We start from the raw sequence: 922,746 nt of genomic DNA, 5'->3' as shown, positions 1-922,746 counted from the left end.
TAAAGGTAATGGCTTTGCTGACTCACCTGTTGTCGAAGTTTTAGTTGCTCGCGCAGGTGGCTAACCGCTAAAAATTAACACTCCCTCTCCTTTTAGCCAGTCAATTTGACTGGCTTTTTTCATTTTGGCCTAATCAAAATCCACTTCTAAATCTGTTAATACATATGCTTTTATCTCGCAGCCTCCAGCGAAGCATTGAGCATTTTGATTTATTCTAGCAACAAAGCAACTCAAGGCCTCATTCGTTGTATCCCTATGCAGATTGATGTTTTTAAAAAACTAGCACCTCTATGCTTTTGCTAATATTCTATGACTAAGACAAAGCCTGTCGCTGCTGCTGACAGGCTTTTTTTATCGCTTATTTTACCGCCACGCGCTTTGCTATTGATGCTGTTGTGCTATTGATACAAAAAAGCCTTTCACTAGCGGTTTTTATCTGACGCTAAGGGTGATTTAACGCAGCAACTGCGCTAGCCTCTTAACTAATCATATAGAGTGTGACAATCTAACGAAATTACAAAAAATACAATAATAAGGATCCTTATGCGTATTCAGTCTCCAACCTTACTCGCGTTAGCCATCAGTAGCTTTTTTAGTTATGCCGAAACAGAACCTGCTACCTGGCAGGTTAATGCTCCTATTGGTCAATTCAGCAGTGTTGATATTAAGGTACAACAAGGTAGCTGGATGAACGTTAACGTCAGCCCAGACGGTAAAACCGTGGTATTTGATTTACTGGGTGACATTTACACTATGCCGATTAGCGGTGGTAAAGCCACGCCGCTGACCAACGATATCGCTTGGAATATGCAGCCAGTATTTAGCCCCGATGGTAAATACATCGCTTTTACCTCAGATCGCGATGGTGGAGACAACATTTGGATCATGGGCAGCGATGGCTCAGCGCCTCGGGCCGTTACCAACGAAACCTTTCGCTTACTCAACAGCCCCGCTTGGAGCCCAGATAGCCAATTTATTGTGGCGCGTAAACATTTTACCGCCAGCCGTTCTTTAGGCGCGGGTGAAGTATGGCAATACCATATCAGTGGCGGTAGCGGTGTGATGTTAACCGAGCGACCTGATGATCAAAAAGATCTGGGTGAGCCCGCCTTCTCACCCGATGGCCGCTATATTTATTTTTCACAAGATGATACGCCAGGCAAAACCTTTCACTACAGCAAAGACTCAGAGTCAGGTATTTACACCATCAAACGTTTTGAACGTGAAACCGGTAAAATGGATGTCATTTTAACAGGCCCGGGCGGTGCAATTAGGCCAACTCCCTCACCTGATGGCAAATATTTGGCATACATTCGTCGTGTCGATTTTCAAAGCACGCTGTTTTTATATGATTTAACCAGTGGCGAACACATCAAACTCTATGATGGATTAGATCGCGACATGCAAGAAACCTGGGCCATACACGGTGTTTACCCTACCGTCAGCTGGACACCTGATAATAAACATCTGGTCTTTTGGGCGGGAGGCGAAATTAAACGCTTAGCGCTTAGCGATAAAAAAGTGAGCACTATTCCCTTTGAAGTGAATACCAGCAAACAAATTCAAACGGCAGTACGGGTTAAACAAAACTTAGACCAAGACGAATTTGATGTAAAAATGTTACGTTTTACTCAAATTTCGCCTGATGGTAAACAAGCGGTCTTTACCGCGCTTGGCCATCTCTACATCACCGATATTAGCGATCCTAAACCACGTCGTTTAACCCGACAAACGACCGATTTTGAGCTATATCCGCAATTTTCTCGCGACGGCCGCGAGCTGGTTTTTGTGAGCTGGAATGACCAAACGCAAGGTGCTGTTAATATTATCAACTTGCGCAACAACCGCGTGACCAAACTGACCAATGAGCCAGGCAAGTATATCGAACCGACGTTTAGCCCAGATGGCAAAACCGTGGTGTATCGTAAAATCGGTGCTGGCGGTATTTTGCCACTGCAATGGTCGCTACAAACCGGTTTATATAAAATCAGCAATCGCGGCGGCGATGCCACCCTGATCGCTCGTAATGGTCGCAGCCCCATGTTTGGCGCCAACAATGACAAAGTGTATGCGATGGATTATGGCAGTGCCCCTAGCTTAATCAGCATTGACCTGCAAAAACATACGCAACAAACACTGTACACCGCAAAATTTGGTACAGAATTTAAAATCTCGCCAGATGGCAAACATTTAGCCTTTGCCGACCGTTTTAAAGTGTTTGTTACGCCGTTTACTGAACGTGGCAGCGCTATCGCGATTGGCGCCAACGATAAGCAATTCCCAGTGAAACAATTGTCGGTACGCGCAGGTGAGTACATCAGCTGGAATGGCGACAGTGACAAACTGTATTGGACGTTAGGCCCTGAGTTATATCAAGCTAGCATCGATGGCCTATTCGCTCCAAATGCACAGCAACACAGCCCCACCGAGCAAGCCGTATCCTTAGGTTTTAAAATGCCCGTTGATATGCCTCGTGGGATCGTAGCGTTTGTTGGTGGCCAAGTGATTACCATGAACGGCGATCAAGTGTTACAAGACGCGGTAGTTTTAGTTGAAAATAACAAAATCCAAGCCGTAGGAAGCCGTGCGGATATCGCTATTCCCAAAGGCGCCAAAGTGTTCGACATTACCGGTAAAACGTTGATGCCCGGTATTTTTGATGCTCATGCTCACGGCAGCCAAGGTGTGCAGCAAATTACCCCGCAGCAAAACTGGGAAAACTATGCTGGCTTAACCTTTGGTGTAACCAGTATTCATGATCCGTCTAATGATACCCGTGAGATCTTCAGTGCCAGCGAGTTACAACGCAGCGGTCAAATTGTTGGCCCACGTATTTTCTCTACGGGTACGATTCTTTACGGTGCGGAAGGCGCAGGTTATACCTCGCATATCGATAGCCTAGAGGATGCGAAGTTTCACTTAACGCGCTTACAAAAAGTCGGCGCCTTTAGTGTGAAAAGTTACAACCAGCCACGCCGTAATCAGCGCCAGCAAGTGATCCAAGCCGCGCGTGAATTGAACATGATGGTAGTACCTGAAGGCGGTTCATTGATGCAGCACAATCTAACGATGATTGTCGATGGCCATACCACTATTGAACACGCTTTACCTGCAGCAAAAGTTTATGATGATATTAAACAATTGTGGCAAGCCAGTGGCACCGCTTATACACCAACATTAAACGTGGCTTATGGCGGTATCTGGGGCGAAAATTATTGGTACGATAAAACTGAGGTTTGGAAACACCCTCGGTTAAGTCAATATGTCCCGATGGACCGTTTAGCGCCGCGCAGTATGCGCCGGCCAACAGCACCAGAGCATCACTATAACCACTTTAATGTGGTAAAAACGGCAAATGAGCTGAAAGACGTCGGGGTGATTGCGAATATCGGTGCCCATGGGCAACGTGAAGGTTTGGGCGCACACTGGGAAATTTGGATGTTTGCGCAAGGCGGTATGACACCGTTAGAAGCCTTACGCACCGCCACGTTAAACCCTGCTAAAACCTTTGGTATGGATCATCAACTTGGCAGTATTGAACCAGGCAAATTGGCTGACTTAATCGTCATCGACGGTAATCCACTAGAAAATATCCGCGTGACCGATAAAGTGGTCTACACCATGGTCAATGGCCGGTTATTTGATGCCGCAAGCATGAATGAAATTGGTCTGCGTGAGCGCAAACGTCAGCCATTCTTCTTCGAACCACGTTAAGTTAGCTTTTAGCGGAGTGTGTGGATCACACTCCGCTAATCATATGCATGCTATTAATGTTCAACAATACCTTTAGCGTTATCGCTTGCAAGACACGTCTAATTGCCACGGTAACAGAAACTTAGCCTCACGCTATAGAAACTATGCTTAACGTCATTGAATAAAACCCTCTATTAACTTGATTCTTTTCTGCAAAAGACCACATTACTTGTCATTAAACCCCAGTTTAACGATTTACAGATAATTATTACTCCGTCGCCTTGTTACAACTTTTGACATTATAAGTCGATGCCATATACATCGGATTTCAATTCTAATATGGTTACAATGAGTTATATTCCAAATCATTCCAGCAGAGCCAACGCATAGTTAGTTTGGCTGATCACCATCAATAATGTGGTCAGTGGTATTTTTAGCTTATTAGATTAAGACTGTTGGCAAGAGGTTCGTGCACAGATTATAGATAAGGGGCAAGCACGCTTGCCCCAAAAAAGGTCAGCCGCGCTCAACGGCTGAATAGTAAAATCAGTTGATTGCGTAACTCGGCATCATCTAAGCCATCGAAAGGTAAAACCAAATCTTCTTTGTTATCTTTGTTAAGATCAACAACCTGTACCCGGCTGGCATCACGAGGTAAGGGCATCTGTACTTTATCGCTATTACGCTTAAACAACCCGCTGCCATCAGGTGCAAAAAAGCGTAATTCATTACCCCCCTCGCCTAGTAACAACGATTTACGACCATCGCCATTCACATCAATCAGTTTAAATAACGGCATGTCGAAGCGCAGATTACTGATGCTGACATCAATCTTGGCTTGTTGTCGAAAATCGGCTTTTGCCGCATAGCTTCGATTTTCAGATAACAAATAAAAATCGACATCTAAATTAGCACTGCCGCGCAGCAGCACTCGCACAATGGTGCCGACACCAATCTTGGTAGTCGGAATATAAAAGTCTTTTCGACCATCACCATTAAAATCGTCAATCACCACTTCGGTAGGCACTGAATCAATACTGATTTCGGTATCGGCGACGGTTGGATAAGTGACACCATCATCCGCAGCTCGCCCAAAGAAGATTTGAAAGCGACTGCTGCGCTCTAAGGCATCGGCTATTTGCTCCACATTTAGTACCAAATCGGGCAGCCCATCACCGTCTAAATCGGTGATATCTTCTAAGGTGGTGATATTTTGGCCCGAGTAGCTGCGACCCGCATCCGAGCGTTGGTCTGCTTGGCGCTCGGTTGATAGCAATACCGGCCAACCGGGATAATAAGGCTCTAGTGCGAAGCTGCCATCCGTTTGCTGCAAAAATACACTAAAACGGCCTTGCTGCACAAACACCAGATCTAATAAACCATCTTGATCCACATCTATCGCATAATGACTGCGGCCTGAGTAATCGGCTCGATTGTTGCCCCAGGTTTGTATTCTTGCGCTAACGGGTAACGCATAATGCACAAACTGCCCATCCGCTTGCTGGCGATAAAGGTGCATATGCTGAAAATCGGCAATTAAAAAGTCGCTGCGTCCCGACCCCAAATCAAGGGCAAAATTACGTTCGCGTAAACGCACTTCATCAATCACTCGAAACATTGAACTGCTGGCCAGCAAAGGTTGAAAGCGCCCAGCGGATAATGAACCGGCACTGGCTTGTTGGTAATGCACAATGCCGTCAGCGGTTAAAAAGACCAACTGCTCGGCCTCATAGCCAACTAATCGCGCTTTACTGAAAAACTGCGCGTTGGTTGGAATAGGCACGGCTAACGTTTGATATTGATCTAGTTCTACGAGGGTTAACCAACGCTCGAATTGACTAAAGCCAGACACCAGTAATTGATTTTGGCCTTGCAGCATCATGATACTGCCATTTGCTGGGTGGCTTAGGGCCACGTGTACCCGATCCATTTCAAACGCTGCACTAAAAGGGGCATAAATACCCGGGATAGCAAGTGTGATCCATATACCCAACGCGGTAATAAAGCGCATAATGTTCTTCCCTTAAATAATCTGCGTTAACTACGTGTCATAGAACCAAAAAGTTTAGCTGTGTACCTAGGTATCAGCGGTTGTGTCAGCATTTAAACGGCGCAACACTCTTCCGGGATTGCCTGCCACAACAACATCAGCAGGTACATCTTGAGTAACAACGCTGCCTGCAGCAATAACGCTTCTTGCTCCAATGCTCACGCCAGGACAAATAATCACGCCCCCACCGATCCATACATCATCGGCAATGTTAATGGGTAACGCTTGCTCGATACCGCTGCGCCGCTCATCAGCCCCTAAAGGATGATTCACTGTATAAATTTGCACTGCAGGACCGAAAAACACGTTGTTACCAATTGTCACCCAACCGACATCCAGCACCACGCAGTTAAAGTTAAAAAACACCTTATCGCCCAGTCGAATGTGCTGACCATAATCACAGAAAAAAAGGCGGTTCAATAAAGACATCTCGGCCCACTTCAGCAAATAAATCCTGTTGCAGCGTGCGTCGAATTTTCACTTGTTCAGGCGAGGTTTTGTTAAATTTATATAACAACTGTCGAGTGGCTAAACGCAATTCACGTAAAGTTTTATCTAATGGGTTATACCATTGAGCGTTAAGCATTTTCTCATATTCAGTCACAGCGGCCATCTCACTATTACAAAGGCCTAGACTAACAAAGTTATTGAAATTTACCCAGTAAAATTAACAAACCGTCAGGCTTTGCACCGCGCTAAAAAAAGCCCCGCACTACAGCGCATAGTGCGGGGCCTTATTCGTAAACCCAATGCTTAGCGGGCGTTGGTGCTTTCAAAAATCTTGTCGGCTGAAGCCGCGACAAAACCGGTGTAAAGCTTGCCATTGGGCAGTGTATAACGGCGAGCAAATTCATAGAAACAGCTTGGGATCTGCGCTTCACCATCGCTAAACTGTACCGGCACAATATCGGCTAACGTTGAGGATTGCTCTAAGTACACCTCTGGCGTACCTTTAATTTCACCACCAGACGTATTCAATAAAAAGCCCGCGCTTTTTAACGCTTCATTCACTTGTTCTAGGCTAGTGAACTTCTGTAAATCATTCACGTTAACCGTAAAATGATTTGCGCGATAACCCCAAGCGGCGGTCCATGCTGCGTATTCGCTCTCAGCTAATAAAGCAGCATAGGTAGCGCTGTCAATTTGCCAATGCGTACCCGAGTATAAAAAGTTATCCGCCGTTACAGCATCGTCAGGGATCTGTGCTACTAATGCGGTGATCGTCTCACGCAGCGAAGCAGAACACTTATCTAATAACAATTCAGAAATAAACACTTTCGGTAGGCTGGTATCTGCATGTTCAAAATGCTTGGCATAAAGCTTTTTAGCTTCAAAATGATATTCACCACACTCGGTATAGCCCAGCGCCAGAAAATGCGCTGCCAGCTTATCTAAATTGACTTTCGGTAAATTAAAGGTACGTAGCGCAATATGGTCATTAATCACATCATCATTTTGTGATGAACCCAACAACTGGTGCACTTGACGAGCTGATGGCGTTACCGTCAGGTAATTTTGCCATAAATTTTCAAATAAGCTTTTTACACAAGTATGCATTGCAACTCCCACTAATGGCTAGGCTGGCACAGCCGCATGTGTTTATATTAACAAACACCGCTACGCCGACATTAATCTAAATTAATAAAACGTGCAAAATCACCTTCGGCCAATTGCAAGGCTGCGGCTAACTCTGCGCTGATCTGTAACTGTTGTTGTTGTTCATCAAACTGGGCATTTTTACCAAAACTGGCTCTAAACTCACTCAGGGCAGTATTCGCCACAGCTAAAGTGCGCTCACCACGCACTTCTTTAATGGTCACCGGTACACGGCGACTTAACGCGACAGAACGAATATCTTGTAAGCGGGCTTCTACCGTTGGGCCGGCATCAAACAAATCAATGTACCCCCGATGCTTAAAGCCTTCTTTTTCCAGCATTTTTAGGGCTGGCTTAGTATTTTCATGCACCTGACCAATCACTTGCTGCGCCTCAGTAGGCAGTAAGCCCACATAAATAGGATGACGCGGCATCAACTCAGCAATAAAAGCCTTTTTGCCGACACCAATCAGTTTATCGGCCGTAGGAAAGTCGATGGTTAAAAACAAGTTTTGCAACCAATTCCAAAAAGGCGGTTTGCCCTCGGCATTGGTGGCACCACGCATTTCGGCAATCACGATGTCAGAAAAGCGCTGCGGATGCTCGGCCATAAATAAAAACCGCACCTTAGACAAAAAGCGCCCAGCATGATTACGCCGATAACTTTCACGTAAAAATAAAGTACAAATTTCTGATGCACCGGTATAGTCGTTACATAGCGTCAAGGTTTTTAATTGGTTTAATACATTCAACTCTGCGCTGTGATGGATCACGGTGTTTTGTTGAAAGTGATACAGCGGCGTATGCAAGCCAACGGCCGCTTCAATACCGGTGGTACCGACAATTTCACCTGTGCTGCAGTCTTCTAACACAAATAAATAGCCGTGATCGCCTGGTGCAGAAACATCCACATTAAAACTGTGCGAAGCATGGGCAATTTTGTGTTGTAAACGCTCATCATGCACCGGTAAAGAGGTAAAGCCAGGGCCGGATTCCACCGCAATTTGTTTTAAGGCGGCAAAATCAGCCGTCGTAATCGGTCGGATCAATAACATACACAAAGCCTCAGCGAATAAGCGAGAAAACAGTAACTCGTCGTAATGCCATTATATTCGCCATAGCTGACATTTTGCAGTATCATTTTTAACAGAATAAAAGAGTTATATTGCAATTTGCTAAGGACATAATACAAAGTGATAAGCAAAGAAGATGAAAAACTGCTCGCACTGTTGCAAAAAGATGCACGCGCGAGTATTTCTGATCTGGCACGAGCCTTATCCTTGTCTCGCGCCACGGTGCAAAATCGTTTGCAAAAATTGCAAGAAACTGGCGTGATCAAAGGTTATACCGTTGAAGTGGGCGAAAGCTGGTTAGCCAGTTTAGTGGCAGCACACGTTAGTATCAAAGTGAAACAAAAGTTGACGGCCCGCACCAATAATGAATTAAAGCAAATACCGCAAATAGCCGCTCTTTATGCCATTAGTGGCGAGTACGATTTAATTGCGATTGTGCAAGCTCAGAGTACTGAGCAACTGAGTCATTTACTTGATGATATTGGTAATTTAGAAGGGGTTGAACGCACCACCTCGTCGGTCATTTTAGAAACAAAATTTAAACGCCAAGCGTTTTAAGTCATATACATGAGAGAAACGGCCTTAAAATGAACAGCAGCAAGTTGCCTTAGCGTTGTTAACTTTACAGCATCCTAAACAAAAGCAAGTGCTATTGATTGCACTGCCCATGATTGCCTCCAACCTCACCATCCCATTACTGTCGTTGGTCGATACCGCCGTGGTAGGGCATTTAGCACAGGCGTGGTATTTAGGCGGTGTGGCGCTGGGGAGCAGTTTAATTAGCTTAGTGTTTTTGTTACTCGGCTTTTTACGTATGAGCACCACCGGTTTGACTGCACAAGCTTTAGGCCGCAATAACCAACAAGCTTTGCGCCAAAGTTTACTACAAGCGGGCTTAGTGGCTATCTGCTTAGCGTTAATTTTGTTAATCGTGCATCCATGGGTAATGCCAATCGTCTATAAGCTCAGCAGTGCGAGCACGGAAGTGTTAACACAGGCTGAGATCTATTTTCAGATCCGTATTTGGAGCGCCCCTGCCGCCCTGCTAAATATGGTGTTACTTGGATGGTTTTTGGGCCTGCAAAACGCCCGTTATCCCATGTGGCTACTCCTGCTGAATCAAACCATTAACATCTTACTTGATCTGTTATTTGTCTTAGGCTTTGACTGGAAAGTCAGTGGTGTCGCGGCGGCGTCGGTCTTGGCCGATTACAGTACGCTTGCCGTTGGGCTTTACTTGGTGCGCCGCTTATGGCGACAACAACAACTGGGGCCTGTTAAATGGCCACAGCTGTTCTCAGCCGACGGTTATAGCCGACTCTTTGCTTTAAACCGCGATATTTTTATTCGCAGCCTGTGCTTACAACTGGTGTTTGTATTTATCGCTTTTCGCGGTGCCAGTTTTGGCGATACTGTAGTCGCTGCAAATGCGGTGCTGATCACCTTTTTAATGCTGGTATCTTATGCCTTAGATGGCTTTGCCTATGCCGCAGAAGCTCTGACGGGTAAAGCGGTTGGTGCAAAAGATCAAAGCGAATTGCGGCTGCTGCTTAAGATCTTGGCGGGCTGGGGATGGTTATTAGGGGGGCTATTCAGCGCGCTGTTTTGGCTGGCAGGCTCGACAATTATTAGCAGCTTAACCTCTATTACCGCGGTGCAACAGCAAGCAAACCTGTATTTGCCTTGGTTAATTGGACTACCGCTGTTAGCCGTTTGGGGCTACTTGCTTGATGGCATTTATATTGGGGCAACACAAGCACGCGCGATGAGAAACAGTATGTTGCTTGCCTTTAGTGGCTTTGCGCTGTGCTACCTGCTGCTACAACATTTAAATAATCATGCGCTTTGGCTAGCCTTGTCGCTATTTATGTTATTACGCGGTTTAAGTTTAGCATGGCCGCTGTATCGCCAAGGTATCGTGGTGCTATTTCGTTAAAGCAAAAAACCGCTAAATTGTGCTATGCTGCGCCACTATTTTTTATTCAATGACGAGCAGCAGAGTTGTTTATGCGTGTGATCATCCGTTTATTTTTTCGCTTTATTCGTTTGGTATTAACCCCAGGGTGAGATTACGAGTGGTCATTTAATCACCACACTCATGCCAGCTTCCAACACCGCATCAAGATAAGCCTCATTCATCAATGCCTGACGCTGCTTTCTTCTGATACTCATTTTTCGCTTCTCAGCGCGTAACATATTCAAGCCGAAGTGTCGCATCGTGGCAAGATTGGCTGCTGCATTACCACGGTATATCTGGCACGCATCCTCACTTAAGCTCACATCCAGCACCCAGTGCAGCTGGTTTTCAATACACCAATGCTCGCGTACTGCCTGGGACAGCCTTTCTGCGGTAAGGTCGGCTGAGCTGATAAAATAACGTTGCTCTAACACCGCACGCTTGTGCTTTTCCACCCGGTAAGTCGTTGCCATGCCTAAGGTTGTCAGCGCTGGCCAGGCAGCTTTGAGTTTTTCCGGTAATTCGCTGGCCGGACAGACCTGGAATTCACGGTACTCTAGACGCCCACGGTTCTTTTCCAGTGACTGCGCTGCACTATCTTTATGCGCTTTACCCGCAAAGACTTGTTTTACTGCATCGTGCAGATGACCTTGGTTGCCTTTAACCGTCAACAGGTAATCAGCTTTTTTATCTACTATCTGCTGCGCTATCTCTTTCTGGCATCCCATTGCATCCAAACTGACCAGGCATCCTTTAAGCTCCAGCAAGTTAAGTAGCTGAGGTATCGCCGTAATTTCGTTGCTCTTCTCGTCCGTTTTAACCTGGCCCATTACCACACCATTGGCGCTGGCAAAGGCGCTAACCATATGAATAGAAGAGCAGCGGTCTTCCCGGTTGTAGGAGCCGCGAAGCGTTTTGCCGTCGATTGCGACCACCTGACCATCGGTAAGCTCTGTACAAGCCTGCATCCAACTGGCAAAGCAGCGCTGCAAGGCTTCGCTGTCCAGCAGTGACATCACCCGCGCGATGGTGTCGTGTACCGGCAAACCCAGTTTAAAAAAGCCATGTTCTTGCAGCCAGTCAAAGCGGTTTTCGCCGAAATCTTCAATATCTTCCCAGCCCTCACAGCCAGCAATGACTGCGCAAAGCGTTAAAAACACTACGTCAAACAAGGGGTAAACGACCTTAGCGGCTTGCCTTGGGTCTTCTAATTCTGAAAAGTGCTCTGCAAAAATATCGATGTTCATAAACTGGCTCCGCGTAAAAGCCAGTATCTGATCACAGCTGAAGATCGGGGTCAATCAGTTATGCTAAAGTGCGTACTAAATGTTCGTGATCTTGCCCTGGTATTAACCCCTGTTATGTTACTGGCTGAAAAACTCAGCACCCCAAGCCCGATGGCTCATAGCGCCGAGCAACAACAACAATTATCTCAAGCCTGCCAGCAATTGGCACTGTATCAATTTGCAGCCTGCCCTTTTTGCATTAAAGTGCGCAAAGAGATGGCCCGTTTAGGCTTAAACATCCAAAAACGTGACGCACAGCACCATGCCGAGTACCGGCAACAACTGCTTAGCGGTGGCGGAAAAGTGAAAGTACCTTGTTTGCAGATCAAAGATGACTTGGGTGAAACGCAGTGGCTGTATGAATCTGAGGCGATTATCTTACACTTACAAAGCCTAGTGACCGCCAGCCGTTCTTAATGATCATAGCGCATCGAATATGCGCTATTTTGAAATCCCCAATGTGATGCGCTGACGATGACCCTACTGGGCATTGCTAACACGACGGTTTTAACGGCTAATCAACTGTATGCACATAATTGCATTGCTGCTCAGCCTTAGTCAGGTTTTTAGAACCACTGACCGTAAAATCAAATTGGATTGAAGTTAACACCGGTTGTTTAGCACTGTTTTTAGCACTGGCGACCCATTGCCAATGCGATAACGCTTCTATTGCGTTTGCATCAAAAATGCCCTTAGGAAAAGATGTGATAATCGATACTGCTGTAGCTTTGCCGTCTTTATCAATACCCACAAGCATATCGACACAACCTGATAGCTGGTTAAACGCAGCATCAAGCGGATAACGTGGTTCTTGTTTTTTTTCGGCTATCCAATATTCGTCTAATAAATCTTTTTTATCTTCAGCCGTAAGATTAAGATAATTCAGCCCAGCCAGTGCCGCGGCGTGATCAGTACCTTGTAACGAATCATTGGCTTTACAACCGATTAAAAGCACACCTAACACGCTTATACACACGATTTTTTTCATCACTAATTCCCTCTAGTTTTTGATTTATGACACCATACTTCGGCTAAGATTGTTTCACCGTTATGCTTCATGCTTTATGCTGAAGGTTGCCTGCGTTTTACCGACGCAAAACAAAGCAATCTGAAAGTGGCTTGCTGCACACATAAACACAGAGTTGCCGGCCGAACTATCGCGGGGATCGAGCTTACTCTGAACTAATGTAAAAATTTATTAACAATAAATAACAGTTAAGGATTGCAAATGCAACAATATAATCCTTTAACAACTCGGTAGGTTTCAAAGCTCTGCTTTTTTGTTAAAACTAGACTAATCGTAATAGCCAACTGGCGCAGGTTTTTGCATTGATTAAATAAAAAAATATTGATAACCGCACTGCACAAATTGAAGAAAGATAAAATAATAATAACGTTTTGGTCATGTTAATATGTAAAGTGATAAATATACTCATTTCATTCAAACGAGACGGTTATGATTAATCAGTTACAGCAAAAATATCAACTGTCATTGCTGTTGTTACTTGGTGTGGTTGCTGTGCTGGGTGTTTTACCTTTCGCCGTAATACGTTACCTAGAAGGCAACTTGATAGCAGCGGTCATCGATATCACGCTGGTTTTGGGCATTATAATGTTAGTTGTTTATGCCTATTTAAGCCTGCATATCCGTGTGGTCAGCATTGTAATTGCCATCTTTATTAATACAGGTGTCGTCGTTATTGGCAGTGCTAATGGTATAGACAGTTTTTTATGGATCTACCCGGTTTTCGTCAGTACTTTTATTTTAGTTAAGCCAGTTGAAGCCTTTATCATTAATACACTAGCTGGTATTGCACTGGCGCTGCTCTCCGACATTTTTGTCATTGTGTCACTCGACTCTTATATTATTTCCATCTTAATGTTGTCTCTATGCTCCTTTGTTTATGCTAGCCATAGCGCTAAGCAGTTTAGCTGAGGTATCCCCAGAAATTCTCTAGTTAAAATAAAATGTTAGGCGATTAGGGAACATTCATGGTGGTTCCCGATCTGATCATTCGCCAAAACTCACAAAACGCGGATGGTCACCATGAATGTAAAAACTATGCTCGCTGATTTCCTTGCATTTGTCACCCCCAAAACGATGCATAAAACCCGATTTTCGGTGTTATTAGATGCTGTAACAGCTTTGACCAAAGACGCGCGGTGCACCGTCACAGCGATTGGTCGCGCTATGCCAGGCACTTCTGACAAAGTCAGCATTAAGCGCGCGGATAGATTGCTCAGCAATGCCAATCTACAACGGGAACTGCCTCTGATCTATGCGGCAATGACTCATTTGATTGTCAGTAGCAAAACGCAGCCGCTCATTTTGATTGACTGGAGCAACGCTGATACCGCGAAGCGCCATTTTATTTTGCGAGCCAGCATCGCTGTTGATGGCAGAGCACTCACGCTATTACAAAAAGTGGCGGCGGCAGAAGATTACACTTGCCCACATTTGCACTGGGCGTTTTTAAAGCAACTCAAGGCCATGTTACCTAGCGACTGTAAGCCTGTTATCGTCACCGATGCTGGCTTTAAAGTGCCTTGGCTTAAGCAGGTGCGCAAATTAGGCTGGCATTATGTCGCCAGAGTCAGAGGTAATGTGAAGCTTAAACTGGCAGAGCAAACAGAGTTTATGACCGTAAATGCGCTTTATAAAAAAGCTCGCGCCACCCCTAAACACTTAGGCGCAATCGTGCTGACTCAGACGCAACATTATGAAACCCGCGCGATTCTAGTTGGTAAAGGCTATAAGCTATTGAAGCGAGACAAAAATAAGTCTTACAAAGAACCTTGGTTATTGGTGTCATCTTTGCCTGATTGCCATGGCTACGCAGATAAAATCGCCAAGTGCTACAGTAGCCGGATGCAAATTGAAGAAAGCTTCCGAGACCAGAAAAGCTCACGTTATGGCTTAGGAAGCGACCTGCACGGCACTAAAATCAAATCACGTTTGGGTATATTGCTGTTACTGGCGGCACTGGCAAATTGGTTCCACTACCTGATGGGTGCGGCGGGTGAAAAGGCTGGCTTACATTTGCGATATCAGGCTAATACGGTAAAAAATCGGCGAGTGCTGGCACTGAACTTCCTCGGGATACTGCTTTGTAAGGAACCGAAACTGCCTATTCGCAGACACGATTATCAGCAAGGGCTAAAGCAGATCTTGCACTGGGTTGCACAGTGGGACTGGGCGCTAATCAAATTGGCAAAGAGCTAATAGTATGTATCTAAATTTTGTGGGGATCCCTCAGGCAGTTTAGTTTACTGGAAACCCTCAATACAGTCGATGCACTTACCGGCGCCTTTAATCGCCGAGCCATGAGCGTTGATATAAAAGCCGCCCTAGCAACCGCAGAGCGTAACGGTGGCAAACCTATGTTAGCTATTCTCGATCTGGACTATTTCAAAGCCATTAATGATAACTTTGGCCATGCGGTCGGCGATCAGGTGCTCAAAGATTTTGTGGCCATTACTACCTCGCAGATAAGGCAATATGATCGGCTGTATCGGTTCGGTGGTGAAGAATTTGTGCTTTTGGTCCCGCAAATCAATGAACATTATCACACCTTTATTCAACATCTGAGAACGGCGATTAAAAGCGCATTAAAAACACCTGATGGTAAAGAAATCACCGTGTCATTTGGCGTAGCACCTTGGTTGCCAGGCACCACAGAGGATAGCTGGTTAAAACGTGCCGATAAAGCGTTGTATTTAGCTAAAAACAGTGGGCGAGATCGTGCCATATTTAGTGATGAGTAAATACACTGCATTACATAATTTGTAAGTCGCTAATTATTCACCTTACATCTGGTGCAATTCGTAAAACTCCTAATGTGCAGTGATTTCAACCTATCTCGATACATGGGATAATTTTGTTAACAACTTAACTTGGTAACGTCAAACTTTGTAAAATATCCAGAGCCTACATAACAGGTTGTATTCATGACAAAGCCTAAATGGCCAGAAACCTTTAGCAAAAGCTGAGTTATGGGCGGCTCCATCTTTAACATTGCCTAACGGTTACTCCTAACGCGAGATGGCGCACTGCAGTTTTTTCGTATTGAATATGATGTCGTTTTACTGCATATTCAGTTCATTCTTGCAGATTAATTAGGCTGCCATGTCATTCTTAAAATTAAGCTATGTACTTATCATTGCGCTTGCCACGACATTTCCTTTAACCAGCTACGCTAAGCTTGATAAAAACGAACAACAAATCGTTATACAGGTTGCACATCATCTGCCCCAGGCATTACAAGAGATAGAACAAGCCGTCAATATCAATAGTGGCTCGCTGAATCTTGCGGGTGTTAAAAAGGTTGGACAGTTAGCCACTGCACAATTAACCGCTATTGGTTTTAAAGTAGAATGGCTGGATGGCAGCGCTTTTAACCGCGCGGGCCATGTGCTTGCAACACGCGAAAGCAACAATCCAAATGCCATTAAAATACTGATGATTGGCCATCTTGATACCGTATTCGCCGAAAACGATAATTTTAACACCTACACACAACTTAGTCCGACTTTAGCATCCGGTCCGGGTGTTGCCGACATGAAGGGCGGCAATACGATTATTATTACTGCCCTTAAAAGCCTGCACGAACTCAATTTGCTTAACAATGTTAGCATTAAGGTGTTACTCACCGGCGATGAGGAAAGCAGCGGCCAGCCATTGAATTTATCGAAGCAAGCCATAGTCGATGCGGCAATCTGGGCAGATGTAGCTTTGGGCTATGAGAATGCGGATAACAATATTGAAACCGCTATGGTCGCGCGGCGAGGCTATATCGACTGGACACTTACCGTGGAAGCACAAGCTGCTCATTCGTCACAAATATTTAGTGACACCGTGGGTTTTGGCGCTATTTATGAAGCCTCTCGCATTTTAAATAGCTTTAGAGAACAACTCGCTTCGCAGCCTAATTTAACCTTTAACCCAGGACTGATAGTTGGCGGCACTCATGCCGATTTCGACAATGCCCATTCTACCGCAACGGCGTTTGGAAAAAGTAATGTTATCGCCCAAAAAGTCTATGTTGCCGGTGATCTACGTGCGCTGTCTCCAACACAAGAAGAAGATGCCAAAAAAACAATGCAACGTATTGTTAGTCATAACTTAAATGGCAGCAAAGCGACGCTTGAATTTGCAGACGGCTACCCCGCCATGGCAATGACTGAAGGCAATCAAAAATTATTGGCCATGTATAGCAAAGCCAGTGAAGATTTAGGCTACAACAAAGTGTTGGCAGCCAACCCACGCAATGCCGGTGCTGCCGATATCTCATTTGCTGCAAACCATGTAGACATGGCACTTGATGGGCTAGGTTTAATGGGCGCGGGTGCTCACACTCAAAATGAAACGGCAGATCTAACGAGTTTAAGCAAAAACATCGAAAAATCAGCCTTGCTTATTTATCGATTAGGGCAGTTATAACCATTCCTAAATAGCCAAATTATCACTGCGGCTCACAGTGCAGATAAACCGCCTCACGAAGGGCTAGCGTCGACAACAACAGCGTCTGGTTAAGTTTCAGGGTCATGTGAAGAACGTGGCTCTGCCAAAAGTTCTTTATAATGCTTTACCGCAAAATAGGTAACAATTTGAGCATAAATAAGACCACCGGTGGCGCCACCTAGAGCAGTACCAAGCATTTTTAATTCATATATTTCCCCTATATCAGCGCCTAAAGATCCACTAAGACCACAGAAAATCAGCCCAAGCCACCCGAGCCAACTACGCAAACATCTCGAGGAAGCTTTTTGCCATAACCGTTTTTTTTCACTCGCTGATAAATGGGAAAGCTCCGGAATATGATTAAATGACCAGTATATTTTCATGCTGATGCCCCAGAAATCATAACTTGCGACTAATTACTAACTGTTGAACTCGCAATTTAATGTTACCCGTTAAAGCCAACAGATCGACTCGACTGTTGGTTTTTAGTTAACAATGTAAATAATATAGCTGAATACTATTTTTTTACCATCTCATTAATGAAACAACAAAAATAGACGGTCATTTAAACAATTACAGCTCTGAAAAGTGCTCAGACAAAAGCTATACCACCATCAGCATATAGCTTCTAACTATGCTATATAACAAAATGGCATTACTAACTCTCTTGTAGTAACCAATACGCATATTAAACTAACACATCTGATCATGAAGGAGTGAATGACAATGCGTAACCTATTATTGGCTGTGGTGCTTAGCAGTAGTTTATTAAGTCCGGCCTTAGTGGCTAAAGAGTTGCTCAATAGCAGCTACGATATCGCCCGCGAACTCTTTGCTGAAATTAACCCGTTGTTTGTAGCACACTGGCAAGCTGAAAGCGGTGAAACACTAACCATTAACCAATCGCATGGCGGTTCTTCACGCCAAGCGCAAGCCATTATTCAAGGGCTGCGGGCGGATGTCGTCACTTTTAACCAAAGTACCGACATCGATATTTTGTATCAGCGCGGTAAGTTACTGCCGCAGAATTGGCGTGAACGGCTGGCCAATAACAGCTCACCTTACTACTCCACCATGGCTTTTTTGGTTCGGAAGGGAAACCCAAAGCATATTCAAGATTGGGCCGACCTCACTAAAGACGATGTCGCCTTAGTCTTTCCTAACCCAAAAACCTCTGGCAATGCCCGTTACACTTATTTAGGGGCCTACGGTGCAGCCAAGTTGCGGCTTGCTGATGATCAAGCCGCGCGAAATTGGATGGTCGATTTTTTAAGCCGCGTGGTGGTGTTTTATACCGGCGGTCGCGGCGCCACAACCTCTTTTGTTGAGCGGCAATTAGGCGATGTGCTGATTACGTTTGAATCGGAAGTGAACAACATCATCAAGCAATACCCCGAGTTACAACTGGAACGCGTGGTACCGAAAACCAATATTTTAGCGGAGTTCCCGGTAGCGTGGATCGACAAAAATGTTGAGCGTAATGGCACCACTGCACAAGCAAAAGCTTACTTAAACTTTTTATATTCTGAGCCAGCCCAGCAGGTGTTAGCGAGCTACTTCTATCGAGTACATCACCCAAAAGTGCAAGCTAGCAGCCAAGCACAATTTCCAGCAACGGAATTGTTCACCGTTGAGCAACAATTTGGCAGCTGGGAGCAAGTGAATAAGCAGCACTTTGGCAGTAACGCAGAACTGGATAAAATTTTAGCTGAAGGACGCCGTAACTAATGGCTGCTTACCAAACCAAAAGAGTGTTACCGGGTTTTTCCATTAGCTTGGGCAGCAGTTTATTTTTTATCGGTTTGGTTATTTTATTGCCATTAACCGGCTTGGTGATGGAAGTAGCGCAACTGAGCCTAGCCGAATACTGGGCCATTATTAGCGATCCCCGCGTGGTGGCCACATACCAAGTCACACTGTCGGCTGCTTTAGTGGCCAGCATACTGAATTTGTTTTTTGGCCTGCTGATGGCTTGGATCTTAACGCGCTATCGCTTTCCTGGGCGGCTGTTACTTGATGGCTTAATGGACTTACCCTTCGCCTTACCCACGGCGGTAGCCGGCTTAACCTTGGCAGCATTGTTTGCTACTCAAGGTTGGTATGGCCAGTATTTTGCGCTATGGGATATCAAGGTGTCTTATACCTGGTTGGGTATTGTCATCGCCATGCTGTTTACCAGCGTGCCTTTTGTAGTACGCACCGTTCAGCCCGTTTTAGAAGAGTTTGGCCCTGAATACGAAGAAGCCTCGGCGACGCTGGGGGCAAGCCCATTACAAACTTTTACTCGGGTGATCTTACCGGAAATTAAACCCGCTTTATTAACCGGTACCGCCTTGTCGTTTACCCGCAGCTTAGGAGAATTTGGCGCGGTTATTTTTATTGCAGGTAATTTACCCTGGCAGACAGAAGTGACCTCTTTGATGATCTTTGTACGCTTACAAGAGTTTGATTATGCTGCTGCCGCAGCGATTGCGAGTGTGGTATTACTGAGCTCATTACTATTGTTATTTATTATTAATGGTATTCAGCAGCGCTATCAACACATTACTGGAGCATTAAAATGACGGCTCGGCTAAAACAGCCCTTAAAATGGTGGCTAATTGGTACCGGCATGACCTTAAGTGTGCTGCTGTTGTTGGTACCACTGATCTTTATCTTTATCGCCGCTTTTGCTGCCGGTGTTGGCGGTGTTTGGCAGAACTTGCAAGACGCGGATATGCTGCATGCCATCGGTCTAACCTTATTAGTGGCAGGTTTAACCGTGCCCATTAATGTGCTGTTTGGTACCTTAATTGCTTGGTGTGTCACTCGCTTTACCTTTCCTGGCCGCCGCTTATTGCTAACACTGATTGATATTCCGTTTGCGGTGTCTCCTGTGGTAGCCGGTTTATTGTATTTATTGCTTTATGGCAGTAACGGTCCTTTTGCCCAGTGGCTAGACGCCGCCGATATGCAGCTGATGTTTGCATGGCCAGGCTTAGTGATGGTCACCGTGTTTGTGTCTTGCCCTTTTGTGGTGAAAGAACTCGTGCCTTTAATGTCTACTCTGGGCACCGAACAGGAAGAAGCGGCAGTGTTACTCGGTGCCAGTGGCTGGCAAGTGTTTTGGCATATTACCTTTCCGAATATTCGTTGGGCACTGTTATATGGCGTGATCCTCACTAACGCGCGTGCGGTCGGTGAGTTTGGTGCGGTCTCCGTCGTTTCAGGTACGATACGCGGCCAAACCAATACCTTACCCTTGCATATCGAGTTATTGCAGCAAGATTACAATACGACAGGAGCCTTTATTGCCGCCGCTTTATTAACCTTGATGGCAATTGCCACGCTCATCGTCAAAGCCGTTTTACAATGGCGCCTGCAACGGGCTGTATAAGCGGTTCAGTTAAAATGGCAAAGCTAAATACGAAATTGTCGTTAATACCTTTAGGTTCAGGCTTTTTATCGGTATTTTTAAACATTGCTAAGCTGAAAAGACAGCCAGTAATGCTAAGATGGCAACACCTTAGTGGCAAAGACAGGTTAATGCCTTTGCAGGCGTAAATATCTACCCTCTATACTCTTTATTTAACAGCAGATATTTGCAAGGAGCGAAATGCTACTGTTACTGATTTTACTGCCCTTTGTCGGCGCACTTATCGCGGCCTTTATGCCTGCACATGCGCGAAACCGCGAAGCCTGGTTTGCCGCACTGATTGCACTGAGTGGTTTGCTGCTGACCTTTTCTCAATATCCGGTTATTTCCGAAGGACTGAGCTTACGCCAAGAGATCCGTTGGTTCACGGCTATCGATTTAAACTTGGTGTTTCGGCTTGATGGTTTAGCCTGGCTGTTTACTGCCTTGATCCAAGGGATCTGTTTACTCGTGGTGGTTTACGCTCGCTACTATATGTCACCTAAAGATCCGGTACCGCGGTTTTTCGCTTTTCTGTTGGCCTTTATGGGCGCGATGCAAGGTATCGTGTTATCTGGTAACTTAATACAGCTAGTGATGTTTTGGGAGTTAACCAGTCTTACCTCCTTTTTATTAATTGGTTATTGGCATCATCGACCCGACGCACGCCGTGGTGCTCGAATGGCTTTTACCGTTACCGCCTTTGGTGGCTTGTGTTTATTTATTGGCATGTTATTACTTGGCCATGTCGCAGGCAGCTACGACTTGGATCAAGTGCGCCAAGCCAGTACAACCATTCAAGCTCATCCTTGGTACTTAGCTATTGTGCTGTTAGTGGCAATAGGAGCCTTAAGTAAAAGCGCACAATTTCCATTTCACTTTTGGTTACCGCATGCCATGGCCGCCCCCACGCCGGTTTCGGCCTTTTTACATTCGGCTACTATGGTTAAAGCAGGCATCTTTTTATTGATGTTACTGTGGCCGGTGCTCGCGGGCACACCAGAATGGACATGGATCATCGGCACTGCTGGGGTGTGTACCATGTTGGTCGGCGCTTTTTTGGCGATTTTTCAACATGATTTAAAAGGCCTACTGGCCTACTCTACTATTAGTCATCTTGGCCTGATTGTGTGCTTACTAGGCATCGGTACGCCTTTAGCCATGGTCGCGGCTATCTTCCACACCTTAAATCATGCCATTTTTAAAGCCTCGTTATTTATGGCCGTGGGTATCATTGACCATGAAAGCGGCAGTCGAGATATGCGCGCGCTAAGTGGCTTACGCCAGGTGTTACCCTACACTGCCACGTTAGCGATTGTGGCCAGCGCAGCAATGGCGGGTGTACCGTTGTTAAATGGCTTTTTATCCAAAGAAATGTTCTTTGCCGAGGCGTTGTTAGTCGGCTCAAGCTCAAATTGGTGGATGTCGGCAGCAGCGGTGTTAATGGGGATTTTTGGCGTGGCTTATTCGCTACGCTTTATTCAGGTTTTTTTTGGCCCAGTGCAAACGGTTAAAGCCAACCCGCATGAACCGCCACGCTGGATGCGCTTTCCGGTCGAGTTTTTAGTGCTGTGCTGTTTTGTGGTGGGGATCTTACCTGAATTGAGTATCGGGCCGGTGCTGCACGGCGCCGCACAATCAGTGTTGGGTCAAGCCTTACCCGTCTACTCTTTAGCTATTTGGCATGGCGTTAACTTGCCGCTAGTCATGAGTGTATTGGCCTTTGTTGGCGGTATCACTTTTTATTTTTGGCTCAGCCGTTACTGCCAATTGCATCAGCGTGATCGGGTACCGTTATTGCATCGCTTAAATGGTAAAGCGGCTTACGAAACCACCATGCTGATCCTCGCTGCCAGCGCCGCACGCTTAGAGCGGCAGCTAAGTACCCGACGCTTACAACCGCAACTAATATGGATGATTTTAGCGGGGTTAGCGGCATCAATATGGCTGTTATCGGCTTGGCCAACACTCAGTGTCAGTTGGCCAAACGACACGCTCAGTTTGACTTTTGCATTGTTATGGTTAGTGGGTTGTAGCTGTGCCATTGCGGCGGCCTGGCAGGCAAAATTTCACCGTTTAGCTGCCCTTATTTTAGTGGGGGGTACCGGTATCGCCACCAGTGTCACGTTTTTGTGGTTATCGGCACCCGATTTAGCGTTAACTCAACTGATGGTAGAAACCGTCACCACGGTATTACTACTGCTCGGTTTACGCTGGCTGCCAGCACGTATTTCTTCCAAAAAACTGAATTTACAGGCATCGGCACGCGATCGGTTACGCCGCATTCGCGATTTAATCATTGCCATCAGTGCTGGTTCAGCTTTAGCTGTTATCAGTTATATTATTTTGCGCCAGCCAGATAACGCCACCTTAAGTCGTTTTTACTTAGAAAAAGCCATACCTGAAGGCGGCGGCAGCAACGTTGTCAATTTACTATTAGTGGATTATCGAAGTTTAGATACGCTGGGCGAGATTGCGGTATTAAGCATCGTGGCTTTAACCGTCTATGCCCTACTGCGACGTTTTCGCCCTGCTATTGAGAGCATTAAGATCCCACCGCAACAACGCAATCCTCTGGACCCGGCTTATTCACAACTGCCCAGTGAACAAGCAATCAGCGGTTACTTACAGATCCCAGGCGTCTATTTACGCTTACTGTTACCTATTATTTTGCTGGTGGTCGCCTACTTCTTTTTACGAGGCCACAACCTGCCCGGCGGCGGTTTTATTGCTGGGCTGATTTTCTCAGTAGGGTTAATTATTCAATATATGCTGTCTGGCACGGCCTGGGTTGAAGCCCGCTTCAAACTACAACCGCACCGCTGGCTCAGTTTTGGCTTAGTGCTAGCCGCACTAACCGGGGCTATGGCTTGGTATTTTGACCATCCGTTTTTAACCACGCATACCTTGCACCTCGATTTACCTCTGCTGGGCAAGCTGCATTTACCCAGTGCGATGTTTTTTGATCTGGGCATCTTTGCAGTAGTGGTTGGCACCACCATGCTGATCTTAATCGCTATCGCCCACCAAACTGTGCGCAGTCATCGTATCCCGGGTATCAAAACAGAGACAGACACCGCAGAGGAGCGCCGTTAATGGAACTGATTTTAGCAACTAGCATCGGCATTTTGTTCGCTTCAGGTATTTGGTTAATATTACGTCCACGGAGCTTTCAGGTGATTATTGGCCTGTTACTGTTGTCTTATGCAGTGAATTTATTTCTGTTTATTACCGGCAAAATTCAGGTCAATCGTCCCGCTTTTGCCAGCGACGCCGTCAGTTTTATCGAAGGGCTCTATGCCGATCCGTTGCCGCAAGCCTTGGTACTCACCGCCATTGTGATTGGCTTTGCGACCTCGGCGTTATATCTGGTGGTGTTATTAGGATCTCGTGGTTTAACCGGTACCGATCACGTCGATGGTAAAGAGCAGGAGCATGACGAATGAGTTTGCTTTTAGCCGAGATCATCGTATTACCGATCGTGTTGCCGTTATTCACCGGTGCCTTGCTGCTGCTCATAAACGAACGCCATCACAAGCTTAAGTTTTTTATTAATCAAACCAGTACCCTACTGCTATTTTTACTGGCCATTCTGCTGTTGGTTATCACCGATAGCGCCCCCGCCGAAGAAGGCTTACTGGTAGTATTGTCCGCTAACTGGGCTGCGCCCTTCGCTATTGTGCTAGTCGGTGATCGTTTGGCTACGCTATTTTTATTAGTCGGGGCATTACTGGCCAATGCCGCGTTAATATTTTCTTATAGTCGCTGGGCGCGTTTAGGTGTGCATTTTCATACTTTGTTCCAGTTTTTATTAATGGGTATTAATGGCGCCTTACTCACCGGCGATCTGTTTAACTTATTCGTGTTTTTTGAAGTGATGCTCGCCGCATCTTATGGGCTGTTATTACACGGCTACAACATCACCCGGATCCGCGCCGGTATGCAATATATCGTGGTGAATCTGCTGGCGGCGGTGTTTTTCTTACTGGGTATTGCTTTAGTCTATTCTGCAACTGGCACATTAAACTTTGCCGATTTAGCGGCGAAAATGCCGGTATTAGCAGACGAACCACGGCAATTACTGCACGCGGGTGCTGCTATGCTGGCGGTGGCTTTTTTAACAAAAAGTGCCATTTGGCCTCTTGGGTTTTGGTTGCCGACGACCTACTCGGCCGCATCCCCGCCAGTGGCCGCCATGTTGGTCTTTTTAACCAAAATGGGGATTTATGTTCTGCTGCGGCTATATTACCTTTTATTTGGTGCCAATAGCGGTGCCTCGGCCGGTTTTGCTGCTGATTTCCTACTTTATGCCGGCTTAATGACCATGGCTTTTGGCGCGCTGGGTTTACTCGCGTCACAGGAGTCCAGTCGCATAGCCAGTTACAGTGCGGTGATATCTTCAGGCTTATTGCTCACCTTATTAGGCTTAGCCGAGCCGAGTATGCTCAGTGCCATGCTGTTTTATTTGATCAGCTCTACCTTAGCAGTAACCGCTTTTGTGTTGTTAACTGAATTGATTGAACGGATCTACACGCCGGCCGATAGCGTGTTTGCATTGAGTATGGAGTTTTTTGCACCAGAGGAAGAAAAGCAGGAGTCCGCTGGCGTGGCGATCCCCGCGGCAATGGCCTTTTTAGGTATGAGTTTTGTAGCCTGCGCGCTTATTATTGCAGGCTTACCACCGCTATCGGGCTTTATCGCCAAGTTTAATATCTTGCATCATCTGTTGCAGCTACCCTTTAGCTTAAGCCATTGGCTGTTGCTTATTTTGCTCATGCTGGCAGGGTTAACCGCTATTATTGCCTTTATGCGCTTTGGCGTGCGCAGCTTTTGGACAGCACAAGCCACCACCAGCCCGCGCTTGAAATTAAATGAAGCAGGCCCCGTGCTACTGCTGTTAGCGCTTTGTATCAGCTTAGCTTTTTTTGCTGAGCCACTACATAACTTACTGGAGCGTATTACTGCTGACTTACAACATCCACAACGTTATATCGAGCAGGTCTTAAGCACTTTACCAACACGCAAGGAGGCACCATGAATAAACTGCTGCCTAGTCCATTGTTGTCGGTTAGCTTAATCGTGATATGGCTACTACTTAACCAATCATTGGCCCTTTCTCAACTGCTTTTAGGCGGCCTGCTCGCATGGGTTATTCCTATGTATTGTGCGCCGTTAGCCATTAAAGGTTCGCGAATTCGCAAGCCTTGGGTACTATTTCGTTTACTGGCATGGTCGGCTACTGAAATTGTCCGTTCTTGCATTAATGTCAGCCGCATTATTTTATTTCGACGTCAACATCAACTGAATTCGCAATTTATTCGTGTGCCATTGCATTTAAGGGATGTCACCGGGCTTGCCGTTTTATCGTGTATTATTAATTCAACCCCTGGCACGGTTTGGGTAGAAATTCTGCCAGATACACATGAGTTATCATTACATGTATTTGATTTACATGATGAAGCCTGGTGGATAGACACCATTAAACAGCGCTATGAACAACCTTTGATCGAGATTTTTGAAGGGGCAAGCCAATGAGCCTGTTACTGACAATGGCATTATATTTTAGCCAATTTTGTTTACTGCTTGCCATGCTCTGCTGTGGAATTCGTTTGATCCGTGGCCCCGCCGCTCAGGATCGGGTGTTAGCCTTAGACACTTTATGGATGGTGGCCATGCTATTTATTCTGGTGCTCGGTATCAGTTTTGGCAGCGTGTTGTATTTCGAAATCGCATTGTTAATTGCCTTAATTGGCTTTGTTTCTACCTTGGCCTTAGCGAAGTTTTTATTACGTGGAGAGGTGATCGAATGATTGAATTAGCCGAGTCAATCCCAGCGTGGATCGCAGTACCGGTGGCCTTGCTGTTAATTGCCGGTAGCCTGATCACCTTAATTGGTACCTTAGGCTTAGTGCGTCTACCCCATTTTTATCAGCGCATCCATGGCCCGGCGATCAGTATTACTTTTGGCACCACCTGTTTTGTGCTGGCGTCGATGCTGTATTTTAGCGGTTTAGGGCTGCGACCTGTGCTGCACGAATTGTTAATCAGTGCTTTTGTACTGCTAACGGCCCCGGTCAGTGCCATGTTGTTAATGCGCGCAGCGGTTTATCGAGATTTACGCAACACCCACAAACAAGCACAGCACGACAGCGCAAAATCTAGCCAACCCCCATCAGCTTAGCAGGCCTTGGTGATGGTAAGGTATTAAATACCTTCGCCTAAAAACACTTTACTATACCGAGGTCGGATCCAAGCTGGCGCTCCGGCAACTAAATTCAGCGTATTAAATTGCGCTTTGGGCAGTTCAATATGCACCAGCTGTGCAAGCTCTGTCGCTTGTACTTCTAAGCGCACTGTTGGCCCTACCACCGTAATTAAATCAATGGTAACCGGTATCGCATCAGTTTGCGGACAATTAAAAACGTCAATTTCATGCGGCCTGACATACGCTAAACCGGCCTGCTCAGCAGCACTGCTATGCTCTGGCGCGGGCATCGCGGCTTTACCGATATGGGTTTGACCTTGATTAACCCTGGCATGGAACAAATTGACATTACCCAAAAACTCATACACAAACGGATTGGCCGGATGATCATACACTTGCTCAGGCGTACCGTGCTGCTCAATTTGGCCTTGATTCATCACAACGATACGATCCGCAACCTCTAAGGCTTCTTCCTGATCGTGCGTAACAAACACGCTGGTTACATGGATCTCATCGTGTAAACGGCGCAGCCAACGGCGTAACTCCGCGCGCACCTTGGCATCGAGCGCACCAAAAGGTTCGTCTAATAATAACATTTTGGGTTCTACCGCGAGCGCTCGCGCTAACGCAATGCGTTGGCGTTGCCCACCGGATAATTGTGCTGGATAGCGGTCGGCAGTCCAGCCTAGTTGCACTAACTCGAGCAGGTTATGCACTTTTTTTGCAATGTCGGCTTTGCTTGGCCGCAATTTTTTCGGTTTCACCGTTAAACCATAAGCCACGTTTTCAAACACCGTCATATGTTTGAATAAGGCGTAATGCTGAAACACAAACCCAACACCGCGCTCAGACACATGTTGCTGACTTATATCTTGCTGATTAAAGCGAATAAGGCCGCTATCGGCCTGCTCTAAGCCCGCAATAATTCGTAATAAGGTGGTTTTACCCGAGCCAGACGGGCCCAGTAGCGCCGTGAGCTCACCGGTATTTAGTTGCAGATTAATCTGGTTTAACGCCTGAAATTGCCCAAAACGTTTACTGATATGTTCAATATGGATACTCATTGCAGCCTCTTCGCGGCCAGCTCTGCAGCTGGAAAACCCCTAGCAGGCGCAGTAGGTTAAGCTACGCCTAAAAGTGTATCTTACGGCGAAAACTCAATAACAATAAAGTTCGATTTTCTTCTTCGCTATTCCAAGTTGGAATAAGAGCACTCAGTTCTTGCCATCACTCTGCGCAACCATCAAGCGATGCGCCCTATGGCGCGCGCTGAAGCGTTACCGTTGCAGGTCTTGTCTGTTGCCATAGCGCCGGATAAGCTTGCAGATAACGAATAAACGCCTCGGCCGGTACTTTACAATCCGCGTTAGTTTGCTGACAAGGTAAGCCAGCCGCTTGTGCGTATTCCGGTACATAAGCCGTTTTACCACTGGCATCTTGCTCGGCGCGCACCCGTGTTACCGCAAACGCTTTTGGCTGACCGTTCAGCAAAATAATATCTCGCCGGTCGCTGCCGTTTTGTTGTACTTGTTGCAGCTTATGCCAACCATCATTGCCATTGGCTAAATAATCCGTTGTAGCAAGACGATACTGCCGCTCGGGCAGCAGTGCTTGCCATTGCCCTTGTTGTAATACCGAAACATCTGTAAGCACTAAACGGCCATCCGCTTGCTCTATTGCGGTATATCGTAAATGACTGCTATACGGAAACTTCCCCGCATGCGCACCGGCAGGTAAGGTAGCGCTGATGGTTTGCTGCAATAATGCCAGCACATCGGCTCCGCTCACGGTTAAAACGCTGAGCGCAGAAGCAAAGGGTAATACTTCTAAACGAATATGCCCTTCGAACACGGCGCCGGCGGTTAAATCACTGCGAATATTGCCCGCCCCCAGCAAAGTAAAATCAACCGGTTGCTCTAATTCTGCGCGAGCACGGCTATTTAACCAATATTGAATGCCATCGGTAATATGCGCCGCTAAAAGCGAACCATGTTGGTCACTGCCACCCGTACCCGGTAAACGCACATGGGAAAGGGTTTGCTCCAGTGCACTGATTTGCTTCCCATAGGCTTGTTGCACGGCCGGTAAATAAACCTCATCCAGCACTTGGCGTAAGTTAGCATCTTCTTCAGTAATGGCCGTGCGCGCTAACGCGGCAATAAAACCTAATTGCTTGGCCAGTGGCTCGCCCTGTAGCTGGCTATCGGCTTGGCGCAAAGCCGAGTGATATAATTGTTGGCTGGCCAGTAAGGTGTTTTGCCCATCGCAACGATTGATTTGGCCTTGCCGATCAAAGCTCACCGTTAAAGCACCGACGGCTTGCGCAAACTGTCCGGCTTGCACTACGCAGGTGATGGCCTTACCATCAACATTACGAATTTGCTCGGCATACGGCGCTTGCTGGCCCAGCGACCACTGCCGAAAATCGCCAAGTAAGGTATGCGAATGCCCGCCAACAATCACATCAATACCATTCACTTTAGCGGCCAAGGTGCGATCACGCTGATGCCCTAAATGGGTTAACGCTACGATATGTTTGACACCCTGTTGTTGTAAAAAATCTACCGTTTGTTGGGCAGACGCGACTTCATCGGCAAACACTAAGTCGCCGGTATCAGGCACCATGGCGCGCATATCCTCAAGCGCGAGGCCAAATACCGCCAGCACCGGTTCAGCAGGGTTAATCGGTAAAGAGGTCGGTTGCCATTGCTGATCCACTAAACGAAATAATTGAAACGGCTTTAAATTCTCGACCTTGGCTAAACGCGGCTCGGCGCGGCTATCGACATTAGCGGCTAACACCGGAAAATTAACTTGGCTGGCAAATTGCGCTAATTTCTCAAGGCCGATATCAAATTCATGATTTCCCAGCGCCATCGCATCCAGCTGCATGCGATTAAGAATGTCGATATTAATTTCATGCTCAAACAATTCAAAATATGCACTGCCTTTAAAGGCATCACCACCATGTAAAAACAAACTACTCAACCCCTCATTGGCAGCTTGCTGGCGTAACGTGCGCGCATGGCTGAGTACCCGAGGATGACCACCAATAAAGGTATAAAGCGGCTGCTCTGCCGCCCCAAATAACTTAGCGGGTGAGGCATCAAATTGTGAGTGGGTATCATTAATATGAATAATTTGCAGCTGCAAGCCCGTTGTTGCCGTTGCTGTTGTCAGCCGTTCAGTTTGAAGAGTACAACTGCCTAACAGCAGCGTTAAAGCCAGTAGTATGCCCGTTTGCTTTTGCATCAGTGGTTTCCGTATTTTTACACCTGAGTTAGCCGCTTACCTTGCCGATGGCCACTGCGGTTAATCTGCGCTTATTGCGTCAATAACTTTGCCAATTCAACTGCTTGCGATTTGATATGCCCCATATCACCTTGCTCAGCACCGTGGCGTTTTAATTCGCTTAAATGCGTTGGGATCAGATGAAAATGCAAATGCGGCACCGTTTGTCCCGCCGCAGTACCATTGAGTTGCATTAAGACGATGCCTTCCACTTTTAGCAGACTTTTTTGCGCAGCCATCACTTTTTGCACCGTCGCTAGCAGAGGAGCGGCATAATCTAAGGGAAGTTCAGCCAATGTTTCTGCCGGGTATTTGGGGATCACTAAAGCATGACCATCTGCCTGCGGCATAATATCCATAAAGGCTAAGCTGTGTTCATCCTCATAAATTTTAAAACAGGGTAATTCACCACGTAAAATTTTAGCGAAAACGTTGTTATCTTGATAGCTCATAAGATGCTCCTGGCTGGGGTTGTTAACGTTTACCGATTATGCCAGCATGAACGGCAACAAGGTAGCAGTGCACTGCGCTTTGTTATGGACTAGCCTGAAAAATCGCCGGTGCAGTGACGACATGTTGTTGCTAATACCCAGTGTGCAAGGCCCATTAACGGTGGGGGTTAACTAGAAACCGCTAGCACAGGAAGCCAGTGAGGGCGACGGCATAACACGATACCGTCACTGCTCATAAAACAAAGCTCGCTAAGCGCCAGTTAAGCCTAAATGACGGGCATGAAAGCGCAAATGCTGCTCGATAAAACTGGCGATAAAGTAGTAGCTGTGATCATAGCCTGCTTGCAAACGGATTTCAGCGGCAACGCCTGCTTGCTCTGCGGCTTTAACCAAGCTGTCAGTTTGCAACTGAGCCGGATAAAAGTTATCACTGAGTCCCTGATCAACTAAAATCGGCAGCTGACTGCCCTGCTTCGCCAGCAAATAAGCAGCGTCGTATTGCTGCCATTTTGTTTCATCGTCCCCGAGATAACCGCGCAGCGCTTTTTGGCCCCAAGTACAATTCATCGGGTGACAAATGGGTGAAAAAGCAGAAATACTGCGATACTCGGCATTGTTACGCAGGCCAATGACCAGAGCACCGTGCCCCCCCATCGAGTGACCACTGATTGCTTTAGCCGCGCTCAGTGGCAATTCTGCCTGCAGCAGTGCCGGTAATTCCTGCAAAATATAATCATACATCTGATAATGCGCAGCAAAAGGCGCTTCAGTGGCATTAACATAAAAGCCGGCCCCTAAGCCAAAGTCATAAGCCCCATCTGGATCATCAGCAACATCGGCGCCACGAGGGCTGGTATCGGGCATGATTAGCGCCAGTCCAAGCTCTGCAGCCACACGCTGCGCCCCGGCTTTGCTGGAAAAATTCTCATCGGTACAGGTTAAACCTGATAACCAATACAGTGCAGGTACCTTGTGTAGCTCTGCTTGCGGCGGTAAAAATACTGAAAATTGCATTTCGCAGTGCAGCACCGCAGATTGATGTTTAAATCGCAGTTGTTTGCCACCAAAACAGCGTTGTTCGCTTACAGCGATAAGTGCAGAAGAAGTTGTCATACGCGGCCTCTTAATATCGAAAAACGCAAGATGCCTATCGGCCTAACACGCCAAAGCAAAAGCGCTAAGGCGTGTTAGTGATAAGCTTTAGAAGTGGATTACGGTGCGGATCGACTTGCCTTCATGCATTAAATCAAAGGCTTTGTTGATGTCCTCTAACGGCATGGTATGCGTAATAAAAGTATCAAGTTCAAACTCACCGTTTAAATAACGCTCAACATAATCCGGTAATTCGCTGCGACCTTTTACGCCACCAAAGGCCGTACCGCGCCATACACGACCAGTAACCAACTGGAATGGCCGGGTTGAGATCTCTTGTCCAGCACCCGCCACACCAATAATCACCGATTCGCCCCAGCCTTTATGACAACATTCTAAAGCAGAGCGCATCACGTTGACGTTACCAATACATTCAAACGAGAAATCCACGCCACCATCGGTCATCTCAACAATCACCTCTTGGATCGGTTTGTCGAAATGCTTCGGGTTAATCACATCCGTCGCGCCCAATTGTTTGGCGATCGCAAATTTATCTTCGTTAATATCAATGGCAATAATGCGGCTGGCTTTAGCCATAACTGCACCAATGATCGCCGATAAGCCGATGCCGCCTAAACCAAACACTGCGACGGTATCGCCTTCTTTTACTTTGGCGGTATTCATTACTGCACCCATGCCGGTAGTGACACCACAGCCGAGTAAGCAGACTTTTTCCAACGGGGCTTCTTTATTAATTTTAGCCAGTGAAATTTCTGGTAATACCGTGTACTCAGAAAAGGTGGACGTGCCCATATAGTGATAAATTGGCTTACCGTCTTTTGAAAACCGAGTGGTGCCATCAGGCATCAAGCCTTTGCCTTGAGTGGCACGAATGGCTTGGCACAGGTTAGTTTTGCCCGACAAACAAAATTTACATTTACCACACTCTGGGGTGTACAGTGGGATCACATGATCGCCTACCGCCACTGAAGTGACGCCTTCACCGACGGCTTCGACAATACCCCCCCCCCTCGTGCCCTAAAATAGCCGGAAAAATGCCTTCAGGATCTTCACCAGACAAGGTAAAGGCATCGGTATGGCACACGCCGGTAGCCACGATACGTACTAACACTTCGCCTTTTTGTGGCGGCATTAAATCGACTTCTTCAATGGTTAACGGTTGACCTGGGCCCCAAGCGACGGCGGCACGTGTTTTAATCATGTTCATCTGTTGATCCTTTTAAAAAGTTACACAGGAAGATTTTACTATGAGGTTAAGTGTAACCTGATTTTGATTTTTTCCATATCAGGTTGAATAGCATTAAAATGCAAATCAGTTTTTCATTTTTGCAATAATGTAGCACTTTGTACTATGATCAAGGCGATTAACGCAAAAAGTGACAAGCGTTCTGGCGAGTAACAATAACAATGGCATTTTAATGAAACAATGGATCGGCATTAGTGAGTTTGTGGCCGTGGCTGAGCAACAGAGTTTTACTAAGGCCGCTAAACAGTTAGGCATTTCGGTCGCACAAGTCAGTCGTAACATTGCTGAATTAGAGGCGAGTCTTGCCATTAAACTGCTGTATCGCAGTACCCGCAGTGTCAGCCTGACTGAAGAGGGCTTATTGTATTTACAGCATTGTCGGCATTTGGTGGCCAGTTTAGATGAAGCAAACCGCACACTGGCCAACCTAAAAGCAACGCCTCGCGGCCAAATTAAACTGACCGCACCGGTTTTTTATGGTGAAACCCGAATTGCCCCACTGCTACATGATTTTATGCTGCGCTACCCCGACACTGAATTAGATTTGCAGCTTAGCAACAACAAACTGGATTTAGTTCAAGGCGGCTATGATCTGGCTATTCGACTTGGCACTTTAGAAAGCTCGAGTTTGATTGCCCGCAAGCTGGCCAGCCGCACACAATATGTGGTGGCATCTCCGGCCTATTTAGCTCAGCATGGCACACCCACTAGCCTAACAGCCTTAGCGCAGCATCAATGCCTCACCGGCACAGTAGCGAATTGGCGCTTTATGCAGCAAGGAAAAATCGTTCAGTTTAAGCCACAAGGCCGTATTGTTTGCAATAGTGGCGTGGCACTGCGCGATGCCGCCCTCAAAGGGCTGGGTTTAGTGCAATTACCTGACTACTATGTCAGTGACAATTTGCAGCAAGGCGAGTTGATGGCGGTTCTTAGTGAACTGCGGCAACCGGATGAGGGTATTTGGGCTATCTATCCACAAAATCGGCATTTATCCGCCAAAGTGCGGGTACTCGTGGACTATTTAGCATCAAAGCTGAGTTGAAACGCGCGCCTGTCGCCCTCATCGTTCTGTTATACACATTGTTTCACTGGCTTTTAACATCACAAGGATCTAGCTGCATGACGCCGTTAAAAATCGATTTAGTTTCTGATATTGCCTGCCCATGGTGCGCTATCGGCTATGCCCGCTTAGAGCAGGCATTATCACTGGCACCGGAATTAGCCGTTACCTTAGAGTGGCACGCCTTTGAATTAAATCCGGATAAGAACGCGCCACAGGAAGCGATATTACCGGCACTTAGCCGTAAATACGGTAAAAGTGAAGAAGAAATGCGCCAAGCGCAAGCCAATATGATGCAGATCGCCAGCGGCCTCGGCATCAATTTTAGCCAGTTACAGCAGCGCAAAACCTGTAATACCTTTGATGCGCATCGCTTGGTCAAATGGGCCGACACACAACAAAAAGCCACCGCCATGAAGCTGGCACTGTTTGATGCCTATTTTGGTGAAGCAGCCAATGTGGCTGATAGATCAGTGCTGGCAGAATGCGCGAAAAATGCCGGTTTAGATCAAACGCAAGCAGAACAGATCTTAGCCAGTAATGACTTTGCTGATATCGTATCTGCTGATATCGCTAAGTACCAACAAGCCGGTATTTCTTCAGTTCCGGCCTTTATCATTAATAACAAATACCTGATTTCTGGCGCACAAGAGCCACAGCAATTAGCCGCTTCACTGCGTCAAATTGCCAGCGAAAGCATAAAATAATCACTTTGCGCTCATTACCGCCAGACTATTTAGTCACTGTAGTATTGAGCCTATGCGCTGCGCTTGGTCATTTGCTGAAGAAAAAACCGCTATGCTATACGTTTTATTACATTTACCTTTTGTGTAAACAGCTTAAAACTGATTAAATTAGCGGTAATATTGTTATAAAGAGCTATTTATGCTGTTATCTCGCGTTAAGTCACCGTTATTCTTAGCTATCTTACTAACTCTGCTTTTAGCGCTCTGGTTAATTTTTGCAGATCATCGCCAAGCCTCCCAGCAAGCGCTAGAAGCCGCAGCGCCTGCCCCCGCTGCTGCTTTTACCGTGCAAACACAGTTGTCGAATGCCTCAGCCTACCCTGCAACGCAGCAGTTACAGGGGCAAATAATGGCTTGGCACAGTATTGACATAAAAGCCCAAGTTGCCGGACAGCTACTGCAATTAAACGTCGAGCAAGGCGATAAGGTCAAACAAGGGACAACGCTGCTGCAATTAAGTGATGAAGGACGCACAGCCCGCTTACAGCAAGCCAAAGCATTGTATCATTTACGACAAAGTGAACTGCAAAGCGCTCAACAATTAACCCGCCAACAATTTGTGAGTAAAACCGAATTAGCACGCTTACAAAGTGACTTAGCCAGTGCAGAAGCCAATTTAGCCGAGGCGGAATTAAATGTTGCCCACACGCAGCCTACGGCTCCCTTTAATGGTGTGCTGGCACGTCGTTACAGCGATCCGGGTAGCCGAGTGCAAATTGGCGATACACTGTTTCAATTAGTGGATATCAGTCAATTACGCGTAACAGCGCAAGTGCCACAACAACGCGTAGCAGAGTTATCGCTGGGTCAAACCGTAACAGTCAATTTAATGAACGGCCAACAGCTTAACGGCAGCCTCAGTTTTATTAGCCCCGTCGCTGATGCACAAAGCCGCAGTTATTATATTGAAGCTACCGTGGCGAATCCTCAGTTACAGCCTCTCGCTGGTGCCAGTGCGACCTTAGTGATTGCCTTGTCGGCGGTCGAAGCTCATCAGATCTCACCGGCGTTATTGCGGCTTGACCCACAAGGACGGCTTGGTCTTTACACGGTAGAAAACGATGTAGTGCAGTTTTACCCCATCAGTTTATTAAGCACCGACAACAATAGCGCTTGGGTCACAGGTCTGCCAGCGCAAGCGGAATTGATCACACAAGGCGCAGGCTTTGTTGCGGTCGGCCAAGCCGTGACAGTGCAGCGCGGAGTCAGCGAATGAGAGCGTTAATCGCCGCGGCGATTGACCGCAGTCGAGCCAGCATTATGTTGCTGCTGTTTATTTTTGCTGCAGGCCTAACCGCCTATATCGTCATCCCAAAAGAAGCCAACCCCGATGTTGCCATTCCGATGATGTATGTGTCGATGTCGCTCGATGGCATCAGCCCAGAAGACGGTGAGCGATTACTGGTGCGGCCGATGGAGCACGAATTACGCTCGTTAGAGGGCATTAAAAAAATGACCTCCACCGCCAGCGAAGGTCATGCCTCGGTAATGCTAGAGTTTGACGCAGGTTTTGATCCAGATAAAGCCTTGGCTGATGTTCGAGTTAAAGTAGATGCCGCTCGCGCGAAACTGCCAGCAGAAGCCAAAGAGCCCACGGTCAACGAAATCAATGTGGCGTTATTTCCGGTGCTGTCAGTTGGCTTATCGGGGCCCATCGCCGAAGAAGTTTTGGTGCGCATTGCCCGTGCATTAAAAGAACAAATTGAAGCCATTCCGGAAGTATTAGAAGTCGACATTGGCGGTGATCGAGAAGATTTACTGGAGATTGTCGTCGATCCACAAGTATTGCAAAGCTATGGCCTAGATTATCAACAGCTATTCTCGTTAGTCAGCAACAATAACCGCTTAGTCGCCGCCGGCAGTTTAGATACCGGTGCGGGGCGTATGGCATTAAAAGTGCCTGGGATCATTGAAGATCTTACCGATGTACTGGCGATGCCCATCAAAGTCAGTGGCGATACGGTCATCACCTTTGGCGATGTTGCGACCGTCAATCGTAGCTTTAAAGATCCACAAGGCTTTGCCCGGATCAATGGCCAGCCCGCCGTCGTACTCGAAGTAAAAAAACGCAGTGGTGCCAATATTATCTCCAGTATTGAGCAAACCAAGGCGTTATTAACCGAGGCCAGCAAACAATTTCCAGAAGGGCTGCAAATAGACTACATCATGGATCAATCTGTGCAGGTTGAAACCATGCTGTCGGATTTGCTTAACAACGTGCTGACCGCCGTGGTGTTAGTGTTAATTTTGATTATCGCTACCATGGGGCTGCGCAGTGCCTTATTGGTGGGCATCACTATCCCAGGCGCTTTTTTTGCGGGCATCATGCTGATCTGGGCATTGGGTTTTACCATGAATATTATCGTGTTGTTCGCGCTAATCTTAGTGGCAGGTATGTTAGTTGATGGCGCGATTGTCGTATCTGAATTAGCTGACCGTTTCAGTAAAGAAGGGCAAGATCGCAAGACTGCTTGGCTCAATGCCGCCGATAGAATGGCATGGCCTATCATCGCCTCTACCTGCACCACCCTTGCGGTGTTTGTGCCTTTATTATTTTGGCCAGGCATGGTCGGGCAATTTATGAAATACCTACCGGCGACCGTGATTGTCTGTTTACTTGCATCCATGGTGATGGCGCTCATTTTCTTACCGGTGATGGGTAGCCTTGGCCGTTATCGACCACCGGCACCCGATATTGCTGAACCGGCAAACCGTTTTAGCGCGGGCTATCGTCGTGCGTTAAGCGTAGTATTACATTGGCCCGGTCGCAGCTTGGCTTTTACGCTATCGGCGATTATTTTGGTGTATTTTGCTTATGCCAAATTTAACTATGGTACTGAATTTTTTCCGGCCGTAGAGCCAGAATCGGCGCAAGTCTGGGTACGGGCTCGCGGTGACATGTCCATTTTTGAAAAAGATGCTTTGCTGCAAAAAGTGGAGCAGCGTTTATTGCATTTACCTGAAGTGAAAGCCTTATATGCGCGCTCAATGGCCAGTGCGGGTGGCGAGCTAACGGCAGATGTTGTAGGCACCTTACAGTTTCAATTTATTGATTGGGATCAACGCCGCCCTGCGGCGGCCATATTACACGATATGCGGCAACTGACCGCCGATATCCCCGGCATTATGCTGGAGTTTCGCCAACAGCAAGAAGGCCCTGCTGCGGGTAAACCGGTGGAGTTATTAATTACATCACAAGATCCATCGCAAATTGATGCGGCAACCGCGTTGGTCATTGCTAACATGCAGCAACTCGGTGGTTTTGTCGATATTGAAGATGATCGTAATTTACCGGGTATCGAATGGCGAGTAGAAGTGAACCGCGCCGAGGCCGCCCGTTTTGGCGCAGATGTATTAACCGTCGGCAATGCCATTCAATTGGTCAGCAATGGTTTATTACTGGCTCGGTTTCGTCCGGAATACGCCAGTGATGAAGTCGATATTCGGGTACGCTTTCCTCATAACGAACGCTCGCTCAGCCAGTTATCACGATTAACCGTGGCAACCACCTCAGGTCAGGTGCCGCTGAGTAACTTTGTCAATGTGGTGCCCTCCCCCAAAACCAGTGTGATTAAACGCGTTGACAGTAACCGAGCCATCACCATCAAAAGCGATTTAGCAGAAGGTTATCAGTTAACAGAACGTTTAAATACACTGCGCTCTGCCGACATTACGCTTCCCGACGGGGTGATGATTCAAACCGCAGGTGAAGATGCTGATCAACAAGAAACCATGAGTTTTTTACTCGGCGCTTTTGTGATTGCTATCTTTATCATGCTGATGATTTTGCTGGCGCAATTTAATAGTTGGTATCAAAGTTTACTGATTTTATCCGCCATTGTTCTATCTACCGCAGGCGTTTTGCTGGGTTTGCTGATCAATGGCCAAAGTTTTGGTATTGTGATGGTGGGCATGGGAATTATTGGTTTGGCCGGTATCGTGGTAAACAACAATATTGTGTTAATTGATACCTACAACCAATTTCGCGCACAAGGCCATACTGCGGTCAGTGCGGCGTTAGAGACAGGCTGTTTACGTCTAAGGCCGGTGTTATTGACGTCAATTACTACGGTGCTGGGCTTAATGCCGATGGTGCTATCGGTGAATGTAAATTTACTGGAACCCAGTTTAGGTTTTGGTGCACCCTCTACCATGTGGTGGACTCAGCTATCGAGTGCCATCGCCGGAGGTTTAACCTTTGCCACGATATTAACGCTGTTTCTAACCCCTGCACTGCTGGTGTTGGGCGATAAATTTCGCCGCAACCCAGCAATAGCAACTACTGCAGAAGAATAGACTTAACGCTTAAGGTTGTTTCGCCGACTGTGTCGCTTTGTCAAACAAGCTGGCACTGTCGGTTAAAAACATTTCTGGATTTTTGGGCGTACTAATTAGCATAGGTTGTGACAATAATTCCGCTTGATACTGCGGCATTATTTGCGGCCCAGCCGCTTGCATGTAGGGCACTAACCAATAAGTACTCGCTAAGGCAATGGTTAACACTAGCTGCAAACTTTTACGTTGCATACCTGCCAGTTTAAAGCCATTCCAAAACAACACCACAAGCAGTACTGCAGGCAGGGTTAACTGCAACACCTCGACCAACATCGCCTGACTAAAGTTAAAACTTAACCAGCGGCTCAATTCTGACCAAAGCAACCAACTTGCGGTAATGAGCAGGATCAGTGTCACCTGCGGTCGAAAGTTTGATTCTTGCGAGCGCAGCCGCGCCCATAACGCTAACAGTGCAGGCCACAGCAGCAAAGCCAATAAAATAAACGGAATACTTAATAACTGTCGATGCCAATTCTCAGCCGCCTCACCGATGGCACCCAGCCACATTTCATAAGAAAAGTACGCAGAAACCAACAACAATAATAAGATCAGCAAGGGTACTGACGATAATAATCGTAAACTTTGCCAACCTTTAGCGAGTATGCGCGTTGGCGCGACACTGGCTGCAGCAAAAAACACCCGTAAACGTTGTTTACCTAAGATAAATTCTTGGCCAGAATGCGGGATCGTGGTTTGCTGAATACGCTGCCCTGAGCTACTTAAAGTACCATTTGCCGAGTCCAGATCGCGTAACTGCCAATGCCCCTGCTCATCGCAACTAAGTATGGCATGCTCAGCGCAACTGTGCGGATCCAGTAAGATAACATCGTTATCATAACTGCGACCAATCCGGATATCGTTTTGAGTAAATTTATGGATCCCAACACTTTTTCCCTGAGTATTTAACAGCTCAATAATTATTGCCATTTCACTGTCTCCATAAACTTACGGGTAAACGCATCGGCATTTTGTTGACTAACGCCCGCTAACGAAAAGTGACTCACAAAACCTTGTTGCTCAGCAGGCACGGTTCCAGCTAAAAACAACACATCAAATAACTCGGGGTAATCTTTGTAGGCACGCACACAATAGATGGTGCGAGCTGCAACTTGTTTGTCGCCGACAATGTCGCTTAAGCAGCTATATTCGCCAACATCACGCACCGAAGCGCGATTGTCTGGGCGCATTTGTTTTAGCTTGTTCGCGTAATGATGCACGAATTTTGTCATGGCTAACGCCGAACCATCAAACCACTCAAATTGCATTTGAATTTTGCCGGTGGTGAATTGATGACTAATAAACACCTCTTCCGACAAACCACAAAACGCGGCAGAAGCGCGAATTTCTTGCTCTACGCGAGGGGGATTAGTGCGAGCCCAACAAGTGATAAAAGGCGCGATACTCTCTGGCACTAAACCCCGGCCTAAAGCTTTCATTTGCCAGTTCGCGTTTAATAAGGGTTCGAGCATTTGCTGTTGGTTAGCCAATAACTGTTGGCCAATTTGTGTTTTTAAAAGCTCAACCGCAGGGACCTCGGCAGGCTTTGTATTCACCAGGGCTTTAACCTGCGCCATCGGCACCACAAAGCCTAATTGATTACCGCCCGTTGACACATTCACCCCAACCACTTGGCCAAGCTCATTAACACTAGGGCCACCACTCATACCCGGATTAATCGAGCCTGTGACATGTAAACGCGGATAAAAGCTTTGTTGTTTCATGCCGTTATAGGTACCCGGCACCACTACCATGCCTAAATCATGCGGATTACCTAAACTGAACACCGCCGCGCCCTGCTCCGGTAAGGCATCGGCTAACGCAAAAAAATGCCCTACTCTGGCTGGCGCTTTTAACAAGGCTAAATCATTTACCACATCTAGGGCTAAAATCTCTAATGGCTGTAAGCCATCATCCCCAAACTTTGCCATTAATTGATAGCTATCTGGGGTGGCAACGCGGCTTGCAACCACATGATAATTGGTGATCACCAACTCGGGCGCAATATAAAAACCGCTGCCAATTGAGGTTTTGTGCTGAGTTTGTTTTTCAACAACCTGCACCTGCAGTAAGGCATCTTGATATTGGCTAAAGACCTGTTGCGCATTGTCCGCTTGTACCTGAAGGGCTGCCAAGCCGAAACAACACGCCATGCTAATGAAAAAACGCCTATAAAACATCCTGATAACTCCCGACATAACAAGATTTGACCTTAGCACTCCCTGTTTTTTTTACAAGCTTAATCTGCCGGTCAGCACACTAAACACGGCTATTCTCTTTAGAGATTCGTGATCCGATAACCAATGACCGGAAGTACATCCTCGCCTGGACATTTCGATGGCGCAGCAAAAAAGGCGTCATTGCAGTGCCCACTGTTATCTTCTAAACAAAATTCAAAACGCACAGCGCTTTTCACCGGTGCATTGAGCAACCCTGCCGGTAAATGTTGCCATTGCCACTTAGCGATGGCTTTGCGAGCTTCACGGGCAAATCGATGTGATAACACCTGATGGATAAAACATAAACAGTCAGCAATTTAACGCAACACCGCAAAAAAATAAAGTTTACATTTCAGTTTCAATTCACCAAAAACAAAACCCCAGCAAGCTGGGGTTTTAAACCGACTTAAAATGCACGGTTTAGCGCATAGCCACCAGCATACTGCTTGGCTGCTCTAAATACTGTTTCCACAAATTAGTAAAGCGGGCAATGGTACCGCCATCAATAATGCGGTGATCGCCTGACCAGCTCACTTGCATAATTTGCCGAGCGACCACTTGGCCTTTGGCATCAAAGCGCGGTAAAGACTGTACCTTACCTAGGGCGACAATCGCCACTTCCGGTTTATTGATGATAGGTGTCGCTACTGTGCCACCAATGGCGCCAATATTACTGATGGTAATCGTGCCGCCTTTTAAATCAGCAGGACTCACTCGGCCTTCGCGAGCAGCATCCGTTAATTTAGTTAAGGCATTAGCAATTTCCACAATGGACTTTTGCTCACACCCTTTAATATTTGGCACTAACAAACCAACTTTAGAGTCAACCGCAATGCCAATATTGTGCGCACTAAAATAAGTTAACTCAGTGCAGTCGGCATTCGGCTGACTGTTCATTACCGGAAACTCATTGATCGCCAGCGATAAGGCTTTCATAAAGAACGGCATCATGGTCAGTTTCACGCCTTGCTTGGCATAGTGATCTTTTAACTGGCTGCGCAGGGCAATCAATTCCGTTAAATCGATTTCTTCGCAATAAGTAAAATGCGGAATAGTCGATACCGACTCGGTCATTTGCCGAGCCATGGCTGCTTTAATCCCCCGAATGGCTTCAACGCGATGAGTCGCTGATGCTGCAGCTGGCGCTGCAGCAGCTGTCGTGTTGCTCACGCTGCTGGCAGTTGCTTGCGTCGTGGGCTTCGCCTCACCGGCAGTAAAGGCACGGACATCGTCTTTAAACACTCGGCCTTTATCACCAGAGCCTGGTACCAAATGAATATCAATACCCAATTCACGTGCTAAACGCCGCACCGCAGGGCTAGCTAAGGCTTTACCTAGTGGCGCCTGACGACTTACCGCGGCATGGTTACTGGCTTTAGCCTGAGCAGTCACTTGGCTGCTGGTGGTGGCTGCTGGGGCTGCGGTAACCGCATTGTTGCTGTCAGATGGCGCATCCACTGCACGACTGATGGCAAATAACGGCGCATGCACCTTGGCAATTTCACCTTTGGCATAATACAGTTTACTGACAACACCCGAGTGTTTTGCTGGGATCTGTACTAAGGCTTTATCAGTCATCACATCACAAACCGGTTGATCTTCGCTGATGGTCTCACCTTCAGCAACTAACCATTCTACGATTTCACACTCGACAATACCCTCACCGATATCCGGTAAAATAAAGTCTTCACTGATCATGCCATTGGCTTGTGGCGCAGCAGCAGGCTGAGCTGGGGCCGCTACTTGGGTGGCCTTCGCGGGTTCAACATGGGCAGCGGTATTGCCATCGTCGGCAATCTCCATTGCAAATAATGGCGCATGTACCTTAGCAATCTCGCCTTTGGCATAATACAATTTACTGACCACACCGTTATAAACCGCAGGGATCTGCACTAAAGCTTTGTCGGTCATCACATCACAAACCGGTTGGTCTTCACTGATGGTATCGCCCTCAGCAACCAGCCATTCCACGATTTCACACTCAACAATACCTTCGCCAATATCTGGCAGAATAAAATCCTGTTTCATCCAAGGCTCCTTAGAAGTTAACCGAGCGTTTAATCGCTTCGAAGGTTTTCAGATGATCGGCGACATATTCTTTTTCTAGCGCCAGCGGATAAGGTGTATCCATACCGCACACCCGTTCGATGGGGCTTTCAAGGTGCAAGAAACAGCTGCCTTGAATGGTCGCGGCAATTTCACCAGCGAAACCACCGGTTAATGGCGCTTCATGGTTAATCACTAAACGGCCGGTTTTTTTCACGGATGCGGCAACGGTATCCGCATCCCATGGCAGAATGCTGCGCAAGTCAATCACTTCACAGGAGATACCTTCGGCAGCGGCCATCTCAACGGCTTTTTGAATAATTTCCATTTGCGCGCCCCAGCCCAGTACCGTGACATCCTTACCTTGTTGTAGGATATCAGCTTTACCGATAGGTAACTCATAATACTCTTCTGGTACTTCGCCAATGGAGGCACGATACAGTTTCTTCGGTTCAAAAAAGATCACCGGATCCGGGCAAGCAATCGAGGCTAAGAGTAAGCCTTTCGCTTGATAAGGGTCGCGAGGCACCACGATTTTTAAACCCGGGGTGTGCGCAAAATAGGCCTCTGGGCTTTGGCTGTGGTAATGTCCACCTGCAATGCCGCCACCATAAGGCGTACGGAACACCAAGCCACCGACATTAAATTCATTACCCGAGCGGTAGCGAAACTTGGCGGTTTCATTGACGATTTGGTCAAAGGCGGGAAAGATATAATCCGCAAATTGAATCTCAGCGACCGGCTTCATGCCCTGTGCCGCCATACCATTGGCAAAACCAGCGATACCTTGCTCAGTCAGTGGCGTGTTGAAACAACGAGCTTTACCATACTTTTCTTGCAATTTACTGGTTGCACGAAATACACCACCAAAGTGGCCAACATCTTCACCAAAACAGACCACGCCATCATCTTTAGCCATTGCCAAATCAAGGGCATTGTTAATGGCCTGCAACATGTTCATTTTTGCCATTAGTCTAATCTCCCCGCCGTGATCGGATACGCATCTGGATATTTCCGGATATGCTGTTTTAATTCGTCTAATTGTTGCTGTAATGCAGGAATAGGCTCGGCATAAACATCAGAAATTAAGTGTTCGATACCTGGCTTCGCCACTTTTTCAGCCACTTTAAGCGCATCTAAGATATCAATACGTAATTGCTCAGTTTGCGCTTTGTCGGCCGCTTCATCCAGCCAACCTTTCTGTAATAACCAGGCCTTGTAACGGGCGATAGGATCATTCTTACGCCATAAGGCTTCTTCTTCCTTAGAACGATAGCCACTTGGATCATCAGAAGAGGAATGGGCACCTAAACGGTATGCCATCGACTCAATTAATACCGGCTCGTTATGCTTTAACGCATATTCACGGGCCATTTGCGTGGCTTTAAACACCGCCAGAATGTCGGCCCCGTCAACACGAATCGACTTCATGCCATAACCTACCGCGCGACAGGCAATACCGTCACCGACAAACTGTTCATTCGCTGGCGTAGAAATGGCATAGCCATTGTTGCGACAGAAAAAAATCACCGGTGCTTTGTGCACCGCTGCCATATTTAAACCGGCATGGAAGTCGCCTTCAGAAGCCGCGCCTTCACCAAAATAACAAATTGTTACGGCTTCCAATCCACGCAATTTTTGCGCATAAGCATAACCACTGGCCTGTGGGATCTGGGTGCCTAAGGGTGACGAAATCGTCATATAGTTGATGGCATTGCTTCCATAATGCACCGGCATCTGCCGGCCTTTACCCAAGTCTTTCTCGTTGGAGAACAACTGGTTCATAAATTGTTCTAGCGTAAAGCCGCGATAGCGCAAAGCACCTTGTTCGCGGTATTGCGCCATAATCATGTCAAGATCCGTTAACGCTGCCGCACTGCCGATAGTGGTTGCCTCTTCGCCTAAGCATTGCATGTAAAAACTGATACGACCTTGGCGCTGTGCAGCCAACATCCTTTCATCTAACACTCGGATAAACACCATAGTGTCATACATTTTTAACGCGGTTGCCTTGTCTAACGTGGGTGCCTCTGCTTCTGCATAAAGGCTACCATCGTCTTTCAGGATCCTTAAGGTAGGGATTTTTAACGCGTCACTGGCAGTAAACTCTGCGCGATGCACCGTAGTAATGGTGGCGTTATTTGGATTGGTCATAAGGACTCTCTTGGTTGTAATGACTCGTTTTTCCGCTAGACTTTACCTTTACGTAAACTGCAATGCAACCGCGCGCTGGCATAAAAAAACCTGACAGCACACAGTACTGTCAGGTTATATTTACTGGCTAAAGCCGTTAAGACGTTAGATCAGGTTATGTTGAATGTCTGTGGGTACCACCATCAGCATAGCACGCTGCCCAATGGCCACTTTAGCGTTCGGGAAAATTAACGCCTCCCCCTCGCGCTCTACCCGATACTCTAAGTCACCATCGGTGGCCAATAAGCTACCTAACGGATAACTGGTGAAATTCTGGACATCGTCAGCAAAATGCAACTTGAAATCTTGAGTTTGCTTATTAATGGCGCGATACACTTCATAAAGATGAAAATCTTCTGCCGCAAAAGGTTTCGGCGCAAGTAAACGGTTAGTAATCAGTGCACGTAAGGCACTGTCTGCTTGGGCAAAACGTGACATATCATTTTGGCCAAACGGCTGCACTTTACCCAGCTCTATGGTAAAGGCATCCGCGCCATGGCTGTGCGACGCATAATAGCTAAAGGTACTGGCCGGCGTTTGCATCATCAGCACCGTGTGCACATCGCAAGCCGCCAGAAATTGTAACTGTTGTTTGCGCCAAGGCTTACCATGTAAAAAAGGATACACGGCGAACTTCTCAAAACGAGAGCCACGAATGGCGGTGTGTAAATCATATAAACAACGCGGCTCATTGGCCGGGGCGCCTTCATAAAATCGTGTAACATACTGCTCTAACGCTTGGGCGCGTTGCCGCTCGGCGTTGATTAAACCCGCCCCCTTACTATGATGCCCCGAAAATAACCGATTTAAATTCTCAGTCACTTCACGACGGCCTAAATTTATGGCGGCAGGATTAGCGAATAGCACTAATACCCGCTCAGTAGGTGTTAAATGCCCCTGTAAAATATCTTGCACGATAGCGGCACACAGTTCGATGGGAGCCGTTTCATTACCATGCACACCACAACTGAGAATAATATGTTGTCGAGCGGCTTGGGCAGGCTGAAAACAGATCACGCCAGTATCCCAGATCTCGACAGTAACGCCTGAGCCTAATTCAAACTGACAAGGGGCTAAACCATTAGGATTGGCTAAGGTAAAAGCTAAAAAATCGCCGCTATGACGAAACTGCTCCATCATCATTGCTGTTACTCCTGTCGATAAAATGTTAATTTTTAGTCGTGTTTTTTCTGATAGTAACCCGAGAAAGCCTGATCACCAAACGCCGCAGTTAGCACGAAGCTATTCAAGGTTGTAAGGGGCTGACATTATAAGCAGGATTGGCCAAATGCCGTTTATTAAACTCTAGGTAAGCAGCAGGATCTTGCCCTGCCCACAATTCCAGAACATTTAGAAAGGCGGGATCTTGTCTTATTTGTGGCATTACCGCGTTGATCTCGGCTAAGACCGCTTGGCCCCATGCCGTTTTAGCACAGCCAATGGCACCAGGCATGTGCGTTTGATCGTTCTCTTGCAGTGGGGTTAATGTTAACTCGCTATCAAACACTTTATGAAAGTAATTGGCAATAATGGGATAATCCATCGTGTAATCTAAGCGATCTGCCACAATCATCTGCAGGATCGCAATAGCACCGCCACTGCCAGTTCGCGCGAGAAACGGTGGGGTTTTATCTAACAAGGGCTGCAAAATACTATAGCGCCGCCCCGCCGGATAACCTAAGCGGTAGTGTTTATCAGCTAATAAGGCGGTAAAAGCTAATGGATTACCATAGCGCAATTGTATCTGTGCCGCTTTGGCTTTAGTGGTGATCAATTGATAGGGGTAATAGACATGGGTCGGTAAACTGAAATAGGCTCGCTCATCATGTCGGCCATGATAAATCATACAGGGGAAGCATAGTTCGGACTGTTGTTTTAATAAATTACTGATGCGCGCTTGGGGCATTAACCAAACTGAACGTTGTTTATCTGGCAAGGCGCGATGTACCGCATCCATTAATCCATCACACAAGCCTAAGCCTTGATAGGGTCCGTCAATAATATGAAAAGGCGGTGCATCATTAATGGCCCACTGCAAAGTGTTGGCCAATGACTCGTTAGCACTGGCCATTTTGCTAAAACAGAAACAGCATAATACCACGCAAAAAAAACGCATAAGCTTTCACACTACGCCATACCACTTAGCATTAGCATAAAAGAAAGCAAAACGAGTTTCGAGCATTAAATAAAAACGGCAGCGAAAACGCTGCCGTTTAATCTATTAAGAAACGTAATCAAACGTTTACTTTTAATTTTTAATAATGTCGCAAGACTTCAGTTTCCACACTCGTTCAACATAATCGTTGATAGAGCGATCTGAAGTAAACTTCCCGACGGATGCGGTATTGATAATCGCTTTCTCTGCCCAGAGCGCGGGATCACGATACCATGTATCGACTTTTTGCTGCGCCGCTAGGTAAGACTCAAAATCAGCCAATACTAAGTATGGGTCGTTGCCATCTAACAAGCTGCGTTTAATTGCCGCTAACTCACCGGGTTTGCCTGGCGTAAAGTAATCGGTCTCTAACCAATCCAGAATCGCTTTCAGCTCAGGGTTATTATGGTAATACTCGCTGCTATGATAGCCCTTCTGATGTAGCGCTTTAACTTCATCTACCGTTAAACCAAAGATCGCGATATTGTCTTCACCGACTTCTTCGGCAATTTCAATATTAGCCCCATCCAAGGTTCCCACTGTAATGGCACCATTTAACGCCAGTTTCATATTCCCAGTACCTGAAGCTTCTTTACCGGCCGTAGAGATTTGCTCAGAAATATCTGCTGCGGGGATCAGTTTTTCAGCCAAGGTGACGCGGTAGTTCGGCATGAACACCACTTTAATACGGTTTTTAACTCGCTTATCGTTGTTGATTTTTTCAGCGACTTTATTGATGGCATAAATAATGTCTTTAGCCAGCTTGTAACCGGGGGCGGCTTTAGCACCAAACAAGAACACCCGTGGCACCATATCGTAGTCTGGATTTTGCAAAATACGGCGATATAACGCCAAAATATGCAGTAAATTCAGATGTTGCCGTTTGTATTCATGTAAGCGTTTAATTTGCACATCAAACATCGCGGTAGGATCAACATCGATACGCGTTAGTTTCTTAATTACCACAGCTAAGTCCGCTTTATTTTGCTGTTTAATCGCCATAAAGTTTTCTTGGAACTGCGGATCTTTGGCATGCTCAACAAGTTTTTGTAATTGATTCAGCTCTCGTGGCCAATCTTTACCAACAATCGTATCCAACAACTTAGCCAAACGCGGGTTACATGACTTTAACCAACGTCGTGGCGTGACACCGTTAGTGATATTGGTAAATTTATCCGGCCATAATGCCACCATTTCTGGGAACAGATCGGATTGCACCAATTTAGAATGCACTTCAGCCACACCATTCACCTTAAATGAACCCACAACCGATAAATGCCCCATCCGAACCATTGGCTCATGGCCTTCTTCGATAATAGACAATTTACGTTTTTTGTCGTTATCGCCAGGCCACAATACGTCTACCTGCTCTAACAAGAAGCGGCGGTTGATTTCGTAAATAATTTCAATATGTCGAGGTAATACTTTTTCAAACAATCTTACTGGCCAACGCTCTAGCGCTTCTGGCAATAAGGTATGGTTAGTGTAGGCAAAAACCTGCTGACAAATCGCCCATGCATCATCCCATGCCATTTGCGCTCGATCGACTAAAATACGCATTAATTCAGGAATCGCTACCGCAGGGTGAGTATCGTTTAATTGAATGACCACTTGTTTACCAAAGTGGCTCCAATCATCACCGTGCCGACGTTTATAACGGCGAATAATGTCTTTTAGTGAACAAGAACAGAAGAAATATTGCTGAATTAAACGTAGCTCTTTACCGGCATCCGTTTCATCATTGGGGTATAACACTTTGGAAATATTTTCGGCTTCCACGTTTTCACGCGCAGCATCAATATATCCACCCGAGTTAAATACGTCCCAGTTGAAAAAGTCTGAGGCACGGCTTTCCCACAATCGTAACACGTTAACTGAGCTGCCATCGTAACCAACAATCGGAATATCCCAAGGCACACCTTTGATAATACGCCCCGGGTGCCAGACTTTTTGCATTTGGCCTTGTAAATCAAATACGGTTTCGACATAACCATAAACAGCAATTTCTTGTACTGATTCTGGGCGACAGATCTCCCAAGGGTTACCGTATTCGCGCCAGCTGTCTGGACGTTCAATTTGACGTCCATCTTGAAAACTTTGCTGGAATAAACCGTTTTCGTAATGAATACCATAGCCAATGGCCGGATAATTTAAGGTGGCTAACGATTCGATAAAGCACGCGGCTAAGCGCCCTAAACCACCGTTACCCAGTGCCATATCTTCTTCTTGATCTTCCAAATCGGCAATGTCTAAGCCCAATTCAGATAAGGCTTGTTTTGCTTGCTCGTATAACCCAAGGTTATGCAGGTTATTACTGAACATACGTCCCATCAGGTACTCTAAACTGAAATAGTGAAGTGCCCGAGTATCTTTTTCATAGTGGGTACGTTGCGTTGTTCTTAAACCGTCGTAGATTTGTTCGTTGACAGCAGCACAGGTCGCGCGCCACCAAGCCTGATGATTGGCTTTATTAAGATCGGTTCCTAAGGTGGAGTGTAAATGTTTAACAATGCGTTCTTTCAACTGCTCTGTGGCAGTTGCGGCAGACGAGGCCGCTTTAGATGTAGTGTTTTTTTTCATTGCCAATCCTAAAGTTTTACGCGTATCTCACGATTTCAATGCACATTTGTTGAAAAATTACCAAAACAATAGCCTATAAAGGTCGTTTTGGCAAAAAAAATAGTGCGTTTTGTAATTAAATTACACAATCATGATTTTTATCTAAAACGCAAAAAGCAGGCAAACGCGCGACATAAGCGTGTTTAACTGCCAAAAGGGTATAACACTACATTTTATTGAACACATCAGCCACAAAGGCTTTTGCATCAATTTCTAACTGCTCTAAGTGGGCCTGATCAACAAAACTCTCTAAGTAAATTTTATAGGCATTTTCGGTACCCGATGGCCGCGCAGCAAACCAGCCATTCTTTGTCACGACTTTTACGCCACCAATACTGGCATCGTTACCGGGTGCCTTCGTTAATACCGCTAAGATGGCATCACCCGCTAAATGGGTGGCACTGACACTGCTGGTATCCAGATTCTTCAATGCCGCTTTTTGCTTGGCATCCGCCGGCGCATCTAAACGACGATACAACGGCGAGCCCAGCTCACGTGTTAATGCTTGGTATTGCTGATAAGGGTCAACACCGGTTTTTGCCAGCATTTCAGCGGCTAATAAGCCTAGGATAAAACCGTCTTTATCGGTAGACCAAGCGGAACCATCATGGCGTAAGAAACTGGCACCGGCGCTCTCTTCGCCACCAAAAGCAATAGTGCCTTGGTGTAAACCTTCAACAAACCATTTAAAGCCAACCGGTACTTCTTTTAAAATACGGCCTTGTGCTGCAACGACTCGGTCAATTAGCGCACTAGATACCAAGGTTTTACCGATGGCCAGTTTGTCATCCCACTGCGGTCGATTCGCCAGTAAATAATTGATCGCCACCGCCAAGTAATGGTTTGGATTCATCAAGCCACCACTGCGTGTCACGATGCCATGACGGTCAAAATCTGGATCATTACCAATGGCCACATCAAACTGATCTTTGAGTTTAATTAAATTCGCCATGGCATAAGCAGAGGAACAATCCATACGGATCTTGCCGTCTTTATCTAACGACATAAAAGAGAATGATGGGTCAACTTTGTTGTTTACTACGGTAATATTTAAACCGTAACGTTCAGCAATACGGGGCCAATAGGCAATACCGGAACCCCCTAAAGGATCCACCCCGATCCGTATCCCGGCTTTGGCAATGGCGGCCATATCGATCACGTTTTCAAGGTCATCAACATAGTGCTGGATATAATCAATATGCTGGCAATAGCCTGATTGTATGGCCAAGGCGTAGGGCATCATCCGAACACCCTCTAATTCATTAGCCAGTAATTCATTAGCGCGTTGCTCAATCCAGTCTGTCGCATCAGTATCCGCTGGGCCACCGTGCGGTGGATTGTACTTAATACCGCCATCTTCAGGTGGATTGTGCGACGGTGTAATAACAATACCATCGGCAAGTTGGCCAGTAGCGCCTTTATTTTGCGTTAAAATGGCATGCGAAATAACCGGCGTAGGCGTATAGCCAAGGCCTTCTTGAATACAAACCTGAATGTTGTTAGCAATTAAAACCTCCAAGGCACTGGCAAAGGCGGCTTCAGATAACGCATGCGTATCTTTACCTAAAAACAACGGGCCCGTAATCCCCTGTGCTTTACGATAATCAGCGACTGCTTGGCAAATGGCTAAAACGTGCGGCTCGTTGAAAGAGCAGCTTAATGCGCTACCACGATGCCCAGAAGTCCCAAAGCTAACGCGGTGAGTGGCATGGCTATGAATATCGGGTTCTAGGACATAATAGGCCGTCATTAAGCGGCAAACATTCGGGATAAGTTCGTTAGGTACCGGCTGACCTGCCAGCGGATGTAATGACATAACCATTCCTTAATTATTATAATAAATCGCGAATACGTTCTGCGTCTTCAGCGCTATAACCCAGTTTGCTTGCCGTTTCTGTCAACATCATTTTCTTGCGAGTTGTGTTTGAGTTCGTAATCACCCAAAAATCCGTATTCGGAATTTGCTTAGGGTTTGTACTACTGCCACTTTCAGACAATTCAGCTGCTGATTTAGCAAAATACAGTCGATTGCGTCCTTTAATTTCCAACACATTGGGGAAGTCTTTTTTGTGTACTCGGGCTAACACCGACAACAAATACAGAAAACGGCCAACAATATTGTGCTCGGCTTGTAAATCAGCCGGTGTGACCAGATCAAAAATATTGCCTTGTTTCTCGGTACGCTTTGGCTGCTCGCTAACCGTTGCAACCGGAACCACTGGCGCTACAGATTTAGCTTTGTTGAGCTCTGACGAGCTGTCAAGGGATGCCGTGGAAGTTTTTAGCGGGGCACCAGGCAATAAACGACGCAGTATATCCGACGCACTTTCGCCAATCTGTAATGTCTGTGCCGCAATGTATTGATACAAATCGTCGTCAATTTCAATGGTTTTCATAGATTTAATCCGTTACCTCAAATTCAGCTCATTATATAAAGGCTTTGCCACTGACGCCAGTTCGCTGTTTTGTTAAAATAGCAGCAATTACGCAGATAGGATAATTATGATTTTACATTATCAATTAACAGGCCAAGGCCCCTTAGTGGTGTTAGTCCACGGTTTATTCGGTAGCTTAGAAAATTTAGGCGGTGTAGCGCGTGCGTTAAGCGAGCATTTTCAGGTACTCAACATTGATGTACGTAATCATGGCCGCTCCGCACACAGTGATGAAATGAACTATTCGCTGATGGCAGCCGATCTGTCTGAAACCTTAGAGGGTTTAGGGCTGCGACCTTTTGCAGTGTTAGGACACTCGATGGGCGGTAAATTGGCGATGGAATTTGCGCTGCGTTACCCTGAGCAACTCGACCGCTTAATTGTGGCGGATATTGCTCCGGTCAGTTACAGCGCTCGGCATAACTCGGTTTTTGCCGGCTTAAATCAGGTTGATCTTTTGCACATCGCCAATCGCGGTGAGGCAGACCAACAAATGGCGCAGCACATTGTTGAACCTGGTGTGCGGCAGTTTTTACTGAAGAGCTTAGAAAAAACAGACAACGTATTTCGTTGGCGCTTTAACTTAGCCGCCTTGCAGCAGCAGTATCCGCAGCTGATAAGCGCGCCACAAGCCGGGGGCCAATTCAATGGTAAAGTCTTGTTTATCAAGGGCGCCGAATCGGATTATATTTTGCCAGAACATCGCGAAACTATCTTAGGCTTATTTCCAAAGGCACAAGCGAAGATCATTCAAGGCACAGGGCATTGGTTACATGCCGAAAAACCCAGTGCATTTAATAAGCTGGTATCTGACTTTTTATTGACGTAACGCAGAAAACTTTTCACTAAATATGCTATGATGCGCGCACTTTTTTCAGAGGCGAACGATGTCAATGAGCATAGAACAGTTTGAAACCATTGGATTATGGTTAGGACTTGGCGGATTGTACTTCTTTATCGTACTAGCTATCCGAGACGTCTTGAAGAAAAGTGAAGCACCAAGAATCGGACATATCTTTGTTTGGCTAGTGCTGTTTTTATCACCTCTGGTGTTTATCGTGAAAAGTATTGTGCAGTATTTTTTCGAATAAGAGGGTTACAGATTAATGGCGAAAATAGCCACTGATCGCACAACTATTGATTTGTTTGCTTTGGATAAGCGTCCTGGTCGGCCCAAAACCAATTTGTTGCCACGGGAAGAACAACTGAAACAAAACAAACGTAATCAAATTAAACGCGATCGTGTTAAGGGCTTAAAGCGTATTGAGTGTAAAGTGCCAGAACAGCTTTGTGAAAAGCTTGATTTGGCCGCTGCACAAGCAAATATGACACGTAGTCACTTTATTGAACATCTTTTAGAACAGGCTTTGGCCGGGTAAGAAGGCTTAAAACATGGCAACAGTTGGCATTTTTTTTGGTAGCGATACAGGTAACACTGAACATATCGCCAAAATGATCCAGAAAGAACTGGGTAAACAGTTAATAGAAGTACGGGATATCGCTAAAAGCAGTAAAGAAGATATAGCGAATTTTGATTTACTGCTGCTGGGCATTCCTACTTGGTATTATGGCGAAGCACAATGTGACTGGGACGATTTCTTCCCAGAACTTGAAGGCATAGACTTTAATAATAAACTGGTTGGTATCTTTGGTTGTGGTGATCAGGAAGATTACGCGGAGTATTTCCTCGATGCGATGGGCACATTACGTGACATCATCGAACCTAAAGGCGCCATCATCGTTGGACACTGGCCAACCGCAGGCTACAACTTTGTGGCTTCAAAAGCCTTAGTAGATGATAACCACTTTATCGGTTTAGGGGTTGACGAAGATCGTCAACCTGAATTAACCGAAAAAAGGGTTAAGCAGTGGTGTAAGCAAGTTTATGATGAAATGAGTCTAGCTGAATTTGCCTCGCTGTAATTTCAGCAAGCGTTATGCGTTCCAAACAAAGGCTGCCATGGGCAGCCTTTGTGTTTTGATGCTTAGCCAGCGCGATATTGTGCTTTCTTTCGCACATACAAGGTACGATTGACCTCACACACAACTTGATGTTTAGCATCATGAATATGCACCAAAAACTGTGGAAAATATTTGTCACCCTGCGCTGTATGTTGCTTGATGTCGGCCACGGTGTCATCCGATAACCAAAACTCAGCCACCAACTTACTGTAACCGGGGCTAATAAAGTTGATATCTGCTTGTTTATCCCAAACGTGGTACTCTTTACCTAAGGCGCCCATTAACATCAAGGGATAAATGGGATCGGTCATCGCAAACATAGAACCGCCAAACTGACTGCGATTAATGTTCTTGGTCCAAGGCCGTGATTTTAGCTCCACTTTACAATAGCGATAATCATCACTTAATATCACCACTCTGATACCACAAAATAAAAACGGCGGCCAAAAATTAAGTAAATGCCGCAGCACCGATGGCTTAAATGCCCAACGCATAAGTTCCCCTGGTAAGACCTGTTTAGGGCATTCTACCGATTGCCGTTAACAGTACAAGAGTGGCTCTTAAAAAAGCAATCTACATAAAGCATTTGAATATAGCCCTGATCTCTTTATAATCCTTGGTAAGTTCACGTTAAAAAAGAGTACTTATGAACGATCACAATACCGAATTACGCAAAGCGGGTCTTAAAGTCACGCTGCCTCGAGTAAAAATCCTTGAGATCCTACAAGATCCAAAAAATCAGCATATCAGTGCTGAAGATGTGTATAAAATCCTGTTGGAGTTGGGTGAAGATATCGGTTTAGCCACAGTTTATCGAGTACTTAACCAATTTGATGATGCAGGCATTTTAACGCGCCACCATTTTGAAGGCGGCAAATCGGTGTTTGAGCTCACCGGTGCTAACCATCATGATCATTTAGTTTGTTTAAAATGCGGTAAGGTTGTCGAATTTGAAGATGATATTATCGAAAGACGCCAATTAGAAATTGCTAACAGCAATGGTATCAAACTCACCCATCACAGTTTGTATTTGTATGGTGAGTGCGAAGATACGGCAAAATGTAAGCTTTACGCGCAAAATCAGTAAATTGAAATCTTAAAAACCTTCCTTGTGAAGGTTTTTTATTCATATCGCTGCTCAACATCAGCAATAATTTTGAAGCTATTGTTAAATACGCTTGATATAATGTTGCTGTCTTAGCAAAAAGAGGTGTTAAAGCTAAATTTTATGAGTCTACTGATCGCGTTTGTGGTTTTGTCTATCAGCGTTTCCTTCATTTGCTCTATTCTTGAAGCCGCCCTACTCTCCATCACACCGAGCTATATTGCGCAGCAAAAATTGCTCAAGCCAAAGCTATACGAAAAACTAAAACAACTGAAAGAAAAAATTGACCAACCCTTAGCGGCTATTTTAACGCTCAATACCGTGGCGCATACCGTGGGTGCTACCGGTGTTGGTGCGCAAGTGACTATTGTATTTGGCGATGGCTATTTGGGTATCGCTTCTGCGGTAATGACATTATTGATCTTGATTCTTTCAGAGATCGTGCCGAAAACCATCGGTGCCCGTTATTGGCCAAGCCTGGTGCCAGTGTTGCCTCCCGTGTTAAACACGATGATTCTGCTGCTAAAACCTTTTATCTGGATGTCGGATCAGGTGATGAAATTATTTGGGGGCGGCCAGCATGAACTTGATTTAAGACAAGAAATTAAAGCTTTAACCATTTTGGGCCGCGAGTTAAATAAGCTGGATGAAAATGAGCAACGCGTGATCAGTAATATTTTGGATCTGCATGAAATCAAAGTACGAGATATTATGACGCCGCGCACCGTTTGTGATTATGCCAAACCGGATGAATTGTTAGCCGATTTAGTGAAACGCGCCAAAAAAGGCCAGTATTCCCGTTATCCTATTTTAGATCACGAAGAAGCCCCCATCGGCATCGTATTTCGTTATGACATGTTGGATTATCAAAGTGGACAAACGGCCTCAGACATCAAAAAACCGGTTAAAGTCATTTCGGATAAAATGAATGTTGAGCAATTAATGTCGCAGCTGATCCGCGAGCAGCAACATATGGCGCTGGTTTATGACGAGTACGGCAGCTGGATGGGTTTAGTGACCATGGAAGATGTGTTTGAAGCGATTATCGGCCAACCGATTATGGATGAAACCGATAACATTCCCAACCTGCGTCGTTTTGCGAAACGCCGTTGGGAGAACAAGCAAAAACAACTGGAAGAGATGAAATAGTAAATATTAGGGTGAAATCTAAGGTTTCACCCTAAAGCGTCTTAAAACGGCGGTGCGCTGTGATTAAAGGTCAGCATTAATCCGCACCATCTGCAGCGCATTGATATAGTTGCCATATTGAAAGGCATAATCTGTTAATTCCGCCTCAACTTCAAAACCAAAACGTTCATATAATGCAATCGCTGAGTCGTTATTGCTATACACCAGTAATTCAATACGCCGCAGGGCTAACCAGTTATCCGCTAAGTCTAAGGCGGCACGGAGCAGTGACGAGCCCACACCCTGCCCTTGATACGCTTCAGCGACTGCCATACCAATATCCGCTGCATGGCGTCGCCGTGGATTCTGCATCACCTGTAAACCTAATTGACCAATGACTTCACCTTCTAATTCCGCCACCAAATTATAAAAACCGGCTTGCGGTTCAAATAAACTTTGCCATTTTGACAACGGCTGAAACGGCAATTGTAGGGTGTTGGCATAGACTAAGGGCGTATCATAAATGGCTTTCACTGCCGCAATATCTGCCGGCTCTGCATGTCGAATAAGCGGTAACATGACTTTTCTCCCTGAAGACGAACCAGACCATATAAGATAAATAACAGCTGCAAATAGTAAAGTTGCGCCAAAAGAAAAGCCAGCAGATTATGCAAAAGACGGGGTTAAGCAGGTAAAGATTTTTGTCGCGGCCTAAAAAAACGGAGTGGCTTGGCCACTCCGTTTTTCATAACGAGCCGCTATTAACGCCAGCGGTTACAGTGCAGCGTCAAGCTCAGGAAGCACATTAAACAAATCGCCAACAATACCGTAATCCGCTACTTGGAAGATTGGCGCTTCAGCGTCTTTGTTAATTGCAACAATCACTTTAGAGTCTTTCATACCGGCTAAGTGTTGAATAGCACCAGAAATACCGACAGCAATATATAAATCAGGAGCCACAATTTTACCGGTTTGGCCCACTTGCATGTCATTTGGCACAAAGCCAGCATCCACTGCTGCGCGAGACGCACCAATCGCCGCATTCAACTTATCGGCAATACCGTTTAGCAGCGCAAAGTTTTCACCATTTTGCATACCACGGCCACCAGAAATAATCACTTTAGCGGCGGTGAGCTCAGGACGCTCTGATTTGGTTAACTCTTCTGCGACAAAACGAGATACACCGAGATCTTTAACCACCGACACCACTTCAATGGCTGCAGCATTGCCGGTTGCAGCAGCAGCAAAAGCGGAACTACGTACCGTTAATACTTTAATCTTGGCCGTAGATTGCACGGTAGCGATAGCATTACCGGCATAGATCGGTCTGACAAAAGTATCGGCACTTTCAATCGCAATCACATCGGAAAGCTGTGCCACGTCAAGTAAAGCCGCTACGCGTGGCAGCATATTTTTACCGGTAGTGGTCGCGGCCGCCAGAATATGGCTGTAACTCGGGCCAAGCTCAGCCACCAGTGCGGCAACATTTTCAGCCAGTTGATGGCCATAAGCGGCCGCATCTGCGTGCAACACTTTACTGACCCCCGCGATGGTCGCGGCTTCGTTAGCTGCGGCTTGGCAATCTGCCCCCGCCACTAACAGATGAATGTCTTGGCCAATTAAGGTTGCCGCTTGTACTGTTTTGAATGTATCCGCTTTTAACGCCGCGTTATTATGTTCTGCAATTACTAAAATCGTCATCAGATCACCTTCGCTTCATCTTTTAACTTGCTGACCAACTCAGCCACTGACTCGACAATGACCCCGGCTTTACGGCTTTGTGGTGCCGTGACTTTTAAGGTCTGTACTTCTGAGCTTAAGCCGACACCGAAACTGTCTGCGGCTTTAACATCTAAAGGTTTCTTTTTCGCTTTCATAATGTTCGGCAGCGAGGCGTAGCGCGGTTCATTTAAGCGTAGATCGGTTGATACCACCGCAGGTAAACTCAGTTCTACTGTTTGCAAGCCACCGTCAATTTCACGCGTCACTTGCACTTTATCATTGGCCACCACCACTTTTGAGGCAAAAGTACCCTGCCCCATACCGGTTAGCGCAGCTAACATCTGAGCGGTTTGGTTATTATCAGAATCGATCGCTTGTTTACCCAGAATCACTAACTGTGGTTGTTCTTCTGCCACCACTTTGGCTAATAATTTAGCCACTTGTAACGAATCAAGCGTAAGGTCAGTTTCGATATGAATAGCGCGGTCCGCACCTAAAGCTAAGGCTGTACGCAGCTGTTCTTGAACCGCTTTTGCACCAATAGACACCACGATCACTTCGCTAGCGCTACCGGCTTCTTTTAAGCGTACCGCTTCTTCAACAGCAATTTCGCAGAACGGGTTTAATGCCATTTTGACATTTGCTAAATCCACACCAGATTGATCCGGTTTAACCCGAACTTTCACGTTATAATCAATTACCCGTTTTACCGGTACTAATAGCTTCATAATGGCCTCATATTAATGCCAGCCTTTTGCAGGCTGCTTTACGTGAAGGTAAAGTTTAACTTGTCGAATGCCTGCCAATCTACTTCCTGTTGACGTTAACGTCAACCTGCAATATTCTGATAGCGGTATTAGATGCGACAATTATGTAAACTATAGCATCCAACGTCGGTTTACTGAGTGACTTAATGCGTTAATTTCATTAAGACTCTGGCGACCGCCACCCCCAACGCAGCAAGAGAGGTATTCAGTGGAAAGAGAAGCAATGGAGTACGACGTTGTCATCGTCGGTGCAGGTCCAGCTGGTTTATCAGCTGCTATCCGTTTGATGCAACGCGCGCAAGCCGCAGCTCAAGAACTGTCTGTTTGTGTGGTGGAAAAAGGCTCTGAAGTGGGCGCTCATATCTTATCGGGGGCCGTGTTTGAACCCAGAGCGTTAAATGAATTATTACCTGACTGGCAAACACTTGGCGCACCGCTGAAAACACCGGTAACCCATGATGATATCTACTGGTTTAATAACGCCGAGCAAGCCCGAAAAATACCAGGTATAGCGGCACCTAAAACCATGCATAACAGCGGCAATTTTATTATCTCTGCAGCCAATTTGTGTCGTTGGTTAGCCGAACAAGCTGAAGGCTTAGGTGTCGATATTTTCCCCGGTTTTGCCGCCAGCGAATTACTGATAAACGACGGTGCCGTTGCTGGCATAATCATTGGTGATATGGGTGTCGATCGCCAAGGTCAACCCAAAGACAGTTACACACCCGGCATGGAGTTAAAGGCAAAATATACGTTATTTGCTGAAGGTTGCCGCGGACATTTAGGTAAACAACTGATAAACCAATTTAAATTGGATTTAGACAGCGCGCCACAACATTATGCTATCGGCTTTAAAGAAATTTGGGATGTGCCTGCCGATCAACATCATCCAGGTTTAGTCGTGCATTCTGCTGGCTGGCCTTTAAATGATGCCAGCGGTGGCGGTTATTTATACCACAGCGAAGATCAGCAAGTTGTGGTCGGATTAATTGTCGATTTAAATTATCAAAACCCGTATCTGAACCCGTTTGAGGAGTTTCAACGCTATAAGCAACATCCGGTCATTCGTCAATATCTTAGTGGCGGCAAACGCGTGACTTACGGTGCCCGTGCTATTGCCAAAGGCGGCTTGCACAGCTTACCGAAAATGAGCTTCAAAGGTGGTTTACTGCTCGGTTGTAATGCCGGTACCTTAAACTTTGCCAAAATTAAAGGTAATCACACAGCCATGAAATCGGGTATGTTGGCTGCCGAAACCGTTGCGGATGCCTTATTTAAAGGTGATTTGGGTGGAGAAGATTTAACGGCTTACGCCAGTAATATTAAAAATAGCTGGCTCTATACAGAGCTTTACAGCGCGCGAAACTTTGGTGCTGCCATTCATAAATTTGGATCCTTTTTTGGTGGTGTTTATAACACGCTGGATCAAAACCTGTTTCAGGGTAAATTACCCTTTACACTACACGATACTACGCCGGATCACGCTTGTTTAAAACTGGCCAGCGAGTGTCAGCCAATCAGTTATCCGAAACCAGATAACCAGCTCAGTTTTGATCGCTTAAGTTCAGTGTATTTGTCCAATACCAACCACGAGGAAGAACAGCCTTGTCATCTACGTTTAAAAGATGCCAGCATTCCGATCACGGTTAATTTAGCCAAATATGCCGAACCGGCACAGCGTTATTGTCCGGCAGGAGTCTATGAAATTATCGAAGACGAACACGCTAATCCTAAATTGCAAATTAATTCGCAAAACTGCATTCACTGTAAAACCTGTGATATTAAAGATCCCAGTCAAAATATTACTTGGGTGACACCAGAAGGGGGCGGCGGGCCGAACTACCCAAATATGTAAGCATGTTTGAAGCTCTTAAAAAAACGCCGCGAGAAACGCGGCGTTTTGCTTGATGCAATTTAGGTTGTTAAGGCAGTCGTTCGCCGCGAGCCGCAATATATAATTGATACCAGTGCTCGCGATTTAATAAAATACGACTCGCTTCGGCACAAGCTCGAATGCGCTGTAAATTGGTGGTGCCGATCACCGGCTGTACCTGTGCCGGATGGCGCATCAACCAAGCGAGGATAATCGCTTCAGTACTGCATTGATATTCTGCTGCAAATTGTTGCAGTAGCTGACAGACCGCACTTTCTGCTTCCGTCTGCCCAGGATAACCGACACTAAAGCGTCCTTGTGCTAGGCTGCCCCAGCTTTGAATTTGGATCTTATGCAATTGGCAATATTCAATGGTGCCATAACCAAAGTGACGACCTGCCGCGGCGGGCATACCGACCATGACACTTTCTTCTAGCCAGTTATGTGCCGCTAAACTCATTTCTAACTGATTAGCACGTAGCGGCTGTGTCACGGCTTGCTGCAACAGTTGCAATTGTGCCCAGCCCATATTCGAGACACCAAAGTGTCTTACCTTACCTTGCTGTTGTAACTGGTTAAAAGCTTCAGCTACTTCTTCAGGTTGACATAAAGGATCCGGCCGATGTAGTAACAGCAGATCGAGATACTCAGTTTGTAAACGTTGTAACGATTCTTCAACAGCGCGCAAAATAGCGGTTTTAGAACAATCGTATAAACCCACTTGCCCCGTCTGCGGTAAGCGAATAGCGCATTTAGACTGAATATACAGTTGCTCCCGTTGCTGAGGATGGGCGTTTAAATAACGACCAAACACCGTTTCAGCTTTACCATGACTATAAATATCCGCATGGTCGAAGAAATTAATACCATTCTCCAGTGCGGTCTCTATTACGGCAAAGGCCTGCTGCTCGGCCGCGAGGCTTACCTCGGTTTCATTCCAACCACCGCCTAATCCCATACACCCCATAATGATGCGGCTGGCTTGCGGTAAAATGTCATGTATTGGTAATGTCATGCTGAATTCTCAATTAATTGAAGGCTTATGCTAAATCAAGCTGAACGCGCGGCGGTGAAAACCTTGTACAAACCAAGCCAGACACTTACACTAGCGCGCTAGATAACTTTTAATACTGTTTACTGACAACGCTATGACCGAAGAAGCTACCTTATACCGTTTAAATAAATTTATCAGTGATACCGGTTTTTGCTCGCGCCGTCAGGCCGATGCCCACATTGCTGCCGGTGATGTCACCGTAAATGGTCAACTGGCAGAAATGGGCCTGAAAGTATCTTATGCTGACACTGTTTTAATTAAGGGGCAACCCTTAAAGGAAAAACCCAAACGGGTTTATCTGGCTTATCATAAGCCGGTAGGCATTACCTGTACCACCGAGCGGCATATTGCCGGCAATATTATTGATGCGGTGAAGTACCCCGAGCGGATCTTCCCGATTGGCCGCTTAGACAAACCCTCTGAAGGTTTAATCTTTTTAACGAATGACGGTGACATCGTCAATAAAGTATTGCGTGCCGGCAATGCCCATGAGAAAGAGTACGTGGTCAGCGTGAATAAACCGATATCAGATTACTTTATTAAGAAAATGTCACAGGGAGTGCCTATTTTAGGCACGGTTACCCTTCCCTGTAAGGTGACCCAGATCTCACGTAATACGTTTAAGATCATTTTAACGCAGGGGCTCAATCGGCAAATTCGCCGTATGGCAGAGTTTTTAGGCTATGAAGTGGTTAAGCTAAAACGCATCCGCATTATGCATATTCGTTTAGCCGAGCTTAAACCCGGCAAATGGCGCTTACTCGATACGATCGAAATTAAAATGCTGGACCAACTGGTTCAAGATTCCAGCAAAGTGGCCGCTAGCGCCCAGCATGATCACGAAGAATAACCGAGCAGCAGCAACGGTCATCTTCTTGTATACCTAGCCCTGCTCTGCAGGGCGATTTAAAAACGTCAGTAACTCTGCTAACGGCATCGGCCGCGCATAATAATAACCTTGCGCCCGATCACAACCGAGTTGTTGACACAATTCACTCATTTCTGCGGTTTCGACGCCTTCAATTACCACGGTTTTACCAATTTGATTGCAGGTACTGACCAACATTTCAACAATTTTACGTTGCTTAAGATCGTGGGTAAGATCACGGGTAAAGGAGCGATCTAATTTCACAATATCTGCCGGCAATCGATAAAGATAAGACAAACTAGAATAGCCGGTACCAAAATCATCAATGGCTAGCTGACAGCCTAAGGCTTTAATCTGATTAGGCAGCGCCAGCGTATGGCCTTGCTCCTCTAATAAAGCACTTTCGGTCAACTCAATACAAATTCGCGCAGGGTCAATCTGATATTCTGCTAAAACTGCGTCTAAGAATTGTACAAAATCATAACGCCTAAGCTGCTGTGCTGACACATTAATCGCCACGCTAAGTTTGGCTAGACCCGGGTTTTCAACCAGATCACGCAGCACCATCTTCATGACTTGTTCGCCTATTTGAATGATTTGTCCGGTTTGTTCAGCAATCGGGATAAAAGAAACAGGCGAGATAAAGCTCCCCTGATGCTGCCAACGCACTAAACTTTCAATAGCAACGGTTTTACCTGTACTGAACTCCATCACCGGCTGGTAGTACACCTGTAACTGCTCTGCATCGAGGGCCGCTTGTAACTTGTTACGCATAGCCACAATATTGCGGTAGTTATCAGCCATGGTATCTTGATAAAAACGGTAAGTATTTCCCCCTGCCTGCTTGGCATTACTCATCGCCACATCTGCAAGCTGGGTTAATAATTGCGAGCTGCAATGGGCTTCTTGATTTTGCACAATACCAATACTGGCTGACAAATACACATCAAACCCGGTCACTGCGCTAGGTTGAGATAAAGCGCGTAACAACGCATTCGCTAACTGTTCAGTGGCCTCAACGGGAGATTCAGGTAAGTACACTAAAAACTCATCACCACTAAAACGCGCTAATAAAGCCTGTTCTCCACAAAGTAAACGGATACGCAGCGCCATTTCTGAGAGCAATTTATCGCCAACATCATGCCCAAAACTGTCGTTTATCGGTTTAAAACCGTCTAAATCAATAAATATAATCACTTCGGGTGCCGTCTTTTCACGGATCACCACCTGCTCGACTGCTTGATAAAAGGCATCGCGGCGCAATAAGCCGGTAATATCATCAAACTTAGCGAGGGTAGACAGTTTCACTTTTTCGTGGCGCAACAAACGCGTGCGATCAGCAGCTAAAATAAAGGTGCAGCAGAACAGTAGCGATACCCATAATATGATTTGATGTAATCGACTGCGTGCTTGCAACTCGGTGAGATCGGTAATAAAAACATAAAAAGGAATACTACCCCAATTAGCTTGATCGGGTTGAATTTGTTGATGATACGGATAACGGCGTTGTAAATCAGGTAAGGTCGCCCGCTTAAAGCCACTGGCATCAGCGGTAAACAGCAACTGGGGTAATACTTCCAGGTAAATTTGGATTTTTGCCGCGCCCACAGAGTTATCGACTAATAACGCTTGTTGTAAATTAATCAGCACCAGTAAAAATTCTGGCGAAGCGTCTGTATCAGGCAAAGCCAAGCGCAACATCATAATGGGTAAATCACTGTCTAACGAAGCACGATTGATGGCCATGGCTTCCTGATCCGAGCCAGAAAACAGCCACGACCGAGTACCCTCGCTACTAAACAAACCTTGTTCTTGAAACGAAGCGGCTTTACCCGTCATTAACACGGGTTGCTGTTGCTGATCAAAAATGACAGCACCATAGACCACATCGTAGGCAGCCGTAATAGCAGACAGATCTTCTGTGATAAATTGTAAACGTTCAGCAGGATTAACTCGCTGCCATCTTGTACGAGCACGCTGAAATAATTCTTCAGAAAACGCTAACTGGGCTTGTACTTGGCTGACCACCCGAGTCACTTTTTGCTCGGCTAAGTGTGTTTCATAGCGCACATCAAACACGCTTAGGGCAAACCAGATGCCATATCCGGCTTGAAACATTAACATAGCAGCAATAGCGCTATGGCTTAATGGCCGGGTGACCTGCAACTGAAAATGCTGTTTTAGCCAAAGCGAAATCCCGACCATAATCAGCATAATGGGTAATAAAGATGAGCTAAAGGGCGTGGTATTTTGCCAAGGCAGTTGCGGAAACCACAAGCTTAGCTGCGCGTAGCAGCCATACACAAGACAAATGAAAGCCATAATACGCCAAAGATAATGGCCAACACGCGTCGTATGCGAACAGACTAATATCGCCGCCGCTAACAATAGCAGCACCGACAACAAGGATAATGGCATACCACTTAAGTCTTGCAGCTGGCCTCGATGAGTAGCTAACCACAGATAACTGATAAAACTTAATATCAATAGGCTGCAGAATATTTGCAGTTTGCGGCGGTTGAAGAGTAAAGCGGTTAACCCCAAGCTGGCTAAAGCGGTGGCGAGAACTAAATTAAATGACAGTAAAGGCAGAATAAGCTTAGCTAAAAACAGGTGCTCGACCAGTCCTAATAACGCAATAATAGTGTAAAAGCCGGCAGTCAGCAGATAAAATACGGCAGCCGAAGCACGGCTTATACTATCGTTTACTTTCCAAATTTCTGGCACTCTTAACACCATTTAACTGCATAGGCTTATGAGTTTAGCCTATAAAACACGTGTAGCACATGTAACCACAGTGCCTGACAGGGTGCAACAAGGATATTTATGGATATGCTAAAGATTTAACCCGTTAACCCGCAAAAGCACTGCCATAATGATGCCTATAGCTTGGGCTTAACTTGGCTTCTGCGCCCTAACACCGTATAGTGGCGCGGTTAATTTCTTAGGTTCTTATTTATGCTGCAAAACAATCCGCTTTTGGCTCAATTAAAACAACAACTTAAAGAAACGTTACCTACAAAAGAAGGTATCGTTCGCGCAACAGCAAAAAGCTACGGCTTTTTAGAAATCAGCGACAAAGAAAGTGTTTTTATCGCGCCACCCCAAATGAAAAAGGTACTGCATGGTGATCGTATCCGCGCAGTGATCCGCACCGAAGGCGAAAAAAGCCAAGCTGAACCTGAAGCATTGTTAGAAAGTGCCATAAGCAGTTTTGTCGGCCAGATTAAACGTCAAAAAAACAAACTCAGTGTAGAGGCCGCCAACCCACTGTTACGAGACGCTTTTAAAGCGACAGTAGCTGAGGGCATCAATGCCGCTGAGTTACAAAATGGTGATTGGGTTATTGCTACGCTAAGCCAGCATGCGCTTAGCGCTGAGAGTTTTATTGTGACAATTACCGAGTTAGTGGCAAAAGCCGATGATCCAGAAGCGCCTTGGTGGGTTGTTTTAGCACGGCACGAATTACCGAAAAGAGCGCCAGATGCTCATCAGCAATGGCCATTACTGGATACTCAGCCTCGTACAGACTTTACTACGATACCGTTTTTGACAATTGATAACGCCTCAACTCAAGATATGGACGATGCGATCAGTGTTCGAGCCGAGGCTGATGGCTGGCAGTTACAAGTTGCTGTTGCCGATCCAGACGCTTACATAGCCGCCGGCTCTGCCTTAGATCAACAAGCACAGCAACGGGCTTTTACCACCTATTTGCCTGGGCGTAATATCCCCATGTTACCGCGCGAACTCGCAGATGATTTATGCTCGCTACAACAAGGGGTGAAGCGCCCAGCCATTGTCGCCACGATGCACATTACAACAGACGGTGCTTTGCAAAGCCCGGCTGAGTTTACGTTGGCCTGGATTTGCTCGCAGGCGCGACTTAATTATCAGCAGGTTTCCGACTTTTTAGAACAACAAGGTGATTGGCAACCCGATAATAGCGACATGGCCGAGCAATTACAGCAACTGCACTTATTAACGCAAGCCAGACAACAATGGCGTCAGCAACACGCCATTGTGTTTCAAGATAAACCGGATTACCGCTTTGAATTAGATGAGGCCGGTCAAGTGGTGCATATTCATGCCGAACATCGGCGCATCGCTAATCAAATGGTAGAAGAGGCGATGATCGCCGCTAACCAAGCCTGTGGTGATTTACTGGCCAATCGTTTGGGCTTTGGTTTATTTAACGTGCATCAAGGCTTTGACAGCAACAAACTCAGCGCACTGGCTGAATTACTGCAACAGCATGCCGCACCCGTTGCACACGAGGAACTGGCTGAGTTGAGCGGTTATTGCCAACTACGTCGCTGGTTAACGCAACAAGATACGCGCTATTTAGAAAGCCGTTTACGTCGTTTTCAAGCCTATGCTGGCATGAGTATTACGCCTGCACCGCATTTTGGTATGGGCTTAACGCAATATGCAACCTGGACTTCACCAATCCGTAAATATGGCGATCTGGTCAATCAACGTTTGTTAAAAGCCATTTTACAGCAACAGCCTGCGCCGGAGATCCCCGAACAGCTGACGCAACATCTGGCCGATCAACGCAAAGTACAGCGCAAAGCCGAACGGGATATCGCCGATTGGTTGTATCATCTGTATCTACAGCCGCAACTCGGTGCAGCTCAAGCATTTACCGCTGAGATATTTGATATTAACCGAGCGGGGATCCGTGTGCGTTTATTAGAAAACGGTGCGGCGGCCTTTATTCCTGCCAGCTTAATTGCTCAGGGTAGCGAAACGGTTAAATTAAATTGGGAAGAAGGCCGTTGCTATCTTGCCGAGCAAGCCTTGTACGAGTTAGGCCAGCAACTGCAGGTGCAGTTACATGAGCTGAATGAACCTGGTAATATTTTAGTCAAACCTTTGCAAAGCACAGAGTAAAGCACCCGCCCGCTGATTTGCGAACGGGCCCAAAGGCTCATTCAGATAAGTTATTACGCTCTTCTGCTTGAGCTTTTTGGGTTTCATCGCGGATCCATTCGCGCCAAATCGCCACCAACAATGCCATTAATACCGGGCCAATAAATAACCCCACTAAACCCATCGTTTTCACGCCACCAATTAAACCAAAAAATGTGGGTAAAAACGGCAGTTTAATTCGCCCTCCCACCAAGGTTGGCCGAATGGTTTTATCGACAATAAATAGCTCGATACTGCCCCATAAAAATAAGCCAATCCCTGCGGTGGTAGCACCGGTGCCAACGAGGTATAACGAAATTAAACTAAAGGCCAGCGGTGCGCCACCGGGCACCAGCGCCATAAAGCCCGTTAACACCCCAAAAGCGACCGGCGAAGGCACCCCAGCCACCCAGTAGGCAACGCCCAGTACCACGCCCTCACCCACGGCAATAATTGACATGCCCAGCACGGTTGAGGTTACGGTAGCCGGTACCACCCGCGAAAAACGCTGCCAACGCTGTGGCAAAATACGCTCGCCCACGGTATCTAATTGCAGCGCTAATTTATCGCCGTCTTTATACAAAAAAAACAGCGTAATCAACATAAACAACAGTGACAGTAAAAACCCTGCGGTATGCCAGCCCATGGTTAAAATGGTACGGGAAATACCACCAAGATGTTCTCCCGTGACCACACTGATAAATTGCCCCAACTGATTAGGCGCACTAAGGTGCGCCTGCCATAACTCTGCTAACCACTCGCCCGCTAAGGGCAAGGCAGCTAACCATGCCGGTACCGGCTCACCAAATTGGTTGGCATGCACCAGCCATTGCAGCCAGGTTTTGGCTTCTTGCAGCGCAAAAGAAAACACCAATGTTAAAGGCACCACTAACCCTAACACTATCATCGTTAGCGCCAGTGTTGCCGCTAAGGTCACGTTTTCAGCGCAGCGCTGTACCAATTTTTGATAAAGCGGCCAGCTGGCAAAGCAGATAATCAGTGCGGCTAATACTGGCACCAAAAAACCAATAAAGAAAAACACCCCTGAAGCTAAAATCAACAACAGCAAAACGCGACTGATCGCTTCATTACTAAAAATTTGTGCCATGCTTACCACCTTTGACTGCCCGCAAGGGGCTGACGACACCTAGAAATGCAGCCTTGATCCTAGCCACAATAATGGCGCTACTTTACTGCTTTACGGGTGAAATAGCACTGACAAGCAGCCGCTTGCGACTAAAGTTTTGCGACTTGTCGCGCGACGGTGCAACTTCCCCCCTCTTCACGTCCCAAAATAAGGGGCAACAGCTGTCCATTTGACGAAAACACACCTAGCCTCTAAAGTTAAACAGCAACACTATTGCAAGAGCGAGAATGAATGAAAACTCTCTACAGAACCTTAATGATTATCGGCTTACTGCTCGCTGCTTTGATCTGCTATGGCTATGGTTTTTCGAGTGGCACAGTAATTTTTGTGGTGCTAGGCATGGTATTAGAATTGGGGTTTTGGTTGGGCTTGTTCAGCAACAAGCTGCTACCCAAGTCTTAGCCTGCTGCGCGCTCGTTAATCCCTCACCCTACCGCTGTCAAAATAACAACTTGTTGCGGCTTTAATGACCAAAAGGCACCCACCTAAGCGGTGGATGCTTGTTCTTTACATTAAACAACTGGCATCGCTATCAGTAACCCAGTGTAATGTCAGCAGCGTTTAATGACCGCCACCTAAAGACTTAATAGCTTGGATCATCGACACCATGACCTTTTGCGCATCACCGTACACCATTTGCGTGTTATCGGCATAAAACAGTGCGTTTTCAACACCAGAATACCCTTTACCCTGACCACGCTTCACCACATACACCTGCTTAGCCATGTCGACGTTCAAAATAGGCATACCGTAAATCGGTGAGCTTTTGTTACTGCGCGCGGCAGGATTGACCGTATCGTTAGCGCCGATCACAATGGCGACATCCGCATCTTTAAACTCATTATTAATGTCTTCCATATCATAAATAATGTCATAAGGCACACCGGCTTCTGCCAGTAACACGTTCATGTGTCCGGGCATACGGCCCGCTACCGGATGAATGGCAAATTTCACTTCCACATCGGCGTCTTGCAGTAACTTCACTAATTCATACAATTTATGTTGTGCTTGTGCCACCGCTAAACCGTAGCCTGGGGCAATAATCACTTTAGTGGCATACCGCATATTGATACCGGCATCGCCTGCATCAATCGGTTTTTGGCTACCCGCCATTTCGCCTTGTTCTTCATCGCCCGCTGCCCCGAAGTTTGAAAATAGCACATTAGCCACAGAGCGATTCATCGCTTTAGCCATCAATAAGGTTAATAAAGAGCCAGCAGAGCCAACCACCATACCGGCAATCATCAACGCTGGGTTATTCAGCACATAGCCTTCAAAGCCAACCGCTAAGCCAGTAAAGGCGTTGTACAGTGAGATTACGACAGGCATGTCGGCACCGCCAATAGGCATGGTCATCATCACACCGTAAACCAGCGCTAAGGCAAAAAACACCGCAAACACCGGCATGCTGACCGCACCGCCCTGCCAAACGATATAAGCACCCATGGCTAACAACACCAGCAACAAACTGCCGTTGACCAGCTGTAGCGCGCTAAAACGCAAGGTGCCAATAATTCGTCCATCGAGTTTTGCCCAGGCAATTAATGAGCCGGACAACGACACCGCACCAATCACCCCACCCAGCACCGCTAGGCTCAGTGAAATACTGCCGTGCGTTTTATAGCCAATTAGCTCAATTGCAGCAATGGCTGCTGCTGCACCGCCGCCCATGCCATTATAAAGCGCCACCATTTGTGGCATTTCGGTCATGGCCACTTTTTTACCACTGCGCCAAGCCCAGCCTAAACCGATCGCCAGCGCGAGGAATGCCAAGGTTAAGTTGGTACTTAAATGCGGTTTTGCGGCTTCGTTCACGTCTAACGTGTAGAGAAAGCTCGCCAACACCGCTAACACCATACCGGCACCGGCTACCACAATGCCTGAGCGTGCCGTTAAGGGTGATGACATGCGCTTTAAACCATAGATAAACAAAAACGCCGCAACGAAATAACTGGCATCAATCAACAAAGCTGCATTCATGTGTTACTCCTTGACTTTAGGGCTTTTACTTGAGGGTTTAAACATCTGCAGCATACGCTCTGTGACGACATAACCGCCCGCAGCATTGCCGGCCCCCAATAACACGCCTAAAAAACCAATGATCTGCTCAGGTAATGAACTCGCATTAAGTAATGCCCAGAGCGCCCCCACTACCACGATGCCATGAATAAAATTCGAGCCAGACATTAACGGCGTATGCAAAATAGCCGGTACTCGGCCGATAATTTCAAAGCCGGTAAAGGCAGCCAGCATAAAAATGTATAAGGCGACAAAGCCCGTTAAAATAGTGGTGCTGTATTCCATAAAAAACTCCCAAAGCCTGTATTTATTGTTCTAGTGCGGTTTTAATCGCAGCGGGTTTGATCTCGCCCGCGTGCGTCAGTACCGTTTTGGCTAACACTTCATCTTCCCAGTTCAGGGCGATTTCACCGTCAACAATAAACAGTTGCAGTAAATTCAGTACGTTTTTGGCGTACAATTCAGAAGCATGCTCCGCCAACATCGAGGGGACATTTAAAGGGGCCGCGATAGTAATTTGACCTTGCAGTACGGTTTCACCCGGCACGCTGTATTCGCAATTACCGCCGCCTTCGGCTGCAAGGTCAATGATTACGGCGCCCAGTTTCATGCCATCAACCTGATCTTTACTGATCAATTTGGGCGAAGGTCGCCCTGGAATGGCTGCAGTGGTGATCACAATATCGGCTTGTTGAATATGTTTGGTAACGACCGCAGCAATCTTGTCTTTTTCTGCTGCAGTTAATTCTCGGGCATAACCGCCTTCACCGCGAGCATCAACACCGGTATCCACAAATTTAGCCCCTAAAGATTCGGCCTGCTCTTTGGTTTCAGGCCTAACGTCATAACCTTCGGTTATCGCACCTAAGCGTCTAGCGGTGGCCAACGCTTGCAAACCGGCAACCCCAAGCCCCATTACTAAACAGCGTGCCGGGCGAATAGAGCCAACCGCAGTGGTCATCATCGGTAAAATACGGGAAAGTTTGGTTGCGCCCATTAAGGCGGCATAATAACCGGCGAGTGCAGCTTGTGAAGATAAGGCATCCATAGCTTGGGCGCGGCTAATGCGCGGTACTTGTTCCATGGCGAAACAGGTGATCTGTTTATCACGTAATAAGCGGGTTAATGCCGCTTCTTTATGGGGATAAATAAAACTAATTAAGATCGTGCCGGGTTGCAGCAAAGTAATGAGCTCAGCGCTGGGCGCTTGCACCGCTAACACAATAGCGGCATCCGCGAGTAATGCTTGTTCACTCTGGGCAAAAGTCACAGCACTAAAGGCCGTGTCTGGCAGCTTACTGGCTAAACCCGCCCCGCTTAGCATACTGATACTGCAACCCAGTTTCGCGAGCTTATCCGCCACTACAGGCACCATCGCGACCCGTTTCTCATGCGGCCTGCGCTCAAACAACACGGCAACCTTTATCGGCATATCCTTTACTCCTAATGATAACTGTCTGAGGAGTATAGTCTTTACTTAGAAACTTACCGGTGTTTCAGCATCAAAAGTTTTTGAGGTTTAGGTTATCTTTTGTCGTAACGCTACTGATCCCAACAACCTCGTTTCCTAAAAACGCCAACAGGATACGACTGTATGTCGCGGTTATTCGCTGAAATCCTTGCCATGTCACTTAGCCCTTAGCCCTTAGCCCTTAGCCCTTAGCCCTTAGCATCAGATGTTCAGTTATATTTAATCAAATAACAGCTTAACAACCCTTTTGTTTATCCCTCATTCGACAAACCAACACGCAACAGCCGCGACAGTGGTTAATGTAGCGTTAAGAACGGGGTGTTATAAATAAAGTTCACACGTTGAAAGGTACATTCAAATGAAAACGTTAATGTTCGCCTTATCCATCTCTACCTTACTGTTAAGTCATTCGGCTATGGCCAAACCCGAGCACGAAAAAGGCTTACCACCGGGCTTGGAAAAAAATTAGAAAAAGGTCAACCTTTACCACCGAGTTTGCAAAAAAAACTATCGGCTGGTCAGTATTTACATGATGATTATTATCGTCGTAGTACGGTATTAAAAAGACCGAATGCTGATGGCATTATCACTATCCAAATTGAAGGCACCATCATTGAATTATTTGAACACAGCAGAGAAATAGTACGAATTTTAGAAGGTAAACGTTAAAACGCCTTAATATAAAAGGCGATATTTCGGATACAAAAAAACCGCTTAGATAAGCGGTTTTTTTTGAATTTGGAGCGAGTTACGAGATTCGAACTCGTGACCTCGACCTTGGCAAGGTCGCGCTCTACCAGCTGAGCTAAACTCGCAATGTATTGCTTTAATATTGCTGGTCAATATTAAATGGTGCCCGGGGCCGGACTTGAACCGGCACGAGGTTTCCCTCGAGGGATTTTAAATCCCTTGTGTCTACCGATTTCACCACCCGGGCAGACAACTTTCAAACGTATTAAAACAGCATGTTGTGGAGGCGGGTCCCGGAGTCGAACCGAGGTGGACGGATTTGCAATCCGCTGCATGGCCACTCTGCCAACCCGCCACTGTTGCTACCAACTCTAAAGAATTGGAGCGAGTTACGAGATTCGAACTCGTGACCTCGACCTTGGCAAGGTCGCGCTCTACCAGCTGAGCTAAACTCGCGTTGCTATGACCGTTTCGTGGCCATCTGCCTTAACACGTGACGCATTCTACTGTTTTAAATAAATCCGTCAATATTAAATTTTTAGTTTTACGTCTGTTTGCTTAAAAAGTAACTGACTTGCTGACAATTACAGCGACTTGGCTACACTGTTGACAAATCCGTCCAAGCTGAACGCAAATATTCATACATCGACCACACAGTTAGGATAGTTGCAATGTACAACATTAACATACCAACGGGTGTAAACCAGCTCAATAAGCTTAATGTTGGCTGCCAAATTAAAGCGATTAACGCTAACATTTGCGCAATAGTTTTGTATTTGCCTAAATTCGATACCGCAACATTCGCGCGTTTGCCTAGGCTTGCCATCCATTCACGTAACGCCGAAATAAAGATTTCACGACTAATAATAATAATAGTAGGAATGATCACCCAGAGGGTTTTAATGTCTACGGCAACTAATACCAAAGCGGTGGCCACCATCACCTTATCAGCGACCGGATCTAAAAAAGCACCGAACGGGGTAAATTGCTCCAGTTTTCTGGCTAAATAGCCGTCTAACGCATCGGTAATTGCCGCTAAGCAAAACACCAGAGCAGACCAAAAACGGGCATTTTCCAAACCAGAGTAGAAAAAATAGATAAATACTGGGATGAGCAGTAAACGAAACAGCGTTAACAGGTTGGGAATATTCCACATAACAGAGTTCTCAGGCACTTAATGCCTTAATGCTACTTGTTCTGACAGGCTTGGTAAATCTTTTCTGCTTGTTGTTTTGAAATTCCAGGCACAGAACACAGTTCAGTAACGGATGCTTTTAATACACCTTGTAAGCCACCTAAGTATTGTAACAAGGCTTGCCGGCGTTTTTCACCAATGCCTGAAATGTTTTCAAGCGGACTTTTTAATAAAGCTTTACCGCGTTTATTTCGATGACCGGTTATCGCAAAACGGTGCGCCTCATCACGGATCTGCTGGATCAAATGCAAGGCGGGGCTATCTTCCGGTAAGTTAATACTCCGCCCACTGTCCCACAAAATTAAGGTTTCTAAGCCCGCTTTACGACTGACGCCTTTAGCCACACCAATCAGTAAGGGCTTTTTCGCATGTGGCCAAGCGCTAAATTGTTCCAGTGCGATGTTCAGTTGCCCGATACCACCATCGATAAAAATAATATCAGGGATTTTACTGACTTCGCTTAGCTTGCTGTAGCGCTTATCTAACGCAAAGCGCATCGCGGCATAATCGTCCCCCCCGGTGATACCGGTGACATTGTAACGGCGGTATTCTTGCTTGTAAGGGCCTTCACCATCAAACACCACGCAAGATGCGATGGTGGCCTGCCCCATGGTATGACTAATATCAAAACATTCCATACGGCCAATATCATCTGGTAATTGTAATAATTGTTGTAATGCTTGATAGCGTACCCGCATTTTTTGCGTTAATGACTGCCTGCTGTCTAAGGCAATTTGCGCATTTTTCTGCGCTAAGCTCAAATACTGGGCTTTCTCGCCGCGTTTAGCGGCAGTTAACCGCACTTTGAACTCAGCAATATTACTTATCGCTTCAGCTAAACTATCCGCATTTTCAAGTGCCATCGGTAACACGATCTCTTTAGGGATCTGCTGATCGCTGTGACCATTGAGATAAAATTGTAGAATAAAAGCAGATAATACCTCGGCCGCGCTCATATCCAACGGCACTTTCGGATAATAGGATTTGCTACCGAGAATTTTCCGATCACGAATAAACAGCACATGCACTACCGCGGTTTGACCATGCAAGCTAAAGCCGATGGCATCAAGCTCTTCATGATCACCGCTCACATATTGCTGTTCTTGCACTTTGCGCAAGGCACTAATTTGATCGCGAAATGCAGCGGCAGCTTCAAATTGCCAGCTCTCACTGGCTGCAGCCATTTTCTGCACTAAATCATCAATAACTTGTTGGTTTTTACCGGCTAAAAATAGCGCAGCTAAACGCACTTGCTCTGCGTAATCTTCATCGCTAATTTTACCCACGCAGGGCGCACTGCACAGCTTTAATTGATATTGCAAACAGGGCCGAGTGCGAGCACGGTAGAAACCATCTTCGCATTGACGGATCGGGAAAATTTTCTGCAAACTTTTTAAACTTTGCCACACCGCACCAGCATTCGGGTAAGGCCCAAAATACTGGCCCACAACTTTTCGCGGGCCGCGATGCGAACTAATCCGCGGATGACGATGAGAAGTTAATAAGATATACGGATAAGACTTATCATCACGCAGTAAAATATTGTATTTGGGTAAGTACTGTTTGATCAGGTTGTTTTCTAAAATCAGTGCTTCGGTTTCACTGTGCGTCAGAGTGAATTCGATACTCGCAATTTGCCCAACCAAGGCACGGGTTTTTACACTGTCGACCGTGGTTCTAAAATAGCTACTTAGCCTTTTCTTCAGATCTTTTGCTTTACCCACATAAATAACAATGCCGCCCTGGTTAAACATGCGATACACGCCAGGTTGTTGCGGCACTGTGGCCAAAAACGCTTTTGAATCAAACATAATAGGACTTGTTAATGCGCAATCTTAGCGATATCTATCATGCCATGTCGAAACGCTAGATGAGTCAGTTCAACATCACCATTAATCGCCAGTTTTTCAAACATGCGATAACGATATGAATTTACCGTTTTTGCACTGACATTTAACTGATCAGCGATATCGGTCACCTTTTGACCACGGGTGATCATCATCATGATTTGTAATTCACGATCAGATAACCCTTCAAAAGGGTTAGGTTGCAAATTATTGACCTTAGCCAAGGCCATTTTTTGCGCCACTTCATCAGAGATATGTCGCACACCGGAATACACTTTTTTAATCGCCATTACCATTTCTTTGGGTGGCGTATTTTTTGAGATAAAACCGGCGGCACCTAATTGCATCACTTTAGTCGGTACCGGCTCTTCACAAGAAATAGATAAGGCCAATACTTTAACATCTGGGCAATAATGCAGAATGCGCTTGGTCGCGGTCATGCCACCCATACCGGGCATATTCATGTCCATCAACACGACATCAGGTTCGTTTTGACGACAAAACTGTAAGGCTTCTTCGCCGGAGCTGGCCTCGCCTATCACCTTGATACCGCGCTCATCCATTAGTATGCGACTTATACCAGTCCGAACAAGCTCGTGATCATCAACTAACAGCACGTTAATCAACTTGGCTTCTCCGTTATGCGGGTTATCACCTGTAGCTGGCGGATTTGTCCACAGCTAGGCGCTATATTAATTTTCCAGTTAACCGCTTAAGGGCTAACTACGGTGTCATCGCTTTGCGTCAAATTAACAATGACCAGCAAAGCAGCTGCTTAGTGTGCCAGAAAGCGTTGCATCTGCAAACCATTAAATGTTTCTAAAATCGGTGCAAATTAACAAGCGAAATCAAAGGCTTTTAGCACAAAAACTACTATATAGCGATTAAGTTTATTTAGCGAGTGTAGTTAAATGAAAAATAATGAGGTATTTAGCTAGACAGGTATAGGAAGTTGCGTGGCGGAGGGGGAGAGATTCGAACTCTCGGTAGGCTATTAACCTACGCCGGTTTTCAAGACCGGTGCATTAAACCGCTCTGCCACCCCTCCGCGTTACAGGACGGCATATTAAAAACTTGGCTGCACTTTGTAAAGCGTTAATTTTACTTCGCTAAACTAACTGCCGACAATTTCAGCAAATGGCGGGCAAACGTTACAAACCTAACGCTATATTGTCGTCGCAGCTTATTCAGGTTTGCAACAGCGTGATGTTGAACCTAACGTTAAACTGCAACGTAAAAAAGTAAAAAGCCACCCTAGGGTGGCTTTTTAGAATAATGGCGGAGGGAGAGAGATTCGAACTCTCGGTAGGCTATTAACCTACGCCGGTTTTCAAGACCGGTGCATTAAACCGCTCTGCCATCCCTCCAGCGCTGCGTATACTAATCACTTTGCTCTGGAAAATAAAGCAAAAAATTTAAAATAATTCTAACTGCCGTTTTTTCGTGCAGCCAGCTCTAGTTATAACGGAACTTTAACAGTATTATGCACTCAGTAACTTTACAAAACTCGGTAATAGGAGACATTTATGTCATACAGAGAAACCAGTAATATCAACACACTCAGTCATGGTGTTGAAATCAACAAGGTATTGCGCAACACCTACTTTTTGCTAGGTTTAACCTTAGCCTTTAGCGCGGTAACCGCCGTTACCGCCATGGCCATGAACATTTCGCCGATGGCTTCTTTAGTCTGCATGATCGCAGGCTTTATTATGCTATTTGTTGTTAACAAAAAAGCAGACTCTGCTAGCGGCATTTTCTGGGTATTTGGTTTTGCAGGCGCCATGGGCGCGTCACTTGGCCCAATGTTGTCAATGTATGCTGGCTTAGCCAATGGCCCAGCGTTAATTATGCAAGCCTTAGCCGGTACTGCGCTGATCTTCTTTAGTTTATCGGCTTATGTTTTAACCACACGTAAAGACTTCTCTTTTATGGGCGGTTTCTTAATGATTGGTTTAATCGTGGTGTTGGTTGCTGCTTTAGCAAATATATTTTTAGCTATCCCAGCGTTAAGCCTAACCATCAGTGCCGTGGTTATTTTGATTATGTCAGGTTTAATCTTGTTCGATACCAGCCGTATCATCAACGGTGGTGAAACAAATTATATCCGTGCAACCGTTTCGTTATACCTAAACGTGTTCAACATCTTTGTGCACCTGTTAAGCTTATTAGGCATTATGGGTGGTGACGACTAAGCTTTTGCTGCTCAGTCGTAATTTAGTTAAAATACCCCGCTAAGCGGGGTATTTTTTTAGCCGCGCCCTACTGTGCTGTGCCCAGTGCACTAATGCCGTTATTAAGAGAAACTACCGTGGCTCATTTTAGTTTATTGTTGACTCAAAACCCCTTTGCTTCTCAAAGCTTTGATAGTGCTTTGCAATTTGCCAAAGCGGCTTTAGCCGCAGGCTACAGCATTGAGCAGGTGTTTTTATATGAAGATGCCGTATTCGCAGCCGCAGCGACGATCGACTTACCCACAGATGAACGTAATTTGGCAGCGGAATTAGCCAAATTTTGTCAGCAGCAACAGCTGCCTTTGTTATATTGCATTACCGCGGCAGAGAAACGCGGTGTGCAAGCAGCGAATGATAGCCTTTTTCAAGCAGCTGGCTTGGCCGAGTTTGCTATGCGTTTGGCCAACAGTAAATTGGTGCAATTCTGATGCAACATATCCTGATACTGCAAACGCAGTCGCCGTTTAATCAAGCCCGCGCTCGTGAAGCGCTCGATTTAACCTTGGCTTTAGCCGCCGTGGATTATCAGCTCAGTGTCGTCTTTATGGCGGATGCCGTATTTCAATTAGTAAGCCCTGCTGAGTTAAAAGCACCTCCCATCAAGCCGGTATATAAAAGTTTTGGTTTATTTGGTTTATACGACATTGAACAGTGCTTCGTCTGCCAGCAAGCATTAACACAACGCGGTCTGACCGCTTTGCCGCTGCCTCCCGGATTTCAAACTATTACGCCGACAACCATAACCGCCCTGATACGCGCGGTCGATCAGGTAATAAGGTGCTAAGCCATGATACTGTTTAATCTTATTAACCCCGCAGCAGATTTAACCGAATTAGCTCAGCTCTGTATCCCAGCTGATACTGTACTTTTACGCCAAGATGCCGTTTACCTAGTATTACAGCCGTCATTACCTTTTACGTGTCGGGTGCTGGCTTTATCGAGTGATCTAGCATGGCGCAATCTGGCCAAGCCAGCACATATTCAGCTGATCAACACACAAGAATGGGTGCAATTAACGGCAGCCTCGAATAAAAGCATCTTATGGCGATAACGCCAAGTTTTATTAAGGATCGAACCTCAGTATGAGCATGACATTTTTGACAGTAGGCGATCAGCAGCTCGCATTAGACAAACACGGTTATTTAGCGCAGATGTCTGATTGGCAGCCGTCGGTAGCAGAGCGTTTTGCAGAATTAGAGCAGATAACCTTAACCGAGGCGCACTGGGAGGTGATCCGCTTTGTGCGAGAGTTTTATCAGGAATTTAATACCTCACCCGCAGTGCGGATGTTAGTCAAAGCCATGGCAGCCAAATTTGGCCCTGAGAAAGGCAGTAGTAAATATTTATTTATGTTGTTTCCTGAAGGCCCTGCTAAACAAGCCACTCGGCTAGCCGGTTTACCCAAACCAGCCAAGTGCTTATAACAAGTCGGTTTAACGCAGGTGCGTTTTACCCCCCATATAAGGCTGTAACACGGCAGGAATAGCCACTGAGCCGTCGGCTTGTTGATAGTTTTCTAATATCGCTACCAAGGTGCGACCTACCGCTAAACCTGAGCCATTTAAAGTATGCAGCAACTCGGGCTTTTTACCTTCGGCTGAACGGAAACGTGCTTGCATGCGACGAGCTTGGAAATCGCCCATGTTTGAGCAAGACGAAATTTCACGATAAGTATTTTGCGCCGGTAACCACACTTCTAAATCATAGGTTTTACAGGCACCAAAACCCATATCGCCAGTACAAAGCAGCATGACCCGATACGGTAAGCCGAGCAGTTGTAAGATTTTCTCGGCATGGCCCGTCAGCTCTTCTAATGCGGCCATTGATAGTTCAGGATGCACCAACTGCACCAATTCTACTTTATCAAATTGGTGTTGGCGGATCAGGCCTCGCGTATCACGACCATATGAGCCGGCTTCACTACGAAAACAAGGGGTATGCGCCGTATATTTAATCGGTAACTCGTTTACATCGACAATGCTGTCACGCGCCAAGTTGGTCACCGGTACTTCTGCTGTAGGGATCAACGCCATACCTTGACCTTCCTCGGTCGCCGGTTGAGTATGAAATAAATCGGCACTGAATTTGGGTAACTGGCCGGTGCCATATAAACTGTCGTGATTCACTAAATAAGGCACGTACAACTCGGTGTAGGCATGCTGTTCAGTATGCACATCTAACATAAATTGCGCTAAAGCACGATGCAGTTTGGCCATTTGCCCTTTCATCACCACAAAGCGCGAGCCTGAAAGTTTTACGGCACTTTCAAAATCTAAGCCTTCAGCATAGGCCTCACCTAAGGCCACATGATCTTTGACCGGAAAAGCAAATGTTGCCGGCTCACCGACACGTCGTACTTCAACATTGGCTTGCTCATCGGCGCCGATCGGTACGGATGCATCCGGTAAATTTGGCAAACTTAAGGCAATTTTGTCTAACTCGGCTAACACCGCATCCAAACGTAACTTGGCTGCATCTAATTGTGCGCCTAAACCATCCACTTCAGCTAATAGTGGCGTAATGTCTTCACCGCGGCCTTTAGCTTGACCAATGCCTTTTGATTTAGTGTTACGTAAGTTTTGCAGATCTTGCGTTTGCATCTGCAATTCGCGACGTTGCTCTTCCAAAGCGTTTAAGGTAGCAACATCTAGCGTTAAACCACGCGTTGCTAAACGTTCGGCAGTTTGCGCTAGCTCAGCGCGAAGAAATTTTGGATCTAACATAGTAATAACTTCTTGTGGCCAACCCGAGGGTGGCAATTAATCGAATAGGTCAGAATATTAACCAGCGTCGCGGCAAATTGAAATGCTTTTCCTTGATTTTCCTCAAGGCTGACGCTTGTTTTTACTGTTGGCGTCTAATTCACGTAAATAGCGTAGCTTTTCTGCCAATTGTTTTTCCATGCCACGATCAGAGGGGTGATAAAATTGTTGCCCCCAAAGCTCTTCAGGTAAATAGCGCTCGCCCGCCGCATAGGCACCGGGTTCGTTATGGGCATAGCGATACTCCGCTCCATGCCCCAATTGTTTTTGTAACTGAGTGGGCGCGTTACGCAGGTGTAGCGGCACGGGATAATCTCTTTGGTTAGCCACTACCTGCTTCATGTCATTGAAGGCTTGATAAACCGCATTACTTTTTGGTGCAAGCGCTAAATACACCGCGGCTTGTGCGATAGCCCGCTCTCCCTCGGCTGGCCCCACCCGCTGAAAGGTATCCCAAGCATCCTTAGCCAAGGTCAGCGCGCGAGGATCGGCATTACCAATATCTTCACTGGCAATGGCCAGCAAACGTCTGGCAACGTAAAGTGGATCGCCGCCACCGGCCAAAATACGGCAATACCAATACAAGGCGGCATCCGGATCGGAGCCGCGTACGGATTTATGAAAAGCAGAAATCAGGTCGTAAAATAATTCACCTTCACGATCAAAACCCGGTAATTGTTGCGGCACAACTTGCCGTACTTGCTCAACACTGATGGTGGCATTCTGCACCAGCTCAGCTAATTGCTCTAAAATGTTTAATAAACGCCGCGCATCGCCGGCACTTAATTGAATTAATAGCTGCTCAGCAGCAGGGCTTAAGCTGAGTTTAAGCGCAGCCAATCCCTCAGGGTAACTGTGCAAGGTACGTGTTAATACCGTCTTTAAATCTGCATCGGTTAACGGTTTTAACACGCACACCCGAGTGCGAGATAATACAGCGTTATTTAACGCAAAGGCGGGGTTTTCGGTGGTCGCACCGATGAAGATAATAGTGCCATCTTCGATAAAGGGTAAAAAAGCGTCTTGCTGGGCTTTGTTAAAACGATGTACTTCATCAACAAACAATAAGGTGCGCTGTTGATACTGCTGCTGGCGTAATTTCGCTTCGCTAATGGCGTCACGGATCTCTTTCACACCGGCAGTTACCGCAGAAAGTCGCTGCATGCTAGCCTTGGCATGACTGGCAATAATTTCAGCCAGGGTGGTTTTACCGGTGCCTGGCGGCCCCCACAAGATCAACGAAAAAACGCGTCCAGCAAGGATCGCTTGATAAAGCGGTGTACCCGGCGCCACGATATGCTGCTGCCCAACATAATGCGCTAATGTACGTGGCCGCATGCGCGCGGCCAACGGCATCAAGTTGTCATTAAAATCGAAAGGTAAGCTACTCATCAGGCAAGCAACTGTAGAAATTAACGCTGACGTTGATCATCAACATCTAAATTTTTGCTCACGGTAAAAGTAAACAGCTTATCGGCAATACTGCTATTAACCTTGATCTTACTAAACAAATAAACGCTTTGTTGTTGGTTGATATCAATAACTTGCATTTCAACTAACTGGTCATCTTTAAAGGTCAACATCAGTTGCTGCACCGGATTACCTGCATCGAGAGGATGTATAAAAAAGCTCTGTTGCTGCTGCGTGACTTGATACTGCTGCCATAACGCTTTATCCGTTGAGGTGAGCAGTGCAAAAGGCGTTTGCCCCACTTCACTGTTGGCATCATAAATACTGACTTGTTCAAGCAACTCGTTGTAAAACCACAAAGTTTTACCATCACTGACTAACAATGATTGCTCTGGCGTTTCACTTTCAAAACGAAAACGCGCATGTTGTTTTAACGCCAACTTGCCCTGACCTTCTTGCAACAATTGCTGCTGAATATCATAAACTCGCTGTTGATAATCTGCGGAAAAACTCTTAATTTTCGCCAGTTGCTGCATCAAGGGCTGACTGGCATCTTCGCTCGCCATGCGCTGTTGCCGTAATGCCTGCATATGTGGCGCAAAATCAGGTCGTGCCACGACTTCTACCGTTTGCGCTGATAACGTAGAGGTTAACCCTGCTGCGTTTAAACTGGTTAAGAGCAAAACGACCACTGCACTTTTTTTCATTAATACCCTCTATTATTTGGCGCAGGTACCACGACTTCGCGATTACCATTGTGTCCCGGCGCACTGACAACGCCACTACTTTCCATTTGTTCTACTAAACGTGCAGCACGGTTATAACCGATCCGAAACTTGCGCTGTACGCCAGAGACTGAAGCTCGACGCGATTCGATAACAAAGGCAACCGCCTGATCATATAAAGGATCCGATTCGCCGTCTTCCGTTTCGAGTGTTTCACCAGGCAATAAGTTCTCTTCAGTCGTTTCGCCACTTAAAATCTCAGCGATATATTGAGGTTTGCCGCGTTTTTTCCAATCTGCGACAACCGCATGAACTTCATGATCATCAACAAAAGCACCATGCACCCGTGTTGGCACACCGGAACCAGGCGGTAAATACAACATATCACCCTGTCCTAATAAGCTTTCGGCCCCTTGCTGATCCAGAATGGTACGCGAGTCAATTTTTGACGACACCTGAAAGGCTATTCGCGTAGGAATATTGGCTTTAATTAAGCCGGTGATCACATCCACAGAAGGACGCTGCGTTGCCAGGATTAAATGGATCCCCGCGGCCCGGGCTTTTTGCGCAATACGTGCAATCAGCTCTTCCACTTTTTTACCGACGATCATCATCATGTCGGCGAATTCATCGATTACCACAACAATAGCCGGTAACTTCTCTAATAATGGCGCTTCAGTGCGCATATCATCAGAGGGTTTCCATAGCGGATCTTTCAGTGGCTCGCCTTCGGCAGCCGCTTCTTTAACTTTAAGGTTGTAGCCTTTTAAGTTACGCACACCTAAGGCTGACATTAATTTATAGCGACGTTCCATTTCACCCACGCACCAACGCAAGCCATTGGCGGCGTCTTTCATGTCGGTAACCACTTCGGTTAATAAATGCGGAATACCTTCGTAAATCGACAGTTCCAACATTTTGGGATCAATCATCAAGAAGCGCACATCATCAGGGGTTGATTTGTATAACAAACTACAAATCATCACGTTAACCCCTACTGATTTACCCGAACCGGTTGTACCGGCCACCAATAAATGCGGCATTTTGGCTAAGTCGGCCACCACTGATTTACCGGCGATATCTTTGCCTAACACCATGGTTAAAGCTGATTTGGACTCGGTGAAAATCTCGTCGCCAATCACTTCAGATAAACGCACAATTTCCCGATGCTGGTTCGGTAACTCTAAACCGATAAAGCTTTTACCTGGGATAACTTCCACAACACGAACACTGATTGCGGATAATGAGCGTGCTAAATCTTTGGCTAAACCCGTAATTTTACTCACTTTAACCCCAGGGGCTAAGTCTAATTCAAAACGGGTGACGACTGGGCCAGGGTGAACACCGACCACTTGCGCTTCAACATTAAAATCTAATAGCTTGGCTTCAACTAAGCGCGACACACGCTCTAAATCGGCGGGGTCAATCGGATTAATCGCTTTATCGGGGCGATCCAATAAGGCTAAAGACGGTAACTCTTCCAGCGAGTGCGCGACTTCTTCACTGTCATCAACCGCGTCATCCTCGTCTGGCGGGAACTGCATCAACGGATCCAGTTCTTCCTCTTGCTGCATATATTTGAAGGTGCTGGTAACATGTTCTGCATCAAAGGGATCATCCACCGCACTAAAAGACAGTTGATCATCCGCCAAGGTGTCAACACTGTAATAAGCTTTGCTTTCAGTTCGTTCATTCAATGGCCGGATAGGCAGCGGCTCTTTGCGTTTAATGGCTGGCACATCATCATCACTAAAAGAGAAATGCGGATCGACAGTTTCTGGCGGCTCGCTAAAATCAATATCATCGTCAATCGGCTCAGGCATCCGAGTTATACGCGCGCGTTTGGCGATGGCTTTGGTAGGTGGTGCGAGCTCTTCTTCTCGTTCCAGTTCAGCTTTGCGCTCGGCATTAGCCGCTCGCCGCTCGGCCAAGAATTGAGGAAAATTCAGCACAAGATTAAACAGGGCAAAACATTGTGCGCCTAAATAATCCGCCACGGTTAGCCAAGAAATACCGGTTAATAAAGTCAAGCCGGTGGCAAAGGCGCACAGTAATAACAGGCTGGTGCCAATAAAATTAAAATACGGCAGCAAATTACCGCTGATCCGATCGCCTAACACGCCACCGGAAGAGAAATAATAAATATCATTGAAATTCATGCTGCTAATGGCTGTTGCCGCACACAGTGTCAACAACACACCAAATAAACGTAAGCCTAGAATTAAATAATCGAGTTGTAATAAGTCATGGTAGCGCTTAAACAACAGATAACCGGTTAACGCCACCACAAAAGGCAGCAAATAGGCTACCCAGCCAAAACTGACCAACAACACATCGGCTAACCAAGCGCCACTGCGCCCAGCATAATTATTAATTTGTTGATGATAGCCTGTTTGTGACCAGCTCGGATCGGCTGGGTCAAAAGACAACAGTGACAGCAACATAAAAAGTGCCAGGCCAGAAAAAACAATCAGCCCCACTTCTAATAATCGCTGTACTCCATTTAACGTGAAAAACACTTTGCTTTGCAAAAGAAAGGCCCCTAAATTCGTCATCACACTTGGCTACGCAACGCCGGTTTCATACCATGAATTGCCACTAGCGCTCAGTCACGACTGCCTGTCGCCACTGAAGCGACTAGGTTACCAGAGCTGGGGTAAAAGTGCATCTATGTCCGGCATAGCGTAACGGCTTTTCGCTGAATGATAGCTGTATAAAGCCAATAACTTAGCTTAAACCATCGGCACAAAACTACTTTGTTTCACCTCTTCCATCACCACATAGGTACGGCTTTCGCGCACACTGGGTAAACGGAGTAAGGTTTCCCCTAATAACTCGCGGTATGCCGCCATATTAGCAACACGGGTTTTCAGTAAAAAATCGAAGCTTCCCGATACCAAATGACACTCTTGGATCTCTGATAACTTTTGCACCGCTTTACTGAACTCATCAAAGTCTTCCGGCGAGGTTTTGCTTAGCGTTATTTCAACAAAAACTAATAATGCGGCTCCCACTTTGTGTGGGTCAACTTGTGCGGTATAGCCCAAGATATAACCTTCAGATTCTAGCTTTCGCACTCGCTCTAAACAGGGCGTAGGACTAAGCCCTACCCTTCTGGCCAATTCCACATTGGCTAAACGACCATCGAGTTGTAATTCGACTAATATTTTTCGATCAATCCTATCTAACTTCTTGATACTCTTACTTAAAGAATACATAGCAGCATAAAATCCCGACTTGTAACCATAAACAGCATATTGCACTATTTAGCAAACTTAAAACAAGCAGTAATTCTGGTTTTTTGCCGCTATACTTCCTAAAAATATTACTCAACTGAACCAAGGTGAAACATATGATTATCGGTGTACCTAAAGAAATCAAAAACCATGAATACCGTGTCGGCATGACGCCAGCAAGCGTTCGCGAACTGATTGGCCATGGCCACAGCGTGTTGGTTGAACAGCAAGCCGGTATGGGTATCGGTTTTACCGATGAAGATTATCAAGCTGCCGGTGCTTCTGTATTAGCGACTGCGGCTGACGTGTTTGCACAAGCAGACATGATTGTAAAAGTAAAAGAGCCACAAGCTGTTGAACGTGCTATGTTACGTGATGGCCAAATTCTGTTCACTTACCTGCACTTAGCGCCGGATCCAGAACAAACTGCTGATTTAATCAATTCAAAAGCGGTTTGTATCGCTTATGAAACTGTCACCGATAATAAAGGCGGTTTACCGTTATTAGCGCCTATGTCAGAAGTGGCTGGCCGCATGTCAATTCAAGCCGGTGCTCGTGCTTTAGAAAAATCTTGTGCTGGTCGCGGTATGTTATTAGGCGGTGTACCTGGTGTAGCACCCGCTAAAGTCGTGGTTGTCGGTGGCGGTATGGTGGGTACTAACGCGGCGCAAATGGCCTTAGGTTTAGGTGCAGATGTTACCGTACTGGATCGTAATGTAGATGTGTTACGCCGCATTAACGCTCAGTTCAACGGCGCAGTTAAAGCCATTTACTCAACGGCTGATGCCTTAGAGCAAGAAGTCTTAGCCGCTGATTTAGTGATTGGTGGTGTATTAGTACCAGGCGCAGCCGCGCCTAAGCTGATTACCCGTGACCATATCAAACGCATGAAGCCAGGCTCAGCTATTGTTGATGTGGCGATTGACCAAGGCGGTTGTGTGGAAACCTCAAAACCCACTACCCATGCCGATCCAACTTATATTATTGATGAAGTTGTGCATTACTGTGTTGCGAACATGCCAGGTGCGGTGCCACGTACCTCTACTTTCGCCTTGAACAATGCCACCCTGCCTTTCATTATTCGTTTGGCGAACAAAGGCTACAAAAAAGCCTTACAAGATGACAAGCATCTGTTAGCGGGTCTAAACGTGTACCGTGGCTTAGTGACTAACGAAAGTGTTGCTGACGCGTTAAAACTGGCTTACGTAGCGCCAGAAACTGCTATTGGTGCCTAATTAGCGTTACCTTTAATCTGAGCAAACAGCCGGTATTTTTTACCGGCTTTTTTATTTCTGCTTGTTTTAACGATTTATTATCCGATAAAGCTATACATTCCGCTCAGACCTGTTATAGTGCTTTCCGGCCTGTAGTACAGACCTATGTAACAACTTGTTTTTGAAAACTTCGCTACACAGCTTCGCTTGTAAGTCATGTCCTGAAGATTCACGCACGTTTGGCCACATAAGTAACAGTCAGGCTAAAAGCGCATTTCGCGTTAAATAACTTTTTAAAATTTTTAGGAGTCTCTCATGGCTAAAGTAACTGGTGTAGTAAAGTGGTTCAACGCAGATAAAGGTTTCGGTTTCATCACTCAAGACAACGGCGGCGCTGACGCTTTCGTTCACTTCCGTGCTATCCAAACTGAAGGTTACAAAACCTTAAACGAAGGCCAACGTGTTGCCTTCGAAATCGAACAAGGCCAAAAAGGCCCACAAGCTGCTAACGTAACTGTACTGTAATAGTACTTTTATAAAGCGCTTCTCGATTTGAGATAGTATAAAAGGTCAGCTTGCTGGCCTTTTTTGTTTCTGCCATTCCTGTTTCTACTTTACTCTTTTGTTTGCTGTTGTTTCCTCTGATATTTTATATTGCCCTGTTCTGCATTCTCGCATTCTGCTGGTAAATCGCATTCACGTTTTCGCCGTTGGCGAGAGACTTTCTTTTGCATCGCCAAAGAACGTATCCAAAGAAATTGCGCCCCACTGCCGCTCGAAAGCCCAGCTGCTCATGCGTTGTCCAAGGCGAAAACATCACTCGAGTTATGCTTCGTCGCTGCACTCAAACGCCCGTTTTCTTAAAACCTTGGCCAACGATGATCAGTCAGCTCGCGCTAAGGGGAATAAAAGCCAGAGCGGTATTCGCCTAGCTGAATAGCTTGTTAGTGCACAGGCTGTGTAAAAACTCAAAATTTCTGCTTTGCCACCAAGTTATTCCATAGCAGCAATAGAATTTCGCTCAACTTGGCTAACTAAAGTTTAATTTTGTTCTATGGGGATTTGGCTTTGACTAAATCGACATACCCAAGTGGTCTTTGTGACTGACAATGGCTTATACGCAATAATATTCACTATTCATAAAGCTCCTTTAGCTTAATTTTCAATCCCTCAACGCCCCAAATCGATATCATCCGTTTCAGGTTATATGCCAGTATGTGTAAGCTGATTTCAGTGCTTACATTGGTAAATCGTCGCATCAAGAAGTGAGTCGCACCCATCCACATTTTGATCGTTCCAAACGGGTGCTCCACGGTTTGCTTTCGTATCGTAGCTGATTGTGGTGCAGCATCTAACTTAGCCTGCATGTTTTCCATTTCAGATTCATGCACCCAACGACGGATCCGCCTAGCTGCACTTTTTGACGTGGTGCATTTGGCGCGCTGGCTGCAATCCCTACAAGCAATACAATTAAAGTACATTTGCAATTCTAAGCCATCTTCAACGGTGGTAAACCGATTCTGAAGCTCGTTACCCGCAGGACAAATGTAGATGTCTTTTTCCTGGTTATATTTAAACAGTGCGAGGTTATAAAGCCCTTTGCGGTCAGCTCCAGAGGTATCACCTTTTGGAACTAAGGCTACGGCTCCTAAGTCCTGAGCCGCTTTAATATCACTCCGGCTGTAATACCCTTTGTCGGCAAGAACAGTAATATCAGTCTTACCCACTGCCTCTTGCGCTAATTTGGTCACAGTCGTTAGCTGGCCACGGTCAGGGATATTGGTTACCTCGTGAGCAACAATCAGATGATGCTTTGCATCTACTGCTGTCTGTACGTTATAGCTAACTTGGCGGTTAACATTGTTTATTTTCATCAGCCGAGAATCAGGATCTGTTAATGACAGCTGTTTATCAGGATGTTGCTCTACGGCTTGCTGCACTTGCTTTAACTCTTCTAAACGCTTTTGAAGCCATGCCAACTTTGTTGCTGTTAATTCTGAGTTAGCTTCAAGCTCTGCCTTTTTATCGGCATCATCGAGCTTATCCAGATATAAGCTGATGCTTTGCTCAATTCTTTCGATGTGGCCTTTAACCTTGCTCGGAGTGTAGTTATTCGATTTGCTATTTACCGCTTTAAATTTACTACCGTCAATGGCAACAATCACATCAGTGAACATTTGCATTTGCTTGCATAGGTCAATGAAAGCACGGCAAGCATTCTTAATACCTTTACCGTTATTTTTTCTGAAATCAGCGATGGTTTTAAAGTCAGGGGTTAATCGCTCAAGCAGCCACATCAATTCAACATTTCGATGCGCTTCTTTTTCTAATCTGCGGGAAGACTGGATACGATTCAGATATCCATAAATATACAGTTTAAGCATGGTGGCCGGGTGATACCCAGGCCGCCCAGTCTGTTTTGGATTAATATTTTCGAAGCCGAGAGAAGCAAGTTGCAGACCATCAACAAAGATGTCGATTACTCGGACAGGGTTATTTTCAATAACAAAATCATCCAGTGCCTCAGGAAACAATGTTACTTGATGTCTGCCTGAGCCTTTTATATGGTGGGTCATATCAGCACACTTACTATTGCTTCGTATGCTATTAATTTTAGTAAACAAGCAGTTGGCTTGGGGCGTTTTATTAAGAATAATTGATCATAAAAACCTGCTACTTAGACCAAAAGGTGATCAGCAGTTTTCACACAGCCTGTGCCAATTGCAGACATTTCAACTTTAAGGTTTTAAAGTCCGCTTTTAGGTGTTAGCAGAACGCAAAGCACACTGGCGAGGAGCCGCGCAGCGGGTTCGCGTCCCAGCGACCAACGGGAGCGAGTGATGCGTATTATTAAGCGGTTGCACTAGCATAAAAAACCACTCCAAAGAAGCCGGACATTATTACAATCATTAATAATACATACCGTTTACGAGCCAAGTTTTTACGATTTAGCCATTGCATCAATGGAAAACACGCTACTAGCCAAGCTGAAAAGACTATAAGCGACCAAACTAACTCGTGACGAAATACCAAATGAGCGGCTCCAAAGGGCGGCCCCATGATAATCAACAAAATTAGACGGGCATCTAGAGCGCCCAACTCAGTGCGACTTTTCATAATAACGCTTAACGCAAAGCACTCGGGCGGAAAAATGCGTTAGCGTTTGACTTCCCAGTGGCCGCAGGCCACGAGTGATGCGCCTTGTTATACATCATCTTTTAACAACTTATGAAGCGCATCTATTCGCTTATTAATTCTTTTACTTTCAGCATGTAATTCTGAACTCATACCAAATATAAGAATTAAAAAAACATACGAAACAGGTTGCTGAGCAACTTCTGGATACATGAATAGAATAAAGGCCATTGCAATCACCATGCTTGCAAATCTAATGATACTGCCTTTCCAATTTGGGCGGAGTTTTTCAAACTCATCTAAAAGTGCTTGCTTCTTTTGCATGCTATTAAAAAGCGAATGAGCTTCAACTTTATCCTTGTCCATCAGATATTCCTATTGTGATTTATAACAGTTGTTATGCAGGCCTTTCAGTAACATCAGAAAGGTAGAATTAATTCATACCTATGAGTTTACCGAAAATCAATGACTTGAGAAGCCGATTAAGCACTTAATTCACTTTTAATTTACTAGCTTCGTGTTCAGATACCAAGACCCTTAACGTTTTCGCCGTTGTCAAAACAAAAGAAAGTTATTCGCCAACGGCGAAAAGGTGTGCACTACGAGTAAAGTATCCTGCCGCCATCACTAATCAGCGCTACTAGCTAACATATTTCTACACAACAGCAAACAACAGGCATAAAAAAAGCCCGCAAACAGCGGGCTTTCAAAATGGCGAAAAATTATTTCGCGATAGGTAAAGTTGGGTATTTAATACCCGCCATTTCATTCATTACGCGAGTAACCTGCACACTGTAACCAAACTCGTTGTCATACCACACGTATAACACGCAACGGTCGCCATCAACGATAGTGGCTTGTGAGTCAACCACACCTGCGTAGCGCGAGCCCACTAAGTCAGAAGAAACGATTTCGGTTGAACTGGTAAAATCGATTTGATCTTGCAACTCAGAGAACAGTGACGTGCGCTGCAAGAAATCGTTTAACTCATCTTTGTTGGTTTCGCGATTCAAGTTTAACGATAATATCGCCATTGACACGTTAGGCGTTGGCACACGAATCGCATTACCGGTTAACTTACCTTTTAATTCAGGCAAAGCTTTAGCCACCGCACTGGCGGCACCCGTTGAGGTTAATACCATATTTAACGGCGCAGCACGGCCACGGCGATCGGCTTTGTGGAAGTTATCAATCAAGTTTTGATCGTTGGTATAAGAGTGCACGGTTTCTACGTGACCATTGCGAATACCGTACTCATCTTGCAGTGCTTTTAATACTGGCGTAATGGCATTGGTGGTACAACTGGCTGCAGAAACAATTTTATGCTCTGGCGTGATCATATGCTGGTTAACACCATATACCACGTTCGGTACTTCACCTTTAGCCGGTGCGGTAATTAACACGCGAGCCGCACCTTTGCTTTGCAAGTGAATGGATAATTCTTTATCGTCTTTAAATATACCGGTGTTATCGACGATTAGCGCGTTATCAATACCGTATTGCGTGTAATCAACTTGCTCTGGCGAATTGGCATAAATCACTTTGATAAAAGTACCGTTAGCTTTAATGCCTTGGTTCTCTTCATCGACCGTAATGCTGCCATTGAAAGGGCCATGAATAGAATCGCGACGTAATAAGCTGGCGCGTTTTTCTAAGTCACCTTTTTTACCGCCACGTACCACTATCGCTTTTAAACGTAATTTACTGCTAGGGCCTGAGCGCTCTAACATTAAGCGGGCAACTAAGCGGCCAATTCGACCAAAACCATAGAGCACAACATCAACGGGTGTCACTTGATCTTCATGATCAAGAATATCCGCTAGTTCTTGAGCTAAATATTGCTCAAGCGTTAGGCCTGATGCATTGTCTTTATATAAATAGGCGTACGCCAATTTACCAATATCTACCCGACCGGGTGCCAAATTCATTTTACTGATGGCTTCTAATAACGGAAAACTCTCGCGAAGGCGTAATTTTTGACCTTCGAACCGCTCTACTGTTTTATGCGCTTTAATAATATCAATGGTGGTAGCGTTAACCAGAGGCCGCCCATAGATAACCACCTCAATGCCTTTATTACGATAAAGCCGACCAATGATAGGTAACATGTTTTCGGCGTATTCCTGGCGTTCCTGCCAGCTTTTTTGATACTGTTCTGCGTGTGATAGGGTCATTATTAGGCCTTTTACTTCAATAAAATGAATTAATCGGTGTGCCTAAGCCGCTTTTCTGTAGGATACAGCGGTTTTTATAAGGCGGCCTATTGTAATTGATTATGAAACCCTACCACAACACTTACAGCTTAAATATAGGCTTAAGTCTTATGGGTGAATGTTAATGAAGCTGAATTAACACAGTAGCGCTGCCCGGTTGGTGCAGGCCCGTCTTCAAACACATGGCCTAAGTGGGCATCGCAATTATTACAAACAATTTCAATGCGTTGCATACCATGACTGTGGTCTTCTTCATAACGCACCTTCCCCGCTAACGATTGATAAAAACTGGGCCAGCCGCAACCGGCATCAAACTTCGTGCTGGCATTAAATAATTCTGTACCGCAACAGACACAGTGATAAGTGCCTGCTGCGGTATGGTGTAATAATTCACCCGTAAATGGATATTCTGTGCCTTTTAAGCGCGTTACCCGAAATTGCTCTTCGGTTAAACGCTGCCGCCATTCTGCTTCTGATAATTTCATTTGATGCTCCTGTATTATCTTTTAACGCTAACATCAATATACGCTGCGCGCTGTGCTTGGCTCAATCAGTTTGTCTCTGGCCTAGCTAAAAGCGTAACGATTGCTAATGGCTTTGGCTTTGGCTTTGGCTTTAAAACAAGCTTATAGCAAAATGAATCAACAAAACTGGCTAGCTGTTAGCATCGTGTAAAGGGGCTTAGCCAACATTAATCCGCCGTAATAACAACACTTAACCATAGCACTTATCGATGCGCTAGCTAGCTATTTGTTGAGGTAAATCAATACTAACAGGTAGCCCATCGACTGACCTTAAGGTAAATTAGTCATCATACTTAATACACTGAACAAAGTGAGGGCTAACGTAAAGTTACAGGCGGTTATATCAGCCTGCAGTATGCCACTGGCGATTTGCCACCGAAGCTACAACTTGGCCATGATACTTCAGAAATTAGACAACAGAGCGCTGCAAATGACTATACTGCAGGTGTCGATTAGCTGTTTAATAGCCAGAGAAGAGCGTATTTCTTTGTTAACCAGTAAGCGTTGACCGATGAGACTGACACCTCGATCGCGTTAATTCTGCAATACCATTTCTAGGAGCTCATCATGACAGTTAACGAAACGAAAACCCCATTTTTGGCGCTGCTGATTGGCCCATTGTTGATGCTAATCACCTTAGTGTTACCCGCACCTTTTGGTATGAATGAACCTAGCTGGTTAGTCATAGGTTTAACCGTTTGGATGGCCAGTTGGTGGATCAGTGAAGCTGTTCCCATCCCTGCCACAGCTTTTTTACCTTTACTCGTGGCTCCCTTACTCGATTTAAATAGTTTAAGCGCCGTGGCACAGTCTTATGCCCATCCATTGATTTTTTTATTCTTGGGCGGATTTATAATCTCGATTGCCATGGAACGTTGGTCTTTGCATACCCGTATCGCCTTGCATACCATGCTGATTGTGGGCAGTAAACCAAGCCAGCAAATTGGCGGTATTATGTTAGTCACGGCGTTCTTATCAATGTGGATGTCGAACACGGCAACCGCGGTAATGATGTTACCCATTGCACTGTCTATTACTCGCATGTTAGAGCAAGATAAACAACCTAGCGAAAATGACTTTAGCAAGGCTATTTTATTAGCCGTGGCTTATGCTGCCTCGATCGGCGGTTTAGCAACCTTAATTGGTACACCTCCTAACGCTTTTATGGCCGCGTTTTTACAAGATACCTACGGCATTCGGATTGGTTTTGTTGAGTGGATGATTGTGGGATTACCGCTGTCCGTTGCCATGTTGTTCGGTTGTTGGTTATGGCTAACCAAATTTGCTTATAAACTCGACCAAGTTAAGATTGCCAACACCCGTAACTTATTCCACCAAAAGTTGATTGTGCAGGGTAAGATGCAGCGAGGTGAAAAAGCGGTACTGATTATTTTCGCCCTGACTGCCTTACTATGGATCACACGTCCGTTTTTAGTCAAACTCATCGGTTTACCGTTAGATGACACTATCATTGCGATGCTTGCAGCGGTATTAATCTTAGTATTGCCTTTGGACAGTAAAAACACCCGCATTTTAACTTGGGAAGAAACCAAGCAGTTGCCTTGGGGGATCCTAATGTTGTTTGGTGGCGGTTTAAGCCTCGCCGCGCTGATCAGTAAAAGTGGTTTAGCCAGTTATATCGCTGAGCAAGTGATGTTACTCGACAACATGCCGCTGTGGCTGATGGTGGTGCTCGTGACGACTGTTATCGTATTTTTGACCGAAGTCACCAGTAATACCGCGACAGCAGCAGGCTTTTTACCCTTGCTAGCGCCCATATCGTTAGCCATGTCAGGCTCGCCAATGACCTTGGTGATCCCGGCTGCCATTGCAGCCAGCTGTGCCTTTATGATGCCGGTAGCCACCCCGCCCAATGCCATTGTCTTTTCATCTGGTCATTTACGCATTGCGGACATGGTTAAAGCCGGTTTTGCTTTAAATCTCTTTGCCGTCTTGTTGGTGAGCTTAACCAGCTTATTTTTAGCGCGTTGGGTGTTTGCGTTTTAATCCGTTTTTACGCAACCTTATTTATCACCATAAAAAAACCCACTGCAGCGAACAAACTGCAGTGGGTTTTTCTTTGTTATGGGTGCTGAAAACCGCGATAAACTAGCTTAATTCAACTTTTAATTCAGCGATAACGGCTAAGGCTTTAGCACAGGCTTTATCAGTATCGTCAGCCAAAGCTAATGCCACCCCCATGCGCCGCTCGCCTTGTACTTCGGGCTTACCAAAAATACGCAGTTCCGTATCGGGCTGCATTAATGCCGCCGCACCAATATGATATTGAATATTTTGGCTGTGCCCAGGCACCAATAATACCGCCGAGGCAGCTGGGCCGTAGTGTTTAATGCTAGGAATAGGTAAACCCAAGATCGCACGAGCGTGCAGTGCAAATTCACTTAACTGCTGTGAAATCAAGGTCACCATACCGGTATCGTGTGGCCGCGGTGACACTTCGCTAAACCATACTTCATCGCCTTTAACAAAAAGCTCAACGCCAAATAAGCCTTTACCCCCCAAGGCTTGCACCACAGCGGTAGCATACTGTTGAGCTTTTTGCGCAGCAACAACCGACATCTGTTGCGGTTGCCAGCTTTCACGATAATCGCCTTGCTCTTGCCGGTGGCCAATCGGATCGCAGAACTGAATGCCTGAAATAGAATTTACCGTCAGTAAGGTAATTTCATAATCAAAATCAACAAACCCTTCGACAATGATACGGCCTTTACCGGCGCGGCCGCCTTCTTGCGCATGAACCCATGCTGCTTCAACATCGGCATCGCTGCGTAATACGCTTTGCCCTTTGCCAGAAGAAGACATAATCGGTTTGACCACACAGGGATAACCTATCGCAGCTACCGCAGCCAGATAACCGGCTTTATCGCTGGCAAATTGATACGCCGAGGTTGGTAATTGCAAGGTTTCCGCAGCTAAACGGCGGATCCCTTCGCGGTTCATGGTTAAATTAACCGCTTGAGCACTGGGAACCACATTAAAACCTGCGGCTTCCAGTTCCAGCAACACCGACGTCGCTATCGCCTCTAGCTCTGGCACAATTAACGCCGGTTTTTCCGTGATCACCAACTGTCGCAGTGCGGCATTGTCGAGCATCGAGATCACCACCGCTTTATCGGCAACTTGCATGGCAGGAGCATTAGGATAACGATCAACCGCTACCACTTCACAGCCATAACGCTTTAATTCTAAACACAATTCTTTACCTAATTCACCAGCGCCTAATAACAATACCTTAGTGCTGCTGCTTGTGCCGGGTGTTCCAATGACAACGCTCATTTTACTTTCACCATTGGCCGTTCAGGACGACTCCAATCAACATGATAGGTTTTACCCTTGGTTTTATCCGTGCGCTCAAAGGTATGAGCACCAAAGAAATCACGCTGGCCTTGCAATAAATTAGCCGGTAATACCGCAGTGCGATAAGCATCGTAGTAACTTAAAGCTGAACTTAACGCGGCCACGGGGATCCCCGCCAGCGATGCGTTGGCCACGGCTTTGCGCCAGTTTTGTTGATACACTGAAATTTGCTTTGAGAAAAACGGATCCAACAGCAGGTTTTCCAACTCGTCGTTTCGCTCGTAAGCTTCAGTGATCGATTGTAAAAACACCGCTCGAATAATACAGCCCGCACGCCAAATCTTAGCGATTTCGGCAAAATTTAACTGCCAACCATGCTCGGCCGCAGCCGTTTTCATAAGATGAAAGCCCTGTGCATACACGCAAATTTTGGCACAATACAAAGCATCATGCAGTGCTTGGATCATGTCGGCTTGCTGTTCTTCTGAAAATAAATTTTGAGCAGGACCGGCCAGTACCGTTGCAGCTTTCACCCGTTCAGCTTTTAAACCAGAAATCGCGCGGGCATATACCGCTTCAGCGATGGTGGGCGCGGGGCTACCTAATTGTAAACTGCTGACGGCAGTCCACAGGCCCGTGCCTTTTTGACCGGCTTTATCTAAAATAACATCAACCAGCGGTAAGCCGGTTTCGCTGTCTTTAGTGGCTAAGACTTGGGCACTGATATCCATTAAATAACTGTGCAGTGGGCCATCATTCCATTGCACGAAAATCTCACCAATGGCCGCTGCCGACATGCCTAACACATCTCGCATCACCTGATAGGCTTCGCAAATCAGCTGCATATCGGCATATTCGATACCGTTGTGCACCATTTTGACATAGTGGCCGGAACCACTGGGGCCAATGTAAGCGGCGCAAGGCTCACCTTCCGTTACCGGATTACCCGGCTCAAAGCGCTCGATAGGCTTACCGGTTTTTGGATCCACTTTGGCGGCAATCGCTTGCCACATCGGTTTAATGCGGGTCCACGCGTAAGGATCGCCACTAGGCATTAAAGAAGGGCCAAACCGGGCACCCACTTCACCACCTGACACGGCCGTGGAGAAAAAGATAAATTTACCTTCGTAGCTTTTTTCTCGCGCGACAGTATCCGTCCACAGACTGTTACCAGTATCGACTACGATGTCATCGGCTTGAATACCGGCATCGATCAATTTATGACACACATCGTCAACGGCTTTGCCCGCAGGCACGGATAACACTATTAGGTGAGGCGCAGATAAGCGTGATAACAATTCGGTGTAAGAGCTACACCCGACAACTCGGGGGCCTTTATCGCCTTGCTCTGCCGCATCTTGTGCTAGTACAGCCTCTAATTTCTGGTTATCAAGGTCAAAAGCCGCCACTCGATAGCCGTTATCTGCCAGGTTGAGAATAAGGTTTTTACCCATTACCCCTGCCCCAACAAAACCAATTTCACACAGAGTTGTGCTGTCTGTCATCTAACGATCCTTAACAACGTTGAAAGCGCGCAAACTGGCGCGGGTCGAAAAATGCCGCGCATTATAGGCTATATGCCAGCATAAACCTACTGCCAGACCGATAAGCTATAAGCGCTTTGCAACCACTTATCTTTACGCACCGCTGTAGTGGGCGTTAAACCGTCATTCACTGACGTGTCAAACAATAAGTTGCGCAAGGGCGCTGGAATGCTAACCGCTTGATTTTTATCCGATGCATTTAGGATGCATAACAAACGTTGACCGCTATTGTCATTAACAATATCCACCATGCAACTGTGCCGATCAGATTCATGCCAATTCGGTTCGCTCATATCGGTGCCATCCATTAAATACCAATGCACGTGGTGTTTATCACCATGTTTTTGGTAGTTATCGTCTAATAAGCTGATTTGCTGTAAACAACATAATGACTGGCGCATTTTCAGCATTTGTTGTACGAATTTCAGAAACTTAGTGGCGGGCCCATCTAACTGCCAATTTAACCAAGAAATCGGATTATCTTGGCAGTACGCATTGTTATTGCCATGCTGAGTATGACTTAGCTCGTCGCCGCCTAACCAATGGATCATCCCTTGGCTAAGTACTAAAGTGGCAACCAAATTACGTCGATGTTGATTACGGGCATAAATAATGGCTTCATCCGAGGTCACACCTTCCGCACCATGATTCTTACTCAGATTATGGCCGTGGCCATCACGGTTTTCTTCACCGTTTAGCCAATTGTGTTTGTCGTTGTAACTGACTAAATCTCTTAGCGTAAAGCCATCGTGATAGCTAATATAGTTCACACTGCAACTGGCGGGCTTATGATGTTTTTGAAAAATATCGCGCGAGCCTAATAAACGTGTAGCAAATTCGGGGAGCACCCCTTGATCGCCACGCCAAAACGCCCGAAAAGTATCACGACATTTATCATTAAGCTCAGACCAGTGCGCCGGAAATTGCCCCAAATGATAGCCAAAAGGCCCGACATCCCAAGGCTCCGCAATCAGCTTAGCTTTACTGATCACCGGATCTTGCGCAACGATTTGAAAGAAAGCCGCAAACGGATTGTAGCGTTTAAACTCCCGGCCCAGTGTCACGGCTAAATCAAAGCGAAAACCATCTACCTGCATCTCGGTTAACCAATAACGCAAGGCATCCATTATCATACGCTGCATCATCGGATGCGACACATTCAAGGTATTGCCACACCCCGTAAAATTACAATAATTTTGGTAATCAATCATTTCACCATGGCTATGAAACAGATAATACTGCCGATTCGCTAAACCACGAAAACTAAGCACTGGGCCATCTTCACCCGCTTCAGCCGTGTGATTAAACACCACATCTAAAATGACTTCTAAGCCATGTTGATGCAAGGTGCGCACCATGGTTTTGAACTCGGCTACTGCATCTTCATACTGATAACGCGGTTCCGGTGCAAAAAAATTCAGCGGGTTATAACCCCAATAATTGGTTAAACGTAACGCACTGAGCCGCGGCTCGGCCATAAAAGAAGCCACCGGCAATAATTGCACCGTGGTAATGCCGAGCGCTAACAGATGTTCAATAATCGCCGGATGACACAAGCCCAAATAGGTCCCGCGCAAATGCTCAGGCACATCGGGATGTTGCATGGTCATGCCTTTGACATGGGCTTCATAAATGACGGTTTTTTCCCGAGGGATCGCAGGTTTAAAACTATCTTGCCAGTCAAATGGAGCCTGTTCTAACACCCCTTTCGCTAAAGAATAATGACTGTGGCTAGCGTACTGACGTTCTTGCCACATTTGCGGCCGATTTAACTTACGACAGTACGGGTCAAGTAATAAACGCTCTTTATCAAAACGTAAACCTGCATCTGGAATATTGGGGCCAGCCGCTTTTAGCGCATATAAAGAGCCTTGTTCAATACCACTGACCGCCACATGCCAAATTTCACCAGTGCGGCCTTGAAAGGGGATCTCGGCAAGCAACTCTTCGGTATCGGGCAGAAACAAACACAAGGTCAGTTCACTGGCATCTGGAGCATACACAGCAAAATTCCACGTTTCTGCTTGCACTAGACTCGCCCCTAACGGACTCGGCTGGCCAGCAGACATTTTTAACAACCCAATGACGGCGGTCATGGTATTTCCTTAGATTTTTTGTCGAATGTATAACGTCGATAATGGCGGTAAATTTAACACGATACTACAAGCCTGACCGTGCATAGCCTGCTCAAGCGCTAGCAAAGGTGCTTGCTGCACCGGATAGTTACTGCCCCAGTAATGTTCGCTATCGGTATTTAAAATGATTTCGTATTCACCGGCCTGTGCCACACCTAAACAAAAATCATTGCGTGGGATCGGGGTAAAATTACTGACCACATAAACCCGCTCGCCTGCGGCATCTTGCCGAAACAAGCTTACGGTACTGTGTGCGGCATCCTGATGATCTAACCAACCAAAACCGGCAGTGTCATAATCTAATTGGTACAAGGGCGTATGACCGCGATAGGTATGGTTTAAATCACGAAAAAGTTGTTGCATACCACGATGCTTATCAAAGCTCAGTAAGTGCCAATCCAAGCTTTGTGAGTGCGACCATTCTCGCGCTTGCGCAAACTCAATGCCCATAAAATTCATTTTCTTACCCGGATGGGCAAACATAAAGGCTAAAAAGGCACGCATATTGGCCGCTTTTTGCCATTCATCACCCGGCATTTTTTCTAACAAACTGCCTTTACCATGCACGACTTCATCATGCGATAACGGTAAAATGAAGTTTTCGTTATAGGCATAAACCATTGAAAACGTCAGATCGCCATGATGATACTGCCGATAAGCCGGATCTTTACTGATATAGCGCAAGCTGTCATTCATCCAGCCCATATTCCACTTGAAGCCAAAGCCTAAGCCACCACTATCAGTGGGGCGTGATACTTGAGGAAACGAGGTTGACTCTTCCGCAATGGTCATCGCTAAAGGGAACTTGCTATACATTTCACGGTTAAGCCATTGAAACAAACTAATGGCTTCATAGTTATGATTACCCCCATCAATGTTTGGCACCCACTCTCCCGCATTTCGAGAATAATCCCAATACAACATCGAGGCCACGGCATCGACACGGATCCCATCAATGTGGAAGTGTTCGAGCCAATAAAGAGCACTGGCCACTAGAAACTGTCGCACATAGTCTTTACCAAAGTCATAAATGCAGGAATTCCAATCTGGGTGCCAGCCACGACGCGGATCTTCGTATTCGTATAAACAACTGCCATCAAACCGTGCTAAGCCATGGCCGTCTTCAGGGAAGTGCGCCGGAACCCAATCTAAAATCACGCCAATACCGGCCTGATGGCAAGCATCGACAAAGGCTTTAAAGTCATCTGGATGACCAAAGCGAGAAGTCGGCGCAAATAAGCCCAATGGCTGGTAGCCCCAAGAACCATCAAAGGGGTGTTCCATAATCGGCATCAGTTCGATGTGGGTATATCCCATCTCAAGTACATAAGGAATTAACTGTGCAGCAAGCGCTTGATAACTCAGCGGGGCATTGTCGCTGTCACGACGCCAAGAGCCTGGATGCACCTCATAGATGCTCATCGCACTTTGATAGACATTGCCAGCCTTTCGTGTTGTCCAGTTCTGATCTTGCCACTGATAAGCAGCATGATCATAAACTAAGGATGCATGTGACGGATATTGCTCAGCATAAAACGCCAGCGGATCGGCTTTATGCGGTAATAAATCGCCATGTTTGTTTTTAACTTCAAACTTATAACGAGTACCAGTGGCGATTTCAGGTATCACTAATACCCAATGCCCGCATTCGGTGCGCTCCATCGGATGACAACGGCCATCCCAATGGTTCATATCCCCAACCAAACTGACGGTGCTGGCATCCGGCGCGTATACGGCAAAGCGAGTCGCCGGAAGGCTTTTACCAGCAAAATCTAAAGTGATCAGCTGAGCGCCTAACTGGCGGTATAAATTTTCTGGCTGGGAATGCACAAAATGCACAGCATAGTAGGCTTGATCAGAAAACTGATAGGGATCAACTAAACGGTATTGGTGTTGTCCTTGCCTTACTTGAAAATAATAAGGCACGGCTTTACGTTTTCTGGGCTGCGCCAGTTCAAACACCCCCGGACAGCCTATCACTGCAGCTAATTGTCCTAAGCTTTTATCAGTCTTAGCGTCAAAAGCTTCAACTTCACTCGCATGAGGTAGATAGCAGCGTAACACTAAGCCTTTATTTTTATTGTCTGGTTGCATTAACTGCCAACCTAAAACACTAAAGGGCTGTCTGCAGCGCGCTTGCGCAAAAAACGTTAAGTTCATTACCTTGTCCTTATCTTATTATTGTTGCTTAATCCAGAGTCAACACAATTACTGGCCTTTACGGCGAAGTGCGAGTTGCTTTAATAAATCATTGATCGGTGCTTCGGTGGTCCATTGCTCCAGATCACGGCTTAATTTACGTCGCCAGTTTGGATATTCGTTACTGGTGCCAGGCACATTGACTGGTTGCGTCATTTCTAACCAGTCTTCGATTTGTAAACATAATAATTGTGAGCGACCGCTGGCTAAATGTTGCTGTAAGGCAAAATTGAGTACCCTGTCCATGGCTAGCTGATCAACACTACGGGGGTAATCAGCAGGTAGCAAGTTATGGCCATGCAAAGAATCTAAAATACGTTGTTTATTATGATGACGCTGATGATAAAGCTGCTCTAATTGCGCTTCATCTTGATATAACCCCAGTGCTTTGCCCAGTTTTAAATCTTCACAATGCCAAAAACCAATTAAGGTAGGCAAGTCATGCGTACTGAGTGTCGCCATTGCTTGTTGCGGGTAGTGTGCTGGCGAAATATAACCACCATCGGCAGCCGTTTCAAAAAAGAATACCCGATAAGAGTACATGCCAAATTGCTGCAATAACTCGCGAATACCGTCTGGCACCGTACCTAGGTCTTCACCAATAATTACCGCCTGTTGCCGCTGACTTTCTAAGGCTAAGATCCCGAGCAAATCCATAATAGGATAATACACATAAGCACCGCCACCGGCATTGGTTGCCGCCTTAGGTACCCACCACAAACGGAGCAACGCCATAACATGGTCAATCCGCAAAGCCCCCGCGTTTTGCATATTACTGCGAAATAAATCAATCATCGGCTGGTAAGCTTGCTGATATAACTGATAAGGCTTCATTGGTGGCAGCCCCCAGTTTTGTCCGGCCGGCCCTAATGGATCAGGCGGAGCACCTACACTGGCATCACGACAATATAACTCAGGGTTGCCCCAGATCTCAGTAGATGCCTCGCTTACGCCCACGGCGAGATCGCGATATAAACCTAGCAACATGCCACTGTCTTTAGCCAGTTGCTGCGCCTGCGCTAATTGCTCTGTGGCCAGGAATTGCAGGTAACAATAAAAATCGAGTTCCGCCGCGTGATCTTGGGCAAATTGTAGTACTGCGGCATCGTTAGGATCACGGTATTGCTCTGGCCAGTTTGGCCAACCCCAATATTGTGAGTCTTGCTGATACAGCCAAGCATGTAGCGCATCATACAAGGCTAGCTGCTGTAAGCTCTCACCGCCATCGGCTTTAAACTGTGCAAACGCAGCCAGTAGTTTTGACTGATTTTTGCTTTGTGTTTGCAGCCACTGATATAAGCTTTTTAATACAGGCAGTTTTAACATCATTACGGTGGGGTAATCCACCCAGTCTGCGGCACGCAACGCTTTTAATTTCGTCTGAAACGCGGTGTTATTAACTTGCTGTTGTGCAACAGCACATTGGGCGTAGCCCGGTACAGCGGTAACATCAAGATAAATAATATTTAACCAACGCCGCGAAGACGGACTATAAGGGCTGGCATTATCGGCAACAGCGGGATAAAGCGCATGAATAGGATTTAAACCAACAAAATCAGCACCATGCGCCCCAAGATAACGCACTAAATTATTCAGATCAGTAAAATCACCAATGCCCCAATTTCGCGCTGAACGCAGCGCATATAATTGGATTGCCGTGCCCCACTGTTTTTGTTCAGTAAAGGCAGGCGGTTGATAACAGCGCTCAGGCGCAATAATCAGTTTTTGGCTAACTGACAATTCTGTGCCGGCGCAGGTTAAGATCAACTGATGATAACCTAACGGCAATGCCCCATCGAAGACATGTAAATATTGCTGATATTCTTCATCTTGCAGCACGGTCACTTGCGTTAGCTCACCATTAACTGGCGTTAACGGATACTCCGTTACCTTGCCCTGCTCGGTGATCAGTTGCAAAACAAAATCTGTGTTAGCCAAGGCTAATGGCACTTGCACTTCAAGTTGCCATTGCTCCGCGACCGGCTGGACAGAAACAGGGGCAATTAACTGCTGCCAAAAATCGAGTTGTCGTTCAAGTAATTCTGTGCGGGTCGCGTCCTCATCTGCAACCGGGTAACCCATTGCGGCTAATAAGGCTAATTGATTGACTTCGCTGACTTCTGTCGGCTGGCCCCAGGCATCATTAAAATGTGTTTCGATACCATTAAAAGCGATAAGTTGTGCCCGTAAAGCTGCGTCCATTGGAATTCCTTGGCAAATTAGAACTAATATAAAGCATTCTAAGCGGCATAGATGCCGATGTCATGAGCTAATTTATGTCATAAAATTACAAAAAAGCCAACAAAACAGTTTTGCAGCTTGAAAAATGTGGCAAAAAATGTAATTTTACTACATATTATATTGATATTACTTTCTAAAACTTAGTCTAGCACTTAACAGCGGGGTTCTTATGTCAATTCGTGTTGCTATTAACGGTTTCGGCCGTATCGGTCGTAATGTACTACGCGCACTCTATGAGAGCAGCAAAAATTACGATATTAAAGTGGTTGCTATTAACGACTTAGGTGATGCGTCAATTAATGCACATTTATTAAAATATGATACTGCCCATGGCATTTTCGCAGCTGACGTTAAGCATGATGAGCGGGCTATCTATGTTAATAACGATGAGATCCGCACGTTAAGCGTTCGTAACCCTGCCGATTTACCTTGGGCTGAGCTGAAAGTAGATGTCGTACTAGAATGTACTGGCCTGTTTACCGATCGTAAAACGGCTGGCGCGCATTTAACCGCAGGTGCCAAGAAAGTGATTATTTCTGCACCTGGTAAAGATGTCGATGCAACGGTTGTCTATGGTGTTAACCATCAGATTTTAACGCCAGAGATGAACATTATTTCTAACGCATCTTGTACCACTAACTGTTTAGCGCCGATTGCTAAACCTTTATATGAGGCGCTGGGTATTGAGTCAGGTTTAATGACCACTATCCATGCTTATACTAACGATCAACGTTTAAGTGATGTGTATCACACTGACTTGCGCCGTGCTCGCGCAGCGGCCATGTCTATGATCCCAACCAAAACCGGTGCGGCAGCTGCTGTGGGTTTAGTGGTACCTGAATTAAAAGGCAAATTTGACGGTTTAGCGGTACGGGTACCGACGTTAAATGTGTCGTTGGTTGATTTAACCTTTATCGCCGGTCGTGAAACCGACGCGGAAGAAGTAAATAATATTATTCGCCAAGCTGCTGCGAGCAGCCCGATGAATCAGGTATTGCATGTTAACGATTTACCTTTGGTATCAATCGACTTTAACCACAACCCCATGTCATCTATCTTTGATGCCACTGAAACACGCGTATTGGGCCGTTTAGTCAAAGTGATGAGCTGGTATGATAATGAGTGGGGCTTTAGCAACCGTATGCTAGATAACACCGTTGAATTAATGAAGTTCTAAGCCTTACGCTTTTCAACAACAGCCAGCCTTTGCTGGCTGTTTGCGTTTAAGCCTATAATAACGTTTTAATAATCACAGCACCGTTGTTGGGGAATAGCATGTCAAGCGCAAGTGCACAATTGGGTTTTGCCCATCTTACCGATCTACCCTGTTATCGCTTACAGTTTCAGCAAGCCAGTTTAGTGGTGTCACTTTATGGTGGGCATTTACTGTCTTATCAACCGCAACCTGGGCAAGAAACGCTGTGGTTATCGCCACTTGCAAGCTGGCGTCAACAACAACCGCTACGCGGGGGGGTACCGATTTGCTGGCCTTGGTTTGGTCCAATTGAAGCCAAATTAAACCCAGAGCAACAAGCCGTACCCAATCATGGGTTAGTGCGCAATAGAATGTGGACCTATATCGACAGCCAAGCGCACAGCGACTTTAATAGCCTAACCTTAAGCATCAGTATCGATGATATGCCTGGACATCGGGCTAAAACACTCAGCTTAACGCTTTGCTTGCGACTTTATGCCGATAAGCTGAGTATCACACTCGAATGTGACGAACCCATGTTACAACAAGCTGCTTTACACAGCTATTTCCAAGTGCCCTCCCTGAACGCTTGCACTGTGCAGGGTTTGGGTCAGCGTTTTATGGATAAGGTTAGGCAACAACATTTTATTGAAGCGGAACCCGTCGTGTTTAATCAAGAAATTGATCGGGTGTATCTTGAGCCAGCAGCGCAATTAAGCATGCAAAGCGGTCACTATCAGCTCCTTATTGACCAACAAGGGCATGACAGCACCGTGCTGTGGAACCCGGCAGCAGAACGTAGCAAAGCGATGGCGGATTTGCCTGATCACGGTTATCAAGAATTTGTCTGCGTGGAAACGGCACAACTGCAAATCGACAAACCCAGCCCACTGCACTTATCACAGACCCTGCAAAGGGGAAAGGGGTTAACGCCAACTTGATGTGAACTGTAGCTGATGCAGTTCACGCTCACCATCTTGATAATCTAAAATCAATTGCAATTGCCATTGCATCTGAGGATCGCTACAAGCGCCCAAAAAAAACTCTGCTTGCCAAACCGTAAATTCTGCAGACTGTTCTAATGCCTGTTGACGCCACTGCAATGGAATACGCCCCATATACATCGAAATGCCTTGGATCTCGGCGTTAATAGCCCGTAAAGGCTTATTGCTATGTAAACGGAGCTGTAAAGGGGTTTCTACAGGGGCATGCTCCGGGGAGAGTGTGAGTTGCAGCATCGGTGTTTGCAGCAAGAGTTGCTCACTGCTATCCTTAGCGTTCGGTTGACATGCTGTTAACGCCAATAAAAATACTAAACAGATTACAGAGTTAATTGCAGTACGCATCAACAATTCATCGTCACTAGGTTGGGCTAAAACGCCATTCTAACCGTAATTGGATAAAAAAAACCAGCACCACTCCAAAGCGGTCAAAAATCAAACAGCGACTTTGTTCTACATCATAAAAACGGTTGTTTCAGCTATCTTTTAACCGTTAAAACTCGTATCATCCGAGTTAATTATAGTAGGTACGATTAGGCAGGAAGACTATTTTGCCGATAGTGCTTACCTATCACAAGAAGGGCCACCACAAGGTGGTATAATTAGTAACCAGCAAAACTGCAGCGGAACTCAACATGAGCCAGACCAAACCGTTAAATGTTGAATACAACTATAGCGTTGTCCGCCTCTTTGCCATCACTACCGTATTATGGGGTATTGTTGGCATGGTGGTGGGTGTATTACTTGCAGCCCAGTTATACTGGCCAGCGCTTAATTTCGACACCCCATGGCTGACCTACAGCCGTCTTCGTCCCTTACATACCAATGCGGTTATCTTCGCATTCGGAACCAGTGCTTTGTTCGCCACTTGTTATTACGTTGTGCAACGCACCTGTCAGGTACGTTTATTTGCCGAAAAGCTAGCGATGTTCACATTTTGGGGTTGGCAGGCTGTTATTGTTGCTGCAGCGATCACCTTACCCATGGGTTTAAGCCAGACCAAGGAATATGCTGAACTAGAATGGCCAATCGATATTTTAATTACCGTCGTTTGGGTATCGTTCGCTATTGTGTTCTTTGGTACTTTAGCCAAACGTAAAACGAGCCACATTTACGTAGCAAACTGGTTCTACGGTGGTTTTATTATCACAGTTGCAGCACTGCACATCGTTAACAGTATGGTTATTCCGCTGAATTTTGGTAAGTCTTACTCCATTTATGCCGGTGCAGTCGATGCCATGGTGCAATGGTGGTATGGACATAACGCAGTAGGTTTCTTATTAACCGCGGGTTTCTTAGGCATGATGTATTATTTCGTGCCTAAACAATCTGGCCGCCCTGTTTATTCTTACCGTTTGTCTATCGTGCACTTTTGGGCTCTAATTGCTTTGTACATTTGGGCCGGCCCGCACCACTTACACTACACTGCTCTGCCAGATTGGACTCAATCTTTAGGTATGGTGATGTCTGTTATCTTATTCGTACCAAGCTGGGGCGGTATGATCAACGGTATTATGACCCTGTCAGGCGCATGGCATAAACTGAAAACCGACCCTATCTTACGCTTCTTAATCGTGTCATTATCGTTTTATGGTATGTCGACTTTTGAAGGCCCCATGATGGCTATTAAATCAGTAAATGCATTATCGCATTACACTGATTGGACTATCGGTCACGTACATTCTGGTGCTTTAGGTTGGGTAGCGATGATCTCTATCGGCGCAATGTACCACTTGATTCCAGCAGTATTTAATAAAGCTGGCATGTATAGCGTGAAACTGATTAATACTCACTTCTGGTTACACACTATCGGTGTCGTACTTTACATCGTTGCCATGTGGATAAGCGGCATTATGCAAGGCATGATGTGGCGTGCAGTCAACACTGACGGCACCTTAACTTATAGCTTTGTACAAAGTTTAGAAGCTTCTATGCCGTTTTATCTGATGCGTTTTATTGGCGGTTTATTTGTGGTGACAGGTATGCTCATCATGGCTTACAACGTCTACAAAACAGTAAGTAAAAAACATCCAGCTGCTGTCCCAGCAGTTGCGGCGGCGTAAGGAGACTGGCCATGCAAAAGAATCATCATGAAAAAGTCGAGAAAAGCGTTGGCTTGTTAGGGGTGTTAACCATCGTGGCGATCAGCTTCGGCACCCTGGTACAAATTACGCCTTTGATGTTTATGGAAGAAACCACTCAGCCCATTGATGGCCTAAAACCTTACACTGCATTGCAGATGGAAGGGCGCGATATTTTTATTCGTGAAGGTTGCACCAACTGTCACAGCCAAATGGTGCGTCCTTTCCGAGCGGAAGTAGAACGTTATGGTCATTATTCCGTTGCCGGTGAAAGCGTTTGGGAGCACCCGTTTTTATGGGGTTCCAAGCGTACAGGTCCAGATTTAGCTCGTGTTGGTCAACGGTATAGCGACGATTGGCATTATGCTCACTTAATGGACCCTCGCTCAGTGGTGCCACAGTCTAATATGCCCGGTTACCCGTGGTTAGATGCTAACCTGCTCGATGGCAAATATACTGCGAAAAAACTAGAAATTTTCCGTAAGTTCGGTGTGCCATATACCGATGAAGATATCGCGGGTGCCGCTGAAGCAGTGCAAGGCAAAACTGAAATGGAAGCCCTGATTGCGTACCTGCAATCATTGGGCACAGCCTTAAAGTAATCGCCATGGAATTTGCAACAGTTCATAGCATTCTGACAGTGATTCTATTCGTCGGCTTTGTTGCCTTCGTTATTTGGGCTTACAGCAAAAAGCGTAAGTCTGATTTTGACGAAGCGGCTAACTTAGTTTTTGATGACGAATCAGAATCCAAAAAACAACATTCTAAACGGGAGTCGGAGCATGAGTAGCTTCTGGAGTCTTTGGATTTGGGTACTAACCATCCCAGTATTGGTGCTGTGTTTAGTCCTGATCATGTGGAACCTTAAAAATTATGTCGGTGTGCCTGAAGATCAGACCACTGATCACGAAGTAGACGGTCTAAAGGAATTTAACAATCCACTACCTAAATGGTGGACATACATGTTTTTAGCCACCTTGGTCTGGTCAGTCTATTATTTAGCGGCTTATCCGGGCTTAGGCAACTGGAAAGGCTTTCTGGGTTGGACGAGTTCAAACCAAGGCATCAAGTCTTTGGAAGAATCACGTCAAGCGGTGTTACAGGCACAAGAAGAAGGCCGCCATGTTCAGTTAGACTCCGAAGTGGCAAAAGCTGACGAAGTGTATGGCCCTGTGTTCCAGCAATTCGCTCAACGCGATGTTTTAGATTTGGCTTACGATCCAGAAGCCTTGAAAATCGGCCAACGCTTGTTCTTACAAAACTGCGCGGTTTGTCATGGTTCAGATGCACGTGGCCAACGAGGTTTCCCCAACTTAACTGACAACGATTGGTTGTATGGCGGTACAGCGGATAAGATCAAAGAAACCTTATTACATGGCCGTAAAGCTGCCATGCCCGGCTGGGAAGCCGCACTTGGCGACCAAGGCATCAAAGAAATGACAGCTTACGTACTGCAATTATCGGGGCGTGCTGTTAACGAAAAAGATGCTGAAGCGGGCAAAGCGAAATTTGGTATGTGCGCAGCCTGTCATGGTGTTGATGGCCGTGGTAGCGTTGCCCATAACTTACCTTTCGGTGCACCAAACCTAACGGATAACATTTGGTTGTATGGTGGCTCTTCTGCTGTTATCGAAGAGACACTACGTTTGGGTCGTTATGGTGTGATGCCAGCCTTTAAAACGACTTTAGGCGAAGACAAAGTGCATATCTTAACAGCTTATATCTATCGATTGTCTAATCCGGAAGACTTGCGATAAACCGCACAGCAATCCGAAGCACACTAGGCCCCGTAAAGGGGCTTAGTTTTATGAACGAGGTGAGTTATGCAAGAAGATACTAAACCCTGGTATAAATACTCTTGGACTTGGGTATTAATCGCCATACCCGTGGTTACCGCACTAAAAGCCGTACACACCGTTGTGGTCATGCAGCAGCACAAGCCTGAAATCGTCATTGACGACTATTATCAAGCCGGTAAAAGTATCAATATGCAACTGGCGAAATATCGCGAAGCCGCCCTGCGCAATATGGATGCACGTATTTTAGTCGCCGGTAACCGGGCGGTCATTCGATTTACTGAAAACCAAGTATTGGGTGAAACTATTCATCTTGATTTTTACCACCCTACCCTAGGCGCACATGATTTTGCGGTTGATGCCGAACGCAGTGGCGAGCTACTGTATGTGGCAACATTACCGATCACGCCAAACGGCCGCTGGCGTTTAACCGTATCAGACAAATCCGAAGAATGGCGACTGCGCGCCAACTTAACACTGCCGGCAGAACAAGAAATTAAACTGGGTTATTAAGAAGGATAATGGCTGTGGCAGCAGTGAGGTGTTTTCATTGCCATGAAACGGTACACACTGGCGATCGTTTTACTTTAAACGTTGACGGGCAAGAACATTATTTTTGCTGTGCTGGCTGCCAAGCCGTCGCTGATACTATCTTTAGTAATGGTCTTGCCGATTATTATCGTTTTCGAACGGCTGCAGCCACTAAGATCGATGCTCTACCTTTGGATCTCAGCGCCGAATTAAGCCAATTTGATAACGAGGCGGTGTTAGCCGATATTAGTCAGCAGCATAATGAGCTAACCGATATTGAATTGTCCATCAGTGGTATGAGCTGTGCAGCTTGTGCTTGGCTAATCGAAAAACAACTTCGCAAACTGCCTCAGCTCCACAGTGTGAGCATTAACGCTTCAACCCAGCGAGCGTTGCTGCGATTTGATAGTAAACAGCTGTCACTCAGCGCTATTTTACAACGTATCAACGATATTGGTTATCAAGCCAGCCCCTTTGTGGCCGATCAAGAAGAGCACAAATTCAAACTCGAGCTTAACCGTTATCTCAAGCGTCTTGCGGTATCCGGCATTTTAACTATGCAAGTGATGATGCTGGCTTTTGCGCTGTATTTTGGCGAATACACTGGCATTGAAACAGCCCATGAAGGCTATCTGCGTTGGATCAGTTTGCTTTTAACGATCCCTGTGGTGCTGTATGCCGCTAAACCTTTTGTAGTCAGTGCTTGGCGCAGTATTAAGGCACGACAAATGAATATGGACGTGCCGGTTACACTGGCCCTGTATTACACCTTTTTTGCATCTGCGTATGCCACCGCGATGCAAACCGGCGAAGTGTATTTTGAATCCGTTTGCATGTTTACCTTCTTGCTGCAATTAGGCAAATTCTTTGAATTCCGCGCCCGTGCGCAAGCCCGCGAAGCGACCAGTAATTTATTAAAAATCATGCCGGTTACGGCCACCCTTCACACCGAGCAAGGGCCACAGCCCACATCGGCTCGGCGCTTACAAACGGGCGATATCATCTTAGTTAAAGCCGGTGAAACCCTGCCCGCCGATGGCATAGTAAAAGACGGGCAAAGCTCAGTTGATGAGTCGATGTTAACCGGTGAATATCGCGCGATCAGTAAAACAATTGGCGATACAGTATTGGCCGGTAGCGTTAATCACGATGGTTTATTACAGGTTCAAGTAAGCCGAGTTTTAGCCCATTCGCGCTTGGGTCAAATCATTCAATTACAACAACTGACGCTGAGCCAAAAACCGAAACTAGTCGAAAAAACCGACCAATTAGCCAAGTATTTTGTCGAGCGTTTATTGGTGATCGCCCTGCTCACTTTCTTACTTTGGTATTTCTGGTGGGATCCTAGCCGCGCATTTTGGGTCACCCTATCTGTGTTAGTTGCCACCTGCCCTTGCGCCCTTAGCTTAGCGACCCCCACGGCGATAACCTGTGCCTTGGCCAGATTAAATCGACAAGGCGTGCTGATTAAAAATGCTCAAGTGCTTGAGGTTTTACCCAACATTAGCCATATCGTGGTAGATAAAACCGGCACCTTAACTGAAGGTAAATTTAGCTTACAACAGGTGCACAGGGTCAACCCTACCCTAGCTGAAACCGATTTACTTAACTTAGTGGCCAATTTAGAACAATATTCTGAGCATCCGATTGCCCGGGCCTTTGCACCGTATTTAACGCAGCCCCTAACATTAAACGACGTACAGGTAGCCATTGGCGCCGGTATTCGTGCTCGTTGGCAAGGCCAGCAACTCAAAGTGGGCAGCGCACAATTTTGTGGCGTACCAGCAGAGCCAGAATGGCAGGTGTATTTTACTCTCGATAACCAACTGCAAGCCAAGTTGCAACTCGTCGATAAATTACGCGAAGAAGCGACGGCGTTAATTCAGCAACTTCAGCAGCAAGGCTATAAACTGGGGATGTTAACCGGTGATCACTCGGTACAAGCAGAACAATTAACCGCAGCATTAAAACTCGACTTTATGCACAAAGGCTGCAGCCCTGAAGATAAAGTCACCGAGATCCAACAATTAATCGCAACAGGTGCCAAAGTGCTGATGCTGGGTGACGGTATTAACGATAGTCCGAGCTTTAACGCTGCGCATATTTCAGTTGCGGTGCAATCTGGCACCGATTTATCGAAAAACCAAGCAGATGTGGTATTTTTAAAAGCCGATTTACGCTTATTACAAAACCTTCTTCAAGGTGGCAAACAAACCGCCCGGGTGATCAAACAGAACCTTGGCTGGTCAGTGGGCTACAATCTGGTTATTATCCCCCTAGCCGTTGCGGGTTTTGTTTCCCCTTACATTGCCGTGATTGGCATGTCGTTTAGCTCGCTGTTAGTGGTATCCAATTCATTGAGGTTACTGAAAAAATGAGCATTATCTATGTACTGATCCCGATTGCCATCCTGTTTGTGGCTATTGGCATCGGTATCTTCTTTTGGGCGGTGCGCTCAAAGCAATTTGAAGATTTAGAAAAAGAAGGCTTAAGTATCTTGTTCGACGAAGATAAGCCCAAAGCGACACCACCGAACAAGCCTGATGAACATTGATTATGTCGCGGCGCTGCTGATTGGCTTTTTAGGTAGCAGCCATTGTTTAGTCATGTGCGGTGGTATTGTTGCCGCCTTACAATTTGCCATGCCTGCCCAAAGTGCTTGGCAAAAGTTTCGCTTACAAGTGTTGTTAAGCCTTGGCCGCTTGATTACTTATGCCTGCTTTGGTGGTTTGGTCGGTTATTTTGGTGCGACCGCCATGGGCATTACCGGAGCCACTTTTATTGGGTTGCGTTTATTGGCCGGCTTATTATTACTGGCAATGGCGCTGTATATTGCCCGGCTTTGGTTTGGTTTAACGCGCTTAGAGCGCGCAGGGCAAGGTTTGTGGCGCTTTATCCAACCTTATACGAAGCGCTTATTACCGCTTGATAGCAGTGTTAAAGCCCTAAGCTATGGCATGTTATGGGGCTTTTTGCCTTGTGGTTTGGTTTATTCAACCCTTAGTTGGAGTTTAGCCAGCGGCAGTGCCAGTAGCGGTGCACTGATCATGTTACTTTTTGGCGTCGGCACCTTACCTGCGTTACTGGTATTTGGCTCCGCGGCTAATAGCCTAGTCAAACTAAAAAACCAACTATGGTTTCGTTACAGTGCGGCATTACTGTTAGCGGTTTATGGTTTTTACACGATATGGCTTGCTTTGCATAGACTAGTTTTTTAAGCTGTTACCCTATTAAGGGTAAAAGGGTGTGTGTGATGCAACGTTCAGCTATAAATTGTCAGGATTGCGGTTTTAGTCAGCTGTGTTTACCGTTTTCGCTCAGTGAGCAAGAAATAAGCAAACTTGATGATATTATTCAGCGAAAGCGCCCTTTGCACAAAGGCGATATGTTGTTTGAAAGCGGTAACGAGCTTAAATCGCTATATGCCATCCGCACGGGCTCTTTTAAAACCTTCACGCTCACCTCACAAGGTGAGCAGCAAATCACCGGCTTTCATTTACCTGGCGATGTCATTGGTTTTGACGCCATCAATACTGAAAAACATGCCAGCTATGCTGAAGCCTTAGAAACCGGTATGATTTGTGAAATCCCCTATCAAAACCTTGAAAATCTGTTAAGTCAATTACCTAAACTGCGCCAGCAAATGATGCGTTTAATGAGCCAAGATATTCAATCTGATCAGCAAATGATGTTGCTGTTAAATCGTAAAACCGCAGAGCAAAAATTGGCAACTTTTTTAAATCATTTGGCTTCTCGTTATGGCAATCGTGGTTTTTCTGAAAAAGCTTTCCGGCTCAGTATGACCCGCAGCGACATTGGTAATTATTTGGGCTTGACCGTAGAAACCATCAGCCGCTTGCTGAGTAAAATGCACAAAGATGAAATCATTCAAGTTGATGGCAAGCTTATCACCATTTTGGATGCCCCCAGCTTAACCGCGCTTTCAGGCCAATGTTAACTCCCCTTAACTTGATATAGCACAAACATAAATCCCTATTAATCGCTTATCTTGGTCTACACTTAGATAAGCTTATTGACTTAAGAGGGAAGCTTTAATGTCTATTTATAATAATGTGTTAGTGGTTTTAGATCCGAGCGCTGATGAGCAAAAAGCGCTCGATAGAGCCATCGAACTTGCCCGCAAGCAAGGCTGTCAACTGACCGCTTTTCTTAGTGTTTATGAATTCTCTTACGAGATGACCACCATGTTATCGGGTGACGAACGCGAATCGATGAAACAGTCGGTGATTAAAGATCGCGAACTTTGGGTCAAAACCTTATTAGAACAACCCAGCGCCTTGGGTTTAAACATCAAATTGCACGTGGTTTGGCACAATCGCCCCTTTGAAGCCGTGGTGAAAACCGTCTTAGATAATGATTATGATCTGGTGATCAAAGGGACGCATGATCATGATGTTTTAAAATCGATGATTTTTACGCCGACCGATTGGCATATTTTGCGTAAATGTCCTTGCCCAGTATTGTTAGTTAAAGATCATGCCTGGCCTGCTAAAGGCAATATCATTGCTGCCGTTAATGCGGGTAGTGAGCAAGAACATCACCTGTCATTAAATCAACGGGTGATCCACAAAGCACAACAAATGTCGCAATTACTCGATGCTAAGGTGCATTTAGTCAATGCCTATCCCGGCACCCCGGTGAATATCGCGATTGAGATCCCCGAGTTTAATCCACAAGAATACAATGACACCCTACGCCGCCATCATAAAGATGCGATATTAAGTCTGGCCGAAAAACATCAAATCAGCAAAGATCAATGTCATGTGTTAGAAGGTATGCCCGAAGACGTGATCCCGAAACTGGCCAAAAAGCTGGATGCCGAAATGGTCATTATCGGCACTATTGGGCGTACGGGCTTATCCGCGGCGATCATTGGTAATACCGCTGAACATGTCATCGACCGCCTAGATTGCGATGTATTAGCCATGAAACCCGCTGACTTTATTTGTCCGCTTGAAAAAAGCTAATTATCAGACTTTGGTAAAGGCGCGAGGTTGGGTATAATGAGCGCCTTTTTTCTGGCGGGTAGTTACTGATGTCGCACGCAGCACAAGCAAAAGCTCAATACAATCTGAACAAATTACACAAAAGATTGCGCCGGGGTGTGGGTCAAGCCATTGCTGATTTCGGCATGATTGAAGAAGGTGATAAGATCATGGTCTGCCTTTCTGGTGGCAAAGACTCTTTCACCATGCTCGATATCCTGATGAATTTACAGCAATCCGCGCCGGTAAATTTTAGCCTTATTGCCGTTAACCTCGATCAAAAACAACCTGGCTTCCCTGCTGAGGTATTACCTCAGTATTTAAACCAGCTGGGTATTGAATATCTGATTGTTACTGAAGATACCTACTCGATAGTCAAAGATAAAATTCCAGAGGGTAAAACCACCTGTTCGCTGTGTTCACGTTTGCGCCGAGGCATTTTATATCGCACTGCAAAAGAGCTGGGCGCCACTAAAATTGCGTTAGGCCATCATCGTGATGATATGCTTGAAACCCTGTTTTTAAACATGTTTTATGGTGGCAAGATGAAGTCGATGCCGCCTAAGCTGGTCAGTGACAACGGTGAGCATATCGTGATCCGGCCTTTGGCTTATTGCAAAGAAAAAGACATTGAAAAATACGCTGCCGCTCGTGAGTTTCCGATCATCCCTTGTAACCTTTGTGGCTCACAAGACGGCCTGCAGCGCCAAGTGGTCAAAGAAATGCTGCAAGATTGGGATAAACGCTTTCCTGGGCGCATCGAGACCATGTTTCAAGCCATGCAAAACATCGTGCCATCACATTTAGCAGATAAATCGCTGTTTAATTTCGCAGGGCTGACGAAGGGTGACGCTTTAGCGACTGAGGGTGATTTAGCATTTGATAAAGCGACCATCCCCAGCATTCCGGTTGGCTTAGAAATAGATAGCGAGGATGAGCAGCCGCTGCTACAAGCGGTCGAGTTAAACTAACCCCTTGATTATCGCTGCGCTTTAACTTGGCATCATGCTGTTGGAGCGCAGCCTTTCAATTCGGCATTGCAGCGCAGGAAATAGCAATCAGCTTAATCTTCTAAAAAACGTCGATTGTAACGGATCATGGCGGTTATCTCTTCGATGTACTCTTCACCACGTTCAGAATAAGCATGCAACCCATGCGCCAATGCTTCTCCACGTAAGGGGCGATCCTCTTCACGCAACTTCCAGCGGATTTGGCGTAACGACTCATAGGTATGAAAAGTATTCAGATTATAAAAATAACTGCTAATCGCTGCGGCGGCATCTTCAAATCGGGCCACTTCGTGAAACTGATCTTCAGCACGATTTAATGGCACGAGGCCACAGCCCTCCCGAAAGCACCATTGCCCAAAAAAGTTATAGCCTTCCACGGCAAAACGACTGGTTCCCCAAGCCGACTCATTGGCTGCCTGCATTAAGACTAAACTCTCCGGAATAATATCCACGCGCAACAGTAATTCTTGCAGCGATGCCATATCCGTTTCAGTAATATCTAAGCGGAACTCATCATACAAACTATAAAGAAAGGCATATTCGTCGATATGTAAGCGAATATTCTTACGCTTTTTATCTTCAATTTCTAATAATTGCTCGCGCAATAACAGCAAGCGTTGATTTTCGCGACGCACGTGAGGGCGCAAATAATCAAAAAAAGCTTTTTTCTTTTTACGGACATCCGTAATGGCATTAAAGTCGGGTAACGGCCGAGCGGGAATTTCAGAGCGGGGATAAGCCAACCGCTGTAGCAGTTTTTTCTGATCAGCCTGCGATAATGCAGACAGCCGAGTTGGGATCTGCCATTGCTCGAAAGACTCGAGCGAATCGCTTTCTTTTAATGGTTCGAGTTGGCTAAAAGGGCTTAACGTGGCAATCAGCACCCCTAACCAAAACAATACCAGCAATAATTTTCGGAAAAACAGCATTAACCACCTTTGTCATGAAACAACAATTCAACACTATTAGAACGTATTATTATTATTTAACCTGCCATTCTACCGCCTTAGTCTGCTAGATTCGACCAAAAGTTGCCACGCTGGTTTTTTTTACGCATTTTATGCTGAAATCATTGCAAATTTAGTCTGTCTGATAAAAACTGGCTCAGTAAGATTTAGCTGTCTGGATGGATATAACGGGGTAAATGGCGAAGATATGAAACCAATTGAACGTTCAACTAAGTTAGATGGGGTATGTTATGACATCCGTGGGCCAGTTGCTAGAGAAGCCAAGCGCATGGAAGAAGAAGGTCATCGGATCCTAAAACTCAATATTGGTAACCCTGCCCCATTTGGTTTTGAAGCACCCGATGAAATTCTCAAGCACGTTATTCATAATTTGCCAACGGCACAGGGCTATTCTGATTCACAAGGTATCTATCCGGCGCGAGTGGCTGTCGCGCAATATTATCAACAACGGGGTATTCGTGGTGCCGATGCCGATGATGTTTATATCGGTAATGGCGTCTCTGAATTGATATTGATGGCCTTACAAGGTTTATTGAATACCGCCGATGAAGTGTTAGTGCCGATGCCCGATTATCCGCTATGGACTGCCGCAGTTAATTTAGCGGGGGGCAAAGCGGTACATTATTTATGTGATGAACAGCAAGACTGGTATCCTTCGCTTGAGGATATTAAAGCGAAGATCAGCAAAAAAACCCGTGCTATCGTGTTAATCAACCCGAATAACCCAACCGGTGCGGTGTACAGCCCTGAATTCTTACGTGAACTGCTTGAAATCGCCCGGCAACATAAGCTGGTGGTGATGAGTGATGAGATCTACGACAAAGTCTTATACGACGGTACAGAGCATGTCAGCACGGCAGCATTAGCAGATGATTTAGTAATGCTGACCTTTGGTGGCTTATCTAAAAATTACCGCATAGCCGGTTTTCGCATCGGTTGGTTGTTTATCTCTGGTGCAAAAAAGCTCGCCAAAAACTATATCGAGGGTTTAAATATCCTGGCCTCAATGCGTTTATGTGCCAATGTGCCTTGCCAGCATGCCGTGCAAACCGCACTGGGTGGCTATCAAAGCATTAATGAGCTTACCGTTCCTGGTGGCCGTTTATACGATCAAATGGATTTGGCGCACAAGTTGGTCAATGAGATTGATGGAGTAAGCTGCATGCGCCCAAAAGGCGCCATGTATCTCTTCCCCAAAATTGATTTAAAGAAATATCATATTAAAGATGACGAACTGTTTGTGTTAGATTTTTTACGGCAACACAAAGTGCTGTTAGTGCATGGTCGCGCCTTTAACTGGCCAGAGCCGGATCACTTTAGGATCGTTACACTGCCGCATAAAGATCAATTACGACAGGCAATTAGTAAGCTTGCACAATTTTTACCCAGCTATAGCCAAGAATAAAACATGACGCTTTAAGAACTTCATCGGTAAAAATGCCGTGTTTGACACATCACTGTTGTCAGCACGGCGTCAAGCAGGTATGCTCGGCCAGGTTGTAGCCATCTGGATAGCAAAATGTCTGCTGAATACTCTTTCCAATCTCTGTTTGAAGCTTTTACGACGCAACTTGCTGCAGTCGTATTTTACGCCTTTTCCTTTAATGGCGTGGATATTCCCTTGGTCATGATTTGGCTGATCAGCGGTGCCATCATTTTTACCCTATACCTCGGATTTATTAATATCCGTGGCTTTCGCTATGCGATTGGCCGCTTATTCGCTAAACCAGAAATTGATAGCGCCGGTGAAATCTCCCCTTATAAAGCCCTAACCACCGCCCTCTCTGGTACGGTGGGTACAGGTAATATTGCAGGTGTGGCGATTGCTATCAGCCTTGGCGGCCCGGGCGCGACGTTTTGGATGATCATGGCCGGTTTATTGGGTATGTCGACCAAGTTTGTGGAATGTACCTTGGCTGTGAAGTATCGTCAGCAAAACGCCGACGGCAGTATCTCGGGTGGCCCAATGTTCTACATTAAAGCCGCGCTAGATAAATATCATTTACCCCGCTTGGGCTCCGCTTTGGCCATCTTTTTTTCTATTGCTGTTATCTTTGGCTCGGCCGGCTTTGTGCATGTAAACCAAGGCTTTGTGCAAGTAGAAAGTGTAACGGGCTTTGATCAACCTTGGCTGTTTGGGGTGATTTACGCGGCGCTAATTGGCGCAGTGATTATTGGCGGTATCAAAAGTATTGCCAATGTCACCAGTAAACTGGTGCCTTTTATGTGTGCCATTTACTTGCTGGCTGCCTTTGTGGTGATTGCACAGCATTTACCTGCCGTGCCTAGCGCCTTGCTGTTAATCGTACATAGTGCCTTTGCGCCCGATGCGGCCTATGGTGGTTTTATTGGCGTGTTGATCCAAGGTTTTCGGCGCGCCGCTTACTCGAATGAAGCGGGCATCGGCTCGTCGCCTATCGCGCATGCGGCAGCCCGAACCAAAGATCCTATCTCGCAAGGCTTTGTCGGCTTGCTCGAGCCTTTTATTGATACAGTGGTGATTTGTACCATTACGGCTTTGGTGATTATTTTAACTGGGGCTTATCAATTACAAGGGCTGGATGGCGTACAAATTACCTCGGGTGCCTTTGCTACGGTATTTGATTGGTTTCCGATAGTCTTGATGGTGGCGTTGTTGCTGTTTGGTTTTTCAACCGTGCTTAGCTGGTCTTATTATGGCTTAACCGGCTGGCGTTACATTATGGGTACCGGCCCCAAAATGACCACCCTGTATAAGATTTTATTTTGTGGCATGGTATCGATGGGCGCCGTACCCAGCATTATGGCAGTGTTTGATTTTATCGATTCAATGATTTTCTTAATGGCGATCCCGAATATTCTGGCCCTGTATTTACTGTTGCCAGAGGTAAAAGCCGATTTAAATCGTTATTGGCAAAACCGCGTTAAGCACTAGATGGTGTTGAGGTAGGCTGAGCCTTGTAGCGCAACTGAGATTTGTACTGCAAATTAAGATTAAGAGCAACACCTTGCCTTTGGCGCTTCACGCGCGCAGACAAGGTGTTGCCTTAGCCGTATTAGCTAGGAAGGCTGAACTGAGGGTTAAGCCGCTTGCTCGGTTTTACTGCTTTTCTTTACGGCCGTTAACTCTGCTGTGTTTAGCTGCGACTTCTCGCTGACTTTAGGCTCTTTCTCTGCCGTTTTTGCTGGCGCTTTTTTGGCACCTAAGGCAATTAATACCGCGTCTTTTTGCTGCGCTAAATATAACGCCAAGGTTTCAGTTTGTTGTTCGTCAGCGATTAAAGCGCTGTCTTGAAGTAATAGTTGCAAAGCATCTGCCGTATCGAGCATTTTGTCATAGGCATCCGCCTCAGCTTTTGAGGTAAACGTCATTTTTTCTACTCCATTTCGCTCTACAACATATTTGGTGATTACCGCCATCGTTTTACCCTCTGCTAGAAAACTGTTTATTTATACAGTATAAATAAGACCCTGTCCAGCGCTCGCATCTCACTGTTATTTACATTACTATAAGTAATTGAACTATAGCGATTTCAGTGGAGGATTTATGGGTTCAGTCTGGTCAGAACGTCGGTCGGCGGCACCCGGTAGTCGCCCCTTAGACCATCGTACGCCATGGCAACGAGATCGGGCTCGTGTGTTACATTCAGCCGCCTTTCGTCGCTTGCAGTCTAAAACGCAAATTCTTGGTATTGGTCAAAATGACTTTTACCGCACACGGTTAACCCATTCTTTAGAAACCGCACAAATTGGCACCGGTTTACTCAATCAATTACGCCTAAACGCGGATGATACCGTACGCGCCTTCTTACCCGAAGACAACCTAATGGAAGCGCTGTGTTTAGCGCATGACTTAGGTCACCCCCCTTTTGGGCATGGTGGCGAAACGGCACTTAATTACAAAATGCTGGCCTACGGTGGCTTTGAAGGTAACGGCCAAACCTTACGTATTGTCAGTAAATTAGAACCTTATACCGAACATCACGGTATGGATTTAACACGCCGCACCTTACTGGGATTATTAAAATATCCGGTGCTACAACCGATGCTGACAGCACCAACCCAGCTCGATAACCCGTTAAGTTTAGCGCCGTGGAAACCCGCAAAGGCGGTATTTGCGGCTGACAGTGCTATTTTAGATTGGATCTTAGCGCCACTAAGCGCAACCGATCGCCAAGCATTTCAACAAACTCAAGTACTGGATGACTCACCGTGGCAAAAATCACGCTATAAATCCTTAGATGCGTCGATTATGGAACTGGCCGATGACATCGCTTACGGTGTGCATGATCTTGAAGATGCTATCGTGCTAGGTAATATTAGCTTTAGCCAATGGCAACAGTTTACTGCTGAGCCCTTTGCTGCACTGAGCCACGAGCAACAACAAGCATTGCAGGCCGTTGGCGTTAAGTTGTTTGCTAAGGCGCATCACTTGCGCAAAGATGCGATTGGCTCCTTGGTAAATCAGTTAATTACTTCGGTATCTTTATATGAAAGCCTACCACGCTGCGAAGAGCCGCTAATTCGTTTTAATGCCTGCCTAGCTGAAGCCGAGCAACACATCTTACAAACGCTGAAACAACTGGTCTATCGGTGTGTGATCCAACAACCGACCATTCAACAATCACGCTTTCGTAGTCAAAATATGTTACTGAAATTATTCGATGCTTTTGCCTCTGATCCCCAACGTTTGTTGCCGCTTAATACGCAGCAACGTTGGCTAGTTGCCGCAGATAAAACTGCCAAGCAGCGAGTAATTTGCGATTATATTTCAGGCATGACCGATGATTATGCCGAGCGAATGTATAGCAGCTTATTTGGTAGTTAAACTGAGGGTGTAAAAGTGCAAAAACCACTTCGGGTTCTCGCAGGCCAACGCGCCTTTACACAGATCCAACAACAGGGCTTACACGCTGATGATATCAGCGTGATGATTGGCGCCAGCGGTGGCCCTAAATGGTTTTGCCTGTATGGGCTTGATCAGTATCTACTTACACAATTTTTTAAAAACCGCAGCAAGCCATTGCACCTGCTGGGCAGTTCTGCCGGTGCTTGGCGCTTTACTTGTTATGCCCAGCAAGATGGTGCAGCTGCATCAAGCCGCTTTGCTAAAGCCTACTCCGAAATTCGTTTTCCCCCGCAGGCCGACATTAAACTGATCACGCAGATCTCACAAAATATTATTAAGCAGATCCTGCCGGATAACGACAGTATTCAACAGGTATTGCAGCACCCGGTTATGAAGTTAAATTTAATAGTTGACCGCGCTAAAGGCTTAAACCGCAGCAACCGCCCTTGGCTGAAAGGCACGGGGTTGATGCTCGCTGCAGGGGCGAATTTATTAAATCGACGATTGTTAAGGCATTTTTTTCAGCGTATTCATTTTCATGTCGCCGGAGAAGCGGCGCCTTTTTTCCACAGTGCTGATTTACCAACCGAACACGTATTACTGAATGAACACAATTTATCCGCCGCGGTGATCGCCAGTGGCGCTATTCCCATGGTATTAGAGCCCGTTTTGAATATTCAAGGTGCGGGCCAAGGACACTACTTTGATGGTGGTATCACCGATTATCATTTCAATCAGCAATTTAGCAGCGAAGGCTTGGTGCTCTATCCGCATTTCTACCCCGACTTAACGCCAGGCTGGTTTGATAAAGGTTTAAAATGGCGCAGAGCCAATCGTGCTTATCTTGATAATGTGGTGATTCTCTGTCCTAGTCCGGCTTGGATCAGCAGCTTACCTCACGGCAAAATTCCTGATCGTAAAGACTTTAAACTCAACGAGGCACAGCGCATCCATGCCTGGCAAACGGTGCTAAGTCGTTCACATGAACTCGCCGACGCCTTTGCCAGTGGCCACTATCAGTTAGAGCGGCTGTAACGTTCTTTTTAATTGACTTTTTGTTAGCCGAGGTTGTATTTTTGTCACCTTATCAGCAACAAAAAGGATGTTTCACAAATGGAGCGGCACAATGTTATCAACTAAATGGATAGTTTTAGGCGGCTGCTTGCTGCTTGGTAACCTGTTATCGGGTTGTACCGCGTTAGGGATGCTCGGTGATAGTCAGCTACGAAGCGATAACAGGCGCGTGGTGCAAGATCAACAAACAGGGCAAAGCAAAACCGTTGAGCCGCCTTTACTGTTAACTGAGCTGGGCATTGCGCTAGATAGTGCAGTGATTGAAGGCGTGAAAAAGCTCGGCAAAGACGAGCAGCCAAAAGAAATTTGCAAGCACAACGGTCACTTCAACGAATGCCGACCGCTCGGCAAGCAACGCTCAGATATTATCGACTGAGCCACGATAAGGTTCTAGCCCTTCGCACAAGGCCTGCATAGCATCGAGCATACGTGGGCCTGCTCGATACACCCAATCCGCATTTAAACTAACAAAAGCCTGATTTTTTACCGCAGGCAGGTTGGGATAGCGCTGCCAAAACGCCGCTGTTGCTGCCTGCTGTGGTTGAATAATTACCGTGGGTTGGCGGACTAATAACTGCTCTAACAACGGCTGCGGATAATCGCCTTTAGCATCAGCGAAAATGTTATCACTGGCACACTCACGTAATAGTTGCGCAGGCCAAGCCGAATTGGCGACCGTCGTTAACGGGGCTACCCCCATGGCATAAAACACCCTTGGCCGCGGTTTATGCGCATAGACTTTACGCAACGTGGTTAAGCGTTGCTGAAACGCTGCCGCTTGTTGCTGACCTAACTGTGCATGCCCGAGTAAAGCACCGAGCTGCTTTAACTCCAGTGCAATATCATCAAGCGTGACTGGATCAGAATAAGCCACCTGAATACCAAATTGCTGCAAGCGTTCAAGATCCTGCGCCGGATTACCACTGCGCCAGGCCAGCACTAGATCCGGTTTTAACGCTAAAATAGCCTCAATATTTAAGGCCGCAAAACTGTTCACCCGCGGCAATGCTAAGGCAGCTTCAGGATAATCACTGTAATCACTCACGGCAATTAATTGCTCGCCCGCCCCCACCGCATACACTAATTCCGTAATATGCGGCGCCAGACTGATCACCCGCTGCGGCGCGGCAGCAAGCGGCAAAGCGAGTAGTGTTAAAATAACCCCACTAAGCCAAAGCCGCGACATACGGTGTAATAATCGCATTTACCAATCCAAACCTTGTTGTGCTTTCACACCAGCGTCAAACGCATGTTTTACTGCTTGGATCTCGCTAACGGTATCGGCTAATTCCAAGATACGTCGATGGCAAGCGCGACCGGTTATCACCACATGTTGTTTAGCTGGGCGCTGCATCAGCGCTTTTTCAATGCGTTCTAGTGGTAAATAATGATAACTGAGCATGTAGGTAAGCTCGTCTAGTAACACCAAATCGAGCGTATCGTCGGCTAAAAAGCGCTCGGCATCTTGCCACACCCGCTCGGCCGCTTCGATATCTGCCGCTTTGTCTTGCGTATCCCAGGTAAAGCCCGTTGCCATCACTGAGAACTCAACACCATGTTGTTGCAGTAAATTACGTTCACCACAAGCCCAACTGCCTTTAATAAATTGCACCACTGCCGCATTTAGGCCATGGCCGACCGCACGAGCCACGGTGCCAAAACCGGCAGTTGATTTACCTTTGCCGTTGCCGGTTATGACTAACAACAAACCTTTTTCAATATTGGCTCGTGTTACGGCGGCATCAACGTACTCTTTTAAGCGTTGTTGCCGTGCCTGATGGCGTTGTTGTTTTAATTCATCTGCACTCATGCTATCCACCTTGTTGTAACTGTCGCCGTAAAATAATCAGAAAGAATACACTGCCAAGCACCGAGGTGATCACCCCTAATGGAATTTCTTGCATCGCTAACAGGCTACGCGCGGCATTATCTACCCACATCATAAAGATGGCCCCAAATAGCGCCGAGCCCAGTAATAATGGCACTGCCGTTACCCCCATAAAATAACGCACCATATGCGGCACCATTAAGCCCACAAAGGCGATACCACCACACTGCGCCACAATACAGGCAGTGACTAACGCGGTAAGCAGTAATAACACCAGCCGCAGACGCTGTGTATTCACGCCCAAGCTGCGGGCACTGTCGTCTGATAATAACAAGGCATCCAATTGCCGCCTGACCGCCAATGCCACCACCAGTAATAGCAGCACGGCGGGCGCAATTAATGCCACACTGTGCCAATCGGTTCGACTTAAGCTTCCCATCATCCAAAAAATAACCCGATTAGCGGCAAAAGGCTCAGCAAAATACAGAATAAAGCTGCTTATCGCGCTGAGCATAAATGACACCGCCACCCCAGCGAGTAAGGTCACTTCCATTTTTTGAAGCCTATTACCCATACAGGCAATAAACACCAACAGCACCGCAAGCAAAGCCCCTAAAAAGGCCGCCAACGCCATGCTGATCAGTTGATCGGGTAGCACAATACTGGCAATGGTCGCCCCTAACCCAGCACCAGCCATTAAACCAAATAAATAAGGATCAGCCAGTGGATTACGACTGACGTTTTGTAAAACGGCACCGGCCACAGCCAAGCCTGCCCCCACTAACATGGCGACCAATAAACGAGGTAAACGAATTTGCCAGATAATCGTCTGGGTCAGCGGCTCGCTCACTGCTTGGCCAGTTAAAGCGAGCAGCAATTCACGCCAACTGATCGCGACACTGCCAATGTGCAAACTCAATAGTAAACTCAGTACCAATAAACCGCTTAACAGCCATAGCAAGGCTCGCTGACGGGGTTTTAACTGTTTTAGCATGGGCTTGGCACTCCGACTTTCGCGTGCGCGAGCTCAGGTATAAAGGTCACTTGCAACCAGCCATAATCGGCTTGCGATGATACCACGCAAGGCAAACCAAAAACCTGCTGTAATAATGCTGGGCGCAAAACGTCGTGTGGCGTACCATAGGCCCGCACCTTACCGTTTCCCAATAACAATAGCTTGTGGCAATAACGCGCGGCTAAATTCAGATCGTGCAAACAACAAATAATGGTTTTATTCAGCCCCTGTAGCAGTTGCAATACCTGATGTTGGTATTTCACATCTAAATGATTGGTCGGCTCATCCAATAATAAAATAGTCGCTTGCTGCACCAAAGCGCGTGCAATATAAAGTCGCTGTAATTCGCCCCCCGATAAAGTATCGGCGCGTAGTTGCGCTTTATCAGCCAAACCCACTTGCTGCAATGCTAACCTTACCTGCTGCAGGTCTTGGGCACTGGTGCCCTCATACCAGCGCTTATGTGGTAACAAGCCCATCGCCGCAACTTGCTCACAAAACAGTCCCTGCGGTGCACTGCTGATTTGTGCCACGGTGGCAACTTGCCGTGCTAAAGCCTGTGCACTCTGCTGCTGCAACGGCTGGCCAGAAAGTAAAATTCGGCCACTATTCGGCGCATAACGGCCATTTAGTAGTTGTAATAAACTACTTTTACCCGCGCCATTTGGGCCGATAATACCGACGACTTCATTAGGGGAAATCGTCAACGTAATCTGGTCGAGCGCCAGCACAGAGCCTGAGCTACGCGAATTGGGATACGCTAAACAAAGCTGGTCTAGAGTATAAATGGCGGCTGTCAAAACGATATCCTGTAATTGCTCGCAGGCAGCATCCTACAGCCCGTTTGACACAGGTGGCAGGCCGCTACCGTGTTTTCCCGCACGGGGGCATTTTACACCAAGGCAGGTATCCTGACTGACTACGATAACCCATGTTTCGCCTTCCCGTTAAGTGGCCTTGAAACACAGCGTAGTTTACAGTTGCGGGTACAGTTCAGGGTTCGCACCTGATTCCCTATGTTAAGTTTTAAGCTCACCTTAGCGTTTAAGCGTTGCTTGTTATAAGATAGCAACGCTGGCTATTGTAGCAGTAAAAGGTTAAAGCAGATATCGGATTACTGCTTTGCTTTATTGCGCTCTACCGGTGAAATTTATTACGCATAGGGTTAACTTTTATCCTGCAATTTTAACGATAACTGCTAGGCTTAAGCTATTTATAAAATCTGAACGCTGCAAGCCTCAGGGCTAAACACCTGACATGGAGCAACCTATCACTATGACAAAAACACTCAACGTCTTGGCCATCTGCGGCAGTTTACGCGCTAAATCGACTAATCGGGGTATGTTGCTATGGGCACAAGCACACGCACCAAAAGGTATGAAAATCCACCTGGCCGACTTATTAGATGTGCCCTTTTATAACGCCGATTTAGCAGCGAAACCTGCTGCTGTCAGCCGGTTACTTAACGATTTCGCCCAAGCAGATGCATTAATTCTGGGCTGCCCAGAGTACAATTACTCACTGGCCCCCGCTTTAAAAAACGCGCTAGATTGGGCATCGCGTGAACCTGATAATTACCTATTACGTGGCAAGGCGGTGGCTATTATGGGAGCGGCAGGGGGCATGGGTAGCTCGCGCGCGCAATATCATTTACGTCAAGTCTGTGTATATCTCGATTTACACCCGTTAAATAAACCCGAAGTTTTTGCCAATGCGTTTAGCGGCGCTTTTGACAACGAAGGACATTTAATTGATAGTAAAATCCAAGAAAATATCAAACAGCAACTGCTCGCGTTGGCGGCATGGCAACAAAAACTGCAGCCGTAAACTGATAATACTTTGCAAGTTAGGGATATTTTTAGCGCTCTTGTAATGGAACGGGTAACACTATTCGCCTGACGTTGCTTTATTTACTCATAAATAGCTGAACCGCATCTCACAAGATGTGCAAACGCTAAGACTAAACGGATTGATCTGATGAAATGGCTGCTACTTTTTAGCGTAATGATCTGGAGTGTGTCGTACGCCGAAACGGCAGAGACATTGCCGTCAAAACTTCAATTTCGCGAAGCGCTAACCTCACCTGCAGCGCAATACAGCCAAGCTTTGTTGTCTGAAGCCTATCGGCGTTTAAATATTGATGCACACTTTATTGATATTCCGTTTGGCCGAAGTTTATTAGAGTCGAATAAAGGCAGCTTAGATGGTGAGCTAGCTAGGGTGCTGGATGTCACTAAGCATTACCCTAACCTCGTCGCAGTACCCTATGTGTTGTTTGATACCAAGGTTTATTTGTATATCAATCAGCAACGCTGTGCAAAATGTAGCCTAGACGACGTGCCAAGCTTGGCTTATGTCCGTGGCTCTTTGGTGCTGGAAGAAATGTTAAAAAAGCTGCCGCCTTCGCGCCAAGTGATTAGCTCTGGCAGTATCGAAAGTACCAAAAATTTATTTTTAACCGGCAAAGTCGATGCCGTGATTTTTGCGGCTTACCAGCTTAATGCACAAAGCGAATTCCCGATTAGCGAGCAATATATTTTTAGCTTACCTGATTACCATTTACTTCATCGCGACCACAGCGCCTTATTACAGCCCTTGGCAAATATGCTGTTTCAATTAGAGCGTGAAGGCTTCACCGAAAATTTGCGTCTACATTTTGGTATTGCCGCCCCAAGCCGACAATTACAAACGGGGCAGCAACCCTTTGCTTACTATTAACCGCTGCATGATTCCATAACAAAGCCCCACAGAGCGGTCATACCGATCAGTTTAGTGTTAAGCATAACGCGGTTTGCTTAGCCAACACGCCATAAGTCTTTCTTGAGGATTCTTTGCGGCCATCCATGGCCTGCAACAGTTGATTTAGCGAAAACAGTGTTATGCTTAACTCACGCGCATTAGCTTAACGGAGCTTATGTTTAACGTGTATATTTATCTAACCACTGAAACACTTCGTTGTACCAACGCACGCGGTTATCCGGGTTTAAGATCCAATGGTTTTCATCTGGAAAGATCACCAACCGTGAATCAATGCCTTTACGTTGTAAATTAGTAAAAGCCCCTAAGCCCTGAGCATAAGGCACACGGAAATCTTTTAAACCGTGGATCACCAACATCGGTGTTTGCCACTTTGCGGCATGCGCCGCTGGATTAAACTTTTGATAATCTGACTCAGCCTGCCAAGCTGGCCCGCCTAAATCAAACTCAGGAAACCACAGCTCTTCTGTGCTGCCATAAAAACTCGGCATATCATACAAACCGGCATGGTTCACTAGGCATTTAAAGCCCTCTGGCCAGTTACCGGCGATCCAGTTCATCATATAACCGCCGTAAGAAGCCCCCAGCGCACAAGCACGTTCGCCATCAATCCAAGGCTGAGCTTGCACAATATACTCAAAGCCTTTTTGCAAATCGATTAAGGGTTTGCCACCCCAATCACGGCTAATCGCATCAGTAAAGGCTTGACCATAACCGGTAGAGCCATGGAAATCGACCATGACCACCGCATAGCCTTTAGCCGCATACATTTGCGCATTCCAACGCTCGTTAAACATATTACCGAAGCTACCTTGTGGCCCACCGTGCACCAAAAAGGCCATCGGGTATTTTTTGCTTGGCTCAAAATTCCACGGCTTCACTAAATAGCCGTATACGGTGGCATCATTTGCGCCTTTAAAGCTAAATTGCTCGTAATCACCAAACTGCACCTGATCGCGCCAGTGGGCGTTAACATCGGTTAATTGTTGTAATTGCGAACCATCGGGCCCAGTTTGAAAAATCTCTGCTGGCATATTTAAGCGATGATTGGTAAACACAATTTTATCGCTGGCAACCTGTAAGTTACCGGCATAACCATCACCATACACTTTGACGACATCACCAAAGCTGGTGTTGATGGCATAAATGCTATATTGCCCCACATCTTGGGTAGTCACATAAATAGTACGATTATCTAAGCCAAACTGATAATCAGAAATCGAGCGGTCCCAGTTTGGCGCCACTTCTTTCTTCTCACCGGTCACCAGATCCAACAACATTAAACCAAAGCGATCGGCTTCAGCGCCGGGTTTTTTCATAGCCAAATAAGCCATAAAACGGCCATCGATGGAGAATTTTGGCTTTGCATCCCAAGCGGGGTTATTGGCGGTTAAATTAACTTTTTCACCACCGCTAATCGGTACCTGAAAAATATCGTAATTGGTATGCCAGGCTTGATCGACGGCAGGGATCTTGGCACTAAACACCAGTTGCTGATTATCAGGCGTGAAAGATACTTCACTGATCCCGGCAATATCGGTGTTCCAATCGGCCATCAGATTTTTCGCATCCGTTAATACCTTGTCACCAAGGGTAGCAACATGCAAATGCTCACGATACTGATCGCGCCAGTGATCCCAATGTCTAACCATAAGCTGGTCATAAGCCAAGGCACTGTCTTTTTTCTCGGCGTCTTTGGCTTGCGCATCCAAGGTGCATTGCAACGTTTGGCAGCCCGGTTTCACGGTCAACGCTAATGCCAGGGTTTTGCCATCAGCGGCCAATTTAAACGCATTTACGGGTACCGGCAGTTGCGTGACTTGCTGTGCTTCACCACCGTCTAACGACAACCGCCAAATTTGATTACTGCCACTACGATTGGCAATAAAGAAAATACTCTGGCCGTTAGGATGCCACTGCACTGCAGTTTCACGGCTACTGTGTGTAGTCAGGCGTTTCACACTGCGATTTTCACCCAGCGTCATTAAATACAAATCATGGCTGGTATCGGCGGGAGCAAAACCGCCATTGCTCTGGCTGTAAACCACCGCTTGACCATCTGGCGCTAACGCCACATTACCCACTTTATTAAATTGGTTTAGGTGCTCGACCGTCAGCGGCCCCTTTGCCATGGCCGTACTGCTTAAAATACAGGCAGCCAGTAACGTCAGTTTTTTCATCAGTTCCCTCGGTTAGCAAAAGGCCGCAGTCGTTGCTGCGGCCTGTTATTATTATTTCGAGCCTTTGCTTAACTTGGCATCTAACTCAGCGATGTTCGCTTTCCAAATCACCGGCCCTTGTTGGTGCACATTATTACCGTTGCTATCAACAGCAACCGTCACCGGCATATCTTCAACATCAAACTCGTAAATCGCTTCCATACCTAAGTCTGCGAATGCCACTACGCGGGCTTTTTTAATCGCTTTTGACACTAAGTATGCCGCGCCACCTACCGCCATTAAATAGGCTGCTTTGTGTTGCTTGATACTGGCTACGGTTTTATCACCGCGCTCAGATTTACCAATCATGCCCAGTAAACCGGTTTGCGATAACATCATATCGGTAAATTTATCCATTCGTGTTGCGGTAGTTGGACCGGCAGGCCCTACTACTTCATCACCTACCGCATCAACTGGGCCAACGTAATAAATAAATTTGTTTTTAAAATCAACGCCAGCGGGTAAGCCTTCGCCTTTATTCAGCATATCAGCAATACGCTTGTGCGCCGCATCACGCCCTGTGAGCATTTTACCGCTTAGTAATACTGTTTCACCGGCTTGCCAGCTTTGTACTTCCTCGGGTGTCACGGTATCAAGGTTGACCCGTCGCACTTTATCGCCCAGCTCCCACGTCACTTGTGGCCAGTCTTCCAATTTAGGCGGCTTGATATCAGCCGGGCCGCTACCATCTAAATGAAAATGTAAATGCCGAGTAGCCGCACAGTTCGGGATCATCACTACCGGTAAAGATGCGGCGTGGGTCGGTACCGATTTGATCTTAATATCAACAACCGTGGTCAAACCGCCTAACCCTTGAGCGCCGATACCTAATTTGTTCACTTTTTCGTACAGTTCAACCCGCAGTTTCTCTTCTGCGGTCTCTGCGCCTTTATCCAGTAAATCTTGAATATCCACGGGATCCATTAAGGATTCTTTGGCCAATACCGCCGCTTTTTCAGCCGTACCACCGATACCAATACCTAGCATGCCTGGTGGACACCAGCCGGCACCCATTTTGGGCAGGGTTTCAAGTACCCAATCCACAATAGAATCTGACGGATTTAACATCGCCATCTTGGTTTTATTTTCAGAGCCACCGCCTTTGGCCGCAATCATCACTTCAACGTGATGGCCTGGGACTAAATCAATGTGCACCACGGCTGGGGTATTATCTTTGGTATTTTTGCGCAGACCAGCAGGATCAGCAACAATAGAGGCTCGTAGCGGATTGTCTGGGTTAAGATAAGCACGACGGGTGCCTTCATCAACCATTTGCTGTACCGTCAAGTCGGTTTTATCCCACTTCACATCCATACCGATCTTCACAAAACAGGTGACGATGCCGGTATCTTGGCAAATAGGCCGGTGGCCTTCTGCCGACATGCGCGAGTTAATTAGAATTTGGGCGATGGCATCTTTAGCCGCTTGGTTTTGCTCTTTATGGTAAGCCACTTCCAGCGCTTTGATAAAATCCAGTGGGTGATAGTAAGAGATATACTGTAATGCATCTTCGATACTATCAATAAAATCTTGTTGGCGAATAACCGTCATGCTTACCCTTCCTCAGTCGCCAAACTTGGCGAGACATTTAACTATTGATGTAGGTACTGGTATGATAGCGTGCATCGAAAACAGCGGCTAGTCCCAATCATGCAGCAGTATCTAATCTACGACGCGAAAAAGGTTCCTGACCCGATATTTTCTCTGTTAAGCCTGTTCGAGGTATTTGCTGAGCAGCCTTGGTCAATGTTTCTTGACTCGGCAGATGCCAGCCATCCGAACAGTCGTTATCAGATTATGGTTGCCGAGCCCATTGCCACCCTGACCAGTCAGCACGGCCAGACCATTTTAACAGATGAGCACGGCGCCCATCATTACACAACCGATCCGTTTAAGGTATTAGACTGTGCGCTAAAACGGTATTTTCCTCAGGTCATTAGCAGTGAATTGCCCTTTCATGGCGGTGCTCTGGGCTATTTTGCTTATGATCTTGGCCGTTACCTGGAAAAACAACCTAGCCTGGCAGCCGCGGACATTCACCTTCCGGATATGGCACTTGGGCTTTACAGCTGGGCACTGATCTTTGATCAGCACAGCAAGCAATTGTGGTTTACTGACTACACGGGCGATGCCGAAGAAAATTGGTATAAGTTACAACAACGCTTACAAGCGGCACCTCAAACGTCAAGCCACTTTCAATTAACCTCAGCTTGGCAAGCCAATATGAGCCAACAGCAATATCAAAAAAAGTTTGCGCAAGTACAACAAGAGTTACTTAGCGGTAACTGCTATCAAATTAACTTAGCGCAGCGCTTTAGTGCAAAGTATCAAGGGGATGAATGGCAAGCCTATAAACTGTTACGTGAGAAAAATGCCGCACCTTTCTCGGCGTTTATTCGTATCCCTGAAGGTGCGGTGATCAGCATGTCACCTGAGCGTTTTATTAAACTTACCGATCGACAAATCGAAACCAAACCGATTAAAGGCACTCGACCGCGTGGGCTTTGCCCTGAGACCGATCAAGCTGAAGCCGAAGCGCTGACCCTATCTGAAAAAGATCGCGCTGAAAACGTGATGATTGTCGATTTACTGCGTAACGATTTGGGTAAAGTCAGTGAAGCCGGCTCAGTGAAAGTACCGGCATTGTTTGCTATCGAAAGCTTCCCAGCGGTACACCACTTAGTCAGCACTATTACCAGCACCTTAGCAGCGCCTTACAGCGCCTGTGACTTATTACGCGGTGCCTTTCCAGGAGGCTCGATCACCGGTGCACCGAAAATCAGTGCTATGCATATTATTGAGCAGTTAGAACCGCATCGGCGTAACGTGTATTGTGGTGCTATCGGCTATATCAGCAGTAACGGCAATATGGATACCAATATTGCCATTCGTACCTTGGTTTGCGAACAAGGACAACTGCATTGCTGGGCCGGCGGCGGTCTGGTGGCAGACTCTGATGCCGATAGCGAATATCAAGAAACCTTAGATAAAGTTGCCCGCATTTTACCGGTACTCTCGGCTACTCGCTCTGATCAGGACGATGATGTTAGCCGCGCAGTTTAAAAATCGCTTTTTGCTGCAGCCTGGTTTGCCGCCGCAAAGTGAGTTACTGCCTATCGAGCAAGCCACGCACGTTAAACAAAGTGCGGTGCTGGTGCCGATTATTGATTATGGCGACAGGCTCAGTGTGTTATTTACCCAGCGCTGCTGGCATTTAACCCATCACCCAGGACAAATTAGTTTCCCGGGCGGCAAACTGGAACACGCTGAAACGCCTGCGGCCGCTGCGCTACGTGAAACCGAAGAAGAAATTGGCGTTAAAGCCAACCGTATTCAGCTATTAGGGCAGTTGGGCTCACATCATACGCTGACCGGTTTTCAAATTAGTCCCTGGGTGGGCTTGTTGCCTGCCGGCACTCCGATCATTGCCGATCCGGCTGAAGTCAGCGCGGTGTTTGAAGTGCCACTGACTTTTTTTCTCGACCCACGGAACTGCCATGAACTGTGGCTGCCTTTGCGCGGGCAGGCTCGACAACTGCATTTTATGCCTTTTGAGAACAAATTGATTTGGGGTGCCACCGCAGCCATCATGGCGCAATTGCTGCAACACATCCGCTAACTGAGCTTTAGCGCTGCCAACCTGTAACGTTTTCAATACACCAGCGTGCTATTTGCTTCGGTAAACTCAGAGACGGCAGCTCTGCTCAACGGCTCGCAGCTTACAGTCTGTCGGTGCTTCAGCTACAATGGCCTTAACAACACCCCTGCATAAACCAAAATGGAAACGGCCGGGTGCAAGGATTTGCCCACACGCTAGCCCTGCCCTCTGTTCGTCAGCCAATGAGAATTCAGAAGTAGATTTATTATGATTATCAGTGCATTTGATATGTTTAGTATCGGTATCGGCCCCTCTAGCTCACACACGGTTGGCCCGATGCGCGCCGCTAAAAAGTTTACCGAAGACTTAGCACACAATGAGATGCTACCTCAGGTAGCCAGTGTAAAAGTAGAGCTTTATGGCTCACTTGGCCAAACCGGTATTGGCCATGGCACCGGCAAAGCCGTTATTTTAGGCTTATCGGGCTATCTGCCAGAAACCATTGATCCTGATGCCGTTGACGGTATTTTAAAACAAGTACACGACAGCCAGCGTTTACAATTGGCACAGCAACACTCGGTCAGTTTTGCCCGCGAAGGCGCCATTATGTTTCATCGGCGTAAAACGTTAAAAGAACACTCTAACGGCATGGAGCTGATTGCTTTTGATGCCGAGAAAAATGTCTTGCTGCGCGAAATCTACTTTTCGATTGGCGGTGGCTTTATTGTTAAAGCCAGCGATTTTGCCAAAGAAAAAGAAGCGGCCAGCCAATTTGCCGCCGATAACCCGCCTCCCTTTCCGTTTGAATCGGGTGCAGAGTTACTCGCGCTATGTAAAGAACACGGCTTTTGTATTGCCGGTTTAATGCAAGAAAACGAAAAAGTACTGCGCAGCACCCAGCAAATTGAAAGTGAGTTAAATAATATCTGGTTAACGATGCGCGCCTGTATCGAACGGGGTATTCGAACTGAAGGCATCTTACCCGGCGGCCTGAAAGTGCGGCGGCGCGCGCCAGGGCTCTATAAACGTTTAATCGCTGAAAAAAGCAATGATCCGTTGCAAGTGATGGACTGGGTTAACCTGTTTGCGTTAGCCGTTAACGAAGAGAACGCCGCCGGTGGCCGTGTCGTAACAGCGCCGACCAATGGTGCTGCCGGTATTATCCCCGCAGTGTTGATGTACTACGATAAATTTATTCAACCGGTAACTCCAGAAATCGCCTCGCGTTATCTCTTAACGGCAGCGGCTATAGGTATTTTATACAAGAAAAACGCCTCAATTTCTGGCGCTGAAGTGGGCTGTCAGGGCGAAGTTGGGGTTGCGTGCTCCATGGCCGCCGCCGCCTTAACGGAAATTCTTGGAGGCAGCCCCTCACATGTCGAGAACGCCGCCGAAATTGGTATGGAGCATAATCTAGGGTTAACTTGCGATCCGGTTGGGGGTTTAGTGCAAGTACCTTGCATTGAACGTAACGCGATGGGTGCTATTAAAGCCATTAACGCTTCACGCTTGGCGATCCGTGGTAGTGGCGATCACAAAGTCTCGTTAGATAAAGTAATTAAGACCATGTGGGATACGGGTAAAGATATGCAAACCAAGTACAAAGAAACGTCACGTGGTGGTTTAGCGGTTAATATTATTGAGTGTTAATCGCTTTATAATATCCCTGCTTGTTCAAGTGAAGTCAGTAAGGCCTATGCCTCACTGACTTTGCTAAGCAAGTTAAACATACTCAATCTTGCCTAACCCCTTAACCAAGTGCGCTTTAAAATCTTCAAGCTGTTCTAAAGCAAAGACAAAGCTCGGTAATTTGTTGCTATTAAAAGGTAACGAAAAATACACTTGCTGCTCCACCACATCTAGCGCCACTTTTTGTACTTTCTTTATTTCTATATTCGCCTCGCCAATCAGCATTTGCTCAGCATTAAAGCGCACATAATTCTTCGGATCGTTGATCAGCAATGGTTTTGGTGCTTTAAATAACGACGGTAGCCAAAAAGGATAACTCAGTAAAAGTAAACCATAGAGCGTTTCGAACAGCCAAAACTGGTCAGTTATATAGCGATACGCTAAGTAGAGGATGCTCAATAACAACCAGATTGCAAACATGATGCGCGGTTGTTGGTAAAAAGGCTTAGCCTGCACAGCCGATGGTATTGTACTTAACTTGGTCATTTAACTGCTAACGTCCTTGTTCATTTGAGCGTTCGTTAATAAAACGCGATAACTGCGGCCCATGCCATACACTAATAGGTTACCAGCCGGTTCTCGCGGCTTAATTCATGCCTCTTAAACCGTCTGGTGTTATTTAGCGCCTTGCAAACCTGTTTCATCCCAGTCTGCTGCAGTAGGCTCAACGATTTCCGCCGCTTGATAATCTTTTAATAACTGCTCGGCCCGTGGCATGTCTTCATCAGCCACAAATACATTTGCAAAGCCCATTGTGCCAATATCGCCAACAGCGCCTTGTAAATAATGCCCACCAACATGTGCAGGGATATCATGCGCTTGTAGCATACCGGCAACGATATGGGCTTCGATTATTTCATGAGCTCGAAAGACTATTTGCATACTTCATCCTTTTCTTTGAGCTTAGTTGAATAACCAGTTTGCCACCAGCACCGCACCAAAGCAATAAAACAGCATTGGCCACAGGGTATAGCGGATGATCTCACCTTCACGGCCATTTAAATTAACCACACTGGCCGCCGCCACCACGTTCACCACACAAATCATATTCCCGGCATTGGCGCCAAGCATTTGTAAGGCCAGCACCAACTGGCTATTCACGTCAGCTTCTACCGCCATGGCGTGCTGAAAACTGCCAAACATCAGATTAGAAAAGGTTGCAGAGCCTGCGATAAAGGAACCTAAGGCGCCAACAAAAGGCGCTAGCCATAACCAACTCTCTGCTAAACTGCCTGCGGCTAGCTGAGCTAAGGCCATCGGCATCGCCGGCAAACCCGCGTCATTCAAATCAGAGTGTAAAAAAATCCGCACCATGGGCACGGCAGCGGCCAAGGCAATCACGGAAGGAAGCAACATCTTGTAACTGTCTTTAAAGGCATGGCGCAACGTCTGGCGCGGTGCCGCCAACATAAAACAGGCTAAAATAGCAATGACCACAAAAATCGTGCCCGGTAAATACAAGGGCGCAACACTGACATTTAAGCTAGAACCGATAATACCCTGCCATTGCCAACTCACTTGTTGTAACCCGCTTTTAAAGGGTAAAGCCGGCACGCGGCTTAGCACCAGCAACAACGCGACCATCAGATAGGGTAACCAGGCACGCCAAAGACTTAAGGTGGGTGCAATGCTTGGCTCTGTTGATAGGGAAGAATTAGCTAACACGCTCGGCAGTAAAAAACGGTACTTGGCGGCAGTGCAAACCAAGGCTAAGCCCACTAAGGCACCTAATACAGAGGGAAACTCTGGACCAAACGCCCACGCCACCCAATAAGCTGGCACAGTAAAGGCTAAGCCGGAAAACAGGGCAAACGGCGCCATAACAAAACCGGCGCGCCAACTGGCAGGCGTACTGAAAAAACGGGTATACAGCACACACATAAACAGCGGTAGCCAAGAGGCCACCATCATATCAATACTAATTGCAATAAGGGCTATCTGCTGTAATTCGCTGGAGGAAGTGCCGGGTACACCTTGCGCAATCCCCACTAACACCGGCGTACCCACCGCGCCGAAAGAGACTGCACTGGAATCGGCAATCAGTGCCAACACCACGGCCGCTAGCGGTGGAAAACCCAAAGCGACGAGTAAGGGTGCAGCAATGGCAGCCGGGGTACCAAAACCGGCGGCACCTTCTAAAAAGCTGCCAAATAGCCAAGCAATGATGATCAGTTGTACGCGTTTATCCGACGAAATCTGACCAAAACCCTGTTTAATGACCTCTAAAGCACCACTTCGCTTCAACACATTGAGCAGTAAAATAGCGCCAAAGATAATCCAAATAATGGTCGCGGCAATCACTAAGCCTTCTAACACGGCAGCACTTAATTGCTGTAACGGCATCTGCCACACGCTATAAGCCAATAGCGCGCTAAGCAGTAAACTCAGCGGCATCGCCTGCTTTGCTGGCAGGCGACATAACACCAATAAGATAAATACACTGAGCAGCGGCATGGCCGCTGTCAGAATTTGCCACAGGGTCATGCCACGCTCCTTGGGCTTATTACTGGCTGGTCACTAAAGACGCCTGATGTTTTTCTTGCCGACTAGGCATGGCACAAATAACGAACACAAATAATCTACCTATGGTCGGAATAAAACTAACAAGCACCCACCACGGATTCCAGCCTATACTGCGTAAACGACGAACCGTGGCGGCGGTGATTGGCAAATACATAAACAACATATAGGTCAAAGCGACCATGCCTTTAGTACGTAAAATGGCATCAATGATTAAGAACACGACAATCACCACCAGATGCAGCATATAAAAATGCACATATGCTTTGCGTTCCGTTAAACCACGCCAATCGGCATAACGGCCAAACTCCTGCATAAAGTTACGGAACCACTTTGGTACATGCTTTTTAGCATCTTCCAGCATCACATATAGCGCCGGGATCAACACTAAGGTAATCACCGTAGCGAACAAAATACCAAAAGCCAACGACACCGCCATAGGCACCACAATTTTTGCTTGTAAGCTGCGCTCAAATACAATCGGCACTAAACCCACAAAGGTGGTTAATGACGTCAGCAAAATGGCGCGAAAACGTTGCGCACCGGCTTCCACCACCGCTTGCTTAATCGCGATACCTTCTGCCCGTGCCCGGTTCACAAAGTCAACCATGATCAAACTGTCGTTTACCACGACCCCAGCCAGCGCGACCAAACCAAATACGGACATGATACTTAAGCTTAACCCCAACAACATATGGCCGATTAACGCACCGACTAAACCAAAGGGGATCACGCTCATAATAATTAACGGTTGCGCATAAGACTTTAGCGGTACCGCCATCAAGGCATAAATACAGAACAAGGCAAAGGCACCGGCAATTAATAAATCACGAATGGCATCCACTTCATCCTGACTTGCGCCATCAAGCTCACCGGTAACACCTGGGTATTTTTGTTCCAGCTCTTTGATAAGGGTCTTACGCACTTCGGCGACCACTTTACCCGGTTCAATACGCGCTTTGTCAGCCGCCGCGGTTATGGTTACGGCTCGTTCACCATTAACCCGGTTAATGGCACTAAAGCTGGGCTGTAAGGTGTAACTGGCAATTTGTGAGAATGGCACTTCGCCGCCGTTAGCGGTGCGCACACGCATATTCTCTAAATCACCAATCGAACGACGCTCTTCTTGTGGGTAGCGCACCATCACTTTAATTTCTTCGCCATTGCGCTGAATACGCTGCGCTTCGGCACCATAAAAACCATAGCGCACCTGACGCGCTAAATCAGCTAAAGTGATGCCTAACACATCGGCCTCGGGCTTTAGCGCCAGCACAATTTCATCATTGCCGCCGAGCAGGTTATCTTCAATATCAAAGACCCCTTCATAAGTGGCTAAACGCTCTTTTAATTCTGCAGTGGCTAATTGCAAATTAGCCAAATTACTGCCGCGTAATTGCAGCGCAATGTCAGCCCCGCCACCAAAACCAGAGCTACTGAGTTTAAAGGTTTTTAAGCCTGGAATTTCTGGGATCTGTTCACGCCAGCGTCGACCAATCTCGTTGCTGTCCACTTCGCGGCCTTCGCTTTTATCCAGCTCTACCGTAAATTGTCCTGCGGTGTCGCTATTAAGGGAAACCAAGCGATGTTTCACCACTAAATCTTCGCCTTCTGCTAACAGCTCTTTATCTACCCGCATTAACGCTGCTTCAATTTCTTTCATGGCGAGCACCGTTGCTTCGTTTGAAGCGCCCTCTTCCATTTGCACCGTAGCGCGTAAGATATCATTCGGCACATCAGGAAAAAACACCCAACGCACAAAACCGGCCGAAATGACCCCAAACATTAAAATCAACAAGGCAAAAAATACCGCCATGGTTAAATAGCGAAATTCGATGCATTTCTCAATAAAAGGCCGGTATTTCTGTTGAATAAAGTGGTTTAAGTGGCGAGTAACCGCGCCACGGATTTTTTTCAGGGTATTGCTACCAAAACGACCTAAAGCATAAATACCGCCTTTATCGGGATCCCAAGGTTTGGTGTCCATATTGGCAATGTGCGCCGGTAAAATCAGCTTAGATTCCACAATCGAAAACAATAAACACAACACCACAACCCAAGCAATCGAGCCCCAAATAGCCGATTGTGCGCCGCCGACCAATAGCATCGGCACAAAGGCAGCCACGGTGGTTAACACCCCAAAGGTGGCGGGCATCGCCACTTTTTTTGCCCCAGCAATGACCGCTTCGGTTGACTTGCCACGTTTTTCAATTTCGGTATAGGCGCTTTCGCCGATAATAATGGCATCATCGACCACTATCCCCAGCACCAAGATAAAACCAAATAAGCTGATCATATTGATGGACACATCAAAAAAGGGCAGCGGTAACATGGCCAAGGCACCCAAGAAACAAATTGGAATACCCACCATCACCCAAAAAGCAATGCGGAACTCTAAGAACAGCGTGAGCGCCAGCAGCACCAATAACACGCCATACAGCAAGTTACTGGTCATTAAATCCAAGCGGCCTTGCAAGTAATAGCTAAAATCGCCCCAATAATCTAACGAGATACTCGGTGGCAGCTCATTGCGCTTGTTTTCAACATATTTTTTAACTGTTTCAGCAATTTGTAGAGTGTCGTCTTCACCTACCGCATCAATGCGCACCGTCACGCTGTTTTGGCCATTAAAGGTCGCTAAACTGGCGCGCTCAATAAAACCGTCGGTCACTGTCGCGATATCACTTAATGTTAAGCGAGTACCATCAGGGTATTTCACTAACACAATGTTGTCGAAATCGTTTTGATCGTAAGCCTGGCCCTTGGTGCGCAACAAAATATTGCCGCTTTCTGAACGGATCGAACCACCGGGTAAATCGACCGAACTGCCGCGAATAGCACTGACTACTTGATCAAAAGTTAAACCGTATTCACGCAAGCGTGATTCAGGGATCTCAACAGAGATTTCATAGTTTCGAGCAGACATGACATCAACCTTACTCACACCCGGCTGTTTTTTAATTTCATCGCGAATGGTTTTCGCCAGTTCTTTTAATGCTGCCTCTGAGGCTGCACCATATAACGATAAAAACATCACATTACTTTGAAAACGAATCCGATAGACTAATGGCCGCTCGGTTTGCTCTGGCAAAGTAGAAATAGAGTTCACCTGCGTTTTTATCTCTTCCATTACCTCGGTGATGTCATACCCCGAAGCAATTTCGGCCACAACCGTACCTAAACCTTCAACCGCCGTTGAGCGAATACGTTTTATACCGTTAACGCCCCGAATACTTTCTTCAATTTTATCTATAACGCCGGTTTCCACTTCTTGTGGCGCAGCACCTAAATAAGGCACCCGAATATTCACTTGCTCTAGCTGAATTTCTGGAAAACCTTGTTTTTTTATGGTTAATACTGCGGCTAATCCGGCCAGCAGTAAAATGATCATCAGTAAATTGGCAGCTACGCTGTTGCGAGCAAACCAAGCAATAATGCCCGTTTCTTTATTCATTGCCGGTTGCCTCAGTTGAGCTTGCTAGTTGCTCGGTTGTTACCGCAGGCGAATCATTATCTGATACATTCTTGGGCGTATCTCCCGCCACGCGCACCACAGTGCCGCCAATCGGATTGGTGACCGGTGATACCACTAAACGATCGTTCGGCATAAAGCCCGCATTGATATAGGCAAAATTAGCATCAGCGCGTGCTAGGTTAACTTGGCGAAATTGCAACGTGTTTTGATCATCGACAATTAACACCCGATTACTTACTTGCAGTAAATGCCGAGCCACTTTGACCACTTGTGTCGCGGCAATACCACTGATTTCAGCTTGCACAAAACGACCAAATTGTAGCGGCTGGCCGGCAGCATTTTGCCGCTGATAAGGATCGGCGACTTCTGCCACGGCATAGATGACGCGGCTGCGCTCATCTAACACGCCTTCGGTACGGACGATAGTGGCTTGCCATTGCTGCGGCTGACCTGCTACCACAGTGCTTAAGCTCACCGGAATAGACAAGCTTTGTTGCGTGTTGGCTGGCGGTAAAAAACCAAAATCGGTATCCGTTAGTGGTAAACGAATTTCGGCAATCTCAGTGCCGTAAATCATCCCTAACTGAGAGCCGCGAGTGATAAATTGCCCTAAGTTGGCGCTGCGGCTATTCACCATACCGGCATAAGGCGCTCGGATCTGCGTTCTGTCTAGATCACGCTGTGCCCGCTCTACTTCGGCTTCGGCTGCTTGCACGCTGGCTAAGGCACTGGCCAATTGCGGTTGGCGCAAACCTAACGCTGGGGCTTTGCCTTCGGTAAAAGAACGCCACTCGGTTTCAGCCACGCGGCCACGGGCTTTTTCTTCTTCTAGCTGTGCCTTGGCACCCGCCAGTGAGGCTTGCGCCGCCTTGACTGCAGTTTCGTAATCGGCCGGATCCACTTGAAATAATAAATCGCCTTTTTCAAAAAAACCGCCGACCACAAATTGCTCAGAAACCGCGACAATACGCCCGGTAACTTCAGAGATCAGGGTTGTTTCAAGCTTTGGCGTTACCGTACCTTGCGAAGCAATTTTATAAGTAATGTCTTCGGCAGGTAACTCAGCGGCATTGACTAATAAAGCTAAACGCTGCTCTGCCACCTTAGCTGGGGGTTTACGCAACTTTGACAAACCGTAAGCGGAGGCAATGGCAAGTACCAGTATGATGATCGGCAAACCGACCCGCATAAATTTTGAAGACATAAGATGATCCTGAGTTTAATAAAAATTTTCTATTTGCCATCATACGCAGAATTACGACAGATCGTTGCATTGCTCTGTTAATTTTTGTATCGATAAAAATACGCCGCCAACCCTTGTCCCCAATACCTTTTAAAACGCTGTTGCAAGCAAAGGCGCTAGTACAAAGGGCTTAGCGCTGTTCGCCAAACAGCGAGTGGCAGCTAGACCTTGGCAAGCCGTATTATTACGCCTGAATGCAAAAAACATTTTGTTACAAACTAATGATGCCCAAAAACCTGCCATGCTTAATTTTTAGGCATTGGCAAAATCGTTACATTGCGTTAGGGTTATGAGGTACCAAATATTATGTTTGGTATTAATTTGTTATAAGCCCTAAGCCGCAACAGGAGTGTGCAATGAGCATTAGTAAGCAGTATTTGAAAACCAAACCCGCTTGCAAAGTGACCTTTAAATTGGCAGCTGCCCGCTTGCCCGATGCATCACAGGTTGCTTTGTTAGGGGAGTTCAACGATTGGGATCCTGCAGCCCTTTTGATGAAGAAAAGTAAAGCCGGTGATTTCAGTGCCAGTATTACGTTACCCAAAGATAGCGAATATCAATTTCGTTATCTTATCGATGGTACCACTTGGTTAAATGACGATGATGCAGATGGCTTTGCACAAAGCGATATGTCGCATGATCAGAACTCAGTATTAAAAATTTAATTAACAAGGGGCATATCGCCCCTTTTTTTATAGCGTCAGGCGTTCAATTTAACTAATATATTAACCTTTATTGTTGCCTTTGCGCAGCGTTAGCACTTTTCTAAAACTAAACAGCCAACAGAGTATCCTGCGCCAAATGAGCATAAAATGGCTTTGTCACCCGTATCCAATCCTTGTTGATGCAAATGAAAAGCAATAATCGATCCTGCTGAAGCCGTATTGGCATAAGTATCTAACACTAACGGCGCTTCTTCAGGTAAAGGCTCGCGCCCTAAAATTTTCCGCGCAGCGAAAATATTCATATTGATATTGGCTTGATGTAACCACAGCCGTTTAAGCTCAGTTGGCGCAATGTGCTGCGCCGCAAGCTCATCTAAAATGACATCGGCGACAATCGGCAATAACTCTTTAAAGACTTTGCGCCCTTGTTGTTTGAAAAAAGGCGTACTGACATCATGCTGATCAAAGCAATGCTCGGTGTAGCCAATATCACAACGAATATTATTAGAAAATTCAGTTTTCAGGCGCATGCCTAAGATACGAAAAGCGTATGGGCTATTTGCGGTTTCTTCCGCTTCAATAATGGTTGCAGTACACACATCACCAAAAATAAAGTGGCTATCGCGATTACGATAATCGACTTGTGGCGAAGCAAACTCGGGGTTGACCACCAAAACGGTTTTCGCCGTGCCACCGCGAATGGCATTGGCAGCATTACTAATAGCAAAGGTGGCAGAAGAACAGGCAACGTTCATATCAAAAGCATAACCGCCCGCCCCTAGCTGCTGTTGCAGCTCTATCGATAAAGCCGGATAAGGGCGCTGCATGTTCGACGCCGCGCAAATAATTAAATCGATATCTGCCGGTGTTTTATTCGCTTGAACTAAGGCTTGATGCGCGGCAAACAACGCCATTTCAACCATTTCTGGCATGTGTTCTTCACCACGTTTTTGAAAAATAGGCCGCATCACGGCAGGATCTAAAATGCCGTCTTTATACAACACATGTCGCGATTTAATGCCAGAGGCTTTTTCAATAAACTCACAACTAGAATACGCCAGTGCCGCTAACTCGCCTGCGGCAATCGCTTCAGCATGTTCCGCATTATAATTATCGGCATACTGATTATAACTTTGTACCAATTCTTCATTACTAATAGTTAGTTCTGGCGTAAATAAGCCAGAGCCGCTGATCACTATGTTTTTCATCGCGCCACCTTGTGCAATTGTGAACCTTTGTCACTTTTGTGGCTCAGTATAACAAACTTGCTGGTCAGAGGTGATGCCAAGTTCAGTTATTGCAGAATATTTCAGCAGTTAACCTGCTGTTTACTGCCGCCATGCTGGCGATAAGGTACACTTAACTTAAGAAGTTCGGTTTTTTGCTGCTAACGACCTAACGTTGGCTAACCGACGACCTCACAGGAGAGTCATGTTCCGATTGATCATGTTTTTAATGGTGTTGTTGCTGCCAAACATTGCCACGGCGCAAACAAGCTTGCGCCTGACGGGTTTATCTGGCGAGCTGGAAGATAATGTAAAACTTTATCTCGACCGTTATACACCAGACGAGATCTCCACAGCACTGCGTTTTCAATCTCGCTTAGAAGATGACATTAGCACGGCTCTGCAAGCACTGGGCTATTACCACAGCACGGTCAGCATTGAACTTCAACACAGTGGTAAAAATAGTCGGCTGCTCATTCAGGTAGATGCCGGTGAGCCCACGCTTATCAACAAAGCCAATATTCTGATTAACGGCGAAGCGCAAAACGATAGTGATTTTCTGGCACTATTAAAACAAGCCCCCCAAGTTGGTCAAACTGTGCATCATGGCCGCTATGACAGTTTTAAAAAAGCGCTGACGAATTTAGCCCTACGCAAAGGCTATTTTGAGGCAAATTTTAGTCTTGCTCGTTTAGAAGTGGCGCCGGCGCTGAAACAAGCCTTTGTACAACTGACGTTTGACAGTGGCCCGCGTTACCGTTTTGGCCCGGTGAGGTTTCAAGGCAATCAAATTGAAGATGTCCGCTTACAAAGTTTAGTGCCGTTTAAAGAGGGCGATCCTTATCTGGCAACTCAACTGGGTGAATTAAACCAAGCGATTGCCAACACCAGTTGGTTTTCTTCTATTTTAGTCACCGGTAATACCGATAAGGTGACCGAACATATTTTACCGGTGGATGTTGAGCTTGCTCCGCGCAGACGCAACAGTATCGAGACCGGTATTGGTTTCTCAGATGATGTGGGCGCGCGCTTAAAGCTCAATTGGTTAAAACCTTGGTTAAATCAGCGTGGCCATAGCTTAGACAGCAAATTAGCGCTGTCGGGAGCGGAGCAAAGTATTCAGGCGGCCTATAAACTGCCATTAGAAAGCGTGGTCACCGATTTCTGGCAATTACAATACGGCCTGCGCAACCGTGATTATCAAGATACCTTGTCAAAAGAGTCTAATTTGGCATTAGAACGGCATTGGCTACTGAGCAACGATTGGTATCGTACGGCATCGCTACGCTGGTTGTATGAGGATTATACCCAAGCCGATCAACAAGACACCAGCAGCTTAATTATACCCGGTATGAGTTTCTCGCGCAGTCGGCAAACGGGTTCAGGCATGCCAACTCGCGCTGATCGCTTGTTATTAGGCGTGGAAGTATCAGATAGCAGTTGGGGCTCTGATGCTAGCTTTGTTAGGCTACGAGGTCGAGCGGGCTACATTACCACCTTTGCCAATAATCATCGTTTCGTCGGTCGGCTAGACGCTGGTGCCGTGCTGATGGAAGATATCGATAACTTACCGCCATCGATCCGTTTTTTCGCTGGTGGCGATAACAACTTACGTGGCTACGCCTATGAATCTGTTTCACCCCTTAACGATGAAGGCGAACTGATTGGCGGTCGTTACATGACAACAGCCTCACTAGAATATCAATATCGGGTAAAAGGGAACTGGTGGTTAGCCGGCTTTACCGATTATGGCAGTGCTTGGACAGATACCCCAGATTGGAAGCTCGGGGTCGGCTTTGGTGTACGCTGGGCCTCGCCTGTTGGCGCCGTCCGTATCGATTTAGCTTGGGGTTTAGATGCCGTTGACTCCCCTTTCCAACTCCATTTCTCTTTAGGACCTGAATTATGATTACTCGGTCAGAACAAAGGAGCAGCGTCTAATGCGCGTGCGCCGCTGGTTAAACCGTACACTGGTACTGCCCTTGTTAGCGGTATTACTGTTACTCAGCTTGCTGTTGTTTACGCAGCCAGGGCTACGTTTTAGCGTTTGGATAGCCGATAGCTTGGTCGATGAATTAAGCATCGGCAAAACTGAGGGCGCTTGGTTAAGTGGGGTGAGCTTAGCGGATATTCGCTTTAAAAATGCCATAGCAAATGTGCAGCTTGAAAGCCTAACCTTTCGCCTGCAAAAACGCTGCATAATACAGTTGCGTGTGTGTATCCCTGAATTAAAACTGCGTGGTAGTCGGATTGATCTCGCTAGCCTAGAAGAAACCAACCCAGACACGATGAGCGCAGCACCCGCCGAGGCCAGCGGTTCAGGGCGTATTTTACTCCCTATTCCTATTAACATTAACCGCCTCATATTAGAAGATGTGGCCCTAAATACCCCGACTCAACAACTTGCTTGGCAATCTTTTAGTACCACCTTGGTTGCTTGGGGCAGTCGAGTGCGTTTAAGCGAAACACGTTGGCATCAATTAAGCGTTGAGCTCGCGCCTGCAGCTACTGAAACCGCCGCATTACCCGGCTATCACGCGCCAGTATTACCCGAGTTTTCGCTGCCGCTATCGATCCTGATAGAAGATTTCCAACTGACAGAATTCAGCTTTAAGCAAGCAGCGTTGCATCAGCAACTGGCGAAGTTAACCTTGAGTGCCCAGTTAACGCCGCAACAAATCCGGCTACTGGATGTCAGCGCCGAGCATCCGCTTGCCTCTGTGCAATTTAGCGCCAATGTCGAGCTCAAACCTAACTACCCGCTACAAGCACAACTTGATGCAACGTTAAACCAAGGCGATTTTGCAGGACAGCGCTTGAAGTTAACACTTGGTGGCGATCTGGCGGATCTGTCGTTGTCATTGTTGGCTTCAGGGCCTATTACTGCAGAGTTACACAGCGAATTGGCGTTGTTAACCGATGATTTACCGTTACAACTTAGCCTGCAAAGCCCCCAGTTGAACTGGCCGTTAAGCGCACCGACTATGCAGTTGCACGACACCCAATTAAAAGTGACTGGCCGTTTAAGTGCTTTAAACCTGTCATTAACCAGCGCCATCACGGGTAGCAACCTGCCCGACAGTCAACTACTACTGCAAGGTCAATGGCAACATTGGCAACAACAACTTGATCTTGCCCAACTGCAATTGACGACCCTAGGCGGCATGATCAGTGCCGAAGGTTTACTCAACTTACAGCAGCAGATAGCCTGGCAATTAGCCTTAAACTTAAACGATATCCAGCCGGGTCAATATTGGCCTGATTTCCCCGGTCGCTTGCAAGGCTCGCTGCAAACCCAAGGCAGCTATAACACAGCAGGACAACTTGAGTTGCACGTACCACAAGTAAACTTGAGCGGCCCATTACGTGGTCAAGCACTGCAAATACAGGGCGAATTAGCGCTAACCGGCCAACCCGCCAACGCCGATTGGCAGCTAACAACGCCGAGCTTAACCTTAAGTCACGGCAGCAATACGCTGAGTGTCCAAGGTTCACTGGCGGAACAATGGCAATTGGATGGCGAAATCACACTGCCGCAATTAGCAATGAGTATCCCGGGTTTAAAAGGTGCAATAAACGGTGCTTTATCAGTACGCGGCCTGGCGAAACAGCCTGATATTTCAATCGCACTTAATGCCAGCAAGCTCAACTATGAAGATTTTCGACTGGCCGAAGCGAACCTAACCGCACAGGTGTCTTTGGCACAACCGATCCGCAGCCAATTGAAACTGAGCGCGACGAAGGGGCAATATCAACAACAACGTTTACAGCAATTATCGCTTGAGCTAAGCGGCACCGAGTTGGCACATCAATTAAAACTGGCGCTGACCGCGGATGAGTTCAGTACCGATATCAACTTATCAGGAGCCTTAACCGATCGCCAGCTTTGGCAAGCCGAGCTGCAACAAGTGGCCTTAACCAGCCCAGCAGGCGCTTGGCAATTAACTGCGCCGCTGCCTATTACCGTCGATATTATCAAGCAACAATTAAGCCTGGCCGCGCATTGTTGGCAGCAAGCCCCCACCACCTTATGTTTAACCGAAGCAACCACCTTAAACCGTGAAGCGATCAACCTCAGCTTAACGCTAGCAGATTATCAATTAGCACAATTAAACCCGCTACTGCCCTATCAATCGAGTTTAAAAGGCGGCATTTCACTGCAATTGGCCGCAAAATGGCAACAAGGCCAAGCCGCCAAGGCAACGCTACAATTAAACGGTGAACCGGGCAGTTTTACGCAACAACTGGATGTGCCGGTGACTTTAGATTGGTCGGCATTATCGCTTAATGCGTCACTCGAACAACATCAGCTACGCAGCCAACTTGAACTGCGTATTGGCAAGGAGGGTGTGTTACAGGCACAAACTTTGATCAGTGATTTAAACCAAGAACAAAAACCGTTACGCAGTGAAATTACGCTACAAAACCTGACATTAGATTTTTTACGGCCGTTACTGGATGAATACAGCGAGCTGGCGGGTACCTTATCCAGCCAATTAAGTATCAGCGGCGATTTAGCAGAGCCGCAAATTGCCGGTGAGCTGCGCCTTGCCGATCTGCGGGTTAAAGGTAAATTAGCGCCAACCGATATTGAGCAAGCCGATTTACAAGTAAAGTTTACCGGTGAACAAGCCAGCTTAAGCGGCATCGTCAACACCCCTGAAGGCCGGGTCACCTTAAGCGGTGATGCTAATTGGCAACAGCGTGAAGATTGGCGTTTAGCGGTGCAAGTCAAAGGGGATGAATTAAAACTGCAGATCCCACAAGCCTTACTGTTTGTAAAACCCGACCTGCAGATCACCGCCGCACCCGGGCGCAGTAAAATAACAGGTATAGTGCAGATCCCGCGTGCAACGATTATCGTTGATAGCTTGCCGCAAAATGCCGTGGGCTTATCCAACGATTTGGTGCTCTTAGATCGCCGCCTAAAACCCATCAGCGAAGAGCAAGCAGCGGCTTTTGCCATTGAAACAGACATTCGCGTGCAACTTGGGCAAGCGGTGAGTTTATCCGCATTTGGCTTAAAAACCCGTTTAAACGGTGACTTACGTGTGCAACAACAACAGTTTAACCCCACCGTGCGCGGTGAAGTGAACTTACAAGACGGTACCTTTCGTGCTTATGGCCAAGACTTATTAATCCGCCAAGGCAAAATGACGTTCAGTGGCCCCGCTGATCAGCCGTTTTTAAACGTCGAAGCCATTCGTAACCCAATTAATATGGAAGATGACGTGATCGCCGGTATTCGCGTCACAGGTCCGGCCGATCAACCGGTGATTAGTATTTTCTCCGAGCCCTCTAAACCGCAAGCCAATGCCCTTTCCTATTTAATTATGGGCCGAGATCTCGACAGTGAATCAGGCAATGCCGCCAACAGCGTTACCACCAGCTTAATTGGCATGAGCTTCGCGTCTAGCGGTAAGCTGGTTGGGGAAATTGGTGAGGCTTTTGGGGTCAGTGATCTCACTCTGGATACCGAAGGTGCCGGTGATAACTCACAGGTTACCGTCAGTGGTTATCTGACCCGAGATTTACAACTAAAATACGGTATTGGTATTTTTCAACCGATTGGCCAGTTTACACTGCGCTATCGCTTGATGCGCAGCCTGTTTTTAGAGGCAGTATCAGGCTTGGATAACGCTGTTGATGTGCTCTACAAATTTGAATTTGATTAAAGTAACTTGCTTATAAGTGAACCACTTTTTCGCCATTGACGAGTAACGTTCTTTTGTTTCGCCAAAAAGAACGTTACCTATAAACTTGACTTTACAGCCCCACGTTGCGGCGAAAACGTTAAGGGTTTAAAAGCCTGTTAGTTTCAGCGGGAGCAACTATAGGAATACCAACCAGTGGATCCGATTTCAATTGTTGAAGTGAGACAACTTTGTAATCTAAATAACTGTTTTCGCCGTTGGCGAGTAACTTTCTTTTGTCTCGCCAAAAGAAAGTCACCAAAGAAAATGCGACCCACGTTGCAGCGAAAGCCCGTTCAATTTTGCCCGCCCAAGGCGACGAGGTAACTCGCTCGGCGCTACCGCACCTTACTCAAACACCCCTCGTCTTAAAACCTTGGTCGTGCAAACTTGCACGGCTTGCAACGTAATGGGATTAACAGCACAGACACTTCGGATTGATGCGGGGCGAGTTAATAGCGAAGTAAACTTTGGCTGGAGACGTCTTTTTCAGGGATGAAAAAGAGGAGCGTACAAGGATGTATTTAAAGCGTGCTCCAGCCGAAGCTTTACGCAGCGTTTAACGTTTTCGCCGTTGGCGAGTAACGTTCTTTTGTCTCGCCAAAAGAACGTCACCAAAGAAAATGCGACCTACGTTGCAGCGAAAGCCCGCTCAATTTTGCCCGCCCAAGGCGACGAGGTAACTCGCTCGGCGCTACCGCACCTCACTCAAACATCCCTCGTCTTAAAACCTTGGTCGTGCAAACTTGCTCGGCTTGCAACGTAAAGGGATTAAAGGCAGTTTAGCCTTCGGAGTATTTCGATTTAAGATTATTTCGGCTTTGAGCGCACAACAAAAATTCCTGCTGCATCGAAATCACCATAAGATTTGATACTGCAAGTATTTGTGTATTATTGTGATGAGGTATTTATGAGGCTTCTTAGTAAGATCGTAAATTAAAAGTGAATTAAGCGCTTATCTGACTTCTCAAACCATTGATTTTCGGTAAACTCATAAGCATAAATTAATTTTACCTCTCGGGTGTTACTGAGAGGTCTACATAATAAATGTTAGCTGTATTGGGAGAGCGCATGACTAACCGACTATTCGTTTACGGTACTCTTGCTCCCGGCCGCCCCAATGAACACATCCTTGCAGACGTTCCGGGAACGTGGGAGCCCGCTACGGTTCGAGGCTCGCTGTTGCGAGAGGGCTGGGGCGCGGCCGTTGGCTATCCGGGTATTGTCCTGACAGAATACGGCGACGATATCGAAGGGTTCCTATTCACCTCGGATGATTTGGCTGCTCATTGGGCGCACCTAGACAAGTTCGAAGGGGATGATTATGTCCGGGTTCTGGTATCGGTGCAGCTTCAGGACGGCGCTACCATCGAGGCGCACATTTATGAACTGGCGAGATCAATGGCTGCTCCTTCGTGCGGCAGCTAACAAACAAATATTATCGCCAGCAAAAAAAGCTGGCTGCAACGTCAACCCGCTACGCGGCTTTCCGCGCTAAATTTGGACGTTAGCGTCTTCAGGAGCAAATTCAGATGTCATCGATACCTGAGAAAGATTGGAAAAGACTTAGCGGTCTTAAAGAAAGCTTGCTTAATTCTGCATGCGAAACAATATTTCGACGTATCGAGCAAATATCATCTACCCGCAAAGATCGGGAGCATGAGACTTACTTAGAGCTATGGAAATTAATTAACAAAGAAGATGAAGCTATTGCTGAGATGTTTAATGATCTCAAACGCAGTAATGCGGTGTTTAAAATAGCTGCTTTGAAACATCACGGTGTATTAACCGATAAGCAATTGGCTCAGTTTTCACAAGCAACACAAGAACAGGTTGCGCGTCTTTGCGAGTACAGACGCTAACAAGGAAATATTATCGCTAGCAAAAAAGCGCTGGCTGCGACGCTCACAAGTTCGCGCGCATGCGCGGGGCGTTATGTGCCAAGGAGGTTCCATGCCTGATGAATCTTATGAGGTTGAGTGTTGTGAACATGGAAAAGTACCTGCAACTTTTGTTTGTTGCCATATCCTAGAGAATGACTGCACCGAATGGTATTCCTATGAAATTCAAGCTGATGACCCTTTTCCAGATGCATGGTGTGAAAAGTGTCATATACATTTTGAAAAATTTGGGGAGTGGACAGAAGAAGCTGAAAATGCTGCAGGCGGATCTGATAGCATTCGAATTCTTTGCTTTATGTGTTATGTACACAAAATGTGCACTTTCAATGTACACGTTGTTGAGTAGGCACATAACAAAGCGTTATCGCCACTCTATCGTGGCTGTGACGGCTTAAGCTGCGCTCCAGCCGCCCCAAAGCTTTGTGTTATTCCAAAAGGAGTAGGTAAGTGGTCCAAATTATAATGGCGGTTTTGGGTTATTGTATTGGAATTAACCGTCTAGCCAAAGGCTTAGGTTATTTACCATTTAAGAAATCACTTGAAATGTCAGACGCCGAAGTCACGCGTAGAAAGCATTTATTTAGTATTTCTGGGCTGGCACTATTTGGTATAGGTGTTGTTTATACGTTAAGTTATTTTGGCGGGGATTAGCTATAACAAACAAATATTATAGCCAGCGAAAAGCGCTGGCTGCGACGTCAACCCGCTACGCGGCTTGTCGCCCCAGTGCAAAGCATTAGGCAATTTATGGATATATCCTACTTCAGAGAAAATCTCTCAACTATTGTTAAAAAAATGAATAAGCTTTTGTCCGAGGGAGAGGCACTATTTTCGAAGCAACGAATTGAATTAAATGTAGAAGAGTGTTTTTATACAGATAATCATTTTTCGGAAGCAGATCGCAAGGTATGTAAAGAGACTTTGTTAAAATACAAAGATCAACTTACATTGGAAAGGACGTTTTACGAGAATTTCCATCGAACTTACCTAAATGAAGTAGATGCGCATCTAAGTAGTTTGAGTGAAAAAAATAGAGCCCTATTTTGGGAAGAGTTATTTTCTAGTCTCCTAAGAAAACAAGAGATACGCCTTAAAATCAATTCATCAAAAGTTATTGCTATAGAAACAGTTGTTGATATTTTAGATCTGATTGGTGAACATTCTGCGTCATTTTCGATTGCCGAAGATGAAATTAGATTTACTTCTAATATTGTGCAGGCTAAGTATGAAAACTTAATAAAAATAGTTGACGAAAATTTAGAACTTCAATACCAGTTAGGACAGCTGCAAAGAAGCGTAAATGCCTAAAAAACTTCTGTAGTCGCTCACTGCGTTCGCTGGAACAAAAACAAGCTATTGAGCTATGCGAATATTGCTCTGGCTTTTTTCCCCTTAGAGCGAGCCGACTGATCATCGGTGGCCAAAGTTTTAAGAAAACGGGTGTTTGAGTGCAGCGACGGTAGCGCCGCGCGAGTTACGTTTTCGCCTTGGACAGCGCATGAGCAGCCGGGCTTTCGAGCGGAAGTGGGGGCGCATTTTCTTTGGATACTTTCTTTTGTCGACGCAAAAGAAAGTATCTCGCCAACGGCGAAAAGGTTAAATGCTCCGTAAAGCTTTGACTGGAGAACGCGGTAAATACATCCGTGTACGCTCCTCTTTTTCATCCCTGAAAACGTCTTAAGCCAACGTTTACTTCGCTATTAACTCATCAATAGAGTCTTGGTATCTGCCCCCGAAGCTTGGAGCTTGCTCCGGATTTTAGTCCCCTTAGAGCGAGCCGACTGATCATCGGTGGCCAAGGTTTTAAGAAAACGGGTGTTTGAGTGCAGCGACGAAGCATAGCGCGAGTTACGTTTTCGCCTTGGACAGCGCATGAGCAGTCGGGCTTTCGAGCGGAAGTGGGGTCGCATTTTCTTTGGATACTTTCTTTTGGCGACGCAAAAGAAAGTCTCTCGCCAACGGCGAAAACGTTAAGGGTCTTGGTATATAACACCGAAGCTATCACTTGTCATAGCCATCACGGCATTTTGTTTAACCTTGCAGCAATAAGTGCGTGTAACGCCCTAACGACGCATACGGCTCTTGTTGATTGTATTGTAACTCGAGTGCTTCAAGTTCGCTGTATTGAGTGATTTGTAGCTGACGATCACGTAAATAATCATGAAAACAGCGTACACCACTTTTACTTATGACGCTGAACCCCGCTTGCTGACACCACGCCAGCACATCCGCTTGCAGTAACGGCTGCTGTGGGCTTAAGCGTACCGGTTTTTTCACTCGCATATCGGCTTTTACGTAATCAAAATTGCCATACAAAATATTACTAAAGCGAAGCGCGTCTTTATTAAAAAACATCAGAGACAAAATGCCACCGGGTGCCAGCACTTGCCGTAATTGTTTAATTGCGCTGGCTGGATCAACCAACCACTCTAATACCGCATGACAAAGTACCAGCGGATACTGTCGCCCGGCAAGTTGACTGCTCAGGGTTTGTAATGGGCTATGGGTAAAGCTAAATTGTTGCAACAAGTTTACCGCTTCAGCCTGCGCCTTTGCAATCGCCAGCATGTCCGCAGAGATATCGGTTAAATGCACCTGATGCCCCAAGGCTGCTAGCCGCAAAGCGAGTTGCCCCTGACCACCGCCGACATCTAACACCGAACAAGGCTTAGCTAACAGCGGGAGCGCCAATAGGTCGCGCATTAACACCGCTTGGCGCAACTGCCCCTTGCTGGTGTTATAAATGTTTTGCTGGAAACGCTCAGCTAATTGATCAAAATTACGATCGGTTAATTTATCGCGCATTGCGCCTCTTTGTCGGCAGGTTAAGCCGGGTTAGCAATATCAACAAAATGTACGGTTAAACCCAGCTCAGAGGCTAAATGCTCACCTAAGGCTTTTACACCGTAACGCTCTGTGGCGTGATGGCCTGCGGCAATAAAGTGAATTCCCAGCTCGCGCGCACAGTGAATAGTTTGCTCTGAAACTTCACCACTAATAAATAGCTGTGCCCCGGCCGCTGCGGCTTGTTCGATATAGCCTTGGCCGCCGCCGCTACACCATGCTAATTTGGTTACTGCACCAATACCTACATCTTCGACCAACAGGTCACGCTGCAATTGTTCTGCTAACAACGCAGCGATCTCGGTGAGAGGCGTTGCTTTGGCTAACTTACCTTGTTGCAATACGCCAAGCGGCTCAACACCTAACACGGGTGTGGCCGTTTCAAGATGTAAAATTTGGGCTAATTGTGCATTATTACCTAAGGTTGGGTGCACATCTAACGGCAAATGATAGCCCAATAAATTGATGTCATGCGCTAACAAAAGCTGTAAACGGCGCTTTTTCATGCCAACCACCATGGGCGCTTCATTTTTCCAGAAGTAACCATGATGCACCAGGATGGCATCGGCATTTAAGGCCGCCGCTTGCTCTAATAGCGCCATGCTGGCAGTGACACCAGTGACCACGGTTTGGATCTGTGCTTTGCCTTCTACCTGCAAACCATTAGGGCAATAATCTTTAATGCGCCCACTGTCGAGTAACTGATCCAAATAGTCGACTAACTGTTGGCGTTCAATCATGGCATTTTCCTATTTTTCGCTTCTATCCACTGCCCCATATAACGGGTACTACGATAAGCATGCGATTGTAACATCTGGCCAGTAAAATTGCTGGCGCGCCGCTCTGCTCGCGTTAGAGCCGTTTCGACCAGCAGCGGTTGTAATCGCTGCCAAAAATACTGAGCTTGATCACTGTCAAAGCGCGTAGCTAAAATGTGAAAACCTTGCTGTTGCGCGCTTTGCCAAGCGGCAGCATCTTGATACATCTGACAGGCGGCAGCTGCCTGCTCGCTGCTAGTCTGGGCAATCTGACCGGCCCAGCCACTGTCGATGGTCATCCCTTCTGCACCAATAGGCGTCGTCACACTGGGTGTGCCACATTGCATGGCTTGCAATAACTTGCCTTTTAAACCGGCGCCAAAGCGCAGCGGCGCTAAACAGACTCGGGCTTGACGCATAACCTGCTCGGCATTATCTACCCAGCCTTTCACTAAAAAGCCTTCTCGAGCATTATGTAAGGCGGTGGCTTTGGGTGGCGGATAGGCTCCATAAATATGCAACTCTGCTTGGGGTAACTGCGCTCGGATCTGTGGCCATAACTGCTGCTTTAACCACAATACGGCATCCCAATTGGGCGAATGCCGGAAATTACCAATACTAATAAAGTGCTGCCGTTCAGCAAAGCCAGGCGCGCTAGCAACAGGCTCAGTTTGCCAAAATGGGCAATAGGCCATTAAGTTGGCTGGCAGCTGATAATGCTGTTGTAATAATTGCAGCTCATACTCAGAAATCACCAAGGTAAGATCACAACGATAAATCGCGGCCACTTCACGCATAGCAAGTTCATTGTTCAAGTCAGCTAGCTGCAACGGTCGCTGCTGCTTAACAGCTTCATGCCGGGCATGGCGCAGCGCATGCACGTCTTCCATATCAAGTAAACGTAAAGCCTCTGGGCAAGCCTCGGCTACGCGCCAGCCAAATTGTTCTTCTAACATAAAACGATCGAACAATACGGCAGCAGGTTGTAACTCAGCGATCCATTGATCAAAACTGCTGTCGTTCAGTGCAATGCTCTGCTCAGTAACACCAATACTTTCTAAAGCAAAGCGATGCGGGCTTTTTTCCGCCGCACTGGCAAAGATCACCTGCCAGCCCTGCTGTTGAAATAACTGCAGTAAACTGAGCATTCGGCTCCCCGCCGCCGACGAATTGGGTTCAGGCCAAACGTAACCAATAATCACTAACAGTGGCATGTTGGCTCCTATTCAAAAGGCCATATTCTACCTGCTAAGCCTGTAAATAGCATCTGTGTTGCCACCCCGTATTTCACTGACGTTGAGATAAAAAGACATTGATTAAAATCAGGTGATTGGCTAGTGTTCATCATTATCAGCAACATCAGATTGTCTGCATCACATTGCGATTAGGGAAAACGTCTTTATGTCACTGTTGCAAACAGTTAACGAAACGATACTGCTGTTTTTACCGCTAGCGGTTACGGCAATCATCGTCACTGCAATCTTGTGGATCGCGCACGTCTTTTTAATCCAACGCCATCAGAACGATGGCAATGAACGCCTTTTCCCACGGCAATTAGCCATGTTAACGCTAACGCTGATGGGTGTGATAGCCATTGCCCTGGCGTTACCGGTGAGTGATAGCTCCCGCAACCAAGTGATTGGATTAATTGGTTTAGTCATTTCGGGGGTATTTGCGTTTTCTTCTAGCACCCTGTTTTCGAATATTATGGCCGGCACTATGCTAAGGGTGACCAAACCTTTTCGGACGGGCGATTTTATTCAAGTCGGGGAGCTATTCGGTCGTGTGGTAGAACGCGGTTTACTGGATACCGAAATCCAAACCGAAAACCGTGAATTGGTGGCGATCCCCAATACTCTTCTGGTCAGTACTGCCGTTACTGTGACGCGCAGCTCGGGTTGTATTGTCTCAACAACCTTATCTTTGGGCTATGATGTGCATCATGCTCAAGTTGAAACGCTGCTGCTGCAAGCAGCGGAAAATAGCCAGTTAACCGATCCCTTTGTGCAAGTGCTTGAGCTGGGTAATTTCGCGATTACTTATAAAATCAGCGGTATGTTGGTTGATGTAAAAAGTTTACTCAGTGCTCGTTCAAATTTGCGCAAACAGGTTTTAGATGGCCTGCATGGTGAGGGTATCGAAATTATGTCACCCAGCTTTATGAATCAACGTAAAGTGCCGGATGATAGCAAGGTGATCCCTGTGGGGCGCCAACCTATTACACCGAGTCACACTGAAAATGTGGCAGAAAGCGTCGTGTTTGATAAAGCCGAAGAAGCAGAGCAACGCGAGAACGCCAAAGCAGGTTTGCAGGCACAAATTGCCGAGTGTGAACAAAGGTTAGGCGATGCCAAAGATGAGCAAAAAGAACTGCTTCAGCAGCAACTAAAAATGCTAAAAGACCAGCTAAAAATATTAAATGATACCCCGGTTGAACAAGCCGAATCGCCTGCTCAATAAGCTTAAATCACACTTAGCGGGGTACGGGTAGCACATACCAGTACACCGCCAAAAAGTGCAAAATACTACCGGCCATCACAAACAGATGCCAGATTAAATGATGCATGTACAAGCTTTTCCAAACGTAAAAAATGACACCAAACGAATAACTTAGGCCGCCGGCTAACAACAGCATTAAAGCCCCCGGCTCTAATTGCTGCAGCATCGGTTTTAACGCCAAAACCGCCACCCAACCTAAGCCAAGATAAAGCGCCAGCGACAATTTTTTGTATTTCATCGCAGTGAGCCATTCTAGCAACACGCCGCCAATGGCAATGGCCCAAACCAGCGCAAACAACGCCAAGCCCCAATGCCCCCGCAAACTGACTAAGGTTATAGGGCTGTAAGTACCCGCAATTAAAATAAAAATTGCGGCGTGATCTAGCTGTCTAAAGCGAAACTTTAATACCGGATCCACCACCGCATGATACAAACAAGAACTGCTATACAGCAGCACCAAAGCGCTGGCATAAAGTAGCGCGGCCACCCGCTGCCAAACATCCCCCTCTAGGGTATGTGAAAACAAGGCATAGCCACCGACACAAGCCAGCAAGGCACCAATACCATGGCTTAAACTGTGTAATTGATCTTCTAAACGGCTGTAATGACTCATAACATCTTAAAATAGGTGCGATAATGCAACTCATCTTACCAGCTTTATTGCTAATGCCTAACCACAGTCGACAATTTTAACTGTCTGTTCGTCTTTATTTACAGCAAAACACCCGCATATCCGCTTTACGGGGTTTCGCTTTGCTCGGCCTTTGCCGTAGAATCCGCCTACTTGTTTTGATGATTGATAATGGAGCGCTCTGATGTCAGAGATAAAACACAGCAAATTACTTATTCTTGGCTCAGGTCCTGCCGGTTACACGGCCGCCGTTTATGCCGCCCGTGCTAACTTACAACCGGTATTAATTACCGGCATGCAGCAAGGTGGTCAATTAACCACCACCACTGAAGTCGAAAACTGGCCGGGTGATGCGCATGGTTTAACAGGCCCAGCGTTAATGGAACGGATGCAGGCTCACGCAGAAGCTTTCAATACCGAGATCGTGTTTGACCATATTCATACCGTGCAATTACAACAGCGCCCCTTTATTTTAACGGGTGATAACGGCCAATACAGCTGCGATGCGCTGATAATCTGTACCGGCGCTTCTGCTAAATATCTAGGTTTAGAGTCAGAGCAAGCTTACAGCGGCCGTGGTGTTTCAGCGTGTGCTACCTGCGATGGTTTCTTCTATCGTAACCAAAAAGTAGCAGTGATCGGTGGCGGTAATACCGCAGTGGAAGAAGCGCTGTATTTAGCCAATATCGCTGCAGAAGTGCATTTAGTGCACCGCCGCGATACCTTCAAAGCAGAAAAAATCTTAATCGACCGTTTAATGGCCAAAGTGGCCAGCGGTAACATTATTCTGCATACGCACCGCACCTTAGAAGAAGTGCTAGGCGATGATATGGGCGTGAATGGTGTACGTTTAGCTTCAACCCAAGGTGAAGCGACTAAAGATATTGCCTTACAAGGCGTCTTTATTGCCATTGGTCATAAACCGAATACCGACATCTTCGCTGGCCAGCTAGAAATGAACGGCGGCTACCTGAAAGTACACAGTGGTACTGAAGGCAACGCGACACAAACCAGTATTGAAGGCGTTTTCGCTGCCGGTGATGTTGCCGACCATATTTATCGTCAAGCCATCACCTCAGCCGGTTCAGGCTGTATGGCTGCACTAGATGCTGAGCGCTACCTAGACGCCCTTGCCAAATAAGCCATCCCTGTTAACACCTTAAACGTCTCAGAGTGAGGTCCAACCACACTCTGAGACTGGTCAGACCGCACTCTGAGACAGGTTAGACCTCACTCTGAGACAGGTTGGCGTTGTAACGGGGTTTTTAGTGCTTTTTAACCGGACATTGCTATGCCGATTTATTTGCCTGAGCTAACTGTTAATTCACTTGTTTTCCCCCCGGTAAGTCAAGCGTTGACCGAGCCGGATGGTTTGTTGGCGATGGGCGGGGATTTATCGGTGGCACGGTTAACGTTGGCTTATCAGTCTGGTATTTTTCCTTGGTTTGCCGATGGCGATCCGCTGTTATGGTGGAGCCCGGGTACGCGTGCGGTATTTCCTCCTAACACGCTGCAATTAAATCGCACCTTGCGTAAACAATGGCAAAAATCCGAGCTGCAGATTACCCTTAATCATGACTTTGCTGCCGTGGTGAAACTTTGCGCGGCCCCGAGACCAAGCCAAGCACAAACATGGATCTTGCCTGATATTCAGCAAGCCTATATTGCGCTTCATCAACAGGGCTTAGCGCACAGTATTGAAATCTGGCAACAGCAGCAGTTAGTCGGAGGGTTGTACGGTGTACAATTAGGCCAGTTGTTTTGTGGAGAATCGATGTTCAACCGTATCGACAATGGCGCTAAATTCGCGCTCGTTGCGCTACAACAACATTTACAGCGTTATGCACCGGGCTGGATTGATTGTCAGCTACCCAACCCTTTTTTATTAAAACAAGGTGCCAGTACCATGCCAAGAGCCGATTACCTCGAATTGCTGCAACAACTCCGCACTCTGCCGGCACCGGCAAAACATTGGCAAGCGCAAACCTTAACGTTGCAGTATTAAGGTCCTGAATGGAAAATATTGCCTTACAATTTGGTTTAACGCAGCCGACAACCTGCAGTTATCTCCCTGAACAACAAGAACAATTAGCCGTATTGATTGGTCCTGAGCCAATTGAAGCCGATACCTATAGCCAACTCATCGCCTATAATTTCCGGCGCAGTGGGGATCAAATTTATCGACCGCACTGTGCAGACTGCAGTGCCTGTCAATCATTACGGATACTGGTGAGCGATTTTCAACCCAGTGCTGCACAGCGACGCATATTAAATAAAGCACAGCGCGAACGTTGGCATTATAAACTGAGTGACGCCCCCCAAATTGATAGCGCAGAATACACCGAGTTATTTGCCCTATTCAGCCGCTATATCGCTTTTAAACATGCTGACAGTGTGATGTTTCCGGCTACAGATGAACAATTACACTCGTTATTACATAGCTACTGGCAACCTATCCGCTTGTTAAAGCTGTATCAAGCTGATGTGTTAATGGCAGTCAGTATCATTGATGATCTTAGTGATAGTTTTTCCGCGGTTTATACTTTTTTCGCTGCTGAAGGAGCTCGGTTTTCACCGGGTAAGCTGGCGATTTTATATCTATTAGACTTCGCAGCGACCACCGATCGGCGTTTTGTTTATCTTGGCTATCAAATTGAAGGCTGCAAAAAAATGGCCTATAAGAGCGAATTTCGACCTCATCAGCGTTTTTTTAATGGTTACTGGCATTCATTTGCGTAAAAAAGCGCTTGCTGCTTTACTTATCGACGGCTTTTCGGCACAATCTGCGCTGTTTTTCGAAGGCACCCAATTTTTTATAGAGGCGAGTACGCTGAATGGCGAAAGAAGATGTAATTGAGATGCAAGGTACCATTTTGGATACCCTGCCAAATACGATGTTCAAAGTTGAACTAGAAAACGGTCACGTTGTGATCGCTCATATCTCTGGCAAAATGCGTAAGAACTATATCCGCATCTTAACTGGTGACAAAGTCACGGTTGAACTGACGCCGTACGACTTAACCAAAGGCCGGATCGTTTTCCGTCAGCGTTAAGCATTAGCCAAAAACGAACACGCTTTCGTTTATTGGATAAACCCGGCATTCGCCGGGTTTTTGCGTTAAATCATTTTTGATGACGAGTAATTAAACAAGCAGCCACTACCCGATTAGGCAGCAACTGCTTACTCATCAGGCATCTGCTAAAGCTTGGCTCGATTGATAATCAAACTGCAGCGCATCAGCAACTAAGCTAACTTTCACGTCGCCGCCACTGCTTAAACTACCAAATAAGATTTCGTTCGCTAACGGCTTTTTCAAATGCTCTTGAATTACCCGCGCCATCGGCCGTGCGCCCATTGCCGGATCATAGCCTTTGTCTGCTAACCATTGTCTTGCTTCGGCAGTTAACTCTAACGACACCTGTTTTTTATCTAACTGCACTTGCAGATCACAGATAAACTTATCAACGATTTGCAAAATAATGTCAGGATCTAAATGCTTAAACCAAATAATGCCATCTAAGCGGTTACGAAACTCAGGGCTAAAAGTCCGGTTAATTTCGGCTAACGCATCATGGCTATGATCTTGTTGCTTAAAGCCAATGGTTTTACGGATGGTTTCTTGTACACCCGCATTGGTGGTCATCACCAACACCACGTTTCTAAAATCAATCTTCCGGCCATTATTATCGGTTAGGGTGCCATGATCCATGACCTGCAGCAGAATGTTGTAGATATCGGAGTGGGCTTTCTCAATTTCATCTAACAACACCACCGAATAGGGATGCTTAGACACGGCATCGGTTAACATGCCGCCTTGTTCAAACCCGACATAGCCTGGCGGCGCGCCAATTAAGCGGCTCACCGCATGGCGTTCCATATATTCAGACATATCAAAGCGTAATAACTCTACGCCCATCACTTTTGCCAATTGCTTGGTCACTTCGGTTTTACCCACACCGGTTGGCCCCGCAAATAAGAAATTACCAATCGGCTTTTCTTCATTGCCCAAACCTGAGCGAGATAAACGAATGGCCGAGGTTAATACATCAATCGGTTCGTTCTGACCAAACACCACCATTTTTAGATTACGATCTAAATTGGCTAACACATCTTTATCTGAAGCCGATACCGACTTCTCAGGGATGCGCGCAATTTTGGCAATAACTTGTTCAATCTCTGCCACGTTAATCGTTTTACGGCGCTTAGAGGCCGGTAATAAGCGTTGTGACGCGCCGGCTTCATCTATGACATCGATGGCTTTGTCTGGTAAATGCCGTTCGTTAATGTATTTTGCCGATAACTCCGCTGCCGCACGCAACGCTTTTTGGGTATATTTAACGTTGTGATGTTTTTCATAACGCTCTTTTAAACCAATTAAAATACGCGTCGTGTCGTCAACACTCGGTTCTAACACATCAATTTTTTGGAAACGACGTACCAAGGCAGTATCTTTTTCAAAGATACTTTTAAATTCTTGATAGGTTGTTGAACCCATGCAGCGTAAACGCCCACTGGATAATAACGGTTTAATTAAATTCGAGGCATCCATAACGCCACCAGAGGCGGCACCAGCACCAATTACGGTATGAATTTCATCAATAAATAAGATGGCATTTTTTTCTTGTTCCACTTCTTTTAGTAGCGATTTTAAGCGTTTCTCAAAGTCGCCACGGTATTTGGTACCGGCCAGTAACGCGCCCATATCTAATGAGTAAATCGTTGCGTCAGCAATCACCTCAGGCACTTGTTGTTGCACAATACGCCACGCTAGGCCCTCGGCAATGGCGGTTTTGCCCACCCCGGCTTCACCAACCAGTAAAGGGTTATTCTTTTTACGCCGACATAAAATTTGTACCGCCCGCTCGACTTCGGCATCACGGCCAATTAACGGATCAATTTGACCATTTTTCGCTAATTGATTTAAGTTTGCCGTGAAGTTTTCTAAATAACGATGCTCATCAGTCGAGGATTCGCCCATATCTTCAGGGGGCGTATCGTCATGCTGCTCCAGCTTTTCGGTTTTAGCGATGCCGTGTGAAATGTAATTGACTACATCTAAGCGTGTGATATCGATTTTTTTCAGAAGATACACCGCCTGAGACTCTTGTTCTGAGAAAATCGCCACCAACACATTGGCGCCGGTGACTTCTGACTTACCTGAAGACTGCACGTGAAATACCGCGCGCTGTAAAACACGTTGAAAACCTAAAGTAGGTTGGGTATCCCGCTCGAGTTCGCCTTCGGGTAATACGGGTGTAGTGGAGTCAATAAAGCTGGCCAATTCGTGGCGCAATTTATCAATATTAGCCCCGCAGGATTTTAACGCTGCTCCTGCTGCAGGGTTATCGAGTAAGGACAACAGCAGATGTTCTACTGTCATGAATTCATGACGACGGTCACGCGCGAACCTGAAAGCCGCATTCAGTGTCAACTCAAGATCTTTATTTAACATGCACTACTCCTAATCCACCTGAGTTAGATAATTCTCCGACCACAGTCGGTGTTCCCATTGGATTATGCTCGCTCCATGGTGCATAACAGCGGATGCTGATGCTCCTTGGCATAATCACTGACCTGCTGTACGCGAGTTTCTGCTATTTCTGCCGTGTAGATGCCACAAACAGCTTTACCCTCATAATGAACTTTCAGCATAATTTCTGTTGCCTGCTCGTACTGCAGGTTAAAAAACCGTGACAGCACATCAATAACAAAATCCATAGGCGTGAAATCGTCATTGTGCAAAACCACCTTGTACATAGGGGGTGGCGCCAGTCGTTGCCGCGTTAATTCTGCAATGTCATCAAAGTGTACGTTTGGATTGTTATTACCGCTCATAAATAAACTATAGCCATGCGCGCGCCATCCAGCAAAGGCGCTTCAATTAAAATTGCGTAAAAGTATTTAGCATATTTCAGCAAATACCTTGACTGTCTGTACAAATTATCTACATTAGATAGTGGAGCAACCAAAAAGCTCCTCTAACATGAAGCTCAAGCATACAGAATATAGCTAAACTTAGAGAAGGATGTAAGTAGTATGGCTACCGGTAAAGTAAAATGGTTCAATAATGCAAAAGGATTTGGATTTATCCGGGAAGATGGGCGCGACGAAGATATCTTCGCGCATTATTCAACCATCACCATGGACGGCTACCGCACGCTAAAAGCGGGTCAGGATGTCGAGTTTGACTTGTCTGAAGGGCCTAAGGGCTTACATGCAGTTAATATCAAACTTCCTGGCGAAGAATAAGTAAGCGATCACGTTACGGTTATTTCGGTAAGTTCATTAGCCATAATGTTAGCTTGCCCCAATAACCGATGTGGCTTACTAAACTGCCCGAGTACAATCCACAACCTTGCTGAGCTGTTTCAGGTTCACAACGTTGGCTGTTCTCTCTACATTACAGTGACTACAGGCAGAAAAAAGGCGCTAACCCGAGGGTTGCGCCTTTTTGCTTAACCAAACAACTTGCCCAAATGCTTACAGGGCAGTTAAGGCAGCGTTTAGTGTTGAACTTGGACGCATGGCCGCTGCAGCCTTGCTTTGATCCGGACGGTAGTAACCACCGATATCCACTTCACGACCTTGCACACCGTTTAACTCGGCCAATATTTGCTGCTCGCCAGACTGCAGAGCGTCGGCTAGCTTAGCAAAACGGCTGGCTAAAGCAGCATCCGCAGTTTGTTGCGCCATCGCTTGTGCCCAGTACATGGCTAAATAGAAATGGCTACCACGGTTATCTAACTCACCCGCTTTACGGCGTGGTGATTTGTCGTTATCTAAAAACTGAGCGGTGGCTTTATCTAACGTATCCGCTAAGATCTGCGCAACCTTGTTATCAGCAACTTGGGCTAAATGTTCTAACGACGCCGCTAACGCTAAAAACTCACCCAATGAATCCCAACGTAAGTGGTTTTCTTGCACGAATTGCTCAACGTGCTTCGGTGCTGAACCGCCTGCACCCGTTTCAAATAAACCACCACCGTTCATCAATGGCACTATAGATAACATCTTGGCACTGGTACCCAGCTCAAGGATCGGAAATAAATCGGTTAAGTAATCGCGTAATACGTTACCGGTTACCGAAATCGTGTCTAAACCTTGTTTCATACGCGCTAAGGTATGACGGGTTGCCTCTACCGGCGACATGATTTGAATATCTAAACCATCAGTGTCGTGATCCGCTAAATAAGCATGCACTTTCTTGATCAATTCAGCATCGTGAGCACGTTGGTTGTCTAACCAGAAAATGGCTGGCGTGTTGCTTAAACGTGAGCGATTAACCGCTAATTTAACCCAATCACGGATCGGCTCATCTTTTACTTGGCACATACGCCAAATATCACCGGCCGCAACTTTATGGCTGAACACGGTTTCGCCTTTGCTGTTGGTTACCACAACAGTTCCTGCCGCGGCGATTTCAAACGTTTTATCGTGTGAACCGTATTCTTCGGCTTTTTGCGCCATTAAGCCAACGTTAGGCACTGAGCCCATGGTACGAGGATCAAAAGCACCGTTTTGCTTACAGAAGGCAATAGTCTCTTGATAAACACCGGCATAGCAACGATCAGGGATGACCGCTTTGGTATCTTTTAATTGACCATCTGGACCCCACATTTGACCTGAGCTACGGATCATCGCTGGCATAGATGCATCGATAATCACATCGCTTGGCACGTGCAGGTTGGTGATACCTTTATCAGAGTTTACCATCGCCATGGCGGGTTTATCCGCATACAGCGCGGCAATATCAGCTTTAATCGCGTCTTGTTCAGCTTGAGGTAACTGCGGTAACTTGGCGTATAAATCGCCGATACCGTTGTTAACATCTAAACCCAATTGAGTAAAGGTTGTGGCGTATTTTGCGAAAATTTCTTTGTAGAATACTTTAACCGCATGACCGAACAAGATTGGATCCGACACTTTCATCATGGTGGCTTTTAAGTGTAACGAGAACAACACGTCCTGCGCTTTGGCATCTTCAATCTCAGCGGCGTAAAACTCGCGTAAGGCGGCTACGCTCATCATGGTAGCATCAACTACTTCACCGGCTAATACTGGCACTTTTTCTTTAAGTACTTGTACGCTGCCATCGGCTTGCTGCAGGCTGATTTTTAACACATCCGCTGCCGCCATAGTGGTAGATAATTCAGAGCCATAAAAATCGCCGGCACTCATGTGGGCAACGTGTGATTTTGAGCTGCTGCTCCATGCACCCATGCTGTGCGGGTTTTTACGCGCATACTGCTTAACCGAAGCCGGCGCACGACGATCCGAGTTACCTTCACGTAAAACCGGGTTTACGGCTGAGCCTTTGATCTTGTCATAACGCGCTTTGACGTCACGTTCTTGCTCGGTTTTTGGCTCTTCTGTGTAATCAGGTAAAGCATAACCTTGCGCTTGTAATTCTTTTATCGCTGCTTTTAATTGCGGTAATGAAGCGCTAATATTCGGTAATTTAATAATGTTGGCGTCTGGCTGTTTAGCTAATTCACCCAACTCAGCTAAGTCGTCGTTGATCCGTTGCTCTGGTGTCAAAAACTCAGGGAAGCTGGCAATAATCCGACCTGACAATGAAATGTCGCGGGTTTCAACCACTACGCCGGCAGCGGCAGAGAACGCCTCGATAATTGGCAATAAAGACTGGGTCGCCAGTGCTGGCGCTTCGTCAGTTATGGTGTAAATAATTTTTGCACTTTCATTCGACATGTTAGTTCCTGTATTGTAATCGACGGATCGCATTGACAGGGCCATTGCCACCCGAGCGTGGAAATTGTTTTAAACGCAGCAAAAAACCGACTGATTATATCAGCATCAATCAGATTAAAACAGGCGCAGTATGACCGACCAGTAAATGTTCTAATTCACGCGTTAGGATGCTTACTGGTAACGGCGGCGGTTTGCCCCAGATTAACGTCGAGAATTTGTGTGAAAAAATCAACATCAGCAGCCCAATCCAAACATAAGGGCTTTTTCAAAAAAAACAATGGCGAGAGTGTTACAACACCGATCTTAGTGCTTTTTAATAAGCCTTTTGATGTGTTAAGCCAGTTTACCGACAACAGTACCCCACCGCGCGCCACGCTGGCAGACTTTATTGATATTCCAGATGTGTATGCGGCAGGTCGCTTAGATCGAGATAGTGAAGGCCTGTTATTACTGACCAACTGCGGTAAAACCCAGCAACGCATCAGCGATCCGAAATTTAAAGCCCCTAAAACCTATTGGGTACAAGTTGAAGGTGACATTAGCGAACAGGCACTGCAGCAATTGCGCCAAGGTGTGCAACTCAAAGATGGCCTCACCCTGCCCGCCCAAGCACAACGGATGGCCGAGCCCGAGCTGTGGCCTCGCACCCCAGCCGTGCGTTATCGCGCTAATATTCCAACCAGTTGGCTAAGTTTAACCATTAGCGAGGGCCGTAATAGGCAAGTTAGACGGATGACCGCTGCGGTCGGCTTTCCTACGCTGCGCTTAGTGCGCTGGCAAATTGGTGATTGGCAACTGGCCGATCTAGCACCGGGTATGAGCCGTACTATCCCGCTAACCCGTTAAACGGCTCTGTTAAGGGCTATTTGCTTTACAGGATGACACTGCATGAGTAGAAATCGATTACATTTGACCGTGGCTGCGGTTATTCAGTATCAAGGCCGTTTTTTATTTGTGGAAGAGCAAGACAAGCAACACGGTCATAAAGTACTGAATCAGCCAGCTGGACATATGGAAGAAGATGAAGATGTACTCAGTGCAGTATGTCGCGAAGTGACAGAAGAAACCGGTTTAATACTCACGCCTACTGCTTGGCTTGGCATCTCACAATTAGCGGCAAGTAACGGCCATACTTATGTGCGGATTAACTTTTTATTTGAACCCGACTCGCTACCGCAACACTACCAACCGCAAGATAACGATATACTCGCCTTGCATTGGCTAAGCGCCGACGAATTACGCCAGCACCCCGTTCCAGCACGCAGTCGACTGGTGCATGATGCCATCAATAGCTACTTACAAGGCACTCGGTTGGCACTTAATCTGATTGAGCCGCTGCGTTAGCATTTTGCCCGACTAAATTTGGTGGTATAATCCGCGCCTTTAATTTTCAGCTAAGTTAAGTGCGGTGTCATGTCAGATAACAGCAGTAAAAAAGTCATCGTCGGAATGTCTGGCGGCGTAGATTCCTCAGTATCAGCCTGGTTACTTATACAACAGGGTTATCAGGTTGAAGGCCTGTTTATGAAAAACTGGGAAGAAGACGATAATGACGAATACTGTGCTGCCGCCGAAGATATGGCCGACGCGCAAGCCGTGTGCGATAAGCTCGGCATTAAGCTGCACAAAGTCAATTTCGCCGCTGAATATTGGGATAACGTGTTTGAGTACTTTTTGGCTGAATACCAAGCCGGTCGCACGCCAAATCCCGATATCATGTGCAACAAAGAAATCAAATTTAAAGCCTTTCTTGAATTTGCCGCTGAAGCCTTGCAAGCCGATTATATTGCTACCGGTCATTATGTGCGCCGCCGCTTGCAAGACGGCCATTGGCAAATGCTGCGTGGTTTAGATCAAAATAAAGATCAAAGTTACTTTTTATACACACTCGCTGAACAGCATATTGCGCAAACGTTGTTTCCGGTAGGTGAGCTAGAAAAGCCGGCCGTGCGTGCTATTGCAGAACAACAAGGCTTGATCACCCACGACAAAAAAGATTCCACCGGTATTTGTTTTATTGGCGAACGCAAATTTAAAGATTTTCTACAACAATATTTACCGGCACAACCAGGCGATATTGTCAGTATTGATGATCAGAAAGTGATTGGGCAACATGATGGCTTGATGTATCACACCCTTGGCCAACGTAAAGGCTTGCGTATTGGCGGGCTACGTGATGGCAGCGACGAACCTTGGTATGTGGTGGGTAAAGATCTTCAGAAAAATCATTTATTAGTGGCACAAGGCCATGACCATCCGGCCCTGTTGTCTAGCGGCTTAATTGCCACGCAATTAGACTGGGTTGATCGCACGGGGCCGCAACAACCGCAGCGCTTAACGGTGAAAACTCGTTACCGTCAAACCGACATTGCTTGTTTGGTTACGCCGTTGTCTGAAGGTCGGTTAAAAGTCGAATTTGATCAGCCACAAAAGGCCGTTACTCCAGGTCAGTCTGCCGTATTTTATTTAAACGAAGTCTGTTTGGGCGGCGGCATTATTGATGAGGCGTTAAACTAAATGGAAGCATCGTTACAAACTCAATTGATTGCTTTAGCGGGCCTGTGTCAGGCGGTAAAATTGGTGCAAACGGTTGCTCGCAGCAGCGAATCGCAACAAGGTCAATTAGCCATTGCGCTTGGTAGTGTTGTGAATCTTAACCCGGCTGAGCCGCTCGATATTTATGGCGGCGAGATGCAAAACTTGCGGCAGGGTTTTGAACTCATTATCGAACAACTTGCTGATAAACCAAAGAAAGATGTCGAATTAACCCGCTATTTAGTTGGCGTATTAGCCCTAGAGCGCCGGCTGAATAAAAACGGCAAGAATATGCAAAAGCTCGGCAATCAGTTACAGCAGATGGACCGTCAGTTACAGCACTTTACCGTAACGGACGAAACCATTATCGCTAAGTTAGCAGACATCTACACCGAATGTATCAGCAGCTTGGGGGCCCGTATTCAAATTTACGGCCAACCCGACTTACTCAGTCAAAACAGTGTGCAGCATAAGGTACGAGCATTACTGCTAGCCGCTGTGCGAGCAGCCGTACTTTGGCGGCAAGCTGGCGGTAGCCGGCTACATTTTGTATTTAAGCGACGTAAATTATTGGCTGCGGCAGAAGCCGCATTAAACAGTATCTAACTAAGCACGATACCTCAGGAGATTTCATGGAACTTAATGCCCTTACCGCAATTTCGCCGGTGGATGGTCGCTACGGTAGCAAAGCGGCTGCCCTACGCCCAATTTTCAGCGAATTCGGTTTAATTAAATACCGGGTCACTGTCGAAGTGCGTTGGTTACAACAACTGGCGGCAGAGCCAAAAATTGCTGAAGTACCGGCGTTATCTGCCGAAGCCAATGCCATTTTAGATAAGATTGTCAGCGAATTTAGTTTAGCCGATGCCCAGCGTGTTAAAGATATTGAGCGCACAACGAACCATGACGTTAAAGCGGTAGAATATCTGTTAAAAGAAAAAGTTGTTAACAACAGCGAATTAGCGGCCATCAGTGAATTTATCCACTTTGCCTGTACGTCTGAAGACATCAACAACTTATCACACGCGTTAATGCTACACGATGCGCGCAGCCAAGTCTTATTACCTGAGTGTGATGCACTGCTTAGCGCACTGAAAACGCTAGCGGTTGATTTAAAAGCCGTTCCTATGATGGCCAGAACGCATGGTCAGCCAGCCTCGCCAACCACCATGGGTAAAGAGATGGCCAATGTTTACATGCGCTTAAAGCGTCAGCGTGAACAAATCGCAGCGATCAGCCTACTGGGTAAAATAAATGGCGCTGTCGGTAACTACAACGCACACTTATCGGCTTATCCGGATATCGATTGGCATCAATTTGCGGAGCGTTTTGTCAGCTCGCTGGGCATTACGTGGAACCCTTACACCACACAAATCGAACCACATGATTACATTGCCGAATTATTTGATGCCATTGCGCGGTTCAATACCATTTTGCTGGATTTTGATCGTGATGTCTGGGGTTACATTGCCTTGGGTCACTTCAAACAAAGAACGATTGCCGGTGAAATTGGTTCATCGACCATGCCGCATAAAGTGAACCCGATCGATTTTGAAAACTCAGAAGGTAACTTAGGTATTGCTAACGCGCTATTTAACCATCTTTCAGCCAAATTACCGGTGTCTCGTTGGCAGCGCGATCTGACTGACTCAACCGTATTACGTAACCTTGGCGTCGGTTTTGGTTATACCTTAATTGCTTATCAAGCCACGTTAAAAGGCATCAGTAAGTTAGAAGTGAACGAAGCCAATTTACGAGCCGAATTAGACGCTAACTGGGAATTACTGGCCGAGCCGGTGCAAACTGTTATGCGTAAATATGGCATCGAGAAACCTTACGAGAAGTTAAAAGAACTGACTCGCGGTAAGCGGATCAGCGCCAATGATCTCGCCTTGTTTATTGATGGCCTAGACTTACCGGCGCAGGCTAAAGCGGAAATGAAACAGCTTAGCCCAGCCGGTTATATTGGTGATGCGATACGGTTAGTTGAGTTATTAGACTAACCACTTAGTTGTCACTGAAGCTTGATGTGGCATTGACGAATAAAGGCGAGCAACTCGCCTTTATTCGTTTTAAGCTGGCAAGCTGCAAAGCGTTGAAACGTTAAGTTAGCGGCTTTACGTTTCAACGCTAACCGGCCAATTGTGCTAACCCTTTCGATCCTTTATTCGGTGCCCAAATATGTACACATTACACCTCGGACAGCTTAGCCTTGCAGACTTTATGCAGCAGTATTGGCAAAAAAAGCCGCTGCTGATCAAGCAAGGTTTTCAAGAATTTAAAGACCCTTTATCCGCCGATGAATTGGCGGGCTTGGCCTTAGATGAAGATGTCGAGTCACGTCTGGTGCAATGTCATGCGGGCAACTGGCAATTAGAAACCGGCCCCTTTGAAGATTTTAATCGCTACGGTGAACGTGATTGGACGGTGTTAGTTCAAGCCGTCGATCATTGGCATCCGCCTGCGGCGGCGTTATTAGAGCCGTTTCGTTTTATCCCGAATTGGCGGATAGATGATTTGATGGTCAGCTTTTCCACGCCAGGTGGTGGTGTTGGCCCGCATTTGGATCAATACGATGTTTTTATTATCCAAGGCGAAGGTAAACGCCATTGGCGCGTGGGTATGCCCGATGCTTCCCTGAAGCAACATTGCCCGCACCCACGCTTATTACAAGTTAGCCCTTTTACAGCCTGTATTGATGCCATTTTAGAGCCAGGTGATATTTTATATATTCCACCAGGTTGTCCGCACGATGGCATCTCTATTGATAACAGCTTGAATTACTCTGTGGGTTTTCGAGCGCCAGCACAAAAAGATTTACTTACCGGTTTAACCGATTATTTAATTGACCACGAGATTGTTGGTAAACGTTTCACCGATCCTGCTCGGCAATTAACTCCGCAAAACGGCGCGATCAGTGAACAAGATTTAGATCAGGTGCAGCAATTGTTACTACAACTGATTAGTGATCGACAATTACTCCCGCAATGGTTTGGCCAATACATTACTCAAGCTAAGCATGAATTAGATCAGCAAGAGCCTGATCCGCATTATCAAGCCGAAGAAATTGCGGAATACCTAGAAGAAGGCTCCGTACTGGCCAGTATCGGCGGTTTACGCTGCAGTTATTATCAGCAAAAACCTGACTGTGATATTTTGTTGTTTATTGATGGTGAGAAAATAGTGTTACCCTCAGAGGAATTACACACCGCGCAACTGCTGACACAGAGCCCCAACATTAGTCAGCAAGACTGTATGCATTTTATTGCCCGCGAAGAGCGTTTGCTGCTGCTCACCGATTTGATCAATCAAGGCTTGTGGTACTTTGTTGAGTAAGCTCTCTGCCCAGAAAAAAACCGCTTAACAGCGGTTTTTTTGTAAAGATTAAAATACAGATTTGAGTGGCGCTTGTGCTAGCTTTGCCACAATTGTTCGTCATCAAACAAGTCATATAAACCGTGCGCACGAGCAACCAATAAATTAGCAAAATCTTGCTGAGTTTTATCAGACACACCCGCTTGAATAATTTGCTCGGCCTTTAACTGCCAATGCAACGCAAAAGCACGGATCGCTTCACGTGCATTAGGTGCTGCACCGATGGCCATATGGTCTGTTGGTAAGTCGCCACTGATCACCCAAAAGGATTTTTTCTCGCGGGTATTCAGTTTCCAAATAGCCACATAAGGCGGTAAGTAACGGCTTTCACTCACGGCAACGTTATCGGGGATAATACCTTTAGTTGCAAGGTATTCGTTGGCTTTTTGAAACTGCGTTCGCACCCATTCTGTGCGCTCCGCATCACTGATTTCAGCATTATTCTGAGTTAACGACTCACTCATAAACGGCTTCCTATGTTGTAGTTGCCGCTACTTTAGGTGACTCGCTGCCGACAATCAAGTCTTGATAGCGCAGAATCAGCCCACCCCATCCAAAAAGTTCACCTATCAACGCCCTATCAGCTCCGACCACACTCAGACACCGGTCCGACCACACTGAGACTCATTTGACCACACGCTGAGACAATTTAGAGCTGAATGATGCTTTGCTGGCAATAGACAGATCAGACGTGTCTCTGAGTGCGGTCTGACCAGTCATTATTTCATGGGAAAGCTGGCATAAAGTAGGACTAAATGGTAAATTCCGCGCCACAAACATCGGCTACAGTTAACGTAAACGTAAACGGTAGCGCTTTATCCGCTTTTATTCCAATGGAGTTCATTGTGGCTGTATTTAATCATTCTGAATTTGATCAACACGAACAAGTGGTTTATTGCAGTGATCAGGAATCTGGCTTAAAAGCCATCATTGCTGTGCACAGTACCCGCTTAGGCCCGGCTGTCGGCGGTTGCCGCATGTGGGATTATGTCTCAGATGAAGATGCACTGGTCGATGTACTACGCTTATCTCGCGGTATGACTTACAAAAACGCTATGGCCGGTTTGCCATTAGGTGGTGGTAAGTCTGTGATTATCGGTAATGCTAAAACCATCAAGTCTGAAGCCTTGTTCCGTGCCTTTGGTCGAATGGTCCATCGCTTAAATGGCAGCTATTACAGTGCTGAAGATGTGAACATTACCACACACGATATTATGCAAGTGAACCAGGAAACGCCTTTCGTGGCCGGTTTAGAAGGTAAAAGCGGTAACCCTGCTCCCTTTACTGCGCTAGGCACCTACCAAGGTATTAAAGCCGCCGCGATGCATCAGTTTGGCTCGGCCGATCTGAATGGTAAAGTTGTCGCGGTGCAAGGTTTAGGTAGCGTGGGTTTTTACCTGTGTGAATATTTACACGCTGAAGGCGCGAAACTGATTGTTACTGATATCAATGAAGACGCCATCACTCGGGCGGTGAATCAATTTGGCGCAACAGCTGTAGGCTTAAATGACATCTATGCGGTTGATGCTGATATCTATGCCCCCTGTGCACTCGGTGCCACATTAAATGACGACACCTTGCCACAGTTAAAAGTAAAAATTATCGCAGGTTGTGCCAACAACCAATTAAAGCGCGCAGAGCATGGCCAGAAGTTACGTCAAATGGGTATTTTATATGCACCAGACTATGTGATTAACGCCGGTGGCATTATCAATGTCGCCTTTGAGATGCGGCCACAAGGCTATAGTAGCTCTGAGTCAACGGCAAAAGTGAAGCAAATCTACGACACCTTGCTGACTATTTTTGAACGTGCTGATGCAGAAAATTTACCCACCAGCACCGTAGCGGATTTGATGGCGCAAGAAATTATTGCTCGCGGTAAACGGTTATAACGCGTTTTAGTGCAGCAATGTATGAAGGAAATGATGGCTTAAGGCGACGCGGTTAATGAACCGCGGTTTGCTTTAAGCCATCAAGGCCATGGCTGGCAAACGCAGCACCTTACTCGAATCGACCGTGCAGCACTAACCTGCACTGCTGTACGGTAGACCGCAGCTAAAACTTAACTCTCTGTTTGGCGTGTTAACAAGCTTAAGCGCGTAATCTTGCACACTTAACTGCACAGTACCACGCTGATGTGCTCTTTGTGGCTCATTATTACAGACAACCCACACCATTCCAGCCTAGCCATTTAAAGACAAAACAACGCCGCAACAGCTCAAGCCCTACAAGATAAACTTAACGATTAAATCCCAAGCTATTAGTAAGATTGATAAAATAATCAATAGAAAAATACTCACATGTAGCCAAAACATCGATTGCGGCTTTGCCTTGCTCACTCGCTGTTTGATCACAACCTTAGCCTGATGCTTACGACCAGAGGAAACCACAACTCCAGCCGTTGCTGACGCTTTTTTCACTTGAGACATTTTCAACAGCAATCCTTCAGAAAATGTTAACGCCACTCATTAATTCGGATAAGAAGCAGCTAGTGCCTGTAATTCCGCCCCGGCAACACGAGTGATCCGCCAGTCATGCATAAGACTGGCACCTTGCGATTGATAAAAGTCGATAGCCGGTTGATTCCAATCCAGCACTGACCATTCAAATCGACCACACCCACGTTCTACGGCCAATTTTGCTAAATAGCTTAATAATAATTTACCTAAACCTTTACCCCGAAATTCAGGTAGTACAAATAAATCTTCCAGATACAGCCCAGGTTGCGCTAAAAATGTAGAGTAATTATGAAAAAACAAAGCAAAGCCCGCCGGCTGCCCTTGATACTCAGCAATCACCACTTCGGCTGCGGGCTTCTCGCCAAACAAGCTCTGTTGTAACTTTTCGGTGGTGGCGACCACGTGATCTGCCATTTTCTCATACTCAGCTAAGCCCTGAATAAAAGCTAAAATTAAGGCGCAATCAGCCTCGGTTGCTAAACGGATCGTGCTGTGATTATTCATAAAATACCTTTGGGATCATAAAATGTCAGGCTAGGCTCAAATTGAGATACTACTATAGCCTGCGTTATGGCGAAAAAAAACCGGAGTATACTCCGGTTTCTTCAACGCGTTAGCGATTATGCTGCATCTTTACTCGGTAAACTGAATTTTTCGAGTTCGCCGGGTTTAAAGCTATCCACACTGATGGCTTTAAACCGCAATTCATTCATTTTATGCAGTGACGCAGCTTCAGCTTCTGAAATAATCTTCGCCGCTAACGCTTGCTTAATGGTATCCACCATCGGTTGCTTACGCGCTAACTGACCAGACTTTTGCGCCTGAGCTATTTTCTTCAATAATGGCTGAGCTTCATACATCGCAACAAAAGCCGCTTCCATTAGCCCTGTGGCATCATCCGCGCCTTCACCGACATAACACAGATGCGTTAAGCGATCGCGCACCACATTGGGTTTAGACAGTGTTTCGCAAATTTGCTGCGCCACTTCATCGGTTGGCAGTTTGTAGCCGATACCAAATGGGAACACCAAAGTACGTAATGTGCGTGCCACAATACGATTAGGGAAGTTAGCAAAGAAACCATCAAAGGCTTTACCGATTTCATATAAAGCACGCGCCACACTGTAATGTACAAAAGGCAGATCCGCTTGTTGACGGCCGTTATCTTCATAAAACTTCAATACGGCCGAAGCAATATACAACTGGCTTAAAACATCGCCTAAACGCGCTGAAAGCATTTCTTTGCGTTTTAAATCACCGCCCAGCATCAACATAGATACATCAGCACTTAGCGCTAAGGCACGGCTCATGCGGCTTAATTGCTTGTAATAACGAGCCGTGTCACCCGACACCGGTGCAGTGTTAAAGGCACCGGCCGTTAAGCCCTGCCATAACGCTGAAAACGTATTGCCTACCGCAAAACCAACATGCGCCATTAATAGCTTATCAAACTGCGCTAAACCTTCATCGGCATTCGGGTTGGCTGCGGCTTCTAACTCCGCTAACACATAAGGGTGACAACGCGTGGCACCTTGACCAAAGATCATCAAGTTGCGCGTTAAAATGTTCGCCCCTTCAACGGTAATCGAAATAGGCACGCCCATATAACCGTGTGCTAAATAGTTCATCGGGCCGCACTGAATGGCTTTGCCGGCATGAATATCAAACGCATCGTTTAATAAAATACGTGACATCTCCGTCATGTGATATTTAGCAATGGCGGTGACGACGGCAGGGCTAAGTTTTTGATCAATCGCACCCGCGGTCATCACGCGCATGGCTTCTAATGTGTAAGTTAAGCCCCCGATACGCGCTAAGCCTTCTTGCACACCTTCAAATTTACCAATCGATAAACCAAACTGTTGACGCACATAACCATAAGCGCCCGTCATCCGAGCCGCTAAATGGCCCGTTGCGGTGGCCAGCGCCGGTAATGAAATACCGCGTCCTGCCGACAAACATTCCACCAGCATGCGCCAGCCGCGACCAGCATATTCTGGCCCACCAATAATCCAATCAATAGGGATAAATACGTCTTTACCGTAAGTGGTACCGTTCATAAAAGCCATATTCATTGGGAAATGACGATCACCTATTTGCACACCAGGATGGCTGGTCGGAATTAACGCACAAGTAATGCCTAATTCTTCTTTCTCACCCAGTAACTTATCAGGATCAGATAATTTGAACGCCAAGCCCAACACCGTTGCCACAGGTGCTAAGGTGATATAGCGCTTATCCCAGTTCAAACGAATACCCAGTACTTCGTTACCTTCAAATTCGCCTTTACACACTACGCCGGTATCAGGAATACCGCCCGCATCAGAGCCCGCCTCAGGGCCGGTTAAGGCAAAACACGGCACATCAGTACCATTGGCTAAGGGTGGCAACCAGCGGTTCTTTTGCTCTTCTGTACCGTAGTGCATTAACAATTCACCGGGGCCTAAAGAGTTAGGCACCATAATGGTCACGGCAGCCGTTAAGCTGCGCGTAGCAATACGCGACACGATGGTCGAGTTGGCGATGGCTGAAAACTCACGCCCACCATAGCTCTTAGGAATAATCATGGCGAAGAAACCTTCGCTTTTAATGTAATCCCACACGGCTTTAGGCAGGTCTCGCTCTTCTTGCACAATCTTGTAGTCATCCAGCATCTTCAGCAAGGTTTCAACTTGATTGTCCATAAAGGCTTGCTCATCGGCCGATAACTCGGCTTTAGGAATACTGTGCAGTTTTTGCCAGTCTGGTTTACCTTTGAACAGTTCACCATCCCACCACACGTCACCGGCTTCCATCGCTTCTCGTTCAGTATCTGAAAGAGGTGGTAAGATTTTTTTGAAAATACCAAACACAGGTTTGGTGATCAGACTGCGTCGAATGGAGGTGACACCGAATACCACCACCAGAATAACGATAATTAATAATAAAAAGACCATTTCAGCTTCCTTCCAGCATCAGGCTACGGTTTGTGTTACGCCTGTCGGCATAACATTCGTCAATACAGGCGCAGCAATGGCTGCCGCCAAATAAGGGATCAAGCGTGCTATCACGCCTTCGATATCAACCGACTCGTTAAAATCGGCTAAGGCAATTTCTGCCAACGCATCGTTGGATGCCATGGTAAAGACAATGGAACCCAGTGAAAAATGCAACCGCCAAAACAACACGCTCGCAGGCAAATGTGGGCAGCTTTGTTGCACAAGTAACACAAACTTATCTAGGGTTTGGCCATAATGATGATTGATAAACCAACGCAAGTGGCCTTGCACATCGGTATAACCGCGCCCTAACAGTTGCAAGAAAGTACGGGTGCCTTTGCGCTGCACATGGTTAAGCTCTAACAAGGGCTTAACGAAAACAGCGAGGATATCCGGTAAGCTATGCGGCTGAGTTTTCGCCAGTAATTGATCAAACTCATGATCTAAACGCGGCATCAACACTTGCAAATAACGCTGAAGCACCGCTTGGATCAGTTCTTTTTTCGAGCCAAAGTGATAATTAACCGAGGCCAGATTCACTTCCGCTTTGGTCGTGATCTGGCGTAGTGAAGTATCATTGAAGCCGGCTTCGGCAAACAGATTTTGCGCCGCATCCAAAATTTTTAGTTGTGTATTCACTTTCACACTCATTTTATTCAAACATGTTTTTTAAACACCTGTTTGAAATGTACGTTTGAATCACTGGTCTGTCAAGTGACATTCTGCAGTGAGTGCAAGTAATACCGTGATGTTGCGTTAGTCAGATAAAGGGTTTTAGGCAGGCGGTTAAGTTTGCCATTCGCTGTATAGCGGCGTTTCAGCGCGTTGATCTCGCCAAGTTATCGCTTTTTTAGGTAGGCAAAGTAACAGGCCGACTGAACCGCCGACCTGTTAGCGTGGTTTTTACTTCAGAGTACGCTCAAAAAAGCGCGTAATGCTTTTATGTAAATGCGTTTGAACCGGCTGACCAAACATCGAGTGTTTACTGCCTGGGTAGTCAATCATCTCAAACAACAGGCCTTTATCCTGTAAGTGTTTATACAGCTTAGTACTGTGGGTAAACAACACATTATCATCTGCCATACCATGATAAATCAGCAAATCGCCTTTTAGCCCATCGGCATAAGGGAAGACCGCGCTATCACGATAACCCTCGGCGTTTTGTTGTGGGTGCCCTAAGTAACGCTCAGTGTAATGGGTATCATACAAGGCCCAGTCGGTAACAGGCGCACCCGCAACGCCGGCGGTGAAGTAATCACCGGCTTTAAACAGGGTCATGATGGCCATATAACCGCCATAACTATGGCCATAAATCGCTATTTTCTGCGGGTTAACATGAGGCAAAGTTCGTAGGTACTTAACACCGGTGATTTGATCATCCACTTCGACCTCACCGAGTTTTTTATAGATCGGATCTTCAAAGGCTTTACCACGGTTGTACGAACCACGATTATCTAATTGAAATACCAGATAGCCTTGCTGCGCCAAATAATGCAGATACAAATTGCGCTGACTCCAACTGTTCGTCACACGCTGAGCATGAGGCCCGCCGTAGACACTGACGACCACAGGGTATTGTTTGCCTGGCTCGATATTTTTGGGTTCAAATAAACGGTAATGTAAGGTTTGACCATCTTCGGCCTGTAACGTGCCAAAACGCGGGGCATTCAGCTCGCTACGATAAGGGCTTAACGGATGATCTGCGTTCAAGGTGTTTTGCGCTAACCAGGTGAGTACCTGACCATCCATGGCACGCAGCGCTACTTTATCGGGCGTTGTGACATTTGAGAAGCTATCTATAAAACTGCTGCCATCTTTGGCCACAACCACGGCATGATCATAACCGGCTTCTGTGATGCGTTTAATATTGCCATCTTTTAAACTCACCTGATACAGATGACGTTCTAGCACGCTATCTTTGCGCCCGGTAAAGTACAGCAAACCTTGCTGCTCGTTGACGGCATCTAGCTGATCCACCACCCAGTCGCCCGCGGTGAGCTGACGCAGTAACTTGCCATTAAAATCATAGTGATATAAATGTTTATAACCACTGCGCTCAGAGGCCCAAATAAAGCCTTGGTTATTACTTAAAAAGTGTAAGTCATCATGCAGGTTCAACCACGTGTTGCTGGTTTCCGTTAACAGTACTTTTTGTTGATCCGTTTCAAGATCAACCAAGCGCAGTTCTAATTGCTGTTGGTTACGGCTTTGCCATTGATAACTTACATACCGTGCGTTTTTGCTCCACTCGACTCTTGGCAGATAAATATCAGCATTATCACCGTGCGGTAGCCAGGTCACACTACCATCGTTTAATGTTACAACACCTAATTGGATGGTCGCATTAGCGGTGCCGGTGTAAGGATAACGCTGCTTAAACAATTTAATTTCGTCAGCATAAATTTCGTTGCGCACCACCTCGGCAACGCCACTTTCATCGGTTCGGGTAAAAGCAATTTTACTGTCATCCGGAGCCCACCAATAACCTGTCATGCGGCCCATCTCTTCCTGTGCCACAAACTCGGCCATCCCGTTTTTAATATCACCACCGCCATCAAAGGTCAGTTGGGTTTCTTTACCGGTCGCTATCTCTTGCACAAACAAGTTTTGCTCGCGAATAAAAGCAACATAACGGCCAGTAGGTGAAATGGTGGCATCGGTTTCAAACTCTGGGGTATTTGTCAGCTTTTTTGCTTTATTGCTGGCGAGCTGGTAGTAATACAAATCACCATTTAAAGGGAATAATAAAGCGTCACTACTTTTAGACCAACTGTAACTGACAATACCCGAAGCAAATAAACGTAGTCGCTCGCGGCGGGCTTTTTCTTCATCAGACAGTGTTTCTGCACCACTAATTAAATGGTCGGCATTCACCAGCACACTGTGTTTGCCCTCTTTAATATGGTATTGCCACAAATCTAAACGGTTGGCATCTTCAACTTTGCCTTTAAGATAGGTAACACGGCTACCGTCAGGTGCCATGGTCAAAGAACGAGGCGTCGTGCCGCTTAACACTGGATCGGCGAACAGTCGCTCCAGTTCAAGTTGCTTTGCATCAGCCATAGCGGCACCTCCAAGTAATAAACTGAGTGTTATCAAAACACGTGGTAATTTCACTGGCATTTTTGTTCCTGTGTTTTTGCTGTAATTAAGCGTAACGTTTGTATAATGCTTCGATATAAACTGCAAGCAAAAGCAGATTGCGTTAGGCTTATCTGCGCTGAACAGAGGAAATCTTGATGAAACTGACCGAAGTAAAACACCCACTGGTGCAGCACAAAATTGGTTTATTGCGCGCAGCCGATATTAGCACTCGCCAATTTCGCCAATTAGCCGCAGAACTAGGTAGCCTCCTGACTTATGAAGCAACCAAAGATCTGCCCACTGAGCAACTGACGATAGAGAGCTGGAACGGTCCTTGCGACGTTCAACAAATTCAAGGTAAAAAAGTGACCGTAGTGCCTATTCTGCGCGCGGGCTTGGGTATGCTAGACGGCGTTTTAGATTTAATCCCCAGCGCTCGCATTAGCGTGGTCGGTATTTATCGTGATGAAGAAACTCTGAAACCGGTACCTTACTTTAAAAAACTCGCTGCCGATTTAGATCAACGCTTAGCGATTGTTGTTGATCCCATGTTAGCCACGGGCGGCTCGATGATTGCTACCATCGATTTACTAAAACAGCATGGCTGCCAACAAATCAAAGCTCTGGTGCTAGTTGCCGCTCCTGAGGGAATTAAAGCCTTAGCCGAGGCACATCCTGACATCGAGCTTTATACCGCCGCGGTAGACCAAGGTTTAAATGAGCAAGGTTATATCTTGCCAGGCTTGGGCGATGCCGGTGATAAATTATTTGGTACTAAATAAGCCGTTAGTGCCCATGCACAGTATTAAGTACTTAATGCGTATTTTTTTGAAGTGAAAATTCATGCAGTTGATCCCATGGTCTTATAACAGCGCACAGGGCCTAACCGTGCGCGGACAACACAGCGTGCCAAGTGGCAAGCCTGTATTACATTTTATGCACGGTAACGGCTTTAGCGGCCTAACCTACAGCCCCATGCTACGCCAACTGAGCCTACACTATGATTTGTTCTTGTCAGACGCCCAAGGCCATGGTGATAGTGATCATGGCGAGCAGTTTTTAGGCTGGAATAACATTGCGCAGATTGCCGCAGAAGCCTGGTTAACTCATCGCCCATTGTTTGGCACTGCGCCCGTTTACGGCTTAGGCCATAGTTTTGGTGGCGTATTAACCGCTCTTATCCACGCCGAGCATCCGCAGTTATTTCAAGGGGTGGTATTACTTGACCCGGTGTTATTTCCCCCCTCTATGCTATTACTGGCCAGAACCCTTGAAGGTGTGCGGCTGTTTAAAAAAATCCGTTAGCCAAAGCCGCGTTAAGACGTCGTCAACATTGGCCGGATCGCCCCACTGCATTGAGCTACTTTCAAAGTCGCAGCCTATTTCAAAGCTGGGATCCTGAGGCACTAAATGCCTATGTTGAACACGCCCTAGCCGAGCAAGACGATGGTGTACGTTTGAAGTGCTTACCCGAGCGCGAAGCCGATGTGTTTAGCTCCTACCCAAGAGGGCTTTGGCCAGCGCTTCGTAAAGCAAAGGCGCCGGTAAAAATCTTTTATGGGGAGCAAACCTTTCCATTTGTCGTCAAAGCCGTGGCTAAATGGCAGCAATTAAACAGCGGGGTGCAAAGCCGGCAAGTGCCTGGTGGCCATTGCTTTATGCAAGAACAACCGTTACAAAGCGCACTTTGGGTGCGCGAGGCATTACAAGGGTTTGCACCGATAAAATAGGCCTGTTTCCTAAGTGTGCATGCGTTATAATGGCCTAAATGTTTAGGCAGGGATTTCTAAGATGAAAAAGCTAGTTGTCGTCACCGCATTATTATTATCGGCCTGTAGTCAATTACCCGATATCGGCGCTGACAAACCCACCACCTTAAGTGCAGAGAAACAACCGGTATTAGCCGTACCCATCCCGGCACCGGTTACCGATGCCAGCGAAGTGGCTAATAACGATACTACCGAGTCGTTAGCAACCGATTTCGAGCATATTTTCATTGATACAGATATGACTTTTGAAGGCGTCTTGCCGTGTGCGGATTGCAGCGGCATCGCTTATCATATTAATCTGTATCGTGATGGGCGCTTTGAAGCGCGTCAAGAATATCTTGGCCGCGGCCAGGTGCAATTAATTAGCGGCTCTTGGTTGTTAGAAAAACGCACTTTGCATTTGATTAATCAGCAAAGCACGCTGCCGGTCTTTCATTTTCGCAGTAATCAGCACTTAGTGATGACGGATTTGGCCGGTAAGCCCATTTTGTCGTCTGAAGCGTATCAATTAAGCCGTTATGCCTCGCTGAAAAAACTCGACCAACGCCAACCGCTACTGGGTATGTATCAATTAAAAAACAATGTTGCGACCTTTATAACCTGTCAAAACGGTGACACCTTACCGGTGGCTAATACACAAAATCATTTACCCATGATGCGCCTGTATCAACAAGATACACGCTTAAATAATAAACCGGTTATTGCCACCTTAGTTGGGCGTAAAAGTGCGGACCAGCACGGTATTGATACGCTTTACATCGATAAATTTGAACAATTTTGGCCTAATGCCACCTGCCCCGACCAATTTGCTCAAAAACAGTTACAAGGTATTGTCTGGCGTGCGGAGAAAGTGGCTAACCGTTATATTCCACACCAGTTAAATGTTCGGCTTATTTTTGAGAAAGACCGTTTATACGGCTTTAGCGGCTGTAACAACTTTAACGCCAGCTATGAGCAACAAGCCAATACTCTGAGCGTGCAACCGCTTGCCAGCACACGAAAGTTCTGCGCTGAGGCCAGTAACATTGAGCAGCAATTTACCGAAAAACTGCAGCAAGTTGACCGCGCTGAAGTGAACGCCGATAAACTGCAATTATTTTATAATAACCAAGTTATTTTAGAATTGGTGCCTGCGGTTAACTAAACCATTTTTCGCTGCATTTAGTGTAAGAACTTTGTGCAGCCTGCTTTGCGCTCACACGTTGATTTGAGTTGTTTAGCTAAAAAATGCGAGTTTGCTTTTAGAGACCCTTTTTCTTGAAGTATTCCAATTTGATTACTCAATTTTAGGCCATTTCTTAAATTCACAAGGTATGACTTTTATAGCAAACAACATTAAATGAGCCCTTAAGAATTTAAGAAATGTGCTGAGCATGAAACCTAAATTGCAGACATAAAAAAACCACCCTAGGGTGGTTTTTTTATTCAAGCAGTGTTTAGACTAAAGCTTCTTTTGCTTTTGCTACGATAGCAGTAAAAGCGGCTTTGTCATAAACAGCGATGTCGGCCAGGATCTTACGGTCGATTTCAATTGAAGCCTTTTTCAGACCTGCAATTAAACGGCTGTAAGACATACCGTTCATCCGTGACGCTGCGTTGATACGCGCGATCCACAGTTGACGGAACTGACGCTTACGCTGACGACGGTCACGGTAAGCATATTGACCGGCTTTGATAACAGCCTGGAAAGCAACCCGGTAAACACGACTACGGGCACCGTAGTAACCTTTAGCCTGTTTTAATACCTTCTTGTGACGAGCATGTGCCGTCACACCACGTTTAACTCTTGGCATTTCTGACTCCTATTAAATTATGCGTACGGCATGCAACGGACTAAGCCGGCAATATCCACTTTTGCGACTAAGGTTTTTGGACCTAACTGACGCTTACGCTTAGAAGTCTTCTTCGTCAAGATGTGGCGAAGGTGAGATTGCTTACGTTTAAAGTTACCTGAAGCAGTCTTTTTAAAACGCTTCGCGGCACCTTTGTTGGTTTTCATCTTTGGCATAGTACTGAAACTCGCATTGTTAAATGACAACGAATAATAAGGCGTTAAAAAATTGCGGCAAGCCGCAGTTTAATAAACTTGAAGGCGCTTATTACTTCTTATTTGGGGCTAGCATCATGATCATCTGCCGACCTTCTACCCGGTTAGGGAAAGATTCACAGATGGCGATATCGCTAAGATCCTCTTTAATACGAGAAAGCATTTCGATACCGATTTCCTGATGCGCCATTTCACGACCACGATAACGTAGTGTTACTTTAGCTTTATCACCCTCTTCAATGAAGCGACGCAGGTTGCGTAGTTTTACCTGGTAATCGCCTTCATCAGTTCCAGGCCGGAATTTAATTTCCTTTATCTGGATCTGTTTTTGCTTTTTCTTTTGTTCTTTAAGAGCTTTGCTCTTTTCGAACAGGAACTTACCGTAGTCCATCAACTTACAAACTGGTGGTTCTGCTGTAGGACTGATCTCTACTAAATCAGCACTTGCTTCTTCAGCTAACCGAATTGCTTCTGTCGTGGTAACGACGCCCAGCTGTTCACCTTCCATACCAATTAATCGCACTTCTGGCAGATTAATTTCTTCGTTTATCCTGTTAGGACGGTTGGCCGGTAATGTTTTCTTTCCTACTTTAATAGTATGTTCCTCCGAAAATTTATAATTCACTTAAAGCTTATATCCGGTTTTTAATTTCAGTCAGCATTTTCTCGACAAAGCTGGCAACCGACATTTTGCCTAAATCATCAGCTTTACGTGTTCTGACTGCAATATCACCTGCTTCGACTTCTTTATCACCGACGACAACGAGGTACGGAATACGCTTAAGTGTGTGCTCGCGAATTTTAAAGCCTATCTTCTCATTTCTCAAGTCACTTCTTACTCTAATACCGTGAGATTTGAAAGTTTTTACTAATTCTTCGACATATTCGGCCTGATTATCGGTAATATTCATAATTACCACCTGCGTGGGTGCTAACCACGTCGGGAAAAAGCCGGCGTACTCTTCGATGAGAATACCAATAAACCGCTCTAACGAACCTAAGATCGCACGGTGAATCATCACCGGAACCAGTTTTTCGCCGCTTTCAGACACATAACTGGCTCCTAAACGACCCGGTAACGCGAAGTCGAGTTGCACTGTGCCACATTGCCATGCGCGATTTAAGCAATCGTGCAAGGTGAATTCAATTTTCGGACCATAAAAAGCACCTTCACCAGGTTGCAGTTCATAGGCAATATCATTGGCTTTTAATGCGTCCATCAAGCCTTGCTCGGCACGGTCCCAAATCTCATCAGAACCAATCCGTTGTGCCGGACGTGTCGATAGCTTCACCACGATGTCTTTAAAACCAAAGGTACTGTAAGTATCAAACACCATCTTGATACATTTAGTCACCTCTGCCTGCACTTGATCTTCAGTACAGAAGATATGCGCATCATCTTGGGTAAAGCCGCGCACGCGCATCAAGCCGTGTAGGCCACCTGAAGGCTCATTACGGTGGCAACAACCAAACTCGGCCATACGCAGCGGTAAATCACGGTAAGACTTTAACCCCTGGTTAAAGATTTGCACGTGGCCCGGGCAGTTCATCGGTTTGATGGCGTACTCACGATGCTCAGACTGGGTAGTGAACATATTATCGGCATACTTTTCCCAGTGTCCCGATTTTTCCCACAATACACGATCCATCATTAATGGACCTTTCACTTCATCGTAGTCGTACTGGCCAAGCTTCTCGCGTACAAACGTTTCTAGCTCACGGAAGATAGTCCAACCATCGTTGTGCCAGAACACCATACCCGGTGCTTCTTCTTGCCAGTGAAATAAGCCCAGTGCTTTACCAATTTTACGGTGGTCACGCTTCTCGGCTTCTTCTAACTGGGTTAAGTAGCCCGCTAATTGTTTCTTGTCTGCCCAAGCCGTACCGTAAACACGCTGCAGCATTTTATTTTTTGAGTCGCCGCGCCAATAGGCACCGGCCACTTTCATAATTTTAAAGTGTTGGCAAAAGCGCATGTTGGGCACGTGCGGGCCACGACACATATCAATATATTCTTCGTGATGATACAGCGCAGGGCTGCTATCACGCGGAATATTTTGCTCCAGAATTTCTTGCTTGTAGCTTTCGCCACGTGCGGCAAAGGTATCCCAAGCTTGTTGCCAGCTCACCTTGTTTTTTACCACATCATATTCGGTTTTGGCTAACTGCAGCATGCGCGCTTCTAGCGCCGCTAAATCATCACTGCTGATCGGCTGTTCTAAATCAACGTCGTAGTAAAAACCATTATCAATAACAGGGCCGATAGCCATTTTCACGTTTGGCCAAAGTTGTTTAATCGCGTGGCCTAATAAGTGTGCACAAGAGTGACGTAAAATCTCTAAGCCTTCTTGATCTTTGCTGGTGACGATACTTAAGCTGGCATCTTGTTCAATCAGTTCACAAGCATCAACAAGTTCACCATTAACTTTACCGGCAATGGTGGCTTTAGCTAAACCTGGGCCAATGTCTTTAGCAACATCAAGTACAGTAACGGCATGGTCAAAGGCGCGCTGACTACCGTCAGGCAGAGTAATAACTGGCATGATCAATCCTTTTACAGTGGTGGCCCAAACCAAGGGTCACTTGATTAACAACAAAACGCTATATTCTATGCACCTTGCGTGGCAGTTGACACCCACAACTTAGGGTGTTTGGTACACAGCGTGGTACACAATTTTGAATTTCACCTGCTTATCTATTTTGCTTCGGATTAAAACAGGGATGAGCATTGTACATTAAAAACGGCTATCAATCATTTGCTAAGGGATCTTAAATTTATTTTTTAACAGAAATAGGACTAGCACAATTGCGCTCAATAGAAGGGCAACATGCAACTTGTTGCTAATCGTTTAGCTATTTGCTCAATCGCTGCAATTGGATGAGGTATGTCAACGATATGAATTTATTTAAGGTAAGTTTTTATAACAGGACCTCAGATCCCTCAAACTGAGCTATGACCTCCCAAATGGTACTAGATTACTAGTGGCGATTCACCTGAGGGATCCCCACAAAATTAAGATACATACTATTAGCTCTTTGCCAATTTGATTACCGCCCAGTCCCACTGTGCAACCCAGAGCAAGATTTGTTTAAGTCCTTGCTGATAATTGTGCCTGCGTATAGGCATTTTAGGTTCCTTACAAAGCAGTATCCCGAGGAAGTTCAGTGCATGCACTCGCCGATTTTTTACCGTATTAGCCTGATATCGCAAATGTAAGCCAGCCTTTTCACCCGCCGAACCCATCAGGTAGTGGAACCAATTTGCCAGTGCCGCCAGTAACAGCAATATACCCAAACGTGATTTGATTTTAGTGCCGTGCAGGTCACTTCCTAAGCCATAACGTGAGCTTTTCTGGTCTCGGAAGCTTTCTTCAATTTGCATCCGGCTACTGTAGCACTTGGCGATTTTATCTGCGTAGCCATGGCACTCAGGCAAAGATGACACCAATAACCAAGGTTCTTTGTAAGACTTATTTTTGTCTCGCTTCAATAGCTTAAAGCCTTTACCAACTAGAATCGCGCGGGTTTCATAATGTTGCGTCTGAGTCAGCACGATTGCGCCTAAGTGTTTAGGGGTGGCGCGAGCTTTTTTATAAAGCGCATTTACGGTCATAAACTCTGTTTGCTCTGCCAGTTTAAGCTTCACATTACCTCTGACTCTGGCGACATAATGCCAGCCTAATTTGCGCACCTGCTTAAGCCAAGGTACTTTAAAGCCAGCATCGGTGACGATAACAGGCTTACAGTCGCTAGGTAACATGGCCTTGAGTTGCTTTAAAAACGCCCAGTGCAAATGTGGGCAAGTGTAATCTTCTGCCGCCGCCACTTTTTGTAATAGCGTGAGTGCTCTGCCATCAACAGCGATGCTGGCTCGCAAAATAAAATGGCGCTTCGCGGTATCAGCGTTGCTCCAGTCAATCAAAATGAGCGGCTGCGTTTTGCTACTGACAATCAAATGAGTCATTGCCGCATAGATCAGAGGCAGTTCCCGTTGTAGATTGGCATTGCTGAGCAATCTATCCGCGCGCTTAATGCTGACTTTGTCAGATGTGCCTGGCATAGCGCGACCAATCGCTGTGACAGTGCACCGCGCATCTTTGGTCAAAGCTGTTACAGCATCTAAAAACACCGAAAATCGGGTTTTATGCATCGTTTTGGGGGTGACAAATGTGAGGAAATCAGCGAGCATAGTTTTTACATTCATGGTGACCATCCGCGTTTTGTGAGTTTTGGCGAATGATCAGATCGGGAACCACCATGAATGTTCCCTAATCGCCTAACTTTTTATTTTAACTACAGAATTTCTGGGGATACCTCAGGCAAAATATAAGCCGAAAAGGTAATTGCGCGGAAATGCGGCTGTGAAGTAAAAAGCGGTGGCAGCAGTATCACTTGATGCTGGGTGTGACCAAACAACGACAGGATTTGCTTTCACCATTTAACCAAATACCCGGTAATTCTACTGACCGAGAAAGAATACTGGTTAAAAAGCTGTTATCGGGGCTGCACATTGGGCCGCTGGCATAAGGACCTGCGTAAACAAGTTGGCCATCATCAAATAATAACACTGCTGGCACAGCGGGTAATACAAAGTTAGCCGCGGCAAGCTCAGCAACCGAACGATAGCTTTGTTGCTGAGCAGTAATCTGATAACGCTCTGAAAAAACGTCAGCATGCTCTCGTGCCAGTCGACTACAACCACACTGGCTCTCCAAAACATGTACGACATGCCAACCTGTATTATTTACTAGCCCCAACTCGGTCAGCGACAAAACCGGCGGCTGCGTTGTCCATTGCTGGTTTGGATCAAACTCACCGTATTGGTTTAATCCAAACTTAAACAAAAAAACACTACTAACTATAACCCAGCAACCAAAAATGATTACCCCAATCCATAGTGTTTTCGTCATACCCAGATCGCTAAAACGAGTATTCATTAGACGACGAATTTTTGCGTTTCCTTGTTCAATAAATTAGACAGACTTGAAAGTTGGATTGCCGAATCAGAGACTGCATCACTCATTGAGGCTTGATCCTCGGCCATCAGCTTAAGTTGTTGCGTACTACCAGCAACTTCAGCACTTGCCAAATTCTGTTGATCAATCGCATGATTCATTGTGCTGGCGGATTCTGCAACAAATTGAGCTTGGGTAAGAATTGCTTGCAGAAGCTGGTCACTCTCAACTGCTTTTTGACGAGTAATATCAAGCTGAATAACACTTTGCTTCACTACCGCGACCGAATCCGTACTGTGAGTCACTAGACGCGCGATAATTTCTTGTATCTCACCAGTAGAAGCTTGAGTTCTTGAAGCCAGTGTTCTAACTTCATCAGCGACCACAGCAAAACCTCGGCCTTGCTCACCAGCTCGAGCAGCTTCAATAGCGGCATTTAACGCAAGTAAGTTAGTTTGCTCGGCAATCGACTGAATTACATCTAAAACCTTGCGAATATCCTGACTGGCTATCGCCATTTGGTTCACTTTGTCCCCCGTTTGCGCTAACTGGTTTGACAAATGCTCAACAGAGGTAATTGTTTCACTGACCGCATGTTTGCCACTTAGGGCAGCTTGTTCAGCTTCAGAAGCATAACTTGCCACCTGCTGAGCTAATTTTTGCAATTCAGCAATGTTTTGTGACATTTCTTCCGTAGCAGCAGCAATGCGTTCCACTTCCCTAAGTTTTTGCTGCATGCCTGTGGCCAGAGATTTGCCATCAGCGGATAACTGATCCGATTGTTGTTGTAAATTACCGGCTTCTTTATAAAGAATGGATATCGTTTGCTGTAACACATTTAATGCATTGTTGAATGCAGTAATCACTTTAGCATTTAACGACACCGCCCGCTGATTCAATACAACCCTTCTTTTATCATCAACCATCGCTTCGGTTGCATCAGACAATGCCTGACCGATTTGAGCCTCTCTCAATGACTGACGGCAAAGCAACACTAAGACGATCGTTTCCAAAACAACATAGGCAGCATGAATCATAACGATTGGCAGAGTGTTGTATTGCTCTGGTAATAAGTACACACCAAGATCTTGCTGCTGCATCCACATAAACAACAAGTGATGCACTGCAATAACGGCCGCGGCAACAATAATAACCCATTGATCTCTGAAGGCAAAAAGAATGGCCAAATAAACAAAGATGCCAAAATGTAGCTCTTCCATACCATAGGATTGATGAATTTGCAGAGCGGCAAAAAACATAAAGCTCACCCCGTAGCTAATACGAGATAAAAAATGATCGCCTAAAGTTTTATAAAGAAAATAAGGTACAAACAGTGAAGGTAGACCTACCACGAACACCCCAACCCAGCCCCCAAAAACAAAAGCTAAAACGACTGAGAAAATAAACTGGAAAATACTTACCATTCCAATAACTTTAAAAGCATGGGAACGGAATTGAAGATTTAAGTTTGGCATTTAGGCTCCAGCAATGCAGTTAAAAGAAAATATTATTTAGTATTTTAGCAGCTATTAATTAAAGTGAATTGTTTTACCACAAGGAAAAGCCAAAAAAACTCAACCATAATGAGTGAACTATCCCTAAAGGTAACACACCTATGTGGCAACAAATAGCAGCTCAAATTAGCTTGGAGTTGGATATCGATTTTCAGGTCGAGCGCAAGATTTCGCTTACCGGCGGCTCTATAAACCTTGCGTATAAAATTTCCGGTGGTGGCCATGATTTTTTTGTCAAATTGCACCATCGCGAACAACTAGAACAATTTGAAAACGAACAATTATCCTTAGTTTGCCTTGCGCAAACACATTGCGTGCGGGTACCTAGGGTTATTTGTGTTGGTCAAACCCTCGATAAAGCGTTCTTGGTGTTGGAATACCTACCACTGCAAACCGAGCAGCCTGCAAACTGGGCGGCATTAGCAAAGCAGCTGGCCAGATTGCATCAATTACACGAACAAGCCATGTTTGGTTTTGATTGGGACAATCAATTAGGGCTAACCACCCAACCTAATCAATGGCAAGGTAACTGGAGTAGCTTTTTTTCTGAACAACGCTTGGGTTGGCAATTACAATTGCTGTTAGAGCAAGGGTTTGGATTTGGCAATATTGATCATATTGTGGAGCAAGCTCGACAACGCTTAGTGCATCATAAACCCAAACCCAGTTTATTACACGGCGATCTCTGGCGTGGCAATATTGGTTTTACGGCTGAAAGCCCAGTGATTTTTGATCCGGCCAGTTATTTTGGTGATCGAGAAGCGGATATTGCTTGTAGTAGCCTTTACGGTACCTTTCCTGCCGAGTTTTATCATCATTATCAGCAATATTACCCTTTAACGGCTGATTTTGAGGAACGAAAAGCGCTGTATAATCTGTATCATATTTTAAACCACGCCAATTTGTTTCGTGGTAACTATTTGATCCAGGCACAAGAACAGATCAAACTACTTTTTCACTTAAAAGGCCAAGCATGACCGACTCGAATCACCCCGTAGCATTAGTCACCGGCAGCGCCCTGCGATTGGGCAAACAAATGATTATCAGCTTGCACCAACAAGGTTATCGAGTACTGATCCATTATCGCAGTTCTGCAGCGGCGGCCGAGCAACTCGCCGCGCAATTAAACCAATTACGCGCTAACAGTGCTGCCACGCTTTGTGCGAACTTAAGCGACGACGCGGCAATTGTCCCCCTCGCCCAGCAAGCTATTGCTTGTTTTGGCCGTTTAGATTTATTAGTCAACAACGCCTCAAGTTTTTATCCGACACCGTTGGTTAACGCCCAACTGGATGATTGGCAAGAGCTGTTTGGCTCTAACGTGAAAGCGCCCTACTTTTTAAGTAAAGCTTTAAGTACCGAACTGACAAAGCGCCAAGGCTGCATTATTAATATAGTGGATATTCACGCCGATAAACCCTTAGCTGAGCACAGCATTTATTGCATGGCCAAAGCGGCCTTACAAATGATGACCAAGGCCTTAGCTCGTGAGCTGGCGCCAGCTGTTCGGGTAAATGGTATCGCGCCAGGCGCCATTTTATGGCCAAGCCAGGCGCTTGATGATGCCGATAAAGACATGGTATTACAGCAAGTACCATTGGCACGCTTAGGTGAGGCCAGCGACATTGCCAATACTCTGCTATTTTTAGCACAGGCACCTTATATTACGGGGCAAATTGTTGCGGTAGACGGTGGCAGAAGTTTAGGTGGTGCCAATAAAGCGTAATATGCCGAGCCCTAAACCGCTCAGGCACAACGGGAGAAGGTAGTATGAAACCCATATTTCAAAGTGTGAATTGCCCTTTTTGTGGTTACCCCAGCGACATTTGCGTGGAAGCCTCAGCAGAGGATCAAGACTACATCGAGGATTGCAGCAATTGCTGCAATCCAATGCATATTCGAGTGCATACCGATGATCTGCAGCATCGTGTGCAGATCTTCGTCGATGCCGATGACGAACAGTATTACTGAGCTTGCTCAGTGTTGGCAAAGCGTGTTGCCATCACGCGCTCAACGGTGCGAATAATCGTCACGGTTTGTTGATCGAGTTCGATATTAATGCGATCGCCAATCACTTTATCGCCTAAGGTTGTTAGCGCCAATGTTTCCGGGATCAAATACAAGCCAAAGCCTTCGGCAGTGACTTCGCCCACGGTTAAACTGCAGCCTTCCACCGCGATAAACCCTTTTGGTTGGATGTAAGGCAGCATGGCCGGATCTACTTTCAGCAGCAGCTGACAGTTTTGCGCATCTTGGGTTTTTCCGACCAATTCGGCCGTTGCTTGAATGTGGCCCGAGACAATATGCCCGCCCAGCTCGTCGCCAAAACGCAGAGAGCGCTCTAAGTTGACTCGGCTACCGACTTTTAGCGTACCAAGATTGGTTTTATCTAACGTTTCAGCAATAACATCAAAGCAAACCCAACCAGCAGCACTGTCAAAGTCGGTGGCGGTAAGGCAAACACCATTAATCGCAATACTGGCGCCACGTTGCAATTGCGCCAGATGTGTGGGGGCAACGTTTAGGGTTAAGGTCCTCAGACCGGGTAAATCAGCAATTTGCTTGATGATGGCGGTGGTTTGCACTATTCCAGTAAACATAAAACCTCAGTTGTGTTAAATTGCGCGGCTGACAACACTGTAGCAAAATTAAGACGGCGCTCATGTTACCTTTTTCCCGCTTTGAAGCCAGAACCATTTTAAAATTATCCGGCCCGATCATTCTGGCACAAGTCACGCAAACCTTAATGATGTTTGTCGATACTGTGATGGCCGGTCGCTACGGTGCCGTTGATATGGCCGCCATTGCGGTTGCATCAGGCTTATGGCTGCCGATTGTGATGACCTTACAAGGTTTATTGCTGGCGTTAACGCCGATTATCGCCCAGTTTTTTGGCAGCAAACAAACCAGCTTAGTCAGTCACTATACGTTACAAACCAGTTATTTGGGTTTACTGCTCGCGGCATTATTGTTTGTATTGATGTTGTTTGCTGAAATTCCCATCAGTAAATTACACATGGAAAGCGAACTGCAAACTAAGACCCTGCAATACCTGTACTACGTTAGTTTTGGGCTGTTTCCTGCTGTCGGTTACATTGTGATGCGCAACTTATTTGAAGGCCTTGGCAACACTAAAGCCAGTATGTGGATCAGCTTTGTGGGCCTGTTAGTAAATATCCCCGCCAATTACGTGTTCATTTATGGCAAGTTAGGTATGCCCGCGCTTGGGGGCGCCGGCTGTGGTATTGCCACCAGTTTAGTGTTTTTAGCGATGTTTTTGGCGATGCTTTGCTACGGTTGGTTTAGCCGCTCTACTCGGCCTTATCGGCACTGGCCAGCCAGTTTAAAATTAAATTGGCCAGCACAATGGCAAATCTTTCGTATCGGCACACCCATTGCTGCTTCTATTTTCTTTGAAGTCACCTTATTCGCCTGTGTGCCGCTAATGATTGTGCATTTGGGGCCAGTGATCGTCGCAGGTCATCAGGTGGCGCATAACTACAGCTCAATTATCTTTATGATCCCGTTATCACTAGGTTTAGCCACCACCATCCGCGTCGGGCACTTAGTGGGCGAGCAAAATTTACAAAGCCTGAAAAAAGCCATTGGCTCAGCGCTGATCCTGTCCATGTTGCTCTCGCTGCTCACTATTGTGTTTACACTATTGATGCGCCAACACGTGGCAGCCTTGTATTCGCCTGATCCTGCGGTAATTGCTTTGGCCAGCTCATTATTAATTTTAGCCAGCTTTTATCAGTTTTCAGATGCCATCCAAGTAGTGTCATCTTGTGCCTTACGCGGCATGAAAATTACCATGCCGGTATTTTTTATCACGCTGATTTCCTATTGGCCAATCGGTTTTGGCCTTGGCTGCGTACTAGGCTTAACGAACTGGTTGGTTGAACCGATGGGCGCTCATGGTTTTTGGATCGGCATTATTGTTGGCTTAACGGTCTCTGCCATTGCCTTAGGTTTCGTGTTACGCAAACAATTAAACAGGATGGAACATGAACATAACGCAGGGGCTACTGCTTAGTGTTGCTACCACACTTTTACTTGGCTGCAGCAAGCCAGCAGGTAAAGCGGAACTCGCAGATTATCAACAACGTTTAACGCGGGTGTTGGCTTTAGACAAAGCGGACATCTCGCTCTTACCCACTACTCCGTTACCCGCCAAAAATAGCCTACTGGTGCCGCAACCTGATTTACGCATGGATCTTTTAGACGCGTTTGCAACGCGCCAGTGTGGCTTAGATCAGCTCATTGCTGAACGCAACAGCAGCATGGGCCGCGTATTTAGCGTGAGTAAACGGCTTAACTACGAAATACGTTTACTGGCGGTGTTAGCTGATTGCGATCAGCAAGATTGGCCTGAACCATTAAAACAACAAATAACGGAGGTTTATCAGCAGAAACTCGCACAAATCAACAGCGTGTTTTTAAACATGCTGCAAACCGATGACACCTTACGCAAACGTTGGCACAACAGTGACAGCATGCTCGCGCCCAATGATAGCAGTGGCTTTAACGAAAGCTTGGCCGCTTTACAGTTGCTAGTGGAATTGAAACATGCCATCAATGCGAAAGATTGGCAACGCGCCAGCCAAATGGATCCTGAGCGCGCGCTAGAAAGTTTATATCGTTATGATTTTCTGTCCAAACTGCAATACAGTTTACGTTATACTCGCAGTTGGTTTGTGGCGATTAACCCCAAATTACAACAGATCTCCCCGAGCACACTGTGCACCAATAACCGCAATACCGAACAGTTAGCGATATTAACCACCGTCTTTCGCAAGTTTTTTATCGGCGAGATTCAAGCCTATTTAGCGCAGCTCAGCCGCTTTCAACAACAAAGTTGGCCGCTGTTAGATGAACTATACCAAGATACGGCGCTGCATCCTGTGTTAACGCAGCGCTACTTAGAGCAAGCAGAGCAATTACAACGTTTATTGTTAGCGCACGTGGGGTGGTATCAAGAGCTTAATAAGGTGTGCCCGGTAAGCTTAACCTCAAGCTAAGCACACTTAGCTTGAGGTTGTTGTAGGTTATTTACTGGTAGGTTGATAAGGCATACCTTGTTGCCACCACTTGGGTGCTGGCTTACCTTTTAAATAATGGTCAAAAAACTCAAGCATTTTAATGGTGTAATCAATTTTATTAGCATACTGCTTTAAATGATGCGGCTCACCTTCGTATTGCAACATCACTACCGGCTTGTTTAAGCGGCGCAGTGCTAAATAGTACTCAATGCCCTGCTCCCATGGCACCGCGCCATCGTCATCCCCAAATTGAATTAACATCGGCGTGTTAATGCGATCAGCAAAGAACACTGGCGAGTTATCAATATAGGGTTTTAAATTTTCAAACATCGAGGGGCCAATCCGGCTTTGCCCTGTTTCATACTGAAACTGCCGCGCTAAACCTGACTCCCAGCGAATGCCACTGTAAGCACTGGTCATGTTCGACACCGGTGCACCCGATACCGCTGCGGCAAACATATCGGTTTCAGTGACCACAAAGGCGGTTTGATAGCCAGACCAGCTGTGGCCATGTAAGCCAATGGCTTTAGGATCAGCAATGCCCAAATCAATCAGTTTTTGCACCCCTGGTACTAATGACTCGGTGGCGCTTGGCCCTGGCGCGCCCTCACGGAAGCGTACATCCGGTAAAAACACCACATAATCTTGGCCTAAGTAAAACGGAAAATTCGGCCGGTGGTTAATTTTCATTTGATTATAATGGTTTAGACGCTGTGAAAACTGCTCATAGTAATACACCATAACCGGATAGCGTTTATTGGCATCATAACCATCGGGCGTTAACACTACACCTTGTAAACGCTCGCCATCGGCGGTTGTCCAGTCAATTAAATGGCTGTCACCCCAAATAAACTCACTTTGCTGCGGATTGACCTGGGTTAACTGTAGGCGCTCGCTAAAGTCATAACTGGCTTGCCACAGATCAGGGAATTGCCGGAAGCTTTGCTCAGTAAACAGGTAGCGTTGTTGTTGCTCTAACACTTCGACAAAGTCATAACGCTTTGCACCTTGTATTAAGGTGGTGAGCGCACCATTGGCCAGTTCAAACTTGGCAAAACCATAGCCCTTGTTTTCTTCGTGATACATGGCCAATAACAGGGTGGCGTTTGGCGCGAAGGCAAGCGTCTCATCGGTTTTTTCTACCCGGTATTGCAGCTGATTAGCGCGGCCCTGCTTAGTCAGGTTTTGGCTAGTGCCATCTAACGCCAAGGCCCAAATGTCGAAGCGATCGTACACCAACACGGCTGTGCTATCGGCAAGCCAGCCGGCTACGCCATAACTGCGCGCTGGCATGGGTACGTCATTTTCTTCATCTACCCAAGATACAGCAACATCGCTACCTAATACTTGTTGCTGACCGGTTTGGCTATCAAATACCCGGTATTGCGAATCTTGCAAGTACACCACATAACGGCCATCTGGCGATAAGTGTGCCCACTCCTGGCTGCGATTGGCAGTAAATACCGCCTGGCGTTTGCCGGTTTTTAAATCCACATGCCACATATCATGTAAACGGCCATTCCAGCTCAGTTGTTTTAAATAAGGCCGGCCGTTACTCATCAGCTGCGCAGTGCTGTGCTCGGTTAAGCGCAGCCAATCCTCAACATCCGAACTTAGTACCACCATGGTTAAGTTATCAAGCCAAATCACCGACGGGGCAGTACGTTTTTGCGCCTCTTTGTATTCCGCTTTTTGTTGGCTATTGATTCGATCATCCTCGCCATGCCATACCTGCAAGCGCCGATCTGCCAGTAAACGGTTAATGTCATACAGCTCAGCTTCGGTTTGCGGTAAGGCAGGCTTTGCCACTTGCTCGCTCAGATCGGGCCGATGCCCGACAAACAATCGCTGGCCATCTTTGCTAAAGCGCGGGGCATAATGCTCGCTTAATAGCCAGCCATCGCGAGCGGTATTCACTGGTTGTGCTGCCTCTTTACCGGCTGACCAAAGCCATAATTGCTGCGCCGCTTCAGCTTGTTTACTTGCTGCCAGCTGTGCTTTGGTTGGGCCTTGGAAAAACGCTAACTGCGTGCCCTGCTCATTAAATTGCAGCTGTTGCAGTTTTTGATCAGCGTGAGCTAAAGCAGCAAATTGCTTATTGGCGGCACTGTCCCAGACTATCAGCGCTTGTTGCGCGGCGCTTTCGCTTGCGTTGTTGTTTTTGCTCGCCTTATCGGTATGCTGTGCAACCCATGCCACTAAGGGCCCGGTTTCAGCTGCCGCAAAATCTGTTACCAGCCCTAAGGTGGTTAGTTTACCGCTGGCTAAATGCAGCGCTTGTAGGCTTTGCGTCTCGTCTTTGCTGTCAGCTTTACGTACCAGTAACAGGGCATACTGGCTATCACCGCTAAAGGCAAAGCGATCAATATTGGCAATTACCTGGCTTTCGCCGGTGGCGGTATTAAGTAGCACCGCGTTTTGCGCAAGCGCATCGCGGGCTTTTTTATCTACGGTTTGTTCACGGGCTAATAACGGCGCTTGCTGGCGAAACAAAGCATAAGCCCCATTGGCGCTTACTTGGCCACGATCGGCATTGGGTACACTAAACTGCTGACCTGAAGCAATGTGCACCACATAACCGGTGCTATCACCAAAATCCGGCATGGCGGTATAAAGCATCACCTGCTGGTTTTTACTGACTTGGCGCTGGCTAATCTCCCGAAACTGCATGATATCGTTCAGGCTTAACGGTTTAAGATTGGCGGTACTGATTTGACTGGATTGGATCACAACCGAGGTTGCAACATCGCCGCGCACCATAGGTGTAGTGCTTTGATACTGGCTACAGGCGACACTGGCAAATGCCAGCAGAAAACAGCCAGCCAGGCGGCTAAAGCCGCGAACAGTATTAGACATAGAACCCTCAATAACGGTGTTTATCGTTTTATTTTGTTAAAACTTACCACAAGCCAACAACGTTGTGGCAAGCCATAGCCTGAGCACCACCCTAGATACGACCAACTCCAAGCCATGTGCGGTTAATTACCCCACAATAGCGCCCGCCGCAGGCCAACACGGCTAAATTTCAGCCAAACACATCAACCAGGCAGAAAAACACTTGCCAAGAGGCCACTAGCGCAATAACATAGCGCCCGTTGTCGATGACAGTTATCAATAACAACTCAGTGCGCGTCCTTAGCTCAGTTGGTTAGAGCACTACCTTGACATGGTAGGGGTCGGTGGTTCGAGTCCACTAGGACGCACCAAAGAATTCAAACAAAAAAGCCGCTCATTGAGTGGCTTTTTTGTTTTTAGGGCCTTGAATATATTCATTTTTATTTTTAACAGACAAAAAATTAAAACAGCGTGTGATTTTTAACCAGTGTTCACCCACCCTTGTTTTTACCCGTTTTACACCCAAAAACACGTTCGGTGACCAAATGGTGACCAAATGGTGACCACGCCCCTCGCAAAAATTGTTTGACGTTTATCTTTTTTGACCCCTACCTTAGAAAAACCACATCAAAATTAAGTCTTTAAAACCACAAACAAAATTGCTTAAAAAATTTATCTTATGTTTATTTTGATTTAGGATGAGTTAATAACATGCGGCAAAGGAGTAGCATTTATTGGCCAACACTAAAACACCCACATTCAAAAGCTATGCTGACTTTACGGCTCATCTTGCATCTGCAGCGACGCTGATCCATCTGCCACTATCACACCTGCAATTATCTAAAGTTACTGAAAAATTGTTGCTGTCAGCAAACGTTGTAACGATATACAAGTCCAGCAGTAATACTTCAGCGCTTTCTGTTGGTGCGCTCAGAGCTCAAGCAATTCAAAATCCCATCATTGCCATGAAAGCAAAAAACAGTTCAGACGATACTCCCCGCTTTGATGTAATTGGCGGAGTAATTACTTATCAAAGATTACTCAGTGCTCACCCTGATAAAACTGAGAGGTTTCCTGTTTTGGTGGTAAATAACTTTCTGCCTAAAGCGATGGTCCAGCTTTTTGCGCTACATGATTTTACTCGGCTATTTTTGCACGACGCTCATATCACAGAATTTAAAACGGTAATGAGCTATTTGGAAGCTTGGATTGAAAAACCCAAAGGAGCAAACAGTATTTTTCAATCTCAAGAATGGTTAACGCTTTATCCTGAGCTAACTAGTAAAGCCAAAGTAGCATCATGGCTTAATGTTACCAATAAACATTTTGTCAGCAACGGTGACAAATGAAACAAGAATTGAATATCAATGTCTTTAGAGAAAAACAGCAAGAAAGTAACGTCTCGCCAGATTTAATCATTCCAACTGAGTTTATTGAGCGCATAGATGCTCCAGAAAACTTGCGGGGTTTATATTTTATCAGTAACACAATTAGTATTGTAAAAAGTGAAATTCGAGATTTGGCAGCGTTTTTAAAAATTTCGGATGCGGCATTCAGTGAACTTAGCAAATCAATCACTGAACTAAAAGAAGAATACCCGTCGTTAACCAACAGACACAAACAAAATGGCTGGTGTGATGCTCAGCCTATCTATGCACTTTTATTTGAATATTCTGCTAATTCAAAAATCATCAAAAATGTACCTACCAATAGGTTGCTTGTGTCTTTTTTGTCTCATTATTGGACGAATGAAAGCAAAATACTGAGTGAAATTTCTAAAACTAGTTCTAAGTTAAAAGAAGCCTCAGGTGCTTTGAGGCTTCTTCTACAAAACCCAGAAGAATTTGATGCCACAGAGATAGTTCGTTCGAAATCTTCCCAAGCGAAAGGCAAGGCATTATTGGACCTGCTCGACAGCGATAGAAATTTGCAACTTAAAACACGTAATTATATCCGACAGCTAGCACATTTTTATTTATTAGATTGGAAACCGCGAAAAAGTACTAAACGTGAATACAGTAAAAGGCGTAGTTTTGGTAAACGAAATTTTGATGTCAGTTTCCCAGTGCGTATTTCGGTTTGTCCGGTCACCTGTTCCGGTTTCATCCGGCCAGGCGTTTCGGTGTGATCCGGCCAGCATGATCTGACCTTCGTTTATCCTCTCTTTTTACCCGACTTCTTCTCCCTGAACCAGTGTTTTTTTACGTTGTGACTCACCTGTTAATTCCAGTCGGTGGGCATTGTGGATCACTCTGTCTAACAGCGCATCTGCAACAGTGGGATTATCCATTAAGCCGTACCACTCCGAGACCGGTAACTGACTGACGATGATTGTGCTGCGTTGCTCGTAGCGATCTTCAATCACGTCCAGTAAATCGCTGACTTGTTTACCTTTAAATCCCTCAAGGCCCCAGTCATCCAAGATCAACATATCTACCTTTTGTAGCTGTACCAGTTGTTTAAGATAGCTACCATCAGCATGCCCTATTTTCAGGCTTTCCAGTAACCGACCTAACCGGTAATACAGCACGCGTTTATTCTGTCGGCAAGCTTGCTCACCTAAGGCGCAGGCAAGATAGGTTTTGCCGCTGCCAGTGGGGCCGGTTATCAAGATATTCTGGTGGTACGTCAGGTGATGTCCTTGCATCAGTGGCGTAATTTGTTCAGCTCGCAAGCCGCGCTTTGCCGGATAACGTAAGCCTTCTGGTGTCGCTTTAAGGCGCAGATTGGCTTGTTTGCGCAAGCGTTGTAAGCGGGTGTTATCCCGCGCCAGATGTTCTTGCTCGACCAGTAATCCCAATCGTTCATCGAAGCTAAGCTCGGCATAAGTATGGGGCGCAAGGCGTTGTTGCTCCAGCGCATTGGCCATGGCTGCCAGCTTTAGCTGGCGTAGTTGGATAAGTAGTGCGTCCATTAGTGTTGTCCTTATTGGTAGTATTTTGAGCCACGGATGTTGATGTGAGTACCAGGGATAATTGTGTTGGTTTCATCAGGTTGCCAGCGCATATCTTCGCCGTTTTTAAGCAGCTTTTTGATGACCGGTATATAAGGTAGCTGGCGACTTATGGCGAGCGCGCAGGCGTTTTCCAGCCGGTCACTGCCGTAGCGTTTTTGCTCACTCAGTAGCGCCAGGCAGGCGCGCTGTGCCTGAACCAGATGGTCTTTACTGCGTTCAACGGCTAATACCACCGCTAGGGTGTTGGAGCCAATATGCGTGGCCCAGCTGCGAATACGCTCTGGGTTCCACTCCTGATAGGCTGCATGGTTTTCTGGCATATGCGCCACGTCTGTGCTGTGCCGGTAAGCGTTATGGCTGCGAGGATGCTGTGCGACACATTTAGTCTGATGGTAAACCTTAACCAGCGTCTGCGTGGCACTGATTTCAACCCGCTCACCGACTAAACGGTGTGGCACCGAGTACCAGTGATTGTCGTACTGTACGTGGTAATCTTTGGCGACTTTAGCAATGCGATAATCGGTGTACTCATAAGCATAAGGCGGCAGAGGTTGTAAGGCAGGTTCGTCCAGTAATTTAAACAACTGCTCACGGCTGGCACCGTTGTAATGCTTCATTGGCCGCTGGTTAAGCTCAGTATTCAGTGCCCGGATAGCCTGATTTAGCGCAGCCAGTGAATAAAACACCTGATGGCGCAACCGGGCTAATACCCAGCGCTCAACAATCAGTACAGCAGATTCGACTTTGCCTTTATCCTGCGGTTTGCGTGGTCGGGTGGGCATCAATGCACAGCCATAATGTCTGGCCAGGGCTTTGTAATTGTCGTTAAGCACCGGCTCGAACCTATCCGCTTTATCAACCGCCGCTTTGAGGTTATCGGGTATCAATAACGCCGGTACACCGCCCAAAAACGTCAGGCAGCGGCTGTTCGCCATCAGCCAGGACTCCATATCCTGACCTTCACAGGCTTCAATATAGGTGTAGTTCGATGCCCCCATGGTGGCGACGAAGATAGCGGCGTGTTTTATCTCGCCGGTTTGAGGGTTCACAATCGGCACAGTCGGGCCACAGAAGTCGATAAACAGCTTTTCACCGGCGTCATGATGCTGTCGCATCGAGCGTTTTTGTACAGCACACCAGCGCCGGTAATGCTCGCAGAACTGCGTGTAGCCAAGGGCGTTACTGCCGTGCTCAGCCTGATATTCCTGCCATAACAGCAATTTGGTGACGCCTTTTCTGCGCAGCTCAAGATGTACCTGCACCCACGACGGCAAGACCCGCTGCGTACTGTAATCACGGCCAGGGAATAACTGTTTGTCGAGGCTATCAAGCGGATAGTCGGCTGCCAGCGGCCAACTGAGGCCTAAATTGTTAAAGCGGATAATCAAATCACTGATGGTTGCCCGGCCAATATTTAAAGCCTGAGAGATTTGCCGATCGCTTAACCGGGCTTCAAATTTAAGGCGGAATATATCCAGATAAGTGTGCATATCTGTCCTTACCATTTTCTTTTTACGTGTCATGACTACTCCGACAAACAGTTAAAAAACTGTTATGCCAAAGTCCGTAAAACGAAGGAAGAACAAACTGGCCGGACGATACCGAAACAGGTGGCCGGATTAGGCCGAAATCAGTGGCCGGATGATACCGAAATGGGTGGCCGACTCATGCCGAAATCGCTGGCCGGATCATCCCGAAATACGCACCCAGTACCAAATGATCCATCACTGCGTATTCACAAACGAGACATTTCAGAACTAAAAACAATAGAGGATGCGGGCATATTACCTGATGACTTATCTCAAGATGTCGATGTGATTGAAGTCCGTAATCCTGAAAAATTGACTAGGCCAAAAACCAGAGCACAGTTGGTTGAGCAAGTACTCGATGAACATAAGAAAATGTATCAAGTTTTCGACATTTCGAACAGGTTGCAGCGTGCGCATAATGGTCATTTACTAGATAAAAGTTTGCTTCAACCCTATGAGCTGATTGAATTAGTTAAATACCTTAACCCCTTAAATGTACTTGAGAAACCTGATAAAAGGCAAGTCGCTGTTTGGTGCTGTTGGGTCATGCTGGTTACTGGTCGTAGTCTAAGTGAACAACTGACCATGATGTTTAATTCAGCAACTAAAGAAGGTGTTTTTTATCGCGACAACCTTTTTGGCTGGCAATTCATCATTATGCCGGTTACCACAGATGCAAAACCCATGCATGTAGCTTTAAGTTTACCTCACTTTATGCAGCCTCTCTTAAAACAACTACAAACACTATCTGAAGCAGATGAGCGACTGTTGCTACCTAAAAAATTGACTGAAAAATCCATAGAAAAAGAAATTCATCTGAGGTATCCCCAGAAATTCTCTAGTTAAAATAAAATGTTAGGCGATTAGGGAACATTCATGGTGGTTCCCGATCTGATCATTCGCCAAAACTCACAAAACGCGGATGGTCACCATGAATGTAAAAACTATGCTCGCTGATTTCCTTGCATTTGTCACCCCCAAAACGATGCATAAAACCCGATTTTCGGTGTTATTAGATGCTGTAACAGCTTTGACCAAAGACGCGCGGTGCACCGTCACAGCGATTGGTCGCGCTATGCCAGGCACTTCTGACAAAGTCAGCATTAAGCGCGCGGATAGATTGCTCAGCAATGCCAATCTACAACGGGAACTGCCTCTGATCTATGCGGCAATGACTCATTTGATTGTCAGTAGCAAAACGCAGCCGCTCATTTTGATTGACTGGAGCAACGCTGATACCGCGAAGCGCCATTTTATTTTGCGAGCCAGCATCGCTGTTGATGGCAGAGCACTCACGCTATTACAAAAAGTAGCGGCGGCAGAAGATTACACTTGCCCACATTTGCACTGGGCGTTTTTAAAGCAACTCAAGGCCATGTTACCTAGCGACTGTAAGCCTGTTATCGTCACCGATGCTGGCTTTAAAGTGCCCTGGCTTAAGCAGGTACGCAAATTAGGCTGGCATTATGTCGCAAGAGTCAGAGGTAACGTGAAGCTTAAGCTGGCAGAGCAAACAGAGTTTATGACCGTAAATGCGCTTTATAAAAAAGCTCGCGCCACCCCTAAACACTTAGGCGCAATCGTGCTGACTCAGACGCAACACTATGAAACCCGCGCGATTCTAGTTGGTAAAGGCTATAAGCTATTGAAGCGAGACAAAAATAAGTCTTACAAAGAACCTTGGTTATTGGTGTCATCTTTGCCTGATTGCCATGGCTACGCAGATAAAATCGCCAAGTGCTACAGTAGCCGGATGCAAATTGAAGAAAGCTTCAGAGACCAGAAAAGCTCACGTTATGGCTTAGGAAGCGACCTGCACGGCACTAAAATCAAATCACGTTTGGGTATATTGCTGTTACTGGCGGCACTGGCAAATTGGTTCCACTACCTGATGGGTGCGGCGGGTGAAAAGGCTGGCTTACATTTGCGATATCAGGCTAATACGGTAAAAAATCGGCGAGTGCTGGCACTGAACTTCCTCGGGATACTGCTTTGTAAGGAACCGAAACTGCCTATTCGCAGACACGATTATCAGCAAGGGCTAAAGCAGATCTTGCACTGGGTTGCACAGTGGGACTGGGCGCTAATCAAATTGGCAAAGAGCTAATACTATGGGGTGTAAATTTGTGGGGATCCCTCAGGAAATTCATAATTTACTTAAGCTATTTGCAAAAAAAACGCAGATCAGTTTAAGTATCGATAAAATTAAACACTTTTGTTTGCACAGAATTATTGCGGTTGGTAAGCAAGATCCGGTCATTTTATTATATGCATTTGGCGGATATAGTTATCAAACCAGAGTCACGCGTTTTTACTCTCAAATACCGATTAGCAATATCGTTGCAGAACTTAATAAGTTTTGGCATGACGTTAAAACCACTATAAACCAAATAGATCCAGACTGGCTCTTACCTGAGGGGCTAGGTACTTTTCAAGAAGTACCCCCACTTTTAACTGCGCAGCCACTATTGATTGGCTCTAAAGTAATGCCAAGCCTAGCTGAGTTAAATAAACTAACTGGACGATTAGCTAGTCCTTTTTCCACTGCAAACAAAGCAATGGTGCAACAATCAATAGATGCGTTGATTAATTATCACAATCATTATGTTACTTATACGGCGATGATGTTACTAGCTGCGACAGGCTATCGAGCGGTACGTAATCCTCTCCCGTTGCTGAGTTTATTTTTACCTCACTATCATTGCATGGTAATAAGTGACAAAGACGACGAAGACTTCACTAATACTCGAATTGTTGCTGTAGGTTCAATTCTGGCACAACAATTAAACTACTATCAAAATCATATCGAAAAACTGTGTAATCTGATCATCATTTTGAAACCAGAACTTGGCGAACACATTCACTCTGCCATCGACAAACTGAGAATTGCACTTCTAAATAGCTTTGGTGAAAACCAAACTTTATTAAAAAGTGTTAAAAATAACGTTAAGTTACCGGGCCCGCTTTTTGAATTACAAATGAAACAGGATTCACTCCAGTGCATCGCCATTTCACCTAAAACGCTAAAGGCCAGATTAAAGGGCTTTAAATTCCCAATTAATTTTGGCCGACATGTTTTAAGAAGTTACTTGCTAAAGAAGCAATTGCCCTCCGAATTAATTAACTTTCAACTAGGTCATTGGTCAACAGGTGAAGCAGCTCTTGGTGATTATTCTTCATTTGAGTTAAACGAAGCAATAAACCTGCTCACCCCCATAATTGACGAAATGTTGCAGGAGCAAGGATGGCAAGCACTTCCAACATTGTTAGTTTAATACACTACCTAAATAAAACGAGAAAAACGTTTTGGACTACATTTGAAAAACAGGTCAAAAGCTTACTAACAGATCACAATACCAGTTTAGGATTTGATGTAAGTCCATCGCTTCAAAAAAAACTTACTAAAAATGACTATTCAAAGGATGTAGAAGATCTTATTAATCGCGCTTCTCGCAATTTAAAAATCGATGAATACAACAATACGATCACCGAGGATAGCCTGCAGGTTTATATTAGAAGCCTCAGCAAACAAGCTGGCATTAGGGCAATTCAGCTAGATTTACTGGAAGTGTTTATTCGCTATGTGAAGTTTCACACCGACGTAAGTGCCCCTACAATCCCTCGATTAGTGACTGTAAAAAGCGATATGCCCTGTTTAACAGCAGTGGAACTTCTTAGAGCACACTATGCTGAAAAAATAGATCAATTACTTACAACAGAAATGGTCCAAACAACCTCAGTGCAAAATTACCAGCAAGGCGCTGGCCGTCTTGTATTGTGGCTCATGTTTCGTCTTGGAGTAATTGAGCAAGCACTGTTGCAACACATCATAACTGCGCCAGTAGAGCACTTTGTAATATTAAATCCGCTTTGTTATTTCAAACATAATGAAAAAAGAATATTTTTAGATACGACAGCTCAACTGCTATTGCAACAAGTTTGGGCATTGCAAGAAAGTAATGACAAAGCAACTAACTTACTGAAATGCATCAATGCCTATCTAACTAAAGCAGATCCAAGCAGGCAATTAATAACCACCAAATTTACTAAGTTAAAAGAAGCGGCAAAAATCCATCTCACGTTAAAAGCCTCTCCAATGCAGGCAAGACCCCGCCGTGTCAGGATAGTTGTCCGGTCTTTTTTTCACAATAGTTAGCGTCAGACGGCGGGTGGTTAGCAGGTTGAAATGGCTATATCCCCAGAAAGAAAAGAAGCGATCTTAAAGAAGTTATTACCGCCAGTCAGTCGCTCAGTAGCGCAGTTGGCAAGAGAGGAAGGCATTTGCGAGCAGACGCTGTACAATTGGCGTAATCAGTTAAAAGCTCAAGGATATGCTGTGCCGGTAAGTGGACAAAAGCCTGATGATTGGTCAGGAGAAGCAAAATTGGCGGTGGTGATTGAAACTGCCCCGCTATCAGAGGCTGAGTTAAGCCAGTATTGCCGTGAAAAAGGCTTGTTGGTTGAGCAGGTTAAAGAGTGGCGCAGTGCCTGTGTGATGGGCAATATGAGCGAAGCTCAGCGCAAGGCTGCTGAGAAAAAGCAGTCTAGAGAAGATAAAAAGCGCATTAAAACGTTAGAGCGCGAGCTTAACCGTAAAGAAAAAGCCTTAGCGGAGGCGGCAGCGTTGCTGGTGCTGCGAAAAAAGCTCAGAGCGTACTACGGCGAGGAGGACGAGGACAGTTAACGTCGGTTAGTGAACGCAGCTTAAACCTGGTCTGGTTTGATGAAGCCGTGTTAGCCGGTGCCAGGCGTGATAAGGCTGCACAGGAGCTTGAGATACCGTTGCGTTCACTGCGCCGCTGGCGGGATGAGCAAGGTGTGGTGCTTGAAGATAAACGGCCAGTAGCCATCAGGCAAGAGCCGAAGAACAAGCTTAGTGAAACCGAGCGCGAGCAGATACTGGCCACCTGTAATGACGAAGAGTATGCCAGCTTACCGCCATCGCAAATTGTGCCGAGGTTGGCAGATAAAGGTGTTTATCTGGCGTCGGAATCGACGATGTATCGGGTATTAAAAGCGGCAAACCAACAGCACCATCGTGGCAAAAGCAAAGCACCTCAGAAGCGGCCAATGCCCACCAGTTACAGTGCGTCAGCACCCAATCAGGTGTGGTGTTGGGACATCAGCTATATGCCCTCAGGCATACGCGGTTTATACTGGTATTTATACGCGATCATCGATATTTACAGCCGAAAACTGGTGGCTTGGGAAGTGCACGACAAGGAATGCAGTCAACTGGCCAGTGAGTTGGTACAGCGTGCATTACTCCGTGAGCAGTGCCTGTTTAAACCACTGGTACTGCACTCAGATAACGGCAGTCCGATGAAAGGCAGTACGCTCAGGGTAAAATTGCAAGAATGGGGTGTAACCTCCTCATTCAGCCGGCCCAGAGTGAGCAATGATAATCCGTATGTGGAGTCGTTGTTCAAGACGGTGAAATATTGTCCGCAGTGGCCAACCGGCGGCTTTGCAACCGTAGGTAGTGCCAGAGAGTGGATGTTAGAATTTACACGCTTCTACAATAATGAGCATCGCCATAGTGGTATCAGGTTCGTGACACCGGCGCAGCGGCATCAGCACCAAGATACGGCTCTGCTGGAAAAGCGTAAAGCGGTATATGAACAAGCAAAGTCAGATTACCCACAGCGATGGGCTGGCAGAGCAACAAGAAACTGGAGCCCTATAGGGCCAGTAAGTCTGAATCCTGAGCGGGAAATCGTGCCAGTTCAGGCAGCAGCATAAAACGGGAAAATCGGACAACTACCTTGAAAAACTCCGAGACTGTTAGCCGGTAAAGTTAAATTCTCACCGCTGAACCATCATCGTTGGTTAAGGGTGGCGAGTGGTTCACCTCAACTCCATCCTATTGCTATCGAAAACGATGAATTGAAGCTAACAATTAGACAACAAAGAGTGCTAATTAGAAATAAAGCAGCATTACTCGGAGAGAAAACGAGCAAGTATCCGGTTAATCCAAAAGTGTCAGACAAACTCAAATTCATAAAAGAAAAAACCAGTAGTTATTTTAAGAGCGAAAAACAAGAAGCCACTCAACACAAAACAGCATTAAAAAACTGGTTAGAAACAGATGGCAATTTTGAAGCGGATCCTTGGTCACATCTGTTACTTAGCTGGTGTGTAACACTACTTGAACTTGGGGGTAGTAAAAAAAGAGTAATTCGAAAAAGTACAGTTAATGATTATCTGATAAGTGTTGCAGAACCAATTCTTACCGTTTTAACAAATGATGATTATGACTTAACCGAACCCGATGATTGGATCGAAGCACTGAACAAAGTCATCACACTTGTAAAATCACCTTCGCGTCGAGTTTTTGTCCGTTACTTTGCGAATTACCTTTTACAAACTAAAGTAGCGCCAGAGTTTGAACTGAGCGAACTTGATATTCCAAGCCATCAAACACAGGTTGATGCAAATATTTTAACTTGTCATGAAGCGGAGATCGTTCTTCAATATTTCGAGGCTCAAACAGATATAACGTCTCAAACAGCACGTCTATTATTCTGTTTAGGATTTTTTAGTGGTTTGCGCCGTCAAGAAGCGTCTAAGCTGAAACTGAGAGATATACAAATTAATGGCAAACTTTCAGAAGTTCATGTCAGGCGAAATCTACAAAGAGAGCTTAAGTCACCTCAGAGTGCTCGGAATGTGCCATTAGCACCATTTTGGCCAGAGCAAGAAATTAAGTTTTTGCAATACTTCGTTGAGAGCGCCTTAAGTGAACGCCGAATTGATCAAGCACTTTTTGCCGATCAAGTCATTGTAAGTAAGGCGTTTACTCAATTATCAGATTTGCTAAGGCAAATAACTGCTGAACCAAACTTTCGTTTTCATCATCTTCGACATTCTTATGCTAATTGGATGTACTGGCTGTTACATGCTCATCAATCAGAGAAAAAACTGCCAGCAATATGTTCTACAAACTTCCTCGAAGAGAATAAAAAGCATCAAGCTCAGCACATTGCATTTTTGAACCATCCTTGGTTAAGCAAAGAGGTGGCAGTAGCATTAAAAGAGCGATTAGGTTTAACTTTTGCACTATCTAGAAAAAAACAGTTTGTGTTAAGTCACTTGCTTGGACATTCATCAATTGAAACAACCTGTGGAAGTTACCTGCATCTACTTGATGTATTTTCTTATTTATTTCTCAGCAAGAACTACCAATTAAGCCGCCCTTTGCTTATTCAACATTTTGGTTACCATGCGAAGGTGATCAGTCTTCATCCTCTGCAACTGAAAAAGTCAGTTTCGTTGTTGCAGCAACCCACGTTACTAAACCACGAGCAAATCACAAAAAATGTCACTATCGAATCAAGTTTGCCGATTTTAAGACAACATCAAGCAGTAGCGGTTGAAACAGAAACTAAGCAAGTCTCATTAGTTCAACTTGCAAATTTTATGATCTTACATGAAAAGTCGCTATCAGCAATGGCAATAGCAAGCAGTCTTGAGCTCACCCCTGCCGAGATTGAAAAACTAATCCAGTGCTATCAAGTCACCGCAACAAGAACAGAGTACAAAGCGCTTTTCACTAAAATAAAGGCTAACAATTTAACTAAAAAGTGCACTAACAACGTTGTGGCATGGTGTGAGATCTTAGAATTTGAGAATGGCGTGAACGCTTTAAATCAGCAGGCTATTAAAGATCTTATTTCAATTATGATACCTGGAAAGGGCTTCTTGCCAAGAACAGATTGTGTGATAAAAGCAGCTGAACTTTTAAAGCTTACACATCAATTAAAAATACCGCCTCAGCAACACGCTTTTCGTTTGTTAATTGCAAACCATACTGACTCGCAGAAATTGAGGCGTGGTAATTTTGCAGATGCGCAATTTGTCGCAGCAACCGCTGAAGATTGGATTAACAAACTTGTTAAACATATAAACCTTAAAGCAGCTTCATTTGAATGTGCGAGCTTGTTTCAGTTCACCAGCAAAGTTTCTCAACAAGAATTTGACAAATTACCTATAACAGTCAAGCTCATTCAATCTAAAGAAGTTTTATATAAAAACAATCCATTGTTAGAAGTAAGAATTTTAACTTCACAAAAACGGTTAAATAAAGCCAGCCATAATCAAATAGACACAAGAGACAAAAGCTTGGCAAATTTAATTAAGGTGTTATGTTTATGGTTTTCTTGGCAAAAATTGAAAGAAAATAATCCTAATTAAACTTAGGGTCATGATTTATTTCAATAATCACCAGTCTAAGAGTGGGAAGTCAAGAGAATCTTCACAATGTGCCCAGGCTGTGTGAAAACTGCTGATCACCTTTTGGTCTAAGTAGCAGGTTTTTATGATCAATTATTCTTAATAAAACGCCCCAAGCCAACTGCTTGTTTACTAAAATTAATAGCATACGAAGCAATAGTAAGTGTGCTGATATGACCCACCATATAAAAGGCTCAGGCAGACATCAAGTAACATTGTTTCCTGAGGCACTGGATGATTTTGTTATTGAAAATAACCCTGTCCGAGTAATCGACATCTTTGTTGATGGTCTGCAACTTGCTTCTCTCGGCTTCGAAAATATTAATCCAAAACAGACTGGGCGGCCTGGGTATCACCCGGCCACCATGCTTAAACTGTATATTTATGGATATCTGAATCGTATCCAGTCTTCCCGCAGATTAGAAAAAGAAGCGCATCGAAATGTTGAATTGATGTGGCTGCTTGAGCGATTAACCCCTGACTTTAAAACCATCGCTGATTTCAGAAAAAATAACGGTAAAGGTATTAAGAATGCTTGCCGTGCTTTCATTGACCTATGCAAGCAAATGCAAATGTTCACTGATGTGATTGTTGCCATTGACGGTAGTAAATTTAAAGCGGTAAATAGCAAATCGAATAACTACACTCCGAGCAAGGTTAAAGGCCACATCGAAAGAATTGAGCAAAGCATCAGCTTATATCTGGATAAGCTCGATGATGCCGATAAAAAGGCAGAGCTTGAAGCTAACTCAGAATTAACAGCAACAAAGTTGGCATGGCTTCAAAAGCGTTTAGAAGAGTTAAAGCAAGTGCAGCAAGCCGAAGAGCAACATCCTGATAAACAGCTGTCATTAACAGATCCTGATTCTCGGCTGATGAAAATAAACAATGTTAACCGCCAAGTTAGCTATAACGTACAGACAGCAGTAGATGCAAAGCATCATCTGATTGTTGCTCACGAGGTAACCAATATCCCTGACCGTGGCCAGCTAACGACTGTGACCAAATTAGCGCAAGAGGCAGTGGGTAAGACTGATATTACTGTTCTTGCCGACAAAGGGTATTACAGCCGGAGTGATATTAAAGCGGCTCAGGACTTAGGAGCCGTAGCCTTAGTTCCAAAAGGTGATACCTCTGGAGCTGACCGCAAAGGGCTTTATAACCTCGCACTGTTTAAATATAACCAGGAAAAAGACATCTACATTTGTCCTGCGGGTAACGAGCTTCAGAATCGGTTTACCACCGTTGAAGATGGCTTAGAATTGCAAATGTACTTTAATTGTATTGCTTGTAGGGATTGCAGCCAGCGCGCCAAATGCACCACGTCAAAAAGTGCAGCTAGGCGGATCCGTCGTTGGGTGCATGAATCTGAAATGGAAAACATGCAGGCTAAGTTAGATGCTGCACCACAATCAGCTACGATACGAAAGCAAACCGTGGAGCACCCGTTTGGAACGATCAAAATGTGGATGGGTGCGACTCACTTCTTGATGCGACGATTTACCAATGTAAGCACTGAAATCAGCTTACACATACTGGCATATAACCTGAAACGGATGATATCGATTTGGGGCGTTGAGGGATTGAAAATTAAGCTAAAGGAGCTTTATGAATAGTGAATATTATTGCGTATAAGCCATTGTCAGTCACAAAGACCACTTGGGTATGTCCCGCCGTGTCAGGATAGTTGTCCGGTCTTTTTTTCACAATAGTTAGCGTCAGACGGCGGGTGGTTAGCAGGTTGAAATGGCTATATCCCCAGAAAGAAAAGAAGCGATCTTAAAGAAGTTATTACCGCCAGTCAGTCGCTCAGTAGCGCAGTTGGCAAGAGAGGAAGGCATTTGCGAGCAGACGCTGTACAATTGGCGTAATCAGTTAAAAGCTCAAGGATATGCTGTGCCGGTAAGTGGACAAAAGCCTGATGATTGGTCAGGAGAAGCAAAATTGGCGGTGGTGATTGAAACTGCCCCGCTATCAGAGGCTGAGTTAAGCCAGTATTGCCGTGAAAAAGGCTTGTTGGTTGAGCAGGTTAAAGAGTGGCGCAGTGCCTGTGTGATGGGCAATATGAGCGAAGCTCAGCGCAAGGCTGCTGAGAAAAAGCAGTCTAGAGAAGATAAAAAGCGCATTAAAACGTTAGAGCGCGAGCTTAACCGTAAAGAAAAAGCCTTAGCGGAGGCGGCAGCGTTGCTGGTGCTGCGAAAAAAGCTCAGAGCGTACTACGGCGAGGAGGACGAGGACAGTTAACGTCGGTTAGTGAACGCAGCTTAAACCTGGTCTGGTTTGATGAAGCCGTGTTAGCCGGTGCCAGGCGTGATAAGGCTGCACAGGAGCTTGAGATACCGTTGCGTTCACTGCGCCGCTGGCGGGATGAGCAAGGTGTGGTGCTTGAAGATAAACGGCCAGTAGCCATCAGGCAAGAGCCGAAGAACAAGCTTAGTGAAACCGAGCGCGAGCAGATACTGGCCACCTGTAATGACGAAGAGTATGCCAGCTTACCGCCATCGCAAATTGTGCCGAGGTTGGCAGATAAAGGTGTTTATCTGGCGTCGGAATCGACGATGTATCGGGTATTAAAAGCGGCAAACCAACAGCACCATCGTGGCAAAAGCAAAGCACCTCAGAAGCGGCCAATGCCCACCAGTTACAGTGCGTCAGCACCCAATCAGGTGTGGTGTTGGGACATCAGCTATATGCCCTCAGGCATACGCGGTTTATACTGGTATTTATACGCGATCATCGATATTTACAGCCGAAAACTGGTGGCTTGGGAAGTACACGACAAGGAATGCAGTCAACTGGCCAGTGAGTTGGTACAGCGTGCGTTACTACGTGAACAGTGCCTGTTTAAACCACTGGTACTGCACTCAGATAACGGCAGTCCGATGAAAGGCAGTACGCTCAGGGTAAAATTGCAAGAATGGGGTGTAACCTCCTCATTCAGCCGGCCCAGAGTGAGCAATGATAATCCGTATGTGGAGTCGTTGTTCAAGACGGTGAAATATTGTCCGCAGTGGCCAACCGGCGGCTTTGCAACCGTAGGTAGTGCCAGAGAGTGGATGTTAGAATTTACACGCTTCTACAATAATGAGCATCGCCATAGTGGTATCAGGTTCGTGACACCGGCGCAGCGGCATCAGCACCAAGATACGGCTCTGCTGGAAAAGCGTAAAGCGGTATATGAACAAGCAAAGTCAGATTACCCACAGCGATGGGCTGGCAGAGCAACAAGAAACTGGAGCCCTATAGGGCCAGTAAGTCTGAATCCTGAGCGGGAAATCGTGCCAGTTCAGGCAGCAGCATAAAACGGGAAAATCGGACAACTACCTTGAAAAACTCCGATGTCGATTTAGTCAAAGCCAAATCCCCATAGAACAAAATTAAACTTTAGTTAGCCAAGTTGAGCGAAATTCTATTGCTGCTATGGAATAACTTGGTGGCAAAGCAGAAATTTTGAGTTTTTACACAGCCTGGGCCAATTGCAGACATTCCAACTTTAAGGCTGTAAAGTCCGCTTTTAGGTGTTAGCAGAACGCAAAGCTTTGGGGCGGCTGAAGCGCAGCGTAAGCCGTCCCAGCCGCGCATGCGGCGACAATAGCGCCTTGTTATACAAACTGACAACTTACCGCTTTTTTGGTGTTGCAGAGATACTGTATGTATTTCGTGGCAAAGGCGGTAAAGATCGAGTCACGATGTTACCTGAAAAGCTTGTTGAACCCCTTAAATTGCATATTGAAAAGGTTCGTGATCTTCATGAAAAGGATCTTTGCGAAGGTGAGGGTAAAACAAGTCTCCCGCCAGGGCTCGCTCGAAAATACCCTTACGCAATTTCTGATTTTAAGTGGCAATTTATATTCCCATCATCTGTCAGGTGTAAGCATCCAGTGGATGGATATGTTTGCCGCCATCACTTGCATTGGACGTCCCTAACAAAGAAATTAAGGAGCGCTGTTATACCATTCCGTCTAGTTTTCTGTTCTAATTGCAGGTTTCGAATAATCACTCGCTTAGCTTTATGAATCAAACCGCTGAAGAACTCCTCAAGCTCTCCCGAGCGGAGAAAAATGCGCGTAAACGCATGCGTTTACTCGCGATCGCGCAATTCCTTGAATGTAAAAACCGCACACAAGTCGCTAATCAATAGAAGGTCAGCCGCACCAGCGTCAATAACTGGGTGTCAAGTTACCTTGAAGCGGGCTTGGATGGTCTTGAAGCCCGCAAAGCAAAGGGGCGGATTCCTTATCTCAGCGCACAACAGCAAAAGCAATTAGGCGAGTTTATTGAATCGCATAGCCAAAGTGAGCAAGGTGGCAGACTGACCGGCGAGAAAATTCTTCACTACATCAAAACCGAGTTTGGTGTGGAGTACCACCACAACGCTATTTATAAACTCCTCAAACAGCTGGGATTTAGCACCACCTTAAGGTGGCTTTTTCGTTAGGCGCTGTGGCAGGTGTTCGCCGGATTACAGCAGCTGGCTTTGACTTCTGTCGCCGGATATCCCGCCTCTGTTAAGACCTCCATTACCTCTGCAGAGCTCAGTTCCGTGCTGAGCTGCAGCGTTTTGTCGGTCAGGTTCGTCTGTATTTTTGCATCACCATCTGCTGTGAGGATGGCTTTGGTAACCATGCTAACGCAGTGGCCACATGTCATGTCAGCGATATGGAATTTCATAGTGTTTCTCTCCTGTGGTGTGTTCATGACACAAGCTAATGCTTGCCACTGTGGTAAAGTCAAGCCGCTATTTTAAGTTTTTTTGAAAGTTGTTTGACCTTGCCATAATGGTAAGGTTTAGTCTTGTTATGCCTGATAACATTTCTCAACCTGGAGTCACGGATATGGCAGCAACAATACAACTTGCAATAAAGGGCATGACCTGTGCGTCCTGCGCGAATCGGATTGAAAATGCACTGCGCGCTGTGGCCGGCGTGACCTCAGCCAGCGTCAACCTGGCAACAGACATCGCAACGGTAGCAGGCGATGCCCGCTTTGACGAGCTTAGTGCAGCGGTAACCCGTGCCGGCTATGAACTGGACACGGCTAACCGGCAATATGCGGTAAAGGGTATGACCTGTGCGTCTTGCGCCGGCCGGGTGGAAAAAAGCCTGTTAAAGGTGCCTGGTGTGCTAAGCGCGTCAGTAAACCTGGCTACAGAGCAGGTAAGCCTGACCCTGTTACCCGCCACAGAAGACCGCGCCCTGAAACAGGCCGTTGCCGATGCCGGGTATGAGCTGATCCTCAGCCAGGCTTCGCCTGAGGCTCAAAATTCCCCTGCTCAACCACGACGTTTTTATCAGCGTGACAGCTGGCCAGTGATCGGTGCTGCCTTACTCACCCTGCCGTTAGTATTGCCGATGGTGGGCATGCTGTTCGGTGCCGACTGGATGTTGCCTGCCTTGTGGCAATGGCTGTTAGCAACACCGGTACAATTTTACTTTGGCGCGCGCTTTTACAAAGCCGGCTGGCATGCACTGAAAGCGGGCACCGGCAATATGGACCTGCTGGTATCAATGGGTACCAGTGCCGCTTATGGCTTATCGCTCTATCTGTGGTACAGCTTTGATGGGCATCATGGCGCACCACACCTGTACTTTGAAAGTGGCGCGGCAGTATTAACCCTGGTACTGCTGGGTAAGTTCCTGGAGAAACGCGCCAAGCGGCGTACGACCGATGCGCTGCAAGCACTGGAAAACTTAAAACCGACATCAGCAAGGGTCTGGCGCAATAATAGCTGGCACAGTATTGCAGCGGCTGAGCTGCTCAAAGGTGATCGCATTCAGGTGCTGCCAGGAGAACGGATACCGGCCGACGGCATAGTGACAGAGGGCAGCAGCCACGTGGATGAGGCACTAATCAGCGGCGAAAGTGTGCCGCTGCATAAAACCTCTGGCGATAAAGTGACGGGCGGCTCGGTTAATCTCGATGGTCGGCTGGAGTTCGAGGCCAGCGCCTTAGGTGCAGAATCCACCTTGTCAAAAATTATCCGCCTGGTAGAGCAGGCTCAGGGCGCGAAAGCACCAGTGCAAGCCCTGGTGGATAAGATAAGCAGTATCTTTGTACCGGTAGTATTACTGGTCGCCTTAGCCACCGTGCTGATTTGGGGTCTGGCGTTTGCCGATTGGCAGCAAGGTATTCTTAATGCAGTAGCGGTATTGGTTATAGCCTGTCCCTGTGCTTTGGGTCTGGCCACTCCGGCGACCATTATGGCCGGTACCGGCACAGCGGCGCGCCAGGGTATTTTGGTGAAAGATGCTGTCGCGCTGGAGCAGGCGACAAAAATTGATTATGTGGTGTTTGATAAAACCGGCACCCTCACCGAGGGTAAACCCGTATTAACGCAGCTGAATGCGCTTAACAACGAAACTGAGTTGGCCGCACTGGCCTATGCGTTATCACAGTACAGCGAACACCCACTGGCCAAAGCAATTGTTAGCTATGCTATCAACCACAATGTCGATTTATTGGCAGTATCGGATTTTGCTGTAGTGGCCGGAAAAGGCGTGAAAGCTAACGTCAAAGGCCGTGCGGTAATGCTGGGCTCAGGTAGCTGGATGAGAGAGATGGGGCTGACATTACCGCAAGACCTTATCGCAGTGCCGGGCGCCTCGGTATCCTGGCTGGCAGAGAAAACTGCTCAGGGCACGACATTACTCGGTTTGCTGTGTTTTGCCGATAAAGCCAAAGCCCAGGCAAAAAATGCGGTACATAAGTTACAAGCTGCCGGTATTCAGGTTGCCATGTTAACGGGTGATTCAGCGGCCAGCGCCGAGTATGTTGCCAAAGAGCTGGGGCTGGATAACTTTAACGCAGAAGTGCTGCCGCAGGGTAAAGCACAAGCCGTAGCGGCCTATCAGCAGCAAGGCTATAAAGTAGCGATGGTGGGCGATGGCATTAATGATGCCCCTGCTTTGGCTCAAGCTGATTTAGGTATCGCGATGGCAACAGGTACCGATGTTGCGGTCAGTGCGTCTGCATTTACGCTGATGCGTGGCGACCCGGAACTGGTTGCGACAGCACTGCTGCTCGCCAGTGCAACCTACCGTAATATTCAGCAAAATCTGTTCTGGGCCTTTGCCTTCAATACTATCGGTATACCGCTGGCGGCGCTGGGCTTTTTAAACCCGGTGATTGCCGGCGCAGCGATGGCCTGTAGCAGTGTGCTGGTGGTAACCAATGCCCTGCGTTTGCAACGCATGTCTTTTTAACAAGGAGCAGCAAATGGCGACCTTACTGACCATTGGTGATGCGGCAAAAGAGAGTGGCTTAAGCGCCAAAATGATCCGGCACTATGAGCAATCCGGTTTGCTGAGAAAATCACCACGCACTGATGCCGGTTACCGGCTTTACAACAGTGAGCAAATTAACCAGCTACGTTTTATTCGTCAGGCACGCAACCTGGGGTTTTCGTTACACGATATCCAGTCGCTGCTGGCATTATGGCAAGACCCACAGCGTGAAAGCCGGGTGGTAAAACAGCTGGCTCAGCAACACCTGGATGAAATTGCCGGCAAAATTGCCGAGCTGCAGCATATGCAGCAGGTGATGACGGAGCTGGCGGACAGCTGCCGGGGCGATAGCAGCCCACATTGCCATATCTTGCAGCAACTGGCGAAACCCGGCTGACATTATCGTGCTTCAATAAAAAAAGGGTATACGGATTTAATGGTTGATGGGGCACCTTCACCCCATCAATCTGATACCACCCTCAGATGGTTGATAGATCGACTCCGTAGTTGAGTTCCTCTGCGAAGTCCGGCAGTCCGTAACCGATGGTTTTCTTGTAGAAAGGAGAGACCTTCGCAGTCGGTGCCTTCTTCTTGTGCTTCGTGGTGTAGAGCATTCGTGCCCGCATCACCTCGAAGGAGTAACCGCGCCCTTCACGGTTCTTGTCCTTGGCCAGTCGGTTGATGGACTCCGTGTAAGCGTTGGTGACGGGCATGTCCGTCTCGAAGTAGGTCATGGTCTCTTCGCGCCAGTTTCCCACTGCCCTGACCAGATCGCTCCAGACTTCCTTTTGGCCCTTCGGGATGGTGGCTATCCACTTGTCCAGGGCGGCTTCTGCCTGGAGCCGTGTGGTGGCGTCCCAGATGCCGTAGAAGCGCTCCTTGTGCTCGTAGGCGGCCAGCAGTTGCGGGAACGCGCCTGTCCAAGTCTCCATGATGAGGCGCTCCCGGTCTGAGACTTCGTGAGCGCGTTTCAGCAGGATTTTCCGGTCTCCCTTGAGAGTCCGGCTCTGGGACGGTTTCAGCTCCTTTCTGAGGCCCTTGCGCACTCTCTCTAGGGCATCGTTGGCCATGCGTACCACATGGAACTTATCGACCACGATACGGGCCTGGGACAGCACAGCCTTGACCGCTGCCCGGTAGGGGTTCCACATGTCCATGCTGACGATCTCGACCTTCTGGCGGTCTTTCAGCTTCATCAGGTAGTTGGTCACCACGTCCTGACGGCGGGTAGCCAGCAGGTCGAGCAGGGTTCGCTCCTCGATGTTGGTCAGGATGCAGCGGTAGCGCTTGTTCAGGTATAGCTCGTCAATGCCCAGGATGCGGGGCGTCTCGAAGCGGTGCCAGCGCCCCAAGAACTCGGCGCGGGCGTCCGTTGAAGATGTCGCGTACCGTCTTCTCGTCCAGACCTGTCTGTGCCGCCACGAAGGTGTAGGGGTGGTTGAAGGATTCCTTCTCCACGTATTCATGCAGCCGCAGCGTCATACGGAAGCCGTCCACCATCTCCGGTAGCTGGGGCCTGAAGGTTGTCTTGCAGGCCCGGCAGGTGTACCGGCGGCGGACCACCCAGAGGGTGACCCGCTTGCCGTGGATGGGCAGATCACGATAGGGAACATCACGCTTGCCGAACCGCACGAACTCACCCTGCACTCCGCATTCTTCGCAGGCAATGGGATCGGGCGCGTCCACTTGGAAGTGCATGTCGTCGTCGGTGGTTTTGTAGCCCAGTACTTGGTATTGCGGCAGGTGAAGGATGTTGTCGGGAAGTTCGGTCATGGTGTTGTATAGGCGAAGGTTTCAGTCAGATCCATCCGACTCGGCATTGGTGTTTGTTTTTTTACCCAAAAAGCTGCCGGAAACTAAAAGTAAGGCACCGAGGACAATTGCAATATCAGCCAGGTTGAAGGCCGGCCAATGCCAGTCTCGCCAATAGAAATCAAAGGAATCCACAACATAGCCGCGAAAGACCCGGTCAATCAGGTTGCCCATGGCGCCACCGAGGATAAGACTGTAAGCGATGGCTTCTCCTTTATGACGATTTTCAAGGATCAGCTTGATCAGAAAAATCGAGACCACTACCGCGATTCCGATAAAAAAGTAGCGCTGCCAGCCTCCACCATTCGCAAAAAGACTGAATGCGGCACCGGTATTCCATACGTGTACCCAGTTAAAGAATGAGGTCACTGAAATAGACTCGCCATAGGCCATTGATTGTTGCACCAGCCATTTTACGGCCTGATCAGACGCTGCCAGCAGGCCGGAGATGGACAACAGAGCGTACGGTGACAGATGTTTGCCAAAAATGGACATTGCTTAATCCTTGAGCGCCAGAATGCGTCTAGCACCGTTAAGCACAATTACCCCCGCGATGGTGCCGATAATCAGATCCGGATAATTGGACCCGGTCCACGCGACCAGAGCGCCGGCGGTGATGACCCCCAGGTTGATCACCACGTCGTTGGCCGAGAATATCCAGCTTGCCTTCATGTGCGCCCCGCCCTCCCGATGTTTGGATATGAGCAGCAGACAACTGGTATTGGCAATCAATGCGACGAATGCGATAGCCATCATCACCAGGGATTCAGGCTCACTACCGAATACAAAGCGTCTCACCACCTCTATGAGTACGCCCACAGCCAAGATCAGTTGCAGTACACCAGCAAGATGCGCGGCACGTACCTGCATTTTCACGCTATGTCCAACCGCATAAAGGGCAAGCCCATACACCGCCGCATCGGCAAAATTGTCCAGGGATTCTCCAATCAGGCCGGTGGACCGGGCGATCAGACCGGCAGTCATTTCCACCACGAACAGAAGTGCATTGATGCCGAGCAACCAGCGCAGGGTCCCGGATTCTTGCTTAGCAGAAGCTGCCGAAAACTCGGCGGCCTTGATGGTCTCCGGATTTGCAGCAACGCTTTCCTGAAGCGCGGCGCCTAGCCCCAAGGTCTTCAGTTTCGAGGTGACGGGCTCGACCTCGCCGTCATGCACGACCTTCAGCCGGCGGTTCGACAAGTCGAAGGACAGCGCCCGAATCTCCTCAAAGCCGTTCAGGGCTAGGCGAATCATTCGTTCTTCTGATGGACAGTCCATCTTCGGCACGGCATAAACACTGACCCATCTCCCCGACGCATCGGAGGAGGCCTGCATATCGGTATCCGCCGCAGGCCTTGCATGGTCGCCACAGGGGCCTCCGCAGTTTTTACTCATGATATGACTCCACTTGAATGTGATCGGGTTTTCATTTAAAACTATATAGTCGCTATAAGGTCAATAGCGTAGAGAATCCGTTGCGGAGGAACCCGATGCGTATTGGTCAGTTGGCACAGTCAGTAGGGGTAGATACACAGACGATCCGCTTCTACGAACGGCAGGGCTTGTTGCCGCCGCCTGGTCGGCAGGAGAACGGTTACCGTGTCTATACCGAGAAACACGTTGAGCGGCTGGCCTTTATTCGTCGCTGCCGCATCCTGGATCTGTCACTGGCAGAAATTCACGAACTAAAGCGCTATCAGGACGACCCTCATCAGTCCTGTACCGCTGTCAATGCCTTGCTCGATGATCACATCTCTCATGTGCGGTCGCAGATAACCGCTCTGCAAGCGCTTGAGAAACAACTCGTTTCACTGAGAGCGAGTTGCAACGATGACCGGGAAGTTGAGGCGTGTGGGGTTCTTGCTGGAATTAGCGAAGGAAACATGCACCAGCAGTAGGTGAAGCATCAACCAGATAATCCGATGAGATGCCGGTCTGTCTCACTCTCATGCAAAGGTAAGATCAACCATTTAATCCGCTTACCCTAAAAAAACACCACTTTAAAAGTGGTGTTTTTTTAAGCGCCTATTATTGGCTACTGCATCGAAGCATCGCTGATGTGGGCGTAGACGCTGGCGCTGCCATCTTTGTTTAGCAGCAGAATGTCGTACGGCATAAAGCGGTCTTCGACCTCCATGCCCGGTGAGCCGAGCGGCATCGCCGGTACACTCAGGCCAATCGCATCCGGATGCGACTCAGCGAGGAATTGCCGGATGTATTTAGCAGGGATATGGCCTTCAAAAGCATAGCCCTGCTCCGATACGGCGGTGTGACAGGAATAATACTGTGGTGAGATACCGTAGCGGGCTTTAATGCCACTTAAATCATCATAATTTTTCGTATGTGCAACCACTCCCTGCTGTTCAAGGTGCAATACCCACTTTTTACAGCAACCGCAGCTTGGCGTTTTGTATACCGTGAGGGTTAGTGCTGCCGCATTGCCAGCACTGTCGGACAAAGCTGTAGTTTCCGGTTTAGCCGGGCCGGCGTCTTTACAACCAGCCAATAGCGCAGTGGCTGCCAGCATTGCCGCTATCAGAGTTAACTTCATAGTGCTCTCCCGCTGTTGCCTTAGTGCGACCAGTGCACATGCACGATCTTCCAACCGTCGCCGTTATCTACCAGCACCAGCGTTTCTTTACTGATAACGTCAACCGGCTTGCCTTTATAGTCGCCAGTCAGTTGGCTGCGGCTAACCGAATAGGCCACCTTGCCCAGCACCTTGGTCTGATGTTCCAGCGCCTCTACCTGTACCGCCGCCATAAATTTCATATCGGCCAGCATATGGTGACTGGCATACTCATCTGCCGAGCGCTCTACGCCATTACCTTCGACAATCAGTACGTCATCTGCCAGCATGGCGCGGGCAGCATTGGCATCACCAGCGCGTAACGCCTGATGAAACGCTTTTACCGCCTGAGCGGCAGCGGTGCTTTCGCCGACAAACAAGGCCGGGGCGGCATGCTTTTCATTGCCGTGCGCCTGCACACTAACGGGGCATAGCAACGCCAGGCCCAGGCTGATGGCAGACAAGGTTTGAATTTTATTGCGAAACATATTAGGTATCCTGTTGTAATTATTAGAATAAAGCAGGCTTAATGTGCTAAGCCCACCACAGTGGTAAAGCTGCTGCTGGTTGCCAGAACCAATAGCGCCAACAGCATTTCGATAAAAATAGACCGTGCCAGCAAGCGGCTGTTCTGATGCTTCGCCAGCGCGTTGACCAGCTTAAATTTATGCCAGGCGGCCAGCAGTAACATGGCCGCGACCAACATCAGCTTAAACAGCAGCAAACGGCCATAATCGGTTACAAACAACTGGCTAAGTGGGTCAAGCAGTTGCAGTAAGATCAACACGCCACAGCTGATAAGCAATACCAGCAGATAAAGCGCAACCTGACCGAACTGCTGCATCAGCGCCAGCAGCCTGTCTGGTGCCAAGCGGTAACAGCTTTGCCACAGCGGCAGCAAGGAGCCTACCCAGGCCGCTATTGCCAGCACATGCAGCGTCAGTAACAGCTGCCACAGGCCTGCCAAACTGGCCACATGGCCGGTTTGGCTGAAACTGCCGGCCAGCAAAAACGCAGCCAGGCTAACAAGCGCAATGCTCACCGTGTTGCCGCTGTGTTTAACGCGCCGGGCCCAAAGCCACAGCGCTGCATAACCGCATAACCATAAAAGCAGCTGGGTGCGCATTGCCGATTGCCAAACCATCTGTAGCATCAGCCTGTCGGCCATGCCAGCTACGCCTGTTTCGGCCAGCGCACCAGCCTGCAGCGGCAGATACAGTAACGCCAGCACCATACCTGCGGCCGACCACCCCAGTACAAGGCGTTTTAACCACAGCCGAAAGGCAAGGCTATCAGACGGTGGCTGAGCCAGCGCCGGCAACTGCAGCAAAAACGCCGCACCAATACTGCCGCTAACCGCTAAATAACTCAGCAGCTTGTGGGCGAATAAGGCTAATACCCAGGTATCGCTAAACATCGCCAATCTCAAGCCATCTAGTGCTGATGCGCGTGCGCGCTATCAGCTTTCACCCCGGCGTCAGCGCCGGCGTGGAGCATAAAACTGAAATCACCTTTCATTTTATGACCGTCTTCGCCCAAACCTACCCAGTTAACCTGATAACTACCGATCTCCAGCACTGGCAACGGCCAGCTAAACTGCGTGGCGACAGCGGTGGGCGTAAAGCCAAAATCGACAGTGTTACCGTTATCGTGCAACAGCGTGACTTTCGTCAGCCGGATCGGGCCACTAAAGCTGATACTGAGTACATCCGGTGCCTGCATTAGCATGGCGTTATCCGCCGGCACCGAGCCGCTTTGTTTAACATGCGCCAGCACAGGCCCGGCAAACGCCAAACAGAGCAGAGTAAGCAGCGGGATTAATTTTTTCATGTTGATCACCTTATTTATTAAAACTCTGATCTATTAAAACCAGAAACGCACACCGGCAACCCAGGATGTTTCTGCTGTCGATGCATCCTGCAGGCGGGCAAAATCTGCCGTGTTACCATATTTGTTATGCCACTCTACCCCGACATAGGGTGCGAACTGGCGGGAGAATTCATAGCGCAGCCGAAGCCCTGCCCCCAGTGAAGACAGGCCTTTACCCAGCTGATTGACCTCATCGTCTTTGCCATAGGCTGTCAGCTCCGCCCGGGCCTGCAGGATCAGGCGCTGCGTTAACAGCAGCTCATATTCCGCTTCGGCACTTAACGCGGTGCGACCACCAGTGCCCAGATAAGCCGTGACATCCACTTCAAACCAGTACGGCGCCAAACCCTGCACACCCAATGCTAACCACTGCCGGTTGGTGCCATCGGCAACCTGATCCAGGCGCAGCCCAAGCTGACCATCCCAATAGGCTGCTATCGCGTGGCTCCATAACAGCTCGGTGCTGCTCTCTTCCAGCTTGCCGTCACTGACTTCAGCTTCGGTTTTCAGCACCAACCGATCATAGGTCGTACCATACCAGGCTTGCAGCTCCAGTTCGCCAGCTTCACTGTCGGCATTGTATTCCAGCCGATCGCCCAGCACGGACCACTGTGGATGTTCAACGCCGTGCTTTAAATGGCGTGAATCGGCCATGCCATAGGGCCCGTCAGTCAGGGTGTAGCCGTTGGAGTAGGCATGTGGATCGCGGGCATTAGCCGGCGCCTTACCGCCTTGCATCTGCATATCGGCATGGTTCATCGTGCTGTGATCCATACTGCTGTGATCCACGGCCTGCTCAGCATGGGTCATTTCACTATGGTTCATCTCGGTATGATCCATTTTGCTATGGTCCACTTCGCTGTGGTCCATCTGGCTATGGTCTACGGCCTGCTCAGCGTGGCCCATTTTACTGTGGTCCATGCCGCTATGATCCATCTGACTGTGATCCATGTCACTAGGGTTCGTCTGGCTATGGTCAACCGCCTGCTCAGCGTGGTTCATCTTGCTATGATCCATTTTGCCGTGGTCCATTTTGCTGTGGTCCATGCCACTGTGCGTTGGTACCGGCGGTTTCTCAGTGGCGTTCTGCGCTGCCACGCCAGGGCTGAGCGCCACAGTACAGGCCAGCGCCAGCAGCGACAAGGTTAGCGTTACGTTGGCTGTTTTCATGACACCACCACTTCTCTGAACATACCCGCATCCATATGGAACAATAAATGACAATGCCAGGCCCAGCGCCCGACATCATGCGGCGTGGTTAAAAAGCTGATGCGCTGCGCCGGTTGCACCGGAATGGTATGGCGGCGTACCTGTACGGCACCGTTGTCACTTTCCAGATCACTCCACATACCGTGCAAATGCATCGGGTGGGTCATCATGGTGTCGTTTTGCAAGATCACCCGGATACGCTGATTGTGCTTCATATGCACCGGTGTGCTTTTACTGAACTCTAAGCCATCGAATGACCAGGTGTAGCGCTCCATATTGCCGGTCAGATGCAGCTCAATTTCCGCCTCCGGGCCGCCCGGCTCAATAATACCGTCCAGCGAATGTAAATCGGCCAGGGTCAGCGCGCGCCGCCCGGTATTGCGCAAACCAATGCCCGGATCGTCCAGGTTGGTTCTTGGCATATCCACCCGCATATCCACCGACGGGCCATACTCGGTGCTGGCATGACGCACAGTTGAACTGGCTTTGGCATAAGGCACCGCCGGGCCATGCTGACTGTGATCGATAGCCATAGCACCATGCTGGCTATGATCTTCCGCGCCATTGCCGTGCGCCATCGCGCTGTGGCCGTGGCTGTGGCTGTCGCTTGCGCCATGGTTCATATTACCCATCATGTCAGCCATCGTCAGCCACTCCACCGGATCCAGTGCCGGCACCGGGGCGTGCAAGCCCTCGGCCACGGCCAGGGTACCGCGGGCATAGCCACTGCGGTCCATACTCTGGGCGAAAATGGTGTATGCATCCGCTTGTGGCGACACGATAACATCATAGGTTTCGCCCGGGCCAAAGCGGAATTCATCCACCGTCACCGGGTGCACATTCTGGCCGTCAGCCTGCACCACGGTCATTTTCAGCTCGGGAATACGCACATCAAAAAAGCTGTTGCTGGAGCCATTGATAAACCGCAGCCGCACGCGCTCACCGCGCTTAAATAAACCGCGCCAGTTGGCCAGCGGTGTGCTGCCATTCATTAAGAAGGTTAAGACAGCGGCTGACAAATCCGCTAAATCGGTTGGATTCATGCGCATTTGCTGCCACATCTGCCGTTTTGCCAGCGCCGCGTCCAGCCCTCTGTCAGTGATATCGCGCAGCATGTCCTGCACTGTTGGCTGATTAAAATTGTACAAATCACTTTGCACTTTTAATTTGCGAAACACCGTATGTGGATCTTCATCGGTCCAGTCTGACAGCTGCACCACATATTCGCGATCGGCGGCAATTACATCCTGCGCTTTGGGTTCAATGATCAGCGCGCCATACATGCCGGTCATTTCCTGAAAGCCACTGTGCGAGTGATACCAGTACGTGCCGCTTTGCTTTAACGTAAAACGATAGACAAAGGTTTCGCCGGGCATAATGCCTCTGAAGCTCATGCCGGGTACGCCGTCCATCTGGTAGGGTAAAATAATACCGTGCCAGTGAATTGAGCTGGGCACCGACAAGGTATTGGTTACCCGTATGGTGACCTCATCGCCTTCGCGCAAGCGTAAGGTCGGTGCCGGTATCGAACCATTGATGGTGGTGGCTTTACGGACCACGCCGGTAAAATTTACCAGCGCTTCGCCGATGGTTAAATCAATCACGTTACCGCTGAGCTCAGTGGCATAGCCGGTAAAGGCATTATCTTTAAAGGCGCTACCCGCCCTGACGATATGCGGAAAAGTGGCCAGCACGCCGCCCACCGCCAGCCCCTGCACAAACCGGCGCCGTGAAACCGATACCGGCATCATGGTGTTAGCCTTTATCATCTGCAACCTCCAATACTCTCTATATGCGTAGCAGTGTAGAGGACGAAACTGTCAGCAGCATGACATGAACATGACAAAGTTGTAATCTTGCTGTCATGTTGCTGTTTGGCGGTTTATGGCCTAATACTGCCAAAGCTATGTTTGGAGATGACAAGATGCGTTTGCTGATTGTGGAAGATGAACAAAAAACCGGCGACTATCTGAAGCAAGGCCTGAGCGAAGCCGGTTTTCAGGTGTCACTGGTCAGAAATGGCCTGGATGGCCATCATCTGGCGATGACAGAAGATTTCGATTTAATCATGCTGGATGTGATGCTGCCGGACGTCAGCGGCTTACGCATTGTGCAGGCGCTAAGAGAAAACCATAACCACACGCCGGTACTGTTTCTGTCGGCCCGCGACAGTGTCGACGACCGGGTAAAAGGCCTGGAGCTTGGCGCCGACGACTACCTGATCAAACCCTTTGCTTTCTCTGAAGTGCTGGCCCGGGTCAGAACCCTGCTACGGCGTGGTCAGGCCGTACCGCAGTCAGAATTATTGCAGGTCGCCGATTTACAACTGGATATCGCCAAGCGTAAAGCCAGCCGCAGCGGCGCCAAAATAACATTGAGTAATCAGGAATTTAGCTTGCTTGAGCTGCTGATGCGCCGCCGCGGCGAAGTACTGCCACGCTCGCTTATCGCCTCGCAGGTGTGGGATATGAATTTTGACAGCGACACCAATGTTATCGATGTAGCTATCCGCCGCTTGCGCGCCAAAATTGATGATGGCTTTGCGGCAAAACTGATCCACACCGTGCGCGGTATGGGCTATAAACTGGACGATGAGCAAACTGATGCATAAAGCTGGCAAACGCCCTCTCTCGATCACCGTTCGCGTGGTACTTTTTGTCGCGCTAACCATTTCGATTTGCCTGTTCTTCGTGCAGCAATTACTGCTCAGCTCAGTCGAACATCACTTTATCGAGCAGGACGCCGACGAATTAGCCGTGATCCTGCACGCGGTTGAGCACACGCTGACTACCGCTCAGGACGGCCAGCAACAGCCGGCACAGACGCTGGCCAAAGCGGTATCGGGCCATCACGGTGTTTACTATCAGGTGATGGATAGCCAAAACCGCTTACTGTACCGCAATGCCGACGTTGACTTAAGCCTGCTGGCTGCCAACACCCCGGCCAGCGCCGACTACAATGCCAAAACCATCCACCACTGGCAGCTGGACGGCAAAGCCTATCGCGGTGTGTTCAGCCGCCTGACCACGGCAGATCAGCACTATAAGGTAATTGCTGCTATTGATATCAGTTTTCATACCCATTTCTTGGCGCAGTTACAGCGCAGCCTGGGGCTGATTTTACTCGGCTCTGCACTGCTCACCTTGCTGGCGGCCTGGCTGGCGGTGCATCAGGGGTTGAATCCACTCAGAGGCCTTAGCGAACAAATGCGTGATATTCAAACCAGTAAACTGGATATTCGCTTGTCCCCGGGCGAGGTCCCGACCGAACTGCGCCACATGGTGCAGTCTTTTAATCTGATGTTAGATCGGCTGGAGCAGGGGTTTACCAAGCTGTCGCACTTTAGTGCCGACATCGCCCACGAGCTGCGCACGCCGCTGACCAATATGATCACGCAAACGCAGGTCAGCTTATCGCGCGCGCGCAGCGCCGACGAGTACCAGAATCTGCTGTTCTCCAATCTGGAAGAGCTGGAGCGGCTGAATAAAATGATTAGCGATATGCTGTGGCTGGCCAAAAGTGACAATGGCCTGTTAACACTGCAAAAGCAGCCGCTGGAGCTAAAGCAGGAAGTGGCCGCAATTTTCAACTTTTTCGAAGCCTGGGCGGCAGAAAGTCAGGTTGGCCTTAGCTATCACGGTGCCAATATTATTGTGCAGGCAGATCGCACCTTGCTGCGCCACGCCCTGACCAATTTATTATCCAATGCGCTTAGGTATACCCCGCCCGGCGAAACCATTACCGTCAGCACCACCGCAGCAGCCGACAGCACCACCATCACGGTAGAAAACCCGGGCCAGCCGATCCCGCCACAGCATTTGCCGTTTTTATTCGATCGCTTCTATCGTGCTGACGCCTCGCGCCAACGCCAGATAGAAGGCTCGGGTTTGGGCCTAGCCATTACCAAAGCCATAGTCGAAGCTCATCAGGGCCAGTTAAGCGTCGAATCAGATGCGCGCTCTACCCGCTTTAGCATCAGGCTTAAACTGGCGTGACGTCGGTTAAACTCACCGCGGTGCTATGCGGTATTAGCCAAGTAACATCCACAGCGCCACGCCAAACATCAGGCTGGCGCCGATGCGGTTTAAATACTGCACCCGGTTAGTTTTACTAAAAAACAGCGCCAAAGCTTTGCCGCCACTGGCGTACAGCAACATAGAGCCAAATTCCAACAACAGAATAATTGCCACTAACACCAGCAACTGCGGCCAGAATGCCAGCTGGCTATCGATAAAGGGCGGCAGCAGCGCCATATGAAACGCCCAGCCTTTGGGGTTAGACACTGCCGTAATAAAACCCTGGCTAAATAAAGTACGCCGCGCCAGCCTGGCAGGCAGCTCGCCTGGTTGCGGCAACGCCAGTTTGCCTTTAGCACGCCACATTTGCAGGCCTATGTAAGTGAGATATACCGCACCGGCAACTTTAAAACCCTGAAAAAAAGCCGGAAACTGCAGCATTATCGCCGCCACACCGCACACCGCCAGTATTGCCACCAACGCCACGCCGAGCATTTCGCCCCACATCATCCACAGCGTACGGCGCACGCCCTGGCTCATGCCCAACGTCATCGCCAGTGTCATGCACATGCCCGGGGTAACCTAAACAAACAAAAACGTCGGAATAAACGCGCCCAGCAACGCCAGATTAACCATAACCACCTCAACTGCAAGATGGCGCTATTCTGGCCGGTTGCAGCAGCGCCAGCAAGGGCGTTAAGCGGGGTTTTTAGTCAACCCGGCGCAGTAGCAAAATTATTCACAAAGAGGTTTTATTGCAATGGTAAGCAGGCAAAGTAGGAACGCTATTTAAAGGATTTAGCCCAAAAATCAAAGCGACTCTCGCGGTATATCTTTGCCTTGCCCTGCACGCAGTTCTTCCTGCTGCGGTAACTCCTGCCAGCATCCTGCCAACTCACGTACGGTTTGCGGCCAGTCGGCGTGATAGCCTTTGTAGTCTTGCTCGTTACCGGGATAAGTAGTTGGTTCAGTCATAGCTAGCTCCAAGCCCTTATTTAAGAGTAAGTATAACGTTGCTGGTTGCAGAATCTAGTAAGCATTACCTTCCCGCATTTGTTATTAGATAGTTACCCTGACACCATTTCTTGCTTTCGCCTCTTTTAATGCATAAATTAATCACTATAATTTAACTTTTTAATTACGTTGCACAAAAAGGAATCGGTGCTATGGAGCAACAATCTGTTTTAAAAGATGTTTTTATCTCAATGGGTGCATGGGTTTGCTGTGTTTGCCTTGATAGCAGCTGGGTTACCACACCCTCAGCGCGGTTTTTATGCCCAAGAGACCAGGTGCGCTCTCCGGTTACAAAGGGATTTGAATGCCCCATACGTTTTGCAATGCGTCTATCTCGCTCGCGCTCCCACTCGGTAACGGGAAACTGCTTATCCCAAGCCATTAAAAGCTGCTGTTGTTGGCGAGACATGTTGAGGTCATAACGGTCGTGCATGTAAAAGTAAATCCGAGCGATTTGCCCTTTAATCGCATCGCGCGGCTCTGCGGCTCTTGCACTAAAATCGATTTTAACCGGACATTGACCATGCTGCGGCTTGGCATTAGAAAGCATGGTGAAGTTGAAATTGGAGCGGTCGGCATTGACTGGAACAGCTTTATCAGCGATACCCATCGAATGATCAAGATGTGCTCTAGAGAGTGGGCTGTACTGAACAAACTTTAAGATGGAATGGTATTATACGGTCAGGTGTTCAGAAACACGTTACCGCACACACATTCAGGCACTCTTTCGCAACGCAGCTTTTAAAAGCGGGAACAGACATTCGTACAGTTCAAGAGCTGTTAGGGCATACGGATTTGAAGACAACTCAAATATATACACATGTCATCGGTCAACATTCATCAGGGACAATTAGCAGGGTGAGATTACGAGTGGTCATTTAATCACCACACTCATGCCAGCTTCCAACACCGCATCAAGATAAGCCTCATTCATCAATGCCTGACGCTGCTTTCTTCTGATACTCATTTTTCGCTTCTCAGCGCGTAACATATTCAAGCCGAAGTGTCGCATCGTGGCAAGATTGGCTGCTGCATTACCACGGTATATCTGGCACGCATCCTCACTTAAGCTCACATCCAGCACCCAGTGCAGCTGGTTTTCAATACACCAATGCTCGCGTACTGCCTGGGACAGCCTTTCTGCGGTAAGGTCGGCTGAGCTGATAAAATAACGTTGCTCTAACACCGCACGCTTGTGCTTTTCCACCCGGTAAGTCGTTGCCATGCCTAAGGTTGTCAGCGCTGGCCAGGCAGCTTTGAGTTTTTCCGGTAATTCGCTGGCCGGACAGACCTGGAATTCACGGTACTCTAGACGCCCACGGTTCTTTTCCAGTGACTGCGCTGCACTATCTTTATGCGCTTTACCCGCAAAGACTTGTTTTACTGCATCGTGCAGATGACCTTGGTTGCCTTTAACCGTCAACAGGTAATCAGCTTTTTTATCTACTATCTGCTGCGCTATCTCTTTCTGGCATCCCATTGCATCCAAACTGACCAGGCATCCTTTAAGCTCCAGCAAGTTAAGTAGCTGAGGTATCGCCGTAATTTCGTTGCTCTTCTCGTCCGTTTTAACCTGGCCCATTACCACACCATTGGCGCTGGCAAAGGCGCTAACCATATGAATAGAAGAGCAGCGGTCTTCCCGGTTGTAGGAGCCGCGAAGCGTTTTGCCGTCGATTGCGACCACCTGACCATCGGTAAGCTCTGTACAAGCCTGCATCCAACTGGCAAAGCAGCGCTGCAAGGCTTCGCTGTCCAGCAGTGACATCACCCGCGCGATGGTGTCGTGTACCGGCAAACCCAGTTTAAAAAAGCCATGTTCTTGCAGCCAGTCAAAGCGGTTTTCGCCGAAATCTTCAATATCTTCCCAGCCCTCACAGCCAGCAATGACTGCGCAAAGCGTTAAAAACACTACGTCAAACAAGGGGTAAACGACCTTAGCGGCTTGCCTTGGGTCTTCTAATTCTGAAAAGTGCTCTGCAAAAATATCGATGTTCATAAACTGGCTCCGCGTAAAAGCCAGTATCTGATCACAGCTGAAGATCGGGGTCAATCAGTTATGCTAAAGTGCGTACTAAATGTTCGTGATCTTGCCCTGGGACAATTAGCCCTATAGACCGATAATTTCGTTTTAAATAAACCGGGCTTCATGTCCGGTTTTGCGGTAAAAGCGGTCATTCGCATGCGGATTGTGTTGAGGTGCTGAATCTCTGCTTTTCGCTCAAAGCAGTCTTTGTTATTAATGAATGATTGCAGCAATCAATGGTCCTTGATTGTGAAAGTTATGGCCTATAGAAATTGCAACCAGTGGTCCCTTTAAAGTGAAACAGGTGGTAATTTAGGGTGATCTTTTACATATATTATTAGATGGTCGATGAACTTTAATTTCGTATGTTGATGCACCGGCTGCATTCGTTATCAAAGTGATCTTTGCACAATCTAATAGCATGAACATCATCAAACTATGCAACTGAGCTACAACAACGTTAATTTAATATCTCAATGGAAGTAATATTTGAAATTTTTAATAAAACCGGGCCGCCCTACTCGTCCTCTGGCACATAAACCATTAAGTCCTCTACCCTGCAATCAAAATACTTGCATAGCGCTTCTATAGCAGACGTTGTTGTTGAATGACGGCTAGCAGGATTTAACATTTTAGAAAGCGATGTTCTGTTTACACCTGTAGCAGCTGAAACCTCGGTTAAGGTTATTTTTCGTATTTCTTTTTTCTCTTTCTCGGCCACGAGTTCTTTAATTCTGAAAACAATCATAAAAAAACACCAAAAAATATCAAAAGTTCTTTGACAGAACAAAAAAGCATGGTTAATATGTTCCTCAAGAGAACGTTTGTTCTTTATCAGAACGGAGAATGCTATGTCTAATACGTTATTAAGCGCAAAAGAACTGGCTGAGCGGATTAAGTTTAGCCCAGTTTATATCAACAAGTCACTCAGAGATACGGTATTTTTAGAAGGGATCCACTACATTCGGCCATTTAACGGCCGCAAAATTCTTTATATCTGGGAAACGATAGAAGAAGCGATGTACCGCAGTTCAACGCGGAATCAGCTGTACATTCCAATGGCAAATGGGAGAATTTGTCATGGCTAGTATCGGCGTTCGCAATAATAAACTACTCATCGATTTTAGATATTGTGGTGTTCGTTGTAGAGAGCAGACAGAGCTGGATAACACTCCAGCTAATGTCAGAAAGCTAAATAAGCTTATTAATAACATTGATACAGACATCCGTTTGGAATGCTTTGTCTATCGTGATTATTTTCCTGGATCAACTAAAGCTGCTCAATTCAGTCGTAAGGATGACGAAGCGGCAAAAAGAAAAGCTGAAACCATGGCCAATTATCAACCCAGTATAGCCAAAGTTCCAGAGGTTCTTTTTGCTGAATTTTCAAAAGAATGGTTCGATGAAAACGCAGTGCGTTGGAAAAACAGCTATACCCAGACTATATCCTTTATTATCAAAAGCTACCTCAATACCGAATTCGGTGATGTACCGCTTAACCTGATCACTAAAGCAGCTATTTTGAAGTTCCGAGCTCGAATTGCCAATACTCAAGAAGATGGTAAAAAACGCTCAGCTGATTTTGTTAATCATGTAATGACGCCACTAAGGATGATCCTAGCAGAAGCAGGAGATCGTTACGGCTTTCGCTCACCTTTTGAAAACATTAAACCTCTTCGTGTCGACAAAACTGACGTAGAACCATTTTCATTAGAAGAAGTGAAACTGATCCTTGAAGAAATTCGAGCTGATTTTCATGCATATTTTACCGTTCGGTTTTTTACTGGCATGCGAACATCAGAATGTGACGGTCTGAAATGGAAGTATGTTGATTTTCAACGAGAGCTTATTTTAATTCGTGAAACTAACGTCAACGGGGTAATCGAGACGACAAAGACAGTAGGATCATATCGCGAAATTAAAATGTCCTCTTTAGTCTTTCAAGCGTTAAAACAACAATTCGCTACCACCTCAAACAAAAGTGAGTTTGTATTTTGCACTAACAAGGGCACACCGCTGGATCATCGGAATGTGCGAGATCGCATTTGGAAGCCATTGCTAGAAAAACTTGGACTCACCTATCGACGTCCTTATCAAACTCGGCATACCGCTGCCACGTTATGGCTGGCAGCGGGTGAGTCTCCCGAGTGGATAGCTCGGCAAATGGGTCATACAACAACCAAGATGTTATTCGAAACATACAGTCGCTATGTGCCAAACCTTACTCGCCAAGATGGCAGTGCTTTTGAACGTTTATTAAACAATAATTTATGATAAAGGTGATTCAAATGAAAAACCCTGTAGCTACTATTAATCCATTAGTTGTGCACACAACCAGCTTATGTTTGGATATGATGTGTTCAAAAACTTTTCAACACTCGCAAGCTGAAGATATCTTAATGATGCAAAAAAGTGTGCAAACACTAATTTTTAACCGCTGCATTGATGATGGCTATTTTCTCGACAATTTAACCTGCGTGAGTATGGCACTTTCACATAAAGTGATTACGATGCTATTGAATCAACTTTTTAACCCGACAATCCCAAACCCAGATAAAATCATGCGAGATCTGCAGACCGTGTTGATTGTGATCTCAACACGGTCAAAAGCAACCTCTTCAGAAAGTCAACTTAACAAAGCTGAACTGATGAAGAATGACAAGCAGTTAAACATTACTAACAGTAATTTGAATAAGGGTAACTCTCGGCATCTTGATTAAGCCCAACGTTCTGATCTGCTTCGTTGTTATTTAATGGAGCGGATCAGAAAGTATCTGAAGCCTTTGATTTACTTAATTAAACACGATCAATGTCAAACATTAAATCTGCCGATACCTCTCCCACAGTAAGACTCTCTAGATCTTTGATGCTCAGTTTTTTAGACTGTATAAGTTTTAATGGAAGTAAGCGTCCGGCGATCACAGGTTAGCGCTCTGATTTAAGTGTCCACTTAATTTTAGTGGACACTTGGTGTCTTAAATCGCGTCACCTGACTGTTTGGATAGATCGATATTCCAAGGTAACAACTCATCGACACGGTTGATGGGGTGATTGCCGATACGTTTGAGTACCGCTGTGAGATAGTCATTTGGATTGATGCCATTGAGTTTAGCGGTGCCGAGTATTGAGTACAGCACGGCAGCTCGCTCTCCTCCGGCAACTGAACCCGCAAACAGGTAATTTTTCCTACCCAAGGCAATCGGCCGCAATGAGCGCTCTGCACTGTTGTTATCTATCTCAGCATAACCGTTATCCACATAGGCAACCAACGCCTCCCACTGTTTCAGAGCATAATGAATAGCCTTGGATAACGGCGAGCCTTTCGATAAGGTACGCAGGGTTGTTTGCAACCACGCATGGAAGCGCTCAAGGATTGGCTTGGCGTTTGTGGCTCGGATGTGTTGTCGTTCATCCGGTGGTTGGCCGCGCACCTGCTTTTCAATCATATAGAGGGATTGGATAATCGCAATGGCTTCGTCGGCTAAAGGCGAAGGGCCGCTTTGAGTGATGTCATAGAACTTACGCCGCACGTGTGCCCAGCAACCATGTTGGGTGATTTGCCGTTGGTATAATTCGTTGTAACCGGCATAAGCATCGGCCTGCAGTGAGCCTCTGTAATCTTTTAAATGCGCCGCAGGATGAAGACTTCTTCGGTCTTCACTGTATTGCAGCCATACCGCAGGCGGTGTGCTATCTCCCCAGGGGCGACCATCGCGGACATAGGTCCAGTAACGACCCGTTTGAGTGCGACCTTTACCCGGTGATAGCGTCGGTGCGGTGGTGTCATCGGCATGCACGTGGTTGGCAGCTTTCACATGGCGTCCGATGGCATCAGCCAGTGGCGTGAGTAAGGCGCCAGTTTGTCCTACCCAGTCTGCCAGAGTAGAGCGTTCAACATCAATCCCTTCACGTTCCATCTGCTCAGCCTGGCGGTACAGCGGTTGATGGTCGAGGTATTTATCGACAATAACCTGTGTGAGCAACGCTGCACTGGCCAGTCCTTTTTTAATCACACGCTCAGGCGCTTGGCCTTGAACCAGTGTGTCGCAGAGCTGGCAGCTGAACTTTGGCCGCACAATGCGGATAACCCGGTAAGATGCCGGTACCACATCCAGCATTTCAGAGACATCATCACCGATATGGGTTAATTCGCCCTGACATCCCGGGCACTGGCAGGCGGCTTCAACACGCAGCTCTTCTCGCGGCAATTGTGCAGGCAGAGAAGCGCGTCGACGTGGCGTCGCTTTGTCCTCTGTTGCTGGTGCAACTAGCTTAGGTAAGACACTGGTCTGCATCTCCAGCTCTTCAAGTTGTAATTCCAACTGATGAATTTGCTTGTCGAGATGCTCGGACGAACGCCCGAAGCGGGCACGTTTTAACACGGATAACTGGTGGCGTAACGAGGCAATAACGGTATCTTGTTGGGCAAGCGTTGACTGCAGTTGAAGGATAATTTCCTGCAACTGTTTCGGGTCATTGGGTAAGTGAGATGCCATCGTTTTCATGCGGTGCATGATAACATAAAATGGCATCTAACTCATTGATTAATTGTGCTTATGCAGCATTTTTTGGTGTGTTTTTTCTGGCAGGCGGGCGCCAGTCTAAGCCTTCCAGCAACAACGCCAATTCGGCCTGCGTTAAGTGCACTACACCGGTTTTTGCGGTGGGCCACACGAACCGCCCTTGCTCCAGGCGCTTGTAAAACAAACACAACCCCTGACCATCCCACCATAGCAGTTTAATCCGGTCCCCACGCCGCCCTCGAAACACAAACACATGCCCACTAAAAGGGTCTTTTTGAAGCACATGCTGCGCCATAGCCGCCAGACCATCGAAGCCCTTGCGCATATCGGTGTAACCGGCACACAGCCATACACGCAGTTCATGGGATAAGGTAATCATGACAACGCCGCCACCAATTGCTGCAACATACCCGGTGTTGCCTCATGCAATACCAGTTGATGACCACTGCGAAACGACACCGTTATGGCTGGTTTATGGAGCACCGGCACAGCTTCAATCGCACTGACACTGACAGGAAGGAATGGCGTGGGGGCAGCTGGCATATCCACTTCACCTTTAGCACGCCTGACCCACAAAGCCTTACCGACGTTAACTTCTCGCACCCAGCGAAACACCTGGTTGGTATTTACATCGTATTTGCGCGCCAATTCAGATACCGACAATACACGTTCTTTGGATTCCTGAACGAGCTGCCATTTAAACTCGGGCGAAAAGGCCCTACGTACATCGGATTGTTTTAATACGGGCATTCATAACTCTCACGGTTGAAAACGGTGACAGGTATGATGCGTGATCAGTCAGCAAATAAAAGATGTGTTCACCGGACGCTTACCGTCTATCAGAGCTTTTCGCGAAGCAATTACCTGACTTTTTACAAAAGCTGGAGTCAGAGAGTTTAATTAGTCTAACTTACTCCGACAGATACCTTAAATCGCCTTGGGCTGCCCTGCTTTGCAGTGCTTTTATTAAAGCTTTTATCAAAAACAATCATGCCAACATCAACATTAATACGCTTTGCAGTAACGCGAATCAGATGGGCAAGTTATTAAACCATGATTGGCAAATTCCAGATGAACAACAATATCTTCTAACAAACTTACTTACCCAAGAAGGTATGGAAAATACGATATCCATTAATTTAGTTGATTCAAACCGCGAATTGCCCCACTCCCGTGTATTAACGCTTGAATGGCGTGATGGAAGTAAAACACAGGTTATTTTAGACCAAGGTGTCGGGTATTGGCGTCCAAAAATGAAACACTACAACCAAATGGAACATGACTTTTATCTTGATCCACAAGGTCAGCTTGAAGAAATTCTTGCAAAAGCACCAGACGCAACTATGACACACAGCGCCAGTTGGCCGACTTATATAGTGCTTAAAAACATCCTGTAAGTAGAGCAGGCCTTAAGTTCAAATTTGGATTAACATCAATGACAAAATTAAAAAACGTCTTAAAAACCATGTTGCTTAAAAACATTTTTAATACGATTTGACGCTGAAAATAATTTCATGATGGATGCGTGTGGAGTTTATGAATGGCTAGTGAAAAATTAAACATGCAGATCAGGCTATTACGAACTGCTTTAAATTATAGCCAAGAAGAGCTAGCTAAAGCTGTTGGCGTTTCTGATGTAACAATTTCAAAGTGGGAAAGTGGACGCTCACCTAATAGTAAGCATATACCTTTACTAGCAAGAGCGTTAAAATGTAGCGAGACTGAATTGCTGCATGGTTGTAAACAACAAAATCCTCTCCCAGTAGAGTTTTCAATGAATAAAAAACCGATGTTCAGTGAACGATTGTTATCAAGGATGGCGATGCTTGAACTTAAGTCTAACGATGTAGCCAAGGCTATGCATGTTTCAAGAGGTACAGTATCACAATGGGTAAATGGTATTGCGAAACCTGGCGGTGAAAATGCGGCTCATCTTGCTATGATTCTAAGCTGTAACATCGCTTGGTTGATGAATGGAGATGGTTCAGTCGATGATGATGCCGCCATGTCAACTAGGCAAACGCACGAGTCAGTTCCACTTATTTTTATGGCAAGAGTTGGGTGAATGGTTAAACTATGGCTCTGAATTATCCATTAGGGAAAGAATACGCCACGCAACAACAGTTGGAAAACGGGCGTTTGCCCTCCGTATGCAAGGTGATAGCATGGTTAGGCCTTCAGGGTGTTGCATTCCTGATAATGCACTTATGATTGTTGATCCAGACACACATGCGGTTAATGGCAGTATCGTTGTAGTTTTGTCTGATAATCAAGTATCTGTTGCAGTTAAAGAATTAGTGTTAGATTGTGAGATAACGTACTTACGAGCGTTTAATACTGACTATCGCTTGCAAGTGCTACAAAGTAATACCGTGATTGTTGGTGTGATTAAGCAAGTTATCCAAAATATGTGATTTTTGCTCCTTTCAGATTCCTTACTTGAAAAATTATATTAAATAAAATCAATTGCTTGACCATCTGGCAGCCTCGTGTTTTAATTTTATTTGTTGAATCGCTTAGCTATTACAACAAGAGACATCACATTGTTTTCGTGCTTGGGCATTTGGCTCTAACCTCTCGCTCAGGCATCTATCATCGACTCAATTGAAGTAGGTTAAAACGTTCATGGACAGTATCGTTTTTTTCACTTGTGGGATTGTTGCCATGTCAACTTATACCGCGTTCTATCAAATATTTAAACAAAGGACGATGAACCCGGCTGTAGTTCCTGCATTTGTACTCAATCCAATTGGATTGTTAATTCTCCAGCTTTTTATGCTTTTCCCAACAATTTGCCTTTTTATTATCGGCTATTATGCTGTCTCGGAAGGCAGCTGGGTTTATCTATTGAACTATCTTTGGTTCGCATTTCCATATGCTTTAGTATTTAGACCTACCATAAGAAATGATTTGATAGCTGGTTTTCTCTTCGCGATGGCGCTCATTCCTTGCATGACCTGGTTGTGGCAAGTCTGGAAGTAAAAGCCACCTCCATATGATTGTGGCTTTGCGTTTGCCCCTGTAAGTGGGCTTAATTATTTTCAACACCCAGTCTTAGTTAACTTTATTTAAATTTAAATTCAAACAGCCGCCATTATACAGAGCTATGTGAAATTTTTCTAATTTCACCACAAAAACTTCTGTTGTGACCATCTTGTGACCACGCGCTCTTCATTGGCCGCTTCGATACCATGAAAAGATGACCACCCTATTGAGTGGTCACATTTTCATTTTACCCGTCAAAAATTCTGGTCACACTCAGGATATATTACATAATTTAGTGGCACCGTGAATTTCTCTCACCTAATTAGATATGTTACAAAGCACCTAGTAAGACGCAAGGTGAAATTAAGACAATTTACCCACTAAGTAATAGTAAGGCGCCCCTTCTTGGCAATAACAATACACCGGCAAACTGCTTAAACTTACATGCATAACACCGAGCTACCGGTTCTAACGCCTTATTGCGGTCATGAACGGTATGCCGTGGCACTATCGCCACCGGGTAAGTCTGGAAACGGCCTTACCTCCCCACTTGGAAAGGTGAATTATGTTAACTGACGCTTATGCGCGCCGCTTTAGTTATTTGCGGCTGTCTGTTACCGAAAGCTGCAATTTTCGCTGTAGCTACTGCCTGCCAGACGGCACTGACTGCACCTCTCGCAGCGGCGAGCTAACACTGCCAGAAATCCGCCGTTTAGTCACTGCCTTTGCCAAACTCGGTACCCGCAAGGTACGCATTACCGGCGGTGAGCCATCACTGCGTAAAGACTTAACCGAGATTATCGCTGCCTGCAAAGCCGTGCCCGGCATTGAAAAAGTGGCGCTAACCACTAACGGCTATCGTTTAAAGCGCGATGCGCTAGCCTGGCACGCTGCCGGGTTGGATGCTGTTAATGTCAGCGTCGACAGCTTAGATGCTGATACCTTTCATCTGGTGACCGGCCAAGACAAGCTTTTCGATATCTTAGATGGCATAGCGCACGCTAAAGCCATTGGTATTAAGCAAGTGAAAATTAATACCGTGCTGTTAAAGCAGCATAATGCCTTAGCGCTACCCGATTTTCTTAAGTTTATTCAGCAGCAGGATATCGCACTGCGTTTTATCGAGCTGATGCGCACCGGTGACAATGCCGGCTTTTATCAGCGCCAGCATTTAAGTGGTGAGAGTATTCAGAAACAATTGCTGGCTCAGGGCTGGCAGCTGAACGCCAAAGCCAAAACCGACGGCCCGGCGCTGGAGTATTCACACCCAGCTTATCAGGGCCGTATTGGCCTTATCATGCCCTACAGCAAAGACTTTTGCACCGATTGCAACCGGCTTAGGGTATCAAGCACTGGAGCCCTGTATTTATGCCTGTTTACCGACAGTTATCAGGACTTACGTAGCCTGCTGCAAAGCGATGACAGCACGCCCTTGATGAACTTTTTACAGCAAGCGGTGCAAGGCAAAGCCTTTAGCCACCAGCTAGCGCAGGATTACAGCGGCAGCACCCGGCATTTAGCCCAGATCGGTGGATAAAAGAGGCGATTAACATGAGCAGTAATAAGCCATTTAGCGCGCTGATTTTAGCCGGCGGCCAATCTAGCCGCATGGGTCAGGATAAAGCTCTGCTCAACATTAATGGCCAAAGCTTACTGGCACATATGCAGCAACTGGCCATCGATAGCGGTGCCACTGAGGTGCTTGTAAGCCGAAACCAGCCGGGCTTTATTAACGACACTGAGCATCAGGCCGGGCCTCTGGCTGGTATCTTAGCGGCGCTTGCGCACTGCACCACTTCGCAGCTGCTGATCCTGCCGGTTGATACACCGCTGTTAAGCGTTGCCAGCCTGCAGCAGCTGGTGCTAGGGGCCAATGGCGATGCCGCTTACTTTGCCAGTAGTCCACTGCCCTGCGTGTTGCCGTTAAGCCCGGTGCTAAGCGAGCTTATCAGAAAGCAATTACACAGCGGCCAACGCTCAGTACAAGCGCTGCTAAGAGAGCTGAATGCCACCGCCTTGGCAGCCCCGTCGGCTGAGTTATTAAATACCAATACGCCAGCAGACTGGCTGCACTATCTTTCATTAGTTAACAGCGGGAGCCTGTATGCCAAAGCCTGATTTAAACCGGTTTTATCCGCTTAAAATTGCCGTCCTGACCGTGTCGGATAGCCGCAATAGCAACAATGACAGCAGCGGCGAATTGTTAAGTCAGATGCTGTTAAGCGCCGACCATCAGCTGGTCGACCGGGCATTACTGCCCAATAACAAATACCAGCTGCGCGCTAAGCTAAGCCAGTGGATCGCAAGCGATAACATTCAGGTGGTATTGATTAATGGTGGTACCGGATTTCAGCACACTAACTGCACGGTAACTGCGTTAACTCCTTTGCTAGACACCGAGGTGCCAGGCTTTGGCGAGCTGTTTCGCCAATTATCGTTTAACGAGTTGGGCTCAGCCGCGCTGCAATCCGGCGCTCTGGCAGGCCTGGCGAATGGCACCTTAATTTTTGCTATGCCAGGCTCAGGAGGCGCCTGCCGGCTGGCGATGCAGCAGCTGATTTTACCGCAATTAGATAGCAAAACCGGACCCTGCAACTTTGTTGCCCATGTAAAAAACAGCCCGCTGAAAAGCTGTGGAGCTTAAGATGACAGCAACCCTTACCCATTTAGATCAAAGCGGCGCTGCGGCGATGGTCGATGTCAGTGCTAAGCCAAATACCAACAGGTTGGCCAGAGCCGGCGCTTTAGTGCAAACCACGCCACAAGTGATTGAATTAATTGCTCAGGCACTGCTGAAAAAAGGCGATGTACTGGCCACTGCTCGCATTGCCGGCATTATGGCAGCGAAAAAAACCAGCGAGCTGATCCCGCTGTGTCACCCACTGCTGCTTAGCAAAGTATCGGTCGATTTTCAATTGCTACCAGAGCAAGGCCAAATTCAGATCGAAAGCTGTTGTTTGCTAAGTGGTAGCACTGGCGTGGAGATGGAAGCACTGACCGCCGTCAGTGTCGCAGCCTTGACCATTTACGATATGTGCAAAGCAGTAGATAAGGCGATGGTTATCAGCGATATCCGCTTGCTAGAGAAAAACGGCGGTAAATCTGAGCATTATCTCTTGGAGGCAATATGATTAAAATTCTGTTTTTCGCCGCGCTTCGAGAACGGCTAGATTGCGAACAATACCTGCTTAGTTGCGATGGCAAAATGTTGCAGGTGGCCGACGTACTGCAGCAACTGCAAAGCCGTTGCCATAACTGGCAGCAGGAACTTAGCCGCACCGATTTGCTCTGCGCCGTAAACCAGCACCTGGTACCGTTAACGGCCAGCGTGCAGGATGGCGATGAGCTGGCGTTTTTCCCCCCGGTAACCGGCGGCTAGCAGGTGGTAAAGGATATGAGCATCTTTGTTGCAGTACAAAGCGATGATTTTTGTGTCGCCAGCGAATACGACGAGCTACGCCACCACTCAGCCTGTGGCGCTGTCGTCACCTTTAGCGGCCTGGTACGTGAGCTTAGTGACAACACCCTGCACAGCATGACGCTGGAACACTACCCCGGCATGACCGAGCAAGCCCTTATCGCTATTGCTAAGCAGGCACAAAGCCGCTGGCAGCTTGGCGCGGTGCATATTATTCACCGCGTTGGCACCCTAAAACCGAATGAGCAAATCGTGTTTGTCGGCATTGCCAGCGCGCATCGCGCCGCGGCCTTTGCCGCCTGCGAATTTATTATGGATTACCTGAAAAACCGCGCGCCGTTCTGGAAAAAAGAGCACACCGACAGCGGTGATTACTGGGTTGCAGCCAAAGCAAGCGATCAGCAAGCGCTGGCGCGCTGGGAGTAACCTATGATCCGAAGAGTATTGCTGCTTTGCTTTGTCTGTGCCCTACCTGTTTATGCGAGCGAAAAGCTGACTATCGCAGCGGCATCAGACTTACGTTATGCGCTGGATGACATTATCATGCTATTTAAGCAACAGCAGCCAGCGGCAGACGTTCGGGTCATTTATGGCTCCAGTGGCAAAATCAGCACGCAAATCCGCCATGGCGCGCCCTATGATGTTTTTTTTTCAGCCGATATTCAGTTTCCCGAGCAACTCTACGCTGAAGGCCATGCAGTCACTCAGCCACAGCTTTATGCCCTTGGCCGAATTGTGCTGTGGAGCCCGCAGCAAAATATGACGGGTATTGAACTGTCACAACTGACAACTATGCCCTTTCGCCGCCTCGCCATCGCCCAACCCGCCCATGCACCTTATGGCCAGCGCGCCAAAGAGGCGCTACAGGCTACCGGTGTCTGGTCTGCAGTAGAACCCAAATTGGTGTATGGCGAAAACATCGCCCAAACTGCGCAACTGGCGCAAAGCGGTGGCGCTGATATCGCTATTATTGCGCTGTCTCTGGCCAAGTTTCCCGAATTAGCAAAGCAAGGCTATCAACTTATTCCGGCAGAGCTGCATCAGGGGCTGACTCAGGCTTTTGTGATTACCCGCCATGGTGCGAATAACAGCAGCGCGCATCAGTTTACCACCTTTATGACCAGCAAAGATGTGCTTGCCATTATGCAAGGCTACGGCTTTGAACATCCTGCTAGTGAACAACAAGGCAGGCGGGAGTAACGCTATGCAGGAGCTTTTCGCTACCCTTAGCCCGCAAGATTGGCAAGCAATACAGCTGACATTAAAGCTATGTTTATACACCACCCTTATTTTATTACTACTGGGCACGCCGCTGGCCTGGTGGTTATCGCTGAGCCAGAGCAAACTGCGCACCGCTATTCAGGCGATAGTGGCGCTGCCGCTGGTATTACCGCCAACGGTGCTGGGGTTTTATTTATTATTGCTACTGGGGCCGCATGGCGCTGTCGGTGGCACGCTTGAACGCCTTGGTCTATCCCATCTGGCGTTTAGTTTTACAGGCATTTTAATCGGCTCGGTGATTTACTCGCTGCCCTTTACCGTGCAGCCGCTGCTGGAAAGTTTTCGCCGCATGGGGCCAAGGCCACTGGAAGTGGCCGCTACCTTAGGTGCCGGCAAGCTGGATCAGCTGTTTAGCGTGGTACTGCCGCTATGCCGCGGCGGTTTTATCATCGCCGCCACCTTAACCTTTGCTCATACGCTTGGCGAATTTGGCGTGATCTTAATGCTTGGCGGCAGCATCCCGGGTGAAACCCAGGTGCTATCGGTACTTATTTACGATCACACCGAAGCAATGAACTATGTTCAGGCGCAGCAGTTATCACTCGGCTTGTTAATCAGCGCCTTTGCAGTGCTGTTTATTGTCTATGGTTTAAACCGCCATTTTGAGCGCGAGGCTATTCTATGATGAGCCTATTTCATATCACAACGCGTCGGGACAAATCCTGGCTGGCAGCCGATCAGCACACGGCTTCATCAACCCCGCCTGCCCAGACAACTGCCAGTTTAACCCTGGCATTAACTATTCAGCGCGGTGACTTTACTCTGCAGCTAAATAACAGCCTGCCGTTACAGGGCGTAACGGCGCTATTTGGCCGCTCTGGCTGTGGCAAAACCACGATGCTGCGGGCTATTGCCGGCCTTGATCGCCATGCCAACGCTCAGGTACAGTTTGCTGATACAGTCTGGCAACAGGGCAATACTTTTGTGCCAGTGCATCAGCGCCGAATTGGGATGGTATTTCAGGAAAGCAGCTTATTACCGCATTTAACAGTTGAACAAAACCTGTTGTATGGCTTTAGCCGCTTAACTAAAGACACGGATATTGCTCTGCAACCAGAGCAGGTGATCCATCTGTTGGAGCTAACACCGTTATTACAGCAAGCACCAGAGCAACTTTCCGGCGGCCAGCGCCAGCGCGTGGCTCTCGGCCGAGCTTTACTCAGCCAGCCGCAATTACTGCTGCTGGATGAACCGTTGGCATCGTTGGATCAGCAAAGTCGCAGCGAGATTTTGCCGTTTTTACAACGTATCGCCAGCCAGACCGGTATTCCGATGCTGCTGGTCAGCCATCAGCTGGATGACGTGGTGAAATTAGCTGACCAGCTGGTGCTGATGCAACATGGCCACATTCACAGCCAAGGCCCACTGCCACAACAATTGCTGCAACCCGAATTAGCCGCCATCGGCGCTATGTCGCTGCTGCATGCCAAAAACCACGGCAGCACTGATCACCTGTTGCAGCTAAGTATCGGTCAGCAGCCTTTACAACTACCGGCGCCGCAGCATGGCGACACAGCAAGCTATTCCCCCACTTCATACCGTTTACGTATTCAGGCGCGCGATGTGGCGCTGAGCCTAACACCGCTTAGCGACAGCTCGGTCAGTAATCAATTGCAAGTCAGCATCAGCGGCTTTAACCCCGCCCCCCACCCGGCCGAAACCCTGGTGCACCTAACACTGGAAGGTCAGCCACTGCAAGCACTGTTAACTAAACAATCAGTGGAACGTTTGGGATTGCAGTTAGGCCAGCAGTTATATGCGCAAATAAAAGCCGTGGCGTTGGATTAATGACTTAACCTTTGTCCCAGAGTAAAAATCTGTATCTGGGCTCGTTAAACGGGATGAAATCAATTTAAGTGTGCAGACTATAAAGAGAGCTATGGCTGTTAGTTACGTCTCGCGACCTGAAAATGAATGTAAACGTTCGCAACGTCTGTCTATTAACGTTTTGTGGGTCATGTAGAGGAAGCACTACGAACAAAATGAAAGTAAGCAAAGGCTTGTTCAAGCCCGGCTGGTGTAAGGTGTTTTTCTGTTCGCTCTTCAACCAAAGTAAAGCCCTGCCCAAGCTGCGCACTAAGTTTACTGGCATCGTATTGCACTATGGGCAAACCGCTGCATTGCTCAGGTCCACCAATAGCAAAGGATGCGATGATCAGGTGCCCATTAATTGCCAGTGCATGCTTCAGCGCACGAATATAGTTTTGCCTGTCTTCTATCTCTGTTAAAAAATGGAACACGGCGCGATCGTGCCACAATTCCACCTGCCGCTGAGGACGATAGGCCGTGACATCGGACTCTATCCATTTTACAGCAGCCGAGTTGCTCCCTAGCCGCTGCTGCGAAACGGCCAGCGCCGCCGCAGAAATATCCAACACGGTAACTTGGGAGTATCCTCGTTGAAGTAAGTGGTCGACCAAACCAGATGCGCCACCGCCAACGTCTATGATTGATGCAGACTTTTCAAAGTTGCAGCTGGTAATGAGCTCAAGGGACATAGCAGGCTCTGCCTGAAACCAGCTGACCGCGGTGGCATTTTTTTGCTGGTAGATGTTTTGCCAGTAGCTTTTTTTTCAAAGCTATTCAAGGGCGCCTCTCTTAATTTTAAAGTGTTAATTTTAGGTTTAGCACAAAATTAATTTCTATAAACCAAATTCGGATATTGGCACATAATTGAACTTGGCATCTAAGCAAAATGAAACATCCCAATTTGTCTAATATGCCTCCTTGCTGCATCCATACGCGTGGTTAAAAGCTCCAAACTAAATCAATACAATCTATCGGGCAGACGGCAATGCAGGTGGGTTTATCGTAGTAGCCAATGCATTCGGTACACAGCAGCGGGTCGACTTCATAGTGCTTGGCGCCCATGCTAATCGCCGCATTTGGGCACTCGGGCACACACATATCGCAATTAATACAGCTGACTTCAATTACGGCGGGCATGGTTAACCTGCCGCATTCACGGCTACATCACTGCTGGCGCTGGCCGCGACAGGCAGCTGTTTTAACAGCATGGCAAAGCGCAAATCAGTTTGCTGCGGTAACTTTACTTTAAGCTGATAACACGCGCCCGGTGCCAGTAAAATAGCGTTATTGTGCTTATCGCGCAGCGCCTGCAAAATAAAAATCTGGTTGCCGGCCGGTGTCATTAATACCAGGTTATCGCCGATGGCAAACTGGTTTTTTACCTCCAACAAAGCAAAGCCTTCGCTATCCTGCTCGCCAATAAACTCACCGACTAACAGCTGCTCGCCGACACTGTGGCTGGTGTCGTAGTTTTGCGTGTCCTGCGGTTTATGCCGGCGTAAAAATCCTTCGGTAAAGCCGCGGTTGGCCATACCGTCCAGCTCGCTAAGTAAATTAGGGTTAAAAGCTTTGCCTGCTGCCACATCATCAATCGCCTGGCGATACACCTGGGCAGTGCGCGCGACATAATACGACGATTTAGTGCGGCCCTCGATTTTCAGCGAATGCACGCCCATCGCCATTAACGCCGGTACATGCTCAATGGCACGTAAGTCTTTTGAATTAAGGATATAGGTGCCGTGCAAGTCTTCATCTATCGCCATCAGCTCACCAGGGCGGCCCTGCTCTTCTAACAACGCCGGCGTGCTTATCGGGGTAAACTGGCCTACCTCGTCCTCGCGCGCAGCATGCACCTGATACGGCCAGCGGCAACTGTTGGTGCAGGCACCCTGATTCGGGTCGCGCTTGTTAATATAGCCCGACAGCAAACAGCGGCCGGAGTAAGCCATACACAACGCACCATGCACAAAAACCTCCAGCTGCATATCAGGTACTTCGCGGCGGATTTCGGCGATTTCATCTACCGCCAGCTCACGCGATAAAATAACCCGCTCAACGCCCTGCGCCTGCCAGAACTTTACTGCCGCCCAGTTCACCGTATTGGCCTGCACCGATAAGTGCAGCGGCATCTGCGGGAAATGCTGTTTGAGCAAATACACCACGCCGGGATCTGACACAATCAGCGCATCCGGCTTTAACGCTACCACCTGCGCCATATCGGCGATAAAGCTTTTTAGCTTACTGTTATGCGGCGCAATATTGACCACCACATACAGCTTTTTGCCCAATGCATGGGCTTCGTTAATGCCCATTTCCAGCGTGGCTAAGTCAAACTCGTTGTTGCGCACTCTAAGGCTGTAACGCGGCTGGCCGGCATACACCGCATCGGCACCATAGGCAAAGGCCAGACGCAGTGCTTTTAAACTGCCGGCGGGTGAGAGTAATTCAGGTCTAAACATAACAAGGCCTCTGGCACGACATCACAACTATAAAAAAGGCGGCTAGTCTAACGCCGGCACAAAAACCGGCTTTGATCTGCCGCAAACCCGGAATTATTAACAGCTAGTCTGCGCCCACTGAGCGGCTTTAAAACCCTTAGCAAAATTATCCAAGCGCGCTGTGCGGCTGCCGGCTGGCAACATCACCTCTATCAGACTAAATCGCTGTTTACTGTCCAGCGCTAGCTGCAGTGCCTGGGTAAAGTCGGTTAAATTATTCACCTGCATACCGTGGCCACCCATGCTACGCGCCAAATCAGCATAGTGCCAGTTGGCCAGATTAGTGCAGCTGAGGCCGGGGGTAAAGGCTTCTATCATGTCCCAGCGCTGGTTATTAAACACCACTATCACCGGTGCAAAGCCATAGCGGGCAAAGTGGCCAAGCTCGAGCCCAGTCATTAAAAAAGCGCCATCGCCTACCAGTACCACCGGCCGTAAACCGGTAACTGCCTGCACGCCAAAGGCTGCCGGCACGGCGTAACCCATAGAAGCATAAAACGCCGGTGCCAGCATTAAACTGGGGTTGGCATGCAGGGAAGCAAACAGGCAATCGCCAATATCGGAAATAAGCGGCACAGTGTCATTGCGTACTGTTAACACGCGGTCTAAACATTTCACCAGGCTGCTGGCACTTAGCTGCTGCTCTTCCGCCACAGTTGCTGCAGTTGGCATGCTTTGCTGCGCAAAGGGCGTCAGTGCTTGCGTTATTAACGCTGCCAGTAATGGTTTTAACGCCAGCTGATGGTAGGTTGCAGGCCCCAGCCTGAGCTGATTCTGCTCGATGCAAACCACTTTATGTGCAGGGAAAAGCTCACTGTGGGCGGCAAAATTGCTGTCGGTTTTTATCACACCAATTTGCAAAATCAGGTCGGCATCGCGCAGCAGCTTTGCAGGACGAAGGTCGGTTTTATCGAGGAAAATACCGCCATAGAGCCGATGTTGCTGGTTAAAGCTGGCACGGCCCATTAGAGTGCTGACAAAAGGTATATTAAATTTATCGGCTAAGGCTTCAAGCTCGGCCACCGCATCAAAGCGGCGCACATCGACGCCGGCTATAATTACTGGCCGTTGCGCTTGCTTAAGCCGCGCGGCGACATCGGCTACGGCCAGCGCCAGTTCATCATGTGCTATCGCTTCTGGCTGATAAGGCCCAGCCAGCTCAATGTGAAAGGCTACAGCATCACGCGGTATTTCCAGTAGTACCGGCCGGCTTTGCTGCTTCGCGGTCGCTAGCGCTGCGCGGATATCCTCGCCACAGCGTGCCGGGTTATCCAACCGGTACTGCGCTGCGGTGATTTCGCGGTAAATGTCACGCTGCGAGTCAACCGTTTTCGCCTGATGATGAATTTGCAGGCCGCGGTCAATCTCACTTTGGCTTGGAAATCCGGCAATCACCAGCAGCGGCACATGCTCAACATAGGCCTGAGCTACCGCATTCACAGCGTTTAATGCACCGGCACCGTAGGTTAGTATCACTACCGCCGGGTTATTACTAATGCGCGCGGCCGCATCGGCGGCAAACACCGCCGAGGGTTCATGGCTTAAATAATATAGCGGCAAACGGTTACGCTGCTGTAGCTGTTCAAAAAGCGGCAGCACAAAATCACCGGGAATACCAAATAACTGCTTAACACCAAACACGTCCAGTTCGTGCAATAAGGCATCGACCAATAGCATAACCACTCCAATTCTGCGTTTTATCACGCGCAGTGTGGTGATTATTGCGATTAGCGGTGTTGATGCAGATCAAGGCTGCGCCGGCTTACGCCGGCGCAAAGGTGGTAGAAAAAACAAGATAGCGCGTTAACGCAGTAAATTAGAAAACGGTAATATCGACACTATTTCACCAGCCGGCAGGCTAGCGCTGTCACGCGGTAACACTATATAACAATTAGCGTTAGCAATGGAGCTGAGCATGCCAGAGCTTTGTGCACCCAAGGTTTTTACTTTTAAGCCGGTTTCACCCTGCCAGTACCAGCCACGCTGAAAATCCATCCGGCCGGGTTGTTTTTTCAGTGGCACCTCGCATTCAGCGGTTAACAGCTTAACATTAGCCGTAACAGTTTCACCGCTAAGTTTACGCAGCACCGGCTGCACCAATTGCTCCAGCGTAACTACCGCCGCTACCGGGTTACCAGGCAGGCCAAAAAACCAGCAGTTATTCAGCTTACCAAAGGCAAAGGGTTTACCTGGTTTAATTGCCACTTGCCAAAAATTTATCTGGCCCAGCTTGTGCAGAATTTGCCGGGTGTAGTCGGCATCACCCACTGAGACTCCGGCGCTGGTGATCAGCACATCAGCCTGCGTCATTGCCTCCTTAAACGCCTGCTCTATGGTGTCAGGATCATCCGGCAATAAGCCGAGGTCAATCACCTGCACGCCAAGGCGTTGCAGCATAGCGGCAATCACATAACGGTTGCTATCGTAAATGTGCCCATCCGCTAACGGCTGCCCTGGCGGCACCAGCTCGTCACCACTAGAGAAAATAGCTACCTTTAGCTGACGCACTACTTTAACGTCGGCAATACCAATAGATGCCAGTAAACCAATATCGGCCGGGCGCAGCTTATGCCCGGCAGCAAACACTTCAGCTCCCCGGCTAATATCTTCTCCGGCCCGACGCACATGCTCTCCGACAACAGGCTCTAGCTGACATAAAATTTGCTGTTGGCTGCCATCATTCGTTTGAATAAGCTTTACCTGCTCCTGCATCACAACAGTATCCAGGCTAGGGGGCAACACAGCACCGGTGGTAATGCGCACGCAGCTATCGGCAGGCACTCTGTCGGCAAAGGCATGACCTGCTAGTGCCACACCAGCTATATTCAGCGGTTTGCCCGGAGCAACTTCAGCTGCGCGCAAGGCATAGCCGTCCATCGCCGCGTTGTCGTACCCAGGCACATTGATACTAGATACCACAGACCGCGCCAGTACCCGGTCCAACGCAGCAGATACCGGTACGCTGATGGTTTGTTCCAGAGACTCAACTTCGCTAAGCATTTGCAATATCGCTTGCTCAGCACTAAGCATGGGTTTCGGCATACGGGCGTCTTGCATCAGGCTGTGCTCCTTTATACCTTGTTACCTTGCTGGTTTACCATCCATACCGCAGCTTCAACCCGCGAGCGCAGGCCAAGTTTCTTCAACAGATGTTTAACATGCACTTTCACCGTACCGTCAGAGATATTAAGCTCGCGTGCAATTAGCTTATTACTTAACCCTTTGGCAATAAAACCCAAAATTTCGTGTTCACGGTTAGTCAGGCTATTAAGCTCAGCGGGCGTTTTTACTGCGGGGCGGCGCAGTGCCGTGGCTAGCACCTGTGTAACGGCTTCGCTTAACACCATTTTACCGGTCAAAGCACGTTTAATATGCTCCAACAGCAGTTCAGGATCGCTGTCTTTTAACAAGTAGCCATCAGCACCATTACTAATGGCATTAACCACGTCTTCGTCAGCATCAGATACCGTTAACATCACAATTCGTGAAGTAACCCCCTCGTCTCGCAGACGTTTTAACGTAGCGATACCATCCATACCTTGCATATTTAAATCCAGAATAATCATATCGGGATCCAGCTCAACAGCCAACGGTATCGCATCCATACCGCTACTGGCCTCGGCAATAACTTCCAGCTCATCTTCCAGGGCCAATAGCTGCTTTAAACCTTTGCGTAATAACGGATGATCATCCACCAACATAATGCTGGATTTTTGCTCTGACATGTCGTGCTCCAAATCTGTCATATTTCTGTATGGGTATTAGCTTACAACAAGGTGGTGCTTACTTTGATATAAATCAGTTAAATAGCAGATCTGCCTGCTTGGCCCGATACCCCATCAAGGCCTATAAAAAATCAAACCACCATCATAAACGTCTGATTTAATTCAACATTAAAACCTAAGCACTCAACACTTACCACTTAATAGGTACCCACAACTATTCCTCGGCGGTCGTAAGGTAACTCCGAAGATACATTGTGACAACACGAGATGCCCTGCATAGTTTGCACAGCTTATATTGCTGTTTCCAACAGGAGTGAACCATGTCAGATCTTAAACAATGGCAACCGGAAGACGACACCTTCTGGCAAAGCACCGGCAAAGCCATTGCCAACCGCAACTTATGGATCTCTATTCCAAGCTTGTTATGTGGCTTTGGTGTCTGGATGCTATGGAGTATTGTTACAGTACAAATGCTCAACGTCGGCTATCCGTTTAGCACCGCTGAATTATTTACCTTAACAGCTATAGCCGGCCTCACCGGTGCCACTTTGCGTATACCATCGAGCTTTTTTGTCCGGCTGTGCGGCGGTCGTTACACGTTGTTTCTCACGACTAGCTTATTAATGATACCTGCTGTTGGCACAGGCTTGGCACTGCAAAGCATCGACACCCCACTATGGGTATTTCAGCTTATGGCACTGCTATCGGGCATTGGCGGCGGTAACTTTGCCTCGTCGATGTCGAATATCAGTTTCTTTTACCCTAAAAAGCAGCAAGGCCTGGCGCTGGGGTTAAATGCTGGGCTGGGTAATTTTGGTGTTACCACAGTACAAATACTGGTACCCATTTTTATGTCGTTTGGTGTCTTTACCGTACTCGGTGGCGGTGAGCCGATGATCCTGGCTAAAGCCAGCGGCACAGTCACTGGCACTATTCCGGCAGGAACTGAAACCTGGATCCAAAATGCTGGCTTTGCCTGGTTAATTACGCTAGTGCCACTGGCCTTTTTACTCTGGTTCGGCACAAACAATATTCACACAGAAGAAGTCACCCCTAAATTACCCTCTGCGTTAACTTCATTCAGTATCATACTTGCAATGCTGGGGATCGGTTTTATAACGTCTATCGCTGGTTTATGGCTGATATTGCCCGAGTCGGCCAACGGCTCTGGTTTTGGTATTCCAAAAGAGATAGTTCTAATTGCTATCTTGTTTGCCACGGTATTTTTATTAAAACTGCTTCCCGGCGCCATTCGCACCAGCTTAGATCGGCAATACAAAATATTTAATAACAAACACACCTGGGTCATGAGCGTACTGTACGTAATGACGTTCGGCTCTTTTATCGGCTTTGCCGCCGCCTTTCCATTGTCGATTAAAGTAATATTTGGCTACAGCCATATTATGGTTGACGGCGTAATGACTCACAGCACACCTAACCCGAATGGCCCAAGCGCATTAACTTACGCTTGGATAGCACCTTTTGTTGGCGCACTTATCCGCCCCGTAGGTGGATGGATTGCCGATAAACTCGGTGGTGCCTTTGTTACCCAACTGTGCTCAGTGGTGATGATACTGTGCGCCTTGGGTGCGGCTTACTATATGCAGCTGGCCTATCAGAGTGCCACGCCAGAGCAATACTTTGTGCCGTTTTTCTTGATCTTCTTGGGTTTGTTTGCCGCCAGTGGTATCGGTAACGGCTCCACCTTCCGTACCATCGCCGTAGTATTCCCCAAAGAGCAAGCAGGCCCTGTACTGGGCTGGACATCTGCGGTGGCGGCATATGGCGCCTTCTACATTCCGCAGGTACTGGGTGAGCAAATAAAAGCTGCCACACCTGAGTACGCGATGGTGGGTTTTGCCATTTTCTATGGCTTGTGCCTGCTCGTGAACTGGTTTTTTTACCTGCGTAAAAACGGTGAGTTTTATAATCCGTAACTTTCGGGGGTGCAAATACCTGGGGCGCCGCTGTTCTGACAATGGCGCCCCGACAGCACCATCACGCCATTTGCTGTTGCAATAAATACTCTGGTGTAAAACTAAAATACACGCCGGTGCCGCCTTCTTTACGCGCTTTAATCTGTATTTGTCCGCCTAAATGCTTGCTACGCTCCTGCATTATGGCCAAGCCATAATGGTTTAGCTTTTCTGCCGCTTGTGGTATGCCGACGCCATTATCTTCTACCGCCAGGCTGATGCCATCGCTACTGTGCTGTAGGCTAATCTTCAGCTCGCTGCCCTGGCTGTGGTGCACCGCATTCTGGCTGGCTTCACGGATAATTTGCAGCAGGTGAATTTCTTCATGCGGCGCCAATGGCACATTACTCAACTGATAATCCAGCCGGATCTGTAAGTCAGACTGTTCGGTTAACTGTTTCACCGTAGTTTGCAGCGCACTTAACAAGCCAGAACCGTCGACTTTTAAGCGGAAAGTGGTTAAGAGTTCGCGCAGCTGGCGATAGGCCGAATCCAGACCCTGCTTTAGTTCAGCCGACACATCAGCAATAGTGGCTTTATCATCTTTTTGCGTGGCTTTATTTAGCCTGGTTACCTGAATCTTTAAATAAGACAATGCCTGCGCTAAGGAGTCATGCAGTTCACGGGCGATTACAGTACGTTCCTGCATCAATGCCAGCCGGCGCACCTGCTCTTCTTCTGATTTTAAACTCAATGCCAGAGCTAACTGATCGGCCACCGAGGCTAGTAATTGCTGCTGCCACATAACTAACTTCTGCTCTTTGGCTACCCTTACCACCAATACACCAAACTTTTTACGTTCCCGTTGCAAGGCATAAGTGTATTGCTGATTGTTGCAGCTGCTGCTTTCAGCCTGACTTAAACAATCACCGCAGTTTTGCTCAATGCAAGGATCTACAATATCAACTCCCGGCACTAGCTGCATATAAGGTTTGTCACCATCCTCAGTAAATAAACAAAGCTCTAAATCATCAATCTTAACCACAAGTTTAAGTTCATCAATAATCTTTTTAAAATCAATATACTCAGGTACATGTTCACTAATACTCCGGGCGGTGTTATATAAAAAACGCAGCGTTATATTGTTATGTTTTAATGTCTCGGTTTGCTTATCTACCCGCTGTTCTAAGTTGCCATACATATAGGCAATAGAGTCATTCATCTTGTTAAAACTGTGCGCCAGGGTGCCCAGTTCGTCATTATTTTCAATACTTAAACGGTGGGTAAAATCCCCCATTGCCACCCGTTTTGCGCCTTGTGTCAGCACTTGCAGCGGCTCTTCCACCATCACTTTTAACCAGTAAATCACAATGGCTGATAACAACACCGTGGCCAGCAGAGCAATAAGCTGCAGAGTACGAAAACCACGTACTTTTTGCTCAGCATCCTGCTGAATAAGATACACCAGCTGCTCCAGCAACTGAATTTGTACCTGCAACACAGTTTCCAACTCGGCCATGTCAACTAATGGCTGCGATAACGCCACATCGACCCCCTGCCATTGCAACCGCGCCCGCTCTAACTGGTTGGCTATGTCATTGTTACTGATAAACCTGGCAAACACCGGATGCTGCCAAGTTTGCGCCAGTTGCTCACGAGCTATGCGCAGCTGATTTTCGTCGTGCTGTAATGTCAGCCAGGCCATGCGGTAAGTTTGCATCCGTAGCGAGCCTGCTACATTGACGGCATGTGCATCGTTATCAGTTTTGTCCGACAGCCAGTACGAAGCCAGCATAGTTCCAACAGCCAGCGTAACAATACAAGCCAGCGCAATATTAATACGGGTAACAATAGAAAACTGTCGCATAACCACTCCACTAATTTACTGCTTAAGCATACCTGCTTATATGGCATTGCGCCGCTTTGTTATTAAAAACCACCGACACAATTTAGCTACCCCTTTTTTCTCGCCAGGGTAGCTGCATTTACCTACTTCACACCATAAGGGGTAAACACCTGAGTATTGTCGGCGATTACAGCCCCACCCACACTACCACCTTGTAGGTATTTTTGTTTTTTATCAGCTATTTAGCGCTCTGGTTAGCATGATCTAAATCAAGCATCATCGCGCTGTTGTTTCTATAGTGTGCATACCAGAAAAGCAATATGTCTGTTCATGCAGGACAAGACCAGGAGTAAACCATGAGTCACCTACTCGACAAACTGCGGTTTTTTAAAACCCGCAAAGCCCCGTTCGCCGACGGCCACGGTGTTACCACTAATGAAGATAGAACATGGGAACAGGGTTACCGCCAGCGCTGGCAACACGATAAAATTGTGCGCTCTACCCATGGTGTAAACTGTACCGGCTCGTGCAGCTGGAAAATATATGTAAAAGACGGTCTGGTTACCTGGGAAACCCAGCAAACCGACTACCCACGCACCCGGCCGGATTTACCAAACCATGAGCCGCGCGGCTGCCCACGTGGCGCCAGCTATTCCTGGTATATTTATAGCGCCAACCGCTTAAAATATCCTAAAGTACGTCAGCAACTGATGAAATTGTGGCGCGAAGCCAAGGCTGCGCATAAAGATCCGGTAAAAGCCTGGGAATCTATTGTCAGCGACCCGGAAAAAGCCAAAAGCTATAAAGAGCGCCGTGGCTTGGGCGGTTTTGTCCGCGCCAGCTGGGATGAGGTTAACGAGCTGATTGCCGCCTCTAACGTGTACACCACCAAAACTTACGGCCCGGACCGGGTTACCGGCTTCTCGCCTATTCCGGCGATGTCGATGGTGTCTTATGCCGCTGGCGCACGTTATCTATCGTTAATTGGTGGTAACTGTTTAAGCTTCTACGACTGGTACTGCGACTTACCGCCTGCGTCACCGCAGGTATGGGGCGAGCAAACCGACGTGCCGGAATCGGCCGACTGGTATAACTCGAATTACATTATTGTTTGGGGCTCTAACGTGCCACAAACCCGTACGCCCGATGCACACTTCTTAACAGAAGTGCGTTATAAAGGCACCAAAACCTGCGTTATCACTTCAGATTACTCAGAAGCATCCAAATTTGGTGATACCTGGTTAGCGCCACGTCAGGGTACTGATGCTGCGCTCGCGATGGCGTTTGGCCATGTGATTTTAAAAGAATTCCATGTTGATAACCCAAGCGCCTATTTTACCGATTATGTAAAACGCACCACCGATATGCCCATGTTGGTGATGCTGGAGCAAGGTGAAAAACACCTGAGCCAGGGCCGTTTCCTGCGCGCTGCCGATTTAGTCGATAACCTGGGTGAGGACAATAACCCGGACTGGAAAACCATAGCGCTGAACAGTGATGGCCGCTTAACCAGTCCTAACGGCGCAATTGGTTACCGCTGGGGCCAGGCAGGCAAATGGAACCTTGAGCAAAAAGACAAAGATGGCGAAATCGACTTACAATTATCGCTAAAAGATAACCGCGACGAGCTGGTCGAGGTAGCCTTCCCGTATTTTGGCGGTGCACCGCACGAATATAAATACTTCCAGCACACCGCACATGACGACGTGCAAATTCGTAAAGTTCCGGCCAAACGCGTCGAGCTTGCCGATGGTAGCACCGCTTTAGTTGCCACCGTATTTGATCTAATGCTGGCGCACTATGGTGTAGATAACGGCATTGGTGATGACAGCCGCGCCAAGTCTTACCTTGACAACGTACCCTACACGCCAGGCTGGCAGCAGCCTATTACCGGTGTGAACCCGGAAGATGTGATTCGCGTAGCGCGCGAGTTTGCCCGCAACGCCGATAAAACCCGCGGTCGCTCTATGGTGATTGTCGGTGCTGCACTAAACCACTGGTATCACATGGACATGAATTACCGTGGCCTGATCAATATGCTGATGATGTGCGGCTGTATCGGCCAAAGCGGCGGCGGCTGGGCACACTATGTTGGCCAGGAAAAACTGCGGCCACAAACCGGCTGGACCCCACTGGCCTTTGCGCTGGACTGGCAGCGGCCACCACGCCATATGAACGGTACCTCGTTCTTCTATAATCATTCCAGCCAGTGGCGTTATGAAAAGCTGGATATGACCGAAGTCGTATCGCCTTTGGCGAATAAAGAAAAGTGGGGCGGCAGTATTATAGACTTTAACAGCCGCGCCGAGCGCATGGGCTGGTTACCGTCAGCGCCGCAACTGGGAGTTAACCCGCTGGGCTTGGCCGCTAAAGCCAAAGCTGCCGGTGTTGAGTTAAAAGACTATGTGGTGCAGCAGCTAAAAGATCGCGACATTAAGTTTGCCTGCGAGCAGCCCGACAGCCCGCAAAACTTCCCGCGCAATATGTTTATCTGGCGCTCTAACCTGCTGGGTTCCAGCGGTAAAGGCCACGAATACATGCTGAAGCACTTTTTAGGCACCAAACATGGCTTGCTGGGCAAAGACTTAGGCGAGTTCGGTGGTAAAAAGCCGCAGGATATCGAGTGGACTGACAACGGCGCTGAGGGCAAGGTCGACTTATGGGTGACGCTGGATTTCCGTATGTCTACCACTTGCCTGTATTCCGACATCGTGCTGCCTACCGCCACCTGGTACGAAAAAGACGATATGAATACTTCGGATATGCATCCGTTTATTCACCCGTTAACGGCTGCCATTGATCCGGTATGGGAAGCACGCAGCGACTGGGAAATTTTCAAAGGGATTGCCAAATCATTCTCGAAAGCGTCCGTTGGCCATTTAGGCGTAGAAACTGACGTGGTCACCACGCCAATGCACCACGATACACCGGCAGAACTGGCACAGCCTTATGGTGTTAAAGCCTGGTGGAAAGGCGAATGTGATGCGATACCGGGCGTGACCATGCCGCATATTAATATTGTCGAGCGTGACTACCCTAATACCTATGCCCGCTTTACCTCAATTGGCCCACTGCTGGAGAAAATCGGCAACGGCGGCAAAGGCATCGGTTGGGACACTAAAGAGGAAGTCAGCTTCCTGAAAAAGCTTAACCGCGTGCATACCGACGAAGGCATTAACAAAGGCATGGCGAAGATTGACAGCGCCATCGACGCATGCGAGATGATTTTGTCCCTGGCGCCGGAGACCAATGGCCATGTCGCGGTTAAAGCCTGGGAAGCCTTAGGCAAAATTACCGGTCGCGACCATACCCATTTAGCGCTACCAAAGGCAGATGAGAAAATCCGCTTTAACGATATTGTCGCCCAGCCGCGCAAGATCATCAGTTCGCCCACCTGGTCAGGTCTTGAGGATGAGCATGTGTCGTACAACGCCGGTTACACCAACGTGCACGAGCTAATTCCATGGCGCACCATTACCGGCCGCCAGCAGTTTTATCAGGATCACGAATGGATGCGCGATTTTGGCGAGCAGCTGTGTAGCTACAAGCCGCCAATTAACTTAAAAACCGTGCAACCGGTGCTGAACAAAAAACCGAACGGCAACAAAGAAGTGGTGCTGAACTGGATCACGCCGCACCAGAAATGGGGTATTCACAGTACTTACTCGGACAACCTGTTAATGCTAACACTGTCGCGTGGTGGCCCTATTGTCTGGTTAAGTGAAACTGACGCCGCCGCTGCTGGCATTGAAGATAACGACTGGATTGAAATCTTTAACGTTAACGGCGCCATCGCCGCCCGTGCTGTGGTTTCACAACGGGTACCAGAAGGTATGAGCATGATGTATCACGCTCAGGAGCGCATTGTAAACGTGCCTGGCAGTGAGCAAACCGGCACCCGTGGTGGTATTCATAACTCGGTCACCCGCGCCGTAATGAAACCCACCCATATGATCGGTGGCTATGCCCAGCAATCCTATGGCTTTAACTACTACGGTACCGTTGGCTGTAACCGTGACGAGTTCGTCGTCGTGCGCAAAATGCACAACGTTGACTGGTTAGACACTAAATAAGGTTGGAGTAAGTAACATGAAAGTCAGAGCCCAAATTGGCATGGTGCTGAATTTAGACAAGTGCATAGGCTGCCACACTTGCTCCATCACTTGTAAAAATGTCTGGACCTCGCGTGAAGGCGTCGAGTACGCCTGGTTTAATAACGTTGAAACCAAGCCCGGTATTGGTTTTCCGAAAGAGTGGGAAAATCAGCAAAAATGGAATGGCGGCTGGGTGCGCAATAAAAGCGGCAAGCTGGAGCTAAAAATTGGTGGTAAACGCCGCATTCTAGCGAATATTTTCGCCAACCCGGACTTACCGGAAATTGACGACTACTATGAGCCGTTCGATTTTGACTACCAGCATTTACACACTGTTGGCGATACCCAGCACCAACCGGTAGCCCGCCCACGCTCACTGGTCAGTGGTCAGCGGATGGAAAAAATTGAATGGGGTCCGAACTGGGAAGAAATTCTCGGCACCGAGTTTGCCAAACGCAAAATCGATCAGAACTTTAACGACGTGGTGCAAAAGGACATTTACGGTCAGTTTGAAAAGACTTTTATGATGTACCTGCCGCGTTTATGTGAGCACTGCTTAAACCCGGCCTGCGTGGCAGCCTGCCCTTCCGGCGCGATTTATAAACGCGAGGAGGATGGCATAGTACTGATTGATCAGGACAAATGCCGCGGCTGGCGCATGTGTGTTTCGGCCTGCCCGTACAAAAAAATCTATTACAACTGGAAAACCGGCAAATCTGAAAAATGTACTTTCTGCTTCCCGCGCATTGAAGCCGGCCAGCCGACAGTATGTTCAGAAACCTGTGTTGGCCGCATCCGCTACTTGGGCGTGCTGCTGTATGACGCTGACAAAATTGAAGTCGCAGCCAATACCCCGAACGAGAAAGACTTGTATCAGGCGCAGCTGGATATCTTCCTTGATCCGAACGATCCGGTAGTGATAGCTGCTGCTCGTGCCGAAGGCATTGGCGATAACTGGATTAAAGCCGCCCAGCGCTCACCGGTATATATGATGGCGATGGAGTGGAAAGTGGCTCTGCCACTGCACCCGGAGTATCGCACGCTGCCAATGGTATGGTATGTACCACCACTGTCTCCTATTCAGGGCGCAGTGCAGGCGGGCCATGTTGGCATGAACGGCGAAATCCCGGATCTGAAATCACTGCGTATCCCGCTACGTTATCTGGCCAATATGCTTACCGCCGGTGATGAAGCTCCTGTAGTGCGGGCGCTGGAGCGGATGATTGCCATGCGCGCTTTTAAACGGGCACAGCAGGTAGACGGTGTAGAAGATGCTGAGGTGTTAAAGCAAGTAGGCTTAACGCCAGTGCAGGTAGAAGAAATGTACCGCTATATGGCGCTGGCGAACTATGAAGACCGCTTTGTTATTCCAACCAGCCACCGTGCCTATGCCGAAAATGCCTACGATTTAAAATCCAGCTGTGGTTTTAGTTTTGGCAACGGCTGTGGCGATGGCAATAACGGCGTAAACTTGTTTGGCACTAAAGCCAAAGGCGTACGTCAGGTTATCCCGGTTGAGATTAAGGACTAAAGTCATGCAAATCTTACAATTGTTGTCCCTGCTGCTGGATTACCCGAAGCAGCCGTTAATTGATGCCAAAGCTGAATTGCTGGCGATAGTGGCAGATGCCGCTATCGCGGCAGAGCTTAAGCAAAAGTTGAATGCTTTTATTACAGCTCGCTGCAGTGGTGAGCTGATGGACTGGCAATCAGAATACGATGGCCTGTTCGAGCGCGGCCGCTCGTTATCATTGCTGATTTTTGAGCATATTCATGGCGAGTCGCGCGACCGCGGCCAGGCGATGGTTAACCTTATGGCGCAATACCGTGAGGCGGGACTGGATATTGGCGTAAAAGAGCTGCCGGATTACCTGCCGCTTTACCTGGAGTTTTTATCCACCCAGGGCGAGCAAAACGCCCAGATTGGTTTGGAAGAAGTTGCACCGGTACTGGCAGTACTATTGTGTCGCCTGCAGCAGCGCGACTCGGACTACGCCAGTATTTTCGCTACCCTGGTTTCCCTATCTGCTGCTGAAGTCGACTTAGCTGACATAAAGCAACAAATTGCCGGCGAGAAACGCGACGACACCCCAAAAGAGCTGGACAAGGTTTGGGAAGAGGAAATGGTCAGCTTTATCGGCAACGAGCAAGCCAATTCTGCCTGCGGCAGTGGCAATAAACCGACTGACGGTCAACGCCGCGATCAGTTTATTCCGCTAAGCACTGAGCTGCTCGGTAGCGAAGAAGCCGGGCAACAACTTTATAAAGCAGCCGCGGCTAAACGCGCTTAAAGGAGCATTGAAATGGCACACTTAAATCTGTTTGCCTTTGGCATTTACCCCTACATTGCCATCGCCATTATGGTGATTGGCAGTTGGATCCGCTACGACAGAGAGCAATACACCTGGAAAACCAGCTCCAGCCAGTTGCTGGAAAGCAAACAACTGCGTAAAGGCAGTATCGCTTTTCACATCGGCGTGCTGGGCATCTTTTTAGGCCATTTCTTTGGCTTATTAATGCCCAAAGAAATCTGGTACCTGTTTGGCATTACCACCCAAATGAAGCAGATGATCGCTATCGTCGCCGGTGGCATCTTTGGCTTGATCTGTTTTTACGGCTTAACTGTGCTGATTAAACGCCGCTTGTTTAACCCGCGCATTCGCGCCACCAGCAACCCTATGGACATTGCCATACTGTTTTTACTCTACGCACAGTTAATTCTGGGCTTGCTGAGTATCACGGTATCAATGGGTCATTTAGATGGCGCTGAGATGCTAAAACTGATGGCCTGGGCGCAAAACACCGTTACCTTTAACAGCGTGGCAGCCGCAGAAGCCATTAGCGGCGTGCACTGGATTTTTAAAATGCACGTGTTTTTGGGCATGACGTTGTTTGTGGTGTTTCCGTTTAGCCGCTTAGTACACATGCTAAGTGTGCCGGTGCAGTACATCAGCCGTCAGCACCAGATAGTACGCCAGCGTTTTGTGCGCTAGACGACTTGAATAACGCACGGTTTAAGGCCCTGACGGTTGCAACACTCGCTGTGCTCGCCACAGCAACTCGCTGCGCTCAGACACTCTGTGGCTGCGCTATCGAGGTTCCAACCTGGGCCAGAAAAGATCGATTGACCAGCCAGACTGCGAGCCGATATTGCTAAACAAAGCGTCTTTGGCATGGATGCCAAAGAGGAGCCTCCACGGACGGATTTACGGCGTCTTTGTGTGCAATACCGGCTTAAAGCTGCCTGGCGGCACGTTACAGCTAACCCTATAACAGAGGTTCAAAATGATACAAGTAAACAATGCCAGTATCAGCGAAGCGGCGATAATGGCCGAAATGCAGTACCACCCGGCCAGCGATAAACGTGGCGCCATGCTAAAAGCGGCCGAATCACTGATTATTGGCGAGCTGCTGCGTCAGCGCGCCAAAGCGCTGGGCCTTAGCGTAAAAAGCGAAGCCAATACCGCCAGCGATGACAACTTTCTCGATGCGCTGATAAACACTGAAGTGACTATTCCGCAAGCCAACCAGACCGAATGCGAGCAATATTACCGCTTAAACCCACAGCGCTTTCATAGCTCGCCGCTGCTGGAAGTCAGCCATATACTGCTGGCGGCAGCACCAGAAGATGACAAAGCCCGGGTAGAAGCCAAAACCCTGGCAGAGCAGTTAATCACTAAGCTACAACAAGGCGAACCGCTGGCACAACTGGCACAGCACTACTCGGCCTGCCCGTCGAAAGAAACCGGCGGTAGCTTAGGCCAAATTAGCCGCGGCCAAACCGTGCCGGAGTTTGAGCGGCAAATATTTAATGCCGAAGCGGGTTTGATGCCACAGCCGGTAGAAAGCCGTTATGGTTACCATATAGTGTACATTGCCCGCAAAGTGCCTGGCCAGTTACTGCCCTTTAGCGCCGTCGAGCAGAAAATTGCTGACTATTTAAATGAAAAAGTACGGCGCAAAGCGGTAGCGCAGTATATTCATACGCTGATCGTTGACGCTGAAATAGACGGTTACGACTTTAACCTGTCAGCCTCGCCACTTATGCAGTAAAGGTGAAATTGGGGCCGCCATCTATAACGCTTCGGCGGCGCACTGCCTGCTTTGCCCTGTGTTAGCACAATAGCGCCCCAATATCGCACCCGACATTCTGCACTGCCCGGCCTTGAAATTTTAAGCTATTAATTTTTAAACAAATAATTTCTGAATAAAAGCTGACACAGCCACTGCTTAATTCCACCGTGTTGGTATAACAGTAAATATCATGGCAAAGACGCCAGTCGCTCAGGTCCGGTAACGGACTGACAGCGACCGGCGTTTTTTTATGCCCGCAAAAAAGAAGTACTGCAGCGATACCAACAATAGCACCGGCTTACCGCCTTTTAGGTAACCCTTTAATTAAATTATATAAATTTACTAGCCGCGTTAAGATCAGCCTGCTTTTACGCGGCCCTGACCAAAGGAATACATTATGAAAGCTTTCCCCGCTGTGATGTTGTCTGTGTTACCGTTTTGCTTTAGCCCCAGCCTTATTGCCAATGAACTTAGCACTGCACTTAAACAAAGCACTGTCTCGGCACAGTTTCGCTACCGTTTAGAATATGTCGAGCAAGACAATACGCTGGACGATGCCATCGCCTCTACGCTGCGCAGCCGCTTAAGCGTGAATACCGGCAAGGCGTATGGTTTTAGCGCCTTACTGCAGGTAGACAACGTTAGTCTGCTGGGTAATGACAATTACAACAGTACGGTCAACGGCAAAACCGATTACAGCGTGGTGGCCGACCCTAAGGGCACCGATATTAACCAGGCGCTGCTGCGCTACCAAAATGACAGCGGCACCACGCTAAGTGCGGGCCGCCAATTGGTAAACCATTTAAACCAGCGCTTTTTAGGTGGCGTCGGCTGGCGCCAGAATGAACAAACGCTGGATGGCTATCGCCTGCAACAGCAGTTCAGCGACAGTGTTAGTGCTGAGCTAGGCCATTACCACAATGTAAACCGGGTATTTGGCCCCAAAAGCGCGGCGGCCGATCAACACGGCAGCTTTAATACCGCCTTGCTGCAATGGCAGCTGACACCGGCACATCAGCTGGCAGGTTTTGCTTATGATGTTGATTTTGACACCTGGGCGGTGCGCAGCAGCCGCACTTATGGCGTTGATTATCAGGGTAAATTAACCAGCGGCCCGAAACTGAGCTGGCAGTTAGCTTTGGCTAAGCAAGATGATGCGCATAATGCACCGCTCAGTTTTAGCCATCACTACCACCGTATCAGCCTGAACTGGGCGCTGGATAGCGTTACGCTGCAAGCCGGTCAGGAGCGTTTAGCCGGTGATGGTCAAAGCGCTTTTCAAACCCCGCTGGCGACTCTGCATGCGTTTTCCGGCTTTGCCGATATGTTTTTAAACACGCCGGATAACGGCCTGCGTGATAACTGGCTGGAAGCCAAAACCAAGCTAAACGACGTTGCCTTAAGCCTGGCTTATCATCGTTTTGACAGCGACCTCGGTAGCCAAAAATATGGCGATGAATGGAACGCCAGCGCCGGTTATAGCATTAATCAGCAACTTTCGGCGCTGTTAAAACTGGCGTATTACAATGCAGATACGCTGGCAGTCGACACGACTAAGGTTTGGCTGATGCTTAGCTATCAGTTGTAATTGCCCCTGTATTGTGCGGACGCATCATTGCGCCCAATCACTTCTCTCATAGCTCCACGTTGGCCAATGTTGTTTTGGCTCCTCTGCACCGCCCCTGGGTTTCAGTGGGCGGTTTTTTCATTGTCCATACTGGCTTTTTGCCAAAGCAACTTACCCCCGATGGGGTAACAAGCTCAGCTTTGATGCGCTCTGGCGCGACTATGGCAATTTCAGCTCCGTTAAAACATGATCCAGATCAAGCTTTTGCTGACAGCTAACGCTAAGCTAAAACACAATATCTAGTGCATCAAAATAAAATAAACACTATATAGAGGATTTAATGCTTAGATTCACCGATGAACAAATCGCCTTTCAGGAAGTGCCAAACGAAGTGTCACTGGCCTTTACCATTGCTGGCTGTACGCTGGGCTGCAAAGGCTGCCATAGCAGCTATAGCTGGCAGGCTAACCAGGGTACGCCGTTGACGCCGGTTTACCTGCAACATCGCTTAGACAGCTATAAAAACCTGATCAGCTGCGTATTGTTTTTAGGCGGTGAGTGGCAGCCTGAAGCCTTGATATCACTGCTCAAGTTAAGCCGCCATGCCGGGCTTAGCACCTGTTTATATACCGGCTTGGACGATGTCAGCAGTGAGCTGAAACAGCAGCTAACCTACCTTAAAACCGGCCGCTGGCTGTCTGAACGCGGCGGCCTGGATAGCCCGCACACTAACCAGATTTTCACCGATTTACGCAGCAATACACGCCTGAACCACTTCTTTGTTAAACCATAAAAAGGGATCTGCCATGCAAGCGCTTAATTTCTCGCAACTACAACAAAAACTCAGCTTTATCGACAACTACCTGCATGCCACTAATGCCGCCGATGGCTCAAAATTAGATGCCAATGCTAACGTAACCCAGAAAAATATCGCTACGCTGGAAGCCGAGCTGATGAAGGATCAGTTTATTCAGGTAAACCGGGCTTTAGTCAGCAATAAAATCAGCGAGCTGTTTGGGGCAGAATTAGCAGCAGAATACCTGCGCCAGATAACCGATCACGAAATTTATGTGCACGACGAAACCAGCTTAAAGCCCTATTGCGTGTCAGTAACCATGTATCCGTTTTTACGTGATGGTTTAACCAAACTGGGCGGCGAATCACAGGCGCCGAAGCATTTAGAGTCCTTCTGCGGCTGCTTTGTTAACTTTGTGTTTGCCGTATCCAGCCAGTTTGCCGGCGCCGTGGCTACGGTAGAGTTTTTAACCTACTTTGATTACTTTGCCCGTAAAGACTACGGCGACAACTACCTGCAAACGCATCGCAAGCAAATCGAAAACCATTTGCAGCATGTGGTGTATGCGTTAAACCAGCCGGCTGCCGCCCGTGGCTACCAAAGCGTATTCTGGAATATCTCGGTGTACGATCAGCACTACTTTGACAGCATGTTTGGCAATTTTGTGTTTCCAGATTTTGTTAAACCAGAGTGGCAATCAGTGTCAGCCTTGCAGCAGTTTTTCTTAAGCTGGTTTAATAAAGAGCGGGAAAAAACCGTACTGACCTTTCCGGTGGTCACGGTGGCGATGCTAACCGAGAACGGCAAATGCAAGGATAGCGCCTTTGCCAACGACATCGCGGCTGAGATGGCAGCGGGTAATTCATTCTTTATTTACCAGTCGGAAAATGCCGACTCGTTAGCCAGCTGCTGTCGGCTGCGCAGTGAAATCAGCGATAATACTTTCTCATATTCGCTGGGTGCCGGCGGCGTCGCCACCGGCTCTATTAATGTGATTACCATTAATATGAACCGCTTAGTGCAGGATGGCCGTGATTTAGCCATTGAGGTGGCTAAAATCCATAAATATCAGGTGGCTTACCGCAAACTGATGGAGCAGTACAAAGCTGCTGGTCTGCTCACGGTATACGACGCAGGCTTTATCAGCCTGGACAAGCAATTTCTAACCATTGGCATTAACGGCATGGTAGAGGCCGCAGAGTCGCAGGGCTTAACCGCTGGCAATAACCCGGCCTATATCCGCTTTGTGCAGCAACAGCTAAAAGTGATCTTTGACGCGAACAAAGCTGCTAAAGCTGAGTATGGCTATATGTTTAACACCGAGTTTGTGCCGGCGGAAAACCTGGGAGTGAAAAACGCCAAATGGGATCGCGAAGATGGCTATATGGTGCCGCGCGATTGCTACAACTCATATTTTTATGTAGTAGAAGATGAGCACAGCAACACGCTGGACAAATTTCAGCTGCATGGCCGCGAACTGTTAGATTATCTGGATGGCGGCTCTGCGCTGCATTTGAACCTGGAAGAAAAGCTGGATCAGCGCGGCTATGTAAATTTACTGAACATTGCCGCCCAAACCGGCTGTAACTACTTTTGCGTCAACGTGAAAATTACTATCTGCAACAGCTGCGAAGCCATTGATAAACGCACCCTGTGCGCCTGTGCCCAATGCGGCAGCAGAGATATTGACTACGGCACCCGGGTAATTGGCTACTTAAAACGGGTATCGGCCTTTAGCAGCGGCCGTCGCCAGGAACACAGTTTGCGCCACTATCAAAGAAAGCAAACCGCGCAGCAACAGCGAAGCGCTTAAAGCGGATTAAATCCGCAGCGTAAAAACCGGGGCACAATAATGTGCCCCTATAAAACCGATGCAGACATCAAACAAACAACAAGGGTTTAAACCGGGCCAGGTAAAAAATGCCCGCCAGTTGCGACAGCGCCATTACAGTGCAAGCCACACGTACCGGCAGGCTTAAGCGCTGTTTTAAGGCTGCAATGCCAAACAGGATATAGCCAATTAACAGTAAAATTTTAAACCCCAGCCATTGGTGCGCAAAGGGCTGCCAGGGGCCTATGGCCAGTAGCGTAAACGCCAGTGTTAGCAACAGCGTATCGTTAATATGTGGTAAGTGTCGCACCGGGCTTAAGCGCCAACCGGGTTTGCCGGCCAAATCTAACAACAAACGCAGCACAAACAAGGTGACACTTAAATAAGCGCAGAACATATGCAGTTGTTTTACCGGCAAATAGTATTCCATCTGGCAGCTCTCTTAATCATCTTTGCGCGCCACCATAAAACAACTTTCGCGCCATGCCTATATCGCTAAAGAGGTAGAAAACACCAACAGCAATCAGCCTTAGGGTAACTTACACCCTGCGGGTATTTTAAACCCAGCCGCTTTTAGGTCAAAACCACCACCCACCCTGCTGCCTTTAAAATATTTCTATTAAAAACAATGAAATAAAACATGGCTTGGTTCTTGTAATAACCCTATAGGCGACAACGCCGGTTATATAAAAAACAGGACTGATCTATGACACTTGGGCGCAAAAACAATAACGTAAGGGGGCTGTATGGCCGGATATCGTAAACTCTGGTGGCTGCTAATTACCATTTTAGCCATCACCTTTAGCGTGCTGGGCTATTTTGGTGCCGAGGTCTATCGCTCGGCGCCGCCTATTCCGGCAAAAGTGGTTAGCCAGCAAGGCCAGGTGCTGATGACCAACGAGACTATCTTAAACGGCCAGACGGCCTGGCAATCAGTTGGCGGTATGCAGCTGGGCTCTATCTGGGGCCATGGTGCTTATCAGGCACCCGACTGGACTGCCGACTGGTTGCACCGTGAGCTAATGGCCTGGCTGGAACTGGCAGCACAGGATGAGTTTGGTTTAAGCTACGACGCCTTGACACCCAGCCAGCAAAATACGCTGCAATTTGCGTTAAAGCAGGCCTATCGCACTAACAGCTACGATAAAGCCACTGATACTCTGGTACTGAGCGACCGCCGGGTAGTGGCCATCACGCAAACGGCAGAGCACTATATAGCCCTGTTTGGTGATGATATTGCGCTTAGCCAAACCCGCGCCAACTATGCGATGAAAAACAATACCCTGCCCTCTTTAAGCCGCCGTCAGGAAATGACGCAGTTTTTCTTCTGGACCGCCTGGGCTGCAAGCACCGAACGTTACCCGGATAGCGCCACCTACACCAATAACTGGCCGCATGAGCCGTTGATAGATAACCGGCCAACCGCTGAGAACCTGATTTGGTCTTTGGTGAGCATTATTTTACTGATTGCCGGTGTCGGCGGCCTGATTTGGGGCTGGGCGTTTTTACGTAAACATGAAGAAGAAGAGCCACAAGCACCTAAACAAGACCCTATTGCCCGGCTTAAACTTACGCCATCACAAAAAGCGCTGGGCAAATATATTCTGGTGGTGGTTGCGCTATTTACCCTGCAGGTAATGCTGGGCGGTTTTACTGCGCACTACACAGTAGAAGGCGATGGTTTTTATGGTTTAAATACCACCGAATGGCTGCCGTACAGCCTGGCGCGCACTTGGCACATTCAGGCCGCAATGTTCTGGATCGCCACCGGCTTTTTAGCCGCCGGGCTATTTTTAGCGCCGATTATTAACGGCGGCAAAGATCCGAAATACCAGAAACTCGGCGTGGATATCCTATTCTGGGCTTTAGTGGTGTTGGTTGCAGGCTCTTTTGCCGGTAACTACTTTGCCATTATGCAAATTATGCCTGAGCAATACAGCTTCTGGTTTGGTCATCAGGGTTATGAGTACATTGATATTGGCCGCTTCTGGCAAATTATTAAATACGTAGGCGTACTGTTCTGGTTAGTGCTTATGCTGCGCGCCGTGGTACCGGCCTTTAACGCCCCTGGCGATAAAAACCTGCTGGCGCTATTTGCTGCCTCAGTGATTTGCGTCGGCTTATTTTATGGTGCCGGCCTGTTTTATGGTGAACGTACACATTTATCAGTAATGGAATACTGGCGTTGGTGGGTTGTTCACCTGTGGGTAGAGGGCTTCTTTGAAGTATTTGCTACTGTATCACTGGCGTTTATTTTCCATAGCATGGGGCTGGTATCACGCAGTGTGGCCACCAGCGCCAGCTTAGCGTCAGCGTCACTGTTTATGTTAGGCGGTATACCGGGCACTTTCCACCACTTGTACTTCTCCGGCACCACTACGCCGGTGATGGCGGTTGGCGCCACTTTTAGTGCACTGGAAGTGGTACCGCTGGTAGTGCTGGGCTATGAAGCCTGGGAAAACTGGCGCTTAAAACACAAAGCGCCGTGGATGGGCGATATTAAATGGCCACTGATGTTTTTCGTCGCCGTGGCGTTTTGGAATATGCTTGGCGCCGGCGTGTTTGGTTTTATGATTAACCCGCCTATCGCGCTGTATTACCTGCAAGGGTTAAACACTACGCCAACCCATGCCCATGCTGCACTGTTTGGTGTCTATGGCTTCCTGGCGCTGGGTTTCTGCCTGCTGATCTTGCGTTATATCCGGCCACAGCTGGTGTTTGATGAGAAGCTGATGAAAACGGCGTTTTGGTGGATGAACGGCGGCCTGGTGCTAATGCTGTTTAGCAGCCTGTTGCCAATTGGTTTTATTCAGTTTTACGCCAGTGCCACTGAAGGCTTATGGTATGCCCGCAGTGAAGCCTTTATGCAAAGCGACATTTTGCATACGCTACGCTGGGTGCGCACCTTTGGTGACGTGATCTTTATCATCGGTGCCTTAGCAGTAAGCGCTCAAGTGGTAAAGGGCGTGTTTGACAGCAAAGCTGCCATGCAGCCATTGCAACACCTAAACTGATAGCCAAACTATCATAAAAGGCTTCTGCGTAATTAAAGCGAAGCCTTTTTGGTACCTTAAACTGTCAAACAATACGCCTTTTGTTCAGGAGCAACACAACAAATGATCGTCAGTGCAAGAATTATCCACATAAGAACCGGCGGCTTGCAACCACTCGGCACAGAGGGGGTTATCAGCGGCATCCATAAAACGCCGGTAAAGCAAGCCTGGCTGGGCATTAACGGCTTAGAGGGTGATCTACAGGCTGACCGGCTACATCATGGCGGTGCAGAAAAAGCCTTACATCATTACTCCGCCAGCCATTATGCCTACTGGCAGCAAATACTTGGTAAGCTGCCCGATTTTGGCAATAGCGCCGCTTTTGGTGAAAACCTGACGACAGATGCGTTAACCGAACAGGATGTCTGTGTTGGCGATATCTGGCAACTGGATCAGGCTATTGTAGAGGTATCGCAAGCAAGACAACCATGCTGGAAATTAAACCTACGTTTTGCCAAACAAAACATGGCAAGGTTAGTTCAGGACAGCCGCCGTACCGGCTGGTATTACCGGGTATTGACGCCTGGAATGGTGGCAACCGGTTACATTATGACACTGCTTGAACGCCCTTATCCTAACTGGCCGCTATCACGTTTGTTAGACACTCTTTATGGCTCTGTCTGGAGCACAGAGGTGTTGCAAGAAATCGCCATGCTTAGCCCGCTAAGCGAGTCCTGGCGAAGTTTAGCAAAACAGCGCTTAAAAACAGGTCAGGTAGAAGACTGGCGCAAACGACTAGGCGAGCCATAAATTAACTTACTCGTGCCTGGCAAAACCCGCTTACTTAATGTGTAATAGGCAAAAACGCGTCATCATTAAAATACTCGGAATAGCGCTGCAACGCCCGTAACAACTTAACAGCGCCCTGGCGTTGGGTTGTCAATTCACTTGCAGCCATCGCTTGCTGGCTTTGCATCATTGCCGCAAGTACCAAATGAAACTGCGCATCTGCCTCGGGTGTTAACTTGCAATTGGCAACGATGTGGTTAACTTCCTGCTGCAACATCTGAGAAAACTGTTGATATTGTGACGCCGTAAAACGTTTGTGATGAATATCATCCAGATGCGTTAGCAGCTGTGCCCTCAGCCGAAGCATCGCCTCACTTAACACTGTATCTACCGGCCACTTGGCACCATCATTCAGCACCAGCATCGTAAGCACCTCATCATCGCCATGGTGATGATGAGGTGCTTGATCAGCCTGTAAGGGCGCGGCATGCAGTAAGCCGGTTAACAGCCATATCGATAGTATTTTCATGCATTATTCTCCGTTTGATATGGAATTATTCCGTTAACGCACCGTCCTGTCTACCTTGTTACTGCTGTGAGCAACAAAGCATATTAGGCACTACGATGTACCTACTTTGTATAATAGCCAGACAATGGGGCATACAGTACAGTTGGCGCTCTTGCCGTAACCAGAGGTTAGTATTATGTCGACTAAACCTGATCTGACTACCGCAATGCAGCAACTGCTGGTTGAGGTTAAAGCCACCCTACCGCTTTATGAGCCGGCCACCTTTGTTTGTGGCATTACCAACACCGACTGTCAGGGTTGCCCAAAAAAACTGCTGGAGATGGTTGACGCTGAAGTATCGTTTTGGGAGCACGCAATAAAAAATGGCCGTATTCCCAAGTTTGATGAGCTGAGACGTTTCGGTAAATTGTGTTTAAGTGTTAAACGCAGCCTTATCCGCAATAAAATTTTAGCTGCCGACTAGGTATTAACGTCATTCAGCCGCAGACATCCGGGTGTCTTTTTTTCTGCTAACTGCTTATACTTGCCCTCCTTTGGTGCAAATTCCGGATTTAACCTTGCAACGCCGAGCAAAAAACCTGTTAAGTGCCGTACTGGCACAACTAGGCCTGATTAAACGCGACAGCCAGCGTTTGTCAGCCATACCACTGACCGAACGATTAAAGGTAGCACTGGCCGCCTTTATCGCGTTATTTATTGTTACCTATACCAGCCTGCAGCTGGCCGACACCGCCAGTACTATAGTGTTGCTGGCTTCAATGGGCGCCTCGTCAGTATTGTTATTTGGTTTACCCAACAGCCCACTGGCACGGCCCTGGTCATTTGCCGCCGGCCATCTTATCTCGGCTACCGTGGGCCTTATTTGCTCGCACTTGTTTACTGACTTAGCACTGATGGCCGCGGTAACTATTGGCTGCGTGCTGTTTGTAATGTACATCTTTGAGTGTATGCACCCGCCGGGTGGCGCCACCGCGCTGGTACCGGTGATAGCCTCGACCGACAGCGTATTGGGTTATGACTTTTTGCTCTATCCGGTGGCACTGAATGTGTTTGTCATGCTGCTGGTGGCCATAGTGCTGCAAAAGTTCTGGTTAAAACGCGGCCTGCAGCCAACCGCACAGAAATTTGACCCGGTACATTTGCACAAAGACGCCTCACCGCTAAAGCGGCTGGGCCTGCAGCCGGAAGATTTACTTAGTGCATTAAACAGCTTTGATACCGTAGTCGATATTAGCGAGCAGGATTTAGAACGTTTATATCATCAGGCGCAGCTTAACGCCTATCAGCGCAAAAGCGGCGAAATTCGCTGTAGCGACATTATGTCACGCGACCTCATCACTGTAACGCCAGACACTGCTGTAGGCAGTGCCTGGCAGCTGCTGCGTAAACACAAAATTAGTATGTTGCCGGTAACAGATAACCAGCAGCAGCTATTGGGTGTAATATCGACGGCAGATTTTCTGAAAAACCTGCAAGTACCGCATTACTGGGGCTTACTACGCCACCTAAATCAGTTGCTGTTAAAGAAGCGCCACAGTAAACAATACAGGCGTAACGTAGCTGAAATCATGGTAACCAAGCTTATCGTTGCACGCGATACCGACCATATCGCCGCGCTGGTGCCAATACTGTCGGATCAGGGCCTGCACCATATACCGGTGCTAAACGACGAGCAACAGCTGGTCGGGGTAATAACCCAGTCAGATCTTATCGCCGCCTTGTTCAATGCCAAACTGGCCTGAAAATATCAGGCCAGTGTAAAACGCCCTACCAGCTGTTGCAGTTGCTCGGCAAGGCGCGCCAATTCGCGGCTGGTGCTGGCGGTTTGCTCAGCACCGGCACTGGTTTGTACTGCTACATCACTAATATTAAGTATTTTTTGGTTTATCTCATCAGCTACTGCAGCTTGCTGCTCGGCCGCTGAGGCGATCTGCATATTCTTATCATTAATGCCATTAATACCCTGTAGCACCTGCGCCAGAATATCACCGGTTTCAGCTACTTTATCGCGCCCCTCCTGCGCCTGGCTCAGGCTGATACGCATCGCATCGGTGGCTTGGGTTGCACCTTGTTGCAGGCCTTCTATCATGCGCTGAATATCACCGGTCGACTGCGCCGTGCGCTGCGCCAGAGTACGCACCTCATCTGCGACTACGGCAAAACCGCGGCCTTGCTCACCAGCCCGGGCCGCTTCTATGGCCGCATTTAACGCCAGCAAATTCGTTTGCTCGGCAATACCACGAATCACATCCAGCACCGAGGTAATGGCATCACTGTCCTGTTTTACCTGGTCAATCACTTTGGCGGTGCTGTCAACCTGGCCCGATAAACGCTGAATAAGTGCTATGGTCTGTTCTAACCGGCTTTGCCCCTGGGCAGCTCCGGCCTGTACGGTTTCCGACAGCTCTGCCGCCTCTGCCGTGCTGGCGGCAACATCACGCACGGTAGCGCTCATTTCATGCATCGCAGTGGCCACCATTTCGGTGTCTTGCTGTTGTTGCTGTACGCCTTTACTGGTTTGCAACGTTACCGCCGATGATTGCTCGGCAGCGGTAGCAACCTGAGCAGTAGCGCCGCCAATTTCATGAATAACCCGCTGTAGCTCCTGCGCCATGCTGTTGGTACTGTCCGCAATGCGGCCAAACTCGTCTTTACTTTTGTAGTGGCTGCGTGCGGTAAGGTCGCGCTTTGCCAGTGCAGTAATGGTGCTTTCAATACTGCGTACTGCAGCCGAAATACTGCGCATGGTAATAGCTGCAACAATTGTCAGCACGGCACTTATCAACACAATAGCCGCCGCTAACAACCATAATTGGCGCACAGACTGCTGCTGCAGTTGCTCAGCAGAGGCGACAATACCGGCTTTGAGTGCGGTTTCAAATTCAGCCATTTGCGCCAGACGGCTAGTAGCCAGATCAAACCACTGGCCATCATCCACATTCAGCGGCTCACCCAGTGCCGTGTTAAACGCCAGTTGCTGCAGGCGCGCCACTTCAGCAAAGCTGTTATGCTGGCTAAGGGTACGCCAGGCGCTTTGCTGTTGTGGGCTGACCATACGTAAAAAGTTTTCTGCAAAGGCGTTATAAGCGCCTAAATTATTGCTAAAACGGGCCAGTAATTCGCCGTTAAAACTGCCACGGCTAAATACTAAACCTAGAATGGCGCGCTCACGCCCGGCGCGCTCTTTCATTTCTATAAACTGGTTGAGTGTCGCCAGTTGCCGCGCCATATCCCGATGTTTAAGTGCCGCTTCCAACTTATGGTTCTGCGCTATCATCGCAGTAATGAGTGCGGTATAACGCTCAGCCGAGCTGGCATTGTTGATGCTTTGCTGATCAACCTGATGGCGCAACGCACTAAGCTCGCCAAGCTGTTGTTGCAGCGCGCTAAGCTCAGGCAATTGCAAAGCTAAAAACGCCTGTAAACGCTGATCGCTCTGCTGGCGCAATTGCGCCAGGCGCTGGGCAAAGCGGCTACCATTGCTGGCCAGATAAACACCACTGGCACCGCGCTCAGCTTGTAGAGTTGCCACTAACGCATTGGTTGTGGCTGACACCTCAATAGCCCTGCTAACATGCTCAGCTACTCTTACTTGCTGCCAGCTGTCACTAAAACGGCCCAGCGCCAGCGATAGCGCGGCCAGCGCGGGCAATAACAGTAATAACATCAGTTTACGGCTAATCGACAAGTTGCGGATAAAGTGTGTCATAAATTTGCCTCAGGGTGAAAATTACCACTATTTTAGGTAAAAACCACCCAACTGCTAAGCAGGCAAAGGTGACTACCTCTTCAGGGTTAGCCCCTACCCCACCAGAGCCGGTATTTTCACTACACAGGCTTTGTTACACTGGCGAAAACTGTTAGCAGGCGTGAATCATGAATATAGAATCTTACTCTGACTTAATCAAAGCGGCGGCCATGCAGGACGAGCCGCAGCGTTTGCTGTTTGTGTTTGCCAAAGCCGAGCTGCCAAATGGCTATACCGACACGCAAAAACACAACTTTGAACAAGGCCAGGGCGGCGCTTTAGCACCGGTGCTGTGCGTCGATAAACTGCCAGACGAGGTAAACGAATTTGCCAGCTTAGTGCAAGAGTCCACCACCACGGGCGTTGACTGGGATATCGCCTTTGTCTCCGCTTTGGGCGGCCGCGGTGGCTTCCCGCCAAACAGCGATGAAGCGACGCAACCACTTAAGATGATGATGGAGAAAATTCAGGGCGGCATGATTGCCGATTTTCTGACCTTTAATAAAGCCGGCGACTTAGTGGCGCTGTATTGACGACAGCCGGAAAACGTAGGGGCGCATCGTTGCGCCCTTTGACAATTAATGTTCTGCCATTTTGCTAAAAATCGGGGCGCTTGCTTGGTGTAAATAGGCGCCCCCATACAGGCTTACACCACCTTTGAATACCGCTGCTGGCCCTGAGTTAAGTAAGCGTCAAAGCAGGCGCAGATGCTGCGCACCCACAGCCGGCCGGCATTGGTCACTTTTATCCGCTCGGCGTATACCTCTACCAGACCGTCTTCCATAAAGGGTTGTAAGCGCTCTAGCGCCTCGGCGAAGTATTGCCAGAAGCCGCTGAGTTGCCAGCGCTCACTAAACGCCTCGACATCCAGCTCGAAATGGCAAATTAACTGGCTTATCAGCGCAGCGCGCACTTTGTCATCGCTATTTAAGCTAAAACCGCGCTCTGCCGGAAGCTGGCCACTGTTTATCGACGCATAATAGGCTGGCAGCTCTTTGCTGTTTTGCCATAATAAGCCGCTTACCTGGCTAATGCTGGACACGCCCAGGCCAATTAATGCATCTTGGCCGGCGGTAGTGTAGCCCTGAAAATTACGCTGCAGCTTGCCGGCTTGCTGCGCCTTGGCTAAGGCGTCATCTGGCAGGGCAAAGTGGTCCATGCCAATAAACTGATAGCCGGCGGCGACAAAACGGTTAATGGCCAGCTGCATCAGTTCCAGCTTTAACGGTGCATCCGGCAGGCTACCGTTGTCTATTTTACGCTGGGCAGCAAAACGCTCCGGAATGTGCGCATAGCTAAATAACGAGATGCGATCGGGGTTAAGGCGGATAATTTCGTCGACGGTCTGGGCAAAACTGGCCGGCTGTTGAAAGGGTAAGCCGTAGATAAGATCGAGATTGATCGAGCTAAAACCGAGCTCACGGCTTAACTGCACCTGATGCCGGATAAGATCAGTATCCTGAAGCCGATTAATGGCAATTTGCACTTTCTCATCTAAATCCTGCACGCCATAACTCACCCGGTTAAAACCCAGAGTGCGCAAATGCCGCAGTTTGTCGTCACTGCAACTGCGCGGGTCTATCTCAATACTGATTTCAGCATCAGCCTTAACAGTAAAGTGTTGCTGCAAAAGCGTCATTAAACGGCTTAGCTGCACTTCAGTTAAAAAAGTTGGTGTTCCGCCGCCTAAATGCACCTGGTTGATGCTTTTACTCTGGAGTAGTGGCTGATACAGCGCCATTTCCTGCGCTAAGGCATCCAGATAGGTATCCGCCTTATGCTGATGACGGGTAATCACCTTATTACAACCGCAGTAGTAGCAAAGCTTATGGCAAAACGGGATATGTAAATACAGGCTAAGCTCGTTTGGGCTTTGGCCAATGGCGGTTTGAATTTGCGCTCGGTCAAAGCTGGTATTTAGCGCCAGCGCTGTGGGGTACGAGGTATATCGCGGGCCGTTAATATTGTATTTACTGATTAACTTTTGATCCCACTGTATGTTTTTCATTCTAACCTCGATGACTGGTTTCGACCGGCGGCTTACAATCATAACGACCACCAGTGCGCATACTTTGATCTGCCGCAGGCCATACTTAATTGGCCACAGCAGAGGCGTTGTCGCGGGCGATCTGCTGTTGCTGTGCCAGCCAATTTAGCCCGAGCTGACATAGTTTAGGCAAACGCTCTGGCCCTATGCTGTCGAGCAGGTTTTTGCAATACAAGCCAAGCTCAGTATCGCCCAGCATTTGCAGGCGGCGGCGAAAAAACAAGGTATCCGGATCAGCCGTATTGCTGATCATCGCCACAAAGTCAGTAAACTCAGCCTTTAGCAGTAAATCCTGCTGTGGGCTGTTTAAGTGCACAACTAAGCTGTCGCCGTTTAAACTGATGGCAAACTGCAGGGCAATATCCGCTACCTGCACCACCAGGGTCTTGCCACTTAAAAAATCCAGCTCACCGGCTTTTAGCTCCGGGCGGAAAAACCGGTTCAGCGCCAACTGTAACACGCAGGCCTTAGCGGCTTTGGGTGCACAGCGGGTAACAGTACCTATCATTGTAGGTAGTGCTGCTACCAATTTAGAGTTAACACTTTTAATATCAAACATATACAAGCCTTGTACTGAGTTATCACCCTATAATAAAACCACAGTACGCTGCTGAGGGCTATGCCCTGTCGGTGGTAGTAATAAAGCCAAATTAACGCGGAGCCACCCTTATGGAGCTGCTTTGTCCCGCTGGCAGTATGCCGGCTCTAAAGGCTGCCATCGAGCATGGCGCTGATGCCGTTTATATCGGTTTAAAAGATGATACTAACGCCCGTCATTTTGCCGGCTTGAACTTTGACCAAGCTAAGCTGAAAGACGCGGCCCGTTATGTGCATCAGCACGGAAAAAAGCTGCATGTGGCGATTAATACTTTTGCTCACCCGAATAACTACCAGCGCTGGCAACAAGCAGTCGATATGGCCGCCGACGCCGGCGCGGATGTGCTTATTCTGGCCGATATTGCCGTGCTGGCTTATGCCGCGGCGCGTTACCCTAAAATAGAGCGGCATTTATCCGTGCAGGCCTCCGCCACCAATGCCCCAGCAATAGATTTTTACCGCCAGTTTGGCATCAGCCGGGTAGTACTGCCGCGGGTATTATCGATGCAGCAGGTGCGGGCACTGGCCAGAAGCTGCGAAATCGATCTCGAAGTGTTTGCCTTTGGAAGCTTGTGCATTATGGCCGAGGGCCGCTGCTATTTAAGCTCTTATATGACCGGGCAATCGCCCAACACCGCCGGTGCCTGCTCGCCGGCAGCTTTTGTACAGTGGCAGGATAACAAGGGCACGCTGGAGTCACGTTTAAACGGCATTTTAATTGATCGCTTTGCACCCAATGAAACCGCTGGCTACCCCACCCTGTGTAAAGGCCGCTTTAGCATAGGCAACGAAACCTACCATGCGCTGGAAGAGCCTACCAGTTTAAACACGCTGGATTTACTGCCCGAGCTGTATGCCGAAGGTATTAAGTCATTAAAAATAGAAGGCCGTCAGCGCAGCCCTGCTTATGTGGCGCAAATTACTAAAGTCTGGCGCGCTGCCATCGATGCGGTAATCGCAACGCCAGAGCGTTTTAATGTGCAACCACAATGGCAGCAGGTGCTTGCCGGCCTGTCTGAAGGCAGCCAAACCACGCTTGGCGCTTATCATCGCAAATGGAAGTAATCACATGCAATTTTCACTAGGCCCGGTGCTGTATTTTTGGCCCAAGGCGCAGATGCTTGAATTTTACCGTCAGGTAGCCGACAGCGACATTGATATCGTCTATCTGGGCGAAACCGTGTGTAGCAAAAGGCGCGAACTTAAATTTGATGATTACTTTGCACTAGCGCAGATGCTGCGCGAGGCCGGTAAGCAGGTGTGTTTATCGTCGATGACCTTATACGAAGCCCCCGGCGAGCTGCGCGAACTGCGTAAATACGTTGATAACGGTGAGTTTTTAGTGGAAGCCAATGACGTGGGCGCCATTAGTATGTTGCAGCAGCAAGGCTTGCCTTTTGTCGCCGGCGCGGCGATTAATTGCTACAACCAGCATACGCTGCGACGCCTTATCAGCATGGGTTTAACGCGCTGGGTCATGCCGGTAGAATTATCCGGCCACTGGCTTAGCGAGGTATTACAGCAGAGCCTAATTGCCGATATCCGCGACTGTTTTAGCACCGAAGTGTTCGGTTTTGGCCACCTACCACTGGCCTGGAGCGGCCGCTGCTTTACCGCCCGCTCAGAAAACCGCAGTAAAGATCAGTGTGAGCTTTGCTGCATTAACTACCCGCAGGGGCGCGAAGTTAAAAGCCAGGACGGCACTCAGGTATTTGTGTTAAACGGCATACAAACCCAGTCTGGCCAGCGCTATAACCTGCTGAACCAGCTAAACACTATGCAGGGCCTGGTAGATATAGTACGGTTAAGCCCACAGCTAAGTGGCACCTTTGACTGGCTGGCGAAATTTAAGGCCAATATTAACGGCGCAGCTCCGCAGCCACTGCCGAAAACCGACAGTAACGGCTACTGGCTGAACCTGGCCGGTATGGCAGTAGGTTGATAAACCCAGATAACACAACGGTTGCGACACACCTTGTGCTCGCCGCAGCAACTATGCTGGACTTTCCTGTCCAGCCCCTGAGGCCAGCTAAAGCTGTTCAAATTCGTTCCTGACGAATTTGTCGCCCCAGGGCTCAGACACTCTGCGTCTGTGCGCAATGTGGTAGCAACCTCGCTGAAAAACAGGAACAATCATGAGCAAACAAGTGGCCAAAATCGGCATCGTTACCGTAAGCGACCGCGCCAGTGCCGGCATTTACGAAGACTTATCCGGTAAAGCGATCATCGATACGCTAAAAGACTACTTAACCAGTGACTGGCAGGCGGAATACCGGCTGATCCCGGATGAACAGCCGTTAATTGAGCAAACGCTGCGGGAACTATGTGATGAGCAAGGCTGCTGTTTAGTGGTTACCACCGGCGGCACCGGCCCGGCAAAACGCGACGTTACGCCAGAAGCCACCGAAGCGGTGTGTGACCGCATGATGCCGGGTTTCGGCGAGCTGATGCGCACTGAATCGTTAAAATATGTGCCCACGGCAATATTGTCGCGCCAAACTGCTGGCCTGCGTGGCAGCAGTTTAATTATTAACCTGCCGGGTAAACCCAAAGCCATTCGCCAGTGTTTAGATGCGGTATTTCCGGCGGTGCCCTACTGCATCGATTTAATGGACGGGCCTTATCTGCAGTGCAATGAAGCGGTAATTAAAGCGTTCCGGCCAAAAAGTTAACGCCGCAGCAAAAATAACCACACCACCAGCAATAAGGTAATAAACCAAAAGCCGGACAACAATTGCCAAAACAGTAGCGGGTTGGTTTTATGCTGCTGTTTAACTTCTTCGTGTAAAAACGCCGGATTCGGTTGCTGCAGGTCAGTCAGTAGCTGATTAATGCTTTGATAGCGTTGTGATAAATCCAGACTAACACCTTTTTGCAGTGCGCGGTCAAACCAGGTTGGGATCACCGGGTTAAACTGGCTGGCACTGCGATAACGCAGCTTGTCGTAATCGGCCGCGGTGCGGCATTCCTCTACGGCAGCGCCGTAAGGTAAGTGACCACTGCTGAACAGCTCATAGGCAATGGTCGCAAGGGCGTAGATATCGCCCTGCACACCGGAGTTGTGCCCCAATAAATAGTGCGGATCGGAATAGGCCGCGGTGCCAAGTGCAGCCTCATGCTGCAGCGGGCTGAATATTTCGGCCAGGCCTGCCACATACACTGAGCCAAAGTCGACAATTTTTAACCGGCCATCCTGCAGGTAAATAATATTGCCGGGTTTTAAATCCTGATGAATGGCGCCCATGTGGTGAAACGCGGTTAAGCCTTTGGCTATCTGTTTTACCAGCTTAATCGCCAGCGCCGGTTTTAGTGGCTTGGGCTGGCGTTCAAACCATTGCTCTAAACTTTGGCCGTCTAAATGCTCCATCAAATAATACAGAAAGGTGCGCGGCCGGGTTTGCCGCACCACTTTTACGACATAATCAGATTCAATGCGCAGGCCTATCCACTCTTCGCGGATAAAGCGGTCAATATACAGTGCATCATCATCGTAATTCAGTGACGGGCATTTCAGCACCAGCTGTGCACCACTGGCTTCGTCCTCTACCAGATACAAATGGCTGCGGCTGCTGGCAAACAGCTCCTGCAGCACCTTATAACCATCCAGTTTCATGCCGGGGCTTAACGCCGGCGGAAATGGCAGCCGGGTTAAATGCTGGTTTAAATCATCCAGGCTTTGCTCGGGCAGCGCTGTTATCTCAAGCAAGATCAAACTGATATTGTCATTACTGCCCTGGGCTAATGCCTGTTGTTTTAGCTGCAAAGCGGCTTGCTCAAGATCATCCGCTGCCGATACTGCCTGCTGCAGTGCTTCCGGGCTGACAAAGTCCGACAGGCCATCAGAGCAGAGTAAAAAACGGTCGCCGCATTTGACAGTTAAACTGCCCTGTTGCAGCTCAACCCGGGCATCCATACCCAGCGCCCGGCCAAGAAACTGGCGCTGCTCAGATAACACTGTCGTATGATCCTGGCTCAGCTGCACCAACACGCCATCGCGCCAGTGGTACAACCTACTGTCGCCTATATGAAAAAAATGTGCAGTTTGCGATTTCAGCACTAGCGCGGTAAAGGTAGTCAGATAGCCTTTTTGATCGTGCGCAAACTGATGGCTCAGCTCGTACAGCTCGTTGTTGATGGTCGCGAGCAACTGCTCGGCGCTGTAAGCCACCGACCAGCTATCTGGTGTCTGGCTGTATTCGCGGCAAAAGCGGCTAACCGCGCGCTGGCTGGCCTGCTGACCGGCTTCGGCGGTACTGACGCCATCAGCTAATGCAAAACAGGCGCCTTTATAAGTTAACAGATGAGGATCTGAGGGGATATGCTGCACTACCGCATCTTCGTTGGCCGGCTTGATACCGGCCTCACAAAGACTGCTGTAGTGTAGTTTCAGATCAGATGCGCTCACCTGTTGCTCCTTTTTTACTGATCCTTGTTTAACCAACGTTGATGCGGTGCACAGTACCATCTTCACCCACTTCAGTGATATGGCCTTTAGGGTCATCTAAAAACATTACCGCTACCAGCCCCACCAGCGCTGAAGCGGCAATCACGTAGAAGAACATACTATAGCTAACGTAACTTAATACCGTTAAATACACCACAGCACCGACATTACCATAAGCCCCTGCCATGCCGGCAATTTGCCCGGTCATGCTGCGTTTAATCAGCGGTACTATGGCGAACACCGCGCCCTCGCCGGCCTGCACAAAGAAACTACAGGCCATGGTTGCCAGCACGGCCAACGGGATCCACCAGTGGCTGTCCATCAGCCCCATTAAAAAGTAGCCCGCGGCCAGGCCACCAATTAAGAGCAGCATACTTTTGCGCCGGCCAAACTTATCCGAAAACCAGCCGCCCATAGGGCGTGATACCAGATTCATAAAAGCAAAACCCGACGCCAGCAAACCGGCTTTTACCGCACTTAGTCCCTCAAAGGTTTCCAGGAAGTACAGCGGCAGCATTGACACAACCGCCAGCTCAGAGCCAAAGGTAGCAAAATAAGCAATATTTAAAATGCCGACCTGTTTAAAGCTGTATTTATCGGCTTCGGGTACACCAGCACGTAAATGCTCCGCGTTAATTCGCCAGGTTTGCTGGGTTTGCACAATAAACAGCAGCAAAAGCACGCCCCACAACGCATACATCATGTCAGTGCTGAACAGATTGACGCCGGCCGGAGATAAGCGCCAGGCCAACATGCCAAGCGCCAGATGCATAGGGATATTCATCAGAATAAGGCCCCACAACGCGCTCCAGCTGGTAACCACCATGGCACCGGTTTTTTTTGGCTTAAAATACACTGAGCCTTTGGGCGTATTGCGGGCAAATTTATAAAACACCAGCGAGTAAACTGCACTAATCACCCCTACAGTACCAATGGCGTAGCGCCAGCCATCGTCACCACCGTAGGCCAGTGCCAGTAACGGTAAGGTCATCGCGGCAGCAGCCGAACCAAAGTTACCCCAGCCCCCATAAATACCTTCGGCCGTACCCACCTGATGATGCGGAAACCACTCGCCCACCAGACGAATACCCACCACAAAGCCTGCGCCGACAAAGCCGAGTAAAAAGCGGAATAATGCCAGCGCAGAATAGGTATCGGCGAAGGCAAAGCCGATACACAGCAAAGCAGAAATAAACAGTAGCAGCGAATACATTATACGCGGACCATAGCGGTCAACTAACATACCCACTACGATGCGTGCCGGTATCGTAATGGCAACGTTTAGAATGAGTAAAGCTTTAATCTGAGCATCGGTTAGTGCTAAAGCCTCTTTAATGTGTATTAGCAATGGCGCGTGAGCAAACCACATCACAAAGGTCAAAAAGAAGGCAAACCAGGTCAGGTGCAGCATTTTTATTTTTTGTTCAGCAAAATTCAGCAGGTTTAACCCACTGCCGCTTTGTTGTGCTAAAGCAGGACCAGCCATAACATCCTCCACAGGATTAATCGATTCACTTTGGCCAGTGTAGAGAGGCTGCCGGGCAAAATCATTGATATAAAACAAAGTTGAACAGGCAGCTTTCATCGTAAAAACAAGAAGATACCACTTTGTGGGTAGCGGCGTTATTGCAGCCAGCGCTAGGCCTGACAGCTACTCTTACCCACTTTGGCTAGAGCCATAACCGCAACCAAGCGCACCCGGCGCGTCAGAGGTACACCCTCTTTGCTGCAGCAGCGTCGGCCTTTGGCGTTACACTAAGCAGTAATACTGTTTGCCGGATGTTTTGTTATGCCGCCACCTGCTGCCACCAGCCTGAGCCAGGCCACGCTAAACTGTGCTAACCGGGCATTATTGCTGGCCACACTGGCTTTTGCTGCCTGTTTTTCTGTCTGGACACTGTATGCGGTAATGGGGCTGCAGCTACAGCAACAACTTGAACTTAGCGCGACCGAATACGGCTTTTTATTAGCAGCGCCTATTTTAACCGGTGCGCTATTACGTATCCCGCTGGGGATCCTTGCTGACCGTATCAGCGCCCGGCTGTTGTGGCTATACCAAATGCTGGCGGTAATACCGGCCTTGTTGCTGCTGCCGCTGGTGGACAGCTATAGCGGTTACTTATGGCTGGGGTTGTGGTTTGGTATTAGCGGTGTGTCTTTCACTTTTGGCGTACGCTATGTCAGCCAGTGGTTTGCCTCCAGCCGTCAGGGCCGGGCACTGGGCTTATTTGGTGTTGGCAATGCCGGTGTGGCTATTACCTTTGTGCTGGTACCACTAGCTATTAATTATGCAGGCTGGCAGTGGGTGGGGCCTTTATATGCCGCCGGCATGCTGCTAATTAGCCTGATATTTATCTTGCTAGCGCCAAAAGAACCGCTGCAGTTCAGCCCAGCCAAACACCAAGCACTTAGCCTGCGCCAGCTTTGCAGTAACGCCCGCATCTGGCGATTTTCCCTGTATTACTACTTTGTATTTGGCAGCTTTTTAGCTCTGTTATTGTGGCTACCACAATACTATATGCAGGCCTATGCTATGGATGCGCAGCAGGCGATGGCCTTTACGCTGTTCTTTGTTGCTACCTCCAGTATGGTGCGGGCGCTGGGTGGCTGGTTTGCCGATCGCTATGGCGGCCGGGCAGTAAACTGGAGCGTATTCTGGGTCTGTATCGTTTGTTTGTTTTTTTTAAGTTACCCACCCACCACGTTAATTATTCATGGTCTGGAAAAAGACGTACAGCTGGAAATTGGTCTGAATGTGTGGTGGTTTACCTTACTGATTTTTATCATCGGCGTAGCACAGGGCTTTGGCCGTGCTAGTGTGTATAAGGTTATTCACGATTACTACCCACAGCATATGGGCAGTGCTGGCGGCTTTGTTGCCGCCATTGGCGCCTTAGGCGGTTGCACCCTGCCCATTTTATTTGGCGTAGCACAAGATGTGCTGGGCATAGTCACCGGCTGTTTTATGATCTTATATGGCGTTCTGGCGCTTTGTATGATCACCATGTTTTTTGCCAATCAGGCCGCACAATATCAGCAAAAACTGGCACAGGCGCGCAGTAATAATTTCTTACTTGATGATGACACTTCTGACCACGAGGACAACATATGCAGATAACCGATCTGGCTACTGAGCAAAAGCTGTTACCCCTGCTACGCCAGGCATTTCGGCCAATGTTTTTATTTGGTGCCGCTTTTAGCGCCATTGCCATGCTGCTATGGGGCCTGACATTGGCCGGCCAGCTTCAGCTAAAACCCTTCGCCAATGTGCTGTTTTGGCACAGCCATGAAATGCTGTTTGGTTTTGTTAGCGCCATTGTGATTGGCTTTTTGCTTACCGCAGTACAAAACTGGACCGGGCTCCGTGCGCCGCATGGCAAAAGCTTATTGTTTATCAGCCTGCTGTGGCTGGCTGGCCGGTTATTACTACTGTTTGGTCAGGGTTTACCGCTGTATCTGGTAGCTGCTGTTGATTTAAGCTTTTTACCAGTATGCGCTTTTCTGCTGGCAATACCGCTTATTAAAACCGGCCAGCAGCGCAACCTGTTTTTTATTCCGGTACTACTGTTACTGACCGCCTGTAACTTGCTGATGTATATCGGGGTAGCAACGTCACGCTATGAATTGGTGCAACTGGGCAGCCAGAATGCGGTGTGGCTCATCACCCTGCTAATGGCGATTGTCGGCGGCCGCGTATTACCGATGTTTACCGCCAATGGCACCCAAACCAAAAAGGTCGATGCTATTGTCTGGCTGGATCGCGCAGCGCTTGGCTCACTGTGGCTAATTTTTGTCTTACACTTTTTTGCCCTGACTAAACACCTGCCAGCCCTGGCAATAAGCAGTTTATTTGGCTTAAGTGCTCTGCTGCTTAGCCTGCGCTGCCTGCGCTGGAAAATCTGGATCACGCTAAAGGTTCCGCTATTGTGGTCACTGCATATCGCCTACTGGTGCATACCGCTAGGGCTGGCACTTTACAGTGCGCGTTACGCCGGCGTGAATATCAGTAACAGCATAGCGCTGCATGCGTTAACCGCCGGCGCCATGGGCAGCATGATTTTAAGCATGATGGCGCGGGTATCATTAGGCCACAGCGGCCGCATGTTAAAGCCACATGCGCTGATGTCACTGGCGTTTTTGCTGGTACTGGCAGCGGCCATCAGCCGCACGCTATTAATTTGGCTGTGGCCGGTGCAAACCATGCAATGGTTGTGGTTGGGTGTCGGCGGCTGGGTGTTGGCCTATACGCTTTACGTGCTGGTGTATTTTCCGGTGCTAACTACCCCCAGGCCAGATGGCAGACCGGGTTAAACCACCTTACCTCTGAAGGGGTAAGGCTGCGGCGGCTTTGATTTATATCAAGCCGCCAGCTTCAACAGCTTTTACACTGGGTAAATATTTCCACCACAACGGAGCCCAGTATGAACACCGACTACCAAGACAAGCCGCTGGTGTATGCCTGCTCCGGCTGCTCAAACGTCGCCCAGCTGGCCAACGATTTGGCCGTAGTGCTCGATCGCGAAGGTTCTGCGCAAATGTCCTGTATTGCCGGCGTTGGCGGCAAAGTAAAGCAACTGGTAAAAGTAGCCCAATCCGGCCGGCCAATACTGGCGGTAGACGGCTGCCCGCTTAACTGCGTAAAACAAACCCTGGCCACAGTAGACGTAGTACCCACCTGGCATATAGAACTCACCACACTTGGCTATAAAAAGCGCGACCATGAAAACTGTGACTTAGGCGATGCCTATAAATTATTGCAAATGGTGCACAGCGATATACTTCGCTGAGCATTCAAACGAATGCCCATACTATCCACATATATTACAAAGCGGATCTTTATTTAGGTTAAATGAGCTCCACTGGCTACTTAGGCCATCAAAAAGCTGTAACTTGCCGTACAGTGGCGTGCCTATGCCTGCAAGAATTTTTACCGCTTCCAGCGCCTGCATGCTGCCGATAACCCCAACTACCGGGCTTAAAATACCGGCTTCCATACAGGTTAACTGCTGCTCGCCAAACAATTTGCTTAAACAGTGATAACAAGCGCCGTCGCCCTGCATACTGAAGCTGGCGACCTGGCCTTCAAAGCGGATAGCCGCGCCGGAAACCAGCGGTACTTTAGCGCTAACGCAAGCAGCGTTAATCGCATTGCGGGTAACTAAATTATCAGTGCAATCCAGCACCAATGCATACTGTGGCACCAAAGTAGCTAAATCTTCGGCATTTAAGCGTTGGCATAGTGCTTCAATCGTGATGTCGGCATTAAGCTGGCGCAAGCTTAAAGCGGCCTGCTGTGCTTTGCTCTGGCCAATATCCGCTTCGCGGTACAGTATTTGCCGCTGTAAATTACTGCGGTCAATGGTATCGTCATCGACCAGCGTAATATGCCCTACGCCACCGGCCACTAAATAAGGCGCCGCCGCACAGCCCAAGCCGCCCATACCAATTAGCAGTACCGAGCTTGCCAGTAACGCCTCCTGGCCACGAAAATCCATGGCCGGCAGCATTATTTGGCGGCTGTAGCGCATTGCCTGTTGTGTTGTCAGCTCAGTTGGCTTGATGAGTGTTGTCATCTTGGATATCCTGATTAATCTGTTCTGGCCGCCGCCAGAGCCATATGGCCACCAATAACAAGAAGCACGGTAACAGCAGTTTTAACGGCAATGCGACAGTGGATAACTGCAGCAGTAGTGAACTTAGCAGCATCATGGCGCTGGCCAGGTATTTAGCGCGCCGCGGTACGATACCAGATTGGCGCCAAGCCAACACCGGCCGCCCGAGCTTGGGGTGCGCCAATAAGCATAACTCCAGCGCTGGCCAGCCTTTTCCAGCTGACCAGGCGCTAAGCAAAATAAACGGCACAGTTGGTAAAACCGGCAGAGGTATACCTATTAAACCCAGCACTAAGCTGCATATTGCCAGCATGCGCCAAAACGCCAGCTTTATTAACGTCAAATCCCCTCCGTTAAAATGGGGGCAGAGTTATCTGCGCCTATTTAAGCCCTAAACGCTGCGCCAATTTATGTAGGTTGCTCGGGTCTAGCTCTAACTGTCTGGCCGCCTGTGACCAACTGCCACAGTGTTGTGCCAGCGCCTGTTGTATCATCTGCCTTTGTAACTGGCTTACTGCCTGCTTTAGCGCTATGCCGTTGGCTATCGTATTGCCATGCACTTCGGTATGCACTATTGCAGCAGGCACGGTGTCAATATCCAGCAAAGCGGCTCCTAAGGTTACAATATCGCTGCGCGACGCGCCCTGACTAAGCGCTTTAATCGCTGCGCGGCTAATCACATGCTCCAGCTCGCGCACATTGCCCGGCCAGCTATAGCTAAGCAAGGCCAGTTCTGCATCGCCGGATAAACGCAGCGCACGCAAGCCCAAGCGACTGCGGTTTAACTCGAGAAAATGGCCAGCCAGTAATGGAATGTCATCCGGCCGCTCACGAAGTGGCGGTATCGGCAAAGGATATACTGATAAGCGGTGATACAAGTCGGCGCGAAATTCACCGCTTTTAACCTGTTGTTTTAAATCACGGTTAGTGGCAGCAACCAAGCGCACATTCACGGTACGGCTTTTATCGGAGCCAAGGCGCTGAATCTCGCCGTTTTGCAGTACCCGCAATAACTTGGCCTGCACCGCCAGTGGCAGCTCACCCACTTCATCTAAAAACAAGGTGCCGCCATCGGCGGCCTCGAAGCGGCCGGCGCGTTCACTGTGGGCACCGGAAAAGGCACCTTTATTATGGCCAAACAGCTCACTTTCAGCCAGGCTTTCCGGCAAGGCGGCACAGTTAATATAGATCATAGGTTTAGCAGCACGCGCTGAGCTACGGTGCAAATGGCGTGCAAACAGCTCTTTACCTACCCCGGTTTCACCCAATAACAGCACGGGTAAATCCGAGTTTGCCACCACCGTCAGCTCCTGCAATATTTGCTTTAACGCACTGCTTTGGCCAATCAGCTCGTAACGCTGTTTGGCGGCAGGTTCAAATTGCTGCTCGTCGGCTTGATGATTAAGCCTAAGCGCACGGTTGGCTTGCTCCAGCTCCGTCATCCGCACGGCGGCTTCTACCAGCAGACTATAACGCTGCAACTCATATACTGCTGCAGCTGAAAAACTGCCTGCGGTTAACGCATCCAGTGTTAGTGCGCCCCAACAGCGACCTTCGATGTACAGTGCTATGCCCATGCAATCGTGCACCGGCAAGGCCTGGCCGGGCTGTTCAGCCAGCAGGCCATCATAAGGATCGGGTAGTTCAGACTCAGGTTCAAACCGCACTGGGTTACGGCTGGCCAGAATAGCTGCCAATCGAGGATGCTGCGCCACTACAAAACGCCTGCCCTGAGCTTCGCGCACTAAACCATGCAGTGCCACCGGTTTTAGCACATCATGCTCCAGCCTAAGTAGACCCACCGCACCGCAACTAAAGTGGCTGCGCAGCGTACTTACCAAACGCTGCAGGCGCACTGCAGCGGGCAATTCGGTAACTAAGTCGGCAACTAAACTTTCTTGCAGCATGGTATTTTTTACCCTTGGGTAGTTATCACCCTACATTTTCTGGGTTTAATTTACCACAGCATAAAATAAAGCTATATAAATCAAAGGTGGTAGTTTTGGCCTGACTCTTGCCCTGTAAGTTTAGCTGCGTCGCACTGGCGCTACATTAAATTGCATTAGCAGGAGTTTCTATGTCAGCCATTACCACTTCAACTTTATTAGATCAATCTTTAGGCCAGCTGGCTACCAGCATTGCCGGCGCCACCGCAGTGTTTCATCAATACAAATTAGATTTTTGCTGTGGTGGTAAGCACAGCCTGAGAGATGCACTGGCGAAAAAGCAGCTGGCCGAAGCGCCGGTATTAAGCGCGCTGCAACAGCTGCAGCAACAAGACGGCGAGTTAACTGACTGGCGCAGTAAATCGGTAAGACAACTGATTGAGTTTATTTTAGAGCGTTTTCACCAGCGCCATCGCCGGCAGTTGCCCGAGCTTAGCCGCTTAGCTCGACGGGTAGAGCATGTGCATGCACTGGATGCCAACTGCCCAACCGGTCTGGCACAGCATCTGGAAGAGATGTATCAGGAGCTGGAAAGTCATATGATGAAGGAAGAGCAAATTTTGTTTCCTATGTTAGCCGGTGGCATTTACCCCAGCGGGCCGATCAGCGTAATGGAAGAAGAACACCTGCAGCACGGTGACGCACTGGAAACTTTAGATAAGCTCACTAACAACATTACGCTGCCAGAGGATGCCTGCAACACCTGGACCGCGCTGTATTTAGGCTTGCAAGAGTTAAAAGAAGATTTAATGCAGCATATTTTGCTGGAAAATGAAATTTTGTTTGTGCAACAGCAGACAAAACCGGCGCACGGAAGCGACGGCCAGAGTTGTTGTGGTAGTTGCCAATAATACTCTCTGATCAACTTACAGCAGTCTACAAGACTTCAAAGTCTCTCACTTGCTAGCTCTTGTAGACGCTGTTATAAATGAATGTCACTAAACCTGAGGTATCCCCAGAAATTCTGTAGTTAAAATAAAAAGTTAGGCGATTAGGGAACATTCATGGTGGTTCCCGATCTGATCATTCGCCAAAACTCACAAAACGCGGATGGTCACCATGAATGTAAAAACTATGCTCGCTGATTTCCTCACATTTGTCACCCACAAAACGATGCATAAAACCCGATTTTCGGTGTTTTTAGATGCTGTAACAGCTTTGACCAAAGATGCGCGGTGCACTGTCACAGCGATTGGTCGCGCTATGCCAGGCACATCTGACAAAGTCAGCATTAAGCGCGCGGATAGATTGCTCAGCAATGCCAATCTACAACGGGAACTGCCTCTGATCTATGCGGCAATGACTCATTTGATTGTCAGTAGCAAAACGCAGCAGCTCATTTTGATTGACTGGAGCAACGCTGATACCGCGAAGCGCCATTTTATTTTGCGAGCCAGCATCGCTGTTGATGGCAGAGCACTCACGCTATTACAAAAAGTGGCGGCGGCAGAAGATTACACTTGCCCACATTTGCACTGGGCGTTTTTAAAGCAACTCAAGGCCATGTTACCTAGCGACTGTAAGCCTGTTATCGTCACCGATGCTGGCTTTAAAGTGCCTTGGCTTAAGCAGGTGCGCAAATTAGGCTGGCATTATGCCGCCAGAGTCAGAGGTAATGTGAAGCTTAAACTGGCAGAGCAAACAGAGTTTATGACCGTAAATGCGCTTTATAAAAAAGCTCGCGCCACCCCTAAACACTTAGGCGCAATCGTGCTGACTCAGACGCAACATTATGAAACCCGCGCGATTCTAGTTGGTAAAGGCTATAAGCTATTGAAGCGAGACAAACATAAGTCTTACAAAGAACCTTGGTTATTGGTGTCATCTTTGCCTGAGTGCCATGGCTACGCAGATAAAATCGCCAAGTGCTACAGTAGCCGGATGCAAATTGAAGAAAGCTTCCGAGACCAGAAAAGCTCACGTTATGGCTTAGGAAGTGACCTGCACGGCACTAAAATCAAATCACGTTTGGGTATATTGCTGTTACTGGCGGCACTGGCAAATTGGTTCCACTACCTGATGGGTTCGGCGGGTGAAAAGGCTGGCTTACATTTGCGATATCAGGCTAATACGGTAAAAAATCGGCGAGTGCTTGCACTGAACTTCCTCGGGATACTGCTTTGTAAGGAACCTAAAATGCCTATACGCAGGCACAATTATCAGCAAGGACTTAAACAAATCTTGCTCTGGGTTGCACAGTGGGACTGGGCGGTAATCAAATTGGCAAAGAGCTAATAGTATGTATCTAAATTTTGTGGGGATCCCTCAGTCACTAAACACCAATCCCAAATCAAAAATTAATTAGTCTCACATAGACTGGTCCAAACAAAATCATTCTGACAACCATATTCATAATCACTTGTCATCAGGCTGATACACCATTACGTCTTCTACCTTGCAGTCGAAATAACGGCAAAGCGCCTCTATCGCATTCGTGGTGGTTGAGTGTTGTATTGCCGGATTCTGCATTTTCGACAAAGACGTTCGGTTAACGCCAGTGTGACGCGCTACCTCACTAACACTAATCTTGCGATTTTCCCGCCGCTCTTTTTCTGTAATCAATTCTTTAATCCTAAAAAGGATCATAGGCTCCCCCAAAAAACACAAAGTGTTCTTTGAAAGAACACTAATAAGCTGCAATAATGTTCTCTCAAAGAACAGTTAACAGGTAATTAAGATGTCTAAAACACTTATCACCACTAAAGATTTGGCAATGAGAATACATTTCAGTGCCGGCTACATCAATAGAGTTCTTAAAGATGCTGTGTTCATCGAAGGCATACACTATATCAGACCTTTTGGTGGCAGGAAGATTTTCTACATTTGGGAAGCTGTTGAGCAGGAGCTTTACTCCCATACCGTTAGGCCGAGAAATCTCATCCCAATGGCGTCAGGGAGAGTATGTAGTGGCTAAATAACTGTGCCAAATAGTAGATCACTCAGGTAAGGGAACTCAATGCGGTTTGCGCGATCAGATCAGTCGCCAAACAAACCAAACCCACAAACGCATTGAGTATGAACAGGATAGCATTTTTATATGGCGCGGAAACCCGCCGATTGAAGAAGATTATTCATAAAACACGAGATAGAGACCTTTGCCGCCGTGCGAATGCCGTCTTGCTGGTGTTGAAAGGTAAAACCAAGTCAGAGGTTGCGAGCCTACTGCAAGCGGGGCGGTCATCGCTTAACCGCTGGTTGAAATGGTATGACGTTGCCGGTGTTGATGGTCTAAAAACTAAAGGCGTTGGTCGCCCCGTTAGGCTGAATCGGGATTTTATCTGTGGCGTGCTGAAAATTTTGCTGAAGTACACGCCAAGGACGCTTGGATATCAGCGTTCACGCTGGAGTACTGAGTTGTTTGCGCTGTTACTGAACAAGTTATGCAACATTCAGATCCACAGTTCAACAATCAGACGCTGGTTGCCCAAAGCAGGAATTGTCTGGCGGCGAGCTGCGCCAACGCTTTATATCCAAGACCCGGATAAAAAGGAGAAACTGGCGGTTATCCGGGAGGCGTTGGCAGATAACAGTATTGACCACCCGGTGTTTTACCAGGATGAAGTGGACATCCATCTGAATCCTAAAATCGGTGCAGATTGGGGGCACCGTGGCGCGCAGCGTAAAGTGGCAACACCAGGACAGAACAAGAAACATTATCTGGCGGGAGCATTACACGGCCAGACAGGGCAAATCGTTTATGTAGGTGGCGAGCGCAAGACCAGTGACTTATTTATTGAATTGCTGGAAAAGCTTAAAGGTCAGTATCGTCGGGCTAAAAGCATTCGGTTAATCGTGGATAATTACATCATCCACAAGAGCAAGAAAACCCAGAAGTGGCTGAGCGACAACCCAAAGTTCAAATTACTGTTCTTGCCGGTTTATAGCCCATGGCATAACAAAATTGAAAAACTGTGGCATGCACTGCACGAGACGATAACCCGGAATCATCAGTGCAAAAACATGGATGATTTACTGGAGCAGGTTTACTACTTTATGGACACTGCCGCACCGTTTCCGGGCGGCAAGCATGGATTGAAGCAGGTGTATCACAATTAGGATCAGCTATTTAGTATCGCTGTACGTAGTAATAAACTGGTACTGGATTTTCGCTATAACGGTGTGCGCTGCCGCGAACAAACAGCACTGACTGACAGTAAAACTAACCGTGCGAAGCTTTTAAAACTCATCGATGATATTGAGGCAGCCATTCGTTTGGGTCGGTTTGTCTACGCCGATTTTTTCCCGGGCAGTCCAAGATCTAAGTATTTTGCAGAGCTTGATGCATCGGTAAAACAAAGCATTGCAGCGTTACCTCAATCAATCTCTCTTGTGCACGACTGCCCATTGTTTAGCGCATTTACAGCTGAGTGGTTAGATGAAAATGAGAGCATTTGGAAGGCAAGCCACTGTGCAAACGTTAACGCTATTTTTGAACACTGCTTACTACCCGCTTTCGGCTCGCAAAGGCTGGATGCAATAACTCGTGCTGACATTTTGAAGTTTCGATCGCGCTTAACCAAAACAGGTAACGGCAAAAAACGCATCTCAAATGACTGAATTAATCATATCATGGCGCAACTACGCAAACTCCTGGTAGAAGCATCAAAGCGCTACAACTTTAACAACCCCTTTGTTGATATCGAGCCATTAAAAATTGATAAACCGCTTATCAACCCTCTTACATTGCAAGAGGTTCGTATTTTTTTGGCCGGCGTACGCGCTGATTTCAGGCCATATTACACGGTTAGGTTTTTCTCCGGATTACGCACTGCAGAAGTCGATGGACTTAAATGGAAATTTGTCGACTTTGAGCGCCGCCAAATTGTGGTGCAGGAAGCCCTCGTCAATAACCTTGAAGCAACACCGAAGAATAATTATTCCTACCGCCATGTGCATATGTCACAGCCGGTATTCGATGCACTGATGACACAAAAACGAACAACAGCTGACAAAGAATATGTGTTTTGTAATGCCGCGGGTAACCCGCTGGCTAATAACATCATTCCGATCGCTCAATAACATCATGCCGATCAGGTTTTTTCTTCCCGCGCTTACTACAACATTCTTTTACTCTTTTTGATCGGCATGCGTCAAGTTGGACTGCTGTTTACGCATCGATTCACCCGTTAACGGCAGCCTTATCGCTCTATGGATCAGTCTGTCTAAGATCGCTTCGGCGAAGGTGGCTTCTCCGATCATGACATACCATTTATCTACCGGTAATTGGCTTGAAACCACCGTTGATAACTTGCCATGTCGCATGTCTATCACTTCCAGTAAATTACTTCGCTCTGTCGCATCCAGCACTTCCATTCCCCAGTCATCCAAGATCAAGATAGCGACTTGACTGAGTTGGTTCAGTAACCTTGGATAACTGCCATCCGCTTGTGACAACCTCATATCTTCTAATAAGGTCTTTAACCGGTAATAGCGCACCGCCATTCCCTGACGGATAAAGTAACGCCCCAGTGCACACGCCAGATAGCTCTTACCGCATCCTGCTGCGCCAGTTAACAACAGATTTTGTTGATGTTTAAGCCAGTTGCCCTGCAGTAAATCCCTTATCTGTGATGCGTTAAAGCCCCGGTTTGCGCGATAGTCTATCTGTTCAACATGTGCACCTAAACGGAACGCGGCTTGCTTCTCTAACCGGCTAATTTTGCGCTGCTCGCGCTGCACTAATTCATGGCTGAGTAACAGTTGCAGGCGCTCTTCGAAGCTCATGTCTTGATAGAGCATTGTTTGCTCTTGTTGTTTTGCCAAGGCTTGCTTAACGCCGCTTAAATACAGCAGGCTGAGTTGTTCTTCAATTCGTAATTCCATAGCGTTTCTCATGTATTCTGTCAGTGGAAGTAGCTTTCACCGCGCACATTGTCGTGCACCAGCGTTTTAAGAGGATCATGTTTCACAGTTTGCACCGGTTCATGTTCCAGGCCGTTTTTCAGGATCGCCCTGATGTTGTGTAAGCGGTTAGCGCCGGTTAGGTGACCGCGAAGACAGGCCGCTTCCAATCGTACTTTGCTATAGATTTCGCTCTGCCCTAGTAAACTTAAGCAGGGGCGCACCGCTAATGCAGGATGTGCCGCGTGTGCCAATGTATCCTGCACCCACTGCTGTGTGTAAATCCCGATCGAGGCTGCCCATTTCAAGAGCCGCTCCGGTGACCATTCCAGCATCACTTTATGGTGATCGGGCATATGTGCCATGTCACAGGTATGTTGCCCTTTACGGTGGCTGCGCGGATGCTCTGCAACCACTTGCCCATGATGGTAAATCACGATGGTTTGTGCCCTGACCTGCGCTTCCAGTCGCTTACCAACCAAGGCGTAAGGCACTGAGTAATAATGCTTTTCGATATCAACATGGTAATCCTTACCTGCCAGTACCCGTTGGATTTTGGTGTACTCGTATGCAAAGCGGGGTAACGGTTGTAAAGCTGGTGCATCTAGCTCATTAAACAGGGATGCCCGGCAACCAGGTAACTTTTGGAAGGGTTTTTTATTGAGCTTTATAAGCAACTCAGCGATACGCTGATTCAAATGTGCCAGACTGTGGAAGATCTCATGACGTAATACCGCAAGGATCCAGCGCGTGACCACCTGCACGCCGACTTCGGCCTTGGATTTATCTTTAGGCTTACGTGGTCTGGCGGGCATGATGGCGGTACCGAAGTGCGCTGCCAGCATTTGATAGGTGGGGTTGAGATCCGGATCAGTATTGCGAGCCACGCTGACTGCACTTTTTAAGCAATCGGGTACCACCAGCTGTGGTACGCCACCGAAGAACTCAAAGGCTCGTTTATGGCTCATGATCCAGTCTTCCAACTGCTGTGAACGGGTGGCTTCGGCGAAGGTGTAATTGGACGCGCCCAACACCGCAACGAAGATCTGCGCACGACAGGTAATTTCACCGGTATCAGGGTCAACTATTGGCATGGTTTGGCCGCAGTAATCAACAAAGAGTTTTTCACCCGCCAGATGGGTTTGCCGCATAGAAGGTTGTAGTACTGCCGCCCACTCTTTATAAAGACGGCAGAAGTGATTGTAGCTGTAGTGCTGTTCTGGGTTGCGCTCTGCATACTCCTGCCACAGCAGCTCTAAAGTAACGCCTTTACGGCCTGGGGTTTTGAGTTCTTGATAGACTCCCGCCCAGTTAGGTAGCGCTTTATGCTGGGTTTTATGCACCACAATCGTTTTGAGGAAAGCACGCTCAAGCGTCACATCATCCCATATATCAGCCAGTGGCCAGTTAGTTATACCCAGTTGTGCCGCTCGATTGACATAGTAAGAGACAGTGCTCGCTGAGATAGTGAGGCTAAGGGCAATCTGACGATGCGTCAGCTTGCCCTGATATTTGTAACGCAGAATTTCTTTTAGTTTTCTCACAGAAATGGGCCTCGCAGACATGTACTTTCCTCAGCAGTAACAGATAGAAAGTACGGGTTTAACGAAGCGGGAGAAAAAAGTCACGTAATAACATTGATGCCGATCGCACTTTACCATGAATGGCAAAAAGTGATCGGTATGAGATGTTATTGTGTGATCGGCATGGATGTTATTAACTGATCGGCTTGAATGTTATTGGGTGATCGCCATGCGTGAAAATATGCAACCCGCTCGATCATCGAAACGTAACGAAAAGAATTTGGACGCCAACATTAAAATTATTGGGCTTGGCCCACCGTCGGGCTTATGAAACCCGTCACACAGCAGCAACACTATGGCTTGCTGCGGGTGAGAACCCGGAGTGGATTGCCAGACAACTTGGCCACAGCTCAACCAAAATGCTGTTTGAGCGTTACAGTCGATTTATACCAAACATCACCAGACAAGATGGTAGCGCTTTTGAAGCGTTGCTGGGGGCTTTTTGACCGATTCGCTAAGGATCCAAATCTGGCTATAAATATTACCAATTTATGGATTGAGCCATAGCGATCAATTTAATTTTTGTTCTGACCCTGAGGGATATTCAAGTAATGAAACTATCTTAATACTCTAATTTAATTTAAATTTTAAAGCAGTAAAGTCATTATTAATTAATTTAGCGCTAACCAATAACCCGGCCTTCGCCTTGCTCTTCGTGTGTTACACCATCACGGATGTGATAAATACGCTTAAAGGTAGGGATAATCTTTTCATCATGCGTTACCACTATAACGGCGGTTTGAAAACGCTGTGCCATGTCGTTAAGAATGCGGATGACGGCCAGCGCCCGCACAGAATCTAACGGCGCTGTGGGTTCATCAGCCAAAATAACCGGCGGCCGGTTCACTAAGCCACGGGCAATAGCAACACGCTGCTGCTCGCCACCTGATAATTGCGAAGGCATAGCAGTGGCACGGTGCTGCACATCCAGCGCGGTTAGCAGCTCAACCGCCCGGCTGCGCGCCTGGGCATTGGCAACCCCTGCCAGCATCGGCAATAAAGCAACATTATCGGTGACATCAAGAAACGGAATAAGGTAAGGCGCCTGAAACACAAAGCCAATATTGTCCCGGCGCAGGGCCCGCAGGTCTTTTACCTTCCAGCCGCCGTCAAAGATGAGCTTATCACCTAAGCTCATGCGCCCTTTAGTGGGGTCTATTACCGCCCCCAGACATTTTAACAAGGTGCTTTTACCTGAACCTGACGGGCCTATCAGCCCGACTACTTCGCCGGGCGCGACATACATATTAACGTCTTTTAATGCCATCACCGCGTTGTCGCCAGAACCATATTGTTTTGACAAACCGTCAATACGTATTCCCTGCTGCGCCATACTAACCTCCTATCGCTTCGGCCGGGTCAACCCGCAGCGCCATGCGAATAGACACCAGACTTGATAACAGGCAAATCAGCATTATTGCCACAAAGCCAATTAAGGCATCAACCGGCATCAGTAACACGTATTTGGGAAACAGTGGTGCCGCAAAAGTAGCGCTGATTTTACCAACCACAAAGCCAATGCCGCCAAGCACCAGCGCCTGCTGGATAATCATCGCGGCAATAGTGCTGTTTTTTGTGCCAATAAGCTTTAGCACGGCGATTTCACGAATTTTATCCATGGTCAGGGTATAAATAATAAAGGCCACAATGGCGGCACTGACCAACGCCAGGATCACTAAAAACATGCCTATCTGTCTGGCCGAGGTGACAATTAACTTACCGATCAGTATGGCTTCCATCTGTGCTCTGTCGTACACGGTCAGCCTTTGCCAGCGCCGGATGGGTGCGGCAACGTCATCTGCTATGTAGCCCGGCAAGATACGCACTAAAATGGCATTAACCGCGTTATTACTGGTTTGGCTGGCAATAACCGCATCAAGCACACCGGGCATGCCGGGCCGGTTAAAGGCCGGGTTTTCCCTGCTTCGCTGTCGTTGGTCCAGTAAGGCAGCATTGTCTTTAATAAATTGGGCCGCCTGGGCATCTTTTAACGGAATGAAAATCATTGGGTCACCACCGGATGACACCATACGCCGTGTGAGCCCCACTACGGTATATTGGTTGCGGCGAATAGTAATCTGTTGGCCCAGTTTAAAACCGCTGGCAATATCGGCAACGGCTTCATAATGGCTACGGCTAATATGTCGCCCGGCAATCAGTTGCGGCGGCCAGCCCGGCTGCCCGGCGCCGCCGGCAGCGATGCCAACCACCATGGCCCTGACATCTCTGGTGTCCTGGCGCACCTGCATGGTCAGGTAAGTAACATTGGCGACAGCCGCCACGCCGGGCATACTGCGGATACTGCGCCACAGATCGTCAGCCACACTGGAGGATTCCGCATAAGGCCCCAGCGTATCTTTTTGCACGACCCACAAATCTGCACCGCTGTTGTCCATTAGCACTCTACCGTCATTTACCATACCGCGATATACACCGGCCATAACCAGGGTCACACCAATTAACAGACCAAGGCCAAAACCGGTAAAGACAAACTTGCCCCAGGCATGCAGGATGTCACGCCCGGCAAGGCTGATCATTGCTGTGCTCCGGCTAACTGGCTGACAATCGTTAACCGGCTGTTTTCAGTCAGGCTTTTCTCACTGTACAGCACAATCTCATCGCCACTTTGCAGCCCGTCGAGTACCTGAATATTCCCGGCCAAATCACTGCGGCCAAGTGTTAATAGCACAAACCGTTGGCGGCCGTTTTGCAGTAACCAGACGCCCCTATGCCCATTAACCAGCCGCAGCGCAGCATTGGGTATGGTTGGCTCGGCCTGTAAAGCGGGCAAGGTTACTGTCACCTCCGCCAGCTCACCCAAAGGCGGCAATGGCGATGGCAACGCCAAAAATGTAATTTTGGCAATGGTTTCTTCGGTAATGCTGTCGGCCACCGGCTCTACCCGGATGACGATACCGGGCATAACCTCTGTCGCTCTGGAGCGCAGTGTCACTCTGGCAGACAAGCCTGCAGCTAAGCCCTGCGCCGAAATCTGGTCAAAACGGGTATCAACCCACAAGCTATCGGGGTCGATGATTTCTATGATGCTTTGGCCTGCCACCACAACCGAGCCTGGTTCAAGTTCGCGTTTGGTGACTATGCCATTATGCGGCGCCACCAATTGCAGGTAATTTTTTTGTGCCACCAGGGCGTTTTGCTCTGCCTGCAGCCGGCGAAAATTCTGCTGCGCCACCAGTAAAGCCGCGTTGGCGACTACCAGTTCCTGCCGCTTTGCCGCAATAACTTCCTCGCTGGTGCCGCGCAACTGCAGTAATTGCTCATAGCGACTGGCTTGCGATTGCGCATAGTGCAAACTCGCCTCTGCCTGAGTTAAAGCCGCAGCGGCCGCTTCGATGGCAGCATGTTGCGCCTTTAAGCGCTCATCTAAATCGACCGGGTCCATTTGGCCGATAACCTGGCCTTTGTTTACCACATCACCTACATCAACCGTAAGTTGCTGCAGTTTGCCCGCCATAACCGGGCCAATTTTATAGCTGGAGCGCGCCTGTATGGTGCCTATGCCAAAGATGTCCGGCGTAATGCTTTGCTGCTGCACCCGGGTTATGGTGACCTTTACCGGAGCAAGCGGACCAGAGCGTAACACCACAAACACAAACAGCACCAGCAACGGCACAGCAACGGCAAGTAATCCGATTGTACGACGTTGAAACGGCAAACCAGGCATGACTTTCTCCGATGAACCCTTGTTAGCTTTACTAAGCATAAATCGACTAGGACGATTGTATCTGAAATATGGATTAGCACAATCTAATATAAATATTTTTTATCGCAATAAGTACTCTGTATATTGCTATAGTCATCCCTGATACCTTGTCTATCTAAATTTAGGGCCTGCGCTTTAAAACCTTGCGACTTTGCTTACTGCTCAATCTGCATGACAAGTTCTACTTATGTTTGACGCTCAGCAAGTATGTTATTGAATGTTTGAATAACTTCTGGCAACACTTACCAGTGTTAGTTCTTTAGCAGCCTTTTTCAGTTCACATTTGTCGAACAGGGCCATTATTTAACTTTATAGCTATGATGATGAGTGAGCGCTTAAAATCCTGGCTAAACAGGCTATTTCAGAAAGGGAAATGTAGTAGCACATATCACTGTAAACTGATGCTAATATAGATGAAAAAATTAATTATTATTTAATTATGATTAAAGCGTACATTTTGCTGCTTTTGTTTCTCTTTGCAGAGCTAGCAAGTGCAAGTGAGCTTCACCTGTGTCAGGAATCCAAGTAAGAGTCACCGGGCAAGAAGGCATCATTTAATAAGGTGCCGGAAGTATTTAAAGTGTACCCATTCACATCCCAGATAAGGGTTGCAGCGCTGCTCCAAAGACTAGTCAATCCAACAGTGATATTGGCATTGTAGCCCGCTGTGCTAGCAAGGGTCGCATCGCAACTATTGGTGCCAACGCCATATCCGTCACCGTAGCCCTCCCCATAACCATCGCCTTGGCAATAAATATCTAGCCCACCATTCTCGACGGTAAAGTTAAAATCGAAAAAGCCATCATCCCCGTCATTCTGAAAAACGTATTTTTGAAGAATAGTAGCGCTACTCGAAGCATTTTGTATAGCTCGAGAGGTTGCATAAAACCATCCCGTACTCAATGCACGAGCGGTTGACTGCGCATTAGAAGAGCCACTTTCTCGACGTATAAATGTATCAACTTCAACTGCGTTGGTATCAGAATTTGATTCTGGTGATGTACCTAATGGCACTTCTACTTTAACATCTGCGTCTAACGCAACACTGATGATGCCTGCGTAGGCATTCGGACCAACTACACAGAGAGCAAAACCTATTGCACAAGCTATTTTACTTCGTTTAAACATAAAGAAACCCTCATACTAAAAACGCTAGTTTCAACCTGTAACATCAAATGGTATGAGCGCCATTAATACTAGGCATGCTATCTAGACTGGTGAATTGATTAGAGCAGTTAGTGCATTTAAAACACTTTTTCCGCAGAATTTATCAGCAATATTTGCACCATATTTTTTTACTTTTACTTTTCAATTGCTTATATGGATATTAAAAAGAAAAGAGTTTTTTATTGTAAAATAAACTGACAGTCTTTTTTAATATTGCAATAATAACTGATCATTAAGGCTCCTAGATTAACTCGTTACTGCGGGCTTCAAGTACACTTGCAATCACTGGCGCAATTAACGACTCCATCAACGCATAACCTGCGGCGTTGGGATGCACCAGATCTTTTGCATTGGTGAAATCAGGCACCCGCAAGCCACCTTTGCCATCATTCATCGCTGCGTAATAGTCTACATAAGGAATTTGGTGTTGCACTGCGTACTGTTTAATCAGCTGATTAAGCTCAACAATACGGTGCACCGGCTGCAAACCGCTGCGCCACGGAAAATCACTGGCTGGTAATACCGAGCATAGAATGACACTGACACCGTGAGCGCGTGCCAGTTCGGCCATACTGAAAATGTTGTCGGCTACGCGGGGTAAATCAATGGCGCCGCTGTTTTGCGCAATATCATTGGTGCCAGCGAGGATCACTACTACCTGCGGTTTCAGATTAAGCACATCTTCTCGAAAACGCAGCAACATCTGATGGCTAACTTGGCCGCCTATGCCTCGACCGATAAAGTTATTTTGCGCAAAAAACGTCGGGCGTTGGTATGGCCAGAACTCAGTGATGGAGTCGCCCATAAATACCACCAGTGCGCCCTGCGGGTAATTCGCTATAAATTGCTGGTTAGCCTGCTGATACTTTTCGTAATTGACATAAGTGGTAATGTTCAAGCTAATCTCCACAGCAGCAATTGGCAACAGAGCACAGAGTAGCAGACCGTACAGATCATTTTTTATTATTCCCCTTATAAGCTATGTTATCCAGAAGTGTTGGTACTGTGCCAAGTCATTCCGTTTTTCATGGTGAAATAGTTAATTTGGATAAAGAGATTGTCACCGCTGGCGCAGGTGATGTGTGGTGTGCTGAGTTTGCATTACACATAGCCAATTCGATTTTTGTTCAGCACAAGAAGTATCAATTCTGCCGCCCTTCCTCCTTGTCTGCGATGCTAGCGCGACGCCTCAAAACGATTGTGCAAAGATGCATCATTGTATGACATTACAACTTGCTTAGGTTTTGGATAAGTCGGCTTGTGCATCTAGTAATAACTCTTGCGTAAGCATACGCTTGTAACGTCTCTGCCGGCGTCGTGCTTTTGCAGCGCTTGCTCGCCAGTTGCTGCGTTTGTCAGACACAATGTCATCCACATCGTCGGCCGTGATCACGTGCTTAGCATCTCTAGGGGAGGTTCTTTTACTCATATTCTCGTCGTTCTCATCACTAAAAGGCAAAGCTGCTTTGCTTTTGTCTCCATCTCAAAGACCGTTTATTTAAGCAATGTAAATCCACTTCACCCGCAAGAATGTCTTCACATAGCTTGACGGCAGCCTGCGCCTGCGCAGCACCTAAATGCCGATATGCAGGTTGCTTAATGTAGTCATACCAAGCGCCGTTGCAGACATTATCAAGCACAACGCGTTGAAAACAATGGTCGTGCTTAATCGGCCAATCGTGTCGTTTATCAAGCGCTTCTTTGGGCATAATAAACTGAGTTAAATAGCGGTACTGATCTACCCATTGCTCGCGAGTGTGATTGATGGTTTTGTTTTTTAGCATGGGTATCAATTTCGCTTCTTTTGCTTCCACGTACCGCCATAGTGATAACCTTCACTGGTTTGCTTCAGCCGCTCTTGACACTGTTTACAGATCAAGACCCAAATCTGACTTTGCATGACCTTCACTCGGTATAACACGCTATGAGCCATTGACTCACAGATACCGCAAGCCTTTGTTGATCTTTCACGCGACACTTTACCCATGTTTCGGCCTAAATAAGTCTGGCGGCTTTCACCGCGCATTGAGAACCGTAGGCAATCAAACGGCCCCAACAACGCATTGCTTTACCCGCTTGTTTTGTCATTGCGCGCAGAGCTTCATCTCGGTGCTCTGTTTCATCCGCATGAAATGACGCCATCTGCTGAGAAAATTCCCTGACGAATGGATGGCACTCATGCTCAAATAATTTAAGCTGCTTGCGATAATGTTCATCTACAAAAGACTCAACGCAAAAAATAGTATAGAACATCCAGTTTCTTCCCAAGAGCGTTGGCAGAGCACCGGTAACAAAGCCCGCTATCCCCCAGAAAAACAGCAACAAACTACCGCGATACATTTGGATATTAGCTTCAAAACCTTCCAGATGGGACTTTTCAGTGGCCAAGTGCTGCAAAGCAAATGATTTTATCTGCGCGTCTTGACGAATTACATTCGCGCACAGAATACCGCAATAAATCCAGACTGCCCCAAACTCGCCAGCGTGACTGGCGCGCAGCTCAGACCGAATATGCCTAGGTAAACGCGATACCGAGACTTTTTCCATATCCACTTCACCCATGTTTACAATTTTGCCCAATGAATAGCTTCCCAAGTTTAGATTATCCGCATTTTGGATGATCCCGAGTAACCATTACTAAATGCAAACACTTTCTTTTCGTGCTTCAATCACGAGCCGCCCTTTGCCCCTTATAAACGCGGTATCACGGATGCAATTACACACTTGTTTACTAGAGCGACTCATCGTTATTGATTTTTATGCGCGAGGGAGGAAATAAGATCAACCATCATGACTGGAATTCTGAAACGCAATTCTGAAACGTAATGGTAAGTTCTGTAAGGTTATAAACTGAACATTCAACAAAAACAGAAGCACATTAACGCGACTGTATCACAAGACCACCCAACCGCTGTTTAACAGCTTGGCTGTTTAAGTTCAGCACCATTGCGCGGCTTAGCGTTATTTCAGTTCAATAAACGATATACTCAACGTTAGTTTTAATTCAATCGGAAAACAAACCTGTTAATGTTAAGCATCTCAATTGGGCCAATATCTTTACCAGTGCCGGTACTGTTGTTGCTGTTAAGTGTTTCTGCCGGTTTACTGGTGGCCCGTTGGCTTAGCAAAGCCAATAGCCGTAGTGCAACTGACCCGTTATTACTGGTGCTATTTGGCGCCTTAGTATTTGGCCGTGTAATCTTTATTCTTCGTTTTGCTGACAGTTATAGCAGCATTTGGCAGATGCTAGATTTTCGTGACCGTGGTGTAGATGTTAGTGCGGTTTTGTTAGCCACGGCGGTGCTAACGCTATTGCAGATAAAGCGTTCACCGTCACTAAAGAAGGCCATGCTGGCCGGTGTTATTGTCAGCGCAGGCAGTTTTTCTGCTGGCTCTGCCTGGATAAATGTTCAGCAGCAACATCAGGTGCTGGCCGATATTCGACTCGAAACTGTACTCGGATATACCGTAGCATTACCAGAGCTGGCTCAGGGTAAACCGGTAGTGATTAATCTTTGGGCCAGCTGGTGCCCACCATGTCACCGTGAAATGCCCTTGTTATTAAAAGCAGAGCATCAAAATCCGGCTGTGCGTTTTATGTTGGTAAACCTGCAAGAAAACCGCGACACAGTTCAGCAGTATTTACGCCAGCATCAGCTTACTTTTTCCCATGTCTTATTAGACCCTCTTGGCGATGTTGCAAGCCATTATGGTGCGCAGGGGGTACCTGCAACCCTGTTTTTTAGTGCCGAGGGTAAGTTAGTTGATGCCCATTTTGGTGCGTTATCCCATGCGGTATTACAGCGGGGTATTGATAAAGCCAATTCAAGTGATCATGGGCGAACGCTTAATTAAGCCGCCCGTTTTAATGCCCACCAGGTAAATAAACTAGCACTGGCAAACATCAATAAGCTGTATATGCTGGGGGCAATCGACATGGCAGAACTTTGCAGGATGCCAGTGGTAATCAGTAGTGCCAAAGTGCCGTTTTGTAATCCTACTTCTAGGCAAATGGTGCGTGCCTGTTGTTCGCTATGCAATAGCCAGCGACCCAGCGCGTAACCCATTGCCATAGACAACACATTTAGCGCCAATGCTGCCGGGCCACTTAACCACAGGTAGTGCCAAAGGGTGTCACCTAAATCTATGGCAATACTGATAATTAATAACAGCAGTACCAACACGGAAAAACGGCTGATCTGCGGCTGTGCCCACTCAGCAAAATGCGTAAAGCGTGCTTTGATCAGCATACCTATTACTACCGGTATCACGCCAACAATTAGCAGTGTTAGCCAAGTTTTTAATAGCGGTAATTGCAATACACTGTCGGCGCTCAGGTAGTGTTGCATTGCCCAGGCAGCAAGAAAGGGTAGGATAAAAGGCGTAATAAAGCCCACCAACGCGGTTAACGACACGGATAAGCCAACGTCGGCTTTTGATAAATAGCTATACAAATTAGACGTAGTACCGCCGGGGCAAAGAGCCAAAATAAACAGGCCAACGGCCAGCTCACCTTGTAATTGAAACAGGCTAATAATGCCAACAGCAAGCAATGGCAATAATAACAGTTGCGCCATTGCGCCGATAAAAAATGCTTTAGGCTGGCGCGCTACTTGTTTAAAATTTTCCAGTCTCAGGCTCATGCCCACGCCAGTCATAATCATAATTAGCGCAATGGGTAAACCTATCTGAGTGAGTGTTTCAAACATAGCCGCCACATCAAATTAATACAGTGGCTGATAAGCTAACCTGTTTTGGTGCAAGTTGAAAGGCTGTTGCAAACTGATCCGTACCAGCAACAGTGAACACTTCACTAAGCACTGTTCTTCAATTCAAAACACTCTGGGCTAAGATAGCCAGGAGCAGGATTGTATGTGGCAAAAACTATTATGTTCTACAATTTATCAGACCGGGTATGCTTGTTGGTGGTGCCGGACTTAAGATGGTTGATGAAGCAAGAGGGTAAAAGGACATAGCTAAACTCGGCATGGCCAAAAAAGGTAAATGCAGCTCATAATGAAACACCAGAAATGAGAAGTTAAGTGCGCTTTAAGCATAGCAATATACTCGAAGCTGCACTTTTGTTCTCAACGAATTTCCTTTTTACTCGCTTCACTTAATCAACTTAAAGTACCTAATTTAGGTTCAGTGCTGGCAATATTAAAAGCTTAAACGCCTTAAAAGGCACTTTTGCGATATTGTTTTTTTATTAATGGCCTCAGGTACAGATCATCATAACCACTTCACCGACCTTAAACGGCAATTGTTAACTCATCAAAAGTTACAGTTAGAAACCTAACCGCAAAACAGCCTCATTTTGGACACGATAAGTTTTTAAAGTTTTAGTGACCAAAATCATCGCTAAAAACTAAAAAATACTTGTAAAACGTGTTTAACTTTCCCACCATTAAAGTTTAAACTTATGTTTTTATTAGAATAAACTACATTCAAGGCAGTTAGAGGAGCTTAGCTATAACTAGTTTACTTGTCTTGACATGGTAGGGGTCGGTGGTTCGAGTCCACTAGGACGCACCAAAAATTCTAATGAAAACGCCACCTTACGGGTGGCGTTTTTGTTTTCAGCATTTAAAAAATCTAGTGCGCGCAAACATAATGCAAACATGCGTAGTTTCGGCATGACTTTTCACCCACTACAGCGCCTCCATCTTCGCTACGCTTGGTGTACCGCAGACGCCATCTAACAATCTAACTGCAACAAACCAAACTTCTCACATCTCATCACCCTTTGGATGATGCAAATTAAAGCTAAAAGCACGCGGTTATTTAATTAGCAAATATTGCTGCGCGGCAGTGTCCGTTTGTAAGCCAAAATGCCCCAAATTATAGTTGTAGGTGGCGTTTTCACCCCAGATACTGCTGCTATGTATGCCATACACTAAGCAACTGCCGGTAGAGCAAACCACCTGATCAATATAGCTTTTAATGGAATACACCTTATTACCAAAGCGCGTACCATAAATGCTATCTAAAAACGGGCTGGAAACCGATAACCCCTTGCTGCCGCAGGTACTATTCCATACATTGTAAGGATACACACCACAGCTTAATAAGCCCCGAAAAGCCCCCGCTATACCCACAAAACTGTTTACTTGCGAGGCGATGGCCAATTTATCAATTTGCTGAGCGGCCAAGGTAGCGCCCATAGAATGGCCAATCACATCAATTTTACCGGTGCAAGACTGATTTAACGCCGTCACCAAAGCATTTCTAACCGGTGTTTCCTCGGTGCCATTATGGTCGTTACAAGCCGCACAGGTTTTCGATCCCCAATTAGGTCGGTAAATATCACTGCTGGTGTAGCCTTTACTGAGTAAGTAGGTATAAGTGTTATCCCAACTGGCGGGGGTAGCCGTGTTGCCGTGCACAAGCACAACGGCATCAACACAAGCCGCATTTACCGCTTGGCTGAACATCAACAGTAACAAAGCCATCAGTGTTTTTTTGTTATACATGTTTAACTCCTGGTTGTTTTCACCATCAAGCTAAACAGTTGCTGAAATATTCACCATAACACTTTAGTGTTGCTCATCGAAGCAAAGCCTGCGGCCCTGTACAATCTACCGACCGATAGCTAAAGCCCTAAAAGCAAAAAAGGCCGCTGCATGGCAGTGACCTTTTAGTATTGTAACCCTCGCTACAACCAAAGCTTGTTGGCTTAGGTACGGAGTTAAGCCATTACATTACAGCGATTTTTGAAGCTTGTGGGCCTTTTTGGCCGGCTGTTACAGTGAACTGCACGCGCTGACCTTCTTGCAAGGTTTTAAAGCCTGTGTTTAAGATTTCGCTGAAGTGTGCAAACACATCTGGGCCTGAAGCCTGTTCAATAAAACCAAAGCCTTTCGCTTCGTTAAACCATTTTACGATGCCGGTAGTTGGAGTAGACATAAGAGTTACCTGTATTATTTAAATTAAATGTGCCTTAGTTAAGGCGATAATGCTGCAAGAGATGTTTAAGCTTATGAATACAGGAAGGGATACTAACGGTAGTAACATTCAAGGTTTGCATAAAAAATGAACAAGCTGATAAAGCCTGCGTAGTGTATAGCTTTTAAATGGGCTGTCAAAGCATATCCTATAAAAAAATAAAAATAAATTTTAAATCGGTTGTAAATAAAGATTAAGGCCCACGACTAGAGAATTTAACAAGCTTGGCCTTCAGCCTGCCACATGACATAGGTATTAGCCTGCTTTACCGCCGCCAACAATTTCAATAGAGGCTTTGCTCGAGTGGCCAGTGGCACAGGTGTGACCTCGTCTTTGGTAATCGCAGCCAGCTTGTTGCATGTTTTGCCATTTGCCAATTCAGTTATTAAAAAAATGCCCCTTAACGCCCTTTAAACAGTCGCATTCAAGTCATCAGCGCTGGGCTTAAATTAAGCCTTACTTAAGAAAACATCACGATAATGTCTGCTAAGTAGCACTTTTGCCGTTAATGCTCAGTTTGTATTTGCGCTTATTAACGCAGTGGCATGCTAATTTGGTTTAACGCGGCGATGGGTTTAATTGCCAAAGCATGTCACTTCGGTTTAGCGCTACGTAAATAGCCTTTGTTCGACTATATAGGGTGAGAGATAGTATGTTGGTTCGTCAGTTTTTCTTAAATCGCACTATGCTTGGGCTACTCGTAGCTTATGCCGTCATCATGGCGGTATTGGATTATGCCGGTGGTGATTTATGGTTTGCCCGTTTTTTGTATTCGCTGGAAGGGCAGCAATGGCTATTACGCGAACACTGGCTCACCCAAACCGTTTTGCATGAGGGTGCCAGAAGCCTGAATTATATTCTGGTTTTGGCTGTGCTACTCACCACCTTATATTACGGTTTACAAGCAACACGTTATCCAACCAAAGCGCGGGCTTACGCTGCGTTGAGCCTATCCTTGGCTACCTCTTTTTTTATTGTCGCCTACCTTAAAACCATCACCAACGTAGCCTGTCCTTGGGATTTATTGGCCTTTGGTGGCAGCGAGCCTTATATACATTACTTGCAAATAAAACCGTCTTTTTTACCCTACCACCGTTGTTTTCCTGCGGGCCATGCCAGTGTCGGTTTTGCTTGGGTGGCATTGTATTTTTTCTTTGAAAAAACCGCACCAACGTGGCGTTATTCTGGCTTAGCCCTAGGGCTAGTGGCGGGCAGTGTTTTGGGTATGGCGCAGCAATTACGTGGGGCTCACTTTTTGTCGCATGATTTAACCACTCTACTACTTTGTCTGGGCTGTGCTCGATTTTGCTTTATGCTCTTTTTTAAAACCGAAACCTCATGGGTTGCTCATAGCAGCTAACTTAGCCCCCTGAGGTTGACATGCTGCGGTTGGCCTTAACAAAACTTGGAAAGATTGAACGAAAACATTGCGTTATCATGCTGAAACAGCCATGCTTAATTAGCTTAAAACGCATCTAAACTATGCAATAACAGTAACTACTTTTGTGCAGTAAAAACCTGCCTTCTTATTTATCACTATCAATGGTGTAGGCTCTATGTTGAAGTGTCGCTATGCAGTTTAACAGTATCAAATTTTGGTTGTTGTTGGTGATCAACAGCATTATTTTTGTCAGTTTAAGTATCACCGCTTATATTTCTTACAATAATGCGCTGCATGAGTTAGATGAGATTTACGATGCCCAATTAGCGCGAAATGCTCGCTTGGTAAGTGCCTTGTTGCATAACATTTCGTTTGACGACACCGAGTTACCTATCATCATCACCGTACCCAACATTATCGACAGCGGTGAAAATCAAACCGCCGCGCAACAACGGCAATATTCGGCCCATAAATATGAACGCAAGCTAGCCTTTCAGGTATGGCAACATGACAAATTGCTGATGGAATCGGAAAATACCTTAAGCTTTCCGCCTTTGGTTAAAAACGAAGGTTTCCATGAATTGTTTTATCAAGATGAATTATGGATCAGCTTTGTGTTGTATTTACCGGAGCAAGATACCTGGGTAGTGACGGCGCAGCGAGAAGATGTGCGCGAAGAAATCAGTGGTCATCTTGCCTTAGCGCAAATTAGACCCATTTTAGTGTTGCTACTGCCTTTAAGTATTCTAATTTACATTGTAATTAAATGGGTGCTATTACCATTAAAACAACTAGCACGGCTAGTGGCGGCCAAATCGCCTGAACAATTAACCGAAATTACCTTGGCACAACCGGCCGAGTTACAACCGATTAAGCTGGCAATTAATCAGTTGATCCATCGCGTTGCCCATTTTTTACATCAAGAAAAGCGTTTTACCGCTGACGCCGCGCACGAATTGAGAACCCCACTCAGCATTTTGCAGTTGCACTGTACCAACTTATTAGATGCGAAAACACCCGAAGAAATCAAACAAGCGGCAGAGTCGATCTTACTTGGCAGTAAGAAAATGACTCATCTGGTGAATCAATTATTACAGCTTAGCCGCGTAGAGCGGATTGCCGATACCGCGTGTAGTAACATGCCGCTGACGCAACTGTTGAACAACAGCTTATCCGCATTACCGCTAACGCTTTTAGAAAGCACAGAATGGCAGCTTACTGTGGACCCCGCATTGAATATTTACGGCGAGCCGTTGTTACTGAGTATTGTATTTAAAAATCTACTCGAAAATGCAGCTAAGTATGCAGAGCCGGAGCAGCAAGTTAGCGTAACGGCCGCTAAAAATGACGACAATTCATTGGTTATTTCTATCATCAACCCATCGCAAATTAAACCCGATGTTAACCGCATGGGTGAGCGATTTTATCGCGATCCGAAACATCAATCTATCAACGGCAGTGGGCTAGGTTTATCTATTGTGATGCGGATTGTCGAGTTACATCACGCCAATATAAGCTATCAGCTTGCGGCGGATAACTTTAACGTGACGTTAACGTTCCCTCTTAAAGAGTGATCTACCAAGGCTTAATAGCCCTAGCAGAAGCTAACCAACAACGCTTAGCAGCGAAAACGGTTTATCTGCTGCAATCAGATTAATTAAGCCCTCAGCCAACCGTGCTAAGGGCCTGGTTATGGACTAACGAAATCCCAGTTCATTCATGTAGCGATGGTATTGCTCAGATACCGCAGCACATTGCGCCATATAATCATCTAAGCTTTTGTTTAACCGTGCAGCTTCGTCATTCAGAAAGCGGATCACGAATTGATCAGAACCCGGCATTTTATGGGTTTGTTGAAACGTAATAATTTGGCTAAGGGCATCACACATCCCCGTCGCTTTGGCGACGATCATCATTTGGATGCGTTCATCATTCTGCTGTTTTGCGGGTTGCGCCTCAGAAGCGATGCTTTGAAACGTTAAACAGATAAAAATCAGGCTTAAAAATTTGCTCATGTTGATACTCCACACAGCTCATAACATTATTGGCTGGTTATAGCCTGAGTCAGCCGGCTTTACAAGCCCAGTTGGCTTAGCGTAGTGGGTTTCGCTTGGTTCGCTTAGCCCAGATGGCGGGCGTCTAGACAAAATAATCATCATGCCGCAGCGGCTTTACTCTGCATGCCTGTTACCACGTTGGGACGGGTTTAGCCTTATAGCGCTAAACCCGATTATCGCCGGCAATAGCGCCGGTTTATGAGTTTGAAAACTCGACTACCGTATCATCACGTAATAGCGTGGCTTGAGGTGCCTCGTCCGAGCTGTCGGGGGTGATAAAATCAATTTCTAACGCGGCTTTTTCAACAAAATAACTGGGCAGTTCAGCTTTTATCGCCGGAGCAAGATTTTTAAACTCACCCACCTGTTTCACCAAGTTACCTTTGCCACTGACCAGTTGATTTTCAGCGGTGCTGTAGGCCTCAGTTGCGGTATCTAAGCCTTTTTTAATCTTTTCAAAACTGCTTAAAAAAGTATTCAGCTTTTTAAAAACGGCCTCAGCTTTACTCGCCAGCGCCGCCGTATGTTTGTTTTGATCTTCATAGCGCCACAGCTGACGCACAATGTTCAAGCTGGTTAATAAGGTGGTCGGTGTCGCGACCAGCACATTGTTTTCGATAGCCTGCTGAAATAAGCTTTCGTCTGCTTTTAACGCTTCAACAAAAGCTGACTCTATCGGAATAAACATAAACACCATTTCGGGTGAATTCAGACCCGGTAACTTGTAGTAATCGCGATCAGCCAGTTCTTTAATGCGGCTAGCTACTGCGCTAACGTGCTCTTTTAAAGCTTGTGCCCGCTCAATGTCATCCACACTATTCACATAGCGGGTATAAGCATTCAGCGATACTTTGGCATCAATAATAAGGTGTTTACCCTGCGGTAAATAGACCACCGCATCAGGCCGCTGTCGCCCTTCACTGGTGCTGAAACTCACTTCGCGTTTGTAATCGGTACCTAGCTGCAAGCCAGAGCGATCCAACACATTCTCTAGCACCAACTCACCCCAATTACCTTGCAGTTTTTTCTGTCCACGTAACGCGGTAGAAAGCTCATGGGCTTCGGTGGTGATTTTTTGATTTAGCTCTTTTAATGAGGCGAGCTCTTTGCGTAATTCACCTTGCTGTGTGGTTTCACGATGATGAATTTCTTGCACTTCTTTTTTAAAGCTATCAATCGATTGTTGAAACGGACTCATCACCGCACTTAATGACAGCTTACTGCTCTCCTGCAAAGATTTGGTTTTCGCTTCTAAAATATCGTTCGACAACACTTTAAATTGCTCTGCAAGGCTATGTTTTTGTGCCGTAAAATTGGCAACCTCGCGCGCATGGCTGGCTTCGCGTTCAGCTTGCTCGGTTTGCAGTTGCGTATAAGCCCGATTTAATTGGCTTAATTGCTGTTGCAGTACGTCATGCTTGTCGGCGGCTTGGCTCAAGCTGGCTTTCATGTCTTGTAACTGCAAACGCGTTTCTTGCTCGGCCACTTCTGCCGCTTTGGCTTTTTTGCCTTCTAGTGATAACTCGGCTTTTAACACACTGACTCGCTCTCGCTCCTCTTGTAATTCTTGCTGAGTGTGCATTAACCGCTGACGTAACTCTGTGGCCATTTCACGCTGTGCCCGGCCCTCTGCCTGTGCCGCTTCAAGCTGTTTTTCGCTGTTATGTAAAACTTGTCTTAGCTTATCAAGATCTGCACGTAATAAGCTAAGCTGTTGTTTTTGCTCACTCGCCTCGCTAACTATCCGTTTTTCGTTCTGTTCCGCATGCTGTAATTGCGCGTGTAACCGGCTTTGCGTTAATTCCTGTTGGTGGGCAGCTAACTCTTGTTGTTTAAGCGTGGTTTGCAGCTGCTGATGCTGGGCATGAAGTTGCACCAGTGCAGTGCGCTCATTCATTAATTGCGTGGCTAATTCCGCATTTTTTCGAGCAAAAAGAGTTTTTGCTACTAAAAAACTGATTAACGCTAACAAAAACGCACTTGTGCTTAAAACAACAATTAACTCGGGTGTCCACTGCAAAGAAAGCATGATTTATCCTTAAAATTCAGGGCTTGTCGAAGATCCCAATACCATCAAACTATAAAGCAATCACACTGTAAATGCAGCTTCGCCGTTAAAATATGTCGGGCAAAACAGCCACCAGCACGCCTTTGCGTTCAAGCTGTCATAAAGGCTTCATTTGGTTTTCACCTTAGTGTCATCTTCAGCACCTGTAATAGCTGCAGATTTCGCCAGAGATAAAACAGATGAATACACGACAAAAATTAAGTTTATTAGATAATCAGCTGTTCTTTCGCGTTAACTTGGTTGGCCAAATGCCGTCGATAAAAAAGCTCAGCTTGGCCTTATCTCGCTGTGGCGATGGCCCCTTGTATTTACTTTGTGCGTTATTAATTTGGCAGTTTGAGCAACACCAAGGTCAGCTGTTTTTTCAAAGCTGCTTACTGGCTTTTGCCATCGAGTTACCCCTGTACTTGTTACTAAAAAATGTCATTCAGCGCGAACGCCCTCGCGGTGCCGCCCAGCATGGTTGGACACCGGCCATTCGTCCCTCTGATCGCTTTAGTTTTCCCTCTGGTCACACTGCTGCAGCCTTTCTGTTTGCTTGGTTGCTGGCGGCTTTTTATCCAGCGTTTACCCCCTATTATTTATTGCTGGCAAGTGGCATCGGCCTATCCAGAGTGCTTTTAGGTGTGCATTACCTAACAGACATACTTGCCGGTGCAACATTAGGTTCGGCTATTGCCTTACTGCTGCTGGGCAGCCAGCTTGTTGTAATATAAAGACACTAAACCCGATGAAAATACTCTATGGAGTGCAGGCAACCGGAAATGGACATATCACCCGTGCGCGTGCCTTGTTACCGGCATTACAGCAACAAGGCATCGAGGTAGACTTTTTATTCAGTGGCCGCTCTGAAGCACAACTGTTTGATATGGCGATGTTTAAAGACTATGCCTGGGCTAACGGCTTTACCTTTAGTAGCCGTAATGGCAAGGTACAGCCGTTAAGCACGTTACGCCAATTAAAGCCTCTGCAGTTTATAAAAGATGTACGTCAGCTCGATGTTAGTGCTTATGATCTGGTGCTAACAGATTTTGAGCCGGTGAGCGCCTGGGCAGCCAAGCGCCAAGGTATTTTATCAGTGGGTTTAGCTCGGCAGTATGCTTTGCGTCATCCGCTGGCGGGCAAGCAGTCGGTAAGCTGGTTAAAAGCCGCTGTCAGTGTTTTTGCACCTGCTCAACACTATCTAGGTGTGCATTGGCAACCTGATTATCCGGATCTGCTGCCGCCATTATTGTCCGCACCGGCCGTTTTTAATCAGCCTGCTAACTTTGCTAGCTTTGAACCCTTTATCTTGGTGTATTTACCTTTTGAACAACTTACACAAGTTTTAGCTTGGCTAAAGCAATACCCAGTTTGGCAATTTAAACTCTACACCGACATTAAGGCGCCTTACCAAGATGAAAATGTCAAACTACTGCCATTCTCCCGACAAGCTTTTCCGCTTGATTTACACCACGCTAGCGGTGTTATTTGTAACAGTGGTTTTGGCCTATGCAGCGAAGCTCTGCGCGCTGGTAAAAAACTGCTGATCAAGCCATTAAAGGGGCAAATCGAACAAGCCTATAATGCCTATACCTTAGCAAATATGGCCAAAGCAAGTGTGTTCTCTGACTTTACGGCCAACGTCTTAGATACTTGGTTACAACAAGAAGCTGCTCAACCTTATGCTTTCCCTGATCCCCTGCCCGCTGTAGCGCAATGGCTTAAACAAGGCTGCGTTCGCCCCGTATCAGATGTTGTACGCCAAGCTTGGCAACAGAACGAATAGACGCGGTGATACTTAGCTTAAACCCGCATAAAAGTTGATCTAGAACAGGTGGCCTAGCCAGTTTGCTGCTAAGATTAGTTTAATCTAATAAAATACTAATTTAAGGGCAATACCAATGAGTGAACTTAAAACGGTTTCTGTTAATGCCAACATGGATGCGGGCTTTGCCATTAGCGGTGTCATGGATGGGCACACGGTTGTTATCGACCAACCGGTTGCCGCTAAAGGTACTGGCTTGGGCCCTACGCCGTTGCAAATGTTGTTATTTACCGTGGGCGCCTGTATCGGCACCATTGGTCGGATCGCGGCCTTTCAACAAAAAATCATCTTGCGCAGCATGCAAGTAAAAGTGGATGGTGATTACAATCCTGCCGGCTTGCTTGGCAAAACCACTGATGTTCGAGTGGGTTTTACGGAGATCCGCATCAGTGCCGTGATCGATGCCGATTTAACCGATGAACAAAAACAACAGTTTTTAGATGAAATCTGTCAACGTTGCCCATTGCATGACAATTTAACCCACAGCACGATTGTAGTGCATAGTTTAGCTTAGAAATAGCCACTTTATGGCCACCTGTCGCTGAGCTTCGGTGGCCGCTTACTTTTTCACTGCTTCGTGCTGCAAAAGCTCATAAAAAATTGATTGATGTCACGATTTACTTAGGCACGCACATTCGCGATCGTTGTTTTTAACAATAACTTTAACAGCAAAACTAATACCGACATTTAGCGCGAATACAGGCTATACTGTCAAAGAATTACTGGCTATTTTCGGCATTATGCTAAATATTGGATGGTTTTCAATCACTTCTGAATACATACTCTCATTGCATTCTTTAAATCTGATTAAAATAAAAGGCCGTTATGCGGATTGAAAAAAGATTATTGATTCTCGACGATGACGAATTAATCTGCAAAACCATAGCCGATGTGGCTAAAAAAGACGGTTTTACTGTTCGATATACCACGGATTACCTGACTTTCCAAAACCTGTTAGATAACTGGCCTCCTAATAACATTATAATAGATTTGAATATGCCGACGATGGATGGCGTACAAATTCTGAATGCGTTAGCCGATAAGGGCAATCAAAGTAAAATTGTTATCTGTAGTGGTGTCAGTGAACGCATAATCGAAGCGGCAGCTCGTTCAGCCAAGGCGCGAGGGTTAAATATTATCGGTATTTTACCCAAGCCTTTTTATGTTAAACAAATACGCGATGTGCTGCACGAGCCGCTGCACAACGATAATAAACATGCGTTAAAAAACGTATTGCAGCAGCAACAGGCCTACGATGTTAACGCTATAAAAAATAAATTAATGCATGCCATTGAGCACAACATTATCACCTTTGCTGTGCAACCCATTATCAAATGCCGAACCCATCAAATTAAAGGCTTTGAGGTATTGGCGCGTTGGCAAGATGATGAACTGGGCTTTATTAGCCCTGATGTATTTATCAAGATAGCAGAAAACCACAACCTAATTGACGCTTTAACCTTACTCATCTTTAAACAAGCGCTTACCTGGTTCAGCGAACTGATGCAGCATTGCACGTTGCTGAGCAAAGAACACAAAAACAAACTCACGCTGTCTCTAAATATCTCTGCTTGCTCATTACAACAAAACCACATGGTGTCGGAATTAGCCAACCTGTGCGCGGAACTCAATATTAGCCCGAGCCATGTGATCTTAGAACTGACTGAAACAGCGGCAATGGAAGATCCTATATTATCGATGGATCTTCTCACTCGGCTACGTTTAAAAGGGTTCAGGTTATCTATTGATGACTTTGGTACCGGGTTTTCGTCAATGCTGCAATTAGTGCGTTTGCCCTTTTCCGAATTAAAAATTGACCGATCTTTTACCATGACCGCTTTAGATGCGGAAGAATCAAAAATAGTCATCAATGCCACCATTGAACTGGCGCACCGCTTAGGTTTAAAAGTTACCGCCGAAGGCATTGAAGATGAGGCTACACTGGCATTGCTAAAAAGAATGAATGCCGATAATGCCCAAGGCTACTTTATTGCCAGGCCCATGGCGGCAGACCAAGTGACAGCATGGATTGAACACAATACTCAGGCCTCGGAAGAGAAGCGGATCGCCATTTTAAAAGCCTATGAATTACTGGATTCGCCCGAAGAAGAGCGCTTCGATCGGATCACCCGTCTCGCAGCCCGTTTATTTAACGTGCCGGTCAGTGTATTTTCGTTGATCGATACAAACAGACAATGGTTTAAATCTCGCAAAGGTACTGATTTAAAAGAAACGCCTCGCTCAGTGGCCTTTTGTGATCATACCATCCGTGAGCAACATACTTTTATTGTGCCAGATGCGCAACAAGACGAACGCTTTAAGGGCAATATCTTAGTCACAGGCTCTCCCCATATTCGTTTCTACGCCGGTTACCCGGTTACGGTATCTGAAGGAGAATCCTTAGGCACACTTTGCATTATCGACAATAAACCGAGAGAATTCTCCGCAAAAGACAGCGCACTGCTAAAAAGCTTAGCTGAATTAGTCACTATTGAGTTGCAAGAATCAGCAAACTCGCATGCGGATCCGATCACTGGGTTGATGGATCGCAAATCTTTTGAGAAACGGGCGATGCTGCTAAACGAGTTGTGCCGTAAAGAAGGCTTAACTTATTTAATGCTATATTTTGATTTAAATGGCTTTAACGACATTAATCAGCAATACGGTCGCCTCACGGGTGAAGAAGTACTGCAAGAGTTCGCTAACGATTTAAAATCGACTTTTCGTGAGTCAGATTTAATTGCCCGTTTAGGCTTGGACGAGTTTATCGTGGTCATGATCAGTAATCATGACATCGATGTAGAACAGCTTATTCAAAGGCTACGCGATACCATTGGTTTTAAAAAACATAACTCGGCTAAATTACCTGCCATTGCATTTTCTTATGGCTCGGCTATCTCAAATGCTGCAAAACCCATGACTTTACAGCAGCTGTATCACAAAGCCGATGTTATGATGCATATTAACTCTGAGAGTAAAGCTAATCGCTTATTAACCCCTGATTAATGCTCAAAGCTTAACACATTAAACAGACATGAAAACTCGCTTGATCGGTCAAAGCGCTGGATACATTTAACCCTAATACATGCGATATAACGAGCGGTACCCGATAACCGCAGCCGTTATTGACCACACAGCGGAATTTTTACCGTAAAGGTGGTACCCTGCCCTAAGCTTGTCTCAAGCAAAATGTCGCCTTTCACTTCAACTAATAATGAGCGTACAATTGAAAGCCCTAAACCGGTGCCTTCACCGCGTTTTTTCGTAGTGAAAAATGGCGTGAACAAACGGGCCTTCGTTTCATCAGTAATACCGGTACCATGATCCTGCACCGCAACGTAGGCATAATGCTCATCATGCCAATGCGTTAAACGGATGAGTTTTTCGGCATATCCCGCCATCGCATCTTTGGCATTGTTAATCAGGTTAATCAGCACTTGTTGGATGGCTGTGGTATCGATGGCGGCGCAGTGCTCCGTCGCCGTAATCGTGGCTTGGATCACCACGCCGTTTTTATGTAGTAATTGATCCATCATTTCTGCCACCTCTTGCACCACCGCAGGTAAATCGCATTGCGCCTGTTTATTTTCTAGCGGCGAGTTTCGCGATAAGCTATTTAATCCTGAGACGATTTTCATGATACGTTCGGCAGCGGTCATGGCTCGCTTATTGGTTTCCATAGCATCCGCTATGGCAGGGGGGGTCTCTTCAAATGCAATTTGTTGTAATTCTAAACTGGATAAAATAATCGCTAACGGGTTATTAATTTCATGGCCGATAGTTGCGGCAAGCTCCCCTAACGACACCAAGCGGGCTTGCTTGGTTGAGGCATCTAATGACAGCTGAATAGCCTTATTTTTAGCAATTTCTTCAGTGATATCAACATTAGTACCAATCACTTTTCTTACTAAACCATTCTCTGCTAACAACATATCAGCATGCGCCCGAATAGTACGAATGCCTTTGTGCGGATGATTAATCCGAAAGGAATGTTGAAAGGTTTGTTGCTGGTGTATCGCACGCTCAAACGCGAGTCGCGTATTTTCTATGTCGCTTTCAACAATACAGGCACTCCAACTCTGGTACTGACCATCAAAATGCTCGGCATCGACACCATAAATCTCGAACATCCGATCGCTCCAATACAAGGTACCAGACTCGGTATCTAAGCTCCAAACGCCAATATCACTGCCATCGGCAATCACTTTTAACTCATGATGACGTTGCAGTTTGATTTGTAATAAGTGCGCTTCTAGCAGCAATACTTGCAGCTCTTCAATCAACGACTTATCAAGCCAAGACCAATCTTCACAGCGATCTTTCATCTCTTCTGTCCACACGGAGAAAGAGCGTCTTGGCGATAAATGGGGCTGTTGCTGCGCATCAGCGAGGGTTTTCTCGTAGGGATTACCCGCCCAATTAATCTGCGTGATGGCTTCTTTACGACATAACAGCAAACAAGGTGCTTGTTCAACACGGGGATCTTCAGCGATTAATCGGATAACACACACCCCAGCGACATCGGTTTGCCGCTGCTCTGGCGACAATAGAGCGTTCAGTGAATCAATAAAGATCACAGTATCAGGGTTAGATTGTAATGTGGCTTGTAATGCTAAAAACGCCTCTGTGGTTAAACTGCTGCCAAAACCTCTTAGCTGAGTACCATCAAACCAAGCTCCCCCATCCGCCCGTGTTAACGCTAAAATCTTGCTAGAAATGTGCTGATGGGCCTTAGGGTTATCGATAAATTTTTGAATATCCCCGATGGTTAATGCTCGGCGCAAGGTGCGGTTTTTATTAAACAGCACTTTGGCTTCTATGCGTTCAATAAACAACGCACTCATTAAGGCAATGGTTTCGCAGGACAACCGTGTCTCATGGTTCAAATAATGCGCACCACTATAATGATGACACGCCACTAAGCCCCAAAGCTTGCCATTTACAATGAGTGAGATCACTAAAGTGGCTTGTACACCCATATTTTGTAAATATTGGATATGCCTCGCTGAGATCGCCCGAGCATCAATGTCTGTCATATCAATGGCAAAATCAACAGTTGGCGCCAGCAACAGGGGTACTGGGGTATAGTTTACATCGGCAATTAACCGCGTTAACTTTTTTTGATAAAGGACTCGCGCTTGAATTGGAATATCTGATGCGGGGAAATGTAAGCCTAAAAAAGAGTCCAGCTCCGGGCTTTTGGCTTCGGCAACAACAGAGCCATTCCATTGTTCATCAAACTGATAAACCATGCAGCGATCAAAACCAATATAATCACGCAGCATCACCAACAAAGTATTAAATAAATCAGAACTGCTTTTACAAGGTAATAGCTGAGCAATAATATGTTGTGCTTGGCTTTGGGCATCTTGGCTACTGCCCGAGGTTGCAACAACCGCTTCTATTTCTACCGCTTGCCAGTGGGGTTTATCGGTTAAGGCATGACTGCGTATATGATAGGCTTGCTGATCAATACTGAGTATTTGATTTAATGCGGGTAATGCGGCTAAATTAACCAACTTAAAACAGGCTAAGGCAGAAAAGGGTTGTCCGAGTACTTGCGCGGTATCCAATCGCATCTGCTTTAAAAAATTGTCAGATACGACTTGGATGAAATGTGCCTCGTCTAAGATAAATAACCAAGCAAAAGGTTGGATCGCGTCAGGAATATGAATAGGTTCTTGTTCGCAATTTGATAAGGTTACTGTTTCAAGCTTGTCCATATACAGCCTATTCAGTTAAAACAAGAAGAAACGCTGCATCAGCAAATTGAGGCTTTAATTACCCAATTGCCTGCGCTCAGCGACCTTGGCTAAAAATTGCGCGACTTTAATGGGTTTAATCAGAACAACATCAGCGCCTGCTTGCAAGAACTTGGCTTCATCATCCTCTTGCGCAAAAGCCGTCATAACGGCTATCAACGCCTTTACTCCAAGGGAACGGATGCGCTGAGTTAAACTGAGCCCATCCATACAAGGCATCGTATAGTCGGTAACCAATACATCTATCATATGCGACTGCTTGGCTAGAAACTTCAAAGCAGCAGAACCACTGTGAAAAACATGAACTACGTGACCTTGATGATGCAGTAACTTGGCGAAGGTTTCAATGAATTGCACTTCATCATCCACTAAAACAAAACGTAAAGAGTCTGTTGCCAATGCTGTCGATGCTGTTACTGAAGCCACGGCATTATCTGAAGTTGTATCAGGAGATGTCATCGCGCGTTTTTTATCCATGTGATTAAACTTATACTTGTCCTTTTTAAATGAAACGCTAAGCAGTTAACCGCCACGGCCCAGGTTCATGCAAACTGTTGTATTTTATAAATTTAACTATGCCGCCCTAATACTTCACGGCAGTGATTGATAAACCCCTTATTCAGCGGCTATGTCACTAGCAACAGGTAATACACTGAACCAATTAATGATCTGTGAAAAACATCGTTGCACGGCCATCGTTATTGCTGTTGTCAAAAGTGGCTGCTTTGCAGCGTAAGTATTTACATCAGTACACCATATCGACAAAGGCGTTGCAGCCAGTTTTTTGGCTGAGTTACTAATAATAGGCAAATAGATAACTCGTTTTAGGTGCTAAAGCCCGTCAGCGAGCTAAAAAATTGTGCCCCTAACTGGCACCATGCCAAACGTAACTATAGCCTAAATAATCTTCAGGCGAACAAATTGTGGCGGCAGACTCGGGCAAACAGCAACACGCAGCGGTTTAATTTACAGCTGGTGGTTTTTCAATACCCGCTAAGATGTCGTCTACCATAGCCTCTAACACAGCAGGCTCGGGTTTGAGCTGAGCATAGGTTTTAAGACCAATAATTTGCGCCTGTAAAGTGCGGCTTAAACGTTCAGGTGGCGCAGAAAGCGCAGCGCCCTCTGCAACCGCCTGCTCAAGTAATGTTTTAAAAGCGAATTCAATATTTTGCAATAGCGTTTTAGCCAATTCAGCTAAGGCCGAGCCTTCTGCGCTTAATTCGGCTACTGTTTTTACTAACATACACACTTGGCTTGGTTCATGCTGCGAACCGAGCACTTGCGAACGGACAAACTGTTTTAACGTTTCCAGCGCCGACTGATGTTGCGCCTGTGCTGATGCAAAGGCCTGCTGCCCTTTTTCTGCATAATGTAATAATGCTTCGTGATACACGCTTTCTTTATCACCAAAACTGGCATACAAGCTGCCTGGTCGTAAATTTACCGCATCCAACAGATCTCGCATCGAGGTTCCATTAAAACCGCGCTGCCAAAACAATTGTTGCGCTTTGCTGATCACCTCGGCGCGGTCAAATTTTATCGAATTGGCCATCTTGCCCTCGTCTTAAACAGGTAAAAAATAATTTTGAACACTTGCTCAACTTGCTTTATAGTACCTCGCCTGCGTTACCAAGTAAATTAACATTTACTCTCTCGCCGACTTACGATATCAAACTAGGAGCCAAGATGTCAGAACAAAACCTCAGATCCTTGCAGCCAAGATTACAATGGTCTTTATTGTCACTGCGCTTAGGCGTATTTATTGTCATGCTAATGTGGACGTTAGACAAATTTGTTAACCCTGCACACAGCGCTGCGGTGTTTGGCAAATTTTATGCTTTGCCCGGTTTAAGTACCGATTTTTTTACCGTTCTTGGCGTATTGCAGCTGATCTTAGTATTAGCATTTGTGGTCGGTTTTAAGAAGCGCATTACCTACGGCATTATTTTACTGATGCACAGTGGTTCTACTTTCTCAAGTTATGCACAATACTTAGACGGCTTTAATAACCTGCTATTCTTTGCAGCGTGGCCCATGTTAGCCGCTTGTTTAGCCTTGTATCTGCTTCGAGATGCCGACACTAAATTTACCCTGGGTAAATAAATTATCTCTTAACCGGTTTATCGTTTCGAGTTGTGTCTTTAACAAGGCGAAACGGTAAGCTGAGTAGGAAAGCTAAACCGGTATTTTGCTCAGGTTTCAGATATTGCACCAAACCAATATCTAATTTCGCATCGCTTTTCCGTGCTTTTTCACAATAACTGCCAAACACACGATCCCAAACGGATAAATTAAAGCCGTAATTACTGTTGGTTTCTACAACGCGCTGACTGTGATGAATGCGATGCATTTGTTGCGTCACGATGAACCAACGCAGTGGCCGCTCAATCATCGCCGGTAAACGAATATTGCTGTGATTAAAAATCGCGCTGGCATTTAAAATAATTTCAAATAGCAACACCGCAAGCGCCGGCACGCCCAGTAAAAACACCAAGAGCAACTTAATAAAGTAACTGAGCAGAATTTCTAGTGGATGAAAGCGCAAGCCACTAGTACTATCAATGTGCGGATCGGCATGATGCACTTGGTGTAAGCGCCAAAGTAATGGAACACGGTGAAACAAGCGGTGTTGCCAATAAATAGCCATATCTAAAAAAAGCACGCTCACCAACACCATTAGCCAATACGGCATGGCGAACAGATACCACAGGCCAAAACTTTGCTGCTGATTGACCTGCGCCAGTGCCACTAAGCTAATTGGCGCTAATAAACGCATTAACAGCGTGCCAGAGACCATTAGCAGCAAATTAGTACGCCAACGCCAAGAACGACCTACCGGATCACGCCGTGCCGGTGCTAATGCTTCCCACAGCATCATCAGCAACAACATGCCTAAAAATACCCCTAGCCGATAATAATTTTCATGCGCCATGCTGTTTACTCCGCTTTCTCGTAATGCCTTAGCGTCTTAAAACCGCCTATGACTCTTGTGACGATGGTGATACCGGCGGCAAAAGCAAAGCAATAAGCCAGTAAGCTAAAATGCTGCGGCCATACACAAAAAGCGACAAACAATAAAATGGTTTCGGTGCCTTCAGTGAGACCATGTAAGTAGTAAAAACTTTTATTTGCAAATTGTGGCCGCTCTAATTGATAACGCTCTGCTGGAATGGCAAAGGCTAAAAAACTGGAGCCGGTACCAATAAAGCTGGCCAACAACACCGCAGCAGCTAAAGAATTGGCGGTTGGATCAGCCAATGCAAAGCCCAATGGAATGGCTGCATAAAACAAAAAGTCTAAAATAATATCTAAAAAGCCGCCGGAAGCGGTACTGCTGTTTTGCCAGCGCGCCAAGGCACCATCTAAGCCATCAAAAACTCTGTTAATTAGTATAAACAGTAACGCTGCAATATAGTGCTGATAAGCCAATAAGGGTAAAGCCAAGATCCCAAACAAAAAACCGATCACGGTTAGCTGATTAGGGCTAATCTTCCAATAATCTAACTGCTTTACCATTGGCTTTAGTAAGGGTTTTAATAACGGGCTAATTCTCGCATCTAACATGTTGTAACCTCAGCTTCTGCTAAGTTAATCACCCGGCCTGCGGCTGGTACATCAGCTTGATCATGGGTGACTAACAACGCGGGGATCCCTGCTTGCAGAATAAAGTTAAACACTAACTCGCGTACTTCTTGGCGCAAACGGCTGTCGAGTTTGCTAAAAGGCTCATCTAATAATAACGCTTTAGGCTGCGCTAGCATCACGCGCAGCAAAGCCACCCGCGCTTGTTGCCCACCCGAAAGACTCGCCGGATTGCGCAATGCCATGTCAGCTAACCCCACCGAGTCTAACGCCGCTAAGATCTGCGCTTGGCGCTGTGCACCTTTAATGGCTTTAGGCATGGCAAAAGCGATATTCTCCGCCACATTCAGATGAGGAAACAATAACGGATCTTGTAATAACAACCCCATATGCCGTTGATGCGGCGGCAAGTGAGTGATGTCTCTACCATCTAACACTATTTGACCAGACGCGCTAAACTGCGGAGCCAATAAACCGCTCAGCCAATTCAGTAAACTCGATTTACCACTGCCCGACGGGCCCATAACCGTCAGTACTTCTCCAGCAGGGATCTCGATACTAAGCGACAGCAAAGGCTGCTGCTGACGACTTAACTGTAAAGCGTTGATCTGAAGCGTGCCGCTATTCATAAATCCTATCTCATTTTACTGCAACAGAGGCGTTGCTTTGCGTGTTGGTGCCAGGCTGAAAAAATAGTTTGCTACACCAATAGGCTAGCAAGAAGGCCAAAGCAGGTAACAGCATTTGTAATAAGGCATATACCGCAACCAAACGGCGACTACCGCCATTGGCCAAAGCAACGGCTTCGGTGGTTAGCGTTGCAACCCTTCCCGCACCGGTTAACAGTGTGGGTAAATATTGACCAAAACTGACTGCTAAGCCCAAAGCCAAGGCCAATAAAATCGGTTTAAACAATAAGGGCAATTTAACGCGAATAAACACGGCGCCAGGCGATAAACCCAAACTTGCTGCGACACTTGCCCAGCGCGGATCCAGCAAACGATAATTGCCCGCTAACGCCAGAAATACATAAGGTAATACAAATAAGCTGTGGCTGGCGATCACTGTGCCCATACCTGGGGCAATGCCCAGTTGCTCTTGTAACCAAACAACCCCAAATAAAAAGGCGATTGCCGGCACTAACAACGGTAAATAAATAATACTTTGGCTCAACCAAGAGAGCGGTTTTTGCCGCACCTGCTCAGCTTCCAACGTGGCCAGTGTTAACAGCAATGCCAAACCACTGGCCGCAAATGCCACCACGACGGCATTTAACAGCGGTAAACGAATAAAAGGCAACGCGGTGAGCCAATGGCTTAGTTGCAAGGCGTCGGGGACTAAATCGGGATAAGACCAATAACCCGCCAGCGACCAGAGTATTAAGCCCCCCATGGCCAATACTAACGTCAGGCCAACGAGGCCTAAAATTAGCCGGCTTAAACGTTGCCAAAAAGCATCGGCATAACTTCTGCGGCCATTACTTAACAGGCGGCCTAAGCCCCAAGCCAATAAACGCTCGGCACACCACCAAGCGAGCAGTACACTTAACACTACAGCTAATTGCAATACGGCACCGGCCGAAGCCATGAAACGGCGATGTAAATCGACGTCATTAAACCACTGCACAATCGCTACGGCGAGCGTCGGTGGCCCTGATGGCCCCACAATTTGCGCGATTTCCACATTAGCACATCCATAAGCTAACACCGCATAAATGGGTAAACGTAATTTGGGGTAAAGCTGCGGTAACACCACTTTGCAAAAGGCCGTTAAACGTTGATAACCCATGCTTTGCGCCAACTGGAACTGCGTTAACACCTTACTGTTTGCTAAAGCAGCCAATGACATAATCATTAAAAACGGTAATTCTTTTAAAAAGAGCGCCAACATAATACTGACGCCGGCAGCATCGTTGGGTAACAGCCAATCTGGCGGTGTTTGCCAGCCCGTAAGCAAAGCAAATAACCGACTAAAAAACCCCGATGGGGTGAGCAAAAAAGCGATGGCAATCGCGGCCGTAGCATGAGGTATTGCTAACAACGGACTAAAAATCCGCTGAAGCAGCATCATACCTCGACTGCCGTAAAAACAGCCCAGTAATAACAAGCATACCAGCAACGCCAACAGGCTACTGAATACGCCGCTGATAACACTTAATGTGACCATCTGCGCTAAACCCGGTTGTTGCCATAACTGCTGCCAGGCCAGTAAATTTAACTGCTGAGAGCCCAACGAGGGCAGCCAGCCGAAGGCGGGTAATAACACGCCCACTAACCCGCCTAACACTGGCAGGACCAACAGGGCTAATAGCAACCAAGGCGCCACCCTGATGCCCCAGTAATAAAGTGACTGGCCCAGTTTCATCTTTGCACCCCATAACGTGCTAACCAAGCGGCGGTAAGCGCCCTACTCCAACTAGGATGCGGCTCAGCTAAGGCTATGGTCGCGCTTTCTAGCGGCAAAGCAGCTAGCTCGGTTAGTGTTGTACTGGGCCAATTTAACAATCGACTATCGAGTACGGTACTATCGCCCCACACCGCTAATTGCTGCTTGTGCCACTGTGCTTCTGGCGACAATAAAAAGTTCGCTACCAGCTTAGCCGCGGCGCTGTGCGCGGCATTAAACGGAATAGCAACAAAATGCACATTGGCTAAACTGCCATCCTGCATAACATAGCTGCGGGTACTGGTTGGCAGATCGTAACGGCGTACCGCTGCGGGAATACTGGACGGGGCAAAACTGAAGGCTAGTTGTAATTCTTCATCACTGATCAAACGCATTAATTCATTGCCGCTGCTCGGAAAATGCTGACCTTGCCGCCATAAGTTGGGATGTAATTTTGCTAAATACGGCCACAGCACTGCGGTCATTTGTTCAAAACTGGCTGGGGTGACCGGCTGATACAGTAGTGGGTCTTGCTGATTTAGCACCAATAATAATTGCTTTAAAAAGCTTACGCCTAAAAAATCAGGGGGCCTTGGGTAAGTAAAACGCCCTGGCTGTTGCTGACTAAATTCAAGCAGTGCTGTCATCGTGCGGGGCGCTGCAGCAAGATGCTGACTATTGTAATAAAAAACCAGCTGCGCTTGCCCCCAAGGGGCCTCCATCCCTAACGTCGGCAAACCAAAGTCTAAACGCATTTGTGGGTTTTCGTCAGCATTCACATAAGTGAAGTTGGGCAGCTGCTCAGCCCAATCCGCTTCTAACAGCTGCCGCTGTTGTAAACTGGCAAAATTTTCCCCGTTAATCCAAATCAGATCAACACTGCCATTGCGATGATTGTTGGCGGCTTTTTCGGCTAAGATACGGCTAACCGCTTCACCTGTATCGGCCAGCTTGACGTGAGTAAGACGAATACCATAACGCGCTGACACTTCTTGGCCGACCCACTGAATATACTGATTGACCTGCGGATCGCCGCCCCAAGCATGCCAGTACACAGGTTGATTTTGGCCTTGTGCGATGATCTGCTGCCAGGCGGCACTGTCTGCAACAGCAGTCGCTGACATGCTAGCAAGCGCTGAGGTGCTTTTTTTAATCGCAAGGTCCGTTTTTGCCGTTACTGTTACGCTAGCGTGGGCCAAAGACAGACTGGCGCATAACAACACACTACTTTGCCACAAGCGTTGGCAAAGCCAAACCACGTTACTGCGCCACTGCATTTAACCGCCAATCATAATTCAGATAAGAAATCGGCAGCTTGCCTGCCGCTAACTGCTGCTGTTGGCGCTCATCCAGTTGTAACGCATCAGCATAGCGCAACAAAAAACTCGCCAAGCTGCGGCTATCGCGCCAAGGTTGTTGAAAATCTTCTTTGTACCATTTAAAAATTGCCGACAGCTGCAAGCGCCCGTCAGTGGCTAAATTGCGCGAGCGATCAGACAGAAAACGCACCGTTTGCTGCTCTAATTGTTGTTCTAAAGTGGCCGCATTATAGGCTTCTTCAAGCAACGCCGGACAACCGATACTGGCACAATTGACGGCAAAATGAATACGCGGCTCGTTAAAATCACCGCTGCCGCGGATCAATTCATGCTCAATCTCATCTAAGGAGCGATCTTTTCCTAACAACGGAATGAACCGTTTCTTCCACGGCGACTGAAACAACGTGCCCAAGTCTTTTATGGAGTCGACATTAGGATACGCCGTTAAAATCAGCTGCAGCGTCCACGCATTGTAAGCATTGAGCAAAAACGCTAACCGCTCCGCTGCAGGCCATTGTTTAAATATGTCCGCATCTACGGCGCTTAACGAGGCTAAATAAGCCTCGAGTTGCGCTTGCTGTTGTTGCAACAAGCGGTAATTTACCGCGGTGGCATGGCCGCCGGGCAAGGTAGAAACGGTTTGCTGCAACAACTCAGTCAGCGGTTGATGCTCAAAGGTGCGCGCTTGCACTTGTAAACTAAAACACAGAAGCCAAAAAAGTATTACAAAACGCATACGCTTATCCTTTTAAGCGCCAGTGATGGTATTTTTGCAGCAGCGCTAAAATCGTTGCAGGCGCATGGGCACGTTTCCACTCGCCAGCGGCGTATTTATTCGCTTCGGCCCACGTGGGATAACTGTGAATAGTCCCCAGAATTTTGTTTAAACCTAAGCCGTGTTTCATGGCCAGTACAAATTCGGCCATTAAATCACCGGCATGCTCGGCAATAATGGTGACGCCTAAGATCTGATCTTTACCCGGCTTGGTCAACACTTTCACTAAGCCATGTGCTGCCCCATCGGTAATGGCGCGATCTAACTCACCAATATCAAAGCGTGTCACTTCATAAGCGATGCCCTGCTCTTTGGCTTCTTGCTCGTTAATGCCTACTCTCGCCACTTCCGGATCGATAAAGGTCGTCCAAGGGATCACACGATAATCAACTTTGAATTTTTTAAACTGACCAAACAGCGCATTGACTGCCGCATACCATGCTTGATGGGCCGCAACATGGGTAAATTGATAAGGCCCAACAATATCGCCTGCGGCAAAAATATTCGGTAATAAGGTTTCTAAATAGTCGTTGGTTTGGACTGTCCGCGCGGTTTCAATCCCGAGCTCTTGCAAACCATAACCGTCTAAGCGCGCAGTTCGGCCTACAGCACAAATTAACTCGTCAAATGGCAATGCGATTTCTTGGCCTTGATGTTCAACGATTAAGCATTTTTGCTCGCTTTGTATTTCACAGCGTAATGCTTTGTGCGACGTTAATAGTTTAACGCCACTACTGGTCAGGGCGTTGTGGGCAAAATCACTGATCTCTCGATCTTCTTTGATCATCACGCGCTCGGTCATTTCGACTTGCGTCACGTTACTGCCAAGTCTGGCAAAACTTTGCGCCAACTCACAGCCAATGGGCCCACCCCCTAAGATGACTAATTTAGCCGGTGGCTGCTCACGTTCGGCTAAAGCCTGCCATAAGGTATCGCTGGTTAAATACCCCAGCTCTTTTAAACCGGGCAAAGGCGGTACAAACGGCTGAGCACCGGCGGCAATGATAATGCTTCGCGCGGTAAGTTGCTGTACACGGCCATCAGCAAGGGTGATTTGCACGGTCCAAGGATCGAGCAATTTGCCATAGCCTTGCAGCACCTCAACCCCTAAATTGGTATAACGCTCTACGCTATCATGTGGCGCAATATCAGCAATCACTTGGTCAATGCGCGCCATCACTTTTTTAAACGAAAACGGCGCGAGCATACCCTGACCATCCGCCAACGGCTCGGTCGCGGCCAAGCCATAGTGCTCGGCATGGCGCAGCGTATGCGCGACCTTGGCACTTTTAATTAACGCTTTACTGGGTACACAGCCAAAATTTAAGCAATCGCCCCCCATCTTATGCGCTTCAATTAACGTCACTTTGGCTTTTACGGCCGCGGCGATATAACTGCTCACTAAACCCGCTGCACCCGCACCAATCACGATCAGATTACGATCAAACTGCTTCGGTTTTTGCCATTTCGCATACAAGCGGCGCTGATTAATCAGTTTAATTAAGCCTTTCGCCAACCAAGGGAACAAGCCTAATAGTGCAAAAGACAACAGCATATTTAACGATAAAATACCGGCTAAGCTGTCAAGCTGTGCTATCTGTGTGCCCGCATTCACATAAACAAAGGTACCGGCTAACATGCCTACTTGGCTCACCCAATAAAAAGTGCCAGCTTTGAGTGCCGTTAAGCCCATTAAAATGTTAATCAGAAAAAACGGGAAAATAGGCACTAACCGCAAGGTAAACAGATAAAAAGCACCATCGCGTTCAATGCCTTGATCAATGGCTTTTAGCCGAGTAGAGAACTTTTGTTGCAAGGTGCTGCGCAGCATGTAGCGCGCCACTAAAAAAGCCAAGGTGGCACCGATGCTTGAGGCAAATGATACCAATAACAAGCCCTGCCATAAACCGAATAAGGCGCCAGATGCCACAGTAAGAATTAATGCACCCGGTAAGGATAACGCCGTTACCAGCACATAAAATAGAAAAAAACCACCCGCGACCAGCCAAGGTGATGCTTGATACCACTGGCTAAATTCTGTTAGCCCTTGCTTTAAACCGGCAAAGGTTAACAGTTGATGCAAGTCGAAGTAAAAAAAGCTGCCTGCAAGCAACAGCAATAACAGTAAAACCACGATTTTTTTAAACATAAAATCCACTTATTAATTTAAGAGCGCAGCATTAAAAACGGTAGGTCACCGAGGCATTAACATTACGGGGTAATTCAGGAAACACCAAGGTTGAGCCAAAATAGCCGCCTTCAAATACCGGCCGCCAGTTTTGCTGCTGCGTCACGTTAAGTACATCCAAACGCATTAACAATTGTGGGCTCAGCTGATAACTGCTGTTGAGGTTAATATGATATTGATCGCGAATATGCACCGTGGCTAAGAAGTCTAACGGATAGCTTTTGGTATACACCGTGGCTAGGCCCACTTGCCACAGCTCCGTTAATTGATAACCGGCATTCAAAGATAAGATTGTTGAGGGGATCCCCTGCACTCGCGAAGATGACGGTGCAAAACCGGCAAAGTTGGGCGCGCCAATGCCAGTACCAACAATAATATCGGGGCGTGAATTATCAAAAGCATCGGCAACTTGCTGGCTATCTTGAAAGCTTGCTGAATCATCATAACGCGCATCTAAATAGCTATAGGCGAGATTAAACCAATACTGCTCGGCACGGTAAAACACCTGCGCTTCAACGCCAGAAGTCCGAATACCGCTGTTGCTGCCGTCACGATTTCGTAAGCTTCGCCGCTGTTGAAACACCGCGGCATCGGCGTACCAGCTGCTGTTAGCCGGATCATACTTAATGCCGGTTTCGACTAAGGTGTTTTCGGTGGCGAAATTCAGTGGGTTGATTTGATTATTGGCGCCGAGTACTGTGCCGCCAGCCATACTGTTAGAGGTTGCTTCGTTGTAGTTAGCGCTGACATATGCCACCATATCAGGTTGCAATTTGAAACTGACACTGAGCATACCACTGCCGAGTAAGTCCGAATGGCTATCTTGCGCCGCCATTTGCCCCGCCGGCGGTAACGCATCACGGGCGGTCACGTCATACTGATCGGCACGCAGACCAATAATGCTGCTCCATTTATCACTCCACTGGCTGTCATGTTGCACAAAAACACCAGTTTGCCAGCTGGTTGAATCCGTAGTGTCAGACAACGAGAAATCGCCTGCGCCATCGTTATTCACATCGTATTGCGCACCGGGTGACACATAAATACCGGGGCGAAGCTCAACTAATCGCGCTTGCTGTGCTGGCGTTAACGGGATGCGTCGATTAGACAGCGGCCCCGTTAAATCAATGGGTAAGTCCGCTTCAGTAGTAAATTGGCTGTAGCCGAGCACATCGTTATAACGGACATTTAGCCCAAAGGTGGTTTGCTGCTCTGCCTCCCACTGATATTGCAATTCAGTGCGGTTTTCAAAGGTATCAGCGCCATCAATAATCTCAACAAAACTGTTGCCAGCAATCTCTTCACGGCTTAAATGCTGAAAATAGCTGATATTTCGCAATAACCACTGGCCACTCAGCTGCTGCCGGTACTCACTGTGCAGTAAAAAGGTTTGTGCTTGGTTGGTATCGTCTGGATCGGTCAGTACTTGATTGCGCGGTATAACCACCTGCCCTGTTGGCGACACGAGCGCAAAAGCACCCGCTACACTGCTGCCATTGGGTTGAATACCTTGGCCGGTGATATACAAACCCGCATCGATCAGCGCTTGCGTGGGCCGGTTAATGCCAGCGATGTCAGTATAATTGGCTTTGTAATATTCGGCGCTCAGATCCCAGCGCGTATCGGCGTCTAACTGCCAACGGCCACTGGCATAGGCGCTGGTGCTGCGATGATGGCTAAAATCATAAAAACTGTCTTCATCGATATGCTCTAAGCTCAAACGCACACCGGCTTCGTTTTCCAATAGCGGCTGATTGATATCTAGTTGCGCCCGATATTGCTGCCAAGTACCCGTACTGACCGTCAATTGCTGACTGGCTTGCTCTACTGACGCTTTTTTACTGACGAGATTGACATAGCCGCCATTACGCTGCGTACTACCCAGAATTACCGGTGGTGGCCCTTTGACAATATCGAGTTGCTCTATAGCATTGAAAGATAACGGTACACCAAAACCATTATTACCCGCTTGGCGGCGGATGCCGTTTTCAAACAGCTCTCCTAACTGACCACGTAACGTGGGTAAGCTCGGTGCCCCAAAGCCAGATGCTGCATAGCTATTGGGGGTTAAGGCTAGAATATCTTGCAATGAGGTAATGGCATATTGCTGCATCATCTCTTCAGTAATCACCGTAACGGAACGGGCAATATTCACCAGTGCCTTATCATCGCCAAAACTGCCACTGACTCGGGCAAACTTCGGCGAAATAGTGTCTTCCGTAGTCTGCACACCTGTGACTTTGATCACTTCAACCGGCTCAGCCTGCTCAGCGGGTTCAGTTGAGGAAATACTTTGTGCCAAGGTCTGTAAAGGTGCTACCGCCAAAGTCAACATAATGGCTGCCGCTAGGGGGTGATAATGGAATCGCAAAATAAATACCTTCTTTTTATAATAATAAGTGAGATGTCAGTGCTGAAACGTAAAATGCCTACAACCCTACTGACTTAACTATAATGTAAAAAACGCACCACTCGGTGCGTATTATCTATCTATTGTTGGATTAGTTGAAAAAAGTTACAGCTACAGCTAAATATACTTTTATCAACGGTTCATCAAACCAGCAATTAATTGTCCGCAGTTTATACTACAAAAGTTTATCGTTAGCCCAGTTCTCAAAAAAAAGAGCAGCCCGGTTGCTACAAAGAAGCCCGTTATATGCCGTCGACGTATGGCCTAACATTGCATTTCGATATAGGTAGCGGCCAAAACGTAACATTATATCGTAATGCACACGTTCGAATTTAAGGACAACTGGATTTAATGATAGTGACAGTCAGCATTGAGACGCCTGAGCAGCAATAGGCAATTGCTCAGGCGAGGTGTCATATTGAGGTATGACGTCATTAAACAGATTAGCGTGTTAGATTTAAGCTTAGTTAAGCTTTTGCACTAACTCTGATAAGACTTTCACCACATAATCCGGTGCAGGCGCTAGCGGATACAGGGTTTTACCTGGTCTGGCAACAAAGGCGGTTTGCATTCCAGCGGCTTTCGCACCAGCAATATCCCAGCCGTGTGCTGCAACCATTAACGCCTCTTCTGGCTTAACGCCTAATTTAGCTAACGCCCACGCATAAGCGCGCAAATCGGGTTTGTACACTTTAATGTCTTCAATACTTAACCGTTGCTCGAAATAGTCCGTTAAGCCCGCATTCGCAAACTGCGTGGTAACTCCATTATTCGATGAGTTGGTTAAACTGACCAGCGTGTAACCTTTGGCCTTTAATGCGGCTAAACCGGCTTTTACGTCGGGATGGGCTGGCAAAGACAACAAAGGCCCTTTGATGGCCGTTAGGGCTTGATCTTCGGTTAAAGCAATATTATTGCTTTGTGCCACCATCAGCATTGCTGCAACACCAATCTTGCCAAAATCTTGATAGTCACCACTCACTGTGGTGACGAGAGAATGGTGTAGCATAGTTGAAAACCATAAAGCAGTGAGATCATCTCGGCCATTTAATGCTTGGCCAATTGAACTGCGCATCGTTTCAAGATCTAACAGCGTTTCATTAACATCAAAAACAATGACTTTAGGTTGAGTAGCAGCATGACTTATCATTCCGGTTCCTAATAGAAAAAGTAACACAAAAGCCAACCATGACCGTTGGCAACGCGGGATAAAAGGCATTAGTCGTCAATTCCTCAGTGATTGATCGGATTAAGACAACAAAGCGACGAATATTAGACCACTTTGCTGTCGTCATTTAAGCAAATCATTTAAACAAACAAGCGAGGCTTATTTTGCAGACCAGCTAAATTTTTGAAATGGCGCATCAAGCGGTGTTGCCGCTAAATGATTGGTATAATTACTCATCACCTTCTGCGCTAAACCTAAAACAATTTCTAATAATTGACGCTGGGTGTAGCCCGCTGCAAAAAAGCGCTCAAGCTGCTCTGCTGAGGGTTTACCGCGACTGCGGGTCATGGCAAGCGTGGTGTCATGTAGTACTTGCAGCTTTTCTGTCGGTAAAGGCGCACGGTTACGTAATGCGTCGGTAATACCGGCATCCACTTTCATCATATGCGCAATACCCGTATGCGCAGGGACACAATAACCACATTCATGTTCAACATTAATGGTTTGCCATACTACGGTTAACTCTTCAGCACTAAACGACGATTCGCTAAACAGCTTATGCAGTACTTGATAGCCGTCTAACAACCCCGGCGCTTCAGCCATCACCGCATGTAAATTAGGAATAAAACCAAAGGCGCTTAATGAGTTTTGCAGCATAGACTTGCTGTCATCTGGCGCAGTATCGACGGTGTGCAAAGTGAAGTGACTCATCATCATGATCCTTAGTTAATAGCGAAAAAGTATCTGCCGACAGTAATTGCCGTGCTGATGAGGTCACTATAACCAAAAATGAACAGTCGTTCAAGTTGTTTATGAGCAACTGTTCAAATATGTCAGTCATCCGCTTTCACAAAGCGGCTATACCTGTGCATGCTGACGGATCAAGTTATGATAAATATGATGTAAGCGGTCTAATTCAGCGCGCTCTATCCCCGAGTGACCTGCCAAGGCTTGAATACTTAAATCTAGTTGATACAAGGTTTCGCGCAGTGCCGTGCCGGGGATCATGCTTTGTAACCAACTGATGGCCGCCACACGCTGCCCGGCAGTCACTGGCATCACCTGATGCAAGGTTGCCGAGGAATACAACACCGCATCACCGGCCGCGAGCTTAACGCTTTGCTCACCAAAATCGGTTTGAATGACTAACTCGCCACCTTGGTAGTCTTCTGGCTCTGATAAAAATACCGTGATGGAGAGATCTGAACGCAATATCTGTTGATCGGGTAAACGCATAATGGCGGCATCGACATGCCAGCCATAATGCCCACCTTCTGCATAACTATTAAAACACGGTGGATAAATACGATGTGGTAAGGCTGCAGCCATTAAACTGGGATTATGTCCAAACTTCGCCAGTAAACGATTAGCCAGTAGCTGTACCTGGTGATGATCCCGGTCTGCTTGCGCATTGTGTTTAACCGCCGCCGCCATCCCCATTGCACTGCCCTTACCATCTAACCAAGGCACGTGTTGCAGCGCTTGACGAAATTCTGCCACTTCAGTTTTAGTCAGTAATTGCTTTAACACGTGCATGTTTTAGCTCCTAAAGGTTAATAACAAGGTTTAAAATTCATAGGTTAAGGTTGCACGAACAGAACGGGCATCACCCAAGTACATAAAGGCACCAGAACGATAAGCCGCAGTCCAGTACTCTTTATTGGTGACATTACCGATATTCATACGCAAGGTGGTCGCTTCATTGATGTTATAGTTGGCAAATAAGCCCAACACGGCATAACTCGGTACTACTATGCTGTAATCGTTAATCGTGCTGTTGAAACCGGCTGCCGTATCGGGCTGACCGCCATAGATTTCGCTTTTATAGCTGTAATCTCCGCCCAGTACTAAATCTGGCGTTAGTTGATAACGTAACTGCACATAGACACTTTCATCAGCAAAGTTACTCAGCGCCAAACCAATATTACTCGGCTCAATTGAATCCAGTACCTCTGATTGCATAATGGCCGCGCTGGCTTGCACACTGAGTTTATCGGTTAGATTACCATTGATGGCAAACTCGACACCCTGAATACGGTTTTTACCGGTGTTTAAAGTCCCTAAGGTTGAATAGGCATCGCCAACACTTTCCATCACATCAGACTTCGTTGTGGTAAACCATGCTGCCGCTAAAAATAAGCGTTCATCTAACAGCGACCATTTAGTGCCTAATTCAATATTTTGCACTGTTTCTGGATCGGCTAATGCTGCTTGTTCTGGATCGCCACAAAGACCGCCATAGCCACAGTTTGCGCCCAGATCAGACTCACCACCATTAATGTTAGTCGCGGTAGCGTAACTCAGATACAAGTTACCATGTTCGCTCAAGCTGTATACCAGCCCCAAATGACCATTGTAAAAACTGTCTTTATAAGCATATTGCACCGGCTGGCCAGAGGACAGTACATCATTACTGTAATCGATTTGATCTACCCGCAGCCCCGCGAACACTTGCCATTTATCATTCAGTTTGGCGGTATCCATGACATACGCAGCTAACGTTTTGGCTTTAAACAAGGCGTCTGAACTGCCCATCTCGATATTACGACCAATAATATTATCAGCATTCGCGTAAACCTCACCCGTACCATCCAGTAAGCAATAACTGTTACTGACTGATGAGCGCCCTGCCACACGGCAATTAGTGCTGTTTTGGTAACTAATATCATAGACACCGTTGTCTACCTGCTCGTCACTGATTTCCACACCCAACAAGAATTGATGTGCTACCGAGCCGGTTTGGGTATTCCAAAACAAATTAAATTGGCTGGCAAAATACTCAACATCTTGCCAACCTTGATGCGTACTTAGCACTATGGTCTTAGCATTCGGCGCCGTCAAATCAGAGGCATCGCGTTCAGTGCCACGGGCACCGGTCGCTAAATAACCGTTGCGGGTTTCCCCATAGCGGGTGGCATTATGAAAACGCAGATTATCCGCTAACTGCCATTCAACTCTAAAGGTCGCGGCGGCCACTTCGGAATGTAAAAAGTCTTCTTGCTGTGCGTATACCGGAATATCATTTAAAGGCTTGCGGCTATCTTGTTGATAATAACTGCCTAGATCCGGAGTATCTTCGGCTTTTAAATAATACAGATCAGCAAAGGTTTTTACCGAGCGGGCATTATCATACACTCCCGATAGCAAAGCGCCTTCACGGCTACGACTGATCCCTTCACGCCCAGGGGCATCCTCTGCCGTGCTCAGTAAATTGATACGGGTAGCAAAGTCGTTGGCAATCGGTGCATTGTAATCCAACACAAGACGATGATGTTCATCCGTGCCGAGGCTGGCATCAATACGGCCAAAATCGTAAGACGTTGAGGCTTTTTTACTGATACTGTTTACGGCCCCACCCGAAGAACCGCGCCCGGCAAAAGTCGAGCTGGGGCCTTTGGTAATTTCAATTTGTTCTGTGGCAAAACTTTCGCGGGTGGTCATGCCCGGATCGCGTAAGCCGTCAACAAATACATCTGAGCGCGCTTCATGCCCGCGAATAATATAACGATCACCAAAGGCATTACCGTTTTCGCCTGTGCCCAGGGTAACGCCTGCTTGTGCTGCTAAAATTTCTTTGAGATCCGACTTACCCGACTCTTCAATTTGATCTTTGGTTAACACCGTAATGGTTTGAGGTGTATCGAGCAGCGGTGCTGTGCGACGTAAATCACCTGATTGCTCCACCTGGTATTTAGAAAAACGTACACCGTGGATCTTAATTAATTCGATTGCCTGCTCTTGGCAATTGGGCTCGGCACTATCGCACTCAATCACGATTTCTTCGGCAGAAACCTGCCCGAGTGTTAGGGCTAAAGTGGTAAAAAGTGCTTTGGAACCAAAATGGTTCGACGGGTGTTTAGAGGTTATTTTTGTCATTATCATTCCCTTAAAGAGGTAAACCAATCAGGGCAGCAAGCATAAAAGGTTTCGCCCAACCTGTAAACCTAAATGATAACTATTTTTATTTGCATGCGTATTATTTGGGCAGTGGATCCAAAAAAAGCGGTTTTAGACATAAAAAAACCGCCACGATAAAGGTGGCGGTTTTTTATAATGAGCTTAACGCAGTTTACTTTTCTGGCTGCTGTACCAAAGATAATTGATACACATCGTGCCGTCGATCTTTCATGGTATGCACACTGCCGTGGGTATGTAACTCTTTTAACAGATCCAAATTAACATCAACAATCAATAGCATCTCAGAATTTGGTGTTGCTTCAGCTTTGATACCAGTGGTTGGAAACGAAAAGTCTGATGGCGTGAAAAGGGCTGACTGCGCATATTGAATATCCATGTTATTAACACGAGCTAAATTACCCACTGCACCGGCAATCGCCACATAACATTCGTTTTCAATAGCTCGGGCCATGGCACAGTGCCGCACACGGGTGTAACCATTTTGCGTATCGGTTAAAAATGGCACAAATAGAATATTCATACCTTGATCGGATAATAAGCGCGCGTATTCAGGAAACTCGACATCGTAACAAATCATAATGCCAATTTTGCCACAGTCGGTATCGAACACCTTGATTTTATTGCCGCCATGCATCGCCCAGTTACGTTTTTCAGCTGGCGTAACATGCACCTTGTCATATTGCTCCCAAGTGCCATCACGACGGCATAAAAAGCCACTATTGTGCAGTTTGCCATCATACATATAAGGCATGCTGCCGGTAATGATATTGATGTTGTAAGAAATAGCGAATTCAATAAATTTATCACGGATCGTTTCCGTGTACTTTGACAACTCGCGAATGCTTTGCGTAACACTTAAATGATTGTAATGCTCCATCAGCGGTGCTGCGAACAATTCAGGGAATAAGATAAAATCGCTTTTATAATCTGACACGGCATCAACAAAAAACTCCATCTGCTCAAAAAGCTGATTGATATCTTTCATATTACGCATTTGCCACTGCACTAAACCTAAACGTACTTCGGCTTTAGGAGCATTGATTAGCTTCACCGATTTGGTGTAATAAATATTGGCCCATTCTAATAAGGTGGCATATTCTTGCGACTCGGTATCACCACGCAGATACCCTTTGAGTAATTTGCGTACATGAAAGCCATTAGCTAACTGAAAGCTTAGTACCGGATCATAGATCTGTTTGCTTTTTACCTTTTCAATATATTGTTTGGCGCTCAGTTTATCTGCATGTTCATTAAAGTTAGGCATGCGACCGCCCGCCATTATGGCGCGCAGATTAAGGTTTTCGCAAAGCTCTTTGCGAACATCATATAAACGACGTGCTAAACGTAAACCACGGTAATCTGGGTGAATAAATACTTCGATACCGTATAAAATATCACCGTGTGGGTCATGATTATTAAACGAAAAACCAGTAACTATTTGCTCGTAAGTATGTTCGTCGCTGAATTTGATGTAATCAATAATTAGAGAAAAGGCACAGCCAACAACTTTACCGTCCACACAGGCACAAATTTGCCCCTCGGGAAACTTGGCTAACAAGGTATCAATGACCTCTTCACTCCAACTGAGCAATGGGCCTGATTTATATACCTGCTCAGAGGCATGACGTAGCTCAGTCATGTCTTCTTTGGTTAAATGGCGAATTTCTATATGGCTAGCTTCCATGAAGTCTCCTGCTTTCAATGCACTATCTTTAACTTAGCTTAACACTATCACAAATAACCGACTACTATCGCATCACTCAGACCGTGTTTAACTGATTATATGGGCTCAAAATGGCAGGAAGGTTTATTATCAACCCAAATTTGCAGGGGACTGGGCAATAGATACCTTGGCAGTAGGTATCTATTGCCCAGCTGAATTTACACTTGATAACGCGCCAGCAATTGCTTAGCTTCGTTGGCGGCTTGTTGCAATGCGTTAGCCGCATTTTGCGTTTCTTGAGCATAGGCTGAATTTTGTTCAGCGCCTTGCTTAATTGTCTCAACATTTCGACTGACGTCCTCAGCGACGACACTTTGCTGTTCAGCGGCGCTGGCAATATCGGCATTGATCGCATTAATATGTTTTGAGGCTTCTAACACCTGTTGTAATGCATCAACGGCTAGCTGCGCCGACTGGGTGTTATTTTCAGACATCTGTTGCTGCGCGGCTGAAAAACTCGACACATCATTCACATTACCTTGCAAACGCACAATCATGGTTTGAATTTCATCGGTTGAAGATTGCGTTTTGCCGGCTAAGTTTCGTACTTCTGAGGCGACCACCGCAAAACCTCGACCTTGCTCACCCGCTCTAGCCGCTTCAATAGCGGCATTCAGCGCCAGTAAATTGGTTTGTTCAGCAATCGATTTAATCACATTCAATACAGTAGCAATATCTTCACTGGCCGAGTTTAACTCTTTCACCACTTTTGAAGACGCCGAGGCTTTTTCCTGTTGCTGCTCGATACTTTTCAGTAATTGTTGTGTTTGTAGGTTAGCTTTATCAGTTAACTCAAATACGGAACCCGCCACATGCTCTGCATCCACCGTACTTTGCGCCACCGTTTGTGCGGTTACTGCCATTTCGTGGATTGATGCCGCTGCATGATCGGTTTGTTGTCGTTGTGAAGCACTCGCTGCTGTTGCGCGATCGGCCAAACTGCTGAGATCCTTAGCAGAGTGCTGTAATGCTTCACTGGTATGGGCAAACTTAGCAATCGTCTGGCGAACATGCTCCAGTAACTGATTAAACTCTTGCGCCATAGTGCCAATTTCATCTTTTGTGGTAATAGATAGGCGCTGTGTTAAATCGCCGCCGCCTTGAGTAATTTGTGTTAATCGACTAATAGTTTGTGTTAAAGGTGCTGCAATAAAGCGATTCACTAACACTGCTATCAACACGATAATCAGCAAACCAATAAAAATCACAGCAAAACCCATTTTAATGGCCTCTGCTCTTACCAGCGCAGCGACGTCATCATGATTAATTGCCACAATGACTCGATATTGCCATGCAGGGTAATCATTACTAATAACGGTCCAATCGCTGTCTGAACCGGCTAAGACACTCTCAATTGCAGCAGTGGTTTGGTTATCTGAATGCATCCGCACACGGTTTTTGTCATCAACCACGGCCACAAAGCCTTGAGATAACAATTTACTGTCTTTAATACTCGCTTCAAGTTCAGTTAAGTCGGCTTTGTAACCGACATAGGCAATGCCTACGACTTGCTGTGCCGAGTTGAATAACGGGGTATAGCCAGTGAGGTAAGGCGTGCCTAAAATATCAACTTGCCCAAAAAAAGCCTTACCTTGTTTTATTAATTGAATCACAGTGCCGGTAGGATTTAACTGTGTACCAATGGCTCGCTGTCCATTCACCAGCACATTGGTAGCCACCCGCACAAAATTATCACCATCTCGGCTGAAAAGTGTAGCCGTACCACCGGCGATATCGGTTAGCTCATCAACGAGTTTAAAATTATTAGCTTGTGGTACATCGTTAATCAGTAGATCAGGCACCATAACATCTTTTACTTGTACCGGTTGACTTAAAGCAACTGGCCCCGCCTGTTCAATCCGTTGCAATAACAACTTCATGGTGCTAGCGACGCGGTCTTGCATCAGCTTATCGGTTACAGAAAGAAGTTTAACCACACTAGAATTGAGCTGCTGCGCGCTTTGTGTCACTTGCTTATTTACAGCTAAGTTAGTACGAACATAGGTTAATCCGACCGCGATCAGCATTAAACAGACGATTAATACGCTCACCGATAATACAAACTTTCGTTGAATAGACATATTTTATAGCCTCAAAAGCAATCAAGACGTGGGTACTGCGGATAACAACGCATAGCGTTGTCTTACGTTGTGTAGCACATTACCTGATTTTATGGATTTGCGATATCGCTAGAGGTACTGAAAGCCTCATGCTTTTATTAAGCAATACTCAAGCTTATAGCCGCAAGGTAACTTAATTAGTATTGACGATTGTATTTGAAAAAACAAATGCCTAGTAAGGTTTAGCAGATGATTGAACCAAAATACATCTAACGATAAAACAAACGCAGCAAAAGGCAGAAATACCAAGACGACACCAGAGTATAACAATAAAAAACCTCGCTTAACCAACTGATGTGACCAAAATCCTGCCTAGCCAGTAGCAAAACCATCATCTTAAAACATCACATCGATAAGTTGGATCATAGCCTCGCTTTTTATAGATAAAACCGTTTCCGAACCACTAAAAGTGTCATGCCAATTAAAATGAATTGGTTAATAGGGGGGCAACTAGCGGCTACCCTATATCTCACCCTATGATGCCTTGCTGTTTAGTCCTTTGTTAAATTTGCCAATAAACTGCTTTAGCTACACAAGCCTAAAAATTTGAAGAGCGGTTAGCTACAACAGACATAAACCTGAAACCTCAATGGGCGACACCCGGTCAAGCTGACATAATAAACATAAATAAACAATCCTCTAAAGGCTCAACGCTTTAAAAACGCTTACCCTACACACAGCAAGAGTCCCTTCTTATCAAGCGCCTCTTATATTTAGCAGACATAAAAATGCAGCGATGATCGCTGCATTTTCTTAATAGGTTTTTTGATATTGGCGACAGCTATTTTTCGTTAAGCCGTGTGTAGCAGCCGAAACACACCGTGGTGCAAAGCAATAAGAGCTAAACCACTTTATGTTTAACCAAATTCGAAATGGAATATAAACCGCGTTTCTCGTTGTTCTTACGGCGTACTTCTTCTAAGGCACTGGCTTCCGTGGCATCAAACAAGGTATTGATCAAACGGTTGAAGTGATTATGCATGGCCACCCTTGCTTTTGACGGATCTTTCGCTTTAAGCGCATTATAAATGGCCGTGTGCTCCTGCAACGTTAAATGGCTATCCTTACTACAAACGCTAGCATAATCATCAATGATGGCGGCGGTAGATTCACGCAAAGACCATAACTTATTGACCAATAAAATCATCGCGCCATTTCGGGTCGCGCCAGCAATAATACTGTGAAATAGGCGATCGGCCTCTTCAGTTTCACCACGTTCTTTCATCATAACAAGCGTATCATGTAAACGGGCCAGCTCTTCATCAGTAATGCTCACCGCCGCTAATGCTGCCACCTCGCCTTCAACCAGTGCCCGAGCTTGGGTTAATTCAAAAGCATTCACTACCGCTTCTTTATTATTTTTAATCGCACCTTCAAGTACATAAACCCCCGAGCCGGTTTTCACTTCAACCTTCTCTCGCACTTCTAAAGCAATGATCGCTTCGCGAATAGTCGGCCGACTGACATTAAATTTTTCTGCCAGTTCGCGCTCAGCAGGTAAACGACTACCCGGCGCAAATTCACCGCTATCAATTAACGCTTCAATTTTATCTACGATGCCCCAAAACATTCGTCTGCTTTTCATAAAGGCTCTCTCATATTTTTCTAACCAATATTCTGTGCACTAATTAACGTGCATATTAGCGACTTCAAAAGCCCTAAGCAAAAACAAAATCGCGGTTTTACTATTACGGGCCAAGCTATATTTTAAGCATAGCAGGTTACGCTAAAACTGGTAATAACATAAAGCCATAAAAGTCGAGATTGGTAATGCCAAGTAATTGACAAATTTTCACTCATTGGTTGGATTCCATTCACGTATAATAGCTAGCAATATGAGTTGTGCGATATATATCGCCATATAAAAAACAAAATCCAAGGGTAGTCATGAAACTAAGCAAAGTAAGTTCAGGGATCCGCGCCGCTAAGCCTGGCGATCTCATAATGAATATTATCGCCAAAGTGGTCAGTGAATCGCTTTCAAGAAGTTGCAAAGGCTTAGTACAGTCAAAATAGCTTTGTTCATGTCGATAATATTTTAGCGGCCACTTGCGACGCTGAACGCATTGCTATCGCTTCGGATAGCCACGTACCAAGCAATTTCTTTAAACTAAAATTGTCTCATGAGTAGCGCTAACCACTGTAATCAACTAAATCGAATGGTTTAATTTTGCACTAATGTGGCTGGGTTGTACCGAGATTTTGGCTTAGAAAAAAACGCTATTACTAACTCGTTTATCTTCTTCTTGAGCAAGCAACATGCATACTGCTCATCAAGCAACCTAAAGTAAAAGCTAGTTGCAATTCGCGCCTTGGTATATTATGTCAGACATATTGACGTCTATCGTGGAGGAAATACTGCGATGTTGTTTGAGGTGTTCCAGTTGCCTGCACAGCCAGTGTTGTTGGAGGGTACTTATCAGCTTGAGCTCGTTTTGCTGTCTATTCTGGTGGCTATATTGTCCTCTTGGGCGGCATTATTTTCGGTAGATATTAGTCGACAACATTTCTTACTATGGCAACGCCAATTGGCCATATTAGCCGGCACCATCAGTCTTGGCATTGGCATTTGGTCCATGCATTTTATTGGCATGTTGGCTTTTAGCTTATGTACCCCAGTCGACTACACCACCAATCTCACCCTCTTCTCTTTATTGCCCAGTTTGTTAGCCTCGTATACTGCCCTGAATTTATTGATCCAAGAACGGTTGACCTTACCAAAACTGTTAATCGGTGGTGTGTTGGTGGGTGCCGGTATTGGCGCCATGCATTATACCGGCATGGCTGCGATGAGTATGGCGCCGCAATTACGTTACGATCCTCTGCTATTTAGCCTTTCTATTTTAATTGCCGTATTTATGGCTTTTTTAGCCTTGTGGATCCGCTTTGGTATCAACCGATTACAACTAAAGTTACCACGTTGGCAGCTGAATTTGTTAAGCGGCACCGTGATGGGCTTAGCGATTAGCGCAATGCATTACATGGGCATGTTAGCAGCCCGTTTTGTGGCACCGCCAGGCTTTACTGCCGCTGAGAATACCGCCAATAGTGGTTCTATGGCGTTGATCGTGACCTCAGTCACCTTGGTTGTTACCTTATTGGTGTTATTGCTACAAGTACTACTCAACTTTTACGCCGCTAAAAGCTCGAGCGATAATTATGCAAAACGGCTTGGCGCCATTATGAATACCGTATTAGATGCCATCGTCACCCTGGACAGTCGCGGCGTCATTGTCGAGTACAATCAAGCAGCGCCCGTCTTGTTTGGCACCACAGCCTTATTAGGCAAACATTTTAAGATGTTTCTTACGCCAAAAGATGCTGAGATGTACCAGCAAAAGTTAAACACAAATGAATTAACACAAGCGTTTAACTTGCAGGGAACAGAGCGAGCTATCCCCATCATTAAAGCAGATGGCAGCAAAATTACCGCTAGACTCGCCTTAAGCATAACCCAACTTGAAAATCAGTTGCTGTATGTGGCTTGTTTAAGTGATATTTCTGCCAAATTAGCATTTGAGGAATCGCTGCAACAAAGCGAACAAAAATTGCGCTCGTTAATTCAAAATATCCCGGGCGCAGCCTATCGGGCAACTCGGCAGCAGAGCTGGCAAATAGAGTATATCAGCGAACGGGTCGAGCTGATTAGCGGCTATCCTGCTGAAGACTTTATGCCACCACAAGCCAAACGTTCTTGGTTTTCGATCATTGCAGCAGAGGATAAAGCTAGGGTTAAGGCCACCGATTTTAGTCAGGATTTTGTTTTAGAATATCGCATTGTGCACGCCGGTGGCAGCATACGCTGGATGCTAGAGCATGCCGATAGCTTACCGCAACATCAAGGCTTAATCCGTGACGGTTTTATCATGGATATTACCGAGCGGCGGCAAATGGAAGAGCAGCTTCGCTTTGCTAAATTACAAGCCGAGCAGGCCGCAGAAGTAAAAAGTACCTTTTTAGCCAATATGAGCCATGAAATTCGGACACCCTTAAATGCCATTATTGGCTTTAGCGGTTTACTATTGGAAACACCTGACACCCCCGATGCGCAGCGATATCTGACAACCACACACCAATCTGCTAAAGCATTACTCAGTTTACTAAACGATATATTGGACAGTGCGAAACTAGAGCGTGGAAAAATGGAGTTAGAGCAGCTGGATTTTAACTTAACTCAGTTAGCTGATCAGGTTATCTCTACGCTTTGGATGAGTGCTAAACAAAAAAACGTGCAATTACTGCTGCAAATCGACCCCAATGTGGCCACATTTTACTATGGTGCGGCCGATCGCATCCGTCAGGTTTTACTTAATATTGTTGGCAACGCGATTAAATTTACCGAGCAAGGCTCTGTACATTTAAAAATTCACACCTCGACAAATGGCCTGCTATTTCAGGTCATCGATACGGGGATTGGCATGGACTCGACACGGCTACAGGCTATTTTCGAACCCTTTACTCAAGCCGATGCCAGCATGAGTCGTCGTTTTGGGGGAACAGGCCTTGGAACCACCATCAGTAAACAACTGGTCGAATTAATGGGGGGGCAGATCCACGTTCAAAGCCAAGTTGGCCAAGGCTCAACGTTTAACATCAGTATTCCGTTGCAACCAGGCAAACCTATAGCGCAAACAAGCAACGCGTTGGTATTACCGCCATTGTCTATTTTAGTTGTCGATGACATTACACAAAATTTAGATTTACTCAGCACACTGTTAGCACGCCAGCAGCATAGGGTATTTACCGCATGCAATGGTGCTGAAGCGTTAACGCTATTAGCCGAACAAAGGCCTGATGTTGTGTTGATGGATATACAAATGCCCGTGATGGATGGACTTACCGCGGCACAACAGCAACGACAACGCGAACAAAAGCAACAGTTACCACGGATACCCATTATTGCCCTAACGGCCAGCGCCTTAACCGAAGATAAACTCGCTGCACAGCAAGCCGGCATGGATGGTTTCAGTTCAAAACCGATTGAACCGGATCAACTATTTGCTGAAATAGCCCGTGTGTTAAAGCTTGAGCCCCAAGATTCCGTTATCCCACCTTTGCCAGCCACAGATGAAGATCAGCTATTCGATCCGCATCACGGCATTGCCTTATGGGGAAGTAAAGACCGTTATTGTAGTGAGCTTAAACGTTTTGCAACAAAGCCACTGACGGATTTACTGGATCAGTTACAACAAGCGATGCAAACGGGCAATTATCCGCTATTGCAGCAGCAAGCCCACAATGGCAAAGGATTAGCTGGGAATTTGTCATTAAAACCTTTAGCTAACGTATTTTCAACTCTGGAACAAACGCTAAGACAGCAGCAGCTTAGTGAATTAACCAACGTTATGCAGCACATTTTTGAAGTGGCCAAGCAAACTATGCTGGCGATCGAGCAGTATAGTAACAAAGCTAATACCCCAGGAACAAAGCTTGATCTTAGCGAGTTACCCCTTTTGTTGAACGAACTGGCGGAACAGTTACAGCAACACGATTATAACGACCGTTTATTATCCAAAATTAAAGCCTATCAAAACACATCCTACAGCGATGAAATAAATGAACTGCTTTTGCTGGTAGAAAATTTTAAATTTGATCAGGCTAAAACAACCTTGACTGCACTGCTAAGTGCTTTGGAACAGCAACATGCTTAACGAACATTCAGCCCCAGCCTTAAGCCGTATTTTGATTGTCGATGATGAACCGCTGAACTTACGCGTGTTAAAGCAGATTTTGCAAGATAGCTATAAACTGATGTTTGCCACCAGTGCTCAGCAAGCCTTTGAGTTATTACAACACGATAAACCCGATCTTATTTTGTTAGATGTGATGATGCCTGATATTACCGGTTTTGAGTTGTGTGCTAACTTAAAAGCAAGATCGGATCTCGCCGACATTCCGGTGATCTTTGTTACCGCATTAAAGGATGAAATAGACGAGAGCAATGGCCTTGAATTAGGTGCCGTTGATTACATAACTAAACCTGTTAGCCCGGCTATTGTGCGCGCGAGGGTTAAAACCCACTTGTCATTGGTTAAAGTAGACGAATTAAAACGCACTCGCTTACAAGTTGTTGAGCGACTAGGCCGCGCCGCTGAATATAAAGATAATGAAACCGGCCTGCATGTAAAACGCATGAGTCATTATGCGCAAATTTTGGCATTAGCGGCCGGTTACTCGACTGAATGGGCAGAAGAGCTGTTACATGCCGCGCCAATGCATGACATCGGTAAGATTGGTACGCCCGATCATATTTTATTGAAACCGGGTAAGCTGACTGAAGACGAAATGGTCATTATGCGCCAACATACCTGTATTGGTGCTGATATTCTCGGCGAGTGTGATTCAAGCCTGATGGCAACAGCGTCTCAGGTGGCACGTTGGCACCATGAAAAATGGGATGGTAGTGGTTATCCCGATGGCTTAGCAGGCGCTGAGATCCCTATCGCCGCAAGGATCGTTGCGCTTGCTGACGTTTTTGATGCGCTTACCAGTGAACGTCCTTACAAGCAAGCATGGACAGTAGACGCGGCTTTAGCGTTTATAACCAGCCAATCAGGAAAGCATTTTGATCCCCAACTGGTGCCTTTATTGATTGACAATTTACCGAAGCTGTTGGCCATTAAAGCTAAATGGGCAGATAGACTAAACCAATAGAGAAAAACGAGAAAAAGCAAAAATAGAAAAGCACCGCAATGATTTGTTTTATTTGATTTTTTTTAACATGCACTGTTTTAAAGCTATTTGCATCTTACAGAAAATGCACTATAGTTTAGCTAGGCATAGTTAAAGCTAAGCCAAACAGATGGAGCAGCTACAATGAGTTCCTTAAGCACGGGTAATTTTCCGGTTAATACGCTATTACGCCAACAGACGGTTCGACAGGCCGAACTCGCTGAGCAGCAGGCGCGTGCTTTAGAAACCCAGGCTGCGGCGAAAAGGCGTGAAGCCCGACAAGCCGAGGCTGCCGCAAAACGTTTAGATACCGAGGCTAACGTTGCCGAAAATGAAGCGAACACCTTACAGCAAAATTTAAATGCGGCAGAACAACTGAGTCAAAGCAACCAGCAAAACAGTGTGCGTTTTCAGCAAAGCATCAACCGACAATTTAGCCAAAACTCTACGGCAGAGCCTGATAACAAAGCTGATGCCTTAACAATCGAGATCAATAATTTAGTCAATGGCTCATCCAGCGAAAAAAGCGGTAGCCTTATTAATACAGTGATTTAATAGGTCACACCTTGTGGTCTGGCAAAGCTGCGAGAACACCATTGAGCATAGAAAAGGAACCTCATGCACAAAAACTTGGCTTTTTTTCAGTCTTCTCGCTTTGTGCTCCCCTGCTTCATTTTAACTATTTTTGTCATTTTATTAGCCGATAGTGTAACCCAACTTGGTTTTGCTCACGGTATGCTATATTCGCCGTTAATCTTACTGGCGGGTTTCACCTACCGTTATCGCTTACTGAACCTGACCGCCAGTTTAAGTATCATGGCTATCTGGATAGGTTATTTCATTGCTCCGCCAGCACCAGATAATTTCTCTGAAGCCTATGTGTTGGCCAATCGCGGTTTAGCCTGCTTGGTTATTGTCATTCTCTGGTGGCTAAGTTTTAAAATCATCACCCAGCTAAAATTACAGCAAACTCAACTGCAACAAGAAAAACGAGCCCGACTAGAGTTAAATTTAGCTCAAGAAGTGGCCGGTTTAAGTCATTGGCACTTAAATGACTACCGTAAAATGGTGGTGTTAGATAAAGCCAGTAGCCAGTTATTCAAACTTAACAAGCTTGAGCTAACCATTGAGCAGTTTTATGCCTGTTTTGATAGTGCCTCACAAACTGAATTAACAAATCGAGTTCAAGCCTGTTTATTTGAAGGTAAAATGATTAAGCTTGAATTGCAATTAGCCAGCCAAAGCTTACCACTGCAACGGATCAAACTGGTTGCTTATCCGGATCCAGATAATCGCGACATTGTGCGAGGATTATTACAAAACCTTCAGCCATTATTATCGCCAAACGATACGCTCGGTGAGCAAATTCAGCAGTTTAAATATCTAGCCGATACCTTGCCCGTTAAGGTATGGATAGCCGATGCGGATGGCTTAATCAACTTTGTTTCACAAAGTTTTGCAGTGTTTTGTGGTTGGAGCGCCGAACGTATTGTCGCCGACTGGCTTAACATCATCCATCCTGAAGACCAACTGGCAACCATGTCAGCCTGGCAACAGGCTTTACAGCATGAAACATCATACAAAATTGAATTTCGGTTATTAGGTGCGGATGGGAACTATAGCTGGCACTTAATGCATGCCGTGCCCATTTATCAGGCCCCGGGGCAGTTAAGTTACTGGTTTGGTTCAGCCATGGATATCAGTAAACAAAAAAACCTGTGGCTACAAACTGAAGAGCTTAAACGCTCGCTTTATCAAATTTTAGAAAGTGTAACCGATGGTTTATTTATGCTAGATGCCCATTTTCACTTTAGCTATATCAACCAGCAAGCCCTGGAATGGATAGCCGGTAATAGAGCCTTATCACCGGGTAAACACATGACTGAAGTATTCTATCAATCAGAAGTCGATTTCAGCCCACTGATCAGCGCGATCCAACGGGCCTTTGCTGAAAAACAAAATAGTCAGCTGTGGTTCACCCTGCTCTCACACACCGAGCCAAGTTTAATCAGTATTTATCCTGCCAGCCATGGGGTTAGCGTGCTTATCCAGTTACGTTCAACTCTTCCTAAAAAGGCGGGGCCGCTGTCAGTTGCACCGACTCACCATTAATCGGATGTTGAAAACGAATTTGGTAAGCATGTAACAGCAAACGCGGCGCTCTTTTTGCAATCGCTTTTGTGCCATATAAGGTATCTCCTAAGATGGCATGGCCAATACTGAGCAAATGCAAACGCAATTGGTGCGAGCGACCGGTCACTGGCTTTAACAAAACCCGGGAGCTGTCGATTAAAGCAGGATCAGCCAAGCGCGTGAAATGTGTCAAAGCTGGTTTACCGCTTTGCGCACAAATTTTATATAGCGGGCGATTGTCAGCATCCGCTGCTATCGGCAAGTTAATCTCGCCACTCTCTGGTAAGTCCCCTGCAACCACAGCCAAATAATCCTTTTCTATGGTTCGAGCCTGAAATTGCTTACTAATGGCCGACAATGTCACTTTGTTCAAAGGTAAAATAACCAATCCTGAGGTATCATAATCCAAACGATGCACCACCTGCGCAGTTGGAAAATCCTGCTGTACCCGACTAATTAAACAGTCATGATTCGCCGGATGTCGACCAGGCACAGTGAGGAGATGGCTCGGTTTATCCACTACCAACAGCACATCATCTTGATAAATAATGCGGTAAGTGTCTTGGGTTGCCGGTAATATGGCTAACGATTGCGGTTCAACAGACATAGTTGCGCTCAAATACTAAAAACTCAGGTATTATGCCGCAAAAAAAACCTAGCCAGCAGCCATAAATCCGTTAAGCTGCGCAAAAACACTGACACAGGAACAACATGATGATTGCTCCGCTGCGGTATAACCCTCCGCAAACTGCACTAGAAATCATATACGAAGATAAAGATTTGTTAGTGGTTAATAAACCCAGTGGCCTACTAACCAACCCCGGCAAAGGACCTGACTTAGCAGATTGTTTGCTTAGCCGAGTTTGTGCGCTCTACCCACTAGCGCAATTAGTTCATCGATTAGATCTCAGTACATCCGGTGTGGTGGCTTTTGCTTTAAGGCGCAAAGCCGAGCGAGAATTAAAACGGCAATTTGCCGAACGTTTGGTAAAAAAACGCTATCTTGCCATAGTTGCCGGGCAACTGACCGAAACGGCAGGTTGCATTACTCTGCCTTTAGCGGCCGATCCTGCTAACCCACCCAAACAACAAGTTGATACCGCAGGCAAAGTAGCAGAAACGCATTTTAAAGTTTTAGAGCAATACGCTAACTCGGCTTTAGTTGAATTAAGGCCCGTTACCGGCCGTTCACATCAATTACGCGTTCATATGGCAGCATTAGGGCATCCGATCTTAGGCGATGCTTTTTATGCCCCTATCGAGTGGCAACAAGCTGCACCGCGCTTACTGCTCCATGCCGCCACACTAACACTGCAACAACCCTACAGCCAACAAACACTTACCTTTAATGCCGATAGCGATTTCGTCACTGCCAACGGCCAACGCCTGCGCTAAGCGCTTTCCGTCACCACATCCCCTCAAAACCTCTCTGAGTATGGTCATACCAGACTCAGAGTAAGGTACAACCAGTACCGGAGTGCGGTCGTACCAGTGTCAGAGAATAATATGAACGCCTCCACTTAACCTTCAGGGGGCATCTTTTAGAAAGGATGGATACCCCTGGTCACGGCATCGTGTGCCAAAATGGTAGTGTAAGTTCTACAGACAACAGGGGTATCCGATATGAAGCTTAATGTATTTGGTGTTGATATTGCAAAAGAGATTTTCCAAATTCACTGGGTCGATAATGCTGGCAAAAGCCATTCCCAAAAGGTTAAGCGACAGCATTTTCTGGAGTGGTTTAGCAATAAAACGCCCTCGCTGATTGCCATGGAAGCCTGCAGTGGTGCGCATCACTGGGGACGCTATTTCCAGAAGATGGGGCATCAGGTCCGTTTGTTAGCCGCACATAAAGTGAAACCTTTTGTTATCGGTAATAAGAATGACATGGTCGATGCCAGAGCGATTTGGACTGCCGTTCAACAACCTGAAATGCGTTTTGTTGCAGTAAAAACGATTGAGCAGCAAGCCGCTTTGGCTGCACATCGCATGCGTGCGCAACTGGTTAAAACCCGCACGGCCAGCATTAATGCTGTTAGGGGCTTCTTAGCGGAGTTTGGTTTGGTGATACCGAAAAGCCGCACGGCCTTTAAGCGTGATATTGCACCGGCATTAGAGCAGCTGTCTCAAAGTGTCCCCACGGAGTTTATGGACCGTTTATACGAGCGTGTGGCTTACATCAGCACACTGGACGAGGACATTGCGGGCTTAGAGCAGCACATCACGGCGTGGTTCAAACGTTGCCCACAGTGCCAGCGGATTAGCAAGATACCCGGTATTGGCGTATTAACCGCAACCGCCTTGGTGGCCACTGTCGGTGATGTTCAGCAGTTTAAATCAGGACGTGAGCTCTCTGCCTGGCTCGGGCTTGTACCTAAACAAACAGGCTCAGGCGGAAAGGTAAAGTTACATGGTATCAGTAAACGTGGTGACACTTACCTGCGCACTTTATTAGTTCACGGCGCGCGCTCGGCAATTACGCATAACAAACAGCCGAGCGAGTGGTTGCAGCAGTTATTGATTCGGCGACCCAAGAATGTGGTGTTACTGGCACAGGCCAATAAAACCGCTCGGGTCGTGTGGGCCTTGTTAAGTAAAGAAGTTGACTACAGTGAAGCCATCTATGCACAGGTGAGTTAACCGTGTGGCAGAGTAAGCACGAAGCTTCATAGCAAAATAAGTAACATCGTTTAGCGCGAATACGTTCGCAACCGTTTGTCAGGGCGCCTGACGTGTGATGAAAATTGGTAAGACCAAGCTTTAGTATCCTGAGGACCACATGGGTTTAAATACCGTTCAGAGTATCAGGACTAAAGCCGCGGAAATCATTAGGGTCAGCGGGGGCACGCCTCGCATAATAAGACCGAATATAGTACCGCAGCCCATCCAACTCAACGCACGTTAAAAGGCCTTGCAAAGGAGGCGTTCATATAGTGTGGTACGACCTGTACCGGAGTGCGGTCGTACCAGTGTCAAAGTGTGGTCGGGCCTGAATGAGGCCCTTATTGTGTGGAATGAGCGGTTTAGAGATTTTCTTCGAACAGTTTGTGGATACGACGGTATTCGTCTAACCAACTGCTTGGTTGACGAAAGCCATGCGCTTCAACGGGGTAAATCGCTGTTTCGAAATCGACAATTTCGTGCTCAATTAAGCGCTGCACCAAACGCACCACATCTTGAAAAAACACGTTGTCGTCAACCATGGGGGCATTGATCAGCAGTGGCTTTTTCAAACCGTCGGTGAAATAAATGGGCGAACTGCGCTCATAGGCAATAGGATCGATTGCCGGCGTATTTAAAATATTAGAGGTATAAGGATGGTTGTAATAAGCCCAATCACTTACTGGACGCAGCGCTGCCCCTGCTTGAAATAACTCAGGCTCTTTAAACAACGCCATAAAAGTCATAAAACCACCGTATGAACCGCCATAAGTACCCACACGCTTGCGGTCGACATTGGCGTTTTTAACTAAATAGTCCACACCATCAACTAAATCTTCAATTTCAGGAGTTCCCATCTGGCGATATATCGCAGTGCGCCAATCACGGCCGTAACCTTTTGATGCTCGGTAATCCATATCAAGCACTACATAACCTTGCTGAACTAACAAGTTATGAAACAAGAATTCACGGAAATAGCCAGACCAACCTAGATCACTGTTCTGCAGATAACCGGCGCCATGGTTAAACACGACAGCACGACGGGCCTCACCTTGCTGATAATCAGCCGGTAAATACAATTTGCTAAATACCGGGTGTGAGCCATGGCTTGAAGGCACAGCCACAACCTGAGGTGCAACAAGAGGCAATTTTCTAAACGCTGTAGAAACCGTATCCGTTAACTGACGAACCGTTGTACCTGCCTTCGCCTCTGCTACAAACAGCTCAGGTGGCATTAGGTTGGTTGAGTGGCGTAGCAACAACTGCTGTTCATCTGGCGATAAAGTAAACTCGGTACTGCCCAGTAAATTGGTCACCTGTTCAGTCTGGTTAGTGCCCAGCACTTGGCGATACACATTGTAGATCCCGGGATGGCTCTTGTTGGCGGTGAAATAGATGTACTGATCGTCATGCGTTAACACCGGGCCGGTCACTTCAAATGTGCCTGAGGTTAATTTTATCGCTTTTTTCGCAGTTAATGCTTTGCTGTATAGGTGGGCATAACCACTTTCTTCCGATAAGAAGAACAAGGTTTCACTGTTGTTTAACCAACCAAAATCATTAAAAGCGTAATTAACCCAAGCTTTATCATGCAAACGATGCTGAGGTACTAACTGCTTTTTAGCCAGGTCGACAGTGGCAATCCAACGGTCTTTATTGTCAAAGGCTTTTAACATGACCGCCACTTGCTGACCGTTATTGTGCCAACGCATAGCACTTTGGCTCCAATACCAATCGGTCATTAAGCCAATATCACGGATCACTTTTTCTGATTGATACTTTTTACCCTGTGCCTTGGCATTTTCTGTTTTCACTTCTGCCAGCACATCTTCGTTATAACCTGGCAAACTGCTATAACTAAGCTCCTGCATGCTGTTTTGTTGTAAATCAACTAACAGCAATTTTTGCGGCTCAGGAGTAAAATCATTCACACGTGCACGCACCGGCTGCGCGGCAATATCACCGTTAGCCGTAATATAATTCGGCATAATATCTTTGTCATTGCGCGCACTCGATTTACGCGTTGCAAGCATCAAATAATCACCCTTGGGCGATAAGCTGGCATCTACAATTTGTTGCCCTTTACCCAAATAAATCGCGGCCGGAGCCATGCTATTATTTTCAGTGCGTAACTGCTGTGCTGCTTGATAACGCTCGGTTTGATTTTGTTGTTGTAGCGCAATATATCGGATCAGCTTCGCTTGCTCTTGACCTAAATAGCCCTTTGCCGGTGCAGGTGCGGTGGGAGCATCTTCTGTTTTTAAACTGGCAATTTCGCTGTGGCTACCGTTATTAAAGTCATAAGCAAAAAAATCCCAGCCTTGTTGATAGGCTAAACGACCATCTAGCAAAAATTGTGGTCTGCTCTGACTGCTATTACTGCGGGTCAGTTGCTGCAATTTCCCGTCAACAATGACAAATAGGTTGCCTTCAAAGATGTAAGCCATTTTGCTGCGATCAGCGTTAAAAACTAATTGCTCTGCGCCCATTTGATGCCAATCAGCGAGTTTAACTTGCTCACCATTGCCAACTCCTTGCACCGGACGACGAAACCAATCGCGCAATTCGCTTTGCTCGCGTTTGCGTTGATAAAACACCGTGCTACTATCTGGTGCCCAAAAGGCGCTTTCTGGTTGACGACCCAACCAATCCGGATCCGCCATAATTTGTTCCATCGTCAATCGAATGGACGGATCAACTTGATTTTGTTGCACAACGCTGATGGTGTCGGTTGACCAAGTACGAGGCTCACCTTTTGCAGCCACAACCGAACTAAAACACAATATCGAGCTGACACTTAAAGCCAGTATGGCGCAGTGAAATTTTTTCATAGAGTTATTCTTCATTTCTGCCTAAGACCTTGCTGTTATACAAAGCTTGTAAACAGAACGCAACCGATTGCGCCTGAATGCAAAGCCAATACGCTAAAAAGCAAAAAACCGGCCTCAGGCCGGTTTGTGTTGCAGCTAACAAATAAACATTAAGCGAATAACTGCTTGCCGATTGCGCTAAGTTGCGTTTTTGCCTTACTCATGGCTTGTTCCGCACTGTCAGGCCCCATATTTAAGCCCTCGGCGTAAACAAAGTGCAATTGCGTTAGCCCTAAGAAATTAAAAAAGGTTTTTAAGAAAGGTACCTGACTGTCAGCTGGACCATTTGCATATACTCCACCTCGAGTCAGTGCGAAAACCACGGGCTTGTCGTTTAACAAACCGACTGGGCCTTGCTCAGTGTATTTGAAGGTCAACCCTACGCGCGCTAAACGATCTAACAGCGCTTTTAATTGGCTGGGTATCGCAAAGTTGTACATGGGCACACCCAATACTAAAACGTCAGCCGCTTTAACCTTAGCCACTAAATCATCAGAAATTGCTGCAAGTTGTTGCTGCTCGGCATTACGCTCTGCTGCAGCCGTCATCCAACTTCCCATCTCAGGCATGGTCAGATGCGTAAGTGGCGTCGCATTTAAATCAATTTCTGTTACTTTGTGCTGCGCTTGCGGCAACTGTGCTAAAAAGTGTTGCACTAATTCTACAGATTTACCGGCAGAGCCACTGATCGAGCTGTTTATCACTAAAATATTTTTCATCAACATTCTCCGTTTAAAAACATTCAACTGATGTTACATGCAACTTTTTAGAATTAAAAACGGATAATTTCGGATTTAACGTTCTATTTTTTATTTTAATTATATTTAAAACCAGTTCCTATTACGCTGCGTATAAATGGCACGTTTCATAAAAACGCACTTAATCGCCGGGAAATAACGAATATGTTGGAATCTACCGTGCTATCAGGGCATCATGACAACTCGAGAGCTAAAACGAGGATGCCCGACCGTATGACTATTAGTGCAGAACCCAATATCCGCACTGGGCAATGGGAAGACGCTTTAACTTTTGTCGCTGTGAATGCTGACAAAGCAGCTTACGCTGAGCTATTTAGTTACTTTGCACCACGCTTAAAAGCTTTTGGTATGAAGATGTTCGGTAACGAACAGCAAGCTTTAGAGATGGTTCAAGACACCATGCTTAATGTTTGGAAAAAAGCCAATTTGTTCGACGCAAGTCGTGGTTGCGCATCTACTTGGATTTTTACTATCGCGCGTAACGTTCGTTTTGATATGTTGCGTAAAAAGCAAAGCCGCAAAGATGACATCAGCGCAGATGACTTATGGGCTGACGGAGATTATCCAGAGCAAGAGGGCAGCACTTCTGAGCAATGGGAAACCATGCTAATGAGTGAAAAGCTGGCTCCTCATTTCGATGCTTTACCCCCAGCACAGCGAATGGTAATGCAAAAAGTTTATTTAGAAGAGAAGTCTCATCAAGAAGTATCCGATGAGTTAGGTATTCCGCTTGGCACAGTAAAGTCACGGATCAGGTTGGCGCTAGATCGTTTGAGAGAGGCATTAGATGACACACGCAGTTAAATTTCATCCAGGAATGATGCTGATGGAACAGTATGTAGAAGGTACGCTTTCTGCCGAAGTTGCCTTGGCAGTTGCCACACATATTGATTTGTGTCCGCACTGTCAGCACCTGTGCCAAGATTTACACAACGATCACGGCAGTCAATTAGCCAAGTTATCCCCAGAAATGAATAACAATGCTGATGATTTCGCACAGATGCTTGATTTCATTACGTCGCAGCAACCTAACACTGGTTCACATGCGCCGAAGCAGCAAGAGTCAGTAACAGTAAATGTTAATGGTCGCGAGTTTCGTATACCGCGTGCATTAAGCCGTTTAGTGTCGCAACAAAGCAAATGGTTACAATTAGGTGGTATTGCCACTGCCAAGTTGCCTGCTGGTGAAAAAACCCATGTATCTTTGCTATACATTGATAAAGGTACTGAAGTGCCAAATCATAGCCATTTAGGTATGGAAATGACATTGGTATTAAGTGGGCGTATTTATGATGAAAGCGGTGAATACGGCGCGGGTGACTTATTAATTAATTCTCCTGATGATACGCATACGCCGCACACTCGGGCTGACGAAGATTGTTTATGTTTGTCGGTACTAAGCGCGCCATTAAAGTTCAACAAAGGCCTAGTGCGTTTGTTGAACCCGTTACAACAATTTTTTTACTGAACCCGTTTAAACATGTACTTCTGATGTAGCACTCTTGCGCCGGCTTTGCCGGCGCTTTTTTTAGCTTAATAAAGCCACACCACCCTGTAAATTCCACAGTTGCTTAAAGCCTAAACGCCGAAGCACTCGCGCAGCCAATAAACTTCGATTGCCGGTTCGACAAATCAACAACAAAGGCTGGTCTAGCTTTAATTGCTGTTGCAGCATGGCATTGCAAAGCCGCGACAAAGGGATCTGCAACACTTCAGCCGTCACCGGTAAGTAAGTATCTACCGCCCCTGCGCTCTGTTCATAGGGCTCACGCACATCCAGCACAGTGATCTGTTGCGTGCTTAATAACTGCTCTAAATCATTGGGCTGTACTAACGCAATCGCGTCCTGATGAGATACTTCAACCAAACCACACAAATGCGTGCTGGCTTGTTGCAAAATCGCACTTTGCTCGTTCAATCGTTGTTGCCATTGCTCCTGCTCAGCACCAGCTAAAATTTGTTGTAATAAAGGGGTTTCTTGTTTGGCTAAAGCAAAAGTGGTAACAAAGCGCTGTGCGTAATCATGGCTTGAAAATAATAGCGTTTGTTCAGAAACTGTTGCTTGCAAAAGCTGCAAACTCTGCTGTAAAGCCATGGCACTACCACCGTCGAGATCGGTGCGACCAATACCAGCTGGCAGTAAAATATCGCCAATAAAGGCAGCAGTGATGCTATCAGCTTGTTTTAACAACACACTATAAGCCTGCGGACTATGGCCTGGGGTGGCAATACGGCTTAATTGATACACACCCACTTGCAGCGTATCATGTGCCAGTGGCCAACCTGTTGCATCCTGCTCCTTTGCATCGACCAATAATTGTCGTAATAATTTTGACGCAGGGTTGGCTTGTTGATGCAAATGCGTATCCAACACGGCAACTAATGTTAAACCCTGTCCTTGAATAATATTCACGAAACGCTCAGCTAACGGCATAACAGGATCAATAATAATAGCTTGGCGACTATGCTCACAACTCAGTAAATAACTGCAATTAGCATCATATTTAAATTGTGATAAACCGGCCGCCACGCTCATATTCAGCGGATCCGCATCCGTTAACACTAAACAGTGTTGACGCACTACTGGTGCTAAACTGACAATACGCTTGCACGCTTCGTCACATTCTTCTGCTGTCATCGCGGGGCCAAAAGATAAACGAATAGCGCCTTCACTGCGCCAGCGTTCCAGCCCCATGGCATCTAATACAAAGCTACCGGTTACTTTCGAACTGCAGGCAGACCCAGAGCTTACGCGAATACCTGCCGCATCAAACAGATCCAAAATATCTTTGGCAAAGAAACCTGGCACAGCAAAATTTAAGGTTGTAGCAAGAATGTGTGGCTCAGCGCTATTTAACACCAAGGCCGGGAAAACCTGACGAAGCGCAGCTAGCAGTTGCTGTCTATAATGCCATAGCACCGCATCCACGCAGAATACACTTGATTCAGGGTTCAGTAATTGACTAAAGATGGTACTTAAAGCGGCAATACCCGGTAAGTTTTCTGTACCCGAGCGTAAACCGCCCTCTTGACCACCACCAGCAATTAATGGCTGATAAGGCGCACCTGGGCGAACATACAGAAAACCAATACCCTTAGGACCATACAACTTATGGCCACTGAACGGCGCATAATCTATACTGATCTTCGCAAAATCTAAAGACATTTTGCCCAGAGCCTGTACGCAGTCAACCAACCAATACGCATCCGGTTTGACTTCACGGATCAGTTTTTCTAACGCCACTAAATCTTGTTTTACCCCCGTTTCGTTATTAGCCGCCATAGTGCAAACCATAGCAGCACGGGGTAATAATTGACGTAACGCATCAGTGTCAATTAGCCCACTGTTTAGTACAGGAATAGCCTGTACCGTCGCATTAATCTGTAAAAGCTTGTTCCAGTATTTTAAACTTTCCGGAACGGCTTTATGCTCGGTCGCGCCATATAATAATAAGGTTTCAGGCCCACATAAGCCGCGAGCACGTAGCGCTTGCAACGCGGAAATCACCGACGTTTGAATACCCTCTGTTGCCCCCGAAGTGAAAATAATCTCGCCTGTGGCAGCACCCAATAATTGCCGCGCCAAACTGCGGGTATGCTCCAAGGCAACCTTCGCTTTAATACCGGTACTATGACTGCTGCTTGGATTGCCAAAGTCTTGCTGCATTGTTTGCATCACGGCAGCGGCAACTGCCGGCAACACCGGTGTAGTCGCATTATTATCTAAATACACTTCGGCCAAAGTGCGACAACGGTGAGAGGGTGCTGACATCGAAGAAACTCCAAAAACGTGGCGAAAACCAACTTATAACTAAAGGTTATATGTTATATCATTTGATTTTCTTGGCACAGCATTAAATAAAAAAAGCCGCTATTGATAACAATAGCGGCTTTTTCAATACACTACAGCATATTAGATCAGATCATTTGGGATCTGGGGGCGCATCTCTAACCAAATTTTGCCACTTTCAATACCGTATTTACGCACAACCATGATCACGTCGTTATGCTTACCGGCCTGAGCCATCTGCTTTAACTGTTCATAATAGCTGCGGGCGAGCGCACGGGCTGCTGGTTGTGAAAAATAAAAACGGGCAATTTTGTTATACAAGCCGCGAAAACCATTTAAGATCAACACATATATACGGTTAGAAGAATGCAGCGCTAATTCATGGTTGAGGTTGTAATCAAACTCAGCAAAGGCTTCCGCGGTATCGTCTAAGGTTTCAGCATTACTTAAATAATCAATCACCTGCTGCTGATGTGTCTTAATAGCGCCACGAATATAGATAGCGCTGATATTAGTCCGGGCAGAAAGCAGTTCATCTACTAAGTCTGGCATATGCTCTTCATCAAGCCGCGCCAGCGTTTCTAAAATATTTAAACCTGAGGTTTCCCAAAAGTTATTTACTTTAGTGGGTTTGCCATGTTGAATGGTTAACCAACCATCGCGCGCTAAACGTTGTAACACTTCACGCAAGGTGGTGCGGGTTACACCAATCAATTCTGATAGCTCACGTTCAGCGGGTAAAATAGAACCTGGGGCAAATTTGCCATTCCAGATTGAATCAACAATATACTCTTCAGCAAAGCCAGCAGGACTTTGTGCTTTAATTAGGTTGGTCATGCGGATTAATCCGTCTCATTAGTCTTAAAATTATCGACTGATTGTACCAGAGCGATGGCAGTTAACAAGACACACGGCAAAATTCGCTGCAGTAAGACAGACTTCATTGTGTATTCTGTTGAAATACCTTAAATTGTTAAACTATATTTGCTTAATTTTGCAGGCAGCAGCATGTTTCAAGCGCTTAAATCCCTTTCTCTCAAACGTTGGCCTTGGCTTTTACTGGCTTTCACTGCGTTATTATTTGAAGCTTCCGGCTTATATTTTCAGTATGTGCTTAATTTTCAACCTTGTATTAAGTGTATTTATATTCGCGCAGCCTTTCTCGGTATTCTGGTAGCCGGTTTAATAGGTGCTTTTGCGCCTAGACATCCCTTAGGCCGTTTCGTGGCTAACTTAGCTTGGCTTGGCGCTGCGCTTTATGGTTTCTGGCAAGCGCAAGAATTGGTAGCGATAGAGCAAACATTAGCCAGCGGCGGTTTTACCACTTGCGCCCTGTTTGCCGATTTTCCCAGTTGGTTAGCTTTAGATCGTTGGTTTCCCGCGGTTTTTGAAGTCACCGGTACTTGTGGTGGGGTAAGTTGGCAGTTTGCTTCGCTGAGCATGGCGCAATGGAGCCGGATCATCATGTTCAGTTACAGTGTGGTTTCAGTAGTGGTGTTGGCCAGCCAATTTAGCCGGCTCAACAAAAACCCTTACCGTGATTAACCCACTAAATCTGTTTACACTCGATAATTGCTAACTAATCGATCTAGCTCTGTCGCAAGTTCCGTCAGTTGTTCGCTGGTGTGTGTGGCACGTTTTGTACCGTCAGCCGTTTCTTCGATAACGATAACAATTTGATGCACATTTTCGTTTATGGCGCCAGAAACATGGGTTTGTTCTTCTGCTGCAGTGGCAATTTGTGCGTTCATGTTATTAATGGTATTTACCGCGGTACTAATTTGATTTAATGCCAATTCTACTTGGCGGATTTCTTCCACGCTGCTCTGACTGCTTTGCTTTAACTGACTAATCAGTTCAATCGCGCCTTTGATACCCGAGTGTAAGCGTGAAATCATTTGCTGAATTTCTTGAGTACTTTTTTGCGTACGGCTGGCCAGCGTGCGCACTTCATCTGCGACTACGGCAAAACCCCGCCCTGCTTCACCGGCACGGGCCGCTTCAATCGCGGCATTTAACGCTAACAAATTCGTTTGCTCAGCAATACTGCGGATCACATCTAACACCCCGCCAATCCGATCAGACTCTTTACTTAAATCTGCAATCACCGATACACCATCATTTACTTGCAAGGCTAAACCATCAATTACTTGTACGGTTTTCTCCAGTGTGTGTTTAGAGTTACTGACCAGATCTTCTGCATTCGCTGCGGCGGATGATGCTTGCATCGCACTGTCGGCCACCTCTTGTGAAGATGCCGCCATTTCATTCATCGCGGTAGCCACTTGATCGCTTTCGGATTGCTGACGACTCACGCCCTGAGTAGCTTGGCGCATAATGGCGTTTAATTCACCAGCACTGCTGTTTAAAGTTGAAGTTGAACCGGCAACCCTTGCAACCAAATCTCGTACCTGACTAGCAAAGCGGTTAAAGGCTTCTGACAACTGTGCTAATTCATCATTACCACTCACGGTTAAACGATGGCGTAAATCACCGCCACCTTGAGCTATTGCGGTCATTGCCGAAACAACTGATTTTAATGGCGTTATAATGCTGCGCACAACTACCAGCGCCAACAACATAATCACGATTAACGAGGCGATGGCGGTACCCAGAGAGCTCCAAAAGCTGGTACTAAGTGACTGATCCACTTTTTGCTGCATTAACGCCACTTGCTTATCTAAACTGTCAATCCAAAAACCCGTTCCAAGCATCAAACCCCATTTACTTAACTCTTCAGCGTATCCCAATTTGGGCTCAGTTAGGTTAGTCTGGGTATTATTCCAATGATAGTATAAATAGCCGTCACCACTTCGTGCCGCATTCCATAAGCTGCGGATCACCTCTACACCATTTGGGTCCTTGAGATCCATCAGGTTACGGCCTTGTAAGGCTTCATTAGCCGCATGCATCACATTGACGCCTTGCTGATCATAAATAAAGAAATAGCCCATACTGCCGCTATCATCAAAACGCAATTGCCTTAAAATTTCGATAGCTTCTGCTTTTACAGCTGGGTTAGTGGCCGCATCAGGCGCGTTGTATAAGTGAGCAATTGAGCTTTTCGCTAATTGCATATAGTTTTTAATTAAGGCTTGCTGACTTTGCTGAAACATCTCTTCAAAACTATCAACCCCTTGTTGCCCCAAGGATTTAGCCTGCAACAAACTAAAGCTTACTAACAACACCGCAAGCAAGGTACTGGGGATCAGAGCTAACAATAAAATTCGGGTTTGGATGGTAAGGTTGGCCATCAGTTACTCCATGTTAACGGCTAAATTCAACACTCAGTATAAACCTAGTTTTGCCATACTGCTGTAATAAAGGCATGAAAAACGTAAGATTAACGCTTAACGCGTTATGACTCAGCATAAAAAAAGCGCCGAACAAAGTCGGCGCTTTTTAACCATCAACACAGCGCGTGTTTAAACGATAGCTAACAGCTCAACATCAAAAATTAGCGTACTAAATGGAGCGATAGCATTACCGGCACCACGTTCGCCGTAAGCGAGGTTATGTGGCACATATAAACGTAATTTTGAACCTACCGCCATCATTTGTAACGCTTCAGTCCAGCCAGCAATCACGCCCGATACAGGGAACTCAGCAGGCTCGCCACGCTGATAAGAGCTGTCAAAAACCGTGCCGTCAATTAAAGTACCGTGATAGTGCGTACGCACGGTAGAAGCAGCAGTCGGTTTTTCACCTTCGGCGGCAACTAACACTTCATATTGTAAACCTGAAGCGGTGGTAGTGACTTCTGCACGCTTAGCGTTTTCGGTTAAAAATACTTCGCCCGCTTCGGCTAAAGCCGCCGCTTTTTCTTGTTCAACCGTTTGCATACGCTCACTGATAACCGTAAAAGCAGCACGAATTTGATCTTCGGTTACTTCTGGCGCTTCTTCATTGTATGCTGCGGCTAAACCTGCGGCCACGGCAGTAATATCTAAGCCATCAAATGGACGATCAGCAAGCTGCTGACCCATCTGTAAACCAATACCGTAACTTGCGTGTTGCTCTAAGGTGGTAAATTTTGACATGCGTTCCACTTATCCTTGACGGATGGCGCTAAGCACCATCAGAGTTAAAATTGCGCTTATCTTACGCTAATTAGAAGAACTTGTCTCGCAAGACGATTGTAACTGTTGCCAAACCGCACGAACTTGCTGCTGATCTTGCTCAGTCAGTTCACCGCCTGAAATGGCTTGCGCCAAACTCTGCTCCACTTGCGCCACAATATCGCTGACGTGAAAAGGTTGCTCAGTAACCTGCAAGGTACCCACCACTAAATCAACATGGCCGCGTAAGTAACCAGCAGCAAATAACTCATCATCGGTCGCAATGGGCACTAACTGATCAAAATAGGCTGCGGCCTGCTCAATAAACTGCTCGGTATGTTCTTGTTGCTGCATCTTAATGCTCATCCTCATATCCTAGACGGTAAATAACATAATCGTTGTAACCGGTTAACACACTGATCAAGCCTTGCAGCTCACGATCCAATGCGACATCGCCGGTATCGGCTAACAACGGCCGCCCATCTAATTGTTGTAACTTCGTTTTGGTGGCTAGTAAGAGAATGTTGTCACGGCCCACGGCACGGATCACCGCTGGGGATAGCTGCTGATTACCTCGACCAAACACATGGCCTTGTCCGCCTATCAAAGTGATAACTAACTTACTGGGATAATCTTTTACCCAATCAAGCAGTTCACTGGCGGTCACGTCCTGCGCTAATAGTTGGCCATTTTCAACTACATCTACCCCTAGCAGCGTGTTCTCTAAGCCTAGCTCCGCCATCACCGCGGCCACGGTTGAACCAGAGCCCATCACATAACGCACGTTATCTTCTAATTGGCTGGCCACATAAGCTGCTAAATCATCCAACACCAGCTCAGCGGATTCTTTGCCCGCCATTTTCACGCTTTGGACATAACGTAATTCAGCCGGAATACGCATTTCGCCATAACGCCGTGCTTTTACCACGCCTTGGCGAAAAGCCACTTCATCAATATCCATCACCGCCGCTTCTTGCTGGCTAACTAATTCACCCGCGACTAACTTGCTCAGTAACTTCCCTGCGGCCAGCGGTGATATGGCATACACGCCAGAGTGAATTTTACAACCAGCAGGAATGCCTAGCACCGTGGTGCGATCCGCGACCACACTGCAGACATTGCGCGCGGTGCCATCGCCACCTGCGAATAACAGTAAATCAACGCCCGCCGCTGCAATCAGCTCGGCAGCGTGTTCCGTATCCAGCGCTTGTGTAGGATGTTGTGTTGGGGTGTAACACACCTGATACTGAAAACCTAACTCGGCTGCCAAAGCTTCGCCCATGTCGGCGGCAACCGTGAGAATTTCAACTTGCTGCTGCAGTGGTAATAACTGCTCTAAACAGACACGAGCCCGCTCACCCGCCATCGGCGTAGCGCCAAGCGCCAAGGCTTGCTCGGCCAGTTGATCGCTGCCTTTTAACCCCACGCTACCGCCCAAGCCGGCTAATGGGTTAATAATTAAGCCTAATCGAAATCGTTTCGCCATAACTACTGCTACCTATAGCTCGCTGCCTCTTAAAAGCAGGCGTATTGCAATTGCCGCGCATTGTACCTGCTAATCTGGCTATTTCCCAGCGATCAGCCGCCAGACCGGCGCATCGCAACCCGGTAACGGCCGGATAGCATTCTAAGGCTATTTCAGCAGGCTTGCGGCAAGACCGTCAGTGCTCTACAGTAAGTCGGGATTTGCGCCCAGCAGTTTGGTTTTATGCGCTACACCAACTGTTTTATGCCGATTTTGCTACTTATCCTTGGATATCGTTTCTTATCAGGAGTTTTTATGACATCGCTCGAACAGCAGTTTGCGCAACACCAGCAGGCTTTTCATGCAGATCCTTACCCAAGCCTTGCTCTACGCCGTCAGCGTTTAACTGCCTTAATGCGTGCTTTGCAGCAATTTGAGCACGCGCTATGCGAAGCCGTTGCCAGCGATTTTGGCCAGCGCAGTCATGATGAAACCCGATTACTGGAAATCGCGCCTTGCCGCCAAGGCTTAAAATATCAATTGCGCCATTTAAAAGCGTGGATGCGCCCGAAAAAACGGCATGTTCATTACACTTTTGCGCCAGCCACTAACCGGGTGATGCCACAGCCGCTGGGCGTAGTAGGTATTATTGTGCCGTGGAATTATCCGATATTTCTGGCATTGAGCCCTTTAATGACGGCACTGGCAGCAGGCAATCATGCCTTGGTTAAATTATCTGAATTTACCCCAGCAACCAATCAGGTACTACGCCAATTATGCCAGCAAGCCTGTGCGGATAGTGTCAGTATTATCGAAGGCGATGCGAAGGTCGCCGCCGACTTTTCTGCCCTACCCTTTGATCATTTGCTTTTTACCGGTTCAACCCAGGTTGGGCGTAAAGTGATGCAAGCCGCTGCCGCCAACTTAACGCCGGTAACCTTAGAGCTTGGCGGGAAAAGCCCGGTACTGATTGCACCTGACGCCAACTTAGCACGCATTAGCGATCGCTTGCTATTTGGTAAAACGGCTAATGCCGGTCAAACCTGTGTCGCACCAGATTATGTGTTAGTGCCTCGTGCCCAGCTGCCCGAGTTAATCAGCCTGCTCAAGAAGGGGTTTAAACGTTTTTACCCCGATTTCCCAAATGGCAGCTCATACAGTGCGATCGTCAATCAGCGACAATATCAGCGGCTCAGCCATCTTTTGCAAGAAGCGAAAGATGCCGGCGCAACCTTAATTTCCTGTAGCGAAGGCGGCAACGCGCAGCAGCGATTATTGCCGCTGACTTTGGTAGTGGATGCCCCGTTAGCGTGTCAGTTATGGCAAGATGAGATTTTCGGGCCGGTTTTACCGCTGCTGCCTTATGATGATATTAACGAGGCCATTGCCTTTATTCGAGAACGGCCTAAGCCCTTAGCCTTATACTTGATGAGCGAAAACTCAGCGTTAATTAGCCAAGTGCTCGAGCAAGTGCATGCGGGTGGCGTAGCCATTAATGATACCTTGCTGCAAGTCGCGCAAGATGATTTACCCTTTGGTGGTGTCGGGCCATCTGGCCTCGGCTATTATCATGGTCCAGAGGGCTTTTTACGGTTGTCGCACCTTAAAGCCATCCATGAAAAAGGCCGCTTTAGTAGCAGCCAATTTATTTATCCACCGTTTGATCGGCCGCTATTTCAAGCTTTATTACGTTGGCTCACCCGTTAAGGCGTTAAACCAAAGCCGCTTTAGGCATCTGTTTAGGTAAGCACCAAGCTAAGATGGCGGCAAAACATGCCGCTATCGCTGCCAGCACATAGGTTTGTTCAGCGCCTAAGCCGTTTTGCCAACTAATACCGCTGATATAAGCACCTAGCGCACCACCGCCACCGTATATAATACCGGCATAAAAAGCTTGGCCTCGCCCTCGCTGTGCCTTGGGGAAAAACTGCTGAATAAACTGCATAGCGCAACTATGGGCAATGGCAAAACTCCCTGCATGAAACAACATACTCAGCGCTAACAGCCATGGCGAATCAGCAACAAAAGCTAACATAAGCCAGCGGATCACCGTCAAACCATAACAGCAGGCCAACAACCGACGAAAAGAAAAACGCTGCAAAATACGTCCGGCATAATAAAAGGCGATGATTTCAGCCAGCACGGCTAAACCAATAAACAAACCGGTAAGGGTTCCGCTGTAACCCAGATCCCGGCTATACAGCGTAAAAAAGCCATAAAACGGCGCAAAGCTCATCTGTAATAAGAATGCCGCAGCCATAAACTGCCACAGCACCTTACTAGAAAACAACTCAGCAAAAGATAATTTGGGCTGATCTTTACTTGGTGGCGGTGGCATCGGCGGTAAATTAACCAAACTGAGTAACAACAAAAACAGAAACAACAATGCGGTGCCCGGCATAAACTCACTGCCAAAGCGCTGATAAAGCCAGCCGCCCAGCATGACTAATACGATATAACCGATACTGCCAAAGGTACGAATTTTACTGTAGCTGCCGGTATCATCATTCAAACTATGAAAAGTACAGACTTCCAACTGCGGTAAAATCGCTGTCCAGAAAAAGCTGAATACCGCAAAACCCAGTAATAATGGCCAAAAGCCAAAATCGACTAAGCTACTAAGCCAAGCGACAATAGCAATACCGGCGCCAAAGCGCATGATCCCTAAAGGATTAGCCGTACGATCAGCTAAGGTGCCCCAAAGCGCTGGGCCTAAAATACGAGTGGCGGTAACCAATGCCAGTAACAAACCAATTTGTGCCGATTGATAACCGCGGCCATCTAAAAACAAGCCAAAATACGGCACAAAGATGCCCAGTACACCAAAGTAAGCAAAATAAGCCAGCGATAACGCTGGCTTGGCAGTTAATCTGAACACAATAATCGCTTATTCGCTGGGAGCTTGTTGACGAGAAATAGCAGCAATATCCGGCGTGGTTACCTGCACCATGGCATTTTGCGCGCGCTGTCTTAACAGGTGATCTAACAGCACAATCGCCAGCATCGCTTCGGCTACGGGTACAGCTCGAATACCAACACAGGGATCATGCCGCCCTTTGGTCACGATATCGACGACTTCACCGTCGGTATTAATGCTTTTACCCGGCACACTGATACTCGAAGTGGGCTTTAGCGCAATACTGACTAATAAATCTTGGCCGCTGGAAATACCACCTAAAGTACCACCAGCGTGATTAGCACTAAAACCCGTTGGCGTTAATTCATCACGACCCGTTGAGCCGCGCTGCTCGACCACCGCAAAGCCATCGCCAATTTCCACCGCTTTTACGGCATTAATGCTCATCATGGCATGCGCAACATCGGCATCTAAGCGATCAAACACCGGCTCACCTAAGCCAACGGGCATGCCGCTCGCCACCACATTAACGCGAGCACCGACCGAATCACCGTCCTTTTTCAGTTGCCGCATGTACTCATCTAAGGCACTGAGTTTATCGGGATCGGGGAAGAAAAATGGGTTGTTTTCAACTTCATGCCATTGTAATTGTTCCGCTTTTACCGGGCCAAGCTGGGATAAATAACCGCGAATTTCAATACCACAATGCTCTTTTAGATACTTTTTAGCGATAGCACCGGCAGCCACTCGAATGGCCGTTTCACGTGCAGATGAGCGGCCACCGCCACGATAATCGCGGATCCCAAATTTGTGCCAGTAGGTGTAATCGGCATGCCCAGGACGAAATAAAGCGGCAATGTTCGAGTAATCTTGTGAACGCTGATCGGTGTTTTCAATCAATAAACCGATAGAGCAACCGGTAGTAGTATCGTTAAACACTCCTGATAATAGCTTCACCGTATCTTCTTCACGGCGCGCGGTGGTGTAACGCGACGTGCCTGGCTTGCGCCGATCCAGATCTAACTGCAGATCTTCAGCGGTCAACGCCATACCAGGTGGACAGCCATCAACCACTCCGCCAATGGCCGGACCATGACTTTCGCCAAAGGTGGTGACTTTAAATAACTGCCCAATACTGTTACCTGCCATTTATGCTTCCTCAAACAAATGCTGACTGTTGATAAGCTGCTGCTTTGTCAACGCGAAAACGCCCAGACCACCGCTGTTAAATTCCAGCCAATTAAATGGGACGTCTGGATATCTATACTGCAATTCAACCATACTATTGCCAACTTCACAAACTAAAATGCCCTGTTCGGTAAGATGGGCTGCCGCATCTCGAAGGATTTGCCGCGTTAATGCCAGCCCGTCTACACCCGAGGCTAAGCCTAATTCGGGCTCATGCCGATACTCTTCGGGTAAGTCATCCATATCTTCGGCGTCAACATAAGGCGGGTTGGTCACTATCAAATCGTAATGCTGGCCTTGTAAGGCGGCAAAGCCATCAGATAACACGGGAAATACCCGATCTTCTAATTGATGCTCCGATATATTAATTTGCGCCACATTTAACGCATCAGGACTAATATCCACGGCATCCACTTGTGCATCAGGGAACGCATAAGCACAAGCAATAGCAATACAGGCAGAGCCGGTACATAAATCTAAAATAGCCGTAGGAGTAAAACCCGGTTCAAGTAAGTTAGCAAATTTGTTTTTAATTAATTCGGCAATCGGCGAGCGTGGGATCAACACCCGCTCATCCACATAAAACGGCAGCTCGCAAAAGTAGGCTTGCTGAGTCAGGTAAGCGGCTGGAATACGCTGTTCAATGCGTTGCTGCAGTAAATCGATAAACGCTTGGCGCTCATGCAGGGTTAAACGTACGGGCAACAGTTTGTCATCGGTCAGTGGCGGTAAAAATAGCACATGGGCTAACAGCACTGCCGCTTCATCCCACGCATTGTCGGTACCATGACCAAAATACACTCCAGCCTGATGAAAACGACTTACTGCCCAACGTAACCAATCATGTACCGTGCACAGTTCTGATAAGGTCCCCTGCAACTGTTCAGGATGAAAAGGTGATAGCGGTTGCTCAGTCATGGTATGCTGCACTCCAGATTTTAACAAAATATTGATTAGACCCGCGCGCATGCAGAAAAAAAACTCAGCTAGCAAAACCCTTGATCCAGACGAGCTGGAACTGTTCCGGGAGTTTGTTGCTGGCACCCGCCCGCTTGAGCAAGACAAGATAGCGCCAGTTGCCAAACGCAGCAAGCAAAAACGCCCCAGCGCGGCCTCGAATAGCGCAACTGCTGAAAAGCTGTTCTTTTTCTCTGATGAATACGAAGTTTTTAGCGACACCCAAGGCAGCTTGTCTTATGTGCAAAGCGGTGATGATCCGCATTTAGCTGGGCGCCTGCGCCGCGCAGAAATCGAGCCCCAAGTCGTTTTGGATTTACATGGCATGACCGGCCAACAAGCGAAAACAGAATTAGCCGGGTTATTAGCTTATTGCCAGCAGCAGCAATTTAACTGTGCCTGCGTGGTACATGGCAAAGGCTTAGGGATTTTAGCGCGAAAAGTGCCGAATTGGTTAGTGCAGCATCCCAATGTGCGCGCCTTTCATACTGCGCCCAAAGCTTGGGGCAAACAAGGCGCTTTATTACTACTTTTGAAAATCAACCAAAGCACCGAGCAACAGTTTCGGGATTTGCCTGGCCGCTAAAACCATTCGCCTTTCAGATTTCGGGTAATACCGACAACGCCAGTGGTCTATTTCGCTCTTGCACCACCCCCCCTTGTCCTAGCTGGTAACTGATACAAGTTAACGAGGCGGTACTAAAAATCGGGGCTTGGCCGGGTTCAGTAAAACTTTCGACTAAAAAACTCACCAACGGCATATGTGATACCAACAGCAGCTTGGCGTTGGGCTGGGCTAACAATAATGCATCAATTTGCGCTTTCACTGCTTCCGCTGGCGCATCAGGCACTAACTCGGGTATGAGTTTAAATTGGCATTCTGCGGGCTGCTGCTCTAACATTAATTCGGCTGTTTGCTGAGCACGCAAGTATGGGCTACTCCATACATAATCGAGATTGGCATAGACCGTTTTTAACCACAACGCCATTTGCCGCACATCGTTCTGACCGTCTGGTGTTAATTGTCGTAAGCTATCATCCGCCGCATAGGGCTGTGCTTCGCCATGTCGCATGATCACGAGATTTACCATGAAATTGTTACCATAATGCTGTTTTGTCCCATTGATTCGACTATTGAGCAAATTAGCATGCGTCAGGTGAAAATAGTGCGCTATGATAAAGAAAGTCTGTTGTCAGCGTAACTATCATTTGTGCATAACATAGCGTTTAGTTATTACTTATCGCTATGAAACTTTGGTCGGATAACCCGCAAACGTCAACAAGCCCTCATGCTAAATAAAGGAACCGCTTTGCAACATAATGAACTGATAAAAAGTCCAAATGACCCAAAGCAATACCGATATTTGCAGTTAGCTAACGGTTTACGTGTGCTTTTGGTTCACCAGGCTGACAGTGAAAAAAGTGCCGCCGCCTTAACCATTAATGTCGGACATTTTGACGATCCACAAGAACGAGAAGGTCTCGCGCACTTTTTAGAACATATGCTGTTTTTAGGCTCGGCACACTATCCGAACGCCGGTGAGTTTCAACATTTTATCAGTGAGCATGCCGGTAGTCATAATGCCTGGACCGGCACTGAACATAGTCATTTTTATTTTGATATTGAACACGCCGCTTTTGCGCAAGGCCTTGCCCGTTTTGGTGATATGTTTAGTGCGCCCTTGTTTAGTGCCAGCTACGTTGATAAAGAGCGGCAATCTATCGAAGCTGAGTTTTCCATGAAACTCAAAGATGATAGCCGCCGCATTTATCAAGCACACAAAGAAAGCATTAACCCTGCGCATCCTTTTGCTAAATTTTCAGTAGGGAATGCCCAAACACTCGCCGATTTACCAAACAACAGCCTGCAACAAGCCGTCAGCGAGTTTTATCAGCAGCAATACAGCACTAGCCGCATGAGTTTGTGTTTAGTTGGTCCTCAATCACTTGCTGAATTAGCCGCGCTGGCTGAGCAACATTTTGCGGCACTGCCAACGCATCTTCCGAAAAAACCTGCGGTACAGGTGCCATTGTATTTGCCTGAACAGCAAGGGATTCAATTAAATATCCGCCCCCATAAAAGCAGTAGCCGTTTGGTGGTCAGCTTTGCCATGCCTGATATTCAGCCATGGTACCGCTTTAAACTGGTGAGTTTTATCGCACATCTGCTGGGCGATGAAGGGCAACATTCTTTACTGGCCTATTTAAAAGAACGCGAACTGGTTAATCAATTAAGTGCCGGTGGCGGTATTGATGGCAGTAATTACAAAGATTTCACCGTTGCCTTTGAACTGACGGCCAGTGGCCGCGCGCATTATCGCGATATTGTGGCGGCACTGTTTAGTCAAATTAAGCTGCTAAAACAATCCGGGTTCAATCAGGCACTGTTTGTCGAGCGGCAACGTTTATTGCAATGGTCATTTCAGTTTTATGAGCCCAGTAGTGCTTTACAAACCGCGGGCGATTTATCGCTCAATATGCAGCATTACCCGCCTGAGGATATTATTTTCGGCGATTATCGCATGGAATTACCGCCCGAGGCGCTATATCAAGAACTGCTGGGGTATTTTTGTAGTGACAATATGCGCATTATGTTGGTGGCTGATGAGGTGCCAGTTAATTGTGAAGCGCGCTGGTATCATACCCCCTACAGTATTGTCCGTTTAGATAAGCAGTGGCTTGAGCAATTAAGCCAACAACCCCTTAAACGCGCCATGCAATTGCCAGCACCGAATCCGTATTTACAAACCGAATTATCGTTATTACCGGACAGTGCGCATATGCCTTTACCACAAGCAGTATGTCAGCGTGATGACCTACATATTTGGTATAAAGCAGACACAGATTTTAACACCCCCAAAGGCCATATTTTTGTGCAGCTAACCCTGCCTAATAGCTGTCAAACCTTAACGCAGTTAGCTGCCTCTCGCTTGTGGGTAGAACTTGTACTGGATCGCTTTAATCAGCAATTGTATGCCGCGACTACTGCAGGATTAAATTATTATCTTCACGTACATCGTCAAGGTGTCAGTTTACAAACCTCTGGCCTGACTACGAACCAAATTCGTTTACTTAGCGATATTTTAAGCCAATTACCCGAGCCTGAATTTAGTGAGCAACGTTTCAATGAACTCAAACATCAACTGTGCCGACACTGGGAAAACAGTAGTAAAAATAAGCCGGTCGCGCAGTTATTTAGTCAGTTATCAGCCATTTTGCAGCCGCAAAACCCTGAGTTAGATTTATTACAACGCACCCTGGCGGCATTAAGCTTTGAGCAGTTTCAGCAATTTCAGCAGCAGCTTTTACAACAGATCCATTTGGAAGCTTTATTGGTAGGCAACTGGCCTACCGCGGCAGCGGCTGACTTACAGCAGCTATTAGTAACCTGGTTAGCGGCACAGCACTCTAGTGGCCCTACGTTGCCTGCGCGGCAAAACGGTATTAAAGATCTTGGCCCGGTTTGGTTACAGAGTGTCGCCAGTGGTCAAACCGATCATGCTATTGTTATTTATATCGCAGCGCAGCAAAAAACGGCCGACCAAATGGCCTGCTTTATGTTGGCAAACCACGTGATGTCGCCACGCTATTTTCATCAATTACGCACAGAGCAACAATTAGGCTATTTAGTCGGCACCGGTTATGTACCGATTAATACCCTGCCAGGTTTAGCGTTTTACGTACAATCGCCCGACTCAACAGCAGATAAACTGTATGCAGCGACGGTAGCGTTTTTTCAACAGTTTTTAGAGCAAATTCAGCAGTTAACGTCTGACGAGTTCGCCGCATTAAAACAGAGTATGCTATCGCAATTGGCCGAGCGTGATACCAGTTTAGGCGCACGTGCCAAGCGATTGTGGCTAGCTCTTGGCCAGCAAGATTATCAGTTTAGTCTTACCGCAGATATTCAACAGGCCTTAGCAACGCTAAGCCGGCAAGCCTTTATTGCGTTTTTACAACAACTGCTCGCACCCGACTACGATGTGCTGTTTTTAGCAACCGATCCGGCACCCAGCAATAGCCATGTAAAAACTCTCTTGAAAACTGAATTGTTAGCGGGGCTGAATTTGCTTTGACAGCCTTGCTGATCTTCGTTAACTTAGCTTGAATATTCACAAAAACAATAATAAATGTCTTATAAAAAATTTACGCTTGGCAGTTTGATTTTATTGGCTTTTTTTTCGCCTTATCTAGCAGCAACAGTAATCGACTGGACCATCATTGAACCTTATCTGCTTTACACTGTGATGGCTATTGCCGTCGCAGGTTTTTTACTTGCCCAATTTAATCAGCGGCGCATGCGCACTTACCATCAAGCTTTAGCAAAAAGCGAAGAGCGTTTACGTTTATCCACTTGGGGTAGCGGTGATGAGTTATGGGATTGGAATATCGAAAGTGGCGAGCTGTATCGCTCCAGTGCATGGCTTGACCCCCTCTCTGCGCCGCCTGAAGGAAAAAACTTTCCTCCGAACAAAAATTTTATTCATCCACAAGATCTAGAACGCGTCAGTAGCGCACTCTCACAGCATCTGGCCGGAAATAGCCCATTTTTTGAATCAAGTTATCGCTTACGCACGGCAGATGATAATTACATCTGGGTATTAGATCGCGGAAAAATTGTTGCCTATAACAACGAAGGCAAAGCACAGCGAATGACCGGCACGCTGAAAAACATTAGCCAGTTAAAACAAGCTGAAGCCAGAATGCAATTATTTGCACGCTGTCTAGAAAACATTTCAGATGCCGTGGTGATTTGCGATACCAAGTTTAATATTCTCGAAGTGAACCCCGCTTTTAGCAACATTACCGGCAATACTCGGGAAAGCGTGCTACAAACCCGCTTTAAACTTAGCTTGTATCCGCCGCGCTTCTTACAAGAAATTGAAAAAACCTTGGTACAAAAAGGCCGCTGGAGTGATGAGATCCGTGAACTCAAAACCAACGGTGATTATTATCAAGCCGAATTAACCTTTGACGTGATTAAAGACGAACAAGGCTTTATCACTCAATATGTCGCCGTATTCTCTGATATTTCAGAGCGTAAACGACGTGATGCCGAACTCAATCGATTGGCCAACAGCGATACGCTGACCGGACTGCCCAATCGGGCGGTGTTTATGAATAAACTGGCCAGTCTAGTCAAAGATAACACCCAGAATGCACTTTTAGTGTTCGACTTAGACAACTTTAAGAAAATTAACGACTCACTTGGTCATGAACTAGGCGATGCGCTGTTATGTAAATTGTCAGAACGACTGCATAACAACAAACTGTTCCGGCAAAGGCTATATCGGTTAGGTGGCGATGAATTTGCCATTTTACTGAGCAATACCAATGATATTCATGCCATTACCAGTCTTGCCAAAGCCATGCTACAGCAAATTAATGCGCCTTTTGCTATCGAGCAACATGAACTGGTCGTCACCAGCAGTATCGGTATCGTGTTGTTTCCAGAGGATGGCAAAGATCCGCAAGCGCTGTTACGCAACGCCGATACCGCGATGTATCACGCCAAAAGCGCTGGCGCGAATCGCTATCTATTTTTTAATGACACCATGAACAAACAAGCGGTTAAACGATTGCAAGTCGAAAATTTAATCCGCCATGGTTTAAAAGAAGATCTGTTTGCGGTTTTCTATCAACCGAAAATGGACTTACTCAGCGGTAAAGTGGTCGGTATGGAAGCACTGGTGCGCTTTATTACGCCCAAAGGCGGCTTAGTCAGCCCAGCGAGTTTTATTCCAGTTGCAGAAGAAACCGGACAAATTGTTGATATTGGTACTGTAGTCTTGCGCAAAGCCTGTTCAGATGTACGCCGCTGGATTGACCAAGGGTTGTTTCATGGGCGGGTAGCGGTAAACTTATCGGCCAAACAATTTATGCTGCCGTTTTTGTGTGATCAAATCGACGATATTTTACAGCAAACCCAATTGGCATCTTATCACTTAGAATTAGAGATCACTGAAGGCACAGTAATGGAATCGCCAAAACTGGCCATTGATACGATGAAAAAACTGCGCGCTCGCGGTATTCACCTCGCCATGGATGATTTTGGCACCGGCTATTCATCACTGGCCTATTTAAAGCAATTCCCATTGAATACGCTGAAAATTGATAAAGCCTTTATAGATGATATGAACAGCGCCCGTGGCCGCAACATGGTGGATACCATTGTGACTATCGCGCATAACTTAAGTTTATCGGTGGTGGCTGAAGGCGTTGAAACCCTTGAACAATTAGAGCAGCTAAGAAAACTGCGCTGCGAAATTATTCAAGGGTTTTACTACAGTAAGCCATTGTCAGCAGACGATTTTGCAGCTTTTTTACATGAACAAAAAAAGCCCCGTTTAAGCCTGACAGCAAACGGTAATAATTGGTAGCAGCCAAACAGCAGACATAAAAAAAGCCCCTAAGGGCTTTTTTTAATCAGTATCTGTTTCAACGTAAGAGAAATCGTCTGCTCCATCCGCAATACGTTTTTTACCAAATACGGTGTGGAACTTACGCTTTTCTGCTAAGCGTTGTTTGTACTTTAGCCAGGTCTTCTCATAAGGTGTCGTTGCTTCAGCTTCGCCGCGACAGACGAGCAGAAACCGCTCTTCCTCTTCGTTGACTGGCGCTCTAGCACCTTGATCCAGTTGCTGCATTGCCAAACCATGTTTCTCTAACAGATTACCCTCTGCCAGAGTAAAGCGCCCTGACCGGGTAAAACCACGTGGGAAATTCCGGTCATCGAAAAAGCGACGATTAGCGACAAAACTTTGCTGCATCACTTTTTTCCTCTCATCTCGTTGAATATCAAGCCAGCCTGTTTAAACTGTGCGGAGTATGGTTAACAAATTTCCTGTCGTAAAACAAAAATTTTTTATGCTTACGATAAATATCACAAAGGAATCATTTTGGATACTGAGTTATTAAAAACCTTTTTAGAAGTACAGCATACTCGACATTTTGGGAAGGCTGCTGAAAACCTCTATTTAACCCAATCGGCGGTGAGCTTTCGCATTCGACAACTGGAACAACAACTCGGTGTTCATCTGTTTGTGCGCCATCGCAATAATATTCAATTAACGGCGGCAGGTGCACGTTTACTGCCTCATGCCCAAACCATGTTAAGTGCATTACAACGCGCCCGTCAGGATGTAGCACAAAGCATACAACAGTTACAGCAATTATCACTTGGCGCAACAGCCAACTTGTGGGAAAGCGTGTTACTGCCGGTGTTTTTACCTTTAGCCGCTGCGAAACCCGATGTTACCTGGCGTACTGACAGTTTAAACCGTGAAGCCAGTACCCGCCAATTATTGGAACATCAATTAGATATTGCCATCTTATTTGATCCACCAAAAACCGATGAGATCACGCTGGTTAAATTAACCGAGATCCACTTACTGCCCGTCAGTAGCTGCAAAGAGCAACACGCTGCGGGCAAACCCGATGAACGTTATTGCTATGTCGATTGGGGGAGCAACTTTGACGTTAAACACCAGCGTCATTTTGCCGAGCAGCAAGTGGTGCAGTTAAAAACCAGCAGCGCCAGTTTGGCTAAAGCCTGGTTGTTACAACAAGGCGGTTGTGCCTATTTACCCGCGCAATTTGTCAGTGCCGAGTTGGCTGAAGGTACCTTAAAACCGCTTGAGGCAATGCCCAGCTTAACGCTCGACTTATATGCGGCCTATTTAACTGATAAAGAATATCAACCACAACTGCAAGCAGTGATACGCTTGCTCCAACAATGGCAAACCTAATACCGATTGACGAATTAAGGCCTGAAGATACGTGCGTTTTTGGTGCGGGCGCGATGAATGGCTAAACGTTTATAACTGTTAAAAAGCGGAAGTAATAAAGGCCCAGTGAATAGCGCCGCTATGGCCCATTGCAATGCTCGCATGCCACTGCGTAAGGCCGCAATGTATACGCCTATAACAACCATTAACCATACTACTGGCACTACAACCACAATTGCCTCCTTTGTTGCTTTACTGTTGATATGGGTCAGCCCTCACTGTGTTGCTGATTATAACAGCAATCTGGAGGCCTTCCTGTTAATCTTTAGTCGCATAAACGTAAAAAGGGCCCTAAGGCCCTGATTACATAGTATAACCGCCCATAAGAAGGGCGATTGCTCTAACTTAGTTTGGATAAAACCGCTCGCCCTGCTCGGCCATTTTTAACAAACGTGGACACGGCGTAAAGCGACTGCCAAAGCGGTTTTCTAACTGACGTAAGGTCGCAATTAAGTTATTTACGCCTAAGCTGTCAATGTACCGGAACGGCCCGCCTAAAAACGGTGGGAAACCAATACCGAAGATAGCCCCGATATCGCCATCCCGCGCTGAAGCGATAATACCTTCATCTAAACAACGTACTGCTTCATTTAACATTTGAGCCGTACAACGGCTGGCAATTTCATCCGCATTCAGCGCAGGAGCCACCGTAACACCCAATACATTGTAAACCGATTCGTCCACCAGCTTTTTGCCTTTTTTCACTGACTTACCGTATTGGTAAAAACCTTTTTCTGTTTTCTTACCTTTACGACCGTCTGCCAGTAACTTCTCAAAAGCAGCGGGGGCAGTAAAACGCTCACCCAGTTCAGCGCTTAAGATCGGCGAAATTTTCGCGCCAACATCGATACCCACCTCATCTAATAAGGTAATAGGCCCGACCGGAAAACCAAACTTCACTAAAGCTTTGTCGATTTTCTCAATGGATTCACCTGCTAATAAAATATTGGCGGCTTCATTCATGTACAACGCTAAGATGCGATTAACATAAAAACCAGCTGCATCTTTGACCACGATGGGCGTTTTGCCTTGCTTGCGGGCAAAAGCAACGGTCGTCGCGATGGTCTGCGCTGAGGTTTTTTCATGGGCAATCACTTCAACCAATGGCATCTTATCCACGGGTGAAAAATAATGTAAACCAATTACTTGCTCAGGTCTGGCTGCCTTTTCTGCAATTTGATGAATAGGCAAAGAGCTGGTGTTACTGGCAAAAATGGTGTGTTCAGGGCAATGTTGCTCAATGTCGGCAACCATTTGCTGCTTTAACGCCAAATCTTCAAATACCGCCTCTACCACGATATCAACATCATGAAAGCCGCTAAAGTCGGTGGTGCCGGTGATCCGCAGTAGCTGCTTTTGCATGTCGGTTTTGCGCATAAAGCGCTTTTTCACTTTTTTATTCAGCTGATCATAGGTGTATTTCAGCGCTGCACTAATACCTTTCTCGCTAATATCTTTGATGCGCACCGGTAAACCGGCTTTGGTCGCTGTAACATTGGCGATACCGCCGCCCATCAAGCCACCACCAAGCACAGCGGCTTTATGAATTTTTTGAGGGATCACGGCACCAGCGCCGGTTTCTTTTTTCATTTGCGTGGTAGCAAAGAAAATACTGCGCAGTGCTGCCGACTCGGGAGTCATGCAAAGCTGACCAAAGGCTTTGGCTTCGGCGGCCAAACCTTGGTTGTAGCCCTGCTCTACCCCCGTTTGAATAACTCGGATAATTTTTAATGCGGCTGGGTAGTTACCCTGCGTTTTGGCTAACGTTTGTTTTAACGCTTGCGAGAACACCAGCTTACGTCCAGGCGAGGTTTGCTCTAACAGCTTGTTTAATAAGCTTTGCTTTTTAACCACTACCGGTGGTTTACCCGCCAAAACTTTTTTAACCGCCGCTTCTAACAAAATACTCTGCGGCACCACGTCATCGACCAAACCGGCTTTTTTTGCTTGCGCAGCACGCAGCTGTTTACCGGTTAAAATCATGTCTAAGGCTTTTTGTACGCCTACCAGTTTAGGTAAACGTTGCGTTCCCCCACTACCCGGTAATAAGCCCAGTTGCACTTCGGGTAAACCTAACACCGTTTTCGGGCTATCAGTGGCAATACGCGAATGACATGCCATGGCCAACTCTAAGCCACCGCCTAAACAAGGGCCGTGAATGGCGGCAACCACAGGCACACGCATCTGAGACAAACGGTCAAACATTTGTTGGCCCATTTGCGCAATCTTTTCCGCTTCGTCTGCACTTTTGCAGCTGTCTAACATGCTGATGTCGGCACCGGCAATAAACGAGTCTGCTTTGCCACTGATAAACACCACGCCTTTAATTTTGCTGTCGTTGGTAATTTTTTGTAGTAGCTGTTCAATTTCACTGGCGAAAGAGGCTTTTAACACATTCATGCTTTCGCCAACGATATCCATGGTCAAAATGGCCACCTGATCGTCGCGTACGGCTAAACTGAAGCTGTTGCTGTCACTCATTATTCTGTCTCCACAATCATTGCTGCACCCAAGCCACCGGCTGCACAAGCCGTAGTAAGGCCAACGCCGCCACCGCGACGGTTTAATTCATTCAGCGTTTGCACGATTAAGCGCGTGCCCGTTGCCGCAAATGGGTGTCCATATGCCAGAGAGCCGCCATTAACGTTAAATTTCGCCATATCAATCTCACCAATCGCTTGATCTAAGCCCAGCTGTTCTTTTGCAAACTTGCGACTAGCAAACATCTGCATATTCGCTAGCGCTTGCGCAGCAAAAGCTTCGTGCATTTCAATTAAGGTGAGATCGGCTAAGTTCATGCCTGCCCGAGCCAACGCAATTGGCGTAGCGTAAGACGGCCCCATTAACATATCTTGCCATACGTCAATGGCCGCAAAAGCATAACTACGAATGTAGCCCAGCGGTTTATAGCCGAGCGCTTTAGCTCGACCTTCAGTCATCATCAATACTGCCGAGGCTCCGTCAGTTAAAGGGGTGCTGGTAGCCGCAGTTACCGTGCCATGCGCTCGATCAAACACCGGCTTTAATTTGGCATAAGACTCTAATTTAGAGTCCATTCGGATATTGTTATCCATGTCTAAAAAGCGGCTGTAAGGCTCAACATGCGCAGTCATCACTTCGCCAGCCATCTTGCCTGACTGCCACGCCGCTGCGGCTAAGCTGTGTGAACGGTGCGCCATTTCATCTTGTGCTGCCCGGCTGATACCATGGCTTTTGGCCATTTGCTCTGCCGTGTCGCCCATCGATAAACCCGTGCTGTATTCTGCAATGGCCGGTGGCACTGGCATTAAATCTTTTAAACCTAACTTGCGCACGATGGCTAATTTTTGGCCAAGCGTTTTGGCTTTGTTTAAATCCACTAAGGCGCGTGCCAGTTTTTTACTGACACCAATAGGTAATACTGAACTCGAATCGGCCCCGCCAGCAATACCAACTTGGGTAATACCCGCCATCATCGACTCGGCAACACTTACCACCGATTGAAAACTGGTAGCACAAGCCCGTGTTACGCTGTAAGCGTCGGTTTGCACTGGCATACCGGAGCCTAATACAATTTCACGTGCAATATTGGGCGCTTCTGGCATTTGGATAACTTGGCCATACACCACCTGCTCAATTAAAGCAGGATCTAATTCGGTGCGGATCAATAATTCATTGACCACTAACTTGCCCAAGTCCAAGGCGGACACACCGTGAAACTCCGTTGCCTGTTTAGCAAAGGGGGTACGTAACCCAGCCACAATGGCGATACGTTCGCCCTGCCGAGTAGTGAGATTAATTGGCGCAGCCATAGTGATCCTCTTTTTGCAATTCTGTTTGATTACAGGTCTGACCTCTGAGTGTAGCTCGATTGTAACCACACTCAGCAAAAATTAAAACAGTTGTTTTAAGAGCGGTTTAATCGTTGCCATTTAGATTATCAATAATCAAAGGTCAACATGCCCCTTGCCCTTGTTTTCTTTTAACGGGAACCTTATAAAGGTTAGAACATCTTAGCTTAGCTAGCTTTGCCATTAATTGTGCAAAAATCATTCACTTATTGACTAAAAGACTAACATTATTATGGTTCAGGCATTTGCATCACTAAAAAGCTATTTAGACAGTCAAGTACTGGGGCAACCAGCACTGACCGAAGGGATCTTGTTGGCCTTACTGGCCAATGGTCATTTATTAGTAGAAGGGCCACCGGGGTTAGCGAAAACGCGCGCCGTAAACGCGCTGGCACAGGGTGTAGAAGCCGAATTTCATCGGATCCAATTTACCCCAGATTTACTGCCTGCCGATTTAACCGGTACCGATATTTATCGGCCAGAGACCGGCCAGTTTGCTTTTCAATCAGGCCCATTGTTTCACAATATTATTTTGGCGGATGAAATTAACCGTGCGCCCGCCAAGGTGCAATCTGCCTTATTGGAAGCGATGGCCGAAAAACAAGTTACCGTTGGGCGTAATACCTACCCTTTACCGGAATTGTTTTTAGTGATGGCCACACAAAACCCACTAGAGCAAGAAGGCACATACCCCTTACCAGAAGCACAACTCGACCGCTTCTTACTGCATTTAAAAGTGGATTATCCTGATAGCCAAACCGAATTAGCCATTTTGCGCCTAACCCGCGCTGAGGCTCGGCACGAAGCAGCTGCAGCGGCAAAGCCAATAAGCCAAGCAGAAATCTTTGCTGCCCGCCAAGCGATTTTAAAGTTACACCTTTCGGAAAGTCTTGAACACTATATGGTGCAGTTAATTATGGCGAGTCGCCAACCTGCCGCTTACAGCAGTAAACTGGCCAGTTGGATTGGCTATGGCGCCAGCCCACGCGCTACCATCGCATTAGATCGCTGTGCCCGTGCCCGTGCTTGGTTGCAAGAGCGTGATTTTGTGACGCCTGAAGATATTCAAGCGGTGTTTCATAATGTGATGCGCCACCGCTTAATTCTGACCTATGCCGCTGAAGCAGAGGGCATCAGCACCGATCATGTGCTCGATGAAATTTTACAGCAGGTCGCTGTGCCATAAATGAACATGCCAGAACCCACGCCGTCACAATGGTTAGCCACCCTACAAGCCAGCGGTTACCATCTTGGTTTAGCTGAGCTGTTGTGGTATCAACGCCATACGCAACTTTTGGATCTGCGCCCAACGATTGCCATTCAAAGCAAATTGGCCGGCAGTTATTTGGCCAAAAGCAAAGGTCGCGGCATGGAGTTTGACGAAGTGAGGCATTATCAGCCTGGTGATGACGTGCGAGCGATTGACTGGCGTGTTACCGCACGGACCGGCAAGGTGCACACCAAGCTATTTCGTGAAGAAAAAGAACGGCCAGTGTTTATACTTACCGATCTGAGCAGCAGTATGCGCTTTGGTTCCACCTTGTTATTAAAATCTATTCAAGCTGCGCATCTCGCTTCGGTGATCAGTTGGCACAGCAAAGCACATGGCGATAAACTTGGCGGCATTGTCTTTAGTCAGCAACAACATCGTTTACTCAAGCCGGCCAGTCGCACCCGTGGCGTACTGCGCTACCTGCAAGCCTTAGTCGATGTGCACCAAGCCGCCGCCCCTGCCCAAGGGTTATCCTTAGCGCAAGCGCTGGCCGAGGTACGCCGCTTGTTACGCCCGGGCAGTTTGTTGTATGTGCTGTCTGACTATAACGCTTTAGATGATGAAGCGATGCGCCATTTACAGCTGATCCGACAGCATAATGAAGTGCATTGCTGTCAATTGGTCGACCCGCTAGAACAACAACTGCCTGCCAAAGCGCAAGGCTCTGCCTTGGTGCAAGCCAATGCAGAGCCACTGTTGGTGACACTTGGCGATCGCAAGCTGCAGCAACGCTATCAACAACAGCAACAACAGACCATGCAAAAAATGCAACAGCAACTCCAACAACTCGGCTGTAAATGGCTTAGCATCAGCAGTGCTGAACCATTATTAACCCAATTGTCGAGGGGTTATCATGGCCGATAAACACGATTTACTGCCGCAATTAGCGGATATTTATGAGCCTGAACTAGCCAGCAGTATGTTGCCACCACTGGGTTATTGGTTGCTCGCCTTGCTGGCATTAACGTTACTAACCGCTTTATTATTTTGGCGCTATCGGGCAAAACAGCAATCGCGGGTTAAACGCGCAGCAATGGCCGAATTGGCACAAATTGATTGGCAATCGCCGCAAGCCGCCACCGCATTAAATGTGCTGTTAAAACGGCTATTAAAGCACTATCAACCTAGCCACCCGCTGTTAAGCGCCAGCACCGAGCAATGGCAAGCTTTTTTACAACAGCAATTACCGGCGCAGTTGACGCTTCCGCCTTTGGCCACGCTGCTTTATCAAGCACCTGGGCCAGATAAAACGGCACAGCAACAGCAATTTTGGCTGGCAACCCAGCACATCATTAAACAATTAGATCCTGTACAAGGGTTTACTTCATTTAAGCAAGGCGGCACCCATGCTTGATCTCGCTTACCCTTGGTTATTGTTAGCCTTGCCGTTACCGCTGTTGCTAAAGAAAAAACCGCAGCGCAATGGCAGTGCCCTTAATTTACCGGCTTTAGCTAAACTAGGCAGTGCCAATCAAGCCAAAGCCGAGCAGCGGAACGTCAGTCATTTTTTATTGGTGGTGATTTGGCTGTTATTAGTGATCAGTGCCACGCAGCCACGCTGGTTGGATGAGCCGGTAAGCTTGCCACAGCCTGGGCGCGAACTCATGTTAGCGATTGATTTATCCGGCTCAATGGATATCCCCGATATGCGATTGGAGATGGGGAATACCACCCGATTAAAAGCCATGAAAGTGGTGTTGGGTGAATTTATTCAAGCGCGTCAAGGAGATCGTATTGGTTTAGTGCTATTTGCCGATGCCGCTTTTCAGCAAACCCCGCTGACGTTTGACCTAGCCACAGTGCAGCAATTTCTTGATGATGCCGTTATCGGGCTGGTTGGGCAACGCACTGCCATTGGTGAGGCCATTGGCTTAACGGTAAAACGCTTTAATAATTTTGAGACCAGCAATAAAGTGCTGATTTTACTCAGTGATGGTGCAAACAATGCTGGCGATATTCAACCCCGAGAAGCATTGCAACTGGCTAAAGCGGCGGGCGTAAAAATTTACACGGTGGGGCTCGGTGCAGAACAAATGATTCAGCAAAGCCTGTTCGGACAGCGCAATATCAATCCGTCGCAAGATTTAGATGAGCCCTTGTTGATAGAATTAGCTGAAAGCACCGGCGGACGTTACTTTCGTGCTCGTAGCCCGCAAGAATTACGAGAAATTTATCAGTTATTAGATGAACTCGAACCGATTGAGCGTGAAGAGCTGACCTTTCGGCCACAGCGCAGCCTGTTGCATTATCCGCTGGCCCTCGCCTTGCTCTGTTCATGCTTTTTAGCGGTTCGGCGTATCAATTGGTCTGGAGTAACGAAAGATGTTCGCTGACTTTCATTTTTTACGACCTTATTGGTTACTGGCGCTGCTGCCACTGGCACTCCTTTGCTGGTTACTGCAAAAGCGGCGACAAGACACTAGCCCGTGGCAACAACTGATTGCCCCGCATTTGCAGCATGTGATGTTGTTGGGCCAACATATTCAGCAACGTCAACCTTGGGCGCTACCACTGTTAGCCAGCTGTTGGTTGCTGACAGTATTAGCGTTAAGTGGCCCCAGCTGGCAGAAACTGCCACAACCGGCCTTAACGGTGAAAAAAGCCACAGTTTTAGTCATGGATATGTCGTTATCAATGCGGGCAACAGATCTAACGCCCGATCGCCTGACACAGCAACGCTTTAAAGCTTTAGATTTCATTGATTTGCTGCAAGAAGGTGATTTGGGTTTAATCAGTTACGCCGCCGATGCCTTTGTCATTTCGCCACTGACGCCAGATCATAATAATATCCGCCTGCAAATTCCTACCCTACGCCCAGAATTGATGCCCGCTCAGGGCTCTAATGTGCTACGCGCGCTAGAGCAAGCCGCCGAGTTATTAGAACAAGCCGGTTATCCCAGCGGTGAAATTGTACTGTTTACCGACGGCTTTGATGCTGATAGTTATCAGTCTATCCAGCAATTACTTAACAATTGGCCACATCAATTAGCCATCATGGCTTTTGGTCAAGCCGAAGGTGCAGTGGTGCGTTTAGAAAATGGCGAACTGCTAAAAAATGCTCAAGGCGGTGTTGTGATGCCTCGTGTCCCTCTTGAACAACTGCGCGTTCTCGCTCGACAAGCCGGCGGAAGCTTAGTGCAAGCCGGTGCCGATAATGCGGATTTACAACAACTACTTAAACAAAACCAACAGCAATATGATGACAGACAGCCACAGCCCCTGATGACAGGCGATCAATGGCAAGACAATGCTGTTTATTTGGTATGGTTACTCTTACCCTTAGCACTATGGCTAGCGCGTAAAGCACCCATTTTAGTGATTTTGCCCTTGTTATATCTGCCACCAGCAGATGCCGTAAGTTGGCGTGATTTATGGCAAACAAGACAACAGCAAGCCGTAGAGGATTATCAACAGCAAGACTATCAACAAGCTCAACAGAAGTTTCGTGATCCTTTATGGCAAGGTAACGCCGCTTACCGCGCCGAAGATTATGCCGCAGCAGCAGAAGCCTATCAGCGAGCCAGCAACGACGCCCCCTCCGTTGATAGCTGGCACAATTTAGGTAATGCCTTAGCGATGCAACAGCAATATGAAGCTGCTTTAGCGGCTTACGAGCAAGCACTGGCGCTTGACGGCGAGGCGCCATCACCGGCGGCCAATGCTGAGCTAATGCGCAAGTTGTTAAAACAACAAGAGCAAGAACAACAACAGGATCAGCAACAGCAAGATAAACAACAAGGTCAGCAAGACGGCGATGCTGCCGACGACGCGTCATCTGAAAAGCAAGACGCTGAAGAGTCGGCTGAGTCCGAGCAAAACTCAGCAGAAGATGGCAGTGCCGGTGATAGCAGCGCACAAGCCGAGCAAAATGCTGAACAGCAAGAAGACGCCGCACAACGAGAGCAACAAGCCGCGCAGCAAGCAACAGAACAGCAACCCGGCGACGAACCGCCAAGCAATAAACAGCAAGTTGTAACTGAAAACTGGCCCAATGCCACGCCAGAACAACAACAAGAGCTAGAAAACCTGCTGCGCAAGGTACAAGACGATCCGGGTATTTTACTGCGCAACAGAATGTTATTAGAACATCAGAAACGTCGTACTCAACCCCCTCCAGGAGCTCGTCAGGAATGGTGACATCGGTATTTAACAGCTTTATTTTTCTGTTACTGGTTATGAGCATGCCGCTAGCGGCCTTTAGTTCACTGACCAGTGAAGTAGATAAAAACCCGGCACTGGCCGGTGAAGCCATCACCTTGGTTGTCACGGCAGATAGCCGTTTATCGGCTGACGCCTTAAATTATCGGCAGTTAGAGCAAAACTTCCGCGTAATGGCACCGTCGGTTAGCCAAAGCACGCAAATTATTAACGGCCAAAGCAGCCAAAGTACCCGCTGGTCACTGACGTTATTTCCGCTGAACAGCGGCGTGTTCACTATTCCGGCCTTTGAAATTAACGGTATTCGTTCTTTACCGCTCACCGTGGAAGTGTTAGACCAACCCATAAAAAAAGATGCCTCACGCGAGCTGTTTGTTGAAGCCAATTTAATTGCCACCAATAACGTCTATGTGCAACAAATGTTGTATTACGATGTGGTGATTTATTTTAGCGGTGATTTACAGCGCGGCACCTTAACTGAACCGCAACTCGAAGGTGCTGAGATTAAACGGGTGGGTCAAGATGCCGAAGGCAGCGCTATCGTTAATGGTGTGCGTTATCGCACTATTACCCGTCGTTATAGTGTTATCCCGCAGCGCAGCGGAGATATGGTGATTAACCCGCCGGTATTTACCGGTGAAGTGATTGATCGCGATAACAGCAACTACAATTATTTTGCCCGCAGTAAAACTGTGATGCAGGAAGCCAACCCCATTACCCTGCAGGTATTACCGCAACCAGATAATTTCCCTGGAAATTGGCTTGTCGCCGGTTTAGTTACACTGACAGAAGAGTGGCAACCCAATAACACCGAATTAGTGGTCGGCGAGCCCGTTACGCGGATCATCACCTTATCGGCAGTCGATGTGTCGCCCAGTCAATTACCCGAGTTATCTCAGCAACTGCCCGCGCAATTACGCTCATATGATGAACAGCCGCAAAGTGTCGGCGCTGAACGTAATGGCCGCTTGGTCGCGCAAAAAGTCTTTACCACGGCTTTAATTGCTAATGCTGAGGGGGATGTAACACTTCCAGAAATTAGTTTGGCTTGGTGGAATAGCCAAACGGATCAATTACAAACTACGGTGTTACCTGCACGTACATTTAAAGTTATTGCAGCAGCAGGTGCTAAACCTACTGCCAACACGCTGCCTGCGCCAATGGCTACCACACCGTCAGTGGCTAGCAACCCTTGGCAATGGAATTACACCTCAAGTCTACTTAGCCTGCTCTGGCTTGCATCAATGCTGATCGCGCTTTACTTTTTAAAATCACGCTCTGCGCAACCAGCAGCTTTAAACACAGTACGCAGCGCCAAAGTGATGGCGGATAATCGCTTGCTACAACAAGCCTGTGCCGTAGGTGATGCAGCAACAGCGGCACAGCAATTACTCCTTTGGGGGCAACAGCAATTTGGCACTTCGATGCGCTCTTTAGGGCAGTTAATGGGCCACCTACAAGATGAGGCGTTATTAGCCGAGTTAAAGCAGCTGGAACAACAACTGTACAGTAACACCGACAGCCCGTGGCAGGGCAACAGCCTTTATCAGCAATGGCGGCAATGGCAAGCGCCAGCAAAACAGCCTACACCGCAAGGGCTGGCGTCACTTTATCCTTGATAAATTGCGGTTAACCCCATAATAACGTACTGAAAACCCAAAGCCCCTGTATTAGCTACCGGGGCTTTACGTTAGAATGACCAAGAGCTGAGACCGCGTTACTGAAAATGACTGGTATCTAAGCAGCCTAGTTGTTAACATTTAAAGTGATTTGACTTTTGCTGATGGGGATCGAAACGGTTGTCGCGTCAGCAAACGTCAGCTCAATCATCATTATCGCGAGATACTCTCAAGGTTAATCGCCTGGTCAGTTAACCTCGCTGTAATGCCAAATAAAACTAAAAAAGGAGCTCGCGTAGTGGAAACTGCCACCCTAATATCTTTGGGTATTTATTTTCTTGCCATGATCGGCATCGGTTTATATTCCTACAATGCCACAGATAATGATGTTTCAGGCTATATGCTCGGTGGTCGTAAACTCGGCCCTGGCGTAACAGCGCTCTCTGCCGGTGCCTCTGATATGAGTGGTTGGATGTTAATGGGCTTACCCGGCGCCATGTATGTTTCTGGCCTTAGTAGCACCTGGATAGCGGTCGGTTTATTAATTGGTGCTCTACTGAACTACCTGATTGTTGCGCCAAGACTGCGGGTGTATACCGAAATAGCCAATGATGCGATTACCATTCCGGATTACTTTGAAAAACGTTTTGAAGACAAAACGCGCATGCTGCGTATTGTCTCTTCTTTAGTTATCGTTATTTTCTTTACGCTGTACACCTCTTCAGGTGTCGTGGGCGGCGGTAAATTATTCGAAAGCTCGTTTAATCTTAACTACGAACTGGGCCTGTATATTACCGCGGGCGTAGTGGTTATTTACACCCTGATTGGCGGCTTTATGGCGGTTAGCATTACCGACTTTGTGCAAGGCTGCTTAATGTTTATCGCTCTGGTATTAGTGCCTATCGTGGCGATTGATCACCTTGGCGGGATCAGTGAAGTTAACCAAATTGTCACTAACATCAACCCTGATTTAATGAATTGGGTAGCCGGCAGTTCAGTTCTGGGAATCATCTCAGCGCTCAGTTGGGGCTTGGGCTATTTTGGCCAGCCGCATATCATCGTACGCTTTATGGCGATCCGTTCGGTTAAAGATATCAAAATGGCTCGTCGTATAGGCATGAGCTGGATGTTTGTGACCATCGTCGGTGCCATTACTACCGGTTTTGTGGGTATCGCTTATGTGGCGAAAACCAAAATGGACATCGCCGATCCTGAAACCATCTTTATTGTCTTCTCACAGTTTTTATTCCATCCGCTGATCAGTGGTTTTTTACTAGCGGCTATTTTAGCGGCCATTATGAGTACCATCTCATCACAGCTGTTGGTAACGTCGAGCTCGTTAACCGAAGACTTTTATAAAACCTTTGTGAATCGCAGCGCCACCCAAACAGAATTAGTGGTGGTGGGTCGTTTATCGGTATTATTAGTGGCCTTAGTGGCTATCGCTCTAGCCTACGATCGCGATAGTTCAGTACTGCAATTAGTAAGCAATGCTTGGGCCGGTTTTGGTGCGGCCTTTGGCCCTCTGATTATCATGAGCTTGTATTGGCCACGCATGACGTTTGCCGGTGCGCTTAGCGGTATTATTGTTGGTGCGGGCACTGTATTACTGTGGATCTACTTACCTATCAGCATTAATGGTCAAACGCTAAGTGCGACCATGTACGAAATTGTACCAGGGGTGATCTTCAGTACTTTAGCCATTATTGTTGTCAGTTTAATGGGTAGAATGCCATCAGAAAGTGTACAGCAGATGTTCACTAAGATGCTCACCACCCTAAAAGCAAACACTTAATGCGCTTTAATCGAAACAGCCAGTGACAAAACAGGCTGTTTTTACTGATTGTGCTGAAGATACGCTGGCTTTCATAGCCAGCGTTTTGTTACATTAAGCAAAGTTTACTTGTCGGAGAAACCTCACGAATGTTTTTTTATGCCGCTCGCCAACCCATCTTGGACCGAAATAAAGCGCTCTTCGGCTACGAATTGCTATTTCGGGATGGCGTCGATAACGCATTTCCAGACATTGATGGTGATGAAGCCACGTCAAAAATGATTGAAGGCAGTCAATTTGCTTTTGGTTTAGACGACTTTCTGGGCGATAAGCCGGGCTTTATCAACTTCACACTAGAAACACTGCTAAAAAAATACCCCAGTATGCTGCCAAAAGAACAGGTAGTCATTGAAGTACTCGAAACGGTGCAACCGGGCAAACGCCTGCTAGCAGAATGCCAGCAACTTAAAGAGCAAGGTTATGTTTTGGCACTCGACGATTACGAGCATAAACATGTTTGGCGGCATTTTTACCCTTATATTGATATTATCAAAATCGATTTTCGCAGCACCAATAGCGAACAAATTGAAGAAATAAAAACGGCGATTGCCGACTTTCCGAACATCAAGTTATTAGCCGAAAAAGTAGAAACTATTGAAGAGTTTCAACAAGCTATGGATCAAGGTTTTGCCTACTTCCAAGGTTACTTTTTTTCTAAGCCGGAAATGATGCAAGCCAAAGCGCTTTCTCCTTCACAATTGGCATTAGCTGAGCTGTTATATGAAACATCGAAGGCCGATATGGATTTAGTGCAAATTGCCGAAGTGTTTAAACGCGATGTGACGCTTTCATATAAGCTATTACGTTATAGTAACTCGGCCATTTTCCGCCGCCGCACTGAAATTGATACCATCAAGCATGCCATCGTAGTGCTTGGTCAAGCTGAGTTAAAGAAATTTTTATCCTTATTATTTACCGCGCAAATCAGTACCGACAAACCGGCTGAACTGATGCGAATGGCCATGACTCGGGCAAACTTTGCTGAAGGCTTAGCGGCATTATCGGGCACAGTACCGTTAGAGAAAGCTTTCTTAACCGGGATGATGTCGTTAATGGATGCGATTTTAGATGAGTCAATTGAAAGCGTGATGGAAAAATTACCGCTGTCAGCTGATATCAAAGACGCATTAGTGAATAAAGAAGGCGTGCTTGCCGATTATATTCGCTTAATTGAGTATTACGAAACGGCGCACTGGACGGAAGCGACGAGCACTATCAAACACCTGAATTTACCTGTTGAAAAAGTACCGGATGCGTATCATCAGGCTGTGCAATGGGCTAACGAACAAATGAAAGCCTTAGGCGAACTCGCCTAAGGCTTTGCTTTAACCCTTAGTCAAAACTGACATATTGCGCCACGCGTGCCGCCAGTTTTGGGCCAATGCCTTTTACTTTGGTCAGATCCGCTTCATTGCTAATAGCACCATTTTCATTAATGTGCGCCACTATCGCTTCTGCTTTCACTTTGCCTAAACCTGGCACGGCAACCAATTGCTCTACACTGGCTTGATTCAAGCGTAATTTAGTGGTCGCTTGGCTAGCGGTCGCTTTAGTCACTTCTTGAACATTACTATTGGCTAAACTGTGGTTAGCTACCAATACGGCAGTAGCTAGCAATGTGGCAACAATAATATTTTTCATAACAGCTTTCCTCCCGAAATGGCTGGATGCCGCAGCAGTAAACACTGACATAACCTTACTTACCTACCAGAGTCGGTAGCCGCTGGTAGCTACAACATTCGCAAAGCGGACATCGCAAGCAAAATTACCGACCGCATTAAATCTAGACGCAGAAAAAAATTTTGCAACTTTATTTTAAAAAATTTAATTAAATAGCTACATTCACATTCAGGTTGAATTAAGCCATCAACGCCTATTCTTCGCACATTGCTGATTGCCGCCAATAGAATATTTCAGTACATTAGCAAGAATACACAAACAGATTATGAAGTTAGACATAAATCAGCGGTTAGCTTATGCCAATCACAGCGTATTACTTTGTGGCTTCTACAGTTTAAGCAAGGCCTGTAGTTAACACACCTTACCAGTCGTAGCGGTGTTCCACACTGTCTAGGGGGTTGAATAATATGACAAAAATACTCACGATTTTACTTAGTTGCAGTTTGCTGCTGGTGCTTGTTGCGCCCTTGCAAGCAAACGATAGCGCTATGTTGTTGAGTGATAACAAAGAACCTGCAAAACAACCCACTGTATTACCCACAAAAGACATTACGAAAGAAACTGCAGCGCAACTCGCAAAACAACGTTTTCCTGGCCGTATCCTCAAAGTTAGAGCAGAATCTCGACAATATCGTGTACGAGTGATGCAAGATGATGGTCGAGTTGTTAATGTTATTGTCGATGGCCGCAGCGGCCGTGTTAAAAGGGAAGATTAAGCATGCGAGTTTTAGTCATCGAAGATGAAAAATTATTAGCCGAGCAAATTAAGAACGACCTGCTACAACAACAATTTAGCGTTGATCTGGCGGTAGATGGTGCCGAAGGTTGGTTTAAATTATCCGAATATCCTTATGATCTGGCCATTATTGATTTGGGTTTACCCAAGTTAGATGGCTTATCGGTGATCCGCAAAGCGCGTAAACAAGAATTAAAAACCCCTATCATCATTTTAACAGCGCGTGGCAGCTGGCAAGAAAAAGTGGAAGGTTTAGATGCTGGTGCTGATGATTATTTAACGAAACCCTTTCACAATGAAGAGTTATTAGCCCGTTGTAACGCACTGATCCGCCGCGCAGCTGGTCAACCGGATCCCACCCTGAGCTCGGGCCCAATTTCTTTAAATAGCCGCACACAACAGGTGTGGCTGGGTGAAAACGAAGTGAGTTTAACCGCCTATGAATATAAAGTGCTAGAGTACTTTATGCTCAACCCAGGTAAGGTGATCTCTAAAACTGAACTAACCGAGCACATCTACGATCAAGACTTTGATTTAGACAGTAATGTTATTGAAGTGTTTGTACTGCGGTTACGTAAAAAACTCGACCCCGATGCTGAGTTAAAACCGATCGAAACACTGCGTGGTCGGGGTTATCGCTTTAATTTACAAGTGAGTAAATGAGAGTTATCCCTCTTAAGCTCCGTCAAGGGCTGGTAAGCGCAGTATTATTAGTATTGCTGCTGCCCAGCTCTTTTTTGGCTATTGAGCAAGCCTTTCACACTCAGCTGTTAACCAATGCGGAACAAAAAATGGAAGTACATATGTACGCCATTTTGTCTGAGCTTAACTTGGTTAATAACAAAATAGAATTAACCAACAACTCGCTGGCCCCAGACTTCTATCGGCCAGACTCGGGTTTAAGTGCTTATGTTACCGACGGCAAACAGCTTTTATGGCAATCCGACTCTTCGCTTAATCAAAGCTTTCGTGTGCCAGACATTACCTTAGTACCAGGGCAGCATATTTTTTATGCTGAACAACAGCAAGACAGCCAATTTCAAATTCTCAGTATCGCTTTTTTGTTTGATTCCGGTGAAAGCGCTCGCCCGCTCGCCATTCATGTGGTGCAAACCGCAGAATTGTTACTTGCACCACACAAAAGCTTCCGCTCAACGCTATTACGTTGGTTTATTGGTATTGCACTAGGTTTATTACTGCTTAGTATTCTGGCTTATTACTGGACGACCAAACCGTTAACCCGCTTAGACCATGAAATCAGACAACTTGAACGCGGTAAACAAGATCACTTAATGGGCAATTATCCGTCTGAGCTAAATGTTATTAAAGAAGATCTGAATTTATTATTAGCCAGTCAAAACCGCCAAAAGCTGCGCTATCGTAACCATTTAAGTGACTTAGCGCATGCCTTAAAAACCCCGGTAGCCGTGCTTAGAACCTCCCCTTTAGCTCAACAGCCTGAACTAAAAGAACAAATTGACCGCATTACTGCGATGATCGAGCATCAGCTAAAAAAAGCCAGCAGCTCAGGTCAGGATATTTGGAAAAAAGAAACGCTGATCTTACCGCTACTAGAAAAGCTAATTAACGCCCTACAAAAAATTTACCGTGATAAAGACTGTGAAATTGAGCTAGTGTGCAGCGAAGAGGCCTTTTTCCGTGGTGATGAAACCGATTTAATGGAAGTATTGGGTAACTTACTGGATAACGCCTGTAAAGCCAGCCGTCATCAAGTTCGGGTAACTATCGGCCAACAACCCTTTTCAATTATCGTCGAAGATGATGGCCCTGGCATTGCGAAAAAAAATCGCCAAGAACTGTTTCAACGTGGCACACGACTCGACACCTATGTCGAAGGCCATGGCGTCGGCTTATCTATCGTCTCTGAGCTGGTAAACTCATACTCAGGCAACATTACCATTAGCGACAGTGAGTTAGGCGGTGCCTGTTTTACCCTTGTATTTAATGACGATGCCTAAATACCTAAACAAATTACTGTACTGATTGATCGCAGCGCGTTAGCGTAGCGTAAGCAGTTAAAATTAATTAAGGGTATTATTATGGATCTTAATCCGGCAACAATTAGAATCAAAAACCTGCGCTTACGCACTTACATCGGCATTAACGAAGATGAGATTGCGAACAAACAAGACGTGGTCATAAACGCTAAAATTGTTTATCGCGCTGAAACAGCCGCACAAACCGATGACATGGCTAACGCGCTAAATTATCGCACCATCACTAAACAAATTATTGCCCTGGTTGAAAACAATCGCTTTGGTTTATTAGAAAAACTCACCTCTGACGTCCTTGCTTTAGCCAGTGCGCATGCCTCTGTTAGCTACGCTGAAGTGGAAATCGACAAACCGCACGCCCTGCGTTTTGCCGATTCTGTTTCGCTAACCTTATCGGTTAACAAATAACCCGCTATACTTCAATAAAGGTTGATGTGTTACAACTGTTTGTAACAACAACGTAAGTAAGGATACCTGATATGCAGATCCTCATTACGGGCGGCACCGGCTTAATCGGCAGTGCTTTAGTACGACTTTGGCAAGCTGAGCATAAACTGCTTATCCTCAGCCGTACCGGCCGTAAAAGTGCTAACAGTAACATTCACTATATTAATGCCCTTTCAGAAGTGGATTTTAATACCATTGATGTGGTGGTGAACTTAGCGGGTGAGCCCATTGCGAAGCGCCGCTGGAGCGAAAAACAAAAAAACCTTATTTGCCAAAGCCGTTGGCAGCTTACTGAAGCACTTAGCAAACTGATCAGTCAAGCTTCAACGCCTCCAAAATTGCTGATCAGTGGCTCTGCTACGGGTTATTATGGCCGGCAGGGCAACACTGAGATCACCGAAGAATACGATGCTTTTTTCCCTGAATTTACCCACGATATTTGCGCGAAATGGGAAAACTTGGCGATGCAAGCCAGTAGTGATAAAACCCGCGTAGCGTTGTTACGTACAGGCATCGTGTTAGCCGAAGACGGCGGCGCACTAGCCAAAATGTTACCACCTTTTAAAATGGCATTAGGCGGGGTCATGGGCGACGGCACACAGTATATGTCGTGGATCCATTTAGACGATATGGTTAATCTTATCAACTTTATTATGCAACACGACGATATAAGCGGCCCGGTGAATGCCGTAGCACCGCGCCCAGTAACCAATAAAGTGTTTACCGCTGAATTAGCTAAACGTATAAAACGCCCTGCGGTATTACCGATGCCGGCGTTTATGGCCAGCTTGTTGTTTGGTGAAATGGCCGACATTTTGCTATACGGGCAACGCGTGGTTCCGCAAAAACTGCTAAAAGCCGGTTTTACGTTCCGCTATCCGCAGCTATCGCAGGCATTAGCCGCATTAACATTGTGACGTCAAAGCAAAAAGCCAAAAAACAAAAACCCCTAACATATGATTAGGGGTTTTTAGTTTTAGCAGTTTTTGTTGGCTTACCCAGCCATTATCCTTGTAGCACTCGGCGGATCAATACCGCACCTGGCACTTGCAATAAGCGACGTAACTGCCACCAGCCCAAAGCAGACACTAGCAGCGCACCACTGAGCGGCCCCATCCACCATAAGGCATAATGAAAACTAAAGGGTAATTCAAACAAGCGCTGTTGCAGGGTTAATAACAACACTTCTGCCAGCACTGTGGCAAACAAGCCCGCTAACGCCCCCAAAAAAGTAAACTCTAAGATTAGCGCATTGCGTAAAAAAGCATAACGCGCGCCAAGGGTACGCAATATGGCTAACTCTTGCTCGCGTTGCTCTAGGGTTGCTTGCACTTGTGCTACCAGTACCAACGCCGAAGCCAAGATAATTATCAGTAATATAAAGCTAAGTGCGACGGTGACTTGCGCAATAATGTCTTGCACCTGTTTGATTATCGCCTCGACACTTAATACGGTGACCGTGGGCATCAAACGCGCTAACTGATTAACGAGCTGATAGCGATCCGGCTCGATATAAAACGCCGTGATATAGCTAGCCGGAAAACCTGCTAACAAATCCGGGCTTAAAATCATGTAGAAATTTGGCTGCAAGCTGTTCCAATCTACCTGCCGAATGCTGCTGATCTTGGCCGAGACCATTTGCCCGCCAATCGAAAACTGCACCTGATCATCTAATTTCAAACCTAAGCGCTCAGCGAGTTCCTGCTCTACCGACACCTCACCGCGACTTTCAGTTGAAAACCAGTTACCACTTAAGATTTTATTGGCTGTAGGTAGGGTGGATAGCCACGTTAGGTTTAACTCTCGCCCAACCCCCGTGCGTTGTTCAGTGCGATCTTCTTTTGTGGCTTCATCGCGCATTTGCTCTTGGTTCACTTGCACTAAACGCCCCCGCACCACCGGATAAAACGGCTCAGATTGCAGTTGATGCGCTTTGGCAAAGTCTGCTAATTGGCTACGCTGCGCTTCGCTGACATTCACCAGAAAGTGATTGGGAGCACCTTCTGGGATCTGCTGTTGCCACTGTCCAATTAATTCGGCGCGCACAAAATACAGCAACAACGCCAAGAACAAGGCTAAAGAAAAAGTAATTAACTGAAAGCTATTCGCCCATAACCTGCGGCGTAAATTGGCCAGTGCCAGCTTGCCAGCACTGCTTTGGCCCGCGGCTACCGGTTTAGCGGCTTTCACCATTAAGGCTGCGATTCCTAATAGCGTACCGACGAACACCCCACAAACTAAAAACAAGCCGATGCTAATTAACCATTCACCTGAAAATAGCCACATTAAACCGAATACCGCGACGGCGCCGGTGATAAATTGCCAACGATCAAACACCAGCTGCTGCACTGGTTGTTTTAGTACTTGGATCGCTGGGGTGATGGTGAGTTGCCATAAAGGCCGAGCGGCAAACAGTAAGGCACATAAAATACAGGTTAGGCTACCCAGCCATATTGGCCGCAAACTAAATTCAGGTCGAAAATCGCCAACATACAAAACAATGGCCGACTCGACCCCAAGCAAAGTTAACTGCCCCAGCAATAAACCTAAGCCAAGGCTAAATAGCACCACTAGCAGTAAATGACTACAATAAATTTGCCGCACCTGCGCGGTGGTTGCGCCGAGGGCTTTGATAATAGCCACGGCTTGAGCGTGGCGCTGACTATAACGGCTTGCCGCTACTGCAGCAGCGCAGGCGGCTAACACGATACCTAACAAACCGGCTAATAATAAAAAGCGCTCAGCCCGCTCTAGGGCGCCACCCACGGCCGTTTGTCGATCACGATTACGCCAACGCTCGTGTACCGAGAGTAACGGTGTCACAGCAGTGGCAAAGCTGTCTAATTCGGCATTACCGCCGGCAAATAAATAACGGTAACTAATACGACTGCCCGGCTGCACAATGCCGGTGGCCACGACATCTGCGATGTGCATGATCACGCGGGGCGAACCACCAAACACACTGAGCGGTGCATCGGGTTCATTAACGATAACACCGGCAACTTGCAAACGGCTGCTGCCTAATTCAATGTCATCACCAACAGACACCTCAAGTAATCCCAGCAAACGCGGTTCAACCCAAATTTGCCCGGGCGTTAAACTGCCTAGTTCACCACTAAGCACGTTATTTGATTTATGCAGTATCAACTCGCCCCTTAGCGGGTAAGCAGTGTCGACAGCTTTGATTGTCGCCAATTGCATTTGTTGTGCACTAAACAGCATGGAATCGAACTGCATTTGCTGCGCAACTTGCAGGCTTTGCTGTTTAGCTAGGCTAATAATTTCTGGGTTAAATGGCTGACTCGAGCCCAAAACGCGATCCGCAGCAATAAATTGCGCACTGCGCTGCTCCAGCGCCACCCGCACCGTTTGGGTAATACCACTGAGGCTTACTACGGAGAAAACGGCTAAAAACAATGCAAAAGCAATAACCCATAACTCACCACGTTTTAATTCACGCCAAAATAAGCGCCAGGCAATACTAGCCCACATGAGCAGGCTCCTCTGTTTCGACAAAACGCCCGGCTTGCATTTTTAACTGGCGCTGACAACGTGCGGCAAGTTCTGCATTGTGCGTAACTAGCACCAAGGTAGTGCCTTGTTGCTGGTTTAATTCAAACAATAAATCTTCAATACGCTGGCCGGTCGTGGCATCTAAATTGGCGGAAGGTTCATCGGCAAATAAAATAGCCGGCTGCGTAATAAAGGCGCGGGCAATCGCCACGCGTTGCTGTTCACCACCCGATAGCTGCGCTGGATAAAAATCTGCACGATCTTGTAAGCCAACTTGCTTTAATAGGGTTAACGCCCGCTGTTTTGCCTGCTTATCCCCGGCTAGCTCGGCGGGTAAAGTAATATTTTCAATAGCGGTTAAACTGGGTAGCAATAAGAACGATTGAAACACAAACCCCACATGCGCCGCGCGGATCCCGGCACGGTCATCCTCAGATAAGTTATGCAGCGGCTGCCCGGTTAAAAAAACTTCACCGGCACTGGGCACATCTAAGCCGGCCAATAAACTCAATAAGGTCGATTTGCCTGAACCAGACGCACCAACAATGGCGACAGTCTCGCCTTGATTGATTGTCAAACTAATATCATGCAGGATAGTCAGTGATCCTTCGCTAACATTCACCCGTTTAGCAAGGTTAACCGCTTTAATATGAATTTCAGGTAGTTTAGTCATGCGCATCATCTTATGTTTTGTATTGTTTATTATTAGCCAGAACGCTCTGGCCCAAAAGTTCATGATCCTTGGCGATAGCTTAAGTGCGGCTTATGGCTTACAAGAATCGCAAGGCTGGCCTGCCTTACTTGCCGAAAAAACCGAGCTCACGCTAATTAACGCCAGCATCAGTGGCGAAACCACCGGTGGCGCCCTCGCCCGTTTGCCTGCACTTCTGAAAGAACATCAACCCACTTGGGTGTTAGTTGAACTTGGCGGTAACGATGGCTTACGGGGTTTTACGCCACAGCTTATCGAAGATCAATTGCAACAAATTATTATCACAGCCAAGCAGCATAATGCCCAACCGATACTTATGCAAATACGCATTCCACCCAACTACGGACCACGTTACGTTGAGCGCTTCACCGCGATCTACCCGACACTCGCCGAGCAACATCAGATCCCGCTATGGCCGTTCTTTATGGATGAGATTGCGATTAAACCAGAATTGATGATGCAGGATGGTATTCATCCTAATGCCAAAGCTCAACCCATCATTCGAGATCTGATGAAAGAACTTATTTCTTCACTGAGCGATAAAAATTAATTTAGATCTATAATTACGCAAGTTAATGCGTGATACGCAATATTCAGGGATGAAAGAACCATGCAAAATTTATCGTTCGCAGTCGCGGTCTTTGCGCATAATAGCAGTAACACAATACGCCAATGCCTTATCAGTATTTTTAATGCGCTACCCGAAAAGCATGCTGGCGTATTTGTCATCGCCAATGGCTGCACCGACGATACGGAACACATTGTCAAACAATTACAAAAAGAACACGAAAATCTTCACCTTGCCAACCTTAACCTTGCTGATAAAGCTAATGCATGGAACTACTATGTTCATAATTTGGCACCTAATGCCGCTTTGCATTGTTTTGTTGATGGTGATGTGCAAGTGCAAACAAAGGCATTGCATGCCTTAGCAATAACACTACAAAATACACCCAAGCTAAATGCCATCGCAGGCGTGCCGATTATGGGGCGAGATCAACAAGGCTGGACTCAGCGCATGATAAAATTTGGCCGAGTATCCGGTGGGCTCTACGCCTTATCTGCCCATTTTATAGCCCGGTTACGCCAACAAAAAACACACTTACCTATTGGTTTTATTGGCGAAGATTTTCTCGTGTCGTTACTGGCGAAAAACCAGCTTGAACAATCAGGATTATTTACACCAAGCCCATTGCTTTACGTTGAAACCGCGGCTGGCTTTTCATTTAATTCTTTGTCGGTTTTAAATATCAAAGACTACTGGGCGTATTTTCGACGTTTACTCAGATACCGAGCCAGAGATTACCAACTGACAATGCTTTTAAACTATATAGTTCATCATCCAGGGCATACCTGGCCAGAAACAATACAAGCATTATATCAAGCATCTAAACCACTGCCCGGCTATTATTGGCGCGGGCGTAGCACCATTATCGATTGGTTGGTTGTATATAACATAAGAAGAATCGCGCAGAGTAGTCATAACCGCTTTGAAATGTAATCTGAATGGGATTCACAGTACCCCTGTTTAGTAAACTAAAAATATCAGTGTCTGACCAATGCTCAAAATACTTATTCCACCGAACTATTAACCAAGTTACGTCGAGCGCTTCAGCGCTATCTATCCCGCACTCGCCGAACAGCATCAGACCCCAATGTGGCCATTTTTATGGGTGACATTACGATTAAACTCGAATTGATAATGAAAGATGGTATTCACCCGACGGCTGAAACGCCGCCGCTGATTAGGGATATTATGTTGCCGTTGATTATGCAGCTTGAACAAGCGCCTTAGCCTGTTAGTTAGCGTCTGTTTTATACAACATTAAATTCGCAAGGCGCTTCTCGATCAACTGTTCTTTTGCTTGATAACGTGGGTCGGATGCACCGCCCCACTCTTGTTTAAATTGGGATTCGGTGATTCCTTCAGGTAAATCAGTTATAGCAGGAAAAAAGGCTTGCTCAAACTCTGCAGGAGTATACTCATGCAATAATCTAGGGTTAATATTTTCAAGTTGTTGTACTAAAAATACACCGGCTTTATTTGCGGCCTGGTCAACAAAACTAAAACCGCTTCCCCCTCGACCGGCATCATTAATTTCTTTTAGAAAACCTATTTGCCCGGCAAAGTAGGTATTACTCATGCTTTTAAATGCCGCTGAATATAAAAAATGCAGCGTTAAATCAGCACGCCCTGCTAGGGTTAATCTTGGAAAACCACTCAGCAAGCTCGTATCAATAGATTCTTTTAAGTATGCAGAAAATTTCTTATTGCCAAATGCCACGACCAAAGCCCACAAGGCATTACGATACTCAGTTTCAAGTTCACCAGACTCAGCGCGAATTAAAGCTGTTTTCAGCAGTTGCTGCATATAAAAAGCTAAGCGACGCTCAGCAGGATTATCCAAAACCAGTTGCTTTAGCGCTTGCAGGTAAAATTTAATATCTAGATCAGCTAACACCGCATCACGATTCCATAACGTTTCCACCCCAGATTGGCTGTTAAACAGACTAGGATTTAAAGCTAAAGAAATATTCTCAGGTTGCTCACTATTAAACGTTAGTTGTCGTTCACGTACCTGAGCCGTTTTAAGAAGCTGTAATACTTGCTGATCAGAAGGTGAGTCTAATAACAAAAGAACAGACTTTTTGAGCAGGTAATTGGCTATTCGACCCGAAACAGATAATCGGCCTATTTTACAAGTGTCAATGGCAAAGCCTTGAGACGTCTCCGCAAAAAAACAATAAGCATGAATTAAACGCGGCTGAAACAGTTCAGGTAAACTGAAGACAACATTAAAAACAGCACTGCTATCAAAAAGTGCAACTTGAAAAACTAAAGGCTGCAAAGTATGACTGGCTACATTACTCATGGCATCAAAGTCAGCTTGATTAAACACTATCTCAATATTACCTGGTGCTTTTTGAAATTTGGCTAAATTGGTAGATAGCAGCTGTTGCGAGATCTTCACATCGTCACTGCTTAAGGAAGGTGAAACTACCTGACCTGAAGTGGTTAGCCCCCAAAACAATAACGACACCAATAAAGCAAATATAACAAAGGCTTTGAAAATAAAATTAGCCAGTTTTCTAGCGAAAACCATTTGCTTACCTCTAACCAAAAGATGACTAGGAAGGATACCTAAATGCGCAGCAGGTTAGCACATTACCCTATTTAAATGCGAAGTCTTTCATAAGCTAAAGGGCATTTCAGCAGCATCACAATTGATATATCAGCAGTTAAGATAAAAATGGCATCCCCTAGGGGATTCGAACCCCGGCTTCCGCTGTGCCAAGACAATAGCGCGGTGTCCGCACCGCCATCACGGCGAATATAAGTTGTGAGTTGCGAGTTTTGAGTTTTGAGTTTTGAGTTTTGAAGGATGAATAAAGATGCCTTCCCCTAGGGGATTCGAACCCCTGCTTCCGCAGTGCAAAGACAATAGCGCGGTGTCCGCACCACCATCACGGCGAGTAGGAGTTTTGATTTTTAAATAGTAAACAAAGATGGCGTCCCCTAGGGGATTCGAACCCCTGTTACCGCGGTGCAAAGACAATAACGCGGTGTCCGCACCGCCATTCACGGCAACAGAATATGATATTTATTTGATTTTAAAGTGAGGATGGCGTCCCCTAGGGGATTCGAACCCCTGTTACCGCCGTGAAAGGGCGGTGTCCTAGGCCTCTAGACGAAGGGGACGCACTGGAAATTGGTGGAGCTAAGCGGGATCGAACCGCTGACCTCTTGCATGCCATGCAAGCGCTCTCCCAGCTGAGCTATAGCCCCGAATATAATAGAATCGAGTCTGGGATGGTAACCATTAAAAATAATGAATTAATGGCGTCCCCTAGGGGATTCGAACCCCTGTTACCGCCGTGAAAGGGCGGTGTCCTAGGCCTCTAGACGAAGGGGACATAACAGTGAAAAGCGTGACTGAATTGGCGTCCCCTAGGGGATTCGAACCCCTGTTACCGCCGTGAAAGGGCGGTGTCCTAGGCCTCTAGACGAAGGGGACGCTGTAACAGTCTGAAAAGTGTAAAATTTAGTGGCGTCCCCTAGGGGATTCGAACCCCTGTTACCGCCGTGAAAGGGCGGTGTCCTAGGCCTCTAGACGAAGGGGACGCAATAAAATTTTGGTGGAGCTAAGCGGGATCGAACCGCTGACCTCTTGCATGCCATGCAAGCGCTCTCCCAGCTGAGCTATAGCCCCACACTTTTCTGTGCCAACTCTAAACTAAGCTTATCGTCGAACACGGGGCGCATTCTAGGGTGGTGCCTCAAAAGTGTCAACAGTTTTTTATAACAGCCCGATTGTTCGAGTAAATTTTAAACTATCACCAACCATAATCATGTTTAAACCATTAACACGCTTTTGTTTAGTGTTAGCCTTGAATTTTGTATACACTACGCTTTGTTTACCGATGAAGAGCTTCTGGAAGGATTAACGATGTACGAGTCATACTATGGATTTACAGAGCGGCCTTTTCAACTCACGCATAACAGCAATTGGTTTTTTGCTAGCCGTTTGCATAAAAAAGCGCTTGCTTATTTACAGTATGGTTTAACCCAAGGCGAAGGCTTTATTGTTATCACGGGTGATGTTGGTACCGGCAAAACCACGCTGGCCAGTCAGTTACTATCTATGCTCAATCAAGATGAAATTGTTGCCAGACAAATCGTAACTTCAAAACTACAGCCTGACGATCTTATTCGGATGATCGCCAGCTCGTTTAATCTTAAAGTTGAAGAAAACAATAAAGCCAGCTATCTCGATGCTATCTACATATTCTTAAAACGCCTGCATTCACAACATCGCCGCGCATTGCTTTTAGTCGATGAGGCGCAGAACTTACCTTTAGAGTCGATTGAAGAGCTGCGCATGCTATCGAACTTTCAAATAGACGGTAAGCCACTTTTGCAAAGCTTTTTACTGGGGCAAAACGAGCTTAACCCCATTATTCAAGCACCCAATATGGAACAGTTTCGGCAAAGAATCATTGCCTCAAGCAATTTGGTGCCATTAATCGAGGTAGAGACCAAGGAATACATACAGTTTCGTTTACATATGGCTGGCCTAAATCACCCGCTGTTAGAAGATGACTGCTTCTCACTTGTGCAAACGTTCAGCCGCGGTATTCCCAGACGCATTAACCTACTGATGGACCGCGTGTTATTGCTTGGTTATCTGGAGCAACATAAAACGATTAGTGCAGAGCATGTACAAAGCGTGATTAATGAGATCTCCGAGGAAATTGCTCACCAAGCACCTGCCAGCCCACAAAATATTAAAAGTGAAAGCGAAGCGCCAACAGCGACATCACCCTCGCCTGCCGCGCTTGGCAGTGCTTCAGTGCAGCAGTTATTAGATGAGTCTTTAGAGCAGAAACTTAAGTTAATAAAAGAGCTTGATGAACTGATTCTGCAACGTCAGCAACAAGCAAAATAAGCTACAGCTACCGACACACATAAAAACGGCGCTTAATGCGCCGTTTTTATTTTAAATACAACACGTTTAACCTTAGAAACGATATTGATATTCTAACCAAACCCGATTCTCAGCATTATCAAATTCTGACTGGTTTGAATCACGATCTAACCTACGAAAAGCTAGCCTTGCAGTAGAATGTGTATTGATAGTACGTAAATAACTTAACGAGGCAGACAAGTTTTTATCTGTTCTTAATTCAGTTATGTACTTAGTGTTGTAATGCGTTACATCAAACAGCAGTTTGTTATGCTCGTTAAGTAACCAAGTTGCCTGCACACTGGCACTTTGATTAGTATTGGCCGCACCCGTTTCTACATATTGGGTTTCACTGTCTGAAAAAAGCACATTCAATGCTAAACGATTTTTGCTGTAAGCGATGTTGATACTTTCGGTTCTTAATTTCACCAGCTCTTGGCGTAGCTCAGCGTTATTAATACTGACCTGCTGTAACGACTCACCAAAAACAGGCACATATTGATTTGTTGGAGGCTTAAAGCAGGCATTAAAGTCTGATGCACCATCAGGACAAACAAATACACCAAGATCTTCTAATTCATTATCGAACAGATTTTGCGTTCGTACATTTTCAGAAACACTTAATCTCACCGACAAGAAACGCAAATCATACTTACCACTTAAGCGCATAGTTCGACCAAAATAGCGGCGGTCAAATGAACCCTCTAAGCTGGTTCTGCGGCTTAACGCTAATAAGAAATCTGACGCGACATAGGTGTCTGTTTCTGTTTTTTGGTCAAAAGCATTAGAGTCGCTACGGTTCATCGTTAAATTTATACGTGACTTCGCGCCAAAACGGTATTCCACGCCGCCGCCGAAATAGTCAAAACTATTATCGTAAATTGAGCCATTATCCGCTCTTTCAGCCCCTATACGACCAAAAAACGAAAAATTTGGTGCAAAAGGCACACCAACAGCAATGTTATACAAACTACCTGAAATGTTATTACCTAAATCACGCTCCGTTTCTTGTAAACTTGCTTCAAATAACCAAAAGAAATTTAGCCCGCGATTATTGGTACCTAACCTTAAATTGGCATTATAGGTATCGGTATCAAAGTTGGTAAAACTATCATCAACAATACTTGTTGCTGCTTCAGATTTACGGTATTGCACTGCAATATCAGTGAGATAGACAGCTGAAGGAGAATTACTATAACGAACTTCAGTGCCATAACTATTCGCTTTACTAAGATTCTCTGCACCAGTAATTTTGTCAGAAAAAATACCCAAACGGCTATTTCTCACTAAATAGTTTTGTTGCGCGTTAAGCTGCCAAGATAAACGTTTGTTTAAAGCGGTAATTTGGTTCGCAAATTGAAATTCGTTATAACTGCGGCCATCACGTTGGGCATCATCATAAGCAATGGATTCATGCTGCCAAACCAATCGTGTTTGCATATTGGCTGACTGGCGATTGAAAACAAGACCGGGAGATAACTCCCAAGCCGTACCATCATCCGACTGATCCGGCTCGGTAGTTTCAATCTGATAACTATATAACGCCGTTTTAAATAACGGCGTTATCTTGGTCTCAGCAGCACTTAACGCTGTTGGCAGTAATGCAGCCGGCAATAACAACAACAGCGAGTGCAAACTCGCTTTAACGGGAAACTGTTGCTTGTTATTCCGCGCCGTAATAATAGCCATAACCATATCCTTTGCCCTGATTTCGGTGTGCTTTGTTTATTAAGAATCCCACCGCAATATCTTTAGGAAGCAATGATACCGATTGTTCAATTTCAGCTAATCGGGTTTTATTCTCCTCTACGACAAGAACAGCTTGACCACACATTGCAGCTAACACAGACGTTTCGTTAACGCCTAATAATGGAGGCGCATCAAAAATGACTAATCTATCTGGATAACGGTTTGCAAATTCTTCAGCAAGTTTTAACATCCGATCACTTGCCAGAAGCTCGGTGGACAAATGATGTGGAGAGCCCGCAGTAATTAACTTTAAACGAGGTACATTGGTATTAAGAATAATATCAGAAACTGAAACCTCATTTGACAACAAATAATCTGTTAGCCCTATTGGATATTCTACACCTAGAGTTTTAGCAACCTTTGGCCTTAAGACATCTGCATCAACCAATAAAACGGTTTTGTCTTGCTCTAATGCAATACTCAGCGCCAGATTTATTGATGAGAATGTTTTACCCTCACCCGGTCGTGAACTTGAGACCAAAATTAAGTTTGGATTTTGCAATGTTGACGACAAAACGCCAAAAGCATTGTTGATAAGCTTGCGTTTGATAACACGATATTCTTCGTTTATCAGTCTTCGTTGCTTACTCAGGGAAACAAAGCCTTGTGATTCTAATCGTTGTAAATCCAACTCAGTAACATTGCGCTCTTCATTAATAATGTCCGCTTTCTTATTTTCATCTTCAGAAAAGACAGAAGAAGGCTGCCTTTCATCTTCAACAACTATCGATTGATTTTCTTTATCCGCTGCCGTCGGCGTGTTTAGTTGCTCAGCGCGGCGTTGAATAGCTTTTTCAATAATACTCACCGCACAACCCTCATTAACAACTCCGCTGAACGACCAAATAGCATGTCATTACTCATTAAAACCAAGTAAAAAACAATTAACATTGCCGTAAGCGCAGTAAAGTAGAAAAAATGTAACCTAACCTGCTTTAAAATTTTGTCTTTATCGGTATGTGAAATCACACCAAATACAGGATAATCACAAATAAAGCTTAACTGCGAAGCACGGCTAAGAACGGGTGACACTAAACTTCTCAAAAAAGCCATGCCTAAACCAGCACCTAAACCTAACAATAAAACTATAGAATACAGAAGGCGTCGGTTAGGACCCGATGCCTCAAATGGAACGCGTGGCGGTTCGATGATCTTAAACTGTACATCTTGTTCAGAAGCATCAACACGGCGAGAAAGCTCAGAAGCTTCGCGACGCGCCAAAAGCGCCTCATATTTTGAACGATTAACATCATAATCACGGTTTAAGCCGGTAAACTGAGCTTCAATTTCTGGAATTAAATTTAAACGACTTTCTAACTCATCAACTTTGCCTTGAAAAGCATTCACCCTAACCCTCGTTGAAGCTACTTCAGTTTCTAGTCTTGCTACATTTAATTGAAGTTCTTGATAAACAGAGTTTTGAGTAGCAACAAAACCTGAACCTGATTTCCCAGCACTAGATTCAGCTAAAGCGGATAACTCATCATTTCTTTGTTTTATTAATGTATCAAGCAAACGTCGAGTTTCCACAACATCAGGATGACTTTCAGTAAAGCGGATCAAGGCCATGTCTAATTGAGATTGTAGTTGCTTTATGCGGTCATCATATTGAGTAGTAATAGTATTATTATCACCACCAGCAGGATTAACGCCTGACAATTGACCACGAGCAGATTGCAAGCGAGTCTCTAATTCACGAAGACCAAGCTTGGCATCTTCTAATTTTTGCTGTTCATTTGCTAATTGAGTGTAGTAATTGCTCTCAGAGCCCGGCAATAAATTCATGCGCGACTTTTTAAATTCAGACAGTTTTTGCTCAGCTTCCATTAGCCTGCGTTCATAATCTGCAATCTCTCTATCGAGGAACTCTTGTGCAGATTGTGAGTCAGCACGGCTATTGCCAATACGATTCTCCATAAACGTATTTAACGTTTCTTGAACAACTTTTAATGCCAGTTGTGGCTGAGGATTAGCGTAGGTGATGGAGTAAATGTTTTCGCGGCTTGTTCCTGAAACTTTTATTTCATTTTGTAGAGCATCGATTATTGCTTCAAATTCAAGATCGGTTTTACTCTGCAAGTCTAAGTCAGCCTGACGTGCAATTTTTTGTAAATTTGTCCTACTCAGCAATGTTCTAGCCATTAAACTAATTTCATCACGCTGATTTGTATTAATAGTTAAACCGCGAAGTATAGGCTCTAAAAAAGTACTACTTTCAACATATAAACGCGCACTGGCTTCATAAGTAGGAGGCATTTTGTATACGTATATCCAACCAGCAGGACAAATCAACCATGCGGTAATGATGATATAACGCCGGCGCAGCCAGACACCTTGTAAGTAGGTGTTAAATAATTCAAGCGCCTGCTGAATTTCTTTCATTATTCCTCCCTGAAGAATTTAAATTTAATGGCGTACTACAAATATCACTTAAAACCATGCTTCAGGAACAATAATGATGTCACCAGGCAAGATATCTACGTTAGCGGAGATTTCACCTTCACGAACTAAGTCATCTAAACGGATGTTATAAGTACGTTGCGAACCATTGGTAGTACGCACTAATTTAGCATTATTGCCATCTGCAAATTCTGTTAAGCCACCTACCGTAATCATTACATCTAGCAATGTCATGTACTGGCGATAATTAACAGCTTGAGGATTTAACGCTTGACCAATAACCCGAACTTGTTCGCTATAAGGCCCAACAAAATTATTCACTGACACTGTAACAACAGGATCACGAATGTACTTTGACAATATTTGCTCCATGTCACGTGCAAGTTGCGTAGGAGTTTTACCGCTTACCTCTACGTCTTCAACTAAAGACGTCGAAATTTTACCATCTGGACGAACAATAAAGCTTCCTGAAAGCTCAGGATTACGCCAAACAAATATAGTTAAAGTATCATCAGGGCCAATTAAATACTGATAGTTATCAACAGATGTAGTAACCGAATTCTGTACTGATGCACGAGGCAGGGTACTATTTTGAGCGCAACCGCTAAGTAGCACGGTTGCCGCAACAAGCGCGGAGAAAGTAGTTTTGACGTTTAACTTGTTATTCATAAAACATGTCCTTGTGTCTGATGCATCATCAATATAACTAAAAGTTAGTCATTTAGCTGCTTTTTTTGAAGGTTAATTTCAAAAACGCAACTAGGAATTCAGCTTTAATTCAGCTAGATTACAGATCGACATCCGACTAGTTTAAAGGTACTATCCTCACGTTGTCTATTTATATTACCTAAACTGCAATTCGTGATGTTTAGCAATCCGCAAAACGAGTTAAAACACAAGCAAGTACCAAGGATGTGTTATGTTCAGCTCTAGCATTAATCGCTCCAAAGTATCAGATAAGATTCTGATGTTGGGTGAAATTAGCTTAATTTTATTATCTGGCCATCTAGGCTTTATACTTGCTGCATATTTTACAACTGAACCCATGGTATCGCTAACGTTAGAATGGGAAATGGTTTACGTTGCTGTTTTTACTTTTTCAACCATGCTTTGCACCCTATCTTTGGGGCTTTATGATCACAAACTGCGCGAAACCAGTTCAGGTATCGTTAAACGCGTATTCCTCACGCAATGCTTCAACGTTTTATTTCTAGAATTTATTATTTTTAACATCGCCGACCATATTGATGTAGGTTTTATACCTTTATTAATTTCTTCCTTGATTACGGTAGTGCTTATCAGCAGCTTCCGTACGTTTTTTCAATATCACGACTTAGTCAGGCTTAATCGCCGCAGAATCTTAGTGCTGGGCTCTGGCGAACGCGCAGCTATCATTGAAAACAGAATGCGACGTGATGTCGATCGTCGCTATTTTGACTTAGTTGGCTTTGTAAAAATTGAAGGTGACAAGGAAGGTTATATTCCTGAAGGGAAGCTGATTAACATGGATTACCTAAACGATTTATTCACTTACGCTGAAAAGCATAATATTGAACAATTGGTCATCGCCTGCGACGAGCGGCGCAATATGCTACCCGTAGACCTATTATTTAAATGCAAAACTCGCGGTATTGATGTTACCGACATTCTCGACTTTATTGAAAGCGAAACAGGCCAAATCGCGGTCAATCTTATTTATCCTAGCTGGGTGATTTACTCCAATGGTTTAGCCCGCAGTAAGAAGTTTAAAACAAATTTAGACTATCGTTTAAACGCTATCTTGGCTATTTTTACTTTGTTATTAACTTGGCCCATCATGTTGATTACGGCTTTACTGATTTATTTAGAAGATGGTCGAAAAACCGGTGCGCCGGTGCTCTACCGGCAAATTCGTGTCGGTTTTGATGGTCAACCGTTTCATATTATTAAATTTCGTAGTATGGGCAAAGATGCAGAGAAAGATGGTGCGCAATGGGCAACAACCAATGATGTGCGCGTCACTCGCGTTGGGCGTTTTATCCGTAAATACCGTGTTGATGAATTACCGCAATTAATTAACGTGCTTAAAGGCGAAATGGGCTTTGTGGGCCCTCGCCCTGAGCGCCCTGAATTTGTAGATCAACTAGTAAAAGACATCCCCTATTACGCACAACGCCATAATGTTCGTCCTGGCTTAACCGGCTGGGCACAGTTGAAATATCCCTATGGGGCTACGGCAGAAGATGCTTTAGAGAAATTGAAATTTGATCTCTACTACATCAAACACCGCAGCTTGTTACTAGACCTTACTATTTTAATCAGAACAGTCGAAATCGTCGTTCTTGGTAAAGGCCGTTAAACACAATGTCTATAAAGCAAAAACCAATCAGTGCATTAACAGTAGATGTAGAAGATTATTTTCATGTCGCGGCTTTTGAAAAGAATATCAAAGCAAGTGATTGGGATAAGATGCCCGTTCGCGTCTTCGATAATACAACACGGTTACTTGACTTATTTGATCAGCATGACGCTAAAGCAACTTTTTTTCTTTTAGGATGGGTAGCCGAACGCTATCCGGATTTAGTCAAAGATATTCATAGTCGTGGGCACGAAGTGGCAAGCCATGGTTTTAATCATGTTAAAGCGACCAAACAAAGCCGTTCTGAATTCGCTAAAGATGTTCGCGACACCAAATCATTATTAGAAGATTTAACAGGCGCGGCAGTTGTTGGTTATCGAGCGCCCAGCTTTTCTATCGATAAAACCAACGAATGGGCTTTTGAAGAATTACAAAAAGCAGGCTACCAATACAGCTCGAGCACCTACCCAGTAAAACATGATTTATATGGCACACCTGACTGGCCGCAACTGCCTTATATGCGCCCTGAAGGAATATGGGAATGCCCTATGCCCATTCTCAACATGGCGGGCAAACAGTGGCCGGTTGCAGGTGGTGGTTACTTTAGGCTAATGCCCTATTGGCTAAGTAAACGATTAATAAGTCGTTACATCAAAACAACCGACAGCCCATACATGTTCTATTTTCATCCGTGGGAGATTGACCCTAACCAACCCCGCATAGCAAACGCCAGCTTTAAATCTAAATTTAGACACTATGTAAATTTAAATCGAATGGAGCATAAAGTCAGTGCACTGTTAATGGATTATCGTTGGCAGAGTTTGCAGCAAGTTTATGCTGATAACTTCATCCGATAACAATAGCTAATACCATGGAACAGGTTTACCCACTGCAGGAACTGCACTTAACAAAAAAAAATTCACTTCCACAGAAGAAACCGAAATTATTGTTTTTGTGCCAACGGCCTCCCTACCCGGCAGATAAAGGTGACAAGATCCGTTCTTTCAATGTTATGCGTGAACTGGCTAAATACTTTGAGATCCATCTGGGTGCATTAACGGACACGCAAACCGAACTTCAGTACAATAAACCATTACAGCAATGGTGCACATCTATTCAGCTTGTTTACCATCCTTTGTGGCAGCGTAAACTTCAAGCACTGCAGTGCCTATTAAGTAGCCAACCCATCACCAAAGGATGGTTTTTTAATTCTGCCTTGCAAGAATGGGTTAATCAGCAGCAACAAAACATCCATTTTGATTCAGTCTTAGTGTATTGCTCTTCTATGGCGCAATATATTGAGCAAGCAGCATGGCAAAGTGCAAAATGTATTATTGATTTTGTTGATGTCGACTCTGCTAAATGGCGAGAGTATGCAGCACGAAGCAGCTCACTAAAGAGTTGGCTGTATCAGCGTGAGGCTAGATTACTAGAGCAATACGAACAACATATTTGTTCTAACTTAGTTCGAGCAGCATTTTTAGTAAGTGCAACAGAATGTGCCCGCTTACAACGGCCTGCTAGTTGCCAAGCACACATTGGTTATTACGTAAATGGTGTCGATCTAGCATACTACCAACCTAATAGTGATGTACTGCAGCATAGTCTTGATATTGTGTTTACCGGTGCGATGGACTATTTACCCAATATTGATGCAGTTCATTGGTTTATATTACATTGCTGGCCTTCAATTCTTCAGAGCAGCCCTAGCGCACGATTGGTCATAGTGGGTAGTAACCCTGTCAAAAGTATAAAAAAACTGATGGCACATCAAAACATTACCATTACAGGGCAAGTACCCGATGTCAGGCCTTATCTTGCAAACGCAGCACTGGCCATTGCGCCAATGCGGTTGGGTGGCGGCATTAAAAATAAAGTTTTAGAGGCAATTGCTATGGCTAGGCCTATGGTTGTGACTACCTTGGCAACACAAGGTTTATCTTTACCTCCAGATCCCGCTTTAATAGTGGCAGACTCAGCAGAAGAAACGATAGCGGGTTGCTTGCATTTTCTAAAAAAACCTAGCTCTACAGAACAACTACGAGATTGGATAAGCAAAAATGCCTCCTGGGCAGAAACGATTAAACCACTGTTATCTGCTTTAAATGCTAAGGATGTAGCATGAAAAAAACCTATTCTCATATCAGCTTATTTTTTCTAACGCTAACGGCAATGATTGCCATTGTTTGGCCGAGCTTAGTTGAAATGGAGTTGTTATGGCGCCGTTCAGAAACCTTTATGCATTGTTATTTAATTTTGCCAATATTTGCTTGGTTACTTTGGCGTCGCTGGCCCTACCTTGAAACAAAAGAGCTTACCTTTAGCCCAATTGCAGCAATTGCTGCAGTTTTTTGTTTAACTATTTGGTTATCTGCGTATTTAGTGGAAGTAAGCTTTATTGCGCATTTTAGTATAATTGCTCTGTTACAGTGTTTAGTCTGGGCTTGTTTCGGGAAAAAACTCGTTCTTTCCATCCGATTTCCACTGTTGTATTTATATTTTTTAGTGCCTTTTGGTGAAGCAATAAACCCATTTTTACAAGATATTACCGCATACCTTACGGTTGGGCTGTTAAATGGTGTTGCTATACCGGTATTCAGAGAAGGCTTATATTTACATACAGCCTTTGGATTATTTGAAGTGGCGGTAGCCTGTTCAGGTTTAAACTTCCTTATTGCAGCACTGTCACTTGCCTGTCTCTATGCTTATTTAACTTACAGCAGTTTCTTAAAACAAGTAGGCTTTGTCATCATTATTATTGTTTTATCTATTCTAGCAAATAGCCTGCGAGCTTTTTTATTGATTTATGTTGCTAAAATTAGTGACTTTAATTATGGCTTTGGTGATGATCACTACTACTATGGCTGGGCAGTCTTTTTCTTGGTTATTTTTACTAGCTTTTGGTTTGGCGGCTACTTTGCCGACAAAATACCTTCTATTGCTGAAGGAGAAAACTCAGCTAGTCATCAATCACAACCCGTTAATCTGTTGGCAAAAGGGTTAACCTTAACCATTATCGTGTTAAGTTTAAGCACAACTGCCCTATTACGCTTTAACTTACCCGTTACCCAAGTGTCTGAACTGGCTATGCCTTCACTCAACATCACTTTGCCCAGACAACAGTCGCCCTCAAACTGGGGAATCACCTTCTTTGATGGCATCCACCGCGATGCGCTACAGCTAGAAAATGGTATAGAAATATTGCATGCCAGTTACGCCAGCAGGCAAAACGAAGGTGAAATGATCAGTTGGCATAATCGACTTTTTGATCGAGATGGTTGGACATTAGTTAATAAAAAAATAGTACAACTTAACAACGATAAAGTTGAATTGCTATTTTTAAGAGATACACGCGGCAATCCTCGAGTTGTTTTGTACACCTATCGGGTAGGTGATTATCGCTTAATAAGGCCAGAGCTAATCAAAGCGGCGCAACTACTTGATTTATTGAGTATGCAGCATCAGGGTTCCTCTGTACTTGCTTTATCCATTGCCAATATGGAATACACTGCTGCAGAAAAACTTTTACAGCAAAGTTACCAATACTATTATTGTTTACCACAACGCTGCCAACCATGAACAGTGTTTCAAACAGAGTGGTTGCTAGTACCGGGTTTTTATTATTAATACAGCTGCTGCAACGTGGCTTAGGCATAATAAGCACCCTGATACTGGCAAGGCTTCTTGCTCCAGAGCAGTTTGGCATCATTGCTTTAATTGCAATAGCATTACAGTTTTTTGAGATCTTGGCCGATGCCGGTAACCAACACTATATTATTCAAAAAGCGGAAGTAACAGACAGCGATCTCAATACCGCTTGGACTCTGGAAATCATTGTAAAAAGTAGTATGGCACTGTTAATTATTGGCAGTGCACCTATTATCGCCTCTTATTTTAACGCCCCTGAATTGACCTTAGCGCTCTGGGTTAGCAGCTTAGTGTTACCCATTAAAGCACTTCGTAACCCTATTTTGATGCTGCAAGCACGGCAATTAAATTACCAGCCCGTGTTCAAACTTAATTTGTGGCAAAAGTCGTTAAGCTTTATAACGGTAATTACAATTGCAATTATTTGGCAAAACTATTGGGCAATCGTAGTCGGCAATTTGGTTGCAGCAACCATTTACACCTTTGGTTCATATCTGATCAGCCAGTACCGCCCTACATTAAGTGTGCAACAATTGAATGAACAGTGGGGCTTTTCAAAATGGTTAATGCTCAGAGGCTTAATTGGTTTTTTTCGCTCGCAAATTGACAGCTTATTAGTGTCACGTTGGTTTAGCACCAAAGAGCTGGGCGGATTTCATCTACTTCGTGAATTAGCGGTTATGCCTGCCGTAAGTGTGGTGATCCCTGCTGCAGAGCCACTGCAAGCAGCCATAGCTGACGATCGCTTCAATCAAGCGGCTTTAGCTTACCGAACACGATTTAGCCTTGTACTAATGAGTAGCTTATTAATACCGATAAGCACCTTTATGTGGTTATTCCCAGAGCAAATTGTTTATGTATTGCTTGGAAAACAATGGCTAGAATTTGCCGTACTACTGCAACCTTTTGCACTGTTCTTTTTTACATTTTGTTTGTTTGCTTTGTGCAGTAATGCTTATTTAGCCGTTGGTCAAGCAAAGCTATTATTTTGGTTTGACCTAATTTCAACACTCATCATTGTTACTCTGCTTATTATGCTGGCTTCGACAACACTGCTAGAACTCACTTGGCAAAGAGCTTGGCTTGCCGTGATAACCACCTTAGTGATCATGCTGATGTTAGAAAAAACAACAAATTTTAATTGGGCTAAATTCGTAACATTAGTTACTCCTGCCCTGTTTAGTGCCGCGTTAAGTGGCCTAATAGTTTTAACTATAAATGAATTATTAAAATTATCGGTCTATCTATCATTTTTGTTTAACGGGACGCTGTTTTGCCTGTTTTTTGCCAGTAGTTACCTGCTTAGTTGCCGTGTTTTGGCGAATTACTCTTTCGAAGGAAGACAGTATCAGCAACACTTACAGCGCTTAGCACCACAACGATTAAAGTATTTATTCAGCATCTAACCCTTGTTTATTTAATAAAGAGACACCTTGCGCCATGCAGATCCTTTCCATACAGCTTAAAGAGTCACAAGGTTTCGAACGTAAGCTTGAGCCCGTCTCATTTAGCATTCCTTTTGCTAAAGGCGAACTACTCTCCGTGGCACAGCTACAGCTTTGCCATGCTAAGCAACCACTCACTTCGCAATTTGTTACGCTGAGCAGTTGGCCCGACGGCAGTATTCGTTGGCTGCAGGCCAATACCTTAATGAGTATTGCCGCCAATAGCGAAACCGCATTGCAACTGCATAAGTTGCCGGTAGCCCAAACCGTAAGCAACAATACCGACGGGCTAACAGAAAGCGCCACCGAGTGGCAATTAACTGGCTCTACTAGCCAGCTTAAAATTGATAAACAGACCTTACAATTACAGTGCACTGCCGCAAACCAAACCTGGCATGGCCAATTTGAACTGGCCGATCTGTATGGAAAAGCGACTTCATTCATCCCCAATTTACCTTCTGCGCAATGGCAAATGGGCAAGGTATATAGTGAACTGAGTATTAAAGGGCTCTGGCAGCTAACAGACAGACAACTTCACAGTGAATTGCGCTTACGTTTTTGGTATGAAGCCGCGCGGCTAGATATAGAGGCCAGTTTACATAATGCTGATAGAGCAGCACATCCAGGTGGTTTATGGGATCTTGGTGACGCCGGCTCAATTTTATTCAATCATTTTAACTTTACGCTACAAAGTGAAGCTGACGGTGAACACAGTTTACAACTAACCCCCTCTGACGATGCACAGCTATTTTCTAAAGAGCAATACACGATACTATTTCAAGCATCCAGTGGCGGCGAGCAGTGGCAAAGCCTTAATCACGTCAATTGTGATGGCCAAGTATTCCTGCCCTTTCAAGGGTTTCAGCTCACTGCAAATAGCTCGTTAATAGCTGAAGGCTTTAGAGCACAGCCTCAGGCAACACTGATTACAAATGCGCAACCTTGCCAGTTAGCACAACGTAATTTTTGGCAAAACTTTCCTGGCAGCATCACTCAAACAAACAAGCGTATTACGCTAGGTTTATTCCCAGCTGAAGCCAATACCCCTTTTGAATTACAAGGTGGAGAGCAAAAAACGCATCACTTTGCGCTGACCTTTGGCCAAGCCAGTGGTAGCTTATGCGACATTCACGCCCCCATTCAGGCCGTTGTTGCCCCAAGCTACTATCAAAGTGCTCAAGCTCTGCCTTGGTTTGCGCCCATGCACGCTGAAGATCCGATACAACCGTTATTTGCTGATGCCCTAGATGGCCCAGCTAATTTTTTTGCAAAGCGTGAAGTTATTGACGAATTTGGCTGGAGAAACTTTGGTGATATTTTTGCTGATCACGAATCGTTATATTTAAGAGAACACGAAGCCCCCTATATCTCGCATTACAATAACCAATATGATGCCATTTATGGTTTTGCGAGGCAGTTTGCTTTAACTGGCGATCAACGCTGGCGGCAATTAATGGATGATCTCGCTCGGCATGTCACCGACATAGACATCTATCACACCAATAACGATCGCGTAGAATACAACAACGGCTTGTTTTGGCATACCGACCACTATCTACCGGTGCATACCGCAACGCACCGCACCTACTCCAAACATAACCAGACCAGTTCTATCCCCGGGCAAACGGGTGGTGGCCCAGCCGCAGAGCATTGTTATACCACAGGGCTGAAATACCACTATTGGCTTACTGGCAACAGCCATTCAAAAGCAGCGGTGATACAACTTACTGACTGGATGCAAGCCTTACATGGCGAAGCACCTGGCTTGTTAAATCAGCTATGGGCTATTAAAAGCAGAGAACTGCCTGCGTTAATCAGTTCATTTAAGGGTAAGCAACGACCACTCTATCCGTTTACCCGCGGCACAGGTAATTATATTACCGCATTACTCGATGCGTATGATCTGACACTTAATAAGCACTATTTACAGCTCAGTGCTAAGGTTATTAAACAAACTATTAGCGCACACGATGCTATTGCCGCACGCAACTTGCTCGATGCCGAAGTAGCATGGTCTTACGTTATTATGCTGAGCGCTGTTGCACGCTTTTTACAACAAAAGAACCTACTAGGTGAATTTGACGACGATTTTACCTATGCCAAAGCCAGTTTTTTAGCGTATTGCCGCTGGATGCAGCAGCATGAACAGCTCTATTTAACCGCTGCTGCAGAGCTAGAATTCCCAAATGATACCTGGCTAGCTCAAGATATCAGAAAAGTGATGCTGATGTTTCAAGCTGCAGAGTTAAGCCCTACAGAAGCAAACATATTTATAAGCAAAGCAACTTCATGGCTAAACGCCATTTGCCAAGGCCTAGCGACATCACCCGAGCGTCATTTCGCCAGAGTTCAGATTATTCTTTTACAAAACTTTGGGCCACATTATGCTAACGAGCTTTATGCTAAAGAAGCATTACAACCGGCGACATTACCACGACAAACTCGCTACTTAATTTTATTGTTACTCGGCAAAATAGGTTATAAAGTTATCAAAGGATTACTCAGCTTTCGCCCTAACCGCGAGAAAAACTGGCTAAAAACACGGATCAAAGGATAATGAAAACAATTTTAAAATTCATCTTAAAAAAATGCTTTATTATTATTGTTTTACCTTTGTATCTACTGCTTGTTTTGCTGACCTTAGGACGCAACAGTAACGCCACTTTCCAAGGGTTCTCACAATTTTTAAGCCTGATCCCTGGCAAGTTGGGCATTTATACACGGGCCGCGTTTTACCATCTCGCCTGCCCTGCTACCTCAGATAATATTAGTATCGGTTTTATGACCATTTTATCGCATCGCGATACCAGCATTGCTGAAGGCGTGTATATCGGCCCGCAAGGCAATATCGGTAAATGCAGCATCGGCAAAAATACCCTTTTAGGCAGTGGCGTGCATATTTTAAGTGGTAAAAACCAGCATGATTTTAGCGACCTCAGTAAACCCATTCAACAACAGGGCGGCGTGTTTACTAAAGTTCATATCGGCGAAGATTGTTGGCTAGGAAATGGCGCTATCGTTATGGCAAACGTTGCAAACCAATGCATTGTGGCAGCTGGCAGTGTATTGACTAAAGATACCGTGCCTGAGCCGACAATTTATGCGGGTAATCCAGCACAAGTTATCAAGCCAAGACATAACAGCAAACAGGACACTACCGCATGATAATCAATGGCACTGCTGTTTCTATCATTATCCCGGCTTTAAACGAATCCAAACACTTACCGAAAACGCTAGGTTTAATAAAGCAACTACTCGGTAGTTGTGATGGCGTTATAGTCGCAGATAATGGCTCAACAGATAACACGGTACAAATTGCGCTTGAATTCGGTGCGCAAGCAACTATTCACGCGGGAGTGACTATTGCTGAGTTACGAAACCAAGGTACAAAACTCAGCTCTGCAGCGCTTTTGGTGTTTATAGATGCAGATGTACATCTTGATCACAGCTGGCCAACACATTTTGCTGAAACCATAACAACATTAACTGCTAACCCGATGACTATTAGTGGCTCGCGCTGCCGAGCAGCAGACACCAATAACTTTGTTAACCGCTATTGGTATGGCCGGTTAAATACTGAAACAAATCACAATTACATAAATTCAGGGCATCTTATTGTCACTAAGTATCTATTCGACAAAATTAAGGGCTTTAATGCCACATTACAAACTGGCGAAGATTACGACTTTTGTCAGCGGGCAGTGCAAGCAGGCGCTGTGATAGTTCCTAACTCCAGCTTAATTGCTTGGCATAAAGGCTACCCGTCTACCATCAAGGGTTTTATGCAAAGAGAAATGTGGCATGGCAGAAACGAGTATACGACATGGGCATTATTTAGTGCATCCAAAGTAGCCATTATCAGCATCAGCCACCTTATATTTTTCTTGTTTGCACTTATTACTATGCTGAGTTATTCAACAATATGGCCACTTATTGGCTATACTTTTTGCACAATACTTCTGTGCAGCGCGTTAACAGTAAAAAAATTCAGTGTTAAGCCATTGCAATTATTCTTAGGTAGTACACTTTTATACTACTGTTATCTTGTCGCTCGAGGCTTTGCTTGGCGTTTTCGCGCTTTTCGGCCTGCAGCTCGCACCTAAAAGGAATAACAGTGAAGCTACTTTCTGTACTTAGAACTTTGATCTTCTTGTTGGCCATGCTTAGCATGATAAACAACACTACTAACGCTTCAGACAAATCAGCAACAAATGAACCTGTTTTAGCATTCTCAGACTTAGTTAATGGCCCAGCAACCGGCTTGGGTGATGGCTTAGGCGAAGGCGCAATCGTTACAGTATGGGGTTACCATTTAGGTGATGAACAAGGTGAAGTATTCTTTACTGACTCAGCCGGTGTAACCCGCCCTGCTGCACATATTTATTATTGGAAAAAAGCAGATGGTCAACTACCCAGTGGACCAGCAAATCTTTACGAATCCCATACACTTTATGAGGTTGCTTTTTCTATTCCTAGCGTAAGACTTGGGTACGGAACAATATTTTTAAAATCCTCCTTGGGTGACATTTCAAATGCTCTACCATTTAAAGTCGTTACCGGTAAGATATTTCATATTAAAAAAAATGGGCATAATAATAATGAAGGGAGCTTCAATAGCCCTTGGGAATTTATTAATGGCGACAGCACAAAAGTGCTTGCTGCAGGTAATGGTAAGCTCAATGCTGGAGATATTGTATATTTTCACGGAACGGTAGAGAAATTAGAACCTGATCTAGGCCAAAAGGGCCGTGCGGCTATTTTTTTGCGAAGTTTAAAAGGCCTAGCTGATGCGCACATCAGCTTAATCAGTTTTCCTAATACACATACATTAGTTGAAAGCCCAACTTGGGGAATACATCCTTATTTATCAACTGGTATTAATATATCAAAATTTACAGTTAAAGGTGGGCAAATAGTTAATCCAAATGATAACTCACCGACTGTAAGCCCCAAATCACCTTCTACAGTACAAATTTCAACAACTCAGAACGGTAGAGTTATAGGAAATAAACTTACTGATATGGATGGACGATGCTCTAATGGCTATGGTGGGGCTATAGTAAGCGGAAAAGATGGATTGGACAATTTAAAGGTTTTTGGAAATGAAATATATAACATCGGATGTAAACAAACATCACATTTTCATCACACTACTTACTTCACAAGACGGTCACAAACAGGCTCTAATTCAATAAAAGCGCCTGAAATAGCTTGGAACAACCTACATAATAATATGGCGAAGTTCGGAATACATCTATACGACCAAACAAATAGCAATACTAAACCATGCGATCAAGTTACTGGAACTTTAAAGGTTCATAATAATAAAATTGTAAACCAGCGCTCTGTTGCAATTAATGTTAGAACAACTAGTGGGTTTAAAAATAGTCCATGCTGGATGGTTGATACTAAAATATATAACAACATTATATTAAATGTAGGGTTAGGACCAATTGCAGAAAAATCTAATGGAACTCAGCCATTCGCCATGTTACTTGGCGGAGCAATTGCTGGCACATTTAATATATACAATAATTTAGTCGATAATGTTGGTGATACCGAAAGTGAAAAATATGGTATTCCAGCGATTGTGGCTTTCACATCAAACCAATGGAATAGTTCACTAAATTTTTTCAATAATATTGTTATTACCAAAAAAAGCCTTCCACTGATATTAAACTCAGAAAATAACAGCTCGAATAATATTGTTTTCAGTAGAATAAAAGAGTTTTCGTTTAGAACTAAATTGGAGGAATTAACTAGCAAGAGCTTCAAAAATACAATACATTTAGATCCAAAAGTTAATTTCGGAAAAAAAATCACTTTAGAGAATGATAGTCCAGCCATTGGTTCGGGAATTGAAGTAAGAGAATTAACACATGATTTTTATGGTGTTAAGTTTTCAAATGAACAAAATATTGGCCCTATACAATAGAACTCTGAATTAAAAGGAATAACAATGATAAAAGTTGGCGTAACAGAAGCCCACGGGATTGCAAAAGAATATATGAAGACACCACCAGAGGGGATTGAATACTCTCAAGTAAAACCGAACGGTGCTTTAATGAAATATATATTTAAATCCCATGCTAAAGGAGTCTACCATTATGTTAACTCTCCAGAGCATGACATAATCGAAGCTCCAATCTTTCCTGTAATTACAAATCAAAATTGGATCTATACACCTGCTCACTTTGCTTCAGCCGGGGCTTTTAATTTTTTCGGTATTCCAACGCCAAGATTTATTAAAATGTTTTTTGCTGAGAAATACTTAGCTAGAGATAATCTTAAACGTCTAATTTTAAAAAGTCAGTTTGGCCTTAGATCGTTAGAAACTTATGGTAAAATTACATCTCCAGAAATATTGGCCAAAGCTGAAGTAATCTATCCAGTAGTTAGGCGAGTAAGCGATGATTTAATTCATTATCAAAATGACAAAATAAATATATTATTTGTTGGTGAATTTATTGGTAAAGGGGGCATGAATGTCGTCGATGCCTTCTTAAAACTCAGAAAAAAATACACCCACCTAAAGCTAACACTTGCAAGTAGTGAAAATTTTCATACTTCTGATTTAGAGCTTAAAAATACATATTTAAAAAAAATAAAAGAATGCCCTGATATTGAAATGAAATTTCAGCCTAGAGATTTCTTATTAAGTCATGTATATCCAAGCTCTGATATTTATATTAGCCCAACTTACAGAGAAGCATGGGGCTTTTCAATTGAAGAAGCGATGTCATTTGGAAGGCCTATTATATCAACGAATATCAATGCAATACCTGAAATGATAACTCATGGAAAAAACGGTTTTCTTCTTGATGTTCAAAATCATCCTTATATCAAAGGCTTTAAAGGATTCGATGTAGTTAACCCTCCAAAAGACCTTATGGATTTCATGACAGATGAGATTTTTAAACAGCTTGATAAAATGATCAGTGATTTTGAGTATAGGAAAGCACTCGGAAAAGCAGCGTTAGAAACAGCAAGAACAAAATTCAATCCTGAGATCCGTAATAAGAGAATGAAGGAAATATACAGCGAAGCTTTAATATAAAATGAAATATCGCAAAGACATAGATGGGCTAAGAAGTGTTGCTGTTTTGCCAGTGCTTTTTTTTCATGCAGGCTTTAGTGGTTTTTCAGGTGGTTATGTAGGTGTCGATATTTTTTTTGTAATAAGTGGATTTCTAATTACAAAAATTTTATTGAATGAGCTTGAAAACAATAAATTTTCGATTTTAAAGTTTTACCAGCGACGTGCAAGACGTATTTTACCAGCCCTATTTTCTACTTTAATATTCACCACATTATTTGCTGGATTAATTATTCCTCCTGAGTTATTCAAAGAATTCGGACAGAGCCTTGTATCAGTTGGTTTTTTTGCTTCAAACATTTTTTTCTATTGGGAAACTGGTTACTTCGGTTTTGATGCAGAAAAAGTACCTTTATTACATACGTGGAGTTTAGCTGTAGAAGAACAATTTTATATATTTGTCCCACCATTACTGTATTTATTATATCGTTTTGGAGTTCCCATACTAGGTATTGCAATACTGTTTTTATCAATTTCTTCACTGACTTGGTCTCAATATTTACTAAACGACCACCAGCAAAGTAGTAGTTTTTATTTATTATTTTCACGTGCTTGGGAGCTGTTCGTGGGAAGTTTTATTGCTATTTATCAAATTGACAAAAAGAAAATTAGCACAATAACTTCACAAGTAGTAAGTTTAATAGGTTTATTGCTAATAGTCTTTAGTATGTTTCTTTTTTCTAAAGACACAACCTTCCCGGGTTTTTCAGCGTTAATCCCAGTAGTGGGTACCTTTTTAATAATAAGTTTTTGCCGACAAGACACATTAGTTTTTAATTTATTATCTGTAAAACCAATGGTTTGGATCGGTTTAATATCTTATTCGTTATATCTCATTCATCAACCATTATTTGCTTTAAGCCGTTTTTTATATTTGACAGAACCTTCACCTCAATTTTTTAGTATTCTCATTGTTCTATGCATAATCTTTTCTTATCTAAACTATAGATTTGTTGAAACCCCATTTCGCAATCAACAACGTTTTAATGACAGAATAATTCTAATTTCTGCAGGCGTTGGGTGTTTAGCTATTATAATATTGGGGTTAGCAATCCATATCAGTCAAGGCTTCGCAATTAGATATAACAATAAAGAATTACAGGATTCAATTCAGAGAAGTCCAGTAAGAGCAAAATGCCACGCAACTGGAACTTCATATGACATTCCAGAAAACGCTTGCAAGCTTAATGGCCACCAAAAGCAATCATGGGCTGTATTAGGTGACAGCCATGGTGTAGAGCTTTCTTATGCATTGGCAGAAAGACTCAAAAAGCATCAAATTGGACTTACACAACATACTCTTAGCAGTTGCCAGCCAGCCTTAAAGAATATTTTGCGAATGCCGGGTTGTTCAGCTTGGCAAGCAGGAGTAGTAAATTCATTGGTGGCTGATAAGAGTATCACGACGATCGTATTAATATTCCGTACCAGCGCATTTCTTGCAGGACCAAACATCAAATATTATCCTGTCTTACCTGATGAAGACCGAAGCGTCGAGTTTGAAGTAGATAGTGCTCAGTTCAGTAAGGAGCAAAGTTATGAGCTTTATTGGGAGAATTATCAACATTTAATTGCCATCTTACTGGATTCAGGTAAGCAGTTGATTATAGTTGACCCACTACCAGAATTACCTTTGGATATTAGGCAGCTTATATATCCAAGAGAATTGTTAACTCAAACCTACCACTTGCCACTAGAGCAAACAACGCCTTTATCTTTTTATAAAAAACGTAACAAATTTATTTTAGCCAAATTGGAAACTCTAACGAATAAATCTAAGGTTCTTCGCGTCTCACCATTAACTACATTCTGTAATAATGAATATTGCTCTGCAATTAAAAATGAAAAAAGTCTATATTTCGATACAAACCATCCTAGCATGTTTGCTGCTGGTTTACTTTCTGATCATTTATTGAAAGAATTTGAACAAAACAAAGACTTTTATAGATCTATTGATTGATGGCGTTACGCTTAAACTATAGTAGTTAATTACTTTAGATTTAGAAGTTTAACTTTAGTTAAAACGTTTTTTACCTCGAAATAAATAGTCAAATTCAATAATTTTGCCACTACTAACCATACAGGCGGCATTATCACTAAAAGAAGTAAAAAAACACTTATAGGTGAATAAATCGTAAAATCAAAGCAATAATCAATAATCTTAACTGTAATAATACAACATATTGTAAGTAGCAATGGTTTAGTTAGCGCTAAAAAAAACGATTTTAAGGAAAGGTTAACCTTAAAACTTAAAATAATTAAGGTTAATAACAACTCAACTAAGGCGTTAATTAAAAATGCAAATGGTAAAACAGCTATACCATATTGATAAAAATAAATTAGTAACGAAAGCAAAAGAAAAAATAAGAAAATATCTCTTTTGAACATTATTGACTCTTCACCAAATGCGATTAGTAATGATGGAGCCAAAAAACTCATGACTTTTATAGAAAGCCATATAGATAATAAAAATGCTATTGGTGCCGCAACATCCCACTGTGTACCAAAAAGTAATCGAATTGCAGGTAATGCAGCAATGCCTGCGACAATTAAAATTGGCCATAGAACACTGCAAAGCAAAGCTGTAGCTTTGATATATACATTGCTAATATCACTTCCCTTTCGCTTCATATCAGACATATAAGGCTGAGATATTGCGCCAACGCCATCAAGAACGCTTTGGCTCACAAAATCTATATACCCCATTCCGCGAGAGAAAAGACCGACTTCGGTTGGAGTACCCATCTTACCAATAACTAGATCTGCTGCAGTATAATTAAAACGCCTTAAAACATGCGCTGCAGAGGTATATATACCTAATTTTGCAATTTCACCTAAACCTTTAAACGATGGAATGTAAACTTTTATATCTCTTGTAAAATATAAACTTAATAGCATACGGCTAAGCATCCCAATTAGCTGCCCCCACGCAAGCGCGTAAAAACTATAATCATAATTGATAAGAACTATTGTAACTATTAACTGCAATACCACAGAAATAAGGCTGATTGCTGATATTGTTTTAAACAAATATCTACGAGCTAATAGTGCATCAGGAATACTAATATAAGGCGCTAAAAAAAAGCTTAAAGCCAGTATAATAAAGACATTCTGAAGAGAACTTTGATTAAAAAACGCAGAAATGCTAGCAGAACCAAAAATAATTAATAAAGCAATACTCCAACACATTAGAAATGTAAGTCCATAAGCCTTCCGAATCTTATTTTCATCTACGTTGTCAGCGCGGATTAAGTATACGCTTGCACCAAGTAGTTTAACCTCCGCTAATATCATTACCACTGAACTTGCTATAGCAAAAGTACCAATCTCTGCTGGTGACAATAAACGTGCTATTAGAACTGTACTAAGTAAGTTAATAACTTTTAAACCATACTTACCAGCAAAAGCAAATATTAAACCACTTCGAATGCTACTCATTTTTTGCTAGCTCGGTAATAGGTAAATACATAACGAAGAATCATTTTTTGAATTGAAAATAAATCTGAAAAGCGTGATATGGCAGCTGCTCGCATTTTGGTAATCTGTTGCGGGTTTTGAAGAAGCTTCATTATGTTGTCTGAAAAAGCCGTAGCATTATTATCAGGGCTCAATAAGCCTGTTACATCATCAATAACAATCTCTGGATTGCCACCCACATTGGTTACCACACAGGGCAAACCTAAATTCATGGCCTCGAGTAACGTCATCGATGTACCTTCAGTATGCGAACTCAGTAAATAGATATCCATTAATGCAAGATAGTCAGCCACATTGGTTTTAAAACCAACAAAGCGTATATGTTTACTTATGTTTAATGCAGCAGCTTTTTGTTCAAGTTCCAGCCTTGACGGCCCATCCCCCACTAGCAGCAACACCAAGTTAGCCTCTTGTTGTAAAACTTCGGCAAAAGCCTTTAGCATCATCACTTGGTTTTTTACCGGATCTAACCTAGCTACGGTGCCCAATACTCGCATTTCGTCTGTAATAGCTAATTCAGCACGAAGGTCTTTTAATACTGGATCATTGCTTTTAATAGGTTGAATGCCATTATAAATAACATTGACTAAAAAAAGCGGTATACATTCGTATTTAGCTAATGCCGTCTTTGTTGCTTTTGAAATGGTGATTAAAGCTGAAGTTGATAAGGCCATAATCAAATTTAATGGCCAGGCTTTCCAGCGATAACGATCGGGATAAAAGCGGCCATGTTCAGTAAAAACCACTTTAGCTTGAGTGTGCCAGTGGGCAAACCAACCATACACCCAAGGGGTGTATTGATGACAATGCACAATATCAATTTGCTCTGTTCTTATATATTGGCGCAGTTGTTTAATGAGTTGCCAATCTAAACCGGGTAGCCTTGGCATTGCGGTCACTTTTATGCCATTTTGCTGCAATGCCTCGCCAATAGCACCGATATGACCATCAATACACAGTATTTGGCATTCAACCTCTGGCGGTAAATTTAACACTAATTGCCGAATAACTTGCTCAGTGCCGCCAATCGCCATATTAAAAGTAACGTGTAATATACGCAGTTTTTTCATCTTATGCGGCATCTGCCATATAATGTTGCCACCATTGCTCAAACATCAACATACTCCACAGCTCTTGCGTGAACTGATGATCGCCAGCCAGATGTCGCTGCCAAAGCCCCTGAACTTTTGCCAGATCAAAGCACTGGGCCAAACCACTGTTAGCTTGATAAAATAAACGCTCCGCCACAGGCCGAAGCTCATGGCTAAGCCAATGTGCTAGTGGCACCGAAAAACCCATTTTCTTGCGGTAGAGAATGTCTTCTGGTAAAAGTTTTTTTAAACTGTGTTTTAAAATGTGTTTTTTCTCTTTACCGTAAAGCTTCAGCATAGAAGGTATAGCTGCCGCAAATTCAACCACGCGGTAATCTAGCAATGGCGCACGCGCCTCTAAAGAGTTAGCCATGGTCATGCGGTCTACTTTTACTAAAATATCGCCAGGTAAATACGTTTTAATATCGGTATACAACACGCGAGATAAATGGTCATCTGCTTCTGCTTGCTGATAATGCGCACAAGTCAGCTCTGCGGGGCGATAATCAGCGGTATTTGTAGCAAATGGCCCGGTTACCAAATAGCGCCATAGCTCGGCATTAAAAAAACTGTTGGTCACAAAAAACGCTTCGTCAGGGGATGCCGTTAACGCGGTTAATAACGAACGCGCTTTACGAAAGGGCGTGGCAGAGCTAATCCCCGCTAATTTTGCTAAAGGCGGTAACAGCGTCTGCCTAATACCAGCAGGAATGCGTTGGCGTAACTGTTGTTCTGTTTGATCAACCACATATTTACTGTAACCGGCAAAGTTTTCATCGCCGCCATCACCGGCTAAGGCTACCGTAACCTGTTGCCGAGCCAACTTGGCAACATAATAGGTAGGAATAAACGAAGGATCAGCAAAAGGCTCATCAAAGTAACGGCTTATTTGCTCAAAGTTAGCGGTTACCGTTTCTTTTACCGTATATTCGTGATGCGAAGTGCCAAATAAATTAGCCACTTTGCGCGCATAAGTTACCTCATCAAACTTTTCAGAGTCAAAGCCAATAGCGCAAGTCGTTACGGCCGTTTTACTGTGTTTCGCCATCATCCCGACTACAGCGCTAGAGTCTATACCGCCGCTTAAAAAAGCACCTAAGGGTACATCACTAACCATCCGCAGTTTTACCGCGTCATTAACTAAGCTAAATAATTCATCGCTTATTTGTTTTTCGCTGCGTCCAACAGTAGCGTTAAAACGCAGATTCCAGTATTTTATCGGTGTTATCTTCTGATCACCCTCTAACGAAAAGTGTGCATAATGCCCAGGTTCGAGTTTATGCACATTTTCGAAAATGGTTTTAGGATCAGGGATATATTGATAAAAGAAAAAGTCTTTAACAGCATCCTGTCTAACTTTCTTACTGACAAAGGGTAATTTAAGTAAGGCTTTAATTTCTGACGCGAAAGCAAATTGTTGGTCGTGCTGATAGTAATATAAGGGTTTTTTACCCAATCTATCACGTGCCAGAAAAACTTCTTTTAGCTGCATGTCCCAAATAACAAAGGAAAACATACCGTTTAATAGCGCAAGGCACTCTTTACCTTGCCGTTGATATAATTTTAGCAATACCTCAGTATCAGTCAGCGTGCTAAATTGCTCACCTAAATCGATGAGTTGTTTTTTTAAGGCCTGGTAATTATAAATCTCACCATTAAATACTATGACATACCTACCACAAGCTGAATGCATCGGTTGGGTGCCAGCATTGCTTAAATCGATAATACTTAAACGCTGATGTACCAGCGCAAAATCTTGGTCAAACCAGGTTGAGGACGCATCTGGGCCACGATGAGCAATAGCACTGCCCATAGCTTGCAACAACTGAGCTGTATGATTTGCTTCATGCTTGGCAGGAATGGAGAAACCGGCTATACCGCACATTAACTATTTCTCCCTATCTTAATGGCATCTGTTTCCGCAAGAATTTCCTGAAACAACTGCTTATATTCTAAAGCCATACGCGCCGCTGAAAAACGCTGATCAACCAGTGTTCTTGCTGCGGTACTTAACTGATACTGTAAATGCGGATCTGCAGCTAAACGGTTTAACTGCACAGCAAGTTGTTGCCAATTATCTAAAGGGGCTAACAATCCCGTTTTATCCTGCTCAATCAATTGATCTACACCAGGGATATCATATGCCACGATAGGCACGCCAACCGCCATGGCTTCCATCAAACAACGAGGAATGCCTTCTAATGATGAAGTTAGTGAAAAAGCATCAAAATTGGCTAATAGCGCAATACGATCGCCCCGAAAACCCAGAAAAGAAATAGCCGCCTTACAGGGTAAAGACGTTGCCAAAGCCTCTAATTCGGCTCGCTGTGAACCTTCACCAATAAGCGTTAAGGTAGATGAAGGGTATTTTTGCCACAACAAGTTAAATGCCTGCAATAAATCAGCTAAGCCTTTGCGAGGTATTAATTGACCAATATAACCTAAACGTAAGCCTGGCTTTTGTGCAGTGTTAAGTGCTAAGGTTTTTCTATAAGGGGCTAACTCGGTAAGATCAACGCCATTTTCAATAAAATGCAGTTGCCGCTCTTTGATGCCGTAGCCTTTTAAATCTGCCATTAGCTGTTGCGACAACGGGGCTACTTTATCAGCAAATTTTAATGCGAATAAACCCAGCCGAATAAATATACGCAGCTTCCAGCCTACATTGTTTGAAAAGCCATGCGGCGTAGCGACAATTTTTATACCCGCTTTGCGAGCCGCTAGCACACCAATAATATCGGATTTATAACCATGCGTATGGATAACCTCTATTTGACGGCTTTTAATAATGTTTACCAGTTTTTGTACTGCCGTAAAATCAAAACGGCCACGCGTAGCAATATAATGTACTTTGCCAGCTTGCTCAGGATAAAGTTCAGCAACCGATAAGTCTTGTTTTGGGCCTTCTTGTGTTACCACCAAATCACAAATCATGGCGTTGTCAGGTAAATTATTAGCTAAAGCCAATACCCAACGCTCTGCGCCATAAAAGCCAGAAGGTGTAATAAATTGTAAAACTCGAAGCGGCTTAGACATTAAACTATCCTGTTTATATTGAAAGGTATCACATCACTAAAAATCTAATCGAAATATCTTTCAGGTGCATTTAAGTAATTAACCAAAACGCTAGCAAGCCATGCTCGATGTGGTTGGCGCTTTTCAGAAGCACTCCAGCTACCTAGCTTTGTCAGTAAAAACCCTAAAAAAAACATAGGTAACAATTGCTTGTTAAAATCCGTTTGGTTTAATGATGGAGCTACACATGAGGCTATAAGCCTCTTAATACTGAATTTATCGCTATTCTCATCTGCCAACGATAACGCTAAATTAAACTCGTCATAAAAAGGCAATAGTGTCATGCCAAAATCTTCAAAATCAATGATAGTAATGCTATCCGCGCCTACTAATAAATTATTTAAAGAAAAATCACCGTGTTGCATAGTGCATGTGACTTGCTGCTTCACCTCTAAGTTATTAAGGTGTAATTGATAATAATCGAGTAATTGGGGCGTAGTTTTATTACCGGCAGCTTCATAACCATTAAATGCTTTCATCAATAAACTTTGCACTGTTTCAGTTGCTCGCCATGCCGGATGAGCTGCTACAGCATGTTGAAAGGCACTTAAACTGCTAATTGTTTTGTCAATTAGCCGCTGCCATGCCTCAGTTGTAGCGTAAGATTGCCCAATTTGAAACCAAGGTTGCCCAGCAACACCTTTTTCTACTGAAAATAGCTCACCGTTTATCTCATTTGTGCCTAAGGGCTGGGCAATATAATCAGGTAACAGCTGATAAAGCTGTTGATGCACGCGCCAAGTATTCATTGCCTGTTCGTCTTGCAGCTTTTTTATGACAAATGCTGGAGCAAAACCGCCATTTTTAATCGCTAAATAAACTGGATTAGAAGTAGCAATGCAAACAAAGGAATAATCAGTGATAGCGTTATCGTTTTCACAATATTGCGCCAATAAAGGCGTTAAAAATTTCACGTTTTCACCTTAAACACCAAAACAATAGCCGCAGTAGAAAAATGGTGACCCGCTACAATAGATAGTATTTTTTTTATTACACCACTTGTACCGAGCCCTGCATTAGGTAAAACATGCTTTTCAGCATAATGTGTTGCGGAAGTTTTGTTCTCATAAACAAGCACTGGATTTTTTAACTGCGGATACACTATATAACTAGAAACTGATATGTAACCCAACTTTTTTAAATTACGAGCCACTTTAAATCTAGACCATCGCAATAATACCAAGTCTTTAAGTTTATTTAGCTCCCCTTGAGCTTGGCGGATAGGCAAAACAATGCCAAAGTGATCATGGTGCTGAAGTTTATTCGGCAAGGCATCAACATTAAATAGTGGCATTCTTAGATAACGCTCTAGTATAGTTAAATCCTGCATAACTTAAGTTCTTGCCAGTTTGCGTTTAAAAAAACTCAGCAACATATTAACCGACTTACCCAAATAACTGCGGTAAATGCGCTGTTTTACGTCTTTATAACCGGGAACAAAACGATTGGCCGTTTTAAATGACTTTCTAGCAAGCGAATACTCTCCCTTTAAGGAGTAATATAAGCCATATCGGTAAGCTAAATCTGCCCGAGCTTTTAATAGGGCACCACGTAAAGCAGGCTTATCATTTGCTAAATCACTATGTTTATTAATAATATTTTCTTTTGCCTCAAGCATTAGCAGGCTGTTTTTAGACATGTTGCCAGCATGCATACGATACTTCACTAACACCTTATTAACTAAAGCCGCTTTATATTTTTGGGTGACTCGTAACCATAGATCCCAATTTTCTGCCGCTTTAAAGGCGGGGTCAAATAAACCAACATCATCAAGTGCAGTCTTAGTAACGACTACCGAGCCACCGGTCATTCTGTTTTGTACAAGTAAATGCTCATAAATAGTATCTGTAATTTTCTCGTCACACAGTTGTGTACTAATAACTGTGCCGTTTGCATCGATATTTTCAATGGCACAATACACTAAGCCAATATCTGCATTTTGGAACAGCGGTATTTGTAAGGCTAACTTCTCTGGATACCACAGATCATCGCTATCAAGAAAAGCAATAAAGTGACCAGATGCCTGCTTAATACCATTATTTCTGGCAGAAATCTGACCTTGATTGGTTTGATCTATTACAACGATCTTGTCTGGAAAACGTTGCTGGTAAGCTTTTAATATATCTAATGAGCCATCTGTAGAACCATCATTAATCAAAACTAATTCGAAATTTTGATAGGTTTGCGCTAAGATACTTTCAATAGTATCAGCAACATATTCTGCTCTGTTGTACACAGGAACAATTACTGAAACTAATCTCACTACAGAATTCATATTTTCAACCAAATTTAAAAACTTTAATTTAAATTTCAATAAGTTACCAAGATAAAACCATTAAAAACTGTTTTCGCATAACTCTAGACATACTTTTCCTTAATTCGATTTAGCATTAAGACATTTACTGCAACAAGAGCATAGAGAATAAGCCAATATAAAATTACCGCTCTGCCCCTATCAATAAAAGAAGCTGACACCAAATATCCTAAAAGAGCTGCTTCGAGCGCTAAAACAAAAAAATAACTTCGCTGCTCACCATGTTCAACTAAAAACCCTTTTAATTTATTTGTTGCTTTAAAAACCGAAATTATTATCAATACAAATATAGTAAATCCAAGCCATCCTACTTCACCTAAGATCTGGAACCATGTTGAATGAACGGCTTTGCCTATTTTACGGTTTTCGAAGTAATGTTCTGGTAAAAACTCTTTACTTATAAAAGTATATCCCTCTATCCCTACCCCCAGCGGGTACTTATCAACCACATCAAAAGTTGCTAGCCAAAAATCAACGCGATGTGAACCACTTGCCGCACCATCTTCAACATTTTGTAATGTTTCCATTCTGCTCCAAAATGTCTCATCTGTTAAATATAAAGCTCCAGAAGATCCAAAAACAATGACTAAAATAGCGATTAATCGCTGACCTTTCTCTTGATATTTTGAAAAAATCATATGTAATAAAAAAAAACCACCCCCAACTACAGCTCCCAAAAAAGCGCCACGGCTATTTATCAGTACTAGTCCATTGACAATATAAGCAGCACATAATGCACTTAAAATTCTAACTTTTAAGGAGCCTGTCCAAGCATAGTAAATTAATATTATTAAGGCTGGTACAAGTGCAATTGCTGTCATATTAGAGTCAGCGCCATCTATCATACCAATTCCCTCTACACGCCCAAAATTAGTTCGACCTGTAATGGTTGCAACATAACCTATATATGTAGCGCCTATTATGTAACTCCAAATTGCTGCTGTTAAAGCTTTTGGGGTGTTTAATAGTTTGTATGCACAGAAAATAATTATAACTAACTTTGTATACTCAAATGTAAAAGACCAATGTACATCAGGCAGTAAAGCAATAAAATAAGTAAAATAATAAGTAAACAGCATTAATAACAGCCATTTAAAAGTAACCTGCTCCCTCCAGAGGGCTTTTTCAGATAACGTTTTAAATTTGACGATTACGGCTATTAATACAAATATTGCAGTGATAAAGGAATATCGAATATCTGGAATGCTAACGGCCCACCAGCGACTTTCAGGGTTTAAAAAATAAACAAGTTGATATAAAACAAAAGCAGCAACCGGACTGTAAACAAGCGTTGCAATAATGCCGCCAAAAAAGACTAGAATAAAAAGTAGGGCAAACTTAGACATAAGGCCATGACATCGCGGTAAAACTAGCGGCAATAACAATCAGGTAACATAAAACCCCTGAAAAAGTAAGTGAGTTAGCACTATCACTATCGCTGCGCACTGCAGTAGGCCGCACTGAATGCCAAGTAACTTGGGTTTTTCCTTGCAAGGCACTGATTATACCGAGTAACGCATAATAGTTCACGCTGACGAAATAAAAAGGAAAGGAAAATAGCCAGGGCAATTTAGCTTGGTTTTGTGCTAGGTAGCCAATAAAGGCAGGAATAAGCAGCAATAACATACCAACGACCAGCAATTGCCCTACTATCACACCATTGCTGGCTAAAATAAGGGCACCGGGTAGGCTCAGGGCGGTAAAGAGTGGGATTAACCAACGTAACAATTTATGTGATATCACCATATAGCTAAAAATACCGCTGTGCCTGGGGTTCAGCACCTGTTTTACACGAAACAGGCCACGCAAACTACGATTCACGATACGCTCTTTGCGTTTGGCTTCTTTATTAAAATTACCGGCCGTTTCTTCAAAACAGCGGGCTTCTGGCTCAAAAATACCGCGGTACCCTTTTGCGACTAATTGTAATGGGTTGACAAAATCATTGATGTCGCGTTGCTGCAATGGTTCCCAAAGCTCAGTTCGAATGGCATAAATGGCGCCATCGCCGCCAACCACAGAGTGCAATTGGCTTTCCCAACATTTTATGGCCATCTCATATTGCCAATATAAATCTTCATTGGCAGCTGCTGCGCTCTCTTTGCCATCAGTATACAGTGCAGCACCCACTACATAACCTACTTTGCTATCGGCAAAATGTTGCACTAATTTGCGAATGGCCTGCGGCTCATACATTGCATTCGCATCTGAAAAAACGGTTATATCCGTTCTTAACGCTTTTAACGCTAAATTCAGCCCCATCGTTTTACCCAAACGCCCTTCTTGGCGAATAAGCCTTATTTGATAACCAATAAATTCACGCACGATATCATCGCTACCGTCGTCTGAACCATCGGAAATAACAATGATGTAAAATTTATCAACGGGGTAGTTAAGCGCTAAGCTGTTTTTGATTTTTTCACGCAACACTGCGGCTTCGTTATAACAAGATATAATTAATGTGACTGTGGGTGTTATCTCAGCCTGGTAATGCGGCTTCGCAAAGCCCACCTTGTTAAGCAGCCAAAGTACTGCGGGATAGCCCAAATAAACATAGAGCGGCATCAAGAGGCAAATTAGCGTTAATGTGAGTATTAGTATTGTCATAAAGAAATATATCTTCGAAGGTAGCCGCCAATTGAAGTTGCAACCGCTAAGGGTAACAACCGCCATATTTTTTCTGCTACAGCTCGTGTTTTACCTGAAGGCACCCCGCTTAACGGTATGGCCTCACTTTGCCCATTGAAAGAGTGCCAGTAAAGTGCTTCGGGTTGCGCACCCCATTGTGTTTTAAAACGATAAGTGCCTTCACCCACGGTAGAGCGGCCCATATCAAAAACACTAAAACCGGCATCTGCTAAATAAGCTTGAATTTGCCAATAAAGTAACATGTTCGGCGCTAAATGATTAAATTCAGCTACGGTAGACGCCCAGGGGATGACGGCTTGTTTGCCACAATGCAATACCAAACCCGCACCAATAACCTGTTCATCGTTTCGCACTAACACAACTTTAAAGGCCTGTTTAGCTGATAGCTGTTGCGTTAAGCTGTTAAACCATTGAAAACTATGCACCGGAGAGCCTAAGCGATGCATGTTTTTACTATAAACTGCATAAAAATCTGAGAGTGCCGAGGTTGAGTTGCTGACATCGGCTGTTAACCCATTTTTTTGTGCTTTTTTAATCTGGCTGCGCAGCTTAGGTTTATAACTGGCTAATAGCACTTCTGCATTTTCAGCCAGCTGCACTAACATGCGTACTTTGTTTGGTCCTGCAATGTCTGTATTAGAAGGCGGCTCCTGTAAATTGGGTAACGCAACACTTTCTCTTAAATCAAGCTGACTTGCTTTGTAACGCGGTAATAAGGCAATCGCTGCTTGCAATAATTGTTCTCTGATTAGTGTCGAATCTGCCAGTACACTACAAAAATCTGCAAAAGGTAAAGAAATTAATTTGTTACCTCGTAATGGCACAGACATGATGCACAGTGGTAACAAACCCACTATTTCATTTTGTTGCTTTGCTAGTAATAAAATACATTGCTGACGATAAGCTTGAGTTATAGCATTGCGCCATGCCGCTAAATGGTAAACGCTACCTTGGGCATGTTTTAGCACATACCGATCTGCTGCCAGGTCAATTTCGTTATGCGCAACAGGTATTAGGTCGATGCTGATACTCTTGCTGGTGTTTATCTCAGGCACGGCTTCTTTTACTCTTGTTGATAATGCGATCTTCTTCACCAAATAATTGCCGTTTCACTTTTCGTGCTTGTTGTTCAAGTAAGAACTTAAACTGCTTACGCTGCATCGACACCTGCACTAAATGTGTGTGTAAAGAGCCTAACTGCGTTTTATAACGCTCTTCACCACCCATAAAATCGTAGTAATCAAAGCCTCTGGCTAAATAATCTTCAATACATAACATGTGGCCCAGTAAGCCTGGTTTTAGTTTATTATCCGCTTCAATATCTAAACCACCAAGATAAAAATAAACGCGATTACGGTAAATAAAATTATAAAACGTCGCTATGGTTTGTCCTGCTACCGTTAATGCGACAATATCGGCACCATTTGGCCAACATGATTGCAGCATTTGCCGATGAAAACGAACAAACTCAGGGTTAGCAAACCCGCTACAATGCGGCCCTGCCCCCCAACGTTTTAAGTGTAAAGGCCCGGTAAATTCAAACCATTCTAAGGCTTCAGCTAAAGATTGCGGGCGAACTAATTTTACCTCTCCGCGCTGCTGATATAACTTTAAACTACGATTAATTTGGTATCGCGTATTAGCAGAAAGCGAATCACTATAAGCTTGTTGCTGCTGTCTTAATGAATAGAGGTCAACACCATAGCAAGGTGCCTCCCAAAGCACATGGGATTGTACTTGAAGCTGTGCCGCATAGCGTTGAGCTTTAGGTAACTCAATAGCACCAATGATCCATTCGTCCCATTGCAACTGGGTTTTAACAAAGTTGAGCGCGCAATCTTCTATTTCTGTGCTGTGCAACTTTGCCGTTAGAAAACCATTATATTCAATCCAAATTTGATCCAGATCCGCCCTACCGCTTTGATGCAAACGTAAACAACGGCTAGATAATACGCCATAACGCCTAATGCGATGCTCAAGCAGCAGCCCCAAACCGACTAAAGCCTGCTCTGCGTTACGAACTTCAAGCACTTGCACAGGTAATTGATAGCAACCGAGCCAAACACCTATCCACTGCCAAGATAAAAACACTGGGTTATCAGCTTTTGTCTCCAATAGCTGCCAGTGTTCACTTAACTTTGCTAAATCATCCAGTGGATAACAGTGAGCAGTGAAGCTCTCTACAGCGTTAATCACTATTATTCCTGTTCTGCCGGGTTTTTAACCAAGTATGGCCCTAAAAGTAAATAATCTAAACCGCCATCCAAGAAAGCACGAACAGCATCTTGAGGGCTATTTACAATGGGCTCTTCATGCATATTAAAGCTGGTATTTATTAAACTAGGTATACCCGTCAGCTTCTCATATTCTTTTAAAATGTCGTAATAGCCAGCATTGACTTCACGTTTTACTAATTGCGGACGTGCCGTACCATCAACATGCACAGCGGCTGGGCAATTGGCTTTCATAAAATCCGTACAGTCAAAGGTTACTGTCATAAACTCAGCTGCGTGTTCAGCACCTTGTATATTGTGATAGCACTTTTCACGAGCTTCATACAAGGTTACTGGGGCAAAAGGCATAAACTCAGTTCGCCCAAGGCGTTTGTTTAACCACTGATTTACTTCAGGCTCGCGCGCATGATACATAATAGAACGATTACCTAAGGCACGTGGCCCATACTCCATTCGACCATCAAAACGAGCAACCACATTTCCGTCATTAATTAGCGCAGCCACTGTAGCAGCTAAATTTTCAGGTCTATCTAGTGGTAAGCCCTCGGCAGTTAATGCGGCTTCAAGTTCAGCATCTGAATATTCCGGGCCAAAATAAGCATTGGTAATAGTGGGCGTTACCTTACCAAGTTGGCTAACATACAGTGCTGCGCCTGTACCACAACCCCCATCACCCATATTTGGATACACAAATAATTCGTCTACACCTTCAATTTCAAAGATGCGCTGATTTAATTTTACGTTAGCGGTAACGCCACCAGATAATACCACTTTGGTTAAACCGGTCTTTTTTACCCAATGTTTAACAAAGTTTACCGCAACAATTTCTAAAACACGCTGATAGGCGGCAGCCACATCAATTTTAGGGAATTTTGCCGCTAAATAGCGTGAAAAATAAATGTTATTTGCTTCGTAAATTTTGAAGTCACCGTCTTTTTGTTCAATGCGTGACAGTAAAATATCTTGCAGGATTGTTGGGTCTCCATAAGACGCTAAGCCAACAATTTTTCCTTCGTGACGACCAGGTTTAAAACCTGTGCTGGAGGTGACATGCTCGTATAGCGTACCTAACGAATTTGGATAACTAATCCCATGCAAACGACGGATCCGCCCGGCTTTTGCCTCACTAACCGAACCCGCTAAGCCTGTACCATAGCCGTCTAAGGTAATACACAGCGCTTCTTCAAAACCACTGCAATAGTAACTATTGGCCGCATGAGACATATGATGATCGACGCGTTTAACTGGTTTATTCCAACCAAAGGATACTAAGCCCTTTTCCAACTCTTGTTGCCAATGTTTAAAAGAGCTTAATGCTTGTTCAGCCCAATCAGCAGAGCCTTTTAATGCCGCCTTGTTAGAAGCAAAGGTTTGCGCGCCGGCCATAGTGTAAAATGAATTATGTAATAGGCCCTTTTCCATTTTGGCATTGGGCTCGGTTAGACCATGAATAGCCTCTTGCCGGTTAGGAACCTTTTGCAAAGCCTCTTTGATCTTTGTACTTAAATCCTCAGGTACAAAACGCGTTATAAAGGCTTTTTCTTCTTTTAAATTGCTATCAATGGCATTGGCTTCGCTGTCTGCCGTCATAAAAGCGTACGCAACTTCATCAAAGTCCGTTATTTTAAGTCCGGTGTAATCCAGTGCCGCTTGCAAGGCTAATCGAGGAAAGCCATCCTGTTGTTTCACTCTTGAGAAGCGCTCCTCGCCTGCCGCAAAGACAATTTCACCATCAATAACGACGGAAACGGTTGCATCTTTATCTAAAGGTGAAATACCTAGAACCTTCATTATTTGTTCTCCATTAACTTTTTAAACTGGCTAGGGCTGGTAGCTTTGCCTGCTAACTCCCCAAAGAAATAATCAAAATAACGCCGAAAACTGTCTAAAAATTGTTGTAGTTCGCGGTCATTTTGCACATAGGGTGTATGTCCCACCTCAACACTCGGACTATGAAAACTCCAGGTAAATAAGCGAGTCCCGCGTTTCATTAAATCTTGGGTAAGTTTTTTGTGCTCCGCTGGTGTGTAACCTTCAGGTGATAATACAAGGCGATCGACAGCACCTAACTTAGATAAGATACCGGGGGCTTTTATTTGCTTTAAACGCTGAGCATTTCTAAATAAAGGTTCAGCACAGCTTCTAGCCCAGCCGGTAAAAGCGCCGGTAACGGGCAACTCTAACAATTGGTTACCAAACCAAAACGGCTTAGCATTAAAAGCACGATAATCTGGGCCGCCATCCGCACGATGATCAAATGGCGGACAAACAGAAACATCTATTTCAAACCCCAGCTGAGTAATAATTTCTTGAGAATTCGGCCCAAAGCCATAACGCCCCGCTTTGTAAACTGTGGGTTTAAATAAAAAATTTTGTTGAATTTTAGCCACTAAAGCAGCGAGTTTTGCATATTCTAATTCAGCCGAGAGATTACCGGGATACATATTGGCTATGGATAATTCTTCAGTTAAAGGCGGGTTAACCCAAGGATGTAAATGCGCGCCAATTTCACAGCGGCCTGATGCAAAAATATCTCTCAACGTTTTGTTGTTATAAAGATCTGATGCAATAGGATAGTCAACGACATAACAGGGTTTAATCCCATATTCGTCAAAAATGCTTTGAACTCTGTCAAGCTGATTTAAATGCGCTACTGAGGTTTTTTGACGATCAGGAAAATTGTTCCAATCGAACTCTTCTTCAGTATCGATAACCACCATCAGTTGTGGTGGTGAACTGGCAGGCAAATGAATAGATTGTTTGTTAGTAAACATCACCCGTCCTAGGCTTAGCGCTTTAATAGCGTTCTATTTTCTGTTTTAAAGCCATGATGCTTGATTTTTACCCTGTGGGCAATATGATGGATAAAAGAATCTCACCGTAGAACAAATTAGTTCTATCTAAAAACCCCTCAACCTTTTATTAAAATAATAACTATTAATATGAGGTCTTTGAGCAAAGGAGAATGTTCACATGAAAAAAACGTGTTTATCTGCAGCTATCGCAATGAGTCTATTGCTTACTGGATGTGGAGGAAAAACAGCCGATGAGCATTTTGCCGCTGCCTCTGAGCTGGCATCAGAGCAACGTTATAATGAAGCAATTATTGAACTGAAATCTGCGGTAGCTGGTGCCCCCGAAAACGCTGATTATCGTGTTTTGCTTGGTCGTTTATATATGCAGAGCGGTGATTATGCTTCTGCAGAAAAAGAATTTGGCAAAGCCATTGAAAACGGTTTGTCTATTAACGAAGTGGGTTTAGATTTAATTCAATCGTTTTATCGAAGTGAAAATTACCAAGCTGTCTTAAATTACTTTTCTGAAGAATCAGGCCTTAGTGACTCTTTACAGCACTATCTTAACTTTTATCAAGCCTCAGCTAACATTGAGATGGGCACGCCTGAAAATGCACTTACCACTTTCGACCAATTAGCAAGCGTAGCGGAAGCTGATTTACAAACCATAGCGCAAGCCGTATTGAGTATCCGCAATAATGAGCCGCAAAAAGCACTCAATCTTTTAGAAAGTTTTAACGAAGAATCACCTATAGCGTTAGAAATGTTACTACTAAAAGCGCAGTTAAAGTCTAACTTGCAACAACGTGAAGCCGCCTTAGAGGATTTTTACGCCTATTTAAAACAAGTACCAAGCTCATTGCGAACTCGCCTTATTGTTGCGCAAGTACATTTATCGCTGCAACAAGCCGACAAAGCCAATGAACAATTAGCGCTGATTTTACGTTTTGCACCAACGCATGGCTTAACTAACTACCTTACAGCCATGGTTGCCTATGAAAAAAAGGACTTTACCTTAGCGAAAGAACATATCGATACGGCCATTACTAGCCGCTTTAATACAGCATCAAGTAGAATTCTCGCAGGGTTAGTGAACTATGAGCTAGGCTTAAATAGTCAAGCGCTTGCTCATTTAACCAGCGTTCAAGATCAATTGAGCATTTTTCCTCCTGCGCAACGTTTGTTTACTGCTTTACAATTACAAGCTGGCGAGTTTACTCAAGCAGCTAAGTCACTTACCAGCCAAACACTCACTGAAGATGATCTTTCTCTGGCTGCATCCACTGCCTTTCAATTAATGAGATCAGGCGAAGCGACACTGGCCAACGATATCATTAAAAAAATTGAAGACGCAGGTTTGAATAAAAATAGCCAAGCGCTTACCCAATTAGGGCAGCTTAAATTGGGCTTCCCAGACCAAACTGAGTCAGCAATTAATGATTTAGAACAAGCTTTGATTCTAGACCCAAGTCGACATGATGCACGTTTAATTTTAGCGGCAAGTTATATTCGTCAACAGCAGTTTGATAAAGCCTCAGCACTAGGTGACGAATGGTTATTGCAACCTGAAACCATTAATGCTGGCTATAATCTAAAAGCACTAACTGCAATGATGACAGGCAAACAGAATGAAGCAGAACAACTACTGCTTAAAGCTGTAGCCGCCGATTCAGAAAACCCCTTTACGATATATCTACAAGCTGCAGTAGCGCAACAAAATGCTGATTCAGATAAATCGTTAGAGCTGTTAAATAAAACAATCAAAATCAAACCTGATTATGTACCTGCATTAACAAGCATATACCGTATCAAGAAAGGGCTATCGCAAGATGTCACATCTTTCATTACGTCATTACAAGAAACACAAAAAGCTTATCCTGAAAATCAAGAGTTATTAGCACTTGTATTAAACATCTACCAGCAAGAAAGCCTGCATTCTGCTACGGTGCAGTTATTAGAAGATAAGGTAAGTAAATCTGAAAATTTAGGGCCATCCGCTTATTTAGCTTTAGCAAATGCTTATGCCGCGCAGCAAAAACTACCTCAAGCTTTGGCTCTTATTGAACGTTGGTACAAACAAGACGAAAGAGATCAACAGGCTGCCTTGGCTTACGCTAATGTATTATCGATATCTGGAAAGTTTAAAGAAGCACTACAAGTAACTGAAAACCAACTAAAAATCTCATCAACAGATCAACGATTACTATTAACAAAATTTGCATTATTGTCTGAACTAAATAACTATAAAGCAGCACTTGAAACCTTTTCTAAACTCTCAAAAGAAGTTGCTAATCAACCAAGAGTATTACTACTAAAAGGTAGAGTGGAATTGGCTGCAGGCCAAACTTCGTCAAGTTTAGCGAGTCTAAAAAAAGCTTATGAAACAGAACCCAACGTGTTAACAGCTCAAGCCATGGCAGAGACAATTGCTCAAACAGACTCTTTTGACAAAGCAGTTAAGTTTTTGGAGAAACATTTTGAAGCGCATGGTAATGACAATCAGCAGCTTTATAGCTTTTATGGCAGCCTACTTACAGAAGTAGACTCGAATAAAGCCAGAGAGGTTTATGAGTCTATTGCTAAAGCACGACCTGAAGATCCAACAGTTCTCAATAACTATGCTTGGGTTTTAGCAACATCCGGTTTTGCAGCTGAAGCTCAACCCTACGCTGAAAAAGCTTTGGCCATTCTTCCTCAACACCCAGATATTATTGATACCTACGGTAAGATCATGCAACTACAAGGGAAATATCAAGAGGCGGCTAACCTATTCGAACAATCGTTAGTGATCAGACCTGAACATGCTGAAGTGCAGCTTAATTATGTTGAAGCACTGATAAAACTAAATCAGAAGGTAAAGGCGGCAGAAATTCTTAAATCTGTACAACCGAAAACCCCGTCTCAAACCAATAGATTAAATCAGTTAAAATCTTTAATTTAACTATGCCTGTGGGTGACAACACCGTTTGTCACCCGCTTTTTATACCCTATCAATCGCGCTATAAACCATCATTTGCTTCTTGCCAAATCTAGCATTGTAAGTTCAAGCTTTGCCGAATTCAGGCTTTCGCGTAATTTAAGATAACTACTGTTATGAGTGAAACCTAACTTGATAACGAGGCAACGGGTTATTGATAAATAGACAAAGCTGCGTCTTAAACACGTTAATTAGCTCACTTTATTGCACAGCTGCGGTTGACCTTAATAAGAGAGAAAGTAGTTTTGACAGCCTAAAATGTCAGTTTTTTTTACACATATTTTGATCAACAAAAATCAGGCATTGATTTATAAAGATTTTTTTATTGGCACGCTGTATGCATTATTTACTGTAACTACAGTTTTTCAACCCAAAGGACAGACAAAATGAAAAAGACAATTTTAGCAGTAGGCTTATTCGCCGCTTCAATAGCGACTGCACAAGCAGCATCAATTATTACTTGGGATTTTAGTGGTACTGGTGGTTCAGCAGCACCAACCTCAAATAATGTTTTTGGCCCAACCCAAAACAACACCATGACTTTCGTATATAACTCACAGTCTTTAGTACTTGATGCTAACGGTGACGGCATTTTAAATGATGGTGATACTATTCAATCTCATGGTGGCTGGGGCTCAAACGGCTTTAATTCATTAATTGGTTCTCCTTTAACAGCACCAGGTGCAAATGGCTTAGGTAATTTAGGCCAAAACTACGTTACGGGTTTTGCGCCTGATGGTGCACCGGCTCCGACAAACTACAATGGTAGCTATGTATTTACTTTTCAGTTTGATAACTTGATGGGTAAATATTCAAGCGCAGTTTCAAACTTCGTTTATAATTCTGGTCAAATCAAGTTTGGTTTGTTGTCATACAGTGCTACAACAGGTTTTGCAGTCGGCTTTAACCCGTTATTTAGCCTTGACTTAGCAACAGGTGGTCCAGTCACTGCTCTTGGTCAGCTACAGCAGGTATTCAAAGGTACAATTGACGGTACTTCTGTAAGCGCAGCTGCTGGTGCTGGTTTTACCTTCACTGGTATGGGTAACGGTTCAAAAACAATGGCTGATTGGATTGCTGAAGATTCAACCATCTATTTCAACTTATCTCAAACGGTAAATGCTGCTATTGCAGGCACACCTTCGCTTCCATCAGCGATTACATACACTAACGGACAAGCATTACTTGCTGCGAAGCATGATGGTAGCGTACAGTTCTCTGTGCCACAACCAGCAAGTATTTCAATCTTGGCTTTAGGTTTATTAGGTTTACGTTTAGCTTCACGCAAAGCGAAAAAATAAACTTTAACTTGATACAGAAAAGCCACTTCATTTGAAGTGGCTTTTTTATTTTCACTGTATAATTTTACAACTTAAATCAGTAGCAAAAAGAAATTTTTTGCGTTTGATAATTGCTAAAACCTTAATTTCCCTGCTGTTTTAAAAGGGTTTTGATCTTATTAAACATCCAGCGCTGTATCGGGTTTTTATTACCAAAAGGCCGCCATGTTTTAATTAGGCAGTTACGATAAGCATCAAAATGCAGACCTCTTGGCGCTTGAATAAGCTCGCCTCGTTTAAGGACTAGCTTAATAACATTCGTGCATAACACGCCTGCAGACAGTGATATGCTTGGGCAGACAGAAGGTACTTTTTCGGCCATAATATTTACTCGGGTATTATCCATTAAATAATGCCGCTGCTGCATTGATGGCGAAACACCAATAATAAACCTAAGAATATTGTCTTCAAAAATCTGTTTTATTTCAGCATCAGTGTTAAAGGGTTTTGCATCAACAAAACAAAAATAGTCTTCAAATGACATACTGCTTGCTGTAAAGATCAACATAGCGGTACCCATACCCATTGGCGCAGCGGTAATAGCAGGGATCCCTAGCTCTCTACATCTCTTAAACACAGCTCTTCTAATGTCTAAAGCAAAAATATCCAAGCTATCGATATAAACGTCTACATCTTTCAAAAACTCATCAAGATTTTTTATTGAAATGCCTTCATGGAAATTTTTAACTGACGCTTCAGGATTTATTTTCATTATAGTGTCAGTAATAATTTTGGACTTATCCATACCCACTGTTTCAACATTAGCACCGGCTTGACGATTGAAATTAGCGTAATCGTAAGTATCCATATCCGCGATATTGAAATTAGAAATTCCAAGCCGAGCACAAACAATAGAATGATCACCCCCTACCCCCCTAGCCCGCCAACTGCGACTTTGGTGTTTCTTAATTTTTCTTGTTCTGATTCAGTGAACCAACCAATATTTCTTGAAAAGGCATTAAAATAATTAAACATAATTGCACTCTTTAAATATAATTTCCCTGTTTTAAGGCGCAAATAACAGGGGCGAGGTTACAAAATCTTGCTGTTGCGATAGGTCACCATTGCCTGTCAGCCCGCCTGTTAGAATTAAATCCTGCTCGATAATGCTTAATAACTTTTTAAAGCCAGGACTTAAACTTTCTTTTAGCTGTCTACCGTCAATATAAAATGGTGCTCTTGGACCATGAAAATCGATTAATTTTCCAATCTGCTGAAAAGAGATACCCACAAAACTTAAACTTCTGGCTAAACGTGGCTCCATCATTACAAAACCATGATAACGGTTTGCATGAATAGCCATAGAAGTTGCTGCCATATAAAGACATATTGCTATGTAAGGAAAACATCGTAATTCAGTTTCAGAAAACACAGACTCATTAATAGCACCAGTTGCTGCCCCCTTAAATTTATCAATGGTACGTTTTCTAAAATTGGCAGGAACAGCAAGGCGAGATATTTCGCAAATTGACTCTCTTGGAAAGTTTTTTGGCATTAATTCGCTATTTTCAAAAGCGTGACTGCAATACTTCTCAATTGGCAAAAGATCGTCTTTGTCTGCACATTTTATTACCCTGACTGTACCGGCAAGCTGCTCTGAACTAAGATGGCGAATTAAGCAATGAATTGACCTTGCATCAAATTCATCAAACTCTTCATAGTTTTCTTTAATGTCCTCAAAATGTAACTCTTCACAATATACTTGATGCCGTAAACGATATACGCCTCGCTTTAACTCTTCTGTAACAGCAATTTGAGGACGAAGATACTGTGAAAAATGTTCAGCAATTAACTTGGCGTCATTACTTGCAATTTTAGACATCGCTTTCTTTACAACGCCGCCGATTATTGGATTGTCCGCTAAATCTCTAAGCCCTTTCATACATTCCTCTGTAGCTATTTTACTCACAGTCGAGCTTTAGTTAAGCTGAAGGCAACTCAACTAGTTTAACTTTATTCATCAAAACAGCTTTAAAGCTAATACCTAATCTTAAATAGCTTTTTTTCGCGCATTTTTAAAACCGATGGTTTAAGATTAATACAATTCAAAGGAATAAGCTAAGGTAGGCAAATGATATGCGAGCTTTTTTTCATTTATACTAATATTAATTAGTGTTTCTCCACTCATAGCACATCAAAATGACCTTCAAACAACGTTAATTAAAATTAAACCCTCAATTGTGGCTATTGGCGTTTATAACCCAACGGCAGCACCACGCACAAAACTGATTGGTACCGGATTTGTGATTCAACCGGGTAATCAGGTAGTTACTAATTATCATGTTATCGCCTCTGCGCTTGATAGCGAGCGGCAAGAACAGTATGTTGTGTTATCAGGTAATGGGCAAAATGTAACGCAACATAATATTGTAAATATAAAATCATCGTTATCGCATGATTTGGCCGTTTTAACATTGGCCGACAGTTTACCTGCTCTGAGCTTACACAACACTAATACACTGATTGCAGAAGGTAATGAAATCGCCTTTACCGGCTTTCCAATCACGCAGGTTTTAGGCTTATATCCTGCAACTCATAAAGGTATAATTGCTGCTCATACGCCCGTAGCTATTCCGGCGGATAACTCCACCCAATTACAAGCAGCAGCCATTCGGCGCTTAGCCCAACCTTATTTAGTATATCAACTGGACGCCATGGCTTACCCTGGTAATAGTGGCAGCCCACTGTATTTACCAGAAACGGGTGAAGTGATTGGTATTATTAATTCAGTGCATATTAAAAGCACTCGCGAAGCCGTGCTAAGTGATCCCAGTGCGATTTCTTATGCCATCCCGGTGCAATACCTACGACAATTAATGACGGAAAGTCCTTAATGGCACTTTGGGAATATCTAGCACCCGATCGCATTGGGTTTAGCTTAGCCGCATTAGCCTATTTAGTACTGTTTTTATTGGTACTAACCACCCGCAGTAATAATGTGCCAAAAAGCCTGTTGCTCGCTTTTATCAGTTGCAGCTTTGTTTGGGCACTGTATTACGCCATTCAGGCTAGTTTACCTTATACCAATGCGCTGTCGCACACTCTGGAAGTGCTGCGCCAGTTACTTTTATTACTATTTTTACTTGCAGCGTTGCAGCAACATCAGAACGTTGTGGTTTTTTTGCTAAGACCTTACAGCTTAATGTTAAGCCTGCTTGCGGCTGCCTGGCTGGTTAGCTGTACCTTGATGCAATTACCTGCGAGTTGGATATACACCGGTTATCTGGCGATGTGTGTGTTGTCACTTGCCTTACTTGAGGCACTTTACCGGCGATCGAGTAGCTCAGAGCGTTGGCAGTATAAAGCACTGGTGATCGCTCTGGCAGTAGGCATTGTTTTTGACTTTGTCTTGTTAGCTGAATCAGCTTTGTTTGCCCGCATCGATACAAACCTTTGGCAGGCTCGTGGCTTTGTATTTGCCCTATTAGTGCCAGTATTAACTATTTCAATCAGGCGAATTGAGGCCTGGGGTATAAACGTTTACATCTCACGCGATATCGTATTACAAAGCACCTTGGTGCTGGCGGCAGGCTTGTATCTTTGTTTACTAGCATTAACAGGTTTTTATTTACGCTACTTTGGCGGCAGTTGGTCTGAACTGTTACAAACTAGCTTTATGGCTTTAGGCTTTGCCTTAATGCTGTTGTTAATGCTATCCAGCACACTTCGTCGCCGTTTAAAAGTATTTATTGAAAAACATTTTTTTGCCAATAGTTTTGATTATCGTGAAAAGTGGTTGGCGCTAACCAGTGGCTTAAAGCAAATTGATATTAGCCATGTCGATCGCCATCAAAAAATTCTCCTAGTATGGTTACAAAGCATTAATTACGGCCAAGGTGCCATTGTGCAATATCGGCCACAAGGCGAGTTAAAAATATTGGCACTGCATGGCAGAGCCCCCTTAACTGAAGCTGAGGTTACGCTATTACAGCGTTATCAAAGCCAATACGCCAACCAAAACTGGCAGATTGATTTAACCGAGCCGCAAGGGGCATTAACGGCTGATTTAGCAAAAGATCAGCTGAAACTGCAATTGCTGCTGCCTATTCGCACTAAAGCAGGCCTTTGGGGCGTTTGTATCATGCAGGCGGGCGCCGAGCAAAAGCTAAAATTAAACTGGGAGCTGCGAGATTATCTGTCTGTGGTATCAGAGCAAATTGCTACCCTGCTGTTGCTGATGCAGCACAGTGATAAGCTCAGTGAAAATGCGCAGTTTATTGCTTTTAGCCGTATGTCTGCTTTTGTAGTACACGATTTGAAAAATGTAAAAGCACAGTTAGATTTAACCTTACGCAATGCCCAAAAGCACCGGCACAACCCTGAATTTATTGATGATACCTTCAGTACTTTAGAGTCGATGCAACAACGCTTAGATAATATGCTGTTGCAACTGACCACGAAGCAATCCAACGAGCGCCCGCAGCGCAGCTTCTCGGTAGCAGAAATAATCAGCCAAGTTATTGAGCAACGCTGTGCGGTAAAATCACCACAACCAGAACTGATTGTTCGGCAAGATTGTCAGCTAATGTTAGACCAACACCGCTTTGCGAATGTGATGTTTCACTTATTAGATAATGCCCAACATGCCACGCCGTCTACTGGAAGCATAAAGGTGTATATGCAAACAACATCGACCGATTTGTTGCTGAGTATTTGCGATACTGGCTGTGGTATGAGCGCTGATTTTATTGAACATCGGTTGTTTAAACCCTTTGACACGACAAAAGGCAATGCAGGCATGGGCATTGGCGTTTACGATGCACAAGTCTTTATTGAGCAAGCAGGTGGTTCAATCAAAGTCAGTAGCACCATAGGTGAAGGAACTACTTTTAGTATCCATCTTCCTTTACAATCGGAAGTAGACGAAGAAGAAACCACTTACCTCTCAGCGCAAGGAACGTTATAGCCATGAAAACAGTATTGGTAATTGAAGACGATCTCGGGATCCAAAAACAATTAAAGTGGAGCTTGAGCGATTACGAATTAGTTTTTGCTGGTGATCGGCAACAAGCGATGACACATCTTAGACGCTACGAGCCCTCGGTTGTTACCCTTGATTTAGGCTTACCTCCGGATCCGACAAATGCGACCGAAGGCCTAGCGTGTTTATCTGACATTTTAGGCTCAGCGCCCGATACTAAGGTAATAGTGTTAACCGGTAGTACCGATAATAGCCATGCCCTGCAAGCTATTGCCCTGGGTGCCTATGATTACTATCAAAAACCGATTGATGCCGATGTACTTAACATCATTTTACAACGCGCCTTTAAGCTCACTGAGCTAGAAAAAGAGAACAAAGCGCTAAAAAACAACTCGCAGCAACAGACGGATATTTTAGGCAACAGCGAGGCAATGATCAAAGCTTGTCGTGTGGTTGAGAAAATAGCCCCGACTGAAATCACCACGCTATTATTGGGTGAGAGCGGCACGGGTAAGGAAGTGTTTGCGCGCACCATACATAAGCAAAGCGCTCGCGCCGATAAACCCTTTATTGCCATTAACTGTGCCTCTATTCCAGAAAACCTGCTTGAAAGCGAATTATTTGGCTATGAAAAAGGCGCTTTTACCGGCGCAGTTAAAACTACCCTTGGTAAAATTGAATGCGCTAATGGCGGTACCTTGCTGCTGGATGAAATTGGCGATATGCCTTTAAGCTTACAAGCTAAAATGCTGCGTTTTTTGCAAGAGCGTGTTATTGAGCGTGTTGGTGGCCGCAGTGAAATTGAAGTGGATGTTCGCGTTATTTGCGCAACGCACCGCGATTTACAAGAGATGGTCAGCCAACAAACCTTCCGCGAAGATCTCTTTTATCGGGTGAGTGAAATCATCCTGCGCATCCCGCCACTGCGTAGCCGTGGTCACGATATTATTTTAATCGCTAAAGCGTTATTACAGCGCTTTAATGATGAATACCACTCGAGTGTGCAAGGCTTCTCTGAGCAAGCAACCAAAGCCATGTTATCGCATAGTTGGCCTGGTAATATTCGTGAATTACAGAACAAAGTTAAATCTGCAGTGATCATGGCAGAGTCAAAGCAAATTGATGCCGAAGATTTAGGCTTAGTGGCCCCAAATGGCAATATTAAGATGCAAACTTTACGGCAAATGCGTGAAGACGTTGAAACTCAAGCAATCCGCCAAGCCCATATGATGACTGAAGGTAACTTATCTAAGGCTGCTGATCTTTTAGGTATTACTCGCCCCACACTGTATGCCTTAATTGAAAAGCATAAAATGTACGATTTACGTAGCACGGATACCGAAACTTAAAACAGTATCGCTTCTTAATGGCCCCAATTTTCAACTGTTGCGTTATATAGTGACACCGCAATAAAAAATCCCCCGCAGTCATTAAGGCTTAGGGGGATTTTTTTGGGTAGCTCGGCAATCAAACCCGAGTTCAACCCATTTCACGTATTAACTAAAGAAATGCCACCAACCTAACCAAGCTGCACCTGCTAAAAATACCAATAGCAGTGGCAAACGCCATGGGCTAGTTTTTTCTGCATAAGGATCGCTTAAGCTGCGTTTCGCGCCAGCAGGCAATTTCGCGACACCAGTTAAAGACGCACCAAAAGGTACGTTGATTTTGGCGCGGGTGTTTACCGCCCAGCCGTTAGCATCCAGTAGTGGCCCCACATTACGCCGACGTAATGTTAGATAAGCCAAAATCATCGACGGTGTTGAAATCAGCAACATCACTGCCGCTAGTACGATCGGTATTTGCCACCATGCTAACGAAAACAAACCGGCAACCACCGCAGCTAAAGCGGTACCTAAAGCACCTAAAGCTAAACCAATAGCGGCAAAAATACCGGCAAACTTCGCAATATCAAAGCTACTGGCCACCGCCGTGGGTGATGCGGCGCTGCTATTGGTTTTGCTTTCGATATCTTTATCGCGCGATGCCGCAAATTTTTGCACTTGGCTTTCAATAAAGGCCGCCATACGACGATACGGCGACCAAAACGCTTGCGGAATACTGACCGGTTGCGCCACCACTTTGGTAACACTGGCACGCCAATCTCGGCCTTGGCGATCATAGAAAATACCGTTACGGCCTGGCACCATTAATTCATCGACGTCACCGTTAGTCAGTGCTGCAACAATATTGATCGGTTTTTCATCTTGGCGCACACAGGTGCAGTACACCAAATAACAGCCGCTAAAGGGCGCCATCGTGGCATGCCGCGCCGGATCCGCTACGCGCATCACTAATTCACAGCTACGTTGATCTAAGAACAGTGTACCGGCTTGGAAGATAGCTTTAGATTCACCACGATAAAAATCGCTAAAGGTGACGAAATTGCGCAGTAAGGTAACAAGGTTTTGCTGATAACGGGTGAGCTTTTCCAGTGCTAATAAGTTATCGGCAAAGGTACTCGCGGCTAAATCATCGGCGATGAGTTGTTCTAATTGCGCTTTAAAATCACTGGCTAGCAGTTCATTAATGCGATCTAAACCTAAGTCATGCACCGCCGTAGCCGGGCGCGCGGCTTGCCAATTACGCCAGGCCGCTAACTGAGCAGATACCTTGCGCCAATCGGCAAGGTTTAATTCGGCGTAATCGTCACCTAACAAAGGCTGTAATACGCTGCTGGTTAACGCAGCAATTTGTGTTTGCCATGCGGGGTTAATGCCATCTACTAAAGGTAAAGCCCGATCTGCTGCAATTTCAGATAAGGGTAATGAAGCAATATCACTGTCTTGCTCGGCAATAACCCGATTGGCTAGGCCGTCGTACATAGACGTTAACGGGTTTAAATTATCACTGGCACGGCCATCAAAGGCGGCGAGTTGGCAACGCACAAAGTAGTCGTCAATTTTCGCTTGCACTTGCTCAAATACCGCAACGGCCGCCGCGGTGTTTTCTGCTAGCGGGCACAGTAAACCTTGTTCATTGGCATAGGCCGCATGCCAGTCTTGCACGGCTTGTAGCTGTGACCAAAAGCTAGTGACGGTATCCTGTGTTACGCCCATTCCACCACTGCGGTCAGCCACGCCACCTTGTGTACTGATGATCTCAGCAATACATTGCTGTAGTGCTGCATCAGGCGTTAACTCTGGCATGATGACACCATCACCATTGCAGTGATTCGGCGAAAACAATTGGCTGGTGTTGGTTAAGTCCGTCACCTGAATCGGCTGGTCTGCCGGGATCTGCAAATAGGCCATGACTTTTTCGGCGGCATGATAAATGCCCTCGCCCTCGGCATCCGCTTTAGAAATACTGGCGAGCGGCAAACCAGGCTGAGCAAACATAACACTGGCATCAGTTAATCGCTGACAACTCCAGCTTACGGCGCTAAGAATTTCAGGCACACGGATCTGGCCATCGCCATCGTTATCCATCAGCGCCAAAGTGCGCTCATCAAACTCTAAGCCCGTTGTCGGGCAATTCAGTACAGTCCAAAGTTTTGGATTAAGTTCGCCTAAGTGGAGTAAATCGGCGGCGGTTTCTATGGAGACTTGGTCAAAGCCGCCTGAGCGAAAAAAGCGCCATTGATGTGAGGTGGTGTTGGTAGTCAAAATACCTTTCCTTGTATAGATAATATGCATAAAAAAGCATATGCGACTCTGCTTGTTTTTGCTAATAAAAAAACAGCCTTGCTCTAATAAAGTATTTCAGCATTTATATCAAAAGCATTATTGTGCAGTATTTAAGCACTACATCACTTTGCCAAACAGCAAAACTACTATATTATGCGCCACCTTTTCTTGCCGAGACGGCGATCAATGATTTCGTCCAATGCGCTCTACACAGACTTATCGGCCTATTACGATGTGCTTTGTGCCGATATTAATTATCAACAGCAAAGCCAAGCTATCGCGCGGATTGCCGGGTTATTTGGAAATGGTGGCAAGCAGCATGTTGATTTGGCCTGTGGTACCGCGCCGCACATTTGGCATTTGCTGCAACAAGGTTTTCAATGTACGGGCTTAGATTTGAACCAGCCGATGCTCGATCTGGCGGCTATTCGTTGCCCAGATGCGCAGTTTATGCAACAAGATCTGTGTCACTTTCAGCTGGCCGAGCCAGTCGATTTGATTACCTGTTTACTTTACTCCATTCATTACAGCGCCAGCCTAACCGGTTTACAAAGCTGCTTACGTCACGTGAGCCAAGCACTGCGCCCCGGCGGTGTGTTTTGTTTTAATGCAGTTGATAAAGAACGTATCAGCAATCAATTATCCGCTTCACATAGTAGTGAGTATCAGCAAAGTCGTTTTACCTTTGCCTCGTCGTGGTATTACTCTGGACAAGGTGAGCAACAAGCCCTTAATTTACACATCAGCCGAGAAACCGCAGGGCACACCGAGCAATGGCAAGACAGCCATACCATGGTGGCCGTGAGTTTTACTGAATTACTGGCGCTGCTTGCACCTTATTTTGAAGTGCATGTGTTAGAGCATGATTATCAAAGCATCCAACCCTGGGACACGCAAAGCGGTAATGCGCTGTTTGTGTGTGTGAAGCGTTAAAACGGTTGAAACGTTCTTACAAACGCCAACAAGCCCTAGTCAAAACCTGCTACATTAATGGCCTTAATGTTTTTTAGGAATACCGCCATGCAAGTGGTGATTTTAGCAGATGGCGCCGCCGTAGCTGACTATGGCACCAAGGTGTTTAAACAGCAGATAGCCAAAAAACCTAACTCAGTGTTAGGTTTAGCCACCGGATCGACACCCTTGGCGTTATATCAACGCCTTATTGCGGCTTATCAGGCTGCCGAATTATCCTTTGCTCAGGTTAAAACCTTTAACCTAGATGAATACCTCGGTTTAGCCCCCGAACACCCGCAAAGTTATCATGCTTTTATGCAGCAACACCTATTTGCGCATATTGATATTAACCCTGAACATACGCACGTGCCGCTGGGCGCAGCGGCAGATCCTTGGCAAGCCTGCATGGATTATGAGCAGCTTATTAAGTCTGCAAGCGGTATTGATTTGCAGTTATTAGGGTTAGGCCGCAATGGTCATATTGGCTTTAATGAACCAACGTCCTCATTACAGTCGCGTACTCGGATTAAAACGTTAACCGCACAAACCATTACCGACAATGCGCGTTTTTTTAAGGCAGGCGAGTATCAACCGCATTTGTCGATCACGATGGGTATTGGCACCATTTTAGAAGCAAAGAAAATTATGCTACTTGCCACTGGCAGTGCGAAAGCGCCAGCCGTGCAGGCGTTAGTTGAGGGGCCACTGAGTGCAGTTTGCCCTGCCTCCGCCTTACAACTGCACCCACAAGCCATTATTGTGGTTGATGAAGCAGCGGCCTCAACGCTACAGCACCAAGCATTTTATCGGCATGTTGCCAAAGAAACCGCGGCGTTATATCAGCGATTTCAACGACAGCCCTAGTCACCAGCATCCGTTAACGGGCGGCCCACTGCCGCCATTTATGGCCTTTAAAGGCATAAAATAAGATAAACACATAACAAGGCAGTAATAACCAATAAGCTTGTTGATTACTGCCACTTTGCTCGGCTAGGTAACCGTAAGTTAACGGCAACACCGCTCCACCCGCGATGCCCATAATCAATAGCGCTGAGCCTGTCGCCGTTAATTTACCTAAACCTTCTAAAGCCAGAGGCCACACGGCTGGCCAGACTAACGCATTGGCTAAACCTAACAAGGCTAAAAACATTACTGAGTCAGGCACGGTGGCAAAACCTAACCAGCCAATCAGCACGCTTGATAACCACTGGCTATCGGTTGAAGCAAAGATCACCCCCAAACTAAAGCCAATTCCGCTTAATGCTGAGATTTGTAAAGCGCGCGCTTGGCTTAACCAGCGAGGGATCAATACCACGCCTAGCACGTAGCCCAGCACCATAAAACTCATGGTATAAGACGTTAACACACCAAAATGACCAACGGCTAAATGCTTGCCATAAAGCGCAATGGTATCACCGGCAATTACCTCTACCCCGACATAACAAAACAATGCCAGCACCCCAAATACCAACTGCGGCTTAGCCAATACTGCACGTAAATGATTGCTGTCACGCTGAGTCGCGGTCTCGCTGGCGGGTAATTCAGGTAAGGGGGCAAAACCGATAAAAAACGCTAATAGCAATAATGCGCCCGTCATATAAAGATAAGGTAGCACTAAGCGCTCTGATAACGTGGCCAATTGCACTTGCTGTTCTACCTGAGACAATTTAGCCAAGGCTTCGGCAGAGAACTGATCGATATTACTCAGCACCATAGACGCAAACACAAACGGCACAATAATACCGGCGGCCTTGTTAACAATACCCATAATACTGATGCGCATGGCAGCACTTTCGCGCGGGCCAATACAGACGATATAAGGGTTGGTCGCCGTTTGTAAAATCGTTAAGCCGGTACCCAAGGTAAATAATGCTAATAAAAATAACGGATACCAGGCGCTTTGTGCCGCAGGAATAAATAATAACGCGCCAACGGCCATAATCAGTAAGCCCGCTAACATACTCTTTTTATAACCCAGTAGATTTAATAAAAACGACATGGGTAAAGCCATTACCGTGTAGGCAATATAAAAGGCGGTGGTAACAAAAAAGGCTTGAAACTCGTTTAACTGACAAACAATTTGTAAAAAGGGGATCAGCGCACCATTTAGCCAAGTAACAAAACCAAACACAAAGAACAAGATGCCGATAATTAACATCGGGCCGAGCGTTGAAACGGTCGAGGGTGTGCGCAAAGACTTATCCATCATATTTCCTGCCAGCTGTATAAAGGTTAGTTTTTAGTTTTTAGTTTTTAGTTTTTAGTTTTTAGTTTTTAGTTTTTAGTTTTTAGTTTTTAGTTTTTAGTTTTTAGTTTTTAGTTTTTAGTTTTTAGTTTTTAGTTTTTAGTTTTTAGTTTTTAGTTTTTAGTTTTTAGTTTTTAAATAATGAACCTGCCCCGAGATCCAGCAGCCTTCTACCTCTAAATCACCATTCAGTAAGGTAAAATCGGCCCGATAACCCGGCAGCAAACGGCCATATTGCTGCTCGATCCCCAGCGCTTGCGCCGGATAAAGCGACGCCATACGCAGTGCTTCATCCAATGCCACACCCAATGATGTCACTGCATAACGTACCGCCGAGGCCATATCTAATACGGAACCGGCTAACGCGCCCGCTTCATTGGTCAGCTTATTGCCTTCGCGGCGCACTATACCGTCAAAAAAAGCAAATTCGCTTTCGGTAGTGCCCACCGGCGACATCGCATCGGTGACTAACACCACTTTACCCGTCGGCTTGGCTAATAACGCCAGTTTTGCGGCAATTGCATCGATATGTAAGCCGTCGAGAATAATGCCACACCAACTATCGGCATCTGTTAGTGCTACCCCAACCATACCAGGTTGGCGCGAAGTAAAGGCTGACATCGCATTGTATAAATGGGTAAAGCCATTGGCCCCGGCTTGCAGTGCCTGCTGCACCGTGGCGGCATCGGCATTGGAATGGCCGAGCCAAACATGGCTTCCACTGGCCTTTAATGCTTGAATTTGTTCTGGAGAAACATTTTCAGGAGCCACGGTGAGTAAACGACATCCTAAATCGGAACGCTGATAGAGCGCCAGCTCAGCGGCCGTTAAAGCACGAATATGTTGCTGCGGATGCACGCCTTTTTTCGGCACCGATAAATGAGGCCCTTCAAAATGGACGCCCAAAATGCCCGCTTGTTGCTGGCTTAGTGCATCAGCAATAGTGGTGGCAGCCTGTTGCATGACATTTAAACTGTCGGTGATCACCGTCGGTAGCATGGCGGTGGTGCCAAACTGAGCATGCGCTTGTACCATGGTGTGCAAGGTTTCGCGAGTGGGTGCGGTATTAAATAAAGCGCCGCCGCCGCCGTTAACCTGCAAATCAATAAAGCCTGGCACTAACATCCCGGCTAACACCTGACCACTCGCCGCTTGGATCTGACTGATCCGCCCCTGCGCTAACAGCACTTCTACATTATGATGCCAATTTGCACCGTCGAATAATTGAGCCACCGCTAAGCGCTGCATTGTGCTTCCTTTTTCTGAGAGTTTGCGGCATCGAGGTTAAATGAGGCCTCTAGCACAAGCTGATAGCGCAAAATAACGCTGTGTTAGCTTCAGTGCAATGGCTTTTTTGTTAAGTATGACATTACGCAAAGGCAGGCAGACCTTTGCTGTTGCAGTAAGAATCGTCTAATCTGGTTTATGACACAAACATATAAATGATATTTAGTTATTAATTGCCACTCGACCTGCATGAGCAAAACCCGCTACACAACGACGCTGTGGCGCTAGGATAAATAAATCGCCATTTTGCCCAAGCAATTGTTGGCGCACACCCGCGAGCTTCGCAACTTGGGCATTCGCTTGCATATGCGCGGTTTCACCGTGCACCGGCACAGCAATCTCGGGTTGTACATAACGATAGAGCAGATCCAGCTCACCTTGGTTGGGATGCCCAGATACGTGGATGGGCAATAAAGTATCGGCTTGTTGTAACACCTGCACTTTTTTGGCTTTTAATTTATCGACCATTCGAGAAATCAGCATTTCATTGCCGGGGATCAGCATAGCGCTGAAAATCACCAAATCATCAGGCTCTAATAATAATTGCCGATGCCGATCTTCTGCTAACTTGGTTAACGCGGCTTTGGGCTCGCCTTGACTGCCGGTGGCGACCACTAACACTTCCTCGGGCGGTAAAAAACCCACATGCTCATTGGCTATCAGTGGAATATCCTCTGGCCAAAAGCCACATTGCCGCGCCGCGCCTACCATGTTTTCCATGGCGCGGCCAAATAGCGCTAAATAACGGCCGCTTTGCTTGGCGATGCGCCCTAAGCTAATTAAACGCCCGATATTGCTACTAAAACCGGTCACCACCACTCGGCGTTTAAACGGTTGGATCACCGTTAATAAGGCTTGGTAACAGGCGGTTTCAGATAACGAAAAACCACTTTTTAAGGCATTGGTTGAATCACATACCATCGCAGTAATGCCCTGCTTGGCTAAGCGTTTAAACACTTGCGGTTTGAAGGCTCGGCCTAAAATCGGTGCCGCATCCATTTTCCAATCGGCGGTATGAAACACTTTACCGGCGGCAGTGGTGATCAGCAGCGCCTGCGGCTCTGGAATAGAATGGGTGATATTCAGCCAATTAACCACAAAAGGCCCACATTGACAGGTGCCTCCCGGTGGTATTTCTATAATGGGCATATCCGCTGATAAACCCGAGCGGGCAATTTTGCGGCGTAAAATTTCTGCGGCAAAGGGCGTGCAATACACGGGCGCTTGCAAGCGTGGCCACAAATACGGCAAGGCACCAATATGATCTTCATGGGCATGTGTAATGATAATGGCGCAAAGACGTTCGCGCTGCTGACTGATAAACGTAGGATCAGCGGCTTGCACTTCAGCGGTTAACTTCTGCGCGGTAGGCTGCAATGGATTATAAAAAGTGACACCGCAATCAACCATCAACCATTGGCCATCATGACCATACAAGTTCAGGTTCATGCCAATTTCACCACAGCCACCCAGTGGTAAAAACCATAATTCTTTGGCGCTGGGTAAACGCTCTGCCACTACTGCGTGCGTCAAAATAGCCTCTTGTAAAATTGCTTAGCGCTAAAGTGCTCACTAATATCACTTTTTTAGCTTTAGCTGCTATAAAAGCCCAATCATAAGGCATTAGATACGTCAAATATACGAAATTGACATCCTCCCCCAACTAACTCGGTGGGGGATTCCCATTACCTGGGCGCACACTAAATCACTTTAGATGCAAGTTCCTGATTCATCAAGCGACCAACGCCGACTCTCCACAGGCTAATAAGCGGTGTCCCCGCTCTAAAATATTTAACGCTCCAACAACATCTGCGTTGTTGCTGTAGCCACATGCGATGCACTCAAAATTCGCTTGAGTTTGGCGGTTGTCTTTCGATACATGACCACAGCAAGGACAAGTCTGACTGGTGTATTTTGCTGGCACAGCCACAACTAAACCGCCATTCCATAATTGCTTATATTCAAGCTGCCTTCTGAACTCATACCAACCTTGATCAAGGATACTTTTGTTCAGACCAGACTTGGCTTTCACGTTTCTACCGTGTTCTTTTGAATTGCCTTTTGCTGACTTAGACATATTGGATACACGTAAATCCTCAATCGCTATCATCGAGTGGTTATTGCTGATGTGATGAGAGGCTTTGTGTAAGTAGTCTTTGCGACAGTTTGCAATTAGCGTGTGCAGTTTTTGGATTTTTAATTTCTGCTTTTTCCAGTTAGCAGAGAATTTCACTTTTCTTGATAGCTTGCGCTGTTCAATGGCCAAGCGTTTTTCATGCTTACGGAATGCATTAAGCGGCTTTAGATATGTGCCATCAGATAACGTGACGAACTTAGCAATACCCATATCTATGCCTACGGCAGAACCAGAAAAATGCTTAGGTTCGTCAATCTCTTGCTCCACTAGGAATGAAATATACCAGTGGCCTGATTTAACGCTAACTGTGCAGTTTTTAATGTTGCCTTGTACGTCTTGAGACTTACGAAAGTTAATCCAGCCTAACTTGCTTGGTAACTTGACTCGCTTGGCATCTAGTTCGCAGTATTTGTTAAAGTTAACAAAGCGTATGGAATCCGGGTTTTGGCCTTTCTTTTTGAATCGGGGCTTATCAGCAGCAAGTGATTTGTCAAAACAGCGCATCCATGCGCTATGTAAGTCTTTTAGCTTTTGCTGCAAGTTATCCGTATAGGCTTCCTTTAGCCACGACAGATCATCTTGCTTTTTCCATTGGGTGATGAGTTTGTTCAGCTCAAAAGCGCTTGGGAGCCTTGTGCCAGCATCCAGCTTATCCAAGCAATGACGCAGACCTTGATTCCACACAAACCGTGCATGACCACACAGCACATTAAGCCTCGCTGCTTGTTCAGCATTAGGCTCCAATCGAAACTTATAGGCTTTGCGAATTAACATTGCAATAAAGTCAAGTATTAATATACTGTACAGAATAACAGTGCTAGCAAGAAAGGCAATCTTAATGAACGATAATTTTGATAAAAGTAGATATAGTTGATATTTACTACATTTACATATCGTTTTTGTAACTAAATACAGAAAGAAAGTGTTTGGTGGTTTGCACTTGCAAAGCTTAGAGGTAACTTATAAATAGCTTTGTCTGGGTCTTGATGCAGTGTTGAAGGAATTTAACGGCAAACCAGATCATGTTCACCTATTAATATCAACATCCCCTAAAACACCAAGCGTTGCTAAGTGAGTTAACTCACTGAAAGCAAAAAGTTCACGCCGGATTCGTAGGGAGTTTAATGATGTTGCAGGGGCATTTAGTAAGAATATTCTTTGGAGTCGCTCTTACTTTGCTGGCACATGCTGAGGTGTGCCATTGGCGTTGATTCGCCAGTACATCGAGCAACAGGATAGACCGCATTAAGGTGCTGACGCACCTTTGGCTATTCCCCTCCCGGTTCCTTCGCAGGGAGGGGAATAGCCGTTTAGGGTGGGCATTCGTATTAAACGACGTCCTATTTCTGGCTATATGCTATGAAACGGGCAATTTTTAGTTTTGTCTTAATAAAGTCTTAAGGTTCGGCATTTAAATTAGGCACAGTTTGCTTTATTAAGGCCACGTTATGACTCAGTTTGCTGCTCTTAACGCTTTGCCCCGCCCTTTTTTTGGCGATTGTTTGGCGCTGCAAAGCAGTAAATTGACATTGCATACAAGGCACAGCGCCGATCGCGCTGAGATAGAACAGTTTATTCAACAGCAATTTCGGCAACACCATCAAGCCGACATCAATTTTTTTATGCCGGTGCTACTGAGCTTGCACTGCGCCGGGCAATTAACCGCCGTGGTGGGTTTAACGGCAGCCGCTACGCAACCCTTGTTTTTAGAACAATATTTACCGGCACCAATTGAACAAGTTTTAAGTGCTCAACAGCACATTGAGGTACCACGCCAACACATTTTAGAAGTGGGTAATTTGGTCGCCAGTCGCAGTGGCAGCAGTTTGTTATTGATGGTGGTATTAAGCGAACTGATCATAGTATCGCCTTACCAATGGATCGCCTTTACCGCGACCAGTGAAGTGCAGTCTTTATTAAGTAAATTGCATTATCAACCGCTGGCTTTGGCCCCTGCCGATGTGAGCAAATTAGCCGACAACCCCACAGGCTGGGGCCGCTATTATCAAAAACAACCTACCGTTATGGCAGGGCATGCGTTACCGGCAATAGCCAGTGCGCAACAACTGACCCGCTATCAGCTGATCAAACGGCTATTTTCCGAGCAAATTACACAGATCAGTACCGAACTTAACCTATTGGAGCACTCTTATGCTTAATACCGTGCCCGTGTCGCATGCTCAGTTGCTGCAATTTGCCGATCGCATCGCTTTAGACGATGGCGAACAACAACTCAGTTATCATGAGTTGGCTTTGCAAGTGTCGATCCTTAGTGCGTGGCTGGTTGCCTCGCCGTATCAACGCATTGCGATTAGCGGTGATAACAGTATCGCCTGGGTCATTGCCGATCTGGCGTTGGCACAAGCGAATAAAATTGCCATCCCTGTACCAGTGTTTTTCTCAGTTCAGCAGCAACAATTTATGTTGGCTGAAGCCGGTGTTGAATTAGTACTACAAACACAAGCCACTGAACAAAGCCAGCCAACGGTTATTGACGGCTTGTGGGCAAAGCGCCTTAACCCTGTCGAACATCATGCTACCAGTATGCCGATCAGCAGTGGCAAAATTACGTTTACCTCGGGCACCACCTCAACTCCAAAGGGTGTGTGCCTAAGCTGGAAACAACAAGCCGCTACCTGTGATGGCTTACAACAAGCCTTAGCCGAGCAGTTTAGCGGGGCGCCTCAGCTGCATTATTGCTTATTGCCCTTGGCCACTTTATTAGAGAACGTAGCAGGCGTGTATTTGCCGCTGCGTTTAGGGCAGCGCGTTTTAATTCTTAGCGCCGCTAAAACCGGCCTAGCTGGCAGCTCGGGTTTAGATTTACCGACTTTTATTGCCAGCTTATTGCAATATCGACCAGCCAGTTTGATTTTAACGCCGCAGCTGCTACAAGCATTACTGCTGATCTGCCGGCAGCATCCTGAGCTAAGCCGTACCTTTCGCTTTATCGCCGTAGGCGGTGCCCATTGTGCCAAAGCTTTGCTAACTCAGGCGGCAGCGCTGAAGTTACCGATTTTTCAAGGCTATGGTTTATCGGAAGCGGGCTCTGTTGTCGCGTTAAATTTACCACAACAGCAACGTCAAAACAGTGTGGGTAAACCCCTACCCCATGTTGCTGTACGTGTGCGTCAGCAACATATTGAAGTGAATGGCCAGCTTTTTAGTGGTTACCTTGGTGAAATGCCACGCGATCCAGAGGCGTGGTTAGATACCGGCGATCTCGGTTATCTGGATGAAGACGGTTATTTGGTGATCCAAGGGCGCAGCAAACATCTGCTGATCAGCAGTTATGGTCGAAATATTTCGCCAGAATGGCTCGAAGCAGAATTACAAAGTTGTCCCGCCATTGCTCAGGCGATGGTGCTTGGCGATGCCAAGCCTTGGTTAAGTGTGGTGCTAACACTTCGCGCTAATGCCAGCAAGCAGACTTTACAACAGCAATTAAGCCAACTTAATACGCAATTACCTGATTATGCGCGTCTGCGAACGGTGCTGGTGATAAACACGCCTTTTACCCAAGCGAATCAGCAACTAACCGCCAATGGCCGATTGCGCCGCCAGCCGATTATTGAGCAGTATCAAACTGCCATTGAGCAGCTATATCAGCAACAACCCGATCCGCTTATTCCAACCATTATGGCAGTCGCTGCCAAAGAGGAGTTAACTTATGAGTTTTTTTAACACACTAATGGCACAAACCAGCAATGAGCGGCAATACTTGTTATCCGCACCGTTGATCCAGCGCTGTTTAGCCGATCAAAGCTTTACTTTAGCTGAGTATCAGGCGTTTTTAACCGAAGCCTACCACCACGTTAAGCATACGGTGCCCTTGCTAATGGCCGTTGGCAGCAGACTGCGTAGCGACCAAGAATATTATCGCGAAGCCATTGCCGAATATATTGAGGAAGAATTAGGCCATCAAGAGTGGGTGTTAAACGATGTTGCCGCCTGTGGTGTGGACAAAGAGAGCGTACGACATGGCCAACCTCGCCTAGCAACCGAGTTAATGGTGGCTTATGCCTACGACACCGTGCTGCGCAAAAATCCGTTAGCGTTTTTCGGTATGGTATTAGTGCTGGAAGGCACCAGTGTTAATTTGGCCACACAAGCAGCAGACATTATTCAAAAGCAATTGGGCTTACCGAATAAAGCCTTTAGTTATTTGCGTTCACACGGCAGCTTGGATATTGAACATCTGACGTTTTTTGAAAAGTTAATGGACACCATTACCGATAGCGCTGATCAAGCTGCCATTATTCATGCTGCAAAAGTATTTTATCAGTTGTATGGCAATATCTTTCGCAGTATCGAAAACGCCCCATCTCAGCAGGAGGCCGCATGACATTACAGGCTAAAGCCGTCTTATTAACCGGTGCCAGTGGCGGGATTGGTCAGGCTTTAGCACAGCAACTGGACCAAGCAGGCGCAACCCTCTGGTTAACCGGTAGAAACGAAACAGCATTACAGGGCTTAGCCGCTAAACTCAGTCGGCCAACGCATATTGTCATCGCTGATCTTGCCAGTAGCGCCGGTCGACAACACCTGCTAGAGCGCTTAGGCACAAAGCCTTTAGATGCCGTGGTGTTTGCTGCCGGCACTAATCACTTTGCTTTATTGGGCGATCAAAATGCAGAGCAGCTAAGCCAGCTAATTAATACCAATTTACTGGCGCCAATGCAGCTAACTCAAAGCTTATTGCCGCGATTAAGTGCCGACGCGCGCTTGCTGTATATTGGTTCAAGCCTGGGCGCCATCGGTTATCCCGGTTTTGCCGCCTATGGAGCCAGTAAGGCTGGCCTGCGCAGTTTTGCTCAAGCACTACGCCGTGAGTGGGCCGATAGCCCACGTCAAGTTTGTCATATCGCGCCACGCGCCACTCAAACCGAGATGAATAGTACGGCGATGCAGCAAATGAATCAGCAATTAAAGGTTAAGGCCGATAGCCCCCAGTGGGTTGCCAGCCAAGTACTACGGCAACTGCAAGCAACACAGATGCACGATCAAGATTTAGGTTATCCAGAAAAACTGTTTATCCGCATCAATGCTGTATTGCCGGGGGTGGTCGATAACGCCATTACTGGTCAATTACCGGTGATTAAACGCTATGCAAAACAGAATGTTAGCCAAGCGCTGACGACAGGAGAGGCTTTATGAACACTTATCAAACTTTACTCGTGGGTACCTTATTAAGCAGCGCCTTGTTATTCAGCGCGACCAGTCACGCCATTGAATTACCACAGCTGCAACAGCGTTGGGCCGAGATTAAATATCAACAAACCGGTAAGCAGCAAGAAAGCGCTTATCAAGCGTTATTAACTGAAGCCAGCGCCGCCCGTGCTGAACATGCTAATGATGCGAATTATCTTATTTGGGAAGGGATTATTCGCTCAACCTATGCCGGTGCCGTGGGCGGTTTATCTGCACTGAGTGAGGTGAAAGCGGCACGCAAACTATTTGAACAAGCTATAGAGCTGGATGCCAATGCTCTAGATGGCTCGGCTTATACCAGCTTAGGCTCTTTGTATTATCAAGTGCCTGGCTGGCCTGTTGGCTTTGGTAGCGATAAAAAAGCCCGTGAATATTTACTCAAAGGTCTGGCGGTTAACCCTAACGGTATTGATGCTAACTATTTTTACGGTGATTTTTTACTGCAACAAAAAGACTATCAAGCCGCCATAGCCGCCTTTGAAAAAGCGTTAGCGGCACCGGATAGACCCGGCCGTGAGCAAGCCGATCTCGGCCGTCGCCAAGAAATAATGCAAGCCTTAAGCCTCGCGCAACAAAAGGCTAAATAACACGCTAAGCATTTTATAGTGTGTTTCATTCGCCATTATAAACATGGCTAACACGGGTTCTCGCTTGTAGCGAGAGCTCGTTAAGCCTATCTTAAGTGAATAATATTAATGTCTTGGCAGAATTAGCCAGCAGCAGGAGCAAGTTGATGCGTTTGTTATTAGTCGAAGATGATAAATTATTAGCGCAAGGTATTGTCACGGCGCTAAGCAAAGTCGGTTATCAATTGGAACACTGCCAAACCGGTAACCAGGCATTACAGGCGATTAATCATAGCGAATTTGACTTAATCATTCTCGATTTAGGCTTACCCGATGGCTTTGCTAAAACCGTTTTAGATAAATTACGCTCACAAAAACACACCTTACCGGTACTGGTGCTGACGGCCTTGGACCAGCTAGAAACCAAGCTGAGTTTACTCAATGCCGGGGCAGATGATTATATGATTAAACCCTTTGATGTGCGTGAGCTAGAAGCGCGGATCCGTGTACTGATGCGTCGGCAAAGCACGCGGCGACATGATGTCCTAACGGTAGGGAAAGTATCGTTAGATTTAGCCAACCATAGCTGTGACTTTGCCGGCCAAGCGGTTAACTTAACGCGGCGCGAGTTTTTATTATTACAAGATTTCTTACAGCATAAAGATCAAATTTTAACGCGCCAGCATCTAGAAGAGCTGAGCGTTGGTTGGGATGGTGATAACGAAAGTAACGCCATTGAAGTGCATATTCATAACTTACGCAAAAAACTGCAGCCAGAACTGATTAAAACCGTACGCGGTGTTGGTTATTTATTACCAAGCAATTTATCTGAGTGATGTAACCCTCTTAATTAACGCATGAAACGGCCTAACCCACATCGGGGTTAGGCCGTGTTGGCTTTCGCTAATGGTTCACTTAGCTTTGTAGCGCCTTGCTGATCATCAGATCGATTAAGGCTTTTTGTGCTTTTGCGGCGTCATCCGCACTGCGCGGTAACTTGCTAGCTTGAATGTTATTCAACTGCAACAAGGCGGCCGCTTTCGCCAGATTGTCATAGTCGCTTGGTTTTTCTAAACCGGCAGCGGCAATCAGGCGTTTCACATATTCCACTTGCAGGTTATGACTTACTGAAGTGGCTTTACGTGGGTCAACGAAGATGCTGTCGGTTAGATCTTTCATAAAGCGCGTTAAGCTGTATTCATTACCATAAAGAGCGGAGTCAGAAATACGCTGTAACACGGCTTTGTGCAGGATGTGATCCAGCACCGATTTTTGCATGCCTAAGATCATCTCATGCGCTTTAGGATCTAAGTTACGACCGCTATGCGTGAAGCCTCGACGTTGCTGTAATAACTGGCTGTATAACGGCTGCATTACCGCTAATACATCCGGCGCAAACACTTTTTCGCTGAGTAACTTCATGGCCGCTTGTTGCTGCGCTAATGGCACTGGTGTTAAAGGCTGCTTGTCGGTAGGGGCTCCCGCGACATTACGCTCGACATAAACACCACCAATTTGCCGCGATACCACACCGGCTTGGCTGCGGTACTGACCAAACAACATATTGGCTGAGGTCAGTAAACGCTGATAAGACTCTCCCTCAGTCACGGCAGTGGTTGATAACTCAGCCATCATTTTCTCTAACAAACGCATGCGATCGGCAGCATACACAACAGGCTCTGAAGACATATCGCCAATCATCACGCGTGGATCGATATGCCGACCTGGCGTACGCATATCATCCGCATCGTTACCAAAAGCTAAAGCAGGCTCAACTGAACGCGCTAAGATTTTCTCTAAACGCGCTTGTTCTGCCGCTGCATCATTTAACGCGGTGCTGTAACCATACTCAATGGCCCAATCATCATAGGGGCCGGGCTTAGTTTGGAAAATATCGCCCTGCGCCATGCCTGGTGGGGCTATATTGATAGGCGTATAGTCCATCACCGAGCCAGTTAAAATCCCTTGGGTTTTGCTCTTGTCATGCACTTCTTTGGCATTCCACAAGTTAGAAGCGCGCATGTTGTGGTTTAAGCCTAGCGTGTGACCCACTTCGTGTAATACCAACTCCATTAAGCCTTGACGCATAATGTCGTTTTGTTCAATGTTTAAGCCATTGCCTAAGCTGGCGGCCATCACAAAGCTTTCTTGTAATTGATGGCCAGCCGAACAAAATAACCCGTCGCCATGCTGATGTGCATCATTAGCACTTAGCTCACTGGCGCTCGCGCTACCATCAGTAAACAGCTTGTCGAAGATCCAGCGGTTCTTCATAAACACGTATTCAAGCATGATGTCGGCGCCTAAGATCTCACCGGTTAGCGGGTTCGCTAACGAGGGGCCATAACCGCCAAAAGGTGGCTGTGGTGACGAGGTCCAGCGTAATACGTTGTAATTGATATCGCCCGCATCCCAATCGGCATCATCCGGTTGAACTCGCACCTCAATAGCGTTTTTAATACCGGCTTTTTCAAAAGCACTGTTCCATGCTAATACACCGTCTCTGACGGTATCGCGCCACTCTACTGGGGTGGTGTTCTCAATCCACCAAACGATCGGTTTAACAGGCTCAGATACCGCCGCTGACGGATCTTTTTTCTGCAGATCCCAACGGTGGATCACATCCCGAAACGGCGCCCAATCTTCTGACGTCATATTGTCCGCTTGGGTGGTGAAATAACCAATGCGTGCGTCGTCATAACGCGGCACAAAATTATTCTCAGGCAAGGCAATAAAAGAATGTTGAAACTTGATAGAAACAGAGCGTGGATCGCTTAAGGCATCGCTGCCACGTACGCCTGGGTTGCCGTCGGCGAACACATAATCAACGACCACATCAAGGTTATTCGGGTAAGGACGATGCTGCACGATACGTGATTTTTTCTCGTCTAACTTACCGACTTTAAACCGGTTTTTGGCATTGGGATCGTTCGGATTAGCCCACGGAGAGACTTTGGTTAAGTCTTCACTTAAAAATAGCTTGTCGGCTTTAACTAAAAACTTATCTTGCTGTTGCTTTTCAATTTTCAGCGTAGCTAGTACCGCTTCACTGATATTGGCATCCGCGGCGCGCGCTAAAGCACTGTTTGGGTCAAAGTAAAAGCGTGGTGTTTTACTGATCACATCAATGCGATCAAAGTAACGGCGAAATTCAATCAGCTTGGTCCCCCGATACGAGCCACGGAAATGCCCTGCATCAGTCACCCCATCTAACGTTTTCGCGAAATATAAAAACGGTTTGTCGAGTTGTGCTTCGGTGATGCTCATTAAATGCTCACCGGTTTTTTCATCCACATACAGCGTAAATAAACCGTTTATCGCGGTTTTGTTAGCAATCATGCTGCTATAAGTTTGTTCTTTTTTCTCGGCAGCAGGTTTGGCATCTTGGGCAGCAATCGGCGCGGCCAATAAGGCCAGCGATACCGCAAGCGACAGAATGGATTTATTCATTGAGTAGTCTCTTATCTTTTTAGTTAATGTATTCGTGAACAGGTTGCAAAAGTAACAACCTATGTAAACTGGCCGTAGCCATGCGTTCAGTCAAGATTGATCAGACTGACATACGCACTAATACGATAAATGGCTCAAATGCCGCTAACAGACTATAGGGTCAGGTCTAATGTGATGACTCGCCTCACATCCCAGACTATAGGGTCAGGTCTTGCTTTTTGCCTTTTCTAGCTTCGGGGGCAGATACCAAGCCCCTTAACGTTTTCGCCGTTGGCGAGATACTTTCTTTTGCGTCGCCAAAAGAAAGTATCCAAAGAAAATGCGACCCCACTTCCGCTCGAAAGCCCCACTGCTCATGCGTTATCCAAGGCGAAAACGTAACTCGCGCTATGCTTCGTCGCCGCACTCAAACACCCGTTTTCTTAAAACCTTGGCCAACGATGATCAGTCGGCTCGCTCTAAGGGGAATAAAAGCCAAAGCAGTATTCGCTTAGTTGAATGCACTCTCTTTTGCCCCAAAGCTTTTGGTCATGATTTCAGCAACTTAGCCTAAGCGGCTAGTTAGTATTTCACCTGCGGTGAGATACTTTCTTTTGCATCGCCAAAAGAAAGTATCCAAAGAAAATGCGACCCCACTTCCGCTCGAAAGCCCCACTGCTCATGCGTTGCCCAAGGCGAAAACGTAACTCGCGCTATGCTTCGTCGCCGCACTCAAACACCCGTTTTCTTAAAACCTTGATCAACGATGATCAGTCGGCTCGCTCTAAGGGGAATAAAATCAAAAACATTATGCGCTTATCTGCATATTACGTTTTTTACCTCAACGTTTTTGGTCATCATTTCAGCAACTCAGACTAAGTAGCTAGTCAGTATTTTCACCTACAGTGAGATACTTTTTTTGCATCGCCAAAAAAAAGTTACTAGCAAACGGCGAAAACGTTAGCCAATAGCGTTCTAAACCAGAACAGTGATAGCTTCTAGATATGAAGTTTGCCCCGAGGGAGAGGTTTACGGCGTTTTATAGCAAAGTTGAACGAAGCACTGGTTGGTTTTTACAACAATACGAGGCGGTAAGTGCGCAGTACACTTTGTTGGGGACGTCTTTTGCAGGGATGCAGAAGAGGAGCGTACACGGATGTATTCACAGCGTGCCCCAACAAAGTTGTTCGGAGAACTTACCGACGTTTGTTTAAAACTTAACAATTGCCATGCGCAACGGCCGCCATTTGCTAGACATTTTCTTAACCGGCTTCAAAGGTCACCTCCCTTTGCCCTTTCAGCCTGCGCAGCCTCCCTGCTGCTGTTACGAAAACGCTAGCCAACAGCGCCGTTAACTCCACACAACCACTAGCGAAGTTTAATTAGCCGGCGCTGCCACTTGCAAATCGAGCCGATACTCTGCAAAGCCAACATTGTCGCTCGACAGCTTCGTCATTGGCCAATAATTATTCGCCTGAATAAACTGCTGTGCAGCGGCTGAATCTCGGGTTTTAAAGCGTAAATCTAATTGCACCGCGCTTTTCAATGGCAACAAACGCCAATTATGATCCGCCTGTGGATTCACCGCACTAAGATAACGGTCGCTGGCAGCATCATACTGCGATTGCTGCTCAATATAAGCGACCAAGGCCTCGCGATTGGTATCAGGTAATTCCAGCACCACCTTATCACTGCCGGTACCCGCAAACATGCCGGTGTAGGCTCGATAGTTATTGGTGGCAACAATAAAACTTTTGGCCGCAAATTCGGCATCCCGATACACTTTGCCACTGGCGTCGGTGTAACGTAAATCGACAATGCGGTTTGCCGATGCATTCACTAATTCACAGCGCTGATTAAATTTGCTCGGTTGGCTAACATCAATTTGGTAATAGATGCCATCAATCACATCAAAATTATAGGATGAATGCGCCAAGTTAATCAGCGTTTGTGGCGCCGTTGAGGTGAGATCAATCTGTAAAAACTGATTAGCCGAGCACTCTAACCAGTCTTTTAACTCAGCACCGTTTAATTTTACTGCGACAACAGTATTCGGATACAAATACAAATCGGCAGCATTACGAAAACTTAACGGCCCTTGGCTGACTTGAATATATTGCTCAGCATCGTTAGGGCTTGCCAGCTTACCACCCGCTTTAAACGGCGCGGCAGCTGACAAGAGCGGGATATCTTGCAATTCCGGCGGCAATAGCTCGGCCACTCGCGCTCGTTGTGCATCAGCAACCAATTGCACAGTAGGATCATCCTGAATTTGTGCTAAAAAGCTGTACATATCGGCAGAGGCCATACCAATACTCCGCTGCATAAAGGCTATAGTGCCTTTATGCGCCTCAGCAACAGCGGCAACAATAGCAGCATCAGCCTCCACATTCGGCTGCTGAGTAGCATTGTCAAACACCGCTAAAGTTTGCGCCTGAGCAGAGACCACTTGCCACTTACCGGCGTTTTGCTGCAAGGTCAAATCGACCAGACCTAAATGATCCCCCCAGCGCCCTGGCATCACAGCCGGAATACCGTTGAGCAGGCCCTGCGTGATATCCGCGCTAGGTAGATGTTGAAATTGCGCTGCGGGAAACACCGCATGGCTGTGGCCAAACAACACCGTAGCAATGCCAGGTACCTGTGTTAAGGCATACACCATATTTTCAGCCATCGGATCAACCTCTGCGCCCGTATGACCTAAACCCGAGTGAGCAATCGCAATAATCACATCGGCACCGGCTGCTTGCATTTCGGGCACCATGCGCTTTGCGGTGTCAATAATACTGTCTACCCGCAACTGGCCATGTAAGTGTTGTTTATCCCATGACATGATTTGCGGCGGCACAAAGCCAATATAGCCAATAGTGATTTGCTGCGGTTGCCCTTGTGTATCAATAACGTGTTTTTGCTGCAAAATATAAGGGGGATATAAATGATCGCCCTGCTTTACACCTGGGCGGCATTGCGTTGTCGCGCAATAAATATTGGCACTGGTATACGGGAAATTAGCCCCCGCCAGCGTTTGATATAAAAACGGTAAGCCAAAGTTAAACTCGTGATTGCCCAGGGTAGCAACATCATAATTTAGGGTATTTAGCGCCAGCATGATCGGGTGGATCTCGCCTTCAGCCAAGCCGCGCTGGGCAATATAATCTCCTAATGGGCTGCCTTGGATCAGATCGCCATTATCCACCAACACACTGTTTTGTACTTGCGCCCGCGCCGCTTTAATTAAACTGGCGGTGCGCGCCAAACCCAAACTCGGATCGGTTTGACCGCTGTAATAATTAAAATCCAGCATGTTGGCATGTAAATCGGAGGTTTCTAAAACGCGCAATTTAACTTGTACCGGTTGCTCGTTAGGCGGCGAGCAAGCAAATAAACCTGTTAAAAGCGTCAGCAAGAGCATATAACTGCGAGGTTGTGGCATAAGAAGGAGGTCCTAAATTTTCACAAAAGTGCGCCAGTATCTAAAACGAAACTCGCGCATTAGCTGATTCGATAGTTACTTTACCACCCGTACGCGTTCAAGCACCGCTGAAGTATCTTTTAACCCCACCGTGGTAGCGCCACCGATCACGTAAATCGCGTTATCTAAGGTCACGGCACCTAAACCATGCCGTGGTATCGGCATGGCAGGCAGTGCTTGCCAAGTATTACTCTCGGGCTGATAAGCCCAAGCTTCGCTATACACACCGCCGCCGTCCGTAAAGTACTCACCACCAAATACCCATATTTGCTGATCAATCACAGCTGCTGCTAGGCCACCTTGCGCCTGGGGTAACGGGGCTAACATTTGCCATTTACCGCTTAGCGGATCAAAACGTTGCAACAGCGCTAAATTACTGCCCCCTACTTGCCGACCACCAACGACATAAAATTGTTCAGCCAAATTAACGGCAGCAGCGCTATTAAACGCCTGTGAAAGTGACGGTGCGGCTTGCACGCTCAAAGTGACAGGGTCAAAGATCCAGTGCCAATTCACATCGGCTTGATTGCGCCACTGCGCATTTTCTAGAGCAATCGGTGAACGACCTGAAGCAAAATGCACTTTATTAGCGATCACCACGGCTGTGGTTTCGGTTAACGGCTTTGGCAGTTGCCCTACGTTTTGCCAACGCTTTGCCGCTTCATCTAAACGCAAAATATCTGCACTAGCACTCCAACGGCCATCATTCGCCTCTACAAAACCACCGAACAGGAATAACTGCTGTTGCACCGACACCAAATAAGCATGATGCCGCGGTGCAGGTAACTCTGCTGCTAATGACCAGCTATCGGTGGCAGGATCGTACACTTGCACCAATGCGGTCATTTGCTGCACGCTCATATCCAGACTATCGCTAAGCCCCCCAGCAACGTAGATTTTGCCGTTATGTGCTGCAGGATAAATTTCTTGCACCGCAAGCGGCATATCAGCTAAACGTTGCCACTGCGTCGTGGCAACGCTATTACAGGAATAGAGCAGAAAAAATAATATGATAATGCGCATTAAGGTCACTCCAGCAGCAATTAAACAGTAAGTGGGCTCATACCAAGCCGTGGTGTATTTGCTCACACAGTACATTGGCTTGGTATCAGTAAATGGCGGTTTAATTAGAGGTGGTCAGCTTGTTGCTTAAGATAATCACCACTATCCAGTAATCGGTTCATTAATTGATTATTCCAATCTTGCACAATAATTTGGGCACGGAACAACTGATAAAACTCGTATATGCTCACTAACATGATCAGCACGATACCGGTCAACCAAACACTGGTAAACAATAACGCGACACCCAGCGCAAAGCTTAAGATATTCAGCAGACCATGCCGCCATTGCTGCAGATAGAAGTGATGCAAACCCGCTACAAAAAACCAGTTCAGAGCAGCGTAGGTATCGGGATCTTTCAGTTGGTCTTTTACTAACTGATAAAAGGCTTGGCGCTGAGCATCGGGCAAGGCCGCTGTGCGCAAACGTAGCGCCTCTTCCTGAGCATCCACCTCAGTTTGCTTTAGCATCAAAAGTCTCCGGTACCGGCTCAATACATTTACAAAAACTATCATGTTGGCTACAACGGCGGATCCGATGCCAGCCCAATAACACACCTCGGCGCACGCCATAGCGCTCAATTGCAATATAGGTATAAGCAGAACAGGTGGGTTCAAAATTGCAGTCAACCGCAAACCAGCGCTGACCGCCGCCGGTTCGCCGATAATAGGCGATTAACTTTAACAGCAACGGCTTGAGCATTTAACGCCCTAAGGTAACGATCATCGCTTCACGGCTCCAAAACAGCCAAAAGCGTTTTTGCTCAATCACCTGAAAAACCACCTGCCAACCTTGTGCCGCCTGCGCGTTTAACTCGGCTTCTACTTTTTTTAAAGGTAAACCCGATGCGCCCAAAAAGATGGTGCCACAGCCGCCTTCGGCTATATGTAAAACTTTGTATTCCCGATATGCTGTTGCCATGACGAATTCCTTGATAAGTAGAATAGAAGCGGCTAGGCGCACTACCGCTAATTAGGTTTTAACTTATTACGATATTATCAGTTGCTGTATTAGAAGCAACCACAGTGGCAGAGTCAAACATCCCAACACTGTCGACTGTGCAATTAAGGTCGCCACACTTTGTCGATCCGCACCAAATACCGAGGCCAACACATGTGCAGCCGCAGCCGTTGGTAAAGCAGCAAATAACACCAGCACCGCACTGGGCGCAGCCGCCAAACCTAAGTATTGGCTGGCAAGCAACATAACAGCGGGTAAAATCAGTAGTTTAATGCTGTTTAGTGCTAACTGAAAACGGGTAATTTGTGCCAAAGCCCGCCAGTTGATTGCCGCACCAATCGATAACAAAGCCAGCGGGATCGCCGCCTGCGCCAGCTTGCTTAACGCAAGCCATAACGGTTCAGGTAAACGAACATTTAATAACGAAAAGCTGATACCCGCGAGGCTGGCAATTAAAAAAGGATTGGTCACTAACTGGCGAAGTATATGCCCTTTCGTTAGCTGTTGGCCGCGTGATAACGCCGCTACGGCTAAGATATTGGCTAAGGGCACTGCTAACCCTATCGCAATTGACATCAAACCGCGATAGTCCTGCGGAAACACTTGCACCAATGCGAGCGCCACCGCGGCGTTAAAACGCCAAGCGGTTTGCCACATCCCCGCAAAATCAAGAAAACGCGCTGGCCCCCAACACCGCACCATAGCTCCTAAGGCACAAGCTATTAAAATAACCGACCACACCCCCGTACCCATGATCGCCAAATCGGTCCAGGCCGGTGCACTTCGTAAGGTACTGACAAAAATCAACGCCGGGAATAGCAGATAATAATTTAGTGTATCAATGCCTTGCCAGGTTGCACTGGGTAAAGCACGACGTAAACCCATGCCGCCGAGTAATAACAGTAAATCAGGTAACAGCGGAAGATAAAAAGGCGGCATGCTACAACTCCAAAACAGGCTAGCTAACTGATAACTGATAAGTGTTCACTGAGCCGATGAGTATACCTTTTTGCCTTAGGCGTGACAGCCATTGCTCCTCGATATTTAACATGCCTTAAATGGCCTTGATAACCTTACGAAAACAGCCTATTTCACGCGTTTGATTTGCCTTTTAGCCCAAGTTAAACAGCCGCAGCGCGGACAAAATAAAAAGCCCTGAGTTAAACAACACAGGGCCTTAAGGTATGACGATTTAACGAAGTAGCTTCGCAGACTTAACGATCCAACTCCATGACTTTGTTCCATGCCGCCACGAAATCGTTAACGAATTTCTGCTTAGAGGTTTCAAAGGCATAAACCTCAGCCACCGCACGCAGCTCTGAATTTGACCCAAAAATCAGATCCACTGACGTTGCCGTCCATTTTTGTGCGCCTGATTTGCGATCAAAGCCCTCGTAAACGCCATCGGTAGCCGACTTTTTCCACACGGTGGACATGTCTAACAAGTTAACAAAGAAGTCGTTATTTAATGTGCCAGGTTGAGTGGTTAACACACCGTGTTTACTGCCACTGTGGTTAGCATCGAGTGCCCGTAAGCCGCCTACTAGCACCGTCATTTCCGGTACGCTCAGATCTAACTGATCGGCTTTATCCACTAACATTTCCGTTGGTGAGCGGTAGCTGTTTTTGCTGTCAAAGTAGTTTCTAAAACCATCTGCCGTTAACTCTAACAAGCTAAACGAATTGACGTCGGTTTGTGCCTGAGTGGCATCGCCACGACCCGGTGTAAAAGGCACATTAACAGTATAACCGGCATCTTTTGCCGCTTTTTCAATTGCCGCAGCACCGCCTAACACGATTAAATCTGATAACGACACTTGACGTCTGTTAGAGCGCGCATTAAAGGTTTTTTGCACTTCGGTTAACGCCGCTAACACCTTGGCGGTTTCAGCGGGGTTATTCACCGCCCAATCTTTTTGCGGTGCTAACGCAATACGCGCACCATTTGCGCCGCCTCGCATATCAGATTGACGGTAACTGGCTGCAGAAGCCCAAGCCACGCGCACTAACTCAGGCACGCTTAAACCCGTTTCTAAAATCTTGGCTTTAAGATCTTTAACGGCTTTGGCATCAATGGTCGATTTAGTTTTTTCATCAATCGGATCTTGCCACACCAAAATATCTTGCGGCACGTCTTTACCCAAGAAGTTACGTGGTGGTCCCATGTCGCGGTGCGTTAACTTGTACCAAGCCTTAGCAAAGGCTAAACGATACTCTTCAGGATCCGCTAAGAAGCGCTCCGCAATTTTGCGATATTCTGGATCCACTTTTAACGCCATATCCGCAGTCGTCATGACTGGTGCATTAAATTTGCCCGGTATATGCGCATCAGGCACCGCGGTATGCAGTGACTCGTCTGTTGGGATCCATTGAATGGCACCGGCGGGGCTACGCGTTTGCTTCCATTCAAAATTCAATAAGTTACTTAAATAGAGTGACGTCCAACGCGTTGGTGCTTGTGTCCAGGCGCCTTCTAAACCACTGGTGACGGTATCTTCAGAGTGACCTTTACCGCATTTGTTTTTCCAGCCTAAACCTTGCTCTTCAATACCGGCTGCAGCAGGCTCTGCGCCTACACAATCCGCGGGTTTATGCGCACCGTGCATCTTGCCGAAAGTGTGACCACCGGCAATCAACGCCAAGGTTTCTTCGTCATTCATGGCCATGCGTTCAAACGCGACCCGAATGTTTTTCGCTGAGCCCATAGGATCCGGCACGCCTTTTGGCCCTTCTGGATTGACATAAATTAAGCCCATGTGGGTGGCACCTAACGGCCGTTGTAATTTACCATCGCGATCTTCACGATCACTGGCTAACATTTCGACTTCTGGCCCCCAATACACCATATCCGGTTCCCAGTCGTCCGCTCGGCCACCAGCAAAGCCGTAGGTTTTAAAACCCATATTTTCTAGCGCAACGTTACCCGCCAGTACCATTAAATCAGACCATGATAACGACTCACCGTATTTTTGTTTAATGGGCCATAACAAACGACGAGCCTTGTCCAAATTGCCATTATCAGGCCAGCTATTTAACGGGTCAAAGCGTTGCTGACCACCACCGGCGCCACCACGGCCATCAAGGGTGCGATACGTACCCGCGCTGTGCCAGGTCATCCGAATAAAAAACGGGCCATAGTTGCCGAAGTCGGCAGGCCACCAATCTTGAGAAGTGGTGAGCAGTTTATCGATATCTTGTTTAACTTTATCCAGATCCAGTTTGTTAAAAGCATCGGCGTAACTAAAGTTGGCGCCATAGGGATTTGAACGCGCATCATGATCGCGCAGTGCAGACAGATCCAGTTGATCCGGCCACCAGAATTGATTATTTTTCGCTTGGCCTTCTTTTGCCATACCTGTGCCCATAGCGCCTTTGGGCTTAGTCATTTCGGCCTTGCCATGATTGTCACTTAAGGCACTGCCAGACAACAACAACATACTCATGGCTATCGCCACAGCGGTTTTATTAAAACGTTGTTTTTTCATTATAAGGTTCCTTTGCGTTTACGTTTCTACACCTGTAGTAAAAACGGTATTTCACTCTAAAGATTGCAGCGCAGACGTGTGAGCTACAAATTGGTTTACCCATGCCGGCATGTCTGTTTGGCTTTGCTGTCTTGGCTTGGATAACAACGCACTTAAAGAGTATAGCAATTAGCTAATAGATTAGAGTGAATTAAAACGATTACCCTAATCGACTAATATGATGAAAGCAAAAATGCGATGGGTGAAATGGCCGTGATGCAGCGATTTAGCTGATGTGAACAGTTTGAGGATCTTAGCAGACATAAAAAAATCGCTGATAGCTTAAGCCGACCAGCGATTCTTCAGTAAGTTAAGCCAAAAAGATTAGCCCAACAAGAAAGGATGATTAATTAACGACTGGCGGCAAAGCCATCCGCTTGAATTGATACCCGAGTCACTTCGCCCAGCGTTTGCGCAAAAGATACTAGCTCATCTGCTTTACCCACTAACACAAACTGCAACTGTTGCTGTGGGAAATATTGCTGAATCAACCGCTGTGTATCCGCTAAGGTCAGGCTATCCACTTTTTGCTCAAAGTCGTTAATGTAGCCTTTATCTAGCTGATACAAATGCATGCTACCGAGTAAATTCGCTAACTGGCTATTCGTTTCATAATCTGGTGGAAACTGGCCTTTCACATAAGCTTTAGCCGAGTCTAAGGTTGCTTGGTCGATGCCCTGCTGCCACAGTTTACTGTAGGTTTTCAGCGCTAATTCAATGGTTTGTTGACTGGTTTCGCTGCGGGTAAAGGTACTGATCTGAAAAGCACCACCGCGGCTTAACGCACTAAAACCTGAACGCGCGCCATAGGTTAGCCCGCTGTTAACGCGCAGCTCATCATTTAACCATGAGGTAAAACGGCCACCTAAAATGGTATTGATCACTTCTAAGCCAACAAAATCAGGGTTGTTTTGACTTACCCCGACACCACCGAACATCAATGTGGTCTCTGTCGCATCGGCTTTATCCACTAACAACACCCGCGCTTGGCTGGGCTTACTGACCTCAGCTAATGCTGGTTTTACTGCACTTTGCCCTTGCCAGTCAGCAAAACGCGCTGTTAGTTGCGCCGTTAATTCGCTCACTTGAAAATCACCGGTGACCACTATGGCAATATTATCGGGTTGATAATAACGCTGATAAAACTCAGTAACCACTTTTAAATCCAGCGAAGCCAAGGATCGCTCGCTGCCACTTCTGGCTTTGGCATAAGGATGGTTGCCATAGAGCAGTGCATCAAAATAACTGCCAATCACATTACGCGGGCTTTCTTTGGCTTGTTGCTGTTGTGCCACTAACCGTGCATGTAATTTGCTAAATTCTGTCGCATCAAACGTCGGCTGCCTTAGCACCGCCGCTAAAATATCCAGCATGCTGTCGGTATCTTTTTGCATAAAGTTCATGCTGAGGTAGCTGGCTTCTTTACCAGCCACGCTATTTAAACTGGCACCAATAAAATCAGTGGCTTGCTCTAGCTGTTGCTTGTTTTTATCGCCAGCACCTAACAGCAGGCTTTGTGCGGTTAAATAGGCTTCGCCACCGCGCTGATCCAGCACAGCACCGGCGCTAATGACCGCCTGCACACTTAATAAGGGCACTTCATGTTGCGGCATTAAATACAGCGTTAAGCCATTGGGCAGCACCACTTGCTGATAATCCGGTAACGTAAATGCCGATACCGACGGTGCGTTATCGCTAGCATTTGACGCAGGGGCAGGTATTACGGGTGCAGTCAGGCTGCAACCACTGAGCGCCAGACTCGTAGCCAGCACAAGACATACCGCTAGCTTATTTTTGATAAGGTGTTTCATTGATCGGTCTCCTCGTTAGCGGCCAAAATGCCAACGGTGCGGTTTGCCCGAGTTAAATAGCGTGCGGCCACCCGTTGAATATCGGCGGCACTGACTTGATTAAACAGCTCGGCTGTTTGATATAACTTGCGGTAATCACCAAAATACAATTGGTAAGTACCAATGTTATCGGCTTTACCATTAATGGTTTGCATCTCGCGATAAAAATTCATCAGCTGAATATTTTTAGCCTTTTCTAGCTCATTCGCGGTTACGCCGTTTTGGGCCAACGCGCTTAGCGCCTGCAATAACGCTTGTTCTAAGGTGCTTGCCGCAACCCCGGGGCGAGCCACGGCATAGATATAAAATAAATTGGGATCAAACGATAAAGGCACATTAGTAAACACGTTAGTGGCAAGTTGTTGCTCGACGAGGGCTTGATGCAAACGCGAGCTATTGCCGCTGCTGAGAATAGTGCTAAGTAGCTCTAATGCATAGTAATCAGCATCGGAGGTCGCAGGTACATGATAGCCCAGCATAATATTTGCTGAGGTGGCAGAAGCTTTAGTCACAAACACCCTGCGCTCACCCGTTTGCTCTGGCTCAACGGTTTTGACCGCGCGCGGTGCCGGTTGCGCGGGGATCGGCGCAAAATATTGCTCGGCTAAGCGTTTTACTTCCGCAAGGGTCACGGCACCGGCAATCACCACTACCGCGTTGTTCGGTGCATAATAAGTTTTATGATACTGCTCTAGATCCTTGATGTCCCAAGATTGAATATCTGACTCATGCCCGATCACCGACCAACTATAAGGATGTGCTTGAAAGGCCACGCCTTTTAATGCTTCGCTTAAGGTGCGGTAATTGGAGTTTTCCAGGCCGGTGCTGCGCTCGGAGATCACCACACCGGTTTCACTGGCTACCATGTCTGGATCAATATCTAAATCGGCAATGCGATCCGCTTCTAAATCAAAGATCGTTTCCAGTGCGGTGTTCGGAAACCAATTGGTATACACGGTTAAGTTTTCTGTGGTGTAGGCGTTATTCGCACCACCTGCCGCTTCCATTACCTGGTCAAACATTTTCGGGCCGTATTTTTTTGAACCGTTAAACATCATGTGCTCAAAAAAATGTGAAATGCCGGTAATACCGGGTGCTTCGTTGCGAGAGCCGACTTTCCAAAATAAATACATATTAGCATTCGGGATCGAGTGATCTTCTAGCACTAAAATTTGCATACCGTTTTCAAGGGTAAATTGCTGAACTTGCCCCGCGGTATTCGCCAGTGCCGGCAAAGCGGTAATGCTCGCCAGCCCCAGCCAACACGCCCAGCGTCTGGCGGTGGAAAAAAATGTCATAACAGCTCCTTAACGATTACCTGTGCGGTAAATGAGTGCAACACGATATACTTGCTGGCATAGGCTGTAAAGCAAGGCTCAGCCTTAACACCGCGCTTATGGTTTACATTACAGATTATTTTAATAACAAATCGTCACTGATCGGGATAAAACGGCTCGCTGCATTCACTAAGGCTTGCGCGGTGAGGCTTGGCACGCCATACACTTCGACTTCGGTGTGATATTTGTCAATTAGCCGCTGTGCTAATAGCGCAAAATCGCCATCGCCCGAGAGTAAAATCAGTGTGTCACTACTGGCACCGTATTCAATCGCATCTAGCGTAATACCCACATCCCAATCGCCCTTTGCACTGCCATCGGCGCGTTGTATAAAAGGCTTTAATTTCACTTCAAAACCGATAGCCCGCAGAATATTTTGAAATTGTCGCTGCTTTTCATCGCCACGTTCAATGGCATAGGCAATCGCTTTGACTACGGTGCGATTAGCCGTAGCCAGGCGCCAGAAGGCGTTGTAATCAAAGTTACGCTGATAGGCTTCTCGGCTGGTGTAGTAGATGTTTTGCACATCGACCAGAATGGTCACACTGCTCATTGAAATACTCGTTAAAGAGAAAAAGCCACGCTAACTGGCAATGTAGCGTGGCGCAAGCTTTTTAATGGCACGCTGCGGCTAATGCCGATATCACTGAGGCAGACAACCGCCGGAGTGCTGACGCCTGTTCAGCCCGGTTTCACAACAAAGTCCCGTGCTCCTAACTCTTTTGCTAAAGCACGTAAGGCACTTTGCTGTTTTACCGGTTCATAGGCAAAACAACTGACATACAATCCCGCGTCACTGGCGGTGTGAATAAACTGGCAAACCTCACTAAAGCCATGCTGTTTTGGCTGGACAAGCTGCTGATAAGCGGGCGGATTGGTGGCAGGTAAAAAAATCTCGATGCGCTCAACTTCAAGATCGACTAATTGCTGACAAAGCGCTACAGCCTTGTCTGCCGCGACCAAACCATAGCTCACCAGGGTGATCGGTACGCCATGGCGTTGCCGTTTAAAATCCGGTATCACCTGTTTTAATAAATCGAGCTGTAATAACGGATCACCAATACCCGCTATTGCCATACCCTGCAGCTCAAACTCGGTAGAGGCTTGCTGCTCATAACCGGCAACATACGCCTGCTCTGCAGCATCAAGCAGTTGCTCAGCCGTTGGCGCAGCAGTCAGTTGCATTAATAAGGTTGGGTTATCGCCAAATGTTAATAACGACTGTGCTGCTGGGAGTTCACTGCCACATTGCAGGGTTAAACGTTGATCATCAAAATATCGAAAAGGGCTGGCACTCATGGTGTCTCCTGCTGATAGCTGAATTTAAAACAACAGCATGACTAAATGCCGTTACCACAGCAAGGCAATGCTGCATAGCGAATAAAAGCGTGCATGACAAAAGGTAGGGTATCGTGCTAAAAGCTAGCTATCAAATGTCATTTTGGGTGAACAATCCCGTAACCTTATCGCCAATTGGAGTGCTCTGTGAACGCATTTACATCCTTAGCCTTAATAATCTTTAGTTTAGTGCTGTTGCCTGTTCAGGCAGCAAGTAAGCACGATAGTGGTCTGACGTATCAGCCAGAACAACAAATCTTGCCAACGCTACCGGCACTGGAGCAAAAAGCCGTAGCAGAAAACAAATTGTTATTAGTTGCGCTAGGGGCAAGTTGGTGTCATGACAGCGTAGCACTACTAGAGCACTTTGCCGAGCCGACCTTTGCTGCTGCCTTAGCCGAGCGATTTGAACTGGTGCTGGTTGATGTTGCCTATCTAGAATTCGGCCAAGCGACCACCACGCGCTATCAGCTGCCCCTTTATTACGGCACGCCGACGGTGATGATTATTGACCCCAGTAATCGTCAGCTGTTAAATAAACCTGACTTAATGCAGTGGACCAATGCCGCGTCTTTTGATGAAGAGGCCTACCAGCAGTATTTTTTAACCACCCACTTTAAACAACAATTTGCCGCAACACAGCAACCTGCGCTAACTGAAGCCGCACAGCAGCACATTCGTGATTTTGAAGAGCAGCAAGCCGCCACTTTAGCCATGGGTTATCAGCACTTGAGCCCGTTGTTAGCGGCCTATGAGACCGATCCGCAGGCCGATCGCACTGAGTTTATGGCCGTATGGGATGAAGTAAAACGTTTTCGTGGCAGTATTATTGCCGATGTGCAAGCGCTACAGCAAGCGGCGATGCTTGATGCGCACTCGCCTTTAAAGATACCAAGCTATAACGAATTTAGTTTTCTAAAACCGGCCGACGCGGACAAAGAGAAGACAAATTAATAAAAAGCGTACACTAATGCTGATCAGTTAGTGTTCAGCATGACGCGGTTTGCTCACATCAACACGCCATGAATCATCCCTGAGGCTCGATTATAAACTTCATCCTTGAAGTTCACCCTTTCGGGCCAGCAGAGCTGTTCAAATTCGTTCCCTACGAATTTGTTCGGCCATCCATGGCCTTCAACGGTTGATTTAGAGCAAACAGGTCATGCTTAACTGATTTGGATTACAGCCTACATTGTGTTTTTTGCAATCACGTTGTGCCGCGCTATTGCGCAACAATCACTGGCACTAACACTTCATTGCGTCGCATAAACCAAGGCATTAATGGAGGGTTGTAACGAGCCCAAGACGGCTCACCCGCTACTTGGTATCCCTTGTCGTTGATCCACTGCATCAGTTTTTCTTTGTGGCGCAAATACCCTTTCTCACTCCAAAAACCAGAATAAGTGATAGCGGCCATGCGTTGTGCTGGCACTTGCCGAATTTTGACTAAAGGATCACGCGGCTCTGGAATGGTATCAAGCGTAAATTCAGCTGGCATCATAAAACTGACTAACCAACGCCCGGCTTGCTGTTGCTGGCCGACCGGTGTGGTCATATCAATTTTTTGCCCTTCTGCGGCTTGACCAACCGGTGTCGTCATCGCAATGTCTTGCCGAGCGGCATTATTACCCGAAATGTATTTAAACAAACGCTGAAAAGCCGCATTACCCGCCTCATCAAACTCGGCCGCAACGGCGGTTTCTGCCACGATATGCGGCTCGTACAAACGCAGCTCAAAATCGCGCTCAGACACTTCAACCGCATATTTTGCCTCTTCGATAGCCAACGCTTTAGCCGCGAAAAGCGACAACAGTAATAACAGAGTTGTTCTTAATAATGTCATGTTAAATATCCTTAGGTTGAATACGCATTAACTGGGAAACGTAAACGCTGCATGCGGTTGTTAGGGCTATCAACGCGCTTAAGCCACAATACGATCAATCTCACGGCGGTTTTATTTATTAAATACCAGAGGGGTTACTCAGTATCATGGCATCGGCATAACAACGCTTGATGAAACAATACTTTTACTGAAGGATAACAGGCAGTCTAAACAGTGTGATGATTGCAGCAGGCGCTGCTGCAACGCCCTACTGCAGCAGATAGTTAGATAAATGCAGTAGGGCTAACACCGCACCCTACTGCAATTTTTTAAGCTAAGGCTTATTCTACCATTACGGTGCGCACAGCCGGTTTATCCGTAAACGGTTTGATACCTAATTTGGGATAAACTTCACTTGGATAATAAAACACGCCGCCGCGAGATACCAAGCTGATTGTTTTCACCGCTTTAAAATCGACGGTGGGATCATTCGGCACTAAGAAGAAGTCGGCTAATTTGCCCGCTTCAATACTGCCAAGCTCAGTATGCCCCATATATTTGGCCATATCGTAACTGGCTAATTTCAGCAGTTCAGCTGGGCTAAAGCCAAGCTGTTGATACAGTTCCAATTCACGGTGCAGCGTAAAAGCACCGCCTAAATCAGTACCGGGCACAATAAAGATGCCTTTTTCGCGCATCATGGTTAATGTTTTAACAATTTGCTCGTAAGCACCGCGATAAGCCGCATCTTGTTCCGGGCTTGTCACCTGTACCATCGACACCTTGGCACTACGCTGCACACCCGGTGGCATGTTATCAATATAATCTAATACCGCACGCTGTGTTTCACCGTTGCGCGATAACAACAAACGCTCATGAATAGCTAACGTGGGCTCCATCGCAACGTTATTATCACGCATTAGTTGCAAGGTATACTGTACCGGTTCACTGTTTAAATCCAGCGCGGGTAAGCGGTCTAAGGCCGTTAAGCGCAGCAAGGTGCGCGTATCTTCATCTGGCTGCAACACCCAACCGAGCATCACTTGGTTGATATGCGTTAGCTCATGATAACCGGCTTTGATCATGGCATTGGCATTAGAAAACGCGGGTACATGACCTGACACACGCATACCGCGCGCTTTGGCAAGTTCGGCCATTGCCGGTACCCACTCACCTTTCATACTGTTATAAATTTTGATACCTGGAAAACCGTTATCGGCATAGGTTTGCACTGCGGCTAAAGCCTGTGCTTCGGTTTCAACTAAAATACCGTTGTTATTGTTGGTGGGGCTTTTACCTTCAATCATGCCATAGCGGGAAATGCGCGGCCCAGCCAAAATACCCGCATCAATTTTACCGATTAACTCACCCAGTACCTCTAACGAGTTACCCATGTCACGAATGGACGTTACACCCGCTAATACATTCATCAAGCCATCATCATCGCCAACATGGCCATGCATATCATATAGACCCGGTAACAAGCTGCCACCATTACCGGTAATTTCGGTTTCACCCGGTTGTGTGGCTTCCTCTAACGGGGCAATGCGCTCAATGCGACCATCTTTAACCAATACCGATACCGGCTCAGATAAGGCCAGTTGCTCCGGTTGAAATACCCGCACATTACGAATACGCACGACGCCATCGTAACGATGGGCAAATTCTGCCTGAATGGCTTCAAAGCGTTGAGTAGAATAGTTGGCAGAACGTTGGCGCAGCTGTGCTTCTTCTGCTTCAAAACCTTCACGGATCACAATAAAACGCGGGTTAATAAAGGCAAAAAAGCGCAGTTGCTCATCGAGCACTAAATAATCGGGATCTAAATCTGCACCCGATAAGGCATAAGTGCTTACTGTTAATTCGCTGCCGTTATTATCAACAACCAGGCTTTCCAGCTTTTCTATTGATAATTGCCCTGCAGGTAACGCCGGTAACATTTTGGCTGGGGTATCTAATAACGCCTTGGCCATAATATAGGCACTATATGGGCTGCTATTTTGTGGCACATACAAGGCCATACCCGGCACCGTTTTTTGATCAGCACCGGTGGCATCTTGCCAACTAACTTGCTCGGCAGAGCGCTGCATCTGCTCGCTGATACTATTACCAAAGGTGGTATTACCATTAATTTGCCATGCCGTGGGTAACCCCTGCGCATCTAAACTGAGGATCTCTTTTGAGGCAGGGCCGCGACCATTGCTTTTATAATCATAATCAATACTGATCTGACTACCGGCAGTCATAACATGCAAATGCCCAACACGGTTGCCATTTAACATCACCGTAAAATGTTCTTCGCTGGGTGTTTCGCTAGTCGAGGTTGGCGCCGGTTTGGAGCAGCCAAACAGCATGCCCAACATGACACCACATAACAATAATCGCATTTCAGCTCTCCTTTGAGGCTTTTAAAAGACTTATGGGCTGCAACTCATCTTGGATAAGTAATGCAACTGGCAAACAAGTTGTTAGGTGTAGTTAAACGCTGTGCTGTAAGCCCACCTTGGTGGTGGCGGTGCTTCCGCTAACCCAGCCGCTTAAAATGAGTCTATCCTGCACTACGCAAAACACCAATGGCTGCGCGGCTAGTGCACTTCATTAAAAGACAGTTGGTAGAAATGTGTTTGTACCATAACAACAGCCCTGCTTTTAAGAACGGCGGGTATTTATGGATATTATTTGTGAATTTTTATAAAAAGAGATTAGCGTTTTAAGCGCCGTTTTAAAGATGATTCACCGGAAGAAATCAACATGCAAAGTTTGAACATTCATGGCAAGCATTCGCATTTTGAGGTGTTTAACTTAACCTCAATACAGCAACTGCCATGAATGTTCTCTTAGCATTTTACACTTTAATTAACCCTCAAAATTTTCTTAGCGTTCATTAGGGAAATAATCTCTGAAAATCAAGTTTAGGTTTCAAATTTTGAGCTGATCCGAGCCAATGACTCAGATAACGCCTTAAGCTCACTGGCAATACCATTCACATCACTTTGCACTGTTTTGGAGTTAACAAAAGAGGTAATCATTTTATTCGTATTGCTCACAATTTGTTCGGCCACCATGGTTTGCTCTTCGGTAGCGGTAGCAATCTGCGCATTAAGCAAACTAATTTGTTGAACTTCACCACTTATCTGCTCTATGGAAACACCTGCATCTGCTGCTAAAGTAGCAGAATGCGCTGCGTTTTTTACTGCCTGCTGCATAATGCTAACGGCTTGACTAACATTCTGTGTTAACTCACCCACTACATTTTGCACCTGAATAACCGACTGAGCTGTTTTAGTAGATAAATTACGCACTTCGTCTGCTACAACAGAAAAACCACGGCCATGATCGCCCGCTCGGGCCGCTTCAATGGCAGCGTTTAATGCGAGTAGGTTTGTTTGGTCAGCAATAGCGTTAATGCTACTAAGAATTTGCGTCACATTCTTAGTTTTTTCAGCTAACTCAGTAATTACTGCCTGCGCTTGTGAAATCTCGGTAGAAAGCCCCTCAGAAAAATCTACCGCATGAGTCGTTTTATCAAAGCCGTGCTTCGCTAACTGGCTAGCCTTTTCAGCAGAAATAGCCGCGTCGTTAGCTGATTGACTAATATCTCTAACAGACATTTGCATTTCTGCCATGCTTTGACTGACCGTTTCTGAATCCAAGCTTTGCTCATTTGTCATTAATTGAAGATCTTTCATACCAGAAGCAAGATTACGAGAGCTTTTTGTTAATGGGTCTACCGCATGTGCAAGCTCATTAAAAGAGTCTTGTAACATACTAATAAAGGAATTGAACTCAATAGCAACTTTACCCAGCTCATCATCACTATTTACCGGCAAACGGCTTGCTAAATTTCCTTTACCACTGGCTAATTCGGCTAGAGACGAGCCTAGGGTTTTTGCAGATTGGCTAATTCTGTTGGCAATAATGTGACCTAATCCTGCTGTTAATAAAAGTAAGACTCCACCCAGTAATAAAATGACTTTTAATGAACGTTCTGAGTTGTCAGATACATCAGAAATGGCCTTAGCAAAACGCTGATCAGCTTGTTGCTCGAACTTAAGAAAATCAGCAGACAATGACTCATACAAGCTTGTTTTGGTCTCAACTTGTTTTTTGATTACATCAAAATCTACATCGCCGTCAATAAACCGCTGGGCGATATCAGAGGATAAGTTAGCATAATTGTTGGTTTCTTGAGAAAGCTGCTGCAATGAGTCAGCCCACTCAGGATTTAATGTTTTTAGTCGAACAAGTGTTTCGGAAATTCTTAATTGATTCTGTTTAGCTGTAGCAAGTAAATCGGGATCAGATAGCGTTACAGACTGGGTAAAAAACTCATCTAACGATACAAAATTGGTACGTACTTGCGAAGATAGCTTAGCAGTTTCATACATAAAATCTTGCATCTTCTGGGTCGCATCATTATTTTTAAGGGTAAACAATATACTCACTGTCACTACAGCAGAGAATGCAACAACGGCTAATGCAATCACTAGCCATATTTTGACAATTATTGATAAATTTCTCATAAGGCGACCTCAAAGCCGGCGGTATAACCGCCGGATTTTGATTTTATTTAATAGTATGAACAATTTTTACAGCTGCTGTGGCTTTATCAGCGTTGATGTAACCAATAGCCTTTGGATTAGCAGCAACAAATTCTATTACTTCTGCTTCACTAGCAAGTTCAGCTGGAGGCGTACCTTTTCCTGTAAATACCAGTTTTGACCAATGCGCTTTTAATTGAGAGGATGAGCGACCAACGCCCTTTTCATCAAAATCTGAACGAAGCGCTGAAGACTCGGCTAAATTAACGGCAACAAATGCATTCGAGCGCCCTGTATAAATTCGAACAACTTCCTCCGCATCAACACTCGTATTGTTTGCAGGATTTACGATAACGGCAATATTTGCTGCTGCAGAAAAAGAGAAAGCAACCAACGTGCCTAATAGCATTTTGTTTAACATAACAACTCCTTAAAATACTAAATCAACGCCAAGGGCAATTAAACCAATACGGTCACCAGTGGAATCGTTCTTTTCAGAAGAATATTGCACTTTAAATGCAGCAGATGGGTGAAAATCATAACGAGCACCAAGGTTCCATGTTTTTGCACTTCGCTCTTGTGAACGCACAATACCTTGCACCGGTACAAACAACTGTGCGGGTAACACAGCTTGGAACGGTGTGAAAATATTATCGCGGCTTTCGTTATCTTCAACCTCATAAGATATATAAGGAGTTAGGTTGTTAAAACGTTTACCCAATGAAACATAAAAATTGTTTTGTTCAGCAATAAAACTATTATCTACTGTCACTTGAGTGATTTCACTGACTAAAACCCAGTCGCCATTGTCGTAAGTTAAACCCAAACCTAAAAAAAGAACCCGTCTCGTCTTGAATGTCAATGTCACTGACTAAAGTATTTAAACCAAGACCATTCAAGGTATTAAGCAAGCCACCAATGGTAAGCGTTGGCGAGAGTGACGCAGACTCTGCATCAATAGTCACTTTACCTCTTAAATAAGCAACACGGCCGCTTAAGTTGCCGTTTGAAAGCTCCCAAGTTAAACCAAGGATATTTTTGATTTCAGCATCTACTTCAAAACCACTAACCGTTGTCTCTCCGTCGTAAGAACCGGCGACGGCCTGTAAAGTAGAATCTAAACCGCCAATTTGGGCTGTTCGATAAAAAGAAACACCTTCAATGTTATCAAAACCAAGACCATAAACACCTTGAGGAACGCGCAACCAGTCCTAAGCATAAGCCACATCTTTAAAATCAGAATACTTGTAAAATGGCGTTCTTAATCTACCCGCATTGATCCGCATATTCTCAGATAATTCGTAAGTAATAAAAGCCCACTCAAATCCGACATCAAAGTCTTTACTGCCACGGCCAATTAATTGCCCAGTTACAGACAATTTTTCACCTAAATCTGATTTAACCTGCAGTGCAAATAAACTCTCATTTTTTAAATCAAAGTTATTATCATAGCCATAAAGCTGCTGATCGCTTTCCGTTGTCATACCACCTTTAATAGATGCGAAACCGTTAATAGCTACATCGGCAAATGCTGCGGGTGCACTTAAACACCCTAATAATGCTAAAGATAAAGCTGTTTTTTTCATATGTCCCTCTTTAGAGCTAACTGGTTATAAAGCCGCTACTGTCGTTACTGTCGTTACTGCAATCGTTTTTAAGATATTAGCATGTTATTTTTATTTAAAAAAAACTCTGGTTCATTCTTCTCAACATTAATTTTATGCCTTGTAAGCTAAACTACATAATGTCAAACAACAACCTGGTGGTGATAGCGTGATTGAACATCACTAACACAACGATGGACTGGTAAAAAGACCGCACCTCTTGTTAGCGGTTAGTCAATACATCATGAAAATGCGTTAACATTATAACTTTATTAATACTAAGCTGGCTGTTGAACAATTTTTGGCCATACTGGTCAACAGATACGGCACAGATACCAGCAAAAAATTTGTTTAAGCGGCTTTGCAAGCCGATTTTTTATACAATAAAATCAATCGTGATGTCGTTATTATCCACAGTTTTTTTGTGAAATTAAGGCCTTTAGCTTTTACTTAACAAGCTCAGAGCGCTTTAATTGAGTAATCATGCTTATTAAAGAATACGATGTAAAAGTCACAAATCCACAACACATTGATCATAGTAGTTCAATTTTGAACTATCTTTAAATGGATACGAAGAACCATTAAATTCCTGGTTAGAAACGGATCAGCTAAAAACCAATGCAAAGGCGCTAAAAATTACAAACTGACTATAGCCACATACGTTAGTTTTGCAAACAAAGCTATCACAGACATGAGACCTTTTATCGTCTTGTAAAAGTGGAAAGTTGAAAGTTGAAAGTAACATTGCGGCATTCTTCAAATACCTTGGAAAGGGCACGAATTGAACACTCAATATTCCCAACTTGAATTGTTACGCTGCTTAAACTTAGCCGTTGTAGTCCACGCTCCAGATACTCGAATTATTTATAGCAATATTCTCGCGTGCGAATTGCTCGGTTTAACTGAAGAACAAATGCAAGGCAAGAAAGGGATTGATCCGGCTTGGAACTTCATCACAGAACAAGGCATCGTTATGCCATTGGCTGACTATCCTGTGAATCGCATAATTTCCTCGCGCCAGCGTTTAAAAAACCTTGTAGTAGGTATAGTAAGCCCTCACCTGATAGAACCCAATTGGGTGTCTGTTGATGGTTTTCCTGAATTTGATCTTAACGGTGAATTAACCCAAATCATCATCAACTTTTATGACGTGACTAATCTGAAAAAAGCACAAGAACAATTAAGGCAAAGTGAAGAGTTATTACGTTTATCATCTGAGTTAGCGAATGTTGCCGCTTGGGAGAGGGATCTTGTCACTGGAACAATGACACGTTCGAGCAACCACGATAAATTATATGGTCTCTCAGAGTTAGGAACATACGATATCGATAATTTTATCAACGCTACCCACCCTGAAGATCGTGAGAAATTTACCCTCTTCATCGACAATGCAATAGCGCAAGGAGGCGCTGATCAGTATAAATTTGATTTTAGAATACATTATCCTGACCAGTCTATTCATTGGTTAAACGTCGTAGGCCAAGTTATTGCGCGTGATGAAAATGGCGTTGGTACAAAATTGAGGGGGTTTATTACTGATATCACTGACCGAAAACAAGCTGAATTAGCAGTACAAAAAAGCCAAAAACTTCTTGCCGAAACCGAACAGATCGGCAAAGTTGGTGGATGGGAGTTTAACATTGATTCGGGTAAACAGACATGGACTGAAGAGGTTTTCCATATCCATGAACTGGATCCTGATTCAGATCCATCAATAGCAATTGGAATTAATTTCTATACTCCAACATCCAAGCCGATTATTGCACTGGCCGTAGATCGAATTATCAAGTATGGCGAACAATTTGATCTAGAACTGGAGATCATCACCGCAAAAGGCAATCTTCGCAATGTGCATGCCATTGGCAGAGCTGACTTTGAAAACCGCAGAGTCTATGGTTTCTTTCAAGATATCACCGATCGGAAACAAGCAGAAGTTCAACTACGGATCGCTGCAACCGCCTTTGAGTCACAACAAGGTATGATGGTAACAGATATCAATAAATCCATTATCAGTGTCAATAAAGCATTTACCAAAATTACCGGTTATTCTCCTGAGCAAGCCATAGGCCAAACACCAAGTCTGCTCCAATCAGGTCGACACGAAGCTGACTTTTATCAATCTTTGTGGGCAAGTGTTGAAGCTGATGGTTCATGGCAAGGTGAAATTTGGAATAGACGCCAAAACGGCGAGATCTATCCAGAAATACTGAGTATTACGGCGGTTAAAAATGACGAAGGCCAAACCAGCCACTACGTAGGCGTTTTTTCGGACATCTCAGCACGTAAAGCCATCGAAGAAAAGGTCGAACACCTTGCGTTTTACGACTCACTAACCGGTTTGCCGAATCGTCTATTGTTGATTGATCGTATGCAGCAAGCCCTTTCTTCAAGTGTTCGCAGTGGCGCTCAAACAGCTTTACTCTTTGTGGATCTCGACGAGTTTAAAAATATCAACGACACTGCAGGCCATCCCATCGGTGATAAACTGCTTCAGATGGTTGCCAAGCGTCTTGAATCATCAGTACGTGAGGGCGACACCATTGCCAGATGGGGTGGTGACGAATTTGTCGTATTGCTTGAAGGTTTAAATTCTTCCACTGAAGAAGCCGCCAGCCAGGCAGCTTCCATCGGAGAAAAGATTCTCTCTTTGCTGGCTCAAAATTATCGGTTGGATGGTTTTGAGCATCAATGCACCGCAAGCATTGGAGTCACTTTAGTCGATACAAAAAACCTTCAAAACATTGATAATTGCTTGCAGCAAGCAGACCTTGCTATGTATCAAGCCAAAGGGGCAGGCAAGAATACTTTGCGTTTCTTTGAGCCACAAATGCAAGCAAGCATGTCGGCACGCGTTGCCCTTCAAACCGACTTACGTCAAGCTATTTACCTACAACAATTTTCTTTACATTATCAGGCTCAGGTCGCTGAAGGTATTGGCATTGTCGGTGTTGAGGCGCTCATCCGATGGACGCATCCTGAGCACGGTTTTATCCCTCCCGCAAACTTTATTCACATCGCTGAGGAAACGGGTTTGATCCTTCCTATTGGAAGCTGGGTATTAGAAACGGCATGCTCTCAACTGGCAAGCTGGGCCAACATTCCTGTAATGGCCGATTTGAGCATTTCTGTCAATGTCAGCGCACGTCAGTTCATGCAAGTCGATTGGGTCGATCAAGTGTTAGCGATCATTAAAAACACAGGGGCTAATCCGAACCTCCTTAAGCTTGAACTTACGGAGAGCATGCTTGCTCAAAATACCGAGGACATCATTAGCAAAATGACTCTGCTAAAAGCTCATGGTATAGGTTTTTCATTAGACGACTTTGGTACTGGCTATTCCTCGCTATCGTATTTGAAGCTTCTCCCGATGGACCAGCTGAAAATTGACAGCAGTTTTGTTAGAGATATCTTAATCGATCCTAACGACTCAGCGATCGCACAGATGGTGATTGGTTTAGCCAAGAATTTAGGGTTAACCGTGATTGCCGAAGGCGTCGAGACCGAAGCTCAGCGCCATGCACTGTCAAAACTTGGGTGTTATGAGTATCAGGGATATCTTTATAGTAAACCGCTACCGCTAAGGGAGTTTGAAGCATTCTTGAACCATTTTGAAAAAAACGTATCACCAGAATGATGTTAAGAAATCGATGCCTCACACTTTAATAAGTGAATAAGTGAATAAGTGAATAAGTGAATAAGTGAATAAGTGAATAAGTGAAAAAACGATAAGATCCTAGGTTAAACTGAACCGTCACATTAAACTCTTGTCTAGAGCCTGCTTATTGTGGCTGCGAATTAGGCTTTTGCTTGTTTCGTTTATTGCGTAATATCTTACCAACACTTACTTTATTGGCTTAGATATATTAGGCTATTACTTAAATAGTGTTGGCATTTATTGGCTATCTAGCTAGAAAGGTTGTCTAGCCCTACCCAATAATCTTGAGTAAAAATGGATCACCGTCATTACCTATGAACCGCTGCCAAATGCTCATAAGAGCAACTTTATTCTTTGTATTGTGTTTGTGCTCAATGCTTGCAACAGCAGATACCGCACTTACTGACACTGAAATTGCACTTGTGAATGAGCGTTTATTTTTACTTGATGACCCAAAGTCCAGCTTAACGCCGCAGCAAGCCTTTGCCGCATACAAACGCAATGAGTTTACTCAAAATACTCAAAATAAAGTGAGTTTCGGTTTTACCCAAAGCACAATTTGGGCGGTACTACCTGTTGAAAATGTGACAGATGCACCTTTGCACGGCGTTATAAAGATTGATAATGCCTGGTTAGATAATATTGATCTGTATTTTTTTACTGCCGACCAATTAACTTACCAGGTATCTACAGGCGATAACGTGCCTTTCTATGATCGCTCACGCCAAGATCGCATGCCGTCGGTTGCACATAAATTTCCGCTGGGCACGTCTCATGTGCTTTTTCGAATTAACTCTGAAGACCCTCTTACCATTCCTATCTACATGGGCAGCGAAATGGCAATGGCCAAGGCCTTAACCAAAAATGCTTATGTTTATGGTGTTCTGTATGGTGGCTTACTGATATTGCTGATATACAACTTAGCGTTGTACTTTTACTTAAAAGAAATTAAGTACTTACTTTACCCCATCTACCTGTTTGCCTTTACTGCATTTAATTTCACTTATACCGGACATGGTTTTTGGCTGCTTTGGTCTGGATCGGTCAGCCTGCAGCAGTGGTTAATGCCAAGCCTCATGTTTTGCTATTTGATCTCAGCAGTCATGTTTACTATTGGCTTTTTGAATACACGGACTTGTTTACCCGCCTTGTATACCTACAGGCAGCGCATCTATGCCAGTTTAATAGCCATAGCGGCTCTGATATTTTTGTCTGGTGATCGCGCGTTTATCATCATGAGCCAGTTAATTATGCTAACCATCCTATCGGTTTGGATGCTCGTGATTGGATGCCTGGCTTTCAAAAATAACGATCCGCTAGCCAAGTTTTTTATTCCCGCAATCATTATGGGAACCGGCGGCGCAACCATTTCTAGTTTTGCCACTTGGGGCATTATTCCTTATTCGCAATGGGCGTTTCGAGGGATAGAAATAGGCATGCTATTAGAGATGTCACTGTTGTCTATATCTCTTGGGTTTAATTTTAAGTTAGCGCAAAAGGCTCGAATAATCGCAGAAAGCAATGCCCTGCATGATCCGCTCACCAACTTGTATAACCGCCGGGCATTTTCTAAGCTTGTTTACCCAAGTTGGGAGTTGGGTAAAAGGCACAATATTCCAATATCCATCATGTTGATGGATTTAGATTGGTTTAAACGAATTAATGACCAATTTGGTCATACCGCAGGTGACAGCGTGCTAAAAGCGGTAGCTAAAGAAATTAAAAGTCGTCTACGTGAATCTGATATTCCATTACGCTGGGGAGGCGAAGAATTTTTAATATTTTTACCCAATACCAACAGTGAGCAGGCGCAACAACTCGCAAAAGTTCTGCGAGCACAAATTGAAAAAATTGACCTAAATAAAATAGGCAATGTGACGATGAGTATTGGTGTGGTAAGTGCCACTCCAAATCAAATTGATCTGGATAAATTAATTATTTTGGCTGATAAGGCACTCTATTCGGCCAAGGAGAAAGGCAGAAATACCGTGGTTGTAACAAGTTACAACACGCCTGTTGCCGACTAGCCGCACTTTGCATCAAATCATGATGCTGTAAAGGTCATCTCTTCAACTGGGTTAAATCAAGCCCCTTAATGACACAACTATTAGTATTTACGAAATGGTTAAAAGAGTTAGTTAAAAATACCACGAGTAAAGACAGGTTTCTCTAAATCATAAAGCTGGCCTATTAAGCATAAAAAAATAAACCGCGGCCTTGTAGCAGCGGTTTATGTAATGGCTCGATGCAGAAAAAGTGTGCCTTAGAACTAAGATTGCGTCAGCAAATCCGAATACTTAGGCAGATACTTTATCTAACTCGGCTTTTAAGTAATGTGCCAGTTCAAGCATACCAAATTGCCCCGCTTTGGCCTCAGCGTCTGAATTATAATTGGTGTTAGTATTCACATCATAGGCATAGCTGTTGCCATCCGCATCTTGAATGGCCTCGATACCCGCAACGTCAATGCGATTCGCTTTTAAAAAAGCTTCATACTGCTCAATAAAGGCGGGGCGATAATCTTGTAGTATTTCAAATTTCGCTTTGGGCTGTGCCGGTTTTTCATCTGTTGGGCAGAACATGTCACCTATTGAACAGGCATCGGCTGGGCAAAGCTCGAACCCTTCTGAGGTATCCACTTTCACAGCATACAAAAACTTACCACCAATAAACTCATGTCGGATGATAAAGGGCTCGGTTGCTTTAATATATTGCTGAATAAGGGTAATGCCATCCACCGGCGCATCAAAGTAAGGACCATCAAGATACTCTTGCAGTGCCTGTACCGAGTGAAATAATTGTACACCTTGCCCCTTGCCCGCACGGTTATGCTTGGTGATAAATGAGCCCATGCCTAACGAGTTTGCAGCGGCGATGATGTGTTTTTTGCCTACGGCAGCAATAGTTTTTGGCGTGGCGATACCGGCTTTTTCTAAAGCCAAGTATTGATGTACTTTACTGATCTCTAAACGCAATGCGTTACTGCCGTTGATCACTTTACGGCCATGAAATTCCAGCCAAGCGATTACTGCGCCAGCCAGTTCTGGGGCAAACCTGTGATCACGGGTATGAGAAGAAGCACTCATACGATTATAAAAAACACCCTCGGGTGGCTCACTGGCTAAATCGATGATGCCCTCATCTAAATGCCATAGCTCATAAGGGTAATGCAATTCATCGAGTCGATTTTGTAAATGCACGGTCCAATCATTGTTTTCATGTAACACGTAAATCTTGCTCATGCTATGTTGCCCTTGATGACTCATTTAGGATTGTTGGGTTTGTTGCCTTTAGCTGAAAGATAACGCTTCAGTGATCTGTAATGCTTTAACACTAAATAACAGATGGCCCAATCAGCTTGAATCGGTACCTTGTTACGCCAAAGGCGATTTATCAGCGATGTCGTTGCATTGCTCAAGAATAAAGCCAATTTCAGTGACAGAAAAGCCCTCAAATTCGAGGGCTCACATTATTACCGATAACGACAAAAAGACAAATAACCCTTTTTGTATTGTTGTCAGTAAACCTTTTTTATTAGGCATCAAAGGGGTGAATGTACTCACACTTCTTTTATTTTTAAATAAGTCATTAACAACATGTCGCACCATGGAATACTGCGACATAACTGACAAGTCAGTTCTGAGCTAGCAGGCGTCAATGGCCTATTTTCAAACATGAAGAACTCCCAACAACATTTAAGCTAATAAATTAATATGCTTCATGCCAAACACTTAAAACATGAATCTTACCAACTTTGGATTTTAATAAATCACGTTTTGCCATATAAAAATTGTTATTTTGAAGCTGATGTTTTGTATGAGTAAGTTTTCAGCTCAACTTCCGCTTGTTGACAATCAGCATGCTTGGCACTAATAGGTAATAACATCCAGTGACGTCGATGTGCGAAACCGACATCCAGCGCCTGTGCAACATCAAAGCAACTATTTTCGAGCAAGTTTTCTTCAATTAATACATACTGATGCTCATTTTGCTGCCAATGATAAGCGGCCATTAATTGCTGATCATTAGGCGTATGCGCTCCAAAATGATACATAGCATAAGGTGAAAATAAGAAAAATTGTTCTGAAAAATTAACTAAAGCGATTTGTGGCTGGGTTTCTTGTCGTGCCGCAAATTGCAGCTGTACTTGATCATAAATTGAGATCGGTGTGCTGGCGTTATTTCTGAGTTGATAACCATAGGTACTATAGGATAACCACAACACGCTAAAAAATACCGGCCAAGCAAGCCATTTGTAGCTTCTATTTAGCAGTAAAGTTACTATACCGATAACACCAATAAGCAAAAATAAATACCAAGGTTCTATCTCAATTTTCAGCGCTAATTTGCTTACGGCCTTTACATCGGCTAAGCCTAAAATCGCCAACAAAGTAAAAAGCAAACTTAAACCTAGTGTAAAAACAAATAAGCTATTTTTAAGTAATTTTTTCGATAAAAGCTCTTTGTAATAAGGGGCAATAGCAATAACGAGCATAGGCAATGCTGGCAAAATATACACACCTCGCTTACCAGAACTGGCACTGAAAAACGCAATGACTAATAACACATACCCTAAAGGCAGAAGAATACGGCCGTCATATTGCTTTACTGCGGCTAGCCAAGGTTTAATTAACCAAGGCACGGTGAGAATGGCAGGTAACCAAAATACCGGTATCACTGAGGTAATGAAATACCACGCAGGCTTTACATGATGCCAAGCATCGGCATAACGGGTCACCGTTTGCTTTAATAAAATATTATCGCGGTATATTTCATAAGCATTGTTATCAGCTTGTGCAACCAACAATAGCATCGGAATAAACCATAAACTAATCGCCGCTAACATAAAAACTGGCCCAGTGAACCAGGTCCAGAGCGGGTGTTGCACAACTCGCTGCGAGCGTTCTGTGTTTCGCGCATACCAAATATATGGCAGCAGCATAAATACGGGTAAAAACCCGACACCTTTGGTGATAACACCAATACCCATAAAAAACCACGCAAGCGCATACCATTTAAATTGACCATCGACTAAGCAATACCTTAAAAGTCCATAGCAACCTAGGGTGATCCAAGCACAAACCATGGCGTCAATCTGCGCGGTTTTTGCTTGCAACAAAAACTGAAGACTAAATAACAATAGCCAGCCTGCTACCAGAGCCGATTTTTTGTCCCATAGCCGTTTTGTAATGTCATACACTAATACCAACGTTAACATCCCCGCCAAGGCACTAGGCAATAGAAAAGACCAGCGCATTGAACCCGTTAGCCAATAAAAAAAGGCAATCGTCCACATAAAAATGGGGGGTTTATCGGGATAAAGTTCTTCGGCACGGGCAGGAAAAAACCATTGGCCCGTTTCAACCATCTCTTTTGCAATAAAAGCAAATCTAGGTTCATCCGCAGGCCAGGGATCACGCAGCCCCATACCGGAAAAAATAAGTACTGCCGCCACAAAAAATAATAGCCAGCTAGTCGCACCAGCTTGTTGCAGAAACGCTGGAAGATAAGTTGGTTTAAGGGTATTCATAACTCTTCCTTGGCACTAGGCTTGAGTGCGTTATTATCGCTACTGCTGAATTCAACGGCGCTGCGTTTGTATCGTTTATAAAGATGAATGCTGAGAACACTTGAAATTGCTAACATCACAATACTGACAGCAATTTTCCAATCAGAACCGATTAATATCCCTTTACCAAGTAAAGCAAAAACAATCATTTGCGGCAGATATCCTATCGCAGACCCAATAAAAAAAGCGCGTGCATTTATCCGTGAGGCGCCCGCAAGCAAGTTAGTAATAAGATTACTGCCAATGGGTAATAACCTTATAATGATCGTTTTACGCGTAGGTTGTGCAGCTAAGAAACCAGCAATTGCTGCTGTTTGGCGGGCAAATCGCTTAACAATTAACGGTGATATGGCATATTTAGAAATATAAAACACCAACGAACATCCGAGAACAGCTGCCAAAGTTGCAATTAAGGTTCCCCACACAAAGCCAAATGCATATCCGCCAAGAAAAGCCACTAGCTGTCTTGGAAAGCCGCATGCCGTTAGCACTGCACCAATGACTAGAAAGTAGATCAGCCCTTGAATGCCGTTTTCTCTGATATCGCGATCAATCCATTCTTGATTAAACGACGACAAAAAATCAAAATCAGTCAAGATCCAACCGATAACTAAGCACAAAACAAAAGTGGCAATGCTTTGTTTATACCATTTAACGTTAACGTGTTCAGAGTGTGATTGAGTCATTTATAGTGGTAAATAATATGTTGGTTTAAGTCTGTTAATTTTTAGTTGTACAGGTGGTTTCAGTAACATGTACCCTTTTATTGCGTTTTTGCAGCCACATTACACCTAGCATATCGATTAACCCTGCAAACAAACGCCCCCACATACCATATTTTGATTGGCCATGTTGACGATCTCGGTGGCTCACTTCTACTACAACGATGCTACCGCCTAAGCGCTTGATAAGTGCCGGTAAATAACGGTGCATGTGATTAAAGTACGGTAGCTTGTTAAAGGTTGCTTTTGGAAAAACTTTCAACCCACAACCGGTATCAGGAGTATCATCATTTAATAATTTGGCTCTAACACTATTAGCTACTTTTGACTGGAAACGTTTCCAAGAGGTGTCTTTTCGCGCTTTACGGTAGCCAGCAATACAAAAGTCTCGCTCAATGAGTTTAACTTTTTCAGCATGTTGTAATAAGGTTGGGATATCGGCTGGGTTATTTTGCCCATCAGCATCAAGTGTGACAATTAAATCACCACGGGCAAATTGAATACCTGAATAGACGGCTGTGCTTTGGCCAACAGATTTTTGGTGTCTTACCAGTTGTACCTTTGTGGGATAAGCATCATGTAATGCCATAATTTTTGTATAAGTATCATCCGTGCTACCATCGTCGATATAGATGATCTCAAAATCATTTCTATTGGAAAAACAATCAAAAATTTCTAACACCAATGGCGAAATATTATCGGCTTCGTTTTTGGCTGGTATCACAACACTAATACAAATCGTTTCAGGCATCCGTTTCTCGCTTTAAAGGGCCAACTGCTCATCTTGAAACTATAAATAATTATAGACAGCTTTACCTTAAGTTTTCCTTAAGAATTTTTTTAAACAGTTAAATAGCTGAACATCTGAGGTATCTTCTAAAATTATGCAGTTAAAATATTATGTTAGGTGATTTTTTTAAGATTCATGACGTTTCGCCTACTGTGCTACTCAGACTGTTGCGTGAACACACTTAATGATATGAATCTCCACTTTTAAAACTAAGCCTCAAAACAGGTCGAAAAAAACTCAAAAAAGAGCCCGCGCAAAGTGAGCTTTTGATTAACAAAAAACGAATTATTTACTGGGAACATTGATATTCCCAAGAAATAAGTTATTAATGGAACAGTCAAAAGCATCGAACACGGAGTAGTACTGCTGAAACTAAGCTGTGAGCTAGCGCAGGGTTATGGCATTGCTCGGCCCATGCCGAGTGGTGATATTCCAGAATAGAACTCTTGCTGGAAACGAATGATTCTTGGCAAGCTTTTAAAAGTCGAGCAGTTGAACAAACGTGAGCTGTTAAACCAAACATCTCTGACCGCTTATCGCAATTAGCAATTAGCAATTAGCAATTAGCAACACTTAAAGAACGGGTACTTTTAGTGCCATGTATTTTTCGTAAGAGTTGAAAGTGGTCATTGTTAGCAGCTGGGCCCCAAAAAAATCTGATAACAACAATGTGATGAATCATCATTTTTAAATGAGATTAATATCGGCGTTTAACATCGACCCTTAGCAACTAATATCACTATTAATACCTTCCTTGCTATGGGTAATTGCACGAAACATGGGCGGGAGCACCTACGCAGTCAGATGCCCCGCTAACGACTTTGCCATGCAGAACCTTAAAAAGTGCTGTTTAGTCTTCTTTTTTACGAAAAACGCTACGTGTTTTTGTTGACCAAGATGCATCTGTGACTTTATATGTTTTTATTTTACCTAAAAGCTTATCGCCAAGTTTTACCATATCGTGACCAAGTGCATTAGAATCCTCAGTTATTGAATAAGAATCAGCAAAACTGATATTCATTTGTTGATAATTCTGCGTAACTTGTTCAATGCTTAGTTTTTGACGCTGTATTGCCTCCAGGGCAAGATCACGAACATTTAGTACGCACTTTAGCATAACTGATTGACCCCGATCTTCAGCTGTGATCAGATACTGGCTTTTACGCGGAGCCAGTTTATGAACATCGATATTTTTGCAGAGCACTTTTCAGAATTAGAAGACCCAAGGCAAGCCGCTAAGGTCGTTTACCCCTTGTTTGACGTAGTGTTTTTAACGCTTTGCGCAGTCATTGCTGGCTGTGAGGGCTGGGAAGATATTGAAGATTTCGGCGAAAACCGCTTTGACTGGCTGCAAGAACATGGCTTTTTTAAACTGGGTTTGCCGGTACACGACACCATCGCGCGGGTGATGTCACTGCTGGACAGCGAAGCCTTGCAGCGCTGCTTTGCCAGTTGGATGCAGGCTTGTACAGAGCTTACCGATGGTCAGGTGGTCGCAATCGACGGCAAAACGCTTCGCGGCTCCTACAACCGGGAAGACCGCTGCTCTTCTATTCATATGGTTAGCGCCTTTGCCAGCGCCAATGGTGTGGTAATGGGCCAGGTTAAAACGGACGAGAAGAGCAACGAAATTACGGCGATACCTCAGCTACTTAACTTGCTGGAGCTTAAAGGATGCCTGGTCAGTTTGGATGCAATGGGATGCCAGAAAGAGATAGCGCAGCAGATAGTAGATAAAAAAGCTGATTACCTGTTGACGGTTAAAGGCAACCAAGGTCATCTGCACGATGCAGTAAAACAAGTCTTTGCGGGTAAAGCGCATAAAGATAGTGCAGCGCAGTCACTGGAAAAGAACCGTGGGCGTCTAGAGTACCGTGAATTCCAGGTCTGTCCGGCCAGCGAATTACCGGAAAAACTCAAAGCTGCCTGGCCAGCGCTGACAACCTTAGGCATGGCAACGACTTACCGGGTGGAAAAGCACAAGCGTGCGGTGTTAGAGCAACGTTATTTTATCAGCTCAGCCGACCTTACCGCAGAAAGGCTGTCCCAGGCAGTACGCGAGCATTGGTGTATTGAAAACCAGCTGCACTGGGTGCTGGATGTGAGCTTAAGTGAGGATGCGTGCCAGATATACCGTGGTAATGCAGCAGCCAATCTTGCCACGATGCGACACTTCGGCTTGAATATGTTACGCGCTGAGAAGCGAAAAATGAGTATCAGAAGAAAGCAGCGTCAGGCATTGATGAATGAGGCTTATCTTGATGCGGTGTTGGAAGCTGGCATGAGTGTGGTGATTAAATGACCACTCGTAATCTCACCCTGGTATTGCCTCACTGATGAATTCGACACGATTAGAAATATTGTTCATGGCAACAGAAACAGCATCAAGTTGCTGAGAGGCATCTTCCACTTGTGAATTAGAAATATCGGTATTATTTTTACCCAGCTGAAGTAAGGTAACCATGTTCTGCGTCCCGGATTGGATTGCAGTTATCATAGTATTCACCTGAAATGTTGATTGACGCGTTTTTGAGGCTAAAGACCTCACTTCATCTGCAACCACCGCAAACCCTCTTCCAGCCTCGCCGGCTCTTGCCGCTTCAATGGCGGCGTTTAATGCCAGAAGATTTGTCTGCTCTGCAATACTATTAATAACGTCAATAATTAAATTGATATCATCTGTCTCTTTTTTGAGTTGGTCTAATGCTGTTACTGCATGCTCAATATTTATCGACAACTCGCGCATCGTGCTTGACACGTTATTCACAGATTGAATTGTGCTAGAAACCTTGATTTGCCCTTCCTTAGCTGCGCTATTTATCTGCTCTACCTCTTTATCCACTTCTTTAGCAGCACTATTAGTCTCGTTTAAACAATCACTTATTGTAGAAGCTAACTCTTTTTGTTCAAATGTTGCTTCAGACAGTTTCACATTAACAGTATTTAATTCTTGCGACATTGGAACAAGCCGAGCAACAGACTTTAACAACCCAGAAAAGGTCGAATCTATTCGCTCTATAAACAAATTGATCCCTTGTGCTAGCTTTGTTGTCTCTTCTGGGCCGCTAGGAACCAAGCGTAAACTTAAATCATTCTCGCCTTCTGCAATATCATAGACGGTTTTAATCATCGTATTCAGAGGCCTGATTAGAAAGGCTGCAAGAATCCAGCCCAAAAGGCCGCCAACAAGCAAAGCCACTATTGAAGCAATAATAGTGCTTGAGCGCACTTTAGCCTTTAACTGAGCAATGGCAGCAAAGGCTTCTTCTTGGTTAATTTTACTTATAACCGCCCAGTTCAAGTTAATGACATTTAATGGCTTATAGGCAGTTAACACCGCTTGCTCACTAGCATCATTTAACACCATAAAGCCCGTTTCGCCACTAATCGCCGCTCGTGTCGCGTTATTGTCAACGCGCTCAAACCCGATGCTTGAGTCTTTTTGAGCAATTTGTTCAATACTTTCTTGACTTAATCCAGCATTCTTTAGGGTTTTAAGATATTCATCCTTGTTCTCAATGAGTTCACGAGTATTGCTTCGCATCGTGAAATCAGAAGCCAGTAAGAAGGTTTGTCCTGTTTTACCTAAACCCACATTTTGCCAATTTGTATTGTGGGTCATGATACTGTTAATGCGGTTGACCGGCATTTGAAATGTAAGCGTCCGGCCATCACATCTTTTATTTGCTGACTGATCACGCATCATATCTGTCACCGTTTTCAACCGTGAGAGTGATGAATGCCCGTATTAAAACAATCCGATGTACGTAGGGCCTTTTCGCCCGAGTTTAAATGGCAGCTCGTTCAGGAATCCAAAGAACGTGTGTTGTCGGTATCTGAATTGGCGCGCAAATACGATGTAAATACCAACCAGGTGTTTCGCTGGGTGCGAGAAGTTAACGTCGGTAAGGCTTTGTGGGTCAGGCGCGCTAAAGGTGAAGTGGATATGCCAGCTGCCCCCACGCCATTCCTTCCTGTTAGTATCCGGGCGGTTGAGACACAGCAGGCACTACATCAACCTGCCATAACGGTTTCGTTTCGCAGTGGCCATCAACTGGTATTGCACGAGGCAACACCGGGTATGTTGCAGCAATTGGTGGCGGCGTTGTCATGATTACCTTATCCCATGAACTGCGTGTATGGCTGTGTGCCGGTTACACCGATATGCGCAAGGGCTTCGATGGTCTGGCGGCTATGGCGCAGCATGTGCTTCAAAAAGACCCTTTTAGTGGGCATGTGTTTGTGTTTCGAGGGCGGCGTGGGGACCGGATTAAACTGCTATGGTGGGATGGTCAGGGGTTGTGTTTGTTTTACAAGCGCCTGGAGCAAGGGCGGTTCGTGTGGCCCACCGCAAAAACCGGTGTAGTGCACTTAACGCAGGCCGAATTGGCGTTGTTGCTGGAAGGCTTAGACTGGCGCCCGCCTGCCAGAAAAAACACACCAAAAAATGCTGCATAAATGCATTTAATCAATGAGTTAGCTGGCATTTTGTGTTATTATGCGGCGCATGAAAACGATGGCATTTTCCTTACCCAATGACCCAAAACAGTTGCAGGAAATTATCCTTCAACTGCAGTCAACGCTTGCCCAGCAGGATACCGTTATTGCCTCGTTACGCCACCAGTTATCCGTATTAAAACGTGCTCGCTTCGGACGTTCGTCCGAGCATATCGATAAGCAAATTCATCAGTTGGAATTACAGCTTGAAGAGCTTGAGATGCAAACTGCAGCCTTACCAAAGCTAGCCGCACCAGCAAAAGAGAACAAAGCCACGCCCCGTCGGCGCGTCTCTCTGCCTGCACAATTGCCGCGAGAAGAGCTGCGTGTTGAAGCTGCCTGCCAGTGCCCGGCATGTCAGGGCGAATTAACCCATATCGGTGATGATGTTTCTGAAATGCTGGATGTGGTTCCGGCATCTTACCGAGTTATCCGCATTGTGCGGCCAAAGTTCAGCTGCCAGCACTGCGACACCCTGGTACAAGCTCAGGCGCCTGAGCGTGTGATTAAAAAAGGACTGGCCAGTGCTGCATTGCTCACACAGGTGATGGTTGATAAATACCTCGACCATCAACCGCTGTACCGCCAAGCTGAGCGGATGGAACGTGAAGGCATCGACATCGAGCGCTCTACCTTGGCTGACTGGGTAGGACAAACGAGTGCATTACTCACACCACTGGCTAATGCCATCGGTCGCCATGTTAAAGCCAGTTACCACGTACATGCGGATGATACCACCGCACCGACGCTATCACCGGGTAAAGGTCGCACGCAAACAGGTCGTTACTGGACCTATGTCCGCGATGGTCGCCCCTGGGGAGATAGCACACCGCCTGCGGTATGGCTGCAATATAGTGAAGACCGAAGAAGTCTTCATCCTGCGGCGCATTTAAAAGATTACAAAGGCTCACTGCAGGCCGATGCTTATGCCGGTTACAACGAATTATACCAACGGCAAATCACCCAACATGGTTGCTGGGCACACGTGCGGCGTAAGTTCTATGACATCACTCAAAGCGGCCCTTCGCCTTTAGCCGACGAAGCCATTGCCATTATCCAATCCCTCTATGTGATTGAAAAGCAGGTACGCGGCAAACCACCGGATGAACGACAACACATCCGAGCCACACATGCCAAGCCAATCCTTGAGCGCTTCCATGCGTGGTTGCAAACAACCCTACGTACCTTATCGAAAGGCTCGCCGTTATCCAAGGCTATTCATTATGCTCTGAAACAGTGGGAGGCGTTGGTTGCCTATGTGGATAACGGTTATGCTGAAATCGATAACAACAGTGCAGAGCGTTCATTGCGGCCGATTGCCTTGGGTAGGAAAAATTACCTGTTTGCGGGTTCAGTTGCTGGAGGAGAGCGAGCTGCCGTGTTGTACTCAATACTCGGCACCGCTAAACTCAATGGCATCAATCCAAATGACTATCTCACAGCGGTACTCAAACGTATCGGCAATCACCCCATCAACCGTGTCGATGAGTTGTTACCTTGGAATATCGATCTATCCAAACAGTCAGGTGACGCGATTTAAGACACTAAGTGTCCACTAAAGTTAAGTGGACACTTAAATCAGAGCGCTAACCTGTGATCGCCGGACGCTTACTTTGAAATACCAGTACGCCGATCAAATTCCCTTCTTTAAAAATAGGTGATGAAATAAATGATGCTTGGGCGTTGAATGATGGTAAGTAGGGTCTGAAATCGGTTAAAAAAACCTTATCAGGATCTGTTGCTTTTACTGCTTGATTAAATGCCTCGGCTAAGCCTGAATTTGCAAAGGCTCCATTCTTTAAAGAGGTGGCAAAATCGACTTCTTTAAATACAGAATAAACTACATTACCGCTCTGTGGCTCAACAAGAAAATATCGTAAAACTCAAATTCCTGTAGGTATTGACGCAATATGGGATGAAACTTGGCATGAACAGACACATAACTGCTGTTGCTTTCACTTCCTTCATTTAAAGCCTCTTTTTGTCCCATAGGATAAGGATTATTAGCAATATAGTCGTATTGTAAGGCAACGGTAAGATCAGATGCTTTGTTAAGCAAACTTGCCGCATTAGCACTGTTGCCACCATTCAGATCCCTAAAACGTTTATCAAATTTATTGCTATAAAAATCACGCAAAACAGCTTTTTTAGCTAATAATTGCTCAGAAGATAAACTGCCGACATATTCACTGGATGCCTCTGTGAATTGCTGCATTGCTTCGACAAGCATCAAATTAGACGATAAGGTAACAACTTGACCCTCAATTTGATCAAAGTAACGACTAATTCCTTGTGAGGTATTTTCCTGAGGGATCCCCACAAAATTAAGATACATACTATTAGCTCTTTGCCAATTTGATTACCGCCCAGTCCCACTGTGCAACCCAGAGCAAGATTTGTTTAAGTCCTTGCTGATAATTGTGCCTGCATATAGGCATTTTAGGTTCCTTACAAAGCAGTATCCCGAGGAAGTTCAGTGCAAGCACTCGCCGATTTTTTACCGTATTAGCCTGATATCGCAAATGTAAGCCAGCCTTTTCACCCGCCGAACCCATCAGGTAGTGGAACCAATTTGCCAGTGCCGCGAGTAACAGCAATATACCCAAACGTGATTTGATTTTAGTGCCGTGCAGGTCGCTTCCTAAGCCATAACGTGAGCTTTTCTGGTCTCGGAAACTTTCTTCAATTTGCATCCGGCTACTGTAGCACTTGGCGATTTTATCTGCGTAGCCATGGCACTCAGGCAAAGATGACACCAATAACCAAGGTTCTTTGTAAGACTTATTTTTGTCTCGCTTCAATAGCTTATAGCCTTTACCAACTAGAATCGCGCGGGTTTCATAATGTTGCGTCTGAGTCAGCACGATTGCGCCTAAGTGTTTAGGGGTGGCGCGAGCTTTTTTATAAAGCGCATTTACGGTCATAAACTCTGTTTGCTCTGCCAGTTTAAGCTTCACATTACCTCTGACTCTGGCGACATAATGCCAGCCTAATTTGCGCACCTGCTTAAGCCAAGGCACTTTAAAGCCAGCATCGGTGACGATAACAGGCTTACAGTCGCTAGGTAACATGGCCTTGAGTTGCTTTAAAAACGCCCAGTGCAAATGTGGGCAAGTGTAATCTTCTGCCGCCGCCACTTTTTGTAATAGCGTGAGTGCTCTGCCATCAACAGCGATGCTGGCTCGCAAAATAAAATGGCGCTTCGCGGTATCAGCGTTGCTCCAGTCAATCAAAATGAGCGGCTGCGTTTTGCTACTGACAATCAAATGAGTCATTGCCGCATAGATCAGAGGCAGTTCCCGTTGTAAATTGGCATTGCTGAGCAATCTATCCGCGCGCTTAATGCTGACTTTGTCAGATGTGCCTGGCATAGCGCGACCAATCGCTGTGACGGTGCACCGCGCATCTTTGGTCAAAGCTGTTACAGCATCTAAAAACACCGAAAATCGGGTTTTATGCATCGTTTTGGGGGTGACAAATGTGAGGAAATCAGCGAGCATAGTTTTTACATTCATGGTGACCATCCGCGTTTTGTGAGTTTTGGCGAATGATCAGATCGGGAACCACCATGAATGTTCCCTAATCGCCTAACTTTTTATTTTAACTACAGAATTTCTGGGGATACCTCAGTTAAATTAGAGTATTAAGATAGTTTCATTACTTGAATATCCCTCAGGGTCAGAACAAAAATTAAATTGATCGCTATGGCTCAATCCATAAATTGGTAATATTTATAGCCAGATTTGGATCCTTAGCGAATCGGTCAAAAAGCCCCCAGCAACGCTTCAAAAGCGCTACCATCTTGTCTGGTGATGTTTGGTATAAATCGACTGTAACGCTCAAACAGCATTTTGGTTGAGCTGTGGCCAAGTTGTCTGGCAATCCACTCCGGGTTCTCACCCGCAGCAAGCCATAGTGTTGCTGCTGTGTGACGGGTTTCATAAGCCCGACGGTGGGCCAAGCCCAATAATTTTAATGTTGGCGTCCAAATTCTTTTCGTTACGTTTCGATGATCGAGCGGGTTACCCGCGGCATTACAAAACACATATTCTTTGTCAGCTGTTGTTCGTTTTTGTGTCATCAGTGCATCGAATACCGGCTGTGACATATGCACATGGCGGTAGGAATAATTATTCTTCGGTGTTGCTTCAAGGTTATTGACGAGGGTTTCCTGCACCACAATTTGGCGGCGCTCAAAGTCGACAAATTTCCATTTAAGTCCATCGACTTCTGCAGTGCGTAATCCGGAGAAAAACCTAACCGTGTAATATGGCCTGAAATCAGCGCGTACGCCGGCCAAAAAAATACGAACCTCTTGCAATGTAAGAGGGTTGATAAGCGGTTTATCAATTTTTAATGGCTCGATATCAACAAAGGGGTTGTTAAAGTTGTAGCGCTTTGATGCTTCTACCAGGAGTTTGCGTAGTTGCGCCATGATATGATTAATTCAGTCATTTGAGATGCGTTTTTTGCCGTTACCTGTTTTGGTTAAGCGCGATCGAAACTTCAAAATGTCAGCACGAGTTATTGCATCCAGCCTTTGCGAGCCGAAAGCGGGTAGTAAGCAGTGTTCAAAAATAGCGTTAACGTTTGCACAGTGGCTTGCCTTCCAAATGCTCTCATTTTCATCTAACCACTCAGCTGTAAATGCGCTAAACAATGGGCAGTCGTGCACAAGAGAGATTGATTGAGGTAACGCTGCAATGCTTTGTTTTACCGATGCATCAAGCTCTGCAAAATACTTAGATCTTGGACTGCCCGGGAAAAAATCGGCGTAGACAAACCGACCCAAACGAATGGCTGCCTCAATATCATCGATGAGTTTTAAAAGCTTCGCACGGTTAGTTTTACTGTCAGTCAGTGCTGTTTGTTCGCGGCAGCGCACACCGTTATAGCGAAAATCCAGTACCAGTTTATTACTACGTACAGCGATACTAGCCACTACATACTCTCCCTGACGCCATTGGGATGAGATTTCTCGGCCTAACGGTATGGGAGTAAAGCTCCTGCTCAACAGCTTCCCAAATGTAGAAAATCTTCCTGCCACCAAAAGGTCTGATATAGTGTATGCCTTCGATGAACACAGCATCTTTAAGAACTCTATTGATGTAGCCGGCACTGAAATGTATTCTCATTGCCAAATCTTTAGTGGTGATAAGTGTTTTAGACATCTTAATTACCTGTTAACTGTTCTTTGAGAGAACATTATTGCAGCTTATTAGTGTTCTTTCAAAGAACACTTTGTGTTTTTTGGGGGAGCCTATGATCCTTTTTAGGATTAAAGAATTGATTACAGAAAAAGAGCGGCGGGAAAATCGCAAGATTAGTGTTAGTGAGGTAGCGCGTCACACTGGCGTTAACCGAACGTCTTTGTCGAAAATGCAGAATCCGGCAATACAACACTCAACCACCACGAATGCGATAGAGGCGCTTTGCCGTTATTTCGACTGCAAGGTAGAAGACGTAATGGTGTATCAGCCTGATGACAAGTGATTATGAATATGGTTGTCAGAATGATTTTGTTTGGACCAGTCTATGTGAGACTAATTAATTTTTGATTTGGGATTGGTGTTTAGTGACTGAGGGATCCCCACAAAATTTAGATACATACTATTAGCTCTTTGCCAATTTGATTAGCGCCCAGTCCCACTGTGCAACCCAGTGCAAGATCTGCTTTAGCCCTTGCTGATAATCGTGTCTGCGAATAGGCAGTTTCGGTTCCTTACAAAGCAGTATCCCGAGGAAGTTCAGTGCCAGCACTCGCCGATTTTTTACCGTATTAGCCTGATATCGCAAATGTAAGCCAGCCTTTTCACCCGCCGCACCCATCAGGTAGTGGAACCAATTTGCCAGTGCCGCCAGTAACAGCAATATACCCAAACGTGATTTGATTTTAGTGCCGTGCAGGTCGCTTCCTAAGCCATAACGTGAGCTTTTCTGGTCTCGGAAGCTTTCTTCAATTTGCATCCGGCTACTGTAGCACTTGGCGATTTTATCTGCGTAGCCATGGCAATCAGGCAAAGATGACACCAATAACCAAGGTTCTTTGTAAGACTTATTTTTGTCTCGCTTCAATAGCTTATAGCCTTTACCAACTAGAATCGCGCGGGTTTCATAATGTTGCGTCTGAGTCAGCACGATTGCGCCTAAGTGTTTAGGGGTGGCGCGAGCTTTTTTATAAAGCGCATTTACGGTCATAAACTCTGTTTGCTCTGCCAGTTTAAGCTTCACATTACCTCTGACTCTGGCGACATAATGCCAGCCTAATTTGCGCACCTGCTTAAGCCAAGGCACTTTAAAGCCAGCATCGGTGACGATAACAGGCTTACAGTCGCTAGGTAACATGGCCTTGAGTTGCTTTAAAAACGCCCAGTGCAAATGTGGGCAAGTGTAATCTTCTGCCGCCGCCACTTTTTGTAATAGCGTGAGTGCTCTGCCATCAACAGCGATGCTGGCTCGCAAAATAAAATGGCGCTTCGCGGTATCAGCGTTGCTCCAGTCAATCAAAATGAGCGGCTGCGTTTTGCTACTGACAATCAAATGAGTCATTGCCGCATAGATCAGAGGCAGTTCCCGTTGTAGATTGGCATTGCTGAGCAATCTATCCGCGCGCTTAATGCTGACTTTGTCAGAAGTGCCTGGCATAGCGCGACCAATCGCTGTGACGGTGCACCGCGCGTCTTTGGTCAAAGCTGTTACAGCATCTAATAACACCGAAAATCGGGTTTTATGCATCGTTTTGGGGGTGACAAATGCAAGGAAATCAGCGAGCATAGTTTTTACATTCATGGTGACCATCCGCGTTTTGTGAGTTTTGGCGAATGATCAGATCGGGAACCACCATGAATGTTCCCTAATCGCCTAACATTTTATTTTAACTAGAGAATTTCTGGGGATACCTCAGGTCGATTATAACAATAAAGAAACTCAAGATTTGGGGCACAAGCTAAAACGTGAGAATAAAAATAAATCTGACGCTTGTAAAGTTGAAGTGCTTTACAGCGCTTTTGATATCTCTGAAATTACAATTATCGATCCGTTTAATCAACATTTCATTTGCGTACCTGCGATAACAAACGGTGCAACTACAAAAGTGGCCTTAGTCGATTTTAAGGCAGCTAAACGCCATGGCGGCAATACAAATAAAAATAACACTTTTTCTATGTCTTGCAGCCATACCAAAAAGAAAACTAAGACCAATAGAGTAAAAAATTCGAAAAATCAATCCGATGCTACTGATATTATGACAAAAATGACTGAAGAGCAGTTAGATAACACATTTATTGCTGGTATCGGCAAGCATGCAAATATCAATACTATTCCGCCAGAGAGCTCAGAAGCATCAAATGCTCCTGAGGAAGACTCGAATAACGGTTTCACCCCTTCATTTTCTCCGCAAATTTAAGGTAAGCAAAATGACACTACACAACTATGAACTAACACGTCTTAAGAAGACATCTTTGTCAAATCATGAAAGTCAAACACCACGTTTAATTCTTGAAAATGAAATTGCATTGAACATTTCCAAATTAACGCTTTGGAATCCTCAATGTAAAAAAGCGCATGATTTGGTGAAGCGCTTGATGAAATCATATCAAATAAAACCCGCTGGTATGTTGATACATGGCGATCCGGGCACAGGGAAAACACATTTTGCAAAAAAACTGAAAGGCATGGCTTTCGAAAATATCACTCAAGATGTTCTTGATGACCATAAAAAAAGGCCGGTTATTATTGTTACAGCACCAAAACAATCTACTATTCCAAAGATGGTCAATATTTTACTCGAGGAGCTAGGCGATCCTAATCCTAGCGTCGGAAGCTTAACTGAAAAAGAGTACCGTCTATACCATGCGTTAAAAAACTTGTGTGTACAACTGATTATAGTCGACGAAATCCATGATTTCCTCCCAAGCACGTCAAAAGGAACAAAATCCTCAGCTTTAGCTTGGTTAAAAGGGCTAATGGATAACACGCTTATTCCTATATTGTTATTAGGTACAGATAAGGCATTGCTGATACAGGATATTTATAAAGAACTTGCGAGTCGGATCAGATACACAACAGCATTCGTTAAATTTAGCGTCGAAGATGACCAGATGAGTAAATTCCTGTTTTGTGAATTAGTTCAGAGTCTTGTTGAACAATTTGGCTCAAAAGCAAATATTCTTAAAAGCTTTAATTTTATTCAAACAGATTCAAATGGTTGCTGCACATTCTCTAATGAGTCTTTGTTATTGAGGCTATATGTCGCTACCGATGGTATTCCACGCGGGATAAGGGATTTCTTTTTAGAGCTCAATATTGAAATCCATACCGAGGATAATTTCAAAGCTAACTTACCAAATCTAGCTCAAATTTATAGCATGCTAGATCCAATTTCTATTAACGAGAAAATTGATTTTAATCCTTTTTCTGTCGATATGAAGGTGATTTATAAGTATCTAAAAATGAACGTAAAAAACGCTGAGGGCAAAAATGAAGAAAACTAAAAATCCTTTACTCTTTTATCCGATGCCTAAAGAAGGAGAATCGTTTAAAGGTTACATCCTGAGATTAGCCAACCGGAATGGGTTTACCGAACTTAAGCGGTTTTTATATATATTTAGGATTATTCAGCTACCCAAGAGAATTTTTATTGTGGGTACTGATGAATATTATAAGTTTCTTAATATTATCAGTGAGTCGTCAAATGTCCAACAGGATAAATTAGACGCATTTTTTGCATTTGAAAAAGAAGTGCAAACCATTGATGACTTTTCCAGTGAGCACGTTCATTTGGACACCCCTCAGATCTGTCCGTTTTGCTTAGCTGAGGATCAATATTTAAAACGCGATTGGCAGTCTCTTTACTTTACGCATTGCTATAAACATGAGTCTAAATTGTGGGATCGGTGTTTGAATTGCAAAAAAAGTTTTGTATGGGACGGCAAATTATTTGTCGGATGTACAAATTGCAATTTCAAATGGAGTCATTTCCGTCCACTTGCAGATGCGCCTCTTCCAGCATCACAAAAATCACTCGGCGAGGCGTCTGGCGAGTGTAAACTAAATTTAATGCAGATTATTAAGCAACATTTAAAATTTGGTTTACGCCCTTTTGATGCTTCATTTCAAAATCTGCGGGATATCAAAAAATATGTGCTTAATTTAGAGCAGCACATTGAGTTTGCTTATCAACTTGCTCACTCAAAAGAGGTTTTGACCGAATTAAGAAAAGCAAGAAAAGAGCATTGGCAGAAAAAAACGTTTATGACTGAAAATTTGGCCATTTTAGAACAAGTAGAAGCAGTAAATGATAAGTGGTTTAATCAGGTTGGAGCTAAAACAGAGAATTTCATTAGTGCACCAACAACACCAAAAGAAGCAACTCATATGGTACTAACAGCTCATAGAAGATTGAATGTTGACGAAGACAAAGCGTGCTTGGAGCTATTATGGGAACAAGTGTGTTCAGTGCTTAATCTTAGTGAAAAACACGTTAAGGATCTCATTAAGCAAGCGATTCTACCGGGAAGGATGCATAAAAACTCTCCAAAAAAAGTTTCGCCTTGCCGTATTGATGACTTAGTCTTGTTTTACAAAATAATTAAGAAAATTGCTAAACCACTAGAATTAAAAAATGATGCAATTCAATACAAAAGTTATATCGCTTGGGGAAATGATAGAGCATTAGCAAAGCATAAACTAAATACTAAAAAGTTAGTTGAATATGTTTTGTCTGGAGATGTTTCGTTGTTCGCACCTGATCATGATGAACATTTATTCGATGATTTTTGTTTTTGCGAAGAAGAAGTTAGAAAAATAAATTTGCTCCAATCACAAAATTTACATCTTGAGAACAGCCCAAACCAACGTTGCGCATGAAATGAAATTAATTAAAATAAATAAAGCTGCTGAAAAGCAGCTTTTTTTTGCCCAAATTTTGTCTAGACTAATTTATTAATAAGTACTCATATAAGCTTGATCATAAGCTCACTTAAAGCTGGATTTTTTACTAAAAGCTCACTTTAAACTGGATTTTAAAATTAACACTATTTGAATTTAAAAAATAAATCTAAATATAACAACAGCTTAAAATAAGCCTCAGGTTCAATCTCTATGGATTTCACATAAGACATCATTTCTTGCGTATTTCGGGATGATCCGGCCAGCGATTTCGGCATGAGTCGGCCACCCATTTCGGTATCATCCGGCCACTGATTTCGGCCTAATCCGGCCACCTGTTTCGGTATCGACCGGCCAGTTTGTTCTTCCTTCGTTTTACGGACTTTGGCATAACAGTTTTTTAACTGTTTGCCGGAGTAGTCATGACACGTAAAAAGAAAATGGTAAGGACAGATATGCAAACTTATCTGGATATATTCCGCCTCAAATTTGAAGCCAGGCTAAGCGACAGGCAAATCTCTCAGGCGCTAAATATTGGCCGAGCAACCATCAGTGATTTGGTTATCCGCTTTAACAATTTAGGCCTGAATTGGCCGCTGGCAGCCGACTATCCGCTTGATAGCCTCGACAAACAGTTATTTACTGGCCGTGATTACAGTACACAGCGTGTATTGCCGTTGTGGGTGCAGGTACACTGATCCGTACCAACACTTTTGGACACCTTACTAAGCGAGTACAATCGCTTAACGAGGTGAATAATGTCAACAAAGAAAGTCCGCAAAACGCATACTGCTGAATTTGTTGTGGTTTAAGGCTGACAACAAAAAGCCCACTATAAGGTGGGCTTTAACTTTTAAACGTCTTATTTCCGGTAAACGACTTATTTAATCCCATTAAACGACTTATTTCATGGGATCAATTATCAACAAATTATCTGTAATCTTCCGGGCTTGGGCATGAACACATCAGGTTACGGTCGCCGTATACGTCATCAATACGGGTTACCGTTGGCCAGAATTTGTTTTCTGCGACAAACTTCACCGGGAAGGCGGCATATTGACGCTCGTAAGCGCGATCCCAAGCTGGGTCGAAGATATCTTCCATACTGTGTGGCGCGAAGGCTAATGGGTTGTTATCAACAGTCCATTCGCCTGCTTCAACCTTGGCAATTTCCGCACGGATGGTGATCATCGCTTCAATAAACTTATCTAGCTCGGCTTTGCTTTCTGATTCTGTTGGTTCAATCATCAGCGTGCCCGCTACTGGGAAGCTCATCGTAGGAGAGTGATAACCGAAGTCCATTAAGCGTTTAGCGATGTCCATTTCGGTAATTCCGCTGGCTTCTTTTAGTGGCCGAATGTCGATAATACATTCGTGCGCCACGTGGCCTTTAGTACCTACATACAACACCGGGAAGTGTGGGTTTAATTTCTTGGCGACGTAGTTAGCGGTTAAAATTGCGTACTCGGTAGCTTGTTTTAAACCTTCACTGCCCATCATGGCAATGTACATCCAGCTGATTGGCAGAATACCCGCGCTACCAAAAGGTGCTGCCGCTACCGCACCATTGCTGCTGCCGGTGTTGTCAATTTTTACAATACTGTGATTCGGTAAGAAAGGTGCTAAATGGCTTTTCACACCGATAGGTCCCATACCCGGGCCGCCACCACCGTGTGGAATACAGAAGGTTTTGTGCAGGTTTAAATGCGATACGTCTGAACCGATAAAGCCAGGTGAGGTTAAACCGACTTGCGCGTTCATATTGGCACCGTCCATGTAAACTTGGCCACCATAAGAGTGGACCACGTCACAAAGCTCAGCGATGGTTTCTTCAAATACACCGTGTGTTGACGGGTACGTCACCATGATGGCGGCTAAACGATCGCCCACTTCTGCCGCTTTCGCTTTTAAATCAGCCATATCGATGTTGCCTGATTTATCACAATCTACCAGTACGACTTCGTAACTGGTCATGGCTGCTGTCGCAGGGTTAGTACCGTGCGCCGATACTGGGATTAAACAGATATTACGGTGACCTTCGCCACGGCTTTCGTGATACTTACGAATAGCGACCATACCGGCGTATTCGCCTTGCGCACCCGAGTTAGGCTGCATAGAAATATCGTCATAACCGGTGATGTTGACTAACCAACGGCCTAACTCGCCAATCATCTCGTAGTAACCATCAGCTTGATCGCGCGGTACAAACGGGTGTAAAGAGGCAAATTCTGGCCACGTAATCGGGATCATTTCGGCAGTTGCGTTTAACTTCATGGTGCAAGAACCTAGGCTGATCATTGAGTGGTTCAGTGCTAAATCTTTGTTTTCTAATTTTTTGATATAACGCAGCATTTCTGTTTCAGAGTGATACTGGTTAAATACCGGGTGCGTTAATACCGCACTGGTACGTGCTAAATCGGCAGGGATAGAGGTTGAGCCTTCAGCTACAATAGCAGCATCTAAGGCTTGTACGTCCAAACCATGACCGTTGCCTAATACAATATCAAATAGCTCAGCAATATCAGCGGCTTTGGTGGCTTCGTTAAAGCTCACGGCTAAACAATCGGCCATGTCCGTGCGTAAGTTTACACCCGCAGCTAAAGCACGAGCGATAACGGCAGCACGATCCGCAACGGTAAAACTTACTGTATCGAACCAGTGGTTATTAACTAACTGAACACCCTTAGCTTTAACACCGGCAGCGAAGATATCGGCACTGCGATGGATACGCTCAGCTATGTCTTTTAAACCTTGTGGACCATGATATACCGCATAGAACGACGCCATATTGGCCAGTAATACTTGGGCGGTACAGATGTTTGAGTTGGCTTTTTCGCGGCGAATATGTTGCTCGCGTGTTTGCATGGCCATACGCAGTGCTTGATTGCCACGGCGATCTTTTGATACACCGATAATGCGACCTGGCATAGAGCGTTTATAGGCATCGCGGGTGGCAAAGAAAGCGGCGTGTGGGCCGCCGTAGCACATAGGCACACCAAAACGTTGCATAGAACCTAGCACCACGTCAGCACCTAATTCACCTGGTGCTTTTAACAGCATTAATGCCATAGGATCAGTAGCAACGGCAACCACCGCTTTTTTCGCCTGAATAGCAGCAATTAAAGCGCGGTCATCACGAATATCGCCGCGCGTATTGGGGTACTGTAGCAAAGCACCAAACACCTCTAATTCTGTCGCTTCGCTAGCGTTACCAACGATAATTTCAAAACCAAACATTTCCGCGCGGGTTTTTACCACGTCGATAGTTTGTGGATGTACGTCGTCAGCAATAAAGTAAGTATTAGATTTGCTCTTAGCAACACGCTTGGCTAACGCCATGGCTTCTGCTGCGGCAGTGGCCTCATCTAACAATGAAGCGCTGGCTAATTCCATACCCGTTAAATCTAACGATAACTGCTGGAAATTTAATAGAGACTCTAAACGCCCTTGAGCAATTTCAGGCTGGTAAGGTGTATAAGCCGTGTACCAACCCGGGTTCTCTAACACATTACGCAGAATAACGTTTGGCGTTAATGTCGGGTGATAACCCATACCAATGTATGATTTATACATTTTGTTTTTAGACGCAGCGGCTTTCAAAAAGCTTAAAGCATCAGCTTCAGTGCGGCTGTCACCAATAGATAACGGCTCAGGTAAGCGGATGCTCTCTGGCACGGTTTCAGCAATTAACTGCTCTAGGCTGTCAACGCCCAGTTCTTGCAGCATGGCTGCCGTTTCGGCACTGTCTGGGCCGATATGGCGCTGAATAAATTCATCGTGTTTGGCAAGTTGCGTCAGGGTTTTAACAGCGGTATGGGTCATGCTTAATTCCTGGTATTGGTGCAGCGGTTAACACAGCGGGCGCGAAGCAGTTAAGGTATAAGCTGCTACGCCAGCTGATATAAAAAATGCGAGTGTGCGAACTAGGTTGCTTACGCAGTGTAAGCTCAAATAGATTAATCAAAATAAGCACAGCACACTTTGCGGTTTTCGCTATCAACCGTTTTTCTTTACCAGCGCTGTCATTAATAATGGACAGCCGCAAGCGGAAAATTAAACAACCAATACAGCATCATCATGAAATGGATACTGTATTGCTTGGTGGCCAACAGCTAAAACAGCCGATATTACTCTTCGATAGCGCTCTGGTAACCCGCAGCGTCTAACAAACTGGCTAATTGGGCTTCGTCAGCAATCTTAATTTTAAACATCCAACCCTCAGCGTATGGGCTACTGTTTACCAATTCTGGTGAGTCCGCTAAGGCTTCGTTAACCGCAATCACTTCACCGGCTACAGGGGCGTAGATGTCAGAAGCGGCTTTAACCGATTCAGCAACAGCGCAATCTCCGCCTTGTTCTACGGTGTCACCCACTTCTGGTAATTCAACAAACACCATATCACCTAACAGATCTTGAGCATGCTCAGTAATACCTACAGTGTAAACACCGTCACCGTCTGCTCGCAGCCATTCGTGACTAGATGCATATTTTAAATTCGCAGGGATGTTGCTCATGTTATTTTCCTTAGCTGTTTTATGTTGTAGTTCGGTGTAAATTAGCGCGCAGTTTGCGGCTTAAACAAGTTTTTTTCCTGCGCGGACAAAGGCCGGCTTGATCACTTTAACCGCAACCATTTTGCCACGAATATCCACTTCAGCCGTATCGGTAGTCGCAGCCGGTACGCGCGCCATCGCAATACTAAAACCTAGTGTAGGTGAAAAAGTACCTGAAGTAATCACGCCCTCGCCTGCTGGCGTAACTACACGCTGACCATGGCGTAACACGCCTTTTTGTTCCATCACTAAACCCACCAGCTTCTCAGTACCTGCCGCTTTAGCTTGCGTAAGCGCTGCACGACCAATAAAGTCACGCTCAGCCGGTTCCCAGGCGATAGTCCAACCCATGTTAGCGGCTAATGGCGATACGCTTTCATCCATGTCTTGCCCATATAAGTTCATGCCGGCTTCTAAACGTAACGTATCACGTGCACCTAAACCACAGGGTTTTACACCCGCATCCACTAAACGCTGCCATAGATCGGCGGCTTGCTCGTTTGGCAGGGCAATTTCATAACCGTCTTCGCCAGTGTAACCGGTGGTCGCAATAAATAAATCGCCTGCTTGCACACCAAAGAAGGGCTTCATGCCGGCAACAGCAGCCAGTTGGCTTTCATTTAATAAGGTGGCGACTTTAGCTTTAGCATTTGGGCCTTGTACGGCAATCATCGCGAATTCTGGACGCTCTGTAACCATCACGTCGAAGGCTTTAGCTTGCGCATTGATGTGCGCCAGATCTTTTTCGCGGGTGGCCGAATTAACCACTAAACGGAAGAAGTCTTCTTGCAGGAAATACACGATTAAATCGTCAATCACACCACCGTCTGCATTCAACATACCGGTGTATAAGGCTTTACCTGGCACGGTTAATTTGGCGACATCATTGGCGACTAAATAACGCAGGAATTGACGCGTGTTGGCACCGGTTATGTCAACGATGGTCATGTGCGACACATCAAACATGCCAGCGTCTTGACGCACGGCGTGGTGTTCTTCGATCTGTGAGCCGTAGTTTATCGGCATATCCCAGCCAAAGAAATCGACCATCTTGGCACCGGCAGCGAGGTGGCTGGCGTGTAACACGGTTTTTTGAGCCATTATTTTTTTCCTACTTAGTGTGAGGGTCAGCAGCAGAAAAACCATCGCAGCAAAAGGCCTTAAATTTCAGCCTGTTACGCAACAACCCTGCAGCTTGGACTAAAAAATACTGCTGGATTATACCGCAAGGCCCCTTGGGTAAACAGCCCAATTTGGATTACTTTTTGTAATGAATCAAACCCACTTACCAAAAAATCTAAGGCAAAATTTAAGGCTATTGTGAGATCCAAGCTCACTGAGCCGCCGTCCAAATGCGTGAGCCTGTTGCAGCTAGCGGCTTGTAGCGGGATTAAATAAACTATATTGCATTTGCTCAGATTGATTTAACCAACAATAAGCTCGTTGCAGTGTTAATTGATCAATCATCTAAAAATTTTAATGTGTTCTTAGATAGTAGCTATACAACGCTGCTTAATCGCTGTTCAAGTAATCCCATGAAATAAGTCGTTTAATGGGGTTAAATAAGTCGTTTAAAAGTTAAAGCCCACTTTAATAGTTGGCTCTTTGTTGTCAGCCTTAAACCACCTCCTCTGACAAATAACGAGGTTACCCTTTAGAAATAATGGGTTTCCTATTAGGAAAACACTCTTTCATTATCCTACTTGTAAAAAACACGACATGGATTGACCAACAATTCACGATACTTGAGATGGGCCAATTCTGGCAGAAGGGTCTCGCTAAACGATTACCGTTCTGGCTTTTATTCCCCTTAGAGCGAGCCGAATGAACATCGTTGGCCAAGGTTTTAAGAAAACGGGTGTTTGAGTGCGGCGACGGTAGCGCCGCGCGAGTTACGTTTTCGCCTTGGACAGCGCATGAGCAGTCGGGCTTTCGAGCGGAAGTGGGGTCGCATTTTCTTTGGATACTTTCATTTGGCGACGCAAAAGAAAGTATCTCGCCCACGGCGAAAAACTTTAAACTCTGAGAACTTGGGAGTGCTCGGTATCTGACACTGTAGGCTAGGTGCAATAAACCCAGCTTGATACTGCTGGGTTAAGATCAGCGATTAACTACTCATCTTTGGTCTTTTTACTCTTTTTCAGCACTTCCTGTCGTTCCCGCTCATACTCTTCGTAAGTGAGAGGGATACTCCGCATACACTCATCATATTGGCTGACCGGTAATTGCTGACATTGCTGCTTTTTATTAAGCTGCAAATTCTGATAGACCGCTTTATTACTGCAACCAGCGAGCGTAAACAGCAATAGCAGTGAAGTAAGTCGTGTTATAGATTGCTGCATTGGCTTTACTACCTTCTTTTTTTAAACAAGTTAAACTCACCGTTATTGTCTAAGTTGATAACCTGGCTAAAACAATTTTCAATTCAAATTAAGCTTACTGCTGAACGCTAATTTAGCAATCGTTTTTAATGTCGATCTTCTAGCGAAATTCACGCTAAGGTAAAAAGAAATTAAAATAACACCAATACCAAATTACATCTGCCTAAAACGCCTTGCACAAGCCAGAGCCAGCAGTATTGACATTAACAATAACGCACCAAGATGACTGAACCAGCTAAACCCTAGATCTTGCGCAATGACTTTTAAACCCAACTGCGACAAATGAAAACTGGGCCATAACCAAGCAAGTTGTTGTAGCCAATCAGGAAACAGAAACAACGGCAGCCACAACCCCGATAAAAACGCCATGGGCAAATAAATAAGGTTAACCACACCCGGTGCAGCCTTATCAGACAGGCTTAAACCTAATAATAGCCCCAGCAAGGCAAAAGGCAACGTGCCTACTAATATCGTTATCGCTAATAACAGCCATTGCCCGTAACTTAACACCACGTCGCCAAGCCCAGCACCTGTGCTAAATAACAACGCTAAAATCACCACAGAAAATACCAAACTAGTACTTAGCTTACCCAACAAATAGGCACTAAACGGCATAGGTGATAATTGCTTTAGCGTTAGCCAGCCGTGGGCGCGATCGCTGGCGATCCCGGCGGCAAAATTAAACATGGCCGGGCCCATAATACCGAAGCAGCTGTAAGTCACTAGCAGGTAATCCGCCCCGCCGCCACTTCGAAAAAACACACCAAAAAACAAGTAAAACATCAATGGAAAAGCCAGTGCCGGCAACACAAAAGCCGGTGTACGCACAATACTCAATAAATCGTAGCGGGCTTCTTTGTAATACAAAGTTAAACTGCTCATAGCGCCTCCTGTGTATGGGTGAGTTGTAAAAAGGCTTGCTCTAAAGCCACGGATTTTATTTCTAAATTACCAACACTGGCATCAGCTTGTAACAGCGCCAGCACAGTACGTTCAACCGCCTGGCTCACAATACAAAAACGTTCATGCTGTTGTTCCAGCTTCAGTACGCCTGGCAGAGCTAACAGCTGCGCTTTAGTTAAGGCGCTGGTGCAAAAAATCTGTTTGCCACTGATTTGCGCGGTAAGTTGTGCTGGACTACCGAGCCCAATGATCTTACCGCACTGCAACACGGCTATTCGATCAGCTAAGTGCTCGGCTTCTTCTAAATAATGCGTGGTCAAAACCACGGCTACGCCTGCCGCTTTTAATGAAGCAATTTGCTGCCACAGTGCACGCCTGGCTTCTACATCCATGCCTAAAGTAGGCTCGTCCAAAAACAGTAAATCGGGTTTACCCGCTAGCGCCAGCGCAAACAGCAAGCGTTGCTTTTGCCCACCTGATAAACGGCTAAAACGCTGATCCGCTTGTTCGGTTAAGCCGGCGATAGCTAACAACTCCGTCACGGTTTTACTATTCGTGTAATAACTGCTGAATAAATCACATTGCTCGGCCACCGTTAAGTTGGCGCTGGCCGAACCAATTTGCATCATGACACCTAGCCGCTGCTTCACCGCAGCCTCGCGGGTATTGGATTGTTGCAGCTCGCTAAATAAGCTAATACTGCCACTGTCTGTGCGAAGTAACCCTAAAATGGCAGCAATAAGGGTGGTTTTACCCGCACCATTTGGCCCTAAAATGGCTAATACTTCCCCTGCTGCCACCTCAAGACTTACCCCTTGCAAAGCATGGGTTCGTCCATAGCGTTTATAAAGATGATTAACCTGTAACACGGGTTGAGAAGCTAACGTCATATAACCTCCTACTGCGCCGCTAAAAATTGCTGAATTTGCTGGTTAAGCCACACCGGCGCATCCGCCATGACAAAATGCTTAGACTCGTTAGCAAAAGCAAAGCGGTGAAATTGTGTCGGTGCATTTGCTAACTGTGCTTGATAATTTGCTTTTACTTGCTCGGCAGTACTATTGGGCGACCCATTTTGCAGTGCACCGATAGTCAGAACGGGCACCTTAATATTGACTAGCTGTGGCCGCAAATCGGCCTGCATGAGCTCGGCAAATACCCGACCAGAGGTTTGCCCATCTGAACGAAACATGTCTTTAACAATACGCTGCTGCCAATCCTGGCTTGTAGCCATACTTTTTGCCATTGCCATTGGGTCAAAACCACCGTTAATAGGTACGGTGTCTTCGCGTGTTGCTGCACTGCTCATCTGCTTCGCAAAAAGTGCGCCCAGAGCTGGTAAGCCATCAACATTGACCACGCCGCCAATTTCTGATTGTGCAGTTACCGCTAATGCCAGCGCTAAATAACCGCCTAGCGAATGCCCAATAACGATAGGTTTATGAAGTTGCTGTTCGCGGATGTAACGTAATAACGCTTGCTGTTGCAGCGCAAGGTAACCATCACCCCAATGCTGGGTGGGTATGGGTTTTACCCCTGCAAAGCCGGCTAAGGTCAAAATATGCAACTGATAATCGGCCTTCAGTGCTTCCACCGTGCTTTGCCAAACCTCGCCAGATGACGCCAGCCCTGGAATTAAAATAATCGCTGGCCCCTGCCCAATCACCTTTGCCTCAAAACAAGCGCAAGCTTGCTGCGCTTTTGCAGTCAGCGTGTTGGGTGTTACGGCTTGCTTTGCTTGAATAGGCAAACTGAGCAAACTGCCTGCCAAACCTAAAGCCAGAACACAATGACAGAGCGTGGTGTTTAATGGTTTCATCGTATGTACCTCATCAATTTTTAGGTGTGCGTTGTTGATGAAGGCAGTGTAGGAGATGGCAGCAAACTGCACAGGTAACGCTTGTCAGCAATAATGGGTGACAAATGCCATCGCGTAATATGACCTTTGTCACTGGCGCTGCCTACCGCTTCCTGATTAGACTGAACCATCAGAATAATGAGGACAAGCCAATGGCACTTGATGAAAAGTTAGAGAGTAAACTTAGTTGGATTTACCTGATTAATCTGGTGTTTTACATTATCCCGCTTTTCACGGTGCGCTTTGCACTTTGGCAATACCTTAGTATGGCACTGGCATTGCTGCTGTTTTTAGCTTGTTATTTTGCTGCCTATCGCTGCAAACGGCAGCAATTACACTGGCCAATAACCGGTATAGTACTCATTGCGAGCCTGATTACCCCTATTAACGAAGGCTCAATTGCCATGTTTGCTTATGCCGGCTTTTTTATTGGTTATGCCTACGCGTTAAAACCTTATTTGCTGCTAATGAGTATGTTGGTAGCGCTTTTGGTGGTGTTGGATATCAGCTTAGGCATTGCATGGCCGCTATTTTTGATTATGGGTGTGCCCATCGTGTTGGCGGTAAGCCTACTTGGCCGCGCCGAACAAGCCAAACTGCGGCACCGCCTGGCCGAACATAAAAGCGAAGACGAAATTAAACAACTTGCTGCCATGGTCGAGCGCGAACGCATTGGTCGTGATTTACACGACATTCTTGGTCACACCTTATCCAGTATTGTTTTAAAAGCCGATTTAGCCGCAAAGTTGCTATCGCATCAAAAAACGGCTGAAGCGCAGCAACATCTTATGGAGTTAAGCCAGATCGCCCGCGATGCCTTAAGCCAGGTTAGGCAAAGCGTGTCAGGGTATAAGCATCAGGGCTTAGCCGCAGAAGTCACTAAATTATTGGCACGCTTGCGCGATGCAGGCTGTAAAGCCGAACTGGTTGGCACGATCCCGGTGCTGGATAAACGACATGAAACCACCATGCTACTGGCCTTAACTGAGCTAGTCACCAATGTCATGCGCCACAGTAAAGCCGATCGCTGTCAAATCAGCTTTAGCCAGCAATCTGATTGCCTTAAAGTAGAAGTGACAGACAATGGCAAAGCCAGCAATCTTAAGGAAGGCAATGGCTTACAAGGGCTACGACAGCGTTTAGCCGCAGTGGGCGCCAGCTTACGTTTGCAACAACACGAGGGCGTAACGGCTTTAATTGAGCTGCCGCTTAGGGAGAACAACCTATGAATATTTTACTGGCTGAAGATCAGGCCATGGTGCGCACGGCATTGGCGACCCTGCTGCAACTGGAAGCTGACTATTCGGTAACCGAAGCTGCTGACGGCAATACCGCGCTCGCACTGTTAAAAAAACAAAGGTTTGATTTGATGTTAAGCGATATAGAAATGCCAGGTCATACTGGGATTGAACTAGCGCAATATGTTCAACAACAAAAATTAGCCACCAAAGTCGTGATTATTACTACCTTTGGCCGTGCTGGCTATGTGAAGCGCGCTATTGACGCAGGCGTGGGTGGTTTTTTATTGAAAGACGCGCCGGTCGCAGAATTGGTCAGCGCTATATCGCAAGTGATGGCAGGCAAACGGGTCATAGACAGTGAATTGTTGTTAAACTCGTTAGGCGATCAAGACCCGTTGAGCGAAAAAGAGCGCCAAGCTTTGCGCTTAGCGACTGAGGGGCTAAGCACCAGTGAGATTGCCGCAGCATTGTATATCGCCGAAGGCACTGCCCGTAATTACTTATCTGAAGCCATTAGTAAACTGAACGCCAGTAACCGTATTGACGCAGCGCGCATTGCGCGACATAAAGGGTGGTTGTAATAAGGTTATCACGCAAAACTTACAGGCGGGATGCAGTTTGGCGCGCTAATGACAACAAAATTCAAAAGGTCATAAGTTAAGCCATAACACGCAGTATCATTGGCCGCGTGTTTAAATGAATCTTGGTTAAAATGACTAAAAACGCTTAAAGCATGGGACGAAACTTAGCCGCATCAATTATCGACCATAAGTGCGCTATGGCAGCGACAATAGCCGGGATCACTAACCAAAAGGTGGCATAACCCACAGCACAAATAACAAAAAACACGATAGCCGCTAAAATACGGCCTTGGACCAGCTGCCCTAACCCGGGGATAAACACATTACACAAGGCGGCGATAACGTTGCCACCTGAGCCCTGACCTGCCATAACGTACTCCTGACTAATGATTTTTACTGTTGTTGAATTTATTGTTTTAACGCTGCCACAAACTGTTCGCTTTGTTTAATTGCAGTATTCATCTCAGCAATCAGTCTGTTAATGTCTTTTTGAATAGAATTAAACTCACCTTTTAACGCCCCAATCGCTTTGGCGTTTAGGTTATGCTTTAAATAAAGGGTGTTATCTTGCAGTGACGCCAGCACAGGCTGCATGCTGTCTTCGGCGCGGCGCATGGTTTTAAGTAAACTGGTGTATTGGCGTTTAGTGGCGGCCAGCTTACTCGCACTGTCGCGTTTCAATTTGTCGTTGCTATAAAGCTCCAGCTCATCTTGCCACTCGTCAAATAAGGCATCGGCTACCGATTCTATACTGTCGATGCGGCCACTTACCTCTGTAGCGGCTTTGCTACAGGCCTGAAACTCGCTGTCGGTCGCTTCATACATACGCTGTAAGTCGCCACCATCGAACTTTATTAAGCTGCTGAACTGTTCTAGCGCTGACTTAAACTGTTGCTGCGCCTCTTGCTGCGATTGCTGCGCTTCTTCTACCCGATCAACTAAAATATCGCGCTTATGCACGCCAACCTTTTCCATCGCCGAATAATAGGCGCTTTGACAGCCCGTTAAAGTAAAGAAAATGAGCAAAATTAACCATAGATAACGCATAAGATCAGTCCTTTGCAAAAACCAGACATCTGATAATAACCACTAAACGTGATTTGAACAAATCTTAAGTCTGCTTACTTTGGCATAACGCTTTTAATTTCCCAACACTGCGGCATATTCGTTTTGAAACGTATTAAGCTTTACCCTGCATCTTACAAGGCCTAATGCTTTTAATTTTCCCCCCCTTAATGAAAGAAAAAGGTCAATGAACAGCTGTTTTAGGCTATAGTTTAATTCTGAGTACAACAATTTAAACAGCGGGATGGATTTATGTTAAAAAAGGTAAGCTTTTTAGCCCTTTTTTTGTTCGCGATAACCAGTTATTCGGCTAACGCATTACTAATAAAAGTTGATTTTACCTCTACCTCGACTGATATGTGGGGAAACACTACATCTGCATTTGACGTGACTCAAGCAGGATTCGCAGCAAGCGCCTTTAACTCACTAACGGATGCCATCATGACAGCCGTTCGAAATGATTTTTACAATAGTAGTCTTTATGGCTTTATCAGCAACGATAAACAATTAAATATTGATTTTATAAAAGCAGCTGTCACTGACGATGTGTCCGCTATCGATCCGAACCACTATACAATTCAAGTAGGATCACGATTATCTTCAAGCCCTTTTAATGGGCTCGGCGTAGCATGTTATACCTGTGTTTCTAGCTCAACAATTGCGCCAAACACTATTTTTGGGTCGATCTTTTCTAATAACATTTTTTCTGCCCTTACCATTAATGCAGGTTTCTCTTGGGATACTAACGAAGCCGTTAATGCGATTGCAGGAACCTTATCACATGAAATTGGGCATGGCTTAGGGTTAGCTCATCCAACGCTAGCGCAACCTAACCCTGGCGAATCAGCATGGGGCTTAATGGCAACTGGAGCGGCCCCCTCTAATATGCCTAATAGCGAAAGGTTAAAAGATAGAGCCTTTAGCTATGACAATATGGGAATTTTAGTCAATAACTTAGGTGAAAGATCAGCAGCGGTATCAGAACCCCCTGCAATAATCTTGTTTTTATCTGCCTGCTTAATGCTGTTTTTCCAATTAAGAAAGAAAAATAATCAAGCTAGTTTAATGGGTTAATCACCACATCACTTGGGCTATTTAATTTAAATAGCCCCGTTTCTATTTCTTTAGTAAGAAACCAAGTACCTTTCATACCTACCTCAACGTTAATATCTTGGCTATTCAACATCCCATAAGGCCAATAATAACCCACTGACACTAATATAAATTCAGCGTTCGAATTGCCTTTGCTGATATTTTGAATTGCAAGAATAGCGACCTTTCGCTCGTACAAATCTTCTGAAAACTTTAGCGGTACTAAACTAACAACCTCAGCACTCACAACTAAAACAGCCTGCTGTTCGCGCTCTTCGATTGTTAGATAAAGCTCATCAGCGGCACTATTCCCGTTAAATAAAATAATAACAAAAAGTAGTGTTCTCAATAGGTAAGGTGCTTTCATTAATTCTCTCGTATTAATTTTATGCTTAAGCGCTATCGATAAAAGCTTTGCGAGCTTAATTTGATAGCAAAACTGCATAACACATTTAAAAAATTCAGTTTTTCTCAGAGCAGAAAATAGCGAGTTTTGGAAGTTAACTTAAACGGCTTCACTGGCCATCTGCTCCCTATCAAACGTTGAAAGCGCCCTTAAACTTTGGCGTAACGCCTTTAATTTCCCAACATAGCGGCATATCCGTTTTAAAACGTGTTGTGGCTTCACAATGCAATTTTTAAGCCCTTCCCCCGTGAGGGGTATTAGCAAAGCGCCGACGCAGCGCCACTAACACTAACAACCAAAGTGCCGACAGGTTACTGCTACCGCCGCCTGAACTGCTGTTACTTTCGGCGTTGCCACCCGATGCTGGAGCACTAGAGGCGTTAATAGTGACACTGACACTATTATTGGTGCCAATCACTTGGCTGTTGCCCGTTAAGCGCACGGTAAAAGTTTCAGCAGGTTCGGCAAGCAAATCGGCTGTGGCCGCAACATTAATGGTTTTACTCAGCTCACCATTGGCAAACACCACTTCACGGTTTATTGGGGTAAAATCGTCAGCAGTGGCACTGCCAGCTTCAGCCAACACCGTAACGCTAATTTGACCATCGGCACCATTTGTACGATTAAGCGTTAAATTGGCATTCTCACCTTCAGATAACTGCAACGTGTTTTGTGAAAAGTTAATCACACCGGGATTACCCATGTCATCTGAGGTGATCGTCACGGTTTGCGATGTGGCATTGCTGGCAATACTGACGCCATAAGGATGGATCAGCTCTACAACGAACACCTCATCTTGCTCAAACACCGTATCTTGGAAGGTTGCTACGCTCACTTGGCTTGTGGTGTTGCTGCCATCAAAGTAGACACTTTGAAGCGTTGACTGAAAATCGGTGAGATCCGCAGTCGCTTTGCGCGTAATTAACTGCACAACATCACCTAATGCCGCACCCGACCAGTTTACTTCAACGATTAAGGTTTGCCCTTCAGTGATCACTGCACTCGGCAACGATAAAGCAACAGTGCCAGAGGCAGCTTTTGCAGGTTTATTGTTGGTGAAGGGGCGCTGACGATTAGGGATCAGACTGACAATGGCTTCTTTATAAGCTCGTGCGGCATCCGCTTCTTCATTTACCCCACAAGCTACGCCTTGGCTGTTGCTTACTAAAGGCGATGAAAAAAACCCTTCGCTGCGATTACCATTAGCACTTTTCATAATACTGTCAAAGTTACCACAGGTGCTACCACGAGCGAATGGCGCAGCTAAAAGCGTGCGCTCAGCCGTGGTGTAACTATTATAACTTTCGGTATCATGAATAAAACCATCGTTGTGCCCTAGCTCGTGCGCTAAAGTACGGTCGGCTAAACCGAGCCCAACCGGAGAGACCCAAGAATATTTACCGCTTACTTCAGCCAAACCAATAGAGGCGACAATATCCGGGTAATAACGGTTAAGTGCCACGACATAAGAGGTATCGTAGTAAAAACTAAAATCATAGGTTCTGTTGAAATACACACTGCGTAAATTATTAAGCCGTTCTTCGCGCTCCGCTTTATCGTCGTAAACTAAATCAGCGGGTAGCGCCACCACCCCAGCAATTCTGCGGCGCAATGGAATATCTTGGCGTCGAAAACTGTCATTATTAATCTTCACGGCCCCTTCAACATAAGCAAGCAGCTGCTCAACATCATTCTGAAAGTAATCCAGCATGTCGTTTGAGTAGAAAAACACCACATCATGAACCAAAGCTTCCGATTCTAAATGTGTCTGCGCCGGATAAGTAAAGCCGTTTGACTGCAATAACAGGGGTGGCGCATTAACATCAAGTGTACGATCGGGATAAGACTCGGCAAAAGCCATAACTGACGATAGCGCTAACAGCGAAAAACTGAGGGTCTTTAGCATAAAATACGTTTCCTAAGTTGTTTATTGACATAAGGAAACGTGGTCGCTCTGCGAACCTGCTCCTTAACAGATGCGTCATACTCAACTTGTACAACTATGCCGTTTTTTCAAGGCGACGGCTCAAGCCTATTTATAAAACGCTAACCCCTACTGCATCGGATCAAACAAAGAATGACCAACAGCCATTTGAGCGATAAAGCAAGAGCGTAGCTATGATGAAATCTCGGCAGAGAGTTAAAAAATAAAGTATAGCTCATCGCATCAGAAAGAGGCGTTAATCGTGTTTTGAACGCAGCAACTTCAGAGCGCGCTTGGCACAACCAAACCTTTATACTTCCCACACTAGACTGGCGTTTTGCTACTGGCAGTTAAGCAAAGGTCACCATTTGCGTAATGCAGATGGCGGTATGATGCGGCCAAAAACCTCCCAAACACATGCCCGAGGTAACACAGAGCCATGGCTACTTGCTTCTAACTTGCCGCAGAGCAGCCATCATAGCAAACAAGTCGTATCAATTTACCGCCAACGTATGCTGATAGAAGAGAGCTTCAGGGATATAAAAAGCATGCTGTTTGGCCTGAGATTCGAGCAAAATGGTAGTACAAAAATACACCGAATAAGCTTGTTACCGCTACAAAGCCATTTAGCTGCATTAGCGCTGATATTGCTGGATGTTGGGTATTAACTGTCGATTTGCTTGATTAATTTTGCAACATGTTCAATTTTTTGAACCGTATCTTTAACTAATACCTTAATTTCATTAGATGAATCTTTTGAGTTCCCCGCCAAGTTTCTTACTTCATCGGCAACAACGGCGAAACCACGCCCTACCTCACCAGCACGAGCCGCTTCAATTGCTGCATTTAAAGCCAATAGATTGGTTTGCTCAGAAATACCATTGATAGTAGCAACAATATTACTGATGGTTTGACTGGTTTTAACCAAGCTCTCCATAGAAACTTGTGTTTCATTAACAGCTCTTTTGCGGATACTGACATCTATAGCAAAAAAGACCAAACGCCCTATCTCACCCGAAAAACTGCGTAATACACACATCCGAGCATCAAATGCTTTAAAGTTACTACCATGACCTACTTCAAATAGTTTCGAAACATAACCTTCTTTTTCAAGTGAGGCTTGTTCTTCTTGGCTTAACGCTTTAAAAACATGTGGTGCAAATTCTGACACTGACATTAGGCCTTTTAATGTGTCAGTGAGTAAATGATTTGCCTCAATCAATTCACCTTGTGGCGTAATCTCCATAATGCAAAGCGCTTCACCAATAGCATTAAGTCTGTTGGTAAAATCTAACGCCATTTGTTTCACTTTAGTAATATCAGCCTGAACGGCGATAAAATTCACTAACACGCCATCGATGATTACAGGGTTAATCGATAATGACGTCCAGTATGGCTTACCATCTTTTCTATAATTCAAAACTTCATCGTAAAATGGCGTGCGTTCGCGCAAGTGCTTTCTAATGGTGTTGATAGTCTCTGGATTGGTTTCTTTACCTTGCAAAACCTTTCCAGGTTTTTTGCCTTTCACTTCTGCTAAGGTATAACCAGTCAATCGCACAAAGCCATTGTTAACGTATTCAATGAGGCCATCAGCATCACTGATAATTACCGCATTATCCGTTTCATTTGCCACCAGAGACAACATTCGCTGCATCTCTCTTTTTTCTACTTCTTCGGTTACATCACGTAAAAAAGCCGTGTATAAGGTGCGGCCGCCTAATTTAACTCTCGACAGGGATAGGCTTCCCCATAAAGTGCTGCCATCTTTACGAAAAATTTCTACTTCTCGGCTCGTGCCAACAATTTTATCCTGACCCGTTTTTCGGTTAGCGTTTACAAAATCATCATGTCTAGATTGAATGGCTTGCGGCACCAACATTTTGACGTTTTGCCCAAGAACTTCAGCACGTTGATATCCCCACAACTTTTCAGCAGCAGAATTATAAAAAGTAATATTATTGTTCTCATCAATTGACACAACAGCGTCTAAGGCTTGTTCAAGTATTTGCTCGACCGTGAGACGAGCCTCACGCTCGGCACTGACATCTCTGACAAAAGCGGTGTAATGTTTTTTACCACCGACCATCACTTGTGACAAAGAAAGCTGAACCCAAATCCGCTTACCGGCTTTTGTTTCTAGCTCGACTTCTCGCGAGCTACCCACAATTTTATTTTGGTCTGTGGTGCGATGATGATTTACGTAAGAATCATGGTTTGATTTATGTTCATGCGGGACTAATATTCTGATGTTTTTGCCCAGCACTTCGTTTGGTTCATAGCCCCAGAGCTTCTGTGCAGCCGCATTATAAAAAGTAATATTATTTTTCTCGTCAATGGTAACAATTGCAATAATGGCTTGCTTTAACGCTTGTTCTGCAGCTGAGGTTGTTAAATTAAACATATGATTATCCTAAGCACTGAAATAATACGATAGTTAAATTTAAGGTGTGGAAAAGACAATTCATCAAGAGCAAAGAAGTTTAAACATGTTAAGTGTAGCAGCTGTTATTAAAAGGGGATGAAAATAATGCTTAGGCTAATTAGTCAGTTATAACAACAAGGCTTTATAGCCGACTGACATAGCATCAGGCCTTAAATTTTGCCTCAATGCAGCACTTCTAATTCATATCTCATTTGTTCCATAAGTTTTTGCTTTGACACCATTTAACTTTTCAAACCTAACCTTATCAGCGTAATCAAGCGAAAAAGCAAAACCTGTGCAGCTTTATCAGTTTAGCTGCACAGGTAAAAGCCCATCCGTTACTCAAATTGCTCCGCATGCTCTAGCTCGGTTTTCAAGCGCTTGTTTTCATCGGCTCTTGGTTTGGCAAAACGTGCTAAGGCTAGGTACAACACGGGTGTCAGGTATAACGTGAATAACACCGCAATGCCTAAACCACCGAAGACCACCCAACCAATGGCGTTGCGCGCTTCAGCGCCCGCGCCGGTAGATAAAATCAAGGGTAAAGCACCCAATAAAGTAGAAAGCAGCGTCATGGTGATGGGGCGTAAGCGAATACTGGCCGCACGCTCTACCGCTTGGCGCACATTAAGACCTTGGTCACGCAACTGATCAGCAAACTCAACCAACAAAATGGCATTTTTCGCTAATAAGCCAATCAGCATCACCAAGCCTATTTGCGAGTAAATGTTGATCGAGGTGCCGGTTAAAAAAAGCGCAAATAACGCCGCAGCAATACCAAAGGGCACCGTAGCCATCACCACCACCGCACTGTTTACGCTTTCAAACTGCGCCGCTAATACTAACAACACGATGACAAAAGCCAGCACATAGGTCATGGTGACTTCGCGGGCCGTTTCCTCGAACGTTTGTGCTTCACCCAAAAAGATTAAGCCAATATTATCGGGTAAATGTTGCTCCGCCAGCTCACGCAACTGCGCTACCGCTTCTTGCAGCGGTAATTCTGGCGGTAACTCCAAATCAAGCTCAATCGCACGACGCTGCGCTTGGCGTTCAAGTTCAGCGGCAACGCCCTCTTCAGAAATAGAAGCCAAGCTTGATAACGGCACTAAGCCACCATCCCGAGAACCCACATATAAATTCGCCAGATCAGAAGGGTCGTTAATTTTCGAAGTTTGCGCTTGCAAGATAATCGGTACAGCTTGATCGCCAACATTTAAGTCGGCTAAGTCATCGCCATTAATCGCTACTCTTAAGGTGGTAGCGATATCGGATAACGGCACACCTAATTCTTGCGCCCGACGTCGGTCAATATTTACTCTAAGCTGGGGCTGGGTCGGTTGATACGAAATACGTGGCATACCCAGTTCGGGGATTTGCTGCTGGATCACATTAGCAAAAGCCTGGGCTGCAGCAAATATTTCACTGTAGCTTTGCCCAGTTAAAGCCAATTCCAGACCACCGCCTTGGCCACGTAAATTCAAACTGTTTGAACCAAAAGCCCGCGCTGGCGCACCCGGTATCGCAGCCAATGGCCCACGGATCTCATTAATAATCTCTTGTTGTGAACGCTTACGCTCATCCCAGTGTTTTAATGGCACCGTAATGAAGGTGAGGTTAGGATCCCACTGGCCGACAACCGTATAAATAGAATCGATATCACCACCGTTGACATAAGGCAGCAAAATATCTTCCATTTTATCCGCTTGGCGATCCATAAAATTCAAGCCCACACCATCAGGGCCACGGGCAAAAACACGGATGCTACCGCGATCTTCTGTGGGAAGCAGCTCGTTATCCAGCACACTCACCACAGTCAGTGCGGCTGTTGCAGCAAGCACGCTGGCTAAAAATACCCACCATGCCTTATCTAAGGCAAAATGTAAGGTGCGTTGATAACCCTGCAAAATTTTGTTACCGAACGTCGCTAAACGCGATTGACCGCCTGATTTAATTGGCAACCTCGCAGTTAGTGCGGGCACCAGTGATAACGCCACAAAAGACGAAATAATCACTGCGATAGCCAAAACACCACCAAATTCGCGGAATAACTGACCAGCGGTAGAAGGTAAAAAAGCGATAGGCACAAACACCGCCACTAATACAGCAGTGGTGGCCACCACAGCAAAGAACACTTCACGCGTGCCAATAACGGCGGCAGCGCGCGCGCCCAACCCCATAGCTCGACGCCGCTGAATGTTTTCGGTTACCACGATGGCATCGTCCACAATCAAACCCGTGGCTAAAACAAGTGCAAGCAAGGTTAAGATATTAATTGAAAAACCCATTAACCAAATGGCCGCTAAAGCACCAATCAGCGACACAGGGATCGACAAAGCCGGAACGATGGTGGCACGGCCAGAGCCGATAAACAGCCACAAGGTGGCAATAACCATTAAGATGGTCAGCACCAAAGAGGTCAACACTTCTTTCACCGAGCTGCGGATAAACTCGGCATCATCTGAGGTCACTTGTAATTCTAAATCAGGGAAGCGGTTTTCCAGTTGCTTCACCATGGCTAACACTTCGTCTGAGATCTCAATGGTATTGGAGCGAGCCTGTCGTACCACCCCTAACCCAATCACCGGTTTACCATCTAGCCGAACTAAACTGCCTGCATCTGCCGGGCCAAAATACACGGTGGCCACATCGCCAATTCGGGTGTTACCACTGACAATAATATCGGCAATTTGCTCTGCAGTAATCGACGTAGCATCTGCGCGCACAATAAGCTGCTGATCGGTGGATTTCATGCTGCCCGCAGGCACATCAAAAGGCGCTAAGCGCAGTGCTGCAGCCACATCAGTAACCGATAAGTTAAAACTGGTTAAACGCAGTGGATCGAGCAAAACGCGCAGCACGCGTTCGCGGTCGCCATTTAAGCGTACGTCAGCCACACCCGGAATGCTTAAAAACATCGGTGCTAAATCCGTTTCAACGCGTTCGGTTAAGCTTTCCAGATCCAAGGTTTTACTCGACACGGCTAAACTCACCACCGACTCCGCATCATTATCCGCTTTGATAATGGCTAAACGCTCCACACCATTCGGTAATTCGCGCTGCACCCGACTGACGGCTTCACGCGTTTCATTGGCGGCGTCATCTAAATTAGTACCGGGTCTAAACTCAACGCGAATACGAGAACTGCCCTCTTCGCTTGAGGCATTTATAGATTTAACACCACTGACCCGTGCCACTGCCCCTTCAAGCTTACTGGTGACTTCGGTATCCACGGTTTCTGGCGAACCGCCTGGGTAAGCGGCCGTTACGGACACTATTGGTCTGTCAACATCGGGTAATTCTCGTACTTCAATGGCATTCAACGCCGCTAAACCCGCGATGATAATCAGCAGATTTAACACCACAATTAACACGGGACGGCGGATCGATAACGACGGTAAATCGTTCTGGATATTCGGCTGGCTCATAAGACACTGCCCTCGGTAGCAACAGCGGTTACTGCCTGGCCATTGCGTAAGCTCTGCACGCCTTCAACGATCAGCATATCACCGGCGTTTAAGGCGCCCGCGACTAATAAACGGCCGCTGAGTCGCTGTATAATTTGTACATCAACCCGCACCGCTTTGTTATCTTGCATGAGCCAGACATAAGCGCTGGTTGCTCCCCACAGTAGCGCGGCTTCTGGCACCACGGCGAAGCTATCACCCTTCAACTCTAAAATCACTCGAAAGCTCATACCAGGCCGATACTGGTCTTGGGCGTTATCAAGCAGGGCTCTGGCACGAATGCTACGATTGGCGGTATCGATACGTGAATCCACTTGGCTGATTACCGCCGCTATCGTTTCACCTTGCGATAACCAAGGCTGTAACGACACCGAACCCTGTGCCGATAAAATGGGTAAGGCGGCTTCTGGCGCCACAAAATTAACCAGTAATTGTTCACGATTATCCAAAGTGGTGATCGGAGTTTGCAAGGTGATGCGATCACCCGCTTCGACATCCGTAAGCCCTACTACGCCGCTAAAGGGTGCGCGTACCGTTCGATCTTCAAGATTGGTTTTGGCTTCGGCCATTTGTACTTTTAATAAGTCGCGGTTAGTAATAGCGTCATCTAAATCACTTTGCGCGATAGCGCCTCGCTGGCGACTTTCTTGTAAACGGTTAACGGTGCGCTCTGCATCCGCTAATTGGATTGTGGCACGATCCACGGCGACTTGTTGCCGGCGATCGTCTAATTGCAGCAACACATCACCCTGCTCAACTAACTGTCCGGGTAAAAAATTTACTGCGGTGACTTTATCGGCAACAGCAGGATAAATCACCACTGAGCGCACGGCCTCGGCTGTACCCACCGCTTCGATGCGGCTGCTTTGCTGCTCGAAACTCAATGGCATAACAATAACTTGTGCAGCCTGCCCTCCCCTAGCTTGCTGTGCCTGTGCCGGGCTAAAAAAGACAATAGCCAAACTGACTATGATTAGCCGAAAAAGTGTCATGTGAAGTCCTTTGCATAATTAAGTTAACCCAGACGATACGCACTTTTTAACGGTGATGATCAAAAAAGGCTGTTTATACGCGATAAACAGCCTTTTTGAGGAGATAGCTGGTCAGTATGGTAATACTGGCTTAGCTCGCTTTGACTTGAGCAATCCAATTGTTGACGCGTTTTTCCAGCACCGCTAGCGGCAAGGCACCGCCACCAAGCACGGTGTCATGGAAAGCGCGAATATCGAAACGCTCACCCAGTTGCTGCTGCGCGTGGCTACGTAATTCCAGTATTTTGATCATGCCAATTTTATAGGCGGTCGCTTGCCCAGGCCACACAATATAACGGCGAACTTCTGATCGCACCGCTTCGTTAGCTATCGGGGTTTTCGCTAAGAAGTATTCAATAGCCTCCTGCTCAGTCCAGCCTTTACTATGTAAACCGGTATCTACCACTAAACGCACTGCGCGCCATATCTCGGTAATTAAACGGCCAAAATCTGAATAAGGGTTTTCATAAGCGCCCATTTCTTTCGCTAACAATTCTGAATACAGCGCCCAACCTTCGACATAAGCGGTAAAACCAGTTTGGGTGCGGAAAGTCGGTACCGAGGTAAGCTCTTGTGCAATGGAGATTTGCATATGGTGGCCAGGGCTACCCTCATGATAAGCGATGGCTTCCATTTCGTTTTTTGGCATGGCGCGCATATCAGATAAATGCGCGTAGTAAATGCCCGGTCTGGCACCATCAGGCGTGCCAGGAAAATAATGCTGCGCTGCGCCTGGCTGCTCACGAAATGCCTCTACCCGTTTCACGATCAATCCTGCCTTGGGTAAAATGCCAAAATACTCAGGTAATTTTTCTTCAATAAAAGCCAGATATTGCCGTGAGTCGGCAAGGTAGCCTTCCCGCCCTTCATCGGTATTGGGATAGTAAAATTGATCGTCTGCTTTAATAAATTTGAAAAAGGCCGCTAAATCACCGTCAAACCCCACCTGATCTTTAATGGCAATCATCTCTTTCGTCAGGCGTTCAACTTCATCTAGGCCAATCTGATGAATTTGCTCAGCGGTTAACGAGGTAGTAGTGGAAACATTTAGCATGTAATCGTAATAAGCAACACCGTTTTCTTGCTTGCCCACACCCGTCGAAATCTCGTCGGTGTTGCTCACGTCCTCTGCTAACCATTGTTTTAATGCGGTATAAGCGGGTAAAAAATGCTGCTGCAGCGCCACTTTGGCATCATTGGTCAGTTGCTCGGCTTCTTTATCACTGAGTTTATCCGCGCTGGTCAGTGCGGCGATCTTCGCTTTTGCATCGCTCCACAATGGGATATCTTGCGGCGCATCGAGCAATGGCGCACCGGTGATCAAATTATCGATTTGCTCAATGATCCCTTCATAGGCAAAACGAGGCGCCCGAAAACCCTCTGCTGCATTGGCCTTGGTGCGCTCCAGTAATTGCATAATCGCGCGGCTGATGCCTTCGATACGCGACACATAGGCCTGCATATCTTCTTTGTTATCCACTTTGTGAAAATTAATCAGCATTTGTGGTAACAACGCATGCATACCTTGCATCTGGTTGAATACATAAGTGTTCTTGCGAAATTGCACGCCGTTTTTTGCTTGTTCGTACTGATAAACCCAGATGTCGTAAGAGGTTTGTGCTTCTAAATCAAGTTGGCTGTAATCAAAGCTGCTGGTCAGTTCTGCCACTGTAGCCGCTAACCAAGCCAATTGCGCCTCTTCTGCTGCGATTGAGACATCATCGACTTGGTTGTATAAGTCTTTGCGCCCCAACATGGTCAAACGTAATGGGCTTTGCTGTAACTGTTCTTCGTACTTTGTTTCAAACCACTGATTCAGTCGTGCTGTTTCAGAAATTTGTGGTTGTGCGGCAACGGTATCCACAGTTTGACTCGTTTGTGTGGTTGGTGCTTCGCCACAACCGGCCAGAAAAGCGGCTAAACCTAAAGCAATTAAAGACTTACGCATGGTTAAAATCCTTGTTGAGGAGCTGATGTCCTCTCAAGACTAACGCGTATAAGCCGGTTAGTCTAAAGAATTTGTGTTGCAGAGTGTTGCGAGAAAGGTGCTGAGCCTTGCGCTGGCGATAACAAAGGGCTGCGCCTGACGGCAAACAGCCTAAAGCCCCGTTTAATACTTGGCAATGTCGGGTAAGTCGCCACTGTTACCCAGCGCAGCCGCCATCAGCTTTTGTTTTAAACCTGGCAGTTTATCTGCCAGTAACAAGCCCACACCACGTAATAATTTCAGTGCCGGTTGCTTGTTACTAAAACCCCGTTTAAAGGCTTCCATCGTGGCGATCATGCTTTGCGCTTCGGCTTTACGCCAGCGCTGATAGGCCAGTAATGCACGGGGTTCTGCCAAGGCTTTACCGCTTTGCAGTTGCTTTTCAATAATCTGCGCTAACGCGGCCACATCCATTAAACCTAAATTCATACCTTGGCCCGCCAAAGGGTGAATACTGTGCGCAGCATCGGCCACTAACACAACCCGCCCTCGCACCCACTCACTGGCATAACGCATCGTCAGTGGAAAAGCATGCCGCTCGCTCGTCAGGGTTAAACAGCCCAAGACGCTTTGGCTCGCTGCCGATAATGCCTGATTAAAGGCATTATTGTCTAAGGCCAGTAACTGCTCTGCCCGTGCCGTGTCGGCACTCCAAACAATAGAGCATTGCTGTGCATCGGGTAAGGGTAATAATGCTAGCGGCCCGGTGGGTAAAAATACCTGTCGCGCCACGCCTTGATGCGGTTCTTGGCAATGAATACGCGCCACAATCGCCTGCTGCTGATAATCCCAATGCGTTAACGGTAGCTGTTGCTGCTGCCGTACAAAAGAATTGCCCCCATCAGCGCCCACCAGTAACTGACTTAATAAAATGTCACCGCTGGCGAGCTGCACTAATACTTCGCGCTCGGTTTGCGCCAACTGGCTAATCTTTGCTTGAAAGAAACACTGCACATTATTGTGTGTTTGTAGCTGCTGATATAACTGCTGGCGGATCCCTTCGTTATCGCAGATCCAACCCAGTTGCGGTAACTGCGGTGGCTCTGCACTAAATTCAATTCGTCCAAAGCTATCCGCTTCCCACACTGCCATAGAGGAGTAAGCCGCCGCTTGCGCCATAATAGGGTCTGCCACACCTAAGTGACTGAGTAAACGCATCGAAGCCGGATTTAACGCACTGACGCGCTGATAGGTTAACTCGGCCGATGTCGGCGCAGCGCCTTGCTCTACCACCGCAATCTGTAAACCTAAGGGCGCCAATAACAATGCCAAAGTAAGCCCCGCACTGCCGCCACCGACGATAGTAATATCAAGATTTTGCATAAGAGGTTCCATAGCCCATGGTTTGCCGTGCTAATGGCTGTTTTAACTGATCATTCAGTAATAATGCTAACAACCCCACATTGCGCGCCAAGGCAATTAAACGAGAGCGATTCGAAAAGCTGCGCACCAGCGCATCAGTCAGTTGGATCACTTGCGCCATATCGGCTTGTCGCGCCAGCTGATAACGGCGTAACTGCGGGTAAGTGCCCACTTCGTCTAAAGTGCCGCTGGCAAGCAGATCGCTTAAAGAGGCAATGTCGCGTAAGGCTAAGTTAAAGCCCTGTCCGGCAATCGGGTGCAAGCTGTGTAAGCTATTACCAAGTAACGCCAACCGATGCCCGACCACTTGCGGGCTTTGTCGTAGCACCAAGGGATAACATGCTCGCTGACCACAGCCAGTAAATTGCCCTGCACGATAGCCAAAGGCTTGTTGTAATTTTGCCAAAAAATCAGGCTCAGACAAAGCCATTAACTGCTCGGCTTGCTCGGGGCTAACGGTCCAAACGACTGAATAGCGATTATCCACTAACGGCAGCAAAGCTAAAGGTCCATGCTCGGTAAAACGTTCATAAGCTTTGTGCTGATGGCGCTGAGCAATAGCCACATTACAAATGATCGCGGTTTGCTGATAAGGCTGTTCACTTTGGGTAATACCGGCAAGTTGACGAGTAGCCGATTGGCCACCTTCGGCAATGACCAGTAAACGAGCAGCAATAGCGCAGCCATCTTGTAAAGTCAGTTGTTGCTGCGCTTGACGGCTTTGCAGTTGACTAATTTGATTGGGTTGATAACGCGTGATTTGCGGATAGTGCGCCAACTTCGCCGTTAATACCGCGCCTAGGTGTTCCACTTCGACAACTTGGCCTAATGCCGGTAAGCGATATTCTGCAGCTGAAAGCCAAGTTTTACCGAAATGGCCGCGATCGGATACGGCGATCTGTAAAATAGGGCAGCTGTGGCGGGCTAATTCCGCCCAAATACCTAATTGCTGAAGCTGTTCGACACTGGCCGCAGCCAAAGCAATACTGCGGCTGTCAAAACTGGCTTGCGGCGCTCTGGCCGCTTGCTGCTCGACTATCGCGATAGTCAGTTCGGGGCAACGCTGGGCAATGCTCAACGCAAGCATAGAGCCTGCCATACCGCCACCGGCAATAACCAAATCAAAGTTTGCTGCGCCCTGCGGGCTGGATGCCTGCTCTGGCGCGGCTGAAGGCTCTATGGTTTTCATGCAAGCACTTTTCCTAGCAAATTAGCCGGTTTATCAGATGAAACAGGCTTCACTTCATTAACTGCTCTATCTCGGTAATGCTTTTTACACAGCTGGCGGTAAGGTTCTCGTAGCCATCAGCCGTTACCAAAATATTGTCTTCAATTCGCACCGCAAGCCCCCACCATTTTGCAGTGGCGGCACAACCGGCAGGAAAATACAGACCCGGTTCGATGGTTAACACCATACCGGCGACAAAGGGTCGATCTTGCCCCGCGATTTTATAAGCCCCTACGTCATGCACATCTAAACCTAGCCAATGACCAATACCGTGCATGAAGTATTGTTTACAGGCTTTTTGCTGAATAAGTTCAGTCAACTCACCTTGTAATATACCCAGCGCAACTAAGCCCGTGGTTAAGATTTGTTCCGCTAAAGAGTTTAAATCGGCAAAGGTACAACCGGGTTTCACGGCAGCAATACACGCAAGCTGTGCGTCTAACACCAATTGATAAATGACTGCTTGCTCAGGTGTAAAACGCCCATTAACCGGAAAGGTACGGCTAATGTCGGCAGCATAACCTTGCAACTCACAGCCGGCGTCAATCAAAACTAAGTTGTTATCCGCCAACTGACTGGCATTTTCAACATAATGCAAAATACAGCCATTTTCGCCACTGCCAACGATGCTGTTGTACGCGGGAAAACGTGCGCCCTGACGGGCAAATTCATGCAAAATCTCCGCTTCCAGCTGATATTCCCAGGCACCGACCTGACAAGAACGCATCGCACGCTGATGCGCTTGACTGCTGATCTGCGCCGCTTGCCGCATAATGTGCAATTCTTCCGGTTGTTTAACCAAGCGCTGTTCACTACTGAGCGGTCGTAAATCGTGCCATGCCGTCGGGGCAATGTCGCCACGCTTTTCACGCTGACGCAACACCGTCATGATCTGACTAATTTGCTGCTCTAAGCCTGGGTGTTCACCTAAATTAAGATATACCGCCGTTTTACCATTTAACGCCTGAGTCAGCTGTGTTTGCTGCTCGGTTTGACTACAGGCCTCAAGCCCCAGTGTTTTAAACGCCGCTGCGGGGCCTAAGCGTCGACCTTGCCACATTTCAGCGAAAGCATCTTTGTCGCGGCACAGCAGTAAACTGGTGGTGTCAGCATCGGTTGCTTTGCTTAAAATCAGTAAGGCATCTGGCTCGTTAAAGCCGGTGTAATACCAAAAATCGCTATGCTGGCGAAAGGGATACTCGGTGTCACGACTGCGCGTTTGCTCTGAAGCCGCGGCGATAATCGCCACACTGTGCTCGGGTAGTTGCGCAAGCAGTTGTTGACGACGTTGCTGAAAATATTCGGGTAACATAAAGCCTCGGTTTGGGTCATCTGCCAAGCTGTATTTGGCCTAAGCGCACCTTTCGCTTAGCCTAAAACGCCCATCAACAGATTAATGCAGGGTTTTACTTACGGGGCCTTTATCTTGAAACTTTTGCCCGACATCGTTAAAGCAACTGAACACCATTAACCGAATATGTTCGAGTACCATGTAATAAGCTTCTTCGTTTTCTTCAGCACTGCTATCAGAGCTGGTGGTAAGATCCACTTTGGTCACTTCGGTCAATTGTTCTACCGCTTCGCGCACATCTTCTGACACTAAAGACAGATCCGTTTGCTGCACCGCAAAACCAACTAAAAAGGCTTGTGTCCATTCCACCATGGCTTCTAACCGTTCAACCAGGGCATCATCTTCGTTGGGCAGCAATAGTGCAAAATCGTATTCACCGCTTTGTAAGCTGATGGCAGTATTGCTAATTAACTGCTGGACGTCGGCTTTTAGCGCTGCGGGTAAAGCCTGACCATCATTTAAAAAATCGTATAACACGGCTATGAAGTCAGCCGATTTCGCAGATAAGCCACCGCTGAGTAAACCACTCATTAAACCATGCAGCTCGGCGGCCGATGCCATAACATGGGCTTGCTCAAGTGCCGTACTCCAACGATCATAGCTGTGAATCAAAGAACCGGGCATAACACCCCTCGCCTAAAAAAATCAAAGTCGCTTATGCTAACACCCCCACTCGTTTTGGCCAATACTGCAAAGGCTTACAGCGTATAGCTGCCTAAACAACCAGCAAACAAACCGGCAATTTATCGAATAATTTAGACAGCGCCGTTACGGATGTTATACTTAAGCCGTTCTCTGGGTTGTTTGTGTGCTTGTTGACGTCCCTGAGCCGATAATTGTTTTACCTAGGGATGCTTTTGCGTTGCTTTTGTGCAGGCCCGGCTTGTACTGGGAAGCCTACGGTGACCATTGGCCTTCCGCCTTGAACCTTGGGTTCAAGGGCTTAAATAAGTTACGGCAACTTGGAGAACACTTACAAACCGCCTTAGGCTCTGCGGTTTGTCTTTGCCATTCCGATTTTGCGAGGCTGCAGCAAGACATGTTAAGTCGTCAGCAATTGCGTACAGAAATGCGACAGCGTCGCCAAGCCCTTTCTGCCGCAACCCAACATAGCGCCGCCCTTGCGCTCTGCCAGCAAATCCTTAGCCAACCTGACATCATGCGCCAACAACACTTTGCTTTATACCTAAGCAACGATGCCGAAATTAATACCAGCCCATTAATCAACACCTTACTTAACGCCAATAAACAGCTGTATTTACCGGTACTGCATCCTTTTGTCAGTGGCTATTTGTTATTTCAGCATTACTTGCCTTCAATGCCGATGCGAACAAACAAATTCGGTATTGCCGAGCCCGTTTGGCATTGCCAACACATTAAACCGGTGGCCGAGCTCGATGTTATTTTTACGCCCTTAGTCGCTTTCGATGATCGTGGCCAACGCTTGGGTATGGGCGGTGGTTTTTACGATCGTACGCTTGCGCCGTTAAATCATCTCGCTGCGCCAGCGCGCACACCACAATTAATTGGTTTAGCGCATAATTGCCAGCAATGGCCTGAATTACCCATAGCGCCCTGGGATCAGCCCATGGCGGCTATCGCGACACCTTCACATTTTTGGCGTTTTAACGCCGACTGAGCAGACAGAGCAAAAGCAACACTGTCTTTTTTTAACACAGCCGATATAATATCCATCTGTATGGCTAAACGTATAAAGTAGATAAGCAATGACTCAAGATGAAATGAAACGAAATGCTGCCCGCTCAGCACTGGCTTTTATCCCTGAGAACTCGATTGTCGGTGTCGGTACCGGCTCTACCGTGAATCATTTTATCGATGCCTTAGCCGAGATTAAGCATAAAATCACTGGCGCTGTGTCTAGCTCGGAGCAATCCACAGCACGATTAACCGCGCTGGGTATTCCGGTGTTCGACTTAAATGACGTGGCGAGCTTTAATGTGTATATCGATGGCGCTGACGAAATTAACCCGCAGCGCCATATGATTAAAGGTGGCGGTGCCGCACTAACTCGAGAAAAAATTGTTGCCGCCGTAGCCGATACCTTTATTTGTATTGTTGATAGCAGCAAGCAAGTAGACGTGATGGGCCGTTTCCCGTTGCCGGTTGAAGTGATCCCAATGGCTAGCGCCTATGTTAGCCGCGAATTAAGCAAATTGGGTGGCAAACCGGTTTTACGCCAAGGCGTAATTACAGATAACGGTAATCAGATCATTGATGTACACGGCTTAGCCATCACCGATCCGCTGCAACTGGAACAACAACTAAACAATATTGTCGGTGTAGTCACCAACGGTATTTTTGCTCAGCGTAATGCCGATATCGTGCTGGTTGGCACAGCTAACGGCACCCAAACCTTAAAATAATAAAATGCAGCACCGAAGCTGCAGCAATACGACGACAATCATAGGCAGCATTTTTTAATTTAATTAAGCACAAGAGACGTGACATGGAAAAATTTTCGCTAGCAAAAGACAAGATTAAAATCCTGCTGCTCGAGGGTTTGCACCACAGTGCCGTACAAACCTTTAAAGATAATGGTTATACCAATATCGACTATCTGAAGACTTCGTTACCAGAAGATGAGCTGATTGAGCGAATCAAAGATGCACATGTGATCGGTATTCGCTCGCGCACTCAGCTGACCGAGCCGGTATTAGATGCCGCCAATAAACTGATGGCGATTGGTTGTTTTTGTATTGGTACTAACCAAGTGGATCTGCATGCCGCGTTAACTCGCGCTATTCCGGTGTTTAATGCGCCTTTCTCCAACACACGTTCGGTTGCCGAGTTAGTATTAGGCCAATTAATTATGCTGTTACGTGGTATTCCACAACGTAACGCCGCTGCGCATCGTGGCGAGTGGTTAAAAACGGCAGACCAATCGTTTGAAGCCCGCGGTAAAACCTTGGGTATTATTGGTTATGGCCATATCGGTACGCAGTTAGGCATCATGGCTGAAAATATCGGTATGCGCGTGCAATTTTATGATATCGAAAGCAAGTTAGTGTTAGGTAACTCCACACAAGTTGATTTAGAAACCTTACTGAAAACCTCAGATGTGATCAGTTTGCATGTACCTGAAACCGTACAAACTCAAAACATGATTGGTGAAACAGAACTGGCGCTAATGAAACAAGGCGCGATCTTGATCAATGCTTCACGCGGCACGGTAGTCGATATTCCGGCACTCACCGCCGCCTTAGAAAGCCAAAGATTGGCCGGCGCTGCCATTGACGTCTTCCCTATCGAACCCAAAGGCAACAGCGAAGAGTTTGTTTCACCCTTGCGTCAATTTGATAATGTAATTTTGACTCCGCACATCGGTGGTTCAACCCAAGAAGCACAAGAAAACATTGGCTTTGAAGTGGCGGGTAAGCTGGTGAAATACAGTGACAATGGTTCAACACTATCCGCTGTTAACTTCCCTGAAGTATCACTCCCCGAGCACAAAGGCCGCTCACGCTTGTTGCATATCCACAAAAACCAACCCGGTATGCTGACCAAGATCAACGAAGCTTTTGCAAGGCATAATATCAATATCTCTGGTCAGTACTTACAGACCGTACAAGAAATTGGTTATGTGGTAATTGATATTGATTCTGAAGATAGTGAACAGGCGTTAAATGAATTAAAAGCGATTCCAGGTACATTAAGAGCCCGTATTCTGCACTAATTGAACACCAACTAGTGAATGCGCTTAAAAAATGACCTTGAGTCTAATACACATCAGTTGAGCATGACCTGTTTGCTCTAAATCAACTGTTGAAGGCCATGGATGGCCGGACAAAACCGTTGGGAACGAATTTGAACAGCTTTGCTAGCCCGGAAGGGTGAACTTCAGGAATGAAGTTCATCATCGAGCCTCAGAGATTATTCCTGGCGTGTTGATGTGAGCAAACTGCGTCATATTAAACATTACACTGCTCGATATTATCCCTAAATCCCTTTTTTGTTTTGTTCAATAGCTTAAAGCTTAGCTGTAAGACTCATTTAAAAAGCATAAACCAGTGAAGCGGACGTTTCTGTATCTGTCGTTTCAGCATCGCCTTCAGGCTCAGAGTTATAATTCACACTAAAACTTAAACGCATGCCTAAACGACCATTAATTTGCGATGTTAACGACGTGCGACTGGTAAATATCGAGTTATTGCCGTCCAGCGATACGTTTCCCTCAAAAGTTTGCCGAAAGCGACTGCCTTTATACAATTCTTGATCGAAGTTGGCCGCTAAAAACCAAATTAAACCACGGCTAGTGTTACCCGATGCCGCTTCGCGATAGGCAAAACCCGGGCCGGTTTCTAAGTCTAAATAGTTAGCTTGGTGCTCATAAATACGGTTAGCATAACCTGTTACCAACTGCCCTTGCTGTTTAAAAGCCCCGAGCATGTCATAGGCGTAGGCTGCACGGCCAAAGAATGACTGTGTACCACTTAGGAATTTATAATTGCTTTGCCCCGTGAACGCGTAACGCTTTATGGTCGTTTGGCTGGTCACATCACCGGTGTCTGTATTGGTAAATTGATTTTTTTGTAACCGCCCCTGAAACTGATACTTATTCCGAAAATACTCAGTGTCATGCACCATCTCGGTGACCAGCCGCCAGCCTCGTGCTTCGGTATTCCCGTTGATAAACAAAAAGCCGAGTTCGATATCACCCGTAATGGTGCCCAAAATACCCAAATCGATAAATTCAGGCAACGTTCCCGCATCGTTCTCGGGTTCTTCGTTGGCGAGTACACTAAAGGACAATAATCCGAGCAAAAGTATTAAAACAGGCATGTTAGGCGTAATTTCTTTATGGGGTTTCTGAGTAATGCTAGCGCCGGCTCTTCAGACGCTAGCTCTGGCTAACCGCTTAGTTACTTTCAGCGCGTTGCTTTATATAGTCAAGTGCCAGTGTGATCCGCGCTAAAGCACGCTCTTTACCGACTAAATACAACGTCTGATCCAAAGCAGGTGAGTTACCGCCACCGGTAACCGCCACACGCAATGGCATGCCGACTTTACCCATACCTAAACCCAATGCTTCTGCTGCTGCATTAATCGTTTGGTGGATATTGGCCGCATCCCATGTGCTAAGTTCAGCCAGTTTGGCATGAACTAACGCTAAAGGTTCCGCTGCAACAACACGTAAATGCTTTTTCGCTGCATTTTCTTCAAACTCGTTGAAGTCTTCATAAAAATATCGGCTGACTTCTACCAACTCTTTCAACGTTTTTACCCGTTCAGCTTGCACGCTAATCACGTCAGTAAGCGCCGGGCCGTTTTCAGTATTCAGCTTTTGCTCTGCTAGATGCCAAGCTAAGTGCTCAGCCACCTGCTCTGCCGGCAGCGTTTTCATATAATGCTGGTTAAGCCAAATCAGCTTGTCTGTATTAAAAGCAGAGGGTGCGCGGTTACAGGCAGACAAATCAAAGAGATCTTTTAATTCATCAATACTAAAAATTTCTTGATCACCATGAGACCAGCCCAAACGCACTAAATAGTTTAGTAACGCCTGCGGTAAGAAACCATTATCGCGATACTGCATCACGCCAACAGCGCCGTGGCGCTTAGATAAGCGCTTGCCGTCATCGCCTAATATCATCGGTACGTGTGCGTATTTTGGAATCTCTGCACCTAATGCCGCTAAAATGTTCATTTGCCGAGGCGTATTGTTAACATGGTCATCACCACGGATCACATGAGTAATCCCCATTTTCCAGTCATCTACCACTACGGTAAGGTTGTAAGTTGGGGTACCGTCGCTACGAGCGATAATCAAATCGTCCAGCTCGGCATTAGCAATTTCAATACGGCCTTTGATCATATCGTCAATTACCACTACGCCATCTAGTGGGTTTTTAAAACGAATAACATAAGGCTTGTCGCTCGGATGATCGGTTCTGTCACGCCACATACCGTTGTATTTGGGTTTTTCCCCAGCGGCCATTTGCGCTTCACGCATGGCATCTACTTCTTCAACAGTACAAAAACACTTATAGGCTTTGCCTTCAGCTAATAATTGCGCAACCACCTGTTTATACAAATCAAACCGTTTAGTTTGATAATAAGGACCCTCATCGTGATCCAGCCCCAACCACTGCATGCCTTCTAAAATGGCATCAACCGAGGCCTGCGTTGAACGCTCTAAATCGGTATCTTCAATACGCAGGATAAATTTACCACCCTGCTTTTTAGCGTATAACCAGCTAAATAAGGCAGTACGAGCACCACCAACATGTAAATAACCGGTTGGGCTTGGGGCAAAACGAGTCACCAATGACATAATTTTTCCATATCTGACTGAACAAGCTATAAGCTGGCTATTGTAGCAATGCCAGCCGCAGGATGCATCAAAGCTGTCGTTGTTCATGCAGACTTTTTCGGCAATAGGCAAAATGCTGTTCACTTTTGCGGCAAGCGGTAGCATTTTCAGAAAATAAAGTTGACACTCTTTTCTTGCTGCCTATAATGAGCGCCATCACAGCGTGGATTGTTAGCTCAGCTGGGAGAGCACCGCCCTTACAAGGCGGGGGTCACTGGTTCGAACCCAGTACAATCCACCAATTCGATGTTATTTATCCCATGGATTGTTAGCTCAGCTGGGAGAGCACCGCCCTTACAAGGCGGGGGTCACTGGTTCGAACCCAGTACAATCCACCAATTCGATGTTATTTATCCCATGGATTGTTAGCTCAGCTGGGAGAGCACCGCCCTTACAAGGCGGGGGTCACTGGTTCGAACCCAGTACAATCCACCAATTCGATGTTACGTATCCCACGGATTGTTAGCTCAGCTGGGAGAGCACCGCCCTTACAAGGCGGGGGTCACTGGTTCGAACCCAGTACAATCCACCAACTTCTTTTTTAAAACCGATCTTATTTGTTGCTAGCTCAGCGGTAAGAGCACCGCCCGCTCTTATACAAGACACGGTTGCCACTACTTCGAACCCAGTACAATCCACCAATATCCTTTTTTAAAACCCATCTCGTCTGTTGTCAGCTCAGCTGTAACAGTACCTCTCGCTCTTTGCCAAGACACGGTTGTCACTCGTTCGAACCCAGTACAATCCACCAATTCGATGTTACGTATCCCACGGATTGTTAGCTCAGCTGGGAGAGCACCGCCCGCTCTTTGCCAAGACACGGTTGCCACTCGTTCGAACCCAGTACAATCCACCAATTCGATGTTATTTATCCCATGGATTGTTAGCTCAGCTTGGAGAGCACCGCCCGCTCTTTGCCAAGACACGGTTGCCACTACTTCGAACCCAGTACAATCCACCAATTCGATGTTATTTATCCCATGGACTTTTAGCTCAGCTGGGAGAGCACCGCCCCTCTTTACGCATACTCATTACTCTTTTTTCGACACAATCATAATTAACTGAGACTTTCCTATACTTCAACGTCTATCTCTAGTTCTAATTGAGAACTGCACTGAATTCAGCTAATTCACTACAACTGCCTCAGTTTTGATGTCTCTAAAATATCGTGGTATCAACTATGCTCTTTTTCAATACCAATCATAGAGTTACCCATTATAGGTCATTATATAAATTACTGTACGGTTTATAGAATCAAAGCTATGCTATAGATTAATGGTATTAAAAGTTGTCGTTTTAAATTCTTAGGATTATTAATGGCTGTATTTTCCGCGAAAGAAAGTTTAAACCGAACAATACTCGATAACATCATGGATGCCGTTGTCAGCATTGATAAAAATGGCTTAATTACTTATTGCAACCAAACAGCTTTAACGTTGTTTGGCTATACGGAGGCAAACTTACTCGGCAAAAATATCAAATGTCTCATGGTCGACTATCACGCTGAGCATCATGATAATTATTTACGTGATTATCGAAGTAACCTTGTTAAACGCGTGATAGGTAATACACGTGTGCTGCAGGCCAAAAATATCAACGACGAACTCATACCCATAGAGTTGAGAGTATGTCAGCTAGAAATGGACGATGGCACCGCTTATCTGGGAATGATTAGAGACCTTAGGGACAGTATTTCCAAACGTGAAAAAATTCACTTACTAGAGAATACAGATTTACTGACCGGCTTACCCAACAGAAACGCCTTAGTATTAGCGTTAAATGACACCATCGATGGTCTGGTGTTAAATAAGCAGAACTTTTACTTACTGATGATCGACGCTGATGATTTCAGTAAAATTAATCAGGCTTTTGGTTATGAATATGGTGATGAAGTTCTTCGAAAAACAGCTGAGAAATTGTCTAAATATAAAGACTTCAGGTTAATTGCTCGCTCTAGCCAAGACGAATTCGGCGTGTTGTTTCAATCAGAGTTACCTCAACATGAAATTAAGCGATGGTTAACAGAGGTACTATGCCAACTTTCTACCGTAGAGACCATTATTAACAGGCCAATAAGTTGTTCTTTTAGTGGTGGTATTTACAACTTTAATCAACCCAACGAAAACAGCCAAAATGCTATTGGCTATGCTGAGAATGCCCTTAAATTTGCGAAACAACTACAGCGGGGCGGCCTCGTATTTCACTCTAATGAAATTGATCAAGAACAACGACATTCCGCAGTCTTAGACCAAGGATTAAAGTCTACACAACTCACAGAACAACTGTTTCTAGTTTATCAAGCTCAAGTCGATGAACATGGACAGTTAATTGGCTTTGAAGCGTTAATGCGTTGGCAGTATCAAAACCAACTTGTTCGCCCTGATATATTTATAGCTCTGGCAGAACGTAATGGCGCGATTTACAAAATGGGAGAGTGGTTACTGGAGCAAGCGTGTCAATTTTTAACATGGAGCAGCACTATACCTGAGTTTGCCAGTTGCCGCTTATCCGTTAATGTTAGCCCTAAACAATTTGCACACCCAAACTTTGTTCCGGATATTATTCAATCTTTGCTCAATCACAAAATTGAACCTCGACGATTGCACCTAGAGCTAACCGAAAGATTATTGCTAGAAAACCCAGCCATTATAGTGCAGAAAATGCAGGATTTGCGACGCTATGGTATCAGTTTTTCTTTGGATGATTTTGGTACAGGCTACTCTTCGCTAGCCTATATTAAAAATCTGCCGCTTAGTGAACTAAAAATTGACAGATCCTTTGTAAAAGAAATTACAAACAGTGCATCAGACCGAAAGATTGTTTCTACTATATTATTGTTAGCTCAGGGATTAGGGCTTAATGTAGTGACAGAGGGGGTAGAAAATTTAGAACAATTAACCGAGCTTAAAAAGCTGGGTTGTAAACAATTCCAAGGTTTTTTCTTCGCTAAACCATTAAGAAAGGAGCACCTTTTGGCTAGCATTCCTCAGTTCAAAGCCGATGGTTCCTAAAACAGGTTCTGTTTTAGCCGACGCTCGCGGTTATTCTTTATCGCCAGTAAAGTGATCAGGACAAATATTTTTACTCGAACGCCGTAACATACTGATCATCGTTATGGCAACGTTCTCAGCCTAATACGAACCCGTTTGCCAATTTCCGATGCTGTTTATCCTATAGGGAAACTCATTGTTAGCTTTTTTGAACACTATGGTGTTCACCTCATTACCTTCATTTGTACTTAAGCTTCATAAAGTATGATTTGTATCAAGGTATCCTATCTTGGCCCTATTACTATAAAGATGTGGTGCCAATGCAGACTGGATGACTAGGGAGAATCAGATGAAGGCTATTCGCGCCATTCTAAGTAAAAAGAGCCTTATGCTCTTGTTGAGTTTGGGTCTTAGTTTTTTTGTAACCACCGTGGCCGCAGATAATGACGATTGCCAAGATCCTGTTAGAGACTGGCAGCCACGACAATTGCTTAAGCAGCGTTTAGAGGAGCAAGGCTGGGTTGTTCAGCGCATTCGAATTGATGATGGTTGTTATGAAGTACGCGCTTTGGATGAACAAGGCCGTAAAGTGAAAGCCACTTTTTCGCCCTCGTCTCTCAGTCTACTGAAACTAGAATGGAAAAAAGACAAACACACACAAGATACCCCCCCAACCGCTAACCTGTTTCGCTAAAACAATCAAAACGGAGATCGCCAAATGCCTAAAATGATTCTAACCACAGGTTTATTGCTGATATTAAGTTCAGTTAATCCTGCCGCGGCAGCAGAAGTCACTGTTAACGCAACATTGAACAACTATCAAGGTAATGGAGCTTATCTTGCTATCTATTTAACTGATGCCAATGGCAAATTCAACCAAACATTGTGGATTGCTGGCGAGAAACAAAAATATTACAAACATTTGCGTGAGTGGGCCAAAGGCAGTGGTATGCAAGCGATGGAGTATGATGGTCTAACTGGAGCCAGTGTTAGCAGTGGTGACAGTATCACTTTCAAAACCAATATCGATGATACGCTGATCGACGCCGGTTATTTGATCCGCATCGACAGCGCGGTTGAAGATCAACGAGATAATCGAATTGATGCTGAAGTCGCATTGACCCGCCAAGGGGCAAATGTACCGGTTAAAGGGCGTGGCTACATAAAAACACTTAGCTACTCTCTGTGATGCTGTCGATAAATAAGCTATTCACATGAAACGTCGATTGCACTCGTTGTTAGGCCTTTTATTTGGCACTTTATTGTTGCTTATAGCCAGCAGCGGTGCCATTTTGTCTGTGCAACCCGCCATGGAGCGAAGCTTAGCAACCGTTCCCGCTCGAGGGGCAGTAAACGTGGCTGATCTAGCGGCAATTGCTGTGCAGCATTATCCTGGCACTGAACAAATTGAACGCCTTCCCTCAGGCGCTGTGTTGGTCTATTTTACTCATAATGGCAATCCGGGGGCGGTGCTTATTGATCCCTTAACTGGTGAGTTTATTGCCGATTATAAGCCGTCCGCTTTTTTCAGTTGGATTAAAGAACTGCATCGCGCTTTTTTGTGGGATTCTCGTGGTCGGGCGATTGTGGGGGTTAGCGCGCTAGCGATGCTGATCCTCTGTTTTAGTGGGGTATTTTTGCTTACTTCACGACTCGGTGGCTGGAAAAAAATGTTCACGCCGATAAAAAGCGCCGCCACCGACGCCATAGGGCCTCGCCTGCACGCTGAACTAGCTCGTGCTGCAGTGCTTGGGCTCTTGTTATCGGCATTTACCGGTGTTTGGCTCTCGGCCTTACGTTTTGACATTTTAACCGAAGCACCAGAACAAGAAGCGACGTTTCCGAGCACATTAGCAGGCTCAGCACCTGCGCCCATCGACACCCTCTCGGCACTACAACAAGTCGATTTGCGCGATCTGCACCAACTGATTTTTCCATTTCCTAATGATCCTCTCGATGTTTACGCTCTAAGAACTCATCAGGGATCAGGATATATTGATCAAGCTAGCGGACAGTGGCTGACCTATACCGATTACGGAAATGGCGCCATGCTGCAAACATTTATCATGGAGTTACACACTGGCGATGCCTATTGGTGGCTTGGGTTACTCTTTGGTATCGCCGCCTTAACCGTCCCAGTATTAGTCGTCACCGGCACCATGACTTGGTGGCAACGTCGTCGAAGCTCACCAAGTTTAAAGGGAAACGCTGCCGCACATCTTGCAGATACCATTGTATTGGTTGGCTCTGAAATGCAAAGTACATGGGGCTTTGCTCAAGCCTTGCATCAGGCTTTAACCACCCACGGCTGCTTGGTGCATATTGCGCCAATGAATCAACTGGCCCCTCACTATACCAAAGCGCGTCGCTTGTTGATTTTAACTGCCACTTATGGTGATGGTGATGCGCCGGCTTCCGCGCAGCAATTTTTACAAAAACTCGAACAACTGCCGTTAACATTTAACCTACCTTGGGCAGTGCTGGGGTTTGGTGATCGGCAGTTTGAGCGTTTTTGTCATTTTGCCGATCAAGTCAGCCTTGCATTACAACTACGACAATGGCCACAGCTATTGGCAACGCATTATATCAACCGTCAATCAGGCCAAGCGTTTGAACAATGGGGTGCTGCCTTGAGCCAGGCAATCCAATTACCATTATCGCTGCATTACACTTCCATTCACCCAGCAACGATGCCGCTAACATTGTATGAACGCAGCGGTTATGGCGAAGCAGTCAATGCACCCACTTGCATCTTAGGTTTTACGCCAACGCATTCCGGTAAAGCTCTACCTCATTTTACCGCAGGCGATTTAGTGGGCATCATCGCTCCAGGTAGCGAAACACCTCGCTTTTATTCAGTGGCCTCGAGCAGTCAAGACGGCATATTGGAAATATGCGTAAGACGTCATAAAAATGGCCTCTGCTCAAACTTTTTGTGTCAATTAAAGCTGGGTGGAGTGGCAAATATATTCATTCAGAAAAATCCGCGCTTTAAACCTTGTAAGGGTAAAACACCGATCATTTTGATTGGCGCCGGCACCGGTATTGGCCCTTTGATTGGCTTTATTCGAGCGAATACAACACACCGCCCAATGTTTTTATATTGGGGTGGACGTCGAGCGGATTCTGACTTTTTATATCAACAAGAATTGCAATCTTATCTTGCTGACCAACGCTTATCGCAATTACATCTTGCCTTCTCACGCAGTCAGCAACCGGCTTATGTGCAAGACGAACTGCAACTTGATACCAAACAGCTGCAAGAACTGATGGCAGCTAACGCCCAAATTCTAGTTTGTGGCGGGAGGCAAATGGCCACTGATGTTGAGTCCACTTTGGATAAGATATTTTTACCACTGGCATTGAATATTAAGGCACTAAAACAGCAAGGCCGCTATGTTGAGGACTCTTACTAGATTAACGCTCTAGTGTTACTTAACATAACTTGCTCTCAATACCTCCCCGCTGTTCATGTGCTTGCCTTATGTTCATAATAAATCATGGTAAAAAAACCTTTGTTCTTCCTATATTTAAAAATAGATGATATTCATATCATGGTGGCAGTATTTTGCCCTCATTTCATCAAAATTACTCAGCCGTAGGATACCGCTCATGCCCCATTCACACCACCACGGCACAGAAAACCTTGGCGATGGCAAACTACTTGTTGCCGTGGTCATCAACGTTTTACTCACCGTAGCACAAATTATTGGCGGTGTTATCTCGGGAAGTTTATCGCTGATTGCCGATGCCCTGCATAATTTAAGCGATGCTGCTTCGCTGGGGATCGCCATTTTTGCCCGCAAGATAAGCCGTAAACCCGCCGATGAATTGAAAACCTTTGGCTATAAACGGGCCGAAGTGATTGCAGCGCTAATTAACCTCATCACATTGATCATTATTGGTTTATATCTTATTTACGAAGCGTTATGGCGTTTAGCTGATCCACAAGAGATCGCTGGTTGGCTGGTGGTCATTGTGGCCAGTTTTGCGTTGCTTGTCGATGTGGTCACCGTGCTTCTGACCTATGCGCAATCAAAAAACAGCATGAACATCAAAGCCGCCTTTTTGCATAATGTCTCCGATGCTCTCGCCTCCGTTGCAGTGGTTATCGCCGGCACCTTAATTTTACTTTATAAATGGTACTGGGTGGATACCTTGTTGACACTGCTGATTGCTGGCTATGTGCTATGGCAAGGCTTTAGCATGCTGCCTAAAGCTATCCATTTATTGATGGATGGCACACCTGAGCATATAAACATCCCACAGGTTATTGCGGCCATGCAAGCGTTAGATGGCGTAACAAACGTGCACCATGTGCATATCTGGCAAGTCGATGAACAGCACAGTGCGCTTGAAGCGCATGTTGTGGTGGAAAACATTGATGTGGCAGAACTGGAGAAAATAAAAACCACCTTAAAAGCACTATTAGCCCGTGAGTTTCGTATAGGTCATACCACCTTAGAATTTGAGCATGCCACCCTGACTAACTGCAATAACGCGCAAGTTTGTCATTAATTTTGTTATGCTTGTAATGAGATTATTAAAGCGGACTCGTCACTTCTTTGCCTTGTCCTGAGGAATACATGCATTTACCCACTGTTGTGATATTAGCTCTGGTAATAAACCTGATCGTGGGTTTTTATTTGTACTTACTTTATCGGCGCAAACCCAAAGATCGCTGCTTTCGACTTTGGTCACTCTCATCCATCAGTTTTGTGCTGGGTGGCACGCTCGTTGCCTTACGCCCTTATGATATTGCCGCGTTTTTCACCTTCTTTGTTGCTGATTGCTTGTTGTTATTAGCGCCAATATTGGTTTTGGCGGGGCTGATTCAATTTTCACGCTTTCGCTATACGCGGCGGCGGCGCCAACACGCTTTTGTGCTGTTGGCACTGATTGTTATAGCATTGCTCAGTGTCTATCACCATCCCGGTATCTTGAGTGTGCTGGTTGCGCTAGCTATTGGCATCACCTTCTATTTGTGTGCTGTGCTACTCCAAAAATCGGTGATCACCGAACCCACCTTTACCCGCACCTTACAAGGTATTTTTCTGCTGCATGCGCTAACCATGTTTACCCAAGTAATGTTGATCCTCTGGCAATGGCAATCTTTAGATATGAATGGCTTACCCGAAAGCTCTGTTTATACTCTGCTAAGTCATATTTTATTGACCACCTTTACCGCCCTATTGCTACCCTGGTTATGCTTCTTGAAACTAGAACGTAAACTCACATTAAAATCGCAGCGCGATGGTTTGACCAAACTGGCTAATCGCGAGCACTTTTTCAATCAAGTTGAACGCTATTGGCAACAACAACGCCCGATGCCCGCAGTATTGATGATGATCGATATCGACTTCTTTAAAAAAATTAACGATAAATTTGGCCATGCGGTAGGCGATAGCGCTATAAAAGCCGTGGCACAGTTGTTATCAAAACAATTACGTTGTAACGATATTATTGGCCGCATTGGTGGTGAAGAATATGCTGCACTACTTATCGATCTAGATGAGGCCACCGCACTCAAAATTAGCCAACGACTCTGTGAACAAGTTGAAAAACAACTACAATTTGTGGCAGATGCCAAAGTCGAACTGACCATCAGTATTGGTTTAGTGCATGTGGATACCTCACAACACGACTACGTGAGTGCGCTAAGAGCCGCAGATGAAGCGCTTTACAGCAGCAAGCGTGCTGGCAGAAATACCGTAACCCTCGGCGCAGTTGGGCTTTGACACCAAGAATTTTAGAATGGATTAATGGCAAAACCTTGCTGTTGCAATAGCACGTGAGCCGTCATCGCAGAAAGCGCCATATTCACACCGGGTAGCAAGTCAGCATTACTGATGCCATAAGCAGCAGCACTTTGTCCACAAAGGTAAAATTTGACTCCCTTTTCCTGTAGTTGTGCGATAGCAGTGGCGCTGCTATTTTTTAGTCCATCTTTATTGGCGGCATAAAATTTTGGGTTCGTCATCTCTAAAGAGGCACTGCCATGCACTACCACGGCCAGCTGAATATTTTCTAAAGGCACACCCGCTGCAACATGCATATTGATAAATCGAGCCGCACTTTCTATCGACCGATTTAGCTTGCCTGGTTCTGCCGCTTTAGCGACGTCGAAAGCCAGCTTAAATACCGTATTGGCGGGCAACGGCTCAGTTTGTTGCACGGGGGCTGTCGGCCCGAAATCGTTAAACACGGGGCCGGTTTTAAAATTGTCCAGCTGCGCAGCTAAGGCATTTTCAGTGCAAAGCAATAAGGGGATTAATAAAAGAAAACGGTGTATTTGCATGGGAGTGTCCAACGATTGTTTATAAAGACTATACCTAGCACCCGCGTAATCAACAAGCCTAAAGCACATCAGTTTAAGCCGTTGAGCGCCCAACATTGAGCAATTAGTCAAACGAAAAAACCGCTTTCAATGCGTTATCCAATACTTGTCAGAACCGTCTGCATCCAAAGTTCTATTAGCCCGGCGGTTAACTATTGAACGGTTTTTTTAAAATCAACATTTAAAGTCTGCCCCTGTGGTTTCAAACAACGCTGTGACCGAGATCAATAAACCTTATTTAATTTACGCCTATACTTATCAGTGTAAGACAATAATTAATCGCATAAGGAAATAATATGACGCTTGAAAAACATAGCTTTCTCAGTGAGTTTCCCGATCATCACCATACTATTCGCCATTTAAAGATGCACGATCGGCACTTTGCCAAGTTATTTGATGAATACAACGACTTAGATCACGAAGTATTTAGTCTTGAATCTGCCGGTATCCCTACTACGGATGACAATTTAGAGCAGAAAAAAATGCGCCGTGTTCAGCTTAAAGACTCGCTGCTTGCCATGGTAAAAAAAGAAGAAGCCGCGCAATAACACCAAGCCAAATAATCTTATTAACCACAGCTACGCTTAACAAAAAAGCGTCACTGTGGTTGTGCAGTTTTCGGCATCGCTAGCCGTTTACGCGGCGGCTAATTGGCTTTAGCGATATGGATAGGCGCTGCACCAAAGGTTTGTTTAAACACCCGGCTAAAGTGGCTTGGGTTATTAAAGCCTAACTGATAACACACTTGGCTTATCCGCTCGCCAGTTTGCAGTAACCGATAAGCCTGTTGTAAGCGCAATTGCTGCTGCCACTGCGCTGGGGTTACACCAAAAGCTAATTTAAACTGCTGATAAAATTTACTGCGGCTCATGCAGGCAATTTTGCATAACGTTTCAATTTGAATATCTTCGCTCAGATGTTGCTCAATATAGTTCAGCACATTACCCAGCGGTGTTGTTTGGTTGTTTTGCTTACAACTGGCCAACAGTAATTCGCGGCTTTGCTGCTGCAATAAACGGGTAATCAATTCGTTTAACGACAATTCAATTAAATAGTCACGGTGCTGCTCGTTTTCACTGAACAGCGTGATCATTTTTTCCAGTAACTGCTGCGTTTGCGAATTATGCTGGCCGTGTACCAGCTTCGGCACATAATGAAAAAAATCGCTATGGCTAATTTCTTGTTTGAAATTCAGCGCATCGGCCACGTTACGGATTTTATCGGTACTGATTTCAATGGCAAGGCAGGTGGTGGGTTGTTGCAGTGATGCCTCTGGAAAGTCGATAAGTACCTTTTGCCCAGGCGCCAGCACAAAAGATTGATGCGGTAAGAACGCGCTGTGGTACTGGCAATCGGCGACATGCATGACTTTTTTGCCCGTTAGCATACCGCAAAACAATAACTCACTAGAGTGTAGCGCCACCTGCTGCGCATCTTGATAGGTGTCATAAATACTGAGTTCAGCATGCTCACCGGCAAAGCTCACTTTGTTTTCAACAAGCACATTAATGCGTTGGCGTTTTTGGGTGAGTACCGATGTTGTCATAGTCTCCCTCTGTTTGGACAAATAGACAAAAAATCTGGACTAGCAAGCAAGCGTGTTGAACACCGCTCCGCTAATGTGAACTTATGGCGGCTAAAAAACAATAACTTCCCGCCAGATTTAGTTATTTACCACTAAATTCAATATCACTATTTAGACAAAGGATAGACTATGATTTATGCAAATCCAGGTACAGCGGGTGCCTTAGTTAACTTTAAAGCGCAGTATGGTAACTATATTGGTGGTGAATGGGTCGCCCCCATTAAAGGCCAGTATTTTGATAACAAAAGTCCGGTAAACGGCAAGGTGTTTTGCCAGATCCCACGTTCGAGTAAAGAAGATATCGAATTAGCGCTAGACAAAGCGCATCTCGCTAAAGCCGCTTGGGGCAGTACCTCTGTAGCGGCACGCAGTAACATTTTACTGAAGATTGCTGATCGTATGGAGCAAAACCTAGAGATGTTAGCCGTCGCGGAATCTTGGGATAACGGCAAAGCCATTCGTGAAACCCTGGCCGCCGATATACCACTGGCAATTGATCACTTTCGTTATTTTGCTGGATGTATACGCGCCCAAGAAGGCAGTATTGGCGAGATTGACGAAACCACTGTTGCCTACCATTTTCATGAACCACTGGGCGTGGTTGGCCAAATTATTCCGTGGAACTTCCCGATTTTAATGGCCGCATGGAAACTTGGGCCAGCACTAGCGGCCGGTAACTGTGTGGTATTAAAACCTGCCGAACAAACGCCCGCCTCTATTTTAGTGTTAATGGAATTAATCGGCGACTTACTGCCAGCCGGGGTGCTGAATGTGGTCAATGGCTTTGGCAAAGAAGCCGGAGAAGCCCTCGCAACCAGCAGCCGTATTGCCAAAATTGCGTTTACCGGCTCTACGCCTGTTGGCTCGCACATTTTAAAGTGTGCAGCAGAAAATATTATTCCGTCTACCGTTGAGCTTGGCGGTAAATCGCCAAATATCTTTTTTAACGATGTGATGGATAAAGACGATTCATTTCTTAGCAAAGCGATTGAAGGTGCGGTGTTGGCCTACTTTAACCAAGGTGAAGTCTGTACTTGCCCGTCAAGGCTGTTTATTCAGGAAGACATTTACGAGCAATTTATTGCGCGCATTTTAGAGCGTACATTACAAATCAAACGCGGCAACCCACTGGATAGCGAAACCATGGTCGGCGCTCAAGCCTCCCAAGCGCAGTTTGATAAAATTTTAAGTTATATTGAAATCGGCAAACAAGAAGGCGCGCAGGTACTGACCGGCGGTCAGGTTGAACAGCTAAGTGACGACTTAAACGGCGGCTATTATATTCAGCCCACCATCTTAAAAGGCACTAACGATATGCGGGTATTCCAAGAAGAAATTTTTGGCCCAGTGATTTCGATGTCGACCTTTAAAGATGAAGCCGAAGCCCTTCAGCTGGCTAACAGTTCAGAATTTGGCTTAGGCGCTGGGGTTTGGACGCGCAATATGAATCGCGCCTATCACTTTGGTCGTAAAATTGAAGCCGGTCGGGTGTGGACGAACTGCTACCATATGTATCCGGCGCACGCGGCCTTTGGTGGCTATAAGAAATCCGGTATTGGCCGAGAAACCCACAAACTGGCACTGAATCATTATCAGCAAACCAAAAACTTATTGGTCAGCTACAGTGAAGATCCGTTAGGTTTCTTCTAGCCAAAGGTTTTGCTAACCCCATAAAAAGGAATTGATAAACTACAGCCGGCACGCATTGTCATTAAAGCGTGCCGTTTTTTTACAACTCAATGTTAAAAATGTTTGACATGATGGCAATTAAGGCAAACACTAAGCTGGATATAGCTACCATAAAACTGACTTACCCTAGGAGAGCCATATGCTATTGCTTGAAACAATGCCGTATCGCGAGAAAGTGGCTTGGTTGTCGCTTTTCGCCATGTTGATTACCTTTGGCCCCTATTTTAGCTTAGTCGCAACGGGCTATTTTCCTGCACAACCGTTGCCTGATCTTCGGCAGTTAATCGGCTATGCCATTACGGTAGCTATTCAGCTGACGTTATTGGGTATTGGCCATCTTTTATTACGGTTCTTTAACCCAGCGGAAGCTAAGCTGCAGCCAGATGAGCGTGATACTGCCATTAAACAGTACTCGGTTAGCATAGCGTATTATGTGCTGATTACCGGAATGATTTTAGTCGGCGTGGTGATGCCCTTTTCTAACAGCGGTTGGGATATTGTCAACGCAGCACTCTTTATGATTGTGTTAGCAGAAATGGTGCAATATGGCATGGTAGCGGTAAGCTATCGTAGGCAAGCGGCATGAACGGTAGCTTATCTAATAATATTCGCTTACAACGCTTCATGCATGGTGAAATGACGCAAGCAGAATTGGGACAACGGGTTGGCGTCACTCGCCAAACCATTGCCGCCATTGAAGCAGGTAAATATTCCCCTTCTCTCGAAGTCGCGTTTAAGATCGCCGCTGAATTTAAATTGCCTTTGGAGGAAGTGTTTCAGTGGCAAGGATAAACGCTAAGCGCAAAGTAATGGACTAAAACCGGCATCAAATCGTACCGGTTTTAGTCCTTAGCGCTTATCGCAAAATCCTGATTAGCGCATCACTGCCGATTAGTCAGATACACCGGAATAATCGCCACCGACTCGGGGGCCGTTACCGCAAAACTGGCGTTGGCAGCAATATTACCACCGGCACTGTTCAAGATATTATCAAATCGTAACACGCGGTTATTCGACTTTTCGGCAACATACAAATGCGCACCGCTATACATAATATCGACCGGATTACCGAGCAAGGTATTCGCGCCACTGATATTAACGGCTATGTTGGTTAAGCCATCAGCACTGCTGGCATTATTTAGAATATAAATTTTACCATCGGTAGCATCGGCCGCACTGCCCACATCAGAGACCATTAACGCATCACTGGCAAAATCATAATCAATACCATGTAAATTGGTTGGCGCTGCTACAGCAACACCGGAGACCGCGGGGGTGATCATACGATCTGCAGTGCTAATGACACTACTACCCGCTAGCCATTTCGCTCTAACTTGATTAAACACCGCAACACTGCCATTGGTTAATGCGACAAAAGCACGATCTGTAGTGGGATCATAATCGACATCCCACGGTCGGGCCGGAGCGGTGTTTAAGGTTAGTAGTGGTGCGGCATTACCGCTAGCACAGGCTGAATAAATGAATACGCCTGGTGTTGCCGCATTATTTTCAGCCACAAAAATCAAACCTGAGGCAGAATCAACATCTAAGCCTTTGGGTGAAATTAAGCCCGTGTTACTTCCGGTAATGATCCGATCTTGCGCCGCAGAATATTGCTCGCCTAGGCGCATAGTCGCGACACGGTTAGAAATCACAATGCCACCGCTAGTCGTCGTATCAAAAGTGGTGTAACTGTCACCTGCCAAATCAAAGGTAACGCTTTCAATATTTTGTAGCGCATTATATTGGCCTAAGTTACTAGTTAAAGGCGCATTTAATCGGCTTATTTGCCCTGTTGTCGGGCCTGTTGCCGCGGGATTACTGGATACCGCAACACCAAGTAACACCGCAGCACTGCTGATATCAGAGATATCTGCGTCTTGGCGCGAAGCGGTCAGTTCAACTAGTGCTTCAGGTTTAATGGCGCTGGTTGTTAAATCAGGCGCAATATCACCGCTTGCACCTGCAAAAATATTGGCATACACCAAAATGGCATCATTGGCTTTTTCGGCAATGCGTAATTCGCTGCCCGATAAAATAATATCTACCGGATTACCCAGTTTAGTTGCGGGGCCTTTAATGACTCGGCTAGGCACAACATTGCCATCGACCAATGATATGTTATTAAGTACAAAAATTGCACCATCAGTGGCATCGGTAGCACTGCCAACATCCGAAAGAACCATTTTGTCAGATAAACGATCGTAGGCAATCCCATGTAAATTAATCGATTGTTTAGCCCCATTGCTATCAACCGGGGTAATATTGCGTGTTGGCATCGCGGCATAGTTACTTGCAACATAATTATCGTAAACCGACAGTACGCCATTTGTTAGCGCCACATACAGCCTATCGTTATTGTCATCGTAAAACAGATCCCACGGCATCGCATCGGTGGTGGTGGTAGCTAACGGCGCGACATCCCCTGCCGCGGCGCCACCATATACGGTGACTTGCATTGCAGTTTGATCGGCAATAAACACTAAACCACGCATCTGAGAATAGGCAATTCCTTTAGGATTAACTAAACCGGTTGTTGCACCGGTAATTTCCCGATCACTATTTAGGTTAAACGCAGCGCCATCAGCACGTTGAGCTATTTGACAAAAGGTTTTTAGACTACCGTTCATGCTGTCACCGGCTTGCACTAAATTGCCCAGCGGATCAAGCGCCACTCCTTCATTATTTAAGCCGGTTAAACGTTTCAGCATAGCGGCATTTTGGTTAACCACATCCACGGTATTGCGGTTATCCGTGCCATTGTTAGCGATAAGAAAATTAGCGGCGGCGAAACCGGGCTGGCCATTGTTTCCTACGGGACCAGGCTGGCCTGGTTGCCCTGTAGCGCCCATTTCACCGGGAGCACCATCATCACCATTACAACCCGATAAAGCCAATAACATGGCGAGAGCTAATGCGCTTAAAGCTAATGGCCCTGTCGGCCGAACTAATTTTGATGTTGTCATGACGTTGTCCTTAAGTTTATCAACTGAGTTTGATGAGTGACATAGCTATTGGCTTTGCTGCTAAATACTCATCTTCAATTGCAGTAACGACCCACTTGAATAATTAGATGCAACTATTTTGATATTTTTTTATATATTAAATTGGTAATTTAAAATTTGTTTAATATCAGTATGTTTGTTGGTAATTCGCACCTGACCTTCATTCGCGATACTATAAGTGATTGATTTAAGAATATTGTACTTACACATTAAGGAGCCATTTTGAGCGAGCATAACACCACGCATTGGCTGCCACCTCAGCAGCAAAATCATCAGAATGTCGAACGACAAGTCGGGGTTGAATTAGAATTTGCTGGCTGCCAGCCCGAATCGATTGTTGATTGTATTACCGCAAGTTTCGGCGGTAAGGTAATTAAACACTCGATATTCAACTACCAGATTAAAGACAGCCGTGTAGGCGATTTTCGGCTGGAACTCGATGCTGAACTCTTGCAAAAGATCGTTGCTACAGAAGAGAGTGCGCAGCAAAGCAGTGCTATTTATCAAGCGGCTGAACAATTATTGAAATCGGCAGCCGAGCAACTGGTGCCTTGGGAAGTGGTCACGCCACCGATCAACATCAGTCAGTTGGCTGAATTGCATGCCCTCTTTCATTGTTTACGCGAAAATGGCGCGGTAGGCACACACAAAGCCGCACGTTATGCCTTCGGTTTACACTTAAACCCCGATCTGCCGGATCTTCAGGTGACAACCTTAGTCAGGTATCTGCAAGCCTATATGTGTTTGTATGATTATATTTATGCTGAAGAAAACATCGACCTCGTGCGCAAGCTTACGCCCTATATCGATAACTTTAATAAAGACTATATCCTTAAGGTGGTAGACCCACAGTATCAACCTGATTTAGAACACTTTATTCGCGACTATATGGCGTACAACCCCAGCCGCAATCGCAGTTTAGATTTACTACCATTAATTGCGCACATCGATGAAAAATGGGTAGACACGCATCCAGAGCGCGCTTTAATCAAGGCGCGGCCCACCTTGCATTACCGCTTACCCAACTGCGATATTGATAACCCGAATTGGGATCTATCAAAACCCTGGCAGCGCTGGCTTAAAGTTGAACAACTGGCGGATCAGCCCAAACGGCTGGCACAATTTATCGATGAGTTTCGTGCCGACTATCAACGCTTGACGCGCGATCTTGATAAAAAATGGCTAACGCGCAGTACAGAATTACTGCAAACGTTAGGCTAACGCAATGATGAAAAACGCAACCAAACCGCTCATCGCGGTAACTGGTCCACGTCAACGCTTACCCATTGGTTGGTGGGCTATCCGCTTTAATCTATGGCTAGTGGGCTTGCGCGGTATTTATCTTTACCCTGGTGGGCCAGAGCTGAACCAGCCGATCAGCGGGCTAGTTATTAGTGGTGGCGATGATATTCATCCTGAGCATTATGGTGAGGGTGCACGCGAAACCAGTCGTTATGACCCCGCTCGCGATAAACTGGAAATGACCCTACTTGAACAATATCTCGATTCGGGGCTGCCCATTCTTGGCATCTGTCGCGGCGCACAGCTGCTTAATATTGTGGCGAACGGCTCGTTACATGCCGATATCCGCCCTGATCGCCAGAAAACCCCCAATGCCTATACCGCATTACCAGTTAAAGAAGTCACGGTGGCACCGAAGAGCCAACTGAGCCATTGTGTCTCGCCCAGCCGCTTTAGTGTCAATAGCCTGCATAACCAAGCAGTTAAACGTTTAGGCGATAACCTGATTATTACCGCCAGAGATGCCGATGGTTTTGTGCAAGCGATTGAGCATAAGCATCGATTTGTGGTGGGCGTGCAATGGCATCCCGAGTATTTACCCTATCTGCCCGCACAACGTGAGCTGTTTCGCTGCTTTGCGCGGGCGGTAAAGCGCTTAAGCAAAGGCAACAAGGCAAATTAAACAAATAATAAAGGGGATGTCTGCCATCCCCTTTCGCCTTATTACACTTACGTTTTAAAGATTATAAGGCGCTATTGATACTGCTAATCAAGCTGTTAATACGTTCAGCATTTTTACCGACATCACTTCTGCCGACGCGTGATTTACTGCGAATATCCAATAAGCGCATCTCGCCGTTATCCACCACGCGAATAATCACATCATCTTTAAAGCCGAACCATGCCGTGGTGTGTGTCGCTTCGATAATACCGGCTGCGCGGTCAACATTGACGATTTCCATGCCGTAGCTTTTCACTGCAGCTTCGGCTGCAGCAAACACTTGCTCAAGGCTTTGGGAATATTGCTGGGTCGCCAGCTCAGGATAGGCAACACGTTGCTGCTCGGCCGTTTCTTCGCCAGCATACGCGACCGGGTTGGGGGCATCTGCCCGCAACGGGGCAATGGCAATAAACTCAGGTGGATTGACTAAGTCGGTCGAAATATCATGAATAGGCGGTACTGAACGCGCTTTATTTAATAAACTGACGGGCACTGCCACCGCAAATATAGCCAACAAAGCTGAGGCCGCGGCTAAACCCCAATTACTATTTTTACGTTTCAGCACTAAGTACACTAATAACAGTACTAAGGCTGCACCTCCCACATAAACGCCATAACGCAGGCCAGCAAAAGCCGTGCTCAGTGCAAAAAGGCCATATTTGTACAACAGGCCAGGCAACACTACCATTAAAAAGGCAACGAAACTGACCAAAATCACTAAAATGTTCATACTGTGTATCCTATTATTGTTTTAGCTGTCGATGAAATACCAGCAGTTAATACTAGCAGGGATCGCATCTGGACTTATGTTAATCTTATAAACTTAGGCTTTAATCGGTAAAAGACGTTTTTAGCCACTTTGCGCCAAGCGCGATGTGGCAAAGCCTAGGCTTGAGAAAGCGCAAGGCAGCTTAACTAAAAACCTCTTAAAATCAGCAAAATATGCGATGAATAATTGCGACTAAGCAGTTATTCTGTGCAAAAAAGTTGCTATAGTGTACTTGAGTAACTTTTAGGATTATTGCCAACGATGGATAGCTCGCTAGAACGCGATGAACGAATTCTGATTATTGACGAACAAGCCTTGTCACAGAGCTATTTACGCTATGCGTTAGAAAAGTTGAGCTATCAAGATATAACGGTGGCCGATCGGCCGCAACTTGCCCTTACCCTGTGTCGAGAAAATCATTACGATCTGATTATTTGCTCTTACAACCAAGGTGAAGGCAAAGACGGTTACCAGCTTTACGAAGAACTCAAGTTTAATGGCTTACAAAAATACACCACCGGTGTCATTTTTATCAGTGCTGAAACCGATCCTACCCTTGTGCACAGTGTTATTGAACTGCAACCCGACGAGTTTTTAGCAAAACCTTTTGCCATTAAAGACTTGCAGGTGCGTATCGAGCGGGTCTTAAAACGTAAAGAACAGCTTCGCCAACTCTATCAATTATTAGATGCGCAAAACCATGATGCCGCTTTAAGCTTTATTGATGAGCAACTTTCTGATGCCAATCAGCGCAAGTGGTTTCCGTTATTATTAAAGCTCAAGGGCGATATTTTATTAAACTTGGCGCGTTATAAAGAGGCTGAGCAGTACTTTCAAGCGATGCTTGCGATCCAACCCTTTAACTGGGCGCGCATGGGCTTGGTGCGCTGCTATTTAAAATTGGATAAAGAGTCGCAGGCTTTTAGTGAGTTAGAAGCGATGCTGATGCGTTCAGACAGCCGCTTATTTGCTTTAGATTTGCTTGCCGAATTAGAGTTTAAACAAAAACGTTATCAAGAAGCGCAACAGCATCTGATTGATGCCACCGATTTAGCACCACGCAATTTATTACGCCAACAAAAGCTATTCCATATGTCGCGTTTAAATCATGATTATGAATCGCAATACCGTGCGGCAAAAGACATGGTTAAATTTGCACGGTTTTCAATTTTCGAACAGCCAGACTTATATCTTAATTTGGCCAGAGCCAGCATTGATTTCGCGCTGAGCAGCGAAGATGAAGAACAGAACGTGCGCTTAAATCGCCAAGCTACCCAGAGCTTACTCAGTTTACAAAAACAGTTTAATAAGCATGAACTGTCTGAGCAGCAACATATCATTCAAGCGCGGTTGCATTATTTACAAGATAATAAAGAAAAGGCCAAAGCCTTACTGCGGGGTTTAAAAGTCGATACGCCCATTCAGTCATTAGAAGATGCGCTCGATAAAGCCAAAGCGATGCATGAAGTAGGCTTAACTGAAAATGCCGAACATTTATTTGAACAGATAAGTGATTATTGTCTGAAAAACCAAGCGGATCCGATGTTAAATGCTTATCTGCAACAAGAAAAAGCTGAACGCAAACAAATGCAACTGGGCCCACGCGAACTCAACAACAGTGCGGTGCAGTTATATCAACGTGGACATTGGGAGCAAGCATTCGCCGCGTTCTCATTAGCTCATCAGGTGATGCCTAAAAATGCGGGTATTGCGTTAAACTTGTGGCAAACCATCCTGACTTCACCGCGGCCGCTGTGCCCAATTAAAGAACAAAATAAGTTATTACGTCAGTGCCAGCGAATTATTGAGCAAGCGATGCTAAAACCCGAACAGCAACAACGCTATGATCAGCTTAAACATAAACTGAAACCGGCCGCTAATCTTTAGTTACCGGTAACGGCCATTCCCGAAACACCTCTGGTAAGGTACGCGAGCGACACAGCCAGCCAAAGCCTAGTCCAAGCCCTACAACGGTAAACAAACGCCATGGCGCATCTAAAATGGCATCAGCCGGCAGATCATACAGCGTATAGGCCAAATCAGCACCGCAACAAAGCAGTAAAATGGGTAAACCATAACGCCAGACATGCCGCCACGCCGCGTTACGTTTATCACTGCGCTGCGATAACGCAGCGACAAACAGCAACACAGGTAAAGCCAGCAAGCAGGCAATCACAAAATCATGCTGCTGCGGATAAAACAGTTTAAGCATATCTTTTTGCTGCGGTGGTAAGGTTAAGACTAAGACCCAACTCAGATAGGGCCGCAGCAATAAAATCAGTAACCAATATAAACGCATTGGTACAGGGACTAAGCCGTATTTATCTAATAATGGCCACTCTTTCATCAGCATGCTCGCCAACACAACATCGCTATTACTGCCCACACTGCAAATAAAGATTACGCATCGACAAGCCCATGTTGCTGAAACAATTGCAGCATATCAGCTTCATCCCACACGGGCACATTGAGCTCATTGGCTTTAACCAATTTCGAGCCGGCATTGTCTCCCGCAACCACCGCATGCGTTTTGGCAGAAACCGAGCCCGAGACCTTGGCACCTAAACGTTGCAATAACGCTTTTGCTTCATCGCGGCCCATGCTTTGTAAGGTTCCAGTCAGCACCACGGTTTGGCCCGCTAAGGGTTGCTCCGTTGCTGCAACTTTACTCATGGCAGGCCAGTGCACACCTTGGGCCAGCAAATCGGCGACTACGGCCTGATTATGTGGCTCAGCAAAAAAATGCCCCAGATGCTCTGCCACTACTGAACCAACATCACTGACCGCCAATAATTGCTCGTTGCTCGCTTGCGCTAAGGCATCTAAGGATGCAAAGTGCGTGGCTAAATTCAGCGCAGTCGCCTCACCGACTTCACGAATGCCTAAAGCATAAATAAAACGTGCTAGGGTTGTGGTTTTAGCCTGCTTAATCGCCTGCAACAGCTTTAATGCTGACTTTTCGGCCATCCGCTCTAACCCCAGCAAAGACGGCATATCTAAGGCAAAAATATCGGCCGGTGATTTCACCAGTGCATGATCGACTAATTGTTCCACGAGCTTATCGCCAAGACCGTCAATATCCAGCGCTTTGCGCGACACAAAGTGCTTTAACGATTCTTTTAGCTGTGCCTGACAACTTAAACCGCCGCTACAACGTGCCACAGCTTCACCACTGACGCGTTCAATATGTGCCTGACAAACTGGACAACGACTAGGGAATTGCACCGGCACAGCATGTTCAGGCCGCTGCTCTAACACCACACCCACAATTTGTGGGATCACATCTCCCGCCCGGCGAATAATCACTTTGTCACCGATTTGCACACCAAGACGGTTAATCTCATCCTGATTATGCAAGGTCGCATTACTGACGGTAACACCACCCACCGACACAGGTTCAAGTCTGGCAACAGGCGTAATGGCACCAGTGCGGCCAACTTGAAAATCAACATCAAGTAAGGTTGTTAGCATTTCTTGGGCTGGAAATTTAAATGCAATGGCCCAGCGCGGTGCTCGCGCAACAAAACCCAGAGCCTGTTGCTGCGCTAAGTTACTGACTTTAATCACCACGCCATCAATTTCATAAGCCAACTCGGCACGTCGCGTTAAGATCTGCTGATAATAATCCAGCACCGCCGACTCACCCGTCACTAACTGAATTTCCGGACAGACCGGTAAGCCCCACTGTTTTAATTGCTGCAAACGCTGATAGTGACAGGCACTATCTAACAGCTGAGTCGGATCTTCAACTTGGCCTACGGCATAGGCGTAAAACATCAGTGGTCGAGTGGCAGTGATGGCCGGATCTAACTGGCGTAGGCTGCCTGCAGCGGCATTACGTGGATTGGCAAATAACTTATCACCGCGTTGCCGTGCCTGCTCATTTAAGCGGGCAAACCCCGCAAGCGGCATAAACACCTCACCCCGCACTTCAAGCACTGCTGGGATCGACTCGCCTTTTAGCTGTAATGGAATGGCTCTAATGGTTCTGATATTGCTAGTAATATCCTCGCCGGTGTAACCATCTCCGCGTGTGGCTGCTTGAACTAACTGACCGTTTTCGTAGCGAATACTCACCGCTAAACCATCCAGTTTTGGCTCACAACAAAAGCTAAACTCACCGCTGAGATCTAGCCTGTCACGCATGCGCTTGCTAAAGGCGCTCAGATCTTCTGCGGCAAAGGCATTGTCTAAAGACAACATCGGTAAGCGATGCTGTACCTGCGCAAACTTCGCCAAGGGGGCACCGCCCACCCGCTGTGTCGGTGAGTCTTGGGTAATGAATTCAGGGAACTGTTGCTCTAGCTTTTGCAGCTCACGATACAGACGATCATATTCCGCATCAGGGACAGTCGGCGCATCCAGCACATAATATTGATAATTATAGTCTGCCAGTTGTTGGCGGATAGCAGCGCATTGCTGTTCAGCTGTTGGTTTCATAAGCGGGCCTAACTCTCGACGAAAAACGGCAGGTAATTACCTGCCGTTAGGATATTAGATATTAACTTAACGATGGATCAAACGCTGCCGTTGGAACTCACGGATCCGTTCAACATAGTGTCGTACCGTTTGTACTGTTAATACACTACGTTGACCATCTAACACCTGACCACCAAATTCTTCTGCTAATTTTTTCGCAGCGTTATTCATTAAATTAAAGTTTTGCAATGGCTCACCTGGCCCTGGCAAGGTCATAAATAAACTTAGGCCACGGGTCGACAGTTGTTCCATTTTATCCAAGGCAAAGGTCCCAGGATTAAACATATTAGCTAGACTAAATAATACTTCGCCATTACCGGCACTGTCTTGATGACGATGGAATATATCCATATCACCGTATTTAAAACCTAAAGGCGTTAAGGCTGACAGCAATTCTTGGCCTTGGATCTCTTTATTTTCGGGTAACAGCACGTACAAAATCAACACTTCTGATGACGACGCTTCAGACTCGCTGGCACTGCTACTGCTGTGAGCGCTGTCTGTCGCAACCTCGTTCTCGTAATCAAAGTCATCGACAGCGGATAAGCTCGGCTCTACTTGCTCTATGGCTGAAAAATTTAAACTCGGCTCTTTTGGCTCACTAAATAAATCGTTTTGCTCTGCTGGGCGCTGCACATCAATGGGCCGACTCTGCGGCTTGAGCTCTGGTCGAGGCGTATTAAAACGCTTTAACTCTACCGGCTTTTTAGCCGCTGCCGCCCCTTTAACCACCCGAACAGGGCCAACGCCTAATTCATCAAAACCTTCAGCCGTGTCATCCTTGGTATTTTCTTCTGGATGATAACGGTGTTGCGTTTTCGAGCTGTTTTTACGCACCGTCCATAAGCCATGTAAAAATAAGCCGCCCAATACTAAGGCACCTAAAATAATTAAAACCATACGCAAGTCGCTAGCCATTTCTTATACCTTTCACTGTTCTTAGGCTACTGCCAGCTTGACAGCATCGTCTACATCAACCGCCACCACTCGAGAGACGCCGGGTTCCTGCATAGTCACTCCCATTAATTGCGCGGCCATTTCCATCGCAATTTTATTGTGGCTGATGTAGATAAATTGTACCGTTTCAGACATCTCGCGCACCAAATTACAAAATCGACCCACATTGGCATCGTCTAATGGTGCATCAACCTCATCCAGCATGCAAAATGGCGCAGGATTAAGCCTGAATATTGAAAATACTAATGATAAAGCGGTTAACGCTTTTTCACCACCGGATAATAAATGAATTGTACTGTTTTTTTTACCCGGCGGTCGCGCCATGATACTCACACCGGTTTCCAGTAAGTCTTCATCGGTTAAATCTAAGTAAGCGCTGCCGCCACCAAAGACTTTAGGAAATAATTGCTGCAACCCTTGGTTAACCTGCTCAAAGGTCTCTTTAAAGCGTTGCCGTGTTTCCCGATCAATTTTTCGCATCGCTGTTTCCAGCGTATCGAGTGCCGCAATTAAATCGGCATGTTGTTCATCTAAATACTGCTTGCGCTCAGCTTGTTGCTGATATTCCTCTATCGCGGCTAAATTAATTGCGCCAAGTCGGGATACCGCATCTACGGTTTTATCCAGTTGCTGCTGCCATACTGACTCTTGCGCGTTTGCCGGTAAATCCGCTAACACACTTTTTAAGATGACCTGCTGCTCTCGTAAGAGTTCCAACATATTGTTAGCACGAACTCGGTAACCCTCAGCATCTAAGCGCAACGACTCCAGTTTCTTTTGCTGTTGCGCAACTAAGTGCACTATACCTGATTGACCTTGCTCTAGGGCACGAATTTGTTGCTCAATCGTCGATAAATGCTCATTCGCCTGTTGCAAAGCCTGCTCAGCATCCACATGCAAGCCTAAATTTTCCTGCAACTGTGCTTGTAACAGTTCGCTTGGATCGGCTTGTTGCTGCAGTTGTGTGGTTAACTCATCAATTTGCGATTGTAATTGTTGCTGTTGCTCTTGGGCACGATTGAGGTTCTGGGCTAGGCTTTGCTGCTGACGCTGACAAAGCGTTTGTTGCATTTGTTGTTCTAGTAATTGTTGGCGTAACCGCTCACTTTGCCCACGTAAATGACTTTCTTGCTGCCGAGCCTGTTGCTCGGCCTGCTCAAACTCTATTTGCTCAGCTTGTTGCTCACTTAATTGCTCAGCAACCACCTCTTGTTGATCGCGCAAAGGCTCGCTGCTGGCTGCAAGTAGCACCAGCTCATCCTGAAGCGCGCCGATGGTTTCAACGAGTTGCTGCCGTTGTTGTTGTCGCTGTGCTAAAGCTTGTTGTTTTAACTGCACAGCGGTTTGCTGTTGCTGCCAAGCGGTTTTTTGCTGCTCTAATTGCTGCTGTATCGCTGTGAATTGGCTTTGCGTGTCTTGCCAGCTCTGTTTCACGGCATGAGCCGTTGCCTCAGCCACGGATAGTGCAGCAGTTAATTTTTGCTGTTCAGCTATTAATTGTTGTAAACGCTCTTGGCGCAGTAAAGCACTGTCGGCTGCATTGGCGCTGGGTAATTGCCCCCAGTTTTGTCCCAGCCAGATCCCTTGCGGGCAAATCACAGATTGCCCTGCAGCTAATTGGGTTTGCATCACTTTGGCCTGCGCCAACGACTCTGCAACTAAAATATGTTGAAAGCTTTCAGGATAAGGGCCGCTAAGCACTTGGGCGGCTAACGTACCGGGCACTGCACTTTGCGCTGCAGCGTCTAAATAGGTTTGCACTTCACTCTGAGCAGCACAGCCAATTTGAGCATGTTGTAACTCGCCTAAGGCAAAGGCTACAGCGAGCGCCCAACCCTCGACTATTTCCAGCTGTTGTAAAACATGCTGTGCTGAGCTCGGTAAAGACTGCTGGATCGCCGTGAGTCGCTGAGCTTCATTATGCACCAGCTGCCATTGATTTTGCAGTTGCTGCAGCTGCTGCTGTGTTTGCTCACGTTGTTCGGCTGCAAGAGCTAAGGTATTTTGCAACGTTTCGAGTTGCACACTGCTTTGAGTAACGGCAGCAGCCATTAAGGTTTCTTTTTCGGTTAACTGGGCTAACTCCAAGCTTAATACTTGCTCGTCAATAGCCTCGAGCTGTGCTTGCTGCCGCTGCAATTGTGCTGAAACATGCTGTTGCTGCTGGGCGAGATGCTGTAATTGCATTGTTAATTGCTGCTGTTGCTGGCGTAAACTAAAACGCTGCTCTTGCCAATGTTCAAAGCGTCGTTGTTGCAGCTGTAACGCTTGGGAAGCCAACAATAACTGCTCATCAACTTCGGATAACTGATCCTCTAACAGCGCTATCTGTGGCTCAAATTGCGTCAGTTGCGCCGTGTAATCGGCTAATAGCTGCTGATCAGCCTGTTGATGTTGGCTAAATTGTTGCAAGCTGTCTTGTTTTTGTTGGAGTTGGCTTTGCAAAAACTGCTGTTGCTGTTGCTGATTAACAATTTGCTGCTCTAACTTACTAATACTGGCACCAAGCTGATAATATTGCTGCTGACAGCGCTCTTGCGAAGTGCGTGCCTCTACCGCCTGCTCTTTTAGTTGCACTAAGATGCGCTGATCGCCTTGCTGGCTGGTTTCAAACTTAAGCAGCTCGGTTTCTTCTGCCGCCAGTTGTTGCTCAAGGCCGGTTAATTGCTGATTAAATGCTAACCATTTAATGGTTGTCACCTCAGCTTTTAATTTGCGCTCTTGCGCTTTCAGTTCTTTGTAACGCTCAGCGGTAGTGGCTTGGCGTTTTAACTTATCAATATTTTTGGCTAGTTCATCACGCACATCGGCTAAACGATCTAAATTGTCGCGCGTATGCCGGATCCGATTCTCCGTTTCGCGCCGCCGCTCTTTGTATTTTGAAATCCCCGCCGCTTCTTCAATAAACACCCGTAACTCTTGCGGCTTGGATTCGATCAATCGCGAGATCATACCTTGTTCAATAATGGCGTAACTACGAGGGCCTAGCCCTGTGCCTAAAAAGATATCGGTAATATCACGACGACGGCATTTACTGCCGTTTAAAAAGTAGCTGGATTGTGCATCGCGGGTGACCAAACGCTTTATGGCAATTTCGCTGCGATCGGCCATTTGACCGGCTAAGCGGCCTTGTGTGTTTTCAAAGACTAATTCTACCGATGCTTGAGCAACGGGTTTACGCTGGGCCGAACCGTTAAAAATAACGTCAGTCATGGCATCGCCACGCAGATTCTTGGCCGAGCTTTCGCCCAGCACCCAGCGTACTGCATCAATAACATTTGATTTGCCACAGCCGTTAGGCCCAACCACCGCTGTCATCGCTTCAGGAAACGGCACAGTGGTCGGATCGACAAAGGATTTAAAGCCGGCAAGTTTAATCTGTTTTAAGCGCATCCAGCCGTTGCGTTATTGTAATCATTGGATTTTTTCAATCTACCTAAATTCAACAGTACTGTCACTTGCTAATTCGGTTTACTGGGCGCGTTTGCAGGTTTTTCTGTCGCCAACGTTCGGCTTTTGCCATGACATCCACGGTACGCCGCTTTTTAGCCGGTGCAACACTCACAATGACCACCGGTCGCGAGATGATCAGGTTATTTGGATAGATAATACGCTCATTATCGTTGGTTTTCAGCACCGTATTGAATAAATGAATTTCTGCAATATCGCCCTCTAACGCATTATTACCATCAATAATGCGCACCTTACTGCCTTCAGCAAAGTCTTTTTGCCCCAGTAAGATAAAGAAAGCCGTTACGTTACTGATTAATGACCATGAAGCGAATAAGGCGACACCGGCTACCGCAATGATCGATGAAGCCAACACCAATAAGCCACGAATGTCGACGCCCCAAACGATGCTAAGCATCACCAACAACACTAACAACAATAAGATATGAAAAACCACCAATGCCCGTTTATTCATGTCCGGACGCATCCGCCGGCCTTTTAGTAAGCCGTAAATAACGGGCACGAGGCGGCGACTGATCACAATATAAGCCAGCACAGTCAAAACCGATAACCCTAGCTGGATGACGGTTGGATTTAAATAGCCGCTTAATTGCTGCAGCAAGTCGCTTTCAGCAATAATGGATTGCTCTACACTCATGCTTAATCCAAGTCATTCAATGGCCAGCTAACAATATAATCTTCGAACTTGTCCATATCGACCTGATCTTCGGAGATGGTTTTGTTGCGTACCGACATTTGTTTTTTATGCATTAAGCTTTTTTTACCGCCGTTAAGTAGCGGATGCCAAGACGGTAAGCCTCTACCTTCATGTAAACGACGATAGGCACAACTGGTCGGCATAAAGAAAATATCTTTTAAATTATCTTTGGTGAGTTTGATACAGTCAGGCACCAGCACGGTGCGTTGCGTGTATTCAGTACATTCACATTTATGACTGTTTAAATAGCGACAGGCAATATTACTAAAATGCACTTGCTCATCTTGATGCAACACTGCAGTAGGACCTTCGCTTTCGTCATCATCGATAAACTTATTCAAACAACATTTAGCACAGCCATCACACAAGGCTTCCCATTCTTCATTATTCATCTCAGCCAGCGGTTTGTGCTGCCAAAAATTCTCTGTTAAAGCCATCTATGCGGTTACCTGCGTTGTTATCGAGAAAAAATCAGCGAGCTCTAGCGTTAAAACATCACCTTCTTGCAATGGCCCTACTCCTGCAGGCGTACCTGTTAGAACAACATCGCCGGGGAGCAAGGTAAAATGCTGGCTCATTTCGCTGATTAATTGATTAATGCCACGGATCATATTCGCGCTATTGCCTTGTTGGCGTAGCTGCTGGTTTACCGATAAACTAAAATCTAATTGTTGCGGATGCTGCACTTGGTTTTTTGGAACAAAACCACTGAGCGGACAAGCACCATCAAAACCTTTGGCGATCTCCCAAGGACGACCTTGTTGCTTCAACTTGGCCTGCACTTGGCGCAGCGTCAAATCTAAAGCCAAACCGTAACCCCAGATCGCATCATTGACTGTGGCATAATCGGCTTTGCATAATCGGCTTTTAATCAACACCGCGATTTCCAGCTCGTTATGCACCTCGCCTTGCTGCTGCGGGATACTAAATTGCGGTGCTAATGGCACCAGCGCCGTAGCCGGTTTAATAAAAAACAAGGCTTCAGGAGCGGTGGTACTTTGCATTTCGGCGATATGGTCTTGATAATTTTGACCAATACACACCACCTTACCCACAGGTAAGGCGATATCGACGTTGGCCATTGTAAGATGTTGATACATGTTTAGCCCTGCTCTGCCACAATCAGATCGGCCAAATAGCCAACACTGGTTACGAAATAATAAGAACGATTCCAGTGCATTAAGCTTTTGTAATTACTGTATGCCAAAAAGGCACGGCCTTTTTCACCGTCAGGCATAATTAATGCTGCCGGCTGCTCACTTTTTGGTAAAGCGCTACCATTTAAACGGGTGACACCCAGTTTGTGCCATTGCATCACACTGCGCTCAGAGGCATCCCAACGTTTTAACCACTCGGCACGGGCTAAGCTGCCGCGTTGAATGGCATGGCTCGGATCAAAATCGGCTGGCAGTAACACTTCACGCCCCCACGTTTTGTTGTTATCCCAACCCTGGTTTTTTAAATAATTGGCGATAGAAGCGAAAACATCCAGCTCGTTCGTCCAAATATCTTTTTTACCATCCCCATCCCCATCTTGGGCATAAGCCATAAAAGAGCTTGGCATAAATTGGCTTTGCCCCATGGCGCCAGCCCAAGATCCTTTCATGTTTTCAAGCGTGATATGGCCTTCGGCCAGAATATCTAGCGCATTATAAAACTCTTGGCGAAAAAAGGTTTCGCGTCGCCCTTCATAGGCAAGGGTGGCTAAAGCCGAGGGAATGGAATAAGTGCCCATAAAACGGCCAAAGCTACTTTCTAACCCCCAAAGCGCGATAATAAAGCGTGGCTGTACACCATAGCGTTGGCCTATTTGTTCTAGTTGCGGTAAGTATTGTTGATAACGCTCGCGCGCCATACGAATGCGGATTTCACTGACCCGCTTCGGTAAATAGGTATTGAGCGTTTCAACCACTTCAGGTTGACTGCGATCGGCGCTTACCACCCGCTCATGAAATTCCAGGCTGGAGAATACGGCATCTAATAAAGCGGCATCATAACCTTTAGTTGCAGCTTCTGCTTTAAAGGCCGCGGTGTAGCTGGCAAAGTCGGGTTTAGCCACTTCGGCAGATTCAGCCACCTCAGTATTCGCCAATGCTACTGAACTGCAAAGCCACAAGCCCGCGGCGGTAGTCAGGCGACGCCATGTTAATCCTGTCATACTTCTCTCCTTTATTTTTGCAGCGAAGACGCGTTTGACGCTTTGTGTGCTGCCAGCAAATTTTCTGGTGGGGGCGGTAATTGTAAATAGTAGCCTTGCTCGGTTAAAGCGGCTTTCACCTTTTCGATTTCAACTTGGGCTAAATGTTCCCGTTTAGCTAAATTGAGCAAGGTAACCAGTTGCGGCTTTCCGAAGCTTTGCAGTAATAAAGCCGGGACCTTTTCGAAGTCATCACGCTTTTCAATATACAGATAAGTGCCTTCTTTACGCAGGCTACGATAAATGGCGCATAACATAGAATAAAACTACTTCACTAACTTGCCTAACAGATAGCAAGACTATAACATGAAGCTCAGGTCTTGCGTAATGGTGCCGCTTGTCGGTAACGCAAATAATAACGCTGCAATGGCAGTAATAATAATAGCAAAAGCACTGAATTTTTATGTCTGAACACACCTTAGAGTTAAAGGGCAGTTTGTTCCCTTTGTCCGTGTTACATTGTACTGATCTAAGCATTCATACTCTTGAGCCCCTTCTCGCTGAAAAACTCGCCCAAGCACCGGGCTTCTTTTATCAGGCACCTATCGTGTTAAATCTACAAGATAATCGGAATGAGCCTGACTTTATTGCGTTAAAACAGGTGTTTACCAAATTAAATTTAGTACTGGTTGGTGTAACCGGTGCCAATAATGAGCAAAAAACGGCAGCGCAACAAGCAGGCTTAGCGGTACTACAAGCCGGTAAAGCGCCGGTCAAAGCGGCTGCGGCCGTCGTTGAAAAAGCCGTTCAAACGCAAGTAACACAGAGCACCATGGACAGCAAAGTGGTTGAACAAACCGTTCGTTCAGGCCAACAAATTTATGCTAAAGGCGCAGATCTCATTATCAAAGGTGCCGTTGGCGCCGGCGCTGAAGTGATTGCCGATGGCAACATCCATATCTATGGCTCCCTTCGGGGTAAAGCTATTGCGGGAGCTAATGGTGATCATAGCAAACGCGTGTATTGTTTTAATATGCAGGCAGAATTAGTGTCGATAGCTGGAAACTACTGGCTTAGCGATAGTCTGCAAGGTGAATTTTGGGGCAAACCGGCCTGCATTAAATGGCAGGACGAGAGCTTAGTCATTTCAGAATTAGTGTAAGGATCGTCACTATGGCAAAGATTATTGTGGTTACATCGGGCAAAGGCGGTGTCGGTAAAACCACCTCCAGCGCAGCGATTGGTACCGGTTTAGCGTTGGCTGGCAAAAAGACCGTCATTGTTGATTTTGATATTGGTTTGCGTAACCTCGATTTAATTATGGGCTGCGAACGCCGGGTTGTTTATGATTTTGTTAACGTTATCAACGGTGAAGCGAATTTAAAACAAACACTGATTAAAGATAAACGCGTAGAAAATTTATTTATTTTACCAGCATCACAAACACGCGATAAAGACGCCCTAACCCGTGATGGTGTTGAGCGTGTACTGAAAGAATTATCTGAAGATTTTGATTTTATTATTTGTGACTCGCCAGCGGGTATCGAATCAGGCGCAATGATGGCGCTTTATTTCGCCGACGAAGCGGTCGTGGTGACCAACCCTGAAGTGTCGTCAGTTCGCGATTCTGATCGCATTATCGGTATGCTCTCCAGCAAATCACAACGCGCCGAGCATGGTAAAGAAGGCATTAAAGAACATCTGCTATTAACCCGCTACAACCCTGAACGCGTGTTAAAGGGCGAAATGCTGAGCGTTGAAGATGTTAAAGAAATTTTAGCCATCGAACTGATAGGCGTGATCCCTGAATCTCAAGCGGTGCTTAATGCCTCTAACTCAGGGCAACCCGTTATTTTAGATAAAGACAGTGATGCTGGTCAGGCTTATTTAGATACCGTACAACGCCTGCTTGGCGAAACACGGCCATTCCGTTTTCTGACCGTTGAGAAAAAGGGCTTTATCAAAAGGATTTTTGGAGGATAACTAATGTCGCTACTGGATTATTTTCGTTCAACTAAAAAAAATACCGCCAGCACGGCCAAAGAGCGCCTGCAAATCATTGTGGCTCATGAACGCAAAAGACGCTCTGGCCCAGATTACTTGCCGCAAATGGAACGCGATATATTAGAAGTCATTCGTAAATATGTCGATATCCCTGCAGATCAAATTGCCGTGTCATTGGAACAACGCAGTGATGAACTTTCAGTACTCGAGCTAAACGTTACTTTCCCCGATGATAAGCGCTAAGCAGCGCTTATCATCATAACTCTATGTCAAAGGAGCAGACAATGCGCAAGACCCTAATTGCCGCCGCTATCGTTGCCGCAGGCGTTGCTGGCTATTTCGCCCTCAATCAATCATCGACCAGCCCAAGCTCGTTTACCGAGCTAGACTACGTTCCTGCAGATACCGCGCTGTTTTCTGGCCAATTTACTGCTCTGGATATCGTGTCCTATTTAAAAAGTCTCGGTATGTCACCGGCACAATATAATTCTGACGAAATGCAGCAAGCGATGGCCGCATTATCTGAGAATGGCTCGCCAGCATTGAAATTTGCCATAGCCTTATTTCAAGACTACCTGACCGTATTAACATCACCAGAAACCTTTGTTGCCAATACAGGCATTATGGCCAAAACACGCTCGCTCAGTTATTTAGTTGGCGCGGCACCGGTGGTGCGTTTTGAAGTGTCTGACGCTTTAGCCTTTCAAGCTTTCTTTGAGCGCGCAGCGACCCAAAGCGGCGTCGTCTCTGAACAACGCCAGTTAGGCGAGCATAGCTATCAGGCTTATCCCTTAGGTGATGCTATGCCTGGTTTAGAGCTGTTGGTCAGTATTGATCGTGGCTGGGGTACGGTGGTTTTACACAACACGCAATTATCGGCTGAGCACCGCGCGCAAAGTTTAGCGCAAAGTAAGCCTGCACAAAATTTAGGTAACAGCCAAAAGCTCACCGAAATGAGCAAGAAATATCAGCTGCATCAAGATGGCATTGGTTTTTTAAGTACCGAACAGCTGGCTTTAGCTTTAACCACTACTGATGGCAATCAATTAGCTAAAGATTTGCAGCTAACGTTTACAGATGGCCTACCTGCTGCGCTTGAAGTGTGGCACAGCGATGCCTGTCGTACTGATGCCGCCATGCTCGCGAAAACTTGGCCAGGTTTAGTAATGGATGCCAAAATTGCCCAGCAAGATAACAGCGGTTTACATATGAGCGGCACGATGCTTTGGCCTACAGAAAGCAAAATTGCTTTAGAAGGCATGCAGAGTATGCAAGGCTTTATCCCGTCGAGTTTAGCGGGTGGGATCCATCCGTCCATGTTCTACCTAGCCATGGGAACTGAGATCAGCCAACTGACCCCAGCTATTAGTAAAATGTGGGCTGGCATGACAGATCTGACGCTTAGCTGTGAGCCACTTGTGGCGCTACAAGAGCAGATGAAAGCGCAAAACCCTATGATGATGTTAGCCATGGCCGGCATGGCTGCCAATGGCTTGCAAGGTGCTTCAGTAACCATTAATGGCTTTAGCATCGACATGAACACAGGGCAGCCAAAAGCGGCTGATGCCTTAGTGACCTTGTCGGCTGATAATCCACAAACCTTATTAGCAAATGCCAAAGCGATGTTACCGCCTTTGGCGAATATTACGCTGCCAGCTGATGGCGAAGACATTGCCGTAGCGGATATTTTTCCACCCGTTGCCATGCTTAATTTAGATGTGCGGCTAAAGCTAAGCGGTAATCACCTCTTGTTGTATGTGGGTGATAAAGCCACCGCTCAAGCGCAGGTGATCGCTAAAGAAGCCTTAAAGAAAAACGGCATGATTGCTTTTGGTATGGATTATCAACAGTTCTTTGCCGCTCTGGGTGAAATGTTTGCCATGTCAGGACAACCTATGCCTGCCGAACTTGAATCGATGCTGCAATCAGATATGAAAATTGGCATGTCTTTTGGTGTCAACGAGCATGGTGTCGTGATCAGCACAGAAATGAAACTGGCAGACTAAACTCCGTTTAGCGGTTGTAACCGCCTGAAAGATACCTTAAGCCAGAGCCATACTCTGGCTTTTTTATTGCTTGTTTTAGCTGGCTTTTCGCGATTGGCGCGAGTTACGCCAGGCATCATAGCTGTAACAAATTAGCCCCGCCCAAATAAAACTAAAGGTAAATAAGCGCTCGGCCGCAAACGGCTCTTGATAAAGCCAAACACCAAAGATAAACATAAAAGTTGGACCGATATATTGAAAGAACCCCATTGTCGACAAGCGTAAACGACGCGCACCGGCAATAAAGCACAGCAAAGGGATCGTGGTCACAAAGGCCGCAGCCATAAGATAAGCGTTTAACGCCAAGGTGTTGTCTAACAAATTAACGGCTGAACTCTCTGCAAAGAAGTTCCAATACCACAGCGCCAGTGGCATTAACAATAAAGACTCAAAAAACAAACCGGTAATGGCATCGACCGCCAATTTTTTGCGCAACAAACCATAGATCGCAAAAGAACACGCCAAAGTTAAAGCGACCCAAGGCAAAGCACCAAAACTGATGATTTGCCACAACACACCTGCTGCTGCCAGCGATACCGCCAGCCACTGTAATTTACGCAAGCGTTCGCCCAAAAACATCATACCTAGTAGCACATTCAGCAACGGATTAATGTAATAGCCTAAGCTGGCATCGAGCATGTGTTTATTATTCACCGCCCAAATAAACAACCACCAGTTGCCACCTAGCAATACCGCAGTCAGCAATAAGCTAGCCAACATTTTCGGCTGACGAAACACCCTAAACGTGCTGTGTACTTGGCGCAGTGCAACAATCACCAAAGTTAATAAGAGAAATGACCAAACAATACGGTGAATTAAAATCTCCGCAGCCGGGATATAATCAATCTGTTTGAAGTATAACGGGGCAATGCCCCATAAGGTATAAGCACTGGCAGCAAATACACCACCGAGTTTTTGTTCACGCGTTAACGACATAACCACCCCGTAAATTAGCGGCCGATTATACGCACAACGCTAGGATGCGTCTGCCTCTATCTGTGCTAAGCCACACCGGCCTGTTAGCTGCTGCAAAAACAAAGCGGTCAAATATAGGACGTTACATCAATATAAACAATAGCTTAAATAATGCAGGCCTCAGGCAAAAAAAGCGACTAGCCAAGGCTAGTCGCTCAAGATACAGGAAAAAGTATTTCAGTAACGACTTAGTTAAAATCGTCTAATAAAATCAAACCCACGTTACCGGTTAAACCTACACCATCACGAGCAACCGCGGTGTAGATTTTGTTAGCCTCTAAGTCTAACGATAATGGCCCGATAGCAGCCGTTTTGCTACCCGCGGGTGTTACAGTAACAAAGTAAGTACCTTCGGCTAGCGATACATAACCGGTGTCGGCTTTAAATGGCACAGCTGCAAACGCAGGGGTAGCAGCGCTGATATCATTAGTAGCAGTAACATAGATATCAACAGGACCGGCTAAAGTAGAACCATGCACAATACGCACTTGTGCCTCAGTTGCAACGCGACGTGGCATATCTGCTAACACTAACGGTTCAATGGTATCATTTTGCAAAGAACCCACAGCTAACACACTGTAAAACGCGCCTGCATCTAAGGTCAGGTCTGCATCAATGACCACTATGCTATTATCTGCAGCCGCAGCGACTTTAACATTGTAGGTATCTGGAGCAACACCCACATAATCAGTGAAGTCAGGGAAAGATAACGCCGAAACCAGTTCAATACTGTCATTAACGATAACATCAACAGCAGGTGCATCTGAGACGTTATGTACGACGCGCACTGAAGAAGTGGTATTGGCATCAGCCACATCAAAGAAGCTACCATCTGGAGCAACCGCTAACAATGAGACAGGTGAAGCACCTGATAAACGGTTGTTGATTGCCGCTACCACTAAATCCGTGCCTGCGGCTAACTCTAAAGTACCCGAGTCAAATACAACGGTAGATTGGCCTGGAAGTGTAATACGGACACGATAGTTACCTGCTGGCACATCTACCGGCGCAGTAAAGTCTTTATAATCAAGAGTTGCTAAGGGTGCGGTTAAGGCATCCGTTGGCGCAGTAACATGCACATCCACAGTGGGTGCTGCTGAAGCCGCATGTACAACTTGCACACGGATGTTACCCGCAGCCAGTGGTGCAACGTCAGAGGTGACAACTAGCGGTTCTAAGGTTTCATTTGCAACAGAGCCAACAGCAAAAACGGTGTAGTTGGTCGCTTCGGCTAACGACACACCCAATGGACCAATCACTGTGGCGGTGCTATTACCTGGTAAAATGGCATCAACAGCAACTTGGTATGTGTCCGGAGTCACGTTGAAATTTGCAGAACTCTGAGCATAAGCCAAACCCGATACCGCGTTCGCGCCAAAACGAATATTGACATCAGGTGCATCTGACGAGGCATGTACAAACTTCAAGGTGGCATCCGCAACGGCTGCAGGCTGACCTGGTGGTGTGATGGTTTCATCATCGTTACTGCTGTTACAAGCACTTAAGGAAAGCATTGCCACAGAAGCTAAGGAAAGTGTTAATATTTTCTTCATCATTAATACCCTTTTAATTGATAAGCGGGAAAATTTACGCTGTCTCAAAATTACGGGATCAATCGAAAAAGTTGACAAATATCGAAAGAAAACACCTATTTTTTACATAAATCCATTTAACGTTAACTAACGTTGTTGTTCAGTTAATTTAAAAGTCGATATGTGCTGGTTTGGGTAAAAACGGTTTTAGTAGCTCTGCACGCCAGCCTCGTAAATATTCAGGGACCGGTAATTGTGAACGTTGCTCATCGGACACCCGCCAACACCAATTAAAAAACTCATGCAATTGCCGACGGGTTGACAAAAATGGGGCGGGCAAACCACTACTGGCAGCGGCTTCTTTCACCGCCTGCCCCAGTTCAGCTAACACCACCTTTTCTCCGGCAAAACGGTCAAGATGATAAAAACGTTGTGGACACTGCTCTGGCGCTAACGCTTTCGCCTGCTGAATTAACTCCACTAATAGTTTGGCATGTCGACGCATATCACGAGTCGCCATGCCGGGTATATTCAATAAACTTTCTGGGGTGGCCGGGCGGCGTTTCGCTAATTCCAGCAACTGAGCATCTTTAGCCACTAAACCCAATGCCAGATCTTTGCTACTGGCATACTGAAAACGCCAACTTACGATGTCACGTAATACCGCTAATTCACGACTATTTAATTGGGTACTGTTTTTAATCTCTAAAAACTTAAATTGATCAGGCAATTGATGCTGGCGACGTTGCAGTAATTGTTGCCCTTCCGCGAATAAAACCTCGAGTTGCTGCGGGGTTTTAAATTCACTAAGCAAACGTTGATATACATCGAGCAAATATTTTACATCATTCGCAGCATACGCTAACTGTGCGGGCGCTAATGGCCTTGCCAACCAATCAGTACGCGCTTCACTCTTATCGATCACCGCGCCGGTAATTTGCTCGACCAACCGAGCATAGCCAATACTCCCACCCCAACCGATCACTTCTGCTGCAAGTTGCGTGTCAAACAAGGGAGTGAGCTGCGTAATATTAATGGTTGCAAAAGCTTCTAAATCTTCGGTGCAAGAATGCAGAATTTTACAAATATGCGGCGCTGCAAACAACGTTTGTAATGGCGTCCAATCATCAATCGCCAGCGGATCTACCAGCGCAAAATGCTGGCCATCAAATAATTGAATTAACCCTAACTTCGGTGACAGGGTACTTTGCCGGATAAACTCAGTATCAACCGCTAAGCTAGGCTGCTCTGCTGCCTGCAAACAAAAACGGGCTAAACTTTGATTATCACTAAGCAACGACATGGTGTTCTCTCTTCAAAAAATAAAGCCGGCAATCGCCGGCTCTAAGTACTAACCGCGTAATTCGCGGCGTAGTATCTTGCCTACATTCGTTTTGGGTAATTCCTTGCGGAATTCTACCAGTTTAGGCACTTTGTAGCCCGTTAAATGTTGCTTACAGTGCGCAATCACTTCTTGCTCGGTTAAAGAAGGATCTTTTTTCACGATAAACACTTTAACCACTTCACCCGCTACGTCGTTTGGAACACCCACTGCGGCCACTTCAAGTACTTTATCGTTCATGGCGACAACTTCTTCAATTTCATTAGGGAAGACGTTAAAGCCCGACACTAAAATCATGTCTTTTTTACGATCGACAATATAAAAGAAACCTTGCTCATCCATCCGGGCAATGTCACCAGTGTAAAGCCATTCCTCTTTGATGGTTTTAGCGGTTTCCTCTGGGCGGTTTAAATAACCCAGCATCACTTGTGGGCCACGCACTAACATTTCACCTGACTCACCTAGGGCAACATCGTTACCGTTATCATCAATTAAACGGATGTCTGTAGACGGTGCCGGTAAGCCAATGCTGCCGTTAAAGTCTTCTAAGTTCACCGGGCTTAAAGTAACCAGTGGGCAGCACTCCGTTAAACCGTAACCTTCCAATAAGCGACTCTTGGTGACTTTTTTCCAACGTTCAGCGACTGGCCGTTGCACCGCCATACCGCCACCCAGAGAGAGTTTTAGCGTACTAAAATCCAGTTTGTCAAAACCTTGCGTATTTAACAAACCATTAAACAAGGTGTTGACGCCCGTGATCGAGGTAAACGGAAATTTAGCGAGATCTTTAACAAAGTTGGGCATATCACGTGGATTGGTGATCAGTAAATTGGTACCACCTAGCTTAAAGAACACAAAGAAATTCGCCGTTAACGCGAAGATGTGGTAAAGCGGTAACGCCGTGACAACATACTCTTTTCCTGCCACTAAAAAGTGATCTAAAAAGGCGCTGGCTTGCTCTAAATTTGCCACCATATTTCGATGGGTTAACATGGCACCTTTTGATACGCCGGTAGTCCCGCCAGTATACTGCAAAAAGGCAATATCTTCACCGCTGATGTTCGGTTTTTGCCATTGCAGCCTAGCACCTTCTTTCAGCACTTGTTTAAAGGGAATGGCTTTACGCAGTTGATAGGCGGGCACCAACTTTTTCACGTGTTTCACAACAAAGTTAACGACCGAACCTTTGACACTACCTAACATATCACCCATCTTGGTTAAGATGACATGTTCAACTTGTAATTGTTTTTCTACCGCCATCAGCGTGTGCGCAAAGTTATCGACGATAACAATGGCTTTGGCTTTAGAGTCTGACAGCTGATGTTGTAATTCCCGAGGCGTATAAAGGGGGTTTACGTTGACTACGGTACAACCGGCACGCAAGGTTCCCATTAACGCCACTGGGTATTGTAAAAGGTTAGGCATCATAATCGCGACAGCGTCGCCTTTAACCAAACCCAAGGTATTTTGCAAGTACGCGGCAAAGGCTTGGCTTTGCTGATCTAACTCACGATAAGTAAGACTCTTACCCATATTGATAAAAGCGTCTTTATCGGCGTAAGTTTCAATACTACGGCTAAAAATGTCGTTTAATGACGAATAATGATCGGGATCAATTGTTGCCGGCACACCTTCAGGATAACTCTCTAACCAGACTCTATCCACCGTCTACTCCTTTTTTGAAGTTTTTCTATCTGGTCGCTGTCAGGCGTCTATGCTATATTCTGACAAAACCATTTATCGTTATAGTTGTGTTGATGTTGAACAGTAGTTACTGTTGTCATCTAAATACTGAGTTTTTACTCTAGGTTAATCATCCCATAAATGTCTGAAGCAGACAATCAATCTAAGCTGTCGACGTCTTGTGGTTTAATAAATTTCAGTGTCATGCGATCACTTTCACCAATATTTTGGTAAAAATCGCGATCTTCTTGTCCTAATGCCAACGTTGGCGGCAAGGTATAAACCCCTTTCACATAATCTTTGGTGTCTCTTGCATTGGCATTAACTTCACTACGGTCAATTAAATGAAAGCCAATCGCCTCAGCTACAGCGATTAAATAGGCTTCATCGGTATAACCTTCTACGGCATAACTGGTCAGTTCGGTCACTTTAGCAGCACGGTGCTCAACCATTCCTAAGATACCGCCCGGTTTGAGTACCCGAAACATATTTTCTAACGTTGCTCGCAAATGTCCTGCCTGATCCCAAATATGTACATTGCGAAAGCTCAATACCATATCAAATTGGTCAGCGGCTAGTTGCGGAATAAAGTTAGGGGGATCTAACGCGACGCGAGATACTTGGCCAAAAGTGGCCTCTTGCTGCAATATGCGCTGCTCTAATCGGTTGGTCAGTCGAGACCAGAACACACTTTTTTCACCCGCATTATTGCTACCATCTAAACGAAAATGCGCAATCGTCAGTTGCCCTTCATCTTTTAAAAACGGCGCCAAAATTTCGGTATACCAGCCTCGTACTGGCCAAATTTCCAAAACGGACATTTGCGGCTCAATACCAAAAAACATTAAGGTCTCAACTGGATTGCGGTATTGGTTGCGCTGCAAGTGAGCCTCTCCACGCGAACGACTCTCAGACAATTCGGTCAAACGCTGCTGCCACTCGGTGGCATTATTAGCAATGCTCGGCGTAGGCATTAACGCCAGTAATAAACCTAAAGACACTATGCTTGTTGTTATTTTTTTCATAGTAAAACCTTGCTTCATAACATTATTAAGATGCGAACTCTGGATAAGGAACTGCGATCAAACAATTCGCTTTAAGATAACGCCCTATTTGACCAAAAGTCCAGCAAAAGCACCCTGCATACTGGCATCATTTTTTAGCCAGTTTGCCGCAAGCGCCTTGGTGTTGTCATATTCATCCGTTAAACTATAAATACTTCTCTGTTGTTTAAATACACAAGGTATCTGATGCGCGCATTATTACTGCTACCCATAATTGCTTTTGCCTCAACCGCCGCAACTGCAGCGCCAAAAAATATCATTTACATGATAGGTGATGGTATGGGCCCTGCTTACTTAACGGCCTATCGTTATTATCAACACGAGGGGGAACACCCTGTCGCTAACACGATATTTGATGATTTACTCAAGGGTACCGCTAGCACCTACCCTGACGACGACACCCTGGTTACTGACTCTGCAGCAGGTGCTACAGCTCTGGCCACTGGCGTAAAAAGCTATAACGGCGCTATATCAGTCAATCGCCAACACATACCGATTGGCACTATGATGCAACTGGCGAAACATCACGGTAAAGCGAATGGTATGGTCGCAAGTTCTCAGGTTAACCATGCCACTCCCGCGTCCTTTTTAGCCCACAATATCAGTCGGCAAAATTACAATCAGATTGCAGATATGTACTTTGACTACCGGATCAGCGGCAAGCCGGTCGCTGATGTAATCTTAGGCGGTGGCACTCAGTTTTTTATCCGTGAAGATCGGCATCTGGTTAATGAATTTAAAAACGAAGGTTATCAGTACATCGATAATTGGCAGCAACTTGATTCGCTGACTCGCGCACCGGCACTGGCACTGATGGCTGACGTTGCGTTACCTGCTGCACTTAATGCGACTGAACCGAGACAACTAGCGACACTGACCAGCAAAGCTCTACAATTGTTGAGCCCTGCTGAAAAAGGTTTTATGTTGATGGTAGAAGGCAGTCAGATTGACTGGTGTGGCCACGATAACGACATCGCGTGTGCCATGGCTGAAATGGATGATTTTGCCAACGCTATCGCGGTTGCTAAAGCCTATGTCGATGCCAATCCTGATACCTTATTAATTATTACTGCTGATCACGAAACCGGTGGCATGTCTTTAGGGGCGGCAGGCAAGTATTTATGGTTACCAGAGGTCATTAAAGGGGTATCAGCTACGGGGCGTAAAATAGCAGATGAGCTTAACGCTGCCCCAGATGACAACACCGCGCTAGCACGCTGGCTAGCTCTTACCAAGATCCAACTAACCAAAGAAGAACAGCAACAATTGTTAGCTGCTCGGGGCAAAGAGCAAAAAGCCTTACGCGAAGTGGCGGTTAAACTTGTGGCTCAATATTCTTACACCGGTTGGACAACAGGCGCCCATACCGCGGTGGATGTCCCCGTCATGGCTTATGGTAAAAACAGTGAAGATTTCCACGGCTTTATGGACAATACCGATATTGCTAAGCAATTAATCAAGTATATCAGTAGCCATTAAGCCTTTGCGGGCTTAAAAACGCCTAGTATTTATTTTTGCCGGATAGTTAAGTGATTCTGAGACAACACTTAACTATCTAGTATTAACTTGTGCTTTGTTGTTTATTCACTACTTAGACCGGTTAATTGCTCGCGTAACTTTGGGGCGCTGGTATCGTTGTGTAGCCATATATTAAAAAACGCGGGCCCAAAAGTGTTGTCTGCAACCACCCCAGTTTTAGAGCCATTAAAATAAAACTCAACACTCGAATCCGCTAACAGCACTGCCGCTAAACGATCACCCTCTTTTACATCACGCCACAAAGTCTTTAATTGTTCAGCCCAGTCAGCTTGTTGCTCAGGGGTGCTTTGTTTCAGCTTTTTCCACTCATCAACTGTTGCCTCGATGAACTGATCACGGCTAATCTTGCGTTTATAAGTTAACTCTAACAATAACGGCGAGCTTTGCTGGTAATCGACATAACGGCCATCGCGGGTCGCTAAACGTGCATCGTATAACTGCCAAAATAAATAACGGTAACTTCCTTGGCCAACGGTCTCAAGTTGCGGAACCGCGAACAACGGGAATGACACACCCAGTGCTAAAACAATACCCAATAACTTAAGCATAGCCCCTCCAAATAACTTGCCAAAAGCAGCGTTGTGATGCCGCCGACGATAATGTTTAGACTATTTCTGAGCGGAACCGTTCAACTCTTACGCTGTGCTGGTCTCTAACAAGCTTGGGATCTTACCGAAAATCACACCTAATAAGCCCCAGACTAAACATAAAACGATGTAAGAAGTCACGCCTGATGGGAAGCTCATGACACCGTCACTTAATGCCGCACCGCCAATATAAGACAGCGGCCCACCGGTCGCGCCCAAGGCAAACCCCAGCCAAGGTTTTGTTAAGAAACGACTCATCACTTCAACCAGTGCTAACGCAAATATGGCCCACAACAAAATAAACCACAGCGGTAACCAAGCCAATTGCGCAAAGCTTAAGATCCCGGTTGCGACTAATAACGAGTCAACACTGATACCTAAAATGGCAGCCGCCAATACCAAATAACGCGCCTTCATTGACGGCAGTTGCCAAAGACCATAAAGCAAATAAGCTAAAACCGGCCAAAAAGCCAATTGCTGAAAATAGACCAGTAAAAACCAACTTAACTCAAAGCCAATTAAGACTCGCCAATTTAATTTAACCTTAACGCTGCTCATGATTGCTTCATCTTGGCTGCCAACTTACAGCGTAAACCGTAAGGCAACACACTCAGCGTTTTTAATAAATAGGCTAAGCGTCTTGGAAAACGCAGCCGTAAATTTCCCGCTTCGATGCCATCAAAAATACGTTTAGCTGCGGCGGCCACAGGCATTAAGAAAGGCATCTGAAAATCATTTTTTTGCGTTAATGGCGTATCAATAAAGCCGGGTTCAATCAAACAAATATGGATGCCGCTATGAGATAAATCGACGCGTAAACTATCAACAAAATAGCTGACCGCAGCTTTACTGGCACCGTAGGCTTCTGAACGAGTAAAAGGAAAAAAATGTGCCATTGAACTAACAATCGCTAAAGTATTGCCGGCTTTTAAGCGTGGTAATAACAGCTTAGTACTGCTAACAACAGCCTGAAAATTAATGGCAAAAGTTCGTGCAAACGCATCTAAATCGAGATCATTAGCCTCGACATATTCGCAATTCCCGGCATTTAACAGCACCACATCAAAATGAAGTGCTGCCGGTAAACTGGCTTGCCATTCTTGCATTGCTGCATAATCTGTTAAATCTAAGCTGACAGGGATAATTTTTTCAGGATGTTCAGCAGCCAGTGCCGCTAACTTATCTTCTGAGCGAGCCACCGCGTAAACCGTCCAGCCCTGCTGTGCATAATAGCTTGCGGTTTCGCGCCCGATACCTGAGCTAGCGCCGGTAATAAGAATTGTTGCAGACATATTCACTCCTGTTATGTCGCTGAGCTCACTCACGCATTAGCTTCTGTAAGCAAGGCCAAATAAATATTAAGCGAGCAAAAAAGATATAACTTGTACGTAAAGGAATTAGAACAGTTCAGTGTGGCAGTAGAAGGGATAAGCGAAGCGAAAAAATTAAAGCAAACAATTAACAGCCATTAAGCGTATAAATCAACACCTAGCATGGCTTGAACTTCGCTGCGGCGTTGTTCGTTTTGCAAACTTTGATAGGCAGCAACCGCGCGTTCGTTGCGTTGTTCCGTGTTATCGCGAAAAGATTGGCGGTTAGTTTGCGCTTCCCGCTCGCTATCTAATCGCTCCACCGCATCACGCTCAAAACGAATACCCGCCGTTTCTTTAACCACACTCTCCCGCTCTGGCTGCACCGTACGACTCGGCTGTGGCCGATTCGTTGCCGGATTTAGCAAGCTACTAGGATTAATGTTGTTACTGGCGTTGATGCTCATGCAAGATCTTAGCTATTGGACAGTGCTCTAATTATAGACAAGTAATCAACCAACAAGCCAGTAACTTTTGCAAACAGTGATATTAATATGCATTTGCAAGCTAGCGTCTTCAAGCTAACGTCTCTGAGTATGGTCAGACCTGTACCGGAGTACGGTCTGACCAGTCTCAGAGTGTGGTCGAACCTGTCTCAGAGTGCGGTCTGACCAGTCTCTGGTAATGTGAGTGTGGTTAGGGGTTAACGGCCGGGCAGTTTTTGCCAAGTGACTTCGTCTCGCACATAAACCGGTTCGGCCTGCTCTGCTGCAACAAAGTGGCCCTGTTGCCATGCCTGAGCAGCAAAAGGCAGCATGTATTGTGCTGAGGGATATAAAATATCTTTGGCCACGCTGGCTGAAAGTATGCCTTGCAGCTGGCTCTGATAGGTTTGCCAGCCGGTGCCGACGGCCATTACTTCAGTGTCAAAATTTAAAGCGGTTATCGCTGCGGGTAAGGCGCTAGGCTTTGCCGCCACTTCAGCGCTAATCGCCTGCATCAAACCCTGCTCATCACGAGCATAGACAGCCAAATAGACCTCGGCCATCCGCGCATCAATTGCAGCAATAACGTGTTGAGCATTTTTTAACTGCGCAGCAGCTTGTGCCATCGCCGCCAAAGTCGAAACGCCATATACCGGTACATCGACGCCAAAGGCTAAACCTTGTGCGACCGACACGCCAATCCTTACGCCAGTAAAACTCCCAGGGCCACGACCAAATACGATACCATTTAGCTGATTCAGGTTAACACCGGCCTCAGCCAATAATTGCTGCACCATAGGTAGAATACGTTTGCTGTGTTGTTGCGGGCATACTTCGTCTAGGGTCAGTATTTTGCCATTGTGACTTAACGCGACGGAACACGCTTCGGTAGAAGTATCTAACGCTAAAAAATTCATGAGTTTCCTTGTTGCTGCTCTTTTAAACCTTGCATCTCTTTTAAAAACTGACTGGCCGCGCCGAGATCACGCGTTCGCCGCATCGGTGGCAAGCTTTTTAAAAAGGTCGCCCCATAGGGTTTAGTCACCAACCGATTATCGCAAATCACCAGCACACCGCGATCGGTTACATCACGGATCAGTCGGCCGACCCCTTGTTTTAAGGTAATCACCGCTTGCGGTAATTGTACCTCAGCAAAAGGATCTTTACCGCGCATCGCACAATCTTCCACCCTCGCTTGTAACAACGGATCATCTGGCGAGGCAAAGGGTAGCTTGTCGATAATGACACAACTTAAGGTATCACCACGTACATCAACGCCTTCCCAAAAACTGCCGGTACCCAGCAGCACCGCATTTTCTAATTTAACAAATTGTTCTAACAATAAACGTTTACCGGTAGAGCCTTGAATAAGCACCGGCTGGCGAATTTGTTCAGGTAAGGCTTTCGCCATCATCTGTAACATACGATGGCTGGTAAATAAGAAAAAACAACGCCCGTTATTAGCGGTAATTAGCTCAATTGCCATAGTTAATAAAGCATGCATCATTGCAGGCTCGTGCGGCTCTGGCATAAATCGCGGCACACAGAGCAGCGCTTGTTGCGCATAATCAAACGGGCTTTCGAGTAACAGGGTATCTGCCCCCGTCAAGCCCATTTGTTGTTGATAATGGGCAAAGCCTTCATCTACCGATAGCGTGGCTGACGTAAAAATCCAGCTGCGCTGCTCAGCAAACACTAGCTTGTTAAATTTATCGGCAATACTCAGTGGCGTTAAATGCAAACCAACATGCAATTTGCTGGTTTCGAACCAAAGACTCACCCCCGTTTGTTCAACCTGCAGCAATTTTTGCAGTTGGCTTTTAAGCTGTGCTAAACGCTCGTAGCAATTATCCAAGGTTTGGCTGCGGCCTAAGCTACTTTTAACAATCTGGTACAACATATCTAGCGCATCGTTTATGCGGGTGATCGCCGTTTGCATAGCCGGGTTTTGATAAGCTTGCCGCCAATTGCCACGCGCGGGATCTGTGGCAAATTGCAGCCGCCAATCGCGAGTCAGGCTGGCCACTTTATCTGCAGCCTTGCTTAGCTGAATGACATCTTTTAGCTCTGCCTTACCGACTAACTCAATGTCTTTACACAGATCTTGTAAAATACGGCTAGAGAAATGTTCGCCAAAATACTCACTGGCGATATCAGGGATCTGATGCGCTTCATCAAAGATCACCACTTCCATTTCTGGCAACAACTCACCAAAGCCAGTATCTTTTAAGGCTAAGTCAGCAAAAAATAAGTGATGATTCACTACCACTAAATCGGCGGCCTGTGCCTCTTTGCGCGCTTTTAATAAGTGGCACTCTTCATAAACGGGGCAGTCTTTACCCAAGCAGTTATCGGTAGTACTGGTTACATAGGGTAAGGCTTTGGAGTCTTCGGCAATATAGGTTAATTCGCCGATGTCACCGCTGTGCGTCTCCGCAGACCATTTTTTGATTAAGCTTAAATCGGCGATCAGTTGCGGATCAGCTACCGGAATATGCTGATAATGCTGCTCTAAACGAAACAAACACAGGTAATTTGAGCGGCCTTTAAGTAAAGCCGTTTTAACCGGTAACGCTAACGCTTGAAGTACGGTTGGCAGATCACGAAAGTACAATTGCTCTTGCAGGTTTTTCGTTCCGGTTGATAACACCACTTTTTTACCAGACAGTAACGCAGGCACTAAATACGCATAGGTTTTACCGGTACCCGTCCCGGCTTCTACCACCAAGGCACCGTCTTTTTGAATGGTTTGTTCAACAGCGGTTGCCATTTCCAGTTGCGCGGCGCGAGGTTTAAAGCCTGCAATATGCTGCGCGAGTATACCGTTTTCAGCAAAGGCTTTGGCAGATTTAACGGCCATAGGTTATCCAGATGAAAACGGGCAAATTGCAATAGCTCACTGGCACTCCACAAAGGCTTGATTAGCTTAAACGCAGGCTTTGAAACGCTAACGTAACCGCTGCATAAGATGTATTGCTGGCTATTATGCCTTGTTCAGCTAAAAAATCAGACAAAAATATCTAAATGCCCGTCTTTATCAACATGCTGATCTTCTTCGGGAGTGGTGTAAGGGGCGGCAGGATAATCATCAGCGAGGCCGGTTTTATAACCAAAACGACGTAAAATAAGGTACTTTTGCTCTTCGCGCTTGAGGGGCTCAAGGCGTGCCTCTTTAAAAACAGGCAGCACCGTTTTCGGGTCCGGCTCAATCGGCGTTCCCGGAATACGTTGTATAAATGGCATAAAAGCATCCATTTTTGCCTCCTGTCCGTATCTCAAATGTTATTTGGGTTCTATATTATTATATCGGCGGAAAATCGCATCACTTTAATGCTATGAGTGCAATGCATGCCTATACAACCTGACCACAATTTAAACAAATGGTTTAATTTTTAAAAACACGACTCTGCAACTGTTTAGCTTAAAAAAACGCAGCATCAGCTTATACTATTGATTTTAATGACTTTACATTAAATTACCCGTTGGATTACTTGAAAAAAAGCGCTTGCGAAAAACAGTCTGCTGCAGTAACTTGTATAGCATAGCATTTTGGATAAATTTACAGCATGAATAGTTTAACAGTAACATTGCATCACCATCATATAACCTAGCCTTACCGCTTAGGTGGAGGGCTGTTGTCTGGGCCTCCGGTGCATCTTGTTACTCGCAACCCCGCAGGCCTAAGCCACGGGGTTTTTTGTTTTTAATTACAGTTTTTAATTTTCGGAGTGACCAATGAGTCCAGCCATTGAAAGTAAGCGTCTTCGCATCGGTATGCAAAAATCAGGTCGTCTGTCGATTGAATCACAAGCACTGCTAAGCAGCTGTGGTTTAAAAATTAATCTACGTGAACAACGCTTAATTGCTCACGTTGAAAATATGCCGATTGATATTTTACGGGTGCGAGATGATGACATCCCAGGCTTAGTAATGGATGGCGTCTGTGATCTAGGCATTATCGGCGAAAACGTATTAGAAGAAGTGTCACTGCAACGGCAAATCGACAACGAAAGCGCGGACTATGAAGTGCTAGCCCGCTTAGATTTCGGCGGTTGCCGCTTATCAATTGCCGTACCACAAGAAGAGCAATACCAAGGCGTTAGCAGCCTTGAAGGCAAAACCATTGCAACTACTTACCCACGTTTACTGACGCGCTATTTAAAACAGCAAGGCGTGAATGCCCGCGTAGTGATGTTAACCGGTTCAGTTGAAGTGGCACCTCGGGCCGGTTTAGCCGATGCGATTTGTGACCTCGTTTCTACCGGCGCGACTTTAGAAGCTAATGGTTTAAAAGAAGCCGAAGTGATCTACCGCAGTAAAGCCGTGCTGATCCAACGCAAAGGTTTAGCTGATGCTCAGCACCAGAAACTGATTGCTAAGTTAATGCCACGCATTCAAGGCGTGATGCAAGCCAACGAAAGCAAATACATCATGCTGCACGCCCCGCGCGCTAAGTTAGATGAAGTGATCGCGTTATTACCTGGTGCAGAAAATCCAACCTTACTGCCACTCGCCGGCAATAACGATATGGTGGCACTGCATGTGGTCAGCAGCGAAACGCTGTTCTGGGAAACCATGGAACAACTTAAAGTGTTGGGCGCCAGCTCAATCTTAGTATTACCTATTGAAAAGATGATGGAGTAATCGATGCAACGCTTTAACTGGAGTCAACTTGATCAAGCTGGCCAACAAGCGGCCTTGGCCAGACCGGCCCTTCCTGATTCAGCCAGCCTTGCACCCAAAGTACGCGAAATCATTGCCACAGTGCGAGCAGAAGGTGATGCTGCCTTACATCGTTTTAGTCAGCAATTTGATCAGCTTACCGAAAACCCGTTAGCGTTAAGTGCCAGCTTGCAGCAGAAGTTATTAAGCCAATTACAACCTGAGCGCAAAGCCGCGATTGAATTAGCCTATGACAATATTCGCAAGTTTCATGCGGCGCAATTACCGCGGGATATCGAAGTTGAAACCAGTATTGGCGTAATGTGTCAGCTAAAAAGTCGCCCGATTGGCAGTGTCGGCCTGTATATTCCTGGCGGTAGTGCGCCGTTACCTTCTACGGTGTTAATGCTGGGTGTTCCGGCGCAATTAGCCGGCTGCCCACGTGCAGTCTTGGTCACGCCACCGGGTAAACCCTTGGCGACCGATATTGCACCCGAGATTATTTATGCCGCTAACCTTTGTGGCATTACCGAAATTTATACCATTGGCGGGGCTCAAGCTGTGGCGGCGCTGGCTTACGGTACAGAGACGATTGCCAAAGTAGATAAAATTTTTGGACCAGGCAATCGCTATGTTACTGAAGCGAAACAGCAAGTAAGCCAAGATGCAAAAGGTGCGATGATTGATATGCCAGCCGGCCCGTCTGAGGTGCTCGTGCTGGCCGATGCTCAGGCTAACCCAGAGTTTGTCGCAGCAGACTTACTCTCGCAGGCTGAACATGGCCCTGATTCACAGGTTATTTTAGTTAGCGATAGCGCAAGTTTGCTGGATGCCGTAGAGCAAGCCCTCAGCGTGCAATTAGCCGCCCTTCCGCGCCGTGATATTGCCGCACAAGCGCTAGCACACAGCCGAGCCATCTTAACAGCCGACTTAGACAGCGCCATTAGTGTGACCAATGCCTATGCGCCAGAGCACTTAATTGTGCAAACAGAGCAAGCCGAGCTACTCACTGAGCGCTTTACCAGCGCAGCCAGTATTTTTGTTGGCGCTTGGACGCCCGAATCCGCTGGGGATTACGCCAGTGGCACTAACCATGTATTACCCACTTATGGCTATAGCCGCACCGTCTCAAGCTTGTCGATGACCGATTTTTACCGCCGCTTTACCGTGCAGCAATTATCTGCCACCGGGATGCGCAATATTGGCCCCGCCATTGTCACCCTGGCTGAAGCCGAAAGTTTAGAGGCGCACGCCAATGCAGTACGGTTACGCTTGGCCAGTTTATTAAAGGAGACTGAAAATGTCTAAGGTACACCCGCTGGCCCGTGATGCCGTAAAAGCTATCGTGCCTTATGCTTCTGCCCGCAGCTCGATGAGTGGCGGTGCGGTGTGGCTTAATGCCAATGAAAACGCGCTAGCGCCCGCTTATCAGTTAGATGGCATCTTTAATCGCTATCCGTCTTGTCAGCCAAAAGCGGTAATTGATGGTTACGCTGCGTATGCAGGATTAACTGCCGAGCAAGTATTGGTAAGCCGTGGCGCAGATGAAGGCATTGAGCTGCTGATCCGAAGCTTCTGCGAGCCAAAGCAAGATAGCATTACAATTTGCCCACCGACCTATGGCATGTATGCCATCAGCGCCGAGAGCAATCAAACGTCGGTGAATAAAGTACTGTTAAAAGATAATGAGCGTTTAGATTTACCCGGCATTTTCGCTACCTCGCCAAAGCTTGTGTTTATTTGTAGCCCCAATAACCCAACCGGTGATCTCATTCCGCGCGAAGATATTATCGCCGTGTTAGAGCACTTTAAAGATCAAGCCTTAGTGGTGGTCGATGAAGCCTACATTGAATTTGCACCAGAGGCGTCTGTGGTGTCGCTACTGAGCCGTTATCCGCACTTGGTGATCTTGCGCACGCTATCTAAAGCCTTTGGTTTAGCGGGTTTACGTTGTGGTTTTACGTTGGCTGCACCTGAAATTATCTACGCCCTGAAAAAAATGATTGCGCCCTACCCGATTGCCGAGCCGGTGGCACAAATTGCTGCGCAAGCCCTATCGCCCGCTGGTATCGCGCAAATGCAACAGAGCGTAGCCACCATTAACGCTTTACGTGATGACTTTATCACGCTTGCCGCAAGCTTACCGGGCATTAATAAAGTATGGCCAAGCAATGCTAACTATGTGCTGTTGCAAGTAAGCGATGCCGCAGCCTGTGTTAATGCGCTAATTGCAGAGGATATCTTGATCCGCAACCAATCTAGCCAACTGGGTTTATCGCAGGTAGTACGGGTATCCATTGGCAGCCCTGCAGAAATGCAGCGCTTAGCCGGCGCAATGCAACGTTATTTCCAACCTAATCAGAGAGAAACCGCATGAGTGGCCAACCTATTTTATTTATCGATCGTGACGGCACCATGGTAGAAGAGCCGCCAATAGACAAGCAGCTCGATAGCCTTGAAAAATTGGCCTACGAGCCAGGCTTAGTGCCGGCGCTATTAAAACTGCAAGCGGCGGGTTATCGCTTAGTGATGGTGACCAATCAAGATGGTTTAGGCACCGACAGCTTTCCGCGCGATACCTTTGATGCGCCCCATGACAAAATGATGCAATTGTTAACCTCGCAAGGTATTCAGTTTGATGATGTGCTGATTTGCCCACATTTTGAGCGTGATAACTGCAGTTGCCGCAAACCGAAATTGGGTTTAGTCAAAGACTACCTGCAACAAGGTAAAATCGATTTTACCAATTCTTATGTGATTGGCGATCGGCTAACCGACGTGCAACTGGCTGAAAACATGGGCTTACCATCTTTTCACTATCAACGCGACAGCTTAGGTTGGGCTGAAATCACCAAACGCTTATTAAGCCGTGGCCGCAGCGCGACCGTGGTGCGTACCACCCGCGAAACCGATATTAAAGTGACGGTCGATTTAGATAGCAGTGGTAATAACCTGTTCAACACGGGCGTTGGCTTTTTTGATCATATGTTAGAGCAAATAGCTACCCACGGCGGCTTCTCATTGCAAGTGGAGGTGAAAGGCGATTTACATATTGACGATCACCACAGTGTCGAAGATACCGCCCTCGCCTTAGGCCAAGCCTTAAAACAAGCGCTGGGTAACAAGCGGGGTATCAACCGCTTTGGTTTTGTGCTGCCGATGGACGAGTGCCGCGCCGAGTGCATTTTAGATTTATCGGGTCGGCCGCTGTTTGTGTTTAACGGCGAGCTAGGCGAAGGTGCGGTGGGCGGTTTAACGCTGGAGATGGTGCCACACTTTTTCCGCTCAATAAGCGATGCCATGTTGATGTCTTTGCACTTGAGCATTACCGAAGGTAATAAGCACCATAAAGTAGAAGGCTTATTTAAAGCCTTTGGCCGGGCGCTACGCCAAGCCATCACCGTATCGGGTGAAGCCTTACCAAGCTCAAAAGGAGTGTTGTAATGAGTTTGGTGATTGTTGATACCGGCTGTGCCAACATCAGCTCAGTGTATTTTGCGGTAAAACGCTTAGGCGTTGAGCCTGTAATAAGCCGTGATGCCGCGGTGATCCGTGATGCCTCGCGGGTGATCTTACCGGGCGTTGGTACCGCGAAAGCGGCCATGCATAATTTAGCCGAGCGCGAGCTTATAGGTACCTTACAAAGCCTAACGCAGCCGATGCTGGGTATTTGTTTGGGCATGCAAATGCTCACCGCCCACAGTATGGAAGGTGATGTAGCCTGTTTAGGATTAATTCCAGGCGAAGTGGCACCGCTTAATGCTGCCGGTTTACGCTTACCGCATATGGGCTGGAATACCTTGCATAAGATCAGTAAGCACCCCATTTTGGCCGGCTTTACTGAACAAGATTATCTGTATTTTGTGCACAGCTTTGCAGTGGTGCCGAGCGAATATAGCTTAGCACAATGCCACTATGGCTCTGACTTTGCCGCGGTTATTGGCAAAGATAATGTGGTCGGTGCGCAATTTCACCCTGAGCGCTCAGGTAAAGTGGGCGCGCGATTATTACAAAACTTTCTGGAGTGGCAGTTGTGATTATTCCGGCGATAGATTTAATTGACGGCACTGTCGTGCGTTTATACCAAGGCGCTTACGATAAAACCACCGAGTACACTTTCAGCCCCTTTACGCTTCGCGATAGCTATGCCAAAGCCGGTTCCCCGCTACTGCATGTGGTTGACCTCTCGGGTGCCAAAGATGCCAGCAAGCGGCAAATTGCCCTGTTAACCAAGCTAATGACCGACTCGCCATTGCAAATTCAAGTCGGTGGTGGTGTGCGCAGCGAGCAAGATGTGATGGATTTACTCGCCGCCGGTGCTAGCCGCGTGGTGATTGGTAGCTTAGCAATTCGGGAGCCTGAGTTGGTTCAAGGCTGGATCCGCAAATACGGCGGTGAGCGCATTGTGTTAGCCTTAGATGTGGCCATTAATGCCCAAGGCGAAAAAACCTTACCCAGCCACGGTTGGATTGAAGAGTCTGGCGTAACACTAGAGCAAGTGTTAGACGGTTATATTACCGCCGGTGCCAAGCATGTACTGTGTACCGATATCAGTAAAGATGGCACCTTAACTGGCGCTAATGTGGCGTTATACCGTGAGCTAAGCAGTAAATACCCAACGCTGGCTTGGCAAGCGTCTGGCGGCATCGGTTCATTAGCCGATATCCAAGCGTTAATCGGCTCGGGTGTTGCGGGGGTGATCTTAGGTCGCTCGCTGTTAGAAGGTAAATTTACGCTTGAGGAGGCCATTGCATGCTGGCAAAACGCTTAATTCCTTGTTTGGATGTGCGCGATGGCAAGGTAGTCAAGGGCGTACAGTTTCGTAACCATGAAATTATTGGTGATATAGTGCCATTGGCCCAGCGCTATGCTGAAGCCGGCGCAGATGAATTGGTATTTTACGATATCACGGCGTCCAGTGATGGCCGGGTGGTTGATAAGAGCTGGGTGCGCCGCATTGCTGAGGTAATAGATATTCCCTTTTGTGTGGCCGGTGGTATTAAGTCGGTGGCAGATGCCGGCAAAATTTTGGAGATGGGCGCCGATAAAGTGTCGATTAACAGCCCAGCCCTTTCTAACCCGCAGTTAATTGCCGAGCTTAACCAAACCTATGGGCAGCAGTGTGTGGTCATTGGGATTGATAGCTTTTTTGATGTGGCGTCGGGCCAATATCAAGTATATCAATTTACCGGCGATGAGAGCCGCACCCAAAAAACACAGTGGTTAACTCGCGACTGGGTGACTGAGGTGCAGCGCTTGGGTGCCGGTGAGATTGTGCTGAACTGCATGAATCAGGATGGGGTGCGGCAAGGTTACGATTTGGCGCAGCTGAAAACCATTCGGGATCTGTGCAAGGTGCCGTTGATCGCCAGTGGTGGTGCCGGTGCAATGCAGCATTTTACCGAAGTGTTTCAACAAGCCGATGTGGATGGGGCCTTAGCGGCCAGTGTCTTCCACAAGGGTATTATTCAGATCAGCGAGCTAAAAGCGAAGTTACTGGCCGATGGTATTAGTATACGGCCTTAAAAGGAAAGCCATAAAACCCACGCAAGCACCACGTACATTTTTGCTGTGACACGCCGTGAAGCTTTCTCGGGGCTAGATTGTGAATATCATTCATGATATTCGCCCATTTGGACAGCAAGGCTGGCCCAAAAGGCAAACTTTTGGATTGAAGTTTGCCACACTACGGGAAAGTATTTACGGCGTCTTTGCGTGCTGTATTCATATGAAACGGACTAGAGATAACGCTAATAGACGTATCGCTCTTGCATAGCTCAGGGCTTTTTCTGAGCTGAGGAGCGAAACACTGATACTGCTAAGCAAAGCGTCTTTGGCATGGATGCCAAAGAGGAGCCTACAGGGAAGTATTCACGGCGGCTTTGCGTGCAGTATCAGTGTGAAGCGTGGAAGTGTTTACAGCGGTTTTGCGCACAATGACCATGTGAAGCGTACTAGAAATAACGCTAATGCTACATGGCAAAATACACATTCGAACGTGAGAATTACATGATGAACCAACAACAGATTGAACAACTGAGCTGGCCTGAAAATCAGTTACTGCCCGCCATAGTGCAGCATGCCATCTCGGGTAAAGTGCTGATGCAAGGGTATATGAATCCAGTAGCACTGTCTCACACCCTTGCAAGCAACACGGTTACCTTTTTCAGTCGCAGTAAACAGCGGTTGTGGACCAAAGGTGAAAGCTCAGGTAACACCCTAAGCCTGGTCAGCATTGACAAAGACTGCGATGCCGACAGCTTACTAATTATGGCGCTGCCGGCAGGCCCTACTTGCCACGAAGGCACCGAAACCTGCTGGCATGATAATAACGCCAACAGCCCACAACTGAGCTTTTTGTATGACTTAGAGCAAGTGATTGCCAGCCGCGAAGGTGCCGATCCGAAAAGCAGCTATACCGCCAGTTTATTTGCCCGTGGCGTAAAACGCATTGCGCAAAAAGTGGGGGAAGAAGGTGTAGAGTCAGCCCTTGCGGCCATGGCAGGTGATAAAGAAGAGCTGGCAAACGAAGCAGCAGATTTAATCTTCCACCTACTTGTTTTGCTGCGCAGTCAAAAATTAGCACTTAATGATGTCATTAAAGTGCTACAAGATCGTCATAAATAACAATACGCTAGCGATTTTACTGGGCTGAAAACGTTTTATACTGCGCGATTCAGCCTTTCTCATGACAACGTTCGTGCAAAATATATGCTATTCTTAACAGTGACGTTTTGGCTTAAAGACCATGGGTAGCTGGACGTTGGGGTGATTTAGCGCTTGCTGCAACAACGCTAAATCACAACTTGAGTTAACGCCTGACAAATAATGGATTAATTGGCATGGGCAAATTTAAAGCAGACATCAAATTTGATGTCCAAAATCTAAACCCTGTGCTGGCGTCGTGGCAGTTTTCAGCCAGTAATCAAGCACCGGATGCGCAACAGTCTGTTCTAAAAACCTTAGACCTCAACCTGCTAAATAGCATTTTTGAGAACTTTCAAAAAGCCTTAGGCGTGTCAATCGCGCTGATTGATTTACAAGGTAAAGTCGTCTCTTCATCTAACTGGCAACGCGTTTGTATGCAGTTTCATCGTCAGCACCCGGCTAGCCTTAAAAATTGCATTAACTCTGATACAACTCTCGCTAACGAAGCCATAAAACAGCAAAATTATGCCACTTATGCGTGTTTAAATGGCTTAATTGACTGTGCAGCGCCAGTAAAAATAAACAATAAGCACGTAGCTAATCTTTATATTGGTCAATTCTTTATAAAAAAACCGGATTTAAACTTTTTTAAACAGCAAGCAAAAGCACATAATTTTGATGAAGATAGCTATTTAAAAGCGATTGCCGAAGTCCCTATTATCCCAGAATCAAAAATTGAAGCGATGATGAAACTGATCGCTTTTCTGGCAGAACAAGTCGCAGAGCTGAGCCATAGCAATTATAAAGCAGACCGCATGCTGCAAATTGTCGAGCAACAAGTAAAAAATCGAACGCACGAATTAGAAATGCAAAACCAGATCCTTAGTATGATCAGTCATGGTTCGGTATTGTCTGATGTTTTAATACAACTTGTTCGACAAATTGAAGCCCAATATCCTGAAATATTATGCTCGATACTGTTACTCGATGACGCGCAGTATTGTTTACGCGTGGCCGCCGCCCCTTCGTTACCTCAAACGTTTAATGATGCTATTGATGGATTAACACCGGGCCCTGATGTCGGATCTTGCGGCAGTGCGGCTTACAGTGGCCAAGCTGTTATGGCTGAGGATTTATTACAACATCCTCATTGGCAAGCCTATCGCGAATTGGTGTTATTGAACGACTTAAGAGCCTGTTGGTCAATTCCGATAAAAAATGCCCAAGGTAAAGTGTTAGGTGCATTTGGCTTTTATCAAAAAGAACCCGGCTTACCCTCGGCTGAGTTTAGCAGCAAGATGTCTATTTTCAGTAACTTAGCTGAGCTTGCCATTTCCCGCTCGCTCTCAGCTGAACATATTCATAAAATGGCGTTTTATGATCATCTCACCGGTTTAGCCAATCGCCGCTTATTGGATGATCGCCTACAACTGGCTTTTAAACAAAGCAAGCGCAGCAACAGCTTTGGCGCTTTATTATTTATCGATTTGAATCATTTCAAGCCAGTGAACGATCGCTTTGGCCATAAAGTGGGCGACTTACTACTGATTGAAGTAGCGAATCGGCTAACAAATCAAGTACGAGAAGTCGATACGGTTGCTCGCTTAGGGGGTGATGAGTTTGTCATCGTGTTGTGCGATTTAGACTGTGATGCCGATAAAGCAAAAACGCTGGCACAACAACTGGCCGAAAAAATCAGTGCGGCTTTAGCAGAGCCTCATGTATTTACCGAAACGCTTGCCGTAAAGCATAGCTGCACGGGTAGTATTGGCGCTAACTTATTTCATGGGGCACTTCACAACAGTTCAGACGTATTGCGACAAGCAGACATGGCGATGTACCAAGCTAAACAGCAGGCTAAAGCCATTTGCTGGTTTGAATCTCGTTAATGCCTACTTACTTAACAAAAGTGTAACGGTGTATGTCTACGGCTTGACAAGACTGAGCCATGCACCGACTATAACGTTGTAACCTCGTTATCCTCATTAATTCAATAAGACTAAGAGATTTTATGAAAAAGTCATTACTTGTACTGGCACTGGCCAGCGGTTTCGCTATGGCAGATGAAGGCATGTGGATGCCGCAACAGCTGCCCAATATTGCCACTGAATTAAAAGCAGCTGGCCTAGAATTAGATCCAGCTAACTTGACGAAATTAACCGAATTCCCAATGGGCGCCATCGTCAGTTTAGGTGGCTGTTCAGCGTCTTTTGTTTCACCACAGGGATTAGTAGCCACTAACCATCACTGTGTTTACAACAGCATCGCGCACAACTCTACTGCAGAGAATGACTTACTCAGAAATGGTTTTTTAGCCAAAACTTTAGCCGAAGAAGTGCCGGCCGCACCGGGTAGCCGTATCTATGTCACTAAGGCGGTTGATAACGTCACTAACAAAGTGATTGATGCCCGTACCGCCAAATTATCTGGTAAAAAGCGTGTAGACGCGATTGAAGCCAATCAAAAAGCCATCGTTGCGGAATGTGAGCAGGATGCGGGGCATCGCTGTTCTGTAGCGGCTTATTACGGCAGCTTAGAATATTATTTAATTAAGCAATTAGAAATTAAAGATGTGCGTTTAGTGCACGCCCCTGCCGAAGGTGTCGGTAAATTTGGTGGCGACACCGATAATTGGATGTGGCCACGCCATACCGGTGATTACGGTTTTCTGCGAGCTTATGTTAGCCCTGAAGGGAAATCAGCCGATTTCCATGCGGACAACGTGCCTTACACCCCAGATTTTCACTTGAAATTAGCGAAAGAAGGCTTAAAAGAAGGTGATTTTGTGATGGCATTAGGCTATCCGGGGCGCACTAACCGCCATCGCTTACCGTCTGAAGTGGCGGACACCTTTGAGTGGAGCTATCCGAACACCGTTAGCCAGTTTGCTGAAACACTGGACATTATTGGCCGCGAAACGGCCGATGACCGTGATGCAGCATTAAAATATGCCAGCCGAGTGGCAGGTTTAAATAACTACATGAAAAATCGCCAAGGCATGCTCGATAGCTATGCACAAAGCGATTTTCTAGCGCGTAAACAAGCTGAACATCAAGCATTGACCGCTTGGGTTAACAGCAATAACGCCAACAAAAAAGCCTATGCCAAAGATCTGGCTAATATCGAAAAACTGTTAAAAGAGCAGCAGCAACAAGGCCGCGATAATTATTTACTGAATAATGCGAGCCCTCGCTTACTTGGCACAGCCCGCAGTTTGTACCGCTTGGCGCAAGAGAGCACTAAGCCCGATGCAGAGCGAAAAGCAGGTTTCCAGGCACGTGATTTACCGCGCTTTAAAGCCTTTATCGCCGGTATGGATCGCTCTTTTGATGTGCGTGTAGAAAAAGCGTTAGATCTGCAAAGCTTAACTAAGTATGTTGCTTTACCGAAAAAACAACGCAATGCCGACTTCGACAAAGCGATGGGCATCAAAGATAATATGGATCAAGCCGCTTTAGTGGCACTGATTGATAGCTGGTATGCCGCTACTGTATTAACGGATGCAGCACAGCGCGCGGCCCTGCTCGAAAGCACACCCGCACAATTTGCTAATAGCAACGATCCTTTTGTTAAAGCCGCAGTGGCACTGTACAAAACGGATCGTTCAAAAGAAGCGGAGCAAGAAGAGCTAGGTGGCAAGATCCAACAAGCTTATGCCAGTTACATGCGCGCGAAAATTGCCTTTATGCAATCACAAGGTAAAGCCGTATACCCTGATGCCAACAGCACACTGCGTGTCACTTACGGTAATGTTACCGGTCGGGCTCACGGTAATGAAGATGGTAACGCTTGGACCGCATTCACCACCCTGCGCGGTATTACTCAAAAAGCGACCGGCGAAGGTGAATTTAATGCACCACAAAATCAACTTGATGCCATTAAAGCCAAAAATTATGGCCCTTACGCAGTTGATAGCATGAATTCAGTTCCGGTGAACTACCTTGCCACCTTGGATATTACTGGCGGTAACTCAGGCTCGGCCGTGTTAAATGGTAAAGGTGAGTTTGTGGGGTTAGCCTTCGATGGTACGCTAGATTCTATTATCTCTGATTGGGATTTTAACCTAGCGAACACGCGCTCAATCCAAGTCGATTTACGCTTTATGTTATGGCAGATGCAAGTTGTCGATAAAGCCGATAACCTGTTAAAAGAACTAGGTGTAAACTAAACCACTCCCCCAAGTCGGTTGACACTGGCTTGGGGGTTTTCATCTTGCACTTTATGCTTTTTCCGCCAACAACTGCACTGCTAATTTAACAAAATCAGATGACGTTAAAATACCAAGTAGTTTATTGTCGCCAGAGACCACTGGCAAACAACCATGCCGATTACTGACAAAAAATTCTGCCACATCAGTTAAGCTTTGATCGGGTGTGACTGTGGCAAAATCGGTTAACATTAATGTCGCTACACCTAACTGTTGTTCTTTATGATCTAGCGTCGCCGCACCGTATTTCGCCAAAAGATTAATCACAGCACCAATCAACACTTTTTGCGTTAACATGCCAATTAAGAAGCCCTCGTTATCAATCACCGGAATATGCCGGATATTCTTTATCCTCATCAACTCATGCGCGTCTTTCAAGGTGGCGCTGCGTTGCAGTGATAGCGGATCTGGGGTCATTAAATCAGTGACAGTTTGCATACTCATCGTTACTCCTTATTCGCAGTAGCATAGCGCAACAGGATGCACTGTGCTTGCCCAACCCTTTAGTTATAACGAATAAAAGCCGTTACTGCTTCGGTACAGATCAACTTTTTATGATTTTAAGGGTTTAAAAACCCAACTTAGCTCGCAGTAGCAGATTTACTGCTTAAGGTGCTACCTAACGAAGCACTGATCACTAATAAAATGGCGAGCCATTGCGTTAAGCTGAGTAACTCGGCTAAAAACAAGAAACCTGCTAAAGCCGCAATAGCCGGCTCTAAGCTCATCAAAACACTAAAGGTTTGCGCGGGTAGTTTTTTTAATGCCACCATTTCTAAACTATAAGGTATGGCACTGGATAACGCTGCCACGCCAATCGCTAATGGGATCACCTGCCAACTGAGTAAACTCTGCCCAGCAGAAAAGAGGCCCAGCGGCAACAGAAAGCTCGCGGCTACAGCCATCCCCAAGGCAACCGTGACACCCCCTGAGGCTAAGCTGCCAGCACGTTGCCCAAATAAGATATAACCCGCCCAACAAGCTCCCGCCCCCAGCGCCAGCGCAACACCGACCGGATCTAAAGCATCAACCGAGCGCATATCGGGTAACAGCAATACTATCCCCGCGATGGTTAGTGCAACCCACAATAGATCACTGCGTTTTCTTGAAGAGAATAACGCCACCGCCAGTGGGCCGGTGAATTCTAACGCCACACCTATACCCAATGGAATGCGCGCTATGGCTAAATAGAATAATAAATTCATGCCTCCTAAACAGACGCCATAGATAAAAACGGCTCGCCAATTGCGACCGACGGGTAAATGTCGCCAAGGTCGAAACACTAACCACAACATTAAAGCAGAAAAACCGATACGCAGACCGGTCGTACCTGTTGGGCCAATTAGAGGAAATAATTGCTTGGCTAATGACGCACCGGATTGGATCGTCAACATCGCCATCACCACACTGGCAATCGCTAAGAAAAAAGTTTTGTTTAACGGCACATTATTCTCCGAATGCGCAATGGAATAGTTGTGGTATGCGAAGCCAATCGCCCTGATGGCCTGTTTTATACATTATTTGCACTGAAACTAGGCAACTGCTTTCATTTCAAGCACAAATTTTAGCAGTTTTAGCGGCCTGAGCCTGATGTAATTTTCAAACTTTATTCATTTCAGCATCTTACACTCGCAAATTGTTACGCTTCACACTGGCATACAACCTGCAATAATCGTGTTTAGACCTTCCGCCTGAGTGAACGACCTAGGCCTGCAATCATGAGGTGAATTATGGAAAATCTATCCCGTCGCAGCCATCCTCTTCGCGATTTATTGGATAAAGAATTACAACAGCGCACATTTCCGCCGTTAACGGCCCCCTGTAGACTGTGTCATTTTATGCTGACCTTAGCCCCCGCGTCACGCGCCTTAGAGTTTCAATGTATGCAGCAATTGGCTGCACAGCAAGGCAGCCAATTAACCGAGGCGGCACAGGATCTTACCTTATCACTGTATGGCCAATGGCTGCGCTGGGAACGACATGGTGAGTTTTCCAGTTATACATTTATTCGTGCTGACGCCGAAAAGCCATGGTTTGATGATCCATTAGATTTTTTGCCCTCACGTGATTGGTTTGATCACATCCCAGGGCAAATTTTTCGGATTGTACAACTAACGATCATTGATGCTAAACAACCCTTAGCGGCACAACAAGTGGCGCGCTTGTTTAATGCAGAGAATTGTATAAACAGCTTATTAGCTGCAGGCAAAGCCAAAATATGGACAGATTTTCAAAAACATGCTGAAGGTGCCGGTCGCATGCTGCTGCTGGATCAAGGGCTCTCTGCTGCGGCATTAGGCCGTTTAGTGCAGCAATTATTTGATTTAGGAAATTATCGAAAATTATCGCTACTCGGTTGGCCGGTCTCTCGACAAAGTTTGCAGCAACTCAATAGCTTAGAGCAAAATTTAGCTTCGCTGACTCAACGTATTGAACTAGAACGCGATAATGATGAACAGTTACTGGATCAGATCAGTCAGCTTGCGGCAGGAACAGAGCGCTTAATTGCCGAAAACAGTTCTCGATTAGAAGCCACCGCCGCTTATTATCAATTAACCTTGGATCGACTAAAAGCCTTAGACGAAACTAGTATTGACGATAAGCTATCGCTACAGGATTTTACCGAACGCCGTTTAACCCCGGCTTATCGAACCAGCGCATCGGTGCAACTGCGGCAAAATAGCCTGTCAAACCGGTTAGGCCGTTCAATTGAGCTACTACGCACCCGGATGAGTTTAAAATTAGCTCAGCAAAATCAGCAATTGCTGCTTTCGATGGAACAAAAAGCAAAACTGCAATTAAAATTGCAGCAAATGGTCGAAGGCTTGTCATTAGTGGCGATTAGCTATTATGCAGTGCAATTAGCTGATAAGTTATTGCGATCATTAAGCTATTGGCTACCAGAATTACCGATAGCGCTCTGGCAAAGCATTAGCGTTCCCGTTATCATTTTAATGGTCGCGGTAGTATTAAAATGGTTAGCCCACCGCGTTAAACGCCAAACCTGACAGCAAGGATCTCCGGTAATGCAAAGCGTGCGATGGGCCACACTAAGCGTAAGTAGTATTTGTTTAATCTTTAGCGCCCTGCTCGCGGCGACAGACCGCATCACCGAGCCGAAAACCACGATTAAACTAACGCCTAACAGTGCGCCTTTACCGCAACCGACTGCCAGCAGCGCTAATACGCCCAAGGTATTAGTTTATAAAACCGTGCTGCCCGATGGCAGCGCACGATTTTCTGATCAACGCCCTGTTGGCCAAGCTTTTGAATTATTGCGCTTTGATTGCTTTGCTTGTGCCCCTAACTCCAGCATAGACTGGCAAAAAACACCGTTATTTAAACAACGTTTTGCACGGTTAATTCATCAGGCGGCAGCTGAGCATCAACTAGAAACGGCTCTTATCCGGGCGGTGATCCACGCCGAGTCGGCATTTAATCCCAACGCTATTTCCGCAAAAGGAGCAATGGGACTCATGCAACTGATGCCCGCCACAATGCAGCAATTTCAGGTCTTAAATGGCTATGAGCCCGAACAAAACATTCGCGCTGGCAGTCAATATTTAGGGCAGTTGTTAAAAGACTATCAGGGCGATCTTACCTTAGCGTTAGCGGCTTATAACGCAGGGCCAGGCAACGTAAAACGCTATAATGGCATTCCACCTTTTGCAGAAACTCAGGCTTACATTGAGCGGGTGCAGATTTTACGCCGCCGTTATGCCGCAAATTAAATTTGGTGGACAACATTAAGTCATAATTGACCAAAGACGCTTAACTTTTAGGTTTGGCTAACAAAGCGGCTTTCATTATATCCTTCCATGATAACAAGCCTAGCAGGTGCTGTTGATTGTCGGTCACTAAAATACAACTGATATTATGCTCGATTAACATAGCCGCGATAACTCGAATACTGGTATCCAAGGGCACAGTAATCACCGGCGAGACCATCACTTGATGCACCTTTCGCGTGCGCATAAACAAGCCTAGCGTTGTTTCGCTAGCCGAGTCGATAAGCGGGCTGACCTCTTTAAAATAATCTTTTACTGAGACAATACCTACCACTTTATCGCTGCTATCGACAACCGGCACATGCTGAAAATGCGACTGTTTAAAAACGTTACGCAACGAAGATAAACTGGCATCACCTTGAGTGGTTACCAGCTTACTGCGAGGAGTCATGATCGAACTTAAACCCATAATTTGTTGGCGCCTATTCTTTATCCATGCCGTCTAGGGTGACTCCGGATAAGAAACCCGAACCTTTAACTTCATTATTACGCAGTTTAATCATTAAACGTAAGTCATTCGGAGAATCGGCATGATGTATCGCATCGGTATAGCTGATCACGTCGGCCTTGTACAGATCATACAGCGCTTGGTCAAAGGTTTGCATGCCTAACTCGCGTGACTTCGCCATCACCGTTTTAATCTCGGCAATTTGCCCTTTACTGATTAAATCGGCAATAAACGGAGAATTGAGTAACACTTCGATGGCGGCAACACGCCCCTTACCGTCGGAGGTAGGAATTAATTGCTGCGCCACAATACCGCGTAAATTCAGTGATAAGTCAAATAGCAACTTACTGTGCATCTCTTTTGGTACGAGATGCATGATGCGGTCAATCGCTTGGTTGGCATTGTTCGCGTGCAAGGTGGCGATACATAAGTGCCCGGTTTCGGCGAAAGACAGTGCAAACTCCATGGTGTCTTGTGAGCGAATTTCACCAATCAAAATCACATCAGGAGCTTGGCGTAATGAGCTTTTTAGTGCTGAGTCAAAAGTTTCAGTATCCAAGCCGACTTCACGCTGGGTAATCATACTGCGGCCATGCTCGTGCACAAACTCGATGGGATCTTCAATAGTCAGAATATGCCCTTTCGAGTTTTTGTTTCGGTAACCAATTAATGCCGCCAAAGACGTTGACTTACCAGTACCCGTTCCACCCACAAACAGCACTAAGCCGCGTTTGGACATGATGATTTCTTTTAAAATCGGTGGTAAACCCAGATCGTCAACATTCGGAATGGTGGTCACGATGCGCCGCATCACCATACCGGCTTTGTCACGTTGCCAAAAGGCGGAAACACGGAAACGCCCCGCATCATTGGCAATCGCAAAGTTACATTCTTTGGTGGTATTGAACTCGTGCTGCTGTTTCTCACTCATCGACGACAATACTAAATTTAACGAATCGACTTCTGATAAGCGTTGATCATCAATCGGCTGTAATTCGCCGTTAATTTTTGCCGCCACCGGCATACCTGCGGTGATAAATAAATCCGAGGCTTTTAACTCAACCATTTTTTTCTGATAATCAACCAGCTGCATATAAACCCCGATTACATTCTGCTAAAGGTATTTTTATCTTGCGCTTTAGCTGCCGCATCTTTTTGCGACACTAAACCACGGTTTACCAAGTTAATCAGACATTGATCCATGGTTTGCATGCCATGTGCCGCTCCCGTTTGAATGACGGAATACATTTGAGCAATTTTATCTTCGCGGATCAAATTACGGATAGCCGGTAAACCAACCATAATTTCGTGCGCAGCAATACGACCACCACCGACTTTCTTCAATAAAGTTTGTGAAATAACTGCTCGCAAAGATTCCGATAACATTGAGCGCATCATGGCTTTCTCTTCGCCTGGGAACACGTCGATGATCCGGTCAATGGTTTTCGGCGCGGAGGTGGTGTGCAAGGTACCAAACACCAAGTGACCGGTTTCAGCGGCGGTCATGGCTAAACGAATAGTTTCTAAGTCACGTAATTCACCCACCAGAATTACATCCGGATCTTCACGCAAGGCAGAGCGTAACGCATTGCTAAAACTGTGCGTATCACGATGCACTTCACGTTGGTTGATCAAACTAAATTTATTGGTGTGCACAAATTCAATGGGATCTTCAATGGTTAAGATGTGATCAAAGCGCGTGGTGTTGATGTAATCGATCATCGCCGCCAAGGTGGTACTTTTCCCCGAACCTGTGGGCCCCGTCACTAGCACCAAACCACGGGGGTTTTCTGATATCGATTTAAAGATATCCGGTGCGCCGAGATCATCTAACGTTAATACGTCACTGGGGATGGTTCGAAATACCGCAGCCGCACCGCGGTTTTGTACAAAGGCGTTAACCCGAAAGCGAGCAAGGTTAGGCACGTCGAACGAAAAATCCGATTCCAACCGCTCTTCGTATTCCTTACGTTGCTTATCGGTCATAATCTCATACACTAACGCATGCACTTCTTTGTGCGTTAACGGCGGAATATTCAGTTTGCGTACATCGCCATCGACACGGATTAACGGCGGTACACCTGCAGAAAGGTGTAAGTCTGATGCTTTATGTTCAACACTAAAAGCTAATAATTCGGTAATATCCACGTTTAGGAAACTCCAATTTACTTATTTATGATGAATAACATAGCAGAACAACTTGCCCTCGCCTATCAGAAGCTAGCGAAAAATTGTGAACAATTACCAGAATCGCGTCAGCCTGTGCAATTAATCGCCGTGAGTAAAACGCAACCCGATACAGCCATACTGGCCGCCTACGAGGCAGGTCAACGTCTGTTTGGAGAGAATTACCCACAAGAACTGGCCACCAAGGCTGATGCACTAGCACATTTAACAGACTTGCAATGGCATTTCATCGGCCCCATTCAGTCTAATAAAACGCGGATTATTGCGCAGTACGCCAGCTGGGTGCATAGCATCGATCGCTTAAAAATTGCGCAGCGCCTTAGCGAACAACGACCTGCTGATGCCGCCGACTTACAGGTGTTATTGCAGATTAATATCAGCGATGAAGCCAGTAAATCCGGTATTGCGGCCACAGAGATGCTGGCACTGGCGGCTAGTGTTAATGCATTACCTCGCATCACTTTACGAGGTTTAATGGCTATTCCAGCACCTGGCGATGAGCACAAGGTAACAGCCGACTTTGCGGCGATGCAGGCGTTATCCATGCAGCTACAAGCACATTATCCGGCGGCGACTGAATTATCCATGGGTATGTCGAATGACTGGCCACTGGCTCTACCATACGGTGCAACTATGATAAGATTAGGCACCGCAATTTTTGGCGCAAGGAATTATGAAAAACATGAATGACAATCGGGTGGCGTTTATAGGCGCTGGCAATATGGCGCGCTGTGTTATCGCTGCCATGGTTAAAGCTGGCTATCCAGCAGAGAATATTATGGCGGCTAATCGAAGCCAACCAAAATTAACCGAGCTGGCAAAAGATTACGGTATTGCCACCACCTTAGATAATGCGGCCGCGGCCGACTGGGCAGACGTTATCGTGCTGGCGGTAAAACCGCAAATGATGCAAGACGTTTGCAGCGCACTGCTTGAGCAAGCTCCGCAGTGCCAGGACAAAATGTTCGTAACGCTGGCCGCCGGTTTACCAGTAGCACATTATGAAAATTGGTTAGGCAACATTAAGTTAGTTCGCGCTATGCCTAATACGCCATCGTTAGTTGCACTCGGTGTTACTGGCTTGTTCCCAAGCCGTTGTTCAAACTATGAAAAAGCCTTTGTTGATCATATGTTTCAAGGCACCGGCATGACAGTATGGTTAAATGAAGAACACGAAATTAATCATATTATTGCCGTAACCGGCAGTTCACCGGCTTACTTTTTTTACTTTATGCAATCGATGCAACAAAAAGCCGAAGAACTGGGGTTTAGTGCAGAACAAGCAAAAGCCATGGTGGCACAAACCGCCTTGGGAGCCGCAACAATGGCGCTACAAAGTGATTTAAGTTTTGCACAATTGCGTGCCCAAGTAACGTCGAAAGGCGGTACTACGCATGAAGCCGTTTGCAGCTTTGCAAATGACGGTTTAGAAGAGATGGTGGCAAAAGCCATGCAAGCAGCTATAGATCGGGCCGAAGCCATGGCCAAAAGTATTTAAGTTAGCGGAGAAGCTCAAATGGAAGCAATACAGTTTTTAGTGCATACCGCTTTTACACTCGCCATTATGCTGATGTTAATTCGCTTTTGGTTACAACTGGTAAGAGCCGATTTTTATAATCCGTTTAGCCAGTTTGTGGTAAAAGCCACCAACCCCGTTGTACTACCTTTGCGCCGGGTTATCCCCAGTATCGGTAAACTTGACACGGCCACCTTATTAATCGCTTATTTACTCGCAACAACCAAGTTTATTGTGTTGCAGTTATTGTTTTCTGTGTCGTTACAAATTGGCCCAAGCTTTATTTTAGGCGGCTTGCTATTAATGAAAGAGATCCTCAGCTTAATTTTCTGGATCTTATTGATCCGCGCCATTATGAGCTGGGTCAGCCAAGGCCGTAACCCGATGGAACAAGTGTTTCAGCAATTAACCGAGCCAATGCTCTCCCCCATCCGTCGAATCTTACCGCCAATGGGTGGCTTAGATTTATCGGTGCTGGTTGCCTTAATCGCCCTGAAATTTATTGAATTATTGTTCGCTGGCTGGTTTCGCGGCTTATAAATAACCGCTAGCGCCGTGCTTTTCCCGTGCCGCCTAAATAGGGCGGCACACCTTTAAACTTAAAGCGGAGTTATCAAGATGCAACAACGTGCACCTCAATGGTTACTTTACCTCGTTATGCTCAGCAGCCTGCTGTTTGTCTCGTCAGTTCACGCTGAACAAAAGAAACAGTTAGGCGACTGGGATATTCATTATATTGCGTTTAACTCAACGTTTTTAACGCCAGAAGTGGCGAGAGCAGCCAATTTAAGCCGCAACAAAAACAATGCCATTATTAATATCTCGGTGTTAGACACGGCCAGCCAACAAGCACAGGAAGTGATTATCAGTGGTATTGCGCGTAATTTATTGGGGCAACAACGTAATTTAACCTTTCGCGAAATTAAAGATGGCGCAGCCATTTATTACATCGCCGTGATGCCATTTCGTAATGAAGAACAATTTCGTTTTAGCCTCGATATTCGCCAGGGCAACAAAAGGCAACAGCTGAACTTTGAGCAAAAACTCTACACAGAATAAGGTTGTGACATGAATAAAGTCGTATTAGCGACCAGTAATAAAGGCAAGGTAGCAGAATTAGCCGCCATGTTAGCGCCCTTCTCGTTAGAGGTGGTTACACAAAGCAGTTTAGGCGTAACCGATGCCGAGGAAACCGGCTTAACCTTTATTGAAAATGCTATTTTAAAAGCGCGGCATGCTGCCGCCATTACCAGTCTCCCGGCCATCGCCGATGACTCCGGCTTAGCTGTTGCAGCCTTAGCCGGCGCACCCGGTATATACTCGGCACGTTATGCCGGTCAGGGAGCGAGCGATCAGCAAAACTGTGAGAAATTGCTCAGCGCTTTAACTGATGTCCCGCCAGCGCATCGTCAAGCAACCTTTCATTGTGTGTTGGTGTATTTAAGCCATGCAGCCGATCCAACGCCACTTGTCTGTCATGGTCAGTGGCAAGGTGAAATTGCCTTAGTTGCTCGCGGTGAAGGTGGCTTTGGTTATGATCCCATTTTTTATCTGGCCGACTTAAATAAAACTGCAGCAGAGCTGAGCCCTTACCAAAAAAAGCAACAGAGCCATCGAGCACAGGCCTTGCAGCAATTGGTAAAGTTAATGTCATTAGCGCAAAGTAATAAGGCGGCAACTTGAGTTTGCAATTACCGCCTTTAGCACTGTATATCCATATTCCTTGGTGTATTCAAAAATGTCCCTACTGCGACTTTAATTCGCATGCTGTGAAACAAGGCATTCCTGAGCAAGAATATATCGCACATTTACTCAATGACTTAGATGAAGATCTACACCTAGTACGGCAACGGCCTTTGCACAGTATTTTTATTGGTGGTGGCACACCAAGCGTGTTTAGTGCTGACGGCATCAAGCAGATCCTCGACGGTGTATTAAGCCGTATGCCCGCGCAACCCGAACTTGAAGTGACGATGGAAGCTAATCCTGGGACTTTTGAAGCGGAACGTTTCGCCGGTTATGTCGCAGCGGGTGTTACGCGCTTCTCGATTGGTGTACAAACGTTTCAAGCGGCACAATTAAGCGCGCTGGGGCGTATTCATAACGCCGACGAAGCGTGTCGCGCGGCTAAGCTAGCCGCAACCTTACCGCTAAAAAGTTATAACCTTGATTTAATGCATGGTCTGCCGGGGCAAACCGTCGCTGCTGCGTTAGATGATTTAGCCCAAGCCATTGCATTACAACCACCGCATTTATCTTGGTATCAGCTGACCATTGAACCGAATACCGCTTTTGCTTCAAAACCCCCGACCTTACCTGATGACGATATTCTTTGGGATATTCAGCAACAGGGTCTGGCTTTATTAAGCGCGGCGGGTTATCAGCAATATGAAACCTCGGCCTACAGTAAAACAGGTCATCAGTGTCAACATAACTTGAATTACTGGCGCTATGGCGATTATCTTGGTATTGGTTGTGGTGCACATGGCAAGATTACCTTACCCAGCCGCAACAGTATTTTGCGCACGGTTAAAGTAAAACATCCAAAAGGCTATATGGATTTAAGCCGTAGCTATCTGGATGAGCGCCAGCAAGTGGAGCCGGAGGATCGCCCCTTCGAATTTTTTATGAATCGCTTCCGCTTGCTTGAGCCTTGTCCGATGGCCGACTTTACGGCCTATACTGGCTTACCCTTAAGCTATATCACGCAGCCAATCACCACCGCCATTAACAAAGGTTTGCTGCGCGAAATACCGGGGCATTGGCAAATCACGCCTTTAGGGGCACGTTACCTAAACGATTTACTGACCCTATTTATTTAGATGCGACAAGATAAAGGAAGTACAATGCAGAAAAAACCTAAATATACTCTAGCTTTATTGCCACTGCTGTTATCTGCCGCCTTAGTTAGCGGTTGCGGCCCAAAACCCGCGGAAACGAATGTCAGCGAGCCCGCTTCGCAACAGCAGCAAGTAGATGTGAATGAGCGCGCCAATCAACTCTTTGAACGCATTTTTAATGAACGTGTGCAGCGTAGCCCCATTTTACAAACCAGCTTGGGCATCAAAGATGATTATGACAAGTGGCAAGATCTGAGCGACAGTGCCTTCGCCGCAGAATTAGCGCAAACGCGTGAACACCTTTTATTGTTAGCCACCATCGACCCTGCTGATTTAGATGCACAAACCCGCCTGAGTTATCAGTTAATGCAGCAGCAATTACAAGATATGCTGACCGATGCAGAGTGGCGTTTATACAGCTACCCCGTTAATCAGATGTATGGCGTGCACTCACAAGTGCCCTCGCTGTTGATTAATCAGCATAAAATCAGTGATATCAGTGATGCAAAAGCCTATATCGCTCGGTTAAATGCCGTGCCCAAATTATTCGAGCAGTTAAAAGAACAATTAAAACAGCGCGCTGATCTTGGCATTATTGTGCCAAAGTTTGTTTTTCCGCACGTAAAAAGCGCTAGCGAAAACTTGTTACAGGGCGCCCCTTTTACTGAGGAAGGAGATAGCACCCTTCTAAGCGACTTTACCAACAAGGTCACCGCGTTAAATTTGCCAGCTGCAGAACAAAAACTGCTGTTAGATGAAGCGAAGGTCGCGCTTTTAACCAGCGTTGGCCCAGCTTATCAGCAGTTAATCAGTTATCTTGGCGAGCTAGAAAAATTAGCCGGTACCGATGATGGGGTTTGGCGTTTTGAGAAAGGCGCGGCGTTTTATCAAAATCGTTTAAACCGTATGACCACCACGGATATGGATGCCGCTACCATCCATCAATTAGGCGTAGATGATGTCGCTCGCATTCATAAAGAAATGCAGGCCATCATGCAGCAAGTCGGCTTTGCGGGTAACTTAGCCGAGTTTTTTGTGTTTATGCGCGAAGCGCCGCAATTCTATTACCCTGAAACCGCAGAGGGTAAAGCCGCTTATTTAGCCGAAGCTACTGCACTTATCGATAATATGCGCACCCGGCTGGATGAGCTGTTTATCGTGCAGCCTAAGGCACCGATGATTGTCAAAGTGGTTGAGCCGTTTCGCGAAGCCAGTGCCGGTAAAGCTTTTTATCAGCGGCCATCAATGGACGGCTCGCGCCCAGGTATCTATTACGCCAACTTATATCAAATGAGCAGTATGCCCATTTATCAGATGGAAGCGCTGGCCTATCACGAGGGCATTCCGGGGCACCATATGCAATTAGCGATAGCGCAAGAGCTAGAAGGTATTCCTAAGTTTCGCCGTTTTGGTGGCTTCACTGCCTATATTGAAGGTTGGGGTCTATACTCTGAACTGGTGCCAAAAGAAATTGGGCTCTATCAAGATCCCTATTCAGATTTTGGCCGCTTAGCGATGGAGTTATGGCGCGCAGCGCGGTTAGTGGTTGATACCGGTATTCATGCTAAAGGCTGGACACGTGAACAAGCCATCCAGTATTTGATGGATAACACACCGAACCCTGAAAACGATGCGATAAAAGCTATCGAGCGTTATATTGTGATGCCAGGTCAAGCCACCGCTTATAAAGTCGGTATGATGAAACTGTTAGAATTACGCCAGCACGCGAAAGAGCAATTGGGCGAGCAGTTTGATATTCGTGAGTTCCATCAAGTGGTTCTTGCCAATGGTGCCGTGCCGTTGGATGTGCTTGAGCAATTAGTCAACGACTATATCCGCGAGCGCACCACGCAAAACGCCAGCTAAGGCCAACTCTCTGGACCCCACTGCCCAACACGCCTTGATGTGTTGGGCAGAATTAAAAACAAAAACCAATAAGGTCCTGCATGATTACATTATGTTTTTTTGATCACGAATCGACTACTTGGCAACAACGAAAGTTAAAAGCCTTATCTGATGGCTTTCAATTTACCAGCCCGATCTGGATCGATTTATCTGAGGCGAGTAGTGAAGAAGAGCTGCATGTCATGCAGAAATTGGCGATTGCGCCGACCATGTTAGAAGATTTTACACGTCAGCGTCACCCGCCTAAGTTTGAAGCCCAAGACGACTTTTCTTTACTGATTTTAAGGGGTTATGCCGATCCCGACTTTAGCGAGCTGACCGAAAGCGCACAGGTTAATGTGTTATTTTCTCGCGATATTCTGATCAGTAAAATTCAGTGTCACGATCCCTTACTCACCAGCCAATTACAACCGCAATTAGCGGAGAAAAAAAATGCCACCGTCAGCGATTGGGTTAAGCAAGTTATCCTTGCTATATCGGCGAGCTACTTAGGTAAGCTGCTGATTTTTGAGGACGAATTAAGTGAACTCGAAGATGTTATGCTGCAAAAAGGTGACGATGAACTGATGTCCACCATGATGCGCTACCGATCGGTATTACGCAAAGTCAGTCGCAACTTGGCTTACCAAAAAGATATTTTTGCCGAAGCCAGTTACGAAGAGCTGCATCCAATGAGTAAAATGTTTCTTAGCACCGATGTGCGTGACTTTTATGAAAAATTTGAACGACTGCACTCCATGACCGACATGTATTATGATCAGCTTAGCGACTTAGTGCATGGCTATATGTCGACAACGTCACATCAAATTAACGAACGCATGAAAGTATTAACCATGGTCAGCACGATTTTTATTCCCTTAACCTTTATTGCCGGCATTTATGGGATGAATTTTGCTAATATGCCAGAATTAATGTACAAAAACGGTTATTTTATTGCTTTAATCGTGATGTTTTTTGTCGGGCTGGGTAGTCTAATCTGGTTTAAGTTCAAGAATTGGTGGTAACAAGGAGTCTGTATGGTAGAGAGCCAACATCTTGATATTGAAGAAATTGTCCGTGACAGTTTCGATGAAGACGAATTAAATCAGCTGCTGACTCGGCTAACTGAATTAGAACCGTCTGAGCTGGCGTTAGCGTTAGAGTCTATGCCGCTAGAGCAGCGGTTAAACTGTTGGCTCGGCTTAGCGGCAGAAGATCAAGTTAGTGCCTTAACCCATATGCGGGTCGATGCGCGAGAGAACATTTTCAAACAACTCGATGATCAACAACTGCGTACCCTCGTTGAGGAAATGGAAGTTGATGATTTACTTGAGTTATTGGAAGAATTGCCCCCTCGCCTTTACGATTACGCCTGCTCACGCCTGGACGCCAGTCAACGCCGTTGGCTTGAGATCGCTTTAACCTATGATGAAGATCAGTGTGGTCGTTATGCCGATCATGACTTACTCATCTTAAATAAAAATGCGCGTGTGCGTGATGCCATTCGGCTGTTTCAAAGTCTGCCTGAAGACGCTGAATACCAAGAAACCTTATTTGTGATTGACCGCACCGGCCGCTATGCCGGACAAGTCTCCGCCAGTCGCTTGCTGGGTCGCGGTAGCCATTTGCCGATTGAAAGCTTTATTGATAATGAAGCCCCGGTCGTTGATGGTCAGTTAGATTTAGACCAAGGCTCAGATATGGTCTCTCGCTCTGGATATACCGCCCTAGCGGTCGTCTCTGCCGAGGGTAAATTATTGGGCCGCTTATCTATTGGTGAAGCATTAGAAAATGTGAGGCGCAGCTTAGAAAGCCAATTCATGCACACCGCCGGTTTAGATGAAGAAGAAGATTTATTCGCACCGGTCTTCATTAGTGCCAAACGCCGCGCTGTGTGGCTCGGCATTAATTTACTTACCGCATTTTTAGCTGCTTGGACTATCGGTTTATTTGAGGCGACATTACAAGAAGTGGTCGCCCTAGCCGTGCTGATGCCTATTGTCGCCAGTATGGGCGGCATTGCGGGCAGTCAAACGCTTACGCTGATGATCCGCGGCTTGGCGCTCGAACAAATTACTGAACAAACCTATGTTGCGCTGTTGCGCAAAGAGATTGGCGTTGCCGCATTAAATGGCTTGCTTTGGTCAATCGTCATCGCGGTGATCACCTTCTTTTGGTTTGGTAGCTGGCTGATTGGCGGCATCATTGGTGTGGCGATTATTATTAATATTATTATTGCGGCTATCTGCGGTGTCTTTATTCCTCGCTGGTTAGATAAACTGGAAATTGATCCGGCCTTATCGGGTTCAGTTATTTTGACCACCGTGACCGATGTCGTCGGTTTTTTTGCATTCCTAGGGCTGGGTTCGCTATTTTTACTGGCATAATAGCCTGCCGAATTCCTGACAATCGATCGATTGTCAGTCCCCTGGTGTTTAGTGTCTGCGCCAACCTGGCGAGCAGGCAGGAGCCTTTATGAAAATAGCGATTTTGTCGCGTAACGCTGAGCTGTATTCCACCAAACGATTGGTAGAAGCCGCTACTCACGCTGGCCATGAGGTCAGAGTGCTCGACCCGTTAATGTGTTATATGAACATTAACCGCAGTAATTCCTCGATTCACTACAAAGGTGATGTGCTCGAGCGCTTTGACGCGGTTATCCCACGCATTGGTGCTTCAATTACCTTTTATGGCACCGCAGTACTGCGCCAATTTGAGATGATGGGCGTGTACTCGCTAAATGAATCAGTCGCCATTGGTCGCGCACGCGATAAATTACGCTCACTACAATTATTAGCACGCCAAGGTATTGGTTTACCGATCACGGGCTTTGCGGATAAGCCCGGTGATATTCCCGATTTAATTGACATGGTCGGCGGAGCGCCGCTGGTCATTAAACTGTTAGAGGGGACCCAAGGTATTGGCGTGGTGTTAGCCGAAACCCGCACCGCGGCAGAAAGCGTGATTGATGCCTTTATGGGCTTAAATGCGCATATCCTGGTACAAGAATACATTCGCGAAGCGAACGGTGCCGATATACGCTGTTTCGTGGTGGGCGATAAAATCGTGGCCTCGATGAAACGCCAAGCTAAAGCCGGCGAGTTTCGTTCAAACTTACATCGTGGCGGCAGTGCCACGAAGATCACCCTTACGCCAGAAGAGCGTAAAACCGCCTTAGCGGCATCGCAAACCATGGGTTTAGATGTAGCGGGTGTTGATTTACTGCGCTCTAATCATGGTCCGGTGGTCATGGAAGTCAATAGCTCACCGGGGTTAGAAGGCATCGAAACCACCACCGAAAAAGATGTGGCCGGCATGATCATTCGCTATCTAGAGAAAAAGGTTGCAAGCCATCAAAGCAAAAAACCATTAAAAACCAAAGGCACCGGCTAATGAGTACAACTCGTCCCCCTTTTATGCTGGCTAATACCTATATCGCTGCAGGTGAACGCGCGGTAGTGGATATTCCTTTTGGTAAGCTTTATACCCACACAGAACTGAATATCGGCGCGCATGTGGTGCATGGCCGCCAAGATGGGCCAGTGTTGTTAATCACGGCGGCCCTGCATGGTGATGAAATAAACGGGGTCGAGATCTGTCGACGTTTGCTTAAACTGCCAAGGTTAAGTCGACTCAAAGGCACCTTAATCGTCGTGCCAATCGTCAACACCTATGGCTTTGTGCAGCAATCACGTTACCTGCCCGATCGGCGCGATCTTAATCGCAGTTTCCCCGGCAGTGAAAAAGGCTCGCTGGGTAGTCGCATGGCATTCCAATTTACCAATCAAGTGCTGTCAAAGTGCAGCCATGCCATCGATTTGCACACGGGGGCCATCCATCGGGCAAACCTGCCACAAGTTCGCGCCAGCGCCAAAGATAAAATGGCGCTGCGCATGGCAGAGAGCTTTAACGCACCGATTATCGTCAAAGCCGCTACACGTGATGGCACCATGCGCGGCACGGCCAATAATATGGGCATTCCCATTTTGTTATATGAAGCGGGTGAAGCACTGCGCTTCGACGAGCAATCGATTAAAATCGGCGTGCGTGGCATTGTTAACGTGATGCAAGATCTTGGTATGCTGAGTCGCTTAAAACGCGGCAAAAAAACAGACTCACTGTTTACTAAAAAAAGTAGCTGGGTGAGAGCTGAGCACGATGGTATCGCCCGCTACTATGTCAGCCTAGGACAAACGGTACAGCAAGGTGATTTACTGGCTCATATTTACTCACCCTACTCTGATTTTGAAGTGGCTATTCATGCCACCTTAGCGGGAGTGGTGATTGGCCGCAATAACTTACCGCTAGTCAATGAAGGTGAGGCATTGTTTCATATTGCCGAAGTCAGCTCATTGGAAGAAGCGGAAAAGACGCTGGATGCAATCAGTGATGAAGTCGATAACTCGATGCCGGTATCGCTGCAAGATGAGTATGGCGTGGTATAAGCGCCATGACAGCGCCAGAGGTAAATAGTCCGTCTAAAGCACACACGGCTATTCGGGCTTTTCAACCACCACATCAAACTGCGCTAGGCTGGCAATACGCTTTTGCAGTTTTGATTCAATATGGTCCAGCTCGCGCATGCGTTGGCAAAACAGGGCTGATTTCGCTTCAAGCTCGACCATTTTTTCGTCCATACCCAAGGTGATCTTTTCCATCAATTGATTCACAGACTGCCAATCTTGAGTTTCGGCCCGCTCAAAGTTGTTATCTGATTGACGTAACGCATCGCGCAATGCGCCCCACACAGCACCGACAGTGCGCCGCGCTAAGCTGGTTAACTGCGGTTTGAGTTCACGATTAAGAAAGTTGTCTAACTCGTTCAAGCTTTGCGGCGCCAGATAAAAGTGGTCGCCACTGCGCACAAAACGCGATAAAAATTGAAAGGTAGTTTCACGGATCAGCGCGCGCCACTCGTCTTGCTGAGATTGACTACCCACGCCAGCTAACATGGCTTCGATACTGGATAACCCCACTTCAACACCATCGACGGCTAAGCTGACAATCTCAGGCACGAACTTACGTAAACCTTCGGCATATTGCTGCAGTAAGCGCTGTTCTTCTTCACTGAGTGTTTGCAACTCACCGCGCACAAACAATTGCTGATCATGATTGATTTGCACATGCGTACGATTGTTTTGCATCATTCGAATATGCTCAGGCGAGATTAATACGCCATAACGAAATGCCATATTACAATTGGCTGCAGCCGGAAAACAAAATAATAACAGCAAAACGAGAAGTAAAGGCACCGCAAAAGCTCAGTTATTGAATTGAGGTATAGCATAGAAAAAAAACAGACAATTTACACGACCTAATAACGCAAAGTAGCTCCAGCTGGTCGCATTGCGGCTATGTTACAAAGGTTCAATCAGCGGACGCCCCTCACTGATCTTAATTCGAGAAGGGCTATGCTCACGTCGGGTACGCACACTCTGTGGTCCAAACTGCACTTCAACGGCAGAAAATAACTGCTGCGTAACCTTAATTTCTAATGTTTGCAAAATGTTTTGGCGCTGCTCTTCAAGAGCTTTTACTTCAGTGATCAAGGCTTTAACCAACTCTCGTTGTTGCTGAAAATCCAATTCAAACATTTGTAATTGCGGATCACCTTTACCGGCGGACGCTTTACGCAGTTGCTCAATTTGTGCTTTGCACTCTTCAAGCTCATGTCGACTCAACACTAACTGCTCTCGAAGTAAACGTTGTTGTTCCAATAAAGGCGTAATTAAACGGTTCAATTGGATCATCACCGGACTATTCGACGGCGAGCCGAGCTGACCGCAGCTAAGACCATTTGCCAGCAGATAATGCCCCCCGACAATTTTGCCGTTAATTTTATCCTCACTACCTGCCAATACTGTTTTAGCTTCGACCTTGCAGTGCATTAAGTATTTACTGGCGAAGAGTGACCCCTGACAATTTAATTCAGAGTACTGTGCTAACGCGCAATGAATATCGCCCTTAGCTTTAACAACCGTTGTAAAATGCTGATCGCCTTCGCTGATTTGATGACCAATAATAGAACCATCAATCACCACATCACCACCGGCTTCGATCAATTCTCCTTCAACAACACCTTTGATATAAACATTGCCACCTGCCAGCACTTTCATTCCAGCAGAAACGTTACCGGTGATCACCACTGATCCTTTAAAAATGATATGACCCGATCCTAAATCGACTTGTGAAGTATTAAAAACGTCATCTACGGTCGCACCATGTTCAATTGAGCGAGGTAAGCCATCTTGTTTTGCCAGCAATAGGTTGGGGTCATTGCTACTTAGCGCTACGCCACTGCCAAATTGCCACTCGATAACCTTACCAGGTTCAGCCGGCATTTTTTCGCCGGTCACCGTATAGCCCGCCTCACCTAGCGTGGGGGGTAAGCGGCGCATCAAAGGATCGCCGGCAACAACAGAAGGGACACTACCAAAATCACGCAAGTCCACTTTATGAATTGAATCGACCTGTGGTCGCTTACGTCTTACCACCATGTCAGGAATTAATGGGTCAAAACGGGAATTCAAACCATTCTTAGCCAGTCTGCCGGTAGCAATTTCTGCCTGTAGCTGAACACCAGGCTCAGCCTGACTGCTGGTTTGGATTAATTGTATAATCTGTTCTTTTTGAAAGCCAAAGACAATACCAGCCTCTTGCGCCGCTTTTACCAATGCATTGGCAGCCAATGGTGCGCCGCCATAAGCCGCAGTAACGGTCGCTATAGCTAACATTTTGTCTTCAGATAATTGAAAGGTCACTGTTGCTGGGCGTTTTTCAGCAACTGGATAAACCAGCTCTTCACTATTTTCAAGCAAAGTCTGTTTTTCTACTTGTTTACACAAGGGAGCGTATTCGGCTAGCAAGGCGTCGATTTGTGCTTGCAGCACAAAACAACGGCCATAACCTGCGTCTATTAATGCTTTGCGGATCAGTTCAGCACTGATAGCAGTAGCAGACACCGGCACTTTTATTATTATTTTAAGTTTGTGCTCAGTAAATTGCATAAGTAACCCGTTATCTCAGGTTAAAGGTAAAGCAAAAGGAACCATGACACGATCTAACAATAACATTAACCCTATATAAAGCAGGGTTTCAGGGTGTAATGGAGCGCTTTAGATATAATTATCCTGGTGTAAACGAATAAACATATCGGTGTCTTTTTTGGTGTAATCAACTTTATATTCTTTGTTATTTAACGCTTGAATAAACAACAATGTTTTTGTTTCACCAAATACATCAACACTGGAAACATCCACCAGCTCCATGTACTGCTCTTTAGCTTCTAATCGACTGTCTGGCACTTCATCTTCAAACACCTTAACGCCATGACGAGTGACGATCAGCGTTGGGTTGTTATCATCATTGATGATAATCAAATCCAACTTCTTGTTTTTATGAATAATGGTGTTACGGCCACTCACCAAAAATGCTTTGTCATAACTGCTCATTTTAACCCTGCCAGCTAACTTTAAATGGGTGTATTATTATACACCACGGCACAAGTGTCTAGTTATCATCAGGATGCAGTTGTTGCAGTCGTAGCCGATTAATATCCTGACACCATTTACGCACAGTAGCAGGTTCTGCGTTAACAGGCACTAACAATTCAAAGCCACAAGCCGCCGTAATACGCTGCATGCGTTGGGCAAAAATCGCTTTAACACCATCATAATGCTGCTTGCTAGTAGTAAAATGATCTTTCTCACGCAGTAACTCAGTCGCGCACTGGCCAATACTACAACTTTGCTTGATGGCTTCTAAAAAAATAGGCCGTTGCTCAGTCATAATTTTCACGGCTAAACGTAACGGCAGTTTTGCTAACACCGCATCGTAATCTGTTACTTTAAAACCAATAAATGCCAAATCTTCGCCGCCAATACTTGGCACAGCACTGTAACTAAAGGCTTGCCATGGCAACAGCCAGCTGCCGGCACGATGATGATAATGCACGCCCAGTTCATCACAATCGATACTGTATTTGGGCTCGGCTAATTTTGCCCAAGCAATAAAAATCCCCATAAAACTGGCTATATACGCCACCGCTAGCAACCAATTAAATTGTTCCGCCAATAATAAGGTATAGATAAAAAGCACAAACAATGTGCCAATACTTAGCAGCAACAGTTTGGCCCCGCCACTACTGGCTGAACCAGCAAGCGATAATTTGCTCATTATGCTCTCCCCTTTCCCGTATTCTTTGCTTTATAGTCTGCCAGTGTTTGTTTGGTTTAAGCCAGCTAAAACTATATTTCAGCCACAATAACGGTTGAGATTTTCCGAAACATCGTTCTGATACGACCAAGTGTAGTCAGATTGCGATAATAGGGAATCTGACCGGTCGATAATTCCATACAATAGCCAAGATGATTTTTCTTAACGTTCCGGAGTTCCCTTGGCGCAATTACATTCACGATTAATATGGTTCATTTTGTTAGCATTACTGTGTTTTGTTGGCTTTTTGTTCTGGCAATCCGGACAAGTTCAAGACAGCGGACGTGGACCTAGCGGCGCGGTTTCGGTTAAAACGGCCCAGGTTGAAAGACATGAAATGAGTCGCGAAGTCGGCGCCATAGGCACCGGTATTGCCAACAACTCCATTCAACTCATTGCGCCAAGTAGCGAATTCTTAATAGAACTCAACGTCAGTGAAGGCAAAAAAGTTAATAAAGGCGAAATCATTGCCAAACTCAGTGACATTCAGCAAAAAGCCCGTGTGGCGGAGTTAAAAGCCGTGTTAGTAGAACAATCTCGGCAGTTGGATCGTTTGAAGAACTTAGCTAAAACCCAAGCCACCGCCCAATCGATGCTGGATGAACAACAAAGCCGCGTAAACAGCACGCAAGCGCAACTGGACATCGCCAGCAAGCAGCTGAACGATATGACCATCCGTGCGCCTTTCAGCGGTTTTTTAGGTTTACGCCAAGTTAGCCAAGGGGCTTACATCAATGCTGGCACTGTGATTACTAGCCTTGATGATATGCAAACGCTACGCGTGCAATTTAGTGTGGCAGAACGCTTTCTTTCAGAAGTGGCCTTAGGTATGCCCTTAACTGTGACTAACGTAGCTTATCAGGACGAAACCTTCAGCGGCAAAGTCTCGGCCATTGATACGCGTTTAGATCCGGTCACGCGCTCGGTCACCGTGCATGGTGAAATTGACAACGCAAGCTTAAAACTGCGCCCAGGGATGTTATTGTCTGTACGTTTGCAACTTGAAAACCGTGAAGTACTGCGTATTTCTGAAAAAGCCTTAGTACCGCAGCAAAACCGGCAATATGTCTATGTGGTCGATGCGGATAACAAAGTGATGCAAAAAGAAATCGAAATTGGCCAGCGCATTCCAGGTTGGGTAGAGATCTTGTCTGGGTTACGAGAAGGCGATGAAGTGATTGTTGAAGGCGTACAAAAGGTTCGCAACGGCATTACCATCAATAAAGTTGGAGGTTAAGGATGTGGTTATCAGATACCTCCGTTAAGCGACCGGTTTTTGCCACCGTTATTAACATCTTGTTAGTGATTTTCGGTATCGTTTGCTTCAGCATGCTGCCGCTGCGCGAATACCCTGATATCGACTCACCGGTAGTCAGCATCAATACCAATTACCCGGGTGCTTCTGCTGAAATTGTTGAAAGTAAGATCACGCAGTTGCTTGAAGATCGCATCAGCGGTGTTGAGGGCATCAAAAATATAAACTCCAGTAGCCGCAATGGCCGCTCAAGTATCACCATTGAATTTAACGTTGAACGTGATATTGATGCCGCCGCTAATGATGTGCGTGAGCGCGTGTCTCGGGCACTGAACAACCTTCCAGATCAAGCTGATCCACCAGAAGTATTCAAAGCAAACTCAGACGAAGATACCATTGCCTGGTTTGTCTTAAACAGCGAAAACATGACCACGCTGGAATTAACTGATTATGCTAACCGTTATATTGCTGAGCGTTTTTCAGTGGTAGATGGCGTGGCCCGTTTGCAATTCGGTGGCTCACGCGATTACGCCATGCGTATCTGGTTAGACCGCGATGCAATGGCGGCGCGTGGTGTCACAGTGCAAGATGTTGAATCTATTTTACGTGCTGAAAACGTCGAATTACCCGCCGGTAATATCAAATCTTTTGACCGTGATTTTACTGTGCGCGTGGTACGCTCTTTCCGCTCGCAACAAGATTTTGAACGCTTAGTAGTCAAACGCGGTGCCAATAATTACTTAGTGCGTTTATCAGAAATTGCCGATGTTAGCTTGGCCGCTGAAGATGAAGAAGGTGAATTTCGCAGCGACGGTAAAAACATTCTCGGTATCGGCATTATTAAACAATCTAAAGCTAATACCCTGGAAGTGGTTCGCAATGCCCGCGCGGAAATGGAAAAGATTAAAGTCAATCTCCCGGCAGGCATGACCATTGAGCCAGGCTATGATTCTTCGGTGTTTATTTCGGAGTCTATTAAAGAGGTGTACAACACCTTAGGTATCGCCATGGGCATGGTTATTTTAGTGATATTCCTGTTCTTGGGTAATATCCGTGCCACCTTTATCCCAGCGATTACCGTCCCGGTTGCCCTAGTCTCGGCGGTTACCGTGCTCTATGCATTAGATTTTTCAATTAACTTGCTGACCTTGCTAGCCATGGTGCTGTCTATTGGCTTAGTCGTTGATGACTCTATAGTCGTTTTAGAAAATATTTATCGGCGGATTGAGCAAGGTGAAGCGCCGTTACTGGCAGCCTATCGAGGTGCGCGCGAAGTTGGCTTTGCTGTGGTGGCAACCACGCTAGTATTGATCTCGGTGTTTGTACCACTTGTCTTTATGCAAGGTGAGCTAGGTAAACTCTTTACCGAGTTTGCGTTGGCGGTGGCCGCGGCAGTGGCCTTTTCCAGTGTGGTCGCACTCACCTTATCACCGATGCTTTGCAGCAAAATATTGTCGCATCGCAAACGTGAAAGTAGATTTGGCACTTGGTTACACAAGGCATTTGCCAAGCTAGAAAGCGCCTACCAACGTCAACTTGCCGTAGTGTGCACCAAGCGTTGGCCGGTTTTGGTGGTGGTCACGTTATGTTTTGTCGCCAGTGTGCAATTAGTCAGAATGCTGCCAAGCGAGCTCGCGCCGCAAGAAGATCGCGGAACTTTCTTCGTGATGATGAGCCCCGCCGAAGGGGCAAGTTATCAAAGCAACAGCCGCAATATGCGCTTAATTGAAGATATTTTAACGCCTTACTATGAGGATGGGCAGCTGACTCGGATGCTATTGCGCGTCCCTGGTTGGGGTAACAGCGGTGGTATCGCCATTGTTGGTACTGAAAACTGGTATAACGGCAAACGCAAGACACAAGATTTACTAACGGAAATAGGCAGCAAAGTAAACGAACTGCCTGACGTGCGAGCTTTTACGTTTATGCGTAGTGGCTTAGGCGGCGGTGGCGGCGGTAATCGTCCAATACAGTTCGTTATTCAAGGCAATACCTATGAAGAGCTAGCGCAATGGCGTGACATTATTCTGGCTAAAGCCGCTGAAAACCCGAACTTACTCATGCTGGATCACGATTATAAAGAAACCGTACCGCAGATCTTAGTTGATATCGACATCGATCGCGCCGGTGATTTAGGCGTGTCGGTAGGTGCCATTGGCCGCTCACTGGAAGCGATGCTCGGTGGCCGCCGCGTCACCACCTTCTTAGACCGTGGTCGTGAATACGATGTGATTATCGAAGGTTTAGATGATGACTTCCGCGCGCCAACTAAAATCAGTAACGTTTATATTCGCTCGGATCGTAGCAACGAGTTAATTCCTTTAGATAACTTAGTGACGCTGCGTGAAGAAGCCACAGCTTCCAGCCTAAACCGTTACAACCGGATGCGGTCGATTACCATCACCGGTAGTATGGCGGATGGTTATAGCTTGGGCGAAGCACTGGAGTATCTGCAAAATATCGTCAAAACGGATATCAATGACACTGTGGGCGTTGACTATAAAGGCGAGTCGTTACTCTTTCAAGAAAGTGGCCGCTCTACGGCGCTGGTTTTCGTGCTAGCACTGGTTATCACTTATTTGGTATTAGCCGCACAATTTGAAAGCTTTATACACCCTCTGGTGATCATGGTTACCGTGCCTCTTGGCTTAGTCGGAGCCTTGTCAGGCCTTTACTTTGCAGGCATGACGCTGAACATCTATAGCCAAATTGGTTTAGTGATGCTGATCGGTTTAGTGGCGAAGAACGGTATTTTGATTGTGGAATTTGCTAACCAACTACGCGATGCCGGAGTAGCATTTGAAGATTCGGTAAAACGTGCCGCAGCGCAACGTTTGCGCCCAATCGTGATGACTGCCTTTACTACGGTAATGAGTAGCTTACCGCTGGTATTGGCAACCGGCCCTGGCTCTGAAAGCCGCATGGTTATCGGTATGGTGATATTAGCCGGCGTTGCCTTAGCAACCTTGTTAACCATCTATGTGGTACCGGTGGTCTATATTGCTATTGCACGCAATACAGGTTCACCACGCTCGATTAGTCGTAAGCTAGAAGAACTCGAATTAGCTGCACCTGATGAGCATGCCGCTGACGAGGTAGTGCCAAAATAAGGCCTAACTGCAGCTGATTGATCACAAACGGGAGCTTAAGGCTCCCGTTTTTATTGGCTGAATGGCTTACTTAACATGTCGCGTTCATCCGTTAACTTAGTCGCGCCATGCATTAAACACCAGGGTTAAAACAGTATTGTCAGCCGGTTATTCCTGTGTCCGTTGTGCGATAGAAAGAGCTGAAACATGAAGGGATAATTGCATTGAGATATCATTAAGCCGCGTAATACCACGCGGCCTTCGCTAGCAACGCCTTAGCGTAGCGCAACCCTATCCGAACGTATAAAGTTTGCTAACACGGGTTGATGCTGCTGCGCCCATTGCCGTAATTCACGATCATCGCCGCTAGTAATTTGCGCGATAAACGCGCTTGATAGCGCTTGTGTAGCCGCTTTAATCACATGCTGCTGAGGCACAGAGTCACCACTACGACGCCAATTGGTAAAAATATTATGACTGCCGGCACTGAACACCGCCAATACTTTGTATTGACTGCCAATAGCGTAATACAGCTCAAGCCGATCTTGTGGTGCAGAGTAAAAACCCGGCACAGTAATTTCATCTTCGGTAGTGGTGATGTGCAGCGTTGGGATCCTAACATCAGATAGTACCTGAGACAGCGGCTGGTTATTGTAAAAAGGCGGGGCTGAAATCAAAATGGCCGCCGTGATCCGTTCATCCTTTAGGCTGACCAAACGGCCATTTTGCTTCACCTGTGCTCCACTTAATAGCATAGCGGTGTTAGCACCATAAGAATGTCCAGCCATCACAATATGCTGCGGATCAAACTGCCCGGCATACTCTGAGGCTAAAATGTGATCTAAAGCGAATTTCACATCCTCTACCCGAGCCAGTGCTTCCGTATCATCGGCCGCATCCATTAATCGAAAGGGTAATAATAAACGGCTACCTCGCCACACTTTGCGGTCGCTGCCAACATGCTGTAAATGCAAACTCGCAAAACCTTGGCTTGCCCAATATTGCCCCAGATAAGCATAACGCTCTTTGGAGCCGCCCAAACCATGTGAGAAAACGATTAAGGCTTTTGCTTGTTGTGCTGCTGTAGGTTTAAACAATAATGCCGGCACACTGCGATCACGAGCCGGGTCCAGCCATTCAAAGCTGATTTGTTCAACATCACGCGACAAATTTTCAGCAACACTCAGTGCTTGTTGTACTGAGGGTAAACTCAACTGTTGCTGCCAAGCCACATTGTTGATCGGCTGTTTTTGTGAACAGGCCGTTAGCGTTAAGAGTAAGAGTCCAAGGCAACTGCCCAGTGTTAAGGCTTGATGCTTGCTGAAAAAAAGCATAGGGATCCTCATGCTTGAAATGATGATAAGTTCAGCTAAAGACTGTCATAGTGCAGACCAGCGACATGGCACATAAAAAACCTAAGCTCTAATAAGGTAGCGCTTGCCCATCCCAATTGAGTAATTGGCCTGATTGCTCTGGGTTTAAGCCCGCGATAACCGGCAATAAACGCTCCGCGGTGGCATGCGCGCTTTGTAACTGCCCTTCAGGTAAATTTCGCTGAAATGGCGCAGATAGCGCCGTATCCGTGGTGCCGGGATGTAAACTCACTAAACTGGCCGTTTTGTTATAACGCGCCAATTCAATACTGGTTGTTTTCACCAACATATTCAGCGCCGCCTTGCTCATCCGATAGCTGTACCAGCCCCCTAACTGATTATCCGTAATACTGCCCACTTTGGCACTGAGCACGGCTAACTTGATATTCGGCAGTTTTTGGATAAAAGGAAACAAAGCCTGTAAATACAGTGCCGGACTCATAATATTAACCTGAAAACTTTGCTGCATCGCTAGAGCGCTCAGTTGCCGGATGGTTTTCTCTGGCTGCATACTATCGCCGTGCAACCAACCTTGACATAACATGATAGCCGTAACCGGTTGACTAAAGATAGTCGTCAATACCGATGCCGTCTCAGGCGCATCGGCCTGCGGCAGTGTATACCACGCCAGATTTGCTACTTTTTCAGTTAGCGGTTGTCGGCTGATTGCCGACACTTGCTTGCCTTGTACCAGTAACTGGTCAACAAAGGCACGGCCAATACCGCCGCTTGCACCAATAATGAGCCAATGTTCAACCATGCTGGATCCTCTGAGCTAATTCATAACCACTTAGCCAGGCATTTTCAACCCGACCACCACGTGTCCAATCGCCCGCTAACCATAAACCCGGCGCTATTGCATCTTGGAAATTACTATCTGGCATCTGCTGTTGCTGGGCATACAGCCACCGATGACATAACGCACTATTGACTGAAATACTGTCATTAGCCAAGCCTAAAATTTCGCATAAGGCATGCTGAGCTTGTTGCTGCCAAAAAACAGCATCTTGCTCTAAATGCTGTTGGCTAAACTCAGGCGTAAAATGCACCAGCCAATTTTCAGCCACAGAGCGCCCGGGCTTACTGTTTTGCCGACTGATCCAACTGACACCCAATGCCTGCTCCTTAACAAAAATACCACCGGCGGCATGTTGCGTAGCCTTACTTAGTTGTAAACTCACGGCCCAGCAAGGTTGTAATAAATGGGTGGGTAACGTCACCGTTAATGGCGGAGGTAATAATGTGGCAGCTTGTGCCGGCGGGATCGCCAGTATTACCTGAGCAAAGGGCCCAAACTGCTCCGCGTGCTCGTTTTGAATAAACCAGCCCTCTGCCGTATGTGTTATGGTGCTGACACGGCAGTTAAAGTGGCATTCTAGGGTGTCGGCCATCGCGCGCAGTGGGCTGTGCATCGCCGGCGTACCAATGAAGCGTTGCTCAGCATCGGGGGAAGCTGCTAATTGCCCAGCACGATATTGATACATGGGTGCTAACCAACGATTGACCACACCTTGCTTTAACCACTGTGCAACTTGCTGCTGAAATAAGGGTTGCCGCGCCGTAAAATATTGGGCGCCGAGATCTAAATAGCCTTCGGCACTGCGCTTACTGCTCATGCGGCCACCGGCGCCGCGCGCTTTATCGAATATCGCAACCTGTTGTCCCGCTTGTTGCAGCGCAAAGGCACAACTTAACCCGGCCATTCCGGCACCAATTACTGCCAACGTCATTATTACTCCGGCGTGTTATAATCTATTAAGCTTTACATTACGTATGAGTCGACAGTCACGATCAGCCGTTGATGCAAGGAGAAGAGATGAGTACACAGATTGCCACGTTCGGCGCAGGCTGCTTTTGGTGTTTAGAAGCAGCGTTAAATGAAGTCTCCGGTGTACACGCGGCCATTAGTGGTTACATGGGAGGTCATACTCTCAATCCTGATTATCAAAGCATCTGCACCGGTGAAACCGGCCACGCGGAAGTGGTACAAGTGAGTTATGACGATAGCCAGATCAGTTTTAAACAGCTATGCCAACTGTTTTTTAGTTTACATAACCCTACCCAACTTAACCGCCAAGGCAATGATGTCGGCACTCAGTACCGCAGCGTTATTTTTAGCCATAACGCGGAGCAAGCAGCCGAAGCCGCGGCGATAATAAGCGAGCTTGAACAACAACAGCTATTTGAACAACCCATTGTGACTGAAATCAGCCCGGCCAGTGTGTTTTATCCAGCAGAAAGTTATCATCAAGGTTATTATTTGCAAAACCCACAGCAAGGCTACTGTCATTGGGTCATTTCACCGAAAATGTCGAAATTTCGCAGCCAATTTCAGCACCTATTAAAATAAATCCAGCGCTGACTGCAGCCTAGTGATTACAACCTAGGTAGCAAATGCAGCGCTGGTTTTTTTCTTTAGCGTTTAATCACTAGGCGTTTAAGGCAATTTATATTGCAGGCTTAAACCAAAGTTTACGCCGGCAGTTTCATAACCCGAACTGGTTTGATAATGTTTATCAAACAGGTTATCCACCTTAGCACTTAACGATAAAGCTGGGGATAATGCAAAGCTACCGCCCACGCCAAACACAGTAAAGCCACCTAGATATGCTCTGCTGGCATACTCACCTTGATAGGTATCGCTTTGGTAATCCGCCGTCACAAATCCCGATAACTGCTGCCATTGTTGCGTCAAGCGCCAATTCACATTGTGCTCAGGTCGGCGGGCTAACCGTTGCCCAGTCAAGGTGTTTTCAGTGTCCAACCAGCTATAACTGATTGTTTGCTCTAAAGAATCCCAACGCAGATCAACACTGAGTTCCACGCCAGAAATTTTGGCACGTTCAATGTTTTGTGGTGTGTAGGTCGCAAAATCAAACTGGATAAGATTGTCAACATCTTGCTTAAACCAAGCTAACTGCAACGTGGCGGCCGCTAACTGATAACTCAGCGCAATTTCATCAGAAATGCTACTTTCTGGCTGTAAATCAGGGTTAGCACTGCCGGGATAGTATAAGTCGTTAAAAGTTGGTGCTTTAAAAGCCGAACCCCGACTGACTCTAAGCTGCAAAGCATCCGTCATATCGTACCCAGCGGCTAACTGCCACGTCGTGTTACCACCGTATTGCTCGGTCAGATCGCGGCGTACCGCACCGTCTAAGCGCAGCGCTGATGCAGCATATTGTAATCCAGCAAAGGCGGCACGATTAATTCGATTATCTTTAACATAGGCTACGCCTGAGCGCGCTACGCTCTCTTGATACCAGTTCACGCCCGCTAAACCCGATAGGCTATCTGTCAATGCAGTGGCTGCTTGATAGTTAAATTCATCGCGTTCAGTCACATATGGGCTTTGCGAAACAGGCCCATAAGTCGTGTCATCATCCAGCGTTCGACTGAATTGTGCTTGATGTTGCCATGATCCTTGCTGATGTTCCCAGCCCAACAAATAACTGCGGTTTAACGTTTCAGCTTGATCTTCACTGCCCCAGGCCGTATCAAACTGATAAAAACCGGAATTAACATCTACCTGACCACGCCAAAGACCCAATCGGGTTTGATAAGCTGCCACCAGTTTAGCAAAACGTTGTTGGTAACCATCTCGATCGTTATCTAAATCGGTACGCACATTAAAACCATCGGCCCGGCTATACCCTGCACTAGCACTCAGAGTCAGATCGCCATGATGTTGACTCGCATTAATACCAGCACCAGCCTGCCCATAACTGCCAACATCCGCAGTTAATTCCACGCCACTGGCTTGACGAGTGGTAATAGCAATTACCCCAGCTAAGGCGTCAGCACCATACCATGCCGCTCGAGGGCCACGGATCACTTCTATTCGTTCAATTAACGCTAAGGGCAACATCGATAAGGTTTTATAACCCAAGGTGGCAGAGCCACTGCGCACGCCGTCAATCAATACGAGCGTATGGCCATTATTCCCGCCACGCAAATACAAACCGCTATTTTGGCCACGGCCACCGTCACGAGAAATAGTAATACCGGGTAATTGCGCTAATAAAGCAGGTAAATCACTGGCTTGACGAGCCTCAATATCTGCACGATCTAGCACAGAAACACTGGCTAACACTTCGGAAGTGGCTACAGGGGTGCGATTAGCGTAAACACTGATATGTTCGACCGCGTCAGTCGCGGATACAGCAGTAGGCACGGCTGACAACAGCAGCGCCCAAGAAGGTTTAAACATAGATACTCCAGCAATGTGCCCACCGCACATTTCTTTGGTTTGAAGGACTTTTAGGCCGGTCTCCAGGCTAACAACCTGCTGACGCGAGTATTTCGCCTTCCCATCTTGCGACAGTGGCGGATGAAATACTTTAAGTTGCTTACCGTTGCGGGGGCAGCTCTGGTTTTACACCAGATTCCCGTTTAACTTGGTCGATGACATTAAAAAGCCGCGACCAAGCACCTAAAAAAGCGGCGGCTCTATCAAGAGCCGCCGCAAGTTTACGCTGAATCAGCGCCAAGTCAATAGACTTCTAGAAGTCTTAACTGCAAATCAATCGCGAAAGTTGGTAAATTGAAAAGCTTGCTCTAATTCAGCTGCACGCACCGCCGCAATCGCTTCTTGTAAATCATCGCGCTTTTTACCAGTAACGCGCACTTGATCGCCTTGAATAGCGGCTTGCACTTTTAACTTATTGTCTTTAATTAATTTAACCAACTTTTTCGCCATATCCGTTTCGATACCTTGGCGCAGCGATAAGGCTAAACAGTAAGTTTTACCCGAGTGCACTACATCGCCTTCTTTAAAAGAGCGCACATCTAGATTGCGTTTCACCGCTTTGGCAAAAAAGATTTCGAGCATTTGCTGTAACTGAAACTCTGCCTCAGCCACCATGTTAATTTGTTTATCTTTGAGGGTAAATTCAGCATTTACGCCGCGAAAATCAAAACGCGTTTGTAATTCACGGTTAGCATTATCGACCGCATTTAGTACTTCTTGCTGGTCGACTTCAGAAACTATATCAAAAGCGGGCATCTTGCTCTCCTATCTCGGTCTATGCTGGTGATTATAACCAGAAAACTGCTACAATCCGAGCCCCATTTATCGGAGGTGAGAACGTGCCACAATCGTTTTATCGCTTTTTGTTTTTATTATGTTTGCTGTTAGCCACTTTTGGCTTTATGGCCGAGATTAACGGCCACAAGCTTGCTGGCGAATTGTCTTTTTTTAAAATTGAAAATCTCGATAAAGTGGCCCATTTTGGTATTTTCTTTGTACTCAGTGGCTTAATTTGGAAAGGCTTTCGGGCAGTGTTTTGGAAGATCCTACTTTTAATGGCAATCTATGGCGCCTTAATTGAAGTGATACAAGAAAACTATACGCGACGCACGGGCGATTTTTGGGATTGGGTAGCTGATATGGCTGGGGTTTTAACCTTTTTTGTTGTGCGTAAACTGTGGCATTTATGGCGACCACGCAGCAAGCGTTAAACTGGACCGTCGTTGGCCAAGGCGCTATTGGCCTGCTTGCTGCCTGTCGTTGGCAACAGGCTGATACGCCAGTACGTTTGTGGTTGCGTCAACCTAAATCATTGAGCGTGCGCTTTTTGGCGCTAGATGACACCGAGCAACAATGCCATTTTCAAGCGGCAGTCTCCCCCATCCATGCCTTGTTTTTACCGGTAAAAGCCTATGCCGTTACCGAAGCCTTAGCCCAACTACAACCGCATCTCACTGACAACGCCCAAATTGTCGTTTCCCATAATGGTATGCCAGACCTTGCAGCATTACGGCAATTTGCACGAGCTAAACAAGGGATCTGGTTTTTAACGACTAGCCATGGAGCCTTACGACAAGCGGAGCAGATCCGCCATACCGGCCAAGGTAAAAGTATGCTAAGCCCACTGAATGAAGCCGCGAGCGCACAATGCAAAGCCGTTTTCACGGCTTTACATCAGGCCTTGGGCCCGTTAACCGTCACCGAGAATATCATAGCGGCTTTATGGCAAAAGCTGGCGATTAATGCGGCTATTAACCCGCTCACCGCAGTTTTAAATTGTAAAAATGGTGCTTTAGCGGCGGCAGAGCATCAACCTCAATTGCAGCAAATTGTCAGCGAAGTCTGTCAGCTGGCCTCGCTTGAACAAGTTGATTTGCCGTTTGCGGCAACCCTTGCCCAAGTGCAACAAGTGATCACCGCGACGGCCAATAACTATTCATCAATGCAGCAAGATCATTACCATGGCCGCCCCACCGAGCTTAGCGTGATCACCGGCTTTATTGTCGCCACGGCGGCAAAACATCAGCTAGCGGTTCCGGCCAATCAAGCGCTATGGCAAGCGCTGCAAGTTACTTAAGGCCGATACACTGCAACATTGTTAAATCCCATCTCTTGCAGCAATAAAACCTGCAAACGACTCATCACGCCACGTTCACAGTAACAATAATATTGCTGTTGCTGATCTAACTGTGCAAACGCCGTGGCTAAACGGTAAAACGGAATGGTCAGTACCTGATGCTGCTGTAATTGCAGTGGCCGCGCGTCGACTTCGTCTTGACTGCGAATATCTAACACGATCGCGTTAGCCGGTAATATCGCTTCGGTAGCGATAACACCCGCTTGTTGTTCTGCTTGATATTCAACGGTCCGAATATCGAGGATTTTAGCTTGCTCAATAGCTTGATTTATCCTGCGCGGATCGAGCAGTGCTTCGGCTGTGATGACTTCGCTGAGGATGGCATTCACTGTCGGATTTTGTGAAATCACGCCACAATATTCCGGCATACTTCCCGCCAACTCGGCCACACCAATTTGTCGTGCTAAATCCACAATATCTTGTTTGTCATGATAAATAAGCGGCCGCAAAACTAAGCTGGGGCTCGCTTGATCGATCACGGCTAAGTTAGCCAGCGTTTGACTCGCGACCTGGCCAATACTTTCACCGGTAACCACCGCCGAGATCCCAAGCTTTTCAGCCATAGCGCTGGCCACCTGCATCATCAGGCGTTTTAAAACGACACCCATTAAACCCGTGGGCACATGCTCCAAAATATCTGCCACAACGGGGGCAAAGTCGACACTGACAAACTTCACCCGATGCGAGGCTGCATAGGTTTTCCATAGATAAAAGGCGATTTCGCGCACACCGTTCTCATGCGCTGCACCGCCTAAATTAAAGAACAGATAATGGGTACGTAAACCCTTGCGGATCATTAGATAACTGGCAACAGCCGAATCAAAACCGCCTGAGATCAACGACAAGGCATCCGATTGCGATGGGATCGGTAAGCCGCCCATGCCTGTGAAGCTTTCGGTGACCAGTAAAAATTGCTGCTGTTTAATCTCTAGTTTAATCTCTAAGTCAGGCTGCTTTAATTGCACTCGCGCGCTACTGACTAATTGGTTTAAGCCGCCACCAATATAACGCTCGGCGTCGAGTGAACTAAATGCATGTTCACCTTGGCGTCTCACCCTGACACAAAAGCTTTTATTCATAATTTGAGACTGATAAACCGCCGCAACTTGCTGAAAAAGATCGGCTAAATCAGTGAACTGGCGCGTTTGCATCTGAGCAAAGGTAACAATACCGGGGATACATTTTAAACGTGTAATTAATTCTTGGCGCCAAGCGGTTGTCTCGTATTGGCTAGTGACCGTTAGATGATCAAAATAACCGGTGACTTTCACTTTATGCGGCAGATGTTTTAGTAAAGTTCTGAGATTCTGCTCCACCAGCAACGTTTGACGCTTGCGCACCGACTTACTTTTGATGGCGATTTCAGGATGCAACTTAATAATAAATTCGAGCATGATGGGCGCATTTAGCTAACAATGTTGCGCATTATAACTAAGCGTAACAAAAACGCCTAATCAAGCGATTAGGCGTTTGCTGACTCAAGGATTCGTTGCCGGTTCAAAACTGATTGGTTCAGACACCTTAGGCTTGCCCTGCATGATCGAGATTTCGACACGCCGGTTACGCCGACGATTTAGCTCACTATTATTTGGCATCAAGGGGCGAGTATCAGCATGCCCTACCACGACAATGCGGTTTCGATCAAAGCCCGGCGCAGCAATTAAAGCGGTGGCCACAGAAACGGCTCGCTTAGCCGATAAATCCCAATTGTTGGCATGTAACTCATCACCCACCTGAAAATCATCAGTATGCCCACTGACGGTAATTTCACCGGGAATATCATTGAGCATCACCCCAATTTGCCGCACTATCGGGATAAAACGCGGCTGTAAAAAAGAAGAGCCCGATGGGAAAGAGCCATTTTCGCGGATACGAATAATGATTTGCTGCCCCAATGATTCTAACTCGACTGCGCCGTCAACGATTTGTTGCTCCAGCTCTTCAGCTAACTTCTTCACCGTTTCATTAACTTGCTCTTGAGCGGCTTCTGCGGCAGCGGCGGCTGTAGCCTCGGCAGCTTCTTGCTCCTCAGCATTTAATGCCGATTGCCCACCGGTTTGATCATCGCGTTGGTCTTGGCGCCCGCCGGCAGAGTCTTCTTCACCCGCTTGAAATTCAATGACTTGCTGGGTCATTTCCATGGTTTGCTGCTGGATCGTTTCAATTGGCGTGGGATCAGGCCGCCCAGGGCGAAACTCCATGGCAATAACACTGGTTCCCTTGGGGATATCATCCACTTCAATTTTATTTTGCACACCAAAAGCAAACTTCATAGAGCCGGCAATTTGTTTAAACTTCAACACGTCCATTTCAGAAAATGCTAATAACAACACGAAGAAGCACATCAAAAGCGCCATTAAATCAGCAAAGGTTCCCATGTAAGCGGGTAACCCAGGCGGTGGGCATTTGCATTCTTCTTCGTCACTCATGCCGCCTCTCCTGCTACTTCGCGTTTATTTTGCGCTAAATAGTTACGTAAAATCCCTTCAATAACCTTTGGATTCTGCCCATCTTGAATGCCTAATACCGCATCTAAGATCAACATATTGTTTAGTTTTTCTTGCTGGTTGCGGATCGCTAATTTGTCGGCCAACGGAATGGCCATAACGTTGGCAACAAAGGCACCATACAACGTTGTTAACAATGCCACCGCCATCGCCGGGCCGATGGCTTTAGGATCATCCATGTTAGATAACATCGCCACCAAACCAATCAAGGTACCGATCATTCCCATAGCCGGTGCTACGTCACCCAAACTACGAAAAATAGCAATAGCTGTTTCATGGCGCTTTTCGGTTAACGAAATATCCTTCTGCATGGTTGCTCGCACGACATCAGCGTCATGGCCATCCACCAACATATTAATGCCTTTTTGCATAAAGCTATTGGGAATTTCAGCCTCTTCTAGGGCTAAAAAACCACCTTGACGTGCGGCACCACCTAATTGCACGGCCTTTTCAATTAATTCTTCTGGTGATTCAATTTTAAACATAAAGGCTTTGGCAGCCGCTTTACCTGCACCTAAAAATTGAGCCAAGGTAAATTTAGCTAGTACAACAAATACCGAGCCACCAAATACAATAAGCACCGAGACCAAATCACCAAACATGCCGACGTCACCGCTACTACTGATAAACATCGCCATTACAATAAAGCCAATTGCGCCAATCAATCCGATTAGGGTCGCTAAATCCACATCCTACTCCTTCCAAAACAGTGCCGGGGCTGGCTTTTGAATCTTAATTTTAGTTATTTTATATCAGCTGCAAACTAGTTATCGACCTTAACTCTGAATCATTAAGCAATAAATCAGCAAAGAATACCAATTTAGTCGTTACTATACGCAATTTCATTGACCATAATAGCCTGCTACGATAAGGTTGCGCACAGTTTTTTTGGGGAATAATATGAGTAAAAAATCTGCAGACCCAGGTCAGTTTGAACAATCCATCCAAGAACTCGAACACATCGTCCAACAGTTGGAACAGGGTGAGCTGTCTTTAGAGCAAGCCTTAGGTCAATTTGAGCGTGGGATCAGTTTGGTCAAACACAGTCAGCAGCAACTGCACGCGGCGGAACAAAAAGTCCAGATTTTGTTACAACAACAACCTGAACCTTTGCAGCCGTTTGAGCCGCAAACAGGAGACTAACCTTGGCCCCAACCAGTCTATCGCTATTTCAGCAGCGGGTGGAACAACAACTGCAACAGGCGCTTGCTACAACAGTTCCGACGAACTTCTTGTTGCATGATGCCATGGCTTACAGTTTGTTGCTGGGTGGCAAACGGGTTCGACCTTTTCTGGTATACAGCCTAGGTCAAATGTTAGGTGCTAAACTGTCTGATCTCGATGCCCCAGCAGTGGCAATTGAAGCGATCCACAGTTATTCATTAATTCATGACGACTTGCCGGCCATGGATAATGACGATTTACGCCGCGGCAAACCCACTTGCCATAAAGCTTATAGTGAAGCCACGGCGATTTTAGCCGGAGATGCACTGCAAGCTTTTGCTTTTGAGCTATTGAGCAGTCATGATTACCAACAGGTTTGCCCACGTCGGCAGGTGTTAATGGTGAAAACGCTAGCACAAGCAGCAGGCGCCACCGGCATGTGTGCCGGCCAAGCGATAGACTTGGCACAAACCAATCAAAAAATCACCTTAGAGAAATTAGAGTTAATGCATCGTTTAAAAACGGGTGCATTAATTGAAAGCACAGTTAAACTAGCCTATTACGCCAGCCCGGTAGAAGATGAACAAATCCTGCTGGATTTGTTAAAGTTTGCTAGTGCGCTAGGTTTGGCCTTTCAAGTGCAGGACGATATTCTGGACATTGAAAGCGACACGGCCACTTTAGGAAAAACACAGGGTTCTGATCTTAAAGCCAACAAAGCTACGTATCCGGCCTTATTGGGGCTGGCGGGCGCCAAAGATAAAGCGGCACAACTTTATCAAGAAGCCCTTGCCGCCCTCGAACGGCTACCCTACGATACGGCTGAGCTTGCACGCTTTGCCCACTATATTATTGCCAGAAAGTTTTAACATAGGCATTTGTTATGCAAATTGATATGACGGAATATCCACTGTTAACTAAGGCTAATTTGCCCGATGAACTTCGGCAATTACCTCAGGAAACCTTACCCCAACTGAGCCATGAACTGCGGCAGTTTTTATTAAAAACCGTTAGCCAAAGTAGTGGTCATTTTGCCTCAGGTTTAGGTGCCGTCGAACTGACTGTTGCCCTGCACTATGTTTACAACACGCCTTTTGATCGGGTGATCTGGGATGTAGGTCATCAGGCATACCCACACAAGATCCTCACGGGTCGTCGTCATCAAATGCATACCATCCGCCAAAAAGAAGGCCTGCATCCTTTTCCGTATCGGGAAGAAAGTGTCTATGACGTGTTATCGGTAGGCCACTCCAGTACTTCCATCAGCGCAGCCTTAGGCATGGCAGTGGCAGCACAACAAGCTAAGAATCAACGTAAAGTTGTTGCGGTTATCGGCGATGGCGCCATTACAGCAGGTATGGCATTTGAAGCCTTAAATCACGCAGGTGAAATTAAACCGGACATGCTAGTGATCTTAAATGACAATGAAATGTCTATTTCAGAGAACGTTGGCGCGTTAAACCAATACTTTGCCCGCATTTTATCGGGCAGTTTTTATACTAGCTTGCGAGAAGGCGGCAAAAAAATTCTCAGCAACATGCCACCATTACATCAGTTAGCCAGCCGCGCTGAAGAACACTTTAAAGGCATGGTAACACCCGGTACCTTCTTTGAAGAGCTTGGCTTTAATTATATCGGCCCAATTGATGGTCATGATGTATTGGGCTTGGTCGATACCATTCGCAATATGCGCCAGCTTAAAGGCCCTCAGCTACTGCATATCGTCACGAAAAAAGGTAAGGGCTATGCCCCTGCCGAAGCTGATCCGATTGGTTATCATGCAGTCGCAAAATTTGATCCTGCTGCTAAAACGCAACCGGCTAAAAAAGCCAGTGCTCCAACCTTTTCCAATATATTTGGCCAGTGGATCTGCGATATGGCAGAGCAAGATGAGCGGCTCCAAGGTATAACCCCTGCCATGCGAGAAGGTTCTGACTTAGTGGCGTTTTCAAAACGCTTTCCTAAGCGCTATTTTGATGTCGCCATCGCCGAGCAACACGCAGTGACGCTGGCCGCAGGCATGGCTATTGAGGGCTTAAAACCAGTAGTGGCTATTTACTCGAGCTTTTTACAACGCGGTTACGATCAACTGATCCACGATGTGGCGCTGCAACAATTAGATGTGTTGTTCGCCATTGACCGCGCGGGCATTGTAGGAGCTGACGGCCCAACTCACCAAGGTGCTTTTGATATCAGCTTTTTACGCTGCATTCCCAATATCACCATTATGGTGCCATCCAATGAAAATGAATGCCGGCAAATGCTTTATACCGGCTATCAACATAACGGGGTGGCCGCCGTTCGCTATCCACGAGGTAGCGGTAACAATCAAGCGGCCGCAACAACGATGGAGTTATTACCACTGGGTAAAGCAAAAGTGGTACAGCGCGGTAAAAAATTGGCTATCTTGGCCTTTGGTCCACTGCTTGGCGCCTGTGAGCAAGCGGCCACAGCGCTTGGCGCCACCTTAGTTGATATGCGCTTTGTTAAGCCATTAGATACTGCACTGTTACAGCAATTAGCTGTGGATCACAGCTACGTGATGACTGTTGAAGATAACGCCATTATGGGCGGTGCTGGATCTGCGGTAAATGAGTACTTGGTGCAGCTACATTATCAAGGCCAGATCCTCAACTTGGGCTTACCAGATGAGTTTATTAAACACGGTACGCAACAAGAGATTTATCAAGAGTTAGGCTTAGACAGTGCCGGTATTTTGGCACAAGCGCAGCGTTTATTAAAACAAGAGTAGTCAGCGCTAGACAAACGACACCCAAAACGTGGGTGTCGTCTTTGCAAAAGCCTTGCTAAAGCCGATGCTGCTCTAACCAAATCAACCCTTCAGCTAACAAGCGATGAATCTGCAACGGTAAATCAACACTCTCTTCAAATTCAAACGCATCCAATTGACTGGCAAAAGCCAAACTGCCCACCACCGCGCTTAAACCTTGAGCTTTTAACTGCAGTAATGCCTGCTCGGCTAATTGCATTGAGCTTTCCCAATTCAACAACTGGCCACCGAGTAAAGGTAATGGATACAGTGCATAACCGCCAGACGCGGTTAGATTAACCACTTCACCATCGGGCAAAGTAAAATGACTGGCCGCAATCTGTTCTAGCAACCGGCAACTATATGATGCCACCAACTCTTGCGCGATATCACGAAACACCACAACAAAACGTGCATCGACAAAACGTACCACATAATCTGAGCCGCGTGTTTCTCGACTTAATAACGAGCTTAATTGTTGTAACAAACTATCCGCAGTGCTAACGCCATACTTTAAAAGAATTTGCTGATAATGATCAGGTTCAAGCAGCAACAAAGCAATGGTTTTACCCTGCTCGGTTAACGCTTGACGATTGCGCTGAAAGTGCTCGATATCTTTAGGCAGCTGCTCAAACATAAAGCGTTTATTACGTAAGCCGGTGGTAGTGTCACGATGCGTTAATTGACTGAGTTGCTCGTTCAATTCATTCAGCTTTTGATTGGTGTTTTCTAATTCTTGGGTTCGTTGTCGCACCAAACTGGTTAATTGCTCCTGTTTATGTAAGTTATTTTGCCGATAAAGCCAAAATAAGCCATAAAACAAACACAATAACAAACAGAGCCACAGCAAGCGATACACCAAGGTTTCATCAAAGCGGCGTGGGATCACCAATTGAATTTGCGTTTCTTGGGCATCCAGCCAATGTTGATAGTTATACCTTACCTGTAATTTAAAGGTAAAGTTGCCAGGTGGCAGGTTGGTATAGACTGCTTCGCGCCGATCGACCACTTCTTGCCACTGCTGATCAAAGCCCATTAACTGATAACGAAAAATCACACTATCAGGCCGAGTATATTCAAGCGCTGAATAACTGATAGTCAGATTGCGTTCTTGCCGTTCCAAAACTTGCCGCAGTTGTTGACCCGACAGCGGATAACTCTGCTGAGCACTGATTTTCTTCAAAATGGGTCTTAATGTCTTGGGGGTAGTACTATCCAATTCTTCAGGTACCGCAACCAAACCGCGTAATGTTGGATACCATAGCTGTTGCTGCCAGAACGCTACTTTAGACTGGCCTGCACCGTTACAACAACGGCTGGTTAACGAGCCCATCTGCCTATCGTAGGGCGATAGCACTTCTTCTAAACGAAACCCTTCATTGGCGGCTTGAGGCAAACTGTCGACGCGTAAACGAAAGATCCCTTTATGCGTACTCAACCAGAGCCAACCCGACTGCTGGTGAAAATAAAAACTTAAGGCAGGGCCATGTAATAAGCCATTACCACTGTGCAAATGTAACCACGCGTTATTGGGCCTTTGAATATACACACCATCATCTAAAGTACTCACCAGCACAGTGCCATCGGGTAACACTAATGTCGCTAAAATATAAGCGTTATAAAGGGCACTGCCGATGCCTAAACGAGTTAATTGTGCATTTTGCCAACGGTACAAACCACGACTGGTTCCAAACAATACTTGGCCTTTATGCTGACTTAAAGTGGTGATCTGTTTAGATTCTAATTCGGCGTTAAAGGGAAGTAAGGTTAAAACATTATCTTGTGCATGATATAAACCATTAAGACTACCGATCCAAATGCCGCCCTGCTCCGCCGGTTTTACCACCCTAACGGCTTGGCCTTGTAACTGGGGAAATAACACGCTGAGCTGGGCCGTTCTTACATCATATTGGTATAAACCGCGCTCCAGCCCCAGCCATAGCTGCTCAGGGCCAGGCCAATGGAGATCATGTACCGTTTGCCCTTGCAATTGTTCGGCAGAGATCAAGGGCTGAAAACGTTCAGCCATGTCTAAGTAGCCCACTTCGCTTTGACTGGCTAATAACAGCTTACCTTGAGGTGTCAGTGAGACACTGCGAATAATAGGATCGCTTCCCGGAACTAATCGACGAATTTGACTGCGATTGACCATAAAAATGCCATCGCTAAAACTGGTTAGCCAAATATTATGCTCTTTATCTTGAAATACCTGGCTAAACCAAGGTGAACTGCCAAGTTCGGCAACCGTAACCGTTTGCCAAGCTTGTCCGGGAGATTGAAAAAATAGTTTACGATAAGAAGAAAGCCATTGCGCGCCAGTATTATCTTGTAACAAGCGGTATACCGGTGCCATGGTGTCGTCAGGTAGTGACTGCGCGGTAATTTCACCGTCGCTTTGTAACCGAAATAAACCGTTTTCACTGGCGATATGTAAACCGTTATCGGTCCATGCTAAGTCGTACACGGGGTTTTGTGCTAATACAAGCGGCAAGGCGAATTGTTGCCAGCTGCCGTCGGCCGCGCGCTGATGCAAATAATCGCTGGCCATCACCCAGATTTGCTCATTGGTTTGGGCTAATTGGCTGACCACTGCTTTAACTTGCTCGACGCGGCGTACCTTATTTTGCTGCACACTAAATAATTGATCGGCGGCGACCCAAATTTCACCTGGTGTTACTTCAAGCAACGAAGTCACTTCACTGTAAATCGGTAAGCGTTGTAATTCTAGGGTGGCAGGATCCAACACCGACAAACCCGATTTGGTACCGATCCATATTTTACCCTCACTGTCGGTCAGTAAATGCGTAATCGCATTACTGGCTAACTTCGGATGGGTTTCATTACTAAATACTTCAAAATGTTGGCCATCAAAGCGGTTTAAACCATACAGAGTACCTAGCCAGATATAGCCAAGTTTATCTTGCGTGATCGCTCGAACAGAATTGCTTGATAAGCCTTCGGCACTGGTCCAGTGCTTCAGATCATAGTCATACACGGAAGGTGGGGCCGCCAAAGCGCTCTGACACATCAAAACAAAGATGATGAACAGAAAACGAGACATGCAGCCCTCCTTGGTCATTGTGATTATGGTGTGGTCACAGCCCTTAGTTTAACCATGACAGGTAAACCAATAGATGCAAGATGGCTAAAGCAGGTAACGCGGCCAGTAAATCATCCAGCATAATACCGAAACCACCGTGTACCCTGCGATCAAACCAGCTGATGGGCCAAGGTTTTAAAATATCGAACAACCGAAACAAAATAAAGCCCAGTAACAAGCTTTGCCAGCTGATGGGCACCAAGAGCATGGTCAAGGCAAAACCGATAATTTCATCCCAAACTATGGCGCCGTGGTCATGTTCCCCTACATCGGCAGCGGCTTTGCCACACACATAAATACCCAGCAAACTACCGAATAGGATAAACAGCAATAGCCAAGCTTGTCCGGCCAAACTTAGTAACCAAACCAACGGCAATGCCGCCAAAGTACCGAAGGTACCCGGTGCTTTTGGGGCTAGACCGCTGCCAAAGCCTAATGCTAAAAAATGTTGCCATTTACCCAGCTGAAATTTGGCTTTGCTATTTGCTGTTGTCATAGAAAATGTTGAAACCCATGATGTTGGTAAGCATAAGGCTGTTCACCGCTTTTTAATTCCAGTTTACCCACCGCCCCTGTGATCCTGCCAATACAGGTGATTGGCACGCCATAAGGCGACAGTAACACATCAAGTGAGCCTCGACGATTCTCTGGCACGGTAAAGAGTAACTCGTAATCCTCACCACCCGATAACGCCAGTTGCATCGCGTCTTCCGCTGTACAGCTGTCTTTTAACGCTTGCGACATAGGCAAACGTTGAATATCAATATAAGCCCCTACTGCCGAGCGACGGAGGATATGTGGTAAATCACCCGCCAAGCCATCAGAGATATCCATCGCGCTACTGGCGGTATTACGCAGCGCCTGACCTAAAGCAACCCGTGGCGACGGATAATGAAAACGTTGTAATAAATGCCCTTGATGCTTTTTACTAATTTCGCACTGCCCTTGCACCAGCTTTAAGCCCAGGGCGGCGTCACCCAGTGTGCCGGTAACATATATATAATCACCCACCTTAGCACCCGAGCGAGTAATGGCTTTTCCACGCGGTACTTGGCCTTTGGCCATCATGCTGAAACTGAGCGGGCCACGTGTCGTATCACCACCAATCAATTGGCAATTATAGTATTCAGCGGTTTCATGTAAACCGGCAGCAAATTGCGCTAACCAGCTTTCATCTGCCGAGGGTAACGTCATCGCCAACGATAACCATGTTGGCTCTGCTCCCATCGCGGCCAAATCGCTCACATTGACAGCCACTAATTTATGGCCAAGTGCACGCGGATCAACATCAGGAAAAAAGTGAGTCCCCGCAACCATGGTATCTGTTGTAACAACGATGTCGTAACCATCACGCACCTGTAACACCGCACCATCGTCACCGACACCAATACTGACATCAGTGCGCTTCACACCGATATTCGAGAAATATCGCGCGATTAAATCAAATTCACCCATAGCGTATAAAAAGCCGACTGACGTCGGCTTCTCCATTAATTTGGACGCAATACCTTGACCGCTTTGTCCAGGATACTGTTCACAAACTTATGACTATCATCAGCCGCAAAGGCTTTGGCTAATTCAATAGCTTCATTGATGATCACTTTATAGGGTACATCTAAACGATACTTCAGTTCATAGGCTGAAACACGTAATACCGCTTTTTCGACCAAGTCGATATCTTCGAACGGGCGCTCGAGATACGGCTTAATCGCTTCGTCTAATTTGGAATGGTGTAATACCACACCGCGTAAAATGTCTTGGAAATACGCAACATCAATATGTTTAACATTATTTTCCAATAACAATTGCTGCTCAATATCAGCTATCGGGTTGTGGCTAACTTGCCAGCTGTAAATGCCTTGTACAGCGAGTGAGCGAGATTGACGACGGACGTTAGGTTTCATCTGTGCTTCCTGTTACAGCTGTGCAAGCACATTGATCATTTCGAGTGCCGACATGGCTGCTTCGCCGCCCTTGTTACCGGCTTTAGTACCCGCACGCTCAATCGCCTGCTCAATACTGTCTACGGTTAGAACGCCAAAAGCCACCGGCAGGTCATACTGCATACCCACTTGGGCAATACCTTTGACACACTCGCCAGAGACATACTCAAAGTGTGGTGTGCCACCACGGATCACCGCACCAATTGCCACAATCGCATCATATTTCTTGGTTGCAGCAACACGTTGTACCGCTAATGGCAACTCAAAAGCGCCAGGAATACGTACAACAGTGATGTCTTGTTCAGCGATATTACCCACGCGTCGTAAAGTGTCGATGGCGCCACTGAGTAAACTCTCAACAATAAAACCGTTAAAGCGTGCGACTACTATCGCAATTTTCTTACCATTCGCTGCATAGCCTGCTTCAATTACCTGCATGACCTGTCCTTACTATTTAACTGCCGTCAAAATTTAGCCGTGCATAATAGCATAATTTATGACACTCGGGCATAGCCTTATTCAGAAACGTAATCCACTACATCCAGACCAAAGCCGGATAACGCATGGTACTTAATCGGCTTGCTTAATAAGCGCATTTTCTTCACGCCTAAACTGGCTAAAATTTGTGAACCCACCCCCACATTTCGTGAGGTGCCTTTCCAAGGTGCCACTGGCGGTTTCTCACCTTTATCTTCTGCTTCAAAATGTTGCACCATCTGCACTAGCTCTGAGGTACTTTCGTGCTTACCTAACAACACCAAGACGCCACCTTCATCAGCAATGCGCTGCATGGCGGTATGCAAAGGAAAACTGCGATTGGTACCGCGTGTGGTCAGCAATAAGTCGTTAAAGGTGTTATGTAAATGCACCCGCACTAAGGTTGGCTCATCAGCGACAATCTCGCCTTTAACTAAAGCAAAGTGCAACTGATTATCAATAGTGTCTTTAAAGGTCACTAATTCAAAGTCGCCCATCTCGGTTGGCAACTGACAAGTCGCCACTTTTTCAATGGTGGTTTCATTGAGGTTACGGTATTCAATTAAATCAGCGATGGTGCCGATTTTAATATCATGCTCTTTCGCAAACACTTCGAGATCAGGACGGCGCGCCATAGTGCCATCATCATTAAGGATTTCGACAATCACAGCTGCAGGTTCCAGCCCGGCTAACCGCGCTAAATCACAACCGGCTTCAGTATGGCCGGCACGAACTAATACACCGCCATCTTGCGCCATTAAAGGAAAGATATGCCCTGGCTGAATAATATCTGTTGGGCGAGCATCACGCGCCACAGCCGCTTTCACTGTTTTAGCGCGATCGGCCGCTGAAATACCGGTGGTCACGCCTTCTGCAGCTTCAATGGATACCGTGAAGTTGGTAGCAAACGGTGATTTATTGGCATCGACCATTAAGGGTAAGTTGAGTTGCTGGCAGCGTTTTTTCGATAAGGTTAAACAAATTAAGCCACGACCAAACTTTGCCATAAAATTGATGGCAGCAGGCGTGACATACTCGGCGGCCATCACCAAATCGCCTTCATTCTCGCGATCTTCATCATCCATCAAAATAACCATTTTACCTTGGCGGATATCTTCAATAATTTCTGCAGGTGTATTCAGTTGCATAGCTAACCTTCTTTATAAAAACCCGCGTTGCGCTAACAACGCCAGATCAACACCTGTTGTAGGGGCAGGTGTTTTAGTATGGAGTAAGCGTTCTAAATAACGCGCGATCAGATCCACCTCTATATGGACCAAGCTGCCTTTTTGCAACTGCAGCAATGTCGTTTGCGCAGCCGTATGCGGCACTATCGTTAAACGAAAGGCTGTGGCACTTAATTCATTTACGGTTAGACTAACGCCATCAATGGTTACCGAACCTTTATGCGCTAAATAAGGGACTAACGCCGCAGGCATAGCAAACCACAGTTGCCAGGCGCGCGCGGTTTTTTCAATACGCAGCAGCTCGGTTACGCCATCAACGTGACCACTGACCAGATGACCACCTAATCGACCGGTGGCTAATAAGGCTTTTTCTAAATTCACTCTTTGTCCCACCTGATACTGACTAAAGCGGGTTAAGGCGAGTGTTTCAGCGGATACATCAGCGACAAAACCTTGAGCTAGCAATTGGGAAACGGTAAGACAGACCCCATTGCTGGCAATACTGTCCCCTAACTGCACATCGCTAAAATCTAACTGCTCACTATGGATCTGCACTTCTAAATCGCCGCCTTTTACGGTTAAGCGGCTAATGTGACCTGTGGCAGCAATAATACCGGTAAACATATCAGCTCTCTTTTGTTGGGTTGGCAACAGTTGCTGTAGTGGGCTTCGCCCGAATTCGAATATCGTTGCCGAGTTGGTGTACATCCAGCAGCGTTAAATGCGGTACTTCGGTTAATTGTTGGAAATCGCCCAATTTCGCTAAGGGTTGAGCGCAGTCACCCAATAGGAGTGGCGCTTGATACAAGATCAATTCATCGACTAAACCTTGCTGCAATAAGGCCCCGGCTAGCGTACTGCCGGCTTCCGTCCAAACACTGTTGATCTGCTGCTGATGTAACGCTTTAAGCAAAGCCGATAAATCGAATTGGCCTGATGGCAACAATGCAGCAGGCCATTGCGTTACGGCAACCGCACTGGCGCTAAGTTGTTTTGCGGCTTGTGCTGCGTCATAGCAAAGTAACACCGCACCACCTTGACTAAATAAGGCTTCAGTACCGGTTAAGCGCTGTTGCCGATCCAAGATCACGCGCAGTGGCTGGCGTAAGCCGCCATCGGCTAAAGTAGTAATGGTATTGCTCGCGGTTTGTCGCACCGTTAAACGGGCATTGTCGGCTAAAACGGTGCTAGCAGTAGAAAGAATCGCGCTGCTCTGCGCTCGAAACTGCTGCACATCATCACGGGCAACATCCCCGGTTAACCACTGACTTACGCCATTAGCTAGCGCGGTGCGACCATCTAAACTGGCGGCCATTTTGAGCCAGACATAAGGTCGTTGACGTTCCATCCGACTGAGAAAACCCGGATTAAGCGCCCGGGCGGCGTTCGTAAGCAAACCATGCTGCACGCTGATCCCTGCGCTTTCGAGGATAGCGACGCCTTTGCCTGCCACCAGTGGATTCGGATCTAACATGGCAATCACCACCCGGCTGACCCCAGCTTTCACTAACGCTTCGGCGCAAGGCGGGGTGCGTCCATAATGCGCACAAGGCTCTAACGTGACATAACAAGTCGCACCTGCTGCTGCAGAGCCGGCTTGTTGTAAAGCATACACTTCGGCATGGCCCTGCCCCGCTTGTCGATGATAGCCTTGCCCTATAACCTGAGCTTTTTTCACCAACACCGCACCCACATTTGGATTGGGATCGGTGGTGAAACGCCCAGCCGCAGCTAAGCTTAACGCCAGCGTCATATACTGATGATCGGCTTCTGAAAAGGACACCGTTACTTCTCTCCCAAGCGGGCAATTTCCTCGCCAAACTCACGAATATCTTTGAATGAGCGATACACAGAAGCAAAGCGCACATAGGCCACTTTATCGACTTTAACTAACTCATCCATAATTAAATTACCCAGCAAATGACTACCGACTTCACGTTCGCCCGTTGCACGTAATTGCGATTTAATTTTATGGATCAGCTGTTCGATTTCTTCGGTAGATACAGGGCGTTTTTCTAACGAACGCAATAAGCCATTGCGCAATTTATCTTCGTTAAAAGGCTCACGCGAACCATCACGCTTAATAATGCGCGGCATTACCAGTTCGGCAGCTTCAAAGGTCGTAAAACGTTCATGACAAGCTAGACATTCACGACGCCGACGCACTTGATGACCGTCGGCGACTAAACGAGAATCAATGACTTTGGTGTCATCCGCGTTACAAAAGGGACAAAACATGCTGAGCTCTCTATATCACCCTATCGGGACTTTTTGAGATGGCCGGATAAAATAATGGCCGCATTTGCGGCCATCATAACATGTTATTTTAGTTTACGCATAAACTGGGAAACGGCTACATACCTCAGAAACACGGGCTCTGACGGATGCAATAACCGCTTCATCACCACGGCTGTCTAACACTTCACAAATCAGTGTGGCGACTAAACGTGCTTCAGCTTCTTTAAAGCCACGACGGGTAATAGCCGGAGTACCAATTCGTAAGCCACTGGTCACAAAAGGTGAACGTGGGTCGTTAGGCACTGAGTTTTTATTAACGGTAATGTGCGCTAAACCTAACCACGCATCCGCTTCTTTACCGGTAATATCTTTGTCGATGAGGTCCATCAAGAACAAGTGGTTTTCCGTACCGCCTGATACCACTTTATAACCGCGAGAGATCATCTCAGCACACATGGCTTTGGCATTTAGTAACACTTGTTGTTGATACACTTTAAATTCAGGCTGTAAGGCTTCTTTAAAGGCTACTGCTTTTGCCGCAATAACGTGCATTAAAGGGCCACCTTGGCCGCCTGGGAACACCGCTGAGTTTAACTTTTTCTCAATGGCTTCGTTTTTACGCGCCAAAATTAAACCACCACGTGGACCGGCTAAGGTTTTGTGTGTTGTCGTCGTCACGACATCAGCAATAGGTACGGGGTTTGGATATAAACCCGCCGCCACTAAACCGGCTACGTGCGCCATATCAACCAGTAAGTATGCACCGACTTTATCCGCGATATCACGGAAACGCTGCCAATCAACAATACCAGAATAAGCAGAGAAACCAGCAATAATCAGCTTAGGTTTGTGTTCTAGCGCTAAGGCTTCGGCTTGATCATAATCAATTACGCCGGTTTCGGGATGCAGGCCATATTGCACAGCATGATAAAGTTTACCGGATGAGCTGACACTCGCACCGTGCGTTAAGTGACCGCCATGCGCTAAGCTCATACCTAAAATGGTATCGCCAGCGTTTAATAACGCTAAAAATACCGCTGAGTTAGCTTGTGAGCCAGAGTGTGGCTGTACGTTAGCGTAGTCAGCACCAAACAATTCTTTAGCACGAGCAATGGCTAAATCTTCGGCTAAATCAACATATTCACAACCACCGTAGTAACGCTTATGCGGATAACCTTCGGCATATTTATTCGTTAACTGTGAACCTTGCGCCTGCAATACCCGAGGGCTGGCATAGTTTTCTGAAGCGATAAGCTCGATATGGGCTTCTTGACGTTCAGTTTCTTGTACCATGGATTGCCATAATTCCGGATCGAAATCTGCAATATTCATTTCACGCTTTAACATGCTTTCTCCTGCGCGCGGCTACCACGCTGATCGATTGACAACAGTCTAAAAATTGTTGGTTATTCTACTCTTATTTTTTAATTCTTGCACTGAAAAAACAGACATCCAGACAGCTAAATGAGATGGAGTCTAAAAAAATCTTACTGGCTGTGCAGAAATACTGCCACTTGCTTTACAACGTGTTACAAGGGGCGTAAATTACTGGTTATTCATACAGCGCTATTTGCAGCAGGATTATGTCGCATCGAAAAATTATCCATTTAGACATGGATTGCTTCTTTGCCGCGGTTGAAATGCGCGACAACCCTGCCCTGCGGCATATTCCGTTAGCTATTGGCGGTAGTCGATCTGAACGCGGCGTGATTGCCACCTGCAATTATCCGGCTCGGGCTTTTGGTGTGCGCTCCGCCATGCCGACACATGAAGCCTTAAAGCGTTGCCCGCATCTAACCTTAATGCGCGGTAGCATGGATAAATACAAAGCCGTTAGCCAACAGATCCAAAGCATATTTCGCCGTTATACCGAGCACGTCGAACCACTATCTTTAGATGAAGCCTATTTAGATGTCACCGATTGTAAGCAATTTAAAGCCAGCGCCACGCTGATTGCTGCGGATATTCGCCGCACAGTGTTAGCAGAAACCGGTTTAACCGTTTCTGCTGGGGTAGCGCCCAATAAATTTCTCGCCAAAATCGCCAGTGATGAACAAAAACCCGATGGTTTATTTGTGATCCCGCCTGAGGCTATCAACGATTTTGTTCTGCAACTCGCCCTGCGCAAAATCCCCGGCGTTGGGGTAAAAACCGCAGAGAAACTTGCGAAACTCGGATTTCATTTTTGCCGTGATATTTGTCAGCCAGGTGAAGAGATCAGTACAGAGCGACTTGCCTTGTTATCTCGGCATTTTGGCAGCTTCGCCGCTACGTTAATTAAACGCAGCCAAGGTATTGATGAACGCCCGGTCCGGCAAGATCGTGAACGTAAATCGATCGGTGTAGAACAGACATTGCCGAACGACATTGCGAACTTAGAGCAAGCCGAACAAGAAATGCTACAGTTATTACCCACCTTAGAGCAGCGTTTAGCGCAAAGCGGTAAAGCGGCATTACTACAAAAAATTGGCGTGAAATTAAAATTCAGTGATTTTCGGCAAACCACAGTAGAAACCCAATATCATCGTTTAGATCCGCGCTTATTGGCACAACTATTAGCGCAGGCTTGGCAACGCAGGCAAGAGCACTGCGTGCGCTTAATTGGCATACAACTGGGCTTTAAATCGGCTTGTCATGAACAATTAGCCCTACCGTTAGAAGGCACCACTTTTTAGAGGCGTCACTCAGGCAAGGTATTCGGCAATAAAAAAGCCGGCGCTAAGGCCGGCTCTTTAAAATCTTTACTAATTAACCGATAACAGTTACGTTTTCAGCTTGTGGGCCTTTTTGGCCTTCAGTAACGATAAAGGTCACTTGTTGGCCTTCAACTAACGTTTTACGGCCTGTACCGTTGATAGCGCGGAAGTGAACAAACACATCTTTACCGCCTTCACGCTCGATAAAACCAAAACCTTTATCTTCATTGAACCACTTAACTGTACCAGAAATTAACTGTGACATAACACTCTCTTACTTTAACAAATTTTGCCGAAATTCCGGCGACTTAAATAATACCGGCCACGTCATCGAGCTGATACTTACTTCGACCGCATTATCAGGGATGCTGATTAAGTGGTCAATATAAATACCGAGACGAACAGAAAATAGTTTTCTGTTGGGCCGTTCCGGCAAGGACTGCTAAGCCTTACTTACTCAGTGTAGCAGTAATGTGGAAAAAACCATCAATCTTGTGGTGTTTTTTTACGTCGCACCGGCGCGGAGCCGTCATCGCCACCTTGGAAGAACACCTTCGCCGGGGCTTTTTTCACCGTTTTCGCGCTGGGCTTGCCCGAGTGTTTAGCTTTCGTGGTGCTTTTAGCTGACTTCGCCGCCGCTTTACCGGCTTTTTCTACTGGCTCGGTTGGGCCTTTGAAGCGCGCCACTAAACCTTCCACCTCGCTAAATTCTGCAGGCCGGCGTAAAAAACCTTCAATTTTTTGCAGTGATGCCCAATCTTTTGGTCCGACTAAGGAAATAGCCTGCCCCTTCGCACCGGCACGACCCGTCCGACCGATCCGATGCACATATTCTTCGGGGTGTTTTGGCAAGTCAAAATTGATAACATGAGTCACTTGCAGTAAATCTAGGCCACGCGAGGCTAAGTCAGTGGTCACTAACACTTGATATTTACCGGCTGCGAATTGCTGCATCACCGCATTACGTTGGCCTTGGTTTAACCGAGCACTTAAGCCCATGGCGCTAAAACCGTTATCAACACACACGGTCGCTAGGCGCTCGGCATCGTCACGAGTGGCGGTAAAGATAATGAGCTGTTTCACCGGCTCGTGTTTGAGCACATGTGCTAATAAGGCTTCTTTGTGCGTGAGGTTATCGGCAAACATAAATTGCTGCTGAATATCACTGTGCTGCTCATGCCCACTGCCTAAGGCAACCCGAAACGGGTTTTTTAATAAGGCAACCGTTAGCTCATCAACTTCAGTGTGATCTAAGGTTGCTGAAAACAATAAGGTTTGACGTAATCGATGCTCGGCGGCTTTGTTAATGGCATTTAATTGCGGCATAAAGCCCAAGTCTAACATGCGATCTGCTTCATCTAAGATCAGCATTTCTAAGCCTTGCAGAAACACTGACTTGTGCTCTAGATGATCTAAAAAACGCCCAGGCGTCGCCACTATGACGGTCGGCTGGCGTTTTAATAGCTTCTCTTGATCATTAAAATTCTCGCCGCCCACAATTAATGCTGCGGTAACAGGCGTATTTGACACAAACAAGCGTAATTGTGCATACACTTGTTTTGCCAATTCGCGGGTGGGTGCCAAAATTAACGCACGGGCATCTTGCTTAGACAAAGGGCGGCTTTTCAACAGCCGCTGCATCATCGGTAACAAATAAGCCAGGGTCTTACCCGAACCGGTTTTTGACGAGACCATCAGATCACGGCCCACCAATACTGCAGGGATAGCTTCTTGCTGAATTTCTGTAGGCGTGGCAAAGCCTAAATGTTGTACCGAGCGCAATAATCGCGGGTCCAGCCCTAAGTCCTGAAAAACCAAAATATACCTCTCTTTACGATAGGCACCTATGATACCTCAACTGACAGATTTGAGTTAGTGCCCTGTGTCGAGCTAGTATAAGCAATATTCCCATAATTCGTTAAGAGTAACCTCATGAGTAATGCCTTTAAAGAGCAACTGCTTAAAGCCGGTTTAGCCGATCCGAAAAAACTAAAAGCGGCAAAAAAGCAACAACATCAGCAACGTGTGCAATCAGGTAAAAACCAAAAAGTGGTTGCCGAGGCCACCTTACTGGCCGAGCAACGCCGCCAAGAGCAGGTGGCACGCGATCAAGAATTAAACCGCCAAAAAGAACAGTTGTTGCAGAAAAAAGCCATTGCGGCGCAAGTTTCACAATTAATAACGAGCAATACTATTAAGCCCAGTGGTGAAGTGGCCTTTAACTTTACCGACGGCAAAGTAGTTAAGCGGCTATACGTTAATAACAAGTTGCATAATGAATTAACTCGTGGTTTACTTGCGATCGTTAAGCAGGGTGAAAACTATGTGTTAGTGCCCGCAGCGATTGCTGCTAAAATTGCACAGCGCCAACCAGAAAGCGTTATCGTGCAACAGGATCGCCCTGTCGAACAGGCCGATGAAGAAGATCCGTATGCCGCTTACCAAATTCCTGATGATTTGATGTGGTAACAATACAAGGCGGGCTTCTTCTCTTAATATTAATATTAAATGAAGGAGCTTGCTATGCGGCAACTACTTTGTATTGGATTATTGCTGTTTTTCGGTGTCAGCCAAGCGGTCTTTGCCGCTTCTGTTTGGCAAGTGAGTAAAGATCAAACCCAGTTTTACTTAGTTGGCACAGTGCATCTACTCAGTGAAAACGACTTCCCTCTCCCTAACGCTTTTGATACCGCCTTTAATGCCAGCCAGCATTTGATTTTTGAAACCGACATGCAACAACTTACCAGCCCAGCAGGGATGAATAAGATGATGTCTCAAAACACTTATCGGCCGGGGCAGAACTTAAAAGATGTGCTATCCAATAAAGTGTATCAGCAGCTGCAAGCCATGGCGAAAGAGCGGCAATGGCCACTCACTGCCATAGAACAATTTAAACCGGCTTTTGCCGCAATGATGATTTCAGTACAAGAACTGCAACGCCTTGGTGCCGCTTCTACCGGCGTAGATATGCACTATTTGCAATTAGGCTTGCAACAGCAAAAGCGCATAAGTGGGTTAGAAACGGTCGATGAACATCTGGCGGTGCTGACAGCATTAAATGAAATTGACGCCAACAAAGTGATCAGTTCAACCTTACAAGATTTAGAAAAAATCGAAAGCATGTTGGCACAAATGAAGGCCGCTTGGCGCAGTGGTCATGCTGAGCAATTGGCTGATCTATACATTGATGACATGAAAAAAAACCCTGAGATCTATCAAATCACCTTGGCAAAACGCAACTATGCTTGGCTGGATACGCTAACACAACTGGAAGGTAAGGATACGATGGTATTAGTGGGAGCACTGCATATGGTCGGTGAAGATGGCCTATTAAAATTACTGGCCGATCGCGGCTATCGTATTGAACAGTTGCACGATTAAAGCGTTAACGCAACAACGATGCCCAACTGCCTTGGCGGATCTGTTGGGCTTTTTTAGCTTTATTTTATTGATTTGCGCTGGGCGCCATGCCTCGCACTGATGCCCTGTGCGGTAGAAAAGCCAGTTTGTACCTGCCATTTTGGCCGGATCGGCGTTAAGGGTAATTCTCTTTTTCGCGCCACCAACAAATAACTCGACGCAAAATAGCGTAAATGACGTTCACTGAAACGTTGCCAACGCCCAGCTTTATAATCTAGACTTAACATTGAACTGCAAAAAAACCGCTGCTCACCGACCACTTCAAAACCAATTAAGTGCAACCAATCTTTAATCCTCGCCGCACTAAAAAAATGACCTTGCCACGGAAATTCATTTTTTAGCCAAGGCGCAAAGCGGGTTAACCCAAGCACACTATGTGGATTAAAGCCGCTAAGCAATAAATAACCATCGCCAATTAACACCCGGTGCGCTTCGCGGATCACGTGATGCGGATCGGATTGAAATTCTAAACAATGACTTAATAGCACCGCATCAACGCTCGCTGCCGCTATTGGCAGCGCGTCGGGCTCAGCAATCATTTTTGCGCCGGAGGGCAGTTCTGCTTGCCCTTCGGCAGAGCCTAGCGTTAATTGTTGGCGTAAGCGGGCACTGGGTAAACTTAATTGGCTACTTAAATCACCAATCTTCAATAAGTAATAACCGAAGATTTTTTGCAACCACGGCTCTAATTCCTGCTCCAGCGCACTGGCTAAGGCATGGCCTTGCCGAAAACAGTGCCAGCCGGAAGGGACTGCAGGATGATTGTCACGAAGTGCCGGTTTCATGTTAATGTTCTGCCCTGATTAAATACAAAGGAGTTCCCAATGCTGGATATTAGCCCTATTCATGCCTTTCAGGATAATTATATCTGGGTTATGTCACGCCCGAACCAACCTTATTGTTTGCTGGTTGACCCGGGTGATGCCACGGTGGTCAATCAGTACCTTCAGCAAACCGGCAAACAATTGCTTGGGATCTTAATTACTCATCATCATGCTGATCATACCGGAGGCCTGGCGCAATTAAAACAGCAGTGGCCTGAGGTTCGGATCATCGGCCCTGAGGCAGAACAACATAAAATTCGATTATTAACCGAAACCGTTGCCGATAATAGCATCATTCATTTTCCGGAACTTAATTGGCACTGTCAGACTCTACAAGTGCCGGGCCATACGGCTGGGCACGTAGCCTATTATTCAGCGGACGTTTTGTTTTGCGGTGATACCTTATTTAGCGGCGGTTGTGGCCGCTTATTTGAAGGGACACCCGCGCAGATGCTGCAATCTTTGCAACGACTCGCTAGCTTGCCCAGTACCACTAAAGTGTATTGCACACATGAGTACACCTTGGGAAATTTGCGTTTTGCCCGTGAGGTTGAGCCCGATAACCTTGATTTACTAGATTATCAGCAGCAAAGTCAGTTAAAGCGACAAAATAATCAGGAAACTTTGCCTTCTAATTTAGCATTAGAGAAAAAGATCAATCCTTTTTTACGCTGTGAAAACAAAGCGTTACAACACAAATTTAAACAAAGTTCGGCTCTTGAGCTGTTTACTTACTTAAGAGCAGCCAAAGATCAATTTAAATCCTGACTTGCATTGAGCTGTCAGACAGGTAATATTTATTTTTTTTAAAACTGGATCTCCGTTATGTCTGTAAGAATCTCTGCCGTAGTTTTACTGGCACTGTTATCTGGCTGTGTCAGCACGACAGGGTCTGATGCTGAAACGACAGCTCAGGTACCACAGCCACAACCAGCAAAAACTAAAGCTGTAGATTTTCACAAGAATACCGCTTCGGCTGAGAAAATTGCCGCGAGGTTATGGGCTTCAGGCCTCAGTGAACAACAACTGCTTGATGCCAGCGAGTTGGAAGATCTTTGGTTGCGTATCCAAGCGCAATTAAGTTTTAAGGTGCCGCAAACCCGCGCTATCGTCGAACAACGTAATTTTTATACTGATAATCAAGCCTATTTAGATAAGGTGGCGGGTCGAGCCCAGCCTTTTTTGTACTACATTGTGCAAGAGCTAGAAAAGCGCCAAATGCCGTTAGAATTGGCGTTACTGCCCATTGTTGAAAGCGCCTTTGATCCCCTGGCTACCTCTCCGGCGAATGCCGTTGGCATGTGGCAATTTATGCCCGTCACCGGCAAACGTTTTGGCTTAGCACAAAACACCTGGTACGACGGTCGTCGTGATGTAGTGCAATCCACCCAAGCCGCTTTAGACTATTTGCAATATCTGTACGATACCTTAGAACATGATTGGTTAAACGCGATTGCCGCATACAATGCTGGCGAAGGTCGGATTATGCGCGCGATTAAAGCGAATCAAAAACGCCGCTTACCCACTGATTTTTGGTCGCTCGATTTACCGGCAGAGACCACCATTTACATTCCAAGATTATTAGCTCTGGTTGATATTTTACAACGCCCTGAAGAATTCCAAATTGTCTGGAAGTTTATTGCTAATGAGCCAAAAATTACCGTGGTTGATGTAGGTAGCCAAGTTGATTTAGCCATTGCGGCAGACTTAGCCAACATGAGCGTTGCAGATTTGCAGGCGTTAAACCCTGGCTTTAGCCAATGGGCGACCGCACCAGATGGTCCCCATCAACTGGTATTACCGATTGAGCAAGCCGAGGTATTTAACCAAGCGTTAGCCAATACCCCGGTAACGCAATTAATGCAGTTTAAACCTTATCGTGTGAAAAGTGGTGATAATTTAGGCGTGATTGCGCGTCGTTATCAAACCTCGGTTGACGTGTTAGTGCGCTTAAATAAATTGTCCGGCAATACCATTCGAATTGGTCAAGAATTACTGATCCCCAACAGCACCAACTATAGCACTTCAGAGCAAAGCATTGCTGCTAGCGATAATACCCATACCAACAACGGTGAAATGACCGAGCATATTATTCAGCGCGGTGATACTTTATGGGATCTTAGCCGTAAATATGATGTGACGGTAGCGCAGCTTCGTAACTGGAATAAACTAAGCGTTAACAGTGTCTTAAACGAGGGGCAGCGCATCCAGCTTTGGAGCAACAGTCCTTTACAAACGGCTACTCAGCAAACCCGTACCCTAAATTATCGGGTGAGACCTGGCGACTCTTTAGTTAAAATTGCCCAGCGTTTCAGCATTACAGTCGCAGATATCGTAAAATGGAATAATATTAATACTGAACGCTATCTTCAGCCTGGACAACAATTAACGCTATTAGTCGATGCAACAGATGTCTGATTTTTACCGAGGTATCAGATGAAATATGTAGTATTAGCCTGGTTACTGTGTTGCAGCCATTTCAGTTATGCTGACTTTGCATACCATGGCCAATTGCAATTGCAAACGGCCAGTGGCGAACAACGTCAGCAGATTTTTACCCTGCAATTGAAACGTGAAGCCGGTGCCTATCAGTTTACGGTTGGCCAACAGCAAACCCGTTTTGCGATGCCGCCGCAGTCTTATTCGATGGCTTTAATTTTACAAGATGATACTGATGTCTGGGCTACCGACTTGAGCAACCAGCCTTTGCATGGCTTTACATTGCAACTTGGCCAATATCTTATTAAGCTGAATAAGGATGATAATGCCCGTTCTGCGCGAGGCCGTTTTGTTCTGCAAATCAATGATGAGTTCTATTATTTTAGTAAAGGTCCAGCCCAAATTAATTTCAGTTTAACTGACAACGGTATTAGTGAGTTAAATGTGCGAGGAATGTTTAAACCGAAACGTTAAGGCTCTTTTTGAAGTTGTAATAAGGGCATTAAACCTGATGCTAAACAGAGCACTGGTGCCAGTAATAATGGCCAGAAATAGTCTATGGGGATCTGATTCCACCAAGCATGGATAGCTGCGGTGCCTTGAAAGACTAAACCAAAAATCCCCACATAACAGAACGTGCGATTTAACCAACGTTTTGGAAAGCGTAACTTCATCACTTTAATGCCCGATTCCTTGCCGACACTTCCACATTGACCAGCATTCTGGCAAAAACACCTAAGACTAAGCGTTCTTGCTCAGTGTAATAGCGATACTGTTTCACCGAATCAAAACCAACAAAACCTAACAGTTCCATACCCGCCAACAAGGGTATGGTGAGAAGACTTTTGATCCCTTGCGGTTGTAATATTTGTTTTAACGCATCCCCCTTTGGCAGCGACGGTACATCAGGGATGTGCATCTCCTGCCCTGTTTGATGTGCATGCAGCCATTGCGGGATAACCGCTAAAGGCACGCCTTGTAAACTGTTGATCTCCGGCATAACACCCTCAGCGCACCACTCAAAAGTGTTTGAACAGGTATTGTTGTTAAAATCATAATTAAAAATATAAACGCGATCTGCCGCCACGGTTTGCCCTAATTTAGCTAAAGCTTGCTGGATGAATGCAGGTAATGCAGCCGGTTCGACCGTACTAAAATGCTGGCCTAGCTCTAACAGTAAACTGACTAAAGCCACAGGATTGCGCTGGCTGGCCGTTGGCGGGCTGGCAAAATGTAAGTTGGGAATTTGCTGCAGGATCACCAAAAAAAAACCTGCGGCAGGGGCATAACTATCTACTTGGTAACATAAGGCGGTGCTTTCTGAGAAGTACACCGCATGCCGGTTAAACTCCTCTGGCTGACTACCCGCTAAACGCTCGGCCGTTAATCCCGTAACCACCTTGAATATTGCATTCGCATCAACAAATACCCATTGCTCAGGATGCGTCGCGGTTTCTTGATATAAAGCACACCCAAACGGCGCTTGTCGCCACCACTGGAACATATCATCGTTGCTCATTCTGAATTACCTAACCTCGAAAAATCCTTACTTGCGAAGCATTGCATCAGTTAATACCACAATACGGTAAAGATAACGTTGCAGCAATCGCTTTACAGCAAACACTATCGAGAAGGTAAGGTTATTTACAGTTGCGCATCACTTTGATGTTCTGGCGCAGCAAGAGCAAATGCCGCCAATTGCTGACAATGATGATAAATACGATTGATCTGCGGATAATGCATCATATCGAGTTTAAAGCGCAGAGCGTTGTACACTTGCGGCACTAAACACACATCTGCCAAACTTACACTGTCGCCATAGCAATAATCGCCAGCACAGGATGATAAGCGTTGCTCAAAGGCTTTAAAGCCAACATGCAACCAGTGATGCAACCATTCTAACTTTTGCGCTTCAGATAGCGCCAGCGGACCCGTTAGGTACTGCAATACACGAAGATTATTCAGCGGGTGCATCTCACAAGCAATATCCAGCGCTAGGCCGCGAACTTGCGCTCGCGCAACCGGATTGTCAGGCAATAATGCATGTTGCGGATAACACTCTTCTAAATATTCAATAATGGCTAACGATTGATGCAGTGTTGCCTGCTCATCAATAAAAACAGGAATTAACTCGGCTGGATTTAATCGCTGATAGGGCGGTTGATGCTGCTGCCCGCCCTCTTTTAATAAGTGAACGGGAATCGTCTCAAAACTGAGCTGCTTAAGATTGAGCGCAATGCGTACACGGTAAGCCGCGGATGAACGCCAATAACTGTATAGTTTCATCTAAGTTGTCCCCTCAGCAATAGGCGGGTGCGGCGCACCCGCCTGCAAACAACAACAGCTTAGTGAGAAGCTGTTACTTGCTGATCAATAGCGCCAAAGATGCTTTGACCTTGTGGATCCAGCATTTCTAAACGGATGGTATCGCCAAACTGCATAAAACGTGTCGTCGGTTTACCATCCCGAATGGTCTCAATCATGCGGATTTCTGCAATACAACTATAGCCCACGCCACCTTCAGCAATGGCGGTACCATAGTCAGTACCTTGTTTATTAGACACTGTACCTGAACCAATGATAGCACCTGCACCCAGGTTGCGTGTTGCTGCCGCATGCGCAATTAATTGACCAAAATTAAAGGTCATGTCGATACCGGCATTCGGTTTACCGAAAGCCTCGCCGTTATAGGTGGATAACAAGGGCAAATGCAACCGACCGGCTTGCCAATGCTGTCCTAGTTCATCAGGCGTAACGGCAACAGGGCTAAAACTTGAAGCGGGTTTCGATTGAAAGAAGCCAAAACCTTTGCCTAATTCATTCGGTATCAAGCCACGCAACGACACATCATTCACCAACATCAGTAAACGCACTTTGTCTAAGGCAGCGTCTGCACTTATTCCCATCGGCACATCGTCGGTAATCACGGCGATTTCACCTTCAAAATCGATGCCATGTTCAGGGGTGATCGCAACGATAGGATCACGTGGGCCGATAAAATCATCTGAACCACCTTGATACATTAACGGATCGGTCCAAAAACTCGCTGGCATTTCAGCATTACGTGCTTTGCGCACGAGTTCAACATGATTGACATAAGCACTACCATCAGCCCATTGATAGGCGCGCGGTAACGGTGATTCACACGCTGCCTGCTCAAACGGCTTAGCATCACTTACGCTACCTTGATTCAGCGCTTGATAAACTTGCTCGGCTTTATTGGCTAGTTGTTGCCAATTATCTAATAACTGCTGCATCGTGTGTGCGATCTGTGGAATAGCAACACAATGCTGTAAATCACGGCTGACCACGACAAGCTGGCCATCACGTGTTTGGTTTTTTAAACTTGCTAACTTCATTTTTTATCCTTATGCAGGCAATTAAGGCTTAACTTTCCAGCTGTTAACATAGTCAGGGTTTTCGGTAGCCACCGCCGCATCGCCGGCAATCAACGCGTCTCGCGTATCGAGCATCACCGCCACTTCATCAGTGAACTTTTTCCGATACTCTTGCCCTGCTTGAAACGCCTTAGGATGAGGACCATGAGTAAAACCGGCCGGATGGAAAGTGACCATACCTTTTTCAATATTATCGCGACTAAAGAAATCACCCGCATGATAAAACAGCACTTCATCATAATCATCGTTATTATGATAAAACGGCACTTTTAAAGCGCCAGGATCGCTTTCAATAGGCCGAGGCACAAAGGTACACACCACAAATCGTTGTGCGACAAAAGTCGTGTGTGCCGACGGTGGCAAGTGATAACGATGGCTCATTAAAGGCCGAATATCACGCCAGTTAATGCGCATCACGGCTAAATCACCATGCCAACCAATAGCATCCAACGGATTATAAGGATAGGTAATGACCGACACTTCATTGTGTCGTTTCACTTCCACCTGCCATTGCTGCTCACTGTATTGGGCTTTAAACGCCTCATCAATTTTTGGCGTATCGAGCATCGCAGGATCAAAAATCGCATGATTACCCACTAAGCCTTTTTCTGGCAATTGATAGCTGTCGTTAGTTGCTTCAATTAACACAATGAGCATGGGCTCAGACGGCTCTAAACGCCACATGGTCGAACGAGGGATCACCACGTAATCACCATCACGCAATGTTAAATGGCCATAATCGCAATACAGTTCAGCACTGCCCTCATGAATAAACAACAACTCATCGCCATCGGCATTTCGAGCAAGTCGCGACATCTTGTCAGTTAAACGCCAGGTGCGAAATTTACAATGGGCGTTATGTAACAAGGTCGGTACTAACCAAGGTGAAGCGGTGTTGTTATTATTCACCGCATTAAAGTCAAATAAACGTGGCCGTAAAGGGCCTTGCCAGTCGCTCCAGCCCGTGGGTGCGTGCCGATGATGGAAGTGAGTTGCGGGACCAAAAAAGCCGCTGCGCCCCGCTTCACGCTCATAAATGGCCTGCTCTGGAAAATCGGCATGCGCTTGACGAGATATATCACCTTCTTTTAATGGAAAGGCTGCCCATTTACGCATTATTTAACACTCCGCGCTGGATCTGATCTTCTTCAATCGATTCAAATAAAGCCTTGAAGTTACCTTCACCAAAACCTTCATTACCTTTACGTTGAATGATTTCAAAGAACACTGGCCCGATCACGGTCTTAGTGAAGATTTGCAGCAAGATGCCATCTTTCATCGGCGCGCCGTCGATCAGAATACGCAAATCGCGCAGTTGATCGAGATCTTCAGTATGGCCTTCGACTCGTTCATTTACCTTGTTGTAATAGGTTTCAGGTGTCGGCATAAATTCCATACCGCGCTCACGTAAAGTGCGAACTGTTTGATAGATATCTTCCGTGGTTAGCGCGATATGCTGAATACCCTCGCCTTTGTATTCACGGATAAATTCTTCAATTTGTGATTTGTCATCTGACGATTCATTGATTGGAATACGAATTTTGCCACAAGGTGCCGTCATCGCTTTGGAGACCAGCCCCGTCAGTTTACCTTCAATGTCGAAATAACGGATCTCACGGAAGTTACCGATATTTTCATAGAAACCGGCCCACAAATTCATATTGCCACGCATAACATTGTGTGTGAGGTGATCAAGAATTTCTAAACCCACACCATGCTTGACCATCTCAACTTGCCAGTTGTCATAGTATTTAAAATCGATGTCATATACTGAGCTCGCGCCATAGCGATCAACAAAATACAGCAAGCTGCTCCCAATACCGTAAACGGCAGGAATATTAAGCTCCATCGGGCCAATTTGGTTTTTATATTCTTTTGCACCATTCGCTAAAGCATGTTGCAAAGCAGTTGCGGCATCTTTTACGCGAAACGCCATGGCGCACACGGATGGACCATGCTGGCGTGCAAAGGCTTCAGCCTGCGAATTGGGCTCGGCATTGATGATAAAGTTAATATCGCCTTGCTTATACAGCCAAGCTTGTTTTGAACGGTGTTTTGCGACTTCGGTAAAACCTAGACCGAAAAACAGCTCTTTTAACTTTTGAATGCCGTTAGCATCGGCAGCGGTATATTCTACGAATTCAAAACCATCTGTGCCTAGCGGATTAATATGATCAGTCATTGTACAACTCCTATTACCTTATCTTTGCCGACATCATGCGCGAGCGTCAGAAAAAAGAAAGGGGCAAGCTCAGGAAGAGCTTTAGACGACACTGAGACTAGAATGTACAGTTAAACATACAAAACCACTGTTTTTCTGCTTATTCAAACAGAAAGGCCGTCAGCACTGGCTGACGGCCTTAACGATGTACAATAAAAAATACAAAATCGTCTTTATATTTTTACACTCTTACGATTAATACCATAATCACGTAATTTATTTGCCACCGCAGTATGGCTTAACCCCAGTTTTTTTGCCAGTTGCCGTGAGCTAGGATAGGCCGGAAACAATTTGCGCAGAAGATTTGCTTCAAAGCGTTTTACGGCTTCATCTAAGGTGCCATCAAAGTCTTGCTCTAAGTAACCAAAGTCATTGGTATAGCTTGGTAACTGTAAGTGATGCTTATCTAACTCGCTTCCATCTAACAAGGTAACCGCACGATATAAGGCATTTTCTAATTGTCGAACATTGCCTGGCCAAGGATATTGCTGCAAAAATTGACCACAGCTTTCACTTAACTTCGGCGCTTTGCGTCCTAAACGTGCAGCGTAACGCGCAATAAAAAACTCCGCTAACGGCACCACATCTTGACGACGTTCCCGCAATGGCGGTAGGTTGAGCGTCAATACATTTAACCGATAAAACAAATCTTCGCGAAACTTCGATTCTTGCACCATCGCTGGCAAATCTTTTTGCGTGGTGCACAACACTCTAACATCCACTTTAACTTCTTTTTCCTCACCCACTCGACGAAAGCTACCATCTTGTAAAAAGCGCAATAATTTCGTTTGTAGCTGATGAGACATCTCGCCAACTTCATCAAGAAAAACGGTGCCACCGTTAGCTTGTTCAAAAATGCCTTTTTTGCCTTCAGCCGACCCGGCAAAAGCATTGGGACCATAACCAAATAATTCAGACTCCGCGACGTTATCAGGCATTGAGGCGCAAGGTACGGTTAAAAACGGTTTACCGTGACGACCGCCCGCGGCATGACAAGCGCGAGCCAGTAACTCTTTTCCGGTGCCGGTTTCACCCATAATCAGGATAGGGGCATCAAGTTGCGACATCCGTCGTGCTTCACGCACCACTTTGCGCATGGCATTACTGGTTGCCTGAATGCTATTAAAGCTTTCTTGATCGCCTTTTTTAAAGGCAATCATATGCTGACCTAAGCGGCTTTCAGACTTCAGGTTTATCACCGCGCCCGCTAAGATATCTTTACCCGTTTCGTCTGGCACGTGTACCGGTAGAATGTCGGCGATAAAGCGTTTGCCATGAATTTCAAAACGACGGGTTTGCGCCAAAACGTCATCACCTTCTAACCAGCGCAAAAAATTGAAACCTTTGACCATGCCTTGCAACGATTGATCGGCAATCTCTTCGCGGGCAACCGACAGCGCTTCTAATGCCGCATCATTAATTACCGTTACATTGGCTTTAGCATCAATGGCAATTAAACCATCGGGTAAAGTACGCAATAATGTCATTAATTCGTTATGCTCACGCTCAGAGGGTAAAAACGCCGTCGTTTTCACGTCTTCTACGCCATTAATGCGGCGCATTTTTGCCATTAACTCTTGGAACTGCTGAAAGTCGACAGTAGGGAAAGATACATAAATTTTGTTTAACGAAGGATCAACCTCTATACCGCGCAGATCAAGCTGGTAACTGACCAGAATATTCAGCACATCCTGCGCCAGCCCAAGCCGATTTTGACAAAGAATTTCTAAACGCATAGCCTTATTACACCTCTGGCTTAATAGATGATGCATAATACGGTATAGAATGGCTGACAGACCAGTTATTTTCGTAAAGAATTCTGCACAAAATAAAACTGGCGCCCTCGGCGCCAGTTTTTTCGTCAAGCTGCCATCATGACAGCAGTGCGTCGGTTTTCGCAGCGCAAATAAAATCGTTTTTATGCAGGCCTTTAATCGAGTGCGACCACCAGGTCACCGTTAATTTGCCCCATTCAAGTAATAACGCCGGATGATGACCTTCGGCTTCAGCTAATTCAGCCACTTTATTATGAAAGGCCCAAGCTTGCTTAAAGTTTTTAAACTTGTATTCGCGCTCTAATTGTAAGATGCCATCACGCACTATCGGCGTCCAATCGGGCAACTGTCGCATTAATTCAGGTAATTCCGCATCTGATACTTTAGGGGCATCTGCGCGGCAAGCTTCACATTTCATTGTGGTTAATTGTGTCATGAACTCTTCCTAACTGGCTTGTTTTTCTTTTGGCGGAAATTTCGGGGCATGTAAACCGAGTGCCCGAGCTTGGTTAACCAACTGCATCATATCTAACTGCGAGATGTCGAACAGATCATCAATGCTGTTAATCATAAAGTAGATGGGTTGCATAATATCAATACGATAAGGAGTTCTTAGCACATCCACCGCATCAAACACTTTACGTTCGGGAATATCTGAGCCCAGTGCATACTGCGTTTCACCCGGTGAAGATAAAATACCACCGCCATAAATACGTAGGCCATCGGCGGTATTAAGTAAACCAAATTCGATGGTAAACCAATAAAGACGAGCTAAGTAAACGCGGTCTTGCTTACTGGCCGCTAAACCCAGTTTGCCGTAAGTATGGGTAAATTCAGCAAAGGCTGGATTGGTAAGCATGGCACAGTGGCCGAAGATTTCATGAAAAATATCCGGCTCTTGTAGATAATCAAACTCCTCGCGGCTCCGAATAAAGGTTGCCACAGGAAAACGTTTGTTCGCTAACAACTCGAAGAATTTATCAAAACTGATCAGGGCCGGTACTTCGGCACATTCCCAACCGGTACACTCGCGCAGTACTTGGCTAACTTCCTCTAATTGTGGAATGCGATCTTGTGGTAACTGTAATTTCTCCAACCCAGCCATATACTCAGCGCAAGCTTTACCTTCGATCACACTGAGTTGCCGAGTGATTAATTCATGCCAAATCTGATTTTCTTCCGCACTCCAGTGGATAATGCCTTGCTCATCCGACTGCCGTGACTGGTATTTACTTGTCTTAGTCATACACTACCTGTTGTCTTAATGAAGGTCGGTATTAAACCGAATCGCTTGGCGGCATTATTATTGTTGGGCGGTGCGCCAAGCGTAATAGCTGCAGATACTAGATGATTGGGCGACAGGAGTTAATCCTGTGCGCCCGATTAATGTTATGCACAAGCGTAAAGCTGGCATTACAGTGAGCGTCAAGCGGGCAGAGAGTGGCTCTGCCGTTGTGGCACCGCGACAGTGATAATACTCAGGGCACGTTGCAAGTCGGCCAAAATATCATCGATATGCTCTAAGCCAATTGAAACGCGGATCAGGCCATCACTAATACCTGCTTTGGCCCGCTCTTCTGCCGTATATGGGCTGTGTGTCATTGACGCAGGATGTTGAATTAATGATTCGGCATCACCTAAACTCACCGCAATGTTAAACAGCTCACATCGATTGATGACTTGGCGGCTCTGTTCCAAGCTGGCCTTTAATTCAAAAGCAATAACACCACCGGCCGCTTTCATCTGATTACCAATAAAGCGATAACCTGGATGTCCTGGCAGACCCGGATAATACACAGCGGCGATCGCCGGATGCGCTTGTAAGAACTCAGCCACTTGCTGAGCATTTTCACAATGACGCTGCATACGTACCGATAACGTTTTTAAGCCACGAATAATTAACCAAGCATCATGTGGGCTCATCGTCGCCCCCATGTCTTTTAACGTGGTCATTTTGATTTGTTGAATGTTATCTTGATCCGAGACAATAATCCCCGCTACCACATCACCATGACCATTGAGATACTTGGTCGCACTGTGAATGACTATATCAGCGCCATATTGAGCAGGTTGCTGTAATAACGGCGTTAAAAAGGTATTGTCGACGACCGACATCATATTGTGCTCGCAACACAACCCGCATAAAAAAGCCAGATCTAACACCACTAAATTGGGGTTAATCGGCGTTTCTAAAAACATCATCTTGGTATTGGGTTGGATCGCCGCTCGCACTGCTGCATGATCGGTCATATCAACAAAACTGACCTCGATACCATAGCGACGAAATTGATGATTAAACAGTGCAAAGCTACAACCATAAATGGCTTGGCTAGCAATCAGGTGATCACCTTGTTGTAAAAATGCCATGGTCGCAGCGGCCACCGCGCCCATTCCCGTTGCCGTTGCCGCGGCATCAGCCATACCTTCTAAGGCCGCCACTTTTAACTCTAATTCACGGGTGGTGGGATTACCTAAGCGGGTGTAAATATAACCTGGTTGCTCACCTGCAAATCGCGCAGCACCTTGCTCGGCATTATCAAATACAAAAGTTGAAGTTTGATACAAAGGCGTACTTAGCGCGCCATGCTGATCAACAGCTTTGCCAGCGTGAATACAAAGTGTTTCTAAATGCTTATTTTTAGGTTGATGCATAATGATGTCTGCTGATGGCTTAACTTGTGAATAACATTAACTCGCGCCAGCAGAAAGGGAAGCAAGCCAGACGGCTTGCTGTCTGAAGCAACAACATATCTTACCAGTTAAGATTGTCAGCTTTTATTGTCAGTTGCAGTCTGGCCTTTAAAGCGCCCTACTAAGACTTTGGCTAATTCGCTAACACTGACCTTTTGGTTCACTTGCAGGGGTAAAGGGCGTAATTGCTGCTGCGCTAAACTGCCAATGCGGGCTACCAACAAACCGGCAATCACGCCTTGTCCAGCGCGGGCTGAAATTTTCGCCGTCAACTCACTACTGAGCACATCCGACGCCATATCCAGCACCACCTCAGAGCCGCCCGCCCACAATAAGGCGGTAAAGGTTCGTTTTAACATCGCCATACTGCGTAATTGACCAATAGGCGCACCATATACCTGCGCTAATTCGCGTAACATACGACTGCTGCGCCATAACACCAATAACATATCGGCCAAGGCAAAAGGACTGATCGCCACCGCCAAACTGCTATCGGTACTGGCGCGCCAAATGACCTGCCGCGCTTTGGTATCGGCATCGCTTAGCACCAACTGATTAAATAAATTAAGCTGCTCTTGATCACTGTGCTCGGGCGTCAGCGCTTGCTGCCAACGCGCAGTTGCTGCGGTTAACGAGCTACTCGGTGGTAAGACCGCTAACATGTCTTGGCATAAAGCGGGGGCTTCTCCAAACTGCACGCTGTCATTGATCCGTGCGGCTTGTTGCTGCCAACGCTGATTTTGCTTTAAGCGCCGCCATAACTGCCACTCTCTAAACCCCACGATAAACACGACACTACCAAGCACTACACTGAGTAAGCTACTGAGTATTGCCATCGGTATACTGGCTTGCCAACTTTGTTGCCACCACGCTAACCATTGCCCTATCGCCAACACTAGCACCAACACGACACCCACATACATTAACTTGCTAACGAGGCGTGAGCCGGGCTCGCTGGCAAGCTCGCTGGGCTCTGGTAGCTCTGGCTGTATTGCGTGTTCGCTAAACTGTGCACGCGCTTGTAACAAAGGACTATTCACATCGGCCACATCGCTAAAGCGTTGCGCAGGCTTTAAATCCGTCATTGTAATTTGTCTCCTAGTAGAAACTCCAAGGCGTGATCCATCCGCACATGTGGCATTGGTTGTTGTCCGCTGTGTTGCAACGGCGCGAGCGCCGGAAATTGAAAAGGATGCCGGTTAAATAAGGCCGCATCCGGCAGTTTAGCGGGTACCTCACCTGGAAACAGTGTGACCTTATTTCCGCTATCTAACTCAACACCACTGATACAAGGGCTTTTTTGCCCAGCGTGTTGCACAAATCCGGCGCTACTGGCACGGATCGCCGCTAAGGCCATGGCCTCACTTTTTGCTGACGCATAATGGCTATGTTTAATCGGCTGTTGTAAAAGCTGCTGCAATAATAACGTCAGGGCTTTATGTTGCTCGGGTGTGACATGATCGGCCTTACTCGCGGCAAACAGCACTTTATTAATCTGGGGTTTAAATAAGCGGCCCAAAATACTGGCGGGGCCATAGCGAAAGCTTTGCATAATTAAACCTAAGGCCTGCTGTAATTCTTGCATAGCGGCAAAGCCAGCATTCAGTGCGGATAAGCAATCCACTAACACGACTTGACGATCTAAACGGGAAAAATGCTGTCGATAAAAGGGTTTAATCACGTAATCACAATAGCTGTGATAATGCTCGCTTAGTTGTTGCAACAACGGGCTATCCTGCTTTAATTGCGCCGGTAACAGCGGAAAGAGTTTTAACATTGGCGCACCGGCTAATTCGCCAGGCACTAATAAACGACCGGGTTGATGCAAAAACGTCGCCGCATTCTCGCGAAAAGTGTGTAATAAATTTAAATAAGCATCGGTTAAACGTTGCAGTTGCAATGCGCTGACATCGTTTAAATCGGTATTGGCTAGCAAGTCCGCAAAAACTTGTGCTTCAGCTTGACGATGTGGTTGCTGAAACAGCGTCCAACAAAACGTTGACCACTGCTGATAATCTTGCTGCAACATTGGAAGGTCAAGTAACCATTCACCAGGGTAATCGACAAGCTCCAGTTGTAACTCACTGCGCTGTTGGATCTTCGAGCGCCAGCCCGCGGCTGATTTGTAACGTAAGGTGAGGTTTAATTGGCTCCAACCAGCCGTAGACGGTGGCCATGTTGCTGGCTGTTGCTGTAAATACTGCACGTTTTGTTCATAAGGAAACCGCGGAAAAGCCAACGGTTGGTTGTTGGCTAGCCGCCCCCCCAAATAGCGCCCTTGTTGAACCACAGCAAAAAACGGCAAATGTTCTGGCTGATCACCCAGCGTCAATTGATGTACTAAGGAAGTAATAAATGCGGTTTTTCCAGCACCACTGAGCCCCGTCACACCAAGGCGCAAATGCCGATCCAGTGCGCGTTGGCCCCATTGTTGACTTTGATACTGAATGCTTTCTAACCAACTCATAATACTCGCTTAGTCTGTAAAGACATCAGAGGTTATTAAACTCTCGATTTAACTGAAAGTGGCTTGAGGTCACATGCCGCTCCATATCACGCAACGTCAACTCCATGCTATTAAACTGGTGGTTTAAATGCAGTAACGCCTGTTTTGGCGACTCACCACGTTGCCAAACTCGAGTTTTAAGCTCAACCGATTTCCCATTATAAATGGAACTGCCTGCCCCGGCTGTTGGCGGTTGAGCCAGTGACTTTTTTTCAAGCACCACCCAAGCTGCAATATAGAGTACAAATACTAAACCACCTGCGCCAAGAAAAGCGGCAGAAATGGTAATAATGCGCACCAGCCAAATTTCCCAGCCGAAGTAATCAGCGATACCGGCACACACACCCGCGATCTTGCCATTTTCATCATCGCGCAGTAATTCAGCTCTTTTCTTAATCATGTTGCGTCCTCCAACGTGGACTTTCTGCATCTAAAATCGCTTCTAGTGTTTTAATACGCTCCGACATTTTTTCAGCGCGGTGCGCCAGTTCATTTAATTGCTCTAACTCACTGGCCGAGAGCCCCTGCTTAATTTTATTTTTACTGCGATAATGCATAATTACCCACAGCGGTGCCACAAAAAGCATAAACAGTATCAGTGGCACAAAAATTAATTCATGTAAATCCATGGTTTAACCCTTACGAAAACGACGCCTGTCATCAGGCGTCTTTAGAACCTTGCTGTATCTTGGCTTTTAAAGCAGCCAATTCGTGATCAATCTTATCTTGCGCCGCCAGTTCAGCGAACTCGTCTTTTAAGGTCTTTTTGCCTAAGTCGTAGGCTTCAACCTGCGCTTCTAAGTTATCAATTTTTTGCTCATAGCGTTCAAAGCGATACATCGCATCATTCAGCTTAGTGCTATCTAGGGTTTTCTTCACTTCTAAACGATTCGCCACCGTTTGCTGGCGCATCAGCATACTTTTTTGACGTGCTTTGGCATCTGCCAGTTTTTCTTGCAGCTGCGAGACTTCGTCCTGCAACTTACTGATATGTTCATCCAGATTAGCGATATCACGGCTTACCGCATCCGCTTGCGTTTGGGCTTTTTGCCGTTCAATCAAAGCGGCGCGCGCTAAATCATCGCGATCTTTTGATAAAGCTAATTCGGCTTTAGCTTGCCAATCGTTCACTTCTTCATGCAAGCGATTAACCACACGCTGTAATTCTTTTTTCTCAGCGATCGTTTTAGCCGATGAAGAACGCACTTCAACTAAGGTGTCTTCCATTTCTTGGATGATTAACCGCACCATTTTTTCTGGATCTTCTGCTTTATCCAGTAGTGCGTTGATATTCGAGTTGACGATATCGGAAAAGCGGGAAAAAAAAAATGCCCATAATGTAATCCTCTGCGTTAAGTAAATAGTGTTTACCCCTTAACCTTATTCAGATTCCTTGCCAACTTGGAAATAAATTTTAAATTAATGAATATAAACAAGTTTATTTAAAATAAAAATAAAACTGTTCCTACCACCGGTTATGAAATACACTATAAATTAGTTAATTTAACCAACTAATAGCTCACCATGAATCAAAAGTTTCGGCAAGATAATCTCATCGGCCAAGCCAACAGCTTTTTAAACGTGCTTGACCAGGTATCGCAATTGGCTCCGCTGGATAAACCGGTTTTAATCATTGGTGAACGCGGTACAGGTAAAGAACTGATTGCCGCTCGCCTACATTTTCTATCTAAACGTTGGGATCAACAATATCAAACGCTTAACTGCGCCGCGCTGAACGAAAACCTGCTTGAAAGTGAGCTATTTGGCCATGAAGCCGGCGCTTTTACCGGTGCCAGTAAACGCCATGAAGGCCGCTTTGAACGGGCCAGTGGTGGTACCTTATTTCTAGATGAACTGGCGAATACCCCCGCGATGGTGCAAGAAAAACTGCTGCGGGTCATTGAATACGGTGAGTTTGAACGTGTTGGCGGCAGTAGACCGATCCGAGTCGATGTGCGCCTGATTTGCGCAACCAACGAAGATTTACCGTCAATGGCGGAGCTAGGCGAGTTTCGTGCCGACTTACTTGACCGCCTCGCTTTTGATGTGATCACTTTGCCACCGATGCGTGAACGCCGTGAAGATATTATGCAACTGGCCGAGCATTTTGCTATGAATATGGTACGCGAGTTAGGCCTAGAGCTATTTAGTGGTTTTACTGAGCGGGCAAAACGCACCCTGCTCGATTATGACTGGCCGGGTAATGTCCGCGAATTAAAAAACGTGGTTGAGCGCGCGGTATATCGCAATAATAATGCTTATGTGCCGGTACATGAGATCCAACTTGATCCTTTTGAATCGGCGTTTCGCCCACAAAAACGGACCAAGACCAGCCATGTCGCGAAAGCGCCAGCCGTTGTTGATAAAACAACTGAGCTTGCTAACCCCTCGCCTTTTTCGCTTGCGCCGCCTTCTGCCACCGAACATGACTTCAGCCAACCTTTAGATTTTAAAATCCTGTCGCAAGATTTTGAAATCAATTTAATCAAGCAAGCGCTAGCGGCAAGCCAGTATAATCAGAAAAAAACAGCAGAGATGCTAGGACTGACTTATCATCAGTTAAGAGGTTATATGAAAAAATATCAGCTGCTGGATAGCCAACAAGCATGAAAAATCGATTAATCGTGGTACTGGTCAGTGTTGTTTGGCTCGTCGGGTGCCAGCAAGAAGTACCCGAAACAGTGCGCTCGGGCTTAGTTTATTGTGCAGAAGGCCCCCCTGAACACTTTAATCCTCAGCGGGTGACCTCAGGCACGACTATCGATATCATCAGCCAGCAACTTTATGATCGTTTACTGGATATCGATCCTGAGAACGGTAACTTGCTGCCTGGCTTAGCGGTGTCATGGCAACGCTCGGCCGATGGCCTGATCTATGATTTCACATTACGCCAAGATGTTAAATTTCATCAAACCCGTTTTTTTAACCCAAGTAGGCCCTTCAACGCGGATGACGTTGTCTTTACTTTTGAGCGAATAATGGAGCCCAGCCACCCTTATCACTTTTTAGGTGGCGGCAACTATCCGTACTTTCAAAGCGTTAACTGGGCCGATTTAGTACAGCAGGTTAGCGCTATAGCTCCTAATCAGGTGCGCTTTGAGCTGACTCGTCCTGACAGCTCGTTTTTATCTAACCTAGCAACCGACTTTGCTGCTATTTTATCTGCCGAGTATGCCGCAAACCTTTTAACCCATGGGCAGCAGGCTTTGTTAGATAGTCGACCGATTGGTACGGGACCATTTCGCTTTCGTGAATATCAAAAAGATGTGCTAGTACGTTTATATCGCAATACTGACTATTGGCGTGGCCAATCGGCGATGGAACAGTTGGTATTTGATATCGTACCAAATAATGCCAAACGCATGGCAAAATTGCTGACGCATGAATGTGATATCGTGGCCTTTCCGCGTCTGGCGGAGCTTACGCTGATTAGCGAACGTCCCGATGTTAAAGTGCAAGAAAGCACCAGCATGAACGTGGGTTTTTGGGCTTTTAACACCACCAAAGCGCCATTTGACCAAGTTAAAGTGCGCCAAGCGTTGGCAATAGCGATTAATCAAAGCGCGATTTTACAGGCGGTATATTTTAATCAAGCCACTGCGGCCAAGGGGATCTTACCGCCAACCTCGTGGGCCTTTGAGCAAAAGCTCCCCGACGCAGAATACAATCCACAACGCGCACGCGAGTTGTTGGCAGAAAGCGGTTTAGCTGCAGGCTTTAGCATGGATATCTGGGCGATGCCGGTGCAGCGTTTGTATAATCCCAATGCGTTAAAAATGGCGGAACTGATCCAAGCCGATCTGGCTAATATTGGCGTAACCGCCAATATAGTGAGTTATGAGTGGAACACCTTTCGGCGTAAATTATCCGAAGGTGAGCATGATTCGGTGTTAATTGGCTGGGCCGCTGATAACCCAGATCCTGATAATTTCTTTAGCCCGCTACTAAGCTGTGCCGCAGCCGATAGCGGAAGTAATCGCGCATTGTGGTGTGATCCGACCTTTGATTTATTGCTGAGTCAAGCGCTCAGTACTGACAACCAAGAAGCGCGCCGCGCTTATTATCTTGCAGCACAACGCCATTTACATGCAGAAATGCCCTTAGTGGCGATTGCGCACTCGCAGCGTTTTCAGGCCATTAATGCTAATGTTGAAGGCGTTATCATTAACCCTTACGGTGGCATCGCGCTGTTTGCCGCTAAGCGGGTGCTACCATGATTGTTTTTTTATTACGTCGCTTGTTTTTGCTTGGCACCGTCTTGTTAGGTCTAAGTATCTTTGCTTTTGCGCTCGGTTATTTATTTCCTGGAGATCCGTTACAAAACTTCAGTGGTCTGCGTTATATCGACAGTACACAGCGCGATTTACTGATCAGTGAGTATCGACTTGACCAATCATACTTGGCACAGTATTTGGCTTTTCTTGAACGCATTATCGCGGGTAATTGGGGCTTATCCTTTGCCAGTCAGCAACCGCTGTTACAAGAAATATGGCAAGTACTGCCCGCCACCTTAGAATTAACGGCCTACGCCCTACTGCTTTCCTTTGTGCTGGGTGTGCCCTTTGGTATTTTAGCCGCCATTAAACCGCAAGGGGTATTTGGCAAGACCATCTCTGGGCTGGCATTGATTGGTTATTCCTTGCCGATTTTCTGGTGGGCTTTGTTACTCATTATGTTTTTTTGTATTGGGCTCGGCTGGTTTCCCTCCGGCGGTCGTATCGGTGTGTTATATGAAATCCCAAACGTTACCGGCTTTATTATGCTCGATATTATGTATGCTGATGTTAGTTATCGACAAGCAGCCTTCAACGATGCGCTAACACACTTAATCTTACCCACCTTCGTCCTCGCTACCTACCCCACTACCGTGATGATCCGCTTTGTACGCGATGCGATGCTTGAAGTGTGGGATCAAAACTATATAAAAACGGCCAAAGCCAAAGGCTTAAACCGGCTACAAGTATTATATCGACATGGCTTGCGTAATGCGTTGTTACCAGTGATCCGGCAAATAGGTTTGCAGTTTAGCGCGCTCATCACGCTAGCGATGTTAACTGAAGTCATATTCTCGTGGCCAGGGATCGGCCGTTGGTTAATAGACAGTATTTATCAGCGCAACTTTCCCGCGATCCAATCGGGTTTAATGATTATTTCCACGTTGGTAATTACTGTTAATATGCTGACTGAAATTCTGCATACGCTGTTTAACCCACTGGCCAGGAAGTCTTAACATGGCTAAATTTCGTCTCTACATAGAAGAAAACAATCGCTCACCACTGGCACAGTTGTGGCGTGAGTTCTCTCGGCAACACAGCGCTTTGGTGGGGTTAACTCTCTTTGCCAGTTTTTTACTTTTCAGTGTTATTGCGCCCTTTATCACCCCGCATGATCCGTATTTTCAAGCCGATAATTTATTGCTACTGCCGCCGTCTTGGGCACCAGAAGGCTTAGTGCAATACCCGTTTGGTACCGACGACTTGGGACGCGATCTGCTTTCGAGAATGCTCAAAGGCACCACCTACACCTTTGGTTTAGCTTTAGTAACAGTATTAGCCAGCTTAATGGCCGGTTTGGCATTGGGCGCATTAGCCGGCATGAGCCGTGGTGTTAAATCCAGCGTCTTTAATCACTTACTCGATTTGATTTTGACGATTCCCTCATTATTGCTGGCGATTATCATCGTGGCGATTTTAGGCCCTGGTTTAGCTAACACCGCTTGGGCCATTATTTTGGCGCTCTTACCACAATTTGTTCATGGCATTCGTAATGCCATTGCCGATCAGTTAAAGCGTGATTATGTTACCGCCTACCGCTTAGATGGTGCGAATAACTGGCAGGTGTTAACCCGTGTGGTGATCCCAAATATCTGGGAAAAAATTACGGTCATGAGCAGCATGGCCTTATCCACGGCGATCTTAGATATCGCGGCGCTGGGCTTTTTAGGCTTGGGTGCACAAGCCCCTACCGCGGAATGGGGGGCGATGATCAGTGATTCTGTGGATCTGATCTACGTAGCGCCAGCCAGCGTGGCAGTGCCGGGCTTACTCATTTTCGCGGCAGTATTATCCGTTAATTTATTAGGTGATGGTTTAAAAGTGGCTATTCAAAAACGGCGGGAAAGCTAATGTTGCTGCTGGATATTAAAAACCTGACTATCGAACTAGAAACTCCTGAAGGGCTGATCCGCGCCGTCGATCGGGTGAGCCTCAGTTTACGCGAAGGCGAAACACGAGGCTTAGTGGGTGAATCTGGCTCAGGCAAAAGCCTGATAGCCAAAGCAATTGTTGGTGTACTTAATCGTCGCTGGCAAGTTACCGCCGATCGCTTTAACTGGATGGGCCAAGATATGCTGCGGGTAACGGCTGAACAACGGCGGCAAATTATCGGTAGAGATATCGCCATGATTTATCAAGAGCCCAGCCGCAGTTTGGATCCTACCGCCGAAATTGGTGAGCAACTTGAAGAAGCCATCCCCAGCCACCTGCTGACCGGTAGTTGGTGGCAAAAACCTTTTTTGCGGCGCAAAAGAGCCATCGCCTTGCTGCACAAAGTGGGGATCCGCGATCATAAAAGCATTATGCAAAGCTATCCCTATCAGTTATCAGAGGGGATTTGTCAAAAAGTAATGATTGCCATGGCCATCGCGAAAAACCCCAAACTGCTTATTGCCGATGAGCCTACCACCGCTTTAGAAAGTACGACCCAAGCCCAGCTGTTTCGTTTACTAGCCAGTTTTAACCAATTAAAAGGCATGGCGGTATTGTTAATCAGCCACGAACTGGAGAGTGTCGCACGTTACACACAACATATTAGTGTGCTGTATTGTGGACAATTAGTAGAAAGCGGCGAAACCAGCCAAATTCTCAAGCACCCGTTTCATCCCTACACTAATGCCCTGATTAAAAGCGTACCTGAGTTTCAGAGTAACCTAGCCCATAAAACACCTCTGTATGCATTACCGGGCAGTATTCCAACCTTACAACATGTGCCGATTGGTTGTCGCTTAGGGCCTCGTTGCCCAAATGCTCGCAAAGAGTGTGTGAAAACACCGGTGCTAGAACGGCTACAAAATCATTATTACAGTTGCCACTTCCCTCTGAAAAAGCGAGATGAATCATGAGTGCCTTACTCGAGGTGGAACAGCTTAGCAAATGCTACTTTAAACAGCGTGGGCTAAACCGTAAAAAAATTATTGCCTTACAGGATGTCAGCTTTAGCTTAGATACCGGAAAAACCTTGGCCATTATCGGGGAAACCGGTTCAGGTAAAAGCACCTTGGCTAAGTTGTTAGTGGGCATCGAAAAACCCGATAGCGGCATTATTCGCCTGTCAGGACAGCAAGTAGATATTACTAACTATAAAAAGTATAACCACGTTATCCGGTTTATCTTTCAAGATGCTGGCCACTCACTTAATCCGCTACAAAAAGTTGGGCAAATGTTAGAAGACGTGCTGCGCCTTAGTACGATTTTAGATACTGAGCAACGTCGTGTAAAAATCCGTAGCACCCTTCGCACCTTGGGTTTATTGGATGAACATGCAGAGTACTACCCGCACATGTTCTCCGGGGGGCAATTACAACGGGTCGCGCTGGCACGAGCCTTAATTCTCGATCCCAAGTTGCTGATCTTAGATGAAGCCTTAACCGCACTGGATCCTTCTTTACGCGCCCAAATTGTTAACCTACTGCTAGAGCTACAGCAAAAAAATGGCTTGGCGTATTTATTAATTACCAATAACTTACGTTTGGTACGCCATATTAGTGATGAGATGTTAGTGTTACATGAAGGACAAATGGTCGATGTAGGTAATACTAGCGCGGTGTTCAATAACCCCGTACATGACTATACCAAGCGTTTAATTAAAAGTAGCGGTTAACACCCAAGAAAAACGCCGCCAGCACAGCCTGTGCTCAAATGAATAAAAAAGGGAGCCATTGGCTCCCTTTTCAGTGTTTTGGCGTTAACGCCGTTTCTGTGCGCTTACAGCTGCTCACTCAAATCAGCCGAGCGCAATTGACGCGTGATCTTAGCGTCAGCTTTTAAAGTGGCAATCAGCGCTTGATAATGCAGCTCTGCTTGCTGACGAGCAATCGCTTCTAACTGGCTGGTATCTGGCACACTGCTAATATTGGCAGGGGTAACCGCATCGACAGCCACTAATACCACATCACCGTTACTTAACTGTACCGAGTCAATACTGGCTTGATCGTTAGTAGGTCTTGGCATCGCAAACGCTTTACTGCGTACCTCTGTTTCTAAACTACCACCAAAACGCGGCGTGGCAGCACTAGCAACGATGCTCGCTTCTGCTTTACTGGCCATCGCGGCTAAATCGCCACCTGCGGCGACGAGCTCTGCAGCATAGGCAGCAGCTTGTTTGGCCATTTCGGCTAGTTGTACTGCGTTTTGTACTTCAGCGCGCACTTCATTTAAACCTAATGTACGTGCCGGTACATGCTCCTTAACACGCATCACCACAACATGCTCGCGAGCAATTTCTATCACATCGCTGTTTAAGCCTTCGGCAATGAAGTTCAAATCAAATAACCGATTCAAAATAGCCGGTTGTGATAATGGCTCTGCCGCATTAGCGCGTTCAAATAAGCCGGTACTTTTAACTTGTAAACCAACCACATCAGCGGCTTCTTCTAAGTTGTCGGGCTGTTCAAACGAGACTTGTGCTAAACGCTGTTGCAGATCATAAAATAAGGCCGTGGCTTGCTCCGCTTTTAACGTTGTCGCAATTTCTGCAGCAACCTCAGCTAAAGGTTTAGTCACTGCCGGCTCAAGCGTGGCTAACTTGATAATATGATAACCATATTCACTTTTCACTACGCCAGATAATTGGCCTAGTTCTGTTAGCGCAAAAGCGGCTTCTTCGAACACAGGGTCCATTTGACCGGCCACCAACTCACCTAAATTACCGCCATTTTCGGCAGAAAAGGTATCGGCAGAGCGGGCTTTTGCTAACTCAGCAAAATCTGCACCTTGTTGTAATTCCGCTAATAAGGCAGCAGCTTGCGCAGCAATAGCAGCATCTTCACTTTCGCTTTCCAGCATAATGTGGGCAAATTCACGCTTTTCTTCGGTGCCATAGCGTGCAGCGTTAGCTTGATAGTAATCAGCCACTTGCTGTTCAGTCACTTCGATGTCTTCCGCTAACTTGGCCGCTGACAATTCTACATACTCAGCAGAGATTTGCTCAGGTGTCATAAAACGGCTGATATTTTGCTGATAGTACTCTTGCAGCATATCGTCACTGATACTAACTTGCTCTGCAAAACGTTCAGCAGTCACCGTGAAATATCGAATGTCACGTGTTTGCTGTTGTAACGACAGCAATAAATTAATTTCGGCAGGTAAACCAAACTCACTGCCCACTAAACCTTGCATTAGTTGGGTCGTGGCTAAACCTTCCCGAACCATTTCGCGGAAGTCAGCAGGTTGATAACCGGCTTGGCGTAATAACGCAATAAAACGGTCTTGATTAAACACGCCATCAACTTGGAATTCCGGTAGGCCAGTAACGGTTTCACGTACTTGTTCATCACCTACCCGTAAACCCAACTTACGAGCAAATTGCTTTTGTAACGTTTCATCAATTAGACGTTCTAACACTTCATTACGAAAGTTAGCCATATACGCTGGATCGGCAGCTAACATATCGTACATTTCACCAAACTGCTGTTGCATACGAGCACGTTCATTTTGTAATGCTTGCTCATACTGCACCTGACTAATGTCATCACCATTAACCACGGCAACAACTGCATCACTTGGCGTACTTAGGTAATTACCAACGCCGGCAAGGGCGAATGTCAGGATAACCAAGCCCAAAATGATTTTGGCGGTCAATCCTTGCGAGCCTTCTCTGATTCGTTCTAACATCTTTGCTCTTTCTCTGTTATCGGTGACACAAAAGTTTGTGCTAAAAAAAAAGCGCATCTTAACAGATGCGCCTTTTTTATAGAAGCCTTGGCATTGTCTGCGGGCTTAAGGACCCTCCCCGGCGCGCCGGGCAGAATACTGTTAGTTTACTGCGTCTTTTAACGCTTTACCTGGCTTAAATGAAGGAATCTTCGCAGAAGCGATTTGAATAGTAGCACCAGTTTGTGGGTTACGGCCAGTACGGGCAGCACGCTCGCGTACAGTGTAAGTGCCAAAACCAACTAAAGCTACAGAATCACCTTCCTTAAGAGCTTCGGTAACCGCGTCGATGAACGCGTCTAAAGCACGACCTGCTGCGGCCTTAGAAATGTCTGCATTCGCAGCAATTTTGTCGATAAGTTGAGACTTGTTCACAATATCATCCCCTTCAATTGTTATTATTTTCTACAACGTCAAGCTATTAGTTTTTAAAAGTTGCCCGCTTGTTATAACAAGCAACGACTTTGCTTGCAAGCAGCAGAAACGAGAAAACTAATAATTTTGGCTTTGACCGCAGCCCTTGCTACACAAGGGCTTGGCCGAAACTGACCATAACTTAGCACAGCCTACGATAATAAAAAGCCCCTAAACCGGATTTTTTTCGGTTTTTTTGCTTTTTGCAGCTGTTTTTGGTGAATTAACCGGCGTAACACGAGCAATTGGCTCTTGTAAGGCCAGTTCTAGCACTTCTTCAATCCATTTCACCGGCTTAATTTCTAAGGCACCTTTAACATTTTCTGGGATTTCTTTTAGATCACGAATGTTATCATGCGGAATTAATACCCGTTTAATACCACCACGATGCGCCGCCAACAGTTTCTCTTTCAAGCCACCGATGGGTAATACTTCACCGCGCAAGGTGATCTCGCCCGTCATCGCGACATCTGCCCGCACCGGGTTACCGGTTAAACCCGAGACTAACGCCGTGACCATGGCAATACCAGCGCTAGGGCCATCTTTAGGCGTCGCACCTTCGGGTACGTGAACGTGAATGTCCCGTTTCTCATAAAAGTCTTCATTTATCCGCAGCGCTTCTGCACGGCTACGTACCACCGTCATCGCCGCTTGGATAGATTCTTTCATCACGTCACCAAGTGAACCGGTGTAGGTTAATTTACCTTTACCGACCACAGCTGCCGCTTCAATCGTTAATAAATCGCCACCGACTTCAGTCCAAGCTAAACCAGTAACTTGACCAATACGGTTGCTGTCTTCTGCTTTACCGTAATCAAAGCGATGCACACCAAGAAACTCTTCCAAATTAGCATCGTTAATCACCACGGTTTTCAAATCTTTGTTTAAAAGAATTTGTTTTACCGCTTTGCGACATAACTTTGATAATTCGCGCTCTAAACTACGCACGCCCGCCTCACGGGTGTAATAACGAATTATGCCAATGACTGCACTATCCTCAATCACCACTTCAGTGGGTTTTAAACCATTGCGGCTAATTTGTTTAGTGATTAAATGCTGACGAGCAATGTTTAGTTTTTCGTCTTCGGTATAACCCGATAAGCGAATCACTTCCATCCGATCTAATAACGCGGCTGGAATGTTTAAGCTATTCGAGGTGGCGAAGAACATGACATCTGACAAGTCATAATCCACTTCTAGGTAGTGATCACTAAAAGCAGCATTTTGTTCAGGATCTAATACCTCTAGTAACGCCGCAGCGGGATCGCCCCGGAAATCCGAAGCCATCTTGTCAATTTCATCCAATAGGAATAATGGGTTACGGACACCCACTTTTGCCATTTTCTGAATGATTTTGCCTGGCATTGAGCCGATATAGGTTCTTCGGTGTCCCCGGATCTCGGCTTCATCACGCACGCCGCCAAGTGCCATACGAACGTACTTACGACCAGTAGCTTTTGCCACGGATTGCCCCAACGAGGTTTTACCCACACCCGGCGGGCCAACCAGACATAAGATCGGGCCTTTGAGTTTATTCACGCGCTGTTGCACCGCCAAATACTCAATGATGCGCTCTTTAACCTTATCTAAACCATAATGGTCAGCATTGAGAATTTGCTCAGCAATCGCTAAGTTTTTCTTCACTTTCGACCGCGCTTGCCACGGCACCTGCGTTAACCATTCAATATAGCTGCGCACCACCGTCGCTTCGGCTGACATCGGTGACATCATCTTCAGCTTTTGCAGTTCGGCTTTGGCTTTGGTTTCGGCTTCAGCGGGCATTTTCGCTTCAGTAATTTTTTTCGCTAACGCTTCAAATTCATCCGGCGCATCTTCTAGCTCACCCAATTCGCGTTGGATCGCTTTCATTTGCTCGTTCAGGTAATACTCGCGCTGGCTTTTCTCCATTTGCTTTTTTACCCGGCTACGAATACGCCGTTCAACTTGCAAAATGTCGATTTCACTTTCCATCATCGCCATCAAATACTCGATGCGCTCTGTAACATTGGTCAGCTCTAAAACTTTTTGCTTATCATCCACTTTTAGTGGCATATGCGCCGCCATGGTGTCAGCCAAACGGGCCGCATCATCAATACCGCTTAAGGCCGTCAGCACTTCTGGCGGGATCTTTTTATTCAGTTTGATATAACCTTCAAACTGATTAATGGCCGAGCGTAAAAACACTTCTTGCTCGCGGCTATCGATGTCTTGTGTTACTACAGGATCAATAAAAGCGGCGAAGCTTTCTGTTGTTTCAGTAAATTCAGCTAATTGCGCACGTTTGCCGCCTTCAACTAACACCTTTACAGTGCCATCAGGCAATTTTAGCAATTGTAAAATAGTGGCAATGGTACCGATGCGATACAAATCACTTTCAGCTGGATCGTCCAAAGCGGCGTCTTTTTGTGCCACCAAGAAAATCTGCTTATCGTTTTCCATAGCAGCATCTAAACATTTGATGGATTTCGCCCGGCCGACAAAAAGTGGGATTACCATGTGCGGATAAACAACAACGTCCCGCAACGCCAGTACCGGCATGTGCAAACGTTCTGAATGTTCTGTGGTCATTGATTTACTCTCGAATTAAATTACTGCAGGCGACAATAAATAGTATATGGGGACGGATCTACAAACTTCAATTCATCTGATAAAAAAGGAGCTTTGCAGCTCCTTTTTTATTTAGTGTGATTCAGCAACCGCCGGTTCGTTGTTCTCATAGATTAGTATGGGCTGACTCTCGCCTCGGATCACTGTTTCATCAATGACCACTTTTGCCACATCTTGCATAGAGGGCAACTCATACATGGTATCAAGCAGAACACCTTCCACTATAGAACGTAAACCACGCGCACCGGTTTTGCGTTCCATCGCTTTTTGAGCAATAGCTTTTAAGGCATCGTCACGGAACTCTAATTCAACGTTTTCCATTTCGAATAATGCCGCAAATTGCTTGCTTAGTGCATTTTTCGGTTGACTTAAAATTTGCACTAAAGCGTCAAGATCCAATTCCGTTAATGTTGCAACAACGGGTAAACGCCCGATAAACTCTGGGATCAGGCCATATTTCACCAAATCTTCAGGTTCAACATCACGGAAGGATTCGCTCAAGCTACGACTGCTTTCTTTGCTTTTTACTTCAGCACCGAAACCAATACCCGCACCTTTGGCGCTACGCTGTTCAATCACTTTATCTAAACCGGCAAAAGCACCACCACAGATAAATAAGATCTTAGAGGTATCTACCTGTAAGAATTCTTGTTGTGGATGTTTACGCCCGCCTTGTGGCGGCACAGAAGCAACAGTACCTTCAATCAGTTTCAGTAAGGCTTGCTGCACCCCTTCACCTGAAACGTCACGGGTGATGGATGGGTTATCAGACTTACGCGATATTTTGTCAATCTCATCAATATACACGATACCGCGCTGGGCTTTCTCAACGTCGTAATCACATTTTTGCAGTAGTTTTTGAATGATATTTTCGACATCTTCACCGACATAACCGGCTTCGGTTAAGGTGGTGGCATCAGCCATAGTAAACGGTACATCGAGTAAACGCGCTAACGTTTCAGCCAGTAATGTTTTACCACAACCGGTTGGACCGATTAACAAGATATTGCTTTTACCCAATTCAACGTCTTGTTTATGCTGCGAGCTACGTAAGCGTTTGTAATGGTTGTATACCGCTACCGCTAACACTTTTTTCGCATGTTCTTGACCGATAACGTAATCGTCTAAGTGTTGCCGAATTTCACGAGGCGTCGGTAATTTTTCACCGTCGCGTTTAGGTGAAATATCTTTGATTTCTTCGCGAATGATATCGTTGCATAGGTCAACGCATTCATCACAAATATAGACTTGTGGCCCTGCGATCAACTTACGCACTTCATGCTGTGATTTGCCACAAAAAGAGCAATACAGTAATTTGCCGCTCTTGTCGCCGTCAGTGCGGTGATCAGACATGTAACTACCTCTTTTTCCAATCAGCGGGCACATACTGCCCGCATAATCCAATTATTTAGCTTCTCTATTGGTCAATATGGAGTCGACTAAGCCATATTCCAAGGCTTGCTGCGCACTTAAGAAGTTATCGCGTTCAGTATCCTTACATACTTGCTCATAACTCTTACCACTGTGCTCAGCCATCAAGCGATTGAGTTTCTCTTTAATATACAGGATTTCCTTGGCATGGATCTCAAAATCTGTCGCTTGGCCTTGGAAGCCCCCTAATGGTTGGTGAATCATCACGCGGGCATTAGGTAAGCAATAACGTTTGCCCTTGGTACCACCGGATAACAAGAACGCGCCCATACTGGCGGCTTGGCCAACACAAACGGTTGCGATATCGGGTTTAATATAACGCATGGTATCGTAAATCGATAAACCGGCTGTGACTGAACCACCAGGTGAATTAATATAAATATAAATGTCTTTTTCTGGGTTTTCTGATTCGAGAAACAATAGCTGTGCCACAATCAGGTTAGCCATATGGTCTTCAACTTGACCAGTTAAGAATATAACCCGTTCTTTCAGCAAGCGGGAATAAATATCAAAAGAACGTTCGCCTTTAGCCGTTTGCTCGATAACGATAGGTACTAAGGCATTTACGATGTCATTCATGTCACGAGACATTGGCATAATCTGGGATCCCTCTGCTGTAGCTGGGTAATACTGGCGAAAAGACGGTGCCTAAAAATAAAATGGCCCGAACACGTGTTCGAGCCATTAAAACCGCCACACGCTAAGAAGTCAATCTTAGTTAGCGGACTTTGGGTTCATAATCTCGTCAAAAGCGGCAGCTTGCTCAGTCACCTTAGCCGCAGCTAAGACAACTTCGATTGCTTGCTCTTCTAACGCAACATTACGCATGCTTTGCATCAGCTCTTTGTTAGTGGTGTAGTACTGAACCACTTCTGCTGGATCTTCATAGGCCGAGGCCACGTTGTCGATCAGCTCTTGAACTTTAGCTTCATCCACTTTCAGTTGATTAGTCTTGATAATTTCACCTAATAACAGGCCTACTTTTACGCGGTCTTTTGCTTGTTCTTCAAACAATGACGCCGGTAATTCTGGCAACTGTTTTGGATCCATGTTTTGACCAAAACGCTGTAATGCTTGTTGACGCAATACATCAACTTCGCTGGCGATCAGAGACTTAGGCACTTCAACTTCGTTGTTTGCTAGCAGGCCTTTGATCACTTGCTCTTTTACTTTGCCTTTGATGGATTGCTTCAGTTCGCGTTCCATGTTTTTCTTTACTTCAGCTTTTAATGCATCAACAGACGCATCGGCTAAACCGAATAAAGTGGCGAATTCATCATTCAGCTCAGGTAACACCTGACCTTCAACTTTCTTCACGGTAACAGCAAAGCTTGCGGCTTTACCTTTCAGGTTTTCAGCATGGTAATCTGCTGGGAAAGTCACTTCTAACGTGGTTTCTTCACCAGCGGCTTTACCAATAACGCCTTCTTCAAAGCCTGGGATCATGCGGCCTTGGCCTAATTCTAAAACGAAATCAGTCGCTTTACCGCCTTCGAATTCTTCGCCGTCAATTGAACCCACGAAATCCATGGTGACGCGATCGCCAGTAGCCGCCGCATCTGCTTTGTCTTCCCATTTCGCGTGTTGCTTGCGTAAAGTGTCTAACATGTTAGACAAATCCGCCTCGGTGATTTCAACAGTAGGCTTAGTGACTTCTACTTTATCTAAAGCCGCTACCGTGATTTCTGGATACACTTCAAAAATAGCCGTAAATGCTAAATCTTTACCGCTTTCTAACGCGCCAGGTGCAAACTGAGGCGCACCGGCTGGCGTTAATTTGTTTTCAACAATAGCTTCGTAGAATGAACGTTGCATTTGCTCAGAAGCGACTTCTTGCAGCACAGCAGAACCGAAACGTTTCTGAATAATAGAAACGGGGGCTTTGCCCGGACGGAAACCATCGATACGCTGACGTTTAGCTAATTCGCGTAAACGGCTCTTCACTTCTGAATCAATACTGGCAGCTGGCACGACGATATTTAAACGGCGCTCTAAACCTTGGGTGGTTTCAACAGAAACTTGCATCTCTTTACCTCAAATTCAATGTCAGGCGGCTCTGATACGCCTTACTGTGATGGCCGGGTGTCGACAAACTCAAGATGAACCTGACCTGTTATAAAAATTAACGCGGCATTATAGCGAGCTATAACCCGCTAGTCGAGCCTTTAGATACGATGCTTTTTCAAGACAAAAAAACAGGCTTTTATCAACGATAAAAGCCTGTAATAACTTCGTCGTGTTCTTTTAAACTCGGGTTTGCCCAACGCCGGTAACCACATACTTTTCGGTGGTTAATGCTTCAAGCCCCATTGGCCCATAAGCATGTAACTTACTGGTAGAAATACCGATTTCCGCACCTAAACCTAACTCGCCACCATCTGAAAAACGTGAGGAGGCGTTATGCATGACCACCGCAGTATCGATGGTAGCAATAAAACGGTCAGCATTAGCTTGATCTTCTGTACAAATCACTTCGGTATGTTGGCTGCCAAAACGATCAATATGGGCAATGGCACCGTCAAAATCTGCAACCACCCGCACGGCAATTTCCGGCGCAAGGTATTCTTGGCCAAATTCATCTTCCGCAATAACTGAGGCACCACTAAAATACGGTAAGCTTTGTGCACAAGCATGCACCTTAACGTGATTTTCGGCTAAGGCCGCGGCAACTTTAGGTAAAAAACTATCAGCAATCGATTGATGTACGAGTAGGCCTTCTAAGGCGTTACACACACCAGGACGTTGCACTTTACCGTTAATTAATAAGTTAAGGGCCATCTCGGGTTTTGCGCTGGCATCCACAAATAAATGGCAAACACCTTTAAAGTGCTGGATCACCGGAATACGGCTATGCTCAGTTACAAAACGAATTAAGCCTTCGCCACCCCGTGGAATCACTAAATCGATGTAATCATCCTGCTTTAACAGTGCTAGTAATAAATTACGATCAGGATCGGGCACAATACTAATCACCGCATCAGGCAGATTATGCTCAGCTAATGCCTGACGCATAGCAGCGGCAATCGCTAAGCTCGTTTTAATCGCTTCCCGACCACAACGTAAAATCACGGCATTACCCGACTTGAAACACAAAGCACCGGCATCAGCTGTGACATTTGGGCGCGCTTCATAAATCATGCAAATTACGCCAAGCGGAATGCGACGCTTGGCAATATTGATGCCGTTAGGCCGTTGCTCAATTTGGCGGGTTAACCCCACCGGATCGGGCAGCTGGATAATTTGCTCAATGGCACTGGCCATCGCTTCAATGCGTTCAGCCGTTAACGTTAAACGATCAACCATGGCCGCGGCCGTGCCATTGGCCGTCGCCTCTGCTACTTCGGCACGGTTTTCGGCTAAAATAGTTGGCGTGGCTTGACGAATCTTATCGGCAAACGACTGCAATACGATATTTTTTTGCTCGGTGCTTAATACCGCTACCGCTTTTGCCGCCACTGCGGCTTCTGCAGCAAGCTTAGCTGCAACATCATTACTCATATTTTCTCCAGTAACATCATTTCACTGCGATGGATCACGGCGTTACTACCGTTGGGACAATAACCTAAATAATCGGCAATATGCTGGGTTTTTTGTCCTTTAATCGAAAACAGTTCACTCGCACTAAAGCGTGTTACGCCTTTAGCAATAGAGCGCTTGCCGTTAGAACAACGAACGATCACCGCATCACCTGATTCAAACTCGCCTTTTACTTCAACAATACCACTGCTGAGTAAAGAAGCACCGTTATCACGTAGCGCATCGATACAACCGCTATCAACCCAAATTTCGCCTTTGGCACGTAAGGTATGTCTAACCCAATGTTTTTTAGCCGGTAACGGATTTTTTTGAGCATAAAATATGGTGCCCGGATTCTTGCCCGCTAAAAGACACTGAAAACTGTCAGCCTGATGCCCGTCTAAAATCACGGTATCAACACCCTGTGTGGTGGCTTTTTCTGCTGCTTCAATTTTAGTACGCATCCCTCCCGTACCCACTGATGAAGTGGCACCACCGGCTAAGTCATAAATGCGTTGATCAATTTTTTTGACAGTAGGGATTAAGGTCGCTTTCGGATCTTTGTTTGGATCGGCAGTATACAAACCATCGACATCTGAACAGATAATCAAGGCATCAGCCTGCGTTACCGTTGCAACCATTGCCGCTAAATTATCATTATCGCCTACTTTTAATTCTTCGGTGGCAATAGTGTCGTTTTCGTTAACGATAGGCAATACACCATGATCGAGCAGTCGGCGCATAGTATTTTGCACGTTAACGTGGCGTACCCGATCGCTTAAATCACCGTGCGTCAGTAATACCTGAGCACAAGGAAAATCGAAACAACGGCTCCAGAAATTCATCATCTCATTTTGACCTACTGCAGCCATGGCGCGTTTTAAAGCCATGGGTACACGATGATGCTGGAAATTAAAATGGTGTCGACCAGCCGCTACACTGCCTGAAGAGACTAAAATCACTTCACGACCGAGTGCGCGACATTCGCGGATAAATTCGGCAATAGGACGCAAATACTTTTCGCTGCATCCTTCATTGTCCGGCGCGATTAGGGCACTGCCGACTTTCAGTACAACCCTACGCCAGGATGGGTTCAGCATAATTCCTCCGTTATGTAAATCGGTGCATAGTCTAACAAAAACAGCCTAGCCCTACCACCCAACACCACGCGAACAACACTTAAAACCACAGTTAACGGAGTAAAAATAAGTGATAATTATCATTAATTTAGAAAAAAATATCGGTATTTTCAAACCTAGAATATGTAAAGGAAGCCCCTGATAACTGTAACAAAATTACAGATCCACGCGGCTCACTTTTTCTGCAAAAACGCCCCCCATTATCACAAAAATAAAAAACTACTATTATTCTGATGAATAGTGGTTATAACGCCCTGTCACTAATCCAAATGGCCACCTGTTCACTAGGGCTCAGTGAGAGCAGTAAAACTGTCCAGCAAATGTCAATTACCATTGCAAGCATGAACACAACCCTCGTTAAATGAGATGCGCGAGGTGTTGGCATATTAATTAAAGCATTTGTTTTATATAAAGAAGTTTTGCGGATACGACGTGTGTTTAACTCGCATTTGCATGGTCAAAATCTGACCGGTTGGAGACATAAAGAGAGAATTTTTTTAAGGAAGTTGCGTAACAAATAAAAATGGTCGATGGAATCGGAGCTGAACCTGCAACTGCATGAATAAACACAAAACTGTGCATCAAAGAATATTGTAATTAAGAGATTATGATACGGGAATTTTAAGACTTAGGGAGAATGGTCGGTGATGCAAGATTTTAACTTGCGACTGCATGAATGAACTCAAAACTGTGCATCAGAAATTATGATGATATGAGATTTTTATATAGGAAATTTAAGACTTAGGGAGAATGGTCGGTGATGCAAGATTTTAACTTGCGACTGCATGAATGAACTCAAGACTGTGCATCAGAAATTGTGATGATATGAGATTTTTATATAGGAAATTTAAGACTTAGGGAGAATGGTCGGTGATGCAGGATTTTAACTAGCGACTGCATGAATGAACTCAAAACTGTGCATCAGAAATTATGATGATATGAGATTTTTATATAGGAAATTTAAGTCTTAGGGAGTATGGTCGGTGATGCAGGATTTGAACCTGCGACCCCTTGGACCCAAACCAAGTGCGCTACCAAACTGCGCCAATCACCGACAAAGGGGATGGGGTGGATGATGGGGTTCGAACCCACGACAACCGGAATCACAATCCGGGGCTCTACCAACTGAGCTACAACCACCACAATTTGAAACTTTGCACCAAATGGCGCGCCCGATAGGACTCGAACCTATGACCCACGGCTTAGAAGGCCGTTGCTCTATCCAGCTGAGCTACGGGCGCACATGTCAAACGCCTATCTGGGACTCTCTTAATTTTTTGAATTAAGATTGGTCGGTGATGCAGGATTTGAACCTGCGACCCCTTGGACCCAAACCAAGTGCGCTACCAAACTGCGCCAATCACCGACAACGTTACATCGCTGCAACGGGGCGGAATATTAACGCCCGCCATGCACACCGTCAAACCTTTTTTTAGGTATTTACGCTGATTGGCTATTATTTGAACCTAATTGACCCGCACTGGCGGTTATTCATGTTTACAACGGACGATGATAGCGTTCTTTTGGCAGCTGTGCGAAAATATTGTTCTTTTTAGTTCCTAGGAAATCAGCAGGCATGACAGCACAAATAATAGATGGCAAAGCCGTTGCTAACGCAACAAAAGACAAAGTCGCCGCTCAGGTGCGCGCTCGCGTAGCAGCCGGAAAACGAGCTCCCGGACTTGCCGTTGTATTAGTTGGGCTTGATGCAGCCTCACAAGTGTATGTTGGCAGCAAACGTAAAGCCTGCGAAGAAGTCGGTTTTCATTCAGTATCTTACGATCTTCCGGCTGAAACCAAGCAACAACAATTGTTGGAGCTTATCGATACGTTAAATAATGACAACAGCATCGATGGTATTTTAGTACAACTACCCTTGCCGGCAGGGTTAGACGCTTCGGCTATTTTAGAACATATTCACCCGCACAAAGATGTCGATGGTTTTCATCCCTATAATATCGGCCGCTTAGCGCAGCGTATGCCAGCCTTACGCCCTTGCACCCCTAAGGGTATTATGACGTTACTGCAAAGTACCGGCGTAAACGTTAAAGGTATGGATGCGGTGGTCGTGGGTGCATCTAATATAGTCGGTCGCCCTATGGCTCTGGAATTACTCCTCGCCGGTTGTACAACAACAGTCTGCCATAAATTTACCCGTAATTTAGAAGAGCAAGTGCGTCGTGCGGATTTATTGGTTGTCGCCGTAGGTCGGCCAGAGTTTATTCCTGGTGATTGGATCAAGCCCGGTGCTCTGGTCGTTGATGTCGGGATCAATCGCTTAGACAGTGGCAAACTGGTCGGTGATGTCGAATATGCTAAAGCGGTTAAATTGGCTCGCTATATTACTCCTGTCCCTGGTGGTGTTGGCCCAATGACTGTGGCCAGTTTAATTGAAAACACGCTAGAAGCGTGTGAGCTATACCACGACAGTAAATAACCGCTACAGTTGCCATAAAAAAACCGCCATCGGCGGTTTTTTTATTATGCAATGACCGTTTTAAGCCTTACGCCAACTGGTCACGCCATTTTTATCTTCAACAATAATGCCTTTCGCGGTTAATTCAGCGCGAGCCGCGTCAGCCGCGGCCCAATCTTTAGCTGCACGAGCCGCATTGCGCTTGGCAATTAACGCTTCAATTTCTGCCACATCGCTATCTGAAGCGCCACTTTGTAAAAAGGTTTCGGCATCGCCCTGCAGCAAGCCCAGTACGCCCGCTAAAAGTGTCAGCAAACCCGCTAGCTCTGCGGCTTTTGCTGGCTCAGCCTCTTTAAAGCGATTCACCTCACGCGCTAATTCAAACAATACCGGCAAAGCTTCAGGCGTATTGAAGTCATCATCCATCGCGGCTTTAAAACGCACAATATACGGGCTGGCCAAATCAATGCTATGGCTTGGCGTTACCGTTCGCAGCGCAGTGTAAAGTCGTCCTAGCGCGGCATGTGCTTGCTCTAAGTTTTCTTTAGAGTAATTTAATTGGCTACGGTAATGGCTAGACAGCAGGAAATAACGTACCGCTTCTGCATTATATTCAGCTAATACGTCTTTTACCGTGAAAAAATTGCCAAGTGATTTCGACATTTTTTCTTTATCAACTTGCACCATACCAGTATGGATCCAGGTATTGACGTACTTTTGGCCATGGGCACAGGTAGATTGTGCGATCTCATTTTCATGGTGAGGAAACTGTAAGTCTGAACCGCCACCATGAATATCGAAATGTTCGCCCAAATGCTTAGCGCTCATGGCAGAACATTCAATATGCCAACCGGGCCGACCATTGCCCCAAGGTGAAGCCCAGAATGGCTCACCCGGCTTGGTGCCTTTCCATAACACAAAGTCTAATGGATCATCTTTATTTTGCGCCACTTCTACCCGAGAACCGGCTTGTAACATATCCAGGTTTTGTTGGCTTAACGCACCATATTCGGCATATTTACTGACATCAAACAGTACATCGCCATCCGCTGCAACATAGGCATAACCTTTGGCAACTAAGGTTTCGATCAGGCTAATAATCTCGGCCATGTGAGTGGTCACTTTTGGCTCAATATCGGCGGGTAATAGCCCTAAAGCTGCAAAGTCGGCATGCATTGCCGCGGTGAAGCGTGCGGTTAAAGCATCGCAACTTTCGTTGTTTTCTGCCGCGCGCTTAATAATTTTGTCGTCAACATCAGTGATATTTCGCACATAGGTCACGTCATAACCGCTAAAACGTAAGTAGCGATTAATGACATCAAAAGCAACGTAAGTGCGGGCATGCCCTACATGGCAGTGGTCGTAAATGGTAATGCCACAAACATACAAGGCCACTTTCCCCGGAATGATAGGTTTGAAGACTTCTTTTTGGCGGCTTAAGGTATTGTATATCTGTAACATTATGTCCTCTGACAGAAAATATGAATCATTAACAGCAAAATGCGCCGATTAGTTTAGCATTGGCAGATGCTAGCCGCTATCCTTGCTTTATGATTTGACGGCAGTGCGTTAGAATGACGCATCTGTAATGATAAGGAAAAAATGATGGTTAGCTTACATACTAATTTTGGCGTGATTAAATTAAATCTTTTTGCTGACAAGGCACCGGTGACCGTGGCTAACTTTATTAGCTACGTGAAAGATGGCTTTTTTGACAACACTATTTTTCACCGGGTGATTGACGGCTTTATGATCCAAGGCGGTGGTTTCACTGCAGATATGCAGCAAAAAGAGACAAAAGAAACCATTAAAAACGAGGCTAACAACCGCGTCGCGAACAGCAAAGGCACCATCGCTATGGCGCGCACCAGCGATCCGCATTCTGCCACCTCACAGTTTTTTATCAACGTTGCTGATAATAGCTTCTTAAACTTCAGTGCTGAAAACGCTCAAGGCTGGGGTTACTGTGTATTTGGTGAAGTGGTTGAAGGTATGGACGTGGTTGAAAAAATCAAAGCGGTACGCACGGGGCGTAACGCTGGTCACAGTGATGTACCGGTTGAGCCCGTAGTGATTGAACGTGCTGAGCTGAACGACTAAACCATGTCACACACGCTGTTTATTGCAGATTTGCATTTATCAGCAGAAAGGCCTGATATTACTCAGGCCTTTATACAGTTTATTGCACAGCAAGCGCCAGCGGCCGATGCACTGTATATTTTAGGCGATCTGTTTGAAGTCTGGATTGGTGACGATAATCCCGAACCGTTACTCGACACCGTTGCCAAGGTGTTAAAACCGCTCAGTCAGCACACGCCGATTTACTTTATCCATGGCAATCGTGATTTTTTATTAAAACAACATTATGCCAAACGTGCGGGGTTAATTTTATTACCGCAACAGCAGGTAATTGATCTTTACGGCACCCCCACCCTCATCATGCATGGCGATAGCTTATGCACGATGGATGTGGCTTATCAAAAGTTTCGACGTTGGTGGGATCAAGCTTGGTGGCAACGATTGATGCTCTCATTACCCCTTTTTATTCGGCAAGCTTTAGCCCGCAAAGCGCGCGCCAAAAGCGCTATAGCCAAAGCACGTTATCAAACAATGGGTAGCGCCAACATTATGGATGTTACGCCAACGGAAGTGCCTAAAATAATGGCCGAGTATACCGTACAACATCTGATCCATGGCCACACACACCGCCCTGCGGTACATCAATTAACCGTCAACAACCAACCCGCTTTGCGCTATGTGCTGGGAGATTGGTATAGTCAAAGCAGTTATCTCAAGGTAACCGCCGATCACTGGCAACTGGTCTTTAACCCGCTTGCGCCATAAGCTCAGGCACTGGGCTACCACTATGAAATTTAAAGTCGTTATCCGCGGATAAAATTAACTCGGCTTCCTTCTCACCAAAAAAGGCTACGCGCGCACTGATATCCTGCCCAGCAATTTGCTCTGCAAGTTGCAGATAATCTTGATAATGCCGCGCTTCTGAGCGCAATAAAGACAAATAAAACTGACCAATATCCGCAGGCAAATACGGCGCTAAAGTAGCAAAACGCTCACAAGAGCGTGCTTCGATGTAGGCTCCACAAATAAGCTTATCAATCAAAGCCGCTGGTTCATAAGTGCTAACATGACGCAACAAACCACGGGCATAGCGACTTGATGTGATTTTTTCATAAGGCACATCATGTTGCTGCATCATTTCAAGCACTTGATAAAAATGATGTAACTCTTCTTTAATTAACAACACCATCTTATCGATAAGTTCTTGGCCATAAGCTGAATTCGATTTCGGTAACATCGACTTTTTCAGTTTTATATCCGCTAAGGCTTGCCATGTGCCCTGCTGGCGATAAGTAAAGTCTTCATAAGGTTTCAGCCATTGTAGTAAGGCATCGGCACTTTGCTCATCTACCGCATAACGCCGGATCAGATACATCGCGGATTGCGCCGCTTTTAACTCACAAATCAGATGATCAGTTAACAGCATCGGTAAACGAGCCGGTTGCATTGCTTCATTTAACCAAGCTTGAGGCGTACTGCAGTGCAAAAACTGCTGAATGGGTGCTAATAAGGTCTGATATTCGTGGCTTAACATAAGGCGGTCTACTGATTGAACACGCCGCGCAGTATACCCGAAGGTAGCAATGTGCTCCAGCATCGACATGAAATGTTGAATTTTTCAACATTGTCCTTGACGAATCTGAATTATTCAACCATAACTTTAATACGGGTAAATTTTTTAAGTTCCCGCACAAGGCGCTTCAATAATAAGGATAATAACGATGATTCTAAACCATTTGTGGGGCATCTACGCCCATCCAAAAGAAGAATGGCATACCATTGATGCCAGACATGAAAGTTTACGCTATAGCTTAATTCACATTTTACTGGTTGCTTTGATCCCTTCCATTTGCGCGTACTACTCGGCAGTGCATTTAGGCTGGAGCATTGGCGTTGGCGAAAAAATCTTTTTAACCGCAAATAGCGCTTTAATGCTGTCTGTTGCGATGTATTTTGCCTTAATTATTGGCGTGCTAGCGCTAGCACTTTTAGCACATTGGATGGCCCATACTTTTGGTGCTGAGCCGACTTACACTCAAACCTTAGAGTTGTCGTCATATACATCAACACCATTGTTTATGGTGGGTTTAGCCGCCTTATACCCCGAACTATGGTTTGTGATGGTTATGGGTTTAGCGGGCTTAACGTATTCAGTATATTTACTGTACGTTGGGGTGCCTATCTTAATGCACATTCCTGAAGAGCGCGGTTTTATTTATGCCAGCTCGGTGGTTACGTCAGGTTTAATTTTGTTAGTGACTTTACTTGCCGCCACTGCTATTTTATGGAGCTCGGGCTTTGGCCCTGCTTTTACCCACTGATGGTAAAACCAAACGCATAATAATAAGACAAGGTAGACAGTAAAACGGCTGCAATTGCAGCCGTTTTTTATACTTGCAACAACGACTTGGTTTAACCTTCGTTGTAAGTTTCTAAATTGGTTGCCATGTTCATGCTAGACGCCGCTTTCACATCGTCACTACGTAATTGATCAAGACGATTTAAATAATCTTGATCAATATCGTTGGTAACATAATGACCATCAAACACCGACGTTTCAAAATGGGTAATGTCCGGGTTTTCTGTTCTCACTGCGGCAATCAAATCTGGCAATGATTGGAAAATCAGGGCATCCGCGCCGATGATCTGACAAATACTGTCCACATCATGACCATGAGCAATGAGCTCATTGGCTGACGGCATATCAATACCATACACATTCGGGAAACGTATTTCTGGTGCTGCCGAAGCAAAATACACTTTCTTCGCACCCGCTTCGCGCGCCATTTCGATGATTTGACCCGAAGTGGTGCCACGGACGATTGAATCATCCACCAACAACACGTTCTTTCCTTTAAACTCTTGCCAAATCGCATTCAATTTACGCTTAACCGATTTTTTACGCTCTGTTTGGCCAGGCATAATAAAGGTACGGCCAATATAACGGTTTTTCACAAAACCTTGGCGGTAAGGTAAATTTAATACATTGGCAATTTCTAAAGCCGCATCATTACTGGTTTCTGGGATTGGAATAACCACATCAATATCCAGATGCGACCATTCCCGTTTTAATTTTTTACCGAGGTAAGTTCCCATCGCGACACGAGAAGCATAAACCGAAATATTGTCGATGGTTGAATCAGGACGCGCAAAATAGACATACTCAAAAATACAAGGGGTATAACTTGGGTTCTCGGCGCACTGCATGCTGTGTAATTCACCTTCCTCGGTGATGTACACAGCTTCACCTGGTGAAATATCCCGTAATACGGTAAAGCCATCCGCATCAAGGGCTACGCTTTCTGAAGCGACCATATACTCAGTACCCGCCGCAGTTTCACGTTTGCCCATCACTAAGGGGCGGATCCCGTTCGGGTCACGGAAGGCGAGCAAACCATGGCCAATAATCAGCGCCACCGCTGCATAACCGCCTCGCACTTTGCGATGCACATTGGCCAGCGCTTTGAAGATTTGCTCAGGCTCTAGCTTCATATTCGGTTGAATGGCTAATTCGTGCGCCAACACATTTAACAACACTTCTGAGTCAGAGGTCGTGTTCACATGACGACGCGCTAAACGAAAGATTTCGTCTTTTAGCTCATGCGCATTAGTCAGATTGCCATTGTGCGCTAAAGCGATACCAAAGGGGCTGTTAACGTAAAATGGTTGCGCTTCTGCGGTGCTTGACGAACCAGCGGTAGGGTAACGCACATGCCCAATTCCGATATTACCGGCCAGACGCTGCATATGACGTATCTCAAATACGTCTTTGACCAGACCATTGGCCTTGCGCAAGCGCAAGGTATTATTATCGACCGTAACGATACCCGCAGCATCCTGACCACGGTGTTGCAAGACTGTCAGACCATCATACAGCGCCTGATTAACGGGATACTTACCTACGATTCCAACAATACCACACATTGATTTTTCCTCGCCGGCTATGGCTTTTGCATAAAACTAGAACGGCTTTGCAGATATTCGAAAAACCATTCAATAATAAAACCAAACTCAGGGATCAAGCTAGATTGGCTCCACCAATCAGCCGCCGCCGCAGGAGTAAAGGCGTCAATAAAAAATAATACGGCACTGACCACTAACACACCGCGCAACGCTCCAAATACCAGCCCAAGCAACCTGTCTGTGCCAGATAAGCCGGTAGACTGGACGAGTTTGCCAACGACATAGTTGATCAGCGCGCCCACAATAAGCGCGCAAATAAATAAAATGGCAATAGCGGAAGCATTACGCAGCGTGGGTTCAGAAATATTTGTGAAAAAACTGGCTAGATGGGGGTAATACGAGCTGGCAATAAAGAAAGCCGCGATCCATACGGTCAAAGAAATAGCTTCTTTTACAAAGCCTCGGACCAGACTGATCACAGCGGAGAGAGCTATGACCGCCAAGATGACAAAATCAACCCAACTCATTTGCTACCAAAGGTTGCCTAACAACGGGGCGCATTCTAACAAATTGCCGACCCAAATAGCTAGGGAATGTTCATAAACAAGTGATCCGTTTGTTTACTAGAAACGGAAAAGACTCGTGTCTATCAAACTCAGTTGATTTCTGTAGGTTGATAATTACTGATCGTCAGCTTTGCAATACCGGTTAATTGTTGCAGCTTACCCAGACCTTGCTCAAGACGCTCGCGCCGTACTTCAGGACCAACAAAAACACTGGTTAACGGCTGGCCATTGCTGTTAGTAATGCTGCGGGTAAAGGTGGCAAAACCGGCTTGTCTTAATTTTGCCTCTAACGCACTGGCGTTTTGCGGATTACTAAAACTACCTACTCGAACCACCCATGCAGCTTGATTAAGCGCTACGGCCGTTTTCGTTGGCGTTGTGCTTGGGGTTGCTTCAACAACTTTAGTAGGCGTAGCAACTTTTTCAGCTTCGGTTGTGCCGGCGGTAACTTGGGCATATTGTTGCGAGGGTAAGTTAGCACTATCACTGCTATTATCAGCGTCATCCAAGACATCGACATCATCTATCAGCTGGCTGTTAACGGCTTGTTGTTTGGCCGCAAACTCATCATCAGGAAACGGCTGAACCTGTTGTACACCAACGAATTCTGGGCGATCGGGAATAACTTTAAAATCATCTTTAACAACTTGTTTTTCACCATCGAGTAAGTCTGGCAAAAAGATAATGCCGGCCAAAACCAAAATACTGGTACCCAATAACCGATGTTTAAATTTTGCTATCATTGCCCCTCCTACTGAAGCGCCAATACCGCAGAAACGGTAACAAAAGAGCCGAAAATGACCAAGAGATCCGTAGGCTGCAAGGCACTGACGATAGTCTGATAAGCCTGAGCAACAGAGTCATGCTCAGTAGCGTTAGATGCACTGGCCTGATCGACACTGGCCAATGCCTGCTGTAATTGCGTACTGCTGGCGCCGCGGTTACCCGGTAAGCTGACAAGATGCCATTGCGTCACACAAGACGTCAAGGGCTGTAATGCTTGGCGCACGTCTTTGTCTTTTAACATGCCAACTAAGGCAATAATTTGCCGATAGCGCGGCTGCAATAATTGTAACTGCATCGCTAAATAAGCCGCCGATTGCGGATTATGCGCTACATCTAACAAAATAGTTGGGTTTTGTTGCAACTGTTGCATACGCCCGGGCAAGGTTAACGTGCTTAAGCAGTGCTTTAACACGGGTTCGCTTGGCAGCTGCCCTAATTGTTCTAACACCGCTAAACTGGTGGCAACGTTTTGTACTGGCACTTGTGGTATGGGTAAGTCCGCAAACTGTTGTTGCTGCCCTTGCCAATGCCATTGCTCTGCACTAACGTGATAGTGAAAGTCGGTTCCCACTTGCTTTAACACAGCACCTAGCGTCGTGGCCACCTGACTCAAGCTGGCTGGTGGCGTTAATTCGCCAGATATCGCCACCTTAGCAGAACGAAACACGCCGGCTTTCTCTCGACCAATACTTTCACGATCTGGGCCAAGCCAATCTTGATGGTCTAAATCAATTGTGGTGATGACGCTGATGGTCGGATCGACAATATTTGTTGCATCTAAACGCCCGCCCAGCCCAACCTCAATTAAACAGTAATCGGGTTGCTGATCACGTAAAATGGCAAAAGCCACCAAGGTCGTAAACTCAAAGTAACTTAATGGCACATCAAGCCGTAATTGCTCAACTAATTGAAAAGCGGCCAGCCAATCGGCATCAACCACATCAGTACCATTGAGGCGTAAGCGTTCATTAAACTGCAGTAAATGCGGTGAACTATAAACACCGACCGTAAAACCTTGGGCCAGCAGCAAATGCTCTAACGTACGAGCGGTGGTGCCTTTACCATTGGTACCGGCTATCAACACAACCGTTCCAGGCAGTTGTGCCAAATCACCGCGAGCAGCCACTTGCCGCACACGATCTAAGCCAAGCTCAATTTTATCAATCGGATGACTTTGCTCTATATAACAAAGCCAATCGGCCAGAGTTTGGCACGATTGGCTATTTAATTGTTGGACCGACATAAATCCCTAGGATGCATCACGCTCCGCCACTGGCGCAGGTAGTCGCATAAACTTAGCCATAAGTCGGGCAATTGTATCGCGCATTTCACGGCGGTCAACAATCATATCAATTGCACCGTGTTCTAATAAGAATTCACTACGTTGAAAGCCTTCTGGCAGCTTTTCACGTACGGTTTGCTCAATAACCCGAGGACCGGCAAAACCGATTAACGCTTTAGGTTCACCGATGTTGATATCGCCCAGCATCGCTAAACTCGCAGAAACACCACCCATAGTTGGATCAGTTAATACCGAGATATAAGGCAAGCCTTGCTCGCTCATTTTCGCTAATGCCGCACTGGTTTTCGCCATTTGCATTAAAGAAAATAAGGCTTCTTGCATACGAGCGCCGCCACTGGCAGAGAAACAAACAAAAGGGACTTTATGCTTTAAAGCATATTCGACACCGGCAACAAACTTAGCCCCCACCACGGAAGCCATCGAACCGCCCATAAACTCGAACTCGAAGGCTGCGGCAACAATTGTATTACCATGCAAAGTACCGTGCATCACCACCATCGCATCTTTTTCATTAGTGGCTTTTTGGGCAGCAACAATACGATCTTTGTATCGCTTGCTGTCTTTAAATTTTAGCAGATCTTGTGGTTCAAGCTCAGCGGCTAACTCATGAGTGCTGCTCGCATCAAAAAAGCTTTGTAAACGCGCACGAGCCGATACACGCATATGGTGATCGCATTTAGGACAGACACCTAGATTGCGGTCTAGATCCGCTTTATACAGCACCGCATCGCAAGAAGTACATTTAGTCCAGACACCTTCTGGAATATTGCGGCGACCAGAAGACGATGTCCTAGGTAGAATCTTTTCTAACCAACTCATAGAGGTTTCCTAATCTGTCATAGTCGATAACACAGGGCTAACGACGGAAAAATACGTAAAAAACACTGATATAGCGTAAATGCCGCTATTAAAACACATATTGAGTACTGTCGAATACAGAAAACTGGTCTTAGTAGTCAGTGCTATCTGCCTAGGTAGCCGGTAAAAACAGCGGCCCTAGTGCCACTTTCGGGATCGCAAACTGCTCAGGGTAATCGACTTCGACTAAATACAAACCACCCGGCTTCGCCGTTGCAGCAGCAAGATTACGATCTTTACTGGCTAACAATTCAGCTAACCAGCTTACAGGGCGGCGGCCCATACCAATTTCCAGTAAACTGCCGGTAATATTACGCACCATATGATGTAAAAAGGCATTGGCTTTAATGTCTATGACAATGAAATCGCCTATTCGTGCGATTCGCAGATGATGCACATTTCGAAACGGCGTATTTGATTGGCACTGCATAGCGCGAAAAGCGCTAAAATCTTGTTCGCCCAGCAAGGCAGGTGCCGCTTGCTGCATTAAGGCTATATCAAGATCTTGATGGTAATGACTCAAACCCGCCCGTAAAATGGCCGGTCGATATTTATGATTATAGATGACATAACGATAACGACGCGCCGTTGCGCTAAAACGGGCATGAAAATCATCAGGAACCTCTTTGGCCCAGCGCACAGCAATTTGATCAGGCAGCTGAGCATTTGTACCCATCACCCAAGCTTTCATATCGCGATCAGCACTGCAATCAAAATGCACGACTTGACCGGTTGCATGCACACCGGCATCGGTGCGACCGGCACAAAATAATTCAATCGGCTGATTAGCCACCTTGGCTAATGCCTGTTCCACTTCTTGTTGCACGCTGTTGACTTCGCGCTGACGCTGCCAGCCATAAAAGCTGGCACCATCATACTCAATACCTAACGCAATTCGCATCACTGGCCCTCTGTTAACTGCGCGGATTATAGCGCAGCTAACCGATTATACCTACTCTGCTCTGAGCGCTTTCACTTCTGCTTTTATGTGTTCAGGCGCGTTGGAAGTGAGAATTTCTCCAATCAGCAGTTCTGCACTTTCGGCTTCATCCATTTCTAAGTAAGCGCGAATCAAATCCAGTTTGCCGGCAAAACCTTCATCTTCTTTATCAACGTCCATCTTAGTATGTTCGCCAATAATACCGGCATAATCCTCTAAGCCGACATCCACATTTAATTGATTGAAACGCTGCTCATCTTCATCAGCATGCTCCATGGCAGATAACAAATTATCAATTTCAACAAAGTCATCATCTGAAATGGCCGGCTCATCGCTGATCTCCGCGGCTGTAGATTCGGCATTAGAAATAGCGAAAGCATCGTTGGCCTGCTCAACATCGTTGTCTGCCTGGGTAACGTTTTCATCTACCGCTAACTCATTTAATAACGAATCGAACTGACTGTCTTCCAGCTCGGTTAGGTTAAATTCCTCTGGGCTCAGTTCTGGGATAGCATCTTCGTCTTCGTTTTCACTCTGCTCAGCTAAGGCAGCAGCTAATTCTTGATCGCTAAATTCTGCAGCAGACTCATTGGTTAATTGCTCAATTTGCTCGGCAAGCTGGCTAAACTCATCGTCATCCGCAGTATCGTCTGACATGGCTAATTCAGGATAGCTGTCCAGTACTTTACTGGGGTTTTCTACAGACAGTGCCGCTTCTGAAGGGCGCGTGACTGAATTATCCTCATCTGAAGCTAAGTCCAGTAATAATTCTGCATCGCCTTCTGGCTCGGCATCACTGTCTAAAGCGACATCAGGGAAATGCTCTGACGATTCCGCTGTTAGAGCATTCTCAACCGCCTCTTCGTCAGCCGATGTATCTGGTCGGGTTAGCTCTGCCGCAGCATCATCAGTGTCCGTTGTGACAGCATCATTAAGCGCTGCAGCTTCAGAGTGTTCTGCCAACTCATCGGCAGTCGCGTCATCAGGTTCAGTTAATAAGTTCGTAAGATCATGGCTAAACTCGTCTTCTGCCGTTAACGTCTGGGCAATATCAGACTCAGCGTCTTCGTTCAGCAAATCGGCAATCTGTTGCACGGATGTTGCGTGCTCTGAGGCTTTTCGAGCAGCGCTGCTTTCGCTGCTATCAGAAGCGGTCTGCTCATTCAGCTGCTCGTCGATAGCAGGTAACGCGATGTCTTCAGCTAGGCTTAGTTCGTCACTCAACCGCTTAGCAGCGGCAAGCTCGGGCTCATCATCAATTAACGCTTCACCTGCTGCCAGTTCGGTTTCTTCCGGCAGCTCAAACTCAGTCACTAAATCATCATCAGCCGCCGCTTGGTCAGTAATAATGTCATCAACACCGCCTTGTGCAGTGGTGTCGATTAAATCCATGTCATCAAGCGCTTCAAGGGTGAGTTCATCGACATCCGCCTCACGAACCTCAGGGGCTGTCGCTTGCGATTGCTCCGCTGCCGCTTGCTCTAAGATATCGTCAAGCTCGGCATTCAATTGCTCTTCATCTGCAGATAAGTTGTCTGCATCTTCCGCTTCAATCGATTCTGCAGCCAATTGCTCGGCAAAGTCATCTAAATCAGAATTATCAAAACGGGCTTCTGTGGCTAATAAACGTTCGCGCTCATTATCTAACAGTAACTCGTCAATATCATCAGCATCGAGTTCGTCTGTTGCGGCATCGACTGCCTCGTCAGCAGACCTATCCAGCACATCGTCGTTAAGCTCTGCGGCTTCTTCAAGCTCATCATTATTTGTCGGCACGGGCGTAGCGTAGGGCTCATCATCCGGCAGCTCAACTTCAATTTCTTCAATATGATCGTTAACATCATCTGCAGTCTCGCGCTCTGGCGCAATAGGTTCTGCTGCTAGCTTGGCTGTTTCTGCCTCACTCGGATCCGCTAACTCAATAACATCATCATCGTCATCAGCCATTAATAAGGCCGATAAATCCGTATCCGACAAAATATTATCCGGGTCGAAATCTAATTCTTCCACGCCTTCTAATTGAATATCGTGCTCTTCCCGAACCGGCGTTACCGGATCTAAGGCGTCGTCATCAACATCTAAACGATCATCATCCATGCCATCTAACATGTCCGTGCGCAGTGGATCCGGCTCAACTAACTCGTTAATTAAAATATCGTCACTGAAATCCGGTAATGTATCATCTTCAAGGCTATCATCTAGGGCACTGACTGCACTTGGGCTGACTTCATCAAAATCGTTTTTAAACAGATCGTCATCCATATCGAGCAGGCTTTCGTCAAAATCCTGACTATTGTCGATAGGTGGCACCGGTGATTTATAGCCTGCCGAGGTCTGTGGCTCTTTGATCGCATTCGCTACCGCTTCTTCGGTTTGCCGCCCACGCCGTTTAACCCAAGCAATAAAGCCCATCAATAACAAAATAGCGGGTAACGACGCAGCAAGCGCCCACGTAATCGGATTGTTGAGCCAATTGGAGGCTTCTGCTTCTGCAGCTGCGGCGGCTGCAAGTTGCGCGGCTTCCTCCGCTTCGCGTCGGGCTTGTTGCTCGGCCAAAATTTGCTGCTGTTGTTGTAGTAGTTGGTTAAGCTGCTGTTGTAACAAGCTGTCTTCCGCTAATTGCGCTTTTAAGCCTTCAAGCTCTTGTTCCACTCGCCCTAACGAACCACGTAATTGCTGGTTTTCCAGTGCTATACCTTCAATTAATTGAATGGAGTCTTGATATTGATCTTTTAGAGCGTTCAGCTCTGCAGCGGTTTGTTGCTGCACGACATTAGGTTTATTAGCTTCTTCGCGTGCTTTGGCGCGGGCAGCAGCATCACGCGCGACTTTTTTCGCCCACTCAGCATCATCGCTATCGGCTTTACGTCGAGCGACTTCGGGATCAACCAAACGAATCTCACGCAACTCAGGGACAATTAAAATGGCACCAGGCCGTAAATGATTGAAGTTGGCGTCATTAAACGCACCAGGGTTTTTCATGAAAAGTGCGTACATCACTTGGAATGTCGTCACACTGTCGCTAGGTTTGACTTGCTCGGCGATACGCCACAAAGTGTCGCTGGGTGTTAAAGGGCCAAATTGCTTTTGCAATAGCACACTATCCGCGTTTTTCGGGCCACGGATCTGCGTCGGCGCAGACTGAGCCAGCACCATCGACGAAAAATTGACTAACAGCAAAAGTAAAATTATACGAACAGGCATCAGGATTCCTTAGCCGAGCACCTAGACTCACGTTAAAGCAAAATCATATGATAGTGTTATGCAAGCAGTGTTCCATTATTACTGCTGCTGACTCAACAAATATAATGCAGTTAGCCTCGGCTTACCAGTAAATAGCAACAAGCTCTGTTGTTTACCGCTATAAATAACGCAGAGCGCCCTAAGGCGCTCTGCGATTTGTGACTCAATTAACCCGCCAAAACGGTATTACAAATAATCACGAATTAAGTGCTCAGCAATTTGAATACTATTGGTGGCAGCACCTTTGCGAATATTATCTGCCACAACCCACAAGTTTATGCCATTTTCATGGGTAATATCTTGCCGTATACGCCCAACAAACACCTCATCTTTGCCTGTTGCGTTACTCACCTGCGTTGGAAAATCAGCGTTATTTTCAAATAACACCACGCCTGGGGCATTCGCTAAGAGCACTTTAACTTGCTCAACGGTAATCGGCATCCGCGTTTCTATGTGGACCGCCTCAGCGTGACCAAAAAACACCGGCACACGTACCGCTGTTGCATTAACACCAATGCTGTTATCACCCAGAATTTTTTGCGTTTCCCAATGCATTTTCATTTCTTCTTTGGTGTAACCGTTATCCATGAACACATCAATTTGCGGGATCACGTTAAAAGCGATCTGCCGAGCGAAATGGCCCCCTTCTTCTAAAGGCCGACCATTTAATAACTGCGCTGTTTCTTGGGCTAAGGCTTCAACTGCCGCTTGGCCAGCACCGCTTACCGATTGATAAGTCGCCACATTAATACGGCTGATCCCCACGGCATCATGAATGGGCTTTAAAGCGACCAACATTTGGATCGTAGAGCAGTTTGGGTTAGCAATAATATTACGATTACGATAATCTGCAATGGCTTCTGGGTTAACTTCGGGCACTACTAACGGAATATCCGCTTCGTATCGATAGTGTGAGGTGTTATCAATCACCACACAGCCTGCATCTGCGGCTTTTGGAGCATAAATAGCTGACACGCTACCACCGGCTGAAAACAAACCAATTTGAGCTTGACTCCAGTCAAAAGTATCCGCATCTAACACGGTAATTTTTTTGCCTTTAAAGGTAACAGTGCCACCGGCAGAGCGGCTGCTAGCCAAGGGAAATAGCTGGGCAACAGGGAAATCGCGCTGCTCTAATATTTCAATTAAATGTTGGCCTACCAAGCCCGTCGCGCCTAAGACTGCGACATTATATTGTGACGCCATCTGATGCATCCTCTTAAATCTGACTATTAAAGCCCAATTGGCCAAGCCAGGCCGGTAAGGCCTGACCGACAAGCTGCAGCGCGCTGTATTCGCGCCGTGCGGGATATGACTTTCTTAGCCAGTCAAACCCATGTTGTTGCAGGTGTTGCCGCAATAAAGCGTCATCACGCCGCACATCATATAACATTCTTGCGACACTTTGGACATCCGGAAGCCCAAAATTAGCAGAAATTTGTAATTTTTCTACAGCAGGCCGAGGTAACAAGGCCGCTAATGCGATTTCTGGCGTGACTCCCAGTAACTCACAACAGCGTTGATACAGCATTTCAGTGCCGCGCGCTTTACCTTCAACACTGTGGCCAGCAATATGCGCGGTTGCGATATCACAGTAAGGCAATAACGCTTGTAGGATATCAGGTTCTTGCTCCCATACATCGAGGACTAAAGGGCGACGATGCTGTTGCTGCGCCGCTAATAACGCTTGGTTATCAATAACCCCGCCGCGAGAGGCGTTAATCAAGGCACACTGCGGTTTTAAACTGGCTAGCGTGGCATCATTAAACAGGTGCCACGTAGCATTGGGCCCTTGTTTTTGCATGGGGGTATGCAGGCTAACAATGTCGGCTTGCTGACAGAGTGTTGTAAAGTCGGTGTGTGGAAAATCCGGCTCTTGCGCTGCACGTATTGGGTCACAAAGTAAAACTGGGATCCCTAAAGCATTTAACGCCCGCGCTAAGCGCCCACCGATATTGCCTACGCCAACAATACCGACCGTTTTGTCGGTTAACTGCCATTGATAACGCTCGGCTAAACACCACATACTGCTGAGCACATATTCCACTACCGACTGTGCATTACAACCCGGCGCAGCACTAAACGTAATATTTTGACGCTGTAAGTAAGCCTGATCAATATGATCTGTGCCAATCGTCGCGGTCCCCACAAAACGCAACTGCTGATTGTCGGCGAGTAACGCAGGCCCTATTGGCGTGACTGAACGCACTAACAATATATCTGCCTGACTCAGTTGTGCAGCTGTTACCTTGCGCCCATCAAAGGTTGTAACCTCGCCTAACTGCGAAAAAAACTCATGCACTAACGGCATATTTTCATCAGCATAAATCTGCATTCATCAGCACTCCACTGGTTTTGACGTTAAGTGTAACAAAATTACACGGCTAACAAAGCAAAAGGCGCCATCAAGGCGCCTTTTAAATCAAACTATTAGCTTATTTTGCGTCGTTATAACGCTGTAACACTAAGGTTGCATTCGTGCCACCGAAACCAAAACTGTTCGACATCACCGTATTTAATACTGCATCTCGTGTTTCAGTCACGATATCTAAACCTTTGGCCGCATCATCTAATTCACCAATGTTGATCGATGGGGCAATAAAGTTATGCTGTAGCATCAGCATAGAATAAATGGCTTCGTGCACACCGGCAGCGCCTAAAGCATGGCCTGTCATGGCTTTAGTTGCACTAATAGCAGGCGTTTTACCGGCAAAGACTTCTTGGATCGCCCCTAACTCTTTGACATCTCCGACTGGAGTACTGGTGCCGTGAGTATTCACATAATCAATGGGTGCGCTAACATCTTGCATCGCCATCTGCATACAACGAATGGCGCCTTCACCACTGGGGGCAACCATGTCATAGCCATCTGAAGTGGCACCATAGCCGACGATTTCAGCATATATGGTCGCGCCACGCGCTAGCGCATGTTCTAATTCTTCAACCACCACAATACCGCCGCCGCCGCTGATCACAAAACCATCACGGTTAGCATCGTAAGTGCGCGACGCAAGTTCTGGCGTATCATTGTAACGAGAGGATAAGGCGCCCATGGCATCGAATTCCATCGCCAGTGTCCAATGCACTTCTTCACCACCACCGGCAAACACGATATCTTGTTTACCCAGTTGGATCAGCTCCATGGCATGGCCAATACAGTGCGCGCTGGTAGCACAAGCTGAACTGATGGAATAGTTAACGCCTTTAATTTTAAATGGCGTAGCTAAACAGGCTGAACAGGTACTCGACATGGTTTTAGGGACAGCATAAGGGCCAACACGCTTAACGCCTTTTTCACGTAATATATCCGCCGCTTCAACCTGTGTTTTAGAAGAAGCACCGCCAGAGCCGACGACTAAGCCGACGCGTGGATCTGAGATTTGCTCTAAACTTAAACCGGCATCTTCCATCGCTTCTTGCATGGCAATGTAAGAATATGCTGCAGCATCGCCCATAAAACGCATCGCTTTGCGGTCAATCAGGGTGGCAGGATCCAATTTAATGTCGCCCCACACTTGTGAGCGTAATCCCAGTGTAGCAAACTCTTCCGCCCGGCTAATGCCAGACTTGCCCGCTTTTAACGCGGCTAATACTTCTGCTTTATTGTTACCAATACTGGATACAATACCTAAACCGGTGATTACGGCTCTTTTCATTCTGTCTCCTAGACCTATTTATTTAGGCTCATTAAAAATTTGCGTCTTATTCTACGGCTTTTCCGCAAAAAACTGGTCTGCTTTCAGCGAACAGTTGTACTCTGTTTTCAATTTTGCTTGAGCCTGAGGTAAACTACAAGTTGAATTTTCTGCACAGGCTCCAGCATGCAACCTTTATCCAACGCTCGCATTCATTTTAATCAGCAAGGCGCCCCCGTTGCCAGCGACTTCGAAGATATCTATTTTTCTGATGAAGGCGGCCTTGGCGAAACAGATTACGTGTTTTTACAGCAAAATGGCCTACCCGAACGCTGGTTACATCAGAGTAAAAAGTATTTTCATGTGCTGGAAACAGGTTTTGGTACGGGTGCCAATTTTTTAGTTTGTTGGCAACGTTTTCAGCAATTTCGAGCCCAAAATCCAAGTGCACCCTGTCAGCGTTTATATTTTAGTAGCGTGGAGAAATTTCCGATCAGTGCCACCGATCTGCAAAAGGCACTGGCTTGTCATCACGAGTTAGCCGAATTTAGCCAAGCATTATTAAAAGCTTATCCGCCTGCGGTAGCAGGATGTCATCGCTTAGTGTTTGCTGAGGGCCAGGTTATTTTGGATTTATGGCTAGGTGACGCTAATGATTTATTACCCCAATTCCCGACAGACCACCAGGTTGATGCCATTTTCTTAGATGGTTTTGCGCCCTCAAAAAACCCTGAAATGTGGCAAGTCAGCTTATTTGAGCAACTCTTTCGGTTAGCCGCTCCTGAATGCACACTGGCCACCTTTACCTGTGCGGGGATTGTAAAACGCGGCCTGCAACAAGCGGGCTTTCAGATTAAAAAAGTTAAAGGCTATGGCCGTAAACGCGAAATGCTCACCGCTACTGTACGGACAGAACACCAGCTAGAAAAAGCCCACAGCATAAGCCAGCGAGCGGCTGCCATTAGTCATATCACCATTATTGGTGGCGGTTTGGCAGCACTTTGCAGCGCAGCCGCTTTACTAAAGCGCGGTATCAAGGTGCAATTACTTTGTGCGGATGCGGATGTGGCGCAGCGTGCCTCGCACAATCGTCAAGGCGCGCTTTATCCCAACTTAACAGTACAACCGACGGTCGCCTCGTTGCTGCACTGCCACGCCTTTCATTATGCCAAACAGTTTTATCAGCATTATCATGAACTGGGATTAGACTTTCCGTTGCAGTTTTGCGGCATGCTACATCTCGCTACCACAACGCATTTAGCGACGCGCCAGCAAAAGATGGCCGCGAAGGCGAGCTGGCCAAATGACCTGGTCAATTTTGTCGATGCCGCAAAGGCATCCACCTTAGCCGGCATTGCCTTGCAGCACAGCGGCATATTCTTGCCAACAGCTGGCTGGCTGGGCCCTCAAGCATTTTGCCAAGCAATGCTAGCTCATTTGCAGCAACAACAGGGGTTTGAAGTGCGATTTAATTGCGATGTCACCGCCTTACACCCCTTGGCAACAGGCTGGCAAATCGAAACGGCAGAGCATACTTTTAACGCCCAGCATTTACTGGTAGCAACCGGTGCCGATATTGGTCAGCTCGCACCACTGGCCGCATTACCTGTTAATCGTGTCCGGGGGCAAGTGAGTCATGTTCAGGCACCAGAGATCAGTCAGTTACGCACTGTGATCTGTCATAAAGGCTATCTCACGCCGGCTTGGCAAGGCGAGCACAGTGTCGGCGCAACCTTTGACCGTGATGGTCAGTTCGCTCAAACAACCACAGAAGATGATCAGCAAAACATTGCCGAGTTACAACAGCAACTGGGGCAACCCGCTTGGAGTTCGGCCATAACGGCCATTTCAGCAAAGGCAGCCTTTCGCGCTACCGTACCTGATCGTTTACCTATAGTCGGTCAGATGGCGGCGCTGAAAAACCTATGGGTGATGACAGGTTTAGGGGCTCGAGGCTTATTATACGCACCGCTATTGGCGGAATTACTCGCCTGTCAATTGGCGGCAGAACCGCTACCGCAGGGCAGCCATGCGATAGCACAGCTGGCTGCTAATCGCTTTAACAAAGGCTAGTGTTGCAAGATAAAGCAAGTAAAGACGCTTAAGTTCAGCTTGGCCAAGGCGTCTGTGCATTATCATAAAAAATACTCGCAATAGCCCGATCGCGCTAGTGAAACCCAGCCGCGCAGCAGGTACCTCTGGAAATACTTCGTCGCCAGTAGTAGTCAAAGCAGCGGAAACTTTGCTAAGGTTAATCAAGCTATTACTGATTAAACAAGGAAGCCTTATGCGAAGTTGGATTGTCACCCTAGGTTTGCTGCTCAGCGTCAGCGCAGGGCAATTAGCCGCTGCACCGGCTTTTCAGCAGATACCGCTGCCAGATGATGCGCAAGAAATGGCCCGTCTAGAAACAAAGATGCCGGCGGTATTGCATTATTTTAGCCAACAAACTCAGCAAGACTTGTTACTGTTTTATATCACTGCTTTAGGCGAGCCTAATCAGCAAAAAACCTTAGCAACGCAAAAGCAATTGTATTTCTTTCGCGAACAGCAGCAGATCCGCGTGGTAATTGCCGAGCGTAATGGCTGGCGTGAAGTGTCTGTGATGGTTCAGGGCCGCTAGGCCCTGCTTAAGGTTTTGCCATTTGTAACACGACACGACGGTTAACCGCTCGGCCTAATGAGGTTTCATTCGCGGCCACATGCCGACGCTCACCGAAACCTTCGATTTGTACTTTATCTTCAGTAACCCCAGCAGCAATAAAGAATGCTTTAATCTTTTCAGCTCGCTGCACCGACAATTGTTCGTTCATCCAACGTCCGCCATAGCTGTCGGTATAGCCTTGTAACTCTATCGATTCGATTTCACTATCGTACTTAAGATATTCCGCTATCTGGGTTAAACGTCGACGAGATTCTCGGCTGAGTTGATCGCCGCCACTCTCATAACTTAGTACCGTAAAGGCAATATCATCAAAGCTGTAAGGTAATAATGCTGCGATACAATGACTAAAGGCTTGGTATTGTGCAGGAAACTGCACGGGGTTTAACGCGGCCACCACTTTATCGTAAGGGCTGTACCAATCGGCGTAGTAAAACGTTGGGCTAAACCCCTGCTCTAACTCAGTGAGTAAGGTCCAAGCCACTTTTTTAGGCAGATCACCGTTAAATTGCTTTAACAGCTTCATACTGGCCACCGCTTTGGTTTTTTCACCCGCACGCCATTGCGGTGGTACCGACATCACTTCGGCGAGATCGTAATTATCTGGCAGGCGCAACATGCTCAGTTCAAAATCCATATTCAACGCTTTACCGGCTTGGCTACGAAAAATCGCTTTACCAAAATTGGGGATCTCATGCTCTAGCTGACACTGCAATGGCGTATTTTTACTTAATAACCAACTAGATTGCTCAATGCTGGCAGAATATTGACGCCATTGTGTTGACGCCGCCACACAGGTGAGTGCAGTCAAACTCAAGCTAGTACAAAAAACATAGGCTAAAGCACGCATAGGCTTAGGTTAATCCCTTTAATTTATCGTTTAATCACAGCAAAAGACGCATCTGCAGCATAACGTCAAACCGCGCCCTTTGAAAAACTAAGCAAGCATTGTGCCTAACACAAGACCTAAGCCGTATTTTTTGGCATAATAGCGCCATCTTTGGTAATTGACCTATCTGTGAACGCAACGATGCCCGCTCAAACCTCTTCCTTATTGGCTCGCCGTTTTCGCGGTTACTACCCTGTAGTTATCGACATCGAAACGGCTGGCTTTAATGCTCAAACCGATGCCATGCTAGAAATCGCCGTAAATTTACTGACAATGGATGAAACAGGCCAACTGCTCCCGGGCGAAACGCTGCATTTTCATGTTGAGCCGTTTGAAGGCGCAAACCTTGATGCCAGCTCGTTAGCCTTTAATGGTATTGACCCTTTTAATCCGCTTCGAGGCGCGGTTCATGAACGCGAAGCCATTGGTGAGATCTGTAAAGCGGTACGCAAAGCCCAGAAAGCCGCGGGCTGCCAGCGCTCAGTTATCGTGGCGCACAACTCAGCCTTTGACCAAGGCTTTTTTAATGCCGCGATAAACCGGCTAAATTATAAACGCTCGCCGTTTCATGCTTTTGTCTCTTTTGATACCACCAGTTTAGCCGCGCTGGCATTAGGCCAAACCGTATTAGCCAAAGCCTGTGCTCAAGCTGGCATAGCCTTTGATGCGAAAGAGGCTCATAGCGCATTGTATGACACCGAACGCACCGCAGAATTATTTTGCTATATCGTCAATCGCTGGCAACAACTCGGGGGCTGGCCACTGGCTGACGCCTTAGCTGAAGAATCAACCGATGCTGAGAGTGATGCCTTAACTGCGCCAACAGACGAAGCCTAGGATTAAAGAGTAAAAATGCAGAAGGATGTAACAAAAACAGGTTATTAGCTAAATCGCGAATAACATTGAAGCGGCCAACGAGGCCGCTTCGCATGCGGGCAATTATTCAGCGCTGGTTTCTTTTTGGCGCGCTGCCGCGTCTTTAATCAACGGCTGTAATTCAGCACGTTGAAACATTTCTAATATGATATCGCAACCACCCACTAATTCACCTTCTACCCATAACTGTGGGAAAGTTGGCCAATTGGCGTATTTTGGTAATTCCGCCCGAATGTCAGGGTGCTGCAGAATGTCCACAAAAGCAAATTGCTCACCGCAAGCTATCAGCGCTTGTGACGCCTGGGCAGAAAAACCACAGCTTGGGAATTTTGGTGATCCTTTCATAAATAACAGGATCGGGTTTTCAGCGATTTGCTGTTTGATTTTATCTAGCGTTTCCATAGTGTCCTCACGGTTTAACATGACTGTGTCAATATTTTACCCTGTATTAGGCCGCCAAGCACTTGAGTTTTTCAGAAAGAACCCAATATCTGCTAAACAGATAAAAATGTCCCGGCAGCAGCCGAGTGGCAAAGCCCAATCGCTCAACGAATAAACTTGAGTATTTTAGTCAGGTTTTGTAGTCTAAGCGATGCAGACACATTTAACAACGTGAACGGAGAGCAACAATGGCCTTTGAATTACCAGCATTACCTTATGCGAAAGATGCGTTAGCCCCACATATTTCTGCGGAAACTTTGGAATATCACTACGGCAAGCATCACAATACTTACGTCGTAAAATTAAATGGTTTAGTTGAAGGCACACCATATGCCACTCAATCGCTAGAAGAAATCATTCGTTCAAGTGAAGGCGGCGTATTTAACAACGCAGCCCAAGTTTGGAACCACACTTTCTATTGGCATTGCTTAGCACCAAATGCAGGCGGCCAACCAAGCGGCGCGTTAGCTGATGCCATCAATGCAAAATGGGGTTCATTTGATGCTTTTAAAGCGGCATTCAACGACAAAGCCGTGAACAACTTCGGTTCAAGCTGGACTTGGTTAGTGAAAAAGGCTGATGGTAGTTTAGATATCGTCAACACCAGCAATGCTGGCACGCCAATCCAAGATGCAGCAGTCACGCCGATCATCACTGTCGATCTGTGGGAACACGCTTACTATATCGATTACCGCAATGCACGCCCAACTTACTTAGACGCCTTCTGGGCCCTAGCTAACTGGAACTTCGCTGCAGAAAACTTCGCTAAATAATTTTTAAGCATTTTTTCGCTCAATACCCAGCTTCGGCTGGGTATTTTTTTGGTTTGTATTTTGATTTCATCAAACTGCCGTCGTGTAGCCCACAAAAGCTAGATTTACACGCATCAAGCCGGTCGCGTTATTAGAATAGGGTTGCTCAACACTCAGGCTTTAAAAAGTGTCACTTGGTTACGTCCATTTTGTTTGGATTGATATAAGGCTTTGTCTGCGGTTTCAATCCACTGTAGACAATTTTGGATGTTTACATCTCGTTCCACCAAACCGAAACTCATCGTCACTTTAATCAGCTGCTGATTATACATAATGTCGAGTTGTTCAATCTTTCGACGCACTCGTTCGGCTAAATATTGCGCCTGATCGGCGGTGGTATCGAGCAGTAAAATTGCAAATTCTTCACCGCCGTAACGCCCGGCAATATCGGTTGTCCGCAAACTTTTACGAATCACATCGGACACCTTTTGGATAACCAAGTCACCAGCGGCATGCCCGAAGGTATCATTCACTTTTTTAAAATGATCGATATCACACATAATTAAACTGCTGTGATGTTGCGGATAACGCTGCAAACGATCAAACTCCAGTTTTAAGTGCTCTTCCCAATTACCGCGATTACGTATTTGCGTTAGGTAATCGGTACTGGATAACTCACGAAGTTGCTGATTAGTTTGCTGTAACGCTAATTTGTTAATTGCGGCATCGGTCACATCGTAAATCATAAAACACAGATGGCTAACCTCGCCGCGACTATCGGTGATTGGAAATATCGTGCTGTTTTGATACATATAATCAGCGTTGCCAGTAATGGGACGATAATTATTAAAACGAAAAATATATGGACGTTGTTCCCAAATGGTAAAGGCGCGATTTTTTAACAGAAACACCGGATCGCACTTACGTCTTAGCCAGTCTTCATCAATTTCCGGAAACAAATCAAACAAATAATGTTCACGCACTTGACGTGGCGTTAGGCCGCTATGGTTTTCCATAAAACCGTTCCACAGTTGGATCCGATAATCTTCATTAACAATCACCAACCCAACATCCACAGTTTGTAACATGTCCATCAGCCAATGAATATCTGCTATGCCAGCACTTTGCTCTGTCATAACGCATCATCCATTAAAAAAGCGAGTTTATAATTCAAGGTTTTCAAACTATCCTCAGTAAACAGCAGTAATAAATCACAATTAATATTAAAATTTTCAATGCCGTAACTTAATTCTATTGTTAAGGTGGTTTTCCAACGCTTTGAATTCGCTTTAATTAACTCATTAATCGCGGCGTGTTGGCCCAGCACCACCGGGTGCCCTTGGCTAAAAGTGATATCAATTTGCTCTGCGATGCCTTTAAGAACAGCACCAATTAAGATATTCGCAATATCCATCAATAGCTCTAATTCGACAGTGCTATTCATTTCGCCATGATAATTCAGCAAACGGGCAATATCAGCAAAACTCGAGTCAGTCAGAATTAACAACGCCTCACCAGCCACACCACTCCCGATAAACCCTTGGCAAATAGCCGAATTTTCACTGTTCGGATCAATCGACGCCAATGCCATCGTCAACTCACTGACTTCAATCACATTAACATTTGGGATTGGTAAATTAACAAACACATTCAGCAAACGTGCCAGTAAATCCCCCGCTTGGCCCATGGCGACATTGGCAACCTCTTTCATCACATCACGCAATTCATCATTGAGTTGTAAAGTATCGACCACTTTTGGGGCGTCGCGCAGCTTTGGCGTGAGCGATAACGCCGCGTCGTTTATGGGCAAAAAAGCTGATAATTCAACTGCACTTAAGGGTTTTTTTAAGAATGCCTTCGCACCTAAGGCCATTACCCGTTCGTGCGCCTCAGGCTGCACATCACCAGAGATCACAATAACCTGCACTGGTAATTGCAATTGATTTAGCTCAGCTAGCACCTGATAGCCATCCATTACCGGCATATTTAAATCAAGCAACAACCAATCAATCGACTGTTTCTTTAAGGTGCTAAGCGCATCAGCGCCGTGTCCGGCAAAATAAATGTTGGGTTGCCAATCCTGTGGTAAGATTCTAGCCAGTTGCTTTCTAGCCAGATTAGAATCATCACAAATCAAAATTGCAGGCGTCATAACTTTCTCGCATTGCAGCAGTTAGTCTTATCATAACGCTGATTAACCATTGGAGCAGCAAAATGTTTTTAAAAACCGCGAATAGAAATAATCTACTTATAGCACTTTGCCTTACTTTTGGCAGCTTTTCAATTCAAGCCATCGACATCACCGAAAAGCTCCCAGCGCGGGTGAGCGCCGTAAAAGCCGGTGATCAGCAAGTTATATTATTAGGTAAGCCGTTAATTACGGGTAAAAAAGCGCCTGATTTTAGAGTAGTCGATAACAACTTTAAAAAAGTCAGCCTAGAAGATTTCAAAGGTAAAACACTGATGATCAGTGTAGTACCCAGTATTGATACCGGTGTTTGCTCATTACAAACCAAACGTTTTAATGAAGAAGTAGCTAAATTACCGGAAAACGTCGTGCTACTAACCATCAGTGCTGATCTGCCTTTTGCCCAAAAACGTTTTTGCCAACAAGAACAAGTAGAAGCGATGGCGGTGCTTTCCGATGCGGTGTGGCGTGATTTTGGCAGTAACTATGGTTTACTGATTAAAGATATGGGCTTGTTAACACGCGCTATTATTTTAATCGACAATAAAGGCAAAGTGGCTTATCAACAATTAGTGCCAGAACTGGCCCAAGAGCCCGATTATGCAGCGGCACTGGCGGCGTTGCAGCAGCTTACGGCGTCTTAATGTTGCGCTAACCAAGGGATTAAAAATAAAAAAACCGGCGTAGCCGGTTTTTTTATGCGTCACTGGGCAAGATAGGCGATTAATCTAGCAATGTTACCAGTTGCTGACTCACCGCATCGACTGCCTGAGTACCGTCAATATGGTGATATTGCGTTTCACCGCGGGCCGCAGTTTCACGATAATAACCCACTAATAATTCCGTTTGCTCATGGTAAATCGCTAAGCGTTTACGCACGGTTTCTTCTAAATCATCCACCCGTGTCACTAACTCTTCACCCGTTTCATCATCTTTACCGGTCACTTTCGGTGGATTATAGACTAAATGATAAACACGACCTGAAGCGGGATGCACACGGCGACCGCTCATGCGCTCGACGATAACATCATCTGGCACATCAAATTCAATAACGTGATCCACACTAATACCGGCATCTTTCATGGCATCAGCTTGTGGAATAGTACGTGGAAAGCCATCTAATAAGAAGCCATTGGCACAGTCTGCTTTTGCTACACGCTCTTTTACTAAACCGATAATTAATTCATCCGATACCAGCTGTCCAGCATCCATAATCTTCTTTGCAGCCACGCCGAGTTCTGAGCCCTCTTTAATCGCCGCACGTAACATATCCCCAGTTGAGATCTGTGGAATACCATATTTGCTCATTAAAAACTGTGCCTGAGTTCCTTTTCCGGCGCCAGGGGCCCCTAACAAAATTATGCGCATAACGATCATCCTCGTCTTTTGGGATCAATTTGTAGTTTTTGTCAGGCTTGATCTTTGCATAATGCGCTCTTTGAAACAAGAAATTTGTCAACTGGTGCTACCTGAAACAGCGGTATACCTAGCCTTTAGTCGATAGTCTAGCCAAAGCCGCCGTTACAAGGTGTTATCACTGAGTAAGCAGATTAAGTGACAAGATTTTCAGCGGCTTTCTGGCCATTATCAGACTAAAGTCTGAAACGCTTTACTAATTCTTGTAGCTGCTCGGCTAGCGTGGATAAAGCATCACTGGCCTGCGAAGATTGCTGTACGTTCAGGTTAGTTTGCTCTGCCACATCACTAATCGAATGAAAGTTTTGATTAATATCATGCGATACCACGGTTTGTTGTTCCGTTGCGGTCGCTATTTGATGCGTAGTGGCGCTGATCAGCTCAATAGCCTCATTAATTGATATTAAAGCCTGTTCGGCGCGAGTCGCGTTTTCAGCTGTTTTTTGTGCATTGTTTTCACTGTTTACCGTCGCGTTAACGGCTTTTTCTGTGCCGCGTTGCAGTTTTTCAATCATCTGCTTGATTTCAGTTGTAGAGTCTTTAGTACGGCTAGCCAGTGTTCGAACTTCATCCGCCACAACCGCAAAACCTCGACCACTTTCGCCGGCTCTGGCGGCTTCTATAGCCGCATTGAGCGCCAGCAAATTAGTTTGCTCAGCGATACTTTCGATAACTTGTAAAATACTGCCTATCTGATCGCTATCCTGTTTTAATAAACGAATAATAGCCGCTGCCGAACTGACTTCTTTAGATAGGTTGGATAAATCAAGTACGGTGTTACTGACGACTACTCGACCCTGCTTACTTTGCTGCTCAGCCTGTGTGGCCGCCTCGGCTGCTTGCTGGGTATTCCGTGACACGTCTTGCAAAGTACTGGTCATTTCATTCATGGCAACCGCAGCACTGCTAATTTCAGTGCTTTGTCGCTGCATTCCGTCGGTGGTGTGCTGATTAATTTGCGCTAACTCTGTAGCTGCTGCCGCTACCTGATCAGAATAATGTCCTACTTCACCGAGCATTTGCCGCAAGCGTTGCTGCATCGTGGCGATAGACGCTAATAAACTGCTGTTATCACCTTGGCTTAGTTGAATTGACGCAGTAAGATCGAACTGTGATACCTGATGTACCATTGCTGCGGCATACTCAGGTTCGCCGCCTAAAATACGAGTTACGCCTTTTACAATAAAAATACAAATATAGGTCGCGATGACCATGATGAATAGTGCAGCCATTAGCAAGGTGTAAAACATATTGTTCACTTCGGCTAAGGCTTCTTGTTGCCGGCTTTCTACCACAAGGCTCCAGCCAAGCATAGGAATGTATTGATAGCTACCAATCACGGCCGTTCCCGCCGCATTTTGATATAATCCGGTGCCACTTTGCTGTTGTCGAGCTGCCGCTGCGGCCTGCGTTTGTAGTGGATCTTTATTGTTAATTGATGCCGCCGGCGATAAAGCAATACCGGCCGTATCAAGCAAATATATTTCGGTATGCTCGTTAAGCTTGAGCTCATTGACCTTACTAAAAATGGCTTCTAGCTTAACGGCACCGCGCATAACCGCCACAATTTGATTATTTAGCCGGATAGGAATAGCAACCGTACTGACGGTTTGACCGGTTGCACGGGATACCACAGGCTGTGAGAATACATCCTGACCGCTAACCGCCTGTTTAAACCAAGCGCGATCAGCTACGTTAAACGCGGCATTTTCAGCAGACGATAACACCTTGGCTTGGCCATTACTAAAACTGACCCCCGCCTGACCAATTCCGTCTAACCCAACCACAAAGATGGTGTCATATACACCTGAGTTTTGTGCCAGTTGTTGCATCAATTGCGTGGCTAATGCTAAATCTAATTGTTGGATACTCGGCAACGTAGCCAACAAGCGCATCTCATCTTGGCGCACTAATAACCAATCGGTAAAAACGTCAGCGTTCGAACTAGCGGCACTTCTTAATGTTGTTATTTCATCTGCGGTTTGTGAGGATTTATATTTAACGAAGACCAAACTGCTTAACGAGACAATCCCAATCAAAAATACACTAACAATAATAACCGTTAAACGTACACCTAAGCCGAAACTACGCCAAAAAGTTGTCATACTACACCTATAAGCTTTCTTTTTTTATGGCTGTAAGTATAGCTGTAAAAACCGAAACTTTCTCAATAACAATAAGCTAAAAAAATGACCGCCTAAGCGGTCATTTTAAACGAGCATTTAACAGTGGTTACTTTGCCAACGCTAACAGTAACCCGTTTAAACGGGTTACGAAGCCCGCTGGGTTTTTCAAACTCCCCCGTTCGGCCAGTAAAGCTTGATCTAACAACACCTCGGCCCATTGCTTAAACTGCTGTTCATCTTGCTCTTCCGCAATATGCTTCACCAGTTGATGTTCTGGGTTCAACTCGAAAATGGGCTTAACTTCAGGTACTTTTTGGCCAGCAGATTCCATCAATTTAATCATCTGCGTGCTCATGTCATACTCATCCGTTACCACACAGGCTGGGCTATCAGTTAAACGATGACTGACTTTCACGTCTTTAACTTGATCGCCTAAAGCTGCTTTAAAACGCTCCGCTACCGTGGCGAAGGCTTCTTCAGTTTTTTGTTGTGCCTGCTTGGTTTCCTCATCATCTAACTTAGATAAATCTAAACCGCCTTTAGCGACTGAACGCAGCTTCTTACCATCAAATTCAGGTAAGTGTTGCACCAACCACTCGTCAATTCGATCAGAGAGTAATAAAACCTCGATGCCCTTTTTGCGGAACACTTCCAGGTGTGGGCTGTGTTTCGCAGCCTCAAAACTATCGGCAACCAAGAAATAAATATCATCTTGGCCTTCTTTCATTCGAGCCACATAATCGGCTAATGCCACGTTTTGCTCACTGCCCTCATTTTGAGTGGAGGCAAAACGTAACAGGGCAGCGATTTGCTCTTTGTTGTTATGATCTTCAGCCGGACCTTCTTTTAGCACTTGGCCGAACTCATTCCAAAAACTTTGATATTGCTCGGGATCTTTAGCCAGCTTTTCTAACATCTTCAAAGCACGGCTGCTGCAGCCTTTGCGCAGGCTTTGGCTGACTTTATTATCTTGCAGAATTTCACGAGACACGTTTAACGGCAGATCGCTCGAATCTAACACACCTTTAATAAAGCGCAGGTAGCTCGGCATAAATTGTTCAGCATCGTCCATAATAAACACGCGCTGCACATAGAGTTTTAAACCATGCTTAGCTTCACGGTTCCACATATCAAACGGCGCTTTTTTCGGCACATATAACAAGCTGGTGTAATTCGAGTTACCTTCAACTTTATTATGGCTCCAGCTTAATGGCTCACTCCAATCGTGTGAAATATGCTTGTAGAACTCTTGATACTCTTCATCTGAAATATCAGATTTATCTCGTGTCCATAACGCAGTGGCTTTGTTAACCGCTTTCCAGTGGCCTGGCGTTGCCGCGATAGTTTCACCGTCTTCTTCACGCGCCTCAGTACCTTCTTCCCACATTTCTACCGGAATAGAAATATGATCGGAGTACTTAGTTACCGTACTTTCAATTTTCCAACGGCTTAAAAATTCGTCTTCACCTTCGCGTAAGTGTAAGGTAATTTCAGTACCACGTTCATTTTTAACAATGGGCGCTAAGCTGTAATCACCTTCGCCTGATGATTCCCACTCTACGGCACTGTCTGCAGCCAAGCCGGCCTTACGGGTACGCACGGTGACTTTGTCCGCAACGATAAAAGCAGAATAGAAACCTACACCAAATTGACCAATTAACTTCGAGTCTTTGCTTTGATCACCGGACAGTTTAGAGAAAAACTCTTTAGTACCTGATTTCGCAATAGTACCCAGGTGCGAAATCACTTCAGCTTCATCCATACCAATGCCGTTATCGCTAATGGTTAGGGTACGTGCTTTCTCGTCAAAACTGATTTGTACACGCAGCTCGCCGTCATTTTCATACAGGCTGCTGTCTGAAAGGGCTAAAAACCGCAGTTTATCTGCCGCATCCGAGGCATTTGACACCAATTCGCGTAAGAAGATTTCTTTGTTTGAATACAGCGAGTGGATCATCAGTTGCAGCAGTTGCTTAACTTCCGCCTGAAAGCCATGGGTTTGTTTCTGGCCAGACTGGGTGGCAGTGGTATCAGTCATTTGGTGAGTCCTCAACAAAAATAATATAAGTGCGACAACAAGTACGAAGTACCTGCCTTTTCATCAAAGGATATGGGGGTTAACAGTAGGAATTCAAGCGTCGATTTTTAGTCTACTTAGCCACGCTAACGGTTAAGTAGACTCTTTACGCTGGATTAAAAGCTTTTACGGCCACTAAAGGCGTGCGCCAAAGTGGTGCCGTCGATATATTCTAACTCACCGCCAAAAGGCAGTCCTTGTGCTAAACGCGTGACCTTACAACCGTATTTCTGACAAAGCTCAGCAATATAAAAAGCTGTCGCCTCACCTTCAACCGTGGGATTGGTTGCCAAGATTAACTCAGCGAGTTTACCTTGAGCTAATTGTGCCGCTAATGCATCGAGGCCTAACTCTGCTGGGCCAACGCCATCTAAGGGAGACAGGTAGCCCATTAATACAAAATAACGCCCTTGAAACTGCCCAGTATGCTCTATTGCAAGTTGATCCGCAGCAGACCCTACCACACACAGCACATCGGCTTGTTGTCGCTTCACATCACTGCAGATGGCGCACAGGCTATGCTCAGAAAAGGTACGGCATTGCTGGCATTGCCCTATCCCTTCCATCGCGGCCACTAAAGCCGTGCCCAGCCGAGCGCCACCGCTACGATTACGCTCGAGTAACTGAAAAGCCATGCGCTGGGCCGATTTTGGCCCAACACCAGGTAAAACGCGCAAGGCTTCAATCAGTTGCTGTAACAGGGGCGTTAACTTCGCCATAATTAGAACGGCATCTTCATACCTGGCGGTAATTGCATGCCACCAGTTACTTTCGCCATCTGCTCTTTATTGTTTTCTTCGACCCGGCGCACGGCATCATTTAATGCTGCAGCCACCAAATCTTCTAGCATTTCTTTATCATCACTCATCAGGCTGTCATCGATAGTCACTCGACGCACATTGTGATTGCCGGTCATGGTCACTTTAACCAAACCCGCGCCTGATTCACCCGTGACTTCCATTGTGGCGATTTCAGCTTGTACTTTCGCCATTTTTTCTTGCATGGCTTGCGCCTGCTTCATGATATTGCCCATGCCACCTTTAAACATACTCTATCTCTCTATTTTGTGGATGTGGAAATTGTTGGCGACAAGATAAATACTCGCTCAACAAATTACAAGGTTAATTCACCTGCAAGGTGTCAAGTTGCAGCTCTGCACTAAATATCTGTTGAATGGCTTGCAGCTTGGGATCTTGTTGCAACAACCGGCTGACATAGTCTTTGCGTTCATGTTCTATTCGCTGCTGGATCGCTAACGGACTGGCATTAATCTCTGCTAAGTATTGAATCTCTAACTGAAAATTGGCAGGAAATACCGGGCTAATTGCCGCATACAGCTTTTCACGAAAATCGCCCTTGTCCAAATGTTGCTGCGATTGGGCTACCTGCAATTGCACTTGTAGGCCATTTTGCTGCATAGCACTATGTAATAAATATAAACGTAATAACCCCCCAATCGATAGCTGTTCGATTAAGCGCGACCAGGCATCGACCTGAGCGGCAAAACGAATAGAAAAACGTTGCTCGTCAAGCTCATCGGTATCATTACTGGGTAAAACATCAAATTGCTGTTGCTGCCACCATGCTTCCGTTAACGCTTGTTGCTCAGCAAAACTAACGGTGTCATCTGCAGTGGCACTATCTTCATCGTCATGCTGGTGTGAACGGGGATCTAACTTTGCAGCAGGCTCGGATACTACCGCAGTGGCTTGTTGCGGTTTTGTTGTAACAGCAATGGCGGATGGCGGCGTATTTAAACGTCGAGGTAATTCAGACTGAGGCAGCGCCATCGGGCGCTCAGGCTTTTTTCCTGCGACTGTCTCCACCGCTGGCGGTGCTGCCGTCACTTGCACCCCACGCCGAGCCATAATACGCGCGGTTCCCTCATCTATCGCCGATGCTACTGGAGTAGCGCTATGCTTATCAGGCGTGGTAATCGGGTTATTGCCTAAGGCCGTGTTAGGCATTGTAGCACTGGCGATTAACGTTTCTGTTGGCGCCGAGGCTATTGCCGCCGCCTCAGTGGGTTGGTGTGGTTCAGCTGCCGCAGAGGTTACCTGACTTGGCGCAGTAACGGGCGCCATAGCGTGTGGAGAAATTGGCGCAGCCATTACGGCTGGGCGTGCCTGAGGTGTCGAGGCGGCTGGTGTTGATAGCGCTTGCGTTGGCGCCGAACTTTGCGGCTCTGTGCGGCTAGCGGGTACAAAGGCCATGGCCCGTAATAACGCCATTTCTAGCCCGACCACCGGCTCTGGTGCAAAAGGGAGCTCCTTTTTGCCACTAATTAACAATTGATAATACAACTGCACCGCCTCAGGCGCTAAATGCGCAGCCCAGTAACGGATCATTTCGGCTTGTTCAGATAAGTCTGCCGCAGCAGGCTGCAGTTGTGTTAGCGCGGTCAGATGCAACAGCGACAACATATCATCTAACACCTGCTGATAATCAGACTGTTGACTTAACAGTTCTTGTAACGCCTGCTGCAGCTGCGCCATATCGGCGGCTAACAGCGCACTCAGTAAACTTACAGCAAAACGGGTATCTAATAAGCCCAACATCTGACGTACGGTTTCGACGGTAAGATTGCTATTACTTAGCGCAATAGCTTGGTCGGTTAAACTTAACGAATCGCGTAAACTGCCTTTGGCCGCCTTGGCTAAGGCGGTGAGCGCAGCCGCTTCAAACGGGATCTGCTCGGCAGCAAGCACTTCTGCTAAATGCTGCTCAATTTGCACCGGCGTCAGGGCTTTTAAACTAAATTGTAAACAACGCGAGAGGACCGTGATGGGTAACTTTTGCGGATCAGTCGTTGCGAGCAAAAACTTGACGTGCGGCGGAGGCTCTTCCAGGGTTTTCAATAAAGCATTAAAACTATGCCGCGACAGCATATGCACTTCATCAATCAGGTACACTTTAAAACGACCACGACTGGGTGCATATTGCACGTTATCCAGTAGATCGCGGGTGTCTTCAACCTTAGTTCGAGAAGCCGCATCAATTTCGAGCAAATCAACAAAATTGCCGGCATCAATTTCTTGGCAAGCACTACACTGGCCACAAGGCGTTGCGGTAATGCCCGTTTCACAATTTAAACTTTTGGCAAAAATACGGGCGATGGTCGTTTTACCGACACCACGGGTGCCGGTAAATAAATAAGCATGATGTAAGCGACTGCTGGTTAGGGCATTCGCCAACGCGGTTTTTACATGCTGTTGCCCTACCAACTCACTAAAATGACGTGGCCGCCATTTTCTTGCTAAAACCTGATAACTCATGCCCGCTTTCCTGCACCTAACATCACAGTGCCTAGCCTAAACTTATTCGCCTTGATACTCAACCAAACTGCAAAGTTTCAAGCCTAAGGCTTCAAGTCTTGCCACGCCCCCTAATTCAGGTAAAGCGATAACAAAGGCCGCATCTTCAACTTGACCGCCTAAACGACGCACTAATTGCACGGTAGCATCGATAGTACCGCCAGTGGCTAGCAAATCATCAACCAATAACACTTTATCACCTGCAGCGATGGCGTCAGCATGTAATTCCAGTGCATCTTGGCCGTATTCTAAGGTGTATGCCTGCGAGATGCGTTCGCGAGGTAATTTGCCTGGTTTACGCACAGGCACGAACGAAATACCCAACGCATAAGCCAAAGGCGCCCCAAAAATAAAACCGCGAGATTCCGTACCAATAATCTTAGTAATACCTTGCTGCTGATAATGCGCCGCAAAAGCATCAATCACTTTTTTAAAACTGGGGCCATCTTGCATTAAGCTGGTAACATCCCGAAAAGTAATGCCAGGTTTCGGGTAGTTTTCTACCGTTTTGATCACGCGCTTCAATTCTGCTGCTAATGCTTGATAATCCATTGCTTTACCCTTGTATTAAACCGATAAAAAAGCCGCCCGAGTGGCGGCTATCTGGAAAATGCAAAACTGCATTAACCCAATAACTGTACCCAGCGTAAAATTGGCACTAAACACAGCAAACTTACAAAAACAATTACAAATATCAGTATCTGTTTTGCATTCAAAGAGTCTTTAAAGTTTTCGTCAGCCATTTATTTCTACCGCGCAAAAGTTGATTCAAATCAAAACTGGCGCTTATGGTAATGAATTTATGCCTATTTGAAAAGCATTAGGCTTGAATAATCACAAAAGAAAAGCCCCGCAAAACGGGGCTTTATTCAAACTATTACTAATTCGCTAGCGCAAATTAGAAATCGTAAGACATGTTCAAGAATGCACGACGGCCAATGAACTCATACTGAGAGTAAAGTATAGAGTTACCCGCAGTACGCACACCTGCTGGAGAACCTTGTGGTGGCTCTTTGTCGAACAAGTTAGCAATACCGAAGGTCACATCTACACCATAGATATCTCTTTGTACTGAAGCAGAGTGTAGGATGTAAGTGGGTGTTTCAGCGATGAACGTTGAAGCCTGACCACGGTAAGTCGTCTGGTTACCATTCGCGAAGTATTTGTAATCGTCTGTGCCTGAAACATAACGCATGTTCCAAGTGTAACGCCAGCCGTCACGATTTAACGTGGTGCTTAACGTTCCTACGTGCTTCGGATCACCTACGTCACCAACATATTGTTGTGGATCGCTATCAGCAAACTGCTTGAATGAACGCTCAAACTGAACCGTGTGATCTAAGCGAATACGTAACGAACCAAAATCAAAATCATCTTGGTAAGTTAACAAGAAGTCAGTACCACGGACTTTTTGTTGTGCTACGTTAACATAACCACCATATACAGTATCAATACCATAATCACCTGAGGTACCATCACGACGAGTAAATTGACCACAGAACGGATCAGTTGGGAAACTATCAGAGGTATAACATAAGTTTAATACAGCACCGCCACCTAAGTTAGACACTTGCTTACTAATGACAACATCGTAATAATCTGCTGAAAAACCAAATTTATCTTCCGGGCTCTTCCAAACAATACCGATACCTTGAGAGATGGAAGTTTCTGCTTCTAATATACCTGCGCCACCACCGGTGATAGAAGTCATAGAGCTACCTGGATTAACATAAGTTGCAGGTACGCCATCTGCTTCACAATTTGCTGCTATGCGAGGGTCTAAATTACCTTCAGCAAAACGTTGTGACCAGTTTAGACATGGATCATTACCATTTTGATTTAAGAAACCGGTTTGTCCCTCTAAATAAAGCTCAAATAGTGCTGGAGCACGGAATGAAGAACCACGAGAAGCACGAACTTGGAAACCGTTACCAATAACCCAGTTTGTAGATACTTTAAACGTTGAATCAGAACCGTAAGTAGAAACATCAGTCCAGCGGCCAGAAGCGGTGATATCTAAGCTTTCGGCTAAGAACATATCACGTAAAACTGGCACAAACACTTCACTGTACACTGCACGAGTATTCGCTGAACCTGCGGTAATACCCGCACCAGTAGAACCCCACAAGTTGCCTGCTAAAGTGGCTTCGCCTGGCACGTCATTAATCGCATCTTGCTGGAATGAAGCACCGACCGCAGTACTGATCATACCGGCAGGCAATTCAAACAAGTCACCAGTGATATAACCGTCGATGGTTGATTGACGATAAGTCGTTACACCATAGTCAATATCAAATAAGAAGTCTTTAACGGCTTGTGACTGATTACCATTGATGTGATCTGGGCTTAACCAATCTACCAGAGTACAAGCTTTACCAGAAACTGGCGATACTTCACCGACACATGGACCACCGTATACAGCATTTTGTGCCATGTTCATTGCATCGAATAAAATAACTTTAGTATCGTAAGAACCCTTGTTGTAACTGTTTTGGAATGACACATCCCAGCTCCAGTCACCTAAGGAACCTTCAAGACCTAATACATAACGGTTATAGTCAATCGTAGTTTCGCCGCCTGAATGGTCAGTCATGGCAACAGGCATATAACCTACAGCATCACCACCCCAACCATCGACTGTGCCACCCCTAATGAAACGACGGCCAGATAATTGCGCAGTCCAGAATTGACGGAAGCTATTAATTACAGTCTTACGTTGGCTGAAAATAAACTCAGAATAAGCTGAAATATTATCAGTTAAATCATAATCACCCATCATAAACACAGAAGCGACTTCGCTTTCTGGGATCATCGTTTGTAAGTTTTGGAATGGGTGATCAGCATCTGCCCAACCGTCTGTTTCTTTATCGTAAGAAACAGGGTACCAACCGTTTGGTACAGAAATATTATCAGAACCCGGTATGGTAATTAAACTGTTAAACGTTGGGCGGTTATTGGCAGCGAAAAAACCATCATAGTCATACTGAGCTTTAACACCGCCTCTGAAGTTTGAAGCACCGCCTGGGTTAGAAACACCTGGCGTATAGTTATAAATCCACACACCGTATTGCGAAGCACTACAGTGGTAATCACCGGTACGTGGATCAATAGGATCAGTACGCTCACCAGGGTTAGCTTGGCTGTAGAATAAACGCTGGTTACAATCGAAGAAATCACGATCGCCACGCGCTAACTCAGTTTGCAAGTTATAGTCAGCTACCACGCGGAATGAACCACGGTCAAAGGTTTTGCCGTAAGTTGCATTTAAACGATAATTTTCACCGCCAGATTCAAATGGCTGGTCAAGGTTAACAGTAACGTTAGAACCATCGCCTTTTTTGGTGATGATGTTGATAACACCGGCTACTGCGTCAGAACCGTATAAAGAAGACGCACCGTCTTTTAATACTTCAATACGCTCTACCGCAGATAAAGGAATTGAGTTTAAATCGAAAGCAGCAACTTGACCGCGAGTACCCGCAGGGCCAGCACGACGGCCGTTTAATAATACTAATGTGCGGTTAGCACCTAAACCACGCATAGAGATTGATTCGTTACCCGCACCACCGGCAGTGACGAAACCAACAGATAATGCTGAGATTAATTGGCTTGAGCCAGCAGCAACAGTAGAAGTACGCAGTAATTCACCTAAAGTACTTAAACCTTGGTCTTTTGCTAATTCAGTGCTGATAATAGTAATAGGAGAAGCGCTATCTAAACCATCAGTGCGGATGCGCGAGCCGACAACCTGAATGCGTTCAGTTTTTTCATCTTTTTTTGCTGTTTCGTCTTCTTCAGTTTCTTGCGCTGAAACAGAACCGGCAAATGCCAATGTTGTTGCAGCACCGAAAACCATTGCTAGCCGAACTGCTTTGCTTAGCTTGTTATTGGTGAACATATTTAACTCCCTGGATGACTCTTCAGAGTATCTCGTTGTTTTTTGTAGTCAGTCACATCTTTATGTGTGTCTGCTGAGAATCGCCCGAATACAATCTCGGTACAACACTGCCCGATAATATGCAGCAAAAAAATTCAGGTCAAGATTAAAAGCATGTTATTAGTCGCAAAAATTGAACTTTTTGACACTATTTCTTTTTATGTGTTAACAAAACAATACAGCCCACAAAAAACAAATAAAAACAAACATTTCAGCATCATTAAATTTACATCCAGCACTCTTAACAGCATTTTTGGCTTCTAAATTAATTAGAAAGATTTAGCGAAAGTTTATGAAATAAATAAAAATCATTCTTCAGTTAACTCATAGTCAACCTTGCAGATAGCTTTACAAGTACCCACTGCCGTTACTTGCTCAATAAACATGATACTTTTTTCATTGATGCAAAAAAAAACCTCTGACAATTGTCAGAGGTTTTTATTAACCGAATAACTTACGCAATATTAATATTTCAGAGAAATACCAAAACGGTAAGTACGGCCTAACATGTCATAGTAACCTGGGAAAGTGTTACCGTTGTTCACTGAAGTACTACCTGCTTCACCACCAACGACTGGCGCGTCACGGTCGAATAAGTTATCTACACCGAAACGGATAGTCAGGTTTTCAGAAGCAACATAGCTTGTGGCTAAGTCGAAGTAGCTGAATGAACCAATTTGACGGAAGGCTTCAAAAGTAGCAGCTTGTTGCGCAGTTTCACGCTCGATTGAACCTAAGTAACGCCATAACAGTGATACTGACAGGTCATTCATGTTCCAAGTAGTACGTTGTGTCGCTTTAATTTCGTGCTGTGGGTTACAGTTAGTACCGTAGAAACCATTACAATCAATCACTGACGATACTGGTGAGCTTAAGCTCTTCACTTCTAGATACTTGTTGATGTTACCCGCAAAATCCAACATACCCATATCACCTAAATCAAAACCGAAGTTGAAAGCCGCTTCAACACCGCGAGTTTTGATATAAGACAGGTTGGTGGTATAGGCTTCAACACCTGCACCAGGGATGTTTAATGAACCACCGATACGCGTGATTTGCGCACACTGTGCGGCATTACCAAGCTCATAACAGCCATCTAAGATTTCTTGAGCAGTGTTTTCACCGATGTAACCATCAATGTTGATGTCATAGTAATCAACAGAGAACATTGCACGTTTAATAGAGTCAAACTCTGGGCTCCAAACAAAACCTACTGTTGTAGTATTGGCGGTTTCTTCGTTTGGTAAACTATCAGGGTTAGAACCTGACAGAATGTTGATCTGACCAGATACGATATCATTAACCTGACCAACTTGTGCTGCAGTTTGGCCTGTTGAAATACACAGAGCACGTAACGTCGCACTGATATTCGGGTTAGATACTGAACATGGGTCTAAATCAGCGTTATCTAAGTTAGTGGTTAATGGCGCATACAACTCACCTACGTTAGGTGCACGCGTTGCTTTTTGCTTCATAACACGAACTAACAACTCGTCAGTTGGACGGTAAGCTAAACCTAGTTTCCAGCTGCCTGTTGCGCCAACAGTGTCGAAGTGAGAGTGACGGTAACCGAACTCTAACTCAAGCAGGTCAACCAGTTCTTTGCCTTCAACTAGTGCTAATTTACCTTCGCCGTATAATTCATTCACTTTGAACGAACCACCAACAGGTAATGAGTTACCGCCTGCGCCACCTAAACAGCTAGTTGGTGCAAGTTTCAAACACTCATCTGGGTTGAAGAATGCCGATTCTTCACGATACTCATAACCAAAGCTCATGGCTAAAGGTGTATCAGCAAATGGAGAAACCACAGCATCAATTGGACCATCGATTACTGCAGAAACAACACGTTGTTGATAAGCCGTTGTAGAGAAAGCCGTTGCTGAAGCATAAGCTGCCATTTCTGGCGTAATAGTACCAAAACCACCAAACAGGTTAATTGGCACACAACCAGCGCCGCCGGTGTTACAGGTAGTGGTGCTTGAAGCGTTTAATGCGTTAGCAATGTTGGCAACGTTAGTATAACCGGCGTTGGTATTTACACGGTTCGTTTCACCGTGTTGTAAAGACACATCGTATGCCCATGAGTCATTGATAAAGCCTTTTACACCACCGATTAACTGGAACTGATCAGTATTGAACTCAGTTGAACGGGGGCCAAGCTCCACTGTACGACGGAAGATAGAAAGTAACAATGAGTCAGGGGTATCAACTACACCGTTATTGTTGCCATCAATCCATGTCGTTAAACCAGGACCGTTTAACTGGCTGATGCTGTTATTCGCTGCAGTTACTAAAGCGCTACGAGCTTGATCAGAGAAAAATGGGTTAGCAACTGGTACCATAAAGGTATTACCGAAAATACCTGATGGAGCAACTTGTTGTAATACGTTAGTATTTGTAAAGTTGAATGAGCCGTATACAGTTGTATCATCATTGATGTCCCAATGCGCAATAGCAGTACCGCTAAAACGCTTAGAAGGTGTTTGATAATAGTTATACGGGTTGAAGTTAAAGGCCGAACATGTTGGGCCAATCACTAGAGAACCGTCATCACGGAATTGACCGCTGGTGCCTGTGGCGCCAACAATACCTACGCGTGTTGGGATTGTTGTACCGCTACCACCACCTGGTGCTACTACGTTTGGCGCGTTTTGGCCACATAATGGCTGTGTTGGTGGAATAGGTGCAACACCTTGTTGGAAGTTAGATAAGTTACCGCCAGACGCAGTAGAAATACCATAATTACCTAAAGTACGTTGACCTAATAATAATGGGTCACGGTCATAGTAACTGAAAGAAACAACGGCGTTACCTTTATCATCGTCAAAGTTGCCACCGATGGTTAAAGCAATGTTATCTGTAAAGGCATCGGCTTCAGCCGTTCTTGAATGGCCTGCATCTAACTGCACACCTTCAAAATTCTTTTTCATGATGAAGTTGATTGCACCAGAGATTGCATCAGAGATTGCATCAGAACCGTAAACGGCTGAAGCACCACCAGTAACCACTTCTACACGGTCGATTAGTGCAGTAGGGATAGTAGAGGTATCTACGCTACCTGCAGTGTTGAATGGCACAACGCGCTTGCCATCAACCAAAATAAGGTTACGGTTTGAACCTAAGCCACGTAAACTGATAGTGGCTGCGCCGCCTGTACCGTTGTTCACGTTACTGTTGTCACCTGGGACTGCGCCAGGTAATACACGTAGTACGCGTTCAATTTCAGGTTGTTGTTGTTTTTCAATTTCTACAGCATCAATAGTGTTGATTGGGCTGGTAGACATTGCGTTTGCACTTCTGATACGGCTACCCGTTACAGAAATACGTTCAACTTTTTCTTCTGCTGCTGGTGTTTCTTGTTGAGCGAATGCAGCACCAGAATACATAGCAACTGATGACGCACTCAAGAACAAAGCAAGACGCACTGAGCCCGAAATTTTATTAGTGGTAAACATGGTGTTCTCCCTGGATCACATTGGGTGTGATTCTGTGTATAAGCTTTATCCTGACTTTTGAAAAAGTTCAAGAAATCGTTGGAATTATTATTCCACGTCTTGATAATAAACATAACAATCGGGCTGGTCAATCATGTCAACCAAACAAAGTTGTTCAACATTTGTATTTTTTAACCGCGAAAAGCATTAAATACCTTTACTATACAAATCAGATACATACTGATGCAAAAGTAACTTTTGACGAGCAAATGTAAAAACTAAGAAGATTTTAAGATGCTAAATAACGGTACAAAACAACAGATTAGGCAAATACATCAACAATTAAAACAACAATTGCCTAACTACCAGCCTCGGCCCACGCAGAATAAATTGATCGCGGAAATAGCGAATATCGTTGCAGGCAAGTACGATAGACACGATCGCATCGGTTTAATTGAGGCGGGTACCGGTACCGGCAAATCTTTAGCCTATTTGCTTGGCACCCTACCTTATGCCTTAAGTCAAAAGAAAATAGTGGTGATTGCGACGGCAACAGTGGCACTGCAAGAGCAGCTTATTAATAAAGACCTACCTTTTTTTCGGCAACACAGCGGCTTAGAGTTTGATTACAGCTTGGTGAAAGGGCGCCAGCGGTATGCCTGTATTGAACGTTTACAACAACAAATACAACAACCCACGCTGTTTAGTCAGGATGCACCTGATGCCCATCAACAAGCGTTATTACAGCGTTTATTAGACGCTTGGCAACAACGTAAGTGGCTGGGCGACCGCGATACGTTACCCGAGCCTGTAACTGACGAGCTCTGGTATAGCTTACAAGCCGATGCGCACTACTGCAGTAAAACACAGCGTCGACATTTACACTGCCCTTTTCACTTAGCCCGTGCTGAAATCAGCAATGCACAAGTGCTAGTGGTCAATCACAGTTTACTGTTATCAGATTTATTAAACGGTGGCGCGGTATTGCCCGAACCGGCAGAAACCCTTTATGTGATTGATGAAGCACATCATCTCGCAAGCTGTGGCAGAGAGCTACTGAGCGCCAGCGCACAATTAACGGAAAATGGCCCTTGGTTAGAGAAATTTCGGAAGACGCTTACGCAACTTCAAGCCGTTTTACCCGATACCGCATTGCGCGATTGCATGCGCTTAGACGATGCGGTGAGTGATTTTAACGTCGCGCTTAAACCGATTCAGCGCAGTGTGCAAGAATTTCTACCCAGTTGGTTTAGCAGTAAACAGCAAACCGAATATCGTTTTAAACACGCGGCTTTACCCAAATTGTGGCAGCAACAAGCTGAGGTTTTGGCACAAGCGGGGCAAAAAGCCACTAACCTGTGCGATAAGTTGTTAACCGAGCTACAGCAAAAGCTTTCGGAAAACATTAAAATCCCTAAGCTGTGGTACACGTTATTACAAGAGCTGGCTTATGCGCGCCAACGCTTTGAACAACAGCAAGCCCTGTGGCAATTATTACAACAAGCGCAAGAAGAACCCGCTTGGCAAGCGCGTTGGTTACAGCGGCGTGCTGATACCGATCTTTTATTTATGCACGCCAGCCCCTTGGCTGCCGGCTTACAATTAGAACAGCTATTATTTAGCCAAGCCTTTGCAGTGATCCTTTGCTCTGCCACACTGACCGCCTTAAACTCGTTCGATTATGCCAAAAAGGAATTAGGGTTAAATGCCCATACTGGCTTGCAATGTTTACAAGTCGATTCACCTTTTGCTTATCAACAACAAGCTGAAATACTGCTACCCAAAACACGCTGTGAACCTACTGACAGCGCTTTTACCGCTGAATTGGTGCGCCTATTACCGCATTATCTCAATACCCCTGCCGGATCGTTGGTGTTATTTGCGTCTTATTGGCAAATGCAAGAAGTGGCCACGGAGCTTCGCAAACAAGGCTTTATGCTACTTGTACAAGGCGAGGCTTCGCGACAAGCTTTGCTGCAATTACATGCTGATCGGGTTAATGGCGATAACGCCAGCATATTATTTGGAACACAAAGCTTTTCGGAAGGGTTAGATTTACCTGGTAAACTGCTTACCAATTTAGTGATCACTAAACTTCCCTTTGCCGTGCCCACTTCACCGCTGGAAGAGGCCTTGAGTGAAGCCATCACCGCCCGAGGCGGTAATGCTTTTTTACAATTAAGTATTCCGGCTGCGGCGAAAAAACTGGTGCAGTCTTGTGGTAGACTGCTGCGCCAAGAGCAAGATGAAGGGCGTATCGTTATTTTAGATCGCCGACTGGTAAGTAAAACTTATGGTAAAGCCATGCTTGATGCACTGCCGCCATTTCGACGAAATATAGAATACTGACAGGATCTCAACCGTTATGCCCGAGCTGGTTCTTACGACAGAACTGCTGCTATTACTCTGCAGTGTGGCCTTTATTGCCGGTTATATTGATGCTATCGCCGGCGGTGGTGGTTTATTAACAGTACCGGCTTTGCTTACCGCGGGCTTGCCACCGCATGTGGTGTTAGGTACCAATAAACTGGCCGCGACCTTTGGTTCTTTTACCGCTTCGCTAACTTATTATCGAAAGCGTCTATTTAACCCGCGTTATTGGCGCACCAGCCTGATTTTTACCGCCCTGGGCGCATTAATCGGCACCTTGGTCGTCGATCAATTAAGTACCGTATTGCTAGAAAAACTGTTACCCATCCTCATTCTTTTTGCTGCGATCTATACCCTATTTAATCGCATGCAGCCCGATGATCGGATGACATTACCGACACAGAGTAAAAAATTGTTTTGGCAACAACGTCTGCAAGGGCTCACTTTGGGCTTTTATGATGGCGTAGCCGGCCCGGGTACTGGCGCTTTCTGGATGGTATCGACCATGGCAATGTATAAAATTAACTTACTACTCACCAGTGGTGTCGCCAGAACCATGAATTTTGTCAGTAATGGGTTTTCATTGGCCGCTTTTATTGTGCTGGGCCATGTACATTTTACCCTCGGTTTAGCCATGGGTTTTTGCTTGATGTGCGGCGCATGGTTAGGTGCGCACTCTGCCATTCGTTTCGGTAGTAAATTTATCCGGCCCGTATTTATCAGTGTGGTCATTGCCATTGCGGCACGTTTAGCGTGGCAGGCTTGGAGTGCTTAAGATGAACAGCTTAACCTCGGAGCAACTGCGTCATTTACAAGCTCAATTGCAGCAATTATTAAGCTGGGCGCAACAACTTGATCGGCAAAGAAAACCCGGTAAGCCGGTGCACTGGTTCGATTCTGCCTTGTTTAGTTGTCATTCACCGGATCTGGCAGATTATGTGCAGGATAGCGTGCGTAATCTTAACCGACTGCAACAACAAGCTGATAACTTATCTGCCACGGCAAAACAACGGATTACTGAACGTTTAAATGAACAAATCTCGGCGTTAACCCAGGCATTCCGGCTCAATCAAGTGCGCCAACAACATCAGCATGTCGCGGCTTCTCGTAGTAAAGCGGCGGTGCAACAGCTTGCGGTCACAGGTCAGCAGTTATATCAGCAGCTAAGTGAATACCAACAATATGAAAGCCGCTTATTAGACATGGTGCGACAATCCGAGCGGGAAAGTGATGCAGAAGCAACCAACCGCACTTTGACCCTACATGGTCGCTTGGGTCGCTGTCGAAAAGCGATTTATGAGGTTGAGTTAGCCATTCAAAAACTGGAGTCAGGAAAAAACCGATGAGCCAAGCGCTACCGCCGCTAATTTATCATCCTTGTTACAGCGAATTAGCTTTACCCGAACGCCATCGTTACCCAATTGGTAAGTATCGCGCTTTGCAACAAGCACTGCTCGCTATCGGTGTACCTGCTGCACATTTTACCGAAGCGCCAGCTGTCCTACCGGCCGATCTCAGTTGTATCCATGCAAGTCACTATGTTGAAGCCTTATGCAGCGGCACGCTGGATGCCAAAGCCATGCGCCGTATTGGTTTTCCGTGGTCTGAACAACTAATTTCACGCTCATTGCAATCGATAGGTGGCACTTTACACACCGCAGAATTAGCGTTAGCGCAAGGCTTAGCCGTGCATCTAAGCGGTGGTTATCATCACGCTTTTCATGATTTTGGCAGTGGCTTTTGCTTGTTTAATGATTTGGCTTTCACCGCGAAAACATTGAAACAACGGGGTGTGGGCCCGGTCTTAATTTTTGATCTGGATGTGCATCAAGGCGATGGTACCGCGCTGCTGTTAGCCAATGAGCCAGAGATTATCACTGCTTCCATTCATTGTGAGAAAAACTTTCCGGCACGCAAACAGCACTCTGATTGGGATATTGGCGTAGCAACGAACTGTAGCGAACACGAGTATTTAGAAACCGTGCAGCAAAGCTTAGACAGTTTATTAACGTGGTATCGCCCTGAACTGGTTTTGTACGACGCAGGCGTGGATGTGCATAAAAATGATGATTTAGGTTTATTATCGATCAGCACGGCCACTATCGCCCAGCGCGATCAGTTAGTTCTCGAAAGCTGCCGCGCCAAACATATCCCAGTCGCGGCAGTCATTGGCGGAGGCTATCAACGCGATCTCGCCGCACTCACTGCGGTGCATCTGCAGTTATTTAAAGCGGCGTTCAACGTATTTGGCTCAAGCTTGGGGCGCGAAATAAAAACCTAACTGCCGTTTGATCGGCGTGGGTAAGGCCGGTAAAGCTGACTTTGGCAGTAAAAAAGTTGCCATAGTGAATAAATCGGTGAAGATACGATTCTTCTCAGTAGTGCGCTTTAAATAATCATGCCCTGACGATCCACCGGTGCCAATTTTACTGCCCAACATCCGTTGTACCATCATGGCATGCTTGTAACGCCAGATCGTCAGTTGCTCATCAATCTCTGTTAAACAAGTTAATAACTGAAACGGTAAATTGAACAGCGGTTCTTCTTGATACAAGTTGATAAACAAGGCCGATAGCATGGCTTTTTGACTTAACCGAAAACTACCTTGCTGTTGTAATTGCTGATATTTCTCCGGATCGAGTAAGGCCGAAAATTTTTCACGCGTACGGGCGATTTCTTGCAACTGAAGATCACGCTCGGTATCCGATATCTGCTCAATTTGCGAAACGATACTCTGATCATTTTGCAACATCTGCTCGGTTGCTTGTTGGTACATTTGCCAAAAACTAAAGTCTTCAAATTGTAAGAACGGCATGCGCTCTAACCACTTTTCAATGCGTTCAAACAAACTTGGCGCCTGCTCTAAGTTTTGTAAAAACTCACGATCGGCGGCATTTAACCGGCTATAAAATGAGTTTTTATCAAAATCGATGCGAAATTCGCTTTTTAAACCCAAACCAATTTCGAGCATTTTAAATTGAATGCTCTGAAAACCGGAGGCCGGCACTAAGTAATCGCGAAACGCCATAAAGTCTTGCGGTGTCATCGTTTCGATGACTGCAATTTGCTGATTAAGCAGTTGCTGAATACTGATAATACGCTTTAATTTATGCACCATACCGGTCAATTGTTCATCTTTGACTTCAGCTGCAGCGAACACCGCCATAACAGCACCTAGCTCATGCAAAATTTGTTTAAACCACAGTTCATATACCTGATGTACTATAATGAATAAGGTTTCATCATGGGCTTCAGCGCCATAGCGCTTACTTTCCGGGGCTTGGGCGGTTAAAAGCTTGTCGAGTTGCAAGTAATCGCCGTAGTAACATGCTGTTGTATTTTTTTGCATACGCTTAATAACCACTTATCGCTGTTCAGCGCATTGTAACAAGGCGCGCGACTAACTCAATCTTTCAGTAGTCTTTTCGATCAAAGCTGATTATGCTTAAAGTACATTAACGAGGAGAAACGCCATGACATTGGATAACGATATTCATAATTTTTATGAAAAACTATTGTTAGATCATATTGTTGAGCTGGGATTAGACCAAGAAAAAGACAGCGAGTATTTAGCTGATTTATGCTGTATCTCTTTAAATTTATTACCGCCACGATACATTCGCTATGAAGTGGATATGTCATTTTACATGCCACAAAGTGAACGCTTTGAAATGCAAATGAAAGTAAAAGAAGCTATTAGCCGCGCCCGCAACTTTTTGGATAACCAGTAATGTCATCTCTTGAGCAGGCACCCGACCATGTCAAACTGGCCGTCGATTTAATTGTGTTATTAGAACAACAGCAATTACCGGCAGATACCCTGCTCGCCGCCTTAAAATTAGTCGTCAAAGATACTGAAAACAAACTGGCCGCGGCCTTAGAATAAGCGCGGAGTAGCGAACCGCTCAAAGGCGATGAGTTAAACTTTTCGCCCTTGGGCGATATAGGTTCTTTTTCGGGATCGCGAGCTAACCAAGGGCCGGTACCAAGGTTCTATTACGCAGCGTTTAACGTTTTCGCCGTTGGCGAGATACTTTCTTTTGCGTCGCCAAAAGAAAGTATCCAAAGAAAATGCGACCCTACGTTGCTGCGAAACACCGGCTCAACCTAACACAGCCAAGGCGACGAGGTAACTCGTTCGGCACTACCGTGCCTCGCTCAAACACCCCTCGTCTTAAAACCTTGGCCGCGCTAGCTTGCCCGGCTTGCAACGTAATGGGATTAACAGCAAAAACGGTTATGACTTTTTGCATTCACGTGGATTTAGCTTCGCAGTCAGATACCTAGATCATAACCGTATGCTGCAGATTACATTTTTAATCTCTAGTCTCTGCCCCTGAGGGATCGGATTAAAGCTGGATGAGTTAATAGCGAAGTAAACTTTGGCTGGAGACGTCTTTTTCAGGGATGAAAAAGAGGAGCGTACAGGGAGGTATTTACCGCGTGCTCCAGCCGACGCTTTACGCAGCGTTTAACCTGTTCGTCTTAACAAGATAACGACGAAGCAACAGCGTAGGTGAAAATTTTGAATGAAATAGCGTCAACAGCGAGGGGTTTGGGTGGCAACTCCACCAGCCACATCCCGGCACATACATCATAAACTGTGGCTGCTTCCTTCCGGACCTGACCAGGTTCGCCTACTAGTATTGCGAGAGGACCAATGGAGTTACCATGGTATTGCCTTGATGGCAGCGCGCATTATCCGCAAAACCGTTCGGGGTTGCAAGTGCTAAGCAGCAACCTGCAACCCTAACGCTGATAAAAACAACAGTTTAATTACCTAAAGCTTGCTGATAGGTTTGCAGCACCGCTTTTAAACGACGTTGTTGCGCCAGTGATAAGCGTAATAATTGCTTCTGCGCTTCAGGTAACGCCTCTAACTGCGGATCAGCGTAAATATACATGACCGAAGGGCGGATTAATTCGGGCTGACTCGACAACTCTGGCGTAGCCAGCAATAGATTAATCGTTTGACGTAAACGCTGTTCAAAACTCATGTCAGGATAGCCGAGTTCGGCGAAAGCCTCGTCAAGCAAGGGTTGATAGCGCGCTTTCAAAGCCAATAACTGTCTTGCTGGTACGCTTTCTAACAGCTGAATATAAGGCTCATAGCGGGCGGCATTCGCTGCAGCCATCCGAAAACGATCCGGCGCCACTTGCTCAACTAAAAAAGCGTCAGCCGGTGCAGATAACACGGCATGGCCTGCGACTAATCGGCCTTGCGCTAAATTATCAACCGTGACCACAAAATGCCGCACCATATCTTCACGATTAAATAGCGATGCCATACCCGCTTTCCAGTTCAGCGCTAACAAATCTTCGCTTATCACTTTATCAGAGGTATTCAAAGGTGGTAACGGCGGTAGCTCGGGTTTCACTTCGGCAATGGGTGTTTCAATGGTTGCTATCGGCTCTGGCATAACGGCAGGTTCGTTAACAGGTTCAGGTTGCATTTGCTCAGCTTGCTCTACTGCGACCACTTGTTCGGGTTGCGGTAATAATACCGGTGGCAGCATGACGGTTTCGGTCGGTTCGGCCGGGCCTTTGAATAAAAACCATAATGCAGCGATAATGATTAAAACTACGCCGGCTAAACCGGCATAATATACGGACTGTCCACCACCTGAAGCTTGTTGTGACATAGTGATTTACCTGTGCTTTTGAAATAAATAACCCTTAAGGGTGTCTAGCATTGCATTAATCTCAATTATCAGCAATATACTAATTGAAGAGTACAGGTTGTAGAAAAAGTTCAGTACAGGATGTTTAACACCTTATTATGCAAACAGACCCCACAGTAACATCTAGCAAGACCGCATTAATGTTAACCGGTGGTGGCGCACGAGCGGCCTATCAAGTTGGCGTGCTTAAAGCGATTGCCAGTCAATATCCACGCAGTAGCCCACTACCATTTAAGATTATCAGTGGCACTTCTGCTGGCGCCATCAATGGTGCAGGCCTTGCCTGCTATGCCTCTTGTTTTCATTTAGGGGTGAAAAAAATTGAATCGGTTTGGCGAAACTTTCATACCGCGCAGGTTTATTACTCTGATTATCCTCGGCTAATTCGCCATCAAATTCGTAATGTTTACAGTGCCTTTCAAGCAGACTATGCCAATAAAAAACCGGTCAGCTTACTGGATAACAAACCGCTTAAACAGTTATTAAACAAAATTCTCGACTTGCAGCGCATTGACCTAAATATTATGCGCGGTTATCTGTCTAGCTTCTCGGTTACCACCTCTTGTTATAATACTGGCGATTCGATTAGCTTTTTTCAATCTGATACGGCAGAAGAATGGCGCCGAGCCAAACGTTGTGGCCAACGCACCCTGTTAGATGTACATCATTTAATGGCTTCTGCGGCGATACCGCTGCTGTTTCCCTCGGTACGTATCCATCAACGCTACTTTGGTGATGGCTCAGTTAATCAATTGGCGCCCCTCAGCTCGCCGATCCATTTGGGTGCTGACAAAATTTTGATTATTGGTGTCGACGATCCACGCCGTGGTGCTTTTCGAGAGCGCAGCTTACACCACCCAGATTTAGCCACGGTGGCAGGCCATTTACTTGATACGGTATTTACCGACACGCTGAACTCCGATTTAGAGCGAATGCAGCGCATCAATAAAACCGTTGAGCTGTTAAAGCAGCACAATATTGAAACGGAACTCAAGCCCGTGCAAAGCTACATGATTAATCCAAGCCAAAATTTTAATCAATTAGCCAGTGAATACTTTTTGTGTTTACCGATCGCCATTCGCTCCCTATTGCGCGTTACGGGTATTCGGCAACACTCTGATTCAAGCTTAGTCAGTTATCTATTATTCGAACAAAAATACACGCGCCGTTTAATTGAATTAGGCTTTGAAGATGGTATGCAGCAGATGGATAGCATCATGCAATTTCTTGCCGCACCATAAAATTAATGCCGTCAAAAAACCGCCAATCTTAAACACAACTAAACTTAATCAAATAAAAACAACAACTTAAAAAACTGGCCTAACATTTGCTTAATCCTTGTCAGTGCAACAATAAATTCTGGTAAGGTGAGCATATGTGGCAAGAATCAAGCAACTTAACTAACGCGTTTGGTGACTTATCCATCGGCAGTATTTGGCAAGAAACTCCAGACTGCAGTGAAAGCAGTTTAGTCAGTCAATTACAAACCACCTTAGACTTGCAGCAGCAATTGGATATTTTTTCCATGAGCGCAGGTCGTGTTTTGCCTCTTTGCGGAATGACGTTAAATACCCACTCCAGCAACTTGCAAGCCCGTGGTTCAAAAAAAGGGGCTTATCATCACCAATCAAAATTGGTGCTAGAAAACCAAGTATTAGCTGAGATTAGTTATGATTCGGCGCATGCGTTTACGCCTTTAGTGCAACGGCAACTGCTGTTATTAGAATCAGAGTGGCTGTTTGCATTGCGCAATGCACTATTGGTCAGTCGCTTGCAGCAAATGGCTTTGAAAGATCCATTAACCACGTTAGGCAACCGTCGCTTTTTTGACGATAGTTTTGTCAAATCCGTGCAACTGGCTAAGCGCCATCAACTACCTTTGACGTTATTGTTATTAGATTTAGATAACTTTAAACAAGTTAATGATAACTCTGGCCACTATGTGGGTGATGAGGTGTTGATCGCGGTAGCAGATTGTATGCGGGAATCGCTAAGAGCCACTGACAGCTTGTTCCGCTTTGGTGGGGACGAATTTGCGGTATTGCTCTCTGATAGTGATGCAGAGCATGCGGATGTGGTGGCTGATCGTTTACTGCAAAGCATTTATACTAATGCTTTTTTAGCGAGCCATAACGTCGGTTGCAGTATTGGTATGGCGCGGTTATCGGCTGAACATCAACCGCGCGATTTATTTCATGCCGCCGATGAAGCCTTATACCAGGCTAAATTATCAGGCAAAGGTCGGGTCAGTCAATATAATGGCGGCCGTGTTAAGTTGTTAGAAAAGGCAGCTCATTCTTTGCTGGCTGCCAGCTAAGCCACGCTTTAGCTTGTTCATCGCTGTAGCTACTGGCATAACCAGCGACTAACACCAATTGGCCCTCATGCAGCAGCAACGGTATTTGCCCTCTCTGCCAAGGGGGCGATTGCCATTGCTTAAACCACTGCTTTAACGGCTTAGTCTGCTTTCCTGCCGGTTTAAACGGCAAATTTAACATACCAAATACCACTTGATACTGTTGTGACACTTCAGCTAATGCTAATGCTCCCGCTACCTTGGTTTTATGCCAGAGTAACAGCCCCCGATCTTCGGGTAACTGACAGGCTTGTTGCCAAGTTAATACGCAACTGGGTAAGGCTTGCCGTTGAGAATCGTTATTCAGTAAATAAAGATGCTGTTGATAACGGCGAACCAACAAGCGCCCGGCCACTAATTGCGGCTGAGCATCGGCTTGCGCCGCGATAACTTGCTGTTTTAACGTTAAAAGCCACTGTGTATCTGGATTAAAACCGGCAGCATATAACCAACGGCGTAACACCAAGTCTTGCTGTAAGGGATGCTGCTGACTCAGTGCAATAAGATCGAGCTTATCTGGCGTAGCACACCGCGCTAACGCTTGTTCGGTATAATATTCCGCTAAACTGGCGGCATCTTGCAGATGTTGCACACTGCGCCCTACCGTACTGAGCCACTGCGGCCAGCGCTGTTTTAATACCGGGCTCACCGCATGTCGCACAAAATTGCGCTCAAACTCGGTGTTCTGATTACTTTCATCTTCTACCCAAGACAGCGCATGGCTAGTGGCATAATCCATTAACTGTTGGCGACTGATGGCCAGTAACGGCCGCCACAACTGGCCTTTGGCAAAATGTCGACAGCTTGGCATGGCGGCTAAACCGTTTAAGCCGGTACCGCGTTTTAATGCTAGCAGTAGGGTCTCGAATTGATCATCTGCATGATGTGCGCACACTAAGCTCGTTTGAGGCTCAGTAATATAATCCGCTAGTACCTGATACCTTGCGCGGCGTGCTTGTTGCTCAATATTGGTATTAGACGGCAGGTGTACATGGCAAAGCTCAAAAGGCAGGTTAAGCTGTCGACACTGTTGCTGGCAGAAACGGGCCCAGGCATCGGCTTGCGGGCTTAGCCCGTGATGTACATGCACCACTTGCAAGGGAATGGCGTGTTGTTGGCATAAAGGCCAAAGTAAATGCAATAAAACTTGTGAGTCTAAGCCACCGCTATAAGCCAACACCAGCCGCGAGGGCTGGTGTTGATGCAGTTGCTTGAGCAAATACTGGCTTAAGTCTGTTCGGTGCAAAGCTGACCTATCCTCAGCTAGCTATGCTTAACAATAACCGTAAGACATTAAACGCTTGTAGCGTTTTTCTAGTAATTCTGCGGTACTGAGTTTTTGTAACTTCTCTAAGTCACGCAGTAAAGCCTGCTTTAAGGTGCTGGCCATTTGCTCTGGCGAGCGATGGGCGCCACCTAGTGGCTCAGTAATCACTTCGTCAATTAATTTTAGCTCTTTTAACCGACCGGCAGTAATACCCATAGCATCAGCCGCTAATGGCGCTTTTTCAGCGCTTTTCCATAAAATAGAAGCACAGCCTTCTGGCGAGATAACCGAATACGTGCTGTATTGCAACATATTCACTTTGTCGCCCACGCCAATAGCTAAAGCACCACCAGAACCACCTTCACCCACTACCGTACAGATCACCGGCACTTTCAAACCGGCCATCACTTTTAAATTACGGGCAATGGCTTCAGATTGGCCGCGCTCTTCAGCGCCGATACCTGGGTAAGCACCTGGCGTATCAATAAACGTAATGATCGGTAATTTAAAGCGTTCGGCCATTTCCATTAAGCGTAAGGCTTTACGATAACCCTCTGGTCTTGGCATGCCAAAGTTACGACGGATTTTTTCTTTAGTATCGCGACCTTTTTGATGGCCGATGACCATCACCGCTTGCTCACCAAGACGGGCCGTTCCGCCGACAATCGCATTGTCATTAGCAAAAGCCCGATCGCCACACAGTTCATCAAAATCGGTAAACATATGCCGAAGATAATCAAAGGTATATGGCCGACGAGGATGGCGCGCTAATTGTGCAACTTGCCATGCACCTAATTCCGCAAAAATCTTTTTGGTCAGCGTCAGGCTTTTTTCTTTTAATTTGTTAATTTCTTCTTCTAACCCAAGATCATAATCGCCATTGCGACTGACATTGCGTAATTCGTCTATTTTTGCTTCCAGTTCAGCAATAGGTTGCTCAAACTCTAAATAATTCAGCATCATCGACTATCACTACCTAATTAATTAAATTCCAATTCTATTGTTGCCATTTGTCGTAACTGATGCAACAAAGCGTCTGTGGGCGTAACCCACCATGCTGTCCCTAACTGCAGTCTAACCTGCCCTTCCTCGCGTTGATACCAAAGATGTACTGGCACGGTGCCAGCTTGATACTCGGCTAACGCCCGTTTTAACTTTTCCAGATAATTCTGATCAATCTGCATCGATTGTACAGTGATATTCAGAGATTTCAGCGATTTTTCTCGCATCGCGGTAATTTCGCTGACATCGCGGCCGGACATTGTAAGGCCACCGTTAAAATCATCAAAGCTGACCTGTCCATTAACCAGTAATATTCGGTCTTTTTGTAGCAATTGCTCGAAAGTTTCCAGCTGTTCTGGGAAAAATCGTACATCTAAACGAGCAGATTTATCATCTAAGGTCACAATAGCCCAGCGCCGACCTTTTTTGTTAATCATAACTCGCACAGAAACAACTAAACCTGCGACTTGCACGCTTTGATCTTTTTTCGTTGGTTGTAAATCGACTAAGCGGCAACTGGTGTAATGCTTAATTTCATCAAGGTAGCGATTTATAGGATGACCGGTTAAATATAACCCCAGCGTTTCCCGCTCGCCTTCTAACCAAACTTCATCAGACCACAGCGGCACCATTCTTAAGCTTTGTGTACCGGGTTCATCTTCGGCACCACCGAGTAAACCAAATAAATCATCCTGTCCAACCGCTTGCGCTTTGGCATGTTGCTCGGCAGCTTTCATGGCTTCTTCCAAATTAGCCATTAAAATAGCGCGTTGCGGCCCAGGATGTTGTTTAGCTCGCGTCGGCCCTAATTGATCCATAGCACCGGCTAAAATTAATTTTTCCATCACGCGTCGATTTAAACGCTTCAGATCAACCTTAGCACAGAAGTCAAACAAATCACTAAATTCACCGTGTTCACGCCGGGCCTCGATAATGGCTTCAATAGGGGCGGCTCCGACACCTTTGATGGCGCCAATACCGTAAACAATGTGCCCTTGTTCGTTCACGGTAAACTTATGTTGGCCCGCATTGACATCAGGTGGGATCAAGGTCAGCTTCATTCGCTCACATTCATCAACCAAGGTCACAATTTTATCGGTGTTATCCATATCGGCTGACATCACCGCCGCCATAAATTCGGCGGGATAATGCGCCTTCATCCATAACGTTTGATAAGAGACTAAAGCATAAGCGGCAGAGTGCGACTTGTTAAAACCGTAGCCGGCGAACTTCTCAACTAAATCGAAGATTTTTATCGCTAATTCTGGATCGATGCCATTTTTTGCGGCACCTTCTTGGAAGGTATCGCGCTGTTTCGCCATTTCTTCCGGTTTTTTCTTACCCATGGCGCGGCGAAGTAAGTCGGCACCGCCCAATGAGTAACCCGACAGCACCTGAGCGATCTGCATGACCTGCTCTTGGTAAAGAATGATGCCGTAAGTCGGTTCCAAAATAACTTTTAACGAATCATGCTGCCAAGTGGCATCGGGGTATGAAATTTCTTCACGACCACGTTTACGATCAATAAAGTTATCAACCATCCCCGATTGCAATGGACCCGGGCGGAATAATGCCACTAAGGCAATCATATCTTCGAAACAGTCAGGTTGCAGGCGTCGGATCAGATCTTTCATCCCACGCGATTCCAGCTGGAATACTGCCGTGGTATCAGCTCGCATCAGCAGTTGAAAGCTGTAGCGGTCATCCAGTGGAATACTATTAATATCGACCAGCGCACGTCCTTCTTTTTGCAAACGGGCGTTGGCCATATTGACCGCCCATTGCAAAATAGTCAGGGTACGCAAACCTAAAAAGTCGAACTTCACTAAACCAGCATATTCCACATCGTTTTTATCAAACTGTGTGACAGGGTTTTGACCGTGCTCATCACAGTAAAGCGGTGAAAAATCAGTAATTTTTGTTGGGGCGATAACCACACCGCCCGCGTGCTTTCCGGCGTTACGAGTTACCCCTTCTAACTGCCTTGCCATGTCAATCAGATCGCGAACTTCTTCATCTGAGTCATATAATTCAGGTAAGCGCGGTTCTTCTTTAAACGCTTGCTCCAAGGTCATGCCGGGCGTGGGCGGGATCAGTTTCGAGATGCGGTCAACAAACCCATAAGGATGGCCTAAGACCCGACCGACATCGCGGATCACCGCTTTCGCCGCCATGGTGCCGAAAGTTATAATTTGTGACACCGCTTCACGGCCGTACATATCGGCAACGTGTTCAATCACCTCATCTCGGCGATCCATACAGAAGTCGACGTCAAAGTCAGGCATCGATACCCGCTCGGGATTTAAGAAACGCTCAAATAGCAGGTCAAATTCCAGAGGATCAAGATCGGTAATTTTTAATGCATATGCAACTAACGAACCCGCCCCCGAGCCACGGCCAGGGCCCACCGGAATATCGTTATCCTTGCTCCATTGAATAAACTCCATGACCACCAAAAAGTAACCGGGGAAACCCATTTGGTTAATCACGTCTAGTTCAATTTGCAACCGTTCATCATAGCCGACACGCTGCGCGGCTCTGACTTGTTCATCTGGAAACAGTTGCAATAAACGGTGCTCTAAACCTTCGCGCGATTTCATCACTAAGAAATCGGCGTCTGACATGCCTCCGGTGGGAAACGCCGGTAAGAAATATTCGCCTAAACGAATCGTCACATTACAGCGTTTAGCAATTTCTACGCTGTTTTCCAAGGCTTCAGGTATATCAGCAAACAGCTGCTGCATCTCAGCTGCGGTGCGTAAGTATTGCTGCTCTGAGTAGTTTTTCGGACGACGCTTATCATCTAAGGTGAAACCATCATGGATCGCCACCCGAATTTCGTGTGCAGGGAAATCGCTGGCTTTTAAAAATACCACTTCATTAGTGGCGACCACGGGTAAATCTTCTGCTTCGGCTAAGGCAATGGCCTTTTGAATATATCGCTCTTCCTCTGCTCGGCCAGTGCGACATAATTCAATATAGAACCGCTCAGGGAAATACTGCTGATAAAAACTGACCAGCTGTTGCACACTGCCCGGATTCTCTTTTAGCAAGGCTTTGCCGAGTAAGCCATCTTTGGCACCGGATAACACGATCAGGCCCGCGGCATGTTCAATTAACCAATCATGATCTAACTGCGGTTTGCCATCGATGTGGCCGCGTAAATAGGCTTTTGAGATCAGGGTTGTCAGATTTTGATAACCCACGTTATCAGCGCATAACAGTAACAGCCGGTTTAACTCACCAGGAAAGATCGGATGTTGTACCCAGCAATCCACACCAATGATCGGTTTAATACCTGCATCGTGCGCCGTACTGTAAAAACGGACCAAACCACACATATTCATTTGATCGGTTAAGGCTAAGGCTGGCATCTGCAAACCTGCCGCCATTTTAACAATAGGTTTGATCTTCGCGACGCCATCGATCATCGAAAAGTCGCTATGCACCCGTAAATGGATAAAGGCCGGATCGCTCATCGCGCTGTAACCTCGCACTGGCCTGTCTGCTGAGCGTGTTGCTCCACGATTAACCGCACAGGTTTAAAGCTGCGCCGATGCTCAGGTAAAATGCCATATCGTTGAATTGCGGCTAAATGCGCAGCGGTGGGGTAACCTTTGTGATCCGCAAAGCCAAATTGCGGATGAGCCTGATGCAGCAGCTGCATTTCAGCGTCGCGTGCCACTTTGGCTAAAATGGAGGCAGCGCTGATCTCAGGCACCAAACTATCGCCTTTCACTACTGCTGTCGCGGGCATGGCTAACGCAGGGCAACGATTACCATCAATTAAGGCCCACTGTGGTGTAATCGCTAAACCGGCCACTGCGCGCTGCATAGCTAACAGGGTGGCATGCAAAATATTAAGCTGATCAATTTCTGCAGGCTCGGCTCGGCCTAACGCCCAACACAGAGCCTTTTCTTTAATTTCTTCGGCTAATAGCAGGCGTTTTTTCTCTGATAGTTTTTTGGAATCGTTTAACCCCTTAATCGGTTTAGTGGGATCTAAAATCACCGCAGCGGTCACAACCGCACCAATCAAAGGGCCACGGCCCACTTCATCTACGCCGGCAATCCATTCTACCTCTGGCCGAGAATACTCAAACATCTGCCATTACCTCACTGATTGCGGCTGCCGCCACCTGACTCGCCCGCTGCTTTAATTGTTGATGGATCGCTAAATACGCTTGTTGTAGTTCAATAGACGGCTCGGCAAGCAACGGCTGCATAGCACTCACCAGGGCCGTTACGTTAAGATCATCTTGCAGTAACTCGGTGACTAAGCCTTTACCCGCTAATAAATTAGGTAAGCTAACATATTGCAACTTAACCAAACGCTTGGCGATTTGAAAGGTGAGCCAATTAGTCCGATACCCCACCACCATGGCACATTTGGCTAATAAGGCTTCTAAGGTGGCGGTACCCGATGCAATAAAGGTGGCATCAGCAGCGAGTAAGACTTGGCGTGCTTGGCCGATATATTCAGTTACCACTAAATCGGCAGCGTGCTCCGCTTTTAATTGTCGCCATAAAGTGGCTTTGGCGGTAGTCACCATATTAGTAATTAATTGTATTTCTGGGCGTTGCTGCTGTAGCTCAGCCGCCGCTTTGAGAAAATCAGCAGTTAATAAGTTAATTTCGTTGGAGCGACTGCCCGGCATAATCGCCAGTACTGGGCGCGATGGATCTAAACCTAATGCCTGCTTAGCCGCCGCTTTGTCCACTTGCAACGGCATCGAGTCGGCTAAGGTATGCCCGACAAAAGTACAGGGTACTTGATACTTATCATAAAACGCTTTTTCAAACGGCAGTAATGCCAGCACCATGTCGGTTGCTCTGGCAATTTTAAAAATACGTTTATGCCGCCAGGCCCAAACTGACGGGCTAACATAATGCACGGTTTTTACGCCCTGTTGTTTTAATGCCAATTCTACTGGCAAATTAAAATCAGGCGCATCAATACCAATAAACACCGCCGGCTTATCTTGTAAAATGGCGCTGACAATTTGCCGCTTTACTTGTAATAAACGCGGTAAACGGCCTAACACTTCGACCAAGCCCATTACCGCTAACTCTTCCATATCAAATAAAGCTTGAAAGCCCTCAGCTTGCATTCGTGGACCGCCTATTCCGAAAAACTCGGCGTGGGGATAACGCTGTTTTAAAGCAACAATGAGATCCGCGCCAAGGATATCGCCAGAGTGCTCGCCAGCAATGAAGGCAAATTTAATAACGGGGGTAACGGGTAAGTCGTGTTCAGCCATATCCGGGCAAATGCTTCCTGTAAGTGTCTATCTGTCATGCGATGCGCTATAACGGCTATCTTAACCGCTAATCCGCTTCAGTAAAACGCAGTAATAACAAAAACGCTCTGCCCCTTACAAGCAGGCAGAGCGTTTTATTCGCAGCACAGCACGGTTAAATGCTCAGGCTAGCGAGCAATACCACGGCTGGCGTCTGCAATGAAATCCGTAAATAATTTCACTTCAGGCATGCTAGCTGATTTTTCAGCTAAGGCTTCTAAGGCTTGTGGCACGGTTAGGCCTTTGCGGTACACTTCTTTATAAGCGCGGCGAATTTCTAACAACGCTTCGCTGCTAAAGCCACGACGTTTTAAGCCTTCGGTATTGATACCGGCAGGCACACAAGGGGCACCATGCACCATTAAATAAGGAGGGACATCTTTTAATACAATAGAGCCACCACCGCAAAAACTATGTGCACCAATTTTGACAAATTGATGTACGCCTGTCATGCCGCCTAAAATGGCCCAATCACCAACATGCACATGCCCCGCTGCCTGAGCACCACTGGCGAAGATGATATTGTTACCAATAACGCAGTCATGCGCGATATGCGTGGTGTTCATAAATAAATTATGGTCGCCGATTATGGTTTTACCTTGATCTTGCACCGTACCACGGTGCACTGAGCAGCCTTCACGGAACACATTGTAATCACCAATAATCAGCTCTGTCGGTTCACCTTTGTACTTTTTATCCTGACAAGCTTCACCAATACTGGCGAATTGGAAAAAATGGTTACCTTTACCGATGTTAGCAGGGCCTTTGATGGCAACGTGCGTTTCTAACACACAGTCGTCGCCTAACACCACATCGTGACCGACGTAGCAAAAGGCCCCTATTTTTACATTTTGTCCCAACTTAGCGCTGGCTTCAATTACTGCGGTAGGATGAATCACGTTACATCTCTCTTCTGGCACACATAAGTTCAGCGCTGCATACGACTTGACCGTCGACTTTTGCTTCGCCATAAAACTTCCAAATGTTGCGACGTTCCTTTAAAAATTTCACTTCTAAAATTAAGGTATCACCGGGCACTACCGGTTTTTTAAAACGGGCTTCATCAATGGCGGCAAACAAATACAATTCATTTTCTGAACGTTCTGTTGCCGTTTTAAAACCTAAAATCCCGGTAGCTTGTGCCATGGCTTCTAAAATCAGTACACCAGGGAAGATTGGCATGCCGGGGAAATGACCAGTAAAAATAGGCTCATTGATGGTAACATTTTTTAGTGCGGTCAATGACACGCCTGGTGTGTAATCCAACACCTTATCAATTAATAAAAACGGATAGCGATGTGGCAACAAGGCCATGATTTCCTGAACATCCAGGCTATTAAGTGAGTTAGCCAAAATTAATCCTCTGAGGCGCTATCAGCAGAACCGTCTGCTGCGGCCAATTGTTTTTCCAATAATTTTACGCGCTGATACAGTTGATCAATTTGCCGTAATTTCGCCGTCGTTTTTCGCCACTCGGCATTTGTTGTTGCAGGCAAACCTGAAGTATAGACGCCTTTTTCAGAAATGGATTTCATGACCATGGCCATTCCTGAAATATGTACACCATCACAGATAGAAATATGACCGTTAATGGCAGCTGCGCCACCGATAATACAATAACGACCAATGGTCGTGCTGCCGGCAATTGTCGTTGCACCGGCAATCGCAGTATGATCACCAATTACGACGTTATGGGCAATTTGAGAAAGGTTATCAAGAATAACGTTATTACCAATCACCGTATCGTCGATAGCACCACGATCAATACAGATATTCGCACCGATCTCGCAATCATCACCGATACGCACACTACCCGTTTGTGGGATCTTCAGCCAACGGCCACGTTCATTGGCAAAGCCAAAGCCATCCGCACCAATAACCGCGCCACTTTGGATAACGCAACGCGCACCAATTTTTACGCCATGATAAACGGTAACATTAGCCCACAGGCGGGTATTTTCGGCAATTTCAGCGCCTTCGCCGATAAAGCAGCCGGCACCAATTTGCACCCCTGCCGCAATTTTTGCGTTAGCCGAAATAACCGCATTGGCACCGATATGGGCATCAGCGGCAATATTGGCACTGGCATCAATTACAGCACTTGGCGCAATACCCTGTTTAGCTGTGTCAGGTGTGGTGTCAAATAATTGTGCGGCTTTGGCAAAAGCAACATAAGGATCGGCCACCACTAAGCTGTTAACTCCGGGGGCAACGAAAGGTAAATCTGTAGCTTTAATCAGCACCGCACTGGCCTGAGTATCGGCTAAATATGAACGGAACTTGCTGTTAGATAAAAAGCTCAATTGGCCTGGGCCAGCTTTTTCTAAAGAGGCAACAGCAGAAACGCCGCAAGCGGCGTCTCCGTTAAGTTCTGCATTAAGCTTTTCAGCTAAAACAGAGAGTAGCATCACAGTATTATTTCGCCTTGCCGACCTGTTGAATCACTTTTTCAGAGATATCAAATTCTGGTTTAGCATAAACTGCTGAAGTTGCATTTAACACTACATCAAAATTTTCACGAGCCGCAACCACATCAATAGCGGCTTTAATCAGACCAAGAATACGGTTACGCTCTTCTGTTTGACGCTGACGAATTTGCTCATCCAGAGGGCGTGCTAGTGTTTCATACTGTTGGCGCTGATTGTTAACTGTCTCTGTTAAATCTTTTTGTTGTTTTTCGCTCATGGTAGGACCATCACGACGCAATTTCTCAATATTGAAATTGATATCGGTTTCTAACTTGTTCACTTCAGCTATTTTCGCGGCGAACTCGTTTTTGATCGTCTCTTGCACTTGTGCGGCTTGCGGGATACTCGCTGCAACAGCGGCTACATCAACAAAACCAATTTTTACTTCTTTAGCTTGTGCATTACCGGTATAAAGCATCGCCACTACAACAAATACTGCAGATTTAAAAAGATTTGAATTAAACATCTTATTTCCTATCATGTTCTAGAAAGTTGTACCAATATTGAAACTAAAGTTTTCTTGTAAATCACCGTCGTATTTCTTAATGATTTTCGCCAAACTAAAGGTCAAAGGCCCCATAGGTGAAATCCATTGTACCGATATACCTGCTGTTGCTCTTATCAAGCTAGGATCAGAATAATCGATGAGTGCAGGATCACGATCACTCGCGATCAACTGTACCAAATTGGCATAACGATTAATATCAAATTCTGTGTCCCAGACGTTACCTGCATCAACAAATATACTGGTGCGCACTGAATTACGATTTTCTTCTTTTAAAAATGGTGTGGGGGTAATTAATTCCAGCGTCAACATCGCCATCGCATTACCACCAATCGAGCGCTGCGACACCTGATAAGAGTCATTACTGATATCACCAGGGAAGGCAATACTACCGCCTATTGGATCAGGTACGCCCGGTACTGAACTGGTTGAACGGAAGATAGCATGAGGACCGATAATACGGTTTTCAAAACCCCGCAGGTTAGTACCACCACCGTAAAAGTTTTCGGTAAAGGGTAAGGTGTAATCGTAACCATCTTTATCACCGTAACCATTACCATAACCTAATTCGAACTTGGCACGGAATGACCACTGATGATCATTACTCAATGGCACATACTGCTGCGCTTCAAAGTTAGTTTTAAAGTACTGCAAATCAGAATTAGGCGTAGTGACGCGCAAGGATAAGTTCATCATGCGACCTGCGGTAGGGAACAAACCCCGGTTTAACGTACTGTGCATCCACGACGTACTTAATTCAAAGTTAGTGAAATCATAACCACCGTCTGGATTAGACGCATCTAACAATACCGCGCGAAAATGACGTAACTGGTCATATTCGTTAATTTGGTTGATCTTGTTAACTGAAACATTGGCACCGAAGTTTAAGCGGTTACGCTCGTTAATCGGATAACCGACGTTAGCGCCGACGCCATAACTTCTGCGGTTGTAGGCTTCAAGGTTAGATGAGGTGCCGCTGTAATCGAGATCTGAATAAAATACCTGACCACCTAAGCTGATGCCATCCAAGGTATAGTAAGGATCGGTATAGCTAAGCGTCACGCTCTTTTGGTATTTGTTGGTATTAAGATTAATACCGGCTGAGTTACCCGAGCCTAAAAAGTTGTTTTGTTCCACACCAATCTGGAACGACAGACCTTGGAAGCTACCATAAGACACACCCGCATTAAAACTGCCTGATGGTTGCTCTTTGATAGTAAAACCAATATCCACTAAATCATCAACACCTGGCACCGGTGAGGTAGCAAAGTCGACTTTTTCAATGTACATCAGACGTTGTAAACGCTCTTTTGACAACTCTAACGAGTCGTTAGATAACCAAGCGCCTTCCATCTGCCGTAATTCGCGACGAATAACTTCGTCTTTGGTGCTGGCATTGCCTTTAATATCAATACGACGCACGTAAACGCGTTTACCTGGATCGACACTGATGGTTAACGCCACTTCTTTTTTGTCATCATCAATGGTCGGAATCGTGCGAACTTTCGAGTTAGCATAACCAAAGCGCGCTAAGAAGCGAGCAATGCTTTCTTCGGTGAAGGTGACTAAAGCGCCGTTATACAGCTGGCCTTTTTGCAAAGGTAAAATAGCGTTAATGACCTCGTCTTGCCCAATCAAATCACCCACGAAATTAATTTCGCTAATGTTATATTGCTCGCCTTCTGTCACGTTCATGGTCACATAAACAGCAGTTTTATCTGGGCTAACTGCCACCTGTGAAGAGTCGATATTAAAGCGCAGGTAGCCGCGGTCAAGGTAGTAACTGTTGATCTTTTCAAAGTCACCTTGCAGCGTTTGCTTTTGATAGCGGTCCGAAGTCCAAAAACGCCACCAAGGCATATCTTGTTTTGATTCAACAACGCTAAGCAATTCTTCATTTGGGAAGATTTGGTTACCGACGATGTTGATTTGACGCACAGAAGCGGCATCGCCCTCTTCAAAGGCAAACTCAAGATTGACGCGGTTACGCGGCAGGTAGGTGACTTTGACTTCAACCTTAGCCTGATATTTACCCACACCGTGGTAAAACTCAGTTAAACCGTTTTCAATATTTTTGAGGATCGTTTTATCAAGCGGCTCTCCCACTTGGATCCGATTGCCAGCAAGACTTTCGTTAAGCTGCTCTTCTTTAATATCTTTGTTGCCTTTGAACTCGATATTATTGATGGTTGGACGCTCGCGCAGCCGATAAATAACGGTGTTACCATCACGGTATACCCGAATATCATCGAAGTGACCGGCGCTATATAGCGTGCGAATACTGCGCGACAAAGCAAAGTCTGTCACGGTATCACCAATGTTGAAAGGCAGGTTATTAAGTGCCGCACCCAGTGCAACACGTTGCAGGCCTTCGACCTGGATATCCTGTACGGTAAAAGATTCTTCAGCAAGCACCGAGTTGCTGCCTGTAGCAAGCAAGATCGCAGCTACTAATCGTTTAATTGTCATTATTTGAACTACTTATGATTAGTTTATTACAAACGAGAAATATCGTTGAGCAGCGCAATTCCCATTAACATTAGCAGGACTAAAGCACCGAAGCGAAAACCTATATCCTGCGCTCTCTGAGAGACAGGTTTACCGCGTATTAGTTCCACCACAAGATACATTAAATGGCCTCCATCCAAAATAGGTAAGGGCAATAAATTGATTACGCCCAGATTAACACTGATCAATGCCATAAAAGACAAAAACGCGATCAGGCCAATACTGGCGGAGCTTCCTGCACCTTGTGCAATCGAAATGGGACCACTCAAATGTTTTACCGACACATCGCCGGTTAATAATTTGCCAACCATGGCAAAACTGAGCCGCGTTAGCTGCCAGGTTTGATTTAACCCTTCAGCCATCGCAGCAAACACCCCATAGCGTTGGGTATAACGCAGGCCCTCAGGCCAAGGTGACACGGTAGGTACCACGCCCAACACCCCTAAACTAAAACTAGCGCTGTCTTGCGTTAATGCTGGCGTTGCGTCGAGTGTCAGTTGCTGATTATCTCGCAGCAGCATAAAACGCAAAGTTTGCTCAGGTTGATTTTTTATCGCCTGCTCCACTTCGCTCCAGGCACTAATGGGCTGGCCATCAATTGCCAAAATGATATCGCCCGCTTGCAAACCCGCAGCGTCGGCAGCAGAGCCTGGGGAGATCATCGCCAGGGTAGTAGTGGCCTGAGGCAGCAATAACGACAAACCTAAACTTTGGAAAACAGAATCACGCTCAGGGTCAAATTGCCAATCGCGTGTGTCGAGCACAACTTCACGCTGTCGAGCCGTTTCTGTATGTTCTAAGGTTAAACGAATTTCAGAACGACCCAATTGTTCGACTAACAGTAAGTTTGCTGTGCGTACATCGCGTGAGGGTCGACCATTAACGGCCAGTAATTGTTCATTTTGCTGCACCCCGGCCAGTGCCGCGATAGATTGCGGTTGGGCTTGCGCTATCACCGGTTTGACTTCCGGCACACCAATAAGATACATCACCCACAGCAAGAAAATGGCAAAGATAAAGTTGGCTGCTGGGCCTGCGACCACAATAGAGATGCGCTGCCAAACCGTTTTATGATTAAAGGCGAGATCTTTAAATTGTGGCAAAACAGGATCGACTCGCTCATCGAGCATTTGCACATAGCCGCCAAGCGGAATTGCAGCGATAACAAATTCAGTACCTTGACGATCACGCCAACGCACTAAGCTTTTGCCAAAGCCAATAGAAAAACGCTTTACCAGCACGCCATTTTTACGTGCCAGCCAAAAATGACCAAATTCGTGAACGGTGACTAAAATACCTAGCGCGACCACAAAACTCAGCGCATTCAACAAAAAAGCCGACATTAACCCCTCTCCAACAACTGCCGAGCATAGGCTCGTGTTTCGGTATCGAGCGACAATATATCATCCAGCGCGTGCGCTTGATAGGTTAGGAAGCGATTGAGGCATGAAGCATTAATCTTATGGATACCGTTAAAGCTTAATTTTCCGGCAAGAAAAGCCGCCACAGCCACCTCATTAGCCGCATTCAGTGCTGTGGTTGCCCCCTGACCTGCGGCGCAAGCGTCCATCGCTAAATACAGGTTTGGATAGCGTGCAGCATCGGCTTGCTCAAAGGTAAATGACTGTAAGCTAAAGAAATCTAAGGGTGGAACTGGACTACTGATCCGCGATGGAAATGCCAAAGCATGTGCAATCGGCGTGCGCATGTCGGGTTGACCCAGCTGTGCCAGCACGGAACCGTCGGTATATTGCACCATCGAATGAATGATACTTTGCGGATGAATCACCACTTGAATATCTGCGGCCTGACAATTGAACAGCCAGCGCGCCTCGATAAACTCTAAGCCTTTATTCATCATGGTTGCACTGTCGACTGAGATTTTTTGTCCCATACTCCAATTAGGATGGGCTACCGCCTCGGCAACGGTAATTTGCTCAAAAGTGTCCAACGGGCGATTAAGAAAAGGCCCACCACTGCCCGTCAGTAATAAGCGAGAAATACCAAACTGCTGCAAGGTGGCTTGCTGGGTATTTTGCTGGAAAGCTAACGGCAGACATTGAAAAATCGCATTATGTTCGCTGTCTATCGGCAATAAAGTGGCACCATGGGCAGCCACCTTTTGCATAAACAACTCACCGGTCATCACTAGGGCTTCTTTGTTGGCTAAAAGTACCGTTTTACCTTGCTCGACTGCAGCCAAGGTTGGTAGTAAGCCCGCAGCACCGACTATCGCTGCCATGACGATATCAGCGTCTGGATGCCCGGCTAACGCCACTAAGCCAGCTTCGCCGCTTAAGACCTCAGTCGTTAAGCCCGCTACTTTTAACTTTGTAGCCAGCTCTGCAGCCGCAACGCTGTCTTGCATCGCAGCAAAACGCGGTCTCACCGCCAAACATTGTTGCAATAATTTGTCGACACCGGTGGCAGCCGTTAATGCTAATACCTGGAATTGCTCGGGATGCTCAGCTAATACCGATAAGGTACTGCAACCAATCGACCCTGTTGCCCCCAGAATAACCACTTGCTTCATAAAAACTGTTTACCTAAAAAGGCCAACATCAGTGCAAACACCGGTGCGGTCGCCGTTAAGCTATCAATACGATCTAAGATACCACCGTGCCCGGGTAAGAAAGCCCCGCTGTCTTTTTTGCCCGCTACACGTTTAAACATACTCTCGCTTAAATCACCGAACACCGATAACACGGTAAGTAACACGGCAGCCACATACCAGTACAGGCTGTGATCGGTTTTCTCCAGCCACGCTAACAGCGCAGTGACCATCAATAAGACAAAAACTAAACCACCGAGCATGCCTTCCAACGTTTTCCCTGGGCTCACTTTGGGCAGTAATTTGGTGCGACCCAATGGCTTTCCGACCAAATAGCCACCAATATCCGCGGCCCACACTAAGCCAAGTAAACAACAAATTAGCCAAGCACCATAAAAGGGTGTTTCATCATAATGCATGCCGCGAATGAAAATTAAAGCCGCCCAAGCGGGTAACAGTGTGAACCAGCCCATCAGTGCGCGTCTAACGCCACTGGTGGCCCACAAGGTTTGACTGTTTGGGAAGGTTAACACTAAGACGATAGCCAGCGTCCACCAGGCTGCGCCGAGCAATAACAAACTGAATAACAGTAGATTACTACTCAATGGCTCGCTAAATGACACTAGGCTATACCAGCACAACATAATAAGCGCAGTTAAGATGACATAACTGGCTCTAATACGCCGAGCGGCTAAACCACAAAAGCCGCTCCATTCCCATGCGCCCAGTAAAAACGCCGCAGATAACACCGCGGCAAAGCCGACCAAAGGTAAATAAAAAACCGCGACCAGCGCCAAAGGCGCAAGGATTAATGCGGTGATCACGCGTTGCTTAAACAATATGATTATCCTTTATTTTCAGCAGCAAGCTCTCGGATCTGGGCACCCGTACAACCAAAACGTCGCTCTCTGTTAATAAAGGTAGCTATCGCTTCAGAAAATACTTGTTGGTCAAAATCAGGCCAGAGGGTTTCAGTAAACCATAACTCAGCATAGGCAGCTTGCCATAATAAAAAGTTGCTGATGCGTAAATCGCCACCGGTTCTAATTAATAAATCCAACTCTGGCTGATCGGCCATTTGTATTTCGCGAGCCATTAACTGTTCGGTAATCTCAGCGGGGGTTAATTTTCCCTGCTGTACCTGTTCAGCCAGTTGCCGGCTTGCAGCAACGATATCCCAACGACCACCGTAATTTGCTGCGATATTCAGCGTCATCGCAGTATTAGCGGCGGTAAGAGCTTCTGCTTTTTTTATATTTTGTACCAGCTTATCGCTAAATGCAGATAAATCGCCAATAATTTTCAGGCGAATATTATTTTTATGCAGAGATTTTACTTCTTTTTGTAACACCAGCATAAAAAGTTGCATCAGCGTACTGACTTCTTCTTCAGGTCGCCGCCAGTTTTCACTACTAAAAGCGAACAGCGTTAAAGAAGGAATGCCTAATTCACGACAAAAACTGACACTACGGCGAACCGCTTCAACGCCTTTTTTATGCCCCCAAACGCGGGGCTTGCTCTGACGCTCTGCCCAGCGTCCGTTACCATCCATGATAATTGCCACATGCTGCGGCAACGCTTGTTGTTTAAGCTGTGAAACTGCAGTCATCAGTTAACCTGTTATTGTTGTTCTTATGTGCCAACGCTGCCGTTGCACGCCACATTTTATTGGGTTAAACAAAAAAGCGCCGCGAAGTTAGACTGACACGGCGCTTTCTTCATACTATTTCATACTAAAAACAGCAACAAATGAAAGGTCTGAAATCAGACTTCCATCAGTTCCTTTTCTTTTTCTGCTAACACTTCGTCCACTTTTTTCACGAACAGATCAGTGACTTTTTGGATCTCATCTGCCGCTCTACGCTCATCATCTTCACTGATTTCTTTATCTTTTAATAGCGATTTAAAATCAGAATTCGCATCACGACGAATATTACGAATGGCCACTCGACCGGCTTCAGCTTCACCGCGTACCAGTTTAACTAAGTCGCGACGGCGCTCTTCCGTTAATGCAGGTAACGGCACACGGATCACAGTACCTGTAGACATTGGGTTTAAACCCAGGTTAGAGGCCATGATGGCTTTTTCTACCGCCGGTGTCAGGCTTTTGTCGAACACGGTAATGGCTAAGGTACGCGAGTCTTCAATAGACACGTTTGCCAGTTGACGTAACGGCGTATCTGCACCGTAATAAGAAACCTGAATGCCGTCTAGCAGACCTGGATGCGCACGGCCTGTACGCACTTTACTTAATTGAGTTTTAAGAGCATCAACGCTTTTATCCATCCGGACTTGAGCGTCAGCAATAATGTCGTTAATCACGATCGTTATCCTTTTTTATTTATGCAGCAGTAACGCAGTCGTTTAGTTTACTGTAAATTTTCCGCGTGGTCGATGATTGTGCCTTCATCGTCACCCATAATCACGCGTTTAAGTGCGCCGGGCTTGTTCATATTGAACACACGAATTTGTAAATTGTGATCGCGCGCTAGGGTAAAAGCGGCTAAATCCATGACTTTTAATTCTTTGTCGAGAATTTCATTATAGGTTAATTTGCTATACAAGGTAGCAGCCGGATCTTTTACTGGGTCAGCTGAATACACCCCGTCGACCTTCGTGGCTTTTAATACGGCGTCGGCTTCAATTTCAATACCGCGTAAACAGGCCGCAGAATCAGTGGTAAAAAATGGATTACCCGTACCGGCCGAGAAAATCACCACACGGCCTGATTTTAGTAAGCTAATGGCTTCTGCCCAGCTGTAGTTATCACACACCCCGTTTAACGGAATTGCACTCATCATCCGAGCATTAACATAAGCACGGTGTAAAGCATCACGCATAGCTAAGCCATTCATTACCGTGGCTAACATCCCCATGTGATCGCCGACCACCCGGTTCATCCCTGCTTTAGCCAAGCCCTCACCACGGAAGATATTTCCGCCACCAATCACAATACCGACTTGTACACCGAGTTCAACGAGTTCTTTAATTTCTTGCGCCATGCGATCTAGCACTTTGGGATCAATACCAAAGCCTTCGTCTCCCATTAAGGCTTCACCGCTCAGTTTTAAAAGGATGCGACGGTAGGTTGGTTTCGGATTAATGCTCATAATTTCCCCATTATGCTATTAGAATTAGTCAGGCAAAAAAAAACCGCGACTCAGGTCGCGGTTATTTTAGCTGTTTTCAGCAAATTGCTAAAGCGTAAATTACTTTTTAGCAGCAGCAATCTGTGCTGCAACTTCAGCTGCGAAGTCTTCTTCTTTCTTCTCAATACCTTCGCCTACTTCTAAGCGAATGAAAGAGATGGCCTTAGCACCGTTTTGCTTTAAGAATTCGCCAGTAGAGATTGACGGATCTTTAACGAACGGCTGACCTGTTAAACTCACTTCGCCAGTGAATTTAGCCATACGGCCGGCAACCATCTTCTCAGCGATTTCTTGTGGCTTACCAGAGTTAACCGCGATTTCGATTTGAATTTGACGCTCACGCTCAACTTCTTCAGCTGAAACGTCTTCCGGGTTAACATAACCTGGGTTGTTGGCAGCAACATGCATAGCCACGTCTTTAGCGATATCTTCGTTACCGCCTTCTAACACGGCTAATACACCAATACGACCAGAGTGGATGTATTGACCGATTACCGCACCTTCAACTACGGCTACGCGACGTACGTTCATGTTTTCACCGATTTTAGCAACCAGTGTAGCACGCGTATCATCAACAGAAGCACCGTTTAAGTCAGCCGCTAATAATGCTTCAACTGTGTAAAGTTTTTGTGCTTGCGCTAAATCAGCAACGCTGTTTGCGAACGCTAAGAAACTGGCATCACGTGCCACGAAATCAGTTTCACAGTTAAACTCGATAGCAATACCTACACCGTTAGCTACGCGCGTGATGATCACACCTTCAGCAGCAATACGGCCGGCTTTTTTCGCAGCTTTCGCTAAACCACTTTTACGCATCGCGTCGATCGCGGCTTCGATGTCACCACCGGTTTCTTCTAAAGCTTTTTTACAATCCATCATGCCAGCGCCAGTGCGCTCGCGCAGTTCTTTTACTAAAGCGGCAGTTACAGCCATAAAAGCATCCTCGTAATTTAGTTCAGACAAACAGGGGCAAAATGCCCCTGTTGCAAAGTGATTCTGTCAAAGGGCTCGCGGTATTACAGCCAGCCCAAATCAGAAAAATTATTCTGCTTCAACGAAGGCTTCAGCTTCAGCTTGCACTTCGATGTTTTTGTCACGACCTTCCTGAATCGCCTGGCTAACAGCGCCCAGATATAACTGGATTGCGCGGATAGCATCGTCGTTACCAGGGATTACGTAATCAACACCTTTAGGATCTGAGTTAGTATCTACAATAGCTACTACCGGGATACCTAGGTTATTGGCTTCTTTGATCGCGATATGTTCGTGGTCAGCGTCGATAACGAACAGCACGTCTGGCAAGCCGCCCATATCTTTAATACCGCCTAAGCTCTTTTCCAGCTTGTCCATTTCACGAGTACGGTCTAAAGCTTCTTTTTTAGTCAGCTTGTCGAAAGTACCGTCTTGGCTTTGCGATTCAAGATCTTTCAGACGCTTGATAGACTGACGCACTGTTTTCCAGTTTGTTAACATACCACCTAACCAACGGTGATTTACGTAGAACTGGTCAACATTTGCTGCAGATTCTTTGATTGCTTCTGAGGCTGCGCGCTTAGTACCTACGAATAAGATTTTGCCTTTTTTCGCAGAAACTTGCTGGATGAACGCCAAAGCGTCATTCATCATCGGAACAGTTTGTTCTAAGTTGATGATATGAACACGGTTACGAGCACCGAAAATGAATGGCTTCATTTTTGGGTTCCAGTAACGAGTTTGGTGACCGAAGTGAACGCCCGCCTGGAGCATGTCGCGCATAGAAACTTTTGCCATGATATTAATTCCTGTTAAGGGGTTAGGCCTCCATGCATCCCATATGCCGACTCAGCTTTCGCTAAGCACCCCGGAATATGTGTCGATGCATGTGTGTTATTTAATTAAGGTTAGTGCAATCTGCTTAAGCACTGAACTGTCTAACTTATTGCCAGAAATTCTGTAAAGCTACAGCACACGAGCCTTAAGTTAGGGTACAATGCAATTTGCTAAATTGCGGCGCGCTTTATACCATAGGCAGCTTGCAAACACAATGAAATGTGTAAATTAACAGCATTATCCTTTCAACAGATGTATCAGAGAGAGCAGGCATGACAGCACCTATTAAAACCCCAGCAGAAATCGAAAAAATGCGCATTGCAGGCCGACTTGCTGCCGAAGTGCTGGAGATGATTGAGCCGCATGTTGTCGCGGGTATTACTACTGATGAACTGAACACGATTTGTCATAATTATATTGTGAATGAACAACAGGCCATTCCTGCCCCACTGAATTATCACGGTTTTCCTAAGTCAATTTGCACCTCGGTCAATCAGGTGATTTGTCACGGCATTCCAAACGATAAAGCGTTAAAAGAAGGCGATATCATTAATATCGATATTACCGTGATTAAAGATGGCTATCACGGTGACACCTCTAAAATGTTCGTTATCGGCAAGCCAAGCATCATGGCTGATCGCCTGATTAAAGTGACACAAGAGGCCATGTACTTAGGTATTAAAAAAGTGAAAGATGGCGTGCGCTTGGGTGATATTGGCCATGCTATTCAACAACATGCCGAAAAATTCAGTTACAGCATTGTCAGAGAATACTGTGGCCATGGCATTGGCGCCGTGTTCCATGAAGATCCGCAAGTCTTGCATTACGGTCGCCCAGGCACAGGTGAAGTGTTGAAAAGTGGCATGTGCTTGACCATTGAACCCATGATCAACGCCGGTGGCCGCCACAGTAAGTTGCTAGCCGATGGCTGGACGGTAGTGACCAAAGATCGCAGTTTATCGGCACAGTTTGAACACACAATTTTAGTGACCGACACCGGCTGTGAAATCCTGACCCTGCGTAAAGATGAAACCTTTGAACGGATCGTCACCGCGGAATAACTGCCTTACAGGAGATTAATGTGACCCAGGCTCTTAGTTTTAACCGCGCGCTGCCCGAGCACTATTCACTAGACGCTTACAAAAAGCACTTTGCAGAATTTCAAGAGTTTCAGGCACGGGCTTTTCATAGTCAGCCCATTAATATCCTGGTAAAAAGCCGTGCGAGTTTTATTGATGAAGTACTACTTGAGCTCTGGCAACATTGCGCTCTGGCTAAAGATAAAGCCATCAGTTTAATCGCCGTGGGGGGGTATGGTCGCGGTGAGTTACACCCCTACTCTGATGTTGACTTATTATTACTGGTTGATAAACGCCCCGATAGCAATCAACAAGAGGCTATCGCCCGTTTTATTACCATGCTGTGGGATTTACGCTTAGAAGTCGGCCACAGTGTCCGCACCTACAAAGAAACCTTAAGCCTAGGCAAAGACGATATTACCATCGCCACCAATCTTTTGGAGATGCGCTTACTCACCGGCAATAAAACCCTGTTTCAAGAATTACAAACCGCGGTCAATGCCGATAGTTTTTGGACCAGCCAAGCGTTTTTTCAGGCTAAACGCCATGAACAACAACAGCGCCATGCCCAGTATCACGGCACGGCATACAACCTTGAACCGAATTTAAAAGCCAACCCGGGTGGTTTGCGTGATATTCAAACCATCGGTTGGGTAGCCAAACGCCATTTTAATACCCGCACGATGCGCGAGTTAGTGGCTTATCAATATCTTACTGAAGATGAATACCAAGAGCTGATCGAATGTGAAGCCTATTTATGGCAGATGCGCTTCTCTTTGCATTTAGAAGCGGGCCGTAACGAAAACCGTATTTTGTTTGACTATCAACCCGCCGCGGCTGAACGCTTAGGTTTTGGCTCGGATGGTAAAGCCTCAGTAGAACGAATGATGAAGCGGTTTTTTCGGACAGTTCAACGCGTCAGTGAACTAAACGAAATGTTGTTGCAACACTTTGAAGGCAGTATTCTTAATTCGCAACAAAAACTCAAAGTCAGTCAGTTAGATGATTATTTTGAGTTGCAAGGCCATTTAATTAAAGCGCGCGACAGCGCGGTGTTTGCCCGACGCGATAATTTGTTGCGGCTGTTCTGGCATATCGCCAATAACTCCAATATTACTGGCGTGCACTCGACCACTATTCGCTTAATTCGCCAAGTCCGACGGCGCTTAATGGGTGACTTACAAGATTATGAAGCCTGTCGCCAACTGTTTCTAACCCTACTGCGCCACCCGCGCGGTATGGATTTAGCGGTGACCTTGATGCACCGTTATGGCATTTTAGCGGCCTATTTACCTCAGTGGCGCAATATCGAAGGCCAAATGCAATTTGATTTGTTTCACGCCTATACCGTAGACGAGCATACCCACCGCTTATTAAAAAATTTGTACAAATACAGCCTTGCTGAGCATGAAAGTGAGTTTCCACTGTGCACGGCTATTGTCAAAAAAATGGAAAAGCCAGAGCTGTTATACCTCGCCGGCATTTTCCATGATATTGCCAAAGGCCGTGGCGGTGATCATTCTGAATTAGGCGGTATGGATGCACGGGAATTTGCCAAGTTGCACAAACTGAGTGAATTCGACAGTAAGCTAATTGCTTGGTTAGTGGAAAACCACTTACTCATGTCGGTAACCGCACAACGCCGCGATATTCACGACCCTGAAGTTGTGGCCGAATTTGCCGCCAAGGTGCGTGATGAAACGCGTTTAAACTATTTGTATTGTTTAACGCTGGCCGATATTCGCGCCACCAATGATACCTTGTGGAATGATTGGAAAGGCTCACTGCTGCGTGAATTGTTTTTAGCCACACAAAAAGCGTTTCGTCGTGGTTTAGAAAAACCGATGGATTTACGCGATCTGATCCGGGAAAACCAAAGCGAAGCCCTGCCCATGCTATTACGGCAAACCTTTATTGAAAGTGAAGTGTTGCAGTTATGGAGTCGCATCAAAGCAGATTATTTTGCGCGCTACAGCCCAAAACAAATTGTCTGGCATACCGAACACATTTTAAAGCATAAAACACCGAATGAACCTTTAGTACTGGTGAGTAAAGCACCAATCAAAGGCGGCACCCAAGTGTTTGTTTACACAAAAGATCAACCCGGTTTATTTGCGAAAATGGTCGCCGCGCTAGACAGTAAAAAGGTGAACATTTTCGACGCGCAAATCATGACCAACAAAGACGGTTATGCGATGGATACTTTTGTGATTTTAGAGCAAAACGGTGAAACCGTGAACTCCCCCTCGCGCCAGCAAAGTATCAAGAAAGCGCTAGAGCAATATATTCTTGGCAAGCCTGATTTATCGCGACAAAAACCAAAACTCTCTCGGCAAATGCGCCAATTTACCGTGCCACCGAAAGTGGTATTTTTACCAGGCAATACCCGCTATCGTACCATGCTAGAAATTGCTGCATTGGATACGCCGGGTTTATTGTCTGATCTAGGCCAAGTGTTTCAACAGTGCGGTGTGAATATTCACGCGGCAAAAATCACCACCATCGGCGAGCGCGCCGAAGACTTTTTCTTAATTTCTAACGCAGAGGATGACGCGCTGACAACTGAGCAACAAAGCCAGTTAAGACGGGTGTTAATCTCGCAACTCTCGCAGCAAACAGAAGGCTAAATGACGAATGTCTGACTTAAAAAACCTTATCGAAACGGCGTTTGAACAACGTGCTGACATTACCCCAAAAACCGTGACCGCCGAATTAAAACAGGCTGTCGAGCAAGTGTTAAGCATGCTGGATAACGGTAGCGCCCGTGTCGCAGAAAAAATTGCCGGTGAATGGGTAGTACATCAATGGCTGAAAAAAGCGGTACTGTTATCGTTTCGGATCAACGATAACGAAGTGATGGATGGCGCCGAAAACCGCTTTTTTGACAAGGTACCAATGAAATATGCTAACTACACTGATGCACAATTCCGTGCCGATGGCGTGCGAATTGTACCGCCTGCTGCCGTGCGTCGCGGTAGCTACATTGGTAAAAACGTGGTGGTGATGCCGTCTTACGTTAATATTGGTGCTTATGTGGGCGAAGGTTCAATGGTTGACACATGGGCCACCGTCGGTAGCTGTGCGCAAATTGGTAAAAACGTGCATTTATCAGGCGGCGTTGGCATTGGTGGTGTGTTAGAGCCACTGCAAGCAAACCCAACGATTATCGAAGATAATTGCTTTATCGGCGCACGTTCTGAAGTGGTTGAAGGCGTTATTATTGAAGAAGGCGCAGTACTCTCAATGGGCGTCTATATTAGCCAAAGCACCCGTATTTATGATCGTGAAACGGGGCAAATTAGCTATGGTCGCGTACCTGCCGGCGCAGTTGTCGTGCCAGGTACCATTCCTTCTAAAGATGGCAGCCACAGCTTATACGCTGCGATCATCGTGAAAAAGGTTGATGCGCAAACTCGTGCTAAGGTTGGTATTAACGCGCTATTACGTAGTATTGAAGAATAAACCTGAATACTGATAAGTTCACACCTTGCTGCTAAAATAGCAAGGTGTGTTGCTATGCATTAGCGTGGTGCAAACATAAATAATGCCCACAACACCGCAGCGCCAATGGCAAATACCGTATATTCTAAACGTTTCTCAAAGCGTAACTCTGCATCTTTATTGGCTGGCACAACGATAGCCGATACCAGACATACTAGCGCGGTTATCAGTAATAACAATGTTACTGCAAACTCCACTGCTGAACCTAGCTCTACTAACCACACGGACATTTCATACCTCTGCTTATTAGCTTATTGAAATCGGTCACATCTTAACACAATGCGCGCTATGGCTGCAGTGACGCCAGCAAAAGACGGTTAAAAACCTCAACAGCAAATGGCGAGATTTTGTTACGTTTTGTCACAGTCTATGCAGGGTTTTCTGGTACGAAGTCGGTATACTAGTTTAAACAGCCAGTATTCGGAGGACATAATGTTTTACTTTTTTAAAGGGCTGCGCTTGCTGGGGCAAAAAGGCTTAAAACGTTTTGTGTTAATACCCTTACTGATTAATTTAGTGCTGTTCTTTATGGCGTTTTATTGGATGTGGCAACTGCTACAGTCGTTTATTGTGCATATTCAGCAATGGCTTCCGCAATGGCTGCATTGGTTAGAGTATTTATTGATCCCGCTGGGGGTGATGTCATTACTGCTCAGTTTTGCCTATAGCTTTACGATGGTCGCTAATTTTATTGCCGCGCCCTTTAATGGCTTACTCAGTGAAAAAACCGCCTCGCTACTCAGTGGCAAAGCGATCCCCGAAGTGAGTTTGCGACAATTTCTGCATGACGCGCCGCGTTTACTGGCGCGAGAATGGCAAAAACTGTGTTATCTATTACCTCGGGCTACCATCCTGTTTATTCTGTGTTTATTGATCCCGGTGGCGGGCCCCTTTCTGTGGTTTTTTATCAGCGCCTGGTTCTTTAGCCTGCAATATCTCGATTACCCGTTTGATAACAACAAGGTGAGTTTTACCGAGCTAAGACGTCAACTAAGACAAGCGCCTGCCCTCAGCTTATCTTTTGGCAGTGCCGTGGCACTCTTTAGCATGGTGCCGTTGCTGAACTTATTAGTAATGCCGGCCGCGGTATGCGGCGCGACAGTTCTGTGGTGTGAGCGTTTTGCCGAACACTATGATCCGGCATTACAGGCACCTGGGGCCCGTAGTTACCAGAAGTTAAACAAGTATTGTTAGAAGTGCTCAGCTAACCAAGGCAATGCAACATCTTCAGCTTGCAAGGTTTCACCGGCATCGATCTCTAACATCGGCGCCACCGCACTGGCTTGTAACTCAACAAGTAGCTCATTAACCTGCTGGCCAGCCGCACAAAAAGTATCATAACTGCTATCACCTAAAGCAATAACAGCATATTTTTTACCGGTTAATAGCGGAAACTGATCTTTGCAAGCCATATAAAAAGGAAACAACGAATCGGGAATATCACCCTGACCAGTCGTTGAAGTGATCACTAACCAACAATCCGCAGCAAAGGCTAACACCTCATTTAATTCTGCTGGTTGAAACCATTGCACCTGATAACCCTTGTTGGTTAATAACGGTAGCGCTTGCTCTGCAACATACTCTGCACCACCGTATACACTACCGACCATTATGGCGATTTTTTGCATGCTTGTGTCTCCAGAAAAAAATTAAACTGCTGGCGATAGTAAGCGGAGTCTACCGGCCAATTAAAGTGAGTAAAAAGTGTTGTTAATTCGTTTAGCCCTGCTTCGAGCAACAACGGCTGTCCGGTAATCGGATGGGGTAAGCGTAACGTGAATGCGCACAATAATAAACGATTGCAAGCAAACTGTTCACGAAACATCGCATTATGTTTACCATCACCATGGCTAGTATCACCGACAATCGGGTGGCGTAAATGGGCCATATGCCGGCGTAATTGATGTTTTCGGCCAGTGATGGGCTGCAGCGCCAGCAAGGTATAACGCGAGGTCGCATAACGACTAACAGGGATCGGCAACTCCACGCGTTGTAATGGTGAATAGCGACTAAACGCAGCTTGTGCGGCTTTATTCGCAGCGGCAAACTTGTCGGCAATCTTATCGAGTTGCTCGGTTAAAGCATAATCTAACTCACCTGCGGCAGTCACATAGCCTCGAACCACCGCTAAGTAACCTTTTTGCCACAGCCCTTGCTGATTTTGCTCTGATAATAACCGTGCCACCTCAGATGACAAAGCAAACAACAGTACCCCTGACGTAGGTCGGTCAAGCCGATGCACCGGATAGACATGTTGACCAATTTGATCGCGTACGGCCTGCAGTGCATAACGGCTGATTTCTTTGTCTAAAAAAGAACGATGCACCAACATGCCACTGGGTTTATCGACCGCAACCAGATACTCATCTTGGTATAAAATCGTTAAAGGTTCAGCAAAAGTGGAAGCTTCGGTGAGGTCATACGCTAGGGTTTGTTCAGACACAGATCTAACCTTGTAATCGCCGCTAACAGCGGTTGAATCTTCTCGTCTCGCCCGGCATACACCTGCTCTGCCATCGGTAAAATAGCGACTTTATTCGGTAGCGGTTGACCGGCAGCAAGCATCGTCTGCAGACGAGGAATTAAAACAAATTGCAACCACTGCTCCAGCGGCATGCTATCACAACAAAAAGGCATCGAACTGGCCATCGCCTGCGGCGAAGGTGGCTGCTGACTATACAGACCGGCTTGTTTTAGCGCTTGCATAATATCGGCTAGCAATAGGCTCAGGTGCTGACTCATACGGTTCCTCTCTGCTACAAGGCGGCAATTCTAGCACATTGTTGCTGCAACGCAGCATCTTGTAAAACCGCGAAGCAAACGCCATTATGTGGCTAACAAGGAGAAGCAATGACATCAATTTGGTTACTACTGCTGTTAGTCAGCGTAATTTATGGGTTTTGGATGCAACGTAAACAAGATGAGCGAGCTTTTGTGTTAGCACGCCAATTATGTCAACAGCATCAATTACAATTTTTAGAGTGTGGCCGCAATCGCCATCATTTTCGCAAATTGCAGCAAGGTTGGCGCTTACTCACCAGCTATCAGGTTGACTTTAGCAGTGATGGTGAGAGCCGCTATCAAGCAGAATTGCTATTAAGCGGCATGCGTGTGGCAAATTTTACTTTACCCGCGCATCGTATTTAAGACGGGGGCGATGTCCGGGCCAGGTGTTGTAATTTGCCGCTTAACTGGCCAGTTAAAAAGTCTTTATACATCACCCAATCGGCTGCCAAACTATAGAAAGGATAGTTAAACGTGGCCGGTTTATTATGCTCAAACAATAAATGGCCCAACCAAGCAAAGCCATAACCAATGACAGGTAAACTGAACAGCCATAGCCATTGTTGTGTTAACACTGCCCAAAACAGCACGACGAGCACTAAACTGCTACCCATATAATGTAAAGCCCGACATAGCGGATTGGCATGCTCGCTTAAATAATAGGGATAAAAATCGGCAAAACAGGTAAAACGTGCCATACCGTTTAACCTTGAACCGACTGACGGGCGCGAAACATTAAAGTGCCACTGACTGAGCCAAAAGCAAGCTCACTGACTTTTTGATATTGCTCATCTGCAAAAAAAGCGTGGTACTTTGCTAATGTGACAAAAACACCAATCCCTGCAGACGATGGATCTTCATCAACTAAGCCATCCACGGCCGCAATTAAATAGTGGCCCAACCCCGCATGCTGATATTTCGGCGCCACGGCAATAAAAGCCAGCATGTGATAGCGTTTTGCCGGCATGGCCGCATGAATTTTTTCTTCTTTATTTAACAGCTGTTTGGTAGAAACAAAGCCGGCAGTTAACAGCATTTTTAAACGCCAATGCCACAAACGACTGCTGCCAATGCCTGAATCTGGCCCGACTACACAGGCTACACCCAGTAACTGCTCTTGATTAAACAAGCCGATGATTGGCTGCCCGGCTTGCCAAAAAGTATTCAGCTCTTCGCGAATAGCGGAGCGCAAACGCGCTTCATAATCCGTGTCAGCAGCACGAAAAATTTCCATAAAAAGTGGGTCATCATGATAAGACTGAAATAACACTGAAGCAGCCAGTTTTAAATCTTCGCCTCCCAGCAAACTGGCCGTTAATTGAGAGGGTTCAAAATTAGTTACCTGAGCTAACATGCGGCACCTGCTATTGTTGTTGTTTTTTTATTCACAATAGCAGTGTCATGCTAGGTTGCCAAGTATGATTTTTACAGACGATGTATCGTTAATCACGCTAAATCACCGTGCAAAAAAGGTAATAAATACTATTCTTAACGTCAAACAGGAGTAAAAAATGGATACCACAGCAACCACGTTAGAAAATTTATTCGCGCAACTCGGTTTAGCCAATAGTACTAAAGCGATTGAAGACTTTATTCAAACGCACCAATTAACCGAAGACACCAACATTGCCAAAGCACCCTACTGGAATGAAGCGCAGGCGAGCTTTATTAATGAGGCACTACGAAATGATGCAGAATGGTGCGAAGTGATTGATCAATTAAATGCGCAACTACATCAAGTTGCTGCGCAATAACCGCTACTTATAAATAATTGTAGGCTTTCTCACCCCAACCACTGAGTTGATCGCCATGAAATACAATAGGCGTACATTCATCTTTTGTGGTTTTATTATCTCGGCGATTAAGTTGTGTGCGATAAAACAGCACTTGAACTTGCTCGCCGTTTTTCTGAAAGGCCTCGGTGAAATCAGGTGCACCGAGTAAAGTTTTTACTTCTGCTACGGAAAAGCCTAACTGTAACTGGTTAATTTTTTTCAAATTTTCATGTTGTGCTTTATCTGAAGCCAATTGATTTTTTGGCTCATCCGTATTGCCAATAGCCACGACACAACCACTTAACCCCAACACCAGAAACGCCACTACACCGGCTTTAATCATTTTAGTGCCCATACCCGACATAAGTCTTCTCCTTTTAAGTAATGCCAGTAATCAATAAAGTATGATACTTAACACGCCAAACCAAGCAAAATTGACACCAATTTTAAAATATTATTAATTTCAGCAACTTAAAAACATAGGGCTTTTGCTAAGGCCAAGGGAGTGGTAAATTAAACTACTTTTTGGTGAACCAGACGATCCGCTATGACCACAGCCATCCGTTTATTACAACACGCTGCAGCCCAATTGCGTCAAGAAGGCAAAAAGCCCAGCTTAGCGCTGTTTAAAGCGAAACTAACTGGGCAACTTAATGCACCAGAACTGTTTACAGCATACCAGCAATGGCGCCAGCAGCCGATCGCCGAAGAAGATCCTGCATTGGTCGCCGATCTGGCATTTAGTCGGCCCATCAATGCCGAGCAAGATATGAGCAGCCAGCTTAACCGCATTGAACAGAAACTCGATTTATTAATCAGCTTGTTAGAAAACAATAATGTATCTCGCTGAGTTACGGTTTCGGGTCATCGCTGATACCGATTTAACGCAGGCAGAACAAGCTATCCGTGCTTATATTGAAGCCTTAATCTTTAATGGCCAAGTATTAGGCAGAGAGTTTCCTACCGCATGGCAACAAGATACGTTTAGCAGCCGGGTTGTACTGGCCAGCCAAGATGCGCTTGCCAGCAAATGGCACAGTAATAGAGTACGATATGCTGAGCAACAATTAACCGAGGCGGGCCTCGGCTATGCCCAACACACCTTACTTGGCGCTGATTTGATGTCACAGCAAACCTGTGAAACCCTTCCCAAGAGCCTGATATTATTTACTAGCTTCGCCGATACCTGCTCACCTTTACGTTGTGCTGAAACCTTGCGACCCGTGCCACTCTTTTGGTTAACCGCAGCAGAAGACGATTTTGAAGCATTGATCCGCTGGCAGATCCAATATCAGGCCTTAGATGAAATACAGTTACAAGAAGATCGGGTACTACCGAAGATCGCCGAAAACAGTCTGCAGCAATTACATAGCAAATTAAATCGACGCGGCCGCCAATTGGCACAGCAGATCAGTCGACTTAATCAGCTGCCGATCTGGTATGCCCTTTACAGTGGCAGCAGTTCGGATTGTCAGCAAGACGCTAATAAATGTTGTCCCGGCTGTGGTGCTGATTGGCGTCTGGCGACGCCACGACTCGAGATGTTTGATTTTCAATGCGATAACTGCCAATTACTCAGTAATATCGCATGGGAGTGTCAGTCAAAACAAGCGTCGTAAACTTGAGGAGTTAAACTGGCTAGAAACGACGGCAGATCATCGGCAATTTTTTCCGAAACTTCTTTCCCAACATGCTCTAAGAATACCTCTCCGGTACTATTTAACACCGACAACATAATGTTGGCGTCATCAGTTACGGCAAAAAATACCGTGGCTCGCTGTTTTAAGCGTTGCTTCATTAAAATGTGACCAATAATGTTTTCTTGCAAACGGCTAATATCATCTTGATTCCAAGGCAATAGTAAAGCTAACTTGCCACGTGGATGCCCTGCGGCCATATTCGCTGCATAAAAACAGCTGTAAAAAGCTTTAATGGAGGGATGCAGCATTAACTCTAATGCTTGCTCAATATTGCTAAAATCCGCGGCGGGTTGCTGGGCAACAGGTAGCCAACTGACCTGATCCTCGGCTAACCATTGCTGTTGGCAAGGAGAAGGGCTAGCTGGATCGGCCCATGCCGTTAATGGCTGCGCCGTGGCCTGATGCCAAGTGACACTGTGTTCGATAAATTTTGCCAACGCTTGTTCAGTAGACACCTCTACTCCTCGGGACAGTTATGATAATATGCGCGGTATTGTAGCTAAAAAGACAGAGAAATGACAAAAAGCCATACCGACATTCTGGCCGACTTAAGTCTAGGCAAGATTACCGATTATGTTGATCACTACACTCCTACGCTGTTACAAGCGGTTCCTCGTAGCTTAGGCCGCCAAACACTTGGCATAAGCGATGCTGACCTGCCCTTTGTTGGTCAAGATATCTGGCACGGTTACGAACTATCTTGGTTAAACGCCAAAGGCAAACCCATGGTGGCGCTGGCGACTTTTGTGGTCCCGGTAGACTCGGCCAACTTAATTGAATCTAAATCCTTTAAATTGTATTTAAACAGCTTTAATCAAAGCCGCTTTGCTGATTTAGGTCAGGTTTATCAAGCATTACAACAAGACTTATCGGCGTGTGCTGGTAAGCCAGTGCAAGTTAGCCTGCATAATGTAAGTGAAATTATGGCGTTTCAAGCAACCTGGATCCCAGGTATCTGTTTAGATGAATTAGATATTAGCGTTGACCAGTATCAGTACGATGCCAGCCTACTGGCATTAGAGCCGAACCGAGATCGCGTTGATGAAAAGCTGCATTCGCATTTGTTAAAATCAAATTGCTTAATTACCTCGCAACCCGATTGGGCCAGTATTTATATTCATTATCGCGGCCCAGCACTGTCGCATGAAGCCTTATTAAAATATTTAATCAGCTTCCGCAGCCATAACGAATTTCATGAACAATGTGTAGAACGCATTTACACGGATTTATGGCGCTTTGCCAAGCCCGAATTTTTAGCAGTATATGCGCGCTATACACGCCGTGGTGGCTTAGATATTAATCCATTACGCAGCAGTGAGCCTTATCAGGCACCCAATATTCGTTTAAGCCGCCAATAATGTAACCCATCACGTACCCCAACACAAAAAAAGACAGCATATCGCTGTCTTTTAGCTTTTTTTGGCTTTAATTCAGTAAAATGATGCTAAAACATGAAAGCCAATAAGAAATATTACACATGCACTTTCATTTCAGAGGTGATTCTGCTTTAATAGTCACACCTGTTGATGCTGACAACAGGCAATAGCAAAATGGAACCTGATAATGTTACATCTTACCCCTACAGAAGAAACTAGCTGGCTGCCTTACTACCTAACAAAGTAAGCCAAGCTAAAATAATAAGAAATATCGAAAAGCGAGCTTAAGCTCGCTTTTTACTTTAAGTTTTTTAGCATTACGCTACCTTCTTAGCCCAGTCTGGGGATATACTTGATTCATCAAGACTCTTGGAACCCTTAGTAAGGTGGCAGCATTGCAACAAGACCTGAAGCAACAACTTAGCCAAGCCGTTTCTGCTCGAAAAACCTTAGAGCAAACTTACCAAAAGCAGTTTTCACTGCTTTCGCAGCTTGTATTACGCTTATCCTTACTAACAAAAGGCATTGATTTAGAACTGGATAATCGACTAGCAAAGTTACGCAGTGCGCTAAGTAAAAGTGCAGATCTGGAAAATGTCTTACCTTTAATTAATGATATAAGCAGCAGCTTGCAAGCGCTTGAAAAGCAACAAGAGCTTGAAATTGTTAAGATCCAACAAGAACTGACCCAAGCAGGCAAAATGCTGCAACAACAGCGGGGTTTACCTGATCAATTACGCCGCGATTTACGCCAACTGTTAAGTAAAGTTGAGCAGCCCACCGCAACCTTACAAGCTTTTTTGCCGCAACTAACGCACCTTGCGCAACTTTACCAAACCGCATTAAGTGCGCATCAGGATGCCAAAAACAGCAACGTTTTAAGTGATGGTCATGATGAGCATGAGCGCTATGCACATGTTTGTCGGCAATTGACTTTAGAACTGAGTAATTTACTGAGCGAGCTCACCTTTACCGAAAAACACGCTCCTGCTGCCGAACAAATCAAGGCCAGTTTACTCGGTTCATTGACTATTGAAGACCTCTTTAATGCCTGTTTAACCACCATCAACATTATCGCCAATGGCTTGCAAGAAGAGCGGCAATCCTCTGAAAACTTTTTATTAAAGTTGAATGCAGCCCTTGCCAGTGTGCAACAAGCTGTTGAAGCAACCTTACTAGATTCAGGGCATTTTCAACAAAAACTCGCCACGCTAAATCAAAAAATTGAAAATCAAATCGATGACCTAGGCAAACAAACTAAAAAAGCACAGTCTTTAGAACAACTTAAAAGCTTGGTTATCGTGCGAATGAATGATTTAACCGAGTCATTAAATGAAAAAGAACGGCTAGAACAACAAGAGAGAAAGAAGCTGCTGGGCAGCTTGGTTGTGATGGAGAGCCGCGTCAAAGAATTAGAGCGCGATGCTAAAAGTTTTAAAGAACGTCTCGCCGAGCAAAGTATTCGCAGTGCTCGTGATACTTTAACGGGGATCCCAAATCGTGCTGCATACGAAGCTCGCCTAGATCTAGAATTTAAACGCTGGCTACGCCAAGGCACGCCGCTATGTATTATTTTAGGTGATGTAGACTTTTTCAAGAAAATTAATGACAGTTACGGCCACAGTGCCGGTGATAAAACCCTTCGGGTTATTGCCAAAATACTACAACAATCGATACGGCAAACAGATTTTTTAGCCCGTTACGGTGGCGAAGAATTTGTGATCATCATGCCCGATACTAAACTGAGTCAAACCAGTGAGCCGCTTAATTTAATAAGAGAAAAAATCAAAAAAATTCCGTTTAAATTTAAAAATGAACATGTGCGTATTACCATTTCTTTCGGAGCCACAGAGTTTTTAGCCGGTGAACAACCGCGCCAAGCATTCGACCGCGCCGATGAAGCCTTATACCTCGCCAAAAAGGGCGGACGGGACCAAATAGCATTAAAGTAACAACGCTGTTGCCCGCAATCAGGAGATTGCCGATGCAAGTACACCTTAACCCATTGGGTGCTATGGATTTATTATCCCAATTAGAAGTTGAACGTTTACAACAAAATACCGAAAACGACACTTATCAACTGTTTCGCAATTGCGCCCTTGCGGTGCTGAATGTCGGCAGCCATACCGACAGTTCAGCGGAAATCTACGAACAATATCAAGATTTTTCGATTAAGTTACTCAGCCGCGAGCGCGGCATCAAAATTGAATTAAACAATCCTCCGCAAAGCGCCTTTGTCGATGGCAAAATTATCAAAGGGATCCATGAACACTTGTTTGCGGTGTTACGCGATATTTTGTTTTATCACACCCGTCATAGCGGCGAAACTCACCCTTTAGATTTTAATAATGGCGTGCATCTGACGCACAGTGTGTTTGATATTTTGCGGAATGCTCGTGTCATCGATGCCACCAGTGAACCGGATATGATTGTTTGCTGGGGAGGCCACTCTATCCGCGAAACAGAATATCACTACACGAAAGAGGTGGGTTATCAACTCGGTTTACGCGGTTTAAACATTTGTACTGGCTGTGGCCCGGGCGCGATGAAAGGTCCCATGAAAGGGGCAACCATTGGCCATAGTAAACAACGTATTCGCACTGGTCGCTATTTAGGTTTAACCGAGCCCAGTATTATTGCTGCCGAGCCACCCAATCCGATTGTAAATGAATTAGTGATCTTGCCAGATATCGAAAAACGCTTAGAAGCTTTTGTGCGCGTGGCACACGGTATTATTATTTTCCCAGGGGGCGCTGGTACAGCGGAAGAGTTACTGTATTTGGTCGGCATCATGCTAGATAAACGTAACGCTGAGCAACGACTTCCAATCGTTTTAACCGGCCCTGCCAGTAGTGCAGCTTACTTTAATGAAATTGCCGATTTTATCCAGCAAACACTTGGCGCTGAGGCATTAGCCTTGCTGGAAATCATTATTGATGATCCGGCGGCTGTGGCAAAACGCTTAAAACAAGGTTGTCAGGATGTGCGAGCCTATCGTAAATCCGTAGGTGACGCTTACCACTTTAATTGGACCTTGGATATCGCGCCTGATTTTCAACAACCTTTTATCCCAAATCATCAGAATATGGCCGCACTCGACTTGCACCTCGATCAGGACAAAGCGAAACTAGCGGCTAATTTACGCCGCGCATTCTCGGGTATCGTGGCCGGTAATGTTAAAGACGAGGGCATAAAAGCCATTCGTCAGCATGGCCCCTTTATTCTCAGTGGCGAGCCAGTTTTAATGCGTTTGATGGATAAATTATTGGCGGCTTTTGTTGAGCAAGGTCGCATGAAATTGCCTGGCAGCAAATACGAACCCTGTTATCGGATCTCTCAATAATTATGGCTAGAGTAATACTATTAGATGCGCTTAACCTGGTCCGTCGCTTGTATGCGGTACAAGAGCGCCCCTACCTGCCTTTAGCGGAAGAAGTCGCAGAGGGTACGCGTCAGCAAATCATTAGTAATACTCAACAAATGCTACTGCAAACGTTAAGCCGCCTGCGCCAAGAGCTGCAGGCCACTCATGCGTTAATGGTATTTGACGGTGACAATAGCAGCCAGTGGCGACAAAAATTATGCGCCCTGTACAAAGCCAATCGTAAGCCCATGCCCAGTATTTTAGCCGCTGCCCTGCCCGACTTATTAACCGCTACCGAGCTAAGCGGCGTGAAATGCTTTCATCAGGCTGAATATGAAGCAGACGATGTGATTGCCACTATTGCCACCAAGATACGCCAGCACCAACAAGACGTGGTTATTGTGTCAACCGATAAAGGCTATTTACCGCTACTAGGCCAAGGTGTTGAGATTTATGATCCTTTCGCCCGACACTATGTCAGCCGCGAACAGGTAAAAGAAAAGTTTGGTGTGCAGCCAGAGCAACTCGTCAGTTGGTGGAGCTTAGTGGGTGATAGTACCAATAATATCCCGGGAGTAAACGGTGTGGGCCCCAAAGGTGCTGAAGAATTTATGGCACTAGGCCGCAGCTTAAATGATGCCTTGCAACACCCTGATTGCCCGAAAAAATTGAAACTAAAAATCACTGAGCAAAAACAAGATATTATTCTTTATACTCAAATTTTGACATTGCAAACTCAATTAGAGCTGGGTTTAAACTTACAAGATATACGCTTAACGGAGTCATCGTAGTCGCTTATGAAATTTAAAACCCTGCTATGGTTTGCTGCTGGTGTTGTACTCTATTTTCTGAGTACTTTCGCTATTTTGCGTTTTTATCCCGATGACCCGACTCAAATGAATTGGCAAGACCGCGAATCTTTTAATGCTAAAGTGATACAACGCCTTGATCTGAAGCAACCCCTCGCGCAGGATGCGCTGATCAATCGTTTAGGCAGCCCCGATATTACCGAAGCCTTTGTGCTTAATAATCAAGTTTATCAACTATTGTACTATCGTACTCATCGTAAAGCTGCAGACGGTATTACCACTGCAGACGAATGTACCGCCTTATTATTTATTAATCGCCAACTGACCGCCATAGGTGACGACGCCACGAAACACTATCTGGAGCAGCAACCGCATGCCGGATCAATCGATTAATTGGCTACGTAGTTACCAACAACTGCCCTTGTTAAGCCAAGCGCTAGCGCAAGCCGATACACCTGAAACCTTGCAAAGGGTTATTCAACAAGCGCGAGAACTGCATATCCAACTGCAACAAAGTAGTGAAATTAATTTAGCCGCAGCAATGGCGCAATTATCCTATATTCCCTCGGAAGAACCGGCTACGGTAAATCGCACCATCAAAAGTTGGGTGCTGTTGATGCTATGGACTCGCCTGAAACATTGGCCAAAAGCACGACGCGATCTATTAGGGGTAGCCGTGTTATTGGCCGGTTGTACAACAGCACACAATAAGATACCAGCGGCATTACAATTAGCCAAAAAACTGAAAGAACATAAAAGCGGCGGCATTATTACCACGGTACTCGCTGGCACTTTTCATCGCTTACAAAAACGCCTACCTTGGCAGGGGCATCACGACAGCCCACTATTAACCTTAGCCATTGAGCTGGGTTATCAATTACAACCGGAAAAGGGCAGCGCACCGGCTTTAGAAGTACTGTTAGCGCGCTGGATTATCGGTTCTAATGATGAGTTAGTGTTAACCGAAATCAGCCAGTTAATACACTATGCACCTGCATTGTACTTGTGTGGTCGAGTTGCCAGCGATGAGCAAGACAACTTTTGGCTACTTTGCCATGCGGATAATCACAGCGAAGGCTATCAGGCGTTGCAATACTGGCCAGAACACCAACGTTTAGCCGAGCATCCGACTAAACGTAATTTGGATGAATTGAATATTTTGCCACCGGCTAAGCTGATCCAGCAACACTGGTTAGCTAAAGTCAGTATGCCAAAGCGACCCGAAGTGCCCATACTCAACCCAAATGACCTAATGCAGCAGTCTATTTTAGGCAGTTTAAGTCACAGCGATTTAAATGCTCAGGTTAGCTTACTGGAAAAGCATCCGGCTATTGCTCAATTGTTACTCGAGAATGCCACTGCCAGTAATCGGCAGAAAGTAGCAGTGAACAATTTACGTCATGCGCTTGCCAGTTTCGGTCAAGCACAGTTGCCGCTTGCGGTAGCACGCGCCGAACTGCAGTTTTACCTGCAATGCCAGCGCAGTAATCAGCATGCTTGGTTATGGCAATTACAACAGGCGCTGTATCATAGCTTATTCCTATTAGGCCAACACTTAGCACAACCCTTATCACAGCAACAAGCTGGCTTAATCGCCTGTTGTGCCAGTACGCCACTGTGGCATCACCCTAGCCTGCAAGCCGTACCGGCCAGTCGTCTCGTCCAACATCAACATTTACTGAGCCAACTCGTACAAAAATACCTGCTGGAACCGGTTAAAAGTCAGCGTTTGACGGCAGCACTATTGCATCATTATCAGTTAGAAAGTTGGGCTGAAGGCGCCATGTGTCAATATACACAACATATCGAAGGGATGCCTTGGACCTTGGCCGAGCAACAAGGCTTGCTGTTACGGTTGGCCTGGCAGCTGACATTTAGCGTATTTTGTTATCCGATGGCGCAGCAGAGCACCCAACATCTGCTTCAACAAGCCACAACTACGCTATCATTACCGCTTAAATCATTAAAAGAATGGCAGCAACTGCTGCTGCAGTACGACGGGCTGTTTTATCCGCTAAATAGTGAATTTGCCTAACACAAGTTACATTCACCAAACTTATAGCACCTATCAAAGTCGTGACTAGCTATCCTGCGCGGTAAACTGGCTTAAAACCCGCTGCAGCGCTATAATGAGAACGCTTTCAGGCCGAGGCCTGACTATAAATATCAAAAATATACAGCTAAGGATTTCCATGAGCAAGCAAACGATTACCGTGATTAAAGGCGATGGCATTGGCCCAAGTATTGTTGAAGCCGCGATTCAAGTACTGGAAAAAGCCGGTTGTGATTTTGACTACGAATACGTGGATGCCGGTTTGACCGCGCTGGAAAAAACCGGTGAATTGCTACCACAAGCCACCTTAGACGCTATTCTTAAAAACAAGATCACACTCAAAGGCCCTTTAACCACGCCAGTAGGTGAAGGCTTTACTTCAATTAACGTAACCTTACGTAAAAAGTTTAACCTGTACGCTAACGTTCGCCCGGTGATCTCATTTAAAGGCACCAAAGCCCGTTACGAAAATATCGATATTATTACCATTCGTGAAAATACCGAAGGTATGTATTCAGGCCATGGCCAAACCGTGTCAGAAGATGGTCAAACTGCGCAAGCGTCAAGCATTGTCACTAAAGAAGGCGCGCGCCGTATTGCCGAGTTTGCTTTTGAAACCGCACGCCGCGAAAGCCGCAAAAAAGTCACCATCGTGCACAAAGCCAATATCTTAAAATCGACTTCAGGTTTATTCCTGAAAACGGCGCGCGAGGTTGCTCAGTCGTATCCGGATATCGAAGTTCAAGAAATGATCGTTGATAACACTTGTATGCAACTGGTCATGAACCCACAGCAGTTTGACGTAATTGTGACCACTAACTTATTTGGTGATATTTTATCGGATCTCTGTGCAGGCCTTGTGGGTGGTTTAGGCATGGCGCCAGGTGCGAATATCGGTAAAGATTGTGCCATCTTTGAAGCGGTGCACGGTAGCGCGCCAGATATTGCGGGTAAAAACCTAGCAAACCCAAGTTCAGTGATCTTAGCGTCCATTCAGATGCTAGAATACTTAGGTATGAAAGATAAAGCCGATAAGATTTTAGCGGCATTAACTGACGTGATCGCCAGCGGTGATCGCACCACGCGTGATTTAGGGGGTAGCTTCGGCACAACCGACTTCACTGCAGCCCTGATCGAACGTTTATAACATCTGATAGCCAGCGCCAGCAGCGATTGCCGCTGGCGTAATGGGAAACCACATGACACAAACAAATAACCCCTTGCATGGCGTTACGCTAGAACAAATTGTTACTGCGTTAGTGGTGCATTATGGTTGGCCCAAGCTGGCAGAGCAGATTGACATTAACTGCTTTAAAAAAGATCCGTCGGTAAAAAGTAGCCTAAAGTTTTTACGGCGTACCCCATGGGCTCGCGAAAAAGTCGAAGCGCTTTTTATCAGCAATAAACTGTATAGCAAGGTTAATTGAATGGAAAAAGCCAGCTAACGCTTAATTAAAGTCAGTTAAGCATGACCTGTTTGCTCTAAATCAACCGTTGAAGGCCATGGATGGCCGGAATCGAGCCTCAGGGATGATTCATGGCGTGTTGATGTGAGCAAACCTCGTCATGCTAAACACTAAATGATCGGTATTATGCTAACGCTGGCTTTTTTATTAATGCTATTGTGATAGCTTAACCATTATAAATGGTGCCACCCTCTTGCAAATAATGCTTTAGCACTGCAGCTGCGGCATCACGCTCAACTAACCGCACCACTTCAATACCCACATCGGTTAGATATTGATAGCTTTGCTCATATACAGGGCCTTCATCAAAGCCAATCGCTCGCGCATCATCGGCGGTTGCCGCACAGACCAAACGCTTCACCCCACTCCACAAGGTGCCGCCTAAGCACATAGCGCAAGGCTCACAGGAGGTAAACAACTCGCGCTTAACACCATCTGCAGACAAGCTAAAGCTTTGCAGTGATTGCTCAGCCAGCATAATCGCCATCATCTCGCCATGGGCAGTGGAGTTACTTAACGGCATGACCCGGTTAACCCCTACACTGAGTAACTTTCCGCTTTCGATATCAAAAATCGCACTACCAAAAGGGCCACCCGTGCCACGCAATACGTTTTGCCGAGATAACTCTATGGCTAGCGCCATTTTTTGCTGATCGTTTTGATACGTCTGCTGCCAATCAACTACCTCGTTGATCCAGTCAGGCAGCGTTAAAGTCAGTTGAGTAAGGCTCATACTTCCTCGGCCAGTGGTTTACTGTAGGCTAACTCCATATCCCAAGGTAACTGGATCCAAGTATCTTGCTCGATATCCGTGACGTAGTTATCCACTAACGGCTTACCCTGTGGTTTGGCATATACCGTAACAAAACGCGCCAGCGGAAAACGCTCGCGCAGTGCCTTTGCCGTTTCACCGGTATCGACCAAATCGTCGACCACTAACAGTTTGGCCGAATCGGCTAACTGCGCGTCTTTTAAGATCGTTAAACTACCTTGCTTATCATGATCGTAACTGGCCACACAGATACTATCGACGGTACGAATATTCAGCTCACGCGCCAAGATGGCTGCTGGTACTAAACCGCCCCGGCTTACCGCGACGATGGCATCAAAGTCTTCGGCTAACAACTGACGTGCCAGCTCTTTCGTGGCGCGATGAAACGCTTCCCAAGACACATAAAACATTTTATTGGTGGTTAATGACATAATCAGCAATCCCTCGTTGTTTACAGACAGCCTAAGGCGACTTCAACCATTTCATTAAAACTGGTTTGACGTAACTCGGCACTTAAGGCTTCACCGGTTCGGATATGATCACTCACGGTAAAAATGGCTAATGCATTAATGCCATACTCTGCTGCCACACCGTACAAACCGGCGGCTTCCATTTCCACGGCCAACACACCGTATTTTTCGAGGGTATCGAATAACGTTTCACTGGGGTTATAGAATAAATCTGAAGTGAACACGTTACCCACTTTGACATCAATTGACTTAGCACGGGCTGCGGCAACGGCTTTTTCTAACAAACCAAAACTGGCCATTGCGGCAAAATCTAAACCGCCAACACGATTACGGTTAACCATAGAATCGGTGCTCGCGCCCATACCAATTACCACATCCCGCACTTTAACCGATAACGGTAAAGCACCACATGAACCGATACGGATGATGTTTTTTACATCGTAAAATTTGACTAATTCAGTGGCATAAATAGACATAGACGGCACGCCCATACCTGAACCTAATACACTGACTTTTTTACCTTTATAAGTACCGGTATAGCCAAACATATTGCGTACCGTGTTAACGCAAACGGCATCCTCTAAAAACGTTTCAGCAATATGTTTTGCCCGCAGTGGATCGCCAGGCATTAACACGGTTTCAGCAAAAGCGCCCGCAGGGGCATTAATATGTGGAGTTGCCATAATTTCTCTTTAATTAATTCAAATCAGCTAAGAAAGATGCACCGTATGCCATGGCATCCAGCGCGAAATAGTCGGCCAAGGTTTGGCCCATATCAGCAAAACTCATGCGTTCGCCAAGATCAACACCGTTTAACCCTTGTTTGTAAACCAGCACTGGCACATATTCGCGTGTGTGCTCAGTACCCGGCCAAGTGGGATCGCAACCATGGTCAGCGGTAAGTAATAACAAGGTATCTTCATCACAGGCATTAATCAGCTCTGGCAAGCGGCTATCGAAATACTCTAATGCCTCGCCATAACCAATAGGATCGCGGCGATGGCCAAAGTTTTGGTCAAAATCGACCAAGTTGGTAAAAATTAAACTGTTATCCGGCTGTTTGGCCATTTGCGCTAAAGTGGTATCGACCAAATGCGCTAAACCATTGGCTTTTAACGATTGCGAAATACCCTGATGCGCGAAAATATCGGCAATTTTACCAATACTGATCACCTGACCACCTTGCTGCACCAATTTATCGAGTACAGTCGGCGCAGGTGGTAATACTGAATAATCACGACGATTACCCGTTCTGGCATAGTTCTCTGGCGCAGTACCCGTAAAAGGCCGAGCAATGACGCGGCCAATATTATATTTGTCGAGCAGTTCGCGGGCTACTTCACAAAAGCGCAGTAAACGCGCTAAACCAAAATGCTCTTCATGCGCAGCCACTTGAAACACGCTATCAGCTGAGGTGTAACAAATCGGCTGGCCTGTTTTAATATGCTCATCGCCCAATTTCACCAAAATATCGGTACCTGAGGCGTGACAATTACCCAAGATCCCGCTCACACCGGTGCGTTGGCATAACTCGGTAATTAATTCTGGCGGGAAGCTGTCTGTTTTAGCGCTAAAATAGCCCCAATCAAATAACACCGGAACACCGGCCATTTCCCAATGACCACTGGGTGTATCTTTACCACTACTCAGCTCACGGGCATAGCCATAAGCACCATGCAGCGAACTGGCATCTGCGACTGTCGGTGCTTGGCCCTGACTGGCGGCGGTACAGGCTTTTACCAAGCCTAAACGCGCAAGGTGAGGTAATTGCAAGGCTCGTTGTTTCTGTTCGGTAAAGGTTCGGGCAATGCTGGCAAAGGTATTAGCGCCTTCGTCACCAAACTTTGCGGCATCCGGCGCACTGCCGATCCCAAAACTATCGAGGACTAAAATTACTGCTTTTGCCATCACATACTCCTGTGCAGAACAGCCATTGTTGGCGATGTTATTTTGCCAGATAGCGCTAAGCTAACAAAATAAAAAGGGCACGCAGCTTAATACGCCACGGCCGTTTTAGCAACACCTTGGCAACTTATCGCTACTGAAAACGAAAATGGCGTCCGAAGACGCCATAACCCTTCGCCATGAAGCGCTTATTTCGGTAACTGACTATAGCCCATATTAAACAGCGTAAAGCTGTAAATATCTGCGGCTTGATCAATCACCATCGCCACCGGCATACCCGCACCATGCCCTGCATTAACGTCAATGCGAATAAGCTGAGGCGTTGCTTTGCTGGCTTTGGCCTGTAGCTCTGCAGCAAACTTAAACGAATGCGCAGGCACCACGCGATCATCGTGATCGGCTGTCGTAATCATGGTAGCAGGATAAGTGATACCTGCTTTCACGTTGTGTACTGGCGAGTAACCTTGCAGATAGTTAAACATGTCGGCTGATTGCTCTGACGTACCGTAATCATAGGCCCATCCCGCACCGGCGGTAAAGGTATGATAACGTAACATATCAAGTACACCCACTTGCGGGATCGCCACTTTGAACAGCTCTGGCCGTTGTGTCATGACTGCACCCACCAATAAACCGCCATTTGAACCACCGCGAACAGCGGTTTTTTCTTTGGAAGTGTATTTTTCTGTTTGCAGATATTCAGCCGCAGCAATAAAGTCATCAAACACATTTTGCTTTTGTAATTGTGTACCGGCGTTATGCCAGGCTTTACCGTACTCACCCCCACCACGAATATTGGCCACCGCATAAATACCGCCCATTTCCATCCATACCGCATTCGCTACGCTAAAAGATGGGGTTAGGCTGATATTAAAACCGCCATAACCGTACAAGATGGTGGGGTTGCTGCCATCGCGTTTTAAATCTTTACGATAGCTGATGATCATCGGCACCTTAGTACCGTCTTTAGAGGTGTAAAAGACCTGCTCAGACACGTAGTTGCTTGGATCAAAATTCACTTTCGGCTGGTTATACAGCGAAGTTTCACCCGCTTTTGGCTCAAACGCATAAATAGAACCCGGTGTAATGTAGTTAGCAAAGCTAAAATACAGCGTATCCGCCTCTTTTTTGCCACCAAAGCCGCCCACGCTGCCTAAACCAGGTAATTCGATATCGCGAACCAACTGACCGTTCATATCATATTGTTTTACCTTGGCAATCGCATCGACTATGTAATTAGCGAATAAAAAGCCTGCTCCGCTACTAATACGCAGCACATGTTCAGTTTCCGGGATCAGCACTTGCCAATTTTCTGGCTGCGGTGCTTTTGCCGACACTTTCACCACTTTACGATTAGGCGCATCACGGTTAGTTGCTAAGATGAGCATATCACCGTCACTGTCCACGAGATCCACATCTGAATCGGTATCGGTAACAATCGCAACAAACTCACTATTGGGTTGGGTGAGATCTTTCACGAAAAGCTTATTACCCGACGTCGACACCGCAGCGGACACTAACAAATAACGATTATCTTCTGTCACTTCAGCGCCTACATAACGATGTTTCTGGCCATCTAGGGCACCGAATACGACCGGATCCGCTGATTGAGGCGTGCCAAGCTTGTGGTAGTACAACTTGTGCTGATCAGTCATGGCAGAGAGTTCACTGCCATCGGGTTTGTCATAACTAGAGTAATAGAAACCTTCGTTCCCCTGCCAAGCAATACCGCTAAACTTAATATCAATCAGCGTATCGCCAATTTGTTGCTTGGTCTCAGTGTCGATGACGATCACTTTACGCCAATCGCTGCCGCCTTCTGAAATGGCATAAGCGGCCAGTTTACCGTCTGCAGAGAATTGAATATCGGCCATGGACGTTGTGCCGTCAGCGCTAAAAGTATTGGGATCTAAAAACACTTCGGCAGCGCCATCGCCTTTTTGGCGATACAACACAAACTGATTTTGTAAACCGTCATTCTTGTAAAAATAGGTGTAATCACCTTCTTTAAACGGTGCGCTAATCCGCTCATAGTTCCACGATTGCTGTAATTTATCGCGGATCTGATCCCGAAATGGGATCTGTTTTAAATATGCGAAAGTACTCTCGTTTTGCGCTTTTACCCAGCTTTCAGTCTCACTGCTACGATCGTCTTCTAACCAACGATAAGGATCGGCGACTTGCGTACCAAAATAGTTATCAACCACATCACCTTGGCGGCTCTGGGGGTAGTTAATTGTGCTTTGTTGCTGAGTGACAGTCACATTTTGCTCCGGGACGACATCTTGCTTAGCACCGCCGCAAGCGGTTAAGACCGCGGCAGCCAATAAGGTTAAGGCAAACTTCATACAGGTGGACTCCAGTTTTATTGTGATTATAGGAATTAACACCTGAGAGCTTAACAAAGACAATGCTGTTTGCCTATTTCACTGAACGGAATTTTCTGTGGATTGATAGGAGGCTCAATTCGATTTTTAAAAGCAAAACGCCAGCTCGAGGCTGGCGTTTTAACTATAATGGTGCCCAGAGGCGGACCACATCGTCGGGAACGATGTGGAACAGCTTTGCTGGCCCGCAGGGCGAGGCGCAGGATGCGCCGAGTAATCGAAGATGACGCCGTGGGCGATAAAAAGCAAAACGCCAGCTCGAGGCTGGCGTTTTAACTATAGTGGTGCCCAGAGGCGGACCACATCGTCGGGAACGATGTGGAACAGCTTTGCTGGCCCGCAGGGCGAGGCGCAGGATGCGCCGAGTAATCGAAGATGACGCCGAGGGCGATAAAAAGCAAAACGCCAGCACAAGGCTGGCGTTTTAACTATAGTGGTGCCCAGAGGCGGAATCGAACCACCGACACGCGGATTTTCAATCCGCTGCTCTACCGACTGAGCTATCTGGGCAAAAGGATGGTGCCGCTTATCCGAGTCGAACGGATGACCTACTGATTACAAGTCAGTTGCTCTACCAACTGAGCTAAAGCGGCAGCGACACTGTAAAATGTTAAACAATGGCACCAAAATTTATGGTGCCCAGAGGCGGAATCGAACCACCGACACGCGGATTTTCAATCCGCTGCTCTACCGACTGAGCTATCTGGGCAATGCGGCGTATTAAACGGATTTTGCCGAGTTAAGTCAATAAATATTTTTGAAAAGCATACTGACAGCTTATAACTTGAACAAAAAGACCGTTTTCGAGTACTAAATATACTGCGAGAAGCTAAAAACAAACTGCTAAAATTACTGCTTTTGCTGGCAGAAACTTGTTAAGCTAGAAAATTGCAGTTTCGGTTAATTTTGTTTCATTTAACGCTATGGAAGGTCAATGGAAAACACCCATTTTACTAAACCAATATTTTTTCGGTTGGCGATAATTTTACTTATTTGTCTTGCCATTCAAACATGGTTATTTGGCTGGTTTACCGCTTCTGCGCAGCGCAGTTCTGAACAACTGCAACGACTCACTGCAGAAAGTATGGTATTGGCACAAAGCCTTAGTCTGGTGCCCACTGATGATAAAGTCTTACAACAGCAGTTATTTTTACAAGCGCGCAATAATGATCCCAGCCGAGCGTTCTATCTTTACAGCGTGACGGCCAAAGGTATAGAGCTTGAATTCAATACGGAAAATTTACCAAATGTGGTGCCCTCACCGACCCTCTCAAATATGGCCATTCGCCAAGACGATTTACTAATTGTGCACCGCATTTTACCAGGACAAACAAATAAAGTTTTAGTGTCATTACAATTACTGCCCCCGCCCAATTATCAACCCGCTCTATTTGCGTTATTTATCGGGCTAGTCACGGGGTTATTGTTACTCGCAGGCATCAGTTATCACTTATCGCAATATTTTAGGGAGCGGTTACTGCCTTTGGTCTTAGGCACACGCAACGCCTTAGAGAAAGAACAGTTTGTACCCGGTTTTGACAGCCATGAAAAAGATGTCTTTGGGCTGTTAGCTGAGCAAATCAATACCGTGTTTTATCGGCTACAACAAAGCACACAAGCCTTGAAAGCCTCAGAAGATAACATCAGCCAATTAAAGCAAGAGGTTGAGCATCGCATTAAAGAACGTACCGATGCCTTAGAAACTGCAAAATTAACGGCTGAAAAAGCCAATGAAGCCAAGTCGACTTTTTTAGCCACCATGAGCCACGAAATTCGTACCCCTATGAACGGTATTATCGGCACGATCGACTTGTTACGTAAAACGGAATTAAGTAATCCGCAATATCGCATGACTGATACGATCCGAGAATCATCGTTTTCGTTATTACGGATCCTCGATGATATTTTGGATTTCTCTAAAATCGAAGCCGGCAAGCTTGAGCTTGAAAATATCCCCGTGTCGCTGGTCGATATCATTGAAGCAGTGGGCCGCATCTTAGTCTCAGTGGCCTATCAGCGACAAATTGATTTAAAAATTTATATCGATCCGCGCATTCCCGATGGCTTAATGGGCGATCCTGTACGCTTACGGCAAATTCTGTATAACTTGGCGGGTAACGCCATTAAATTTACAGAAACCACAACAGAGAAAACCGGTGTGGTATTGGTCAGCGCTCGGTTATTAGAAGAGAACATGGATTTTAGCCAAATCCAATTGACAGTGTCCGATAACGGCCGCGGCATGACCCAGCGGCAAATTAGTTATGTTTTTCAGCCCTTTAACCAAGCAGAAGGTTCCATCACCCGGCGTTTTGGCGGTACAGGTTTAGGTTTATCTATTTGCCAATACCTCACCTCTTTAATGTATGGCGAGATAGATGCGAAGAGTGAACCGGGCAAAGGCTCTGAATTTCGAGTACGGCTGCCGATGCACCGCATTGAAAACGCTCGTTATCTGTCACAAAGCTTACTCAAAGACTTATCTATTTGCCTGTTTAGCCAAGATAGCGATAATCAACATCACTTATCAGACTACCTGCTATTTTGCGGAGCCAACTTAGATATCGTGCTGAGTTTAGAGGCTCTGCATCTTCGTGCCGAAAATCAACGAGAAGATGCGAAAACCCAGACGATTTGGTTGCTGGATGCGACCTATGAACAAATATCGGCAAGCGAAATAACACATTTGGTCACTCACCCCAAATTATCAAGTGTAAAGTTTGTGATTATCACTAACCAAACTGAATTAGCCGACTTGCTATTTGATAATGTTATTTATGTGCATGGTTGCCCGATTTGCCGCACACAAATCCTCGATGCCGTACAAATTATCTGCGGCCTAAAAGCGCGTCCAAAACAAATTATCCAACCCACTAACCAAGCTTCATTGCAAGCTCCCAGTATTGAAACCGCACGAAAAAATCGTGAACTGGTTTTGTTAGCTGAAGATAATCAAATGAACCAGCGCGTCATCGTAGAACAGTTAAGTGCTTTAGGCTATGCCGTCGAAGTAGCCGATGATGGCGCTATCGCTCTTGAAAAATGGCGTGAGTATCATTACCCACTGGTATTAACCGATTTGCATATGCCTAATCTCAGTGGTTATGATTTAACCAAAGCTATTCGCTTAGAAGATTTACATCGACAAGAGGATAGCCAATTTACTCGTATTATCGCCATTACCGCAAATGCGATGAAAGGCGAAGAGCAAAAATGTCTAAGCGTGGGTATGGACGCTTATATCACCAAACCGATTGAACTGGTCACGCTAAAAAATGTCATGCAAAAATGGTTACCGCTAAAACAGAGTGCTAAAGAATCAGCACAAGATACTGTTGAGCAAAATAATCTCTCACCGATTTGTTTTACCACTTTAGCCAATTGCCTGGGTAATGACCCAGTAAAGCACGAAGAATATTTAAATTATTTTATTAGCGAAGCGACCCCCGTCATTAGGAAATTATCGCAATTAAACACGAGTCAGCAGCGTCAGGGCATTCGAAGTGAAGCTCATCAATTAAAAGCCATGGCAAAGAGTGTCGGGGCTTTACAAGTGGCCAACAAAGCGTTGAGTTTAGAGAAGATTGCGGAAACAGCAGATTTAAGTACGGTAGCGGAAACGATTGAACAATTAACCGATCAGTTTCATAACGTGATCCATTATGTGAAACAGCGCTATTGATGCTGACAGGCGTCAGCATCAATAGCGCTTTGCTAACAACACTTAATTGGCTGAAGTATCCAGCACAGGAAAGCTTTTAACCAACTGATCTAACGCCTGCATTTGCGCCAGATAAGGCTCGAGCTTAGCCAATGGCAAAGCACAAGGGCCATCGCATTTAGCCAAATTAGGCTCAGGGTGTGCTTCAATAAACAACCCTGCTAAGCCTAAAGCCATACCCGAGCGAGCCAGTTGTGCCGCTTGGGCACGACGGCCATCCGCAGAGTCTTCACGGCCACCCGGTTTTTGTAAGGCATGGGTTGCATCAAAAATGACAGGCGCATACTGTTTCATTTCATCCATGCCCAGCATGTCGACAACCAGGTTATTGTAACCGAAGCTTGAGCCACGCTCGCAGAGGATCACTTGCTCATTTCCAGCTTCGGCAAACTTCTTCAGAATATGGCGCATTTCATGCGGCGCTAAAAACTGCGGTTTTTTCACATTAATGACCGCGCCCGTTTTCGCCATCGCCACCACTAAATCGGTTTGGCGGGCTAAAAAAGCAGGCAATTGGATCACGTCGACAACTTCTGCAACCGGCGCTGCTTGATGCGGCTCATGCACATCAGTAATCAGCGGCACATTAAACGTACGTTTAATCTCTTCGAAAATACGTAACCCTTCTTCTAACCCTGGACCACGGTAAGAGTGCACAGAAGAACGGTTCGCTTTATCAAACGACGCTTTAAACACATAAGGAATGCCCAATTTTGCACACACTTGCACGTAGTGCTCGGCAATACGCATGGCGAGATCGCGAGACTCTAATACATTCATGCCACCAAACAGCACAAAAGGTTTATCGTTGGCGACATCAATACCGGCAACATTAATCAGGTGGTTTTGCATAACAGATCCGTCAGGTTAGCTTATTAAAATGGAAGAAATATCGGCTGCTTGCTCAGGGCAACCCGGATCATTAAACCAAGCCAGCCCAATGCACCTAAAAACGATAACCAACGAATGGCGACAGTGCGGCCTTTTAAAGCAGAAAAACCTAAAGCGATGTAAGCAAACAGCGCGATAACTTTTTCGGTCAACCACGGATTAACAAAGGGATACTGGGCAATGGTGATCATTAACGCCGCCGCCGATAACAATAAAAAGGTATCAACCACATGGGGCGCTATTTTAAAGAATTTACGCTGCAACAGCGGCGAGTCTTTTAAACGCAAAGCAAAGCGAATAAATAGCAGTGATACACTTAACGCCACCATTAACAAATGAATATGCTTAAACGCCATATACATAAAAAACAACCTCTTGTGAATATCAATCAATTAAAGTGGCGCTACGTTACCACTATCTGGATATTTTTGCAGTACAGCTTCAAGCTTCGTTACAATCTGGTTAAAGGCCGCCACCATTTTAGGTTCAAACTGCCGATTAGCTTGCGCATTAATCTCTGCGATGACTTGCTGCAAATTCCAAGCGTCTTTGTAACAGCGACGATGCCTTAACGCATCATAAACATCGGCCAATGCCGCGATACGCGCAAACACATGGATCTCTTCTGCCTTTTTACCATCCGGGTAGCCCGAACCATCCCAACGCTCATGATGTTCACGTGCGATGATTGCGCCCGCCTGAATAATAGAGCGCTTCGAATCTTTGAGTATGTTAAAACCGATGTTGGTGTGTTGCTTCATAACGGACCATTGCTCAGGGGTGAGTTTGTCCGGTTTATTTAAAATTTCATCAGGGATCCCCGCTTTACCGACATCATGCAACGGCGCAGCATACATCAGTAATTCAGCATCCTCTTTGGCTAAACCATAGGCAATGGCTAATTCATAACAAATAAAGGCAATACGCCGCACGTGATTGCCGGTTTCCACCGAGCGCTGCTCAACAGCCTCACTTAACCGATAAACAATTTCACGCTGTGTATCTTCAACTTCGTGCTGTAATTGCACGTTTTCATAAGCAATTTGTACATTTTGAGCGAACAACTGCACCAGCTTTTGTTGGCTTTCGCTCATCGGGCCGGGTAAACCAGATACATATAATAAAGACCCGTGGGTAAATTTACTGCTGCAATACGCAACCAGATAATTATCTCGGTAAACAATAGCTTTAGAATTTAACGCTTGCTCGAAGGCATCAAGTAGGGGTTTATCTAGTACCTCTTGAATAGGTTGCCCTTCTTTTTGCTCAAATTCGCCTTGCCCAGCAAACACCACCAGCTCATGTGGGTCGCTCGCTTGTACATTACCTGCAACTAAAGAAGAACTGACCAATAAAGCGTCTTGATCACAGCCGAGCACTGAGGTCAGTTGTTGCAACACACCATCAATAAATTGTTCCATCGAGTGTGCAGAAAACAAATCGACGGAGGCATCCATGATTTTTTCTAAGCCTTGTCGACTCTGTTCGATGGAAATAATATCGCGGTAAGAGCGTAAGCTTGACATCATAACGGTAAATAACTTTTGTGCCGTCAACTCAGTTTTTGATTTGTAATCGTTGATATCATAATCCACTATTACCTGCCGCTCAGGGGCTTGTCCTGGCTGACCGGTACGTAAAATAATTCTTACAAATTGATTATTTAACTGCTCCCGAATATAGCGCGCGACTTGTAAGCCGGCATCATCGGTTTCCATTACAACATCAAGCAATACGATGGCAATATCCTGTTGTTCAGACATGATTTGTTGTGCTTCTGCGCCAGAGTAGGCACTGATAAACAATAATTTTTTTTGTTGAAAACTGAAGTCACTCAGTGCAAGACGCGTTACTACATGCACTTCAGACTCATCATCCACGATCAATACCTTCCAAGTACCATTGGATACTGTGGTTTCTAACTCTGGTTCATCTGCAAACAGAAATTGCTCAGACATCACTGAGGCTCCCTCCCAAAAAAACTTACCATGGTTATAGGCTGCTTTTCGTTGCAGGTCAAAATAATTGTATCCGATCGGCTTGAGTGTTGGGCATGATGATGGGAGCGCGCGCATACAAAAAAGCTAAACCACCAAATCGTGAAGAAAGCGGATAGTGAGCATTAAGTTTCTTTTGAAAGGAGTAGGGAGAATGCTCTGCTTACCGGTAGCTAATTAAGTTGACCGCCACTAATGCGCCAATGACCACCGTAGTCTTTCACCGAACTCACTTCCTCAAAACCCGCAGCAACTAACATCTGTCTTACCAGCGGCGCTTGTTCAAAGCCATGCTCAAGCCACAACCAACCGCCCGGGGTCAGATGCTGGGGAGCATTAGTGATGATATGTTGCAAATCGGCATAGCCCTGATCGGCGGCCACCAAAGCGCTCAAAGGTTCATAACGTAAGGCACAAAGATGCGGGTCCTCAGCTTCAATATAAGGGGGGTTACTCACAATTAATTGATATTGCTCTGCAGCAAGCTGGCTAAACCAACGGCTTTGTTGCACTTGCACGTGAGGTAACGTTAAAGCAGCCGCATTACGCTGTGCTAAGGCGACAGCCTCTGGCTGTAGGTCAACCGCCGTGATCTGCCAAGTCGGGCGCTCGCTTGCTAACGCTAAGGCAATAGCGCCCGTGCCGGTGCCTAAATCGAGCACCCGTGCATTAGCAGTTAAGGGTAATGTTAAAACATGCTCTACCAACACTTCGGTATCAGGTCGAGGGATCAGCGTACTAGGCGCTACGGCCAACTCTAAACCAAAAAAATGCCAGTAACCAAAAATATAGGCTAAGGGCTCACCCGCTAAACGCCGCTTTAACATACGCTCGAGCTCTTGCAGTTCAGTGGCACTTAACAGACGCTCTGGATAGGTATATAAAAAACTGCTGCTGCAGTTTAATACCCGACAGAGCAACAGCCGAGCTTCGTGTAGCGGGTTCTCAGAACAGCTTTGCAGCAACGCGGCGCTATGCTGCAACCAAGGCTGCAGCTGCATTAACGGTTTTCATCCGCTAACGCTGCTAATAAGTCAGCTTGGTGCTCTTGCTTCAATGGCTCAATCACCAAGCCTAATTCACCTTCCATCACTTCGTTTAAACGATAAATGGTTAAGTTAATTCGGTGGTCGGTTAAGCGGCCTTGTGGAAAGTTGTAAGTGCGAATGCGCTCTGAACGATCGCCACTGCCCACTAATGAACGGCGAGTGTCTTGCTCTGCTAAACGGCGCTTTTCATCTTCGGCCGCTTGAATACGAGATTGCAACACGCTCATTGCTCGGGCACGGTTTTTATGCTGCGAACGCTCATCCTGACACTCCACCACGATACCCGTTGGTAAGTGAGTGATCCGAATAGCGGAGTCAGTTCGGTTAACGTGCTGTCCACCGGCACCAGAAGCGCGGTAGGTATCCACCTTTAAATCAGCCGGATTGATTTCAATGGCTTCACTTTCTGGGATCTCCGGCATAATGGCTACAGTACAAGCGGAAGTATGCACCCGACCTTGCGATTCGGTTGCGGGTACGCGCTGCACACGATGGCCACCCGATTCAAATTTCAAGGTACCAAAGGCACCCTCACCTTGAATATGGGCGATAACTTCTTTAAAACCACCGTGCTCACCATCACTGGCACTGACCACTTCTAAGCGCCAGCGTTGTTTTTCAGCAAAACGGCTGTACATTCGAAACACATCACCGGCAAAAATGGCGGCTTCATCGCCACCGGCACCGGCGCGAATTTCTAAAAAGCAGCTATTGCTGTCGTTCGGATCTTTAGGTAGTAACAAAATTTGCAGTTCAGTATCAAGCGCTTCAATGCTGGCACGAGCAGATTTATACTCTTCTTGCGCCATTTCCCGCATCTCAGGATCGGGATCTTTTTGCATTTCTTCAGCCATTTGCAAATCGTCTTGCGCCTGACAATAGCTACGAAACGCTTTATTAAGATCTTCTAACTGACTAAATTCTTTTGATAATTCACGAAAACGTTTTTGATCGCTAATAACGCCTGCGTCACTTAGCAACGCTTGCACTTCTTCGTAGCGTTCTACTAAGGCTTCGAGCTTACGATATACCGACTCTTTCATTTTAACCTGTTAACCTGATTATAAATCGACTAAGACCTTAACCAACTCGGACGCGTCCGGTTGCTCGGATTGTAATAAATGACGAATGGCTTGCGTTGGGCTGTGCATTAAACGATTACTCAGTTTATTGGCCATTTCTTGCAGCACTTTTTTCGGGATCTTGCCCTGCGGCCAACTGGTTTTGCGCTCGGACAAGCAATTCTTGTTTCACGTGTTCACAACGCTGCCGATAATCACGCAGCCAATCGGCTTTATCCTGTAAAAGTAACCATTGCTGAAACTCGTTGGCGCCCGATTCGATCATCACCTCCGCTTGTGCAGCGGCATGTTGTCGATGGTTTAAATTTTGCGCCACAATGCTTTGTAAATCATCTACGGTGTAAAGGTAAGCATCTTCTAACTCAGACACCTGCTGCTCAATATCTCGCGGTACAGCTAAATCAACCAAGAACATCGGTTTGTGCTTACGCTGCCGTAACGCCTGCTCAACCATACCCTTGCCCACAATAGGTAAGGTACTGGCCGTTGAGGAAATCACAATATCCGCTTCAGCTAAACGAGATGGCACCTGCGCTAAGGTTAACACTTGGGCATTAAACTGCTTAGCCAAGTTTTCGGCTCGCTCATAGGTGCGATTCGCCACGCTTAATTTAGTTGCGCCCTGCTCAGACAAATGCCGCGCAACCAGTTCAATGGTTTCACCTGCGCCAATCAAAAGTACCCGCACATTATCTAACTTGCCAAAAATCTGTTTGGCCAGCGTAACGGCAGCAAAAGCAACCGATACCGCATTTGCGCCAATCTCTGTTTCGGTGCGTACGTCTTTAGCAACAGCAAAAGTCTTTTGAAATAGCCGCTCGAATAAGGGCTGGATCGTACCCGCTTGGCGCGATTGATTATAAGACTGCTTCACCTGCCCAAAAATTTGCGGCTCACCCAACACCAAAGAATCTAACCCTGCCGCCACGCGCATTAAATGCTGCACCGCTTGCTGATCTTGAAATAAGTAGAGATGTTGTTGTAAATCCGGTAACGACAATTGATGAAACTGTGCTAACCACTGCACCACTTGCTCGGCTTGTTCAGCACCACCGCTAAAATACAGCTCGGTACGATTACAGGTAGACAAAATCACTGCATCGACCAACTGCAGTTTCGCTGCCAATTGTTGCAAGGCCTCAGGCACCTGTTCGGGTGCAAAAGCCAGCTTTTCGCGCAGCGCAACTGGAGCCGTTTTGTGATTTATGCCTAGTGCAAAAATAGCCATCACCTGTATCATGGTTTCTGTAGGGGGCGAATTGTACGAAAAAGCCCAGGTTAATAAAAGCAAAAGCAAAGGACTTTAGTGTGTCATTACCGAATAGCCGATGGAGTATGTTAGTTTTTGTGGCTTTATTAAGCGCTTGTGGCCTAAAACCCAAGGCTCCACCCGCCGAGCCAGTGATGAACGCCGCGGCACGACAACAACAATTAAACGCCATGCAAAGTTTTACCGTACAAGCATCGATGGGCATTAAAGCGCCGAATGAATCGATCAGTGGTAATTTGCGATGGCAGCAAATGAATGCCAACGATTTTCAAGCTCGGCTGGCCAATATGCTCGGTATCAGTTTATTTGAACTGACCCAGCAAACAAACTTTTCAGAACTACTGGTTAAAGGCGAACGTTATCAGGCGGCAGATGCCAGCAGTTTGTTGTGGCAATTAGCCGGTTGGTCAATTCCGCTGCATGATATGCCGTTATGGCTGCGCGGCTTACCTGGCGCCAGTGCCACCGAGTTGCAATATGACGCTGCTGGACGCTTAACCCGCTTTACGTTACAAGATAGCACCGGTATTCGCTGGCAATTAACATATCGCAGCTTTTTTGCCGATGCGCTCTCGTTACCCAAGCAACTAGAATTAAGCAGCGACGATACACACATTCGCTTAGTGATCCGGAGCTGGCAACCATGAGTTTTTCGTTACCGGCAGTGGCCAAACTGAATTTATTTTTGCATATCACAGGCCGTCGCGCTGACGGTTACCATAATCTGCAAACGCTGTTTCAGATGCTTGATTTTGGTGACCGCTTACATTTCAAAGCAGACAACAGCGGTGAAATAACGCTAAGTTGTAGCGATCCTTCACTTAACGGTAGCGATAACTTAATTTATCGTGCGGCTCAACTGCTGAAACCTTTTGCGCCCGCTGCAGCGGGCTGTCAGCTTTATTTAGAAAAAAACTTACCCATGGGTGGCGGCTTAGGCGGCGGCTCATCTGATGCAGCAACGACCCTGCATGGTTTAAATAAGTTATGGCAATTAGGCCTGTCTACCCAGCAACTTGCCGAACTGGGTTTACGCTTAGGCGCAGATGTCCCTGTTTTTGTGCATGGCACAACTGCCTTTGCTGAGGGGGTTGGCGAGCGCTTACAAGCTGTCGAATTACCCGAAAAAATTTATCTCGTGGTGACACCTCATTGTCATATTAGTACGGCGGCTATTTTCAGCCACCCGCAATTAAAACGTGATACGCCTACCATGGTTTTGGCTGATTTAATGCAACGCAATTGGCAAAATGATTGCCAGCCTTTGGTCGAACAGCTGTATCCGATTGTTGCAATGACCTTACAGTGGTTGTTAGAATACGCCCCGTGTCGAATGACGGGTACTGGTGCAAGTGTGTTCGCCGAATTCCCGGACGCGGCCAGTGCTCAACATGCCCTAGCGAGTTTGCCTGCATCATGCAATGGCTTTATCGCAAGAGGGGTCAACCAGTCGCCATTATGGGCTGCGCTGACAGATACCGACTCTAACAGCTGATGTCACTAAACGTTAGTGTATTACTGAATAAGTTGCTAACACGATCATTACGTTATACGTTGCAGGCAACGCAGCCTGATGACAGTGTGCATGGACGTTACACGCCAACGTAATAATAGGTCGGTTTGACAATAATCTGGGTATACTTAACTTTTATGACGTTATAATGATTAAACCGGACTCACCACTGCCCTGAGGATCCTACCGTGCCCGACATGAAGGTTTTCGCTGGTAACGCCATACCAGATCTTGCCAACAAAATCGCCAGCCGTCTTTACATCAAACTGGGAGACGCCTCTGTTGGTCGCTTCAGTGATGGCGAAGTCAGTGTGCAAATCAACGAAAATGTACGCGGTTCAGACGTCTTTATTATCCAATCTACTTGTGCACCCACCAACGATAACTTGATGGAACTGATCGTGATGGTTGATGCATTACGTCGTGCCTCTGCCGGACGGATCACCGCCGTGATGCCTTACTTCGGTTATGCGCGTCAAGATCGCCGTGTACGTTCAGCTCGGGTTCCTATCACCGCGAAAGTGGTTGCCGATTTTCTGTCTAGCGTCGGTGTTGACCGTGTGCTGACGGTTGACTTACACGCTGAACAAATTCAAGGTTTCTTTGATGTGCCGGTGGATAACGTTTTTGCCAGTCCGGTTTTACTGGATGACATGCGCAAGAAAAATCTGCAATCACCGATCGTGGTATCACCTGATATCGGTGGTGTAGTCAGAGCGCGTGCCGTGGCTAAACTGTTAAATGACACTGATTTAGCGATTATCGACAAGCGCCGTCCGCGCGCGAACGTGTCGCAAGTGATGCATATTATTGGTGATGTACGAGATCGTGACTGTATTATCGTTGACGATATGATTGATACGGGCGGTACACTGTGTAAAGCAGCCGAAGCCTTAAAAGAGCAAGGTGCTAAACGTGTCTTTGCTTACGCGACGCATGCGGTATTTTCAGGTAATGCGCCTGAGATCATTACCAACTCGGTTATTGATGAACTCATTATTACCGATACCGTGCCGTTATCGGCTGCGATGAAAGCCATTCCCAAAGTACGTCAGCTAACCTTAAGTGATTTATTAGCCGAATGTATTCGTCGTATTAGCAACGAAGAGTCGATTTCATCGATGTTCGATTAAGCAGACGATTTCGATCATAAAGGCGCTTTAGGGCGCCTTTTGGTTTTTTTAAGCCTAATACGCCATGCTAAAAAGCCATTGAGCGTTTTATCCTTAGACGCTGAAAAATGATAAACAGCATATCAGATAGCGACACAGCCACAATGCTGCCAATTTGCATTTGCAGCTAACGGGGGCTGGTGGTAATATGTCGCGCCTTTTGTCATGCTACAAAAGGCAACAGGTTTCGGCTGGTCGCAAGCCGGGACAAATACTAATTATTGGAGTACATCATGTCTGATGCAATTTTTACATTAACCGCAGAAGTCCGTTCTGACCTGGGGAAAGGTGCGAGCCGCCGCCTACGTCACGAAGACAAAGTTCCAGCTATCATTTACGGTGGCAGCGTAGCCGCTCAATCAATCACTTTAGAGCACTCTAAACTGTTGAAAGCGCAAAGCGTTGAAGCCTTCTACTCTCACATCCTGACTATCAACGTCGCGGGTGAAGAAGTAAAAGCCATCGTTAAAGCCATGCAACGTCACCCGTTCAAGCCAAAAATCTTACACGTTGACTTCCAACGCGTAGAAGCTGGCCACGAGTTACACACTATTGTTCCTATCCACTTCATCAATGAAGAAGCCGGTGCGAAGAAAGGTGGTGTAGTTGTTCATGGTATGAACGAAGTTGAAATTGCCTGTTTACCACAGGATCTGCCAGAGTTCATCGAAGTAGATTTAAGCGATGTTGCAGTTGGCGTAACCTTACACTTAACTGATATCAAAGCACCTAAAGGTGTTACTTTTGTTCAGTTAACTAAAGGCGAAGGTCATGACCTGCCTGTAGTATCTGTAAACAAACCAGCTGGTAAAGCTGAAGAAGAAACACCTGCTGAGTAATGTCTGACGCTGTTCAGCCAAAGCTTCAGCTAATCGTGGGCCTGGGTAATCCAGGCCCCGAATATCAATATACCCGTCATAATGCGGGCGTGTGGTTTGTTGAGCAACTGGCTCGGACCTATCATGCGACCTTAAAACCCGAAGCTAAATTTTTCGGGCACACTGGCAAATTCATGCTTGCCGGCCAAGAATTCAAATTACTTATTCCATCGACCTATATGAACTTAAGCGGCAAAGCTGTTTTGGCCATGGCACAGTTTTATAAACTGTCACCAGAGCACATTCTGGTAGTACATGATGAGCTGGCGTTACCGCCCGGCACAGCCAAATTTAAGTTTGCCGGTGGACATGCGGGCCACAATGGTCTGCGCGATATCACAAGTAAGTTGGGTAATAACCCCAATTTTTATCGCTTGCGGCTTGGCATCGGCCATCCGGGGCACAAAGATCAGGTAACTGGTTTTGTTCTGGGTAAAGCGCCAAGCAGTGAACAATCACTGATTAATAGCTGCATCGATGAATCGGTTGCCTGTTTCGACCTGTTAGCTCGCGATGGCTTGGTAAAAGCTCAGCACCGTTTACACAGCTTTCAGGCTAGCTAAAATTTCGGAACACTCCCGTCGCTAATAGCACATTAAAGGATACACTCATGGGTTTCAAATGTGGCATCGTCGGTTTACCTAATGTTGGTAAATCCACCTTATTTAATGCTTTAACCAAAGCAGGCATCGAAGCCGCCAACTTTCCGTTCTGTACTATCGAACCGAATACCGGCGTGGTGCCAGTACCCGATTTACGCTTAGATAAACTGGCTGAAATCGTTAAACCGCAACGCGTATTACCCACGACCATGGAGTTTGTGGATATCGCAGGTTTAGTCAAGGGCGCTTCCCGTGGTGAAGGTTTAGGTAATAAATTTTTAGCAAACATTCGCGAAACTGACGCTATTGGTCATGTTGTGCGGTGTTTCGACGATGAAAACATTATTCACGTTGCTGGTAAAATTGATCCGGCCGATGACATTGAAACCATTAACATGGAATTAGTGCTATCTGATATGGACAGCGCTGATCGCGCCATTTTTCGTGTTCAAAAGAAAGCAAAAGGCGGCGATAAAGACGCTAAAGCAGAAATCCAGGTTTTAGAAAAAGTGAAGGCGCATTTAGAACAGGGTCATACCCTGCGCCAGCTTGAGTTAGAAAAAGAAGAAAAGGCGCTGATTGCCTACATGAACTTTTTAACGATCAAGCCCACCATGTATATTGCTAACGTGATGGAAGATGGTTTCGAGAATAACCCTTACTTAGATATCGTTACTGCGATCGCTGAGAAAGAAGGTGCCATCGTGGTACCGGTATGCGCCGCTATCGAATCGGAAATTGCGGAGTTAGACGAAGAAGAGCGCAATGAGTTTATGGCCGACATGGGTTTAGAAGAGCCTGGCTTAAACCGGGTGATCCGTGGTGGTTACTCTTTGCTAAGCTTACATACTTATTTTACTGCCGGTGTTAAAGAAGTACGTGCTTGGACTGTCGCAATTGGTGCCACTGCGCCACAAGCTGCTGGCGTGATCCACACTGACTTTGAAAAAGGCTTTATCCGCGCTGAAGTGGTCGCTTATGACGACTTCGTACAATACAACGGTGAAGCGGGCGCGAAAGAAGCCGGTAAATGGCGTCTTGAAGGTAAAGATTACATTGTAAAAGATGGCGATGTTATGCATTTCCGTTTTAACGTTTAAGCCTCGCGGTTAAACGCTCGATACCAAGCCGGACCACGTGTCCGGCTTTTTGCTGTTGATCATTCTCGAGAACTATCTCATACTTAAATTTACTGTTTAGTTTTTACTCGCTCTGAACATAAATTCGGCAAATACACTGCAACTGGTATAATATCGAAAAAAAACGGTTGACGCTCATAAGTGAGATCAGCATAATACGCGCCACTTGCTTAGGACAAGTTATAGTGGCTACATAGCTCAGCTGGTTAGAGCACAGCACTCATAATGCTGGGGTCGCAGGTTCGATTCCCGCTGTAGCCACCACTTCCTACTCTACTGTTGTATGCGGGAATGGCGGAATTGGTAGACGCACTGGATTTAGGTTCCAGCGCCGCGAGGCGTGAGAGTTCGAGTCTCTCTTTCCGCACCATAATAGGGTGCAAGTAAGTAAAAAGTTGTTGTAGGGGCGTAGCCAAGCGGTAAGGCAGTGGGTTTTGATCCCGCCATGCGTTGGTTCGAATCCAGCCGCCCCTGCCATTAACTCTTTACCATCCCAGTAGGGGCGTAGCCAAGCGGTAAGGCAGCGGGTTTTGATCCCGCCATGCGTTGGTTCGAATCCAGCCGCCCCTGCCATCATTCAGAAAACCCGACCTCGTGTCGGGTTTTCGCTTTTCTAATCATTAATCAAATACAACGCTTTAGCTACAGCACGTCTCATCCAGCGGCCTACGCTGCGTCTTACTTCCTTTGATCTTCAGCAAACTTGATCGCCAAGCGATACGACTAAAACCCTGAGTTGCGGTAGCATTTTCGAAACAGCAGCACGAATGCTGCTTGCAACCTGGCTACATAGATTTAGTAAAATGATCGCCTGTAAGCAGCAGAAACAGGACGAGGTGGTAAACGCATAGTACACTTTGAAAGAGGGCGTGTTTTTCATGGATGAAAAACAGGAGCCCCCATGGATGGGTTTACGGCGTCCCTCGTTAAAGTTGTACGACGCGTTTAGCCACTGGATGCATTAATATCGAACCTGCTCACACTCAATTCTAAAAACAGTTTAAAAATAAGCAACATGCCGTAAATTGGTCGGCATATTAAGCCGCATAATGTACCAATCTAAAACCTACAGAAAATAGTCATAGCAGAAGCAGATAAGACTTAAGGATTACTCAAAACACCCCATTACCCACAGCGTACTTTGTTAGTAGGCGTTTAGCGAGCCCCGCGTTAGCGGCCAGCCTAAGCCCCTGCTGGCGAATAAAGCTCAGCGAATCCGAATCACGGCTAAAAGTTTGATAAATCGCATCCATCGCACTCATCATCAAAGTATTTTGCAGCTTACGCTGCCGCTGATACTGCTTTAAACTGGCATTATCGGCCAGATCGCGACCAGCTTGTTGATTCTCAATTAACGTATCAGCCAATAACATCGCATCGGCAAAACCGAGGTTTACCCCCTGCCCCGCCAACGGATTAATAGTATGGGCCGCATCACCGGCTAACACGCAGCGCCCTTTAACGTAATGCTGCGCATGCATTCGTGCCAACGGAAACCACGCGGAAGCTTTCAGCTTTACCGCGCCCAACTCTGCCGGAAAGGCGGTTATAAACGCGTGCTCTAGCGCCGCTGGCGCAAGCTGTGCTAGCTGTTTTACCTTGGCCGCTTCGTCATACCAAACCAAAGACGCGCGTGCACCGGGTAAAGGTAAAAATGCCCGTGGGCCACTGGGGTAAAACTGCTGCCACGTTATATCCTGTTGCGGATAAGGCGTATCAACATAGGCCACTAAACACGCTTGTTGATATTGCCAACCCTGAGTACCAATGCCGGCATATTGCCGCACCACAGAATTTGCGCCGTCGGCACCAATGAGTAATGCGCCCGATAGCTGCTGCCCATCTGCCAATGTGACCTGCACCGCTGTATCGTTTTCTTGTACCGCGCTGATTTGCGTATCGGTGATCACCGTCACGTGGCGGTTAAATTGTTGCCATAACGCCAGCTGAACCAAGTTATTCTCAACAATATGCCCTAAATGGTCCTCGGCAATGTCTGCAGCAGCAAAACGCACCGAGGCTTTCGCTTCGCCTGCTTGTAAATACTGATAAGGACACAGCCGCATAGCGCCTAACGCTTGCCAAGCCCCTAATTGCTGCAACCAACGCTCTGAGCGTAAATTTAATGACGACACGCGCAAATCGATCTCGCTTTGTGCGGCGAATGGCGCTGGGGCATGCTTTTCAATTAAACTGACCGTCAGCCCGGCCTGACTTAAAGCCAACGCCAGCGCGGCACCGACCATGCCACCACCACTAATAATGATATCTGTATTCTGCATCTGTGTTGCCTTGTACCGCTGCCTAAAAACGACAGGTAATTTAGTGCGAATTTTGCTAAGGTTAACAACAAATTTCCGGTAGGTAACCTGCGCTTAGAAAATAACCGGAAAAAACATTGACGAGTGCCGAAAAATGCGGCATTTTGCGCGCCCCTTTGTACGGTGGCTCGAACTTGTTGGCTTAGTTTGGTAACGATTGAATTGGAGATGGCCCATGCGAAATGTAACTGTTGCTGCAACCCAAATGCAGGGTGGCTGGAATGTGGAAGAAAATATTGCTCGAGCAGATAAGCTGGTGCGTGAAGCGGCAGCCCAAGGCGCGCAAATAATTCTGATCCAAGAGCTGTTTGAACGTAACTATTTTTGCCAGAAGCAAAAGCCTGACTACTTAGCATTTGCAGTCCCCGTCGCTGAAAATGCCGCGGTAAAACACTTTGCCAAGGTGGCTAAAGAGCTGGCGGTCGTGTTACCGATCAGCATTTATGAACGTGCCGGTAACTGCTTATACAACACCGTGGTGATGTTAGACGCGGATGGCAGCAATATGGGCATTTATCGTAAAAGTCATATTCCCGATGGTCCAGGCTACAGCGAAAAGTACTATTTCACGCCAGGCGATACCGGTTTTAAAGTGTGGGATACTCAATATGCTAAAGTCGGCGTGGGTATTTGTTGGGATCAATGGTTCCCAGAATGCGCGCGTAGCATGGCATTAATGGGCGCAGAACTGATTTTCTACCCCACCGCTATCGGTAGCGAACCGCATGATGCCACTATCAGCTCACGTGATCACTGGCAGCGTACGCAACAAGGCCATGCCGCTGCTAACTTAACACCGGTTATCGTATCTAACCGTATCGGTACTGAAACCGAAGGCGATTTTTCTATTACGTTCTATGGCAGCTCCTTTATTGCTGACCATACCGGTGCCAAGGTGAAAGAGGCTAATGAAACCGAAGAAACGGTACTAGTACATACCTTTGATTTAGACGAAGTGGCGGCAACGCGTCGCGCTTGGGGTGTATTCCGTGATCGCCGCATTGATATCTACGATGCGTTACTGACCAAAGATGGCAAAATCAATCCGGAGAACAGCAAGTGAGCCGGACCTTAACCAGCACACCACAGCAAGATGGCTTTAGTATGCCGCCTGAATGGGCACCGCATAAACAAACCTGGATGGTTTGGCCAGAGCGTACCGACAGCTGGCGTTTAGGCGCTAAACCGGCGCAGGCTGCTTTTGTTACTGTAATCAAAGCCATTGCCGGGTTTGAACCGGTCAGCGTTGGCGTGTCTGCTGCCCAGTATGCCAATGCCTATGCGCAATTAAGCCAAGCAGAAACTAAATACCCGATCCGTGTGTTGGAAATTTCTAATAATGACGCTTGGTGTCGTGATACCGGCCCCACCTTTGTCACCAATGGCAAAGGTGAAGTTCGTGGCGTCGATTGGACCTTCAACGCCTGGGGTGGCTTAAATGGCGGTTTGTACTTCCCTTGGGATCGCGATGATCAAGTCGCCAGTAAGATCTTAGGTATCGAGCAACTGCCCCGCTATCGCACCGAAGGCTTTGTGTTAGAAGGCGGTGCGATCCATGTTGATGGTGAAGGCACGCTGCTGACTACCGCAGAGTGCTTACTGAATGCTAACCGTAACGCACATTTAAGCCGTGAGCAGATTGAACAGCAATTAGCAGAACATCTGAATATTAGTAAGGTGTTATGGCTTGAAGACGGCATCTTTAATGATGAAACCGATGGCCATGTTGATAATATGGCCTGTTTTGTTAAGCCGGGTGAAGTGCTGTTAGCTTGGACAGATGATCAGTCTGATCCACAGTATGCTCGTAGCAAAGCCGCACTAGACTATCTAGAAGCCAGTACCGATGCCAAAGGCCGCAAAATCAAGGTGCATAAACTGCCCGTGCCAGCGCCTATCATGGCCAAAGCCGAGGAATATGCGTCAGTCGATCAGTCGATGGCCGCCATTCCACGTGAAGCCAACGCCCGTTTAGCCGGCTCTTACATCAATTTCTATTTATGTAATGGCGGTTTGATCCTGCCAACCTTTGATGATCCCAATGATCAGGTTGCCGCAGAAATATTGCAGACACTTTTCCCTCTGCACAAAGTGGTGACGGTACCCGGCAGAGAAATTCTGCTCGGTGGCGGCAATATCCACTGCATTACTCAGCAGCAACCAGCCGGTTAATGACCGCGTTGGCGAAAAGGTGTTGTCGTTGAGCCAAGCAAAGGGGTGGTAATCATCACCCCTTAGTTTTTACAGCAAACGTCAACAAGCCCTAAACGCTTTAGCTTATTTTGCAAGGAACCTCTGCCATGGCCAAAGCCTGTGCCTTACATATTTTAGTGAAAACCCGCGAACAAGCAGAGAAGTTAAAAAGACAGCTGGATAAAGGTGCTGACTTTAGCAAACTGGCCAAGCAACATTCGTTATGCCCATCTGGTAAAAAAGGCGGCGACTTGGGTGAGTTTCGTAAAGGGCAAATGGTCAAACCCTTTGACGATGCGGTATTTAAAGGGCCGGTACTCGCCGTGTTAGGGCCGGTAAAAACCCAATTTGGTTTTCATTTAATTAAAACCCTGTATCGCGATTAAACTCAAAGGCTCAGGCTTTGCCAAGGAGTACCCATGCAATTAATACCGGCCACTAGCACACATCTGCCAGAGTTAATGAGCTGGTTTAATAGCGAAGCCGAATTAATCAGCTGGGCGGGCCCGGGTTTTCGTTTTCCTTTTAATGCTGAGAGCTTTGCGCAAGATCTTAAGTTAGAAAGCCTGTCGTCTTGCCTGTTACAAGCTGACGATGGCCAAATATTGGGGTTTGGCCAATATTCCTTGCAACACGGTCATGCGCATCTGAGTCGGTTGGTGATTCATCCACGGTTTCGTGGCTATGGTTTTATTCAGATTTTACTTGGGAAATTACAACGGCAAGCAAGCTTAACACTCAGCACAGCGAGCGCGTCGCTGTTTGTATTTCGCAGCAACGCTGCTGCGATCCGAGCTTATCAACAGGCCGGTTTTGTAGAGCAGTTACATCCGCAAGGCGAGTTACATCAGCTTTGGAGCTATATGGTTCGCCCTGCTAACGCCGTAGCGTCTTAAACCCAGTTTTGTGGCTCAGTTTAAGCTTTACCCAACGCTTTGGCTCTTAATTTCGCTTTAACCTTACCTGCCGATGGCCGTTTTGCGCCATCTTGACGCCCTTGGCGCTGACCAGGCTTACCCGGTAAATGATCAGCCGGCGGCACAAAACTGGGGTCATGTTCATAGCCTGGCAACACTTTCGCTGGCAGTACTTGTTGTGTCAGTTTTTCAATTTCTTGCAAAGCCCCACGCTCTTCTGGGCCAATCAAAGTAATGGCTTCGCCACTTAAACCGGCTCGGCCAGTACGACCAATGCGATGCACATAATCTTCCGCAATTTGTGGTAAATCATAATTCACCACATAAGGTAGCTCGTTAATATCTAAACCGCGCGCAGCAATATCGGTCGCCACCAAAACACGCACCTTACCTTGCTTAAAATCATCTAAGGCTCGCTGTCTGGCTCCTTGCGCTTTATCACCGTGGATAGCCGCAGTGTTTAAACCGTCTTTTTGTAACTGCTTTGCCAGTCGGTCTGCACCATGTTTCGTGCGCACAAAAATCAAAACTTGCTGCCAATTACGCGCACCAATCAGGTGTGAAATCATTTCGCGCTTGCGATGCCGATCAACTAAATACACTTGTTGCGCCACCCGATCAGCGGTGGCATTGGCCGTAGCTACTTCAATTTGGATGGGATTGTTTAACAGCTCATCTGCCAGCTGTTTAATGTCTTTAGAATAGGTTGCCGAAAATAGCAGGGTTTGTCGTTTAGCCGGTAGCTTGGCCATAATGCGTTTGATGTCGACTACAAAGCCCATATCCAACATGCGATCAGCTTCGTCTAATACCAGCACTTCTAGCTCGCTCAGATCAACTGTTTCTTGATGTAAATGATCAATCAAACGCCCCGGCGTTGCGACCAGAATATCCAGGCCAAGTTCAGCTTCATCATATTGCGGCCGAATCGACACCCCGCCATAGAACACGGCACTGCGACAGCTTAAATACCGACTGTAGGTTTGCACACTTTCGAACACTTGCTGCGCCAATTCACGGGTGGGGGTTAATACCAACACGCGCACTTGCGCGGGGCGTAAGACCTTAGGTGCATTGAGAAGCTGTTGCAGCAGTGGTAAGGTAAATGCCGCTGTTTTCCCGGTGCCGGTTTGGGCGCCCGCGAGCACATCTTTACCTTGTAAAATCGGTGGAATACTTTCTTGCTGTACCGGTGTTGGGCTAGCATAGCCCTGTTCAGCTAAAGCGCGTAAAATAGGCTCAGCCAGAGCCAGAGATTGAAACACCATGTGTAATTCCAGAAATCAAAACAGCTAACATCTAAATGATGTGTGAGTATAGCAGATGAGCGCTTTACAAGATATTGCCACACCTAGCCCTGCTTGGGTGCTGTATATGGTACGCACTGCGGCTGGACAGCTGTATACGGGTATCACCGTTGATCCGCAGCGACGCATGCGCCAACACGCTGGTGAAATTAAAGGGGGCGCCAAAGCGCTGCGCGGTAAAGGCCCCCTAACACTGGTTTATCAACGTCGCTATTCGGATCGCGCCAGTGCCAGTCAGGCAGAATACCAGTTAAAACAACTGAGCAAAGCTGAAAAAGAGCAGTTAATTAGCGAGCAATAATGGATAATTTTTATTTAGTTTTAGCCTATCTAGTCATCGGCTTTTTATTACGGCGCCAGCCCGCCATGCCGCAAAATAGCGGCATCGTTCTGAATATTTACGTGCTTTACGTGGCGTTGCCTGCGTTGATCCTGAAAAATATTAAGTTATTAGAATTCTCGTTTTCACTGCTCATCCCAGCCATCACGCCCTGGTTGCTTTTGCTTGTTGTGGTGGCATTGGTTTTACTGCTCAGTAAATTCTTTAACTGGTCGCGTGAAGTGACAGGCGCATTGTTAATCATTCTTCCGCTGGGTAATACTTCGTTCTTAGGCTTTCCGATGACCGAAGCCTTATTCGGCAACGTCGCCATGCCCTATGCGGTGGTCTATGATCAAATTGGCTCTTTTATTGCGCTAGCAACCTATGTCACCATCGTTGCGGCGATCTACAGCCCAACAATGAACAAGCCTAGCGCGAAAGCCATTATCTGGAAAATCATCAGTTTTCCCTCGTTTATAGCTCTGATGGTAGGGTTACTGATTCGTGATATAACGCTGCCACCACTGGCTATTACTTTAGTCGATAATTTGGCCGCGACGCTGGTGCCGGTAGTGATGATAGCGGTAGGTTTTCAGCTAAGCTTTCGTTTTAACAAAGATGAGATCGTGCCGTTACTCAGTGCCTTAGTGATAAAGTTAGCGGTGATGCCACTGAGCGCATGGTTAATTTGGCGGGCGCTGGGGCAAGAGGGGTTGGCGGTGACCATCAGTATTTTTCAAGCGGCAATGCCGCCGATGATCTCGGCCGGTGCTATTGCCATTATGGCCGGTTTAGCACCTAGGTTAGTAAGTGGCGTTATCGGTTTTGGTATTCTCTCTGGTCTGGTAAGCTTACCTATAGTCTTTTGGCTATTACAATAATTCGAGGAAGACATGGACTGGGAAACGTTATACACAGAGGTGCTGACCATCATTCAGCAAAAAGAAAATTGGTATCAACTCGTTGCACTTAGCCTAGCGTTACTTATTGCCTCTTTCAGTAATCAACGCCTACAACGGGCGCTAGAAAAACATCAATTACAAGGTGCTAAGTTGCGGCATCTGGCCATTCGCAGTTTACAGCGTTTACTGTGGCCGTTAATCGCCTTACTGGTGTTAATTCCCATTAAAGCCGCCTTTGTACAACAAGAACTGCCGATGACATTGTTAGGGTTCGCTACGCCTATCCTACTGGCATTGGCCATGATCCGCTTTTGTATTTATCTGCTACGTAAAGCGTTCTCGGTAAGCCCTTTACTTAAGTCATCCGAAAACGTGTTATCGGTGCTGATCTGGTTAGCCGTTGTATTACATTTAGTCGGCTGGTTACCTGCCGTCATTGCGATGCTGGATAGTTTTGCAATCACTGTCGGTGAAAGCCGTATCTCTGTGCTATCGGTAATGAAACTGCTGTTTATGATTGCCTTAGCCTTTACCTTAGCGCTTTGGCTCTCCACACTAATTACCAATAAATTGGAACGTACACATTCTATTAGCCCGAGTATGCGGGTTGGATTTGCTAAGTTCACCAAGTTTTTCTTAATTACAGTGGCGTTTTTAGTCGCGTTAAATGCCGTAGGCATTAACCTTAGCTCACTGGCAGTATTTGGTGGTGCTCTGGGTGTTGGTTTAGGTTTTGGTTTACAGCGGATTGCCTCTAACTTTATCAGCGGCTTTATTTTGGTACTCGATCGCTCGATTAAACCCGGCGATATTATCTCGGTAGGCGACAAATTTGGTTGGGTAGAACAACTTAATGCTCGCTATTTGGTAGTGCGTAACCGTGAAGGTGTCGATACCTTAATCCCGAACGAAAACATGATCACCAACGAGGTGATTAACTGGAGCTATGCTGATCCATTCGTGCGCGTAGTCATTAAAGTGCAAATTAGTTACGACGACGATCCAGAGCAAGCCATGGCCCTTATGCTCGAATGCGCCCAAGCCTCCGCTCGGGTATTAACGGAACCCGCCCCAACTGTCCGTTTAATGGAGTTTGCCGATAGCGGCATTGAACTGCAATTACGCGTGTGGATTGCTGATATGGAAAATGGCACGGCTGCGGTGAAATCGGATATTAACGTGGCCATTTGGCGCATCTTTAAAGCCAATAATATTACTATTCCGTATCCACAGCGTGATTTACACATTAAAAGCTGGCCGAGTAAACCGCGCTCAGACCATCTGCCCAGTGATATTAGCGATGAGCTATAACTGCAAGGCTTGATAAATCATCGTCATAATACTGCCGTAGCGGCCGGTTTCAAACCGGTCGCCACTAAAGTAATAACCCTCACCGTCGGCCACTATCGGGCTGTGTTTTTTATTGGTCAGTAGCACCACCATGAGATTATGCGCTGGATCGATCACCGTTGCGGTTCCGGTCCAGCCGGTATGGCCGTAAGCATATTGACTGGCATAAGCACCGAAGTGCCATGCTAAATCACCTTGTACTGCGGTACGCCAACCCAGCGCATATTGATGATCATAAGGAGAGGCTGCCACAAACTGCTGTATCGTCGCTTGATCAAAGAAGCGTTGCCAACCATAACCACCACCTTGTAATGCCACAGACATCAACACCGATAAATCGGCCGCGGTGCTAAACAAACCGGCATGCCCAGCGACACCTTGAAAAGAATAAAAAGCTTTTTCGTCATGCACTTCGCCCCGCAGCACCCCTTGGCGATTGGCAGGAAAACTGACACGACCACCGCGGCTATTGCCTTGTAACTCGGTTGCGGCAATCTGTGTTACTGCCACACCGTGCTGCAACGGATTAAACAACGTATCAGCCAAACCTAACGGCTGATAAAATTGCTGCCTTACAAACACATCTAAAGGCTGTGCGCTTATTTTCTCAATCAGCATACCAAGCAACATATAATCGACATCGCTGTACACCGACTGCACGCCACGCTCAGTCGCAAAGGGAACTTGCGTTAAAATTAAGTGCTCGGTATGCGCTTTGTTTAGCGAATAAAACGCAGGGCCGTGTCGGTTGTCAGGGCGAAAAAAATGCACCTCAGGCGGATAACCGGCAATATGATACAGCAAATCGCTGACCAGACGCTGCTCACGGCCACTGCCCTGATAATTTGGTAAATAATGCTGAATGGGTTTTGTCACATCTAACTTGCCTTGGCTAACCAGCTGCATCAAGGCATAGTTAGTGGCATACATTTTAGTATTCGAGGCGATATCAAACAGCGTGTAGCGCTGCATGGGCTCGGGCTTTGAGACACTACGGCCATCATCGGCATAACGCTGGCTATAACCATAGGCACTGTGTTTAATCACCACACCATCTTTAACCACCAACAAGACGGCTCCCGGAAACCCCTCGGCAACCTCCGTCTCGATTAACTGATCTATCGGCTGAAACGCCAAGGCATATTGCTGTAAATCGGTGCGTAACGTAGGAAATGGCAAGCTCAGTTTGACTTCAGCTGAAGCAGGAACGCTGCTGAGATAACGCAGACGGTTTTCACCATTGCGGGTATAACGTGATACATCAATCTTTACCGGTCGACCATTAGCCGGGCGTTGCACCCGAATCAGTTGTTGATTAACTTGCAACAACAACTCAGTGGCTTGCTGCAAATCAATCAGTATTTCGCCCTGCCCAGCATAAGCTAAAAAACTGCGGGTGTTATTAAGCTTACTGCGCTCACTGCGCTGCTCTGGCCAGGTAAGTTGTAACTGGCCATGCCCTTCGGCTAAGGCCAGTTGCTCCGCCGGGGTTAACGGCAAAGGTGCGGCAAAACGTGACCAACCAAACAGACTGCATCCTGCCAGCAGGCACAAACTTAAACTTAACAGCAAGGTGCGCAGTGACAGCATCGGTTCAGCCCTTTTCGTTTTACTTACGCTAAGGTGACCTTAGCAAATTTACGTTTACCTACCTGATAAATTTGACAAGTGCCTTTGGCAATATCTAACTTAGCATCAGTAACCTTGGTTTCACCGTCTAACTTCACCGCGCCTTGTTTGATCATGCGCAGTGCTTCAGAGGTACTCTCCACCAAGCCAGCCGCTTTTAACAGGTTAGCAATGGGCATGCTGGGCTCATCACAGCTTAAGGTGATTTCGGCAATGTCATCTGGCAAGGCATTTTTACTAAAACGCTGAATAAAGTCTTGATGGGCCGATTCAGCCGCCGCATCGTCGTGAAAACGACTGATTAATTCTTTCGCTAAAGCAATTTTCACATCGCGCGGATTCAGCCCTGCTGCCACATCGTGTTTCAAGTGTGCAATCTCAGTCAGCGGGCGGAAACTCAATAAGTCGTAATAACGCCACATTAACTCGTCAGAGATAGACATGACTTTACCAAACATTTCGTTCGGTGCATCGGTAATACCAATGTAATTACCTAAAGATTTAGACATTTTCTGCACACCGTCTAAACCTTCCAGTAAGGGCACCATCATGACCGTTTGTGGCCGCATGCCTTCATCTTTTTGCAGCTCACGCCCCATCAACAAGTTAAAGCGTTGATCAGTGCCCCCCATCTCAACATCGGCTTCTAAGGCAACAGAATCCCAACCCTGTACTAACGGATACAGAAATTCGTGAATAGCGATGGATTGATTGTTAGCAAAACGCTTTTTAAAATCATCACGCTCTAGCATACGCGCGACGGTTTGGCGTGATCCCAGTTTGATCATGCCGGCAGCGCCTAATTTCTCCATCCACTCAGAATTAAAGGCGACCCGCGTTTTGGCCGGATCTAGAATTTTAAATACTTGTTCTTTATAGGTTTCAGCGTTAGCCAACACCTCTTCGCGGCTTAAAGGCTTTCGCGTAACGTTTTTACCACTCGGATCGCCAATCATGCCGGTAAAGTCACCAATTAAGAATATGACTTCATGGCCTAACTGCTGAAAAGTACGCAATTTATTAATCAGCACCGTGTGGCCTAAATGTAAATCAGGCGCCGTCGGATCGAAGCCCGCCTTGATCTTAAGAGGTTTGCCTTCCTTTAATTTGGCAATTAGCTCTTCTTCAAGCAGAATTTCCTCGCAACCGCGTTTTAGCTCTGCTAATGCCTGTGCCCAATCGGCCATTTTTAACTCCTAAGAATAAATATTTTTGCTCAGATAACGGCCATTCTATCGCATGTGCCGCCGAGGTGAAACGCACAAAAGTCTGGTATCTTCGAAAAAAAACAGATATGCTCGCTTTTTGTGCATTCTCAGATATTGTGGTTATTATGCAGCAATTAGTCGCTCAAATTCCTTCTCGCCATCGCCTGCTAATTCTGCTGGTTTCTGTTTTTATTGCTATTTTGCTACTTTTACCGTCCGAGCAAGCCTCTGCCTCTCGCGGTTCCGAACACAGCAGCTTAGCCATCAGCAACACCTACAGTGTTGAACTGAACCTTCCCGCTGAAACCCCCTTAGCGGCTTTACCTGAAGTAAGCGATGAAGTGCCGGAATTACCCGATGTGGTTATCGAACAACGGGGGTTACAGTGGACCACGCTCGAAGTGCAAAGTGGCGATATCTTATCTAGCCTGTTTCGCAAAGCCAATGTTAGCCAGCAAACCATGCTGAGCATTTTAGATTTAGGCAAAACAACACGCACGTTAACTCGGCTTTATCCTGGTGAAAAATTAGAATTTGGTTTGGATGAGCAAGGCGAATTACAACAACTGCGTTATGCCATTGATCGCCTGACTACCTTACAAATCAACCGCAACCTTGAGGGCAACTTCACGGTAGAAGAATTACGCAAGCCCGTAGAACAACGCCAACAATTCACCAGTGCCGAAATTCGCAGTAATTTTTGGAGTGCCGGTTTAGCCGCAGGCTTAACCGATGCGCAGATTATGCAACTGGCTGGGATTTTTGGTTGGGACATCGATTTTGCTTTGGACATTCGCGCGGGCGATTATTTCTCTGTGCTCTATAATGCCGACTACGTTGAAGGTGAATTCTTGGGTAATGGCACCATTTTAGCGGCGCAATTCAGCAATCAGGGCCAGGTGTATCAAGCTATTCGCCATAGCGATGGTAACTACTACAAACCTGATGGTAAAAGCATGCGCCAGGCTTTTTTGCGCGCGCCGGTTAGTTTTCAATACGTTAGCTCTAACTTTAATCCACGCCGCTTACATCCGGTGTTAGGCACTGTACGGGCACATAATGGTACTGATTATGTAGCGCCAGTCGGCACTCCCATTATGGCGGCAGGGGATGGCAAGGTCACAAAATCAGCCTACAATAGCTTAAATGGTCACTATGTGTTTATTCAACACGCCAATAATATTGTTACCAAATATCTGCATTTATCGAAACGCTTAGTGAAAACCGGTGAACGTGTGCGCCAAGGTCAAAGCATTGGTAAATTAGGCTCTACCGGCCGTGTAACGGGCGCGCATTTACATTATGAATTTATGCTCGATGGTGTGCATCGCAATCCACGTACCGTGAAATTACCCGAAGCACTGCCACTACAGGGTAAAGACAAGCAACAGTTTATGCTAACCGCTAGTACCGTATTGGCCGAGCTGCAACAACAACATCAGCAATACCTAGCGAGCCAAGAGCAACCTGCTGCTCCTCTGGTAGCTAACTAATACCAGTAATTGAACCTTGCTCTATTAGTAATGCTAAAGCATTTATGATTACATAAAATATCGGCTTCTTAAGCCTATACAATCCAATAAAAGATTGAAAAGATTATAGTGCTTTATTAATCAATCACTTAACTTACCTTAAAGTCAGATTAAATACTCAGTTGTTAAAGCAGTTACTATACAGTACACCACCTCTGCAGAGTAAATATCGCTTTGATACTTAGCTTTGACGATAGCGACTGCTTCATTTGGTATTTTGCCAAAATAATAGGAAGTAGAGCAAAACGTTGCAGCATTTTAGGCTATGTTTATATTAATGTGCTCGAATGTTCTCGTTTCAGTTTTAGCCTGATACTCGCCGTGCAACATATATAGTTAAGTCTTGATAAGCTGCTTTCACTGCCGCTGAAAATGCTTCGTTCAGGCTAAGCTCTGTCGGGAATACCCTATCTAGTGCTAAAAATAGTGGTACATCATGGTTGGCTATGCCTGTGCACTGCGAAACGACCTCGAGCAGATTATCGACTAAGGGATCAATCAGCTTTTCGCCCTCGCTAACGCGATGACGGATAAACAAGAACCAAGCAGCCAAACAGCTACTCAGCAGTTGAATATCACGCCCTGCCGCAAGGTTGTCTTTGATAACAGGTAAAATACGCATCGGTATTTTTTGCGAACCATCCCAGGCAATTTGGGCCAATAAATGCCGAATGGCTGGGTTACAAAAACGGGCAAAAATATCGGTACTGTATTGGTTAACATCCAGCTCGCTGGGTGCAATAAACGATGGGATAATTTCTGCGGTGACCATCTGCTTAAGTTGCGCCACCAGTTGCTGATCCTGCATCGCATCGTAAACTGTCTCATATCCAAGCAAATAGCCGGTGTAAGCCAAAGTGGAATGCGGCGCATTTAATAATCGCAACTTGGCTTTTTCAAAGGCGCTAACATCGGCGGCATAAATAACACCGGCTTGCTGCCAGGCTGGCCTCTCACTGGGTAGAATATCTTCAATCACCCATTGTACAAAAGCTTCACGCTTAATAGGCCAGTTATCTTGTAAGCCTATCTCTTTGGTAACATTGGTGCGCAGTGTTTCGTCGGTCGCCGGGGTAATGCTATCGACCATAGTGCAGGGACTAATCAACTGTTGCTCTAGCCAGTTCGCCAGCGCCGGATTTTTTTGTGAAGTATAGCTAATTAATGCCCGACGTAGTTTACGGCCGTTGTCGGTCAGGTTGTCGCAGCTAATCACACAAAAGGGTGCCACATTGGCCTGATAGCGAGCAGCTAAAGCACTGGCTAATAAGCCGATGGCAGTAACAGCCTGGCTATTACCGTTTAAATCCTGCTGAATTTGCGGGTGTTGTAAGTCCAGCTCTCCAGCGGCATTCAAGCAATAGCCTTTTTCGGTAATGGTCATGGTGACATATCGAGTGCTGGGGGCGGTTAAACGGGCAAACACCGCAGCATGTTGCTCGCTGGCAATTAATACTTCCTGCACGCTACCAATAATTTGATAACTGGTTTTGCTATCGAGCACGGCAAGTGTATATAAACCATCTTGCGGCATTAGCGCCTGACTGACATCGGCTGAGCGCATCGATACGGCACTGATAGCCCAATCGCCGCCATGTTGCAGGGCTTGTTCGGTATAAAAGGCCTGATGGCCACGAAAAAAAGCACCAGGGCCTAAATGTACAATGCCAATTTGTGGTTTAACCTCAGCCAGGCGATAAGCCGGAAGTGGTAATTTGCCGTCGAGGCTGGCGAGTGTACGATTGCTTAAATGTTCCATAATTTGCCTGCTGTTCACGTTTAGCTATGTGGCTTCACTCAGTAAAGGCACACAATGCCCCCTTTCCCTGGGGGCTCCTGTCCAGCATCCATGCTGGACACGCTTTGTTTAGCCCTTACTGAGCTTCGCTGCCGAGTATCGTGGTATACCCTGTCAATTTTTTTACTATTTCAACTGATACGCTTTTTTCACCAAACCGTAAGTCAGCTCATAAGCTAACTCGCCTGCTTCGGCTTCGGTTAGCCGGTGCTCTGCGACTAAACCGGCCAAAAAGCGGCAGTCAATACGACGAGCCACATCATGTCTTGCTGGAATAGATAAAAAAGCGCGGGTATCGTCGTTAAAGCCAACGGTATTATAAAAACCCGCGGTTTCGGTGACTTGATGCCGGAAGCGCAGCATACCTTCAGGGCTATCGTGGAACCACCAAGCCGGGCCGAGTTTTAAAGCCGGATAATGACCTGCTAATGGCGCCAGTTCACGGGCATAGGTGGTTTCATCCAGCGTAAACAAAATAATGTTTAAACCGGCTTCGTTACCGTATTTTTGTAATAGTGGCTTTAAGTTGCTAACAAACTCGGTTGGGCTTGGAATGTCTGCACCTTTATCCGGGCCAAAGCGCTCAAAAATCATCTGGTTATGGTTACGGTGCGCACCGGGGTGAATTTGCATAGTCATGCCATCTTGCAGACTCATACCCGCCATTTCGGTCAGCATTTGGCCTCTAAATAATTCGGTTTCTGCCATGCTGGCAGTGCCTGCTAAACAACGTTGAAAAAGCGCGGCAGCTTCCGCTTCTGGTAAATCGGCAGTAATGGCAGACGGGTGACCATGATCGGTCGCTGTTGCACCATGTTCACGGAAAAAAGCCCGGCGAATACGTAAAGCTTGCAGGTAACCCTGCCAATGACTGGTATCTTCGCCAGTAAGTTCGCCCAATTTCGCCACATTAACCGCAAAATCTGCGCGGTCCGCATCTACAACGTCATCAGGCCGAAAGGTCGTAATAACGTTTTGTTCAAAGCCCGTCCCTTTTAATTTAGCATGGTACCGTAAATCGTTTAACGCCCCTTCAGTAGTAGCAATTAACTCGATGTTAAAGCGCCCTAATAAAGCGCGAGGTTTAAACTCAGGCTTAGCCAACTGCTCGTTGATGGTGTCGTAATACAGATCAGCGGTGTCTTCGGTCAGCGTTACGGTTAAACCAAAGACATCATGGAATACGGTGTCTAACCAAATACGCGAAGGAGTGCCGCGGAACAAATAATAGTACTTAGCAAAAATATGAAAAATTTTGCGATAATCACTTTCTACCACTGCCCCATCTTTACGGCGAATCCCCAGCGATTCCAGTTTAATGCCCTGGCTGTAGAGCATGCGAAAAACATAATGATCGGGTAACAACAGTAAGGCAGTGGCATTTTCAAAATTGGCATCATCGGCAAACCAACGTGGATCAGTGTGACCATGCGGGCTAATAATGGGTAAGTCTTTAATTTGCGCGTACAGTCGCTGCGCGATAGCACGAACCACCGGATCGGCTGGAAATAATCGGTCTGGGTGAAGTTCTAAAGGAAGTGTTTGAATCATGATATTTGTCCTGTTTCGTATTCAGTCAGCTGTTCCACTTAAGCTCGCCCTATCGATGCGTTGCGTAGGTTTTAATGTTATAGCGTAACGCCGCTTGCCGTATTGTAATTTCACGCTAATCAGTGAACTCTTTGTGCTTACGTTGTGTAAACAGCACAACCACCTGCAAACAGAAATTCATGGGACGCGTCGATGGCATCATGCACTGAGCGCAGCGGTAACATCATCGCCAATTCACTATGGCTTGCGCCCTTTGCCAGACTAGCTGAATATGCCTAAGCCGCCGCGCAAATTGCAACTCCAGAGCAAGCGGCTTTTTTGTCTTTCAGCAACAAAGTAAGGACTTTCGAATAACAAAGGCCGACGAGCAGCCAACCTTATTTCATTGAAATAACTAACTATCTGCATGCAAAATGTTTTAGCAAGAAAATAGATAACTTTCTATAAAAAAACCACTTCCATAAGAAGTGGTTTACTAAGACTAGTAGAATTAAATAACGACATTCTAATAGCGCTTTATTTCATAGTATTGTTAGTTTAACCCACTAAAGCCAACAGAATACCGGCAGCCACAGCAGAGCCGATAACACCTGCTACGTTCGGCCCCATCGCATGCATTAACAAGAAGTTATGCGGATCAGCTTCTAAACCCAATTTGTTCGATACCCGTGCGGCCATCGGTACCGCGGATACCCCAGCAGAGCCAATCAACGGGTTGATGCTTTGCTTTGATACCTTATTCATGAACTTCGCCATCAACACACCGGCAGCGGTACCGATAGCAAACGCCACCATACCCAGCATCAGGATGCCCAAGGTTTGGGTCGTTAAGAATTTATCGGCACTTAAGCGTGAACCGACCGCGAGGCCTAAAAAAATGGTAACGATGTTAATTAACTCGTTTTGTGCGGTTTTGCTTAAACGATCAACTACACCACACTCTTTCATTAGGTTACCTAAACAGAACATACCAATTAACGGCGTGGCGGTAGGTAATAACAAAATAGTGAGCACTAACAACAGTAAAGGAAAGACGATCTTCTCGCGCTTAGACACCACACGCAGTTGTGTCATTTGGATCTTCCGCTCTGCTGGTGTAGTTAATGCTCGCATAATAGGAGGCTGGATCAGCGGCACCAGCGCCATATATGAGTATGCGGCTACCGCAATAGCGCCAAGCAAATCAGGCGCTAAGCGCGATGCTAAAAAGATCGCCGTTGGACCATCAGCGCCGCCAATAATGGCAATCGCTGAAGCCTCTTTCATGGTAAAACTTAAACCGGGTACCCAGTTCAGTGCGATAGCACCAAGTAGCGTAGCAAAAATACCAAACTGTGCGGCGGCCCCTAAAAACAACATCCGCGGATTAGCAATTAAAGCGCTAAAGTCGGTTAAGGCACCCACCCCAAGGAAAATGAGCAACGGGAATAAACCCGAGGTAATACCCATATCATAAAACAGATAGAGTACCCCGCCAGGCTCACCCATACCGGCTAAGGGTACGTTAGTTAAGATTGCGCCAAAGCCAATCGGTACTAACAACAGGGGTTCAAAACCTTTGGCGATAGCCAAAAACAGTAGCAGTACCCCAACCAACATCATAATTATTTGGCCAAGGCTAAAGTGCACTAACCCCGTTGAATCAATCAGTGTTTGAATAGCTTCCATCAGAAATCCTTGTTATCTCAACACTGCATTAATCGAAACTGATTAGCACATCACCGGTCGTGACAGAGTCACCGGCCGCAACATGAATTTTCGAGACAGTACCATTGGCCACCGCCCGCACTTCAGTTTCCATCTTCATCGCTTCCATAATGATCACCACATCACCCCGTTGCACGCTGGCACCCGGCTTGGTCACGATTTTCCAGATATTACCGGCTAAGGGGGCATTTAACGTTGCACTACCGGTAACCGAGGCGCTACCAGGAATATTTTCAGATACCACCGGTTTAACGCTGCTTAATTCACCTGTTGGCGCAACATCAACCTCATACACTTTCCCGTCTACCCGCACGCTATAGCTCGCTGGGCCATTGTTAGTCAGTGGTTGACGCTCTGCCACGGCTGGTTTTGCAGAAGAAGAAGGCATAACCGGTGCAGGCTCAAACGCCGCCGGATTGTTACGATTTTTCAGGAACTTCAAGCCCACTTGTGGGAATAAAGCATAAGTTAATACGTCATCAATAGTATCAGTGGCTAAATCGATGTTTTCGGTTTTCGCGAGTTCGGTGAGTTCTGCGGTAAGCTTCTCTAACTCTGGCGTTAATACATCCGCTGGGCGGCAAGTAATGGCTTTGCCACCGGCCAAAACCTTTTCCTGTAATTCCGCATTAACCGGCGCCGGTGTGGCACCGTATTCGCCTTTTAACACACCCGCTGTTTCTTTGGTGATGGTTTTGTAGCGCTCGCCCGTTAAGACGTTTAATACCGCCTGAGTACCCACAATTTGCGATGTCGGTGTGACTAACGGTAAGAAACCCAGATCTTCGCGCACGCGAGGGATTTCTTTTAGTACGTCATCCAGTTTCTCGATGGCGCCTTGTTCTTTTAACTGACTTTCCATATTGGTTAGCATGCCACCTGGCACTTGCGCTAACAAAATTCGGGCGTCAACGCCTTTTAATGAGCCTTCAAACTGGGCATATTTCGCCCGCACATCACGGAAATAAGCTGCGATTTCTGCCATCAGCTCCATATTCAGCCCGGTATCACGTTCTGTGCCTTCAGTGATTGCAACCATTGTTTCCGTTGCAGTGTGACCATAGGTCATACTCATAGAAGAAATGGCGGTATCAAGCATATCAATACCCGCATCAATGGCTTTCTGATACGTAGCGGTGCTTAAACCGGTGGTGGCATGACATTGCATAGCAATGGGTATTTTTACTTCTTCTTTTAAACGGGTAATTAACTCTTCACAAGTATAAGGTTTAAGTAAACCGGCCATGTCTTTAATACAAATGGAGTCACAACCCATATCTTCTAACTGCCGCGCCATATTCAACCACATATCAATGGTATGCACTGGGCTGACGGTATAAGAAATGGTGCCTTGAGCATGCGCGCCCACCTTGATGGCCGCTTGTACTGCGGTTTGCAAATTACGAATATCGTTCATGGCATCAAAGATGCGGAATACATCTACACCGTTGTCGTGGGCGCGTTCAACAAAGCGCGTGACAACATCATCGGCATAATGGCGATAGCCCAGTAAATTTTGACCGCGTAACAACATTTGCTGCTTGGTGTTTGGCATAGCTTTTTTTAATTCGCGAATGCGATGCCAAGGATCTTCACCTAAATAACGTATACAAGAATCGAAGGTGGCCCCACCCCAAGACTCCATTGACCAGTAACCGACTTTATCTAACTTGCTGGCGATTGGCAGCATATCTTCTAAACGTAAGCGGGTAGCCAACAACGATTGGTGTGCATCGCGCAACACCAGCTCGGTTAATAACAAAGGCTTCGTCATGCCAGTATCCTCTTGGTCTGTTTATTGTTTTTGACGGTACTGATGCACTGCAGCACTGATAGCAGCAATGATAGTAGGGGAAACACCGCCGGCAGCCGTTGTGCTGACGTGAGATGATTTTTCGGTTTGTTTAACAGGGAAATAACGCTGGATCGTTTTGCTCATGAGTTGCAGTAACACCACTAGCAAAAATAGAAAAGTAAACACCGAGACCATGCCTATCAGCATCAATCCCGCTGCTTCAAATAGTAAATCAGCAACCATCGTTAAATTCCTCAACGTGTTTACACAGTGGCGCTTGCTTAAAAACCTTAGCAAGCGTTAGACAATAGTTAACAAAGTATGGTCTAAACTGTTGTGATAATAAAATAAATTAGCGTGATACTTACTATAGGTCTTGTAGCCGATTGCCAGCTTAGCGTCAAGAGTTAAGCCATTTAAATTTCTAGACATCCAAAAACCTAAATATGCCCCCCCACACACACGTTAATGCTGCTGCACAGCTAAGGTGATGTCCTGTAATAACTGCTGCCAACCTTGACTCAAGGCGTTTACCATGGCTGGATAACCGGCATCGGCCAGCGGTACCTGGTACAAAAAGGCTTGTGTTTGCACTCGTTTCTCGTCGCTAATACTGTAACGGCCACTGACCACAGCCTGACCATCTGCATCGGCATAAAAACGGTCTATATCTAAGCGTAATAGCGCAACTTGTGCGGTCGGCTGTGGCAATAACGCCAGCTTTGGCACACTGGTCAATAAATACTCGGCAAGCTGACGTTGCAACTGTTGCTCTAAGGAGTCTGTCCACAGATGCTGTCGCGCGATACTAAACTCGACCGTTGATTGTTGCACCACTAAACCACTGCCATTTAAATAACTCGCCACTCTCACTGGCGCAATGGCTAATGCGGCTATCGCTGCTGGCTCGACTGGCTTGGCACTTGGTGCTGCAACCTGATAATAACGTGTACCATTAACAGTGTTGCTGCATGCACTTAAGGTGATCAGCAAGACCAGTATGACAAGTAAATGTAGTTTCATTGTTGAGCTTTCCTTGGCTGCGGATCGGCATTATCACTGGCATTGATCAGTAAGGCATTACTTTGCTGATTCAACATTTTCAACACCGGTTGTAACTCTCTTAGTACCTGATCCATCATTTGCAAATTCATTCCCGCTCGTTCATAAGCGGTTGACCCTGGGCTTACCCCAGCTAACGCTTGGCGTAAGTCATTTAAGCTTTGCTGCAATTCACTCGGTAACTGCTGTAACTCAGGTTGGCTAACAAACTGTTGTAAGGTCGCTAATAATTGCTCACTGCTGGCTAGCATTTGCTCTGTTGCTGCCAAGGTTTGTTGGCCCTGCGTTAAGAATTCTTCTAATTGCAGATTATTGACTTTATCCAATGCCATCAGCACTTTTTGCTCAATGTTACTAAAACCGCTGCGCGCTGAAGGTAAGCTGGGATAGCCCGCTTGGCGACTTAACAACAACTGCTCGTTATATAACGCTTGCTGCCGACTGTCGGCTAATAGCTCGCTGTTGATATCCAAATCGACATAGAGTGCTCCCGTTAATAAATTACCGGTTTTTAATACGGCATGCAGGCCACGACTTACCGCCTGGCTAAGTTCATTACCCAATTGCGCTAAGGTGAGGTTTTCATAAAGCCGGCCGGCTTCAATTCTTAACAGAACAGGCACCCCTTGATTCAACGAAACTTCAAACGGTTTTTTCATCGCGAAAAAGAACGGTACACTGGTAACGGTACCCACTCGCACCCCTCTAAACTCAACCGGCGCACCGGCCTTTAAGCCGCGTACCGATTCATCAAAAAAGACCATATACTCTACAAACTGATAATACATACCATCTTGGATGCTTTGTTTATCCGGAAACAACTGAAACTCGGTACCATTTTCGGCCGCGGCACCAACAGGCCAACCATCTAGCACATCAAAACTGACACCACCGCTCAGTAAGGTAGCGGCAGAGCCCACATCCACTGACAAACCTTCTGCCGATAAGTCGATAGACAAGCCACTACTCAGCCAAAACCGCACATTTTCAGTAACCAACACGTCAAAAGGTTGTTTGATATATAACTGATAATGCGTGCTGCGCGTGCTTAGTTCAAATTCGCTGCTTTCCACGGTGCCCACTTCATAGCCTCGGTATAACACCGGATCACCAATGGTTAAGCCGCCCGCATCAGAGGTTTGTAATTTTACACGCACGCCAGGTGCATCAGCTGAAGCAACGGGTGGGGTATTTAATAACGGATGGGTGAGCACCACCCGAGTCGCATCACCGGGTTGTAACTCAATATAAGAACCCGACATCAGGGTATTTAAGCCGGTTACACCACCTCGACCAATTTGGGGTTTCACCACCCAAAACTGTGACGCTTCGTTTAACAATGGCGTCACATTCGGTTTCATACGCGCTTTGATCATCACTTGACTAAGATCTTCACTCAATTCAACCGAGACCACCTGACCAACATCGACATTACGATTCTTAATTTGGGTTTTACCGGCAACAATACCTTCCGCGTTTTCTGCCACGAGCAACAACATCGCGCCTTGTTGCTGAAAATGGTTATATAACATCCACAAACCAATGAGGATAGCGACGATAGGCACTACCCAAATCGGTGACCACTGCTTGATCGGACTTACCTCGGCCTGCACTAACTCTGCCTCTGTCACACATCTCTCCTTGTATCAGCTTGCTGATCCCACAGCAAACGCGGATCAAAACTTATTGCCGCCAACATGGTAATCACCACCACTGCAGCAAATACTAACGCCCCCACTCCGGGATAGACGCTCATCAGCAAACCGAACCGTACCAAAGCTGCCAAAATGGCCACCACTAACACATCGACCATAGACCAGCGACCTACCCAATCCACCAATAAGTAAATTTGCGTGCTCATCTTACCTTGTCTGGCTGTGGGGTACTTTGTCAAATAGCATAACCAGAACATCACAATGATTTTCACTATGGGCACCACCACACTGGCTAACAATATCACAATCGCCACCGGATATTCGCCGTCTTGCCACATTAACAATAAACCACTAATGATGGTTGAATCGGTAACACTGCCAAAAGAGACCGTACGCATTATAGGTAACAAATTTGCCGGTATATACAAAATACAAGCCGCCAGCAAAAGTGCGAGTGTACGCTGCAAGCTCGCAGGATTGCGGGCATGCACCCTATTATGGCAGCGCGGACAATGCGTATGCTGCTCACGCATAATCGCGGTGCAACACTGGCATAATTTTAGCTGTTGGCTTAAACCACTTTGCCCGACTTTCGCCGCTACTGCCGGTTGCGGGCTCGGCGCAATCTTCGACCAGAGTTGATGGCGGTCGATCACCTGAAAAGTACGTAAATGAAATAAACAAAATAAACAAAAAGCCCAAAAGCTTGGACCCAGAGAAATATCGGCATCGGCAACCAACTTAACAAAGCTGATTAACAACCCCATCAAAAAGATGTCCACCATACTCCACGGCTTCAACATAAACAGCACGCGGGCCATCCAAATACGCGCTGGCAAACGGTAAACCATACCCAACTTTAAATAAATCACTGCCACCATACAAAATGCTGGAACCGCTTGAATAAATAACCAAACTAAGATTGCTAAGCTTTGGTGGTATTCATTAAACAATACCGAAGACGCATCAAAAAAATGCATTTCGCTATGGTTACCGGCTAAGCCCATACTGACGAAAGGAAATAAATTCGCCATTAACAACATAAACAGCGCTGAAGCCGCATAAGAGACTGGACGTAAGATGGGCTGTGGCTGTCGTGCATCCAGCTGAGAATGACATCGGCGACAATGCGCTTCTTGTCCGGCTTGCAAACTGGGTAATTGTTGTAATAAATCACAATGCCGGCAGAGCACCAATTCGTCGTTTGGCGCTGAAGCAGCAGAAAGAGATGGTGGAAGCGTTTGACCGTTAGCGATGGACACGAATGAATTTGCCCTCGAGGAACTATGTTGCTGTTATAGCATATTTTCGAAAATCAAACGACTAAATATCATGGTCACGGGTAGCGGCATTATTGCAAAACTATGGCGTTTCGCTTGACACCTTTATCTCTTAATATAAATGACTCAAAGTAACCGCAAATTTCATTTGCATCAGCCTGTAATTATTAACATTTTCGCCGTTGGCGAGATACTTTCTTTTGCGTCGCTAAAAGAAAGCATCCAAAGAAAATGCGCCCCCACTTCCGCTCGAAAGCCCAACTGCTCATGCGCTGTCCAAGGCGAGAACGTAACTCGCACGGCACTACCGTCGCCGCACTCAAACACCCGTTTTCTTAAAACCTTGGCCAACAATGATCAGTCGGCTCGCTCTAAGGGGGAGTTGCAGCAAGCTTCTGGGTCAGAGACAAGCATCTTGTTAAGTGCCGCTATCTTGGGTAAAAGTGAGCTAATGGGCTTACCAGTAAAACGGTTAACAGTACAAGGCCAAACAATAATGTGAAAGCTGAAACCTTTGATAATAACAACGCGATCCTGTCATCTGATTTTTTGTAAATAGCCGCTAAAGCAACTAATAAACAAATTGATACCACATAAGTAATCAGCGCCATTGAGCTTCCAATTGAAATCCCTTCCCCATTGCTTCCATAAAACTTATAAAGGCTCCAAAGTGCACTGGTTACACGCTCTGTTACTGCATATAGCTGGTAAAAACTGATCAGTAAGATCAGCAGAGCTAAAGAACGAAAGAGTAGTTTCATGGCCATATGTACATTATTTTGCAGGAGAAACCTGTAATAAGATGATAGTAGTTAACTTTTTCGCCGTTGGCGAGATACTTTCTTTTGCGTCGCCAAAAGAAAGTATCCAAAGAAAATGCGCCCCCACTTCTGCTCGAAAGCCCAACTGCTCATGCGCTGTCCAAGGCGAAAACGTAACTCGCGCGGCGCTACCGTCGCCGCACTCAAACACCCGTTTTCTTAAAACCTTGGCCAACGATGATCAGTCGGCTCGCTCCAAAGGGGGAGTTACAGCAAGCTACGGGGTCAGAGACAACAACAAGCTTCTGGGTCAGAGACAAGCATCTTGTTAAGTGCCGCTATCTTGGGTAAAAGTGAGCTAATGGGCTTACCAGTAAAACGGTTAACAGTACAAGGCCAAACAATAATGTGAAAGCTGAAACCTTTGATAATAACAACGCGATCCTGTCATCTGATTTTTTGTAAATAGCCGCTAAAGCAACTAATAAACAAATTGATACCACATAAGTAATCAGCGCCATTGAGCTGCCAATTGAAATCCCTTCCCCATTGCTTCCATAAAACTTATAAAGGCTCCAAAGTGCACTGGTTACACGCTCTGTTACTGCATATAGCTGGTAAAAACTGATCAGTAAGATCAGCAGAGCTAAAGAACGAAAGAGTAGTTTCATGGCCATATGTACATTATTTTGCAGGAGAAACCTGTAATAAGATGATAGTAGTTAACTTTTTCGCCGTTGGCGAGATACTTTCTTTTGCGTCGCCAAAAGAAAGTATCCAAAGAAAATGCGACCCCACTTCCGCTCGAAAGCCCGACTGCTCATGCGCTGTCCAAGGCGAAAACGTAACTCGCGCGGCGCTACCGTCGCCGCACTCAAACACCCGTTTTCTTAAAACCTTGGCCAACGATGATCAGTCGGCTCGCTCTAAGGGGAGCTCATATTCTAAGCCGTATTCCCTTAGTTGAGCAGTTGGTACCAATTGCAACAGTGAGATTATCAGCATCATTTTTGCTGTAGTGGCAAATCAGGTTGAACAAGTTGACAGCGAAGTCAACTTTGGCTGGAGACGTCTTTTTCAGGGATGAAAAAGAGGAGCGTACAGGGAGGTATTTACCGCGTGCTCCAGCCGAAGCTTTACACAGCGTTTAACGTCTTGCAAGCTTCAAACTTCAGGTTAGATACCAAAATCCTTCGTTTTCGCCGTTGCCGTTTAGCTTGAGTAATGGGTTAAGTGTCGTTATTTTCGTTATACCGAGCATTTATTTTCTCGATGGAGTTAATAACTAGCTGCTCCAGCACAGTTGTATCTAGATCGGAAAGGCGCTTGAAGTATAAACAGGATTTGGTCATACGGTGCTGGCCAAGCTTACAGAGCAGCGAGGCATGGGTTGTATCTTCGCAGCTTAAATAGACAACAAGTTCTCGTCCTCTGATAGCGAAGCCGGTTAAACACATTTCTCCCGTTCTGCCACTCTCGTATTTGTACTTGTATGAGCCATAGCCAACGATGCTCGGGCCCCACATCTTCGGTGGCTGCCCTGTAATTTTCTTAAACATCGCCATTAGGGTTTCACAATCTGTCTTTTGACTGTCGTTAGCACGTGTGGATATGTAGTCTGCAACACTGGCGTGAGTTGCCTTTGTCTTAAGTTCAGCCATTTTTATCGTTCCTCAGAGAATTTTTTGTAGCGCCTTACGCCCAAAATTAACGCGCTGCGGGTTGGTGTTCGACAGCCAGTGGCAGCAAGTGATGCAATAACATGGACTCCCCCTCACTATCCGGCATCGATGTGCCACACTGAGAGTGTCAAAACAAACAGTCACAAGTGAGGGGAAGTCGCATGGAACAGTCTATACGTTGTGGGGTCGATATTGCAAAGCTCGTGTTTCAAATTCATGGCGTTAATGCTAAATCAGGTGAAACCATCGTGGTTAAAAAGTTAGCCAGAGGCGAAATGCTGCGCTATTTTGCCAATAAACCACCGATGCTTATCGGCATTGAAGCCTGCGGTGGTGCGCATTATTGGGCGCGTGAACTGACAAAACTCGGCCATACCGTAAAGCTGATGACGCCGCAGTATGTGGCACCTTACCGGCGCGGCGGTAAAAACGATGCCAATGATGCCGAAGCCATTTGTGAAGCCTTAGCCAGACCGAATATGCGCTTTGTTGCGGTTAAATCCGAATCACAACAAGCGGTATTAGTCATGCACCGCATGCGTGACCAATGGGTACGTGAACGCACCTCACTGATGAACCAAATCCGCAGCTATCTGCACGAGTTTGGCATTGTGATTAATCAGGGCCGCGCAGCACTGGCCAAGACATTACCCTTGGTGGCTGAATCAGAAACCTTACCGCTGCTGTTTCGCCAGAGTATGGCTGATTTAGCGGACAAGTTAGCTGATTTAGAAACGCGCATTAATTCGTTAAACAAACGGATTGAAGCCTGGAGCAAGCAAGATACCACCGCAAAAGCTTTACTTGAGCTCTGTGGTGTCGGTAGCGTTACCGCCAGTGCGGCAGTAGCAACAGCCGGTGATGTCTCCGTATTTAAAAACGGCAGGCAATTCGCCGCTTGGCTCGGTTTAGTGCCTAAACAGAATTCATCCGGTGGTAAAACGCAACTCGGTGCCATTACTAAACGCGGTGACCGCTATTTGCGAACATTACTGGTTCAAGGTGCCAGAACGGTAATGTTAGCAGCCAGCAGAGCCCAAAAGTCCACGCAAACAACACCCATGTTCGAGTGGATTTATAAGCTACAAGAGCGGCGGCCAAACAATGTTGTCGCGGTCGCTATCGCCGCAAAACAAGCCAGAATGCTCTGGGCAATCATGGCAAAGCAGCAACGGCAAGATGCTTTAGGTTTAGCAATATGATGTAGCAGAAACATAGTAGTAAAAACAGTAAGTTAACGACAACTCTCAACCAAAGAATTGCACTACAAAGTGGATAAAACAAAGCGGCAACGACCGTGCACAGGAAGAGCCTGGTAACAATGCTGGTAGTTATTACCGTTGATGCGATGAGGCACCTGTGCGCGAAAGTTATCAGGGCTGGAGCATGGCTAACACCATGAAACTCACGAGCCGAATAGACGTATGCAGTCATTCACCGCCAAATTTGATCACTTTGTGCTTGCAATAGAGGGGGAGTCCATAGACGTATTGTTATCAGCTGAACTCACGTATTTGAATATGATTACCATCTGAGTCTGCTATGTTACATACTTTAAATATTGGATTAGACCATACACCTGCAAATGACTGACCGCCCAGCTGCTCGGCTTTCAATTTAGCGGCATTAAGATCATCGACTGCCATAAACAGCTTAATTGAATTGAATTCTGGTGTAGGCATTGTGGTTAATGGAACATGGATAACGATATTAAAGCCATCTTTAACCAGACTAACGAGCTCTGACGTTTCCCGCGTCACGTTCATCGAAAACAACTCAGTATAAAATTTAGCAAGCGAATGAATATTATTAGAATATATTAAAGCGCCATTTTTTGCCGGTCCGATCATTTCTATTCCTTATTACGCAAATGATGCAATACATTATAACGCTTAAATCAGCCGCCGTTTTGGGTGGCTGCATTCACTGATTAGGCGGTAAATAGCGCTTTGCATTTTTCTCACCTAGCGCCTTCGCAAAACGCTCATACGCCCAAAGTGCACAATACCGCATAGCATAACGCAAATTCTGATCCTGATTATGAGGTTCCTACTCTCTTTTAACGCCATCCCACGGAAACACCTGAAATGCGTCCTTAACTATTCCGGCATCTAACGCAAAAAGGGTATGAGGGATTTTGTTGGTGGATGCGGGTGAGTAGCGCTGATTCGCTCGTGCGCTATCATAAACACTGACTTTTTCGGTTGAACCACGACCGTCAACGATAAGAATAGTACCGGTTGATTGATGCTTATCGAAGAATGCTTGGCATTCAGGCTTTTCAGAAATTTTCTCCTGAGTGAAAACGTCAGGACTAAAAATTACGAAAGGTAACAAAAAAATAAAAAATTTAATATTCACTATGCATCCAAGTGAGCCTAACGCCTTAATTAGCAAAAACATGTTGGCTAAATTGCAGCGGCGCGAAACCAAGCCAACGTAAATTTGCGCACTTTAGACCGCGAGTTAGAAACACCCTACGACCAAGCCGGAGGCCAGCCAAATAGCAATATACTTGCAAAAAACAAAGGGACTGAAATAGCCGTTAAAAAGTATCCATATATCATCGGTGAGCGATAAAGGTCACAAAATTTAATACCGGAGCTTGAATTGGATTCTTTATATAGTTTCTGTTTTAAATACTTAGTGGTTGGCCAAGCTTTTACAAGATCACCGTTGCTTATAATGGTCGGGGTACCAGCATGCTGCCATTGTTCAGGATGGTGCTTTTTCAACTTGATTAAAAACGTCCACTGTATAGCACTACCGATAACCAGCATTCCTAGAAAGTAAATTAATGCTATAGCGGTTGGGTGTGTTATCGATTCCACTCTGTACTCCCTTAGCGTCAAACTCAGCGCAGAAAACTTAGACGCAGTTTAACGTCGCAGCTAGCCATAAAGCTTGCTTGTTATAACTAATCTTGTTGCAACTTACTGAATTCACGCTTTATAAAAAACCACATGAACAATCCCCAAAATAACCCACCAATTGGAAACAACACAAGAGCGAGAAATATACTTTCGTTAAAAGGTATGCTGTCTATAAAATGCATGATCGCTGACCAGAGAATGGCTGTTGGCACTCCCCAGCCAAGCACACCGTGTTTTAAAACGTAAAACCATTTACCTTTTTTAACCAAAGCCTTTAGCTTTTCTGATTGGTGTGGGTGCATAAACTTAACCATTTAAAGTTTTAACGCACGTAGCACAAGCCGAAACCCGCGCAGCGTTTGAGGACCAGGCCACGCTTTTTGTTGCTGGAACAAAAATTAAGCAATTTTTTATAAACTTAGACACTGTACCATGTGGGTTTTGGCTCTTTTGAATTCCACCCCCAATCTTGTAATGTTTCAATGACGTGCTCACGGTCATATTTATCATAGTAACTTGGATTGAGCCCCGTTCCTTGAAAACCTTTAAGCTTAGAGGCTTCAAAACAAGCTTCTTCAGAGTCCTTGCGAGATGTAATGAGGGTACCGTTAGGTCCACCAAACTGAGGCAATAAGCCCGTAATTTGATATTCTTGACCATCAGAGCCGATAAATATGTATGGTGATATAAACAGTATCTCAAGGTCTTCAGCTGCATCCAACCAAGATTGTTGTGGACGATTAATAAGCGAACTCAACAACTTCACATTCTCATTGTCTGGTGCGTCAATATCTCTGTAGACCAAAAAGTCTACGAACCCACCTTCGTCAAAAGACACAACCCAACGCTCTGAAAAAGCGTCCACCTCAACATCAATGCATCCCATATGTTCGCGATATTCTATGCGAATTGGATATTTCTCTTCACTCATCAGAGCCAGAAAATCGAAAAGTTTCATCTTACCCCTATTGGCTTTTAACACCTGCCTAAGCGGCAATTACTAATCGGCTAAAATATTGAGCGCAGCGACAATAGCCCATTATTAATTGTCCGAGCTTGTGAGCGAATTGAGGCACTTGTTATGTGCCATTAATCCACTGTAATTCACAGTTGCTATAAATAACTGCAACTAGAGCTTTTTTGTTAGCTTCATTATTGTATTGCAACTCAATGAAACCCAAACTACTGTCACTATCTATTTCACGAGATAATTCATGGGAATATCGTAGGTTTACCAATTTATGTTCAAACATAAAACCATCGCTTGAAGCTTGGTGTTGTTTCGCGATGAAAACTCTGCTGATCATATCAACGGCTTCAGACTCAGGGATATTTAAACAATCCCTATTAGATTGCTGGACATAAAATGAAACAGCAAAAATAGATGTAAAGCATAGTAATATCACAAGTAAAATTTTAATCACACGCTTCAATATACGACTCCAAACTAGCTAAGGTACATAACGCAGCCAGCAGCGGCCGAAAAACCGCACAGCGGGTTTGAGGTCCAGCGACCAAAGGAAGCGTTGCTGACTGGCCTTGTTAAATTCAATTAGCTCTACAGCACTTTCTTTGCAGGCTGAGTAACTATCAAGTAAATGATATACCCAAGTATCGGAAAAAATACGACTGCTAAAGACCAACCAAACTTTGCACCACCGTGTGAACGGCTTGAGAGAATTACATGAATCAATGGCAAAACCATTATGAGTAGCAAATGCCAAATACTTATCCCACCCATCATAAATTTAATCCTTTAATTAATTTGAACATTAAAATCTTTCTCAAGACCACTTTGAATTTAACAGCTTATTCGACGAAAAATTCCATATTTAAAAACGGACTTTTCAGCCTTTGTAAATTTCATGTTGATAACATTACATCGGTTTTGACCTGTTCACAACGAGTTATGGGTACAGAAGTTATATTATTAGTGATAGATGCTGAAAAATCCGCCTATCGAGCACGATGCTCTCTCAATATTGCCTTTCTGTAATTTCAGTAAATAATATTTAGTAATATGCCTTTAAAAAGACCGCTTTGACACAAACTGCTTTTCAGTAAGCAAACACCACTCTAGATCTTATCCCCCTTAGAGCGAGCCGACTGAGCATCGTTGGCCAAGGTTTTAAGAAAACGGGTGTTTGAGTGCGGCGACGCTAGCGCCGCGCGAGTTACGTTTTCGCCTTGGACAGCGCATGAGCAGTTGGGCTTTCGAGCGGAAGTGGGGTCGCATTTTCTTTGGATACTTTCTTTTGGCGACGCAAAAGAAAGTATCTCGCCAACGGCGAAAACGTTTAACTAAATAACAATATAGGCCTCAAATGAAAAACCCGCTCAAGCGTTAACTTAAGCGGGTTGCTTTGTATAGGGTGGACGCAGGAGGATTGCAGGCGGCTATCCTGCCGCCTGCCCTACGGGTCGCACTAAAGTGCGCGCCAACTTATTCCCGATAAGTTGGTCGAACCTAACGGAGCTTCTCACCCGCCTGCGTCAGTTTGCATCACGTCAGAATGAAAAAACCCGCTATGGCGTTAGCCGTAGCGGGTTCTTCGTATATGGTGGACGCAGGAGGATTCGAACCTCCGACCGCTCGGTTCGTAGCCGAGTACTCTATCCAGCTGAGCTATGCGTCCAGGGTCAAGCAAGTTGTCTACACAATGATTAAAGTACTGTGTAAGGTACTGCCCAATTTAAGATGGTGGACGCAGGAGGATTCGAACCTCCGACCGCTCGGTTCGTAGCCGAGTACTCTATCCAGCTGAGCTATGCGTCCATCTTAAAAATGGCGGAGAAAGAGGGATTCGAACCCTCGATAGAGTTTCCCCTATACACCCTTAGCAGGGGTGCGCCTTCAGCCACTCGGCCATTTCTCCACTCTGTGTTGCGGCGTGTATATTAATGTCTCAGGAAAATATGTCAAACAATTTTTAGAGCAGATCAGTGTGTTTGCCGACCTTTTAAACAATTTGCTGGTTATTTAAGTCATCTTACAAGATAGAGTAAATAACCGGCTCTCGTTTAGGGTGTTTTGAACAATTACTCAGTCTCGCTAAAATTGCCACCGTTGGTGTCTTTTTCAGCTTGAATACGCATATAAATTTCTTCACGGTGTACAGAAATGTCTTTTGGTGCATTAACACCAATTCGTACTTGATTACCTTTAACGCCTAATACAGTTACAGTAACTTCATCACCGATCATTAGGGTCTCACCTACACGACGTGTCAGTATTAGCATTCTTTTGCTCCTTTGCCTGTCTATGGCAGTATTTGTTATTACTGCTTAATTTGCCGGTATGATAACCCAGCATTGTTCCTTTTAAAACGCTTCAATCAGCTTCATTATCGCTAAGCGGCATTAAAGCCGCTCTTTTATATACGAAAAAGCTAATTCTAAAACTTTTGGTAAGTTTTCAACGTCAGTTGCGCCCGCTTGTGCCATATCTGGCCGGCCACCCCCTTTGCCACCTAATTGGTTAGCAGCCCATGCGACTAACTGCCCAGCATGCACTTTGCCGGTTAAATCCGCACTGACTCCAGCAATTAAACTCACTTTACCCTCTTGCGAACTTGCTAATAAAATCACAGTCGAGCCGAGTTTATTTTTCAATTCGTCTAACAAAGTACGCAACGCTTTGCCATCTGTATCAGGTAATTGTTGAATAAGTACTTGTACACCGTTTAATTGCTGCACGTTATCGGTTAACGATGCGCCAGCATAACTGGCCAGTTTACCCTTTAACTGCTCAATTTCTTTCTCAAGCGACTTAGCGCGGTCTAAGCTTTGCTGCACGCGCTCGGTTAAACTAAAAGTATCACCTTTTAATAAAGCCGCCGCTTGCTGTGCTTGCGCTTCTAATTGCTGAATGTAGCTAATGGCCGCTGCGGCGCAAACCGCTTCAATACGTCGAACTCCCGAAGCAATACCGCCTTCACTGACAATTTTGAAAACACCAATATCCCCCGTTCTGTTGACATGGGTACCACCACAAAGTTCGATAGAAAAATCACCCATGCTTAACACACGGACTTCTTCATCATACTTTTCACCGAATAACGCCATAGCGCCCGCGGTTTTCGCATCATCAATCGACATAATGCGCGTTTGTAAGGCTAAGTTTAATTGGATCTGCTGATTGACCAGCTGTTCAATCTGCTGCAACTCGGCGGCTTTCACCCCTTCAAAGTGTGAGAAGTCAAAGCGTAAGCGCTCTGGCCCCACTAAAGAGCCTTTTTGCGTGACATGCTCACCGAGCACTTGACGTAACGCGGCATGTAATAAGTGCGTTGCTGAGTGATTTTTGCGGATCGCATCACGCCGCGCGGCATCAATGTTGGTATCTAAACGCATACCCACTTGCAGCGCCTGCTCGGCTTTACCTTGGTGGGCAAAGGCTTTACCGATTTTAACGGTATCTTGTACCGAAAAAAGTACACCTGTACTGTTATTTAACGTACCGGTATCACCCACTTGGCCGCCCGACTCCGCATAGAAAGGGCTGCTATCTAAAATCACTAAACCGCTATCACCCGCGTCTAATTGCGATACGCTTTGGCCATCTTTTAGTATTTCAACGACAAGTGCATTGCCCGCTTCTGCGGTATAACCGGTAAATTCAGTCTGTTGGTTGGAGCTCACTTGTTGATTGTAATCCACACCGAAGTTGCTGGCTTGCTGTGCACGTTTACGTTGCTCGGCCATCGCGCTATCAAAGCCCGCTTGGTCAATCGTTAAGTTACGCTCACGTGCTACATCGTTGGTTAAATCGACAGGGAAACCATAGGTATCATATAACTTAAACACCAGCGAACCGGGAATTTCGCTGCTAGATAACGCCGCCAATTCGTCGTCTAGGATCTGTAAACCACGCTCTAGGGTTTTACCAAACTGCTCTTCTTCCAAGCGTAACGCTTTTTCGATGATGGCTTGTTTTGTTAGCAACTCGGGGTAGGCTTCACCCATCTGCGCCGCTAATGCGGCCACTAATTTGTAGAAAAACGCGCCTTTCGCACCTAATTTATTACCATGGCGCACCGCACGACGAATAATCCGGCGTAGCACATAACCGCGGCCTTCGTTCGATGGCATCACGCCATCAATAATTAAGAAAGCACAACTACGAATGTGGTCGGCAATCACCCGCAACGACTTATCCGATAAATCGCTCGCGCCAGTAACCGCTGCAGCCGCGTTAATTAACGAGACAAAGGTATCCGTTTCATAGTTGCTGTGAACGTGTTGCAAAATAGCGGAGATACGTTCTAAGCCCATACCGGTGTCCACACTGGGTTTTGGCAGTGGCTGCATTTCACCGCTGGCTAAGCGGTTAAACTGCATAAAAACGATATTCCAAATTTCAATAAAACGATCGCCATCTTCTTCTGGTGAGCCTGGTGGGCCACCCCAAATATCTTCGCCGTGATCGTAGAAAATTTCAGTACAAGGACCGCATGGGCCAGTATCACCCATTGCCCAGAAGTTATCTGAAGCGTATGGCGCGCCTTTGTTATCACCAATGCGGATAATCCGTTCAGCTGGCACACCAATATCGTTAAGCCACAGATCATAGGCTTCATCATCGGTAGCATAAATGGTGACTAATAATTTGCTCTTCGGCAGTTGCACCACTTCGGTTAAAAACTCCCAAGCATAACGAATGGCGTCTTGCTTAAAGTAATCACCAAAACTGAAATTACCGAGCATTTCAAAAAAGGTATGATGACGTGCGGTATAACCGACGTTTTCTAAATCGTTGTGCTTACCCCCCGCCCTGACACAGCGCTGAGACGAAACTGCGCGCGTGTAGTTACGTTGGTCTTGGCCTAAGAATACATCTTTAAACTGAACCATACCCGCATTGGTAAATAACAAGGTGGCATCGTTACCTGGGATCAAGGAACTACTCGACACAATGCTGTGGCCTTTGCTGGCGAAGAAATCTAAAAAGGCTTGCCGTACTGCGGCAGATGTCATACTCATGAAAAATCCTGTTCAGTTGTTCGGTTAATCATTCTGGTCAAAGACCGCCCGGATTTGCTCGCTACTAAAGCCGCGACGCTGCAAAAAAGCCATACGTTTTGCTTTGTCTTTGTAATCAACAATGGCTTTTTCACCAAATTTCTTTTGATAGGCTTGGCGGGCGAGATCCCACCAGTCTATTTCTTCTGCGGCAATCGCCGTAGCGAGTTGCTGCTCGGTCAATTTGTGTTGACGACACTCTTGCAAAATATAGCGGTAACCATAGCCTTGGCGGCAGCGGTTACGCAATATCATTAATAAAAAACGATCTTCATTCAGGTAGTTTTCACTACTGCACCACTCGAGCACTACCGCTAATTCTTCGGCTGTGGCGCCCTTTTGCTGTAATTTAACAGAAAGCGCAGCCCGACTGTAATCTCGCCGACTTAAATAATTCAGTGCGGCTTGGCGTAATTCCCGCTGTCTATCTGCCGTCACACTTCTAATACGCCATCTTGTTGTGATTTAACTTGCAGCGCAAACAGCTCATTAAATGACAAGAAAAACGCAATATGTAACACCGGCATTACCACGATTAAGCCCAGGAAAAAGGTCGGAACTGTTAAGATAATCAGTAGCAAACTTAATAAACCAAAACTTACTAGGGCCGGAATGTTACGCCAGCAAGCGATAAAACTGGCTTGCAATATGGTAAAAATGCGCTGTTCTTTTAAAAAATAAGCAATCGCCACGGCATAAGCAAACAGCATAGCGGTGATCAGGGTGGCAATTAATAACAAGAGTAAAGACCAGCTATAGCCTGCAGCCACATCAGGGGATTCTTGTGCTAATTGCATGGTGGCAAATACATCAACGCGAAATTGCGCTAACGGAATAGAAATTAAAAAGTTAAGCGCGGCAATCACTAATAAAATGCGCCGAGTGGCGGGTTCTTTAAACGGTTGGAATAACCAGTCGATACTGATTTTTTGTTGTTGCTGCACACCTAATACCGCACGGTAAAAACCGGCCGTAATAAAGGGGCTTGCTAACACCGCAATAATCAGGGTGATCTCGTGCAAACTTGCCAATACGCTTAACGCGAGGGTCAGTAAAATCATCTGCACAAAAACGATGGGATATTGCTTAAAAATGCCCCAGGCGTTTTTTAACCACGCTATCGAGGCAGCTGCGCTGACTCTGCGGATAATTAACTTTATTTGAAACGGCTTTTCCACAGGCTCTCCAAAACAACACCGCTACACCAACACTGGTGTAGCGGAAGTATGATACTGCAAAAGCCGATTAATTAAGAGACTGAATACCGGAAAAACTTCAGCTTAACTTGCCAGATTAACTTAAAGTTTAACGGATATTCGGGCCTAACCACATTTCTGCCGTTGCAAGGTCCCAGTCTTTGCGCTGCGCATAATCCGCTACCTGTTCGGCATCAATTTTACTCACCGCAAAATATTTACTATCCGGATGCGCAAAGTACCAACCACTGACTGCGGCACCCGGCCACATGGCATAGCTTTCCGTTAATTTCATGCCAATTTGCGCTTCCACATCCAGCAACTGAAACAGCGTGCCTTTTTCGGTGTGCTCTGGGCAGGCCGGATAACCTGGTGCGGGTCGGATCCCTTGGTATAATTCACGAATTAACTGTTCATTATCCAAAGTTTCATCGGCGGCATAGCCCCAATACTGGCGGCGTACCTGCATATGTAAAAACTCGGCTAAGGCTTCTGCCAGTCGATCGGCCAAGGCTTTGGCCATGATGCTGTTATAATCGTCATGCACTTTGACAAATTCAGCAGCAAACTCATCTGCACCAAAACCTGAGGTAACCGCAAAAGCGCCAACATAATCGGCAATACCAGAGCCGACGGGGGCAATAAAGTCACTTAAACAGCAGTTTGGCGCATTATTACGCAGGGCTAATTGCTGTCGCAAACCGTGTAAACGGCAGCGCTCAGTTTGCCGACTGTCGTCGGTATAAATAATAATGTCGTCACCGTCACTATTAGCCGGAAAAAAACCAAAGGCGGCTTTGCCAGCAATGCGTTTTTGCTGGATCATCTGATCCATCAAGGCATTGGCGTCTTGATACACTTTTCGTGCTTCTAAGCCCACTTCGGGGTGATTTAAAATTGCCGGAAACTTGCCCGATAATTGCCACGTAAGAAAAAACGGTGTCCAATCAATATAGTCGCGTAATTGTTGTAAATCGACATCTTGCCAATAATGCACGCCCGGCTGCACCGGTGCTGGCGCCACCTTGGCTAAATCAAGTTTAAACTTATTCTCGCGTGCCGCGCTTAAACTGAGCATTTTCTCGCCTGGGCGACTACGCAGATGTTGCTCCACCGCGATACGATATTCTTCGGTTACACGCGCTAAATAAGGCGGTTTGGCGTCTGCACTGATTAACGATTGCACCACCGATACGCTACGAGAAGCATTCGGTACATACACCACGCCATGCTGGTAATGTGGTGCAATCTTCACTGCGGTATGCGCTTTAGAGGTAGTAGCGCCACCAATTAATAACGGAATAGTAAAACCTAAGCGCGTCATTTCTTTAGCCACATACACCATTTCATCAAGCGAGGGGGTGATCAGGCCCGACAAACCAATCACATCGACATTACGTTCTTTGGCAACCCGTAAAATCTCTGCGCACGAGACCATCACGCCTAAATCAATCACTTCAAAGTTATTACATTGCAGCACCACGCCCACAATGTTTTTGCCAATGTCGTGCACATCGCCTTTTACCGTGGCTAACAAGATTTTACCTTGCGCTTGGCCACCCGCTTTGTCTTGTTCAATATAAGGCTGCAAGTAGGCCACGGCTTTTTTCATCACCCGCGCCGATTTAACCACTTGAGGTAAAAACATCTTACCTTCACCGAACAAGTCACCCACCACGTTCATGCCGTCCATTAACGGCCCTTCAATCACGTGTAAGGGCTTTTCTGCTTGTTGCCGTGCTTCTTCAGTATCTAATTCAATAAAATCGGTAATGCCTTTAACTAACGCGTGTTCTAAGCGTTTACCTACTGGCAAACTGCGCCAAGCATCATCGACTTTTTCAGCCACACTGCCATCGCCTTTAAACTGGGCCGCCACATCCAATAAGCGCTCAGTCGCATCATCACGCCGATTTAAAATGACATCTTCTACCCGTTCGCGCAGCAGTAGCGGAATATCATCGTAAACGGTTAACTGACCCGCATTGACGATACCCATATCCATACCTGCGGCAACCGCATGGTATAAAAATACCGAGTGAATGGCTTCGCGCACGGCGTCATTGCCACGAAACGAGAACGACACATTCGACACACCACCAGAGATTTTGGCGTAAGGGCATAACCGTTTAATTTCACGCGTGGCTTCAATAAAGTCGACCGCGTAATTATTGTGCTCTTCAATACCGGTGGCGACCGCAAAAATATTCGGGTCAAAAATAATGTCTTCGGGTGGGAAGCCAACCTGCTCGGTCAAAATGTTATAAGCCCGTTGACATATTTCAACTTTGCGCTGCTGCGTGTCCGCTTGGCCTTTTTCATCAAACGCCATCACTACCACGGCTGCACCGTAGCGTCGCAATAAGCGTGCTTGCTTTAAGAACGGCGACTCACCTTCTTTTAATGAAATAGAGTTAACCACGGCTTTGCCTTGAATGCACTTTAAGGCCGCTTCGATCACTTCCCATTTAGACGAGTCAACCATAATCGGCACCCGAGAAATATCGGGTTCAGAAGCGAGCAAGGTTAAATAACGCACCATGGCGGCTTTGCTATCGAGCATCGCCTCGTCCATATTGATATCGATAATTTGCGCGCCATTTTCAACTTGCTGCCGTGCCACATCGAGCGCGGCTTCGTAATCGCCTTTTAAAATCAGTTTTTTAAAGCGTGCCGAACCGGTTACGTTAGTACGCTCACCAATATTGATAAATCGTGCTTGCTGTCGCATTACCACTCCACCGAAAAAGCTTCTAACCCAGCCAAATGAAAACTGTGGTCGGGTGTTTTAGGTTGACGGGCAGGCAAACCCTTTACCGCTTGGCTGATTGCAGCGATATGTTCTGGCGTGGTGCCACAGCAACCGCCAACAATATTTAAGAAACCTTGCTGCGCCCAATCGGCAATTTCTGCCGCCATCTCGGTTGCGCCTAAATCATATTCGCCAAATTCATTGGGTAAACCGGCATTCGGGTGTACCGAGACAAAAGCCGAGGAAATACCAGACAGGGTTTCGACATAGGGCCGCAATAAATCTGGGCCTAAGGCGCAGTTTAAACCAAAGCTCACTGGCTCAACATGGGCTAACGAGTGATAAAACGCTTCGGTAGTTTGCCCTGACAAGGTGCGCCCCGAGGCGTCAGTAATGGTACCGGAGATCATCACCGGTAAACTATAACCGAGCTCGTCAAACACCTGTAATACTGCAAAGGCCGCGGCCTTAGCATTTAACGTATCAAAAATCGTTTCCAGCATAATAATATCAGCCCCACCGTCAATTAATGCCAGCGTGGCTTCCATATAGGCTGTGACTAACTCATCAAAGCTGACATTACGATAGCCTGGATCATTGACATCAGGTGAAATTGACGCTGTACGGTTAGTGGGCCCTAACACACCGGCGACATAACGCGGTTTATGTGGTTCAGTTGCTAAAAATTCGTCACACACTTGGCGTGCTAAGGCTGCTGCTTCGCGATTAATCCGCGCGGCTAAGTGCGACATGTGATAATCGGCCATGGCGATGGTGGTGGCATTAAAGGTATTCGTTTCAATAATGTCAGCGCCCGCTTGCAAATACTGCCGATGAATATCGGCAATCAACGCCGGTTGCGTTAGCACAAGTAAATCATTGTTGCCTTTTAAATCAGAGGCCCAATCAGCAAATTCGCTGCCACGATAGTCTGCTTCATCCAAAGTGCGCTGCTGGATCATGGTGCCCATGGCGCCATCCAGAATAAAAATGCGTTGCTGTAGCTGCGCTCGTAGGGCAGCGGGTGTCAATTTGCTTCGATTCATTTAACTGTTCTGCCCAATTTGGTTAATATCAAAAGGCGTGGCTTGGTAAACATAGTAGTTTAACCAGTTACTGAATAATAAAAAGGCATGCGCCTGCCATAGCTTCTGCGGCCCTTGTAACGGGTCGTTATTACGATAGTAGTTTTCGGGTAACAAGGCACTAATGCCCGCAGCTAGGTCGCGTTTATACTCTTCATCGAGGGTAGTAAGATCATATTCTGGATGGCCAGTAACAAAGATCCGGTTACCCCGACTGTTCTGTAGCAAGTAAGCCCCTGTGGCATCGGCTTCAGCCAAAATATGTAAGTCGGCATGCTGCTGATATTTTTGGATTGGCACTTGCGCATAACGTGAATGCGGCACTAAAAATTGATCGTCAAAGCCACGCACTAAGGGGCTTAAAGGCTGCTTCACGTCTTGCCAATACACCCCTGATAACTTCTCACCGCGGATCTCACGTTGTAAGCCATAATAATGATACAAGGCCGCATGCGCTGCCCAACACAAAAATAAGGTGGAGGTCACATGGGTATCGGCCCAACGTAAAATCTCGCCAAACTGCTGCCAATAGGTAACATCTTCATAGTTAACAAGGCCTAAAGGCGCCCCGGTAATAATTAAACCATCGTAGTTTTGATCTTGCACATCAGAGAAATAACGATAAAAACAATTGAGATGGCTTTCCGAGGTGTGTTTACTCACATGATCATCAATGCGCAATAACTCGATATCTAATTGTAGCGGGCTATTGGCCAATAAACGCAATAATTGGATTTCGGTAACGATTTTATTCGGCATCAAATTCAGGATGGCGATCCGTAATGGCCGAATGTCCTGCGAAGCAGCGCGGCTTTCTGTCATCACAAAGACGTTTTCTGCTGATAAAGCCTCTACCGCTGGCAACTGATCAATGACTTTTACTGGCATAAGCTACTCCGCTCACAGATTAATGGCTTATTGTGCTGAAAAAACACCACAATGTCAACTTCTATACGTTTAGATGGCTAAATATGCGGCGATTCTTTGCTGTGCGTGCTGCGGTTGGGTTATTAGCCTATTTCGGCATTGGTCGTATGCCCCTCTAATCAAGCTGTCACCTTGTGGTGAGATAATTTCTTTTGCATCGTTAAAAAATTACTCCAAGAAAATTCGATACCATTTTTGTGCATCCTCCAGCTCCAGCTGAAGCTTTAGGCAGCGTTTAACGTTTTCGCCCTTGGCGAGATACTTTCTTTTGCGTCGCCAAAAGAAAGTACCCAAAGAAAATGCGACCCCACTTCCGCTCGAAAGCCCGGCTGCTCATGCGTTGTCCAAGGCGAAAACGTAACTCGCGCGGCGCTACCGTCGCCGCACTCAAACACCCGTTTTCTTAAAACCTTGGCCAACGATGATCAGTCGGCTCGCTTCAAAGGGGGAGTTAATATTCTTAGCGGTATTCGCTTGACTGAACAGCTTGCTGACGATGACGGTTTTTAATGTTTAGTTTCTGACCTTGAAGGATCGGATTGAAGCTTGGCAAGTTAACAGCGAAGTAAACTTTGGCTGGAGACGTGTTTTTCAGGGATGAAAAAGAGGAGCGTACAGGGAGGTATTTACAGCGTGCTCCAGCCAAAGCTTTATGCAGCGCTAAACGTTTTCGGCCTTGGCGAAAATGTTTTTTAAAGTTGTGACATACCGACATGACAACCCAAGATCTATTTAAAACGAAATATGCGGTAATCTAAGGTGTTGCTTTACAATCAGACCACTGTTGATTGCAGCCCCGTCACTATTCTCGCACTGTTGAACAACAAACATTGAGTCCACGCCTGTGCTCTGCAACAATGTACCCTCTATTCAATAGCGAATAATGGGATCCTCGCCATGCGCGTTATACCTACTCACCTCCGCGCTTTGTTTTATCTTTGGCTTCTTAGCGGGCTATGGCCAACGTTTGCCGAAGCAGAGTGGCAGCGCCAGCCGTTTCAAACCATGGGCACGCAAGCCTATGTCGAGTTTTGGACTGACGATAACAGCCAAGGCCCCTTGCTGATCAGTGCCGTGCAGGACGAGTTTGAACGGATTAACCAACTGATGAGCCCTTACCTTGAAAGCAGTGAGTTGAGCTTACTTAACCGCGATGCTAGCCAGCAAGCAGTCACCATCAGTGCAGAGTTTTACCAGTTGTTACAGCAAGCCGAACAACTAGCCGAATTAAGCGCCGGGGCCTTTGACATTAGCTTTGCCTCAGTCGGTTTTAGCTATGATTATCGCCAGCATGTCAAACCCAGTGTCGAGGATTTAGCCGCGCAGCGCAGTTTAATTAATTACCGGCATATTCAGCTACTAGCCAATAACCAAGTACGCTTTGCTAAAGCCGGTGTCAAAATAGATTTAGGCGGCATTGCCAAAGGCTATGCCGTTGAGCGAGCAATAGGCTTGCTGGCTGCGGCCGGTATTCAACATGCGTTGGTGACTGCCGGCGGTGATACTCGCTTATTAGGGGATAAACGCGGTCGTCCTTGGTTGGTGGCCATTAAACACCCACGTAAATCTGACGATATCGTAGCGCAATTACCGCTTATTAATAGCGCGATTAGCACCTCAGGGGATTATGAGCGGTTCTTTATCGAAGATGGCGTGCGTTATCATCATATTTTAGATCCGAAAAGCGGTGAAAGCCCTTCGGGTTTAATGAGTGTGACGGTGTTAGGCCCCGACACCACACGCACCGATGCGCTATCGACTACCTTATTTGTGCTAGGGCTTGAACGAGGTATGGCACTGATTGAGCAACAGGCAGACTATGAAGCGATTTTTATCAGCAGTGAGCATCAACTGTATTTTTCATCGGGTTTAGCGCGCTAGCCCCTAAGGTGAAACAACCCACCCCAGCGCCAGCGCAACGTGCTATATCAATTGCTCTGCGCCATTAAACGATAGGCGCAAACGCCGTTAAGCGATCTTGGCTGGCGGCATTACCTAAACCATGGAAAGGCGCGACCTCGCTCAGTCGCCCTTGCTCACCATGCAAGGCTAAATAATTGAGCATCACCGTTTGCACTAATAAATTGACATTATTGGCCGCCATCGATGAGCCCGTTTCAACCGACGCATCAGGGCGCATAAAACCAATTTGCTGATGACGCGCTTGCTCGAGCGCCGTGCCCCCCAATAAACTGGGGCGACCATTCGGGTTATACACCAGCATAGCTGAGGCGGCGGTTGATGAGTTATCACCGGTCCACTCGCCTTTGCCACGGCCATTTACGCTGTCATCAATACGGCCATTACTGGCCACCGAACCATCAGAATACAGATAAATCATTAAAGGCTGATTACGTCTGGCGGCATATTCTAAACAAGCGCCAATACAGCGGCCTGCGCGCAAATCACGTAGCTCGCCAGTACCCCGCTCGCCGGTGTGATAATCATAGCCACCAATGGTTACGGTGCCAGCTCCAGCAAAACCATTGACCACCAGCTTCATCACCGACGCGGTTTTACGAAATTCGGCATCGCCGTTAAATTCAGCGCTGGTAAAAATACCGCTATTACCCACAATATCTGGATCGGCTGCGGGATCCAGGGTCGCAGGATTACCGAAACGGTCGGCCAAATCAGCGCTTTTAACATAACCACAACGCACCAACTCTTTAATGACCTGATCCCGACTTACCGCCGAGTTCACCCGCGCTAATTTGTTATCACTTAAACGCTGGATCGATTCCATAACGGCAACGGCATCGTTTTGATCAAGCAGGCCAAACAAGTCGCCAACATCGACTAAACCGGTAACATCACTGGGCCTGTCAATCTTGGTTGGCCGCCACTCTGGATTATAAAACTCAGCGGGTGCCATCGAGTTAGCGCCAGAATCCGAATTACGCGAGCCAATCAAAGGCATCAGCGAGCCGTTAGCACCGGCTTTGGCAATAGCATACATCGGATTATGGGGGTTATTACCCGTATCATTTTCTGAGCGAGAGGGGATCACCGCGCCATTGGTCATGGCTTGCGTAGCCATGGTGGTTCGCTCTAATATGCCGGCTAACAATTGTGAATCACTGTGAAAAGCTAAGCCCAACTGCGTATTGACAAAACCACCGGCCGGATTGGCGGCATTCACTGCGCTGGGCACCATATCGGCGGGCAAACCTAATTTGCTATAGCCTTGGGTTGACAGAAAATCTAACTGCCCCCCCGCGCCCCCGACCAAAATATTAGAGCCTGCGATGTTGGCGCCACCGGCCAGATCAAAACAAATAAAGGGGATCTTCCCTGCACCTTCGACGTTGATACCGCATTGGTTTTTCAACATTTCCAGATCAGGCGACAAACTGGCGTAAGCTTTAGAGGGATTGGCAAATAAGCTAAATACCGAGCCTGTAGTTAAAATACCAGCGCCAATACTCATGCCGCAGGCAATAAAGTCGCGCCGGGTAACGGGCTTGCTATGACAGGCATGTAACAGCGGCGCGTCCGGGTGTAAGGCTTTTTTCGATTTCATCAAGAGCTCCTTAATACACGAGCATTTGTGCGCTCGCCAGCACCGCAGTGCAGGCGGCTTTAGCAATGGTTTGAGTGCGCTGGCTATCACAACTGCCATGACATTGGCTTAACCTGTCAACTAGGTTATTTAGCTCTACTCGCGCATCGCTGTTAGCGATATCTGTGGCCGCTTGCAAAGGCATAAAACGCTGCAGTAGCGGCTCAATCAAGCTATCCCGATTTGCGGGGCTCAACGCTTCAGCAGGACTGGCATTAAAATCAATGGCCGGAAACCACGCACTGCGCAACGTCGAATTACTGATTGCCGCATTACAGTAAGCGATCCCTAACTGAGTAATAGCCATTTGCTGCGCTGAAATAAAGGTTTCGATATTCGGCGTTGCCGGTAACTGCCGCGCTATGGTTTGATAGGTATTGGCTACCGCAGGGTTCGCTTGTGACACCCCGGTAAGCTGACTCATGCTGGCATGGATTGCCGCAAACGGCCGGATGCCAATATCGCTGCTACTGGAACTTGCCATACTGACGTCTTGTTGCGGAAAGCTTGCCTTGCTGCGTACATTGCTAAAGGCGCCAATCTCGGCGAACGATAAGAAAAACTCATCGCTATTCGCGCCCGACTCAGCCGCAATAATCGTGCCTAGGGCCGATAAGGTGTGAGGCTCGGTCAACACCGTGCCAGTGGGTACGTTAAAGCGTTGCTTGATCCACGCTTGACCACCACTGATCTCTTTACCGTTAATCGCTAACGCCATGCCGCTGATCGTTACATCGGCAGGTAAAGCGGCACCGTCTAAATTAATCAGATAAGGCTGACTAAACAGGTAAGAGTAATTATCAAACTGCGCCACCTCAAACACGATGTAGCTTTGCGGTAAGTCAATTAAGTGGCCTATGGCAAACGGCAAATAGAACTTCTGGCCAACGCCAATACTGAAGTTTTGAGTGATTTGTGCTGCACTAAGCGCACGGTTATGAATGGCCAGTAAACGCACACTGCCCTGCCACTGCCGACTGCCATCCGCCTCACTGCCCAGCATTAAGGCAAAACTGTCATCCCAGTTACTGATACTCGCCGCCTCGCGTCGCACACCACTGTCTTGGCCATTGATATAAATACGCTGGCCGTTAACCGGATCTTGCGTGAGCACCACATGCTGCAAACTGGCTTGCAGCAGCTCATCAGCATCGGCGGTACTTAGCACGGGCTGTCCGGCAAAATTGCTTGCACTGCTGCGCAGTAAAAAATCATAGTTGTATTGGGTTTGCCCTAAGGTCAAGTTTCGGCTAATAGCACTGCCGGCATAACTAACTATGGCCGCAGGCCCTGCTTGCACCACGTTGGCGGGGATCAGCCAGGCTTCAATGCTGAGCTCTCCGGTTGCGCCAATCAACCGCGCCAATTTGGCACTGCTCTGGGTACTGGCTTGCGCCCGACCACTATTAATTTGCAAGCCCCAGCCAGTTAACCAGTTAAAATCGCCCTGTAAGGTTAAATTGGCCGCAGGCTCAACGCCAGAAGTATCAAAGGCTTGGCTACCTTGCCCCTCTTTAAATTGATAAAACGCAATTTGGTCACTTTCATAACGCCCACCACTAGAAGCCACAACGCCATCTTCAAGTCGCAAGGCTTTAGAGGGCACTAAGGTAGGATCCAGTTCCGCTAAGGGGACAGCTTCGGCAATTTTGGTAATGGCGGCTAGCATTTGCGCCGCATCATTCGCACAATCGGACCAGCAGTTATGAAACTCTCCTCCTAGCCTGGCCACTAGGCGGGATAATGCGGGCCGATCTAAATTAATTAAACTACGGCTTGCCTGATAAGCCGCACTGAGATCATTGGCAGCAAAAAAAGGCGCTTGCGCTACCGTCGCCGAAGGCGCGTGGCAATTGACACAATATTCCCGCACCAAAGGATAAACTTCGGCGGCAAATAAATCCGCGCTCTCGGGCAAGGCTTTACTGGCACCGGCATCTCGGATCACCGGGGCAACTAATCGAACCGCAACTTGCTCCGCTCCGCTGGTATTGCCCCAGTTGCGTAACCACTGCGTAATGGTGTCAGCACAGGCAGTATTACTGCTTAGCCAGCAATTATGGCCACCCGCAACTTTTTGCACCAACAAGGATTGCGCCGGATCGGCTAAATTAACCAAGGGTAAGGCGGCAGTGTAAGCCAGGTTAATATCATCACGGCGCACAAAAAAGGGCGCGGTTTTACCCGGTTGATGGCAACTGCCACAGCGATTGTCTGCCACCAGGTTATCCCACAGATTGAGTTTAAACTGCTGAATGTCGGTAGTTTGAGGTGCAGGGCCGTTATAGTTGTTGGTGTTATTTGGTAACGCTGGCGGCGGATTTTGCTCAACTTCTGCGCCACCACAACCGAGCAACAGCATACTGGCTAGTACTAGCAAGAAAATTCGCATGTTCACTCCCCCATACAATAGGTGGCGGTGTCGGCGAACACCTGCTTTAAGTTATAACCGCTTTGACTAAACCGGTCGCGGGTTTGTTGGATCAGGTTGACATCGGCCAGGCTTTCTGGCGGCCGCAAACAGGTGGTTTCGAACACTTTTTTCACCTGACACTGCGCAAACGCCACCGAATTGGCTAATTCTTGGCCTAAGCTTTTCGCGCCATAACCTTCACCCGGTAAGCTGTTATCCCAACCCAGTGCTTGATTGCGTCCTTCCCGCCAATAGTTTTGCCAAAAATCATCTTCGGTTTTGTAACCCAGCGGGAAATTCCCCGAGTTAATATGGTATTTCGGCTGCACGCGACTGCCGGTTTGATTATGACTACTGCCTGTAGGCTGATAAAACAAGCGACCATTTTCCCCCGTTTCATCGGTAAATTGATAATCGTAATAAGCAAAAGCTTGCGCCAGCGGATCCATCCCGGCATGGCAGGCAACACAGCGATTATGAAAAATTCGGCTATCGCCACCGGGGCTGCGACTGACATCTTGGCGGATCCGATCGGTAGGCGTACTGCCATCTTTCAATGGCTCTAAATCGGTGCACAGCTGGCTCATTAACGTAAAACGCAGCATGGCACGATTGGTCCCTAAATAGAAAAACGCTTTTGCGCCAGCGCGACTGGTCATCACACCGGCACTGGCCTCAGCGGGAATGCCCAGCAAACTGCTTTGCGAGCGCGGTTCCAAATACTGTTGTAAATCGACCCCTTGCTGATCTAACGCAGCGTAATGCGCATTGTTATTGGCGGCGTAAGGCGGTAAGCCTAAGCTGTCAACGGCCACATACAGCACGTCGGTTTGCAAAATCTGCCGAAAATCGACGTTATCACGCACCAAACCAATAATGGTGGCACTGTAATCATTCAGCGGTTCAAAAATATCCAAATCACGGTTGGTGGCCGGCGAGGCAAACAACTTTAGTGTGGTGCGATAAAAGTCTGGATGCTGCATTGCCACATTCGCGGCAGCCTGGGCGTTACCCTGCTCCAGTAACGTGGTCATTTGCTGCAAGGTTGCCGCATCAGCTGGCACGCCAGCTAAGCGATCATGTAAGCGTTTGGCTTGCTCTAAAGCACCAGCCGAGGCGGTAGAACTGCAGAACAGCGCTAACAGTAAGCCGGGTAAAAACCGCTTAGTATAGCTTTGCATAGTTATCTCCTGCCCGCTTAACCGGGTAAAAATGCGATAGTCCACTGCGAACGGGTCGGCGCCACATCCGCTGCGCCAAAATTCACCGCTTGCAAGCGCAGTTGTAACTGCCGCTCCAATCGCTCGTCATTTAATTCACTTTCGATAATCGACACCTGCGCCAAACTGCCATCGGGGTTGATAATCAGCTCAAACACCACCTTGCCTTTTAACAAGGGGTTGGCGCGCAACGCACGGTTGTACAAGGTGTATAAGCTACTTTTATTCGCTTCTAGTATTTGGCGAATACTGGCTTCGCTACGCCCACCCTGCGCCGCGGCATCCGCATTACCTGCACTACGACTGGTGGTGCTTGATGCGGGCGCTGAGCTGGCTAAACCACGTAGCTCGGCATCAGCTACACGTACATTTTCGGCTTGCGCTAACTCAGCACGCGCAATATCCGAGCTCACTGCAACAGCCGCTTTCGCCGCTGTCTTCGCTAACACGGGGTTGGCGATGGTGTCAGGCTCTGTTACCGCAGCACTTTGCTGTCCCTCGCGTTGCAGTTGCGGTGCTTGGCGGTTAACCGTAAAGGTTTGCCTTAAGGCCGCTAACTCATCTTGCATGGCTAATAACCCCGCTTGCTGTGCGGTAGCGCGGGCTTGCTCTGGCGTAACCGGGCTGGCTTCAACGACTTTCGCTTCAGGCTTGGCTATCGGCTCAGGTTCGGGCTCGGGAAGCGGCTCGGGCTCAGGCAACACAATCGGCTCAGGGGGGATAATTTCCCGCTGCTCCAGTACCACTCGTGCTAACTGTGGCGGTAACTGTTCTAACTGCGTGCGACTGCGCTCAGGCACTTGATAAAGCGGTATGGCAATCGACAACACCAGTAACAGCAGCAAGCCGGCAATCACCACCCGAGTAAAAACGGTATCTTCATCTTGCCAGCTCGCGTGCTGTTGCCAAGTCAGTGTGCTCATGGCGTTGCCTCCAACACCTTACTGCGCTGCTCAACGGCTAATGAAATATCGCGATACTCAGTGCCGGCACACATTGCCATTAAACGCCGCAGCACGGCATAGGGGGTGCTGGCATCAGCTAAAATGGTCAGCGGTCGCCCCAGTGCTTGCTGCTCTTCTGTGAGCGCAGCGGTGCGACCGGCTAAATAGTTCAGCTCTTGCTGCACCGCCTCGCTTAATTCCTTTTGCCATAATTCCGGCGCTTGTAGCCAATCACCGCGCCAGATAGCTTTGCCTTGAATTAACACGCCATTTGCCGTCACAGTGAGTAACACCTGCTCACGCGGTAACTGCTCTGACACCGATTGCGGCAAACTCATGTCTTTATTACTGGGTAATACCACCACATCGGACTGATTCACCATCAAGAAAAACACCAAGATGGTAAAAATATCCATCAACGCCACCAGGTTTAATTTTGAGCTTTGCGCCAGTCGTTTGTGTTGCTTGAGCATGCGTTTTGCACGAAATGATTGCTTCATTCTGTGACCTCGCTGGCGCCAGCGGGCAACTGCCCCAAGGAAATAACCGGAAACAACTCCGCATCAACCACCGAGGCGGCAACTACGGTTTTAAACGAGCGCACCGTGTCCATGGCACTGACTAGCGTTTGGTAATCTAAGTCTTCTGGTGCCAGTAAACTGATTTCACGCTTATCAATTTGTTGCTGCTGCCAAGTCAGTTTCAGATCTTGTAAAAATGCAGAGAGCGCCGCGAAGTCAGGTTCTGCGTCTGACGTGTGGCTAAATTCGCGCAGTAACTGACCGGCCGGATAATTTAAGCGCAGCCGATCGCTTCGCAGCTCCAATTCCAGCACTTGCGGATCCTCTCGCTCTTGCTGCATTAACTGCTCAACTTGGGGCGGCAGTTGAATGCTCAGCACGCGGATCTGAGTAAACACTAAGCTCAGCAACAACACCGGCACCAACACAATCATCAGATTCATAAAAGAGGTGATGTCGAGCTCAGCGTCGTTTTGCTTAATTTTATGCTTTCTGATCATCCCGGCCACCCGTAAAACGTTGTCCGATACTGTTCATCAATTTGATGCCGGCCATCTCCATGGTGTCGACTATGCTGGCCGTTTTACTTTGTAATAATGCATGCACAAAGACCAACGGGATCGCGGTCATCAAACCGAAGGCGGTGGTGTTCATCGCCACCGAAATACTGGATGACAATAAGCTGGCTTTTTCAGAAGGATCGGCATTTGCTACCGCCGAAAAGGCAGCGATTAAACCCACAATGGTACCGAGTAAACCGAGTAAGGTAGCGACATTGGCTAGGGTGGCTAAAAACGGCGTGCGTTTTTGCAAACGCAGGCTGTATTCCAGTACCACTTCTTCCATGGCGTACTCCATATCTTCACGCCGATGTGATGACGATAAGCGATTGACACCGCTGGCGAGCATTAAACCTATGGCGGTTTGGCTCGATTCCGCTTGTGTTAAGATCGCTTGGGTATCGGCCGCGGCAATGGCCGGTTGTAACTGGCGATAAGCTTTTTGGTTATTGGCATATACGCCGCGTAAAAACCACCAACGCTCAATCGTAATGGCTATACCTAAAATCAAAATAAAGGCAATAGGGTAAATAAAATAGCCGCCTTCCTGCAAAAACCGCACTATGCTGTTAACGAAATCCATGCTGTAACCCTCTTAATTATTTTTAGTAGATACGGTATTGGCTGGTTGCTGTTGTAGCGACTGAGCCTCAATAAAACGCAGAAATTGCTGGCGATCCAGCGGCTGTATGGGTGCCGGTGGCACATCAAGCCCCGGCGCCGGAATACGAATTTGGGCAATACTGTCTTGCCATGGCAAGACATACAAGGTGCGCGGTTGCTCTTGGTTACCACTGATAGTGGTGCTGACATCAACCCGTACGCTCGCTGCCGCTTTGTTGGTTGCAGCAGCCGAGGGTTTAGGCTCTGGCAAAGCGCGGTTTTGTTGCTGCGCCAGTGTCGCACTCGACAGCAGCAATACACTTAGATAGGTGGCGGACATGAGATAATTCTTCATGCGTTACTCCTGTTGTGGCAGCAAACTCAGCCAAGCTTCAGCCAGCGGATCGCCGGTAAGTTGCTGATATTGCGTGTAGTGATAACGAGCCTGCTCGGGTTGCTGTAAATACAGCTCATACAAAAACCCCAAGTTTTTATGCGCATCGGCATAATCGGCCTGCTGGTTTAACGCCGCCAACCAATGCCGCTCGGCTTGTCGAAAATGCCCCGCCTGGCGCGCTATCACGCCAAGTAAATTGCTGGCTGCCACATAATCTGGCCGCAGCTCAAGCAGCTGGGTAAGCTGTAAGCGTGCGGCTTCAATCTGTGCTAATTGCCAATAGCACAGCGCCAAGTTGTAACGGATCCCTGCAGCAGCGGGGACGGCTTCAGCCAGTGGCTGCAATAATTGACTTGCGCCAGCGTAATCTTGTTGACGCATGAGTGTTTTTGCTTGCTGATAGCCCTCGGCTAAATCGGCACTCAACGCTGGCCAAACCGTGGGGCTAGTTACCGCAGTTGCCGTGGCGGTGTGTTCCACAGCATTGGGTTCAGCTTGTTCCACTGAGGGGGCGCTAACACTGGGCTCGGTCACCGGCAGTAATGTTGAAATTGCAGCGCAATGGCTGAGCAATAACAACATGCCAAGCGCAGCACTAACACGGCGCAGCGCTCGCCAAGGCTGAGCGAGGCTTTGTGCGGTTAGGATGTTGCTACTGTGGTGTTTAATAAGCGTCATCGGCCAGCTCCAAGTACACTTCAGGTTTGCGATAACGCGCCGGCGATAATTCGGCTAACTTAGCAAAACTGGCGGCAACCCACTTATCGTATAGCGGCTGCGTCACCAAGGCGGCATTTTGCTGGTGAATTTCAATCGCCAACTCTTCAAACGGATAGGCTTGCTCTTCTAGCAATAAATCATATTGCTCTAGTGCTAGCGCATCTAGCCCCTTGGGTCGCTGCGACGTTAACAACGCACCGGCCATCTGTTGATACAAACTGGCCACCTGATATTGTGCTTGGCTGTAAAAGTCGGCGACTTGCCAGCCCATGCTCGTTTGCAGCTGCTCAATGGCCGTGGTCATGTGAGCTTGTTTTTTGCGTAAGTTATCGCGCAGCGGTTGTTGCAGCAGCACGGCTTCAAACAACCGGCTGTGATATAACCCTAGCTGTAATGCTGCATCGGCGGCCAAATAACGACTGCGCTCAGTGCCCTGAGCTTGTTGCTGCTCGGCACTGACGAGTTGCTGATACCAAAAATTACGCCGAGTCAGATCATTATCCGCTTGATGCAATTGCACCAACACCGCCCGCGCTTCTTGCGCAGCTAAATGCGGCTCAGGATAGCGATTGGCATAACGGCGATAAGCTGTCCGCGCGGCATCGCGGTTGCCCGCGCGTAAATAATAATCGGCGGCTTTAGCTAATAAGCTTTGCTGCTCGGCGCCCTCTGCCAAGCGTTCAATTTGTGCACTGAGTAAATCGGCCGCTTGCTGCCAATCTTGTAACTGCTCATAGCTATTTAACAATGCCAAGCTAATCGCCGTTTGCTCGGTGCTATTTGGGTACTGCTGCTGATAAGCGAGCATTAACTCAATCGCCTCAGCCCAAGCTTGTTGCTCTAGCTGCAAACTGATTTGCTGATAAGCCGCGCTTTGATGATATTCCGAAGTGGGTAACGCTAATAAGCGTTGCAAATGGGCTAACTGTGCGCCAACCGATAAATAGCCTAGCTGTGCTTGCTGATAAATCGCTGAGGCGCGCTGCGCCGTTAATAACTGCGTACGGCTGCGACCTAACTCGCTAGCATCGTTTTGATACAACGCCAGCAACGGTTCAATGCTTTGCTCTGCTGCGGCAAAGTCGTCTTGCGCTAATAGCGTTTGACTGACAATAAAACGCGCTTCATTTACTAAAGCTGGCTGGCTTAACTCTGGATGGGGCCATTCTGTTACGCGACGGGCGAAACTGGCGACTTCAGCAAAGGCTTTACGCTGATACTGATCGGTCAGTTGGTTTAAGGCAATTTGCTGTGCCGCAGGATGCCGGCTGTGCCAACGGACAAATTGGTTTTGCTCATGCCACCAAGCAGCCGACAGCTCGGATAAATCCTCACTGTTATTCATCTTGGCCGTGGTATAAATGCGCTCACTCAGTAATAAAGCGCGGTATGCCGCCTGCTCGGCACTGACATTGCGCGCGTTTAAATCGACCACGCCATAACCCAGCTGCTGATAAAGTGCCAGCGCGGGTTTAGGTTGACCGCTTGCCGCTAATGATTCGGCCAATAAATAGCGCACATCATCGGGCCACAATAAACTGTCATCGACTTGTTCAGCCGCAACAAACGGCTGTATTACTAGCAATTGCTGCCAAAACGGCACCGCTTCTGCAAATAAACTCGCTTGCTCGGGCACTGCGGCTTGCTGGGCTAACTGATAACGTTGCCGGGCAAAATAATCGAGGTATTGCGCCAAGATGGGCGCTAAGTCTGCTTGCTCACGAGGTAGCGCTTTTTGCCAAAAGGCACTGGCGGGGCCAAATAAACTGACAAAGCTCAACTGTGCCTGCTCGGCAGCCGCAGCATCGGCCTGTGCTAAATGGTATTGCACAATCTTCAATTGCATCTGTGCTGCTTCTAATGCGAACGGCTGATAAGTAATAAATTGCCGATAGCTGTCAAGCGCCGCTTGCTGCAGATCTTTTTCAAATAAAAAGTCGGCCAAGCCCTGAAATAACTGCGCCTGAAACGCCAAGGGCCGACGTTCAGCCGCTTTATCTTGAAATGGCGTACGCTGCAACAAGGCTAATAAACTGCTCGCCTGCTCTTGATAACTCAGCGAAATACTTAAAATGCGTTGTAACTCTTGCTGCAGACTTTGTTGTTCATCCAAGCTGTTTGACTGCACAGTCATATCCAGCGCCAGCAAGAAAGCTTCATCCGCTTGCGCATACTGCTGCAACTGAAAATGGCTCCAGCCACGCATATACAACGCATGCAGCTTTAATTCCGTTTTAGCGAATCCCAATACCTGGTTAAAGGCTTTTAAGGCGGCGCTATAGTTAGCCTGACTGTAATCAATATCACCTATTCGAAACCATAACTCGGCAGCAAATTCGCTGCGCGGAAACTGCTTTAATAAGCGTTGCATTTGCTGTTGTGCCGCCGCGTTGTCGCCACTTAAATCTAAGGCCCGAGCTAACTGATAGCGGATCAGTTCGTTATTAAGATCATCCGGATACGCTTGTAAAAGCTGTTGATACTGGGCAATTAAACTGGCCAAGGCTTGTTGCTCAGCGGCAGGAGGCAAGGCCATCCGCTCTAATTGTTGGGTATTCAGTTGTGACAGTCGATACAACACTTTTTGCCTTACATCGGCCGCCGGTGCGAGGGCTAATAACGATTGATAAACCTGTTGTAATTTATCGGCATTAACCGTTTCGGGTGGCTCAGTACTGAGTGGGGTATAAGGCATAAACTCACCCAGCGTGGGCCGACGCACCACTTTTTCAGTTGGCGTGCTGCAGGCTGTTAAGAGTGTCGTGGCGATTACAGACAGTAGCAACCATGGCATTGGGTGACGCATCAGTTGGCCTCCTCGGTGCTCAGCAACACTTGCTCCATTAACCGCGCAATGGCTTGGGTGTTCAGTCGTTGTAAGGCCATCAGCTGCTCGCGCTCTGCTAAACGTTGTTGTTGTAACGCCTGATTCAAGGACCTCAATAATTGTTGTTGTTGTTCTGCCAGCAACACGCTAAAGCCTTGCTCATTAGCCATGCTTTGGGTTAATTGTTGCTGCTGCGCCAATAGCCGAGTGGTTTTACCCTCTAACGCGGCTAAGCGCTGAATACCGCTATCAATCTGCTGTAACTCAGCGGTTAGCTGTTGCTGCAACTGCGCTAACTGATAACTGCGCTCGGCACTATTTTGTTGATAGTGCCAGGTTAATAAGCCTTTAAGCCGCTGTAAGCGGGCATTTTCTGCGGTCATGTCGCGCCCATCTGCCGCTAACTGCTGAAGCCGGCTGCTGGCCCGAGTGAGCATGTGTTGCTGTTGGCTAAAAGCCTGCTCAGCATCGTTAAGCCACAATAATTGCGCCATAGGCTCGTTTTGTGCTTGGCGTATCGTCTCGGCTAAGGCAGCGCTTTGTGCCTGCAAGCCTTGCTGTTTAGCCGTTAAACGGGGCAAAGCTTGAGTCAGTAGTTGCTGTTGCTGTTCCAGCTTGCTTTGCACCACGTCAGTTAAATGTGCTAAACGTGCTAACCGTTGCTGCTGCTGTTGCTGCAACTGCGCCACGGCGTCTAATTGTCGGTTTAATTGATATAACGCGGACTGTTGGCGTAATTGATAAAACTGCCACGGCGTTAACGTATCTGGATTAGCCAATTGCTCCGCAGTAACAGGTACCCGATAACCGGCATTAGCCGTTAATTGACGTTGATAATATTGCTCAGCCCAGCGGTAAGCCGCTAGCGCCTGTTGCTGCTCAAAGGTGAGTTCCAGTTGCATACCGATTTGATGCGCCGCCAGCCAACTCGCTGGTGCCAAAGGGTAACGCGTAATTAATTGCTGCAATACCGCTAATAACACCGGGATCTGTCGGTTTTCGATCAACACATCACGGTATAGCGTCATAGCGGGTAAGGTGAGCACGCTATTGCTGGCAAAGCCGCGCAGCACTTGTTGCGCTTCGGCCCAGCGTTTTTCATCCACTAACAAACCGGCTTTTAGCAGCAATAAGTAATCGGCCAAGGCATCGCGTTCGACCCGATCATCACTGCCCATGGCGGTGCTTGGCTCGCGAAAGAGTTGCTGCCAAAAACTCATGGTGGTTGGCTTAGATAACGCGGTATTTAACCGCGCTAACAGTTGTAATGCCTGTGCGCTTTTTTGCTGTTGGCGCAGCGCCAAGATATGGTTAATGACCACATAAGGTAATTCAGCTTGACCCGCCAATTGCTGAAACACTTTGTCATCAAAGGGGGTTATATTGGGCCAAGTTAACATCTGCTGCAATAAGGTCGCTTGCCCGGTTAACTGCAACAGCGGTGCAGAGAGCTTGGCAAAGTAAAAGCGCGCCTGCTCCGGTTGCTGTTGCTCAAATTGATATTGGCTAAATTGCAACAACGCCACGTTGCGTAACTCTTGAGGTAAAGCCCCACTGACCGTTTGCTCGGCTAGCAGTTGCTCTAATAATGCGGCCGTGGCCGCAGGCATGTCTAATTGCAAAAATAAGCCGGCTTGCAACAAACGAGCTTTGGCCGCGGGCTCGGGTGCCAAACTTAAATGCAACAGCGCTTGATAATCATCGTCGCGAAAAAAATGCCACGCTGCCAGCCGATACTGCTTTTCTGTTTGCAGTAAAGACTCGGTAGCCTGTGCACTCGGTGCGCTTAGCAGCAGCGTCAACAGCACACTGCAGCAGCTGAACAGGCGATAATTCAATTGCCAGACCATGCTTCAACACTAAAAGCAGGTTGGTAATTCGCCGAACTATCGCTAATTTTCAGCTCAAGTAGCACCGCATCATCTGCCTTAGTAAAGGTGTGGCTGATGGCTCGGCGATAGTCACGCTTATCAGGGCCTTTACCCACAAACACCGCAGTTAAAGTATGTTCACCGGCGCGAATATTGCCTTTAAATAATGGCTGAATGGCGCCGCGCAATAACCCGGCGATTTCTTTTTCGGTATACAGATACGCCGTGACCGACTCATCGTTGAGTTTAAGCTGGACACTGTCTAACTGAAAAAACTGCCCCGCATCCACCGACAAAAATACCGCCAATTGTGTTTGTGCTGGAAACAATAATTCTTCTTCCAAAATGAACAATTCGCGGTTCAAAGCAATCGCTTGTTGTTTTAATTGCTCAAGCTGTTGCTCTGCAGACTCTTGCGCCAGCAAAGGCATGGCAACCAACAGGCTTAGTAATAGGCTGGCAAACAGGAAAAAGCGCGGTCGGTGCAAGCTCATAAAACACCCTCGTTAAAAATAGACACTGAAAAACACCCGATAAACATTGGCGCTTAATTGATACAACGGCTCAGCACCGACGGCAGTATCGATTAGCGTAACATTTCGAAAGTTATTGTAATTAAAGCGGATATAATCCCACTCGATATTTAATTCGGGTTTAGCCGCCGGCCACCAAGCCCAACTCGCAAAGCGATAGCTGGCGCCCAATCCAAGGCTGAGATTATTAAAATCACTGAGCTCTTTGTCTCGCGCCATAAAGTTTTGCTGATTAGCAAACTCAAATAAATCCGCATAAAACGAGGCTTCGCCTTGCTGATACCAGCGAATATGGCTATCTAACACCCAACGCTCTCCCAGTGGGTGCACGTACTCTAATTCCGCATCAAAACCTGTAATATCCCAGCTGTCGTTGTAATGACGCAGTGAAAAGGTCACGGCTGCGCGATACGGTAAGTAAAATTTATTGACTAAACCCACGGCAAAACTATTGCGCGTGTCGGGATACACTTCAAATTGATAACCATAGCCAAGTTCAGCCAAGGGATCGCGAAAACGCACACTGCGATAGGGATTATTTAAAAAGCCTTGCTCCATATCGACGTCAACATTTAAGGCACTGATCCAGCGTTTACTGAGTACTTGGGTGATCCCCAAGCTATAACTGTAGCGGCGTAACTGCTCACTGAAGCTTGCATCGCCATTGCGACCAATTTCATCATCGCCAATGCCGGCATTTAAACTCAGGGTTGTCATACCGCCAAAAGTATCGTGCGACACGCCAAAAGACAGTGATTTGGCGTTGTAATCATTCTCGTCACTTTGTGCGTAATTTATCGATAAAATACTGTTGCCGGTTAGGTAATCCATCCCTACTCGACTCTCAATGCGTGTCTCGCTGTAAGCTGAGGCCGTGGCCACCACATCTATCGAGGCTCCTGACACAGTATCGACATAATAAAAACCCGATACCGACACCTGGGTACCAATTTTGGTTCGTAACATCAATGCCGGACCATCAATGGAGACACCGCCGCCTTGGTAACTATGCTGCATCAAATCAACGCGGTTATCAGGCAATACAGCACCGAAGCCAGCGGTGCTTAGCAACAATAACAAACCGCATAGCGTAGCCTTAATTACAGCCACAGCCGCCTCCACCACTGCCATCGGCACCTTTGGCGGCTTCACGTGAGTCACGCACATGCACACTGTGCTGCAAGGCAATAGGATGACGACTAAAAGCCATAATCGGGTCGGCTAATTCAGCGCGCTCATAGGGTTTAACCCATGGCTCAACACTGGCACAGCCCACCATACCCGCTAACGCCACAGCAACGAGCAACAGTTTAGTTGCGCAATAAGGTTTTAATATCGTTTTCATATTTTTGCTCATAGCCCGGTTTATAACCACGATGCACACTAAACACATCGCCATGTTGATTGATGATCACCGTAGTGGGCATCGCTTGTACTTGATAACGCTCTGATACGCTATTCTCGGTATCAAACAAGATGGGAAACTGTACCTGGGTTTTACTTAAATATTTTTGTGCCGCACGGCTATCCGCTTCAACATTCACGCCCCACACTTGCACCCCCAAAGGCCGATACTTGTTGGCAAGCTGATCTAATGCGGGCATTTCTTGTAGGCACGGGCTACACCAGCTGGCCCAAAAATTTAACACAATAATCTCGCCGCGTTGTTCAGCTAAACGTAGATTCACCCCCGTTAACGACTTAAGCGTAAAATCAGGTGCTTGTGCCGAATCGGTTGCATGCACCTTTGCGCTAACAGCGCAGTATGACAACACAGTTAACAACAGGCTTAATAACAGTGTGCGCATAGTCTTTCCTTATATTAAAAATACAGCGCAAGCCCCAGGCCTAACTGTAAGTTATGGGTGGTTTTGCTCTCGGCTAAGATCGTGGTTTCAAACACATAGTCGGTTACCTGTAAATCCAGCGCCAGCCAATCGGTCATATAGAGACGAAACTGACTCCCCAGCTTTACTGCAAAAACCTTGTCGCCCGCGAAATCAACATTACCGCCACCCGCAAAAATTGACCAACCCGTATTAAAGGCCCAGTTCCGACCTAAAAAAACTTGGCCTGGCAGCACCACGTAACCGAGCTCAGCACCGTAATAACGCCACTCGCGTTCGCTGTCAGTTAATAAGGGCGCCGCAGCGCCACTTAAGCGCTCGTAAGACGTTAACCCTGCTTTGGCTTGGGCAAACTCAGCATTAACATAAAAATCTTCATTGATATGGTAACCCAGTTGCAGCGCCACCAAACCGCTACTGCCAAAGTCTTCGATGGCGATAACACCCCCGCGCAGCGCTAGCACAACATTCTCGCTATCTAGCTTAGCGGGCGTCACCTGCGATTGCTCGATTTCAGGCTCAATCCGTGCCGTGCTGCTATTTGCTTGCTGCGCGCAAACGAATGGACTTAGCCATAATAAACTGCTGACTAAAAGGCCAGCTTTAATCCGATTAACCATGTATTTGTCTCTTCGTTAATATCACGTTCGGTGCTAATTAAGCCACGCCGATAACGTAAATTGGCTTGTAAACGACGGGTTAGCGCATAATCAAGCCCTAATTCCATATTGGCCATGGGGCTATTACGCTCACGCGTTTGTACCAAGATAGTTCGTGGTTGAGTTAACAACACACCACCACCTAAAGCAAAATAGGGCGACCAACGCCAGTGCGGCCAAGGGCTAACGCCCAATTGCACTAAAAACTGTTGACTGCTGGCCTGTTGACCACTGCCCTGCCCAGCACTGAGTTCAATAAAAATCACATCGGAGAAGTCATAACTGGCACTGAGTTGGTAGTAACTCGTACCGGCAAAATCACCTGCAGCCAGTCCTAACTGCCATGCACTCGGCGGCTGATCAACTTGCCATAGACTGGCCAAACTTTGCTCGCCCTCGGGCAAATACAGGTGGGCTAGAGCGGCACTGGCTAGCCATAATGTTTGTTGCCGATATTGCACGCGGATCCAGCCCCCGCGCTGTTTAAGTAATGTTAGCGCGTCACCTTTTAACACCACCTGCACTATCGGATACCCTCTACCAGGGCCGGTATGTAGCTCAACAAAATCTTGTTGCACCACCACTTGCTGCGCCTGCAACGGTAATAAAGCGAGCAGTAGGCTACAAAATAGCCCACAACCCATGTGCGTTAAAAAGCGCATCTAGGGTAGCTCCACTGCAAAAGGGGAATTGTAATATTGCGCGCCCATATCTAGCCACTGGCTAATCAATCTTAATTCGACTGGCGACAAATACCCCTGATGACGCCCGCCTGGGGCAAAGGTTTGGAAGAAACGGCTACTGCCCAGGGCATTTCCTGCCCGCAATAAGGGCGGGACATTGACCGTGATCATGACCGGGATCGGTTGCTCATTTTCATCCAAAATCAACTCGCCATTGGCATCTCGTAAAAATACTAAATTACCGTTGCCATCGACCGCTTGCACTAAACGGTCAACGAGCACCCCACCCAGCAATTCTTGCTCGTTATCATTACTCAGCAACTCTCGGTAACTGGTTAAATGAGCCGCTTGAATGTCCGAGGCTTGAGCCGTTAGCTCTAACTGCGCCGCAGGCAACCTAGCATTGCCTGCGGCATCGCTACGGCTATGACAGCTAACACAGCTGTTGTCTTGCAGCAGTTCGTTACTTACAGGGTCAAATTGGCGACGGTCACGTTGCCACAGGGGTTGTATGTGTGTGGGATAATCAATGCGCAAACGACAGGCCGCTTGCCAGCGTTCAAAGCAATCTAAGCCTACCGGTAAGGTAGTGGCGAGCTCACTAAAGTGATTTTGCTCTGGCGGATCCGGCTGACGGCGCGCGGGATCGGTCCATAGATCAGTATAGGCCAAGCCGGCACTTAACGTGGGCTCGCCTAATAAACGTGCCAGAGTTTGCGCCATGGTCTCACCGGCATTTGGCGGTAATTGCGGATTGGCATTGCTAAAAGCGCTACTGGCATTTTCTGGCCCCGGATTAATCGTCGGCCATTCGCCGGTTAAACGCCCGTGTGGCCGTGTATTGGTCGCACTATGGCAACCATTACAACGGAGTGTCTCGCCCGGCGCTAAGGTGATCCATTGCTGATGTTGCGCAGAGACGACCTGCCCTTCAGCATTCAGTAAGCTAAGCGCTAAAGGCACATTGGCCGGGACTTTTACCCGCACCGAACCATCGGGTTGTACCGGTGTAATACCGACCAATTCACGCATCAACTGCCTGCGGTTTACCCCATAAGCAAAATTAGGCACCTCTCGCACCTCTTCTGGTGGAATGGGCACACCACGTATCAAGCTCACATAACGGATGGGGCGTTGTGCGGCACTGGTTTGCATTGGATCCGCCAATTGGCTAATGGGCAACACCGCTTCCCCACCAATATCATAAACACTACGGATATCTAAAATCGCTTCGCCACGCTCTATCAGAGTTAGATCCGCGTCTGGGTTACTGGCTAAAAATGCGGGCCGCGGATACTGCTGCATCACCACCGCTTCAGTGAGCAACTGCTGCTCCGACCCTAATTTCACCGGCACTTGGGTTTGCTTCGCTAAATCGAATAACCATAATCCAAATAAAGGATCAGCCGCGGGGTAAGCACTGGCATCATCAACCTGCGCACAAGGCACGATTTGCTCATTCACTCTGACCCGACAAGGTGACCAACTGAGCAGATAACGCGATGAGCCATCTTGTAACGCAAAGACATTTTGCACTAAGCCGGCAGGCTCAGCGCGTAAGCTATTATCAAAAGGCCAAGGGAGCAAGGCGGTCTGTGCCGGTAAGTTTAACTGTTGTTGATATAACGGCTGCGTGTTATCGCTGGCCAGTGTTAAGGCTATTTGCACGGGTAAGGTATTTAAGTGCGTTTGTTGGCGGTTTTTTAATAAGGTTGCGATCTCACCATCGGCCAGTAACAAGGGTTTGGCAAATTCCACCACTGTGTCATTCGGCCCGCTGCGATGCGAATGCCAACCATACAATAGCTGATTACTGGAGCCATCAGGGCGCATTTGATACCAATTAAACATATTACGGTCGCTTTGATTATCCCAGCGACTGTAAAGAATATGCCCATCGGCTTGCACCAATGGATACAAATCGTGACTTAAGTTAAAACTAATTTGGGTTATTTCGCTGCCGTCGGCATTCATCACATGCAGATTAAACGCCGGCCCCTGCAGATCTTCATGTAAAGCACTGTACTGGGGTTTAAATTCATCTAATAAAATTTGCCGGGCTTTTTGCTGACGAGTAGAGCTAAAGACGATGCGACCATCGGCTAACAGTGCAGGATTGATATCGTGTCCTTGCTCCGCAATAAGGGAATTACTGATGATCGGTGCTGCACTCTGATCAGTCAGGCTATAACGCCACAGACTCCAAGTGGGTTGTAACTCCTCGGGTACATTTGGTAAGGCCGGCGGTCGTAATGCAAACAACAGGCTATTGCCGTCAGGCGATACCAGCAGATCTTTAACGTCATAGCCGCCATCAGGGAAATACTGAGCTAATATCGCTTGCTCTGCCGACTGCGCAAAAGCATTTTGTTTTAATATCAGCTGTGCACCAGGGTTAAATTGCTCTGGCGCAGACAAATCGGTTTGGTAAGGATTGCCCGCGTCGTCAAATAACGCGCGTTGCACAAAAATGAGGGGAAATTCTTGCACTACCGGATCGACTGGCTCGTCTTGCACGCTAATATCGGCCTTACAGCTGATTAAGCCGAAAATACTCAAAAGCAGCAAAAGGGTGTGTTTAGTCATTATTGTTATTACCCGCCACCAACTGCGATGACTCTAGTGTATTAAAAAAACTGAACCAAAATAACGTTATTAGAGTAGCCTTGGCCCGTTAGCAGAGCAATAGCTAATTTCAGCGCTAAACGGCGGGCTTGGGTATTATTCCCGATAGTAGAAAAAGCGGTTTGGGTCGTGATTGCAACATCCTGCGTTAGCTCAATAGTTTAGTGCGCTTACGCAAACGCGTCTTTTGCCCCTTGGTGACAAATTAACTGTGCATAAAAACAAAAAACCAGCATCACTGCTGGTTTTTTCTAACTACAAAGTATTATAGGTCTGCTTCGAAATCAGCAGGTATTGATTCATCAATCACTTTTTCGCCCGGCTTTAACAACAAGCGCTCGCGCAGAATTTTTTCGATTTCATCCGCAATGGCTTTGTTTTCTTGCAAGTATTTCATGGCATTGGCCTTACCTTGGCCAATTTTGTTACCTTGATAAGCATACCAAGCACCGGCTTTATCGACGAGGTTTTGCTGCACCCCTAAATCAATAAGCTCGCCTAGTTTGTTGATACCCGCACCATATTGAATAATAAATTCAGCTTGTTTAAACGGCGGCGCAACTTTGTTTTTCACCACTTTAACACGGGTTTCGTTACCAGTAATTTCATCACCGTCTTTTACTGAACCAATACGGCGAATATCCAAACGCACTGACGCGTAGAATTTTAAAGCATTACCACCGGTGGTGGTTTCTGGGTTACCGAACATCACACCAATCTTCATACGAATTTGGTTAATGAAGATACATAGGGTATTTGAACGTTTAATGTTACCAGTTAATTTACGTAAGGCTTGTGACATTAAACGGGCTTGTAAACCCATGTGGCTATCACCCATGTCGCCTTCAATTTCAGCTTTTGGCGTTAAGGCGGCTACCGAGTCGACAATAACAACGTCAACCGCAGCCGAGCGCACCAACATGTCACAAATTTCTAGTGCTTGTTCACCGGTGTCAGGTTGCGATACTAATAATTTATCGACATCAACACCCAGCTTTTTAGCGTAAATCGGATCTAAAGCATGCTCGGCATCGATAAAGGCACAGGTTTTGCCGTCTTTTTGAGCTTCAGCAATAACTTGTAAGGTTAACGTCGTTTTACCTGACGATTCAGGACCGTAGATCTCAACAATACGGCCATAAGGTAAACCGCCAATGCCAAGGGCAATATCTAGGCCTAAAGAGCCTGTTGATACTGCCGCAATATCCAGAGCGGTACTGTCACCTAGGCGCATAATAGAACCTTTACCAAACTGGCGTTCAATTTGGGTTAATGCGGCACTCAGGGCTTTTTGTTTGTTATCGTCCATCTCTTACTCCGGTAAAATCGGTCAGTTAGTAAACACTGTATGAGCATACAGTAGTAGAGTTTCAACTAGCTGTCAACAACAAGATGCTTTGCCGTAAGGCATGTTCAATGGCTTGCTGACGAACCTGCTGCCGATCGCCTTTAAAAACATGCTGTTGCGTGGTTATCGTGCCTTGTAAATAAAATCCAAAACACACTAATCCAACCGGCTTGCTGGCCGAGCCACCCCCCGGCCCCGCAATACCTGAAATGGCAATCGCCAATTCAGCGCCTGCAGCTTTGGCAGCACCGCTGGCCATTTCAGCTACGGTTTCAACACTCACTGCGCCATATTGTAGCAAGGTGGCACTGCGTACCGCTAACAATTGCTGCTTAGCTTTATTACTGTAAGTGACAAAACTACGATCAATATAAGCTGAACTTCCGGCGACAGCGGTTAGCCAATAAGCAACTCCGCCACCTGTACACGATTCTGCAGTGGTGATACTGTAGTTTTTCCGCAATAATAGCTGACCTAACTCACTGGCAAGGTCAAAACTTACTGATGCCTCTGTCATATATAATCCAACGGGACTCAATAACACCATTATGCCGTCAGACCAGAAACCGGAGCAAGCCTTAAGCGCTCATACGCCGATGATGCAACAATATCTGGCGTTGAAAAGTCAGCACCCTAGCATTTTATTGTTTTATCGGATGGGTGACTTCTACGAGTTATTTTTTGATGATGCGAAAAAGGCCTCAACCTTATTGGATATCTCGCTGACCAAAAGAGGCCAAAGCGCCGGTGAGCCAATCCCCATGGCCGGTGTACCCTATCACGCCGTAGAAGGCTATTTAGCGCGCTTAGTTCAGCTAGGTGAGTCGGTGGCAATTTGTGAGCAAGTTGGCGATCCCGCCACCAGCAAAGGGCCGGTCGATCGTAAAGTGGTACGCATTGTCACCCCTGGTACCGTTACTGATGAAGCCTTACTCAATGCGCAACACGACAATTTATTGTGTGCGATTAGTCACAGCCGGCAACATTTTGGTTTAGCGCAGCTGGATTTAAGCAGCGGCCGTTTTTTATTAAATCAAGTGGATAACCTTGATGATCTCGCCGCGTTATTGCAACGCTTAAACCCCGCAGAGTTGCTTTATCCGGAAGACTTTAACCAGCCACAGCTAATTGAACGCAAAGGCGCTCGGCGGCGGCCGATTTGGGAATTTGATTTGGCAACTGCCGAACGGGCTTTATGCCAACAATTTGGTACCCGCGATTTACGCAGCTTTGGCGTAGAAGACGCCCCAGTGGCGTTGATGGCCGCAGGCTGTTTAATGCAATATGTTAATGATACCCAACGGGCGCAACTGCCACATATCCGCAGTATCGCGTTAGAGCGGGCAGAAGATTATATTGTGCTTGATGCCGCCACTCGGCGAAATTTAGAACTCACCCAAACGCTCTCTGGGCAAACCGACAATACCCTAGCCAGTGTGCTGGATCATTGCCAAACGCCAATGGGCTCGCGTTTATTAAAACGCTGGATCCACGCCCCGCTGCGCGATCAACAGAAAATCAATTTACGGCTAGCGGCGGTAGCCGAGTTAACCGACGATTACGAAAGCCTGCAACCGCAGCTAAAACATATCGGTGACATAGAGCGGGTGATTGCCCGCTTGGCCTTAAAAAGCGCCAGACCACGCGATTTTGCCCGCTTGCGCCAAGCGTTAACGGCCTTGCCTAACTTGCAGCAGCAATTAACGCTCGCCCACAGCGATCTACTGCAGCGCCATGCACAGGCCAGTGCGCCGCTACCAGAATTGCTTGAGTTACTGCAACGAGCCATTGTTGAAACGCCCCCGGTGCTGATCCGCGATGGCGGTGTCATTGCCGATGGATACGATGCCGCCTTAGATGAATGGCGAGCCTTAGCTGAAGGCGCTACAGATTATTTAAGCCAATTAGAACAGCGCGAACGGGAACGCACCGGTATTAGCTCGCTGAAAGTGGGTTACAACCGAGTGCACGGCTTTTATATTGAAACAGGTCGCAGTGCTGATAACAAAGTGCCGGCTGATTATATTCGTCGCCAAACGCTGAAAAATAATGAGCGTTATATTATTCCAGAGCTAAAAGCCCATGAAGACAAGGTACTGGGTAGTCAAAGCAAAGCGTTAGCGCTGGAAAAACAGCTGTACGAACAACTCTTTGTACTGCTAAGCCCCTATTTAGCCCAATTACAACACCTCGCTGACGCCTTGGCCGAGCTCGATGTATTAGCCAGTTTGGCAGAATGCGCGGTACTGCATCAATATTGTCGGCCAGAGTTGAGTACAGACATCGGCATTCACTTGCAGCAAGCGCGGCATCCGGTTGTCGAACACGTATTAAGTGAACCCTTTATTGCAAACCCCCTACGATTAAATGCAGAACGGCGCATGTTAATGATTACCGGCCCCAATATGGGCGGTAAATCAACCTACATGCGGCAAACCGCACTTATTACGCTGATGGCCGCGATAGGCAGTTTTGTGCCTGCTGCCTCGGCGGTCATCGGCCCCGTTGATCGGATTTTTACCCGAATTGGCGCGTCTGATGATCTGGCTTCCGGGCGTTCAACCTTTATGGTTGAGATGACCGAAACAGCAACCATTTTGCATCATGCTACCGCTCAAAGCTTAGTGCTGATGGATGAAATTGGCCGGGGCACCAGTACCTATGATGGCTTAAGTTTAGCGTGGGCCTGTGCCGATTATTTAGCGAAAAAAATTAAAGCCTTAACGCTTTTTGCCACCCATTACTTTGAATTAACCGATTTAGCCGAACAGCTACCCGCCGTTGCGAATGTCCATTTGGATGCTGTAGAGCATGGTGAGCATATTGTGTTTATGCATAATGTGCAGGACGGTGCCGCCAGTAAGAGTTTTGGTTTGCAAGTGGCACAACTTGCCGGTGTACCCAAGGCCGTGATCCAACAAGCGAAACAAAAACTGCACCAACTGGAACTACAACCCAGTGTCGCCACAAAGCCGGCAACGGGCAGCGAAGCACAATTGCCGTTGTTAGAAGCAGAGCACCCGCTACTGGCGCAATTAAGACAGATCGATCCCGATGAGCTCAGCGCTCGTCAGGCGTTAGATTTACTCTATCAACTTAAAAAACAATTGGACGCCTAACGCGCTTAAGGGATCAAGATGCTATTAAAAGACATGAGTGTGTCTGCTATTGTTGCTGGCTTTGTTGCGGTATTAGTCGGTTTTGCCAGCTCAGTTGCCATCGTGTTTCAAGCCGCCGCTGCGGCCGGTGCCAGTAGCGAGATCATTGCCTCATGGTTGTTAGCCTTAGGTATTGGTATGGCGGCTACCTGTATTGGCCTATCTTGGTACTATAAAGCGCCGATTATTACCGCATGGTCAACACCTGGCGCCGCTTTATTAGCGGGCAGCCTGCAAGGACTGAGTATTGCCGAAGCCACCGGGGTGTTTATTTTTACTGCGGCATTGGGTTTAATCATTGGCTTAAGTGGCATGTTTGAACGCCTGACACGGCTGATCCCACCTTCATTAGCCAGCGCAATGTTGGCGGGGATCTTACTGCAATTTGGCTTTGCGATCTTTCAATCCATGCAAAGTGAAATGCTGCTGGTCACCATTATGTGTATCAGCTATGTGATTTCCAAAGCGACTGTGCCACGGTATGCCATTTTGCTAGTATTAGTGAGCGGCTTGGTTATTGTCATCGCCGGTGGGCAATTAGATTTGTCGCACTTAGAGCTTAGCATCACTCGCCCTGTTTGGGTGAGCCCTGAGTTCTCTCTCAGTGCCATGCTGGGTGTAGGCTTACCATTATTATTGGTAACAATGGCCTCCCAGAACATCCCCGGAGTGGCGGTGATCCGCGCCAGCGGTTATCAAACACCGGTGTCACCAATCATTGTTAGTACCTCACTCAGTACCTTATTACTGGCACCTTGGGGCGCGTTCTCGATTAATCTCGCCGCCATTACGGCTGCGATTTGCACCGGTACAGAAGCACACCCTGATACCAAGAAACGCTACATTGCCGGTATTGCCGCTGGTGTGTCTTATTTAATTGCGGGTTTAGCCGGCGCAACCGTAGTGGCGCTATTTGCCGCATTTCCGCAAACCATGATTGCCGCCTTAGCCGGTTTAGCCTTAATAAGCACTATTGCCAGTAATTTACAAACTACCACCGCCGACCCTGACTATCGCGAAGCGGCCGTGATCACCTTACTGGTAACGGCGTCAGGCATTAGTTTTTTTGATATTGCTGCGGCTTTTTGGGGATTGATAGCCGGTTTAATCACGGTGTTAGTACAAAAAATAGGACAGCGCTTCATCAGCACCTAAGACAACAGATAACAACTCGCGGTTAAATCGTGTTGAATTGGTTAAAACTGTAATGCACAAAGCAAGTTAGCAAGTTAGCAAGTTAGCAAGTTACGAGATTAAGAGCATGCTAAAAAGCATGTCGTTTTTTAAGATAAATAATCAGCCACAAGTCACTGCAAGACAGCGCTTAGTGAAGGACTAAGCGCTGCTGTTATCACCTTTATTCTTGAAACAGTGTTTCGATATTTAAACCCTGATGCGTTACAATTTCACGCAACCGACGTAAAGCTTCAACCTGAATTTGCCGCACGCGTTCCCGCGTTAAACCAATTTCACGCCCTACATCTTCCAGCGTAGAAGGTTCATATCCCAGCAAACCAAAGCGTCGTGCTAATACTTCACGTTGTTTTGGGTTTAGCTCTTCCAGCCAAATCACCAGATGTTGTTTGATGTCTTGATCTTGCAATTCTAGCTCGGGGCCTAATTCTTTTTCATCAGCAATAACATCAAGCAGTTGTTTTTCTGAAGCGCCAGCCACTGGTACATCAACTGAAGTGATTTTTTCATTCAGCTTTAGCATTTTACGGACATCTTCAACTGGCTTATCTAACGAGGCAGCAATTTCTTCTGCGGTTGGTTCATGGTCTAGTCTTTGTGATAACTCACGCGCCGCACGTAAATAAATATTCAGCTCTTTCACCACATGAATAGGTAAACGGATCGTGCGCGTTTGATTCATAATGGCACGTTCGATGGTTTGACGGATCCACCAGGTCGCATAAGTTGAAAAGCGAAAACCCCGTTCAGGATCAAACTTCTCTACGGCTCGGATCAGGCCTAAATTGCCTTCTTCAATCAAATCTAGTAGGGCTAAACCACGATTAATATAACGACGGGCTATTTTTACCACTAAACGTAAGTTACTTTCGATCATGCGTTTGCGGGCGGCTTGATCACCTTTTAGCGATAGACGGGAAAAATACACTTCTTCTTCTGCGGATAACAATGGTGAAAAACCAATTTCGCCCAAATAAATCTGTGTCGCATCCATGGACTTTTGACTGTCATCCCTGACGAAAATTTCGTCTAGAGTGCCTTCGTCTTGCGATAACTCCTGTAACTCCGCTTCAATATCTTCATCTTCAGCTAGGACATTTTCATCAATTAGTTCGTCATCTTTCGCATCAGTTATTTTGTGATCTTTACTTGTCATATCCACTTACCCCACACTTAATGACACACCATAGGTGCGCAATGCTTCCATGCAAAGGATTAATTATTATTATTTTTATTATTAGTTTTCACGGTTATCTCGGCAAATACCTTAACGGGTCAACCGATTGGCCACGAAATCTAATTTCAAAGTGTAACCGTGTATCTATCGCATCGGTATCACCCATTTCGGCTATTTGTTGCCCCGCTTTAACGTCTTGCCGTTCCTTAACCAAAAGCCGTTTATTGTGGGCATAAGCACTGAGGTAATCATCGTTGTGCTTGATGATAATTAAGTTGCCATAGCCTCGTAGCGCATTACCGGCATACACAACCTGACCATCAGCAGCGGCATTGATACGACTGCCCGCACTACCACCAATATCTACCCCTTTATTGCCCTGCTCAGCGGTTGAAAAACGCGCCAAAATGGGACCTTTTACAGGCCATTGCCAGCTCACTCGCCCAACTGCTGTACTAGCAGGCTGAGTAATATTGACAGGTGACCTCTCTTGAACATACCCCTTTTGCGAGCTAGCTGCAACCGATTTTGCAGTGGAGCTTTTGCTCTTGGTTGGCGTGACTGAACCTTTAATTTTGGCGGCGGTACCCGCTTGCAGTTGAATAATCTGCCCCGGATAAATGGTGTAAGGCGCTTTGATATTATTGCGTGCAGCGACAGTGCGAAAATCTTGTCCTGCCCGAAAAGCAATAGAATATAAGGTGTCACCACGTTGTACTTGGTAACTGCGGCCACTTAAGGTCTGTTGTTGGCGTAATTGATGTTGCTGTTTACGAATTTCCAGCGTGGTGACTGGCGCCGGAGTCGACGAACCGGCGCAGCCTGTTAACAATAGGACTGCAGCAATAACTACCCAGCCAAAACCGTTCAGGGTTTCGGGCAGAGATAGTGTGCTAACTGCGCAAGACCTGACAATAATAGCTTACTCCTTGCTCTGGCCTACTACAGCATCGTCCGTTGCGGGTCGCTCAGGTTCAGCGCCCAACCACTTTTCAAGATTCAGTAGTGCCAGCATCACGAACACTGCACTGGTAAAACATAGCAATGCCAATAGCAAATCATTTTGACCAAACGCTATCGCATACCGGCTGGGTGAATACATGAACTCACCCGCTTGCCAAGGCCAAAGCCGATACATGGCGCCAACGACAACGCCCGTTAACAACGCCAGAGTGGCATCATGGTAGCGCTGCAATAACCACTTTAACACATGCGAAAAACTCAATAAGCCCAGAACGCAACCACTAGCAAACAACGCCAGCACCGAAAAATGTAACTCACGAATGGCTAATATCACGGGGGCATACATGCCCGAAATTAACAAAATAAAGCTACCAGAAATGCCGGGTAAAATCATGGCACAGATCGCCACGGCACCGGCGACAAAAAACATCCAACTAGAAGGTTGTAGATCAACTGGCGAGAGCATCCCGACAAAGACCGCTAGTACAATACCTAATGACGCTAGCAAAGCACGACTAAGTGACCACTTAACTGAGCGTAACAAAAATGGTAACGCCGTTAAGATTAAGCCATTAAAAAAGGCCCACAAGGGTACTGGCCGATGCTCTAACAACCAACTGATCAGCGAGGCGAGGGAAAAAATACTAAGGAAAATCCCGGCAAACAAACACAACACAAAAGTGCCATCGATATGCCGCCACAATTGCTGAAATCGTCCTTTAAGTAACAACTGAAACGCCTGTATATTTATCGCGCTAATTGCGCCTAATAAACGTTCATAAATACCCAAAATAAACGCGAGTGTGCCGCCCGAAACGCCCGGCACTACATCCGCCGCCCCCATAGCGAGACCTTTGATCAGCCATTGCAGATACTTCATATACTTCCTGTTTGCACGTTGTGCTGGTTACGCCAGATCGCCTGGCACTAAGGGAACAAACCTTACGGTTTCAATATCTTGTTTTTGCCACTGTTCGCCGTTTCGCTGATAAACACGTAACACTTGTTGTTCCGCACCCACGGGGATAACCAAACGCCCGCCATCGGTTAATTGCTCTAACAAGGCTTGCGGCACATCCACCGGCGCAGCGGTTACAATAATGCTATCAAAGGGCCCTTTCGTCGGCCAGCCTAACCAGCCATCACCGTGCTTCATCGACACATTGTGTAAATCTTGCGCTTGTAAACGGCGCTTCGCTTGAAACTGTAACGATTTAATACGCTCGACACTGCAAACATGACTGAATAATCGAGCCAAAATGGCAGTTTGATAACCCGAGCCCGTACCAATTTCGAGTACTTTGCCGCAACTGCCGCCATGCAGCAACAGCTCGGTCATACGTGCCACAATATAAGGTTGCGAAATGGTTTGCCCCAAGCCAATCGGCAAGGCCGTATTCTCATAAGCTTTGTGTGCTAGCACTGGTTCAACAAAGAGATGGCGCGGTGTTTGCGCGATAGCGCTCAGTACACGGGCATCAGTGATGCCATCAGCTTGAAGTTTTTGCGCTAACATCTGCGCACTACGTAAGGTAACGACTGCCATAATTACAATGGGATCCCCTCTAACCAATGTGCCAAGGTTTCCATACTTTTATAGGCAGACATATCAACATGTAATGGTGTGACTGAAGCATAACCATTTGCAATGGCATGAAAATCCGTGCCTTCACCAGCGTCTAATTCTGGCCCTAAAGAGCCGTACCAATAAATTTTTCGACCCCAAGGATCGGTTGAGCTACTCATGGTTTCGGCTTTATGCCGACGGCCAAGCCGCGTCACCTGAATACCTTTTAGTTCGTGCAAGGGAATGGCCGGCACATTGATATTCAAAATTTGATCAGCAGGTAACGGATGTGATTGTAATTTACGGATCACTTCAACGGTCACATGCGCCGCCGTTGCAAAATGCTGTTCTTCACGCCCGGCAAGCGACACGGCAATAGCCGGTAAGCCTAGGTGTCGCCCCTCTGTCGCGGCGGCTACGGTGCCAGAGTACAACACGTCATCCCCGAGGTTTGCCCCATGATTGATGCCGGCGACCACTAAATCGGGTGTGAAATCTAATAATTGGCTAATGGCTAAATGCACACAATCGGTCGGGGTGCCATTGACCGCAATAAAGCCGTTGTCTAAGGTTTGTGTGCGCAGCGGATTAAGTAAGGTCAACGAATTACTGGCACCACTACAGTTACGATCGGGTCCTACGGTAGTGACTTCAGCAATTTGTAATAATGCTTGCTGTAATACTTGAATACCACGGGCATGCACCCCGTCATCGTTACTCAGTAAAATGCGCATTTAACACTCCATTTGTACAAGATCGCGGGCAATGTCACGATAAGACACTAACTCCCGCAGGACACTCGTCGCAAAACACCCTGCAGGTAAAGCAAACTGCAAGGTCACCGTATCAGCTTCGACTGTAGCGCTGACCGACTCGGGGATCACGCGCATCGCCCGACGGCCAACTTGCACCCGCAGTAGCTCTAAACCGCTAACCCAGTGCTGCCAGGGGGCCAGTACCTGCTGTTCAAATAAAGCGGCGTCTGCACTGACTAACGCCTTACCCTCACCACATAAAGGTGCGGTGAGATGAATATCGGCGCTGTCGAGCCGCTGTTGCAACACCGCGTCGGGTTCAGTAACCGGAAATATCGAGCCAGATCCGTTTAGCTGCACCACATCCCCAGCCATTAATTGCTGAAAATGACCTTTTTGGATCCGCGCTGACAGAACCTGATTAAACAAAAAAGAGCGGCTTGCCGATAGTGCTAACCCCCGTAATTGCCGATCTGCGATACTTTCGCCCTGAAACAAACGCTCAGCAAGGTGTAAATTCCCGCCAGCCAGACCAAAACGTTGCTCACCATAATAATTAGGTACCCCGGCTTCGAGTGAAGGTAACTTGGCCATTAGCGCCGGTACATCAGATACTTGTGTTAAGCGTAAAGTAAAATGATTGCGCTTTAAAGCACCTAGGCGCAATTTACGGTAATGCCGTACCATCTGTAAGATGTTAGCGCCTTCAATTTGCCAGGTTTGCCAGTCCAGCTCTTGCTTGATGGGCCATTTAAAACAAAACCATTGCTGCGTGACCGCATGCCGATCTTTTAAACCCGCATAGCTAATATCGCGCACGCGTAAACCGGTTAAACGCGCCAGCTCGCGGGCAATAAACTGGGTATTTTGCCCGGTTTTCTCAATTTGCAGCAGAATATGTTCACCGGCACCGCTCGGTGTAAAATTAAGTTCTTCCACCACTAAAAAATCAGCAGCTGCCGCTCGAATAGCGGCGCGAATATGCGGTTGACCGTGCAAATAAGCTAACTCAGCTTGCGCAGGAAAAGACGGATGACTTAATGCGGATTCAGTATTCAGCATGAGGTTAATAACACCACGGCGGCAACCGCGATACCTTCTTTACGTCCGACAAAACCCAGTTGCTCGGTGGTGGTCGCTTTAACATTAACTTGTTCAGGCTGACACTGCAGATCGGTAGCAATACAGGCACACATATCGGCAATGTGCGGTGCCATCTTCGGTGCTTGCGCCATAATGGTAATATCCACATTACCAATCTGATAACCACGTTGCTGCACTTCATCCATTACTTTGCGGAGTAAAATGCGGCTATCAATACCTTTATACGCTGCATCGGTGTCAGGAAAATGCTTGCCAATATCACCGAGTGCTACTGCACCAAGTAAAGCATCGGCTAACGCATGCAGTACCACATCACCATCTGAATGTGCAACCAGTCCTTGGCTATAAGGAATTTTGATACCGCCCAGCGTCACTGGCCCCTCGCCACCAAAGGCATGTACATCGAAACCATGACCAATACGTATTGTCATTATTGATTTTGCTCCAAATAAAACGCTGCCAGCTGCAGATCGGCCGGCCGCGTAATTTTAAGATTATCACTATGACCTTCCACTAACAGAACTGGCTCATTTGCCCATTCCATAGCCGAGGCTTCATCTGTGATAACCACTTTGGCCGCTAACGCAGCTTGGATATTCGCTCTGAGTAAGGCCGTAGGAAAAAATTGTGGTGTAAGCGCATGCCATAAATGCTCGCGCTCTACCGTAGCATTAATTAAGCTTTGGCCACGTTTCATGGTATCACGGACTGGCGTTGCTAAAATACCACCATGCCCAACCTCAAGGCAGCGCTGGATCAGTAACTCAATATCTTGCGGACGCACTAAAGGTCGCGCAGCATCATGCACAAGTACCCAAGGCATTTTTTCAGCGTCTATCGCTAACAGCGCATTTAATACCGAGTGCACCCGCTCTGCACCACCATCAACCCGCACAATATTTTCAGCGGTTAAGCCGGTTGCGGCAAAATAGGGATCGTTTGGGCTTAGCGCTAAATATAACTGTTGCACGGCGCTAATGGCTAACACCGGTTTAACACTGTGCTCTAAAATGGTTTTGCCGTGTAAGCGCAAATATTGCTTGGGTTTATCGGCTTGCATACGCTGGCCAACCCCAGCGGCAGGGATCACGGCGGCAATCGCCGGAAAAGATTTTAATGACATTACGGTGTCCGCGGTACTATCCGAAAAAAAACTTCATCTTCAGCAATCAGACCAAGCTCGTTGCGAGCTCGCTCTTCTATCGCTTCCAATCCCTGGCGTAAATCATCAACATCCGCCAACAACATACGATTACGCTTAATCAACTCCTGATTACTCGCTTGTTGAGTGGCTATTTCTTCCTGCTGACGCAGGTAATCTGTCACACTGAGCTGACCAAACCAAAGCCGGTATTGTAAGGCCGCTAACACGATGAGCAACAGCACGATTAATATGCGCATAACTAAACCGTTATTTCTGTTTGAGCTTATTATGAAGCGTTAAATAGCTACTGCAAAGCTTTATATCAGCTGCTTTGCCCCAAATGTGGCCGAGCGAAATTACGCCAATTTAGGCGGCTAGCCAATAAAAGTTCACGCAAAGTGAGTAAACGCGGTTCTTTTTTTTGTAAGTTTAACCACTGATGGCCACAACAAGCGGCGGTCATAATGTTCTTGTCTGGTTTAAGTAAAAACAACTTACTGTTGTTCTCGGCTAAGGGCATGCCACTAAACGAAAACCAACCATACTGATTACAATGCAAACGCTGCTCTGTTACATCCACTTCATCAACACTGTCTAACACGATATGTTCAAGGGTTTTATCTTCGCAGTAAAGCGGCACAATCAAACCCGGTTTCGCTGCTTTGCTGTAAAAAGCCAGGATCGGATCGGCCGCCTGTTTACTGGCCGGACAGCGTTTAAATTGTTTGCCATACCAAGAGGCATTTTGACTATCGAGCGCCAAATTAGCAGGGTATTGCAAAATACTGCTGGCAGCACGTCGAATGTAAAAAGGTAAGCTAGCGATGCGTTTTGGCAACTGTGCTAATTCTGAGCTGGGGGTGGCCGCCAAACGAAATAGCTCACGCTCATACAAAGCATTACACAGCTCAGTATAAGTTTGATTGGCCGCAGTTGCTTGCCAAAAATGTGGTTGATTTTCGTGCATCATCGTCATGTAGCGATGTTAGCCAATAGCCTGATTATTGTAAAAGCCTAAATGCATCTGTTAAGCAGAAAAATCGCTCTGTAAGAAAAAACCTTCGCAGCAAAGCGCTTATCCGCCGGGCTATCGCTGCAGACTGGACGCTCGCGCCGAAAAGCGGTAGTTTAAGCGCCAGTCACACCACCGTTAACCATAGAATAGGTCCGATGAATCGTCGTCAATTTTTACGCACCGCCGCTTTTACCCCCTTGGTTGTCGTGCTGGGCAGCAAATTTGTTGCGACTTTACGGCATTACCCTCTGACCGATCTGCAACAACGTTTACGCGCAATGCAACCGGATCGACTTCGTAGTATGGGGAACTGGAATGTGAGTCAGATTTTTCAACATTGTGCGCAAAACCTACGTTACTCTATTGTGGGTTATCCACAGCATCACTCGGTATTACAAAAAAATATCGTGGGTAAATTAACGCTAAATTTTTATGCGGCAATGGGCAGTATGCCAGCGGCGCAGGAGCAGCCGATTCCTGGCGCACCACCACTGGCAGTAGACGTTCCTAATGATGTGGCACTACATGAGTTAATGTTTGAATTACAGGAATTTATTAATTGGCAGGGCGAATTAGCCGCGCATTTTGCTTACGGTAGCCTCACCAAGGCGCAGTACTACAAAGTGCATGCGTTATTTTTAGAACAACAGTTGCAGCAGATTGTCTCTCGCTAACAAGCGGAACGACAGATTAACTCGCCAGTGGTTATCTTAGCGTAACTCAATGGCTTTATCGCGGAGCTCGTATTCACTACTTGCTATTCCGCGAGCAAACGGCTCACATTTTATCTGCACGCGGTAACCATAAAAGCTATTATCTGCCGGATCAGGATGACCTTGTTTATTTAAGCGTAAAGTGACGGCATTCGGGCCATAAAAATGTTTCACATCTTCAGGATGATATTTTTGCCTTAAGGCATCAAGCTGCTCTGCGGCCTCCACTAAACACTGCGGTGGTGTTTCAGCCAGCTGAGCTTGGGTTTGTAATACAATCCAGTACGCTTGTTGTTGCCGATTAAAATACACATTTAACAAGGTTTCACCGTCAGCCCCATTACGCTGTGCCTGACACTGTGTTTTCACACATTTAAATGCCGCTATACTGCTCTCATTGCTTTCATCGCTGTGACTAAATTGATGGTTTAACAATCGCTCTACCGTGGCTTTACTCATATCAAGCTGTATGCCATTAATTTGCACTTGTGATAAATCAATCTCACTTAATGTTGGACTTGGTTTATTTTGCGCTGAGGTGATGCTGATGAAACCGGCACCTAATACTGCACAACATATCTGAATCAAAGCGTGTCTTTTCATAGCAAACCTAAAAAGTTGTTAGATATATTGACTATAACGCAGCCATTGCGTTTCGGCGGGAAAATTTCAATATAGCTGCAGCAGCTTTGATCTTCATCATATGTTATGCGTTAAGCACAATAAAGATGGCGCTCTGCCACAGCAAGGTGCATGCCGCAAGCAGTTATACCGGTAGCCTGGCGGCTACCGGGAAACAAAGCCAAAATTACTGGCCTTTGATTTCGCTACGGCCTTTGTAGGGGGCCTTGCTGCCTAACTCTTGTTCGATACGCAGTAATTGATTGTACTTCGCAACGCGATCTGAACGACACAGTGAACCGGTCTTAATTTGACCGGCTGCGGTACCAACGGCTAAATCCGCAATAAAGGCATCTTCGGTTTCGCCGCTACGGTGTGAAATAACTGCAGTAAAGCCCGCGTCTTTAGCCATTTTGATAGCGGCTAAGGTTTCGGTTAACGAGCCAATTTGATTAAACTTAATCAAAATTGAGTTACCGATGCCCTGCTCAATACCGCGTGTCAGGATCTTGGTATTGGTGACAAACAGATCGTCACCAACTAATTGCACTTTAGTGCCAATTTTGTTGGTTAAATCTTTCCAGCCATCCCAATCACTTTCGTCTAAACCATCTTCAATAGAAACGATCGGATAACGCTGTGATAAACCGGCTAAGTAATCGTTGAAACCATAGGAATCAAAGCTTTTGTTCTCGCCGCTTAACACGTACTGACCGTTTTTATAAAATTCAGAGGCCGCACAATCTAAGGCTAACGTAATGTCTTTATCCATTTCATAGCCGGCGGCTTTTACCGCTTCAACGATAACCGATAAAGCTTCTTCGTTAGATTTCAAATCAGGTGCAAAACCGCCTTCATCACCCACTGCAGTGTTTAAACCGCGTTTTTGCAGTTCTTTTTTCAAGCTATGGAAAATCTCAGCGCCCATGCGTAATGCTTCAGCAAAGGTTTTAGCGCCGACAGGCTGCACCATAAACTCTTGAATATCAACGTTATTGTCAGCGTGCTCGCCACCGTTGATGATATTCATCATCGGTACTGGCATGCTGTAAACACCCGAAGTGCCATTTAAATCAGCAATGTGTTGATATAATGGGATCTTTTTATCGGCAGCGGCAGCACGCGCTACGGCCAGTGATACCGCTAAAATGGCGTTGGCGCCTAATTTTGATTTGGTTTCAGTACCGTCTAAATCGATCATGATCTGATCGATGTCAGCTTGTTGGTAAGCATTTTTGCCGACTAACGCTGCTTGGATCGGGCCATCAATATTGGCAACCGCTTTTAATACGCCCTTGCCCAAATAACGGCTTTTATCACCATCACGTAACTCTAAGGCTTCGCGTGAACCAGTTGAAGCGCCTGAGGGTGCACAACCGCGCCCCATTACACCACTGGTCAAGTACACGTCCGCTTCGACTGTCGGGTTACCGCGTGAGTCTACGATTTCGCGGGCAATAATTTTTGCAATTTCTGACATAATTTAAGATCCCCTTGATAAAGACAAAAAAGCCGTGTTATCCAACACGGCTTGCTAAAGTTATACGCGCTGCTGTTTTTGGAACTTATGCGCAGCGGCAACAAAGCTTTGGAACAATGGATGGCCATCGCGCGGCGTCGAATTAAACTCCGGATGGAACTGTCCAGCCACAAACCAAGGATGATCGGGTATTTCAATCATCTCAACCAGCTGATTATCAGCTGATAAACCAGAAATCACCAAGCCGGCAGCTTCTAATTTTGGTCTTAAATTGTTATTCACTTCATAACGGTGGCGATGACGTTCTTGTATCACCGCTTGACCATAAATACTAAAGGCTTTGGTATCGGCAACCAAATTACAGTTTTGGCTACCCAAGCGCATGGTGCCGCCCAGGTCAGAGTCGTTAGTACGCACTTCAACTGAGCCATCTGCATCGCGCCATTCGGTGATCAAACCGACCACCGGATACGGTGTTTCTTTATTAAATTCAGTAGAGTGAGCTTCTGGCATACCCGCCACGTTACGCGCATATTCAATTAAAGCAACTTGCATACCTAAACAAATGCCCAAATAAGGTACTTTGTTTTCGCGAGCAAATTGCGCCGCTAAAATTTTACCTTCAACACCGCGCTCACCAAAGCCACCCGGTACTAAGATACCGTCTAAACCGCTTAATATTGCAGGGCCTTTGCTCTTAATATCTTGCGAGTCGATGTATTTAATATTAACGGTAACGCGATTTTTTAAACCGGCATGACCCAAAGCTTCATTCACCGATTTATACGCATCGGGTAACTCCACATACTTACCAACCATACCAATGGTGATCTCGCCCGTCGGGTTCGACTCTTGGTATAACACCTGTTCCCATTCCGCTAAATCGGCTTCAGGTGCATCGATATGGAAACGGCGACAGACTAAATCGTCCAAGCCTTGTGATTTCAACAAAGCCGGAATTTGATAAATGCTTGAGACGTCTTTTAGCGAAATAACTGCTTTTTCTTCAACATTAGTAAACAGCGCTATTTTAGCCCGTTCGTTATTCGGGATCGCCCGATCGGAACGGCAAACCAGAATATCAGGTTGAATACCGATAGAACGCAGCTCTTTTACCGAGTGTTGAGTTGGCTTGGTTTTGATCTCGCCAGCCGTGCCTAAGTAAGGCACCAAGGTTAAATGCATAAACAAAGTGCGCTCACGGCCCACTTCGGTACCCAGCTGACGAATAGCTTCTAAAAAAGGTAGCGATTCAATATCACCGACCGTACCGCCAATTTCGACAATGGCAATATCATAGCCATCGGCACCGGCAACCACGCGGTTTTTAATTTCGTTAGTGATATGCGGGATAACTTGAATGGTGGCACCTAAATAGTCACCACGACGCTCACGGCGCAATACGTCAGCGTAGATGCGGCCTTGCGTAAAGTTATTTAACTTCGTCATTTTAGTGCGAATAAAGCGCTCGTAGTGCCCCAAATCCAGATCCGTTTCCGCACCGTCTTCGGTAACGAAAACTTCACCATGTTGGATCGGGCTCATCGTGCCAGGATCGACGTTGATGTAAGGATCCAATTTCAGCAGAGTGACATTTAAACCACGCGCTTCCAGAATTGCCGCCAGCGATGCCGCAGCAATGCCTTTACCTAGAGATGAGACAACCCCACCCGTCACAAAAATATATCGTGTCGCCATAAGACCCCAGAAACGCAGTAATAGAAGATTTCGCCAAACAAAAAAAGCATTTAGCACCGATAAAACTATCGGTTGCTGTTAAAACAAGGGCTTAAAATGTTTGGTATCAGGACGGGAGAAAAGTATAGCAAAGGCCGAACAGCGGCTCAATCTAAAGCTGTGTTAGTCGTTAAATAATTGCACAACGTAAAACAGGTAAGACCAGCAAGTTGCAATGCAACAAGCAATCTGCATAACCCTTTACTTAAAGCCGGTAGTTAAGGGCGGTCATTACCGCCCTGTGCATGCCACTGGGCCGCCATTATGACGGTTGGCGCTTTACCTGCTGCCAAATCTGTTCCATTTCGTCCAAAGAGGCCTGTTCAGTGCTGCGGCCTTGCTCGGCAAGCGTTAGTTCGACCGCGCGAAAGCGCTTTTCAAACTTACTGTTCGCCGCACGTAATACCGCCTCGGGATCCAGTTTATGCTTACGCACCACATTCACCAGCGCAAACATTAAGTCGCCGAGTTCTTCTGCTAGCTCGGCACTGCCCGGGGCGGTTTGTTCAACTTCTAAAATCTCTTCTTTGACTTTATTCCAGCAACCGCTAACATCCGGCCAATCAAAACCGACATTAGCACAGCGTTTTTGCAGCTTATAAGCACGGCTTAATGCTGGCATCGCTTGCGGAATATTATCCAGCACACTGTGTTGCCCGCTCTCTTTACGCTCCGTGCTTTTCAGGGCTTCCCAATTTTTTAGCACGGTGTCGGCATCTTCTGCACTGAGATTACCAAACACATGCGGATGGCGACGCTCTAATTTATCGCAAATGGCCGTGACACAATCTTCAAACTGAAAGCGACCTTCTTCTTTAGCTAACTGGGCATAAAACACCACTTGAAACAGCAAATCGCCTAATTCATCTTTCAGCTCATCAAAGCTATCACGCGCGATGGCATCAGCCACTTCATAGGCCTCTTCTAAAGTGTAGGGCACAATGCTGGCGTAGCTTTGCTTCAGATCCCACGGACAACCGCTAACAGGATCGCGTAATGCGGACATGATGCTTAACAAGCGTGAAATGGGTTCAGACACGGCTAACTCTTCTTATACTTAACGGCTTAATGATGAAAGCGTTTTGCTTCAATCACATCGTCTATTTGGCTAATTTTACTCAGCAGTTTATTTAACGAGTCCAAGTTGTACAGTTCCATCGTCATATTAATCACCGCGGTTTGCGCTTTAATATCCGAACTACTGCTCATACTGGTCACGTTGGCTTTTTCATTGGCCAAGATACTGGTGATATCGCGTAACAAGCCATTACGATCATTGGCCACAATCCGAATATCGACTTCGTAACCAGAGGCATACTTGTCGCCCCAAGTGGCATCAACCACCCGCTCTGGATGTGAATCCAATAAAGTCTTGAACTGATCGCAATCATCACGGTGAATCGCAATACCACGACCTTGCGTGATATAGCCAATAATGGCATCGCCTGGTAACGGCTGACAACAGCCCGCCATATGTGTTAGCAAATTACCCACACCTTGCACCACCACATCACTTTTCACTTTATTAGTGGGTAGCGGTTTGGTTTTTAAACGCGGATCAATCTCGGGTAATTCATGATTTGGGCTTTGGCTTTGAATAAAGTGGACCACTTGTGTCACTTTGATTTCACCACCGCCAATGCCGACTAATAGCTCGTCCATGCTATTGACATTAAAGCGTTGCAACACCTTGGTTGGTGCTTCAATCAGCAGGTTTAACCGATTCAATTCAGCATCGAGTAACTCACGACCGGCTGACAAATTCTTATCACGATCTTGTAAGCGGAACCAATATTGCACCTTAGAGCGTGCCCGGCTTGATTTTAAATAGCCTAAATTAGGATTTAGCCAATCTCGGCTGGGGTTGGGCTCACGCCCCGTAAGAATTTCGACCTGATCACCGGTTTTTAATTGGTAGGTAAAAGGCACGATGCGCCCAGAGATTTTCGCGCCGATACAACGATGTCCAACATTAGAATGTACATAGTAAGCAAAATCTAACGGTGTCGAGCCCATCGGTAAATCAACAATATCGCCTTTGGGCGTAAAGACATAAACGCGATCTTCAATAACCTGAGTACGCAACTCTTCAGCCAAGTCGGTGCCATCGGCTAAATCTTCTTGCCATTGCAATAACTTACGTAACCAGCTAATTTTTTCATCGTTCGCCACGGTTTTGCTGGCCGCGCCGCCCTCTTTGTAACGCCAATGCGCTGCAACACCCAACTCGGCATCTTCATGCATTTGTCGCGTACGGATTTGGATCTCGATCGGCCGCCCTTGTGGGCCTAGCACCACGGTATGAATGGATTGATAACCATTTTGTTTTGGCGTGGCGATGTAATCGTCGAACTCTTTGGGTAAATGTCGCCAATTGGTATGCACTAACCCCAAAGACGCATAACAATCTTGCACACGTTCGGTCACAATCCGAACCGCTCTGATGTCATACAACTGTTCGAAAGACAGCTGCTTTTTCTGCATTTTCTTCCAAATGCTAAAAATGTGTTTCGGCCGCCCGTAAACTTCGGCTTGCACTTGCGCATCGAGCATTTTTTGCCGAACCGCAGCTACAAAATCTTGCATATATTGTTCGCGATCTAAGCGTCGCTCTTCCAGTAAACTGGCCACCTGTTTATATGTGGTTGGATGCAAATAGCGAAACGCCAGATCTTCAAGTTCCCATTTTAATTGGCCAATACCTAAACGGTTGGCTAAGGGCGCAAAAATAGCATTGGTTTCTTTCGCCGCGAGAACACGCGTTTCTTCATCGGCATCTTTCACATCACGCAGATAGCAAATTTGTGCCGCTAATTTAATCACCACCGCGCGCACATCTTCTACCATGGCTAGCAACATGCGCCTTAAGTTATCCGCTTGTTGGCCATCCGCACCTTGCTTAACGCTGGTTGGGATAGTGCGGATCGCTTCCATTTGTTGCACTGCAGACAGCAGCAAGGCCACCGGAGCAGAAAAATTGGCTTCAATCTGCGCCAATTCCAGCAGGCCCGCCTCAAAAGCAGGAAATAACAAGGAGGCAAGCAGTGAGTCCTGATCCATTTTAAGATCAGCCAAAATCTCTACCATTTCCCAGCCGGTTCGCACCTCTAGCACATCGTCGTCTAGTTGTTGCTGTTTTAGCCAGGCTGCGCATTCTAATAATGCACCAATCCTTTTTTCAGACAGCCCCAGTGAGCACAGCCATTCGACTGTCTCACCACCATGGTAGCCACTGCTGTGTGACTGGCGCACCCTAACCATGTTTTGTCCTCATTAAAATAAGTCGTTCCAGCTTATTGCACGTCACGAAAGTCAGCCAGATTGGCTAACGACTGAACAACGCCATCAATTCCAGATGACTCGTGTGGGGAAACATATCGATGCCAGCAATCTTTTGCAACTGATAACCCGACTGTAACAACACTTTTGCATCGCGCGCAAAGGTCGCGGCATTGCACGATATGTACAATATCTGTGCCGGTTTTAGCTTAACCAGTTGTGGCATCGCGCCTTCGGCGCCGGCTCGGGCAGGATCAAGCACGATCTTCTGGTAAATCGGGTTATTCCAGTCCGTTTTACCCCAAGCTAGATGCAAATCGGCTTGCCAAAACTGGGCGTTCGTAATGCCATTAAGTTGGGCATTCGCCGTGGCTTGCTGCACCATAGTGGCAAGCCCTTCAACACCATGCACCAATTTAGCGCGCTGCGCCAAGGCTAAACTAAAATTGCCCATACCTGCATACAAATCAAGAATATTATCCTCAGCATGCGGCTGCAACCATTGTAGCGCTAATGACACCATTTGCTGATTTAATTGCGGATTGACTTGAATAAAATCAGTTGCGGCAAAGGCCAACTCTAAACCTTGCTCGCTTAACCGATAACGCGGACTCGGCGCATTAGGCTGCCAATTTGTTAACTGCCCTGCTTCGGCTTCACCCAGCCAAACCGCTTCAGGCCACGCCGTAACAAATAATTGTTGCTCAGCGGTGGTCAATTGCTTTGTGTGCCTCACAATTAAAAACACTTGCTGCTCAGCGGCAATCACTTCAACATGCGTGATCGCACTCGGCTCTGATAATTGTGGTACAACCTGTTGTAATACTGCAAAAATAGGCTGTAACTGCGGCTGCAGTACAGCACAGGTATTAATGGGCGTGAGGGTTTTGCTGGCACTTTCTCGAAAGCCAACCGTTAGCTGCTTGCGTTTACGATCAAACCAGACACCAATTCGCGCTTTACGCCGATAACCTTGATCGGGCCCCGTTAACAATGGCTGCCATGGCAACTCGCCTAAACCGGTTTGATGACGGATTAATTCATCTACACCTTGTTGTTTTAATTGTGCTTGCTCGGCACTGGCCACATGCTGCAATTGACAGCCACCACATAACTGATAATGCGGGCAAAAAGGCGTCACTCGCAATGGGCTGGCTTTAAGTACCCGCTCAACGCGCGCTTTAATAAAATGCGTTTTATCTTCAGTCACTTTAGCAAGCACCTGTTCGCCTGCTAAAGCACCGCTGACAAAAGCAATCTTCTGTTGCCAACGACCAATACCATTGACTTCATAATCGGTCGATTCCACTTGCAATTTTACTTGCTGGCCAAGGTGTTGCGATTTTTGTTTCGGTTTATAGAGCGTTACCATTCGATGCAGGTCTTATAGGCATTTAAAGGATCATGTGTCATTATGACATGGCTGAGCTTAATTGTAACAAGTGCCGTGCCCTGATGAAAAAAATTGGTCTACGTTTTTGGTTAATTCTTTGTAGTGTGCTACCCAGCTTGCTGGTGGGTATACTGCTGGCTAGCTATTTTAACCACCGGCAACAACAGGCCAGTGAATTACACTTGCATGAGCGTGCTGCCAATGTCGCCCTGATGTTGGCAATTAGCAGCCAACCCCTGTTACAACAACAGCCACTAAAAACCGTTCTGCCTTTGCTGGAACATGCTCATCGTTTAAATGCCCCCTTGATTACCAGTATTTCGTTATTTGATGCTGAGGGCCGTTTATTACTCACCAGCAATAGCCAACAAGATTTATCTACTCATGCGGTGCATCAACAAGCCACTAAGCCTTCGCAAATCCGCTTTTATTCGTCCCAACCACAATTAATTGTCTATCAGCCATTATTGCGCGATAACAATTTACTGGCAGAAGACCCTGGCTATTTGCTATTACAGTTTGACCAACAACATATTTTATTACAGCAACAATTAGGGGTGCTGCAAAGCGGCGCTTTAATTGCTTTAGTCTTGCTGCTCGCACTGGGTTTAACCCTATTTTTAATTCAAAAACTGCAACCTGAACTGCAACGCTTGAAACGGCAAATGCAGCAATTGATGGATGGTCAATATCGACTGCGGCCTTATTTGTTAGGTGTTAGAGAGTTTGATAATTTTCAACAAGGCTTATTGAAATTAGCCGAACACCTGTCTCGGCTAGAGCAAGAAATGCAGCAAAATATCGAACAAGTAACTAGCGATTTACGACTGAGCATGGAGCAACTGGAGATCCAAAACATCCAGCTCGATTTTGCGAAACGCAAAGCGCTAGAAGACAACCGACAAAAGTCGGATTTTTTAGCCAAAATGAGCCATGAATTACGCACCCCGTTAAACGCCGTCATTGGCTTTACCCGGCAATTATTAAAAACCCCGCTGACTCACCATCAAAGTGACTATCTACAAACTATCCAGAAGTCAGCGAATAGCTTATTGAATTTGGTCAATGATGTTTTGGATTTTTCGCGGTTAGAAGAAGGCCGTATGTCGATTAATCCTGAGCCGTTTTCTCTGCGCGACGTGCTAAACGATACCATCGAATTATTAGTCAGCAACGCCTTTGATAAGCAATTAGAGTTGGTGTTATTGGTCGAGCCAGATTGCCCTGATGCCGTGGTAGCCGATCCGGCCCGATTAACTCAGGTATTGATGAATATTGCCGGTAATGCCATTAAATTTACTGAGCATGGCAGTATCATCATTCGGGTTAAAGCCACCAGTTTGAATGATGAACAAATTCAGCTACAAATTTCGGTTAAAGATACCGGTCGTGGCATCAGTGAAGATAAAAAACGTCATTTATTTGATGGCGTCACACCCCTTGAGCAAAGCGACCAACAAACCGGCTCTGGCTTAGGCTTGCTTATCTCGAAACGGTTAGTGCTAGCCATGCAAGGTACTATTGGCTTTGAAAGCAAGTTAGCCGAGGGGTCAACTTTTTGGTTTACCATTAAGTGCCAACGCCATCAATTGTCGGTTGCCGAAGCGTTACCACTAGAGTTGCTGGCTGAAAAAACCGTTTTGTATTTTGAACCACAGCAATATTCACGCGAGGCCACCTTACAACTGTTGAGCAGCTGGGGAATGGTGGTTACGGCATGCGCCACCAAAGCGCAACTGCAACAAGCGCTCAGTAAGACTAAGGCTTATGATATCGGTTTATTAGGCCGTGCCGTTGCGATTAATCAAGTTAATGAAATTATTACGCTGGTGCAGCGCATTAAAGCACACTGTCAGCATGTCTATTTGTTGGTGAATACCTTATCACCCAACTTGCGTGAGGTATTGCTCAGCTCAGGCGCCAGCGCTTGTTTACCCAAGCCGGCTCATATGCGCAAATTAGCTTTAACCTTAGCTCAGCCCTATACCGACATTGCTCAAGCCAATGGCCAAAGTGAAGAGATGCTATCGCCAGGCTTAAAAGTGTTAACGGTCGACGATAACGAAGCCAACCTAAAACTGATTAATACGCTTTTACGTGAGCATGTGCATGTTCTGGATTCGGCTCGTGATGGTGCCGCCGCGTGGCAGAAATCGACGCAGCATGCCTACGATATTATCTTTATGGACATTAATATGCCGGTGATGGATGGCATCACGGCGTGTCAACGCATTCGACAAAGCTCGTTAAATGAGCGTACACCGATTATTGCTGTGACCGCACATGCGATGGATGGCGAGCGTACACGCTTAATCAATGCCGGCTTTAATGAATTTTTAACCAAACCGTTAGATGACAAAATGCTGTTGTTTACCTTGCAAGAGTATTGTCAGCTGCAAAAACATCAAGATACCCAGCAACAAGCCTTACAAGTGGTGCCTTTAATCGATTGGCCCATGGCGTTACAACGGGCGGCAGGTAAACCGGAATTAGCGCAAGAGATGCTGCTGATGTTGTTAAAAAGCTTACCGCAGTCTGAAAAACAAATTAACCAAGCGATTAGAGACAATGACCAACAAATGCTGCTGCATGCCTTACACAAACTGCATGGTGGATGTTGTTATACCGGTGTACCCAGGTTAAAAAATCTACTGGAAGCGCTTGAAACACAATTAAAACGCGGCGCCAATATCAAGCTATTAGAGCCGGAGTTATCTGAGTTAGACGATGTTATCCAACTGCTCTATGGCATCGATCCGTCGATGCCAGAGCCCTGAGCTTAAGATTCTAAAATGACCGTGGCACAAGCATAAGCCTGCTCATCACTAATACTGAGCCAAACTGCGGTAACGCCCTTCTCGGCAGCTAACACAGCGGCTTGCTCGGTTAAGGTTAACTCAGGCTTGCCCCAGACATCATTACGGATCTCAAAATGTTGAAATGAAATGCCACGACCAATACCGGTACCCAAGGCTTTTGCCGCGGCTTCTTTCGCGGCAAAACGTTTTGCAAAGTAACGCTCGGGTTGCCGATGATTTTGATATTGCTCTTGCTCAAACGGGGTTAACACCCGCAGCACTAATCGAGGGGTCTGCTGCAAACTTCGGGCAATGCGTTCTATCGCCACAATATCAGTACCTAGGCCGCGGATCGCCATTAACGACGTGCCTCCACCATCAGCCGTTTCATTTCGCTTACTGCTGGGCCTAAACCGCTAAAAATGGCGCGGGCAATAATGGCATGACCAATATTAAGCTCGTACATTTCAGGGATAGCCGCAATAGGCTGTACGTTATGATAATGCAAACCATGGCCCGCATTGACCGTTAACCCCAATGAAGCCGCATAGGTTGCAGCCTCTTGAATACGCTTTAGTTCGGCTAACTGCTCCGCGGGATGCTTGGCTTCGGCATACTTACCCGTGTGGATCTCGATAAAGGGTGCGCCGACTTCGGCTGCGGCAGCAATTTGTTTCTTATCGGCATCAATAAACAGTGACACCAAAATATTATCTGCGGCAAGTTGCGCCACAGCATCACGCATTTGGCTTAATTTACCGGCAACTTCTAAACCGCCTTCGGTGGTCAATTCTTCACGCTTTTCTGGGACTAAACAGCAAAAATGCGGTTTCAGTTTAGCCGCAATGCCCAGCATTTCATCGGTCAGTGCCATTTCAAAATTGAGCCGTGTTGCGATGGTCTCGCGTAAAATAAACACATCGCGATCAATAATATGGCGGCGGTCTTCGCGCAAATGCACGGTAATGCCATCCGCACCGGCTTGCTCAGCCATCATTGCCGCGTGCACTGGCTCGGGATAATAAGTGCCACGTGCATTACGCACTGTTGCCACGTGATCAATATTGACACCCAAATAAATTGCCGTCATTTTTCTCTCCACTCTTTGGGTTACGCCTTATCGGACGAAGTAAATAATGCCCTGCTGGCTAAAGGTTTATTGCCCAGTAACGGGGCCAGTAATTGTCGAGTCAGTTGCTTAGCCACCGGTAATAGCCCAACAACATGCCATTGCTCTGCGGCCAGCGCTAGCAACATAGCACCAGGCCAGCCTTGCTGCACGGGCACCAAGCCTTGCTCTGACACGTAACTATAATGCTGATCGGCTTGCAAAGGTCGATCATAGCAGTCAGATGACCAGTCAGGTAATACGCCTAATTCGTCTAATAAGGCCAATTCAAATTGGCGCAACGCACTTTCTAAACCCGTTGCTTGTTGTTGTACCTGCACTAGCGCGGCTAATGCCTGTTGATATAAAGCAAATAAGTTATCTGATGGCTGATCAGCAGGCCATATACGACATATCAATTCATTGAGATACAGACCACTGAACAGCACCTTACCGCTTAATTGGCTGGCGGCACTGCTCTCTTCGAGCTGTTTTACCGTTTTTAAGTCACTGCGACCGGTTAAACTGACCGAGAACAACTGAAAAGGTTGGAGTGCGCGATGCTGTTTGCCACTGCGTCGCCGCACAACAGCGCTAATGCGCCCTTGCTCAGGTAACAACAGTGACAATAAAAGTTTATCTTCCTGAAAGGGACGGCTATGCAAAATATAGGCAGGCCAGAGCTTAGCGTCCATTGGCGAGCTTAATCTTCGCCGTAACCTAAGCTGCGCAGCGCCCGCTCATCATCTGCCCAACCCGATTTCACTTTAACCCAGACTTGCAAAAACACCGGCGCATCCAACATGTCCGCCATATCTAGCCGGGCTTCGGTGGCAATTTGCTTGATCCGCTCGCCTTTGTTACCAATGACCATTCGCTTCTGACTTTCGCGCTCAACCAGTACTAACGCTGCAATATGAAAGTGTTTTTCTTCCCATTTAAAGCGCTCGATCTCCACCGTAACGGCATAAGGTAATTCATCACCGAGAAAGCGCATCAGTTTTTCACGGACGATTTCTGCTGCCATAAAACGCTGCGAGCGATCGGTAATATAATCTTCTGGGAAAAAGAATTCGCAAGGCGGCAACTGGCGTTGTATCACTTTACGAAGAGCTTCAACATTATCGCCGGTTTCAGCAGATAACGGTACCACGTCTAAAAACGGTAACTGGCTACCCAACCACTGTAGATGCGGTAATAAATCTGATTTGTCTTTATACAAATCGACTTTATTCACTACTAACACTACCGGTTTATTGGCCGCGATCAGTTTGTTCAGAACCATTTGATCGTCATCGTGCCAACGCGTGCCTTCAACCACAAAAATCACACACTCAACGTCTTGAATTGATGACGAAGCCGCTTTGTTCATCAGGCGGTTAATCGCGCGTTTTTCTTCAATATGCAGGCCTGGGGTATCGACATAGACGGTTTGATACTGCTCTTGAGTATCGATACCGACAATACGATGACGTGTTGTTTGTGGTTTTTTTGACGTAATACTGACTTTCTGACCCACTAATTTATTTAACAGGGTAGATTTACCGACATTCGGCCGCCCAACTATGGCCACCAAACCGGCAAAAGTCGTTGCTGCGTCGGGCTGTTGCTTATCTGTCATGTTTAATTTGTTCCAAAGCCAACTGAGCCGCATCCTGCTCAGCTTTGCGCCGAGATGAACCGGTCGCATTAATCGGGGGCATGCCTGGCACGGTGCAACGCACAGTGAAAGTTTGCTGATGAGCCTCACCCACGGTGGCAATCACATCGTAGGTAGGCAAGGGTTTACGTAACCCTTGTAAATATTCTTGCAGCAGGGTTTTCGAGTCTTTTTGCTGGCCTGGGGTAATCTCTTGTAAACGCTGTGCAAACCACAACATGATTTGTGCTTTACACGCTGCCATACCGCTATCTAAATAAATTGCCCCAATAATCGCCTCTAGCGCATCCGCTAAAATCGATTCTCGACGAAAACCACCGCTTTTTAACTCACCTGGCCCTAAACGTAAAAATTCAGATAAGCCTAATTCTTGGGCAATAGAGGCTAAGGTGACCCCTTTTACCAGCGCCGAGCGCATGCGTGTTAAATCGCCTTCGCGGGTCTCTGGAAAACGCTCAAATAACGCTTCCGCAATGACCAGACCCAGTAAGGCATCACCTAGAAATTCTAACCGCTCGTTATGTTGTCCTTTACAACTGCGGTGGGTCAGCGCCTGCTCCAATAAGGCGGGTTGCTGAAACTCATAACTTAATTTGCGCATCAGCGGTGCTAACGGTTTATGCATAAAACACTCTTAATGGATCGGTCCTAGTCGTGCAAAACGTACACCAACCGGAACCCAACGCGGTAACCAGCTATTCGGGTCTTCGCTAAATTCAAAACTCATCCAGACAAATACCGCTTTACCAACCATGTTATCGGCAGGCACAAAGCCCCAAAACCGACTATCAACACTGTTGTCGCGATTATCACCTAGTACAAAATAGTGGCCTGCAGGTACAACAAACTCATCAATACCCGTACCTGGCTGACGATAGAAATCCTGTAGATTGTCTGGCAGCATCGGCGTTTGCAAAATATTGTGCGTTACTTGCCCCAGCGTTTCTTCATATCGGCGTTGTGGTAACGGCCCCATAAAGAACTCGGCTTCGGCTTGAAAGGTTAACGGGATCATTTCTAAATTGCCGCAGCCGCTGGTTTGACCTTCGCTACAAGCACGTTGGATATACAATTGCTTTTGCTTATACACAATGCGATCGCCAGGCAAACCCACAACCCGCTTGATATAGTCTAAACGTGGATTAGGCGGATATTTAAATACCGCAACATCTCCACGTTCAGGCTGATTGTTTGACCACAGGGTTTTGCGCCAAACCGGATCTTTCACATCATAAGAAAACTTTTCTACCAAAATAAAATCACCGACCAATAAAGTCGGCATCATCGATCCTGACGGAATTTGAAACGGCTCGTATAAAAACGAGCGTAACAAGGTGATGCCCGCAACCACCGGTAAAATTGAAATAGCGGTTTCAACAATAGCCGGTTGTTTTAAAAAGTCTTGTTGAACCTGTTCTGGCAATACCGACTTCGATTGGGCATTGGCAAAAGCTAATTTTTGCTGCCGCTTCGGCGCGAGTAAAAACCGCTCTAATAACCAAGTAACGGTACATGCTAACGTCAGTAACACCAAAAATATTGCAAAATAACCAGCCATTAAGCTTCCTTAATCATGCGATCGGGGTTTATTTACCCACTTTTAAAATGGCCAAGAAGGCTTCTTGTGGCACTTCCACATTACCCACTTGTTTCATCCGTTTTTTACCGTCTTTTTGCTTTTGTAACAGCTTTTTCTTCCGGCTAATATCGCCACCATAACATTTCGCTAATACGTTTTTGCGTAATTGTTTTACAGTAGTACGAGCAATAACATGGTTACCAATAGCTGCTTGAATGGCAATATCGAACATCTGCCGTGGGATCAGCTCTTTTAGCTTTTCCGCTAACTGCCGGCCTCGGCCTTGTGCAAAATCGATATGACTGATGATGGCCAGCGCATCTACCCGCTCGCCGTTAATCAGGATATCAACCCGCTGCATATTCGAGGTTTGGAAACGTTTGAAACTGTAATCCAATGACGCATAACCGCGACTGGTCGATTTTAAGCGGTCGAAGAAATCCATCACCACTTCGGCCATCGGCAGTTCGTAAACCACGGCGACTTGTCGACCATGGTAGCTCATATTAATTTGCGTACCGCGCTTTTCGATACAAAGGGTAATAACGTTGCCTAAATACTCTTGCGGCACCAAGATATGCGCTTCAACGATAGGCTCACGGATCTCATCAATATCATTTACCGCAGGTAAATCGCTGGGGTTATCCACTAAAATGGTCTCGCCATTTTTGGTGACCACTTCATACACTACCGTTGGTGCTGTTGTAATCAGATCCAGGTCGTATTCCCGCTCCAACCGCTCTTGAATGATTTCCATGTGCAACATACCCAGGAAACCGATCCGAAAGCCAAAGCCTAAAGCGCCTGAGTTTTCTGGTTCATAAAATAATGACGAGTCATTTAAGCTTAACTTAGCCAGCGCATCACGGAAGTCTTCATAATCATCGCTGGACACCGGGAAAACACCCGCATACACCTGCGGTTTAATCCGTTTAAAACCCGGTAAGGCTTTTTCAGCGCTGTTTTTTGCCAAGGTTAAGGTATCACCCACTGGGGCGCCCTTAATTTCTTTAATACCGGCAATCACAAAGCCTACTTCACCGGTTTTCAATTCGCCGGTATTGGTGGCTTTCGGGCTGAACACCCCGACTTTGTCTACTTCAAAGATTTGACCACTCGACATCACTTTGATTTTGTCTTTGGTTTTGATACTGCCGTGTTTTACCCGAACTAAGGAGACAACACCTTGGTAGGCGTCAAACCAAGAATCGATAATTAATGCTTGCGTCGGGGCATCCGGCTCACCTTCTGGGCAAGGAATTTTTTTAACGATGGTTTCTAACACATCCTTGATACCCAAACCGGTTTTAGCCGAACACTGCACCGCACCGAGGGCTTCAATACCAATAATATCTTCGATTTCTTCAGCTACCCGCTCCGGCTCTGCCTGTGGTAAGTCGATTTTATTCAGTACCGGGATAACTTCTAAATTCATGTCCAAGGCGGTATAGCAGTTGGCAACGGTTTGTGCCTCTACCCCTTGTCCGGCATCCACTACCAATAAGGCGCCTTCACAGGCAGCTAACGAACGGCTCACTTCATAAGTAAAGTCTACGTGGCCTGGCGTATCGATAAAGTTTAGCTGGTAAGTATTGCCATCATCCGCAGGATAATACAGCGTCACACTCTGTGCTTTGATGGTGATACCACGTTCACGCTCCAGATCCATGGAATCCAGCACTTGTTGCTGCATTTCACGATCACTTAAACCGCCACAATATTGGATCAGGCGATCGGATAAGGTAGATTTTCCGTGGTCAATGTGGGCAATAACTGAGAAATTTCTGATATGTTCAAGTTTAGGCATGGTATCCGCAAGAAACTAAGCGTATGGCCGCCGTCGCTGTCAGTAAATGACCAATAGCTTAAGGCTAACCATACAGGTTATTAATAAAATTAGCGCGAATTGTACTCTATCCCGCAGCAGCTTGCTATGGTTGTTAAGCGTCAGTCGCTGCAGGGTTTAGCTTTATACTGGGCAGTACGCTTAAGATGATCACTTGCTCTTGCTGGCTTTGCAAAGACTGATTATAACGCCGAGCTAAAGCAAAGCCGCTGGCACCGCCGAACAGTGCGCCCAACATCAACCAGCCCTCGGCCGGTTGCCATAGGCTTTGCATGGTCACCACCACCACTAACATCAACACTAAGGGTAATAAATAGACGGCCAAGGCCGCTAACACTAAGCCTTGCTCGGCAACACCAATCGTCACTTGTTCACCGGGTAACAGCTGTAACGGAGTTTTGACAAAAAAGCGATTTTGGCGAGGTGTAAAGGTTTGCGCTACGATGCCAGTACCGCAATCAGTACTGACATGACAGCTATGACAGGTCCCAGCCGGTGTGGTGTTTAGCCAGACCCCATCGGATTCAATGGCTAATACGGTGGCAATTTCTTCAACCATGGGGCAGCTGGCTCATCATTAGCGCACCGCAGCGGCTAAACGCTTGGCCGTTTCAATGCTGATTGGTCCAATCACGGTCACATCCTGTTTAGCATCGGCTTGTACATAAATGGTGGTGGCGCCATCACGGTAAGCTTGAGTGGGTAACTGGTGGCTATTCTGCACAAAAACCGACACTTGATGTAAGCCATCTGACAATAACCAGTAACTGAGAACATCAGGTTGTAACTGCGGCACTAACAATGGATCGTCGCTAATGCTAAAA

Annotated in this window: 812 protein-coding genes, 33 tRNA genes, 2 other RNA genes, 13 pseudogenes and 3 riboswitches (2 of these 863 cut by a window edge); of the genes and pseudogenes, 363 read left to right on the top strand and 497 right to left on the bottom strand. The window is 46.3% G+C overall.

Translation table 11 applies throughout. The features are described 5' to 3' along the window. Nucleotides 1–64, top strand: partial view of a DUF3718 domain-containing protein gene (locus ACUJFK_RS09455; RefSeq protein WP_226751530.1) — the 3' end only. It extends 308 nt beyond the left edge of the window; the window shows 64 of its 372 coding nt (coding positions 309–372); its start codon lies off the left edge, out of view; its stop codon occupies nt 62–64. A 479-nt stretch (nt 65–543) separates the two neighbouring features. Continuing rightward, nucleotides 544–3,714, top strand: a complete 3,171-nt coding sequence (locus ACUJFK_RS09450; protein ID WP_306176549.1) for an amidohydrolase family protein — start codon at nt 544–546, stop codon at nt 3,712–3,714. Between the two features lie 505 nt (nt 3,715–4,219). On the opposite strand, the gene ACUJFK_RS09445 is transcribed toward ACUJFK_RS09450, so the two are convergent. The 5 genes from ACUJFK_RS09445 to astA all read right to left on the bottom strand — a co-directional run bounded on the left by ACUJFK_RS09445 (nt 4,220) and on the right by astA (nt 8,394). Further along, nucleotides 4,220–5,704 carry an FG-GAP repeat domain-containing protein gene (locus ACUJFK_RS09445; protein ID WP_445424688.1) on the bottom strand — a complete coding sequence of 495 codons (1,485 nt, stop codon included), beginning with the start codon at nt 5,702–5,704 and terminating at the stop codon, nt 4,220–4,222. Nucleotides 5,705–5,770: 66 nt separating this feature from the next. After that, nucleotides 5,771–6,172 carry a sugar O-acetyltransferase gene (locus ACUJFK_RS09440; protein WP_445424687.1) on the bottom strand — a complete coding sequence of 134 codons (402 nt, stop codon included), beginning with the start codon at nt 6,170–6,172 and terminating at the stop codon, nt 5,771–5,773. Next, nucleotides 6,141–6,356 carry a maltose acetyltransferase domain-containing protein gene (locus tag ACUJFK_RS09435; protein WP_445424686.1) on the bottom strand — a complete coding sequence of 72 codons (216 nt, stop codon included), beginning with the start codon at nt 6,354–6,356 and terminating at the stop codon, nt 6,141–6,143. Before ACUJFK_RS09435 ends, ACUJFK_RS09440 begins: the two co-directional genes overlap by 32 nt. Before the next feature lie 140 nt (nt 6,357–6,496). Then, on the bottom strand, nt 6,497–7,300 hold the full coding sequence (locus ACUJFK_RS09430) for a DUF1338 domain-containing protein (protein ID WP_306176552.1): 804 nt from the start codon (nt 7,298–7,300) through the stop codon (nt 6,497–6,499). Between the two features lie 71 nt (nt 7,301–7,371). Next, complete coding sequence (astA, locus tag ACUJFK_RS09425) at nt 7,372–8,394, bottom strand: arginine N-succinyltransferase (RefSeq protein WP_229585929.1); 1,023 nt, start codon at nt 8,392–8,394, stop codon at nt 7,372–7,374. Nucleotides 8,395–8,532: 138 nt separating this feature from the next. Here astA and ACUJFK_RS09420 point away from each other — a divergent pair, with 138 nt between their 5' ends. Then, on the top strand, nt 8,533–8,970 hold the full coding sequence (locus ACUJFK_RS09420; RefSeq protein WP_226751524.1) for an Lrp/AsnC family transcriptional regulator: 438 nt from the start codon (nt 8,533–8,535) through the stop codon (nt 8,968–8,970). 55 nt (nt 8,971–9,025) lie between these two features. Continuing rightward, nucleotides 9,026–10,348 carry an MATE family efflux transporter DinF gene (gene dinF, locus ACUJFK_RS09415; protein ID WP_445424685.1) on the top strand — a complete coding sequence of 441 codons (1,323 nt, stop codon included), beginning with the start codon at nt 9,026–9,028 and terminating at the stop codon, nt 10,346–10,348. Nucleotides 10,349–10,491: 143 nt separating this feature from the next. Here dinF and ACUJFK_RS09410 read toward each other — a convergent pair whose 3' ends face one another. After that, on the bottom strand, nt 10,492–11,616 hold the full coding sequence (locus ACUJFK_RS09410) for an ISAs1 family transposase (protein WP_420934092.1): 1,125 nt from the start codon (nt 11,614–11,616) through the stop codon (nt 10,492–10,494). 60 nt (nt 11,617–11,676) lie between these two features. Between ACUJFK_RS09410 and ACUJFK_RS09405 the strand changes: the two genes are divergently transcribed. Continuing rightward, on the top strand, nt 11,677–12,072 hold the full coding sequence (locus ACUJFK_RS09405; RefSeq protein ID WP_445424684.1) for a glutaredoxin family protein: 396 nt from the start codon (nt 11,677–11,679) through the stop codon (nt 12,070–12,072). A gap of 97 nt (nt 12,073–12,169) precedes the next feature. On the opposite strand, the gene ACUJFK_RS09400 is transcribed toward ACUJFK_RS09405, so the two are convergent. Further along, complete coding sequence (locus tag ACUJFK_RS09400) at nt 12,170–12,643, bottom strand: energy transducer TonB (RefSeq protein ID WP_445424683.1); 474 nt, start codon at nt 12,641–12,643, stop codon at nt 12,170–12,172. A 468-nt stretch (nt 12,644–13,111) separates the two neighbouring features. On the opposite strand from ACUJFK_RS09400, the gene ACUJFK_RS09395 reads away from it, so the two are divergent. The 4 genes from ACUJFK_RS09395 to ACUJFK_RS09380 all read left to right on the top strand — a co-directional run bounded on the left by ACUJFK_RS09395 (nt 13,112) and on the right by ACUJFK_RS09380 (nt 17,095). Then, nucleotides 13,112–13,591 (top strand): hypothetical protein, encoded by a 480-nt coding sequence (locus tag ACUJFK_RS09395; protein ID WP_445424682.1) that lies wholly within the window; start codon nt 13,112–13,114, stop codon nt 13,589–13,591. A gap of 102 nt (nt 13,592–13,693) precedes the next feature. Continuing rightward, complete coding sequence (locus tag ACUJFK_RS09390; protein WP_445424681.1) at nt 13,694–14,878, top strand: IS4 family transposase; 1,185 nt, start codon at nt 13,694–13,696, stop codon at nt 14,876–14,878. Nucleotides 14,879–14,895: 17 nt separating this feature from the next. Continuing rightward, nucleotides 14,896–15,420, top strand: a complete 525-nt coding sequence (locus ACUJFK_RS09385) for a GGDEF domain-containing protein (RefSeq protein WP_445424680.1) — start codon at nt 14,896–14,898, stop codon at nt 15,418–15,420. 361 nt (nt 15,421–15,781) lie between these two features. Beyond that, on the top strand, nt 15,782–17,095 hold the full coding sequence (locus ACUJFK_RS09380; RefSeq protein WP_445424679.1) for a M20/M25/M40 family metallo-hydrolase: 1,314 nt from the start codon (nt 15,782–15,784) through the stop codon (nt 17,093–17,095). An 89-nt stretch (nt 17,096–17,184) separates the two neighbouring features. On the opposite strand, the gene ACUJFK_RS09375 is transcribed toward ACUJFK_RS09380, so the two are convergent. Continuing rightward, nucleotides 17,185–17,499, bottom strand: a complete 315-nt coding sequence (locus ACUJFK_RS09375) for a hypothetical protein (RefSeq protein ID WP_445424678.1) — start codon at nt 17,497–17,499, stop codon at nt 17,185–17,187. A gap of 343 nt (nt 17,500–17,842) precedes the next feature. Between ACUJFK_RS09375 and cysP the strand changes: the two genes are divergently transcribed. The 9 genes from cysP (at nt 17,843) to mnhG (ending at nt 26,691) form a co-directional block, all read left to right on the top strand. Further along, a complete protein-coding gene (gene cysP / locus ACUJFK_RS09370) occupies nt 17,843–18,844 on the top strand; it encodes a thiosulfate ABC transporter substrate-binding protein CysP (protein ID WP_445424677.1) in 1,002 nt (333 codons plus the stop codon). Further along, the gene (cysT, locus tag ACUJFK_RS09365) at nt 18,844–19,680 is read left to right on the top strand and encodes a sulfate/thiosulfate ABC transporter permease CysT (protein ID WP_306176559.1); all 837 of its coding nucleotides are present in this window, start codon (nt 18,844–18,846) and stop codon (nt 19,678–19,680) included. Before cysP ends, cysT begins: the two co-directional genes overlap by 1 nt. Beyond that, nucleotides 19,677–20,492, top strand: coding sequence for a sulfate/thiosulfate ABC transporter permease CysW (cysW, locus tag ACUJFK_RS09360; RefSeq protein ID WP_306176560.1), 816 nt, complete (start codon nt 19,677–19,679; stop codon nt 20,490–20,492). Before cysT ends, cysW begins: the two co-directional genes overlap by 4 nt. 219 nt (nt 20,493–20,711) lie before the next feature. Next, the gene (locus ACUJFK_RS09355) at nt 20,712–23,606 is read left to right on the top strand and encodes a monovalent cation/H+ antiporter subunit A (RefSeq protein ID WP_445424676.1); all 2,895 of its coding nucleotides are present in this window, start codon (nt 20,712–20,714) and stop codon (nt 23,604–23,606) included. Further along, nucleotides 23,606–23,956 carry a Na+/H+ antiporter subunit C gene (locus tag ACUJFK_RS09350; protein WP_226751513.1) on the top strand — a complete coding sequence of 117 codons (351 nt, stop codon included), beginning with the start codon at nt 23,606–23,608 and terminating at the stop codon, nt 23,954–23,956. Before ACUJFK_RS09355 ends, ACUJFK_RS09350 begins: the two co-directional genes overlap by 1 nt. After that, the gene (locus tag ACUJFK_RS09345) at nt 23,953–25,548 is read left to right on the top strand and encodes a monovalent cation/H+ antiporter subunit D (protein ID WP_445424675.1); all 1,596 of its coding nucleotides are present in this window, start codon (nt 23,953–23,955) and stop codon (nt 25,546–25,548) included. Before ACUJFK_RS09350 ends, ACUJFK_RS09345 begins: the two co-directional genes overlap by 4 nt. Then, a complete protein-coding gene (locus ACUJFK_RS09340) occupies nt 25,545–26,045 on the top strand; it encodes a Na+/H+ antiporter subunit E (protein WP_229585913.1) in 501 nt (166 codons plus the stop codon). Before ACUJFK_RS09345 ends, ACUJFK_RS09340 begins: the two co-directional genes overlap by 4 nt. Then, on the top strand, nt 26,042–26,320 hold the full coding sequence (locus ACUJFK_RS09335; RefSeq protein ID WP_226751510.1) for a K+/H+ antiporter subunit F: 279 nt from the start codon (nt 26,042–26,044) through the stop codon (nt 26,318–26,320). The genes ACUJFK_RS09340 and ACUJFK_RS09335 overlap by 4 nt, the downstream gene beginning before the upstream one ends. Beyond that, nucleotides 26,317–26,691, top strand: a complete 375-nt coding sequence (gene mnhG / locus ACUJFK_RS09330; protein ID WP_445424674.1) for a monovalent cation/H(+) antiporter subunit G — start codon at nt 26,317–26,319, stop codon at nt 26,689–26,691. Before ACUJFK_RS09335 ends, mnhG begins: the two co-directional genes overlap by 4 nt. A gap of 23 nt (nt 26,692–26,714) precedes the next feature. Here mnhG and ACUJFK_RS09325 read toward each other — a convergent pair whose 3' ends face one another. From ACUJFK_RS09325 to ACUJFK_RS09305, 5 genes and pseudogenes are all read right to left on the bottom strand, one after another. Then, complete coding sequence (locus tag ACUJFK_RS09325; RefSeq protein ID WP_445424673.1) at nt 26,715–27,779, bottom strand: sulfate/molybdate ABC transporter ATP-binding protein; 1,065 nt, start codon at nt 27,777–27,779, stop codon at nt 26,715–26,717. 193 nt (nt 27,780–27,972) lie between these two features. Beyond that, complete coding sequence (locus ACUJFK_RS09320; protein ID WP_445424672.1) at nt 27,973–29,967, bottom strand: bifunctional metallophosphatase/5'-nucleotidase; 1,995 nt, start codon at nt 29,965–29,967, stop codon at nt 27,973–27,975. A 71-nt stretch (nt 29,968–30,038) separates the two neighbouring features. Further along, the gene (locus ACUJFK_RS09315; protein WP_226751506.1) at nt 30,039–30,458 is read right to left on the bottom strand and encodes an HIT family protein; all 420 of its coding nucleotides are present in this window, start codon (nt 30,456–30,458) and stop codon (nt 30,039–30,041) included. A 249-nt stretch (nt 30,459–30,707) separates the two neighbouring features. After that, the gene (fghA, locus tag ACUJFK_RS09310; protein WP_445424671.1) at nt 30,708–31,571 is read right to left on the bottom strand and encodes an S-formylglutathione hydrolase; all 864 of its coding nucleotides are present in this window, start codon (nt 31,569–31,571) and stop codon (nt 30,708–30,710) included. Between the two features lie 87 nt (nt 31,572–31,658). Further along, nucleotides 31,659–32,778 (bottom strand): annotated as a pseudogene (locus ACUJFK_RS09305) (S-(hydroxymethyl)glutathione dehydrogenase/class III alcohol dehydrogenase). A gap of 211 nt (nt 32,779–32,989) precedes the next feature. Between ACUJFK_RS09305 and ACUJFK_RS09300 the strand changes: the two are divergent. From ACUJFK_RS09300 to ACUJFK_RS09285, 4 genes are all read left to right on the top strand, one after another. Beyond that, nucleotides 32,990–33,859 (top strand): LysR family transcriptional regulator, encoded by an 870-nt coding sequence (locus ACUJFK_RS09300; RefSeq protein ID WP_445424670.1) that lies wholly within the window; start codon nt 32,990–32,992, stop codon nt 33,857–33,859. Between the two features lie 77 nt (nt 33,860–33,936). Then, nucleotides 33,937–34,584 (top strand): DsbA family oxidoreductase, encoded by a 648-nt coding sequence (locus tag ACUJFK_RS09295; protein ID WP_445424669.1) that lies wholly within the window; start codon nt 33,937–33,939, stop codon nt 34,582–34,584. Nucleotides 34,585–34,762: 178 nt separating this feature from the next. Continuing rightward, nucleotides 34,763–35,839, top strand: coding sequence for an efflux RND transporter periplasmic adaptor subunit (locus ACUJFK_RS09290; protein ID WP_445424668.1), 1,077 nt, complete (start codon nt 34,763–34,765; stop codon nt 35,837–35,839). Beyond that, nucleotides 35,836–38,919 carry an efflux RND transporter permease subunit gene (locus tag ACUJFK_RS09285; protein ID WP_445424667.1) on the top strand — a complete coding sequence of 1,028 codons (3,084 nt, stop codon included), beginning with the start codon at nt 35,836–35,838 and terminating at the stop codon, nt 38,917–38,919. The genes ACUJFK_RS09290 and ACUJFK_RS09285 overlap by 4 nt, the downstream gene beginning before the upstream one ends. Nucleotides 38,920–38,928: 9 nt before the next feature. On the opposite strand, the gene ACUJFK_RS09280 is transcribed toward ACUJFK_RS09285, so the two are convergent. The 11 genes from ACUJFK_RS09280 to seqA form a co-directional block, all read right to left on the bottom strand. Next, complete coding sequence (locus tag ACUJFK_RS09280) at nt 38,929–39,885, bottom strand: FHA domain-containing protein (RefSeq protein WP_445424666.1); 957 nt, start codon at nt 39,883–39,885, stop codon at nt 38,929–38,931. Beyond that, complete coding sequence (locus ACUJFK_RS09275; RefSeq protein ID WP_445424665.1) at nt 39,876–41,090, bottom strand: S1C family serine protease; 1,215 nt, start codon at nt 41,088–41,090, stop codon at nt 39,876–39,878. Before ACUJFK_RS09275 ends, ACUJFK_RS09280 begins: the two co-directional genes overlap by 10 nt. Before the next feature lie 143 nt (nt 41,091–41,233). Further along, the gene (locus ACUJFK_RS09270; protein ID WP_445424664.1) at nt 41,234–41,461 is read right to left on the bottom strand and encodes a hypothetical protein; all 228 of its coding nucleotides are present in this window, start codon (nt 41,459–41,461) and stop codon (nt 41,234–41,236) included. A gap of 133 nt (nt 41,462–41,594) precedes the next feature. Beyond that, a complete protein-coding gene (locus tag ACUJFK_RS09265; protein ID WP_445424663.1) occupies nt 41,595–43,202 on the bottom strand; it encodes a dihydrolipoyllysine-residue acetyltransferase in 1,608 nt (535 codons plus the stop codon). Between the two features lie 10 nt (nt 43,203–43,212). Next, nucleotides 43,213–44,190, bottom strand: coding sequence for an alpha-ketoacid dehydrogenase subunit beta (locus ACUJFK_RS09260; RefSeq protein ID WP_445424662.1), 978 nt, complete (start codon nt 44,188–44,190; stop codon nt 43,213–43,215). Further along, nucleotides 44,190–45,374 (bottom strand): thiamine pyrophosphate-dependent dehydrogenase E1 component subunit alpha, encoded by a 1,185-nt coding sequence (locus tag ACUJFK_RS09255; protein ID WP_445424661.1) that lies wholly within the window; start codon nt 45,372–45,374, stop codon nt 44,190–44,192. The genes ACUJFK_RS09260 and ACUJFK_RS09255 overlap by 1 nt, the downstream gene beginning before the upstream one ends. A gap of 144 nt (nt 45,375–45,518) precedes the next feature. After that, nucleotides 45,519–46,556, bottom strand: coding sequence for a succinylglutamate desuccinylase (gene astE / locus ACUJFK_RS09250; RefSeq protein WP_445424660.1), 1,038 nt, complete (start codon nt 46,554–46,556; stop codon nt 45,519–45,521). 103 nt (nt 46,557–46,659) lie between these two features. Next, nucleotides 46,660–47,529, bottom strand: a complete 870-nt coding sequence (locus tag ACUJFK_RS09245) for an ABC transporter substrate-binding protein (RefSeq protein ID WP_445424659.1) — start codon at nt 47,527–47,529, stop codon at nt 46,660–46,662. A gap of 132 nt (nt 47,530–47,661) precedes the next feature. Beyond that, nucleotides 47,662–50,148 carry a glycogen/starch/alpha-glucan phosphorylase gene (locus ACUJFK_RS09240; protein WP_445424658.1) on the bottom strand — a complete coding sequence of 829 codons (2,487 nt, stop codon included), beginning with the start codon at nt 50,146–50,148 and terminating at the stop codon, nt 47,662–47,664. Nucleotides 50,149–50,353: 205 nt separating this feature from the next. Beyond that, nucleotides 50,354–52,003, bottom strand: coding sequence for a phosphoglucomutase (alpha-D-glucose-1,6-bisphosphate-dependent) (pgm, locus tag ACUJFK_RS09235; protein ID WP_445424657.1), 1,650 nt, complete (start codon nt 52,001–52,003; stop codon nt 50,354–50,356). A gap of 16 nt (nt 52,004–52,019) precedes the next feature. Next, nucleotides 52,020–52,583 carry a replication initiation negative regulator SeqA gene (gene seqA, locus ACUJFK_RS09230; RefSeq protein ID WP_445424656.1) on the bottom strand — a complete coding sequence of 188 codons (564 nt, stop codon included), beginning with the start codon at nt 52,581–52,583 and terminating at the stop codon, nt 52,020–52,022. Between the two features lie 106 nt (nt 52,584–52,689). On the opposite strand from seqA, the gene ACUJFK_RS09225 reads away from it, so the two are divergent. From ACUJFK_RS09225 to fldA, 4 genes are read left to right on the top strand one after another with little or no spacing between them, the layout of a single operon-like run. Continuing rightward, a complete protein-coding gene (locus ACUJFK_RS09225) occupies nt 52,690–53,451 on the top strand; it encodes an alpha/beta fold hydrolase (RefSeq protein ID WP_226751488.1) in 762 nt (253 codons plus the stop codon). Nucleotides 53,452–53,509: 58 nt separating this feature from the next. After that, nucleotides 53,510–53,713: a DUF2788 domain-containing protein gene (locus ACUJFK_RS09220; RefSeq protein WP_445424655.1), complete on the top strand. Its 204-nt coding sequence runs from the start codon at nt 53,510–53,512 to the stop codon at nt 53,711–53,713. 15 nt (nt 53,714–53,728) lie between these two features. Beyond that, nucleotides 53,729–54,001, top strand: a complete 273-nt coding sequence (gene ybfE, locus ACUJFK_RS09215) for a LexA regulated protein (protein WP_226751486.1) — start codon at nt 53,729–53,731, stop codon at nt 53,999–54,001. A 13-nt stretch (nt 54,002–54,014) separates the two neighbouring features. Next, nucleotides 54,015–54,545, top strand: coding sequence for a flavodoxin FldA (fldA, locus tag ACUJFK_RS09210; protein ID WP_226751485.1), 531 nt, complete (start codon nt 54,015–54,017; stop codon nt 54,543–54,545). A 62-nt stretch (nt 54,546–54,607) separates the two neighbouring features. On the opposite strand, the gene ACUJFK_RS09205 is transcribed toward fldA, so the two are convergent. After that, on the bottom strand, nt 54,608–55,078 hold the full coding sequence (locus ACUJFK_RS09205) for a DUF4442 domain-containing protein (RefSeq protein ID WP_445424654.1): 471 nt from the start codon (nt 55,076–55,078) through the stop codon (nt 54,608–54,610). 152 nt (nt 55,079–55,230) lie between these two features. Between ACUJFK_RS09205 and fur the strand changes: the two genes are divergently transcribed. Beyond that, nucleotides 55,231–55,671 (top strand): ferric iron uptake transcriptional regulator, encoded by a 441-nt coding sequence (gene fur, locus ACUJFK_RS09200; RefSeq protein ID WP_226751483.1) that lies wholly within the window; start codon nt 55,231–55,233, stop codon nt 55,669–55,671. Nucleotides 55,672–55,812: 141 nt separating this feature from the next. Beyond that, nucleotides 55,813–56,838, top strand: a complete 1,026-nt coding sequence (locus tag ACUJFK_RS09195) for a CNNM domain-containing protein (RefSeq protein WP_226751482.1) — start codon at nt 55,813–55,815, stop codon at nt 56,836–56,838. A 63-nt stretch (nt 56,839–56,901) separates the two neighbouring features. Here the strand turns inward: ACUJFK_RS09195 and ACUJFK_RS09190 are convergent, their stop codons facing one another. The 3 genes from ACUJFK_RS09190 to ACUJFK_RS09180 all read right to left on the bottom strand — a co-directional run bounded on the left by ACUJFK_RS09190 (nt 56,902) and on the right by ACUJFK_RS09180 (nt 59,267). Then, on the bottom strand, nt 56,902–57,396 hold the full coding sequence (locus ACUJFK_RS09190; RefSeq protein ID WP_445424653.1) for a GNAT family N-acetyltransferase: 495 nt from the start codon (nt 57,394–57,396) through the stop codon (nt 56,902–56,904). 195 nt (nt 57,397–57,591) lie between these two features. Further along, a complete protein-coding gene (locus tag ACUJFK_RS09185) occupies nt 57,592–58,518 on the bottom strand; it encodes an electron transfer flavoprotein subunit alpha/FixB family protein (protein ID WP_445424652.1) in 927 nt (308 codons plus the stop codon). Beyond that, nucleotides 58,518–59,267: an electron transfer flavoprotein subunit beta/FixA family protein gene (locus tag ACUJFK_RS09180; RefSeq protein ID WP_226751479.1), complete on the bottom strand. Its 750-nt coding sequence runs from the start codon at nt 59,265–59,267 to the stop codon at nt 58,518–58,520. Before ACUJFK_RS09180 ends, ACUJFK_RS09185 begins: the two co-directional genes overlap by 1 nt. Nucleotides 59,268–59,514: 247 nt before the next feature. Between ACUJFK_RS09180 and ACUJFK_RS09175 the strand changes: the two genes are divergently transcribed. Continuing rightward, a complete protein-coding gene (locus ACUJFK_RS09175; RefSeq protein ID WP_445424651.1) occupies nt 59,515–61,161 on the top strand; it encodes an electron transfer flavoprotein-ubiquinone oxidoreductase in 1,647 nt (548 codons plus the stop codon). A gap of 67 nt (nt 61,162–61,228) precedes the next feature. On the opposite strand, the gene ACUJFK_RS09170 is transcribed toward ACUJFK_RS09175, so the two are convergent. Next, a complete protein-coding gene (locus ACUJFK_RS09170) occupies nt 61,229–62,194 on the bottom strand; it encodes an aldo/keto reductase (RefSeq protein WP_445424650.1) in 966 nt (321 codons plus the stop codon). A gap of 133 nt (nt 62,195–62,327) precedes the next feature. On the opposite strand from ACUJFK_RS09170, the pseudogene ACUJFK_RS09165 reads away from it, so the two are divergent. Further along, nucleotides 62,328–63,047, top strand: a pseudogene (locus ACUJFK_RS09165) (pseudouridine synthase); the annotation flags it as partial. Nucleotides 63,048–63,116: 69 nt separating this feature from the next. On the opposite strand, the gene ACUJFK_RS09160 reads toward ACUJFK_RS09165, so the two are convergent. Continuing rightward, nucleotides 63,117–65,828: a putative bifunctional diguanylate cyclase/phosphodiesterase gene (locus tag ACUJFK_RS09160; protein WP_445424649.1), complete on the bottom strand. Its 2,712-nt coding sequence runs from the start codon at nt 65,826–65,828 to the stop codon at nt 63,117–63,119. 231 nt (nt 65,829–66,059) lie between these two features. Between ACUJFK_RS09160 and ACUJFK_RS09155 the strand changes: the two genes are divergently transcribed. After that, nucleotides 66,060–67,997 (top strand): exoribonuclease II, encoded by a 1,938-nt coding sequence (locus ACUJFK_RS09155; RefSeq protein WP_445424648.1) that lies wholly within the window; start codon nt 66,060–66,062, stop codon nt 67,995–67,997. A 37-nt stretch (nt 67,998–68,034) separates the two neighbouring features. Here ACUJFK_RS09155 and ACUJFK_RS09150 read toward each other — a convergent pair whose 3' ends face one another. Beyond that, nucleotides 68,035–69,123 (bottom strand): AI-2E family transporter, encoded by a 1,089-nt coding sequence (locus tag ACUJFK_RS09150; RefSeq protein WP_226751473.1) that lies wholly within the window; start codon nt 69,121–69,123, stop codon nt 68,035–68,037. A 270-nt stretch (nt 69,124–69,393) separates the two neighbouring features. On the opposite strand from ACUJFK_RS09150, the gene ACUJFK_RS09145 reads away from it, so the two are divergent. Next, nucleotides 69,394–69,564 carry a hypothetical protein gene (locus ACUJFK_RS09145; RefSeq protein ID WP_226751472.1) on the top strand — a complete coding sequence of 57 codons (171 nt, stop codon included), beginning with the start codon at nt 69,394–69,396 and terminating at the stop codon, nt 69,562–69,564. 159 nt (nt 69,565–69,723) lie between these two features. Here ACUJFK_RS09145 and ACUJFK_RS09140 read toward each other — a convergent pair whose 3' ends face one another. The 12 genes from ACUJFK_RS09140 to ACUJFK_RS09085 form a co-directional block, all read right to left on the bottom strand. Beyond that, on the bottom strand, nt 69,724–71,142 hold the full coding sequence (locus tag ACUJFK_RS09140) for an NAD(P)(+) transhydrogenase (Re/Si-specific) subunit beta (RefSeq protein WP_445424647.1): 1,419 nt from the start codon (nt 71,140–71,142) through the stop codon (nt 69,724–69,726). A 3-nt stretch (nt 71,143–71,145) separates the two neighbouring features. Next, entirely contained in the window at nt 71,146–71,466 is a 321-nt protein-coding gene (locus ACUJFK_RS09135; protein WP_445424646.1) for an NAD(P) transhydrogenase subunit alpha, read from the bottom strand. A gap of 22 nt (nt 71,467–71,488) precedes the next feature. Beyond that, nucleotides 71,489–72,613, bottom strand: a complete 1,125-nt coding sequence (locus ACUJFK_RS09130) for an NAD(P) transhydrogenase subunit alpha (RefSeq protein WP_445424645.1) — start codon at nt 72,611–72,613, stop codon at nt 71,489–71,491. A 778-nt stretch (nt 72,614–73,391) separates the two neighbouring features. Beyond that, a tRNA-Gly gene (locus ACUJFK_RS09125) sits at nt 73,392–73,467 on the bottom strand. 35 nt (nt 73,468–73,502) lie between these two features. Next, a tRNA-Leu gene (locus ACUJFK_RS09120) sits at nt 73,503–73,589 on the bottom strand. A 34-nt stretch (nt 73,590–73,623) separates the two neighbouring features. Further along, nucleotides 73,624–73,697 (bottom strand) — tRNA-Cys (locus ACUJFK_RS09115). Between the two features lie 25 nt (nt 73,698–73,722). Next, nucleotides 73,723–73,798, bottom strand: a tRNA-Gly gene (locus ACUJFK_RS09110). Nucleotides 73,799–73,940: 142 nt separating this feature from the next. After that, the gene (pgsA, locus tag ACUJFK_RS09105) at nt 73,941–74,498 is read right to left on the bottom strand and encodes a CDP-diacylglycerol--glycerol-3-phosphate 3-phosphatidyltransferase (RefSeq protein ID WP_445424644.1); all 558 of its coding nucleotides are present in this window, start codon (nt 74,496–74,498) and stop codon (nt 73,941–73,943) included. 32 nt (nt 74,499–74,530) lie between these two features. Beyond that, entirely contained in the window at nt 74,531–76,348 is a 1,818-nt protein-coding gene (gene uvrC, locus ACUJFK_RS09100; RefSeq protein WP_445424643.1) for an excinuclease ABC subunit UvrC, read from the bottom strand. Nucleotides 76,349–76,359: 11 nt separating this feature from the next. Further along, nucleotides 76,360–77,010, bottom strand: coding sequence for a UvrY/SirA/GacA family response regulator transcription factor (uvrY, locus tag ACUJFK_RS09095; protein WP_226751465.1), 651 nt, complete (start codon nt 77,008–77,010; stop codon nt 76,360–76,362). A gap of 331 nt (nt 77,011–77,341) precedes the next feature. Next, nucleotides 77,342–77,432, bottom strand: a tRNA-Ser gene (locus tag ACUJFK_RS09090). Between the two features lie 228 nt (nt 77,433–77,660). Next, nucleotides 77,661–77,751: transfer RNA gene (locus tag ACUJFK_RS09085), tRNA-Ser, on the bottom strand. Nucleotides 77,752–77,910: 159 nt separating this feature from the next. On the opposite strand from ACUJFK_RS09085, the gene ACUJFK_RS09080 reads away from it, so the two are divergent. From ACUJFK_RS09080 to ACUJFK_RS09060, 5 genes are all read left to right on the top strand, one after another. Next, complete coding sequence (locus ACUJFK_RS09080; protein ID WP_226751464.1) at nt 77,911–78,579, top strand: Bax inhibitor-1/YccA family protein; 669 nt, start codon at nt 77,911–77,913, stop codon at nt 78,577–78,579. 92 nt (nt 78,580–78,671) lie between these two features. Further along, nucleotides 78,672–79,046, top strand: a complete 375-nt coding sequence (locus ACUJFK_RS09075) for a DsrE/DsrF/TusD sulfur relay family protein (protein ID WP_445426745.1) — start codon at nt 78,672–78,674, stop codon at nt 79,044–79,046. After that, nucleotides 79,046–79,402: a sulfurtransferase complex subunit TusC gene (gene tusC / locus ACUJFK_RS09070; RefSeq protein WP_445426744.1), complete on the top strand. Its 357-nt coding sequence runs from the start codon at nt 79,046–79,048 to the stop codon at nt 79,400–79,402. The genes ACUJFK_RS09075 and tusC overlap by 1 nt, the downstream gene beginning before the upstream one ends. Before the next feature lie 3 nt (nt 79,403–79,405). After that, a complete protein-coding gene (locus ACUJFK_RS09065) occupies nt 79,406–79,669 on the top strand; it encodes a DsrH/TusB family sulfur metabolism protein (RefSeq protein WP_445426743.1) in 264 nt (87 codons plus the stop codon). A gap of 31 nt (nt 79,670–79,700) precedes the next feature. After that, the gene (locus ACUJFK_RS09060; RefSeq protein ID WP_267867490.1) at nt 79,701–80,042 is read left to right on the top strand and encodes a TusE/DsrC/DsvC family sulfur relay protein; all 342 of its coding nucleotides are present in this window, start codon (nt 79,701–79,703) and stop codon (nt 80,040–80,042) included. Nucleotides 80,043–80,051: 9 nt separating this feature from the next. On the opposite strand, the gene serS is transcribed toward ACUJFK_RS09060, so the two are convergent. The 6 genes and pseudogenes from serS to lrp all read right to left on the bottom strand — a co-directional run bounded on the left by serS (nt 80,052) and on the right by lrp (nt 86,733). Then, nucleotides 80,052–81,341 (bottom strand): serine--tRNA ligase, encoded by a 1,290-nt coding sequence (gene serS / locus ACUJFK_RS09055; protein WP_445426742.1) that lies wholly within the window; start codon nt 81,339–81,341, stop codon nt 80,052–80,054. 102 nt (nt 81,342–81,443) lie between these two features. Then, the gene (locus ACUJFK_RS09050) at nt 81,444–82,772 is read right to left on the bottom strand and encodes a replication-associated recombination protein A (protein WP_445426741.1); all 1,329 of its coding nucleotides are present in this window, start codon (nt 82,770–82,772) and stop codon (nt 81,444–81,446) included. A 20-nt stretch (nt 82,773–82,792) separates the two neighbouring features. Continuing rightward, nucleotides 82,793–83,497 carry an outer membrane lipoprotein chaperone LolA gene (lolA, locus tag ACUJFK_RS09045; RefSeq protein ID WP_306176600.1) on the bottom strand — a complete coding sequence of 235 codons (705 nt, stop codon included), beginning with the start codon at nt 83,495–83,497 and terminating at the stop codon, nt 82,793–82,795. Next, on the bottom strand, nt 83,497–83,739 hold the full coding sequence (locus ACUJFK_RS09040) for a DNA translocase FtsK (protein WP_371930714.1): 243 nt from the start codon (nt 83,737–83,739) through the stop codon (nt 83,497–83,499). Before ACUJFK_RS09040 ends, lolA begins: the two co-directional genes overlap by 1 nt. Before the next feature lie 29 nt (nt 83,740–83,768). Continuing rightward, nucleotides 83,769–86,070 (bottom strand): annotated as a pseudogene (locus tag ACUJFK_RS09035) (DNA translocase FtsK 4TM domain-containing protein); the annotation flags it as partial. A gap of 177 nt (nt 86,071–86,247) precedes the next feature. Next, nucleotides 86,248–86,733, bottom strand: a complete 486-nt coding sequence (lrp, locus tag ACUJFK_RS09030) for a leucine-responsive transcriptional regulator Lrp (protein WP_226751455.1) — start codon at nt 86,731–86,733, stop codon at nt 86,248–86,250. A gap of 134 nt (nt 86,734–86,867) precedes the next feature. Between lrp and ald the strand changes: the two genes are divergently transcribed. Both ald and cspE read left to right on the top strand, forming a co-directional pair. Then, nucleotides 86,868–87,986 (top strand): alanine dehydrogenase, encoded by a 1,119-nt coding sequence (gene ald / locus ACUJFK_RS09025; protein ID WP_226751454.1) that lies wholly within the window; start codon nt 86,868–86,870, stop codon nt 87,984–87,986. Nucleotides 87,987–88,280: 294 nt separating this feature from the next. Further along, nucleotides 88,281–88,490 (top strand): transcription antiterminator/RNA stability regulator CspE, encoded by a 210-nt coding sequence (cspE, locus tag ACUJFK_RS09020; protein WP_027670166.1) that lies wholly within the window; start codon nt 88,281–88,283, stop codon nt 88,488–88,490. Nucleotides 88,491–89,098: 608 nt separating this feature from the next. Here cspE and ACUJFK_RS09015 read toward each other — a convergent pair. From ACUJFK_RS09015 to msrB, 4 genes are all read right to left on the bottom strand, one after another. Then, entirely contained in the window at nt 89,099–90,541 is a 1,443-nt protein-coding gene (locus ACUJFK_RS09015; protein ID WP_445425745.1) for an IS1182 family transposase, read from the bottom strand. 628 nt (nt 90,542–91,169) lie between these two features. After that, nucleotides 91,170–91,466: a hypothetical protein gene (locus ACUJFK_RS09010; RefSeq protein ID WP_445426740.1), complete on the bottom strand. Its 297-nt coding sequence runs from the start codon at nt 91,464–91,466 to the stop codon at nt 91,170–91,172. Between the two features lie 356 nt (nt 91,467–91,822). Next, nucleotides 91,823–93,274 (bottom strand): glyceraldehyde-3-phosphate dehydrogenase, encoded by a 1,452-nt coding sequence (locus ACUJFK_RS09005; RefSeq protein ID WP_306176602.1) that lies wholly within the window; start codon nt 93,272–93,274, stop codon nt 91,823–91,825. A 140-nt stretch (nt 93,275–93,414) separates the two neighbouring features. Continuing rightward, nucleotides 93,415–93,798 carry a peptide-methionine (R)-S-oxide reductase MsrB gene (gene msrB / locus ACUJFK_RS09000; RefSeq protein WP_226750989.1) on the bottom strand — a complete coding sequence of 128 codons (384 nt, stop codon included), beginning with the start codon at nt 93,796–93,798 and terminating at the stop codon, nt 93,415–93,417. Between the two features lie 606 nt (nt 93,799–94,404). Here msrB and ACUJFK_RS08995 point away from each other — a divergent pair. Beyond that, nucleotides 94,405–95,844, top strand: coding sequence for an SLC13 family permease (locus ACUJFK_RS08995; RefSeq protein WP_306176603.1), 1,440 nt, complete (start codon nt 94,405–94,407; stop codon nt 95,842–95,844). Between the two features lie 102 nt (nt 95,845–95,946). Here the strand turns inward: ACUJFK_RS08995 and purT are convergent, their stop codons facing one another. The 5 genes from purT to malQ form a co-directional block, all read right to left on the bottom strand. Next, nucleotides 95,947–97,134, bottom strand: coding sequence for a formate-dependent phosphoribosylglycinamide formyltransferase (purT, locus tag ACUJFK_RS08990; protein WP_236129808.1), 1,188 nt, complete (start codon nt 97,132–97,134; stop codon nt 95,947–95,949). Beyond that, nucleotides 97,131–98,660 (bottom strand): NADP-dependent phosphogluconate dehydrogenase, encoded by a 1,530-nt coding sequence (gene gndA / locus ACUJFK_RS08985; RefSeq protein WP_445426739.1) that lies wholly within the window; start codon nt 98,658–98,660, stop codon nt 97,131–97,133. Before gndA ends, purT begins: the two co-directional genes overlap by 4 nt. An 86-nt stretch (nt 98,661–98,746) precedes the next feature. Further along, nucleotides 98,747–100,795, bottom strand: a complete 2,049-nt coding sequence (gene glgX, locus ACUJFK_RS08980; protein WP_445426738.1) for a glycogen debranching protein GlgX — start codon at nt 100,793–100,795, stop codon at nt 98,747–98,749. Between the two features lie 9 nt (nt 100,796–100,804). Then, entirely contained in the window at nt 100,805–102,994 is a 2,190-nt protein-coding gene (gene glgB / locus ACUJFK_RS08975) for a 1,4-alpha-glucan branching protein GlgB (protein ID WP_445426737.1), read from the bottom strand. Nucleotides 102,995–103,042: 48 nt separating this feature from the next. Beyond that, nucleotides 103,043–105,235: a 4-alpha-glucanotransferase gene (gene malQ, locus ACUJFK_RS08970; RefSeq protein WP_445426736.1), complete on the bottom strand. Its 2,193-nt coding sequence runs from the start codon at nt 105,233–105,235 to the stop codon at nt 103,043–103,045. Between the two features lie 208 nt (nt 105,236–105,443). On the opposite strand from malQ, the gene gap reads away from it, so the two are divergent. Further along, nucleotides 105,444–106,451 carry a type I glyceraldehyde-3-phosphate dehydrogenase gene (gap, locus tag ACUJFK_RS08965; RefSeq protein ID WP_226750983.1) on the top strand — a complete coding sequence of 336 codons (1,008 nt, stop codon included), beginning with the start codon at nt 105,444–105,446 and terminating at the stop codon, nt 106,449–106,451. Between the two features lie 98 nt (nt 106,452–106,549). Continuing rightward, entirely contained in the window at nt 106,550–107,410 is an 861-nt protein-coding gene (locus tag ACUJFK_RS08960; protein WP_445426735.1) for a D-hexose-6-phosphate mutarotase, read from the top strand. Here ACUJFK_RS08960 and ACUJFK_RS08955 read toward each other — a convergent pair. Continuing rightward, nucleotides 107,396–107,815, bottom strand: a complete 420-nt coding sequence (locus ACUJFK_RS08955) for a hypothetical protein (RefSeq protein ID WP_445426734.1) — start codon at nt 107,813–107,815, stop codon at nt 107,396–107,398. The two genes, ACUJFK_RS08960 and ACUJFK_RS08955, sit on opposite strands and share 15 nt — an antisense overlap. A 290-nt stretch (nt 107,816–108,105) precedes the next feature. Here ACUJFK_RS08955 and ccoN point away from each other — a divergent pair, with 290 nt between their 5' ends. From ccoN to ttcA, 11 genes are all read left to right on the top strand, one after another. Beyond that, nucleotides 108,106–109,533, top strand: coding sequence for a cytochrome-c oxidase, cbb3-type subunit I (gene ccoN, locus ACUJFK_RS08950; RefSeq protein ID WP_445426733.1), 1,428 nt, complete (start codon nt 108,106–108,108; stop codon nt 109,531–109,533). A gap of 11 nt (nt 109,534–109,544) precedes the next feature. Then, entirely contained in the window at nt 109,545–110,153 is a 609-nt protein-coding gene (gene ccoO / locus ACUJFK_RS08945) for a cytochrome-c oxidase, cbb3-type subunit II (RefSeq protein WP_226750979.1), read from the top strand. Nucleotides 110,154–110,158: 5 nt separating this feature from the next. Then, the gene (locus tag ACUJFK_RS08940) at nt 110,159–110,341 is read left to right on the top strand and encodes a cbb3-type cytochrome oxidase subunit 3 (protein WP_445426732.1); all 183 of its coding nucleotides are present in this window, start codon (nt 110,159–110,161) and stop codon (nt 110,339–110,341) included. Beyond that, on the top strand, nt 110,334–111,308 hold the full coding sequence (gene ccoP / locus ACUJFK_RS08935; protein WP_445426731.1) for a cytochrome-c oxidase, cbb3-type subunit III: 975 nt from the start codon (nt 110,334–110,336) through the stop codon (nt 111,306–111,308). The genes ACUJFK_RS08940 and ccoP overlap by 8 nt, the downstream gene beginning before the upstream one ends. Nucleotides 111,309–111,374: 66 nt before the next feature. Further along, complete coding sequence (locus tag ACUJFK_RS08930; RefSeq protein WP_445426730.1) at nt 111,375–111,860, top strand: FixH family protein; 486 nt, start codon at nt 111,375–111,377, stop codon at nt 111,858–111,860. A gap of 8 nt (nt 111,861–111,868) precedes the next feature. Continuing rightward, the gene (locus tag ACUJFK_RS08925; protein WP_445426729.1) at nt 111,869–114,256 is read left to right on the top strand and encodes a heavy metal translocating P-type ATPase; all 2,388 of its coding nucleotides are present in this window, start codon (nt 111,869–111,871) and stop codon (nt 114,254–114,256) included. Then, complete coding sequence (gene ccoS, locus ACUJFK_RS08920; RefSeq protein ID WP_226750974.1) at nt 114,253–114,432, top strand: cbb3-type cytochrome oxidase assembly protein CcoS; 180 nt, start codon at nt 114,253–114,255, stop codon at nt 114,430–114,432. The genes ACUJFK_RS08925 and ccoS overlap by 4 nt, the downstream gene beginning before the upstream one ends. Next, the gene (locus ACUJFK_RS08915; RefSeq protein WP_445426728.1) at nt 114,422–115,096 is read left to right on the top strand and encodes a sulfite exporter TauE/SafE family protein; all 675 of its coding nucleotides are present in this window, start codon (nt 114,422–114,424) and stop codon (nt 115,094–115,096) included. The genes ccoS and ACUJFK_RS08915 overlap by 11 nt, the downstream gene beginning before the upstream one ends. 35 nt (nt 115,097–115,131) lie before the next feature. Next, entirely contained in the window at nt 115,132–115,836 is a 705-nt protein-coding gene (fnr, locus tag ACUJFK_RS08910; protein ID WP_445426727.1) for a fumarate/nitrate reduction transcriptional regulator Fnr, read from the top strand. A gap of 97 nt (nt 115,837–115,933) precedes the next feature. Beyond that, nucleotides 115,934–116,866: a universal stress protein UspE gene (gene uspE / locus ACUJFK_RS08905; RefSeq protein ID WP_445426726.1), complete on the top strand. Its 933-nt coding sequence runs from the start codon at nt 115,934–115,936 to the stop codon at nt 116,864–116,866. Nucleotides 116,867–116,934: 68 nt separating this feature from the next. Next, nucleotides 116,935–117,855 (top strand): tRNA 2-thiocytidine(32) synthetase TtcA, encoded by a 921-nt coding sequence (gene ttcA / locus ACUJFK_RS08900; protein WP_445426725.1) that lies wholly within the window; start codon nt 116,935–116,937, stop codon nt 117,853–117,855. A gap of 92 nt (nt 117,856–117,947) precedes the next feature. On the opposite strand, the gene ACUJFK_RS08895 is transcribed toward ttcA, so the two are convergent. Beyond that, nucleotides 117,948–118,823 (bottom strand): glucosaminidase domain-containing protein, encoded by an 876-nt coding sequence (locus tag ACUJFK_RS08895; RefSeq protein WP_445426724.1) that lies wholly within the window; start codon nt 118,821–118,823, stop codon nt 117,948–117,950. Nucleotides 118,824–119,049: 226 nt separating this feature from the next. On the opposite strand from ACUJFK_RS08895, the gene ACUJFK_RS08890 reads away from it, so the two are divergent. Next, nucleotides 119,050–120,267, top strand: a complete 1,218-nt coding sequence (locus tag ACUJFK_RS08890; RefSeq protein ID WP_226750968.1) for a pyridoxal phosphate-dependent aminotransferase — start codon at nt 119,050–119,052, stop codon at nt 120,265–120,267. Nucleotides 120,268–120,381: 114 nt separating this feature from the next. Continuing rightward, nucleotides 120,382–121,776: an alanine/glycine:cation symporter family protein gene (locus ACUJFK_RS08885; protein ID WP_445426723.1), complete on the top strand. Its 1,395-nt coding sequence runs from the start codon at nt 120,382–120,384 to the stop codon at nt 121,774–121,776. Nucleotides 121,777–121,922: 146 nt separating this feature from the next. On the opposite strand, the gene ACUJFK_RS08880 is transcribed toward ACUJFK_RS08885, so the two are convergent. Beyond that, nucleotides 121,923–122,261, bottom strand: a complete 339-nt coding sequence (locus tag ACUJFK_RS08880; protein ID WP_226750966.1) for a YebG family protein — start codon at nt 122,259–122,261, stop codon at nt 121,923–121,925. A gap of 127 nt (nt 122,262–122,388) precedes the next feature. Between ACUJFK_RS08880 and ACUJFK_RS08875 the strand changes: the two genes are divergently transcribed. The 3 genes from ACUJFK_RS08875 to ACUJFK_RS08865 all read left to right on the top strand — a co-directional run bounded on the left by ACUJFK_RS08875 (nt 122,389) and on the right by ACUJFK_RS08865 (nt 125,140). Next, on the top strand, nt 122,389–123,669 hold the full coding sequence (locus tag ACUJFK_RS08875) for an anti-phage deoxyguanosine triphosphatase (protein WP_306176618.1): 1,281 nt from the start codon (nt 122,389–122,391) through the stop codon (nt 123,667–123,669). 15 nt (nt 123,670–123,684) lie between these two features. Then, nucleotides 123,685–124,725: a patatin-like phospholipase family protein gene (locus ACUJFK_RS08870; protein ID WP_445426722.1), complete on the top strand. Its 1,041-nt coding sequence runs from the start codon at nt 123,685–123,687 to the stop codon at nt 124,723–124,725. A gap of 91 nt (nt 124,726–124,816) precedes the next feature. Next, entirely contained in the window at nt 124,817–125,140 is a 324-nt protein-coding gene (locus ACUJFK_RS08865; protein WP_226750963.1) for a hypothetical protein, read from the top strand. On the opposite strand, the gene ACUJFK_RS08860 is transcribed toward ACUJFK_RS08865, so the two are convergent. The 4 genes from ACUJFK_RS08860 to ACUJFK_RS08845 are packed head-to-tail and all read right to left on the bottom strand — an operon-like array spanning nt 125,123 to nt 128,407. Beyond that, entirely contained in the window at nt 125,123–125,968 is an 846-nt protein-coding gene (locus tag ACUJFK_RS08860) for a cobalamin-binding protein (RefSeq protein ID WP_445426721.1), read from the bottom strand. The genes ACUJFK_RS08865 and ACUJFK_RS08860 overlap by 18 nt on opposite strands. Further along, on the bottom strand, nt 125,969–126,574 hold the full coding sequence (cobO, locus tag ACUJFK_RS08855) for a cob(I)yrinic acid a,c-diamide adenosyltransferase (protein WP_226750961.1): 606 nt from the start codon (nt 126,572–126,574) through the stop codon (nt 125,969–125,971). Between the two features lies 1 nt (nt 126,575). Next, nucleotides 126,576–127,586 (bottom strand): FecCD family ABC transporter permease, encoded by a 1,011-nt coding sequence (locus ACUJFK_RS08850; RefSeq protein WP_445426720.1) that lies wholly within the window; start codon nt 127,584–127,586, stop codon nt 126,576–126,578. Then, nucleotides 127,580–128,407, bottom strand: coding sequence for an ABC transporter ATP-binding protein (locus ACUJFK_RS08845; RefSeq protein ID WP_445426719.1), 828 nt, complete (start codon nt 128,405–128,407; stop codon nt 127,580–127,582). The genes ACUJFK_RS08850 and ACUJFK_RS08845 overlap by 7 nt, the downstream gene beginning before the upstream one ends. An 84-nt stretch (nt 128,408–128,491) precedes the next feature. Then, a riboswitch (cobalamin riboswitch) is annotated at nt 128,492–128,662 on the bottom strand. 220 nt (nt 128,663–128,882) lie between these two features. Here ACUJFK_RS08845 and ACUJFK_RS08840 point away from each other — a divergent pair. Continuing rightward, complete coding sequence (locus tag ACUJFK_RS08840) at nt 128,883–129,434, top strand: NADPH-dependent FMN reductase (protein WP_445426718.1); 552 nt, start codon at nt 128,883–128,885, stop codon at nt 129,432–129,434. Nucleotides 129,435–129,584: 150 nt separating this feature from the next. After that, nucleotides 129,585–130,325 carry an ABC transporter substrate-binding protein gene (locus ACUJFK_RS08835; protein WP_445426717.1) on the top strand — a complete coding sequence of 247 codons (741 nt, stop codon included), beginning with the start codon at nt 129,585–129,587 and terminating at the stop codon, nt 130,323–130,325. Between the two features lie 200 nt (nt 130,326–130,525). Here ACUJFK_RS08835 and ACUJFK_RS08830 read toward each other — a convergent pair whose 3' ends face one another. Together ACUJFK_RS08830 and ACUJFK_RS08825 are read right to left on the bottom strand one after the other, a co-directional pair. Continuing rightward, on the bottom strand, nt 130,526–132,544 hold the full coding sequence (locus ACUJFK_RS08830; RefSeq protein WP_445426716.1) for a S9 family peptidase: 2,019 nt from the start codon (nt 132,542–132,544) through the stop codon (nt 130,526–130,528). Between the two features lie 51 nt (nt 132,545–132,595). After that, nucleotides 132,596–134,134, bottom strand: coding sequence for a fumarate hydratase (locus tag ACUJFK_RS08825; protein ID WP_226750955.1), 1,539 nt, complete (start codon nt 134,132–134,134; stop codon nt 132,596–132,598). 99 nt (nt 134,135–134,233) lie between these two features. Here ACUJFK_RS08825 and pabB point away from each other — a divergent pair, with 99 nt between their 5' ends. The 3 genes from pabB (at nt 134,234) to ACUJFK_RS08810 (ending at nt 137,831) form a co-directional block, all read left to right on the top strand. Continuing rightward, entirely contained in the window at nt 134,234–135,646 is a 1,413-nt protein-coding gene (gene pabB / locus ACUJFK_RS08820; RefSeq protein WP_445426715.1) for an aminodeoxychorismate synthase component I, read from the top strand. Beyond that, nucleotides 135,624–136,202, top strand: a complete 579-nt coding sequence (locus ACUJFK_RS08815; protein ID WP_445426714.1) for a CoA pyrophosphatase — start codon at nt 135,624–135,626, stop codon at nt 136,200–136,202. Before pabB ends, ACUJFK_RS08815 begins: the two co-directional genes overlap by 23 nt. A gap of 249 nt (nt 136,203–136,451) precedes the next feature. Continuing rightward, the gene (locus ACUJFK_RS08810) at nt 136,452–137,831 is read left to right on the top strand and encodes an L-serine ammonia-lyase (RefSeq protein WP_226751001.1); all 1,380 of its coding nucleotides are present in this window, start codon (nt 136,452–136,454) and stop codon (nt 137,829–137,831) included. 72 nt (nt 137,832–137,903) lie between these two features. Here ACUJFK_RS08810 and ACUJFK_RS08805 read toward each other — a convergent pair whose 3' ends face one another. The 5 genes from ACUJFK_RS08805 to ACUJFK_RS08785 all read right to left on the bottom strand — a co-directional run bounded on the left by ACUJFK_RS08805 (nt 137,904) and on the right by ACUJFK_RS08785 (nt 145,066). Further along, nucleotides 137,904–138,356, bottom strand: coding sequence for a hypothetical protein (locus ACUJFK_RS08805; RefSeq protein ID WP_445426713.1), 453 nt, complete (start codon nt 138,354–138,356; stop codon nt 137,904–137,906). Nucleotides 138,357–138,485: 129 nt separating this feature from the next. Then, nucleotides 138,486–138,752, bottom strand: a complete 267-nt coding sequence (locus ACUJFK_RS08800) for a putative signal transducing protein (protein ID WP_306176628.1) — start codon at nt 138,750–138,752, stop codon at nt 138,486–138,488. Nucleotides 138,753–138,773: 21 nt separating this feature from the next. Next, nucleotides 138,774–140,354 (bottom strand): L-lactate permease, encoded by a 1,581-nt coding sequence (locus tag ACUJFK_RS08795; protein WP_445426712.1) that lies wholly within the window; start codon nt 140,352–140,354, stop codon nt 138,774–138,776. A gap of 19 nt (nt 140,355–140,373) precedes the next feature. Continuing rightward, nucleotides 140,374–143,841: an efflux RND transporter permease subunit gene (locus ACUJFK_RS08790; protein ID WP_445426711.1), complete on the bottom strand. Its 3,468-nt coding sequence runs from the start codon at nt 143,839–143,841 to the stop codon at nt 140,374–140,376. After that, on the bottom strand, nt 143,834–145,066 hold the full coding sequence (locus ACUJFK_RS08785; RefSeq protein WP_445426710.1) for an efflux RND transporter periplasmic adaptor subunit: 1,233 nt from the start codon (nt 145,064–145,066) through the stop codon (nt 143,834–143,836). Before ACUJFK_RS08785 ends, ACUJFK_RS08790 begins: the two co-directional genes overlap by 8 nt. 395 nt (nt 145,067–145,461) lie before the next feature. Between ACUJFK_RS08785 and ACUJFK_RS08780 the strand changes: the two genes are divergently transcribed. Continuing rightward, the gene (locus ACUJFK_RS08780) at nt 145,462–145,770 is read left to right on the top strand and encodes an isoamylase early set domain-containing protein (protein WP_306176632.1); all 309 of its coding nucleotides are present in this window, start codon (nt 145,462–145,464) and stop codon (nt 145,768–145,770) included. 89 nt (nt 145,771–145,859) lie between these two features. Here the strand turns inward: ACUJFK_RS08780 and ACUJFK_RS08775 are convergent, their stop codons facing one another. Then, nucleotides 145,860–146,978: a beta-ketoacyl-ACP synthase III gene (locus ACUJFK_RS08775; RefSeq protein WP_226750946.1), complete on the bottom strand. Its 1,119-nt coding sequence runs from the start codon at nt 146,976–146,978 to the stop codon at nt 145,860–145,862. 223 nt (nt 146,979–147,201) lie between these two features. Here ACUJFK_RS08775 and tamA point away from each other — a divergent pair, with 223 nt between their 5' ends. From tamA to ACUJFK_RS08740, 7 genes are all read left to right on the top strand, one after another. Continuing rightward, complete coding sequence (gene tamA / locus ACUJFK_RS08770) at nt 147,202–148,905, top strand: autotransporter assembly complex protein TamA (protein WP_445426709.1); 1,704 nt, start codon at nt 147,202–147,204, stop codon at nt 148,903–148,905. Nucleotides 148,906–148,936: 31 nt separating this feature from the next. After that, nucleotides 148,937–152,671 (top strand): autotransporter assembly complex protein TamB, encoded by a 3,735-nt coding sequence (gene tamB, locus ACUJFK_RS08765; RefSeq protein ID WP_445426708.1) that lies wholly within the window; start codon nt 148,937–148,939, stop codon nt 152,669–152,671. Nucleotides 152,672–153,760: 1,089 nt separating this feature from the next. Continuing rightward, the gene (locus tag ACUJFK_RS08760; RefSeq protein WP_445426707.1) at nt 153,761–154,117 is read left to right on the top strand and encodes a gamma-glutamylcyclotransferase family protein; all 357 of its coding nucleotides are present in this window, start codon (nt 153,761–153,763) and stop codon (nt 154,115–154,117) included. Nucleotides 154,118–154,221: 104 nt separating this feature from the next. Further along, the gene (locus tag ACUJFK_RS08755) at nt 154,222–154,551 is read left to right on the top strand and encodes a hypothetical protein (RefSeq protein ID WP_445426706.1); all 330 of its coding nucleotides are present in this window, start codon (nt 154,222–154,224) and stop codon (nt 154,549–154,551) included. A gap of 91 nt (nt 154,552–154,642) precedes the next feature. Next, entirely contained in the window at nt 154,643–154,936 is a 294-nt protein-coding gene (locus ACUJFK_RS08750) for a hypothetical protein (protein ID WP_445426705.1), read from the top strand. 101 nt (nt 154,937–155,037) lie between these two features. After that, nucleotides 155,038–155,241, top strand: coding sequence for a hypothetical protein (locus ACUJFK_RS08745; protein WP_445426704.1), 204 nt, complete (start codon nt 155,038–155,040; stop codon nt 155,239–155,241). Nucleotides 155,242–155,337: 96 nt separating this feature from the next. Beyond that, complete coding sequence (locus ACUJFK_RS08740) at nt 155,338–155,898, top strand: hypothetical protein (protein ID WP_445426703.1); 561 nt, start codon at nt 155,338–155,340, stop codon at nt 155,896–155,898. A gap of 723 nt (nt 155,899–156,621) precedes the next feature. On the opposite strand, the gene ACUJFK_RS08735 is transcribed toward ACUJFK_RS08740, so the two are convergent. The 3 genes from ACUJFK_RS08735 to ACUJFK_RS08725 are packed head-to-tail and all read right to left on the bottom strand — an operon-like array spanning nt 156,622 to nt 159,406. Beyond that, nucleotides 156,622–157,395: a methyltransferase gene (locus tag ACUJFK_RS08735; RefSeq protein ID WP_445426702.1), complete on the bottom strand. Its 774-nt coding sequence runs from the start codon at nt 157,393–157,395 to the stop codon at nt 156,622–156,624. Nucleotides 157,396–157,415: 20 nt separating this feature from the next. Continuing rightward, on the bottom strand, nt 157,416–158,174 hold the full coding sequence (locus tag ACUJFK_RS08730) for a Nif3-like dinuclear metal center hexameric protein (RefSeq protein ID WP_306176637.1): 759 nt from the start codon (nt 158,172–158,174) through the stop codon (nt 157,416–157,418). Next, a complete protein-coding gene (locus ACUJFK_RS08725; protein WP_445426701.1) occupies nt 158,171–159,406 on the bottom strand; it encodes a glycosyltransferase in 1,236 nt (411 codons plus the stop codon). Before ACUJFK_RS08725 ends, ACUJFK_RS08730 begins: the two co-directional genes overlap by 4 nt. Nucleotides 159,407–159,593: 187 nt before the next feature. Between ACUJFK_RS08725 and ACUJFK_RS08720 the strand changes: the two genes are divergently transcribed. After that, nucleotides 159,594–160,652, top strand: coding sequence for a mechanosensitive ion channel domain-containing protein (locus ACUJFK_RS08720; protein ID WP_445426700.1), 1,059 nt, complete (start codon nt 159,594–159,596; stop codon nt 160,650–160,652). Between the two features lie 13 nt (nt 160,653–160,665). On the opposite strand, the gene trhA is transcribed toward ACUJFK_RS08720, so the two are convergent. Continuing rightward, nucleotides 160,666–161,304 carry a PAQR family membrane homeostasis protein TrhA gene (gene trhA / locus ACUJFK_RS08715; protein ID WP_445426699.1) on the bottom strand — a complete coding sequence of 213 codons (639 nt, stop codon included), beginning with the start codon at nt 161,302–161,304 and terminating at the stop codon, nt 160,666–160,668. Nucleotides 161,305–161,506: 202 nt separating this feature from the next. On the opposite strand from trhA, the gene trxB reads away from it, so the two are divergent. The 4 genes from trxB (at nt 161,507) to infA (ending at nt 164,375) form a co-directional block, all read left to right on the top strand. Beyond that, entirely contained in the window at nt 161,507–162,463 is a 957-nt protein-coding gene (gene trxB, locus ACUJFK_RS08710) for a thioredoxin-disulfide reductase (protein ID WP_226750938.1), read from the top strand. A 150-nt stretch (nt 162,464–162,613) separates the two neighbouring features. After that, entirely contained in the window at nt 162,614–163,327 is a 714-nt protein-coding gene (gene aat / locus ACUJFK_RS08705; RefSeq protein ID WP_306176641.1) for a leucyl/phenylalanyl-tRNA--protein transferase, read from the top strand. An 8-nt stretch (nt 163,328–163,335) separates the two neighbouring features. After that, nucleotides 163,336–164,061, top strand: coding sequence for an arginyltransferase (locus tag ACUJFK_RS08700; RefSeq protein ID WP_445426698.1), 726 nt, complete (start codon nt 163,336–163,338; stop codon nt 164,059–164,061). A gap of 95 nt (nt 164,062–164,156) precedes the next feature. After that, nucleotides 164,157–164,375 carry a translation initiation factor IF-1 gene (gene infA / locus ACUJFK_RS08695; protein ID WP_008610216.1) on the top strand — a complete coding sequence of 73 codons (219 nt, stop codon included), beginning with the start codon at nt 164,157–164,159 and terminating at the stop codon, nt 164,373–164,375. A gap of 135 nt (nt 164,376–164,510) precedes the next feature. On the opposite strand, the gene clpA is transcribed toward infA, so the two are convergent. Continuing rightward, nucleotides 164,511–166,775, bottom strand: a complete 2,265-nt coding sequence (gene clpA, locus ACUJFK_RS08690; RefSeq protein ID WP_306176644.1) for an ATP-dependent Clp protease ATP-binding subunit ClpA — start codon at nt 166,773–166,775, stop codon at nt 164,511–164,513. Nucleotides 166,776–166,837: 62 nt separating this feature from the next. Beyond that, a complete protein-coding gene (clpS, locus tag ACUJFK_RS08685) occupies nt 166,838–167,158 on the bottom strand; it encodes an ATP-dependent Clp protease adapter ClpS (RefSeq protein WP_226750934.1) in 321 nt (106 codons plus the stop codon). A gap of 201 nt (nt 167,159–167,359) precedes the next feature. Between clpS and cspD the strand changes: the two genes are divergently transcribed. Continuing rightward, on the top strand, nt 167,360–167,572 hold the full coding sequence (gene cspD, locus ACUJFK_RS08680) for a cold shock domain-containing protein CspD (protein ID WP_226750933.1): 213 nt from the start codon (nt 167,360–167,362) through the stop codon (nt 167,570–167,572). A gap of 231 nt (nt 167,573–167,803) precedes the next feature. Here cspD and ACUJFK_RS08675 read toward each other — a convergent pair whose 3' ends face one another. Next, nucleotides 167,804–170,032, bottom strand: a complete 2,229-nt coding sequence (locus ACUJFK_RS08675) for an NADP-dependent isocitrate dehydrogenase (protein WP_306176645.1) — start codon at nt 170,030–170,032, stop codon at nt 167,804–167,806. Between the two features lie 219 nt (nt 170,033–170,251). Between ACUJFK_RS08675 and ACUJFK_RS08670 the strand changes: the two genes are divergently transcribed. The 6 genes from ACUJFK_RS08670 to ACUJFK_RS08645 all read left to right on the top strand — a co-directional run bounded on the left by ACUJFK_RS08670 (nt 170,252) and on the right by ACUJFK_RS08645 (nt 175,903). Then, nucleotides 170,252–170,878, top strand: a complete 627-nt coding sequence (locus ACUJFK_RS08670) for an rRNA large subunit pseudouridine synthase E (protein WP_445426697.1) — start codon at nt 170,252–170,254, stop codon at nt 170,876–170,878. Between the two features lie 42 nt (nt 170,879–170,920). Further along, entirely contained in the window at nt 170,921–171,376 is a 456-nt protein-coding gene (locus ACUJFK_RS08665) for an NUDIX domain-containing protein (protein WP_226750931.1), read from the top strand. A 69-nt stretch (nt 171,377–171,445) separates the two neighbouring features. After that, entirely contained in the window at nt 171,446–172,549 is a 1,104-nt protein-coding gene (mnmA, locus tag ACUJFK_RS08660; protein ID WP_445426696.1) for a tRNA 2-thiouridine(34) synthase MnmA, read from the top strand. Next, nucleotides 172,550–173,173 carry a high frequency lysogenization protein HflD gene (hflD, locus tag ACUJFK_RS08655; RefSeq protein WP_445426695.1) on the top strand — a complete coding sequence of 208 codons (624 nt, stop codon included), beginning with the start codon at nt 172,550–172,552 and terminating at the stop codon, nt 173,171–173,173. Nucleotides 173,174–173,199: 26 nt separating this feature from the next. Continuing rightward, a complete protein-coding gene (gene purB / locus ACUJFK_RS08650; protein WP_306176648.1) occupies nt 173,200–174,570 on the top strand; it encodes an adenylosuccinate lyase in 1,371 nt (456 codons plus the stop codon). Between the two features lie 178 nt (nt 174,571–174,748). Beyond that, nucleotides 174,749–175,903, top strand: coding sequence for a ribosomal protein uL16 3-hydroxylase (locus ACUJFK_RS08645; RefSeq protein ID WP_306176649.1), 1,155 nt, complete (start codon nt 174,749–174,751; stop codon nt 175,901–175,903). Nucleotides 175,904–175,980: 77 nt separating this feature from the next. On the opposite strand, the gene ACUJFK_RS08640 is transcribed toward ACUJFK_RS08645, so the two are convergent. After that, complete coding sequence (locus ACUJFK_RS08640) at nt 175,981–176,406, bottom strand: DUF4826 family protein (RefSeq protein WP_226750926.1); 426 nt, start codon at nt 176,404–176,406, stop codon at nt 175,981–175,983. Nucleotides 176,407–176,787: 381 nt separating this feature from the next. Here ACUJFK_RS08640 and ACUJFK_RS08635 point away from each other — a divergent pair, with 381 nt between their 5' ends. Further along, nucleotides 176,788–177,834, top strand: a complete 1,047-nt coding sequence (locus ACUJFK_RS08635) for a Leu/Phe/Val dehydrogenase (RefSeq protein WP_445426694.1) — start codon at nt 176,788–176,790, stop codon at nt 177,832–177,834. A gap of 333 nt (nt 177,835–178,167) precedes the next feature. On the opposite strand, the gene ACUJFK_RS08630 is transcribed toward ACUJFK_RS08635, so the two are convergent. The 5 genes from ACUJFK_RS08630 to ACUJFK_RS08610 form a co-directional block, all read right to left on the bottom strand. Further along, entirely contained in the window at nt 178,168–178,377 is a 210-nt protein-coding gene (locus ACUJFK_RS08630; RefSeq protein ID WP_445426693.1) for a hypothetical protein, read from the bottom strand. A gap of 33 nt (nt 178,378–178,410) precedes the next feature. Then, entirely contained in the window at nt 178,411–178,905 is a 495-nt protein-coding gene (locus ACUJFK_RS08625; protein WP_445426692.1) for a GNAT family N-acetyltransferase, read from the bottom strand. A gap of 116 nt (nt 178,906–179,021) precedes the next feature. Next, a complete protein-coding gene (locus tag ACUJFK_RS08620; protein ID WP_229585218.1) occupies nt 179,022–181,337 on the bottom strand; it encodes an acyl-CoA dehydrogenase in 2,316 nt (771 codons plus the stop codon). 18 nt (nt 181,338–181,355) lie between these two features. Then, on the bottom strand, nt 181,356–182,030 hold the full coding sequence (locus ACUJFK_RS08615; protein ID WP_268964719.1) for a TetR/AcrR family transcriptional regulator: 675 nt from the start codon (nt 182,028–182,030) through the stop codon (nt 181,356–181,358). Between the two features lie 252 nt (nt 182,031–182,282). Beyond that, nucleotides 182,283–184,502: a DPP IV N-terminal domain-containing protein gene (locus ACUJFK_RS08610; protein ID WP_445426691.1), complete on the bottom strand. Its 2,220-nt coding sequence runs from the start codon at nt 184,500–184,502 to the stop codon at nt 182,283–182,285. A 116-nt stretch (nt 184,503–184,618) separates the two neighbouring features. Here ACUJFK_RS08610 and upp point away from each other — a divergent pair, with 116 nt between their 5' ends. From upp to ACUJFK_RS08590, 4 genes are all read left to right on the top strand, one after another. Further along, nucleotides 184,619–185,245: a uracil phosphoribosyltransferase gene (gene upp / locus ACUJFK_RS08605; RefSeq protein WP_306176654.1), complete on the top strand. Its 627-nt coding sequence runs from the start codon at nt 184,619–184,621 to the stop codon at nt 185,243–185,245. Between the two features lie 61 nt (nt 185,246–185,306). Beyond that, entirely contained in the window at nt 185,307–185,768 is a 462-nt protein-coding gene (locus ACUJFK_RS08600) for an alpha/beta hydrolase (protein ID WP_445426690.1), read from the top strand. A 50-nt stretch (nt 185,769–185,818) separates the two neighbouring features. Beyond that, a complete protein-coding gene (locus tag ACUJFK_RS08595) occupies nt 185,819–186,193 on the top strand; it encodes an alpha/beta fold hydrolase (RefSeq protein ID WP_445426689.1) in 375 nt (124 codons plus the stop codon). Nucleotides 186,194–186,254: 61 nt separating this feature from the next. After that, nucleotides 186,255–187,376 carry an META domain-containing protein gene (locus tag ACUJFK_RS08590; protein WP_445426688.1) on the top strand — a complete coding sequence of 374 codons (1,122 nt, stop codon included), beginning with the start codon at nt 186,255–186,257 and terminating at the stop codon, nt 187,374–187,376. 292 nt (nt 187,377–187,668) lie between these two features. On the opposite strand, the gene rplT is transcribed toward ACUJFK_RS08590, so the two are convergent. From rplT to ACUJFK_RS08555, 7 genes are all read right to left on the bottom strand, one after another. Further along, a complete protein-coding gene (rplT, locus tag ACUJFK_RS08585; RefSeq protein ID WP_226750916.1) occupies nt 187,669–188,025 on the bottom strand; it encodes a 50S ribosomal protein L20 in 357 nt (118 codons plus the stop codon). 17 nt (nt 188,026–188,042) lie between these two features. Continuing rightward, entirely contained in the window at nt 188,043–188,240 is a 198-nt protein-coding gene (gene rpmI, locus ACUJFK_RS08580; RefSeq protein WP_082122441.1) for a 50S ribosomal protein L35, read from the bottom strand. A gap of 91 nt (nt 188,241–188,331) precedes the next feature. Next, entirely contained in the window at nt 188,332–188,874 is a 543-nt protein-coding gene (infC, locus tag ACUJFK_RS08575; protein ID WP_226750998.1) for a translation initiation factor IF-3, read from the bottom strand. A gap of 37 nt (nt 188,875–188,911) precedes the next feature. After that, nucleotides 188,912–190,822, bottom strand: a complete 1,911-nt coding sequence (gene thrS, locus ACUJFK_RS08570) for a threonine--tRNA ligase (RefSeq protein WP_306176657.1) — start codon at nt 190,820–190,822, stop codon at nt 188,912–188,914. Nucleotides 190,823–191,307: 485 nt separating this feature from the next. Beyond that, nucleotides 191,308–192,492: an IS4 family transposase gene (locus tag ACUJFK_RS08565; protein ID WP_445426687.1), complete on the bottom strand. Its 1,185-nt coding sequence runs from the start codon at nt 192,490–192,492 to the stop codon at nt 191,308–191,310. A 175-nt stretch (nt 192,493–192,667) separates the two neighbouring features. Further along, entirely contained in the window at nt 192,668–193,123 is a 456-nt protein-coding gene (locus ACUJFK_RS08560; protein ID WP_445426686.1) for a DUF6436 domain-containing protein, read from the bottom strand. 92 nt (nt 193,124–193,215) lie between these two features. Further along, nucleotides 193,216–194,709, bottom strand: coding sequence for a methyl-accepting chemotaxis protein (locus ACUJFK_RS08555; protein ID WP_445426685.1), 1,494 nt, complete (start codon nt 194,707–194,709; stop codon nt 193,216–193,218). Between the two features lie 140 nt (nt 194,710–194,849). On the opposite strand from ACUJFK_RS08555, the gene ACUJFK_RS08550 reads away from it, so the two are divergent. The 3 genes from ACUJFK_RS08550 to ACUJFK_RS08540 are packed head-to-tail and all read left to right on the top strand — an operon-like array spanning nt 194,850 to nt 196,719. Then, nucleotides 194,850–195,725, top strand: a complete 876-nt coding sequence (locus ACUJFK_RS08550) for a fructosamine kinase family protein (RefSeq protein WP_445426684.1) — start codon at nt 194,850–194,852, stop codon at nt 195,723–195,725. Next, complete coding sequence (locus ACUJFK_RS08545; RefSeq protein WP_445426683.1) at nt 195,722–196,474, top strand: pteridine reductase; 753 nt, start codon at nt 195,722–195,724, stop codon at nt 196,472–196,474. Before ACUJFK_RS08550 ends, ACUJFK_RS08545 begins: the two co-directional genes overlap by 4 nt. 44 nt (nt 196,475–196,518) lie before the next feature. Then, the gene (locus ACUJFK_RS08540) at nt 196,519–196,719 is read left to right on the top strand and encodes a CPXCG motif-containing cysteine-rich protein (protein WP_229585206.1); all 201 of its coding nucleotides are present in this window, start codon (nt 196,519–196,521) and stop codon (nt 196,717–196,719) included. Here ACUJFK_RS08540 and ACUJFK_RS08535 read toward each other — a convergent pair. Further along, nucleotides 196,713–197,348 (bottom strand): riboflavin synthase subunit alpha, encoded by a 636-nt coding sequence (locus ACUJFK_RS08535; RefSeq protein WP_445426682.1) that lies wholly within the window; start codon nt 197,346–197,348, stop codon nt 196,713–196,715. The genes ACUJFK_RS08540 and ACUJFK_RS08535 overlap by 7 nt on opposite strands. A gap of 62 nt (nt 197,349–197,410) precedes the next feature. Between ACUJFK_RS08535 and ACUJFK_RS08530 the strand changes: the two genes are divergently transcribed. Continuing rightward, nucleotides 197,411–198,784, top strand: coding sequence for an MATE family efflux transporter (locus ACUJFK_RS08530; RefSeq protein WP_229585204.1), 1,374 nt, complete (start codon nt 197,411–197,413; stop codon nt 198,782–198,784). Then, entirely contained in the window at nt 198,756–199,769 is a 1,014-nt protein-coding gene (locus ACUJFK_RS08525) for a DUF3080 family protein (protein WP_445426681.1), read from the top strand. The genes ACUJFK_RS08530 and ACUJFK_RS08525 overlap by 29 nt, the downstream gene beginning before the upstream one ends. Before the next feature lie 27 nt (nt 199,770–199,796). Here the strand turns inward: ACUJFK_RS08525 and ACUJFK_RS08520 are convergent, their stop codons facing one another. Then, nucleotides 199,797–202,646, bottom strand: a complete 2,850-nt coding sequence (locus ACUJFK_RS08520; RefSeq protein WP_445426680.1) for a prolyl oligopeptidase family serine peptidase — start codon at nt 202,644–202,646, stop codon at nt 199,797–199,799. Between the two features lie 273 nt (nt 202,647–202,919). Here ACUJFK_RS08520 and ACUJFK_RS08515 point away from each other — a divergent pair. The 3 genes from ACUJFK_RS08515 to ACUJFK_RS08505 all read left to right on the top strand — a co-directional run bounded on the left by ACUJFK_RS08515 (nt 202,920) and on the right by ACUJFK_RS08505 (nt 204,753). Next, nucleotides 202,920–202,996 (top strand) — tRNA-Val (locus ACUJFK_RS08515). Between the two features lie 363 nt (nt 202,997–203,359). Next, the gene (locus ACUJFK_RS08510; protein WP_445426679.1) at nt 203,360–203,974 is read left to right on the top strand and encodes a hypothetical protein; all 615 of its coding nucleotides are present in this window, start codon (nt 203,360–203,362) and stop codon (nt 203,972–203,974) included. Further along, the gene (locus tag ACUJFK_RS08505; protein ID WP_445426678.1) at nt 203,971–204,753 is read left to right on the top strand and encodes a hypothetical protein; all 783 of its coding nucleotides are present in this window, start codon (nt 203,971–203,973) and stop codon (nt 204,751–204,753) included. Before ACUJFK_RS08510 ends, ACUJFK_RS08505 begins: the two co-directional genes overlap by 4 nt. Before the next feature lie 39 nt (nt 204,754–204,792). Here ACUJFK_RS08505 and istB (ACUJFK_RS08500) read toward each other — a convergent pair whose 3' ends face one another. Continuing rightward, the gene (gene istB / locus ACUJFK_RS08500; protein WP_445425371.1) at nt 204,793–205,539 is read right to left on the bottom strand and encodes an IS21-like element helper ATPase IstB; all 747 of its coding nucleotides are present in this window, start codon (nt 205,537–205,539) and stop codon (nt 204,793–204,795) included. Between the two features lie 11 nt (nt 205,540–205,550). After that, nucleotides 205,551–207,104, bottom strand: a complete 1,554-nt coding sequence (gene istA, locus ACUJFK_RS08495) for an IS21 family transposase (protein ID WP_445426677.1) — start codon at nt 207,102–207,104, stop codon at nt 205,551–205,553. A 144-nt stretch (nt 207,105–207,248) separates the two neighbouring features. On the opposite strand from istA (ACUJFK_RS08495), the gene ACUJFK_RS08490 reads away from it, so the two are divergent. The 9 genes and pseudogenes from ACUJFK_RS08490 to ACUJFK_RS08450 all read left to right on the top strand — a co-directional run. Next, a complete protein-coding gene (locus tag ACUJFK_RS08490) occupies nt 207,249–207,956 on the top strand; it encodes a hypothetical protein (protein ID WP_445426676.1) in 708 nt (235 codons plus the stop codon). A gap of 76 nt (nt 207,957–208,032) precedes the next feature. Further along, complete coding sequence (locus tag ACUJFK_RS08485) at nt 208,033–209,217, top strand: IS4 family transposase (protein WP_445424681.1); 1,185 nt, start codon at nt 208,033–208,035, stop codon at nt 209,215–209,217. Nucleotides 209,218–209,221: 4 nt separating this feature from the next. Continuing rightward, nucleotides 209,222–210,385 carry a hypothetical protein gene (locus tag ACUJFK_RS08480; RefSeq protein WP_445426675.1) on the top strand — a complete coding sequence of 388 codons (1,164 nt, stop codon included), beginning with the start codon at nt 209,222–209,224 and terminating at the stop codon, nt 210,383–210,385. Further along, on the top strand, nt 210,355–211,266 hold the full coding sequence (locus ACUJFK_RS08475) for a hypothetical protein (RefSeq protein WP_445426674.1): 912 nt from the start codon (nt 210,355–210,357) through the stop codon (nt 211,264–211,266). Before ACUJFK_RS08480 ends, ACUJFK_RS08475 begins: the two co-directional genes overlap by 31 nt. A 30-nt stretch (nt 211,267–211,296) precedes the next feature. Further along, nucleotides 211,297–212,852 (top strand): IS3 family transposase gene (locus ACUJFK_RS08470; protein WP_445424806.1). Its coding sequence is split into 2 segments (ribosomal slippage): nt 211,297–211,780 and nt 211,780–212,852, totalling 1,557 coding nucleotides; the frame shifts between segments, so codons are not numbered across the junction. 93 nt (nt 212,853–212,945) lie between these two features. Then, complete coding sequence (locus ACUJFK_RS08465) at nt 212,946–215,303, top strand: tyrosine-type recombinase/integrase (RefSeq protein WP_445426673.1); 2,358 nt, start codon at nt 212,946–212,948, stop codon at nt 215,301–215,303. Nucleotides 215,304–215,515: 212 nt separating this feature from the next. Continuing rightward, nucleotides 215,516–216,958, top strand: coding sequence for an IS1182 family transposase (locus ACUJFK_RS08460; protein ID WP_445426672.1), 1,443 nt, complete (start codon nt 215,516–215,518; stop codon nt 216,956–216,958). Between the two features lie 130 nt (nt 216,959–217,088). Then, a protein-coding gene (locus tag ACUJFK_RS08455) for an IS3 family transposase (protein WP_445424806.1) occupies nt 217,089–218,644 on the top strand; the annotation gives its coding sequence in 2 pieces (ribosomal slippage) (nt 217,089–217,572 and nt 217,572–218,644; 1,557 coding nt in all). A gap of 866 nt (nt 218,645–219,510) precedes the next feature. Then, a pseudogene (locus ACUJFK_RS08450) lies at nt 219,511–219,780 on the top strand (helix-turn-helix domain-containing protein); the annotation flags it as partial. On the opposite strand, the gene ACUJFK_RS08445 reads toward ACUJFK_RS08450, so the two are convergent. Continuing rightward, nucleotides 219,777–220,013, bottom strand: a complete 237-nt coding sequence (locus ACUJFK_RS08445) for a heavy-metal-associated domain-containing protein (protein ID WP_092797183.1) — start codon at nt 220,011–220,013, stop codon at nt 219,777–219,779. The pseudogene ACUJFK_RS08450 and the gene ACUJFK_RS08445 sit on opposite strands and share 4 nt — an antisense overlap. A gap of 164 nt (nt 220,014–220,177) precedes the next feature. On the opposite strand from ACUJFK_RS08445, the gene ACUJFK_RS08440 reads away from it, so the two are divergent. Further along, nucleotides 220,178–222,544 carry a heavy metal translocating P-type ATPase gene (locus ACUJFK_RS08440; RefSeq protein ID WP_445426671.1) on the top strand — a complete coding sequence of 789 codons (2,367 nt, stop codon included), beginning with the start codon at nt 220,178–220,180 and terminating at the stop codon, nt 222,542–222,544. A gap of 13 nt (nt 222,545–222,557) precedes the next feature. Further along, nucleotides 222,558–222,962: a Cu(I)-responsive transcriptional regulator gene (gene cueR, locus ACUJFK_RS08435; protein WP_445426670.1), complete on the top strand. Its 405-nt coding sequence runs from the start codon at nt 222,558–222,560 to the stop codon at nt 222,960–222,962. Between the two features lie 82 nt (nt 222,963–223,044). On the opposite strand, the pseudogene ACUJFK_RS08430 reads toward cueR, so the two are convergent. The 3 genes and pseudogenes from ACUJFK_RS08430 to ACUJFK_RS08420 form a co-directional block, all read right to left on the bottom strand. Further along, a pseudogene (locus ACUJFK_RS08430) lies at nt 223,045–224,338 on the bottom strand (ISL3-like element ISPpu12 family transposase). A gap of 21 nt (nt 224,339–224,359) precedes the next feature. Next, on the bottom strand, nt 224,360–224,872 hold the full coding sequence (gene lspA / locus ACUJFK_RS08425; protein ID WP_445424813.1) for a signal peptidase II: 513 nt from the start codon (nt 224,870–224,872) through the stop codon (nt 224,360–224,362). 3 nt (nt 224,873–224,875) lie between these two features. Further along, nucleotides 224,876–225,772 carry a cation transporter gene (locus tag ACUJFK_RS08420; RefSeq protein WP_445424812.1) on the bottom strand — a complete coding sequence of 299 codons (897 nt, stop codon included), beginning with the start codon at nt 225,770–225,772 and terminating at the stop codon, nt 224,876–224,878. Between the two features lie 95 nt (nt 225,773–225,867). On the opposite strand from ACUJFK_RS08420, the gene cadR reads away from it, so the two are divergent. Beyond that, nucleotides 225,868–226,275, top strand: a complete 408-nt coding sequence (gene cadR / locus ACUJFK_RS08415; RefSeq protein ID WP_024126910.1) for a Cd(II)/Pb(II)-responsive transcriptional regulator — start codon at nt 225,868–225,870, stop codon at nt 226,273–226,275. Nucleotides 226,276–226,412: 137 nt separating this feature from the next. Here the strand turns inward: cadR and ACUJFK_RS08410 are convergent, their stop codons facing one another. The 6 genes from ACUJFK_RS08410 to ACUJFK_RS08385 all read right to left on the bottom strand — a co-directional run bounded on the left by ACUJFK_RS08410 (nt 226,413) and on the right by ACUJFK_RS08385 (nt 231,793). Then, complete coding sequence (locus ACUJFK_RS08410) at nt 226,413–226,928, bottom strand: DUF411 domain-containing protein (protein WP_215398801.1); 516 nt, start codon at nt 226,926–226,928, stop codon at nt 226,413–226,415. 20 nt (nt 226,929–226,948) lie between these two features. After that, entirely contained in the window at nt 226,949–227,434 is a 486-nt protein-coding gene (locus ACUJFK_RS08405) for a YybH family protein (protein ID WP_147904812.1), read from the bottom strand. A 38-nt stretch (nt 227,435–227,472) separates the two neighbouring features. Further along, entirely contained in the window at nt 227,473–228,363 is an 891-nt protein-coding gene (locus tag ACUJFK_RS08400; protein ID WP_259238239.1) for a CopD family protein, read from the bottom strand. 17 nt (nt 228,364–228,380) lie between these two features. Beyond that, a complete protein-coding gene (locus ACUJFK_RS08395; protein WP_008224208.1) occupies nt 228,381–228,776 on the bottom strand; it encodes a copper resistance CopC family protein in 396 nt (131 codons plus the stop codon). A 33-nt stretch (nt 228,777–228,809) separates the two neighbouring features. Continuing rightward, nucleotides 228,810–229,625 carry a copper resistance protein B gene (locus tag ACUJFK_RS08390; protein ID WP_409976794.1) on the bottom strand — a complete coding sequence of 272 codons (816 nt, stop codon included), beginning with the start codon at nt 229,623–229,625 and terminating at the stop codon, nt 228,810–228,812. A gap of 356 nt (nt 229,626–229,981) precedes the next feature. After that, nucleotides 229,982–231,793 (bottom strand): copper resistance system multicopper oxidase, encoded by a 1,812-nt coding sequence (locus ACUJFK_RS08385; RefSeq protein WP_445426669.1) that lies wholly within the window; start codon nt 231,791–231,793, stop codon nt 229,982–229,984. A 155-nt stretch (nt 231,794–231,948) separates the two neighbouring features. On the opposite strand from ACUJFK_RS08385, the gene ACUJFK_RS08380 reads away from it, so the two are divergent. Together ACUJFK_RS08380 and ACUJFK_RS08375 are read left to right on the top strand one after the other, a co-directional pair. Continuing rightward, nucleotides 231,949–232,635: a heavy metal response regulator transcription factor gene (locus tag ACUJFK_RS08380; RefSeq protein ID WP_008950841.1), complete on the top strand. Its 687-nt coding sequence runs from the start codon at nt 231,949–231,951 to the stop codon at nt 232,633–232,635. Further along, nucleotides 232,628–234,019 (top strand): Cu(+)/Ag(+) sensor histidine kinase, encoded by a 1,392-nt coding sequence (locus ACUJFK_RS08375; RefSeq protein ID WP_445426668.1) that lies wholly within the window; start codon nt 232,628–232,630, stop codon nt 234,017–234,019. Before ACUJFK_RS08380 ends, ACUJFK_RS08375 begins: the two co-directional genes overlap by 8 nt. A gap of 33 nt (nt 234,020–234,052) precedes the next feature. Here ACUJFK_RS08375 and ACUJFK_RS08370 read toward each other — a convergent pair. The 3 genes and pseudogenes from ACUJFK_RS08370 to ACUJFK_RS08360 all read right to left on the bottom strand — a co-directional run bounded on the left by ACUJFK_RS08370 (nt 234,053) and on the right by ACUJFK_RS08360 (nt 235,664). Then, nucleotides 234,053–234,676, bottom strand: a pseudogene (locus ACUJFK_RS08370) (LysE family translocator). A 174-nt stretch (nt 234,677–234,850) separates the two neighbouring features. Next, nucleotides 234,851–235,015 carry a hypothetical protein gene (locus ACUJFK_RS08365; RefSeq protein WP_157999935.1) on the bottom strand — a complete coding sequence of 55 codons (165 nt, stop codon included), beginning with the start codon at nt 235,013–235,015 and terminating at the stop codon, nt 234,851–234,853. Between the two features lie 163 nt (nt 235,016–235,178). After that, a complete protein-coding gene (locus tag ACUJFK_RS08360; protein WP_218141421.1) occupies nt 235,179–235,664 on the bottom strand; it encodes an endonuclease I family protein in 486 nt (161 codons plus the stop codon). A gap of 74 nt (nt 235,665–235,738) precedes the next feature. On the opposite strand from ACUJFK_RS08360, the pseudogene ACUJFK_RS08355 reads away from it, so the two are divergent. Continuing rightward, a pseudogene (locus ACUJFK_RS08355) lies at nt 235,739–235,936 on the top strand (tyrosine-type recombinase/integrase); the annotation flags it as partial. Here the strand turns inward: ACUJFK_RS08355 and ACUJFK_RS08350 are convergent. Beyond that, a complete protein-coding gene (locus ACUJFK_RS08350; protein WP_420934092.1) occupies nt 235,929–237,053 on the bottom strand; it encodes an ISAs1 family transposase in 1,125 nt (374 codons plus the stop codon). The pseudogene ACUJFK_RS08355 and the gene ACUJFK_RS08350 overlap by 8 nt on opposite strands. Nucleotides 237,054–237,597: 544 nt before the next feature. After that, nucleotides 237,598–237,828 carry a helix-turn-helix domain-containing protein gene (locus ACUJFK_RS08345; RefSeq protein WP_445426667.1) on the bottom strand — a complete coding sequence of 77 codons (231 nt, stop codon included), beginning with the start codon at nt 237,826–237,828 and terminating at the stop codon, nt 237,598–237,600. Nucleotides 237,829–237,931: 103 nt separating this feature from the next. On the opposite strand from ACUJFK_RS08345, the gene ACUJFK_RS08340 reads away from it, so the two are divergent. The 3 genes from ACUJFK_RS08340 to ACUJFK_RS08330 are packed head-to-tail and all read left to right on the top strand — an operon-like array spanning nt 237,932 to nt 239,800. Next, nucleotides 237,932–238,168: a hypothetical protein gene (locus ACUJFK_RS08340; protein WP_445426666.1), complete on the top strand. Its 237-nt coding sequence runs from the start codon at nt 237,932–237,934 to the stop codon at nt 238,166–238,168. Then, nucleotides 238,161–239,354, top strand: a complete 1,194-nt coding sequence (locus ACUJFK_RS08335) for a tyrosine-type recombinase/integrase (protein ID WP_445426665.1) — start codon at nt 238,161–238,163, stop codon at nt 239,352–239,354. Before ACUJFK_RS08340 ends, ACUJFK_RS08335 begins: the two co-directional genes overlap by 8 nt. A gap of 14 nt (nt 239,355–239,368) precedes the next feature. After that, complete coding sequence (locus ACUJFK_RS08330; RefSeq protein WP_445426664.1) at nt 239,369–239,800, top strand: hypothetical protein; 432 nt, start codon at nt 239,369–239,371, stop codon at nt 239,798–239,800. A gap of 255 nt (nt 239,801–240,055) precedes the next feature. On the opposite strand, the gene tnpC (ACUJFK_RS08325) is transcribed toward ACUJFK_RS08330, so the two are convergent. The 3 genes from tnpC (ACUJFK_RS08325) to ACUJFK_RS08315 are packed head-to-tail and all read right to left on the bottom strand — an operon-like array spanning nt 240,056 to nt 242,353. Further along, a complete protein-coding gene (gene tnpC, locus ACUJFK_RS08325; protein ID WP_445426772.1) occupies nt 240,056–241,585 on the bottom strand; it encodes an IS66 family transposase in 1,530 nt (509 codons plus the stop codon). 49 nt (nt 241,586–241,634) lie between these two features. Then, entirely contained in the window at nt 241,635–241,982 is a 348-nt protein-coding gene (gene tnpB / locus ACUJFK_RS08320; RefSeq protein ID WP_445426471.1) for an IS66 family insertion sequence element accessory protein TnpB, read from the bottom strand. Further along, the gene (locus ACUJFK_RS08315) at nt 241,979–242,353 is read right to left on the bottom strand and encodes a transposase (RefSeq protein WP_445426663.1); all 375 of its coding nucleotides are present in this window, start codon (nt 242,351–242,353) and stop codon (nt 241,979–241,981) included. Before ACUJFK_RS08315 ends, tnpB (ACUJFK_RS08320) begins: the two co-directional genes overlap by 4 nt. Nucleotides 242,354–242,637: 284 nt before the next feature. On the opposite strand from ACUJFK_RS08315, the gene ACUJFK_RS08310 reads away from it, so the two are divergent. The 13 genes from ACUJFK_RS08310 (at nt 242,638) to modC (ending at nt 251,075) form a co-directional block, all read left to right on the top strand. Beyond that, entirely contained in the window at nt 242,638–243,000 is a 363-nt protein-coding gene (locus ACUJFK_RS08310) for a hypothetical protein (protein ID WP_445426662.1), read from the top strand. A 143-nt stretch (nt 243,001–243,143) separates the two neighbouring features. Then, nucleotides 243,144–243,668: a helix-turn-helix domain-containing protein gene (locus ACUJFK_RS08305; RefSeq protein WP_445426661.1), complete on the top strand. Its 525-nt coding sequence runs from the start codon at nt 243,144–243,146 to the stop codon at nt 243,666–243,668. Continuing rightward, nucleotides 243,661–244,017, top strand: a complete 357-nt coding sequence (locus ACUJFK_RS08300; protein WP_445426660.1) for a LexA family protein — start codon at nt 243,661–243,663, stop codon at nt 244,015–244,017. Before ACUJFK_RS08305 ends, ACUJFK_RS08300 begins: the two co-directional genes overlap by 8 nt. Nucleotides 244,018–244,267: 250 nt before the next feature. Beyond that, nucleotides 244,268–244,585 carry a hypothetical protein gene (locus tag ACUJFK_RS08295; protein ID WP_445426659.1) on the top strand — a complete coding sequence of 106 codons (318 nt, stop codon included), beginning with the start codon at nt 244,268–244,270 and terminating at the stop codon, nt 244,583–244,585. 443 nt (nt 244,586–245,028) lie between these two features. Continuing rightward, a riboswitch (molybdenum cofactor riboswitch) is annotated at nt 245,029–245,165 on the top strand. After that, nucleotides 245,154–246,125 (top strand): GTP 3',8-cyclase MoaA, encoded by a 972-nt coding sequence (moaA, locus tag ACUJFK_RS08290; protein ID WP_445426658.1) that lies wholly within the window; start codon nt 245,154–245,156, stop codon nt 246,123–246,125. Its footprint overlaps the riboswitch before it by 12 nt. A gap of 14 nt (nt 246,126–246,139) precedes the next feature. Then, the gene (mobA, locus tag ACUJFK_RS08285) at nt 246,140–246,706 is read left to right on the top strand and encodes a molybdenum cofactor guanylyltransferase (RefSeq protein ID WP_445426657.1); all 567 of its coding nucleotides are present in this window, start codon (nt 246,140–246,142) and stop codon (nt 246,704–246,706) included. Then, the gene (locus ACUJFK_RS08280; protein ID WP_445426656.1) at nt 246,693–247,232 is read left to right on the top strand and encodes a molybdenum cofactor synthesis domain-containing protein; all 540 of its coding nucleotides are present in this window, start codon (nt 246,693–246,695) and stop codon (nt 247,230–247,232) included. Before mobA ends, ACUJFK_RS08280 begins: the two co-directional genes overlap by 14 nt. 1 nt (nt 247,233) lies before the next feature. Next, a complete protein-coding gene (gene moaC, locus ACUJFK_RS08275) occupies nt 247,234–247,719 on the top strand; it encodes a cyclic pyranopterin monophosphate synthase MoaC (protein WP_445426655.1) in 486 nt (161 codons plus the stop codon). Beyond that, nucleotides 247,716–247,967: a MoaD/ThiS family protein gene (locus ACUJFK_RS08270; protein WP_445426654.1), complete on the top strand. Its 252-nt coding sequence runs from the start codon at nt 247,716–247,718 to the stop codon at nt 247,965–247,967. Before moaC ends, ACUJFK_RS08270 begins: the two co-directional genes overlap by 4 nt. 15 nt (nt 247,968–247,982) lie before the next feature. Beyond that, nucleotides 247,983–248,432 carry a molybdopterin synthase catalytic subunit MoaE gene (gene moaE, locus ACUJFK_RS08265; RefSeq protein WP_445426653.1) on the top strand — a complete coding sequence of 150 codons (450 nt, stop codon included), beginning with the start codon at nt 247,983–247,985 and terminating at the stop codon, nt 248,430–248,432. Nucleotides 248,433–248,435: 3 nt separating this feature from the next. Next, on the top strand, nt 248,436–249,206 hold the full coding sequence (gene modA, locus ACUJFK_RS08260) for a molybdate ABC transporter substrate-binding protein (protein WP_445426652.1): 771 nt from the start codon (nt 248,436–248,438) through the stop codon (nt 249,204–249,206). 4 nt (nt 249,207–249,210) lie between these two features. After that, nucleotides 249,211–249,912, top strand: coding sequence for a molybdate ABC transporter permease subunit (gene modB / locus ACUJFK_RS08255; RefSeq protein WP_445426651.1), 702 nt, complete (start codon nt 249,211–249,213; stop codon nt 249,910–249,912). Continuing rightward, a complete protein-coding gene (gene modC, locus ACUJFK_RS08250) occupies nt 249,909–251,075 on the top strand; it encodes a molybdenum ABC transporter ATP-binding protein (protein ID WP_445426650.1) in 1,167 nt (388 codons plus the stop codon). The genes modB and modC overlap by 4 nt, the downstream gene beginning before the upstream one ends. A gap of 167 nt (nt 251,076–251,242) precedes the next feature. Here modC and ACUJFK_RS08245 read toward each other — a convergent pair whose 3' ends face one another. The 6 genes and pseudogenes from ACUJFK_RS08245 to narL form a co-directional block, all read right to left on the bottom strand. After that, nucleotides 251,243–251,785 (bottom strand): class I SAM-dependent methyltransferase, encoded by a 543-nt coding sequence (locus ACUJFK_RS08245; RefSeq protein ID WP_445426649.1) that lies wholly within the window; start codon nt 251,783–251,785, stop codon nt 251,243–251,245. Nucleotides 251,786–252,053: 268 nt separating this feature from the next. Continuing rightward, nucleotides 252,054–252,233, bottom strand: a pseudogene (locus tag ACUJFK_RS08240) (YfhL family 4Fe-4S dicluster ferredoxin); the annotation flags it as partial. Between the two features lie 2 nt (nt 252,234–252,235). Then, complete coding sequence (gene trhP / locus ACUJFK_RS08235; RefSeq protein ID WP_445426648.1) at nt 252,236–253,555, bottom strand: prephenate-dependent tRNA uridine(34) hydroxylase TrhP; 1,320 nt, start codon at nt 253,553–253,555, stop codon at nt 252,236–252,238. Nucleotides 253,556–253,651: 96 nt separating this feature from the next. Further along, nucleotides 253,652–255,271: a thiamine pyrophosphate-binding protein gene (locus tag ACUJFK_RS08230; protein ID WP_445426647.1), complete on the bottom strand. Its 1,620-nt coding sequence runs from the start codon at nt 255,269–255,271 to the stop codon at nt 253,652–253,654. A 126-nt stretch (nt 255,272–255,397) separates the two neighbouring features. Then, nucleotides 255,398–256,651 carry a molybdopterin molybdotransferase MoeA gene (gene moeA, locus ACUJFK_RS08225; RefSeq protein ID WP_445426646.1) on the bottom strand — a complete coding sequence of 418 codons (1,254 nt, stop codon included), beginning with the start codon at nt 256,649–256,651 and terminating at the stop codon, nt 255,398–255,400. Nucleotides 256,652–256,665: 14 nt separating this feature from the next. Then, entirely contained in the window at nt 256,666–257,319 is a 654-nt protein-coding gene (gene narL / locus ACUJFK_RS08220; RefSeq protein ID WP_445426645.1) for a two-component system response regulator NarL, read from the bottom strand. Nucleotides 257,320–257,639: 320 nt separating this feature from the next. On the opposite strand from narL, the gene ACUJFK_RS08215 reads away from it, so the two are divergent. Next, on the top strand, nt 257,640–259,256 hold the full coding sequence (locus ACUJFK_RS08215) for an MFS transporter (protein WP_445426644.1): 1,617 nt from the start codon (nt 257,640–257,642) through the stop codon (nt 259,254–259,256). A 61-nt stretch (nt 259,257–259,317) separates the two neighbouring features. Here ACUJFK_RS08215 and ACUJFK_RS08210 read toward each other — a convergent pair whose 3' ends face one another. Further along, nucleotides 259,318–261,102, bottom strand: coding sequence for an ATP-binding protein (locus ACUJFK_RS08210; protein ID WP_445426643.1), 1,785 nt, complete (start codon nt 261,100–261,102; stop codon nt 259,318–259,320). Nucleotides 261,103–261,437: 335 nt separating this feature from the next. Here ACUJFK_RS08210 and ACUJFK_RS08205 point away from each other — a divergent pair, with 335 nt between their 5' ends. From ACUJFK_RS08205 to nrdD, 8 genes are all read left to right on the top strand, one after another. Next, nucleotides 261,438–265,154, top strand: a complete 3,717-nt coding sequence (locus ACUJFK_RS08205) for a nitrate reductase subunit alpha (RefSeq protein WP_445426642.1) — start codon at nt 261,438–261,440, stop codon at nt 265,152–265,154. Between the two features lie 16 nt (nt 265,155–265,170). Then, nucleotides 265,171–266,706, top strand: a complete 1,536-nt coding sequence (narH, locus tag ACUJFK_RS08200) for a nitrate reductase subunit beta (protein WP_445426641.1) — start codon at nt 265,171–265,173, stop codon at nt 266,704–266,706. A gap of 4 nt (nt 266,707–266,710) precedes the next feature. Next, on the top strand, nt 266,711–267,466 hold the full coding sequence (gene narJ / locus ACUJFK_RS08195; RefSeq protein WP_445426640.1) for a nitrate reductase molybdenum cofactor assembly chaperone: 756 nt from the start codon (nt 266,711–266,713) through the stop codon (nt 267,464–267,466). Between the two features lie 12 nt (nt 267,467–267,478). Beyond that, nucleotides 267,479–268,168 carry a respiratory nitrate reductase subunit gamma gene (gene narI, locus ACUJFK_RS08190; RefSeq protein WP_445426639.1) on the top strand — a complete coding sequence of 230 codons (690 nt, stop codon included), beginning with the start codon at nt 267,479–267,481 and terminating at the stop codon, nt 268,166–268,168. A 292-nt stretch (nt 268,169–268,460) separates the two neighbouring features. After that, a complete protein-coding gene (locus ACUJFK_RS08185) occupies nt 268,461–269,228 on the top strand; it encodes a peptidylprolyl isomerase (RefSeq protein ID WP_445426638.1) in 768 nt (255 codons plus the stop codon). Nucleotides 269,229–269,646: 418 nt separating this feature from the next. Continuing rightward, nucleotides 269,647–270,837, top strand: a complete 1,191-nt coding sequence (locus ACUJFK_RS08180) for a hypothetical protein (RefSeq protein ID WP_445426637.1) — start codon at nt 269,647–269,649, stop codon at nt 270,835–270,837. A gap of 319 nt (nt 270,838–271,156) precedes the next feature. Continuing rightward, entirely contained in the window at nt 271,157–271,609 is a 453-nt protein-coding gene (gene nrdG, locus ACUJFK_RS08175) for an anaerobic ribonucleoside-triphosphate reductase activating protein (RefSeq protein ID WP_445426636.1), read from the top strand. Nucleotides 271,610–271,622: 13 nt separating this feature from the next. Beyond that, nucleotides 271,623–273,425, top strand: coding sequence for an anaerobic ribonucleoside-triphosphate reductase (nrdD, locus tag ACUJFK_RS08170; RefSeq protein WP_445426635.1), 1,803 nt, complete (start codon nt 271,623–271,625; stop codon nt 273,423–273,425). A 67-nt stretch (nt 273,426–273,492) separates the two neighbouring features. On the opposite strand, the gene ACUJFK_RS08165 is transcribed toward nrdD, so the two are convergent. Further along, entirely contained in the window at nt 273,493–273,873 is a 381-nt protein-coding gene (locus ACUJFK_RS08165) for a SirB2 family protein (RefSeq protein ID WP_445426634.1), read from the bottom strand. A 316-nt stretch (nt 273,874–274,189) separates the two neighbouring features. Here ACUJFK_RS08165 and ACUJFK_RS08160 point away from each other — a divergent pair, with 316 nt between their 5' ends. Beyond that, complete coding sequence (locus ACUJFK_RS08160) at nt 274,190–276,457, top strand: nitric-oxide reductase large subunit (RefSeq protein ID WP_445426633.1); 2,268 nt, start codon at nt 274,190–274,192, stop codon at nt 276,455–276,457. Nucleotides 276,458–276,559: 102 nt separating this feature from the next. Then, nucleotides 276,560–277,246: an MOSC domain-containing protein gene (locus tag ACUJFK_RS08155; protein ID WP_445426632.1), complete on the top strand. Its 687-nt coding sequence runs from the start codon at nt 276,560–276,562 to the stop codon at nt 277,244–277,246. Between the two features lie 34 nt (nt 277,247–277,280). Here the strand turns inward: ACUJFK_RS08155 and ACUJFK_RS08150 are convergent, their stop codons facing one another. Next, complete coding sequence (locus ACUJFK_RS08150) at nt 277,281–277,754, bottom strand: hypothetical protein (RefSeq protein WP_445426631.1); 474 nt, start codon at nt 277,752–277,754, stop codon at nt 277,281–277,283. 175 nt (nt 277,755–277,929) lie between these two features. Here ACUJFK_RS08150 and ACUJFK_RS08145 point away from each other — a divergent pair, with 175 nt between their 5' ends. Beyond that, nucleotides 277,930–278,217 (top strand): hypothetical protein, encoded by a 288-nt coding sequence (locus ACUJFK_RS08145; protein ID WP_445426630.1) that lies wholly within the window; start codon nt 277,930–277,932, stop codon nt 278,215–278,217. A gap of 31 nt (nt 278,218–278,248) precedes the next feature. Beyond that, nucleotides 278,249–279,496 carry an HPP family protein gene (locus ACUJFK_RS08140; protein WP_445426629.1) on the top strand — a complete coding sequence of 416 codons (1,248 nt, stop codon included), beginning with the start codon at nt 278,249–278,251 and terminating at the stop codon, nt 279,494–279,496. 5 nt (nt 279,497–279,501) lie between these two features. On the opposite strand, the gene ACUJFK_RS08135 is transcribed toward ACUJFK_RS08140, so the two are convergent. After that, complete coding sequence (locus tag ACUJFK_RS08135) at nt 279,502–281,463, bottom strand: methyl-accepting chemotaxis protein (RefSeq protein WP_445426628.1); 1,962 nt, start codon at nt 281,461–281,463, stop codon at nt 279,502–279,504. A 167-nt stretch (nt 281,464–281,630) separates the two neighbouring features. Here ACUJFK_RS08135 and ACUJFK_RS08130 point away from each other — a divergent pair, with 167 nt between their 5' ends. Beyond that, nucleotides 281,631–282,035 (top strand): hypothetical protein, encoded by a 405-nt coding sequence (locus tag ACUJFK_RS08130; protein WP_008219225.1) that lies wholly within the window; start codon nt 281,631–281,633, stop codon nt 282,033–282,035. A gap of 113 nt (nt 282,036–282,148) precedes the next feature. Here ACUJFK_RS08130 and hemN read toward each other — a convergent pair whose 3' ends face one another. Together hemN and ubiT are read right to left on the bottom strand one after the other, a co-directional pair. Further along, nucleotides 282,149–283,510 (bottom strand): oxygen-independent coproporphyrinogen III oxidase, encoded by a 1,362-nt coding sequence (hemN, locus tag ACUJFK_RS08125; RefSeq protein WP_445426627.1) that lies wholly within the window; start codon nt 283,508–283,510, stop codon nt 282,149–282,151. A gap of 85 nt (nt 283,511–283,595) precedes the next feature. Beyond that, nucleotides 283,596–284,108, bottom strand: a complete 513-nt coding sequence (gene ubiT / locus ACUJFK_RS08120) for a ubiquinone anaerobic biosynthesis accessory factor UbiT (protein WP_445426626.1) — start codon at nt 284,106–284,108, stop codon at nt 283,596–283,598. Nucleotides 284,109–284,218: 110 nt separating this feature from the next. On the opposite strand from ubiT, the gene ubiU reads away from it, so the two are divergent. The 3 genes from ubiU to mog all read left to right on the top strand — a co-directional run bounded on the left by ubiU (nt 284,219) and on the right by mog (nt 286,818). After that, nucleotides 284,219–285,211: a peptidase U32 family protein gene (ubiU, locus tag ACUJFK_RS08115; protein ID WP_445426625.1), complete on the top strand. Its 993-nt coding sequence runs from the start codon at nt 284,219–284,221 to the stop codon at nt 285,209–285,211. A gap of 4 nt (nt 285,212–285,215) precedes the next feature. Continuing rightward, entirely contained in the window at nt 285,216–286,088 is an 873-nt protein-coding gene (locus ACUJFK_RS08110; RefSeq protein WP_445426624.1) for a U32 family peptidase, read from the top strand. A 193-nt stretch (nt 286,089–286,281) separates the two neighbouring features. Next, on the top strand, nt 286,282–286,818 hold the full coding sequence (gene mog / locus ACUJFK_RS08105; RefSeq protein WP_445426623.1) for a molybdopterin adenylyltransferase: 537 nt from the start codon (nt 286,282–286,284) through the stop codon (nt 286,816–286,818). Here mog and ACUJFK_RS08100 read toward each other — a convergent pair. After that, complete coding sequence (locus ACUJFK_RS08100; RefSeq protein WP_445426622.1) at nt 286,815–288,551, bottom strand: protein kinase domain-containing protein; 1,737 nt, start codon at nt 288,549–288,551, stop codon at nt 286,815–286,817. The two genes, mog and ACUJFK_RS08100, sit on opposite strands and share 4 nt — an antisense overlap. A gap of 28 nt (nt 288,552–288,579) precedes the next feature. Continuing rightward, nucleotides 288,580–290,076, bottom strand: a complete 1,497-nt coding sequence (locus ACUJFK_RS08095; RefSeq protein ID WP_445426621.1) for a NarK family nitrate/nitrite MFS transporter — start codon at nt 290,074–290,076, stop codon at nt 288,580–288,582. Between the two features lie 303 nt (nt 290,077–290,379). Here ACUJFK_RS08095 and ACUJFK_RS08090 point away from each other — a divergent pair, with 303 nt between their 5' ends. The 3 genes from ACUJFK_RS08090 (at nt 290,380) to ACUJFK_RS08080 (ending at nt 293,377) form a co-directional block, all read left to right on the top strand. Then, complete coding sequence (locus tag ACUJFK_RS08090; protein ID WP_445426620.1) at nt 290,380–291,708, top strand: MFS transporter; 1,329 nt, start codon at nt 290,380–290,382, stop codon at nt 291,706–291,708. Then, nucleotides 291,699–292,901 carry an NnrS family protein gene (locus ACUJFK_RS08085; RefSeq protein WP_445426619.1) on the top strand — a complete coding sequence of 401 codons (1,203 nt, stop codon included), beginning with the start codon at nt 291,699–291,701 and terminating at the stop codon, nt 292,899–292,901. The genes ACUJFK_RS08090 and ACUJFK_RS08085 overlap by 10 nt, the downstream gene beginning before the upstream one ends. 110 nt (nt 292,902–293,011) lie before the next feature. After that, the gene (locus ACUJFK_RS08080) at nt 293,012–293,377 is read left to right on the top strand and encodes a putative zinc-binding protein (RefSeq protein WP_445426618.1); all 366 of its coding nucleotides are present in this window, start codon (nt 293,012–293,014) and stop codon (nt 293,375–293,377) included. Between the two features lie 21 nt (nt 293,378–293,398). On the opposite strand, the gene moeB is transcribed toward ACUJFK_RS08080, so the two are convergent. Genes moeB through norR form a run of 3 tightly spaced genes read right to left on the bottom strand, consistent with a single transcriptional unit; the run spans nt 293,399 to nt 296,109 of the window. Next, a complete protein-coding gene (moeB, locus tag ACUJFK_RS08075; protein WP_445426617.1) occupies nt 293,399–294,163 on the bottom strand; it encodes a molybdopterin-synthase adenylyltransferase MoeB in 765 nt (254 codons plus the stop codon). Beyond that, nucleotides 294,138–294,545 carry a YbaN family protein gene (locus ACUJFK_RS08070; RefSeq protein WP_445426616.1) on the bottom strand — a complete coding sequence of 136 codons (408 nt, stop codon included), beginning with the start codon at nt 294,543–294,545 and terminating at the stop codon, nt 294,138–294,140. The genes moeB and ACUJFK_RS08070 overlap by 26 nt, the downstream gene beginning before the upstream one ends. 37 nt (nt 294,546–294,582) lie before the next feature. Continuing rightward, nucleotides 294,583–296,109 carry a nitric oxide reductase transcriptional regulator NorR gene (gene norR / locus ACUJFK_RS08065; protein ID WP_445426615.1) on the bottom strand — a complete coding sequence of 509 codons (1,527 nt, stop codon included), beginning with the start codon at nt 296,107–296,109 and terminating at the stop codon, nt 294,583–294,585. A gap of 170 nt (nt 296,110–296,279) precedes the next feature. Here norR and ytfE point away from each other — a divergent pair, with 170 nt between their 5' ends. After that, nucleotides 296,280–296,999 (top strand): iron-sulfur cluster repair protein YtfE, encoded by a 720-nt coding sequence (gene ytfE, locus ACUJFK_RS08060; protein ID WP_445426614.1) that lies wholly within the window; start codon nt 296,280–296,282, stop codon nt 296,997–296,999. A 199-nt stretch (nt 297,000–297,198) separates the two neighbouring features. Continuing rightward, the gene (locus ACUJFK_RS08055; RefSeq protein ID WP_445426613.1) at nt 297,199–298,383 is read left to right on the top strand and encodes an IS4 family transposase; all 1,185 of its coding nucleotides are present in this window, start codon (nt 297,199–297,201) and stop codon (nt 298,381–298,383) included. Nucleotides 298,384–298,503: 120 nt separating this feature from the next. On the opposite strand, the gene ACUJFK_RS08050 is transcribed toward ACUJFK_RS08055, so the two are convergent. Beyond that, nucleotides 298,504–298,734 (bottom strand): helix-turn-helix domain-containing protein, encoded by a 231-nt coding sequence (locus ACUJFK_RS08050; RefSeq protein WP_445426173.1) that lies wholly within the window; start codon nt 298,732–298,734, stop codon nt 298,504–298,506. Between the two features lie 429 nt (nt 298,735–299,163). Here ACUJFK_RS08050 and ACUJFK_RS08045 point away from each other — a divergent pair, with 429 nt between their 5' ends. Genes ACUJFK_RS08045 through ACUJFK_RS08035 form a run of 3 tightly spaced genes read left to right on the top strand, consistent with a single transcriptional unit; the run spans nt 299,164 to nt 301,167 of the window. Next, nucleotides 299,164–300,204, top strand: coding sequence for an IS630 family transposase (locus ACUJFK_RS08045; protein WP_206552245.1), 1,041 nt, complete (start codon nt 299,164–299,166; stop codon nt 300,202–300,204). Between the two features lie 15 nt (nt 300,205–300,219). Then, on the top strand, nt 300,220–300,705 hold the full coding sequence (locus ACUJFK_RS08040; RefSeq protein ID WP_445426771.1) for an Arm DNA-binding domain-containing protein: 486 nt from the start codon (nt 300,220–300,222) through the stop codon (nt 300,703–300,705). A gap of 12 nt (nt 300,706–300,717) precedes the next feature. Then, nucleotides 300,718–301,167, top strand: a complete 450-nt coding sequence (locus ACUJFK_RS08035) for a site-specific integrase (protein WP_445426612.1) — start codon at nt 300,718–300,720, stop codon at nt 301,165–301,167. Between the two features lie 48 nt (nt 301,168–301,215). Here ACUJFK_RS08035 and istB (ACUJFK_RS08030) read toward each other — a convergent pair whose 3' ends face one another. Together istB (ACUJFK_RS08030) and istA (ACUJFK_RS08025) are read right to left on the bottom strand one after the other, a co-directional pair. Continuing rightward, nucleotides 301,216–301,971, bottom strand: coding sequence for an IS21-like element helper ATPase IstB (gene istB / locus ACUJFK_RS08030; RefSeq protein ID WP_445426069.1), 756 nt, complete (start codon nt 301,969–301,971; stop codon nt 301,216–301,218). A gap of 20 nt (nt 301,972–301,991) precedes the next feature. Further along, a complete protein-coding gene (istA, locus tag ACUJFK_RS08025) occupies nt 301,992–303,554 on the bottom strand; it encodes an IS21 family transposase (RefSeq protein ID WP_445426068.1) in 1,563 nt (520 codons plus the stop codon). A gap of 203 nt (nt 303,555–303,757) precedes the next feature. Between istA (ACUJFK_RS08025) and ACUJFK_RS08020 the strand changes: the two are divergent. Then, nucleotides 303,758–304,018: pseudogene (locus ACUJFK_RS08020) on the top strand (hypothetical protein); the annotation flags it as partial. A gap of 176 nt (nt 304,019–304,194) precedes the next feature. Here the strand turns inward: ACUJFK_RS08020 and ACUJFK_RS08015 are convergent. From ACUJFK_RS08015 to ACUJFK_RS07980, 8 genes are all read right to left on the bottom strand, one after another. After that, a complete protein-coding gene (locus ACUJFK_RS08015; RefSeq protein ID WP_445426611.1) occupies nt 304,195–304,905 on the bottom strand; it encodes an ABC transporter ATP-binding protein in 711 nt (236 codons plus the stop codon). 1 nt (nt 304,906) lies between these two features. Continuing rightward, nucleotides 304,907–306,109, bottom strand: a complete 1,203-nt coding sequence (locus ACUJFK_RS08010) for an ABC transporter permease (RefSeq protein WP_445426610.1) — start codon at nt 306,107–306,109, stop codon at nt 304,907–304,909. Beyond that, nucleotides 306,106–307,257 carry an efflux RND transporter periplasmic adaptor subunit gene (locus ACUJFK_RS08005; protein WP_445426609.1) on the bottom strand — a complete coding sequence of 384 codons (1,152 nt, stop codon included), beginning with the start codon at nt 307,255–307,257 and terminating at the stop codon, nt 306,106–306,108. The genes ACUJFK_RS08010 and ACUJFK_RS08005 overlap by 4 nt, the downstream gene beginning before the upstream one ends. A gap of 552 nt (nt 307,258–307,809) precedes the next feature. Beyond that, a complete protein-coding gene (locus tag ACUJFK_RS08000; RefSeq protein ID WP_445426608.1) occupies nt 307,810–308,424 on the bottom strand; it encodes a hypothetical protein in 615 nt (204 codons plus the stop codon). Between the two features lie 280 nt (nt 308,425–308,704). Beyond that, complete coding sequence (locus ACUJFK_RS07995; RefSeq protein WP_445426607.1) at nt 308,705–309,361, bottom strand: GDSL-type esterase/lipase family protein; 657 nt, start codon at nt 309,359–309,361, stop codon at nt 308,705–308,707. Nucleotides 309,362–309,700: 339 nt separating this feature from the next. Continuing rightward, nucleotides 309,701–309,892 carry a hypothetical protein gene (locus ACUJFK_RS07990; RefSeq protein ID WP_226752272.1) on the bottom strand — a complete coding sequence of 64 codons (192 nt, stop codon included), beginning with the start codon at nt 309,890–309,892 and terminating at the stop codon, nt 309,701–309,703. Nucleotides 309,893–309,911: 19 nt separating this feature from the next. Then, on the bottom strand, nt 309,912–310,277 hold the full coding sequence (locus tag ACUJFK_RS07985; RefSeq protein ID WP_445426606.1) for a hypothetical protein: 366 nt from the start codon (nt 310,275–310,277) through the stop codon (nt 309,912–309,914). Nucleotides 310,278–310,458: 181 nt separating this feature from the next. Continuing rightward, nucleotides 310,459–311,043 carry a demethoxyubiquinone hydroxylase family protein gene (locus ACUJFK_RS07980; protein WP_445426605.1) on the bottom strand — a complete coding sequence of 195 codons (585 nt, stop codon included), beginning with the start codon at nt 311,041–311,043 and terminating at the stop codon, nt 310,459–310,461. A 447-nt stretch (nt 311,044–311,490) separates the two neighbouring features. Between ACUJFK_RS07980 and ACUJFK_RS07975 the strand changes: the two genes are divergently transcribed. Further along, a complete protein-coding gene (locus ACUJFK_RS07975; protein ID WP_445426604.1) occupies nt 311,491–312,318 on the top strand; it encodes a TlpA family protein disulfide reductase in 828 nt (275 codons plus the stop codon). On the opposite strand, the gene ACUJFK_RS07970 is transcribed toward ACUJFK_RS07975, so the two are convergent. The 4 genes from ACUJFK_RS07970 to ACUJFK_RS07955 form a co-directional block, all read right to left on the bottom strand. Then, a complete protein-coding gene (locus ACUJFK_RS07970) occupies nt 312,315–313,172 on the bottom strand; it encodes a bile acid:sodium symporter family protein (protein ID WP_445426603.1) in 858 nt (285 codons plus the stop codon). The two genes, ACUJFK_RS07975 and ACUJFK_RS07970, sit on opposite strands and share 4 nt — an antisense overlap. A gap of 1,071 nt (nt 313,173–314,243) precedes the next feature. Then, complete coding sequence (locus ACUJFK_RS07965; RefSeq protein ID WP_445426602.1) at nt 314,244–314,936, bottom strand: alpha/beta fold hydrolase; 693 nt, start codon at nt 314,934–314,936, stop codon at nt 314,244–314,246. Between the two features lie 223 nt (nt 314,937–315,159). Beyond that, complete coding sequence (locus ACUJFK_RS07960; protein WP_226750905.1) at nt 315,160–315,369, bottom strand: cold-shock protein; 210 nt, start codon at nt 315,367–315,369, stop codon at nt 315,160–315,162. 254 nt (nt 315,370–315,623) lie between these two features. After that, the gene (locus tag ACUJFK_RS07955) at nt 315,624–315,785 is read right to left on the bottom strand and encodes a DUF1840 family protein (protein WP_445426601.1); all 162 of its coding nucleotides are present in this window, start codon (nt 315,783–315,785) and stop codon (nt 315,624–315,626) included. A 275-nt stretch (nt 315,786–316,060) separates the two neighbouring features. On the opposite strand from ACUJFK_RS07955, the gene ACUJFK_RS07950 reads away from it, so the two are divergent. Both ACUJFK_RS07950 and ACUJFK_RS07945 read left to right on the top strand, forming a co-directional pair. Continuing rightward, nucleotides 316,061–316,768, top strand: a complete 708-nt coding sequence (locus ACUJFK_RS07950) for a phosphatase PAP2 family protein (RefSeq protein WP_445426600.1) — start codon at nt 316,061–316,063, stop codon at nt 316,766–316,768. Between the two features lie 212 nt (nt 316,769–316,980). Next, a complete protein-coding gene (locus tag ACUJFK_RS07945; protein ID WP_445426599.1) occupies nt 316,981–318,363 on the top strand; it encodes a histidine kinase dimerization/phospho-acceptor domain-containing protein in 1,383 nt (460 codons plus the stop codon). Nucleotides 318,364–318,486: 123 nt separating this feature from the next. Here ACUJFK_RS07945 and ACUJFK_RS07940 read toward each other — a convergent pair whose 3' ends face one another. Both ACUJFK_RS07940 and rmuC read right to left on the bottom strand, forming a co-directional pair. Beyond that, a complete protein-coding gene (locus ACUJFK_RS07940; RefSeq protein WP_226750901.1) occupies nt 318,487–318,804 on the bottom strand; it encodes a hypothetical protein in 318 nt (105 codons plus the stop codon). A 238-nt stretch (nt 318,805–319,042) separates the two neighbouring features. After that, a complete protein-coding gene (gene rmuC / locus ACUJFK_RS07935) occupies nt 319,043–320,875 on the bottom strand; it encodes a DNA recombination protein RmuC (RefSeq protein ID WP_445426598.1) in 1,833 nt (610 codons plus the stop codon). A gap of 218 nt (nt 320,876–321,093) precedes the next feature. Between rmuC and ACUJFK_RS07930 the strand changes: the two genes are divergently transcribed. From ACUJFK_RS07930 to ACUJFK_RS07915, 4 genes are all read left to right on the top strand, one after another. Next, nucleotides 321,094–321,630 (top strand): phosphatase PAP2 family protein, encoded by a 537-nt coding sequence (locus tag ACUJFK_RS07930; protein WP_445426597.1) that lies wholly within the window; start codon nt 321,094–321,096, stop codon nt 321,628–321,630. A 14-nt stretch (nt 321,631–321,644) separates the two neighbouring features. Next, nucleotides 321,645–322,682 (top strand): glycosyltransferase family protein, encoded by a 1,038-nt coding sequence (locus ACUJFK_RS07925; RefSeq protein ID WP_445426596.1) that lies wholly within the window; start codon nt 321,645–321,647, stop codon nt 322,680–322,682. Between the two features lie 115 nt (nt 322,683–322,797). After that, nucleotides 322,798–323,235 (top strand): OsmC family protein, encoded by a 438-nt coding sequence (locus tag ACUJFK_RS07920; RefSeq protein ID WP_445426595.1) that lies wholly within the window; start codon nt 322,798–322,800, stop codon nt 323,233–323,235. Nucleotides 323,236–323,546: 311 nt separating this feature from the next. After that, complete coding sequence (locus ACUJFK_RS07915) at nt 323,547–325,727, top strand: EAL domain-containing protein (RefSeq protein WP_445426594.1); 2,181 nt, start codon at nt 323,547–323,549, stop codon at nt 325,725–325,727. A gap of 116 nt (nt 325,728–325,843) precedes the next feature. Here the strand turns inward: ACUJFK_RS07915 and ACUJFK_RS07910 are convergent, their stop codons facing one another. The 3 genes from ACUJFK_RS07910 to ACUJFK_RS07900 all read right to left on the bottom strand — a co-directional run bounded on the left by ACUJFK_RS07910 (nt 325,844) and on the right by ACUJFK_RS07900 (nt 330,038). Further along, complete coding sequence (locus tag ACUJFK_RS07910) at nt 325,844–328,444, bottom strand: ATP-binding protein (RefSeq protein ID WP_445426593.1); 2,601 nt, start codon at nt 328,442–328,444, stop codon at nt 325,844–325,846. A 54-nt stretch (nt 328,445–328,498) separates the two neighbouring features. Further along, a complete protein-coding gene (locus ACUJFK_RS07905; protein ID WP_445426592.1) occupies nt 328,499–328,960 on the bottom strand; it encodes a response regulator in 462 nt (153 codons plus the stop codon). Nucleotides 328,961–329,444: 484 nt separating this feature from the next. Next, on the bottom strand, nt 329,445–330,038 hold the full coding sequence (locus ACUJFK_RS07900; protein ID WP_445426591.1) for a TetR/AcrR family transcriptional regulator: 594 nt from the start codon (nt 330,036–330,038) through the stop codon (nt 329,445–329,447). Nucleotides 330,039–330,172: 134 nt separating this feature from the next. Between ACUJFK_RS07900 and ACUJFK_RS07895 the strand changes: the two genes are divergently transcribed. Beyond that, nucleotides 330,173–330,589: a hypothetical protein gene (locus ACUJFK_RS07895; RefSeq protein WP_445426590.1), complete on the top strand. Its 417-nt coding sequence runs from the start codon at nt 330,173–330,175 to the stop codon at nt 330,587–330,589. 1 nt (nt 330,590) lies between these two features. Here the strand turns inward: ACUJFK_RS07895 and ACUJFK_RS07890 are convergent, their stop codons facing one another. From ACUJFK_RS07890 to ACUJFK_RS07820, 15 genes are all read right to left on the bottom strand, one after another. Continuing rightward, a complete protein-coding gene (locus ACUJFK_RS07890; RefSeq protein WP_445426589.1) occupies nt 330,591–331,418 on the bottom strand; it encodes a sterol desaturase family protein in 828 nt (275 codons plus the stop codon). Between the two features lie 5 nt (nt 331,419–331,423). Further along, nucleotides 331,424–332,050: a CDP-alcohol phosphatidyltransferase family protein gene (locus tag ACUJFK_RS07885; protein WP_445426588.1), complete on the bottom strand. Its 627-nt coding sequence runs from the start codon at nt 332,048–332,050 to the stop codon at nt 331,424–331,426. Next, nucleotides 332,044–332,697: an ATP-binding cassette domain-containing protein gene (locus tag ACUJFK_RS07880; RefSeq protein ID WP_445426587.1), complete on the bottom strand. Its 654-nt coding sequence runs from the start codon at nt 332,695–332,697 to the stop codon at nt 332,044–332,046. Before ACUJFK_RS07880 ends, ACUJFK_RS07885 begins: the two co-directional genes overlap by 7 nt. 10 nt (nt 332,698–332,707) lie before the next feature. After that, nucleotides 332,708–334,432, bottom strand: coding sequence for an ABC transporter permease (locus tag ACUJFK_RS07875; protein ID WP_445426586.1), 1,725 nt, complete (start codon nt 334,430–334,432; stop codon nt 332,708–332,710). After that, on the bottom strand, nt 334,429–335,730 hold the full coding sequence (locus ACUJFK_RS07870) for an ABC transporter substrate-binding protein (protein WP_445426585.1): 1,302 nt from the start codon (nt 335,728–335,730) through the stop codon (nt 334,429–334,431). The genes ACUJFK_RS07875 and ACUJFK_RS07870 overlap by 4 nt, the downstream gene beginning before the upstream one ends. Next, nucleotides 335,714–336,508 (bottom strand): DUF547 domain-containing protein, encoded by a 795-nt coding sequence (locus ACUJFK_RS07865; protein WP_445426584.1) that lies wholly within the window; start codon nt 336,506–336,508, stop codon nt 335,714–335,716. Before ACUJFK_RS07865 ends, ACUJFK_RS07870 begins: the two co-directional genes overlap by 17 nt. 4 nt (nt 336,509–336,512) lie before the next feature. Continuing rightward, nucleotides 336,513–338,696 (bottom strand): FAD-dependent oxidoreductase, encoded by a 2,184-nt coding sequence (locus ACUJFK_RS07860; protein ID WP_445426583.1) that lies wholly within the window; start codon nt 338,694–338,696, stop codon nt 336,513–336,515. Nucleotides 338,697–338,727: 31 nt separating this feature from the next. After that, a complete protein-coding gene (locus tag ACUJFK_RS07855; protein WP_445426770.1) occupies nt 338,728–341,070 on the bottom strand; it encodes a TonB-dependent receptor in 2,343 nt (780 codons plus the stop codon). Nucleotides 341,071–341,608: 538 nt separating this feature from the next. Continuing rightward, the gene (locus tag ACUJFK_RS07850; RefSeq protein ID WP_445426582.1) at nt 341,609–342,295 is read right to left on the bottom strand and encodes a haloacid dehalogenase type II; all 687 of its coding nucleotides are present in this window, start codon (nt 342,293–342,295) and stop codon (nt 341,609–341,611) included. Nucleotides 342,296–342,472: 177 nt separating this feature from the next. Further along, nucleotides 342,473–343,024 carry a carboxymuconolactone decarboxylase family protein gene (locus tag ACUJFK_RS07845; RefSeq protein WP_445426581.1) on the bottom strand — a complete coding sequence of 184 codons (552 nt, stop codon included), beginning with the start codon at nt 343,022–343,024 and terminating at the stop codon, nt 342,473–342,475. A gap of 147 nt (nt 343,025–343,171) precedes the next feature. Next, nucleotides 343,172–343,849 (bottom strand): Fe2+-dependent dioxygenase, encoded by a 678-nt coding sequence (locus ACUJFK_RS07840; protein WP_445426580.1) that lies wholly within the window; start codon nt 343,847–343,849, stop codon nt 343,172–343,174. 30 nt (nt 343,850–343,879) lie between these two features. After that, nucleotides 343,880–346,189, bottom strand: a complete 2,310-nt coding sequence (locus ACUJFK_RS07835; protein ID WP_445426579.1) for a TonB-dependent receptor — start codon at nt 346,187–346,189, stop codon at nt 343,880–343,882. A 193-nt stretch (nt 346,190–346,382) separates the two neighbouring features. Beyond that, entirely contained in the window at nt 346,383–347,915 is a 1,533-nt protein-coding gene (locus tag ACUJFK_RS07830; RefSeq protein WP_445426578.1) for a GNAT family N-acetyltransferase, read from the bottom strand. Between the two features lie 197 nt (nt 347,916–348,112). Beyond that, nucleotides 348,113–350,035 carry a methyl-accepting chemotaxis protein gene (locus tag ACUJFK_RS07825; RefSeq protein WP_445426577.1) on the bottom strand — a complete coding sequence of 641 codons (1,923 nt, stop codon included), beginning with the start codon at nt 350,033–350,035 and terminating at the stop codon, nt 348,113–348,115. Between the two features lie 880 nt (nt 350,036–350,915). Next, complete coding sequence (locus ACUJFK_RS07820; RefSeq protein ID WP_445426576.1) at nt 350,916–351,659, bottom strand: FadR/GntR family transcriptional regulator; 744 nt, start codon at nt 351,657–351,659, stop codon at nt 350,916–350,918. 799 nt (nt 351,660–352,458) lie between these two features. Between ACUJFK_RS07820 and ACUJFK_RS07815 the strand changes: the two genes are divergently transcribed. The 4 genes from ACUJFK_RS07815 (at nt 352,459) to ACUJFK_RS07800 (ending at nt 358,858) form a co-directional block, all read left to right on the top strand. Continuing rightward, a complete protein-coding gene (locus ACUJFK_RS07815) occupies nt 352,459–355,725 on the top strand; it encodes an MHYT domain-containing protein (RefSeq protein WP_445426575.1) in 3,267 nt (1,088 codons plus the stop codon). Then, nucleotides 355,718–356,728: a response regulator gene (locus tag ACUJFK_RS07810; protein ID WP_445426574.1), complete on the top strand. Its 1,011-nt coding sequence runs from the start codon at nt 355,718–355,720 to the stop codon at nt 356,726–356,728. The genes ACUJFK_RS07815 and ACUJFK_RS07810 overlap by 8 nt, the downstream gene beginning before the upstream one ends. 162 nt (nt 356,729–356,890) lie before the next feature. Further along, nucleotides 356,891–357,301, top strand: coding sequence for a hypothetical protein (locus tag ACUJFK_RS07805; RefSeq protein WP_445426573.1), 411 nt, complete (start codon nt 356,891–356,893; stop codon nt 357,299–357,301). A 63-nt stretch (nt 357,302–357,364) separates the two neighbouring features. Beyond that, nucleotides 357,365–358,858 carry a PAS domain-containing protein gene (locus tag ACUJFK_RS07800; RefSeq protein ID WP_445426572.1) on the top strand — a complete coding sequence of 498 codons (1,494 nt, stop codon included), beginning with the start codon at nt 357,365–357,367 and terminating at the stop codon, nt 358,856–358,858. On the opposite strand, the gene ACUJFK_RS07795 is transcribed toward ACUJFK_RS07800, so the two are convergent. Continuing rightward, on the bottom strand, nt 358,815–359,486 hold the full coding sequence (locus ACUJFK_RS07795; protein ID WP_445426571.1) for an RluA family pseudouridine synthase: 672 nt from the start codon (nt 359,484–359,486) through the stop codon (nt 358,815–358,817). The genes ACUJFK_RS07800 and ACUJFK_RS07795 overlap by 44 nt on opposite strands. 110 nt (nt 359,487–359,596) lie before the next feature. Here ACUJFK_RS07795 and ACUJFK_RS07790 point away from each other — a divergent pair, with 110 nt between their 5' ends. Both ACUJFK_RS07790 and ACUJFK_RS07785 read left to right on the top strand, forming a co-directional pair. Continuing rightward, on the top strand, nt 359,597–360,274 hold the full coding sequence (locus ACUJFK_RS07790) for an RluA family pseudouridine synthase (protein ID WP_445426769.1): 678 nt from the start codon (nt 359,597–359,599) through the stop codon (nt 360,272–360,274). Nucleotides 360,275–360,502: 228 nt separating this feature from the next. Continuing rightward, a complete protein-coding gene (locus ACUJFK_RS07785) occupies nt 360,503–361,519 on the top strand; it encodes an IS110 family transposase (RefSeq protein ID WP_445425853.1) in 1,017 nt (338 codons plus the stop codon). A gap of 383 nt (nt 361,520–361,902) precedes the next feature. Here the strand turns inward: ACUJFK_RS07785 and ACUJFK_RS07780 are convergent, their stop codons facing one another. Together ACUJFK_RS07780 and ACUJFK_RS07775 are read right to left on the bottom strand one after the other, a co-directional pair. Then, nucleotides 361,903–364,371: a prolyl oligopeptidase family serine peptidase gene (locus ACUJFK_RS07780; protein ID WP_445426570.1), complete on the bottom strand. Its 2,469-nt coding sequence runs from the start codon at nt 364,369–364,371 to the stop codon at nt 361,903–361,905. Between the two features lie 149 nt (nt 364,372–364,520). Then, on the bottom strand, nt 364,521–365,129 hold the full coding sequence (locus ACUJFK_RS07775; protein WP_226750871.1) for an FMN-dependent NADH-azoreductase: 609 nt from the start codon (nt 365,127–365,129) through the stop codon (nt 364,521–364,523). A 252-nt stretch (nt 365,130–365,381) separates the two neighbouring features. Between ACUJFK_RS07775 and ACUJFK_RS07770 the strand changes: the two genes are divergently transcribed. Both ACUJFK_RS07770 and ACUJFK_RS07765 read left to right on the top strand, forming a co-directional pair. Beyond that, nucleotides 365,382–365,972 (top strand): sigma-70 family RNA polymerase sigma factor, encoded by a 591-nt coding sequence (locus ACUJFK_RS07770; RefSeq protein WP_226750870.1) that lies wholly within the window; start codon nt 365,382–365,384, stop codon nt 365,970–365,972. Continuing rightward, nucleotides 365,956–366,636, top strand: coding sequence for a ChrR family anti-sigma-E factor (locus ACUJFK_RS07765; RefSeq protein WP_306176736.1), 681 nt, complete (start codon nt 365,956–365,958; stop codon nt 366,634–366,636). The genes ACUJFK_RS07770 and ACUJFK_RS07765 overlap by 17 nt, the downstream gene beginning before the upstream one ends. Nucleotides 366,637–366,696: 60 nt before the next feature. Here the strand turns inward: ACUJFK_RS07765 and ACUJFK_RS07760 are convergent, their stop codons facing one another. Both ACUJFK_RS07760 and fadR read right to left on the bottom strand, forming a co-directional pair. Further along, nucleotides 366,697–368,940, bottom strand: a complete 2,244-nt coding sequence (locus ACUJFK_RS07760; RefSeq protein ID WP_445426569.1) for an aminotransferase class V-fold PLP-dependent enzyme — start codon at nt 368,938–368,940, stop codon at nt 366,697–366,699. Between the two features lie 141 nt (nt 368,941–369,081). Further along, nucleotides 369,082–369,795 carry a fatty acid metabolism transcriptional regulator FadR gene (fadR, locus tag ACUJFK_RS07755; protein ID WP_229585155.1) on the bottom strand — a complete coding sequence of 238 codons (714 nt, stop codon included), beginning with the start codon at nt 369,793–369,795 and terminating at the stop codon, nt 369,082–369,084. Between the two features lie 171 nt (nt 369,796–369,966). Between fadR and dsbB the strand changes: the two genes are divergently transcribed. Continuing rightward, nucleotides 369,967–370,503 (top strand): disulfide bond formation protein DsbB, encoded by a 537-nt coding sequence (gene dsbB, locus ACUJFK_RS07750; protein ID WP_306176737.1) that lies wholly within the window; start codon nt 369,967–369,969, stop codon nt 370,501–370,503. A 14-nt stretch (nt 370,504–370,517) separates the two neighbouring features. Here dsbB and ACUJFK_RS07745 read toward each other — a convergent pair whose 3' ends face one another. From ACUJFK_RS07745 to ACUJFK_RS07730, 4 genes are all read right to left on the bottom strand, one after another. Further along, complete coding sequence (locus tag ACUJFK_RS07745) at nt 370,518–372,212, bottom strand: methyl-accepting chemotaxis protein (RefSeq protein WP_445426568.1); 1,695 nt, start codon at nt 372,210–372,212, stop codon at nt 370,518–370,520. A gap of 171 nt (nt 372,213–372,383) precedes the next feature. Next, nucleotides 372,384–372,998 (bottom strand): FKBP-type peptidyl-prolyl cis-trans isomerase, encoded by a 615-nt coding sequence (locus tag ACUJFK_RS07740; RefSeq protein ID WP_226750864.1) that lies wholly within the window; start codon nt 372,996–372,998, stop codon nt 372,384–372,386. A 66-nt stretch (nt 372,999–373,064) separates the two neighbouring features. Beyond that, entirely contained in the window at nt 373,065–373,382 is a 318-nt protein-coding gene (locus ACUJFK_RS07735) for a YfcL family protein (protein ID WP_445426567.1), read from the bottom strand. After that, the gene (locus tag ACUJFK_RS07730; protein ID WP_306176739.1) at nt 373,372–374,502 is read right to left on the bottom strand and encodes an ATP-NAD kinase family protein; all 1,131 of its coding nucleotides are present in this window, start codon (nt 374,500–374,502) and stop codon (nt 373,372–373,374) included. Before ACUJFK_RS07730 ends, ACUJFK_RS07735 begins: the two co-directional genes overlap by 11 nt. 294 nt (nt 374,503–374,796) lie before the next feature. On the opposite strand from ACUJFK_RS07730, the gene ACUJFK_RS07725 reads away from it, so the two are divergent. Continuing rightward, nucleotides 374,797–376,188, top strand: coding sequence for a coniferyl aldehyde dehydrogenase (locus ACUJFK_RS07725; protein ID WP_445426566.1), 1,392 nt, complete (start codon nt 374,797–374,799; stop codon nt 376,186–376,188). A gap of 4 nt (nt 376,189–376,192) precedes the next feature. Here ACUJFK_RS07725 and ACUJFK_RS07720 read toward each other — a convergent pair whose 3' ends face one another. The 3 genes from ACUJFK_RS07720 to prmB are packed head-to-tail and all read right to left on the bottom strand — an operon-like array spanning nt 376,193 to nt 379,444. Then, nucleotides 376,193–377,359: an MFS transporter gene (locus tag ACUJFK_RS07720; protein ID WP_445426565.1), complete on the bottom strand. Its 1,167-nt coding sequence runs from the start codon at nt 377,357–377,359 to the stop codon at nt 376,193–376,195. A gap of 9 nt (nt 377,360–377,368) precedes the next feature. Then, entirely contained in the window at nt 377,369–378,487 is a 1,119-nt protein-coding gene (gene aroC, locus ACUJFK_RS07715) for a chorismate synthase (protein WP_445426564.1), read from the bottom strand. Further along, nucleotides 378,488–379,444, bottom strand: a complete 957-nt coding sequence (prmB, locus tag ACUJFK_RS07710) for a 50S ribosomal protein L3 N(5)-glutamine methyltransferase (protein ID WP_445426563.1) — start codon at nt 379,442–379,444, stop codon at nt 378,488–378,490. Nucleotides 379,445–379,493: 49 nt separating this feature from the next. On the opposite strand from prmB, the gene smrB reads away from it, so the two are divergent. Continuing rightward, nucleotides 379,494–380,069, top strand: a complete 576-nt coding sequence (gene smrB, locus ACUJFK_RS07705; protein WP_445426562.1) for an endonuclease SmrB — start codon at nt 379,494–379,496, stop codon at nt 380,067–380,069. Between the two features lie 13 nt (nt 380,070–380,082). Here the strand turns inward: smrB and sixA are convergent, their stop codons facing one another. Next, on the bottom strand, nt 380,083–380,574 hold the full coding sequence (sixA, locus tag ACUJFK_RS07700; protein ID WP_445426561.1) for a phosphohistidine phosphatase SixA: 492 nt from the start codon (nt 380,572–380,574) through the stop codon (nt 380,083–380,085). A gap of 219 nt (nt 380,575–380,793) precedes the next feature. On the opposite strand from sixA, the gene ACUJFK_RS07695 reads away from it, so the two are divergent. Together ACUJFK_RS07695 and ACUJFK_RS07690 are read left to right on the top strand one after the other, a co-directional pair. Continuing rightward, a complete protein-coding gene (locus tag ACUJFK_RS07695) occupies nt 380,794–383,559 on the top strand; it encodes an insulinase family protein (protein ID WP_445426560.1) in 2,766 nt (921 codons plus the stop codon). Nucleotides 383,560–383,613: 54 nt separating this feature from the next. Further along, on the top strand, nt 383,614–385,863 hold the full coding sequence (locus tag ACUJFK_RS07690) for a putative bifunctional diguanylate cyclase/phosphodiesterase (RefSeq protein ID WP_445426559.1): 2,250 nt from the start codon (nt 383,614–383,616) through the stop codon (nt 385,861–385,863). A 42-nt stretch (nt 385,864–385,905) separates the two neighbouring features. Here the strand turns inward: ACUJFK_RS07690 and maoP are convergent, their stop codons facing one another. Beyond that, nucleotides 385,906–386,253, bottom strand: a complete 348-nt coding sequence (maoP, locus tag ACUJFK_RS07685; protein WP_226750853.1) for a DUF413 domain-containing protein — start codon at nt 386,251–386,253, stop codon at nt 385,906–385,908. Between the two features lie 129 nt (nt 386,254–386,382). Here maoP and hdfR point away from each other — a divergent pair, with 129 nt between their 5' ends. Next, complete coding sequence (gene hdfR, locus ACUJFK_RS07680; protein WP_445426558.1) at nt 386,383–387,231, top strand: HTH-type transcriptional regulator HdfR; 849 nt, start codon at nt 386,383–386,385, stop codon at nt 387,229–387,231. A gap of 14 nt (nt 387,232–387,245) precedes the next feature. On the opposite strand, the gene ACUJFK_RS07675 is transcribed toward hdfR, so the two are convergent. The 3 genes from ACUJFK_RS07675 to fadI form a co-directional block, all read right to left on the bottom strand. Next, nucleotides 387,246–387,443, bottom strand: a complete 198-nt coding sequence (locus ACUJFK_RS07675; protein WP_226750851.1) for a hypothetical protein — start codon at nt 387,441–387,443, stop codon at nt 387,246–387,248. Nucleotides 387,444–387,615: 172 nt separating this feature from the next. Further along, a complete protein-coding gene (gene fadJ, locus ACUJFK_RS07670) occupies nt 387,616–389,751 on the bottom strand; it encodes a fatty acid oxidation complex subunit alpha FadJ (RefSeq protein WP_445426557.1) in 2,136 nt (711 codons plus the stop codon). Further along, nucleotides 389,751–391,061, bottom strand: a complete 1,311-nt coding sequence (gene fadI, locus ACUJFK_RS07665) for an acetyl-CoA C-acyltransferase FadI (RefSeq protein ID WP_445426556.1) — start codon at nt 391,059–391,061, stop codon at nt 389,751–389,753. The genes fadJ and fadI overlap by 1 nt, the downstream gene beginning before the upstream one ends. Before the next feature lie 271 nt (nt 391,062–391,332). Between fadI and ACUJFK_RS07660 the strand changes: the two genes are divergently transcribed. The 8 genes from ACUJFK_RS07660 (at nt 391,333) to ACUJFK_RS07625 (ending at nt 401,300) form a co-directional block, all read left to right on the top strand. After that, entirely contained in the window at nt 391,333–392,286 is a 954-nt protein-coding gene (locus ACUJFK_RS07660; RefSeq protein WP_226750848.1) for an AAA family ATPase, read from the top strand. After that, nucleotides 392,287–393,237, top strand: coding sequence for a DUF58 domain-containing protein (locus ACUJFK_RS07655; protein WP_445426555.1), 951 nt, complete (start codon nt 392,287–392,289; stop codon nt 393,235–393,237). It abuts the gene before it with no gap. Beyond that, the gene (locus tag ACUJFK_RS07650; protein ID WP_445426554.1) at nt 393,227–393,727 is read left to right on the top strand and encodes a DUF4381 domain-containing protein; all 501 of its coding nucleotides are present in this window, start codon (nt 393,227–393,229) and stop codon (nt 393,725–393,727) included. Before ACUJFK_RS07655 ends, ACUJFK_RS07650 begins: the two co-directional genes overlap by 11 nt. Next, on the top strand, nt 393,720–394,706 hold the full coding sequence (locus tag ACUJFK_RS07645; RefSeq protein WP_445426553.1) for a vWA domain-containing protein: 987 nt from the start codon (nt 393,720–393,722) through the stop codon (nt 394,704–394,706). The genes ACUJFK_RS07650 and ACUJFK_RS07645 overlap by 8 nt, the downstream gene beginning before the upstream one ends. Continuing rightward, nucleotides 394,696–396,510, top strand: coding sequence for a vWA domain-containing protein (locus ACUJFK_RS07640; protein ID WP_445426552.1), 1,815 nt, complete (start codon nt 394,696–394,698; stop codon nt 396,508–396,510). Before ACUJFK_RS07645 ends, ACUJFK_RS07640 begins: the two co-directional genes overlap by 11 nt. Next, a complete protein-coding gene (locus ACUJFK_RS07635) occupies nt 396,504–398,150 on the top strand; it encodes a BatD family protein (RefSeq protein ID WP_445426551.1) in 1,647 nt (548 codons plus the stop codon). The genes ACUJFK_RS07640 and ACUJFK_RS07635 overlap by 7 nt, the downstream gene beginning before the upstream one ends. A gap of 298 nt (nt 398,151–398,448) precedes the next feature. Continuing rightward, nucleotides 398,449–399,945 carry a sodium/proline symporter PutP gene (putP, locus tag ACUJFK_RS07630; RefSeq protein WP_445426550.1) on the top strand — a complete coding sequence of 499 codons (1,497 nt, stop codon included), beginning with the start codon at nt 398,449–398,451 and terminating at the stop codon, nt 399,943–399,945. Nucleotides 399,946–400,073: 128 nt separating this feature from the next. Then, entirely contained in the window at nt 400,074–401,300 is a 1,227-nt protein-coding gene (locus ACUJFK_RS07625) for an EAL and HDOD domain-containing protein (protein ID WP_226750841.1), read from the top strand. 16 nt (nt 401,301–401,316) lie between these two features. On the opposite strand, the gene ACUJFK_RS07620 is transcribed toward ACUJFK_RS07625, so the two are convergent. Further along, nucleotides 401,317–401,625, bottom strand: a complete 309-nt coding sequence (locus ACUJFK_RS07620; protein ID WP_445426549.1) for a ComEA family DNA-binding protein — start codon at nt 401,623–401,625, stop codon at nt 401,317–401,319. Nucleotides 401,626–402,071: 446 nt separating this feature from the next. Here ACUJFK_RS07620 and ACUJFK_RS07615 point away from each other — a divergent pair, with 446 nt between their 5' ends. From ACUJFK_RS07615 to ACUJFK_RS07595, 5 genes are all read left to right on the top strand, one after another. Then, complete coding sequence (locus ACUJFK_RS07615; protein ID WP_226750839.1) at nt 402,072–402,380, top strand: PepSY domain-containing protein; 309 nt, start codon at nt 402,072–402,074, stop codon at nt 402,378–402,380. A gap of 2 nt (nt 402,381–402,382) precedes the next feature. Continuing rightward, nucleotides 402,383–403,063: a response regulator transcription factor gene (locus tag ACUJFK_RS07610; RefSeq protein ID WP_306176757.1), complete on the top strand. Its 681-nt coding sequence runs from the start codon at nt 402,383–402,385 to the stop codon at nt 403,061–403,063. After that, entirely contained in the window at nt 403,060–404,379 is a 1,320-nt protein-coding gene (locus ACUJFK_RS07605) for an ATP-binding protein (protein ID WP_445426548.1), read from the top strand. Before ACUJFK_RS07610 ends, ACUJFK_RS07605 begins: the two co-directional genes overlap by 4 nt. Nucleotides 404,380–404,460: 81 nt before the next feature. Then, on the top strand, nt 404,461–404,823 hold the full coding sequence (gene folX, locus ACUJFK_RS07600; RefSeq protein ID WP_226750836.1) for a dihydroneopterin triphosphate 2'-epimerase: 363 nt from the start codon (nt 404,461–404,463) through the stop codon (nt 404,821–404,823). Between the two features lie 71 nt (nt 404,824–404,894). Continuing rightward, nucleotides 404,895–405,779, top strand: coding sequence for a TIGR01777 family oxidoreductase (locus ACUJFK_RS07595; RefSeq protein WP_445426547.1), 885 nt, complete (start codon nt 404,895–404,897; stop codon nt 405,777–405,779). A gap of 88 nt (nt 405,780–405,867) precedes the next feature. On the opposite strand, the gene ACUJFK_RS07590 is transcribed toward ACUJFK_RS07595, so the two are convergent. Both ACUJFK_RS07590 and ACUJFK_RS07585 read right to left on the bottom strand, forming a co-directional pair. Next, complete coding sequence (locus ACUJFK_RS07590; RefSeq protein ID WP_445426546.1) at nt 405,868–408,354, bottom strand: ABC transporter permease; 2,487 nt, start codon at nt 408,352–408,354, stop codon at nt 405,868–405,870. Further along, the gene (locus tag ACUJFK_RS07585) at nt 408,344–409,048 is read right to left on the bottom strand and encodes an ABC transporter ATP-binding protein (RefSeq protein WP_445426545.1); all 705 of its coding nucleotides are present in this window, start codon (nt 409,046–409,048) and stop codon (nt 408,344–408,346) included. Before ACUJFK_RS07585 ends, ACUJFK_RS07590 begins: the two co-directional genes overlap by 11 nt. Between ACUJFK_RS07585 and ACUJFK_RS07580 the strand changes: the two genes are divergently transcribed. The 3 genes from ACUJFK_RS07580 to ACUJFK_RS07570 all read left to right on the top strand — a co-directional run bounded on the left by ACUJFK_RS07580 (nt 409,047) and on the right by ACUJFK_RS07570 (nt 410,882). Next, on the top strand, nt 409,047–409,637 hold the full coding sequence (locus tag ACUJFK_RS07580) for an arylesterase (RefSeq protein ID WP_445426544.1): 591 nt from the start codon (nt 409,047–409,049) through the stop codon (nt 409,635–409,637). The two genes, ACUJFK_RS07585 and ACUJFK_RS07580, sit on opposite strands and share 2 nt — an antisense overlap. Before the next feature lie 60 nt (nt 409,638–409,697). Continuing rightward, on the top strand, nt 409,698–410,588 hold the full coding sequence (locus tag ACUJFK_RS07575) for a glycosyltransferase family A protein (protein WP_445426543.1): 891 nt from the start codon (nt 409,698–409,700) through the stop codon (nt 410,586–410,588). Between the two features lie 156 nt (nt 410,589–410,744). Continuing rightward, nucleotides 410,745–410,882 carry a hypothetical protein gene (locus tag ACUJFK_RS07570; protein WP_445426542.1) on the top strand — a complete coding sequence of 46 codons (138 nt, stop codon included), beginning with the start codon at nt 410,745–410,747 and terminating at the stop codon, nt 410,880–410,882. Nucleotides 410,883–410,886: 4 nt separating this feature from the next. On the opposite strand, the gene ACUJFK_RS07565 is transcribed toward ACUJFK_RS07570, so the two are convergent. From ACUJFK_RS07565 to ACUJFK_RS07535, 7 genes are all read right to left on the bottom strand, one after another. Then, nucleotides 410,887–412,191 carry a hypothetical protein gene (locus tag ACUJFK_RS07565; protein WP_445426541.1) on the bottom strand — a complete coding sequence of 435 codons (1,305 nt, stop codon included), beginning with the start codon at nt 412,189–412,191 and terminating at the stop codon, nt 410,887–410,889. Between the two features lie 520 nt (nt 412,192–412,711). After that, nucleotides 412,712–412,787 (bottom strand) — tRNA-Glu (locus ACUJFK_RS07560). 11 nt (nt 412,788–412,798) lie between these two features. After that, nucleotides 412,799–412,874 (bottom strand) — tRNA-Ala (locus ACUJFK_RS07555). A gap of 52 nt (nt 412,875–412,926) precedes the next feature. Beyond that, nucleotides 412,927–413,002 (bottom strand) — tRNA-Glu (locus ACUJFK_RS07550). A gap of 25 nt (nt 413,003–413,027) precedes the next feature. Further along, nucleotides 413,028–413,103 (bottom strand) — tRNA-Glu (locus tag ACUJFK_RS07545). A gap of 31 nt (nt 413,104–413,134) precedes the next feature. Continuing rightward, nucleotides 413,135–413,210, bottom strand: a tRNA-Glu gene (locus ACUJFK_RS07540). Nucleotides 413,211–413,222: 12 nt separating this feature from the next. Beyond that, a tRNA-Ala gene (locus ACUJFK_RS07535) sits at nt 413,223–413,298 on the bottom strand. 237 nt (nt 413,299–413,535) lie between these two features. On the opposite strand from ACUJFK_RS07535, the gene ACUJFK_RS07530 reads away from it, so the two are divergent. After that, on the top strand, nt 413,536–414,534 hold the full coding sequence (locus ACUJFK_RS07530; protein WP_445426540.1) for an ExeA family protein: 999 nt from the start codon (nt 413,536–413,538) through the stop codon (nt 414,532–414,534). 72 nt (nt 414,535–414,606) lie between these two features. On the opposite strand, the gene ACUJFK_RS07525 is transcribed toward ACUJFK_RS07530, so the two are convergent. From ACUJFK_RS07525 to ACUJFK_RS07510, 4 genes are read right to left on the bottom strand one after another with little or no spacing between them, the layout of a single operon-like run. Further along, complete coding sequence (locus tag ACUJFK_RS07525) at nt 414,607–416,241, bottom strand: TIGR03016 family PEP-CTERM system-associated outer membrane protein (protein ID WP_445426539.1); 1,635 nt, start codon at nt 416,239–416,241, stop codon at nt 414,607–414,609. After that, the gene (locus ACUJFK_RS07520; RefSeq protein WP_445426538.1) at nt 416,216–417,109 is read right to left on the bottom strand and encodes an XrtA-associated tyrosine autokinase; all 894 of its coding nucleotides are present in this window, start codon (nt 417,107–417,109) and stop codon (nt 416,216–416,218) included. The genes ACUJFK_RS07525 and ACUJFK_RS07520 overlap by 26 nt, the downstream gene beginning before the upstream one ends. Next, nucleotides 417,106–418,683, bottom strand: coding sequence for an XrtA system polysaccharide chain length determinant (locus tag ACUJFK_RS07515; RefSeq protein WP_445426537.1), 1,578 nt, complete (start codon nt 418,681–418,683; stop codon nt 417,106–417,108). Before ACUJFK_RS07515 ends, ACUJFK_RS07520 begins: the two co-directional genes overlap by 4 nt. Nucleotides 418,684–418,731: 48 nt before the next feature. Beyond that, entirely contained in the window at nt 418,732–419,370 is a 639-nt protein-coding gene (locus ACUJFK_RS07510; protein WP_445426536.1) for an XrtA/PEP-CTERM system exopolysaccharide export protein, read from the bottom strand. Between the two features lie 250 nt (nt 419,371–419,620). On the opposite strand from ACUJFK_RS07510, the gene ACUJFK_RS07505 reads away from it, so the two are divergent. From ACUJFK_RS07505 to ACUJFK_RS07455, 11 genes are all read left to right on the top strand, one after another. Further along, nucleotides 419,621–421,039, top strand: a complete 1,419-nt coding sequence (locus tag ACUJFK_RS07505) for a TIGR03013 family XrtA/PEP-CTERM system glycosyltransferase (RefSeq protein WP_445426535.1) — start codon at nt 419,621–419,623, stop codon at nt 421,037–421,039. A gap of 5 nt (nt 421,040–421,044) precedes the next feature. Further along, on the top strand, nt 421,045–421,896 hold the full coding sequence (locus tag ACUJFK_RS07500) for an XrtA system polysaccharide deacetylase (RefSeq protein WP_445426534.1): 852 nt from the start codon (nt 421,045–421,047) through the stop codon (nt 421,894–421,896). Between the two features lie 89 nt (nt 421,897–421,985). Next, entirely contained in the window at nt 421,986–423,164 is a 1,179-nt protein-coding gene (locus ACUJFK_RS07495) for a TIGR03087 family PEP-CTERM/XrtA system glycosyltransferase (protein WP_445426533.1), read from the top strand. Continuing rightward, complete coding sequence (gene xrtA, locus ACUJFK_RS07490) at nt 423,161–424,618, top strand: exosortase A (RefSeq protein WP_445426532.1); 1,458 nt, start codon at nt 423,161–423,163, stop codon at nt 424,616–424,618. The genes ACUJFK_RS07495 and xrtA overlap by 4 nt, the downstream gene beginning before the upstream one ends. Continuing rightward, complete coding sequence (locus ACUJFK_RS07485; protein ID WP_445426531.1) at nt 424,615–426,093, top strand: oligosaccharide flippase family protein; 1,479 nt, start codon at nt 424,615–424,617, stop codon at nt 426,091–426,093. Before xrtA ends, ACUJFK_RS07485 begins: the two co-directional genes overlap by 4 nt. 34 nt (nt 426,094–426,127) lie before the next feature. After that, complete coding sequence (locus ACUJFK_RS07480) at nt 426,128–428,689, top strand: RIFT barrel domain-containing protein (protein WP_445426530.1); 2,562 nt, start codon at nt 426,128–426,130, stop codon at nt 428,687–428,689. After that, on the top strand, nt 428,689–429,297 hold the full coding sequence (locus ACUJFK_RS07475; protein ID WP_445426529.1) for an acyltransferase: 609 nt from the start codon (nt 428,689–428,691) through the stop codon (nt 429,295–429,297). Before ACUJFK_RS07480 ends, ACUJFK_RS07475 begins: the two co-directional genes overlap by 1 nt. Next, a complete protein-coding gene (locus ACUJFK_RS07470; RefSeq protein ID WP_445426528.1) occupies nt 429,294–430,235 on the top strand; it encodes a glycosyltransferase in 942 nt (313 codons plus the stop codon). Before ACUJFK_RS07475 ends, ACUJFK_RS07470 begins: the two co-directional genes overlap by 4 nt. An 11-nt stretch (nt 430,236–430,246) precedes the next feature. Further along, nucleotides 430,247–432,067: a hypothetical protein gene (locus ACUJFK_RS07465; RefSeq protein WP_445426527.1), complete on the top strand. Its 1,821-nt coding sequence runs from the start codon at nt 430,247–430,249 to the stop codon at nt 432,065–432,067. Between the two features lie 24 nt (nt 432,068–432,091). Beyond that, nucleotides 432,092–433,189, top strand: coding sequence for a glycosyltransferase (locus ACUJFK_RS07460; protein WP_445426526.1), 1,098 nt, complete (start codon nt 432,092–432,094; stop codon nt 433,187–433,189). A gap of 1 nt (nt 433,190) precedes the next feature. Beyond that, the gene (locus ACUJFK_RS07455) at nt 433,191–435,188 is read left to right on the top strand and encodes an acyltransferase family protein (RefSeq protein ID WP_445426525.1); all 1,998 of its coding nucleotides are present in this window, start codon (nt 433,191–433,193) and stop codon (nt 435,186–435,188) included. Nucleotides 435,189–435,217: 29 nt separating this feature from the next. Here ACUJFK_RS07455 and ACUJFK_RS07450 read toward each other — a convergent pair whose 3' ends face one another. The 13 genes from ACUJFK_RS07450 to ACUJFK_RS07390 are packed head-to-tail and all read right to left on the bottom strand — an operon-like array spanning nt 435,218 to nt 450,842. Further along, the gene (locus ACUJFK_RS07450) at nt 435,218–436,666 is read right to left on the bottom strand and encodes an oligosaccharide flippase family protein (protein ID WP_445426524.1); all 1,449 of its coding nucleotides are present in this window, start codon (nt 436,664–436,666) and stop codon (nt 435,218–435,220) included. Beyond that, nucleotides 436,663–437,775 (bottom strand): glycosyltransferase family 4 protein, encoded by a 1,113-nt coding sequence (locus ACUJFK_RS07445; RefSeq protein WP_445426523.1) that lies wholly within the window; start codon nt 437,773–437,775, stop codon nt 436,663–436,665. The genes ACUJFK_RS07450 and ACUJFK_RS07445 overlap by 4 nt, the downstream gene beginning before the upstream one ends. Before the next feature lies 1 nt (nt 437,776). Next, the gene (asnB, locus tag ACUJFK_RS07440) at nt 437,777–439,681 is read right to left on the bottom strand and encodes an asparagine synthase (glutamine-hydrolyzing) (RefSeq protein WP_445426522.1); all 1,905 of its coding nucleotides are present in this window, start codon (nt 439,679–439,681) and stop codon (nt 437,777–437,779) included. Beyond that, nucleotides 439,681–440,832 carry a glycosyltransferase gene (locus tag ACUJFK_RS07435; RefSeq protein ID WP_445426521.1) on the bottom strand — a complete coding sequence of 384 codons (1,152 nt, stop codon included), beginning with the start codon at nt 440,830–440,832 and terminating at the stop codon, nt 439,681–439,683. The genes asnB and ACUJFK_RS07435 overlap by 1 nt, the downstream gene beginning before the upstream one ends. A gap of 44 nt (nt 440,833–440,876) precedes the next feature. After that, complete coding sequence (locus tag ACUJFK_RS07430; RefSeq protein ID WP_445426520.1) at nt 440,877–441,785, bottom strand: aminoglycoside phosphotransferase family protein; 909 nt, start codon at nt 441,783–441,785, stop codon at nt 440,877–440,879. Then, nucleotides 441,782–442,201, bottom strand: coding sequence for a hypothetical protein (locus ACUJFK_RS07425; protein WP_445426519.1), 420 nt, complete (start codon nt 442,199–442,201; stop codon nt 441,782–441,784). The genes ACUJFK_RS07430 and ACUJFK_RS07425 overlap by 4 nt, the downstream gene beginning before the upstream one ends. Before the next feature lie 3 nt (nt 442,202–442,204). Beyond that, the gene (locus ACUJFK_RS07420; RefSeq protein ID WP_445426518.1) at nt 442,205–443,185 is read right to left on the bottom strand and encodes a glycosyltransferase family 2 protein; all 981 of its coding nucleotides are present in this window, start codon (nt 443,183–443,185) and stop codon (nt 442,205–442,207) included. Nucleotides 443,186–443,229: 44 nt separating this feature from the next. Then, a complete protein-coding gene (locus tag ACUJFK_RS07415) occupies nt 443,230–444,531 on the bottom strand; it encodes an O-antigen ligase family protein (RefSeq protein ID WP_445426517.1) in 1,302 nt (433 codons plus the stop codon). After that, nucleotides 444,524–445,792 carry a glycosyltransferase family 2 protein gene (locus ACUJFK_RS07410; RefSeq protein ID WP_445426516.1) on the bottom strand — a complete coding sequence of 423 codons (1,269 nt, stop codon included), beginning with the start codon at nt 445,790–445,792 and terminating at the stop codon, nt 444,524–444,526. Before ACUJFK_RS07410 ends, ACUJFK_RS07415 begins: the two co-directional genes overlap by 8 nt. Then, complete coding sequence (locus ACUJFK_RS07405) at nt 445,789–446,928, bottom strand: GNAT family N-acetyltransferase (protein ID WP_445426515.1); 1,140 nt, start codon at nt 446,926–446,928, stop codon at nt 445,789–445,791. The genes ACUJFK_RS07410 and ACUJFK_RS07405 overlap by 4 nt, the downstream gene beginning before the upstream one ends. Continuing rightward, entirely contained in the window at nt 446,882–448,030 is a 1,149-nt protein-coding gene (locus ACUJFK_RS07400; RefSeq protein WP_445426514.1) for a GNAT family N-acetyltransferase, read from the bottom strand. Before ACUJFK_RS07400 ends, ACUJFK_RS07405 begins: the two co-directional genes overlap by 47 nt. A 2-nt stretch (nt 448,031–448,032) precedes the next feature. Next, nucleotides 448,033–449,859, bottom strand: a complete 1,827-nt coding sequence (locus ACUJFK_RS07395; RefSeq protein ID WP_445426513.1) for a carbamoyltransferase family protein — start codon at nt 449,857–449,859, stop codon at nt 448,033–448,035. Next, nucleotides 449,859–450,842 carry a polysaccharide deacetylase family protein gene (locus ACUJFK_RS07390; protein WP_445426512.1) on the bottom strand — a complete coding sequence of 328 codons (984 nt, stop codon included), beginning with the start codon at nt 450,840–450,842 and terminating at the stop codon, nt 449,859–449,861. The genes ACUJFK_RS07395 and ACUJFK_RS07390 overlap by 1 nt, the downstream gene beginning before the upstream one ends. A 199-nt stretch (nt 450,843–451,041) precedes the next feature. On the opposite strand from ACUJFK_RS07390, the gene prsT reads away from it, so the two are divergent. Together prsT and ACUJFK_RS07380 are read left to right on the top strand one after the other, a co-directional pair. Then, entirely contained in the window at nt 451,042–453,804 is a 2,763-nt protein-coding gene (prsT, locus tag ACUJFK_RS07385) for an XrtA/PEP-CTERM system TPR-repeat protein PrsT (RefSeq protein ID WP_445426511.1), read from the top strand. Between the two features lie 422 nt (nt 453,805–454,226). Beyond that, on the top strand, nt 454,227–455,141 hold the full coding sequence (locus tag ACUJFK_RS07380) for a hypothetical protein (RefSeq protein WP_445426510.1): 915 nt from the start codon (nt 454,227–454,229) through the stop codon (nt 455,139–455,141). A gap of 121 nt (nt 455,142–455,262) precedes the next feature. Here the strand turns inward: ACUJFK_RS07380 and ACUJFK_RS07375 are convergent, their stop codons facing one another. Continuing rightward, complete coding sequence (locus tag ACUJFK_RS07375; RefSeq protein WP_445426768.1) at nt 455,263–455,997, bottom strand: ThiF family adenylyltransferase; 735 nt, start codon at nt 455,995–455,997, stop codon at nt 455,263–455,265. A gap of 189 nt (nt 455,998–456,186) precedes the next feature. Then, a complete protein-coding gene (locus ACUJFK_RS07370) occupies nt 456,187–457,062 on the bottom strand; it encodes a PEP-CTERM/exosortase system-associated acyltransferase (protein WP_445426509.1) in 876 nt (291 codons plus the stop codon). A 298-nt stretch (nt 457,063–457,360) separates the two neighbouring features. On the opposite strand from ACUJFK_RS07370, the gene ACUJFK_RS07365 reads away from it, so the two are divergent. The 3 genes from ACUJFK_RS07365 to prsR are packed head-to-tail and all read left to right on the top strand — an operon-like array spanning nt 457,361 to nt 461,450. Further along, nucleotides 457,361–458,014: a S1 family peptidase gene (locus tag ACUJFK_RS07365; protein WP_445426508.1), complete on the top strand. Its 654-nt coding sequence runs from the start codon at nt 457,361–457,363 to the stop codon at nt 458,012–458,014. After that, nucleotides 458,014–460,086 (top strand): XrtA/PEP-CTERM system histidine kinase PrsK, encoded by a 2,073-nt coding sequence (prsK, locus tag ACUJFK_RS07360; RefSeq protein WP_445426507.1) that lies wholly within the window; start codon nt 458,014–458,016, stop codon nt 460,084–460,086. Before ACUJFK_RS07365 ends, prsK begins: the two co-directional genes overlap by 1 nt. Nucleotides 460,087–460,088: 2 nt before the next feature. Next, complete coding sequence (gene prsR, locus ACUJFK_RS07355; RefSeq protein WP_445426506.1) at nt 460,089–461,450, top strand: PEP-CTERM-box response regulator transcription factor; 1,362 nt, start codon at nt 460,089–460,091, stop codon at nt 461,448–461,450. A gap of 147 nt (nt 461,451–461,597) precedes the next feature. On the opposite strand, the gene ACUJFK_RS07350 is transcribed toward prsR, so the two are convergent. Next, on the bottom strand, nt 461,598–463,709 hold the full coding sequence (locus ACUJFK_RS07350; RefSeq protein ID WP_445426505.1) for a hypothetical protein: 2,112 nt from the start codon (nt 463,707–463,709) through the stop codon (nt 461,598–461,600). Nucleotides 463,710–463,919: 210 nt separating this feature from the next. Between ACUJFK_RS07350 and ACUJFK_RS07345 the strand changes: the two genes are divergently transcribed. Next, on the top strand, nt 463,920–464,663 hold the full coding sequence (locus tag ACUJFK_RS07345; RefSeq protein ID WP_226750993.1) for a class I SAM-dependent DNA methyltransferase: 744 nt from the start codon (nt 463,920–463,922) through the stop codon (nt 464,661–464,663). An 87-nt stretch (nt 464,664–464,750) separates the two neighbouring features. Then, nucleotides 464,751–465,548 carry a glucosamine-6-phosphate deaminase gene (gene nagB, locus ACUJFK_RS07340; protein WP_445426504.1) on the top strand — a complete coding sequence of 266 codons (798 nt, stop codon included), beginning with the start codon at nt 464,751–464,753 and terminating at the stop codon, nt 465,546–465,548. 13 nt (nt 465,549–465,561) lie between these two features. On the opposite strand, the gene ACUJFK_RS07335 is transcribed toward nagB, so the two are convergent. The 4 genes from ACUJFK_RS07335 to ACUJFK_RS07320 form a co-directional block, all read right to left on the bottom strand. Further along, nucleotides 465,562–466,890, bottom strand: a complete 1,329-nt coding sequence (locus tag ACUJFK_RS07335; RefSeq protein WP_445426503.1) for a sugar MFS transporter — start codon at nt 466,888–466,890, stop codon at nt 465,562–465,564. A gap of 159 nt (nt 466,891–467,049) precedes the next feature. Beyond that, complete coding sequence (gene nagA, locus ACUJFK_RS07330) at nt 467,050–468,177, bottom strand: N-acetylglucosamine-6-phosphate deacetylase (protein WP_445426502.1); 1,128 nt, start codon at nt 468,175–468,177, stop codon at nt 467,050–467,052. 201 nt (nt 468,178–468,378) lie between these two features. Further along, nucleotides 468,379–469,665: a ribonuclease J gene (locus ACUJFK_RS07325; RefSeq protein ID WP_445426767.1), complete on the bottom strand. Its 1,287-nt coding sequence runs from the start codon at nt 469,663–469,665 to the stop codon at nt 468,379–468,381. 283 nt (nt 469,666–469,948) lie between these two features. Then, a complete protein-coding gene (locus tag ACUJFK_RS07320; protein WP_445426501.1) occupies nt 469,949–471,127 on the bottom strand; it encodes an RNA-guided endonuclease InsQ/TnpB family protein in 1,179 nt (392 codons plus the stop codon). Between the two features lie 118 nt (nt 471,128–471,245). Here ACUJFK_RS07320 and tnpA point away from each other — a divergent pair. From tnpA to ACUJFK_RS07285, 7 genes and pseudogenes are all read left to right on the top strand, one after another. Then, nucleotides 471,246–471,545: pseudogene (gene tnpA, locus ACUJFK_RS07315) on the top strand (IS200/IS605 family transposase). A gap of 256 nt (nt 471,546–471,801) precedes the next feature. Beyond that, entirely contained in the window at nt 471,802–472,512 is a 711-nt protein-coding gene (locus ACUJFK_RS07310; RefSeq protein WP_445426500.1) for a thermostable hemolysin, read from the top strand. After that, nucleotides 472,505–474,037: an AMP-binding protein gene (locus ACUJFK_RS07305; RefSeq protein ID WP_445426499.1), complete on the top strand. Its 1,533-nt coding sequence runs from the start codon at nt 472,505–472,507 to the stop codon at nt 474,035–474,037. The genes ACUJFK_RS07310 and ACUJFK_RS07305 overlap by 8 nt, the downstream gene beginning before the upstream one ends. After that, nucleotides 474,024–474,698 carry a TenA family transcriptional regulator gene (locus tag ACUJFK_RS07300; RefSeq protein WP_226750794.1) on the top strand — a complete coding sequence of 225 codons (675 nt, stop codon included), beginning with the start codon at nt 474,024–474,026 and terminating at the stop codon, nt 474,696–474,698. The genes ACUJFK_RS07305 and ACUJFK_RS07300 overlap by 14 nt, the downstream gene beginning before the upstream one ends. Further along, on the top strand, nt 474,695–475,510 hold the full coding sequence (locus ACUJFK_RS07295) for an SDR family oxidoreductase (RefSeq protein WP_445426498.1): 816 nt from the start codon (nt 474,695–474,697) through the stop codon (nt 475,508–475,510). Before ACUJFK_RS07300 ends, ACUJFK_RS07295 begins: the two co-directional genes overlap by 4 nt. Further along, nucleotides 475,507–476,151, top strand: coding sequence for a tetratricopeptide repeat protein (locus tag ACUJFK_RS07290; protein ID WP_445426497.1), 645 nt, complete (start codon nt 475,507–475,509; stop codon nt 476,149–476,151). Before ACUJFK_RS07295 ends, ACUJFK_RS07290 begins: the two co-directional genes overlap by 4 nt. Before the next feature lie 146 nt (nt 476,152–476,297). Then, complete coding sequence (locus tag ACUJFK_RS07285) at nt 476,298–476,966, top strand: response regulator (RefSeq protein WP_226750791.1); 669 nt, start codon at nt 476,298–476,300, stop codon at nt 476,964–476,966. 79 nt (nt 476,967–477,045) lie between these two features. On the opposite strand, the gene ACUJFK_RS07280 is transcribed toward ACUJFK_RS07285, so the two are convergent. The 12 genes from ACUJFK_RS07280 to ACUJFK_RS07225 form a co-directional block, all read right to left on the bottom strand. Then, entirely contained in the window at nt 477,046–479,580 is a 2,535-nt protein-coding gene (locus tag ACUJFK_RS07280) for a zinc-dependent metalloprotease (RefSeq protein WP_445426496.1), read from the bottom strand. Nucleotides 479,581–480,937: 1,357 nt separating this feature from the next. After that, on the bottom strand, nt 480,938–482,992 hold the full coding sequence (locus ACUJFK_RS07275) for a bifunctional 2',3'-cyclic-nucleotide 2'-phosphodiesterase/3'-nucleotidase (RefSeq protein WP_445426495.1): 2,055 nt from the start codon (nt 482,990–482,992) through the stop codon (nt 480,938–480,940). Between the two features lie 75 nt (nt 482,993–483,067). Next, nucleotides 483,068–484,054, bottom strand: a complete 987-nt coding sequence (locus ACUJFK_RS07270) for a Kelch repeat-containing protein (protein ID WP_445426494.1) — start codon at nt 484,052–484,054, stop codon at nt 483,068–483,070. A gap of 104 nt (nt 484,055–484,158) precedes the next feature. Then, nucleotides 484,159–484,563 (bottom strand): TM2 domain-containing protein, encoded by a 405-nt coding sequence (locus ACUJFK_RS07265; RefSeq protein ID WP_445426493.1) that lies wholly within the window; start codon nt 484,561–484,563, stop codon nt 484,159–484,161. Then, nucleotides 484,547–484,795, bottom strand: a complete 249-nt coding sequence (gene yidD, locus ACUJFK_RS07260) for a membrane protein insertion efficiency factor YidD (RefSeq protein ID WP_445426492.1) — start codon at nt 484,793–484,795, stop codon at nt 484,547–484,549. Before yidD ends, ACUJFK_RS07265 begins: the two co-directional genes overlap by 17 nt. After that, nucleotides 484,796–485,014 (bottom strand): DUF4177 domain-containing protein, encoded by a 219-nt coding sequence (locus tag ACUJFK_RS07255; protein WP_229585076.1) that lies wholly within the window; start codon nt 485,012–485,014, stop codon nt 484,796–484,798. Between the two features lie 66 nt (nt 485,015–485,080). Beyond that, entirely contained in the window at nt 485,081–485,992 is a 912-nt protein-coding gene (locus tag ACUJFK_RS07250; RefSeq protein ID WP_445426491.1) for an AEC family transporter, read from the bottom strand. Between the two features lie 275 nt (nt 485,993–486,267). Then, nucleotides 486,268–488,538: a catalase/peroxidase HPI gene (gene katG, locus ACUJFK_RS07245; protein WP_445426490.1), complete on the bottom strand. Its 2,271-nt coding sequence runs from the start codon at nt 488,536–488,538 to the stop codon at nt 486,268–486,270. Between the two features lie 389 nt (nt 488,539–488,927). Then, nucleotides 488,928–490,388 carry a M16 family metallopeptidase gene (locus tag ACUJFK_RS07240; RefSeq protein WP_445426489.1) on the bottom strand — a complete coding sequence of 487 codons (1,461 nt, stop codon included), beginning with the start codon at nt 490,386–490,388 and terminating at the stop codon, nt 488,928–488,930. After that, nucleotides 490,385–491,725, bottom strand: coding sequence for a M16 family metallopeptidase (locus tag ACUJFK_RS07235; protein ID WP_226750780.1), 1,341 nt, complete (start codon nt 491,723–491,725; stop codon nt 490,385–490,387). Before ACUJFK_RS07235 ends, ACUJFK_RS07240 begins: the two co-directional genes overlap by 4 nt. 115 nt (nt 491,726–491,840) lie before the next feature. Further along, complete coding sequence (locus tag ACUJFK_RS07230) at nt 491,841–492,317, bottom strand: LabA-like NYN domain-containing protein (protein ID WP_226750779.1); 477 nt, start codon at nt 492,315–492,317, stop codon at nt 491,841–491,843. A 128-nt stretch (nt 492,318–492,445) separates the two neighbouring features. Beyond that, nucleotides 492,446–493,063 (bottom strand): hydrolase TatD, encoded by a 618-nt coding sequence (locus ACUJFK_RS07225; RefSeq protein ID WP_445426488.1) that lies wholly within the window; start codon nt 493,061–493,063, stop codon nt 492,446–492,448. Between the two features lie 186 nt (nt 493,064–493,249). Here ACUJFK_RS07225 and ACUJFK_RS07220 point away from each other — a divergent pair, with 186 nt between their 5' ends. Further along, entirely contained in the window at nt 493,250–494,056 is an 807-nt protein-coding gene (locus ACUJFK_RS07220) for a thioredoxin family protein (RefSeq protein WP_445426487.1), read from the top strand. A gap of 268 nt (nt 494,057–494,324) precedes the next feature. Here ACUJFK_RS07220 and ACUJFK_RS07215 read toward each other — a convergent pair whose 3' ends face one another. The 7 genes from ACUJFK_RS07215 to ACUJFK_RS07185 form a co-directional block, all read right to left on the bottom strand. Then, nucleotides 494,325–494,945 carry an SOUL family heme-binding protein gene (locus tag ACUJFK_RS07215; protein WP_445426486.1) on the bottom strand — a complete coding sequence of 207 codons (621 nt, stop codon included), beginning with the start codon at nt 494,943–494,945 and terminating at the stop codon, nt 494,325–494,327. A 320-nt stretch (nt 494,946–495,265) separates the two neighbouring features. Next, a complete protein-coding gene (locus tag ACUJFK_RS07210) occupies nt 495,266–497,311 on the bottom strand; it encodes an amidohydrolase family protein (RefSeq protein WP_445426485.1) in 2,046 nt (681 codons plus the stop codon). A 525-nt stretch (nt 497,312–497,836) separates the two neighbouring features. Next, entirely contained in the window at nt 497,837–499,447 is a 1,611-nt protein-coding gene (locus ACUJFK_RS07205) for a methyl-accepting chemotaxis protein (RefSeq protein ID WP_445426484.1), read from the bottom strand. A 43-nt stretch (nt 499,448–499,490) separates the two neighbouring features. Further along, nucleotides 499,491–499,886, bottom strand: coding sequence for a phosphate ABC transporter substrate-binding protein (locus ACUJFK_RS07200; protein WP_226750773.1), 396 nt, complete (start codon nt 499,884–499,886; stop codon nt 499,491–499,493). A gap of 9 nt (nt 499,887–499,895) precedes the next feature. Next, entirely contained in the window at nt 499,896–500,237 is a 342-nt protein-coding gene (locus ACUJFK_RS07195) for a hypothetical protein (protein WP_445426483.1), read from the bottom strand. Nucleotides 500,238–500,247: 10 nt separating this feature from the next. Further along, nucleotides 500,248–500,670 carry a hypothetical protein gene (locus ACUJFK_RS07190; RefSeq protein ID WP_445426482.1) on the bottom strand — a complete coding sequence of 141 codons (423 nt, stop codon included), beginning with the start codon at nt 500,668–500,670 and terminating at the stop codon, nt 500,248–500,250. Nucleotides 500,671–500,676: 6 nt separating this feature from the next. Next, nucleotides 500,677–501,051 (bottom strand): hypothetical protein, encoded by a 375-nt coding sequence (locus tag ACUJFK_RS07185; RefSeq protein ID WP_445426481.1) that lies wholly within the window; start codon nt 501,049–501,051, stop codon nt 500,677–500,679. 799 nt (nt 501,052–501,850) lie between these two features. Here ACUJFK_RS07185 and ACUJFK_RS07180 point away from each other — a divergent pair. Both ACUJFK_RS07180 and ACUJFK_RS07175 read left to right on the top strand, forming a co-directional pair. Continuing rightward, the gene (locus ACUJFK_RS07180) at nt 501,851–504,703 is read left to right on the top strand and encodes a sensor domain-containing protein (RefSeq protein ID WP_445426480.1); all 2,853 of its coding nucleotides are present in this window, start codon (nt 501,851–501,853) and stop codon (nt 504,701–504,703) included. A 395-nt stretch (nt 504,704–505,098) separates the two neighbouring features. Beyond that, nucleotides 505,099–506,751, top strand: a complete 1,653-nt coding sequence (locus tag ACUJFK_RS07175) for a diguanylate cyclase (protein ID WP_445426479.1) — start codon at nt 505,099–505,101, stop codon at nt 506,749–506,751. Nucleotides 506,752–507,021: 270 nt separating this feature from the next. Here ACUJFK_RS07175 and ACUJFK_RS07170 read toward each other — a convergent pair whose 3' ends face one another. From ACUJFK_RS07170 to ACUJFK_RS07155, 4 genes are all read right to left on the bottom strand, one after another. Further along, nucleotides 507,022–507,966, bottom strand: coding sequence for an ATP-grasp domain-containing protein (locus ACUJFK_RS07170; RefSeq protein WP_445426478.1), 945 nt, complete (start codon nt 507,964–507,966; stop codon nt 507,022–507,024). A 551-nt stretch (nt 507,967–508,517) separates the two neighbouring features. Continuing rightward, the gene (locus tag ACUJFK_RS07165; RefSeq protein ID WP_445426477.1) at nt 508,518–510,254 is read right to left on the bottom strand and encodes an ArnT family glycosyltransferase; all 1,737 of its coding nucleotides are present in this window, start codon (nt 510,252–510,254) and stop codon (nt 508,518–508,520) included. After that, on the bottom strand, nt 510,251–510,889 hold the full coding sequence (locus tag ACUJFK_RS07160) for a TVP38/TMEM64 family protein (RefSeq protein WP_445426476.1): 639 nt from the start codon (nt 510,887–510,889) through the stop codon (nt 510,251–510,253). The genes ACUJFK_RS07165 and ACUJFK_RS07160 overlap by 4 nt, the downstream gene beginning before the upstream one ends. A gap of 124 nt (nt 510,890–511,013) precedes the next feature. Continuing rightward, nucleotides 511,014–511,766, bottom strand: a complete 753-nt coding sequence (locus tag ACUJFK_RS07155; protein ID WP_445426475.1) for a glycosyltransferase family 2 protein — start codon at nt 511,764–511,766, stop codon at nt 511,014–511,016. 360 nt (nt 511,767–512,126) lie between these two features. Between ACUJFK_RS07155 and ACUJFK_RS07150 the strand changes: the two are divergent. Beyond that, nucleotides 512,127–512,311, top strand: a pseudogene (locus tag ACUJFK_RS07150) (hypothetical protein); the annotation flags it as partial. A 344-nt stretch (nt 512,312–512,655) separates the two neighbouring features. Here ACUJFK_RS07150 and ACUJFK_RS07145 read toward each other — a convergent pair. Further along, nucleotides 512,656–512,922 carry a hypothetical protein gene (locus tag ACUJFK_RS07145; protein WP_445426474.1) on the bottom strand — a complete coding sequence of 89 codons (267 nt, stop codon included), beginning with the start codon at nt 512,920–512,922 and terminating at the stop codon, nt 512,656–512,658. Nucleotides 512,923–512,982: 60 nt separating this feature from the next. Between ACUJFK_RS07145 and ACUJFK_RS07140 the strand changes: the two genes are divergently transcribed. After that, the gene (locus tag ACUJFK_RS07140; RefSeq protein ID WP_420934092.1) at nt 512,983–514,107 is read left to right on the top strand and encodes an ISAs1 family transposase; all 1,125 of its coding nucleotides are present in this window, start codon (nt 512,983–512,985) and stop codon (nt 514,105–514,107) included. Nucleotides 514,108–514,119: 12 nt separating this feature from the next. Here the strand turns inward: ACUJFK_RS07140 and ACUJFK_RS07135 are convergent, their stop codons facing one another. Beyond that, nucleotides 514,120–515,511, bottom strand: a complete 1,392-nt coding sequence (locus tag ACUJFK_RS07135; RefSeq protein ID WP_445426473.1) for a methyl-accepting chemotaxis protein — start codon at nt 515,509–515,511, stop codon at nt 514,120–514,122. Between the two features lie 33 nt (nt 515,512–515,544). On the opposite strand from ACUJFK_RS07135, the gene ACUJFK_RS07130 reads away from it, so the two are divergent. Genes ACUJFK_RS07130 through tnpC (ACUJFK_RS07120) form a run of 3 tightly spaced genes read left to right on the top strand, consistent with a single transcriptional unit; the run spans nt 515,545 to nt 517,842 of the window. Next, nucleotides 515,545–515,919, top strand: coding sequence for a transposase (locus ACUJFK_RS07130; RefSeq protein ID WP_445426472.1), 375 nt, complete (start codon nt 515,545–515,547; stop codon nt 515,917–515,919). Beyond that, entirely contained in the window at nt 515,916–516,263 is a 348-nt protein-coding gene (tnpB, locus tag ACUJFK_RS07125; RefSeq protein WP_445426471.1) for an IS66 family insertion sequence element accessory protein TnpB, read from the top strand. Before ACUJFK_RS07130 ends, tnpB (ACUJFK_RS07125) begins: the two co-directional genes overlap by 4 nt. A 49-nt stretch (nt 516,264–516,312) precedes the next feature. Next, entirely contained in the window at nt 516,313–517,842 is a 1,530-nt protein-coding gene (gene tnpC, locus ACUJFK_RS07120; RefSeq protein WP_445426470.1) for an IS66 family transposase, read from the top strand. A gap of 46 nt (nt 517,843–517,888) precedes the next feature. Here the strand turns inward: tnpC (ACUJFK_RS07120) and ACUJFK_RS07115 are convergent. The 5 genes and pseudogenes from ACUJFK_RS07115 to ACUJFK_RS07095 form a co-directional block, all read right to left on the bottom strand. Further along, nucleotides 517,889–518,047: pseudogene (locus tag ACUJFK_RS07115) on the bottom strand (GAF domain-containing protein); the annotation flags it as partial. A gap of 95 nt (nt 518,048–518,142) precedes the next feature. Then, the gene (locus ACUJFK_RS07110) at nt 518,143–518,637 is read right to left on the bottom strand and encodes a hypothetical protein (RefSeq protein ID WP_445426469.1); all 495 of its coding nucleotides are present in this window, start codon (nt 518,635–518,637) and stop codon (nt 518,143–518,145) included. A gap of 4 nt (nt 518,638–518,641) precedes the next feature. Beyond that, complete coding sequence (locus ACUJFK_RS07105) at nt 518,642–519,826, bottom strand: IS4 family transposase (protein ID WP_445425728.1); 1,185 nt, start codon at nt 519,824–519,826, stop codon at nt 518,642–518,644. A 239-nt stretch (nt 519,827–520,065) separates the two neighbouring features. Then, nucleotides 520,066–520,737, bottom strand: coding sequence for a site-specific integrase (locus ACUJFK_RS07100; RefSeq protein WP_445426175.1), 672 nt, complete (start codon nt 520,735–520,737; stop codon nt 520,066–520,068). A 12-nt stretch (nt 520,738–520,749) separates the two neighbouring features. Next, nucleotides 520,750–521,349: an Arm DNA-binding domain-containing protein gene (locus tag ACUJFK_RS07095; protein WP_445426174.1), complete on the bottom strand. Its 600-nt coding sequence runs from the start codon at nt 521,347–521,349 to the stop codon at nt 520,750–520,752. 215 nt (nt 521,350–521,564) lie between these two features. On the opposite strand from ACUJFK_RS07095, the gene ACUJFK_RS07090 reads away from it, so the two are divergent. Beyond that, on the top strand, nt 521,565–521,795 hold the full coding sequence (locus ACUJFK_RS07090) for a helix-turn-helix domain-containing protein (RefSeq protein WP_445426173.1): 231 nt from the start codon (nt 521,565–521,567) through the stop codon (nt 521,793–521,795). Nucleotides 521,796–521,915: 120 nt separating this feature from the next. Here ACUJFK_RS07090 and ACUJFK_RS07085 read toward each other — a convergent pair whose 3' ends face one another. Continuing rightward, nucleotides 521,916–523,100, bottom strand: coding sequence for an IS4 family transposase (locus ACUJFK_RS07085; RefSeq protein ID WP_445424681.1), 1,185 nt, complete (start codon nt 523,098–523,100; stop codon nt 521,916–521,918). Between the two features lie 136 nt (nt 523,101–523,236). Between ACUJFK_RS07085 and ACUJFK_RS07080 the strand changes: the two genes are divergently transcribed. The 4 genes from ACUJFK_RS07080 (at nt 523,237) to ACUJFK_RS07065 (ending at nt 526,888) form a co-directional block, all read left to right on the top strand. Beyond that, on the top strand, nt 523,237–523,707 hold the full coding sequence (locus tag ACUJFK_RS07080; RefSeq protein WP_445426468.1) for a hypothetical protein: 471 nt from the start codon (nt 523,237–523,239) through the stop codon (nt 523,705–523,707). Between the two features lie 55 nt (nt 523,708–523,762). Beyond that, a complete protein-coding gene (locus ACUJFK_RS07075; protein ID WP_445426467.1) occupies nt 523,763–524,794 on the top strand; it encodes a TniB family NTP-binding protein in 1,032 nt (343 codons plus the stop codon). Then, a complete protein-coding gene (locus ACUJFK_RS07070; RefSeq protein WP_445426466.1) occupies nt 524,781–526,169 on the top strand; it encodes a TniQ family protein in 1,389 nt (462 codons plus the stop codon). Before ACUJFK_RS07075 ends, ACUJFK_RS07070 begins: the two co-directional genes overlap by 14 nt. A 443-nt stretch (nt 526,170–526,612) precedes the next feature. Beyond that, complete coding sequence (locus tag ACUJFK_RS07065) at nt 526,613–526,888, top strand: hypothetical protein (protein WP_445426465.1); 276 nt, start codon at nt 526,613–526,615, stop codon at nt 526,886–526,888. 232 nt (nt 526,889–527,120) lie between these two features. Here the strand turns inward: ACUJFK_RS07065 and gcvP are convergent, their stop codons facing one another. The 7 genes from gcvP to ACUJFK_RS07030 all read right to left on the bottom strand — a co-directional run bounded on the left by gcvP (nt 527,121) and on the right by ACUJFK_RS07030 (nt 535,846). Then, nucleotides 527,121–530,012, bottom strand: a complete 2,892-nt coding sequence (gcvP, locus tag ACUJFK_RS07060) for an aminomethyl-transferring glycine dehydrogenase (RefSeq protein ID WP_445426464.1) — start codon at nt 530,010–530,012, stop codon at nt 527,121–527,123. Between the two features lie 305 nt (nt 530,013–530,317). Further along, complete coding sequence (gene gcvH / locus ACUJFK_RS07055) at nt 530,318–530,704, bottom strand: glycine cleavage system protein GcvH (RefSeq protein WP_226750726.1); 387 nt, start codon at nt 530,702–530,704, stop codon at nt 530,318–530,320. A gap of 60 nt (nt 530,705–530,764) precedes the next feature. After that, a complete protein-coding gene (gene gcvT / locus ACUJFK_RS07050; RefSeq protein WP_445426463.1) occupies nt 530,765–531,844 on the bottom strand; it encodes a glycine cleavage system aminomethyltransferase GcvT in 1,080 nt (359 codons plus the stop codon). A 1,010-nt stretch (nt 531,845–532,854) separates the two neighbouring features. Then, nucleotides 532,855–533,085 carry a hypothetical protein gene (locus ACUJFK_RS07045; RefSeq protein WP_445426462.1) on the bottom strand — a complete coding sequence of 77 codons (231 nt, stop codon included), beginning with the start codon at nt 533,083–533,085 and terminating at the stop codon, nt 532,855–532,857. A 192-nt stretch (nt 533,086–533,277) separates the two neighbouring features. Continuing rightward, complete coding sequence (locus ACUJFK_RS07040) at nt 533,278–534,006, bottom strand: ABC transporter permease (RefSeq protein ID WP_445426461.1); 729 nt, start codon at nt 534,004–534,006, stop codon at nt 533,278–533,280. Then, complete coding sequence (locus ACUJFK_RS07035; protein WP_445426460.1) at nt 534,003–534,917, bottom strand: ABC transporter ATP-binding protein; 915 nt, start codon at nt 534,915–534,917, stop codon at nt 534,003–534,005. The genes ACUJFK_RS07040 and ACUJFK_RS07035 overlap by 4 nt, the downstream gene beginning before the upstream one ends. Nucleotides 534,918–534,925: 8 nt before the next feature. Continuing rightward, nucleotides 534,926–535,846: an alpha/beta fold hydrolase gene (locus ACUJFK_RS07030; RefSeq protein WP_445426459.1), complete on the bottom strand. Its 921-nt coding sequence runs from the start codon at nt 535,844–535,846 to the stop codon at nt 534,926–534,928. 191 nt (nt 535,847–536,037) lie between these two features. On the opposite strand from ACUJFK_RS07030, the gene ACUJFK_RS07025 reads away from it, so the two are divergent. Continuing rightward, nucleotides 536,038–537,114 carry a sensor histidine kinase gene (locus ACUJFK_RS07025; RefSeq protein ID WP_445426458.1) on the top strand — a complete coding sequence of 359 codons (1,077 nt, stop codon included), beginning with the start codon at nt 536,038–536,040 and terminating at the stop codon, nt 537,112–537,114. Then, complete coding sequence (locus ACUJFK_RS07020; protein WP_445426457.1) at nt 537,111–537,707, top strand: response regulator transcription factor; 597 nt, start codon at nt 537,111–537,113, stop codon at nt 537,705–537,707. Before ACUJFK_RS07025 ends, ACUJFK_RS07020 begins: the two co-directional genes overlap by 4 nt. Before the next feature lie 145 nt (nt 537,708–537,852). Here the strand turns inward: ACUJFK_RS07020 and ACUJFK_RS07015 are convergent, their stop codons facing one another. Beyond that, on the bottom strand, nt 537,853–538,077 hold the full coding sequence (locus ACUJFK_RS07015) for a hypothetical protein (protein ID WP_226749937.1): 225 nt from the start codon (nt 538,075–538,077) through the stop codon (nt 537,853–537,855). A gap of 38 nt (nt 538,078–538,115) precedes the next feature. Then, nucleotides 538,116–538,754: a DUF2959 domain-containing protein gene (locus ACUJFK_RS07010; RefSeq protein ID WP_445426456.1), complete on the bottom strand. Its 639-nt coding sequence runs from the start codon at nt 538,752–538,754 to the stop codon at nt 538,116–538,118. A gap of 270 nt (nt 538,755–539,024) precedes the next feature. On the opposite strand from ACUJFK_RS07010, the gene ACUJFK_RS07005 reads away from it, so the two are divergent. Beyond that, nucleotides 539,025–539,846: a zinc-dependent metalloprotease family protein gene (locus ACUJFK_RS07005; RefSeq protein ID WP_445426455.1), complete on the top strand. Its 822-nt coding sequence runs from the start codon at nt 539,025–539,027 to the stop codon at nt 539,844–539,846. Here the strand turns inward: ACUJFK_RS07005 and ACUJFK_RS07000 are convergent. Both ACUJFK_RS07000 and ACUJFK_RS06995 read right to left on the bottom strand, forming a co-directional pair. Further along, complete coding sequence (locus tag ACUJFK_RS07000) at nt 539,830–540,231, bottom strand: hypothetical protein (protein ID WP_445426454.1); 402 nt, start codon at nt 540,229–540,231, stop codon at nt 539,830–539,832. The two genes, ACUJFK_RS07005 and ACUJFK_RS07000, sit on opposite strands and share 17 nt — an antisense overlap. 271 nt (nt 540,232–540,502) lie before the next feature. Beyond that, nucleotides 540,503–542,176, bottom strand: coding sequence for a Calx-beta domain-containing protein (locus ACUJFK_RS06995; protein WP_445426453.1), 1,674 nt, complete (start codon nt 542,174–542,176; stop codon nt 540,503–540,505). Between the two features lie 407 nt (nt 542,177–542,583). Between ACUJFK_RS06995 and ACUJFK_RS06990 the strand changes: the two genes are divergently transcribed. Next, nucleotides 542,584–542,862, top strand: a complete 279-nt coding sequence (locus ACUJFK_RS06990) for a transposase (RefSeq protein WP_445426766.1) — start codon at nt 542,584–542,586, stop codon at nt 542,860–542,862. Here ACUJFK_RS06990 and ACUJFK_RS06985 read toward each other — a convergent pair. The 8 genes from ACUJFK_RS06985 to ACUJFK_RS06950 form a co-directional block, all read right to left on the bottom strand. Beyond that, complete coding sequence (locus ACUJFK_RS06985; protein WP_445426452.1) at nt 542,859–544,598, bottom strand: PAS domain S-box protein; 1,740 nt, start codon at nt 544,596–544,598, stop codon at nt 542,859–542,861. The genes ACUJFK_RS06990 and ACUJFK_RS06985 overlap by 4 nt on opposite strands. Nucleotides 544,599–544,957: 359 nt before the next feature. Then, nucleotides 544,958–548,047, bottom strand: coding sequence for an efflux RND transporter permease subunit (locus ACUJFK_RS06980; RefSeq protein ID WP_445426451.1), 3,090 nt, complete (start codon nt 548,045–548,047; stop codon nt 544,958–544,960). Beyond that, nucleotides 548,044–549,078, bottom strand: coding sequence for an efflux RND transporter periplasmic adaptor subunit (locus ACUJFK_RS06975; protein WP_445426450.1), 1,035 nt, complete (start codon nt 549,076–549,078; stop codon nt 548,044–548,046). The genes ACUJFK_RS06980 and ACUJFK_RS06975 overlap by 4 nt, the downstream gene beginning before the upstream one ends. 130 nt (nt 549,079–549,208) lie before the next feature. Continuing rightward, nucleotides 549,209–551,065: a DUF885 domain-containing protein gene (locus ACUJFK_RS06970; RefSeq protein WP_445426449.1), complete on the bottom strand. Its 1,857-nt coding sequence runs from the start codon at nt 551,063–551,065 to the stop codon at nt 549,209–549,211. A 162-nt stretch (nt 551,066–551,227) separates the two neighbouring features. Next, nucleotides 551,228–552,427, bottom strand: a complete 1,200-nt coding sequence (locus ACUJFK_RS06965) for an FAD-dependent monooxygenase (protein ID WP_445426448.1) — start codon at nt 552,425–552,427, stop codon at nt 551,228–551,230. Then, the gene (gene ubiH, locus ACUJFK_RS06960) at nt 552,414–553,655 is read right to left on the bottom strand and encodes a 2-octaprenyl-6-methoxyphenyl hydroxylase (protein ID WP_445426447.1); all 1,242 of its coding nucleotides are present in this window, start codon (nt 553,653–553,655) and stop codon (nt 552,414–552,416) included. Before ubiH ends, ACUJFK_RS06965 begins: the two co-directional genes overlap by 14 nt. 49 nt (nt 553,656–553,704) lie before the next feature. Further along, nucleotides 553,705–555,006 carry a Xaa-Pro aminopeptidase gene (gene pepP, locus ACUJFK_RS06955; RefSeq protein WP_445426446.1) on the bottom strand — a complete coding sequence of 434 codons (1,302 nt, stop codon included), beginning with the start codon at nt 555,004–555,006 and terminating at the stop codon, nt 553,705–553,707. 81 nt (nt 555,007–555,087) lie between these two features. After that, a complete protein-coding gene (locus ACUJFK_RS06950; protein ID WP_445426445.1) occupies nt 555,088–555,669 on the bottom strand; it encodes a UPF0149 family protein in 582 nt (193 codons plus the stop codon). 165 nt (nt 555,670–555,834) lie between these two features. On the opposite strand from ACUJFK_RS06950, the gene ssrS reads away from it, so the two are divergent. The 4 genes from ssrS (at nt 555,835) to serA (ending at nt 558,739) form a co-directional block, all read left to right on the top strand. Beyond that, nucleotides 555,835–556,018: non-coding RNA, 6S RNA (gene ssrS / locus ACUJFK_RS06945), on the top strand. A 66-nt stretch (nt 556,019–556,084) separates the two neighbouring features. Then, nucleotides 556,085–556,684, top strand: a complete 600-nt coding sequence (locus ACUJFK_RS06940) for a 5-formyltetrahydrofolate cyclo-ligase (RefSeq protein ID WP_445426444.1) — start codon at nt 556,085–556,087, stop codon at nt 556,682–556,684. Between the two features lie 88 nt (nt 556,685–556,772). Beyond that, a complete protein-coding gene (gene rpiA / locus ACUJFK_RS06935; RefSeq protein ID WP_226749923.1) occupies nt 556,773–557,429 on the top strand; it encodes a ribose-5-phosphate isomerase RpiA in 657 nt (218 codons plus the stop codon). An 83-nt stretch (nt 557,430–557,512) separates the two neighbouring features. Continuing rightward, entirely contained in the window at nt 557,513–558,739 is a 1,227-nt protein-coding gene (gene serA / locus ACUJFK_RS06930) for a phosphoglycerate dehydrogenase (protein ID WP_445426443.1), read from the top strand. A gap of 317 nt (nt 558,740–559,056) precedes the next feature. On the opposite strand, the gene ACUJFK_RS06925 is transcribed toward serA, so the two are convergent. Together ACUJFK_RS06925 and gltX are read right to left on the bottom strand one after the other, a co-directional pair. Beyond that, a complete protein-coding gene (locus ACUJFK_RS06925) occupies nt 559,057–559,845 on the bottom strand; it encodes a DUF481 domain-containing protein (RefSeq protein WP_306176842.1) in 789 nt (262 codons plus the stop codon). Between the two features lie 76 nt (nt 559,846–559,921). Then, nucleotides 559,922–561,334 carry a glutamate--tRNA ligase gene (gltX, locus tag ACUJFK_RS06920; RefSeq protein ID WP_445426442.1) on the bottom strand — a complete coding sequence of 471 codons (1,413 nt, stop codon included), beginning with the start codon at nt 561,332–561,334 and terminating at the stop codon, nt 559,922–559,924. A gap of 204 nt (nt 561,335–561,538) precedes the next feature. Between gltX and ACUJFK_RS06915 the strand changes: the two genes are divergently transcribed. The 12 genes from ACUJFK_RS06915 to ACUJFK_RS06860 all read left to right on the top strand — a co-directional run bounded on the left by ACUJFK_RS06915 (nt 561,539) and on the right by ACUJFK_RS06860 (nt 570,101). Continuing rightward, nucleotides 561,539–561,614 (top strand) — tRNA-Val (locus ACUJFK_RS06915). Between the two features lie 21 nt (nt 561,615–561,635). Next, a tRNA-Val gene (locus ACUJFK_RS06910) sits at nt 561,636–561,711 on the top strand. A 21-nt stretch (nt 561,712–561,732) separates the two neighbouring features. Further along, nucleotides 561,733–561,808, top strand: a tRNA-Val gene (locus ACUJFK_RS06905). 21 nt (nt 561,809–561,829) lie between these two features. Next, nucleotides 561,830–561,905, top strand: a tRNA-Val gene (locus ACUJFK_RS06900). Between the two features lie 240 nt (nt 561,906–562,145). Next, a tRNA-OTHER gene (locus ACUJFK_RS06895) sits at nt 562,146–562,229 on the top strand. A 21-nt stretch (nt 562,230–562,250) separates the two neighbouring features. Then, nucleotides 562,251–562,334, top strand: a tRNA-OTHER gene (locus ACUJFK_RS06890). Between the two features lie 355 nt (nt 562,335–562,689). Continuing rightward, a complete protein-coding gene (locus ACUJFK_RS06885; RefSeq protein WP_445426441.1) occupies nt 562,690–564,384 on the top strand; it encodes a putative bifunctional diguanylate cyclase/phosphodiesterase in 1,695 nt (564 codons plus the stop codon). Nucleotides 564,385–564,712: 328 nt separating this feature from the next. Further along, nucleotides 564,713–565,057 (top strand): PepSY domain-containing protein, encoded by a 345-nt coding sequence (locus ACUJFK_RS06880; protein WP_445426440.1) that lies wholly within the window; start codon nt 564,713–564,715, stop codon nt 565,055–565,057. A 24-nt stretch (nt 565,058–565,081) separates the two neighbouring features. Then, entirely contained in the window at nt 565,082–565,552 is a 471-nt protein-coding gene (locus ACUJFK_RS06875) for a DUF2271 domain-containing protein (RefSeq protein ID WP_445426439.1), read from the top strand. A 25-nt stretch (nt 565,553–565,577) separates the two neighbouring features. Continuing rightward, nucleotides 565,578–567,779 carry a PepSY domain-containing protein gene (locus tag ACUJFK_RS06870; protein ID WP_445426438.1) on the top strand — a complete coding sequence of 734 codons (2,202 nt, stop codon included), beginning with the start codon at nt 565,578–565,580 and terminating at the stop codon, nt 567,777–567,779. 196 nt (nt 567,780–567,975) lie between these two features. Continuing rightward, nucleotides 567,976–568,881: a cation diffusion facilitator family transporter gene (locus tag ACUJFK_RS06865; protein ID WP_445426437.1), complete on the top strand. Its 906-nt coding sequence runs from the start codon at nt 567,976–567,978 to the stop codon at nt 568,879–568,881. Between the two features lie 68 nt (nt 568,882–568,949). Beyond that, nucleotides 568,950–570,101 carry a diguanylate cyclase gene (locus tag ACUJFK_RS06860; RefSeq protein ID WP_445426436.1) on the top strand — a complete coding sequence of 384 codons (1,152 nt, stop codon included), beginning with the start codon at nt 568,950–568,952 and terminating at the stop codon, nt 570,099–570,101. Between the two features lie 11 nt (nt 570,102–570,112). On the opposite strand, the gene ACUJFK_RS06855 is transcribed toward ACUJFK_RS06860, so the two are convergent. Beyond that, nucleotides 570,113–570,661: a DsrE family protein gene (locus ACUJFK_RS06855; protein WP_306176847.1), complete on the bottom strand. Its 549-nt coding sequence runs from the start codon at nt 570,659–570,661 to the stop codon at nt 570,113–570,115. Between the two features lie 335 nt (nt 570,662–570,996). Here ACUJFK_RS06855 and ACUJFK_RS06850 point away from each other — a divergent pair, with 335 nt between their 5' ends. Beyond that, nucleotides 570,997–571,248 carry a YdcH family protein gene (locus ACUJFK_RS06850; protein ID WP_445426435.1) on the top strand — a complete coding sequence of 84 codons (252 nt, stop codon included), beginning with the start codon at nt 570,997–570,999 and terminating at the stop codon, nt 571,246–571,248. A 98-nt stretch (nt 571,249–571,346) separates the two neighbouring features. On the opposite strand, the gene ACUJFK_RS06845 is transcribed toward ACUJFK_RS06850, so the two are convergent. Next, nucleotides 571,347–572,246: an AraC family transcriptional regulator gene (locus ACUJFK_RS06845; RefSeq protein WP_236128523.1), complete on the bottom strand. Its 900-nt coding sequence runs from the start codon at nt 572,244–572,246 to the stop codon at nt 571,347–571,349. 168 nt (nt 572,247–572,414) lie between these two features. On the opposite strand from ACUJFK_RS06845, the gene exaC reads away from it, so the two are divergent. From exaC to ACUJFK_RS06830, 3 genes are all read left to right on the top strand, one after another. Continuing rightward, entirely contained in the window at nt 572,415–573,935 is a 1,521-nt protein-coding gene (gene exaC, locus ACUJFK_RS06840) for an acetaldehyde dehydrogenase ExaC (RefSeq protein WP_226749910.1), read from the top strand. A gap of 178 nt (nt 573,936–574,113) precedes the next feature. After that, complete coding sequence (locus tag ACUJFK_RS06835) at nt 574,114–574,560, top strand: hypothetical protein (RefSeq protein ID WP_445426434.1); 447 nt, start codon at nt 574,114–574,116, stop codon at nt 574,558–574,560. Beyond that, entirely contained in the window at nt 574,557–574,766 is a 210-nt protein-coding gene (locus ACUJFK_RS06830; RefSeq protein WP_226749908.1) for a helix-turn-helix transcriptional regulator, read from the top strand. The genes ACUJFK_RS06835 and ACUJFK_RS06830 overlap by 4 nt, the downstream gene beginning before the upstream one ends. Before the next feature lie 89 nt (nt 574,767–574,855). Here the strand turns inward: ACUJFK_RS06830 and ACUJFK_RS06825 are convergent, their stop codons facing one another. Continuing rightward, nucleotides 574,856–576,940 carry a collagen-like triple helix repeat-containing protein gene (locus ACUJFK_RS06825; RefSeq protein ID WP_445426433.1) on the bottom strand — a complete coding sequence of 695 codons (2,085 nt, stop codon included), beginning with the start codon at nt 576,938–576,940 and terminating at the stop codon, nt 574,856–574,858. A gap of 261 nt (nt 576,941–577,201) precedes the next feature. Here ACUJFK_RS06825 and ACUJFK_RS06820 point away from each other — a divergent pair, with 261 nt between their 5' ends. Both ACUJFK_RS06820 and ACUJFK_RS06815 read left to right on the top strand, forming a co-directional pair. After that, complete coding sequence (locus tag ACUJFK_RS06820) at nt 577,202–578,200, top strand: amidoligase family protein (protein ID WP_445426432.1); 999 nt, start codon at nt 577,202–577,204, stop codon at nt 578,198–578,200. A 4-nt stretch (nt 578,201–578,204) separates the two neighbouring features. Next, a complete protein-coding gene (locus ACUJFK_RS06815; protein ID WP_445426431.1) occupies nt 578,205–578,903 on the top strand; it encodes a gamma-glutamyl-gamma-aminobutyrate hydrolase family protein in 699 nt (232 codons plus the stop codon). Nucleotides 578,904–578,964: 61 nt separating this feature from the next. Here ACUJFK_RS06815 and ACUJFK_RS06810 read toward each other — a convergent pair whose 3' ends face one another. Continuing rightward, the gene (locus ACUJFK_RS06810; RefSeq protein ID WP_226749904.1) at nt 578,965–579,672 is read right to left on the bottom strand and encodes a DUF1499 domain-containing protein; all 708 of its coding nucleotides are present in this window, start codon (nt 579,670–579,672) and stop codon (nt 578,965–578,967) included. Between the two features lie 300 nt (nt 579,673–579,972). Here ACUJFK_RS06810 and ACUJFK_RS06805 point away from each other — a divergent pair, with 300 nt between their 5' ends. Beyond that, complete coding sequence (locus tag ACUJFK_RS06805; RefSeq protein WP_445426430.1) at nt 579,973–581,598, top strand: response regulator; 1,626 nt, start codon at nt 579,973–579,975, stop codon at nt 581,596–581,598. Here ACUJFK_RS06805 and ACUJFK_RS06800 read toward each other — a convergent pair. The 9 genes from ACUJFK_RS06800 to ACUJFK_RS06760 form a co-directional block, all read right to left on the bottom strand. Further along, nucleotides 581,588–582,058, bottom strand: a complete 471-nt coding sequence (locus tag ACUJFK_RS06800) for a DUF2919 family protein (protein ID WP_445426429.1) — start codon at nt 582,056–582,058, stop codon at nt 581,588–581,590. The two genes, ACUJFK_RS06805 and ACUJFK_RS06800, sit on opposite strands and share 11 nt — an antisense overlap. 53 nt (nt 582,059–582,111) lie before the next feature. Beyond that, nucleotides 582,112–584,151 (bottom strand): NAD-dependent DNA ligase LigA, encoded by a 2,040-nt coding sequence (gene ligA / locus ACUJFK_RS06795; protein ID WP_445426428.1) that lies wholly within the window; start codon nt 584,149–584,151, stop codon nt 582,112–582,114. A 66-nt stretch (nt 584,152–584,217) separates the two neighbouring features. Then, nucleotides 584,218–585,108 (bottom strand): cell division protein ZipA, encoded by an 891-nt coding sequence (gene zipA / locus ACUJFK_RS06790; RefSeq protein ID WP_445426427.1) that lies wholly within the window; start codon nt 585,106–585,108, stop codon nt 584,218–584,220. Nucleotides 585,109–585,129: 21 nt separating this feature from the next. Further along, nucleotides 585,130–588,540 (bottom strand): chromosome segregation protein SMC, encoded by a 3,411-nt coding sequence (gene smc, locus ACUJFK_RS06785; RefSeq protein ID WP_445426426.1) that lies wholly within the window; start codon nt 588,538–588,540, stop codon nt 585,130–585,132. A gap of 61 nt (nt 588,541–588,601) precedes the next feature. Continuing rightward, nucleotides 588,602–589,255, bottom strand: coding sequence for a mechanosensitive ion channel domain-containing protein (locus tag ACUJFK_RS06780; protein ID WP_226749898.1), 654 nt, complete (start codon nt 589,253–589,255; stop codon nt 588,602–588,604). 2 nt (nt 589,256–589,257) lie between these two features. After that, complete coding sequence (locus ACUJFK_RS06775) at nt 589,258–589,752, bottom strand: YcgN family cysteine cluster protein (protein ID WP_226749897.1); 495 nt, start codon at nt 589,750–589,752, stop codon at nt 589,258–589,260. Continuing rightward, nucleotides 589,753–590,415 carry a fumarylacetoacetate hydrolase family protein gene (locus ACUJFK_RS06770; protein ID WP_445426425.1) on the bottom strand — a complete coding sequence of 221 codons (663 nt, stop codon included), beginning with the start codon at nt 590,413–590,415 and terminating at the stop codon, nt 589,753–589,755. Nucleotides 590,416–590,417: 2 nt separating this feature from the next. Next, nucleotides 590,418–591,473 (bottom strand): lytic murein transglycosylase, encoded by a 1,056-nt coding sequence (locus tag ACUJFK_RS06765; RefSeq protein WP_445426424.1) that lies wholly within the window; start codon nt 591,471–591,473, stop codon nt 590,418–590,420. Nucleotides 591,474–591,484: 11 nt separating this feature from the next. Further along, nucleotides 591,485–591,769, bottom strand: a complete 285-nt coding sequence (locus tag ACUJFK_RS06760; protein WP_306176860.1) for a YcgL domain-containing protein — start codon at nt 591,767–591,769, stop codon at nt 591,485–591,487. Nucleotides 591,770–591,915: 146 nt separating this feature from the next. Between ACUJFK_RS06760 and minC the strand changes: the two genes are divergently transcribed. The 4 genes from minC to ACUJFK_RS06740 are packed head-to-tail and all read left to right on the top strand — an operon-like array spanning nt 591,916 to nt 595,462. After that, nucleotides 591,916–592,614: a septum site-determining protein MinC gene (gene minC, locus ACUJFK_RS06755; RefSeq protein WP_445426423.1), complete on the top strand. Its 699-nt coding sequence runs from the start codon at nt 591,916–591,918 to the stop codon at nt 592,612–592,614. Between the two features lie 11 nt (nt 592,615–592,625). Continuing rightward, complete coding sequence (gene minD / locus ACUJFK_RS06750) at nt 592,626–593,435, top strand: septum site-determining protein MinD (protein WP_226749892.1); 810 nt, start codon at nt 592,626–592,628, stop codon at nt 593,433–593,435. A gap of 3 nt (nt 593,436–593,438) precedes the next feature. Then, complete coding sequence (minE, locus tag ACUJFK_RS06745; protein ID WP_226749891.1) at nt 593,439–593,699, top strand: cell division topological specificity factor MinE; 261 nt, start codon at nt 593,439–593,441, stop codon at nt 593,697–593,699. A 41-nt stretch (nt 593,700–593,740) separates the two neighbouring features. Beyond that, on the top strand, nt 593,741–595,462 hold the full coding sequence (locus ACUJFK_RS06740) for a hypothetical protein (RefSeq protein WP_445426422.1): 1,722 nt from the start codon (nt 593,741–593,743) through the stop codon (nt 595,460–595,462). Between the two features lie 75 nt (nt 595,463–595,537). Here the strand turns inward: ACUJFK_RS06740 and rarD are convergent, their stop codons facing one another. The 5 genes from rarD to ACUJFK_RS06715 all read right to left on the bottom strand — a co-directional run bounded on the left by rarD (nt 595,538) and on the right by ACUJFK_RS06715 (nt 602,058). Continuing rightward, on the bottom strand, nt 595,538–596,437 hold the full coding sequence (gene rarD, locus ACUJFK_RS06735; protein WP_445426421.1) for an EamA family transporter RarD: 900 nt from the start codon (nt 596,435–596,437) through the stop codon (nt 595,538–595,540). A gap of 227 nt (nt 596,438–596,664) precedes the next feature. Continuing rightward, entirely contained in the window at nt 596,665–598,032 is a 1,368-nt protein-coding gene (locus ACUJFK_RS06730) for a DUF4397 domain-containing protein (protein WP_445426420.1), read from the bottom strand. A 145-nt stretch (nt 598,033–598,177) separates the two neighbouring features. Further along, nucleotides 598,178–599,311, bottom strand: a complete 1,134-nt coding sequence (gene rnd / locus ACUJFK_RS06725) for a ribonuclease D (protein ID WP_306176864.1) — start codon at nt 599,309–599,311, stop codon at nt 598,178–598,180. Nucleotides 599,312–599,359: 48 nt separating this feature from the next. After that, nucleotides 599,360–601,015: a long-chain-fatty-acid--CoA ligase FadD gene (gene fadD, locus ACUJFK_RS06720; RefSeq protein WP_445426419.1), complete on the bottom strand. Its 1,656-nt coding sequence runs from the start codon at nt 601,013–601,015 to the stop codon at nt 599,360–599,362. A gap of 176 nt (nt 601,016–601,191) precedes the next feature. Continuing rightward, nucleotides 601,192–602,058: a class I SAM-dependent methyltransferase gene (locus tag ACUJFK_RS06715; protein ID WP_445426418.1), complete on the bottom strand. Its 867-nt coding sequence runs from the start codon at nt 602,056–602,058 to the stop codon at nt 601,192–601,194. Nucleotides 602,059–602,283: 225 nt separating this feature from the next. Between ACUJFK_RS06715 and ACUJFK_RS06710 the strand changes: the two genes are divergently transcribed. Continuing rightward, nucleotides 602,284–603,576 carry an alkaline phosphatase gene (locus tag ACUJFK_RS06710; protein WP_445426417.1) on the top strand — a complete coding sequence of 431 codons (1,293 nt, stop codon included), beginning with the start codon at nt 602,284–602,286 and terminating at the stop codon, nt 603,574–603,576. A gap of 101 nt (nt 603,577–603,677) precedes the next feature. On the opposite strand, the gene ACUJFK_RS06705 is transcribed toward ACUJFK_RS06710, so the two are convergent. The 7 genes from ACUJFK_RS06705 to ACUJFK_RS06675 form a co-directional block, all read right to left on the bottom strand. Then, nucleotides 603,678–604,184, bottom strand: a complete 507-nt coding sequence (locus ACUJFK_RS06705) for a chalcone isomerase family protein (RefSeq protein ID WP_445426416.1) — start codon at nt 604,182–604,184, stop codon at nt 603,678–603,680. A gap of 87 nt (nt 604,185–604,271) precedes the next feature. Further along, the gene (locus tag ACUJFK_RS06700; RefSeq protein ID WP_445426415.1) at nt 604,272–604,781 is read right to left on the bottom strand and encodes a DUF2878 domain-containing protein; all 510 of its coding nucleotides are present in this window, start codon (nt 604,779–604,781) and stop codon (nt 604,272–604,274) included. Continuing rightward, a complete protein-coding gene (locus ACUJFK_RS06695; protein WP_445426414.1) occupies nt 604,778–605,515 on the bottom strand; it encodes an SDR family NAD(P)-dependent oxidoreductase in 738 nt (245 codons plus the stop codon). Before ACUJFK_RS06695 ends, ACUJFK_RS06700 begins: the two co-directional genes overlap by 4 nt. A 176-nt stretch (nt 605,516–605,691) precedes the next feature. Further along, a complete protein-coding gene (locus tag ACUJFK_RS06690) occupies nt 605,692–606,000 on the bottom strand; it encodes a hypothetical protein (RefSeq protein WP_226749880.1) in 309 nt (102 codons plus the stop codon). A 236-nt stretch (nt 606,001–606,236) separates the two neighbouring features. Then, nucleotides 606,237–606,935, bottom strand: a complete 699-nt coding sequence (tsaB, locus tag ACUJFK_RS06685) for a tRNA (adenosine(37)-N6)-threonylcarbamoyltransferase complex dimerization subunit type 1 TsaB (protein ID WP_226749879.1) — start codon at nt 606,933–606,935, stop codon at nt 606,237–606,239. Further along, the gene (locus ACUJFK_RS06680; RefSeq protein WP_226749878.1) at nt 606,932–608,878 is read right to left on the bottom strand and encodes an ATP-dependent DNA helicase; all 1,947 of its coding nucleotides are present in this window, start codon (nt 608,876–608,878) and stop codon (nt 606,932–606,934) included. The genes tsaB and ACUJFK_RS06680 overlap by 4 nt, the downstream gene beginning before the upstream one ends. Nucleotides 608,879–609,024: 146 nt before the next feature. After that, the gene (locus ACUJFK_RS06675) at nt 609,025–609,273 is read right to left on the bottom strand and encodes a hypothetical protein (protein WP_226749877.1); all 249 of its coding nucleotides are present in this window, start codon (nt 609,271–609,273) and stop codon (nt 609,025–609,027) included. Between the two features lie 480 nt (nt 609,274–609,753). Here ACUJFK_RS06675 and hisG point away from each other — a divergent pair, with 480 nt between their 5' ends. The 10 genes from hisG (at nt 609,754) to ACUJFK_RS06625 (ending at nt 621,496) form a co-directional block, all read left to right on the top strand. Next, entirely contained in the window at nt 609,754–610,662 is a 909-nt protein-coding gene (gene hisG, locus ACUJFK_RS06670) for an ATP phosphoribosyltransferase (RefSeq protein WP_226749876.1), read from the top strand. Between the two features lie 3 nt (nt 610,663–610,665). Then, nucleotides 610,666–611,988, top strand: a complete 1,323-nt coding sequence (gene hisD / locus ACUJFK_RS06665; protein WP_445426413.1) for a histidinol dehydrogenase — start codon at nt 610,666–610,668, stop codon at nt 611,986–611,988. Then, nucleotides 611,981–613,057 carry a histidinol-phosphate transaminase gene (hisC, locus tag ACUJFK_RS06660; protein WP_445426412.1) on the top strand — a complete coding sequence of 359 codons (1,077 nt, stop codon included), beginning with the start codon at nt 611,981–611,983 and terminating at the stop codon, nt 613,055–613,057. Before hisD ends, hisC begins: the two co-directional genes overlap by 8 nt. Continuing rightward, nucleotides 613,054–614,124 carry a bifunctional histidinol-phosphatase/imidazoleglycerol-phosphate dehydratase HisB gene (hisB, locus tag ACUJFK_RS06655; RefSeq protein ID WP_445426411.1) on the top strand — a complete coding sequence of 357 codons (1,071 nt, stop codon included), beginning with the start codon at nt 613,054–613,056 and terminating at the stop codon, nt 614,122–614,124. The genes hisC and hisB overlap by 4 nt, the downstream gene beginning before the upstream one ends. Next, nucleotides 614,124–614,717: an imidazole glycerol phosphate synthase subunit HisH gene (hisH, locus tag ACUJFK_RS06650; protein ID WP_445426410.1), complete on the top strand. Its 594-nt coding sequence runs from the start codon at nt 614,124–614,126 to the stop codon at nt 614,715–614,717. The genes hisB and hisH overlap by 1 nt, the downstream gene beginning before the upstream one ends. After that, a complete protein-coding gene (hisA, locus tag ACUJFK_RS06645) occupies nt 614,714–615,451 on the top strand; it encodes a 1-(5-phosphoribosyl)-5-[(5-phosphoribosylamino)methylideneamino]imidazole-4-carboxamide isomerase (protein ID WP_226749871.1) in 738 nt (245 codons plus the stop codon). The genes hisH and hisA overlap by 4 nt, the downstream gene beginning before the upstream one ends. Next, on the top strand, nt 615,433–616,206 hold the full coding sequence (gene hisF, locus ACUJFK_RS06640; protein ID WP_226749870.1) for an imidazole glycerol phosphate synthase subunit HisF: 774 nt from the start codon (nt 615,433–615,435) through the stop codon (nt 616,204–616,206). Before hisA ends, hisF begins: the two co-directional genes overlap by 19 nt. Nucleotides 616,207–616,692: 486 nt before the next feature. Then, entirely contained in the window at nt 616,693–617,307 is a 615-nt protein-coding gene (hisIE, locus tag ACUJFK_RS06635; RefSeq protein ID WP_226749966.1) for a bifunctional phosphoribosyl-AMP cyclohydrolase/phosphoribosyl-ATP diphosphatase HisIE, read from the top strand. Between the two features lie 215 nt (nt 617,308–617,522). Then, a complete protein-coding gene (locus ACUJFK_RS06630) occupies nt 617,523–619,217 on the top strand; it encodes a PocR ligand-binding domain-containing protein (RefSeq protein WP_226749869.1) in 1,695 nt (564 codons plus the stop codon). A gap of 122 nt (nt 619,218–619,339) precedes the next feature. After that, nucleotides 619,340–621,496 carry a S46 family peptidase gene (locus tag ACUJFK_RS06625; RefSeq protein ID WP_226749868.1) on the top strand — a complete coding sequence of 719 codons (2,157 nt, stop codon included), beginning with the start codon at nt 619,340–619,342 and terminating at the stop codon, nt 621,494–621,496. A gap of 51 nt (nt 621,497–621,547) precedes the next feature. On the opposite strand, the gene ACUJFK_RS06620 is transcribed toward ACUJFK_RS06625, so the two are convergent. Continuing rightward, on the bottom strand, nt 621,548–621,979 hold the full coding sequence (locus tag ACUJFK_RS06620; RefSeq protein ID WP_445426409.1) for a CBS domain-containing protein: 432 nt from the start codon (nt 621,977–621,979) through the stop codon (nt 621,548–621,550). Nucleotides 621,980–622,116: 137 nt separating this feature from the next. Then, nucleotides 622,117–622,935: an EamA family transporter gene (locus tag ACUJFK_RS06615; protein ID WP_306177516.1), complete on the bottom strand. Its 819-nt coding sequence runs from the start codon at nt 622,933–622,935 to the stop codon at nt 622,117–622,119. Between the two features lie 330 nt (nt 622,936–623,265). On the opposite strand from ACUJFK_RS06615, the gene ACUJFK_RS06610 reads away from it, so the two are divergent. Then, nucleotides 623,266–624,543 (top strand): DUF3422 domain-containing protein, encoded by a 1,278-nt coding sequence (locus ACUJFK_RS06610; RefSeq protein ID WP_306176879.1) that lies wholly within the window; start codon nt 623,266–623,268, stop codon nt 624,541–624,543. 18 nt (nt 624,544–624,561) lie between these two features. Beyond that, entirely contained in the window at nt 624,562–625,266 is a 705-nt protein-coding gene (locus tag ACUJFK_RS06605; protein ID WP_445426408.1) for a lytic transglycosylase domain-containing protein, read from the top strand. A 40-nt stretch (nt 625,267–625,306) separates the two neighbouring features. Here ACUJFK_RS06605 and ACUJFK_RS06600 read toward each other — a convergent pair whose 3' ends face one another. Genes ACUJFK_RS06600 through ACUJFK_RS06590 form a run of 3 tightly spaced genes read right to left on the bottom strand, consistent with a single transcriptional unit; the run spans nt 625,307 to nt 627,919 of the window. Further along, a complete protein-coding gene (locus ACUJFK_RS06600) occupies nt 625,307–625,732 on the bottom strand; it encodes a CBS domain-containing protein (protein WP_226749864.1) in 426 nt (141 codons plus the stop codon). 13 nt (nt 625,733–625,745) lie between these two features. Continuing rightward, a complete protein-coding gene (locus ACUJFK_RS06595) occupies nt 625,746–626,864 on the bottom strand; it encodes a PilT/PilU family type 4a pilus ATPase (protein WP_445426407.1) in 1,119 nt (372 codons plus the stop codon). An 11-nt stretch (nt 626,865–626,875) separates the two neighbouring features. Continuing rightward, entirely contained in the window at nt 626,876–627,919 is a 1,044-nt protein-coding gene (locus ACUJFK_RS06590; protein WP_226749862.1) for a type IV pilus twitching motility protein PilT, read from the bottom strand. Nucleotides 627,920–627,949: 30 nt separating this feature from the next. On the opposite strand from ACUJFK_RS06590, the gene ACUJFK_RS06585 reads away from it, so the two are divergent. The 11 genes from ACUJFK_RS06585 to ACUJFK_RS06535 all read left to right on the top strand — a co-directional run bounded on the left by ACUJFK_RS06585 (nt 627,950) and on the right by ACUJFK_RS06535 (nt 638,643). Further along, nucleotides 627,950–628,648 (top strand): YggS family pyridoxal phosphate-dependent enzyme, encoded by a 699-nt coding sequence (locus tag ACUJFK_RS06585; RefSeq protein WP_445426765.1) that lies wholly within the window; start codon nt 627,950–627,952, stop codon nt 628,646–628,648. Continuing rightward, nucleotides 628,641–629,456 carry a pyrroline-5-carboxylate reductase gene (gene proC / locus ACUJFK_RS06580; RefSeq protein ID WP_445426406.1) on the top strand — a complete coding sequence of 272 codons (816 nt, stop codon included), beginning with the start codon at nt 628,641–628,643 and terminating at the stop codon, nt 629,454–629,456. The genes ACUJFK_RS06585 and proC overlap by 8 nt, the downstream gene beginning before the upstream one ends. An 18-nt stretch (nt 629,457–629,474) precedes the next feature. Next, entirely contained in the window at nt 629,475–630,014 is a 540-nt protein-coding gene (locus ACUJFK_RS06575) for a YggT family protein (protein WP_445426405.1), read from the top strand. 117 nt (nt 630,015–630,131) lie between these two features. Next, the gene (locus ACUJFK_RS06570) at nt 630,132–630,533 is read left to right on the top strand and encodes a DUF4426 domain-containing protein (protein WP_445426764.1); all 402 of its coding nucleotides are present in this window, start codon (nt 630,132–630,134) and stop codon (nt 630,531–630,533) included. A gap of 9 nt (nt 630,534–630,542) precedes the next feature. Continuing rightward, on the top strand, nt 630,543–631,157 hold the full coding sequence (rdgB, locus tag ACUJFK_RS06565; protein WP_445426404.1) for an RdgB/HAM1 family non-canonical purine NTP pyrophosphatase: 615 nt from the start codon (nt 630,543–630,545) through the stop codon (nt 631,155–631,157). Next, entirely contained in the window at nt 631,154–632,296 is a 1,143-nt protein-coding gene (gene hemW / locus ACUJFK_RS06560) for a radical SAM family heme chaperone HemW (protein WP_226749858.1), read from the top strand. The genes rdgB and hemW overlap by 4 nt, the downstream gene beginning before the upstream one ends. 24 nt (nt 632,297–632,320) lie before the next feature. Then, nucleotides 632,321–634,180 carry a DUF885 domain-containing protein gene (locus ACUJFK_RS06555; RefSeq protein ID WP_445426403.1) on the top strand — a complete coding sequence of 620 codons (1,860 nt, stop codon included), beginning with the start codon at nt 632,321–632,323 and terminating at the stop codon, nt 634,178–634,180. Nucleotides 634,181–634,260: 80 nt separating this feature from the next. Then, nucleotides 634,261–635,223 carry a magnesium transporter CorA family protein gene (locus ACUJFK_RS06550; protein ID WP_445426402.1) on the top strand — a complete coding sequence of 321 codons (963 nt, stop codon included), beginning with the start codon at nt 634,261–634,263 and terminating at the stop codon, nt 635,221–635,223. Nucleotides 635,224–635,235: 12 nt separating this feature from the next. Beyond that, nucleotides 635,236–636,585, top strand: coding sequence for a magnesium transporter (gene mgtE, locus ACUJFK_RS06545; protein WP_445426401.1), 1,350 nt, complete (start codon nt 635,236–635,238; stop codon nt 636,583–636,585). Between the two features lie 88 nt (nt 636,586–636,673). After that, a complete protein-coding gene (gene rimK / locus ACUJFK_RS06540; RefSeq protein WP_445426400.1) occupies nt 636,674–637,591 on the top strand; it encodes a 30S ribosomal protein S6--L-glutamate ligase in 918 nt (305 codons plus the stop codon). Then, nucleotides 637,591–638,643, top strand: a complete 1,053-nt coding sequence (locus tag ACUJFK_RS06535) for a succinylglutamate desuccinylase/aspartoacylase family protein (protein ID WP_226749853.1) — start codon at nt 637,591–637,593, stop codon at nt 638,641–638,643. Before rimK ends, ACUJFK_RS06535 begins: the two co-directional genes overlap by 1 nt. Before the next feature lie 48 nt (nt 638,644–638,691). On the opposite strand, the gene ACUJFK_RS06530 is transcribed toward ACUJFK_RS06535, so the two are convergent. The 4 genes from ACUJFK_RS06530 to ACUJFK_RS06515 form a co-directional block, all read right to left on the bottom strand. Further along, complete coding sequence (locus ACUJFK_RS06530; protein WP_226749852.1) at nt 638,692–639,390, bottom strand: DUF2884 family protein; 699 nt, start codon at nt 639,388–639,390, stop codon at nt 638,692–638,694. Between the two features lie 165 nt (nt 639,391–639,555). Beyond that, nucleotides 639,556–641,205, bottom strand: a complete 1,650-nt coding sequence (locus ACUJFK_RS06525) for a DUF342 domain-containing protein (protein ID WP_445426399.1) — start codon at nt 641,203–641,205, stop codon at nt 639,556–639,558. Between the two features lie 108 nt (nt 641,206–641,313). Further along, on the bottom strand, nt 641,314–641,649 hold the full coding sequence (locus ACUJFK_RS06520; RefSeq protein ID WP_226749850.1) for a hypothetical protein: 336 nt from the start codon (nt 641,647–641,649) through the stop codon (nt 641,314–641,316). A gap of 58 nt (nt 641,650–641,707) precedes the next feature. Beyond that, complete coding sequence (locus ACUJFK_RS06515; RefSeq protein ID WP_306176888.1) at nt 641,708–642,373, bottom strand: DUF2982 domain-containing protein; 666 nt, start codon at nt 642,371–642,373, stop codon at nt 641,708–641,710. 220 nt (nt 642,374–642,593) lie between these two features. On the opposite strand from ACUJFK_RS06515, the gene ACUJFK_RS06510 reads away from it, so the two are divergent. Both ACUJFK_RS06510 and ACUJFK_RS06505 read left to right on the top strand, forming a co-directional pair. Further along, complete coding sequence (locus ACUJFK_RS06510; protein WP_445426398.1) at nt 642,594–643,649, top strand: efflux RND transporter periplasmic adaptor subunit; 1,056 nt, start codon at nt 642,594–642,596, stop codon at nt 643,647–643,649. A gap of 2 nt (nt 643,650–643,651) precedes the next feature. Beyond that, the gene (locus ACUJFK_RS06505; protein WP_226749847.1) at nt 643,652–646,777 is read left to right on the top strand and encodes an efflux RND transporter permease subunit; all 3,126 of its coding nucleotides are present in this window, start codon (nt 643,652–643,654) and stop codon (nt 646,775–646,777) included. Between the two features lie 254 nt (nt 646,778–647,031). Here ACUJFK_RS06505 and ACUJFK_RS06500 read toward each other — a convergent pair whose 3' ends face one another. The 3 genes from ACUJFK_RS06500 to ACUJFK_RS06490 all read right to left on the bottom strand — a co-directional run bounded on the left by ACUJFK_RS06500 (nt 647,032) and on the right by ACUJFK_RS06490 (nt 649,859). Beyond that, nucleotides 647,032–648,090: an alpha/beta hydrolase family protein gene (locus ACUJFK_RS06500; RefSeq protein WP_445426397.1), complete on the bottom strand. Its 1,059-nt coding sequence runs from the start codon at nt 648,088–648,090 to the stop codon at nt 647,032–647,034. A gap of 88 nt (nt 648,091–648,178) precedes the next feature. Further along, nucleotides 648,179–648,889 carry an SDR family NAD(P)-dependent oxidoreductase gene (locus ACUJFK_RS06495; RefSeq protein ID WP_445426396.1) on the bottom strand — a complete coding sequence of 237 codons (711 nt, stop codon included), beginning with the start codon at nt 648,887–648,889 and terminating at the stop codon, nt 648,179–648,181. Beyond that, nucleotides 648,882–649,859: an NAD(P)/FAD-dependent oxidoreductase gene (locus ACUJFK_RS06490; protein ID WP_445426395.1), complete on the bottom strand. Its 978-nt coding sequence runs from the start codon at nt 649,857–649,859 to the stop codon at nt 648,882–648,884. The genes ACUJFK_RS06495 and ACUJFK_RS06490 overlap by 8 nt, the downstream gene beginning before the upstream one ends. An 86-nt stretch (nt 649,860–649,945) precedes the next feature. Between ACUJFK_RS06490 and msrA the strand changes: the two genes are divergently transcribed. Further along, nucleotides 649,946–650,479 (top strand): peptide-methionine (S)-S-oxide reductase MsrA, encoded by a 534-nt coding sequence (gene msrA, locus ACUJFK_RS06485; protein WP_226749843.1) that lies wholly within the window; start codon nt 649,946–649,948, stop codon nt 650,477–650,479. 87 nt (nt 650,480–650,566) lie between these two features. Here the strand turns inward: msrA and ACUJFK_RS06480 are convergent, their stop codons facing one another. Next, complete coding sequence (locus ACUJFK_RS06480) at nt 650,567–652,339, bottom strand: TonB-dependent receptor domain-containing protein (RefSeq protein ID WP_445426394.1); 1,773 nt, start codon at nt 652,337–652,339, stop codon at nt 650,567–650,569. A gap of 36 nt (nt 652,340–652,375) precedes the next feature. After that, a riboswitch (cobalamin riboswitch) is annotated at nt 652,376–652,575 on the bottom strand. 76 nt (nt 652,576–652,651) lie between these two features. Next, nucleotides 652,652–653,134 carry a YajQ family cyclic di-GMP-binding protein gene (locus ACUJFK_RS06475; RefSeq protein WP_445426393.1) on the bottom strand — a complete coding sequence of 161 codons (483 nt, stop codon included), beginning with the start codon at nt 653,132–653,134 and terminating at the stop codon, nt 652,652–652,654. 83 nt (nt 653,135–653,217) lie between these two features. Between ACUJFK_RS06475 and ACUJFK_RS06470 the strand changes: the two genes are divergently transcribed. Next, entirely contained in the window at nt 653,218–653,589 is a 372-nt protein-coding gene (locus ACUJFK_RS06470) for a VanZ family protein (RefSeq protein WP_226749840.1), read from the top strand. Continuing rightward, nucleotides 653,565–654,455, top strand: coding sequence for a ketopantoate reductase family protein (locus tag ACUJFK_RS06465; RefSeq protein ID WP_445426392.1), 891 nt, complete (start codon nt 653,565–653,567; stop codon nt 654,453–654,455). Before ACUJFK_RS06470 ends, ACUJFK_RS06465 begins: the two co-directional genes overlap by 25 nt. On the opposite strand, the gene thiI is transcribed toward ACUJFK_RS06465, so the two are convergent. The 3 genes from thiI to pomA form a co-directional block, all read right to left on the bottom strand. Then, nucleotides 654,452–655,909 (bottom strand): tRNA uracil 4-sulfurtransferase ThiI, encoded by a 1,458-nt coding sequence (thiI, locus tag ACUJFK_RS06460; RefSeq protein ID WP_445426391.1) that lies wholly within the window; start codon nt 655,907–655,909, stop codon nt 654,452–654,454. The two genes, ACUJFK_RS06465 and thiI, sit on opposite strands and share 4 nt — an antisense overlap. An 84-nt stretch (nt 655,910–655,993) precedes the next feature. Next, complete coding sequence (locus ACUJFK_RS06455; protein WP_306176896.1) at nt 655,994–656,944, bottom strand: flagellar motor protein MotB; 951 nt, start codon at nt 656,942–656,944, stop codon at nt 655,994–655,996. Beyond that, nucleotides 656,941–657,711 (bottom strand): flagellar motor protein PomA, encoded by a 771-nt coding sequence (gene pomA / locus ACUJFK_RS06450; RefSeq protein ID WP_226749836.1) that lies wholly within the window; start codon nt 657,709–657,711, stop codon nt 656,941–656,943. Before pomA ends, ACUJFK_RS06455 begins: the two co-directional genes overlap by 4 nt. Before the next feature lie 211 nt (nt 657,712–657,922). Here pomA and xseB point away from each other — a divergent pair, with 211 nt between their 5' ends. From xseB to dxs, 3 genes are read left to right on the top strand one after another with little or no spacing between them, the layout of a single operon-like run. Then, entirely contained in the window at nt 657,923–658,165 is a 243-nt protein-coding gene (gene xseB, locus ACUJFK_RS06445; protein WP_229584958.1) for an exodeoxyribonuclease VII small subunit, read from the top strand. Nucleotides 658,166–658,167: 2 nt separating this feature from the next. Next, nucleotides 658,168–659,055, top strand: a complete 888-nt coding sequence (gene ispA / locus ACUJFK_RS06440; RefSeq protein WP_226749834.1) for a (2E,6E)-farnesyl diphosphate synthase — start codon at nt 658,168–658,170, stop codon at nt 659,053–659,055. A gap of 14 nt (nt 659,056–659,069) precedes the next feature. Further along, the gene (gene dxs, locus ACUJFK_RS06435) at nt 659,070–660,938 is read left to right on the top strand and encodes a 1-deoxy-D-xylulose-5-phosphate synthase (RefSeq protein WP_445426390.1); all 1,869 of its coding nucleotides are present in this window, start codon (nt 659,070–659,072) and stop codon (nt 660,936–660,938) included. Nucleotides 660,939–660,993: 55 nt separating this feature from the next. Here dxs and ACUJFK_RS06430 read toward each other — a convergent pair whose 3' ends face one another. The 10 genes from ACUJFK_RS06430 to glyA form a co-directional block, all read right to left on the bottom strand. Next, complete coding sequence (locus tag ACUJFK_RS06430) at nt 660,994–664,017, bottom strand: two-component regulator propeller domain-containing protein (RefSeq protein ID WP_445426389.1); 3,024 nt, start codon at nt 664,015–664,017, stop codon at nt 660,994–660,996. A gap of 43 nt (nt 664,018–664,060) precedes the next feature. Then, nucleotides 664,061–664,552, bottom strand: coding sequence for a phosphatidylglycerophosphatase A family protein (locus ACUJFK_RS06425; RefSeq protein WP_445426388.1), 492 nt, complete (start codon nt 664,550–664,552; stop codon nt 664,061–664,063). Beyond that, nucleotides 664,549–665,511, bottom strand: a complete 963-nt coding sequence (gene thiL / locus ACUJFK_RS06420) for a thiamine-phosphate kinase (RefSeq protein WP_445426763.1) — start codon at nt 665,509–665,511, stop codon at nt 664,549–664,551. Before thiL ends, ACUJFK_RS06425 begins: the two co-directional genes overlap by 4 nt. A gap of 35 nt (nt 665,512–665,546) precedes the next feature. Further along, nucleotides 665,547–665,960: a transcription antitermination factor NusB gene (gene nusB / locus ACUJFK_RS06415; protein WP_226749830.1), complete on the bottom strand. Its 414-nt coding sequence runs from the start codon at nt 665,958–665,960 to the stop codon at nt 665,547–665,549. A 12-nt stretch (nt 665,961–665,972) separates the two neighbouring features. After that, complete coding sequence (ribH, locus tag ACUJFK_RS06410; RefSeq protein ID WP_226749829.1) at nt 665,973–666,437, bottom strand: 6,7-dimethyl-8-ribityllumazine synthase; 465 nt, start codon at nt 666,435–666,437, stop codon at nt 665,973–665,975. A gap of 77 nt (nt 666,438–666,514) precedes the next feature. Next, a complete protein-coding gene (gene ribBA, locus ACUJFK_RS06405) occupies nt 666,515–667,624 on the bottom strand; it encodes a bifunctional 3,4-dihydroxy-2-butanone-4-phosphate synthase/GTP cyclohydrolase II (RefSeq protein ID WP_236128578.1) in 1,110 nt (369 codons plus the stop codon). A gap of 12 nt (nt 667,625–667,636) precedes the next feature. Next, nucleotides 667,637–668,287, bottom strand: a complete 651-nt coding sequence (locus tag ACUJFK_RS06400; protein ID WP_445426387.1) for a riboflavin synthase — start codon at nt 668,285–668,287, stop codon at nt 667,637–667,639. A 1-nt stretch (nt 668,288) separates the two neighbouring features. Beyond that, on the bottom strand, nt 668,289–669,446 hold the full coding sequence (gene ribD / locus ACUJFK_RS06395) for a bifunctional diaminohydroxyphosphoribosylaminopyrimidine deaminase/5-amino-6-(5-phosphoribosylamino)uracil reductase RibD (RefSeq protein WP_445426386.1): 1,158 nt from the start codon (nt 669,444–669,446) through the stop codon (nt 668,289–668,291). Between the two features lie 2 nt (nt 669,447–669,448). Further along, complete coding sequence (nrdR, locus tag ACUJFK_RS06390; RefSeq protein ID WP_226749825.1) at nt 669,449–669,901, bottom strand: transcriptional regulator NrdR; 453 nt, start codon at nt 669,899–669,901, stop codon at nt 669,449–669,451. A 93-nt stretch (nt 669,902–669,994) separates the two neighbouring features. Then, the gene (glyA, locus tag ACUJFK_RS06385; RefSeq protein WP_226749824.1) at nt 669,995–671,248 is read right to left on the bottom strand and encodes a serine hydroxymethyltransferase; all 1,254 of its coding nucleotides are present in this window, start codon (nt 671,246–671,248) and stop codon (nt 669,995–669,997) included. A gap of 236 nt (nt 671,249–671,484) precedes the next feature. On the opposite strand from glyA, the gene dinB reads away from it, so the two are divergent. Then, nucleotides 671,485–672,576 (top strand): DNA polymerase IV, encoded by a 1,092-nt coding sequence (dinB, locus tag ACUJFK_RS06380; RefSeq protein ID WP_445426385.1) that lies wholly within the window; start codon nt 671,485–671,487, stop codon nt 672,574–672,576. Nucleotides 672,577–672,649: 73 nt separating this feature from the next. Here the strand turns inward: dinB and ACUJFK_RS06375 are convergent, their stop codons facing one another. Together ACUJFK_RS06375 and ACUJFK_RS06370 are read right to left on the bottom strand one after the other, a co-directional pair. After that, on the bottom strand, nt 672,650–672,862 hold the full coding sequence (locus tag ACUJFK_RS06375; protein WP_226749822.1) for a cold-shock protein: 213 nt from the start codon (nt 672,860–672,862) through the stop codon (nt 672,650–672,652). A gap of 221 nt (nt 672,863–673,083) precedes the next feature. Then, a complete protein-coding gene (locus ACUJFK_RS06370; RefSeq protein ID WP_445426384.1) occupies nt 673,084–674,415 on the bottom strand; it encodes a DEAD/DEAH box helicase in 1,332 nt (443 codons plus the stop codon). 114 nt (nt 674,416–674,529) lie between these two features. Here ACUJFK_RS06370 and ACUJFK_RS06365 point away from each other — a divergent pair, with 114 nt between their 5' ends. Together ACUJFK_RS06365 and ACUJFK_RS06360 are read left to right on the top strand one after the other, a co-directional pair. After that, entirely contained in the window at nt 674,530–675,066 is a 537-nt protein-coding gene (locus tag ACUJFK_RS06365) for a DUF2058 domain-containing protein (protein WP_226749820.1), read from the top strand. Nucleotides 675,067–675,120: 54 nt separating this feature from the next. After that, nucleotides 675,121–675,978 carry a TraB/GumN family protein gene (locus ACUJFK_RS06360; RefSeq protein ID WP_445426383.1) on the top strand — a complete coding sequence of 286 codons (858 nt, stop codon included), beginning with the start codon at nt 675,121–675,123 and terminating at the stop codon, nt 675,976–675,978. 59 nt (nt 675,979–676,037) lie between these two features. Here ACUJFK_RS06360 and ACUJFK_RS06355 read toward each other — a convergent pair whose 3' ends face one another. Further along, complete coding sequence (locus tag ACUJFK_RS06355) at nt 676,038–676,802, bottom strand: class I SAM-dependent methyltransferase (RefSeq protein WP_445426382.1); 765 nt, start codon at nt 676,800–676,802, stop codon at nt 676,038–676,040. A gap of 39 nt (nt 676,803–676,841) precedes the next feature. Here ACUJFK_RS06355 and gloB point away from each other — a divergent pair, with 39 nt between their 5' ends. Genes gloB through ACUJFK_RS06340 form a run of 3 tightly spaced genes read left to right on the top strand, consistent with a single transcriptional unit; the run spans nt 676,842 to nt 679,754 of the window. Continuing rightward, nucleotides 676,842–677,609 (top strand): hydroxyacylglutathione hydrolase, encoded by a 768-nt coding sequence (gene gloB / locus ACUJFK_RS06350; protein WP_445426381.1) that lies wholly within the window; start codon nt 676,842–676,844, stop codon nt 677,607–677,609. Between the two features lie 57 nt (nt 677,610–677,666). Continuing rightward, nucleotides 677,667–679,259 (top strand): LysM peptidoglycan-binding domain-containing protein, encoded by a 1,593-nt coding sequence (locus tag ACUJFK_RS06345; protein ID WP_445426380.1) that lies wholly within the window; start codon nt 677,667–677,669, stop codon nt 679,257–679,259. 18 nt (nt 679,260–679,277) lie between these two features. Continuing rightward, on the top strand, nt 679,278–679,754 hold the full coding sequence (locus tag ACUJFK_RS06340; RefSeq protein WP_445426379.1) for a hypothetical protein: 477 nt from the start codon (nt 679,278–679,280) through the stop codon (nt 679,752–679,754). Here the strand turns inward: ACUJFK_RS06340 and ACUJFK_RS06335 are convergent. From ACUJFK_RS06335 to pspA, 15 genes are all read right to left on the bottom strand, one after another. Then, complete coding sequence (locus ACUJFK_RS06335; RefSeq protein WP_445426378.1) at nt 679,751–679,957, bottom strand: hypothetical protein; 207 nt, start codon at nt 679,955–679,957, stop codon at nt 679,751–679,753. The genes ACUJFK_RS06340 and ACUJFK_RS06335 overlap by 4 nt on opposite strands. Continuing rightward, nucleotides 679,954–680,799 (bottom strand): GAF domain-containing protein, encoded by an 846-nt coding sequence (locus tag ACUJFK_RS06330; RefSeq protein ID WP_445426377.1) that lies wholly within the window; start codon nt 680,797–680,799, stop codon nt 679,954–679,956. The genes ACUJFK_RS06335 and ACUJFK_RS06330 overlap by 4 nt, the downstream gene beginning before the upstream one ends. Before the next feature lie 125 nt (nt 680,800–680,924). After that, nucleotides 680,925–681,566: a maleylacetoacetate isomerase gene (gene maiA / locus ACUJFK_RS06325; protein WP_445426376.1), complete on the bottom strand. Its 642-nt coding sequence runs from the start codon at nt 681,564–681,566 to the stop codon at nt 680,925–680,927. A gap of 59 nt (nt 681,567–681,625) precedes the next feature. Next, nucleotides 681,626–682,639, bottom strand: coding sequence for a fumarylacetoacetate hydrolase family protein (locus ACUJFK_RS06320; protein WP_306176910.1), 1,014 nt, complete (start codon nt 682,637–682,639; stop codon nt 681,626–681,628). 21 nt (nt 682,640–682,660) lie between these two features. Beyond that, nucleotides 682,661–683,794 (bottom strand): homogentisate 1,2-dioxygenase, encoded by a 1,134-nt coding sequence (locus ACUJFK_RS06315; protein ID WP_445426375.1) that lies wholly within the window; start codon nt 683,792–683,794, stop codon nt 682,661–682,663. Beyond that, the gene (gene hppD, locus ACUJFK_RS06310; protein ID WP_445426374.1) at nt 683,787–684,860 is read right to left on the bottom strand and encodes a 4-hydroxyphenylpyruvate dioxygenase; all 1,074 of its coding nucleotides are present in this window, start codon (nt 684,858–684,860) and stop codon (nt 683,787–683,789) included. The genes ACUJFK_RS06315 and hppD overlap by 8 nt, the downstream gene beginning before the upstream one ends. Nucleotides 684,861–685,072: 212 nt before the next feature. Further along, nucleotides 685,073–686,635, bottom strand: a complete 1,563-nt coding sequence (gene tyrR / locus ACUJFK_RS06305; RefSeq protein WP_306176911.1) for a transcriptional regulator TyrR — start codon at nt 686,633–686,635, stop codon at nt 685,073–685,075. 136 nt (nt 686,636–686,771) lie between these two features. After that, complete coding sequence (locus tag ACUJFK_RS06300; protein ID WP_226749808.1) at nt 686,772–687,110, bottom strand: 4a-hydroxytetrahydrobiopterin dehydratase; 339 nt, start codon at nt 687,108–687,110, stop codon at nt 686,772–686,774. A 9-nt stretch (nt 687,111–687,119) separates the two neighbouring features. Then, nucleotides 687,120–687,920 (bottom strand): phenylalanine 4-monooxygenase, encoded by an 801-nt coding sequence (phhA, locus tag ACUJFK_RS06295; protein WP_226749807.1) that lies wholly within the window; start codon nt 687,918–687,920, stop codon nt 687,120–687,122. Between the two features lie 179 nt (nt 687,921–688,099). Then, a complete protein-coding gene (megL, locus tag ACUJFK_RS06290; RefSeq protein WP_445426373.1) occupies nt 688,100–689,326 on the bottom strand; it encodes a methionine gamma-lyase in 1,227 nt (408 codons plus the stop codon). Between the two features lie 116 nt (nt 689,327–689,442). Beyond that, nucleotides 689,443–690,450, bottom strand: coding sequence for a TIGR01620 family protein (locus tag ACUJFK_RS06285; RefSeq protein WP_445426372.1), 1,008 nt, complete (start codon nt 690,448–690,450; stop codon nt 689,443–689,445). Then, nucleotides 690,447–691,832, bottom strand: a complete 1,386-nt coding sequence (locus tag ACUJFK_RS06280; RefSeq protein WP_445426371.1) for a YcjX family protein — start codon at nt 691,830–691,832, stop codon at nt 690,447–690,449. The genes ACUJFK_RS06285 and ACUJFK_RS06280 overlap by 4 nt, the downstream gene beginning before the upstream one ends. 25 nt (nt 691,833–691,857) lie before the next feature. Next, nucleotides 691,858–692,271, bottom strand: a complete 414-nt coding sequence (gene pspC / locus ACUJFK_RS06275) for an envelope stress response membrane protein PspC (protein ID WP_445426370.1) — start codon at nt 692,269–692,271, stop codon at nt 691,858–691,860. Continuing rightward, nucleotides 692,264–692,500 (bottom strand): envelope stress response membrane protein PspB, encoded by a 237-nt coding sequence (gene pspB / locus ACUJFK_RS06270; RefSeq protein WP_226749802.1) that lies wholly within the window; start codon nt 692,498–692,500, stop codon nt 692,264–692,266. Before pspB ends, pspC begins: the two co-directional genes overlap by 8 nt. Nucleotides 692,501–692,531: 31 nt before the next feature. Continuing rightward, nucleotides 692,532–693,215 carry a phage shock protein PspA gene (gene pspA / locus ACUJFK_RS06265; RefSeq protein ID WP_445426762.1) on the bottom strand — a complete coding sequence of 228 codons (684 nt, stop codon included), beginning with the start codon at nt 693,213–693,215 and terminating at the stop codon, nt 692,532–692,534. Between the two features lie 180 nt (nt 693,216–693,395). Here pspA and pspF point away from each other — a divergent pair, with 180 nt between their 5' ends. From pspF to ACUJFK_RS06235, 6 genes are read left to right on the top strand one after another with little or no spacing between them, the layout of a single operon-like run. Further along, complete coding sequence (pspF, locus tag ACUJFK_RS06260; protein ID WP_445426369.1) at nt 693,396–694,481, top strand: phage shock protein operon transcriptional activator; 1,086 nt, start codon at nt 693,396–693,398, stop codon at nt 694,479–694,481. Continuing rightward, the gene (locus tag ACUJFK_RS06255) at nt 694,478–696,088 is read left to right on the top strand and encodes an ABC transporter substrate-binding protein (protein WP_445426368.1); all 1,611 of its coding nucleotides are present in this window, start codon (nt 694,478–694,480) and stop codon (nt 696,086–696,088) included. The genes pspF and ACUJFK_RS06255 overlap by 4 nt, the downstream gene beginning before the upstream one ends. Then, the gene (locus ACUJFK_RS06250; protein WP_445426367.1) at nt 696,085–697,101 is read left to right on the top strand and encodes an ABC transporter permease; all 1,017 of its coding nucleotides are present in this window, start codon (nt 696,085–696,087) and stop codon (nt 697,099–697,101) included. Before ACUJFK_RS06255 ends, ACUJFK_RS06250 begins: the two co-directional genes overlap by 4 nt. 1 nt (nt 697,102) lies before the next feature. After that, nucleotides 697,103–697,996, top strand: coding sequence for an ABC transporter permease subunit (locus ACUJFK_RS06245; RefSeq protein WP_445426366.1), 894 nt, complete (start codon nt 697,103–697,105; stop codon nt 697,994–697,996). After that, nucleotides 697,996–698,991 carry a peptide ABC transporter ATP-binding protein gene (locus ACUJFK_RS06240; protein ID WP_226749796.1) on the top strand — a complete coding sequence of 332 codons (996 nt, stop codon included), beginning with the start codon at nt 697,996–697,998 and terminating at the stop codon, nt 698,989–698,991. The genes ACUJFK_RS06245 and ACUJFK_RS06240 overlap by 1 nt, the downstream gene beginning before the upstream one ends. After that, entirely contained in the window at nt 698,988–699,749 is a 762-nt protein-coding gene (locus ACUJFK_RS06235) for an ATP-binding cassette domain-containing protein (RefSeq protein WP_445426365.1), read from the top strand. Before ACUJFK_RS06240 ends, ACUJFK_RS06235 begins: the two co-directional genes overlap by 4 nt. A gap of 104 nt (nt 699,750–699,853) precedes the next feature. Here ACUJFK_RS06235 and ACUJFK_RS06230 read toward each other — a convergent pair whose 3' ends face one another. The 12 genes from ACUJFK_RS06230 to ACUJFK_RS06175 form a co-directional block, all read right to left on the bottom strand. After that, nucleotides 699,854–701,761: a SurA N-terminal domain-containing protein gene (locus ACUJFK_RS06230; protein ID WP_445426364.1), complete on the bottom strand. Its 1,908-nt coding sequence runs from the start codon at nt 701,759–701,761 to the stop codon at nt 699,854–699,856. Nucleotides 701,762–701,902: 141 nt separating this feature from the next. After that, nucleotides 701,903–702,175 (bottom strand): nucleoid-associated protein HU-beta, encoded by a 273-nt coding sequence (gene hupB, locus ACUJFK_RS06225; protein ID WP_226749793.1) that lies wholly within the window; start codon nt 702,173–702,175, stop codon nt 701,903–701,905. A 210-nt stretch (nt 702,176–702,385) separates the two neighbouring features. Further along, nucleotides 702,386–704,782, bottom strand: coding sequence for an endopeptidase La (lon, locus tag ACUJFK_RS06220; protein ID WP_226749792.1), 2,397 nt, complete (start codon nt 704,780–704,782; stop codon nt 702,386–702,388). Between the two features lie 111 nt (nt 704,783–704,893). Next, nucleotides 704,894–706,174 carry an ATP-dependent protease ATP-binding subunit ClpX gene (clpX, locus tag ACUJFK_RS06215; protein WP_226749791.1) on the bottom strand — a complete coding sequence of 427 codons (1,281 nt, stop codon included), beginning with the start codon at nt 706,172–706,174 and terminating at the stop codon, nt 704,894–704,896. A gap of 51 nt (nt 706,175–706,225) precedes the next feature. Further along, the gene (gene clpP / locus ACUJFK_RS06210; protein ID WP_226749960.1) at nt 706,226–706,843 is read right to left on the bottom strand and encodes an ATP-dependent Clp endopeptidase proteolytic subunit ClpP; all 618 of its coding nucleotides are present in this window, start codon (nt 706,841–706,843) and stop codon (nt 706,226–706,228) included. A gap of 123 nt (nt 706,844–706,966) precedes the next feature. After that, complete coding sequence (gene tig / locus ACUJFK_RS06205) at nt 706,967–708,277, bottom strand: trigger factor (RefSeq protein WP_236128597.1); 1,311 nt, start codon at nt 708,275–708,277, stop codon at nt 706,967–706,969. A 219-nt stretch (nt 708,278–708,496) separates the two neighbouring features. After that, nucleotides 708,497–709,750, bottom strand: a complete 1,254-nt coding sequence (locus ACUJFK_RS06200) for a glutamate-5-semialdehyde dehydrogenase (RefSeq protein ID WP_445426363.1) — start codon at nt 709,748–709,750, stop codon at nt 708,497–708,499. Next, complete coding sequence (proB, locus tag ACUJFK_RS06195; protein ID WP_226749788.1) at nt 709,747–710,868, bottom strand: glutamate 5-kinase; 1,122 nt, start codon at nt 710,866–710,868, stop codon at nt 709,747–709,749. Before proB ends, ACUJFK_RS06200 begins: the two co-directional genes overlap by 4 nt. A 1,016-nt stretch (nt 710,869–711,884) precedes the next feature. After that, nucleotides 711,885–711,961, bottom strand: a tRNA-Pro gene (locus ACUJFK_RS06190). Nucleotides 711,962–711,971: 10 nt separating this feature from the next. Further along, a tRNA-His gene (locus tag ACUJFK_RS06185) sits at nt 711,972–712,047 on the bottom strand. A gap of 24 nt (nt 712,048–712,071) precedes the next feature. Continuing rightward, nucleotides 712,072–712,148 (bottom strand) — tRNA-Arg (locus tag ACUJFK_RS06180). Nucleotides 712,149–712,196: 48 nt separating this feature from the next. After that, a tRNA-Pro gene (locus ACUJFK_RS06175) sits at nt 712,197–712,273 on the bottom strand. Between the two features lie 210 nt (nt 712,274–712,483). On the opposite strand from ACUJFK_RS06175, the gene folD reads away from it, so the two are divergent. Beyond that, the gene (folD, locus tag ACUJFK_RS06170) at nt 712,484–713,344 is read left to right on the top strand and encodes a bifunctional methylenetetrahydrofolate dehydrogenase/methenyltetrahydrofolate cyclohydrolase FolD (protein WP_226749787.1); all 861 of its coding nucleotides are present in this window, start codon (nt 712,484–712,486) and stop codon (nt 713,342–713,344) included. A 60-nt stretch (nt 713,345–713,404) separates the two neighbouring features. On the opposite strand, the gene cysS is transcribed toward folD, so the two are convergent. Continuing rightward, nucleotides 713,405–714,784 carry a cysteine--tRNA ligase gene (cysS, locus tag ACUJFK_RS06165; protein WP_226749786.1) on the bottom strand — a complete coding sequence of 460 codons (1,380 nt, stop codon included), beginning with the start codon at nt 714,782–714,784 and terminating at the stop codon, nt 713,405–713,407. Nucleotides 714,785–714,928: 144 nt separating this feature from the next. Here cysS and ACUJFK_RS06160 point away from each other — a divergent pair, with 144 nt between their 5' ends. Then, on the top strand, nt 714,929–715,423 hold the full coding sequence (locus ACUJFK_RS06160; protein ID WP_226749785.1) for a peptidylprolyl isomerase: 495 nt from the start codon (nt 714,929–714,931) through the stop codon (nt 715,421–715,423). 3 nt (nt 715,424–715,426) lie between these two features. After that, nucleotides 715,427–716,167, top strand: coding sequence for a UDP-2,3-diacylglucosamine diphosphatase (locus ACUJFK_RS06155; RefSeq protein ID WP_445426362.1), 741 nt, complete (start codon nt 715,427–715,429; stop codon nt 716,165–716,167). Here the strand turns inward: ACUJFK_RS06155 and miaE are convergent. Beyond that, nucleotides 716,148–716,936, bottom strand: coding sequence for a tRNA isopentenyl-2-thiomethyl-A-37 hydroxylase MiaE (miaE, locus tag ACUJFK_RS06150; protein WP_445426361.1), 789 nt, complete (start codon nt 716,934–716,936; stop codon nt 716,148–716,150). The two genes, ACUJFK_RS06155 and miaE, sit on opposite strands and share 20 nt — an antisense overlap. Nucleotides 716,937–717,123: 187 nt before the next feature. Between miaE and ACUJFK_RS06145 the strand changes: the two genes are divergently transcribed. Next, the gene (locus ACUJFK_RS06145) at nt 717,124–717,723 is read left to right on the top strand and encodes a Yip1 family protein (protein WP_445426360.1); all 600 of its coding nucleotides are present in this window, start codon (nt 717,124–717,126) and stop codon (nt 717,721–717,723) included. A gap of 91 nt (nt 717,724–717,814) precedes the next feature. On the opposite strand, the gene purF is transcribed toward ACUJFK_RS06145, so the two are convergent. The 10 genes from purF to fabB all read right to left on the bottom strand — a co-directional run bounded on the left by purF (nt 717,815) and on the right by fabB (nt 730,657). Next, nucleotides 717,815–719,326, bottom strand: coding sequence for an amidophosphoribosyltransferase (gene purF, locus ACUJFK_RS06140; protein WP_226749781.1), 1,512 nt, complete (start codon nt 719,324–719,326; stop codon nt 717,815–717,817). 17 nt (nt 719,327–719,343) lie between these two features. After that, a complete protein-coding gene (locus ACUJFK_RS06135) occupies nt 719,344–719,832 on the bottom strand; it encodes a CvpA family protein (protein WP_226749780.1) in 489 nt (162 codons plus the stop codon). 128 nt (nt 719,833–719,960) lie between these two features. Next, a complete protein-coding gene (locus ACUJFK_RS06130) occupies nt 719,961–720,614 on the bottom strand; it encodes an SPOR domain-containing protein (protein WP_226749779.1) in 654 nt (217 codons plus the stop codon). A gap of 8 nt (nt 720,615–720,622) precedes the next feature. Further along, nucleotides 720,623–721,900 carry a bifunctional tetrahydrofolate synthase/dihydrofolate synthase gene (gene folC / locus ACUJFK_RS06125; RefSeq protein ID WP_445426359.1) on the bottom strand — a complete coding sequence of 426 codons (1,278 nt, stop codon included), beginning with the start codon at nt 721,898–721,900 and terminating at the stop codon, nt 720,623–720,625. Nucleotides 721,901–721,906: 6 nt separating this feature from the next. Beyond that, on the bottom strand, nt 721,907–722,779 hold the full coding sequence (gene accD, locus ACUJFK_RS06120; RefSeq protein ID WP_445426358.1) for an acetyl-CoA carboxylase, carboxyltransferase subunit beta: 873 nt from the start codon (nt 722,777–722,779) through the stop codon (nt 721,907–721,909). A gap of 151 nt (nt 722,780–722,930) precedes the next feature. Beyond that, nucleotides 722,931–723,719 carry a tRNA pseudouridine(38-40) synthase TruA gene (gene truA / locus ACUJFK_RS06115; RefSeq protein WP_226749776.1) on the bottom strand — a complete coding sequence of 263 codons (789 nt, stop codon included), beginning with the start codon at nt 723,717–723,719 and terminating at the stop codon, nt 722,931–722,933. A gap of 51 nt (nt 723,720–723,770) precedes the next feature. Then, nucleotides 723,771–726,962, bottom strand: coding sequence for a FimV/HubP family polar landmark protein (locus tag ACUJFK_RS06110; protein WP_445426357.1), 3,192 nt, complete (start codon nt 726,960–726,962; stop codon nt 723,771–723,773). A 225-nt stretch (nt 726,963–727,187) separates the two neighbouring features. Further along, a complete protein-coding gene (locus ACUJFK_RS06105; RefSeq protein ID WP_226749774.1) occupies nt 727,188–728,207 on the bottom strand; it encodes an aspartate-semialdehyde dehydrogenase in 1,020 nt (339 codons plus the stop codon). A gap of 13 nt (nt 728,208–728,220) precedes the next feature. After that, on the bottom strand, nt 728,221–729,336 hold the full coding sequence (locus tag ACUJFK_RS06100) for a 4-phosphoerythronate dehydrogenase (RefSeq protein ID WP_445426356.1): 1,116 nt from the start codon (nt 729,334–729,336) through the stop codon (nt 728,221–728,223). Between the two features lie 100 nt (nt 729,337–729,436). Beyond that, nucleotides 729,437–730,657, bottom strand: coding sequence for a beta-ketoacyl-ACP synthase I (gene fabB / locus ACUJFK_RS06095; protein ID WP_226749772.1), 1,221 nt, complete (start codon nt 730,655–730,657; stop codon nt 729,437–729,439). Between the two features lie 165 nt (nt 730,658–730,822). Here fabB and mnmC point away from each other — a divergent pair, with 165 nt between their 5' ends. Both mnmC and ACUJFK_RS06085 read left to right on the top strand, forming a co-directional pair. Next, a complete protein-coding gene (gene mnmC, locus ACUJFK_RS06090) occupies nt 730,823–732,709 on the top strand; it encodes a bifunctional tRNA (5-methylaminomethyl-2-thiouridine)(34)-methyltransferase MnmD/FAD-dependent 5-carboxymethylaminomethyl-2-thiouridine(34) oxidoreductase MnmC (protein ID WP_445426355.1) in 1,887 nt (628 codons plus the stop codon). A 214-nt stretch (nt 732,710–732,923) separates the two neighbouring features. Beyond that, the gene (locus ACUJFK_RS06085; protein WP_445426354.1) at nt 732,924–733,259 is read left to right on the top strand and encodes a hypothetical protein; all 336 of its coding nucleotides are present in this window, start codon (nt 732,924–732,926) and stop codon (nt 733,257–733,259) included. Nucleotides 733,260–733,266: 7 nt separating this feature from the next. On the opposite strand, the gene ACUJFK_RS06080 is transcribed toward ACUJFK_RS06085, so the two are convergent. Continuing rightward, on the bottom strand, nt 733,267–734,148 hold the full coding sequence (locus tag ACUJFK_RS06080; RefSeq protein WP_226749769.1) for a flagellar protein MotY: 882 nt from the start codon (nt 734,146–734,148) through the stop codon (nt 733,267–733,269). A 180-nt stretch (nt 734,149–734,328) separates the two neighbouring features. Between ACUJFK_RS06080 and rnt the strand changes: the two genes are divergently transcribed. Beyond that, nucleotides 734,329–735,024: a ribonuclease T gene (gene rnt, locus ACUJFK_RS06075; protein ID WP_445426353.1), complete on the top strand. Its 696-nt coding sequence runs from the start codon at nt 734,329–734,331 to the stop codon at nt 735,022–735,024. Nucleotides 735,025–735,126: 102 nt separating this feature from the next. Here rnt and ACUJFK_RS06070 read toward each other — a convergent pair whose 3' ends face one another. Further along, complete coding sequence (locus tag ACUJFK_RS06070) at nt 735,127–735,465, bottom strand: Grx4 family monothiol glutaredoxin (RefSeq protein WP_226749959.1); 339 nt, start codon at nt 735,463–735,465, stop codon at nt 735,127–735,129. Nucleotides 735,466–735,692: 227 nt separating this feature from the next. On the opposite strand from ACUJFK_RS06070, the gene sodB reads away from it, so the two are divergent. Then, nucleotides 735,693–736,277 (top strand): superoxide dismutase [Fe], encoded by a 585-nt coding sequence (sodB, locus tag ACUJFK_RS06065; protein ID WP_226749767.1) that lies wholly within the window; start codon nt 735,693–735,695, stop codon nt 736,275–736,277. A gap of 152 nt (nt 736,278–736,429) precedes the next feature. Here sodB and ACUJFK_RS06060 read toward each other — a convergent pair whose 3' ends face one another. Together ACUJFK_RS06060 and ACUJFK_RS06055 are read right to left on the bottom strand one after the other, a co-directional pair. After that, the gene (locus ACUJFK_RS06060) at nt 736,430–737,392 is read right to left on the bottom strand and encodes a sensor domain-containing diguanylate cyclase (RefSeq protein WP_226749766.1); all 963 of its coding nucleotides are present in this window, start codon (nt 737,390–737,392) and stop codon (nt 736,430–736,432) included. Beyond that, nucleotides 737,389–738,408, bottom strand: coding sequence for a response regulator (locus tag ACUJFK_RS06055; RefSeq protein WP_445426352.1), 1,020 nt, complete (start codon nt 738,406–738,408; stop codon nt 737,389–737,391). Before ACUJFK_RS06055 ends, ACUJFK_RS06060 begins: the two co-directional genes overlap by 4 nt. Nucleotides 738,409–738,470: 62 nt before the next feature. On the opposite strand from ACUJFK_RS06055, the gene tpx reads away from it, so the two are divergent. After that, nucleotides 738,471–739,088, top strand: coding sequence for a thiol peroxidase (tpx, locus tag ACUJFK_RS06050; protein WP_445426351.1), 618 nt, complete (start codon nt 738,471–738,473; stop codon nt 739,086–739,088). A gap of 79 nt (nt 739,089–739,167) precedes the next feature. Here the strand turns inward: tpx and adk are convergent, their stop codons facing one another. The 9 genes from adk to ACUJFK_RS06005 form a co-directional block, all read right to left on the bottom strand. Then, nucleotides 739,168–739,812: an adenylate kinase gene (gene adk, locus ACUJFK_RS06045; protein WP_226749763.1), complete on the bottom strand. Its 645-nt coding sequence runs from the start codon at nt 739,810–739,812 to the stop codon at nt 739,168–739,170. Nucleotides 739,813–740,036: 224 nt separating this feature from the next. Beyond that, nucleotides 740,037–741,965: a methyl-accepting chemotaxis protein gene (locus ACUJFK_RS06040; protein ID WP_445426350.1), complete on the bottom strand. Its 1,929-nt coding sequence runs from the start codon at nt 741,963–741,965 to the stop codon at nt 740,037–740,039. 127 nt (nt 741,966–742,092) lie between these two features. Then, nucleotides 742,093–744,024 carry a molecular chaperone HtpG gene (htpG, locus tag ACUJFK_RS06035; RefSeq protein ID WP_445426349.1) on the bottom strand — a complete coding sequence of 644 codons (1,932 nt, stop codon included), beginning with the start codon at nt 744,022–744,024 and terminating at the stop codon, nt 742,093–742,095. A 155-nt stretch (nt 744,025–744,179) separates the two neighbouring features. After that, the gene (gene recR, locus ACUJFK_RS06030) at nt 744,180–744,782 is read right to left on the bottom strand and encodes a recombination mediator RecR (RefSeq protein ID WP_445426348.1); all 603 of its coding nucleotides are present in this window, start codon (nt 744,780–744,782) and stop codon (nt 744,180–744,182) included. 2 nt (nt 744,783–744,784) lie between these two features. Then, nucleotides 744,785–745,111, bottom strand: coding sequence for a YbaB/EbfC family nucleoid-associated protein (locus ACUJFK_RS06025; RefSeq protein ID WP_226749759.1), 327 nt, complete (start codon nt 745,109–745,111; stop codon nt 744,785–744,787). Nucleotides 745,112–745,184: 73 nt separating this feature from the next. Continuing rightward, nucleotides 745,185–747,338, bottom strand: a complete 2,154-nt coding sequence (gene dnaX, locus ACUJFK_RS06020) for a DNA polymerase III subunit gamma/tau (RefSeq protein WP_445426347.1) — start codon at nt 747,336–747,338, stop codon at nt 745,185–745,187. Between the two features lie 42 nt (nt 747,339–747,380). Further along, on the bottom strand, nt 747,381–747,929 hold the full coding sequence (gene apt, locus ACUJFK_RS06015) for an adenine phosphoribosyltransferase (RefSeq protein ID WP_226749757.1): 549 nt from the start codon (nt 747,927–747,929) through the stop codon (nt 747,381–747,383). Nucleotides 747,930–748,275: 346 nt separating this feature from the next. Next, nucleotides 748,276–751,275 carry a TonB-dependent receptor plug domain-containing protein gene (locus ACUJFK_RS06010; protein WP_445426346.1) on the bottom strand — a complete coding sequence of 1,000 codons (3,000 nt, stop codon included), beginning with the start codon at nt 751,273–751,275 and terminating at the stop codon, nt 748,276–748,278. 503 nt (nt 751,276–751,778) lie between these two features. Then, a complete protein-coding gene (locus ACUJFK_RS06005; RefSeq protein ID WP_445426345.1) occupies nt 751,779–754,772 on the bottom strand; it encodes a TonB-dependent receptor domain-containing protein in 2,994 nt (997 codons plus the stop codon). A 273-nt stretch (nt 754,773–755,045) separates the two neighbouring features. On the opposite strand from ACUJFK_RS06005, the gene dinG reads away from it, so the two are divergent. From dinG to ACUJFK_RS05985, 4 genes are read left to right on the top strand one after another with little or no spacing between them, the layout of a single operon-like run. Then, nucleotides 755,046–757,100: an ATP-dependent DNA helicase DinG gene (gene dinG, locus ACUJFK_RS06000; protein ID WP_445426344.1), complete on the top strand. Its 2,055-nt coding sequence runs from the start codon at nt 755,046–755,048 to the stop codon at nt 757,098–757,100. A 16-nt stretch (nt 757,101–757,116) separates the two neighbouring features. Then, nucleotides 757,117–757,896, top strand: a complete 780-nt coding sequence (locus ACUJFK_RS05995; RefSeq protein WP_306176946.1) for a sulfite exporter TauE/SafE family protein — start codon at nt 757,117–757,119, stop codon at nt 757,894–757,896. Between the two features lies 1 nt (nt 757,897). Next, a complete protein-coding gene (gene priC / locus ACUJFK_RS05990; protein ID WP_445426343.1) occupies nt 757,898–758,467 on the top strand; it encodes a primosomal replication protein PriC in 570 nt (189 codons plus the stop codon). Then, nucleotides 758,464–759,402, top strand: a complete 939-nt coding sequence (locus ACUJFK_RS05985; RefSeq protein WP_445426342.1) for a histone deacetylase family protein — start codon at nt 758,464–758,466, stop codon at nt 759,400–759,402. The genes priC and ACUJFK_RS05985 overlap by 4 nt, the downstream gene beginning before the upstream one ends. Here ACUJFK_RS05985 and ACUJFK_RS05980 read toward each other — a convergent pair. Beyond that, a complete protein-coding gene (locus tag ACUJFK_RS05980) occupies nt 759,373–760,470 on the bottom strand; it encodes a tryptophan 2,3-dioxygenase family protein (RefSeq protein ID WP_445426341.1) in 1,098 nt (365 codons plus the stop codon). The two genes, ACUJFK_RS05985 and ACUJFK_RS05980, sit on opposite strands and share 30 nt — an antisense overlap. 124 nt (nt 760,471–760,594) lie before the next feature. Between ACUJFK_RS05980 and ACUJFK_RS05975 the strand changes: the two genes are divergently transcribed. Then, nucleotides 760,595–760,852, top strand: a complete 258-nt coding sequence (locus tag ACUJFK_RS05975; protein WP_306176950.1) for a late competence development ComFB family protein — start codon at nt 760,595–760,597, stop codon at nt 760,850–760,852. Next, entirely contained in the window at nt 760,852–761,007 is a 156-nt protein-coding gene (locus tag ACUJFK_RS05970; RefSeq protein ID WP_445426340.1) for a DUF2496 domain-containing protein, read from the top strand. The genes ACUJFK_RS05975 and ACUJFK_RS05970 overlap by 1 nt, the downstream gene beginning before the upstream one ends. 680 nt (nt 761,008–761,687) lie before the next feature. Here the strand turns inward: ACUJFK_RS05970 and ffs are convergent. Then, nucleotides 761,688–761,784, bottom strand: an RNA gene (gene ffs, locus ACUJFK_RS05965) — signal recognition particle sRNA small type. 109 nt (nt 761,785–761,893) lie between these two features. Further along, the gene (locus ACUJFK_RS05960; protein WP_445426339.1) at nt 761,894–762,763 is read right to left on the bottom strand and encodes a DUF3014 domain-containing protein; all 870 of its coding nucleotides are present in this window, start codon (nt 762,761–762,763) and stop codon (nt 761,894–761,896) included. Nucleotides 762,764–762,900: 137 nt separating this feature from the next. Between ACUJFK_RS05960 and ACUJFK_RS05955 the strand changes: the two genes are divergently transcribed. After that, complete coding sequence (locus tag ACUJFK_RS05955; protein ID WP_445426338.1) at nt 762,901–764,043, top strand: patatin-like phospholipase family protein; 1,143 nt, start codon at nt 762,901–762,903, stop codon at nt 764,041–764,043. Between the two features lie 134 nt (nt 764,044–764,177). Continuing rightward, entirely contained in the window at nt 764,178–765,119 is a 942-nt protein-coding gene (locus ACUJFK_RS05950) for a GGDEF domain-containing protein (protein WP_445426337.1), read from the top strand. Here the strand turns inward: ACUJFK_RS05950 and tilS are convergent. The 18 genes from tilS to rpsB all read right to left on the bottom strand — a co-directional run bounded on the left by tilS (nt 765,073) and on the right by rpsB (nt 785,678). Further along, nucleotides 765,073–766,404 carry a tRNA lysidine(34) synthetase TilS gene (gene tilS, locus ACUJFK_RS05945; RefSeq protein ID WP_445426336.1) on the bottom strand — a complete coding sequence of 444 codons (1,332 nt, stop codon included), beginning with the start codon at nt 766,402–766,404 and terminating at the stop codon, nt 765,073–765,075. The genes ACUJFK_RS05950 and tilS overlap by 47 nt on opposite strands. Before the next feature lie 27 nt (nt 766,405–766,431). Further along, on the bottom strand, nt 766,432–767,388 hold the full coding sequence (gene accA, locus ACUJFK_RS05940) for an acetyl-CoA carboxylase carboxyl transferase subunit alpha (RefSeq protein WP_226749743.1): 957 nt from the start codon (nt 767,386–767,388) through the stop codon (nt 766,432–766,434). 17 nt (nt 767,389–767,405) lie between these two features. After that, the gene (gene dnaE, locus ACUJFK_RS05935; protein ID WP_445426761.1) at nt 767,406–770,906 is read right to left on the bottom strand and encodes a DNA polymerase III subunit alpha; all 3,501 of its coding nucleotides are present in this window, start codon (nt 770,904–770,906) and stop codon (nt 767,406–767,408) included. After that, complete coding sequence (gene rnhB, locus ACUJFK_RS05930; protein WP_226749742.1) at nt 770,903–771,532, bottom strand: ribonuclease HII; 630 nt, start codon at nt 771,530–771,532, stop codon at nt 770,903–770,905. The genes dnaE and rnhB overlap by 4 nt, the downstream gene beginning before the upstream one ends. Then, a complete protein-coding gene (lpxB, locus tag ACUJFK_RS05925; protein WP_445426335.1) occupies nt 771,525–772,688 on the bottom strand; it encodes a lipid-A-disaccharide synthase in 1,164 nt (387 codons plus the stop codon). Before lpxB ends, rnhB begins: the two co-directional genes overlap by 8 nt. A 167-nt stretch (nt 772,689–772,855) precedes the next feature. Continuing rightward, complete coding sequence (gene lpxA / locus ACUJFK_RS05920) at nt 772,856–773,626, bottom strand: acyl-ACP--UDP-N-acetylglucosamine O-acyltransferase (RefSeq protein WP_226749740.1); 771 nt, start codon at nt 773,624–773,626, stop codon at nt 772,856–772,858. 1 nt (nt 773,627) lies between these two features. Then, nucleotides 773,628–774,080: a 3-hydroxyacyl-ACP dehydratase FabZ gene (gene fabZ, locus ACUJFK_RS05915; protein ID WP_226749739.1), complete on the bottom strand. Its 453-nt coding sequence runs from the start codon at nt 774,078–774,080 to the stop codon at nt 773,628–773,630. A 2-nt stretch (nt 774,081–774,082) separates the two neighbouring features. Continuing rightward, entirely contained in the window at nt 774,083–775,138 is a 1,056-nt protein-coding gene (gene lpxD, locus ACUJFK_RS05910; RefSeq protein WP_445426334.1) for a UDP-3-O-(3-hydroxymyristoyl)glucosamine N-acyltransferase, read from the bottom strand. Between the two features lie 4 nt (nt 775,139–775,142). Next, nucleotides 775,143–775,661, bottom strand: coding sequence for an OmpH family outer membrane protein (locus ACUJFK_RS05905; protein ID WP_226749737.1), 519 nt, complete (start codon nt 775,659–775,661; stop codon nt 775,143–775,145). Nucleotides 775,662–775,679: 18 nt separating this feature from the next. Then, the gene (gene bamA, locus ACUJFK_RS05900) at nt 775,680–778,169 is read right to left on the bottom strand and encodes an outer membrane protein assembly factor BamA (protein WP_226749736.1); all 2,490 of its coding nucleotides are present in this window, start codon (nt 778,167–778,169) and stop codon (nt 775,680–775,682) included. 26 nt (nt 778,170–778,195) lie between these two features. Next, on the bottom strand, nt 778,196–779,551 hold the full coding sequence (gene rseP / locus ACUJFK_RS05895) for a sigma E protease regulator RseP (RefSeq protein WP_445426333.1): 1,356 nt from the start codon (nt 779,549–779,551) through the stop codon (nt 778,196–778,198). Further along, on the bottom strand, nt 779,551–780,741 hold the full coding sequence (gene ispC, locus ACUJFK_RS05890) for a 1-deoxy-D-xylulose-5-phosphate reductoisomerase (RefSeq protein ID WP_445426332.1): 1,191 nt from the start codon (nt 780,739–780,741) through the stop codon (nt 779,551–779,553). The genes rseP and ispC overlap by 1 nt, the downstream gene beginning before the upstream one ends. After that, entirely contained in the window at nt 780,738–781,598 is an 861-nt protein-coding gene (locus ACUJFK_RS05885) for a phosphatidate cytidylyltransferase (protein WP_445426331.1), read from the bottom strand. Before ACUJFK_RS05885 ends, ispC begins: the two co-directional genes overlap by 4 nt. 5 nt (nt 781,599–781,603) lie before the next feature. After that, nucleotides 781,604–782,368 carry a polyprenyl diphosphate synthase gene (gene uppS, locus ACUJFK_RS05880; protein WP_226749732.1) on the bottom strand — a complete coding sequence of 255 codons (765 nt, stop codon included), beginning with the start codon at nt 782,366–782,368 and terminating at the stop codon, nt 781,604–781,606. 155 nt (nt 782,369–782,523) lie between these two features. Beyond that, nucleotides 782,524–783,081, bottom strand: coding sequence for a ribosome recycling factor (gene frr / locus ACUJFK_RS05875; protein ID WP_226749731.1), 558 nt, complete (start codon nt 783,079–783,081; stop codon nt 782,524–782,526). A 47-nt stretch (nt 783,082–783,128) separates the two neighbouring features. Next, a complete protein-coding gene (gene pyrH, locus ACUJFK_RS05870; RefSeq protein ID WP_226749730.1) occupies nt 783,129–783,869 on the bottom strand; it encodes a UMP kinase in 741 nt (246 codons plus the stop codon). Nucleotides 783,870–783,968: 99 nt separating this feature from the next. Then, nucleotides 783,969–784,841 carry a translation elongation factor Ts gene (gene tsf / locus ACUJFK_RS05865; RefSeq protein ID WP_226749729.1) on the bottom strand — a complete coding sequence of 291 codons (873 nt, stop codon included), beginning with the start codon at nt 784,839–784,841 and terminating at the stop codon, nt 783,969–783,971. Between the two features lie 108 nt (nt 784,842–784,949). Further along, nucleotides 784,950–785,678: a 30S ribosomal protein S2 gene (gene rpsB / locus ACUJFK_RS05860; protein ID WP_226749728.1), complete on the bottom strand. Its 729-nt coding sequence runs from the start codon at nt 785,676–785,678 to the stop codon at nt 784,950–784,952. 311 nt (nt 785,679–785,989) lie between these two features. Here rpsB and map point away from each other — a divergent pair, with 311 nt between their 5' ends. Genes map through dapD form a run of 3 tightly spaced genes read left to right on the top strand, consistent with a single transcriptional unit; the run spans nt 785,990 to nt 790,258 of the window. Beyond that, entirely contained in the window at nt 785,990–786,778 is a 789-nt protein-coding gene (gene map, locus ACUJFK_RS05855; RefSeq protein WP_226749727.1) for a type I methionyl aminopeptidase, read from the top strand. Nucleotides 786,779–786,798: 20 nt separating this feature from the next. Next, nucleotides 786,799–789,423, top strand: a complete 2,625-nt coding sequence (gene glnD / locus ACUJFK_RS05850; protein ID WP_445426330.1) for a [protein-PII] uridylyltransferase — start codon at nt 786,799–786,801, stop codon at nt 789,421–789,423. A gap of 7 nt (nt 789,424–789,430) precedes the next feature. Next, nucleotides 789,431–790,258 (top strand): 2,3,4,5-tetrahydropyridine-2,6-dicarboxylate N-succinyltransferase, encoded by an 828-nt coding sequence (gene dapD, locus ACUJFK_RS05845; protein ID WP_445426329.1) that lies wholly within the window; start codon nt 789,431–789,433, stop codon nt 790,256–790,258. Between the two features lie 59 nt (nt 790,259–790,317). Here the strand turns inward: dapD and ACUJFK_RS05840 are convergent, their stop codons facing one another. Then, on the bottom strand, nt 790,318–790,527 hold the full coding sequence (locus tag ACUJFK_RS05840; RefSeq protein ID WP_226749724.1) for a hypothetical protein: 210 nt from the start codon (nt 790,525–790,527) through the stop codon (nt 790,318–790,320). Between the two features lie 202 nt (nt 790,528–790,729). Between ACUJFK_RS05840 and cysZ the strand changes: the two genes are divergently transcribed. Continuing rightward, a complete protein-coding gene (gene cysZ / locus ACUJFK_RS05835) occupies nt 790,730–791,491 on the top strand; it encodes a sulfate transporter CysZ (protein WP_445426328.1) in 762 nt (253 codons plus the stop codon). Here the strand turns inward: cysZ and ACUJFK_RS05830 are convergent. Genes ACUJFK_RS05830 through ACUJFK_RS05820 form a run of 3 tightly spaced genes read right to left on the bottom strand, consistent with a single transcriptional unit; the run spans nt 791,488 to nt 793,039 of the window. Further along, nucleotides 791,488–791,925, bottom strand: a complete 438-nt coding sequence (locus ACUJFK_RS05830) for a flavodoxin (RefSeq protein ID WP_226749722.1) — start codon at nt 791,923–791,925, stop codon at nt 791,488–791,490. The genes cysZ and ACUJFK_RS05830 overlap by 4 nt on opposite strands. Further along, nucleotides 791,907–792,740: a tRNA pseudouridine(65) synthase TruC gene (gene truC / locus ACUJFK_RS05825; RefSeq protein ID WP_445426327.1), complete on the bottom strand. Its 834-nt coding sequence runs from the start codon at nt 792,738–792,740 to the stop codon at nt 791,907–791,909. Before truC ends, ACUJFK_RS05830 begins: the two co-directional genes overlap by 19 nt. Beyond that, on the bottom strand, nt 792,722–793,039 hold the full coding sequence (locus ACUJFK_RS05820; protein ID WP_226749720.1) for a YqcC family protein: 318 nt from the start codon (nt 793,037–793,039) through the stop codon (nt 792,722–792,724). Before ACUJFK_RS05820 ends, truC begins: the two co-directional genes overlap by 19 nt. Before the next feature lie 108 nt (nt 793,040–793,147). Here ACUJFK_RS05820 and ACUJFK_RS05815 point away from each other — a divergent pair, with 108 nt between their 5' ends. Continuing rightward, the gene (locus ACUJFK_RS05815) at nt 793,148–793,444 is read left to right on the top strand and encodes a DUF3301 domain-containing protein (protein WP_226749719.1); all 297 of its coding nucleotides are present in this window, start codon (nt 793,148–793,150) and stop codon (nt 793,442–793,444) included. Here ACUJFK_RS05815 and ACUJFK_RS05810 read toward each other — a convergent pair. Continuing rightward, on the bottom strand, nt 793,441–793,779 hold the full coding sequence (locus tag ACUJFK_RS05810) for an Mpo1-like protein (RefSeq protein WP_306176967.1): 339 nt from the start codon (nt 793,777–793,779) through the stop codon (nt 793,441–793,443). The genes ACUJFK_RS05815 and ACUJFK_RS05810 overlap by 4 nt on opposite strands. Nucleotides 793,780–793,784: 5 nt before the next feature. Then, nucleotides 793,785–794,435: a GNAT family N-acetyltransferase gene (locus ACUJFK_RS05805; protein WP_445426326.1), complete on the bottom strand. Its 651-nt coding sequence runs from the start codon at nt 794,433–794,435 to the stop codon at nt 793,785–793,787. A 157-nt stretch (nt 794,436–794,592) separates the two neighbouring features. Here ACUJFK_RS05805 and ACUJFK_RS05800 point away from each other — a divergent pair, with 157 nt between their 5' ends. Further along, entirely contained in the window at nt 794,593–794,835 is a 243-nt protein-coding gene (locus ACUJFK_RS05800; RefSeq protein ID WP_226749716.1) for a DUF2789 domain-containing protein, read from the top strand. A 7-nt stretch (nt 794,836–794,842) separates the two neighbouring features. Here ACUJFK_RS05800 and ACUJFK_RS05795 read toward each other — a convergent pair whose 3' ends face one another. After that, on the bottom strand, nt 794,843–795,220 hold the full coding sequence (locus tag ACUJFK_RS05795; RefSeq protein WP_306176970.1) for a DUF3192 domain-containing protein: 378 nt from the start codon (nt 795,218–795,220) through the stop codon (nt 794,843–794,845). A 183-nt stretch (nt 795,221–795,403) separates the two neighbouring features. Here ACUJFK_RS05795 and ACUJFK_RS05790 point away from each other — a divergent pair, with 183 nt between their 5' ends. Next, on the top strand, nt 795,404–795,706 hold the full coding sequence (locus ACUJFK_RS05790) for a hypothetical protein (RefSeq protein WP_226749714.1): 303 nt from the start codon (nt 795,404–795,406) through the stop codon (nt 795,704–795,706). Continuing rightward, entirely contained in the window at nt 795,693–796,475 is a 783-nt protein-coding gene (locus tag ACUJFK_RS05785) for a DUF2310 family Zn-ribbon-containing protein (protein ID WP_445426325.1), read from the top strand. Before ACUJFK_RS05790 ends, ACUJFK_RS05785 begins: the two co-directional genes overlap by 14 nt. Here the strand turns inward: ACUJFK_RS05785 and syd are convergent. Continuing rightward, the gene (gene syd / locus ACUJFK_RS05780; RefSeq protein ID WP_445426324.1) at nt 796,454–797,011 is read right to left on the bottom strand and encodes a SecY-interacting protein; all 558 of its coding nucleotides are present in this window, start codon (nt 797,009–797,011) and stop codon (nt 796,454–796,456) included. The genes ACUJFK_RS05785 and syd overlap by 22 nt on opposite strands. Nucleotides 797,012–797,071: 60 nt before the next feature. On the opposite strand from syd, the gene queF reads away from it, so the two are divergent. The 8 genes from queF to ACUJFK_RS05740 all read left to right on the top strand — a co-directional run bounded on the left by queF (nt 797,072) and on the right by ACUJFK_RS05740 (nt 805,585). After that, nucleotides 797,072–797,914: an NADPH-dependent 7-cyano-7-deazaguanine reductase QueF gene (gene queF / locus ACUJFK_RS05775; RefSeq protein WP_445426323.1), complete on the top strand. Its 843-nt coding sequence runs from the start codon at nt 797,072–797,074 to the stop codon at nt 797,912–797,914. 413 nt (nt 797,915–798,327) lie between these two features. Next, entirely contained in the window at nt 798,328–799,884 is a 1,557-nt protein-coding gene (locus ACUJFK_RS05770) for a diguanylate cyclase (RefSeq protein WP_445426322.1), read from the top strand. Nucleotides 799,885–799,916: 32 nt separating this feature from the next. Beyond that, nucleotides 799,917–801,275 (top strand): nucleotide 5'-monophosphate nucleosidase PpnN, encoded by a 1,359-nt coding sequence (ppnN, locus tag ACUJFK_RS05765; RefSeq protein WP_445426321.1) that lies wholly within the window; start codon nt 799,917–799,919, stop codon nt 801,273–801,275. A gap of 2 nt (nt 801,276–801,277) precedes the next feature. Further along, nucleotides 801,278–802,087, top strand: a complete 810-nt coding sequence (gene xni / locus ACUJFK_RS05760; protein ID WP_445426320.1) for a flap endonuclease Xni — start codon at nt 801,278–801,280, stop codon at nt 802,085–802,087. Between the two features lie 6 nt (nt 802,088–802,093). After that, nucleotides 802,094–802,498 (top strand): DUF3192 domain-containing protein, encoded by a 405-nt coding sequence (locus ACUJFK_RS05755; protein ID WP_445426319.1) that lies wholly within the window; start codon nt 802,094–802,096, stop codon nt 802,496–802,498. Beyond that, on the top strand, nt 802,479–804,140 hold the full coding sequence (locus ACUJFK_RS05750; RefSeq protein WP_445426318.1) for a hypothetical protein: 1,662 nt from the start codon (nt 802,479–802,481) through the stop codon (nt 804,138–804,140). The genes ACUJFK_RS05755 and ACUJFK_RS05750 overlap by 20 nt, the downstream gene beginning before the upstream one ends. Nucleotides 804,141–804,297: 157 nt before the next feature. Beyond that, entirely contained in the window at nt 804,298–805,305 is a 1,008-nt protein-coding gene (locus ACUJFK_RS05745) for an isocitrate dehydrogenase (RefSeq protein ID WP_226749705.1), read from the top strand. A gap of 52 nt (nt 805,306–805,357) precedes the next feature. Continuing rightward, nucleotides 805,358–805,585 carry a VF530 family protein gene (locus ACUJFK_RS05740; protein WP_226749704.1) on the top strand — a complete coding sequence of 76 codons (228 nt, stop codon included), beginning with the start codon at nt 805,358–805,360 and terminating at the stop codon, nt 805,583–805,585. Nucleotides 805,586–805,790: 205 nt separating this feature from the next. Here ACUJFK_RS05740 and ACUJFK_RS05735 read toward each other — a convergent pair whose 3' ends face one another. From ACUJFK_RS05735 to ACUJFK_RS05700, 8 genes are all read right to left on the bottom strand, one after another. Beyond that, nucleotides 805,791–806,357 (bottom strand): nucleoside deaminase, encoded by a 567-nt coding sequence (locus tag ACUJFK_RS05735; RefSeq protein WP_445426317.1) that lies wholly within the window; start codon nt 806,355–806,357, stop codon nt 805,791–805,793. Next, nucleotides 806,354–806,827 (bottom strand): xanthine phosphoribosyltransferase, encoded by a 474-nt coding sequence (gpt, locus tag ACUJFK_RS05730; protein ID WP_226749702.1) that lies wholly within the window; start codon nt 806,825–806,827, stop codon nt 806,354–806,356. Before gpt ends, ACUJFK_RS05735 begins: the two co-directional genes overlap by 4 nt. Before the next feature lie 20 nt (nt 806,828–806,847). After that, nucleotides 806,848–807,549, bottom strand: coding sequence for a purine-nucleoside phosphorylase (gene deoD / locus ACUJFK_RS05725; protein WP_226749701.1), 702 nt, complete (start codon nt 807,547–807,549; stop codon nt 806,848–806,850). 13 nt (nt 807,550–807,562) lie between these two features. Further along, entirely contained in the window at nt 807,563–808,774 is a 1,212-nt protein-coding gene (locus ACUJFK_RS05720; protein ID WP_445426316.1) for a phosphopentomutase, read from the bottom strand. Between the two features lie 185 nt (nt 808,775–808,959). Beyond that, nucleotides 808,960–811,119: a prolyl oligopeptidase family serine peptidase gene (locus ACUJFK_RS05715; RefSeq protein ID WP_445426315.1), complete on the bottom strand. Its 2,160-nt coding sequence runs from the start codon at nt 811,117–811,119 to the stop codon at nt 808,960–808,962. Between the two features lie 473 nt (nt 811,120–811,592). Continuing rightward, nucleotides 811,593–811,668 (bottom strand) — tRNA-Phe (locus ACUJFK_RS05710). A 7-nt stretch (nt 811,669–811,675) separates the two neighbouring features. Continuing rightward, a tRNA-Thr gene (locus ACUJFK_RS05705) sits at nt 811,676–811,751 on the bottom strand. 40 nt (nt 811,752–811,791) lie between these two features. Beyond that, nucleotides 811,792–811,867: transfer RNA gene (locus tag ACUJFK_RS05700), tRNA-Phe, on the bottom strand. 225 nt (nt 811,868–812,092) lie between these two features. On the opposite strand from ACUJFK_RS05700, the gene ACUJFK_RS05695 reads away from it, so the two are divergent. Next, on the top strand, nt 812,093–814,840 hold the full coding sequence (locus ACUJFK_RS05695; RefSeq protein WP_445426314.1) for an ATP-binding protein: 2,748 nt from the start codon (nt 812,093–812,095) through the stop codon (nt 814,838–814,840). Between the two features lie 42 nt (nt 814,841–814,882). Here ACUJFK_RS05695 and kdsA read toward each other — a convergent pair whose 3' ends face one another. The 6 genes and pseudogenes from kdsA to hemA all read right to left on the bottom strand — a co-directional run bounded on the left by kdsA (nt 814,883) and on the right by hemA (nt 821,126). Continuing rightward, nucleotides 814,883–815,731, bottom strand: a complete 849-nt coding sequence (gene kdsA, locus ACUJFK_RS05690) for a 3-deoxy-8-phosphooctulonate synthase (protein ID WP_226749697.1) — start codon at nt 815,729–815,731, stop codon at nt 814,883–814,885. Between the two features lie 23 nt (nt 815,732–815,754). After that, on the bottom strand, nt 815,755–816,132 hold the full coding sequence (locus ACUJFK_RS05685) for a SirB2 family protein (protein WP_226749696.1): 378 nt from the start codon (nt 816,130–816,132) through the stop codon (nt 815,755–815,757). A gap of 30 nt (nt 816,133–816,162) precedes the next feature. Beyond that, entirely contained in the window at nt 816,163–817,728 is a 1,566-nt protein-coding gene (locus ACUJFK_RS05680; protein ID WP_226749695.1) for a DUF3369 domain-containing protein, read from the bottom strand. A 212-nt stretch (nt 817,729–817,940) separates the two neighbouring features. Then, a complete protein-coding gene (gene prmC / locus ACUJFK_RS05675) occupies nt 817,941–818,768 on the bottom strand; it encodes a peptide chain release factor N(5)-glutamine methyltransferase (protein ID WP_306176982.1) in 828 nt (275 codons plus the stop codon). Next, nucleotides 818,768–819,859 (bottom strand): peptide chain release factor 1, encoded by a 1,092-nt coding sequence (prfA, locus tag ACUJFK_RS05670; protein WP_226749693.1) that lies wholly within the window; start codon nt 819,857–819,859, stop codon nt 818,768–818,770. The genes prmC and prfA overlap by 1 nt, the downstream gene beginning before the upstream one ends. An 18-nt stretch (nt 819,860–819,877) precedes the next feature. Continuing rightward, a pseudogene (hemA, locus tag ACUJFK_RS05665) lies at nt 819,878–821,126 on the bottom strand (glutamyl-tRNA reductase). Nucleotides 821,127–821,206: 80 nt separating this feature from the next. Between hemA and lolB the strand changes: the two are divergent. The 10 genes from lolB (at nt 821,207) to ACUJFK_RS05615 (ending at nt 827,045) form a co-directional block, all read left to right on the top strand. After that, entirely contained in the window at nt 821,207–821,815 is a 609-nt protein-coding gene (gene lolB / locus ACUJFK_RS05660) for a lipoprotein insertase outer membrane protein LolB (protein ID WP_306176983.1), read from the top strand. Beyond that, entirely contained in the window at nt 821,812–822,663 is an 852-nt protein-coding gene (ispE, locus tag ACUJFK_RS05655; protein ID WP_306176984.1) for a 4-(cytidine 5'-diphospho)-2-C-methyl-D-erythritol kinase, read from the top strand. The genes lolB and ispE overlap by 4 nt, the downstream gene beginning before the upstream one ends. A 206-nt stretch (nt 822,664–822,869) precedes the next feature. Next, nucleotides 822,870–823,814: a ribose-phosphate pyrophosphokinase gene (locus ACUJFK_RS05650; protein WP_226749689.1), complete on the top strand. Its 945-nt coding sequence runs from the start codon at nt 822,870–822,872 to the stop codon at nt 823,812–823,814. A 272-nt stretch (nt 823,815–824,086) separates the two neighbouring features. Then, on the top strand, nt 824,087–824,692 hold the full coding sequence (locus ACUJFK_RS05645; protein WP_226749688.1) for a 50S ribosomal protein L25/general stress protein Ctc: 606 nt from the start codon (nt 824,087–824,089) through the stop codon (nt 824,690–824,692). Then, nucleotides 824,692–825,294, top strand: a complete 603-nt coding sequence (gene pth, locus ACUJFK_RS05640; RefSeq protein ID WP_229585453.1) for an aminoacyl-tRNA hydrolase — start codon at nt 824,692–824,694, stop codon at nt 825,292–825,294. Before ACUJFK_RS05645 ends, pth begins: the two co-directional genes overlap by 1 nt. 47 nt (nt 825,295–825,341) lie before the next feature. Further along, nucleotides 825,342–826,433 (top strand): redox-regulated ATPase YchF, encoded by a 1,092-nt coding sequence (ychF, locus tag ACUJFK_RS05635; RefSeq protein WP_229585452.1) that lies wholly within the window; start codon nt 825,342–825,344, stop codon nt 826,431–826,433. A gap of 226 nt (nt 826,434–826,659) precedes the next feature. Further along, a tRNA-Met gene (locus tag ACUJFK_RS05630) sits at nt 826,660–826,736 on the top strand. A gap of 21 nt (nt 826,737–826,757) precedes the next feature. Continuing rightward, a tRNA-Leu gene (locus ACUJFK_RS05625) sits at nt 826,758–826,842 on the top strand. Nucleotides 826,843–826,874: 32 nt separating this feature from the next. Then, a tRNA-Gln gene (locus ACUJFK_RS05620) sits at nt 826,875–826,949 on the top strand. A gap of 21 nt (nt 826,950–826,970) precedes the next feature. Further along, nucleotides 826,971–827,045, top strand: a tRNA-Gln gene (locus tag ACUJFK_RS05615). A gap of 539 nt (nt 827,046–827,584) precedes the next feature. On the opposite strand, the gene ACUJFK_RS05610 is transcribed toward ACUJFK_RS05615, so the two are convergent. Continuing rightward, the gene (locus ACUJFK_RS05610; protein WP_445426313.1) at nt 827,585–828,754 is read right to left on the bottom strand and encodes an FAD-dependent monooxygenase; all 1,170 of its coding nucleotides are present in this window, start codon (nt 828,752–828,754) and stop codon (nt 827,585–827,587) included. Nucleotides 828,755–828,968: 214 nt separating this feature from the next. Between ACUJFK_RS05610 and aguB the strand changes: the two genes are divergently transcribed. The 4 genes from aguB (at nt 828,969) to ACUJFK_RS05590 (ending at nt 831,882) form a co-directional block, all read left to right on the top strand. After that, complete coding sequence (gene aguB / locus ACUJFK_RS05605) at nt 828,969–829,856, top strand: N-carbamoylputrescine amidase (protein ID WP_226749684.1); 888 nt, start codon at nt 828,969–828,971, stop codon at nt 829,854–829,856. Continuing rightward, nucleotides 829,853–830,965: an agmatine deiminase gene (gene aguA, locus ACUJFK_RS05600; RefSeq protein WP_445426312.1), complete on the top strand. Its 1,113-nt coding sequence runs from the start codon at nt 829,853–829,855 to the stop codon at nt 830,963–830,965. Before aguB ends, aguA begins: the two co-directional genes overlap by 4 nt. A 128-nt stretch (nt 830,966–831,093) precedes the next feature. Continuing rightward, nucleotides 831,094–831,372 (top strand): peptidylprolyl isomerase PpiC, encoded by a 279-nt coding sequence (ppiC, locus tag ACUJFK_RS05595; RefSeq protein ID WP_229585449.1) that lies wholly within the window; start codon nt 831,094–831,096, stop codon nt 831,370–831,372. Between the two features lie 33 nt (nt 831,373–831,405). Next, the gene (locus ACUJFK_RS05590) at nt 831,406–831,882 is read left to right on the top strand and encodes a GNAT family N-acetyltransferase (protein WP_445426311.1); all 477 of its coding nucleotides are present in this window, start codon (nt 831,406–831,408) and stop codon (nt 831,880–831,882) included. Nucleotides 831,883–831,902: 20 nt separating this feature from the next. On the opposite strand, the gene ACUJFK_RS05585 is transcribed toward ACUJFK_RS05590, so the two are convergent. Beyond that, the gene (locus tag ACUJFK_RS05585) at nt 831,903–833,171 is read right to left on the bottom strand and encodes a DEAD/DEAH box helicase (protein ID WP_306176990.1); all 1,269 of its coding nucleotides are present in this window, start codon (nt 833,169–833,171) and stop codon (nt 831,903–831,905) included. 55 nt (nt 833,172–833,226) lie between these two features. Between ACUJFK_RS05585 and ACUJFK_RS05580 the strand changes: the two genes are divergently transcribed. From ACUJFK_RS05580 to ACUJFK_RS05570, 3 genes are read left to right on the top strand one after another with little or no spacing between them, the layout of a single operon-like run. After that, a complete protein-coding gene (locus tag ACUJFK_RS05580; protein WP_226749679.1) occupies nt 833,227–833,511 on the top strand; it encodes a GIY-YIG nuclease family protein in 285 nt (94 codons plus the stop codon). Then, entirely contained in the window at nt 833,511–834,413 is a 903-nt protein-coding gene (locus ACUJFK_RS05575) for an AEC family transporter (protein WP_226749678.1), read from the top strand. Before ACUJFK_RS05580 ends, ACUJFK_RS05575 begins: the two co-directional genes overlap by 1 nt. 12 nt (nt 834,414–834,425) lie before the next feature. Next, nucleotides 834,426–835,745: a mechanosensitive ion channel family protein gene (locus ACUJFK_RS05570; RefSeq protein WP_226749677.1), complete on the top strand. Its 1,320-nt coding sequence runs from the start codon at nt 834,426–834,428 to the stop codon at nt 835,743–835,745. Here ACUJFK_RS05570 and pbp4b read toward each other — a convergent pair. After that, the gene (gene pbp4b, locus ACUJFK_RS05565) at nt 835,740–837,374 is read right to left on the bottom strand and encodes a penicillin binding protein PBP4B (RefSeq protein WP_445426310.1); all 1,635 of its coding nucleotides are present in this window, start codon (nt 837,372–837,374) and stop codon (nt 835,740–835,742) included. The two genes, ACUJFK_RS05570 and pbp4b, sit on opposite strands and share 6 nt — an antisense overlap. Nucleotides 837,375–837,397: 23 nt before the next feature. After that, nucleotides 837,398–838,600: a tyrosine--tRNA ligase gene (gene tyrS, locus ACUJFK_RS05560; protein WP_445426309.1), complete on the bottom strand. Its 1,203-nt coding sequence runs from the start codon at nt 838,598–838,600 to the stop codon at nt 837,398–837,400. 146 nt (nt 838,601–838,746) lie between these two features. Between tyrS and ACUJFK_RS05555 the strand changes: the two genes are divergently transcribed. Continuing rightward, nucleotides 838,747–840,114 carry a peptidoglycan DD-metalloendopeptidase family protein gene (locus tag ACUJFK_RS05555; RefSeq protein WP_445426760.1) on the top strand — a complete coding sequence of 456 codons (1,368 nt, stop codon included), beginning with the start codon at nt 838,747–838,749 and terminating at the stop codon, nt 840,112–840,114. Nucleotides 840,115–840,457: 343 nt separating this feature from the next. Here the strand turns inward: ACUJFK_RS05555 and ACUJFK_RS05550 are convergent, their stop codons facing one another. The 11 genes from ACUJFK_RS05550 to ACUJFK_RS05500 form a co-directional block, all read right to left on the bottom strand. Beyond that, nucleotides 840,458–841,912 (bottom strand): mannitol dehydrogenase family protein, encoded by a 1,455-nt coding sequence (locus ACUJFK_RS05550; RefSeq protein ID WP_445426308.1) that lies wholly within the window; start codon nt 841,910–841,912, stop codon nt 840,458–840,460. A gap of 165 nt (nt 841,913–842,077) precedes the next feature. Beyond that, entirely contained in the window at nt 842,078–843,502 is a 1,425-nt protein-coding gene (gene uxaC / locus ACUJFK_RS05545; protein ID WP_445426307.1) for a glucuronate isomerase, read from the bottom strand. 537 nt (nt 843,503–844,039) lie between these two features. After that, on the bottom strand, nt 844,040–845,170 hold the full coding sequence (locus tag ACUJFK_RS05540; RefSeq protein ID WP_226749672.1) for a sodium ion-translocating decarboxylase subunit beta: 1,131 nt from the start codon (nt 845,168–845,170) through the stop codon (nt 844,040–844,042). 28 nt (nt 845,171–845,198) lie between these two features. Beyond that, complete coding sequence (gene oadA / locus ACUJFK_RS05535) at nt 845,199–846,983, bottom strand: sodium-extruding oxaloacetate decarboxylase subunit alpha (protein ID WP_445426306.1); 1,785 nt, start codon at nt 846,981–846,983, stop codon at nt 845,199–845,201. Nucleotides 846,984–847,004: 21 nt separating this feature from the next. Beyond that, nucleotides 847,005–847,247: an oxaloacetate decarboxylase subunit gamma gene (locus ACUJFK_RS05530; RefSeq protein WP_226749670.1), complete on the bottom strand. Its 243-nt coding sequence runs from the start codon at nt 847,245–847,247 to the stop codon at nt 847,005–847,007. A 222-nt stretch (nt 847,248–847,469) separates the two neighbouring features. Beyond that, entirely contained in the window at nt 847,470–848,027 is a 558-nt protein-coding gene (locus tag ACUJFK_RS05525; RefSeq protein ID WP_226749669.1) for a PqiC family protein, read from the bottom strand. After that, the gene (gene pqiB / locus ACUJFK_RS05520; protein ID WP_445426305.1) at nt 848,024–849,697 is read right to left on the bottom strand and encodes an intermembrane transport protein PqiB; all 1,674 of its coding nucleotides are present in this window, start codon (nt 849,695–849,697) and stop codon (nt 848,024–848,026) included. The genes ACUJFK_RS05525 and pqiB overlap by 4 nt, the downstream gene beginning before the upstream one ends. Continuing rightward, nucleotides 849,694–850,983, bottom strand: a complete 1,290-nt coding sequence (locus tag ACUJFK_RS05515; RefSeq protein WP_445426304.1) for a PqiA/YebS family transporter subunit — start codon at nt 850,981–850,983, stop codon at nt 849,694–849,696. Before ACUJFK_RS05515 ends, pqiB begins: the two co-directional genes overlap by 4 nt. A gap of 446 nt (nt 850,984–851,429) precedes the next feature. Then, nucleotides 851,430–851,768 (bottom strand): hypothetical protein, encoded by a 339-nt coding sequence (locus tag ACUJFK_RS05510; protein ID WP_226749666.1) that lies wholly within the window; start codon nt 851,766–851,768, stop codon nt 851,430–851,432. A gap of 332 nt (nt 851,769–852,100) precedes the next feature. Further along, on the bottom strand, nt 852,101–852,439 hold the full coding sequence (locus tag ACUJFK_RS05505; RefSeq protein ID WP_226749666.1) for a hypothetical protein: 339 nt from the start codon (nt 852,437–852,439) through the stop codon (nt 852,101–852,103). Nucleotides 852,440–852,991: 552 nt separating this feature from the next. After that, on the bottom strand, nt 852,992–853,423 hold the full coding sequence (locus ACUJFK_RS05500; RefSeq protein WP_445426303.1) for a DUF1801 domain-containing protein: 432 nt from the start codon (nt 853,421–853,423) through the stop codon (nt 852,992–852,994). Between the two features lie 182 nt (nt 853,424–853,605). Here ACUJFK_RS05500 and ACUJFK_RS05495 point away from each other — a divergent pair, with 182 nt between their 5' ends. Beyond that, nucleotides 853,606–854,646: an IS110 family transposase gene (locus ACUJFK_RS05495; RefSeq protein WP_445426302.1), complete on the top strand. Its 1,041-nt coding sequence runs from the start codon at nt 853,606–853,608 to the stop codon at nt 854,644–854,646. 294 nt (nt 854,647–854,940) lie between these two features. On the opposite strand, the gene ACUJFK_RS05490 is transcribed toward ACUJFK_RS05495, so the two are convergent. From ACUJFK_RS05490 to ACUJFK_RS05410, 17 genes are all read right to left on the bottom strand, one after another. Next, nucleotides 854,941–855,294, bottom strand: a complete 354-nt coding sequence (locus tag ACUJFK_RS05490; protein ID WP_445426301.1) for a VOC family protein — start codon at nt 855,292–855,294, stop codon at nt 854,941–854,943. A 199-nt stretch (nt 855,295–855,493) separates the two neighbouring features. Next, nucleotides 855,494–855,805: a penicillin-binding transpeptidase domain-containing protein gene (locus tag ACUJFK_RS05485; protein ID WP_445426300.1), complete on the bottom strand. Its 312-nt coding sequence runs from the start codon at nt 855,803–855,805 to the stop codon at nt 855,494–855,496. Between the two features lie 116 nt (nt 855,806–855,921). Beyond that, nucleotides 855,922–856,275, bottom strand: coding sequence for a hypothetical protein (locus ACUJFK_RS05480; protein ID WP_445426299.1), 354 nt, complete (start codon nt 856,273–856,275; stop codon nt 855,922–855,924). A gap of 86 nt (nt 856,276–856,361) precedes the next feature. Continuing rightward, entirely contained in the window at nt 856,362–856,619 is a 258-nt protein-coding gene (locus ACUJFK_RS05475; RefSeq protein WP_445426298.1) for a hypothetical protein, read from the bottom strand. 116 nt (nt 856,620–856,735) lie between these two features. Further along, nucleotides 856,736–857,275 carry a hypothetical protein gene (locus ACUJFK_RS05470; protein WP_226749660.1) on the bottom strand — a complete coding sequence of 180 codons (540 nt, stop codon included), beginning with the start codon at nt 857,273–857,275 and terminating at the stop codon, nt 856,736–856,738. Between the two features lie 121 nt (nt 857,276–857,396). Beyond that, nucleotides 857,397–857,750, bottom strand: a complete 354-nt coding sequence (locus ACUJFK_RS05465; protein ID WP_226749659.1) for a hypothetical protein — start codon at nt 857,748–857,750, stop codon at nt 857,397–857,399. A 125-nt stretch (nt 857,751–857,875) separates the two neighbouring features. Then, nucleotides 857,876–858,022 carry a PLDc N-terminal domain-containing protein gene (locus ACUJFK_RS05460; protein WP_226749957.1) on the bottom strand — a complete coding sequence of 49 codons (147 nt, stop codon included), beginning with the start codon at nt 858,020–858,022 and terminating at the stop codon, nt 857,876–857,878. A gap of 854 nt (nt 858,023–858,876) precedes the next feature. Then, a tRNA-Arg gene (locus tag ACUJFK_RS05455) sits at nt 858,877–858,953 on the bottom strand. A gap of 63 nt (nt 858,954–859,016) precedes the next feature. After that, nucleotides 859,017–859,093: transfer RNA gene (locus tag ACUJFK_RS05450), tRNA-Arg, on the bottom strand. Between the two features lie 10 nt (nt 859,094–859,103). Continuing rightward, nucleotides 859,104–859,193, bottom strand: a tRNA-Ser gene (locus tag ACUJFK_RS05445). 163 nt (nt 859,194–859,356) lie between these two features. Then, complete coding sequence (gene csrA, locus ACUJFK_RS05440; protein ID WP_226749658.1) at nt 859,357–859,557, bottom strand: carbon storage regulator CsrA; 201 nt, start codon at nt 859,555–859,557, stop codon at nt 859,357–859,359. 120 nt (nt 859,558–859,677) lie between these two features. Next, entirely contained in the window at nt 859,678–862,299 is a 2,622-nt protein-coding gene (gene alaS, locus ACUJFK_RS05435; protein WP_445426297.1) for an alanine--tRNA ligase, read from the bottom strand. A gap of 24 nt (nt 862,300–862,323) precedes the next feature. Next, entirely contained in the window at nt 862,324–862,776 is a 453-nt protein-coding gene (locus ACUJFK_RS05430; protein WP_445426296.1) for a regulatory protein RecX, read from the bottom strand. Further along, on the bottom strand, nt 862,773–863,516 hold the full coding sequence (locus ACUJFK_RS05425; RefSeq protein ID WP_226749655.1) for a hypothetical protein: 744 nt from the start codon (nt 863,514–863,516) through the stop codon (nt 862,773–862,775). The genes ACUJFK_RS05430 and ACUJFK_RS05425 overlap by 4 nt, the downstream gene beginning before the upstream one ends. 127 nt (nt 863,517–863,643) lie before the next feature. Then, the gene (gene metH, locus ACUJFK_RS05420; protein WP_445426295.1) at nt 863,644–866,265 is read right to left on the bottom strand and encodes a methionine synthase; all 2,622 of its coding nucleotides are present in this window, start codon (nt 866,263–866,265) and stop codon (nt 863,644–863,646) included. Continuing rightward, nucleotides 866,265–867,332: a homocysteine S-methyltransferase family protein gene (locus ACUJFK_RS05415; RefSeq protein WP_445426294.1), complete on the bottom strand. Its 1,068-nt coding sequence runs from the start codon at nt 867,330–867,332 to the stop codon at nt 866,265–866,267. The genes metH and ACUJFK_RS05415 overlap by 1 nt, the downstream gene beginning before the upstream one ends. Further along, the gene (locus ACUJFK_RS05410) at nt 867,333–868,259 is read right to left on the bottom strand and encodes a homoserine O-succinyltransferase (RefSeq protein ID WP_226749652.1); all 927 of its coding nucleotides are present in this window, start codon (nt 868,257–868,259) and stop codon (nt 867,333–867,335) included. Nucleotides 868,260–869,195: 936 nt separating this feature from the next. Here ACUJFK_RS05410 and ACUJFK_RS05405 point away from each other — a divergent pair. Further along, nucleotides 869,196–870,179: an FAD:protein FMN transferase gene (locus ACUJFK_RS05405; protein WP_445426293.1), complete on the top strand. Its 984-nt coding sequence runs from the start codon at nt 869,196–869,198 to the stop codon at nt 870,177–870,179. 64 nt (nt 870,180–870,243) lie between these two features. Here the strand turns inward: ACUJFK_RS05405 and ACUJFK_RS05400 are convergent, their stop codons facing one another. The 20 genes from ACUJFK_RS05400 to ACUJFK_RS05305 form a co-directional block, all read right to left on the bottom strand. Next, nucleotides 870,244–871,821 (bottom strand): hypothetical protein, encoded by a 1,578-nt coding sequence (locus ACUJFK_RS05400; protein ID WP_445426292.1) that lies wholly within the window; start codon nt 871,819–871,821, stop codon nt 870,244–870,246. A gap of 10 nt (nt 871,822–871,831) precedes the next feature. Then, a complete protein-coding gene (locus ACUJFK_RS05395) occupies nt 871,832–874,252 on the bottom strand; it encodes a LamG domain-containing protein (RefSeq protein WP_445426291.1) in 2,421 nt (806 codons plus the stop codon). Nucleotides 874,253–874,254: 2 nt separating this feature from the next. Then, on the bottom strand, nt 874,255–875,454 hold the full coding sequence (locus ACUJFK_RS05390; protein WP_445426290.1) for a hypothetical protein: 1,200 nt from the start codon (nt 875,452–875,454) through the stop codon (nt 874,255–874,257). 17 nt (nt 875,455–875,471) lie between these two features. Beyond that, nucleotides 875,472–876,416, bottom strand: coding sequence for an AgmX/PglI C-terminal domain-containing protein (locus tag ACUJFK_RS05385; protein ID WP_445426289.1), 945 nt, complete (start codon nt 876,414–876,416; stop codon nt 875,472–875,474). Next, nucleotides 876,413–876,937 (bottom strand): ExbD/TolR family protein, encoded by a 525-nt coding sequence (locus ACUJFK_RS05380; RefSeq protein WP_226749646.1) that lies wholly within the window; start codon nt 876,935–876,937, stop codon nt 876,413–876,415. Before ACUJFK_RS05380 ends, ACUJFK_RS05385 begins: the two co-directional genes overlap by 4 nt. After that, nucleotides 876,934–877,458 carry a biopolymer transporter ExbD gene (locus ACUJFK_RS05375; RefSeq protein WP_445426288.1) on the bottom strand — a complete coding sequence of 175 codons (525 nt, stop codon included), beginning with the start codon at nt 877,456–877,458 and terminating at the stop codon, nt 876,934–876,936. The genes ACUJFK_RS05380 and ACUJFK_RS05375 overlap by 4 nt, the downstream gene beginning before the upstream one ends. Then, the gene (locus ACUJFK_RS05370) at nt 877,442–878,101 is read right to left on the bottom strand and encodes a MotA/TolQ/ExbB proton channel family protein (RefSeq protein WP_226749644.1); all 660 of its coding nucleotides are present in this window, start codon (nt 878,099–878,101) and stop codon (nt 877,442–877,444) included. The genes ACUJFK_RS05375 and ACUJFK_RS05370 overlap by 17 nt, the downstream gene beginning before the upstream one ends. A gap of 12 nt (nt 878,102–878,113) precedes the next feature. After that, on the bottom strand, nt 878,114–878,476 hold the full coding sequence (locus ACUJFK_RS05365; protein ID WP_226749643.1) for a hypothetical protein: 363 nt from the start codon (nt 878,474–878,476) through the stop codon (nt 878,114–878,116). Between the two features lie 3 nt (nt 878,477–878,479). Then, the gene (locus tag ACUJFK_RS05360; protein WP_445426287.1) at nt 878,480–879,196 is read right to left on the bottom strand and encodes a tetratricopeptide repeat protein; all 717 of its coding nucleotides are present in this window, start codon (nt 879,194–879,196) and stop codon (nt 878,480–878,482) included. Next, entirely contained in the window at nt 879,183–882,044 is a 2,862-nt protein-coding gene (locus ACUJFK_RS05355; protein ID WP_445426286.1) for a tetratricopeptide repeat protein, read from the bottom strand. The genes ACUJFK_RS05360 and ACUJFK_RS05355 overlap by 14 nt, the downstream gene beginning before the upstream one ends. Further along, complete coding sequence (locus ACUJFK_RS05350) at nt 882,044–883,915, bottom strand: hypothetical protein (protein WP_445426285.1); 1,872 nt, start codon at nt 883,913–883,915, stop codon at nt 882,044–882,046. The genes ACUJFK_RS05355 and ACUJFK_RS05350 overlap by 1 nt, the downstream gene beginning before the upstream one ends. Beyond that, on the bottom strand, nt 883,900–884,430 hold the full coding sequence (locus tag ACUJFK_RS05345; RefSeq protein ID WP_226749639.1) for a hypothetical protein: 531 nt from the start codon (nt 884,428–884,430) through the stop codon (nt 883,900–883,902). Before ACUJFK_RS05345 ends, ACUJFK_RS05350 begins: the two co-directional genes overlap by 16 nt. Before the next feature lie 12 nt (nt 884,431–884,442). Further along, the gene (locus tag ACUJFK_RS05340; protein ID WP_445426284.1) at nt 884,443–885,579 is read right to left on the bottom strand and encodes a DUF3570 domain-containing protein; all 1,137 of its coding nucleotides are present in this window, start codon (nt 885,577–885,579) and stop codon (nt 884,443–884,445) included. Further along, the gene (locus ACUJFK_RS05335; protein WP_226749637.1) at nt 885,566–885,814 is read right to left on the bottom strand and encodes a DUF4266 domain-containing protein; all 249 of its coding nucleotides are present in this window, start codon (nt 885,812–885,814) and stop codon (nt 885,566–885,568) included. Before ACUJFK_RS05335 ends, ACUJFK_RS05340 begins: the two co-directional genes overlap by 14 nt. Next, complete coding sequence (locus ACUJFK_RS05330; protein WP_226749636.1) at nt 885,780–886,277, bottom strand: TlpA family protein disulfide reductase; 498 nt, start codon at nt 886,275–886,277, stop codon at nt 885,780–885,782. The genes ACUJFK_RS05335 and ACUJFK_RS05330 overlap by 35 nt, the downstream gene beginning before the upstream one ends. A 14-nt stretch (nt 886,278–886,291) precedes the next feature. Beyond that, a complete protein-coding gene (locus tag ACUJFK_RS05325) occupies nt 886,292–886,936 on the bottom strand; it encodes an outer membrane beta-barrel domain-containing protein (protein ID WP_226749635.1) in 645 nt (214 codons plus the stop codon). Then, nucleotides 886,906–887,637, bottom strand: coding sequence for an SH3 domain-containing protein (locus ACUJFK_RS05320; protein ID WP_445426283.1), 732 nt, complete (start codon nt 887,635–887,637; stop codon nt 886,906–886,908). The genes ACUJFK_RS05325 and ACUJFK_RS05320 overlap by 31 nt, the downstream gene beginning before the upstream one ends. After that, nucleotides 887,638–890,244, bottom strand: a complete 2,607-nt coding sequence (locus ACUJFK_RS05315; protein WP_445426282.1) for an HzsA-related protein — start codon at nt 890,242–890,244, stop codon at nt 887,638–887,640. Between the two features lie 304 nt (nt 890,245–890,548). Next, entirely contained in the window at nt 890,549–891,592 is a 1,044-nt protein-coding gene (gene recA, locus ACUJFK_RS05310) for a recombinase RecA (protein ID WP_226749632.1), read from the bottom strand. A 61-nt stretch (nt 891,593–891,653) separates the two neighbouring features. After that, nucleotides 891,654–892,148, bottom strand: coding sequence for a CinA family protein (locus ACUJFK_RS05305; RefSeq protein WP_226749631.1), 495 nt, complete (start codon nt 892,146–892,148; stop codon nt 891,654–891,656). Between the two features lie 31 nt (nt 892,149–892,179). On the opposite strand from ACUJFK_RS05305, the gene mutS reads away from it, so the two are divergent. Further along, the gene (gene mutS / locus ACUJFK_RS05300; RefSeq protein ID WP_226749630.1) at nt 892,180–894,750 is read left to right on the top strand and encodes a DNA mismatch repair protein MutS; all 2,571 of its coding nucleotides are present in this window, start codon (nt 892,180–892,182) and stop codon (nt 894,748–894,750) included. Nucleotides 894,751–894,768: 18 nt separating this feature from the next. Continuing rightward, nucleotides 894,769–895,944, top strand: coding sequence for a benzoate/H(+) symporter BenE family transporter (locus ACUJFK_RS05295; protein WP_445426281.1), 1,176 nt, complete (start codon nt 894,769–894,771; stop codon nt 895,942–895,944). A gap of 202 nt (nt 895,945–896,146) precedes the next feature. Here the strand turns inward: ACUJFK_RS05295 and rpoS are convergent, their stop codons facing one another. From rpoS to ACUJFK_RS05245, 10 genes are all read right to left on the bottom strand, one after another. Then, nucleotides 896,147–897,139, bottom strand: coding sequence for an RNA polymerase sigma factor RpoS (gene rpoS / locus ACUJFK_RS05290; RefSeq protein WP_226749628.1), 993 nt, complete (start codon nt 897,137–897,139; stop codon nt 896,147–896,149). A gap of 94 nt (nt 897,140–897,233) precedes the next feature. Continuing rightward, complete coding sequence (locus ACUJFK_RS05285; RefSeq protein WP_445426280.1) at nt 897,234–897,992, bottom strand: peptidoglycan DD-metalloendopeptidase family protein; 759 nt, start codon at nt 897,990–897,992, stop codon at nt 897,234–897,236. 90 nt (nt 897,993–898,082) lie between these two features. Continuing rightward, entirely contained in the window at nt 898,083–899,003 is a 921-nt protein-coding gene (locus ACUJFK_RS05280) for a DUF368 domain-containing protein (protein WP_445426279.1), read from the bottom strand. 27 nt (nt 899,004–899,030) lie between these two features. Further along, entirely contained in the window at nt 899,031–899,669 is a 639-nt protein-coding gene (locus ACUJFK_RS05275) for a protein-L-isoaspartate(D-aspartate) O-methyltransferase (RefSeq protein WP_226749625.1), read from the bottom strand. A 2-nt stretch (nt 899,670–899,671) separates the two neighbouring features. Continuing rightward, nucleotides 899,672–900,424, bottom strand: coding sequence for a 5'/3'-nucleotidase SurE (gene surE, locus ACUJFK_RS05270; protein WP_226749624.1), 753 nt, complete (start codon nt 900,422–900,424; stop codon nt 899,672–899,674). Continuing rightward, on the bottom strand, nt 900,425–901,507 hold the full coding sequence (gene truD, locus ACUJFK_RS05265) for a tRNA pseudouridine(13) synthase TruD (protein ID WP_445426278.1): 1,083 nt from the start codon (nt 901,505–901,507) through the stop codon (nt 900,425–900,427). Further along, on the bottom strand, nt 901,501–901,980 hold the full coding sequence (gene ispF / locus ACUJFK_RS05260) for a 2-C-methyl-D-erythritol 2,4-cyclodiphosphate synthase (protein WP_226749622.1): 480 nt from the start codon (nt 901,978–901,980) through the stop codon (nt 901,501–901,503). Before ispF ends, truD begins: the two co-directional genes overlap by 7 nt. After that, nucleotides 901,980–902,672: a 2-C-methyl-D-erythritol 4-phosphate cytidylyltransferase gene (gene ispD / locus ACUJFK_RS05255; RefSeq protein ID WP_226749621.1), complete on the bottom strand. Its 693-nt coding sequence runs from the start codon at nt 902,670–902,672 to the stop codon at nt 901,980–901,982. Before ispD ends, ispF begins: the two co-directional genes overlap by 1 nt. Further along, complete coding sequence (gene ftsB, locus ACUJFK_RS05250; RefSeq protein ID WP_229585393.1) at nt 902,672–902,950, bottom strand: cell division protein FtsB; 279 nt, start codon at nt 902,948–902,950, stop codon at nt 902,672–902,674. Before ftsB ends, ispD begins: the two co-directional genes overlap by 1 nt. 65 nt (nt 902,951–903,015) lie before the next feature. Beyond that, nucleotides 903,016–903,669 carry a hypothetical protein gene (locus ACUJFK_RS05245; RefSeq protein ID WP_445426277.1) on the bottom strand — a complete coding sequence of 218 codons (654 nt, stop codon included), beginning with the start codon at nt 903,667–903,669 and terminating at the stop codon, nt 903,016–903,018. A gap of 194 nt (nt 903,670–903,863) precedes the next feature. On the opposite strand from ACUJFK_RS05245, the gene ACUJFK_RS05240 reads away from it, so the two are divergent. After that, complete coding sequence (locus ACUJFK_RS05240; RefSeq protein ID WP_445426276.1) at nt 903,864–904,382, top strand: DUF1569 domain-containing protein; 519 nt, start codon at nt 903,864–903,866, stop codon at nt 904,380–904,382. A gap of 36 nt (nt 904,383–904,418) precedes the next feature. Here the strand turns inward: ACUJFK_RS05240 and ACUJFK_RS05235 are convergent, their stop codons facing one another. The 6 genes from ACUJFK_RS05235 to rlmD all read right to left on the bottom strand — a co-directional run bounded on the left by ACUJFK_RS05235 (nt 904,419) and on the right by rlmD (nt 912,910). Next, nucleotides 904,419–905,024, bottom strand: a complete 606-nt coding sequence (locus ACUJFK_RS05235; RefSeq protein WP_445426275.1) for a hypothetical protein — start codon at nt 905,022–905,024, stop codon at nt 904,419–904,421. Between the two features lie 205 nt (nt 905,025–905,229). Then, nucleotides 905,230–906,522: a phosphopyruvate hydratase gene (eno, locus tag ACUJFK_RS05230; RefSeq protein ID WP_226749616.1), complete on the bottom strand. Its 1,293-nt coding sequence runs from the start codon at nt 906,520–906,522 to the stop codon at nt 905,230–905,232. Between the two features lie 60 nt (nt 906,523–906,582). Continuing rightward, entirely contained in the window at nt 906,583–908,220 is a 1,638-nt protein-coding gene (locus ACUJFK_RS05225) for a CTP synthase (protein WP_226749615.1), read from the bottom strand. Nucleotides 908,221–908,521: 301 nt separating this feature from the next. Then, the gene (gene mazG / locus ACUJFK_RS05220; protein ID WP_226749614.1) at nt 908,522–909,298 is read right to left on the bottom strand and encodes a nucleoside triphosphate pyrophosphohydrolase; all 777 of its coding nucleotides are present in this window, start codon (nt 909,296–909,298) and stop codon (nt 908,522–908,524) included. A 26-nt stretch (nt 909,299–909,324) separates the two neighbouring features. Continuing rightward, nucleotides 909,325–911,520 carry a GTP diphosphokinase gene (gene relA / locus ACUJFK_RS05215; protein ID WP_306177064.1) on the bottom strand — a complete coding sequence of 732 codons (2,196 nt, stop codon included), beginning with the start codon at nt 911,518–911,520 and terminating at the stop codon, nt 909,325–909,327. A 64-nt stretch (nt 911,521–911,584) separates the two neighbouring features. Next, nucleotides 911,585–912,910: a 23S rRNA (uracil(1939)-C(5))-methyltransferase RlmD gene (gene rlmD, locus ACUJFK_RS05210; protein ID WP_445426274.1), complete on the bottom strand. Its 1,326-nt coding sequence runs from the start codon at nt 912,908–912,910 to the stop codon at nt 911,585–911,587. 83 nt (nt 912,911–912,993) lie between these two features. Between rlmD and ACUJFK_RS05205 the strand changes: the two genes are divergently transcribed. Continuing rightward, nucleotides 912,994–915,708: a response regulator gene (locus ACUJFK_RS05205; RefSeq protein WP_226749611.1), complete on the top strand. Its 2,715-nt coding sequence runs from the start codon at nt 912,994–912,996 to the stop codon at nt 915,706–915,708. Between the two features lie 2 nt (nt 915,709–915,710). Here ACUJFK_RS05205 and acpS read toward each other — a convergent pair whose 3' ends face one another. From acpS to ACUJFK_RS05160, 9 genes are all read right to left on the bottom strand, one after another. Beyond that, nucleotides 915,711–916,088: a holo-ACP synthase gene (gene acpS / locus ACUJFK_RS05200; RefSeq protein WP_226749610.1), complete on the bottom strand. Its 378-nt coding sequence runs from the start codon at nt 916,086–916,088 to the stop codon at nt 915,711–915,713. Continuing rightward, nucleotides 916,088–916,819 carry a pyridoxine 5'-phosphate synthase gene (pdxJ, locus tag ACUJFK_RS05195; RefSeq protein WP_226749609.1) on the bottom strand — a complete coding sequence of 244 codons (732 nt, stop codon included), beginning with the start codon at nt 916,817–916,819 and terminating at the stop codon, nt 916,088–916,090. Before pdxJ ends, acpS begins: the two co-directional genes overlap by 1 nt. Before the next feature lie 20 nt (nt 916,820–916,839). Continuing rightward, the gene (gene recO / locus ACUJFK_RS05190) at nt 916,840–917,532 is read right to left on the bottom strand and encodes a DNA repair protein RecO (RefSeq protein WP_445426273.1); all 693 of its coding nucleotides are present in this window, start codon (nt 917,530–917,532) and stop codon (nt 916,840–916,842) included. 8 nt (nt 917,533–917,540) lie between these two features. Next, nucleotides 917,541–918,458 carry a GTPase Era gene (gene era / locus ACUJFK_RS05185; RefSeq protein WP_226749607.1) on the bottom strand — a complete coding sequence of 306 codons (918 nt, stop codon included), beginning with the start codon at nt 918,456–918,458 and terminating at the stop codon, nt 917,541–917,543. Beyond that, complete coding sequence (rnc, locus tag ACUJFK_RS05180) at nt 918,448–919,122, bottom strand: ribonuclease III (RefSeq protein WP_226749606.1); 675 nt, start codon at nt 919,120–919,122, stop codon at nt 918,448–918,450. Before rnc ends, era begins: the two co-directional genes overlap by 11 nt. Nucleotides 919,123–919,131: 9 nt before the next feature. After that, nucleotides 919,132–920,055, bottom strand: coding sequence for a signal peptidase I (gene lepB, locus ACUJFK_RS05175; protein ID WP_226749605.1), 924 nt, complete (start codon nt 920,053–920,055; stop codon nt 919,132–919,134). 28 nt (nt 920,056–920,083) lie between these two features. Then, on the bottom strand, nt 920,084–921,883 hold the full coding sequence (lepA, locus tag ACUJFK_RS05170; protein ID WP_226749604.1) for a translation elongation factor 4: 1,800 nt from the start codon (nt 921,881–921,883) through the stop codon (nt 920,084–920,086). 133 nt (nt 921,884–922,016) lie between these two features. Beyond that, on the bottom strand, nt 922,017–922,481 hold the full coding sequence (locus ACUJFK_RS05165; protein WP_445426272.1) for a SoxR reducing system RseC family protein: 465 nt from the start codon (nt 922,479–922,481) through the stop codon (nt 922,017–922,019). 18 nt (nt 922,482–922,499) lie between these two features. After that, nucleotides 922,500–922,746: the 3' end of a MucB/RseB C-terminal domain-containing protein gene (locus ACUJFK_RS05160; protein ID WP_445426271.1), read on the bottom strand. It continues 698 nt past the right edge of the window; the window shows 247 of its 945 coding nt (coding positions 699–945); its start codon lies beyond the right edge, outside the window; the stop codon is at nt 922,500–922,502.

The sequence above is a fragment of the Alishewanella sp. HL-SH06 genome, assembly GCF_052656265.1.
This window is presented reverse-complemented; position numbering and strand designations above follow the sequence as displayed.

Excerpts from the sequence above, each read along its gene's own strand:
- ACUJFK_RS09450 (WP_306176549.1), top strand. The coding sequence starts at position 544 with ATGCGTATTCAGTCTCCAACCTTACTCGCGTTAGCCATCAGTAGCTTT.
- ACUJFK_RS09445 (WP_445424688.1), bottom strand. The coding sequence starts at position 5,704 with ATGCGCTTTATTACCGCGTTGGGTATATGGATCACACTTGCTATCCCG.
- ACUJFK_RS09440 (WP_445424687.1), bottom strand. The coding sequence starts at position 6,172 with ATGTCTTTATTGAACCGCCTTTTTTTCTGTGATTATGGTCAGCACATT.
- ACUJFK_RS09435 (WP_445424686.1), bottom strand. The coding sequence starts at position 6,356 with ATGGCCGCTGTGACTGAATATGAGAAAATGCTTAACGCTCAATGGTAT.
- ACUJFK_RS09430 (WP_306176552.1), bottom strand. The coding sequence starts at position 7,300 with ATGCATACTTGTGTAAAAAGCTTATTTGAAAATTTATGGCAAAATTAC.
- astA (WP_229585929.1), bottom strand. The coding sequence starts at position 8,394 with ATGTTATTGATCCGACCGATTACGACGGCTGATTTTGCCGCCTTAAAA.
- ACUJFK_RS09410 (WP_420934092.1), bottom strand. The coding sequence starts at position 11,616 with ATGAACATCGATATTTTTGCAGAGCACTTTTCAGAATTAGAAGACCCA.
- ACUJFK_RS09405 (WP_445424684.1), top strand. The coding sequence starts at position 11,677 with ATGCTAAAGTGCGTACTAAATGTTCGTGATCTTGCCCTGGTATTAACC.
- ACUJFK_RS09400 (WP_445424683.1), bottom strand. The coding sequence starts at position 12,643 with ATGAAAAAAATCGTGTGTATAAGCGTGTTAGGTGTGCTTTTAATCGGT.
- ACUJFK_RS09395 (WP_445424682.1), top strand. The coding sequence starts at position 13,112 with ATGATTAATCAGTTACAGCAAAAATATCAACTGTCATTGCTGTTGTTA.
- ACUJFK_RS09390 (WP_445424681.1), top strand. The coding sequence starts at position 13,694 with ATGGTCACCATGAATGTAAAAACTATGCTCGCTGATTTCCTTGCATTT.
- ACUJFK_RS09380 (WP_445424679.1), top strand. The coding sequence starts at position 15,782 with ATGTCATTCTTAAAATTAAGCTATGTACTTATCATTGCGCTTGCCACG.
- ACUJFK_RS09375 (WP_445424678.1), bottom strand. The coding sequence starts at position 17,499 with ATGAAAATATACTGGTCATTTAATCATATTCCGGAGCTTTCCCATTTA.
- cysP (WP_445424677.1), top strand. The coding sequence starts at position 17,843 with ATGCGTAACCTATTATTGGCTGTGGTGCTTAGCAGTAGTTTATTAAGT.
- cysT (WP_306176559.1), top strand. The coding sequence starts at position 18,844 with ATGGCTGCTTACCAAACCAAAAGAGTGTTACCGGGTTTTTCCATTAGC.
- cysW (WP_306176560.1), top strand. The coding sequence starts at position 19,677 with ATGACGGCTCGGCTAAAACAGCCCTTAAAATGGTGGCTAATTGGTACC.
- ACUJFK_RS09355 (WP_445424676.1), top strand. The coding sequence starts at position 20,712 with ATGCTACTGTTACTGATTTTACTGCCCTTTGTCGGCGCACTTATCGCG.
- ACUJFK_RS09350 (WP_226751513.1), top strand. The coding sequence starts at position 23,606 with ATGGAACTGATTTTAGCAACTAGCATCGGCATTTTGTTCGCTTCAGGT.
- ACUJFK_RS09345 (WP_445424675.1), top strand. The coding sequence starts at position 23,953 with ATGAGTTTGCTTTTAGCCGAGATCATCGTATTACCGATCGTGTTGCCG.
- ACUJFK_RS09340 (WP_229585913.1), top strand. The coding sequence starts at position 25,545 with ATGAATAAACTGCTGCCTAGTCCATTGTTGTCGGTTAGCTTAATCGTG.
- ACUJFK_RS09335 (WP_226751510.1), top strand. The coding sequence starts at position 26,042 with ATGAGCCTGTTACTGACAATGGCATTATATTTTAGCCAATTTTGTTTA.
- mnhG (WP_445424674.1), top strand. The coding sequence starts at position 26,317 with ATGATTGAATTAGCCGAGTCAATCCCAGCGTGGATCGCAGTACCGGTG.
- ACUJFK_RS09325 (WP_445424673.1), bottom strand. The coding sequence starts at position 27,779 with ATGAGTATCCATATTGAACATATCAGTAAACGTTTTGGGCAATTTCAG.
- ACUJFK_RS09320 (WP_445424672.1), bottom strand. The coding sequence starts at position 29,967 with ATGCAAAAGCAAACGGGCATACTACTGGCTTTAACGCTGCTGTTAGGC.
- ACUJFK_RS09315 (WP_226751506.1), bottom strand. The coding sequence starts at position 30,458 with ATGAGCTATCAAGATAACAACGTTTTCGCTAAAATTTTACGTGGTGAA.
- fghA (WP_445424671.1), bottom strand. The coding sequence starts at position 31,571 with ATGACAACTTCTTCTGCACTTATCGCTGTAAGCGAACAACGCTGTTTT.
- ACUJFK_RS09300 (WP_445424670.1), top strand. The coding sequence starts at position 32,990 with ATGAAACAATGGATCGGCATTAGTGAGTTTGTGGCCGTGGCTGAGCAA.
- ACUJFK_RS09295 (WP_445424669.1), top strand. The coding sequence starts at position 33,937 with ATGACGCCGTTAAAAATCGATTTAGTTTCTGATATTGCCTGCCCATGG.
- ACUJFK_RS09290 (WP_445424668.1), top strand. The coding sequence starts at position 34,763 with ATGCTGTTATCTCGCGTTAAGTCACCGTTATTCTTAGCTATCTTACTA.
- ACUJFK_RS09285 (WP_445424667.1), top strand. The coding sequence starts at position 35,836 with ATGAGAGCGTTAATCGCCGCGGCGATTGACCGCAGTCGAGCCAGCATT.
- ACUJFK_RS09280 (WP_445424666.1), bottom strand. The coding sequence starts at position 39,885 with ATGGCAATAATTATTGAGCTGTTAAATACTCAGGGAAAAAGTGTTGGG.
- ACUJFK_RS09265 (WP_445424663.1), bottom strand. The coding sequence starts at position 43,202 with ATGAAACAGGATTTTATTCTGCCAGATATTGGCGAAGGTATTGTTGAG.
- ACUJFK_RS09260 (WP_445424662.1), bottom strand. The coding sequence starts at position 44,190 with ATGGCAAAAATGAACATGTTGCAGGCCATTAACAATGCCCTTGATTTG.
- ACUJFK_RS09255 (WP_445424661.1), bottom strand. The coding sequence starts at position 45,374 with ATGACCAATCCAAATAACGCCACCATTACTACGGTGCATCGCGCAGAG.
- astE (WP_445424660.1), bottom strand. The coding sequence starts at position 46,556 with ATGATGATGGAGCAGTTTCGTCATAGCGGCGATTTTTTAGCTTTTACC.
- ACUJFK_RS09245 (WP_445424659.1), bottom strand. The coding sequence starts at position 47,529 with ATGCGTTTTTTTTGCGTGGTATTATGCTGTTTCTGTTTTAGCAAAATG.
- ACUJFK_RS09240 (WP_445424658.1), bottom strand. The coding sequence starts at position 50,148 with ATGAAAAAAAACACTACATCTAAAGCGGCCTCGTCTGCCGCAACTGCC.
- pgm (WP_445424657.1), bottom strand. The coding sequence starts at position 52,003 with ATGTCATTACATCCGCTGGCAGGTCAGCCGGTACCTAACGAACTTATC.
- seqA (WP_445424656.1), bottom strand. The coding sequence starts at position 52,583 with ATGAAAACCATTGAAATTGACGACGATTTGTATCAATACATTGCGGCA.
- ACUJFK_RS09225 (WP_226751488.1), top strand. The coding sequence starts at position 52,690 with ATGATTTTACATTATCAATTAACAGGCCAAGGCCCCTTAGTGGTGTTA.
- ACUJFK_RS09220 (WP_445424655.1), top strand. The coding sequence starts at position 53,510 with ATGTCAATGAGCATAGAACAGTTTGAAACCATTGGATTATGGTTAGGA.
- ybfE (WP_226751486.1), top strand. The coding sequence starts at position 53,729 with ATGGCGAAAATAGCCACTGATCGCACAACTATTGATTTGTTTGCTTTG.
- fldA (WP_226751485.1), top strand. The coding sequence starts at position 54,015 with ATGGCAACAGTTGGCATTTTTTTTGGTAGCGATACAGGTAACACTGAA.
- ACUJFK_RS09205 (WP_445424654.1), bottom strand. The coding sequence starts at position 55,078 with ATGCGTTGGGCATTTAAGCCATCGGTGCTGCGGCATTTACTTAATTTT.
- fur (WP_226751483.1), top strand. The coding sequence starts at position 55,231 with ATGAACGATCACAATACCGAATTACGCAAAGCGGGTCTTAAAGTCACG.
- ACUJFK_RS09195 (WP_226751482.1), top strand. The coding sequence starts at position 55,813 with ATGAGTCTACTGATCGCGTTTGTGGTTTTGTCTATCAGCGTTTCCTTC.
- ACUJFK_RS09190 (WP_445424653.1), bottom strand. The coding sequence starts at position 57,396 with ATGTTACCGCTTATTCGACATGCAGAGCCGGCAGATATTGCGGCAGTG.
- ACUJFK_RS09185 (WP_445424652.1), bottom strand. The coding sequence starts at position 58,518 with ATGACGATTTTAGTAATTGCAGAACATAATAACGCGGCGTTAAAAGCG.
- ACUJFK_RS09180 (WP_226751479.1), bottom strand. The coding sequence starts at position 59,267 with ATGAAGCTATTAGTACCGGTAAAACGGGTAATTGATTATAACGTGAAA.
- ACUJFK_RS09170 (WP_445424650.1), bottom strand. The coding sequence starts at position 62,194 with ATGACATTACCAATACATGACATTTTACCGCAAGCCAGCCGCATCATT.
- ACUJFK_RS09155 (WP_445424648.1), top strand. The coding sequence starts at position 66,060 with ATGCTGCAAAACAATCCGCTTTTGGCTCAATTAAAACAACAACTTAAA.
- ACUJFK_RS09150 (WP_226751473.1), bottom strand. The coding sequence starts at position 69,123 with ATGGCACAAATTTTTAGTAATGAAGCGATCAGTCGCGTTTTGCTGTTG.
- ACUJFK_RS09145 (WP_226751472.1), top strand. The coding sequence starts at position 69,394 with ATGAAAACTCTCTACAGAACCTTAATGATTATCGGCTTACTGCTCGCT.
- ACUJFK_RS09140 (WP_445424647.1), bottom strand. The coding sequence starts at position 71,142 with ATGAATGCAGCTTTGTTGATTGATGCCAGTTATTTCGTTGCGGCGTTT.
- ACUJFK_RS09135 (WP_445424646.1), bottom strand. The coding sequence starts at position 71,466 with ATGGAATACAGCACCACTATTTTAACGGGCTTTGTCGCCTTATACATT.
- ACUJFK_RS09130 (WP_445424645.1), bottom strand. The coding sequence starts at position 72,613 with ATGCCGATAAAGGTTGCCGTGTTGTTTGAGCGCAGGCCGCATGAGAAA.
- pgsA (WP_445424644.1), bottom strand. The coding sequence starts at position 74,498 with ATGTGGAATATTCCCAACCTGTTAACGCTGTTTCGTTTACTGCTCATC.
- uvrC (WP_445424643.1), bottom strand. The coding sequence starts at position 76,348 with ATGTTTGATTCAAAAGCGTTTTTGGCCACAGTGCCGCAACAACCTGGC.
- ACUJFK_RS09080 (WP_226751464.1), top strand. The coding sequence starts at position 77,911 with ATGTCATACAGAGAAACCAGTAATATCAACACACTCAGTCATGGTGTT.
- ACUJFK_RS09075 (WP_445426745.1), top strand. The coding sequence starts at position 78,672 with ATGCCGTTATTAAGAGAAACTACCGTGGCTCATTTTAGTTTATTGTTG.
- tusC (WP_445426744.1), top strand. The coding sequence starts at position 79,046 with ATGCAACATATCCTGATACTGCAAACGCAGTCGCCGTTTAATCAAGCC.
- ACUJFK_RS09065 (WP_445426743.1), top strand. The coding sequence starts at position 79,406 with ATGATACTGTTTAATCTTATTAACCCCGCAGCAGATTTAACCGAATTA.
- ACUJFK_RS09060 (WP_267867490.1), top strand. The coding sequence starts at position 79,701 with ATGAGCATGACATTTTTGACAGTAGGCGATCAGCAGCTCGCATTAGAC.
- serS (WP_445426742.1), bottom strand. The coding sequence starts at position 81,341 with ATGTTAGATCCAAAATTTCTTCGCGCTGAGCTAGCGCAAACTGCCGAA.
- ACUJFK_RS09050 (WP_445426741.1), bottom strand. The coding sequence starts at position 82,772 with ATGAGTAGCTTACCTTTCGATTTTAATGACAACTTGATGCCGTTGGCC.
- lolA (WP_306176600.1), bottom strand. The coding sequence starts at position 83,497 with ATGAAAAAAAGTGCAGTGGTCGTTTTGCTCTTAACCAGTTTAAACGCA.
- lrp (WP_226751455.1), bottom strand. The coding sequence starts at position 86,733 with ATGTATTCTTTAAGTAAGAGTATCAAGAAGTTAGATAGGATTGATCGA.
- ald (WP_226751454.1), top strand. The coding sequence starts at position 86,868 with ATGATTATCGGTGTACCTAAAGAAATCAAAAACCATGAATACCGTGTC.
- cspE (WP_027670166.1), top strand. The coding sequence starts at position 88,281 with ATGGCTAAAGTAACTGGTGTAGTAAAGTGGTTCAACGCAGATAAAGGT.
- ACUJFK_RS09015 (WP_445425745.1), bottom strand. The coding sequence starts at position 90,541 with ATGACCCACCATATAAAAGGCTCAGGCAGACATCAAGTAACATTGTTT.
- ACUJFK_RS09010 (WP_445426740.1), bottom strand. The coding sequence starts at position 91,466 with ATGGACAAGGATAAAGTTGAAGCTCATTCGCTTTTTAATAGCATGCAA.
- ACUJFK_RS09005 (WP_306176602.1), bottom strand. The coding sequence starts at position 93,274 with ATGACCCTATCACACGCAGAACAGTATCAAAAAAGCTGGCAGGAACGC.
- msrB (WP_226750989.1), bottom strand. The coding sequence starts at position 93,798 with ATGAAATTATCAGAAGCAGAATGGCGGCAGCGTTTAACCGAAGAGCAA.
- ACUJFK_RS08995 (WP_306176603.1), top strand. The coding sequence starts at position 94,405 with ATGACAGTTAACGAAACGAAAACCCCATTTTTGGCGCTGCTGATTGGC.
- purT (WP_236129808.1), bottom strand. The coding sequence starts at position 97,134 with ATGAGCGTTGTCATTGGAACACCCGGCACAAGCAGCAGCACTAAGGTA.
- gndA (WP_445426739.1), bottom strand. The coding sequence starts at position 98,660 with ATGACAGACAGCACAACTCTGTGTGAAATTGGTTTTGTTGGGGCAGGG.
- glgX (WP_445426738.1), bottom strand. The coding sequence starts at position 100,795 with ATGACCGCCGTCATTGGGTTGTTAAAAATGTCTGCTGGCCAGCCGAGT.
- glgB (WP_445426737.1), bottom strand. The coding sequence starts at position 102,994 with ATGAACTTAACGTTTTTTGCGCAAGCGCGCTGCAGACAGCCCTTTAGT.
- malQ (WP_445426736.1), bottom strand. The coding sequence starts at position 105,235 with ATGGACGCAGCTTTACGGGCACAACTTATCGCTTTTAATGGTATCGAA.
- gap (WP_226750983.1), top strand. The coding sequence starts at position 105,444 with ATGTCAATTCGTGTTGCTATTAACGGTTTCGGCCGTATCGGTCGTAAT.
- ACUJFK_RS08960 (WP_445426735.1), top strand. The coding sequence starts at position 106,550 with ATGTCAAGCGCAAGTGCACAATTGGGTTTTGCCCATCTTACCGATCTA.
- ACUJFK_RS08955 (WP_445426734.1), bottom strand. The coding sequence starts at position 107,815 with ATGCGTACTGCAATTAACTCTGTAATCTGTTTAGTATTTTTATTGGCG.
- ccoN (WP_445426733.1), top strand. The coding sequence starts at position 108,106 with ATGAGCCAGACCAAACCGTTAAATGTTGAATACAACTATAGCGTTGTC.
- ccoO (WP_226750979.1), top strand. The coding sequence starts at position 109,545 with ATGCAAAAGAATCATCATGAAAAAGTCGAGAAAAGCGTTGGCTTGTTA.
- ACUJFK_RS08940 (WP_445426732.1), top strand. The coding sequence starts at position 110,159 with ATGGAATTTGCAACAGTTCATAGCATTCTGACAGTGATTCTATTCGTC.
- ccoP (WP_445426731.1), top strand. The coding sequence starts at position 110,334 with ATGAGTAGCTTCTGGAGTCTTTGGATTTGGGTACTAACCATCCCAGTA.
- ACUJFK_RS08930 (WP_445426730.1), top strand. The coding sequence starts at position 111,375 with ATGCAAGAAGATACTAAACCCTGGTATAAATACTCTTGGACTTGGGTA.
- ACUJFK_RS08925 (WP_445426729.1), top strand. The coding sequence starts at position 111,869 with ATGGCTGTGGCAGCAGTGAGGTGTTTTCATTGCCATGAAACGGTACAC.
- ccoS (WP_226750974.1), top strand. The coding sequence starts at position 114,253 with ATGAGCATTATCTATGTACTGATCCCGATTGCCATCCTGTTTGTGGCT.
- ACUJFK_RS08915 (WP_445426728.1), top strand. The coding sequence starts at position 114,422 with ATGAACATTGATTATGTCGCGGCGCTGCTGATTGGCTTTTTAGGTAGC.
- fnr (WP_445426727.1), top strand. The coding sequence starts at position 115,132 with ATGCAACGTTCAGCTATAAATTGTCAGGATTGCGGTTTTAGTCAGCTG.
- uspE (WP_445426726.1), top strand. The coding sequence starts at position 115,934 with ATGTCTATTTATAATAATGTGTTAGTGGTTTTAGATCCGAGCGCTGAT.
- ttcA (WP_445426725.1), top strand. The coding sequence starts at position 116,935 with ATGTCGCACGCAGCACAAGCAAAAGCTCAATACAATCTGAACAAATTA.
- ACUJFK_RS08895 (WP_445426724.1), bottom strand. The coding sequence starts at position 118,823 with ATGCTGTTTTTCCGAAAATTATTGCTGGTATTGTTTTGGTTAGGGGTG.
- ACUJFK_RS08890 (WP_226750968.1), top strand. The coding sequence starts at position 119,050 with ATGAAACCAATTGAACGTTCAACTAAGTTAGATGGGGTATGTTATGAC.
- ACUJFK_RS08885 (WP_445426723.1), top strand. The coding sequence starts at position 120,382 with ATGTCTGCTGAATACTCTTTCCAATCTCTGTTTGAAGCTTTTACGACG.
- ACUJFK_RS08880 (WP_226750966.1), bottom strand. The coding sequence starts at position 122,261 with ATGGCGGTAATCACCAAATATGTTGTAGAGCGAAATGGAGTAGAAAAA.
- ACUJFK_RS08875 (WP_306176618.1), top strand. The coding sequence starts at position 122,389 with ATGGGTTCAGTCTGGTCAGAACGTCGGTCGGCGGCACCCGGTAGTCGC.
- ACUJFK_RS08865 (WP_226750963.1), top strand. The coding sequence starts at position 124,817 with ATGTTATCAACTAAATGGATAGTTTTAGGCGGCTGCTTGCTGCTTGGT.
- ACUJFK_RS08860 (WP_445426721.1), bottom strand. The coding sequence starts at position 125,968 with ATGCGATTATTACACCGTATGTCGCGGCTTTGGCTTAGTGGGGTTATT.
- cobO (WP_226750961.1), bottom strand. The coding sequence starts at position 126,574 with ATGAGTGCAGATGAATTAAAACAACAACGCCATCAGGCACGGCAACAA.
- ACUJFK_RS08850 (WP_445426720.1), bottom strand. The coding sequence starts at position 127,586 with ATGCTAAAACAGTTAAAACCCCGTCAGCGAGCCTTGCTATGGCTGTTA.
- ACUJFK_RS08840 (WP_445426718.1), top strand. The coding sequence starts at position 128,883 with ATGACAAAAACACTCAACGTCTTGGCCATCTGCGGCAGTTTACGCGCT.
- ACUJFK_RS08835 (WP_445426717.1), top strand. The coding sequence starts at position 129,585 with ATGAAATGGCTGCTACTTTTTAGCGTAATGATCTGGAGTGTGTCGTAC.
- ACUJFK_RS08830 (WP_445426716.1), bottom strand. The coding sequence starts at position 132,544 with ATGAAAAAACTGACGTTACTGGCTGCCTGTATTTTAAGCAGTACGGCC.
- ACUJFK_RS08825 (WP_226750955.1), bottom strand. The coding sequence starts at position 134,134 with ATGACGGTTATTCGCCAACAAGATTTTATTGATAGTATCGAAGATGCA.
- pabB (WP_445426715.1), top strand. The coding sequence starts at position 134,234 with ATGCAGCAGTATCTAATCTACGACGCGAAAAAGGTTCCTGACCCGATA.
- ACUJFK_RS08815 (WP_445426714.1), top strand. The coding sequence starts at position 135,624 with ATGATGTTAGCCGCGCAGTTTAAAAATCGCTTTTTGCTGCAGCCTGGT.
- ACUJFK_RS08805 (WP_445426713.1), bottom strand. The coding sequence starts at position 138,356 with ATGACCAAGTTAAGTACAATACCATCGGCTGTGCAGGCTAAGCCTTTT.
- ACUJFK_RS08800 (WP_306176628.1), bottom strand. The coding sequence starts at position 138,752 with ATGCAAATAGTCTTTCGAGCTCATGAAATAATCGAAGCCCATATCGTT.
- ACUJFK_RS08795 (WP_445426712.1), bottom strand. The coding sequence starts at position 140,354 with ATGACCCTGTGGCAAATTCTGACAGCGGCCATGCCGCTGCTCAGTGTA.
- ACUJFK_RS08790 (WP_445426711.1), bottom strand. The coding sequence starts at position 143,841 with ATGAATAAAGAAACGGGCATTATTGCTTGGTTTGCTCGCAACAGCGTA.
- ACUJFK_RS08785 (WP_445426710.1), bottom strand. The coding sequence starts at position 145,066 with ATGTCTTCAAAATTTATGCGGGTCGGTTTGCCGATCATCATACTGGTA.
- ACUJFK_RS08780 (WP_306176632.1), top strand. The coding sequence starts at position 145,462 with ATGAGCATTAGTAAGCAGTATTTGAAAACCAAACCCGCTTGCAAAGTG.
- ACUJFK_RS08775 (WP_226750946.1), bottom strand. The coding sequence starts at position 146,978 with ATGAAAAACATAGTGATCAGCGGCTCTGGCTTATTTACGCCAGAACTA.
- tamA (WP_445426709.1), top strand. The coding sequence starts at position 147,202 with ATGTTCCGATTGATCATGTTTTTAATGGTGTTGTTGCTGCCAAACATT.
- tamB (WP_445426708.1), top strand. The coding sequence starts at position 148,937 with ATGCGCGTGCGCCGCTGGTTAAACCGTACACTGGTACTGCCCTTGTTA.
- ACUJFK_RS08760 (WP_445426707.1), top strand. The coding sequence starts at position 153,761 with ATGACTAACCGACTATTCGTTTACGGTACTCTTGCTCCCGGCCGCCCC.
- ACUJFK_RS08755 (WP_445426706.1), top strand. The coding sequence starts at position 154,222 with ATGTCATCGATACCTGAGAAAGATTGGAAAAGACTTAGCGGTCTTAAA.
- ACUJFK_RS08750 (WP_445426705.1), top strand. The coding sequence starts at position 154,643 with ATGCCTGATGAATCTTATGAGGTTGAGTGTTGTGAACATGGAAAAGTA.
- ACUJFK_RS08740 (WP_445426703.1), top strand. The coding sequence starts at position 155,338 with ATGGATATATCCTACTTCAGAGAAAATCTCTCAACTATTGTTAAAAAA.
- ACUJFK_RS08735 (WP_445426702.1), bottom strand. The coding sequence starts at position 157,395 with ATGCGCGATAAATTAACCGATCGTAATTTTGATCAATTAGCTGAGCGT.
- ACUJFK_RS08730 (WP_306176637.1), bottom strand. The coding sequence starts at position 158,174 with ATGATTGAACGCCAACAGTTAGTCGACTATTTGGATCAGTTACTCGAC.
- ACUJFK_RS08725 (WP_445426701.1), bottom strand. The coding sequence starts at position 159,406 with ATGCCACTGTTAGTGATTATTGGTTACGTTTGGCCTGAACCCAATTCG.
- ACUJFK_RS08720 (WP_445426700.1), top strand. The coding sequence starts at position 159,594 with ATGTCACTGTTGCAAACAGTTAACGAAACGATACTGCTGTTTTTACCG.
- trhA (WP_445426699.1), bottom strand. The coding sequence starts at position 161,304 with ATGAGTCATTACAGCCGTTTAGAAGATCAATTACACAGTTTAAGCCAT.
- trxB (WP_226750938.1), top strand. The coding sequence starts at position 161,507 with ATGTCAGAGATAAAACACAGCAAATTACTTATTCTTGGCTCAGGTCCT.
- aat (WP_306176641.1), top strand. The coding sequence starts at position 162,614 with ATGCCGATTTATTTGCCTGAGCTAACTGTTAATTCACTTGTTTTCCCC.
- ACUJFK_RS08700 (WP_445426698.1), top strand. The coding sequence starts at position 163,336 with ATGGAAAATATTGCCTTACAATTTGGTTTAACGCAGCCGACAACCTGC.
- infA (WP_008610216.1), top strand. The coding sequence starts at position 164,157 with ATGGCGAAAGAAGATGTAATTGAGATGCAAGGTACCATTTTGGATACC.
- clpA (WP_306176644.1), bottom strand. The coding sequence starts at position 166,775 with ATGTTAAATAAAGATCTTGAGTTGACACTGAATGCGGCTTTCAGGTTC.
- clpS (WP_226750934.1), bottom strand. The coding sequence starts at position 167,158 with ATGAGCGGTAATAACAATCCAAACGTACACTTTGATGACATTGCAGAA.
- cspD (WP_226750933.1), top strand. The coding sequence starts at position 167,360 with ATGGCTACCGGTAAAGTAAAATGGTTCAATAATGCAAAAGGATTTGGA.
- ACUJFK_RS08675 (WP_306176645.1), bottom strand. The coding sequence starts at position 170,032 with ATGTCGAATGAAAGTGCAAAAATTATTTACACCATAACTGACGAAGCG.
- ACUJFK_RS08665 (WP_226750931.1), top strand. The coding sequence starts at position 170,921 with ATGAGTAGAAATCGATTACATTTGACCGTGGCTGCGGTTATTCAGTAT.
- mnmA (WP_445426696.1), top strand. The coding sequence starts at position 171,446 with ATGTCAGATAACAGCAGTAAAAAAGTCATCGTCGGAATGTCTGGCGGC.
- hflD (WP_445426695.1), top strand. The coding sequence starts at position 172,550 with ATGGAAGCATCGTTACAAACTCAATTGATTGCTTTAGCGGGCCTGTGT.
- purB (WP_306176648.1), top strand. The coding sequence starts at position 173,200 with ATGGAACTTAATGCCCTTACCGCAATTTCGCCGGTGGATGGTCGCTAC.
- ACUJFK_RS08645 (WP_306176649.1), top strand. The coding sequence starts at position 174,749 with ATGTACACATTACACCTCGGACAGCTTAGCCTTGCAGACTTTATGCAG.
- ACUJFK_RS08640 (WP_226750926.1), bottom strand. The coding sequence starts at position 176,406 with ATGAGTGAGTCGTTAACTCAGAATAATGCTGAAATCAGTGATGCGGAG.
- ACUJFK_RS08625 (WP_445426692.1), bottom strand. The coding sequence starts at position 178,905 with ATGAATAATCACAGCACGATCCGTTTAGCAACCGAGGCTGATTGCGCC.
- ACUJFK_RS08620 (WP_229585218.1), bottom strand. The coding sequence starts at position 181,337 with ATGGTCTTTTTATTATTAATTATCGTTATTCTGGTGGTGGTATTCGGT.
- ACUJFK_RS08615 (WP_268964719.1), bottom strand. The coding sequence starts at position 182,030 with ATGAGTGTGAAAGTGAATACACAACTAAAAATTTTGGATGCGGCGCAA.
- ACUJFK_RS08610 (WP_445426691.1), bottom strand. The coding sequence starts at position 184,502 with ATGCCAGTGAAATTACCACGTGTTTTGATAACACTCAGTTTATTACTT.
- upp (WP_306176654.1), top strand. The coding sequence starts at position 184,619 with ATGAAACTGACCGAAGTAAAACACCCACTGGTGCAGCACAAAATTGGT.
- ACUJFK_RS08600 (WP_445426690.1), top strand. The coding sequence starts at position 185,307 with ATGCAGTTGATCCCATGGTCTTATAACAGCGCACAGGGCCTAACCGTG.
- ACUJFK_RS08590 (WP_445426688.1), top strand. The coding sequence starts at position 186,255 with ATGAAAAAGCTAGTTGTCGTCACCGCATTATTATTATCGGCCTGTAGT.
- rplT (WP_226750916.1), bottom strand. The coding sequence starts at position 188,025 with ATGCCAAGAGTTAAACGTGGTGTGACGGCACATGCTCGTCACAAGAAG.
- rpmI (WP_082122441.1), bottom strand. The coding sequence starts at position 188,240 with ATGCCAAAGATGAAAACCAACAAAGGTGCCGCGAAGCGTTTTAAAAAG.
- thrS (WP_306176657.1), bottom strand. The coding sequence starts at position 190,822 with ATGCCAGTTATTACTCTGCCTGACGGTAGTCAGCGCGCCTTTGACCAT.
- ACUJFK_RS08565 (WP_445426687.1), bottom strand. The coding sequence starts at position 192,492 with ATGGTCACCATGAATGTAAAAACTATGCTCGCTGATTTCCTCACATTT.
- ACUJFK_RS08555 (WP_445426685.1), bottom strand. The coding sequence starts at position 194,709 with ATGCCAAACTTAAATCTTCAATTCCGTTCCCATGCTTTTAAAGTTATT.
- ACUJFK_RS08550 (WP_445426684.1), top strand. The coding sequence starts at position 194,850 with ATGTGGCAACAAATAGCAGCTCAAATTAGCTTGGAGTTGGATATCGAT.
- ACUJFK_RS08545 (WP_445426683.1), top strand. The coding sequence starts at position 195,722 with ATGACCGACTCGAATCACCCCGTAGCATTAGTCACCGGCAGCGCCCTG.
- ACUJFK_RS08540 (WP_229585206.1), top strand. The coding sequence starts at position 196,519 with ATGAAACCCATATTTCAAAGTGTGAATTGCCCTTTTTGTGGTTACCCC.
- ACUJFK_RS08535 (WP_445426682.1), bottom strand. The coding sequence starts at position 197,348 with ATGTTTACTGGAATAGTGCAAACCACCGCCATCATCAAGCAAATTGCT.
- ACUJFK_RS08530 (WP_229585204.1), top strand. The coding sequence starts at position 197,411 with ATGTTACCTTTTTCCCGCTTTGAAGCCAGAACCATTTTAAAATTATCC.
- ACUJFK_RS08525 (WP_445426681.1), top strand. The coding sequence starts at position 198,756 with ATGAACATAACGCAGGGGCTACTGCTTAGTGTTGCTACCACACTTTTA.
- ACUJFK_RS08520 (WP_445426680.1), bottom strand. The coding sequence starts at position 202,646 with ATGTCTAATACTGTTCGCGGCTTTAGCCGCCTGGCTGGCTGTTTTCTG.
- ACUJFK_RS08505 (WP_445426678.1), top strand. The coding sequence starts at position 203,971 with ATGAAACAAGAATTGAATATCAATGTCTTTAGAGAAAAACAGCAAGAA.
- istB (WP_445425371.1), bottom strand. The coding sequence starts at position 205,539 with ATGGACGCACTACTTATCCAACTACGCCAGCTAAAGCTGGCAGCCATG.
- istA (WP_445426677.1), bottom strand. The coding sequence starts at position 207,104 with ATGACACGTAAAAAGAAAATGGTAAGGACAGATATGCACACTTATCTG.
- ACUJFK_RS08490 (WP_445426676.1), top strand. The coding sequence starts at position 207,249 with ATGCCGAAATCGCTGGCCGGATCATCCCGAAATACGCACCCAGTACCA.
- ACUJFK_RS08485 (WP_445424681.1), top strand. The coding sequence starts at position 208,033 with ATGGTCACCATGAATGTAAAAACTATGCTCGCTGATTTCCTTGCATTT.
- ACUJFK_RS08480 (WP_445426675.1), top strand. The coding sequence starts at position 209,222 with ATGGGGTGTAAATTTGTGGGGATCCCTCAGGAAATTCATAATTTACTT.
- ACUJFK_RS08475 (WP_445426674.1), top strand. The coding sequence starts at position 210,355 with ATGGCAAGCACTTCCAACATTGTTAGTTTAATACACTACCTAAATAAA.
- ACUJFK_RS08460 (WP_445426672.1), top strand. The coding sequence starts at position 215,516 with ATGACCCACCATATAAAAGGCTCAGGCAGACATCAAGTAACATTGTTT.
- ACUJFK_RS08445 (WP_092797183.1), bottom strand. The coding sequence starts at position 220,013 with ATGAAATTCCATATCGCTGACATGACATGTGGCCACTGCGTTAGCATG.
- ACUJFK_RS08440 (WP_445426671.1), top strand. The coding sequence starts at position 220,178 with ATGGCAGCAACAATACAACTTGCAATAAAGGGCATGACCTGTGCGTCC.
- cueR (WP_445426670.1), top strand. The coding sequence starts at position 222,558 with ATGGCGACCTTACTGACCATTGGTGATGCGGCAAAAGAGAGTGGCTTA.
- lspA (WP_445424813.1), bottom strand. The coding sequence starts at position 224,872 with ATGTCCATTTTTGGCAAACATCTGTCACCGTACGCTCTGTTGTCCATC.
- ACUJFK_RS08420 (WP_445424812.1), bottom strand. The coding sequence starts at position 225,772 with ATGAGTAAAAACTGCGGAGGCCCCTGTGGCGACCATGCAAGGCCTGCG.
- cadR (WP_024126910.1), top strand. The coding sequence starts at position 225,868 with ATGCGTATTGGTCAGTTGGCACAGTCAGTAGGGGTAGATACACAGACG.
- ACUJFK_RS08410 (WP_215398801.1), bottom strand. The coding sequence starts at position 226,928 with ATGAAGTTAACTCTGATAGCGGCAATGCTGGCAGCCACTGCGCTATTG.
- ACUJFK_RS08405 (WP_147904812.1), bottom strand. The coding sequence starts at position 227,434 with ATGTTTCGCAATAAAATTCAAACCTTGTCTGCCATCAGCCTGGGCCTG.
- ACUJFK_RS08400 (WP_259238239.1), bottom strand. The coding sequence starts at position 228,363 with ATGTTTAGCGATACCTGGGTATTAGCCTTATTCGCCCACAAGCTGCTG.
- ACUJFK_RS08395 (WP_008224208.1), bottom strand. The coding sequence starts at position 228,776 with ATGAAAAAATTAATCCCGCTGCTTACTCTGCTCTGTTTGGCGTTTGCC.
- ACUJFK_RS08390 (WP_409976794.1), bottom strand. The coding sequence starts at position 229,625 with ATGACCCATGCTGAGCAGGCCGTGGATCACAGCAGTATGGATCACAGC.
- ACUJFK_RS08385 (WP_445426669.1), bottom strand. The coding sequence starts at position 231,793 with ATGATAAAGGCTAACACCATGATGCCGGTATCGGTTTCACGGCGCCGG.
- ACUJFK_RS08380 (WP_008950841.1), top strand. The coding sequence starts at position 231,949 with ATGCGTTTGCTGATTGTGGAAGATGAACAAAAAACCGGCGACTATCTG.
- ACUJFK_RS08375 (WP_445426668.1), top strand. The coding sequence starts at position 232,628 with ATGCATAAAGCTGGCAAACGCCCTCTCTCGATCACCGTTCGCGTGGTA.
- ACUJFK_RS08365 (WP_157999935.1), bottom strand. The coding sequence starts at position 235,015 with ATGACTGAACCAACTACTTATCCCGGTAACGAGCAAGACTACAAAGGC.
- ACUJFK_RS08360 (WP_218141421.1), bottom strand. The coding sequence starts at position 235,664 with ATGGGTATCGCTGATAAAGCTGTTCCAGTCAATGCCGACCGCTCCAAT.
- ACUJFK_RS08350 (WP_420934092.1), bottom strand. The coding sequence starts at position 237,053 with ATGAACATCGATATTTTTGCAGAGCACTTTTCAGAATTAGAAGACCCA.
- ACUJFK_RS08345 (WP_445426667.1), bottom strand. The coding sequence starts at position 237,828 with ATGATTGTTTTCAGAATTAAAGAACTCGTGGCCGAGAAAGAGAAAAAA.
- ACUJFK_RS08340 (WP_445426666.1), top strand. The coding sequence starts at position 237,932 with ATGTCTAATACGTTATTAAGCGCAAAAGAACTGGCTGAGCGGATTAAG.
- ACUJFK_RS08335 (WP_445426665.1), top strand. The coding sequence starts at position 238,161 with ATGGCTAGTATCGGCGTTCGCAATAATAAACTACTCATCGATTTTAGA.
- ACUJFK_RS08330 (WP_445426664.1), top strand. The coding sequence starts at position 239,369 with ATGAAAAACCCTGTAGCTACTATTAATCCATTAGTTGTGCACACAACC.
- tnpC (WP_445426772.1), bottom strand. The coding sequence starts at position 241,585 with ATGAAAACGATGGCATCTCACTTACCCAATGACCCGAAACAGTTGCAG.
- tnpB (WP_445426471.1), bottom strand. The coding sequence starts at position 241,982 with ATGATTACCTTATCCCATGAACTGCGTGTATGGCTGTGTGCCGGTTAC.
- ACUJFK_RS08315 (WP_445426663.1), bottom strand. The coding sequence starts at position 242,353 with ATGCCCGTATTAAAACAATCCGATGTACGTAGGGCCTTTTCGCCCGAG.
- ACUJFK_RS08310 (WP_445426662.1), top strand. The coding sequence starts at position 242,638 with ATGGGCAAGTTATTAAACCATGATTGGCAAATTCCAGATGAACAACAA.
- ACUJFK_RS08305 (WP_445426661.1), top strand. The coding sequence starts at position 243,144 with ATGGCTAGTGAAAAATTAAACATGCAGATCAGGCTATTACGAACTGCT.
- ACUJFK_RS08295 (WP_445426659.1), top strand. The coding sequence starts at position 244,268 with ATGTCAACTTATACCGCGTTCTATCAAATATTTAAACAAAGGACGATG.
- moaA (WP_445426658.1), top strand. The coding sequence starts at position 245,154 with ATGTTAACTGACGCTTATGCGCGCCGCTTTAGTTATTTGCGGCTGTCT.
- mobA (WP_445426657.1), top strand. The coding sequence starts at position 246,140 with ATGAGCAGTAATAAGCCATTTAGCGCGCTGATTTTAGCCGGCGGCCAA.
- ACUJFK_RS08280 (WP_445426656.1), top strand. The coding sequence starts at position 246,693 with ATGCCAAAGCCTGATTTAAACCGGTTTTATCCGCTTAAAATTGCCGTC.
- moaC (WP_445426655.1), top strand. The coding sequence starts at position 247,234 with ATGACAGCAACCCTTACCCATTTAGATCAAAGCGGCGCTGCGGCGATG.
- ACUJFK_RS08270 (WP_445426654.1), top strand. The coding sequence starts at position 247,716 with ATGATTAAAATTCTGTTTTTCGCCGCGCTTCGAGAACGGCTAGATTGC.
- moaE (WP_445426653.1), top strand. The coding sequence starts at position 247,983 with ATGAGCATCTTTGTTGCAGTACAAAGCGATGATTTTTGTGTCGCCAGC.
- modA (WP_445426652.1), top strand. The coding sequence starts at position 248,436 with ATGATCCGAAGAGTATTGCTGCTTTGCTTTGTCTGTGCCCTACCTGTT.
- modB (WP_445426651.1), top strand. The coding sequence starts at position 249,211 with ATGCAGGAGCTTTTCGCTACCCTTAGCCCGCAAGATTGGCAAGCAATA.
- modC (WP_445426650.1), top strand. The coding sequence starts at position 249,909 with ATGATGAGCCTATTTCATATCACAACGCGTCGGGACAAATCCTGGCTG.
- ACUJFK_RS08245 (WP_445426649.1), bottom strand. The coding sequence starts at position 251,785 with ATGTCCCTTGAGCTCATTACCAGCTGCAACTTTGAAAAGTCTGCATCA.
- trhP (WP_445426648.1), bottom strand. The coding sequence starts at position 253,555 with ATGTTTAGACCTGAATTACTCTCACCCGCCGGCAGTTTAAAAGCACTG.
- ACUJFK_RS08230 (WP_445426647.1), bottom strand. The coding sequence starts at position 255,271 with ATGCTATTGGTCGATGCCTTATTGCACGAACTGGACGTGTTTGGTGTT.
- moeA (WP_445426646.1), bottom strand. The coding sequence starts at position 256,651 with ATGCAAGACGCCCGTATGCCGAAACCCATGCTTAGTGCTGAGCAAGCG.
- narL (WP_445426645.1), bottom strand. The coding sequence starts at position 257,319 with ATGTCAGAGCAAAAATCCAGCATTATGTTGGTGGATGATCATCCGTTA.
- ACUJFK_RS08215 (WP_445426644.1), top strand. The coding sequence starts at position 257,640 with ATGTCAGATCTTAAACAATGGCAACCGGAAGACGACACCTTCTGGCAA.
- ACUJFK_RS08210 (WP_445426643.1), bottom strand. The coding sequence starts at position 261,102 with ATGCGACAGTTTTCTATTGTTACCCGTATTAATATTGCGCTGGCTTGT.
- ACUJFK_RS08205 (WP_445426642.1), top strand. The coding sequence starts at position 261,438 with ATGAGTCACCTACTCGACAAACTGCGGTTTTTTAAAACCCGCAAAGCC.
- narH (WP_445426641.1), top strand. The coding sequence starts at position 265,171 with ATGAAAGTCAGAGCCCAAATTGGCATGGTGCTGAATTTAGACAAGTGC.
- narJ (WP_445426640.1), top strand. The coding sequence starts at position 266,711 with ATGCAAATCTTACAATTGTTGTCCCTGCTGCTGGATTACCCGAAGCAG.
- narI (WP_445426639.1), top strand. The coding sequence starts at position 267,479 with ATGGCACACTTAAATCTGTTTGCCTTTGGCATTTACCCCTACATTGCC.
- ACUJFK_RS08185 (WP_445426638.1), top strand. The coding sequence starts at position 268,461 with ATGATACAAGTAAACAATGCCAGTATCAGCGAAGCGGCGATAATGGCC.
- ACUJFK_RS08180 (WP_445426637.1), top strand. The coding sequence starts at position 269,647 with ATGAAAGCTTTCCCCGCTGTGATGTTGTCTGTGTTACCGTTTTGCTTT.
- nrdG (WP_445426636.1), top strand. The coding sequence starts at position 271,157 with ATGCTTAGATTCACCGATGAACAAATCGCCTTTCAGGAAGTGCCAAAC.
- nrdD (WP_445426635.1), top strand. The coding sequence starts at position 271,623 with ATGCAAGCGCTTAATTTCTCGCAACTACAACAAAAACTCAGCTTTATC.
- ACUJFK_RS08165 (WP_445426634.1), bottom strand. The coding sequence starts at position 273,873 with ATGGAATACTATTTGCCGGTAAAACAACTGCATATGTTCTGCGCTTAT.
- ACUJFK_RS08160 (WP_445426633.1), top strand. The coding sequence starts at position 274,190 with ATGGCCGGATATCGTAAACTCTGGTGGCTGCTAATTACCATTTTAGCC.
- ACUJFK_RS08155 (WP_445426632.1), top strand. The coding sequence starts at position 276,560 with ATGATCGTCAGTGCAAGAATTATCCACATAAGAACCGGCGGCTTGCAA.
- ACUJFK_RS08150 (WP_445426631.1), bottom strand. The coding sequence starts at position 277,754 with ATGAAAATACTATCGATATGGCTGTTAACCGGCTTACTGCATGCCGCG.
- ACUJFK_RS08145 (WP_445426630.1), top strand. The coding sequence starts at position 277,930 with ATGTCGACTAAACCTGATCTGACTACCGCAATGCAGCAACTGCTGGTT.
- ACUJFK_RS08135 (WP_445426628.1), bottom strand. The coding sequence starts at position 281,463 with ATGACACACTTTATCCGCAACTTGTCGATTAGCCGTAAACTGATGTTA.
- ACUJFK_RS08130 (WP_008219225.1), top strand. The coding sequence starts at position 281,631 with ATGAATATAGAATCTTACTCTGACTTAATCAAAGCGGCGGCCATGCAG.
- hemN (WP_445426627.1), bottom strand. The coding sequence starts at position 283,510 with ATGAAAAACATACAGTGGGATCAAAAGTTAATCAGTAAATACAATATT.
- ubiT (WP_445426626.1), bottom strand. The coding sequence starts at position 284,108 with ATGTTTGATATTAAAAGTGTTAACTCTAAATTGGTAGCAGCACTACCT.
- ubiU (WP_445426625.1), top strand. The coding sequence starts at position 284,219 with ATGGAGCTGCTTTGTCCCGCTGGCAGTATGCCGGCTCTAAAGGCTGCC.
- ACUJFK_RS08110 (WP_445426624.1), top strand. The coding sequence starts at position 285,216 with ATGCAATTTTCACTAGGCCCGGTGCTGTATTTTTGGCCCAAGGCGCAG.
- mog (WP_445426623.1), top strand. The coding sequence starts at position 286,282 with ATGAGCAAACAAGTGGCCAAAATCGGCATCGTTACCGTAAGCGACCGC.
- ACUJFK_RS08095 (WP_445426621.1), bottom strand. The coding sequence starts at position 290,076 with ATGGCTGGTCCTGCTTTAGCACAACAAAGCGGCAGTGGGTTAAACCTG.
- ACUJFK_RS08090 (WP_445426620.1), top strand. The coding sequence starts at position 290,380 with ATGCCGCCACCTGCTGCCACCAGCCTGAGCCAGGCCACGCTAAACTGT.
- ACUJFK_RS08085 (WP_445426619.1), top strand. The coding sequence starts at position 291,699 with ATGCAGATAACCGATCTGGCTACTGAGCAAAAGCTGTTACCCCTGCTA.
- ACUJFK_RS08080 (WP_445426618.1), top strand. The coding sequence starts at position 293,012 with ATGAACACCGACTACCAAGACAAGCCGCTGGTGTATGCCTGCTCCGGC.
- moeB (WP_445426617.1), bottom strand. The coding sequence starts at position 294,163 with ATGACAACACTCATCAAGCCAACTGAGCTGACAACACAACAGGCAATG.
- norR (WP_445426615.1), bottom strand. The coding sequence starts at position 296,109 with ATGCTGCAAGAAAGTTTAGTTGCCGACTTAGTTACCGAATTGCCCGCT.
- ytfE (WP_445426614.1), top strand. The coding sequence starts at position 296,280 with ATGTCAGCCATTACCACTTCAACTTTATTAGATCAATCTTTAGGCCAG.
- ACUJFK_RS08055 (WP_445426613.1), top strand. The coding sequence starts at position 297,199 with ATGGTCACCATGAATGTAAAAACTATGCTCGCTGATTTCCTCACATTT.
- ACUJFK_RS08050 (WP_445426173.1), bottom strand. The coding sequence starts at position 298,734 with ATGATCCTTTTTAGGATTAAAGAATTGATTACAGAAAAAGAGCGGCGG.
- ACUJFK_RS08045 (WP_206552245.1), top strand. The coding sequence starts at position 299,164 with ATGAACAGGATAGCATTTTTATATGGCGCGGAAACCCGCCGATTGAAG.
- ACUJFK_RS08035 (WP_445426612.1), top strand. The coding sequence starts at position 300,718 with ATGGCGCAACTACGCAAACTCCTGGTAGAAGCATCAAAGCGCTACAAC.
- istB (WP_445426069.1), bottom strand. The coding sequence starts at position 301,971 with ATGGAATTACGAATTGAAGAACAACTCAGCCTGCTGTATTTAAGCGGC.
- istA (WP_445426068.1), bottom strand. The coding sequence starts at position 303,554 with ATGTCTGCGAGGCCCATTTCTGTGAGAAAACTAAAAGAAATTCTGCGT.
- ACUJFK_RS08015 (WP_445426611.1), bottom strand. The coding sequence starts at position 304,905 with ATGGCGCAGCAGGGAATACGTATTGACGGTTTGTCAAAACAATATGGT.
- ACUJFK_RS08010 (WP_445426610.1), bottom strand. The coding sequence starts at position 306,109 with ATGATCAGCCTTGCCGGGCGTGACATCCTGCATGCCTGGGGCAAGTTT.
- ACUJFK_RS08005 (WP_445426609.1), bottom strand. The coding sequence starts at position 307,257 with ATGCCTGGTTTGCCGTTTCAACGTCGTACAATCGGATTACTTGCCGTT.
- ACUJFK_RS08000 (WP_445426608.1), bottom strand. The coding sequence starts at position 308,424 with ATGTTTAAACGAAGTAAAATAGCTTGTGCAATAGGTTTTGCTCTCTGT.
- ACUJFK_RS07990 (WP_226752272.1), bottom strand. The coding sequence starts at position 309,892 with ATGAGTAAAAGAACCTCCCCTAGAGATGCTAAGCACGTGATCACGGCC.
- ACUJFK_RS07975 (WP_445426604.1), top strand. The coding sequence starts at position 311,491 with ATGTTAAGCATCTCAATTGGGCCAATATCTTTACCAGTGCCGGTACTG.
- ACUJFK_RS07970 (WP_445426603.1), bottom strand. The coding sequence starts at position 313,172 with ATGTTTGAAACACTCACTCAGATAGGTTTACCCATTGCGCTAATTATG.
- ACUJFK_RS07965 (WP_445426602.1), bottom strand. The coding sequence starts at position 314,936 with ATGTATAACAAAAAAACACTGATGGCTTTGTTACTGTTGATGTTCAGC.
- ACUJFK_RS07960 (WP_226750905.1), bottom strand. The coding sequence starts at position 315,369 with ATGTCTACTCCAACTACCGGCATCGTAAAATGGTTTAACGAAGCGAAA.
- ACUJFK_RS07950 (WP_445426600.1), top strand. The coding sequence starts at position 316,061 with ATGTTGGTTCGTCAGTTTTTCTTAAATCGCACTATGCTTGGGCTACTC.
- ACUJFK_RS07945 (WP_445426599.1), top strand. The coding sequence starts at position 316,981 with ATGCAGTTTAACAGTATCAAATTTTGGTTGTTGTTGGTGATCAACAGC.
- ACUJFK_RS07940 (WP_226750901.1), bottom strand. The coding sequence starts at position 318,804 with ATGAGCAAATTTTTAAGCCTGATTTTTATCTGTTTAACGTTTCAAAGC.
- rmuC (WP_445426598.1), bottom strand. The coding sequence starts at position 320,875 with ATGCTTTCTTTGCAGTGGACACCCGAGTTAATTGTTGTTTTAAGCACA.
- ACUJFK_RS07930 (WP_445426597.1), top strand. The coding sequence starts at position 321,094 with ATGAATACACGACAAAAATTAAGTTTATTAGATAATCAGCTGTTCTTT.
- ACUJFK_RS07925 (WP_445426596.1), top strand. The coding sequence starts at position 321,645 with ATGAAAATACTCTATGGAGTGCAGGCAACCGGAAATGGACATATCACC.
- ACUJFK_RS07920 (WP_445426595.1), top strand. The coding sequence starts at position 322,798 with ATGAGTGAACTTAAAACGGTTTCTGTTAATGCCAACATGGATGCGGGC.
- ACUJFK_RS07915 (WP_445426594.1), top strand. The coding sequence starts at position 323,547 with ATGCGGATTGAAAAAAGATTATTGATTCTCGACGATGACGAATTAATC.
- ACUJFK_RS07910 (WP_445426593.1), bottom strand. The coding sequence starts at position 328,444 with ATGGACAAGCTTGAAACAGTAACCTTATCAAATTGCGAACAAGAACCT.
- ACUJFK_RS07905 (WP_445426592.1), bottom strand. The coding sequence starts at position 328,960 with ATGGATAAAAAACGCGCGATGACATCTCCTGATACAACTTCAGATAAT.
- ACUJFK_RS07900 (WP_445426591.1), bottom strand. The coding sequence starts at position 330,038 with ATGGCCAATTCGATAAAATTTGACCGCGCCGAGGTGATCAGCAAAGCG.
- ACUJFK_RS07895 (WP_445426590.1), top strand. The coding sequence starts at position 330,173 with ATGTCAGAACAAAACCTCAGATCCTTGCAGCCAAGATTACAATGGTCT.
- ACUJFK_RS07890 (WP_445426589.1), bottom strand. The coding sequence starts at position 331,418 with ATGGCGCATGAAAATTATTATCGGCTAGGGGTATTTTTAGGCATGTTG.
- ACUJFK_RS07885 (WP_445426588.1), bottom strand. The coding sequence starts at position 332,050 with ATGTTAGATGCGAGAATTAGCCCGTTATTAAAACCCTTACTAAAGCCA.
- ACUJFK_RS07880 (WP_445426587.1), bottom strand. The coding sequence starts at position 332,697 with ATGAATAGCGGCACGCTTCAGATCAACGCTTTACAGTTAAGTCGTCAG.
- ACUJFK_RS07875 (WP_445426586.1), bottom strand. The coding sequence starts at position 334,432 with ATGAAACTGGGCCAGTCACTTTATTACTGGGGCATCAGGGTGGCGCCT.
- ACUJFK_RS07870 (WP_445426585.1), bottom strand. The coding sequence starts at position 335,730 with ATGCAGTGGCGCAGTAACGTGGTTTGGCTTTGCCAACGCTTGTGGCAA.
- ACUJFK_RS07865 (WP_445426584.1), bottom strand. The coding sequence starts at position 336,508 with ATGCGTTTTGTAATACTTTTTTGGCTTCTGTGTTTTAGTTTACAAGTG.
- ACUJFK_RS07860 (WP_445426583.1), bottom strand. The coding sequence starts at position 338,696 with ATGTTTAAAAAAATCGTGGTTTTACTGTTATTGCTGTTGCTTGCAGGC.
- ACUJFK_RS07855 (WP_445426770.1), bottom strand. The coding sequence starts at position 341,070 with ATGTTGACTTTGGCGGTAGCACCTTTACAGACCTTGGCACAAAGTATT.
- ACUJFK_RS07850 (WP_445426582.1), bottom strand. The coding sequence starts at position 342,295 with ATGATAAGTCATGCTGCTACTCAACCTAAAGTCATTGTTTTTGATGTT.
- ACUJFK_RS07845 (WP_445426581.1), bottom strand. The coding sequence starts at position 343,024 with ATGAGTCACTTCACTTTGCACACCGTCGATACTGCGCCAGATGACAGC.
- ACUJFK_RS07840 (WP_445426580.1), bottom strand. The coding sequence starts at position 343,849 with ATGCACGTGTTAAAGCAATTACTGACTAAAACTGAAGTGGCAGAATTT.
- ACUJFK_RS07835 (WP_445426579.1), bottom strand. The coding sequence starts at position 346,189 with ATGACAAAAATAACCTCTAAACACCCGTCGAACCATTTTGGTTCCAAA.
- ACUJFK_RS07830 (WP_445426578.1), bottom strand. The coding sequence starts at position 347,915 with ATGGAAGCTAGCCATATAGAAATTCGCCATTTAACCAAAGAAGACATG.
- ACUJFK_RS07825 (WP_445426577.1), bottom strand. The coding sequence starts at position 350,035 with ATGTCTATTCAACGAAAGTTTGTATTATCGGTGAGCGTATTAATCGTC.
- ACUJFK_RS07820 (WP_445426576.1), bottom strand. The coding sequence starts at position 351,659 with ATGAAAAGCAGACGAATGTTTTGGGGCATCGTAGATAAAATTGAAGCG.
- ACUJFK_RS07810 (WP_445426574.1), top strand. The coding sequence starts at position 355,718 with ATGCTTAACGAACATTCAGCCCCAGCCTTAAGCCGTATTTTGATTGTC.
- ACUJFK_RS07805 (WP_445426573.1), top strand. The coding sequence starts at position 356,891 with ATGAGTTCCTTAAGCACGGGTAATTTTCCGGTTAATACGCTATTACGC.
- ACUJFK_RS07800 (WP_445426572.1), top strand. The coding sequence starts at position 357,365 with ATGCACAAAAACTTGGCTTTTTTTCAGTCTTCTCGCTTTGTGCTCCCC.
- ACUJFK_RS07795 (WP_445426571.1), bottom strand. The coding sequence starts at position 359,486 with ATGTCTGTTGAACCGCAATCGTTAGCCATATTACCGGCAACCCAAGAC.
- ACUJFK_RS07785 (WP_445425853.1), top strand. The coding sequence starts at position 360,503 with ATGAAGCTTAATGTATTTGGTGTTGATATTGCAAAAGAGATTTTCCAA.
- ACUJFK_RS07780 (WP_445426570.1), bottom strand. The coding sequence starts at position 364,371 with ATGAAAAAATTTCACTGCGCCATACTGGCTTTAAGTGTCAGCTCGATA.
- ACUJFK_RS07775 (WP_226750871.1), bottom strand. The coding sequence starts at position 365,129 with ATGAAAAATATTTTAGTGATAAACAGCTCGATCAGTGGCTCTGCCGGT.
- ACUJFK_RS07770 (WP_226750870.1), top strand. The coding sequence starts at position 365,382 with ATGACTATTAGTGCAGAACCCAATATCCGCACTGGGCAATGGGAAGAC.
- ACUJFK_RS07765 (WP_306176736.1), top strand. The coding sequence starts at position 365,956 with ATGACACACGCAGTTAAATTTCATCCAGGAATGATGCTGATGGAACAG.
- ACUJFK_RS07760 (WP_445426569.1), bottom strand. The coding sequence starts at position 368,940 with ATGTCAGCACCCTCTCACCGTTGTCGCACTTTGGCCGAAGTGTATTTA.
- fadR (WP_229585155.1), bottom strand. The coding sequence starts at position 369,795 with ATGACCAACCTAATTAAAGCACAAAGTCCTGCTGGCTTTGCTGAAGAG.
- dsbB (WP_306176737.1), top strand. The coding sequence starts at position 369,967 with ATGTTTCAAGCGCTTAAATCCCTTTCTCTCAAACGTTGGCCTTGGCTT.
- ACUJFK_RS07745 (WP_445426568.1), bottom strand. The coding sequence starts at position 372,212 with ATGGCCAACCTTACCATCCAAACCCGAATTTTATTGTTAGCTCTGATC.
- ACUJFK_RS07740 (WP_226750864.1), bottom strand. The coding sequence starts at position 372,998 with ATGTCAAAATTTACCACCTTAGAGCAACACGCAAGTTACGGTATTGGT.
- ACUJFK_RS07735 (WP_445426567.1), bottom strand. The coding sequence starts at position 373,382 with ATGAGCATTAAGATGCAGCAACAAGAACATACCGAGCAGTTTATTGAG.
- ACUJFK_RS07730 (WP_306176739.1), bottom strand. The coding sequence starts at position 374,502 with ATGGCGAAACGATTTCGATTAGGCTTAATTATTAACCCATTAGCCGGC.
- ACUJFK_RS07725 (WP_445426566.1), top strand. The coding sequence starts at position 374,797 with ATGACATCGCTCGAACAGCAGTTTGCGCAACACCAGCAGGCTTTTCAT.
- aroC (WP_445426564.1), bottom strand. The coding sequence starts at position 378,487 with ATGGCAGGTAACAGTATTGGGCAGTTATTTAAAGTCACCACCTTTGGC.
- prmB (WP_445426563.1), bottom strand. The coding sequence starts at position 379,444 with ATGACTGAGCAACCGCTATCACCTTTTCATCCTGAACAGTTGCAGGGG.
- smrB (WP_445426562.1), top strand. The coding sequence starts at position 379,494 with ATGCAGAAAAAAAACTCAGCTAGCAAAACCCTTGATCCAGACGAGCTG.
- sixA (WP_445426561.1), bottom strand. The coding sequence starts at position 380,574 with ATGGTAAATCTCGTGATCATGCGACATGGCGAAGCACAGCCCTATGCG.
- ACUJFK_RS07690 (WP_445426559.1), top strand. The coding sequence starts at position 383,614 with ATGTCTTATAAAAAATTTACGCTTGGCAGTTTGATTTTATTGGCTTTT.
- maoP (WP_226750853.1), bottom strand. The coding sequence starts at position 386,253 with ATGCAGCAAAGTTTTGTCGCTAATCGTCGCTTTTTCGATGACCGGAAT.
- fadJ (WP_445426557.1), bottom strand. The coding sequence starts at position 389,751 with ATGAGTGACAGCAACAGCTTCAGTTTAGCCGTACGCGACGATCAGGTG.
- fadI (WP_445426556.1), bottom strand. The coding sequence starts at position 391,061 with ATGGCTGCGCCAATTAATCTCACTACTCGGCAGGGCGAACGTATCGCC.
- ACUJFK_RS07660 (WP_226750848.1), top strand. The coding sequence starts at position 391,333 with ATGGTTCAGGCATTTGCATCACTAAAAAGCTATTTAGACAGTCAAGTA.
- ACUJFK_RS07655 (WP_445426555.1), top strand. The coding sequence starts at position 392,287 with ATGAACATGCCAGAACCCACGCCGTCACAATGGTTAGCCACCCTACAA.
- ACUJFK_RS07650 (WP_445426554.1), top strand. The coding sequence starts at position 393,227 with ATGGCCGATAAACACGATTTACTGCCGCAATTAGCGGATATTTATGAG.
- ACUJFK_RS07645 (WP_445426553.1), top strand. The coding sequence starts at position 393,720 with ATGCTTGATCTCGCTTACCCTTGGTTATTGTTAGCCTTGCCGTTACCG.
- ACUJFK_RS07640 (WP_445426552.1), top strand. The coding sequence starts at position 394,696 with ATGTTCGCTGACTTTCATTTTTTACGACCTTATTGGTTACTGGCGCTG.
- ACUJFK_RS07635 (WP_445426551.1), top strand. The coding sequence starts at position 396,504 with ATGGTGACATCGGTATTTAACAGCTTTATTTTTCTGTTACTGGTTATG.
- ACUJFK_RS07625 (WP_226750841.1), top strand. The coding sequence starts at position 400,074 with ATGTTTTTTTATGCCGCTCGCCAACCCATCTTGGACCGAAATAAAGCG.
- ACUJFK_RS07620 (WP_445426549.1), bottom strand. The coding sequence starts at position 401,625 with ATGAAAAATATTATTGTTGCCACATTGCTAGCTACTGCCGTATTGGTA.
- ACUJFK_RS07615 (WP_226750839.1), top strand. The coding sequence starts at position 402,072 with ATGACAAAAATACTCACGATTTTACTTAGTTGCAGTTTGCTGCTGGTG.
- ACUJFK_RS07610 (WP_306176757.1), top strand. The coding sequence starts at position 402,383 with ATGCGAGTTTTAGTCATCGAAGATGAAAAATTATTAGCCGAGCAAATT.
- ACUJFK_RS07605 (WP_445426548.1), top strand. The coding sequence starts at position 403,060 with ATGAGAGTTATCCCTCTTAAGCTCCGTCAAGGGCTGGTAAGCGCAGTA.
- folX (WP_226750836.1), top strand. The coding sequence starts at position 404,461 with ATGGATCTTAATCCGGCAACAATTAGAATCAAAAACCTGCGCTTACGC.
- ACUJFK_RS07595 (WP_445426547.1), top strand. The coding sequence starts at position 404,895 with ATGCAGATCCTCATTACGGGCGGCACCGGCTTAATCGGCAGTGCTTTA.
- ACUJFK_RS07590 (WP_445426546.1), bottom strand. The coding sequence starts at position 408,354 with ATGTGGGCTAGTATTGCCTGGCGCTTATTTTGGCGTGAATTAAAACGT.
- ACUJFK_RS07580 (WP_445426544.1), top strand. The coding sequence starts at position 409,047 with ATGCGCATCATCTTATGTTTTGTATTGTTTATTATTAGCCAGAACGCT.
- ACUJFK_RS07585 (WP_445426545.1), bottom strand. The coding sequence starts at position 409,048 with ATGACTAAACTACCTGAAATTCATATTAAAGCGGTTAACCTTGCTAAA.
- ACUJFK_RS07575 (WP_445426543.1), top strand. The coding sequence starts at position 409,698 with ATGCAAAATTTATCGTTCGCAGTCGCGGTCTTTGCGCATAATAGCAGT.
- ACUJFK_RS07565 (WP_445426541.1), bottom strand. The coding sequence starts at position 412,191 with ATGGTTTTCGCTAGAAAACTGGCTAATTTTATTTTCAAAGCCTTTGTT.
- ACUJFK_RS07530 (WP_445426540.1), top strand. The coding sequence starts at position 413,536 with ATGTACGAGTCATACTATGGATTTACAGAGCGGCCTTTTCAACTCACG.
- ACUJFK_RS07525 (WP_445426539.1), bottom strand. The coding sequence starts at position 416,241 with ATGGCTATTATTACGGCGCGGAATAACAAGCAACAGTTTCCCGTTAAA.
- ACUJFK_RS07515 (WP_445426537.1), bottom strand. The coding sequence starts at position 418,683 with ATGAAAGAAATTCAGCAGGCGCTTGAATTATTTAACACCTACTTACAA.
- ACUJFK_RS07510 (WP_445426536.1), bottom strand. The coding sequence starts at position 419,370 with ATGAATAACAAGTTAAACGTCAAAACTACTTTCTCCGCGCTTGTTGCG.
- ACUJFK_RS07505 (WP_445426535.1), top strand. The coding sequence starts at position 419,621 with ATGTTCAGCTCTAGCATTAATCGCTCCAAAGTATCAGATAAGATTCTG.
- ACUJFK_RS07500 (WP_445426534.1), top strand. The coding sequence starts at position 421,045 with ATGTCTATAAAGCAAAAACCAATCAGTGCATTAACAGTAGATGTAGAA.
- xrtA (WP_445426532.1), top strand. The coding sequence starts at position 423,161 with ATGAAAAAAACCTATTCTCATATCAGCTTATTTTTTCTAACGCTAACG.
- ACUJFK_RS07485 (WP_445426531.1), top strand. The coding sequence starts at position 424,615 with ATGAACAGTGTTTCAAACAGAGTGGTTGCTAGTACCGGGTTTTTATTA.
- ACUJFK_RS07480 (WP_445426530.1), top strand. The coding sequence starts at position 426,128 with ATGCAGATCCTTTCCATACAGCTTAAAGAGTCACAAGGTTTCGAACGT.
- ACUJFK_RS07475 (WP_445426529.1), top strand. The coding sequence starts at position 428,689 with ATGAAAACAATTTTAAAATTCATCTTAAAAAAATGCTTTATTATTATT.
- ACUJFK_RS07470 (WP_445426528.1), top strand. The coding sequence starts at position 429,294 with ATGATAATCAATGGCACTGCTGTTTCTATCATTATCCCGGCTTTAAAC.
- ACUJFK_RS07460 (WP_445426526.1), top strand. The coding sequence starts at position 432,092 with ATGATAAAAGTTGGCGTAACAGAAGCCCACGGGATTGCAAAAGAATAT.
- ACUJFK_RS07455 (WP_445426525.1), top strand. The coding sequence starts at position 433,191 with ATGAAATATCGCAAAGACATAGATGGGCTAAGAAGTGTTGCTGTTTTG.
- ACUJFK_RS07450 (WP_445426524.1), bottom strand. The coding sequence starts at position 436,666 with ATGAGTAGCATTCGAAGTGGTTTAATATTTGCTTTTGCTGGTAAGTAT.
- ACUJFK_RS07445 (WP_445426523.1), bottom strand. The coding sequence starts at position 437,775 with ATGAAAAAACTGCGTATATTACACGTTACTTTTAATATGGCGATTGGC.
- asnB (WP_445426522.1), bottom strand. The coding sequence starts at position 439,681 with ATGTGCGGTATAGCCGGTTTCTCCATTCCTGCCAAGCATGAAGCAAAT.
- ACUJFK_RS07435 (WP_445426521.1), bottom strand. The coding sequence starts at position 440,832 with ATGTCTAAGCCGCTTCGAGTTTTACAATTTATTACACCTTCTGGCTTT.
- ACUJFK_RS07425 (WP_445426519.1), bottom strand. The coding sequence starts at position 442,201 with ATGCAGGATTTAACTATACTAGAGCGTTATCTAAGAATGCCACTATTT.
- ACUJFK_RS07415 (WP_445426517.1), bottom strand. The coding sequence starts at position 444,531 with ATGTCTAAGTTTGCCCTACTTTTTATTCTAGTCTTTTTTGGCGGCATT.
- ACUJFK_RS07410 (WP_445426516.1), bottom strand. The coding sequence starts at position 445,792 with ATGACAATACTAATACTCACATTAACGCTAATTTGCCTCTTGATGCCG.
- ACUJFK_RS07395 (WP_445426513.1), bottom strand. The coding sequence starts at position 449,859 with ATGAAGGTTCTAGGTATTTCACCTTTAGATAAAGATGCAACCGTTTCC.
- ACUJFK_RS07390 (WP_445426512.1), bottom strand. The coding sequence starts at position 450,842 with ATGTTTACTAACAAACAATCTATTCATTTGCCTGCCAGTTCACCACCA.
- prsT (WP_445426511.1), top strand. The coding sequence starts at position 451,042 with ATGAAAAAAACGTGTTTATCTGCAGCTATCGCAATGAGTCTATTGCTT.
- ACUJFK_RS07380 (WP_445426510.1), top strand. The coding sequence starts at position 454,227 with ATGAAAAAGACAATTTTAGCAGTAGGCTTATTCGCCGCTTCAATAGCG.
- ACUJFK_RS07370 (WP_445426509.1), bottom strand. The coding sequence starts at position 457,062 with ATGAAAGGGCTTAGAGATTTAGCGGACAATCCAATAATCGGCGGCGTT.
- prsK (WP_445426507.1), top strand. The coding sequence starts at position 458,014 with ATGGCACTTTGGGAATATCTAGCACCCGATCGCATTGGGTTTAGCTTA.
- prsR (WP_445426506.1), top strand. The coding sequence starts at position 460,089 with ATGAAAACAGTATTGGTAATTGAAGACGATCTCGGGATCCAAAAACAA.
- nagB (WP_445426504.1), top strand. The coding sequence starts at position 464,751 with ATGCAAGTGGTGATTTTAGCAGATGGCGCCGCCGTAGCTGACTATGGC.
- ACUJFK_RS07335 (WP_445426503.1), bottom strand. The coding sequence starts at position 466,890 with ATGGATAAGTCTTTGCGCACACCCTCGACCGTTTCAACGCTCGGCCCG.
- nagA (WP_445426502.1), bottom strand. The coding sequence starts at position 468,177 with ATGCAGCGCTTAGCGGTGGCTCAATTATTCGACGGTGCAAATTGGCAT.
- ACUJFK_RS07325 (WP_445426767.1), bottom strand. The coding sequence starts at position 469,665 with ATGAACCTGAACTTGTATGGTCATGATGGCCAATGGTTGATGGTTGAT.
- ACUJFK_RS07320 (WP_445426501.1), bottom strand. The coding sequence starts at position 471,127 with ATGTTAATTCGCAAAGCCTATAAGTTTCGATTGGAGCCTAATGCTGAA.
- ACUJFK_RS07310 (WP_445426500.1), top strand. The coding sequence starts at position 471,802 with ATGACTCAGTTTGCTGCTCTTAACGCTTTGCCCCGCCCTTTTTTTGGC.
- ACUJFK_RS07305 (WP_445426499.1), top strand. The coding sequence starts at position 472,505 with ATGCTTAATACCGTGCCCGTGTCGCATGCTCAGTTGCTGCAATTTGCC.
- ACUJFK_RS07300 (WP_226750794.1), top strand. The coding sequence starts at position 474,024 with ATGAGTTTTTTTAACACACTAATGGCACAAACCAGCAATGAGCGGCAA.
- ACUJFK_RS07295 (WP_445426498.1), top strand. The coding sequence starts at position 474,695 with ATGACATTACAGGCTAAAGCCGTCTTATTAACCGGTGCCAGTGGCGGG.
- ACUJFK_RS07290 (WP_445426497.1), top strand. The coding sequence starts at position 475,507 with ATGAACACTTATCAAACTTTACTCGTGGGTACCTTATTAAGCAGCGCC.
- ACUJFK_RS07285 (WP_226750791.1), top strand. The coding sequence starts at position 476,298 with ATGCGTTTGTTATTAGTCGAAGATGATAAATTATTAGCGCAAGGTATT.
- ACUJFK_RS07280 (WP_445426496.1), bottom strand. The coding sequence starts at position 479,580 with ATGAATAAATCCATTCTGTCGCTTGCGGTATCGCTGGCCTTATTGGCC.
- ACUJFK_RS07275 (WP_445426495.1), bottom strand. The coding sequence starts at position 482,992 with ATGCCACAACCTCGCAGTTATATGCTCTTGCTGACGCTTTTAACAGGT.
- ACUJFK_RS07270 (WP_445426494.1), bottom strand. The coding sequence starts at position 484,054 with ATGCGCATTATCATATTATTTTTTCTGCTCTATTCCTGTAATAGCGTT.
- ACUJFK_RS07265 (WP_445426493.1), bottom strand. The coding sequence starts at position 484,563 with ATGCTAAAGCAAACTGAGGTGGATGCTCAGGAAGAGGCGCTACGTTTG.
- yidD (WP_445426492.1), bottom strand. The coding sequence starts at position 484,795 with ATGCTCAAGCCGTTGCTGTTAAAGTTAATCGCCTATTATCGGCGAACC.
- ACUJFK_RS07255 (WP_229585076.1), bottom strand. The coding sequence starts at position 485,014 with ATGGCAACAGCATATCGGGAATACAAAGTTTTACATATAGCCGAAGGC.
- ACUJFK_RS07250 (WP_445426491.1), bottom strand. The coding sequence starts at position 485,992 with ATGCCGCCTTTTTATCTTCCGCTGTTACCTGATTTACTGTTATTACTC.
- katG (WP_445426490.1), bottom strand. The coding sequence starts at position 488,538 with ATGAAAAAACAACGTTTTAATAAAACCGCTGTGGCGATAGCCATGAGT.
- ACUJFK_RS07240 (WP_445426489.1), bottom strand. The coding sequence starts at position 490,388 with ATGAAACACCTTATCAAAAATAAGCTAGCGGTATGTCTTGTGCTGGCT.
- ACUJFK_RS07235 (WP_226750780.1), bottom strand. The coding sequence starts at position 491,725 with ATGACATTTTTTTCCACCGCCAGACGCTGGGCGTGTTGGCTGGGGCTG.
- ACUJFK_RS07230 (WP_226750779.1), bottom strand. The coding sequence starts at position 492,317 with ATGAGCAGTGTGACCATTCTGGTCGATGTGCAAAACATCTACTACACC.
- ACUJFK_RS07225 (WP_445426488.1), bottom strand. The coding sequence starts at position 493,063 with ATGAGTGCCAGCCCTTTTCGATATTTTGATGATCAACGTTTAACCCTG.
- ACUJFK_RS07215 (WP_445426486.1), bottom strand. The coding sequence starts at position 494,945 with ATGACATTATTAAGAACAACTCTGTTATTACTGTTGTCGCTTTTCGCG.
- ACUJFK_RS07210 (WP_445426485.1), bottom strand. The coding sequence starts at position 497,311 with ATGCGATTATTGTTATGTGGTGTCATGTTGGGCATGCTGTTTGGCTGC.
- ACUJFK_RS07205 (WP_445426484.1), bottom strand. The coding sequence starts at position 499,447 with ATGAGAAATTTATCAATAATTGTCAAAATATGGCTAGTGATTGCATTA.
- ACUJFK_RS07200 (WP_226750773.1), bottom strand. The coding sequence starts at position 499,886 with ATGTTAAACAAAATGCTATTAGGCACGTTGGTTGCTTTCTCTTTTTCT.
- ACUJFK_RS07185 (WP_445426481.1), bottom strand. The coding sequence starts at position 501,051 with ATGAAAAAAACAGCTTTATCTTTAGCATTATTAGGGTGTTTAAGTGCA.
- ACUJFK_RS07175 (WP_445426479.1), top strand. The coding sequence starts at position 505,099 with ATGCTTGCAACAGCAGATACCGCACTTACTGACACTGAAATTGCACTT.
- ACUJFK_RS07170 (WP_445426478.1), bottom strand. The coding sequence starts at position 507,966 with ATGAGCAAGATTTACGTGTTACATGAAAACAATGATTGGACCGTGCAT.
- ACUJFK_RS07165 (WP_445426477.1), bottom strand. The coding sequence starts at position 510,254 with ATGAATACCCTTAAACCAACTTATCTTCCAGCGTTTCTGCAACAAGCT.
- ACUJFK_RS07155 (WP_445426475.1), bottom strand. The coding sequence starts at position 511,766 with ATGCCTGAAACGATTTGTATTAGTGTTGTGATACCAGCCAAAAACGAA.
- ACUJFK_RS07145 (WP_445426474.1), bottom strand. The coding sequence starts at position 512,922 with ATGCTAAAGTGCGTACTAAATGTTCGTGATCTTGCCCTGGAGGCAATA.
- ACUJFK_RS07140 (WP_420934092.1), top strand. The coding sequence starts at position 512,983 with ATGAACATCGATATTTTTGCAGAGCACTTTTCAGAATTAGAAGACCCA.
- ACUJFK_RS07135 (WP_445426473.1), bottom strand. The coding sequence starts at position 515,511 with ATGATGCGTGATCAGTCAGCAAATAAAAGATGTGATGGCCGGACGCTT.
- ACUJFK_RS07130 (WP_445426472.1), top strand. The coding sequence starts at position 515,545 with ATGCCCGTATTAAAACAATCCGATGTACGTAGGGCCTTTTCGCCCGAG.
- tnpB (WP_445426471.1), top strand. The coding sequence starts at position 515,916 with ATGATTACCTTATCCCATGAACTGCGTGTATGGCTGTGTGCCGGTTAC.
- tnpC (WP_445426470.1), top strand. The coding sequence starts at position 516,313 with ATGAAAACGATGGCATTTTCCTTACCCAATGACCCAAAACAGTTGCAG.
- ACUJFK_RS07110 (WP_445426469.1), bottom strand. The coding sequence starts at position 518,637 with ATGTATCTTAATTTTGTGGGGATCCCTCAGGAAAATACCTCACAAGGA.
- ACUJFK_RS07105 (WP_445425728.1), bottom strand. The coding sequence starts at position 519,826 with ATGGTCACCATGAATGTAAAAACTATGCTCGCTGATTTCCTCACATTT.
- ACUJFK_RS07100 (WP_445426175.1), bottom strand. The coding sequence starts at position 520,737 with ATGGCGCAACTACGCAAACTCCTGGTAGAAGCATCAAAGCGCTACAAC.
- ACUJFK_RS07090 (WP_445426173.1), top strand. The coding sequence starts at position 521,565 with ATGATCCTTTTTAGGATTAAAGAATTGATTACAGAAAAAGAGCGGCGG.
- ACUJFK_RS07085 (WP_445424681.1), bottom strand. The coding sequence starts at position 523,100 with ATGGTCACCATGAATGTAAAAACTATGCTCGCTGATTTCCTTGCATTT.
- ACUJFK_RS07070 (WP_445426466.1), top strand. The coding sequence starts at position 524,781 with ATGAAGAAAACTAAAAATCCTTTACTCTTTTATCCGATGCCTAAAGAA.
- ACUJFK_RS07065 (WP_445426465.1), top strand. The coding sequence starts at position 526,613 with ATGACACGTAAAAAGAAAATGGTAAGGACAGATATGCAAACTTATCTG.
- gcvP (WP_445426464.1), bottom strand. The coding sequence starts at position 530,012 with ATGACCCATACCGCTGTTAAAACCCTGACGCAACTTGCCAAACACGAT.
- gcvH (WP_226750726.1), bottom strand. The coding sequence starts at position 530,704 with ATGAGCAACATCCCTGCGAATTTAAAATATGCATCTAGTCACGAATGG.
- gcvT (WP_445426463.1), bottom strand. The coding sequence starts at position 531,844 with ATGGCTCAAAAAACCGTGTTACACGCCAGCCACCTCGCTGCCGGTGCC.
- ACUJFK_RS07045 (WP_445426462.1), bottom strand. The coding sequence starts at position 533,085 with ATGCAGCAATCTATAACACGACTTACTTCACTGCTATTGCTGTTTACG.
- ACUJFK_RS07040 (WP_445426461.1), bottom strand. The coding sequence starts at position 534,006 with ATGAGCAGTTTAACTTTGTATTACAAAGAAGCCCGCTACGATTTATTG.
- ACUJFK_RS07035 (WP_445426460.1), bottom strand. The coding sequence starts at position 534,917 with ATGACGTTAGCTTCTCAACCCGTGTTACAGGTTAATCATCTTTATAAA.
- ACUJFK_RS07030 (WP_445426459.1), bottom strand. The coding sequence starts at position 535,846 with ATGAAACCATTAAACACCACGCTCTGTCATTGTGTTCTGGCTTTAGGT.
- ACUJFK_RS07025 (WP_445426458.1), top strand. The coding sequence starts at position 536,038 with ATGGCACTTGATGAAAAGTTAGAGAGTAAACTTAGTTGGATTTACCTG.
- ACUJFK_RS07020 (WP_445426457.1), top strand. The coding sequence starts at position 537,111 with ATGAATATTTTACTGGCTGAAGATCAGGCCATGGTGCGCACGGCATTG.
- ACUJFK_RS07015 (WP_226749937.1), bottom strand. The coding sequence starts at position 538,077 with ATGGCAGGTCAGGGCTCAGGTGGCAACGTTATCGCCGCCTTGTGTAAT.
- ACUJFK_RS07010 (WP_445426456.1), bottom strand. The coding sequence starts at position 538,754 with ATGCGTTATCTATGGTTAATTTTGCTCATTTTCTTTACTTTAACGGGC.
- ACUJFK_RS07005 (WP_445426455.1), top strand. The coding sequence starts at position 539,025 with ATGTTAAAAAAGGTAAGCTTTTTAGCCCTTTTTTTGTTCGCGATAACC.
- ACUJFK_RS07000 (WP_445426454.1), bottom strand. The coding sequence starts at position 540,231 with ATGAAAGCACCTTACCTATTGAGAACACTACTTTTTGTTATTATTTTA.
- ACUJFK_RS06995 (WP_445426453.1), bottom strand. The coding sequence starts at position 542,176 with ATGCTAAAGACCCTCAGTTTTTCGCTGTTAGCGCTATCGTCAGTTATG.
- ACUJFK_RS06990 (WP_445426766.1), top strand. The coding sequence starts at position 542,584 with ATGATGCGGCCAAAAACCTCCCAAACACATGCCCGAGGTAACACAGAG.
- ACUJFK_RS06985 (WP_445426452.1), bottom strand. The coding sequence starts at position 544,598 with ATGTTTAATTTAACAACCTCAGCTGCAGAACAAGCGTTAAAGCAAGCC.
- ACUJFK_RS06980 (WP_445426451.1), bottom strand. The coding sequence starts at position 548,047 with ATGAGCCAGCCGAATATCCAGAACGATTTACCGTCGTTATCGATCCGC.
- ACUJFK_RS06975 (WP_445426450.1), bottom strand. The coding sequence starts at position 549,078 with ATGACACTTTTTCGGCTAATCATAGTCAGTTTGGCTATTGTCTTTTTT.
- ACUJFK_RS06970 (WP_445426449.1), bottom strand. The coding sequence starts at position 551,065 with ATGCGTAAGTCTTTAATTGCTTTAGGTTTAGCCGCTTTTCTGGCCGGT.
- ACUJFK_RS06965 (WP_445426448.1), bottom strand. The coding sequence starts at position 552,427 with ATGCAAAATCTTGATATTACTATCGTCGGTGGCGGCAGTGCGGGGCTT.
- ubiH (WP_445426447.1), bottom strand. The coding sequence starts at position 553,655 with ATGAAAACCATAGAGCCTTCAGCCGCGCCAGAGCAGGCATCCAGCCCG.
- pepP (WP_445426446.1), bottom strand. The coding sequence starts at position 555,006 with ATGTTACCCGAATATTTTCAGCAACGTCGTCAACAACTGCTTGCGCAA.
- ACUJFK_RS06950 (WP_445426445.1), bottom strand. The coding sequence starts at position 555,669 with ATGCCCGGTTCTTTGATTCACAGCTATGATCGTTGGAGTACGGCACTT.
- ACUJFK_RS06940 (WP_445426444.1), top strand. The coding sequence starts at position 556,085 with ATGTTAAGTCGTCAGCAATTGCGTACAGAAATGCGACAGCGTCGCCAA.
- rpiA (WP_226749923.1), top strand. The coding sequence starts at position 556,773 with ATGACTCAAGATGAAATGAAACGAAATGCTGCCCGCTCAGCACTGGCT.
- serA (WP_445426443.1), top strand. The coding sequence starts at position 557,513 with ATGGAAAAATTTTCGCTAGCAAAAGACAAGATTAAAATCCTGCTGCTC.
- ACUJFK_RS06925 (WP_306176842.1), bottom strand. The coding sequence starts at position 559,845 with ATGCCTGTTTTAATACTTTTGCTCGGATTATTGTCCTTTAGTGTACTC.
- gltX (WP_445426442.1), bottom strand. The coding sequence starts at position 561,334 with ATGTCATTGGTGACTCGTTTTGCCCCAAGCCCAACCGGTTATTTACAT.
- ACUJFK_RS06885 (WP_445426441.1), top strand. The coding sequence starts at position 562,690 with ATGGCTGTATTTTCCGCGAAAGAAAGTTTAAACCGAACAATACTCGAT.
- ACUJFK_RS06880 (WP_445426440.1), top strand. The coding sequence starts at position 564,713 with ATGAAGGCTATTCGCGCCATTCTAAGTAAAAAGAGCCTTATGCTCTTG.
- ACUJFK_RS06875 (WP_445426439.1), top strand. The coding sequence starts at position 565,082 with ATGCCTAAAATGATTCTAACCACAGGTTTATTGCTGATATTAAGTTCA.
- ACUJFK_RS06870 (WP_445426438.1), top strand. The coding sequence starts at position 565,578 with ATGAAACGTCGATTGCACTCGTTGTTAGGCCTTTTATTTGGCACTTTA.
- ACUJFK_RS06865 (WP_445426437.1), top strand. The coding sequence starts at position 567,976 with ATGCCCCATTCACACCACCACGGCACAGAAAACCTTGGCGATGGCAAA.
- ACUJFK_RS06860 (WP_445426436.1), top strand. The coding sequence starts at position 568,950 with ATGCATTTACCCACTGTTGTGATATTAGCTCTGGTAATAAACCTGATC.
- ACUJFK_RS06855 (WP_306176847.1), bottom strand. The coding sequence starts at position 570,661 with ATGCAAATACACCGTTTTCTTTTATTAATCCCCTTATTGCTTTGCACT.
- ACUJFK_RS06850 (WP_445426435.1), top strand. The coding sequence starts at position 570,997 with ATGACGCTTGAAAAACATAGCTTTCTCAGTGAGTTTCCCGATCATCAC.
- ACUJFK_RS06845 (WP_236128523.1), bottom strand. The coding sequence starts at position 572,246 with ATGACAACATCGGTACTCACCCAAAAACGCCAACGCATTAATGTGCTT.
- exaC (WP_226749910.1), top strand. The coding sequence starts at position 572,415 with ATGATTTATGCAAATCCAGGTACAGCGGGTGCCTTAGTTAACTTTAAA.
- ACUJFK_RS06835 (WP_445426434.1), top strand. The coding sequence starts at position 574,114 with ATGCTATTGCTTGAAACAATGCCGTATCGCGAGAAAGTGGCTTGGTTG.
- ACUJFK_RS06830 (WP_226749908.1), top strand. The coding sequence starts at position 574,557 with ATGAACGGTAGCTTATCTAATAATATTCGCTTACAACGCTTCATGCAT.
- ACUJFK_RS06825 (WP_445426433.1), bottom strand. The coding sequence starts at position 576,940 with ATGACAACATCAAAATTAGTTCGGCCGACAGGGCCATTAGCTTTAAGC.
- ACUJFK_RS06815 (WP_445426431.1), top strand. The coding sequence starts at position 578,205 with ATGATGAAAAACGCAACCAAACCGCTCATCGCGGTAACTGGTCCACGT.
- ACUJFK_RS06810 (WP_226749904.1), bottom strand. The coding sequence starts at position 579,672 with ATGAACATTTTAGTGATTTTGGTCAGTTTCGTTGCCTTTTTAATGGTA.
- ACUJFK_RS06805 (WP_445426430.1), top strand. The coding sequence starts at position 579,973 with ATGGATAGCTCGCTAGAACGCGATGAACGAATTCTGATTATTGACGAA.
- ACUJFK_RS06800 (WP_445426429.1), bottom strand. The coding sequence starts at position 582,058 with ATGAAAGAGTGGCCATTATTAGATAAATACGGCTTAGTCCCTGTACCA.
- ligA (WP_445426428.1), bottom strand. The coding sequence starts at position 584,151 with ATGAAACCAACAGCTGAACAGCAATGCGCTGCTATCCGCCAACAACTG.
- zipA (WP_445426427.1), bottom strand. The coding sequence starts at position 585,108 with ATGGCTAGCGACTTGCGTATGGTTTTAATTATTTTAGGTGCCTTAGTA.
- smc (WP_445426426.1), bottom strand. The coding sequence starts at position 588,540 with ATGCGCTTAAAACAGATTAAACTTGCCGGCTTTAAATCCTTTGTCGAT.
- ACUJFK_RS06780 (WP_226749898.1), bottom strand. The coding sequence starts at position 589,255 with ATGAGTGTAGAGCAATCCATTATTGCTGAAAGCGACTTGCTGCAGCAA.
- ACUJFK_RS06775 (WP_226749897.1), bottom strand. The coding sequence starts at position 589,752 with ATGGCTTTAACAGAGAATTTTTGGCAGCACAAACCGCTGGCTGAGATG.
- ACUJFK_RS06770 (WP_445426425.1), bottom strand. The coding sequence starts at position 590,415 with ATGTATCAACATCTTACAATGGCCAACGTCGATATCGCCTTACCTGTG.
- ACUJFK_RS06765 (WP_445426424.1), bottom strand. The coding sequence starts at position 591,473 with ATGACAGGATTAACATGGCGTCGCCTGACTACCGCCGCGGGCTTGTGG.
- ACUJFK_RS06760 (WP_306176860.1), bottom strand. The coding sequence starts at position 591,769 with ATGTTATGCGCCATTTATCGTAGCCTGCGTAAAGAAGGCACTTATCTG.
- minC (WP_445426423.1), top strand. The coding sequence starts at position 591,916 with ATGTCTGAACACACCTTAGAGTTAAAGGGCAGTTTGTTCCCTTTGTCC.
- minD (WP_226749892.1), top strand. The coding sequence starts at position 592,626 with ATGGCAAAGATTATTGTGGTTACATCGGGCAAAGGCGGTGTCGGTAAA.
- minE (WP_226749891.1), top strand. The coding sequence starts at position 593,439 with ATGTCGCTACTGGATTATTTTCGTTCAACTAAAAAAAATACCGCCAGC.
- ACUJFK_RS06740 (WP_445426422.1), top strand. The coding sequence starts at position 593,741 with ATGCGCAAGACCCTAATTGCCGCCGCTATCGTTGCCGCAGGCGTTGCT.
- rarD (WP_445426421.1), bottom strand. The coding sequence starts at position 596,437 with ATGTCGTTAACGCGTGAACAAAAACTCGGTGGTGTATTTGCTGCCAGT.
- ACUJFK_RS06730 (WP_445426420.1), bottom strand. The coding sequence starts at position 598,032 with ATGATGAAGAAAATATTAACACTTTCCTTAGCTTCTGTGGCAATGCTT.
- rnd (WP_306176864.1), bottom strand. The coding sequence starts at position 599,311 with ATGTCGTTGCTTAGTGATAATCAAAGTTTAGCCCGTTTTTGTTTGCAG.
- ACUJFK_RS06715 (WP_445426418.1), bottom strand. The coding sequence starts at position 602,058 with ATGAAAAAAATAACAACAAGCATAGTGTCTTTAGGTTTATTACTGGCG.
- ACUJFK_RS06710 (WP_445426417.1), top strand. The coding sequence starts at position 602,284 with ATGCGCGCATTATTACTGCTACCCATAATTGCTTTTGCCTCAACCGCC.
- ACUJFK_RS06705 (WP_445426416.1), bottom strand. The coding sequence starts at position 604,184 with ATGCTTAAGTTATTGGGTATTGTTTTAGCACTGGGTGTGTCATTCCCG.
- ACUJFK_RS06700 (WP_445426415.1), bottom strand. The coding sequence starts at position 604,781 with ATGAGCAGCGTTAAGGTTAAATTAAATTGGCGAGTCTTAATTGGCTTT.
- ACUJFK_RS06695 (WP_445426414.1), bottom strand. The coding sequence starts at position 605,515 with ATGTCTGCAACAATTCTTATTACCGGCGCTAGCTCAGGTATCGGGCGC.
- ACUJFK_RS06690 (WP_226749880.1), bottom strand. The coding sequence starts at position 606,000 with ATGAGCATCAACGCCAGTAACAACATTAATCCTAGTAGCTTGCTAAAT.
- tsaB (WP_226749879.1), bottom strand. The coding sequence starts at position 606,935 with ATGAATTTTTTAGCGTTAGATACTTCTACCGAAGCGTGTTCCGTCGCG.
- ACUJFK_RS06680 (WP_226749878.1), bottom strand. The coding sequence starts at position 608,878 with ATGGCCGTTAAATCTGCCAAAGCCTTTGCTGAAAACGGTATACTCGCG.
- ACUJFK_RS06675 (WP_226749877.1), bottom strand. The coding sequence starts at position 609,273 with ATGGATGCTTTTATGCCATTTATACAACGTATTCCGGGAACGCCGATT.
- hisG (WP_226749876.1), top strand. The coding sequence starts at position 609,754 with ATGAGTCCAGCCATTGAAAGTAAGCGTCTTCGCATCGGTATGCAAAAA.
- hisD (WP_445426413.1), top strand. The coding sequence starts at position 610,666 with ATGCAACGCTTTAACTGGAGTCAACTTGATCAAGCTGGCCAACAAGCG.
- hisC (WP_445426412.1), top strand. The coding sequence starts at position 611,981 with ATGTCTAAGGTACACCCGCTGGCCCGTGATGCCGTAAAAGCTATCGTG.
- hisB (WP_445426411.1), top strand. The coding sequence starts at position 613,054 with ATGAGTGGCCAACCTATTTTATTTATCGATCGTGACGGCACCATGGTA.
- hisH (WP_445426410.1), top strand. The coding sequence starts at position 614,124 with ATGAGTTTGGTGATTGTTGATACCGGCTGTGCCAACATCAGCTCAGTG.
- hisF (WP_226749870.1), top strand. The coding sequence starts at position 615,433 with ATGCTGGCAAAACGCTTAATTCCTTGTTTGGATGTGCGCGATGGCAAG.
- hisIE (WP_226749966.1), top strand. The coding sequence starts at position 616,693 with ATGAACCAACAACAGATTGAACAACTGAGCTGGCCTGAAAATCAGTTA.
- ACUJFK_RS06630 (WP_226749869.1), top strand. The coding sequence starts at position 617,523 with ATGGGCAAATTTAAAGCAGACATCAAATTTGATGTCCAAAATCTAAAC.
- ACUJFK_RS06625 (WP_226749868.1), top strand. The coding sequence starts at position 619,340 with ATGAAAAAGTCATTACTTGTACTGGCACTGGCCAGCGGTTTCGCTATG.
- ACUJFK_RS06620 (WP_445426409.1), bottom strand. The coding sequence starts at position 621,979 with ATGAGTATGCAAACTGTCACTGATTTAATGACCCCAGATCCGCTATCA.
- ACUJFK_RS06615 (WP_306177516.1), bottom strand. The coding sequence starts at position 622,935 with ATGGCGATGTTGACGATCCAATCCGGTGCGTCATTAGCCAAGCAATTA.
- ACUJFK_RS06610 (WP_306176879.1), top strand. The coding sequence starts at position 623,266 with ATGGAAAATCTATCCCGTCGCAGCCATCCTCTTCGCGATTTATTGGAT.
- ACUJFK_RS06605 (WP_445426408.1), top strand. The coding sequence starts at position 624,562 with ATGCAAAGCGTGCGATGGGCCACACTAAGCGTAAGTAGTATTTGTTTA.
- ACUJFK_RS06600 (WP_226749864.1), bottom strand. The coding sequence starts at position 625,732 with ATGGGTTTAAGTTCGATCATGACTCCTCGCAGTAAGCTGGTAACCACT.
- ACUJFK_RS06595 (WP_445426407.1), bottom strand. The coding sequence starts at position 626,864 with ATGCAGCTGGTTGATTATCAGAAAAAAATGGTTGAGTTAAAAGCCTCG.
- ACUJFK_RS06585 (WP_445426765.1), top strand. The coding sequence starts at position 627,950 with ATGAATAACATAGCAGAACAACTTGCCCTCGCCTATCAGAAGCTAGCG.
- proC (WP_445426406.1), top strand. The coding sequence starts at position 628,641 with ATGAATGACAATCGGGTGGCGTTTATAGGCGCTGGCAATATGGCGCGC.
- ACUJFK_RS06575 (WP_445426405.1), top strand. The coding sequence starts at position 629,475 with ATGGAAGCAATACAGTTTTTAGTGCATACCGCTTTTACACTCGCCATT.
- ACUJFK_RS06570 (WP_445426764.1), top strand. The coding sequence starts at position 630,132 with ATGCTCAGCAGCCTGCTGTTTGTCTCGTCAGTTCACGCTGAACAAAAG.
- rdgB (WP_445426404.1), top strand. The coding sequence starts at position 630,543 with ATGAATAAAGTCGTATTAGCGACCAGTAATAAAGGCAAGGTAGCAGAA.
- ACUJFK_RS06555 (WP_445426403.1), top strand. The coding sequence starts at position 632,321 with ATGCAGAAAAAACCTAAATATACTCTAGCTTTATTGCCACTGCTGTTA.
- ACUJFK_RS06550 (WP_445426402.1), top strand. The coding sequence starts at position 634,261 with ATGATTACATTATGTTTTTTTGATCACGAATCGACTACTTGGCAACAA.
- mgtE (WP_445426401.1), top strand. The coding sequence starts at position 635,236 with ATGGTAGAGAGCCAACATCTTGATATTGAAGAAATTGTCCGTGACAGT.
- rimK (WP_445426400.1), top strand. The coding sequence starts at position 636,674 with ATGAAAATAGCGATTTTGTCGCGTAACGCTGAGCTGTATTCCACCAAA.
- ACUJFK_RS06535 (WP_226749853.1), top strand. The coding sequence starts at position 637,591 with ATGAGTACAACTCGTCCCCCTTTTATGCTGGCTAATACCTATATCGCT.
- ACUJFK_RS06530 (WP_226749852.1), bottom strand. The coding sequence starts at position 639,390 with ATGGCATTTCGTTATGGCGTATTAATCTCGCCTGAGCATATTCGAATG.
- ACUJFK_RS06525 (WP_445426399.1), bottom strand. The coding sequence starts at position 641,205 with ATGCAATTTACTGAGCACAAACTTAAAATAATAATAAAAGTGCCGGTG.
- ACUJFK_RS06520 (WP_226749850.1), bottom strand. The coding sequence starts at position 641,649 with ATGAGCAGTTATGACAAAGCATTTTTGGTGAGTGGCCGTAACACCATT.
- ACUJFK_RS06515 (WP_306176888.1), bottom strand. The coding sequence starts at position 642,373 with ATGAGCAAATTATCGCTTGCTGGTTCAGCCAGTAGTGGCGGGGCCAAA.
- ACUJFK_RS06505 (WP_226749847.1), top strand. The coding sequence starts at position 643,652 with ATGTGGTTATCAGATACCTCCGTTAAGCGACCGGTTTTTGCCACCGTT.
- ACUJFK_RS06500 (WP_445426397.1), bottom strand. The coding sequence starts at position 648,090 with ATGCTTTTTTTCAGCAAGCATCAAGCCTTAACACTGGGCAGTTGCCTT.
- ACUJFK_RS06495 (WP_445426396.1), bottom strand. The coding sequence starts at position 648,889 with ATGGTTGAACATTGGCTCATTATTGGTGCAAGCGGCGGTATTGGCCGT.
- ACUJFK_RS06490 (WP_445426395.1), bottom strand. The coding sequence starts at position 649,859 with ATGACGTTGGCAGTAATTGGTGCCGGAATGGCCGGGTTAAGTTGTGCC.
- msrA (WP_226749843.1), top strand. The coding sequence starts at position 649,946 with ATGAGTACACAGATTGCCACGTTCGGCGCAGGCTGCTTTTGGTGTTTA.
- ACUJFK_RS06480 (WP_445426394.1), bottom strand. The coding sequence starts at position 652,339 with ATGTTTAAACCTTCTTGGGCGCTGCTGTTGTCAGCCGTGCCTACTGCT.
- ACUJFK_RS06475 (WP_445426393.1), bottom strand. The coding sequence starts at position 653,134 with ATGCCCGCTTTTGATATAGTTTCTGAAGTCGACCAGCAAGAAGTACTA.
- ACUJFK_RS06465 (WP_445426392.1), top strand. The coding sequence starts at position 653,565 with ATGGCGACCACGCAGCAAGCGTTAAACTGGACCGTCGTTGGCCAAGGC.
- thiI (WP_445426391.1), bottom strand. The coding sequence starts at position 655,909 with ATGCTCGAATTTATTATTAAGTTGCATCCTGAAATCGCCATCAAAAGT.
- ACUJFK_RS06455 (WP_306176896.1), bottom strand. The coding sequence starts at position 656,944 with ATGAGTGACGAAGAAGAATGCAAATGCCCACCGCCTGGGTTACCCGCT.
- xseB (WP_229584958.1), top strand. The coding sequence starts at position 657,923 with ATGAGTAAAAAATCTGCAGACCCAGGTCAGTTTGAACAATCCATCCAA.
- dxs (WP_445426390.1), top strand. The coding sequence starts at position 659,070 with ATGCAAATTGATATGACGGAATATCCACTGTTAACTAAGGCTAATTTG.
- ACUJFK_RS06430 (WP_445426389.1), bottom strand. The coding sequence starts at position 664,017 with ATGTCTCGTTTTCTGTTCATCATCTTTGTTTTGATGTGTCAGAGCGCT.
- ACUJFK_RS06425 (WP_445426388.1), bottom strand. The coding sequence starts at position 664,552 with ATGACAACAGCAAATAGCAAAGCCAAATTTCAGCTGGGTAAATGGCAA.
- thiL (WP_445426763.1), bottom strand. The coding sequence starts at position 665,511 with ATGGGTGAATTTGATTTAATCGCGCGATATTTCTCGAATATCGGTGTG.
- nusB (WP_226749830.1), bottom strand. The coding sequence starts at position 665,960 with ATGAAACCTAACGTCCGTCGTCAATCTCGCTCACTCGCTGTACAAGGC.
- ribH (WP_226749829.1), bottom strand. The coding sequence starts at position 666,437 with ATGCAGGTAATTGAAGCAGGCTATGCAGCGAATGGTAAGAAAATTGCG.
- ribBA (WP_236128578.1), bottom strand. The coding sequence starts at position 667,624 with ATGCAACTGAATACACCTGCAGAAATTATTGAAGATATCCGCCAAGGT.
- ACUJFK_RS06400 (WP_445426387.1), bottom strand. The coding sequence starts at position 668,287 with ATGTTTACCGGTATTATTGCTGCCACAGGTCACATTAGCCGCTTAACC.
- nrdR (WP_226749825.1), bottom strand. The coding sequence starts at position 669,901 with ATGTTTTGTCCCTTTTGTAACGCGGATGACACCAAAGTCATTGATTCT.
- glyA (WP_226749824.1), bottom strand. The coding sequence starts at position 671,248 with ATGTTAAAGCGTGAAATGAATATTGCAGATTTCGATCCGGAATTATGG.
- dinB (WP_445426385.1), top strand. The coding sequence starts at position 671,485 with ATGTCGCATCGAAAAATTATCCATTTAGACATGGATTGCTTCTTTGCC.
- ACUJFK_RS06375 (WP_226749822.1), bottom strand. The coding sequence starts at position 672,862 with ATGTCACAGTTAATTTCTGGTACAGTTAAGTGGTTCAATGAAGATAAA.
- ACUJFK_RS06365 (WP_226749820.1), top strand. The coding sequence starts at position 674,530 with ATGAGTAATGCCTTTAAAGAGCAACTGCTTAAAGCCGGTTTAGCCGAT.
- ACUJFK_RS06360 (WP_445426383.1), top strand. The coding sequence starts at position 675,121 with ATGCGGCAACTACTTTGTATTGGATTATTGCTGTTTTTCGGTGTCAGC.
- ACUJFK_RS06355 (WP_445426382.1), bottom strand. The coding sequence starts at position 676,802 with ATGAAACCGGCACTTCGTGACAATCATCCTGCAGTCCCTTCCGGCTGG.
- gloB (WP_445426381.1), top strand. The coding sequence starts at position 676,842 with ATGCTGGATATTAGCCCTATTCATGCCTTTCAGGATAATTATATCTGG.
- ACUJFK_RS06345 (WP_445426380.1), top strand. The coding sequence starts at position 677,667 with ATGTCTGTAAGAATCTCTGCCGTAGTTTTACTGGCACTGTTATCTGGC.
- ACUJFK_RS06340 (WP_445426379.1), top strand. The coding sequence starts at position 679,278 with ATGAAATATGTAGTATTAGCCTGGTTACTGTGTTGCAGCCATTTCAGT.
- ACUJFK_RS06330 (WP_445426377.1), bottom strand. The coding sequence starts at position 680,799 with ATGAGCAACGATGATATGTTCCAGTGGTGGCGACAAGCGCCGTTTGGG.
- maiA (WP_445426376.1), bottom strand. The coding sequence starts at position 681,566 with ATGAAACTATACAGTTATTGGCGTTCATCCGCGGCTTACCGTGTACGC.
- ACUJFK_RS06320 (WP_306176910.1), bottom strand. The coding sequence starts at position 682,639 with ATGAAGTTAGCAAGTTTAAAAAACCAAACACGTGATGGCCAGCTTGTC.
- ACUJFK_RS06315 (WP_445426375.1), bottom strand. The coding sequence starts at position 683,794 with ATGCGTAAATGGGCAGCCTTTCCATTAAAAGAAGGTGATATATCTCGT.
- hppD (WP_445426374.1), bottom strand. The coding sequence starts at position 684,860 with ATGACTGATCATATTAATCCGCTAGGCACAGATGGTTTTGAATTCGTA.
- tyrR (WP_306176911.1), bottom strand. The coding sequence starts at position 686,635 with ATGCGTTTAGAAATTCTTTGTCAAAATCGGCTTGGGCTGGCGCAGGAT.
- ACUJFK_RS06300 (WP_226749808.1), bottom strand. The coding sequence starts at position 687,110 with ATGACACAATTAACCACAATGAAATGTGAAGCTTGCCGCGCAGATGCC.
- phhA (WP_226749807.1), bottom strand. The coding sequence starts at position 687,920 with ATGACTAAGACAAGTAAATACCAGTCACGGCAGTCGGATGAGCAAGGC.
- megL (WP_445426373.1), bottom strand. The coding sequence starts at position 689,326 with ATGCATCAACCTAAAAATAAGCATTTAGAAACACTTTGTATTCACGCT.
- ACUJFK_RS06285 (WP_445426372.1), bottom strand. The coding sequence starts at position 690,450 with ATGACGGATTTAAAGCCTGCGCAACGCTTTAGCGATGTGGCCGATGTG.
- ACUJFK_RS06280 (WP_445426371.1), bottom strand. The coding sequence starts at position 691,832 with ATGAGTTGGTTAGAAAGCATTCAGTATCAAAGTCAACAATGGGGCCAA.
- pspC (WP_445426370.1), bottom strand. The coding sequence starts at position 692,271 with ATGATTAAGAAAAGAGCTGAATTACTGCGCGATGATGAAAATGGCAAG.
- pspB (WP_226749802.1), bottom strand. The coding sequence starts at position 692,500 with ATGGATTTACATGAATTAATTTTTGTGCCACTGATACTGTTTATGCTT.
- pspF (WP_445426369.1), top strand. The coding sequence starts at position 693,396 with ATGAATCAAAAGTTTCGGCAAGATAATCTCATCGGCCAAGCCAACAGC.
- ACUJFK_RS06255 (WP_445426368.1), top strand. The coding sequence starts at position 694,478 with ATGAAAAATCGATTAATCGTGGTACTGGTCAGTGTTGTTTGGCTCGTC.
- ACUJFK_RS06250 (WP_445426367.1), top strand. The coding sequence starts at position 696,085 with ATGATTGTTTTTTTATTACGTCGCTTGTTTTTGCTTGGCACCGTCTTG.
- ACUJFK_RS06245 (WP_445426366.1), top strand. The coding sequence starts at position 697,103 with ATGGCTAAATTTCGTCTCTACATAGAAGAAAACAATCGCTCACCACTG.
- ACUJFK_RS06240 (WP_226749796.1), top strand. The coding sequence starts at position 697,996 with ATGTTGCTGCTGGATATTAAAAACCTGACTATCGAACTAGAAACTCCT.
- ACUJFK_RS06235 (WP_445426365.1), top strand. The coding sequence starts at position 698,988 with ATGAGTGCCTTACTCGAGGTGGAACAGCTTAGCAAATGCTACTTTAAA.
- ACUJFK_RS06230 (WP_445426364.1), bottom strand. The coding sequence starts at position 701,761 with ATGTTAGAACGAATCAGAGAAGGCTCGCAAGGATTGACCGCCAAAATC.
- lon (WP_226749792.1), bottom strand. The coding sequence starts at position 704,782 with ATGACCACAGAACATTCAGAACGTTTGCACATGCCGGTACTGGCGTTG.
- clpX (WP_226749791.1), bottom strand. The coding sequence starts at position 706,174 with ATGTCTGATCACCGCACTGACGGCGACAAGAGCGGCAAATTACTGTAT.
- clpP (WP_226749960.1), bottom strand. The coding sequence starts at position 706,843 with ATGTCTCGTGACATGAATGACATCGTAAATGCCTTAGTACCTATCGTT.
- tig (WP_236128597.1), bottom strand. The coding sequence starts at position 708,277 with ATGCAAGTTTCTGTTGAAACCACCCAAGGTTTAGAGCGCCGTTTAAAT.
- ACUJFK_RS06200 (WP_445426363.1), bottom strand. The coding sequence starts at position 709,750 with ATGAGTAATGATGTTGCAGCTAAGCTTGCTGCAGAAGCCGCAGTGGCG.
- proB (WP_226749788.1), bottom strand. The coding sequence starts at position 710,868 with ATGCTGAACCCATCCTGGCGTAGGGTTGTACTGAAAGTCGGCAGTGCC.
- folD (WP_226749787.1), top strand. The coding sequence starts at position 712,484 with ATGACAGCACAAATAATAGATGGCAAAGCCGTTGCTAACGCAACAAAA.
- cysS (WP_226749786.1), bottom strand. The coding sequence starts at position 714,784 with ATGTTACAGATATACAATACCTTAAGCCGCCAAAAAGAAGTCTTCAAA.
- ACUJFK_RS06160 (WP_226749785.1), top strand. The coding sequence starts at position 714,929 with ATGGTTAGCTTACATACTAATTTTGGCGTGATTAAATTAAATCTTTTT.
- ACUJFK_RS06155 (WP_445426362.1), top strand. The coding sequence starts at position 715,427 with ATGTCACACACGCTGTTTATTGCAGATTTGCATTTATCAGCAGAAAGG.
- miaE (WP_445426361.1), bottom strand. The coding sequence starts at position 716,936 with ATGTTAAGCCACGAATATCAGACCTTATTAGCACCCATTCAGCAGTTT.
- ACUJFK_RS06145 (WP_445426360.1), top strand. The coding sequence starts at position 717,124 with ATGATTCTAAACCATTTGTGGGGCATCTACGCCCATCCAAAAGAAGAA.
- purF (WP_226749781.1), bottom strand. The coding sequence starts at position 719,326 with ATGTGTGGTATTGTTGGAATCGTAGGTAAGTATCCCGTTAATCAGGCG.
- ACUJFK_RS06135 (WP_226749780.1), bottom strand. The coding sequence starts at position 719,832 with ATGAGTTGGGTTGATTTTGTCATCTTGGCGGTCATAGCTCTCTCCGCT.
- ACUJFK_RS06130 (WP_226749779.1), bottom strand. The coding sequence starts at position 720,614 with ATGATAGCAAAATTTAAACATCGGTTATTGGGTACCAGTATTTTGGTT.
- folC (WP_445426359.1), bottom strand. The coding sequence starts at position 721,900 with ATGTCGGTCCAACAATTAAATAGCCAATCGTGCCAAACTCTGGCCGAT.
- accD (WP_445426358.1), bottom strand. The coding sequence starts at position 722,779 with ATGAGTTGGTTAGAAAAGATTCTACCTAGGACATCGTCTTCTGGTCGC.
- truA (WP_226749776.1), bottom strand. The coding sequence starts at position 723,719 with ATGCGAATTGCGTTAGGTATTGAGTATGATGGTGCCAGCTTTTATGGC.
- ACUJFK_RS06110 (WP_445426357.1), bottom strand. The coding sequence starts at position 726,962 with ATGCCTGTTCGTATAATTTTACTTTTGCTGTTAGTCAATTTTTCGTCG.
- ACUJFK_RS06105 (WP_226749774.1), bottom strand. The coding sequence starts at position 728,207 with ATGGCGTCACAATATAATGTCGCAGTCTTAGGCGCGACGGGCTTGGTA.
- ACUJFK_RS06100 (WP_445426356.1), bottom strand. The coding sequence starts at position 729,336 with ATGCAGATTTATGCTGATGAAAATATGCCGTTAGTGCATGAGTTTTTT.
- fabB (WP_226749772.1), bottom strand. The coding sequence starts at position 730,657 with ATGAAAAGAGCCGTAATCACCGGTTTAGGTATTGTATCCAGTATTGGT.
- mnmC (WP_445426355.1), top strand. The coding sequence starts at position 730,823 with ATGCAACCTTTATCCAACGCTCGCATTCATTTTAATCAGCAAGGCGCC.
- ACUJFK_RS06085 (WP_445426354.1), top strand. The coding sequence starts at position 732,924 with ATGCGAAGTTGGATTGTCACCCTAGGTTTGCTGCTCAGCGTCAGCGCA.
- ACUJFK_RS06080 (WP_226749769.1), bottom strand. The coding sequence starts at position 734,148 with ATGCGTGCTTTAGCCTATGTTTTTTGTACTAGCTTGAGTTTGACTGCA.
- rnt (WP_445426353.1), top strand. The coding sequence starts at position 734,329 with ATGCCCGCTCAAACCTCTTCCTTATTGGCTCGCCGTTTTCGCGGTTAC.
- ACUJFK_RS06070 (WP_226749959.1), bottom strand. The coding sequence starts at position 735,465 with ATGGAAACGCTAGATAAAATCAAACAGCAAATCGCTGAAAACCCGATC.
- sodB (WP_226749767.1), top strand. The coding sequence starts at position 735,693 with ATGGCCTTTGAATTACCAGCATTACCTTATGCGAAAGATGCGTTAGCC.
- ACUJFK_RS06060 (WP_226749766.1), bottom strand. The coding sequence starts at position 737,392 with ATGACAGAGCAAAGTGCTGGCATAGCAGATATTCATTGGCTGATGGAC.
- ACUJFK_RS06055 (WP_445426352.1), bottom strand. The coding sequence starts at position 738,408 with ATGACGCCTGCAATTTTGATTTGTGATGATTCTAATCTGGCTAGAAAG.
- tpx (WP_445426351.1), top strand. The coding sequence starts at position 738,471 with ATGTTTTTAAAAACCGCGAATAGAAATAATCTACTTATAGCACTTTGC.
- adk (WP_226749763.1), bottom strand. The coding sequence starts at position 739,812 with ATGCGCATAATTTTGTTAGGGGCCCCTGGCGCCGGAAAAGGAACTCAG.
- ACUJFK_RS06040 (WP_445426350.1), bottom strand. The coding sequence starts at position 741,965 with ATGACAACTTTTTGGCGTAGTTTCGGCTTAGGTGTACGTTTAACGGTT.
- htpG (WP_445426349.1), bottom strand. The coding sequence starts at position 744,024 with ATGACTGATACCACTGCCACCCAGTCTGGCCAGAAACAAACCCATGGC.
- recR (WP_445426348.1), bottom strand. The coding sequence starts at position 744,782 with ATGGCGAAGTTAACGCCCCTGTTACAGCAACTGATTGAAGCCTTGCGC.
- ACUJFK_RS06025 (WP_226749759.1), bottom strand. The coding sequence starts at position 745,111 with ATGTTTAAAGGTGGCATGGGCAATATCATGAAGCAGGCGCAAGCCATG.
- dnaX (WP_445426347.1), bottom strand. The coding sequence starts at position 747,338 with ATGAGTTATCAGGTTTTAGCAAGAAAATGGCGGCCACGTCATTTTAGT.
- apt (WP_226749757.1), bottom strand. The coding sequence starts at position 747,929 with ATGGATTATCAAGCATTAGCAGCAGAATTGAAGCGCGTGATCAAAACG.
- ACUJFK_RS06010 (WP_445426346.1), bottom strand. The coding sequence starts at position 751,275 with ATGTTCACCAATAACAAGCTAAGCAAAGCAGTTCGGCTAGCAATGGTT.
- ACUJFK_RS06005 (WP_445426345.1), bottom strand. The coding sequence starts at position 754,772 with ATGTTTACCACTAATAAAATTTCGGGCTCAGTGCGTCTTGCTTTGTTC.
- dinG (WP_445426344.1), top strand. The coding sequence starts at position 755,046 with ATGCTAAATAACGGTACAAAACAACAGATTAGGCAAATACATCAACAA.
- ACUJFK_RS05995 (WP_306176946.1), top strand. The coding sequence starts at position 757,117 with ATGCCCGAGCTGGTTCTTACGACAGAACTGCTGCTATTACTCTGCAGT.
- priC (WP_445426343.1), top strand. The coding sequence starts at position 757,898 with ATGAACAGCTTAACCTCGGAGCAACTGCGTCATTTACAAGCTCAATTG.
- ACUJFK_RS05985 (WP_445426342.1), top strand. The coding sequence starts at position 758,464 with ATGAGCCAAGCGCTACCGCCGCTAATTTATCATCCTTGTTACAGCGAA.
- ACUJFK_RS05980 (WP_445426341.1), bottom strand. The coding sequence starts at position 760,470 with ATGCAAAAAAATACAACAGCATGTTACTACGGCGATTACTTGCAACTC.
- ACUJFK_RS05975 (WP_306176950.1), top strand. The coding sequence starts at position 760,595 with ATGACATTGGATAACGATATTCATAATTTTTATGAAAAACTATTGTTA.
- ACUJFK_RS05970 (WP_445426340.1), top strand. The coding sequence starts at position 760,852 with ATGTCATCTCTTGAGCAGGCACCCGACCATGTCAAACTGGCCGTCGAT.
- ACUJFK_RS05960 (WP_445426339.1), bottom strand. The coding sequence starts at position 762,763 with ATGTCACAACAAGCTTCAGGTGGTGGACAGTCCGTATATTATGCCGGT.
- ACUJFK_RS05955 (WP_445426338.1), top strand. The coding sequence starts at position 762,901 with ATGCAAACAGACCCCACAGTAACATCTAGCAAGACCGCATTAATGTTA.
- ACUJFK_RS05950 (WP_445426337.1), top strand. The coding sequence starts at position 764,178 with ATGTGGCAAGAATCAAGCAACTTAACTAACGCGTTTGGTGACTTATCC.
- accA (WP_226749743.1), bottom strand. The coding sequence starts at position 767,388 with ATGATGCTGAATTATTTAGAGTTTGAGCAACCTATTGCTGAACTGGAA.
- dnaE (WP_445426761.1), bottom strand. The coding sequence starts at position 770,906 with ATGAGCGATCCGGCCTTTATCCATTTACGGGTGCATAGCGACTTTTCG.
- rnhB (WP_226749742.1), bottom strand. The coding sequence starts at position 771,532 with ATGTTTGAGTATTCTCGGCCAGAGGTAGAATGGATTGCCGGCGTAGAT.
- lpxB (WP_445426335.1), bottom strand. The coding sequence starts at position 772,688 with ATGGCTGAACACGACTTACCCGTTACCCCCGTTATTAAATTTGCCTTC.
- ACUJFK_RS05905 (WP_226749737.1), bottom strand. The coding sequence starts at position 775,661 with ATGTTTAATTCAAATCTTTTTAAATCTGCAGTATTTGTTGTAGTGGCG.
- bamA (WP_226749736.1), bottom strand. The coding sequence starts at position 778,169 with ATGACAATTAAACGATTAGTAGCTGCGATCTTGCTTGCTACAGGCAGC.
- rseP (WP_445426333.1), bottom strand. The coding sequence starts at position 779,551 with ATGTCGGCTTTTTTGTTGAATGCGCTGAGTTTTGTGGTCGCGCTAGGT.
- ispC (WP_445426332.1), bottom strand. The coding sequence starts at position 780,741 with ATGAAGCAAGTGGTTATTCTGGGGGCAACAGGGTCGATTGGTTGCAGT.
- uppS (WP_226749732.1), bottom strand. The coding sequence starts at position 782,368 with ATGACTGCAGTTTCACAGCTTAAACAACAAGCGTTGCCGCAGCATGTG.
- pyrH (WP_226749730.1), bottom strand. The coding sequence starts at position 783,869 with ATGAGCATTAATCCGAAACCAACCTACCGTCGCATCCTTTTAAAACTG.
- tsf (WP_226749729.1), bottom strand. The coding sequence starts at position 784,841 with ATGGCTGTAACTGCCGCTTTAGTAAAAGAACTGCGCGAGCGCACTGGC.
- rpsB (WP_226749728.1), bottom strand. The coding sequence starts at position 785,678 with ATGGCAAAAGTTTCTATGCGCGACATGCTCCAGGCGGGCGTTCACTTC.
- map (WP_226749727.1), top strand. The coding sequence starts at position 785,990 with ATGACAGCACCTATTAAAACCCCAGCAGAAATCGAAAAAATGCGCATT.
- dapD (WP_445426329.1), top strand. The coding sequence starts at position 789,431 with ATGTCTGACTTAAAAAACCTTATCGAAACGGCGTTTGAACAACGTGCT.
- ACUJFK_RS05840 (WP_226749724.1), bottom strand. The coding sequence starts at position 790,527 with ATGTCCGTGTGGTTAGTAGAGCTAGGTTCAGCAGTGGAGTTTGCAGTA.
- cysZ (WP_445426328.1), top strand. The coding sequence starts at position 790,730 with ATGTTTTACTTTTTTAAAGGGCTGCGCTTGCTGGGGCAAAAAGGCTTA.
- ACUJFK_RS05830 (WP_226749722.1), bottom strand. The coding sequence starts at position 791,925 with ATGCAAAAAATCGCCATAATGGTCGGTAGTGTATACGGTGGTGCAGAG.
- ACUJFK_RS05820 (WP_226749720.1), bottom strand. The coding sequence starts at position 793,039 with ATGAGTCAGCACCTGAGCCTATTGCTAGCCGATATTATGCAAGCGCTA.
- ACUJFK_RS05815 (WP_226749719.1), top strand. The coding sequence starts at position 793,148 with ATGACATCAATTTGGTTACTACTGCTGTTAGTCAGCGTAATTTATGGG.
- ACUJFK_RS05810 (WP_306176967.1), bottom strand. The coding sequence starts at position 793,779 with ATGGCACGTTTTACCTGTTTTGCCGATTTTTATCCCTATTATTTAAGC.
- ACUJFK_RS05805 (WP_445426326.1), bottom strand. The coding sequence starts at position 794,435 with ATGTTAGCTCAGGTAACTAATTTTGAACCCTCTCAATTAACGGCCAGT.
- ACUJFK_RS05800 (WP_226749716.1), top strand. The coding sequence starts at position 794,593 with ATGGATACCACAGCAACCACGTTAGAAAATTTATTCGCGCAACTCGGT.
- ACUJFK_RS05795 (WP_306176970.1), bottom strand. The coding sequence starts at position 795,220 with ATGTCGGGTATGGGCACTAAAATGATTAAAGCCGGTGTAGTGGCGTTT.
- ACUJFK_RS05790 (WP_226749714.1), top strand. The coding sequence starts at position 795,404 with ATGACCACAGCCATCCGTTTATTACAACACGCTGCAGCCCAATTGCGT.
- ACUJFK_RS05785 (WP_445426325.1), top strand. The coding sequence starts at position 795,693 with ATGTATCTCGCTGAGTTACGGTTTCGGGTCATCGCTGATACCGATTTA.
- queF (WP_445426323.1), top strand. The coding sequence starts at position 797,072 with ATGACAAAAAGCCATACCGACATTCTGGCCGACTTAAGTCTAGGCAAG.
- ppnN (WP_445426321.1), top strand. The coding sequence starts at position 799,917 with ATGCAAGTACACCTTAACCCATTGGGTGCTATGGATTTATTATCCCAA.
- xni (WP_445426320.1), top strand. The coding sequence starts at position 801,278 with ATGGCTAGAGTAATACTATTAGATGCGCTTAACCTGGTCCGTCGCTTG.
- ACUJFK_RS05755 (WP_445426319.1), top strand. The coding sequence starts at position 802,094 with ATGAAATTTAAAACCCTGCTATGGTTTGCTGCTGGTGTTGTACTCTAT.
- ACUJFK_RS05750 (WP_445426318.1), top strand. The coding sequence starts at position 802,479 with ATGCCGGATCAATCGATTAATTGGCTACGTAGTTACCAACAACTGCCC.
- ACUJFK_RS05745 (WP_226749705.1), top strand. The coding sequence starts at position 804,298 with ATGAGCAAGCAAACGATTACCGTGATTAAAGGCGATGGCATTGGCCCA.
- ACUJFK_RS05740 (WP_226749704.1), top strand. The coding sequence starts at position 805,358 with ATGACACAAACAAATAACCCCTTGCATGGCGTTACGCTAGAACAAATT.
- ACUJFK_RS05735 (WP_445426317.1), bottom strand. The coding sequence starts at position 806,357 with ATGAGCCTTACTCAACTGACTTTAACGCTGCCTGACTGGATCAACGAG.
- gpt (WP_226749702.1), bottom strand. The coding sequence starts at position 806,827 with ATGTCATTAACCACCAATAAAATGTTTTATGTGTCTTGGGAAGCGTTT.
- deoD (WP_226749701.1), bottom strand. The coding sequence starts at position 807,549 with ATGGCAACTCCACATATTAATGCCCCTGCGGGCGCTTTTGCTGAAACC.
- ACUJFK_RS05720 (WP_445426316.1), bottom strand. The coding sequence starts at position 808,774 with ATGGCAAAAGCAGTAATTTTAGTCCTCGATAGTTTTGGGATCGGCAGT.
- ACUJFK_RS05715 (WP_445426315.1), bottom strand. The coding sequence starts at position 811,119 with ATGAAGTTTGCCTTAACCTTATTGGCTGCCGCGGTCTTAACCGCTTGC.
- ACUJFK_RS05695 (WP_445426314.1), top strand. The coding sequence starts at position 812,093 with ATGGAAAACACCCATTTTACTAAACCAATATTTTTTCGGTTGGCGATA.
- kdsA (WP_226749697.1), bottom strand. The coding sequence starts at position 815,731 with ATGCAAAACCACCTGATTAATGTTGCCGGTATTGATGTCGCCAACGAT.
- ACUJFK_RS05685 (WP_226749696.1), bottom strand. The coding sequence starts at position 816,132 with ATGTATATGGCGTTTAAGCATATTCATTTGTTAATGGTGGCGTTAAGT.
- ACUJFK_RS05680 (WP_226749695.1), bottom strand. The coding sequence starts at position 817,728 with ATGTCTGAGCAATTTCTGTTTGCAGATGAACCAGAGTTAGAAACCACA.
- prmC (WP_306176982.1), bottom strand. The coding sequence starts at position 818,768 with ATGCAGCTGCAGCCTTGGTTGCAGCATAGCGCCGCGTTGCTGCAAAGC.
- prfA (WP_226749693.1), bottom strand. The coding sequence starts at position 819,859 with ATGAAAGAGTCGGTATATCGTAAGCTCGAAGCCTTAGTAGAACGCTAC.
- ispE (WP_306176984.1), top strand. The coding sequence starts at position 821,812 with ATGAGTTTTTCGTTACCGGCAGTGGCCAAACTGAATTTATTTTTGCAT.
- ACUJFK_RS05645 (WP_226749688.1), top strand. The coding sequence starts at position 824,087 with ATGTCTGATGCAATTTTTACATTAACCGCAGAAGTCCGTTCTGACCTG.
- pth (WP_229585453.1), top strand. The coding sequence starts at position 824,692 with ATGTCTGACGCTGTTCAGCCAAAGCTTCAGCTAATCGTGGGCCTGGGT.
- ychF (WP_229585452.1), top strand. The coding sequence starts at position 825,342 with ATGGGTTTCAAATGTGGCATCGTCGGTTTACCTAATGTTGGTAAATCC.
- ACUJFK_RS05610 (WP_445426313.1), bottom strand. The coding sequence starts at position 828,754 with ATGCAGAATACAGATATCATTATTAGTGGTGGTGGCATGGTCGGTGCC.
- aguB (WP_226749684.1), top strand. The coding sequence starts at position 828,969 with ATGCGAAATGTAACTGTTGCTGCAACCCAAATGCAGGGTGGCTGGAAT.
- ppiC (WP_229585449.1), top strand. The coding sequence starts at position 831,094 with ATGGCCAAAGCCTGTGCCTTACATATTTTAGTGAAAACCCGCGAACAA.
- ACUJFK_RS05590 (WP_445426311.1), top strand. The coding sequence starts at position 831,406 with ATGCAATTAATACCGGCCACTAGCACACATCTGCCAGAGTTAATGAGC.
- ACUJFK_RS05585 (WP_306176990.1), bottom strand. The coding sequence starts at position 833,171 with ATGGTGTTTCAATCTCTGGCTCTGGCTGAGCCTATTTTACGCGCTTTA.
- ACUJFK_RS05580 (WP_226749679.1), top strand. The coding sequence starts at position 833,227 with ATGAGCGCTTTACAAGATATTGCCACACCTAGCCCTGCTTGGGTGCTG.
- ACUJFK_RS05575 (WP_226749678.1), top strand. The coding sequence starts at position 833,511 with ATGGATAATTTTTATTTAGTTTTAGCCTATCTAGTCATCGGCTTTTTA.
- ACUJFK_RS05570 (WP_226749677.1), top strand. The coding sequence starts at position 834,426 with ATGGACTGGGAAACGTTATACACAGAGGTGCTGACCATCATTCAGCAA.
- pbp4b (WP_445426310.1), bottom strand. The coding sequence starts at position 837,374 with ATGCTGTCACTGCGCACCTTGCTGTTAAGTTTAAGTTTGTGCCTGCTG.
- tyrS (WP_445426309.1), bottom strand. The coding sequence starts at position 838,600 with ATGGCCGATTGGGCACAGGCATTAGCAGAGCTAAAACGCGGTTGCGAG.
- ACUJFK_RS05555 (WP_445426760.1), top strand. The coding sequence starts at position 838,747 with ATGCAGCAATTAGTCGCTCAAATTCCTTCTCGCCATCGCCTGCTAATT.
- ACUJFK_RS05550 (WP_445426308.1), bottom strand. The coding sequence starts at position 841,912 with ATGGAACATTTAAGCAATCGTACACTCGCCAGCCTCGACGGCAAATTA.
- uxaC (WP_445426307.1), bottom strand. The coding sequence starts at position 843,502 with ATGATTCAAACACTTCCTTTAGAACTTCACCCAGACCGATTATTTCCA.
- ACUJFK_RS05540 (WP_226749672.1), bottom strand. The coding sequence starts at position 845,170 with ATGGAAGCTATTCAAACACTGATTGATTCAACGGGGTTAGTGCACTTT.
- oadA (WP_445426306.1), bottom strand. The coding sequence starts at position 846,983 with ATGACGAAGCCTTTGTTATTAACCGAGCTGGTGTTGCGCGATGCACAC.
- ACUJFK_RS05530 (WP_226749670.1), bottom strand. The coding sequence starts at position 847,247 with ATGGTTGCTGATTTACTATTTGAAGCAGCGGGATTGATGCTGATAGGC.
- ACUJFK_RS05525 (WP_226749669.1), bottom strand. The coding sequence starts at position 848,027 with ATGAAACTACATTTACTTGTCATACTGGTCTTGCTGATCACCTTAAGT.
- ACUJFK_RS05510 (WP_226749666.1), bottom strand. The coding sequence starts at position 851,768 with ATGGCCATGAAACTACTCTTTCGTTCTTTAGCTCTGCTGATCTTACTG.
- ACUJFK_RS05505 (WP_226749666.1), bottom strand. The coding sequence starts at position 852,439 with ATGGCCATGAAACTACTCTTTCGTTCTTTAGCTCTGCTGATCTTACTG.
- ACUJFK_RS05500 (WP_445426303.1), bottom strand. The coding sequence starts at position 853,423 with ATGGCTGAACTTAAGACAAAGGCAACTCACGCCAGTGTTGCAGACTAC.
- ACUJFK_RS05495 (WP_445426302.1), top strand. The coding sequence starts at position 853,606 with ATGGAACAGTCTATACGTTGTGGGGTCGATATTGCAAAGCTCGTGTTT.
- ACUJFK_RS05490 (WP_445426301.1), bottom strand. The coding sequence starts at position 855,294 with ATGATCGGACCGGCAAAAAATGGCGCTTTAATATATTCTAATAATATT.
- ACUJFK_RS05475 (WP_445426298.1), bottom strand. The coding sequence starts at position 856,619 with ATGCACCCACACCAATCAGAAAAGCTAAAGGCTTTGGTTAAAAAAGGT.
- ACUJFK_RS05470 (WP_226749660.1), bottom strand. The coding sequence starts at position 857,275 with ATGAAACTTTTCGATTTTCTGGCTCTGATGAGTGAAGAGAAATATCCA.
- ACUJFK_RS05460 (WP_226749957.1), bottom strand. The coding sequence starts at position 858,022 with ATGGTTTTGCCATTGATTCATGTAATTCTCTCAAGCCGTTCACACGGT.
- csrA (WP_226749658.1), bottom strand. The coding sequence starts at position 859,557 with ATGCTAATACTGACACGTCGTGTAGGTGAGACCCTAATGATCGGTGAT.
- alaS (WP_445426297.1), bottom strand. The coding sequence starts at position 862,299 with ATGAGTATGACATCTGCCGCAGTACGGCAAGCCTTTTTAGATTTCTTC.
- metH (WP_445426295.1), bottom strand. The coding sequence starts at position 866,265 with ATGCGACAGCAAGCACGATTTATCAATATTGGTGAGCGTACTAACGTA.
- ACUJFK_RS05415 (WP_445426294.1), bottom strand. The coding sequence starts at position 867,332 with ATGAATCGAAGCAAATTGACACCCGCTGCCCTACGAGCGCAGCTACAG.
- ACUJFK_RS05410 (WP_226749652.1), bottom strand. The coding sequence starts at position 868,259 with ATGCCAGTAAAAGTCATTGATCAGTTGCCAGCGGTAGAGGCTTTATCA.
- ACUJFK_RS05405 (WP_445426293.1), top strand. The coding sequence starts at position 869,196 with ATGCGCGTTATACCTACTCACCTCCGCGCTTTGTTTTATCTTTGGCTT.
- ACUJFK_RS05400 (WP_445426292.1), bottom strand. The coding sequence starts at position 871,821 with ATGAAATCGAAAAAAGCCTTACACCCGGACGCGCCGCTGTTACATGCC.
- ACUJFK_RS05395 (WP_445426291.1), bottom strand. The coding sequence starts at position 874,252 with ATGCGAATTTTCTTGCTAGTACTAGCCAGTATGCTGTTGCTCGGTTGT.
- ACUJFK_RS05390 (WP_445426290.1), bottom strand. The coding sequence starts at position 875,454 with ATGCAAAGCTATACTAAGCGGTTTTTACCCGGCTTACTGTTAGCGCTG.
- ACUJFK_RS05385 (WP_445426289.1), bottom strand. The coding sequence starts at position 876,416 with ATGAGCACACTGACTTGGCAACAGCACGCGAGCTGGCAAGATGAAGAT.
- ACUJFK_RS05380 (WP_226749646.1), bottom strand. The coding sequence starts at position 876,937 with ATGAAGCAATCATTTCGTGCAAAACGCATGCTCAAGCAACACAAACGA.
- ACUJFK_RS05375 (WP_445426288.1), bottom strand. The coding sequence starts at position 877,458 with ATGATCAGAAAGCATAAAATTAAGCAAAACGACGCTGAGCTCGACATC.
- ACUJFK_RS05370 (WP_226749644.1), bottom strand. The coding sequence starts at position 878,101 with ATGGATTTCGTTAACAGCATAGTGCGGTTTTTGCAGGAAGGCGGCTAT.
- ACUJFK_RS05365 (WP_226749643.1), bottom strand. The coding sequence starts at position 878,476 with ATGAAGAATTATCTCATGTCCGCCACCTATCTAAGTGTATTGCTGCTG.
- ACUJFK_RS05360 (WP_445426287.1), bottom strand. The coding sequence starts at position 879,196 with ATGACGCTTATTAAACACCACAGTAGCAACATCCTAACCGCACAAAGC.
- ACUJFK_RS05355 (WP_445426286.1), bottom strand. The coding sequence starts at position 882,044 with ATGCGTCACCCAATGCCATGGTTGCTACTGTCTGTAATCGCCACGACA.
- ACUJFK_RS05350 (WP_445426285.1), bottom strand. The coding sequence starts at position 883,915 with ATGGTCTGGCAATTGAATTATCGCCTGTTCAGCTGCTGCAGTGTGCTG.
- ACUJFK_RS05345 (WP_226749639.1), bottom strand. The coding sequence starts at position 884,430 with ATGAGCTTGCACCGACCGCGCTTTTTCCTGTTTGCCAGCCTATTACTA.
- ACUJFK_RS05335 (WP_226749637.1), bottom strand. The coding sequence starts at position 885,814 with ATGAAAACGATATTAAAACCTTATTGCGCAACTAAACTGTTGCTCGTT.
- ACUJFK_RS05330 (WP_226749636.1), bottom strand. The coding sequence starts at position 886,277 with ATGCGCACACTGTTATTAAGCCTGTTGTTAACTGTGTTGTCATACTGC.
- ACUJFK_RS05325 (WP_226749635.1), bottom strand. The coding sequence starts at position 886,936 with ATGGTTAATCGGATTAAAGCTGGCCTTTTAGTCAGCAGTTTATTATGG.
- ACUJFK_RS05320 (WP_445426283.1), bottom strand. The coding sequence starts at position 887,637 with ATGCGCTTTTTAACGCACATGGGTTGTGGGCTATTTTGTAGCCTACTG.
- ACUJFK_RS05315 (WP_445426282.1), bottom strand. The coding sequence starts at position 890,244 with ATGACTAAACACACCCTTTTGCTGCTTTTGAGTATTTTCGGCTTAATC.
- recA (WP_226749632.1), bottom strand. The coding sequence starts at position 891,592 with ATGGACGATAACAAACAAAAAGCCCTGAGTGCCGCATTAACCCAAATT.
- ACUJFK_RS05305 (WP_226749631.1), bottom strand. The coding sequence starts at position 892,148 with ATGACAGAGGCATCAGTAAGTTTTGACCTTGCCAGTGAGTTAGGTCAG.
- mutS (WP_226749630.1), top strand. The coding sequence starts at position 892,180 with ATGCCGTCAGACCAGAAACCGGAGCAAGCCTTAAGCGCTCATACGCCG.
- ACUJFK_RS05295 (WP_445426281.1), top strand. The coding sequence starts at position 894,769 with ATGCTATTAAAAGACATGAGTGTGTCTGCTATTGTTGCTGGCTTTGTT.
- rpoS (WP_226749628.1), bottom strand. The coding sequence starts at position 897,139 with ATGACAAGTAAAGATCACAAAATAACTGATGCGAAAGATGACGAACTA.
- ACUJFK_RS05280 (WP_445426279.1), bottom strand. The coding sequence starts at position 899,003 with ATGAAGTATCTGCAATGGCTGATCAAAGGTCTCGCTATGGGGGCGGCG.
- ACUJFK_RS05275 (WP_226749625.1), bottom strand. The coding sequence starts at position 899,669 with ATGGCAGTCGTTACCTTACGTAGTGCGCAGATGTTAGCGCAAAAACTT.
- surE (WP_226749624.1), bottom strand. The coding sequence starts at position 900,424 with ATGCGCATTTTACTGAGTAACGATGACGGGGTGCATGCCCGTGGTATT.
- truD (WP_445426278.1), bottom strand. The coding sequence starts at position 901,507 with ATGCTGAATACTGAATCCGCATTAAGTCATCCGTCTTTTCCTGCGCAA.
- ispF (WP_226749622.1), bottom strand. The coding sequence starts at position 901,980 with ATGACAATACGTATTGGTCATGGTTTCGATGTACATGCCTTTGGTGGC.
- ispD (WP_226749621.1), bottom strand. The coding sequence starts at position 902,672 with ATGTCATTAAAATCTTTTCCGGCGATTGCCGCCGTGATCCCTGCCGCT.
- ftsB (WP_229585393.1), bottom strand. The coding sequence starts at position 902,950 with ATGCGCATATTAATCGTGCTGTTGCTCATCGTGTTAGCGGCCTTACAA.
- ACUJFK_RS05245 (WP_445426277.1), bottom strand. The coding sequence starts at position 903,669 with ATGACGATGATGCACGAAAATCAACCACATTTTTGGCAAGCAACTGCG.
- ACUJFK_RS05240 (WP_445426276.1), top strand. The coding sequence starts at position 903,864 with ATGAATCGTCGTCAATTTTTACGCACCGCCGCTTTTACCCCCTTGGTT.
- ACUJFK_RS05235 (WP_445426275.1), bottom strand. The coding sequence starts at position 905,024 with ATGAAAAGACACGCTTTGATTCAGATATGTTGTGCAGTATTAGGTGCC.
- eno (WP_226749616.1), bottom strand. The coding sequence starts at position 906,522 with ATGTCAGAAATTGCAAAAATTATTGCCCGCGAAATCGTAGACTCACGC.
- ACUJFK_RS05225 (WP_226749615.1), bottom strand. The coding sequence starts at position 908,220 with ATGGCGACACGATATATTTTTGTGACGGGTGGGGTTGTCTCATCTCTA.
- relA (WP_306177064.1), bottom strand. The coding sequence starts at position 911,520 with ATGGTTAGGGTGCGCCAGTCACACAGCAGTGGCTACCATGGTGGTGAG.
- rlmD (WP_445426274.1), bottom strand. The coding sequence starts at position 912,910 with ATGGTAACGCTCTATAAACCGAAACAAAAATCGCAACACCTTGGCCAG.
- ACUJFK_RS05205 (WP_226749611.1), top strand. The coding sequence starts at position 912,994 with ATGAAAAAAATTGGTCTACGTTTTTGGTTAATTCTTTGTAGTGTGCTA.
- acpS (WP_226749610.1), bottom strand. The coding sequence starts at position 916,088 with ATGGCGATCCGCGGCCTAGGTACTGATATTGTGGCGATAGAACGCATT.
- pdxJ (WP_226749609.1), bottom strand. The coding sequence starts at position 916,819 with ATGACGGCAATTTATTTGGGTGTCAATATTGATCACGTGGCAACAGTG.
- recO (WP_445426273.1), bottom strand. The coding sequence starts at position 917,532 with ATGGACGCTAAGCTCTGGCCTGCCTATATTTTGCATAGCCGTCCCTTT.
- era (WP_226749607.1), bottom strand. The coding sequence starts at position 918,458 with ATGACAGATAAGCAACAGCCCGACGCAGCAACGACTTTTGCCGGTTTG.
- rnc (WP_226749606.1), bottom strand. The coding sequence starts at position 919,122 with ATGCATAAACCGTTAGCACCGCTGATGCGCAAATTAAGTTATGAGTTT.
- lepB (WP_226749605.1), bottom strand. The coding sequence starts at position 920,055 with ATGGCTGGTTATTTTGCAATATTTTTGGTGTTACTGACGTTAGCATGT.
- lepA (WP_226749604.1), bottom strand. The coding sequence starts at position 921,883 with ATGCCTAAACTTGAACATATCAGAAATTTCTCAGTTATTGCCCACATT.
- ACUJFK_RS05165 (WP_445426272.1), bottom strand. The coding sequence starts at position 922,481 with ATGGTTGAAGAAATTGCCACCGTATTAGCCATTGAATCCGATGGGGTC.